The sequence below is a fragment of the Streptomyces sp. NPDC015131 genome (assembly GCF_043079975.1).
Classification (GTDB): domain Bacteria; phylum Actinomycetota; class Actinomycetes; order Streptomycetales; family Streptomycetaceae; genus Streptomyces.
Genome location: NZ_JBIBVB010000002.1, coordinates 228577 through 1131610, shown reverse-complemented (window position 1 = coordinate 1131610; position 903034 = coordinate 228577). Strand labels below are relative to the sequence as shown.

842 protein-coding genes, 13 tRNA genes, 1 other RNA gene, 9 pseudogenes and 3 riboswitches (1 of these 868 cut by a window edge) are annotated in these 903034 nt (G+C 73.5%); of the genes and pseudogenes, 434 read left to right on the top strand and 431 right to left on the bottom strand.

The window, feature by feature from the left end; all coding sequences use genetic code 11:
- Window positions 1-87: 87 nt before the first annotated feature.
- The 3 genes from ACF08D_RS10735 to ACF08D_RS10725 all read right to left on the bottom strand — a co-directional run bounded on the left by ACF08D_RS10735 (window position 88) and on the right by ACF08D_RS10725 (window position 2145).
- Window positions 88-492 carry a very short patch repair endonuclease gene (locus ACF08D_RS10735; RefSeq protein ID WP_392222363.1) on the bottom strand — a complete coding sequence of 135 codons (405 nt, stop codon included), beginning with the start codon at window positions 490-492 and terminating at the stop codon, window positions 88-90.
- A 79-nt stretch (window positions 493-571) separates the two neighbouring features.
- Window positions 572-982: an excalibur calcium-binding domain-containing protein gene (locus ACF08D_RS10730; protein ID WP_392222362.1), complete on the bottom strand. Its 411-nt coding sequence runs from the start codon at window positions 980-982 to the stop codon at window positions 572-574.
- A 149-nt stretch (window positions 983-1131) separates the two neighbouring features.
- Window positions 1132-2145, bottom strand: coding sequence for an SEC-C metal-binding domain-containing protein (locus ACF08D_RS10725; protein WP_392222194.1), 1014 nt, complete (start codon window positions 2143-2145; stop codon window positions 1132-1134).
- Window positions 2146-2302: 157 nt separating this feature from the next.
- Between ACF08D_RS10725 and ACF08D_RS10720 the strand changes: the two genes are divergently transcribed.
- From ACF08D_RS10720 to ACF08D_RS10710, 3 genes are all read left to right on the top strand, one after another.
- Window positions 2303-2629, top strand: coding sequence for a DUF6412 domain-containing protein (locus ACF08D_RS10720; protein ID WP_392222193.1), 327 nt, complete (start codon window positions 2303-2305; stop codon window positions 2627-2629).
- A gap of 89 nt (window positions 2630-2718) precedes the next feature.
- Window positions 2719-3480 carry a YidC/Oxa1 family membrane protein insertase gene (locus ACF08D_RS10715; RefSeq protein ID WP_392222192.1) on the top strand — a complete coding sequence of 254 codons (762 nt, stop codon included), beginning with the start codon at window positions 2719-2721 and terminating at the stop codon, window positions 3478-3480.
- A gap of 101 nt (window positions 3481-3581) precedes the next feature.
- Window positions 3582-4439: a fumarylacetoacetate hydrolase family protein gene (locus ACF08D_RS10710; RefSeq protein WP_392222191.1), complete on the top strand. Its 858-nt coding sequence runs from the start codon at window positions 3582-3584 to the stop codon at window positions 4437-4439.
- Window positions 4440-4570: 131 nt separating this feature from the next.
- Here the strand turns inward: ACF08D_RS10710 and ACF08D_RS10705 are convergent, their stop codons facing one another.
- Together ACF08D_RS10705 and ACF08D_RS10700 are read right to left on the bottom strand one after the other, a co-directional pair.
- On the bottom strand, window positions 4571-5041 hold the full coding sequence (locus ACF08D_RS10705) for a heme-degrading domain-containing protein (protein WP_392222190.1): 471 nt from the start codon (window positions 5039-5041) through the stop codon (window positions 4571-4573).
- Window positions 5038-6105, bottom strand: a complete 1068-nt coding sequence (locus ACF08D_RS10700; RefSeq protein WP_392222189.1) for a Gfo/Idh/MocA family oxidoreductase — start codon at window positions 6103-6105, stop codon at window positions 5038-5040. Before ACF08D_RS10700 ends, ACF08D_RS10705 begins: the two co-directional genes overlap by 4 nt.
- A gap of 56 nt (window positions 6106-6161) precedes the next feature.
- Here ACF08D_RS10700 and ACF08D_RS10695 point away from each other — a divergent pair, with 56 nt between their 5' ends.
- From ACF08D_RS10695 to ACF08D_RS10630, 14 genes are all read left to right on the top strand, one after another.
- Window positions 6162-7229, top strand: a complete 1068-nt coding sequence (locus ACF08D_RS10695) for an ROK family protein (RefSeq protein WP_392222188.1) — start codon at window positions 6162-6164, stop codon at window positions 7227-7229.
- A gap of 256 nt (window positions 7230-7485) precedes the next feature.
- Entirely contained in the window at window positions 7486-8292 is an 807-nt protein-coding gene (locus tag ACF08D_RS10690) for a hypothetical protein (protein WP_392222187.1), read from the top strand.
- A gap of 227 nt (window positions 8293-8519) precedes the next feature.
- On the top strand, window positions 8520-9290 hold the full coding sequence (locus tag ACF08D_RS10685; protein ID WP_392222186.1) for a GntR family transcriptional regulator: 771 nt from the start codon (window positions 8520-8522) through the stop codon (window positions 9288-9290).
- Window positions 9291-9396: 106 nt separating this feature from the next.
- Window positions 9397-10509, top strand: a complete 1113-nt coding sequence (locus ACF08D_RS10680) for a TIGR03364 family FAD-dependent oxidoreductase (RefSeq protein WP_392222185.1) — start codon at window positions 9397-9399, stop codon at window positions 10507-10509.
- Window positions 10509-11195 carry a phosphonatase-like hydrolase gene (locus ACF08D_RS10675; protein WP_392222361.1) on the top strand — a complete coding sequence of 229 codons (687 nt, stop codon included), beginning with the start codon at window positions 10509-10511 and terminating at the stop codon, window positions 11193-11195. Before ACF08D_RS10680 ends, ACF08D_RS10675 begins: the two co-directional genes overlap by 1 nt.
- Complete coding sequence (locus ACF08D_RS10670) at window positions 11192-12280, top strand: ABC transporter ATP-binding protein (RefSeq protein WP_392222184.1); 1089 nt, start codon at window positions 11192-11194, stop codon at window positions 12278-12280. Before ACF08D_RS10675 ends, ACF08D_RS10670 begins: the two co-directional genes overlap by 4 nt.
- Complete coding sequence (locus ACF08D_RS10665; protein ID WP_392222183.1) at window positions 12273-13133, top strand: 2-aminoethylphosphonate ABC transporter permease subunit; 861 nt, start codon at window positions 12273-12275, stop codon at window positions 13131-13133. The genes ACF08D_RS10670 and ACF08D_RS10665 overlap by 8 nt, the downstream gene beginning before the upstream one ends.
- Entirely contained in the window at window positions 13114-13911 is a 798-nt protein-coding gene (locus tag ACF08D_RS10660; RefSeq protein ID WP_392222182.1) for an ABC transporter permease, read from the top strand. The genes ACF08D_RS10665 and ACF08D_RS10660 overlap by 20 nt, the downstream gene beginning before the upstream one ends.
- Before the next feature lie 20 nt (window positions 13912-13931).
- Window positions 13932-14990, top strand: a complete 1059-nt coding sequence (locus tag ACF08D_RS10655; protein ID WP_392222181.1) for a 2-aminoethylphosphonate ABC transporter substrate-binding protein — start codon at window positions 13932-13934, stop codon at window positions 14988-14990.
- Between the two features lie 166 nt (window positions 14991-15156).
- Window positions 15157-16692 (top strand): alkaline phosphatase family protein, encoded by a 1536-nt coding sequence (locus ACF08D_RS10650; protein WP_392222180.1) that lies wholly within the window; start codon window positions 15157-15159, stop codon window positions 16690-16692.
- A gap of 79 nt (window positions 16693-16771) precedes the next feature.
- On the top strand, window positions 16772-17551 hold the full coding sequence (locus tag ACF08D_RS10645; RefSeq protein ID WP_392222179.1) for an HAD-IIA family hydrolase: 780 nt from the start codon (window positions 16772-16774) through the stop codon (window positions 17549-17551).
- A 111-nt stretch (window positions 17552-17662) separates the two neighbouring features.
- Window positions 17663-18250, top strand: coding sequence for a hypothetical protein (locus tag ACF08D_RS10640; protein ID WP_392222178.1), 588 nt, complete (start codon window positions 17663-17665; stop codon window positions 18248-18250).
- Window positions 18247-18939 (top strand): class F sortase, encoded by a 693-nt coding sequence (locus ACF08D_RS10635; RefSeq protein ID WP_392222360.1) that lies wholly within the window; start codon window positions 18247-18249, stop codon window positions 18937-18939. Before ACF08D_RS10640 ends, ACF08D_RS10635 begins: the two co-directional genes overlap by 4 nt.
- 119 nt (window positions 18940-19058) lie before the next feature.
- A complete protein-coding gene (locus tag ACF08D_RS10630; protein ID WP_392222177.1) occupies window positions 19059-20090 on the top strand; it encodes a glycoside hydrolase family 6 protein in 1032 nt (343 codons plus the stop codon).
- 66 nt (window positions 20091-20156) lie between these two features.
- Here ACF08D_RS10630 and ACF08D_RS10625 read toward each other — a convergent pair whose 3' ends face one another.
- The 3 genes from ACF08D_RS10625 to ACF08D_RS10615 form a co-directional block, all read right to left on the bottom strand.
- Window positions 20157-22109: a galactose oxidase-like domain-containing protein gene (locus ACF08D_RS10625; protein WP_392222176.1), complete on the bottom strand. Its 1953-nt coding sequence runs from the start codon at window positions 22107-22109 to the stop codon at window positions 20157-20159.
- Window positions 22106-24031 (bottom strand): glycosyltransferase family 2 protein, encoded by a 1926-nt coding sequence (locus tag ACF08D_RS10620; RefSeq protein ID WP_392222175.1) that lies wholly within the window; start codon window positions 24029-24031, stop codon window positions 22106-22108. The genes ACF08D_RS10625 and ACF08D_RS10620 overlap by 4 nt, the downstream gene beginning before the upstream one ends.
- Before the next feature lie 455 nt (window positions 24032-24486).
- A tRNA-Lys gene (locus ACF08D_RS10615) sits at window positions 24487-24560 on the bottom strand.
- Window positions 24561-24803: 243 nt separating this feature from the next.
- Between ACF08D_RS10615 and ACF08D_RS10610 the strand changes: the two genes are divergently transcribed.
- The 3 genes and pseudogenes from ACF08D_RS10610 (at window position 24804) to ACF08D_RS10600 (ending at window position 28333) form a co-directional block, all read left to right on the top strand.
- Window positions 24804-26141 carry a peptidoglycan-binding protein gene (locus ACF08D_RS10610; RefSeq protein WP_392222174.1) on the top strand — a complete coding sequence of 446 codons (1338 nt, stop codon included), beginning with the start codon at window positions 24804-24806 and terminating at the stop codon, window positions 26139-26141.
- A gap of 94 nt (window positions 26142-26235) precedes the next feature.
- Window positions 26236-27594 (top strand): annotated as a pseudogene (locus tag ACF08D_RS10605) (SPFH domain-containing protein); the annotation flags it as partial.
- A 148-nt stretch (window positions 27595-27742) separates the two neighbouring features.
- Window positions 27743-28333, top strand: coding sequence for a lytic polysaccharide monooxygenase (locus tag ACF08D_RS10600; RefSeq protein WP_392222173.1), 591 nt, complete (start codon window positions 27743-27745; stop codon window positions 28331-28333).
- Between the two features lie 247 nt (window positions 28334-28580).
- Here ACF08D_RS10600 and ACF08D_RS10595 read toward each other — a convergent pair.
- From ACF08D_RS10595 to ehuB, 6 genes are all read right to left on the bottom strand, one after another.
- Window positions 28581-28654, bottom strand: a tRNA-Lys gene (locus ACF08D_RS10595).
- A gap of 123 nt (window positions 28655-28777) precedes the next feature.
- On the bottom strand, window positions 28778-29536 hold the full coding sequence (locus tag ACF08D_RS10590; protein WP_392222172.1) for an IclR family transcriptional regulator: 759 nt from the start codon (window positions 29534-29536) through the stop codon (window positions 28778-28780).
- 190 nt (window positions 29537-29726) lie between these two features.
- Entirely contained in the window at window positions 29727-30473 is a 747-nt protein-coding gene (locus ACF08D_RS10585) for an amino acid ABC transporter ATP-binding protein (protein WP_392222171.1), read from the bottom strand.
- Complete coding sequence (gene ehuD / locus ACF08D_RS10580) at window positions 30463-31113, bottom strand: ectoine/hydroxyectoine ABC transporter permease subunit EhuD (RefSeq protein ID WP_392222170.1); 651 nt, start codon at window positions 31111-31113, stop codon at window positions 30463-30465. Before ehuD ends, ACF08D_RS10585 begins: the two co-directional genes overlap by 11 nt.
- Window positions 31110-31769 carry an ectoine/hydroxyectoine ABC transporter permease subunit EhuC gene (gene ehuC / locus ACF08D_RS10575; protein ID WP_392222169.1) on the bottom strand — a complete coding sequence of 220 codons (660 nt, stop codon included), beginning with the start codon at window positions 31767-31769 and terminating at the stop codon, window positions 31110-31112. The genes ehuD and ehuC overlap by 4 nt, the downstream gene beginning before the upstream one ends.
- Window positions 31766-32716: an ectoine/hydroxyectoine ABC transporter substrate-binding protein EhuB gene (gene ehuB, locus ACF08D_RS10570; RefSeq protein ID WP_392222168.1), complete on the bottom strand. Its 951-nt coding sequence runs from the start codon at window positions 32714-32716 to the stop codon at window positions 31766-31768. Before ehuB ends, ehuC begins: the two co-directional genes overlap by 4 nt.
- A 254-nt stretch (window positions 32717-32970) precedes the next feature.
- On the opposite strand from ehuB, the gene ACF08D_RS10565 reads away from it, so the two are divergent.
- Entirely contained in the window at window positions 32971-33729 is a 759-nt protein-coding gene (locus ACF08D_RS10565) for a decarboxylase (protein ID WP_392222167.1), read from the top strand.
- Between the two features lie 61 nt (window positions 33730-33790).
- Entirely contained in the window at window positions 33791-34864 is a 1074-nt protein-coding gene (locus tag ACF08D_RS10560; protein WP_392222166.1) for an LLM class flavin-dependent oxidoreductase, read from the top strand.
- 434 nt (window positions 34865-35298) lie between these two features.
- Here ACF08D_RS10560 and ACF08D_RS10555 read toward each other — a convergent pair whose 3' ends face one another.
- The gene (locus ACF08D_RS10555) at window positions 35299-37131 is read right to left on the bottom strand and encodes a putative bifunctional diguanylate cyclase/phosphodiesterase (RefSeq protein WP_392222165.1); all 1833 of its coding nucleotides are present in this window, start codon (window positions 37129-37131) and stop codon (window positions 35299-35301) included.
- Window positions 37132-37474: 343 nt separating this feature from the next.
- On the opposite strand from ACF08D_RS10555, the gene ACF08D_RS10550 reads away from it, so the two are divergent.
- Complete coding sequence (locus tag ACF08D_RS10550; RefSeq protein ID WP_392222164.1) at window positions 37475-38716, top strand: M6 family metalloprotease domain-containing protein; 1242 nt, start codon at window positions 37475-37477, stop codon at window positions 38714-38716.
- Between the two features lie 49 nt (window positions 38717-38765).
- On the opposite strand, the gene ACF08D_RS10545 is transcribed toward ACF08D_RS10550, so the two are convergent.
- The 6 genes from ACF08D_RS10545 to ACF08D_RS10520 all read right to left on the bottom strand — a co-directional run bounded on the left by ACF08D_RS10545 (window position 38766) and on the right by ACF08D_RS10520 (window position 44099).
- Window positions 38766-38839, bottom strand: a tRNA-Lys gene (locus tag ACF08D_RS10545).
- Entirely contained in the window at window positions 38830-39429 is a 600-nt protein-coding gene (locus ACF08D_RS10540; protein ID WP_392222163.1) for a bifunctional DNA primase/polymerase, read from the bottom strand. Before ACF08D_RS10540 ends, ACF08D_RS10545 begins: the two co-directional genes overlap by 10 nt.
- A gap of 112 nt (window positions 39430-39541) precedes the next feature.
- Window positions 39542-39895, bottom strand: coding sequence for a hypothetical protein (locus ACF08D_RS10535; protein WP_392222162.1), 354 nt, complete (start codon window positions 39893-39895; stop codon window positions 39542-39544).
- Window positions 39896-40060: 165 nt separating this feature from the next.
- Window positions 40061-41398, bottom strand: a complete 1338-nt coding sequence (locus tag ACF08D_RS10530) for an AAA family ATPase (RefSeq protein WP_392222161.1) — start codon at window positions 41396-41398, stop codon at window positions 40061-40063.
- Window positions 41395-42984 (bottom strand): hypothetical protein, encoded by a 1590-nt coding sequence (locus ACF08D_RS10525; protein WP_392222160.1) that lies wholly within the window; start codon window positions 42982-42984, stop codon window positions 41395-41397. Before ACF08D_RS10525 ends, ACF08D_RS10530 begins: the two co-directional genes overlap by 4 nt.
- Entirely contained in the window at window positions 42975-44099 is a 1125-nt protein-coding gene (locus ACF08D_RS10520) for a hypothetical protein (RefSeq protein ID WP_392222159.1), read from the bottom strand. Before ACF08D_RS10520 ends, ACF08D_RS10525 begins: the two co-directional genes overlap by 10 nt.
- A gap of 120 nt (window positions 44100-44219) precedes the next feature.
- Between ACF08D_RS10520 and ACF08D_RS10515 the strand changes: the two genes are divergently transcribed.
- Entirely contained in the window at window positions 44220-44816 is a 597-nt protein-coding gene (locus ACF08D_RS10515; RefSeq protein ID WP_392222158.1) for a histidine phosphatase family protein, read from the top strand.
- A 34-nt stretch (window positions 44817-44850) separates the two neighbouring features.
- Here ACF08D_RS10515 and ACF08D_RS10510 read toward each other — a convergent pair whose 3' ends face one another.
- Window positions 44851-46179 (bottom strand): tetratricopeptide repeat protein, encoded by a 1329-nt coding sequence (locus tag ACF08D_RS10510; protein WP_392222157.1) that lies wholly within the window; start codon window positions 46177-46179, stop codon window positions 44851-44853.
- Window positions 46180-46436: 257 nt separating this feature from the next.
- On the opposite strand from ACF08D_RS10510, the gene ACF08D_RS10505 reads away from it, so the two are divergent.
- Window positions 46437-46889: a hypothetical protein gene (locus ACF08D_RS10505; protein WP_392222156.1), complete on the top strand. Its 453-nt coding sequence runs from the start codon at window positions 46437-46439 to the stop codon at window positions 46887-46889.
- Window positions 46890-46953: 64 nt separating this feature from the next.
- Complete coding sequence (locus ACF08D_RS10500) at window positions 46954-47820, top strand: spermidine synthase (protein ID WP_392222155.1); 867 nt, start codon at window positions 46954-46956, stop codon at window positions 47818-47820.
- A gap of 27 nt (window positions 47821-47847) precedes the next feature.
- On the opposite strand, the gene ACF08D_RS10495 is transcribed toward ACF08D_RS10500, so the two are convergent.
- Window positions 47848-48423, bottom strand: a complete 576-nt coding sequence (locus ACF08D_RS10495) for a hypothetical protein (RefSeq protein ID WP_392222154.1) — start codon at window positions 48421-48423, stop codon at window positions 47848-47850.
- Window positions 48424-48492: 69 nt separating this feature from the next.
- On the opposite strand from ACF08D_RS10495, the gene ACF08D_RS10490 reads away from it, so the two are divergent.
- The 3 genes from ACF08D_RS10490 to ACF08D_RS10480 all read left to right on the top strand — a co-directional run bounded on the left by ACF08D_RS10490 (window position 48493) and on the right by ACF08D_RS10480 (window position 52294).
- The gene (locus ACF08D_RS10490; RefSeq protein ID WP_392222153.1) at window positions 48493-49182 is read left to right on the top strand and encodes a response regulator transcription factor; all 690 of its coding nucleotides are present in this window, start codon (window positions 48493-48495) and stop codon (window positions 49180-49182) included.
- Between the two features lie 37 nt (window positions 49183-49219).
- Window positions 49220-50608, top strand: coding sequence for a sensor histidine kinase (locus tag ACF08D_RS10485; RefSeq protein ID WP_392222152.1), 1389 nt, complete (start codon window positions 49220-49222; stop codon window positions 50606-50608).
- A 171-nt stretch (window positions 50609-50779) separates the two neighbouring features.
- Window positions 50780-52294 (top strand): cellulose binding domain-containing protein, encoded by a 1515-nt coding sequence (locus ACF08D_RS10480; protein WP_392222151.1) that lies wholly within the window; start codon window positions 50780-50782, stop codon window positions 52292-52294.
- An 80-nt stretch (window positions 52295-52374) separates the two neighbouring features.
- Here the strand turns inward: ACF08D_RS10480 and ACF08D_RS10475 are convergent, their stop codons facing one another.
- From ACF08D_RS10475 to ACF08D_RS10465, 3 genes are read right to left on the bottom strand one after another with little or no spacing between them, the layout of a single operon-like run.
- A complete protein-coding gene (locus ACF08D_RS10475) occupies window positions 52375-53196 on the bottom strand; it encodes a carbohydrate ABC transporter permease (RefSeq protein WP_392222150.1) in 822 nt (273 codons plus the stop codon).
- Window positions 53193-54194 carry a carbohydrate ABC transporter permease gene (locus ACF08D_RS10470; RefSeq protein ID WP_392222149.1) on the bottom strand — a complete coding sequence of 334 codons (1002 nt, stop codon included), beginning with the start codon at window positions 54192-54194 and terminating at the stop codon, window positions 53193-53195. The genes ACF08D_RS10475 and ACF08D_RS10470 overlap by 4 nt, the downstream gene beginning before the upstream one ends.
- A gap of 3 nt (window positions 54195-54197) precedes the next feature.
- Window positions 54198-55499 (bottom strand): ABC transporter substrate-binding protein, encoded by a 1302-nt coding sequence (locus ACF08D_RS10465; protein ID WP_392222148.1) that lies wholly within the window; start codon window positions 55497-55499, stop codon window positions 54198-54200.
- A 162-nt stretch (window positions 55500-55661) separates the two neighbouring features.
- Between ACF08D_RS10465 and ACF08D_RS10460 the strand changes: the two genes are divergently transcribed.
- On the top strand, window positions 55662-56684 hold the full coding sequence (locus ACF08D_RS10460) for a LacI family DNA-binding transcriptional regulator (protein ID WP_392222147.1): 1023 nt from the start codon (window positions 55662-55664) through the stop codon (window positions 56682-56684).
- A 72-nt stretch (window positions 56685-56756) separates the two neighbouring features.
- Here the strand turns inward: ACF08D_RS10460 and ACF08D_RS10455 are convergent.
- The 4 genes from ACF08D_RS10455 to ACF08D_RS10440 all read right to left on the bottom strand — a co-directional run bounded on the left by ACF08D_RS10455 (window position 56757) and on the right by ACF08D_RS10440 (window position 59549).
- A tRNA-His gene (locus tag ACF08D_RS10455) sits at window positions 56757-56829 on the bottom strand.
- A gap of 95 nt (window positions 56830-56924) precedes the next feature.
- The gene (gene orn / locus ACF08D_RS10450; RefSeq protein WP_392222146.1) at window positions 56925-57524 is read right to left on the bottom strand and encodes an oligoribonuclease; all 600 of its coding nucleotides are present in this window, start codon (window positions 57522-57524) and stop codon (window positions 56925-56927) included.
- 97 nt (window positions 57525-57621) lie between these two features.
- Window positions 57622-58854, bottom strand: coding sequence for a helix-turn-helix domain-containing protein (locus tag ACF08D_RS10445; protein ID WP_392222145.1), 1233 nt, complete (start codon window positions 58852-58854; stop codon window positions 57622-57624).
- Between the two features lie 377 nt (window positions 58855-59231).
- Window positions 59232-59549, bottom strand: a complete 318-nt coding sequence (locus ACF08D_RS10440) for a hypothetical protein (protein WP_392222144.1) — start codon at window positions 59547-59549, stop codon at window positions 59232-59234.
- A 609-nt stretch (window positions 59550-60158) separates the two neighbouring features.
- Between ACF08D_RS10440 and ACF08D_RS10435 the strand changes: the two genes are divergently transcribed.
- Complete coding sequence (locus ACF08D_RS10435) at window positions 60159-60680, top strand: universal stress protein (RefSeq protein WP_392222143.1); 522 nt, start codon at window positions 60159-60161, stop codon at window positions 60678-60680.
- A 13-nt stretch (window positions 60681-60693) separates the two neighbouring features.
- Here ACF08D_RS10435 and ACF08D_RS10430 read toward each other — a convergent pair whose 3' ends face one another.
- From ACF08D_RS10430 to ACF08D_RS10340, 19 genes are all read right to left on the bottom strand, one after another.
- On the bottom strand, window positions 60694-61809 hold the full coding sequence (locus tag ACF08D_RS10430) for a sensor histidine kinase (RefSeq protein ID WP_392222142.1): 1116 nt from the start codon (window positions 61807-61809) through the stop codon (window positions 60694-60696).
- Window positions 61806-62489 carry a response regulator gene (locus tag ACF08D_RS10425; RefSeq protein ID WP_392222359.1) on the bottom strand — a complete coding sequence of 228 codons (684 nt, stop codon included), beginning with the start codon at window positions 62487-62489 and terminating at the stop codon, window positions 61806-61808. Before ACF08D_RS10425 ends, ACF08D_RS10430 begins: the two co-directional genes overlap by 4 nt.
- Window positions 62490-62583: 94 nt before the next feature.
- Window positions 62584-65187 (bottom strand): M16 family metallopeptidase, encoded by a 2604-nt coding sequence (locus tag ACF08D_RS10420; protein ID WP_392222141.1) that lies wholly within the window; start codon window positions 65185-65187, stop codon window positions 62584-62586.
- On the bottom strand, window positions 65177-65827 hold the full coding sequence (locus ACF08D_RS10415) for a GPP34 family phosphoprotein (protein WP_392222140.1): 651 nt from the start codon (window positions 65825-65827) through the stop codon (window positions 65177-65179). The genes ACF08D_RS10420 and ACF08D_RS10415 overlap by 11 nt, the downstream gene beginning before the upstream one ends.
- Window positions 65763-66788 carry a hypothetical protein gene (locus ACF08D_RS10410; protein WP_392222139.1) on the bottom strand — a complete coding sequence of 342 codons (1026 nt, stop codon included), beginning with the start codon at window positions 66786-66788 and terminating at the stop codon, window positions 65763-65765. Before ACF08D_RS10410 ends, ACF08D_RS10415 begins: the two co-directional genes overlap by 65 nt.
- Window positions 66785-67447, bottom strand: a complete 663-nt coding sequence (locus ACF08D_RS10405; protein ID WP_392222138.1) for a flavoprotein — start codon at window positions 67445-67447, stop codon at window positions 66785-66787. The genes ACF08D_RS10410 and ACF08D_RS10405 overlap by 4 nt, the downstream gene beginning before the upstream one ends.
- Complete coding sequence (locus ACF08D_RS10400; protein ID WP_392222137.1) at window positions 67444-68445, bottom strand: LLM class flavin-dependent oxidoreductase; 1002 nt, start codon at window positions 68443-68445, stop codon at window positions 67444-67446. Before ACF08D_RS10400 ends, ACF08D_RS10405 begins: the two co-directional genes overlap by 4 nt.
- A complete protein-coding gene (locus ACF08D_RS10395; protein ID WP_392222136.1) occupies window positions 68442-70223 on the bottom strand; it encodes an ABC transporter ATP-binding protein in 1782 nt (593 codons plus the stop codon). The genes ACF08D_RS10400 and ACF08D_RS10395 overlap by 4 nt, the downstream gene beginning before the upstream one ends.
- A complete protein-coding gene (locus ACF08D_RS10390; protein WP_392222135.1) occupies window positions 70220-71455 on the bottom strand; it encodes an ABC transporter permease in 1236 nt (411 codons plus the stop codon). Before ACF08D_RS10390 ends, ACF08D_RS10395 begins: the two co-directional genes overlap by 4 nt.
- Window positions 71452-72351: an ABC transporter ATP-binding protein gene (locus tag ACF08D_RS10385; RefSeq protein ID WP_392222134.1), complete on the bottom strand. Its 900-nt coding sequence runs from the start codon at window positions 72349-72351 to the stop codon at window positions 71452-71454. The genes ACF08D_RS10390 and ACF08D_RS10385 overlap by 4 nt, the downstream gene beginning before the upstream one ends.
- On the bottom strand, window positions 72344-73366 hold the full coding sequence (locus ACF08D_RS10380; RefSeq protein ID WP_392222133.1) for a methyltransferase: 1023 nt from the start codon (window positions 73364-73366) through the stop codon (window positions 72344-72346). The genes ACF08D_RS10385 and ACF08D_RS10380 overlap by 8 nt, the downstream gene beginning before the upstream one ends.
- Window positions 73367-73493: 127 nt before the next feature.
- Window positions 73494-73661, bottom strand: coding sequence for a hypothetical protein (locus tag ACF08D_RS10375; RefSeq protein ID WP_392222132.1), 168 nt, complete (start codon window positions 73659-73661; stop codon window positions 73494-73496).
- Between the two features lie 65 nt (window positions 73662-73726).
- A complete protein-coding gene (locus ACF08D_RS10370; protein ID WP_392222131.1) occupies window positions 73727-73930 on the bottom strand; it encodes an LxmA leader domain family RiPP in 204 nt (67 codons plus the stop codon).
- Window positions 73931-74002: 72 nt separating this feature from the next.
- Complete coding sequence (locus ACF08D_RS10365; protein WP_392222130.1) at window positions 74003-75028, bottom strand: T3SS effector HopA1 family protein; 1026 nt, start codon at window positions 75026-75028, stop codon at window positions 74003-74005.
- The gene (gene lxmK / locus ACF08D_RS10360; protein ID WP_392222358.1) at window positions 75025-76095 is read right to left on the bottom strand and encodes a class V lanthionine synthetase subunit LxmK; all 1071 of its coding nucleotides are present in this window, start codon (window positions 76093-76095) and stop codon (window positions 75025-75027) included. Before lxmK ends, ACF08D_RS10365 begins: the two co-directional genes overlap by 4 nt.
- Before the next feature lie 241 nt (window positions 76096-76336).
- Entirely contained in the window at window positions 76337-76972 is a 636-nt protein-coding gene (locus ACF08D_RS10355) for a LuxR C-terminal-related transcriptional regulator (protein WP_392222129.1), read from the bottom strand.
- A 296-nt stretch (window positions 76973-77268) separates the two neighbouring features.
- Window positions 77269-79086 carry a glutamine--fructose-6-phosphate transaminase (isomerizing) gene (gene glmS / locus ACF08D_RS10350; protein ID WP_392222128.1) on the bottom strand — a complete coding sequence of 606 codons (1818 nt, stop codon included), beginning with the start codon at window positions 79084-79086 and terminating at the stop codon, window positions 77269-77271.
- Window positions 79087-79142: 56 nt separating this feature from the next.
- Window positions 79143-79418: a hypothetical protein gene (locus ACF08D_RS10345; RefSeq protein ID WP_392222127.1), complete on the bottom strand. Its 276-nt coding sequence runs from the start codon at window positions 79416-79418 to the stop codon at window positions 79143-79145.
- A gap of 75 nt (window positions 79419-79493) precedes the next feature.
- Window positions 79494-80372, bottom strand: a complete 879-nt coding sequence (locus tag ACF08D_RS10340; protein ID WP_392222126.1) for a DUF4429 domain-containing protein — start codon at window positions 80370-80372, stop codon at window positions 79494-79496.
- Between the two features lie 166 nt (window positions 80373-80538).
- Here ACF08D_RS10340 and ACF08D_RS10335 point away from each other — a divergent pair, with 166 nt between their 5' ends.
- The gene (locus ACF08D_RS10335) at window positions 80539-82185 is read left to right on the top strand and encodes a beta-N-acetylhexosaminidase (protein WP_392222125.1); all 1647 of its coding nucleotides are present in this window, start codon (window positions 80539-80541) and stop codon (window positions 82183-82185) included.
- A gap of 169 nt (window positions 82186-82354) precedes the next feature.
- Here the strand turns inward: ACF08D_RS10335 and ACF08D_RS10330 are convergent, their stop codons facing one another.
- The 6 genes from ACF08D_RS10330 to ACF08D_RS10305 all read right to left on the bottom strand — a co-directional run bounded on the left by ACF08D_RS10330 (window position 82355) and on the right by ACF08D_RS10305 (window position 90057).
- A complete protein-coding gene (locus ACF08D_RS10330; protein ID WP_392222124.1) occupies window positions 82355-83194 on the bottom strand; it encodes a siderophore-interacting protein in 840 nt (279 codons plus the stop codon).
- 5 nt (window positions 83195-83199) lie between these two features.
- A complete protein-coding gene (locus ACF08D_RS10325; protein WP_392222123.1) occupies window positions 83200-84240 on the bottom strand; it encodes an ABC transporter substrate-binding protein in 1041 nt (346 codons plus the stop codon).
- A 135-nt stretch (window positions 84241-84375) separates the two neighbouring features.
- Complete coding sequence (locus ACF08D_RS10320) at window positions 84376-85536, bottom strand: acyl-CoA dehydrogenase family protein (protein WP_392222122.1); 1161 nt, start codon at window positions 85534-85536, stop codon at window positions 84376-84378.
- A gap of 3 nt (window positions 85537-85539) precedes the next feature.
- Window positions 85540-86493 (bottom strand): hydroxymethylglutaryl-CoA lyase, encoded by a 954-nt coding sequence (locus ACF08D_RS10315; protein WP_392222121.1) that lies wholly within the window; start codon window positions 86491-86493, stop codon window positions 85540-85542.
- The gene (locus ACF08D_RS10310) at window positions 86490-88433 is read right to left on the bottom strand and encodes an acetyl-CoA carboxylase biotin carboxylase subunit (protein WP_392222120.1); all 1944 of its coding nucleotides are present in this window, start codon (window positions 88431-88433) and stop codon (window positions 86490-86492) included. Before ACF08D_RS10310 ends, ACF08D_RS10315 begins: the two co-directional genes overlap by 4 nt.
- A 7-nt stretch (window positions 88434-88440) precedes the next feature.
- Entirely contained in the window at window positions 88441-90057 is a 1617-nt protein-coding gene (locus tag ACF08D_RS10305; RefSeq protein WP_392222357.1) for a carboxyl transferase domain-containing protein, read from the bottom strand.
- A gap of 76 nt (window positions 90058-90133) precedes the next feature.
- Between ACF08D_RS10305 and ACF08D_RS10300 the strand changes: the two genes are divergently transcribed.
- A complete protein-coding gene (locus tag ACF08D_RS10300; RefSeq protein ID WP_392222119.1) occupies window positions 90134-90712 on the top strand; it encodes a TetR/AcrR family transcriptional regulator in 579 nt (192 codons plus the stop codon).
- Between the two features lie 3 nt (window positions 90713-90715).
- On the opposite strand, the gene ACF08D_RS10295 is transcribed toward ACF08D_RS10300, so the two are convergent.
- Window positions 90716-90931 (bottom strand): hypothetical protein, encoded by a 216-nt coding sequence (locus ACF08D_RS10295; RefSeq protein ID WP_392222118.1) that lies wholly within the window; start codon window positions 90929-90931, stop codon window positions 90716-90718.
- Entirely contained in the window at window positions 90928-91128 is a 201-nt protein-coding gene (locus tag ACF08D_RS10290) for a hypothetical protein (protein ID WP_392222117.1), read from the bottom strand. The genes ACF08D_RS10295 and ACF08D_RS10290 overlap by 4 nt, the downstream gene beginning before the upstream one ends.
- 177 nt (window positions 91129-91305) lie before the next feature.
- Here ACF08D_RS10290 and ACF08D_RS10285 point away from each other — a divergent pair, with 177 nt between their 5' ends.
- Both ACF08D_RS10285 and ACF08D_RS10280 read left to right on the top strand, forming a co-directional pair.
- A complete protein-coding gene (locus ACF08D_RS10285; protein WP_392222116.1) occupies window positions 91306-91545 on the top strand; it encodes a GntR family transcriptional regulator in 240 nt (79 codons plus the stop codon).
- A 58-nt stretch (window positions 91546-91603) separates the two neighbouring features.
- Window positions 91604-92368, top strand: a complete 765-nt coding sequence (locus ACF08D_RS10280) for a phosphatase (protein ID WP_392222115.1) — start codon at window positions 91604-91606, stop codon at window positions 92366-92368.
- A gap of 31 nt (window positions 92369-92399) precedes the next feature.
- Here ACF08D_RS10280 and ACF08D_RS10275 read toward each other — a convergent pair whose 3' ends face one another.
- From ACF08D_RS10275 to ACF08D_RS10260, 4 genes are all read right to left on the bottom strand, one after another.
- Complete coding sequence (locus tag ACF08D_RS10275) at window positions 92400-92864, bottom strand: hypothetical protein (RefSeq protein WP_392222114.1); 465 nt, start codon at window positions 92862-92864, stop codon at window positions 92400-92402.
- Between the two features lie 15 nt (window positions 92865-92879).
- Entirely contained in the window at window positions 92880-93743 is an 864-nt protein-coding gene (locus ACF08D_RS10270) for an acyl-CoA thioesterase (RefSeq protein WP_392222113.1), read from the bottom strand.
- A complete protein-coding gene (locus tag ACF08D_RS10265) occupies window positions 93744-94901 on the bottom strand; it encodes an acyl-CoA dehydrogenase family protein (RefSeq protein WP_392222112.1) in 1158 nt (385 codons plus the stop codon).
- Between the two features lie 108 nt (window positions 94902-95009).
- The gene (locus ACF08D_RS10260; protein WP_392222111.1) at window positions 95010-96410 is read right to left on the bottom strand and encodes a PucR family transcriptional regulator ligand-binding domain-containing protein; all 1401 of its coding nucleotides are present in this window, start codon (window positions 96408-96410) and stop codon (window positions 95010-95012) included.
- A gap of 176 nt (window positions 96411-96586) precedes the next feature.
- Here ACF08D_RS10260 and ACF08D_RS10255 point away from each other — a divergent pair, with 176 nt between their 5' ends.
- The 7 genes from ACF08D_RS10255 (at window position 96587) to ACF08D_RS10225 (ending at window position 108033) form a co-directional block, all read left to right on the top strand.
- The gene (locus ACF08D_RS10255) at window positions 96587-98122 is read left to right on the top strand and encodes a sodium:solute symporter (protein ID WP_392222110.1); all 1536 of its coding nucleotides are present in this window, start codon (window positions 96587-96589) and stop codon (window positions 98120-98122) included.
- Window positions 98123-98162: 40 nt separating this feature from the next.
- Entirely contained in the window at window positions 98163-99149 is a 987-nt protein-coding gene (gene speB, locus ACF08D_RS10250; protein ID WP_392222109.1) for an agmatinase, read from the top strand.
- A 94-nt stretch (window positions 99150-99243) separates the two neighbouring features.
- Entirely contained in the window at window positions 99244-100926 is a 1683-nt protein-coding gene (locus ACF08D_RS10245; protein WP_392222108.1) for a thiamine pyrophosphate-binding protein, read from the top strand.
- 215 nt (window positions 100927-101141) lie between these two features.
- Window positions 101142-102032: a serine hydrolase gene (locus ACF08D_RS10240; protein ID WP_392222356.1), complete on the top strand. Its 891-nt coding sequence runs from the start codon at window positions 101142-101144 to the stop codon at window positions 102030-102032.
- 108 nt (window positions 102033-102140) lie between these two features.
- Window positions 102141-105872 (top strand): ABC transporter ATP-binding protein, encoded by a 3732-nt coding sequence (locus ACF08D_RS10235; protein ID WP_392222107.1) that lies wholly within the window; start codon window positions 102141-102143, stop codon window positions 105870-105872.
- Between the two features lie 202 nt (window positions 105873-106074).
- Window positions 106075-106482 carry a hypothetical protein gene (locus ACF08D_RS10230; protein ID WP_392222106.1) on the top strand — a complete coding sequence of 136 codons (408 nt, stop codon included), beginning with the start codon at window positions 106075-106077 and terminating at the stop codon, window positions 106480-106482.
- An 81-nt stretch (window positions 106483-106563) separates the two neighbouring features.
- Window positions 106564-108033 (top strand): S28 family serine protease, encoded by a 1470-nt coding sequence (locus ACF08D_RS10225; protein WP_392222105.1) that lies wholly within the window; start codon window positions 106564-106566, stop codon window positions 108031-108033.
- Between the two features lie 75 nt (window positions 108034-108108).
- Here ACF08D_RS10225 and ACF08D_RS10220 read toward each other — a convergent pair whose 3' ends face one another.
- The 3 genes from ACF08D_RS10220 to ACF08D_RS10210 all read right to left on the bottom strand — a co-directional run bounded on the left by ACF08D_RS10220 (window position 108109) and on the right by ACF08D_RS10210 (window position 112367).
- Complete coding sequence (locus ACF08D_RS10220; protein WP_392222104.1) at window positions 108109-109938, bottom strand: glycoside hydrolase family 3 protein; 1830 nt, start codon at window positions 109936-109938, stop codon at window positions 108109-108111.
- A gap of 522 nt (window positions 109939-110460) precedes the next feature.
- Window positions 110461-111246: a sugar phosphate isomerase/epimerase family protein gene (locus ACF08D_RS10215; protein WP_392222103.1), complete on the bottom strand. Its 786-nt coding sequence runs from the start codon at window positions 111244-111246 to the stop codon at window positions 110461-110463.
- A gap of 74 nt (window positions 111247-111320) precedes the next feature.
- Entirely contained in the window at window positions 111321-112367 is a 1047-nt protein-coding gene (locus tag ACF08D_RS10210; RefSeq protein ID WP_392222102.1) for a LacI family DNA-binding transcriptional regulator, read from the bottom strand.
- Window positions 112368-112512: 145 nt separating this feature from the next.
- On the opposite strand from ACF08D_RS10210, the gene ACF08D_RS10205 reads away from it, so the two are divergent.
- From ACF08D_RS10205 to ACF08D_RS10195, 3 genes are read left to right on the top strand one after another with little or no spacing between them, the layout of a single operon-like run.
- Window positions 112513-113664 (top strand): Gfo/Idh/MocA family protein, encoded by a 1152-nt coding sequence (locus ACF08D_RS10205; protein WP_392222101.1) that lies wholly within the window; start codon window positions 112513-112515, stop codon window positions 113662-113664.
- Window positions 113661-114737 carry a dihydrodipicolinate synthase family protein gene (locus ACF08D_RS10200; RefSeq protein WP_392222100.1) on the top strand — a complete coding sequence of 359 codons (1077 nt, stop codon included), beginning with the start codon at window positions 113661-113663 and terminating at the stop codon, window positions 114735-114737. Before ACF08D_RS10205 ends, ACF08D_RS10200 begins: the two co-directional genes overlap by 4 nt.
- Window positions 114738-114763: 26 nt before the next feature.
- Window positions 114764-115543: a sugar phosphate isomerase/epimerase family protein gene (locus ACF08D_RS10195; RefSeq protein WP_392222355.1), complete on the top strand. Its 780-nt coding sequence runs from the start codon at window positions 114764-114766 to the stop codon at window positions 115541-115543.
- 16 nt (window positions 115544-115559) lie between these two features.
- Here ACF08D_RS10195 and ACF08D_RS10190 read toward each other — a convergent pair whose 3' ends face one another.
- Entirely contained in the window at window positions 115560-115766 is a 207-nt protein-coding gene (locus ACF08D_RS10190) for a DUF397 domain-containing protein (protein ID WP_392222099.1), read from the bottom strand.
- Window positions 115753-116583 (bottom strand): Scr1 family TA system antitoxin-like transcriptional regulator, encoded by an 831-nt coding sequence (locus tag ACF08D_RS10185; RefSeq protein ID WP_392222098.1) that lies wholly within the window; start codon window positions 116581-116583, stop codon window positions 115753-115755. Before ACF08D_RS10185 ends, ACF08D_RS10190 begins: the two co-directional genes overlap by 14 nt.
- A 127-nt stretch (window positions 116584-116710) precedes the next feature.
- On the opposite strand from ACF08D_RS10185, the gene ACF08D_RS10180 reads away from it, so the two are divergent.
- The 3 genes from ACF08D_RS10180 to ACF08D_RS10170 all read left to right on the top strand — a co-directional run bounded on the left by ACF08D_RS10180 (window position 116711) and on the right by ACF08D_RS10170 (window position 120740).
- Window positions 116711-116992 (top strand): hypothetical protein, encoded by a 282-nt coding sequence (locus ACF08D_RS10180; RefSeq protein ID WP_392222097.1) that lies wholly within the window; start codon window positions 116711-116713, stop codon window positions 116990-116992.
- A 55-nt stretch (window positions 116993-117047) separates the two neighbouring features.
- A complete protein-coding gene (locus ACF08D_RS10175; RefSeq protein WP_392222096.1) occupies window positions 117048-119273 on the top strand; it encodes an ATP-dependent RecD-like DNA helicase in 2226 nt (741 codons plus the stop codon).
- A gap of 177 nt (window positions 119274-119450) precedes the next feature.
- On the top strand, window positions 119451-120740 hold the full coding sequence (locus tag ACF08D_RS10170; protein ID WP_392222095.1) for a citrate synthase: 1290 nt from the start codon (window positions 119451-119453) through the stop codon (window positions 120738-120740).
- Between the two features lie 411 nt (window positions 120741-121151).
- Here ACF08D_RS10170 and ACF08D_RS10165 read toward each other — a convergent pair whose 3' ends face one another.
- The 4 genes from ACF08D_RS10165 to ACF08D_RS10150 all read right to left on the bottom strand — a co-directional run bounded on the left by ACF08D_RS10165 (window position 121152) and on the right by ACF08D_RS10150 (window position 123552).
- Window positions 121152-121466: a heavy-metal-associated domain-containing protein gene (locus tag ACF08D_RS10165; RefSeq protein WP_392222094.1), complete on the bottom strand. Its 315-nt coding sequence runs from the start codon at window positions 121464-121466 to the stop codon at window positions 121152-121154.
- Between the two features lie 83 nt (window positions 121467-121549).
- Entirely contained in the window at window positions 121550-122146 is a 597-nt protein-coding gene (locus tag ACF08D_RS10160; protein WP_392222093.1) for a GNAT family N-acetyltransferase, read from the bottom strand.
- Between the two features lie 100 nt (window positions 122147-122246).
- Window positions 122247-122444 (bottom strand): helix-turn-helix transcriptional regulator, encoded by a 198-nt coding sequence (locus ACF08D_RS10155; RefSeq protein WP_392222092.1) that lies wholly within the window; start codon window positions 122442-122444, stop codon window positions 122247-122249.
- Between the two features lie 199 nt (window positions 122445-122643).
- Window positions 122644-123552 carry a sugar phosphate isomerase/epimerase family protein gene (locus tag ACF08D_RS10150; RefSeq protein ID WP_392222091.1) on the bottom strand — a complete coding sequence of 303 codons (909 nt, stop codon included), beginning with the start codon at window positions 123550-123552 and terminating at the stop codon, window positions 122644-122646.
- 130 nt (window positions 123553-123682) lie between these two features.
- Here ACF08D_RS10150 and iolC point away from each other — a divergent pair, with 130 nt between their 5' ends.
- The 6 genes from iolC to ACF08D_RS10120 all read left to right on the top strand — a co-directional run bounded on the left by iolC (window position 123683) and on the right by ACF08D_RS10120 (window position 130564).
- Window positions 123683-124750, top strand: a complete 1068-nt coding sequence (gene iolC / locus ACF08D_RS10145; RefSeq protein ID WP_392222090.1) for a 5-dehydro-2-deoxygluconokinase — start codon at window positions 123683-123685, stop codon at window positions 124748-124750.
- The gene (locus tag ACF08D_RS10140) at window positions 124747-125631 is read left to right on the top strand and encodes a deoxyribose-phosphate aldolase (RefSeq protein WP_392222089.1); all 885 of its coding nucleotides are present in this window, start codon (window positions 124747-124749) and stop codon (window positions 125629-125631) included. Before iolC ends, ACF08D_RS10140 begins: the two co-directional genes overlap by 4 nt.
- A 29-nt stretch (window positions 125632-125660) precedes the next feature.
- Window positions 125661-126473 carry a 5-deoxy-glucuronate isomerase gene (gene iolB, locus ACF08D_RS10135; RefSeq protein ID WP_392222088.1) on the top strand — a complete coding sequence of 271 codons (813 nt, stop codon included), beginning with the start codon at window positions 125661-125663 and terminating at the stop codon, window positions 126471-126473.
- Window positions 126470-128344, top strand: coding sequence for a 3D-(3,5/4)-trihydroxycyclohexane-1,2-dione acylhydrolase (decyclizing) (gene iolD / locus ACF08D_RS10130; protein WP_392222087.1), 1875 nt, complete (start codon window positions 126470-126472; stop codon window positions 128342-128344). Before iolB ends, iolD begins: the two co-directional genes overlap by 4 nt.
- Before the next feature lie 14 nt (window positions 128345-128358).
- Complete coding sequence (locus ACF08D_RS10125; protein WP_392222086.1) at window positions 128359-129861, top strand: CoA-acylating methylmalonate-semialdehyde dehydrogenase; 1503 nt, start codon at window positions 128359-128361, stop codon at window positions 129859-129861.
- A 73-nt stretch (window positions 129862-129934) separates the two neighbouring features.
- Window positions 129935-130564 (top strand): DUF4291 domain-containing protein, encoded by a 630-nt coding sequence (locus tag ACF08D_RS10120; protein ID WP_392222085.1) that lies wholly within the window; start codon window positions 129935-129937, stop codon window positions 130562-130564.
- On the opposite strand, the gene ACF08D_RS10115 is transcribed toward ACF08D_RS10120, so the two are convergent.
- On the bottom strand, window positions 130561-131811 hold the full coding sequence (locus ACF08D_RS10115; RefSeq protein ID WP_392222084.1) for a S8 family peptidase: 1251 nt from the start codon (window positions 131809-131811) through the stop codon (window positions 130561-130563). The two genes, ACF08D_RS10120 and ACF08D_RS10115, sit on opposite strands and share 4 nt — an antisense overlap.
- Before the next feature lie 75 nt (window positions 131812-131886).
- A complete protein-coding gene (locus tag ACF08D_RS10110) occupies window positions 131887-132318 on the bottom strand; it encodes a GNAT family N-acetyltransferase (RefSeq protein ID WP_392222354.1) in 432 nt (143 codons plus the stop codon).
- A gap of 209 nt (window positions 132319-132527) precedes the next feature.
- Between ACF08D_RS10110 and ACF08D_RS10105 the strand changes: the two genes are divergently transcribed.
- Both ACF08D_RS10105 and ACF08D_RS10100 read left to right on the top strand, forming a co-directional pair.
- Window positions 132528-135341 carry an alpha/beta fold hydrolase gene (locus ACF08D_RS10105; protein ID WP_392222083.1) on the top strand — a complete coding sequence of 938 codons (2814 nt, stop codon included), beginning with the start codon at window positions 132528-132530 and terminating at the stop codon, window positions 135339-135341.
- Complete coding sequence (locus ACF08D_RS10100; RefSeq protein WP_392222082.1) at window positions 135338-136303, top strand: ABC transporter permease; 966 nt, start codon at window positions 135338-135340, stop codon at window positions 136301-136303. Before ACF08D_RS10105 ends, ACF08D_RS10100 begins: the two co-directional genes overlap by 4 nt.
- A gap of 74 nt (window positions 136304-136377) precedes the next feature.
- Here ACF08D_RS10100 and ACF08D_RS10095 read toward each other — a convergent pair whose 3' ends face one another.
- Window positions 136378-137007, bottom strand: coding sequence for a DNA-binding response regulator (locus ACF08D_RS10095; protein WP_392222081.1), 630 nt, complete (start codon window positions 137005-137007; stop codon window positions 136378-136380).
- Window positions 137008-137479: 472 nt separating this feature from the next.
- Here ACF08D_RS10095 and ACF08D_RS10090 point away from each other — a divergent pair, with 472 nt between their 5' ends.
- The 4 genes from ACF08D_RS10090 to ACF08D_RS10075 all read left to right on the top strand — a co-directional run bounded on the left by ACF08D_RS10090 (window position 137480) and on the right by ACF08D_RS10075 (window position 141179).
- A complete protein-coding gene (locus ACF08D_RS10090) occupies window positions 137480-139114 on the top strand; it encodes a von Willebrand factor type A domain-containing protein (RefSeq protein WP_392222080.1) in 1635 nt (544 codons plus the stop codon).
- A gap of 117 nt (window positions 139115-139231) precedes the next feature.
- Window positions 139232-139693, top strand: a complete 462-nt coding sequence (locus ACF08D_RS10085; protein ID WP_392222079.1) for a DUF1772 domain-containing protein — start codon at window positions 139232-139234, stop codon at window positions 139691-139693.
- A 119-nt stretch (window positions 139694-139812) separates the two neighbouring features.
- Window positions 139813-140532: a DUF4142 domain-containing protein gene (locus ACF08D_RS10080; RefSeq protein ID WP_392222078.1), complete on the top strand. Its 720-nt coding sequence runs from the start codon at window positions 139813-139815 to the stop codon at window positions 140530-140532.
- Window positions 140533-140537: 5 nt separating this feature from the next.
- Window positions 140538-141179 carry a class F sortase gene (locus ACF08D_RS10075; RefSeq protein ID WP_392222077.1) on the top strand — a complete coding sequence of 214 codons (642 nt, stop codon included), beginning with the start codon at window positions 140538-140540 and terminating at the stop codon, window positions 141177-141179.
- Between the two features lie 7 nt (window positions 141180-141186).
- On the opposite strand, the gene ACF08D_RS10070 is transcribed toward ACF08D_RS10075, so the two are convergent.
- Together ACF08D_RS10070 and ACF08D_RS10065 are read right to left on the bottom strand one after the other, a co-directional pair.
- Window positions 141187-142011, bottom strand: coding sequence for a metallophosphoesterase family protein (locus ACF08D_RS10070; RefSeq protein WP_392222076.1), 825 nt, complete (start codon window positions 142009-142011; stop codon window positions 141187-141189).
- A 339-nt stretch (window positions 142012-142350) separates the two neighbouring features.
- Window positions 142351-142423, bottom strand: a tRNA-Arg gene (locus ACF08D_RS10065).
- A 314-nt stretch (window positions 142424-142737) separates the two neighbouring features.
- Between ACF08D_RS10065 and ACF08D_RS10060 the strand changes: the two genes are divergently transcribed.
- From ACF08D_RS10060 to ACF08D_RS10030, 7 genes are all read left to right on the top strand, one after another.
- Window positions 142738-144348 carry a dynamin family protein gene (locus ACF08D_RS10060; RefSeq protein WP_392222353.1) on the top strand — a complete coding sequence of 537 codons (1611 nt, stop codon included), beginning with the start codon at window positions 142738-142740 and terminating at the stop codon, window positions 144346-144348.
- Window positions 144345-146123, top strand: a complete 1779-nt coding sequence (locus tag ACF08D_RS10055) for a GTPase (RefSeq protein ID WP_392222075.1) — start codon at window positions 144345-144347, stop codon at window positions 146121-146123. The genes ACF08D_RS10060 and ACF08D_RS10055 overlap by 4 nt, the downstream gene beginning before the upstream one ends.
- Window positions 146124-146269: 146 nt before the next feature.
- Window positions 146270-146770 (top strand): single-stranded DNA-binding protein, encoded by a 501-nt coding sequence (locus ACF08D_RS10050; protein WP_392222074.1) that lies wholly within the window; start codon window positions 146270-146272, stop codon window positions 146768-146770.
- Window positions 146771-147010: 240 nt separating this feature from the next.
- A complete protein-coding gene (locus tag ACF08D_RS10045; RefSeq protein WP_392222073.1) occupies window positions 147011-148441 on the top strand; it encodes a Cys-Gln thioester bond-forming surface protein in 1431 nt (476 codons plus the stop codon).
- A 138-nt stretch (window positions 148442-148579) separates the two neighbouring features.
- Entirely contained in the window at window positions 148580-150244 is a 1665-nt protein-coding gene (gene ettA / locus ACF08D_RS10040) for an energy-dependent translational throttle protein EttA (protein WP_392222072.1), read from the top strand.
- 10 nt (window positions 150245-150254) lie between these two features.
- Entirely contained in the window at window positions 150255-150704 is a 450-nt protein-coding gene (locus ACF08D_RS10035) for an acyl-CoA thioesterase (RefSeq protein ID WP_392222071.1), read from the top strand.
- Window positions 150701-151375 carry a hypothetical protein gene (locus ACF08D_RS10030; RefSeq protein WP_392222070.1) on the top strand — a complete coding sequence of 225 codons (675 nt, stop codon included), beginning with the start codon at window positions 150701-150703 and terminating at the stop codon, window positions 151373-151375. Before ACF08D_RS10035 ends, ACF08D_RS10030 begins: the two co-directional genes overlap by 4 nt.
- A 28-nt stretch (window positions 151376-151403) precedes the next feature.
- On the opposite strand, the gene ACF08D_RS10025 is transcribed toward ACF08D_RS10030, so the two are convergent.
- The 4 genes from ACF08D_RS10025 to ACF08D_RS10010 form a co-directional block, all read right to left on the bottom strand.
- Window positions 151404-153665 carry a hypothetical protein gene (locus ACF08D_RS10025; RefSeq protein WP_392222069.1) on the bottom strand — a complete coding sequence of 754 codons (2262 nt, stop codon included), beginning with the start codon at window positions 153663-153665 and terminating at the stop codon, window positions 151404-151406.
- A 113-nt stretch (window positions 153666-153778) separates the two neighbouring features.
- Entirely contained in the window at window positions 153779-154474 is a 696-nt protein-coding gene (locus ACF08D_RS10020; RefSeq protein WP_392222068.1) for an ABC transporter ATP-binding protein, read from the bottom strand.
- A gap of 5 nt (window positions 154475-154479) precedes the next feature.
- On the bottom strand, window positions 154480-154797 hold the full coding sequence (locus ACF08D_RS10015; protein WP_392222067.1) for a hypothetical protein: 318 nt from the start codon (window positions 154795-154797) through the stop codon (window positions 154480-154482).
- Window positions 154798-155001: 204 nt separating this feature from the next.
- The gene (locus tag ACF08D_RS10010; protein WP_392222066.1) at window positions 155002-155406 is read right to left on the bottom strand and encodes a globin; all 405 of its coding nucleotides are present in this window, start codon (window positions 155404-155406) and stop codon (window positions 155002-155004) included.
- A 119-nt stretch (window positions 155407-155525) separates the two neighbouring features.
- Between ACF08D_RS10010 and ACF08D_RS10005 the strand changes: the two genes are divergently transcribed.
- Complete coding sequence (locus ACF08D_RS10005; RefSeq protein ID WP_392222065.1) at window positions 155526-156557, top strand: methyltransferase domain-containing protein; 1032 nt, start codon at window positions 155526-155528, stop codon at window positions 156555-156557.
- A gap of 76 nt (window positions 156558-156633) precedes the next feature.
- On the opposite strand, the gene ACF08D_RS10000 is transcribed toward ACF08D_RS10005, so the two are convergent.
- The 11 genes from ACF08D_RS10000 to ACF08D_RS09950 all read right to left on the bottom strand — a co-directional run bounded on the left by ACF08D_RS10000 (window position 156634) and on the right by ACF08D_RS09950 (window position 172549).
- Window positions 156634-157923 (bottom strand): FHA domain-containing protein, encoded by a 1290-nt coding sequence (locus ACF08D_RS10000; RefSeq protein WP_392222064.1) that lies wholly within the window; start codon window positions 157921-157923, stop codon window positions 156634-156636.
- A 53-nt stretch (window positions 157924-157976) separates the two neighbouring features.
- The gene (locus ACF08D_RS09995) at window positions 157977-159335 is read right to left on the bottom strand and encodes a VWA domain-containing protein (protein WP_392222063.1); all 1359 of its coding nucleotides are present in this window, start codon (window positions 159333-159335) and stop codon (window positions 157977-157979) included.
- A 78-nt stretch (window positions 159336-159413) separates the two neighbouring features.
- Window positions 159414-160748: a PP2C family protein-serine/threonine phosphatase gene (locus ACF08D_RS09990; RefSeq protein WP_392222062.1), complete on the bottom strand. Its 1335-nt coding sequence runs from the start codon at window positions 160746-160748 to the stop codon at window positions 159414-159416.
- A gap of 3 nt (window positions 160749-160751) precedes the next feature.
- Entirely contained in the window at window positions 160752-163391 is a 2640-nt protein-coding gene (locus tag ACF08D_RS09985; protein WP_392222352.1) for a tetratricopeptide repeat protein, read from the bottom strand.
- A gap of 41 nt (window positions 163392-163432) precedes the next feature.
- Window positions 163433-164707 (bottom strand): hypothetical protein, encoded by a 1275-nt coding sequence (locus ACF08D_RS09980; protein WP_392222061.1) that lies wholly within the window; start codon window positions 164705-164707, stop codon window positions 163433-163435.
- Between the two features lie 40 nt (window positions 164708-164747).
- Complete coding sequence (locus tag ACF08D_RS09975) at window positions 164748-165794, bottom strand: glutamate ABC transporter substrate-binding protein (protein ID WP_392222351.1); 1047 nt, start codon at window positions 165792-165794, stop codon at window positions 164748-164750.
- A gap of 251 nt (window positions 165795-166045) precedes the next feature.
- Window positions 166046-167455: a hypothetical protein gene (locus ACF08D_RS09970; protein WP_392222060.1), complete on the bottom strand. Its 1410-nt coding sequence runs from the start codon at window positions 167453-167455 to the stop codon at window positions 166046-166048.
- A gap of 112 nt (window positions 167456-167567) precedes the next feature.
- The gene (locus tag ACF08D_RS09965; RefSeq protein WP_392222059.1) at window positions 167568-168599 is read right to left on the bottom strand and encodes an N-acetylglucosamine kinase; all 1032 of its coding nucleotides are present in this window, start codon (window positions 168597-168599) and stop codon (window positions 167568-167570) included.
- Entirely contained in the window at window positions 168590-169858 is a 1269-nt protein-coding gene (locus ACF08D_RS09960) for a 6-phospho-beta-glucosidase (RefSeq protein WP_392222058.1), read from the bottom strand. The genes ACF08D_RS09965 and ACF08D_RS09960 overlap by 10 nt, the downstream gene beginning before the upstream one ends.
- 104 nt (window positions 169859-169962) lie before the next feature.
- Entirely contained in the window at window positions 169963-171168 is a 1206-nt protein-coding gene (locus ACF08D_RS09955; RefSeq protein ID WP_392222350.1) for an ROK family transcriptional regulator, read from the bottom strand.
- Between the two features lie 301 nt (window positions 171169-171469).
- A complete protein-coding gene (locus ACF08D_RS09950) occupies window positions 171470-172549 on the bottom strand; it encodes a mechanosensitive ion channel family protein (protein ID WP_392222349.1) in 1080 nt (359 codons plus the stop codon).
- A 220-nt stretch (window positions 172550-172769) separates the two neighbouring features.
- On the opposite strand from ACF08D_RS09950, the gene ACF08D_RS09945 reads away from it, so the two are divergent.
- Window positions 172770-173303 (top strand): HNH endonuclease, encoded by a 534-nt coding sequence (locus tag ACF08D_RS09945; protein ID WP_392222057.1) that lies wholly within the window; start codon window positions 172770-172772, stop codon window positions 173301-173303.
- 61 nt (window positions 173304-173364) lie between these two features.
- On the opposite strand, the gene ACF08D_RS09940 is transcribed toward ACF08D_RS09945, so the two are convergent.
- Window positions 173365-176352, bottom strand: a complete 2988-nt coding sequence (locus ACF08D_RS09940; RefSeq protein WP_392222056.1) for a beta-N-acetylglucosaminidase domain-containing protein — start codon at window positions 176350-176352, stop codon at window positions 173365-173367.
- Window positions 176353-176621: 269 nt separating this feature from the next.
- On the opposite strand from ACF08D_RS09940, the gene ACF08D_RS09935 reads away from it, so the two are divergent.
- From ACF08D_RS09935 to ACF08D_RS09915, 5 genes are all read left to right on the top strand, one after another.
- On the top strand, window positions 176622-176906 hold the full coding sequence (locus tag ACF08D_RS09935; protein WP_392222055.1) for a hypothetical protein: 285 nt from the start codon (window positions 176622-176624) through the stop codon (window positions 176904-176906).
- Window positions 176907-179000, top strand: a complete 2094-nt coding sequence (gene malQ, locus ACF08D_RS09930; RefSeq protein WP_392222054.1) for a 4-alpha-glucanotransferase — start codon at window positions 176907-176909, stop codon at window positions 178998-179000. It begins immediately after the preceding gene.
- Between the two features lie 20 nt (window positions 179001-179020).
- Window positions 179021-179248 (top strand): hypothetical protein, encoded by a 228-nt coding sequence (locus ACF08D_RS09925; RefSeq protein ID WP_392222053.1) that lies wholly within the window; start codon window positions 179021-179023, stop codon window positions 179246-179248.
- A gap of 198 nt (window positions 179249-179446) precedes the next feature.
- The gene (locus ACF08D_RS09920; RefSeq protein WP_392222052.1) at window positions 179447-180376 is read left to right on the top strand and encodes a DMT family transporter; all 930 of its coding nucleotides are present in this window, start codon (window positions 179447-179449) and stop codon (window positions 180374-180376) included.
- Window positions 180377-180410: 34 nt separating this feature from the next.
- Window positions 180411-181313, top strand: a complete 903-nt coding sequence (locus tag ACF08D_RS09915) for a LysR substrate-binding domain-containing protein (RefSeq protein WP_392222051.1) — start codon at window positions 180411-180413, stop codon at window positions 181311-181313.
- A gap of 12 nt (window positions 181314-181325) precedes the next feature.
- Here ACF08D_RS09915 and ACF08D_RS09910 read toward each other — a convergent pair whose 3' ends face one another.
- Window positions 181326-181931, bottom strand: a complete 606-nt coding sequence (locus ACF08D_RS09910) for a TetR/AcrR family transcriptional regulator (protein WP_392222050.1) — start codon at window positions 181929-181931, stop codon at window positions 181326-181328.
- 99 nt (window positions 181932-182030) lie between these two features.
- Here ACF08D_RS09910 and alc point away from each other — a divergent pair, with 99 nt between their 5' ends.
- A complete protein-coding gene (gene alc / locus ACF08D_RS09905; RefSeq protein WP_392222049.1) occupies window positions 182031-183173 on the top strand; it encodes an allantoicase in 1143 nt (380 codons plus the stop codon).
- A 146-nt stretch (window positions 183174-183319) separates the two neighbouring features.
- Here the strand turns inward: alc and ACF08D_RS09900 are convergent, their stop codons facing one another.
- The 9 genes from ACF08D_RS09900 to pepN (ACF08D_RS09860) form a co-directional block, all read right to left on the bottom strand.
- On the bottom strand, window positions 183320-183940 hold the full coding sequence (locus ACF08D_RS09900) for an ATP/GTP-binding protein (protein WP_392222048.1): 621 nt from the start codon (window positions 183938-183940) through the stop codon (window positions 183320-183322).
- Window positions 183921-184298, bottom strand: coding sequence for a DUF742 domain-containing protein (locus ACF08D_RS09895; RefSeq protein WP_392222047.1), 378 nt, complete (start codon window positions 184296-184298; stop codon window positions 183921-183923). Before ACF08D_RS09895 ends, ACF08D_RS09900 begins: the two co-directional genes overlap by 20 nt.
- Window positions 184295-184702, bottom strand: coding sequence for a roadblock/LC7 domain-containing protein (locus tag ACF08D_RS09890; RefSeq protein WP_392222046.1), 408 nt, complete (start codon window positions 184700-184702; stop codon window positions 184295-184297). The genes ACF08D_RS09895 and ACF08D_RS09890 overlap by 4 nt, the downstream gene beginning before the upstream one ends.
- The gene (locus tag ACF08D_RS09885) at window positions 184699-186333 is read right to left on the bottom strand and encodes a sensor histidine kinase (protein WP_392222045.1); all 1635 of its coding nucleotides are present in this window, start codon (window positions 186331-186333) and stop codon (window positions 184699-184701) included. The genes ACF08D_RS09890 and ACF08D_RS09885 overlap by 4 nt, the downstream gene beginning before the upstream one ends.
- A gap of 260 nt (window positions 186334-186593) precedes the next feature.
- A complete protein-coding gene (gene pepN / locus ACF08D_RS09880) occupies window positions 186594-189155 on the bottom strand; it encodes an aminopeptidase N (protein WP_392222044.1) in 2562 nt (853 codons plus the stop codon).
- A gap of 108 nt (window positions 189156-189263) precedes the next feature.
- The gene (locus tag ACF08D_RS09875; RefSeq protein WP_392222043.1) at window positions 189264-190283 is read right to left on the bottom strand and encodes an aspartate-semialdehyde dehydrogenase; all 1020 of its coding nucleotides are present in this window, start codon (window positions 190281-190283) and stop codon (window positions 189264-189266) included.
- A gap of 177 nt (window positions 190284-190460) precedes the next feature.
- Entirely contained in the window at window positions 190461-193775 is a 3315-nt protein-coding gene (locus ACF08D_RS09870) for a S8 family serine peptidase (protein ID WP_392222042.1), read from the bottom strand.
- 251 nt (window positions 193776-194026) lie between these two features.
- Window positions 194027-195040 carry a hypothetical protein gene (locus ACF08D_RS09865; protein WP_392222041.1) on the bottom strand — a complete coding sequence of 338 codons (1014 nt, stop codon included), beginning with the start codon at window positions 195038-195040 and terminating at the stop codon, window positions 194027-194029.
- Window positions 195041-195205: 165 nt separating this feature from the next.
- Complete coding sequence (pepN, locus tag ACF08D_RS09860) at window positions 195206-197764, bottom strand: aminopeptidase N (RefSeq protein ID WP_392222040.1); 2559 nt, start codon at window positions 197762-197764, stop codon at window positions 195206-195208.
- Between the two features lie 160 nt (window positions 197765-197924).
- On the opposite strand from pepN (ACF08D_RS09860), the gene ACF08D_RS09855 reads away from it, so the two are divergent.
- Window positions 197925-198563, top strand: coding sequence for a DsbA family protein (locus ACF08D_RS09855; protein ID WP_392222039.1), 639 nt, complete (start codon window positions 197925-197927; stop codon window positions 198561-198563).
- 179 nt (window positions 198564-198742) lie between these two features.
- On the opposite strand, the gene ACF08D_RS09850 is transcribed toward ACF08D_RS09855, so the two are convergent.
- From ACF08D_RS09850 to ACF08D_RS09835, 4 genes are all read right to left on the bottom strand, one after another.
- The gene (locus ACF08D_RS09850) at window positions 198743-199387 is read right to left on the bottom strand and encodes a superoxide dismutase (protein ID WP_392222038.1); all 645 of its coding nucleotides are present in this window, start codon (window positions 199385-199387) and stop codon (window positions 198743-198745) included.
- A gap of 88 nt (window positions 199388-199475) precedes the next feature.
- On the bottom strand, window positions 199476-200570 hold the full coding sequence (locus tag ACF08D_RS09845; protein WP_392222037.1) for a glycerophosphodiester phosphodiesterase family protein: 1095 nt from the start codon (window positions 200568-200570) through the stop codon (window positions 199476-199478).
- Window positions 200571-200744: 174 nt separating this feature from the next.
- Complete coding sequence (locus ACF08D_RS09840; RefSeq protein WP_392222036.1) at window positions 200745-202154, bottom strand: amino acid permease; 1410 nt, start codon at window positions 202152-202154, stop codon at window positions 200745-200747.
- A gap of 161 nt (window positions 202155-202315) precedes the next feature.
- Window positions 202316-203701, bottom strand: coding sequence for an amino acid permease (locus ACF08D_RS09835; protein ID WP_392222035.1), 1386 nt, complete (start codon window positions 203699-203701; stop codon window positions 202316-202318).
- A gap of 252 nt (window positions 203702-203953) precedes the next feature.
- On the opposite strand from ACF08D_RS09835, the gene ACF08D_RS09830 reads away from it, so the two are divergent.
- Entirely contained in the window at window positions 203954-204544 is a 591-nt protein-coding gene (locus tag ACF08D_RS09830) for a biotin transporter BioY (protein WP_392222034.1), read from the top strand.
- Between the two features lie 99 nt (window positions 204545-204643).
- On the opposite strand, the gene ACF08D_RS09825 is transcribed toward ACF08D_RS09830, so the two are convergent.
- Window positions 204644-206080 carry an amino acid permease gene (locus ACF08D_RS09825; RefSeq protein ID WP_392222033.1) on the bottom strand — a complete coding sequence of 479 codons (1437 nt, stop codon included), beginning with the start codon at window positions 206078-206080 and terminating at the stop codon, window positions 204644-204646.
- A 147-nt stretch (window positions 206081-206227) separates the two neighbouring features.
- On the opposite strand from ACF08D_RS09825, the gene ACF08D_RS09820 reads away from it, so the two are divergent.
- Together ACF08D_RS09820 and ACF08D_RS09815 are read left to right on the top strand one after the other, a co-directional pair.
- Window positions 206228-206716, top strand: coding sequence for a ribose-5-phosphate isomerase (locus tag ACF08D_RS09820; protein WP_392222032.1), 489 nt, complete (start codon window positions 206228-206230; stop codon window positions 206714-206716).
- A gap of 372 nt (window positions 206717-207088) precedes the next feature.
- Window positions 207089-207898: an Fpg/Nei family DNA glycosylase gene (locus tag ACF08D_RS09815; RefSeq protein WP_392222031.1), complete on the top strand. Its 810-nt coding sequence runs from the start codon at window positions 207089-207091 to the stop codon at window positions 207896-207898.
- Here ACF08D_RS09815 and ACF08D_RS09810 read toward each other — a convergent pair.
- Entirely contained in the window at window positions 207886-209115 is a 1230-nt protein-coding gene (locus ACF08D_RS09810; RefSeq protein ID WP_392222030.1) for a GNAT family N-acetyltransferase, read from the bottom strand. The genes ACF08D_RS09815 and ACF08D_RS09810 overlap by 13 nt on opposite strands.
- Window positions 209116-209221: 106 nt before the next feature.
- Between ACF08D_RS09810 and ACF08D_RS09805 the strand changes: the two genes are divergently transcribed.
- Window positions 209222-210367, top strand: coding sequence for a PP2C family protein-serine/threonine phosphatase (locus ACF08D_RS09805; protein WP_392222029.1), 1146 nt, complete (start codon window positions 209222-209224; stop codon window positions 210365-210367).
- A 10-nt stretch (window positions 210368-210377) separates the two neighbouring features.
- Window positions 210378-210824 carry an HD domain-containing protein gene (locus ACF08D_RS09800; protein WP_392222028.1) on the top strand — a complete coding sequence of 149 codons (447 nt, stop codon included), beginning with the start codon at window positions 210378-210380 and terminating at the stop codon, window positions 210822-210824.
- Here the strand turns inward: ACF08D_RS09800 and ACF08D_RS09795 are convergent.
- Window positions 210814-211932 carry an acyltransferase family protein gene (locus ACF08D_RS09795; protein WP_392222027.1) on the bottom strand — a complete coding sequence of 373 codons (1119 nt, stop codon included), beginning with the start codon at window positions 211930-211932 and terminating at the stop codon, window positions 210814-210816. The two genes, ACF08D_RS09800 and ACF08D_RS09795, sit on opposite strands and share 11 nt — an antisense overlap.
- 410 nt (window positions 211933-212342) lie before the next feature.
- Here ACF08D_RS09795 and ACF08D_RS09790 point away from each other — a divergent pair, with 410 nt between their 5' ends.
- A complete protein-coding gene (locus tag ACF08D_RS09790) occupies window positions 212343-212537 on the top strand; it encodes a hypothetical protein (protein ID WP_392222026.1) in 195 nt (64 codons plus the stop codon).
- Window positions 212538-212614: 77 nt separating this feature from the next.
- Window positions 212615-212980 carry a hypothetical protein gene (locus ACF08D_RS09785; protein ID WP_392222025.1) on the top strand — a complete coding sequence of 122 codons (366 nt, stop codon included), beginning with the start codon at window positions 212615-212617 and terminating at the stop codon, window positions 212978-212980.
- Window positions 212981-213048: 68 nt separating this feature from the next.
- Here the strand turns inward: ACF08D_RS09785 and ACF08D_RS09780 are convergent.
- A tRNA-Gly gene (locus ACF08D_RS09780) sits at window positions 213049-213122 on the bottom strand.
- Window positions 213123-213272: 150 nt separating this feature from the next.
- On the opposite strand from ACF08D_RS09780, the gene ACF08D_RS09775 reads away from it, so the two are divergent.
- The 5 genes from ACF08D_RS09775 to clpX all read left to right on the top strand — a co-directional run bounded on the left by ACF08D_RS09775 (window position 213273) and on the right by clpX (window position 217908).
- A tRNA-Pro gene (locus ACF08D_RS09775) sits at window positions 213273-213349 on the top strand.
- Window positions 213350-213522: 173 nt separating this feature from the next.
- Window positions 213523-214914, top strand: a complete 1392-nt coding sequence (gene tig / locus ACF08D_RS09770; protein WP_392222024.1) for a trigger factor — start codon at window positions 213523-213525, stop codon at window positions 214912-214914.
- Window positions 214915-215155: 241 nt separating this feature from the next.
- Complete coding sequence (locus ACF08D_RS09765; RefSeq protein WP_344420166.1) at window positions 215156-215773, top strand: ATP-dependent Clp protease proteolytic subunit; 618 nt, start codon at window positions 215156-215158, stop codon at window positions 215771-215773.
- 44 nt (window positions 215774-215817) lie between these two features.
- A complete protein-coding gene (locus ACF08D_RS09760) occupies window positions 215818-216489 on the top strand; it encodes an ATP-dependent Clp protease proteolytic subunit (RefSeq protein ID WP_392222023.1) in 672 nt (223 codons plus the stop codon).
- Between the two features lie 135 nt (window positions 216490-216624).
- On the top strand, window positions 216625-217908 hold the full coding sequence (gene clpX / locus ACF08D_RS09755) for an ATP-dependent Clp protease ATP-binding subunit ClpX (protein WP_031129255.1): 1284 nt from the start codon (window positions 216625-216627) through the stop codon (window positions 217906-217908).
- A gap of 73 nt (window positions 217909-217981) precedes the next feature.
- Here the strand turns inward: clpX and ACF08D_RS09750 are convergent, their stop codons facing one another.
- Entirely contained in the window at window positions 217982-218920 is a 939-nt protein-coding gene (locus tag ACF08D_RS09750) for a hypothetical protein (protein ID WP_392222022.1), read from the bottom strand.
- A 139-nt stretch (window positions 218921-219059) separates the two neighbouring features.
- Between ACF08D_RS09750 and ACF08D_RS09745 the strand changes: the two genes are divergently transcribed.
- The 18 genes from ACF08D_RS09745 to galE all read left to right on the top strand — a co-directional run bounded on the left by ACF08D_RS09745 (window position 219060) and on the right by galE (window position 246183).
- Window positions 219060-221708 carry a valine--tRNA ligase gene (locus ACF08D_RS09745; RefSeq protein WP_392222021.1) on the top strand — a complete coding sequence of 883 codons (2649 nt, stop codon included), beginning with the start codon at window positions 219060-219062 and terminating at the stop codon, window positions 221706-221708.
- Between the two features lie 95 nt (window positions 221709-221803).
- The gene (locus ACF08D_RS09740) at window positions 221804-223312 is read left to right on the top strand and encodes a bifunctional folylpolyglutamate synthase/dihydrofolate synthase (RefSeq protein WP_392222020.1); all 1509 of its coding nucleotides are present in this window, start codon (window positions 221804-221806) and stop codon (window positions 223310-223312) included.
- 10 nt (window positions 223313-223322) lie between these two features.
- Window positions 223323-223670 (top strand): DUF4233 domain-containing protein, encoded by a 348-nt coding sequence (locus ACF08D_RS09735; protein WP_392222019.1) that lies wholly within the window; start codon window positions 223323-223325, stop codon window positions 223668-223670.
- A 269-nt stretch (window positions 223671-223939) separates the two neighbouring features.
- Window positions 223940-224353: a nucleoside-diphosphate kinase gene (gene ndk, locus ACF08D_RS09730; RefSeq protein WP_392222018.1), complete on the top strand. Its 414-nt coding sequence runs from the start codon at window positions 223940-223942 to the stop codon at window positions 224351-224353.
- Between the two features lie 263 nt (window positions 224354-224616).
- Window positions 224617-225636: a rod shape-determining protein gene (locus ACF08D_RS09725; protein WP_105869811.1), complete on the top strand. Its 1020-nt coding sequence runs from the start codon at window positions 224617-224619 to the stop codon at window positions 225634-225636.
- Between the two features lie 102 nt (window positions 225637-225738).
- Window positions 225739-226689: a rod shape-determining protein MreC gene (mreC, locus tag ACF08D_RS09720; RefSeq protein WP_392222017.1), complete on the top strand. Its 951-nt coding sequence runs from the start codon at window positions 225739-225741 to the stop codon at window positions 226687-226689.
- A gap of 2 nt (window positions 226690-226691) precedes the next feature.
- Window positions 226692-227357, top strand: a complete 666-nt coding sequence (gene mreD / locus ACF08D_RS09715) for a rod shape-determining protein MreD (protein ID WP_392222016.1) — start codon at window positions 226692-226694, stop codon at window positions 227355-227357.
- A 19-nt stretch (window positions 227358-227376) separates the two neighbouring features.
- On the top strand, window positions 227377-229569 hold the full coding sequence (gene mrdA, locus ACF08D_RS09710) for a penicillin-binding protein 2 (protein WP_392222015.1): 2193 nt from the start codon (window positions 227377-227379) through the stop codon (window positions 229567-229569).
- A gap of 6 nt (window positions 229570-229575) precedes the next feature.
- On the top strand, window positions 229576-230775 hold the full coding sequence (gene rodA / locus ACF08D_RS09705) for a rod shape-determining protein RodA (RefSeq protein WP_392222014.1): 1200 nt from the start codon (window positions 229576-229578) through the stop codon (window positions 230773-230775).
- 29 nt (window positions 230776-230804) lie between these two features.
- Complete coding sequence (locus ACF08D_RS09700) at window positions 230805-232313, top strand: CHAD domain-containing protein (RefSeq protein WP_392222013.1); 1509 nt, start codon at window positions 230805-230807, stop codon at window positions 232311-232313.
- Window positions 232314-232373: 60 nt separating this feature from the next.
- Entirely contained in the window at window positions 232374-234296 is a 1923-nt protein-coding gene (locus ACF08D_RS09695; RefSeq protein WP_392222012.1) for a TIGR03960 family B12-binding radical SAM protein, read from the top strand.
- A gap of 335 nt (window positions 234297-234631) precedes the next feature.
- A complete protein-coding gene (locus ACF08D_RS09690) occupies window positions 234632-235414 on the top strand; it encodes a TIGR03936 family radical SAM-associated protein (protein ID WP_392222011.1) in 783 nt (260 codons plus the stop codon).
- Window positions 235415-235598: 184 nt separating this feature from the next.
- Complete coding sequence (locus ACF08D_RS09685; RefSeq protein WP_392222010.1) at window positions 235599-239699, top strand: ribonuclease E/G; 4101 nt, start codon at window positions 235599-235601, stop codon at window positions 239697-239699.
- Between the two features lie 397 nt (window positions 239700-240096).
- A complete protein-coding gene (locus ACF08D_RS09680; protein ID WP_392222009.1) occupies window positions 240097-241218 on the top strand; it encodes a DegT/DnrJ/EryC1/StrS family aminotransferase in 1122 nt (373 codons plus the stop codon).
- Window positions 241215-242228 (top strand): Gfo/Idh/MocA family protein, encoded by a 1014-nt coding sequence (locus tag ACF08D_RS09675; RefSeq protein ID WP_392222008.1) that lies wholly within the window; start codon window positions 241215-241217, stop codon window positions 242226-242228. Before ACF08D_RS09680 ends, ACF08D_RS09675 begins: the two co-directional genes overlap by 4 nt.
- Window positions 242225-243853: a glycosyltransferase family 2 protein gene (locus ACF08D_RS09670; protein WP_392222007.1), complete on the top strand. Its 1629-nt coding sequence runs from the start codon at window positions 242225-242227 to the stop codon at window positions 243851-243853. The genes ACF08D_RS09675 and ACF08D_RS09670 overlap by 4 nt, the downstream gene beginning before the upstream one ends.
- Window positions 243850-245133 carry a nucleotide sugar dehydrogenase gene (locus tag ACF08D_RS09665; RefSeq protein WP_392222006.1) on the top strand — a complete coding sequence of 428 codons (1284 nt, stop codon included), beginning with the start codon at window positions 243850-243852 and terminating at the stop codon, window positions 245131-245133. The genes ACF08D_RS09670 and ACF08D_RS09665 overlap by 4 nt, the downstream gene beginning before the upstream one ends.
- 81 nt (window positions 245134-245214) lie before the next feature.
- Window positions 245215-246183, top strand: a complete 969-nt coding sequence (gene galE / locus ACF08D_RS09660) for a UDP-glucose 4-epimerase GalE (protein ID WP_392222005.1) — start codon at window positions 245215-245217, stop codon at window positions 246181-246183.
- A gap of 97 nt (window positions 246184-246280) precedes the next feature.
- Here galE and ACF08D_RS09655 read toward each other — a convergent pair whose 3' ends face one another.
- The 4 genes from ACF08D_RS09655 to ACF08D_RS09640 form a co-directional block, all read right to left on the bottom strand.
- The gene (locus ACF08D_RS09655; protein ID WP_392222004.1) at window positions 246281-248413 is read right to left on the bottom strand and encodes a glycosyltransferase family 1 protein; all 2133 of its coding nucleotides are present in this window, start codon (window positions 248411-248413) and stop codon (window positions 246281-246283) included.
- Window positions 248410-249777 (bottom strand): glycosyltransferase, encoded by a 1368-nt coding sequence (locus ACF08D_RS09650; protein ID WP_392222348.1) that lies wholly within the window; start codon window positions 249775-249777, stop codon window positions 248410-248412. The genes ACF08D_RS09655 and ACF08D_RS09650 overlap by 4 nt, the downstream gene beginning before the upstream one ends.
- A gap of 112 nt (window positions 249778-249889) precedes the next feature.
- Window positions 249890-250993, bottom strand: a complete 1104-nt coding sequence (gene wecB, locus ACF08D_RS09645; protein ID WP_392222003.1) for a non-hydrolyzing UDP-N-acetylglucosamine 2-epimerase — start codon at window positions 250991-250993, stop codon at window positions 249890-249892.
- A gap of 301 nt (window positions 250994-251294) precedes the next feature.
- Window positions 251295-251678, bottom strand: a complete 384-nt coding sequence (locus ACF08D_RS09640) for an NTP pyrophosphohydrolase (protein ID WP_392222002.1) — start codon at window positions 251676-251678, stop codon at window positions 251295-251297.
- 142 nt (window positions 251679-251820) lie between these two features.
- On the opposite strand from ACF08D_RS09640, the gene ACF08D_RS09635 reads away from it, so the two are divergent.
- A complete protein-coding gene (locus ACF08D_RS09635; RefSeq protein WP_392222001.1) occupies window positions 251821-252966 on the top strand; it encodes a hypothetical protein in 1146 nt (381 codons plus the stop codon).
- Between the two features lie 436 nt (window positions 252967-253402).
- Here the strand turns inward: ACF08D_RS09635 and ACF08D_RS09630 are convergent, their stop codons facing one another.
- The gene (locus ACF08D_RS09630; RefSeq protein ID WP_392222000.1) at window positions 253403-253999 is read right to left on the bottom strand and encodes an acyltransferase; all 597 of its coding nucleotides are present in this window, start codon (window positions 253997-253999) and stop codon (window positions 253403-253405) included.
- Between the two features lie 268 nt (window positions 254000-254267).
- On the opposite strand from ACF08D_RS09630, the gene rplU reads away from it, so the two are divergent.
- The 12 genes from rplU to ACF08D_RS09570 all read left to right on the top strand — a co-directional run bounded on the left by rplU (window position 254268) and on the right by ACF08D_RS09570 (window position 269511).
- Window positions 254268-254588 carry a 50S ribosomal protein L21 gene (gene rplU, locus ACF08D_RS09625; RefSeq protein WP_168439164.1) on the top strand — a complete coding sequence of 107 codons (321 nt, stop codon included), beginning with the start codon at window positions 254268-254270 and terminating at the stop codon, window positions 254586-254588.
- Between the two features lie 14 nt (window positions 254589-254602).
- Window positions 254603-254860, top strand: a complete 258-nt coding sequence (gene rpmA / locus ACF08D_RS09620; RefSeq protein WP_156694431.1) for a 50S ribosomal protein L27 — start codon at window positions 254603-254605, stop codon at window positions 254858-254860.
- A gap of 106 nt (window positions 254861-254966) precedes the next feature.
- Entirely contained in the window at window positions 254967-256403 is a 1437-nt protein-coding gene (gene obgE, locus ACF08D_RS09615) for a GTPase ObgE (protein ID WP_392221999.1), read from the top strand.
- A 246-nt stretch (window positions 256404-256649) separates the two neighbouring features.
- Window positions 256650-258668, top strand: coding sequence for a glycosyltransferase family 4 protein (locus tag ACF08D_RS09610; protein WP_392221998.1), 2019 nt, complete (start codon window positions 256650-256652; stop codon window positions 258666-258668).
- A gap of 165 nt (window positions 258669-258833) precedes the next feature.
- Entirely contained in the window at window positions 258834-260333 is a 1500-nt protein-coding gene (locus tag ACF08D_RS09605) for an SDR family NAD(P)-dependent oxidoreductase (RefSeq protein ID WP_392221997.1), read from the top strand.
- Window positions 260334-260597: 264 nt separating this feature from the next.
- Window positions 260598-262652, top strand: coding sequence for a hypothetical protein (locus tag ACF08D_RS09600; RefSeq protein ID WP_392221996.1), 2055 nt, complete (start codon window positions 260598-260600; stop codon window positions 262650-262652).
- A 141-nt stretch (window positions 262653-262793) separates the two neighbouring features.
- Window positions 262794-263981, top strand: coding sequence for a glycosyltransferase family 2 protein (locus tag ACF08D_RS09595; protein ID WP_392221995.1), 1188 nt, complete (start codon window positions 262794-262796; stop codon window positions 263979-263981).
- A gap of 171 nt (window positions 263982-264152) precedes the next feature.
- Window positions 264153-265268, top strand: a complete 1116-nt coding sequence (proB, locus tag ACF08D_RS09590) for a glutamate 5-kinase (RefSeq protein ID WP_392222347.1) — start codon at window positions 264153-264155, stop codon at window positions 265266-265268.
- Window positions 265269-265519: 251 nt separating this feature from the next.
- Window positions 265520-266020 (top strand): hypothetical protein, encoded by a 501-nt coding sequence (locus ACF08D_RS09585; RefSeq protein WP_392221994.1) that lies wholly within the window; start codon window positions 265520-265522, stop codon window positions 266018-266020.
- 253 nt (window positions 266021-266273) lie between these two features.
- Window positions 266274-267530 carry a glutamate-5-semialdehyde dehydrogenase gene (locus ACF08D_RS09580; protein ID WP_392222346.1) on the top strand — a complete coding sequence of 419 codons (1257 nt, stop codon included), beginning with the start codon at window positions 266274-266276 and terminating at the stop codon, window positions 267528-267530.
- 87 nt (window positions 267531-267617) lie between these two features.
- The gene (locus tag ACF08D_RS09575) at window positions 267618-268265 is read left to right on the top strand and encodes a hypothetical protein (RefSeq protein ID WP_392221993.1); all 648 of its coding nucleotides are present in this window, start codon (window positions 267618-267620) and stop codon (window positions 268263-268265) included.
- A gap of 124 nt (window positions 268266-268389) precedes the next feature.
- Complete coding sequence (locus ACF08D_RS09570; protein WP_392221992.1) at window positions 268390-269511, top strand: hypothetical protein; 1122 nt, start codon at window positions 268390-268392, stop codon at window positions 269509-269511.
- A 124-nt stretch (window positions 269512-269635) separates the two neighbouring features.
- Here ACF08D_RS09570 and ACF08D_RS09565 read toward each other — a convergent pair whose 3' ends face one another.
- Window positions 269636-270766: a M48 family metallopeptidase gene (locus ACF08D_RS09565; RefSeq protein WP_392221991.1), complete on the bottom strand. Its 1131-nt coding sequence runs from the start codon at window positions 270764-270766 to the stop codon at window positions 269636-269638.
- A gap of 245 nt (window positions 270767-271011) precedes the next feature.
- Between ACF08D_RS09565 and ACF08D_RS09560 the strand changes: the two genes are divergently transcribed.
- The 7 genes from ACF08D_RS09560 to ACF08D_RS09530 all read left to right on the top strand — a co-directional run bounded on the left by ACF08D_RS09560 (window position 271012) and on the right by ACF08D_RS09530 (window position 275638).
- A complete protein-coding gene (locus ACF08D_RS09560) occupies window positions 271012-271173 on the top strand; it encodes a hypothetical protein (protein ID WP_167536410.1) in 162 nt (53 codons plus the stop codon).
- A gap of 59 nt (window positions 271174-271232) precedes the next feature.
- Window positions 271233-271853 (top strand): nicotinate-nucleotide adenylyltransferase, encoded by a 621-nt coding sequence (nadD, locus tag ACF08D_RS09555; protein WP_392221990.1) that lies wholly within the window; start codon window positions 271233-271235, stop codon window positions 271851-271853.
- A gap of 19 nt (window positions 271854-271872) precedes the next feature.
- The gene (locus ACF08D_RS09550; RefSeq protein ID WP_392221989.1) at window positions 271873-273669 is read left to right on the top strand and encodes a LytR C-terminal domain-containing protein; all 1797 of its coding nucleotides are present in this window, start codon (window positions 271873-271875) and stop codon (window positions 273667-273669) included.
- 134 nt (window positions 273670-273803) lie between these two features.
- Window positions 273804-274268 carry a ribosome silencing factor gene (rsfS, locus tag ACF08D_RS09545; RefSeq protein WP_392221988.1) on the top strand — a complete coding sequence of 155 codons (465 nt, stop codon included), beginning with the start codon at window positions 273804-273806 and terminating at the stop codon, window positions 274266-274268.
- Window positions 274265-274918 carry a histidine phosphatase family protein gene (locus tag ACF08D_RS09540; protein ID WP_392222345.1) on the top strand — a complete coding sequence of 218 codons (654 nt, stop codon included), beginning with the start codon at window positions 274265-274267 and terminating at the stop codon, window positions 274916-274918. Before rsfS ends, ACF08D_RS09540 begins: the two co-directional genes overlap by 4 nt.
- Before the next feature lie 73 nt (window positions 274919-274991).
- Window positions 274992-275064: transfer RNA gene (locus tag ACF08D_RS09535), tRNA-Ala, on the top strand.
- Between the two features lie 340 nt (window positions 275065-275404).
- Window positions 275405-275638, top strand: a complete 234-nt coding sequence (locus ACF08D_RS09530) for a hypothetical protein (RefSeq protein WP_392221987.1) — start codon at window positions 275405-275407, stop codon at window positions 275636-275638.
- Here the strand turns inward: ACF08D_RS09530 and ACF08D_RS09525 are convergent.
- Window positions 275617-276984 (bottom strand): glycosyltransferase 87 family protein, encoded by a 1368-nt coding sequence (locus tag ACF08D_RS09525; RefSeq protein ID WP_392221986.1) that lies wholly within the window; start codon window positions 276982-276984, stop codon window positions 275617-275619. The genes ACF08D_RS09530 and ACF08D_RS09525 overlap by 22 nt on opposite strands.
- Window positions 276985-277136: 152 nt before the next feature.
- On the opposite strand from ACF08D_RS09525, the gene ACF08D_RS09520 reads away from it, so the two are divergent.
- Window positions 277137-277209, top strand: a tRNA-Ala gene (locus ACF08D_RS09520).
- 202 nt (window positions 277210-277411) lie between these two features.
- Here the strand turns inward: ACF08D_RS09520 and ACF08D_RS09515 are convergent.
- Together ACF08D_RS09515 and ACF08D_RS09510 are read right to left on the bottom strand one after the other, a co-directional pair.
- Window positions 277412-279004, bottom strand: a complete 1593-nt coding sequence (locus tag ACF08D_RS09515; protein WP_392221985.1) for an NADH-ubiquinone oxidoreductase-F iron-sulfur binding region domain-containing protein — start codon at window positions 279002-279004, stop codon at window positions 277412-277414.
- Window positions 279001-280422: a hypothetical protein gene (locus ACF08D_RS09510; protein ID WP_392221984.1), complete on the bottom strand. Its 1422-nt coding sequence runs from the start codon at window positions 280420-280422 to the stop codon at window positions 279001-279003. The genes ACF08D_RS09515 and ACF08D_RS09510 overlap by 4 nt, the downstream gene beginning before the upstream one ends.
- Window positions 280423-280890: 468 nt before the next feature.
- Here ACF08D_RS09510 and leuS point away from each other — a divergent pair, with 468 nt between their 5' ends.
- The 7 genes from leuS (at window position 280891) to holA (ending at window position 291146) form a co-directional block, all read left to right on the top strand.
- Window positions 280891-283758, top strand: coding sequence for a leucine--tRNA ligase (leuS, locus tag ACF08D_RS09505; protein WP_392221983.1), 2868 nt, complete (start codon window positions 280891-280893; stop codon window positions 283756-283758).
- 304 nt (window positions 283759-284062) lie between these two features.
- Entirely contained in the window at window positions 284063-284890 is an 828-nt protein-coding gene (locus ACF08D_RS09500; protein ID WP_392221982.1) for a hypothetical protein, read from the top strand.
- Window positions 284891-284956: 66 nt separating this feature from the next.
- Entirely contained in the window at window positions 284957-285802 is an 846-nt protein-coding gene (locus ACF08D_RS09495; protein ID WP_392221981.1) for a DegV family protein, read from the top strand.
- Between the two features lie 477 nt (window positions 285803-286279).
- Entirely contained in the window at window positions 286280-287107 is an 828-nt protein-coding gene (locus ACF08D_RS09490; RefSeq protein WP_392221980.1) for a helix-hairpin-helix domain-containing protein, read from the top strand.
- Window positions 287108-287112: 5 nt separating this feature from the next.
- On the top strand, window positions 287113-289635 hold the full coding sequence (locus ACF08D_RS09485) for a ComEC/Rec2 family competence protein (RefSeq protein WP_392222344.1): 2523 nt from the start codon (window positions 287113-287115) through the stop codon (window positions 289633-289635).
- A 22-nt stretch (window positions 289636-289657) separates the two neighbouring features.
- On the top strand, window positions 289658-289903 hold the full coding sequence (locus ACF08D_RS09480; RefSeq protein WP_392221979.1) for a hypothetical protein: 246 nt from the start codon (window positions 289658-289660) through the stop codon (window positions 289901-289903).
- A gap of 256 nt (window positions 289904-290159) precedes the next feature.
- Window positions 290160-291146, top strand: coding sequence for a DNA polymerase III subunit delta (gene holA, locus ACF08D_RS09475; protein ID WP_392221978.1), 987 nt, complete (start codon window positions 290160-290162; stop codon window positions 291144-291146).
- Between the two features lie 252 nt (window positions 291147-291398).
- Here holA and rpsT read toward each other — a convergent pair whose 3' ends face one another.
- Window positions 291399-291665: a 30S ribosomal protein S20 gene (rpsT, locus tag ACF08D_RS09470; protein ID WP_392221977.1), complete on the bottom strand. Its 267-nt coding sequence runs from the start codon at window positions 291663-291665 to the stop codon at window positions 291399-291401.
- A 208-nt stretch (window positions 291666-291873) separates the two neighbouring features.
- Here rpsT and lepA point away from each other — a divergent pair, with 208 nt between their 5' ends.
- The 4 genes from lepA to hemW all read left to right on the top strand — a co-directional run bounded on the left by lepA (window position 291874) and on the right by hemW (window position 299630).
- A complete protein-coding gene (lepA, locus tag ACF08D_RS09465; protein ID WP_126886645.1) occupies window positions 291874-293745 on the top strand; it encodes a translation elongation factor 4 in 1872 nt (623 codons plus the stop codon).
- 381 nt (window positions 293746-294126) lie between these two features.
- The gene (locus ACF08D_RS09460; protein WP_392221976.1) at window positions 294127-296016 is read left to right on the top strand and encodes an AMP-dependent synthetase/ligase; all 1890 of its coding nucleotides are present in this window, start codon (window positions 294127-294129) and stop codon (window positions 296014-296016) included.
- Between the two features lie 259 nt (window positions 296017-296275).
- Window positions 296276-298330 carry a SpoIIE family protein phosphatase gene (locus ACF08D_RS09455; protein ID WP_392221975.1) on the top strand — a complete coding sequence of 685 codons (2055 nt, stop codon included), beginning with the start codon at window positions 296276-296278 and terminating at the stop codon, window positions 298328-298330.
- A 58-nt stretch (window positions 298331-298388) separates the two neighbouring features.
- On the top strand, window positions 298389-299630 hold the full coding sequence (gene hemW / locus ACF08D_RS09450) for a radical SAM family heme chaperone HemW (RefSeq protein ID WP_392221974.1): 1242 nt from the start codon (window positions 298389-298391) through the stop codon (window positions 299628-299630).
- A gap of 35 nt (window positions 299631-299665) precedes the next feature.
- Here the strand turns inward: hemW and ACF08D_RS09445 are convergent, their stop codons facing one another.
- Window positions 299666-300466, bottom strand: coding sequence for a DUF3097 domain-containing protein (locus ACF08D_RS09445; RefSeq protein WP_392221973.1), 801 nt, complete (start codon window positions 300464-300466; stop codon window positions 299666-299668).
- Between the two features lie 44 nt (window positions 300467-300510).
- The gene (locus ACF08D_RS09440; RefSeq protein WP_392221972.1) at window positions 300511-301233 is read right to left on the bottom strand and encodes an MBL fold metallo-hydrolase; all 723 of its coding nucleotides are present in this window, start codon (window positions 301231-301233) and stop codon (window positions 300511-300513) included.
- A 170-nt stretch (window positions 301234-301403) separates the two neighbouring features.
- Between ACF08D_RS09440 and hrcA the strand changes: the two genes are divergently transcribed.
- The 9 genes from hrcA (at window position 301404) to ACF08D_RS09395 (ending at window position 310494) form a co-directional block, all read left to right on the top strand.
- On the top strand, window positions 301404-302420 hold the full coding sequence (gene hrcA / locus ACF08D_RS09435) for a heat-inducible transcriptional repressor HrcA (RefSeq protein WP_392221971.1): 1017 nt from the start codon (window positions 301404-301406) through the stop codon (window positions 302418-302420).
- Window positions 302421-303560 (top strand): molecular chaperone DnaJ, encoded by a 1140-nt coding sequence (dnaJ, locus tag ACF08D_RS09430; RefSeq protein ID WP_392221970.1) that lies wholly within the window; start codon window positions 302421-302423, stop codon window positions 303558-303560. It begins immediately after the preceding gene.
- A gap of 90 nt (window positions 303561-303650) precedes the next feature.
- Window positions 303651-304727 carry a nitronate monooxygenase gene (locus ACF08D_RS09425; protein WP_392221969.1) on the top strand — a complete coding sequence of 359 codons (1077 nt, stop codon included), beginning with the start codon at window positions 303651-303653 and terminating at the stop codon, window positions 304725-304727.
- Complete coding sequence (locus tag ACF08D_RS09420; protein WP_392221968.1) at window positions 304724-305455, top strand: 16S rRNA (uracil(1498)-N(3))-methyltransferase; 732 nt, start codon at window positions 304724-304726, stop codon at window positions 305453-305455. The genes ACF08D_RS09425 and ACF08D_RS09420 overlap by 4 nt, the downstream gene beginning before the upstream one ends.
- 318 nt (window positions 305456-305773) lie before the next feature.
- On the top strand, window positions 305774-307036 hold the full coding sequence (locus tag ACF08D_RS09415; protein WP_392221967.1) for an ATP-binding protein: 1263 nt from the start codon (window positions 305774-305776) through the stop codon (window positions 307034-307036).
- Complete coding sequence (locus ACF08D_RS09410; RefSeq protein WP_392221966.1) at window positions 307033-308151, top strand: tetratricopeptide repeat protein; 1119 nt, start codon at window positions 307033-307035, stop codon at window positions 308149-308151. The genes ACF08D_RS09415 and ACF08D_RS09410 overlap by 4 nt, the downstream gene beginning before the upstream one ends.
- Before the next feature lie 40 nt (window positions 308152-308191).
- Window positions 308192-308551 (top strand): histidine triad nucleotide-binding protein, encoded by a 360-nt coding sequence (locus tag ACF08D_RS09405; RefSeq protein WP_392221965.1) that lies wholly within the window; start codon window positions 308192-308194, stop codon window positions 308549-308551.
- 21 nt (window positions 308552-308572) lie between these two features.
- On the top strand, window positions 308573-309478 hold the full coding sequence (locus ACF08D_RS09400; RefSeq protein ID WP_392221964.1) for a ribonuclease Z: 906 nt from the start codon (window positions 308573-308575) through the stop codon (window positions 309476-309478).
- An 11-nt stretch (window positions 309479-309489) separates the two neighbouring features.
- Complete coding sequence (locus tag ACF08D_RS09395) at window positions 309490-310494, top strand: adenosine deaminase (protein ID WP_392221963.1); 1005 nt, start codon at window positions 309490-309492, stop codon at window positions 310492-310494.
- A 93-nt stretch (window positions 310495-310587) separates the two neighbouring features.
- Here the strand turns inward: ACF08D_RS09395 and ACF08D_RS09390 are convergent, their stop codons facing one another.
- Window positions 310588-311916, bottom strand: coding sequence for an MFS transporter (locus ACF08D_RS09390; protein WP_392221962.1), 1329 nt, complete (start codon window positions 311914-311916; stop codon window positions 310588-310590).
- Between the two features lie 263 nt (window positions 311917-312179).
- On the opposite strand from ACF08D_RS09390, the gene ACF08D_RS09385 reads away from it, so the two are divergent.
- The 5 genes from ACF08D_RS09385 (at window position 312180) to ACF08D_RS09365 (ending at window position 316567) form a co-directional block, all read left to right on the top strand.
- Window positions 312180-313292 (top strand): carbohydrate kinase family protein, encoded by a 1113-nt coding sequence (locus ACF08D_RS09385; protein WP_392222343.1) that lies wholly within the window; start codon window positions 312180-312182, stop codon window positions 313290-313292.
- A gap of 119 nt (window positions 313293-313411) precedes the next feature.
- Window positions 313412-314434 (top strand): PhoH family protein, encoded by a 1023-nt coding sequence (locus ACF08D_RS09380; RefSeq protein WP_392221961.1) that lies wholly within the window; start codon window positions 313412-313414, stop codon window positions 314432-314434.
- Window positions 314435-314448: 14 nt separating this feature from the next.
- A complete protein-coding gene (gene ybeY, locus ACF08D_RS09375) occupies window positions 314449-314946 on the top strand; it encodes an rRNA maturation RNase YbeY (RefSeq protein WP_392221960.1) in 498 nt (165 codons plus the stop codon).
- On the top strand, window positions 314943-316214 hold the full coding sequence (locus ACF08D_RS09370) for a hemolysin family protein (RefSeq protein ID WP_392221959.1): 1272 nt from the start codon (window positions 314943-314945) through the stop codon (window positions 316212-316214). Before ybeY ends, ACF08D_RS09370 begins: the two co-directional genes overlap by 4 nt.
- On the top strand, window positions 316211-316567 hold the full coding sequence (locus ACF08D_RS09365) for an MmcQ/YjbR family DNA-binding protein (RefSeq protein WP_392221958.1): 357 nt from the start codon (window positions 316211-316213) through the stop codon (window positions 316565-316567). The genes ACF08D_RS09370 and ACF08D_RS09365 overlap by 4 nt, the downstream gene beginning before the upstream one ends.
- Here the strand turns inward: ACF08D_RS09365 and ACF08D_RS09360 are convergent.
- A complete protein-coding gene (locus ACF08D_RS09360; protein ID WP_392221957.1) occupies window positions 316564-318009 on the bottom strand; it encodes an MFS transporter in 1446 nt (481 codons plus the stop codon). The genes ACF08D_RS09365 and ACF08D_RS09360 overlap by 4 nt on opposite strands.
- Window positions 318010-318095: 86 nt before the next feature.
- Between ACF08D_RS09360 and ACF08D_RS09355 the strand changes: the two genes are divergently transcribed.
- The 5 genes from ACF08D_RS09355 to era all read left to right on the top strand — a co-directional run bounded on the left by ACF08D_RS09355 (window position 318096) and on the right by era (window position 321628).
- The gene (locus ACF08D_RS09355; protein ID WP_392221956.1) at window positions 318096-319010 is read left to right on the top strand and encodes a helix-turn-helix transcriptional regulator; all 915 of its coding nucleotides are present in this window, start codon (window positions 318096-318098) and stop codon (window positions 319008-319010) included.
- 129 nt (window positions 319011-319139) lie between these two features.
- Window positions 319140-319865 (top strand): hypothetical protein, encoded by a 726-nt coding sequence (locus ACF08D_RS09350; RefSeq protein ID WP_392221955.1) that lies wholly within the window; start codon window positions 319140-319142, stop codon window positions 319863-319865.
- A 27-nt stretch (window positions 319866-319892) separates the two neighbouring features.
- A complete protein-coding gene (locus tag ACF08D_RS09345) occupies window positions 319893-320246 on the top strand; it encodes a cytidine deaminase (protein WP_392221954.1) in 354 nt (117 codons plus the stop codon).
- Window positions 320246-320635 carry a hypothetical protein gene (locus tag ACF08D_RS09340; RefSeq protein ID WP_392221953.1) on the top strand — a complete coding sequence of 130 codons (390 nt, stop codon included), beginning with the start codon at window positions 320246-320248 and terminating at the stop codon, window positions 320633-320635. The genes ACF08D_RS09345 and ACF08D_RS09340 overlap by 1 nt, the downstream gene beginning before the upstream one ends.
- A gap of 42 nt (window positions 320636-320677) precedes the next feature.
- Window positions 320678-321628 carry a GTPase Era gene (gene era, locus ACF08D_RS09335; protein ID WP_392221952.1) on the top strand — a complete coding sequence of 317 codons (951 nt, stop codon included), beginning with the start codon at window positions 320678-320680 and terminating at the stop codon, window positions 321626-321628.
- Between the two features lie 52 nt (window positions 321629-321680).
- On the opposite strand, the gene ACF08D_RS09330 is transcribed toward era, so the two are convergent.
- Together ACF08D_RS09330 and ACF08D_RS09325 are read right to left on the bottom strand one after the other, a co-directional pair.
- Window positions 321681-321947, bottom strand: coding sequence for a protealysin inhibitor emfourin (locus tag ACF08D_RS09330; RefSeq protein WP_392221951.1), 267 nt, complete (start codon window positions 321945-321947; stop codon window positions 321681-321683).
- Window positions 321948-321956: 9 nt separating this feature from the next.
- Window positions 321957-323021 carry a M4 family metallopeptidase gene (locus tag ACF08D_RS09325; RefSeq protein ID WP_392221950.1) on the bottom strand — a complete coding sequence of 355 codons (1065 nt, stop codon included), beginning with the start codon at window positions 323019-323021 and terminating at the stop codon, window positions 321957-321959.
- 295 nt (window positions 323022-323316) lie between these two features.
- Between ACF08D_RS09325 and leuA the strand changes: the two genes are divergently transcribed.
- Together leuA and ACF08D_RS09315 are read left to right on the top strand one after the other, a co-directional pair.
- The gene (gene leuA / locus ACF08D_RS09320; protein ID WP_392221949.1) at window positions 323317-325074 is read left to right on the top strand and encodes a 2-isopropylmalate synthase; all 1758 of its coding nucleotides are present in this window, start codon (window positions 323317-323319) and stop codon (window positions 325072-325074) included.
- Between the two features lie 158 nt (window positions 325075-325232).
- A complete protein-coding gene (locus ACF08D_RS09315) occupies window positions 325233-325928 on the top strand; it encodes a TerB family tellurite resistance protein (protein ID WP_392221948.1) in 696 nt (231 codons plus the stop codon).
- 7 nt (window positions 325929-325935) lie between these two features.
- Here the strand turns inward: ACF08D_RS09315 and ACF08D_RS09310 are convergent, their stop codons facing one another.
- Entirely contained in the window at window positions 325936-326922 is a 987-nt protein-coding gene (locus tag ACF08D_RS09310; RefSeq protein WP_392221947.1) for a zinc-binding dehydrogenase, read from the bottom strand.
- Window positions 326923-327091: 169 nt separating this feature from the next.
- Between ACF08D_RS09310 and ACF08D_RS09305 the strand changes: the two genes are divergently transcribed.
- The 7 genes from ACF08D_RS09305 (at window position 327092) to ACF08D_RS09275 (ending at window position 336931) form a co-directional block, all read left to right on the top strand.
- Window positions 327092-327634, top strand: a complete 543-nt coding sequence (locus tag ACF08D_RS09305; RefSeq protein WP_392221946.1) for an SRPBCC family protein — start codon at window positions 327092-327094, stop codon at window positions 327632-327634.
- 169 nt (window positions 327635-327803) lie between these two features.
- Window positions 327804-329378: an AMP-binding protein gene (locus tag ACF08D_RS09300; RefSeq protein WP_392221945.1), complete on the top strand. Its 1575-nt coding sequence runs from the start codon at window positions 327804-327806 to the stop codon at window positions 329376-329378.
- Window positions 329371-330570, top strand: a complete 1200-nt coding sequence (locus tag ACF08D_RS09295) for an FAD-dependent oxidoreductase (protein ID WP_392221944.1) — start codon at window positions 329371-329373, stop codon at window positions 330568-330570. The genes ACF08D_RS09300 and ACF08D_RS09295 overlap by 8 nt, the downstream gene beginning before the upstream one ends.
- Entirely contained in the window at window positions 330567-331967 is a 1401-nt protein-coding gene (locus ACF08D_RS09290; RefSeq protein WP_392221943.1) for an MFS transporter, read from the top strand. Before ACF08D_RS09295 ends, ACF08D_RS09290 begins: the two co-directional genes overlap by 4 nt.
- Entirely contained in the window at window positions 331960-334077 is a 2118-nt protein-coding gene (locus ACF08D_RS09285) for a molybdopterin oxidoreductase family protein (protein WP_392221942.1), read from the top strand. The genes ACF08D_RS09290 and ACF08D_RS09285 overlap by 8 nt, the downstream gene beginning before the upstream one ends.
- Window positions 334074-335726 (top strand): FAD-dependent oxidoreductase, encoded by a 1653-nt coding sequence (locus tag ACF08D_RS09280; protein WP_392221941.1) that lies wholly within the window; start codon window positions 334074-334076, stop codon window positions 335724-335726. Before ACF08D_RS09285 ends, ACF08D_RS09280 begins: the two co-directional genes overlap by 4 nt.
- Complete coding sequence (locus ACF08D_RS09275) at window positions 335723-336931, top strand: NAD(P)/FAD-dependent oxidoreductase (protein ID WP_392221940.1); 1209 nt, start codon at window positions 335723-335725, stop codon at window positions 336929-336931. The genes ACF08D_RS09280 and ACF08D_RS09275 overlap by 4 nt, the downstream gene beginning before the upstream one ends.
- Before the next feature lie 107 nt (window positions 336932-337038).
- On the opposite strand, the gene ACF08D_RS09270 is transcribed toward ACF08D_RS09275, so the two are convergent.
- The 9 genes from ACF08D_RS09270 to ACF08D_RS09230 form a co-directional block, all read right to left on the bottom strand.
- Window positions 337039-338238, bottom strand: coding sequence for an MFS transporter (locus ACF08D_RS09270; protein WP_392221939.1), 1200 nt, complete (start codon window positions 338236-338238; stop codon window positions 337039-337041).
- A gap of 218 nt (window positions 338239-338456) precedes the next feature.
- Window positions 338457-338942: an RrF2 family transcriptional regulator gene (locus tag ACF08D_RS09265; RefSeq protein WP_392221938.1), complete on the bottom strand. Its 486-nt coding sequence runs from the start codon at window positions 338940-338942 to the stop codon at window positions 338457-338459.
- A gap of 52 nt (window positions 338943-338994) precedes the next feature.
- On the bottom strand, window positions 338995-340581 hold the full coding sequence (locus tag ACF08D_RS09260; RefSeq protein WP_392221937.1) for an FAD-dependent monooxygenase: 1587 nt from the start codon (window positions 340579-340581) through the stop codon (window positions 338995-338997).
- Window positions 340578-342152 carry a class I adenylate-forming enzyme family protein gene (locus tag ACF08D_RS09255; RefSeq protein ID WP_392221936.1) on the bottom strand — a complete coding sequence of 525 codons (1575 nt, stop codon included), beginning with the start codon at window positions 342150-342152 and terminating at the stop codon, window positions 340578-340580. The genes ACF08D_RS09260 and ACF08D_RS09255 overlap by 4 nt, the downstream gene beginning before the upstream one ends.
- A gap of 74 nt (window positions 342153-342226) precedes the next feature.
- Window positions 342227-344140 (bottom strand): anthranilate synthase family protein, encoded by a 1914-nt coding sequence (locus tag ACF08D_RS09250; protein WP_392221935.1) that lies wholly within the window; start codon window positions 344138-344140, stop codon window positions 342227-342229.
- Window positions 344137-344760, bottom strand: a complete 624-nt coding sequence (locus tag ACF08D_RS09245) for an isochorismatase family protein (RefSeq protein ID WP_392221934.1) — start codon at window positions 344758-344760, stop codon at window positions 344137-344139. Before ACF08D_RS09245 ends, ACF08D_RS09250 begins: the two co-directional genes overlap by 4 nt.
- A 34-nt stretch (window positions 344761-344794) precedes the next feature.
- Window positions 344795-345562 (bottom strand): 2,3-dihydro-2,3-dihydroxybenzoate dehydrogenase, encoded by a 768-nt coding sequence (locus ACF08D_RS09240; protein ID WP_392221933.1) that lies wholly within the window; start codon window positions 345560-345562, stop codon window positions 344795-344797.
- A 39-nt stretch (window positions 345563-345601) separates the two neighbouring features.
- Window positions 345602-346786 (bottom strand): 3-deoxy-7-phosphoheptulonate synthase, encoded by a 1185-nt coding sequence (locus tag ACF08D_RS09235; protein ID WP_392221932.1) that lies wholly within the window; start codon window positions 346784-346786, stop codon window positions 345602-345604.
- Window positions 346787-346842: 56 nt separating this feature from the next.
- Entirely contained in the window at window positions 346843-347463 is a 621-nt protein-coding gene (locus ACF08D_RS09230) for an NAD(P)H-dependent oxidoreductase (protein WP_392221931.1), read from the bottom strand.
- 415 nt (window positions 347464-347878) lie between these two features.
- Between ACF08D_RS09230 and ACF08D_RS09225 the strand changes: the two genes are divergently transcribed.
- The gene (locus tag ACF08D_RS09225) at window positions 347879-349906 is read left to right on the top strand and encodes a helix-turn-helix domain-containing protein (protein WP_392221930.1); all 2028 of its coding nucleotides are present in this window, start codon (window positions 347879-347881) and stop codon (window positions 349904-349906) included.
- Here the strand turns inward: ACF08D_RS09225 and ACF08D_RS09220 are convergent.
- Together ACF08D_RS09220 and ACF08D_RS09215 are read right to left on the bottom strand one after the other, a co-directional pair.
- Window positions 349894-351108 carry an IS701 family transposase gene (locus tag ACF08D_RS09220; RefSeq protein ID WP_392221929.1) on the bottom strand — a complete coding sequence of 405 codons (1215 nt, stop codon included), beginning with the start codon at window positions 351106-351108 and terminating at the stop codon, window positions 349894-349896. The two genes, ACF08D_RS09225 and ACF08D_RS09220, sit on opposite strands and share 13 nt — an antisense overlap.
- Window positions 351109-351339: 231 nt before the next feature.
- On the bottom strand, window positions 351340-352704 hold the full coding sequence (locus ACF08D_RS09215; RefSeq protein WP_392221928.1) for an FAD-dependent oxidoreductase: 1365 nt from the start codon (window positions 352702-352704) through the stop codon (window positions 351340-351342).
- A gap of 162 nt (window positions 352705-352866) precedes the next feature.
- On the opposite strand from ACF08D_RS09215, the gene ACF08D_RS09210 reads away from it, so the two are divergent.
- On the top strand, window positions 352867-353619 hold the full coding sequence (locus ACF08D_RS09210; protein ID WP_392221927.1) for a hypothetical protein: 753 nt from the start codon (window positions 352867-352869) through the stop codon (window positions 353617-353619).
- A gap of 13 nt (window positions 353620-353632) precedes the next feature.
- Here ACF08D_RS09210 and ACF08D_RS09205 read toward each other — a convergent pair whose 3' ends face one another.
- A complete protein-coding gene (locus ACF08D_RS09205; RefSeq protein WP_392221926.1) occupies window positions 353633-354946 on the bottom strand; it encodes a PQQ-binding-like beta-propeller repeat protein in 1314 nt (437 codons plus the stop codon).
- A gap of 213 nt (window positions 354947-355159) precedes the next feature.
- Here ACF08D_RS09205 and ACF08D_RS09200 point away from each other — a divergent pair.
- Window positions 355160-355612, top strand: a pseudogene (locus ACF08D_RS09200) (dienelactone hydrolase family protein); the annotation flags it as partial.
- A gap of 7 nt (window positions 355613-355619) precedes the next feature.
- Here ACF08D_RS09200 and ACF08D_RS09195 read toward each other — a convergent pair.
- Window positions 355620-355823: a DUF397 domain-containing protein gene (locus tag ACF08D_RS09195; protein WP_392221925.1), complete on the bottom strand. Its 204-nt coding sequence runs from the start codon at window positions 355821-355823 to the stop codon at window positions 355620-355622.
- Window positions 355805-356644, bottom strand: coding sequence for a helix-turn-helix transcriptional regulator (locus ACF08D_RS09190; RefSeq protein WP_392221924.1), 840 nt, complete (start codon window positions 356642-356644; stop codon window positions 355805-355807). Before ACF08D_RS09190 ends, ACF08D_RS09195 begins: the two co-directional genes overlap by 19 nt.
- Before the next feature lie 116 nt (window positions 356645-356760).
- On the opposite strand from ACF08D_RS09190, the gene ACF08D_RS09185 reads away from it, so the two are divergent.
- From ACF08D_RS09185 to ACF08D_RS09170, 4 genes are all read left to right on the top strand, one after another.
- Window positions 356761-356994, top strand: coding sequence for a hypothetical protein (locus ACF08D_RS09185; protein ID WP_392221923.1), 234 nt, complete (start codon window positions 356761-356763; stop codon window positions 356992-356994).
- A complete protein-coding gene (locus tag ACF08D_RS09180) occupies window positions 356991-357206 on the top strand; it encodes a hypothetical protein (protein WP_392222372.1) in 216 nt (71 codons plus the stop codon). The genes ACF08D_RS09185 and ACF08D_RS09180 overlap by 4 nt, the downstream gene beginning before the upstream one ends.
- Before the next feature lie 302 nt (window positions 357207-357508).
- A complete protein-coding gene (gene recO / locus ACF08D_RS09175) occupies window positions 357509-358255 on the top strand; it encodes a DNA repair protein RecO (RefSeq protein ID WP_156694494.1) in 747 nt (248 codons plus the stop codon).
- Between the two features lie 27 nt (window positions 358256-358282).
- Entirely contained in the window at window positions 358283-359140 is an 858-nt protein-coding gene (locus ACF08D_RS09170) for an isoprenyl transferase (protein WP_392221922.1), read from the top strand.
- A gap of 60 nt (window positions 359141-359200) precedes the next feature.
- On the opposite strand, the gene ACF08D_RS09165 is transcribed toward ACF08D_RS09170, so the two are convergent.
- The 4 genes from ACF08D_RS09165 to ACF08D_RS09150 all read right to left on the bottom strand — a co-directional run bounded on the left by ACF08D_RS09165 (window position 359201) and on the right by ACF08D_RS09150 (window position 362457).
- Window positions 359201-359608: a Fur family transcriptional regulator gene (locus ACF08D_RS09165; RefSeq protein WP_392221921.1), complete on the bottom strand. Its 408-nt coding sequence runs from the start codon at window positions 359606-359608 to the stop codon at window positions 359201-359203.
- A gap of 125 nt (window positions 359609-359733) precedes the next feature.
- Window positions 359734-360663 carry a metal ABC transporter permease gene (locus ACF08D_RS09160; RefSeq protein WP_392221920.1) on the bottom strand — a complete coding sequence of 310 codons (930 nt, stop codon included), beginning with the start codon at window positions 360661-360663 and terminating at the stop codon, window positions 359734-359736.
- 1 nt (window position 360664) lies between these two features.
- Window positions 360665-361429: a metal ABC transporter ATP-binding protein gene (locus ACF08D_RS09155; protein WP_392221919.1), complete on the bottom strand. Its 765-nt coding sequence runs from the start codon at window positions 361427-361429 to the stop codon at window positions 360665-360667.
- A 35-nt stretch (window positions 361430-361464) separates the two neighbouring features.
- The gene (locus tag ACF08D_RS09150; RefSeq protein WP_392221918.1) at window positions 361465-362457 is read right to left on the bottom strand and encodes a metal ABC transporter substrate-binding protein; all 993 of its coding nucleotides are present in this window, start codon (window positions 362455-362457) and stop codon (window positions 361465-361467) included.
- Between the two features lie 144 nt (window positions 362458-362601).
- Between ACF08D_RS09150 and ACF08D_RS09145 the strand changes: the two genes are divergently transcribed.
- A complete protein-coding gene (locus ACF08D_RS09145) occupies window positions 362602-363984 on the top strand; it encodes a glycine--tRNA ligase (protein WP_392221917.1) in 1383 nt (460 codons plus the stop codon).
- A 228-nt stretch (window positions 363985-364212) separates the two neighbouring features.
- Window positions 364213-364392, top strand: coding sequence for a DUF6243 family protein (locus tag ACF08D_RS09140; RefSeq protein WP_392221916.1), 180 nt, complete (start codon window positions 364213-364215; stop codon window positions 364390-364392).
- A 63-nt stretch (window positions 364393-364455) separates the two neighbouring features.
- Here ACF08D_RS09140 and ACF08D_RS09135 read toward each other — a convergent pair whose 3' ends face one another.
- Window positions 364456-365895: an MFS transporter gene (locus ACF08D_RS09135; RefSeq protein ID WP_392221915.1), complete on the bottom strand. Its 1440-nt coding sequence runs from the start codon at window positions 365893-365895 to the stop codon at window positions 364456-364458.
- A gap of 69 nt (window positions 365896-365964) precedes the next feature.
- On the opposite strand from ACF08D_RS09135, the gene dusB reads away from it, so the two are divergent.
- The 3 genes from dusB to ACF08D_RS09120 all read left to right on the top strand — a co-directional run bounded on the left by dusB (window position 365965) and on the right by ACF08D_RS09120 (window position 371974).
- Window positions 365965-367101, top strand: coding sequence for a tRNA dihydrouridine synthase DusB (gene dusB, locus ACF08D_RS09130; RefSeq protein ID WP_392221914.1), 1137 nt, complete (start codon window positions 365965-365967; stop codon window positions 367099-367101).
- Window positions 367102-367568: 467 nt separating this feature from the next.
- Window positions 367569-370280 carry a pyruvate, phosphate dikinase gene (ppdK, locus tag ACF08D_RS09125; protein ID WP_392221913.1) on the top strand — a complete coding sequence of 904 codons (2712 nt, stop codon included), beginning with the start codon at window positions 367569-367571 and terminating at the stop codon, window positions 370278-370280.
- A 653-nt stretch (window positions 370281-370933) separates the two neighbouring features.
- Window positions 370934-371974, top strand: coding sequence for an ArsR/SmtB family transcription factor (locus ACF08D_RS09120; RefSeq protein WP_392221912.1), 1041 nt, complete (start codon window positions 370934-370936; stop codon window positions 371972-371974).
- On the opposite strand, the gene ACF08D_RS09115 is transcribed toward ACF08D_RS09120, so the two are convergent.
- On the bottom strand, window positions 371944-373104 hold the full coding sequence (locus ACF08D_RS09115) for a PhoX family protein (protein WP_392221911.1): 1161 nt from the start codon (window positions 373102-373104) through the stop codon (window positions 371944-371946). The two genes, ACF08D_RS09120 and ACF08D_RS09115, sit on opposite strands and share 31 nt — an antisense overlap.
- Window positions 373105-373431: 327 nt before the next feature.
- Here ACF08D_RS09115 and ACF08D_RS09110 point away from each other — a divergent pair, with 327 nt between their 5' ends.
- Window positions 373432-373836: a VOC family protein gene (locus tag ACF08D_RS09110; RefSeq protein ID WP_392221910.1), complete on the top strand. Its 405-nt coding sequence runs from the start codon at window positions 373432-373434 to the stop codon at window positions 373834-373836.
- 78 nt (window positions 373837-373914) lie between these two features.
- On the opposite strand, the gene ACF08D_RS09105 is transcribed toward ACF08D_RS09110, so the two are convergent.
- The 5 genes from ACF08D_RS09105 to ACF08D_RS09085 form a co-directional block, all read right to left on the bottom strand.
- Window positions 373915-374673: an SDR family NAD(P)-dependent oxidoreductase gene (locus ACF08D_RS09105; protein ID WP_392221909.1), complete on the bottom strand. Its 759-nt coding sequence runs from the start codon at window positions 374671-374673 to the stop codon at window positions 373915-373917.
- A 121-nt stretch (window positions 374674-374794) separates the two neighbouring features.
- Window positions 374795-375379: a TetR/AcrR family transcriptional regulator gene (locus tag ACF08D_RS09100; protein WP_392221908.1), complete on the bottom strand. Its 585-nt coding sequence runs from the start codon at window positions 375377-375379 to the stop codon at window positions 374795-374797.
- A 33-nt stretch (window positions 375380-375412) separates the two neighbouring features.
- On the bottom strand, window positions 375413-375760 hold the full coding sequence (gene nirD / locus ACF08D_RS09095) for a nitrite reductase small subunit NirD (protein WP_392221907.1): 348 nt from the start codon (window positions 375758-375760) through the stop codon (window positions 375413-375415).
- Complete coding sequence (gene nirB, locus ACF08D_RS09090) at window positions 375757-378294, bottom strand: nitrite reductase large subunit NirB (RefSeq protein ID WP_392221906.1); 2538 nt, start codon at window positions 378292-378294, stop codon at window positions 375757-375759. Before nirB ends, nirD begins: the two co-directional genes overlap by 4 nt.
- 1 nt (window position 378295) lies before the next feature.
- Complete coding sequence (locus ACF08D_RS09085) at window positions 378296-379477, bottom strand: NAD(P)/FAD-dependent oxidoreductase (RefSeq protein ID WP_392221905.1); 1182 nt, start codon at window positions 379475-379477, stop codon at window positions 378296-378298.
- A gap of 311 nt (window positions 379478-379788) precedes the next feature.
- On the opposite strand from ACF08D_RS09085, the gene ACF08D_RS09080 reads away from it, so the two are divergent.
- Together ACF08D_RS09080 and ACF08D_RS09075 are read left to right on the top strand one after the other, a co-directional pair.
- A complete protein-coding gene (locus ACF08D_RS09080; RefSeq protein WP_392221904.1) occupies window positions 379789-380322 on the top strand; it encodes a hypothetical protein in 534 nt (177 codons plus the stop codon).
- Window positions 380304-381089 carry a sulfite exporter TauE/SafE family protein gene (locus ACF08D_RS09075; RefSeq protein WP_392221903.1) on the top strand — a complete coding sequence of 262 codons (786 nt, stop codon included), beginning with the start codon at window positions 380304-380306 and terminating at the stop codon, window positions 381087-381089. Before ACF08D_RS09080 ends, ACF08D_RS09075 begins: the two co-directional genes overlap by 19 nt.
- A gap of 109 nt (window positions 381090-381198) precedes the next feature.
- Here ACF08D_RS09075 and ACF08D_RS09070 read toward each other — a convergent pair whose 3' ends face one another.
- Both ACF08D_RS09070 and ACF08D_RS09065 read right to left on the bottom strand, forming a co-directional pair.
- Entirely contained in the window at window positions 381199-381885 is a 687-nt protein-coding gene (locus tag ACF08D_RS09070; protein WP_392221902.1) for a class F sortase, read from the bottom strand.
- 123 nt (window positions 381886-382008) lie between these two features.
- Window positions 382009-382590 carry a hypothetical protein gene (locus ACF08D_RS09065; RefSeq protein ID WP_392221901.1) on the bottom strand — a complete coding sequence of 194 codons (582 nt, stop codon included), beginning with the start codon at window positions 382588-382590 and terminating at the stop codon, window positions 382009-382011.
- A gap of 285 nt (window positions 382591-382875) precedes the next feature.
- Between ACF08D_RS09065 and ACF08D_RS09060 the strand changes: the two genes are divergently transcribed.
- From ACF08D_RS09060 to ACF08D_RS09050, 3 genes are all read left to right on the top strand, one after another.
- Complete coding sequence (locus ACF08D_RS09060) at window positions 382876-383475, top strand: NADPH-dependent FMN reductase (protein WP_392221900.1); 600 nt, start codon at window positions 382876-382878, stop codon at window positions 383473-383475.
- Between the two features lie 83 nt (window positions 383476-383558).
- A complete protein-coding gene (cutA, locus tag ACF08D_RS09055; RefSeq protein WP_392221899.1) occupies window positions 383559-383882 on the top strand; it encodes a divalent-cation tolerance protein CutA in 324 nt (107 codons plus the stop codon).
- Window positions 383879-384349 (top strand): gamma-glutamylcyclotransferase family protein, encoded by a 471-nt coding sequence (locus tag ACF08D_RS09050; protein WP_392221898.1) that lies wholly within the window; start codon window positions 383879-383881, stop codon window positions 384347-384349. The genes cutA and ACF08D_RS09050 overlap by 4 nt, the downstream gene beginning before the upstream one ends.
- On the opposite strand, the gene ACF08D_RS09045 is transcribed toward ACF08D_RS09050, so the two are convergent.
- The 3 genes from ACF08D_RS09045 to ACF08D_RS09035 all read right to left on the bottom strand — a co-directional run bounded on the left by ACF08D_RS09045 (window position 384282) and on the right by ACF08D_RS09035 (window position 388021).
- Entirely contained in the window at window positions 384282-386399 is a 2118-nt protein-coding gene (locus tag ACF08D_RS09045) for a molybdopterin oxidoreductase family protein (protein WP_392221897.1), read from the bottom strand. The two genes, ACF08D_RS09050 and ACF08D_RS09045, sit on opposite strands and share 68 nt — an antisense overlap.
- Before the next feature lie 130 nt (window positions 386400-386529).
- Window positions 386530-387237, bottom strand: a complete 708-nt coding sequence (locus ACF08D_RS09040) for a vancomycin high temperature exclusion protein (RefSeq protein WP_392221896.1) — start codon at window positions 387235-387237, stop codon at window positions 386530-386532.
- A gap of 67 nt (window positions 387238-387304) precedes the next feature.
- Window positions 387305-388021 (bottom strand): aquaporin, encoded by a 717-nt coding sequence (locus tag ACF08D_RS09035; RefSeq protein ID WP_392221895.1) that lies wholly within the window; start codon window positions 388019-388021, stop codon window positions 387305-387307.
- Window positions 388022-388262: 241 nt separating this feature from the next.
- Here ACF08D_RS09035 and ACF08D_RS09030 point away from each other — a divergent pair, with 241 nt between their 5' ends.
- The 5 genes from ACF08D_RS09030 to ACF08D_RS09010 all read left to right on the top strand — a co-directional run bounded on the left by ACF08D_RS09030 (window position 388263) and on the right by ACF08D_RS09010 (window position 395033).
- A complete protein-coding gene (locus ACF08D_RS09030; protein ID WP_392221894.1) occupies window positions 388263-389027 on the top strand; it encodes a sirohydrochlorin chelatase in 765 nt (254 codons plus the stop codon).
- A gap of 54 nt (window positions 389028-389081) precedes the next feature.
- Window positions 389082-390371 (top strand): deoxyguanosinetriphosphate triphosphohydrolase, encoded by a 1290-nt coding sequence (locus tag ACF08D_RS09025; RefSeq protein WP_392221893.1) that lies wholly within the window; start codon window positions 389082-389084, stop codon window positions 390369-390371.
- A gap of 103 nt (window positions 390372-390474) precedes the next feature.
- A complete protein-coding gene (locus ACF08D_RS09020; protein ID WP_392221892.1) occupies window positions 390475-391743 on the top strand; it encodes an NAD(P)/FAD-dependent oxidoreductase in 1269 nt (422 codons plus the stop codon).
- Between the two features lie 48 nt (window positions 391744-391791).
- Window positions 391792-393705 carry a DNA primase gene (gene dnaG, locus ACF08D_RS09015; RefSeq protein ID WP_392221891.1) on the top strand — a complete coding sequence of 638 codons (1914 nt, stop codon included), beginning with the start codon at window positions 391792-391794 and terminating at the stop codon, window positions 393703-393705.
- Between the two features lie 119 nt (window positions 393706-393824).
- A complete protein-coding gene (locus ACF08D_RS09010) occupies window positions 393825-395033 on the top strand; it encodes an RNA polymerase sigma factor (protein WP_392221890.1) in 1209 nt (402 codons plus the stop codon).
- Window positions 395034-395064: 31 nt separating this feature from the next.
- Here ACF08D_RS09010 and ACF08D_RS09005 read toward each other — a convergent pair whose 3' ends face one another.
- The 4 genes from ACF08D_RS09005 to ACF08D_RS08990 all read right to left on the bottom strand — a co-directional run bounded on the left by ACF08D_RS09005 (window position 395065) and on the right by ACF08D_RS08990 (window position 400574).
- Window positions 395065-397008 carry an ABC transporter ATP-binding protein gene (locus tag ACF08D_RS09005; protein ID WP_392221889.1) on the bottom strand — a complete coding sequence of 648 codons (1944 nt, stop codon included), beginning with the start codon at window positions 397006-397008 and terminating at the stop codon, window positions 395065-395067.
- Window positions 397008-398741, bottom strand: a complete 1734-nt coding sequence (locus ACF08D_RS09000) for an ABC transporter ATP-binding protein (RefSeq protein ID WP_392221888.1) — start codon at window positions 398739-398741, stop codon at window positions 397008-397010. Before ACF08D_RS09000 ends, ACF08D_RS09005 begins: the two co-directional genes overlap by 1 nt.
- 66 nt (window positions 398742-398807) lie before the next feature.
- Window positions 398808-400250 (bottom strand): FGGY family carbohydrate kinase, encoded by a 1443-nt coding sequence (locus tag ACF08D_RS08995; RefSeq protein ID WP_392221887.1) that lies wholly within the window; start codon window positions 400248-400250, stop codon window positions 398808-398810.
- A gap of 21 nt (window positions 400251-400271) precedes the next feature.
- Window positions 400272-400574, bottom strand: coding sequence for a YtxH domain-containing protein (locus ACF08D_RS08990; RefSeq protein ID WP_392221886.1), 303 nt, complete (start codon window positions 400572-400574; stop codon window positions 400272-400274).
- A 172-nt stretch (window positions 400575-400746) separates the two neighbouring features.
- Between ACF08D_RS08990 and ACF08D_RS08985 the strand changes: the two genes are divergently transcribed.
- The 3 genes from ACF08D_RS08985 (at window position 400747) to ACF08D_RS08975 (ending at window position 401197) form a co-directional block, all read left to right on the top strand.
- Window positions 400747-400819: transfer RNA gene (locus tag ACF08D_RS08985), tRNA-Asn, on the top strand.
- A gap of 5 nt (window positions 400820-400824) precedes the next feature.
- Window positions 400825-400900, top strand: a tRNA-Asn gene (locus ACF08D_RS08980).
- A 220-nt stretch (window positions 400901-401120) separates the two neighbouring features.
- Window positions 401121-401197, top strand: a tRNA-Ile gene (locus ACF08D_RS08975).
- A gap of 498 nt (window positions 401198-401695) precedes the next feature.
- Here the strand turns inward: ACF08D_RS08975 and ACF08D_RS08970 are convergent.
- Window positions 401696-402466, bottom strand: coding sequence for a 4'-phosphopantetheinyl transferase family protein (locus ACF08D_RS08970; RefSeq protein WP_392221885.1), 771 nt, complete (start codon window positions 402464-402466; stop codon window positions 401696-401698).
- Between the two features lie 365 nt (window positions 402467-402831).
- On the opposite strand from ACF08D_RS08970, the gene ACF08D_RS08965 reads away from it, so the two are divergent.
- From ACF08D_RS08965 to ACF08D_RS08840, 26 genes and pseudogenes are all read left to right on the top strand, one after another.
- Entirely contained in the window at window positions 402832-403635 is an 804-nt protein-coding gene (locus ACF08D_RS08965; protein ID WP_392221884.1) for a DNA-binding response regulator, read from the top strand.
- A gap of 45 nt (window positions 403636-403680) precedes the next feature.
- Window positions 403681-404541, top strand: a complete 861-nt coding sequence (locus ACF08D_RS08960; RefSeq protein WP_392221883.1) for a LuxR family transcriptional regulator — start codon at window positions 403681-403683, stop codon at window positions 404539-404541.
- A 201-nt stretch (window positions 404542-404742) separates the two neighbouring features.
- Window positions 404743-406320, top strand: coding sequence for an acyl-CoA carboxylase subunit beta (locus ACF08D_RS08955; RefSeq protein ID WP_392221882.1), 1578 nt, complete (start codon window positions 404743-404745; stop codon window positions 406318-406320).
- 15 nt (window positions 406321-406335) lie between these two features.
- Window positions 406336-406560, top strand: a complete 225-nt coding sequence (locus ACF08D_RS08950; protein ID WP_392221881.1) for an acyl-CoA carboxylase epsilon subunit — start codon at window positions 406336-406338, stop codon at window positions 406558-406560.
- 219 nt (window positions 406561-406779) lie between these two features.
- On the top strand, window positions 406780-407034 hold the full coding sequence (locus ACF08D_RS08945; RefSeq protein WP_392221880.1) for an acyl carrier protein: 255 nt from the start codon (window positions 406780-406782) through the stop codon (window positions 407032-407034).
- A gap of 78 nt (window positions 407035-407112) precedes the next feature.
- On the top strand, window positions 407113-408345 hold the full coding sequence (locus ACF08D_RS08940) for a beta-ketoacyl-[acyl-carrier-protein] synthase family protein (protein ID WP_392221879.1): 1233 nt from the start codon (window positions 407113-407115) through the stop codon (window positions 408343-408345).
- Complete coding sequence (locus tag ACF08D_RS08935) at window positions 408342-409535, top strand: beta-ketoacyl-[acyl-carrier-protein] synthase family protein (RefSeq protein WP_392221878.1); 1194 nt, start codon at window positions 408342-408344, stop codon at window positions 409533-409535. Before ACF08D_RS08940 ends, ACF08D_RS08935 begins: the two co-directional genes overlap by 4 nt.
- Complete coding sequence (locus ACF08D_RS08930) at window positions 409532-410542, top strand: beta-ketoacyl synthase N-terminal-like domain-containing protein (protein WP_392221877.1); 1011 nt, start codon at window positions 409532-409534, stop codon at window positions 410540-410542. Before ACF08D_RS08935 ends, ACF08D_RS08930 begins: the two co-directional genes overlap by 4 nt.
- Window positions 410539-411291 (top strand): annotated as a pseudogene (locus ACF08D_RS08925) (alpha/beta fold hydrolase); the annotation flags it as partial. The gene ACF08D_RS08930 and the pseudogene ACF08D_RS08925, both read left to right, overlap by 4 nt.
- 105 nt (window positions 411292-411396) lie before the next feature.
- Window positions 411397-412413 (top strand): hypothetical protein, encoded by a 1017-nt coding sequence (locus ACF08D_RS08920; RefSeq protein WP_392222342.1) that lies wholly within the window; start codon window positions 411397-411399, stop codon window positions 412411-412413.
- Window positions 412414-412477: 64 nt separating this feature from the next.
- Window positions 412478-413650 (top strand): beta-ketoacyl-[acyl-carrier-protein] synthase family protein, encoded by a 1173-nt coding sequence (locus ACF08D_RS08915; protein WP_392221876.1) that lies wholly within the window; start codon window positions 412478-412480, stop codon window positions 413648-413650.
- Window positions 413647-414714 (top strand): beta-ketoacyl synthase N-terminal-like domain-containing protein, encoded by a 1068-nt coding sequence (locus tag ACF08D_RS08910; protein ID WP_392221875.1) that lies wholly within the window; start codon window positions 413647-413649, stop codon window positions 414712-414714. The genes ACF08D_RS08915 and ACF08D_RS08910 overlap by 4 nt, the downstream gene beginning before the upstream one ends.
- Window positions 414711-415505 carry an SDR family oxidoreductase gene (locus ACF08D_RS08905; RefSeq protein WP_392221874.1) on the top strand — a complete coding sequence of 265 codons (795 nt, stop codon included), beginning with the start codon at window positions 414711-414713 and terminating at the stop codon, window positions 415503-415505. Before ACF08D_RS08910 ends, ACF08D_RS08905 begins: the two co-directional genes overlap by 4 nt.
- Window positions 415506-415612: 107 nt before the next feature.
- Window positions 415613-416512: an alpha/beta hydrolase gene (locus ACF08D_RS08900; protein WP_392221873.1), complete on the top strand. Its 900-nt coding sequence runs from the start codon at window positions 415613-415615 to the stop codon at window positions 416510-416512.
- Window positions 416505-416831, top strand: coding sequence for a hypothetical protein (locus ACF08D_RS08895; protein WP_392221872.1), 327 nt, complete (start codon window positions 416505-416507; stop codon window positions 416829-416831). The genes ACF08D_RS08900 and ACF08D_RS08895 overlap by 8 nt, the downstream gene beginning before the upstream one ends.
- Window position 416832: 1 nt before the next feature.
- A complete protein-coding gene (locus ACF08D_RS08890) occupies window positions 416833-417240 on the top strand; it encodes a hypothetical protein (protein ID WP_392221871.1) in 408 nt (135 codons plus the stop codon).
- Between the two features lie 2 nt (window positions 417241-417242).
- Complete coding sequence (locus ACF08D_RS08885; RefSeq protein ID WP_392221870.1) at window positions 417243-417641, top strand: hypothetical protein; 399 nt, start codon at window positions 417243-417245, stop codon at window positions 417639-417641.
- 71 nt (window positions 417642-417712) lie between these two features.
- Window positions 417713-418819 (top strand): beta-ketoacyl synthase N-terminal-like domain-containing protein, encoded by a 1107-nt coding sequence (locus ACF08D_RS08880; protein ID WP_392221869.1) that lies wholly within the window; start codon window positions 417713-417715, stop codon window positions 418817-418819.
- 98 nt (window positions 418820-418917) lie between these two features.
- Window positions 418918-419181, top strand: coding sequence for an acyl carrier protein (locus ACF08D_RS08875; RefSeq protein WP_384002983.1), 264 nt, complete (start codon window positions 418918-418920; stop codon window positions 419179-419181).
- Window positions 419181-419573 carry a 3-hydroxyacyl-ACP dehydratase FabZ family protein gene (locus ACF08D_RS08870; RefSeq protein ID WP_392221868.1) on the top strand — a complete coding sequence of 131 codons (393 nt, stop codon included), beginning with the start codon at window positions 419181-419183 and terminating at the stop codon, window positions 419571-419573. Before ACF08D_RS08875 ends, ACF08D_RS08870 begins: the two co-directional genes overlap by 1 nt.
- Window positions 419567-420079, top strand: a complete 513-nt coding sequence (locus tag ACF08D_RS08865; RefSeq protein ID WP_392221867.1) for a 3-hydroxyacyl-ACP dehydratase FabZ family protein — start codon at window positions 419567-419569, stop codon at window positions 420077-420079. Before ACF08D_RS08870 ends, ACF08D_RS08865 begins: the two co-directional genes overlap by 7 nt.
- Before the next feature lie 11 nt (window positions 420080-420090).
- The gene (gene fabG / locus ACF08D_RS08860; RefSeq protein ID WP_392221866.1) at window positions 420091-420831 is read left to right on the top strand and encodes a 3-oxoacyl-[acyl-carrier-protein] reductase; all 741 of its coding nucleotides are present in this window, start codon (window positions 420091-420093) and stop codon (window positions 420829-420831) included.
- Window positions 420824-421594: a 2-hydroxychromene-2-carboxylate isomerase gene (locus ACF08D_RS08855; protein WP_392221865.1), complete on the top strand. Its 771-nt coding sequence runs from the start codon at window positions 420824-420826 to the stop codon at window positions 421592-421594. The genes fabG and ACF08D_RS08855 overlap by 8 nt, the downstream gene beginning before the upstream one ends.
- Window positions 421595-421795: 201 nt before the next feature.
- A complete protein-coding gene (locus tag ACF08D_RS08850; protein WP_392221864.1) occupies window positions 421796-422632 on the top strand; it encodes an alpha/beta hydrolase in 837 nt (278 codons plus the stop codon).
- Window positions 422633-422640: 8 nt separating this feature from the next.
- Window positions 422641-423195: a hypothetical protein gene (locus tag ACF08D_RS08845; RefSeq protein WP_392221863.1), complete on the top strand. Its 555-nt coding sequence runs from the start codon at window positions 422641-422643 to the stop codon at window positions 423193-423195.
- Between the two features lie 95 nt (window positions 423196-423290).
- Entirely contained in the window at window positions 423291-424844 is a 1554-nt protein-coding gene (locus ACF08D_RS08840; RefSeq protein WP_392221862.1) for an MFS transporter, read from the top strand.
- A gap of 589 nt (window positions 424845-425433) precedes the next feature.
- Here ACF08D_RS08840 and ACF08D_RS08835 read toward each other — a convergent pair.
- Complete coding sequence (locus ACF08D_RS08835; protein ID WP_392221861.1) at window positions 425434-426267, bottom strand: class II glutamine amidotransferase; 834 nt, start codon at window positions 426265-426267, stop codon at window positions 425434-425436.
- A gap of 6 nt (window positions 426268-426273) precedes the next feature.
- Window positions 426274-426696, bottom strand: coding sequence for a hypothetical protein (locus ACF08D_RS08830; RefSeq protein WP_392221860.1), 423 nt, complete (start codon window positions 426694-426696; stop codon window positions 426274-426276).
- A 361-nt stretch (window positions 426697-427057) separates the two neighbouring features.
- Here ACF08D_RS08830 and istB point away from each other — a divergent pair, with 361 nt between their 5' ends.
- A complete protein-coding gene (istB, locus tag ACF08D_RS08825) occupies window positions 427058-428269 on the top strand; it encodes an IS21-like element helper ATPase IstB (protein ID WP_392222341.1) in 1212 nt (403 codons plus the stop codon).
- Here the strand turns inward: istB and ACF08D_RS08820 are convergent.
- Window positions 428259-428672, bottom strand: a complete 414-nt coding sequence (locus tag ACF08D_RS08820) for an organic hydroperoxide resistance protein (protein WP_392221859.1) — start codon at window positions 428670-428672, stop codon at window positions 428259-428261. The genes istB and ACF08D_RS08820 overlap by 11 nt on opposite strands.
- A gap of 108 nt (window positions 428673-428780) precedes the next feature.
- Between ACF08D_RS08820 and ACF08D_RS08815 the strand changes: the two genes are divergently transcribed.
- Window positions 428781-429275, top strand: coding sequence for a MarR family winged helix-turn-helix transcriptional regulator (locus ACF08D_RS08815; protein ID WP_392221858.1), 495 nt, complete (start codon window positions 428781-428783; stop codon window positions 429273-429275).
- Between the two features lie 31 nt (window positions 429276-429306).
- Here ACF08D_RS08815 and ACF08D_RS08810 read toward each other — a convergent pair whose 3' ends face one another.
- The gene (locus tag ACF08D_RS08810) at window positions 429307-430629 is read right to left on the bottom strand and encodes a carboxyl transferase domain-containing protein (RefSeq protein ID WP_392221857.1); all 1323 of its coding nucleotides are present in this window, start codon (window positions 430627-430629) and stop codon (window positions 429307-429309) included.
- The gene (locus ACF08D_RS08805) at window positions 430622-432130 is read right to left on the bottom strand and encodes an acyl-CoA synthetase (protein WP_392221856.1); all 1509 of its coding nucleotides are present in this window, start codon (window positions 432128-432130) and stop codon (window positions 430622-430624) included. Before ACF08D_RS08805 ends, ACF08D_RS08810 begins: the two co-directional genes overlap by 8 nt.
- A gap of 225 nt (window positions 432131-432355) precedes the next feature.
- On the opposite strand from ACF08D_RS08805, the gene ACF08D_RS08800 reads away from it, so the two are divergent.
- Complete coding sequence (locus ACF08D_RS08800) at window positions 432356-434524, top strand: hypothetical protein (RefSeq protein WP_392221855.1); 2169 nt, start codon at window positions 432356-432358, stop codon at window positions 434522-434524.
- 96 nt (window positions 434525-434620) lie between these two features.
- On the opposite strand, the pseudogene ACF08D_RS08795 reads toward ACF08D_RS08800, so the two are convergent.
- From ACF08D_RS08795 to ACF08D_RS08785, 3 genes and pseudogenes are all read right to left on the bottom strand, one after another.
- Window positions 434621-435733 (bottom strand): annotated as a pseudogene (locus tag ACF08D_RS08795) (GAF domain-containing protein); the annotation flags it as partial.
- A gap of 7 nt (window positions 435734-435740) precedes the next feature.
- Complete coding sequence (locus ACF08D_RS08790; protein WP_392221854.1) at window positions 435741-436784, bottom strand: rod shape-determining protein; 1044 nt, start codon at window positions 436782-436784, stop codon at window positions 435741-435743.
- Between the two features lie 101 nt (window positions 436785-436885).
- The gene (locus tag ACF08D_RS08785; RefSeq protein WP_392221853.1) at window positions 436886-437503 is read right to left on the bottom strand and encodes a hypothetical protein; all 618 of its coding nucleotides are present in this window, start codon (window positions 437501-437503) and stop codon (window positions 436886-436888) included.
- 131 nt (window positions 437504-437634) lie between these two features.
- On the opposite strand from ACF08D_RS08785, the gene ACF08D_RS08780 reads away from it, so the two are divergent.
- On the top strand, window positions 437635-438549 hold the full coding sequence (locus tag ACF08D_RS08780) for a hypothetical protein (protein WP_392221852.1): 915 nt from the start codon (window positions 437635-437637) through the stop codon (window positions 438547-438549).
- An 85-nt stretch (window positions 438550-438634) separates the two neighbouring features.
- Here the strand turns inward: ACF08D_RS08780 and ACF08D_RS08775 are convergent, their stop codons facing one another.
- Window positions 438635-439300 (bottom strand): DUF4097 family beta strand repeat-containing protein, encoded by a 666-nt coding sequence (locus ACF08D_RS08775; RefSeq protein WP_392221851.1) that lies wholly within the window; start codon window positions 439298-439300, stop codon window positions 438635-438637.
- A 250-nt stretch (window positions 439301-439550) separates the two neighbouring features.
- Between ACF08D_RS08775 and ACF08D_RS08770 the strand changes: the two genes are divergently transcribed.
- On the top strand, window positions 439551-440306 hold the full coding sequence (locus ACF08D_RS08770) for a helix-turn-helix domain-containing protein (protein ID WP_392221850.1): 756 nt from the start codon (window positions 439551-439553) through the stop codon (window positions 440304-440306).
- A gap of 49 nt (window positions 440307-440355) precedes the next feature.
- On the opposite strand, the gene ACF08D_RS08765 is transcribed toward ACF08D_RS08770, so the two are convergent.
- Window positions 440356-440793 (bottom strand): MarR family winged helix-turn-helix transcriptional regulator, encoded by a 438-nt coding sequence (locus ACF08D_RS08765; RefSeq protein WP_392221849.1) that lies wholly within the window; start codon window positions 440791-440793, stop codon window positions 440356-440358.
- 127 nt (window positions 440794-440920) lie between these two features.
- Between ACF08D_RS08765 and ACF08D_RS08760 the strand changes: the two genes are divergently transcribed.
- The 3 genes from ACF08D_RS08760 (at window position 440921) to ACF08D_RS08750 (ending at window position 443402) form a co-directional block, all read left to right on the top strand.
- Window positions 440921-441940, top strand: a complete 1020-nt coding sequence (locus ACF08D_RS08760) for an NADP-dependent oxidoreductase (protein WP_392221848.1) — start codon at window positions 440921-440923, stop codon at window positions 441938-441940.
- 65 nt (window positions 441941-442005) lie between these two features.
- The gene (locus ACF08D_RS08755; RefSeq protein WP_392221847.1) at window positions 442006-442431 is read left to right on the top strand and encodes an organic hydroperoxide resistance protein; all 426 of its coding nucleotides are present in this window, start codon (window positions 442006-442008) and stop codon (window positions 442429-442431) included.
- Between the two features lie 122 nt (window positions 442432-442553).
- Window positions 442554-443402, top strand: coding sequence for an EI24 domain-containing protein (locus ACF08D_RS08750; RefSeq protein WP_392221846.1), 849 nt, complete (start codon window positions 442554-442556; stop codon window positions 443400-443402).
- Window positions 443403-443413: 11 nt separating this feature from the next.
- Here the strand turns inward: ACF08D_RS08750 and ACF08D_RS08745 are convergent, their stop codons facing one another.
- Both ACF08D_RS08745 and ACF08D_RS08740 read right to left on the bottom strand, forming a co-directional pair.
- Window positions 443414-444634: a pyroglutamyl peptidase gene (locus tag ACF08D_RS08745; protein ID WP_392221845.1), complete on the bottom strand. Its 1221-nt coding sequence runs from the start codon at window positions 444632-444634 to the stop codon at window positions 443414-443416.
- A gap of 30 nt (window positions 444635-444664) precedes the next feature.
- On the bottom strand, window positions 444665-445240 hold the full coding sequence (locus tag ACF08D_RS08740) for a TetR/AcrR family transcriptional regulator (RefSeq protein WP_392221844.1): 576 nt from the start codon (window positions 445238-445240) through the stop codon (window positions 444665-444667).
- A 117-nt stretch (window positions 445241-445357) separates the two neighbouring features.
- Here ACF08D_RS08740 and ACF08D_RS08735 point away from each other — a divergent pair, with 117 nt between their 5' ends.
- Window positions 445358-447811, top strand: a complete 2454-nt coding sequence (locus ACF08D_RS08735; RefSeq protein ID WP_392221843.1) for a glycoside hydrolase family 3 protein — start codon at window positions 445358-445360, stop codon at window positions 447809-447811.
- A 29-nt stretch (window positions 447812-447840) separates the two neighbouring features.
- On the opposite strand, the gene ACF08D_RS08730 is transcribed toward ACF08D_RS08735, so the two are convergent.
- On the bottom strand, window positions 447841-448746 hold the full coding sequence (locus ACF08D_RS08730; RefSeq protein ID WP_392221842.1) for a GDSL-type esterase/lipase family protein: 906 nt from the start codon (window positions 448744-448746) through the stop codon (window positions 447841-447843).
- 249 nt (window positions 448747-448995) lie between these two features.
- On the opposite strand from ACF08D_RS08730, the gene ACF08D_RS08725 reads away from it, so the two are divergent.
- The gene (locus ACF08D_RS08725) at window positions 448996-449490 is read left to right on the top strand and encodes a DUF3145 domain-containing protein (protein ID WP_392221841.1); all 495 of its coding nucleotides are present in this window, start codon (window positions 448996-448998) and stop codon (window positions 449488-449490) included.
- 225 nt (window positions 449491-449715) lie between these two features.
- Here ACF08D_RS08725 and fabF read toward each other — a convergent pair whose 3' ends face one another.
- From fabF to ACF08D_RS08700, 5 genes are all read right to left on the bottom strand, one after another.
- Window positions 449716-450978, bottom strand: a complete 1263-nt coding sequence (gene fabF, locus ACF08D_RS08720) for a beta-ketoacyl-ACP synthase II (RefSeq protein WP_392221840.1) — start codon at window positions 450976-450978, stop codon at window positions 449716-449718.
- A 67-nt stretch (window positions 450979-451045) separates the two neighbouring features.
- Window positions 451046-451294, bottom strand: a complete 249-nt coding sequence (locus tag ACF08D_RS08715) for an acyl carrier protein (RefSeq protein ID WP_084897295.1) — start codon at window positions 451292-451294, stop codon at window positions 451046-451048.
- Between the two features lie 84 nt (window positions 451295-451378).
- Window positions 451379-452380, bottom strand: coding sequence for a ketoacyl-ACP synthase III (locus tag ACF08D_RS08710; protein ID WP_392221839.1), 1002 nt, complete (start codon window positions 452378-452380; stop codon window positions 451379-451381).
- Between the two features lie 17 nt (window positions 452381-452397).
- On the bottom strand, window positions 452398-453321 hold the full coding sequence (locus tag ACF08D_RS08705) for an ACP S-malonyltransferase (RefSeq protein WP_392221838.1): 924 nt from the start codon (window positions 453319-453321) through the stop codon (window positions 452398-452400).
- An 89-nt stretch (window positions 453322-453410) separates the two neighbouring features.
- A complete protein-coding gene (locus ACF08D_RS08700; protein ID WP_392221837.1) occupies window positions 453411-454595 on the bottom strand; it encodes a PucR family transcriptional regulator in 1185 nt (394 codons plus the stop codon).
- 57 nt (window positions 454596-454652) lie between these two features.
- Here ACF08D_RS08700 and ACF08D_RS08695 point away from each other — a divergent pair, with 57 nt between their 5' ends.
- A complete protein-coding gene (locus tag ACF08D_RS08695) occupies window positions 454653-455372 on the top strand; it encodes a pirin family protein (protein WP_392221836.1) in 720 nt (239 codons plus the stop codon).
- A gap of 14 nt (window positions 455373-455386) precedes the next feature.
- Here the strand turns inward: ACF08D_RS08695 and ACF08D_RS08690 are convergent, their stop codons facing one another.
- The 7 genes from ACF08D_RS08690 to ACF08D_RS08660 all read right to left on the bottom strand — a co-directional run bounded on the left by ACF08D_RS08690 (window position 455387) and on the right by ACF08D_RS08660 (window position 461794).
- Complete coding sequence (locus ACF08D_RS08690) at window positions 455387-456883, bottom strand: SpoIIE family protein phosphatase (protein WP_392221835.1); 1497 nt, start codon at window positions 456881-456883, stop codon at window positions 455387-455389.
- 163 nt (window positions 456884-457046) lie between these two features.
- On the bottom strand, window positions 457047-457418 hold the full coding sequence (locus ACF08D_RS08685; protein ID WP_392221834.1) for a hypothetical protein: 372 nt from the start codon (window positions 457416-457418) through the stop codon (window positions 457047-457049).
- A 96-nt stretch (window positions 457419-457514) separates the two neighbouring features.
- Entirely contained in the window at window positions 457515-457850 is a 336-nt protein-coding gene (locus ACF08D_RS08680; protein ID WP_392222340.1) for a hypothetical protein, read from the bottom strand.
- Between the two features lie 114 nt (window positions 457851-457964).
- The gene (locus ACF08D_RS08675) at window positions 457965-459461 is read right to left on the bottom strand and encodes a DEAD/DEAH box helicase (RefSeq protein ID WP_392221833.1); all 1497 of its coding nucleotides are present in this window, start codon (window positions 459459-459461) and stop codon (window positions 457965-457967) included.
- Between the two features lie 280 nt (window positions 459462-459741).
- Entirely contained in the window at window positions 459742-459945 is a 204-nt protein-coding gene (locus ACF08D_RS08670) for a cold-shock protein (protein ID WP_064071132.1), read from the bottom strand.
- 259 nt (window positions 459946-460204) lie between these two features.
- The gene (locus tag ACF08D_RS08665) at window positions 460205-460567 is read right to left on the bottom strand and encodes a MerR family transcriptional regulator (RefSeq protein ID WP_392221832.1); all 363 of its coding nucleotides are present in this window, start codon (window positions 460565-460567) and stop codon (window positions 460205-460207) included.
- A gap of 405 nt (window positions 460568-460972) precedes the next feature.
- Window positions 460973-461794: a serine hydrolase domain-containing protein gene (locus tag ACF08D_RS08660; protein ID WP_392221831.1), complete on the bottom strand. Its 822-nt coding sequence runs from the start codon at window positions 461792-461794 to the stop codon at window positions 460973-460975.
- 67 nt (window positions 461795-461861) lie between these two features.
- Here ACF08D_RS08660 and ACF08D_RS08655 point away from each other — a divergent pair, with 67 nt between their 5' ends.
- Complete coding sequence (locus ACF08D_RS08655; protein ID WP_392221830.1) at window positions 461862-462329, top strand: MerR family transcriptional regulator; 468 nt, start codon at window positions 461862-461864, stop codon at window positions 462327-462329.
- Window positions 462326-463342: an aldo/keto reductase gene (locus tag ACF08D_RS08650; RefSeq protein ID WP_392221829.1), complete on the top strand. Its 1017-nt coding sequence runs from the start codon at window positions 462326-462328 to the stop codon at window positions 463340-463342. The genes ACF08D_RS08655 and ACF08D_RS08650 overlap by 4 nt, the downstream gene beginning before the upstream one ends.
- Before the next feature lie 7 nt (window positions 463343-463349).
- Here the strand turns inward: ACF08D_RS08650 and ACF08D_RS08645 are convergent, their stop codons facing one another.
- The 7 genes from ACF08D_RS08645 to ACF08D_RS08615 form a co-directional block, all read right to left on the bottom strand.
- Window positions 463350-464534, bottom strand: coding sequence for an acyltransferase (locus ACF08D_RS08645; protein ID WP_392221828.1), 1185 nt, complete (start codon window positions 464532-464534; stop codon window positions 463350-463352).
- Entirely contained in the window at window positions 464531-465649 is a 1119-nt protein-coding gene (locus tag ACF08D_RS08640; protein WP_392221827.1) for an alpha/beta hydrolase, read from the bottom strand. Before ACF08D_RS08640 ends, ACF08D_RS08645 begins: the two co-directional genes overlap by 4 nt.
- A gap of 145 nt (window positions 465650-465794) precedes the next feature.
- Complete coding sequence (locus ACF08D_RS08635; protein WP_392221826.1) at window positions 465795-466472, bottom strand: response regulator; 678 nt, start codon at window positions 466470-466472, stop codon at window positions 465795-465797.
- Window positions 466469-467785 (bottom strand): sensor histidine kinase, encoded by a 1317-nt coding sequence (locus ACF08D_RS08630; RefSeq protein WP_392221825.1) that lies wholly within the window; start codon window positions 467783-467785, stop codon window positions 466469-466471. Before ACF08D_RS08630 ends, ACF08D_RS08635 begins: the two co-directional genes overlap by 4 nt.
- A 116-nt stretch (window positions 467786-467901) precedes the next feature.
- The gene (locus tag ACF08D_RS08625; RefSeq protein WP_392221824.1) at window positions 467902-468771 is read right to left on the bottom strand and encodes a DUF4429 domain-containing protein; all 870 of its coding nucleotides are present in this window, start codon (window positions 468769-468771) and stop codon (window positions 467902-467904) included.
- An 85-nt stretch (window positions 468772-468856) separates the two neighbouring features.
- A complete protein-coding gene (locus ACF08D_RS08620) occupies window positions 468857-470068 on the bottom strand; it encodes an alpha/beta hydrolase (protein ID WP_392221823.1) in 1212 nt (403 codons plus the stop codon).
- Window positions 470069-470155: 87 nt separating this feature from the next.
- Window positions 470156-470821 (bottom strand): TetR/AcrR family transcriptional regulator, encoded by a 666-nt coding sequence (locus ACF08D_RS08615; RefSeq protein WP_392222339.1) that lies wholly within the window; start codon window positions 470819-470821, stop codon window positions 470156-470158.
- A 155-nt stretch (window positions 470822-470976) separates the two neighbouring features.
- Here ACF08D_RS08615 and ACF08D_RS08610 point away from each other — a divergent pair, with 155 nt between their 5' ends.
- A complete protein-coding gene (locus ACF08D_RS08610; protein WP_392221822.1) occupies window positions 470977-472599 on the top strand; it encodes an MFS transporter in 1623 nt (540 codons plus the stop codon).
- A 317-nt stretch (window positions 472600-472916) separates the two neighbouring features.
- A complete protein-coding gene (locus tag ACF08D_RS08605; RefSeq protein ID WP_392221821.1) occupies window positions 472917-473309 on the top strand; it encodes a peptidase inhibitor family I36 protein in 393 nt (130 codons plus the stop codon).
- A 260-nt stretch (window positions 473310-473569) separates the two neighbouring features.
- Here the strand turns inward: ACF08D_RS08605 and ACF08D_RS08600 are convergent, their stop codons facing one another.
- The gene (locus ACF08D_RS08600) at window positions 473570-474367 is read right to left on the bottom strand and encodes a potassium channel family protein (protein WP_392221820.1); all 798 of its coding nucleotides are present in this window, start codon (window positions 474365-474367) and stop codon (window positions 473570-473572) included.
- A 129-nt stretch (window positions 474368-474496) separates the two neighbouring features.
- Entirely contained in the window at window positions 474497-477229 is a 2733-nt protein-coding gene (gene aceE, locus ACF08D_RS08595) for a pyruvate dehydrogenase (acetyl-transferring), homodimeric type (protein WP_392221819.1), read from the bottom strand.
- A gap of 468 nt (window positions 477230-477697) precedes the next feature.
- On the opposite strand from aceE (ACF08D_RS08595), the gene ACF08D_RS08590 reads away from it, so the two are divergent.
- From ACF08D_RS08590 to ACF08D_RS08565, 6 genes are all read left to right on the top strand, one after another.
- On the top strand, window positions 477698-478129 hold the full coding sequence (locus tag ACF08D_RS08590; protein WP_392221818.1) for a DUF3052 domain-containing protein: 432 nt from the start codon (window positions 477698-477700) through the stop codon (window positions 478127-478129).
- A gap of 155 nt (window positions 478130-478284) precedes the next feature.
- The gene (locus ACF08D_RS08585) at window positions 478285-478827 is read left to right on the top strand and encodes a peroxiredoxin (RefSeq protein ID WP_392221817.1); all 543 of its coding nucleotides are present in this window, start codon (window positions 478285-478287) and stop codon (window positions 478825-478827) included.
- 112 nt (window positions 478828-478939) lie between these two features.
- Window positions 478940-479515 (top strand): TerD family protein, encoded by a 576-nt coding sequence (locus tag ACF08D_RS08580; protein ID WP_392221816.1) that lies wholly within the window; start codon window positions 478940-478942, stop codon window positions 479513-479515.
- A gap of 368 nt (window positions 479516-479883) precedes the next feature.
- Window positions 479884-480459 (top strand): TerD family protein, encoded by a 576-nt coding sequence (locus ACF08D_RS08575; RefSeq protein WP_392221815.1) that lies wholly within the window; start codon window positions 479884-479886, stop codon window positions 480457-480459.
- Window positions 480460-480536: 77 nt separating this feature from the next.
- Window positions 480537-481661, top strand: coding sequence for a DUF475 domain-containing protein (locus tag ACF08D_RS08570; protein WP_392221814.1), 1125 nt, complete (start codon window positions 480537-480539; stop codon window positions 481659-481661).
- Window positions 481662-481899: 238 nt separating this feature from the next.
- Window positions 481900-482643: a Tellurium resistance gene (locus ACF08D_RS08565; RefSeq protein ID WP_392221813.1), complete on the top strand. Its 744-nt coding sequence runs from the start codon at window positions 481900-481902 to the stop codon at window positions 482641-482643.
- A gap of 12 nt (window positions 482644-482655) precedes the next feature.
- On the opposite strand, the gene ACF08D_RS08560 is transcribed toward ACF08D_RS08565, so the two are convergent.
- Window positions 482656-483558 carry a TerD family protein gene (locus ACF08D_RS08560; RefSeq protein WP_392221812.1) on the bottom strand — a complete coding sequence of 301 codons (903 nt, stop codon included), beginning with the start codon at window positions 483556-483558 and terminating at the stop codon, window positions 482656-482658.
- Between the two features lie 167 nt (window positions 483559-483725).
- Between ACF08D_RS08560 and ACF08D_RS08555 the strand changes: the two genes are divergently transcribed.
- From ACF08D_RS08555 to ACF08D_RS08545, 3 genes are read left to right on the top strand one after another with little or no spacing between them, the layout of a single operon-like run.
- Complete coding sequence (locus ACF08D_RS08555; RefSeq protein WP_392221811.1) at window positions 483726-484892, top strand: HpcH/HpaI aldolase/citrate lyase family protein; 1167 nt, start codon at window positions 483726-483728, stop codon at window positions 484890-484892.
- A 23-nt stretch (window positions 484893-484915) separates the two neighbouring features.
- Window positions 484916-487486 carry a phosphoribosyltransferase gene (locus ACF08D_RS08550; protein ID WP_392221810.1) on the top strand — a complete coding sequence of 857 codons (2571 nt, stop codon included), beginning with the start codon at window positions 484916-484918 and terminating at the stop codon, window positions 487484-487486.
- Window positions 487483-488307, top strand: a complete 825-nt coding sequence (locus tag ACF08D_RS08545; RefSeq protein WP_392221809.1) for an HAD family hydrolase — start codon at window positions 487483-487485, stop codon at window positions 488305-488307. The genes ACF08D_RS08550 and ACF08D_RS08545 overlap by 4 nt, the downstream gene beginning before the upstream one ends.
- Here the strand turns inward: ACF08D_RS08545 and ACF08D_RS08540 are convergent.
- The 4 genes from ACF08D_RS08540 to ACF08D_RS08525 form a co-directional block, all read right to left on the bottom strand.
- A complete protein-coding gene (locus ACF08D_RS08540) occupies window positions 488276-488887 on the bottom strand; it encodes a DedA family protein (protein WP_392221808.1) in 612 nt (203 codons plus the stop codon). The genes ACF08D_RS08545 and ACF08D_RS08540 overlap by 32 nt on opposite strands.
- A gap of 176 nt (window positions 488888-489063) precedes the next feature.
- Window positions 489064-489285, bottom strand: a complete 222-nt coding sequence (locus tag ACF08D_RS08535) for a zinc ribbon domain-containing protein (protein ID WP_392221807.1) — start codon at window positions 489283-489285, stop codon at window positions 489064-489066.
- A gap of 21 nt (window positions 489286-489306) precedes the next feature.
- On the bottom strand, window positions 489307-490605 hold the full coding sequence (locus ACF08D_RS08530) for a hypothetical protein (RefSeq protein WP_392222338.1): 1299 nt from the start codon (window positions 490603-490605) through the stop codon (window positions 489307-489309).
- A 122-nt stretch (window positions 490606-490727) separates the two neighbouring features.
- Window positions 490728-491495, bottom strand: coding sequence for a DUF4097 family beta strand repeat-containing protein (locus ACF08D_RS08525; RefSeq protein WP_392221806.1), 768 nt, complete (start codon window positions 491493-491495; stop codon window positions 490728-490730).
- A 176-nt stretch (window positions 491496-491671) separates the two neighbouring features.
- Between ACF08D_RS08525 and ACF08D_RS08520 the strand changes: the two genes are divergently transcribed.
- Both ACF08D_RS08520 and ACF08D_RS08515 read left to right on the top strand, forming a co-directional pair.
- Window positions 491672-491743 (top strand) — tRNA-Val (locus tag ACF08D_RS08520).
- 528 nt (window positions 491744-492271) lie between these two features.
- Window positions 492272-492502: a helix-turn-helix domain-containing protein gene (locus ACF08D_RS08515; protein ID WP_392221805.1), complete on the top strand. Its 231-nt coding sequence runs from the start codon at window positions 492272-492274 to the stop codon at window positions 492500-492502.
- 167 nt (window positions 492503-492669) lie between these two features.
- Here the strand turns inward: ACF08D_RS08515 and ACF08D_RS08510 are convergent, their stop codons facing one another.
- Window positions 492670-492885: a hypothetical protein gene (locus ACF08D_RS08510; RefSeq protein ID WP_392221804.1), complete on the bottom strand. Its 216-nt coding sequence runs from the start codon at window positions 492883-492885 to the stop codon at window positions 492670-492672.
- Between the two features lie 140 nt (window positions 492886-493025).
- Here ACF08D_RS08510 and ACF08D_RS08505 point away from each other — a divergent pair, with 140 nt between their 5' ends.
- Genes ACF08D_RS08505 through ACF08D_RS08490 form a run of 4 tightly spaced genes read left to right on the top strand, consistent with a single transcriptional unit; the run spans window position 493026 to window position 493993 of the window.
- A complete protein-coding gene (locus tag ACF08D_RS08505) occupies window positions 493026-493268 on the top strand; it encodes a GntR family transcriptional regulator (protein WP_392221803.1) in 243 nt (80 codons plus the stop codon).
- A gap of 50 nt (window positions 493269-493318) precedes the next feature.
- The gene (locus tag ACF08D_RS08500; RefSeq protein ID WP_392221802.1) at window positions 493319-493564 is read left to right on the top strand and encodes a hypothetical protein; all 246 of its coding nucleotides are present in this window, start codon (window positions 493319-493321) and stop codon (window positions 493562-493564) included.
- A gap of 30 nt (window positions 493565-493594) precedes the next feature.
- A complete protein-coding gene (locus ACF08D_RS08495; protein WP_392221801.1) occupies window positions 493595-493759 on the top strand; it encodes a hypothetical protein in 165 nt (54 codons plus the stop codon).
- A 9-nt stretch (window positions 493760-493768) separates the two neighbouring features.
- Window positions 493769-493993: a hypothetical protein gene (locus tag ACF08D_RS08490; RefSeq protein WP_392221800.1), complete on the top strand. Its 225-nt coding sequence runs from the start codon at window positions 493769-493771 to the stop codon at window positions 493991-493993.
- Between the two features lie 170 nt (window positions 493994-494163).
- On the opposite strand, the gene ACF08D_RS08485 is transcribed toward ACF08D_RS08490, so the two are convergent.
- Complete coding sequence (locus ACF08D_RS08485; RefSeq protein ID WP_392221799.1) at window positions 494164-494880, bottom strand: hypothetical protein; 717 nt, start codon at window positions 494878-494880, stop codon at window positions 494164-494166.
- Between the two features lie 27 nt (window positions 494881-494907).
- Window positions 494908-495423 (bottom strand): hypothetical protein, encoded by a 516-nt coding sequence (locus tag ACF08D_RS08480; protein ID WP_392221798.1) that lies wholly within the window; start codon window positions 495421-495423, stop codon window positions 494908-494910.
- Between the two features lie 88 nt (window positions 495424-495511).
- Here ACF08D_RS08480 and ACF08D_RS08475 point away from each other — a divergent pair, with 88 nt between their 5' ends.
- Window positions 495512-495838 (top strand): DUF6233 domain-containing protein, encoded by a 327-nt coding sequence (locus tag ACF08D_RS08475; RefSeq protein ID WP_392221797.1) that lies wholly within the window; start codon window positions 495512-495514, stop codon window positions 495836-495838.
- Window positions 495839-496169: 331 nt separating this feature from the next.
- Here the strand turns inward: ACF08D_RS08475 and ACF08D_RS08470 are convergent, their stop codons facing one another.
- The 18 genes and pseudogenes from ACF08D_RS08470 to ACF08D_RS08385 all read right to left on the bottom strand — a co-directional run bounded on the left by ACF08D_RS08470 (window position 496170) and on the right by ACF08D_RS08385 (window position 513786).
- Complete coding sequence (locus ACF08D_RS08470) at window positions 496170-496394, bottom strand: hypothetical protein (protein WP_392221796.1); 225 nt, start codon at window positions 496392-496394, stop codon at window positions 496170-496172.
- 121 nt (window positions 496395-496515) lie between these two features.
- Window positions 496516-497535 carry a hypothetical protein gene (locus ACF08D_RS08465; RefSeq protein WP_392221795.1) on the bottom strand — a complete coding sequence of 340 codons (1020 nt, stop codon included), beginning with the start codon at window positions 497533-497535 and terminating at the stop codon, window positions 496516-496518.
- 74 nt (window positions 497536-497609) lie between these two features.
- Window positions 497610-498194 carry a DUF262 domain-containing protein gene (locus tag ACF08D_RS08460; protein ID WP_392221794.1) on the bottom strand — a complete coding sequence of 195 codons (585 nt, stop codon included), beginning with the start codon at window positions 498192-498194 and terminating at the stop codon, window positions 497610-497612.
- 439 nt (window positions 498195-498633) lie between these two features.
- Window positions 498634-498768 (bottom strand): hypothetical protein, encoded by a 135-nt coding sequence (locus ACF08D_RS08455; protein WP_392221793.1) that lies wholly within the window; start codon window positions 498766-498768, stop codon window positions 498634-498636.
- A gap of 14 nt (window positions 498769-498782) precedes the next feature.
- Window positions 498783-499136: a hypothetical protein gene (locus ACF08D_RS08450; RefSeq protein ID WP_392221792.1), complete on the bottom strand. Its 354-nt coding sequence runs from the start codon at window positions 499134-499136 to the stop codon at window positions 498783-498785.
- Between the two features lie 427 nt (window positions 499137-499563).
- Window positions 499564-499908, bottom strand: a complete 345-nt coding sequence (locus ACF08D_RS08445) for a hypothetical protein (RefSeq protein ID WP_392221791.1) — start codon at window positions 499906-499908, stop codon at window positions 499564-499566.
- 23 nt (window positions 499909-499931) lie between these two features.
- Window positions 499932-500897 carry an N-acetylmuramoyl-L-alanine amidase gene (locus ACF08D_RS08440; protein ID WP_392221790.1) on the bottom strand — a complete coding sequence of 322 codons (966 nt, stop codon included), beginning with the start codon at window positions 500895-500897 and terminating at the stop codon, window positions 499932-499934.
- 51 nt (window positions 500898-500948) lie between these two features.
- Window positions 500949-502367 (bottom strand): D-glucuronyl C5-epimerase family protein, encoded by a 1419-nt coding sequence (locus ACF08D_RS08435; RefSeq protein WP_392221789.1) that lies wholly within the window; start codon window positions 502365-502367, stop codon window positions 500949-500951.
- 13 nt (window positions 502368-502380) lie between these two features.
- A complete protein-coding gene (locus tag ACF08D_RS08430) occupies window positions 502381-502983 on the bottom strand; it encodes a hypothetical protein (RefSeq protein ID WP_392221788.1) in 603 nt (200 codons plus the stop codon).
- A complete protein-coding gene (locus ACF08D_RS08425) occupies window positions 502983-503711 on the bottom strand; it encodes a hypothetical protein (RefSeq protein ID WP_392221787.1) in 729 nt (242 codons plus the stop codon). Before ACF08D_RS08425 ends, ACF08D_RS08430 begins: the two co-directional genes overlap by 1 nt.
- Window positions 503708-504798: pseudogene (locus ACF08D_RS08420) on the bottom strand (DUF5047 domain-containing protein). The gene ACF08D_RS08425 and the pseudogene ACF08D_RS08420 overlap by 4 nt, the downstream one beginning before the upstream one ends.
- Complete coding sequence (locus ACF08D_RS08415; RefSeq protein WP_392221786.1) at window positions 504798-507032, bottom strand: hypothetical protein; 2235 nt, start codon at window positions 507030-507032, stop codon at window positions 504798-504800. The pseudogene ACF08D_RS08420 and the gene ACF08D_RS08415 overlap by 1 nt, the downstream one beginning before the upstream one ends.
- Window positions 507033-507035: 3 nt before the next feature.
- On the bottom strand, window positions 507036-511559 hold the full coding sequence (locus ACF08D_RS08410) for a hypothetical protein (protein ID WP_392221785.1): 4524 nt from the start codon (window positions 511557-511559) through the stop codon (window positions 507036-507038).
- 21 nt (window positions 511560-511580) lie between these two features.
- A complete protein-coding gene (locus tag ACF08D_RS08405; RefSeq protein ID WP_392221784.1) occupies window positions 511581-511931 on the bottom strand; it encodes a hypothetical protein in 351 nt (116 codons plus the stop codon).
- A 56-nt stretch (window positions 511932-511987) separates the two neighbouring features.
- Window positions 511988-512317, bottom strand: a complete 330-nt coding sequence (locus ACF08D_RS08400; protein ID WP_392221783.1) for a hypothetical protein — start codon at window positions 512315-512317, stop codon at window positions 511988-511990.
- Between the two features lie 87 nt (window positions 512318-512404).
- A complete protein-coding gene (locus ACF08D_RS08395; protein WP_392221782.1) occupies window positions 512405-512989 on the bottom strand; it encodes a phage tail protein in 585 nt (194 codons plus the stop codon).
- 72 nt (window positions 512990-513061) lie between these two features.
- A complete protein-coding gene (locus tag ACF08D_RS08390) occupies window positions 513062-513460 on the bottom strand; it encodes a hypothetical protein (RefSeq protein ID WP_392221781.1) in 399 nt (132 codons plus the stop codon).
- Window positions 513460-513786 (bottom strand): HK97 gp10 family phage protein, encoded by a 327-nt coding sequence (locus tag ACF08D_RS08385; protein ID WP_392221780.1) that lies wholly within the window; start codon window positions 513784-513786, stop codon window positions 513460-513462. The genes ACF08D_RS08390 and ACF08D_RS08385 overlap by 1 nt, the downstream gene beginning before the upstream one ends.
- Before the next feature lie 31 nt (window positions 513787-513817).
- Here ACF08D_RS08385 and ACF08D_RS08380 point away from each other — a divergent pair, with 31 nt between their 5' ends.
- Window positions 513818-514138, top strand: a complete 321-nt coding sequence (locus ACF08D_RS08380; protein WP_392221779.1) for a DUF4429 domain-containing protein — start codon at window positions 513818-513820, stop codon at window positions 514136-514138.
- Here the strand turns inward: ACF08D_RS08380 and ACF08D_RS08375 are convergent.
- From ACF08D_RS08375 to ACF08D_RS08305, 15 genes are all read right to left on the bottom strand, one after another.
- Window positions 514135-514323, bottom strand: a complete 189-nt coding sequence (locus tag ACF08D_RS08375) for a hypothetical protein (RefSeq protein WP_392221778.1) — start codon at window positions 514321-514323, stop codon at window positions 514135-514137. The two genes, ACF08D_RS08380 and ACF08D_RS08375, sit on opposite strands and share 4 nt — an antisense overlap.
- 191 nt (window positions 514324-514514) lie before the next feature.
- A complete protein-coding gene (locus ACF08D_RS08370) occupies window positions 514515-514931 on the bottom strand; it encodes a hypothetical protein (RefSeq protein ID WP_392221777.1) in 417 nt (138 codons plus the stop codon).
- A 9-nt stretch (window positions 514932-514940) separates the two neighbouring features.
- Entirely contained in the window at window positions 514941-515930 is a 990-nt protein-coding gene (locus ACF08D_RS08365; RefSeq protein WP_392221776.1) for a glycosyltransferase family 4 protein, read from the bottom strand.
- Between the two features lie 29 nt (window positions 515931-515959).
- Window positions 515960-516916 carry a phage major capsid protein gene (locus ACF08D_RS08360; RefSeq protein WP_392221775.1) on the bottom strand — a complete coding sequence of 319 codons (957 nt, stop codon included), beginning with the start codon at window positions 516914-516916 and terminating at the stop codon, window positions 515960-515962.
- Window positions 516917-516931: 15 nt separating this feature from the next.
- A complete protein-coding gene (locus ACF08D_RS08355) occupies window positions 516932-517519 on the bottom strand; it encodes a hypothetical protein (RefSeq protein ID WP_392221774.1) in 588 nt (195 codons plus the stop codon).
- Between the two features lie 59 nt (window positions 517520-517578).
- Window positions 517579-518352 (bottom strand): hypothetical protein, encoded by a 774-nt coding sequence (locus tag ACF08D_RS08350; protein WP_392221773.1) that lies wholly within the window; start codon window positions 518350-518352, stop codon window positions 517579-517581.
- A complete protein-coding gene (locus tag ACF08D_RS08345; RefSeq protein ID WP_392221772.1) occupies window positions 518333-519769 on the bottom strand; it encodes a phage portal protein in 1437 nt (478 codons plus the stop codon). Before ACF08D_RS08345 ends, ACF08D_RS08350 begins: the two co-directional genes overlap by 20 nt.
- Entirely contained in the window at window positions 519766-521493 is a 1728-nt protein-coding gene (locus ACF08D_RS08340; RefSeq protein WP_392221771.1) for a terminase, read from the bottom strand. The genes ACF08D_RS08345 and ACF08D_RS08340 overlap by 4 nt, the downstream gene beginning before the upstream one ends.
- Complete coding sequence (locus ACF08D_RS08335) at window positions 521486-521923, bottom strand: hypothetical protein (protein ID WP_392221770.1); 438 nt, start codon at window positions 521921-521923, stop codon at window positions 521486-521488. Before ACF08D_RS08335 ends, ACF08D_RS08340 begins: the two co-directional genes overlap by 8 nt.
- Before the next feature lie 606 nt (window positions 521924-522529).
- The gene (locus ACF08D_RS08330) at window positions 522530-522736 is read right to left on the bottom strand and encodes a hypothetical protein (protein ID WP_392221769.1); all 207 of its coding nucleotides are present in this window, start codon (window positions 522734-522736) and stop codon (window positions 522530-522532) included.
- 294 nt (window positions 522737-523030) lie between these two features.
- A complete protein-coding gene (locus ACF08D_RS08325; protein ID WP_392221768.1) occupies window positions 523031-523903 on the bottom strand; it encodes an NAD-dependent epimerase/dehydratase family protein in 873 nt (290 codons plus the stop codon).
- The gene (locus ACF08D_RS08320) at window positions 523903-524604 is read right to left on the bottom strand and encodes a hypothetical protein (RefSeq protein ID WP_392221767.1); all 702 of its coding nucleotides are present in this window, start codon (window positions 524602-524604) and stop codon (window positions 523903-523905) included. Before ACF08D_RS08320 ends, ACF08D_RS08325 begins: the two co-directional genes overlap by 1 nt.
- Before the next feature lie 22 nt (window positions 524605-524626).
- Window positions 524627-525667, bottom strand: coding sequence for a collagen-like protein (locus tag ACF08D_RS08315; RefSeq protein WP_392221766.1), 1041 nt, complete (start codon window positions 525665-525667; stop codon window positions 524627-524629).
- A gap of 284 nt (window positions 525668-525951) precedes the next feature.
- Window positions 525952-526191, bottom strand: coding sequence for a hypothetical protein (locus ACF08D_RS08310; RefSeq protein ID WP_392221765.1), 240 nt, complete (start codon window positions 526189-526191; stop codon window positions 525952-525954).
- A gap of 16 nt (window positions 526192-526207) precedes the next feature.
- Window positions 526208-526450, bottom strand: coding sequence for a MerR family transcriptional regulator (locus ACF08D_RS08305; RefSeq protein ID WP_392221764.1), 243 nt, complete (start codon window positions 526448-526450; stop codon window positions 526208-526210).
- A gap of 160 nt (window positions 526451-526610) precedes the next feature.
- Here ACF08D_RS08305 and ACF08D_RS08300 point away from each other — a divergent pair, with 160 nt between their 5' ends.
- Window positions 526611-526811 (top strand): hypothetical protein, encoded by a 201-nt coding sequence (locus ACF08D_RS08300; protein ID WP_392221763.1) that lies wholly within the window; start codon window positions 526611-526613, stop codon window positions 526809-526811.
- Here the strand turns inward: ACF08D_RS08300 and ACF08D_RS08295 are convergent.
- The 10 genes from ACF08D_RS08295 to ACF08D_RS08250 all read right to left on the bottom strand — a co-directional run bounded on the left by ACF08D_RS08295 (window position 526808) and on the right by ACF08D_RS08250 (window position 533270).
- Window positions 526808-526942, bottom strand: a complete 135-nt coding sequence (locus ACF08D_RS08295) for a hypothetical protein (RefSeq protein ID WP_392221762.1) — start codon at window positions 526940-526942, stop codon at window positions 526808-526810. The two genes, ACF08D_RS08300 and ACF08D_RS08295, sit on opposite strands and share 4 nt — an antisense overlap.
- 19 nt (window positions 526943-526961) lie before the next feature.
- A complete protein-coding gene (locus tag ACF08D_RS08290) occupies window positions 526962-527432 on the bottom strand; it encodes a hypothetical protein (protein WP_392221761.1) in 471 nt (156 codons plus the stop codon).
- Window positions 527433-527440: 8 nt separating this feature from the next.
- Window positions 527441-527872 carry a hypothetical protein gene (locus tag ACF08D_RS08285; protein WP_392221760.1) on the bottom strand — a complete coding sequence of 144 codons (432 nt, stop codon included), beginning with the start codon at window positions 527870-527872 and terminating at the stop codon, window positions 527441-527443.
- Between the two features lie 190 nt (window positions 527873-528062).
- Window positions 528063-530054, bottom strand: coding sequence for a plasmid transfer protein TraB (gene traB / locus ACF08D_RS08280; RefSeq protein WP_392221759.1), 1992 nt, complete (start codon window positions 530052-530054; stop codon window positions 528063-528065).
- A gap of 25 nt (window positions 530055-530079) precedes the next feature.
- The gene (traA, locus tag ACF08D_RS08275) at window positions 530080-530604 is read right to left on the bottom strand and encodes a plasmid transfer protein TraA (RefSeq protein ID WP_392221758.1); all 525 of its coding nucleotides are present in this window, start codon (window positions 530602-530604) and stop codon (window positions 530080-530082) included.
- The gene (locus ACF08D_RS08270) at window positions 530604-531887 is read right to left on the bottom strand and encodes a hypothetical protein (RefSeq protein ID WP_392221757.1); all 1284 of its coding nucleotides are present in this window, start codon (window positions 531885-531887) and stop codon (window positions 530604-530606) included. Before ACF08D_RS08270 ends, traA begins: the two co-directional genes overlap by 1 nt.
- Before the next feature lie 90 nt (window positions 531888-531977).
- Window positions 531978-532145 carry a hypothetical protein gene (locus ACF08D_RS08265; RefSeq protein WP_392221756.1) on the bottom strand — a complete coding sequence of 56 codons (168 nt, stop codon included), beginning with the start codon at window positions 532143-532145 and terminating at the stop codon, window positions 531978-531980.
- 175 nt (window positions 532146-532320) lie between these two features.
- Complete coding sequence (locus ACF08D_RS08260; protein WP_392221755.1) at window positions 532321-532719, bottom strand: hypothetical protein; 399 nt, start codon at window positions 532717-532719, stop codon at window positions 532321-532323.
- On the bottom strand, window positions 532716-532883 hold the full coding sequence (locus ACF08D_RS08255) for a hypothetical protein (protein WP_392221754.1): 168 nt from the start codon (window positions 532881-532883) through the stop codon (window positions 532716-532718). Before ACF08D_RS08255 ends, ACF08D_RS08260 begins: the two co-directional genes overlap by 4 nt.
- 171 nt (window positions 532884-533054) lie before the next feature.
- Window positions 533055-533270, bottom strand: a complete 216-nt coding sequence (locus tag ACF08D_RS08250) for a hypothetical protein (protein ID WP_392221753.1) — start codon at window positions 533268-533270, stop codon at window positions 533055-533057.
- 236 nt (window positions 533271-533506) lie between these two features.
- Between ACF08D_RS08250 and ACF08D_RS08245 the strand changes: the two genes are divergently transcribed.
- The 3 genes from ACF08D_RS08245 to ACF08D_RS08235 all read left to right on the top strand — a co-directional run bounded on the left by ACF08D_RS08245 (window position 533507) and on the right by ACF08D_RS08235 (window position 534916).
- Entirely contained in the window at window positions 533507-533746 is a 240-nt protein-coding gene (locus ACF08D_RS08245; RefSeq protein WP_392221752.1) for a hypothetical protein, read from the top strand.
- A gap of 133 nt (window positions 533747-533879) precedes the next feature.
- Complete coding sequence (locus tag ACF08D_RS08240) at window positions 533880-534509, top strand: NUDIX hydrolase (RefSeq protein ID WP_392221751.1); 630 nt, start codon at window positions 533880-533882, stop codon at window positions 534507-534509.
- Window positions 534506-534916, top strand: a complete 411-nt coding sequence (locus ACF08D_RS08235) for an NUDIX hydrolase (protein WP_392221750.1) — start codon at window positions 534506-534508, stop codon at window positions 534914-534916. The genes ACF08D_RS08240 and ACF08D_RS08235 overlap by 4 nt, the downstream gene beginning before the upstream one ends.
- A 143-nt stretch (window positions 534917-535059) precedes the next feature.
- Here the strand turns inward: ACF08D_RS08235 and ACF08D_RS08230 are convergent, their stop codons facing one another.
- From ACF08D_RS08230 to ACF08D_RS08165, 14 genes are all read right to left on the bottom strand, one after another.
- The gene (locus tag ACF08D_RS08230) at window positions 535060-535731 is read right to left on the bottom strand and encodes a hypothetical protein (RefSeq protein WP_392221749.1); all 672 of its coding nucleotides are present in this window, start codon (window positions 535729-535731) and stop codon (window positions 535060-535062) included.
- A gap of 46 nt (window positions 535732-535777) precedes the next feature.
- Complete coding sequence (locus ACF08D_RS08225; RefSeq protein ID WP_392221748.1) at window positions 535778-536107, bottom strand: hypothetical protein; 330 nt, start codon at window positions 536105-536107, stop codon at window positions 535778-535780.
- Window positions 536104-536457: a hypothetical protein gene (locus tag ACF08D_RS08220; protein ID WP_392221747.1), complete on the bottom strand. Its 354-nt coding sequence runs from the start codon at window positions 536455-536457 to the stop codon at window positions 536104-536106. The genes ACF08D_RS08225 and ACF08D_RS08220 overlap by 4 nt, the downstream gene beginning before the upstream one ends.
- On the bottom strand, window positions 536457-536621 hold the full coding sequence (locus tag ACF08D_RS08215; protein WP_392221746.1) for a hypothetical protein: 165 nt from the start codon (window positions 536619-536621) through the stop codon (window positions 536457-536459). The genes ACF08D_RS08220 and ACF08D_RS08215 overlap by 1 nt, the downstream gene beginning before the upstream one ends.
- Window positions 536622-536679: 58 nt before the next feature.
- The gene (locus ACF08D_RS08210; RefSeq protein WP_392221745.1) at window positions 536680-537006 is read right to left on the bottom strand and encodes a hypothetical protein; all 327 of its coding nucleotides are present in this window, start codon (window positions 537004-537006) and stop codon (window positions 536680-536682) included.
- The gene (locus ACF08D_RS08205; RefSeq protein WP_392221744.1) at window positions 537006-537221 is read right to left on the bottom strand and encodes a hypothetical protein; all 216 of its coding nucleotides are present in this window, start codon (window positions 537219-537221) and stop codon (window positions 537006-537008) included. The genes ACF08D_RS08210 and ACF08D_RS08205 overlap by 1 nt, the downstream gene beginning before the upstream one ends.
- 79 nt (window positions 537222-537300) lie before the next feature.
- Window positions 537301-537768: a hypothetical protein gene (locus ACF08D_RS08200; protein WP_392221743.1), complete on the bottom strand. Its 468-nt coding sequence runs from the start codon at window positions 537766-537768 to the stop codon at window positions 537301-537303.
- A gap of 75 nt (window positions 537769-537843) precedes the next feature.
- Window positions 537844-538116 carry a helix-turn-helix domain-containing protein gene (locus ACF08D_RS08195; protein ID WP_392221742.1) on the bottom strand — a complete coding sequence of 91 codons (273 nt, stop codon included), beginning with the start codon at window positions 538114-538116 and terminating at the stop codon, window positions 537844-537846.
- On the bottom strand, window positions 538113-538484 hold the full coding sequence (locus ACF08D_RS08190) for a DUF4326 domain-containing protein (RefSeq protein WP_392221741.1): 372 nt from the start codon (window positions 538482-538484) through the stop codon (window positions 538113-538115). The genes ACF08D_RS08195 and ACF08D_RS08190 overlap by 4 nt, the downstream gene beginning before the upstream one ends.
- Window positions 538481-538783 carry a hypothetical protein gene (locus ACF08D_RS08185; RefSeq protein ID WP_392221740.1) on the bottom strand — a complete coding sequence of 101 codons (303 nt, stop codon included), beginning with the start codon at window positions 538781-538783 and terminating at the stop codon, window positions 538481-538483. Before ACF08D_RS08185 ends, ACF08D_RS08190 begins: the two co-directional genes overlap by 4 nt.
- On the bottom strand, window positions 538780-539067 hold the full coding sequence (locus ACF08D_RS08180) for a hypothetical protein (protein WP_392221739.1): 288 nt from the start codon (window positions 539065-539067) through the stop codon (window positions 538780-538782). The genes ACF08D_RS08185 and ACF08D_RS08180 overlap by 4 nt, the downstream gene beginning before the upstream one ends.
- A complete protein-coding gene (locus ACF08D_RS08175; RefSeq protein WP_392221738.1) occupies window positions 539064-539411 on the bottom strand; it encodes a hypothetical protein in 348 nt (115 codons plus the stop codon). The genes ACF08D_RS08180 and ACF08D_RS08175 overlap by 4 nt, the downstream gene beginning before the upstream one ends.
- Window positions 539404-540108, bottom strand: a complete 705-nt coding sequence (locus ACF08D_RS08170) for a hypothetical protein (RefSeq protein WP_392221737.1) — start codon at window positions 540106-540108, stop codon at window positions 539404-539406. Before ACF08D_RS08170 ends, ACF08D_RS08175 begins: the two co-directional genes overlap by 8 nt.
- Complete coding sequence (locus ACF08D_RS08165; protein WP_392221736.1) at window positions 540105-541169, bottom strand: hypothetical protein; 1065 nt, start codon at window positions 541167-541169, stop codon at window positions 540105-540107. Before ACF08D_RS08165 ends, ACF08D_RS08170 begins: the two co-directional genes overlap by 4 nt.
- A gap of 194 nt (window positions 541170-541363) precedes the next feature.
- On the opposite strand from ACF08D_RS08165, the gene ACF08D_RS08160 reads away from it, so the two are divergent.
- Window positions 541364-541567, top strand: coding sequence for a hypothetical protein (locus tag ACF08D_RS08160; RefSeq protein ID WP_392221735.1), 204 nt, complete (start codon window positions 541364-541366; stop codon window positions 541565-541567).
- Between the two features lie 55 nt (window positions 541568-541622).
- On the opposite strand, the gene ACF08D_RS08155 is transcribed toward ACF08D_RS08160, so the two are convergent.
- From ACF08D_RS08155 to ACF08D_RS08060, 20 genes are all read right to left on the bottom strand, one after another.
- A complete protein-coding gene (locus ACF08D_RS08155; protein ID WP_392221734.1) occupies window positions 541623-542474 on the bottom strand; it encodes a hypothetical protein in 852 nt (283 codons plus the stop codon).
- Window positions 542471-542734: a hypothetical protein gene (locus tag ACF08D_RS08150; protein WP_392221733.1), complete on the bottom strand. Its 264-nt coding sequence runs from the start codon at window positions 542732-542734 to the stop codon at window positions 542471-542473. The genes ACF08D_RS08155 and ACF08D_RS08150 overlap by 4 nt, the downstream gene beginning before the upstream one ends.
- Window positions 542731-542928 (bottom strand): hypothetical protein, encoded by a 198-nt coding sequence (locus ACF08D_RS08145; protein WP_392221732.1) that lies wholly within the window; start codon window positions 542926-542928, stop codon window positions 542731-542733. Before ACF08D_RS08145 ends, ACF08D_RS08150 begins: the two co-directional genes overlap by 4 nt.
- Window positions 542925-543281, bottom strand: a complete 357-nt coding sequence (locus ACF08D_RS08140; protein ID WP_392221731.1) for a hypothetical protein — start codon at window positions 543279-543281, stop codon at window positions 542925-542927. Before ACF08D_RS08140 ends, ACF08D_RS08145 begins: the two co-directional genes overlap by 4 nt.
- 74 nt (window positions 543282-543355) lie before the next feature.
- The gene (locus ACF08D_RS08135; RefSeq protein WP_392221730.1) at window positions 543356-544129 is read right to left on the bottom strand and encodes an ATP-binding protein; all 774 of its coding nucleotides are present in this window, start codon (window positions 544127-544129) and stop codon (window positions 543356-543358) included.
- 8 nt (window positions 544130-544137) lie between these two features.
- On the bottom strand, window positions 544138-544962 hold the full coding sequence (locus tag ACF08D_RS08130) for a PD-(D/E)XK nuclease-like domain-containing protein (RefSeq protein WP_392221729.1): 825 nt from the start codon (window positions 544960-544962) through the stop codon (window positions 544138-544140).
- 103 nt (window positions 544963-545065) lie between these two features.
- A complete protein-coding gene (locus ACF08D_RS08125) occupies window positions 545066-545290 on the bottom strand; it encodes a hypothetical protein (protein ID WP_392221728.1) in 225 nt (74 codons plus the stop codon).
- Window positions 545291-545417: 127 nt separating this feature from the next.
- Window positions 545418-545831 carry a hypothetical protein gene (locus ACF08D_RS08120; protein ID WP_392221727.1) on the bottom strand — a complete coding sequence of 138 codons (414 nt, stop codon included), beginning with the start codon at window positions 545829-545831 and terminating at the stop codon, window positions 545418-545420.
- Window positions 545828-546163, bottom strand: a complete 336-nt coding sequence (locus tag ACF08D_RS08115; RefSeq protein WP_392221726.1) for a hypothetical protein — start codon at window positions 546161-546163, stop codon at window positions 545828-545830. Before ACF08D_RS08115 ends, ACF08D_RS08120 begins: the two co-directional genes overlap by 4 nt.
- Window positions 546160-546516 carry a hypothetical protein gene (locus ACF08D_RS08110; RefSeq protein WP_392221725.1) on the bottom strand — a complete coding sequence of 119 codons (357 nt, stop codon included), beginning with the start codon at window positions 546514-546516 and terminating at the stop codon, window positions 546160-546162. Before ACF08D_RS08110 ends, ACF08D_RS08115 begins: the two co-directional genes overlap by 4 nt.
- 106 nt (window positions 546517-546622) lie before the next feature.
- Window positions 546623-547057 carry a hypothetical protein gene (locus tag ACF08D_RS08105; RefSeq protein WP_392221724.1) on the bottom strand — a complete coding sequence of 145 codons (435 nt, stop codon included), beginning with the start codon at window positions 547055-547057 and terminating at the stop codon, window positions 546623-546625.
- Window positions 547057-547464 carry a hypothetical protein gene (locus ACF08D_RS08100; protein WP_392221723.1) on the bottom strand — a complete coding sequence of 136 codons (408 nt, stop codon included), beginning with the start codon at window positions 547462-547464 and terminating at the stop codon, window positions 547057-547059. Before ACF08D_RS08100 ends, ACF08D_RS08105 begins: the two co-directional genes overlap by 1 nt.
- Window positions 547461-547688, bottom strand: a complete 228-nt coding sequence (locus tag ACF08D_RS08095; protein WP_392221722.1) for a hypothetical protein — start codon at window positions 547686-547688, stop codon at window positions 547461-547463. Before ACF08D_RS08095 ends, ACF08D_RS08100 begins: the two co-directional genes overlap by 4 nt.
- The gene (locus tag ACF08D_RS08090) at window positions 547685-548275 is read right to left on the bottom strand and encodes a hypothetical protein (RefSeq protein ID WP_392221721.1); all 591 of its coding nucleotides are present in this window, start codon (window positions 548273-548275) and stop codon (window positions 547685-547687) included. The genes ACF08D_RS08095 and ACF08D_RS08090 overlap by 4 nt, the downstream gene beginning before the upstream one ends.
- Window positions 548272-548466: a hypothetical protein gene (locus ACF08D_RS08085; protein WP_392221720.1), complete on the bottom strand. Its 195-nt coding sequence runs from the start codon at window positions 548464-548466 to the stop codon at window positions 548272-548274. Before ACF08D_RS08085 ends, ACF08D_RS08090 begins: the two co-directional genes overlap by 4 nt.
- A complete protein-coding gene (locus ACF08D_RS08080) occupies window positions 548463-548996 on the bottom strand; it encodes a hypothetical protein (RefSeq protein WP_392221719.1) in 534 nt (177 codons plus the stop codon). Before ACF08D_RS08080 ends, ACF08D_RS08085 begins: the two co-directional genes overlap by 4 nt.
- Window positions 548993-549253 (bottom strand): hypothetical protein, encoded by a 261-nt coding sequence (locus ACF08D_RS08075; RefSeq protein ID WP_392221718.1) that lies wholly within the window; start codon window positions 549251-549253, stop codon window positions 548993-548995. Before ACF08D_RS08075 ends, ACF08D_RS08080 begins: the two co-directional genes overlap by 4 nt.
- Window positions 549250-549582 (bottom strand): hypothetical protein, encoded by a 333-nt coding sequence (locus tag ACF08D_RS08070; RefSeq protein WP_392221717.1) that lies wholly within the window; start codon window positions 549580-549582, stop codon window positions 549250-549252. Before ACF08D_RS08070 ends, ACF08D_RS08075 begins: the two co-directional genes overlap by 4 nt.
- 131 nt (window positions 549583-549713) lie before the next feature.
- A complete protein-coding gene (locus tag ACF08D_RS08065; protein ID WP_392221716.1) occupies window positions 549714-550001 on the bottom strand; it encodes a hypothetical protein in 288 nt (95 codons plus the stop codon).
- Between the two features lies 1 nt (window position 550002).
- Window positions 550003-550206 carry a helix-turn-helix domain-containing protein gene (locus ACF08D_RS08060; RefSeq protein ID WP_392221715.1) on the bottom strand — a complete coding sequence of 68 codons (204 nt, stop codon included), beginning with the start codon at window positions 550204-550206 and terminating at the stop codon, window positions 550003-550005.
- A 215-nt stretch (window positions 550207-550421) separates the two neighbouring features.
- Between ACF08D_RS08060 and ACF08D_RS08055 the strand changes: the two genes are divergently transcribed.
- The 3 genes from ACF08D_RS08055 to ACF08D_RS08045 all read left to right on the top strand — a co-directional run bounded on the left by ACF08D_RS08055 (window position 550422) and on the right by ACF08D_RS08045 (window position 553954).
- Window positions 550422-550949, top strand: a complete 528-nt coding sequence (locus tag ACF08D_RS08055) for a helix-turn-helix domain-containing protein (RefSeq protein ID WP_392221714.1) — start codon at window positions 550422-550424, stop codon at window positions 550947-550949.
- A 380-nt stretch (window positions 550950-551329) separates the two neighbouring features.
- Window positions 551330-552673 (top strand): hypothetical protein, encoded by a 1344-nt coding sequence (locus ACF08D_RS08050; RefSeq protein ID WP_392221713.1) that lies wholly within the window; start codon window positions 551330-551332, stop codon window positions 552671-552673.
- Between the two features lie 228 nt (window positions 552674-552901).
- Entirely contained in the window at window positions 552902-553954 is a 1053-nt protein-coding gene (locus tag ACF08D_RS08045; RefSeq protein WP_392221712.1) for an HNH endonuclease, read from the top strand.
- A 73-nt stretch (window positions 553955-554027) separates the two neighbouring features.
- Here ACF08D_RS08045 and ACF08D_RS08040 read toward each other — a convergent pair whose 3' ends face one another.
- Complete coding sequence (locus ACF08D_RS08040) at window positions 554028-554636, bottom strand: hypothetical protein (protein ID WP_392221711.1); 609 nt, start codon at window positions 554634-554636, stop codon at window positions 554028-554030.
- A 188-nt stretch (window positions 554637-554824) separates the two neighbouring features.
- Window positions 554825-555796 (bottom strand): DMT family transporter, encoded by a 972-nt coding sequence (locus ACF08D_RS08035; RefSeq protein WP_392221710.1) that lies wholly within the window; start codon window positions 555794-555796, stop codon window positions 554825-554827.
- Between the two features lie 318 nt (window positions 555797-556114).
- Here ACF08D_RS08035 and ACF08D_RS08030 point away from each other — a divergent pair, with 318 nt between their 5' ends.
- Both ACF08D_RS08030 and ACF08D_RS08025 read left to right on the top strand, forming a co-directional pair.
- On the top strand, window positions 556115-556651 hold the full coding sequence (locus ACF08D_RS08030) for a flavoprotein (protein WP_392221709.1): 537 nt from the start codon (window positions 556115-556117) through the stop codon (window positions 556649-556651).
- On the top strand, window positions 556630-557358 hold the full coding sequence (locus tag ACF08D_RS08025) for a hypothetical protein (RefSeq protein ID WP_392221708.1): 729 nt from the start codon (window positions 556630-556632) through the stop codon (window positions 557356-557358). Before ACF08D_RS08030 ends, ACF08D_RS08025 begins: the two co-directional genes overlap by 22 nt.
- A 9-nt stretch (window positions 557359-557367) precedes the next feature.
- Here the strand turns inward: ACF08D_RS08025 and ACF08D_RS08020 are convergent, their stop codons facing one another.
- Window positions 557368-557442, bottom strand: a complete 75-nt coding sequence (locus ACF08D_RS08020; protein WP_392222337.1) for a 50S ribosomal protein bL37 — start codon at window positions 557440-557442, stop codon at window positions 557368-557370.
- A 172-nt stretch (window positions 557443-557614) separates the two neighbouring features.
- On the opposite strand from ACF08D_RS08020, the gene ACF08D_RS08015 reads away from it, so the two are divergent.
- Window positions 557615-557779: a hypothetical protein gene (locus ACF08D_RS08015; RefSeq protein WP_392221707.1), complete on the top strand. Its 165-nt coding sequence runs from the start codon at window positions 557615-557617 to the stop codon at window positions 557777-557779.
- Window positions 557780-557811: 32 nt separating this feature from the next.
- Window positions 557812-558045 carry a DUF2277 domain-containing protein gene (locus ACF08D_RS08010; RefSeq protein WP_392221706.1) on the top strand — a complete coding sequence of 78 codons (234 nt, stop codon included), beginning with the start codon at window positions 557812-557814 and terminating at the stop codon, window positions 558043-558045.
- Here ACF08D_RS08010 and ACF08D_RS08005 read toward each other — a convergent pair.
- The 5 genes from ACF08D_RS08005 to ACF08D_RS07985 form a co-directional block, all read right to left on the bottom strand.
- Window positions 558042-558680: a DedA family protein gene (locus ACF08D_RS08005; RefSeq protein WP_392221705.1), complete on the bottom strand. Its 639-nt coding sequence runs from the start codon at window positions 558678-558680 to the stop codon at window positions 558042-558044. The genes ACF08D_RS08010 and ACF08D_RS08005 overlap by 4 nt on opposite strands.
- Window positions 558681-558868: 188 nt before the next feature.
- Window positions 558869-559318, bottom strand: coding sequence for a DoxX family protein (locus tag ACF08D_RS08000; protein ID WP_392221704.1), 450 nt, complete (start codon window positions 559316-559318; stop codon window positions 558869-558871).
- 50 nt (window positions 559319-559368) lie between these two features.
- Window positions 559369-561234 (bottom strand): FAD/NAD(P)-binding protein, encoded by a 1866-nt coding sequence (locus tag ACF08D_RS07995; RefSeq protein WP_392221703.1) that lies wholly within the window; start codon window positions 561232-561234, stop codon window positions 559369-559371.
- Window positions 561235-561513: 279 nt separating this feature from the next.
- Window positions 561514-563178, bottom strand: coding sequence for an alkaline phosphatase D family protein (locus tag ACF08D_RS07990; protein WP_392221702.1), 1665 nt, complete (start codon window positions 563176-563178; stop codon window positions 561514-561516).
- Between the two features lie 158 nt (window positions 563179-563336).
- Window positions 563337-563981: an HNH endonuclease family protein gene (locus ACF08D_RS07985; protein WP_392221701.1), complete on the bottom strand. Its 645-nt coding sequence runs from the start codon at window positions 563979-563981 to the stop codon at window positions 563337-563339.
- Window positions 563982-564170: 189 nt separating this feature from the next.
- On the opposite strand from ACF08D_RS07985, the gene ACF08D_RS07980 reads away from it, so the two are divergent.
- Both ACF08D_RS07980 and ACF08D_RS07975 read left to right on the top strand, forming a co-directional pair.
- Window positions 564171-564971, top strand: a complete 801-nt coding sequence (locus ACF08D_RS07980; RefSeq protein WP_392221700.1) for an ABC transporter permease — start codon at window positions 564171-564173, stop codon at window positions 564969-564971.
- A 377-nt stretch (window positions 564972-565348) separates the two neighbouring features.
- On the top strand, window positions 565349-565933 hold the full coding sequence (locus tag ACF08D_RS07975; RefSeq protein ID WP_392221699.1) for a TMEM165/GDT1 family protein: 585 nt from the start codon (window positions 565349-565351) through the stop codon (window positions 565931-565933).
- 13 nt (window positions 565934-565946) lie between these two features.
- On the opposite strand, the gene ACF08D_RS07970 is transcribed toward ACF08D_RS07975, so the two are convergent.
- Together ACF08D_RS07970 and ACF08D_RS07965 are read right to left on the bottom strand one after the other, a co-directional pair.
- The gene (locus ACF08D_RS07970; RefSeq protein ID WP_392221698.1) at window positions 565947-566621 is read right to left on the bottom strand and encodes an HAD-IA family hydrolase; all 675 of its coding nucleotides are present in this window, start codon (window positions 566619-566621) and stop codon (window positions 565947-565949) included.
- Window positions 566622-566776: 155 nt separating this feature from the next.
- A complete protein-coding gene (locus ACF08D_RS07965) occupies window positions 566777-567853 on the bottom strand; it encodes a peptidoglycan-binding protein (protein ID WP_392221697.1) in 1077 nt (358 codons plus the stop codon).
- 202 nt (window positions 567854-568055) lie between these two features.
- Here ACF08D_RS07965 and ACF08D_RS07960 point away from each other — a divergent pair, with 202 nt between their 5' ends.
- Entirely contained in the window at window positions 568056-570137 is a 2082-nt protein-coding gene (locus ACF08D_RS07960) for a DHA2 family efflux MFS transporter permease subunit (RefSeq protein ID WP_392221696.1), read from the top strand.
- A gap of 3 nt (window positions 570138-570140) precedes the next feature.
- Here the strand turns inward: ACF08D_RS07960 and ACF08D_RS07955 are convergent, their stop codons facing one another.
- Window positions 570141-570752: a GNAT family N-acetyltransferase gene (locus tag ACF08D_RS07955; protein WP_392221695.1), complete on the bottom strand. Its 612-nt coding sequence runs from the start codon at window positions 570750-570752 to the stop codon at window positions 570141-570143.
- Window positions 570749-571261, bottom strand: coding sequence for a GNAT family N-acetyltransferase (locus tag ACF08D_RS07950; RefSeq protein ID WP_392221694.1), 513 nt, complete (start codon window positions 571259-571261; stop codon window positions 570749-570751). Before ACF08D_RS07950 ends, ACF08D_RS07955 begins: the two co-directional genes overlap by 4 nt.
- A 291-nt stretch (window positions 571262-571552) precedes the next feature.
- Between ACF08D_RS07950 and ACF08D_RS07945 the strand changes: the two genes are divergently transcribed.
- Both ACF08D_RS07945 and ACF08D_RS07940 read left to right on the top strand, forming a co-directional pair.
- Complete coding sequence (locus tag ACF08D_RS07945; protein ID WP_392221693.1) at window positions 571553-572197, top strand: hypothetical protein; 645 nt, start codon at window positions 571553-571555, stop codon at window positions 572195-572197.
- Window positions 572197-572880 (top strand): hypothetical protein, encoded by a 684-nt coding sequence (locus ACF08D_RS07940; RefSeq protein WP_392221692.1) that lies wholly within the window; start codon window positions 572197-572199, stop codon window positions 572878-572880. Before ACF08D_RS07945 ends, ACF08D_RS07940 begins: the two co-directional genes overlap by 1 nt.
- Window positions 572881-572907: 27 nt before the next feature.
- On the opposite strand, the gene ACF08D_RS07935 is transcribed toward ACF08D_RS07940, so the two are convergent.
- The 6 genes from ACF08D_RS07935 to ACF08D_RS07910 all read right to left on the bottom strand — a co-directional run bounded on the left by ACF08D_RS07935 (window position 572908) and on the right by ACF08D_RS07910 (window position 579346).
- On the bottom strand, window positions 572908-573576 hold the full coding sequence (locus ACF08D_RS07935) for an O-methyltransferase (RefSeq protein ID WP_392221691.1): 669 nt from the start codon (window positions 573574-573576) through the stop codon (window positions 572908-572910).
- A 71-nt stretch (window positions 573577-573647) separates the two neighbouring features.
- Window positions 573648-574484, bottom strand: coding sequence for an ECF transporter S component (locus ACF08D_RS07930; RefSeq protein ID WP_392221690.1), 837 nt, complete (start codon window positions 574482-574484; stop codon window positions 573648-573650).
- Window positions 574481-576178, bottom strand: a complete 1698-nt coding sequence (locus tag ACF08D_RS07925; protein WP_392221689.1) for an ABC transporter ATP-binding protein — start codon at window positions 576176-576178, stop codon at window positions 574481-574483. The genes ACF08D_RS07930 and ACF08D_RS07925 overlap by 4 nt, the downstream gene beginning before the upstream one ends.
- Complete coding sequence (locus tag ACF08D_RS07920) at window positions 576175-577275, bottom strand: energy-coupling factor transporter transmembrane protein EcfT (protein ID WP_392221688.1); 1101 nt, start codon at window positions 577273-577275, stop codon at window positions 576175-576177. Before ACF08D_RS07920 ends, ACF08D_RS07925 begins: the two co-directional genes overlap by 4 nt.
- A complete protein-coding gene (locus ACF08D_RS07915; RefSeq protein WP_392221687.1) occupies window positions 577272-577970 on the bottom strand; it encodes an SCO2322 family protein in 699 nt (232 codons plus the stop codon). The genes ACF08D_RS07920 and ACF08D_RS07915 overlap by 4 nt, the downstream gene beginning before the upstream one ends.
- Window positions 577967-579346 carry a prenyltransferase/squalene oxidase repeat-containing protein gene (locus tag ACF08D_RS07910; RefSeq protein WP_392221686.1) on the bottom strand — a complete coding sequence of 460 codons (1380 nt, stop codon included), beginning with the start codon at window positions 579344-579346 and terminating at the stop codon, window positions 577967-577969. The genes ACF08D_RS07915 and ACF08D_RS07910 overlap by 4 nt, the downstream gene beginning before the upstream one ends.
- A 133-nt stretch (window positions 579347-579479) precedes the next feature.
- A riboswitch (cobalamin riboswitch) is annotated at window positions 579480-579553 on the bottom strand.
- Between the two features lie 228 nt (window positions 579554-579781).
- On the opposite strand from ACF08D_RS07910, the gene ACF08D_RS07905 reads away from it, so the two are divergent.
- Window positions 579782-580366, top strand: a complete 585-nt coding sequence (locus ACF08D_RS07905; RefSeq protein WP_392221685.1) for a hypothetical protein — start codon at window positions 579782-579784, stop codon at window positions 580364-580366.
- Between the two features lie 80 nt (window positions 580367-580446).
- Here the strand turns inward: ACF08D_RS07905 and ACF08D_RS07900 are convergent, their stop codons facing one another.
- Window positions 580447-581076, bottom strand: a complete 630-nt coding sequence (locus tag ACF08D_RS07900) for a TetR family transcriptional regulator (protein WP_392221684.1) — start codon at window positions 581074-581076, stop codon at window positions 580447-580449.
- A gap of 182 nt (window positions 581077-581258) precedes the next feature.
- On the opposite strand from ACF08D_RS07900, the gene ACF08D_RS07895 reads away from it, so the two are divergent.
- The 4 genes from ACF08D_RS07895 to ACF08D_RS07880 all read left to right on the top strand — a co-directional run bounded on the left by ACF08D_RS07895 (window position 581259) and on the right by ACF08D_RS07880 (window position 585119).
- Complete coding sequence (locus tag ACF08D_RS07895) at window positions 581259-582572, top strand: glycosyltransferase family 4 protein (protein WP_392221683.1); 1314 nt, start codon at window positions 581259-581261, stop codon at window positions 582570-582572.
- A 49-nt stretch (window positions 582573-582621) separates the two neighbouring features.
- Complete coding sequence (locus ACF08D_RS07890) at window positions 582622-583356, top strand: class I SAM-dependent methyltransferase (RefSeq protein WP_392221682.1); 735 nt, start codon at window positions 582622-582624, stop codon at window positions 583354-583356.
- A complete protein-coding gene (locus ACF08D_RS07885; RefSeq protein WP_392221681.1) occupies window positions 583353-584429 on the top strand; it encodes a prenyltransferase in 1077 nt (358 codons plus the stop codon). The genes ACF08D_RS07890 and ACF08D_RS07885 overlap by 4 nt, the downstream gene beginning before the upstream one ends.
- Window positions 584430-584540: 111 nt before the next feature.
- Entirely contained in the window at window positions 584541-585119 is a 579-nt protein-coding gene (locus ACF08D_RS07880; protein ID WP_392221680.1) for a hypothetical protein, read from the top strand.
- 15 nt (window positions 585120-585134) lie between these two features.
- On the opposite strand, the gene ACF08D_RS07875 is transcribed toward ACF08D_RS07880, so the two are convergent.
- The 4 genes from ACF08D_RS07875 to ACF08D_RS07860 form a co-directional block, all read right to left on the bottom strand.
- The gene (locus tag ACF08D_RS07875) at window positions 585135-585428 is read right to left on the bottom strand and encodes a hypothetical protein (RefSeq protein ID WP_392221679.1); all 294 of its coding nucleotides are present in this window, start codon (window positions 585426-585428) and stop codon (window positions 585135-585137) included.
- Window positions 585429-585550: 122 nt separating this feature from the next.
- Window positions 585551-586420 carry a hypothetical protein gene (locus tag ACF08D_RS07870; RefSeq protein WP_392221678.1) on the bottom strand — a complete coding sequence of 290 codons (870 nt, stop codon included), beginning with the start codon at window positions 586418-586420 and terminating at the stop codon, window positions 585551-585553.
- 134 nt (window positions 586421-586554) lie between these two features.
- Window positions 586555-587436: an N-acetylmuramoyl-L-alanine amidase gene (locus ACF08D_RS07865; protein ID WP_392221677.1), complete on the bottom strand. Its 882-nt coding sequence runs from the start codon at window positions 587434-587436 to the stop codon at window positions 586555-586557.
- A gap of 98 nt (window positions 587437-587534) precedes the next feature.
- Window positions 587535-588191, bottom strand: coding sequence for a class I SAM-dependent methyltransferase (locus tag ACF08D_RS07860; protein WP_392221676.1), 657 nt, complete (start codon window positions 588189-588191; stop codon window positions 587535-587537).
- A gap of 188 nt (window positions 588192-588379) precedes the next feature.
- Here ACF08D_RS07860 and ACF08D_RS07855 point away from each other — a divergent pair, with 188 nt between their 5' ends.
- Together ACF08D_RS07855 and ACF08D_RS07850 are read left to right on the top strand one after the other, a co-directional pair.
- Entirely contained in the window at window positions 588380-589810 is a 1431-nt protein-coding gene (locus tag ACF08D_RS07855; RefSeq protein WP_392221675.1) for an MFS transporter, read from the top strand.
- Between the two features lie 59 nt (window positions 589811-589869).
- Window positions 589870-590091: a hypothetical protein gene (locus tag ACF08D_RS07850; RefSeq protein ID WP_392221674.1), complete on the top strand. Its 222-nt coding sequence runs from the start codon at window positions 589870-589872 to the stop codon at window positions 590089-590091.
- 263 nt (window positions 590092-590354) lie between these two features.
- On the opposite strand, the gene ACF08D_RS07845 is transcribed toward ACF08D_RS07850, so the two are convergent.
- Window positions 590355-591707, bottom strand: coding sequence for a hypothetical protein (locus tag ACF08D_RS07845; protein ID WP_392221673.1), 1353 nt, complete (start codon window positions 591705-591707; stop codon window positions 590355-590357).
- A 210-nt stretch (window positions 591708-591917) separates the two neighbouring features.
- On the opposite strand from ACF08D_RS07845, the gene ACF08D_RS07840 reads away from it, so the two are divergent.
- The 5 genes from ACF08D_RS07840 to ACF08D_RS07820 are packed head-to-tail and all read left to right on the top strand — an operon-like array spanning window position 591918 to window position 595897.
- Complete coding sequence (locus ACF08D_RS07840) at window positions 591918-592733, top strand: Nif3-like dinuclear metal center hexameric protein (RefSeq protein WP_392221672.1); 816 nt, start codon at window positions 591918-591920, stop codon at window positions 592731-592733.
- On the top strand, window positions 592730-593473 hold the full coding sequence (locus ACF08D_RS07835; RefSeq protein WP_392222336.1) for a zinc ribbon domain-containing protein: 744 nt from the start codon (window positions 592730-592732) through the stop codon (window positions 593471-593473). Before ACF08D_RS07840 ends, ACF08D_RS07835 begins: the two co-directional genes overlap by 4 nt.
- A gap of 8 nt (window positions 593474-593481) precedes the next feature.
- Window positions 593482-594864: a bifunctional RNase H/acid phosphatase gene (locus ACF08D_RS07830; protein ID WP_392222335.1), complete on the top strand. Its 1383-nt coding sequence runs from the start codon at window positions 593482-593484 to the stop codon at window positions 594862-594864.
- Window positions 594861-595724, top strand: coding sequence for a GNAT family N-acetyltransferase (locus ACF08D_RS07825; protein WP_392221671.1), 864 nt, complete (start codon window positions 594861-594863; stop codon window positions 595722-595724). Before ACF08D_RS07830 ends, ACF08D_RS07825 begins: the two co-directional genes overlap by 4 nt.
- On the top strand, window positions 595721-595897 hold the full coding sequence (locus ACF08D_RS07820) for a hypothetical protein (protein ID WP_392221670.1): 177 nt from the start codon (window positions 595721-595723) through the stop codon (window positions 595895-595897). Before ACF08D_RS07825 ends, ACF08D_RS07820 begins: the two co-directional genes overlap by 4 nt.
- 15 nt (window positions 595898-595912) lie before the next feature.
- On the opposite strand, the gene eda is transcribed toward ACF08D_RS07820, so the two are convergent.
- The 4 genes from eda to ACF08D_RS07800 all read right to left on the bottom strand — a co-directional run bounded on the left by eda (window position 595913) and on the right by ACF08D_RS07800 (window position 598991).
- A complete protein-coding gene (gene eda, locus ACF08D_RS07815; RefSeq protein ID WP_392221669.1) occupies window positions 595913-596539 on the bottom strand; it encodes a bifunctional 4-hydroxy-2-oxoglutarate aldolase/2-dehydro-3-deoxy-phosphogluconate aldolase in 627 nt (208 codons plus the stop codon).
- 62 nt (window positions 596540-596601) lie between these two features.
- Window positions 596602-597366: a peroxide stress protein YaaA gene (yaaA, locus tag ACF08D_RS07810; protein ID WP_392221668.1), complete on the bottom strand. Its 765-nt coding sequence runs from the start codon at window positions 597364-597366 to the stop codon at window positions 596602-596604.
- Between the two features lie 12 nt (window positions 597367-597378).
- Window positions 597379-598218 carry a hypothetical protein gene (locus ACF08D_RS07805; RefSeq protein WP_392221667.1) on the bottom strand — a complete coding sequence of 280 codons (840 nt, stop codon included), beginning with the start codon at window positions 598216-598218 and terminating at the stop codon, window positions 597379-597381.
- A complete protein-coding gene (locus ACF08D_RS07800) occupies window positions 598215-598991 on the bottom strand; it encodes a MerR family transcriptional regulator (protein ID WP_392221666.1) in 777 nt (258 codons plus the stop codon). The genes ACF08D_RS07805 and ACF08D_RS07800 overlap by 4 nt, the downstream gene beginning before the upstream one ends.
- Before the next feature lie 154 nt (window positions 598992-599145).
- Here ACF08D_RS07800 and ACF08D_RS07795 point away from each other — a divergent pair, with 154 nt between their 5' ends.
- The 7 genes from ACF08D_RS07795 to ACF08D_RS07765 all read left to right on the top strand — a co-directional run bounded on the left by ACF08D_RS07795 (window position 599146) and on the right by ACF08D_RS07765 (window position 603803).
- Window positions 599146-599724, top strand: coding sequence for a Uma2 family endonuclease (locus tag ACF08D_RS07795; RefSeq protein WP_392221665.1), 579 nt, complete (start codon window positions 599146-599148; stop codon window positions 599722-599724).
- 33 nt (window positions 599725-599757) lie between these two features.
- An RNA gene (rnpB, locus tag ACF08D_RS07790) (RNase P RNA component class A) lies at window positions 599758-600156 on the top strand.
- A 97-nt stretch (window positions 600157-600253) separates the two neighbouring features.
- Window positions 600254-600892, top strand: a complete 639-nt coding sequence (locus tag ACF08D_RS07785) for a hypothetical protein (protein ID WP_392221664.1) — start codon at window positions 600254-600256, stop codon at window positions 600890-600892.
- Between the two features lie 21 nt (window positions 600893-600913).
- Entirely contained in the window at window positions 600914-601240 is a 327-nt protein-coding gene (locus ACF08D_RS07780) for a hypothetical protein (RefSeq protein ID WP_392221663.1), read from the top strand.
- A gap of 71 nt (window positions 601241-601311) precedes the next feature.
- Complete coding sequence (locus ACF08D_RS07775; RefSeq protein WP_392221662.1) at window positions 601312-601785, top strand: SRPBCC family protein; 474 nt, start codon at window positions 601312-601314, stop codon at window positions 601783-601785.
- 18 nt (window positions 601786-601803) lie between these two features.
- Complete coding sequence (locus ACF08D_RS07770) at window positions 601804-602130, top strand: nuclear transport factor 2 family protein (RefSeq protein WP_392221661.1); 327 nt, start codon at window positions 601804-601806, stop codon at window positions 602128-602130.
- Window positions 602127-603803: an FAD-dependent monooxygenase gene (locus tag ACF08D_RS07765; RefSeq protein ID WP_392221660.1), complete on the top strand. Its 1677-nt coding sequence runs from the start codon at window positions 602127-602129 to the stop codon at window positions 603801-603803. Before ACF08D_RS07770 ends, ACF08D_RS07765 begins: the two co-directional genes overlap by 4 nt.
- A 183-nt stretch (window positions 603804-603986) precedes the next feature.
- Here the strand turns inward: ACF08D_RS07765 and ACF08D_RS07760 are convergent, their stop codons facing one another.
- Window positions 603987-604742, bottom strand: a complete 756-nt coding sequence (locus ACF08D_RS07760; RefSeq protein ID WP_392221659.1) for an SDR family oxidoreductase — start codon at window positions 604740-604742, stop codon at window positions 603987-603989.
- Window positions 604743-604862: 120 nt separating this feature from the next.
- On the opposite strand from ACF08D_RS07760, the gene ACF08D_RS07755 reads away from it, so the two are divergent.
- From ACF08D_RS07755 to ACF08D_RS07745, 3 genes are all read left to right on the top strand, one after another.
- Window positions 604863-606488: an alkaline phosphatase D family protein gene (locus ACF08D_RS07755; protein WP_392221658.1), complete on the top strand. Its 1626-nt coding sequence runs from the start codon at window positions 604863-604865 to the stop codon at window positions 606486-606488.
- Between the two features lie 90 nt (window positions 606489-606578).
- Window positions 606579-607913, top strand: a complete 1335-nt coding sequence (locus tag ACF08D_RS07750; protein WP_392221657.1) for a multidrug effflux MFS transporter — start codon at window positions 606579-606581, stop codon at window positions 607911-607913.
- Window positions 607914-608002: 89 nt separating this feature from the next.
- Window positions 608003-608998 (top strand): small ribosomal subunit Rsm22 family protein, encoded by a 996-nt coding sequence (locus ACF08D_RS07745; RefSeq protein ID WP_392221656.1) that lies wholly within the window; start codon window positions 608003-608005, stop codon window positions 608996-608998.
- Window positions 608999-609069: 71 nt separating this feature from the next.
- Here the strand turns inward: ACF08D_RS07745 and ddaH are convergent.
- Both ddaH and ACF08D_RS07735 read right to left on the bottom strand, forming a co-directional pair.
- Window positions 609070-609915 (bottom strand): annotated as a pseudogene (gene ddaH / locus ACF08D_RS07740) (dimethylargininase); the annotation flags it as partial.
- 82 nt (window positions 609916-609997) lie between these two features.
- Window positions 609998-610174, bottom strand: coding sequence for a DUF6243 family protein (locus tag ACF08D_RS07735; protein WP_392221655.1), 177 nt, complete (start codon window positions 610172-610174; stop codon window positions 609998-610000).
- 127 nt (window positions 610175-610301) lie between these two features.
- Between ACF08D_RS07735 and ACF08D_RS07730 the strand changes: the two genes are divergently transcribed.
- On the top strand, window positions 610302-610919 hold the full coding sequence (locus ACF08D_RS07730) for a TetR/AcrR family transcriptional regulator (protein WP_392221654.1): 618 nt from the start codon (window positions 610302-610304) through the stop codon (window positions 610917-610919).
- A 245-nt stretch (window positions 610920-611164) separates the two neighbouring features.
- A complete protein-coding gene (locus tag ACF08D_RS07725; protein WP_392221653.1) occupies window positions 611165-611902 on the top strand; it encodes a bifunctional DNA primase/polymerase in 738 nt (245 codons plus the stop codon).
- Between the two features lie 27 nt (window positions 611903-611929).
- Here the strand turns inward: ACF08D_RS07725 and ACF08D_RS07720 are convergent, their stop codons facing one another.
- Window positions 611930-612925, bottom strand: a complete 996-nt coding sequence (locus tag ACF08D_RS07720; RefSeq protein WP_392221652.1) for a hypothetical protein — start codon at window positions 612923-612925, stop codon at window positions 611930-611932.
- Between the two features lie 122 nt (window positions 612926-613047).
- Between ACF08D_RS07720 and ACF08D_RS07715 the strand changes: the two genes are divergently transcribed.
- Window positions 613048-613698, top strand: coding sequence for a PhzF family phenazine biosynthesis protein (locus ACF08D_RS07715; protein ID WP_392221651.1), 651 nt, complete (start codon window positions 613048-613050; stop codon window positions 613696-613698).
- Between the two features lie 17 nt (window positions 613699-613715).
- Here the strand turns inward: ACF08D_RS07715 and ACF08D_RS07710 are convergent, their stop codons facing one another.
- Together ACF08D_RS07710 and map are read right to left on the bottom strand one after the other, a co-directional pair.
- Entirely contained in the window at window positions 613716-614381 is a 666-nt protein-coding gene (locus ACF08D_RS07710; protein WP_392221650.1) for a heme oxygenase (biliverdin-producing), read from the bottom strand.
- A 135-nt stretch (window positions 614382-614516) separates the two neighbouring features.
- Window positions 614517-615374 (bottom strand): type I methionyl aminopeptidase, encoded by an 858-nt coding sequence (gene map / locus ACF08D_RS07705; protein WP_392221649.1) that lies wholly within the window; start codon window positions 615372-615374, stop codon window positions 614517-614519.
- Between the two features lie 58 nt (window positions 615375-615432).
- On the opposite strand from map, the gene ACF08D_RS07700 reads away from it, so the two are divergent.
- Window positions 615433-615660 (top strand): hypothetical protein, encoded by a 228-nt coding sequence (locus ACF08D_RS07700; protein ID WP_392221648.1) that lies wholly within the window; start codon window positions 615433-615435, stop codon window positions 615658-615660.
- 38 nt (window positions 615661-615698) lie between these two features.
- Here ACF08D_RS07700 and ACF08D_RS07695 read toward each other — a convergent pair whose 3' ends face one another.
- Complete coding sequence (locus ACF08D_RS07695; protein WP_392221647.1) at window positions 615699-617075, bottom strand: MFS transporter; 1377 nt, start codon at window positions 617073-617075, stop codon at window positions 615699-615701.
- Between the two features lie 131 nt (window positions 617076-617206).
- On the opposite strand from ACF08D_RS07695, the gene npdG reads away from it, so the two are divergent.
- Window positions 617207-617881, top strand: a complete 675-nt coding sequence (npdG, locus tag ACF08D_RS07690; protein ID WP_392221646.1) for an NADPH-dependent F420 reductase — start codon at window positions 617207-617209, stop codon at window positions 617879-617881.
- A 32-nt stretch (window positions 617882-617913) separates the two neighbouring features.
- The gene (locus ACF08D_RS07685; RefSeq protein WP_392221645.1) at window positions 617914-618138 is read left to right on the top strand and encodes a hypothetical protein; all 225 of its coding nucleotides are present in this window, start codon (window positions 617914-617916) and stop codon (window positions 618136-618138) included.
- On the opposite strand, the gene ACF08D_RS07680 is transcribed toward ACF08D_RS07685, so the two are convergent.
- The gene (locus ACF08D_RS07680; RefSeq protein ID WP_392221644.1) at window positions 618128-618934 is read right to left on the bottom strand and encodes a site-2 protease family protein; all 807 of its coding nucleotides are present in this window, start codon (window positions 618932-618934) and stop codon (window positions 618128-618130) included. The genes ACF08D_RS07685 and ACF08D_RS07680 overlap by 11 nt on opposite strands.
- Before the next feature lie 86 nt (window positions 618935-619020).
- Between ACF08D_RS07680 and ACF08D_RS07675 the strand changes: the two genes are divergently transcribed.
- A complete protein-coding gene (locus ACF08D_RS07675; protein ID WP_392221643.1) occupies window positions 619021-622461 on the top strand; it encodes a BTAD domain-containing putative transcriptional regulator in 3441 nt (1146 codons plus the stop codon).
- Here the strand turns inward: ACF08D_RS07675 and ACF08D_RS07670 are convergent.
- The 4 genes from ACF08D_RS07670 to panB form a co-directional block, all read right to left on the bottom strand.
- Window positions 622418-623263: an ABC transporter permease gene (locus ACF08D_RS07670; RefSeq protein WP_392221642.1), complete on the bottom strand. Its 846-nt coding sequence runs from the start codon at window positions 623261-623263 to the stop codon at window positions 622418-622420. The genes ACF08D_RS07675 and ACF08D_RS07670 overlap by 44 nt on opposite strands.
- Entirely contained in the window at window positions 623260-624258 is a 999-nt protein-coding gene (locus tag ACF08D_RS07665; protein ID WP_392221641.1) for an ATP-binding cassette domain-containing protein, read from the bottom strand. The genes ACF08D_RS07670 and ACF08D_RS07665 overlap by 4 nt, the downstream gene beginning before the upstream one ends.
- A 147-nt stretch (window positions 624259-624405) precedes the next feature.
- Window positions 624406-624771, bottom strand: coding sequence for a cupin domain-containing protein (locus ACF08D_RS07660; protein WP_392221640.1), 366 nt, complete (start codon window positions 624769-624771; stop codon window positions 624406-624408).
- A gap of 127 nt (window positions 624772-624898) precedes the next feature.
- Entirely contained in the window at window positions 624899-625762 is an 864-nt protein-coding gene (gene panB, locus ACF08D_RS07655; RefSeq protein WP_392221639.1) for a 3-methyl-2-oxobutanoate hydroxymethyltransferase, read from the bottom strand.
- Window positions 625763-626051: 289 nt separating this feature from the next.
- Here panB and ACF08D_RS07650 point away from each other — a divergent pair, with 289 nt between their 5' ends.
- Complete coding sequence (locus ACF08D_RS07650) at window positions 626052-627077, top strand: endonuclease/exonuclease/phosphatase family protein (RefSeq protein ID WP_392221638.1); 1026 nt, start codon at window positions 626052-626054, stop codon at window positions 627075-627077.
- A gap of 108 nt (window positions 627078-627185) precedes the next feature.
- Here ACF08D_RS07650 and ACF08D_RS07645 read toward each other — a convergent pair whose 3' ends face one another.
- From ACF08D_RS07645 to ACF08D_RS07620, 6 genes are all read right to left on the bottom strand, one after another.
- Window positions 627186-628946 (bottom strand): NAD+ synthase, encoded by a 1761-nt coding sequence (locus ACF08D_RS07645; RefSeq protein WP_392221637.1) that lies wholly within the window; start codon window positions 628944-628946, stop codon window positions 627186-627188.
- A gap of 204 nt (window positions 628947-629150) precedes the next feature.
- The gene (locus ACF08D_RS07640) at window positions 629151-629573 is read right to left on the bottom strand and encodes a CBS domain-containing protein (protein ID WP_392221636.1); all 423 of its coding nucleotides are present in this window, start codon (window positions 629571-629573) and stop codon (window positions 629151-629153) included.
- A 154-nt stretch (window positions 629574-629727) separates the two neighbouring features.
- Window positions 629728-630399 (bottom strand): DUF305 domain-containing protein, encoded by a 672-nt coding sequence (locus tag ACF08D_RS07635; RefSeq protein WP_392221635.1) that lies wholly within the window; start codon window positions 630397-630399, stop codon window positions 629728-629730.
- Entirely contained in the window at window positions 630396-631043 is a 648-nt protein-coding gene (locus ACF08D_RS07630; protein WP_392221634.1) for a DUF3105 domain-containing protein, read from the bottom strand. Before ACF08D_RS07630 ends, ACF08D_RS07635 begins: the two co-directional genes overlap by 4 nt.
- Window positions 631044-631102: 59 nt before the next feature.
- Complete coding sequence (locus tag ACF08D_RS07625; protein ID WP_392221633.1) at window positions 631103-631474, bottom strand: hypothetical protein; 372 nt, start codon at window positions 631472-631474, stop codon at window positions 631103-631105.
- 31 nt (window positions 631475-631505) lie between these two features.
- Window positions 631506-632594: a PP2C family protein-serine/threonine phosphatase gene (locus ACF08D_RS07620; protein WP_392221632.1), complete on the bottom strand. Its 1089-nt coding sequence runs from the start codon at window positions 632592-632594 to the stop codon at window positions 631506-631508.
- A 119-nt stretch (window positions 632595-632713) separates the two neighbouring features.
- Between ACF08D_RS07620 and glnA (ACF08D_RS07615) the strand changes: the two genes are divergently transcribed.
- Window positions 632714-634075 (top strand): type I glutamate--ammonia ligase, encoded by a 1362-nt coding sequence (glnA, locus tag ACF08D_RS07615; RefSeq protein ID WP_392221631.1) that lies wholly within the window; start codon window positions 632714-632716, stop codon window positions 634073-634075.
- 19 nt (window positions 634076-634094) lie between these two features.
- Here glnA (ACF08D_RS07615) and ACF08D_RS07610 read toward each other — a convergent pair whose 3' ends face one another.
- The gene (locus ACF08D_RS07610) at window positions 634095-634496 is read right to left on the bottom strand and encodes a DUF4234 domain-containing protein (RefSeq protein ID WP_392221630.1); all 402 of its coding nucleotides are present in this window, start codon (window positions 634494-634496) and stop codon (window positions 634095-634097) included.
- A gap of 60 nt (window positions 634497-634556) precedes the next feature.
- Window positions 634557-635129 (bottom strand): helix-turn-helix domain-containing protein, encoded by a 573-nt coding sequence (locus ACF08D_RS07605; protein WP_392221629.1) that lies wholly within the window; start codon window positions 635127-635129, stop codon window positions 634557-634559.
- 127 nt (window positions 635130-635256) lie between these two features.
- Here ACF08D_RS07605 and ACF08D_RS07600 point away from each other — a divergent pair, with 127 nt between their 5' ends.
- Entirely contained in the window at window positions 635257-636666 is a 1410-nt protein-coding gene (locus ACF08D_RS07600; protein WP_392221628.1) for an MFS transporter, read from the top strand.
- Here the strand turns inward: ACF08D_RS07600 and ACF08D_RS07595 are convergent.
- Window positions 636663-637097, bottom strand: a complete 435-nt coding sequence (locus ACF08D_RS07595) for a VOC family protein (protein ID WP_392221627.1) — start codon at window positions 637095-637097, stop codon at window positions 636663-636665. The two genes, ACF08D_RS07600 and ACF08D_RS07595, sit on opposite strands and share 4 nt — an antisense overlap.
- Window positions 637098-637166: 69 nt before the next feature.
- Window positions 637167-639173 carry a PIG-L family deacetylase gene (locus tag ACF08D_RS07590; protein ID WP_392221626.1) on the bottom strand — a complete coding sequence of 669 codons (2007 nt, stop codon included), beginning with the start codon at window positions 639171-639173 and terminating at the stop codon, window positions 637167-637169.
- A gap of 297 nt (window positions 639174-639470) precedes the next feature.
- Between ACF08D_RS07590 and ACF08D_RS07585 the strand changes: the two genes are divergently transcribed.
- The gene (locus ACF08D_RS07585) at window positions 639471-642455 is read left to right on the top strand and encodes a bifunctional [glutamine synthetase] adenylyltransferase/[glutamine synthetase]-adenylyl-L-tyrosine phosphorylase (protein ID WP_392222334.1); all 2985 of its coding nucleotides are present in this window, start codon (window positions 639471-639473) and stop codon (window positions 642453-642455) included.
- A gap of 15 nt (window positions 642456-642470) precedes the next feature.
- Here ACF08D_RS07585 and ACF08D_RS07580 read toward each other — a convergent pair whose 3' ends face one another.
- The 4 genes from ACF08D_RS07580 to ACF08D_RS07565 form a co-directional block, all read right to left on the bottom strand.
- Window positions 642471-643196 carry a sporulation protein gene (locus ACF08D_RS07580; RefSeq protein WP_392221625.1) on the bottom strand — a complete coding sequence of 242 codons (726 nt, stop codon included), beginning with the start codon at window positions 643194-643196 and terminating at the stop codon, window positions 642471-642473.
- Window positions 643197-643270: 74 nt separating this feature from the next.
- Window positions 643271-644158 carry a phosphatase PAP2 family protein gene (locus ACF08D_RS07575; RefSeq protein WP_392221624.1) on the bottom strand — a complete coding sequence of 296 codons (888 nt, stop codon included), beginning with the start codon at window positions 644156-644158 and terminating at the stop codon, window positions 643271-643273.
- 36 nt (window positions 644159-644194) lie between these two features.
- Window positions 644195-645280, bottom strand: coding sequence for a LacI family DNA-binding transcriptional regulator (locus tag ACF08D_RS07570; RefSeq protein ID WP_392221623.1), 1086 nt, complete (start codon window positions 645278-645280; stop codon window positions 644195-644197).
- Between the two features lie 25 nt (window positions 645281-645305).
- A complete protein-coding gene (locus ACF08D_RS07565; RefSeq protein WP_392221622.1) occupies window positions 645306-647063 on the bottom strand; it encodes an alpha-amylase family glycosyl hydrolase in 1758 nt (585 codons plus the stop codon).
- A 366-nt stretch (window positions 647064-647429) separates the two neighbouring features.
- Here ACF08D_RS07565 and ACF08D_RS07560 point away from each other — a divergent pair, with 366 nt between their 5' ends.
- From ACF08D_RS07560 to ACF08D_RS07525, 8 genes are all read left to right on the top strand, one after another.
- The gene (locus tag ACF08D_RS07560; RefSeq protein WP_392221621.1) at window positions 647430-648704 is read left to right on the top strand and encodes an extracellular solute-binding protein; all 1275 of its coding nucleotides are present in this window, start codon (window positions 647430-647432) and stop codon (window positions 648702-648704) included.
- Between the two features lie 24 nt (window positions 648705-648728).
- Window positions 648729-649748 (top strand): carbohydrate ABC transporter permease, encoded by a 1020-nt coding sequence (locus ACF08D_RS07555; protein ID WP_392221620.1) that lies wholly within the window; start codon window positions 648729-648731, stop codon window positions 649746-649748.
- Window positions 649745-650614 carry a sugar ABC transporter permease gene (locus tag ACF08D_RS07550; protein WP_392221619.1) on the top strand — a complete coding sequence of 290 codons (870 nt, stop codon included), beginning with the start codon at window positions 649745-649747 and terminating at the stop codon, window positions 650612-650614. Before ACF08D_RS07555 ends, ACF08D_RS07550 begins: the two co-directional genes overlap by 4 nt.
- Window positions 650615-650773: 159 nt before the next feature.
- On the top strand, window positions 650774-652426 hold the full coding sequence (locus ACF08D_RS07545; protein WP_392221618.1) for an alpha-amylase family glycosyl hydrolase: 1653 nt from the start codon (window positions 650774-650776) through the stop codon (window positions 652424-652426).
- Window positions 652414-653496: a LacI family DNA-binding transcriptional regulator gene (locus tag ACF08D_RS07540; protein ID WP_392221617.1), complete on the top strand. Its 1083-nt coding sequence runs from the start codon at window positions 652414-652416 to the stop codon at window positions 653494-653496. The genes ACF08D_RS07545 and ACF08D_RS07540 overlap by 13 nt, the downstream gene beginning before the upstream one ends.
- A gap of 441 nt (window positions 653497-653937) precedes the next feature.
- Window positions 653938-655635 (top strand): carbohydrate-binding module family 20 domain-containing protein, encoded by a 1698-nt coding sequence (locus tag ACF08D_RS07535; protein ID WP_392221616.1) that lies wholly within the window; start codon window positions 653938-653940, stop codon window positions 655633-655635.
- A 115-nt stretch (window positions 655636-655750) separates the two neighbouring features.
- The gene (pulA, locus tag ACF08D_RS07530; RefSeq protein WP_392221615.1) at window positions 655751-661111 is read left to right on the top strand and encodes a pullulanase-type alpha-1,6-glucosidase; all 5361 of its coding nucleotides are present in this window, start codon (window positions 655751-655753) and stop codon (window positions 661109-661111) included.
- 98 nt (window positions 661112-661209) lie between these two features.
- Window positions 661210-661560, top strand: a complete 351-nt coding sequence (locus ACF08D_RS07525; RefSeq protein WP_392221614.1) for a 5-carboxymethyl-2-hydroxymuconate Delta-isomerase — start codon at window positions 661210-661212, stop codon at window positions 661558-661560.
- 74 nt (window positions 661561-661634) lie between these two features.
- On the opposite strand, the gene ACF08D_RS07520 is transcribed toward ACF08D_RS07525, so the two are convergent.
- Window positions 661635-662363: a TetR/AcrR family transcriptional regulator gene (locus ACF08D_RS07520; protein WP_392221613.1), complete on the bottom strand. Its 729-nt coding sequence runs from the start codon at window positions 662361-662363 to the stop codon at window positions 661635-661637.
- A 73-nt stretch (window positions 662364-662436) separates the two neighbouring features.
- Between ACF08D_RS07520 and ACF08D_RS07515 the strand changes: the two genes are divergently transcribed.
- The gene (locus ACF08D_RS07515; protein ID WP_392221612.1) at window positions 662437-662730 is read left to right on the top strand and encodes a hypothetical protein; all 294 of its coding nucleotides are present in this window, start codon (window positions 662437-662439) and stop codon (window positions 662728-662730) included.
- A gap of 72 nt (window positions 662731-662802) precedes the next feature.
- A complete protein-coding gene (locus ACF08D_RS07510) occupies window positions 662803-663282 on the top strand; it encodes a hypothetical protein (protein WP_392221611.1) in 480 nt (159 codons plus the stop codon).
- Between the two features lie 42 nt (window positions 663283-663324).
- Here ACF08D_RS07510 and ACF08D_RS07505 read toward each other — a convergent pair whose 3' ends face one another.
- The 4 genes from ACF08D_RS07505 to ACF08D_RS07490 form a co-directional block, all read right to left on the bottom strand.
- Entirely contained in the window at window positions 663325-664374 is a 1050-nt protein-coding gene (locus ACF08D_RS07505; protein WP_392221610.1) for a PDR/VanB family oxidoreductase, read from the bottom strand.
- A gap of 3 nt (window positions 664375-664377) precedes the next feature.
- Window positions 664378-665280 (bottom strand): metal-dependent hydrolase, encoded by a 903-nt coding sequence (locus ACF08D_RS07500; protein WP_392221609.1) that lies wholly within the window; start codon window positions 665278-665280, stop codon window positions 664378-664380.
- A 105-nt stretch (window positions 665281-665385) separates the two neighbouring features.
- The gene (locus tag ACF08D_RS07495) at window positions 665386-667317 is read right to left on the bottom strand and encodes a hypothetical protein (protein WP_392222333.1); all 1932 of its coding nucleotides are present in this window, start codon (window positions 667315-667317) and stop codon (window positions 665386-665388) included.
- A 21-nt stretch (window positions 667318-667338) separates the two neighbouring features.
- Complete coding sequence (locus ACF08D_RS07490; RefSeq protein WP_392221608.1) at window positions 667339-670413, bottom strand: alpha-N-acetylglucosaminidase; 3075 nt, start codon at window positions 670411-670413, stop codon at window positions 667339-667341.
- A gap of 114 nt (window positions 670414-670527) precedes the next feature.
- Here ACF08D_RS07490 and ACF08D_RS07485 point away from each other — a divergent pair, with 114 nt between their 5' ends.
- On the top strand, window positions 670528-671049 hold the full coding sequence (locus ACF08D_RS07485; RefSeq protein ID WP_392221607.1) for a hypothetical protein: 522 nt from the start codon (window positions 670528-670530) through the stop codon (window positions 671047-671049).
- A 104-nt stretch (window positions 671050-671153) separates the two neighbouring features.
- On the opposite strand, the gene ACF08D_RS07480 is transcribed toward ACF08D_RS07485, so the two are convergent.
- A complete protein-coding gene (locus ACF08D_RS07480) occupies window positions 671154-672719 on the bottom strand; it encodes a DUF1996 domain-containing protein (RefSeq protein ID WP_392221606.1) in 1566 nt (521 codons plus the stop codon).
- Window positions 672720-672889: 170 nt separating this feature from the next.
- Window positions 672890-673876 (bottom strand): NAD-dependent epimerase/dehydratase family protein, encoded by a 987-nt coding sequence (locus tag ACF08D_RS07475; protein ID WP_392221605.1) that lies wholly within the window; start codon window positions 673874-673876, stop codon window positions 672890-672892.
- A gap of 192 nt (window positions 673877-674068) precedes the next feature.
- Between ACF08D_RS07475 and ACF08D_RS07470 the strand changes: the two genes are divergently transcribed.
- A complete protein-coding gene (locus ACF08D_RS07470; protein ID WP_392221604.1) occupies window positions 674069-674704 on the top strand; it encodes a hypothetical protein in 636 nt (211 codons plus the stop codon).
- Window positions 674705-674761: 57 nt separating this feature from the next.
- Complete coding sequence (locus tag ACF08D_RS07465; RefSeq protein ID WP_392221603.1) at window positions 674762-676288, top strand: PepSY-associated TM helix domain-containing protein; 1527 nt, start codon at window positions 674762-674764, stop codon at window positions 676286-676288.
- Here the strand turns inward: ACF08D_RS07465 and ACF08D_RS07460 are convergent.
- Both ACF08D_RS07460 and glnII read right to left on the bottom strand, forming a co-directional pair.
- Window positions 676285-676878: a winged helix-turn-helix domain-containing protein gene (locus ACF08D_RS07460; protein WP_392221602.1), complete on the bottom strand. Its 594-nt coding sequence runs from the start codon at window positions 676876-676878 to the stop codon at window positions 676285-676287. The genes ACF08D_RS07465 and ACF08D_RS07460 overlap by 4 nt on opposite strands.
- Window positions 676879-677346: 468 nt before the next feature.
- A complete protein-coding gene (gene glnII / locus ACF08D_RS07455) occupies window positions 677347-678384 on the bottom strand; it encodes a glutamine synthetase (protein ID WP_392221601.1) in 1038 nt (345 codons plus the stop codon).
- A gap of 177 nt (window positions 678385-678561) precedes the next feature.
- On the opposite strand from glnII, the gene ACF08D_RS07450 reads away from it, so the two are divergent.
- Window positions 678562-679467, top strand: coding sequence for a Gfo/Idh/MocA family protein (locus tag ACF08D_RS07450; RefSeq protein WP_392221600.1), 906 nt, complete (start codon window positions 678562-678564; stop codon window positions 679465-679467).
- 24 nt (window positions 679468-679491) lie between these two features.
- Here ACF08D_RS07450 and ACF08D_RS07445 read toward each other — a convergent pair whose 3' ends face one another.
- Both ACF08D_RS07445 and ACF08D_RS07440 read right to left on the bottom strand, forming a co-directional pair.
- Entirely contained in the window at window positions 679492-680274 is a 783-nt protein-coding gene (locus ACF08D_RS07445) for a hypothetical protein (protein WP_392221599.1), read from the bottom strand.
- Between the two features lie 135 nt (window positions 680275-680409).
- Window positions 680410-680772 (bottom strand): arsenate reductase family protein, encoded by a 363-nt coding sequence (locus tag ACF08D_RS07440; RefSeq protein WP_392221598.1) that lies wholly within the window; start codon window positions 680770-680772, stop codon window positions 680410-680412.
- 134 nt (window positions 680773-680906) lie between these two features.
- Between ACF08D_RS07440 and ACF08D_RS07435 the strand changes: the two genes are divergently transcribed.
- Entirely contained in the window at window positions 680907-681182 is a 276-nt protein-coding gene (locus tag ACF08D_RS07435; protein WP_392221597.1) for a hypothetical protein, read from the top strand.
- An 83-nt stretch (window positions 681183-681265) separates the two neighbouring features.
- On the top strand, window positions 681266-682444 hold the full coding sequence (locus ACF08D_RS07430) for a winged helix DNA-binding domain-containing protein (protein ID WP_392221596.1): 1179 nt from the start codon (window positions 681266-681268) through the stop codon (window positions 682442-682444).
- Window positions 682445-682720: 276 nt separating this feature from the next.
- Here the strand turns inward: ACF08D_RS07430 and ACF08D_RS07425 are convergent, their stop codons facing one another.
- Window positions 682721-682960 (bottom strand): helix-turn-helix domain-containing protein, encoded by a 240-nt coding sequence (locus ACF08D_RS07425; RefSeq protein ID WP_392221595.1) that lies wholly within the window; start codon window positions 682958-682960, stop codon window positions 682721-682723.
- A 201-nt stretch (window positions 682961-683161) separates the two neighbouring features.
- On the opposite strand from ACF08D_RS07425, the gene ACF08D_RS07420 reads away from it, so the two are divergent.
- From ACF08D_RS07420 to ACF08D_RS07375, 10 genes are all read left to right on the top strand, one after another.
- A complete protein-coding gene (locus tag ACF08D_RS07420; RefSeq protein ID WP_392221594.1) occupies window positions 683162-683680 on the top strand; it encodes a DUF6907 domain-containing protein in 519 nt (172 codons plus the stop codon).
- Entirely contained in the window at window positions 683677-684048 is a 372-nt protein-coding gene (locus ACF08D_RS07415) for a DUF6907 domain-containing protein (protein ID WP_392221593.1), read from the top strand. Before ACF08D_RS07420 ends, ACF08D_RS07415 begins: the two co-directional genes overlap by 4 nt.
- A gap of 190 nt (window positions 684049-684238) precedes the next feature.
- The gene (locus ACF08D_RS07410; RefSeq protein ID WP_392221592.1) at window positions 684239-684547 is read left to right on the top strand and encodes a hypothetical protein; all 309 of its coding nucleotides are present in this window, start codon (window positions 684239-684241) and stop codon (window positions 684545-684547) included.
- Entirely contained in the window at window positions 684544-685389 is an 846-nt protein-coding gene (locus ACF08D_RS07405; RefSeq protein WP_392221591.1) for a DUF2637 domain-containing protein, read from the top strand. Before ACF08D_RS07410 ends, ACF08D_RS07405 begins: the two co-directional genes overlap by 4 nt.
- Window positions 685386-685688 carry a hypothetical protein gene (locus ACF08D_RS07400; RefSeq protein WP_392221590.1) on the top strand — a complete coding sequence of 101 codons (303 nt, stop codon included), beginning with the start codon at window positions 685386-685388 and terminating at the stop codon, window positions 685686-685688. Before ACF08D_RS07405 ends, ACF08D_RS07400 begins: the two co-directional genes overlap by 4 nt.
- Complete coding sequence (locus ACF08D_RS07395) at window positions 685685-685852, top strand: pRL2-8 (protein ID WP_392221589.1); 168 nt, start codon at window positions 685685-685687, stop codon at window positions 685850-685852. The genes ACF08D_RS07400 and ACF08D_RS07395 overlap by 4 nt, the downstream gene beginning before the upstream one ends.
- 90 nt (window positions 685853-685942) lie before the next feature.
- The gene (locus ACF08D_RS07390; protein ID WP_392221588.1) at window positions 685943-686140 is read left to right on the top strand and encodes a hypothetical protein; all 198 of its coding nucleotides are present in this window, start codon (window positions 685943-685945) and stop codon (window positions 686138-686140) included.
- Entirely contained in the window at window positions 686140-686301 is a 162-nt protein-coding gene (locus tag ACF08D_RS07385; protein WP_392221587.1) for a DUF6257 family protein, read from the top strand. The genes ACF08D_RS07390 and ACF08D_RS07385 overlap by 1 nt, the downstream gene beginning before the upstream one ends.
- The gene (locus tag ACF08D_RS07380) at window positions 686298-686486 is read left to right on the top strand and encodes a hypothetical protein (RefSeq protein WP_392221586.1); all 189 of its coding nucleotides are present in this window, start codon (window positions 686298-686300) and stop codon (window positions 686484-686486) included. The genes ACF08D_RS07385 and ACF08D_RS07380 overlap by 4 nt, the downstream gene beginning before the upstream one ends.
- 96 nt (window positions 686487-686582) lie before the next feature.
- Window positions 686583-688697 (top strand): FtsK/SpoIIIE domain-containing protein, encoded by a 2115-nt coding sequence (locus tag ACF08D_RS07375; RefSeq protein ID WP_392221585.1) that lies wholly within the window; start codon window positions 686583-686585, stop codon window positions 688695-688697.
- A 156-nt stretch (window positions 688698-688853) separates the two neighbouring features.
- Here the strand turns inward: ACF08D_RS07375 and ACF08D_RS07370 are convergent, their stop codons facing one another.
- The 9 genes from ACF08D_RS07370 to ACF08D_RS07330 form a co-directional block, all read right to left on the bottom strand.
- On the bottom strand, window positions 688854-693251 hold the full coding sequence (locus ACF08D_RS07370) for a hypothetical protein (protein WP_392221584.1): 4398 nt from the start codon (window positions 693249-693251) through the stop codon (window positions 688854-688856).
- 311 nt (window positions 693252-693562) lie between these two features.
- A complete protein-coding gene (locus tag ACF08D_RS07365; RefSeq protein WP_392221583.1) occupies window positions 693563-693928 on the bottom strand; it encodes a hypothetical protein in 366 nt (121 codons plus the stop codon).
- Window positions 693929-694182: 254 nt separating this feature from the next.
- The gene (locus ACF08D_RS07360) at window positions 694183-694782 is read right to left on the bottom strand and encodes a hypothetical protein (RefSeq protein WP_392221582.1); all 600 of its coding nucleotides are present in this window, start codon (window positions 694780-694782) and stop codon (window positions 694183-694185) included.
- Entirely contained in the window at window positions 694779-695024 is a 246-nt protein-coding gene (locus ACF08D_RS07355) for a hypothetical protein (RefSeq protein ID WP_392221581.1), read from the bottom strand. The genes ACF08D_RS07360 and ACF08D_RS07355 overlap by 4 nt, the downstream gene beginning before the upstream one ends.
- Window positions 695021-695185, bottom strand: a complete 165-nt coding sequence (locus tag ACF08D_RS07350; RefSeq protein ID WP_392221580.1) for a hypothetical protein — start codon at window positions 695183-695185, stop codon at window positions 695021-695023. Before ACF08D_RS07350 ends, ACF08D_RS07355 begins: the two co-directional genes overlap by 4 nt.
- Window positions 695182-695469, bottom strand: a complete 288-nt coding sequence (locus ACF08D_RS07345; RefSeq protein WP_392221579.1) for a hypothetical protein — start codon at window positions 695467-695469, stop codon at window positions 695182-695184. The genes ACF08D_RS07350 and ACF08D_RS07345 overlap by 4 nt, the downstream gene beginning before the upstream one ends.
- Window positions 695470-695728: 259 nt before the next feature.
- Entirely contained in the window at window positions 695729-696772 is a 1044-nt protein-coding gene (locus tag ACF08D_RS07340; protein ID WP_392221578.1) for an AAA family ATPase, read from the bottom strand.
- Window positions 696769-697290, bottom strand: coding sequence for a hypothetical protein (locus ACF08D_RS07335; protein ID WP_392221577.1), 522 nt, complete (start codon window positions 697288-697290; stop codon window positions 696769-696771). Before ACF08D_RS07335 ends, ACF08D_RS07340 begins: the two co-directional genes overlap by 4 nt.
- A complete protein-coding gene (locus ACF08D_RS07330) occupies window positions 697287-697505 on the bottom strand; it encodes a DNA-binding protein (protein WP_392221576.1) in 219 nt (72 codons plus the stop codon). Before ACF08D_RS07330 ends, ACF08D_RS07335 begins: the two co-directional genes overlap by 4 nt.
- A gap of 105 nt (window positions 697506-697610) precedes the next feature.
- Between ACF08D_RS07330 and ACF08D_RS07325 the strand changes: the two genes are divergently transcribed.
- On the top strand, window positions 697611-698165 hold the full coding sequence (locus ACF08D_RS07325) for a hypothetical protein (protein WP_392221575.1): 555 nt from the start codon (window positions 697611-697613) through the stop codon (window positions 698163-698165).
- Window positions 698152-699261 (top strand): tyrosine recombinase XerC, encoded by a 1110-nt coding sequence (xerC, locus tag ACF08D_RS07320; protein ID WP_392221574.1) that lies wholly within the window; start codon window positions 698152-698154, stop codon window positions 699259-699261. The genes ACF08D_RS07325 and xerC overlap by 14 nt, the downstream gene beginning before the upstream one ends.
- A 6-nt stretch (window positions 699262-699267) precedes the next feature.
- Here the strand turns inward: xerC and glnA (ACF08D_RS07315) are convergent, their stop codons facing one another.
- On the bottom strand, window positions 699268-700677 hold the full coding sequence (gene glnA, locus ACF08D_RS07315) for a type I glutamate--ammonia ligase (protein WP_392221573.1): 1410 nt from the start codon (window positions 700675-700677) through the stop codon (window positions 699268-699270).
- A 210-nt stretch (window positions 700678-700887) separates the two neighbouring features.
- Here glnA (ACF08D_RS07315) and ACF08D_RS07310 point away from each other — a divergent pair, with 210 nt between their 5' ends.
- Window positions 700888-701355: an RDD family protein gene (locus ACF08D_RS07310; RefSeq protein WP_392221572.1), complete on the top strand. Its 468-nt coding sequence runs from the start codon at window positions 700888-700890 to the stop codon at window positions 701353-701355.
- A gap of 149 nt (window positions 701356-701504) precedes the next feature.
- Here ACF08D_RS07310 and ACF08D_RS07305 read toward each other — a convergent pair whose 3' ends face one another.
- From ACF08D_RS07305 to lipB, 4 genes are all read right to left on the bottom strand, one after another.
- Entirely contained in the window at window positions 701505-702212 is a 708-nt protein-coding gene (locus ACF08D_RS07305; protein WP_392221571.1) for a DUF4191 domain-containing protein, read from the bottom strand.
- 10 nt (window positions 702213-702222) lie between these two features.
- Window positions 702223-702492, bottom strand: coding sequence for a hypothetical protein (locus ACF08D_RS07300; protein ID WP_392222371.1), 270 nt, complete (start codon window positions 702490-702492; stop codon window positions 702223-702225).
- Between the two features lie 512 nt (window positions 702493-703004).
- The gene (gene lipA / locus ACF08D_RS07295) at window positions 703005-703958 is read right to left on the bottom strand and encodes a lipoyl synthase (protein ID WP_392221570.1); all 954 of its coding nucleotides are present in this window, start codon (window positions 703956-703958) and stop codon (window positions 703005-703007) included.
- Window positions 703959-704081: 123 nt separating this feature from the next.
- The gene (gene lipB, locus ACF08D_RS07290; RefSeq protein WP_392221569.1) at window positions 704082-704936 is read right to left on the bottom strand and encodes a lipoyl(octanoyl) transferase LipB; all 855 of its coding nucleotides are present in this window, start codon (window positions 704934-704936) and stop codon (window positions 704082-704084) included.
- A gap of 285 nt (window positions 704937-705221) precedes the next feature.
- Between lipB and ACF08D_RS07285 the strand changes: the two genes are divergently transcribed.
- Window positions 705222-706709, top strand: coding sequence for a regulator (locus ACF08D_RS07285; RefSeq protein WP_392221568.1), 1488 nt, complete (start codon window positions 705222-705224; stop codon window positions 706707-706709).
- Window positions 706710-706749: 40 nt separating this feature from the next.
- Here the strand turns inward: ACF08D_RS07285 and ACF08D_RS07280 are convergent, their stop codons facing one another.
- Both ACF08D_RS07280 and ACF08D_RS07275 read right to left on the bottom strand, forming a co-directional pair.
- The gene (locus tag ACF08D_RS07280; protein ID WP_392221567.1) at window positions 706750-708030 is read right to left on the bottom strand and encodes an NAD(P)/FAD-dependent oxidoreductase; all 1281 of its coding nucleotides are present in this window, start codon (window positions 708028-708030) and stop codon (window positions 706750-706752) included.
- 192 nt (window positions 708031-708222) lie between these two features.
- Window positions 708223-709119: a TIGR01777 family oxidoreductase gene (locus tag ACF08D_RS07275; RefSeq protein ID WP_392222332.1), complete on the bottom strand. Its 897-nt coding sequence runs from the start codon at window positions 709117-709119 to the stop codon at window positions 708223-708225.
- Window positions 709120-709161: 42 nt separating this feature from the next.
- On the opposite strand from ACF08D_RS07275, the gene ACF08D_RS07270 reads away from it, so the two are divergent.
- Window positions 709162-709653, top strand: a complete 492-nt coding sequence (locus ACF08D_RS07270) for a GNAT family N-acetyltransferase (RefSeq protein ID WP_392221566.1) — start codon at window positions 709162-709164, stop codon at window positions 709651-709653.
- Between the two features lie 41 nt (window positions 709654-709694).
- Here ACF08D_RS07270 and ACF08D_RS07265 read toward each other — a convergent pair whose 3' ends face one another.
- Window positions 709695-710213, bottom strand: coding sequence for a DUF4240 domain-containing protein (locus ACF08D_RS07265; RefSeq protein ID WP_392222331.1), 519 nt, complete (start codon window positions 710211-710213; stop codon window positions 709695-709697).
- 98 nt (window positions 710214-710311) lie between these two features.
- Between ACF08D_RS07265 and ACF08D_RS07260 the strand changes: the two genes are divergently transcribed.
- Entirely contained in the window at window positions 710312-711244 is a 933-nt protein-coding gene (locus tag ACF08D_RS07260; RefSeq protein WP_392221565.1) for an SDR family oxidoreductase, read from the top strand.
- A gap of 10 nt (window positions 711245-711254) precedes the next feature.
- Here the strand turns inward: ACF08D_RS07260 and ACF08D_RS07255 are convergent, their stop codons facing one another.
- The 6 genes from ACF08D_RS07255 to ACF08D_RS07230 all read right to left on the bottom strand — a co-directional run bounded on the left by ACF08D_RS07255 (window position 711255) and on the right by ACF08D_RS07230 (window position 721360).
- The gene (locus tag ACF08D_RS07255) at window positions 711255-712232 is read right to left on the bottom strand and encodes a helix-turn-helix transcriptional regulator (RefSeq protein WP_392221564.1); all 978 of its coding nucleotides are present in this window, start codon (window positions 712230-712232) and stop codon (window positions 711255-711257) included.
- A gap of 55 nt (window positions 712233-712287) precedes the next feature.
- Window positions 712288-714978 (bottom strand): pyruvate dehydrogenase (acetyl-transferring), homodimeric type, encoded by a 2691-nt coding sequence (gene aceE / locus ACF08D_RS07250; protein ID WP_392221563.1) that lies wholly within the window; start codon window positions 714976-714978, stop codon window positions 712288-712290.
- A gap of 343 nt (window positions 714979-715321) precedes the next feature.
- Window positions 715322-715945, bottom strand: coding sequence for a GntR family transcriptional regulator (locus tag ACF08D_RS07245; protein WP_392221562.1), 624 nt, complete (start codon window positions 715943-715945; stop codon window positions 715322-715324).
- 177 nt (window positions 715946-716122) lie between these two features.
- A complete protein-coding gene (gene sucB, locus ACF08D_RS07240) occupies window positions 716123-717925 on the bottom strand; it encodes a 2-oxoglutarate dehydrogenase, E2 component, dihydrolipoamide succinyltransferase (RefSeq protein WP_392221561.1) in 1803 nt (600 codons plus the stop codon).
- 59 nt (window positions 717926-717984) lie between these two features.
- Window positions 717985-719373, bottom strand: a complete 1389-nt coding sequence (lpdA, locus tag ACF08D_RS07235) for a dihydrolipoyl dehydrogenase (RefSeq protein ID WP_392221560.1) — start codon at window positions 719371-719373, stop codon at window positions 717985-717987.
- A gap of 466 nt (window positions 719374-719839) precedes the next feature.
- The gene (locus ACF08D_RS07230) at window positions 719840-721360 is read right to left on the bottom strand and encodes a leucyl aminopeptidase (protein WP_392221559.1); all 1521 of its coding nucleotides are present in this window, start codon (window positions 721358-721360) and stop codon (window positions 719840-719842) included.
- A 304-nt stretch (window positions 721361-721664) separates the two neighbouring features.
- Here ACF08D_RS07230 and ACF08D_RS07225 point away from each other — a divergent pair, with 304 nt between their 5' ends.
- From ACF08D_RS07225 to ACF08D_RS07205, 5 genes are read left to right on the top strand one after another with little or no spacing between them, the layout of a single operon-like run.
- On the top strand, window positions 721665-723719 hold the full coding sequence (locus ACF08D_RS07225) for a hypothetical protein (RefSeq protein WP_392221558.1): 2055 nt from the start codon (window positions 721665-721667) through the stop codon (window positions 723717-723719).
- Between the two features lie 28 nt (window positions 723720-723747).
- Window positions 723748-725298 (top strand): GT4 family glycosyltransferase PelF, encoded by a 1551-nt coding sequence (pelF, locus tag ACF08D_RS07220; protein ID WP_392221557.1) that lies wholly within the window; start codon window positions 723748-723750, stop codon window positions 725296-725298.
- Window positions 725298-726767, top strand: coding sequence for a hypothetical protein (locus ACF08D_RS07215; protein WP_392221556.1), 1470 nt, complete (start codon window positions 725298-725300; stop codon window positions 726765-726767). The genes pelF and ACF08D_RS07215 overlap by 1 nt, the downstream gene beginning before the upstream one ends.
- 28 nt (window positions 726768-726795) lie before the next feature.
- Window positions 726796-727404 carry a spherulation-specific family 4 protein gene (locus tag ACF08D_RS07210; RefSeq protein WP_392221555.1) on the top strand — a complete coding sequence of 203 codons (609 nt, stop codon included), beginning with the start codon at window positions 726796-726798 and terminating at the stop codon, window positions 727402-727404.
- Entirely contained in the window at window positions 727404-728216 is an 813-nt protein-coding gene (locus ACF08D_RS07205) for an endo alpha-1,4 polygalactosaminidase (protein WP_392222330.1), read from the top strand. The genes ACF08D_RS07210 and ACF08D_RS07205 overlap by 1 nt, the downstream gene beginning before the upstream one ends.
- A gap of 21 nt (window positions 728217-728237) precedes the next feature.
- Here ACF08D_RS07205 and ACF08D_RS07200 read toward each other — a convergent pair whose 3' ends face one another.
- Complete coding sequence (locus tag ACF08D_RS07200; RefSeq protein ID WP_392222329.1) at window positions 728238-729059, bottom strand: adenosylcobinamide-GDP ribazoletransferase; 822 nt, start codon at window positions 729057-729059, stop codon at window positions 728238-728240.
- Window positions 729060-729096: 37 nt separating this feature from the next.
- On the opposite strand from ACF08D_RS07200, the gene ACF08D_RS07195 reads away from it, so the two are divergent.
- A complete protein-coding gene (locus tag ACF08D_RS07195; RefSeq protein ID WP_392221554.1) occupies window positions 729097-729981 on the top strand; it encodes a hypothetical protein in 885 nt (294 codons plus the stop codon).
- Here the strand turns inward: ACF08D_RS07195 and ACF08D_RS07190 are convergent.
- The 4 genes and pseudogenes from ACF08D_RS07190 to ACF08D_RS07175 form a co-directional block, all read right to left on the bottom strand.
- Window positions 729915-730631 (bottom strand): annotated as a pseudogene (locus ACF08D_RS07190) (hypothetical protein); the annotation flags it as partial. The gene ACF08D_RS07195 and the pseudogene ACF08D_RS07190 sit on opposite strands and share 67 nt — an antisense overlap.
- Window positions 730628-732355, bottom strand: coding sequence for a phosphatidylglycerol lysyltransferase domain-containing protein (locus ACF08D_RS07185; RefSeq protein ID WP_392221553.1), 1728 nt, complete (start codon window positions 732353-732355; stop codon window positions 730628-730630). The gene ACF08D_RS07185 and the pseudogene ACF08D_RS07190, both read right to left, overlap by 4 nt.
- 81 nt (window positions 732356-732436) lie before the next feature.
- Window positions 732437-733483, bottom strand: coding sequence for a nicotinate-nucleotide--dimethylbenzimidazole phosphoribosyltransferase (cobT, locus tag ACF08D_RS07180; RefSeq protein WP_392221552.1), 1047 nt, complete (start codon window positions 733481-733483; stop codon window positions 732437-732439).
- 17 nt (window positions 733484-733500) lie between these two features.
- Entirely contained in the window at window positions 733501-734700 is a 1200-nt protein-coding gene (locus tag ACF08D_RS07175; RefSeq protein ID WP_392221551.1) for a bifunctional adenosylcobinamide kinase/adenosylcobinamide-phosphate guanylyltransferase, read from the bottom strand.
- A gap of 80 nt (window positions 734701-734780) precedes the next feature.
- Between ACF08D_RS07175 and ACF08D_RS07170 the strand changes: the two genes are divergently transcribed.
- Window positions 734781-734990, top strand: a complete 210-nt coding sequence (locus tag ACF08D_RS07170) for a hypothetical protein (RefSeq protein WP_392221550.1) — start codon at window positions 734781-734783, stop codon at window positions 734988-734990.
- Between the two features lie 107 nt (window positions 734991-735097).
- Here ACF08D_RS07170 and ACF08D_RS07165 read toward each other — a convergent pair whose 3' ends face one another.
- From ACF08D_RS07165 to ACF08D_RS07150, 4 genes are all read right to left on the bottom strand, one after another.
- Window positions 735098-736177, bottom strand: a complete 1080-nt coding sequence (locus ACF08D_RS07165) for a S1C family serine protease (RefSeq protein WP_392221549.1) — start codon at window positions 736175-736177, stop codon at window positions 735098-735100.
- Window positions 736178-736261: 84 nt separating this feature from the next.
- Window positions 736262-738043 carry an ABC transporter ATP-binding protein gene (locus ACF08D_RS07160; RefSeq protein WP_392221548.1) on the bottom strand — a complete coding sequence of 594 codons (1782 nt, stop codon included), beginning with the start codon at window positions 738041-738043 and terminating at the stop codon, window positions 736262-736264.
- Between the two features lie 117 nt (window positions 738044-738160).
- A complete protein-coding gene (locus tag ACF08D_RS07155) occupies window positions 738161-738958 on the bottom strand; it encodes a class I SAM-dependent methyltransferase (RefSeq protein ID WP_392222328.1) in 798 nt (265 codons plus the stop codon).
- Window positions 738955-739551 (bottom strand): DUF3043 domain-containing protein, encoded by a 597-nt coding sequence (locus ACF08D_RS07150; protein ID WP_392221547.1) that lies wholly within the window; start codon window positions 739549-739551, stop codon window positions 738955-738957. The genes ACF08D_RS07155 and ACF08D_RS07150 overlap by 4 nt, the downstream gene beginning before the upstream one ends.
- 253 nt (window positions 739552-739804) lie before the next feature.
- Between ACF08D_RS07150 and ACF08D_RS07145 the strand changes: the two genes are divergently transcribed.
- From ACF08D_RS07145 to ACF08D_RS07125, 5 genes are all read left to right on the top strand, one after another.
- Window positions 739805-740605 (top strand): PspA/IM30 family protein, encoded by an 801-nt coding sequence (locus ACF08D_RS07145; protein ID WP_392221546.1) that lies wholly within the window; start codon window positions 739805-739807, stop codon window positions 740603-740605.
- Between the two features lie 12 nt (window positions 740606-740617).
- A complete protein-coding gene (locus ACF08D_RS07140) occupies window positions 740618-740896 on the top strand; it encodes a hypothetical protein (RefSeq protein ID WP_392221545.1) in 279 nt (92 codons plus the stop codon).
- A 243-nt stretch (window positions 740897-741139) separates the two neighbouring features.
- Complete coding sequence (locus ACF08D_RS07135; protein ID WP_392221544.1) at window positions 741140-742474, top strand: sensor histidine kinase; 1335 nt, start codon at window positions 741140-741142, stop codon at window positions 742472-742474.
- Window positions 742471-743154 carry a response regulator gene (locus ACF08D_RS07130; RefSeq protein WP_392221543.1) on the top strand — a complete coding sequence of 228 codons (684 nt, stop codon included), beginning with the start codon at window positions 742471-742473 and terminating at the stop codon, window positions 743152-743154. The genes ACF08D_RS07135 and ACF08D_RS07130 overlap by 4 nt, the downstream gene beginning before the upstream one ends.
- A 128-nt stretch (window positions 743155-743282) precedes the next feature.
- On the top strand, window positions 743283-746405 hold the full coding sequence (locus ACF08D_RS07125) for an efflux RND transporter permease subunit (protein ID WP_392221542.1): 3123 nt from the start codon (window positions 743283-743285) through the stop codon (window positions 746403-746405).
- Between the two features lie 97 nt (window positions 746406-746502).
- On the opposite strand, the gene nadA is transcribed toward ACF08D_RS07125, so the two are convergent.
- On the bottom strand, window positions 746503-747690 hold the full coding sequence (gene nadA, locus ACF08D_RS07120) for a quinolinate synthase NadA (protein WP_392221541.1): 1188 nt from the start codon (window positions 747688-747690) through the stop codon (window positions 746503-746505).
- Between the two features lie 268 nt (window positions 747691-747958).
- Here nadA and erpA point away from each other — a divergent pair, with 268 nt between their 5' ends.
- The gene (gene erpA, locus ACF08D_RS07115) at window positions 747959-748315 is read left to right on the top strand and encodes an iron-sulfur cluster insertion protein ErpA (protein WP_064071056.1); all 357 of its coding nucleotides are present in this window, start codon (window positions 747959-747961) and stop codon (window positions 748313-748315) included.
- A gap of 93 nt (window positions 748316-748408) precedes the next feature.
- Here the strand turns inward: erpA and ACF08D_RS07110 are convergent, their stop codons facing one another.
- Window positions 748409-749917 (bottom strand): hypothetical protein, encoded by a 1509-nt coding sequence (locus ACF08D_RS07110; protein ID WP_392221540.1) that lies wholly within the window; start codon window positions 749915-749917, stop codon window positions 748409-748411.
- Between the two features lie 79 nt (window positions 749918-749996).
- Window positions 749997-750203 (bottom strand): hypothetical protein, encoded by a 207-nt coding sequence (locus tag ACF08D_RS07105; RefSeq protein WP_392221539.1) that lies wholly within the window; start codon window positions 750201-750203, stop codon window positions 749997-749999.
- Window positions 750204-750330: 127 nt separating this feature from the next.
- Here ACF08D_RS07105 and ACF08D_RS07100 point away from each other — a divergent pair, with 127 nt between their 5' ends.
- Window positions 750331-751305, top strand: a complete 975-nt coding sequence (locus tag ACF08D_RS07100) for a carbohydrate kinase family protein (protein ID WP_392221538.1) — start codon at window positions 750331-750333, stop codon at window positions 751303-751305.
- Here the strand turns inward: ACF08D_RS07100 and ACF08D_RS07095 are convergent, their stop codons facing one another.
- Entirely contained in the window at window positions 751306-752688 is a 1383-nt protein-coding gene (locus ACF08D_RS07095; protein WP_392221537.1) for a cysteine desulfurase/sulfurtransferase TusA family protein, read from the bottom strand.
- A gap of 355 nt (window positions 752689-753043) precedes the next feature.
- Between ACF08D_RS07095 and coxB the strand changes: the two genes are divergently transcribed.
- From coxB to ACF08D_RS07075, 4 genes are all read left to right on the top strand, one after another.
- The gene (coxB, locus tag ACF08D_RS07090) at window positions 753044-754012 is read left to right on the top strand and encodes a cytochrome c oxidase subunit II (protein ID WP_392221536.1); all 969 of its coding nucleotides are present in this window, start codon (window positions 753044-753046) and stop codon (window positions 754010-754012) included.
- On the top strand, window positions 754009-755757 hold the full coding sequence (gene ctaD / locus ACF08D_RS07085; RefSeq protein ID WP_392221535.1) for a cytochrome c oxidase subunit I: 1749 nt from the start codon (window positions 754009-754011) through the stop codon (window positions 755755-755757). Before coxB ends, ctaD begins: the two co-directional genes overlap by 4 nt.
- The gene (locus ACF08D_RS07080) at window positions 755754-756152 is read left to right on the top strand and encodes a cytochrome c oxidase subunit 4 (protein WP_392221534.1); all 399 of its coding nucleotides are present in this window, start codon (window positions 755754-755756) and stop codon (window positions 756150-756152) included. Before ctaD ends, ACF08D_RS07080 begins: the two co-directional genes overlap by 4 nt.
- 113 nt (window positions 756153-756265) lie before the next feature.
- On the top strand, window positions 756266-757507 hold the full coding sequence (locus ACF08D_RS07075; RefSeq protein WP_392221533.1) for an Ig-like domain-containing protein: 1242 nt from the start codon (window positions 756266-756268) through the stop codon (window positions 757505-757507).
- Between the two features lie 71 nt (window positions 757508-757578).
- On the opposite strand, the gene ACF08D_RS07070 is transcribed toward ACF08D_RS07075, so the two are convergent.
- On the bottom strand, window positions 757579-757980 hold the full coding sequence (locus tag ACF08D_RS07070) for a hypothetical protein (RefSeq protein ID WP_392221532.1): 402 nt from the start codon (window positions 757978-757980) through the stop codon (window positions 757579-757581).
- Between the two features lie 198 nt (window positions 757981-758178).
- On the opposite strand from ACF08D_RS07070, the gene ACF08D_RS07065 reads away from it, so the two are divergent.
- The 6 genes from ACF08D_RS07065 (at window position 758179) to ACF08D_RS07040 (ending at window position 765570) form a co-directional block, all read left to right on the top strand.
- Window positions 758179-758799: a heme-copper oxidase subunit III gene (locus ACF08D_RS07065; RefSeq protein ID WP_064071066.1), complete on the top strand. Its 621-nt coding sequence runs from the start codon at window positions 758179-758181 to the stop codon at window positions 758797-758799.
- A gap of 77 nt (window positions 758800-758876) precedes the next feature.
- Complete coding sequence (locus tag ACF08D_RS07060; RefSeq protein WP_392221531.1) at window positions 758877-759686, top strand: c-type cytochrome; 810 nt, start codon at window positions 758877-758879, stop codon at window positions 759684-759686.
- The gene (locus tag ACF08D_RS07055) at window positions 759683-760732 is read left to right on the top strand and encodes a Rieske 2Fe-2S domain-containing protein (protein WP_392221530.1); all 1050 of its coding nucleotides are present in this window, start codon (window positions 759683-759685) and stop codon (window positions 760730-760732) included. The genes ACF08D_RS07060 and ACF08D_RS07055 overlap by 4 nt, the downstream gene beginning before the upstream one ends.
- Window positions 760729-762360 (top strand): cytochrome bc complex cytochrome b subunit, encoded by a 1632-nt coding sequence (locus ACF08D_RS07050; RefSeq protein ID WP_392221529.1) that lies wholly within the window; start codon window positions 760729-760731, stop codon window positions 762358-762360. The genes ACF08D_RS07055 and ACF08D_RS07050 overlap by 4 nt, the downstream gene beginning before the upstream one ends.
- 163 nt (window positions 762361-762523) lie before the next feature.
- Window positions 762524-763606, top strand: coding sequence for an anthranilate phosphoribosyltransferase (gene trpD, locus ACF08D_RS07045; RefSeq protein WP_392221528.1), 1083 nt, complete (start codon window positions 762524-762526; stop codon window positions 763604-763606).
- A 367-nt stretch (window positions 763607-763973) separates the two neighbouring features.
- Window positions 763974-764091: riboswitch (SAM riboswitch) on the top strand.
- A 120-nt stretch (window positions 764092-764211) separates the two neighbouring features.
- Window positions 764212-765570 (top strand): aminotransferase class V-fold PLP-dependent enzyme, encoded by a 1359-nt coding sequence (locus ACF08D_RS07040; RefSeq protein ID WP_392221527.1) that lies wholly within the window; start codon window positions 764212-764214, stop codon window positions 765568-765570.
- Here the strand turns inward: ACF08D_RS07040 and ACF08D_RS07035 are convergent.
- From ACF08D_RS07035 to ACF08D_RS07005, 7 genes and pseudogenes are all read right to left on the bottom strand, one after another.
- Window positions 765566-766708 (bottom strand): annotated as a pseudogene (locus ACF08D_RS07035) (glycerate kinase); the annotation flags it as partial. The gene ACF08D_RS07040 and the pseudogene ACF08D_RS07035 sit on opposite strands and share 5 nt — an antisense overlap.
- Window positions 766705-768135: an SLC13 family permease gene (locus tag ACF08D_RS07030; RefSeq protein WP_392221526.1), complete on the bottom strand. Its 1431-nt coding sequence runs from the start codon at window positions 768133-768135 to the stop codon at window positions 766705-766707. The gene ACF08D_RS07030 and the pseudogene ACF08D_RS07035, both read right to left, overlap by 4 nt.
- A 74-nt stretch (window positions 768136-768209) precedes the next feature.
- Window positions 768210-768869 (bottom strand): response regulator transcription factor, encoded by a 660-nt coding sequence (locus ACF08D_RS07025; RefSeq protein WP_392221525.1) that lies wholly within the window; start codon window positions 768867-768869, stop codon window positions 768210-768212.
- Window positions 768866-770248: a sensor histidine kinase gene (locus ACF08D_RS07020; RefSeq protein WP_392222327.1), complete on the bottom strand. Its 1383-nt coding sequence runs from the start codon at window positions 770246-770248 to the stop codon at window positions 768866-768868. The genes ACF08D_RS07025 and ACF08D_RS07020 overlap by 4 nt, the downstream gene beginning before the upstream one ends.
- 49 nt (window positions 770249-770297) lie before the next feature.
- Window positions 770298-770684, bottom strand: coding sequence for a small hydrophilic protein (locus ACF08D_RS07015; protein WP_392221524.1), 387 nt, complete (start codon window positions 770682-770684; stop codon window positions 770298-770300).
- 138 nt (window positions 770685-770822) lie between these two features.
- Complete coding sequence (locus ACF08D_RS07010; protein WP_356737186.1) at window positions 770823-771104, bottom strand: Lrp/AsnC ligand binding domain-containing protein; 282 nt, start codon at window positions 771102-771104, stop codon at window positions 770823-770825.
- Window positions 771101-771799 carry a rhomboid family intramembrane serine protease gene (locus ACF08D_RS07005; RefSeq protein ID WP_392221523.1) on the bottom strand — a complete coding sequence of 233 codons (699 nt, stop codon included), beginning with the start codon at window positions 771797-771799 and terminating at the stop codon, window positions 771101-771103. Before ACF08D_RS07005 ends, ACF08D_RS07010 begins: the two co-directional genes overlap by 4 nt.
- A 150-nt stretch (window positions 771800-771949) precedes the next feature.
- Between ACF08D_RS07005 and ACF08D_RS07000 the strand changes: the two genes are divergently transcribed.
- The 5 genes from ACF08D_RS07000 to ACF08D_RS06980 all read left to right on the top strand — a co-directional run bounded on the left by ACF08D_RS07000 (window position 771950) and on the right by ACF08D_RS06980 (window position 777448).
- Window positions 771950-772192: a hypothetical protein gene (locus ACF08D_RS07000; RefSeq protein ID WP_392221522.1), complete on the top strand. Its 243-nt coding sequence runs from the start codon at window positions 771950-771952 to the stop codon at window positions 772190-772192.
- A gap of 53 nt (window positions 772193-772245) precedes the next feature.
- Entirely contained in the window at window positions 772246-773610 is a 1365-nt protein-coding gene (locus tag ACF08D_RS06995) for an NYN domain-containing protein (protein ID WP_392221521.1), read from the top strand.
- Between the two features lie 341 nt (window positions 773611-773951).
- Window positions 773952-774977 (top strand): NlpC/P60 family protein, encoded by a 1026-nt coding sequence (locus tag ACF08D_RS06990; RefSeq protein ID WP_392221520.1) that lies wholly within the window; start codon window positions 773952-773954, stop codon window positions 774975-774977.
- A 266-nt stretch (window positions 774978-775243) separates the two neighbouring features.
- Complete coding sequence (locus ACF08D_RS06985; protein WP_392221519.1) at window positions 775244-776278, top strand: NlpC/P60 family protein; 1035 nt, start codon at window positions 775244-775246, stop codon at window positions 776276-776278.
- A 33-nt stretch (window positions 776279-776311) separates the two neighbouring features.
- On the top strand, window positions 776312-777448 hold the full coding sequence (locus tag ACF08D_RS06980; protein WP_392221518.1) for a hypothetical protein: 1137 nt from the start codon (window positions 776312-776314) through the stop codon (window positions 777446-777448).
- A gap of 12 nt (window positions 777449-777460) precedes the next feature.
- On the opposite strand, the gene ACF08D_RS06975 is transcribed toward ACF08D_RS06980, so the two are convergent.
- A complete protein-coding gene (locus ACF08D_RS06975) occupies window positions 777461-778735 on the bottom strand; it encodes a glycosyltransferase 87 family protein (protein WP_392221517.1) in 1275 nt (424 codons plus the stop codon).
- 99 nt (window positions 778736-778834) lie between these two features.
- On the opposite strand from ACF08D_RS06975, the gene ACF08D_RS06970 reads away from it, so the two are divergent.
- Complete coding sequence (locus ACF08D_RS06970) at window positions 778835-779977, top strand: glycosyltransferase family 4 protein (RefSeq protein WP_392221516.1); 1143 nt, start codon at window positions 778835-778837, stop codon at window positions 779975-779977.
- Between the two features lie 405 nt (window positions 779978-780382).
- On the opposite strand, the gene ACF08D_RS06965 is transcribed toward ACF08D_RS06970, so the two are convergent.
- Window positions 780383-782179 (bottom strand): AMP-dependent synthetase/ligase, encoded by a 1797-nt coding sequence (locus tag ACF08D_RS06965; RefSeq protein ID WP_392221515.1) that lies wholly within the window; start codon window positions 782177-782179, stop codon window positions 780383-780385.
- A gap of 279 nt (window positions 782180-782458) precedes the next feature.
- Between ACF08D_RS06965 and ACF08D_RS06960 the strand changes: the two genes are divergently transcribed.
- The 6 genes from ACF08D_RS06960 (at window position 782459) to ACF08D_RS06935 (ending at window position 787145) form a co-directional block, all read left to right on the top strand.
- The gene (locus ACF08D_RS06960) at window positions 782459-783214 is read left to right on the top strand and encodes a metallophosphoesterase (RefSeq protein ID WP_392222326.1); all 756 of its coding nucleotides are present in this window, start codon (window positions 782459-782461) and stop codon (window positions 783212-783214) included.
- 64 nt (window positions 783215-783278) lie between these two features.
- Window positions 783279-783728 carry an SRPBCC family protein gene (locus tag ACF08D_RS06955; protein WP_392221514.1) on the top strand — a complete coding sequence of 150 codons (450 nt, stop codon included), beginning with the start codon at window positions 783279-783281 and terminating at the stop codon, window positions 783726-783728.
- 2 nt (window positions 783729-783730) lie between these two features.
- Window positions 783731-784858, top strand: coding sequence for an ArsA family ATPase (locus ACF08D_RS06950; RefSeq protein WP_392221513.1), 1128 nt, complete (start codon window positions 783731-783733; stop codon window positions 784856-784858).
- Between the two features lie 38 nt (window positions 784859-784896).
- Window positions 784897-785331 (top strand): DUF5304 domain-containing protein, encoded by a 435-nt coding sequence (locus tag ACF08D_RS06945; protein WP_392221512.1) that lies wholly within the window; start codon window positions 784897-784899, stop codon window positions 785329-785331.
- A 50-nt stretch (window positions 785332-785381) separates the two neighbouring features.
- The gene (locus tag ACF08D_RS06940) at window positions 785382-786323 is read left to right on the top strand and encodes an ROK family glucokinase (RefSeq protein ID WP_392221511.1); all 942 of its coding nucleotides are present in this window, start codon (window positions 785382-785384) and stop codon (window positions 786321-786323) included.
- Window positions 786324-786395: 72 nt separating this feature from the next.
- The gene (locus ACF08D_RS06935) at window positions 786396-787145 is read left to right on the top strand and encodes an endonuclease/exonuclease/phosphatase family protein (protein ID WP_392221510.1); all 750 of its coding nucleotides are present in this window, start codon (window positions 786396-786398) and stop codon (window positions 787143-787145) included.
- Between the two features lie 46 nt (window positions 787146-787191).
- Here the strand turns inward: ACF08D_RS06935 and ACF08D_RS06930 are convergent, their stop codons facing one another.
- Together ACF08D_RS06930 and ACF08D_RS06925 are read right to left on the bottom strand one after the other, a co-directional pair.
- On the bottom strand, window positions 787192-787755 hold the full coding sequence (locus ACF08D_RS06930) for a hypothetical protein (protein ID WP_392221509.1): 564 nt from the start codon (window positions 787753-787755) through the stop codon (window positions 787192-787194).
- The gene (locus tag ACF08D_RS06925) at window positions 787748-788554 is read right to left on the bottom strand and encodes an alpha/beta hydrolase (protein ID WP_392221508.1); all 807 of its coding nucleotides are present in this window, start codon (window positions 788552-788554) and stop codon (window positions 787748-787750) included. The genes ACF08D_RS06930 and ACF08D_RS06925 overlap by 8 nt, the downstream gene beginning before the upstream one ends.
- Before the next feature lie 179 nt (window positions 788555-788733).
- Between ACF08D_RS06925 and ACF08D_RS06920 the strand changes: the two genes are divergently transcribed.
- From ACF08D_RS06920 to ACF08D_RS06910, 3 genes are read left to right on the top strand one after another with little or no spacing between them, the layout of a single operon-like run.
- A complete protein-coding gene (locus tag ACF08D_RS06920) occupies window positions 788734-789438 on the top strand; it encodes a lysophospholipid acyltransferase family protein (RefSeq protein WP_392222325.1) in 705 nt (234 codons plus the stop codon).
- Window positions 789439-789497: 59 nt separating this feature from the next.
- The gene (macS, locus tag ACF08D_RS06915; protein ID WP_392221507.1) at window positions 789498-790703 is read left to right on the top strand and encodes a MacS family sensor histidine kinase; all 1206 of its coding nucleotides are present in this window, start codon (window positions 789498-789500) and stop codon (window positions 790701-790703) included.
- A complete protein-coding gene (locus tag ACF08D_RS06910; RefSeq protein ID WP_392221506.1) occupies window positions 790700-791371 on the top strand; it encodes a response regulator in 672 nt (223 codons plus the stop codon). Before macS ends, ACF08D_RS06910 begins: the two co-directional genes overlap by 4 nt.
- Before the next feature lie 37 nt (window positions 791372-791408).
- On the opposite strand, the gene ACF08D_RS06905 is transcribed toward ACF08D_RS06910, so the two are convergent.
- Complete coding sequence (locus ACF08D_RS06905) at window positions 791409-793313, bottom strand: anthranilate synthase family protein (RefSeq protein ID WP_392221505.1); 1905 nt, start codon at window positions 793311-793313, stop codon at window positions 791409-791411.
- Between the two features lie 119 nt (window positions 793314-793432).
- On the bottom strand, window positions 793433-793489 hold the full coding sequence (locus ACF08D_RS06900; RefSeq protein ID WP_071528813.1) for a trp operon leader peptide: 57 nt from the start codon (window positions 793487-793489) through the stop codon (window positions 793433-793435).
- A gap of 103 nt (window positions 793490-793592) precedes the next feature.
- Here ACF08D_RS06900 and ACF08D_RS06895 point away from each other — a divergent pair, with 103 nt between their 5' ends.
- Window positions 793593-794945, top strand: a complete 1353-nt coding sequence (locus tag ACF08D_RS06895; protein ID WP_392221504.1) for a class II 3-deoxy-7-phosphoheptulonate synthase — start codon at window positions 793593-793595, stop codon at window positions 794943-794945.
- A 205-nt stretch (window positions 794946-795150) separates the two neighbouring features.
- Window positions 795151-795417, top strand: coding sequence for a bacterioferritin-associated ferredoxin (locus tag ACF08D_RS06890; RefSeq protein WP_392221503.1), 267 nt, complete (start codon window positions 795151-795153; stop codon window positions 795415-795417).
- A gap of 34 nt (window positions 795418-795451) precedes the next feature.
- Here the strand turns inward: ACF08D_RS06890 and bfr are convergent, their stop codons facing one another.
- Window positions 795452-795931 carry a bacterioferritin gene (gene bfr, locus ACF08D_RS06885; protein ID WP_392221502.1) on the bottom strand — a complete coding sequence of 160 codons (480 nt, stop codon included), beginning with the start codon at window positions 795929-795931 and terminating at the stop codon, window positions 795452-795454.
- Window positions 795932-796088: 157 nt separating this feature from the next.
- Between bfr and ACF08D_RS06880 the strand changes: the two genes are divergently transcribed.
- Window positions 796089-796721, top strand: coding sequence for a sulfite oxidase-like oxidoreductase (locus tag ACF08D_RS06880; protein WP_392221501.1), 633 nt, complete (start codon window positions 796089-796091; stop codon window positions 796719-796721).
- A gap of 16 nt (window positions 796722-796737) precedes the next feature.
- Here ACF08D_RS06880 and ACF08D_RS06875 read toward each other — a convergent pair whose 3' ends face one another.
- From ACF08D_RS06875 to thiO, 6 genes are all read right to left on the bottom strand, one after another.
- Window positions 796738-797259: a DUF4396 domain-containing protein gene (locus ACF08D_RS06875; protein WP_392221500.1), complete on the bottom strand. Its 522-nt coding sequence runs from the start codon at window positions 797257-797259 to the stop codon at window positions 796738-796740.
- A 79-nt stretch (window positions 797260-797338) separates the two neighbouring features.
- Window positions 797339-798193: a deoxyribonuclease IV gene (locus ACF08D_RS06870; RefSeq protein WP_392221499.1), complete on the bottom strand. Its 855-nt coding sequence runs from the start codon at window positions 798191-798193 to the stop codon at window positions 797339-797341.
- 5 nt (window positions 798194-798198) lie between these two features.
- Window positions 798199-800148 (bottom strand): Stk1 family PASTA domain-containing Ser/Thr kinase, encoded by a 1950-nt coding sequence (pknB, locus tag ACF08D_RS06865; RefSeq protein ID WP_392221498.1) that lies wholly within the window; start codon window positions 800146-800148, stop codon window positions 798199-798201.
- 123 nt (window positions 800149-800271) lie between these two features.
- The gene (locus tag ACF08D_RS06860) at window positions 800272-801066 is read right to left on the bottom strand and encodes a thiazole synthase (RefSeq protein ID WP_392221497.1); all 795 of its coding nucleotides are present in this window, start codon (window positions 801064-801066) and stop codon (window positions 800272-800274) included.
- 3 nt (window positions 801067-801069) lie between these two features.
- Window positions 801070-801270 carry a sulfur carrier protein ThiS gene (thiS, locus tag ACF08D_RS06855; RefSeq protein WP_392221496.1) on the bottom strand — a complete coding sequence of 67 codons (201 nt, stop codon included), beginning with the start codon at window positions 801268-801270 and terminating at the stop codon, window positions 801070-801072.
- Window positions 801267-802448 carry a glycine oxidase ThiO gene (gene thiO, locus ACF08D_RS06850; RefSeq protein ID WP_392221495.1) on the bottom strand — a complete coding sequence of 394 codons (1182 nt, stop codon included), beginning with the start codon at window positions 802446-802448 and terminating at the stop codon, window positions 801267-801269. Before thiO ends, thiS begins: the two co-directional genes overlap by 4 nt.
- A riboswitch (TPP riboswitch) is annotated at window positions 802446-802559 on the bottom strand. (Overlaps the previous gene by 3 nt.)
- A 141-nt stretch (window positions 802560-802700) precedes the next feature.
- On the opposite strand from thiO, the gene ACF08D_RS06845 reads away from it, so the two are divergent.
- The 5 genes from ACF08D_RS06845 (at window position 802701) to ACF08D_RS06825 (ending at window position 807239) form a co-directional block, all read left to right on the top strand.
- On the top strand, window positions 802701-803906 hold the full coding sequence (locus ACF08D_RS06845; protein ID WP_392222324.1) for an NAD(P)/FAD-dependent oxidoreductase: 1206 nt from the start codon (window positions 802701-802703) through the stop codon (window positions 803904-803906).
- Between the two features lie 61 nt (window positions 803907-803967).
- Window positions 803968-804333 carry an Rv2175c family DNA-binding protein gene (locus ACF08D_RS06840; RefSeq protein ID WP_392221494.1) on the top strand — a complete coding sequence of 122 codons (366 nt, stop codon included), beginning with the start codon at window positions 803968-803970 and terminating at the stop codon, window positions 804331-804333.
- Between the two features lie 132 nt (window positions 804334-804465).
- Window positions 804466-805116, top strand: coding sequence for a thiamine phosphate synthase (gene thiE / locus ACF08D_RS06835; RefSeq protein ID WP_392221493.1), 651 nt, complete (start codon window positions 804466-804468; stop codon window positions 805114-805116).
- Between the two features lie 355 nt (window positions 805117-805471).
- The gene (gene metF / locus ACF08D_RS06830; protein WP_392221492.1) at window positions 805472-806389 is read left to right on the top strand and encodes a methylenetetrahydrofolate reductase [NAD(P)H]; all 918 of its coding nucleotides are present in this window, start codon (window positions 805472-805474) and stop codon (window positions 806387-806389) included.
- Between the two features lie 52 nt (window positions 806390-806441).
- Entirely contained in the window at window positions 806442-807239 is a 798-nt protein-coding gene (locus ACF08D_RS06825; protein WP_392221491.1) for a hypothetical protein, read from the top strand.
- Between the two features lie 63 nt (window positions 807240-807302).
- Here the strand turns inward: ACF08D_RS06825 and ACF08D_RS06820 are convergent, their stop codons facing one another.
- The 4 genes from ACF08D_RS06820 to ACF08D_RS06805 all read right to left on the bottom strand — a co-directional run bounded on the left by ACF08D_RS06820 (window position 807303) and on the right by ACF08D_RS06805 (window position 812831).
- Entirely contained in the window at window positions 807303-808814 is a 1512-nt protein-coding gene (locus ACF08D_RS06820; RefSeq protein WP_392221490.1) for a phytoene desaturase family protein, read from the bottom strand.
- 429 nt (window positions 808815-809243) lie between these two features.
- Complete coding sequence (locus ACF08D_RS06815) at window positions 809244-809855, bottom strand: TetR/AcrR family transcriptional regulator (RefSeq protein ID WP_392221489.1); 612 nt, start codon at window positions 809853-809855, stop codon at window positions 809244-809246.
- An 11-nt stretch (window positions 809856-809866) separates the two neighbouring features.
- Window positions 809867-812026: a YhgE/Pip family protein gene (locus ACF08D_RS06810; RefSeq protein WP_392221488.1), complete on the bottom strand. Its 2160-nt coding sequence runs from the start codon at window positions 812024-812026 to the stop codon at window positions 809867-809869.
- On the bottom strand, window positions 811998-812831 hold the full coding sequence (locus ACF08D_RS06805; protein WP_392222323.1) for an ATP-binding cassette domain-containing protein: 834 nt from the start codon (window positions 812829-812831) through the stop codon (window positions 811998-812000). Before ACF08D_RS06805 ends, ACF08D_RS06810 begins: the two co-directional genes overlap by 29 nt.
- A gap of 268 nt (window positions 812832-813099) precedes the next feature.
- Between ACF08D_RS06805 and ACF08D_RS06800 the strand changes: the two genes are divergently transcribed.
- From ACF08D_RS06800 to ACF08D_RS06790, 3 genes are all read left to right on the top strand, one after another.
- The gene (locus tag ACF08D_RS06800) at window positions 813100-813585 is read left to right on the top strand and encodes an SAV_6107 family HEPN domain-containing protein (protein WP_392221487.1); all 486 of its coding nucleotides are present in this window, start codon (window positions 813100-813102) and stop codon (window positions 813583-813585) included.
- A gap of 70 nt (window positions 813586-813655) precedes the next feature.
- A complete protein-coding gene (locus tag ACF08D_RS06795) occupies window positions 813656-814414 on the top strand; it encodes a methyltransferase (RefSeq protein ID WP_392221486.1) in 759 nt (252 codons plus the stop codon).
- 264 nt (window positions 814415-814678) lie between these two features.
- Window positions 814679-815074 carry a DUF3040 domain-containing protein gene (locus ACF08D_RS06790; RefSeq protein ID WP_392221485.1) on the top strand — a complete coding sequence of 132 codons (396 nt, stop codon included), beginning with the start codon at window positions 814679-814681 and terminating at the stop codon, window positions 815072-815074.
- Window positions 815075-815375: 301 nt separating this feature from the next.
- Here ACF08D_RS06790 and ACF08D_RS06785 read toward each other — a convergent pair whose 3' ends face one another.
- The 4 genes from ACF08D_RS06785 to ACF08D_RS06770 form a co-directional block, all read right to left on the bottom strand.
- Window positions 815376-817802, bottom strand: coding sequence for a transglutaminaseTgpA domain-containing protein (locus ACF08D_RS06785; RefSeq protein ID WP_392221484.1), 2427 nt, complete (start codon window positions 817800-817802; stop codon window positions 815376-815378).
- Window positions 817799-819172, bottom strand: a complete 1374-nt coding sequence (locus ACF08D_RS06780) for a DUF58 domain-containing protein (protein ID WP_392221483.1) — start codon at window positions 819170-819172, stop codon at window positions 817799-817801. Before ACF08D_RS06780 ends, ACF08D_RS06785 begins: the two co-directional genes overlap by 4 nt.
- Window positions 819172-820314 carry an AAA family ATPase gene (locus tag ACF08D_RS06775; RefSeq protein ID WP_392221482.1) on the bottom strand — a complete coding sequence of 381 codons (1143 nt, stop codon included), beginning with the start codon at window positions 820312-820314 and terminating at the stop codon, window positions 819172-819174. Before ACF08D_RS06775 ends, ACF08D_RS06780 begins: the two co-directional genes overlap by 1 nt.
- A gap of 207 nt (window positions 820315-820521) precedes the next feature.
- Window positions 820522-821082 (bottom strand): beta-class carbonic anhydrase, encoded by a 561-nt coding sequence (locus tag ACF08D_RS06770; RefSeq protein ID WP_392221481.1) that lies wholly within the window; start codon window positions 821080-821082, stop codon window positions 820522-820524.
- Between the two features lie 418 nt (window positions 821083-821500).
- On the opposite strand from ACF08D_RS06770, the gene rsmH reads away from it, so the two are divergent.
- The 16 genes from rsmH to ACF08D_RS06690 all read left to right on the top strand — a co-directional run bounded on the left by rsmH (window position 821501) and on the right by ACF08D_RS06690 (window position 839239).
- A complete protein-coding gene (rsmH, locus tag ACF08D_RS06765) occupies window positions 821501-822457 on the top strand; it encodes a 16S rRNA (cytosine(1402)-N(4))-methyltransferase RsmH (protein WP_392221480.1) in 957 nt (318 codons plus the stop codon).
- A gap of 78 nt (window positions 822458-822535) precedes the next feature.
- Complete coding sequence (locus tag ACF08D_RS06760; RefSeq protein WP_392221479.1) at window positions 822536-822943, top strand: cell division protein FtsL; 408 nt, start codon at window positions 822536-822538, stop codon at window positions 822941-822943.
- Window positions 822944-822947: 4 nt separating this feature from the next.
- Window positions 822948-824900 carry a peptidoglycan D,D-transpeptidase FtsI family protein gene (locus ACF08D_RS06755; RefSeq protein WP_392221478.1) on the top strand — a complete coding sequence of 651 codons (1953 nt, stop codon included), beginning with the start codon at window positions 822948-822950 and terminating at the stop codon, window positions 824898-824900.
- A 17-nt stretch (window positions 824901-824917) separates the two neighbouring features.
- Window positions 824918-826630: a UDP-N-acetylmuramoyl-L-alanyl-D-glutamate--2,6-diaminopimelate ligase gene (locus tag ACF08D_RS06750; RefSeq protein ID WP_392221477.1), complete on the top strand. Its 1713-nt coding sequence runs from the start codon at window positions 824918-824920 to the stop codon at window positions 826628-826630.
- 4 nt (window positions 826631-826634) lie between these two features.
- On the top strand, window positions 826635-828065 hold the full coding sequence (murF, locus tag ACF08D_RS06745) for a UDP-N-acetylmuramoyl-tripeptide--D-alanyl-D-alanine ligase (RefSeq protein ID WP_392221476.1): 1431 nt from the start codon (window positions 826635-826637) through the stop codon (window positions 828063-828065).
- A complete protein-coding gene (gene mraY, locus ACF08D_RS06740) occupies window positions 828062-829132 on the top strand; it encodes a phospho-N-acetylmuramoyl-pentapeptide-transferase (RefSeq protein WP_392221475.1) in 1071 nt (356 codons plus the stop codon). Before murF ends, mraY begins: the two co-directional genes overlap by 4 nt.
- Window positions 829114-830544 (top strand): UDP-N-acetylmuramoyl-L-alanine--D-glutamate ligase, encoded by a 1431-nt coding sequence (gene murD / locus ACF08D_RS06735; protein WP_392221474.1) that lies wholly within the window; start codon window positions 829114-829116, stop codon window positions 830542-830544. Before mraY ends, murD begins: the two co-directional genes overlap by 19 nt.
- Before the next feature lie 49 nt (window positions 830545-830593).
- Window positions 830594-832054, top strand: coding sequence for a putative lipid II flippase FtsW (gene ftsW, locus ACF08D_RS06730; RefSeq protein WP_392221473.1), 1461 nt, complete (start codon window positions 830594-830596; stop codon window positions 832052-832054).
- 6 nt (window positions 832055-832060) lie between these two features.
- The gene (gene murG, locus ACF08D_RS06725) at window positions 832061-833155 is read left to right on the top strand and encodes an undecaprenyldiphospho-muramoylpentapeptide beta-N-acetylglucosaminyltransferase (protein WP_392221472.1); all 1095 of its coding nucleotides are present in this window, start codon (window positions 832061-832063) and stop codon (window positions 833153-833155) included.
- 13 nt (window positions 833156-833168) lie between these two features.
- The gene (locus tag ACF08D_RS06720) at window positions 833169-833993 is read left to right on the top strand and encodes a cell division protein FtsQ/DivIB (RefSeq protein WP_392221471.1); all 825 of its coding nucleotides are present in this window, start codon (window positions 833169-833171) and stop codon (window positions 833991-833993) included.
- Window positions 833994-834271: 278 nt separating this feature from the next.
- Window positions 834272-835489 (top strand): cell division protein FtsZ, encoded by a 1218-nt coding sequence (gene ftsZ / locus ACF08D_RS06715; RefSeq protein WP_392221470.1) that lies wholly within the window; start codon window positions 834272-834274, stop codon window positions 835487-835489.
- 9 nt (window positions 835490-835498) lie between these two features.
- On the top strand, window positions 835499-836236 hold the full coding sequence (pgeF, locus tag ACF08D_RS06710) for a peptidoglycan editing factor PgeF (RefSeq protein ID WP_392221469.1): 738 nt from the start codon (window positions 835499-835501) through the stop codon (window positions 836234-836236).
- Window positions 836236-836955 carry a YggS family pyridoxal phosphate-dependent enzyme gene (locus ACF08D_RS06705; protein ID WP_392221468.1) on the top strand — a complete coding sequence of 240 codons (720 nt, stop codon included), beginning with the start codon at window positions 836236-836238 and terminating at the stop codon, window positions 836953-836955. The genes pgeF and ACF08D_RS06705 overlap by 1 nt, the downstream gene beginning before the upstream one ends.
- A gap of 142 nt (window positions 836956-837097) precedes the next feature.
- A complete protein-coding gene (gene sepF / locus ACF08D_RS06700; RefSeq protein ID WP_392221467.1) occupies window positions 837098-837748 on the top strand; it encodes a cell division protein SepF in 651 nt (216 codons plus the stop codon).
- A 69-nt stretch (window positions 837749-837817) separates the two neighbouring features.
- The gene (locus ACF08D_RS06695) at window positions 837818-838114 is read left to right on the top strand and encodes a YggT family protein (RefSeq protein WP_392221466.1); all 297 of its coding nucleotides are present in this window, start codon (window positions 837818-837820) and stop codon (window positions 838112-838114) included.
- A gap of 48 nt (window positions 838115-838162) precedes the next feature.
- On the top strand, window positions 838163-839239 hold the full coding sequence (locus tag ACF08D_RS06690; protein ID WP_392221465.1) for a DivIVA domain-containing protein: 1077 nt from the start codon (window positions 838163-838165) through the stop codon (window positions 839237-839239).
- Window positions 839240-839648: 409 nt separating this feature from the next.
- On the opposite strand, the gene ileS is transcribed toward ACF08D_RS06690, so the two are convergent.
- Window positions 839649-842780, bottom strand: a complete 3132-nt coding sequence (gene ileS, locus ACF08D_RS06685) for an isoleucine--tRNA ligase (RefSeq protein ID WP_392221464.1) — start codon at window positions 842778-842780, stop codon at window positions 839649-839651.
- A gap of 560 nt (window positions 842781-843340) precedes the next feature.
- Here ileS and ACF08D_RS06680 point away from each other — a divergent pair.
- From ACF08D_RS06680 to ACF08D_RS06660, 5 genes are read left to right on the top strand one after another with little or no spacing between them, the layout of a single operon-like run.
- Window positions 843341-844420, top strand: coding sequence for a TraR/DksA family transcriptional regulator (locus ACF08D_RS06680; RefSeq protein ID WP_392221463.1), 1080 nt, complete (start codon window positions 843341-843343; stop codon window positions 844418-844420).
- Between the two features lie 58 nt (window positions 844421-844478).
- Window positions 844479-845039, top strand: coding sequence for a signal peptidase II (lspA, locus tag ACF08D_RS06675; RefSeq protein ID WP_392221462.1), 561 nt, complete (start codon window positions 844479-844481; stop codon window positions 845037-845039).
- 17 nt (window positions 845040-845056) lie between these two features.
- Window positions 845057-845998, top strand: coding sequence for an RluA family pseudouridine synthase (locus ACF08D_RS06670; RefSeq protein ID WP_392221461.1), 942 nt, complete (start codon window positions 845057-845059; stop codon window positions 845996-845998).
- Entirely contained in the window at window positions 845995-846462 is a 468-nt protein-coding gene (locus ACF08D_RS06665; protein WP_392221460.1) for a GNAT family N-acetyltransferase, read from the top strand. Before ACF08D_RS06670 ends, ACF08D_RS06665 begins: the two co-directional genes overlap by 4 nt.
- A 58-nt stretch (window positions 846463-846520) precedes the next feature.
- Window positions 846521-848107 carry a Na+/H+ antiporter gene (locus ACF08D_RS06660; protein WP_392221459.1) on the top strand — a complete coding sequence of 529 codons (1587 nt, stop codon included), beginning with the start codon at window positions 846521-846523 and terminating at the stop codon, window positions 848105-848107.
- Between the two features lie 57 nt (window positions 848108-848164).
- On the opposite strand, the gene ACF08D_RS06655 is transcribed toward ACF08D_RS06660, so the two are convergent.
- Window positions 848165-849343 (bottom strand): mechanosensitive ion channel family protein, encoded by a 1179-nt coding sequence (locus ACF08D_RS06655; RefSeq protein WP_392221458.1) that lies wholly within the window; start codon window positions 849341-849343, stop codon window positions 848165-848167.
- 31 nt (window positions 849344-849374) lie between these two features.
- On the opposite strand from ACF08D_RS06655, the pseudogene ACF08D_RS06650 reads away from it, so the two are divergent.
- Window positions 849375-849961, top strand: a pseudogene (locus tag ACF08D_RS06650) (dienelactone hydrolase family protein).
- 84 nt (window positions 849962-850045) lie between these two features.
- Here the strand turns inward: ACF08D_RS06650 and ACF08D_RS06645 are convergent.
- Entirely contained in the window at window positions 850046-851722 is a 1677-nt protein-coding gene (locus ACF08D_RS06645; protein WP_392221457.1) for an alkaline phosphatase D family protein, read from the bottom strand.
- A 308-nt stretch (window positions 851723-852030) separates the two neighbouring features.
- On the opposite strand from ACF08D_RS06645, the gene ACF08D_RS06640 reads away from it, so the two are divergent.
- A complete protein-coding gene (locus tag ACF08D_RS06640) occupies window positions 852031-853134 on the top strand; it encodes a hypothetical protein (RefSeq protein WP_392221456.1) in 1104 nt (367 codons plus the stop codon).
- Between the two features lie 3 nt (window positions 853135-853137).
- Window positions 853138-855357, top strand: a complete 2220-nt coding sequence (locus tag ACF08D_RS06635) for a hypothetical protein (protein WP_392221455.1) — start codon at window positions 853138-853140, stop codon at window positions 855355-855357.
- A gap of 60 nt (window positions 855358-855417) precedes the next feature.
- Here the strand turns inward: ACF08D_RS06635 and ACF08D_RS06630 are convergent, their stop codons facing one another.
- From ACF08D_RS06630 to ACF08D_RS06620, 3 genes are read right to left on the bottom strand one after another with little or no spacing between them, the layout of a single operon-like run.
- On the bottom strand, window positions 855418-856233 hold the full coding sequence (locus ACF08D_RS06630) for a DsbA family protein (RefSeq protein ID WP_392221454.1): 816 nt from the start codon (window positions 856231-856233) through the stop codon (window positions 855418-855420).
- Window positions 856234-856277: 44 nt separating this feature from the next.
- Window positions 856278-856967 (bottom strand): hypothetical protein, encoded by a 690-nt coding sequence (locus ACF08D_RS06625; RefSeq protein ID WP_392221453.1) that lies wholly within the window; start codon window positions 856965-856967, stop codon window positions 856278-856280.
- 49 nt (window positions 856968-857016) lie between these two features.
- Complete coding sequence (locus ACF08D_RS06620; RefSeq protein WP_392221452.1) at window positions 857017-858372, bottom strand: DUF2252 domain-containing protein; 1356 nt, start codon at window positions 858370-858372, stop codon at window positions 857017-857019.
- Window positions 858373-858552: 180 nt separating this feature from the next.
- Here ACF08D_RS06620 and dnaE point away from each other — a divergent pair, with 180 nt between their 5' ends.
- Window positions 858553-862092: a DNA polymerase III subunit alpha gene (dnaE, locus tag ACF08D_RS06615; protein WP_392221451.1), complete on the top strand. Its 3540-nt coding sequence runs from the start codon at window positions 858553-858555 to the stop codon at window positions 862090-862092.
- A 125-nt stretch (window positions 862093-862217) separates the two neighbouring features.
- On the opposite strand, the gene ACF08D_RS06610 is transcribed toward dnaE, so the two are convergent.
- Entirely contained in the window at window positions 862218-862388 is a 171-nt protein-coding gene (locus ACF08D_RS06610) for a hypothetical protein (protein WP_392221450.1), read from the bottom strand.
- Between the two features lie 244 nt (window positions 862389-862632).
- On the opposite strand from ACF08D_RS06610, the gene ACF08D_RS06605 reads away from it, so the two are divergent.
- From ACF08D_RS06605 to ACF08D_RS06590, 4 genes are read left to right on the top strand one after another with little or no spacing between them, the layout of a single operon-like run.
- Complete coding sequence (locus ACF08D_RS06605) at window positions 862633-864033, top strand: NYN domain-containing protein (RefSeq protein ID WP_392222322.1); 1401 nt, start codon at window positions 862633-862635, stop codon at window positions 864031-864033.
- A 20-nt stretch (window positions 864034-864053) separates the two neighbouring features.
- On the top strand, window positions 864054-865025 hold the full coding sequence (locus ACF08D_RS06600; protein WP_392222321.1) for an ABC transporter ATP-binding protein: 972 nt from the start codon (window positions 864054-864056) through the stop codon (window positions 865023-865025).
- A gap of 13 nt (window positions 865026-865038) precedes the next feature.
- Window positions 865039-865872 carry an ABC transporter permease gene (locus ACF08D_RS06595; RefSeq protein ID WP_392221449.1) on the top strand — a complete coding sequence of 278 codons (834 nt, stop codon included), beginning with the start codon at window positions 865039-865041 and terminating at the stop codon, window positions 865870-865872.
- 34 nt (window positions 865873-865906) lie between these two features.
- Window positions 865907-866614, top strand: a complete 708-nt coding sequence (locus ACF08D_RS06590; protein ID WP_392221448.1) for a hypothetical protein — start codon at window positions 865907-865909, stop codon at window positions 866612-866614.
- Between the two features lie 68 nt (window positions 866615-866682).
- Here the strand turns inward: ACF08D_RS06590 and ybaK are convergent, their stop codons facing one another.
- From ybaK to ACF08D_RS06570, 4 genes are all read right to left on the bottom strand, one after another.
- A complete protein-coding gene (ybaK, locus tag ACF08D_RS06585; RefSeq protein ID WP_392221447.1) occupies window positions 866683-867180 on the bottom strand; it encodes a Cys-tRNA(Pro) deacylase in 498 nt (165 codons plus the stop codon).
- A 24-nt stretch (window positions 867181-867204) separates the two neighbouring features.
- Complete coding sequence (locus tag ACF08D_RS06580; protein WP_392221446.1) at window positions 867205-867945, bottom strand: LON peptidase substrate-binding domain-containing protein; 741 nt, start codon at window positions 867943-867945, stop codon at window positions 867205-867207.
- A gap of 5 nt (window positions 867946-867950) precedes the next feature.
- Window positions 867951-869090 carry a hypothetical protein gene (locus ACF08D_RS06575; RefSeq protein ID WP_392221445.1) on the bottom strand — a complete coding sequence of 380 codons (1140 nt, stop codon included), beginning with the start codon at window positions 869088-869090 and terminating at the stop codon, window positions 867951-867953.
- 114 nt (window positions 869091-869204) lie between these two features.
- Window positions 869205-870815 (bottom strand): oxidoreductase, encoded by a 1611-nt coding sequence (locus ACF08D_RS06570; protein ID WP_392221444.1) that lies wholly within the window; start codon window positions 870813-870815, stop codon window positions 869205-869207.
- A gap of 170 nt (window positions 870816-870985) precedes the next feature.
- Here ACF08D_RS06570 and hisD point away from each other — a divergent pair, with 170 nt between their 5' ends.
- The 8 genes from hisD to hisF are packed head-to-tail and all read left to right on the top strand — an operon-like array spanning window position 870986 to window position 876745.
- Window positions 870986-872308 (top strand): histidinol dehydrogenase, encoded by a 1323-nt coding sequence (gene hisD, locus ACF08D_RS06565; RefSeq protein WP_392221443.1) that lies wholly within the window; start codon window positions 870986-870988, stop codon window positions 872306-872308.
- The gene (locus ACF08D_RS06560) at window positions 872305-873414 is read left to right on the top strand and encodes a histidinol-phosphate transaminase (RefSeq protein WP_392221442.1); all 1110 of its coding nucleotides are present in this window, start codon (window positions 872305-872307) and stop codon (window positions 873412-873414) included. Before hisD ends, ACF08D_RS06560 begins: the two co-directional genes overlap by 4 nt.
- Window positions 873411-874004 (top strand): imidazoleglycerol-phosphate dehydratase HisB, encoded by a 594-nt coding sequence (hisB, locus tag ACF08D_RS06555; RefSeq protein ID WP_392221441.1) that lies wholly within the window; start codon window positions 873411-873413, stop codon window positions 874002-874004. Before ACF08D_RS06560 ends, hisB begins: the two co-directional genes overlap by 4 nt.
- A gap of 5 nt (window positions 874005-874009) precedes the next feature.
- Window positions 874010-874168, top strand: a complete 159-nt coding sequence (locus ACF08D_RS06550) for a hypothetical protein (RefSeq protein ID WP_392222370.1) — start codon at window positions 874010-874012, stop codon at window positions 874166-874168.
- A gap of 5 nt (window positions 874169-874173) precedes the next feature.
- On the top strand, window positions 874174-874818 hold the full coding sequence (gene hisH / locus ACF08D_RS06545; RefSeq protein WP_392221440.1) for an imidazole glycerol phosphate synthase subunit HisH: 645 nt from the start codon (window positions 874174-874176) through the stop codon (window positions 874816-874818).
- Window positions 874819-874854: 36 nt separating this feature from the next.
- The gene (gene priA / locus ACF08D_RS06540) at window positions 874855-875580 is read left to right on the top strand and encodes a bifunctional 1-(5-phosphoribosyl)-5-((5-phosphoribosylamino)methylideneamino)imidazole-4-carboxamide isomerase/phosphoribosylanthranilate isomerase PriA (protein ID WP_392221439.1); all 726 of its coding nucleotides are present in this window, start codon (window positions 874855-874857) and stop codon (window positions 875578-875580) included.
- Window positions 875577-875993, top strand: coding sequence for a RidA family protein (locus tag ACF08D_RS06535; RefSeq protein ID WP_392221438.1), 417 nt, complete (start codon window positions 875577-875579; stop codon window positions 875991-875993). The genes priA and ACF08D_RS06535 overlap by 4 nt, the downstream gene beginning before the upstream one ends.
- On the top strand, window positions 875990-876745 hold the full coding sequence (gene hisF / locus ACF08D_RS06530) for an imidazole glycerol phosphate synthase subunit HisF (protein WP_392221437.1): 756 nt from the start codon (window positions 875990-875992) through the stop codon (window positions 876743-876745). Before ACF08D_RS06535 ends, hisF begins: the two co-directional genes overlap by 4 nt.
- A 142-nt stretch (window positions 876746-876887) precedes the next feature.
- Here the strand turns inward: hisF and ACF08D_RS06525 are convergent, their stop codons facing one another.
- Complete coding sequence (locus ACF08D_RS06525) at window positions 876888-877523, bottom strand: TIGR03085 family metal-binding protein (protein ID WP_392221436.1); 636 nt, start codon at window positions 877521-877523, stop codon at window positions 876888-876890.
- A gap of 84 nt (window positions 877524-877607) precedes the next feature.
- Here ACF08D_RS06525 and hisI point away from each other — a divergent pair, with 84 nt between their 5' ends.
- The 11 genes from hisI to lgt all read left to right on the top strand — a co-directional run bounded on the left by hisI (window position 877608) and on the right by lgt (window position 886703).
- Window positions 877608-877958: a phosphoribosyl-AMP cyclohydrolase gene (gene hisI / locus ACF08D_RS06520; protein WP_392221435.1), complete on the top strand. Its 351-nt coding sequence runs from the start codon at window positions 877608-877610 to the stop codon at window positions 877956-877958.
- A 4-nt stretch (window positions 877959-877962) separates the two neighbouring features.
- A complete protein-coding gene (locus ACF08D_RS06515; protein ID WP_392221434.1) occupies window positions 877963-879462 on the top strand; it encodes an anthranilate synthase component I in 1500 nt (499 codons plus the stop codon).
- Between the two features lie 23 nt (window positions 879463-879485).
- Window positions 879486-880148, top strand: coding sequence for a TIGR02234 family membrane protein (locus ACF08D_RS06510; protein ID WP_392221433.1), 663 nt, complete (start codon window positions 879486-879488; stop codon window positions 880146-880148).
- Window positions 880149-880243: 95 nt separating this feature from the next.
- The gene (locus ACF08D_RS06505; RefSeq protein WP_392221432.1) at window positions 880244-880516 is read left to right on the top strand and encodes an HGxxPAAW family protein; all 273 of its coding nucleotides are present in this window, start codon (window positions 880244-880246) and stop codon (window positions 880514-880516) included.
- An 83-nt stretch (window positions 880517-880599) separates the two neighbouring features.
- Window positions 880600-881094 (top strand): DUF2752 domain-containing protein, encoded by a 495-nt coding sequence (locus tag ACF08D_RS06500; protein ID WP_392221431.1) that lies wholly within the window; start codon window positions 880600-880602, stop codon window positions 881092-881094.
- 115 nt (window positions 881095-881209) lie between these two features.
- Window positions 881210-882019, top strand: a complete 810-nt coding sequence (gene trpC, locus ACF08D_RS06495; RefSeq protein ID WP_392221430.1) for an indole-3-glycerol phosphate synthase TrpC — start codon at window positions 881210-881212, stop codon at window positions 882017-882019.
- 10 nt (window positions 882020-882029) lie between these two features.
- Window positions 882030-882434 (top strand): tryptophan biosynthesis modulator TrpM, encoded by a 405-nt coding sequence (trpM, locus tag ACF08D_RS06490; protein ID WP_392221429.1) that lies wholly within the window; start codon window positions 882030-882032, stop codon window positions 882432-882434.
- A 144-nt stretch (window positions 882435-882578) separates the two neighbouring features.
- The gene (gene trpB, locus ACF08D_RS06485; RefSeq protein ID WP_392221428.1) at window positions 882579-883892 is read left to right on the top strand and encodes a tryptophan synthase subunit beta; all 1314 of its coding nucleotides are present in this window, start codon (window positions 882579-882581) and stop codon (window positions 883890-883892) included.
- A complete protein-coding gene (gene trpA, locus ACF08D_RS06480) occupies window positions 883889-884704 on the top strand; it encodes a tryptophan synthase subunit alpha (protein WP_392221427.1) in 816 nt (271 codons plus the stop codon). The genes trpB and trpA overlap by 4 nt, the downstream gene beginning before the upstream one ends.
- A 63-nt stretch (window positions 884705-884767) precedes the next feature.
- Complete coding sequence (locus ACF08D_RS06475) at window positions 884768-885631, top strand: DsbA family protein (protein ID WP_392221426.1); 864 nt, start codon at window positions 884768-884770, stop codon at window positions 885629-885631.
- An 88-nt stretch (window positions 885632-885719) separates the two neighbouring features.
- Entirely contained in the window at window positions 885720-886703 is a 984-nt protein-coding gene (gene lgt, locus ACF08D_RS06470; RefSeq protein ID WP_392221425.1) for a prolipoprotein diacylglyceryl transferase, read from the top strand.
- A gap of 112 nt (window positions 886704-886815) precedes the next feature.
- Here the strand turns inward: lgt and ACF08D_RS06465 are convergent, their stop codons facing one another.
- The 7 genes from ACF08D_RS06465 to ACF08D_RS06435 are packed head-to-tail and all read right to left on the bottom strand — an operon-like array spanning window position 886816 to window position 894662.
- The gene (locus ACF08D_RS06465; RefSeq protein WP_392221424.1) at window positions 886816-887649 is read right to left on the bottom strand and encodes an HpcH/HpaI aldolase/citrate lyase family protein; all 834 of its coding nucleotides are present in this window, start codon (window positions 887647-887649) and stop codon (window positions 886816-886818) included.
- Window positions 887646-888872 (bottom strand): CaiB/BaiF CoA transferase family protein, encoded by a 1227-nt coding sequence (locus ACF08D_RS06460; protein ID WP_392221423.1) that lies wholly within the window; start codon window positions 888870-888872, stop codon window positions 887646-887648. Before ACF08D_RS06460 ends, ACF08D_RS06465 begins: the two co-directional genes overlap by 4 nt.
- Window positions 888869-889753, bottom strand: a complete 885-nt coding sequence (gene rbsK / locus ACF08D_RS06455) for a ribokinase (RefSeq protein ID WP_392221422.1) — start codon at window positions 889751-889753, stop codon at window positions 888869-888871. Before rbsK ends, ACF08D_RS06460 begins: the two co-directional genes overlap by 4 nt.
- On the bottom strand, window positions 889750-891147 hold the full coding sequence (locus ACF08D_RS06450) for an ADP-ribosylglycohydrolase family protein (protein ID WP_392221421.1): 1398 nt from the start codon (window positions 891145-891147) through the stop codon (window positions 889750-889752). The genes rbsK and ACF08D_RS06450 overlap by 4 nt, the downstream gene beginning before the upstream one ends.
- Window positions 891144-892310 carry an ADP-ribosylglycohydrolase family protein gene (locus ACF08D_RS06445; RefSeq protein ID WP_392221420.1) on the bottom strand — a complete coding sequence of 389 codons (1167 nt, stop codon included), beginning with the start codon at window positions 892308-892310 and terminating at the stop codon, window positions 891144-891146. Before ACF08D_RS06445 ends, ACF08D_RS06450 begins: the two co-directional genes overlap by 4 nt.
- Entirely contained in the window at window positions 892246-893541 is a 1296-nt protein-coding gene (locus ACF08D_RS06440) for an ADP-ribosylglycohydrolase family protein (RefSeq protein ID WP_392221419.1), read from the bottom strand. Before ACF08D_RS06440 ends, ACF08D_RS06445 begins: the two co-directional genes overlap by 65 nt.
- Complete coding sequence (locus tag ACF08D_RS06435; RefSeq protein ID WP_392221418.1) at window positions 893541-894662, bottom strand: ADP-ribosylglycohydrolase family protein; 1122 nt, start codon at window positions 894660-894662, stop codon at window positions 893541-893543. The genes ACF08D_RS06440 and ACF08D_RS06435 overlap by 1 nt, the downstream gene beginning before the upstream one ends.
- A 231-nt stretch (window positions 894663-894893) precedes the next feature.
- Here ACF08D_RS06435 and ACF08D_RS06430 point away from each other — a divergent pair, with 231 nt between their 5' ends.
- The 4 genes from ACF08D_RS06430 to ACF08D_RS06415 all read left to right on the top strand — a co-directional run.
- Window positions 894894-895622, top strand: coding sequence for a VIT1/CCC1 transporter family protein (locus ACF08D_RS06430; protein WP_392221417.1), 729 nt, complete (start codon window positions 894894-894896; stop codon window positions 895620-895622).
- A 528-nt stretch (window positions 895623-896150) separates the two neighbouring features.
- Window positions 896151-900713 carry a glutamate synthase large subunit gene (gene gltB / locus ACF08D_RS06425; protein ID WP_392221416.1) on the top strand — a complete coding sequence of 1521 codons (4563 nt, stop codon included), beginning with the start codon at window positions 896151-896153 and terminating at the stop codon, window positions 900711-900713.
- The gene (locus ACF08D_RS06420; RefSeq protein WP_392221415.1) at window positions 900706-902166 is read left to right on the top strand and encodes a glutamate synthase subunit beta; all 1461 of its coding nucleotides are present in this window, start codon (window positions 900706-900708) and stop codon (window positions 902164-902166) included. Before gltB ends, ACF08D_RS06420 begins: the two co-directional genes overlap by 8 nt.
- A 363-nt stretch (window positions 902167-902529) precedes the next feature.
- Window positions 902530-903034 carry the 5' portion of an inositol monophosphatase family protein gene (locus ACF08D_RS06415; protein WP_392221414.1) on the top strand. 362 nt of this gene lie beyond the right edge of the window, so only the first 505 of its 867 coding nucleotides appear in the window; its start codon is at window positions 902530-902532; its stop codon lies off the right edge, out of view.

Genomic DNA, 903034 nt, shown 5'->3' with positions numbered 1-903034 from the left:
CTCGTCCAGGCTCCTGCCGCCGTCCACCACGAGCGGACTGACGAGTTGATCACCGTGCTTTCGCACGCGGCTCGCGGTCGGAACCGGTCAGGGTCGCCTCTTGGGAGCTCTCGGGGCGTCGGCCGCCGTCCTGCGGGCCCGGGCCACGGCCTGGGCGATCGCGACGGGGTCCTCGTGCTCCCAGAAACGCATGACCGTCCACCCCAGCGCCCGTAGGTGCTCGGTGGTTTCCTGGTCGCGGGCCATGTTCTTGGTGAGCTTGGCGCGCCACCATTCCGCGTTCGCCTTGGGGTGGGTCGCGTGCTGCGGGCAGCCGTGCCAGAAGCAGCCGTCGAGGAACACGGCGATCCTGGCGCCGCCGAAGGCGATGTCGATGGTGCGGCGGCGCATTCCCGGTACGGGCACGTTGACGCGGTAGCGCAGTCCCGAGGCGTGCAGGAGCTTGCGCACGGCCACCTCCGGGGCCGTGTCGCGGGAGAGCTGGCGGCTCATCCTGGCCGACACGGAGGAGGAGGACGGGATGGCATCGGGCACCTTGTCATTGTGCAGCAGTGGCGGGGCGCCCGGGGCGTCAGCCGTTGTCGCAGCCCACGCCGTCGTTGTCGCGGTCCAGGTGGCGGGCGTAGCCGGGGTCGCCGCGGTGGACGGGGGCGGCGCCGGCGGCTCGGGCGGCGGCGCAGTTGGCGTAGTAGGTGTCGCCGCCGGCGTCCGACTCGGTGGACGTGTCCGTGGAGGTGTCCGCGGGCGGGGCCGGGGCCGGGGCGACCGTGACGCGGGTCGTGGCCGTTGCCGTGGCCGTGACGGTGGCCGTGGCCGTCGCGGTGACCGTGACCGCCGGGGCCGGGGCCGCCGTGGCGGTGACCGTGACCGTCGGGGCCGGGGCGGCCTTGGTGGCGGGGCGGGCGCCGTCCTCGGCGCTCACCGCCCCGCAGCCCGTACCGATCATCAGGAGCAGCAGGCCGCCCGCCCAGACCCGCTTCATGCGGTACAGGGGGCGGGCGGCGGACTGCGGTGGGTAGGTGTTGCTCACGGGCACACGTCTCCCTCGGGCACCGGCGCGGGCAGTGGTTGAGAGTGAAAATAATGCATGCGCCAGGTGGAGGGAGGGTGAACGGTCCAGCTGGCAGCCCGTCAGATCTCCGGTGTGCCGTGGCAGTTCGCGTACGCCGTGCCCGAGCCGCACCAGCAGGGGGCCGTGCGGGACGGGGGCCAGGGGGTGGCCCGGCCGCGGGCGGCGAGGGTGGTGGCGTACTGGGGGAGGAGCGCCGCGTTGGCGGGTGTGGTGGACTCCGAGGCGGCGAACGCCTCGTAGGACGGGACCGTCCCCCGCACCACGCCCAGGTTCGGGGTGCCGGCCGCGGCGGCCTCGCGCAGTGACGCCTCCAGGTCCGTGAGGTGGGCCTCGTGCGTCGGGTACTCCGCCTCCAGCTCCGGATAGGCGGCCAGCAGCTCCGCCAGCTCGTCGGCCGGCCACAGCAGCACCGCCACCGGGAAGGGGCGGGAGAGGGCCGTGCGGTACGAGCCGAGCTCGCTGCGCAGCCGGGTGATCTCTGCCTCCAGCTCGGCCGGGTCGGACGAGCCGAGCGACCACAGGCGCTTGGGGTCGTGCAGCTCGTCCAGCGCGACCGCGCCGGTGTGCAGCCGGTCCGCCAGGACGTCCCAGTCGTCGTGCCGCACCGCCAGCAGCCGGCGCACCCGGTGGCGGCCCATGAGGAGCGACTGCGCCGGGTACGGGACCTCGTCGTCGGGGGACGCGACGAGCGCGGTGACCGCCGCGCTGAAGGTCTCCTCCGCGGCCTCCAGTTCGTCGTGGGCCTCCAGCGTCTCGGCGACGATCGCCCAGGCCGCCGCGTCGGACGGCGTCACCGACCGGATGCCGTCGATGATGACGCGGGCCTCGGCCTCGTGGCCGTACTCCCAGAGGTTGGCCGCCTTCAGGGCCTTGACCAGGAAGGGGCTCTCCGGCGGCGGTGTCGCGGCCAGGAGCTCGTCGTACAGCGTCGTCGCGCGGTCGCGTGCGCCGGCCAGCTCCAGGTGGGCGGCCGCCCGCAGGAGCAGCGGTTCGCGGTCCTCGGGGTACTGCGCCGCGGTGCGCAGCAGACGCTCGGCTTCGGTGATGTGATCGGCAGGCGTGTCGGGGCGCATGGGGGACACCGTACTGCTGTGCGGCGGCTCCCGGCGGGGCGCCCCGGAAGCGGTCGCGGGTGGTGCCCGGACCGGAGGGTGTGGCCCATGTCACGCGGGTCTCCGAGTACAGTCGTGGGGGAGTGGGGAGTACCGAGGAAGCGAGAGGGGGGTGGACATGAGCGGTCCTGTCGCACGGGCGATGGCACGCTGCGGTCTGCTCGGCGTCCTGCTCTTCCTCTTCTCGGTTTCCGAGTTCTCCGGAGGGTCGTACGCCGAGGGCGGCGCCCTCTCCGCCGTCGTGGCCCTCGCCGCGGCCGGCTCCACGCTCCTCGCCTGCGCGGTCCTCACCGCGCGCGGTGTCCCCGCCGCCGCCCCGACCCGGGTGCGCACGGCCATCCGCGACCGCGAGCAGCGCACCGCCTTTCTGCCCCAGCGCGACCCCGACGCCTCCGGGCGCCGGCGGCCCCGTGCGCCCGGCCGTCCCGTCGTGACGGCCGCGTAAGGGCGCGTACCACCCGGTCCTCCCTTCGCGCGGTTCCGTCCTGCCGATGTCCCGATCCGGTACGACGAGACCCCTCGGAGGGCTCACCCATGTCCGTTTTCGCCTCGCTCGTCGAGCAGCTCGCCGGGCTGCTCCAGCCCGTCTTCCACGGCTCGGCCACCGCCGCCGCCATCGTCGTCTTCACCCTGCTCGTCCGGCTCGCCGTGCACCCGCTGTCCCGCGCGGCGGCCCGGGGACAGAAGGCCCGCACCCGGCTCGCGCCGCGCGTCGCCGAGCTGCGGAAGAAGCACGCCAAGAACCCCGAGCGCCTCCAGCGGGCCGTGCTGGAGCTGCACGCCCGGGAGAAGGTGTCGCCGCTCGCCGGCTGCCTGCCCAGCCTGCTCCAGGCGCCCGCCTTCCTGCTGATGTACCACCTGTTCTCCGGCGGGCGCCTGGCCGGGCACTCGCTGCTCGCGGCGCCGCTCGGCGGGCGGTGGGCGGACGCCCTCGGCGACGGCGGCCCGCTGGGCCCGGCCGGGCTGGTGTACGTGACGCTGTTCGTGATCGTCGCCGCCGTCGCCACGTACACCTATCGCCGCACCCGGGGGCAGATGGCGGAGCTGGGCGAGGGCATGGCCGGCGGCCTGGGCGCCGGGGTCGGCAAGGTGATGCCGCTGCTGTCGTTCGCCACGCTCATCACCGTCGCCGTGGTGCCGCTCGCCGCCGCGCTGTACGTCGTGACCAGCACCCTCTGGACCGCGGCCGAGCGGGCCTGGCTGTACCGCGAGCCGAAGCAGAAGCCGGAGCCTCAGCCGGGGGCGCGGGTGGGGGCGGAACCGGACGCGCCGTCGCCCGCGCCGTCCACTGTGTGAACGGGGTCTTGCGGGGTGAACGGTTGTCTTGGAGGATCGACCAATCCTCCGATGGCCGCACTCCATCGGCCGGGGCCTACCTCGACCACAGGGAGAAGACCATGAAGCTGCTGCGCGTCGGTACGGCGGGGGCCGAGCGCCCCGCGCTGCTCGACCGGGACGGGACCCTGCGGGACCTGTCCGCGATCGTCACGGACATCGACGGGGCCCTGCTCTCCGACGCGTCCGCGCTCGACCGGGTCCGGGCCGCGGCGGGCGCCGGGGTGCTGCCCGCGCTGGACCTGGCGGGGCTGAGGATCGGCCCGCCGCTGGCGCGCATCGGCAAGGTGGTGTGCATCGGGCTGAACTACCACGACCACGCCGCCGAGACGGGCCAGGCGACCCCCGCCGAGCCGGTCGTCTTCCTGAAGGCCGCCGACACCGTCGTGGGGCCGGACGACACCGTGCTCGTACCGCGCGGCAGCCGCAAGACCGACTGGGAGGTCGAGCTCGCGGTGGTCATCGGGCGCACCGCCCGCTACCTGGAGTCCGCCGAGGAGGCACTGGCGCACGTCGCCGGGTACGCGGTGGCGCACGACGTCTCCGAGCGCGAGTTCCAGATCGAGCGGGGCGGCACCTGGGACAAGGGCAAGAACTGCGAAACCTTCAACCCGCTCGGCCCGTGGCTCGTCACCGCCGACGAGGTGCCCGACCCGCAGGCGCTGTCGCTGAAACTCTGGGTCAACGGCGAGCTGAAGCAGAACGGCTCCACCTCCGACCAGATCTTCCCGGTCGGGGAGGTCGTCCGGTACGTCAGCCGGTTCATGACGCTGTACCCGGGCGATGTCATCAACACCGGTACGCCGGCGGGCGTGGCCATGGGCCAGGCCGAGCCCAAGCCCTACCTGCGGGCCGGGGACGTCGTGGAGCTGGAGGTCGAGGGCCTCGGGCGGCAGAGGCAGGAGCTGAAGGACGCCTGACGGCGACCCGGGGCTGTCCTGCGGCCGTACGGGAGAAGGAAGGCGGGCCGCCCCCCGGGGGAAGGGGCGGCCCGCCGGCTCATGGGCCCGGTGCTGACGGGGTTCCGGGGGCCTCCGGGAGGCCCCCGGGGTCAGCCGGAGGCGAGGAAGCGCTCCAGCGCCTCCACCACCAGGGCGTGGTCCTCCAGCTGGGGCAGGCCCGACACCGTGACCGAGCCGATCACGCCCGCGCCGGCCACCGTGACCGGGAAGGAACCGCCGTGCGCGGCGTACACGGCCGGGTCCAGCCGGGAGTCCGCGTCGAACGACTTGCCCTTCGCCCGGAAGCGGGCGCCCACCAGCAGCGAGCTCTCCGCGTACCGCTCGACCACCCGCCGCTTGCGGTCGATCCAGTCGTCGTTGTCCGCGCTCGAACCGGGCAGCGCGGCGTGGAACACCTGCTGGGCGCCGCGCCGGATGTCGATCGCCAGCGGGGCGCGCCGCTCGCGGGCGAGGTCCGTCAGCAGGGTGCCCAGCGCCCAGGCGTCCTCGTGCGTGAAGCGGGGGAGGACCAGGCGGGCCTGCTGCTCCTCCAGCTCCGCCACACCGGGCCCGGCGGTCACAGCGCCACCGCCACGCCGTCGCGGGCCGACCGGCGCGCCGCCTCCAGCACGTCCAGCGCGTCGGCCGCCTCCCGGGCGGTGACCGGCGGCGGCGTACCGTCGCGCAGCGCGCGGGCGACCGCCGCGTAGTAGGCCGGGTAGTCGCCCGGCAGGGACGGGACCGGCGCCCCGCCGCCCGTCACCGGCGACTCGCCCGCCCCGATGCGGCCCCAGGCGGACTCCGGCTCGGCGCCCCACCCGGGCCCGGGGCGCCGGCCCTCGCGCAGCGCCGCCTCCTGCGGGTCGAGGCCGTACGTCACGAACCCGGCCTCGGAGCCCAGCACCCGGAACCGGGGGCCGAGCTGGGCGGTGGTGGCGCTGACGTACAGGTGGGAGCGGACCCCGCTCGCATGGGTGAGCGCGAGGAACGTGTCGTCGTCCGCCTCGGCGCCCGCCCGGCGCACGTCCGCCTCGGCGTACACCCGGGTCACCGGGCCGAACAGCACCAGGGCCTGGTCCACGACATGGCTGCCCAGGTCGTACAGCAGGCCGCCGAACTCCTCCGGCGCCCCCGACTCGCGCCAGCCGCCCTTGGGGCGCGGGCGCCACCGCTCGAAGCGGGACTCGAAGCGCTGCACGGTGCCCAGTTCGCCCCGCTCCAGCAGGCCGCGCAGGGTGAGGAAGTCGCTGTCCCAGCGGCGGTTCTGGAAGACCGACAGCAGCAGGCCCCGCTCCTCGGCGAGCGCCGCGAGCCCGCGTGCCTCGGCCGCCGTGCCGGCCACCGGCTTGTCCACCACGACCGGGAGGCCGGCCTTCAGGGCGGCGGTGGCGAGCGGGACGTGCGTCTTGTTGGGGGACGCGATCACCACCAGGTCCAGCTCGTCGGCGCGCCCCCACAGCTCCTCGGCGGAGGAGGCGACCCGGACGCCCGGGTGCTCGTCGCGGGCCTGCCGCTGCCGTTCGGCTTTGGACGTGACGACCGTGTCCAGGGCCAGGCCCTCGGTCGCGGCGATCAGCGGGGCGTGGAAGACGGAGCCCGCCAGGCCGTAGCCGACGAGTCCGACGCGCAGCGGTCGTCCAGTCATGCCCGCCACTTAAGCAACGCTGTTGCCAAAGTGCAAGCGGGCGCCACAATGGGGCGGTGAACAGCGACACGGGTGTGAACCTGCCGGCCCTCCGCAGCCACAACGCCGCCCTCGTCCTCGACCTGCTGCGCACGGCCGGCGAGGAGGGCGCCAGCCGGCTGGAACTGGCCGAGCGCACCGGGCTCACCCCGCAGGCGGTCAGCAAGATCACTGCCCGGCTGCGGGACGAGGGGCTCGCCGCCGACGCGGGGCGCCGCGCCTCCACGGGCGGCAAGCCGCGCACCGTGCTGCGGCTCGTCCCCGGCGCCGCCCACGCCGTCGGGCTCCACCTCGACCGGGACGAGCTGACGGCCGTTCTGGTCGACCTCGCGGGCGCCGTCGTGGCGTCGGGCGTCGTCCCGCTGGACCTGGGCTCGGGCGCCGAGGTGGTGATGGAGGTGGTGGCCGGCGAGGTCGCCGCGCTCACCACCCGGCCGCTGCTCGGCGTGGGCGTCGCCATGCCCGGGCCCCTCGACCACGCGGCGGGCGTCCCGCACCGGGTGACCGGCTTCCCCGAGTGGGACGGCTTCCCGCTGCGCGACGCGCTCGCGCGGCGGCTGGGGCTGCCCGTGGTGCTCGACAAGGACACCAACGCCGCCGCGCTGAACCTGGCTCTCAGTGGGGCGGGCGCCGACTCCTTCGCGTACCTCCACCTCGGTACGGGGCTGGGCGCGGGCCTCGTCCTCGGCGGCGGTGTGTACCGGGGCGCGCGGACCGGCGCGGGGGAGTTCGGCCACCAGACCGTCCAGCTGGACGGCCCGCCGTGCGGGTGCGGCGGGCGCGGCTGCCTGGAGGCGCTGTGCCTGGCCGCCGTCGCGCGCGGCGACCTCGACGGGGCGGCCCGGGTGCTGGGCACCGGGGCGGCCAACCTGGTCACGCTCCTCGACATCGACCGCGTCCTGCTGGGCGGCCGGGTGGTGACGGGCGCGGCGGAGCGGTTCGTCCGGGGCGTGCGCGCCGTGCTGGAGGAGCGCGCCCGGCGCGGCGGCGACGCCCCGGTGCCGGTCGCCCTCGCGGAGGGCTCGGAGCACCCGGTCGCCGAGGGCGCCGCACAGCTGGTCCTGGCCCCGGTGTTCGGCCGCTGAGCGGAGGCGGCGCCTTCTGGTGCGGTGGGGTGCCTGGCGCGGTGCGGTGCCTGGCGCGGCCCGGTGCGGTGCGGTGCCTGGCGCGCACCGGTTCGGTACCCGCGCGCCCGCGCACGACCGGCGCGTCCGGTCCGCCCGTACTGCGCCGATCGGACGCACCCGGGGTCTCCTACGGTGTACGAGCGGTGCGGCGGCGGCCGGTGCGTGGAACGTTCCCGGCGTACGACCGTCCGCGTCCGCCGCCGAAGGGTTGCCCATGCGACCGCGCACCGCCACCGTTCTGGGCGCCCCCGTCTGCGTCGCCGTCCTCGCGCTCGCCGCGGCGCCCCCGGCCGGAGCGCACCCCGCCACGCGGGCCGCCGCGCCCCACGCCCCCGCCGCCGACGGCACCGCCTTCGAGGTCGCCGCGCCCGGCCGGCAGCCCACCTGCGGCAGCCCCTCCGCCGCCGCGTTCCCGCTGCGCACCCGCATCACCGGCGGCCCCGCCACCTACCGGCCGGGCGGCGGCTTCCGGACCTGGCGGGTGGAGCTGACCAACACCACCGCCGAGCCCTGCGCCAACATCCACCCCGTGATCGTCTTCACCGACCGGGCGCGGGCGCTGAAGCCCGCCCAGGTGCAGCTGGAGTTCCACGAGGGGGGCGACGGCGGCGCCCGCCGGACCCACCCCGTCACCGTCGAGCGGACCGACGAGAGCGAGCTGGTCGGCGTCCTCGACGACCCGCCCTCCGCCGCGGGCGGCTCCTTCCGGGGGTTCGCCGTACCGCCGGGCGCAACGGTCACCGTCCCGGTGCGGCTCGCCTTCACCTCCGACGCCCGGCCCGACACCATCACCGCCAACGCCGCCGTCGTCCAGCGGCGCGGCGGCGACGGCGACTGGGTGGGCGAGTCGGCCGGCTACCGCTTCACCCTCGCCGACGAGGAGCCGGCCAGCGAGTTCGCCGAGGAGCTGCCCCGTACCGGCCGCAACGTCCTGCTGGTGGCGGCCGCGGCCGCCACCGCCTTCCTGCTCGGCGCCGGAACGCTGGCCCTCGCCGCCCGCATCCGCAACCGCCGCGGCTGACCCGGCGACCCGAGCCCCCACCCGGGCGCCCGCGCCCGCCCCGCGACCGTCGCACCCGACCCGACCGCACCCGCCCCACCCCGGAAGCCCCCAACCGGGCGCCCGACCCGCGCCCACCCCCACCAGGGCACCGCCGCCGCCCCACCCCGGCACCCCCCACCCCGGGGCCCGCGGCCGACACCCGCTGTTCACCCGGCCGTTCACCCGCGTCTGCGACCATCCGGCCCGTGGACCCTGTCGATTACCCCAACGGCCAGACCCCCGGCGCCCCCGTGCGCTCCGGCATCCCGGAGCACGGCCGCGTGCCCAAGTACTACACCGTCAAGGCGCATGTCGCGGCGCTGATGGAGGAGCTGGGCGAGGGGCGTGCGCTGCCCACCGAGCGCGACCTCGCCGTGCGCTGCGCCGTCTCCCGCGAGACCGTGCGCCAGGCCCTGCGCGAACTGCTGCTGGAGGGGCGGCTGCGCCGGCAGGGCCGTACCACGGTGGTCGCCGGGCCGAAGCTGGAGCAGCCGCTGTCGCTGGCCAGTTACACCGAGGGCGTACGGCGCCAGGGCCGCCGCCCCGGCCGTACCCTCATCGGCCTGGACCGCTTCCCCTGCACCGCCGCGCTCGCCGCCGACCTCGGCGCCCGGCCCGGCGAGCCGGTCTGGCACATGGAGCGGGTGCTGCTCGCCGACGACGAGCGCGTCGGCCTGGAGAGCACCTATGTCACCGAGGCCCGGGTGCCGCGCCTGGACAGCGACTTCGACCCCGACTCGTCGTTCTACGCCTACCTCCGCGAGCGCGTCGGCATCGGCTTCGGCGACGCCGACGAGCGCATCGAGACCGTCCTCGCCACCCCGCGCGAGGCGCTGCTCGTCGGCACCCCGCCCGCGCTGCCGATGCTGCTGCTCCACCGCGTCTCGCGGGACACGGAGGGCCGGCCGCTGGAGCGGGTGCGCACGCTCTACCGGGGCGACCGCTTCAGCTTCACCACCCGCCTCGGACCGCAGTGATAAATCACGGGAAGATAACGGGTCTGGTCCAAGCTTGAGGGGCCGTTCACCTCCCCGTCGCCGGTCCGTCCCGGCCGCGCCACACTCCGCCACGACCGTTTCCGGCGTGAGAGTCATCGTCGTAGGAGCCGGCGTGGTGGGCACCATGCACGCCTGGCACGCAGTGGAACGCGGCCACGAGGTCGTACACATCGAGCGCGAGACCGAGGCCCGGGGTGCCTCCCTCCGCAACTTCGGACAGATCTGGGTGAGCGGCCGGGCCGGCGGCGAGGAGCTGGAGACCGCCCTGCGCGCCCGGGAGTTGTGGGAGGGCATCGGCGCCCGCGTCCCCGGCCTGGGCTTCCGGCCCATCGGCTCGCTCACCCCGGTCCGCACCGACCTGGAGCTGGCCGTCGCCGAGGCCGCCGCCGCCCGGCCCGACGCCGCCGCCCGCGGCTTCGAGCTGGTCTCCGCGGACCGGGCCCGCGCCCTGAACCCCGCCCTGCGCGGCGACTTCCGCGCCGCCCTGTGGTGCGAGCGGGACGCGGCCGTCGAACCGCGCACCGCCCAGCTCGCCCTGCGCGCGGCGCTCCTCGCCTCCGGGCGGTACACCTTCCTGCCCGGCCGCGAGGTCCGCGACCTGGTGGGCGAGCGCGGTGTGCGCGACGACCACGGCGAGACGCACACCGGCGACGCCGTCGTCCTGTGCACCGGCGCCTGGCTCGGCGGACTGGTCCGCGAGGTCGCCGGCGACATCCCGGTCCGCCGCGTACGCCTCCAGATGATGCAGACCGGCCCGCTCGGCGAGGCCCTGACCACCTCCGTCGCCGACGCCGACAGCTTCCGCTACTACCCGGCGTACGGCTCCGGCGCCCTGGAGTCCGGCCAGCCGCAGGAACCGGTGGCCGCCGCGCACCGGATGCAGCTGCTGATGGTGCAGCGCCTCGACGGCGGCCTGACCATCGGCGACACCCACGAGTACGAGCACCCCTTCGCCTTCGACACCCTCGAAGACCCCTACGAGCACCTGACCCGCGTGGTCGAGGCCCTCCTCGGCCGCCCCCTGCCGCCCGTCCGCCGCCGCTGGGCCGGGGTGTACGCGCAGTGCACCGACACCACCCGCGTCGTCCACCGCCAGCAGGTGCGCGAAGGCGCCTGGCTGGTCACGGGCCCCGGCGGACGCGGCATGACCTGCTCGCCCGCCATCGCCGAAACCACCGCGAACGAACTGAACTGGTGATCACCGTGTCCCCTCTGAACCTCGTCGTCCTCGACATGGCCGGCACGACCGTCGCCGACGGCGGCCTCGTCGAGGAGGCCTTCGCCGCCGCCGCCCGCGCCCTGGACACCGAGCCGGACGAGCGGATGCTCGCCCATGTCCGCGCCACCATGGGCGAGTCCAAGATCTCCGTCTTCCGCCACCTCTTCGGCGACGAGACCCGCGCCCGGCGGGCCAACAGCGCCTTCGAGGAGGCGTACGGGAAGCTCGTCGCCGGCGGCCGGATCGCCCCGGTCCCCGGCGCCGCCGACGCCATCGCCGAACTCGCCGCGCAGGGCCGCACGGTGGTCCTCACCACCGGCTTCGCCCGCGTCACCCAGGACGCCATCCTCGACGCCCTCGGCTGGCGCGACCTCGTCGCCCTCACCCTGTGCCCCGCCGACACCGACGGCGGACGCGGACGGCCCCACCCCGACATGGTCCTCGCCGCCCTGCTCCGCACCGGCGCCGCGGACGCCGTCCAGGACGTCGCGGTCGCCGGCGACACCACGTACGACATGCTCAGCGGCGTCCGCGCCGGGGCGCGCGTCGTCGCCGGGGTGCTCACCGGGGCGCACGGCGCGGACGCGCTGCGGGAGGCGGGCGCCACGCACGTCCTCGGCTCGGTCGCCGAACTCCCCGGCCTGCTCGCCCGGGTGGACGCATGACCAGCGGCATCCGCTTCGACGGGGTGTCCGTCGCGTACGGCGGCACCGTCGTCCTCGACTCGCTCGACCTGACGGTCGAACCCGGGGAGGTCATGGCGCTGCTCGGCCCGTCCGGCTCCGGCAAGACCACCGCGCTGCGCGCCGTCGCCGGCTTCGTCCGCCCGGCGTCCGGGCGGGTGTTCATCGGCGGCCGGGACGTCACCGGCCTCCCGCCGTACCGGCGCGGCATCGGCATGGTCGTCCAGAGCTACGCGCTCTTCCCGCACATGCGGGTCGAGGACAACGTCGCCTTCGGACCGCGCGCCCAGAAGGCGCCCAGGAGCGAGATACCCGGCCGGGTCGCCGAGGCGCTGGAGCTGACCGACATGGCCGGCTACGCCCGCCGCTACCCGCGCGAGCTGTCCGGCGGCCAGCAGCAGCGCGTCGCCATCGCGCGCGCCCTCGCCGTGCGGCCCGGCGTACTGCTGCTGGACGAACCGCTGTCGGCGCTCGACGCCCAGCTGCGCTCCGGGATGCTCGCCGAACTGGCCCGGCTGCACCGCGAACTGCCCGACGTCTCCGTCCTGTACGTCACCCACGACCAGGTCGAGGCCCTCACGCTCGCCGACCGGATCGCCGTCATGGACCGCGCCCGGCTGCGCGACTGCGGCACCCCCGAGGAGCTGTACCGCCGCCCCCGCACGGAGTTCACCGCGTCGTTCGTCGGCAACGCCAACCTCCTGCCGGTCACCGCGGGAACGGACACCGTCACCTTCGCGGGCCGGGAGCTGAAGGTCCCGGCCGGCGGATCCGCCGCCCGGGGCGCGGCGGCCACCCTGTGCGTCCGCCCCCACCTCGTCGGGCTGGGCGACGGCCCCAACGCGCTGCGCGGCACGCTCGCCGAGGTCCAGTGGCGGGGCGCCACGCACCGGCTGTACGTGGACGTGGCCGGCCACCGGCTGATGGCCGACGTCCGCGAGCTGCGCGACCCGCCGCCCCCGGGCGCCGAGGTGGTGCTGCACTTCGCCCCCGACGACGCGGTGCTGCTGCCCGCCGGGGCGGGGCCGGAGGCCGGGGTACGGGCGGAGGTGGCCGCCCATGGCTGACGCGGCCACCCTCCGCGCGGCGCGCCCGGCCGCCCCCGCCGCCCGGCGCGGGACACCCCGCTGGGTGTGGGCGCTGCCGCCCGTCGCGGTCCTCGCGGTGGCGTTCCTCTACCCGCTGGCGCTGGTGGTCCGCGAGTCGCTCGCGCCCGGCGCGTACGCGGACGTCTTCGCCTCGGAGGCGTTCCGGGACGCGCTCGGCACCACCGTGGGCCTGGCGGTGGGCGCCACCGCCGGGTGCCTGGTCCTGGGCTTCGCGCTGGCGCTGATCGTCGCCTTTGTGCCCTTCCCCGGCAGCAGGGCGGTGGCCCGGTTCGTCGACGTCTTCCTGTCCTTCCCGTCCTTCCTCGTCACGCTCGCCCTGCTGTTCGTCTACGGCACGGTCGGCATGGCCAACGGGGCGTGGACGGACCTCACCGGGGACGCCGAGGGCCCGTTCCGGTTCCTGACCACGCCCTGGGGCGTCCTGCTCGCCGAGATCACCTACTTCACCCCGTTCGTGATGCGCCCGCTGCTCGGCGCGTTCTCCCAGATCGACACCGCCCAGCTGGAGGCGGCGTCCTCGCTGGGCGCCCGCCCGGCGCGGATCGTGCGGCAGGTGATCCTGCCCGAGGCGCTGCCCGCGCTCGCGGCGGGCGGCAGCCTCGTCCTCGTCATGTGCCTCAACGAGTTCGGCATCGTGCTGTTCACCGGCGCCAAGGGCGTCACGACCCTGCCGATGCTCGTCCACGGCAAGGCGATCCTCGAATCCGACTACGCCGCCGCCTGCGTGGTCGCCGTCGTCAACATCGTGATCTCCGTGGGGCTGTACGCCCTGTACCGGGTGGTGAGCCGTCGTGCTGGTGCACAGCGCTAGGGGCAGGTGGGCCGCCTGGGCCCTCTTCGCCCTCCTCTTCGTCCCGCTCTTCGCGGTCCCCCTGCTCGTGGTCCTCGCCGCGTCGTTCTCCTCGCACTGGTCCGGCGCCCTCCCCTCGGGCCCGACCACCGGGCACTACACCGCCGCCGTGCGCGGCGAGTCCCTCCAGGCGCTCGTCACCAGCCTGGTCACGGCCGTCACCGCGAGCCTGCTGGCCCTGGTGATCGGCACCTGGGCCGCCCTCGCCGCCGCGTCCCTCGGCAGGCGGGGACGGCGCGCCCTCGACGCGCTGTTCGTGCTGCCGGTCGCCGTGCCGTCGGTGGTCGTCGGCCTCGCCGTCCTGGTGGCCTTCTCCCAGCCGCCGTTCCTGCTCAACGGCACCCGCTGGATCGTGATCCTCGCGCACACCGTCCTGGTCACCGCCTTCGCGTACCAGTCCGTCTCGGCGGCCCTGCTGCGCCTGGACCCGGTGTACGAACAGGTCGCCGCCGGCCTCGGCGCCCGGCCCGCGTACACCCTCTGGCGGGTGAAGCTCCCACTGCTGCTGCCGTCCCTGAACGCGGCGGCCGGGCTCTGCTTCGCCCTGTCCATGGGAGAGCTGAGCGCCACGATGATGCTCTACCCGCCGGACTGGATGCCGCTGCCCGTCCTGATCTTCACGGCCACCGACCGGGGCTCGCTGTTCACCGGCTCGGCCCTGGCCGTCGTCCTGATGGCGACCACCCTGCTGGTGCTGCTCGCCGCCTCCCGCCTCCGCAACCGCGCCAGTCACCGCTGACACCAAGGAGTCACGACGTCATGCTCACGTACGCCAAGCCGGTCGCCGCCCTCGCCGGCGCCCTCCTGCTCGCCACCGGACTCACCGCCTGCGGAGGCACCTCCGCCGCCTCCGACGAGAAGGTCGTCACCGTCTACAGCGCCGACGGCCTCAAGGGCGAGAAGGGCGACGGCTGGTACGACAAGGTCTTCGAGGACTTCGAGAAGCAGACCGGCATCCGGGTCGAGTACGTCGAGGGCGGCTCGGGCGAGATGGTGCAGCGCGCCGTCCGCGAGAAGCGCAACACCCAGGCCGACGTCCTGGTCACCCTCCCGCCCTTCATCCAGCAGGCCGGTTCCAAGGGCCTCCTCCAGCCCTACGAGCCGCAGGGCTCCGACCGGGTGGACGGCGCCGACAAGGCCGCCGACGGCAGCTGGACCTCGGTCGTCAACAACTACTTCGGCTTCATCCACAACACCGAGAAGCTGCCCAAGGCCCCCACCACCTGGGAGGAGCTGCTCGACCCGAAGTTCCGCGACAAGCTCCAGTACTCCACCCCCGGCGTCGCCGGCGACGGCACCGCCGTGGTCATCAAGGCCATCCACGACTTCGGCGGCAAGGACGCCGCCATGGAGTACCTGAAGAAGCTCCAGGCCAACAACGTCGGCCCGTCCTCCTCCACCTCCAAGCTCGCCCCCAAGGTCGACAAGGGCGAGATCCTCGTCGCCAACGGCGACGTCCAGATGAACTTCGCCCAGGCCAAGTCCATGCCGAACCTCGGCATCTGGTTCCCGGCCCGCGAGGGCGGCAGGCCCACCACCTTCGCCCTGCCGTACGCCGCCGGGCTCGTCAAGGACGCCCCGCACACCGCCAACGGCAAAAAGCTGCTGGACTTCATGCTGAGCGAGCAGGCCCAGCGCCAGGTCAGCGCCGTCGGCGGCGGCTTCCCCGCCCGCGCCGACATCAAGCCCACCGACGCCAACGCCGTGGCCCTCGCCCGGCTGATGGAGGGCGTCGACGTCTTCGAGCCCGACTGGAAGGACATCGACAAGAACCTGTCGTCGTACATCGACGCGTGGAAGTCCGCCACGGGCAGCTGAAAGTTCACCACCCGTACCTGGCGGCGGCCCACGGGTGGCGGAACGATAACGGGTACGGACCAACGCCCCCGGAAAACCGGGGGCGTTGGCATGCCGTCCACCCCCCGGACACCCGATGTCCCCGGACGCCCCCAGACGCCTCAGACGCCCCAGACGGAGGAACCCCATGCCGCTCACCGGCATATCCCGCCGCACCGTCCTCGCCGCCGGTGCCGCGACCGCGGCGACCACCGCCCTCGCCGCGGCCCCGTCCGCCCACGCCGCCGCGCCCACGCTCCCCCCGGGCACCAGCAAGGACAAGGTGCTCGTCGTCGGCATGGACGGCCTGCGCCACGACCGGATCGACGCGGCCGCCGCCCCGCACCTCAAGTCCATGATGGCGAACGGCACCTACGGGCGGTCCCTGCTCTACACCGGCCCCATGGCCGCCACCTCCTCCGGCCCCGGCTGGTCCACCATCTCCACCGGCGTCTGGCCCGACAAGCACGGCGTCAAGGACAACACCTTCGCCGGCAAGAACTACGGCACCTACCCCGGCTTCCTGGCCCGCCTCGCCCAGGTGCGGCCCGCGCTCTCCACGTACGCCGCCGTCGACTGGAAGCCGCTGGACACCCAGGGCACCGTCACCCCCGGCGCCGACGCCAAGCTCGTCCTCGACGGCGACCGCGACGGATACGTCGCCCACGACGCCACCATCACCGCCGAGACCGAGGCGATCCTGCGCCACCAGAACCCCGACGTGCTGTTCGTGTACCTCGGCAACACCGACGTCGTCGCCCACGCGGGCGGCACCGGCCAGAAGTACCTCGACGCCATCGCCGTCCAGGACGCCCAGCTCGGCCGGCTCCTCGCCGCGATCAAGGCCCGCCCCACGTACGCCGGAGAGCGCTGGACCGTGATCGTCGCCACCGACCACGGCCACGTCGACGCGGGCGGCCACGGCGGCACCTCCATCGAGGAGCGGCGCACCTTCGTCCTCGCCACCGGGCCCGGCATCGCGGCCGGCGCCCGCCCCCTCGACACCCGCCTCGTGGACGTCGCCGCCACCGTCTTCCACCAGCTCGGCATCACCCCCGACCCGGCGTGGGGCCTGGACGGCCGGCCCATCCAGCAGCGCTCCACCGACCCGTTCGACACCCTCCAGTCCAAGCTGGCGCAGCGCGTCGACGAGACCGGCATCCCCGCCGGGCTCCTCGGCTTCACCCACACCCCGCCCGCCGGCTGGTCCGTCATCAACAACGCCATGGGCACCGGCGGCGTGACCGAATGGCGCGGCTGGGCGTTCGCCACCGACGAGTTCTGGTCCCGCACCCAGCCGGGCCAGCACCGCGAGCTGAACGTCCGGGCGCGCGGCGTCTTCGCGGTCGCCGACTCCGACGAGTGGGCCGACACATCCTTCTCCGGTACGTACGACTCGACCCTGGTGACCCCCGCGTACGACGTGACCGGCGCGTCCCGGGTCACGCTCGGCTTCACCACCCTGTACCGGCAGGAGGGCTCCCAGACCGCGCAGGTGCTCGCCTCCTTCAACGGCGGGGCGCCCACCGTCGTCAAGAGCTACACCTCCGACGTCGTCTCGCAGCCCCAGGCCCTGACCGTCACCGTGCCCCCCGGCGCCTCCAGCGTCGGCTTCCGCTTCCGCTACACCGGGTCCAACAACTGGTACTGGACGATCGACGACGTCAGGATCACCACCGGCTGACTACGCTGGGGGCGTCGCCACAGTGCCGTCGCGGCGCCCCAGCACCCACGCACGTACCAGTACGGCAGGAGTCCCGCCCATGGCAGAGCGCAAGCCGATCGAATCCTGGCTCACCGACATGGACGGTGTCCTCATCCACGAGGGCGTCCCCATCCCCGGCGCCGACGCCTTCATCAAGAAGCTGCGGGACACCGAGCGGCCCTTCCTGGTCCTCACCAACAACTCCATCTACACCGCCCGCGACCTGCACGCCCGGCTGGCGCGGATGGGCCTGGACGTGCCCGTGGAGAACATCTGGACCTCCGCGCTCGCCACCGCCCAGTTCCTCGACGACCAGCGGCCCGGCGGCACCGCGTACGTCATCGGCGAGGCGGGCCTGACCACCGCCCTGCACGACATCGGCTACATCCTCACCGACCACGACCCGGACTACGTCGTCCTGGGCGAGACCCGCACCTACAGCTTCGAGTCCCTCACCAAGGCGATCCGGCTGATCAACGGCGGCGCCCGGTTCATCTGCACCAACCCCGACGAGACCGGCCCCTCCACCGAGGGCCCGCTGCCCGCCACCGGCTCGGTCGCCGCGCTGATCACCAAGGCCACCGGCAAGGACCCCTACTTCGCGGGCAAGCCCAACCCGCTGATGATGCGCACCGGCCTCAACGCCATCGGCGCCCACTCCGAGACCAGCGCCATGATCGGCGACCGGATGGACACCGACGTGCTGGCCGGCCTCGAAGCCGGTATGGAGACCTTCCTCGTCCTCACCGGCCTCACCACCCCCGCCGATGTGGACCGCTACCCCTTCCGGCCCTCCACCGTCGTCGACTCGATCGCCGATCTGGTCGATCGCGTCTGAACCGGCCCCGGGCCGAAAGGCCAGGTCAGCCGGGTGACAGGGCGCGAACCGCCCGGCCAGCGGATGCGGAAACCGGCGAACGGGGTGAATCTTCGAAGCAGGAGGTTCACGATGCGTTCAGCTGTGTTTGCTCTCCGTGCCGCAGGGGCGGTCACGGTCCTGGCCCTCACCGCCGGGACGGCGTACGCCGGTGACGGCGAGGAGCAGGGGGAGGGCGGGAAGCACCGGCCGAAGGTCACCGCCCGGACCGTCCCGGCCACCGCGGGGCCCGGCGACGACGTGGACATCGAGGTCCACGGCTGCGCCGGCACCCGCGCCACGGTCCGCTCCCCGGCCTTCGTCGCCGCCGCCGAGCTCTCCGGCCGCGAGGGCAAGGACGGGCCGCTGTACGGCGACACCACCGTCCGGTCCCACCTGGAGCCGGGCGACTTCCCGCTCACCGTCCACTGCGACGGCCGCGACCACCCGGACGCCGGCAGCCTCCTCGTGGAGCGCCGCACCGCGCCGAGCCCCGTCGCCCCGGTCCGGGCCGGAGGCGGGGGCGCCGCCGCGCTGGCGGCCGACGCGCCCCGCGGCGGTGACGAGGAGCACGGGCCCAGCACCTCGCACACCGTGGTCGGGCTGGTCCTCGCGGGGGTGGCCGCCGTCGCCGTCGCCCTGCGCAGCACCCGCCGCCGCCGGCGCACCCGCGCGGACTGACCGTGGCCTCCGCACCGCGCGCACGGCGCGCCCCCGGACACGGCCGGCTGCTCACCGGAGTCGCCTGGGCCCTGTTGCTGCTGGGCCTGTGGCTGTGGGGCAAGGACATCACGTCCGGCCCCGGCGGCCTGTCCGCCCCCACCACCGGTGACGTCGCCGCCGTGGGCCGCCCGCTGGGCGTCCCGCTGCCCCCGGCCCGCCCGCCGATGGAGCCCGCCGCCCCCGAGCGGCTGGAGGTGCCGTCGCTGGGGATCACCGCGCCGGTCGTCCCCCGGGGCCTCGACGAGGACGGGGCGGTCGACCCGCCTCCGTACGAGGAGGCGGACACCGTCGGCTGGTTCCGCGACGGGGCCGAGCCGGGCACCGAGGGCGCCGCGCTCCTCGTGGGGCACGTCGACACCGAGACCGACCCCGCGGTCTTCTACGGCCTCAGCTCGGCCCGCCCCGGCGAGCGGATCGAGGTGCGCCGCGCCGACGGCTCGGTCGCCCGGTTCACCATCGACGACGTGCGGGTCTTCGCCCGGGACGAGTTCGACCCCGGGAAGGCGTACGGGCCGCGCGAGGCCGGCCGCGCCGAGCTGCGGCTGATCACCTGCGGCGGCACCTTCGACCGCGCGACCGGCACCTACTCGGCGAACGTGGTGGTCTCCGCGTACCTCACGGACGCCCTGCCCGGGGACCCCGCGTGAGGCGGGCGGCCGCCCTCGTGGCTCTTCGGACCCGTGTGTCAGGATGGATTGGACCGGGTTGTCCGGGAGGGGGCGCCTGGGGGGTGGCCCCGCGCAGAAGTGCACCCGAGGGGGAGTGGATGTACGGCAGTTGCACCGGGCGTGCCCGTGCGAGGGCGGCCGCGCTGGGGGCGGTGGGCGCGGCGGCGCTGCTGCTGGCGGGCTGCACCTCACCCGACGCGGGCGGCGGCAAGGAGCCGGCGGCCGCGCCGAGCATGGGCCAGCAGCCGAAGGCGACCGACCCGTTCTGGGTCAACCCCGGCAGCAAGGCCGCCCAGCAGGTGGCCAGTTACCTGCGGGACGGCAAGCAGCAGGACGCCGAGCTGATCAAGAAGATCGCCTCGCAGCCGGTGGGCGAGTGGGTCGGCACCGAGCAGCCCGAGGAGGACGCCCGCGGCTTCACCGAGGCGGCGGCGAAGGCCGACCGGGACGCGGTGCTGGTCCTCTACAACATCCCGCACCGCGACTGCGGGCAGCACTCCGCGGGCGGCGCCGCCGACGGCGGCGCGTACCGGGCGTGGCTGGACAAGGTGGCCAAGGGCATCGGCGACCGGCGGGCCACGGTGATCGTGGAGCCCGACGCGGTGATGCACATGGTGGACGGCTGCACCGAGGAGCAGTACCACGAGGAGCGGTACGACCTGCTCAAGGGCGCCGTCACCCGGCTGAAGGAACTGCCGAACACCAAGGTGTACCTGGACGCGGGCAACGCGGGCTGGGGCAAGCCGGACTCGATCTTCGAGCCGCTGAAGTGGGCGGGCGTCGAGAAGGCCGACGGCTTCGCGGTGAACGTGGCCAACTTCCAGACGACCGCGGCCAGCACGGAGTACGGCAAGAAGGTCTCGGCGAAGGTCGGCGGGAAGCCGTTCGTCATCGACACCAGCCGTAACGGCAACGGCCCGTACACCGGTGGCGACCCCGCCGAGAACTGGTGCAACCCGCCGGGCCGCGCCCTCGGCGAGACGCCCACCACCGAGACGGGCGACCCGCTGGTCGACGCGTACCTGTGGATCAAGCGCCCGGGCGAGTCGGACGGCGACTGCAAGGGCGGCCCCAAGGCGGGCGACTGGTTCCCGGAGTACGCCCTGGACCTGGCCCGCAACACCAAGTAGGGCCGCGACGACGAGAAGGGGCGCCCCCCCGGCCGGGGGGGCGCCCCTTCTCGCGTACGGGAGCGGTTACGGCACCTCGACCCAGACCGCCTCGGACGGGGTGCCCTTGTCGTCGGTGACGAAGAGCATGTACCAGCCGGACGGGACCAGGGCGCGGTTCTTCGGCACGGTGACCTCGATGCCGCCGGCCGTCTTCTTCATCTCCAGGGCGATCGAGCGCTGGTCGACGTCGGTGACGTGGGTGACGGCGCTGGGCCGCATCAGCTTGGCCGTCTTGATCTTCGCGGCGTCCGGGGTGGTGAACACCCCGCTCTTCCCGCGCTGGATCTTGGCCGGACCGCCGGTGACCTTGGGCTTGGCGTCCCGGAAGAGGTAGGGCGGGGTGTAGATCTCGATGCGCTGCTCGAAGACGCCGGGCTTGGTGTTCGCCGCGTCCGCGAAGAGCGAGTCCGAACCGAAGATCATCACCCGGCCGTCGGGCAGCAGCACCGAACCGGAGTGGTAGTTGCGCCCGACCTGCGGGTCGGCGACGCGCGTGTACGTCCCGCTCTTCGGGTCGTACGTGCGCGCCTCCAAGACGTTGGAGTCGCTGCGGCCCCGGTAGTCCTCCGAGCCGCCGGTGACGAGCACGGTGTCGTCGGGCATCAGCGAGGCGCTCGGGTAGCGGGTGCCCTTGTCGAGCGACGCGCCGTCCTTGAAGCGGGGGTTCGGGTCCTTCAGGTCGACCAGCCGGGACTTCTCGCTGGACTTCTCCGACTCGCCGACCCCGCCACCGCCGATGACCATGAACCGCTGGTCCTGCGCGGGCGGCAGCATGACCGTGGCGGACGTCTCCATCTTGTCCGCGTCGCTGAGGCCGGGGATCTTGTCGAAGGTGTTCTTCTCCAGGTCCCAGACGCCCGGTTCACGGCCGACGTCGGCGGGCCCGTACCCGGCGTTGGAGCCGGAGTAGAACAGCTTGCCGTTGTCCATCAGGAAGATCGCCGGGTACGTCGGGAAGCGGCGCTCGATCCCGGTGTACTCCCAGGTCTTCTTCTTCGGGTCGTAGATCTCGTCCTTGCCGGGGACGATCTGGCCGATCTCGTCCAGGCCGGAGAGGGCGAGGACCTTGCCGTCCTTGAGCGTGGTCAGCGTCGGGTACCAGCGGGCCTCGTTCATCGGGTCGACCTTGATGTACTTCTCGGCGACCGGGTCGAACTCGAAGGCGTCCTTGATGCCCTGGAAGTCCTTCTTGTCGAGGGCGAGCTTCTGCGCCATGCCGTAGACATTGCGCGCGTCGGTGCCCTTGAGGCCCTCGACCTTGTAGTTGTCCTCGGTGCCGGTCTCGAACTCCTTGCCCGACTCCTCGGCCTCCACATAGATCCGGCCCAGGCCGGGCTGGGTGCGCAGGAAGCGGCCGGTCTCCTCGTCGAAGACCTTCTCGGCCTTCTCCACCAGGATCGGGTCCTTGGAGACGAACGTCTTGCCGTTGGCCTTGCCGGTGAACTTCGTCCCGGCGGGCAGGGTGATCGGCTTGTCCGGGTCCTCGTTGTGGACGATCATCAGGCCGCCGGCCTTGGTGACGTCGCCCTGGAGCTTCTCGTACCGCTTGGTGCCGCCGGCTATCAGGAGCTTCCCGTCGGGCAGCTGGGTGTGCCCGGCGCAGAACATGTCCTTGGGGGTGGGGATCTTCTTGAACCCGTTGGTCTTCGGGTCCCACAGGACCGACTCGAACTTGTTCGCGTCGAAGTTCTTCTGGTTGTTGCCGGACCCGGCGACCAGCAGCACCTTGCCGGTGTGCAGCAGGGCCGCGTGGATGGTGTTGATCTTGAACTCGGAGGGGACGTCGAGGAAGTCCCAGTGGCCGTTGGCGGCTTTGTACTCCGGCTTGTTGATCGTGTAGTCGTGGTACTTCTCCGAGCCGTACCGGTACAGGGCCGGCCCGTTGAACCCGGCGACCACCGCGACCACCGCCGTGCCGATCAGTATGCGACGGGCGCGGTTCCTCCGGTGGTTCGGCCGGACGGGCAGGCTGCTCATTTGTTACGTCCCCCAAGGGCGATCTGCATGGTGTCGTTCTGCTCGGCCCAGCTCGGCCCGGCCGCCGCGGCGGACTCGGCCGGCGGCGCGGCGGGCGGTGCGGTGGGCGGCTGCGGCGCGGCGGGGCGCTTCTTCTCCTGGCGCAGCATGTGCCGCCAGACGAAGATCGGCGTGGCGGTGATCAGCGTCGCGAACGACGCCCAGATGATCATCGCCGGGTGGGAGTGGCCGAAGACGAAGCCGGCCACGATGGACGCGCCGAAGATCCCGATGAAGTACCAGTGGTAGCGGAAGGTGCCGAACCACCGGTCGGGGCTCGCCGAGTCGCCCTTGGGGGTGACCACGAACTTGCTCTTGCGCCGCAGGGCGGAGTCGAACAGGGCCTTCGCGTAGAGGGGCGCGGACAGCGCGGACATCACCATGCCGGCCACACCGCCCGAGCCCTCCGGCTCGTGCGGGGAGACGTTGTGGCGGCGGTTCCAGACGTACAGCCCGATCTGGAGCGCGGAGGCGTTGCCGTACAGCATCAGCCAGACCGTCGGGTCGATGTTCACACCCGAGGCGCCCAGGCCCAGGAACAGCGCGCAGCTCAGCGCCGCGAGGATCCAGTTCAGGGCGGACATCGGGTAGAAGATGATCATCATGGTGTAGTTGAAGAGCTTGCTCGGCGGCAGCGAGTACCAGCCCTTCCAGTACTGCTTGAGGATCGTCTCGTACGTACCGCGCGACCAGCGCATCTGCTGGGTGAAGAAGTCCGTCCAGGCACTGGGGCCCTCGCCGACCGCGAGGACGTCCGGGGTGTAGACCGAGCGCCACTTGTTGCCCGTCGCCGGGTTCTTGTGGCGGTGGATCTCGAAGCCGGTCGCCATGTCCTCGGTGATCGAGTCGTACAGACCGCCGATCTGCTTCAGCGCCGTGATGCGCACGGCGTTGGAGGTGCCGACGAACATCGGCGCGCCGTAGCGGTTGCCGGCGCGCTGGATGAGCGCGTGGAACAGGAACTGCTGGGACTCGGCGGCCTTGGTGACGAAGTTGTCGTAGTTGCCGTAGACCTGCGGGCCGATGACGAAGCCGACGTCCGGGTCGCGGAAGAAGCCGAGCATCCGCTCCAGGTAGTTGGGGAGCGGCACGTGATCGGTGTCGACGGAGGCGAAGAAGTCGTAGTTGTCGCCGTGCGCGTCCAGCCAGGCGTTGTAGTTGCCGTGCTTGGTCTTGGCGCGGTGCGCACCGGTCGGCATGTTCCACTTCGCGATGCCCTTGCGGGAGAAGTGGTGTACGCCCAGGCGCTCGCAGACCGCCTTGACGTCGGGGTCGTCGCCCTCGTCGAGCAGCCAGACGTGCATCAGGCCCCGGTGCCGGATCTTCACCGCGGCCTCCAGCGTCTTCGTCACCATCTCCAGGGGCTCCTTGCCCGGGACGAAGGAGGTGAGGAAGGCGACACGGGTGCCGGACTCGGGCACCACCGGGACCGGGTCGCGGGCGACCAGCGTCGCGTGCGCGTTCGACAGCACGTTCATGCAGCGGAAGAACTCGATCAGGCCGATCGAGACGAGCATCACGACGTCGAGGGCGGGCAGCCAGTCGAAGGCGGGGTAGTCGCGCTCGGTCCAGTGCTGGGGCTGGAGCAGCCACGCCAGCAGGACCAGCGAGAGCAGCGGCGCGGCGGCGAGCATCAGCGCGACCCGGATGCGGTGCGGCTCCTGCGACAGCAGCGAGCGGTACTGCACCCGGTACGGCTTGTTCGGGTCCGGCTGGGTGAGCGGCCCGGCGAGCCTGCTGTAGTGCTCGTAGTCGTAGCGCGGCAGCGGCTTCTCGGCGGCGCGCCGCCGGGCCCCGCCGCTCCGGAGCTGCGGGGGAACCCGGAGCTGGGTGGTCCGCGACGGGTCGTGGTCCGGCCGGCCGCCGGTCGGCGTCGACGTCATGAGTCTTCCCCCCGCACGCAAGCTGGCTGCGTGATTGGTCGTGTTCTGTTCGGTGCCGGGCGCGCGGTCCCCCTGGGCCGCCGGCTCCCGGCGCACGAATGGCGGGCCACCCTCCCTGAGACAGGAAAGACGGCCTTCCGGTTGCATGATGCCTGTCACGACATCCGCGCGTGAACCGGGCCCCCGCCCGACGGTTCCCGCGACCGGAGCATCCCCCGACACTGCCGCCAACGGCGGGAACCTCGTGTCCGCTTGCGGGACACCGGCACCAGGATAGGGTCTGCGGCCGCTTCTCCCGCTCGCACGGGCGAATTACGGAGTTCCCGGGGCGTGCGCGCCCCCCGGGGTGTACGCGGTGTACGGAGGCGGTGCGCGGGTGCTCCTGGGGCCACGGGTGCTGCCGGGGCCGTACGACGGAGGCCCCCTCACCGTGGTGAGAGGGCCTCCGTCTCGCGTGCGCCGCCAGGGACTCGAACCCCGGACCCGCTGATTAAGAGTCAGCTGCTCTAACCAACTGAGCTAGCGGCGCCTGCTGACCTGCACAACTTTACCCGATGCCCGGGGGTGCTCCGGACCGCCTCGGCCCCGCTCGCGGATCGGGCGGCGCCCCCGCGAGGGCCGGGCGGCGCCCCCGCGCGGTCCATCCGGCGGCCCGCCCCGGCCTGTCGGCGGGGCGTTTTTTCCCTTTCAACCGTCAAAATGCGTTATGTCTGGACAGTTGAGACACTGGCGCCCGTACCGCAGCACCCGGATGACCTGGAGGGGAAACCGCATGGCCGCCGTACCGGTATTCGAGGAGTACGAGCCCCCCGCCGACTGTCCCTGCACCGGCTGCTCCCGGCAGCGCCGCGAGACCGCCCTCCGCCCGGCCGTCCGCCTCGGCGGCCACCCCGCCGCCCACGGCCCCCGCCGCGCCCTGGTCCTGCTCGGCGCCGCCGGGGTCGCCCTCACCGCCGGCCCCGGGGCGGGCGGCGCGACCGCCCTGGCCCACCCGGCGGGCCCGGCCGGGCCGTCCGGCCCCCAGGCGCGGGCCGCCGACGGCGACGACACCCCCCAGGGCGGCACCGGCCCGCTGCACGGCCGCCCGCACGCCGGCCCCAGCGGGCAGGCCGCCGAGCCGGCGCTGCGCCCGGCCACCCGCGCCGAGATCATCAACCGCGCCAAGCGCTGGGTCGCCGCGAAGGTCCCGTACTCCATGGAGAAGTACTGGACGGACGGCTACCGCCAGGACTGCTCCGGCTTCGTCTCGATGGCCTGGAACCTCGCCGGGAACGAGTGGACGGGCTCCCTCGACCGGTTCGGCACCCGGCTGGACCGCTCCGACCTCCAGCCCGGCGACATCCTGCTCTTCCACAACCCGGCCGACCCCAACCGGGGCTCGCACGTCACCCTCTTCGGCGGCTGGACCGACTACACCCACACCTCCTACACGGCGTACGAGCAGGCCAAGCCGCACGCCCGCAGGCAGGCCACCCCGATGGCGTACTGGAACAACTCCAGCCGCTATGTCGCCTACCGCTACAAGGGCCTGACCGGCGGCACCGGCACCCCCGGCGCCCCCGGCGGGCCGGGCACCTCCGCCGCGTACCCCGGGGCGGGCTCCTTCGGCCCGGGCGCGAACAACGCGCACGTCACCCGGCTCGGCCGGATGCTCACCGAGCGGGGCGCCGGGCGCTTCTACCGCTCGGGGCCCGGTCCGCGCTGGACGGACGCCGACCGCAGGGCGACCCAGGCGTTCCAGCGGGCGCAGGGCTGGACCGGGCGGGAGGCGGACGGGCTGCCCGGGCCGCACACCTGGCGGCTGCTGGTGACCGGCCAGGGCCGGGACGTCCCGGCCGCCCCGGGCAGCGGCGCGCCCGGCACCGTCGCGGCGCCGCCCTTCCCCGGAGCCGGGCACTTCCGGCCCGGCGCGGTCAACGCGCATGTCGAGCGGCTCGGCCGGCAGCTGGTGAAGCGCGGCTTCGGCGCCCACTACCGCTCGGGCCCCGGGCCGCGCTGGACCGAGGCGGACCGGCGCAACGTTGAGGCGTTCCAGCGTGCGCAGGGCTGGCGCGGCGCCGCCGCCAACGGCTACCCCGGCCCGGACACCTGGCGCCGGCTTTTCCGATGACGACCACCAGGAGGCAGGGTTGACCACGGCGACGCCGGACGGCGGCGGGACGGCGAGCGGGAGCGCGGCAGGCGCGGGCCCGGCGGGGGCGGGCGCGGGCCCGGCGGGGGCGGGCCCGGGGAGCGGGGGTCCGGGGAGCGGAGGCCCGGTGAACGGGGGCCCGGTGACCCGGCGGGTGCCGCTCATCGGCAACGAGACCACCGGGCAGATCCCGGTGCACCTGCTGTTCCGGGACGACGACGAGGCGGAACCGGCGGCGGCCACCGGGCCGGTCACCGCCGTGGCGGCCCGGGTGACGGCGCCGCTCACCGGCCCCGGGACCACGGTGACCACCACGGTGGTACGGACCGGGGGCGCCGGTACCGGCACGGTGGGCGCGCCGAAGACGGGCGGCCCCGGGGGCGGGAGAGGAGTGACCGGCACGGTCGGCGCGCTGGGCGCGATCGGCGGAGTCGGCGCGGTGGGTGCTGTGGGCGCGGTGGGCGCTGTGGGTGCGTCCGGTACGGCGAGGGTCCCGGCGCCCGCGCGGCGGCCCGTGCCGCCCGCCGACCCCGGGCTCACCGAGCGGCCCGGGCCGGTGCTGCCCGGCTGGGCCGGAGTGGCGGCCGGCGCGGTCGCGGTCGCCGGATGCGCGGCGCTGCTGTGGTGGGCGGGGGCGGTGCCCGCCCCGGTGGGCGCCATGCTCGGGCTGCCGGCCCGCCCGTACCACGGCATCGGGCTCGGGATCTGGGCGCTGCTGGCGCTGGGCGTGCTGGCGGTGCTCTTCACCTTCGGCGGGCTGTGCCGGGGGAAGGTCGGCCACGCCTGGGTGCTCACCCTGTTCGGTGACTACCGGGGGAGTGTGCGGCGTACGGGGCTGATGTGGGTGAGCCCCCTGCTGCTGCGCCGGCGGGTGGACGTCCGGCTGCGGCACTGGCGCAGCGAGCCGCTGCCCGCCGTGGACGCGAACGGCACCGCGCTGCGCGTGGTCGTGCTGGTGGTGTGGCGCATCCGGGACACGGTGCTGGCGGCGCTGGGGGTCGCGGACCACGAGCGGTACCTGCGCGAGCAGGTGGAGTCGGCGATGGCGCGGGTGCTGTCGCAGCTGCCCGCCGACGCCTTCCACGAGGACGCGCCGACGCTGCGGGACGCCGAGGTGGTGGGGGAGGCGCTCACCCGGATGCTGTCGGCGGAGTGCGCCCCGGTCGGCGTCGACGTCTTCTCGGCGCAGCCGACCCGGATCGAGTACGCGCCGGAGATCGCGGCGGCCATGCAGCGGCGCCGGGTCGCGGCGATCGACGCCAAGCACCGGGACACGGTGCTCACCTCGGTCGTGGACGCGGTGGACGACATGGTCCACCGGCTGACCACGCGTGGTCTGGTCGAGCTGGACGACTACGACCGCAAGGCGCTGGTCAAGGACCTGACGGTGGCCTTCTACACGGGCAGGAGTGGTCCGGTCGAAGGTCCGTGATTGGTATGGACATGTTCAACTCCTGTCCATACATTGGAACTTGGTCTAGACCTGAACCGGCGCCGCCGCACACCGGCGTCTCCGTACATCCCCGCACGCGTGCAGCACGGATCGTCGAACACCCCCACGTTCTGTCTGGAGCGACAGCATGCGACACAAGATAGGCGCGGCCGTGGTCGCCCTCGGCGTTGCCGGGGCCTCCCTCCTGGCCACCAGCAGCGCCAGCAGCCACGGCTACACCGACTCACCCATCAGCCGTCAGAAACTCTGCGCCAACGGCGCCGTGAGCAACTGCGGCAACATCCAGTGGGAGCCGCAGTCCGTCGAGGGCCCCAAGGGCTTCCCGGGCGGCGGACCCGCCGACGGCAAAATCTGCGCCGGCGGCAACGGCCAGTTCGCCCAGCTCGACGACCCCCGGGGCGGCAACTGGCCGGCCACCCGGGTGACCGGCGGTCAGAGCTACACCTTCCGCTGGCAGTTCACCGCCCGCCACCGCACCAGCGACTTCAAGTACTACATCACCAAGAACGGGTGGAACAGCTCCGCGCCGCTCACCCGGGCGGCACTGGACCCCCAGCCGTTCCTGACCGTCCCCTACAACGCGCAGCAGCCGCCGGCCACGCTCTCCCACCAGGGCACCATCCCGAGCGGCAAGACCGGCAAGCACCTGATCCTGGCCGTCTGGACGGTCGCGGACACGGCGAACGCCTTCTACGCCTGCTCCGACGTCCAGTTCTGAGGCCGGTCCGGTCTGAGGCCGGTGTGAGGCCGGGGCCGGAAAGCCCGCCACGCGGGTGAGCACCCGGGGCGGGGCCCGTCCCGCCATGCGTACTCCCGCCGGGGCCCGGTGGGCGCCGTGAGCCAGGCGCCCACCCCAGGTCCCGTGGATCCCCGTACGCACACCCGGCGGGCCCTGCCGTCCGGGGTCTGTCCGCGCCGGGGAACGAGAAAGCCCCCCGCTTCCGCGAGGGGCTTTCTCTCGTCTGTGCGCCGCCAGGGACTCGAACCCCGGACCCGCTGATTAAGAGTCAGCTGCTCTAACCAACTGAGCTAGCGGCGCCTGCTGACAGAGTTAATACTACCCGGTCCCCGGGGTGCTCCCGACCACCCCGCGGTGAGCTGCGTCACAGAGGGCGGGCCGGAGGTTTAGAGCCGGGCCACCTGGGAGCGGGCGGGCCGGGTGTCAGAGCGCGAGGGAGAGCACCACGGGCGCGGCTCTGCGGTTCAGCACGTCCGCGGCCGAGCGCAGCCGGTGCGCGTGCTCGATCGGCAGCGACAGGGCGAGGCAGCCCACCGCCGACCCGGCCGTCAGCGGTACGGCCGCGCAGACCGTGCCCACGGCGTACTCCTGGAGGTCGAGCACCGGGACCGTCGGCGGCTGGCTGTCCAGCTTGGAGAACAGCACCTTCTCGCTGGTGATCGTCCTCGACGTCAGCCGGGCGATCTTGTGGCGGGAGAGGTGGTCCCGGCGGCCGTTCTGGTCGAGCTGGGTGAGCAGACACTTGCCGACCGCGCTGGCGTGCGCCGCCGACCGGAAATCGACCCACTCGTTGACCTTGGGGGCGCCCGGTCCGTCGGCCATCTGCGTGATCTTGACCTCGCCGTCGATGTACCGGCTGATGTAGACGGCGGCGCCCACCGAGTCCCGCAGCTCGGTCAGGGTCTCCTGGAGCTTGCTCTCCAGGGCCTCGCGGCGGGTGGAGCCCGAGCCCAGCAGGACCAGGGAGTCGCCCACGACATAGGCGCCGTCGCTGACCTGCTCGACATACCCCTCGCGGCGCAGCATCAGCAGCAGAGGGGTGAGGTGTCCGGCCGGGAGCCCCGTCTCACGAGCGATCTGGACGTCGGTCACCCCGCCGCCGTGCCGGGAGATCGTTTCGAGAACGCGCAGGGCGTACTGCACCGAGTGGAACGGCGCGGTCGGCTCGGGCTTCAGCGCCACGGTTTCCCCCTACCAGGTTGTGACCGCAAGCTTCCGTAACACGATAGCGGCCAAAAGCCGTTTCGTGGGCTCCTGTTGACAAGAAACTGCCCCACCCCACGCGCATACGCTGGGGCGGGGCACCTGGTCATATGCCAAGGGCACACTTTCGGCCAGGAAGGGGTGGTGGAAAGGGTGGTGGAAGGGGTGGTCAGAGCACCGCGCCGAGGAAGTCCCGGGTGCGGGCGTGGTCCGGGTCCGAGAAGATCTTCTCCGGCGGGCCGGACTCCAGCACCTTGCCGCCGTCGAACATGAACACCTCGTCGGAGATGTCCCGCGCGAAGCTCATCTCGTGGGTGACGCACAGCATCGTGATGTCCTTGCTCCGGGCGATGTCCCGCAGCAGGTCCAGCACCCCGGCCACCAGCTCCGGGTCCAGCGCCGACGTCACCTCGTCCAGCAGCAGCACCCGCGGGCGCATCGCCAGCGCCCGGGCGATCGCCACCCGCTGCTGCTGCCCGCCGGACAGCTGCGCCGGTCTGGCCCCGCACTTGTCGGCCAGCCCCACCAGGTCGAGCAGCTCCCGGGCGCGCTGCTCGGCCTCGTCCTTGTCCAGCCCCAGGACCCGTACCGGCGCCTCGGTGATGTTGCGCAGCACGGACATGTTGGGGAACAGGTTGAACTGCTGGAAGACCATGCCGATCTTCTTGCGCGTCTCGCGCCGCTGCTTCTCGTCCGCCGGGAACAGCCGGCTGTCGCCCACCCGGATGGTCCCGGAGTCCGGGCGCTCCAGCGTCATCAGCATCCGCAGGATCGTGGTCTTGCCGGAGCCGGAGGGGCCGATCAGGGTGACGTGCCGGCCCTCCTCCACGGAGAAGCACAGGTCGTCGAGGACCGTGTTCTCGCCGAAGCGCTTGGTCACGTTCTCGAATCGGATCAGTTCACGTTCACTTGACAAGGCGGCGCTCCAGGGACCGTACGACGAGGGAAGCCGGGTAGGCGACGAGGACGAAGGCGACACCGACGACCGTCAGCGGCTCGGTGTACTGGAAGGTGGACGCGCTCTCCAGCCGCGACTGCTGGAGCAGCTCCAGGACGCTGATCCCGGCCAGCAGCGGGGTGTCCTTGAGCATCGCGATCACATAGTTGCCCAGCGCCGGCGCGATCCGGCGCAGCGCCTGCGGCAGGATCACCGCGAACCAGGTCCGGTGCGCGGGCAGGCTCAGCGCGGTGGCCGCCTCCCACTGCCCGGCCGGTACGGCGTCGATGCCGGCCCGGTACACCTGGGCGGTGTAGGTCGAGTAGTGCAGCCCGATGGCGAGCGTGCCGGTGGTGAGCGCCGAGAACTGCACGCCCCACTCGGGCAGCACGAAGAACAGGAAGAACAGCTGCACCAGTAGCGGGGTGGTGCGGATGAACTCGGTCACCACATGGACCGGCCACCGCACCAGCCGGCTCGGCGCCCGGAACCCGGCCGCCCACACCAGCCCCAGCGAGAAGGAGATCAGCGAGCCGAGCACCAGCACCTGGAGGGTGACCAGCAGCCCGTCCCAGAAACGCGGCATGAAGTCCGCCACCGCGGACCAGTCCCAGGTCATCGCAGCGTCACCCCCAGATTGGCCTTGGTCTTCCGTTCGAGGGCCTTCATGGAGCGGGTGATGACGAACGCGATCACGAAGTAGATCACCAGGATGATGGAGTAGATCTGCGCACTCTCCTGGGTGGCCAGGCGCACCAGATACGCGGCGAAGGACACGTCCCCGACGCCGAGCAGCGACACCAGCGCGGTGCCCTTGAGCAGCTCGACCAGCAGGTTGCAGAAGCTCGGGATCATCTCGGGCACCGCCTGCGGCAGCAGCACCAGCCGCATCCGCTGCCAGGGCGTGAGGCTGAGCGCGATGCCCGCCTCCCGCTGCGCCTGCGGTACGGCGTTGAGCGCGCCGCGCACGATCTCGGCGCCGTACGCCCCGTACGACAGACCGAGCGCGAGCACCGCCGCCCACATCGGCACCAGCTGCCAGCCCAGCAGCGGGGGCACCACGAAGAACAGCCAGAACATCAGGATCAGCGCCGAGGTGCCCCGGAAGATCTCCGTGTACGCCCCGGCCAGGAACCGGACGAACAGCGAGCGGTGGGTGCGGGCCAGTCCGACGGCGAAGGCGACCGCGGCGGCCAGCGCCGCGCTGTACACCAGGAGCTGGAGGGTGATCCCGATGCCGGGCAGCACCCAGTTCTGCCAGAGTCCGGCGGTCATCGGCACAGCTCCTCGGCGGTGAGGGTGGTCATCTCCGCGCGCGTGAAGCCGAAGGGGCGCAGGACGCGGAACAGTTCGCCGCTCTTCTTCATCTTGTGGATCTCGGCGTTGAAGGCGTCGCGCAGCTCGGTGTCGGTGGGGCGGAAGGCGAAGCCGCCGCCGTCGATCGTCCGCCGGCCGTCGACCACCGCCGCGAACGGAGCGGTGGACTCGGCCCGGGCGCTCTTCCGCGCCACCTGGCGGGTCGTCAGCGCGGTCCCCGCGAAGACGTCCACCCGGCCGGACTCGACGGCGTTCAGCCCCGCCACCTGGTCCTGGAGAATGACGATGCTCTTCTCGGGGTACCCGGCCGCCACGGCGTGGTCGATCTGCGCATAGCCGGTGCCGGTGGCGAACGTGGCCCGGGCGCGCACGACGTCCTCGTACGACCGGAGGTTCTTGGGGTTGCCCTTGCGGACGACGAAGGAGTCGAGCATCTGGTACTCGGGGTCGGAGAAGATGACCTGCTCGCACCGCTCCTTGGTGATGTACATCCCGGCCGACACCACGTCGAACTGCTGGGAGTTGAGGCCCGGTATGAGCGAGGCGAAGTCGGTGGCCACCGGCTGGATCCGCCCCACGCCGAGCCGCTGGAAGACCAGCCGGGCCAGTTCGGGCGCCTCACCGGTGAACTCGCCCTGCTCGTCGACGTATCCGTAGGGCACCTCGCCCGCGATGCCGAGCCGGACGGTGCCCTGGGATCTGAGCCGGTCCAGCGCGTTGCCGGACGCCACCCGTGAGCAGCCGGCCGTCGCGGTGGCGCCCACCGTGACCGCGGCGGCCGCCGCCGAGCCGAGCAGCAGGGCGCGCCGCCGTACGGCCGGGGGTCTGAGCGGGTGCTGTTCCGTCCGGTCCCGGTCTGTTGGGTCCGGGTGACTTGTTCGAGCTGTTCGAGCTGTTCGAGCCATGGGCGCGCCGCTACCCGGCGACGGTGGGGCCATACCTGCGAGTTGGCCGAACCGGCCGGACCGATACCGGACCGTGTCCCCATACCGGACGGTGTCCTGACATCGGAGACCGCCGGGCGGGTGGGGCGTGACGCAAGGAGGACTATCCGGGGTGGGGCGGGGCAGCCGTCACGGGGTGGACTCTCCCGGGCCGGCCGGGCCGCGCTCCTTCGCACGGGGCCCGACGGCCCCCGGACCTCTCTGGAGGGCGTGACATGACGACTGTCGGACTGCTCTACCCCGGGCACTCCGCCGAGGACGACTACCCCCGGATCGAGGCGCTCCTGTCCGGTGTGAACCTCCCGATCGTCCACACGGACGCCGGTGAGGACGCCCGCCGGGCCGTCGTGCCCGACGGGGTCGCCGCGGCCGGGACGTGGGCGGAGACCACGGCGGCCGGGCGGCTCGCCGCCGGGGTCGAGGAGCTGCGGCTCTCCGGCGCCGAGTCCGTGGTGTGGGCGTCCACCAGCGGCTCCTTCGGGTACGGCTGGGAGGGCGCCCACGAGCAGATCCGGTCCCTGGCGCTGGCGGCCGGCCTCCCCGCGTCGAGCACCTCGTTCGGCTTCGTCCACGCGGTACGGGAGGTCGGCGCCGGGCGCGTCGCGGTGGCGGCCCCGTACCCGAAGGACGTGACCGAGCAGTTCGTCCGCTTCCTGGAGGCCGCCGGGATCGAGGTCGCCTCGTCGCGGGCGGGCGAGGCCGGCTCGGTGGCCGAGGTGGCCGCCTGGGGGCCGGAGCGGGTGCTGGAGCTGGTGCGGGCGGCCGACGACCCGGGCGCCCAGGCCGTCCTCGTACCGGACACCGCCCTCCACACGGTGGGCTGCCTGCCGCAGCTGGAGGCGGCGGTGGGCAAGCCGGTGCTCACGGCGAACCAGGTCACCGTCTGGGAGGGCCTGCGCCTGGCGGAACGGCGGGGCGCCTGGTCGGACGACCTGGGCGCGCTGTTCGCGCGGAAGGAGCTGCCCGGGGAATAACCGGAGAGCCCCTCCTGTTAGTGGGTGCCGTACGACCCTTTCCCCGCAGGAGGACTTACCAGTGAGCGACGACGCGATTCGAGGCACGGCGAGCGGCACGGCGCCCGTACCCCTGTCCGTACTGGACCTGGTCACCGTCGGCGCGGGCGGCACCGCCTCCGGCGCCCTGGCGACCAGCGTCGCCCTCGCCCGGCTGGCCGAGCGGCGCGGCTTCCACCGCCACTGGGTCGCCGAGCACCACTCCATGCCCGGTGTCGCGTCCTCCTCCCCGGCCGTGATCCTCGCCCACCTCGCCGCCCACACCTCCCGCATCCGGCTCGGCTCGGGCGGCGTCATGCTGCCCAACCACGCCCCGCTGGTGATCGCCGAGCAGTTCGGCACCCTGGAGGCCATGGCGCCGGGCCGGATCGACCTCGGCCTCGGCCGGGCGCCCGGCACCGACGGCGCCACCGCCGCCGCGCTGCGCCGCACCGACCGGCTGAGCGAGGGCGCCGACGAGTTCCCCGAGCAGCTCGCGGAGCTGGTGCGCTTCCTCGACGACGACTTCCCCGACGGGCACCCGTACGCCCGGATCCACGCCGTCCCCGGGCCCGTCCAGGGCCCCGCCGGGCGCCCCCCGGTCTGGCTGCTCGGCTCGTCCGGCTTCAGCGCCCGGCTGGCCGGCATGATGGGCCTGCCCTTCGCGTTCGCCCACCACTTCTCGGCGCGCAACACCTTGCCCGCGCTGGAGCTGTACCGGGAGTCCTTCCGGCCCTCCGCCGTGCTGGACGCCCCCTACGCGCTGATCGGCGTCGCCGCGCTGGCCGCCGACGACGAGCACGAGGCGCGGCGCCAGGTGCTGACGGGCGCGCTGTCGATGCTCCGGCTGCGCACCGGGCGGCCCGGGCTGATCCCCACCCCGGAGGAGGCGGAGGCGTACCCGTTCAGCGCGGCCGAACGGGACTTCGTGGACGGCTGGCTGGCCAGCATCGTGCACGGCACCCCGGACGCGGTACGGGACGGCCTGGACGCGCTCCAGAAGCGCACGGGCGCGGACGAGCTGATGCTCACGGCCAACACGCACGGCGCGGAGGCGCGGCTGCGGAGCTACGCCCTGATAGCCGACGCGTACGCGCTCCCCTCCGGACACCAGTAGCGGCCGGTGCGCCGCGTCCCCACCCGTTGTGGGCAATCGTCCCGCAGGGCGATGGGGGTCCCCCCTGCTCGAGCGAAGCCGAGAGCTTGGGGGAGGGTGGGCACAACGGGACCCCCGGTGCGGCGCCCACCCCGCTCCGTTGTGGGCAAACGTCCCGCAGGGCGGGACGGGTGGGCACAACGGGGTGCCCACCGGGACGGTGCCTGTTCCTGGGGTTCGCCGCGGGGCGGTGCCGGTGGGTGGGGGGCGGGGCCCCTCCGGGCTCGCCTCCTCGCGGTCGGCGGGTCACCCGACCGGTCGGGTGACCGTGCGACGCCGCCGATCCGCTGCGGGGGCGACCCTGCACGGCCCCACCCCGGTGGTACGCCGACTGCGGGCCGGTGGGTCGAGGGGCACGGCCCCACCCCGGCGCGTCGCCGACTGCGGGCCGGTGGTCAGTCCGCTGCGATCAGCTCCGCGATCCTGTCCGGCGCCACCGCCCGCGAGTACAGCCACCCCTGCCCCGTGTCGCAGCCGATCCGCCGCAGCCGGGCCGCCTGGCCGGACGTCTCCACGCACTCCGCCGTGACGGTCAGCCCCAGCCGGTGCGCGAGCTGGACCAGCGCCTCGACGATCACCTCGTCCGCCGGGTTGGGGTGCTCCTCGTCCTGGAACCCCCGCACGAAGGAGCCGTCCAGCTTCAGCACCTTGACGGGCAGCCGGCTGAGGTAGGCCAGGTTCGAGTAGCCGGTGCCGAAGTCGTCGATGGCGATCCGTACGCCCATGTCGCTGAGCGCCTGGAGGGCCTGGAGGGGGCGGCCGGCCGAGCCCATGACGGCCGACTCGGTCAGCTCCAGCTGGAGCAGGTGCGGGGCCAGGCCCGTCTCGGCGAGGATCTCGGCGACGTCCGCGACGAGGTCGGAGTCCCAGACCTGGCGTACCGCGACGTTGACGCTGACGAACAGCGGTCGCTCGCCGGGGTGGTCGAGCTGCCAGCGTCTGGCCTGGCGGCAGGCGGTACGCAGCACCCAGCGGCCCAGCTGGACGATGGAGCCGTCCTCCTCCGCGATGCCGATGAACCGATTCGGCGCGAGCGTGCCGAACTGGGGGTGGTTCCACCGCACCAGGGCCTCGACCCCGCGTACGGTCCCGTCGGCCATGCCCACCAGCGGCTGGTACTCCAGGGCGAACTCGCCCCGCTCGACGGCCGGGCGCAGGGTGGAGGAGAGCGACTGGCGGGTCATCCGGTGGGCGTTGCGCTCCGGGTCGAACAGCGTCCAGCGGGCCTTGCCGTCGGCCTTGGCCCAGTACAGCGTGGTGTCGGCGGCCTGCATCAGGCCGTTGACGGTGGTGCCGGCGGCGGTGCGCTCGACGACGCCGATGGAGGCGGAGACCGAGAGGCGCTGGCCGGCGAGGTCGAACGGCATCTGGACGGCGGCCAGGACGGTCCTGGCGAGGTCGGCGAGCTGCTCGGTGCCGGTGGAGTCCTCCACCAGGATGGCGAACTCGTCCCCGCCGAGGCGGGCCACCAGGTGCCCGCCGCCGCGGGTGAAGCCGTCGCTGTCGGCGCACTCGGTGAGGCGGCCGGCGACGGCGGCCAGCAGCCGGTCGCCGACGCGGTGGCCGAGGGTGTCGTTGACCGCCTTGAACCCGTCGAGGTCGAGGTAGCAGAGCCCGATGCGGCCGGTGCCGCCGTCGTCGTACGAGGAGTTCTCCAGCGCGGAGGTCAGGCGCTCGAAGAACAGGGTGCGGTTGGGCAGGCGGGTCACCGGGTCGTGCATCTGGAGGTGCCGCAGCCGGGCCTGGAGCTGGCGCCGGTCGCTGATGTCCACGATCGAGAGCAGGACGCCCCGGCCGGCCGTGACCGGGGCGACGGTCACCTCGGCCCACAGGGAGCGGCCGTCGGGGTGTTTGAGCCGGCGGGTGCAGCGGAAGCGGGAGCGGCGGCCGCGCAGGACCTCGCGGTACGCGTGCCAGGTGCGGCTGTCGGAGGCGAGGTCCACCAGGTCGGCGGCGGCCTGCTCGCGCAGGGAGGCGGTGTTGGTGCCGAGGAGCGCGGCGAGCGACTCGTTGGCGGTCACCACCAGCCCCTCGGGGTCCACGACGGCCATGGCGATGTGGGCGGCGTTGAAGGCGGCCCGGTAGTCGGCCGGGGCGTAGACCTCCCGGGCGACGGCTGCCGAGGGGCGCGGCTCGCCGACAGTTTCACTACTCTCTGTGACCGGCCGCGGGGCGGTTCCGGTCGGTGAGACTGCCGCAGCTCCCGGTCCTTCGGAGGTTCCGTTCACGGCTCGCTCCCGCAAGGCAGTTGTGACGCACGGATGTGGTCGGGATGGGTCGGCCAGGGAAAGTGTGCCGATCATAGAGGCTCTCGCGGCGGCCGTTCCAGCGCCGTCGCCGCGTGAGGCGGGTGGGGTTGATGGGAGGAACCGGCCCCTCCTGTCGGGCCGATCGTTTCTGCACGGGTGTGCCACGGCACCGTCCTGCCATGACCGGATGTGACAGACGGTGAACTTCCCGGACCGGTGCGGCGCGTCGGCCCCTCACCCGTGTGGGGCAGCGGAACAGGACGTATCACCACAAATCACCACAGGGTGGTGAGACGTCCCGTAAGCCGCACCGGAGGTCGACGTGGAGGGTCAGCAGACACCCGACGGAGTGGAACGCCGGAGCCTGCGCTCCGCCGCCGCCGGTCTCTTCGCCCTTCTCTCGCTGGCCGCCACCGGCCTCGTCGCCGGCCCCGCGAGCGCCGCGTCCGCCGCCGGTCCGTGCGCCCTGCCGCGCACCGACGCGCACCACTCGCTGGGCCTGGACACCTGGAACTCCGCCTATCCCCGGCCCGAGCGGCGGCTCGACGCCCTGATGGTGTTCCTGTCGTTCCCCGACTCGCGCCCGGTGACCGCGCCGGACGTCCTCACCGCCGACTACTTCCCCGCCACCAGCCAGTTCTTCCAGCGGGCCTCCTACGGGAAGTTCACCCTGCGCCCGCACCCGCGCCGCGACTGGATCGCCATGCCCCGCCCCTCCACCGCCTACGCCATACGGCGCGACTGGGAGCCGGAGGACCGGGCCGCCTATCTGCGCGACGCGCTCGCGGCGGCCGACCCGCACGTCGACTTCTCCCGGTACGACATCGTCTACCTGGTCGCCGATCCGGACGCGCCGGGCGTGGACTCCGACGCCACCAAGGTCGTCAACTTCAGCACCCCCCTGTACGCCGACGGCACCGCCATCAAGCGGGTCGTCACCGTCTTCGAGCGCCACCCGCCGGACCGCAACGTCCTGGCCCATGAGACCGGGCACGTGTTCGACCTGCCGGACCTCTACCACCGGCCGATGGACGGCAAGGGCGACTGGGACACCCATGTGGGTGACTGGGACGTGATGGGCAGCCAGTTCGCCCTGGCGCCCGAACTCTTCGGCTGGCACAAGTGGAAGCTGGGCTGGCTGGACCGGCGCGAGGTGCGGTGCGTCAGCGGACGGGGCGGCAGCCGGTTCACCCTGGAGCCGCTCGCCGCCGCGCCCCCGAGGGGCACCTCGGTCGGCACCCGCCTCGCGGTCGTCCGGACCGGCGGCAACACCGCGCTGGCGATCGAGGCGCGCGGTGCGACCGGCAACGACCACGGCACCTGCACCGAGGGCGTCCTGATCTACCGGGTGCGGACGGACGCGGTGTCGGGCGCCGGCCCCGTCGAGGTGATCGACACCCACCCGAGCACGCATGCCTGCTGGGACCGCTCCGTGTACCCGCCGCTCGCCGACGCGCCCCTGCGGGAGGGGGAGACCTTCACGGTGCCGGGGGAGGGGGCCCGGGTCGAGGTCGCGGACCGGACGCCGACGGGCTCGTGGACGGTGCGGGTCACCGTCCCGTAGGGCGTACGAGAAAGGCCCCCCGCTCGCGCGAGGGGCCTTTCTCCGTCTGTGCGCCGCCAGGGACTCGAACCCCGGACCCGCTGATTAAGAGTCAGCTGCTCTAACCAACTGAGCTAGCGGCGCCTGCTGACGTCGTAGACCTTAGCACCCTGGTCGGCGGGAGGAAAAATCGAAACCCGCACCCCCGCCGCGGTGCCCGCCCGGGCCGCCCGGACACAGGCCCACAGGACCACTTCCGGCCCCGGCAGCCAGGGGTGCCGGGTGTCCGGCGCGACCAGCCAGCGCGGCACGGCGGAGCCCTCGGCCGTGCTCCCCGGGGTCAGCGGCGGGACGGTGATCGCGTCGCCGGCGCCGTGGCAGAGCGGCGGCGGCACGGCGTCGCCCCACTCTTCCCAGCGCAGCAGCGACGGCAGCCGGTGCGCCGTGCCGGGGGCGGTGAACAGCAGCATGCGCCCCCGGTGCACGGCGACGGGGCCCGAGCCGGGGCCCTCGCCCCACAGCCGGTCGAGCATCCGGCGCCCGAAGACGGACTCCACGCTCACCACGTCGAAGACCACCCCGCAGGGGAGCACCGCCGGCACGGTCGGCCGGGTCTCCCAGAGGGCGAGGGTCGACCGCGGGTACGCCGCCGCCGACGTCAGCCAGTCGGCTCCGGCCGCCGTGACCTCGGTGGCGTGATCATGGGCGGATTCGTTTCGCAGCCAAGCGCTCATGGCAGTCAGATCTACCGCCGGTGACGGGCCGGTTTCGGGGAGTTGACGGAAACCGGGACAGGGTGGGACGGGGAGGAGTATCGTGCGCCCGCCCCGGTCATATGCCAGCCGGTTACCCGTCGGTCGGGCGGCCGCCGCCGCGCAGCAGGTCCCGCCCGAACTCGATCATCTTCTTGGCGTAGTCCTCGGTCCACTCCGCGCGCTCGGCGATGTCCCCGGCCGTCAGCCGGTCGAACCGCCGGGGGTCGGCGAGCTGCGCGGCGGCCAGCGCCTGGAACTCCACCGCCCGGTCGGTGGCCGCCCGGAAGGCCAGCGCCAGCTCGGTGGACCGGGCGAGCAGCTCCCGGGGGTCCTCCATCGACTCCAGGTCGAAGAAGTGCTCGGGGTCGGAGGCGGCCTCCGCCGGCTCGAAGAGCAGAGGCGCCGGCCTCAGCCGCCGCTGCTCGCTCCGCTCGGTTCCCGCCATGAACGTCTCCTCTTCGCACGACGCGCTTCCCCCACCCGCGGGGACGCCCCCCGTCGTGATGGACCACCCTCCATTCTCCCGCCCCGCGCAAGTACGCCCCCGGAGGCCGGTCAGGGGGTCCAGGGGACGGCGGCGCGGCGTGCGGACCGTTCCGCGGGCGGCCGGTCAGGGGGTCCAGGGGACGCGGTGTTCGGCGAGGTGGGAGAGGACCGCGTGGTTGGCCTCCCAGCCGTCCGGGAACTTCACCGTCACGCCCAGCTGCACCGGCTCCGTGGAGGGGTGCTCGTCCAGCAGGCCGGTGACGCCCGCGCGGCAGACCACCACGCACGCGTGGCGGTGGCGGGAGGCCAGGACGCACAGGCGGCCCGTCTCCAGGTGGAACGCCGTCGCGTCGGGGCGGCCCGACAGGGGGTGGAGGACCACCGTCACGTCGTACTCCCGGCCCTGGAGCCGGTTCGCCGTGTCCACCGTGACGCCCGCGACCCCCAGCCCGGCGAGCGCGGCCCGTACCGCCGCCGCCTGGTCGCGGTGGGCCGTGCCGACGGCGACCCGGTCCGGGGTGAGCGGCACCGGGTCCGGCGACCGCTCCGAGACCGCCGCCCCGCCCCGGTCCAGCAGCCGCCGCACCACCAGCGCCACCGCCCGGACCGCCTCCGGGTCCGTGCGGGGGGTGTGCCGGGGCGGCAGCTCCAGCAGGCCCCAGCCCGACTCCGCCGCCTCGTCCAGCACCCGGTCCGGGCCCGAACCGTCCGACGGCACCCCGAACGACAGCCGCCGGTCGCCCGGGCCCGTCCCGCTGCGGAACGGCGTGTACGGGTAGAAGGCGTCCGACACCAGCGGCGCCGCCGAGGCGGGCAGCCGCCAGGAGACCGGCAGCCGGTGCTGCGGCAGCTCCGGATTGTGCGCCAGCAGCGTCGACACCGCGCTCGCCGACGGGTCGTACGCGAGGCCCGCCCACTGCTCCGCGCCGACCACGCTGAACGGGTCCAGCTGCCCCGGGTCGCCCACGAACAGCGCCCGCTCGAACAGCCCCGCCACCGCCAGCAGCGCGTCCGACCGCATCTGGTACGCCTCGTCGACGATGGCGTGGCCCCACGGCTCGACGCCCTTCACATGCGCCCACTTCGCGGCCGTGGAGATCACCACGTCCAGCCCGGCGAGGTCCGCCGCCTTCGCCGACTTCCGTACGTTCCCCAGGTCGTCGAGCGCCTTGTCGTACGGGTCCGCGTCATTGCTGTGCAGCCGCCCCACCGGCAGCTCCGGCTCCTTCTCGGCCAGCCGCAGCACCAGATCGTCCACCTGCGCGTTCGTCTGGGCGACGACCATCAGCGGGCGGCCCGCCGCCGCGAGCTCCAGCGCGGCGCGCACCACCAGCGTGGACTTGCCCGCACCGGGCGGCGAGTCCACGACCACGCCCCGCGCCTCCCCGTGCAGCGTGTCGTCGAGGATGCGCCGGGTCGCGCCGGCGGCCTCGGCGGACGGATCGAACGGGACGGACGTCACAGCAGGTCCTCCGGGGTCACGGGGTCGGGGCTCTCGGCGGCGTCGGCGCGCGGGGGGCCGCCGTGCGTCCACGGCGTCCGCTCCGGGTCCGGGAGCTTGGGGCCCACCCGCTGGTCGTGCTCGAACAGCGTCCACACCAGCCGGTCGCCCTTCTCCGGCACCGAACCCTCCGCCGGCTCCTTGCCGCGCCCCATCCGGTCCAGCAGCCGCAGCACCGCCGAGCCGTCCTCCTCGTACCGCACGAACCGCGCCGTCTGCGGCTTGCCGTCCAGCGAGCGGTACACCTTCACGCCCTCGCCCAGGTGCGGCCGGTCGTCGGTGCGCACGGTCAGCAGCGGGCGCGGCGACGGCCGCTTCGACTCCGAGAAGGCCATCACCACGTCGGTCACCTCGGCCGTGAACGCCTCGCCCGTCAGCCGCCGCCCGGCCATCACCAGCGGGTCGTCCAGCGCCTCCTGGGCCTCCAGCTGCGTCTGGGCGCTCTCCCGCGCGGCCAGCTTGTTCGCCGCCGTCACCGCGTCGTCCCGGCGCGGCTGCGGCGGCTCGCCCGCCCGCACCCGGTCGCGGTGGCCGGTGAACGACCAGCGGTCGCGGGTCCACCGGTCGGCCACCCGCGCACCCGGCGGCAGCTCCCGCACCAGGTCCAGCGCCCGCCACACGGCGTGCCAGGTCGGCTCCAGCCGGCTCAGCAGCAGCCGGCGGACCTCCCGCTCGGCCCGGTGCAGCTCGCCCAGCCGCTCGTCGGCCGCCTCCCCGTCCTCGGCGGACGCCAGCGCCTGCCGCGCCCGGTCGTACCGCTCGATCGCGGGCGCGAGCAGCCGGTTGTCGAACGCCGGGTCGGTCGCCGGGCCGGCCGGCGGGCACAGCAGCTGCCCGTCCCGGTCCCGCGCCAGCTCCGCGCGGAGCGCCGCCTCCGCGCCCGTGTCGCCCTCCGGCGGGTCGACCCACGCCAGGAGGGCGCCCAGGTGCTGGTCCTCCAGCGACGACTGGCCGGTCGCCCAGTGCCGGTTCAGCAGGTCGGTCGCCGCCAGCAGCAGGGACGAGCCGGGCACCCGGGCCCGCTCCCCGTAGTGCGTCAGCCACCGGCCCAGCAGCGGCACGCGCGGCGGCGCCGGGAACGGCGTCTCCGGGTCCTGCTCGGCGGTGCGCCGGAACCGCATCGACCGCCCCAGCAGCCGGACGTACTCCACGCCCGCGCGGCTCGGCACGACCAGCTGCGGGGCGTCCGCGCACAGCTCCACCTCGACCTTGACCTTCTTGCCGGTCTCCGGGTCGGTCTCGGCGCGCTCGGCGGCCTCGACGTCGTCCGCGTACCCCTCGACGTACGGCAGGACCGCCTCCGCCAGGTCCGCCAGGAACGTGAACCGCAGGTCCCGGTCGCGCGGCTGCGGCACCACCAGCAGCCTCGGCCGCTCCCGGTCGGTGCCGACCAGCGCCCCCAGCGGCGCGCCCGCCTCACCGGCGGTCGTCAGCGGTACGAGGACGAGGGGCCGCTCCGACACATGCCGGTGCCGCACCGTGGCCAGCGGCTGGGCGCGGCCCGACTCGACCGCCTCCAGCCGGGCGAGCGTGGAGATCAGCGACACGCGCCCACCGCCTCCAGCGACTCCGCCCGCAGCGCCGCCGCCCGCCGCAGCGCGGCCACCGCCGGGTCGTCCGGGTCGCCGGCCTCCCCGCGCGCGGCGGCCAGCACCGCGCCGACCGTGGTCAGCCCGCCCAGCTCACCCCGGACCGACCGGCCCAGCGCCTCCACCGCGCCCGCCTCCCGGGCCCGGTCGCGGCAGTGGAACGCCAGCTCGCAGGCGGCCAGGCAGTCGGGGGCGTACGCGTGGGGGACCGCGTCCACGGCGGCGGTCAGCTCACCCGCCGAGCACGCCGCCACGTCGAAGGAGACCCCCTCCGGCAGGGCGTCCGCGATGTCCTCGACCCGGGTCAGCCGGGCCAGCTGGCGGCGGGTGACCGACAGCTGCTTGCGCACGTCGACCAGCGACCCGGCCGGGTGGTTGGAGAAGTCCCGGGGGCACACCAGCAGCACCGAGTGCGCCACCGCGGCGCCGGGGGTCACCGCCGCGACCCGCTCCAGCGCCAGCACGTACACCGCGGCCTGCCGGGCCGCCGCGCCGACCTTTGCCGCGTCCGCCGCGCCGTCGATCATCGGGAAGGACTTGATCTCGACGACCGTCCACCGCCCGTCCGGGCCGACCACCACCGCGTCCGGCTCCAGGAACACCGGCGAACCGCCCGCCTCCAGGGCGAGCATCGGGTGGTCCAGCAGCGACCACGCCCCGGCCGCCGTCGCCTCGCGCAGCGCCAGCGCGGTGCGCGCCGCGCGGCCCTGCGGACCGGCCGCCGCCAGGTCGGGGACGAGGACGTCCGCCGGCTCGGCCACGCCCAGCAGCCGGATCAGCTCCGCGCCGCCGCCGGCCTTGACCTTGGCCTCGAAGGCGTGGCCCCGGGCGATGGCGAACTGCGACTGTCCGTACCCCGACGGGGAGCCCAGCGCCGACGCCAGCGCGGCCTTGTCGACCCCCGCGCCGTCCAGCAGGGCCCGGCGCCGGCAGCCCGGGTTGGCGGCCAGCGCCGCCAGTGCGCGGGCGTCCAGCGGGTGCGGCGGCGTGGCGGGGCCGCGCAGCTCGGCGAGCCGCTGCCTCAGTGTCGTCTGCGGAGGCCGAGCCGGTCCGCTGCCCTGGGATTCGCTCACCCGCGGAAGTCTCGCATCCGCCACTGACAATCGTGGCCGGTACCGCCCGCTTGGTGGCCCCGCGGCCCCGTGGGTGATGATGGAAGGGCACCTACGGCGAGACCCACAGGAGAGCCCCTCATGGCACCGCGGATCCTGCTCGCCCGGCACGGTCAGACCGAATGGTCGCTGCTGGGCAAGCACACCGGCAGGACGGACATACCGCTGCTCGAGGAGGGGCGCCGGGGCGCGAAGCTGCTCGGCGAGCGGCTCCACCGGGCGCCCTGGGACGGCCTGGACGGGGTCGAGGTGCGCACCAGCCCGCTGGTGCGGGCGCGCGAGACCTGCGAGCTGGCCGGTTTCGGGGACCGCGCGGAGCCCTGGGACGCGCTGATGGAGTGGGACTACGGCGCGTACGAGGGCATGACGCCGGCCGAGATCAAGGCGGGCCGCCCGGACTGGTTCATCTGGCGCGACGGCGTCCCCGAGGGCGAAACCCTGGCGCAGCTGTCCGACCGCGCCGACCGGATCGTCGCCTGGGCCCGCTCGGCCGACCGCGACGTCCTGGTCTTCGCCCACGGCCACATCCTGCGCTCGATCGCCGCCCGCTGGCTGGGCGAGCCGGTCTCCTTCGCGGCCCGCATCCGCCTCGACCCCACCAGCCTGTCCGCCCTGGGCTGGGCCTACGGCGCCCCGGCGCTGGAGCGCTGGAACGACACCGGCCACCTGGAGGGCTGAGCCCCGCCCGAGGCGGCCCGCCACGCGTCACCCGTCACGCCGTGACCAGGGCCGTCCTGCGGTCCAGGAAGTCCGCCACCGCCGCCTCGCGCGCGTGGGGGGCGAGCAGGCGCGCGGTGCGGGCGAGCAGGGCGCGGATGCGGCTGGAGTGGACCTCGTCCAGCAGGTCCAGGACCAGCCCGGCGTTGGCCGCCGCCTCGTCGGGGCGGCCCGCGCGGGCCAGGTCGGCCGCCAGGTGGGCGCGGTACAGGGCGAGGTTGCGGGTGAAGTGCGGGTCCTGGAGGAGGGCGGCCCGGCGCGCGTGCCGGGCGGCGCGCGGCCAGTCGCCGAGGGCCGACCAGCACTGGGACTCCAGCGCCTCCAGCTCCGGTTCGCCGAAGAAGGACATCCACTCCGGGTCCGCGTCGCCCGGTCCGTGCCCGAACAGGGTGTGCGCCCGGCCCAGGGCCTCCTCGCACGCCGTGCGGTCGCCCAGGCCGGCCCAGCCGCCCGCCTCACGGAGCGTCAGCAGGGCCAGCAGGCGCGGCGAGGACAGGTGCCGGGCCGCGCGCTGCCCGGCCTGCGCGGCCCGGACCGCCTCCCGGTGCCGGCCGCCGTCCCGGGCCAGGAAGGACGTGTTGGAGAAGGCGTGCGCCTCCAGGGCGGAATCGCCCGCCACGCGCGCGGTGGCGAGGGCCTCGGCGTAGTGCGAGCGGGCGTCCTCCCACCGGCCCGAGTCGTGGGCCAGCCACCCCACCGACAGGGACAGCTCGCCGGCGCCCGCGTGCATCCGGTCGGTCGTCGAACGGCGGGCCGCCGTCCCGGAGTCGAGCAGGGCGTACGCGGTCCGCAGCGGTTCGGTCGCCTGCCGGTACAGCCGGTCCGCGCCGTGCCGGTCGTCGAGCAGGCGGATCCGGCGTACGGCCTCCTCCACGGCGGCCACCTCGGTCTCGCCGAACCTGCCGCCCGCGCGGGGTGTGGGGACGGTGGCGCCGAGACCGAGCGAGACGGCGGCCGCGGTGGCGGTGCCGCCCGTCATGAATGCGCGACGCAGCACGTCGCTCTCCTCATCGTTCCGGATGGTGTGCTGTGGCGCCGGTGCGGCGGCGGCCCGCGCCCCCCGCCCGCGGACCTGCTCCCGGGCGGTGAACCCGAGGTCGGTCAGACAGAGCCCGGGGAACATGTGCAGGAACACCCGCTCGTACGCGTAGTTGGGGCAGCGGATCTCGCCCGACTCCACACGCCCGATGTAGCGGGCGTCGCACGCGACCTGTTCGCCGATCTCCCGGGCGGCGCGGCGGACGGCGGCCGCGAACTCCCCCGGGGAGCGCGACCCGCGCAGGCCGCGGAAGGCGAGGTTGGGAACCGCCCGTGACGTCGCCATGGCCGAGCCCTCTCCCGCGTACCCGTACCGCCGTTGGTTCCGGCGGAGCAAAACGTACCTGCTGTGACGGAATGGCTACCCGCTGTTTGGCTACAAACGGGATAACTCACCCGCGATCCGCCATGAAATGCCATCCTTTGCGGCGGCGAGCCGCCGTAGCCGTTGACGCGCACGGGCGTTGAACCATGCGGAGAGACGCGACGCGTCTGTCCGCACGGGGACTCGAGCGAGGAGGGGAAGCCTTGTTGGAGGTCGGCATGCAGGTGGAATCGCAGCCCGGCGGTACGTCGTCGATCACCGCGCCGCACTGGCCGGCGCCGGAGGCCGGAGCCCCGCCCGGCGTGTGCGAGCCGTGCGACCTGGTCACCGTCCCGGTCCGGCAGGGGCTCGAGGCGGTGGACATCCTCCGCCGGGGCGGCGCCCCGCTGGTGGGGCCGGTGCTCCACGACGGGCCGTGCGACACCCTCGGCTTCCTGGTGCCGCCCGGCACCGCCGCCGGCTGGGACATGCCGGGCAGCGCGTGCACCCGCACCTCCGGGCGCGGTCTGCGCGTCCCGCCGCTGCCCGGCGCACAGCCCGAACCCCCCGTCACCGGCACCGGCTGGCTGCTGCCCCCGGCCGACACCGGCCCGGTCACCGACCCGGTCGTCCTGCGCGAGGCGCTCGGCGAGGCCGCCCGCCTGATCGAGGCCGCCGACAACTGCCGCTGACCCCGCCGCCCGGCGGGGCGCCCGCCCGGCAGGGCGCTCGCCCGGCGGGGCCGATAATGGGCGGATGGCGAGGAACAAGCGGCGCGCACGCGGCCCGGCGGCCGAGGCGGTGACCGAGACCGTGGCCGGCGGGGTCGCCGAGCTGATACCCGACCCGGAGCGGCCCCGGGCCTGGACGCTGCTCATCGACGGGGCGCCCCAGTCCCACGTGGACCTGGACGACCCGGCCCGGCTCTCCTTCGCGTACCAGCGGCGGCTCGGGCACGCGATCGACCTCGCCGCCCCGCCCGGCCGGCCCCTGAAGGCGGTCCACCTCGGCGGCGGCGCCCTCACCCTCGCCCGGTACGTCGCCGCGACCCGGCCCCGCTCCACCCAGCAGGTCGTCGAGGTCGACGCGCCCCTGGTCGAGCTGGTGCGCCGCGCCCTGCCGCTCGACCCGTCCGCCCGGGTCCGGATCCGGGGCGCCGACGCCCGCGCCGGGCTCGGCCGGCTGCCGGACGGCTGGGCCGACCTGGTCGTCGCCGACGTCTTCAGCGGCGCCCGCACCCCCGCGCACCTCACCAGCACGGAGTTCCTCACCGAGGTGCGGCGCGTCCTCGCCCCCGGCGGGCACTACGCCGCCAACCTCGCCGACGGGCCGCCGCTGGCCCATCTGCGCGGCCAGATCGCCACCGCCGCGGCCGTCTTCCCCGAGCTGGCGCTCGCCGCCGACCCGGCCGTGCTGCGGGGCCGCCGCTTCGGCAACGCCGTACTCCTCGCCTCCGCCGTGCCGCTGCCGGTCGCCGAGCTGACCCGCCGGGTGGCGACCGACCCGCACCCCGGGCGGCTGGCGCACGGGCGGGAGCTGGCCGACTTCACCGGAGGGGCGGTCGCCGTCACCGACGCGAGCGCCAAGGACTCGCCCGCGCCGCCCGCCTCCGCGTTCGCCTGACGCGGCGCCCGTCCCCGGGCGCGGGGCTCAGCGCTCGTCGATCTGGACCATCGGCGCGTGGTCGTGCCAGGTGCAGAACACGTCGATCTCCTTGCCGTCCCGGCTGAAGGTGACCCGGATGTACGTCGGCTGCTTCCACACCTGCATCTGCCAGCCCGCCGCCGGGGTCGCCGACACCAGCTCCGCCGACGCCTCCCCGATGTCGAAGGCGACCCGGCCGCCGTCCACCGTGTAGCTCTTCACCTCGCCCCCGCCCACCGGGGGCGTGCCGCCGCCGGACGGCGACGGGCGCTCCGGCTCGGCCGGCGGCCGGCGGCTCGCGGCCGGGGGAGGGGACGAGGGCGTGGGCTTCCGGGAGGGCACGGCGGAAGGCGTCCGGGACGGCTCGGGGCGGTGGGTCGAGGAGGCCCGGGGAGGCGGGCCCGGGGGCTTCGCCGCGGGCCGGTCCGCGGGGCGGTCGGCGGTGATCGGCAGCGCGCGCGGCGGGTCGTACGCCGTCCCCGCCATCACCGTGTGCACGCCCCACCACGACAGCGTGACCGCCGCGCCCGTGGCGAGCGACCACGCCAGGGCATGGACCAGTCCTCTACGCATCCGGGCCATCCTGCACCACCCGCCCCAGAGGTCAACACCGGTCCCCCTCATTCCGCCGCATGGCGTACGGTGCCGCCCATGGCAAGTGTGCTCGTGGTCGAGGACGACCAGTTCGTGCGCTCCGCCCTCATCCGGCACCTGACCGAGGCCTCCCACACCGTACGGAGCGTCGGCACGGCCCTGGAGGCGCTGCGCGAGGTCGCCCACATCCGCTTCGACGTCGTCATCCTGGACCTCGGACTGCCCGACCTGGACGGCTCCGAGGCGCTGAAGATGCTGCGCGGCATCACCGACGTACCCGTGATCATCGCCACCGCGCGGGACGACGAGGCCGAGATCGTCCGGCTCCTCAACGACGGCGCCGACGACTACCTCACCAAGCCGTTCTCCGTGGAGCACCTCTCCGCGCGGATGGCCGCCGTGCTGCGCCGCGCGCGGGCCGCCGCCGGGGAGGCGCCGGCCGGCGGCGTCCTGCGCGTCGGCGGCCTCACCGTCGACCCGCTGCGGCGCCGGGCGGAGCTGGACGGCGCCCGGCTGGACCTGACCCGCCGTGAGTTCGATCTGCTGGCCTTCCTGGCCGCCCGGCCCGGGGTGGTCGTCCCGCGCAAGGAGCTGCTCGCCGAGGTGTGGCAGCAGTCGTACGGCGACGACCAGACCATCGACGTCCACCTGTCGTGGCTGCGCCGCAAGCTGGGCGAGACCGCCGCCAGCCCGCGCTACCTGCACACCCTGCGGGGCGTCGGCGTCAAGCTGGAGCCGCCGCGGTGACCGGCGCGGCCGCGGGCGCGGGGACGGGCGGCCCCCGGTGAGGTGGGCGCTCGTCAAGGTGGCGCTGGCCGTCACGGTGATGGTCGTGGTGGCGTTCGCCGTACCGCTGGGGCTCGTCATCAAGGAGATGGCCCGCGACCGGGCCTTCACCAACGCCGAGCGGCAGGCCGCCGCGATCGGCACCTCCCTGTCCATCACCACCGACCGCGCCCAGCTCGACCGGGCCGTCGCCTCCACCCAGGCCGGGGCCGCCGGGCGGCTCGCCGTGCACGTCCCGGCCCCGCCCGGAGAGGGCGGCCGGGCCATGGAGATCGGCCGGGGCCGGGCCACCGGCGAGGACCTCGACACCGTACGGCGCGTCCCGCGCGCCTCGACCACCGAGGTGCCCGGCGGCTACGCGCTGCTCCAGCCGACCGCCATCAGCACCGGCCAGATCGCCATCGTCGAGGTGTACGTCCCCGAGGACGAGGTCACCAACGGCCTCACCACCGCCTGGCTGGTCCTCGCCGGGGTGGGCCTCGCCCTGGTCGTCGGGTCCGTCGCGGTCGCCGACCGGCTCGGCCTGCGCATGGTGCAGCCCGCCCGGCGGCTCGCCCGCGCCGCCCACGACCTCGGCGAGGGCCACCTCGGCGCCCGCGTCCCCGAGGACGGGCCGGCGGAGCTGAAGTCCGCCGCCGTCGCCTTCAACTCCATGGCCGACCAGGTCGTCCAGCTCCTCGCCAACGAGCGCGAACTGGCCGCCGACCTCTCCCACCGGCTGCGCACCCCGCTGACCGTGCTGCGCCTCAACGCCGCCTCGCTCGGAGAGGGCCCGGCCGCCGAGCAGACCCGGGCGGCCGTGGAGCAGCTGGAGCGGGAGGTCGACACCATCATCCGCACGGCTCGTGAGGCCAAGCCGCAGACCCGGGCGGCCGGCCCGGGCGCCGGGTGCGACGCCTCCGAAGTCGTACGGGAGCGCATGGAGTTCTGGTCGGCGCTCGCCGAGGACGAGGGCCGCAAGGTGCGGCTCGCCGGGGTGGACCGGCCCGTCCGCATCCCGGTCGCCCGCCCGGAACTGGTCGCCGCGCTGGACGCGCTGCTCGGCAACGTCTTCCGCCACACCCCGGAGGGCACCGCCTTCTCGGTGGACGTCCACAACGGCGAGGACGCGGTCATCGTGCTGGTCTCGGACGCGGGGCCCGGCATCGCCGACCCGGACGCCGCCCTGGCGCGCGGCAACAGCGGGGCGCGGGACGGCTCGACGGGGCTGGGGCTGGACATCGTGCGGCGGGTCGCCGAGTCGACCGGCGGCGACGTCCGCATCGGCCACTCCGTCCTCGGCGGTACGGAGGTACGCGTCTGGATCGGCCTGGGCGGGCGCGGCGGCGCGGCCCGGGGGCGGCGGCGCGGCCGCGGGGTGAGCCGGCGGCGCCGGGCGGCGGCCTGAGGCGGCGCCCGTCGGCGGCCGGCCCCGGACGGCCCGACATTAACCGCCGCCCATGCCTTCCTTAAGCGGAACCTAAGATCCCCAACGCCCGCCCCGTAGCGGACTTTTGTCCGGTTCGGGCCCGCTAGCGTGCTGCCGCACCCCACCCCCCACCACAGCGAGGCAGGCACGATGGGCACCACCGAGGGCACGGCCGGCCGGGCCGCACACCGGCGCACCGCGAGCGGCAGGAACAAGGCGATCGGCGCCGTCCTCGCGGCGGCGCTGGCCGGCGGCGCGGCCGTCGCGCTCACCGGCACCGCCCAGGCGGCCGGCGCGGCCGCCGCGTACACCCGGACCAGCTCCTGGGACGGCGGGTACACCGGCCAGTACGTCGTCACCAATGACACCGACCGCGCCCGCACGGGCTGGACGCTGGAGTTCGACCTGCCCGCCGGCACCCGGATCGGCTCCCTGTGGAACGGCGAACACACCGTCGACGGGCGGCACGTCACCGTGCGGCCCACCGCCTGGAACGCCCGGCTCGCCCCCGGCGCCTCCGTGACGGTCGGCTTCGTGACCAGCGCGGCCGGGGCCGCGGGCGACCCGGCCGGGTGCCTGATCGACGGGGCGGCCTGCTCCGCCGCGCCCGGCGCCACCCCGAGCCCCTCCGGGCGGCCCACCGACCGCCCGGAGCCCACGCCCACGCCGACCGCCACGCGGCCGACGGGCGGGCCCACCGGCACCCCCGCCCCCACCGGCACTCCGGCGCCCACCGGCACCCCCGCCCCCACCACTCCGGCACCCGGGTCCGCCGGCGCGAGGTTCGCCCCCTACGTCGACACCTCGCTCCACCCCGCGTACGACCTGCTCGACACCGCCACCCGGACCGGGGTGAAGGAGTTCACCCTCGCCTTCATCACCTCCGGCGGCTCCTGCGCCCCGCTCTGGGGCGGCATCACCGGCCTCACCGACGACAAGGTGGCCGCCCAGATCGGCGCCCTGCGCGCCCGGGGCGGCGACGTCCGGGTCTCCTTCGGCGGCGCCGCCGGCCACGAACTGGCGCTCAACTGCCCCACCGCCGACGCCCTCGCCGCCGCGTACGGCACGGTGATCGACCAGTACGGGCTCACCAAGGCCGACTTCGACATCGAGGGCGCGGCGCTCCCCGACACCGCCGCCAACACCCGCCGCGCCCAGGCCATCGCCCGGCTCCAGAAGACCCACCCCGGCCTGGACGTCTCCTTCACCCTGCCCGTGATGCCCGAGGGGCTGACCCAGCCGGGCGTCGACCTCCTCGCGGACGCCCGGAAGAACGGCGTACGGATCGGCGCCGTCAACATCATGGCCATGGACTACGGCCCCGCCTACAGCGGCGACATGGGGCAGTACGCCGTCCAGGCCGCGACCGCCACCCAGGCGCAGCTCAAGGGCGTGCTCGGACTCTCGGACGCGGCGGCCTGGAAGACCGTGGCCGTCACCCCGATGATCGGCGTCAACGACGTCACCACGGAAATCTTCACCGTCGACGACGCCACCGAACTGGTCGCCTTCGCGCGGTCCAAGGGCCTCGGCCGGCTGTCGATGTGGTCCGCCACGCGCGACAAGCAGTGCCCGGGCGGCGCGGCCGGCCACGCCGACGCCACCTGCAGTTCGATCCTCCAGCAGCCGCTGGCCTTCACCAAGGCGTTCGCCGCCTACCGGTAGCCACCCCCGCGCCACCCCCCGAGCGCTCCGGCCGGGTCCCACCCCCCCACCCGGCCGGAGCGCACCCCCTCGCGCACCGCTCAGCCCTTCACGGCGCCCTGCATGATCCCGCCGACGATCTGCCGGCCGAACACCACGAACACCAGCAGCAGCGGCAGCGTCCCCAACAGCGCGCCCGCCATGATGACCGCCTGGTCGGGAACGTAACCGCGGCCCAGACCGGTCAGCGCCACCTGCACCGTGGGGTTGTCCTGGGTGAGGGCGATCACCGGCCAGAAGAAGTCGTTCCAGGACATGACGAACGTCAGCATCGCCAGCACCGCCATCGCCGGGCGGGCGACCGGGAACACCACGTGCCACACCACCCGCAGGGCGCCCGCCCCGTCCACCCGGGCCGCCTCGACCAGCTCCGACGGCAGCGCCCGCACCAGGTACTGGCGCATGAAGAACACCCCGAAGCCGCTGACCAGCGCCGGCAGCACCACCGCCTGGAGCCGGTCCGTCCACGACAGCTCCGCCACCAGCATGAACAGCGGCACCACGCTCAGCTGCGGCGGCACCATCATCGTGCCGACCACCACCAGCAGCAGCGCGCCCCGGAAACGGAAGCGGAGCTTGGCGAAGGCGAACCCGGCGAGCGTGGAGAACAGCACGGTGCCCGCCGCGACCGTGCCCGCCACGAACGCCGTGTTGAGCAGCGCCAGGCCCATGTTGGCGTCCGTCCAGGCGACCGCCAGGTTCTCCGGCAGCCGGTCGCCGAACCACAGCGGCGGCGGGGTGCGCGCCAGCCGGCCGCCGGTCCCGGACGCCGCGACCGCCGTCCACACCAGCGGGAACAGCGACACCGCGGTGAGCAGCCCCAGCGCTCCGTACGCCGCCCCTCCCGCCGCACGCCCGGTCATCGCGCCCTCCTCCGCCTCGCACGTCCCCGGTGGGTGTCGGCCAGCGCCACCAGCGCCCCGAGCAGCAGCAGGAGCAGGAACATCGCCCAGGCGATCGCCGAGGCGCGCCCCAGGTGGAGGTTGACCCACCCCTGCTCGTACAGATAGAGCCCCAGCGTCTGGAACTGGTGCTCCGAGCCGCCGGTGGCGCCCGCGCTGCCGTTGAACAGCAGCGGCTCGCCGAACAGCTGGGTGGCGCCGATCGCCGACACCACACAGGTGAAGAGGATCGTCGGGCGCAGCGCCGGCACGGTGACATGGACGAACTGCCGCCACCGCGAGGCGCCGTCCAGCGCCGCCGACTCGTACAGCTCCCCGGGCACGGCCTGGAGGGCGGCGAGGTAGATGAGGGCGTTGTAGCCGGTCCAGCGCCACACGACGATGGCGGACACCGCGATCCGGGAGGCCCAGCTGCCGTTCTGCCAGTCGACCGGGCCCGCACCCGCCAGCCCCAGCGCCCAGTTGACGAAGCCGTGGTCCCGGCCGAAGAGCAGCGCGAAGACCAGCGTGGCGGCGGCGACGGAGGTGGCGTACGGGGTGAGGGCGACGACCCGGAAGAAGGTCGAGCCGCGCAGCCGGTGGTGCAGCAGATGCGCGATGGCCAGGGCCGTCAGCAGCTGCGGGACGGTGGAGAGGACGCCGATGACGGCCGTGTTGCGCAGGGCGTTCCAGAAGAACGGGTCGGCCAGCAGCCGGGAGTAGTTCCGCAGCCCCACCCACTCCATGTCGGCGGGCGCGGTCAGCTCCACGCGGTGCAGCGACGCCCAGCCGGTGTAGAGGAGCGGGACGAGCCCGAAGGCGGCGAACAGGACGAAGAACGGCGCCACATACGCGTACGGGACCCACCGTCCGCGCCGCCGGGCCCGCCGCGGGCGGCCGGTCTCCGGGCGGGCGGCGGACGGCGGCCCGGGCGGGGGAGCGGGCGCGCCGGGCGGGGTGAGCGTGGTGCCGGTGGTCATGGCTCACACGTCCAGCGCGTTGTCGATGGTCCGGACCGCCGCCGCCCAGCCGTCCTCGGGCCGCCGCCCCTTCTGGTCGACCTGGAGCATCCCGATGTCGGCCAGGTTCTGCGCGATGAGCAGGTCCTTCGGGCCGAGGACCGTCACCGGTACGCCCCGGGCGGCCCGGCTGTAGATGCGGCCGATCGGCGCGTCGCCGAAGTAGGGGTGCCGGGCGCCGGCGACCGCCGGGAGCGTGTGGGCGGCGGACGCGCTGGGGAAGCTGCCGCGCCGCTGGAACAGCTTCGCCTGCTGCGCGGGTGCCGTCAGCCAGGCCGCCAGCCGGGCCGCCGCCTCCGGGTGCCTCCCGGACCTCGGTACGACGAGGAAGGAGCCGCCCCAGTTCGCGGGCCGGGGCGCGGCGGCCACGTCCCAGCGGTCGGCCGCCGCCGGGCCCGCCTTGTCCTCGATGTGGCCGAGCATCCAGGCGGGGCAGGCGACGGTGGCGAACGTGCCGCGCGCGAACGCCTGGTCCCACGCTGGGGTGAACTGCTGGAGCCGGGCGGTCAGCCCCTCGGTGGCGAAGGACGCGGCGAGGTCCCAGGCGGCCCGGACGGCCGGGTTGGTCTTATAGACGACGGTGCCGTCCTCGTCGTAGAACCGCCGCGCGCTGCTGCCGGTGACGGCCGACAGGACGCCGGAGGCGGAGTCCGTGAACGCCGTGCCCGCCGGGGCCCGGTCCCGGTAGCGCCGGCCGGCCGCCAGGTACGCCCGCCAGTCGCCCGCCCACAGCCGGCCCACCGCGTCCCGGCCGGTGGGCAGCCCGGCCCGCGCGAACAGGTCCTTGCGGTAGCAGACGGCCTGCGGCCCGATGTCGGTGCCCAGGCCGACGGTGCGGCCGTCGCGGGTGGTGCCCTGGGCCCACTTCCACGGCAGGAAGTCCGCCCGCCGCACCCCCGGCGCCCGGCCCAGGTCCACCAGCCGGTCCGCCTGGGTGGCGGTCACCTCGGCGATGTTGATGGCCTCGACCGCCTGGACGTCCGCGAGGCCGCTGTCACTGACGAGGTGGGTGAGGAGCTGCGGGTAGTAGTTCTCGTTGCGCTGGATGGACGTCTGCCGGACGACGACGTCCGGATGCAGCCGCATGTACGCGTCGTACAGCCCGGCCTCCGCGTACCCGAACGTCCCGAACAGGCCCACCGTCAGCACGGTCCGGCCGGCCGGGTCGCCGCCCCCGGCGCAGCCGGCCACCGGCAGGGTCCCGAGGAGCGCGGCGGTGGCGAGCGCCAGCGCCCGCGCCCGTAAGCGGCGGATGTGTACGCGCATGCCCCGATTCTGTACGCCGGCGGGCGCGCGCCGCGCCGGGCCACGCCGTCCCCCGGCGCCCCGCTCCACCCCGGCACCCTCGCCGGGGGCGGCGGCCACCCTCTACGGTGTGTCCCTGCCCCGCTGCCCGTGGGGCGCGGCGGTGCGAGGAGGGCGACGGCGGTGAGCGGACGGCGGACCGGCAGGCCCACGCTGGAGGAGGTCGCGGCCCTGGCGGGGGTGGGGCGCGGCACGGTGTCCCGGGTGATCAACGGCTCGCCCCGGGTCAGCGACCGGGCCAGGGAGGCGGTCGGCCGGGCGGTCGACGAGCTGGGCTACGTCCCCGACCGCGCCGCCCGCGCGCTGGCCGGCGCGCGCACCGGTGCGGTGGCGCTGGTGATCCCGGAGCCCGAGGCGCGGCTGTTCGCCGAGCCGTACTTCCTCGACATCGTCCGGGGCGTGGGCGCCGAACTGGGCGACGCCGACGTGCAGTTGCTGCTGACGCTGATCCGCGACGGCAGGGAGCGGCAGCGGTTCGAGCAGTACCTGTCCGCCCAGCGCGTGGACGGCGTACTGCTGGTGTCCGTGCGCGCCGACGACCCGCTGCCCGATCTCGTACGGGAACGGGGGCTGCCCGCCGTGCTGGGCGGGCGCCGCTCGGCCCGCGAGCCGGTGCCCCACGTGGACTCCGACAACGTGGGCGCGGGCCGGTCGGCGGTGGAGCACCTCACCGGCCGCGGCCGGCGCCGGATCGCGACCATCACCGGGCCGCTGGACCTCTACGCGGCGCGCTGCCGCCTCGACGGCTACCGGCAGGGCGTCGAGGCGGCCGGGCTGCCCGCCGACGAACGGCTGGTCGCCGTCGCGGACTTCACCGAGGCGGGCGGGCGCCGCGCGATGCGCGAGCTGCTGGACCGCCGCCCCGACCTGGACGCGGTGTTCGCCGCCTCCGACGTGATGGCGGCGGGCGCGCGGGGCGTCCTGCGCGAGGCGGGCCGCCGGGTCCCCGAGGACGTGGCGCTGGTCGGCGTCGACGACTCCGCGATCGCCCGCCTGATGGACCCGCCGCTGACGAGTGTGCGCCAGCCGATCGAGGAGATGGGCCGCCGGACCGCCCGCGTCCTGCTCCAGCAGATCGCCGGCACGGCCCCGGAACCGCACCGGGTGGTGCTCCCCACCCGCCTGATCCCGCGCGCGTCGACATGAGGCGGGGTGCGGGGCGTACGCCAAACGATCGAGGGCCGGCCCGTTCGCACGGGCCGGCCCTCGATCCTTCAGGGTGAGTAACGGGACTCGAACCCGCGACATCCTGGACCACAACCAGGTGCTCTACCAGCTGAGCTATACCCACCACGACCGGTCTTCTTCCCGACCGGCCGAGAAAAAGTGTACAGGGTCCGAGAGGGTGCTCGCTCCCGCCTTTCGGCGGGGCGGGGGAGCGGGGGGTCAGTCGGGCAGGACGTGGCGCGCGGCGATGCGCCTGGCGGTGTCGGAGTCCGGGCCGGGCTGCGGGACGAAGACCGCCTCGCGGTAGTAGCGCAGCTCCGCGATCGACTCGCGGATGTCGGCGAGCGCCCGGTGGTTGCCGGCCTTCTCCGGACTGTTGAAGTACGCCCTCGGGTACCAGCGGCGGGCCAGCTCCTTGACCGAGGAGACATCGACGATCCGGTAGTGGAGGTACTCCTCCAGTGTCGGCATGTCCCGCAGCAGGAAGCCGCGGTCGGTGGAGACCGAGTTCCCGCACAGGGGCGCCTTGCCCGGCTCCTTGACGTGTTCGCGTACATACGCGAGCACCTGCTCCTCGGCGTCGGCCAGGGTGGTGCCGTTCGCCAGCTCGTCGAGCAGGCCGGATGCGGTGTGCATCTGGCGCACCACGTCGGGCATGGTCTCCAGGGCCGCGTCCGGCGGGCGGACCACGATGTCCACGCCCTGCCCGAGTACGTTCAGTTCCGAGTCGGTGACCAGCGCGGCCACCTCGATGAGTGCGTCGTCCGTCAGCGAGAGCCCGGTCATCTCGCAGTCGATCCACACCATGCGATCGTTCATGCGTCCTACCTTAGAGGGGCGGCCGCCGAGGGGGGCGCGCCGTCGCGCGCCCCCGGCGACCGCCCCTGTGAGCCGGTACGCGGGTGCCGCACCGCCCCTAGGGGGCGCTGCGCTGTCCCGGGAGGGCCGCCCGGCCGCCGCTGAAGGCGTCCGCGTGCTGCCTGCCGTGCTCGGGCGGCGCGGCGGCCGTCGCCGTGGGGCCCGCCGCCGAGGAGGCGGCCGCGGCCCGGCGTGCGCCCGGCAGCTGCGCCGGGACCACGGAATCCATCAGGGCCGGCGGGCCGGACACCGGGCCCGGGGGCCCCGCCGTGTCGCCCTGGGGGCGCCGGGCCCGGTAGGCGGCCCGGTACGCCGCGGGCGACGAGCCGAGCTGGCGGCGGAAGTGCCCGCGCAGCGCCACCGGCGAGCGGAAGCCGCAGCGCCCGGCGACCTCGTCCACCGAGTAGTCGGACGTCTCCAGCAGCCGCTGGGCCTGGAGCACCCGCTGGGTGATCAGCCACTGGAGCGGGGCGGACCCGGTCAGCGAGCGGAACCGGCGGTCGAAGGTCCGCCTGCTCATGTACGCCCTGGCCGCCAGCGTCTCCACGTCGAACTGCTCGTGGAGGTGCTCCAGCGCCCAGGCGACCACCTCGGCGAGCGGGTCGGCGCCGATCTCCTCCGGCAGCGAGCGGTCGAGGTAGCGCTCCTGGCCACCGCTGCGCCGGGGCGGCACCACGAGCCGGCGGGCGAGCGCCCCGGCCGCCTCGGTGCCGTGGTCGGTGCGCACGATGTGCAGGCAGAGGTCGATCCCGGCCGCCGTGCCCGCGGAGGTGAGCACGTCGCCGTCGTCGACGAACAGCTCCCGCGGGTCCACGTGGACCGACGGGTAGCGCTTGGCGAGCGTCGGCGCGTACATCCAGTGCGTGGTGGCGGGCCGCCCGTCCAGTAACCCGGCGGCGGCCAGCACGAACGCGCCGGTGCACAGCCCGACGATGCGGGCGCCCTCCTCGTGCGCCCGGCGCAGCGCGTCGAGCGCCTCGGCCGGTGGCGGCGAGGTGATCGACCGCCAGGCCGGCACGACGACGGTGCCGGCCCTGCTGATGGCCTCCAGGCCGTACGGCGCCGTCAGTTCGAGCCCGCCGGTGGTCCGCAGCGGTCCGTCCTCGCCCGCGCAGACGAGCAGCCTGTAGCGCGGAACTCCGGCGTCCTGGCGGTCAATCCCGAACACCGAGAGTGGGATGGAGCTCTCGAAGATGGGGCCGCCGCTGAACAGCAGTACTGCGACGACCTCGCGGCGGCGCCGTCCGGACAGTTTGCGTCCGGTCTCCGGTGCGGCGGAGTCCTGGCTCATGACGCTAAGCCCCCCTCGGTGTTCGCGTCTCCTAGGTCCTGTCGCTCCTGCACGTTTCCCCTCGGTTTTGCACGAGTCCCCAGTCTTCGGTAGTCATGATCGAATCTACTGCGTCCCGTGGCGCCGGAGTGACAAGTTCCGGATCCGGCACTATGTCGACAAGGCAACTTGGCGCGAAGCATTCGATCACGAAGCGTTCCACTCGCGGGCCGCGCAGGGAAGTGCGCCTCACGCGCATGGCCCATCCGCGTAGGGTGCGCGGCACCCCCTCAGTCCTTTCCCGCCTGGTGACAAGGGGGTTGGCAGGCCATTCTGGCAAGGATTCGCCATGAGGCGGAAGTTGGCTGAAAACCTATGGGTGCAGGCGTGCGAACCCGTCAGTCTCCTGACGCGCACCCCGCCCCGTACCGGGTCCCCCGGTGCGCCCCGGCGCCGGTCCGCGAGTGCCGGCCGCGGTGCGGGGACGCCTGCCGCCGGGCGTCCTCGGCCACCCGCTCGGAGCGGCGCAGCAGCACCCGGCACGCCGCGGTCACGGCGGCCAGCCCGAAGGCGGTGCCCGCCGCGCCGCCGACGGACGTCCCGTACACAAGGAGGACCACCGGCACCAAGGCGCAGCTGAAGGCCGCCCAGCGCACCACGTCGCTCGCCGACTCGGAGGCGGACGAGGGGGCGGGGGCGGGCGGGCGTGCGGGCACGGGGGCTCCCTGGGGGCTGCGGACTGCGGTACGACCGGGTCGGGCCGAGTGGCCAACGACGACCGGCGGCCCGGGTCACTGCCGGGTGCCTCCGGACGGGCGCGCCGGGGTGCGCGGCGCGCCGGCGCGCCCGAGCCGGGACGCGGGCGCGGGCGCAACCCCGAGGGGCGAGTACCGGCCGGTCGGCATGATTGGCGAGCGGGGCCGGGGCGTGCCCGGGATGTGCGCGGGGCGTGTGTGCGCCGTGCGCACCGTGTGGGGGGCGCGTGGGGGAGGTGGGTGCGGCGGGGGCCGGGAACCCCGCCGGGACGGCCGTTCTGCCCGGAAAGCGGCATCAGCGGCATGTGTGCCGCCGGGAGGCGGGCGGCGGGGGCGGCGCACCGGCCGGCGGGGACCGCTGTAAGGGGCATCCGGCATTGCCATCCGGGACGGGCTCGTGCATGCTCCCTGGAACGCCGTGTGACCGCCGCGGGCAGGGTGGCGGGCACTGGGCAGCGGAGGAGTGGCGCCGTACCCTTGGGGGTATGGGGTTGGGAAGATGATTCCCGGACACAGCTCCCTCGCCAACCGTTGATCCTTCCCAAGAGGACCTTCTTCGCCGAGACACCGATGGCCGGTCACGAAATCCCTGAACCCGCGGACCGCAGGCAGGTCGCCGACTCCCCGGCCGACCCCCTGGCGGCGGACCAGACACGCCACTCCTGCGACCCCGCCTTCCAGCACGGGGTGGTCGTCGGCTTCGACGGCTCGACCTCCAGCGAGCGCGCGCTCGCGTACGCCATCGGCATGGCCCGGCGGTCCGGCTCCGGACTGATCATCGTCCATGTGGCGAACCGGCTGCCCACCACCGTCTGGGCCGGCTGCGAGCCCCCCGTCTTCGTGGACGTCCCCGACCACCGCACCGAGGTCCTGGGCCTGGAGCTGGCCTGCGCGGACTACCTCTCCGAGGTGCCGTGGATCCTGGTCGAGCGCGGCGGCGACATCTGCCACGAGCTGGAGGAGGTCGGCCGCGAGTACGAGGCCGACGCCATCGTCGTGGGCTCCACCCACGGCATCGCCGGCCGCATCTTCGGCTCCGTCGCCGGCCGCCTCGCCCGCCGAGCCCAGCGGCCGGTCTGCGTCATCCCGTAGGCGATCCGCAGGGTCAGGGGCACCTCAGACCGGCGCTGACCAGGAAGCCGCCGTCCTCCGTCGCTCGCGCCTCGAAGGTGCCGCCCAGCAGGTGGACCCGCTCCCGCAGGCCCACCAGGCCGTGACCGCCGTCGGGGAGGTCCAGCGGCACGGCGGCCGGATCGGGCGGGCCGCTGCGCACCGTGACGCGCAGCCCGCCGGCCTCCCTGCGGACGACGACCCGCACCCGGGCCCCGGGCGCGTGCTTGCACACATTGGTCAGGGCCTCCTGCACCGTACGGAACGCGGCCCGCTCCACGGCCTCCGGGAAGGGGCCCGCCGCACCGTCCGCCAGGTCGTGGTCGACGGCCAGGCCGCTCTCCTCGATCAGCCGGGGGATGCCGGACAGGCGGGGCCGCGGCCCCAGCGGTTCCCGGCTGCCGCCCGCGGCGCGCAGCACGCCCACCAGGTGCCGCAGCTCGTCCAGGGTGCGGACCGACAGCTCGCGGATCGACGCCGCCGCGTCACGGGTCTCCCGTTCCCCGCTGCTCACCTTGAGCGCCCCCGCCCGGAGGCTGATCAGCGAGACCTGGTGGGCGACCACGTCGTGCATCTCCCGGGCCAGCCGCGCCCGTTCGGTGGCCAGTACGCGCTCGGCCAGCAGCCGGTCCTCCCGGCCCCGGGTGCGGCCCAGTTCGGCGAGGCGGGCCGCCAGTTCCCGGCGGGTGGTGACGAGGAGGCCCAGCACGACGGGCGCCCCGGCGGTCACGAACGCGTCGACCACCTGGAGGACGACCTCGCGGTACGGGGTCCGCACCGGGTTGCCGATGGGGTACGGCAGGAAGTGGGCGGCGGCGACCAGCAGCACGCCCAGCCCGAGGACGCGGCGGTCGTCGTACCGGCAGGCCACGGTGTAGAGGGCGATCAGCGGGGCGAACATCACATAGCCGACGTACAGCCCCGGCAGCGTGGCCACCAGCACCGCCCCCGGACAGCGGCGGCGCGGCAGCAGGGCCGCCGCGGCGAACAGCGACAGGCCGAGTTCCGCGCCGATCACCGGCCCGTGGACCAGCAGCGCCTCACCCGCGGTGGCCGCGGTGGGGGCGGCCGTCGCGAGCCACCGCCCCGGGCGCGGCCGGACGGCGGTCATCCGCCCGCCCCGCGGTGGGGGCGCGGGCCGCGGACGAGCCCGGCGCGGTCGGCGACCACCGCCGCCTGGACCCGGTTGAGCCCGCCGAGCTTGGCCAGCACCACGCTGACGTGGTCCTTGACCGTGCTGCTCGCCAGCCCCAGGCGCGCGGCGGTCTCCAGGTTCGACAGGCCCTCGCCGAGGAGCGCCAGCACGTCCCGTTCGCGGGCCGTGAGCGACTCGACGGCCAGCAGGGCCCGGTGGTCGGGGGCCGTAGCCGGCTCCAGGTAGTGGCCGATCACGGTCCGGGCCACCCCCGGGGCCAGGGCGAAGCCCCCGGCGGCCAGTACGCGCACCGAGTGGACCAGCTGCTCCGGATCGGTGTCCTTCAGCAGGAACCCCGCCGCCCCCAGGCGCAGGGCGGCGCCGATGTACTCGTCCGTGTCGAACGTGGTCAGCATCGCGACGGCGGGCAGCCGCCCCGCGAGGGCCTCCCGCAGGGAGCGCAGCACGGTCAGCCCGTCCTGGTCCGGCATGCGGACGTCCAGGAGGACCACGTCCGGCCGGTGCGCGACGACGGTGCCGACCGCGTCCGCTCCGCCGCAGTCCGCCACGACCTCGATGCCGTCCGCGGAGGCCAGGACGAGACGCAGAGCCGAGCGGACGAGTTCCTCGTCGTCGACCACGGCAACACGGACCACCACGGTCACTCCTTCGTCGGACGGTGCAGCGCCCCGTCACTCTAAGGAGGCCCGTTTCGTCCGCCGACCTCGGCCCGGCGAAAGGAGCCGTACGTCACCGCTGGTCAGCCGCCGCCCTCCGCTCCCCGGACGTCCCGGAGTCCGCCGCCGGCCCGCCCACGAGCACCGCGGCCAGCGGGTGCGCCGCGAACAGCTCGGCACCGACACGGGCCACGTCCGCCGTGCCCGCCTCGCGCACCAGGCGCGGCAGCCGGGCCAGCCACGCGGGCTCCTGCCCGTAGGCGACCGTCCGGCACAGCACGTCCGCCAGCGCCGACGGCGCGTCAAACACCGACAGCAACTGCCCCGCGCAGAAGGCCCGCGCGGCGGACACCTCGGCGTCACCCGGCGGATCCGTGGCCAGGGCCCGCGCCTCCGCGCGCAGTTCGCGCACCGCCTCCGGCACCAGAGCCTCCGGCAGCCAGGCCCGCAGGTGGACGCGCGGCCGGTCCCCGAGGACGTCCCGCCCGGCGAGCGCGGTGCAGCCCGGGACCCGCGCCGCCGCGCGGGTGGCGAGCCGTGACCCGAAGTACCCGCCGAACACGGTCGTCGCGACGTACCGCGTGGCCTCGTCCGGGCCGCCCATCGCCGCCGGCGCGTGCAGCGTGAGGTGGGCGCCCGGGTGGTGGCCCTGGCGCACCACGAGCAGGCCGGGGCCCTCGTCCGGCACGGCGGGCACCGGCCGCGCCGCGGGGGCGCCGGCCTCCCACGGGGCCAGGAGGTGTTCCGCGCGCGCCGCGAGCCGGGCGCCGTCCACGGCTCCCACGACGAGCAGGGTCGCGCCCGACGGGTCCAGCACCGAGCGGTGCGGCGGGGCCGGGTCCCCGGAGGCGGCCGCGGCGTGGCGCGCCCGGCGCACCGCGTCGTCGGCCAGGCGCTCCTGCGACCTGGTCCACCCCGGCCGGACGCCCCCGGCCGGCGACTCCGGCACGGGTACGGAGGCGGCACCCGCCAGGACGCGCAGCCAGGTCTCGACGTCGCGCGGGGCGACGTGGCCGGCGGCCTCCAGCCACTGGCCGTCGGTCGACCACCGCAGGGAGCCGGGCACCCGGGCGGCCCGCCAGGCCGTACGGGTCCGCTCGGCGAGCAGGCGCAGCGCGTCGTCCACCGCGTCCGGGCGGGCCCAGCCCGGCGCGCCGAGCGGCTTGCGCAGGCGCAGCTCGACCACCGGGGCGGAGGAGTGGACGGTCACCAGCCGCAGGCCGTTGCCCAGGACGGTGTCGCCGCCGACGGTGAGCACCGGGTCCTCGACGCGGCCGGGCGCCGGCCGGGGCACGGGCCGGGGACCTGCCGGGCCTGCCGGGGCGGCCGTTCGGCGGTCCGGGGCCGCGCCGGTGCGGTCGCGCGGGGCGGCGGCCGGGGGTGCGCCGGGTCCCTCATGACGCGGGGCCGGGGCGGGCCGGGTGCGCACCGGGCCCGGCTCGATCACCAGGACCGCCCGGTGGGCCCGCAGCAGGCCGCGCGCGGCCTCGGCCACCTGCGCCGGGCCGATCCCGGCGAGCAGCGCGGGCAGTTCGCCGAGGAGTTCGGCGCGGCCGAAGAGCGTCTCCAGGCGGCCCAGCGCGCGAGTGCGGGTCTGCAGGTCGTCGTGGTCCCGGTGGTGCCGGAGGACGAGCGCGCCGGCGGCGGCGGCCACCTCCCGGTCCGCGCGGGAGTCCGTGCCGTCCGTCTCCGCGCCGGACCACGCCTCCCAGCACGCCTCGATCCGTGCCGTCAGGTCGCGCGGTGAACCGCCCTGCGGCAGGCGGCCGGTGACGACCAGGGTGTCGGGCCCCCGGGTGTCCAGCGGGCCGAAGAAGCCGCAGCTGGTGTCGAGACCGGACTCGGCGGTCAGCAGCGCGGCCAGCACCCGGTGGGCGAGGTAGCCGGTCAGGTCGTGCCCGGGGTCGGGCAGGCGGTACCCCACGGCGACGGCGGTGGTGAGGACGCCGGGCTCGGTGCACACGCTCCACCGGTCGGCCGCCGGGGCGGGCTCGTCGAGGTCCGGTCCGGGCGGGGCCGGCCTGCCGGGGATGTCCGCGAAGTGGCGCTCGACGAGGTCCCGCGCGGTGGCGGTGTCGAAGCCGCCGCCCACGGTGAGCACCGCGTTGGACGGGGTGTAGTACGTGTCGAAGAACTCCGCGCACTGGCCGGGTGTGGTGCGGCGCAGCCGTGCGGCGTCCCCGTAGCCGTCGTGGGCGTTGGCGTGCTTCTCGTACAGCAGCCCCGGCAGCAGCGGCCAGGGGAACCCGCCGTAGGGGCGGGCCACGGTCGCCTGGTGGATCTCCTGGGCGACCCCGTCGAGCTGCTCGGCGAGGCTCTCCGGGGTGAACAGGGGCGCCCGCATCCGGTCGGCCTCGCTGAACAGCGCCTGCTCCAGGGCGTTCGCCGGTACGGCCTGGAAGTAGTCCGTGTAGTCCTGGTGCGTGGTGCCGTTGGCCGACCCCCCGCACGCGTGCACATGGTCGTAGAAGGCGCCGTCCGGGAGGCTTTCGCTGCCCTGGAACATCAGGTGCTCGAAGAGGTGCGCGAAGCCCTCCCGGTCCGGGGGCTCGGAGCGGAACCCGACGCCGTAGTGGACGCACACCGCCACGCGCGGCGCGCCCGGATCGGGGGCCAGCAGCACCCGGAGCCCGTTGGCCAGCGTCATCCGGTGCAGGGGCGGGCGCTCACCCCGCATGGGCGACCTCCACCGTCTCGCGCAGCTCCGGGACGATCCTGCGCAGCGCCTCGAACGCCGGGCCGCCGCGCCCGGCCAGCGCCACCAGCCGCTGCTGGTACGCCCTGGTCTCCGCCTCGCTGACGACGGTGCGCAGACCGCCCGCCGCGGCCAGCGCCACCAGGGCGGCGTCCCGGTCGGACACCTCCGTGCCGGGACCCTCGGCGCGCAGCGCCCGGACGGCCCGCTCACGCAGCTCGTCGGCCGTCCCGGCGGACCGCAGCTCCTCCGCCGGCACGGGCACCAGCCCGCCGAGGCGCCGGCTGCCGGAGTCCAGGTGGCCGGCGTCCGTGAGCTGTTCCCGTACGGCCACCAGGGTGGGCTTCACGCCCTGGTTGATCCAGCCCTTCCAGGCGAGCGGCCGGGAGCCCGCGATCAGCTCCAGCAGTTCGTCGAGCGCCCGCTCCCCGGTCGGGGCCCCCGCCACCGGGGCGGGCCAGCCGTCGGCGTCGGTGAGCAGCCCGCGCAGGGCCAGTTCGGCCAGGGCCCCGGCCCGGACGACGTAGCCGATGGTGTCGGTGCTCGTGAGCTTCCCCTTATCGGTGTTCCACGCCAGCAGGTACAGAGAGGCCGGGAGTGAGAGCTGGTGCTGCTGCGACATGGGTGTCCTCCAGGGTGGGTGCGGGAGCGGAATCGATGAGGAACGTGAGGAAGGCGGTGAAGCGGTCGAACTCGGCCGGGTGCCAGCCGATGTAGGCGATGTAGTCGTGCAGGTGGAGGGCGACCCGCACGGCGGCGTGCCGGTGCCAGGTGGTGCTCAGCTCCCGCCCGTAACCCTCCTGGAGGGCGTCACTGAGACCCTGCCACCGCCGGGGGTCGCCCCCCAGCTGCCAGGACAGCTCGACCAGTTCGCCGAGCGCCCAGCCCAGGTCGCGCTGCCAGGGGCCCAGGCACAGATCCTCGCCGACGAGGAGCTCGGCCCGGCCCGACGCCGGATCGACGACGAGGGAGCCCAGCCCGGGAGCGCCGTGGGACACCACGAGCGGCTCCGGCCCGCCGCCCGCAGTGTCCTTGGCGTTCTCGGCGTTCTCGGCGTTCTCGGCGTCCTCGGCGTACGAGGGCGCCGACCACGCGCGCAGGGTCGCCCACCGCCCGGGCCCCAGGCGGTCCTTCAGCAGGGCCCCGGCCTGGGCCGCCCACAGCTGCGGTGCGTCCCCCGCCAGCCAGCGTTCGAGCCGGACCCGCCCGCGCGACACGGTGGCCAGGCGCGCCCCGCCGGCCGGCGGCGTCACGGTGTGCAGGGCGGCGAGCGCCCGCCCCAGGGCGCGCACCGCGGGCTCCAGGCCCGCGTGGGCGCCGTCCCGGAGCAGGCAGCCCGCCAGGGACTCCGACCCGGTGACGTCGTACGTGCGCTCCTGGCGCCCGGCGACGGGCCGGCCGGGCACCAGCCGGGCACCGCCCTCGGGGGCGAGCCCCGCCAGCACCGCCGCCAGCTCGCCGTCGACCGGGGTGAACGGCGCGGGGGCCAGCGCCCCGGGGGACCTGGTCCAGCGGTGCCCGCCGCCCGCGCGGGGGGTGATCGCGGTGCGCAGCAGCCCGCTGGCGAACTCGGTCGTCGTCATGGCGCGCCCCCGTCCGCGAGGAGGGCCGCCGGCGGGGGCAGCGGAGTCCGCGCGCCGGCGGCGTCCGCGAGCGCCCGGCGGCGCGCCTCCAGCAGTTCGATGACGTCGGGCAGCAGCGCGGGCACCCAGGCGCCGGCCCGCCCGGTGGTCGCGCTCGTCCCGGGGCGGGGCGGCGCGACGACGACGTTGTCCCGGGCGGTGAGCGCCGCCCAGTGGGCCCGGTACGCGGCGCTCTCCAGGCCGCCGGGCGGCAGCGCCGGGGCCACGGCGACGGGCGCGGTGGTGCACTGCGCGGCGAGGACCGCCGGGGTGTCGGCCAGGCCGAGCGCCAGCCGGGCGACGAAGTGCAGCGTCGCCGGATGGATCACGACGGCCTCCGCCCACTCGGCCCAGGCGACGTGCCGGGCCGGTGAGGTGTCGTCGGGCCAGGCGTCGGTGAGCACCTCGCCACCGGTGCGGGCCGCCACGGCGGCGGGGCTCACGAACCGTTCGGCGCTCCGGGTGAGCACCGTCCTCACCTCCAGGCCGGGGTAGCCGGCGCGCAGCCACTCCGCCCAGAACGGCAGGTCCGAGACCGAGACGGAGCCCGTGCCGACCAGCAACAGGCGGGAGACGCCGAGTTCCGGCACCCCTCCCGCCCCGTCCCCCGGGTGCGTCACCGCGCACCCCCCGCGGGCACCGCGGACGGGACGGCGGGCGCCGCCGCGGTCTCCAGGAGCGTCTCCAGCTCGCCGAGCGCGGTGGGCAGGCCGCGGGTGCGGCACAGACCCGTGACGTTGAGGACGATCTCGTCCACGCCGGCGGCGCGGTACTCGTCCAGCACCGCCCGGACCTCGTCGCCGTCGCCGGTGACGAAGGCGCGCCCGGCGATCACCGCGGCAGCCGACGCGATCGGGTCGTCCGGGTCGACGTCGATGCCCGATCGGCGCAGCATGTCCTGATAGTGCGGGAGCTTCAAGTGCCCGGAGTTGCCCGCGAGGAGCAGCTCCACCGGGTCGCGGTCGGGTGCGCTCAGCGCCAGCGGGACCATCGCCACCAGCCGCGGCACCGGCCGCCCGGCCTTCCGCGCGCCCTCCTCCAGCGCGGGCACGATGACCTCCCGCAGGTAGCGGGGCGGGGTCATCCACGTGATGGCGACGTCGGCGACCTCACCCGCGAGCCGGGCCATCCCGGGCCGCAGCACACCGAGGCCGACCTCCACCGGCGGCCCCGGCTGGGGCACCAGCTCGACGTGGCAGCTGAAGTAGCGGCCCTCGTGGTCGACGCGCCGCCCGGCCAGCAGCCCGCCGACGACGGTCAGGTACTCGCGTGCCGCGGTGAGCGGACTGGCGTACGGGGCCCCCAGCAGGCTCCGCTGGAGGACGGCGGCGCCCGGACCGTACCCGGCCACCACGGGGTGGCCGGTGGCCAGCGCCAGGGACCGGGCCTGGAGCGCGGCCTCGTACGGGTGCCGGAACGGCATGAGGGTCACGCCCGTGCCCACCGGCACCCGGAAGCCCGACGCGGCCAGGTGGCTGAACGTCTGGTGGGGCTCGACGACCAGGGCCTGCCCCTGCCACAGCCGGTACGCGACGCTGTGCTGGACGAGCGCGGCCAGCGGCAGGGCCTGCTCGGACCGGCTCGGCATGAACGGCATCAGGACGGACAGCGTGCTCACGGTGTGGTCTCCAGGGTGCTGAGGAGCTGGCCGGCGACCAGTTCGGCGTACGCGGGGCAGGTGTCCAGCAGCGCGATGTGCGTGCCCTGGGCGACGACCTGCCCCTGGTCCATGACGATCACCTGGTCCGCGTGCTGCACGGTCGAGATGCGGTGGGCGACGACCAGCACGGCACGCTCCCGGGCGAGGCCGTCCACGACCCGGCGCAGCCTCTGTTCGTTGACGCTGTCGAGCTGGGAGGACGGCTCGTCCAGCAGCACCAGCCGGGCGTCGGTGAGCGCCGCCCTGGCGAGAGCCAGCCGCTGGCGCTGCCCGCCGGACAGGTCCTGACCGCCGTTCAGGACGGTGTCCAGCCCGTCCGGGAGCCGCCGGATCTCCTGGTCGAGGCCCACCCGGGCGAGCGCGTCCCAGAGCGCCTCGTCCGGCAGCGCGTCCTCGCGGCCGAGCTCCAGGTTCATCCGGATCGAGTCGCGTACCAGGGTGAAGCCCTGGTCGACGTACGCGAGCTGGCCGCGCAGGTCGCCGAGCGGCAGCCCCGCCAGGTCGTGGCCGAAGACCTCCACCCGCCCGGAGTGCGGGGTCATGAAGTGCTCCACGAGCCCCAGCACGGTGGACTTGCCCGCGCCCGAGAGGCCCACCACGGCGGTGAGCCCGGTGGCGGGGACGGTCAGGTCCACCTCGCGCAGCACGGGCCGGTCGCCGTAGCCGAAGGTCACCCGGTCGAAGCGCACGGCGGGCGCGCCGGGCCGGGCCGGGGGAGGGACGGGCCGCCGGTCCGGGGCGACGCTCTCGACCGGGAGGGCGAAGACGCTCGTGAAGCGCTTCTTGGCGACGATCCCGGCCTGCAGGGTGGAGGCGCCGGACGCCGCCATCACCAGCGGCGCGGTGAGCTGGAGCAGGTAGAGCAGGAAGGCGACGAAGTCGGCCAGGGCGAGGTCGCCGGAGACCAGCCGGGCGCCACCGCCGACGAGCACGGTGAGCAGCGCGATCTGCTGGCCCAGGTTGATCACCGGGACGACGAGCGATTCCAGCCGGGCCACATCGGTGCCCAGGCGGGACAGGCTCTCCGCCCGGGCGGCCAGCACGCCGGCGACCCGGTGCTCCGCGCGGTGCGCCTTGATGACGGTCAGCGCGTCCAGGGTGGTGACGAACTGCTCGGTCAGCGCGCCCAGTTCGTCCTGGAGGGCGCCGTACTTCCGGCGCAGCCCCATGACGACGGCGGCCACGATGACCAGCGCCGTCAGGAACCCCGCCATGGTGATCAGCAGGAGCATCCAGTCCAGGACGCCCATGATGACGAGGGTGCCGACCAGGGTGAGGGCCGCCATCGGCAGCTGGATCGGGCCGATGTCGATGGCGGCCTTCAGCTGCATCGCGTCCGCCGTGAGCCGCGACGCCAGGTTGCCGCTGCCCTCGCGGCGGGCGTCGGCGACGCGCAGCCCGAGGGCGTGGCGCATGGTGCGCACGCGCAGCCGGCGGATCAGCCGCTCGCCCAGCCGGGAGAGCAGATAGGCGGCCAGGGCCCCGGCCATCGCGGCGCCCACGCCGACGCCGACCATGGCGCCGGCCGTCCAGGTCAGGCCCCGGCCCTCCTGGACCTCCCGCACCAGGGTGCCGACCACCATCGGCAGGGCCAGGGTCGCCGCCGCCGACAGCAGGGACAGGACGGCGATGGCCGCCACGTACGGCGCCCTGCCCGCGGTCAGTTCCCGCAGGACGCGCAGGTCCGCGGAGTCCCCGCGCCCCTCCCCGCCCGCCGCGGTGGAGTCGCCGCTCATGACGCCGCCCCTTCACGGGCGCGCCGCAGCGCCTCCCGGGTCTTGATGATCCCGCCGTGCTGGAGGATCGCCGCCAGGTAGATCCGGCCGCCGACCCTCAGCAGGACGCCGATGGCCAGGGCCATCAGCAGCGCCGCCGCCACGATGTCCCACCAGGGCACCGGCTCCGCCGCCATCCGTACCGGCATCACCGCCCACGAGCTGCCGGGGAGCAGCGAGAAGAGACGGGTGAGGGCCGGGCTGAAGTCGGTGAACGGCAGCAGCGCGGCGGTGAACCCGATGGTCTGGAGGAAGCTCACCGGACCGGCCGCGTGCTGGATGTCCTCCTGCCGCGACACCATGGCGCCGGCCAGCGCCCACAGGGTGGCGAAGAGGAAGTAGCCGGGCACGAACCAGCCGATGACCAGCAGCCCGGTGCCGATGGCGTCGGCGGGCGCGTCGAGCAGCCCGGTGACGAGCGCGAAGCCGATGCCGCACACCGTGATCGCGGAGATCTGCGCCAGGGCGACGACCCCGATGCCGAGCACCTTGCCGGTGAGCAGCTGCCAGGGCGTGACCTTGGCGAGCAGGATCTCCACGATCCGGCTCGACTTCTCCTCCAGGACGCCCTGGGCGATGCCCTGACCGAACATCAGCATCATGAAGAACAGGAGCATTACCCCGATCCCGGCGGTCATGGTCCGCTGGAAGTCGCGTTCCACATCGGGGTCGAGGGTGGACACCCGCAGCGGCTCCACCGCGAGGGCGTCGGCGATCCGCGCGTCGTCCAGGCCGCCGGCCCGCAGCCGCTCCACCGTCGCGGTGGCCCGGTGCGCGTCCTGGACGGCCGCACCCAGCTCCTCGGGGAGCTTCTCCTTGACGACGACGCTCCCGTCGCCGACCAGCGCCGCGTCGGCCTCGCCGTCGCGGACCGCCCGGCGCGCGCTGTCCGCGTCGTCGTGGCGGACCACCCGGATGCCGGGGCCGCCCGCCTCGCCGCGCGCGGTCAGGGCGTCGGCCAGCGGCTGCGCCCCGCCCACGACGGCGACGGTGGACTTCTCGTCGTCACCGCCGAACACGGTCTGGAGCCCCAGGGACCCGCAGAACACCACGATCATGATGACCAGCGAGACCCACAGCTCCTTGCGCTGGAACTGGGTGACGATCTCGCGGCGCGCGACCATCCCCACCAGCGCGCCGCTGCCCGGCCCGCCGGCCTCGTCCGGCCGCTCGCCGCGTACGGTCCTCGTCATGCCGCCACCGCCTCCCGGAAGATCTCCGCGAGCGTCGGTTCGCGCCGCGAGAAGTGGGTGAGTTCGCCCAGTCGCTGAGCCGCCGCGAGGACGTCCCGCACGGGCAGGTCCTCGGGGACCTCGACGGTGACGGTGCCCTCGTCGCCCGGTTCCCGGGACACGAGGCGCACGCCGGGCAGCCGGTCCGCCCAGTCCCGCGGCGCGCCGGTCAGGGCCAGCCGTATCTGCCGGCTGCCGGTGCCGCGGCGCAGCTCGGCCACGGTGCCGTCGGCGACGACGGCACCGTCGCGGATGATCCCCACCCGGTCGCAGAGCCGCTCCACCAGCTCCAGCTGGTGGCTGGAGAAGACCACCGGGACGCCCTTGCCGCTGAACTCGACCAGCGCGTCGGCCATCTCGTCGGTCGCCACCGGGTCCAGGCCCGAGAACGGCTCGTCCAGGATCAGCACGTCGGGGTCGTGGATCACGGCGGCGATCAGCTGGACCTTCTGCTGGTTGCCGAGCGAGAGCTTCTCCAGGGTGTCCTTGGGGCTCAGCTTCACATGGAGCCGTTCGATCCACTCGTCGGCCCGCCGCCTTGCGACGGCCGGGGCGACCCCGCTGAGGCGGGCGAAGTGGACGAGCTGGTCGCGGGGGCGCATCGTCGCGTACAGGCCCCGCTCCTCGGGCATGTAGCCGATGCGGCGGCGGGTCGCGGCGTCCACCGACCGGCCCTTCCAGCGGACGTCGCCGGCGTCCGGCGACAGCAGGCCCAGCGCGATGCGCATGGCGGTGGTCTTGCCCGCGCCGTTCGCCCCGCAGAAGCCGAACAGCTCGCCCGGCCCGACCTGGAAGGTCAGTTCGCGCAGGACGTGCTTGGCACCGAAGCTCTTGGTGAGCCGGTCGAACTCAAGCATCCCGGCCTCCCGCCCGGAACTCGAGCAGCGACCGTACGCGCGTGGCCGGGCCCTCCCAGGACACGGCCAGCCCGGCGGCGGCGCCCAGCTCCCTCAGCCGGCCGACCGTGCGCGACGGGGTGGGGACGGTGGCCGAGACCCACAGGTCGGTGGCCGCGACGCTCTGGCCGGAGCTGCCCATGTCGAGGTTGATCTCGGCGAGCAGCACCCTGCCCGCGGGCCCGGCGGCCTCGCCGCAGCGGGCGAGGATCTCCACCGCGCGCTCGTCGCTCCAGTCGGCGAGGACGCCGGAGAGCAGGTAGACGTCGGCTCCGGCCGGCAGCGGATCGAAGAAGCTGCCCGCGAGGGCCTCGCCCCGGTCGGCGAGGCCGGCCTCGGCGATCCTGCGGGCGGCGATCCCGGCGACGGCCGGGAGGTCGAGGACGGCACCGGTGAGGTGGGGGTGCCGGACGAGCAGTTCCATGAGGAGGGTGCCGTTGTTGCCGCCGACGTCGACGACCCGGCGCACCCCGCTCCAGTCGTAGCCCTCGACGATGATCTCCGCGTCGAAGGCGATCCGGGTCGGCCCCTCCGCGTCGAGTGCCTCGGCGAAGACGGGGTTCCCGTTGATGTCGTCCCAGTACTCACGGCCGAACGCGGCGGCGTAGCTCGATTCGCCGGTCCGTACGGTGTGCAACAGGCCCACGAGTCCGAGGTCGGCCCGCCCGAACAGCCCCTCCGGGCTGAGGAACTGGCCGAGGCTCTGCGCACTGTCCCGGCGCAGGGGCTCGCCCAGCTCGGTCAGGGCGAAGGCGTCGCCGCCCTCGGTGCGGAGGACGCCCAGCTCGACGAGGTAGCGCAGCAGCTTGGTGAGCATCACCGGGTCCGCGTCCGTGCGGTCCGCGAGCGCCCGCGCGGTCAGGGGGCCGTCGGCGAGCCGGTCGGCGAGCCGGAGCGCCGCCGCGGCGCGGATCGCGTTGGGCCGCAGCAGGTCGGCCATGTCCAGGAGCGTCGCGGCATGTGATCTTGTGTTCACGATGGTTGCTTCCTCATGGCCGTGACAGCCAACTCGTCTCGTCTGTACTGTGGGGCTTCGAGCCGACGGTGGCCCCGCAATTCGCGTTTGCGGGGCCACCGTTGCTGTGCGACGCCGGTCGGCGGGTTTAACCGGGACCGTTGGTCGTGATGTAGCTGACCGCGAAGCTCGCGGCGGCGCCGCAGAACGGGGTCGTCGCCGGGGCGTCGACCATGGCGGTCACGTTGAGCTCGTCGGTCTCGGCGTACGAGGTGTAGCCGGTGACCATCTCCTCGATGAGAATCGTCTCGTTCACTTGATTCACCTCCTTCACACGGGGATACGTCGGGTGGAACGGCGGCCGCTCAGCCGTGAGGCCGTTCAGCAGCCGAGCTTGTAGGTGGCACCGCCGGCGGCGCTCACCGCGGCGGACGCCAGCCACTTGCCGGCGGCGGCGCTGGTGACGGCGGCGCAGACCGGGGTGGTGGCGGGCGCGTCGACGGCCGCCTGGGTGTTGAGCTCGTCGGCGCCGGCGTAGGCGTCGTAACCCGAGACGAGCTCCATCATCGAAGCGTTGTCGCCCATGGTGTTTCTCCCTGTTCGGTGACTGGCTGATGCGAAAACAGGGAATGCGTGCACTCACTCCCTGCAAGCGCCTCAGAACAGCTGGGGCGACGCGGTATTGCGGTACGGGTCGGCCGGGTCCGCGCCGGCCTCGGCGAACCGGGTCCGCAGGGCGCGTTCCCTGGGCTCGCCCGTCCTCTCGGCGTGCAGCACGGCCCCCGCCACCGCGCTCGCCCGGTGCTGGCCGAAGCTCAGACCCCGCATCGCCGGGCGCGGGTCCTCCGGCTCCCAGGCGACCGCGACCCCGGGTCCCAGCCGGCGGGTGAACAGCGAGGTGTCCCGGCCCACTCCGGGGCGGCCCGCGACCACCTCGGCGAGGCCCGCGACGGCGTACCGGACGGTCTCGTCGAGATAGACCACCAGGGCGTCACGGCGGGGGTACAGCAGGGGCGAGGAGAGCACCTTGACCCGGTAGGGGACCTGCCGTTCCTCGAGGTGGCGCAGCACCGCGCCCCACACCGCCACCGCGTGGTGCGGGTCGGTGAGGTGGACGTAGAACCGGAGCGTCGCGCCGGAGCCGCTCTGCGGCACCGACCCGTCGACCAGGAAGAAGCCGGGGGACAGGGCGGGGCGCGCGGCCGGCACCCGGAGCGTGAACCGCCGGCCGGCGGCGGGCCCTTCGGGTCCGACGGGCTCGCCCAGGGCCGCTTCCACGGTGTCCCGGGCGACCCAGGTGCGCACCCCGTCCCGCTGCACGACCAGGTGGTCCGGGTCCCCGGCGGCGTCCGCCGGGGCGGCGCAGGCGACGACCTCGACGGAGGTGTGCCGATGGGGCACCGCCTCGCCGAGCGCCTGCTCCAGCGCGGCGTCCCGCAGCCGCCGCGGCAGGTTCTCCGCCCCCTCCGGGCGGCCCGCGTGCCACGCCTCGTACAGCGCTCCGGCGAGGACCGCCTCCAGCGCCCGGGGATCGTCGGCCGTGACCTCCCGGCCGTCCACCGCGGCGGAATTCCTCTCCGCCGACACGGTGATTCCCGCGACGGCCGACCGGAACTCCGGTGACCATTCCCCTTCTTGTGCGGTGGCGGTGCCGATGCCTTCCGCCGTCATCACGTCATTCATGCCGCTCCCCCCAGCCCGAGCGTCGCGGTGAACCGCTCGGGATTCATCAGTATGCCCCGGCCGATTCCGGCCGCCGCGCGTTCTATTCCGGAAATCCGGCCGCGCTGCGGGCTGCCCGCCATCATCCGGTCCAGCATGTGCCAGCCCGCGAAAGCGGTCGCCCGTACGGCGAGATCCGCGTCGACGCGGCCGGCGGTCTCGCCGTATCCGGCCCAGAAGTTCTCGATACGCGGACGCAGCCGTTCGATCTTCTCCACGCCCCTCCGCAGCACCGTCTCATGGGTGAGATCGGCGTCCACGGCCTCCGTGTCCCCCCGGGACGTCGCGATGTCCAGGACGGAACGGTGAAGCCATTCGCCGGCGAAGCCGCCGACGTCCCGCGCCGGGTCCGCGAGCCGGAACTCCTCCCAGTCCGCCAGGTGGAAACCGCCGTCCGTGACCAGCAGCTGGTCCACGCGCAGATCGCAGTGGGCCGGGGCGCGGGGGGCCGCCGCCTCCCGGGCGCGCAGCTCCCTCACCGCCGCGATCAGCGCCGGGTCGTTCTGCATCAGCCGCCAGGTCTGCAGCTCGCCGAAGCTGAGGTGGTCGAACATCCCGGGCGGCAGGGCCTCCAGCAGTGCCGGAGAGGGCAGTTCGGGCGCGGAGCCGTCCAGGTCGTCGGCCGCGTCCACGGGGCTGCCGTGCAGCAGGCCGATCGCCCGGCCGACCGCGCGGGCCAGCGCGTCGTCGAAGGTCTCGTCGACCATCAGCTCCGCGCCGGTCCGCGCGTTCTCCACATAGGCGAAGAGGACGATTCCCGCCTCTTCGTCGCAGCCCAGGAAACGCGGGCCGCGCAGGGCGGCGGACGGCAGTTTCGCGGAGAACCGCTCGAAGGACAGCAGGCGGCGCATCCGCGCCCGGACATCGGTGTCCCCGCCGACCAGGCGCTTGGCGAAGACCTTGCGGCCACTGGTCGTCCCGCCGGCCCACACGTCGTTCCGGCCCACCGGTGCGACGAGTGAGTCCCGGTCGAAGGAGCCGAGCCCCATCCGTTCCAGCAGGGCGTCGACCTCCGGTGCCTTTCCCAGGTCGACCGGGGCGAATCCCGGTCTTTCCCCGGAATCCCCTTCCCCGGCAGTCCCTTTCCCGGAGACTCCTTCCCCGGAAATGCCTTCCCCGGAAGTCCTCTCCCCGGAAGTTCTCTCCTCGGAAGCGCGTTCACGCGTCAGCAGGTCCACAGCCAATTCCCCCCGTTCGGCCCTTGCGAGTACTACTCTGTCCGGCCCGGCCGAATGATCCAACCCCCCTCTCGGGGGGTTGTCCGGGGCGTCAGATTTCCACGAGCTCGTACCGGGCCGCCACGACCGCCGCCTGAATGCGATTGGCGACCCCCAGCTTCACGAGGATGCGGCTCACATGTTCCTTGACCGTGTCCGGGCTGACGAAGAGCCGCCGGCCCACCTCCCCGTTCGACAGGCCCTGCGCCACCAGCGCCAGCACCTGCCGCTCCCGCTCCGTCAGCGAGTCGATCCGCTCCCTCGGCCGCACGGAGCCGCCCGCCGGCACCGGCCCCCGGGGCGCCAGCCGGGCCGTCGCGGCCGACACCGCCCAGCAGCCCGACGCGACCAGTTGGAGCGCCCGGACGAAGTCGACGGGGTCCATGTCCTTGGTCAGCACCCCATGGGCGCCCGACCGCAGGCCCAGGGCGGCGTCCGCGGCGACCTCCGTGGCCAGCAGGGCGACGTAGGGCGAACCGGGCAGGGCGCGCAGGTACTCCACCACCGTGCGCACCTCGGCCGCCGGGATGTCCGCGGTGTCGATCAGGACCAGGTCGATCCGGTCACGCGCGGACTGCTCCAGCGCCTGGTATCCGGCGCACTCCCTGACCACCTCCAGGTCGTCGACCAGGTCGACGGCCCGCCGGATGCTCCCCCGCAGGGAGAGGGAGTCGGATATGACGATCAACGACGTCTTGTGCACTGTTCCCCGTTTTCAGTGATTCCACATTCGTACAACTCATGTGTGTACAAAGGTCGATACGGCGCGTGGTCACCGCGCCGCGCCCTGAGCCTAGGCAGGCGCCGAGGGGGACGCATCACCTGCCCGGACGATCCGACCCCCGCCGCCCGGCGGGTTTGCGATCTTTGCGTTCACGGTCTCTGACCTGGGCGTACGCAAGAGGCGGCCCCCGGCGCTGGTGGTACGCGCCGGGGGCCGCCCCGTTCCGGTCCTCGTGGTCCGGTCCTCGTGGTCCGGGCCGTCTACTCGACCGTGACGGACTTGGCGAGGTTGCGCGGCTTGTCGATGTCCCGGCCCAGGGCCAGGGCCGTGTGGTAGGCGAGGAGCTGGAGCGGGATGCCCATGAGGATCGGGTCCAGCTCGTCCTCGTTCTTCGGGACCAGGATGGTGTGGTCGGCCTTCTCCTGCTCCTGGTGGGCGACCGCGAGGATCCGGCCGCTGCGGGCCTTGATCTCCTCCAGCGCGGCGCGGTTCTTCTCCAGAAGGGAGTCGTTCGGGACGATGGCGACCGTCGGCATCGCGGGCTCGATGAGGGCCAGCGGGCCGTGCTTCAGCTCGGAGGCCGGGTACGCCTCGGCGTGGATGTAGGAGATCTCCTTGAGCTTCAGGGACGCCTCCAGGGCGACCGGGTAGCCCCGGACCCGGCCGATGAACATCATCGACTTGGCGTCCGCGTACTCGGCGGCGAGCTTCTTGATCTCCTCCTCGCCGGCCAGGATCTCCTGGATCTGGCCCGGCAGGCGGCGCAGGCCCTCGATGATCCGCTTGCCGTCGGCGACCGACAGGTCGCGGATGCGGCCGAGGTGCAGGGCGAGCAGCGCGAAGGCGACGACCGTGTTGGTGAAGCACTTGGTGGAGACCACGCAGACCTCGGGGCCGGCGTGCACGTAGACGCCGCCGTCCGCCTCGCGGGCGATGGCCGAGCCCACCACGTTGACCACGCCGAGGACGCGGGCGCCCTTGCGCTTCAGCTCCTGCACGGCGGCCAGCACGTCGTACGTCTCGCCGGACTGCGACACCGCGATGTACAGGGTGTCGGGGTCGACGACCGGGTTGCGGTAGCGGAACTCGGAGGCGGGCTCGGAGTCGGCCGGGATGCGGGCCAGGCCCTCGATCAGCGAGGCGCCGATCAGGCCGGCGTGGTACGAGGTGCCGCAGCCGAGGATCTTCACCCGGCGGATGCCGCGGGCCTCGCGGGCGTCCAGGTTGAGGCCGCCGAGGTGGACGGTGGAGAACTTCTCGTCGATGCGGCCGCGCAGGACGCGGTCCACCGCGTCGGCCTGCTCCGAGATCTCCTTGTGCATGTACGTGTCGTGGCCGCCCATGTCGTACGAGGCGGCCTCCCACTCCACCGTCTCGGGCGTGGCGGTGGTCAGCGTGCCCGAGGTGGTGTACGTGCGGAAGTCGTCGGCCTTCAGGGTGGCCATCTCGCCGTCGTCGAGGGTGACGATCTGGCGGGTGTGGGCGATCAGGGCGGCGACGTCGGAGGCGACCAGCATCTCCTTCTCGCCGATGCCGAGGACGACCGGGGAGCCGTTGCGGGCGACGACGATGCGGTCGTTGAAGTCGGCGTGCATCACGGCGATGCCGTAGGTGCCCTCGACGACCTTGAGCGCCTCGCGGACCTTCTCCTCCAGCGTCTCGGCCGCGGAGCGGGCGATCAGGTGGGTGAGGACCTCGGTGTCGGTCTCGGAGGCGAAGACGACGCCCTCCGCCTCGAGCTTGGCGCGCAGTTCGAGGGCGTTGTCGACGATGCCGTTGTGGACGACGGCGACCTTGTTCTCGGGGTCCAGGTGCGGGTGCGAGTTCACGTCGCTGGGGGCGCCGTGGGTGGCCCAGCGGGTGTGCGCGATGCCGGTGGTGCCGGTGAAGCGCTTGGGGACGCGGGCCTCCAGGTCGCGGACGCGGCCCTTGGCCTTGACCATCTTCAGACCCGAGGACTTGGGGCTGGTGATGACCATGCCCGCCGAGTCGTACCCCCGGTACTCCAGCCGCGCCAGACCCTCCAGCAGCAGCGGAGCCACGTCACGCTTGCCGATGTAACCGACGATTCCGCACATAAAGTCTTGCCCCTCCGAATGTCTTGCGGGTGTGTGCCCGTGGTCCGCCCGGCCCCTCAGCCGTAGACGATGCGGCGCAGCTGCCGGAGCGAGAGCTCCGGGGGCGCCACGGCGCGGTGCGGCAGCTCGGCCGCGATGCGCTCGAAGATCGCCGCGTTCACCTCGCCGCCGGACTGCAGCTCGCGGTGGCGGCGGCGGACGAACTCCTCGGCCGTCTCGTCGAAGTACGCGAGCACGTCCAGCACCACCCGGGCCGCCTCGCCGCGCGCCAGCGCGGTGCTGCGGACCAAGTGGTCGACGAGGTCGTCGTGCGACGGGCGGTGTTCGAGCACTCGTAGATAGTGGAGTACGGGGGTGCGGACCGCAACATTCCTGCCCGATATCGGGCAGGGCTGCGCCCGTTTTGGTCAGAGTTGCTTGAGTACGGCCTGTTTGGCGGTGGTGAACTCCTCGTCGGTGAGGATCCCGGACCGGTGCAGCTCGCCCAGCTCGCGCAGCCGCCGCAGCAGGACGTCGTGGTCGGCCGCGGGTGCCGCCTCCACCGCAGCGGGCCCGGCCGGGAGGGCCGGGGCGGGCGCGGCGTTCGGGTGCGGCATCCGGGCCACCACCGCGGCGCCGACCAGCGCCATCAGCGGGTCCTTGCGGAAGCCGTACAGCTCCACGGCGTGCGGGTCGTACTTGGGAGCCGGGGGAGCGGCCGCGGTACCGGCCCCCGCCCGGAAACGGAGGTAGCCGTTCTCCAGCCCGGCGGCCGGCAGCCACTCCACCGCCCGCACATCGGCCAGCGCCAGGGTCCGGGCGCCCCCGGACGCCTTGGACTCCTCGGTCTTCCAGTTCCACTCCAGCCGGATGTGCTCGCCGTCGAACGTCACCGAGGCATCGCCCGCGGCGGCGCTGACCGGCAGCGCCGGGCCGGGCAGCAGATACCGGTCCACCGGGCCGGTCTCCGTCTGCTCCAGCAGCATCGCGTGGCGCACCTCGTCCACGAAGTACTCCGCCACCCCGCCGCGGTCGTGCGCCACCGCCAGCCGGTACGGGTCCGAACCGTCCCCCAGCGTGCCGCCGGTGATCCTCAGCAGCGGATCGGCGCCGTCCCGCAGGCGCAGCCGCAGCCGGCCCGCCTTCCTGCCCGCCTCGAACGAGATTCCCGCCAGCGCCTCCAGGGGTACGGCCACCTCGCCCAGCGTCTGGCGCAGCAGCCCCACGCTCTTGTCGCCGCCGGGCACGATGCGTATGACGTCCCCGTCGAAACTCCAGGTCCCGTCCTTCTGGATGATTTCCGTCATGCGGAGATTCTGGCACCGCCGGCCCCGTGCCCCGCGCGCGAGGTGGGGGGCACCGGCAGCCGCCCGGATTGGTCTGCACCTTGACCCGTCCCGGGGCGCGCGGTACGGATGGTGACCGTTCGGTTGCACACGCCCACAGTCGCGACGCCCTCGAAGGGACCGCCTTGTGAGACAGCGCAGAACGTTGCCCCGCCTCCGCCGCCTCCGGCTCCTCGGCCCACTGCTGCTCGTCGTGGCGGCCGGGGTCGCCGGGACCGGCGCCGCGCCCGGGAAGGCCCCCGCGCCCGGCGGCGCCCCCGGGCCCGCCACGCCCGCCACCCGCCCGCTGGGCGACGTCGTCCCGGCGCCCGCCTCGGTACGCCCCGGAGGGGCCCCGTACACCCTCACCGCCCGGACCCGCGTCCAGGTGGACACCGGCTCCCGTGAGGCCCGCCGCATCGGGACGTACCTCGCCGAGACGCTGCGGCCCGCGACCGGCCTCCCGCTGCCCGTCACCGGCGACACCCGCCCCGGCCACATCCGGCTGCGGCTCGGCGCCCGCGAGACGGCGCTCGGCGACGAGGGCTACCGGCTGGAGTCGGGGAGCCGGGGCGTCACGCTCACCGCCCGTACGCCCGCCGGGCTGTTCCACGGCGTCCAGACGCTGCGCCAGCAGCTCCCGGCGGCCGTAGAGAAGGACACCCGGCAACCCGGCCCCTGGACCGTCGCCGGCGGCACGATCACCGACGTCCCCCGCTACGCGTACCGGGGCGCGATGCTGGACGTCTCGCGGCACTTCCTCACCGTCGAGCAGGTCAAGCGGTACGTCGACCTGGTCGCCCTCTACAAGGTCAACACGCTGCACCTGCACCTCAGCGACGACCAGGGCTGGCGCATCGCCGTGGACTCCTGGCCCCGGCTGGCCGCGTACGGCGGCTCCACCCAGGTCGGCGGGGGGCCCGGCGGGTACTACACCAAGGCCCAGTACCGGGAGATCGTCGCCCACGCGGCCTCCCGCCACCTGGAGGTCGTGCCCGAGATCGACATGCCCGGCCACACCAACGCGGCCCTCGCCTCCTACGCCGAGCTCAACTGCGACGGGGTCGCCCCGCCCCTCTACACCGGCATCGAGGTGGGCTTCAGCAGCCTGTGCGCCGGCAAGGAGGTCACGTACGACTTCGTCGACGACGTCGTCCGCGAGGTCGCGGCGCTCACCCCCGGCCGGTACCTCCACATCGGCGGCGACGAGGCGCACTCCACCAGCCACGAGGACTACGTCGCCTTCATGGACCGGGCGCAGGCCGCCGTGGCGAAGTACGGCAAGACCGTGATCGGCTGGCACCAGCTCACCGGCGCCCGTCCCGCGAAGGGCGCCCTCGCCCAGTACTGGGGCCTGGACCGCACCGGCGACGCCGAGAAGGCCCGGGTGGCGCAGGCGGCGCGGAACGGCACCCGGCTGATCCTGTCGCCCGCCGACCGGCTCTACCTCGACATGAAGTACACCAAGGACACCCCGCTGGGGCTGTCCTGGGCCGGGTACGTCGAGGTGCGGCAGTCCTACGACTGGGACCCCGGCTCGCATCTGCCGGGCGTGCCGCCGGAGGCCGTCGCGGGCGTGGAGGCCCCGCTGTGGACGGAGACCGTGTCGACGGACGCCCACATCGACCTGATGGCCTTCCCCCGGCTCCTCGGCGCCGCCGAGCTGGGCTGGTCGCCCGCCGCGGCGCACGGCTGGGAGGGCTACCGGGACCGGCTGGCCGGGCAGGGGCCGCGGCTGGAGGCGCTGGGCGTCGGCTTCCACCGCTCGCCGCAGGTGCCGTGGCGCACGGAGTGAGCACGCGCGCGGGGTGACGCCCGCGCGGGGCTCCCGGAGTGCGGTGGTTCCCGTGCCGGGCGCCGGAGCGCGATGCCACGCGCCGGGCGGGATGCCGGGGCGCCGGAGCGCGATGCGGGATCCCGGGGCACCGGGCGGAGGACCGTACTCTGCCCGGCGCCCCGGACCGTCAGTCCTCGCCCGTCTCCGCCGACTCGCGCAGCGCGTCCTCGCTCAGGCCCCGGCGCCAGTAGCCGACGAAGGTCACCCGCCGCCGGTCCATCCCGCGCTCACCGACCAGGTGGCGGCGGAGCGCCTTCACCGCACCGGCCTCGCCGGCGATCCAGGCGTACGGGGAGGCGCCGAGCGGCCCGGCGGCGCGGACGGCGTCCACCGCGGCCGGGGCGCCCTCCTCCCGTACGAGCCAGGTGACGGTCGCGTCCGCGCGGGTCACCGGCTCCAGGCGGTCGGCCGCGTACGGGACGTCGAACCAGGCCCGCGCCCTGATCCCGGCGGGCAGCGACTCCAGGATGGAGGAGGCGGCGGGCAGCGCCGTCTCGTCGCCCCACAGCAGCACCTCGTCGGCGTCGTCCGGGAGCCGGAACCGCACGCCCGTGTTGGCGGCCGTCGTCGGGCCGAGGACGACCACCCGGTCGCCCTCCGAGGCGGCGGCGGCCCAGCGGCACGCCGGCCCGCCGTCCTCGTGCAGCGCGAAGTCGATGTCCAGCTCGGTCGCCCCGGCGGCGGTACGGCGCTGCGCGCGCACCGTGTACGAGCGCATCACCGCCCGTACGTCCTCGGGCATGGCCCGCCACGCGCCGAGGGCGCCGTACAGATCGCCGTCGGCGACCGGCGGCAGGACCGGCGCCGCCTGGCCCGGGTGCGGCAGGAACAGCGAGACGCTCTGGTCGAGGCCCCCGGAGACGAAGGGCTCCCGTTCCTCACCGGGCGCCACGGCGAAGGTCACCCGGACCAGCGAGGGGCTGAGCCCGCGGGTCCGGACGACGGTGAGCGGGAAGAAGCCGAACACGCGGGTCAGGCCACCTTCTTGGCGTTCTCGATCGCCGTGGCGAGGTCCTCCAGGAGGGGCGCGCACTTGGCGTAGGAGTAGATCGGCTCGGTGAAGCGGGGCACGACCTGGCCGGCCTTGACGGCGGGCAGCCGGTTCCAGGTGGGCTTGGACTTCAGGTCCGCCGGCTGGATGGCCTGGCTGCGGTTGTCCATCATGATGATGTCGGCCGGGTACGTGTCCAGGTTCTCCCAGCTCAGCTCCTCGAAGTAGCCCTGGGCGTTGACCTTCGGCGTCACGAACTTCACGCCCAGCTCCTCGAAGTACGCGGTGTCCGCGGACGTCTTGGCGAGCGAGACGTAGAACAGCTCCGCGCTGGCCGAGCCGATCATCACCCGGATCTCGGGGCGGGCCTTCGCGGCGGCGCGCAGCCGGGCGGCGGCCTTCTCGAACCGGGCCTTGGCGTCGGTGGCGCTCTTCGCCTTCAGGTCGGCGCCCAGCGACGCGGCGAGCCGGGCGTGCCGCTCCAGGGCCTTGGGCATCGTGGTCTTCGCCGCCCACAGGGCGACCGTGGGGGCCAGCTTCACGATCTTGTCGTGGGACTGCGGCGGCAGGTACCACAGGACGTCCTTGTCCCACATCGCCGAGACCAGCAGCTCGGGTTCGAGCTTGAGGTACTCCTCGATGTTGAAGGTGCCCCAGACGTTGCCGAGGTTCTTCACCTTGGTGACGTCGAGGTCACCGGCCTGGATGTCCGGCTTGTCCTGGCCCGTCTTGGGGTCCTTGACGGTGGTCGGGCCGAACACGCCCTTGACCTCGACGCCGTAGTCGTGGAGCGCGGCGGCGGTCCCGACGAAGGCGACGATGTTCTTCGGCACCGACTTCAGCTCGACGGCCTTGCCGCGGTCGTCGGTGAACTTCCAGGGGCCGGACTTCCCGTCGGCTGCCGCGGAACCCTTGTCCTTGTCGCCCCCGCACGCGACGAGCGCGGCGCCGAGCCCCAGGGCGCCGCCCGCGGCGAGCAGGCCGCGACGGGTGAGAGGGGTGACTCGGGCGGTGCTGGGCATGGCGGATCGCTTTCGTACGGCCGTTTTCGGCCAGTGGTCGTGTTCGAAGGCAGGTTAGCCTAACCTCACGACCTGTCCAGCGGGTGCCCCGGGCCCCGCCCCGGGGGGCACCCGCCGCTCAGGCTCCGTCCGGCGTCAGGCCGAGAGGCCCAGCTCCCGGGCGATCAGCATGCGCTGGACCTCGCTGGTGCCCTCGCCGATCTCCAGGATCTTGGAGTCCCGCCACATCCGGGCCACCGGGTACTCGTTCATGAAGCCGTACCCGCCGTGGATCTGGGTCGCCTCGCGCGCGTTGTCCACGGCCACCGTCGAGGAGTACAGCTTCGCCAGCGCCGCCTCCTTCTTGAACGGCTCGCCGCTCACCAGGCGGGACGCCGCGTCGCGCCAGCCGACCCGGGCCATGTGCGCCCGCATCTCCATGTCGGCGATCTTGAACTGGACGGCCTGGTTCTCGCCGATCGCCCGCCCGAAGGCGTGCCGCTCCTTGGCGTACTTCACCGACTCGTCCACACAGCCCTGCGCCAGGCCCGTCGCCAGCGCCGAGATGGCGATGCGGCCCTCGTCGAGGATGCGGAGGAACTGGGCGTACCCCCGGCCCTCCTCGCCCAGCAGGTTGGCCACCGGGACGCGCACGTCGGAGAAGGACAGCTCCCGGGTGTCCGAGGCGTTCCACCCGACCTTGGAGTACGGGGCGGCCACCGTGAAGCCGGGGGTGCCCGAGGGGACGATGATGGACGAGATCAGCGGCTTGCCCTCGGGGGTGCGGCCGGTGACGGCGGTGACGGTGACCAGGCCCGTGATGTCCGTGCCGGAGTTGGTGATGAAGCACTTGGAGCCGTTGATCACCCACTCGTCGCCGTCCCGCACGGCCGTGGTGCGGGTGCCGCCCGCGTCCGAGCCCGCGCCCGGCTCGGTCAGCCCGAAGGCGCCGAGGATCTCGCCGGAGCACATGCGCGGCAGCCAGGCGCGCTTCTGCTCCTCGGTGCCGAAGCGGTAGACCGGCATGGCGCCCAGCGAGACGCCCGCCTCCAGGGTGATCGCCACGGACGAGTCGACCCGGGCCAGCTCCTCCAGGGCGATGCCGAGGGCGAGGTAGTCGCCGCCCATGCCGCCGTACTCCTCCGGGAAGGGCAGGCCGAACAGGCCCATCTGCCCCATCTCGCGGACGATCTCGTACGGGAACTCGTGGCGCTCGTAGAAGTCGCCGATCTTCGGCGCGACCACGTCGTGGGCGAACTGCTCGACGGTGCGGCGCAGTTCCTCGTGCTCGGGGGAGAGCCGGTGGTCCAGGGACATGACTCAGGACTCCTTGTGGGAGGGCGCGCCGGCGAGGGCGCGGACGGTGCGGGACGGGCTGGGACGGCCCAGTTCTCCGGCCAGCCACACGCTGGTGGCGGTGAGCCGGCCGAGGTCGACCCCGGTCTCGATGCCGAGGCCGTGGAGCATCCACACGAGGTCCTCGGTGGCGAGATTGCCGGTGGCCGACTTGGCGTACGGGCAGCCGCCGAGGCCGCCGGCGGAGGCGTCGACCGTGGTGACGCCGTACTGGAGCGCGGCGAGCGTGTTGGCGAGGGCCTGGCCGTAGGTGTCGTGGAAGTGCACGGCGAGGGCGCGCGCGGGGATGCCCGCCTCGCCGAGCGCGGTCAGCAGCGCCGTCACCTGGCCGGGGGTGGCCACGCCGATGGTGTCGCCGAGGCTCAGCTCGTCGCAGCCCATGTCCCGCAGCCGCCGGCAGACGGCCACGACCTGACCGGCCGGGACGGGGCCCTCCCAGGGGTCGCCGAAGCACATGGACAAGTAACCGCGCACGGTCAGGCCGTGCTCCACCGCGCGCGTGACGACCGGGGCGAACATGGCCAGCGCCTCGTCCACGGTGCGGTTGAGGTTGGCCTTCGCGAAGGACTCGGTGGCGCTGGCGAACACGGCGACCTCCCGGGCGCCCAGCGCCAGCGCCCGGTCCAGTCCGCGCTCATTGGGCACGAGGACCGGCAGCCGTACGCCCTCGAGGTCGCTGACGAGCGGGAACAGCTTCTCCGCGTCGGCCAGTTGGGGCACCCACTTGGGGTGGACGAAGCTGGTCGCCTCGATGGTGGTCAGCCCGGCGTCCGCGAGGCGCCGGACGAACTCGGCCTTCACCTCGGTCGGGACGACACCCTGCTCGTTCTGCAGGCCGTCGCGCGCGCCGACCTCGTGGATCCGCACCCGCGCGGGCAGGCCGGGCGCGGGGACGGTCATGGGCAGTCCTGCGGTCATGCCTCCGCCTCCTCCTTGGGGACCACCACGGCCAGCACCTGGTCCATGGCGACGGTGGTGCCGGGCGTGACGTCCAGCTCGGCGACGGTGCCGTCGTGCGGGGCGGAGATGACGTGCTCCATCTTCATCGCCTCCACCACCACCAGTCCCTGACCGGCCGTCACCTCGTCGCCGACGGCCACCTTCACCACGGTGACCGTGCCGGGCATGGGCGCGGTGAGCGAGTCGGCCCCGGCGTGCGCCGACCGGCCGAGGGACGCCTCCACGGGGTCGTGGTCCAGGACGTTCCAGCTGTCGCCGTCCCGGCCGAGCCAGGTGCCGGCGCGGTGGAAGGTGTGGGTGACGCCGTCCACGGTGACGGTGACCCGGCCGGCGCTCACGCGCGCGTGGCCCCGGGTGCGGTGGGCGACGGGCTCCTGGCCCGGCACCCGCAGCGTGTGCGTGACCGGCACGGGCTCCCCGCCGAGGCGCCAGCCGCTCGGCACCGAGAACGGGTCCGTCCAGCCCCCGGCGTCCGGCCCGGGCCGCAGCGCCGCCTCCCGGACCGCCGCGGCGGCCTCGTACACCTCCTCCGGCACGCCCGCCGGGATCAGCCCCTCGGCGTCCCGCTCCACCAGGCCGGTGTCCAGGTCGCCGGAGACGACGTCCGGGTGGGCGAGCAGCCGGCGCAGGAACCCGGCGTTGGTCGGGACGCCCAGGGTGACCGTGCCGGCCAGCGCGGCGCGCAGCTTGCGCAGGGCGGTGGGCCGGTCGGCGGCGTGGACGATCACCTTGGACAGCATCGGGTCGTAGAGGCTGGACACCTCGGTGCCCTCGCTGAGCCCCGAGTCGGTGCGCACCCCCTCGCCCTGCGGCTCGGACAGCGCCAGGACCGTGCCGCCCGAGGGGAGGAAGCCCCGGGCGGGGTCCTCGGCGCAGAGGCGGGCCTCCACGGCGTGCCCGGTGAGGGCGATGTCGTCCTGAGTGAAGCCGAGCGGCTCCCCGGCGGCCACCCGCAGCTGCCACTCGACCAGGTCGATGCCGGTGATCAGCTCGGTGACCGGGTGCTCCACCTGGAGGCGGGTGTTCATCTCCATGAAGTAGTGGGCGGACGGGTCGCCGCCGGGGACGATGAACTCCACCGTGCCCGCGCCCCGGTAGCCGCAGGAGCGGGCCGCCTGCACGGCCGCCTCGCCCATCGCGGCGCGGGTCTTCTCGTCCAGCAGGACCGACGGCGCCTCCTCGATGATCTTCTGGTGGCGGCGCTGGAGGGAGCACTCGCGCTCACCGAGGTGGACGACGTTGCCGTGCCCGTCGGCCAGCACCTGGATCTCGATGTGCCGGGGCCGGTCGATCCACCGCTCCACCAGCAGCGTGTCGTCGCCGAACGACGCCCGCGCCTCGCGCCGGGCGGCGGCGATCTCCTCCATCAGGGCCGACTCCGCGCGCGTGAGGCGCATGCCCTTGCCGCCGCCGCCCGCCGAGGGCTTCAGCAGCACCGGCATCCCGATCTCCCGGGCCGCCGCGGCCAGTTCGTCGTCGCTCAGCCCGCTCCCCGAGGAGCCGGGCACGACCGGCACACCGGCCGCCTTCACCGTCTCCTTGGCGCGGATCTTGTCGCCCATCAGGGCGATCGCGGAGGCCGGAGGGCCGATGAACACCAGCCCCGCGTCCTCGCACGCCTGCGCGAAGGCGGCGTTCTCCGCCAGGAAGCCGTACCCCGGGTGGACCGCCTGGGCGCCGGTGCGGGCCGCCGCCTCCAGCAGACGGTCCACCCGCAGATAGCTCTCGGTCGCGGCCGGCGGGCCGATGCGCACCGCCGTGTCGGCCTCCCGGACGTGCCGGGCGTCGGCGTCCGCGTCGCTGAAGACGGCGACCGAACGGATGCCGAGGGCCCGCAGCGTACGGATGACGCGGACCGCGATCTCGCCCCGGTTGGCGACAAGAACAGTCGTGAACATCAGTCCCTCACATCCGGAAGACGCCGAACTGGGGGTCTCCCAGCGGGGCGTTGGCGCAGGCGGTCAGGGCCAGACCCAGCACCTGGCGGGTCTCCAGCGGGTCGATGACCCCGTCGTCCCAGAGCCGGGCCGTCGCGTAGTAGGCGTTGCCCTGCTCCTCGTACTGGGCGCGGATCGGGTCCTTGAACGTCTCCTCGTCCTCGGCGGACCAGGACTCCCCGCGCGCCTCCAGCTGGTCCCGCTTGACCGTGGCGAGGACGGAGGCGGCCTGCTCGCCGCCCATCACGGAGATCTTGGCGTTGGGCCACATCCACAGGAAGCGGGGGCTGTACGCCCGGCCGCACATGGAGTAGTTCCCCGCGCCGTACGAACCGCCGACGACGACCGTCAGCTTGGGCACCCGCGTGCAGGCGACGGCGGTCACCATCTTGGCGCCGTGCTTGGCGATGCCGCCCGCCTCGTAGTCCCGGCCGACCATGAAGCCGGAGATGTTCTGGAGGAACAGCAGCGGGATGCCGCGCTGGTCGCACAGCTCGATGAAGTGGGCGCCCTTCTGGGCGGACTCGGCGAACAGGATGCCGTTGTTGGCGACGATCCCCACCGGGTGGCCGTGGATCCGGGCGAAGCCGGTCACCAGGGTCTGCCCGAACTCCGACTTGAACTCCTGGAAGCGGGAGCCGTCCACCACGCGCGCGATGATCTCCCGGGCGTCGTACGGCGTGCGCGAGTCGACCGGCACCGCCCCGTAGAGCCCCGCCGGGTCGACCTTGGGCTCCTCGGCGGGCTCCACGGCCCACGGCAGCTCCCCGCGCGCGGGCAGCGTCGCCACGATGTTCCGCACGATGCGCAGCGCGTGCGCGTCGTCCTCGGCGAGGTGGTCGGTCACGCCCGACGTACGGGAGTGGACCTCGCCGCCGCCCAGCTCCTCGGCGGTCACGACCTCGCCGGTGGCCGCCTTCACCAGCGGCGGCCCGCCCAGGAAGATCGTGCCCTGGTTGCGCACGATCACGGCCTCGTCGCTCATCGCCGGGACGTACGCCCCGCCGGCCGTGCACGAGCCGAGGACGGCGGCGATCTGCGGGATGCCGGCGCCCGACATCCGGGCCTGGTTGTAGAAGATCCGCCCGAAGTGCTCCCGGTCCGGGAAGACCTCGTCCTGCTTGGGCAGGAACGCCCCGCCCGAGTCGACCAGGTACACGCACGGGAGGCGGTTCTCCAGGGCCACCTCCTGGGCGCGGAGGTGCTTCTTGACCGTCATCGGGTAGTACGTGCCGCCCTTGACGGTGGCGTCGTTGGCGACGACCACCACCTCGCGCCCGCTCACCCGCCCGATGCCGGCGATCACCCCGGCGGCGGGCGCCTGGCCGTCGTACATCCCCTCGGCCGCCAGCGGCGCCAGCTCCAGGAAGGGGGAGCCCGGGTCCAGGAGGGTGTCCACGCGGTCGCGCGGCAGCAGCTTGCCGCGCGCGGTGTGCCGGGCCCTGGCCTTCTCGCCGCCGCCCAGCCGGACCGCGGCCAGCCGGGCGCGCAGCCCGTCGGCCAGCTCGTGGTGCGCCGCCTCGTTGGCCTGCCAGGCGGCGGAGGCCGGATCTGCCGTGCTGGTCAGCACGGGCGCCTGCTGCATCATGCCCCCAGTTAATGACCGTTAACGTATGCCCATCAGGTTAACGACCGCTAACCGCCTTGTCTAGAATCGATCCATGACCACCAGGACCGACGCCCCGACGCGCCGCGAACAGATCCTCAAGGAGGCCGCCCGGCTCTTCGCCGAGCGCGGCTTCCACGGGGTGGGCGTCGACGAGATAGGGGCCGCGGTCGGCATCAGCGGCCCCGGCCTCTACCGGCACTTCCCCGGCAAGGACGCGATGCTCGCCGAGCTGCTGGTCGGCATCAGCGAGCGGCTCCTCGACGGCGGCCGGCGCCGCGTCCAGGAGGCGGCGGGCGACCCCGAGGCGCTGCTCGGCTCGCTCATCGACGGGCACATCGACTTCGCGCTCGACGACCGCCCCCTGATCACCCTGCACGACCGCGAGCTGGACCGCCTCCGGGAGAGCGACCGGAAGAGGGTCCGCCAGCTCCAGCGGCAGTACGTCGAGCTGTGGGTGGCGGTGGTCCGCGAACTGCACCCGGCGCCCCCCGAGGCCGAGGCCAGGGCCACCGTCCACGCGGTCTTCGGCCTGCTGAACTCCACCCCGCACATCGGCCTGCTCGGCCGTACGGAGATGGAGGCGCTGTTGCGCCGTCTGGCCCACGGGGCGATCGGCTCCCTGTCGGCCTGACGCTCAGCCCCGTTCGCGCTCCGGGGCCTCCGGCCGGCCGGAGGCGAGCAGGTCGAGCGCGTCCGGCGGCCTGGGGATGTGCGGCGCGCACTCCGGGCACGCGTAGACGTTGAACCCGGGCCCCGACCCGGCGTGCACCTCCGAGACCGTCACCGGCTCCCGGGTGAGCGCGCCGCACCGCACGCACATCCGCACGGGCCGCCGGGCGGGGGCGCTCACCCGGCGGCCCTGAGCAGGTACGGGCGCACCAGCGCCGTCTCGGCCCCGTCCAGCATCCCGTGGAGCCCGTACGGCGAGCGCAGCGCCGGGAGCGGGTCGTCCTCGCGGGGCGCCTCGACGGGGAGGGGTGCCTCGTACGCATGAGCGCGGAACGGGGCCCTGGCCCACTGGACGAGGGCGCGGATAAGGTCGGTCATGTCGGTCTGCTCCAGAGCACGGATCGGCCACGCCCCGGGACGGTTGCCGCCGTCGCCGGGGTTTCTGTGTGCGTCGACAGTACCGCCAACCGCGTCCCCCCGCTACCTACTGCGTCCTACCGCGTCGGGACGCGTCCCCCCGATGTGGTCCGCGTGCCGACGCGGCACGGTGAAGTCATGAGTGACGACCTTCCGCGGTACGAGTACGTGAAGGTGGCGGACGTCATCGCCGCCGAGATCGCCTCCGGCAAGCTGCCCAAGGGCGCGGCGCTGCCCGGCGAGCGGGCGATGACCGAGGTGTACGGCGTCAGCATCGGCACGGTGCGCCGCGCCGTGGCCGAGCTGCGGAAGAGGGGCCTGGTCGCGACGCTGCCCGCGAAGGGCACGTACGTCATCGGCCCCGCCCGGGAGCCGTAGCCGTCCACCCCACGGAACGGCCCCGCCACGCACCGTGCCGGGACGGCACAATGGGGCCATGCCGATACCCCGCGCCGCCCTCGTCGAGCACCTCCTCCGCACCCGGATCGCCGGAGACGTCGCCACGCCCCGCGACAACAACCTCTCCCACTACCGCAAGCTGGCCAACGGCGACCGCCACTACTGGCTCGGCCTGGAGCTGGGCGACCGGTGGACCGACGAGCAGGACGTGCTCGCCGTCATGGCCGAGCGGTGCGGCGTCAACGACGACCCGGCGCACCGGGCGGGCCAGGACACCATCGACCCGGAGCTGACGGTGGACGCGCTGGACCGGATGGCCGCGCGGCTGCGCAAGGCCGCCGCCGGGCGGCAGCGGGTGCTGTTCGCCACCGGCCACCCGGGGGCGCTGCTGGACGTCCACAGCCGGACGGCCGCCGCGCTGCGGGCCGCCGGGTGCGACATCGTCCGCATCCCGGGGGGCCTGATCGCCGACGAGGGCTATGTGGTCCAGTTCGCGGACGTCGCGGTCTTCGAGCGCGGGGCGAGCCTGTGGCACACGCACTCGCCGGAGCCGATGAACGCGATCCTGGACCACCTGGAGGTCCCGCCGGACCTGGTGGTCGCCGACCACGGCTGGGCGGGCCGGGCCGGCCAGCGGGGCATCGACTCCCTGGGCTACGCGGACTGCAACGACCCGGCGCTGTTCATCGGCGAGGCGGAGGGCACCATGCAGGTCACCGTCCCGCTGGACGACCACGTGGTGGACCCGCGCTTCTACGAGCCGATGACGGAGTACCTGCTCACGGCGGCGGGCCTGCTCTGACCCCGGGCGCGGGCCGGCCCCGCGCGGGCCGTCACGCCCGCCGCGGGCCGTCCAGTTCGCTGCGGGCCGCCGTCATGAAGGCGTGCCGGTGCTCGCGCTTGGCGGGGGCCGGGGGAGCGGCGGCGGCCGGGAGGGCCGCCCGTACGCGCGCGTGGAGCGTCCTGGCGTAGGCGCGGGCCGCGCTCGCCGTGCCGTCGGCGCAGACCAGCTCCACCGCCTTGGTGGCCAGCCAGAGGTCGTGCAGGGCCTCCTCGTCGGCGCCCGACGTCTCCGGGAGGCCCAGGCTCCGGCGGTCCAGGACCAGTTCGATGCGCTGCGCCGAGGCGAGGAAGTCCAGGATGGCGGTCTTCCGTTCCGCGCGGTCGGTGGCCGCCCGCTCCCACTGGTGGCGGCGGTTCTCCACCCGCGTCGCCAGGTGCTGGCCCACCAGCGTGCCCAGGGTGCCCAGCACAACTCCCGCCAGCGCCAGGGCCGTTCCTCCGGTCAGAGTCTCCATGGCGCCCAGGAAACCTCACCCGCGCGGGACGCGCACCACGCCCTCCTGGATCACCGAGATCGCCAGCCGGCCGTCCTGGGTCCAGATCCGGGCCTGGCCGAGGCCCCGGCCGCCCGAGGAGGACGGGGACTCCTGGTCGTACAGCAGCCACTCGTCCGCCCGGAAGGGGCGGTGGAACCACATGGCGTGGTCCAGCGAGGCGCCGACCACGTCCCCGACCGCCCAGCCGCCGCGCCCGTGGGCGAGGAGCACCGAGTCGAGCAGCGTCATGTCGGAGACGTACGTCGCCAGGCACACGTGCAGCAGCGGGTCGTCCGCGAGCTTGCCGTTGGTGCGGAACCACACCTGGGAGCGGGGCTCGCGGGGTTCGCCGACGCTGCCCCACGGCGGCACCTCCGCGTACCGCAGGTCCACCGCGGCGCGGGCCTCGATCAGCCGGTTGGCGACGTCGGCGGGGAGGTGGCGCGGCAGCATCTCGGCGGCCGTCGGCAGGCTCTCGGGGTCCGGCGCGGCCGGCATCCCCGCCTGGTGCTCCAGGCCCTCCTCGTACGCCTGGAACGACGCCGACAGGTGGAAGATGGGCCGCCCGTGCTGGGTGGCGACCACCCGGCGGGTGGTGAAGGAGCGGCCGTCGCGGATGCGGTCCACGGTGTAGACGATCGGCGCGCCGGGGTCGCCGGGGCGCAGGAAGTACGCGTGCAGGGAGTGCGCGAGGCGGTCGGCGGGGACGGTCCGGCCGGCCGCGACCAGCGCCTGGGCGGCCACCTGGCCGCCGAAGACGCGCGGGACGAGGGCCGACCGGGACACGCCCCGGAAGATGTCCTGCTCGATCCGCTCCAGGTCGAGCAGATCGAGCAGGGAGTCGAGAGCCTCCGGCACTTACAGGCCCATCGACTTGGCGATGATCGTCTTCATGATCTCGCTGGTGCCGCCGTAGATGCGGTTGACGCGGTTGTCCGCGTACAGGCGGGCGATCGGGTACTCGTTCATGTAGCCGTAGCCGCCGTGCAGCTGGAGGCAGCGGTCGATGACGCGGTGTGCGACCTCGGTGCAGAACAGCTTGGCGGAGGCGGCCTCGGCGGGCGTCAGCTCGCCGGCGTCCAGGGCCTCCAGGGCGCGGTCGGCGACGGCCTCGGCGGCGTCCACCTCGGCCTGGCAGGCGGCCAGTTCGAACTTGGTGTTCTGGAAGTGGGCGACCGGCTTGCCGAAGACGGTGCGGTCGGTGACGTACGCCTGCGCGAACCGGATCGCGGCCTTGGCCTGCGCGTACGAGCCGAAGGCGATGCCCCAGCGCTCGGAGGCCAGGTTGTGGCCGAGGTAGTAGAAGCCCTTGCCCTCCTCGCCGAGCAGGTCCTCGACGGGCACCTTGACGTCCACGAAGGCCAGTTCGGCGGTGTCGGAGGTGCGCAGGCCGAGCTTGTCCAGCTTGCGGCCGATGGAGTAGCCCTCGGACTTGGTGTCCACGGCGAAGAGCGAGATGCCGAAGCGGCGGTCCTCGGCGCTGGGCGCGGAGGTGCGGGCGCAGACGATGACGCGGTCGGCGTGGACGCCGCCGGTGATGAAGGTCTTGGCGCCGTTGAGGACGTAGTGCGTGCCGTCCTCGGACAGCCTGGCGGTGGTCTTCATGCCCGCGACGTCGGAGCCGGTGCCCGGCTCGGTCATGGCCAGGGCCCACATCTCCTCGCCGGAGACGAAGTTGGGCAGGTAGCGCTTCTTCTGCTCGTCGGTGGCGAGCATCTTGATGTACGGCAGGGCGAGCAGCACGTGCACCCCGGAGCCGCCGAAGTTCACGCCCGCGCGGGCGGTCTCCTCGTACAGGACGGCCTCGAACTTGTGGGTGTCGAGGCCCGCGCCGCCGAACTCCTCGGGCACGTTGATGCCGAAGACGCCCAGCTCGCCGAGCTTGTAGTAGAAGTCGCGGGGCGCCTGGCCGGCCGCGAACCACTCGTCGTAGACGGGGACGACCTCGGCCTCGATGAAGGCGCGGATGGTCTCCCGGAACGCCTCGTGGTCCTCGCTGAAAACGGTACGGCGCACGGACGCCTCCTTGGTCATACGGCGGTGATACTGCTGGCTAAGCGCTTGCTCAGACGAAGTTACCGGGCAGTCACGGAGACTGTCCAGATCCCGCCACTGTCAGAACCGTCACTCCGGCCACCGCAGCGCGAACCACAGCTCCATCCGCACCTCCGCCTCGTCCAGGTCCACGCCCAGCGCCTCCCCGCACCGCGCGATCCGCTGCCGCACCGTGTTGCGGTGCACCCCCAGCGCCGTGGCCGTCCGGTCCCAGCTGCCGTGCAGGGACAGCCACGCGCGCAGGGTCTCGCGCAGCGGCTCCGTGAGCGGGGCGAGCAGCTCCCGCGCGTACGCCGCCGCCTCGTCCGGGTCCACCAGCGCGCCCAGCCCGCCCGCCCGGTGCCGGACGAGCGGCCGGTGCGCCGCCTGGGCGCGGCGCAGGGCGCGGGCCGCCTGGAGGTCCGCCGCGCCCAGGCCGTCCGGGCCCGCCGGGGCGCTCACGCCCAGGGTCCAGCCCGGGTGCGGGGCGACCGCGCGGCCGGCGGGCAGCAGCGCCCGTACGGTGCCGTCGTCCCGGGCGTCCACCAGCGGGGTGCCCAGCGGCGGCGCGGCGCCCTCCCCGCGCGCGTGCACCACGGTCCAGGGCGCCTCGCCCAGCAGCGGGGCGGCCTCCCCGGGCGCGGCGCCCAGCAGCAGGCGGACCAGCGCGGCGGAGCGCGCCGCCTCGTCGGCGCCCTGGTGCGGGGCGGTCAGCAGCGACAGCAGGACCACCGCCACGCCCGCGACCGTGTGGTCGCCCGGCTCCCGGCGCCCGGTGGCGAGGCCCAGCACCAGGCCCTGGCCGCCGCCGAGGGCGTACGCCGCGAGGTGGCTGCCCGCCACCGTGTCGGCGGCCGACGCGGGGCGCGAGCCCTCGTGCGGCAGCCGCGCCAGCCGCGCCAGGGCCGCCGCGGCCTCCGGCTCCGGCGCGGGGCCGGCCGCCGCGTGCTCGGTGCCGTCCGGGGCGTACAGCGCGGCCCGCCCGCCCAGCCGGGACGCCAGCGCGTGCAGGACGGCGGGCACCGGGTCCGGGCGTGCCGCGGCGGTGGCGAGCGACTGCTGGGCCTCCGTCACCCGGCGCAGCTCGCGGTGGCGGGCCTCCGCCATCAGCCGCCACACCGCGCGCCCCACCGCCGTGAACGGCGTCCTCGGCGGCACCTCCAGCAGCGGCAGCCCGTGCCGCTCGCAGGCCGCGACCAGCTCGCCGGGCACCGCCTCGTACACCGGCGCCACCCCGAAGCCGAGCGCCGCCGCGCCCGCCGCGGCGACCCGCGCCACGTACCGCTCCGGGTCGGTGAGCTGCACGCCCGCCGTCATCAGCAGCTCGCCGCCCAGCAGGTACGGAAAGGGGTCGGCCATCTCGGAGGTGTGGACCCAGTGCAGGTCCACGCCGGACGGCCCGGCCAGCAGCCGCAGCCCCAGGTCCTCCCGGCCGAGCAGCGCGGTGAGCGGGATGGCGGGCCCCGGCGGCGCGGGCGTCACCTCGGACATGGACGTTTCCTCCATCGGCAGGGCTTCGGGTGGAGGAAACGTACACTTCAGCGCCGCTTTCCGGCCACCTACTGTCGTCCCGACCGGCGGCGCGGGTACGGGCGGATGTCCCCGCACGACCGCCGGGCGCCGTTTCCCCCGCACGACACGCCACCGAGGTACGCGAAGGAGGCCCCATGGCCGTCGACTACACCGTGATCGTGGTCTATCTGGCCGGCATGCTGGCGATGGGCTGGTGGGGCATGCGCCGCGCCCGGTCCAAGAGCGAGTTCCTGGTCGCCGGCCGCCGCCTGGGGCCCTGGATGTACTCGGGCACCATGGCGGCGATCGTCCTCGGCGGCGCGTCCACCATCGGCGGCGTGGGCCTCGGCTACAAGTTCGGCCTGTCCGGCGCCTGGATGGTGTTCACCATCGGCCTCGGCCTGCTCGCGCTCTCCGTCTTCTTCTCGGCGCGCATCGCCCGGCTGAAGGTCTACACCGTCTCCGAGATGCTCGACCTGCGCTACGGCGGCCGGGCGGGCGTCATCTCGGGCGTGGTGATGTGGGCGTACACCCTGATGCTCGCGGTCACCTCGACCATCGCGTACGCCACCATCTTCGACGTCCTCTTCGACCTCGACCGGACGCTCGCGATCGTCCTCGGCGGCTCCATCGTCGTCGCCTACTCGGCGCTCGGCGGCATGTGGTCGATCACGCTCACCGACATGGTGCAGTTCGTGGTCAAGACGATCGGCGTGCTGCTCCTGCTGCTGCCGATCGCGGTCGTCAAGGCGGGCGGCTTCGCCGAGATGCGGGACCGGCTCCCGGACGACTACTTCGCCCCGCTCGGCATCGGCGGCGAGACGATCTTCACCTACGTCCTGATCTACACCTTCGGCATGCTGATCGGCCAGGACATCTGGCAGCGGGTGTTCACCGCCCGCGACGACAAGGTGGCCCGCTGGGGCGGCACGGTCGCCGGCACCTACTGCCTGGTGTACGCCGTCGCCGGGGCCGTGATCGGCACGGCGGCCAAGGTGATGTACCCCGACCTCGCCGCCGCCGACGACGCCTTCGCCACCATCGTCAGGGACGAACTGCCCGTCGGCGTGCGCGGGCTGGTGCTCGCCGCCGCCCTCGCCGCCGTGATGTCCACCTCCTCGGGCGCCCTGATCGCCTGTGCGACCGTCGCCAACAACGACATCTGGTCCCGGCTGCGCGGCCTGGCCCCCACCGCCGGCGCACGCGAGGGCGCGGCCGACGAGGTCCGGGACAACCGCGCCTTCATCGTCGTCATGGGCGTCGCCGTGATCGCCGTCGCGATCGCCCTCAACGACGTGGTCGAGGCGCTGACCGTCGCGTACAACCTCCTCGTCGGCGGCCTGCTGGTGCCGATCCTCGGCGGGCTCCTCTGGCGGCGCGGCACCGCCGCCGGGGCGCTGGCCTCCGTCGCCGCCGGCGGCCTCGCGGTCACCGGCCTGATGGCGGCGTACGGCATCCTCGCCACCGAGCCCGTCTACTACGGCCTCCTCGCCTCCCTCGCCACCTACGTCGTCGTCTCCCTCTGCACCCCGCCGACCGACGAGGCCGTCCTCGCCGTCTGGCGCGCCCGCCTCGCGGGCCACGACCCGGGCGACGCCGACCGGGATGCCGCCGACCGGGGCGCCGACGACCGGGGCGCCGCCGAACCCTCCGCACCCTCCGCACCCGGGACCACCCCGGCCCACGGTTAGTCTTATAGGCCGACAAGTCGTTGAAAGAAGGCATTTGGACATGAGCAGCAGCAACGAGAACGTGACGCCCCGCGGGCCCGTCGACTCCTCCCGCGTCCCCCGCTACGCCGGGCCCGCCACGTTCGCGCGGCTGCCGCGCCTCGACGAGGTCGGCACCGCCGATGTCGCCGTCGTCGGCGTGCCCTTCGACTCGGGCGTCTCCTACCGCCCCGGCGCCCGCTTCGGCGGCAACGCCATCCGCGAGGCGTCCCGCCTGCTGCGCCCGTACAACCCGGCGCAGGACGCCTCGCCCTTCGCCCTCGCGCAGGTCGCCGACGGCGGCGACATCGCCGTGAACCCCTTCAACATCAACGAGGCCGTGGAGACCGTGGAGGCCGCCGCCGACGACCTCCTCGGCACCGGCGCCCGCCTGATGACCCTCGGCGGCGACCACACCATCGCCCTGCCGCTGCTGCGCTCCGTCGCCAAGAAGCACGGCCCGGTCGCCCTGCTCCACTTCGACGCCCACCTCGACACCTGGGACACCTACTTCGGCGCCGAGTACACCCACGGCACCCCGTTCCGCCGGGCCGTCGAGGAGGGCATCCTCGACACCGAGGCGCTCTCCCACGTCGGCACGCGCGGCCCGCTGTACGGCAAGCAGGACCTCACCGACGACGAGAAGATGGGCTTCGGCATCGTCACCTCCGCCGACGTCTACCGGCGCGGCGCCGACGAGGTCGCCGACCAGCTCCGCCAGCGCATCGGCGACCGCCCGCTGTACATCTCCATCGACATCGACTGCCTCGACCCCGCCCACGCCCCCGGCACCGGCACCCCCGAGGCCGGCGGCATGACCTCCCGCGAGCTGCTGGAGATCCTGCGCGGCCTCGCCTCCTGCAACCTGGTCTCCGCCGACGTCGTCGAGGTCGCCCCGGCGTACGACCACGCCGAGATCACCTCGGTGGCCGCCTCGCACACCGCGTACGAGCTGACCACCATCATGTCCCGCCAGATCGCCGCGCAGCGCGCCACCGGCGCGAAGTAGCACCGGACCGGGTCGTGGGCGTCCCCCCGCGGGACGCCCGCGGCCCGGCCCGCGGCCCGCACCCGACCGCCCGCGCCTCCTCCGGGGACCCCTCATGACCCACGACCACGACCTCGTCCTGCGGCCCACCGCCGCCCAGACGGAGGCCGCGCTGAACCCGCCGGCCGGCCGCAACGGCGGCGACCTCGTCGTCGAGACGCTGGCCGGACTCGGCGCCACCACCGTCTTCGGGCTGCCCGGGCAGCACGCGCTCGGGATGTTCGACGCGCTGCGCCGCTCCCGGCTCCGGTACGTCGGGCTGCGCGTCGAGAACAACGCGGGCTTCGCCGCCGACGCGTACGGCCGGATCACCGGCGAGGCCGCGCCGCTCCTGCTGTCCACCGGCCCCGGCGCCCTGATGTCGCTCGCCGCGCTCCAGGAGGCCGCCGCCGCGAGCGCGCCCGTCCTCGCCATCGGCAGCCAGGTCCCGGCGGCCGGGCTCGGCGGCGGGCGCCACGGCTACCTCCACGAACTGCGCGACCAGGCCGCCTCGTTCCGCGACATCGTCAAGTCGGTGCACCCCGTGCGGACCCCGTCGCAGATCCCCTCCGCGATCGCCGCCGCCTGGAAGTCGGCGCTGACCGCCCCGCACGGCCCGGTCTGGGTGGAGATCCCGCAGGACGTCCTGCTCGCCGGGACGACACTGCCCGTCGTCACCGCCGTGGACGCCACCCCGGAGGACCTGCCGCCCCGCCCCGAGCTGACCGCGCTGGCCGCGCACCTGCTGGCCGGCGCCGAGCGGCCGGCGATCGTCGCGGGCGGCGGCGTGGTGCGCTCCGACGCGGCCGGGAAGCTGCGGGCGCTGGCGGAGCGGCTCGACGCGCCCGTGGTCACCACCTTCGGCGGCAAGGGCGCCTTCCCCTGGGAGCACCCGCTGTCCCTCCAGTCCTGGCTGGAGGACCGGCACACCACCGACTTCCTGGAGGACGCCGACGTCCTGCTGGTGGTCGGCTCGGGGCTGGGCGAACTCTCCTCGAACTACCACACCTTCGCGCCGCGCGGCCGGGTCGTGCAGATCGAGGCGGACCTCGGCAAGCTGGAGTCCAACCACCCCGCCCTGGGCATCCACGCCGACGCGCGCCTGGCGCTGTCCGCCCTCCTGGAGACGGTTCCGCGGCGGCGGGACGACACCGCGGCCGGGCGGGTACGGGCCCTGCTGGACCGGGTACGGGCCCGGATCGACGGCCAGGACCTGGCGCTGGAGCGGCGGGTCCTCGCCGCCGTGCGCGAGGCCCTCCCGGACGGCGCCCCCAGCTTCTGGGACATGACGATCCTCGCCTACTGGGCCTGGTCCGCCTTCGACGCCCGCCGCCCCAACACCATGCACTCCGCGCAGGGCGCCGGCGGCCTGGGCTACGGCTTCCCGGCCGCGCTCGGGGCGGCGGCGGCCGACCCCACCCGGCCGGTCCTGGCCGTCTCCGGCGACGGCGGCGCCATGTACTCGATCGCCGAGCTGGCCACCGCCCGCCAGTACGGGCTGGACGTCACCTGGCTGATCGTCGACGACGGCGGATACGGCATCCTCCGCGAGTACATGACGGAGGCCTTCGGCGAGCCGACCGGCACCGAGCTGGCCCGCCCCGACTTCGTGGCCCTGGCCGAGTCCTTCGGCGTCCCGGCGGTGCGCACCACTCCGGACGCCCTCGCCGGGGACCTCGCCGCGGCCCTGGCCGCGCCCGGCCCGTCGGTGGTCGTCCTGCCGGCCGTCCTGCGGATGTTCGCCCCCACCCACCTGTGACGTCCGCCCCCACGCGCGCGTGGCGCCCGGTCCCGTCCGTGACGCCCGGCCCCACGCGCGCGTGGGGCCCGGCCCCGTCTGTGACGAGCGCCACGCGCGCCGGATGACCGGAGTCCGTACAACTTTTCGCCTCGTACCGAGTCATCGATGGCGTGAAGAGACTCTCCATATCCCGTCGACGGCGCGGGGCCGTGTGCGCGGCCGTCGCCCTCGGGGTGCTCCTGCCGACCGCCGCCGCCACGCCCGCGACCGCCGCGGCCCCGGCCGTGGCGTGCACCTCCCAGAAGGCCGGCCTCGCCGCCAAGCTGGTCAAGGACATCAACGCGGCCCTCAAGGGCCGCAAGTCCACCACCGCGATCCTCGTCAACGACCGTGTCAGCAAGACCAGCTGCGTCCTGCGCCCCGACACCGCCTTCGACTCGGCCAGCGTCGTCAAGACGACCGTGCTCGCCACGCTCCTGTGGGACGCCCAGAAGTCCAAGCGGGCCCTGACGGCGACCGAGAAGTCCCGCGCCAAGGCCATGATCACCACCTCGGACAACGACGCCACCACCGCCCTGTGGAAGCAGCTCGGCGTCACCAAGGTCAAGGGCTTCCTCACCGCGGCCGGTATGACCAGGACCGTCCCCGGCTCCGGCGGCTACTGGGGGCTCACCCAGATCACCGCCCGTGACCAGCAGAAGCTGCTGGCCCTGATCACCGCGAAGAACGCCGTCCTCACCGACGCGTCCCGCGCGTACCTCCTCGACCTGATGAACCAGGTCGTCCCCGCGCAGCGCTGGGGCACCCCGGCCGGCGCCCCGGCCACCGCGAAGATCCACGTCAAGAACGGCTGGCTGCCGCGCGCCACCCACGGCTGGCGCGTGCACTCCATCGGCGCCTTCACCGGCACCGCGCACAACTACCAGCTGACCGTCCTCACCCAGGACAACGCGACCATGCAGGACGGCATCAACACCATCCAGGCCGTCGCGCGCGTGGTGCACGCCGACCTCAACCCGGCCGCCCGCCGCGCCGACGTCTTCGTCCCGCCGGCCGTCCCGCAGGAAGCCGTCCCGGCCGTCCCGGGCCGCGCCGCCCAGGACCTGGTCAGCGCCCCGCGCTAGCCGCGGCACTCGGCCCACGGCCCTAGGACCAAGGGCCGACCCCCGCGGAGGGATGAAATCCGCACGCACCCGCGTTGGTGCCTTCCGGTAGATCAGGTCGAGCGGCCCATGGCCGAAACCGGGAGGCACCACGTGGCGGCGGCAGAGCAGGGATGGGCACGACGGCTGTCCGGGTACGCCTGGCGGTACCGGCGCAACGTGGTGCTCGCGCTCGGGTCGTCCCTCGCGGGCATGGGCGTCATGGCCCTCGTGCCGCTGATCACCAAGGTCGTCATCGACGACGTGATCGGGGCGAAGACCCGCTCCCTCGCCGTCTGGACCGGCCTGCTCCTCGGCGCCGCCGTCGCCGTCTACGTCCTCACGTACATCCGCCGCTACTACGGAGGGCGCCTCGCCCTCGACGTCCAGCACGACCTGCGCACCGAGATGTACGGGACGATCACCCGGCTCGACGGGCGGCGGCAGGACGAGCTGTCCACCGGGCAGGTCGTGGGGCGCGCCACCAGCGACCTCCAGCTCATCCAGGGCCTGCTGTTCATGCTCCCGATGACCATCGGGAACATCCTGCTCTTCCTGATCTCCCTCGTCGTCATGGCGTGGCTGTCGCCGCCGCTCACCCTGGTGGCGCTCGCCGTCGCGCCCGCCCTGTGGTTCATCGCCCGCCGCAGCCGCACCCGCCTGCACCCCGCCACCTGGTACGCCCAGGCCAGGGCCGCCGACGTGGCGGGCGTGGTCGACGGGGCGGTGACCGGCGTCCGGGTCGTCAAGGGCTTCGGGCAGGAGGACCAGGAGACCGGCAAGATCCGGGACGCCAGCCGGAAGCTGTTCGCCGGGCGGCTGCGCACCATCCGGCTGAACAGCCGCTACACCCCCGCCCTCCAGGCCGTGCCCGCCCTCGGGCAGGTCGCCATGCTGGCGCTCGGCGGCTGGCTCGCCACCCGCGGCCAGATCACCCTCGGCACCTTCGTCGCCTTCTCCACCTACCTCGCCCAGCTCGTCGGCCCGGTCCGGATGCTCGCCATGGTCCTCACCGTCGGCCAGCAGGCCCGCGCGGGCGTCGAACGCGTCCTGGAGCTCATCGACACCGAACCGGCGATCCAGGACGGCACCAGGGAGCTGCCGGCCGACGCCGCCGCGAGCGTCGAGTTCGACGACGTGTCCTTCGCCTACGAGGACGGCCGCCCCGTCCTGGACGGCTTCTCGCTGCGGATCAGCCCCGGCGAGACCGTCGCCGTCGTCGGCTCCTCCGGCAGCGGCAAGTCGACCGTCTCGATGCTCCTGCCGCGCTTCTACGACGTCACGCACGGCGCCGTCCTGGTCGGCGGCCACGATGTGCGCGAGCTGACCATGGAGTCGCTGCGGGCCGCCATCGGGCTCGTACCGGAGGACAGCTTCCTGTTCTCCGACACGGTCCGCGCCAACATCGCGTACGGCAGGCCCGGCGCCACCGACGAGGAGATCCGGGCCGCCGCCCGCGCCGCCCAGGCGGACGGCTTCGTCACCGACCTGCCCGGCGGCTACGACACCAAGGTCGGCGAGCACGGCCTGACCCTGTCCGGCGGGCAGCGCCAGCGCATCGCCCTGGCCCGGGCCATCCTCACCGACCCGCGGCTGCTGGTCCTCGACGACGCCACCTCCGCGGTCGACGCGCGCGTGGAGCACGAGATCCACGAGGCGCTGCGCTCGGTGATGGCCGGCCGCACCACCCTGCTCATCGCCCACCGGCGCTCCACCCTGAACCTCGCGGACCGGATCGCCGTCCTCGACGGCGGCCGGCTGTCCGACATCGGCACCCACGAGGAGCTGGAGCGCCGCTCTCCGCTCTACCGGCGGCTGCTGACCGACCCCGACGAGCTGGGCGGCGTCTCGCCCGGCCACGCCAAGCCCCCGGCCCTGCCCGAGGACCGGTCGCTCCGCGAGGAGCTGGACGCCGAGTTCGACGCCGAGCGGGGCATCACCCCCGCCCTGTGGGTCCGCGACGCCGACGCCGCCGCGCCCGACACCGCCGACGGCGCCACGCCCGAGCTGCTCGCCCAGGTCGAGGCGCTGCCCCCGGCCACCGACACCCCGGAGGTCGACGAGGTCCGGGCGGTCACGCCCGAGAAGTCGTACGGCCTGCGCCGGCTGCTCCGCGGCTTCGGCGGGGCGCTGCTGGTCAGCCTGGCGCTGGTCGCGGTCGACGCGGGCATGGGCCTGCTGCTGCCCATCCTGATCCGGCACGGCATCGACGACGGCGTGGAGAAGGCCGCCCTCGGCGCGGTGTGGGCGGCGTCCGCCCTGGCGCTCGCGACGGTGCTCGTCCAGTGGGTGGCGCAGACCGGGGAGATCCGCAAGACCGGCCGCACCGGCGAGCGGGTCCTCTACGCGCTGCGCCTGAAGATCTTCGCGCAGCTCCAGCGGCTCGGGCTCGACTACTACGAACGCGAGCTGACCGGCCGGATCATGACCCGGATGACCACGGACGTGGACGCCCTGTCGACGTTCCTCCAGACCGGGCTGGTGACCGCGTTCGTGTCGCTGGTGACCTTCTTCGGCATCATGGTCGCGCTCGTGGTGATCGACGTCCAGCTCGCCCTGGTGGTCTTCGCGACGCTCCCCGTGCTGGTGGTGGGCACCGTCTTCTTCCGGCGCTCCAGCGTCAAGGCGTACGAGCTGGCCCGTGAGCGGATCAGCGTCGTCAACGCCGACCTCCAGGAGTCGGTGTCCGGCCTGCGGATCGTCCAGGCGTTCCGGCGCGAGCGGACGGGCGCGGAGCGGTTCGCCGCGCGCAGCGCCGAGTACCGCGAGGCCCGGGTGCGCGGCCAGTGGCTGATCTCCGTCTACTTCCCGTTCGTCCAGCTCCTGTCGTCGGTGGCCGCCGCGGCGGTGCTCATCGTGGGCGCCGGCCGGGTGGAGGCCGGGACGCTGACGACCGGCGCCCTGGTGGCGTACCTGCTCTACATCGACCTGTTCTTCGCGCCCGTGCAGCAGCTGTCGCAGGTCTTCGACGGCTACCAGCAGGCGGCCGTCTCGCTCGGCCGGATGCAGGAGCTGCTGCGCGAGAAGACCTCCACCGCCGCGCCCGCCGAGCCGCGGCCGGTGCCGTCCCTGCGCGGCGACATCGCCTTCGAGGACGTCTCCTTCGCGTACGGGGACGACGAGGCGGCCCTGCGCGGGGTGGACCTGCGCGTCCCGGCCGGCCAGACGGTCGCCTTCGTCGGCGAGACCGGCGCGGGCAAGTCGACGCTGGTCAAGCTGGTCGCCCGGTTCTACGACCCGACGTCCGGCCGGGTCACCGCCGACGGCACCGACCTGCGGGAGCTGGACCTCACCGCGTACCGGCACCGGCTCGGCGTGGTCCCGCAGGAGGCGTACCTCTTCGCGGGCACGGTCCGCGACGCCATCGCGTACGGCCGTCCCGGCGCGAGCGACGCCGAGGTGGAGGCGGCGGCCCGCGCGGTCGGCGCCCACGACATGATCGCCACGCTGGACGGCGGGTACCTCCACGAGGTCGCCGAGCGCGGCCGGAACCTCTCGGCGGGCCAGCGGCAGCTGATCGCCCTGGCCCGCGCCGAGCTGGTGAACCCGGACGTGCTGCTGCTCGACGAGGCGACGGCCGCGCTGGACCTGGCGACCGAGGCGCAGGTCAACGCCGCCACCGACCGCCTCGCCGGCCGGCGCACCACCCTGGTCGTCGCCCACCGCCTCACCACGGCGGCCCGGGCCGACCGGGTCGTCGTCATGGACCACGGCCGGGTCGCCGAGGACGGCACCCACGAGGAGCTGCTGGCCCGCGGCGGACGGTACGCCGAGCTGTGGCGCACCTTCATCGGCGAGGTCCCGGCCGAGGCGCCGGCGTAGTCCCGGGGCGCCGGCGGTCGCGGGGGCGCCGGGCTCCGGTGCGGCGGCGCGGCGGCGCAGGTGCGCGGGCGCCGGGCTTCGCGGGGGTCCCCGGGGCTCCGGCGCAGTCCCGGCCCGTGGGGCGGCCGGGGAGCGGAAGGCAACCATCCGCGGGCGCCCCGCGTCGTACGCACGTACGCTCACAAGGCGAGAAGGGGTACACGTGTTCGACGGGACGGCCGCGGCCAGGACAGGGCGACTGCTCAGCCATATGCTCGCGGTGCTGGTCGCCGCCGGGCTCCTCGTGCTCGCCGGACCCGCCGCCCCGCCCGCCGAGGCGGCGGCCACCGCCTGCTCCGGGCGGCTGGTCAAAACCAGCCGGTTCGCCACCGGCGAGCTGCGCGTCTACAAGAACCGCCAGTACGCCTGCGCGCTCGCCCTCGCCGCCAGGCCGGGCGCCCGCCGCGCCATGGCCGTCTCCATCCAGCCGCGCGGCGGACGGGCCGCCGTCGACGCGGGCGCCTTCACCCGGCAGGCCGGGCCCGTCACCGTCCACGCCCTCAACCGCTGCGTCCGCGCCTCCGCCACCATCGCCGGCCGGGGCGCCTCCACCGGCTGGATCCTCTGCTGACCCGCCCCAACGGGGGCTGGCGGCAACCCCGTTGATCCCACTAGGTTCGCGGCGACCACAGCGAACCCACGTGGAGGGTGCATGCGCAAGGCGCTCAGATGGCTGCTGTCACTCACAGTGCTCATAGGCACCGTGAGCGCGGCCGGCACGGCCACCGCCGCCGGACCCGCCGACAGCGGCAGGTCCACCGAAAGCGGCACGGCCACCACCGCCGGACCCGCCGACAGCGGCAGGGCCACCGACATCAAGGACCGCATCCTGGCGATCCCCGGGATGACCCTCGTCGAGGAGAAGCCCTACCCCGGCTACCGCTACTTCGTCCTCACCTACACCCAGCCGGTCGACCACCGCGACCGCTCCAAGGGCACCTTCGAGCAGCGCCTCACCCTGCTGCACAAGGACACCACCCGGCCGACCGTCTTCCACACCAGCGGGTACTCCGTCAGCACCCGCCCCGGACGGGCCGAACCGACCCGCATCGTCGACGGCAACCAGGTCTCCCTGGAGTACCGCTTCTTCACCCCGTCCCGCCCCCAGCCCGCCGACTGGTCCAAGCTGGACATCTGGCAGGCCGCCTCCGACCAGCACCGGATCTTCACCGCGCTGAAGAAGGTCTACGACCGCAAGTGGCTGGCCACCGGCGCCTCCAAGGGCGGCATGACCGCCACCTACTACGAGCGGTTCTACCCCCGTGACATGGACGGCGTCGTCGCCTACGTCGCCCCCAACGACGTCGTGGAGCACGAGGACTCGGCGTACGACCGGTTCTTCGCGAAGGTGTCCACCGAGGAGTGCCGCGACCGGCTGAACGCCCTCCAGCGCGAGGCCCTGGTCCGCCGCGCCCCGCTCCAGGAGAAGCTGCGCGCCTGGGCCGCCGCCGAGGGCGCGACCTTCACCACCGTCGGCGGCCTCGACCGGGCCTACGAGGCGGTCGTCCTGGACTTCGTCTGGGGCTTCTGGCAGTACCACACCGAGGCCGACTGCGCCGCGATCCCGGCCGCCGCCACCGCCTCCGACCAGGAGGTGTACGACACCGTCGACACCTACTCCGGCTGGGCCAACTACACCGACCAGGGCCTGGAGCCGTACACCCCGTACTACTACCAGGCCGCCACCGAACTCGGCTCGCCCAGCCTGCGCGTACCGCACCTCAAGGGCCTCACGCGGTACGGCTACCAGCCCGCCCGCAACTTCGTGCCGCGCGACATCCCCGTGCGCTTCAAGCCCTGGGCGATGCGCGACGTCGACACCTGGGTGCGCACCCAGGGCCGCAGCATGCTCTTCGTGTACGGCGGCAACGACCCGTGGGGCTCGGAGAAGTTCCGCGTCGACCTCGGCGCCCGGGACTCCTATGTGATGACCGCGCCCGGCGCCAACCACGGGGCGAACGTCGAGGGCCTCACCGAGGCCGACCGGACGAAGGCCACCGCCCGCATCCTCGCCTGGGCGGGCGTCGCCCCGGCCGACCCCGCGAAGGCCGCGCCCCTGCGGACCTTCGACCCGCGCATCGACGAGCGCGAGCCGCGCCGCGAGATGACGCTGCGCCCGTGAGCCGACGGCCGCGCGCCCCCGGGCGCGCGGCCGTTTTCGGCTACCGCCCGCCCCTGGGTGCGCGGCCGCTTCCGGCTACCGCCCGTACCGGAGGCCGTGCCCCAGCGGGTACAGCACCTTCGCCGGGTCGTCCGCACGCGGTACGGGCACCGGCAGCCGTCCCTCCGGCCGCGCCCGGCCCGCCACCACCCGTGCCGCCGCCCGCAGTTCGACGTCCGTCCACGAGTAGGTCGCCAGCGTGGCACGCTGACCGCCGAGATGGGCGATGTCGTACGGATTGCGGATCGCGACGGTGACCACCGGCACCCCGGTCGCCGCCAGCCGGGCCACCAGGGTGCGCTGCGCGCTGGTGGCCGACACGTTGTACGTCGCCACCACGATCGCGTCCTTGCCGCCCGCCGCCGCCACCGCCTCGTCGATCTTCGCGGCCGACGGCGCCGTGCCCGTCGGCAGCACCGTGACCGCGAAGCCCAGTTCGGTGAGCGCCGCGCCCAGCGTCGCGGTCGGCGGGCCGGTCGTCCCCGAGGGCGACGCCACGTCCGCGCCGGCCACCAGCAGGTTCGGCCGCCGCGCCGGGCTGAGCGGCAGCAGCCCGCCCTCGTTCAGCAGCAGCGTGGTGGTCCGCTCGGCGATCCGGTCGGCCACCGCCAGATGCGCGCGGGTGCCGACCGTCCGGTCCACCTCGTCCTGACCGACGTACGGGTCGTGGAACAGGCCCAGCTTCGCCTTCAGCCGCAGGATCCGCAGGACCGACTCGTCGATCCGGGCCTCGCTCAGCTCCCCGCTCCGCACCGCCGCCAGCACGGCCCGGAACGCCACGTCCAGCTTCGGCGGGTTCAGCAGCTGGTCGCAGCCCGCCTTCAGCGCCAGCACCGGGACCCGGTCGTCGCCGTACTTGGTCCGTACGCCCTCCATGCCGAGCGAGTCGGTCACGACGACGCCCTCGTACCCCAGCTCCTCGCGCAGGATGCCGGTGAGGATCGGCCGCGACAGCGTGGCGGGCTCCTCGGCCGGGTCCAGGGCGGGCACCACGATGTGCGCCGTCATGATCGAGTCGATCCCGGCGGCGACGGCCGCCCGGAACGGCGGCGCGTCCAGGGCCCGCCACTCCTCCCGGGTGTGGGTGATCGTCGGCAGCCCGTAGTGGCTGTCCACCGCGGTGTCGCCGTGCCCCGGGAAGTGCTTGGCCGTCGCGGCGACGCCCGCCCGCTGGTAGCCGCCGACCTGCGCGGCGACCATCCCCGCGACCGCCCGCGGGTCGGACCCGAACGACCGCACCCCGATGACCGGATTGGCCGGATTGACGTTCACGTCCGCCACCGGCGCGTAGTTCTGGCGGACGCCCATCGCCGCCAGCTCGTCCCCCGCCACCCGGGCAGCCCGCCGGGCGTCGCTGCGCGAACCGCCCGCGCCGAGCGCCATGGCCCCCGGCATCAGCGTGGCGGGTTCCCCTATCCGGGCGACGATGCCGTGCTCCTGGTCGATCGAGACCAGGACCGGTACCGGAACGTTTTTTCCGAGCGCGGCGCGCTGGATGCCGTTGGACAGGCCGGCGATCTGGTGCGGGTCGCGGGTGTTGTGCGCCCAGGAGAAGTAGATGATGCCGCCCACGTGGTAACGGGCGATCAGCTCGGCGGCGTCCCGGACGCCGATCTCCTTGAGGTTGGCGTCGACGTCGGCCTGGTCGGGGGCGGTGGCGGAGTGCCCGTACACCCGCATGACGAACAGCTGGCCGACCTTCTCCTCCAGGCTCATCCGCCCGACGAGCCGCTTCAGCCGGCGATCGTCCCCGGCCGCGGCGGCGGGCACGGCCACCCCGCCGACAACACCGGCAGCCGCGGCGGCGGCGGTAACGGTGAGGAGGGTGCGTCTGGAGGGGGTGGTGGGTGTGGCTCGGTGGTGCATGGTGCTCCTTCCGGCCATCGGAATGAAGGAAACTTCCAAGGAGTCACGCATAGCCGGAAAGTAACTACCAGGTCAAGAACCCACGCCCTCCGTCGTGGGCGCCGCGCCCCCCGTTGTGGGCAATCGTCCCGCAGGGCGGGACATGCGCCCACCGGGGCGGTACGGGTGACGGTCGCCCCCCTCCGTTGTGGGCGGTCGCTCCCCCGGTTGTGGGCAAACGTCCCGCAGGGCGGGACGGGTGGGCACAACGGGTGCCCACCGGGGCGGTGCGTGGTGCGGGCGGTGCACCCCGGTGGGTGGTGGGGTGTGGCCCCTCCGGGCTCGCCTCCTCGCGGTCGGCGGGGCACCCAGCCGGAAAGGGTGCCGTCACTCGCCGCCGATCCGCTGCGGGGGCGACCCTGCACGGCCCCACCCCGGCCGTCGGCCGACTGCAGCCCGGTGGGTGGTAGGGCACGGCCCCACCCGGCGCGTCGCCGACTGCGGGTCGTGGGGGACGGGACACACCCCGGGCGCGAGGCCCCGTTACGTGAGGGACTCCAGGTGCTCCCGCCCCGCCACCAGCAGCGGCGCCAGCTCCACCGCCTCCGGGTGCCACCGCTTCTCGTACTCCCAGCACACCCACGCCTCGCCGTCCTGCCCGTCCAGCAGCGCCAGGCACTCGCCCAGCGGCAGCACCCCCGCGCCCAGCGCCAGCGGGGCGGTGTCCTCCGCCGAGGCGATGTCCTTCACCTGGACGTACCCCAGGTACGGCGAGAGCACCGCGTGCGTCGCCACCGGCGACTCGCCCGCCACCCACGGGTGCATCACGTCCCACAGCGCGCCCACGTTCTTGTGGCCGACCGCCCCCACGATCCGGGCCACGTCCGCGCCGGTGCGGTGCGAGTCATGGGTCTCGACCAGGATCCGTACGCCCAGGTCCGCCGCGACCTCCGCCGCCGCGCCCAGCCGCCGGGCCGCCGTCGCGTCCGCCTCCGCCACGTCCTGGTCGCCGCCGCCCGGGAACACCCGGACGTACGAGGCGCCCAGGTCGGCCGCCAGGTGCAGCAGCCCGTACAGCTCCTCGTACACGGACTCGTCGTCCCCGGGCTCCGCCACGCGCGCGTACCCGGCGACGGTGAGGATCTCGACGCCCGCCCGGGCGAACTCCTCCACCACGGCGCGGCGTTCGTGCGCGACCAGCCCGGGGTGCACCGGCTCCTCGGGGTGGGCGCGCAGTTCGACGCCCTGGTAGCCGTTCTCCGCGGCCAGGCGGACGACGTCGGGGACCGGCATCCCGGGGACACCGAGGGTGGAGAAGGCGTACTTCACGGTGAGGGGCTCCTTCGTACGGTCGTACCGGGAACGTACCCGGACCGCGCCCGGACATGGCCCGACACGGCGGGTCAGCGCCCGCGCGGCCGGGCCGTGGACGCCCGCAGCACCGGCACGCCCGGGATCGGGACGGCCTCCCGCGGCGGGGCCTCGGCGCCGGTGGCCAGCCGCCCGGCCCGCGCCCCCGCCTCGTGCAGCGGCAGCCGTACGGTGGTGAGTGCGGGCGCGGCGTCCACCGAGAACGGCAGGTCGTCGAAGCCGGTCACGGAGACGTCGTCGGGGACCCGCAGCCCGCGCTCGCGCAGCGCGGCGCAGACGCCCAGCGCGACCGTGTCGTTGGCCGCGGCGATCGCGGTGAGGCCCGGCTCGCGCCGCAGCAGCTCCAGCGCGGCGTCGTACCCGGAGGTCCGGTCGTAGGAGCCGTGCACGGTGAGGCCGCCGGGCGGCAGGCCCGCCGCGGCCATGGCCTCGCGGTGGCCCTCCAGCCGGTGGCGGGTGGTGGTCCGCCCGGCGGGGCCGGCCACACAGCCGATCCGGCGGTGGCCCAGCTCCAGCAGATGCTCCGTCATCCGGCGCGCCCCGCCCCGGTTGTCGAACGGCAGCGCGGCCGTGACCGCCCCCTCGACCGGCGGGCGCCCGCAGAGCACCACCCGGGTCCCGGCGTCGGTGAGCCGGGTCAGCTTGGCGGCCACGGCCGCGAGGTGCTCCGGGTCCTCGACGGCACCGCCGGTGAGGACGACGGCGGCGGCCCGCTGGCGCTGGAGGAGCGTCAGGTACCGCAGTTCGCGCTCGGGGGAGCCGCCCGTGTTGCAGACGACGGCGAGCTTCTCGCCGCCCGCCCGGCCCGGCGCGCCCTCGCCGATGGCCTGCTGGGCGGCCCCGGCGATGATCCCGAAGAAGGGGTCGGCGATGTCGTTGACGAGGACGCCCACCAGGTCGGAGGTGGCGGCGGCGAGCGCGCTGGCGGGGCCGTTCAGGACGTAGTCCAGCTCGTCGACCGCGCGCAGCACCCGCTCGCGGGTGGCGGCGGCGACCGGGTAGTTGCCGTTGAGGACGCGGGACACGGTGGCCGGGGACACCCGCGCGCGGGCCGCCACATCGGCCAGGGTGACGGTCATCGCGTTCCTCCGAAGGGAGTCCGGGGGGAGCCCGGGTGGGTCACCACCCTTGATCGGGCTGTTGGCGGCAGGCTAGCGTCATCGTCGATAGAAAGCGCTTGCTGTCCGGCTGTACGGGAAAGACTCACGCCACCGGAGGACTTTCGTGACTCGGAGAACCGTGCGGATCGCCATGAACGGCGTCACGGGGCGGATGGGCCACCGCCAGCACCTGGTCCGCTCCCTCCTTGCCCTCCGCGAGCAGGGCGGGCTCGACCTGGGAGACGGGCGCGTCCTGTGGCCCGAACCGGTCCTCGTCGGCCGCAGGGAGCACGCCCTGCAGGACCTGGCCGCCCGGCACGGCCTGACCGAGTGGTCGACCGACCTCGACGCCGTACTCGCCGACGAGACCGTGGAGATCTACTTCGACGCCCAGGTCACCTCCGCCCGGCCCGGCGCGCTGGCCCGGGCGATCGCGGCCGGCAAGCACGTCTACACCGAGAAGCCCACCGCCCTGGACACCGCCGGCGCGCTGGAGCTGGCCCGGCTGGCCCGCGACGCCGGGATCAAGCACGGCGTCGTGCAGGACAAGCTGTTCCTGCCGGGCCTGCGCAAGCTGAAGCGGCTGGTCGAGGGCGGCTTCTTCGGCCAGATCCTTTCGGTGCGCGGCGAGTTCGGCTACTGGGTGTTCGAGGGCGACTGGCAGGAGGCCCAGCGCCCGTCCTGGAACTACCGCGCGGAGGACGGCGGCGGCATCGCCGCCGACATGTTCCCGCACTGGGAGTACGTCCTGCACGAGCTGTTCGGCCGGGTCACCTCCGTCACCGCCCAGGTCGCCACGCACATCCCGCAGCGCTGGGACGAGGACGGCAAGCCGTACGCGGCCACCGCCGACGACGCGGCGTACGGCATCTTCCGGCTGGAGGGCGGCGCCGTGGCGCAGATCAACTCCTCCTGGGCGGTACGCGTCCACCGCGACGAACTGGTCGAGTTCCAGGTCGACGGCACCCATGGCTCGGCCGTCGCGGGCCTGCGCGGCTGCCGGGCGCAGCACCGTTCGGCCACCCCCAGGCCGGTGTGGAACCCGGACCTCCCCGTCACCGAGTCCTTCCGCGACCAGTGGCAGGAGGTGCCGGACAACGCGGAGTTCGACAACGGCTTCAAGGCCCAGTGGGAGCTGTTCCTGCGCCATGTCGTCCTCGACGAGCCGTACCACTGGGACCTGCTGGCCGGCGCCCGGGGTGTCCAGCTCGCCGAGCTGGGCCTGAAGTCCTCCGCCGAGGGCCGCCGTCATGACGTACCGGAGCTGACCCTGTGACCCCCTTCACCTCCCGTACGGTCTACGCCGCCGCCCATGTCGTCGCCGACCCGTACGCCGACGTCGCACCCGGCTCCCCGGCCGCCGTCGACTGGGACACCACCCTCGCCTTCCGCCGCCACCTGTGGGCGCACGGACTGGGCGTGGCCGAGGGCATGGACACCGCCCAGCGCGGCATGGGCCTGGACTGGGCGGGCGCGGCCGAGCTGATCCGCCGCTCCGCCGCCGAGGCCCGGGCCTGCGGCGGCCTGCTCGTGGCGGGCGCCGGCACCGACCAGCTGACCGGTCCGGCCGGCCTCGCCGGGGTGCACGCGGCCTACGAGGAGCAGCTCGCCCTGGTCGAGTCCACCGGCGCCCGGCCGGTCCTGATGGCGTCCCGGGCGCTCGCGGCGGCGGCCCGGGACGCGGACGACTACCTCGCGGTCTGCACCGACCTGCTGCGCCAGGTGTCCGGGCCGGTGATCCTGCACTGGCTCGGCCCCATGTTCGACCCGGCGCTGGAGGGCTACTGGGGCTCGGCCGACCTCGACACGGCCACCGACACCCTCCTGAAGATCATTGCCGAGCAGCCCGGCAAGGTCGACGGGGTCAAGGTCTCCCTGCTGGACGCGGAGCGGGAGGTGGCCCTGCGCCGCCGCCTTCCCGAGGGGGTGCGCTGCTACACCGGCGACGACCACCACTACCCGGAGCTGATCGCGGGCGACGAGCACGGCCACAGCGACGCCCTGCTCGGTGTCCTCGACCCGCTCGCGGTCCCGGCGGCCCGGGCCATGCGGCTCCTCGACTCCGGCGATACGGAGGGCTTCCAGGCGCTGCTGGACCCGACCGTCGCCCTCGCCCGGCACCTCTTCGCGCCGCCGACGCGCTACTACAAGACGGGCGTGGTGTTCCTCGCCTGGCTCGCGGGCCACCAGGGCCACTTCACCATGGTCGGCGGCCTCCAGTCGGCGCGCTCCCTGCCGCATCTGGAGCGGGCGTACGAACTGGCCGCCGCACTGGGCCTGTTCCCCGACCCGGCGCTCGCCCGGTCCCGGATGGAGGCCCTGCGCACGGTGTACGGAGGTGCCCGGTGAGCCTCACCCGTTTGAGTGTCAACCAGATGACGGTCCGGCAGTTGTCACTGCCGGGCCTGGTCGAGGGCTGTGTACGCCTCGGCGTGCCCGGGATCGGCCTGTGGCGCGAACCGGTCGCCACGTACGGCCTGGAGGCCACCGCCAAGCTGGTGCGGGACGCCGGGCTGACGGTCACCACCCTGTGCCGGGGCGGCTTCTTCACCACCGCCCCGGACCTGGACGACAACCGGGCGGCCGTCCGGGAGGCGGCGGCCCTCGGCACCGACACCCTGGTCCTGGTCTCCGGGGGCCTGCCACCCGGCTCCCGGGACCTGCCGGTCGCCCGCGCCCTGATCGCCCGTGCCCTCGCCGAACTGGCGCCCTATGCCGCCGACCACGGCGTCCGCCTCGCCATCGAGCCGCTGCACCCGATGTACGCCGCCGACCGCTGCGCCGTGTCCACCCTCGATCAGGCCCTCGCCCTGGCGGAACCGTTCCCCGCCGGACAGGTCGGCGTGGTCGTCGACACGTACCACGTGTGGTGGGACGACCGCGCCCCGGCGGCCGTCGCCCGCGCAGGCGCCGAGGGCCGGATCCACGCCTTCCAGCTGGCCGACTGGAGCACGCCCCTCCCGGCCGGCGTCCTCAACGGCCGGGCGCCCCTGGGCACCGGCACGATCGACCTCCGCGCCTGGCGCGCCCTGGTCGACGCCACCGGTTACACGGGCCCGGTCGAGGTAGAGCTGTTCAACGAGGCCCTGTGGGCCCGTGACGGTACGGAGGTGCTGGAGGAGACGGTCCGCTCGTACGTCGAGCACGTCCTGTGAGGAGCGCTCACGGGGATCAGCCGGGGAAGTGATCCCGCTTCACGGCATCGAGGAAGACGGACCAGCCGTCCACCGAGAAGACCAGCGCCGGTCCGGTCACGGCCTTGCTGTCCCGTACCGGCACACCGTCGTACCCACGGGCGACCTCCAGGCACTCGCCCTGGTTGCCGCCGCTGTAGCTGGACTTGTACCACCCGGTGAGGCTGTGCTCACTCCTGTCCATGTGCGTATTCCTCTGCTGCCGCCCGGACCAGGGCCAGTGACTCCTGCTGCGACAAGGCGTCGCTCAGGGCAAGAGCGTAAGCGGTCTGACTGGCGCTCACCAGGGCAGGATCGTCCATCACATGGCCGGTCAACAGCCCTTCGACGTAGGCCACGGGGGCGGAGTCGGCGAAGCTCATGAGGGTGAGCAGGCTCTGCTGGAGCGCGTGGGCCCCACGGGCGAACGACAGCACATGCAGACGCAGGCGCCCGTTCTCCGCCAGGTCGGCGATCTTGTGCAGCTGCCCCGCCATGGTCCGGGAGCCACCGACCCGGCGCCGGAGGACGGCCTCGTCCAGCAGGGTCCACATGACCGGGGCAGCGGGCTTGTCGAGGAGCTGAGAGCGAGCCGTTCGAATGACAACCTCTCTGTCAAGTTCGTCCGGTGTGTAGTTGGGCCGGTAGGCACGGAAGATCTCGCGCGCGTACTCCGGGGTCTGCAACATGCCCGGCACCAGGGAAAGGGCGAACTGCTGGATGAGCGTCGCCTGCTGTTCCAGCTCGGCCACCGCCGCGAAGCCCTCGAAATAGGTGCTCTCCAGATCCTCCAGCCAGCGGGCGAAGAACCCGTCCGTGCCGAGGGCCCGGTCGATCCGTTCGGCGTCGTCGGGCTTGGGGAGCCGCCGGCCGGCCTCGAAGTGGCTGATGAGCGTGGGCGAGCAGACGACCTGCTCGCCCAGTCCTTCCTGCGTCAACTGCGCGGCGGTCCGGCGCAGTCTGAGTTCCTCGCCGTACTTCTCGCGCTGTGTCCGAGGCTTGCGCGCCTTGTCCAACCTCATCAACTCCACTTGACGGGTGCGCTGTCAAGCGCCGGCCACTGGCAGCGTAGCCACGAGGGACATCAGTCTGTGAGGGGTTCGCCACGGTACGCAGTGGCGAGTGGACGCCACGAGAAAGCGGGCTGACATGACGGATCGGGCGCGGCTGCTGCCGTGGGCGGGGGAGGACGGGCGGCCGTGTTACGTCCTCGGGGACGGGACGGGGCCGTTGTCGCGGGTGGCCGACCAGGTGGAGGGCGTACAGCTCGGGATGGCGGGGGACCTGCTGGGCCATGCCGACGCCATGCTGGCGGACCGGCGGGTGGGGGGCGGGGAGCTGCGGTTCCTGGCCGGGTGCCTGACGCAGGCCCTGCGGGACGTGGTGCGGGTGGCGGAGAGTCGGGGGGCGCGGCTGGAGGGGCGGGGGTAGCGGGGTCGTCCACAGGGGTGGTCACGCTGTCGGTGGGGGCCGGTAGCGTCGGGGCATGTCCAGTCCAGCGGTGGTCGAAGGGGTCCTTGAGCGGATCACCTACGCCAATGAGGAGAACGGCTACACGGTCGCCCGGGTCGACACCGGGCGCGGGGGTGGCGAGCTGCTCACGGTGGTCGGCTCGCTGCTCGGGGCGCAGCCGGGGGAGTCGCTGCGGATGGAGGGGCGCTGGGGCTCCCACCCGCAGTACGGCAGGCAGTTCACCGTGGACAACTACACCACCGTGCTGCCCGCCACCGTGCAGGGCATCCGGCGCTATCTGGGCTCGGGTCTGATCAAGGGCATCGGCCCGCGCATCGCCGAGCGGATCGTGGACCACTTCGGGGTGGAGACGCTCGACGTCATCGAGCGGGAGCCGAAGCGGCTGATCGAGGTGCCGGGGCTCGGCCCGAAGCGGACGAAGCTGATCGGGGCGGCGTGGGAGGAGCAGAAGGCGATCAAGGAGGTGATGGTCTTCCTCCAGGGCGTCGGCGTCTCCACCTCGATCGCGGTGCGGATCTACAAGAAGTACGGGGACGCCTCGATTTCCGTGGTGCGCAACCAGCCGTACCGGCTGGCCGCCGACGTGTGGGGCATCGGCTTCCTGACCGCCGACCGGATCGCGCAGGCGGTGGGCATTCCGCACGACAGCCCGGACCGGGTGAAGGCCGGTCTGCAGTACGCCCTTTCCCAGTCGGCGGACCAGGGCCACTGCTTCCTGCCGGAGGAGCGGCTGATCTCCGACGCGGTGAAGCTCCTCCAGGTCGACACGGGCCTGGTGATCGAGTGCCTGGGGGACCTGGCGGCCGACGAGGAGGGGGTGGTGCGGGAGGCGGTGCCGGGCCCGGAGGGGCAGCCGCTGACGGCGGTGTACCTGATCCCCTTCCACCGGGCCGAGCTGTCGCTGGCCGGCCGGCTCCAGCGGCTGCTGCGGACGGAGGAGGACCGGATGCCGGCCTTCCGGGACGTGGCCTGGGACAAGGCGCTGGCGTGGCTCGCGGACCGTACGGGGGCGGAGCTGGCGCCCGAGCAGGAGGAGGCGGTCCGGCTCGCCCTCACCAGGAAGGTGGCCGTGCTCACCGGGGGGCCCGGCTGCGGCAAGTCCTTCACCGTGCGGTCGATCGTGGAGCTGGCCCGCGCCAAGCGGGCCAAGGTGCTCCTGGCGGCGCCCACCGGCCGCGCGGCCAAGCGGCTGGCGGAGCTGACCGGTGCGGAGGCGTCGACGGTGCACCGGCTGCTGGAGCTGAAGCCGGGCGGGGACGCGGCCTACGACCAGGACCGCCCGCTGGACGCCGACCTGGTGGTGGTGGACGAGGCGTCGATGCTGGACCTGCTGCTGGCCAACAAGCTGGTCAAGGCGGTCGCCCCGGGGGCGCACCTGCTGCTGGTGGGGGACGTCGACCAGCTGCCGAGCGTGGGCGCGGGGGAGGTGCTGAGCGATCTGCTCGCGCCGGACGGCCCGGTCCCGTCGGTCCGGCTCACCCGGATCTTCCGGCAGGCGCAGAAGTCGGGCGTGGTCACCAACGCCCACCGGATCAACGCCGGGCAGCAGCCGCTCACTTCGGGGCTGCCGGACTTCTTCCTGTTCGCCGTGGAGGACACCGAGGAGGCGGGCCGGCTCACGGTGGACGTGGCGGCCCGCCGGGTGCCGGCCCGGTTCGGCCTCGACCCCCGGAGGGACGTGCAGGTCCTCGCCCCGATGCACCGGGGCCCGGCCGGCGCGGGCACGCTCAACGGGCTGCTCCAGCAGGCCGTCACCCCGGCCCGGCCGGACCTCCCGGAGAAGCGGTTCGGCGGCCGGGTCTTCCGGGTCGGGGACAAGGTCACCCAGATTCGCAACAATTACGAGAAGGGGGCGAACGGAGTCTTCAACGGCACGGTCGGCGTGGTCACCGCGCTGAACGTGGACGACCAGCGGCTGACGGTGCTGACGGACGAGGACGAGGAGGTTCGTTACGACTTCGACGAGCTGGACGAGCTGGCCCACGCGTACGCCGTCACCATCCACCGCTCCCAGGGCAGTGAGTACCCGGCGGTGGTGATCCCGGTCACCACCGGGGCGTGGATGATGCTTCAGCGGAATCTGCTGTACACCGCCGTCACCCGGGCGAAGAAGCTGGTCGTCCTGGTCGGCTCGCGCCGGGCCATCGCCCAGGCGGTGCGCACGGTCTCCGCGGGGCGGCGCTTTACCGCACTGCGTCACCGGCTGAAAGGCGAGGTGCGGGTGGGAAACATCACCTGAGCAGCACCCGGGCTTTCGCAACCGGGGCGAAGGGGGCAGGATGAGCAGGTTGACGGCACTGAGTGCCGCCAAAAGGCCGAAAGGTCGACCCCGAGTGCACTCTGCTGGGCCAAGTGGGGGATGGTAGAGACAGTCAGGGCACCTCGAAGAAGAGGCACTACGTCGGTGAGGGATGACGTGAGCGACAACTCTGTAGTACTGCGGTACGCGGACGGTGAATACACCTACCCGGTGGTCGAGAGCACCGTCGGTGACAAGGGCTTCGACATCGGGAAGCTCCGAGCCCAGACCGGTCTGGTGACCCTGGACAGCGGCTACGGCAACACCGCCGCCTACAAATCCGCGATCACCTACCTGGACGGCGAGCAGGGCATCCTGCGCTACCGCGGCTACCCCATCGAGCAGCTGGCGGAGCGCTCCACCTTCCTCGAGGTGGCCTACCTGCTGATCAACGGCGAGCTTCCGAAGGTCGACGAGCTCGCCGCCTTCCGGAACGAGATCACGCAGCACACCCTGCTGCACGAGGACGTCAAGCGGTTCTTCGACGGCTTCCCGCGCGACGCCCACCCGATGGCGATGCTGTCCTCCGTCGTCAGCGCGCTGTCGACGTTCTACCAGGACAGCCACAACCCGTTCGACGAGAAGCAGCGCCACCTCTCCACGATCCGGCTGCTGGCCAAGCTGCCCACGATCGCGGCGTACGCGTACAAGAAGTCGATCGGCCACCCCTTCGTCTACCCGCGCAACGACCTCTCGTACGTCGAGAACTTCCTGCGCATGACCTTCTCGGTCCCCGCCCAGGAGTACGAGCTGGACCCGGTCGTGGTCTCCGCGCTCGACAAGCTGCTGATCCTGCACGCGGACCACGAGCAGAACTGCTCCACCTCCACCGTGCGCCTGGTGGGCTCGTCGCAGGCGAACATGTTCGCCTCGATCTCCGCCGGCATCTCGGCCCTGTGGGGCCCGCTGCACGGCGGCGCCAACCAGTCGGTGCTGGAGATGCTCCAGGGCATCCAGGCCACCGGCGGCGACGTCGACTCCTTCATCCGCAAGGTGAAGAACAAGGAGGACGGCGTCCGCCTGATGGGCTTCGGGCACCGCGTCTACAAGAACTTCGACCCCCGGGCGAAGATCATCAAGGCGGCGGCGCACGACGTCCTCTCGGCGCTCGGCAAGTCCGACGAGCTGCTGGACATCGCGCTCAAGCTGGAGGAGCACGCGCTCGCCGACGACTACTTCGTCGAGCGCAACCTCTACCCGAACGTCGACTTCTACACGGGTCTGATCTACCGGGCGATGGGCTTCCCCACCGAGATGTTCACGGTGCTCTTCGCGCTGGGCCGGCTGCCGGGCTGGATCGCCCAGTGGCACGAGATGATCAAGGAGCCGGGTTCCCGCATCGGCCGCCCGCGGCAGATCTACACCGGCGAGGTCCTGCGCGACTTCGTCCCGGTCGAGAGCCGCTGACGCGCCACGCACACATGAGAAGCGCCCCGCCGCCGATCCCCCCACGGGTCGGCGAGCGGGGCGCTCCCCATATCCCCGGAACGGATTCCCCCCACGGGATCCGGGTCCGGGCGTCTGCCGGGTTCAGCAGAAGCTCGCGATGCGATCTGCCGGGGTACGTACGGGAGGGCCGCTCAAAGCTCCCCGGTGCACGTGCCCCGGCCAACGCTTGCCTGGGACGTCCCCCAAGACATCCCATGAACGTCCCCCAAGACGTTCGTGGCATCGCCCATTTAGACTCGCGAGCGATCCAAATGGTTACCCCCAAATATCTGTGATCTAGGTCTCTTTGTGAAGGTCCTGTGAGTCACGTGAAGGTGAAATCACGGTGCGCTGACGGATGGGGGACCGACAGTGACTGTACCGCGAGGGTCAGGCGGCCCGGCCGGCCAGCTCGTACCCCGCCTCGTCGACGGCGGCGCGCACGGCCTCCTCGTCCAGGACCGCTTCGGAGACCACGGTGACCCGGCCGGTGGCGGCGACCGCCTGGACGGAGGTCACGCCGGGGAGCGCCGAGATCTCCTCGGTCACCGCGCCCTCGCAGTGGCCGCAGGTCATGCCCGTGACCTCGTAGACCGCGGTGACGCCGCCGGCCGGGGCCTCGCCCGCGCCGTCGTGGCAGGAACCGGCGGGCGAGCAGCAGGAGCCGGTGGCCTGGGGAAGCTCGGTCCTCGTCTCGGCGGACATGGTGTTCTCCTCATCGGTCGGTCGTGTCGGTGCGGCAGGGGTCCGCACGGGTGGCGCGACGCCCTGACGGGGCGAGTATACCCCTAGGGGGTATGGTCCGCGTGAAGGCGCTCCGGGTCGCCCCGGTGGGCGGCCCACTCGTGGGCCAGCACGGACATGATCAGGGCGTCGACGCGGCGGCCCCGGTGCAGCAGCGCCTCGCGCTCGGCGCCCTCGCGGACGAAGCCCACCTTCTCGTACACCCGGATCGCGCGCGGGTTGAAGGCGTACACGCCCAGCGATATCCGGTGCAGGCCCAGCCGCTCGAAGCCATGGGCGAGGACGAGGCGGACGGCCTCCGTGCCCAGCCCCCGGCCGCGGCCCCGGGGCCCCACGAGGGTGCGGAAGTTGCAGGAGCCGTTCGGCTCGTCCCACTCGTTGAGCACGACCTCGCCCACGGTCTGCCCGGACGCCCGGTCGACCACCGCCAGGTCCAGCCGGTCGGTCTGGGCGCCCCGGCTGCCGTACCAGGAGCGCAGGAAGTCCTCTCCGGGCGGCGGCGCGCCCTCGGGGGTGCCGGTGAAGGCCAGCACCTCCGGGTCGCGGAGGATCTCCGCCATCGTGGCGGCGTCGTCCCCGGTGAAGGGGCGCAGGAGCACCGAGGTGCCGGTGAGGGTGGGCTTGACGGAGAAGTCGCTCATCGGGCGATCCTCGGACCCGCCCCGGCGCGGGAGCAAGCCGAATACGCGGCCGGCCCCGCACCCGGGGAGGTGCGGGGCCGGCGCGGGACGGGCGGCGGGGTCAGTCCGCCCGGCTGCGGTTGCCGGGGCGGCTGGCCACCCAGGCGCGGATGGTGTCCGCGTACCAGTAGGGCTTGCCGCCTTCGACGTGGTCGGGCTTCGGCAGCAGGCCGTGCTTGCGGTACGAGCGCACCGTGTCGGGCTGCACCCGAATGTGCGCGGCGATCTCCTTGTAGGACCAGAGCCTTCTGTCCGTCATCCGGAACACCTCCCTGCGCACGCCGCGGGCCGGTCCTGGCGGACCGTAGGGGGAGCCGCGACGCCGTTGCTGGTGATCACTCAGCCTGTGCCCGAAGAACGACCCACGGTGACGGACGGGCAGGGGCTGTCGACCGGCTGTGACGGAAAGGCCGCGTTATCCGGACATGCGTGACACGGGAGGGACCACTGTTACGGAATCAGGCGCCGCAGGAGCGGAGGAAACGGCGGGTGCGCTCGGCGATGGGGAAGGGCTTGCCGGGCGGGCAGGGGTACATGTCCTGCTCGACGATGGCGAACAGCTCGACGCCCAGGGCCTGGGCGGCGGTGAGGACCGGCTCCAGCGGGGGGATGCCCCCCGGCGGCTCGCACATCACGCCGCGCGCGACGGCGGGGCCGAAGGGGGTGCCCTCCGCGACGACCCCGGCCAGGATCTCGGGGTCGACCTGCTTCAGGTGCAGATAGCCGATCCGCTCGCCGTACGTCTCGATCAGCTTGACGCTGTCGCCGCCGCAGTAGGCGTAGTGGCCGGTGTCCAGGCAGAGCGCGACCAGGTCCGGGTCGGTGGCGTCGAGGAAGCGGGCGACGTTCTCCTCGCCGTCGATGTGGGTGTCGGCGTGCGGGTGGACGACGACGCGCAGGCCGAAGCGGTCCCGGACCTCCCGGCCCAGCCGCTCGGTCAGCCGGGTCAGGTCCCGCCACTGCTCCGGCGTCAGCTCCCGGTCCTCCAGCACCACCCCGGTCCGGTCGTCGCGCCAGAAGGCCGGGATCACCACCAGGTGCTCCGCGCCCACGGCCCGGGCGAGCGCCGCGTTGTCCGCGACGTGCGCCCAGGTCTGCTCCCAGACCGCCTCGCCGCGGTGCAGCCCGGTGAAGACGGTGCCCGCCGAGACCCGCAGGCCGCGCCGGGCGGTCTCCTCGGTGAGGCGGACGGGGTCGGTGGGGAGGTAGCCGTACGGGCCCAGCTCGATCCACTCGTACCCGGCGCGGGACACCTCGTCCAGGAACCGCGTCCACGGCACCTGCCGCGGGTCGTCGGGGAACCAGACGCCCCACGAGTCGGGCGCGGAACCGATCCGGATACGGGAGAGCGGGGACGGCGGCGTCATGGGGGCCAGCTTGGTGGCGGCCCCGGCGGGCCGTCAAGGCTTGGTCCGAATGTCCGGACAAAATGTTGACAGCCTTTCACCGGGCGGCTAGACCTGACCCCGGTGCCGGCGCGGACGCGAAGGGGACACGATGGCGACCGATCCGTACGACCTCATCACCATGGGGCGCATCGGGGTGGACCTCTATCCGCTCCAGAGCGGTGTCCCGCTGGCCCGGGTCGAGTCGTTCGGCAAGTTCCTCGGCGGCTCGCCCTCCAATGTCGCCGTCGCCGCCACCCGGCTCGGCCTGCGCACCGCGCTGATCACCCGCACCGGCGCCGACCCCTTCGGGGAGTACCTCCACCAGGAGCTGCGGGCGTTCGGGGTGGACGACCGGTGGGTCACGCCCGTCGAGGCGTACCCCACCCCGCTGACGTTCTGCGAGATCTTCCCGCCCGACCACTTCCCGCTCCACTTCTACCGCCTGCCCAAGGCCCCCGACCTGGAGATCCACGAGCACGAGCTGGACCTCGGCGCGGTCGCCGCCGCCCGGGTCTTCTGGGCGACCGGCACGGGCCTGTGCGCCGAGCCCAGCCGTACGGCCACCCTCGCGGCCCTCGCCGCCCGGCCGCGCTCCGGCCTCACCGTCCTCGACCTCGACTGGCGCCCCATGTTCTGGTCCGGCGCCGACGACGCCCGGCCCCTCTACCGCGCGGCCCTCCGGCACGCCACCGTCGCCGTCGGCAACACCGACGAGTGCGAGATCGCCACCGGCGAGCGGGAGCCGTACGCCGCCGCCCGCGCCCTGCTGGACACGGGCGTCCGCCTCGCCGTGGTCAAACGGGGCCCCAAGGGGGTCCTCGCCATGTCCGCCGACGGGGCCACCGCCGACGTCCCGCCCGTGCCGGTGGAGGTCGTCAACGGCCTCGGCGCCGGGGACGCCTTCGGCGGGGCGCTGTGCCACGGGCTGCTCGCCGGCTGGGACCTGGAGCGGACCGTCCGGTACGCCAACGCCGCCGGCGCCCTGGTCGCCTCCCGGCTCGCCTGCTCCTCGGCGATGCCGTACCCGGAGGAGGTGGCCGCGGCGCTGGACGGCACCGGTGGCGGGGCGCCCGGCGGGGTGGGGGCGGCCGGTTCCGGTGCGCTCGGGTCCGGTTCCGCCGCACCCGACCGGCCCGGTGCGCCCGGTGGCGGGGCCCCGCGGGGCGGGGTCGCGTGAGCGTCGACCTCGCGCACCTCGTCGCGGTCCGCGCCCGCCACCCCGAGGCCGTCGCCGAGGCGGCCGGGCGCCGCCGCAGGCGCCCGCTGCTCGGCCCCTCGGGCCGCCTGATGATCGTCGCCGCCGACCACCCCGCCCGGGGCGCGCTGGCCGTGGGCGACCGGCCGCTCGCCATGGCCAACCGCCTCGACCTGCTGGAACGGCTCTGCCTCGCACTCTCCCGCCCCGGGGTCGACGGGGTCCTCGCCACCGCCGACATCCTCGACGACCTGCTCCTCCTCGGCGCCCTGGAGGGCAAGGTCGTCATGGGGTCCATGAACCGCGGCGGCCTCGCCGGCGCCGCCTTCGAGCTGGACGACCGCTTCACCGGCCACCGCCCCGAGGACCTGGCCCGCCTCGGCTTCGACGCGGGCAAGCTCCTGCTGCGCATCGACCACGGCGACCCCGGCACGCTCACCACGCTCGCCTCCGCCGCCCGCACCATCGACGCCATGGCCGAGCGGCGGCTGCCGGTCTTCGTGGAACCGTTCCTCTCCCGCCGCGACCCGGCCGACGGGCGCGTCCGCAACGACCTGGGCGCCGACGCGGTGACCACCTCGCTCGCCATCGCCTCCGGGCTCGCCGGGACCTCCGCGTACACCTGGCTCAAGGTCCCCGTCACCGACGACCCCGGGGACATGGAGCGGGTCATGGCCACCACCACGCTCCCCGCCGTGCTGCTCGGCGGCGACGTGGGGCCCGACCGGGACGGGGCGTACGAGAAGTGGCGCGGCGCGCTGCGACTGCCCACCGTGCAGGGGCTGGTGGCGGGCCGCTCACTGCTCTACCCGGCGGACGGCGACGTGGCCGCCGCCGTCGACACGGCCGTCGGCCTGCTCTGAGGACCGGTCCGGAGGGGTACGGAGAGATCATGACCGACCAGCACCTGCACCTGCGCGCGGGCGAGACCGCCGACGGGCCCTACGCCCTGCGCATCGACCCGGAACGGGCCGGCTGGACCCACTGCTCCCTGCGGGTCCTCCACCTCGGCCCCGGCGAGACGCACCTCCTCGACACCGGCGACAGCGAATGGGTCCTCCTCCCGCTCACCGGCGGCTGTACGGTGCTGGTCGACGGCGAACCGCTCGAACTCGACGGCAGGGACAGCGTGTTCGGCGGCGTCACCGACTTCGCCTACCTACCGCGTGACGCCCACGCCCAGATCGCCTCCGGCGCGGGAGGCCGCTTCGCCCTGGCAGGAGCGAGGTGCGAGCGACGACTCCCCGCTCGCCGCGGCCCCGCGCCGGAGGTACCGGTCGAGACGCGCGGCAGCGGCGTCTGCGCCCGGGAGGTGCGCAACTTCGCCGCCGCCGGCGCCTTCGACTGCGACCGGCTCATCGCCGTGGAGGTCGTCACCCCCGGCGGCAACTGGTCCTCCTACCCGCCCCACAAGCACGACGAGCACGTGCCCGGCGAGGAGGCCGAGCTGGAGGAGATCTACTACTTCGAGATCGCCGGCGGGGGAGTGGGCTACCAGCGCGTGTCGCCCTCCCGGCCCGGCGGCGCCGACGTCCTCGCCGAGGTCCGCGGCGGCGACGCCGTCCTCGTACCGGACGGCTGGCACGGCCCGTCCATCGCCGCCCCCGGCCACCCCATGTACTACCTCAACGTCATGGCCGGCCCTGGCGACGAACGGGAGTGGAAGATCCGCTTCCATCCCGATCACGCGGAGGGATACCGATGAGCACACGACGCCTCACCACCGCCCAGGCGCTCGTCGCCTTCCTCGCCCGCCAGTACACCGAACGCGACGGGCGGCGCCACCGGCTCATCGGCGCCACCTGGGGCATCTTCGGCCACGGCAATGTGGCCGGCATCGGGCAGGCCCTCGTCGAGTACGCGGACGAGATGCCCTTCCTCCAGGGCCGCAACGAGCAGGCCATGGTCCACGCCGCCGTCGGGTACGCCCGCCAGTCGGGCCGCCTCTCCGCCCACGCCGTCACCACCTCCATCGGCCCCGGCGCCACCAACCTGGTCACCGGCGCCGCCCTCGCCACCGTCAACCACCTCCCGGTGCTGCTGCTGCCCGGCGACACCTTCGCCGGGCGGCCCGCCGATCCCGTGCTCCAGCAGCTCGAGGTGCCCCACGCCGGCGACGTCTCCGTCAACGACACCCTGCGCCCGGTGTCCCGCTACTTCGACCGGATCACCCGCCCCGAGGCGCTGGTCCCGGCCGCGCTCGCCGCCATGCGCGTCCTCGCCGACCCGGCCGCCACCGGCGCCGTCACGCTCGCCCTGCCCCAGGACGTGCAGGCGGAGGCGTACGACTGGCCGGAGGAGTTCTTCGCCGACCGCGTCTGGCACGTGCGCCGCCCCCGGCCCGACGCCGCCGAACTGGACGCCGCCGTCCGGGCCGTCCGCGCGGCCCGGCGCCCGCTGATCGTCGCCGGCGGCGGCGTCCACCACAGCCGCGCCGAGACCGCCCTCGCCGGCCTGGCGGCCGCGACCGGCATCCCCGTGGCGTCCACCCAGGCCGGCAAGGGCTCCCTGCGCCACGACCACCCGGCCGACGTGGGCGGCATCGGCCACACCGGCACCGCCACCGCCGCCCACCTCGCCCGCACCGCCGACCTGGTGATCGGCGCCGGCACCCGGTACACCGACTTCACCACCGCGTCCGCCACCCTCTTCGCCCGCCCCGGCGTCCGCTTCCTCAACCTCAACATCACCGGCTTCGACGCCCACAAGATGGCCGCCCTGCCGCTGGTCGCCGACGCCCGCGAGGGCCTGGAGCATCTCGCGGACGCCCTCGCCGGGCACACCGTCCCCGGCTCGTACCGGGACGAGTACACCGGGCTCAAGGCCGAATGGGAGGACCGCGTCACCGCCGCGTACACCGCCCGTGACGAGCGGGCGCGCCCCACCCAGGCGCAGGTGCTGGGCCTGCTGGACGCCCTGGCCGGCGAGGACGACATCCTGATCAACGCGGCCGGCTCGCTCCCCGGCGACCTGCACAAGCTCTGGCGGACCCGCTCCCGCGACCAGTACCACGTCGAGTACGGCTACTCCTGCATGGGCTACGAGATCCCGGCCGCCCTCGGCGTCGCCCTCGCCGCCCCCGGCCGCCCGGTCTGGGCCCTGGTCGGCGACGGTACGTACCTGATGAACCCCACCGAGATCGTCACCGCCGTCCAGGAGGGCCTGCCCATCAAGGTCGTGATCCTCCAGAACCACGGGTACGCCTCCATCGGCGGCCTCTCCGAGACGGTGGGCGCCGAGCGGTTCGGCACCGCCTACCGCCACCGCGCCCCCGACGGCACGTACACGGGCGACCCGCTCCCGGTGGACCTCGCCGCCAACGCCGCCTCGCTCGGTCTGCGCGTCCTGCGCGCCCACACCGTGCGTGACCTGCGGGAAGCGCTCGCCGAGGCCCGCGCGGCCACCGTCCCCACATGTGTCTACACCGAGACCGAAACGGCAGACACAGTGTCGGGCCCGCCCGGTGCGCAGGCGTGGTGGGATGTTCCTGTGGCCGCGATCGCGACCCGCCCGTCGGCGGTCGGGGCACGGGAGGAGTACGACCGGCAAGTCGCAGCCCGACGCCGCCATCTCTGAAGGAGCTTTTCGTCATGACGAAGACCGTCAACCACTGGATCGGTGGCAAGACCGTCGAAGGCGCGTCGGGCAACTGGGGCCCGGTCACCGACCCGGCGACCGGCGCCGTCACCACGCGGGTCGCCCTCGCGTCCGCCGAGGAGGTGGACGCGGCCGTCGGCGCCGCCCGGGACGCGTTCGCCACCTGGGGCACGTCCTCGCTGGCCCAGCGCACCGCCGTGCTGTTCAAGTACCGCGCGCTGCTCGACGCCCACCGTGACGAGATCGCCGCGCTGATCACCGCCGAGCACGGCAAGGTGCACTCCGACGCGCTGGGCGAGGTGGCGCGCGGCCTGGAGATCGTCGAGCTGGCCTGCGGGATCACCGTCCAGCTCAAGGGCGAGCTGTCCACCCAGGTCTCCAGCCGGGTCGACGTCGCCTCCATCCGCCAGCCGCTCGGCGTGGTCGCCGGCATCACGCCGTTCAACTTCCCGGCGATGGTGCCGATGTGGATGTTCCCGCTCGCCGTCGCGTGCGGCAACACCTTCGTCCTCAAGCCGAGCGAGAAGGACCCGTCCGCCGCCAACCTGCTGGCCGAGCTGGCCTCCCAGGCCGGGCTGCCCGACGGTGTGCTCAACGTCGTCCACGGCGACAAGGTCGCGGTCGACGCGCTCCTGGAGCACCCGGACGTCGCCGCCGTGTCGTTCGTCGGCTCGACGCCCATCGCCCGGTACATCCACACCACCGCCTCCGCCAACGGCAAGCGCGTCCAGGCCCTCGGCGGCGCCAAGAACCACATGCTGGTGCTGCCCGACGCGGACCTCGACGCCGCCGCCGACGCCGCCGTCTCGGCCGCGTACGGCTCGGCCGGCGAGCGCTGCATGGCGATCTCGGCGGTCGTCGCGGTCGGCGCCATCGGCGACGAACTGGTCCAGAAGATCCGCGAGCGCGCCGAGAAGATCGTGATCGGCCCCGGTGCCGACCCGGCGTCCGAGATGGGCCCGCTGATCACCGCCGCCCACCGCGACAAGGTCGCCTCCTACGTCACGGGCGCCGCCGCGCAGGGCGCCGAGGTCGTCCTCGACGGCACCGGCCACACCGTCGACGGCTACGAGAACGGCCACTGGATCGGCCTGTCGCTGCTCGACAAGGTGTCCACGGACTCCGACGCGTACCGCGACGAGATCTTCGGCCCGGTGCTGTGCGTGCTGCGCGCCGACACCTACGAGGACGGCGTCCGCCTCATCAACGCCTCGCCGTTCGGCAACGGCACCGCGATCTTCACCCGCGACGGCGGCGCCGCCCGCCGCTTCCAGCTGGAGGTCCAGGCCGGCATGGTCGGCGTGAACGTCCCGATCCCGGTCCCCGTCGGCTACCACTCCTTCGGCGGCTGGAAGGACTCGCTCTTCGGCGACCACCACATCTACGGCAACGACGGCGTGCACTTCTACACGCGCGGCAAGGTCGTCACCACCCGCTGGCCCGACCCGGCGGACGCCCCGGCCGGCGTGGACCTGGGCTTCCCGCGCAACCACTGAGTCACGCCCGGCACTTCGGCAGGACGGAAAACGGCTGGCCCCGCCCGGGGCCGGCCGTTCATCCTGTGCCGGGATGAACACGAACGAACCGAAGCACCGCATCCGCGCCCTTCACACCGAGGACACCGTCACCGTCTACCAGGCGTACCGGCCCGGGATCGGTGGCCCCGCCGCCCGCACCGGCCGCTTCCCGGCCGCCTGGAAGCGGGACCGGATGACGTGGATCAAGCCCAGCTTCCTGTGGATGATGTACCGCTGCGGCTGGGCCACCAAGGACGGCCAGGAGACCGTCCTGGCCGTGGAGATCACCCGCGACGGCTTCGATTGGGCGCTGCGCCACGCCTGCCTGTCGCACTACGTACGGGGCTTCCACCCCGACCGGGCGGCCTGGAAACGGCAGGTGCGCACCTCCCCGGCGCGGGTCCAGTGGGACCCCGAGCGGGACCTGCGCCTGGCGCCGCTGCCGTACCGCTCGCTCCAGCTGGGCCTGGCCGGCGAGGCGTCCGCGCGGTACGCCGACGAGTGGACGGTATCCATCCGGGACGTGACGCCGCTGGCCCGTGAGATGCACGCCCTGGTGCGCGGGGGCGACCTGGCTGCGGCCCGCGCGCTGATGCCCGAGGAGCGGCCGTACCCGGCGGGTCCGGAACTCCTCGGGCACCTGGTCCCCGACGCGGCTGTCCAGAACCGCGCGGCTGTCTAGAACCGGGCGTGGAGCAGCCGGTCGGGCGAGCCCGGGAGGGCGTTGCCGACCGCGCCGGTGGTGGCGGCGGCGACCAGGGCGTCCCGGACGCGCGCGGGGGAGGCGGACGGGTGGCGGGCCAGGTACAGGGCCGCGACGCCCGCCGTGTGCGGTGCCGCCATCGACGTACCCGACAGGGCCTTGCCGGCCGAGTCGCCGGTGTGCCAGGCGGAGGCGACGCCCACCCCCGGGGCGAACAGGTCCACGCAGGTGCCGTAGTTGGAGAACGACGCCCGCCGGTCCGCCTCGTCCGTGGCGCCGACCGTGATGGCCGCCGGGACCCGGGCGGGCGAGGTGGCGCACGCCTTCTCCGGCAGGCCCAGGATGTTGCCGTTCCCGGCCGCCACGGTGTACGAGACGCCCGACGCGACGGACCGTTCGACGGCGTCGTCCAGGATCGTGTCCGCCGCGCCGCCCAGGCTCATGTTGGCGACGGCCGGCTTCACGGCGTGCGCCGTCACCCAGTCCACGCCCGCGACCGCCCCGGCCGTCGTGCCCGAGCCGTTGCAGTCCAGGACCCGCACCGCGACGAGCTTCGCGGCCTTGGCCACGCCGTACGTCCTGCCGCCGACCGTGCCGGCGACATGCGTGCCGTGCCCCTGGCAGTCCTGCCCGTTGCGCCCGTCCCCGACGGTGTCCGTCCCGACCACCGCGCGCCCGCCGAACTCGCGGTGCGAGGTGCGGATCCCGGTGTCGATGACGTACGCGGTGACCCCGGCCGCCCCGGAGTCGTACGCGTACGACCCCGACAGCGGCAGGCGGCGCTGGTCGATCCGGTCCAGGCCCCACGGCGCGTCCGGCTGGACGGCGCTGACGCGCAGGACGCGGTTCTGCTCGACGTACGCGACCCTCGGGTCGGCCGCCAGCGCGCCGGCCCGCTCCCGGGACAGGGTGGCGGAGAAGCCGTCGAGCGCGGTGCGGTACTCGTGGCGCGGGGTGACACCGAGGTCCGCCGCGCGGGTGGAGCCGTCCTTGAGGACGACGATCCAGCTGTCCGGCACGGCGGTCTCGGCGGGGGCGAGCCGGAGGTCGCCGACGGGACCCGGCCGCGCGGCGGCGGCGGCCGTGCCGGGGGCCACGGCGACGTGCAGCCCGGCCGCGAGGGCGAGCACGGGTATCAGCGCGCCGGAGCGCCGCCGGGGCAGCGGGCGCCGGGCCTGCGGGCACGGGGCCTCGGGGCGCCGGAGCCGGCGGAGAAGGGCTCTCATCCTGGGGGCACCTGACCTTTCCACTTGGGGGCGGGCCCCACAGCGTTCCGGCTGGTCATGTACCGCACAAGGGAGCTACCGGGCTTCCTCCGCTTCGTCGCCGAACCCCCACGTGAGCATGGCGAATTCTCCATCGCCGGCCGCGCCGGCCGACCGGTACGTCGCCAGCGCCGCCTCGTTGTCCGTGTCCACCCCGACCCACATCCCGTAGCAGCCCCGCTCCCGGGCGACGGCCGCCAGCGCCCGCGTCAGCGCCCGCCCGATGCCGCGCCGCCGGTACGGCTCGTCCACGGACAGCTCGTACAGGCACATCTCCGCGCCCTTGTCCGGGTGCAGCATCTCGACCCCCGAGACCATCCCGGCCGGGACGCCGTCCACATACCCGATCAGCATCAGATGCCCGGGCGCGGCGAGGAACCGCTCCGCCCACTCGGGCCGCGCCGGACCGTCGTACAGCCGCTCCGCCCCGAGGAGTTCGGCGACGGTCGCCGCCCGTCGGATCTCCAGGCCCGCCACCGCATCCGCCATGTGTCTCTCCCGCCTTCGGCCCTTCGGCCCCTCCGCGCGCCGCGCGTGTACCGCGCCTGCCGTCTTCCGCGCGCCGCGCGTGTACCGCGTCTGCTGTACGGCGACGGTAGTGCGTACACCCCGGGAAGGTCCCCCGCCTCCGCCGTGCGGCTGCCGAGCCGGGCCGGTACTCCGCTTAGGGTCGAGGGATGCAGATCCGATTCCCCCGCCGCTGGGCGGCCGCCACCGCCGCCGTCGTGCTGCTCGCGGGCGGCGGTACGTGGACGGCCGTGGCCTCCGGCGACGCGCCCGCGCCGCACCGCGAGGACCGCGTCCTGGAGATGCCCGGAGCGAGGATCGACACCTCGTTCTTCACCTCCGGCCCCGCCGGCACCCGCCGCCCCGCCGTGCTGCTCGGGCACGGCTTCGGCGGCAGCAAGGACGACGTGCGCGCCCAGGCCGAGGAGCTGGCGCGGGACGGGTACGCCGTACTGACCTGGTCCGCGCGCGGCTTCGGCCGCTCGACCGGGAGCATCGGGCTCAACGACCCGGACTTCGAGGTCAAGGACGTGTCGCGGCTCCTCGACTGGCTCGCCCGGCGCCCCGAGGTCCAGCTCGACAAGGCCGGCGACCCCCGGGTGGGCCTCTCGGGCTCCTCCTACGGCGGTGCGATCGCGCTGCTGGCCGCCGGGCACGACCGGCGCGTGGACGCCATCGCCCCGCAGATCACCTACTGGAACCTCGCCGACGCCCTCTTCCCGGGCGGCGTCTACAAGAAGCTGTGGGGCGGCATCTTCTTCACCACCGGCACCACCGCCTCCGCCGGGCGCCCGGCCGGCGACCCCACCCCGGAGCGCCCCCCGGGCGACCGGCCCCCGGGGCCCGCCCCCGCCGCCGGGACGGGGCGCGCCGCCCAGCCGCCGGCCGCCGGGCCCGCCGCCTGCGGACGGTTCCAGGACGTGCTGTGCGCGCTGTACGAACGGGTCGCCGTCAGCGGTGAGCCCGACCCCGCCGCCCGCGCCCTGCTCGAAGCGCGCAGCCCGTCCGCCGTCGGTGACCGCATCCGGGTGCCCACGCTCGTCGTCCAGGGCCAGACCGACTCGTTCTTCCCGCTCGACCACGGCGACGCCATCGCCCGCACCGTCCGCGCCAACGGCGCCCCCGTCGCCGTCGACTGGATCGCCGGCGGGCACGACGGCGGCGACCGCGAGACCGCGCGCGTCGAGGCCCGTATCGGCGCATGGTTCGACCGGTACCTGAAGAAGGACACCGGCGCCGACACCGGGCCCGCGTTCCGCGTCAGCCGCACCGGCGGGGTCGACTCGACCGACGGGCGGGCGCAGCTGCGCGGCGCCACCGGCGACGGCTACCCCGGCCTGCGCGCCGGCGAACGCACCCTCGCCCTCACCGGCCGCCCGCAGACCTTCCGCAACCCCGCCGGCGGCACCCCGCCCGCCATCTCCGCCGTGCCCGGCGCGGGCGGCGGGCTGTCCCAGCTCTCGTCGCTCGGCATGGGCCTGTCGCTCGACTTCCCCGGCCAGCACGCCCGGTTCGAGTCCCAGCCGCTGACCGAGCCGCTCCGCATCACCGGCACGCCCACCGTCCGCCTCACGGTCACCTCCGAGACGGGCGACGCGGTCCTCTTCGGCAAGGTGTACGACGTCGGCCCCGACGGCCGCCGACAGGTCCTCCCCTCCCAACTCGTCTCGCCCGTCCGGGTGGAGGGCGCCGGCAAGGGCAGGACCGTCGACCTGACCCTGCCGGCCGTCGACCACGAGATCGAGGCCGGTCACCGGCTGCGGCTCGTCGTCGCCGCCACCGACCTCGGCTACGCCTCCCCGGCGGCCCCCGCCACCTACACGGTCGGCCTGGCCGGGAACCCGGCCGCCGGACCGGCCGCCACCTCGGCCGCTGCCTCGGCCTCGGCCCCGGTCTCCTCCGGCGGCCTGTCCGTGCCGACCGCGCCCGGGGTGCGCACCCAGGCGGCCGGCCTGCCCTGGTGGGTGTGGGGCCTCCCGGCGGCCGGCGCCCTGATCGCGGCCGGGCTGCTGCTCACCGCGCGCCGCCGCACCACCGCGCCCGCCCCCGACCCGGCCCTGGCCGGCGTACCGCTCACCATCACCGGACTGACCAAGCGCTACGCCAAGTCCGCCGACCGGTACGCCGTCCGGGACCTGACGTTCCGCGTCGAACGGGGCCAGGTCCTCGGCCTGCTCGGCCCGAACGGCGCCGGGAAGACCACCACCCTGCGCATGCTCATGGGCCTGATCACCCCCGACGCGGGCGAGATCCGGGTCTTCGGGCACGCCGTCCGGCCCGGCGCCCCGGTCCTGTCCCGGGTGGGCGCCTTCGTGGAGGGCGCGGGCTTCCTGCCGCACCTCTCCGGCCGGGAGAACCTGGAGCTGTACTGGCGGGCCACCGGCCGCCCCGCCGAGGACGCCCGTATCGACGAGGCGCTGGAGATCGCCGGTCTCGGCGACGCCCTGGCCCGCGCCGTACGCACCTACTCCCAGGGCATGCGGCAGCGGCTCGCCATCGCCCAGGCCATGCTCGGCCTCCCCGACCTCCTCATCCTCGACGAACCCACCAACGGGCTCGACCCGCCACAGATCCGCGAGATGCGGGACGTGATGATCCGGTACGCGGCCGGGGGCCGGACCGTGATCGTCTCCAGCCACCTCCTGTCCGAGGTCGAGCAGTCCTGCACGCACCTGGTCGTGATGGACCGCGGCCGGCTCGTCCAGGCGGGCCCCGTCGCCGAGATCACCGGCGCGGGGGACACCCTGCTGGTGACGGTGTCGGGCGACGTTCCGGACGCCCTGGTCGACAAGCTGGGCGCCGCCCCGGGCATCGCCTCGGTGGCCCGGGCGGACGGCGGTCTGCTCGTACGCCTCGACGGTGCGACCGCCACCGCCCTCATCGCCGAACTCGTCCGGCTGGACGTGCCGGTGACCGGGGTGGGCCCGCACCGCCGCCTGGAGGACGCGTTCCTCACCCTGATCGGAGGAGGAGCCCCCGCATGAGCGCCGCACCCCAGTCCCCGGGCCGCCCCGCCGGCCCGTCCACCCCCGGCCCGTCCGCCGGTCCGTCCACCGCCGGTCCGACCGGCGGTCCGTCCGGTGCGGTGGCGCGGCCCGCCCCGCAGTCGGCGGACGGCTACCGCGCCGGGCGCACCCTGCCGCTGCGGGTGGAGGCCGTCCGGCAGTGGAAGCGGCGCCGCACCCTGGTGATGGGCGCGATCCTGGCCGCCCTGCCCTTCGTGCTGATCGCCGCCTTCGCCATCGGCGGCACCCCCGACGGGCGGGGGAACGACCGGATCACCCTGATGGACACGGCGACCGCGTCCGGCGCCAACTTCGCCGCGACGGCCCTGTTCGTCTCGGCGGGCTTCCTGCTGGTGATCCCGGTGGCGCTGTTCTGCGGCGACACCGTGGCGTCCGAGGCCGGCTGGTCCTCCCTCCGCTATCTGCTCGCGGCGCCCGTGCCGCGCGCCCGGCTGCTGTGGTCGAAGCTCGCCGTGGCGCTGGGCTTCAGCGCGGCGGCGATGCTGCTGCTCCCGCTGGTGGCCCTCGCCGCCGGGACGGTCGCCTACGGCTGGGGGCCGCTGCGCCTGCCCACGGGAGGCTCCCTGGCCGCGGCCGACACCCTCCCGCGCCTCGGGCTGGTCGTGGCGTACATCTTCGTCTCCCAACTGGTCACGGCGGGCCTCGCCTTCTGGCTGTCGACCAGGACGGACGCCCCGCTGGGCGCGGTCGGGGGCGCGGTCGGCCTGACGATCATCGGCAATGTGCTGGACGCGGTGACGGCGCTCGGCTCGTGGCGCGACTTCCTGCCCGCGCACTGGCAGTTCGCCTGGGCCGACGCCCTTCAGCCGCAGCTGGAGTGGGGCGGCATGGTCAAGGGCGCCGCGGTGTCCGTGACCTACGCCCTGGTGCTGTTCGCCCTCGCCTTCCGGGGCTTCGCCCGCAAGGACATCGTCTCCTAGGGCGCCGGTCCGGGACCTTGCGCCGGTCCCGGACTTCCGTCATTGGCCCCGGACTCCGGTCACCGGCCCCGGACTCACAGCCAGCCACGGCGAGCCGCTTCCGCTCCCGCCCGGAAGCGGCTCGTCGTGCCGAGGGCCGTGAGCAGCTCGCCCACCCGGCGGCTGTAGGTGCGCCCCGATATCCCCAGCCGCGCCGCCGCCGTCTCGTCGGTGAGCCCCGCGAGCAGGGACTCCAGCACCGGACGCAGGTGCGGTGGCAGCGCCCCCGGGGGCGTCTGCCGCGGCGGGAACTCCTCGCCCGTCTCCCACCAGGCGTGGTGCGCCCGCACCAGGGCGTGCACCACGACCGGGTCGCGGATCAGCAGCAGCCCGTTGTAGAGCAGTTCGAGATCGAGGGGGATCGCGGCGACCGTACGGTCCACCACGATCATCTTGAACGGGATCGACTGCGTCAGCCGCGCCCGGCCGGGCAGCCGGACCAGCCCGGCCGCGTCCGCGGCGGCGACGCGGGACAGCGCGTGCCGGGGCACGATCTGGCGCACCGTCTCCACCCGCTCCGCCGCCGCGCGGACGCAGGTGCCCGCGAGCTCCAGGAACGGCTGGGGGATCGACAGGCCCAGGCACGCGGCGGGGTCGTCGAAGGTCAGCAGCTCCCGGCGGGCCGACTCGGTGAGCGCGGCCAGCGCCGCGCAGATCTGGCGCATGCCCCGCACCGGTTGCCCGGCCGGCCGCGGGGCGGGCGGGGCAGCGCCGGCGCGGGCCGGCGGGGGCACCGGCGACGGCGTCGTCGCCCCCGTCGGTGGCCCGGTCGCCGGTGCTCCCGCCCTCGGTGCCGCCGTCGGTGTCGTCGCCGGCTGCGGTGCCGTATCTCTTAAAGCCGCCCGGCCGAGCACGGAGCCCGGAACGTTCGTCACGGCTGACCACCCCCGTCAATCCCTTGGATCGTCGCCACTCCATGTACTCATGTGACTCCGTACGGTGACAAGAGCCCTCCGAAGGGTTGGCGAGTCCAAGCCAAACCCTGCGCGCGGCCCCACCATCTGGTCGGCGTTGCCGAGTTGAGACCCATCCGCAACAGGTTCGTCCGGTCCTCCCGGCCGTCCGGGACGTCACATTCACACGTACCGACAGGCCGTGCGGACGTGATGCCCACGGCCACCGAAGTGGGGGACCGCCATGCGGACACAGCGAGGGAACCGGCACGACGACGGCCGGGAGACCGGCGGAGGGGCGGGGCGCGCCGCCGCCCGGCGGGGCGGGTGGAGGCCCGGCCCGGCGGCCGTGCTCGCCGTGGCGCTGGCCGGCGGCCTGCTGCTCGCGGGCTGCTCCGGGCAGTCCGGCGCCGAGCGCGCGAGCGCCTCCGACACCGGGGCGCGGGCGCCGGGCGCACCCCGGCCGGGAGCGCTCGCGCCCGGCGCGCCGGAGGCCGGAAAGCGCCCCGGTGCCGCCACCGACGGCGCCACGGGGGACGGGGCGCGCGAGACCGCGCCGGCCGACCACCTGTCGACCTTCGCGCTGGACGTCGACACCGCCTCGTACGGCTACGCCCGCCGCACCCTCGCCGAGGGGCGGCTGCCCGCGCCGGACACCGTACGCCCGGAGGAGTTCGTCAACAGCTTCCGCCAGAGCTACCCCAAGCCCCCGGGCAACGGCTTCTCCGTCACCGTGGACGGCGCCCGCACCGGGCCGGGGGACTGGTCCCTGGTACGCGTCGGACTGGCCACCCGCCCCGCCGACCGGCGCGGCGAACGCCCGCCCGCCGCCCTCACGTTCGTCGTGGACGTCTCCGGTTCGATGAGCGAACCCGGCCGCCTCGACCTCGTCAAGGAGTCCCTCGGCGTCCTCGCCGACCAGCTGCGCGACGACGACTCGGTGGCCCTGGTCACCTTCAGCGCCGAGGCCGAGACCCGGCTGCCGATGACCCGCGTCGAGGGCAACCGCGACCGCCTCCACGAGGTGATCGACGGCCTGGAGACCAGCTCCTCCACCAACGTGGAGGCGGGCGTGACCACCGGCTACGACACCGCCGTGGAGGGCCACCGCAAGGGCGCCACCAACCGGGTCGTCCTGCTGTCCGACGCGCTCGCCAACACCGGCGAGACCGAGGCGGAGGCCATCCTGGACCGGATCGACCACGAGCGCCGCGCCTACGGCATCACCCTCTTCGGGGTCGGCGTCGGCAGCGAGTACGGCGACGCGCTGATGGAACGGCTCGCCGACAAGGGCGACGGCCACACCACGTACGTCTCCACCTCCGAGGAGGCCCGGCGGGTCTTCACCGACCGGCTGCCCGCCCATGTCGAGCTGCGCGCCCGGGACGCCAAGGCCCAAGTGGCCTTCGACACCCGGGCGGTGGAGTCCTTCCGGCTGATCGGCTACGAGAACCGGGAGGTCGCCGACGAGGACTTCCGCGACGACCGGGTCGACGGCGGCGAGGTCGGCCCCGGCCACCAGGTGACCGCGCTGTACGCGGTGAAGACCCGGCCGGGCGCGGCCACGGCGAAGCGCCCCCTGGCCACGGCCACCGTCCGGTGGCTCGACCCCGTCTCGCGCGCCCCGAGGGAGCAGTCCGGCTCCCTGGCCCCCGGAGCGCTGGACGCCCGCCTCTGGGACAAGGGCACCGACCCGGGCCTCCGGGTCGCCGCCACGGCCGCCTACTTCGCCGACTCGCTGCGCGGCGGCGACCTCCCGGCCGCGCCCGGCGGCGCCGAACTCGCCACGCGCGCCGGGGAGCTCGCCCGTACCACCGAGTCCTCGGTCGTGTCCCAGCTCGCCGACGCGATCCGCCGCGCCAACGGCCTGCGCGACTGAGGCCGCCGCACCGCCGCCGGTGCCGGGAGCCCTGAGCCCTGAGACCCCGGGCCCCGGTGCCGGACGGCGACGGGATTTCTCCGGCACCGGCGGTGCGCGACTGCGATGATGGCCCGCATGCCGACGCTGCTGCTCGCCCTCGCGGTCGTTTTCACCGGCCTCTACGCGGGGTTCATGCTGATCTTCTGGACCGGTGTGATGCCCGCCCTGGCCCGGCTGACCGACGAGCAGTTCGTGACGGCCATGCGGCGCGTCAACGAGTACGTGCCCCGCGCGGTCTTCCTCACCGTCTTCGCGGGCGTGGTGGTGTTCCCGGCCCTGGCCCTCGCCGTGCCGGTGGAGGACCGGTCCGGTACGCAGCGGTGGCTCGTCCTCGCCGGCCTGGTGTGCGCGGTGCTCAACCACCTGGTGACGGTCGCGGGGAACGTGCCGCTCAACAACGCGCTCGCCGCCTCCGGGGACGCGCCGGCCGGCCCCGTCCGACAGGCGTTCGAACCCCGGTGGAACGCCTTCCACCGGGTGCGCACGCTGCTGGTCACGGCGGCGTTCTGCCTGCTGGTCGCGGCCTCGCTGAGCTGATCGGGCGTCCTCCGTTCGCCGTACGGTGAGTGGCGCCGGGCACCCCGGCGTGTCCGGATGGTGGGGTGACCCTCGACGGGTGAGGGCCACGCTCCGACCGACGAGAACGGACGCCCGACGTGATCCGCACCCCCCACTGGGCCGCCACGGCCCTCACCTGCCTGGCCCTGAGCGGCATAGCCGCCGGCCACGCCGCCCCCGCCCTCGCCTCGGCGCCCGCCGACGGCGCCTCCACCGCCCTCGCCACCGACGCGGCGTTCCTGCGCGCCTCCCACCAGGGGAACCTGACCGAGATCGCGGCGGGCAAGGACGCCCGGAAGCACGCCACCACCGACTGTGTGAAGCAGGTGGGCGAGGTACTCGTCCGCGACCACACCAAGCTCGACGCGGACACCCGCGCCCTCGCGGACGACCAGGGCGTCGACCTGCCCATGGCGCCCTCGAAGGAGCAGCAGCAGACGCTCGCCGACCTCAGGGCCAAGGCGGGCGGCCCGGCGTACGACGCGGCCTGGCTGAAGGCCCAGGCCGCCGCGCACGAGAAGACCCTGGCGCGGATCGACAACCAGATCGCGCGCGGCGAGAACGCCCGGGTGACCGCCGCCGCGAAGGCCGCGCGCCCGGTCGTCGCGATGCACCTCGGCATGGTGCGCGGCGGCACCTGCCACACCGCCTCCGCGCCGCACACCATCCACGCCGGCAACGGTGGCCATGTGTCGACGTCCCTGGCGGCCGAGGTCCCGGTCGCCGTCGCCGTCCCGGTGGTGGCCGTCGGCGGCGTGCTGGTGGCCGGGGGCGCCTTCTGGGCGGCCTCCCGCATGCGCCGCAACGACAACCGCTGACGCCGGTGGGCGCGGGCACCTGGCCGCGCGACGAGCCCGGCCCGGACGGCGCCCTGTTCCGCGCCGGGCTCGCCGCGGTCGCGGCGGCGGTCGTGGCGTACCTCTTCCCGTTCTTCCCGGGGCCCGCGCGGGTCCCCGACGCGGGCACCGTGCCGGGCGCCGCCGCCGCGCCGTCCACCGCGGGGGGCGCGGCGCGGGCGTACTCCCCGCCCGTGTCCCTGGGCCTCCCCGGGCACGTACGGGCCATGCCGGTCGACCCGGTCACCGCCGACGCCGCCGGGGCGCTGGCCGTGCCGCCCTCGCCGGCCCGGCTGGGCTGGTGGGCGCTGGGCGCCCCGCCCGGCGCCCCGCGCGGCACGGTCCTGCTGGCCGGCCACCTGGACTCGGCCGCCGAGGGCCCCGGCCCCTTCGAGGCGCTCCACGACGTGCCGCTGGGCGCCCGCGCGGAGGTCACCGCGGCGGACGGCCGGCGCCACACGTACCGGATCGTCGCCCGCCGGACCCACGCCAAGAAGGCGCTGCCCCGGGACCTGTTCACCGCCCGCGGCGCGGCGCGGCTCGCCCTGGTGACCTGTGCCGGGGACTTCGACCCGGCCACGCGCGCGTACGCCGAGAACCTGGTCCTGTACGGGGAGCCGGTCTCCTGAGCGCCGGTCAGTCCCCCTCGGGCAGCACCACCGACAGGTCCGGGCGGCCCGGGCGGGGCCGCCACTCGCGCGGGTAGCCGACGGACACCTCCCGGAAGGGCACCCCGTCGTGCCAGGTCGTCCGGGGTATGTGCAGGTGGCCGTAGACCACGGAGCGGGCCCGGAAGCGGCGGTGCCAGTCCGCGGTGGCCTCCGTCCCGCACCACAGCGCGAACTCCGGGTGGCGCAGCACGAAGGTCGGATCGCGTACCAGCGGATAGTGGTTGACGAGCACGGTGGGCAGAGCGGGGTCGATCGCGGAGAGCCGCTCCTCGGTGAGGCGGACCCGCTCCCGGCACCAGTCGCCCCGGCCCGGGTGCGGATCGGGGTGCAGCAGGAACTCGTCCGTGCACACCACGCCCTCCCGGTGCGCCACGGCCAGCGCCTCGGCCTCGGTGGTGGTGCCGGCGGGCCGGAACGTGTAGTCGTACAGCACGAACAGCGGCGCCACCACGACCGGTCCGCCGGGCCCCTCCCACACCGGGTACGGGTCCTCGGGCGTGACGACCCCCAACTCCCGGCACAGCCGCACCAGGTGCTCGTACCGCCGCACCCCGCGCTCCTGAACGGGGTCCTCCGGCACGGTCCACAACTCGTGGTTGCCCGGCGCCCACACCACGGTCCGGAACCGCTCGCGCAGCAGCCCCAGCGCCCAGGCGATGTCCGTGGTCAGCTCGCCGACGTCACCGGCCACGAGCAGCCAGTCGTCGTCCGAGCGGGGGCGCAGCCGCTCCACGACGGCGCGGTTCTCGGCGTGGCGCACATGCAGGTCACTGATCGCGAGCAACGACACCCGTACCTCCGGCGGAAGTTGAGCGGAGCGGTCCCGGAGCCGTGGGCGTACGACGCTGCCGTGCCGCCACCCCCCGAGTGATCGACTTGTCCCGATCAAGGACCCTACGCCACCCGACTGACATCCAGGCGGGTGATCTCCGCTTTGCCGCGCCTCCGCCCCGGTCCCGTGCCGGGCCTCCGTACCGGGGCGCCTTTCGGTCGTCGTGCGCCGAGGCGCTTGGCGTAACGGCGATCATGTGCGTAACCCCCGGGCCGCCGGCCCGGGAGGCGGTAGGGCGCCCGGGGCCGGAAGGGCCCGGACGGCGAAAGGCCCTCCACGAGGGAGGGCCCGGCAGTGCGCCCCCGGCAGGACTCGAACCTGCGGCCAAGCGCTTAGAAGGCGCCTGCTCTATCCACTGAGCTACGGGGGCCGGTGGTGGCCTTGTGGCCTGGAGCCCCTGCTGGGTGGTCCGTGACCTCGCCGGGGACAAGGATAGGGCTCCGATCACCTTGACCCGGTCGCTTCACCTGCGTGGCACGATGTGGAGGTTCGGTGAAGCGAACCGATAATCGCAGGCAGGTGCGATTCCTGCAGCGCTTTTCGCGCCACACGCCCCGGGTGTTGTGTACTCGTTATGCCTGTGTCCCACTCATCCCATGTGTCCCTTGTGTCTGATCGGCGCGCAGAGAGCGCCATACGCTTCAAAAAGGTCATGAAATTGGGCATTCTTCGCATGTGGTGACCTTGGACGTACGGCCTCAGCTCATCGACGCACTCTCCGCCCTGCGCGACCGTGTCGCCGCCGTGCGTCTCCCGCTCCCTCTGCCCGGGGCGCCACGCGCGCGCCAGACCCGGGCGGAACTCCTCGCACAGCTCGACGACTATCTGGTGCCCCGGCTGAAGGAACCCGAAGCGCCGCTGCTCGCCGTCGTCGGCGGGTCCACCGGCGCCGGCAAGTCCACCCTGGTCAACTCGCTCGTCGGGCGCCGGGTCAGCGAGGCCGGGGTCCTGCGCCCCACGACCAGGACACCCGTCCTCGTCTGCCACCCCGACGACCACCACTGGTTCGCCGGCATCCGGGTGCTGCCCCAGCTCACGCGCGTGTGGACCCCCGACGACGGCGACGGCGAGCCCGACGGCCGAGGGGGCGGCGCCGAGCGGGCCCTGCGCGTCGAGACCGCCGACACCGTCCCGCGCGGCCTCGCCCTGCTCGACGCCCCCGACATCGACTCCCTGGTCGTCGAGAGCCGCGAACTCGCCGCCGAACTGATCTGCGCCGCCGACGTCTGGGTCATGGTCACCACCGCCTCCCGCTACGCCGACGCCGTGCCGTGGCACCTGCTGCGCACCGCCAAGGAGTACGACGCCACCCTCGTCACCGTCCTCGACCGGGTGCCGCACCAGGTGATCAACGAGGTGTCCCGGCAGTACGAGGCGCTCCTCGTCCGCGCCGGGCTCGGCGACGTCCCCCGCTTCACCATCCCCGAGCTGCCCGAGTCCGCCGGCGGCGGCACCGGCCTGCTGCCCGACACCGCCGTCGCCCCGCTGCGCGCCTGGCTCGCGCACCGCGCCCAGGACCCCGCCGCCCGGCAGCAGGCCGTGGGGCGCACGGCCGGCGGCGTCATCGACTCGCTGAACGTCCGCATGCCGGAGCTCGCCGGGGCCGTCGCCGCCCAGTACGCCGCCGCCGTCCGGCTCACCGGCGCCGTCGGGGCCGCCTACGACCAGGAGGCCGACCGGGTCCGCCGCGAGCTGGCGCGCGGCGCCGTCCTCGCCGGCGACGCCCGCACCCGGTGGCGCGGCTACCCCCGCGACTGCTCCGCCGCCGAACTGCTCGACTCCCTCGCCGAGTCCCTGACCGCCCTCCTCCAGTGCGCCGTCGCCGCCGCCGACGACCATGTGCGCGAGGCGTGGCGGCGCGAACCGGCCGCGCGGATCCTGGACGACGACCCCGCCGCCGGAGCCCGCCCCGGCCCCGGACGGGAGACCTCCGAGCGGATCGGCATGGCCGTACGGCGCTGGCGGCGCGTCCTGGAGGAGCTCGCCGAGGACGAGGTGCGGCGCATGGACCGCGCCTCCGCCCCGGACGCCGACACCGTGGCCGCCCTGCTGGCCGCCGCGCTGCTCGGCGGGCGCAGGACCCGGGGCGCCGGCGACCGCCTCGCCGAACTGCTCGGTGCCCAGGGCGCGCTGCGGCTGCGCGACCGGGGCGGCGAGCTGGTCACCGCGTACATCGACCGCGTACTGGACGAGGAACGCGCCGGGCGGCTCGCCCCCCTGCGCGCCCTCGACGTGAACCCCGAGCCCCAGGCCGAGCTCATCGCCGCGCTGTCCCGACTCAAGAAGGAGAGGTGACGGCGGTGAGCGCCGTTGACGAACGCTGGGACGACGGGCTGATCGCCCGCCGCGCACAGGAGCAGGCCGAGCTCTCCGAGGCCCCGGCCGACGAGCCGCACGTGCCGATCGGCGAGGCGTACGCCGGGTCGCTGCGCACCCGCCTGGACGCCCTGCGCGAACTCGTGGGCCTGTCCAGGACCCGCCTGGACGGCGACACCCTCGCCGAGGCCGGACGGGTCCTGGACGAGGCCGCCGCCCGGCAGCGGCTCTCCTCGCGGCACACCGTCGTCGCCATCGCGGGCCCCACCGGAAGCGGCAAGTCCGCACTGATCAACGCCCTGGCCGGAGTGCCCGTCTCGGAGACCGGACTGCGCCGCCCCACCACCGCCAACCCCATCGCCTGCACCTGGTCCGAGGGCGCCGCCGGACTGCTCGACCGGCTCGCCATCCCCGGCCGGCTGCGGCGCAGGCCGCTGGCGGGCGGCGCGGGCGACGAGGCGCTCCAGGGCCTGGTCCTGGTCGACCTGCCCGACCACGACTCCGCCGTCACCGCCCACCGCCGGCAGGTCGACCGGGTGCTGGCCCTGGTCGACGCCGTGATCTGGGTCGTGGACCCCGAGAAGTACGCCGACGCGGCCCTGCACGAACGCTATCTGCGCCCCCTCGCGGGCCACGCCGAGGTGACGTTCGTCGTCCTCAACCAGGTCGACCGGCTGCCCGGCGACGCCGCCCACCAGGTCCTCGACGACCTGCGGCGGCTGCTCGACGAGGACGGCATGGCCCTCGGCGAGCACGGCGAACCCGGTGCGACGGTCCTCGCCGTCTCCGCGCTCACCGGCGAGGGCGTCGGGGAACTGCGCGAGCTGCTCGGCGCGTTCGTGCAGAACCGGGGCGCCGCCGAGCGGCGGCTGTCGGCGGACGTGGACGCGACCGCCGCCCGGCTCCGGCCGGTGTACGTGGCGGACGGCCACCCCGGGCTCGGCGAGCGCTCCCGCGAGGACTTCGGCGCCCGGCTCGCGGTCGCCGTGGGCGCCCGGGCGGCCGGCGAGGCGGCCGAGCGGGAGTGGCGGCGCAACGCCGGACGGGCCTGCGGCACGCCGTGGCTGCGGCTGTGGCGCTGGTACGAGCGGATGCGCACGCAGGGCGCGGCGGGCGGCCCCGAGGAGGGCACCGGGCCCGACGGCCCGGCCGAGGAGGGCGAGCTGACGGCGCGGCAGCGCGTCGAGCAGGCGGTGCGGGTGGTCGCCGAGGAGGCGGTGCGCGGCCTGCCGGCGCCCTGGGCGCAGGCGGTGCGCGAGGCGGCGGTACGCGGCGCGCAGGGCCTCCCGGAGGCGCTGGACGAGCTGGCGGCCCGGGAGGCGGCGCCCCCGGCGGGCGGCCGGCCGCCCCGCCCCGCCTGGTGGCCGGCGGCGGTCCTCGCCCAGGCGGCCATGACGCTGCTCCAGTTCTACGGCGCCCTGTGGCTGATCGGCCAGATCGTCGGCGTCCTGGAGCCGGGGCTGCTCCCGCCCGCCCTGATCATGCTGGCCGGGATCGTCGGCGGGCCCCTGGTGGAGTGGGCGTGCGCCGCCGCCGCCCGGGGCCCGGCGCGGCGGTACGGGCAGGAGACCGAGCGGCGGCTGCGGGAGGCGGCGGCCGGGTGCGGGCGGGCGCGGGTCCTGGACCCGGTCGCCGCCGAGCTGATGCGGTACCGCGAGGTGCGGGAGCGGTACGGGCAGGTGTCCCGGAGCGCCGGGGAGGCCGGCGGCCCGGGCGGCGGGACCGTGCGGACGGTGGTGGGACGGGCGGGCTAGGTTCCGGGCGGGCGCCCGGGTGAATGTCCTCCGTGCGGGTGGTGGCGTTGTCCACATCCGGGGGCTTGTCCACAGGGCCCGGCGGGATTCCGGCGGGCGGTCCAGCATGAGTGCAGTCAGCAGGACGACCGGGAGGGGTGGATGTCATGTACGACACGATGGTGACGGTGGTGGGGAACGTCGCGACGAGCGTCGACTACCGGGAGACGGTGACCGGCGGGGTGGCGAAGTTCCGCTTCGCGGCGACCGCGCGGCGCTGGGACCGCGAGCGGGCGGCCTGGGTCGACGGGCACACCAGCTTCTACACGGTGAGCGCCTGGCGGTCGCTCGGCGCCAATCTGGCCGCCTCGGTGTCGGTGGGGGACCCGCTGGTGATCCACGGCCGGCTGCGGGTGCGCGAGGAGGACCGGGACGGCCAGCGGCGGACGTTCGTAGACATCGACGCGTCGGCGGCCGGGCACGACCTGTCGCGCGGCACGTCCGCCTTCCGCCGGGTGATGAAGGGGGAGCCGCGCCCGGCCGACCGCCCCGAGGCGGCATCCGATCCGGCACCGGAGCCGGACGCGGCGCGCGACCCGGACCGGGCGGCCGGAGGCGGGGGCGACGGCGCCGGAGCGGCCGGGCGGCCGGCGGAGCTGGTGTCGTGACGATGCGTCAGGAGTGGTCCACCGTCCGGCACGGCGATGTGGAGATTCGGCGCACACGCGCCGCGCGCAACGCGTCCGCGATAACGATTCCGAGTCGGAATGGTTGTCTGACGGTATGACAGGGGACTGTGCAAGATCGCCTCTCTAGGATTCCCGGGTACTCACGGGGCACTTGAGTCGCAGGCGAGGCACTCCCCCCACGCGCCCCAACGCGAAAGGTCTCGCCCGGAGGGGAAATCTGTGTTTGCTGCGTTTTCTGTACGGAGGCGGCGGAGGCGTCCCGCCCGGCTCCTGGCGGCGGTCGTGGCGGCCGGAGCGACGGCCGGGGGGCTCCTCGCCGGGGCGCCCGCCGCGGCGGCCGACGAGGCAGCACAGCACCAGGGCGGCGCCACCGCCACGCTCGACGGGATGACCACCTTCGACCAGGCGGTGCTCCGCGTCGACGGCGAGCGGCAGGAGATCCCGGCCGGCCTGTTCGAGATGGCCGTCGACGGCGGCGGCACGCTGAAGACCTACTGCGTGGACCTCCACCGCCCCACCCAGGAGAAGGCCCGGTACCAGGAGACGTCCTGGGACCAGACCTCCCTCGGCGGGAACAAGGACGCGGGCCGGATCCGGTGGATCCTCCAGCACTCCTACCCCCAGGTCGACGACCTGGTCGGGCTGGCCAGGAAGGCCGGCACCGGACCGCTGTCCGCCGGCACCGCCGCCGCCGGCACCCAGGTCGCCATCTGGCGGTACTCGGACAACGCCCAGGTCCAGGCGCTCGACCCGGCCGCCGAGAAGCTCGCCGACTGGCTGGAGAAGGAGGCCGAGCACGTCGCGGAGCCCCGGGCGTCGCTGAGCCTGGAGCCCCGCGCCGTGTCCGGCCCGTCCGGCGGCCGGATCGGCCCCGTCACCGTGCGCACCGACGCCGGCCGCGTCACGGTGACCCCGCCCGCCGACGCCGCCGCCAGCGGCGTCAGGATCACCGACGCCAAGGGCGCTCCGGTCACCACGGCCGCCGACGGCAGCCGGCTGTTCTTCGACGTGCCCGCCACGGCGGCCGACGGCTCCGCCGCCCTCACCGTGCAGGCCACCACCTCCGTACCGGTCGGCCGGGCCTTCGCCGGGGTCACCCAGAGCCAGACGCAGATCCTGGCCGGCTCCAGCGAGTCGACCGTCTCCGCCACCGCCACCGCCACCTGGGCCGCCACCGGCGCCGTCCCCGCGCTCTCCGCCCGGAAGAACTGCGCCCGCGGCGGGGTCGACGTCACCGCCGTCAACAGCGGCGACGCCCCCTTCGCCTTCGACCTCATGGGCGTCACCCACACCGTCGGCGCCGGGGAGTCCCGGACCGTGCACGTCCCGGTCGCCGAGGACCAGCCGTACGAACTGGCCGTCACCGGACCCGGCGGGTACGAGAAGACCTTCACCGGCATCCTCGACTGCCGCACCACCGGCAGCACGACCACCACCCTGGCCGAGCAGCAGGGCGGCCCGCCCAGCCCCCTCACACCCGGGGGCACCCCGGCCGGCCCCGGCGCGGCCGGCGACGGCCCGGACCTCGCCGAGACGGGCGCCTCCGGAGCCACCCCCATGATCGCGGGCATCGCGCTGGCGATGCTGGTGACCGGCGGCGCGGCCGTGTTCCTCCTCCGCAGGAAGCAGGACCCCGGGACCGGGGACTGACCACCGCCCCGCCCGTCCGCCCCGGGACCGCCGGAGGGCCGCCCCCGGGCGGCCACCGGTTACTGGTTTCCTTCGCGGGGTGGACGTCAGGCAAGATGGGGTGTATCTGCCCACTCACGGACTGCCGGACGGTTTCTCTTGGCTGAGTACATCTACACGATGCGCAAGACGCGCAAGGCGCACGGCGACAAGGTCATCCTCGATGACGTGACGCTGAGCTTCCTGCCCGGTGCGAAGATCGGTGTGGTCGGCCCGAACGGCGCCGGTAAGTCGACCGTGCTGAAGATCATGGCCGGTCTGGAGCAGCCGTCCAACGGCGACGCCTTCCTGTCGCCCGGGTACACCGTCGGCATCCTGCTCCAGGAGCCGCCGCTGGACGAGTCGAAGACCGTCCTGGAGAACGTCCAGGACGGCGTCGGCGAGATCAAGGGCAAGCTCGACCGGTTCAACGCCATCGCCGAGGAGATGGCCACGAACTACACGGACGAGCTGATGCAGGAGATGGGCAAGCTCCAGGAGGAGCTGGACCACGCCAACGCGTGGGACCTCGACGCCCAGCTGGAGCAGGCCATGGACGCCCTCGGCTGCCCGCCCGGGGACTGGCCGGTCACCAACCTCTCCGGCGGTGAGAAGCGCCGCGTCGCGCTCTGCAAGCTGCTGCTGGAGGCCCCCGACCTGCTGCTGCTCGACGAGCCCACCAACCACCTGGACGCCGAGTCCGTGCAGTGGCTGGAGCAGCACCTCGCCAAGTACGCCGGCACCGTCGTCGCCATCACCCACGACCGGTACTTCCTCGACAACGTCGCCGAGTGGATCCTGGAGCTCGACCGGGGCCGCGCCTACCCCTACGAGGGCAACTACTCCAAGTACCTGGAGACCAAGCAGACCCGTCTCAAGGTCGAGGGCCAGAAGGACGCCAAGCGCGCCAAGCGGCTCAAGGAAGAGCTGGAGTGGGTCCGCTCCAACGCCAAGGGACGGCAGGCCAAGTCCAAGGCCCGTCTCGCGCGTTACGAGGAGATGGCCGCCGAGGCCGAGAAGACCCGGAAGCTGGACTTCGAGGAGATCCAGATCCCGCCGGGCCCGCGCCTGGGCAGTGTCGTCGTCGAGGTCGAGAACCTCAACAAGGCGTTCGGCGAGAAGGTCCTCATCGACGACCTGAGCTTCTCCCTGCCGCGCAACGGCATCGTCGGCGTGATCGGCCCCAACGGCGCCGGCAAGACCACGCTGTTCAAGATGATCCAGGGCCTGGAGGAGCCGGACTCCGGCTCGATCCGCGTCGGCGACACGGTCAAGATCTCGTACGTCGACCAGAGCCGCGCCAACATCGACCCCAAGAAGACGCTGTGGGCCGTCGTCTCCGACGAGCTGGACTACATCAACGTCGGCCAGGTCGAGATGCCCTCGCGGGCGTACGTCTCCGCGTTCGGCTTCAAGGGCCCGGACCAGCAGAAGCCGGCCGGCGTGCTGTCCGGCGGCGAGCGCAACCGCCTGAACCTCGCGCTCACCCTCAAGCAGGGCGGCAACCTGCTGCTCCTCGACGAGCCGACCAACGACCTCGACGTCGAGACGCTGTCGTCGCTGGAGAACGCGCTCCTGGAGTTCCCGGGCGCGGCCGTGGTCGTCTCCCACGACCGCTGGTTCCTGGACCGGGTCGCCACGCACATCCTGGCGTACGAGGGCGACTCCAAGTGGTTCTGGTTCGAGGGCAACTTCGAGTCGTACGAGAAGAACAAGATCGAGCGCCTCGGCCCGGACGCGGCGCGGCCGCACCGCGCCACGTACAAGAAGCTCACCCGGGGCTGAGGCGCCGACCGTGGCTCGTCACCTCTACAGCTGCCCCCTGCGCTGGTCGGACATGGACGCCTTCGGGCACGTCAACAACGTCGTCTTCCTCCGCTATCTGGAGGAGGCGCGGATCGACTTCATGTTCCGGCTGGCGCCGGGGAACGGCTCGCCGTCCTTCTCCGGCGGGTCCGTCGTGGCCCGGCACGAGATCGACTACGTACGGCCGCTGGTCCACCGGCACGCGCCGGTGGTCATCGAGTCCTGGGTCACCAAGATCGGCGCGGCGTCGCTGACGATCGCGTACGAGGTGAAGGACTCCGAGGGCTCCGACCTGGTGTACGTACGGGCCTCGACGGTCGTCGTGCCGTTCGACCTGGAGGCCCAGCGCCCGCGCAGGATCACGGCCGAGGAGCGGTCCTTCCTGGAGGAGTACGTCGACGACGGCATGCGCTCCGGGGGGAAGGCCGCCGCGGCATGACCCCGCCGCTGCACTTCGCCGACGCCAGGGAGGCGGCCGACCTCGCCGCCTTCCTGGACCGGCTGATCCACTACGACCGGGCCGCCGCCGTCCGCCTCCAGGCGGGAGGCGGGGCCCTCGCCGTGTTCGGGCGGCCGCCGTCCTTCGAGGTGCTGGCCATCCGGACGGCCGCGCTCCTCGACGACGCCCCGCTGGACATCACCGTCTCGGCCGGGCAACTCCTCGACGGCATCGAGGAGTCGGCGGGCAAGGCCATGGTGCCCGCGCCCGTCACCGGGCCGCCGTGGGCGGGCGTCCTGCCCCCGCGCGGCGGCTGGCGGGAGGTCCCCGGCCTCCCGGACGCCGCCGGACTGCGCGAGCAGGTCGCCGGGGCGGTGGCCGAGTTCCGCCGCCGGGACGGCGCCCTGCCCGCGCAGCGGCGTACCCGCACCGAGCGCGACCGCATCGGCCGGGAGATATGGTCCCGGCCCGTCGGCACCACCGGCCTGCCCCTGCGGGCCGTCCACGCCGCCCAGTCGCTGGGCTTCCTGCCGCCGCACCGGGTGCCGGTGGCGCTGCTCGCCGCCGGGGCGTGGCTGCGGCTGCGCACCCCCTACGGTTCGGTCGCCGTCCGCGCGGCCGGCCTGGGCACCGGGCTGAGCGTCACCGCCGTCCGCCCCGCCGCCCCCTGACCGGCGCGGCCGCACCGCACCGGGCCGTTCAGTCGCCGCGCGGCGCCCACCGGTGGCCGGCCCGGGCGCTCAGCCACCCGCCGCCCACCGTCGCCGCCGCGCACACCGCGCCCGCCACCGCCAGCCCGCCCGCGAGCAGCCCGAGCGGTGAACTTCCCGACGGGGACAGGAAACCGAGGTTCACCCCGGCCAGCAGCCCCGCGGACAGCGCCGCCAGCGCCAGCGCGCACGCCATCGGCACCCCCATGCCCCACCACGCGACCCGCAGGTGGAAGCGCACCCCCGAGGTGTAGCCGGCCAGCGGCCGCAGCTCGTCCGCCCGGTCGAGGAAGGCGTGCAGCAGCGCCGCCGCCCCCGCCGCCGCGAGCAGCAGGAAACCGGCCGCCGCCACCAGCACCACCCACCCGGCCTGCCGCGCCCGGGCCGCCGCCCCGACGACATGCGCCTCACCGGGCACCCCCACCTGGGGGAGTGGCAGCGTGGCACGGGCCGCCCGCTCGGCGCGCTCCCGCCCCTCCGGTCCGCTCGTCAGCACCACGAACGGCCCCGGCTCCCGCAGCAGCTCCGCCCGTGACGCCGCCGCCTGGACGCCCACCGGGCCGAAGCCCATCCAGCGCAGCGCCTCTGTGCGGGGCGTGCGCTCGGCGTACGCCTCCCGCGCCGGTACCGCCCCGGTGCGCGGGCAGACCCGTAGCGCGCCCAGCGCCGCCAGGTCCCGGCAGTCACCGCGCAGCACGGGCGGGCCGATGCCGGTCGGGCCGCCCGCGCCGGTGCCGGTCGGACCGCCCGCGCCGATGCCGGTCGGGCCGCCCCCGCCGGTGCCGGTCGGACCGCCCGCGCCGATGCCGCCCGCGTCGGTCGGGCCGCCCGCGCCGGACGTGCCGGAGGAGCCGCCCGCGTCGGTCGGGGCGGCCGCGCCCACCCGTAGCACCCGGGCGTCCGGGCCCAGGGCGGCCACGAACCGGGCGGACGCCGCCTCCGACGCGGGCGCGCTGTGGACCTCCAGGAGCCGGCCGTCCAGGTGCCGGGCCAGCGCGGTGGCGCGGCGCGCCTCGTCCGTCAGGTCCGTCACCATCACCAGCGCCTGCGCCACCAGCCCCAGCATCACCACCAGCGCCGCACCCGCCCGCGCGATCACCTCGGGGCGGGCCGCCGCCCAGCGCCCGCCGACCAGCCGGGCCGGATCGCCCGCCGCGCGGCCGGTCAGCCGGGCGGAGAGCCGCGCCGCCGCCCGGCCCACCAGCGGCGGCAGCCCGGCCAGCACCAGCGTCGTCCCCAGGACGAACAGCCGGGTGCCCGCCGCCCCGCCGGACGCCGCACCCGCCACCACCGCCAGGCCGCCGGTCGCGCACAGCACGCCCGGCCACACCGACGGCCGCCGGCGCGCGGGCCGGAGCCGCCCGGACCCGGCCGGGCGCACCCGCAGGTGCAGCGCCGCGAACAGCAGGCACAGCACCGCCCACACCAGGACCAGCGCCGGCGGGTACCACCACCGCAGCGGCGCGAGATCGCCGGCCGCCACCGCGTAACCGGTCAGCGGCAGCCGTACGCCGGTCAGCGTGAGCAACGCCAGCGGGACGCCGGCCAGCGCCGTGCCGAGCGCCAGCGGCCCCAGGCACTCGCCCACCGCGATCCGGGCCCGGACCGAACGCCCGGCGCCCATCGCGTACAGCACCGCCAGCCGGCGGTCCCGGCCGCGGGCCGCCAGCCGGGCCGAGACGACCAGCAGGACCGCGGCGGGCAGCCCGAGCTGGGGGGCGAGCAGCCCGTACAGGTCGCCCGCCGGACGGTCGAACGCCTGGCTGACGAAGTGGCCCGGCTCCGGCGCGGGACCGGTCCCGTAACCGGTGATCGCCAGCGTCGTCACCGGCCCCCGGACGGGCACACCGGCCGGCGCGCGGACGTACACGAACAGCTCGCCCGGGTCGGCGAGCCCCTCCGGGCCGATCGTGCCGGCGAGCCTGCCGTACCGGGTGGCGGCCGGCGGCATGGCGTCGAGCAGCGCGGGCGACACGAACGCCTCGCCCGGTTCCGGCCAGCGCGGCAGCCCCGGCGGGAGCGGGGCGGACGGGCCGGCGGGCTCCAGGTACACCACCGAGAAGTCCCGGTCCGCCCAGCTGTCGGCGCTCTGGTTCCACCAGGCCGCCGGGCGCGTCCCGGGCCCCGCGGCCTCCGGCACCCGGGCGGCGATCCGCGCGTCCCGGGCCTCGTGCACGGCGCCGACCGCCTGGACGCACCACACCAGCAGCGCCGCCGCCACCCCGGTCAGCGCCAGGCACACCGTCTGCACGGTCAGCCGCGGGTCACGGCCACCACCGGACCCGGACCTGGACCCGGACCCGGACGCCGCGCGGCGGCCGACCGCCAGCAGATGCGCGGTCGCCCCCCGGCGGCGGGCCCGCCTCACGGGCGGCCCGGCGTCTCGTGCAGCCCGCCGTCGCGCAGCGCCAGCCGCCGGTGGGCGCGGTGGGCGACGGCCGGGTCGTGGGTCACCACCACCAGGGCGCAGCCGTACTGGGCGGGCAGCCCGAACAGCAGCGCGCACACCTCGTCCGTGGCCCGCTCGTCCAGCGCCCCGGTCGGCTCGTCGGCCAGCAGCAGCGGCGGCCGCGTCGACAACGCCCGCGCCAGCGCCACCCGTTGGCGCTCACCGCCGGAGAGGGCGTCCGCCGGTGAGTCGGCCACCGCCTCCGCGCCCAGCTCGCGCAGCAGCCGCCGCGCCGTCCCGTACGCCTCCCGGCGGCCCCGGCCGGCGATCAGCAGGGGCAGCGCCGCGTTCTCCAGCGCGCTCAGCTCCGGCAGCAGCTCCCCGGACTGGTGGACCAGGCCCACCGTGCCGAGCCGCCACGCCGCCGCCCTGGCCGGCCGCAGCCCGGCCGGTTCGGTGCCGTACACCAGGACCGTCCCCGCGGTGGGGCGGTGGAGCCCCGCCAGGCAGGCGAGCAGCGTGGACTTGCCGCTGCCGCTGGGGCCCGTGACGGCGACGGACTCGCCCGCGGCGGCGGTCATCGCGGCGTTCCGCAACAGGACCCGGCCGCCGTCCGGCGGCGCGCTGGTGAGGGTCAGTCCCGCGACCGCCACGGCGGGCGGCGCGGCCACCGTGGTCAGGGGTGCCTCTTCCAGGCGGAGCAGGCGTCCGACACCAGCGGCCGGTTCTCGCAGGTCTGGAGGGTGTAGATGGAGTACGTGCCGGTGGTGGAGTGCTTGCAGTAGCCGCCGGTCTCCTCCATGCGCACCACGGTGTTGGGGGTGGTCCGCTTGAAGTTGACGTAGACGTTGAACCCGTCGAACTCGCGGTCGCAGACCCCGGCGTACTTGTGGTCGGCGCCGATGTAGCCGAAGTCCTCGCCCTCGTAGACGTAGAAGGTGTCACCGAAGGCCGTCCCGGCCCCGAGCAGTGCCGTGACCGTCGCGATCGCCACGGCCCCCAGCCTCACGGTCCTTCGTCGCACACCGCACCTCCGCAGAACGAGGGGCACCCGCCGGCTGCGGATGCCCGTTCGATGTGTTGCGGCTGTGAACTTAGGGGCTGCTGAAGGCCCGGCGGGACGGGGTGGCGGAGAGTTGGCCGGAACCTTCCCTGCTACTTCTCCGTCACCTCTCCGGCACGGACCGTGCGCGGCGGCTCAGTCGGCGGTGTTCACCATCGAGGCCGCGGCGTACGTCAGGTAGTTCCACAGGGTCCGCTCGTGATCCTCGGACAGGCCCAGCTCGTCGACCGCCGCCCGCATGTGCTTCAGCCACGCGTCGTGCGCGGCCCGGTCCACGGTGAAGGGGGCGTGGCGCATCCGCAGCCGCGGGTGGCCGCGGTTGTCGCTGTAGGTGCGGGGGCCGCCCCAGTACTGCATCAGGAACAGCACCAGCCGCTCCTCGGCCGGACCGAGGTCCTCCTCCGGGTACATCGGCCGCAGCAGGGGGTCCTCCGCGACCCCCTGGTAAAAGCGGTGCACGAGGCGCCGGAAGGTGGCCTCGCCGCCGACCTGCTCGTAGAAGGTCTGCTCCTGAAGCGTGCCGCGCGGGATCTCATTCACCCGTCCATCGTCTCAGACGCCCCGGCGGAGGTCCCGGGCCCTAGGACCCCCGCCCCGCATTCCTGGACGGCGCTTCCCGGGCACTCGCCACCGGGGCCCCCGGGCAGCACAGTGGAGGTATGCGGACCGGCCCCGTACCCCCCGAGGACCCGTACGCGCGGGACCCGGACGCCGAGGACCCGTACGCCGGGGACGCGGCGGCGGCCCGGCGCGCGCTGGTACGGGAGATCGCCGCCGGCGGCGACCTGCCGGACCCCGCCTGGCGGGCGGCGTTCGAGGAGGTGCCGCGGCACCTGTTCGTGCCGTCCTTCTACGTCGGCGTCCTCGGCGGCTACGAGCGCCTGGGCCGCGAGGACCCCGATCCCGGGCGGCGCCGCCGCTGGCTGGAGTGCGCCTACCAGGACCGGCCGCTCGCCACCCACCTGCGGGACGGCGACCTCGTCTCGTCCGCCAGCCAGCCGTCGCTGATGGCCGGAATGCTGCACGCCCTGGAGCTGCGGGACGGGGACGCCGTCCTGGAGATCGGCGCCGGCACCGGCTACAACGCCGCGCTCCTCGCGCACCGGCTGGGCGACGAGCGGGTGACCACCGTCGACCTGGACGAGGACATCACGGCGGCGGCCCGCGCCCACCTGGCCGCCGCCGGCCGCCACCCGGCCGTGATCACCGGCGACGGTACGCACGGCTGCCCCGGGCGGGCGCCCTTCGACGCGGTGATCGCGACCTGCGCCGTCCCGCGCGTCCCCCGCGCGTGGCTCGCCCAGTGCCGGCCGGGCGCCCGCGTCCTCACCCCGCTGTCCACCGGGCTGCTCAAGCTCCGGGTGGCGGACGAGAGCCACGCGGAGGGGCGCTTCCTGCACACCTCCGCCTACTTCGTCCCACTGCGCGGCGACGCCGGCCCCGCGCGGGCTCCGCACACCGGCGGACTGCCCCGGCGCGCGACCGAGAACGAACTGTTCCGGTTCCTGCTGGCGCTCACCGCCGGCAGCCTCGACCCGCACGAGGCGTACTCGCTGTGGCAGCGCGAACGCCGCCCGGTGCGGGAGCGGTTCGGAGTGACCGTCAGCGGCGCGTACCAGTGGGCGTGGCTCGACGACCCCGAGGGCCCGTACCTCTGGCCCCTCGGCACGGCGGCAGCCGGACAGGGGTGAGTCGTGGGCCGGTACGCGGACGAGGGCGCCGGCCACCGGGGGGTGGCCGGCGCCCTCGGGGGCGACTGCCGCTCGCTCAGCCCCGGCGGACGGTGATCGTCGTCCAGGCGCCCACGTGGACCCGGTCGCCGTCCTTGAGCGGGACCGGGACGTAGGGCTGGATCGGGTCCTCGGCGCCGTTGATCGTGGTGCCGTTGGTGGAGTTCTGGTCGACGACCGCCCAGGTGCCGTCCGGCTGGTGCACCAGCACCGCGTGCTGGTGCGAGACGCCCGGGTCCTCCGGCGGCACCGACAGGTCGATGTCGGGGGACTCGCCGGTGGACTGGCGGCGGCGGCCGATGCTCACCTGGTTCCCGGTCAGCGGCAGGCGCTGCTCGGGGGAGTAGGCGGGCAGGTTGAGCCCGGCGGCCTCGGGGCCGCTGCGGCGCATCATCGCCATGAAGTACTCGCGGTCGGGCGCGACCACCGCCGTCCAGCCCTGCTGCGGCGCGGGCTGCGGCTGGGGCGGCTGAGGAGCGTGGGGCGCCTGGGGCGCCTGGGGTGCCTGGGGGGTCCCCGGGTGCGAGGGCTGCGCCTGGGAGGGCGGCGGCAGCATCCAGTCGTCGCCACCGCCGCCGGGCGCCGGCTGCGGGGCGGCCGGGGGCTGCGGCGCGGGCGGCGGGCCCGGCTGGTGGAACGCCTGCGGCGGGGGCGGCGGGCCGGACGGCTGCTGGAACGCCTGCGGCACCGGCGGCGGGCCCTGCGGCGGGCGCTGGGACGACGGCGGCTCCGGCGGCAGCGGCTCGGCCGGCCGGTTCACCTGCGAGGGGCGCGAACCCTGGTACTCGAACGGGTCCGGCGGGCGCGGTGCCTGCGGCGCCTGCGGCGGGGCGCCCGGACCCGACTGGAAGCCGGGCGGCAGGTTCAGCCCGGGCGGCGGGCCGCCGGGACCGCCCGGACCGCCGGGGCGGCCCTGGCTGCCGGGGAGCGGGGGCGGGGCGACGGGGGTGTACGACGTGGCCGTACCGGTGATGAAGTTGAACCGGCACTCCTCGCAGAACGGGGCGTTCGCCTCGCGGGGCGTACGGCACTGCGGGCACAGCTCCGCCTGGGCGGTGGCGTTGGGGTCGCCGCCCGGGAAGCCACCGGGGCGGCCGGGGGCGCCGGGGCCACCGGGACCCGCGCCGGGTCCGCCGGGGCCGCCAGGGCCAGGACCGGGTCCGGGTCCGCCGGGGCCCGGGCCGGGGTAGCCGTACGCGGGCGGCGGGGGCGGGGGAGGCGGCGGCGGAACGGCACCCGCAGGCGCGCCCGCCCCGGTCATGCGGTGTCCGCAGACCTCGCACCAGTCGTCGGAACCCGACTGGTGTCCGTTCGGGCAGGTCGGCATGTCGGCGCTTCCCCCTCTCCTCGTCCGGCCCCGCGGGCCGAGCAGATCGTGACCTATTTCTTCACGCGAACGGTCTTGGTCGAGCGCGTTTCGAGCGTCATCTCGTCCGCTTCCGCGACCTTCGCCTTCAGTCGCACAGTACCGGTCGCCGCGTCGACCACGTCCACCACCTTCGAAAGCAGTTTCGCAGTGTCCGCGTTGCCGGAAGCGGCCGCGAGCTGCACCGCCCGGCCGAGCTTCGCCGTCGCGCCGCCGAAATCACCCGACTTGCGGGCATCCAGCCCCTGCTGGATGGCCTGGGCCAGCTCCGCCTGGCCCGTGTAGTGCGCGACCTGCGGGTTGATGGAGGTCGACGCGGCCATGTCGTCCGTCCACACCGCCCGGACCAGGCCCTGCGACAGGCTCACCGGCGCTCCGCCCGCCGGATCGGGCAGGACGAGCGAGACCCGCGCCGCGAGCATCTCCTGGCCGACGCCGGCCTCCGGCACCCGGACGCACAGGTGGTAGTCGCGGGACTCGTCCCCCCACGAGCCGGTCGGGTAGTCGCCGGACCGGGGGCCCGCCTCCGTACGCCGGTGCGTGAGGTCCTCCACCGCGGGCGCCACCTGCTTGACGAAGACGATCTCCACCCCGACCGGTGTCCACAGGCGCAGGGCGACGTCGGCGACCTCCTTGCCCATCGCGTGCTCCATCATCCGCGTGAAGTCCGCGGCCAGCCCCGCCGGGTCGGCGACGATGTCGGCCGTGCCGAGCAGCGCGGAGGCGATACCCGTGACCTCCTTGACCTCCCAGTCCGTCCCCACCCCACGGGCGTCACAGGTGAAGCGCCCGGCGCAGGCGTCCAGCGCGGCTCTCAGATCCTGCGGCGACTCGTGCTCGTTGCGGCCGTCGGTGAGCAGGATGCCGTGCCGGATCGGGACGTCCGCGGACGCCAGCAGCCCGTCGGCGAGGGTCAGCCAGGTCCCGATGGCCGTGCCGCCGCCCGCGCTCAGCCGGCGCAGCGCCTCCTTGGCCTCCGCCCGGGTGCGGGCGTCCGCGGTGGCCAGCCGCCCGCCGCCCGGGTAGACCTCCTTCGCCACATGGGTGCCGGCGACCACCGCGAAGGCCATCCCGTCGCGCAGGGTGTCCACGGCGGCGGCCGTGGCGTCGCGCGCGTGGCGCATCTTCGTCGGCGGGTACTCCATCGACCCCGAGCAGTCCACCATGATCACCACGGCGGCCGAGGGGGCCCGGCCGGGTATGGACGAGGGGGAGGCCGACGCCCCGGCGAGCGGCACGCCCCCACTGGTGCCGCCGCCCGTCGCGGTGACCGTCACGATCGCGTTGACCTCGCGCCCGCCCTCCGGCAGGTACTCGTTCTGGTACACGTCCACCGAGAACTGCGGCACGCTCGACTTGGAGAAGTTCGCCATCTGATCGGCTCCTGGGACTCGGACGACGCACACGCAACACACGGACAGGGGCGGGCGGTTGGTCGTGGGGCGAGACGGTCAGGCCGATCCTGCCCCTCCCGGCGGCACGGCGAACGGCACCACCGCCACTGTTACGTTGTCGTGCCCGCCGCCGTCCAGGGCGTGCCCGACGAGCACGCGGGCGGCGTGCAGCGGGCGGTCGGCGGCGTCCGGGGGGACCACCCGCGCCATGTCCGCCGCGCTCTCCGCGTAGTTCCACAGGCCGTCCGTGCACACGACCACCACACCGGGGCGGTCCGGCTTGAACGCGGCGGTGTGCGGCTCCAGTTCGTACGCGTCGGCGCCCAGCCAGCCGGTGATGGCGTGGGCGCGCTCGTCGGCGTACGCCTCCGCCTCGTTCATCAGGCCCGCCGCCACCATCTGGGCGGCCCACGAGTCGTCCTCGGTGAGCCGGGCGGGCGGGCCGCCGCGGTCGTCGGGCACCCAGTAGGCGCGGCTGTCGCCGACCCAGCCGACCACCAGCAGGCCGCCCGCCGCGACGGCGCCGACCAGCGTGCACGCCGGGGCGTTCCGGTGGCGGTGCGGGTCGTGCTCCATGGCCCCGGCGTCCTGCCCGTCGCCTTCGCCGTCGCCGCCCTCCGCCAGGGCGTTGACCGCGTCGGACGCGGCCACGATCGCCTCGTGCAGGGCGGTCTGCGGGTGCGTGCCGCGCGGGAGGGCGTCGACGAGGGACGCGCGGGCGGCGGACGCGGCGGCGGCCGACGCCTCGTCGGGGCGGGTCGCGGACGACACCCCGTCGCAGACGATCGCCACCACGGCCGGCGAACCGTCCGGCAGGGCGGTGGACGTCACGGCGAACGCGTCCTCGTTGCGGTGGTGGCGCAGCCCCCGGTCGCTCACGGCCGCGACCGCGCTCAGCTCCTCCTCCATGTGGTCCCGCTCGCGCGGCTGGGCGTGCCCGCAGTTCTCGCAGTACCCGTCGGGGTCCACCCGCCCGGCGCGGCACGCCACGCACAGCCGGCCCCCGCCCGCACCCGGGGAGGCCGCCGCCGTGTGCTCGGCCGCCCGCGGGTCGCCGGCGGCCGGCGGGGGTGCCTGGGAGGGCGGGGGTGCCTGGGACGGCGCGGGTGCCGGTGACGGGGGCGGTACGGGCGCGGGGGCCGGGAGTTCGAAGTCGCCGCCGTCCCCGGCGCGGGCGTCGAACCGGACCGCCGCCCCGTCGGGGGCCGGCCCGGCCGCGGCGGCGGACCAGGCCGCACCGCCCGCGGGCGAGCCCATCACCATGGTCGGCCGGTCCTGCGGCGGCGGCGGTACGGCCGACAGGTCGTACCCGCACGCACCGCAGTACAGGTCACCCGACTCCAGCGGCTCCTCGCAGCTGGGGCAGGCCGAGAGCTGGTGCCTCTGCGCCATCATTCACACCCATGTCCGGGGGCGGTAGCGGTTGGCCCGCTCCACCATGTCGATCCTCTCCTCGCCCCGCTGAGCGAGCCGGGCGAGCACCCGGTAGGAGCGTTCCAGTCCGGAGCGCAGGCCGCGCTCGTCGGGATCGCTGCCCAGCAGCGGGGGCCGCGAGGCACCCGCTCCGGGACTACCGGAGAGTACCCAGTCCAGCGCCTTCCCCAGCACCTCTGTGGACAACTGCTCGCGGCGCACCGCGTCCAGCCCGAACTGCCGCAGCGCGGACACCTGGTCGGCCGCCGCCGCCAGGTCGCCCGCCAGCGGCTCCCGGGCGGACCGGTGCCGCAGCCGGGCCCGTACCGCCGCCACACGCGCGGCCGTGTAGTGGATCGACGCCTCGGGCACCGACTCCAGCGCGGCCACCGCCCCCGCCCGGTCACCGGCGGCCAGCCGCACCCGGGCCAGGCCGAAGGCGGCGCTCACGTGGCCCGGGTCGGTCGCCCACACCAGGCGGTAGTACTCGGCGGCGTTGTCCAGCTGGCCCAGCAGCTCGGCGCAGACGCCCAGGGCGAGCTTCGGCGCCTGCTCGCCGGGGAAGGCGTCGTAGACGGCGTCGAACGCCACCGCCGCGCTCTCGTCGTCGCCGCACGCCAGCGACGTCAGGCCCCGGTACCAGACCACCCGCCAGTCGTCCGGGTACTGGGTCTCCAGGGTGGCCAGCAGCCGCCCGGCCGCTCCCGCGTCGCCCATGTCGAGCCGGGCGCGCAGCTCCCGCAGCCGCAGCTCCAGGGAGGCCGCGGGCGCGGCGTGGAGGGCGGTGATCAGCTCGGCCGGGGCGGAGGTCAGCAGACCGGCCAGGAAACCGGCGTTGGGGTCGCCCGGGTCGACGTGCGGCACCGGCAGTGCCAGCGCGGTGGCGCGCGCGTCGAGCGGCGCGAGCAGCGGCCTCCCCGGTGCGCCGGCCCCGGACCCGGGCTCGATGGACCCCGCCTCCCCGGACCCCGTCTCCCCGGACCCCGGCTTCCCGGACCCGGGCCCCGCCTGCGCGCGGGGAGCGGGCACCGCGCCGGGGGCGGGCACCGCGCCGGCCGCCGTGCCCGGGGCGGGCGGGACCCCGGGGGCGGGCACCGCCCCGGACCGGCCGCGGCCGAACAGGGCGAGGCCCTTCGGCACCTCCCGCGCGCCCAGCTCCGAGACGTCGCCGTCCGCCACCGCGAACAACTCGGTGTCGGTCACCCGCACTTCCGGCCCGAACAGCGTCGACAGGGCGGGGCGCGGCCGGCCCGTCTGGAGGGCGACCACCTCCCGCAGCACGCCCGTCAGCTGGTCCGCCATCTCCTGCGCGGAGGCGAACCGGCGCGCCGGGTCCGGGTCCGTCGCCCGCACCAGGAGCCGGTAGAACGACTCGTACGACCGGAAGACCTCGATGTGGTCCGGGTCGGGCAGCGATTCGGCGAACACGTTCGTATAGCCCTGGAAGTCGAACGTCAGCACCGCGAGGGTCCGCGCCACCGTGTAGAGGTCGGACGCGACCGACGGGCCGGTCTCGGCCACCTCGGGCGCCTGGTAGCCGACCGTCCCGAAGATGGCCGACGTGTCGTCGTCCATCCTGCGCACCGCGCCCATGTCGATGAGCTTGAGCTCGTCCTCGGTCTGGATCGCGTTGTCGACCTTGAAGTCGCAGTACAGCAGGTTGCGGCCGTGCAGGTGTGCCAGCGCCTCCAGGGCCTCGATGCCGTACGCGCACGCCTGCTCGACCGGCAGCGGGTCGCGCCGGCCGTCCGGCCCGCGCCGCTCGTTGGCGATGTCCTTCAGGGACTTGCCGCCGACGTACTCCATGACGATGTAGCCGTCCAGCGACCCCGTGCGCTGGTCCAGGTGCTCCACGAAGTTGTAGATCCGGACGATGTTGGAGTGCTCGATCTCGGCCAGGAACCGGCGCTCCGAGATCGCCGCCGCCATCGCGTCCTGGTCACCGGTGTCCAGCAGGCCCTTGAGGACGACCCACCGGTCGGACACCGCCCGGTCCACGGCGAGGTAGACCCAGCCGAGCCCGCCGTGCGCCAGGCAGCCCGCCACCTCGTACTGGCCGTGCACGACGTCCCCGGCGCGCAGCTTGGGCACGAAGGAGTACGGGTGCCCGCACTTGGTGCAGAAGCCCTCCGTGCGCCCCGGCCGGTCCCCGCGCGACCGGCCGACCGGCGCGCCGCAGTCCGACCGCGAGCAGAATCGCTTCCGCTCCGGCACCTCCGGCTCCGCCATCACCACCGACCGGGGGTCCGGGCGCGGCACGGCCGGGACCGACACCAGCCCCGCGCCCAGCCTGCCCCGCCCCGAGCGACCGGTGGACGCCCCGGAGCCGTGCACCGACACCGAGCGCACCGACACCGAGGGCGCCGACCCCGGGCCGCCCGACAGCGACCGGGACAGCCGCCCCGACACCGACCGCCGCGACGACCGCGACGACCGCGACGACGAACGCGACGACGACGGGGAGGACGTCGCCGCCGAGGGTGACGACGACGGCGACGACGACGGCGAGGACCCGGAGGCCGACCGCTCCGCGACCCCCGTCGGCGGCGACGACACCGTGCCGGACGGCGAGACCACGGGCGCCAGCCCGCACGTGCCGCAGTACAGCTCGCCGCCGCCCATGTCCTCGTACGAGCCGTCGCACCCCGGCCGCTGACACTCCGTCACTCGCTCCCCCTCCCCCCGGCCGGCGGAGGCGTCTGCCCCGCCAGGGCCTCGGCGGCGGCCCGCTGGTAGCGCAGCACCGCCTCCTCCGCGACCCGCAGGTCGCACGGCGCGCTCCACAGCATCCGGCGCGCCGCGTCGTACCGCTCGATCAGCAGCGGGTCCTCCGCCAGCCCGTGCCGGGCCACCTTCGCCCGGTACGCGTCCAGCCGGCCGCGCAGCTCCGCCCGGACCGCGAGCGGCGCGGTGACCGCCGTCAACTGCTCGCGGGCCCGCAGCAGTTCCTCCTCCGCCTCCCGCTCCAGCGCCTCCAGCAGCGGCGACAGCCGGTGCCAGCGGGCGTGCCGGCGGTGCTCGGCGGCCGCCGCCAGCCGCTCCTGGAGGGCGGTCGGCGGGCCGTTCACCACCGGCACCTCCGACGCGGCGATCTTCGCCAGCACCTCGCCCCGCGCCGCCCGCGCCTCCGCCAGCGTCCGGTCGGCCCGCGACAGGAGGTCCCGCAGCCGCAGCAGGCGGGTCTCCGAGTCCTGCCGCACCTGGAGCACGGCCTCGATCTCCCGGCGCACGTCCTCCAGCGCCCGGGCCGCCCGGTCGTACCGGTCGGTGTCGGGCCGCCCGCCGCCGGGCGCCGAATGGCCCGCCGCCGGCCGCCAGAACGCCAGCGGGTCGGTCACCACCTGCTCCCGCAGCGTCGTCAGCTCGTGCGTGATGGCCTCCAGGTCGTCCCCCGCCGGGTGCTCCCCGGGGCGTACGCCCACCGAGTGCGCCAGCGACCGGGTACGGCGCAGCTCGGCCGCCAGCAGGTCTATCCGCGCGGGCAGCGCAGACCACACCGCGTCCGCCGTGACCACCGTGTCGAGCGAGCCGGCGTACAGCTCGTTCATCCGCTCCACCAGCCGCTCCAGCGTGAAGCGCTCCGCCAGGGACGCGGTGCCCGACACGGTGACGCTCTCGCCGCGCAGCCGGTCCGTCAGCTCGGCCAGCTCCTCGCGGCCGGGCCACCGGCGCCGCGCGCGTACCGCCCGCGCCTCGTCCAGCGCGGCCGTGTACGCGTCGAAGTACGTCCACAGCAGGGTGATCGAGCGCTCGGTGCCGGCCCACCGCTCCTTGGTGGTGCCGGTCAGCCCCGCGCCTTCGAGGAGCCGGCGGCCCGCGTGGTCCTGGAGGGCGAGCAGCGAGTCCTCGACCGCCTTGTGCTCCGCTTCCAGCCGCGCCAGCGCACGGTCCACCTCGTCCCGGTCCATCACCGGCCCAGGAGGCCCCGTGACGCCCATCGATCACCTCTCCCGTCGTGCCTGCGGTCAGTCGGTGCGGTCAGCCGGTGCGGTACTTCGGTGCCGGCGGGCCGGATATGCCCGGCAGGACGGGCCGCAGCCACCGGTCGTACGCCTTCGTCCAGGCGCCCTTCCGGTAGTCGACGAGCACCTGGTTGACCCGCCGTACCAGGTCGTCGTTGCCGAGCTTCGCCGCGACGCCGTAGTACTCGGTGGTGAACGGCCTGCCCTTCAGGGCGACGGCCGGGTCCTGCGCGGCCTGGCCGGCCGCCAGCGCGTTGTCCGTGACCACCGCGTCGACCTCGCCCATCTGCAGCCGCACCAGGCAGTCGAGCTGGTTGGGCACGGTCAGGACGTCCTCGTCGTCCGGCCCGCCGTCGTGCTCGTCCTCGAACACCGCCCCGAACGACTGCCGCTCCAGCGCCTCGTAGGCCGTCGAGCCCTCCGCCGAGCAGACCCGCTTGCCCCGGAGGGAGGCGTCGTAGCCGGTGATCGTGGACTCCTCGGCGGCGAGGACCTGCTGCCCGGCCTGGAAGTAGGCGGTGGAGAAGGCGACTTGCGCGGCGCGCTTGCAGTTGATGGTCATGGTGCGCACCACCAGGTCCACCGTCCCGTTCTCCAGGGCGGCGATCCGCTGGTTGGTGGGGACGGCGCGGAGGATGACGGCGTCCCGGCTGCCGAGGAGGTCCTCGGCGATGGCCCGGGCCAGGTCGATGTCGAACCCCTCCAGCCTGCGGGTGGCCGGGTCCCGGTAGCCCCAGCGGTAGCTGTTCTGGTCCACCCCGACGATCAGCTTGCCGCGCGCCTTGATGGCGTCGACGGCCGGCCCGTCGGCGGAGGACGGCGGCAGGGACGCCTCCGGGTCCTCGCAGGTGCCGGCCGCGGCCGGCACGGCGCTGCCAGCGCCGGACGGCTCGGCCGCCCCCAGGGTGGCGTGGGACAGCGGCACCAGGGTCAGGACGGCGGTGAGCCCGCACGCCACGGCCATCGCCGCGACCCCGCCCCACCCGCGCAGCCGCGGCCGCGCCCGGCCGGCGCCCCGGCCCCGGCGGCGCCCCGCCCCCCTCCCCGCGGCGCCCCCGCCCACGGAAGGCCGTCGCCGCCCGGCCCCCGGTGCGTCGCCCTCGGCAGCGCGGGCCTCGGAGGCGTACGCCGTACCGCTCTCCGCGGCGTACGCCGTACCGCTTCCCGCGGCGTACGCCGTACCGCTCCCCGCGGCGTACGCCGTGCCCTGCCCCGCCGCGGACGGCCCGGCGTCCTGCGGGCTGGAGCCGCCGGGCAGGTCCGGACCGGCCCCCGGCGTCCGCTGGTCGTCCCTCATCGCGCCTCCCCTCACCCTCACCGGTACTCCGACAGCCTGCGGTTGACGCCCATCACGGCTCCGGCCGCGCCCGCCACCGCCAGGGCCGCCGCCCCGGCGGGCAGCCCGGCCAGCGCCCCGCGCCCGTCCTCGGCGGCCCGGGCGAACTCGCCCTGCTCGTGCGCCAGCGCCCGCCCCAGGGCCGCGTCCACCCGGTCGAACGACTCCCCGGTGGACCCTTCGACGCCGATCACCCGCGACAGGGCCGCCTCGTAGTCGCCGCCGTTGTCCGTCTCCCGGGCGTTGGTGTGCCGCAGCTTCCACTCGCCGACCTGCTCCACGGCCGCCGCCACCGGCCCGCGGCCCGCCTCGTCGTCGGCCAGCCGGCCCGCCTCGGTGAGGGCGGTGGTCAGCCGGCCCATGTCCGCGCCGTACGCGGTCTCGTACTTGTCGCCGCTGCCGTCGTCGGTCAGCACCGCGCCGCGCGCCACCAGCGTCAGGCTCTCGTTGGCCCGCGCCTTCAGGGAGGTGATCCGGGCCTCGTTCAGCACGTCCAGCGACGCCTGCCCGTGCTCCCCGGCCTCCGTCAGCCCGGACCGGGCCATCGTGTGCCCGCCCGCCAGCCACAGCAGCACGACCGCGGTCGCCGCGGTCGCGGCCAGCAGCCCCCGGTTGAAGACCCGGTTGGTGCGCAGGTACGCGCGGCGCTGCACCCACAGCAGGACGGCCAGGACCACGATCCCGGTGCCCAGCGACAGCAGCGGCCACGCCCGCGCCTCCCGGTCGTCCCGCCCGAGCCGCGCGGTCTCCGCCTCGTACAGCCGCTCGGCGGCGGGCAGCAGCCGGGTGCTCATCTGCTGGTTGGCGTACCGCAGATAGGCGCCGCCCAGCGGCAGGCCCTGCCGGTCGGCCGCCCGGGCGCGCTCCACCAGGCCCGTGTAGCGCGGCAGGTACTCGTTGAGGGTGGCGAGGTCCCGGGCGGACGACGACGAACCGTCCGTGTTCGTCGCGGCCTTGACCAGCAGCCGCGACGCGGTGGTGATGTCCCGCTCGTACCGCGCGCGGACCTCCGGGGGCTCCTTCGCCCCGGCCAGGAAGCCGCTCGCCGCGGCCGTGTCCGCGTCCGCCAGCGACCGGTAGATGTCCGCGGCGTCGGCGCTCAGCGGCTGGCTGCGCCGCAGGACGTCGTCGGCCGCCTCCGCCCGGCCGGACACCTCCGCGGCGGTCACCGCCCCGAACAGCACGACCAGCGCGGCCAGTACGGCGCCCAGGACCCGCAGCCGCCCCGGCTCCGTCGTCACCGCCGCCCGCACCGCCGCCAGCACCTCGGCCCACGCCCCGCGCCCCTCCGGCGGCCCGGCGGGCGGGGCGGGCGGCGGCGGGGGAAGGACGGGCGGCGGCGCGCCCGGTACGGGCGGCGCGGCCGGCGCTTGTGGTGCGTACGTCACGTGACCTCCCCCTCGGTCGCTCACCGCAGTATGGCCAAAGGGGCCGGTGTTCACACCAGAGTTGACTCGATCTTGTGCGTCTCCGCCCGCCGGTCGCCCCTCGCCCCCGCCCTCACCGCGCGCCCCTCGGCCCCCCACCTGAATACGCCGCCGGGCCCCGGATGGTTCCCCGCGCGTAGTGGGCCCGCAGCCGCGCGCGGGCCTCCGGGGGCGCCCCCACGGCATCCAGACCCAGCAGCGCCGCGCCCAGCACAGGCGGGGCCGTCACCACACGGACCTCAGCGCCGGGCGCCCTGGCCGCCAGCAGACCGGCCACCCGCCCGTTCAGGTCCGGGTGGCGCGCCGCCAGGACGCTGCCGCCCAGCAGCACCGGAACCTCCGCGTCCAGCAGGCCCAGCCGCTCCAGCGCGACGCCCGCCAGCGCGGCGACCTCCTCCGCCTGACGCTCCACCAGGGCCCGCGCCACCGGGTCGCCCGCCGCGGCCACCGCGAACAGCACCGGCACCAGCTCGTGCCGCCGCCCGGCGGGGATCCGCCCCAGGTGCAGCGCCTCGACCAGCGCGTACACCGACCCCAGCCCGAAGTGCGCCGGCAGGGCACGGGCCAGCTCCGTCGGCCCGCCCCGCCCGTCCTCGGCCCGCGCGGCGCACCACAGCGCCTCCTCCGCGAGGAACGCACCCCCGCCCCAGTCACCGGAGATGCGCCCCACCGACGCGAACCGCGCGGTGCGCCCGTCCGGCAGCATGCCCACGCAGTTGATCCCCGCCCCGCACACCACGGCGACGCCCCGCGGCTCGTCCACCCCCGCCCGCAGCACGGCGAACGTGTCATTGCGGACCTCGACCGTCCGCCCCCACGCGCGCGTGCGCAGCGCTTCGGCCAGCTCGGCCTCCTCGGAAGGGAAGTCGGCGTTCGCCAGGCACGCCGAGACGTGCCGGGCGCCCGTCACCGCCCCGCCCGCGCCCGCCAGCGCCGAGGCGACGGCCGCCCCCAGCACGTCCACCGCGGCCGGCACGCCCACCCGCGGCGGCTGGAAGCCCGCCCCCCGCGCCTCGGCGAGGACCGTGCCGTCCGCGCCGACGAACGCCACGTCCGACTTGCTGTTGCCCGCGTCGATCGCCAGGACCGCCGCCGTCACGCCCACGGCAGGTGCTCCCGGTTGTGGGCGATCAGCCGGTCGGTGAGGCCGTCGGCGAGCGCGTACTGCCCGACCAGCGGGTGCGCCAGCAGCGCCCGGAACACCCGGTCGCGCCCGCCGCGCAGCGCCGCGTCCAGCGCCAGGTCCTCGTAGGCGGTGACGCCCGCGACGAGCCCCGCGTACAGCGGGTCCAGCGGGGGCACCGGGAGCGGCGCGGCGCCCGAGGCGTCCACCACGGCCGGCACCTCGATCACCGCGTCGTCCGGCAGGAACGGCAGGGTGCCCCGGTTGTACGCGTTGACCACCTGCGTACGCGGGGCCGAGCCGCCGCCCAGCAGCGCCGCCGCCAGGTCCACCGCCGCCTCCGAGTAGAAGGCCCCGCCGCGCCGCGAGAGCAGCTCCGGCTTCTCGTCCAGCGCCAGGTCGCCGTACAGCGCCAGCAGCTCCCGCTCCATGGCGGCGACCTCCGCCGCCCGGGACGGCTTGCCGCCCAGCTCGCGCACCACCTCGTCGTGCGCGTAGAAGTACCGCAGGTAGTACGAGGGGACGACGCCCAGCCGGTCCAGCAGGGCGCGCGGCATCCGCAGGTCGGCGGCGACGGCGTCGCCGTGGGCGGCGAGCAGCCCGGGCAGCACGTCCTCGCCGTCGGGGCCGCCGAGCCGTACCGCCCGCTCCCACGTCAGGTGGTTCAGCCCCACGTGGTCCAGGTGCACGGTGTCCGGGGCGACGCCCAGCAGCCGGGCGAACTTCCGCTGGAAGCCGATGGCCACATTGCACAGCCCGACGGCCCGGTGCCCGGCCTCCAGCAGCGCCCGGGTCACGATGCCCACCGGGTTGGTGAAGTCGATGATCCAGGCGTCCGGACTGGCCCGGCGCACCCGCTCGGCGATGTCCAGCACCACCGGCACGGTGCGCAGCGCCTTCGCCAGCCCGCCCGCGCCGGTGGTCTCCTGCCCGACGCAGCCGCACTCCAGCGGCCAGGTCTCGTCGCGCTCGCGGGCCGTCTGCCCGCCGACGCGCAGCTGGAGCAGGACCGCGTCGGCGCCGTCCACACCCGCGTCGAGGTCGGACGTGGTCGTGATCCGGCCGCTGTGCCCCTGCCGGGCGAAGATCCGGCGGGCCAGCCCGCCGACCAGCTCCAGCCGGTCGGCGGCCGGGTCCACCAGGACCAGCTCGGAGACGGGCAGGGTGTCGCGCAACCGCGCGAACCCGTCGACCAGTTCGGGGGTGTACGTCGAACCGCCCCCCACCACCGCCAGCTTCATGCGCCTCAGCCCTTCGCTTGTGGCTTCGCTCGTGCCTTCGTCTCGTGGTCGCGCTCGTGGTCTCGTCTCGTGGTCTCGGACCGTCGGATCGCCGGGTCGCGGTCTCAGCGGGAGGTGTCGAACACCTCGTCCCGGGTGGCGGCCAGCGCGCTCTCCAGCCCGCCCCGCAGCACCGGGTCCCGCCGCACGGCGCCCAGCACCAGCCGGGGCCGGGACGCGGCCAGTTCGGCCAGCTCGCCCTCGACGCGCCCGCGCAGCTCCTCGCCCCCGGCGGCGATCACCCCGCCGGACAGCACCACCAGGGCCGGGTCGAGGACCGCGACCAGCGCGGCGAGCCCGGTGGCGAGGCCGGTGGCGAAGGCGTCCAGCAGCCGGGCGTACGGGCCGGGTCCGGGTCCGGCGGCGACCGCCCGCCGCACCAGCTCCGCCGCCGCCCCGGCGGGCTCGCCGTCCGGCACGTCCCCGATGCCGTACGCCCGGGCCAGCCGGGTCAGGGCGCGGGCGCCGGCCAGCTCCTGGAAGCCGCCGCTGTTCGCCCGGGTGACGTTCCGCACGAGCGGCGCTCCCGGCACGGGCAGGAAGCCCACCTCGCCGGCGCCGCCGGTGAAGCCCCGGTGCAGCCGCCCGCCCAGCACCAGCGCGGCGCCCAGGCCCTCCTCGTTCCACAGCAGGACGAAGTCGTCGTGCCCCCGGGCCGCCCCCAGCCGCTGCTCGGCCACCGCCGCCAGGTTGACGTCGTTGTCGTACGCGACCGGTGCCGGCAGCGCCTCCGCCAGCTCCGCCGGCAGCGCGGGGGAGTGCCAGCCCGGCAGGTGCGCGGCGTACCGGAGCCGCCCGGTCGACGGGTCGAACGCGCCGGGCGTGCCGATCACCACCCGCCGCACCCGGTCCCGGGTGAGGCCCGCCGCCGCGACGGCGCCGTCCAGCGCGCCGGCCACCTGCCGGACGACGTCCCCGGGCGCCGCCCCATCGGAAGCGGACACGGAGGCGGGCACGGACGCCGGCGCGGGGGTCGGCAGCTCGTACGTGCCGACGACCGCCCCGGTCAGGTCGGCGACCGCCGCGCGGACGCGCCGGGGGGTGACGTCGAGGGCGGCGGCGTGGGCGGCGCCGGGGTTGACCCCGTACAGCTGGGCGTTCGGGCCGGGCCGCCCCTCCGCCGTCCCGGTCGCCACCACCAGCCCGGCCGCCTCCAGCCGCGCCAGGAGCTGCGACGAGGTCGGCTTGGACAGCCCGGTCAGCCCGCCGAGCCGGGTGCGGGACAGCGGCCCGTGCTCCAGCAGCATGTCGAGGGCGGCGCGGTCGTTCATGGCCCGCAGGACGCGCGGGGTGCCGGGGACGGGGCCGTGCGGGGTCACGCGGGTCACCTGCCGATTGTCAGGAAACTTTCCTGTTGTTCGCCGCCGACGGTAGGCCGCGCCCGAGAACCGGTCAAGGGCCCGGCCGCGAGCCGGGTCGAGCCGGGTCGAGCCGGTCGAGGGCCGTCCTCGTACGAGCCACCGGTTCCCGCCCCGGAACGGCGAAGGCGCCCGCCCCGGAACGGCGAAGGCGCCCCCGCCGGTCCGGCGGGGGCGCCCACGCGCGCGTGCGTCGCCCCTCGGGGCGCGGTGGCTACTTGGTGAGGTTGGGCGGCGGGTTCAGCGGGGTCGCCGCGACGGACTGGGGCGAGGTCGCCGAGGCGAACGCCGAGGGGGCCGCCATCCCGGCGGTCGGGTCCGCGGCCGTCTCGTCGCCGGCGGCGGCCGGGAGCCCGCCCACGATGCGGATGCCCACCTCGTCGAAGGCCCGCTTGATGCGCCAGCGCAGCTCGCGCTCCACGCCCAGGGACTTGCCCGGCATCGTCTTGGCGGCGAGCCGGACGGTCATCGAGTCCAGCAGCACCTCGACCAGGCCCAGCACCTCCACCGGGCCCCACAGGCGCTCGTTCCACGGCTCCTCCTTGGCCAGGGCCTCCCCGACCTCGGTGATCACCGTCCGGACCCGGTCCAGGTCCTCGGAGGGGTGCACCGTCACATCGACGGTCGCCGTGGACCAGCCCTGGCTCAGGTTGCCGATCCGCTTGATCTCGCCGTTGCGGACGTACCAGATCTCCCCGTTGTCGCCGCGCAGCTTGGTCACCCGCAGCCCGACCTCGATCACCTCGCCGGACGCCACGCCCGCGTCCACCGCGTCGCCGACGCCGTACTGGTCCTCCAGGATCATGAAGACGCCGGAGAGGAAGTCCGTGACCAGGTTCCGGGCGCCGAAACCGATCGCCACGCCCGCCACACCGGCCGAGGCGAGCAGCGGCGCCAGATTGACGTTGAACGCGCCGAGGATCATCAGCCCGGCGGTGCCCATGATCAGGAACGAGGCGACCGAGCGCAGCACCGAGCCGATGGCCTCCGAGCGCTGCCGGCGCCGCTCCGCGTTCACCAGCAGCCCGCCCAGGGCGGAGCCCTCCACGGCCTGGGCGCTGCGGTTCATGCGTTCTATGAGCTTGGTGAGCGCCCTGCGGACGAGATGGCGCAGCACGACGGCCACGACCAGGATCAGCAGGATGCGCAGACCGGTGCTGAGCCAGGTGGACCAGTTCTGCTCCACCCAGCCCGCGGCTTCGCCGGCCTGCTTCGCGGCCTCGTCGAGCGTCACCGGGCGGGGTGTGGGGTCGGCAGCCGAAAGGGCGGACCTGAGCACGGCGGGAACCTCCAGGATGGACAAGCGGACCAATTACATTTAACGGGGCGTTAAGGGGGGTTCGTTGCCATGTTCGAGGGAGAGCTGCGTCTCACCTGGGGATGATCGGGGTGTGGTCGAAAACACTCCGGGCCCGTTACCGGTACGTGGTGGCGCTTCGACCTGGCATGAGGAGAGACTGAGAGCAGATCGTCCCGGCGCGAGCCACGCGCCGCCGGCGTTATAGGAGGCATCCGTGCCGCATGTCCTGGTCCTCAACGCGTCGTACGAGCCCCTCGGCGTCGTACCGCTCCGCCGCGCGCTCGTCCTCGTCCTGGAGAACAAGGCCATCTGCCTCGAGGAATCCGGCGCCTTCATGCACAGTGCGACCCGCGTCGTCGCCGCACCCAGTGTGGTCCGCCTGAAGCGGTTCGTACGGGTCCCCTACCGGGGGCCCGTTCCTCTGACCCGCAAAGCCCTCTTCGCCCGCGACGGCGGGCGCTGCATGTACTGCGGTGGCGTCGCAACCAGCGTCGACCACGTCGTGCCGCGCAGCCGGGGCGGCCAGCACGCCTGGGAGAACGTGGTGGCGGCCTGCCGCCGCTGCAATCACGTCAAGGCCGACCGCCACCTGCGGGAACTGGGCTGGCGGCTCCACCAGCAGCCCGCCCCGCCGACCGGCCTCGCCTGGCGGATCATCGGCACCGGCCACCGGGACCCGCGCTGGCTCCCCTATCTCCAGCCGTACGGCGCGGAGGACGCCATGGCCCGCATCGATCGCGTCTCCTAGGGCCCGGTTCGGCTCCGGGGCGCCGAAGCATGCGCCGACGGTCTACCTCCGCCCCTTCGCCTCACTCGCCCGGCGTGCCGCCCGGTGTCGCCGGTGTCGCCGGCTTCGGCGGGGGCGTCACCGCGTAGGCCTCCACCGTGAACAGCGAGTAGCCGTACTCGGTGGCCCGGGCGTCGCCCTGGATGCGGACGAAACGGGTGCCGGAGGCGTCCATGCGGATCGTCTCGCGGCCGCCGCGGCCGTCCCGGACGGTGGCGGCCGTACGCCAGACGCGGCCGTCGGCGGAGACCTGGACCCGGTACTTCGCCGCGTGGGCGTCCTGCCAGTGCAGCACCACCTGGCCCAGCCGTACCGGCCGCTCCAGCTCCAGCTGCCACCAGGCGCCGTCCTCCGCCGGGGAGGACCAGCGGGTGGCCGGGTCGCCGTCGACCGCGGCCGAGGCGGGGAAGTCGGCGGTCTCGTCGCCCGACGACGAGGCCCGTGCCGTACGGGCCAGGTCCGGGCCGCCCGTGGCGGGGAAGGCGCGCACGGTCAGCGTGCGCTCCTGGCCCTCGAAGGACAGCGGCACCCGGTACTCGCCCGACGGGGTGTCCGCCGGGACGGTGATGTCGACCGGGACCGTCGCCTTGGTGCCGCGCGGGACGGTCGTCTGCTTCGGGACGGTGACCTTGAGGCCCTTGGGGGCCTTCGCGGTGAGGGCGCCGCGCACCTCGCCCGGCCGCTGGGCGGCCAGCACCGCGTCGACCCGGCGCGGGGCGCCGCCGATCACCGCGTCGGTCTCGGTGCGCGGCAGGTCCAGGCGGGCCTGCGGCTCGTCCGCGAACCAGGGCACCAGGGCCCGGACGCCGGGGGAGCGGCCGGCCCAGGTGATCCGTACGGCGTCGGCGGACACGCCCCGCGCGGCGGCCTGCGTCCAGCCGCTGCCCGACAGGGCGCCCAGCGGCCGCCACCCCTGGCCGGGCACATGCGCCTCGACCGTGCCGTGCGCGGGGCGGTCGCCCGGCACCGTCATCGCGGTGACCGTGTCCAGCGGGCGCGCCCGGCCCAGCCGCACCGTGTAGGCGCCGTCCACGCGCTCCGGCGTGCCCGTGTCGCGGGAGGCGCCGGTCCAGCGCGCGGCCTCCTCGGCGGCCCGCTTCAGGAACGGGTCCAGCACGCCCTCGCCGACCGTGACCGGGCTGGCCGCCAGGTCCCGGCGGAGCGGCTCCAGCTCCAGCGAGGCCCGCCAGGCCGCCGCCCCGTCGCCCCGGCTCTGCGCCTGGAGCATGTCGACCGCGGCCTCGCCGGCCCGGCCGTACCGCGCGAGCTGCTCCAGCCAGGGCCGCACCTCGTCGTCCAGCGTGCCGTCCGCCGCGCCCGCCAGCCGCTGCGGGGCGCCGCGCATCACGGAGAACGCCGCGCGCAGCTCCCGCGCCGCCCGGTCCCGGGCCGCGGGGTCCGCCGTGGTGCTCGCCCGGGTGCGCCAGAAAGCGCCCAGCAGCGGGCGCAGGTACGCCGACTCGGTGCGGCTGAGGATCGACGAGGCGTCGTTGCCCGCCAGGGCGTGCAGGGCCCGGCGGGTCTCCGGGTCGCCGCCCGCCAGGTCGGTCAGGGCGGCGTGCCAGGACTCGCCGGGGCGGTAGCCGCGGGGGTTCCAGGCGTAGTCGGCGGCGGTGAAGACGGGGATGCGGGAGGCGGCGGCCTGCTCCATCGCGTTCGCCAGCAGGGCGGCGGACCCGGCGGCGACCGCGGGCTCGCGCCCCATGTAGGGGCCGAGGAAGATCCGGTCCTGGGCGTAGTCGTTGACCGGGTAGTTGTCCATGGTGACCAGCGGGTGCCCGAACGCCTCGCGCGCGCCCGCCAGCTCCCGGCCGGTGATCGTCCGGGGCACCACGCCGACGCCCGTCCACGCCACCTGCACCCGGTCGTCCAGCGCGGCGGCGAGCGCCGTGCGGTACTCGGTGGTGCCGTCCTGGTAGTACTCGGTCGGCATCAGCGTCACCGGCTCGGCGTCCGGGTACCGGCCGGCGAGGTGCCGCGCCAGTTCCGTCGCCACGCGCGCGTGCGCCCGGGCCGCGGAGTCGGGGCCCGAGCCGAAGGTGTCCGCGTCCCGCGAGCAGTGCCACTCGTCGTACGAGGCGTCCTGGAACTGCACCTGGAAGGCGCGGAACCCCAGCGCGTACATCGCGTCGGCCTTGCGCTTGAGCGCCGCCAGGTCGTCCCCGGAGGACAGGCACATCGACTGGGCCGGCGACACCGCCCAGGTCAGCGTCACGTGGTTGCGCCGGGCGCGCTCGGCCAGCTCGCGGAACTCGGCCCGCTGCGCCGCCGGGTAGGGGTCGCGCCACTGCGCCTGGCGGAAGGGGTCGTCGCCCGGCGCGTACAGGTACCGGTTCTGCTTGGTGCGGCCCATGAAGTCCAGCTGGGCGAGCCGCTGCTGGTGGCTCCACGGGCGGCCGTAGAAGCCCTCCGTGAGGCCGCGCACGGCCGTGCCGGGCCAGTCGCGCACCACGACGCCGGGCACGGCCCGCCCGCCGGCTATGAGCTGGCGCAGGGTCTGCACGGCGTGGAACAGCCCGTCGGGGCCCTCGCCGTCGACCGCGACGGTGTCCCGGTCCTCGTACCGGCCGGTGGCGATCCGGTAGCCGCCCGACGGCAGGTCACCCCGCTCCGGCGCCCGCAGGGCGCGCAGCGCGTCCCGCGCGCCGTCCCCGCCCAGCAGCACCGCGGGACCGCGCCCCTGCCGCCCGCCGGTGTACACCGTGTGGACGCCCGCGTCACGCAGGACGCCCTCCAGCGCGGTCGCCGCGTACGGGTCGGCGCCCTCGCCCGTGACGATCGTCACCTCGTCGCCGAGGGGCACCGCGGTGCCCGCCGCCCGGAGGGACTGCGGGCGCGGCCACACCGGGGGCACGGCCGTGCCGTCCCGCTCCGGGGAGGCCGTCGTGGGGGAGCCGGGTCCGCCGGGCGCGGCGTGCGCGCCGGGAGCGCCGCCCAGCAGTCCGCCGATCACGGCGACGGCCACGGCCGTCGCGGTCCGCTTCCCGCGGCCGAAGCGCCCGTTCCGCACGCGCGTCCCCCCTCGTCTTTCGCTGTCCTGCGAGTAGCTTGGCCGGTGGCCGGAGCGATGACCGAACCGGTCGGTTTCGAGCCCACCACCGACTCGCCGAAGGTGTCAATGTGCGTGGCCGTTGTGTCGTATTTGCCTACCGGGGCGCGGGGTGCCGTCCAACTCCCGCCCCGGGAAGGCGATGTGACCGACACCACGTTCCGCGGATGTGTGGCCGACGACTGGGTAGGGCTGCTGTGTCCCACTGTCGTCCGCACAGGGAGGCCACCGTGGCCGCTTCCGCCCAGCTCCTGCTCTCCGCCCTCTCCAAACAGGCCCCGGGAACCGTCCCCGCGACCCGTGAACCGGTCTCCGGGTACGGCCCCGGCTTCTGCCCCCTCACCGGCTTGCCCGAGGCCGGCGCGCCCCTCAGCAGCGAACCCCTCACCAGCGAACCGCCGCTTCCCGACGCCACCCCGCTCACCAGCGAACCCGCCCTCACCGACTTCACCCCCCTCACCAGCGAGCCGACCGCGCACCGCACGGCCGGCGGACCGGAGTCCCCAGGAGCCTGAATGACCCTTGCCCGGCTCGCCGCGCTGCACGGTGTCGCCACCGCGTACTCCCCTTCCGCGGGTGTCACCGTCCCGGTCCCCGACGCCACGGTGGTCGAGGTCCTCGCCGCCCTGGGCGTCGACGCCACCACCCCCGGGGCGCTGCGCGCGTCCCTGGCCGCCACCGAGGCGGCCGGGGACGACCGGCTGCTCCCGCCGACGCTCGTCCTGTGGCAGGACGGCCCGCCCGAGCCGCCGCGACCGGTCACCGCGCTCCCGCCGGGCACCGAGCTGCGGATCGTCACCGAGCACGGCGACGAGATCTCCGGCACGCCCCGCTGGGCCCGGCTGCCCCTCGGCGTCCACCGGGTCGAGGCCCGGGCCCGGGACGGGCGCACGGCCGCCGCCACGCTCGTCGTCGCCCCCGCGCGCGTGCCGCAGCCCCCCGCGCGCGGGCACGGCCTGCTGGTCCAGCTCTACTCGCTGCTGTCCGCCCGCTCCTGGGGCATGGGCGACCTCGGCGACCTGCGGGAGCTCGCCGGATGGGCGGGCCGCGACCTGGGCGCCGGGTTCGTCCAGGTCAACCCGCTGCACGCGGCCGTGCCCGGCACACCCACCGACCCGTCCCCCTACCGCCCCTCCTCGCGGCGCTTCCCCGACCCGGTGCACCTGCGGATCGAGGACGTCCCCGAGTACGCCTACGCGCGCGTGCACCTGGGCCCCGAGGAGCGGGCCGAGCTGGACGCGCTCCTCGGGCGGGCCGCCGAGCTGCGCGAGGGGGTGCTGCGCAAGGGCGAGCTGATCGACCGGGACGCGGTGTGGGTGCTCAAGCGCCGGGCCCTGGAGCTGCTGCTGCGCGTCCCGCTCGGCCCCGGCCGCCAGGCCGCCCTGCGCGCCTTCACCGCCGGGCACGGCCGGGCCCTGCTCGACCACGCCACCTGGTGCGCCCTGGCCGAGCGCCACGGCTCCGACCGCACCCAGTGGCCCGCCGGGCTGCGCGACCCGCGCTCGGCCGCCACCGCGCGGGCGCGTGACGAGCTGGCCGACCGGATCGACTTCCACCGTCGGCTCGCCTGGCTCACCGACGAGCAGCTCGGCGCCGCCGCCCGCGCCGCCCGCGAGGCGGGCATGTCCGTCGGGATCGTCCACGACCTCGCGGTCGGGGTCCACCCGGACGGCGCCGACGCCTGGGCGCAGGCGGACACCTTCGCCGCCGGCATGTCGGTGGGCGCCCCGCCGGACGCCTTCAACGCCCTGGGCCAGGACTGGGGCCTGCCGCCGTGGCGCCCCGACGCGCTGGCCGCCTCCGGCTACGCCCCGTACCGCGACCTGTTGCGCGGCCTGCTCCGGCACGCCGGGGCGCTCCGCATCGACCACGTCATGGGGCTGTTCCGGCTCTGGTGGATCCCCGAGGGCCGCCGCCCCACCGAGGGCACCTACGTCCGCTACGACGCCGACGCCATGCTCGCCGTCCTCGCCCTGGAGGCCCACCGCGCCGGCGCCGTGGTGATCGGCGAGGACCTCGGCACGGTCGAGCCCGGCGTACGGGAGGCGCTCCAGCGGCGCGGCGTGCTCGGCACCTCCGTGATGTGGTTCGAGCGCGACTGGGAGGGGACGGGCCGGCCGCTGCCGCCGGACGCCTGGCGCGCCGACTGCGTGGCCACCGCCACCACCCACGACCTGCCGTCCACCGCCGCCCGGCTCACCGGCGACCATGTCGCCCTGCGCCACCGGCTCGGGCTGCTGACCCGCCCCCTCGGCGAGGAGCGGGCCGACGACGCCCGGGACGTCGCCGAATGGCTCGCGTACCTGCGGGAGCTGGGCGTACTGGAGGAGGGGCCGCGCGACGAGGAGGCCGAGATCCGGGCGGTCCACCGCTTCCTGCGGCTCACCCCCGCGCGGATGACCGGCGTCTGGCTCCCGGACGCGGTCGGCGACCGCCGCCCGCAGAACCTGCCGGGCACCTGGGACCAGTACCCGAACTGGCGGCTGCCCGTCGCCGACGCGGAGGGCCGCCCCGTCACCCTGGAGGAGCTGGCCGCCTCGCCCCGGCTGCACGCCCTGATGGACGTGCTCCGGCCGTCCACGGCACCCCCGGACGCGCGCGGCTCCTAGCCGTTCGCTACGTTTGCACCGTGGACAAGAAGAACGCCCTGCGCGCCGGCGCCGTCACGGCCGGTACGACGCTGATGATGCTGCTGATGACGTCCCCCGCGCTCGCGCTCACCCGCGACGACGGTGACGACCCGGGCTCCGGCCTGAGCGTGGCCGAGACCCTCGGCCTGTTCGTCGCCGCGCCGCTCGTGCTGTTCGCGGTCATCGCGGGCCTGGTCATGGTGATGGACCGCTCCAAGAAGGCCTGACCCTCCCCGCGGCAGCCCCACCCGGGTGGTACCCCGTACCGCCCGGGTTTTCGGCGTTCCCGTACACCCCCCGACACCATTGTTCAGCACAGCTGAAATGTGTGCTCAGAAGGTTTCGATGGACCTTATGGGTGGCGCGGTGCGACGGTGGAGCCCTCGACCACGATCCCCGCACGGGGAGGAAGGCAGGGGGCAGCCGTGGCAGTCCTGGACCGCGTCCGTACCGGAGAGCCGACGAGCAGGAGGGGACCGGCCGCCCGGGCGGTGGGGCCGGGGCTCCTCCTCGCGGCCCTCGCGACGGTCGTCTGGTCCGGCAGCTTCGTCACCTCCCGCGCCCTGCACGACTCCGTGCCCCCGGTCCAGGCCGCCTTCTGGCGCTGGATCGTCGCCCTCCTGGCCGTCGCCCCCTACGCCGCCCGCGCGGCCTGGCGGCAGCGCGGCCCGATCCGCCGCCACGCCGGCTTCGTCACCCTGGCCGCCCTGCTCGGCGTCACCGTCTACAACACCCTGGTCAACCAGGCCGGACTGACCACCTCCGCCTCCACCATGGGCATGGTGATGGCCGCCTCCCCGGTCCTGATGGCGGTGTACGAGAAGCTCGGCGGCGCCCGCCTCGGGCCGCGCCGCGTCACCGGCATGCTGGTCGCCTGCGCGGGCGTCGTGCTCCTCGTCGGCAACGGCTCCCCGGCGTCCGGGCCCGGCGCGGGCGACCTGTGGATCGTGGCCGCCGCGCTCTGCTTCGCCTCGTACAGCGCCCTGCTCAGGCGCCGGCCCGCCGGGCTCGGCGGACCGGCCTTCCTCTTCGCCACGTTCGCGCTGGGCGCGCTGATGCTGCTGCCGGCGTACGGGATCAGCCTCGCCGTCCAGGGCGGCTTCCCGCCCACGGCCGGCACCGTCGGCCCGCTGGTGTACGTCGGGGTCTTCTCCTCCGCCCTCGCCTTCTTCGCCTGGAACAAGGCCGTCGCGCTGATCGGCGCCGCCCGCGCCGGAGTCGTCTACTACCTCCAGCCGGTGTGCGTGGCGCTGCTGTCCTGGCTGCTGCTCGGCGAGTCGATGGGCCCCTGGCACGTCCTGTGCATGGCGCTGATCCTGGGCGGCGTCGTCCTCGGGACCGCCCGCGGCAGGTGACCGTGCCCGGGCGACCGCGTATAGGTTGCCGGACATGACCGAGTGGGACATCAAGAAGCTCCAGATCCTCCGCACCCTGCGCGACCGGGAGACCGTGACCGCCACCGCCGAGGCGCTGCTGATGACCCCCTCGGCCGTCTCGCAGCAACTGACCAACCTCTCCAAGCAGCTGGGGGTACGGCTGCTGGAGGCCCATGGGCGCCGGGTGCGGCTCACCGACGCGGCCCACCTGGTGCTGCGCCACGCCGAGGCGGTGTTCGCCCAGCTGGAGCGCGCCGACGCCGAACTGGCCGGCTACCTCCAGGGGGAGGCCGGCGAGGTCCGGGTGGGGGCCTTCTCCACGGCCGTGCCCGCCCTGGTCGTCCCCGCCGTGCTGCGGCTGCGCTCGGCGCACCCGGGCCTGGAGGTGCGGGTGCGGGAGGCCGAGGCCGCCGAGGCGTACGAGCTGCTGTCGGCCGGCCAGGTGGACCTGGCGCTGTCGCTGGCCGCCCACGCGCCGAGCGCCCGGGACCCCAAGTTCAGCCGGGTGCCGCTGCTGGCCGACCCGCTGGACGTGGCCCTGCCGGCCGGGCACGCGCTGGCCGGGGCGCCCGGGCTGCGGCTCGCCGACCTGTCCGGGGAGCGGTGGATCTTCGGGGGCAGCGGCCCCTGGTCGGAGATCACCCGGGCGGCGTGCGAGGCCGCCGGCTTCGTGCCCGAGCAGGCCCACTCGGCCGCCGGGTGGACCGCGATCCTGGCGATGGTGGAGGCCGGCATGGGCATCGCCCTGGTGCCCCGCATGGCGGCGGCCGAGCGCGCCTCGGGCGTGGTGATGCGGGTGCTGGAGGCCGACCAGCCGCGCCGCCACGTGGTGGCCGCGGTGCGCCGGGGCGCCGAGTCCGCCCCGGCGGTGGCCCGGCTGCTGGCGGCGCTGCGGGAGGTCGCCGCCCGGCGCTGACCCCGCGGGCGGTCAGGAGCCGCCCGGTGCGAGGCCCCGCAGCAGCGCGTCGGTGGCCGCCTTGAGGTCGTCCGTGCTCCGGCCGCCCTCCCGCGTCAGATGGTGCACCAGGCTCGGCGTGAACGGCGCGAGCAGCAGATGGGCCAGCAGCGACGCGTCCGCCTCGGGCCGTACGCGGGTCACCAGGACCGTCACATGCGCGTGCAGCGTCGCGTACGCCCCGCTCCGGTAGCGGGCGGCCGGGGCGGCGGCCTCGGCGGCGAGCAGCATGTCGAGCTGGTCCGCCACGCGGTCGGCCAGCGCGTGCAGGAACGCCCGCAGCCGGTCGAGCGGCGGGGCGTCGGGGCCCAGCGGCGGCGGGCCGGTCATGAACGCGTCCTGGAACCGCTTCTCCCGCTCGTCCAGCAGCGCGAACAGCAGCTGGGCCACGTCCCCGAAGCGGCGGTAGACCGTGCCGACCCCGATGCCCGTCTCGTGGGCGACCGCGTTCATCGTCAGCGCCCCCGCGCCCCGGTCGGCGACTATCCGCGCGGCGGCCTCCAGGATCCGGCGCCGGTTGTCCGCGGCGTCGGCCCGTTCCCGGCGCCCGCCCGGGCCGGCGCCCTGCGGCTGGCCCATGCCTCCAGGGTACCGCCGCGAACTGTTCAGCCCTGCTTAACAACCAGTGAAGAAACTTCCGATGGACCTCACCGGTCCCGGGGCGGGACAGTCGGGGGTATGACCTTCGACGCCGGCCACGACGCCCCCGGACAGGACCCCCACGCCAACGACGCCGCGCCCTACGGCGGCGGCGACCCCTACGCCGACTACCGCTCCGGCGACTTCCCCTTCACCGAGCTGGTCGACCTGGCCGACCGCCGCCTCGGCGCCGGAGTCGTGGCGGCCAACGACGAGTTCTTCGCCGAGCGCGAGAACCTCCTGGTCCGCGAGCGGGCCGTGTTCGACCCCGAGCACTTCGGCCACAAGGGCAAGATCATGGACGGCTGGGAGACCCGCCGCCGGCGCGGCGCCGACGCCCGGGACCCCTTCCCGGCGCCCGAGGAGCACGACTGGGCGATCGTCCGCCTCGGCGCGCCCGGCGTCATCCGCGGCATCGTCGTCGACACCGCCCACTTCCGGGGCAACTACCCGCAGCGCGTCTCCGTCCAGGCCGCCGCCGTCCCCGGCTCGCCCAGCCCCGAGGAGCTGCTCGCCGACGACGTGACGTGGGACGAGCTGGTCCCGCCCACCCCCGTGCGCGGCCACGCCGCCAACGGCTTCGAGATCACCGCCGAGCGCCGCTACACCCACCTGCGCCTGTGCCAGCACCCCGACGGCGGCATCGCCCGGCTCCGGGTCCACGGCGAGGTCGTGCCCGACCCCGAGTGGCTGGAGCTGCTCGGCACCGTCGACCTCGTCTCCGTACTCAACGGCGGCTCGTACGAGGACGCGTCGGACAAGTTCTACTCCTCGCCCACGCAGATCATCCTGCCCGGCACCTCGCGCAAGATGGACGACGGCTGGGAGAACCGCCGCCGCCGGGTGCGCGGCACCAACGACTGGGTGCGCTTCCGCCTCGCCGCCCAGGGCGCCGTCCGGGCCGTCGAGATCGACACCGCGTACCTCAAGGGCAACTCCGCCGGCTGGATCGCCCTCCAGGGGCGGGACGGCGAGAGCGGCGAGTGGTTCGAGATCGTGCCCCGCACCCGGCTCCAGCCCGACACCCTGCACCGGTTCGCGCTGCCCGCCCCGGCGGTCGTCACCCATGTCCGGCTGGACGCCTTCCCCGACGGCGGCATCGCCCGGATGCGCCTGCACGGCTCGCTCACCGACCGGGGCACGGCCGCCCTGCGCGCCCGCTGGAGCACGCTCACCGGCTGACCGGCTCCGCCCGGCGGGCGGCCGCGCACCGTCGCCCGCCCGCCGGGCGGTCTTCACCGCACCACCGCACCACCGCACGACCGCACAGGCACAGGGGCGCCCCCCGGGGGAGGGCGCCCCTGTGCCGCATCGTGCTTGATGCCCCGTCAGGAAGCCTCCGGGGTCACGGCGAGGGAGTGCAGGTAGCGCATCAGCGTCATCAGGACGTCGCGGCTGGAGTCGCGGCGGCGGGCGTCGCACAGCACGATCGGCACGGACTCCGGCAGGTCGAGCGCGCCGCGCAGTTCCTCCAGCGGGTGCTCGGGGGCGCCGGGGAAGGTGTTGACGGCGACCACGAAGGGGACGCCGCGCTCCTCCAGGCGGCCGATCACGTCGAAGCTGACCTCCAGCCGGCGGGTGTCGACCAGGACGACCGCGCCCAGCGCGCCCTCGAACAGGCCGCGCCAGAGGAACCAGAAGCGTTCCTGGCCGGGCGTGCCGAAGAGGTACAGCACCAGCTCCTCGTTGATGCTGATCCGGCCGAAGTCCATGGCCACCGTGGTGGAGGTCTTGCGCTCCACGCCCGCCGTGTCGTCGACGCCGACCCCGGCCTGGGTCATCGTCTCCTCGGTGGTCAGCGGCCGGATCTCGCTGACCGCGCCGACCAGGGTCGTCTTGCCCACCCCGAAGCCGCCCACGACCACCACCTTGACCGCGGCGGTGGTCGTGGCCGGCAGGGCGTCCGCGTGCGGCGGCCCGGCGGGCGGCTCAGAGCTTCTGAAGTCCATCGATCACTGCCTCAATCAATGCCGGGTCGGGGAGTTGGGCCCGGGCGACGGGCGCGCGTGCCAGGACGTCGCCGCCGGCGAGCAGGTCGCCCACCAGGACGGTCACCACGCTCACCGGCAGGGAGAGGTACGCGGAGATCTCGGCCACCGACAGCGGGGCCTGGCACATCCCGACGATCGCCGCGTGCTCCGGCTGCATACCGGGCCGGGGGGCCGACCTGGCCACGATCAGCGTGACCAGGTCGAGGGGGGTGGACTCTAAGGACCCGCTGCGGCCACCGGTGATGACGTACAGCCGCTCCGGGCTGCCGCTCTCCCAGTCGTGTCCGTCACCGCGCGGGTGGTCGGGGTCGCTCACGCGAACTGCCCGTCGCGGCGGGGCGGGCTGCTCAGGTGCTCTCCGATCCGTGCCACCAGGTCGCGCATCCGCTGGCCCATCAGCCCGGCGTCGACGCCCTCGTCGGCCAGGACCGCGAGGTACGCCCCCGCGCCGGCCGCCATCAGGTAGAAGAAGCCGCCGTCCATCTCGATGACGACCAGCCGCATCCGCCCCTCGCTGCGCGGGAGTTCGGCGGCGACCGCGCCCGCGAGGCTCTGCAGGCCGGCGCAGGCGGCGGCCAGCCGGTCCGCGGTGTCGGTCTCGGCGCCGTACTGCGCCATGCGCAGGCCGTCGGCGGAGAGCACGATGACATGGCGGGTCTGCGGAACGCTCTCGGCCAGGTCCTTGAGCATCCAGTCCATGTCGGGCCGCTGCTGACTCATGCCTGTTCCCCCTTGCTCGCCGGGGCCGGCGAGGCGTCGCTGTTCTGGTCTTCGCCGGTGTGGCGGTCGCCGGACAGGCCGCTCTGGAAGGCGGCCAGCCACATGCCGGGCTGCACGTGGGGCGTGGCTTCCGGTTCGGTGGCGGGGGTCCGGGCGGTGGTGGTGCTGACGGGGCTCCCGGTGGCGTCGCCGGTCGCGGCGGGCCCGGCCGGGGCCGTCGCCCGCGTCTTGCGGCGCCGCTGCGGCAGCCCGCTGGGCGTCCGCTCCGCCACGGCGGGCGCCTCGGGCGCGGTGGGTCCGGTGGGTCCGGTGGAACCAACGGGGCCGGTGGGACCAGCGGGCCCGGCGGTGTGGGCGGCGGGGCCCGTGGCGGCCGGGGCCGCCGGGGCCTCGGGGCGCGCCTCGGCCGGCGCCTCGGGCGAGGACGCCAGGGCCGCGCCGCGGGGGCCCGAGGAGGTGCCGATGCCGTGGGCCAGGCCGGTGGCCGCCGCGGTGGTGGTGATCAGCTGCTGCGGGACGACGAGCACCGCGCGGACGCCGCCGTACGCCGAGGAGCGCAGCGAGACCTGGAAGTCGTACGCCTGCGAGAGCCGGCCCACCACGGCCAGGCCCAGGCGCGGCGTCTCGCCCAGGTCGTTGAGGTCGAGGCCCTGCTGGGCCTGGCGGAGCATGCGCTCGGCCCGGCTCCGGGCCTCCTCGCTCATGCTGACGCCGCCGTCCTCGATCTCGATGGCGATGCCCGCGTTCACGTCCACCGCCGTCAGGTGGACCTTGGTGCGCGGCGGCGAGTACCGGGTGGCGTTGTCCAGCAGCTCGGCGAGCGCGTGGATCAGGGGCTCGACGGCGGGGCCGACGACGGCCACCTCGGACACCGAGTGCAGCTCCACGCGCTGGTAGTCGATGATGCGGGACATGGCCCCGCGCAGCACGCTGTAGAGCGGGACGGCCTTGTTCCACTGGCGGCCCGGCCGCGCCCCGCCGAGCACCGCGATGGAGTCGGCGAGCCGGCCGATCAGCGCGGTGCCGTGGTCCAGCCGCAGCAGGTCGCCGAAGACGCCGGGGCTGCGGCCGTGCCGGTCCTCCATCTCCCGCAGCTCCTGCGCCTGCTGGTGCACGATGGCCTGGACGCGCCGGGCGATGTTGACGAAGGCGCGCTGCGCCGACTCGCGCAGGTCCTCCTCGGCGACCACGGCGTCCAGCACCGAGCGCAGCACCGCCTGGTGGGCGGCGCGGAACTCGGGCGTCAGCCCCGGCCCGTACGCCCCGTCCGCCTCCAGCGAGGCGAGGACGTCCTCGGGGAACTCGCCCTGGCGCAGCCGCCGCACCACGTCCGGCAGCAGGGTCTCGGCGAGCCGTACCGTCTCCGCCTCCTGGCGTGCCAGCGCGGTGCCCCGCTCGGCGGTCTCGGCCCGCAGCCGGGCCAGCTCCCGGCCGCGCCGGGCCGCCGCGCCGCAGGAGAGCGCGACCGCCACGAAGGCGGCGGCGCCGAGCCAGGCGACCGGGGTGCGCGCCGGTGCGGAGACCAGGGCCACCGCCACGGCGGTACCCGCTGCGACCAGGACGGCGGGCAACGCCCATATGACGGGTGAGGCGGGCCCTGGACTGCCGGGGGCCGATCCCTCTCGAACCATCAGAACCCTTAAACGATCGAAAGCGAAAGATCAAAGGACACAACGGCCCGGAAGCTTATCGCTTCGTGCGTACGGCAGTTGACACTGGGTCAGCATGTGGACGATCGCCTACCGCTTGCCGTCCGCACATGCCCGCACCGCCCCTCCGCACGTGCCCGCACCGCCCCTCCGCACGCTCCGGCACCGCCCCTCCGCGCACGACGACGCCCCGGAGTCCGGCCCTCCGGACTCCGGGGCGTCACCTCGCCCGCGCGGCGGCGTTACGCGTCGGCCGCCTGGGCCCTCAGCGCGCGCTCCACGCCCGACCGCGACTCCGACACCAGCCGCCGCAGCGCCGCGCCGGGCTCCGCGCGCTCCAGCCACGCGTCGGTGGCGTCCAGCGTCTCCCGGGACACCTGGAGCGCCGGGTACAGCCCCACCGCGATCTGCTGCGCCATCTCGTGCGAGCGGGACTCCCACACGTCCTTGACGGCCTCGAAGAACCGCTCGGTGTACGGGGCCAGCAGCTCGCGCTGGTCGGTCTGGACGAAGCCGCCGATCACCGCCTCCTGGACCGCGTTCGGGAGCTTGTCGGACTCCACCACCGACGCCCACGCCTCGGCCTTGGCCTCCTCGGTCGGCCGGGCCGCCCGCGCCGTCGCCGCGTGCCGCTCACCGGCCGCCGTGCGGTCGCGCTCGTACTCCGCGGCGATCTCCGCCTCGTCGTACACGCCCGTCGCCGCCAGCCGCTCCACGAACGCCCAGCGCAGCTCGGTGTCCACGGTCAGGCCCTCGATGGTCTCGGTGCCCTCCAGCAGACCCGTCAGCAGGTCCAGCTGCTGGGGCGTACGGGCCGTGGCGGCGAACGCCCGCGCCCAGGCGAGCTGGTGGTCGCTGCCCGGCTCCGCGGTGCGCAGGTGCGCCAGCGTCGCCTCGGTCCAGCGCGCCAGGGCCGCCTCGCGCCGGGCCGGCGCCGCGTACAGGTCCAGCGCCAGCTTCACCTGGCGGTGCAGCGACTGCACCACACCGATGTCCGACTCCTTGGTGATGCCGGACAGCACCAGCTCCAGGTACGCGTGCGTGGCCAGCTCGCCGTCCCGCGTCATGTCCCAGGCGGACGCCCAGCACAGCGCGCGCGGCAGGGACTCGGTGAAGTCCCCGAGGTGCCGGGTGACGTTCTCCAGCGACACCTCGTCCAGGCGGACCTTGGCGTACGACAGGTCGTCGTCGTTGAGCAGCACCACGGCGGGCCGCCGCAGGCCGGCGAGGCGCGCCACCTCGGTCCGCCCGGTGGCCGTGACGTCCAGCTCCACCCGCTCGGTGCGGACCAGCTTGCCGCCGTCCAGGTCGTACAGGCCGATCGCGATGCGGTGCGGGCGCAGCACCGGCTCGCCCTTGGCGCCGGCGGGGAGCGCGGGGGCCTCCTGGAGCACCGCGAACGAGGTGATCACCCCGTCGGCGTCCACCTCGATCTCCGGGCGGAGGATGTTGATGCCGGCGGTTTCCAGCCAGGCCGTGGACCAGGTCCGCAGGTCGCGCCCGGAGGTCTCCTCCAGCGCGCCCAGCAGGTCCGACAGGCGGGTGTTGCCGAACGCGTGGCGCTTGAAGTACGCCTGTACGCCGCGGAAGAAGGCGTCCTCGCCGACGTACGCCACCAGCTGCTTGAGCACCGAGGCGCCCTTGGCGTAGGTGATGCCGTCGAAGTTGACCAGGACGTCGTCCAGGTCGTTGATCTCGGCCATGATCGGGTGCGTGGACGGCAGCTGGTCCTGCCGGTACGCCCAGGTCTTCATCGAGTTCGCGAACGTCGTCCACGAGTGCGGCCAGCGCGAGCCGGGGGCCGCCGCCTGGCAGGCGATGGAGGTGTAGGTGGCGAACGACTCGTTCAGCCACAGGTCGTTCCACCACTCCATGGTGACCAGGTCGCCGAACCACATGTGGGCCAGCTCGTGCAGGATGGTCTCCGCCCGCACCTCGTACGCCGCGTCCGTCACCTTGGACCGGAAGACGTACTGGTCGCGGATGGTCACCGCGCCCGCGTTCTCCATCGCGCCCGCGTTGAACTCCGGCACGAAGAGCTGGTCGTACTTGGCGAAGGGGTACGCGTAGTCGAACTTCTCCTGGAACCAGTCGAAGCCCTGCCGGGTCACCTCGAAGATCGCGTCCGCGTCCAGGTACTCGGCCAGCGAGGGACGGCAGTAGATGCCCAGCGGCACCGTCTGCCCGTCCTTCTCGTACGTGCTGTGCACCGCGTGGTACGGGCCGACGATCAGGGCGGTGATGTAGGTGGAGATCCGCGGGGTCGGCTCGAAGACCCAGACGTCGTCCGTGGGCTCCGGCGTCGGGCTGTTCGAGATGACGGTCCAGCCCGCCGGTGCCTTCACGGTGAACTGGAACGTGGCCTTCAGGTCGGGCTGCTCGAAGCTGGCGAACACCCGCCGGGCGTCCGGCACCTCGAACTGGGTGTAGAGGTACGCCTGGTCGTCGACCGGGTCGACGAACTTGTGCAGGCCCTCACCGGTGTTGGTGTACGCGCAGTCCGCCACGACCGTCAGCTCGTTGCGGCCCTGCTTCAGGTGCTTCAGCTTGATCCGCGAGTCCCGGAAGACGGCGGCGACGTCCAGCGCGTGCCCGTTCAGGGTCACCTTGTGCACGGCCGGGGCCACCAGGTCGATGAAGGTCTCCGCCCCGTCCTCGGCGGAGTCGAAGCGCACGGTGGTCACCGACCGGTAGGTCGCCTCCTCCTGCGCGCCACGGAGATCGAGGTCGATCTCGTAGGAGTCCACGGTCAGCAGCTCGGCCCGCCGCCGGGCCTCCTCACGGGTCAGGTTCGTGCCAGGCACCCGGTCATCTCCTCGTTGTGCGACGTTTCCGGTCATCCTTCCACGGACGCACGGAGGCCGCCCCACCGATCACGGCGGGGCGGCCTCTTCGTGCGTCGGGGTGCCCGGTCAGGCGCCCTTGAGCTCCTCGGCGACCAGCTCCGCGATCTGCACCGCGTTCAGCGCCGCGCCCTTGCGGAGGTTGTCGTTGGACAGGAACAGCGCCAGGCCGTTCTCGACGGTCTCGTCCACCCGGATGCGGCCCACGTACGAGGCGTCCTTGCCGGCCGCCTGGAGCGGGGTGGGGATCTCCGACAGCTCCACGCCCTCGGCGTCCTTCAGCAGCTCGTAGGCGCGCTCCACGCCGATCGGGCGCTCGAAGCGGGCGTTGACCTGGAGGGAGTGGCCGGAGAAGACCGGGACGCGCACACAGGTGCCGGAGACCTTCAGCCCCGGGATCTCCAGGATCTTGCGGGACTCGTGGCGGAGCTTCTGCTCCTCGTCCGTCTCGAAGGAGCCGTCGTCGACGATCGCGCCGGCCAGCGGCAGCACGTTGAAGGCGATGGGGCGCTTGTAGACGCCCGGCTCCGGGTACGCCACGGCCTCGCCGTCGTGGGTCAGCCCGGCCGCCCGGTCGGCGACGGCCTTGACCTGGCCGTCCAGCTCGGCGACGCCGGCCAGGCCCGAGCCGGAGACGGCCTGGTAGGTGGTGGCGACCAGGGCGGTGAGACCCGCCTCCTGGTGCAGCGGCTTCAGCACCGGCATGGCGGCCATGGTGGTGCAGTTCGGGTTGGCGATGATCCCCTTGGGGCGGTCCTTGATCGCGTGCGGGTTGACCTCGGAGACCACCAGCGGCACCTCGGGGTCCCGGCGCCAGGCGGAGGAGTTGTCGATCACCACGGCACCCTGCGAGGCGACCTTCTCGGCCAGCGCCCGGGAGGTGGCGCCACCGGCGGAGAAGAGCACGATGTCCAGGCCGGTGTAGTCGGCGGTGGAGGCGTCCTCGACCGTCACCCCGTCCAGCTCGGTGCCCGCCGAACGCGCGGAGGCGAAGAGTCGCAGCTCGGTGACCGGGAAGTTCCGCTCGGCAAGGATCTTGCGCATGACCGTGCCGACCTGACCGGTGGCTCCGACGATTCCGACCTTCACAGGGGTTCCTCCGTACGTGCTTGCGGGCCTGGCGGCCTGGCTGCCGCCCCCATGATGCGTATCACCAGGTCCGGCTTGTCCAATTCATTGTCCGCGACGTGAGAAGCAGCACGCGAGCCGACGCGAAGGGCGGGCGCCCGGTCCGGACGCCCGCCCTCACTCACTGTGCGTACGGCGTTACGGAGTGACCTTCTCGATCACCACGCTGCCCGAGCCCGCGGCCGTGCCGCGCGCCGTCAGCAGCGACACCTCGCCGAAGAACCGCCGGCCCTCCGGGGCGGCGCCGTTGACCAGCACCTCCGCCGTGACCTGCGCGGACGCGCCGCGCGCCAGCTTCACCGGCTTCGACTCGTCGACCTTGATCGTGCCGAGCGAGGACGAGAAGTACACGTCCTTGTAGTCGAACGTGGTCGACCCGGACGGCACCGCGTACCCGTCGACGACGATCGTGTACGTACCGGCGGCCGGCTTGACCAGGGAGACCGACTCCTCCGAGTCGCCGTCCGCCGACTGGCCCACGACCTTGCCGTCCTTCAGGACGGAGAGGTCGAGGTCGGCGCCCTTGTCGGAGGTGTTGCCGATCGCCACGTCCAGCCGCTCGACGCCCTCGCCGACCGTCACCGTACCGGTCTGCTGCTCATGGTTCTTGATCGTCGGCGTGGCGACCTTCGCCGAACCGAGCGAGCCGCCCTTCAGCCGCCCGTCGATCGCCGCGAAGCCGTTGGTGACCTTCCAGTCGACCGCGGCCGGGGTGCCGGCCTTCGCCTCCGGGAGGGCCCGTACGGCCGGGTCGAAGGACGCGCCCAGCAGCGCCACGTCCAGGGTGTACGGGTTGTTCAGGTCCGGCGACGTGCGCCGGGCCTCGACCTCGATCTCCCAGACGCCCGGCGCCGGGTCGGCATACGAGCGCGCGTCCGGGCGGCAGGTGTTGGCCGGGTTGTAGTGCGGGTAGCACAGGTTGGACGCGGTGTCCTCGACGGCCAGGCCGTACGGGTGGATGGAGATGAACCGGGTCTGGCTCTTCTCCTTCAGCCCGCCGATCGCCACCTCCAGCGCCTTGGCGCCCTGCGGCACGGTCACGAAGTACGACACATGGCTGTTGCGCTGCACGCTGCCCCGTGCCGAGAAGGTGTGCGGAGCCTTGGCCAGCTCGTGGGAGACGACCACGGTGGCCATGATCTGCTTGTCGACGCCCTCGGTGTCCTCGTCGTCCGCCTCCAGGATGGCGCTGTGCACGCCCGCGGAACCGGCCTTCGCCTGCACCTTGACGGTGACCGGCTTGTTCAGCGGCAGGTCCACCTCGTCGTCGCCGAGGATGCGGAAGGTGCCGTCGTTGTACTTGAGGTCCAGCTCGTGCTCGACCGGCCGGTCCGGGCCCGTCGTGCGCGTGATGGTGACGTCGTACACCTTCTTCTGGTGCGCCTTCAGCCCGCCCTCACGGTCGTAGATACCGGTGCCGGGCTTGGTCAGGTGCTGCTCCAGCGCGGTGTCGACGGGCGCGGCGACCGTGTACTGGTGGGCGGTCGCGCCGTCCTTGACGGCCTCCCAGGCGTCCACGACGTCGATCAGGCCCGCGCCCTGCTCGTGCGCGGCGACCCCGTGGATGCGGTGGGCGGTGCTGGTCAGCGCGGTGCGCAGGCCCAGCGGGGACAGCTCGATGCGCTTCTGCTTCGCGGCGGAGATCAGCAGCGCGCTCGCGCCCGCCGCCTGCGGCGAGGACATCGAGGTGCCGTTGAGCATTCCGTACCCGGCGGGCAGCTGGTAGTCGGTCTCCGGGACGCCGGCGCCGGCCATCCACAGCGGGATGGTGTTGACCGCCGAGCCGGGCGCGGAGATCGACGGGGTGAAGCCGCCGTCCTCGCGCGGGCCGCGCGAGGAGAAGGGGAACATCGCGTACTTCTTGGCGACGACCGAGTTGTAGTTGGCCTTCCAGGTGTCCCGGGAGATGGCCGCGCCGACCGACAGGACCTTGTCGGCCAGGCCGGGGTCGCCGATGGTGTTGACGCCCGGGCCCTCGTTGCCGGCCGAGATGACCAGCTGCACCCCGTAGGTGTCGATCAGCCGTCCGTACAGCTCCGCACGGGCGTTGTCACCGGAGTTGAGCGCCGGCAGACCGCCGATGGACATGTTGACGATGTCCACGCCGCGGTTGATGACGAGGTCGGCCATGCCCTCGGTCAGGGCGGTGTTGGTGCAGCCGCCGGACCAGGTGCACGCGCGCGAGGAGACGAGCTTCGCGCCGGGGGCGGCACCGTCCATCTTCCCGCCGAACAGCCCGTGGGCGGCGGTGATGCCGGCGACGTGCGAGCCGTGGTCGGAGTTGACGACGCCGATGTTGACGTAGTCCGCCTTGTCGCCGTTCGCGTTGAACACCACGTCCTTGCGGATCTCCACGACGAACGGGATGCGCTCGGCCACCGGGGTGGCCGGGTCGTCCGTACCGAAGTGGCCGACCTGGAAGCCGTCCTTGTACGGCTTCATCGCGGCGTCGTCGGTGAAGTCGGCGTTGTCGTTCAGGTCGACCCGGACGGTCCCGGCGGCGGCGTCGTAGAGCACGCCCCAGACGTCGGTGGTGTCGCCGTCCCGGTTGAGGTCGCCCGCCATGTCGCCGCCCTTGGTGACGGCCTCGGCGAACTGGCTGAAGGCGTGCTTCCCGGCCGGCGCCCGGTAGGTGCGGCCGTCCGCGGTGAACGTCGGCCCCTCCACGGCGACGTTCATCCTGCGCCACGTGCCGTCCCCGTCGGCGACCGGGTCGGTGGCGGTCACCCAGTCGGTGATCTTCCGCTCGCCGGTGGTGGTCGTCCGCAGCGCCGGGTGGTCCAGGTCGACACCCGAGTCCAGGATGCCGATGGTCACGCCCCGGCCGTCGGCCTTGGGGTACTTCTTCACGAAGTCGACCGCGCCCGTCTCGTGGGACGGGTTGTACGGATTCTTCGCCGGGGTCCCGGCCCCCGGGCCCCGGTCGGCGCCCTTGCCGCCGGTGCGGGCGCCCCGCGCGGCGGACTGGCCCGCGTCGGGCGACGGGTCGTCCAGCTCGATCTCGTACTGGAGGTCGATGCCCTTGACGGAAGGCAGCTTCGCGGCCGCCGTCAGCGCCGACTCGGCCTGCGCGGTCGGGAGCGTGGCGCGGACGTAACCGAGCTGGTCGTACGTCGTGCCGACCGTGGCGCCGGTGACGCCGTCGAGCTGGGCGGCGACCTGCTCGGTCTGCCCCGGCGCGGTGGCCACCATGACGGTGACGGTCTTCCGGCCGGTGGCCTCCGCCTCGGCCAGCCGCTCGGTGTCGGCCGCGCCCAGCTTCTCGGCGGTGGCGGAGGCGGGCGCGGGCTTGGGCGGGGCGGGGTCCGCCGGGCCGTCGGCGGCGAGGGCGGGGGCGGTGCCGGCCGCCACGAGGGCGGCCACCAGGCCGGCGGCGGCGACGACGCGCGCCGTCCGTCTGTGCCCGGGGGTGGAGCTCCCCGATATGGAGCCCCGGGATTCGAGGGTGGTCATCAGCATCCCTGTTGGTGAAAGAGAGAGTCCGGAATTCGGATCCGGATGACCGCTCACCCTTTCGCAAGTGACAGGGTTTTGTGGAGGGTTGCTGAAGGCCGGATGTCGGTGGTGGCGTAAACCCGCCACCACCGGGCCGGCGCCGGGGGGACGAACCCGGCGCAAAACCCCCGGGATGGTTGAGAGTTGCACCGCTGCGGAGCGTGGTGCCGGTGCCGGCTCTGGTTCCGTACGCCGTCGCGCGCACGCCCCTACCTCGGCAGGACCACCACATAGGCGGCCGGCTCCCGGTCCCCGGCCGCCATCAGCGCCGTACGCACCACGATCGCCTGCTGCTCCAGACCGTCCCGCAGCTTGCGCGGCGTGAGGTGGACGACGGTGATGCCCAGCCGCTCCAGGTGCTCGCGCTTGCGCGTGTACTCCGTCCACGACGTGCCGTCGTCGTGGCGCGGCGAGCGGGTGTCCAGCTCCACCGCCACCGCGTGGTCCGGCCAGTAGGCGTCCACGCCGCCGAGGTGCGGGCCGCCCGGCAACCGGAGGTCCACGTTCCACAGCGGCTCGGGCAGCGCGTGCGCCCGCACCATCTCGTACAGCCGGTCCTCGGCCAGCGCCCGCCCCTCGGCGAGCAGCGAGTCCACCGCGTCCACCACGTGCGGCCGGACCAGCAGCCGCGCCCGGTTCAGCTCCCGCACCACGGCCCCCGGTTCGCAGTGGCCGCCGCGCACCGCCTCGGTCAGCAGCCCCCGCACGGTCGCCGCGTCCGCGATCCGCGCCACCGCGTCCGCCAGCGCCCGCGCCACCGGGGCGACCGGCACCCCGGTGACCTCCAGCGGCCGGGGCATCTCCTGCGCCCGCACGATCCGGACGCACCCGGCCGACCGCAGCCGCCGGGTGCGCGGGACCAGCACGTCGACCCGGTCCAGCGACAGCAGCGGCGGGGTCGAGGTGAAGCCGTGCAGCGTGAGCGCGGCCGCCCCGGTGACCATTGCCTCGGACGGCTGCGGGTGCCGGTCCGTGTAGAGCAGCGCGGCGTGCAGCCGCTCCTCGCCGGTCGGCGGGCCGGGGTGCAGCAGGTACACCCCCGGCAGGTACTGCTGCCAGGGCCCGCCGGCCCGGCACTGTGCGGCGGCCGCGGCGGCGGACACACCGTGCGCGCGCAACTGCGCGGCGGACAGCACCCGTCGGCGCTCACCGGCCGGGCCGGAGAGGCGGGTCAGGTCGGACAGGTCGGACAGGGGGCGGGGGGAGAGCGGGGTGTTCGTCATGCCCGGGGGTTTCCCGCCGGTGACCGGGCCGCTAACCGCTGTTACACGCCCGTCGACAATCCGGGACAACCCCGTCCTAAAGTACGGGCGTTCGACTGCCGATCAGGGGGCCCCGCCCCCGCCTCCCACCTGCTCCGGAGCCGCCCGCCCCGGAGCGCCGGCCTCCTACCGCGCCGCGCCGGCCGCCGCGTCGCACGCCTGTGCCCGCAGCGCCCGGGCCAGGTCGTCGCGCGCCTCCAGCACCAGGCGCCGCAGCGCCGGGGCCGCCGACTCGTGCGCGGCGAGCCACGCGTCGGTGGCCTCCAGCGTCGACGGCTCGTCCCGCAGCGACGGGAACAGCCCGCGCACCACGTCCATGCCGATCTGGATGGACCGCTCGGCCCACACCCGCTCGATCGCCTCGAAGTACTTCGGCGCGTACGGAGCGGTCAGCTCCCGCTGCGACGGCTGCGCGAAGCCCGCGATCGTCGCCTCCACCAGCGCGTTGGACAGGGCGTCCGACTCGACCACCTGCGCCCACGCCTGCGCCTTCACCGCCGCCGACGGGCGGGACGCCAGCGCACGCACCTGGTGCCGCTTGCCCGACGCCGTGTCGTCGCGCGCCAGCTCGGCCGCGATCGCCGCCTCGTCCGCCCGGCCGTGCGCGGCCAGCGGCGACAGGAACGACCAGCGCAGCTCCTGGTCCACGTCCAGCCCGTCGATCTTCGCCGAGCCGGTCAGCAGCCCCTCCAGCAGCTGGAAGTCCGTCTCCCGCGAGGCCGCCGACGCGAAGAACCGCGCCCAGGTCAGCTGGTGCTCACTGCCCGGCTCCGCCGACCGCAGCTCCCGCAGCGCGCCCTCCGCCAGCAGCCGGCCGCCCTCCTCGCGCCACTCGGGCGCCGCGTAGTGCACCAGCGCCGACCGCGCCCAGGCGTGCAGCATCTGGAGCACCCCGATGTCCGACTCGCGGCCCGCGAACGCCAGCACCAGCGCCACGAAGTCCCGCGCCGGCAGCAGCGCGTCCCGCGTCAGGTTCCACAGGGCCGACCAGCACAGCGCCCGCGCCAGCGGGTCCGACAGGCCGCCCAGGTGCGCCCGCAGCGTGGCCAGCGAGTCCGGGTCGAAGCGGACCTTGGCGTACGTGAGGTCGTCGTCGTTGACCAGCACCAGCGCCGGGCGCTCCGCACCCGCCAGGTCCGCCAGCACGGTCCGCGCGCCGGTGACGTCCGCCTCCACGCGTGCGTACCGCACCAGCTCGCCCTCCGGGGACAGCCGGTACAGGCCCACCGCCAGCCGGTGCGGGCGCGGCCGGCCGCCCTCCTGGACCACGGCCAGCTCCGCGATCCGGCCGTCCTCGCCGTACGCCACCTCCGGCGTCAGCACGTTCACCCCGGACGTCTCCAGCCAGGAGCGGGACCACGCCCGCATGTCCCGCCCGGACGTCTCCTCCAGCACCGACAGCAGGTCGTCCAGGCGGGTGTTGCCGTAGGCGTGGCGCGTGAAGTACCGCCGGGAGCCCTCCAGGAACGCCTCCCGGCCCGCGTACGCCACGAGCTGCTTGAGCACCGCCGCGCCCTTGGCGTAGGTGATGCCGTCGAAGTTCAGCTTGGCGTCCTCCAGGTCCCGGATGTCGGCCGTGACCGGATGCGTCGAGGGCAGCTGGTCGGCCCGGTAGGCCCACGCCTTGCGGCTGTTGGCGAAGGTCACCCAGCTGTTGGTGAAGCGGGTCGCCTCGGCCAGCGAGAAGGAGCCCATGAAGTCCGCGAAGGACTCCTTCAGCCACAGGTCGTCCCACCACCGCATGGTGACCAGGTCGCCGAACCACATGTGGGCCATCTCGTGGAGGATGACATTCGCCCGGCGCTCGTAGGCCGCCCGCGTCACCTTGCCCCGGTAGACGTACTCCTCCCGGAAGGTCACCATGCCCGGGTTCTCCATCGCGCCGAGGTTGTACTCGGGCACGAACGCCTGGTCGTACTTCCCGAAGGGGTACGGATAGTCGAAGTGCTCGTGGAAGAAGTCGAACCCCTGCTTGGTGATCAGGAAGATGTCGTCCGCGTCGAAGTGCCTGGCCAGGCTCTTGCGGCACATCGCACCCAGCGGGATCTCCAGCTCCCCGCGCCGGTAGGTGTCCGTCACCCGGTGGTACGGCCCGGCCACCACACAGGTGATGTACGTGGAGATCGGCGCCGTCTCGGCGAACCGCCGCACCTCGCCGTCCCGGGACTCCTCCGCGCCGTTGCTCCACACCGACCAGCCCTCGGGCGCCGTCACCTCGAAGCGGTAGGGCGCCTTCAGGTCGGGCTGCTCGAAGTTGGCGAACACCCGCCGGGCGTCGGCCGGCTCGTACTGGGTGTAGAGGTAGACCTCGCCGTCCTCCGGGTCGACGAACCGGTGCATGCCCTCGCCGGTCCGGCTGTACGCGCACTGCGCGTCCACCACCAGCACGTTCTCGTCGGCGATGCCGTCCAGCGCGATCCGGGCGCCGTCGAAGACGACCGCCGGGTCGAGGGCGCGGCCGTTGAGCGTCACGGCGGTCACCGACGGGGCGATCAGGTCGGCGAAGGTGGCGGTCCCGCGCCCGGTGCGGCGGAAGCGGATCGTGGTCACCGAGCGGAAGGTGCGGGGCTCCGACTCGCTCCCGCCGACCGCGGACCGCAGGTCGAGCGCGACCTCGTACCCGTCGACGGACAGCAGCTCGGCCCGTTCGCGGGCCTCGTCGCGGGACAGATTCTCACCGGGCACGGGCGGCACTCCTTCGTGGCTCGTTGTGACAGCAGTGATCCTCCCACGCGCCACTGACGCCCGGGTGACCGCCGGGAATGCCACCGCGCCCGGCGGCGTTGTGCCGGGGACGAACCCGGCCGATCATGAGCGCCCCGCCGCGCCCACCATGAGGAGTGAGATGTCCGAGAGCAGGACCACCGCCGACTTCTGGTTCGACCCGCTGTGCCCCTGGGCGTGGATGACGTCCCGCTGGATGGTGGAGGTCGAGAAGGTCCGCCCGGTGGACGTGCGCTGGCACGTGATGAGCCTCGCCGTCCTGAACGAGGACAAGCTCGACGAGCTGCCCGAGGAGTACCGCGAGATGCTCGCCACCGCCTGGGGCCCGGTCCGGGTGGTGACCGCCGCCCGGCAGCTGCACGGCGACGAGGTGGTCGGCAGGCTCTACACCGCCCTCGGCACCCGCTTCCACACCAAGGGCGAGGGCCACACCCCCACGGCGATCCGCGAGGCGCTGGAGGACGCCGGGCTGCCCGTCTCCCTCGCGGAGTACGCGGACAAGGACACCTACGACGCGGAGCTGCGCGCCTCCCACGAGGAGGGCATCAGCAAGGTCGGCCAGGAGGTCGGCACCCCGGTCATCGCGGTGCCCGGCGCGGACGGCGAGCAGATCGCCTTCTTCGGCCCGGTCGTCACCCCGGCCCCCCGGGGCGAGGAGGCCGCCCGGCTGTGGGACGGCACGCTGGCGGTGGCGTCCGTGCCCGGCTTCTTCGAGCTCAAGCGGAGCCGCACCCAGGGCCCCGACTTCAGCAACCTATAGCCGCAGCGAGCTGCAGCTGTAGCTGTAGCGAGCCGTCGCCGCAGCCACCTGTCGCCGCGCGCACAGAAGGCCCCCCGCGAGTCATGTCCTCGCGGGGGGCCTTCCTTCATCCGCCTGCCCGGTGAAGGTTGAGAAGACGATCACGAGCAGGACGTCTCAGGCGCCCGCTGCCCGGGGCGTCAGGGGGCGATCAGCGGGGTGCGGTCCTTGGCCTGGGTGTAGCGCTTGGCCACGTCCTGCCAGTTGACGACCTCCCACATCGCCTCGATGAAGTCCACCTTCTGGTTCTTGTACTGCAGGTAGAAGGCGTGCTCCCAGGCGTCGAAGACCAGGATCGGCACGGAGCCCTGGCCGACGTTGCCCTGGTGGTCGTAGACCTGCTCGACGATCAGGCGGCCGCTGACCGGCTCGTACGCCAGGACGCCCCAGCCCGAGCCCTGGGTGGTCGCGGCGGCCTTCGACAGCTGGGTCTTGAACTTGGCGAAGGAGCCGAACGACGCGGAGATCGCCTCGGCCAGCTCGCCCACGCCGTCCGCCGCCAGCGGCTCGCCGCCGCCGCCGTTCTTCTTGCCCGTCATGTTGTGCCAGTAGATGGAGTGGAGGATGTGGCCGGAGAGGTGGAACGCGAGGTTCTTCTCCAGGCCGTTGATGGACCCCCACTGGTCCTTGTCCCTGGCCTCCTCGAGCTGTTCGAGGGTGTCGTTCGCGCCCTTGACGTAGGCGGCGTGGTGCTTGTCGTGGTGCAGCTCGATGATCTGCGGGTTGATGACCGGCTCGAGCTCCGCGTAGTCGTACGGAAGTTCAGGAAGTGTGTAGATCGCCATGTCCGAGCCCTCCGACTGCTGCTGCTTCTTGCGAACTATTGCGAACGATATGCAGATGCAGGCTAGCAGCAGGTCCGGCCGGAATTGATCAGCCCTTCGTCCTAGGGCGCGAGTCCCGGGCGAGCACGGCGAGGTCCGGGAAGTCGGTCACCACGGCGTCCACACCGAGCGCGAAGTGGTGGTGGTACTCCGCGAAGGCGTCCCCGAAGGCGTCCGGATCGGCGCCCCGCCGCAGCGCGGCCGGCAGGTACCGGTTCTCGGCGCGGAAGGTGTAGGCGCCCACCCGCAGCCCCGCCGCGCGGGCGTCCGCCGGCAGCGGGGAGGGCGGCACCAGGGACGACTTGTCGGGCCCGATCCACTGGGCGTACGCGGCGATCGCCCGCAGCCCGGCCGGGGTCATCATGTCCTGGTACGTCTGGGGATGCCCGTACGGGCCGCCGGAGGTGCCGAGGGCCTGCCAGAGCGGGACGCCCAGGTCCTCGGCGGCGAGCAGCCGCAGGCTCGACGGCTCGAACGACTGGATCACGCACTCGCGCGGGCCGAGCCGGAGCCGGCGCACCGCCGCGGCCAGCACGGGCTCCAGCGGCAGCCCCACCGAGCGGAAGTACGACGGGTGCTTGGTCTCCGGGAAGACGGTCACCGTCCGGCCGTGACGCCGGGACAGGTCCCGCGCCAGCGCCACCACCTCCTCGAAGGTCATCACCCGCTGGAGCCCGTCGAAGACGGTGTTGCGGTTCCGGATCAGGGGCAGCCGCTCGACCGCCCGCAGGGTCCTGATCTCGGCGAGCGTGAAGTCCTCGGTGAACCACCCGGTGACCGCCCGCCCGTCGACCGTCCTGGTGGTGCGCCGCCCGGCGAACTCGGGGCGCCGGGCGACGTCCGTGGTGCCGGAGATCTCGTTCTCGTGCCGTACCACGAGGTGGTGGTCCCGGGTGGCGACGAGGTCCGGCTCGATCCAGTCGGCGCCGGTCTGCACGGCCAGCGTGTAGGAGGCCGCCGTGTGCTCGGGCCGCCAGCCGGCCGCCCCCCGGTGGCCGATCACCAGCGGGCGCCGGGGGCGCGGTGGACCGCCCGCCACGCGCGCGTGGGCGGGCTCCCGGGCGGACGCGGGGGAGGCGGCGGCGGTGGTGGTCGCGGCGGCGGCGGTCGCGCCCGCGGCGAGGAGTACGGAGCGTCGATGCATGCCCCGAAGCTAGGGCGGCCACCCGGCCCCGCCGGGGCGGCTTCACGTCCTGTGCGGGCGGTTTTCACCTCCCCGTACGGCAGGGAGGGCGCGTACGGGAACGGCAACGGGAAACGGGGGAGCCCCGGCGCTTCGCGCGCCGGGGCTCCCCCGTCGTACCGGACCGGGGCCGGGTCAGTCCGTCCGGCCCGCGCCCAGCTTCTGCCGGGCGAAGCCGACGACGGCCAGGAACAGGGTCAGGCCGCCGGTGTAGTAGAGCTGGAGACGGGTGTCGGGCTCCCGGGCCATCAGGACGAAGACCGCAGCCATGCCGGCGAGCGCCACCCACGTCAGGTACGGGTACAGCCACATCTTCACGACCAGCTTCTCGGGCGCCTCGCGCTCCAGCCGGCGGCGCAGCAGCAGCTGCGAGGCGGCGATGAAGAACCAGACCACCAGGATGATCGCGCCGATCATGTTCAGCAGCCAGGCGAAGATGTCGTCCGGACGCCAGTAGTTGAGCAGCACGCACACGAAGCCGAAGACCGACGACGCCAGCACCGCGACGCGCGGCACCCCGCCGGTGACCTGGCCGAGCCACTTCGGGCCCTGGCCGCGCCCCACCAGGGAGCAGGCCATGCGCGAGGCACCGTAGATGTTGGCGTTCATCGCCGAGAGCAGGGCGACCAGGACCACCACGTTCATGATCTGGCCGGCCGCCGGGATGCCCAGGAAGTCCAGCGTGGCGACGTAGGGGCCCTTCTCCACGACCGACTCGTGGGTCCAGGGCAGCAGGGTGACGACCACGGCCATCGACCCGACGTAGAAGATCGCGATGCGCCACATCGCCGTCCGCACGGCCTTGGCGACGCCCGCGACCGGGTGCTCGGACTCGGCGGCGGCGATGGTGACCGTCTCCAGGCCGCCGTAGGCGAAGACGGAGGCGAGCAGGCCGACGATCAGGCCCTCGGTGCCATTGGGCATGAAGCCGCCGTGGCCGGTGAGGTTGCCGGCGCCGGGGGAGTCGGTGCCGGGCAGCACGCCCGCGATGGCCAGGACGCCGATGCCCAGGAAGAGCACGATCGCGCCCACCTTGAGCGCGGCGAACCAGAACTCGAACTCGCCGAAGTTCTTCACCGCGGCCAGGTTCGTGACGCAGAACAGCACCATGAACAGGGCCACCCAGGCCCACTCCGGTGTGCCCGGGAACCAGCCCGTCATGATCTGCGCCGCGCCGATGCCCTCCAGGCCGACCGCCACGCACAGCAGGAACCAGAAGGACCACCCGGCGGTGAAGCCCGCCCAGGGGCCGATGGCCCGCTCGGCGTGCACCGAGAACGAGCCGGACGCCGGGTTCGCCGCGGCCATCTCGCCCAGCATGCGCATCACGAGCATGACGAGGGCGCCGGATATCGCGTACGCCAGGATGATCGACGGACCGGCGGCGGCGATGGCCTTGCCGGAACCGACGAACAGCCCGGCGCCGATGACCCCGCCGAGCGCGATCATCGACAGGTGCCGTTGCTTGAGGCCGTGCGAGAGCGGCGCGTCGGCCGGTGCCGGCTCGACCGGGGTCGCGTCGGCGGGCGCGGAGGTCCGTGACATGGGGGTGCCCTGTTCCGTAGCTGAGACGGGGTGCGGATGCGGGGGTGGCCCAAGGGTCCGGGCCGGTCCCACAGTGTGGGCGGGCCCACCGCTCACAGGGAACAACCGCCCGCTATACGGACACCGTGCTCACACAATGTGAAGGATCGCGCACACAATCATCACGACCGTCGCGTACGCAGCTCCCGCACCCACGCCACCAGCAGCACCGCCCCGGTCGCCCCCGCCGACCACAACACCTGCGCCCGCGACCCCCGGTCCAGCAGCATCAGCACCAGGACCGCCGCCATCGCCGCCAGCGCCGCCCATGTCAGCCACGGGAAGCCCCACATCCGCAGCGTCAGCCGCTCGGGCGCCTCGCGCTCCAGGCGCCGCCGCAACCGCAGCTGCGACACCGCGATCAGGCCCCACACGAACAGCAGCACCGCCCCCACCGCGTTCAGCATGTAGAGGAACACCGAGTCGGGCCACTTCAGATTGAGCAGGACGGAGACGAAGCCGAACGCCACCGACGCCAGCACCGCCCGGCGCGGCACCCCTCCGCCCGACACCGCCAGCAGCCCCTTCGGCGCCTCCCCGCGCTCCGCGAGCGAGAAGACCATCCGGGACGAGCCGTACAGGTTGGCGTTCAGCGCCGACAGCAGCGCCACGAACACCACCACGTTCATGATCTGGCCCGCGCCCGGCACCCCGATCGCGTCCAGCACCGCCACGTACGGGCTCTGCCCCGGCACCATCGACGTCCACGGCAGCAGCGTCACGATCACCAGCATCGACCCGACGTAGAAGAAGAGGATCCGCCACACCGCGCTGCGCACCGCCCGCGCCACATTGCGCGCCGGGTCCTCGGACTCGGCCGCGGCGATCGTCACGACCTCCAGCCCGCCGAAGGCGAACACCACCGCCAGCACCCCGGAGACCACCCCGTCCCAGCCGTTCGGCAGGAAGCCGCCCTGCCCGGTGAGGTTGGCGAGCCCCACCGGCGCGGTGTCCGGCAGCCACCCGGCGATCGCCGCCACCCCCAGGGCCAGGAACAGCACGATCGCGCCCACCTTCAGCGCGGCGAACCAGAACTCGAACTCGCCGAAGTTCTTCACCGCCGCCAGGTTGGCCGCCGTGAACACGACCATGAAGACCAGCACCCAGGCCCACTGCGGCACGCCCGGCACCCAGCCGTTCGCGATCCGCGCCGCGCCGGTCGCCTCCACCGCCAGCACGACCACCAGCAGGAACCAGTAGAGCCAGCCGACCGAGAAGCCCGCCCACCGGCCGAGCGCCCGCTCCGCGTGCACCGAGAAGGCGCCCGACGCGGGCATCGCCGCCGACATCTCCCCGAGCATCCGCATCACCAGCATCGCGAGCGCGCCCGCGATCAGGTACGACAGCACGATCCCCGGGCCGGCGACCGCGATCCCCGCGCCCGAGCCCACGAACAGCCCGGCGCCGATCACCCCGCCGAGGCCCAGCATCGTCAGGTGCCGCTGCTTCAGCCCGTGCGACAGGGGTTCGGGTGCCGGGCCGAGCGGCGGGGGAGGGGCGTCGTGCATGGCGCTCGTACTCTCAGGTATTTGGAAGGACTCCACAGTCTCTCCACTGGCACCCCGTTGGCGCAAAAGGGATGGTCCACCCGGCGACCCCTAGTGACGCGTATCACGCCGGACGAGGTGTCCCGGGGTTCTTTGTGTGAACCCCACCAACCCCCGGTGAGGCGCTTTGTGGTCGGCGGACGGTGATCGGGCGTTCACTCCTGGGCTACGGTCGGCCTGTCCCGCACGCCCCTCACCCCCGCCGGAGTCCCGATGAGCACCGCCGCAGTCCCCGCCCGCACCGGAGTGGTCCTGGCCGACCTCCTGCCCACCGGCCGCACCCGCGTCCGCGACCTCGCGCTCGTCGCCGGTGGCGCCGTGCTCACCGGTGTCGCCGCGCAGATCGCCGTCCCGGTCCCCGGCTCGCCGGTCCCGGTCTCCGGCCAGACCTTCGCGGCCCTGCTCGTCGGCACCGCCCTCGGCGCCCGCCGCGGCTTCCTGTCCCTCGCGCTCTACGCGGTCGTCGGCATGGCGGGCGTCCCGTGGTTCGCCCAGGGCACCTCCGGGTACGCCATGCCGTCCTTCGGCTACATCCTCGGCATGCTGCTCGCCGCCACCGTCGTCGGCGCCCTCGCGCGGCGCGGCGCCGACCGCTCCGTCCTGCGCACCGCGGGCACCATGGCGCTCGGCTCCCTGATCATCTACGCGGTCGGCGTCCCCTACCTCGCCCTCGCCACCGGCATGAGCCTGTCCCAGGCCGTCGCCGCGGGCCTCACCCCCTTCCTCATCGGCGACGCCGTCAAGGCGGCGCTGGCGATGGGCCTGCTGCCCACCGCCTGGAAGGCCGTCGGCCACAAGGGCTGAAGGCTTGTCCGTACGTAAGGGAAGAGGCTCCCCGCACCGGCCGGTGCGGGGAGCCTCTTCGTTCGCGTCGTTCGCGGGTCCGTGGGGGCGGCGCCTTCGTCAGGTGAGCGACGCGGCCTTCCGGCGGCGGCGGTCCAGGACGACACCCGTGCCCACCACGAGGACGGCGACCAGCACCGAGGCCAGCACGACCTCGCGGTTCGCGTCGTCGAACAGCATGTAGACCAGCACGAACGAGATCATCGCGGCGGTCGCCCACGTCAGGTACGGGAAGAGCCACATCTTCACCGTGACCTTCTCCGGCACCTCCCGCATCAGGATGCCCCGCATCCGCAGCTGGGTGAAGCAGATCACCAGCCAGACGAACAGCGCCACCGCGCCCGAGGAGTTCAGCAGGAAGAGGAAGACCGTGTCCTTGAACGCGTAGTTGAAGTACACGGCGACGAAGCCGAAGACCACCGAGGCGAGGATCGCGGCCGTCGGCACGCCCTTCGCGTTGACCTTGGCGAACGCCTTCGGCGCGTCACCCCGCTCACCCAGCGAGAACGCCATGCGGGACGCGGTGTAGAGGCCCGAGTTCAGGCAGGACAGCACGGCCGTCAGCACGATCACGTTCATGATCTGGCCGGCGTGCGCGATGCCGATGGAGTCGAGGGCCGCGACGTACGAGCCCTTCTTGACGATCGACGGGTCGTTCCACGGCAGCAGCGTCAGGACGACGAAGATCGAGCCCAGGTAGAAGACCGCGATACGCCAGATGACGCTGTTGGTCGCCTTGGTGACCGCGCGCCGGGGGTCCTCCGACTCACCGGCGGCCAGCGTGACGATCTCGCTGCCCATGAAGGAGAAGACCACCATCAGCACACCGGTGAGGATGGCGCCCGCGCCGTGCGGGAAGAAGCCGCCCGCGTCGGTCAGATGGGCCAGCCCCGCACCCGGGTTGTCCGACCCCGGCAGGAAGCCGAACACGGCCAGCAGGCCGATGACCACGAAGGCACCGATCGCCACGACCTTGATGCCGGCGAACCAGAACTCGAACTCGCCGTACGAGGACACCGACACGAGGTTGGTGGCCGTCAGCACCACCATCACGATCAGCGCCCACGCCCACTGCGGCACGGCCGGTATCCAGCCCTCCAGGATCACCGCGCCCGCCGTCGCCTCGACGGCCAGCACCACGACCCAGAAGAACCAGTACAGCCAGCCGATCGAGAAGCCCGCCCAGCGGCCGAGGGCCCGGTCGGCGTACGCGGAGAACGAGCCGGAGTTCGGGCTCGCCGCGGCCATCTCGCCGAGCATGCGCATCACGAACACGACCAGCGCGCCCACGATCATGTACGAGATGAGGATGGCGGGGCCGGCCTTGGCGATGCCGCCGGAGGAGCCGACGAACAGGCCGGCGCCGATCACGCCACCAATGGCGATCATGGACAGGTGGCGGTTCTTGAGCCCGGCCTTGAGACCGTCGGGGGACTGCGAAGTGCCGGGTTCTCCGGGCACTCCGCCTTCCTTCGGCAGGGTCGACTGCGTCGTCATGGACGATTCCTAACGTCTGTGCGGCGCTCGGGTTACGAGCCCGAGCATGCAAGCACGAGACCGGGACGCACCGAAAGACCCGATTCCGGATCGTGATACGCGGGCCCCGGCGACCCGCCCCGCCCCGCGCGTGCCACACTCGGACCCATGCGCGTGTACCTCGGCTCCGACCATGCCGGCTTCGAACTCAAGAACCACCTCGTCGAGTGGCTCAAGGCCCACGGCCACGAGCCCGTCGACTGCGGCCCCCACATCTACGACGCCCAGGACGACTACCCGCCGTTCTGCCTGCGCGCCGCTGAGCGGACGGCGGCCGACCCAGACAGCCTCGGCATCGTGATCGGCGGCTCCGGCAACGGCGAGCAGATCGCCGCGAACAAGGTGAAGGGCGTGCGGGCGGCGCTCGCCTGGAGCGAGCAGACGGCGGCGCTGGGCCGCGAGCACAACAACGCGAATGTGGTGGCCATCGGCGGCCGGATGCACTCGGTGGAGGAGTCCACGAAGTTCGTGGAGACGTTCCTGAGCACGCCGTACTCGGGTGAGGAGCGTCACACGCGCCGGATCGAGATGCTCTCGGCATACGAGACGACCGGCGAGCTCCCCCCGATCCCCCCGCACCACCCCCAGGAAGCCTGACCCCCCCGGCGCGCCCCCGCCCGCCGTCCCCCACGTTGTGGGCAATCGTCCCGCAGGGCGATGGGGGTCCCCCCTGCTCGAGCGAAGCCGAGAGCTTGGGGGAGGGTGGGCACAACGGACCGGTGCGGTGCCGGTGGGTGGGGGGTGTGGCCCCTCCGGGCTCACCTCCTCGCGGTCGGCGGGGCACCCAGCCGGAAGGGTGACCGTGCGACGCCGCCGATCCGCTGCGGGGGCGACCCTGCACGGCCCCACCCCGGCCGTACGCCGACTGCAGGCCGTGGGTATAGGGCACGGCCCCACCCCGGCCGTACGCCGACTGCGGGCCGTCAGTGGGGGCCACGGCACCGTTCGCTCGCGTACAGAAGGAGAACCGTGCCCGAAGGGCATACCATCCACCGGCTCGCCCAGGACCACCGCACCCGCTTCGCCGGCCACCCCGTCCGGGTCACCAGCCCCCAGGGCAAGTTCTCCGACAGTGCCGCGCTGCTCGACGGCCGCGTCCTCGACGGCGCCGAGGCGCACGGCAAGCACCTGTTCCTCGAGTTCGGGGACACCGGGTGGGTGCACATCCACCTGGGGCTGTTCGGCAAGGTCCGCTTCGGGGACGCGCCCGCCCCGCCGCCCACCGAGACCGTACGGCTGCGCATCGCCGGCGCCGGCGCGTACATGGATCTGCGCGGCCCCACCACCTGCGCCCTGATCACCGCACCGGAGAAGCGGGCGATACACGAGCGGCTGGGGCCCGACCCGCTCCGGGACGGCGACGACCCGGAGAAGGCGTGGCGCCGGATCTCCCGCAGCCGCACCACCATCGCCGCCCTGCTCATGGACCAGAAGGTCGTCGCGGGCGTCGGCAACGTCTACCGCGCCGAAGTGCTCTTCCGGCACGGCATCGACCCGTACCGGCAGGGGCGGGATCTCACCGAGGGCGAGTGGCACGCGATCTGGGCCGACCTCGTCGCCCTGATGCGCGAGGGCGTGCGCAACAACCGCATCGACACCGTCCGCCCCGAGCACACCCCCGAGGCCATGGGCCGCCCGCCGCGCGTGGACGACCACGGCGGCGAGGTGTACGTGTACCGCCGCGCCGCCCTGCCCTGCCACGTGTGCGGCGGCGACATCCGTACCGCCGGCCTCGCCGCCCGCAACCTCTTCTGGTGCCCCGGCTGTCAGAAGCCGTGAGGCAGCCAGGGCGCGACCGGGGCCCCGAAGGCGAGGGACGCGCCGGCCAGCGCCCCCGGCCGCAGCTCCCGTACCAGACCGGCGTCCGCCAGCACCGCGAGGGAGGCGCCGCCCAGATACGCCGCGCCCAGCTCCCGTACCGACAGGGCGAGGTCCGCGGCGTCCTCGGTCCGTGAGCAGGTGGCCCCCTCGGGGCCGCCCGACAGCCGCCAACGCCCCGTGTTCCAGGGGCAGAAGGCGTCCTCCACGTCGAACACCACGTCCACCGGCACCTGGTACGTCCTAGCCTCCAGCGCCCTGGGCAGGTCCACCAGCCGCAGGTGCAGCCCGTCCTGGACGCGCACCTCGCAGCGCCGGACGTCGGAGACCAGGTGCTGCCACGCGTCGTCCACCGGCCGGTTGCCCACCTCGACCGACGCCATCAGGTCGATGCCGCACAGGAAGCGCCACACCGCCGCGTACGCCGCCGGGTCCAGCGCGCCCATGGCCCGCAGCCGCACCGTCCCGTGCGGGCCGGCCGGGCCCCACTCCGGGCGGGTGCTGTACAGGGCGTACCCCACGACCTCGCCGGCCCGCTCGGCCAGGACGCACTGGAGCGGCGAGGCGCCGTTCCGGTCGCCCGGCGGGTCGAGCAGCGGCACGCGCTCCCAGCCGGGGGCGCGGGCGAGCATCCCCGGCCGCCCGGGGACGAGCCGGGCGTACACCTCCTCGCACGCGGCGCTCGCCTTGTCGGGCGCGACGAGCCGCAGGGCTACGTCATCCGTCCCTCCCGGCACGGACATCCGTACGCGGGTGGTGTCGATCCGGGCGCGCAGCTGCCGGGTGGCGACGCCGTAGCCGAACCGCCCATAGATCGCCGGTTCCGACGCCGTCAGTACGGCCAGTGGCTCACCGCCCGCGAACACGTCGTCCAGCTGGCGCCGCATCATCGAGGTGAGGACGCCGCGCCGCCGGTGCGTGGGCGCCACGGACACCATGGTCACCCCGGCCGCGGGCACCAGCGCGCCGCCCGGCACCGACAGCCGGAAGCCGAAGGCCCCGGCCGTACCGACGCAGGCGTCCCCGTCCCAGACACCGATCGAGCGCTCCCGCTCGGTCAGCGAGCGCCACAGCTCCCGCTCCTGCGGGCTCTCCGGCACGCCTCCGAACGCCAGCTCCAACTGCCCGTACCAGCGGTCCCATTCACCGGACCGGAGCACGCGTAAGTCCCTCGTCATATGCCATGCGTACCAGTCGGGGGTGATCGCGGCGACCCAATTTCGAACGCAATGTCACAGGGGTCCCCCTGCACGCGGGGCCACCGGGTGGATAGGGTCCAGGCCAATGGCCCGCAGCGCACGAGTGGACGCGTACCTGGCCCGGATGCGGAAGTCCGCCCGCCGGGCCAAGGTCGGCCTGCGCAAATCCGGAGTGGACTACTTCCGCGGCGACGGCTCGGACTGGATCGCCCTGGCGGGGCTGCTCCTCACCATCCCGGCGATCTCCTTCCTCACCATCGCCACCCCGGTGTGGGCCGACCCGTCCGCGCTCGTCCTGCCGATCGTCGCGGGCGGCCTGCTGCTGCGCCCGGCGAGCCTGCTGGCGCTGTACGCGGCGGCGGCGGGCGCCCTGATCGTGGAGTCCGCGGTCCTCGGCCCCTACCCCGAGGGCGCCGCCCGGGTCACCCCGGGCACGGTGCTGGTGGTGGCGGCGTGCGGGCTGTTCGGGCTGCTGATCGCCCAGTTCCGGGCCCGCGTCGGCGTGCCCTGGAGACGCGGCGGCACCATGCTCTTCGACCTGCGCGAACGCATCCGGGTGCAGAGCGCCCTGCCCCGGCTGCCCCGGGGCTGGCACCACGAGATGGCGCTGCGCCCGGCGGGCGGCCAGTCCTTCTCGGGCGACTTCGTGGTCGCCGCCCGCACCAACGGCGGGCGCACCCTGGAGGTCGTCCTCACCGACGTGTCCGGCAAGGGCATGGACGCGGGCTCCCGCGCGCTGCTGCTGTCCGGCGCCTTCGGCGGGCTGCTGGGCTCGCTCCCGCCGCACGGCTTCCTGCCGGCCGCCAACGGCTACCTGCTGCGCCAGGACTGGGACGAGGGCTTCGCCACCTCCATCCACCTGGTGCTGGACCTGGAGTCGGGCGACTACGAGCTGCTGTCGGCGGGCCACCTCCCGGCGCTCCAGCTGCACGCGGGCACCGGCCGGTGGGAGGAGAAGGCCGGCGAGGGCCCGCTGCTGGGGGTGTACGACGGCGCCGAGTTCCACCCGGTCAAGGGCTCGCTGCGCCCCGGTGACGTCCTGATGCTGTTCACCGACGGCCTGGTCGAGGCGGCGGACCGGGACATCGCGGAGGGCATCGACCGGCTCACCGGCGAGGCCGACCGCCATGTCCCCTCCGGCTTCGAGGGCGCGGCCTGGCACCTGATCGAGGCGTGCGCCAAGGACGTCAACGACGACCGGGCGCTGCTGCTCATCACCCGTGACGCGTAGAGGGGTGTGCATGACGTACTGGTCGCTGGCCGAGGTCGAGGCGCTGGCGCGGGAGGCGCACGCCGGGCAGACCGACAAGGCGGGCCGCCCCTACGCCGGGCATCTGGCGGCGGTCGCCGAGGGGGTACGCGCCCGGGGCGGCTCCGACGAGCAGGTGGCCGCGGCGTGGCTGCACGACGCCGTGGAGGACGACCGGCTGTCGGAGGAGTGGCTGCGGGGCGCCGCGCTGCCGGAGGCCGTGAAGGACATGGTGCTGGCGCTCACCAAGCGGCCGGGCGAGGACCTGGCGGCGTACACCGCGCGGGTGCTGGCGGTGCCGGGCGCCCTCCTCGTCAAGGAGGCCGACCTGGCGCACAACGCGGATCCGGGCCGCCTCGCCGTGCTGGACGAGGCGACCCGGGACCGGCTGGCGGCCAAGTACGCGAGGACGCGGGCGCTGCTGGGCCTCAGCGGCTGAGCCCCGCCGTGTCCCGCGGGTCCTTCCGGAAGGCCCAGGCCATCCGGGGCTCGGTCACGCACCGCAGGGCGCGGCGCACCGGGGGCGTGCACATCGCGGTCACCGCGGCGGCGGCCACCGCGGTGACGGCGACCCGGCCGAGGGGCGTGTCGAGCCGGTAGGCGGGGACGAGCGGCCAGTACTCCATGGCCTTCACCAGGAAGCCGTGCAGCAGGTAGCCGCAGATGGTGCCCGCGCCCAGCGCGGTGAACCAGGTCCGCCGGCGCGGCACCCAGGCGAGGAAGGCCGCCGTGAGCACCAGGGCGCAGCCGAACAGGGCGAAGGTCATGACCGGGCCCGCCCACCAGGGGGCGTCCAGCTCCTCGGCGCTGGTGCTGCGGTAGAACCAGCTCATCCGGATGTCCGGGGCGATCCAGTAGGTGAACGCCAGCGCGCCGAGCGCCACCGGTACGGCCGCGATCCGGACCGCGCGCCGCCGGACCAGGTCGAAGTGCTCGGGCTTCAGCAGCAGGCCGAGCACGAAGAACGGCAGGAACTGGAAGATCCGCTGGAGGTCCAGGTCCTGGCCGATGCCGGGGGTGAGCGAGGCCAGCGCGGCGAGGCCCAAGGCGATGGGCAGCGGGTGGCGCAGGGTCTGCCACAGCGGGGTGGACAGCCGCCAGGTGAACAGCGCGATCAGGAACCAGGTGAGGTAGATCGGGTCGGTCAGGCTGATGGCCTGGTCCGGGGTGCCGCCCGCCCAGCGCCGGTAGAGCGAGTACGCGACCTCGAAGACCAGGTACGGCACGACGATTCCGCTGACCAGCCGCTTGAGCTGGTCGGGCCGTCCGGTGAAGCTCCGCGAGAAGTAGCCGGAGACGATGATGAACGCCGGCATGTGGAAGGTGTAGACGAACATGTAGAGCGCCCGGGTGGCCCGGCTGCCCTCCATGACGGGCTCCCACGCGTGCGCCATGGCGACGAGCACGATCGCCAGGTACTTGGCGTTGTCGAAGAACGGGTCGCGGCCGGGTCTGTCCGCCGCGCGCCCGGGGGTGCTCTTCGTGGTCTCGGGCTCCCTGACCGGGGGGAGCAGGGTCTGCTGATTTCCATGCGGAGCCTGGAACATCTGAGGCACCATGCCACGCCCCGGCGTATTCGTAAAACTCGTCGGCGTGGCGGTCCATTCCTTTCTGAAACCGCCGCCAACCGCACCCTATGCCCCATTTAAGCGGTATTAAATGGGGCAAATCTCTACGCGATGTGTGACGCGGAATTACTCGCCGAGCACGCTGAGAAATTCCTGTGAGCAGTATGTGTGTGACGTGAAACGATCACATTGAATGGGCGGTCCGCTTTCCGTCGCGCCACCGGGGCGGGCCGGAGCGGCGGGCGGCGCCCGGACACCGCCTCTGTGAACGATGTGTCAGCCGGGCTCAAAGCGGGGCAGGTTGGTGGCACGATGGACCGAACGGGGGGCGCCGGGCCGTGCACCCCCGGGGCCGGCAAGGTGGACCGACCGAGGGTGTGTGATCAGTTGTGGCCATTTCACTGTCCGTGGTGCTGCTGTTGGCGATCATCCTCGTGGTGATGATCCGCGGCGGCTCCCTCAAAGCAGGTCCCGCGCTGGTCGCCGTGCTCTTCGGCTTCTTCCTCGCCTCGTCCGGAATGGCGCCGTCCATACAGCGCTTCCTGGACTCGATCGCCTCCACGATCAACCAGATCAGCTTCTGAGGCACCGGCCCGTCCGGGTCGCCGCGGCCCCCGGCCGGACCGAGACTGGAAGAAGGGGTGCCGACCGAGGAGGCACCATGACGGCAACCACGCGCGAGGACACCCCCGTCGCCATCGAGGGCGGTGGGGTGGAACTGCGGATGACGGAGCTCGGCGGCGACATGACCGCCGCGTTCGTCCGCCTCCCCCGGGGCACGGATCTCGGCCCGGCCCTCAAGGGCCTGCCCGGCGATCTGTGCCAGTGCCCCCACTGGGGCTACCTCTTCTCGGGGCGCCTCCGCATGCGCACCGCGGACGGGGAGCGGATCTACGAGGCCGGCCAGGCCTTCTACTGGGAACCGGGGCACGCGCCCGAGGCGCTGGAGGACTGCGAGTACCTGGACTTCTCTCCCACCAAGGAGTTCGACGAGGTCATCGGCCATGTGAAGGCGCAGATGGGCTGAGGCCGCGCCGCCGGGAAACGCCGCACGGCCCGGGGGAGGAGGCTCTCCTCGCCCGGGCCGTGACCGGATGGAGCGGGCGACGGGAATCGAACCCGCGTAGCTAGTTTGGAAGACTAGGGCTCTACCATTGAGCTACGCCCGCAGGCAACGCACCGCGGACTCGAGAGGGCCGCGGCACGAACGCACCGTCATCGTAGCGGGTCGTGCGCGGTCGCCGCACACCCCTTCCCGGGGCGCGCGCGAAACTCACCGACGCACCGGCGCGGGACATGTACCCTACGTGTCGCACCGACGGGGTGTGGCGCAGCTTGGTAGCGCGTCCGCTTTGGGAGCGGAAGGCCGTGGGTTCAAATCCCGCCACCCCGACCACCGGACGCGCCGGATCGCGCGCCTGACCAAGATCACATTGTGGGTGGTCTCCCGCTTGCGGTTACTATGCAAGCTGCGTGCCCGTGTGTCTCTCTGACCGGGCCGAATCCGCCGGAACCGCCCGCAAGCGGCACCGGCAGAATCCCAGAATCAGCCACCAAGGAGACCGAACCGTGAAGAGCGCCGTTGAGACCCTGAACCCGACCCGGGTTCGGCTCACTGTTGAGGTGCCCTTCGAGGAGCTCAAGGACAGCCTCGACGCGGCGTACAAGAAGATCAACCAGCAGGTCACGGTCAAGGGCTTCCGCAAGGGCAAGATCCCGGCTCGTGTCATCGACCAGCGGTTCGGCCGGGGCGCGGTGCTGGAGGAGGCCGTCAACGACGCCCTCCCGAAGTTCTACACCGACGCGGTCAACGAGGCCGAGGTCAACCCGCTGGGCCAGCCCGAGGTCGACATCACGGAGCTGAAGGACGGCGAGCTGCTGGCCTTCACCGCCGAGGTCGACATCCGTCCGTCGATCGAGATCCCGGACTACTCCGGCATCGAGGTCACCGTCGACGCCGTCGAGGTGACCGATGAGGACGTCGAGAAGTCCGTGGAGCAGCTGCGCGACCGCTTCGCCTCCACCAACCCGGTCGAGCGCGCCGCCGCCGAGGGCGACGTCGTCACGATCGACCTCGAGGCCAAGGTCGACGGCGAGGTCCTCCCGGACGGCGTCGCGAGCGGTGTGCAGTACACGATCGGCTCCGGCGAGCTCCTCGACGGCATCGACGAGGCCGTCACCGGTCTCGAGACCGGCGGCGAGGCCACCTTCACCTCGCAGCTGAAGGGCGGTTCCGCCGAGGGCAAGGACGCCGAGGTCTCCGTCAAGGTCACCCAGGTCGCGGCCCGTGAGCTGCCCGAGCTGGACGACGAGTTCGCGCAGATGGCGTCCGAGTTCGACACCCTCGACGAGCTGAAGGCCGACAGCCGCAAGCGCCTCGAGAACATGAAGCGGTACGACCAGGCCACCCAGGCCCAGGAGCGCGTCCTCGACGAGCTGCTGAAGCTGGCCGAGGTGCCGATCCCCGAGAAGCTCCTCGAGGACGAGGTCAACACCCGCAAGCACAACCTGGAGCACCACCAGCTCGGGCAGATGGGCCTGGACCTGGAGAAGTACCTGGAGCTGCAGGGCAAGACGGTCGAGGAGTTCGAGACCGAGACCCGCGAGCAGGCGGTCAAGGGCATCAAGACCCAGTTCATCCTGGACGAGCTGGTCAACAAGGAGAAGCTCAACGTCAACCAGGAGGAGCTCACCGAGCACCTCATGCGGCGTGCGGCCTCCTCCGGCATGAGCCCCGACCAGTTCGCCCAGGCCGTCGTCGAGGGCGGCCAGGTGCCGATGCTCGTCGGCGAGGTCGCCCGCGGCAAGGCCCTCGCGGTCGTCGTCGAGGCCGCCAAGGTGGTCGACACCAACGGCGAGCCGGTCGAGCTGGACGACGACGAGGACGAGGCGGGCGAGGCCGCCGAGGCTTCCGCCGAGCAGTCCGAGGACAAGGCCGCCGAGGACAAGACCGAGGCCTGAGCCCCGGCCCCGGCATGAACGGTCCGACGGGCCCGATCCGCACCCGCGTGCGGTCGGGCCCGTCGCCGTACGGGCCCCGCCGGCCCAACTACCTTGCGCTCCCAGCGAACAGTTCGGGAACCGGGATGGCGCCCGCCGACCAGCGCGTTAGGGTCCATGAATACGAGGGCAGGGGAGTACCCGCCCCCAGTACGTACGACGCTGAGACGGCCGGAGCCGTCAGAGACGAGCAGGTGGATACGTGACGAATCTGATGCCTTACGCCGCGGGTGAGCCGTCCATCGGTGGTGGCCTCGGCGACCATGTCTACAACCGGCTGCTCGGCGAGCGGATCATCTTCCTCGGCCAGCAGGTCGACGACGAGATCGCGAACAAGATCACTTCGCAGATGCTGCTCCTTGCCGCCGACCCGGACAAGGACATCTACCTCTACATCAACAGCCCCGGTGGCTCGGTGACGGCCGGCATGGCGATCTACGACACCATGCAGTACATCCCGAACGACGTCGTCACCATCGGTATGGGCATGGCGGCCTCCATGGGCCAGTTCCTGCTCACCGGCGGCACCCCCGGCAAGCGCTTCGCGCTGCCGAACACCGACATCCTGATGCACCAGGGCTCCGCCGGCATCGGCGGTACCGCATCGGACATCAAGATCCAGGCCGAGTACCTCCTCCGTACCAAGAAGCGCATGGCCGAGATCACCGCGCGCCACTCCGGCCAGTCCGTGGAGACGATCATCCGCGACGGTGACCGCGACCGCTGGTTCACCGCCGAGGAGGCCAAGGAGTACGGCCTGATCGACGACATCATGTCTGCCGCCGCGGGCGTTCCGGGCGGTGGCGGCACCGGCGCCTGAGCGCCGCCCGCCCCCTGCCTCCCAGCCCGCCGAACGCCACCAGGATGGTGAACACCCCTATGAGCAACTTCTCCGCGAGCGGCCTCTACACCGGCCCGCAGGTGGACAACCGCTATGTCGTCCCGCGCTTCGTCGAGCGCACCTCGCAGGGCGTGCGCGAGTACGACCCGTACGCGAAGCTCTTCGAGGAGCGCGTGATCTTCCTCGGCGTGCAGATCGACGACGCCTCCGCCAACGACGTGATGGCGCAGCTGCTGTGCCTGGAGTCGATGGACCCGGACCGTGACATCTCGATCTACATCAACAGCCCCGGTGGGTCCTTCACCGCGCTGACGGCCATCTACGACACGATGCAGTTCGTGAAGCCGGACATCCAGACGGTGTGCATGGGCCAGGCGGCGTCCGCCGCGGCCGTGCTGCTCGCCGCCGGCACCCCCGGCAAGCGGATGGCCCTGCCCAACGCGCGCGTGCTGATCCACCAGCCGTCCGGCGGCACCGGCCGTGAGCAGCTCTCCGACCTGGAGATCGCGGCCAACGAGATCCTGCGCATGCGCACCCAGCTGGAGGAGATGCTGGCCAAGCACTCCACCCAGCCGATCGAGAAGATCCGCGACGACATCGAGCGCGACAAGATCCTCACGGCCGAGGACGCGCTGGCGTACGGCCTGGTGGACCAGATCGTCTCGACCCGCAAGAGCACCGCGGCGGCAGCCTGACGCACCGACCTTCCCTTGGCACGGTGTGAACCGTGCCAAGGGGGGCCCGAACGAGGGCCCCGGCAAGGTACCGTCGGATATGAGGCACCAGGAGCGACTGAACCAAGCCGCTCCCAGGCGAAGGGGAAGCACCTCGTGGCACGCATCGGTGATGGCGGCGACCTGCTCAAGTGCTCGTTCTGCGGAAAGAGCCAGAAGCAGGTGAAGAAGCTCATCGCAGGCCCCGGTGTGTACATCTGCGACGAGTGCATCGACCTCTGCAACGAGATCATCGAGGAGGAGCTCGCCGAGACCTCCGAGGTGCGGTGGGAGGAACTGCCCAAGCCGCGCGAGATCTACGAGTTCCTGGAGGGGTACGTCGTCGGGCAGGAGCCCGCGAAGAAGGCCCTCTCCGTCGCGGTGTACAACCACTACAAGCGCGTCCAGGCCGGCGAGAACGGCGGCGCGCAGGGCCGGGACGACGCGATCGAACTCGCCAAGTCCAACATCCTGTTGCTGGGCCCCACCGGCTCCGGCAAGACGCTCCTGGCCCAGACCCTCGCCCGGATGCTCAACGTCCCCTTCGCCATCGCCGACGCGACGGCGCTGACGGAGGCGGGCTATGTGGGCGAGGACGTCGAGAACATCCTGCTGAAGCTCATCCAGGCCGCCGACTACGACGTCAAGAAGGCCGAGACGGGCATCATCTACATCGACGAGATCGACAAGGTCGCCCGGAAGAGCGAAAACCCGTCCATCACACGGGACGTGTCGGGCGAGGGCGTCCAGCAGGCCCTGCTGAAGATCCTGGAGGGCACCACCGCCTCCGTCCCGCCGCAGGGCGGACGGAAGCACCCGCACCAGGAGTTCATCCAGATCGACACGACGAACGTGCTGTTCATCGTGGGCGGTGCCTTCGCCGGCCTGGAGAAGATCATCGAGTCGCGCGCGGGTGCGAAGGGCATCGGCTTCGGCGCCACCATCCGCTCCAAGCGCGAGATCGAGGCGAGCGACCAGTTCCAGGAGGTCATGCCGGAGGACCTGGTGAAGTTCGGGATGATCCCCGAGTTCATCGGCCGCCTCCCCGTCATCACCTCCGTCCACAACCTGGACCGCGAGGCCCTGCTCAAGATCCTCGTCGAGCCGCGCAACGCCCTGGTGAAGCAGTACCAGCGGCTGTTCGAACTGGACGGCGTCGAGCTGGACTTCGACCGCCCCGCCCTGGAGGCCATCGCCGACCAGGCCATCCTCCGCGGCACCGGCGCGCGCGGCCTGCGCGCCATCATGGAGGAGGTCCTGATGTCGGTGATGTACGAGGTCCCCTCCCGCAAGGACGTGGCCCGCGTGGTCATCACCGAGGACGTCGTCCACAACAACGTGAACCCGACGCTGGTCCCGAGGGTCGTCAAGGACCAGGGCCGCCACGAGAAGTCCGCGTAACGGCACGCAGCACACCCAAGGGCGCCCGCCCGGTTCCACCGAACCGGGCGGGCGCCCTTCGCCGTGCGGTGCGTCAGGACTTGACGCGCACCTCCTTGCGGAGCTTCGCGGCCGTGCTCGCCGCCTCCTCGGGCGGAGCCGCCTTACCGCTGAGCGCGCTCGCCAGGTCGATCGGCATCACGAAACCGACCGTGCTGTGGTCGCCCCACACGCACAGCGACATCGTGAACTCCGTCGGGCCCCCGGAGCCCGAAGCGCCGGCCGGCTTGCTCTTGATCTGCTGGCACTTGAGGACGGCGCCCTCCAGCTCCGCGGGCTTGTACTCCTTGGGGCTGCCCAGCAGTTCGGCATCGCCGCTCTTGTCCTTCTCGGACTCCACCTTGACCGCCGCGAAGACCGCGTCCACCACGGCCTCCGGGTCCTCGATCTCCCCGTAGGCGCCGCCGAACTGGAGCATCTTGCCCGTCAGCGGGTTGTCCGGGTCGCCCGACTGGTAGGCGGCCTCCACGTTCTTGGCGTTCTTGACGCCCGCCGCCTCCGCGTCCTTCAGGAAGTCGTCGTCGGAGGAGCCGCCGCTCCCGCTGGACTTCTTGTAGTCGGTCAGCACCGTCTCCGGCGTCACCAGCTTGTGAGGACCGTCGTCCGCGACGTCGGCGCCGCCCCCGCCGCCGAAGACGAAGTACGCGCCCACGCCGATCGCCGCCACCGCCGCGACCGCGCCGATGATGATGCCCGTCTTCTTCTTGCCACCCGCGGCCGGCGGGGGCGGGGGGTAGGCGCCGGGGCCGGCGCCGTACGGGGGCTGCTGCGGGGGCTGGCCGTACGGGCCCGGCTGGCCCGGCTGCTGGGGGTAGCCGTAGCCCTGCTGCGGCACGCCCTGCGGGGCCTGCTGGGGGTAGCCGTAACCGGGCTGGGGGGCCTGCGGCTGCTGCTGGCCGTAAGGACCCGGCTGACCGTACGGTCCGGGCTGCTGGGGCTGTCCGCCGTACGGGCCCGGCTGGTTGTGACTCATTAAGGGGTTCCCCCTCCGAATGCTTATGCGTTCCTCACATCCTGGCCGAAACCCGTGCCCCGCGGCACGGCGGGGGGTCACACCGTTACCGAACATTCCCGTTTCAGTACGGCCCTGTGACACCTCTAAACTGTGGCCCGTGACCGAGAACACTCAGCAGCAGCCAGCGTCCGTCCCCGAACTGCCGACCCAGTACGCGCCGGCCGAGGTAGAGGGGAAGCTGTACGAGCGCTGGGTGGAGCGCGGTTACTTCACGGCCGACGCGACGAGCGAGAAGCCCCCGTACACCATCGTCATCCCGCCACCGAACGTCACCGGCAGCCTCCACCTGGGCCACGCCTTCCAGCACACGCTGATGGACGCCCTCACCCGCCGCAAGCGGATGCAGGGCTTCGAGGCGCTGTGGCTGCCCGGCATGGACCACGCCGGCATCGCCACCCAGAACAAGGTCGAGCAGCAGCTCGCCGAGGAGGGCAAGTCCCGCCACGACCTGGGCCGCGAGGAGTTCACGGAGCGGGTCTGGCAGTGGAAGGAGGAGTACGGCGGCAAGATCCTCGGCCAGATGCGCCGCCTCGGCGACGGCGTCGACTGGTCGCGTGAGCGCTTCACCATGGACGAGGGCCTGTCCAAGGCCGTCCAGACCATCTTCAAGCGGCTCTACGACGACGAGCTGATCTACCGCGCCGAGCGCATCATCAACTGGTGCCCCCGCTGCCTCACGGCCATCTCCGACATCGAGGTGGAGTACCAGGAGGACGACGGCGAGCTGGTCTCCATCCGGTACGGCGAGGGCGACGAGACGCTCGTCGTCGCCACCACCCGCGCCGAGACGATGCTCGGTGACACCGCCGTCGCCGTACACCCGGACGACGAGCGCTACAAGCACCTCGTCGGCAGGCGCATCAAGCTGCCGCTGACCGACCGCACCATCCCGGTCGTCGCCGACACCCACGTCGACCCCGAGTTCGGCACGGGCGCCGTCAAGGTCACCCCGGCCCACGACCCCAACGACTTCGCCATCGGCCGGCGCCACGGCCTGGAGTCCATGACGATCATGGACGAGCGCGGTGTCCTCACCGTCCACGGCCCCTTCCAGGGCCTGGACCGCTTCGAGGCGCGCAGCGCCGTCGTCGGCGCGCTGCGCTCGCAGGGCCGGATCGTGGCCGAGAAGCGCCCGTACGTCCACTCCGTCGGGCACTGCTCGCGCTGCAAGACCACCATCGAGCCGCGCCTGTCGATGCAGTGGTGGGTCAAGGTCGGCCCGCTGGCGCAGGCCGCCGGTGACGCGGTCCGCGACGGCCGGGTGAAGATCCACCCCGAGGACATGTCGAAGCGGTACTTCGACTGGGTCGACAACATGCACGACTGGTGCATCTCGCGCCAGCTGTGGTGGGGCCACCGCATCCCCGTCTGGTACGGCCCGGACGGCGAGGTCGTCTGCGTCGGACCCGACGACGAGCCGCCCGCCGGCGAGGGCTGGACCCAGGACACCGACGTCCTGGACACCTGGTTCTCCTCCGGGCTGTGGCCGTTCTCCACGCTCGGCTGGCCCGAGCGCACCCCGGACCTGGCGAAGTTCTACTCCACCGACGTCCTGCTCACCGGCCACGACATCATCTTCTTCTGGGTCGCCCGGATGATGATGTTCGGCCTGTACGCGATGGACGGCGAGGTCCCCTTCAAGACCATCGCCCTGACCGGACTCGTCCGCGACGAGCGCGGCAAGAAGATGTCGAAGTCCTTCGGCAACGTGGTCGACCCGCTCGACTGGATGGACGCCTACGGCTCCGACGCCGTCCGCTTCACCCTGGCCCGCGGCGCCAACCCCGGCACCGACGTCCCGATCGGCGAGGAGTGGGTCCAGGCGTCCCGGAACTTCGCCAACAAGATCTGGAACGCCACCCGGTTCGCGCTGATGAACGGCGCCACGGTCGAGGGCCCGCTGCCGGACGCCTCCGCGATGTCGGCGACCGACCGGTGGATCCTGTCGCGGCTCAACCAGACCGTCGCCGACGTCGACGCGTACTACGACGACTTCGAGTTCGCCAAGCTCTCGGACGCGCTCTACCACTTCGCGTGGGACGAGGTCTTCGACTGGTACGTCGAGCTGTCGAAGACCACGTTCTTCGGCGGCGGCGAGCCCGCGAAGGTCTCGGCCCGGGTGCTGGGCGAGGTCCTGGACGTCACGCTGCGGCTGCTCCACCCGGTGGTCCCGTTCGTCACCGAGACGCTGTGGACCTCCCTCACCGGCGGCGAGTCCCTGGTCGTCGCCGACTGGCCGAAGGCCGTGTCCGTTCCTGGGGCCGACGCCCCGGGCGGCTTCCGCGACGAGGCCGCCGAGCGCGAGATCGAGCTGGTCCAGCGGGTCATCACCGAGGTCCGCCGCTTCCGCTCCGACCAGGGCCTCAAGGACGGCCAGAAGGTCCCGGCCCGCCTGGACCTGACCGGCACGGCGCTCGCACCGCACGAGGCCGCCATCCGGCAGCTGCTGCGCCTCCAGCCGGAGGGCGAGGGCTTCTCCGCCACCGCCTCCCTGCCGGTCGCCGGCGCCACCGTCGCGCTCGACCTGTCCGGCGCCATCGACGTGGCCGCCGAGCGCAAGCGCCTCGCCAAGGACCTGGCCACCGCCGAGAAGGAGAAGGCCCAGGCCGAGGGCAAGCTCGGCAACGAGGCGTTCCTCGCCAAGGCGCCGGACAACATCGTGGACAAGATCCGCACCCGGCTCGCCAAGGCCGACGAGGACATCGCCCGCATCACGAACCAGCTGGCGACCCTCCCGGAGGCGTGACGGGCACGGCCGGGGGCGCGGGGCGGACGCCTCGCGCCCCCGGCCGCCCGGGCACCGGTCCGGGGACTGTCGGCGGGGCTCCGTAGACTGGCCCCGTGAGTGAGCAGCCCTCGTCCAGCGACAGCGACGACTTCGACGAGATCGTGGAAGCCGAGACCGACAGAGACCCCGACCTGGCGGTGATCGAGGCCGGCAGCCGTACGCTGCGCGCCCAGGCCGGCCCGCCCCCGGCCGCCGACGCGGTGCCCGGGCGCCCCGCCGACCCCGAGGTGGACCAGGCGCTCCGCACGGTCGAGCAGGAGCTGGCCACCCGCTGGGGCGAGACCAAGCTGGAGCCGTCCGTGGCGCGGATCGCCGCGCTGATGGACGTGCTGGGCGAGCCGCAGCGCGCGTACCCCTCCATCCACATCACCGGCACCAACGGCAAGACGTCCACCGCGCGGATGATCGAGGCGCTGCTCGGCGCGTTCGACCTGCGCACCGGGCGGTACACCTCGCCGCACGTCCAGTCGATCACCGAGCGGATCAGCCTGGACGGCGCGCCCATCAGCCACGAGCGGTTCATTGAGACGTACCAGGACATCAAGCCGTACGTGGAGATGGTCGACGGCTCCCAGGACTACCGGCTGTCCTTCTTCGAGGTCCTCACCGGCATGGCGTACGCGGCCTTCGCCGACGCCCCGGTGGACGTGGCCGTCGTCGAGGTCGGCATGGGCGGCAGCTGGGACGCCACCAATGTGATCGACGGCGACGTCGCCGTGGTCACCCCCATCGACCTGGACCACACCGACCGGCTGGGCTCCACGCCCGCCGAGATCGCCGTGGAGAAGTCCGGGATCGTCAAGCAGGGCGCCACCGTCGTCCTGGCCCAGCAGCCGGTGGACGCGGCGCAGGTCCTGCTGAAGAAGGCCGTCGAGGTCGACGCGACCGTGGCCCGCGAGGGCATGGAGTTCGGCGTCGTCTCCCGCGAGGTCGCGGTCGGCGGGCAGCTGCTGACGCTGCGCGGTCTCGGCGGGGAGTACGAGGAGATCTTCCTCCCGCTGTACGGCGCGCACCAGGCGCACAACGCCGCGGTGGCCCTGGCGGCGGTCGAGGCGTTCTTCGGCGTGGGCGCGCAGGAGGCGCGGACGCTGGACCTGGACCGCATCCGCCACGCGTTCGCCTCGGTGGTCTCGCCGGGCCGCCTGGAGGTGGTGCGGCGCAGCCCGACCGTGGTGCTGGACGCCGCGCACAACCCGGCGGGCGCCCGCGCCACGGCGGCCGGCATCAGCGAGGCGTTCGGCTTCTCCCGGCTGGTCGGTGTCGTCGGCACCAGCGGCGACAAGGACGTCCGGGGGCTGCTGGAGGCGTTCGAGCCGATCTTCGCGGAGGTCGTCGTCACCCAGAACTCCAGCCACCGCGCGATGGACGTCGACGAGCTGGCCGCGCTCGCCGTCGAGGTCTTCGGCGACGAGCGGGTGGTGGTCGAGCCGCGTCTGCCGGACGCGCTGGAGGCCGCGATCACCCTCGCGGAGGAGGAGGACGAGTTCGCCGGCGCGGGCGTCCTGGTGACCGGGTCGGTGATCACGGTCGGTGAGGCCCGGCTGCTGCTGGGGAAGGGCTGAGGTGGTCTGAATGCGTACGCTCTGCGCGTCCACGCTGATCGGCGAGTTCTTCGTGATCGGCTTCGCCGGGCTGGTGGCCATGAAGGACGACAGCCTCTCGATGGGCACCGTCTGGACGGTGTGCGGGATCCTGATGGCCCTGAGCGTGCTGCTCTGCGGCATGATCACCCGCCCGGGCGGCGTCCAGCTGGGCTGGGCGCTCCAGGTGGTGCTGATCCTGAGCGGCTTCATCGTGCCGGTGATGTTCTTCCTGGGCGCGGTCTTCGCGGGGCTGTGGTGGGCGTCGGTCCACTTCGGCCGGAAGATCGACGAGGCCAAGGCGAAGTGGGCGGCCCAGGCCGAGGCCCAGGCCCAGTGACGGGGCGGGCCCGGTGACGGAGCCCGACAGCTGACGAGGCGGGCCCGGTGACCGGGCCGGTGACCGGGCCGGCCGGCCCAGGGGGACGGCCGCGCCCGTGGTCGCCGGGAAAGCCCGCGCCCGCGGTCGCCGGGAAAGCCCGCGCCCGTGGTCGCCGGGAAAGCCCGCGCCCGCGGTGGCCGGGAAAGGCCGGGCCCCGTGCCGCGGCGGGCCGCCGCCCCTGTAGCCTCGCCTCACCGCACACGTAAGCCTGCAAGGAGCCCTCACCCATGACCCAGCGCACGCTCGTCCTGCTCAAGCCCGACGCCGTCCGTCGCGGCCTGATCGGCGAGATCATCGGCCGTATCGAGCGCAAGGCCGACTGGTCCATCACCGCGCTGGAGCTGCGCGACCTGGACCAGGAGACGCTGGAGCAGCACTACGGCGAGCACAAGGGCAAGCCCTTCTACGAGCCGCTGGTCGCGTTCATGTCGTCCGGGCCGGTCGTCGCGCTGGTCGTCGAGGGCGAGCGGGTCATCGAGGGCGTACGCCGGCTGGCGGGCCCGACCGACCCGATCGCCGCGGAGCCCGGGTCCATCCGTGGTGATTTCGGCACCATCGTCCGGGAGAACCTGATCCATGCCTCGGACTCGGAGGAGTCCGCCATTCGGGAACTGAAGATTTTCTTCCCGGGCATTTCCTGACCGGCTGTCAGCCGTACAGCGCTGATGACCTGGGGCGACCGAAGGAATTTCGGTCGCCCTTCGGCATATGAACGGCGCGACCGGGAACGCATCGCACCGACACTTCGTCACCTATACAGAGGCGGGCCACCGCGCCGTGTCCGCGCAGGCGGGACTACGATGTGAATCTCCTCGCCACACCACCCACCTCGCCGACCTGAGAAGCCGTCAACGCTCTAATTGGGAAGGCCCGACGCATCCTCATGGGAAACAAGGGGAACTCAATGTCGTTCATCGGCCGTGACATGGCTGTCGACCTCGGGACCGCCAACACGCTGGTGTACGTGAGGGGTCGCGGCATCGTCCTCAACGAGCCGTCCGTCGTCGCGATCAACACCAACACCGGCGGAATCCTGGCGGTAGGCGCCGAAGCGAAGAAGATGATCGGCCGGACGCCCGGCAACATCGTGGCCGTCCGGCCGCTGAAGGACGGCGTGATCGCCGACTTCGAGATCACCGAGCGCATGCTCCGGTACTTCATCCTCAAGATCCACAAGCGGCGCTACCTCGCCCGTCCGCGCGTCGTCGTCTGTGTGCCCTCCGGCATCACCGGCGTCGAGCGCCGTGCGGTGATCGAGGCGTCCACCCAGGCGGGCGCACGCCAGGTCCACATCATCGAGGAGCCCATGGCCGCCGCCATCGGCTCCGGCCTCCCGGTCCACGAGGCCACCGGCAACATGGTGGTCGACATCGGTGGCGGCACCACCGAGGTCGCCGTCATCTCGCTCGGCGGAATCGTCACGGCACAGTCCATCCGGGTGGCCGGCGACGAGCTGGACAACGCGATCATCCAGCACATCAAGAAGGAGTACAGCCTCCTCCTCGGTGAGCGGACCGCCGAACAGATCAAGATCACCATCGGGTCGGCGTACGACCTGGAGACCGACGAGCACACCGAGATCCGCGGCCGCGACCTGGTCTCCGGGCTCCCCAAGACGGTCGTCATCTCGGCCGCCGAGGTCCGCAAGGCCATCGAGGAGCCGGTCAACGCGATCGTCGACGCCGTCAAGACGACCCTCGACAAGTGCCCGCCGGAGCTGTCCGGCGACGTCATGGACCGGGGCATCGTCCTGACCGGCGGCGGCGCGCTGCTGCGCGGCCTGGACGAGCGGCTGCGCCGCGAGACCGGCATGCCGATCCACATCGCCGAGGACCCGCTCGACTCGGTGGCGCTCGGTTCCGGCAAGTGCGTCGAGGAGTTCGAGGCGCTCCAGCAGGTGCTGGACGCCCAGCCGCGCAGATAGCGGGGCCCCCGGGTCAGCCGTACGGGTGCTGCCCTGCCCGTACGGCTGATCGTTGGTATAACGGCACAAACATTCCTATCGAGGAAGGCACGGCCGCCCCACGTGAGGGACACACGAGAGAGCCGGCTGCTCCTGGTGCTGCTGGTCGCCATCGCGTTCGCACTGATCACGGTGGACATCCGCGGCGGTGAGGAGTCACCCGTCGACGGCGCCCGGCAGGCGGCCGCGACGGTCTTCGGCCCGGTCGAGAACAGCGTCGCCTCCGCCGTCAACCCGGTCGGCAACGCCATAGCGGCCGTACGGGACTCCGGCGAACGGCACAACCGCATCGCGGAGCTGGAGCGGGAGAACGCCGCGCTGAAGGCGAAGCTCGGCAGTGACGACCGCAACCGCAGCCGGGTGCGCGAGCTCGACAATCTGCTGAAGAAGGCCGGCTCCGGCCAGTACGCCATCAAGGCGGCCGAGGTCGTCGCGATAGGAGCCGCGCAGGGCTTCTCGTGGACGGTGACCATCGACGCCGGCTCCAACGACGGCATCAAGCGGGACATGACGGTCATCAACGGCGACGGGCTCGTCGGCCGGGTCACCACCGTCGGCCCCGGCACCTCCACGGTGCTCCTCGCCAGCGACCCGGACTTCACCGTCGGCACCCGGATGGAGCGCTCCGACGAGCTGGGCTTCGCCACCGGCCAGGGCGACCGGCCGCTGTCCGTGCAGCTCCTCAACGGCAAGGCCAAGGTCAAGCCCGGCGACCGGCTGGTCACCTTCGGGTCGCAGGCCGACAAGCCGTTCGTCCCCGGCGTACCGGTCGGCGAGGTCATCCGGGTCGACCCCTCCACCGGCAACCTCACCCGCAACATCTTCGTGCGCCCCTACGCCGCCTTCAGCAAGCTGGACGTCGTCGGCGTCGTCGTCCAGGGCCCCCGCGCCGACCCGCGCGACGCCGTCCTGCCGCCCAAGCCCACACCCGAGCCGACGGTCACGGTCACGGTGACCCCGTCCCCGACCGGCGCGCCCAGCGGCGCCCCGACCGGGCAGCCGGAGGGGGAGTGACCATGCGCTTCAACCGGATCCTGCTCTCCACGACGCTCGTCGTCGTCGCCCTCGTCGTCCAGGTCTCGGTCCTGGCCCGGCTCCAGCTGCCCGGCGCCGTCCCCGACCTCCTGCTCCTCGTGGTCGTCGGCCTCGCGCTGGTGTACGGGCACGTCAGCGGCGCCCTCATCGGCTTCGGCGCCGGGCTGCTCGCCGACCTGGCCCCGCCCGCCGACCACGCCGCCGGGCGGTACGCCCTGGTGCTGTGCGTCATCGGCTACCTCGTGGGCCTCGCCAAGCCCGAGAACGGCCAGCTGCGGTCGGCGACCGGCCCCATGGCCATGGTGGTCGTCGCCGCCCTCGGCTCCACCCTCCTGTACGCGGGCGTCGGCGCCCTCGTCGGCGACACCGCCGCCCGCCACGTCGGCCTGGTCTCCCTGCTGACCACCGCGGTCGTGTACGACCTGCTGCTGGCGCCCTTCACCGTGCCCCTGATCATGGCGCTCGCCAGACGCGCCGAGAACGACCCCCTCGCCGACTCCACGAGCGGCGGGGCGGACGTCGCCTCCGGCTTCATGGCGAACGGCACCGGTCTGCGGATCGGCGAGCAGCGCGGCGTACTGCGTATGAAGGCCGCCCGCAGCAGGGCGGCGCGGGCGGGACGCATCAAGGGCGTCAAGCGACTGTGACCGAGGGGGCCACCGCGTCATGAGCAACATCCCCGAGACCGGACGGACCCCCCGGGTCCAGATCCGGCTCATCGTCATCCAGGTGCTGGTCTTCTCCCTGCTCCTCACCCTCGGCGGGCGCCTCTGGTACCTCCAGATCCGGCAGGGCAAGGAGTACACCGACGAGGCGAAGAACAACCACGTCCAGCAGGTCGTCCAGCCGGCCGTGCGCGGCGCCATCCTCGACGCCCGCGGTGTCCCCCTCGCCGACAACGAGACCCGCCTCGTGGTCTCCGCGTCCCGCACCGAGCTGCTGAAGATGAAGGACGACGGCAAGGGCGTGCTCACCCGGCTGGCCGGCGTCCTGGGCATGAAGCCCAAGGACGTCATGGACAAGGTCCGCCTCTGCGACTCCCAGACGCCCCAGCCCTGCTGGAACGGCTCCCCCTTCCAGCCGATCCCCGTGACCGACGAGGCCACCACCCAGCAGGCCCTGCAGATCCGGGAGCGCGCCGAGGACTTCCCCGGCATCACCGCCGAACCCACCGCCGTACGCCGCTACACCGCGCCCGGCGGCGCCCGTACCGCCCAGGTCCTCGGCTACCTCTCGCCCGTCACCGACGAGGAGATCGAGAAGGCCAAGGACAGCGACTCGCCCTTCCTCCGCTCCGACATGGTCGGCCGCTCCGGCCTGGAGCGCACCTACGACAAGGCGCTGCGCGGCAAGGCCGGCGTCACCCGCTACGAGGTCGACAACCTCGGCCGCGTGCTCGGCGAGGCGGAGAGCGACCCGGGCCGGCCCGGCTCCACCGTCGTCACCAGCATCGACGCCCGCGTCCAGGCCGTCGCCGAGTACGAGCTGCACCAGGCGATGAAGACCGTCCGCAAGGAGACCGACAAGATCACCGGCCGCCCCTACGAGGCCGACTCGGGCGCCGTCGTGGTCATGGAGTCCAAGACCGGCCGGGTGGTCGCCATGGCCTCCCAGCCGGACTACGACCCCAACGCCTGGGTGGGCGGCATCTCCGGCACCGAGTACGCCCGGCTCACCGGCAAGAACAGCAACTACCCGCTGCTCAACCGGGCCATCCAGGGCCAGGCGCCGGCCGGCTCCATCTTCAAGGTGGTGTCCGCGAGCGCGGCCGTACGCGCCGGGTACGACTTCAACAGCCGGTACAACTGCTCCAGCTCGTACAGCCTCGGCAGCCGCAGCTTCGCCAACTTCGAGTCCCAGGGGCACGGCCCCATCACCCTCGGCGACGCCCTCAAGTTCTCCTGCAACACCGTCTTCTACGCGCTCGGCCACAAGGAGTGGCAGCGCGACGGCGGCCTCAAGCCCAAGAAGAAGCCCAACGACTGGTTCTACCGGACCGCCCACGACTTCGGGCTCGGCTCCGAGACCGGCGTCGACCTGCCCAACGAGGTCAAGGGCCGCATCCCCGACCGGCACTGGAAGCAGTCCTTCTGGGAGGCCAACAAGGACTCGTGGTGCAAGCAGGGCAAGAAGGGCGGCAGCTACGTCCAGCAGATCGCGTACGAGAGCTGCCTGGAGGGCAACCAGCTGAAGGCGTTCGACAGCATCAACTACGCCATCGGCCAGGGCGACGTCCTCGTCACGCCCATCCAGATGGCCACCGCCTACGCCGCCATCAGCAACGGCGGCACCCTCTACAACCCCACCGTCGGCAAGGCCGTGATCAGCCCCGACGGCAAGCGGGTCGAGGAGATCAAGCCCAAGCCGCACGGCCGGCTGCCGGTCGACGCCCAGACCATCAGCAACCTCGACAAGGGCCTGAAGTCAGTCGTCGAGCCCGGCGGCACCGCCGCCTGGCGCTTCGGCGGCTGGCCCCAGGACAAGATCCCGATGCGGGCGAAGACCGGCACCGCCCAGGTGTACGGCAAGCAGACCACCTCGTGGTTCGCCACCTACACCGACGACTTCACCATCGTCATGACGATCTCCCAGGGCGGCACCGGCTCCGGTGCCTCCGGCCCCGCCGTGCGCAACATCTACGACGCCCTCTACGGCCTGGACGACTCCGGCGGCCAGGACCTCAAGCGCGCCCTGCTGCCCAGGCCGCAGGCCGAGCTGCCCAAGGTCCAGCCGGACGGCTCCATCGAGGCGCCCGTCGTCAAGCCGTACGACCCCGAGAGCCAGAAGGTCGACCCGGCGCAGCAGCCGGGCGACGGGCAGGACCAGCTCGCGGGCCCGCCGCCGGTCTGGAGGGACTGACCCGTGATGGCCGGAACCAACAACTTCTCCGTCTCCCGCTACGCGCCCGACCGCGGCGCCTGGGGCAGGCTCACCGCCCGCGACTCCATGGTCCGCAGGCTCGACTGGCCGCTGCTGTTCTCCGCCCTGGCGCTGTCGTTCCTCGGCTCCCTCCTGGTGTGGTCGGCGACCCGCAACCGCACCGAGCTGACGGACGGCGACCCCTACGCCTTCCTCTTCCGCCACGTCCTCAACACCGGCATCGGCATCGTCCTGATGGTCGGCACCATCTGGCTCGGCCACCGCACCCTGCGCGGCGCGGTGCCCGTGCTCTACGGCATCTCCGTGATCCTGGTGCTGCTGGTGCTCACCCCGCTGGGCGCCACCATCAACGGCGCGCACGCCTGGATCGTGATCGGCGGCGGCTTCTCGCTCCAGCCCTCCGAGTTCGTGAAGATCACGATCATCCTGGGCATGGCGATGCTGCTGGCCGCCAAGGTCGACGCCGGCGACCAGGTCCATCCGGACCACCGCACGGTCGCCAAGGCGCTGCTGCTCGCCGTCGTCCCCATGGCCATCGTCATGCTGATGCCCGACCTCGGCTCGGTCATGGTCATGGTCGTCATCGTGCTGGGCGTGCTGCTCACGTCCGGCGCCTCCAACCGGTGGGTCTTCGGCCTGATCGGCGCGGGCGTCGTCGGCGCGGTCGCCGTCGCCGCGCTCGGCGTGCTCGACCAGTACCAGATCAACCGGTTCGCGGCCTTCGCCAACCCCGAACTCGACCCGGCCGGCGCCGGCTACAACACCAACCAGGCCCGCATCGCCATCGGCTCCGGCGGCCTGTACGGCGCGGGGCTGTTCAACGGCCACCAGACCACCGGCCAGTTCGTCCCCGAGCAGCAGACCGACTTCATCTTCACCGTCGCCGGAGAGGAACTGGGCTTCATCGGCGGCGCGACCATCATCGCGCTCCTCGGCGTCGTCCTGTGGCGCGCCTGCCGGATCGCCCGCGAGACCAGCGAGCTGTACGGCACGATCGTCGCCGGCGGGATCATCGCCTGGTTCGCCTTCCAGTCCTTCGAGAACATCGGCATGACGCTGGGCATCATGCCCGTCGCCGGTCTGCCGCTGCCGTTCGTGTCGTACGGCGGCTCCTCGATGTTCGCCGTGTGGGTGGCCGTCGGCCTGCTCCAGTCGATCCGGGTGCAACGGCCGCTGACCGCATAGAACCGCCGATCCGGGGCACCTACATTCGAATGAAGGCGGACACGAAACGCGAGATCGAACGGAAGTACGAGGCCGAGCCCGGCGCCCGGCTCCCCGACCTCGCCCGGGTGCGCGGCGTCTCGGCCGACCGCGACCAGGGCGTCGCCGAACTGGACGCCGTCTACTACGACACCGAAGACCTCCGCCTCGCCGCGGCCTCCCTCACCCTGCGCCGCCGCACCGGCGGCAAGGACGCGGGCTGGCACCTCAAACTGCCCGTCGCCCCCGGCGTACGCGACGAACTGAGCGCCCCCCTCCAGGACGACGTACCCGCCCCCCTCGCCGACCTCGTCCGCGCCCGCACCCGCGGCGCCCCGCTCGTCCCCCTCGTCCGGCTCCGCTCCCGCCGCCGGGTCCGCCACCTGCTCGACGGCGACGGCACCCTCCTCGCCGAGGCCAGCACCGACACCGTCCGCGCCGAACGCCTCACCGGCGGGACGAGCACCACCGCCGAGTGGACCGAGATCGAGGTGGAACTCGGCGACGGCCAGGACCCCGCCTTCCTCGACACCGTCGACAAACGCCTCCGCAAGAAGGGCCTCACCCCCTCCGCGGCCCCCTCCAAACTGGCCCGGGCCCTCCAGGACACCGGCTGGCAGCCGCCGAAGCCCCCGCGCGAGGACGACACCGCCGGCGGACGCGTCCTCGCCCACCTCCGCCGCCAGGTCGACCACCTGATCACCTACGACGCCGCCGTCCGCCGCGACCTCCCAGACTCCGTCCACCGGATGCGCGTCGCCACCCGCCGGCTGCGCAGCGCCTTCCGCACGTACAAGAAGGTCCTCGACCCGGCCGCCACCCGCCCCCTCGCCGACGAACTGAAATGGCTCGCCGGCGAACTCGGCGTCGACCGCGACCACGAGGTCCTCGCCGAACGGCTCACCGCCGGCGTCGACGCCCTCCCCGTCACCCTGCTCCTCGGCCCCGTCCGCGCCCGGCTGCGCGCCTGGGACGCCGCGGGGCGCACCGGGGCCCGCGAACGCACCCTCGCCGCCCTCGACAGCGACCGCTACACCGCCCTCCTGGACGCCCTCGACGCCCTGCTCGCCGACCCGCCCCTGCGCCCCGCCGCCCGCAAACCCGCCGCGACCGTCCTGACCCGGGCGATCCTCAAGGACCACGACCGGCTCGCCGCCCGCGTCGACCGCGCCCTGGCGCTCCCGCCCGGCCACGACCGGGACGTCGCCCTGCACGAGGCCCGCAAGGCCGCCAAACGGGCCCGGTACGCCGCCGAGACCGCCGTACCGGCGCTCGGGAAGCCCGCCAAGCGCTTCGGCAAACGGGTGAAGGCCGTCCAGAAGGTGCTGGGCGAGCACCAGGACGGGGTCGTCGCCCGCGACACCCTGCGCGGCCTCGCCGTCCAGGCCCACCTGGCGGGCGAGAGCGCCTTCACCTGGGGCCTGCTGTACGGCAAGGAGGAAGCGGCGGCCGCCGAGCGGGAACGGGAGCTGCCCGGCGTGTGGGCCGAGGCGGACCCCGGGGCCCTTCGGGGGCGCTGACGCCCCTGGGGCCGGGGGTACGCTAGAGAGTCGCCCCCTGCCCGCTCATGAAGGTCTCTGATGTCCGAGTCGGTCTTCCCTCAGCTCGAAGCCCTGCTGCCGCACGTGCAGAAGCCCATCCAGTACGTCGGTGGCGAGCTGAACTCCACCGTCAAGCCCTGGGACGCGTGCGACGTGCGCTGGGCCCTGATGTACCCGGACGCCTACGAGGTGGGGCTGCCCAACCAGGGCGTCATGATCCTCTACGAGGTGCTCAACGAACGGGACGGCGTCCTCGCCGAGCGCACGTACAGCGTGTGGCCCGACCTCGAGGCGCTGATGCGCGAGCACGGCGTCCCGCAGTTCACCGTGGACAGCCACCGGCCCGTCAAGGCGTTCGACGTCTTCGGGCTGAGCTTCTCCACCGAGCTGGGCTACACCAACATGCTCACCGCGCTCGACCTCGCCGGCATCCCGCTGGAGTCCCGGAACCGGACGCTCGACGACCCGATCGTGCTCGCCGGCGGCCACGCCGCCTTCAACCCCGAGCCGATCGCCGACTTCGTCGACGCCGTGGTGATCGGCGACGGCGAGCAGGCCGTCCTCGACATGACCGAGATCATCCGCGCCTGGAAGGCGGAGGGCCGCCCCGGCGGGCGCGAGGAGGTCCTCTTCCGGCTGGCGCGGACCGGCTCCGTCTACATCCCCGCGTTCTACGACGTCGAGTACCTCCCGGACGGCCGCATCGGCCGTGTCGTACCCAACCGGTCCGGCGTCCCGTGGCGGGTGTCCAAGCACACCGTCATGGACCTCGACGAGTGGCCCTACCCCAAGCAGCCGCTGGTCCCGCTCGCCGAGACCGTCCACGAGCGGATGTCCGTCGAGATCTTCCGCGGCTGCACCCGGGGCTGCCGCTTCTGCCAGGCCGGCATGATCACGCGCCCCGTGCGGGAGCGAAGCATCACCGGCATCGGCGAGATGGTCGACAAGGGCCTCAAGGCCACCGGCTTCGAAGAGGTCGGCCTGCTCTCCCTCTCCTCCGCCGACCACTCCGAGATCGGCGACATCGCCAAGGGCCTCGCCGACCGGTACGAGGAGGACAAGGTCGGCCTGTCCCTGCCCTCCACCCGCGTGGACGCCTTCAACGTCGACCTCGCCAACGAGCTGACCAGGAACGGCCGCCGGTCCGGCCTGACCTTCGCCCCCGAGGGCGGCTCCGAGCGCATGCGCAAGGTCATCAACAAGATGGTGTCGGAGGAGGACCTCATCCGCACCGTCGCCACCGCCTACGGCAACGGCTGGCGCCAGGTGAAGCTGTACTTCATGTGCGGCCTGCCCACCGAGACCGACGAGGACGTCCTCCAGATCGCCGACATGGCGATGAACGTCATCGCCAAGGGCCGCGAGGTCTCCGGCTCCCAGGACATCCGCTGCACCGTCTCGATCGGCGGGTTCGTCCCCAAGCCGCACACCCCCTTCCAGTGGGCCCCGCAGCTGTCCGCCGAGCAGACCGACGCCCGGCTGCAGAAGCTCCGCGACAAGATCCGCGGCGACAAGAAGTACGGCCGGGCCATCGGCTTCCGCTACCACGACGGCAAGCCCGGCATCGTCGAGGGCCTCCTCTCCCGCGGCGACCGCCGCATCGGCGCCGTCATCCGCGCCGTCTACGAGGACGGCGGCCGCTTCGACGGCTGGCGCGAGCACTTCTCGTACGACCGCTGGATGCGCTGCGCCGACAAGGTGCTGCCCGAGTTCGGCGTGGACGTCGAGTGGTACACCACCCGCGAGCGCACCTACGAGGAGGTCCTGCCCTGGGACCACCTCGACTCCGGCCTGGACAAGGACTGGCTGTGGGAGGACTGGCAGGACGCCCTCGACGAGACCGAGGTTGAGGACTGCCGCTGGACGCCGTGCTTCGACTGCGGGGTGTGCCCGCAGATGGACACCCAGATCCAGATCGGCCCGACCGGGAAGAAGCTGCTGCCGCTGACCGTGGTCAAGTGAGCCGGTGACGCCCACGCGACGGCCCGGCCGGGGAGGGAAGCCCTGGCCGGGGGCCGGTCGCGTCGTGGGGGTCGTCCGGGACGGCGGGGACGTACGGGGGCGGCGGCCAGGGGAACTCGCGGGTGCTCCGGCGCGTAGTCTGGGTAGGACAACGAACGCACCTGGCGTGGCGCCGGCACCCGAGATCTCCCCGCGAGGGCGGGGGTGAGCCGGGCGGGGCCCCCGGGAGCCGTCACCGGACTTTCGTGGACGGAGCGCCACCCGCGCCCGCCCCGCACCAAGGAGAAGAACCACTGGGCAAGCGACAGCCCGAAGGCCCGCCGCCCGCACCGGCGGTGCAGCGCATCCGTCTGCGCTACACCAAGCGCGGCCGCCTCCGGTTCACCAGCCACCGCGACTTCCAGCGCGCCTTCGAGCGCGCGCTGAGGCGCGCCGAGGTGCCCATGGCGTACTCGGCGGGCTTCACCCCGCACCCCAAGGTCTCGTACGCCAATGCCGCCCCCACCGGTACGGGCTCCGAGGCCGAGTACCTGGAGATCGCGCTCACCGAGCGCCGCGACCCCGAGGCCCTGCGCCTGCTGCTGGACGAGTCGCTGCCGGACGGGCTCGACATCGTGGACGCCGTCGAGGCCGCCACGTCCGGCCTCAGCGACCGGCTGACCGCCTCCGTGTGGGAGCTGCGCCTGGAGGGCGTGGCCCCCGGGGACGCCGAGCGCGCCGTCGCCGCCTTCCTCGCCGCCGACGCGGTCGAGGTGCGGCGTACGACCAAGAACGGCGTGCGCACCTTCGACGCCCGGGCCGCCGTGGCGCACCTGGAGGCGGCCCCCGCGCCGTCTGATAGGCCAGGACAGGGGCCCTGTGCGATACTGCGGCTGGTTGTTCGGCACGTGACACCTGCCGTACGACCCGACGACGTCCTGTCCGGTCTCCGAGCTGTGGCCGACCTGGCGCCGCCGGTCCCCGCAGCGGTGACCAGGCTGGCGCAGGGGCTCTTCGACGAGGAGTCCGGCACGGTGACCGACCCGCTCGCGCCCGACCGCGAGGCAGTCACGGCCGCCCCACCCAAGGCCGCCGGACCCGCCGCCGCCCCGGAGCCGGCAGGTGCGGGTTCCGCGTAGGGCCGTCGTCGTAGCGCGGCCCTGGCGCTCGGGAGCCACCTGGGTCCGGCCGCGTACACCCACAGGAGACTTTCGCCAGGCCGTACGCACAAGGCGTAGGGAACCGGCGAGCCAGACATAACAGCTCCCGTGCGGCGCCGCGCCAGACGCGGCGCCCGGGAGCGTGACGGGAGAACCGCCCGCAATGCTCGAGCCGAACGAAACCGGCGCCACCGCCGGTAACCACAACGAAGAGAACAACTCTCCCAGCGACACGCTGCCGCCGCGCCGCCGTCGCCGTGCCGCCTCGCGCCCCGCCGGACCCCCGGTCGCGGCGGGCGCCGCCGACGCGCCGGCCGGCGAGGTCGTCCTGGAGACGGCCGCCGTGGAGCCGGCCGACGTGGCCGCGCTGGCCGAGGCGCCGAACGACGCCCCCGAGCCGGCCCCGGCCCGCCCGCGCCGCCGTGCCACCCGCAAGGCGACCGCCCCGGCGGGCGCCCCGCAGGCGGAGGCCCCCCAGGAGCCGGTGGCCGCCGAGGCCCCGGCGGACGAGCCCGAGGCCGCCCCGGCCCGTACGCGGCGCCGTGCCACCCGTAAGACGGCCGCCCCGGCGGAGGCCGCTCAGGAGACCCCGGCCGCCCCGGTGGAGGCCCCCGAGGAGCCGGTGGCCGCCGAGGAGCCCGAGGCCGCCCCGGCCCGTACCCGGCGCCGCGCCACCCGCAAGGCGACCGCCCCGGTGGAGGCCGCTCAGGAGACCCCGGCCGCCCCGGTGGAAGCCGTCGAGGAGCCGGTGGCCGCCGAGGAGCCCGAGGCCGCCGCCCCGGCCCGTACGCGGCGCCGCGCCACCCGCAAGACGACCGCCCCGGCGGTAACCCCGCAGCCGGAGGCCGCCGAGGAGCCGCAGGCCGTCGAGGACCCGGTGGTCGCCGACGCCCCGGCGGACGAGGCCGAGGCCGCGCCCAGGCGGACCCGCCGCCGCGCCACCCGCAAGGCCACCGCCCCCGCTGCCGCCGCCGAGCCCGCCGAGGCGGAGGAGACCGAGAAGGCGGCCGGGGCCGGCGAGAGCCTGCCCGCCGAGACCGTCGCCCGGATCAGCTCCGACGAGGCCGGGGCCGAGGTCGCCGCCGCCGAGGAGGCCGCCACCCGCGGCCGGACGCGGCGCCGCGCGACCGCCCCGCAGTTCACCGCCGAGCCGGCCAAGAAGGCCGAGCAGTCCCGCGGCCGCCGTGCCGCGCGCCCCGCTGTGCCCGTCTTCCAGGCCCCGGTCTTCGCCGAGCCGATGTTCCAGACGCCGGAGACCGCCGCCGCGATGGCCGCCGCCGAGGCGCGGGCCGAGGCCGGGCAGGAGCAGCCCGCCGAGGAGGCCACCGCCGCCCCGGCCCGGGCCGAGGCCGCCGAGCAGCCCGAGACCGGTGGCCGTCGCCGCCGTCGCCGCCGTGGCGAGCCCGCCGAGCCGGCCGCGGCCGCCGCCGAGCCGGTGCGGTCCGCCCCGGAGCCGGAGGACGCGGCCGAGGAGGAGCCGGAGGCCGCCGACGCCGGTGCGGAGGAGGGCGAGGACACCGACGAGTACGGCGACCGCCCGTCGCGCCGCCGCCGCCGGGGTGGCCGCCGTCGCCGCCGCGGCGAGGCCGCCGACACCGACGAGGCGGAGGACACCGAGGACTCCGGCCGCGACGAGGACGAGGCCGAGCAGGGCGACGAGGACGACGCCGACGAGCACGAGGGCGGCACCCCGTCCGCCGCCGGCACCAGCAGCTCCCGCCGCCGCCGTCGCCGTCGCCGCCGCAGCGGTGACGCGGGCGCCGACACCGAGGCCGCGTCCGAGGAGGACGGCGTGCGTACGGTCGTCAAGGTCCGCGAGCCGCGTCCCGCGCGGGAGAAGGCCGAGCCGTCCGACGAGGTGCAGTCCATCAAGGGCTCGACCCGCCTGGAGGCGAAGAAGCAGCGCCGCCGCGAGGGCCGCGAGCAGGGCCGCCGCCGGGTGCCGATCATCACCGAGGCCGAGTTCCTGGCGCGCCGCGAGGCCGTCGAGCGCGTGATGGTCGTCCGCCAGAGCGGCGAGCGCACCCAGATCGGCGTCCTCGAGGACGACGTGCTGGTCGAGCACTACGTCAACAAGGAGCAGGCCACCAGCTACGTCGGCAACGTCTACCTGGGCAAGGTGCAGAACGTCCTGCCGTCCATGGAGGCCGCGTTCGTCGACATCGGCAAGGGCCGCAACGCCGTCCTGTACGCCGGTGAGGTCAACTTCGAGGCGCTCGGCATGGCCAACGGGCCGCGCCGCATCGAGACCGCGCTCAAGTCCGGCCAGTCCGTCCTGGTCCAGGTGACCAAGGACCCGATCGGCCACAAGGGCGCCCGGCTCACCAGCCAGGTCTCGCTGCCCGGCCGCTACCTGGTCTATGTGCCCGAGGGCTCGATGACCGGGATCAGCCGCAAGCTGCCCGACACCGAGCGCGCCCGGCTGAAGACCATCCTCAAGAAGATCGTCCCCGAGGACGCGGGCGTCATCGTGCGCACCGCCGCCGAGGGCGCCAGCGAGGACGAGCTGCGCCGTGACGTGGAGCGTCTGCAGGCGCAGTGGGAGGACATCCAGAAGAAGGCGAAGAGCGGCAACGCCCCGACCCTTCTCTACGGCGAGCCGGACATGACCGTCCGGGTCGTCCGCGACATCTTCAACGAGGACTTCTCGAAGGTGATCGTCAGCGGTGACGAGGCGTGGAAGACCATCCACGGGTACGTCTCGCACGTCGCGCCCGACCTGGCGGACCGGCTCCAGCGCTGGACGTCGGAGACGGACGTCTTCGCGACGTACCGGATCGACGAGCAGCTGATGAAGGCGCTGGACCGGAAGGTCTGGCTGCCGTCCGGCGGCTCGCTGGTGATCGACAAGACCGAGGCGATGATCGTCGTCGACGTCAACACCGGCAAGTTCACCGGCCAGGGCGGCAACCTGGAGGAGACCGTCACCAGGAACAACCTGGAGGCGGCCGAGGAGATCGTGCGCCAGCTGCGGCTGCGCGACCTCGGCGGCATCGTCGTGATCGACTTCATCGACATGGTGCTGGAGTCCAACCGGGACCTGGTGCTGCGGCGCCTGCTGGAGTGCCTGGGCCGGGACCGGACCAAGCACCAGGTGGCCGAGGTCACCTCGCTGGGCCTGGTCCAGATGACCCGCAAGCGGGTCGGCCAGGGCCTGCTGGAGTCCTTCTCCGAGACCTGCGTCCACTGCAACGGCCGCGGCGTGATCGTGCACATGGAGCAGCCCGCCTCCGCCGGTGGCGGCAACGGCGGCTCCAAGCGCGGCAAGAAGCGCGGTCGTGGGGCCGACGCGGAGACCACCGCCCCGGCGGAGGCCGCCGGAGCCGTCGCGGAGACCGAGCCGGAGGCCGAGACCGAGGCCGAGGTCGCGGCGGAGGTCGCCGCCCCGGTCGCGCTGGAGGCGCCGGAGTTCCGCCCGGACGAGGAGCTGTACTCCAGCGTCGCCGAGGCGGAGGCCGCCGCGGGCCGTGGCCGTTCGCGCCGCCGCGCCTCCCGCAAGGCGTCCGCCCCGGCGGGTGCGCCGAAGCCGGCCGCGGAGGCCCCCGTCGCGGAGGCCGCCCCGGCGCCCGTCGCCGAGGCCCCTGTCGCGGAGACGCCCGCCGCCGAGGCGCCGGTCGCCGAGGCGCCCGAGGCCCCCGAGGCCCCGCAGGGCCGTACCCGCCGCCGCGCCACCCGCAAGGCGACCGCCCCGGCGGGCTCGCCGAAGCCGGTGACGGCGGAGGAGCAGCCCGCGCCGGTGGCCGCCGCGTCGGAGCCGGTCGCCCCCGAGCCGGAGCCGGTCGCCGAGCCGGTCGCCCCCGCGCCCGAGCCGGCCGCCGAGGAGGCCCCCGTGGCCGCCCCGCCGCGTCCGCGCCGCCGGGTGGTGCGCAAGGTCACCGCTCCGGCCGGTTCCCCGGCGGGCGCCGCCGAGGCCGCGGTCGTCGTGGTGAGCGGCGGCAAGGCGGCCGAGCCCGAGGCACCCCGGGCCAAGGCGGACCAGGCCGCCCCCGAGGCGGACCAGGCGCCGGAGGCGGACGCCGCCGAGGCTCCCGCCAAGAAGACGGCCGCGCGCAAGACCGCCAAGAAGGCCCCGGCCAAGAAGGCGGCTGCCACCAAGAAGACGGCCGCCAAGAAGACGACCGCGGCGAAGAAGACCACGGCCAAGAAGGCGGCACCGGCGGCGAAGACCGCCAAGACGGCGAAGACCGCCAAGACGGCCAGGACGGCGAAGTCCGCCGCGTCGGCCGCCGCCGCGGAGAAGGAGACCGTCACGGCCGAGCAGTAGGCGGCCCGCGCCGTGACCGCGTGCCGGCGGTCACGGCGAACGGCGGCCGGCAGGCCGCCGAACCGCTGGTGAGCATCGAGCGAACGTCCGCGTTCCGCCCCGTATTACCCTCGAGGCGGAACCCCGGATTTGTTTCGGAATCGATGCCTCCAGCGGTTAACGGCCCCGAAATTGACCAGGAAATTCCTGATAATGTGACGCCGGTCGCTGCCGTGGGCGGGCCCCGCCCGAAGACTACGGCCGGTGACCGACCCGGTTCCGGGACAGACCGGTCCCAGCATTCCTCGGTAGGGCGTCGGCATCGCGCCGGAGGGGTAAGCGCGGCCTAGTGAGCCTCCGCGGGCACCCTTCAGACCTCTGCCACAAAGAGCTCTTGCGGTGTTCAAGGAGGACGTCCATGCCGAGCATCAACGAGCAGCCCATCCCCGCTGCCCGCCCGGTCATCGGTGAAGAAGAGATCGAGGCCGCCGTACGCGTACTGCGCACCGGCCGCGTCGTACAGGGCCCCGAGGTGGCCGCCTTCGAGGAGGGATTCTCCGAGCTGGTCGAGGGCCGTCACTGCGTGGCCGTCAACTCCGGTACCTCGGCGCTGCACCTCCTTCTGATGGCGTTGAACATCGGCCCCGGCGACGAGGTGATCGTCCCGTCCTTCTCGTTCGCCGCCTCGGCGAACGCGGTCCGCCTCGTCGGCGCCGACGTGGTCTTCGCCGACATCGAGGCCGACAGCTTCAACATCGACCCGGCCGCCGTCGAGGCCGCGATCACCCCGCGCACCGCCGCGATCATGCCGGTGCACATCTACGGCAACCCGGCCGCCATGGACAAGATCATGGCCATCGCCGAGAAGCACAAGCTCGCGGTCGTCGAGGACGCCTGCCAGGCCCACGCCGCCGCCCTGCACGGCACCCCCGTCGGCGCCTTCGGCTCGGGCGGCACGTTCAGCTTCTACCCGACGAAGAACATGCACAGCCTCGAGGGCGGCATGATCTCCACCGGCGACGCCGAGATCGCCCGCACCCTGCGCCTGCTGCGCAACCAGGGCATGGAGCAGCGGTACGCCAACGAGATCGTCGGCGCCAACATGCGCATGACCGACGTGGCCGCCGCCGTCGGCCGCGTCCAGCTCTCCAAGCTGCACGGCTGGACCGAGACGCGCATCGCCAACGCCGCGTACCTCAGCGAGCACATCACCGCGCCGGGCATCGTGACGCCGATCGTCGCCGAGGGCGCGCGCCACATCTACCACCAGTACACGATCCGGGTGCGGGGCGGTGACCGCGACGCCGCGATGGCGAAGCTCACCGAGGCGGGCGTCGGCAACGCCGTCTACTACCCGACCCCGATCCACCGCCTGAAGCCGTACTGGGAGCCGGACCAGAAGGCCGGCCGCACCTGGGACCTGCCCGAGACGGAGAAGGCCGCCGCCGAGGTCGTCTCACTGCCGGTGCACCCCTCGCTGACCCAGAACGACCTTGAGCGCATCGTCACCGCCGTGAACGCGCTGGGAGAGAACCTGTGACTGCTGCTGGACTGCGGGCCGGCCTGATCGGCCTCGGCTCGATGGGACGCCACCACGCCCGCGTACTGGCCGGGCTGGAGGGCGTGACCCTCGTCGGTGTCGTCGACCCGATGGGCGACAAGAACGGCTGGGCCCAGGGCGCCCCCGTGCTCGCCACCGTCGAGGAACTGATCGCGCTCGGCATCGACTACGCCGTCGTGGCCTGCCCCACCGCGCTGCACGAGGAGGTCGGTCTGAAGCTGGCCGACGCCGGGGTGCACGCGCTGATCGAGAAGCCGGTCGCCGACACCGTCGAGGGCGCCCGCCGCCTGGTCGAGGCGTTCGAGACGAAGGGCCTGGTGGCCGGCGTCGGCCACATCGAGCGCTGCAACCCCGCGCTGCGGTCGCTCCGTTCCCGCCTGGAGTCCGGCGAGCTGGGCGACGTCTACCAGGTCGTCACCCGCCGCCAGGGTCCCTTCCCGCACCGCATCGCGGACGTTGGCGTGGTCAAGGACCTCGCCACCCACGACATCGACCTCACCGGCTGGGTCACCGGCCGGCAGTACACGTCGATCGCCGCGCACACGGTGTCCAAGTCGGGCCGCCCGCACGAGGACATGGTCTCGGCCGTCGGCCAGCTCTCCGACGGCACGATGGTCAACCACCTCGTCAACTGGCTGAGCCCGCTGAAGGAGCGCTTCACCTCGGTCACCGGTGAGAAGGGCTGCTTCATCGCCGACACCCTCACCGCCGACCTGACGTTCTACTCCAACGCCGCCGTCGCCACCGAGTGGGAGGCCCTGCGCGCCTTCCGCGGCGTCTCCGAGGGCGACATGATCCGCTACGCCATCCCGAAGCGCGAGCCGCTGCTCGTGGAGCACGAGCTGTTCCGGGACGCGGTCCTCGGCAAGGGCGACGACATCTGCACCCTGCGCCAGGGTCTGCGTACGGTGGAGGTCGCCGCGGCCGTCATCGACTCCGCCGTCCGCGGTGTCACCGTGCGGCTCGCCCCGGAGGACGTGGCCAGTTGACCACACCCGATGTCACCGTCGTGGTAGCCGTGTACAACACGATGCCGTACCTCACCGAGTGCCTGAACTCGCTGGTGGGGCAGAGCATCGGGCTGGACCGGCTCGAGGTCGTGGCCGTCGACGACGGCTCGACCGACGACAGTGGCCGGGAACTGGACCGCTTCGCGGAGACGTACCCGAACACTGTCAAGGTGATCCATCAGGCCAACTCCGGTGGCCCGGCCGCCCCGAGCAACCGGGCCCTGGAGCTGGCCACCGGTCGTTACGTCTACTTCATCGGCTCCGACGACCACCTGGGCAAGGAGGCCCTGGAGCGGATGGTGGCCTGTGCCGACAAGCACGGCTCCGACGTCGTCGTCGGCAAGATGGTGGGCACCAACGGCCGTTACGTCCACCAGGCGCTCTACAAGAAGAGCGACCCGGACGTCTCGCTGTACGACTCGGCCCTGCCGTTCACGCTGGCCAACACCAAGCTCTTCCGCCGTGAACTGGTGGAGAAGCACAAGCTGCGCTTCCCCGAGGACCTGCCGGTCGGCTCCGACCAGCCGTTCACCATCGAGGCGTGCGTACGGGCCGCGAAGATCTCCGTCCTCGCGGACTACACGTACTACTACGCGGTCAAGCGCGGGGACGCCAGCAACATCACCTACCGGGCCAACCACCTGGCCCGGCTCCGCTGCACCGAGCGGATCATGCACTTCACGGCCTCGCTCGTCGAGCCGGGCCCGCGCCGCGACGCCGTCCTGAAGCGCCACTTCACCTGGGAGCTGGCCAAGCTGATCCAGGACGACTTCCCGGCGCTGGACGCGGTGACCCGTACCGAGGTGTGCGCGGGCATCGCGGCGCTGGCCGACGCGTACTTCACCGACGAGCTGCGCGACGCGATGGACGTCAAGCGGCGGCTGCGGATCTGCCTGGCGCAGCGCGGTGAGGTCGACGCCCTCGTCCGGGCCATCGAGGAGGAGGCCGAGCACGGCTCGCCGCCGCTGCTGCTGGAGGACGGGCGGGCGTTCGTCCGCTACCCCGGCTTCCGCGACCCGGCCGTCGGGCTGCCCGACCGGGCGTACGAGATCATCGGCGAGGCGGTGCCCGCCCGGCTGGCCGAGGTCACCTCGCTGGTGTCGGCCGAGTGGGAGCAGGACGGCGACGACATGGCCGTCGCCCTCGCCGTGCGGCTCGGGCTGACCGGCGAGACCGGCTCCGCCGTGGTGAGGCTCGCCACCAGGGCCATGCCCAAGAGCGCCGACAAGCCCGGCGCCCGCAGGCTCCCCGTGGGCCACGAACTCCCCGCGACGGTGGGCGAGTTCACCCGAAAGCCGACCGAGGACGGCGAGGGCACCCTGCTCACCGCCCGTATCCCGGTCAAGCCGAAGAGCGCCAAGCTCGGTGTGCGCGTGTACGCCGACGTGGCAGGCTCGGTGTACGAGGTCCCCGTGCCGGTCCGCGGCCGGCCGCTGCCCCTGGCCCGGCGCTGGCGGGAGAGGATCCCGTACCGGATCTCCGCCAACGCCAACCCCAAGGGGCGGCTGGTGATCACCACGGCCCCGCTCTGGGAGCCGAGGCTCGGCGTGGGCAAGCGACTGCGTCAACTGATGTCCCGTGTGAAGAGGAAACTGACCCGATGAATATCTGTGTAGTCGCGCTCGGCAAGATCGGCCTGCCGCTCGCCGTGCAGTTCGCCGCCAAGGGCCACAAGGTCATCGGCGCCGACGTCAACGAGAAGGTCGTCGAGCTGGTCAACGCCGGCACCGAGCCCTTCCCGGGCGAGCACGACCTGGACCGGCTGCTGAAGCAGACCGTCGACGCCGGCCTGCTGTCCGCGACCACCGACACCGCCGCCGCCGTCGCCCAGTCCGAGGCCGTCGTGGTCGTCGTCCCGCTCTTCGTGGACGCCGAGGGCACCCCCGACTTCGGCTGGATGGACGCCGCGACCAAGGCCATCGCCAAGGGTCTCAAGCCGGGCACCCTCGTCTCCTACGAGACCACCCTCCCCGTCGGCACCACCCGCACCCGCTGGGCGCCGATGCTGGAGGAGGGCTCCGGCCTCACCGCCGGCACCGACTTCCACCTGGTCTTCTCCCCGGAGCGGGTCCTCACCGGCCGGGTCTTCGCCGACCTGCGCCGCTACCCCAAGCTCGTCGGCGGCATCGACGAGGCGTCCGCCAAGCACGGCGTCGAGTTCTACGAGCAGGTCCTCGACTTCGACGAGCGCGACGACCTGCCCCGCGCCAACGGCGTGTGGGACCTGGGCACCGCCGAGGCCAGCGAGCTCGCCAAGCTCGCCGAGACCACCTACCGTGACGTCAACATCGGCCTGGCCAACCAGTTCGCCCGGTTCGCCGACCAGCAGAACATCGACGTCCTCAAGGTCATCGAGGCCTGCAACTCGCAGCCCTACAGCCACATCCACCAGCCCGGCATCGCCGTCGGCGGCCACTGCATCCCGATCTACCCGCGGATGTACCTGTGGAACGACCCGGAGGCCACCGTCGTGCGTTCGGCCCGCGAGGCCAACGCCGCGATGCCCGAGTACGCCGTGGACCTGCTGGCCGCCGCCTACGGCGACCTCAAGGACGTCAACGTGCTCGTGCTGGGCGCCGCCTACCGCGGCGGCGTCAAGGAGACCGCGTTCTCCGGTGTCTTCGGCACCGTCGAGGCCCTCAAGGCCCGCGGCGCCGTGCCGTACGTCTCCGACCCGATGTACACCGCCGAGGAGCTCGCCGCGCACGGCCTCACCCCCCACCAGGGGGAGAAGGTCACCGCCGCGATCCTCCAGGCCGACCACGCCGAGTACAAGGAGCTGGCCGCCTCCGACCTGCCGGACGTCACCGTCCTGGTCGACGGCCGCCGCACCACGGACCCCGCCCGCTGGGAGGGTGTCCGCCGCGTCGTCATCGGCGGCTGAGCCCCCCGCACCGGCACGATCCGACCCTGGCCCTGCCCCGCACACCCCGCGGGGCGGGGCCGACGCGCAGAAGGTTTCCCCATGACCTGGTTGATTACTGGCGGCGCCGGATTCATCGGCTCCCACGTGGTGAAGGCGATGGCCGAGGGCGGCGAGCGGATCGTCGTCCTCGACGACCTGAGCACCGGCCGCGCCGAGCGGCTCCCCGAGGGCGTCCCCCTGGAGATCGGCACCGTCCTCGACCGCGGCACCGTCGACCGGGTGCTCGCCGAGCACGCCGTCACCGGCGTCGTCCACATCGCCGGCAAGAAGCAGGTGGCCGAGTCGGTCGCCAAGCCCCTGCACTACTACCGCGAGAACGTCGAGGGCCTGCGCACGCTCCTGGAGGCCGCCACCGGGGCCGGCGTCACCCGGTTCCTGTTCTCCTCCTCCGCCGCCGTGTACGGCATGCCGGACGTGGACCTGGTCACCGAGGCCACCCCGTGCGCGCCGATCAACCCGTACGGCGAGACCAAGCTGGCCGGCGAGTGGCTGGTCGCGGCGACCGGGCGGACGCACGGCATGGCCACCGCCTCGCTGCGGTACTTCAACGTGGCGGGCGCCGCCACGCCCGAACTGGGCGACGACGGCGTCTTCAACCTCGTACCGATGGTCTTCGAACGCCTCACGGCCGGGGAGCAGCCGAGGATCTTCGGCGACGACTACCCGACCCCGGACGGCACCTGTGTCCGCGACTACATCCACGTCGAGGACATCGCCTCCGCGCACGTCGCCGCCGCCCGCCGGCTGGCGGCCGACCCCGGGGCCTCGCTGGTGCTGAACATCGGGCGGAGCGAGGGCGTGTCCGTGTCGGAGATGATCGGCGTCATCCAGGACGTCACCGGCCGCCACGACATCAAGCCCCTGGTCACCGGGCGCCGCCCCGGCGACCCGGCGCGGGTGGTGGCCTCCGGCGACCTGATCGCCCAGGAGCTGGGCTGGAGCGCCCGGTACGGGGTGCGCGAGATGGTCGAGTCCGCCTGGGCGGGCTGGCGGCTGCGCCACCCGTAGGCACGGCGGCGTACGGCGAAGGGCCCCGGGATCGCTCCCGGGGCCCTTCGCCGTGTCCGCGCTCGGGCCTGCTCCCCGCCGGGGAACAGGCTCCGGCCTACTCCTCGCCGAGGAACAGCTGGTCGAACGCCTTGCTGACGACCGGCCAGTCCCACGTCGACAGGGCGTACTCGGACGCCAGCTTCCCGGCGTTCTGCCACGCCTCCTCGGTCGCCGTCGTCTCCAGGATCCGCTGCGCGGCCTCCTCCGTGGAGCCGACGACCCAGCCCTCCGGGTACAGCGTGCGGGCGCTGTTCGGCTTGCCCGCGTAGAACGGCCAGTCACGGGCGACCGGGACGGCGGCGCTCGCCGCGCCCTCCATCAGGCCCACGTGGCAGCCCTCGCGCACCGACGAGGAGAGGATCACACCGATGTCGGCGAGCGCCGACGGCACGTCGTCCGTCGGGCCGAGCTTCAGCACCACGCCCTCCTCGATGAGCGGGGCGATCTCCTTGTCGAACTGGCGCCGGTAGTCGCGGGTCGCGCGGCTGGTCTTCGGGTTCATGTCGCCGCCCACCAGCAGCAGCCGGTACCGGTCGTCCTTCTCCCGGAGCCGGCGCAGCACGTCCACCGCCCACATCGGGTCCTTGGCGACCTGGCTGATGCCCACCAGGCCCAGGTGGAAGCGGGCCTCCGGGGGCTTCGGCCGGGCGAAGCCCGAGAGGTCCATGGCGTTGTCGATCAGGTGCGCGCGCGGCGCGGAGTCCCCGCGCAGCATCGGCACCAGGGACTCGACCAGGTCCTTCACATGCGGGGCGACGTAGATCAGGTCGTCGATCCGCGAGAAGTCCGTCATGTGCGGCCAGCGCGTGAACGCCTCGTAGCTGTGCAGGCGCACCACGATCCGGGTGTCGCCCGGGTCGATCGTCGTCAGCATCGCCGCCGGGCCCACCGACCAGTCCAGGAAGACGGTGTCCGCCCAGTCCAGGTACGGCCGCATCAGCCGCTCGACCTCTTCCTGGTAGGTGCTGGTGCCGCCGGCGAGGCGGTCCTCCAGCACCCGGCGGCCCGCCCACGCGATCCGCTTGAGGGCCTTCTGCGCGGCCAGGTCCAGGTAGCGCAGCTCCACGCCCTGGTGGTTGCCGTAGCGGTCCAGGATGTGGTGCAGGAAGTTGTCGTTGGCGCTGGTGGTGACCAGCAGCCGCAGCGGCCGGTCCGTGGGCGCCGGGGCCGCCGGGGTCTTCCGCCCCTGCGGACGCTTCATGACGTCCATGACCTTGGAGCGGTACAGCGGCTCGACGAAGCCCTGGGCGTCCTTGGCGAGCGGCGAGGACAGCTGGTCGATGTGCAGCACCCGGTGGAAGCCCAGGAACAGCGCCCGGTCCAGCGCGTACGACGCCTTCTCGTGGTCGCCGCGGGCGAACTGGGCGTCGGCGTGGGCGAGCTGGGCCGCCACCGCCTTGTCCAGGTCCCGCGGGTTGAGCCCCTTGCCCAGCTCCTTCATCACGGCCTCGTCCAGCAGCTGCGCCTTCAGCCCCAGGTCGGGGATCTTCGACGCGGCGGCGGCGAGCGCCAGGGCGGCACCACTGGTGCGGCCCGCCCACTGCATGCCCTCGGCGACGTACCGCGAGGTGGCGATGCGGACCTTCGGCGGCACACCGGGCGCGGTGACGGCCGTGCGCCACATCCGGGCGCCCACCGTGGAGCGCATCACCGGGCGGGCGGTGGCGTGCCGCATCACGGTCGCGGGCAGCCCGTCCATGGAGCGGCGGACGTTCTGCTTGACGACGTCCATCGGCGGCAGGACGCCCCGGCCGGCGGTGGAGCCCTTCGCCTTGACCCGGTCGACGGCCTTGAGGGCCGGGGCCAGGCCGAAGTGGGCCTCCTCGACGCGGTAGTACTGCGCCAGGCGCCACACCGTGTAGACGGCGCCCGCGTCCAGGGCGACCAGGACGTCCGCCTTGCGGGCGAGCCGGCGCAGCGTGCTGTCCCGCTCGGCCTGCATCCACACCTTCATGCCGCCCGGCGCCATCCGCGCCTTGCGGCGCAGCGCGGTGCTGCGGAAGTTGAGGTTGCGGGGGAGCTGGTGGGTGCCGTCCAGCTCCATGGCGGCCAGTTCCTCGGCGACGGGGTCGAGGGGGAAGGTGCCGGCGAGGTGCGTCCGGGCGCCGGCGGCGCGGAACTTGCGCACCGAGTCGGCGAACACGCCCAGCTGGGGCCGGACGCTGGCGATGAACAGGACGTTGGTCACAGCGACGGTCCTCCGGCGGCGATCTCGTTCTCGGCGGGGGAAGCCGCGCCCGTACGCTCCGCCGTGAGCGCGGCGTGGTCGTCGATCAGCTGCTTCACGGCGGAGGTCATCAGGGCCTCGCGGGTGAACTGGTCGGCGTGCGCCATGGCTTCGGCGTGCACCTCGTCGCTGGTCTCCACCGCCATGTGCGCGGCCTTGACGAACGACTCGGTCAGCCCCTCCTCGTCGATGCCCACGGCACCCGTCCACAGCGGGTGGCCGCGCAGCACGTTGGAGGCGTCGTGCTCGACGACGTGCGCCGACACGATCGGCAGGCCGGTCGCCATGTACTCGTACACCTTGCCGGAGGTGACGTACCGGCCGCCGATGAGGATGAGGACCATCGCGTCCCAGCGGGCGTAGATGGACGCCACCTCGGCCTTGGCGGCGGGGCCGCCGAAACGTACGCCGTCCACCTCGGCCTGCTTGAGGACCTCGGCGTGCCGGTTGGCCTCGCGGCCGGAGCCGTTGCCGATGTGGCCGCGCACCTCGAAGGTGGCGTTGGCCAGCAGCGGCTCCCTCTCGCGGGCGGCGCGCCAGGCGTTGAGCACGGTCTCCAGGTGCGGGACCGTGAAGTTGACGGTGCCGAGGTAGCCGAAGGCCAGGCCCGCCTCCGGGTTGGCGCGGTGCGCCTTGCCGGGGGAGCTGTCGGCGTCGTAGCCGTTGCGCACGACGTGGACGCGGTCGGCGAAGTCGGGGTAGCGGGTGCGGTAGTGCTCCGCGATGGGGTCGTTGACGACCCACAGGGAGAGCGCGTTGTCGAGGATGCGCTGCTCCCAGACGCCCTCGGCGGAGTCCCGGGCGAACGCCTCGACGCCGTCGATGACGTCGATCGACCAGCCGTCGCGGAAGTCCACCGCGTACGGCACCTTCGCCTCCTCCCACAGCTTCCACGCCGCGGCGAGGTTGACGTAGGGGACGCAGCTGGCGAGCAGCAGGTCGGCCGGGTGCTCGCGGTGGATGCGGAGCACGGCCTGCTCCAGATCCTCGCGCCACTCACCGAAGTTGGGCTCGGGGAAGGGCTCCATCTGGCGGCGGCGCAGGCGCGTCACCCACCCGTTCGGGTTGAGCGCGCGGTCCTCGCCGTACAGACGGATGTCCGTCTCCAGGTCCTCGCGCACCAGCGGGAGTTCCACGATCTTGATCTTCGGGTCGACCTGCTCCAGGAGGGTGAGGTCGACTCCGGAGTCCCTTTCCCAGGACTCCTGCGCGATGGTGACGACGGTGACGTCCCAGCCCTGGTTGATGAACTGGTTCGCGGTCTCGCGCATGCGGTACGCGCAGCTCTTGGCCGCGGGCGGGAAACCGATGGCGAGGTAGATCACATGGGGCCGCTTGCCTGCCGCGGGCAGCCCGGACCTGGGAGACGCTGACATAACCGGTGACGCTAGCACGGTGACATGTACGGAAAAGTGCCTCGTGAGAGGACCTGTCCGGTCACGCGTGCCGGCTGCCTCCCTTCCACTCTTCCATGATCCGTACGACATTGCGGGCGGCCCGCCCGTCGCCATAGGGGGTGCCCGGGTCGGCCGTGGGCACCGCGCGCGTCACGGTGGCGGCCCATTCGTCGGCGGACAGCGTGTGCGGGTCGGGAACAAGGACGTTCCAGCCGGTGTCCACGGTTTCCACCCACTCCGTCTCGGGACGGATGGTGGTGGTGATGCGCTCCAGCAGGAACGCCTCCTTCTGCAGGCCGCCCGAGTCGGTGACCACACCGGCCGAGGCGAGCACCGCGGCCACCAGGCCGGCGTACGGCAGCGGACGGCCGACGTGCACGGAGCCGGTGTTCAGCTCGATGTTGTGCGCCTGGGCGCGGGACACCAGCCGCGGGTGGGCGAGCAGCGCGACGGGGACCGGCAGGCCGGCCAGCGAATCGATGATCGCGCGCAGCCGCTCGGGGTCGTCGGTGTTGTCCGGCCGGTGCAGCGTGGCCAGCAGGAACGGCTTCGACGGGTCGATGCCCTCGGGCAGCGCCGGCGCCGCGTGCTTGCCGGCCAGCACGTCGTCGCGGATCTTCAGGCAGATGTCGACCATCACGTCGCCGGCGAGCACCGCGCGGTCCTTGAGGCCCTCGTCGGCGAGGTGGCGCATGGCCTCCTCGGTCGGGGCGAGCAGGACGTCGGCGCAGTGGTCGGTGAGGACGCGGTTGTGCTCCTCGGGCATGCGCCGGTTGAACGAGCGCAGCCCCGCCTCCAGATGGGCGACCGGCAGGTGCATCTTCACGGCCGAAAGGGCCCCGGCGATGGTGGAGTTGGTGTCGCCGTACACCAGCACCCAGTCCGGCTTCTCGCGCTCCAGGACCGGGTCGAGCGCGGAGAGCACCGCGCCGGTCTGGACGCCGTGGCTGCCGGAGCCGACGCCGAGGTGGACGTCAGGGTCGGGGATGCCGAGGCCGTCGAAGAAGACGTCGGAGAGGTCGGCGTCGTAGTGCTGCCCGGTGTGCACGATGAAGTGCTCGTGCTCCGTCTCGGCGAACGCCGCCGCGATGGGGGCGAGCTTCACCAATTGGGGACGTGCGCCGACGATGCTGATGACTTTCACTGAGCACTCTTCTTCTACTGGGACAGGTCAATGAGGGAGGCGTGCCGTGCCATCGTAGGCAATGGCCGGGATGACCTGGCCCGCGGCCGGAGCAGTGGGTGCGGCGGCGGCCCGCGGCGGGCGTGGTCGGACATGGTCAGACGGCGCGTGCGCACCGGGGACGGCGCGGGATAACGATTCCGTGAACAGTTGACGAGCGGGTTGCGCGCGGGTGCGGGCGGTGCGGGGGGCGCGTTGCGCGCGGGGCGCGCGGGGGTGCGGGTTTGTGCGGGTGGTGCTTGTGGGTGGGGCGCGGTGGGGCTCACGGACGGCGCGGGTGTACGGAGCGGGGGCCCAGGCACTCGGCGCCGTGCTCCGCCACGCGCCGGCGCAGCTCCCGGTCGGCGGTCACCACCACACAGGGGCACCCCCGCGCGGCCGCCTCCGCCGCCAGCTCCACGATCCGGTCGTCCCCGCTGCCCGGCGCCTCCTCCACCCGTACCCCCGGCACCGGCTCCACGCCCCGCGCCCGCCCCTCGACCACCAGGACCACGTCCAGCGGGCCGGGCAGCCCGGCCACCCCGCCGTCCGCCACCGGCACCAGCGCGTCACGCAGCCGCTCCGCGGCCCCGCGGCGGTCCCGCCACCAGCCGTCCGGCACCGAACCGACGACGTTCGCGGCGTCCACGACCAGGAGAGTCAGCACCGTACGAGGGTCCCACGCGGGCGCGTGGTGTGCGCCTTCCGGGGGACTGGGGAAGGGGCGGCCGAATGCTATCGTCGCGCAAGCTCGGGGGAGCGTGCGCGTGAACTGTTCGTACTGTTCAGGGGAAGGTCGGCGGTGAGCCATGGCGGTGTGGTCCGCGCGGAGGTCCAGGCGTCCGGCTGACGCCCCGTCCCGGCGGGGCGCGGCGAGGCCCGGCGGCACCCCGCTCCCCGACTCCTCGCTGCCGGCCACCACCGGCTGGCTGGTGCGCGGCAAGGACGGCCGCCTCACGGCGTACGCCCCGGTCGACGGCGCCGTGCTCCGCTGGACCGAGCAGCACCCGGGCGGACCCGGGTGGACCGGTCCGGAGACCATCCCGGCGCCCGGCATCGAGCCCCACCTCTCCATAGCCCAGGGCGCCGACGGCTACGTCCACCTCGTCGGACTGCGCCGCTCCCGCCTCGCGGACGGCACCCCCGCCACCGACGTGGTCTTCGCCCTCCAGTACCAGTCGGGCCTCGCCGTGCGCGACTGGGCCGTGGTCGGCAACCCCTACCCCGACGACCCCGAGCACGCCGCCCGGATCGGCACGCCCGCGGCGGTCGTCGACTCCGAGGGCTCCCTGCACGTCTTCGTCCGCAACGTGGGCGGCGGGATCTGCGGGCGCTCCTCCGTGCCCTCGGGCAAGTGGAACAAGTGGGCCGACCTCAAGGGCAGCGGGATCACGGGGCCCATCCGGGCGTCGATCACCCCCGAGGGGCTGATGGAGCTGGTCGCGCCCGCCGAGGACCGGGTGCTGCGCTGGACGCAGGAGACCAAGGGCGTGAAGTTCCAGCGGGCGGAGGACGTCCCGGCCCGCCCCGAGGCGGGGTCGCTGTCCTCGGAGAACACCGGCCCCGGGCGCCTCACCCACTACTGGCACGACGCCGACGACGGTACGGTCCGGGCCTGGCGCCCCGACGCCAAGGCCCCGGCGGTCCTCGGTACGGGTGCGGGCACCGGCCCGGTGGCGCTGCTCCGTACCGCCGTGGACGGCCACGACTGCACGATCATGGCCCGCCGGGACGCCGCGACGGGGCGGCCCGCCCTCGCCGCGTACCCCACGGAGGACGAGGCCCTCGGCGCCACCTGGACCCTCACGGGCGACCCCTGCGTGGGCGCCCCGGCCCTGGCCCTCGACGGCCGCGGCCGGGTCGTGATGGCCGCGTTCGCCCCCGACGGCACCCTCCGCATAGCCCGCCAGAAACCCGAACCGGGCCTGGCCCTGGAGGCCTGGACCTCCGCCTGAGCGGCACCCTGGCCGGCGCTGTTGTGCCCACGAGCCGCAGTCGGCCGACGGCCGGGGTGGGGCCGTGCAGGGTCGCCCCCGCAGCGGATCGGCGGCGTCGCACGGTCACCCGACCGGTCGGGTAACCCGCCGACCGCGAGGAGGTGAGCCCGGAGGGGCCCCGCCCCCACCCACCGGCACCGCCCCGGGCGCACCCCAGGAACAGGCACCGCCCCGTTCCGTTGTGCCCACCCGTTCCGCCCCAGCGGAACGAATGCCCACAACGCGGGGGCCCCGTTGTGCCCACCCTCCCCCAAGCTCTCGGCTTCGCTCGAGCAGGGGGGACCCCCATCGCCCCTGCGGGACGACTGCCCACAACGGGAGCGGCGAGGTGACCACCCCGGTTCGGACCCCCATCCGCCCCAGCGGGACGATTGCCCAGGGGCGCGGCCCCTCGTCAGCGCTCCGTGAGCGTGCCGTCCTTCTCCTCGTACAGCGCGCCCGTCTGCGGGCACTCCCAGACGCCCGGCTCCGCGGGGCGCTCCGTGAGCTTGACGCCCGCGCGGCCGACCCAGCCGACCTGGCGGGCCGGGACGCCGACGACCAGGGCGAAGTCGGGCACGTCCTTCGTGACGACCGCGCCCGCGGCGACCATCGCCCAGCGGCCGATCTCCAGCGGGGCCACGCACACCGAGCGGGCGCCGATCGAGGCGCCGTCGGCGATGCGTACGCCCACGGCCTCCCAGTCGCCGCCGCGCTTCTGCTTGAAGTCGGGGTCCACCGAGCGCGGGTTGTGGTCGTTGGTGAGGACCACCGCCGGGCCGATGAAGACGCCGTCGCCCAGCTCCGCCGGCTCGTACACCAGGGCGTAGTTCTGGAGCTTGCAGTTGTCGCCCATCCGTACGCCCGTACCGACGTAGGCGCCGCGGCCGATCACGCAGCCCTCGCCGAGCCTCGCGTCCTCGCGGATCTGCGCGAGCTCCCAGACGCTGCTCCCCGCGCCGATCTCGGCGCTGTCGGCGACCTGTGCGGTGGGCTGGACCCTGTAGTTCACTGTGCTCTGCCTTCCGGCTCCCGGGACTGCGTCTTCGCCCGGCGAGCATACGGCCAGCCGGGTGGCGTCCGGCCGGTTTGACCGGTACGAGCGGGGACCGTAACCTTGACCGTCGGCGTGTTTCCATGCGCGCCAACTCCTGAGCACCTCCCTCCGGGTCCGCGATCCGGAGAGGCCGCTCGTCCCACCCGGACTGTCACGGACCCTCGCCGGTCCGTGCGGGCGGCTGGCATCAGGGGTTCCCGTTCCGAGCGAGAGAGAGATCCGCGTGTACGCCATCGTGCGCAGCGGTGGTCGCCAGCACAAGGTTGCTGTCGGCGACATCGTTGAGGTTGACAAGATTTCCACTGCCAAGGTTGGCGACACGGTCGAGCTCTCGACCCTGCTCGTTGTCGACGGCGACTCCGTGACCAGCGACCCGTGGGTGCTGGCCGGCATCAAGGTCCAGGCCGAGGTCGTGGACCACCACAAGGGCGCCAAGATCGACATCCTGCGCTACAAGAACAAGACCGGCTACCGCCGTCGTCAGGGCCATCGCCAGCAGTACACGGCGATCAAGGTCACGACGATCCCCACGGCTGCGAAGTAAGGGACTGAGGAGACATGGCACACAAGAAGGGCGCATCGTCCACCCGGAACGGTCGCGACTCCAACGCTCAGCGGCTCGGCGTGAAGCGCTTCGGCGGTCAGGTCGTCAACGCCGGTGAGATCCTGGTCCGTCAGCGTGGCACCCACTTCCACCCCGGCTCGGGCGTGGGCCGTGGCGGCGACGACACGCTGTTCGCGCTGCAGGCCGGTGCGGTGCAGTTCGGCACCTTCCGTGGCCGCAAGGTCGTGAACATCGTTCCGACCGCTGCCTGATCCACTTTCGCGGAGGCGGACCTCACTTCCCGTACGGGAAGCGGGTCCGCCTTTCGCGTGTTAGCACGTAAGTCGTACGTCACTGTCGTAACTGGAGGCACAGAACATGACCACCTTCGTGGACCGCGTCGAGCTGCATGTCGCCGCGGGTAACGGAGGCCACGGCTGTGCCTCCGTCCACCGTGAGAAGTTCAAGCCGCTCGGCGGCCCCGACGGGGGCAACGGCGGCCGGGGCGGCGATGTGATCCTGGTCGTCGACCAGTCGGTCACCACGCTCCTGGACTACCACCACTCGCCCCACCGCAAGGCCACCAACGGCAAGCCCGGCGAGGGCGGCAACCGGTCCGGCAAGGACGGCCAGGACCTGATCCTGCCGGTGCCGGACGGCACGGTCGTCCTGGACAAGCAGGGCAACGTCCTCGCCGACCTGGTCGGCCACGGCACCTCGTACGTCGCCGCCGACGGCGGACGCGGCGGTCTGGGCAACGCGGCGCTGGCCTCGGCCCGCCGCAAGGCGCCCGGCTTCGCGCTGCTGGGCGAGCCGGGGCGCTCCGGCGACGTCGTCCTGGAGCTCAAGACGGTCGCGGACGTCGCGCTGGTGGGGTACCCGAGCGCCGGCAAGTCCTCGCTGATCTCCGTGCTGTCGGCCGCCAAGCCGAAGATCGCCGACTACCCCTTCACGACGCTCGTCCCGAACCTGGGCGTCGTCACCGCGGGCTCGACCGTCTACACCATCGCGGACGTGCCGGGGCTCATCCCGGGCGCCAGCCAGGGGCGCGGTCTCGGCCTGGAGTTCCTGCGCCACGTGGAGCGCTGCTCGGTCCTGGTGCACGTCCTCGACACCGCGACGCTGGAGTCCGACCGGGACCCCGTCAGCGACCTGGATGTCATCGAGGAGGAGCTGCGGCAGTACGGCGGCCTCGACGACCGCCCCCGGATCGTCGTCCTCAACAAGGTCGACATCCCGGACGGCAAGGACCTCGCCGACATGATCCGCCCGGACCTGGAGGAGCGCGGCTACCGCGTCTTCGAGGTCTCGGCCGTCGCCCACCTGGGCCTGAAGGAGCTCTCCTTCGCGCTGGCCGAGATCGTCTCCCGGGCGCGCGCGGCCAAGCCCCAGGAGGAGGCCACCCGGATCGTCATCCGGCCCAAGGCCGTCGACGACGCGGGCTTCACCGTCACGCAGGAGGAGGACGGCCTCTTCCGGGTGCGCGGCGAGAAGCCGGAGCGCTGGGTGCGCCAGACGGACTTCAACAACGACGAGGCCGTCGGCTACCTGGCGGACCGCCTCAACCGCCTCGGCGTCGAGGACGAGCTGATGAAGGCCGGGGCCCGCGCGGGCGACGGCGTGGCCATCGGCCCCGAGGAGGACGCGGTCGTCTTCGACTGGGAGCCCACCATGATGGCGGGCGCCGAGATGCTCGGCCGCCGCGGCGAGGACCACCGCATGGAGGCTCCGCGCCCCGCCGCGCAGCGCCGCAAGGACCGCCAGGCGGAGCGGGACGAGGCGGACCGCGAGTTCGACGGCTTCGACCCCTTCTGATCCCTCCGCGCCACCGGAAGGCGCCCGGCCCCCTGTGCGGGGCCGGGCGCCTTGTGCGTGTGCCTTGTGCGTGTGGGGGAGGGTGTGACGGTGGGTGTTCGGCCGGCTGCGGTGGGGTGAGCGGGCGGAATAGCGTAGGAAAATCCGGTTTACATCGCTCCGACCGGACAACCTGTGGCCAAGGATCACCGTCTTGACTCCGGGGGCGGGACCGCAGGTGTCCCGGTTGATTCGAACGGAGCGTTGATGAAGGTCTCCTTCCTCATCCACACCATCTACGGCATCGGCGGCACCATCCGCACCACGCTCAACCTCGCGGAGGAGCTCGCCGGGCGCCACGAGGTGGAGATCGTCTCGGTGTTCCGCCACCGCGACGAGCCGCTCTTCGCGATCGACCCGCGCATCACCGTCGTACCCCTGGTCGACACCCGGCCCGCGTCCCCCGGCAATGAGCAGAAGCACGAGCGGCACCTCATGCCCGCCGAGCACTTCCCGGTGAACGAGGCGCGCTACCGGGAGTACAGCCGCCTCACCGACGAGCGCGTCCGCGACCACTACGCGGGTGCGGGCGCCGACGCCGACGTGGTCATCGGCACCCGGCCCGGACTGGTCGCGTACGTCGCGGCGTTCGGGCCCCGCGACGCCGTGCTCATCGGCCAGGAGCACATGACGCACAACCACCACAAGCCCGCCCTGCGCGCCGAGATGGCCGCCTTCCTGGAGAAGGTCGACGCGTTCGTCACCGTCTCCGAGGGCGACGCCGCCTCCTGGCGGACGCATCTGCCGCTGCCCGGCACCCGGGTGCTGGCCATCCCCAACAGCGTGCCCGAGCCGGTCGTCCCGCCCTCCGACACCTCCGGCACCACGATCGTGGCGGCCGGGCGGCTGGCCTCCGAGAAGCAGTACCACGTACTGATCGAGGCGTTCGGCAAGGTCGTCGCCCAGCGCCCGGAGTGGACCCTGCGCATCTGCGGGTGGGGCAACGAGAAGGACCGGCTGCGCCGGACCATCGACCGGCTCGGCCTCTACAACAGCGTCCACCTCATGGGGCCGCGCTCGCCCATCGAGCCCGAGTGGGTCAAGGGCGCCGTCGCGGTGTCCACCTCACGCCACGAGTCCTTCGGCATGACGCTGGTCGAGGCGATGCGGTGCGGCCTGCCGGTGGTGTCCACCGACTGCGACTACGGGCCGCGCGAGATCATCGAGGACGGCGAGGACGGCGTCCTCGTCCCCGTCGGCGACACCGACGCCATCGCCGCCGCCCTGCTCCGGCTCGTCGACGACCCGGAGCTGCGGCGCCGGATGGGGGCCGCCGCCCGCGCCAACGCCCGGCGCTTCGACCCGGGCCCCGTGGCCAAGCAGTACGAGGAGCTGTTCGCCGAGCTGGGCGCCGCCGCCACCCACCGCGCGGGCGCCCACCCCGGCCCAGCCGCCCCCGGCGCCGGCACCGTCGCGGACTGCGCGGTCGCCGCCGACGGCACCGTGACCGTGACGCTGCTCACCCCGCGTGCGGGCGCCCGGCTGGTGGCGGGCGGCCACACCTTCCCCCTCGACGGCCACGGCACCGCGACCGTCCCGGCCGGCACCCCGTTCGCCGAGGGCGTCCACCCGGTCCGGCTGGAGCCGGCCGGGGGCGGCGGGCCGCTCCCTGTCACCACCCGGGCGATCGACCAGCGCGGCGCGATGCGCGCGGCCGGGCGGACCGTCCCGGGGGAGCCGGTGCGCCAGCTCGTCCCGTACACGAAGGGCGGCGCCCTGCACCTGCGCTCCTGGGTGCGCCCCGGCCACGCGGAGGCCGGCGACGTCCGGATCGAGGACGGGACGATCACGCTGACCGCCCGGCTGTACGGCACGGCGGCCGTGCCCGGCGCCGAACCGGTCCTGCTGCTGCGCCGCCGGGGCAAGGCCCCGCTGGAGCTGGCCTTCCCGGGGACGGCGGCCGGGGGCGGCGGTTTCCGGTTCGCCTTCTCCTGCACCGCCCCTGCCGCCCGGCAGCAGGATGCGCACGATGTGTGGGACCTGTGGCTGCGGCCCGCCCCGGACGCCGGGCCGGTGCGCCTCGCCCGCGTCCTCGACGACGTCGTGGAGAAGGGCTCCCTCTTCCCGTACCCCGCCGTCGAGCAGCGCAAGAAGCACCCGCTGGGCCCGGTCCGCGACGTGCTCGGGAAGCTCACGGGCAGGCCCCGCGAGCGGGTTCTGATCAAGCTGTTCCACAGCGCCGCCAACGATCTCGTCCTCAGCGTGGCCGACAAACCGGCCGCGTGATGTCGCTCACCGGGCCCCGCTCCGGCGCCCGTCCGCTCTCCCTGGCCACACGGTGAACACCAGGTGTCCCGCGGGTGCGGGGCGCCTTCTGTCCGCCTTGCGAGACGGTAACGGAGAGTGCGACCATCAGCCCCGTCCCCCAGTCGTCGCAAGGTAGGTCGTTCTGTGTCAGCGCCGCATGAAGCCAAGACCCGCACCACAGCTGTCGTGCTCGCCGGCGGTACCGGCCAGCGCGTGGGTCTCGCGATCCCGAAGCAGCTGCTGAAGATCGCGGGCAAGGCGGTCATCGAGCACACGCTGACGATCTTCGAGCAGGCCGAGTCGGTCGACGACGTGATCGTGCTGATGGCGCCGGGTTTCGTGCCCGACGTGGAGAAGATCATCGCCAAGGCGGGACTCACCAAGGTCACCCGCGTCATCGAGGGCGGCGCCACCCGCAACGAGACCACCGAGCGCGCCATCGAGGCGCTCGGCGAGGGCCTCGCCGAAGGTGAGGACCTCAACGTCCTCTTCCATGACGCGGTGCGGCCGCTGCTGTCACAGCGCGTCATCAAGGACTGCGTCGACGCCCTCGACCGCTACCAGGCCGTCGACGTCGCCATCCCGTCCGCCGACACCATCATCGTGACCCGCACCCACGGCGAGGACGGCGAGTTCATCACCGACGTCCCCGACCGCTCCCGCCTCCGGCGCGGCCAGACGCCGCAGGCGTTCAAGCTGTCGACGATCCGGCGGGCGTACGAGGTCGCGGCCGGCGACCCCAACTTCCAGGCGACCGACGACTGCAGCGTCGTCCTCAAGTACCTGCCGGACGTGCCGATCTACGTCGTCGCGGGCGACGAGTACAACATGAAGGTCACCCAGCCCGTCGACGTCTTCATCGCCGACAAGCTGTTCCAGCTGGCCTCCACCGCCGCCCCCCGCCAGACCGACGAGGCCGCCTACCGCGAGCTGCTGTCCGGCCGGACCCTCGTCGTCTTCGGCGGTTCGTACGGCATCGGCGCCGACATCGCCGCCCTCGCCGAGCGGTTCGGCGCCACGGTGTACGCGCTGGGCCGCTCCACCACCGGTACGCACGTCGAGAACCCCGAGCACGTCGAGGAGGCGCTCGCCAAGGCGTACTCCGAGAGCGGCCGCATCGACTACGTCATCAACACGGCCGGCGTCCTGCGCATCGGAAAGCTCGCCGAGACCGACACCGCGACCATTCAGGAAGCGCTGAACGTCAATTACCTGGCGCCCGTGCAGATCGCGCGCGCCGCGTACAAATACCTGGTCGAGAGCAAGGGCCAACTCCTGCTCTACACCTCCTCCAGTTACACCCGCGGCCGCGCCGAGTACAGCCTTTACTCCTCGACGAAGGCCGCCATGGTGAATCTCACCCAGGCCCTCGCCGACGAATGGGCCGGCGACGGAATCCGGGTGAATTGCGTCAACCCGGAGCGCACCGCCACCCCGATGCGCACCAAGGCGTTCGGCCAGGAGCCCGCCGGCTCGCTGCTGTCCTCCGAGGCCGTGGCCCGTACGTCGCTGGACGTCCTGCTCTCCGAGCTGACCGGCCACGTCATCGACGTACGGCAGCAGGACCCCACCCGGGGCGCCGGTGAGGCGTCGGGCTTCGAGCAGGCCCTCGCCTCGGTACTGGACCGACAGGAAGATGTGTAATACTCACCAGATGTGCTCTTCGGGCCTCTGTGTCGCCATGTGCGAATGCAGAGGCCCGAGTTCGTGAAACACCAGCCATAAGTCTTGCGTAAAGCCGGCCCGTGAAGTCCCCCACCTTCACGTGACCGATGTCCATGTGAAAAAACCGGCACCCCCTCCTGGAGCAGGTTCTTCGTGATTTCGACCGCCATTCGCCTGGCACGCGTGGGCAGTGCGGCAGAGCTGGCCGCGGCAGCCCTCATGGGACTGGCTTATCCGTGCGTGATGCTCGCCGCCCTCCTGCCGAACCTCTGGTTCTTCGCGGCCGCCGGTGCCGTCACCTACCTCGCCGACTGGTACCTGCACCAGAAGAACAGCTACCTGATCAACCGGCTGAGCAAGGTCAGGGCCGGCCTGTCGATCCGCTTCCTGCTGCGCCAGCTCCTGCTGATCCTCCTGCTCGCCCGCGAGGGCCTCGCCGAGCAGCCGGTGTTCTACGCGGCGGTCGCCTGCTTCCTGCTCTTCTACGGCCTCCAGGCCCCGCAGGGCGCCCTCGCCACCCTGATCCGGCTGCGCCGCACCATGCCGGTCGTCACCCGCAACATCGACCTCAACGCGGTCCGCATCCCCGACGCCCCGCCGCACGCGCTCCTCAGCCGCTCGGCCGAGAAGATGCTGCACCTCGACATCCCCGCCATGGCGGGCGTGATCGCCGCCGTCGCCACCGGCCGGGAGGCCATCGGGTACGCGGGCGTCGCCACCACCCTCGCGCTGGGCCTGCTCTACACCCTGGTCCTCGTCCCCCACCTGCGCCGCCGGCGCCGGGTGCCCGGCGCGGGCGCCGTCCTCAAGGCGGTCGGCACCTGGCTGGGCGAGTACCAGCCGACGGTCGCCCTCTACTTCTCCGGCTCCGACGACTCCGCGTACCAGGTCAACATGTGGCTGGAGACGATGGAGCAGACCGAGGGCCGCCCGCTGATCATCATGCGTGAGCGCACCCTGGTCCCCAAGCTCAACCCCACCTCGGTGCCGATCCTCTGCGTCCCCGGCGGGCAGCACCTGATGGCCATGGACTTCTCGTCGGTCCGGGTCACCCTGTACGCGGCCAACGTCGGCAAGAACATCCACATGCTGCGCGTCCCGACCATGAAGCACGTCTTCATCGGCCACGGCGACAGCGACAAGCTCGCCAGCGTCAACCCCTTCTCCAAGGTGTACGACGAGGTCTGGACCGCCGGCCGGGCCGGCCGCGACCGGTACGCCCTGGCCGACGTCGGCGTCCGCGACGACGACATCGTCGAGGTGGGCCGCCCGCAGCTCGCGCCGATCACCACCTGGACCGGCACCACCCGGAACCCGATCCCCACCATCCTGTACGCCCCCACCTGGGAGGGCTGGGACAACAACCCCGGCAACACCTCGCTGCTGCTGGCCGGCGAGAACATCATGAAGCGGCTGCTGGACGCCCCGCACCCGGTGCGCGTGATCTACAAGCCGCACCCCTTCACCGGGCTCGTCAACAAGAAGGCCAAGGCCGTCGACGAGCGCATCCAGAAGATGGTCGCCGCCGCCAACGCCGCCCGCGCGGGCGACCCGCGCTGGGCGCGGGAGGCCGCCGCCGCCGAGTCCGCCCAGGCGGAGGCCCGCGCCGAGCTGACCCGTATCGAGACCCGCCTCGCGCGGCTCACCGCACCCGGCCGCAAGGGCGGCGACGAGGCCGAGGAGTCGCGGGTCTCCCTCGCCGACCCGGAGCGCCTCGCCACCATCAAGCGGCTGCGGGCCGAGTGGAACGACGCCTACTGGCGCTCCTTCGGCTGGTGGGAGCACCGCGCCGTCACCGGCCCGGAGCCGGTGCTCTACGACTGCTTCAACGAGGCCGACGGCATGGTGTCCGACATCTCCAGCGTGGTCTCCGACTTCATCGCCAGCGGCAAGCCGTACGCGGTGACGGACTCCGCCGGGCTGGGCGCCGACGAGTTCCGGCGCCAGAACACGGCCGTCCGGGCCGCGGTGATCCTCACCAACAGCGCGGCCGAGCTGGACGAGCTGCTCGCCGCCGTCGCCGACCCGGCCGCGGACCGGCTGGCCGCCGAGCGCGGGCGGCTCAAGCGGTACCTGCTCGGCGCCGACGAGCCCACGTCCATCGAGCGGTTCAACGCCGCGGTGCGGACGCTGACCGCCCGGGCGGAGGCCCGCAACCAGGGCGTCGCGCAGCGGCTCGCCGGCCAGCGGCTCGGCGAGCTGGACCAGGAGGCCGACGGCGCGGGCGCCGAACCCCCGGGCGCCGCCCTCGGCACGGTGGCCGAGAAGGGCGCGGAGGAGGCCCCGGTGGCCACCTGAGCCCCGGCACCCCTCGCGTAAAGCGTCGTCCTCCCGCGTACAGCGCGGACGTACACCCGGCGGCCCGTAAGTCCCTCGTCCGAGGAGCACTTACGGGCCGTCGTGCGTGCCGTCACTCCCCGCGACGGCCCCCCGGGCACCATGACGGACGTGAACGAGAACACTCCCGATGTCAGCGTGATCATCGGGGCCTACGAGGCGATGCCCTACCTGGTGAAGTGCCTCGCGTCGGTCGAGGCCCAGACGCTCGGCGCCGACCGCATCGAGATCGTCGCCGTCGACGACGGCTCCACCGACGGCACGGGGGAGTACCTGGAGGAGTTCGCCGCCCGCTCCAAGGTCGGCACCCGCGTGGTGCGCCAGGCCAACTCCGGCGGCCCCAGCGGCCCCCGCAACACCGGACTCGCCCTCGCCCGCGGCCGGTTCGTCTTCTTCCTCGACGCCGACGACCACCTCGGCGAGGAGGCCCTGGAACGGCTCGTCGCCATGGCCGACCGGGCCGGCACCGACGTGGTGCTCGGCCGGACCATCGGCGTCAACCGCAACGCCGCCAAGTCGATATGGAAGGAGACCGTCGAGCGCGCCGACATCTACCGCTCCAACGTCAAGTACACCCTCAGCGCCCAGAAGCTGTTCCGCCGCGAGCTGCTCGCCGCCCACGGCATGCGGTTCGACGAGTCGCTGCGCACCGGCGAGGACGCGCTGTTCACCCTGGAGGCGTACCTGCGCGGCAACGGGGTCTCGGTGGTCGCCGACTACACCTGCTACTACCTGGTCGGCCGCGAGGACGGCAAACACCTGACGAAGACCGGGGGTTACGTCCCCCGCTTCGACTCGGCCCGCGCCCTGATGCGCCTGATCGCCGCGCACGTACCGCCCGGCGAGCACCGGGACCTGCTGATGATGCGGCCGTTCACGGTCACCCTGCTGCCCCAGTTCGGCCCCGTGGTCCTGCGCCAGCCCCGCGACATCCTGCTCGCCAAGATGGAGCTGGCCGCCCCGCTGATGGCCGCGCACTGGACGCCCGGACTGGCCCGCCGCCTCAAGACCGAGGACCGGCTGCGCCTGACGTGCGTGGCGCTGGACCGGCCCGGCGCGCTGCTGGACATCGCCGCCTGCCTCCAGGAGGGCGCCGAGCCGGAGCACGTGCGCCGGTGGGGCCGCACCTACCTGGCGTACCCGCACTTCCGCGACCCGGCGGCGGGCATCCCCGACGCGGCGTACCAACTGCGGGACGCCCCCGGCGCGTTGACCGCCGTACGCCGCCGGGCGCGGCGGCTCGCGGGCCGCGCCCTGCGCCTGGCCGGCCGGCCCCGGACGGCCGGCTGACCGGCCGCCGGACGCGCATCGGGGTCGTTCCGGGGGCGTTCCGGGGGCGTTCCGGGGGCGTTCCGGGGTCGTTCCGGGCGGGGTCCGGGCGCTGTCCAGCGGCTGGAATGCGCGCGCGCCGGACCGCGCCGCTGACATAGATTTTCCCTTGTGACAGTGGCAAGGCAGTACGTGACGGAAGCCCGCAGGATCGTCGTCAAGGTCGGTTCCTCGTCCCTGACGACCGCGTCGGGCGGGCTCGACGCCGACCGGGTCGACGCGCTCGTCGACGTACTCGCCAAGGTCCGCGGCGAAGGCGACGGCGGGGCCAGGGAGATCGTCCTGGTCTCCTCCGGCGCCATCGCCGCCGGGCTCGCCCCGCTCGGCCTGGCCCGCCGCCCCAAGGACCTGGCCCGGCAGCAGGCCGCCGCCAGCGTCGGGCAGGGGCTCCTCGTCGCCCGCTACACCGCCTCCTTCGCCCGGTACGGCGTACGCGTCGGCCAAGTGCTGCTCACCAGCGACGACACCAGCCGCCGCGCCCACTACCGCAACGCCTACCGGACCCTCGACCAGCTGCTGGCCATGGGCGCCGTGCCGGTCGTCAACGAGAACGACACGGTCGCCACCGACGAGATCCGCTTCGGCGACAACGACCGGCTGGCCGCGCTCGTCGCCCACCTGGTGCGGGCCGACCTGCTGGTGCTGCTCTCCGACGTGGACGGGCTCTACGACGGCGACCCCTCCCGGCCCGGCACCTCCCGGATCGCCGAGGTGCGCGGACTGGCCGACCTGGAGGGCGTCGAGATCGGCTCGGCCGGCAAGGCCGGGGTCGGCACCGGCGGCATGGTCACCAAGGTCGAGGCGGCCCGGATCGCCGCCGCCGCCGGGGTACCCGTCGTCCTCACCTCGGCGAGCCGCGCCGCCGACGCCCTCGCCGGCCGCGACACCGGCACGTACTTCCGCCGCACCGGCCGCCGCTCCGCCGGCCGGCTGCTGTGGCTGGCGCACGCCTCCACCCCGCAGGGCGCCCTGGTCCTGGACGAGGGCGCGGTGCGGGCGGTCGTCGAGGGCCGCAAGTCCCTGCTCCCCGCGGGCGTCGCGGCCGTCGAGGGGGAGTTCGGCGCCGGGGACCCGATCGAGCTGCGGGACGCGGAGGGCCGGGCCGTCGCCCGGGGCCTGGTCAACTTCGACGCCCGGGAGATCCCGCAGCTGCTGGGCCGGTCCACCCGGGACCTGGCGAAGGAGCTGGGCCCGGCGTACGAGCGGGAGGTCGTACACAGGGACGATCTCGTCGTGCTCCAGCCCTAGAGCGCCCCTAGAACGGCTGAAACTCCCGCCATCCGCCGGAGACCTTCACCAAAACGGCCCCATGTGCCGCGCAGGACTGGTCAACTTTGTCTCAGGGGTAAGCGGGGAGAAGGCACCACGACGCACGCGCGCCGGCCCGGAACGCGACGCACGACGACGTACGACGACGCACGACAACGCTTCACGAGGCACGACGTTCGACGCACGACGACGCACCACGACGCACAAGACGCACAAACAGGAGGCCGCCGGTGAGACGAGCGCGCCCAGGGGCTCTGCCCCGAGGGACGGCCGAACGCGCCTTGACGAGTGTCGAGGCCGGGGCCGACTTCGACGAAGCCGCCCTCGACGGCGGCGCGGCGGCCCGGCAGGGGGCGGGCGCACCGGAGCGGCGCACCCCGGACCGCCCGCTGTCCAAGCTCTGGCACATCACCCTCAGCGTCTCGGGCCAGGAGGCCCCGCTGCAGGACGTCAGACGGGCCCTGGAGCAGCTCGCGCACGACCACCCCTTCCTGCTGACCAGCCGGTACGCCGGGAACCACGCCGAGATCCGGTACTGGGAGGAGGCGCGCGACCTGCACGACGCCGCCGCCGTGGCCCTCCGGCTCTGGGGCGAGCACCGGCTGAGCGCCAACCTCCCGCCCTGGGAGATCGTCGGCCTGGAGGTCATCGACCGCGAGACGTACCACCTGCGGATCGCGGAGGGGTACGGCCCGCCGCCCGCCGCCCCCGTGGGCGTACACCCCTACTGACGGCATCCCCTGCTGACGGCATCCGCGCAGGTCACCGGGGTGCCGGGGTGGTGCGGCCCGGCCCCGGGCGCCGCAGGTCACCGGGGTGCCGGGGGGTGGTGCGGCCCTGCCCCGTGCGCCGGGCGCCGTCTCGCAGTGCGGGATATGGGAAGGATGCCCGCCGGGAGCGCATTACGCTGCGAGTATGACCTCGTCGCACGCCTCCGCCTCCTCCACCCCGCCCGTGACGCCCTCGGTGACGCCCCTCGACGACATGACGCCCGTCGCCCGCGCCGCCTACCGGGCGAGGTCCGCCTCCGCCGAAATCGCGCCACTCCCGCGCGCGGCCAAGGACGACGCGCTGCTCGCGATCGCGGACGCGCTGGAGGTCCGCACGGCCGAGATCGTCGAGGCCAACGCCGAGGACGTCGCCCGGGCCCGCGAGGCCGGCACGAGCGAGTCGATCATCGACCGGCTGACGCTCACCCCCGAGCGGGTGCGGGCCATCGCCGCCGACGTCCGGGACGTGGCCGCGCTGCCCGACCCGGTCGGCGAGGTCGTCCGCGGCTCGACCCTCCCCAACGGCATCGACCTGCGGCAGGTCCGCGTCCCCCTCGGCGTCGTCGGCATCATCTACGAGGCCCGGCCCAATGTGACCGTCGACGCCGCCGCGTTGTGCCTGAAGTCCGGGAACGCGGTGCTGCTGCGCGGCTCGTCCTCCGCGTACTCGTCCAACACCGCCCTCGTACGGGTCCTGCGCGACGCGGTCGGCGGCGCCGGGCTGCCCGCGGACGCCGTACAGCTCGTGCCCGGCGAGTCCCGCGACTCGGTCCGCGAGCTGATGCGCGCCCGCGGCCTGGTCGACGTGCTGATCCCGCGCGGCGGCGCGTCGCTGATCCGCACGGTCGTGGAGGAGTCCACCGTCCCGGTCATCGAGACCGGCACCGGGAACTGCCATGTGTACGTCGACGCCCAGGCCGACCTCGACATGGCCGTCGACATCCTGATCAACTCCAAGGCGCAGCGCCCCAGCGTCTGCAACGCCGCCGAGACGCTCCTCGTCCACCAGGACATCGCCGACGCCTTCCTCCCGCGCGCCCTCGACGCCCTCGCCGAGGCCGGCGTCACCGTCCACGCCGACGAGCGGGTGCGGTCCTACGCCGGTGCCTCCAAGGCCACCGTCGTGGAGGCCACCGCCGAGGACTGGGAGACCGAGTACCTGTCGTACGACATCGCCGCCGCCGTGGTCGACTCGCTGGACGCCGCCGTGGCGCACATCCGGCTGTGGACCTCCGGCCACACCGAGGCGATCGTCACCACCTCCCAGGCCGCCGCCCGGCGCTTCACCCAGCTGGTCGATTCCACGACGGTCGCGGTCAACGCCTCCACCCGGTTCACCGACGGCGGCCAGTTCGGCTTCGGCGCCGAGATCGGCATCTCGACCCAGAAGCTCCATGCCCGGGGACCCATGGGCCTGCCGGAGCTGACGTCGACCAAGTACATCGTCACCGGCGACGGTCACACCCGGTAGCCGCCGCCGGGCCGGGCCGCCCCGGACGGGCGGGCGGAGTTCGCACTCTCCCTGTCCAGAACCACCGCCTCGGTCTACCCTGAAGACGTGCCGGACGACGTGGGGGGCAGGCCGTTCCCGGACGGCTGGGAGCCCGACGACGACCGCGGGGGCGCCGACGAGGACTTCGCCTCCGTGGTGTTCGACGAGGACTTCGTCCGGGCGGCCCTCTTCCACGAACCGACCGCCGTGGACCGGCTGTTGGCCGCCGCCCAGGCGCGCGCCGACGCCGAGGCGGCCCGGTCCGGAGCGGGCGGCGGGGCCGCCGACGACGATCCGTACGACCCCGCCGACGAGGCGTACGACGGCTTCCACCACGAGCGGTACCCCGACGGGTACGGACCCGGCGCCCGGCCCGGGCGGTACGCCGGCGGATACGGCCACGCCGCCGGTGAGCCCGGCCCCTACGGCGCCCACGGCGGCGCCCTGCGCCCCTACCGGCCCAGCTCCCGGTGGCACCGGCCGGTCGCCTGGATCCTCGCCGTGGTGATGGGCGTCGGCATGGTCGCCCTCGCCTTCGCCGCCGTCTACCGGGGCTCCTCCTCCGGCGGCGACGGGGAGGTACCGGCCCCCGCGACCAGCGGCATCGACACCCCGCCGCCCGGCCCGGCACCGGCCGCGCCCGCGCCGGGCTCCGGCCCCACGTCCGCCGGCTATGGCGTCCTGCCCGTGCCCGCGGCCTCCGGGACGCCCTGAGCCGTCCGGCACGCCTCCGGAGCCCGTCCGGCACGCCTCCTGAGCCCCTCCGTACCTGAGCCCATCCGTACGCTGTCGCGCACCGGAGCGTTTACCGAAGGCCCGTACGACCCACCCTCAAGGTATGGCAGGCCGCGACGACCCGCCCGAGGGGACCCCCGAGGGGGTCCCCGGCGGCGGTGAGGACGAGTACGGGTCCGTCGTCTTCGACGAGTCGTTCGTCCGGGCTGCCCGCCTCCAGGAGTACTCCGCGCGCGAACGCCTGGGCGAGCACACCGACGCCGTGCGCAGCCGCCCCGCCTGGGGCGCCGGGTACCCGGACCCGGCCCCGGGCCCCGGCTCGGGCTCCCGCTCCCTCAACGGCGCCCTCGCCCTCCTGCTGGTGCTCGTCGTGGCCTTCGCCTCCGTCTTCTTCCTCAGCGCCCGCAACGCCCCGCCGCCCGCCGGCGACCGGCGCGCCGAACCCCTGCGGGCGGCCGTCGTGCCGCTCGCCCCCCAAGGCGCCGTCCCGGGCGGGACACCCGAGGAGCTGTACGCCCGCAGCCCGGCCGCCCAGTTCCGCCGGGGCGCCGCGGGCATCACCCTGCCCGCCGTCCGGCGCACCGCCCACTTCTCGGAGAGCCAGGTGATGACCGCCCTGAGCACGGTGAAGGACTATCTGGTGCTCTCCTCCCTCGACCCGGACGTGCTGACCGGCCACGCCGTGCGCCAGGTGCGGCTGCTGCTCGACCCCGACCAGATGGAGCAGTTCGACCGGAGCGTCGAGAGCCCCTCCGACGACGGGCGGCACGCGGCGACCGGCTGGCTCGTCCGGTTCGACCCGGCGGAGGTGGCCCTCGCGGACCCCACCGCGCGCGTCCGGGGCACCCTGCGGGTGGACGAGCCGCAGCCGGACCTCCTGGAGGTCTCGTCCGACCACACGCTCGTCTACGCGGTGCGCCCGGCCGGGACCGGACGGGACGCCCCGGCGTCGCTGTTCACCGTGCGGCGCGAGATGACCTTCCGCCTCGACCGCGAGGACCTGCGCATGCACCGGGCGGAGGTGCTGGCCGGCTGGGTGCGGGCGGGCCCGCAGTCCTGCGCGGACGACCCCTCGGACGCCCTGCACCCGCTGCCGGCCGGCCGGCGGGCGCCCGCCCCGGCGGGGCCCGCGGTCACCGACCCGTACGCCACCGGGGACCGCGGCGCCCTCGCCCTCTGCGGCGCCCTGGCCCCGGACGCCCAGCCCTCCCGGCCGGGCGCCTGAGCCTGTCGCCCGGGCCCGGCGGGGGGCGGGGCCGGGGGTGGGGCCTGTCGCCGGGGCGGCTGGCCCGGGCCCTGGGGTGCCTGAGCCTGTGCCCGGGCCCCCGGGAGGGGCGGTCCCGTGACGCCTACGCCCGGCCGGTGCCGTCACCCCCGGAGCCGCCCGAGCCATTGGCACCGCCCGAGCCGTTGGCACCGCCACCCGAGCCGTTGGCGCCGCCCGTGAAGCGGTCGCGCAGCCGGCCGCCGAGGTCGCCCGCGCCGCCGGCTATGTCGCCGACCAGCTTCATCAGCGGATCCTTGCTGCCGCGCACCGTCTCGGCGTAGTGCGAGGCGGACTCGCGGAACGAGTCCGTGACCGAGGTGTCCTTGTCCTCCGAGCGGCGCGGGTAGTGGCCGTCCATGATCCGCTGGTGGTCGCGGCTCTCGGCCCACTTCTTCAGCTCGGCCGCCCGCACCGTGGTGAAGGGGTGCGAGCGGGGCAGCACATTGAGGATCTTGAGGACCGAGTCGCGCAGGTCGCCCCCGGCCTCGTACTCCTCCGCCTGCTCCAGGAACGCGTCCACGTTCATCTCGTGCAGGTGATTGCCGCCCGCGATCTTCATCAGGCCGCGCATCGAGGCCCTCAGGTCCTGGCCCACCAGCAGACCCGCCCGGTCGGCGGACAGCTCCGACTTGCGGAACCACTCGCGCAGCGCGGTCACCATCGCCATGATCGCGACATTCCCGAGAGGGATCCAGGCGACCTTGAGGGCCAGATTGGTGAGGAACAGCAGCACCGTGCGGTACACCGCGTGGCCGGACAGGGCGTGCCCCACCTCGTGCCCGACGACCGCGCGCATCTCCTCCTCGTCCAGCAGCTCCACCAGCCCGGTGGTGACGACGATGATCGGCTCGTCCAGGCCGATGCACATCGCGTTGGGCTTGGGGTCCTGCGTCACGTACATCGCCGGGACCTTCTCCAGGTCCAGGATGTAACAGGCGTCCCGCAGCATGGTGTTGAGGTGGGCGAACTGCGCGTCGCTCACCCGCACCGAGTCCGACAGGAACAGCAGCCGCAGGCTGCGCTCCGGCAGCAGCCCGCTCAGCGCCTTGAAGACGGTGTCGAAGCCGCTGAGCTTGCGCAGCGCGACGAGCGCGGACCGGTCCGCCGGGTGCTCGTAGGCCCGGGACGAGATGCCCGGGAACCTCCGGCGCTGCCGGCTCGGCGCCCGGTCCTGCCCCTGCCGGTCGTGATGGTCGTGACCGCTGTCGGTCATGATTGCCCCCTCCTCGTACGAGACCGTGCCTCGTCCCCCTGACGGCCCCCAGCGTAGGCGCTGGAGCCCCGGCGCGGCCGGGCCTGTGGACAACCGCGGAGGCCGCCCCCGCCCGCCCGGATCGCACCGCCAGGACGCCGCGACTCCGACGACAACGACTGAGTCGGCGTGAGCGTGCCCGGACGGCCCGCATACGATGTGCGCGAAGTCTCCGCTCCGACTCCGATGGATAGGTCCTGCCGAAGATGAGCCTCCCCACCACCGCCGCCAGTCTGGTCACGCTCGCCCAGGGCGGCGAGCACGCCGACCGCCACGCCAGCCTCAGCCCGTACATCACCGGTGGCGGCGCCCTCGTCGTCCTGCTCCTGCTGCTGTGGATCACCACCCGCTTCAACCGCGACCGCTGAGCCGGCTCCCGGCGACCGCCGGGACCGCCCGCGGCGCCCTGCCAGTAGGCTCTGCACGCATGGGAGACCAGCACGTGCCCACCACCTCCGGTAAGCGCCGACTCGGCGTGATGGGTGGGACATTCGACCCGATCCACCACGGACACCTGGTGGCCGCCAGCGAGGTGGCCGCCCTGTTCCACCTCGACGAGGTGGTGTTCGTGCCGACCGGGCAGCCGTGGCAGAAGAGCCACAAGGCCGTCTCCCCGGCGGAGGACCGCTACCTGATGACGGTCATCGCCACCGCGTCCAACCCGCAGTTCTCGGTCAGCCGCATCGACATCGACCGCGGCGGGCCGACGTACACCATCGACACCCTGCGGGACCTGCGTGACCTCAATGAGGACACGGACCTGTTCTTCATCACCGGGGCGGACGCGCTGTCCCAGATCATGCCGGGCTGGCGCAACGCCGAGGAGCTGTTCTCCCTCGCCCACTTCATCGGGGTGACCCGCCCCGGCCACGACCTGTCGGACGACGGTCTGCCCGAGGGCGGGGTCTCGCTGGTCGAGGTGCCGGCGCTGGCCATCTCGTCCACCGACTGCCGGGCCAGGGTCGCCGCGGGCGATCCGGTCTGGTATCTGGTGCCGGACGGCGTGGTGCGCTACATCGACAAGCGCCAGCTGTACCGGGGCGAATGAGCCACGGAGAGGGGCACCGGTGAACGACCAGCAGAACCCGTACGACCCGTACCAGCCGCCGCAGCCGCAGATCGTCGGCTACGACGCCTACGGGCAGCCGGTGTACCAGCAGTACCAGGACCCCCAGTACCAGGAGCCTCCCTACCAGGAGCCCCCGTACCAGGACCAGCAGTACCGGGACGCGCAGTACCAGGAGTCGCAGTACCAGGAGTCGCCGTCGCAGCGGTACGACCCGTACGCGCAGCACCAGCAGCACCAGCAGTCCTACGGCTACGACCAGTACGGCGGCCGGCAGCAGCCCTACGACCCGGCGTACCCCCAGCAGGGGTACGGCTACGAGGGCTACGCCGCCCCCGGGTACGACACCGCGCCCCCGCAGCAGCAGCCGCACCCGCAGCCGCCGCCGGCGGAACAGTCCGTACCCCGGCAGGTGCCGCGGCCCCGGCCGGACGAGACCGCCCCGGAGCCCGCCGGCCCGCCCGCGTCCGCCACGCCGTCCCCGTCCGCCGCCGTGCCCGGACAGCGCAGGCCCGCGGCGGCCGGGGCGGAACCGGACCGGGAGTACCGCACCGAGCAGTTCTCATTCGTGGAGGACCCCGACGAGGACTCCGAAGACGTCATCGACTGGCTCAAGTTCAGCGAGAGCCGTTCCGAGCGCCGCGAGGAGGCCAAACGGCGCGGTCGCAACCGGCTGGTCGCCCTCGTCGTCGTCCTCGCCCTCGCCGCCGCCGGCGGTGTCGGCTACCTGTGGTCGGCCGGCCTGATCCCGGGGGTCTCCGACGACACCACCACCCGCGGCGGCACCGCGAGCGGCCCCCAGAAGCGGGACGTCATCGTCCTGCACCTGCACAACACCAAGAACGAGGAGACCTCCACGGCGCTGCTGGTGGACAACACCACCACCAAACAGGGCACCACCGTCCTGCTGCCGAACTCCCTCTCCGTGGCCCAGGACGACGGCACCACCACCACGCTCGCCAAGTCCGTGGACGACGACGGCTCCGCCGGCACCAGGGAGGCCGTCGGCGCCCTGCTCGGCACCAGGATCACCGGCACCTGGCGGCTCGACACCCCGTACCTGGAGAACCTGGTCGAGCTGGTCGGCGGCATCGAGGTCAGCACGGACACCGAGGTCCCCGGCGCGAAGAAGGGCGACGCGCCCCTCGTACCGAAGGGCGAGAAGCAGACACTGAACGGCCGCATGGCCGTCGCGTACGCCACCCACCGCGGCTCCGGCGAGGCCGAGGCCGCGCAGCTGCAGCGCTTCGGCCAGGTCGTCCAGGGCGTCCTGCGCAAGATGCCGAGCGACCCGCAGTCCGCGACGGTCACCGTCCAGACGCTGGCGCAGATCCTCGACCCGTCCCTCCCCGAGAAGGACCTGGGCGCCTCCCTCGCCAAGCTCGCCGAGTACGCCAAGGTCGGTGACCACAAGACCGCCCTGCTGCCCGTACGGGAGGACGGCACCCTCGCCGAGGAGGCCACGGGCGGTGTGGTGAAGGACATCCTGGGCGGTTCGGTCAGCCCGCCGGACCAGGGCGCGGCCGTCCGGGTCGGCGTCCGGAACGCCTCCGGGGAGCAGGACGCCACCGAGGCGGCGCGGATCGCGCTGATCAATGGCGGGTACGCCGTCGTGGACGGCGGCACGGCCGGTACGGAGTCGTCCTCGCAGGTCACCTACGGGGACGCGGCGCAGAAGGTGAAGGCCGAGGAGGTCGCCAAGACCCTGGGGCTGCCCGCGAGCGCCGTCACGAAGGGCACTGCGACGGCCACCGCCGACGTCACCGTTGTCCTCGGGCAGGACTACGAGGCGGGGTAGCGGACGGGCCGCCGTACCGGGTCACGGGCCACCGTCCGGGAGCGCGGGCGGTGGCCCGGAAGTAAGGGTTTGCCGGGCCGTCGGCGGTGCATGAGACCCTGGGAGTGTTCTGGACCGCCGACGAAAGCCTGCATGTGACCGCCACCGATCGCTCCATCGAGCTCGTGACCGCCGCCGCCCAGGCGGCTGCCGACCGGCTCGCGCACGACATCATCGCCTACGACGTCAGCGACGTGCTGTCGATCACCGATGCCTTCCTGCTCGCCTCCGCGCCCAACGACCGCCAGGTCAAGTCGATCGTGGACGAGATCGAGGAGCGGCTGAACAAGGACCTCGGCGCCAAGCCGGTCCGCCGTGAGGGGGACCGCGACGCCCGCTGGATCCTGCTGGACTACGTCGACATCGTCGTCCACGTCCAGCACAGCGAGGAGCGTGTCTTCTACGCCCTGGAGCGGCTGTGGAAGGACTGCCCCGAGCTGCCTCTGCCCGAGGACGCCGTGAAGACCCGCGGCAAGGCGGAGGAGCACGCCCGGCTCACCGGCGTGGACGGCGCCGAGGGCGCGGCCGGTCCGGCCGCCTCGGACGGTGAGCTGAGCTGAACGGCAGCAAGGGCGGCAGGGGCCGCCGGATCGTCCTCTGGCGGCACGGCCAGACCTCCTGGAACCTGGAACGCCGGTTCCAGGGCACCACGGACATCGAGCTGACGGACGCGGGCGTCGCCCAGGCGCGCCGGGCGGCCCGGCTGCTCGCGGCGCTGAAGCCGGACGCGATCATCGCGTCCGACCTCCGGCGCGCCTCCGACACGGCGGCCGAGCTGGCCGCGCTCACCGGTCACCAGGTCCACCACGACCCCGCGCTGCGCGAGACGTACGCGGGGGAGTGGCAGGGCCTGACCCACGAGGAGATCGTCGGGCGGTACGGCGAGCAGTACGCCGCCTGGAAGCGCGGCGAGCCGGTGCGGCGCGGCGGTGGCGAACTGGAGACCGAGGTGGCCGACCGGGCCGCCCCCGTGGTGCTGGGCCACGCGGAGAAGCTGTCCGACGGCGGCACGCTCGTCGTGGTCAGCCACGGCGGCACGATCCGCACCACCATCGGCCGCCTCCTCGGCCTGGAGGCGCACCACTGGGAGGGCCTCGGCGGCCTCACGAACTGCTGCTGGTCGGTGCTGGGCGAGGGCGCGCGCGGCTGGCGCCTGCTGGAGCACAACGCCGGAACGCTCCCCGAACCGGTCCTCGGCGACGACGACTGACCCGGATTTCACTTTCCGGCTGGTCACAGGCTAAAGTTCTTCTTGTTCGCAGCGCGGAGCGCGAAGAACACGAGGGGCTATAGCTCAGTTGGTAGAGCGCCTGCATGGCATGCAGGAGGTCAGGAGTTCAATTCTCCTTAGCTCCACAATCACCGGATCCCGTCCCCGCAAGGGGGCGGGATCCGTGCGTTGCGGGACCTGCCGCTTCCCGCCCCGTGATGCCGGGCCCACCTCGTAACCCCGCTGATACTGCTGCCGGACCGTGGCAGAATCGGACGGCCGGAGGGGGACGTCGGTCCGGACGGGAGGGAGTGCGCGATGGCGGCCAGCAGCTTCGGGGAGACACCCGACCCGCTCGCCGCGGCACGGTCGCGTACCGGCCTGAGCTGCCCGTCGTGCGGCTCGTCCCACGTCGCCCAAGTGCTCGGTGACAATGGCGGAGTGTCCTATGTGTGCACGTCCTGCGGCCACTGCTGGAGCTGATTGATGGGTGCGCACAGGCGGAAATGCGACTGGTGCGGCAGCGGTACGCCGATCGTCCGCGACATGGACCCGGTCAACGCCCGGTACCAGTACTGGTGCGAGGAGTGCGCCCGGGCGCTGATCATAAAAGGCGACCCCATCGAGACCTACCGGGAGCTCGAGGGGGAGCCCATCTACGGGCGCCTGCTGGACGAGCACTGCACCCTCAAGCGGTTCTACTCCTTCGCCACGGCCTGAGCCGTCACGCCCCGAGCCGCCGCGCCCTGAGCCGGTACATCCTGAGCCGGTACATCCTGAGCCGGTACATCCTGAGCCGGTACGCCCTGAGCCGATACGGGCGGGGCCTCCGTGTCCGCCACGGCACCGCCGGCCGGGCGGTCTTCCCGGGCCGTACCGAGCGCGCCGGACCCCGACGCGTACAACAGGGCGAGCCCCACCAGCGTGTAGAGCCCGGACAGCAGCATCTGCCAGCCGTTCTGGTGGAGTTCGAGCCGTACGGGCGCCGGCGCGTGCGGCACCCACCACAGGGCGAACGACGCGAACACCAGAGCCGTCGCGGCCGTCCACACCGGCCGCACCCGGGTCGCCAGCAGGACCAGGGCCGGCACGCACCACACCCAGTGGTGCGACCAGGAGATCGGGCTCACCAGCAGAGCCGTCGTCGCGCACGCCACCACCGCCACCGGCCGGTCGCCGCGCAGCGCCGCCCGGACCGCCACCGTGAGGCCCGCCACACCGACGACCACGGCCGCGATCAGCCACCACACCCCCGGGTCGGTGGTGTGCAGCAGCCTGGCCAGCACGCCGTTGAGCGACTGGTTCGCGGTCTCCTCCTTGCGCCCGACCCGGCTCGTCTCGAAGATCATGTGGGTCCAGAAGCGGCGGGAGTCGTACGGCAGGACGACGGCGGACGCCACCGTCACCGCGACGAACGTGCCGGTCGCCGTCGCCGCCTGCCGCAGCCACGGGTTCCACCCGGACCGGAATCCCCCCGCACGCGCGCGTACCACCCCCACGGCGACCAGCAGGACCACGAACAGCCCCGGTGTGAGCTTCACCGCCGTCGCCAGCCCGATGCCCACCCCGGCCCAGCGGTTGTTCTCCCGCCGGGTCAGGTCCCACAGCACCGCCACCGCGATCAGCAGGTTGATCTGCCCGTACCGCAGGGTCGTCCACACCGGCTCGCACCACACCAGGACCGCCGCCGCCCACAGCGCCGTACCCGGCCGGTCCCGGCCCACCAGGCGCAGCGACAGGTGCACCAGGGCGAGGAGCAGCAGCAGGTTCCCCGCCGTGGCCAGGGTGCGCATCTCCGGGACCCCGAGCAGCGTCAGCGGCGTGAACAGCAGTGCGGCGAACGGCGGGTAGGTCGTCGGCAGGTTGGCCGACGTGGCGCGCATCGCGTACAGGTCGCCGCCGGCCAGGACGGTCTCGCCCTCGGCCCGGTAGACGGACAGGTCGAGCATGGTCACGTTCGCGGCGCGCTGCGCCATCCAGAAGGCCGCGAAGGACAGCAGACAGGCGGCTATGGCGGCGAGGGGCAGCTCCCGCAGGCGCGCCCGGAGGGTGGTGGAGACGGTCACAAAGGGCGACGCTACCGGCCAGAGCCCTACCGACCGTAAACGATTTGGTGAATCACCGGGGGAACCGTGTAATGTTCTCTGTGTCGCCGCGAGGGAAGCCCGCGAGGGAGACCCGGCACGGAGGAGACTCCGGCGCAGGCGGCACACCGCAAGGGGCTATAGCTCAGTTGGTAGAGCGCCTGCATGGCATGCAGGAGGTCAGGAGTTCAATTCTCCTTAGCTCCACAGTACGTGGGAGGCGGGTCGTCCGGTCGGACGGCCCGCCTCTTCGCTGTGCCCGGAGCAGCGGCCCGGAGCAGCGGCCCGGAGGAGCCCCGTAGTGCGGGCCCATGGTGAGGGCGCACGGTGAGGCTTGGGGCGGGGTGCACCGGGCCCGGCGGCGTGCGCCACCGGGCCCGGCGGCGTGCGCCACCGGGCCCGGCTCACGTCAACCCCGGCCGCTGCCCAGCGCCTTGCGGTCGGCGCTCGGCAGGGCGGGCCGGGAGGGCCGCGAGGGCTTCTCCTGCGGGCCCTGCTCCAGCCGGAGCGCCAGCTCGGGGCAGCGCCGCACCGCGAGCTGCGCACGGTCGCGCAGATGCGTCGGCACGGACGCGTCGGCGAGCACCGGGTAGCCGTCCCGGCCCATCCGGATCAGCTCCGGGACGATGTCCGCGCACAGCCCGTGGCCCTTGCACAGCGTCCAGTCCACCGCCAGCTTCTCGCCGCTCGGGATGGACTCCACGACCTCCTGGTAGCCCGGCTCGGGCAGCGGCAGCACACCGAGCGTCGGCCGCCCGCAGCCGCCGTGCAGGACGTGCGCCGCCAGGTCGTCGGTGAAGGCCGACAGCGTCGAGCTGAAGAACCGCGCGGAACCGTCCGGGTGCTTGCACACGCCCCGGCCCTTCACCGCCTGGGTGACCTCGCGCAGCGCTTCCAGGGCGGCCGGACCGCCGCCGTTCAGCACGTCCGACAGTCCGCCCGCCGCCGCCGGCAGCCCCAGCCGGCAGGGGCCGCACTGGCCGGCCGTCTCGGCCGCCAGCCAGTTCGCCACGCGCTGCGCCTCGCCCAGCGGGCAGGTGTCCGGCCCGATCGGCAGGATGGCTCCGGCTCCCAGGGCGCCCCCCACGGCCGCCATGGACTGCTTGGAGATGACGCAGTTGTCGACGGCCATGGAGTCGATCCAGTTGCCGTGGTAGCCGCCCGTCAGCACGCCCTGGGGCACCTGCGGCGCGCCGGCGAGCTGGAGGACGTACCGCATGGGCACACCCGTCGGGACCTCGACCACCATCGGGCGGGCCACCTGGCCGGAGATCGTCAGCATCACCGTGCCGGGCTCGCTGTCCAGCCCGTGCTGGGCGTAGCGCCCGGAGCCGACCCGGGCCGCGACGGCGAGCTGCGCGTACGTCTCCGCGTTGGACAGCAGGGTCGGGGCGTTGCCCACCCCCGACTCGGCGGCCCGCTCGCGGCGGCCCGGCGGGATGGCCGGCCCGCCGTTCGCCGCGCGGATCACCGACGACGCCTCGCCGGAGACCATCCGTTCCGGGGTGCGGACGACACGCGCGCGCAGGCGCTGCCCGCGCCGGTCGGAGAGTCCGCGCTCGGCGAGGGCGGCGCGGATGGAGACCTCCGTGGAGTTGCGGGTCACCGCCACCACCAGGGTGCGGGCGCCGAGGGCCTCGGCCGCCAGCAGGGCACCGTCCAGGATCAGGTGCGGGGCCCGGTTGAGCAGCACGGTGTCCTTGCGGCAGGCCGGCTCGCCCTCGCTGCCGTTGACCACGACGACCGGGCGCACGCCCCGGCGGATGGTCGCCTTGGCCACCGCGCGCAGCTTCCTGCCGAACGGGAAGCCGGCGCCGCCGCGCCCGGTCAGGGATATCTCCTCGGCGAGCTGGGCGAGCCGCTCGCCGCCCATCGGTTCGAGCGGGCCGTGCACCTTCAGGTGCATCTGGAGGTCGAGCCGCTCGACGAGGTCGAAGCCCTGGGTGAGCTGGGGGAGGCCGACGACGCGGACCTCGGGGACGTCGGGGAGCGGGGTGTTCACGGGCGGTCTCCTGCTGGTGCGGTCCAGGGCTCGCCGGCCGGCGGCTGCTGGAAGGGGCCCGGTGCGGGCTCGGAGGAACGGGGCTCGCCGTACGGGGGCGGGGAGACGCCGGGGCCCGGGAAGGGCGGAGGGGTGGCGTCCTGGCCGTACGGAGAGGAGGGGTCGCCCTGGCCGTACGGGGACGGCCCGGGCGCGGAGGTGGCCTGGCCGTACGAGGACGGCGGCGGCGTTTCCGGGTGGTACGCGCGCGGGGCGGGGGATGGCGTCGGCGGCGGCGGGGAAGGGGTCGGCCAGTAGCCGGGACGGGTGGCCGGCTCGTCGGTGACGACCGGCAGCTCCTCCGTCATGGGCACGCGCTCGGCGTAGGGGATCTCCTCGGTGGGGCCGCCGGCCGCCGGGGCGGTGGCCGGGCCGGGTGCCGCGTTGTTCCGGGACATGGCCCGGTAGGCGGCGGATATCCCGGCCCTTCTGGTGCGGGTGGCGGCGCCGGGGGCGGGCGGCGGGAAGGACGGCTCGTACAGCGGGGCCGAGGGCGGCGTCAGAGTGGGCTGCTCACGCGGGCGGCCCAGGAAGCGGTCCTGGGCGGCCGTGGGCGGCGATGCGGGGCGGGAGGGGGGCTCGGGGCCGGTGCGCGGCTCCCGGCGCAGCTCCTGCTCGAACGGAGGGGAGGGGTCGTACGAGGGCGGCGGCATGTCCGAGGCGCCGGGCAGCGGGGACACGGAGGGGTCGCGGCGCCTGCGCGCCCCGCGGGTGCCGGCCTTCTCGGTGCCCGGCCCGAGCAGCCCCAGGACCCTTTCGGCGAGGCGCTGCTGGGTGGGGCGGGGCAGTAGCCGTACGGAGACGGCCGTGGCGACGCCGGTGAGGGCCAGGCAGTACATGGCGGTGACCCAGGTCGCCGCGGGGCGACCCGCGTAGAGCCCGTGGACGAGGGCGCAGCACCAGGCCGGGTAGGCCAGCATGTGCAGGGGCCGCCAGCGGGCGGCGATGCTGCCCCGGCCCGCCAGGGCGCTGCGGGCGGCGCCGGTGGACGCGGCGACCACCATCAGCAGGCCGGCGAGCGAGCCGAAGCCGATGAGGCCGGAGGTGCCGGTGACGCCGAGGCCGAAGGGCACGAGGGCCCCGATGAGCGCCACGTGCCCGAGGGAGACCTTGACGGTGGCGTGGAGGAGCAGGAAGCCGAGGGAGGCCACCGCGGTGGTGCGGTGGATGGCCTGTGCCAGCAGCCGGTGCCGGGTGGAGAGGAGCAGCCGGTCCGTCGCTATCAGGCCCCAGGCGACGGAAGCGGTCAGCGACACGAGGGAGAGGACGCCCGTGGTGAAGTCCAGAGCGGCGCGGAAGCTGTCGCTCCCGCCGATCGCCAGCACCGGTATGAGCACCAGTGCAGCCGCGGTGAGCCCGCCCTGTACCGGCTTGCTCATACCGGCCTGTACGGCGGGTGATGAGCGGATCTTGCGATGAGGGTTCATGGGGGGCGACTCCAGTGGTGCGGAAAAGAGGTCCCGTGGCCGCATGCTAAGTGGACGCATACCAACCAGTACGAGCTTTGGGCGTTTAGCGTTAGGAACATCCGGCAACTGACTCTGGGGTTGCCCGGGATAGGGGCGATACGCGGAGTAACCCGCGCGCGCACGCAGCCGGTCGCTGCTGTCAGTCCCGGTCGGTCGCTGTCGGTCGCGGCCCTCGATGCGGTCCGGAGGGGCCCTGCGGTACCCTGACGCCATGCGTGCCGTACGCCTTCTGCTTAGCGAGCCGCGCTGATCAGTACCGGCGGATCGAAGATCCGGCCGGAATCGGCGCGGCGTCCCCTCCTGTGCGAGGGGATTTTTCATTTCGCCGTGCCGACAGAGCGGCTGCCGGCAGAGACGATCGATGGAGCTTCAAGGACCATGAGCGAGACGAATCCGCCCGCTGCCGAGGCAGCGGCCCCGCACCGGTACACGGCGGCCATGGCCGCCGACATCGAGGCACGCTGGCAGGACTTCTGGGACGCCGACGGCACCTACGAGGCGCCCAACCCGAGCGGTGACCTGGCTGGCGACCCGGCCGTCGTCGCCCGGCCCAAGAAGTTCATCATGGACATGTTCCCCTACCCCTCGGGCGCCGGCCTCCACGTGGGCCACCCCCTGGGGTACATCGCCACCGACGTCTACGCCCGCCACCAGCGCATGACCGGGCACAACGTCCTGCACACCCTGGGCTTCGACGCCTTCGGCCTGCCCGCCGAGCAGTACGCCGTGCAGACCGGCACGCACCCGCGCGTGTCCACCGAGGCCAACATCGAGAACATGAAGGTCCAGCTGCGCCGGCTGGGCCTGGGCCACGACAAGCGCCGGTCGTTCGCCACGATCGAGCCGGACTACTACAAGTGGACCCAGTGGATCTTCCTCCAGATCTTCAACTCCTGGTACGACGAGGAGGCGGGCAGGGCCCGCCCCATCGCCGACCTGGTCGCCCAGTTCGAGAGCGGTGAGCGCGCCGTACCCGGCACGCGCGCGTGGGACGGGCTGACCGCCGCCGAGCGGGCCGACGTCCTGGGCCAGTACCGCCTCGCGTACGCCTCCGACGCCCCGGTCAACTGGTGCCCCGGCCTGGGCACCGTCCTGGCCAACGAGGAGGTCACCGCCGAGGGCCGTTCCGAGCGCGGCAACTACCCCGTCTTCAAGGCCAAGCTGCGCCAGTGGAACATGCGCATCACCGCCTACGCCGACCGGCTGCTGGACGACCTGGACGCGCTGGACTGGCCGGAGGCCATCAAGCTCCAGCAGCGCAACTGGATCGGCCGCTCCGAGGGCGCCCGCGTCGACTTCCCCGTCGGCGACGACGCCATCACCGTCTTCACCACCCGCCAGGACACCCTGTTCGGCGCCACGTACATGGTGCTGGCCCCTGAGCACGAGCTGGTCACCAAGATCGTGCCGGCGGCGTGGCCCGAGGGCACCCACGACGTCTGGACCGGCGGGCACGCCACCCCCGCCGAGGCCGTCGACGCCTACCGCAAGCAGGCCGCGTCCAAGTCCGACGTGGAGCGCCAGGCCGAGGCCAAGGACAAGACGGGCGTCTTCACGGGCGCGTACGCCGTCAACCCGGTCAGCGGCGACCGCGTCCCCGTGTTCATCGCCGACTACGTCCTGATGGGCTACGGCACCGGCGCCATCATGGCCGTACCGGCGCACGACAGCCGGGACTTCGCCTTCGCGCGCGCCTTCGAGCTGCCCATGCGCTGTGTGGTCGAGCCCTCGGACGACCGCGGCACCGACCCCGCCACCTGGGACGACGCCTTCGACTCGTACGACGCGAAGATCATCAACTCCTCGGGCGGCGACATCTCCCTCGACGGCCTGGGCGTCGTCGAGGCCAAGGCGCGGATCACCGAGTGGCTGACCGGCCGGGGCATCGGCGAGGGCACCGTCAACTACCGTCTGCGCGACTGGCTGTTCAGCCGGCAGCGCTACTGGGGCGAGCCCTTCCCGATCGTCTACGACGAGGACGGCATCGCCCACGCGCTGCCCGAGTCGATGCTGCCGCTGGAACTGCCCGAGGTCGAGGACTACTCGCCCCGCACCTTCGACCCGGACGACGCCGACACCCAGCCCGAGACCCCGCTGTCGCGCAACGAGGACTGGGTCCACGTCACCCTGGACCTGGGCGACGGCCCCAAGAAGTACCGCCGCGAGACCAACACCATGCCCAACTGGGCCGGTTCCTGCTGGTACGAGCTGCGCTACCTGGACCCGCACAACAGCGACAAGCTGGTCGACCCGGAGGTCGAGCGGTACTGGATGGGCCCCCGCGAGGGGCAGCCGCACGGCGGCGTCGACCTCTACGTGGGCGGCGCCGAACACGCCGTACTGCACCTGCTGTACGCGCGGTTCTGGTCCAAGGTGCTGTACGACCTGGGGTACGTCTCGTCCGCCGAGCCGTTCCACAAGCTCTACAACCAGGGCATGATCCAGGCGTTCGTCTACCGGGACGCGCGCGGTATCGCCGTGCCCGCCGCCGAGGTCGAGGAGCGGGACGGCGCCTTCTATTACGAGGGCGCCAAGGTGAGCCGCGTCCTCGGCAAGATGGGCAAGTCCCTGAAGAACGCCGTCACCCCGGACGAGATCTGCGCCGAGTACGGCGCCGACACCCTGCGCCTGTACGAGATGGCCATGGGCCCGCTGGACGTCTCCCGCCCCTGGGACACGCGCGCGGTGGTCGGCCAGTACCGGCTGCTCCAGCGGATCTGGCGCAACATCGTCGACGAGGCGACCGGCGAGACGACCGTCGTCGACGGCGAGCCCGGCGAGGACACGCTGCGCGCCCTGCACAAGGCGATCGACGGAGTCGGCCAGGACATGGCCGCCATGCGGTTCAACACGGCGATCGCCAAGATCACCGAGCTGAACAACCACCTGACCAAGACGGGCGAGCCCCTGTCGCGGTCCGTCGCCGAGCGGCTGGTGCTGCTGGTCGCCCCGCTGGCCCCGCACATCGCCGAGGAGCTGTGGCGCAGGCTCGGCCACACCGGCTCGGTCGTCCACCAGGACTTCCCGGTCGCCGACCCGGCCTACGTCGTGGACGAGACCGTGACGTGCGTGGTCCAGATCAAGGGCAAGGTCAAGGCCCGCCTGGAGGTCGCCCCGTCCATCACCGACACCGACCTGGAGGCCCTGGCCCTGGCCGAGCCGGCCGTCGTCGCGGCCCTCGGCGGCGCGGGCATCCGCAAGGTGATCGTCCGCGCGCCGAAGCTGGTCAACATCGTCCCGGCGTGACGCTCCCGGGCGCGGGGCCCCCGGGTCCCGCGCCCGCGAGTCGTATCACCCGAGGGAGCCGGCGCCCGGGTGACGTTCTTCCCGGGGGACCTCCTTCCCGGGTGGGGTCCTGGGTGACCTCCTTTCCGGGGACGTCTCGGGTGGCGTCCTTCCCGGGTGACGTCCCGGTTCGCGTCCCGGGGTTTTCCCCTACGGGCAGGATCGGGGGCCCTTCCGGAACCCTCGGACTGCCCGCTCCGTTTACCGTGGAAGGGCGACGGACGGCCGCGTCCGGTGCCGTACCGAGCGACATCGAGGGGACCCCATGGCAGAGGCGATCGCGATCCTGGCGCTGCTCTTCGTCGTCTTCGTCGCCCTGGGCGCCTATCTGGCCGTCAAGGCCGTCCAGGCCACCAAGCGCGGCGTGGACCGCACCCTCACCCAGGCGCGGCGCACGGTCGAGGACACCACCCTGCGCGCCAAGTCCTACGGGAAGGCGTACGGAGCCGGCGGCGTCCGCGCCGAGCTGGCGGAGCTGCGGCTGTCGCTGCGCACCTCCATGCGCGCCACCCAGGACGCCCTGGAGGCGGGCGCGGCCGAGGACGCCTCGCTCAAGGAGTCGCTGGAGCTGTTCCAGCGGCTCAGCGCGCACGGCCACGAACTGGACGCCGACCTCAAGCGGCTGGAGCGCGACCCCGACCGCGCCGGAGTCACGGCGCACCTCGACGACCTGCGGGAGCGCACCGGGCGGATCGTCCACTCGGCCGAGTCGCTGCGCTGGGCCGCCCGGGACCGGGCGCGCAAGTTCGCCGACGACGACCTGGTGACGCTGAGCGCGCAGATCGACGTGGAGTCCGGGGCGCTGCGGCACTGGACCGGGGTCGAGCAGGACGCCGCGTCCTGGCGGGACGAGAACGCGGCCGGGGCGGGTACTTCCGGAGCCGCGGGTCCCGGGGCGGCGGGTTCCGCAGCCACTGGTTCCGGAGCCACTGGTTCCGGAGCCGCTGGTTCCTCGGGGGCGGCCGGAGCGGGGCAGGAGACGCCGTCGTCGGACGCCGGCGCGGACGCGCCCCGGGCGATCACCGCGAAGGACCCCCGGCAACAGCCCTTCTACTCCTGGCAGAAGTCGACGCGTCCCGAGACCACCAACTGACCGGTTGCGATCACCGGTCGGGGGCGGGCTGCCGTACGGCGCCGCCTCCGGGGTACCCTCCCGGTCATGTCCCGCCATGTCGCGATCGTCACTGATTCAACGGCCTACCTGCCGCCGCGGACGATGGAGCGGCACGGCATCACCGCGGTGCCGCTGACCGTCGTCCTCGGTGACGAGGCGCTGGAGGAGGGCACCGAGATCTCGGCGAGGTCGCTCGCCGCCGCCCTCCAGAAGCGCCGGTCCGTGACCACCTCCCGGCCCAGCCCCGAGGTGTTCGCCCAGGAGTACCGGGAGGCGGCGGGCCGGGGCGCGACGGGGATCGTGTCCCTCCACCTGTCCGCCGAGTTCTCCGGCACTTACGACGCCGCCGTGCTGGCCGCCAAGGACGCGCCGGTGCCCGTGCGGGTCGTCGACACCGGGATGGTCGCCATGGCGCTCGGCTTCTGCGCGCTCGCGGCCGCGGAGACCGCCGAGGCGGGCGGCACGCTGGACGAGATCGTGGCCGCCGCCGAGAAGCAGGCCGCCGGGACCTCCGCGTACTTCTACGTCGACACCCTCGAGTACCTGCGGCGGGGCGGGCGGATCGGCGCGGCACAGGCCCTGCTGGGCTCCGCGCTGGCCGTCAAGCCCCTGCTGGAGCTGGAGGGCGGGCGCATCGAGCTGCGGGAGAAGGTGCGGACGGCGTCGAAGGCGATCGCCCGGCTGGAGGAGATCGCCGCCGAGCGGGCGGGCGAGAGCCCCGTCGACATCGCCGTGCACCACCTCGCCGCGCCCGACCGGGCCGCCGCCCTCGCCGACCGGCTGCGCGCCCGGGTGCCGGGCCTCGCGGAGCTGCACGTCAGCGAGGTCGGCGCGGTCATCGGCGCCCACACGGGGCCGGGACTGCTCGGGGTCGTCGTCTCGGCGAAGTGAGCGCCGGGAGCGGATGAGGTTCACTCGGGCGAGTGGTCCGGTTATCCACAACTGCCGGGTTATCCACGGTTCTTGACGCGGCTCAGCGGGATCGGGTGAAGGTCCCTACCGTGCTGTGGCATGGCAACGCGAACACACTCCGTGACTATTGCAGCAGCGTCCTCGCCGGTGCCGGTGCCGGTGCCGGAGTCGGCGTCGGTACCGGTGTCGGCAGTGTCGGCGTCGGCATCGGCGTCAGGCAGGGCCGCGAGCGGACCCGGCCGCGCGCCCGGTTCGGGCGGCCGGGCCCGGGCACGGCCCCGCCGCCTGCGCGGCCGCGAGCCCGCCGTGCGCGCGAGAGCCACGGCACGCCGCCGAGCCGACGCTTTGTTGCAGGCGGACGCCCTTGTGCGGACGGGCGGTCCACCGCCGACGCATCCGCCACCGGTTGCCCGGGTGTTACCTGCTTGTTCGACGGGTTCGTCGGGTTCGTCGGGGGTGGCCGAGGCTGAGGGCGTGGGCGAGCGGGCCGGCTCGGGGGAGTTGTCCCGGCGGCGCGAGCGGTGGGCCTTCGCGGTACGGGAGCGGCTTCCCCTGTGGCTGCGGGCGCGGTGCGGGATGGAACCCCGCACGGTCGTCGCGCTCACCGTCGTCCTGATCGTGGCCGCCGTGCTCGCCGGGCGGCACTTCTGGACCGGCCGGCCCGAGCCGGTGCGCGCGCCGGAGGTGGTCGCCGAGGCGGTGCCCTCGGGGGCCGCGCAGTCCTCGGGGGTGGTCGGGGAGTCCGGTACGGGCGCGGAGACCGGTGCGGCCGCTGGTGAACGCCCGGCCGCCGGGGCGCCCTTCGTGGTGGTCGATGTGAGCGGGAAGGTGCGACGGCCGGGCGTGCTGCGGCTGCCCGCCGGGTCCCGGGTCGCCGACGCCCTGACCGCCGCGGGCGGGGCCCGGCCGGGTACCGACCTCACGGCCCTGAACCGGGCGCGGATCCTGATGGACGGCGAGCATGTGGTGGTGGGCGCTGTGCCGGGACCGGTCGGCGGACAGGCCCCGGGCGTGCCGGGCTCACCAGGGGCGGTGGGTTCGGTGGGTTCGTCGGGTTCGTCGGGGAACGCGGGTTCGGTGGGCGGGGCCGCGGGGCCGGTCAGCCTGAACACCGCCACCGTGGAGCAGCTCGACACCCTGCCGGGCGTGGGTCCCGTGCTGGCCCAGCACATCGTGGACTACCGCACCCAGCACGGGGGTTTCCGGTCGGTCGACCAGCTGCGTGACGTCAACGGCATCGGCGAGCGCCGGTTCGCCGACCTCCAGCCCCTGGTACGGCCATGAGGGCGATGGACCGGGTGGCGGCACCCCACGCGACGGACCACCCGCCGGGCGTCGCCGAGCCGCCCGTGCCGGAGGAACCGGTGGACCTGCGGCTGGTGGGGCCGGCCCTGGCGGCCTGGGGAGCGGCCGCCCTGGCACTGGGCGCGCCGGGCTGGTGGACGCTCACCGGGGTGGCCCTCTGCGCCGGTGCCGCGGCGCTGTTGCTGCTCCGGCGGCTGCGGGGCGGGCGCCCGGTGGTTGTGGCGGCCGGCCCGTGGCGGGCCAGCGGCGCGGCGCTCGCGGCGGTCCTGCTCTGTGCCGCTGCCGGGGCGGCGTGCGCCGGGCTGCACGCCGCCGACCTGCGCAGAGGGCCGGTGCCCGGGTGGGCGGAGCGGGACGCCCGGGTCACCGCCCAGGTGACGGTGACCTCCGATCCTCGGCTCACCCGCGCCCGCGTCCTCGGCCCCAGGGCGGCGCCCGCCTCCGTCGTGCTGAACGCCGACGTGACACGGGTGGCCGCGCCTGGGAAGGCCCCCGTCAGGGTCCACACGCCGGTGCTGGTGATCACCTCACCGGCGAGGCCGGACTGGCAGCGGTTGCTGCCCTCGACCCGGCTCACCCTGACGGGTCGGCTGTCACCGCCCCGGGACGGCGGGGAGCCCTTCGCCGCCGTCCTGCGCGCGGACCCGGGCCCGCCCGGGATCGCCGGCCCGCCGAACGCCCTCCAGCGCACGGCGGGGGAGCTGCGCGAGGGGCTGCGCGCCGCCACGGACGGGCTGCCGGCGGACGCCCGGGCCCTGCTGCCCGGTCTCGTCGTCGGGGACACCTCCCGCATCCCGCCCGACCTGCACGACGCCTTCCGGGCGGCCGACCTCACCCACCTGCTCGCCGTTTCCGGCAGCAACCTCTCGATCGTGCTGCTCCTGCTCGTCGGCCCACCGGGGAAGGCCCTGCGGGCCGAACGCGGTGGCCTGGCACCCCTGCTGGGCATTCCGCTGCGCGCGACCGCCCTGCTCGGCGGGGCGCTGACACTCGCCTTCGTCCTGGTCTGCCGGCCCGACCCGAGCGTGCTGCGCGCCGCCGCCTGCGGGCTGATCACCCTGCTGGCCATCGGGACCGGCCGCCGCAGGTCCCTGCTCCCGGCCCTCGCCGCCGCCGTGCTGCTCCTGGTGCTCTACGACCCGTGGCTGGCCCGCAGTTACGGCTTCCTCCTGTCCGTACTGGCCACCGGGGCGCTCCTCACCGTCGCCCCGCGCTGGAGCGCCGCGCTGCACCGCCGCCGGGTACCGCCGCGGATCGCGGAGGCCCTCGCCGCCACGGCCGCCGCCCACGCGGTGTGCGCCCCGGTGGTCGCGGTGTTCGCCGCCCGGGTCAGCCTGGTGGCCGTCCCCTGCAACCTGCTCGCCGAACTGGCGGTGGCTCCGGCGACCGTGCTCGGCTTCGCCGCCCTGGCCGCGGCCCCGGTCGCCGGGCCGGTGGCCGAGCTGCTCGCCACCGGCGCCGGATGGCCGGCCGGGTGGATCGCGGCCGTCGCCCGCGCGGGCGCCGCGCTGCCGGGAGCCGAAACGGCGTGGCCCGGCGGCTGGGCGGGCGGGCTGCTGCTGGCCGCCGCGACCGCCGTGCTGGTCGTCTGGGCCCGCCAGATACGGCACCGGGTGTGGCTGGCGGGCGGGTGCACCGTCCTGCTGCTGCTCGCCGTGGTGCGGCCACCGCCGCTGACCAGGCTCGTCACCGGCTGGCCGCCGCCGGGCTGGGTGTTCGCGATGTGCGACGTCGGGCAGGGCGACGCGACGGTACTCGCGGCCGGCCGGGGGACCGCCGTGGTGGTGGACGCGGGCCCCGATCCCGGGCTCGTCGACCGGTGCCTGCGCGACCTGGGCGTCAGCCGGGTCCCGCTGGTGCTGCTCACGCACTTCCACGCCGACCATGTGGCGGGCCTCGCCGGTGTCCTGCGGGGCCGGGCCGTCGGGGCGGTCCAGACGACCGGCCTGGACGACCCGCCCGACCAGGCGGCGGCGGTGCGCAGGACGGCCGCGGCGGCCGGTGTCCCGGTCGTCCGCGCGGCAGCCGGCGAGCGCCGCCGGGTCGGGCCGCTCGACTGGCGGGTCCTGTGGCCGGGCGCACCGGTGCCGGGCGGTCCGCTGCCGGGCGGACCGGCGCCGGAGGGGGCGAACGACGCCAGTGTCACCCTGCTCGTCCGCGCCGGCGGCGGTACGACGCTGCTGCTCCTCGGCGACCTGGAACCTCCCGCGCAGCGGGGCCTGCTGCGGGCGCACCCGGGCCTGCCACCGGTGGACGTCCTGAAGGTCGCCCACCACGGCTCGGCCCACCAGGACCCGGGTCTGCTGCGCCGGGCGCGGCCCCGGCTGGCCCTGGTGTCGGCCGGCCGCGACAACACGTACGGCCACCCGTCCCCCCGTACGGTCGGCGCCCTGCGGTCCGGGGGAGCGGTGGTCCTCAGCACCGACCGGCACGGCGCGATCGCCGTCACCGGAAGCGGCCGGGAGCTGCGCGCCACCACCGCCCGGGGGCCGGGACCGGAGCCGTGACGGCACGCGGGAAGATGATGCGGTGAGCGATGTGAGACATGTGCTGGTGCTGCCCGACCGCGATGCGGCCGAGGAGGCCGCCGAGGAGCTGGGGGAGCGTTTCGGGATCATGGAGGAACCCCAGCTGGTCCGGGACGCCCTGGCGGGGGAGGACGACGCCGAGGACGCGCAGTGGCTCGTGGTGGTCGAGGACCCGGCCGGACGGCTCGTGGCCGCCGAACTGGCCGAGTTCGCCGCGCGCTGGGACGGCTGGCGCGAGGAGCCCTGACGGCGCCGGGCCTTGGAGGTGTGGCGCGGAGGGTGACATCCGGGCGCGCCCCGGCCTGGGCCGCCGCCCCCGTCCCCCGGGGCCCGCGAGGAGGCCCGCTGCCGGGTGGCCCGGTGTCCCTGGCCCCGGCCCGGGCCGCAACACCCCAGCCCCCCGGCGACCGCCCGGCCCGGGCCGACGCCCCGCCCCCGCCCGGGGCACGGGCGCTGTCTGGGCCGGACACGGGTGTCAGTGGGGCGTGCGATGCTGGTCGGCGATGGCCACCAGAAAGAACCAGACCGATGACGTCCTCGCGCCCGTCACCCTCGCGGTGGGGCAGGAGGACCTGTTGCTCGACCGTGCCGTGCAGCAGGTGGTGGCGGCGGCCCGGGCGGCCGACGCCGACACGGACGTCCGCGACCTGACGCCCGACCAGCTCCAGCCCGGCACCCTCGCCGAGCTGACGAGCCCCTCGCTCTTCGCCGAGCGCAAGGTGCTGGTCGTGCGGAACGCGCAGGACCTCTCCGCCGACACGGTCAAGGACGTCAAGGCGTACCTCGGCTCACCCGTGGAGGACATCAGCCTCGTGCTGCTCCACGCGGGCGGGGCCAAGGGCAAGGCGCTGCTGGACGCCGCCCGCAAGGCCGGCGCCCGGGAGGTCGCGTGCCCGAAGACCACCAAGCCGGCGGAGCGGCTGACGTTCGTGCGCGGTGAGTTCCGCACGCTGGGGCGTTCGGCGACTCCGGAGGCGTGCCAGGCGCTGGTCGACGCCGTGGGCAGCGACCTGCGCGAGCTGGCCTCGGCGGTGTCGCAGCTGGTCGCGGACGTCGAGGGCACCATCGACGAGGCGGTGGTCGGGCGGTACTACACGGGCCGCGCCGAGGCCTCCAGCTTCAATGTCGCCGACCGGGCGGTGGAGGGGCGGGCGGCCGAGGCACTGGAAGCGCTGCGCTGGTCGCTGTCGACGGGCGTCGCGCCCGTGCTGATCACCAGCGCCCTGGCGCAGGGAGTGCGGGCGATCGGCAAGCTGTCGTCGGCGCGCGGCGGGCGCCCCGCTGACCTGGCCCGTGAGCTCGGCATGCCGCCGTGGAAGATCGACCGGGTCCGCCAGCAGATGCGGGGCTGGACGCCGGACGGGGTGGCCGTGGCCCTGCGCGCGGTCGCCGAGGCGGACGCGGGCGTCAAGGGCGGCGGCGACGACCCCGAGTACGCGCTGGAGAAGGCGGTCGTCACCATCGCGCGCGCGGCCCGCTCCCGCCGCTGAAGACCGCTGAAGACCGCTGAAAGCCGCTGAAGGCCGCTGACCGGCCGGGGGCCTGGGCCCCCGGCGGGGCGCCCGTACGGCGAAGGCCCCGGCCCGCGGTTCTGGGGAAGAACCGGGGGCCGGGGCCTTCGGGTGGTACCGGTGGGCTCGTACCCGCGTGGCGAACGCAGGCCGCGTACGAACCCGGGGTGCCGGTCAGGAGCGGAAGAGAGGGCCCGCTGAGTCCCGCCCGGCGATCAAATCAAGAGCGGCTCAGCCCTGGAGGGAGGCAACCTTGGTGGCCAGCGCCGACTTCTTGTTGGCGGCGGCGTTCTTGTGGATGACACCCTTCGAGACGGCCTTGTCGAGCGCACGGGAGGCGTCGCGAGCGGCCACGGTGGCCTTCTCGACGTCACCCGAGGCGGCAGCCTCACGGGCCTTGCGGATCGCGGTCTTGAGCGACGACTTGACGGCCTTGTTGCGCAGGCGCGCCTTCTCGTTGGTCTTGTTCCGCTTGATCTGGGACTTGATGTTCGCCACGAATGAGCCTTTTCAGGTTCGTAAGGATTTCTCTGAGGTGTGCCCCGAGGATGAGAGGGCCACGAGACACAGCTGCCCAGGCTAGCAGCCGCTCTCCGAGTGGCCCAAACCGAGTGCCCGTCCCCGTCCGTGGGACCATGGAACCTACGTATCGATCCGACGTCGACCCGAGCAGAGACGCCCGGCGTCTCGAGAATCAGGACCCTGCGTGCCCGCGACCCCTATCCACGTGCCCGAGCCGAGCCGTACCGACCCGGCACTGATCCGCAACTTCTGCATCATCGCGCACATCGACCACGGCAAGTCGACCCTTGCCGACCGGATGCTCCAGCTGACCGGTGTGGTCGAGCAGCGGCAGATGCGCGCTCAGTACCTCGACCGCATGGACATCGAGCGCGAGCGCGGCATCACGATCAAGTCCCAGGCGGTGCGTCTGCCCTGGGCCCCCACCGAGGGGCCCGGCCAGGGCAGCACGCACATCCTCAACATGATCGACACCCCCGGTCACGTCGACTTCACCTACGAGGTGTCGCGGTCCCTGGCCGCGTGCGAGGGCACCATCCTGCTCGTCGACGCCGCCCAGGGCATCGAGGCGCAGACGCTCGCCAACCTCTACCTGGCGATGGAGAACGACCTCACCATCGTGCCCGTGCTCAACAAGATCGACCTTCCGGCCGCCCAGCCGGAGAAGTTCGCCGAGGAGCTGGCGAACCTGGTCGGCTGCGAGCCCGACGACGTCCTTCGTGTCTCGGCCAAGACCGGTCTCGGCGTCGAGGCGCTGCTCGACCGGGTGGTCAAGGACGTCCCGGCGCCGGTCGGTGTCGCCGACGCCCCCGCCCGCGCGATGATCTTCGACTCGGTCTACGACTCGTACCGCGGTGTCGTCACCTACGTCCGTGTCATCGACGGCCAGCTCAACAAGCGCGAGCGCATCCGGATGATGTCCACCGGCGCCACCCACGAGCTGCTGGAGATCGGGACGAACTCGCCCGAGATGCTCCCGGCGGACGGGCTCGGCGTGGGCGAGGTCGGCTACCTGATCACGGGTGTGAAGGACGTCCGGCAGTCCAAGGTCGGTGACACGATCACCACCCTGCACAAGGGCGCCACCGAGGCACTGGGCGGCTACAAGGACCCGAAGCCGATGGTGTTCTCGGGCCTCTACCCGCTGGACGGCTCCGACTACCCCGAGCTGCGCGACGCCCTCGACAAGCTCCAGCTCAACGACGCCGCGCTGGTCTACGAGCCGGAGACGTCCGCCGCGCTCGGCTTCGGCTTCCGCGTCGGATTCCTGGGCCTGCTGCACCTCGACGTCATCCGCGAGCGGCTGGAGCGCGAGTTCGGCCTGGACCTGATCGCCACCGCGCCGAACGTGGTCTACCGGGTCCTCATGGAGGACGGCACCGAGCACACGGTGACCAACCCGAGCGAGTTCCCCGAGGGCAAGATCAGCGAGGTGTACGAGCCGGTCGTCCGCGCGACGATCCTCGCGCCCAGCGAGTTCATCGGCTCGATCATGGAGCTGTGCCAGACCCGCCGCGGCACGCTCCTCGGCATGGACTACCTCTCCGAGGACCGGGTCGAGATCCGCTACACCCTGCCCCTCGCGGAGATCGTCTTCGACTTCTTCGACCAGCTGAAGTCCAAGACCCGCGGGTACGCCTCCCTCGACTACGAGCCCACCGGCGAGCAGGCGTCCAGCCTCGTCAAGGTCGACATCCTGCTGCACGGCGACAAGGTCGACGCCTTCTCCGCCATCACCCACAAGGACGCGGCCTACGCGTACGGCGTACGGCTGGTCGCCAAGCTGCGCGAGCTCATCCCGCGGCAGGCGTTCGAGGTGCCGATCCAGGCGGCCATCGGCTCGCGCGTCATCGCCCGCGAGACCATCCGCGCCATCCGCAAGGACGTCCTCGCCAAGTGCTACGGCGGTGACATCTCCCGTAAGCGGAAGCTGCTGGAGAAGCAGAAGGAGGGCAAGAAGCGGATGAAGATGGTCGGTTCCGTGGAGGTTCCCCAGGAAGCCTTCATCGCGGTGCTGTCCAGCGACGACTCCGCCGGCGGCAAGGGCAAGAAGTAGCGGTGCCCGCGTGGCGCCCGTCCGGTCCCGGACGGGCGCCTTCGCATGTCCGGAGCGCGTCCGGGGGCCCGGAGCACGCCCGGGGCCCGGAGCACCGTCCGGAGCGGGCACCGGGCGGATGCCGGGCGGGGCGTGGGGTGGTCCCGGGCGGATTCCGGACGGGTCGTGGGTGGGTTCCGGGCAGGTCCTGGGGGTTTCCCGGGAGTACGGCGGGGAACGGCGGGCCGCGCGCCAGTCGTTATGAACCGGGTATGAACCACCGGGCCGCAGCCTCTTACGTGGCGGACCATGGCGCTCTAACCTGAAGCCGCCCGAGGGTTACTCGCCAGTTAAACAATCATCCCGTCGTGCAGCCCTGCCGCAAGCCGCCCGGAGGACGTCGTGAGCGACACCCAGACCCTGATCGAGAACCGCCCGCCCTCCGTGGCGCACCTCTTCCTCGAACGCGTGGCGAGGACTCCCGACGCGGAGGCCTACCGCCACCCGGTCCCCGCCCCCTCGGGCCAGGGCCCCGACGAGTGGAGGTCGCTCAGCTGGGGCCAGGCCGCCGAGCGGGTCTTCGCCGTCGCGGCCGGCCTGATCGACCTGGGCGTCCAGCCGGAGGAGCGGGTGGCCCTCGCCTCCGCCACCCGGGTGGAGTGGATCTTCGCCGACCTGGGCGTGATGTGCGCCGGCGCGGCCACCACCACCGTGTACCCGCAGACCAACGCCGAGGAGTCGGCGTACATCCTGGCCGACTCCGGCAGCCGGGTACTGATCGCCGAGGACGCCGAGCAGCTCGCCAAGGCCCGCGAGCGCCGCGCCGACCTGCCGCACCTCGCCCATGTGGTCGTCTTCGACGCCACCGGGGTCGAGGAGGACGCCGCCGACCCGGAGGGCTTCGTCCTCTCCCTCGCGGAGCTGGAGGAGCGGGGCCGGGCGTACCTGGAGAAGAAGCCCGACGCCGTCAAGGACCGGGTCGCCGCGATCACCCCCGGCCAGCTCGCCACCCTCATCTACACCTCGGGCACCACCGGCCGCCCCAAGGGGGTACGGCTGCCACACGACAACTGGTCGTACATGGCCAGGGCCATCGCCGCGACCGGCCTGGTCACGGCGGACGACGTGCAGTACCTGTGGCTGCCGCTGGCGCACGTCTTCGGCAAGGTGCTGACCTCCGGGCAGATCGAGGTGGGGCACGTCACCGCCGTCGACGGCCGCGTCGACAAGATCATCGAGAATCTGCCGGTCGTCCAGCCGACCTACATGGCCGCCGTGCCGCGCATCTTCGAGAAGGTCTACAACGGGGTCGCCGCGAAGGCGCGGGCCGGCGGCGGCGCCAAGTACAAGATCTTCAAGTGGGCCGCTGAGGTCGCTCGCGAGTACGCCAGGACCAGCCAGGACAACTTCCGCCGCACCGGCAACGCGACCGTCCCCTTCGGCCTGAACGCCAAGCACAAGGTCGCCGACGCGCTGGTCTACTCCAAGCTCCGCGACGCCTTCGGCGGCCGGCTGCGCGCCGCCGTCTCCGGCTCGGCGGCCCTCGCGCCCGAGATCGGCTTCTTCTTCTCCGGCGCGGGCATCCACATCCTGGAGGGCTACGGCCTCACCGAGTCCAGCGCGGCGTCCTTCGTCAACCCCGGTGAGGCCTACCGCACCGGCACCGTCGGCAAGCCGCTGCCCGGCACCGAGGTGCGGATCGCCGACGACGGCGAGATCCTGCTGCGCGGCCCCGGGATCATGGAGGGCTACCACGGCCTGCCGGAGAAGACGGCGGAGGTCCTGGAGCCGGACGGCTGGTTCCACACCGGCGACATCGGCGAGCTGTCCGCGGACGGCTACCTCCGGATCACCGACCGCAAGAAGGACCTGATCAAGACCTCCGGCGGCAAGTACATCGCGCCCGCCGAGGTGGAGGGCCAGTTCAAGGCTGTCTGCCCGTTCGTCTCCAACATCCTCGTCCACGGCGCCGACCGGAACTACTGCACGGCCCTCATCGCGCTGGACGAGCCGGCGATCCTCGGCTGGGCGGAGGAGAACGGCCTGGGCGGCAAGTCGTACGCCGAGGTCGTCGCCACCCCCGAGGCGCAGCGGCTCGTCCAGGGGTACGTCGACCGGCTGAACGAGGGGCTCCAGCGCTGGCAGACCCTCAAGAAGTTCCGCCTGCTGCCGCGCGACCTGGACATCGAGCACGGTGAGCTGACCCCGAGCCTCAAGCTGAAGCGCCCGGTGGTGGAGCGGGAGTACCGGCACCTGATCGACGAGATGTACGCGGGCGCCCGGGAGGACTGACCCCCGCCGCGGCAGACGGGCGGGGTGAGCCCGGACCGCCGGGATGCCGGGAAGGCCGGGAAGGCCGGGGAAGCCGGCAAGGCACGGACGGCCGGGAAGGCCGGGCAGACCCGGAAGGCACGGAAAGCCGTGGGCGGTGCGCCGCCCACGGCTTTCCGTATGGGCGAGTTGGATGACTCGGTGCTTATGGGCGTGCTCGATCTGTCACCCTGTCGGTGTCCGACGACGAGCCGACCCAGGAGCCGACGAGGAGCCGCACGTGGGGTCCCTACCGACACAGCGCGCGACCACCGGAGAACTGCTGCTGCCGCCCCACCAGCCGCCTCCGGGGCACTCCGTCGCGCGCACCAGCCTGCCCGGCAACCCGCTCGCGCCCGGCGCCGCCCGCCGCTTCGTCCGGGCCGCGCTCGCCGACTGGACCGGCCTCGCGCTGCCCGCCGCCGCGACCATCACCGAGCGGGTCGCCGACGACGCCGTCCTGGTGGCCGGCGAGCTGGTGACCAACGCCGTCGTCCACGCCGGGACCACCGTCGACCTGCTCTTCCGGCTGGAGGACCCGGCCGGCGGCCGGCCCGCCGCGCTCGTCCTGGAGGTCTCCGACCACCACCCCACCAGGACCGTCCGCCACGAGCACCAGCACCCGGACGACGGGGACGGCCTGGACGAGTACGGTCGCGGGCTCCAGCTCGTCGCCGCCCTCGCCGAGTGCTGGGGCATCACCTACCGGCCCGGCCTCAAGACCGTCTGGGCCCGGCTCCCCCTCGACGGCTGGGACACCTGCCCGGTGCCGGGCCCCGAGCCGGCCCTCCGGCGCGAGCTGCGCGCCGCCGAGATCCTCGCCCCGGCACCGCGTCGGGTGGTGCGCGACGACCACGAGTGGGCGGGGCGCGGGGCGCTGTCGTTCCTCGCGGAGGCGTCCGACCTGCTGGCGGGGCAGCTCGACGAGGACTTGGTCGCCGCGCTCGCCGGCCAGCTCCTGGTGCCGCGCCTGGCCGACTGGTGCGCCTTCTGGCTGGAGGGCGACGGCGGGGCGGCCGGCGGCGCCCCGCGGCTCGCCCGGGTGTGGCACGCCGACGAGTCGGCACTCGAACCGCTGCGCTCGGTCTTGGAGAAGGAGCCGCCCGGGATGCCGGAGCCGCCCCGCACCGGCCCGGTGCCCGTCCCCTGGCCGGTGGCGGCCCGGCAGGCCCCTCCGGCCGGCCCCGGCCGGCCCCCTGGCAAGAACGCCCAGCCCGAGGGCCGCACCGGGAACACCGGCCGTACCGCGAACGCCGGGAACACCGTCCGCACCGGGAACGCCACGAGCACCTGTGAGCGGGGCACCGCCCTGGCGTACCGGCTCGTCGTCGGGGGCCACGCGCTCGGCACCCTGATGCTCGGCAGGCGCGGCGGGGCCAGGATCCCCGGCGCGGTCACCACCCTGGTGGAGGACTTCGCGCGCCGGGTCGCCCTGGCCATCGGCGCGGCCCGCCGCTACACCCGCCAGGTCACCATCAGCCGGGTGCTCCAGCGCGGTCTGCTGCCCAGCCAGGTCGCCCAGATCCCCGGCGTCGAGAGCCGTGTGGTGTACGAGCCCAGCGACGACGGGCTCGCGGGCGGCGACTTCTACGACGTCTTCCAGGCGGGCCCCGGGGCGCGCCGCTGGTGCTTCATGCTCGGCGACGTCCAGGGCAGCGGCCCCGAGGCGGCCGTGGTCACCGGCCTCGCCCGCCCCTGGCTGCGGCTGCTGGCCCGCGAGGACCACCAGGTCGGCCACGTCCTGGACCGGCTGAACCGGCTGCTGCTCGACGACGCCACCGAGGCCGCGGAGGCCGCCGCGTCGATGGTCGCCGCCGCCGGGGAGCTGCCGGGCGGACCGCCCCCGGCGCAGCCGCAGTCCCGGTTCCTGTCGCTGCTGTACGGCGAGCTGGTGCCGCTCGCGCCGGAGGACGGCGGCGGCGCCCGGTGCACCCTCGCCTGCGCGGGGCACCCCCTGCCGCTGCTGCTGCGCCCGGACGGCACCGTGACGCCCGCCGCCACGCCGCAGGTGCTGCTGGGCGTGGTGGACGACGCCCGGTACGAGAGCCACACGTTCCACCTGGCGCCCGGCGACACCCTGCTGTGCGTCACCGACGGCGTCACCGAGCGCCGCTCCCGTACGGGCCGGATGTTCGACGACGGCGACGGGCTGGCCGCGGCGCTCGCCGGCTGCGCGGGCCTGCCCGCTCCTGAGGTCGCCGACCGCATCCGGCGGGCGGTCCACGCCTTCGGCGAGGCGCCCGTACGGGACGACCTCGCGCTGCTGGTCCTCCAGGCCCGGCCGCTGCCCCGGTGACGGCCGCCGGTCGCCCCGGCACGGTACGGACGCCGGGCAACCGCCGCGGTGACGGACAATGGGCGGTATGCCTTCCGTACTGCCCGATGGTGAGCCCATGCCCGAGGACGGCGCGCTGCCCGCGTCCGCCCTGCTCGGGGCCGGCGAGCGGCCGCTCGGGTTCTATCTGCACGTGCCGTACTGCGCGACCCGCTGCGGCTACTGCGACTTCAACACCTACACCGCCACCGAGCTGCGCGGCAGCGGCGGCGTCCTCGCCTCCCGGGACAACTACGCGGCGACCCTGGCGGACGAGGTGCGCCTCGCGCGGAAGGTGCTCGGCGACGACCCGCGCCCGGTCCGCACGGTCTTCGTCGGCGGCGGGACGCCCACGCTGCTCGCCGCCGCCGACCTGGTGGCGATGCTCGGCGCGGTCCGCGAGGAGTTCGGGCTCGCGGACGACGCGGAGATCACCACCGAGGCGAACCCGGAGTCGGTCGGCCCCGCCTACCTGGAGGAGCTGCGGGCGGGCGGCTTCAACCGGATCTCCTTCGGCATGCAGAGCGCCCGCGAGCACGTCCTGAAGGTGCTCGACCGCACCCACACCCCCGGCCGCCCCGAGCGGTGCGTCGCGGAGGCGCGGGCGGCGGGCTTCGAGCACGTCAACCTCGACCTGATCTACGGCACGCCCGGGGAGAGCGACGACGACTGGCGCGCCTCGCTCGACGCGGCGATCGGCGCGGGCCCGGACCACGTCAGCGCCTACGCCCTGATCGTCGAGGAGGGCACCCGGCTGGCGCGCCGCATTCGGCGGGGCGAGGTGCCGATGACGGACGACGACGTCCACGCCGACCGGTACCTGATCGCCGAGGAGCGGCTGTCGGCGGCGGGCTTCGACTGGTACGAGGTGTCCAACTGGGCCACCTCGGACGCGGGGCGCTGCCTGCACAACGAGCTGTACTGGCGCGGCGCCGACTGGTGGGGCGCGGGCCCCGGGGCGCACAGCCATGTGGGGGGCGTGCGCTGGTGGAACGTGAAGCACCCCGGCGCGTACGCCGCCGCGCTGGCCGGCGGGCGCTCGCCGGGCGCGGGGCGCGAGCTGCTGTCGGAGGAGGACCGGCGGGTCGAGCGGGTCCTGCTGGAGCTGCGCCTGCGGGAGGGGTGCCCCCTGGGTCTCCTGAAGCCCGCGGGCCTGGCCGCCGCCGGGCGGGCGGTAAGGGACGGGCTCCTGGACCCCGGTCCTTACGCGGAGGGGCGCGCCGTCCTGACGCTGCGGGGCCGCCTGCTCGCCGACGCGGTGGTGCGGGACCTGACCGACTGACCGACTGACCCGCCGGGTCCCGCCCGGGACACCCCCTAGGGTGCCGTCACGAAATCGATCAGCTCCTCGACCCGGCCCAGCAGCGCCGGCTCCAGGTCCTTGTACGACGTGACCTTCGACAGGATGTGCTGCCAGGCGGCGCCCGTGTTGTCCGGCCAGCCCAGCGCGCGGCAGACGCCCTTCTTCCAGTCCTGGCCGCGCGGCACGGTGGGCCAGGCGGGGATGCCGACCGACGCGGGTTTCACGGCCTCCCAGACGTCGATGTACGGGTGCCCCACGACCAGGGTGTGGGCGTCCGTCACCGAGGCGGCGATCCGGGACTCCTTGGAGCCGGGCACCAGGTGGTCCACCAGGACGCCGAGACGGGCGTCCGGCCCGGGGCCGAAGTCCCGGACGACGGCCGGAAGGTCGTCGACGCCCTCCAGGTACTCCACGACCACGCCCTCGACGCGCAGGTCGTCGCCCCACACCCGCTCCACCAGCTCCGCGTCGTGGCGCCCCTCGACATAGATGCGCCCCGCGCGGGCCACACGCGCGCGTGCCTCCGGTACGGCGATCGAGCCGGAGGCGGTGCGCGTCGGGCGGGCGGGCCCCGACGGCGGGCGCACCAGCGTCACCGGGCGTCCCTCCAGCAGGAAGCCGCGCGGTTCGAGGGGGAAGACCCGGTGCTTGCCGAAGCGGTCCTCCAGCGTCACCGTGCCGGCCTCGCAGCCGACCACCGCGCCGCAGAAGCCGGTACCCACCTCCTCCACCACCAGATCGAGGTCGGCGGGCACCTCGGGGACGGGTGCGGACTTCTTCCACGGAGGCGTCAGATCGGGCTGGTAGCTGCGCATCCGCCAGACGCTACGACATCCGCCGGACGCCGCGACACCCCGCGCTACGACACGCCGAACCGCCGGGCCAGCTCGTCGCGTTGGGCTCGGACGAAGGCGGCGTCCACCACGGCCCCGTGCCCCGGCACGTACAGGGCGTCCTCGCCGCCCAGCTCCAGGAGCCGGTCCAGCGCGGCCGGCCAGCGCGAGGGGACGGCGTCCGACCCGGCCTGGGGGTCGCCGGACTCCTCCACCAGGTCCCCGCACAGGACGACCGGCCGGGGGCCCGGCACCAGCACCGCCAGGTCGTGGCCGCTGTGGCCCGGCCCCACGTTCGCCAGGAGCACCTGCCGGCCGCCCAGGTCGATCGTCCACTCGCCGCACACCCGGTGGTGCGGGACGACCAGGACGTCGGTTGCCTCCACGGCGTCCGCCTCGGCCACCCCGTGCCGTACGGCGTCGTTCCGCAGCGAGTCCCGGCCGCCGGACAGCAGGGCGTCGACGCCGACCGCGCCGTACACCTCCGCCCCGGCGAAGGCGGCCGTGCCGAGCACATGGTCGAAATGCGGGTGGCTGAGTGCGACATGCGTCACTCTCCGGCCGCCCATCAGCGCCTGGGCCTGGGCCCGGATCGCGGCGCCCTCACGCAGCGTGGCGCCCGTGTCGTACAGCAGCGCGCCCGCCTCGCCGACCACCAGGGCCGTGGTGGCGTCCCAGACGGGCAGCCTGCGGCGCCCGGCGCCTTCGGCCAGGCGCTCCCATCCGAACTCTTCCCAACTGACGTCCATACCGCGACGCTATCGGCAACCACCAGCGCCGTCGCGCGGTAGCGTGGTCGGCCGCCCTTGCTACGGGCGCACCCCGGCGCCGTACACTGGCCGGGGACCACTGGCACTCGGACAGGGCGAGTGCCAGCTAAGCGGGAAGAACGAACCACCGTCAGCTGGAGGTGCGCGCGATGCTGAGCGAACGCAGACTCGAGGTGCTGCGCGCCATCGTCCAGGACTACGTGGGCACCGAGGAGCCGGTCGGCTCCAAGGCCCTCACGGAGCGCCACAACCTCGGCGTCTCGCCCGCCACCGTGCGCAACGACATGGCGGTGCTGGAGGACGAGGGCTTCATCGCCCAGCCCCACACCAGCGCGGGCCGCATCCCCACGGACAAGGGCTACCGCCTCTTCGTCGACCGGCTCGCCGGCGTCAAGCCGCTGTCGTCGCCGGAGCGGCGCGCCATCCAGAACTTCCTGGACGGCGCCGTCGACCTCGACGACGTGGTGGGCCGCACGGTACGGCTGCTGGCGCAGCTGACCCGGCAGGTCGCGGTCGTGCAGTACCCCTCCCTGACGCGCTCCACCGTGCGTCATGTGGAACTGCTGCCGCTGGCCCCGGCCCGGCTGATGCTGGTCCTGATCACCGACACGGGCCGGGTCGAGCAGCGCATGATCGACTGCCCTGCGCCCTTCGGCGAGGCGTCCGTGGCCGACCTGAGGGCCCGGCTGAACAGCCGTGTCGTCGGCCGGCGCTTCACGGACGTGCCGCAGCTGGTGCAGGACCTCCCCGAGTCCTTCGAGGCGGAGGACCGGGGGACCGTCTCCACGGTGCTGGCCACCCTGCTGGAGACCCTGGTGGAGGAGACCGAGGAACGGCTGATGATCGGCGGCACCGCCAATCTCACCCGCTTCGGGCACGACTTCCCGCTGACGATCCGGCCGGTGCTGGAGGCGCTGGAGGAGCAGGTGGTGCTCCTGAAGCTGCTCGGCGAGGCCACGGACTCGGCCATGACCGTACGCATCGGGCACGAGAACGCCCACGAGGGCCTCAACTCCACGTCCGTCGTCGCGGTCGGCTACGGTTCGGGCGACGAGGCAGTCGCCAAACTCGGCGTGGTCGGACCGACCCGCATGGACTACCCCGGAACGATGGGAGCGGTACGCGCAGTGGCACGTTACGTCGGACAGATCCTGGCGGAGTCGTAAGTGGCCACGGACTACTACGCCGTACTCGGCGTGCGCCGCGACGCGTCCCAGGACGAGATCAAGAAGGCGTTCCGGCGGCTCGCCCGCGAGCTGCACCCGGACGTCAACCCGGACCCGAAGACCCAGGAGCGGTTCAAGGAGATCAACGCCGCCTACGAGGTGCTGTCGGACCCGCAGAAGAAGCAGGTCTACGACCTCGGCGGCGACCCGCTGTCCGCGTCCGGCGGCGCCGGGGGCGCGGGCGGGTTCGGCGCGGGCGGCTTCGGCAACTTCTCCGACATCATGGACGCCTTCTTCGGTACGGCGTCCCAGCGCGGCCCCCGCTCGCGCACCCGCCGCGGCCAGGACGCCATGATCCGGCTGGAGGTCGAGCTCCAGGAGGCGGCCTTCGGCACCACCAAGGACATCCAGGTCGACACGGCCGTCGTCTGCACCACCTGTTCCGGTGAGGGCGCCGCGCCCGGCACGTCGGCCCAGACCTGCGACATGTGCCGCGGCCGGGGCGAGGTCTCCCAGGTCACCCGGTCCTTCCTGGGCCAGGTCATGACGTCCCGCCCCTGCCCGCAGTGCCAGGGCTTCGGCACCGTCGTCCCGACCCCGTGCCCCGAGTGCGCGGGCGACGGCCGCGTGCGGTCCCGCCGTACGCTCACGGTCAAGATCCCGGCCGGTGTGGACAACGGCACCCGCATCCAGCTGGCCGGCGAGGGCGAGGTCGGCCCCGGCGGCGGCCCCGCGGGCGACCTGTACGTGGAGATCCACGAGCTGCCGCACCCGGTCTTCCAGCGGCGCGGGGACGACCTGCACTGCACGGTGACCATCCCCATGACGGCCGCCGCACTGGGCACCAAGTGCCCGCTGGAGACGCTGGACGGGCTGGAGGAGGTCGACGTCCGCCCCGGCACGCAGTCCGGCCAGTCGATCCCGCTGCACGGGCGCGGTGTCACGCACCTGCGCGGCGGCGGGCGCGGCGACCTGATCGTGCACGTCGAGGTCCAGACGCCGTCGAAGCTGGACCCGGAGCAGGAGCGGCTGCTGCGGGAGCTGGCCAAGCTGCGGGGCGAGGAGCGGCCGACCGGCCAGTTCCAGCCGGGCCAGCAGGGGCTGTTCTCCCGCCTCAAGGACGCCTTCAACGGCAGGTGACGCGCACGGGACCCGGCCGGTGCGGCCGGGTCCCCGGGCGGGGTGCCCTCCGGGTGCGGCGCGCCGGCGGGGGCGTGACACCATGCGTGCATGTCCTCCGCACTGACCGATCTCTGCCCGTACCCGATCGTGCAGGCCCCCATGGCGGGCGGCGCCTCCTGCCCCCGGCTCGCCGCCGCCGTGTCCGACGCCGGCGGCCTGGGCTTCCTCGCCGCCGGGTACAAGACCGCGGACGGCATGTACCAGGAGATCAAGCAGGTCCGCGGGCTGACCCCGCGGGCCTTCGGCGTCAACCTGTTCATGCCGCAGCCCGGGCAGGCCGACCCCGCCGCCGTCGACGTCTACCGCGACCAGCTCGCCGGCGAGGCCAACTGGTACGACACCCCCCTCGGCGACCCCGACGCCGGGCGCGACGACGGCTACGAGGCCAAGCTGGCCATCCTGCTGGACGACCCGGTGCCGCTGGTGTCGTTCACCTTCGGCTGCCCGGCGCCCGAGACCCTCGCCGCGTTCCGCCGCGCCGGGACGCTCACCGTCGTGACCGTCACCTCGCCCGACGAGGCGCTGGCCGCGCGGGCGGCGGGCGCCGACGCCGTGTGCGTCCAGGGCGTCGAGGCCGGCGGGCACCAGGGCACCCACCGGGACGACCCGGAGAGCGGGGGATCCGGTACGGGCCTGCTGTCGCTGGTCGCCCTGGTCAAGGAGGCCGTCGACCTGCCGGTCGTGGCCGCGGGCGGCCTGATGCGCGGCGGCCAGATCGCCGCCGTCCTCGCGGCGGGCGCCGACGCCGCCCAGCTCGGCACCGCGTTCCTGGTGTGCCCCGAGTCGGGCGCCAACGACCTGCACAAGCGGGCCATGACCGACCCGCTGTTCACCCGCACCGAGCTGACCCGTGCCTTCTCGGGCCGGCCCGCGCGGGGCCTGGTCAACCGGTTCATGCACGAACACGGCCCGTACGCCCCGGCCGCGTACCCCGAGGTCCACCACCTGACCAGCGGGCTGCGCAAGGCCGCCGCCAAGGCGGGCGACCCGCAGGGCATGGCGCTGTGGGCGGGCCAGGGCCACCGGCTGGCCCGCGACCTGCCCGCCGGGCGGCTGGTGGAGGTCCTCAAGGCCGAGCTGGACGCCGCCGCGGCCTCCCTCGCGCCCCGGGGCGGCACCGCGTGACCGCGCCGGTGTTCCTGGTGGAGCGGGTCACCGGCGGCACCGTCACCCTGGACGGGCCGGAGGGACGGCACGCGGTGTCCGTGCGGCGGCTGCGGGTCGGCGAGGAGATCGTCCTCACCGACGGCGCCGGCACCGGGGCGTACGGCACGGTCGCCGCCGTCGAGGGCAAGGACCGCCTCGACGTCGCGGTGCGCGAGGTGCGGACGGAGCCGGAGCCGTCGCCCCGCATCACCGTCGTCCAGGCCCTGCCCAAGGGCGACCGGGGCGAGCTGGCGGTCGAGACCATGACCGAGACCGGCGTCGACGCGATCGTGCCGTGGGCCGCGTCCCGCTGCATCACCCAGTGGAAGGGCGACCGTGGCCTGAAGGCCCTCGGCAAGTGGCGGGCCACCGCGCGCGAGGCGGGCAAGCAGTCGCGCCGGCTCCGCTTCCCGGACGTCGCCGACGCGGCGACCACCCGCCAGGTCGCCGAGCTGATCGGGCGCGCCGCGTTCGCCGCCGTCCTCCACGAGGAGGGCGCCCTGCCCCTGGCGACCGCCGAACTGCCCGCCACCGGCGACATCGTGCTCGTCGTGGGCCCCGAAGGGGGCGTCTCGCCCGAGGAATCGGCCGCCTTCGCCGAGGCGGGCGCCCGGCCCTACCGCCTCGGCCCCACCGTGCTGCGCACCTCGACCGCCGGAACGGCCGCCACCGCCCTGCTCCTGGGACGCACCGGCCGCTGGTCCTGACGGCCGGCCGGACCCGCTGGGCCTCGACGGCGGACGGCCGGACCCGCTGGTCCCGGCGGACGGCCGGACTGCCGGTGCCGACGGACGGCCGAACCTGCTGGGCCTCGACGGCGGACGGCCGAACCTGCTGGGCCTCGACGGCGGACGGCCGGACCCGCTGGTCCCGGCGGACGGCCGGGCTCGCGGTCTTCACCGCCGCCCCGCCGGACCCGCTGCCCCCGCCCGTCCCGGTGCCCCCGGCCGTCCCGTGCCCCCGGTTGTCCACAACTCCGGGGGTCCACCGGGCCGGTTGTCGGACCCGGTCCGTAAGGTGGCCGCATGTCCGACGAGTCTCCTCTCATCCGCAGCCTGCGCGCCGCCGTCGCCGCCGCGCCCGGTGACGTGCCCCTGCGGCTGCACCTCGCCGAACTCCTGCTCCAGGAGGGGCGCGGCGACGAGGCGGTCGCCGAGGCCGCCGCCGCCCTCCAGCACGCCCCCGGGGACGCGGACGCCCGCGCCCTGATGGGCCGCGCCATGGGCATACCGCCCGCGCCCCCCGTACCTCCTGCTGCCGCGCCGTCCCCCGGGCCCCGCCAGGACTTCGACTGGGCCGCCGCCGAGCAGGAGGTCGGCGACCTCGTGCCGCCCCGCTTCGTCGAGGGGGCGGAGGCGCCCCTCACCGCCGACGGCCTGGGCGACGGCCCGGGCGACGCCGGCGCCTGGGACGTGGAGGTGCCCGGCGCCGTGCGGCTCGCGGACGTCGGCGGCATGCAGGAGGTCAAGGACCGCCTGGAGGCCGCGTTCCTGGCGCCCATGCGCAACCCCGAGCTGCGCAAGCTGTACGGCAAGAGCCTGCGCGGCGGCCTGCTGCTGTACGGGCCCCCGGGCTGCGGCAAGACGTTCATCGCCCGCGCGGTCGCCGGTGAACTGGGCGCGAGCTTCCTGTCGGTGTCGCTCAGCGACGTCCTGGACATGTACATCGGCGCCTCCGAGAAGAACGTCCACGACATCTTCGAGACCGCCCGTGCCCAGGCGCCCTGCGTGGTGTTCCTCGACGAGCTGGACGCGCTGGGAGCCAAGCGCAGCCGCAGCCACCACAGCGGCCTGCGCAACGTCGTCAACCAGCTCCTCACCGAGCTGGACGGCATCGCCGCCGGGAGCAACGAGGGCGTGTTCGTCCTCGCCGCGACCAACGTCCCCTGGGACGTGGACATCGCCCTGCGCCGCCCGGGCCGCCTCGACCGCACCCTGCTGGTGCTGCCGCCCGACGCCGCCGCCCGGGAGGCCGTCCTCCGCTACCACCTGCGCGACCGGCCCATCGAATCGGTCGACCTGGCCAAACTGGTCCGGGCCACCGAGGACTTCTCCGGCGCCGACCTGGCCCACGTCTGCGACAGCGCCGCCGAGACCGCGCTGCTGGACTCGGCCCGCACCGGCACCGTACGGATGATCAACATGCGGGACCTGCTGGGCGCCGCGAAGCAGATCCGGCCGTCCACCGACCCCTGGTTCGCCGCCGCCCGCAATGTGGCGACCTTCGCCAACGACGGCGGCATGTACGACGACCTCCTCGCGTACCTGAAGCGGAAGCGCAAGCTGTGACCGGCCCGGGGCCCGCCACGCCGCCGTCCCTGACGCTCGAACGGGCCGGGGCGCTCTACGACCTGGAGCGGTACGAACAGGCCGCCGCCCTCGCCGCGCAGCACCTCGCCCAGCAGCCGGACGACGCCGCGGCGCTGGCCCTGCTGGCCCGCTGCCGGCGGCACCTCGGCGACCACGCGGAGGCGCTGCGGCTGGCCGACGAGGCGCTGCGCGCCGACCCCGAGCTGCCCTCCGTGTGGCTGCTCCGCGCCGACCTGCTCGCCCAGGGCCCGGCGCGCGGGCCGCAGTGGGCGGCGGCCGAGGACTCCGCGCGCCGCGGGATCGCCCTCGTACCGCACCACTGGGCCGGGTACCACGTGCTGGGCACCATCCTCGCCCGCTCCGGGGACCGCTCCCGGGCCGGCGAGGCGTACGCGCTCGCGCTGCGCTCCGTCGAGCTGGGCCCCGAGGAGGACGCCACCCACTTCCTGCTGGGCCTGACGGCGTACCAGCTCAAGGACTACCGCACGGCGGAGCGGGCCTACGAGAACGCCCTCCGCCTCAATCCGCAGAGCAGCGAGGCCCACAACAACCTGTCGCTGCTGCACCTGCGCCGCCGCTGGTACACGCGCGGGGCGTGGACCCGGGCCGCCGAGGGGTTCGTCGACTCGGCCGCGCTGGACCTCGGTGACCGCGAGGCCCGCTTCAACCTGGAGACCATGGCCTGGGGCACGGCGGCGGGCGCCCGCTGGGTGGCCCTGGCCGGCTTCCTGGCCGCCGGAGTCGGCTCCGCCCCGCTGCGCGGCGGGAGCGGCGGGGCCGCGGCGCTCACCGGTGAGCTGATCGGCGCCGCCGTGGTCGCCGGCCTGTGGACCGCCTGGTTCCTGTGGATGCGGCGCCGGGTGCCGCCCCGGCTGCGCCGCCCCCTGCTGCTGATCTCCCGCAGCTGCCCCCCGGTGCTGTGGATGGCGGGCGCGGTCGGCCTGCTGGGCCTGCACTCGGTGGCCACCCTGGCGCTGCCCACCGCCGACGCCGGGGTGATCGCCGCGCTGGGCGGACCGCTGTTCTGGGCCGTGGTCCTCACGTACTGGGTGAGCAGGTCCGCCCTCAACAGGCGGGCGCCGGGCCGCCGATAGAGTGCCCCCGTACCCGACAGGAGACAGAAAGGACCTGGCCATGGCCGGAGAACCGCAGAACGACTGCCTGTTCTGCAAGATCGTGGCGCGGGAGGTCCCGGCCACGATCGTCCGTGAGTCGGAGACCACCCTCGCCTTCCGCGACATCAACCCGCAGGCCCCCACCCACGTCCTGGTCATCCCCAAGGCGCACCACCGGGACGCCGCCGCGCTGGCCGCCGCGGCACCGGACGTCGCCGCCGATGTGCTCCGCGAGGCCGGGGCCGTCGCCGAGGACGAGAAGACCGCCGACTCCGGCTACCGCATCGTCTTCAACACCGGTACCGGCGCCGGGCAGACCGTCTGGCACGCGCACGCCCACGTCCTCGGCGGACGCGGTCTGACCTGGCCCCCCGGCTAGCCGCGGGACGGCCACGGAACCATGTCCGTCAGGGAACTCGTCGTGCTGGGCACCGCAAGCCAGGTGCCCACCCGGCACCGCAACCACAACGGCTACCTGCTGCGCTGGGACGGCCAGGGCGTCCTCTTCGACCCGGGCGAGGGCACCCAGCGCCAGATGCTCCGCGCCGGGGTCGCCGCGCACGACATCGACCGCATCTGCGTCACCCACTTCCACGGCGACCACAGCCTCGGCCTCGCCGGGGTCATCCAGCGCATCAACCTCGACCAGGTGCCGCACCCGGTGACCGCCCACTACCCGGCGAGCGGGCAGCGCTTCTTCGACCGGCTGCGGTACGCGACGGCGTACCGCGAGACGGTGCGGCTCACCGAGGCGCCGGTCGCCGAGGACGGGGTGCTCGCCACGGGCCCCACGTACACGCTGGAGGCCCGGCGGCTGTCACACCCCGTCGAGTCGTTCGGCTACCGGCTCACCGAGCCCGGCGGGCGCCGCATGCTGCCCGGGCTGCTCGCCGCGCACGGCATCACCGGCCCCGACGTCGGCCGCATCCAGCGCGAGGGCGCGCTCGGCGGGGTGCGGCTGGAGGACGTCAGCGAGCCCCGGCGCGGCCAGCGTTTCGCGTTCGTCATGGACACCCGGCTGTGCGACGGTGTCCACGCGCTCGCCGAGGGCTGCGACATGCTGGTCATCGAGTCGACGTTCCTCGACGAGGACGCCGTGCTCGCCGAGGACCACGGCCACCTGACGGCCGGCCAGGCGGGCGCGGTCGCCCACCGGGCGGGCGTGCGCCACCTGGTCCTCACCCACTTCTCCCAGCGGTACACCGACCCCGACGCCTTCGCGCGGCAGGCCCGGGCGGCCGGGTTCGGCGGCGAGCTGACCGTCGCCCAGGACCTCGTCCGCGTCCCGCTCCCCCCACGCAGGTAAGGCCACGCACCATGCACCTCCCCGAAGCACTCCCCAAGGCGGAGCTCCACCTCCACATCGAGGGCACCCTCGAACCGGAGCTCGCCTTCGCCCTCGCCGCGCGCAACGGCGTCACCCTGCCGTACGCCGACACCGAGGAGCTGCGCCGGGCGTACCTCTTCACCGACCTCCAGTCCTTCCTGGACCTGTACTACGGGCTGATGGCCGTGCTGCGCACCGCCGACGACTTCACCGAGCTGGCCGACGCCTACCTGGCGCGGGCCGCGAGCCAGGGTGTCCGGCACGCCGAGATCTTCTTCGACCCGCAGGCGCACACCGAGCGCGGGGTGCCCTTCGGCACGGTCGTGGAGGGCCTGGCGCGGGCGCTGGACCGCTCCGAGGAGCGGCACGGCGTGTCCACCCGGCTGATCATGTGCTTCCTGCGCGACAAGTCGGCCGAGTCGGCGATGGAGACCCTGCGGGCGGCCGAGCCGTATCTGCGGCACATCACCGGCGTGGGGCTGGACTCGGCGGAGGTCGGCCATCCGCCGTCCAAGTTCGCCGAGGTGTACGAGGTGGCCGGGGCGCTCGGGCTGCGGAAGGTGGCGCACGCGGGCGAGGAGGGCCCGCCCGCGTACATCCGCGAGGCCCTGGACGTCCTGGGCGTGGAGCGGATCGATCACGGCCTGCGCGCCATGGAGGACGACGAGCTGGTGGCGCGGCTGGTGCGGGAGCGGGTGCCGCTGACGCTCTGCCCGCTGTCCAACGTCCGGCTGCGGGCGGTGGACGTCCTGGAGGACCACCCGCTGCCGTCGATGATGGCCGCGGGGCTGATGGTGACGGTGAACTCCGACGACCCCGCCTACTTCGGCGGGTACGCGGGCGACACCTTCCACGCGGTGCGCGAGGCGCTGGCCCTGGGGGAGGAGCAGCTGCGCGAGCTGGCCCGCAACTCGTTCCTGGCCTCGTTCCTGGACGACGACGAGGACCGCAGGGCGCGGTACCTCGCCGAGGTCGAGGCGTACGACTTCGACTGACGCCCGGCCCCCGTCTCGTACCCCGTCGCCGTCCTGCCCGTCGCCGTCCCAGCCGTCGCCGGCGCGGACGACGAGGACCGGGCAGGCCCGCCGTCAGCCCTGCTGGCCCGAGGGGCCCGCCTGGCGGTAGGCGCGGCGCCGGACCAGGAGGGGCGCCAGGGAGCGCACGGGGAATTCGGTGACCGGCTGCTCCGGCGCGCCGATCTGCGGGGCGGCCAGGCCCGTCGCCGCGCCCGTGGTGCCCGCGACGACCGCCGCGGGGGCACCGCCCCGGCGCCGGACCGCGCCCGGCACCAGCGGGCGGCCCGAGGTGTGCAGCGCGACGGCGGTCAGCGGCCCGGCGAGCAGGACCAGTACGGCGCCCAGCACCAGCCCCATGCCGGGGTAGCCCGCCCGCTCGGACAGCAGGCTCCCGGCGACGGGGCCGCAGGCCACGCCCAGGGAGGATGCCGAGCCGGCGAGCACCGCCCACCGCCCGCGCGGGTCCAGGGAGGCGGCCAGGCCGATCAGGTACGACAGGACGACCGGGTAGCAGGCGTTCCACAGGATCTCGCCCGCCGCGAAGGAGGCGAGGCCCTCGGCGGCGGAGCTGAGCGCGATGCAGCCGGCGATCACGACGGTGCCGAGGCCGATCGGCAGGGCGCGGCCGAGCCGGGCGCCCAGCGCGCCGGCCGCGGTGACGCCCAGCAGTCCGGCGCCGAGCGCCGCCGCGAACACCGCGCCGACGGTCACCTCGCTGAGGCCCGCCTGGGTGAGGCCGATCCGGCCGCTGACGCCCCACAGCGCGTTCTGCGCCATCGACCAGCAGACCATCGCGCCCGCCAGCACCAGCCCGGCGCGCGGCCGGGGCAGCGGGGAGGCCGCTTCCCGGACCTCGCCGGTGTCGTGGCCGGTCTCCAGCCGGGCGGTGGCCGGCCAGACGGCCGCCGCGACCAGGGCGAGCGCGGCGAAGGGCAGGGCGTGCCCGCCGCCCAGGTGCGGGATCGTCAGGTAGAGCGCGCCGGCGGTGGCGGACACGGTCAGCAGGCCCAGGGTGGAGGCGCGGTGCGGGTCGCGGCGGCCCGCGATGCCGGCGGCGGCGACCGCGGTGGCGGTCCCGGAGCCGATGCCGCCGGCCACGGCACCGGCGACGACCAGCGGGACGGCGGAGGCGAGGGCGGCGCAGCCGTAGCCCGTCGCGGCGGCCAGCAGGCCCGCGCGGGCCAGCCGGCGCGGCCCGTACCGCTCGACGCGGGAGGCGAGGGTGAAGCCCGCGGCGGCGGAGCCGAGGAGCAGCCCGGAGCCGACGAGTCCGGCCTGCGCCGGGGTCAGGCCGAGTCCGGCGGAGAGGCGGCCGACGACGGTCGGGAGGAGGTACGAGGCGAGGTAGCCGGCGGTGAAGACGGCGACCAGCGGCCACAGGGCGCGCGGGCGCGAGGGCATGGGCGTTCCCGGACGGGAGAAGGGCGGGGGAGGGGTGGGCGCCCGGTGTCGTACGGGAGTCGTGCACGGGAACGCGGGGCAATTTGTATCAAGGTCACCGGCCGCACGCGAAGGCGAGAATCTGTGATCTGTGTCACAAAGAGTTTGCGGTGGGTTGAGCCGGGTAACAACCGCACTTCTTCCGGGCCGGACGGCCGCCGCGGACGGCGAGAATCGGGCACACTGTCCTGATCCGTACCGCGACCGGGGAGCCCGCCGTGACCATGTCCCGAGGAGAGCAGCAGCAGCGGCAACACACGGCCGGAATCGACCCGTTGGACGCCCTGCGCACCCCCGCCGACCCGGAGTGCGACGTCTTCCTCACCGGCACCGTCTTCCTCGACATCATCTTCACCGGCCTCGACAGCGCCCCCGTGCGCGGCACCGAGACCTGGGCGCGCGGCATGGGCTCCAGCCCCGGCGGCGTCGCCAACATGGCCTCCGCCCTGGCCCGGCTCGGCCTGCGCACCTCCCTGGCGGCGGCCTTCGGCGACGACCACTACGGCGAGTACTGCTGGGACGCCCTGGAGCAGGGCGAGGGCATCGACCTGTCCCGCTCGCGCACCGTGCCCGGCTGGCACTCGCCGGTGACCGTCTCCATGGCGTACGAGGGCGAACGCACCATGGTGTCGCACGGCCACGAGGCCCCGCCGCCGGAGGGCGCCCTGCCCGCGTGCCCGCCACGCGCGCGTGCCGCCGTCGCGTCCCTCGTCCCCGGCCGCCCCGAGGAGTGGGTCGCCGAGGCCGCCCGCCGCTCCACCCGGATCTTCGCCGACGTCGGCTGGGACGACACCGGCCGCTGGGACCTGGCCGCCCTGCCGGACCTGGACCACTGCGAGGCGTTCCTGCCCAACGCCGAGGAGGCGATGCGCTACACCGGCACGTCCTGCCCGCGCGCCGCCGCCCGGGCGCTCGCCGACAAGGTGCCCCTCGCCGTCGTCACCCTGGGCTCCGAGGGCGCCTACGCCGTGGACGGCGCCACCGGGGAGTCCGCCGAGGTGCCCGCCATCGAGGTCGCCGCGCTCGACCCGACCGGCGCCGGGGACGTCTTCGTCGCCGGGTTCGTCACCGGCACCCTGGCCGGCTGGCCGCTCGCCGACCGGCTCGCCTTCGCCGGGCTCACCGCCGCCCTGTCGGTGCAGGAGTTCGGCGGCTCGCTGTCCGCCCCCGGCTGGGTGGAGATCGCCACCTGGTGGGACCGCGTCCAGGGCCTGCCGGGCCAGGACCCGGCGGCGCTGGCCCGGTACGCCTTCCTGGACGCCCTGCTGCCCGCCCCGACCCGGCCCTGGCCGCTGCGGCGGGCCGTGCCCACGATCGGCTTCGGGCGCTCCGCCTGACCGCGGGTGCCCGAAAAGCCTTCGGGGTTGTCAGCGCCACGACGTACGCTTGATGTCCAGAGGTTGTCGAGCAGCGAGAACCCCGCAACGGAGGTATGTGCAGGCCTGAGAGCCGGCCCATGACGCAGACACCCACAGCCCAGACCCAGCAGGCGCGCGCGCAGTTCACCGTCCCTGCCAAGCACCCCATGGTGACCGTGCTCGGCTCGGGCGACGCACTGCTCCGCGTGATCGAAGAGGCGTTCCCGGCCGCCGACATCCATGTCCGGGGCAATGAGGTCAGCGCGGTCGGACCGGCGGGCGAAGTCGCTCTGATCCAGCGCCTGTTCGACGAGATGATGCTGGTGCTCCGCACCGGGCAGCCGATGACGGAGGACGCGGTGGAACGCTCGATCGCCATGCTCAGGGCGAGCGAGAACGGCACGGCCGAACCGGGGCAGGAGAGCCCCGCCGAGGTGCTCACCCAGAACATCCTCTCCAGCCGCGGCCGCACCATCCGCCCCAAGACGCTCAACCAGAAGCGGTACGTCGACGCCATCGACAAGCACACGGTCGTGTTCGGCATCGGCCCCGCCGGCACCGGCAAGACCTACCTGGCCATGGCGAAGGCGGTCCAGGCCCTGCAGTCCAAGCAGGTCACCCGGATCATCCTGACCCGGCCCGCCGTCGAGGCGGGCGAGCGGCTCGGCTTCCTGCCCGGCACGCTCTACGAGAAGATCGACCCCTACCTGCGGCCGCTGTACGACGCGCTGCACGACATGCTCGACCCCGACTCGATCCCGCGCCTGATGGCCGCGGGCACGATCGAGGTCGCGCCGCTGGCGTACATGCGCGGCCGGACGCTCAACGACGCCTTCATCATCCTCGACGAGGCGCAGAACACGAACCCCGAGCAGATGAAGATGTTCCTCACCCGGCTCGGCTTCGACTCGAAGATCGTCATCACCGGCGACATCACCCAGGTCGACCTCCCCGGCGGCACCAAGAGCGGTCTGCGCCAGGTCCGGGACATCCTGGACGGCGTCGAGGACGTCCACTTCTCGACCCTCACGTCGCACGACGTCGTACGGCACAAGCTCGTCGGCCGTATCGTCGACGCGTACGAGAAGTACGACAGCCACCACGGGTCCCACGGGAAGTAGAGCGCACGAGCACCATGTCGATCGACGTCAACAACGAGTCAGGCACCGAGGTCGACGAGCAGTCGATCCTCGATGTCGCCCGGTACGCGCTCACCCGGATGCGCATCCACCCCCTCTCCGAGCTGTCGGTGATCGTGGTGGACGCGGAGGCCATGGAGCAGCTCCACATCCAGTGGATGGACCTGCCGGGCCCCACGGACGTCATGTCCTTCCCCATGGACGAGCTGCGCCCGCCCGCCAAGGACGACGAGGAGCCCCCGCAGGGCCTCCTCGGCGACATCGTGCTCTGCCCCGAGGTCGCCGCCAAGCAGGGCCAGGACGCCCCGACGCAGCACTCCATGGACGAGGAGCTCCAGCTCCTCACCGTCCACGGAGTGCTGCACCTCCTCGGGTACGACCACGAGGAGCCGGACGAGAAGGCCGAGATGTTCGGGCTCCAGGCGGCGATCGTCGACGGCTGGCGGGCGGAGAAGGGCCTGACGGGCCCCTCGCCGGCGCCGACCGTCTCATGACCGCCCAGCTCGTCCTCGGCGCGGTCGCGCTGGTCGTGGTCGCCTGGCTCGCCGCCTGCGCGGAGGCCGGCCTCGCGCGCGTGACCAGCTTCCGTGCCGCCGAGGCGGTCCGGTCCGGCCGGCGCGGCTCCGACCGGCTGGTCCAGGTCGCCTCCGACCCCACCCGCTACCTCAATCTGGCGCTGCTCGTCCGGGTCGCCTGCGAGATGGCCGCCGGGGTGATGGTCACCTACGTCTGCCTGATCGAGTTCGACCGGACCTGGGCGGCCCTGCTCGTCGCCGTCGGCGTGATGGTGCTCGTGTCGTACGTCGCCGTCGGCGTCTCGCCCCGCACCATCGGCCGCCAGCACCCGCTGAACACCGCCACCGCCGCCGCGTACGTCCTGCTGCCGCTCGCCCGCGTCATGGGCCCGGTGACCCAGCTGCTGATCCTCATCGGCAACGCCCTCACCCCCGGCAAGGGCTTCCGCAAGGGCCCCTTCGCCTCCGAGGCCGAGCTGCGCGCCATGGTCGACCTCGCCGAGCAGGAGTCGCTGATCGAGGACGAGGAGCGCCGCATGGTGCACTCCGTCTTCGAGCTGGGCGACACCCTGGTGCGCGAGGTGATGGTCCCGCGCACCGACCTCGTCTCCATCGAGCGGTACAAGACCGTCCGCCAGGCCCTCACCCTGGCGCTGCGCTCCGGCTTCTCCCGCATCCCGGTCACCGGGGACAACGAGGACGACGTCGTCGGCATCGTCTACCTCAAGGACCTCGTCCGGAAGACCCACATCAACCGGGACTCCGAGTCCGACCTGGTCTCCACCGCCATGCGGGCCGCCACCTTCGTCCCCGACACCAAGAACGCCGGCGACCTGCTGCGCGAGATGCAGCAGGAGCGCAACCACTGCGCCGTCGTCATCGACGAGTACGGCGGCACGGCCGGCATCGTCACGATCGAGGACATCCTGGAGGAGATCGTCGGCGAGATCACCGACGAGTACGACCGCGAGCTGCCGCCCGTGGAGGAGCTGGGCGACGGCCGCTTCCGGGTCACCGCGCGGCTCGACATCGGCGACCTGGGCGACCTGTTCGGCCTCGACGCCTACGACGACGAGGACGTCGAGACCGTCGGCGGGCTGCTCGCCAAGGCGCTCGGCCGGGTGCCGATCTCCGGCGCCACCGCCGTCGTCGACCTCCCGGACGGCCGGGCGCTGCGCCTGACGGCCGAGTCCCCGGCGGGCCGCCGCAACAAGATCGTCACGGTGCTCGCGGAGCCGGTCGCATGACGCCCGCCCGGCTGCGCGCGCTCTGCCTCTCCTTCAACGGGGCGGTGGAGGACTTCCCGTTCGGCCCCGAGACGTCGGTCTTCAAGGTGGAGGGCAAGCTCTTCGCGCTCTCCGCCCTGGACGCCCGGCCGCTCACCGTGAACCTCAAGTGCGACCCCGAGGACGCGGAGCGGCTGCGCGCCGAGCACCCGGGGACGATCGTCCCCGGCTACCACATGAACAAGCGCCACTGGAACACGGTCACCGTCGGCGACCTCCCCGAGCGCCAGGTGCGGGAGCTGGTCGAGGACTCGTACGACCTGGTCGTCGCGGGCCTCCCCAGGGCCACCCGCCACCGCCTGGACCGGCCCTAGGCCCGCTCGTCCTGGGCCCGGCCCGCGCGGCGGCTTCCCCGGCTCGTCCGCAGGCCCAGGGCGATCACGGCCGCGGCGGTCAGGACGATCGCGGCGTCGGCCGCCAGGACGGTGCGGACCCCGCCGTAGAGGTCGGGGCCCGCGGTGGCCAGGGCGCCGAGCAGGGGGATGCCGACCGTCAGGCCGACCTGCTGGGTGGTGGTCACCAGCCCGGTCGCCAGGCCCTGTTCGGCGTCCGGCACCCCGGACGTCACCGTCAGCCCGTACGCCACGATCGCGCCCAGGTGGCACACGCTCGCCAGCGAGACGCCCACCGCCGCCAGGAGCACGCCCGACGACGGGCCGATGCCCAGCAGCAGGGCGACGAACAGCCCCTGGCCCAGCAGGGAGCCGGCCAGCGTCCGCCGGGCGCCGAACCGGCCGATCACCCGGGCGGCCACCGTCCCGGCGGCGGCCGACAGCAGGCCCTGCACCCCGAAGACCAGCCCCGTCCCGAACGCCGAGAGGCCCAGCGTCTCCTGGAGGTACAGGGTCAGCACGAAGACCACCGCGCTCATCATCGAGAAGGTGACCAGTCCGCCCAGATTGCCGAACGCCACCGTGCGCCGCCGCAGCATCGGCAGCGACACCAGCGGGGCGCCGTGCCGGGACTCCACCACCGTGAACGCCACCAGCAGCACCACGCCCGCCACCAGCGTCAGCTGGACGTCCCTGCCCCCGAAGCCCCGCTCGGCCGCCGTCGACAGGGCGTGAATCAGCGCGAGCAGCCCGCCGGTGACGGTGACGGCACCCGGCACGTCGAGCCGGGGCCGGACCGGCGTACGGGACTCCGGCAGCAGGACCACCGCGAGCGGCAGCACCACCAGCGCGCACACCGCCAGCAGCCCCATCGTCGAGCGCCAGCCCAGCGTGTCGGTCATGACACCGCCCAGCACCATGCCGGTGGTGAAGCCCAGCGACAGCAGGGTGCCGCTGATGCCCAGCGCCCGATCGCGCTGCGGCCCCTCCGGGAACGTCGTCGTCAGCAACGACATCCCCGTCGGTACGATCATGGCCGCGCCCAGCCCCTGGAGCGCCCGCCCCGCCAGGAACGACGCCGGGTCCCACGCGCAGGCCGCCAGCAGCGACGCCGCGCCGAACAGGGCCAGCCCGGCCAGCAGCAGCCGGCGCCGCCCGTACAGGTCCCCCACCCGCCCGAACAGCAGCAGGAACCCGCCGGACGGCAGCGCGAACGCCGTGACCGCCCACTGGAGCGCCGACCGGCCGAGCCCCAGGTCCGCACCCAGCACGGGCAGCGCCACGTTCAGTACGGAGAAGTCGAGCGCCACCATGAACTGGGCGGCGCACAGCACGAAAAGGATCAGGCGGGCCCGGCCGGTCAGCCGCCCGGGCGCGGGCGCGGCGGCGGACGTACCGCTCCGCGCGGAGGTGTCGATGGTCATGTGCCCACCCTTCGGCCGGCCGGGCGCACCTGGGGAGCGGCCACTTATCCTGGTGGCCGCACCACCAGCCAGGGGGAGGACACGTGGTGACAGCGCCTCACAGCGCCGCGCCCGGTGACGCGGCACCCGCGCGCACCGGCTCCAAGGACCACCGGCTCGCCGAGCTGCGCGCGTTCCTGCGCAGCCGCCGCGCCCGCGTCACACCCGAGGAGGCGGGGCTGCCCGGCGGGGGCGCCCGGCGCCGCACCCCGGGCCTGCGCCGCGAGGAGGTCGCCGTCCTCGCGGGCGTCGGCGTGTCCTGGTACCAGTGGCTGGAGCAGGGCCGGGACATCACCGTTTCGCCGCAGGTGCTGGACGCGGTGGCCCGGGTGCTGCGGCTGAGCCCCGCCGAGCGGCGCCACCTCTACGTTCTGGCCGGGCTCAACCCGCCTCCGGCGGAGGTCGATCCGGCCCAGCGGGACATGTGCGCGGGCCTGCGGCGGCTGATCGACGCGTGGATGCCGTACCCGGCCCACGTCATGGACCGCTACTGCAACACCGTCATGTACAACGCCTCCGCATCGGCCGTCCTCGGCATGCGGCCCGGCATGCCGCAGAACGGCCTGATCGCCTTCTTCACCGACCCCCTGTACCGCACCCGTTCCCGGAGCTGGGCGCGCAACGCCCCGCAGCTGGTCGCCCAGTTCCGGGCGGCCTGCTCGGAGGCCCCGGGCGACGAGGGGTTCCGCGCCGTGGTGGAGGAGGCGAGGGCCGCCAGCGCGGAGTTCGCCGAGTTGTGGGAGCGCCGGGACATTGCCCCGGCGGGCCAGGTCCACAAGGAGCTGGAGCACCCGCTGGTCGGCACGCTGCACGTGGAGTCGACCCAACTGCGCGTCCCCGCCCGGCCGGACCTGATGATCGTGCTGCACACCCCGCTCCCGGAGGCCGGTACGGCGGCCAAGCTGGAGTGGCTGGCCGGGCCCGAGGGGCGGCGCGGGGCGGTGTACCCGCTCGCGGGCTGAAGCGGGTTGCGGGTATTTCCGTGTCGTCGCTGTGATCTTCCTGTGTATATCCTCGGCGCGGCCGTTATCGGCGGGGAGGGGGGAACCACAGCTCCCCAGGGCATCCAACCAAGGGGAGAAACACACCTCATGCGTACTCGCACACGTCGCGGCGTCGCCGTCGCGCTCACCGTCTCCGCGCTCACCTTCACCGCCGCGTGCGGTGGTTCGTCCGACAAGGGCGGCGACAGCGGCAAGGACAAGGCCGCGGGCTCCTCGGCCGGCAAGCCCGCCGACAAGGCGGCGGAGGCCACTCCGCTCACCGCCGCGCAGATGAAGGCCGGCGCCCTGACGGTCGCCGACCTGCCCAAGGGCTGGACCGTGACCAAGAACCCGGCCGACGCCAGCGCCTACAAGGCGGACAAGGCGGAGTGCCAGCCGATCGCCGACCTGCTCGCCAAGAACGTGTCCGGTGCCACCGTCGGCGCCGACGTGGACTTCAGTGGCGGCAACGGCGCGGACCAGCTCACCCACCAGATCATGACCTTCCCCGGCACCGGCGCCGCCGACTTCGTGTCGTCCGTCGGCACCGCCGCCGAGAAGTGCACCGGCTTCAAGACCGCCATGGAGGGCGTGCCGGCCGAGCTCAAGGTGGAGAAGCTCACCCCGCCGAAGACCGGCGAGGAGTCGCACGGCGTCCGCGTCAGCATGGACCTCGGCGGCGCCATGGAGTTCGCCCTCCACGTCGCGGTCTCCCGTCAGGGCGCGGGCGTCTCCCGGGTCGTGTACCTCCCGGGTCTCCCGGCGTCCGCCAAGAACTTCGACGACCTCGCCAAGCGCGGCGGGGAGAAGTTCGTCAAGGCCGCCCAGGGCTGACCCGGCTCGCGGATCTATCCTCGGGGCATGACTCAGACCACCGACCTCGGTCCCGAGGACCGAAAGATCATCACCCTGGCGCGCAGCGCCCGCGCCCGTAACGGTGTGGCCGAGGGCGCGGCCGTGCGCGACGAGACCGGGCGCACCTATGTCGCCGGGACCGTCGCCCTGGAGTCGCTCCGGCTGAGCGCGCTCCAGACGGCGGTGGCGATGGCCGTGGCCAGTGGCGCCACGTCGTTGGAGGCGGCGGCCGTCGTCACCGAGGCGGGCGCCGCCTCGGACGCCGACCGCGCCGCCGTCCGCGATCTGGGCGGCCCGGCCACCCCGGTCCACGTGGCCGGTCCGGACGGCGAGCTGCGCGCCACGGTGAGCGCCGGCTGATGGCGCGCACGGGGGAGAGAACCACGGGGCTGACCACCTCGTGGGTCGTTCTGGCCGTGGGCGCCGTCGGCGTCGTCATCAACGTGGTCGACTGGCTGGCCGGGGGCACCGACCCGGAGCCCTACCACGCCTTCCCGCTGCTGCTCGTGCTGTGGGCGGCCGGGGACCTGCTGAAACCGTCCCGGCCCGGTGCCGCGCGGCTGATCGCGGGCGCCGCGGGCGTCCTGCTGGTGGCGGCGGGCCTCGCCGCCGGTGTCCCGGCCGCCGCCGCGCTCGTCCGGGGCGGCCCGGTCGACTGGCTGGACCTGGCCCTGGGCGTCCTGACCGTCCTCTACGCCGCCTCGGCGGTGGCCGCCCTGGCGGCGCGGCGGCGGGCCGCGCGGGCCTGACGAGGGGCCTGCGGTACGTGACGGGTGCCCGCATCGGGGAGAATGGCCCCCATGAGCGCTCGTAACCCGGAAACCGAAACCACCCACCGTGCCGGTTTCGCCTGCTTCGTCGGCCGCCCCAACGCGGGCAAGTCCACCCTCACGAACGCTCTGGTCGGCCAGAAGGTGGCGATCACCTCCAACCGGCCGCAGACCACCCGGCACACGGTGCGCGGCATCGTGCACCGCCCGGACGCCCAGCTGATCCTGGTCGACACCCCGGGCCTGCACAAGCCGCGCACCCTGCTCGGCGAGCGGCTCAACGACGTCGTACGGACCACCTGGGCCGAGGTCGACGTGATCGGCTTCTGTCTGCCGGCCAACGAGAAGCTGGGCCCGGGCGACCGGTTCATCGCCCAGGAACTGGCGGAGATCAAGAAGACCCCCAAGGTCGCGATCGTCACCAAGACCGACCTGGTGGACTCCAAGACCCTCGCCGAGCAGCTCATCGCCATCGACCGGCTCGGCCAGGAGCTGGGCATGGAGTGGCAGGAGATCGTCCCCGTCTCCGCCGTGGGCGACAGGCAGGTCTCCCTGGTGGCGGACCTGCTGGTGCCGCTGCTCCCCGAGGGCCCCGCGCTCTACCCGGAGGGCGACCTCACCGACGAGCCCGAGCAGGTGATGGTCGCCGAGCTGATCCGCGAGGCCGCGCTGGAGGGCGTACGGGACGAGCTGCCGCACTCGATCGCGGTGGTCGTGGAGGAGATGCTGCCGCGCGAGAACCGCCCCGCGGACAAGCCGCTGCTGGACATCCACGCCAATGTCTTCATCGAGCGCCCCAGCCAGAAGGGCATCATCATCGGCCCCAAGGGCAAGCGCCTGAAGGAGGTCGGCACCAAGTCCCGCAAGCACATCGAGGCCCTGCTCGGTACGCCGGTCTTCCTGGACCTCCATGTGAAGGTCGCCAAGGACTGGCAGCGCGACCCCAAGCAGCTGCGCCGGCTCGGCTTCTGACCCTCCCGGCCGGGGCCGCGCCGTAAAGGGGGTCCGGCCGGGGCCGCGCCCCTTACGCGCCCTCCCGGAGCACCCGGGCGACCAGCTCCCGCTGGGCGTCCGTGAGCCCGGGGTCGGCGCAGCGCACGGTGCGGCCGTCGACGGTGATCTCGTAGCGGAACCCGTCCGGCACGCCCGCCGGCCGCCCCCCGCCGTCCCCGGTGAGGGCCGCCTCGGCCAGGGCGTGCCAGCCGGGGGCGTCGGGCAGCCCCGAGGTATCGACCTCGGCCCGCCGCTCGATGCCGGCGAACCCTCCCGTACGGATGACCCGGATACGCATGGGGCCTGTCTACTCCGCCGGCAGCCCCACCGTCGACCACGCCTTGACCACCGCGTCGTCCTCCGGGCCGCCCGCGCCGAACCGCTCGCGCGCCGCCGCGACCGTCAGCCGCGAGAAGTCCTCGAACGCCGCGTCCACCGCCAGCCGGCCGCCGGTCAGCACGTCGTACCAGACCTGGCCCGCCCGCTCCCAGGCGTTGCCGCCCAGCTCCGTGGCGAACAGGTAGAAGGCGTGGTTGGGGATGCCGGAGTTGATGTGCACCCCGCCGTTGTCGGAGCCGGTGTGGACGTAGTCGTCCATGGTCGCGGGCTGCGGGTCCTTGCCGAGGACGTCGTCGTCGTACGCCGTCCCGGGGGCCTTCATCGAGCGCAGCGCCACGCCCCGGACGTCCGGGGCCAGCAGCCCGGCGCCGATCAGCCAGTCGGCCTCGTCGGCGGTCTGCCCGAGGACCCGCTGCCTGACCAGCGAGCCGAAGACGTCGGACACCGACTCGTTGAGCGCCCCGGACTGGCCGAAGTAGGCCAGGTTCGCGGTGTACTGGGTGACCCCGTGGGCCAGTTCGTGGCCGATGACGTCGACCGCGACGGTGAAGTCCTGGAAGATCCGGCCGTCCCCGTCGCCGAAGACCATCTGGTCGCCGTTCCAGAAGGCGTTGTTGTACTCCCGGTCGTAGTGGACGGTGGCGATCAGCGGCAGCCCGTCCCCGTTGATCGAGTCGCGCCCGTAGGCGTCGCGGAACAGCTCGTAGGTGGCGCCGAGACCGGCGTACGCGCGGTTGACGGTGGCGTCCTTGGTGGGCTTCTCGCCCTCGGTGCGCACCTGGCGGCCCGGCAGGGCGGTCCTGTGCCCGGCGTCGTGGATCGTGCGCCCGGGGGTGCCGGCGGCCGTGTCCGCGGCCCGGAGGACCGGGGCGGCGCCGTGGACGGTGGTCAGCCGGCGGGCGGTGCGGTGCGCGGCGTCCGCGACGAGGGTGCGGCGGGCGGCGGCGGCGACGTCCGGGTCGGCGGCGCGGGTGAGCCGGTCGAGGAGGTGCGGGGGGACGATCGTGCAGTGCGTACGGGCTGCGGCAGTCATGCTCCGCAATGTGGCAGCGCGTCACGGTACTGTCACGCGGTGCGACGACGATTCCCGAAAAGGAGTGACGAATCGCTCTTTGACGGTTGGGGGCGGGAATCCCGCATACTGAAACGGCACCGCCACTCACGGTGCGACTCGGCTAGGCTTCTCCGCATCATGCGTTTCGGGCTGCTTCTCCTTAGCTGCCGCGGCGAGGGCCTGTAGTCGTAGGCCGACCCCCTCCCCGCGGAGTCTGGTGCTGCTTCGACCCAGTCGGCCGTCCCCAGCAGGACAACCGAGGAGCCCTACGCACATGTCCCAGCCCGTCGGCCGCCCCACGCCGGTCACCAACGCCACGCACACCCAGAAGCCGTCCGGGATGCCCATCCACAAGTACGGCCGCTACGAGGCCGTCGACATCCCCGACCGCACCTGGCCGGACCGGCGCATCACGCAGGCGCCGCGCTGGCTGTCCACCGACCTGCGCGACGGCAACCAGGCGCTGATCGACCCCATGAGCCCCGCCCGCAAGCGCGAGATGTTCGACCTGCTGGTGCGCATGGGCTACAAGGAGATCGAGGTCGGCTTCCCCTCCTCCGGCGAGACCGACTTCAACTTCGTACGCTCCATCATCGAAGAGGGCGCCGTCCCCGAGGACGTGACCATCTCCGTCCTGACGCAGGCCCGCGAGGAGCTGATCGAGCGCACCGTGGAGTCGCTGCGCGGCGCCCACCGGGCCACCGTCCACCTGTACAACGCCACGGCGCCCGTCTTCCGCCGGGTCGTCTTCCGCGGCTCCCGGGAGCAGGTCAGGCAGATCGCCGTCGACGGCACCCGTCTGGTGATGGAGTACGCCGACAAGATCCTGGGCGACGAGACGGTCTTCGGCTACCAGTACAGCCCGGAGATCTTCACCGACACCGAGCTGGACTTCGCCCTGGAGGTCTGCGAGGGCGTCATGGACGTCTGGCAGCCCGAGGAGGGCCGCGAGATCATCCTGAACCTGCCCGCGACCGTGGAGCGCTCCACGCCCTCCACCCACGCGGACCGCTTCGAGTGGATGTCGCGCCACCTGTCCCGCCGCGAGCACGTCTGCCTGTCCGTCCACCCGCACAACGACCGCGGTACGGCGGTGGCGGCGGCCGAGCTGGCGATCATGGCCGGCGCCGACCGGATCGAGGGCTGCCTGTTCGGGCAGGGCGAGCGCACCGGCAACGTCGACCTGGTGACGCTGGGCATGAACCTGTTCTCGCAGGGTGTCGACCCGCAGATCGACTTCTCCCAGATCGACGAGATCCGCCGCACCTCCGAGTACTGCAACCAGATGGAGGTCCACCCGCGCCACCCCTACGCGGGCGACCTGGTCTACACCGCCTTCTCCGGCTCCCACCAGGACGCCATCAAGAAGGGCTTCGACGCCATGGAGGCCACCGCCGCCGCGGCCGGGAAGACCGTCGACGACATCGAGTGGGCCGTGCCCTACCTGCCGATCGACCCCAAGGACGTCGGCCGGTCCTACGAGGCGGTCATCCGCGTCAACTCGCAGTCCGGCAAGGGCGGCATCGCGTACGTCCTGAAGAACGACCACAAGCTGGACCTGCCGCGCCGGATGCAGATCGAGTTCTCCCGGATCATCCAGGCCAAGACCGACGCCGAGGGCGGCGAGGTCACCCCGGCGGCCATCTGGTCCGTCTTCCAGGACGAGTACCTGCCCAACCCGGGCAACCCGTGGGGCCGCGTCCAGCTGCGCTCCGGCCAGACCACCACCGACAAGGACGGCACGGACACCCTGACCGTCGAGGCGGTCGTCGACGGCACCCCGACCGTCCTGACCGGCTCCGGCAACGGCCCGATCTCCGCGTTCTTCGCCGCCCTGCAGGCCATCGGCATCGACGCCCGCCTGCTGGACTACCAGGAGCACACGATGAGCGAGGGCGCCTCCGCCCAGGCCGCCTCGTACATCGAATGCGCCATCGACGGCAAGGTGCTGTGGGGCATCGGCATCGACGCCAACACCACACGCGCCTCGCTGAAGGCCGTCATCTCGGCCGTGAACCGCGCCGCGCGCTGACCCGCGCCTCAGGGACCCCGCCCGTTCCGGAGCTTTCCGGAGGGCGGGGTTCAGCCATGTCGGTGGCGATCTCACGCCGAGGTGCTGACGCGACATCACCGATGTGGCTAACATCACGCCAACGCGGCAAGGTGGCCGAGGCGTTCTGGAGGTGCGACGTGCTGCCAGCACGAGGATCACGCGGGCGGAAAGTGCGCGTCTGCTCCATTTCCACCGCGTGGAACACCGTGGGAGACGGGAAGTTCTTCTGCCCCGGCTGCGGCGGCGACCGCAGCTACCGGCGCCGCACCGGCCGCCGGCGCCTCACCCTCCTCGGGGTCCCGCTGCTCCCGCGCGGGCTCGCCGGGCCGGTCGTCGAGTGCGCCGCCTGCCATCTGCACTACGGCACCGAGACCCTGGACCACCCCACCACCGCGCGCTTCTCGGCGATGCTCCGGGACGCCGTGCACACCGTGGCGCTCGCCGTCCTCGCCGCCGGCGGGGTCTCCTCCCGCCCGGTCCTGGAGCACGCCGTCTCCGCCGTCCGCGCCGCCGGGTACGAGGACTGCACCGCCGAGGGTCTCACCGCCCTCATCGAGGCCCTGGAGGCCGACACCGGCCGCTTCGTCGCCGACGCCGGCACGCCCTGCGGCGCCGCCCTCGCCATCGAGCTGCACGAGGCCCTGGAGCCGCTCACCCCGCACCTCGCGCCCGCCGGACGGGAGTCGATCCTGCTCCAGGGCGCCCGGATCGCCCTCGCCGACGGCGCGTACACCACCGCCGAGCGGGACGTGCTGATCACCGTGGGCAACGCCCTGCACCTGCCCGCCGAGGACACCACCCGCCTGCTGGAGTCGGCCCGCACCCCGCTGTGACCGGGACCTAGGCGGTCGCGTCCGTGCGCAGGACCAGCCGCCGGCCCCGCACCCGCCCCTCGTCCATGCGGCGGTGCGCCTCGGCGGCGGCCCGCAGCGGCAGCACCTCGGCCGCCCGGGGCCGCAGCGCCCCGTCCGCCAGCAGCCGGTTGATCGCCACGGCCGCCTCCGCCAGCTCGGCGGCGGTGGCGTGCGAGATCACGAAGCCCACCACCGAGCAGTCCTTCATGTACAGCTCCCCGGCCGGCAGCTCCGGAGTCGTCCTCGCCCCCGCCAGCAGGACCACCCGGCCCCGCCGCGCCAGCAGGCCGACCGCCCCCGTCAGGTCGTTCACGCCCGCGGTGTCGAGGTAGACGTCGACGCCCCCGGGGCACGCCTCCCGTATCCGCCCGAAGAGGCCCGGGTCGCGGTAGTCCAGCACCTCCGCGGCGCCCAGGCCCCGGCAGAACTCCGCGTCCCGCGCGGCGGCCGTGGCGACCACCCGCGCCCCCGCCCGGACGGCCATCACCACCAGCGCGGCGCCCACGTTCCCCGCCGCGCCCGCCACCACCACGGTGTCGCCCATCCGCAGCCGGCCATGGGCGAACAGCGCCAGATGGGCCGTCGCCGCCGGGTGCACCACCGCCACCGCCTCCACCGGGTCCACGCCCGGCGGCAGGTGGTACAGCCGGTCGGCCGCCACCACGGCGCGCTCGGCCGCGGCGCCCTGCCGGCCCCCGTGGCCCAGGCTGTTGCTCCACACCCGGTCGCCCACCGCGAAACCGGCGGCGCCCGGCCCGGCCGCGGCGACCGTGCCCACCAGGTCCCGGCCGATCACGAACGGGAAGTCCAGCGGGGTGCGGAACAGACCGGAACGGACAAAGGTGTCCACCGGGTTGACCGTGGTGGCCGCCACGTCGACCACCACGTCCGTGGGGCCGCACCGGGGCGGCGGAAGCTCGCCGTAACGGATCACGTCGGGGGAGCCGAGCTGTTCGATGTAGGCGGCACGCATGACGGCGATCCTGGCACGCACCCCCGGTGGCGCACCCCGGGCGCAGAATTGTCCGTCAACTCGCGCCCGCGGGGGGTGAAAAGCCCACCGGGCGGGCCGGGCGGCCGACTTGACGGACCCGGCCCCCGACCTTTGACCGGTCCCGAGCCGCCTCTGCAAGCTTCGGGCCATGGCCTCAGCGAACAATGACAGCATTCCGCTTTTCCGGTCCCGCGCCGAGATCCCGCTTTCCGCGACCGCCGGCGATGTCTACGCGGTGGTGAGCGACCTTCCCCGCAGCGGCGAATGGAGCCCGGAATGCGTGGGCGGTTCCTGGATCTCCGGAGAACCCGCCACCGTCGGCGCGGTCTTCCGCGGCGAGAACTTCCGCGAGGAGGACGTGGTGGCCTGGGCCCCGGTCGTCCGGGGGAAATGGATCACCGAATCCGAGGTCGTCGCCGCGGAACCGGGGCGGACGTTCCAGTGGGCCATGCGCGACAAGGCCGGACGGAAGCAGCAGAGCGTCTGGGGATTCGACATCGAACCCGCCCCCGGGGGCTGCGTCCTGGTCCACCACTTCCGCATGGACGCCCCCACGGAAGGAATCCGGGGCATCACCGCCGAGATGGACGACACGGAGAAGGAGCGGTTCTTCACCGAGTGGGGCGCCAAGGTCCAGGGCGACCTGGCCGCCACGCTGGACCGCGTCCGGGCCGTGATCGCACAGGGCTGACCCCGCGCCCCCGGCCGCCGCACCGGTCCGGCGCCCCGGCACGTACGGCCCCGGGCCGCACCCCTCTCCCACCCGGCCCCCGACCGACGCCCGGCCCCGACCGACCCCCGGCCCCCGACCGACCCCCGACCGACTTCCGACCCCCGACTCCCGACGAGAGCTTGGCACCATGCTTCTGCAGCGCATAGGAAACCGTGGTATCCGGCTGGGAACGCTCTTCGAGCGTGCGGCGGCCCGGCACCCGGCCAACGTCCTCATCCTCGACCACGATCTCGACCTCGCCCCCTGGCCCGGCCGCCGCGCGACCGTCGCCGAAGTGGCCGACACCGTCGACGACTACGCCGCCCGGCTGTGGGCCGCGGGCGTCCGGCCCGCCGACCGGGTCGTGGTGCACAAGTCGGACGGCTTCGACATCACCCTCCTGGCCTGCGCCGTCGCCCGCACCGGCGCCGTCCCCGTGCTGCTGTCGCCGGCGCTCGACGGCGCCACGGTGCTCGCCCTCGTCCGCCGCGCCGACCGGCCCTACCTGGTGACCGACCGGGCCAAGCTCGACACCGAGCTGCCCCCCGAGGTCTTCGGCGCCACCCGCCGGGTGCTGCTCACCTCCGGTGAACACGACGACGCCGTCCCGCTGGCGGCCTACGAGGGCGCCCGGCGGATACCGCCCGTCACCATGCCGCCGGAGCACCCCACCCTGATCACCCACACCTCCGGCACCACCGGCACGCCCAAGCTGGCCGTGCACACCGGCCGGAGCCTCCAGGCGCGCTACCGCCCCCAGGCGTCGGTCGTCGCCCCGGTGCTCCGCCGCCGCGAGACCATCGCCCTGCACGTGTCGTTCGTCCACTCGCGGCTGTTCACCGCCCTGGCGATCTCCCTGCTGCGCGGATTCCCGATCCTGGTGCTCGCCGATTCCCGCCCGGACAACGCCGGCGACCTCTTCGCCCGGCTGCGCCCCGGAGTTCTGGAAGCCCACCCCAACTCCTTCATGGAATGGGAGGAACTCGCCGGCGACCCCCGGGAACCGCTGGGCAACGTCAAACTCTTCAGCAGCACCTTCGACGCCATTCACCCGCGCACGGTCCACCGGCTGCTCGGCGCCTCCCGCCGGAAGAACCCGCTTTTCGGGCAGCTCTACGGACAGAGCGAAGTCGGCCCGGCCGTGGTGCGCGCCTTCACCAGAAGACGCTCACCGGAAGCGGACGGCCGCTGCGTCGGTATGCCGTTTCCCGGAATGACCGACGTACGCGTCGTCAGCCGGGACGGAAATCCGCCCTCGGAGACGAATCCCGGCTATATCGAAGTACGCAGCGAGGGCCGCATCGTGACCTATCTCGGCGAGCCCGAGCGGTACGGCGACCAGCTCTCCGAGGGCGGCTGGTGGCGCATGGGCGACGTGGGCTACCGCACCCGGTGGGGGTGCGTGCACCTGCTGGACCGCGAGGTCGACCTCATCGAGGGCTTCGGCAGCACCCTGGCCGCCGAGGACGTGCTGCTCGGCAGGCTCGCCGACCTGGTGGAGGTCGTCATCGTGCGCGGCGCCGACGGCCGGGCCGTACCGGTGGTGTGCACGCGGGACGACAAGCCCCTGGACCCGGCGGCCTGGAAGGCCGCCGCGGCCGGCCTGGCACCCATGGCCGACCCGGTGCAGCGCCGCCACGCCGACCTCCCGCAGACCGCCACCACCAAGATCAAGCGGCTGGAGCTGGCCCGCCTGCTGGCCGACGGGGGCAGCGATGTCTGACGTCGTGGTGGTCGGCGGAGGCATCGGCGGGCTGGCCACCGCCCTCGCGGCCGCCCGGCGCGGCCACCGGGTACGGGTCCTGGAGCGGGCCGCGCGGTTCGCCGAGATCGGCGCCGGCATCCAGATCGCCCCCAACGGCATCGCCGCCCTCGACCGCCTCGGCCTCGGCGACCGGGTGCGCGCCACCGCCGTCCGCATGGACGCCCTGCGCTTCATGGACGGCGTGACCGGCGAGCACGTGGTCAGCATGCCGCTCACCGACGCCTACCGCGCCCGGTTCGGCCATCCGTACGTCGTCGTGCACCGCGCCGAACTGCACACCCTGCTCCTCGACGCCTGCCGGAGCACCGGCGCCGTCGAGCTGCGCGGCGGCAGCGCCGTCACCGGCTACGCACAGGACGGCCACAGCGCCTCGGTGCTCCTCGCGGACGGCGGGCGCGTCACCGGTGACGCCGTCGTCGGCGCGGACGGCATCCACTCGGCGCTCCGCCGGCAGCTCGTCGGCGACGGCGACCCCCGGGTGTCCGGCATCGCCGTCTACCGCGCGGTACTGCCGATGGACCGGGTCCCGGAGGAGTTCCGCGGCGCGAACGTCACCTGGTGGGCGGGCCCCTCCTGCCACTTCGTGCACTACCCCATCGCCGGGGGCACCGCCCTGAATCTCGCCGCGAGCTGGGACGGCGGCCTGACCGAGCCGTTCGCCGGTGTGCCGGTGCCCGCCGCCCGGGTGCTCGATCGGCTCGCTGGCCTGACCGGCGAGGCCCCGACGCGACTGCTGCGGCTCGGCGAGGGCTGGAAGTCCTGGATGCTCGTGGACCGCGACCCGGTGGACGACTGGACCGACGGCCGGGTCACCCTGCTCGGCGACGCGGCCCACCCGATGCTGCACTACGCGGCGCAGGGCGCCTGCCAGGCCCTGGAGGACGCGGTGCTCCTCGGCGACCTGCTCGACGGCCCGCCCGGCCGCCTCCCCGCGCGGCTGCGCGCGTACAACGAGCAGCGCCGCGAGCGTACCGCCGCCGTCCAGCTCGCCTCCCGCGAGAGCATCCGGCTCTGGCACGCCCGGGGAGTCGCCGCCAAGACCCGCAACGCCCTGCTGTCCGCGATGTCGGCGACCGACCTGCACGACCGGGTGGCCTGGATGCACACGGGCCCGGACCACGCCGGGGCCACCCCCGCGGAGGGACCGTGACCGGGACCGGACGCGCCTCCCGGAAGGGCTGGATCGAGGGGTGGGACCCCGAGGACGAGGACTTCTGGGAGCGCACGGGCAGACGCGTGGCGCGCCGCAACCTCGCCGTGTCGCTCCTCGCCGAGCACATCGGCTTCTCGGTGTGGAGCATGTGGTCGGTGCTGGTGCTGTTCATGTCGCCGGAGATCGGGCTCGGCTTCACGGCGGGGGAGAAGTTCCTGCTGGTCGTCGTGCCCACGCTGGTCGGCGCGGCGCTGAGACTCCCGTACAGCGCCGCCGTGACCCGCTTCGGGGGCCGCGGCTGGACGGTCTTCGCCTCGCTGGTGCTCCTGGTGCCGGCGGCCCTGACCGCGTACTTCGTGGGCCGGCCCGGCACCCCGCTGTGGGTCTTCCTCCTTCTCGGCGCCGCCACCGGCGCGGGCGGCGGGAACTTCGCCTCCTCCATGACCAACATCACCGGCTTCTTCCCGCGCCGCCACCAGGGCTGGGCGCTCGGGCTCAACGCCGGCGGCGGCAATCTGGGCGTCGCCACCGTGCAGCTCGCCGGCCTGCTGGTGATCGCCACCGCCGGGCCCGCCCACCCGGCGTACGTCGTGGCGGCCTACCTGCCGCTGCTGGTGCTCGCCGCGGTGCTGGCCGCGCTGTTCATGGACAACATCGACGCGGTGCGCGCCGAGCCCGGCGCCCAGCGGGAGGCCGTCCGCGACGGCCACACCTGGGTCGTCTCCCTGCTGTACGTGGGCACGTTCGGCTCGTTCATCGGGTACGGCTTCGCCTTCGGGCTGGTCCTTCAGAGCGAGTTCGGCTCGACCCCCCTCGAAGCGGCCGGCTACACCTTCCTCGGCCCGCTGCTCGGCTCGCTCAGCCGTCCGCTGGGCGGCAGGCTGGCCGACCGGTGGGGCGGGGCGCGCGTCACCCTGTGGACCTTCGCCGGGATGGCCGCCGGGACGGGCGGCCTGCTGTACGCCGCGTCCCGGCAGTCGCTGCCGCTGTTCGTGGCCGGGTTCACCGTGCTCTTCCTGCTCAGCGGCGCGGGCAACGGCTCCACGTACAAGCTGATCCCGGTCGTCTTCGCCGACCGGGCGCGCCGGGAGGTGACCTCCGGCGGGGACGCCCGGGCGGCCTTCGCCCGCGCGCGGCGGCTCTCCGGCGCCGTCATCGGGATCGCCGGGGCGGTGGGCGCCTTCGGCGGTGTGGCGATCAACCTGGCCTTCCGCGCCTCCTACGGGGGCGTCTTCGGCGGGATCGCCCCGGCCCTGCTGTGCTTCCTCGGCTACTACGCGGTGTGCATGGCTCTCACCTGGGCGGTGTACCTGCGGCGCCGGGACACCGGCACCGGGCCCGGCCGCGAGGACGCGCCCCTGCCCGCCGCGCCGGAGGAGACCGCGCGTGTCTGACACCCCGGCGGCCGTGCGCACGCACTGCCCCTACTGCGCGCTGCAGTGCGGTACGGAACTGACCGGGCGGGAGGGCCGGGTGACGGTCCGCCCCGCCGACTTCCCCGTCAACCGGGGCGGACTGTGCCGCAAGGGCTGGACGGCACCCGAACTGCTCACCGTGCCGGACCGGTTGCGCACCCCGCTGGTGCGGGACGCCGCGGGCGCGCTCGTCCCGGCCGGCTGGCCCGCCGCGCTGGACACCGTCACCTCCACCCTCCGGGACCTGCGCGACCGGCACGGGCCGGACGCCGTGGGGGTGTTCGGCGGCGGCGGGCTCACCAACGAGAAGGCGTACCTGCTCGGCAAGTTCGCCCGGGTCGCGCTCGGCACCAGCCAGATCGACTACAACGGCCGGTTCTGCATGTCCTCGGCGGCGGCGGCCGGGAACGCCGCCTTCGGCGTCGACCGGGGGCTGCCCTTCCCGGTCACCGACCTCGGCGGGGCGGACGTCATCGTGCTGGCCGGCGCCAACCCGGCCGAGACCATGCCGCCCCTGATGCGCCACCTGGACCGCGCCGACCTGATCGTGGTCGACCCGCGCCGCACCCCGACCGCCGAGCGCGCCGCCCTGCACCTCCAGCCGGCCCCCGGCACCGACCTGGCGCTCGCCCTCGGCCTGCTGCACCTCGTGGTCACCGAGGGGCGGTGCGACGCCGGTTACGTACGGGAGCGCACCACCGGCTTCGACGCGGCCTGGCGGCGCGCCGCCGCCTGGCCGCCCGAGCGGGCGGAGCGTGTCACCGGGGTGCCCGCCGCCGACCAGCGCGCGGCGGTACGGCTGCTGGCCGGGGCGGACCGGGCGTACGTGCTGACCGGCCGGGGCGCCGAGCAGCACAGCAAGGGCGCCGACACGGCCGCCGCCTTCATCAACCTGGCCCTCGCGCTGGGCCTGCCCGGCCGGGAGGGCGCCGGGTACGGCTGCCTCACCGGGCAGGGCAACGGCCAGGGCGGGCGCGAACACGGCCAGAAGGCCGACCAGTTGCCCGGCTACCGGTCGATCACCGACCCGGTGGCGCGCGCCCGGGTGGCCGGAGTGTGGGGCGTCCCGCCCGAGTCGCTGCCGGGCCCCGGCCGCAGCGCCTACGAACTGCTCGACGCCCTCGGCACGGACGACGGGCCTCGCGCCCTGCTGGTGTTCGGCTCCAACCCGGCCGTCTCGGCACCGCACGCCGGGCACGTCACCCGGCGGCTCGCCGCGCTCGACCTGCTCGTGGTGGCCGACTTCGTCCCGTCGGAGACCGCCCGGCTGGCCCATGTGGTGCTGCCGGTGACGCAGTGGGCCGAGGAGGAGGGCACCATGACCAGCCTGGAGGGGCGGGTGCTGCGCCGCCGGCGGCTGCGCCCGCCGCCGCCCGGAGTCCGCACCGACCTGGAGGTGCTGCACGCCCTGGCGACCGGCCTCGGCGAGCCCGCCCACCGCTGGCCCACCCGGCCGGCCGAGGTCTTCGACGAGCTGCGGCGCGCCTCGCGCGGCGGGCCCGCCGACTACTCCGGCATCGACTACGCGCGGCTCGACGCCGGGGAGGCCCTGCACTGGCCCTGCCCGGGCGGCGACCCGGCCGGGCCGCCGCACCCGGGCACGCCCCGGCTGTTCCTCGACCGGTTCGCGCACCCCGACGGGCGGGCCCGGTTCGCCGAGGTGGACCACCGGGACGCCGCCGAGACCCCCGGCGCCCGCCACCCGCTGTACGCCACGACCGGGCGGGTGCTCGCCCACTACCAGTCCGGCGCCCAGACCCGCCGGGTGCCCGAGCTGGACCGGGCGGCGCCCGGGGCGTTCGTGGAGGTCCACCCCGACACCGCCGCCCGCGCCGGGCTGCGGGAGGGCGATCCGGCCCGGGTCACCTCCGCGCGCGGCAGCATGGTGGCGCGGGTGCGGCTGGTGCCGGCGATGCGCCTCGACACGGTGTTCCTGCCCTTCCACTACGCGGGCGACGGCCGGGCGAACCTGGTCACCGGCACGGCCCTCGACCCGCGCAGCGGCATGCCCGAGTTCAAGGTCAGCGCGGTACGGATCGCACCCGAGCCGCCCGGCGACGGCGGCCCGGAAGAACGGGGGCCGCGGTGAGCGAGGTCCTGGTGATCGGCCACGGGACCGCGGCCCACCGCTTCGTGGAGCGGCTGCGCCACCACGGCCACCCGGGCGGCGTCACCGTCCTCACGGCCGGGCCGGGCCCCGCGTACCACCGCCCGCTGCTCACCGCGGTGCTCGCCGGCACCCTGCCCGCCGGCGCGGCCGTGCTGCCCGCCCCGCCGGACGGCGTCCGCGTCCGCACCGGCACCCTCGCGGTCCGCCTGGACCGGCGGCGGCGCCTGGTGCGCGCGGTCGGCGGCTTCCGGACGGCCGGTGGCGGGAGGCGCCCGGAGGTGTACGGCTACGACCACCTGGTGCTGGCCACCGGCGCCCGGCCGGTGCTCCCGGACGTGCCGGGCCTGCGCGGCCCGGACGGGCGGCTCGCGGAGGGCGTGACCACCCTGCGGACGCCCGCCGAGGCCGAACGCGTCGCCGGCGGGCCCGTGGTGGTGCTCGGCGGGGGCGCGGCCGGGGTGGAGACCGCGCTCGCGCTGCGCCGCGCCGGGCACCCGGTGACGCTGGTCCACGCCCAGCCGCTCCTGATGCACCGTCACCTCGACGGCCCGGCCGCGGAGATGCTGGCCGGGCTGCTGGCCGCGCGGGGCGTGGAGCTGCGCACCGGCCGCCGGGGCACCGAGTACAAGCCGGGCCGGCTGGTGCTGGACGACGGCGAGGTGCTGCGGGCCGGGACGCTCGTCGTCCGCACCGGCACCGCCCCCGCGACCGCCCTCGCCCGCACCGCCGGGCTCCCGGTGCGCCACGGCGTCCTGGTCGACGACCGGCTGACCACCGCCGACCCGCGCGTCCACGCCATCGGCGGCTGCGCCGAGCCCGGTGGCGAGGCTCCGGGCGGCGGCGTCACCTCGGCCTGGGCGCAGGCCGAGGTGCTGGCCGACCGGCTGACCGGCGGCCGGTCGCGCCACCCCGGCACCCCGTTCGTACTCCGCCCGGCGGCCGGGGACATCGACCTGCTGCGCCTGGGCGCCCCCGGCGCGACCCGCACGCACGACGCCGTCACCCCCGCCGGGCCCGCCGACCCCACTGGCTCCACCAGCCCTACCGGCCCCGCCGACCCGACTGGCTCTACCGATCCCACCAGTCCCGCCGGCCCTGCCGACCCCACCGGCTCCACCAGCCCTACCGGCCCCGCTGACCCCGCTGGCTCCACCAGCCCTGCCGGCCCCGCCGGCCTCACCACCCCCACCACCCCCACCGCCCCCGCCGGCACCCGGACCGTCCGCCTCAGCGACCCCGCCCGCGGCCGGTACGCCCGGGTCGCGCTGCGGCCCGACGGGCGCGTCGCCGAGGCCGTCCTGCTCGGGCTGCCCCGGGCCGGCGCGGTGCTCACCCAGCTCCACGACCACGGCCGGCCCGTCCCCGCCGACCTGCTGGGTCTGCTGCTCGGCACGCCCACGCCCGCCCGCGAGGACGGCGACGGGCAGCCGGACGACGCGCCGGTCTGCCTCTGCAACGGCGTCACCCGCCGGGCCCTGGAACGCGCCTGGCACGACGGCGCCCGCACCACCGGGGACCTCGCCCGGGTCACCCGGGCCACCACCGGCTGCGGCGGCTGCGCGCCCGACGTCCGGGCGCTGTGCGCGACCCTGGCGGCCGCCCCGCGCACCGGGGAGGACGCCCCGTGACCCGGACGCTCGTGGTCGCCGGACACGGCATGGTCGGCCACCGCCTGGTGGGCGAGGTGCGCGCCCGCGACCGGGCCGGGGCCTGGCGGGTGGTGGTCCTCGGCGAGGAGGACCGGCCCGCCTACGACCGGGTGGCCCTCTCGTCGTACCTGGCCGGCGGGGGCGACCGGACCGGCCTCGGGCTGACCGGCTCCTGGGCGCCGGACGACCCGCTGGTCGAGGTCCGCACCGGGACGGCCGTCACCGCCGTCGACCCGGCCGCGCGCACCGTCACCACCGGCGACGGCACCGAACTGCCCTACGACGCGCTGGTGCTGGCGACCGGGGCGCGGCCGGCCGTCCCGCCGGTCCCGGGGCACCGGGCCGGCGGCTGCTGCGTCTACCGCACCCTGGACGACCTGGAGCGCGTCCGCGCCCGCGCCGAGCCCGGCCGCCCCGGAGTGGTGGTGGGCGGCGGCCTGCTGGGGCTGGAGGCCGCCAACGCCCTGCGGCTGCTGGGGATGCGGCCCCGGGTGGTCGAGCTGGCGGACCGGCTGATGCCGCTCCAGGTGGACGGCGGCGGCGGGCGGCTGCTCGGCCGGCTCGTCGGCGCCCTCGGCATCGGCACGCACTGCGGTACGGCGCTGGCGCGCGTGGACACCGGCCCGGACGGCGCCGTCACGGCGGTGACGCTGGCCGACGGCACCCGGATCGGCACCCGGCTGGTGGTCTTCGCGGCGGGCGTCCGCCCCCGCGACGAGCTGGCCGCCGCGGCCGGGCTGCGGACCGCCCCGCGCGGCGGTGTCGCGGTCGACGGGCTGTGCCGCACCGCCGCCGACCGCGTCTGGGCGATCGGCGACTGCGCGGCCGTGCGCGGCCGGGCGCACGGGCTGGTCGCCCCCGGGTACGCCATGGCCCGGATCGTCGCCGACCAGCTGCTCGGCCTGCCCACCGCGCCGTTCGCGGACACCGGCGCGGCCACCCGGCTCAAGCTCCTGGGCGTCGAGGTGGCGAGCTTCGGCGACGTCCACGCCCGTACGCCCGGGGCGCTGGAGTACGTCCACGAGGACCCCGCCGCGGGCACCTACGCCAAGCTGACGCTGGCCCCGGACGGCCGCACCCTGCTCGGCGGGGTGCTGGTGGGCGACGCCCGCCCGTACCCGGTGCTGCGCCCGCTCGTGGGGCGGCGGCTGACCGCCCCGGCCGACGCGCTGCTGCGCGGCTGAACGCCCCGCCCCCGCCCCCCTGGTGGACAGGGCGGCGGGGGCGGGGTTGCCGTGCCGTACGACGGGGGCCGGGGCGCACGGCACGGCGGTCGGGGGGCCCGGAGGGCTCAGGCGGGGCGGGTCCGGCGGGCGCTCCACAGCGCGAGGGCGGTCAGCAGGACCAGCGCGCCGCCGATCCACAGCACTCCGGCGGTGGCGAAGGCGTCCACGGCGAGGCCGCCGATCAGGGCGCCCAGCGCGATGGAGAGGTTGAAGGCCGCGACGAACAGCGAGGTGGCGGCCTCGGTGGCCTCGGGCGCGGCCTTCATCATCCAGGTCTGGAGGCTCACCGACACTCCGCCGTAGGCGAGGCCCCAGACCAGCAGCAGCGCGACGCCGCCCACCGGGCCGGTGCCGAGCAGGGGGATCAGCGCCATCGCCGCGGTGAGCGTGCCACTGATGATCAGCAGGGTGCGGCGGACGTCGCGCCCCGCCCAGGAGCCGGCCACGGTGTTGCCGACGATGCCGGCCACGCCGTACCCCAGCAACAGGCTGCTGATCAGGCCCGGTTCGACCCCGCTGATGTCCTGGAGGACGGGCCGGACGAAGGTGTACGCCACGAAGTGGCCGGTGATCAGCAGGAAGGTGGCGATCACCCCGATCCGTACGGCCGCGTTGTCCCGGAACAGCCGGGGCAGTTCGGGCAGGCGGATCGTCTGGGTGGCGGGCAGCGGCGGCACCAGCCACAGCTTGCAGACCAGCGCCACCAGGGCGAGCACGCCCACGGCCGCGAACGCGGTGCGCCAGCCGCTGAGTTCGCCCGCGAGCGTCCCGGCCGGTACGCCGATCACCGAGGCGGTGGAGACCCCGCCGAAGATCACGGCCATGGCGCGGGGCACGTGCTTCTCGGGCACCAGCCGGGTGGCGAGGCTGCCCGCGATGGCCCAGAAGCCGCCGACGCTCACCCCGACGAGGAAGCGGGCGGCCAGCACGGTGGCGAAGTTCGGCGCGAAGGCGGAGGCCAGGTTGGCCGCGCCCACCAGGCCGATCAGCACGCACAGCACCAGCCGCCGGTCCAGCCGGCCGGCGGCCACGGTGATCAGCGGCGCCGACACGGCGGCGACCAGGCCGGGGACGGTCACCATCAGGCCGGCCGTGCCGTTGGAGACGCCCAGCTCGGAGCCGACGGGGGTGAGCAGGCCCACCGGCAGCAGTTCCGAGGTCATCAGGGAGAAGATGCCGAGGGCGACGGCGAGGACGGCCAGCCAGCCCTTCCACTCCGGGCGGGTGTCACCGGCCGGGGTGGCGGGGGAGTCCACCGAGGTCACGACCGGCCTCCGTTCCGCCGCTCGGCAGGGTGGTGGTCCGGTCGGACGGTCATGACACGCGCTCCTGAATCGTCGGGTACAAGCGGTGCGGGGAGGGCGGGGAGGGCGGGGACGGCGGAGAGAGGTAATGCGGACATCGCGTATCCAGAATTGGTCGGTGGGAGGACGCGCCACCACCGGCGGCGCGTCGCAGGGGGAACTGACGAGGGAAGGGAGGGTCAGGCGGAGGCGGTCGCGAACCAGCCGCGCACCCGGCCGGGGACACCGGGGGCGCCGCGCTCCGCCTCGCTCATCACATCGGCGAGCGTCCGGGCGGCCAGCTCCCGGCGCCAGGCCAGCTCCGCCCGGCGCATGGCCGCCGAAATGGCGCACGGCCTGCGGGAGTTGCCCGGCATCTCGCCGTGCGGTCCCTGCTGCCGGATCTCGGTGCAGCGGAACGCCTGCTCGGGGCCCTCGATCGCGGTGACGACGTCCATGAGCGTGACGTCCTCGGGTCTGCGGGCCAGGCGGAAGCCGCCGCGCGGGCCCGGGACCGAGGTGACGATCCCGGCCCGGGACAGCGCCTGCAGCTGTTTGTTGAGGTAGGCCGCCGGCAGGTCGTGGTACGCGGCGAGCCGGGCCACGGTCACCGCTCCGCCGTCCTGCGCCCAGGCGAGGTTGAGGCAGCTGTGCAGCGCCCACTCGACGCCTTCACCCATCCGCATGTCCTGGACACTACACATCCAGGATTGCCGCCGACAACCCCAACCGCCTTTGTCAGCGCAGGAGTACGGTTCCCAGCTCGGCCTCCAGCCGCCGCAGGTCCCGCTCGTGGCCGTGCGCCGCGATGTGCCCGTCCGGGCGCACCAGGTAGTAGCCGCTCCGCTCACAGCCGCCGTACGGCGCCAGCGCCCCGCGCCCCACCGGCACCGCCGCCACCCGGGGCCACCGGGCCACCAGCCGGTCCGTCTCGGCGCGCCACCCGGACCCGCCCCGCCCCGCCACGACCGCCAGCGTCCACCGCGACGGATCTGCCCCGGGGCCCGCCGTGCCGAGCGCCAGCGCCACCGGCCGGGGGAAGACCGCGCCCACCCGCAGCCCGCCGGGCAGCCGCCCCCGGACCTGGCACGCGGCCCGCCCGGACGGCCCCTGCGTCTCCCGCTGCGGGGTGTACGCCAGCCGCCGGCCGGCCATCACCGGCGCGTAGAACCGCGACACCGCCCCGGAGCGCTCCAGCATCCGGAAGGCGCCGTCCCGCACTCGGACCTGCGCCGGGTGCCGCACCATCCACGCCCGCGTCTGGAGGTCGGTGTCCCGCACGATCCGCCGTGTGGTCTCGGTGCGCTCCGGCCCGTACCCCAGCAGCAGCGACGCCGGGGAGTGGCCCCGGAGCACGGCGGCCAGCTTCCAGCCCAGGTTGTGCGCGTCCTGGAGGCCGTTGTTCATGCCCTGGCCGCCCGCCGGACTGTGCACGTGCGCCGCGTCGCCCGCCAGGAACACCCGCCCCCGCTGGAACTCGGCCGCCCGCCGCGCGTGCACCCGGAACACCGTCTGCCACACCGGCTCGGTGATCCGCACCCCCAGCGGGCCCCGCTCGTCGACAACGCCCTGCATCATGGCCACCCCGTGCTCGGCCCCGCCCGGCGGCATCACCGCCAGGAACCGGAAGACCCCGCCCGGCATCGGCACGATCACCAGCGTCCCCAGCGGCGACTGGTAGTACCGGATCTCGTCGGACGGCAGCGCCCCCGCGATCCGGGTGTCGATCAGCGCGAACGCCATCTCGTACGTGGACCCCTCGAAGCCCGTGCCCAGATGGCCGCGTACGGCGCTGCGCGCCCCGTCGGCGCCGACCACGAACGGGGTGCGCACCCGCTCGATGCCGCCGTCCGCGTGCTCCAGCACCGAGGTGACCGCGTCGGTCGCCCCGACCGGGCCGCCGAAGTCGGTGTCGTCGAAGCCCAGCAGCCGCACGCCCCGCTCGACCTTGCCGCCCAGGGCGTGCAGCCGCTCGGTGAGCAGCCGTTCCGTCTCGGCCTGCGGCAGCGTGCGGGACGCCAGGTCCTCGGCGAAGCCGAAGGTGGCCACCGGCCGCCGCTCGGAGAAGTAGCTGAACGCGTCGATGCGCAGGCTCGCCTCCCGCACCGCGTCGAGGACGCCGACGTCCTGGAGGATGTCGAGGGCGCGCGGCCACAGCGACAGCGCCCGGGGGGCCCGCGTGGGCTCCGGGGCGCGGTCCACGATCCGTACCCCCACGCCCCGCCGCAGCAGCTCGCAGGCGGTCAGCAGCCCGGTGGGCCCGGCGCCCACGACCAGCACCCCGGTGTCGCGGCCGTCCACCGCGCCGCCCCGTACCGCCGTCACGACGCCGGCTCCGTCCGCTCCCGGAGCCGGCGGGCCAGCTCGATGCGCTTGATCTTCATGGTGGCGGTGCGGGGCAGCTCGGCGTGCGGCAGCTGGACGGGGTCGGCCATCGGCTCCAGGCCGGCCACGGCCGCGCGCCAGCGCTCCGGGTCGAGCGGCCGGTCGTCCTTGACGCAGACCACGGGCACCGGCTCCTGCCGGGGCCCGGCGACCACCACCAGCTCCGACAGCTCCTCCAGCCGGGCCAGCACGGCGTCCTCCACCGCCAGGGTGCTGTGGATGTTCGGGACGACGTCGACCTCGCGGTCCAGGAGGTGCAGGCAGCCCCACCTGGTGCGGTAGCCGACGTCGCCGCCGCGCCACCAGCGGCCGTGGACCTGCTGGGCGAAGCGCTCCTCCTCGCCCCAGTAGGTCAGCGCCCGGCCGGGGGTGCTCACCTCGATGTAGCCCGGGGTGTCCCGGGTGGGCGGCGCGCCGTCGCGGCCGACGAGCCGGAACCGGGTCACACCCGGCATGGCGTACCCGAGGCAGCGCCCGTCCGCCCGGTGTGCGTTCTTCCGGCTGTAGCCGCGCCCGACGAGCGGCCCGCACTCGCTCTGCCCGTAGATCTGGAAGAACAGCGGCGACCGGCGGTCGGAGGCCCGCAGCAGCCGGTCCATGGTGCTCGGGTGGATGGCGTCGAAGGTGCTGCTGAAGTAGCGGACCGTGGAGAAGGGCCTGCGCGGGTCGTCGGCCAGTCCCTCCCACTCCATGAAGGAGTTGGGGTGGGTCTCGACGAAGCCCGGCCGGGTCTCGGCGAACAGTTCGGCGACCGCCTCCGGCTCCGCGTCGTCCATCACCACCAGCGGCATGGCGCGCGGCAGCAGCACGGCGAGCGCCAGGTACATCCGCGAGTGGACGTAACTGACGTGCAGGGCGACCGTCTCGCGGGTCCGGATCAGGGACGCCAGCCGCTCCTGCGGCAGCAGCCGCCCGCGCAGCGTCCGCGCCGAGTGCACCACCAGCTTCGGCAGCCCGGTCGTCCCGGAGGTGTGCGTCATCAGCGCCGGGTGGTCGGGGTGCAGCAGCACGGGCCGCCGCCGGGGCGAGCCCGCCAGGCCGGCCAGCGACACGGTCCCCGGCACCTCGCCGCCCGTCACCAGGACGCGGGCGGCCGAGGGGGCGAGCCGGTCGAGGGAGAGCGGCCCGGCCAGCTTGGCCGCGTCGGTCACCAGGTGCGGCCGGTCCAGCCGGCCGACCAGGGTGGTGACGCTCTCGCCGTCCAGCGCGGGGGAGAGCATCACCGGCACGGCACCGATCCGCGCCGCGGCCGTGGCGAGCACGTAGATGTCGAAGTTGGCCGACTTGTGGATGGCGACGTGCTCGGCCGGCCGGACCCCGGCGGCCCACAGCCGGGCGGCCGTGTCGTCCACCAGCTCGGCGAGCCCGGCGACGGTCAGGCGCCGCCCGGCGTCCGGGAACAGGTCCAGGTCGTGGTCCAGGGTGATCGGGGTGCCGCCGTCGCGGGCGGCGGCCAGCTGGGGGACCAGGCCGAGGTACAGGCCGCCACTACGGGCTGAGCTGCGGGGCATCGGGCTTCTTCCTCGCGTCGGGTACGGGCGTGCGTACGAGCGGGTGGGTACGGGTCGGGGGCGGGGCGCCCGGTCTACCCGGGGTGATCCGGGGCGGCGCCGGCGGCGGAGACCTCCGCGCCCAGGACGTCCGCCAGGAGCCGGCCGACGATCCGGGTGCCGTCCCGGGTGAGCAGCGACTCCGGGTGGAACTGCACCGAGGCGAAGTGGGGGCCGCGCAGCGCGTGCACCTCACCGGTGCCGGCCTCCCGGCAGACCTCCACCACGCCCACACCGGGGCAGTCGACCTTGTCGGCGTCGCTGACGGCGGTGAACGTGTTGTAGTAGCCGACCAGTTCGCGGGAGCCGAAGAGGTCGACGGCCCGCTGCACCCCCTGGTGCGGCACGTCCCGGCGGGCCACCGCGAAGCCCAGCTCCCCGCTGAGCACCTGGTGGCTCAGGCACACGGCGAGGAACGGGCGCCGCTCCTCCAGCAGGGCGCGCGCCGCCGCCCGCATGTGGCCGATCCGGGGGTCGTCCGCCGCGTGCGGCGAGCCGGGCCCCGGGCCCAGCACCACCAGGTCGTGGTCCCGCACCGCGTACGGCTCGTCGAACCGGCGCACCTCGACACGGAGTCCGAGCGCCGCGAGCTGGTGGGCGAGCATCGCGGTGAAGGTGTCCTCGGCGTCGACCACCAGGACCCGCCGGCCGGCCAGCGCGGGCAGCGGCGGCGGCGGGGCGTCGCCGCCGGCCAGCCAGAAGCCCGCGAGGGTGGCGTTGCGCCGCTCCAGCGCCTCGCGGACGCGCGGGTGCGCGGCGAACCGGCGGGGCCCGCCCGCCTCCAGCGCGGAGAGCAGCCCGGCGGCCTTGGCCCGGGTCTCGGCGACCTCCGAGGCCGGGTCGGAGTGGCGGACGAGCGTGGCGCCGACGCCGATCCGCACCCGGCCGCCGGCATCGATGTCGGCGGTGCGGATCAGGATGGACGAGTCGAGGGTGCGCGCGCCCCCGGCGTCCCGCCCCATCAGGGCGACGACCCCGCTGTAGTAGCCCCGGCCGCCCGGCTCGTACCGGCCGATGACCCGGCAGGCGCTCTCCAGCGGGCTGCCGGTGACCGTCGGGGCGAACATCGTCTCGCGCAGGATCTCGCGCGGATCGCGGTCGCTGCGGCCCTCGATGACGTACTCGGTGTGCGCCAGGCGCGCCATCTCCTTGAGGTACGGGCCCACCACCCGCCCGCCCGTGTCGCAGACGCGGGCCATCATCTTCAGCTCCTCGTCCACCACCATGAACAGCTCGTCGGCCTCCTTGGCGTCGGCGAGGAAGTCCATCACCTCCGGCAGGGTCGGCCCGGTCGGCGGATAGCGGTAGGTGCCGCTGATGGGGTTCATCACGGCGGTGCCGTCCCGCAGGCTGACGTGCCGCTCGGGGGTGGCGCCGACGAAGGTGCGCGTACCGGTGTGGACGAGGAAGGTCCAGTACGTCCCCGACTCCCGCTCCAGCAGCCGCCGGAAGAACGCCAGGGCGCACGCCGGGGTGTAGCCGGTGATGTCGGCGGTGTACGAGCGCTTGATGACGAAGTTCGCCCCCGCGCCCTGCCCGATCTCGTCGGCGACCACGGCGCGGACCGTCTCGGCGTACGCCTCGTCGTCCAGGTCGAAGTGACCGCCCGTCAGGTCGATCGGCACGTCGGCGACCCGGGCCAGCACCTCCGCGACCGGCACCGCGGCCTGGCCGGTGACCGCCATGGCGATCAGCGGCGCGCCGTCGTCGGCGCAGCGGAAGCCGCGCTCCGCGATCTGCCGGTACGGGACGACCGCCAGCACCTCGTGCCGGGCGCCGGGGGCGGCCGGCCCCTCGGGCAGCGGGATCTCCGCGAGCGTGCCGGGCGTGCTCACCTCGCCGGTGAGGACCTCCACCGTGCCCGGCCCGGTGGTCTCGGGGCGGTGCAGCAGCGCGAACGCCGCCTCCCGCCCGCCGAGGATCCGGCCGAGCAGGTCCGGCCCGGTCATCCGAGGACCTCCTTCGCGGTGAGGACCCGCGCGCAGCGCGCCGCCGCGTACGCGACCGCCGTCCGGTGGTGCTCCGCGGAGAAGTCGGCGACCGCGTCGGCGACCAGGAACGTCTCGATGTCGTGGGTGAACGCGTCCACCGCCGTGGCGAGCACGCCCACGTGCGCGTACACCCCGCAGACGATCAGCTGGTCGCGCCCGGCGGCGCGCATCCACTCCAGCAGCCCGGAGCGGAAGAAGGCGCTGTAGCGCCACTTGGTGAAGACCTCGTCCCCGGGCGCCGGGGCCAGCCGGTCGGTGATCTCGCGGTCGGCGGGGCTCGCGGTCATGCCCGGGCCCCAGAAGTCCCGCAGCAGGCCCCGCTGTTCCCCGGTCATGTCACCGGGCTGCGCGGTGTACGCGACGGGGACGCCGAGCGCGGCGCAGCGCTCGCGCACCAGCGCGGCGTTGGCCACCACGGCGTCGCGCAGCGGGTCCGGCAGGGGCTTCAGGAAGTAGCGCTGCATGTCGTGGACGAGCAGCACCGCCCGGCCCGGGTCGGGGGTCCACCGGGCGACGGCGGCGGGCAGGTCGCCCGCCGTGGGTAGGGCGTACGGCTCGATGGGGGGTATGCCTGCCATGACTTTCCTCCGTTGGGTGGTGCCCGCGCGTGCGTCAGGCCCCGAGTGCGGCACCGCCGTCGACCGTGAGGTCGTGCAGGGTGATGTGGGCGGCGCGGTCGGACAGCAGGAAGACGACGGCCTCGGCGACGTCCGACGGCCGGGCCAGCCGGCCCAGCGGGATGCCCACCCGGAAGGACTCGGGCCGGCCCTCGACGGTGCCCCGGGGGCCCGTCTCGTCGTGCCACATCGAGGACAGCATCGGGGTGTCGGTCGAGCCCGGCGCCACCACGTTGCAGCGGATGCCGTACCGGGCGACCTCCAGGCCGAGGCACTTGGTGTACATCGCGGCGGCGGCCTTGGACGCGGCGTACGCCCCCATGTCGGTACGGGGGGTGCCGGCGGCGTTGGACGCCACGGTGACCACGGCTCCGCGCCGGCGGGGCACCATCCGGCCGACGACCGACCGGCACAGGTGGAACACGCCGGTGGTGTTGACGGCGAAGGTGTCCGCCCAGTCCTCGTCGGTGAGGTGCACCGCCTCGCCGAGCCGCAGCACACCGGCCGCGTTGACGAGGTAGTCCACCGGCCCGAGCCGCTCCTCGACGGCGGCGACCACGGCCTCGACGCGCCCGGCGTCGGTCACGTCGCAGGCGAAGCCCTCGACGGCCGTGCCGTCCGCCGCCCTCTCCACGGTCTCGCGCAGCCGCTCGGGGTCCCGGTCGACGGCCGCCACCCGCGCGCCGAGCCCGCCCAGCGCCCGCACCACGGACGCGCCGATACCGCCCGCCGCCCCGGTGACCAGGGCAACCCTGTCCCGCATGTCCGATCTCCTTCCGGTGCTGGTGATGCCGGGCCCGGGTCAGCCGCGCCAGGCGGAGACCACGGACACGGCCTGGGCGGGGTTGAGCCGGGGGTCGCAGAAGCTGGTGTACTTGCCGGCCGCCGGGCCGCCGGGCCCCTCGGCGGCCACGCACTCCGCCACGTCGTCGGGCGTGGTCTCCAGGTGCAGCCCGCCGGCCACGCCCCCGGCCTCCGTGACGGCCCGCTGGAACTCCCGCACCTCGCGCTCGACCGTGGTCACCACCCGCGTCTTCACGCCGTCCGGGGTGCTCACGGTGTTGCCGTGCAGGGGGTCGCAGAGCCAGATCACCGGGTGCCCGGACGCCCGCGCGGCGGCCACCAGCGGCGGCAGCCGGTCCGCCACCGCGCCGGCGCCCATCCGGGCGATCAGCGTGAGGCGGCCGGGCTCGCGCAGCGGGTCGAGCCGCTCGCACAGCGCCGTCAGTTCGTCCGCCGTCATGCCCGGACCGACCTTGCAGGCCACCGGGTTGTCCACCCGGGCCAGCAGGTCCACGTGCGCGCCGTCCACCTGGCGGGTGCGCTCGCCGATCCACGGCCAGTGCGTCGAGGCGAGCAGCGGGCGGTCGCCGTCCCCGGGCCGCAGCATGGGCAGTTCGTAGTCGAGCAGCAGCGCCTCGTGGCTGGTCCACACCGGCGCGTCGGGCCCGTGCCCGGGGCCGTCCGGCCCGCCGCCCGGTCTCCAGCCGAGGTGCGTCATGGCCTCGCTCGCCGCGCGGTAGCCGGCCAGCAGCCGCTCCGGGTCGGGCCGCCGGGCCGCCGGGTCGGGCTCGGGACCGTTGACCATGTGGCCCCGGTAGACGGGCAGTTCGATGCCGTTGCACCACTCGGTGGGCCGGGAGCGGGGCTTGGCGAACTGGCCCGCCATCCGCCCCACGCGCACCACCGGGCGGTGGGTGACCATCCGCATCGCCCCGGCGAGCAGGTCCAGCACGGCGCGCTTGCGCGCCACGTACCCGGGGGTGCACTCGGCCGGGTCCTCGGCGCAGTCCCCGGCCTGCACCACCTGGGCCTCGCCGGCCGCCACCCTGGCCAGCTGGGCGCGGAGCGCCCGTACGTCGCCGGCCCGGACGAGCGGGGGCAGCGCCGACAGGGCGGCACGGACCCGCGCCACCTCCGTCGCGTCCGGCCAGTCCGGTTGCTGGCGGGCGGGTGCGGGGCGGGTCTCGGGCGCGGTGACCGCCATCGTGGTCTTCCTCCAGTGCGGGACGGGACGGGCAGGGGCGGGGCGGGGGAGGCGCGTCAGCGCGCGGGGGCCGCGCCGCGCTCCAGGGCGGCGGCGACGCCGATGACGCGGCGGGCGAGGACCTCGATGGCCGCGAGGTTGTCCGGGCCGACGTTGCCGGGCCGGTTGCCGGAGACGCTGCTGACGCCGTACGGATTGCCGTTGGCGGGCGCGGACAGCACCGGGTCCACCGAGCCGGCCGGCACGATCAGCGAACCCCAGTGGTAGAAGGTGTTGTTCAGCGCCAGCAGGGTGCTCTCCTGGCCGCTGTGGGTGCCGCTGGACGAGGTGAAGGACGAGACGACCTTGCCGCTCAGGCTCCCCGCCAGGGACAGCCCGACGGTGGTGTCGAGGTACCGCTTGAGCTGGGCGGCCGGCAGGCCGAAGCGGGTGGGCGTGCCGAACAGCAGAGCGTCGGCCCACTCCAGGTCCTCCAGCGCCGCCTCGGGCACGCTGGCGGTGGCGGCCAGGTGCTCCGCCCAGGCGGGGGTGGCGGCCACGGTGTCCGGCGGGAACAGCTCGGCGGCCCGCCGCAGGCGCACCTGGGCGCCCGCCTTCTCACCGGCGGCTGCGGCGGTCTCGGCCAGCTGGTGCACATTGCCGGTGGACGAGTAGTAGATGACGGCGAAGTTGGTCATGGCGCTTCCCGTGAGCGAGGCGTACGGCGTGGGGCGAGGGCGCGGCCGGGGCCGCGGATCGCGGCGGGGCCGGGCGTGCGGCGGGGCCAGGGGTGGTGGCCGGCCGGGGGGTACGGCGGTGCGGACCGGCGTACCGATCACCCCGATCGTGGGGCGCGCCCCTCGGGCCCGCCAACGGCTTTCGCCGCACTCCGTCAAGTGCCGCCGACTCCATCAGGTCGGCCCCATCCGGGCGCCGGTGGTGCTCCCGCCACCGTGCGGGCGGCCCGGACGGTGGCCGGAGCACCGCGACCGGCTGACGCCCTGTCACCCAGAGCGTCCACACTTCAACAAAATGTTGACTGTGCCCCTGGCCCATGCATAGCTTCCAACCACTCAGCAGGCAGGAAGTGCAGCCGTACAACCGGGGGGCGACGTGCCGCGGAACCACGCCAAGCCGTACACGACCGCAGTACTGGAGTTACTGGCCGGCGAGGCACCGGCCGACCGCCTGGAGGCCCTGGCGGCGGACGCCCGGCGCAAGGGCGCGAGCACCGTGGAGTACGAGGCGCTGGAGCGGGCCAGGGAGCTGGGGCTCAGCGTCTACGCCCAGCTCGGCCGCCACCGGCGGCGCGAGAAGGGGCTGTCCACGCTCGTCGACATCGCCCGCGACCTGGCCGCGCCCTACGACCTGAACAGCCTGCTCAAGGTGATCACGCGGCGCGCCCGGGTGCTGCTCGGCACCGACATGGCGTTCATCGGCTTCCCCGACGAGGAGCGGGCCCGCGTCCACGTCCGCGCCTCCGAGGGCCACACCTCGATGCTCACCGTCGGCCTGGTGCTCCCCGGGGACGCCGGGCTGGTCGGCGACGTCCTCGCCACCGCGGCGCCCTCCTGGACCCCGGACTACCTCACCGACGGGTCGATCCGGCGCAGCGAGGCGTTCGACGAGGTCGTACGGGCCGAGGCGCTGCGCGCCGTGATGGCGGTGCCGCTCAGCAATGGCGGCGGGACCTTCGCCGTGCTCTACGCGGCCGACCGGAAGGTGCGCCACTTCACCACTGACGAGATCTCGCTGATGGGCTCCCTCGGGGACCTCGCCAGCGCGGCGGTGGAGAACGCCCGGGTGCTGGACCGCTCCACCGCCATCGTCTCCGAACTCGCCCGCACCGCCGACCGCACCGAGGCGGGCCTGCGCGACCTGCGCGAACTGGCCGACATCCAGAACCGGCTGACCGAACTGGTGCTGGACGGAGGGGATGTGCACACCGTGGCCGCCGAACTGGCCGGCCGGCTCGGCGGCGCGGTCCGGGTCTGCGCCACCGACGGCACCGTCCTCGCCGACTCGGACGCCCGCCCGCCCGGCGCCCCGGCCGCGGCTCCGGATGGCCCGGCCGCTCCGGAGGGCGCCGCTTTGGACGCCCCCGGCCCGGGGGACCCGGGGCTCGCCGACACCATGCGCGCCCACACCGCCGCCCGGCCGCTGAAGGCCGCCGACGGCACCTGGATCGCCCCGGTCACCGCCGGCGACGAGGCGCTCGGCTCGCTGTTCCTGCGCCCCGGACGCCCGCTCACCCGCCTCGACGAGCGGCTCCTCCACCTGGCCACCCGCTCGGTCGCCGTCCTGCTGCTGCTCCGCAGCGGTGGCGGCGCCGCCGACCGGAGCCGGGTGCGGGACAAGCTGCTCGACGACCTGCTCACCCACTCCGAGCACCCGCCCAGACAACTGGAGGACAAGGCCCGCCGCCTCGGCATCGACGTGGACCAGCCGCACGTCGTCGTCATCGCCCGCCCCGAGGGCGGCGCCGGCGGCCGGGCCGTCGTCTGGGCCGCCTCCTACGCCCGGCGGACGGGCGGCCTCAAGAGCATGCACGGCGGCACCGCCGTGCTCCTGCTGCCCGGCACCGACCCCAGCGCCGCGGCCCGCGCCGTCGCCGACGAGCTGTCACCGCTGCTCGGCGCCCCCGTCACGGTCAGCGGCGCCGGCCCCGTGACCGGCGCCGGCTCCGTCTTCCACGGCCACCAGGAGGCCCAGCGCTGCCTGGACGCGATGACCGCCCTCGGCGCCGAGGGCCGCGCCGCCTCGGTACGCGAACTGGGCTTCCTGGGTGTCCTGCTGTCCGACGACCACGACGTCGACGGCTTCATCGACGCCACCATCGGGCCGGTCGCCGACTCCGACCGCCGCTCCTCCACCGATCTCACCCGCACCCTGGAGGCGTACTTCGACACCGGCGGCAGCCCCACCAACGCGGCCAAGGCCCTGCACGTCCACCCCAACACCGTGACCCGCCGCCTCAAAAGGGTCGGCGAGCTGCTCGGGCCCGGGTGGCAGCAGCCGGAGCGGTCCTTCGAGGTGCGTACGGCGCTGCGCCTGGCGCGCATCCAGCACATCCTGCGCGGCCGGCGCACCGGGCCGGGTGCCGGGCCGGGGGCCGGACCACCGTCCGGTCAGGACGCCTGATCCAGGTACGCGCCCGGCCCGGCACCCCGGGTCAGCGCGGCCACCACGTGCGCGGCCGACGCCAGCGTCACATGGCGGTGCCAGCCGCTGAACGACCGCCCCGCGTAGTCCCGTACGCCCACCTGGTCGGCGACCGCCGCGAAGTCCCGGTCCACCCGGTCCAGCAGGGTGCCCAGCCGCAGCACCGACGCGGGGTGCGCCTCCGCCAGGTCGGTCAGCCACAGCGCCGCCGGCCAGCGCTGGCGGCCCCGCCACTCCCCGACGAGCAGCAGCCCCGGGGCGCTTGCCGGCGCGCCCGGCAGCCCCACCCGCAGCGCGGCCACCAGGCTGCGGCGCGCACCCCCGTCGGCACCGCCCGGCCCGCCCGTCCACATCGCCGGCCGCCGCAGCTCCCGCACCGCCCCCATGATCCGCTGCGCCTGCGCGGGCTCACCGCCCCGCGCCGGGAGCGCCGGGTCGCTCACCGACAGCGCCAGCGCGCCCCCGATCCGGGCCACCACCGGCAGGCCGGCCGCCCGCAGCCGCCGGAACACCGCCGTCACATCGGCCTCCCGGGCGTCCAGCACCACCGGCCGCACCGGCAGCCCGCCCTCGGCGGCCGTGTCCAGGCACGCCTCGACGGCACACTCCCCGAGCGTCCGCTCCAGCAGGAAACCGTCCGGGATCGCCGCCCGCACCCGCCGCCTGCCGTCGTCCAGCCAGGTCTCCGACAGGTGCAGCCGCCAGTTCGCGGGCGCGCACAGCTGCTCCGACGCCGCCCACACCCCGATGGCCCGCTGGGCGTTCATCACCTGCCCCATCGCGGACACGAAGTGCCGGTCCACGCCCACCGAGTGCTCCCCGGCCTTGGGAATGATCATCGGGTGGGCGACCCACGCCTCCGGCGGCGCCACCCGCGCCACATGGCGCGCCAGCTCCCGCCGTACCGTCGTCCAGTCCCACGTCGAGCTGGTGATGAAGTGGTGCAGCCGCTGCTCGGTGGCCGAACCACCGGTCATCGCCGCGATGTTGCGTATCGACTTGCGCCCCTCGGCCTGGAGCAGCCCCCGCAGGTACTCCCGGCCCCTGTGCCGCTGGTCCCTGCGCGTCAGCGAGGCGAACAGCACCGAGCACAGGTCGTTGAACACGTCGTCGTGCCCCCCGGCCCGCGCCGGGCCGCCCGCACCGCTCCGGGCCCCCGCGTACACGCCACCGTTCCGCATCGCATCCCCCGTCTCGTTCGCACCTGCGCAACCTCCCTCCCACTGTGTGCGCCGCCGGCACGCCCCGCCTAGGTACCCAGAGCACACACCTGCCGGACGGCGTGGTGACCGGAACACCCCCTCCCGCCCGGCCCCGCTGCCCGGCCGGCCGGAGTCCCGCTGCTCGACGCCTGAAAACGGCGACCGGGCCGCCCCCCTGCAAGGAAGGGGGACGGCCCGGTCGCGCGGTGGTCACTGCCCGGCGCTCGCCCGCAGCATGCCCTCGCGCTCCACGATCTTCACTCGCTCACGGCCCTCGGCCTCGCCCAGCGCCCGCTCGGCGGCGTCCAGCCGGTACCAGCCCTCCCACGTGGTGTACTCCACGCCCTTGTCCCGCAGGTGCGCCACCACGGCGTCCTCCTCCGGCGACACCGGCGTCAGCAGCCGGCCCTCGCGGGCGTCCTCCAGCAGGTTGGCGACCGTCTCGTTGGCGTCGCCCTTGGTGTGGCCGATCAGACCGACCGGGCCGCGCCGGATCCAGCCCGTGACGTACGTCGACGGCATCGGCGCCCCGGCCTCCACGACCCGGCCGCCCTCGTCCGGCACCGTGCCGCTGACCACGTCGAACGGCAGCTTCGGCAGCTCGTCCGAGAGGTAGCCCACCGCGCGGTACACGGCGCCCACGTCCCAGGTGGTGAACTCGCCCGTGCCCCTCACATTGCCCGTGCCGTCCAGCTCGGTGCGCTCGGTCCGCAGGCCGACGACCCTGCCGTCCTCGCCGACGACCTCGGCGGGCGACTCGAAGAAGTGCAGGAACAGCTTGTGCGGCCGGTCGCCCACATCGCGGATCGCCCAGTTCTCCAGGGTCTTCGCGACCATGTCGACCTGCTTGTTGGAGCGCCGCGACGCGATCGAGCCCTCGTCGTAGTCGATGTCCTCGGGGTTGACGACGACCTCGATGTTCGGCGAGTGGTCCAGCTCGCGCAGCTCCATCGGGCTGAACTTCGCCTGCGCCGGGCCCCGGCGGCCGAAGACGTGGATCTCCAGCGCCTTGTTCGCCTTCAGGCCCTCGTAGACGTTCGGCGGGATCTCCGTCGGCAGCAGCTCGTCGGCCGTCTTGGCCAGGATGCGCGCCACGTCCAGCGCCACGTTCCCCACGCCCAGCACGGCGACCTTCTCGGCCTCCAGCGGCCAGGTGCGCGGCACGTCCGGGTGCCCGTCGTACCAGGACACGAAGTCGGCGGCGCCGTACGAACCGTCCAGCTCGATGCCCGGGATGTCCAGCGCCCGGTCCGCCGTCGCGCCGGTGGAGAAGACCACCGCGTCGTAGAACGTCCGCAGGTCGTCCAGGTCGATGTCGGTGCCGTAGTCCACATTGCCGAACAGGCGGATCTGCGGCTTGTCCAGCACCTGGTGCAGGGCCGTGATGATGCCCTTGATGCGCGGGTGGTCGGGAGCGACGCCGTAGCGGATGAGACCGAACGGCGCGGGCATCCGCTCGAAGAGGTCGATCGAGACGCCGGGGTCGGCGGCGGCATCGGACTTCAGCAGCGCGTCGGCGGCGTAGATTCCGGCGGGGCCGGCACCGACGATCGCGACCCGCAGGGGGCGGGGCATGGCGGATTCCCTTCGAGCGAGGAACGAGCGGACACAGGGAGTGCTCGTACGCAGCCTAAGTAAGGCTCACCTCACCTCGGTACCCGCCCCCCGTCTATGGCCACATAAGCCGGGCTTATGACATCTCTCGCCTCCTTGCATGATTGGCGCCACGCTGGAGCTATGAACGGCGCCACCGGCTGGGGCGCCCGCCTGATGAACAGCTCCATCACCGGGATGTCCCCGTGGATCCTGTTCTCCCTGCTGTCCGGCCCCGGCCGCTACGAACTCGCCGCCGCGCTCTCCCTGGCCGTGGCGGTGCTGCTCCTGCTGGTGCGGCACCGCCCGGTCCTCCTGGAGGTCGCCGCGCTGGTCCTCTTCGCCGGCCTGACCGTCCTCGGCATGGTCGCCACCCCGGCCGGCCTGCGCTGGCTGGAGACGTACGCGAACGAGGTGTCCAACCTCACGATCACCGCCCTCGCCCTGCTCTCCCTCGCCGCCCGGAAACCCCTGACCACCCCGTACGCCCGCCGCAAGGTGCCCCGCGCGTTCTGGCCCACCGAGCACTTCCGGCGCGTCAACGTCGTCGTCACCCGGGCCTGGGCCCTGGCCTTCCTGGTGGCGGCCGTCGCGGGCGGTGTCGGCGACCTCGTCCTGCACCACCCGGACAACCTCTGGACGGCCTGGCTGATCCAGGCGTCGGCGCTGATCACGGCGGCGCGCTTCACCGAGTGGTACCCGGCCGTCCCCCGCCCCCCGGTCCGGCGCCTGCTCATGCCCTTCGTCGGCCTGCTCATCCCGATGGGCGTGCTCGTCCTCGTCTACGACGCGGCGCCCCGCTGGTTCGCGGTCGCCCTCATCCTGATCGGCGTCGTCCTCGCCCGCGCACTCCGCAAGGAGGTCGCCACCGCCCGCCAGGAGGGCCGGGAGCCGTGACCCCCGGCCCCGCTCACCACCGCTCGTAGGCCGTGAAGGTCATCCCGCCGCCGGCCCCGGCGGCGATGAGCCGCCCCCGGTGCTCGTAGAAGCGGGCCCCGTAGACGCCGTCCCGGAAGTGCCGCTCGTCGAGCTCCTCGCCGTCGGCCGCGTCGAACACGAACAGGTCGGTGATCTCGTCGGACTGGGTGGACCACTCGCCCAGGACGGTGAGCCGGTCGCCGTGCGCGATCAGCGAGTCGGCGGGCTCGCCGAGGCTCTCGCTCCACAGGGTCTCGCCGGTGGTCAGGTCGTAGGCCACGAGGTCGTCGTGGGGGCCCTTGTCCCACCACCCCGCCAGGGCGTACAGCCGCTCGCCGACGATCGCCGTCTGCATGGAGTAGGCGGCGGCGATCGTGCCGTGGGGGCTGTCGAACTCGATGCCCGGGCGCGGCCGTCCGTCCTGGTCGAACGAGTAGAAGCTGCCCGAGTCGAGGCTCCCGTTCCGCCCGGCGGTGAGCACCAGCGGGTCGGTGGACTCGATGGAGACGAGGGCCGTCAGATCCAGGGGCCGGCGCGCGTCGATCGGGACGTTCCACTCCAGGGCGCCGGTCGCCCGGTCGAAGGCGGCCATCCTCAGCTCGGCGCCGTCGCCGCCGAGACCGACCGCGAGCGCCGTGCCGCCGCACTCCAGGACGGCGAAGACCCGCTCCTTGCCGACCGCGACCTCGCGCGGCCCGCACTTTGCGGGCATGGCGGCCGTCCAGCGGGGCTTGCCGGTGCGCAGGTTCACCGCGCGCAGCGCGGTGGAGGCGTCCGCGGTCCGTGCGTCCCGGGCGTCGCGGTGGTCGTGGCCGATCACCGCGAGGTCGCCGCCCGTGTCCAGGAACGGGGAGCCCTCGTCGAACCGGCCGGTCGCGACCTTCCGCCGGGTGGTCCACAGCGTCCGGCCGTCCTTCAGATCCAGGGCCAGGACGGTCGTACAGCCCTTGCCCCGAGGGGCCGGCTCCCCCCTCTCGCCGCCCTCCTCCCCGTACGCGACGAGCAGCACCGAGTCGTCCGCCTTCCGCGCGCTCCCGCAGATCCGGGTACGGCCGGGCGGCACGAACTCCCAGAGCGTCCTGCCGTCCTGCCCCTCCGCGAGACCGAACCCGGTCACCGCGTCGTACCGGCTGCGGACGGCGACGTCACCGACCACCCAGGTGTCGTTGGTCTCCGTGTCGTCGGTGGGCCGGTCACTGGCCGCCGTCCAGGTCCGCACCATGGCGTCGCCCGGCAGATAGCCCTGGTACGACAGGATCAACGCGGTGAGGCTCCCCACCACCGCCAGTACGACAGCGGTTTTCATCAGTGCCCTGTTGGTCGGTCTTTCCAGCATCACGATGTTGCCCCCGGTTTCGTGGATGCTTCCGGCCCCCCATGGTCCGGAAATGACGATCACACTAGGCCAGGACCGGCGGCGAGCGGCAGGGCGACCACCTGACGGAACGCCTCGCGCGCGGTGTCTGCCCTCGGCCGACACCACCCCGGGCGGGCGCGGCGGTCACTACCGTCCGGTGACATGACGACGATCACCACGCGGACGGTCACGTACCCGGCCGACCACCTGACGATGACCGGGCACCTCGCGCTCCCGGCCGGCGACGGGCGCCGGCCCGCCGTCCTGATCGGGCCCGAGGGGACGGGGCTCAGCGACGTCGAGCGCCGCCGGGCCGAGGCCCTGGCCGAGCTGGGGTACGTGGCGCTGGCCTTCGACCTCCACGGCGGGCGCTACCTGGCCGACCCGGAGGAGATGCTGGCCCGCTGCCTGCCGCTGCTCGCCGACCCCGGCCGGCTGCGGGACATCGGCCGCGCCGCGCTCGACGTGCTGCGCGCCGAACCCCGGACGGACCCCGACCGGATCGCCGCCGTCGGCTACGGCACCGGGGGCGCGGTCGCCCTGGAACTCGGCCGCACCGGCGCCCCGCTGCGCGCGATCGGCACGGTCAACGGCCTGACCCGGTCCGGACCCGGGCGGGTGCTCAGCCGTCGGCGCTGACGTCGGCGACGAACACCCGCCAGGCGCCGGCCCCTACCACCAGGACGGGGCCGGCGGGGTTCTTGCTGTCCCGCACGGGCACGACGCCGCCGGCTGCGTTGTCAAGGACTTCGAGGCACTCACCACCGTGGGCGTCGCTGTACGTGCTCTTGCGCCACCGAGCGTCGCTCAGGTCGTACTCGCGCATCGTCTGTGCTCCTCCGCCGCTGATTCGATCAGGGTCAGGGACGCCTCCGGCGCCAGTGCGCTGGCCCTGAGCAGATCGTAGGCGGCCCGTACGCGCTTCACCAGGGCCGGATCGTCCAGCAGATTCCCCGAAAACACCGCCTCCGTATAGACGGTTGGCGGTGCGTCCTCGAACTCCATCAGCCTCAGCATCTTGCCCATCTCCGCGTACGCCCCGGCCGCGTAGGGCAGCACCTGCACCAGCACGCGACGGCTGCGCGCCAGCGCCGCCACATGGTCGAGCTGAGCGGCCATGACGTGCGCCCCGCCGGTGGGGAGCCGGAGCGCGTGTTCGTGCAGGATGACCCAGTACTCGGGCTTGGCCGGGTCCTTGAGGAGGTGTGCCCGCTCCAGGCGGGCGGCGACCGTCGACTCGATCTGGTCGTCCGAGGCGAGCGGGTTGCTCGCCAGGACGACCGCCCGCGCATACGGGGCCGTTTGCAGCAGACCGGGCACGATCGTCGGGGCGAAGTCACAGATGGCCGTCGCTAAGGACTCCAGCTCCGCCGCGGCAGCGAAATACTCCGCGTAGGGCGACTTGTTGATGAGTTGACTACACATCCGCTCGAAAAAACCATCGGTTTGCAGCGTCTCGTCAATCCTTATGGCGACATCCAACTGCGGTTTGCGAATAGCCTGTTCGAATTGACCGATGTACGCGCCGGACACGAAGACCCGCCGCCCCAGTTCCTGCTGCGTCATTCCCGCGGCTTCCCGCCGTTTCTTCAGCTCCGCACCGAAGAACTCCCAGGCTGCCTGCCGGGAGGAGCCAGCCTTGGCCATGGCTTAACACCCCTGTCCTGCTCCGCAGTTGTAGCGCGCTGCACCTGCCGATGTTAGGGGTGCGGGGCCATCCTGGGGGCAGTAAGCGGGAAAGGGATTCGGAAAGGACAGCGCGGGTGAAGGAACAGAGCGAGCGAACGCCGAAGGGGTCCGTGGACGACGCGAAGGAGGCGGTGGCGGAATTGCGCGCGGCACTGGAAAGGGCGGGAATCACCCTGCCCTCGCTGGGGCTGGACGCCGTCACCTGTGCCGCCGAGCCCCCTCGGCCGCTCGTGGAACTGGGACGTTGCACGGTGGAGACGGCGCGCAGGCTGGCCGCCGCTCTGCCGGAGGAGGGTGGCCGATCGTGAACCTGACCGTCGGGTCGTACGTCGTCGATGTCCGCAGCGGACGTGTGGGGCGCGTCATGGGGCACGTGGGGCCGTACGTACAGCTCCGGCCGATCGGCGGCGGCCGGGAGTGGGACTGCCCGCCGGAGGGCGCCCGCCCGGCGACGGACGCGGAGAGGATCAGCGCGGCGACGTCGTACGTGAACGCACGGAGCAGAGGCGAGGTGCCGTGACGTCACCCGTACCAGGTGACGTTGCACACGTACACGCACGCGTGCCGCGGCACGGCGAGGAAGCCGTCCAGTCGCTCACAGCCCGGCCTCCGCGGCCGCCGCTTCGTGGATGGCGCGGAGCTCGGAGATGGCCTTGGCGGGGTCCGAAGGCCCGCAGGGGCGCGAGGCCGGCCGACTGCTGAGCAAACCTCCGGTACGGGTGGGGCCGGGTTCCGTACGCTACCGGTCCGGCGCCCCGCCGGGGGCAGCGCTCCCTCTCCCGGGCGGGCCTCCGGTCTCGTCCCGTACGGGACAATGGGGCCATGACCCTGTTCCGCGACGACGGCATCGTGCTGCGCACCCAGAAGCTGGGCGAGGCGGACCGCATCATCACGATCCTCACCCGTGGGCACGGGCGGGTGCGGGCCGTCGCCCGGGGCGTACGGCGGACCAAGTCGAAGTTCGGCGCCCGGCTGGAGCCGTTCAGCCATGTCGACGTGCAGTTCTTCGCGCGCGGCAGCGAGCTGGTCGGGCGCGGGCTGCCGCTGTGCACGCAGAGCGAGACGATCGCGGCGTACGGCAGCGGCATCGTCTCCGACTACGCCCGGTACACGGCCGGCACCGCGATGCTGGAGACCGCCGAGCGGTTCACCGACCACGAGGGCGAGCCGGCCGTGCAGCAGTACCTGCTGCTCATCGGGGGCCTGCGGACCCTCTCCCGGGGCGAGCACGCCCCGCACCTGATCCTGGACGCCTTCCTGCTCCGCTCCCTCGCCGTGAACGGCTACGCGCCCTCCTTCGAGGACTGCGCCCGCTGCGGCATCCACGGGCCCAACCGGTTCTTCTCGGTCGCGGCGGGCGGGGTGATATGCGGCGACTGCCGGGTGCCCGGCAGCGTCGTACCCTCTGCGGAGGCCGTCGGTCTGCTCAGCGCGCTGCTGACCGGCGACTGGGAGACGGCGGACGCGTGCGAGCCGCGCCACGTCAGGGAGGGGAGCGGACTGGTGTCCGCGTATCTGCACTGGCACCTGGAGCGAGGGCTGCGCTCCCTGCGGTACGTCGAGAAGTAGAAGCAGATTGAGGAGAGTGTGAGCCGCATGGCACGACGCGGATTCCTGGGCCGGTCCCGCCGCGACTACGACGACCCCGAGCCGCACCCCTCGGGCGCGCGCCCGCCGAAAATCCCCGGCGAGCTGGTGCCGGGCCATGTGGCGATCGTCATGGACGGCAACGGCCGCTGGGCGAAGGACCGGGGCCTGCCGCGCACCGAGGGCCACAAGGTCGGCGCCGAGCGGGTGCTCGACGTCCTCCAGGGCGCCATCGAGATGGGCGTCAACAGCATCTCGCTCTACGCCTTCTCGACCGAGAACTGGAAGCGCTCGCCCGACGAGGTCCGCTTCCTGATGAACTTCAACCGCGACTTCATCCGCAAGACCCGCGACCAGCTCGACGCGCTCGGCATCCGGGTCCGCTGGGTGGGCCGGATGCCCAAGCTGTGGAAGTCGGTCGCCAAGGAGCTCCAGATCGCCCAGGAGCAGACCAAGGACAACGACCGGCTCACGCTCTACTTCTGCATGAACTACGGCGGGCGCGCCGAGCTGGCCGACGCCATGCAGGCCATCGCCGAGGACGTGCGGGCCGGGCGGCTCGACCCGTCGAAGATCGGCGAGAAGACGATCCAGAAGTACCTGTACTACCCGGACATGCCGGACGTCGACATGTTCCTGCGGCCCAGCGGCGAGCAGCGCACCTCCAACTACCTGATCTGGCAGAGCGCGTACGCCGAGATGGTCTTCCAGGACGTGCTGTGGCCCGACTTCGACCGCCGCGACCTGTGGCGGGCGTGCCTGGAGTACGCCCAGCGCGACCGCCGCTTCGGCGGGGCGATCCCCAACGAGGAGCTGCTCGCCATGCGGGGCCGCCCCGACGCCCCGGAGGCGCCGCCCAGCGCGTGAGGACGCACGCGAAGGGGCCCGCACTCCTCGGAGTACGGGCCCCTTCGCGTGTCTGCACGTCTACTTGGCGGCGCACTCCACACAGGTGCCGAAGATCTCGACCGTGTGGGCCACGTTCACGAAGCCGTGCTCCGCCGCGATCGCCTCGGCCCACTCCTCCACGGCGGGGCCCTCCACCTCGACCGCCTTGCCGCACATGCGGCAGACCAGGTGGTGGTGGTGCTCGCCCGTCGAGCAGCGGCGGTAGACCGCCTCGCCGTCGCTGGTGCGCAGCACGTCGACCTCGCCGGCGTCGGCGAGGGACTGCAGGGTGCGGTAGACCGTGGTGAGGCCCACCGAGTCGCCCCGGTGCTTGAGCATGTCGTGCAGCTCCTGCGCGCTGCGGAACTCGTCCACCTCGTTCAGCGCCGCCGACACGGCAGCTCGCTGCCGGGTCGACCGGCCGCGCACGCCGGGGGTTCCAGCCATCGCCACAGGTGCCTCCTCAACACTCGGCCCGCTCAGTCGTACGTCCGGGCCATTCTGCCAGGCTCCCTCACGCCGCCCGGCCCCTCTCGCCTCCCAGCCTGCCTCCGCCGGTCCCCGTTCCGTCCTCAGCCCTTCCCGGCCCGGACGCCGTCCCCGCCGCCGTCCCCGGCCGCGCCGGACCCGCCCGTGACGGCCAGGTCACAGGCGTCCGCCGCCGCCTCCGGCGCCCGCCCCGCCGCGCGGGCGCGCCGCCGGGCCAGCGGCGCCGCCAGCGCGGTGAGCAGCACGAACAGCGCGATGGCCAGCAGGACGATCGTCGCCCCGGGCGGCACGTCCTGGTAGTAGGAGGCCGCCGTGCCGGTGAGCGTCACGCCCGTACCGATGAGGACGGCCAGCACGAAGGTCGCCCGGAAGCTCCGGGTGAGCTGCTGCGCCGCCGCGACCGGCACCACCATCAGCGCGCTGACCAGCAGCAGCCCGACCACCCGCATGGCGACGGTGACGGTCACCGCGGCGGTGACGGCGATCAGCAGGTTCAGCGCCCGCACCGGCAGGCCGGTGACCCGGGCGAACTCCTCGTCCTGGCTGACGGCGAACAGCTGCCGCCGCAGTCCGACCGTGACGAGGATCACGAAGGCCGCCAGCGCGCAGATGGCGACGACGTCCTCCTGGGACACCGTGGACAGGGACCCGAAGAGGTACGAGTTGAGGTTGGCGGTCGAGCCGGTCGGCGACAGGTTGATCAGCATGACGCCGCCGGCCATGCCGCCGTAGAAGAGCAGCGCGAGCGCGATGTCGCCGTGGGTGCGGCCGTACGCGCGGATCAGCTCCATGGTGACCGCGCCGGCGATGGAGACCGCCGCGGCCACCCACACCGGGTTCGCGGACATCAGGAAGCCGAGGCCGACGCCGGTCATCGCCACGTGCCCGATGCCGTCGCCCATCAGGGCCTGGCGGCGCTGCACCAGGTAGATGCCGACGGCCGGGGCGGTGATGCCGACCAGGACGGCCGCGAGCAGCGCGCGCTGCATGAAGGCGAGCTGGAGGATTTCCATGTCAGGTCAGCAGTCCCGTGCGGAGCGGCTCGTCGGCCGCGTGTGGGTGTACGTGGTCGTGGCCCGGCAGCGCGTGCTGGCCGACCGCCTCCGGGGGCGGGCCGTCGTGGACCACGCAGCCGTCGCGCAGCACGACCGCGCGGTCGATCAGCGGCTCCAGCGGGCCCAGCTCGTGCAGCACCAGCAGCACGGTCGCCCCACCCGCCACCTGCTCGCGCAGCGTGGAGGCGAGGATCTCCTGGCTGGCCAGGTCGACGCCCGCCATCGGCTCGTCCATGATCAGCAGCTCGGGCTCGGCGGCCAGCGCGCGGGCGATCAGCACCCGCTGGTGCTGGCCGCCGGACAGGGCGGCGACGGAGTCCTTGGCGCGGTCGGCGAGCCCCACCACCTCGATGGCCCGCTCCACGGCCGCCCGGTCCGCCTTGGACGGCCACTTCAGCCGCGTACGGGAGAGGCGGCCGGAGGCGACGACCTCGCGGACGGTGGCGGGCACACCGCTGGCGGCGGTGGTGCGCTGCGGCACGTAGCCGACGCGCGCCCAGTCGCGGAAGCGCCGCAGCTCCGTGCCGAACAGGCCGATGGAGCCGCCGGTGAGCGGGACCTGCCCGATGACCGAGCGGACGGCGGTGGACTTGCCCGAGCCGTTCGCGCCGAGCAGGGCGACGACCTCGCCGCGGTGGACGGCGAGGTCGATGCCGCGCAGCACGGGGCGCGAGCCGAGCGAGGCGGTGGCGGAGCGGACGGATATGACGGGTTCGCTGCTCACTGCGGTGCCTCCCTTGCGGGGGTGCGGGACGCGGGTCACCTGGCGCCCAGGGCCTTCTGGAGCGCGGCGAGGTTCGCCTCCATGACCTGGAGGTAGTCGTCGCCGCGGGACGCGTCGGTGATGCCTTCCAGCGGGTCGAGGACGTCCGTCTTGAGGCCGGTGTCCTCGGCGAGGGTCTTCGCGGTCCTGTCGCTGGCGAGGGTCTCGAAGAACACGGTGGTCACCTTGTCCTTCTTGGCGGTGTCCTGGAGCTGCTTGATCCGGGCGGGGCTGGGCTCGGCCTCGGGGTCGACGCCGCTGATGCCCTCCTGCTCCAGGTGGTAGCGCTCGGCGAGGTAGCCGAAGGCGGCGTGGGTGGTGATGAAGGTCCTGGTGGTGGAGTTCTTCAGGCCGGTCTCGAACTTCGTGTCGAGCGCGGTCAGCTTCTTCACCAGCGCGTCGGTGTTCTTCCGGTACGCGGCGGCGTTGTCGGGGTCGGCCTTCTCCAGGGAGGCGCCGACGCCCTTGGCGACCTCGGCGTACTTCACCGGGTCGAGCCAGACGTGCGGGTCGGCCCCGGCCTCGCCCTCGTGGGCGTGCTCGTGACCGTCCTCCTCGTGGGCGCCTTCCTCATGACCGTGGTCGTGCGGCTCGTGACCGGCGGAGGTGCCGTGCTTCTCCAGCGTGGTCAGGGTGGCCGCGTCGACGGTGTTCTTCACGCCGGCCTGGGCGACGGCGTCGTCGACGGCGGGCTGGATGCCCTTGAGGTAGAGGATGTAGTCCGCTTCGCCGAGCTCGCCGATCTGCTTCGGCTTCAGCTCCAGGTCGTGCGGCTCGACGCCGGGCTTGGTGAGGGTGGTGACGGAGACGTGGTCGCCGCCGATCTGCTCGGCCAGGTACTGCATGGGATAGAACGACGCCACCACGTCGAGCTTCCCCCCGTCCGCCGCGGCGGAGCCGGAGGAACCGCCGCAGGCGGAGAGGGTGACCAGGCCGAGGGTCACGGCTCCGGCGAGGGCGGTGGTGGGTATCAGACGGCGTACGTTCATGGGATTCATTTTCAACAAATGTGGAAACGATTGTCAACAAACGGGGCAAGCGGCTCCGGCCGCCCACCGATTTGATCGGAGGGGTGCGAGCGCCGGTAACCTGAGGCATTCGCCGTTCGCCATCGTCGTTATGAAGAGAGCACAGTGGCCGCCGACAAGATCGACACGATCGTCAACCTGAGCAAGCGCCGTGGCTTCGTCTACCCGTGCAGCGAGATCTACGGCGGTCAGCGGGCCGCCTGGGACTACGGTCCGCTGGGTGTCGAGCTCAAGGAGAACATCAAGCGCCAGTGGTGGCGTTACATGGTCACCTCGCGCGAGGACGTCGTCGGTCTCGACTCGTCGGTGATCCTGGCGACCGAGGTCTGGGAGGCCTCCGGTCACGTCGCCACCTTCACCGACCCGCTCACCGAGTGCACCTCCTGCCACAAGCGCTACCGCGCGGACCACCTGGAGGAGGCGTACGAGGAGAAGCACGGCCGCCTCCCCGAGAACGGCCTCAAGGACCTGAGCTGCCCCAACTGCGGCAACAAGGCCACCTTCACCGAGCCCAAGCAGTTCTCCGGCCTGCTCTCGACGCACCTCGGCCCCACCCAGGACTCCGGCTCCGTCGCCTACCTGCGCCCCGAGACCGCGCAGGGCATCTTCACCAACTTCGCGCAGGTGCAGCAGTCCTCCCGCAAGAAGCCGCCGTTCGGCATCGCGCAGATGGGCAAGTCGTTCCGGAACGAGATCACCCCGGGCAACTTCATCTTCCGCACCCGCGAGTTCGAGCAGATGGAGATGGAGTTCTTCGTCAAGCCGGGCGAGGACGAGCAGTGGCACGAGTACTGGATGGAGCAGCGCTGGAACTGGTACCGCGACCTGGGTCTCCGTGAGGAGAACATGCGCTGGTACGAGCACCCGGCCGAGAAGCTCTCGCACTACTCCAAGCGCACCGCCGACATCGAGTACCGCTTCCAGTTCGGCGGCAGCGAGTGGGGCGAGCTGGAGGGCGTCGCCAACCGGACCGACTACGACCTCAACGCGCACTCCAAGGCGTCCGGCACCGACCTGTCGTACTTCGACCAGGAGGCGCAGGAGCGCTGGACGCCGTACGTCATCGAGCCGGCGGCCGGTGTCGGCCGCACGATGCTGGCGTTCCTGCTCGACGCGTACAACGAGGACGAGGCGCCCAACGCCAAGGGCGTGATGGAGAAGCGCACCGTCATGCGCCTCGACCCGCGCCTCGCGCCGGTCAAGGCCGCGGTGCTCCCGCTCTCCCGCAACGCGCAGCTCTCGCCCAAGGCGAAGGGCCTCGCCGCGGACCTCCGCAAGAACTGGAACATCGAGTTCGACGACGCGGGCGCCATCGGCCGCCGCTACCGCCGCCAGGACGAGATCGGTACGCCGTTCTGCGTCACGGTCGACTTCGACACGCTCGACGACAACGCGGTCACCGTCCGCGAGCGCGACACCATGAAGCAGGAGCGCGTCTCCCTGGACCAGATCCAGGGCTACCTGGGCAGCCGCCTCCTCGGCTGCTGACGCTCCCGCCGTACGCGCGACGAGCCCCCGGTTCCGCACGGAGCCGGGGGCTCGTCGCGCTCCGCCCGCCGCACCACCTCGTGTGCCGCCCTAAATTCGGGTGCCGTCCTGTCCCGCGCGGGATAGCGTCGCCGCATGGCACATCTTCCGATCTACGAGTGAGAGTGCGGCGGGCAGCCCCCGCCCCCACCCGCCCACACCGACACGTCTCACCTTCAGGGAGAACCCATGGCCAAGGGCCGTAACAACCTTCTCGGCGTCGGCGGACAGCGCAGGAAGCTGTCCCGCGCCGATCAGCAGGGCTCCGCCCCGGCGCGCGCCGCCGACCGCAGGGCGTCCGCCGACCAGAAGCAGGACCTGCTGCGCAAGATGCGCGAGCGCGCCCAGGGCGCCGAGGCGCAGGACTGACCCCACGGGCGGGGTCCTCCCCACCGGAGGGCCCCGCCCCGTCCCGTTCCGTTCCGCCCGCTCCTACGCCCCCGCGCCGGGGCCCTGCGGCTCCAGGCGGCGGGCCGTGCGCTCCGCGGTGCCCCGCGCCCACGCGCCGCTGGTCGCCGCGCCGACCAGCAGGACCGCCAGGCCGCACCCGGCGATCACCCACCAGGCCGGGCGGCTCGCGGCCACGAACCCGGCCGTGTGCGTACCGGGCGCGACACCGGCCGCCAGCACCGCGCCGATCACCGCGACGCCCAGCGTCTGGCCGATCTGCCGGCTGGTGGACGCCACGGCGGCGGCGACGCCCGCCTGGGCGCGGGGCATCCCGGAAACGGCCGTGTTGGTGATGGGGGCGTTCACCATCCCGAAGCCCAGGCCGAACAGCACGTACCCGGTGAACAGCAGCGGCGTGGACGTCTCCGCCTCGAACGCCGCGAACAGCACCCCCGCCGCCGTCATCGTCGCGCCGGCCACCAGCAGCGGGAGGCGCGGCCCCCGGCTGCCGACGAGCCGCCCGGACAGGGGCGCGCAGACAAAGGTGAGCGCCGCCATCGGCAGCATGTACAGCCCGGCGCCCAGCGCGGTCATCCCGCGGACGTCCTGGAGGTACAGGGTGTTGACGAAGAGGAAGCCGCCCAGCGCCGCGAACGAGCACACCGCGATCACCGTGGCGCCGCTGAACGGGGCGCTGCGGAAGAAGCGCAGGTCGATCAGCGGGTCGGCGCGCCTCGGCTCGTACAGCAGCAGCCCGGCCAGGGCGAGCGCCGCCGCCCCCGCGAAGCCCAGGATCAGCGGCGAGGACCAACCCGCGACGGGCGCCTCGATGATCGCGTACGTCAGGGAGCCGAGGAGGACGACGACGAGGAGCTGGCCCACCGGGTCCACCCGGCGCGGGCGGGGCGCGCGGGACTCGGGGACGTACCGGAGGGTGAGGAAGAGGGCGAGCAGCCCCACCGGGATGTTGATCCAGAAGATGGAGCGCCAGCCCACCGCGTCGGTGAGCACCCCGCCGACCAGTGGTCCGGCCGCCATGGAGATGCCGACGACACCGCCCCAGACGCCGATGGCGCGGGCACGCGCGCGTGGCTCGGTGAAGGTGTTGGTGATGATCGACATGGCGACCGGGTTGAGCATCGAGCCGCCCACGGCCTGCACCGCGCGGAAGGCGACGAGCCAGCCGAGGCCGGGGGCGAGGGAGCAGAGCGCCGAGCCGAGGGTGAAGAGGACGAGCCCGGCCGTGAAGACCCTGCGGCGGCCGATCCGGTCGGCGGTGGAGCCGGCCAGCATCAGCAGGGACGCGAGGACCAGGGTGTAGGCGTCGACGACCCACTGCATTCCGGCCACATCGGCGCCCAGGTCCTCGCGCAGGGAGGGCAGGGCGACATTGAGGACGGTGTTGTCGAGGCTGACGATCAGCAGGCTCATGCAGCAGATGGCCAGGACCAGCAGCCGGCGGCGGTGGGACAGCTCGGGCATATGTCCAAAGTACGCCTAACTAACGATCCCCCGGCCGGGCGGGTCGCGGGCTGGGTGACAATGGGGGGCATGACCGCGTTCAGTCCTCTCGCCATCGGTCCGCACACCGTGCGGCCTCCGGTGGTGCTCGCGCCGATGGCCGGCATCACCAACGCCCCCTTCCGCACCCTCTGCCGCGAGTTCAGCGGCGGCAAGGGCCTGTTCGTGAGCGAGATGATCACGACGCGGGCGCTGGTGGAGCGCAACGAGAAGACGATGCAGCTCATCCACTTCGACGCCACGGAGACGCCCCGCTCGATCCAGCTCTACGGGGTCGACCCGGTGACGGTCGGCAAGGCCGTCCGCATGATCGTGGACGAGGACCTGGCCGACCACATCGACCTGAACTTCGGCTGCCCGGTGCCCAAGGTGACCCGCAAGGGCGGCGGCTCCGCCCTGCCGTACAAGCGGCCGCTGCTGCGGGCCATCCTCAACGAGGCGGTCTCCAACGCGGGGGACCTGCCGGTCACCATGAAGATGCGCAAGGGCATCGACGACGACCACATCACCTTCCTGGACGCCGGGCGCATCGCCGTCGAGGAGGGCGTGACCGCCATCGCCCTGCACGGCCGCACCGCCGCCCAGCACTACGGCGGCACGGCCGACTGGGACGCCATCGCCCGGCTGAAGGAGCACGTCCCGGAGATCCCGGTCCTCGGCAACGGCGACATCTGGTCGGCCGACGACGCGCTGCGGATGATGCGCGAGACCGGCTGCGACGGCGTGGTCGTGGGGCGCGGCTGCCTGGGCCGCCCGTGGCTCTTCGGCGACCTGGTGGCCGCGTTCGAGGGCACCGGCGGACCGGCGACGCCCACCCTGCGCGAGGTCGCCGACGTGATGGTGCGGCATGCGACGCTCCTGGGCGAGTGGATCGGCGACGAGGCGCGGGGCGTCATCGACTTCCGTAAGCATGTGGCCTGGTACCTGAAGGGCTTCGCGGTCGGTTCGGAGATGCGCAAGCGGCTGGCGGTCACCTCGTCGCTGGACGCGCTGCGCGCTCAGTTGAGCGAGCTGGACCTGGAGCAGGCGTGGCCGGCCGGTGCGGACGGCCCGCGCGGGCGGACGTCCGGAAACAACCGGGTGGTGCTGCCGGACGGCTGGCTCAAGGATCCCTACGACTGCTCCGCCGTCAGCGCGGATGCCGAGCTGGACACCTCCGGCGGGTGAGCGCCGGACCTCGCCGCTCCCCTCGGGCCCACCCGTCGACCGGGTGGGCCCGAGGCCGTTTCCGGGCCCCTCACCAGGGGAGACGGGCGGTCCGGATCGTGGAACGGGCGGCTCCGGGACGGCGTGATTCTCGCCACCCCTGATAAGGGTTGCGCTCAAATGAGCGCGAAAACGGCGACTGCATTTTCCGAAGCGTGGCACTGAGTGCCACCCGATTTGTGTTCAACTCTTGAACTCAAGCGTCCCGCTCAGCGCTCACATGAGCGAATACTCCCAGCTTTGAGTCAAACGTCATTCGGAGGCTGAAGGGGGCGTGCCCGGAAACCTACCGCGCGGTCACTTTCGATCTGGTGGCGGACGGGTGGTTAAGGCCGTATGACGGGTAGGCGTACGTACCGGGACGCCTTCGATCTGGGTATGTTCCTCGCCGTCAGGGCAGCCACCGAGTCCTCGAGGAGTCGAGACCCGTGTCGGAAAACAAAGATCAGAAGTTCGTGTACGACTTCACCGAGGGCAACAAGGACCTGAAGGACCTGCTCGGCGGTAAGGGTGCCAACCTCGCCGAGATGACCAACCTGGGTCTCCCGGTGCCTCCCGGCTTCACCATCACCACCGAGGCGTGCAAGGTCTACCTCGACAGCGGGGACGAGCCGGTGGCCCTCCGCGACGAGGTCACCGCACACCTCGACGGCCTCGAGCGGAAGATGGGCAAGAAGCTCGGCCAGGCCGACGACCCGCTTCTGGTCTCCGTACGCTCCGGCGCCAAGTTCTCCATGCCCGGCATGATGGACACCGTCCTCAACATCGGACTCTCCGACACGTCCGTGGAGGGCCTGGCCAAGCAGGCCGGCGACGAGCGGTTCGCCTGGGACTCCTACCGCCGCCTCATCCAGATGTTCGGCAAGACCGTCCTCGGCGTCGACGGCGAGCTGTTCGAGGACGCCCTCGAAGAGGCCAAGGCCGCCAAGAAGGTCACCGTCGACACCGACCTCGACGCCGGCGACCTGAAGAAGCTCGTCCAGCAGTTCAAGAAGATCGTCAAGGCCGAGGCCGGCCGCGAGTTCCCCCAGGACCCGCGCGAGCAGATGGACCTGGCCATCAAGGCCGTCTTCGACTCCTGGAACGGCGAGCGCGCCAAGCTCTACCGCCGCCAGGAGCGCATCCCGCACGACCTGGGCACCGCCGTCAACGTCTGCTCCATGGTCTTCGGCAACCTCGGCCCGGACTCCGGCACCGGTGTCGCCTTCACCCGCGACCCCGCCTCCGGCCACCAGGGCGTCTACGGCGACTACCTCCAGAACGCGCAGGGCGAGGACGTCGTCGCCGGCATCCGCAACACCGTGCCGCTCGCCGACCTCGAGTCGATCGACAAGACGTCGTACGACGAGCTGATGCGGATCATGGAGACGCTGGAGAACCACTACAAGGATCTCTGCGACATCGAGTTCACCATCGAGCGCGGCCAGCTCTGGATGCTCCAGACCCGTGTCGGCAAGCGCACCGCCGGTGCCGCCTTCCGCATCGCCACCCAGCTCGTCGACCAGGGACTCATCGACGAGGCCGAGGCGCTCCAGCGCGTCAACGGCGCCCAGCTCGCCCAGCTGATGTTCCCGCGCTTCGACGAGAAGGCCAGGGTGGAGCAGGTCGGCCGGGGCATCGCCGCCTCGCCCGGCGCCGCCGTCGGCAAGGCCGTCTTCGACTCGTACACCGCCGTCAAGTGGTCCCGCTCGGGCGAGAAGGTCATCCTGATCCGCCGGGAGACCAACCCCGACGACCTGGACGGCATGATCGCCGCCGAGGGCATCCTCACCTCGCGCGGCGGCAAGACCTCCCACGCGGCCGTCGTGGCGCGCGGCATGGGCAAGACCTGTGTCTGCGGCGCGGAGGAGCTGGAGGTCGACACCAAGCGCCGCCGGATGACCGTGCCCGGCGGGCACATCGTCGAGGAGGGCGACGTCGTCTCCATCGACGGCTCCACCGGCAAGGTGTACCTCGGCGAGGTCCCGGTCGTGCCGTCCCCGGTCGTCGAGTACTTCGAGGGGCGGATGCACGCGGGCGCCGACGACGCCGACGAGCTCGTCCAGGCCGTCCACCGGATCATGGCGTACGCGGACCGGGTACGCCGGCTGCGCGTACGGGCCAACGCCGACAACGCCGAGGACGCCTCGCGGGCGCGCCGCTTCGGGGCGCAGGGCATCGGCCTGTGCCGCACCGAGCACATGTTCCTGGGCGACCGCCGCCAGTACGTCGAGCGCCTCATCCTCGCCGACACCGACGCCGAGCGCGACGAGGCCCTCAAGGCGCTCCTGCCGCTCCAGAAGGACGACTTCGTCGAGCTGTTCGAGGCGATGGACGGCCTGCCGGTGACGGTCCGCCTGCTGGACCCGCCGCTGCACGAGTTCCTGCCCGACATCACCGAGCTGTCGGTCCGCGTCGCGCTCGCCGAGGCCCGCAAGGAGCCCCACGAGAACGAGCTGCGGCTCCTCCAGGCCGTGCACCGCCTGCACGAGCAGAACCCGATGCTGGGCCTGCGCGGCGTACGCCTCGGCCTGGTCATCCCCGGCCTGTTCACCATGCAGGTGCGGGCCATCGCCGAGGCCGCCGCCCAGCGGATCGACGCCAAGGGCGACCCGCGCGCCGAGATCATGATCCCGCTCGTGGGCACCGTCCAGGAGCTGGAGCTGGTCCGCGAGGAGGCCGAGCAGGTCATCGCCGAGGTGCAGGCGCGCACCGGCGTCGAGCTGAAGCTGGCGCTGGGCACGATGATCGAGCTGCCGCGCGCGGCGGTGACCGCCGGGCAGATCGCCGAGTGCGCCGAGTTCTTCTCCTTCGGCACCAACGACCTCACCCAGACGGTGTGGGGCTTCTCCCGGGACGACGTGGAGGCCAGCTTCTTCACCGCGTACCTGGAGAAGGGCATCTTCGGCGTCAGCCCGTTCGAGACCATCGACAAGGACGGCGTCGGCGCGCTGGTGCGCAGCGCGGTCCAGGCCGGCCGGGCCACCCGCCCGGACATCAAGCTCGGCGTCTGCGGCGAGCACGGCGGCGACCCGGAGTCGGTGCACTTCTTCCACGAGGTGGGCCTGGACTACGTCTCCTGCTCGCCGTTCCGCATCCCGGTGGCGCGCCTGGAGGCGGGCCGCGCGGCGGCGGCGTCCAGCGGCAGCGACAGCCGCTGAGCGACCCCCACAGACACCGGAGCCGTCGCTGGTCCCCGACCCTCACCGATCGGCGGCGGCTCCGGTCCGCAAGAGAGACGGGGCGGACACCTTGTGCGGAGGTGCCCGCCCCGTCGTGCGCGTGGAGGCGGGGGACAGGCGGCGGGGCTGCGGGGGCCGGTGAGCGCCGGCCGGGGGCGGGGCCGTCTGTACGGCGCTCGGGCGGGGCCGTCGGGCGGGGCCGTCGGGCGGGCGGAATTGTAAGTTCCTGTCGCATTCCGGGGGCACCGGTTGAATTGGCGGCTGTTGAACACCGGACGTTTGTCCCGGGTCAATGCAGAGGCCATTGGCCGGTCGAATCGGCCCATTCGGCCCGCAAAGAACGGGCGGAGCGCGGCCACCGGATCCCCACCCGCCGACCGCGCCCCATTACCCCTGCCGGGCGGGAGAGCCGCAACCTTTCAGGTCCGCCGCCGGACGCGAGAAGCCCCCCACGGTCTTCGTCACGTCACCTCGGTCCTGAAGGTTTCCTGCCCGACGGCGTACAGCTTTTCGGTTCACCCCCGGTGTCCGCGATGCGTTTCAAGTGTGGCTGAAATGCCGTGGTGACGGCCTGTGATGGCGTGCATACTCATTGGCGGGGGGTGATTGCGGATGCAACAGGGGTGGGTTCAGTGCTGCGTATTCATTTCACCGGGGACGACCTGGCGGCGGTCCGGACGGCCGCTCGGCCGGACGCCCTGTGGGAAACGATTCTGAGCTTTCACAGGTTGCGCGACCGGCGCGGGGCGCCGGTCTACGGCGCGTGGCGCTCGGAATCCCGGGCCCGGCTGAACGGCGAAACGAGGCTGCTGGGCGCGCTGGTGCCGACGCGCGGCTATTTCCCGGATTTCCTGACCCCGGCCCAGGGCCTCGACGGGCTCGACGCGGGCCTGGAGGCGGTACGGGCCACCCCGGCCGCCCGGATCCACGCGGAGCTGTCCCTGCTGGCCGCCTCCCGCCCCGGTGGCGTCCCGCTGCCCGGCTGGGCGCGGGACCTCGCGGAGGGCCGCGAGGAGCCCTTCGGGCGGCTCGTCGGCGCCCTGCGCGGCTACCACCGGGCGGCCATCGAGCCCTACTGGACGCACATCGAGGCCCGGGTGGAGGCCGACCGGGCGGTGCGCGGGCGGGCCCTCCTCGACGGCGGGGCCGACGAACTGCTGGCCTCCCTGCCGCCGGTGCTGCGCTGGCGGTCACCCGTGCTGGAGGCGGACTACCCGGTCGACCGGGAGCTGCACCTGGAGGGGCGGGGCCTGCTGCTCCAGCCCTCGTACTTCTGCCGGGGCACCCCCGTCGTGCTCCGCGACCCCGCGCTGCCGCCCGTGCTGGTGTACCCGGTCGCGCACACCGACGCCCCGGCGCCCGGGGTCTGCGAGCCGGGGTCCTCACCGCTGGGCCGGCTCGTCGGGCACACCCGGTGCGCCGTGCTCAGGGCCATAGGCCACGGCGGTACGACCAGCGAGCTGGCCCGCCGCGCGGGCGTCTCGCTCGCCTCGGCCAGCCAGCACGCGGGCGTGCTGCGCGACGCGGGCCTGGTGGTCACCCTCCGCCAGGGCAGCTCCGTGCTGCACACCCTCACGCCACTGGGCGCCGCCCTCCTGCACGGAGGGGGCGCCCAGCCCGGACGGCAGCCGCAGCGGCGGCGCTACACGCGGAACGGTCCGGTCACCTCGTAGGTGATCCCGCCGGAGGAGCTGCCGGACGTGCCGCGCTGGCTGGAGAAGTACAGCCGGCGGCCGTCCGGCGAGAAGGCCGGGCCGCAGATCTCGGAGCCGGACTGGCCGCCGATCCGCAGGAACGGGGCCACCACGTCGTCCGGGGTGATGACGCAGATCTCCATGTTGCCGCCGTCCTCCGCGACGAACAGGTCGCCGGAGGACGAGCCGGTGACGTTGTCCACCCCGGTCAGCGGCGCCCCGCCGCCGGAGACCAGGGAGTCGTCGTAGGCCAGCTCGTAGGTGTTGTTCGCCAGGTTGAGCTGCCACAGGCGGTTGTCGCCCTTGGTGGTGAACCAGACGGTGTCGTTGGCGTAGTGGCAGCCCTCGCCGCCGTTGAACCGCTTGGCGCCGGAGACCTGGTCGCGGGTGTACGTGGGGGAGCCGTCCGGGTCCGGGACGGTGGCCCAGGTGAAGGTGCCCGAGGCGGCCGTGCCGGCCTTCAGCACCTGGAGGGTGCCGGAGGACAGGTCGCCCCAGGTCGCCGGGACGAAGCGGTACAGGCAGCCGCTGGACTCGTCCTCGGTCAGGTACACCACCTTGCGCACCGGGTCGGCCGCGGCGGCCTCGTGCTTGAAGCGCCCCATGGCGTCGCGGCGCACGGCCGCCTTCACGCCGTACGGGTCGGTCTCGTACACGTACCCCCGGCTGACCTCCTCGCAGGAGAGCCAGGTGTTCCACGGGGTCTTGCCGCCCGCGCAGTTCTGCCGGGTGCCCGACAGGATGCGGTACGCGCCGGTGACGGCGCCCGTGGCGGAGAACCGCACCGCGCCCGCCCCGCCGCTCGGGTCGACCTCCGAGTTGGAGACGTAGATCCAGCCGCTCCCGTCCGGGTAGCAGGCACCGCCGTCGGGCGCGGGGTGCCAGGTGTACGAGGTCCCCGCGACCTTCTGGCCGGAGCGGGCGATCACCCGGCTGGTGAAGCCGCTCGGCAACTGGATGCCGTTGGCGTCCGCCGCGCCGAGGGCCCCGTACGGCCCGGGCCCGGGCTGTGCGGGCGCCGCGTAGGCCGCACCCTGCATCAGGGTGCCGCCGAAGGCCGCGACCGTGCCGCCCATGACCGCTCCGCGCAGGAAACTGCGACGTTCCACTTGTCACTCCAGAGTGTGTGACCCTCCCGCCGCACCGGTCGGGCGGCGGGGTCGCGCGCTTCCGGAACCTAGAAGTCCCGAGTTGACAGTGCATCAACAACCGGTGAAGCGGAAGCGGCGGCGGCCCGCCGACCGGGCGACCGGGGTGGCGGACCGCCGGACCGGGGCGAAAAATCTTGCCGGGAGGCTCCGGGAAGCGATGAGTTTCGCCGGACCCCCCGGTCTACCCCCTCGAAAGCGCCGCACGACGTGCCGCCATCACCACGACGCCATCACCACGACCCCGTCGCCACGACGACGGCGTCAGACGAGAGAAGAGACGACGACATGCCCCAGATGATCTTCGTGAACCTGCCGGTGAAGGACCTCCAGACGTCGAAGACCTTCTGGAGCAAGCTCGGCTACTCCTTCAACGAGCAGTTCAGCGACGACAAGACCGCCTGCCTGGTGCTCAGCGACACCATCTTCGTGATGCTGCTGACCGAGCCGCGCTTCAAGGACTTCACCAAGAAGGAGATCGCGGACGCCTCCCGCACCACCGAGGCGATCTTCGCGCTCAGCGCCGACAGCCGGGACCGGGTGGACCAGCTCTGCGACGCCGCGCTGGCGTCCGGCGGCTCCCCGGCCAACGACCCCCAGGACTACGGCACGATGTACGGCCGCTCCTTCCAGGACCCGGACCACCACCTGTGGGAGGTCATGTGGATGGACCCGAAGGCGATCGAGGGCTGAGCGGCCGCGCGACGCCCGGGCCGTGACCCCGCGCTCCCCCGACGGAGCAGGGGCACGGCCCGGCGGCGTGCCGGGCCGTCAGGCGGTGACCCCGCCGTCCACCACCAGGTCGACGCCCACGGCCGACCCCGCGGCCGGCGAGGCCAGATAGAGCACCGCGGCGGCGACCTCATCGGCCGTGGTGATCCGGCCCAGCGGTGTGGTGAACCGGGCGGCGCGCTCCTCGTGCGTCTCGCCGGGCAGCAGCGACATCGGGGCCTCCGACGCCCCGGGGCTCACCGCGTTGATCCGGACGCCCTCGCCGATGTGGTCCAGCGCGGCGGCCCGGGTCAGCGCGGCCACGGCGGCCTTGGTGACCGCGTAGCCGCCGGTGCCGGGCAGGCGGAGGTGGGCGCCCAGGTTGGAGCCCATGTTCACGATGGCGCCGCCGCCGTGGTCCCGCATGTACGCGATCTCCGCCTGGAGCGCGTACAGCACCCCGGTGACGTTGATGTCCAGCATGGACCGCCAGTCGCCGGGGTCCAGGTCGCCCACGGCGGTGCCGCCCCCGCGCAGCACGGCGGCGTTGTTGACGGCGACGTCCAGCCCGCCGAAGCGGTCCGCGGTCCGCTCCACCAGGGCGCGCACGTCCTCGGCGCGGCTGACGTCGGCGGTGAAGGCCGCCGCCGTGCCGCCGTCCTTCTCGATCAGGGCCACGGTCTCGTCCAGGGTGGCCGCGGTGCGCCCGGCGACGGCGACCGAGGCGCCCTCGGCGGCGAGGGCCAGCGCCACGGCGCGGCCGAGGCCGGTGCCGGCGCCGGTGACGAGAGCGGTGGTGCCGGTGAAGCGTGCGGACATGGGGTCCCCCTCGAAGACAGAGCTGGTCCGGTGCTGTTGCCGACCGGAATTCTTGACTGAACGTTCCAAAATAGGGCCGTAAGGAAGGGCGCCCGGCTCGGGCGCCCGTTCTCGCTCCGGATCAGTCCAGCAGGGTCAGCGCCTGCTCGGCGGCGTCCCGCACGCGCGCGGGGTCGCCGGACGCCTTGCCCACCACCCGCAGCCCCTGCATCAGGACCAGCAGCATCCGCGCCAGCGCCCGGGGGTCGCGGTCCGCCGGGAGCTCGCCCCCGGCCCGCGCCCGGACCAGCGCCGAGTGCAGCGCGGTCTCGATGTGCTCCCAGCCGATCTCCACCCGGCGGGTGGCGGCCCGGTCGTGCGGGGCCAGTTCGGCCGCCGTGTTGGTGAAGAAGCAGCCGGTGCGGCGCTCCTCGTCACTGGCGGCCTCGGCGGCGAACCGGCGCACCACCGCGCGGACGGCCGGCAGGGCGGGGCCCGGCTGCGACAGCTCCTCCACCAGGCCCGGCTCGCGCGCCTCGGCGTACCGGTCCATCGCCTTCAGGTACAGGTCGTGCTTGTTGCCGAAGGTCGCGTAGATGCTGGCGCGGCCGATGCCGAGGCGCTCGGTGAGGTCCGCCATCGACGTCGCCTCGTAGCCGCGCTCCCAGAACAGCTCGAGCGCTGCCTGGAGCGCGGCGTCCGGATCGAATTCCTTGGTCCTGGCCACGGTCAGGACCCTAGATCATTCTGGAACGGTCGGTCAAGAAGCTACGGGGGCGAGGGCCCGCGCCCGTACCGGGAAGACCTCCACCGCCACCTCCTCGTCGTCCAGGCACCGGCCGGTCGCCAGGTCGAACCGCTGCTTGAGCAGCGGCGACGCCACGAAGGGCCGCCCGCCCGCCGAGCCGACCAGGCCGCGCGCGAGGACCTGCGCCCCGGTGAAGGGGTCCCGGTTGCCGATCGCGTACGCCCGCCCCGTCCGGTCCCGGAAGAGCGCCACCTGCCGCCCGTCCGGCAGCAGGGCCGCCATCCCGCGCCCGGGCGTCAGCGCGGAGTCCTCGCAGACCGGCAGCCACTCGCCGGCGGCGGGGGAGAGTTCGAGCATCATCGGGAGGTGGCTCCTTCCAGCGAGGCCGCACGGGCCGGGGGTTCCAGGGTCAGGACCGTCAGGTCCGGCTTGATCTGGCCGCGCTCCGGCACGAACCGCACCGAGGGGTCCGGCGCGTCCGGCGCGTTCACGAACGACACGAACCGGCGCAGCCGCTCGGGGTCGTCCAGGGTCTCGGCCCACTCGTCGCGGTAGGTCGCCACGTGCGCGGCCATCAGCGCCTCCAGCTCGTCGCACAGCCCCAGCGAGTCGTGCACGACCACGTCCCGCAGGTGCTCCAGCCCGCCGTCCAGCCGCTCCAGCCAGGCCGCCGTGCGCTCCAGCCGGTCGGCGGTACGGATGTAGAACATCAGGAACCGGTCGATCAGGCGGATCAGCTCCGTGTCCGACAGGTCCTGGGCCAGCAGGTCCGCGTGGCGCGGGGTGGCGCCGCCGTTGCCGCCGACGTACAGGTTCCAGCCGTTGGCCGTGGCGATCACGCCGAAGTCCTTCGACTGGGCCTCGGCGCACTCGCGCGTGCAGCCGGAGACGGCCGACTTCAGCTTGTGCGGGGCGCGCAGGCCCCGGTAGCGCAGCTCCAGGTCGATCGCCATCCGCACCGAGTCCTGCACGCCGTAGCGGCACCAGGTCTGCCCCACGCAGGACTTCACCGTCCGCAGCGACTTGCCGTAGGCGTGCCCCGACTCGAAACCCGCGTCCACCAGCCGCGCCCAGACGGCCGGCAGCTGGTCCACCCGGGCGCCGAACAGGTCGATCCGCTGCCCGCCCGTGATCTTGGTGTAGAGGCCGAAGTCCCGGGCCACCTCGCCGATCACGATGAGCTTCTCCGGGGTGATCTCCCCGCCGGGGATGCGCGGCACGACCGAGTACGAGCCGTTGCGCTGCATGTTGGCCAGGAAGTGGTCGTTGGTGTCCTGGAGGGCGGCCCGCTCGCCGTCGAGGATGTACGCGTTGGTCAGGCCGGCCAGGATCGACGCCACGGCCGGCTTGCAGATCTCGCAGCCCTCCCCGCCGCGCGCCTCCTCGCGCCCGTGCGAGTCGAGCAGTTCGGCGTACGAGGTGAGGCGCAGCGTCCGGACAATCTCGTACAGCTCGCTCCGGGTGTGCGGGAAGCAGCCGCACATCCCGGTCTCGGCGGGCTCGGGCAGCAGCTGCTGGATCACCTGCACGCAACCGCCGCAGCCGGTCCCGGCCTTGGTGCACTTCTTGACCTCGGGCAGCGACGAGCACGCGCAGATGGCGCCCTTGGTGACGTTGTGGCAGGAGCAGACGACCGCGTCGTCGGGCAGCGCCTGCGGCCCCAGCGCCACCGGCGCCCCGGCGCCCGCCGGCAGCACCAGCCGCTCGGGCGCCACGGGCGGCTTCGTACCGGTCATCGGGCGGAGCATGCCGTACGACTCGGCGTCGCCGACGAGCACCCCGCCCAGCAGTACGCCGTCGGGGGAGACGACCAGCTTCTTGTAGACGCCCGAGCGGGAGTCCGCGTACACCACGTCCAGGCAGCCCTCGGCCGCGCCGTGCGCGTCGCCGAAGGACGCCACGTCCACGCCCAGCAGCTTCAGCTTGGTCGACATGTCGGCACCCGTGAAGCCGGCCGCCTCCTCGTCCGCGATCGCGGCGGCGGCCGTCAGCGCCATCTCGTACCCGGGCGCGACCAGCCCGTAGACCCGGCCGTCCGCGGCGAGGGCGCACTCGCCGATCGCGTACACCGCCGGGTCGGACGTCCGGCACCGCTCGTCGACCCGGACGCCGCCCCGCTCGCCGGTCTCCAGGCCGCAGTCCCGGGCGAGCTGGTCCCGGGGCCGCACCCCCGCCGAGAAGACCACCATGTCGGTGTCGAGCACGGACCCGTCCGACAGGGCCATACCGGTCACCGAGCCGTTCTCGGTGAGGACCTCCTGGGTGCCGGTGCCGGTGTGCACCACGAGGCCCATGTCCTCGATGGTGCGCAGCAGCGCCGCGCCGCCGCCCTCGTCGACCTGCACCGGCATCAGGCGCGGCGCGAACTCCACGATGTGCGTCCGCAGCCCCAGGCCCTTGAGCGCGCCCGCCGCCTCCAGCCCGAGCAGCCCGCCGCCGACCACCGCGCCGGTCCTCGCCGTCCGCGCGTACTCCTCGATGGCGAGGACGTCGTCGATCGTCCGGTAGACGAAGCAGCCCGTCGCGTCCTTGCCCGGTACCGGCGGGACGAAGGGGTACGAACCGGTCGCCAGGACCAAGGTGTCGTACCCGGTCACCCGGCCGGCCCGCGAGACGACCGTCCGCGCCTCGCGGTCGATCGCCTCCACCGGGTCGCCGAGGTGCAGCTCGATGCCGTGGCGCGCCATGAACTCCGTGTCGGCCATGGCCAGTTCGCCGGGCGTCCGGCCGTCGAAGTACGAGGTCAGCCGGACGCGGTCGTACGCCGGGCGGGGTTCCTCGCAGAACACGACGACCCGCGCCCGTCCGGTGACCCCGCGCTCGGCGAGGGCCTCCAGAAAGCGCTGGCCGACCATGCCGTGGCCGACGAGGACGATGGTGGGCAGGTGGGCCATGTCAGAAGCCTCCGTCGTGGGTGAGCAGGTGGAGCAGGGGCGCCTCGGGCAGGGCCTCGTCGCCCTCCCAGGCCCGGGCCAGCGCCCCGACCGCGCCGAGGTCGCCGAGCAGGACGCCGCCGACGAGCCGGTCGCCGCGGACGACGACCTTGCGGTACGCCCCGCTCGTGGCGTCCGCCAGCCGTACGGTGTCGTCGCCCGGCAGCGGCGTCGCCTCGCCGAACGCGGCCAGTTCGAGCGCGCCCGTGCTGAGCCGGGTCAACGCGCGCGTGCCGCGGTAGCCGCCGGTGCCGTGCCGCAGGACGTCCACCAGGGCGTCGGCCTGCTCCAGCGCGGCGCCGGCCAGACCGTAGAGCCGGCCGTCGTGCTCGGCGCAGTCGCCGACGGCGTGGATGTACGGGTCGGAGGTGCGCAAGCGGTCGTCCACGACGATCCCGCGGCGGACGTCGAGGCCCGCCTCGGCTGCCAGTCCCACGCGCGGGCGCACCCCGCAGGCCAGGACGACGACACCGGCGTCCAGGACGAAGCCGTCGGCGAACTCGACCGCCTCGACGGCCCCGCCCGCGCAGCGCAGCCCGCGGACCCGGCACTCGGTGTGGACCTCCACGCCGAGATCCGCCTCCAGGTGGCGGCGGAGCACCGCCGCCGCGCCCGCGTCGAGCTGGCGCTCCATCAGGTGCTCGCCCTGCTGGGCCAGCACCACGTCGGCGCCCCGGGCGGCCAGCGCGCGGGCCGCCGACACACCCAGCAGGCCGCCGCCGATCACCACCACCCGCACCCCGGTGCCCACCAGCGCGTCCAGCGCCAGGCAGTCGTCCAGCGTCCGGAAGGCGTGCACCCCGGCGGGCAGCCGCCCGCCGCGCAGGCCGCGCAGCGGCGGCAGCACCGGGTTGGACCCGGTGGCCAGGACCAGCCGGTCGTACGCGAAGGCCGCGCCGTCCGCGCACCGCACCACCCGGGCGGCACGGTCGACGGCGGTCACCCGCGCCCGGTGGCGGGTGCCGTCCGGGTGCGCGGCCGGCAGGGCGATCACCTCGGGCCCGTACCGCCCGGCGAGGACGTCCGCCAGCAGCACCCGGTTGTACGGGGCGTGCGGCTCCTCGCCGAGCAGGGTGACGGGCAGCCGCTCGGCGAGCCGCGCGCCCGCCGTGCCGCCTCCGACCACCACGATCCGTGAACTCATGCCCGCCAGCGTGCGTCGGCGGTGTTACCCGGCCGCATCCCGGTTGTTTCGCCCGCGGAAAGCCGCCCTCAGCGCGGCACCCGGCGGCCGGTGAGGACGGACGGGGTCCCTGGGCGGCGGCGGCCCGGCCGGCCGGGCGGGGACGCCCGGCAGGGGGTGCATCCAGGTGCGGCGGGCCCGGCCGGGGGTGGATCCGGGGGCGGGCCCGGGTGCGGCGGGCCTGGCCCGGGGGTGACCCGGGGGCGGGCCGGAGCGTGGATGCTCCGGGTAGCACCATGGCCGGCGCGCGTGCCGTCCGGGAGCCTTGAGCCATGAACACCGTGACCCGCGTGCTCGCCGAGCCGTTCCGCGCCCCGACGTGGCGGCGGACCGCCCACGCCCTGCTGGCGCTGCCCGCCGGCGCGCTGGGCGTGCCGCACCTGCTCGCCCGGCGGACGCTCGGGCTCGACCTGGGGCGCCCGCCCGCCCGGCGGCTGGTGCTGTACGCGCTGCTGGCCACCCCGCCGAACGTGGTGGCCGCCCTCGTCACCCTCTACGGCTGGTCGCTGGTGCCGATGAACCTGGGCTGGCCGCTGCGGGCCGGTGACCCGGCCGGGGCGTGGGGCGGGCCGAGCTTCGCGGGGGCGTGGGCGTTCCACGCGCTGCTGGGCGGCGTGGGCTTCCTGCTGCTGATGCCCTGGGCGGTCAGGGGCGTCACCTCGCTCCAGCGGCGCCTGGCGCTCCGCCTGCTCACCGGCCCCGGCTCGCCCGCCGGAAGCTCAGAGGCACCTCAAGCCTCACCGAACTCCATGGACGGCACATCCACCGGATCCATAGGCTCGCGGGTGTGCCCGACATATCACTGACGACCCTGCTCCTCCTCTGTGCCGCCGCGCTCGTCGCCGGCTGGATCGACGCCGTGGTGGGCGGTGGCGGACTGCTCCTGCTGCCCGCGCTGCTGCTCGGCCTGCCCCAGGTGACGGCCGCCCATGTCCTCGGCACCAACAAGGCGGTGGCCATCGTGGGGACGACCGGCGCGGCCGTGACCTATGTGCGCAGGGCGCCGGTCCAGGTGCGCACGGCGGTGCGGATCGGGCTGGCGGCGCTGGCCGGGTCGATGGCCGGCGCCTTCTTCGCGGCGGGCATCAGCAGCGACGTCCTGCGGCCGGTGATCATGGTCGTGCTGGTGGGGGTGGCGGCGTTCGTGATGCTGCGGCCGTCCTTCGGCACCGGGGCGGGCGGCGCGGACCGGGCGCCGGTGACCCGGGCCCGGGTGGTCACGGCCGTGGTGGTCGTCGGCGGGGGCATCGGGTTCTACGACGGCCTCTTCGGCCCCGGCACCGGCACGTTCCTGGTGCTGGCGCTGACGGCCGTGCTGCACCTGGACCTGGTGACCGCCTCCGCCACGGCCAAGATCGTGAACGTGTGCACCAACGCCGGGGCGCTGGCGATGTTCGCGTACCAGGGCACCGTGCTGTGGCAGCTCGCCGCGCTGATGGCGGTGTTCAACCTCGCGGGCGGGATGCTCGGGGCGCGCATGGCGCTGCGCAAGGGCGCGGAGTTCGTCCGGGGCGTGCTGCTGGTCGTGGTCTTCTCGCTGGTGGCGAAGCTGGCGTTCGACCAGTGGGCCTGACGGCGCCCGACGGCGCCCGACGGCCCGACGGCCCGACGGCGCCCGCCAGCCCGACGGCGCCCGACGGCCCGACGGCGCCCGGGCGGCTGCCCCGGGGCGGCGTGGTGGTTCAGCGGACGCCGATCAGGTGGGCGTAGGCGACAACGTTGCCCTGGTAGCCGGTCTTCTCGTCGAACGTGCCGCCGCAGGTGATGACCCGGAGTTCGGCGCGGTCGGCGGGGCCGTAGACCTTGTCGTCGGGGAAGTCCTCGTTCTCGTACACCTCGATGGCGTCGATGGTGAAGACGGCGGTCCGGCCGTCGAGGCGGGTGATCTCGATGCGGTGGCCCTTCTTGAGGGCGCCAAGCGCGTAGAAGACCGCAGGGCCGTCGGAGGTGTCGACGTGCCCGGCGACGATGGCGGTGCCCCGGGCGCCGGGCGGGGTGCCGTCCTTGTACCAGCCGGCGATGTTGGGGTTCCCGGCCGGCGGGACCTCCAGGCTGCCGGCGGGGGCGAGCCCCAGGCGCATCACCGGGGCGTCCACCCCGATCTCGGGGATGCGGACGCGCACCGGGGCGGAGGCGGGCAGGGGATCGGCGGCGGCGTCGGTGTGCTGGTGCGGCCCGGCGGCGAACGCCTCGGCGGCGGTGGGGACGGGCGGGGTGAGGTCCGCGGAGCCGTTCTGCACCAGCCACAGTCCGGCGAACGCGGCGATGGCCACGCCCCAGCCCTTGCTCTTCCCCCTGCCCCCGGCGCCGGCCGTCCCGCCGCCGCCCTGCGTGTGCGTGCTGCCCTCGCTCGTGGTGTCCTCGGTCATGGCTGCCCTCGCGGGATGGGGCCGATCGCGAATGAGGCCGATGGGGCTCCCCGCCCGCGCCGCGGTCTCGGGGACGCGCGCGGCGGGGGCGGGGAGCGGGGCGGGGGACGGGGACGGACCCCGTCAGCCGTCCTGCGCGCCGCTCGCCCGGCGGCGCAGGAGCCAGGCCCCGCCGACGGCGGACGCGGCCAGCACGGCCACTCCCGCCGCGATCTGGGTGGTGTCGGGGCCGACGCTGCCGCCCACCCCGGTCTTCACATGGCCGCTGGGGACGTGGCCGCCCTGGTCGTGCCCGCCGGAGGTGTGGCCGCCGGTGCCGCCGGAGTCGTGGCCCCCGGAGCTGTCGCCGCCGCGTTCGACGGTCAGCTCGCCCCGGGCGGTCTTGCCGTTGTCGCAGGCCACCGAGATGTCGTAGGTGCCCGGCTTGGTGTGTGAGGGGACCGTGAACTGGCCGACGACGACGTCCTTGTGGGTGCCCGGCGACAGCCGGAACTCACCCGCGCCGAGCGACTCGGCGTCACCGATGCCGCGCCCCTTCTTGCCGCAGGCGGTGGTGTTGACGGTGACGGTCTCGCCCGGTCCGGCCGGTGACGGGTACACCTCCAGCTTCCCGTAGTCGCCGGCGTACGCGGCCGGCGAGGCGAGGGCGCCGAGCGAGACGACCGCGAGAGCGGTACCGGTCAGCAGGCGGGCAGTGGTGCGCATGAGGTCCTCCGGAGCGCGCGACAAGCGGGGTGTGACGGGTGGATGTCCTGTCTCCGAGGTAAGGCCCCGCCCGCCCCCACCGCCTGCTGATACCCCATCAGATTCGTCCGTCCGGGTCGGCGCGCCACCCTGGACAGCCGGAATCCGTGCAGGTCAGAGGCGGTTCATCGGGCCCGTCCCGGGCGGCGCCCCGAATGGGTGACACCCGGCCGGTGGGGCGGCCCGCGAAACCGGCCGCGGGCACCGCTTGACCTCAACCATGGTTGAGGGACCAGGGTCATGGCCATGGAGATCACCGAGAACACCCCGCTGAACCTCGCCGTCGTCGTCGGAAGCAACCGCGAGGGCCGCTTCGGCCCCGTCATCGCCGACTGGTTCCTGGCCAACGCCGCCCGGCACAACGACTTCGCGGTCGACGTCATCGACCTCGCCGACCCCGCCCACGACCTGCCCACCGCCCTGTCCCGCGACCCCGCCCCCGCCGTCCGCGACCGGCTGGCGGGCATCAGCCCCCGGCTCGCCGCCGCCGACGCCTTCGTCGTCATCACCCCCGAGTACAACCACTCCTTCCCCGCCTCCATCAAGAACCTCATCGACTGGCACTACGGCGAGTGGCAGGCCAAGCCCGTCGGCTTCGTCTCCTACGGCGGGATGTCCGGCGGCCTGCGCGCCGTCGAGCAACTGCGGCAGGTCTTCGCCGAGATGCACGCGGTGACCGTCCGGGACACCGTCTCCTTCCACAACGCCTTCGGCCACTTCGGCGAGGACGGCCGCCACCAGGACCCCACCGGCCCCGACACCGCGGCCAAGACCATGCTCGACCAGCTCTCCTGGTGGGCCCACGCCCTGCGGGACGCCAAGGCCGTCCGTCCCTACGGCGGCTGAACGGGGGAGTGCGTACCCTCGGGTCGTACGCCGCGCGGGGCGCCGCGCGGCCGGCGACGACCACCCTCCCGGAAGGCGGCACCGTGACCCTGGCCCTGACCGTACTCACCACGACCGACAGCGCCGGAAAGGCCGAGGAGCTGGCCCGTGGCGCGGTGGAGGCGCGGCTCGCCGCCTGCGCCCAGGTCTCCGGCCCGGTCACGTCCGTCTACCACTGGAACAACGCCATCGAGACCAGCCAGGAGTGGCAGGTGCTCTTCAAGACGACGGAGTCCTGCTACCCCTCGCTGGAGGCGCACCTGATCCGGGTCCACGACTACGAGACGCCCGAGATCATCGCCACCCCGGTGGTGCGGGGGAGCGCGGGCTACCTCGCCTGGCTCCAGCAGGAGACCACGGCCCGGTGACCGGCACACCCCCGGCCGCCGGCGGGCCGCCGCCGGAGCTGCCCTTCTTCGTGTACGGCACGCTGCGGCCCGGCGAGCCGAACCACGAACGCTTCCTCCGGGGCCGTACCGCCGCGGAGGAACCGGCCCGGCTGGCCGGCGCCCTCCTCCACGACGGCCCCGGGTACCCCTACCTGCTGCGGGGCGGCGGGCAGGTCGAGGGCGAGCTGGTCAGCGCCGCGCCCGGCCGGTACGAGGCGCTGCTGTCCGTACTGGACCGCCTGGAGGAGTACTTCGGCCCCGGCCACCCGCTCAATGTGTACGAGCGGGAGGTGTGCGACGTGGTGCGCGCCCGGGACGGGGCGACCGTGCGGGCCTGGGTGTACGTGGCCGCCCCCGCCGTACGGCCGGGGGCGGCGATCACGGGCGGGGACTGGCTGCGGCACCGCCCGGCGCCGCGGCCTCCAGGCGTACCGCGCACACCTTGAACTCCGGCATCCGGGACGTGGGGTCGAGCGCCGGGTTGGTGAGGTTGTTGGCCCGGCCCTCGCCCGGCCAGTGGAACGGCATGAAGACCGTGTCCGGCCGGATGCCCGGGGTGATCCGCGCCGGGGCCACCGCCCGCCCGCGCCGCGACACCACCGCCACCGGCTCGCCCTCGGCGACGCCCAGCCGCTCGGCCAGCCGCGGGTGCAGCTCCACGAACGGCCCGGGCGCGGCGGCGTTCAGCGCGTCGACCCGCCGGGTCTGCGCCCCCGACTGGTACTGGGCCACCACCCGCCCGGTCGTCAGCACCACCGGGTAGTCCTCGTCCGGCTCCTCGCCCGCCGGCCGGTGCGTCACCGGCACGAACCGCGCCCGCCCGTCCGGGGTGGCGAAGCGCTCCAGGAACAGCCGGGGCGTGCCGGGGTGCCCGGGCGCGGGGCACGGCCAGAAGACGCCGTCCTCCTCGGCGATCCGCCGGTAGCTGATCCCCGCGTAGTCGGCGGGCCCGCCGGCCGAGGCGCGGCGCAGCTCCTCGAAGACCTCCTCCGGGTCGGCGGGGAAGCCCTTCTCCCACCCGAGCAGCCCGGCCAGCGCGTGCAGCACCTCCAGGTCGGTCCGTACGCCGGCGGGCGGGTCGATCGCCCGGCGCCGCAGCAGCACCCGGCCCTCCAGGTTGGTCAGCGTGCCGGTCTCCTCCGCCCACTGGGTCACCGGCAGGACCACGTCGGCGAGCGCGGCGGTCTCCGAGAGCACGACGTCCGCGACGGCCAGGAAGTCCAGGGCGGCGATCCGCTCCTCGACGTGCGCGGCGCGCGGCGCCGACACCACCGGGTTGGAGCCCATGAGCAGCAGGGCCCTGATGTCGGTGCCCAGCGCGTCGAGCAGTTCGTAGGCGCTGCGCCCGGGGCCGGGCAGCGACGCGGGGTCGACGCCCCACACCCCGGCGACGTGCGCGCGGGCGGCGGGGTCGTCGAGCCTGCGGTAGCCGGGCAGCTGGTCGGCCTTCTGGCCGTGTTCGCGCCCGCCCTGCCCGTTGCCCTGCCCGGTCAGGCAGCCGTACCCGGACAGCGGGCGGCCCGCGCGCCCGGTCGCCAGGCACAGGTTGATCCAGGCGCCCACGGTGTCGGTGCCCTTGGACTGCTGCTCGGGCCCGCGCGCGGTCAGCACCATGCTCGCGGGGGCGTCGCAGAACATCGCCACCGCCTCCCGCAGCAGGGGCACCGGTACGCCGGTGAGGCGTTCGACCCGGGCGGGCCAGTGGGCCATGGCGGCGGCGCGGGCCCCGGCCCAGCCGGTCGTCCGGCTCGCGATGAAGTCCTCGTCCGTGCGCCCCTCCGCCACGACCAGGTGCAGCAGCCCGAGCGCCAGCGCCAGGTCGGTGCCGGGGCGGGGGGCGAGGTGGAGGTCGGCCTGCTCGGCGGTGCGGGTGCGGCGCGGGTCGACGACGATCAGCCGGCCGCCGTTCTCCTTCAGCTCGGTGAGGTAGCGCAGGGCGGGCGGCATGGTCTCGGCGAGGTTCGACCCGACGAGGATCACGCACCCGGTGCGGGGGACGTCCTCCAGCGGGAAGGGCAGCCCCCGGTCGAGCCCGAAGGCCCGCTGGTGCGCGGCGGCGGCGGACGACATGCAGAAGCGGCCGTTGTAGTCGATCTGCGAGGTCCCCAGCACCAGCCGGGCGAACTTGCCCAGCGTGTACGCCTTCTCGTTGGTCAGCCCGCCGCCGCCGAACACCCCGACCGCGTCGGCGCCGTGGGCGTCCCGGGCGCCGCGCAGCCCCTCGGCGACGGCGCGCAGGGCCTCGTCCCAGGTGGCCGGCTCCAGCCTGCCGGTGGCGGGGCGCCGCACCAGCGGGCCGTCCAGCCGGACCCGGGAGGAGAGCACCTCGGGCGCGGTGCGCCCCTTGCCGCACAGGGCGCCCCGGTTGACGGGGAAGTCGGTGCGCTCCAGCACCTCGACGCCGTCGCCGGCGGGCCGGAGGTTCATGCCGCACTGGAGGGCGCAGTAGGGGCAGTGCGTGGCGGTGGGGGAGGCGGGGGCGGCGGGGTTGGGCATGCCCCGAGCATGCGGCGCGTGTGTTACGCCGGGTGGCACGCCGCATTACGGCCCCGGTACGGCGGGCTCCGCCGCGGCGCGGCGGCCCGGTGAGGGGCGGGGCCGCCCGCGGCGGGGGCGGGGAGCCGCCTCAGCGGCCCAGGGCCTCCGCCACGCCCGTCTCCTTCGCCCCGAGGAACGTCGGGTCCGGTTCCACCGCCGCGTCCAGCGCGGCCTTGCCCGCCGCCATCAGCTCGCGGGCCGCGCCGTAGTACCAGACCGTGTCGCGCGGCTCGTCGACGCCGACGCCGTACGAGTCGACGCCCGCCTCCTGGCAGAGCGCCACCGCCCGGCGGATGTGGAAGCCCTGCGTCACCAGCACCGCCCGGTCCACTCCGAAGATCTTCTTCGCGCGGACGCAGGAGTCCCAGGTGTCGAAGCCCGCGTAGTCGCTGACGATCCGTCCGTCGGGCACGCCCTTCTCCCGCAGGTACGCGCGCATGGCGTCGGGCTCGTCGTACTCGACGCGGCCGTTGTCGCCGGTGACCAGGACGACCTTCACCTTGCCGTCCCGGTACAGCCCGGCCGCCGTGTCGAGCCGGTGCGCCAGGTACGCGGTGGGGCGGCCCTTCCACAGCCCGGCGCCGAAGACCACGGCGACGTCCCGCGCGGGCACGTCCGCCGCCGTGCGCAGCCGGCCGTCGGCGGCCAGGTGCATCCAGGTCGCGGGGGCGAGCGCCAGGACGCAGCCCAGCATCACCCCCTGCACCAGCCGCCTGCGCCCCCGCCGGCCCACCGGCCACCTCAGCCACTTCGGCCACCTCAGCCACACCTGACCCGGCTTCCACCCGAACCTCACCGCACACCCCCGTCGTCGTCGCGCTTCCGCGCCCCGTTTCTTCCGACGCCTTGGCGGCCCGCCCGGTTCAGTGGGAGGCGTGTGAGGTCGACGGCGGCCGGCCGCTCCCGTACAGCAGGACGGCGAGCCCCGCGCCCAGCAGCCCGCCGAGGAGCTGCGCGGCGATGAAGCCGGGCAGCGAGGCGGGCGCGATCCCGGTGAACGAGTCGGTGAGGGAACGGCCCACGGTGGCCGCCGGGTTGGCGAACGAGCCGGAGGAGGTGAACCAGATCGCGGCGGCGATGTACGCGGCGACCGCGACCGGGGCGAGCTGCGGGCGCCCGATCCGGTCCAGCCCCTGCACCAGCAGGACCAGCCCGGCCGTGGCCACCGTCTCGCCCAGCAGGAGGTGGGCGTCGGACCGCAGCTGGGTGGACCAGCTGCCGGGCGCCCGGCCGAACATGGCCTCCGCCAGCGCGGCGCCCGTCACCGCCCCGGCGAGCTGCGCGGTGATGTAGAGCGCGACCTCCCGGCCGGTCAGCCCCCCGGGCGCGCGGCGGCCGGTCCACCAGACGGAGAGGGTGACGACCGGGTTGAGGTGGGCCCCGGAGACGGGGGCGAACAGCGCGATGAGCAGCCCGAGGCCGATCGCCGAGGCGAGGGAGTTGGCCAGCAGCTGCACCCCGACGTCCTGGCTGAGACCGGTCGCCTGGATGCCCGACCCGATGATCACGGCCACCAGGGCCCCGGTGCCGACGAGTTCCGCGACCGCCCGGCGTGGCAGCGCCCGCTGCGTACCACTCATGACTACCCCCACTTCTATGCAGCGGAAAAGAGTTTCCGCGTTTCGAAAAGAATGTAGCGGGTAGAGGTGATCGTTCTCAGCCCCCCGGTACCTCCCGGCGACCGGCCCGCCGCGCCCCCGGGCCGCCCGCGCACGGGCCCGGCGGCGTCGCACAGCCATCCCCGCCGCCCCGTGAGCCGGGGGAAAACACCCGTCACCCCGCCGAAACGCCCCGGCAACACCCACCCGCCACCATCGAGGCATGGAAGCGCCCCACCCGCCCACCCTCGTCGCCGTCGCCCACGGCAGCCGCGACCCCCGCGCGCCGGCCGCCGTGACCGCCCTGCTCGACCGGGTCCGCGCCCTGCGGCCCGGCCTCCCGGTCCGCCTCGGCCACATCGAGCTGAACGCCCCGCTGCTCGACGACACCCTGGCCGGCCTGCGCGGCGACGCCGTCCTCGTACCGCTGCTCCTCGCCCGCGGCCACCACGTCAAGCACGACCTCCCGCACGCCGCCGCCCGCGCACCCCACCTGCGCGTCCGCGTCGCCGCCCCGCTCGGCCCGCACCCCCTCCTGGCCGAGACCCTGCACACCCGGCTCACCGAGGCCGGCTGGCGCCCCGAGCACGCGGCGAGCCCCGGCACCGGGGTCGTCCTCGCCGCCGCCGGCTCCCGCGACCCCGACGCCGCCGCCGACACCCGCCGCACCGCCCGGCTCCTCGCCCACCGCCTCGGCGGCGTACCGGTCCTGCCCGCCTACGCCTCCGCCGCCTCGCCCACCGTCGCCGACGCCGTCCGGGAGCTCACCGCCCGCGGCCTGCACCGGGTGGCCGTCGCCTCCTGCTTCACCGCCCCCGGGCTGTTCGCCACCCGCAGCGCCGCCGCCGCGCCCTGGATCGCCGCCGCCCCCCTCGGCCCCCACCCCGCCCTCGCCCGGCTCGTCCTGCACCGCTACGACCAAGCCCTGGCCGCCGCTCCCCTCGCACCCGCCGCCCGCGGCGCGCACCCGCACCCGCTGGCCGCCTGACGATCCGCAGGGGCTGACAGGTTCACCGTCAGCCCCTGCGGTTACCTTCAGTGCATGAACGGCATGGACGGCACGACGTACGACCAGGCGGCCACCGAGCGCTGGGACCCCGAGTCCGACAAGCGGCCCGGCCGCACCGCATTCCAGCGCGACCGCGCCCGCGTCCTGCACTCCGGAGCGCTGCGCCGCCTGGCCGGAAAGACACAGGTCGTCACGCCCGGCTCGCGCAGCCACGCCTGGGACCCCAGCCCCCGCACCCGGCTCACCCACTCCCTGGAGTGCGCCCAGGTCGGCCGCGAGCTGGGCGCCGCCCTCGGCTGCGACCCCGACCTGGTCGAGGCCGCCTGCCTCTCCCACGACATGGGCCACCCGCCCTTCGGCCACAACGGCGAGGAGGCGCTCAACGACTTCGCCAAGGACTGCGGCGGCTTCGAGGGCAACGCCCAGTCGCTGCGCCTGCTCACCCGGATCGAGCCCAAGCGGTTCGTCCGGGACGAGGTGACCGGCGGCCTGGTCAGCGTCGGCCTCAACCTCACCCGCGCCTGCCTCGACGCCGCCACCAAGTACCCCTGGCCGCGCGGCGCCCACCCCACCGACTCCGGCTCGCCCAAGTTCGGCGTCTACGAGGACGACCTGCCGGTCTTCGCCTGGGTCCGGCAGGGCGCCCCCGGCACCCGCCAGTGCTTCGAGGCCCAGGTCATGGACTGGTCCGACGACGTCGCCTACTCGGTGCACGACTTCGAGGACGGCCTGCACGCCGGGCACGTCGACCCCAACCTCTTCCACTCCGAACCGGAGCGCGCCGACATCTGGCAGGTCGCGATCGGCCGGTACGTCCCCCTCGGCACCGACCCGCAGGAGCTGGCCGACGCCCTCGACCGGCTGATGGAGCAGGAGTGGTGGCCCCACGGCTACGACGGCACCGCCCTCGCGCAGGCCCGCCTCAAGGACGCCACCAGCCAGCTGATCGGCCGCTTCTGCCTCGCCGCCGAGAGCGCCACCCGCGCCGCGTACGGCACCGGCCGCCTCACCCGGTACGCCGCCGAACTGGTCGTCCCCCGCGAGACCCGCAACGAGTGCGCGGTCCTCAAGGCGGTCGCCGCCCGGTACGTGATGCAGCGCGCCGAGCAGGAGGCGCTCCGGGCCGACCAGCGCGTGGTCCTCGCCGAGCTGGCCGAGGCGCTCACCGCCCGCGCCCCCGAGGGCCTCGACCCCCAGTTCCGGGCCCTGTTCGACGCGGCGCCCGACGACCGGGCGCGCAAGCGCGTGGTGGTCGACCAGATCGCCTCGCTCACCGACGCCTCCGCCCGCGCCCTGCACGCCCGGCTCACCCACCGGGGCTGAACCGGGCACCGAAGGCCCTCTTCCGACATCACGCTCCGTACGGAAGGCTGCGGGAGGACGGCGGCGTAGCGTGACAATCCCGGAACCCACCAGGAGGCAAGAAGTGGTCGACGCAGATCAGACCTTCGTCATCGTCGGCGGAGGACTGGCCGGGGCCAAGGCCGCGGAGACACTCCGCTCCGAGGGCTTCACCGGCCGGGTGATCCTCATCGGCGACGAGACCGACCCGCCCTACGAGCGTCCGCCCCTGTCGAAGGGCTACCTCACCGGCGAGCAGACGCGCGAGAAGGCGTTCGTGCACGAGTCCGCCTGGTACGCGGAGCAGGACGTCGAACTGCACCTCGGACAGCCCGTCACGGCCGTCGACCGCACCGCCCGGACGGTGCGCCTCGGCGACGGCACCACCATCGGCTACGACAAGCTGCTGCTCGCCACCGGCTCCGAACCGCGGCGCCTCGACGTCCCCGGCACCGACCTGGCCGGCGTCCACCACCTGCGCCGGATCGCCCACGCCGACCTGCTCCAGGGCACCCTGGCCGCCCTCGGCCGGGACAACGGCCACCTGGTCGTCGCGGGCGCCGGCTGGATCGGCCTGGAGGCCGCCGCGGCCGCCCGCGGCTACGGCGCCGAGGTCACCGTCGTCGAACCGGACCCCACCCCGCTGTACCGGGTCCTCGGCCCCGAGCTGGGCCAGCTGTTCACCGACCTCCACGCCGCGCACGGCGTCCGCTTCCACTTCGGCACCCGCCTCACCGAGATCACCGGCCAGGACGGCATGGTCCTCGCCGCCCGCACCGAGGACGGCGACGAGCACCCCGCCCACGCCGTGCTCGTCGCGGTCGGCGCCGCCCCCCGCACCGCCCTCGCCGAGAACGCCGGCCTCGCCCTGGTCGACCGCGCCCACGGCGGCGGCATCGCCGTCGACGCCTCGCTGCGCACCTCCGACCCGGACATCTTCGCCGCCGGCGACGTGGCCGCCGCCGAGCACCCGCTGCTCCACACCCGGCTGCGCGTCGAGCACTGGGCCAACGCCCTCAACGGCGGGCCCGCCGCCGCCCGCGCCATGCTCGGCCGGGACGTCTCCTACGACCGGGTCCCGTACTTCTTCTCCGACCAGTACGACCTGGGCATGGAGTACAGCGGCTGGGCGCCCCCCGGCAGCTACGACCAGGTGGTGCTCCGGGGCGACGCGGGCAAGCGGGAGTTCATCGCCTTCTGGCTCAAGGACCGCCGCGTCCTGGCCGGGATGAACGTCAACGTGTGGGACGTCACACCGGACATCCAGGACCTCGTCCGCTCCGGCGCCCCCGTGGACCCCGAGGCCCTCGCCGACCCCGCCGTCCCGCTGGCCGCCGTCCTGCCCCGCCCGTAGCGGCACGTTCCCGCCGGACGACCGCCGGCGCCCCCGTAAGCTTGTCGCGTGGCAGGCGGCAGGATCAACGACGACGACGTGAAGGCGGTACGGGACGCGGTCCCGATCGACGCCGTCGTGTCCGAGTACCTCCAGCTGCGCAGCGCCGGCGGCGGCAATCTGAAGGGCCTGTGCCCCTTCCACGACGAGAAGTCCCCCTCCTTCCAGGTCAGCCCCTCCAAGGGTCTCTTCCACTGCTTCGGCTGCCAGGAGGGCGGGGACACCATCGCCTTCGTGATGAAGATCGACCACCTCTCCTTCTCGGAGACGGTCGAGCGCCTCGCCGCCAAGGCGGGCATCACCCTCCGGTACGAGGAGGGCGGCTACCACCCCGGCCACCAGCGCGGCGAGCGCATCCGGCTGATCGAGGCGCACAAGGCCGCCGCCGAGTTCTACGCCGCCCAACTGGACGGCCCCGAGGCCGAGATCGGGCGGAAGTTCCTCGCCGAGCGCGGCTTCGACGAGGCCGCCGCCCGGCACTTCGGCGTCGGCTACAGCCCGGCCGGCTGGGACCACCTCACCCGCCACCTGCGCGGCAAGGGCTTCTCCGACAAGGAGCTGCTGGTCTCCGGCCTCGCCCAGGAGTCCCGCCGCAACCCCATCGACCGCTTCCGGGGCCGCCTGATGTGGCCCATCCGGGACGTCGGCGGCGACGTCGTCGGCTTCGGCGCCCGCAAGCTCCGCGACGACGACAACGGGCCCAAGTACCTCAACACCCCCGAGACCCCCATCTACAAGAAGTCGCAGGTGCTCTACGGCATCGACCTGGCCAAGAAGGACATCGCCAAGTCCAGCCGGGCCGTCGTCGTCGAGGGCTACACCGACGTCATGGCCTGCCACCTCGCCGGAGTGACCACCGCCATCGCCACCTGCGGCACCGCCTTCGGCGGCGACCACATCAAGATCCTCCGCCGGCTGCTGATGGACAACGGCTCGGCCCGCGTCATCTTCACCTTCGACGGCGACGCCGCCGGCCAGAAGGCCGCCCTGCGCGCCTTCGAGGACGACCAGAAGTTCGCCGCCGAGACCTACATCGCCATCGCCCCCGACGGCATGGACCCCTGCGACCTGCGCCTCGCCCGGGGCGACGACGCGGTGGCCGACCTGGTCGAGCCGCGCACCCCGCTGTTCGAGTTCGCGCTGCGCCAGATCGTCGGCCGGTACGACCTGGAGACCCCGGCCGGCCGCGCCGCCGCCCTGGACGAGGCGGCCCCGGTCGTCGCCCGCATCAAGAACGTCGCCTCCCAGCACGAGGTCGCGGTGCAGCTCGCCGGCATGCTGGGCATCCTCGACACCCAGTTCGTCGTCAAGCGCGTCGCCCAGCTCGCCCGCTGGGCCAGGGACCGCGGCGGCCGGGGCCCCGCCCCCGCCTCCCGCCCGGCGGGCCCGCCGCCCGGGGCGGGCGGCCCCACCGCCCCCGCCGGCCCCTCGGGCCCCGCGCTCAACCTGCGCAACCCCGTCCACCGCACCGAGCGCGAGCTGCTCAAACTGGCCCTCCAGCACCCGGCCCTGGTGTCGCCCGCCTTCGACGCGTACGGCGCCGACGAGTTCACCGCCCCGCCCTACGCCCTGATCCGCCAGATCATCCAGGACGCGGGCGGCGCCGAGCAGGGCACCGACAACACCGCCGACTACCTGGCCCGCGTCCGCGAGGCCGCCCCCGACGACCGGGCCCGCGCCCTGGTCACCGAGCTGGCCGTGGAGCCCCTCCACGGGCGGACCGTCGACGAGACCTACGCGGGCAACCACCTGGTCGCCGTACGCCTGCGCGCCGTCGACCGCCGCATCCGCGATGTCACCGGCACCCTGACCCGGCTGGGCTCCCACGCCGACCCGGAGCACCTGGCCGCCGTGCAGAACGAGTTGTGGGTCCTTCAGCAGTACGCCCAGTCCCTCCGCAACCGCGGGGCCGACGCGCTGTAGCAGCGCGGTAGCAAAAAGTCGCCGCACGCCCCTCGTGGCGGTCATGTGTCGTACCCCACACTGGGTGCGGTTGCCGCACGCCCCCGTACCGGCAGCGATCACCCTGGGAGGTCGCCCCCGTGCAGTCCCGGACCACGACCGACATCGACCCGGCCGCCGGCGTCGCCGTCCCCGTACAGGGCCTCGCGCCGCACCACCCGGAGTCCCTGCCCGAGGCCGTACGGGACCTGCCCGAGGCCGTCCCGGACGAGCTGCCCGACCTGCCCGACCCGGACCACGAGACCGAGACCGACCCCGGCCTCGAGACCGACCCCAGTCTCGAGACCGACCCCGATCCCGGCACCGGGGCCGGGACCGGCACCGGCCCCGGGCGGGCGCCCGCCGGGCGGAGCCGCGCCGGCGCCGAGGCGGCCGGCGGCCCCACCTCGGACCTCTTCCGCCAGTACCTCCGCGAGATCGGCCGCATCCCGCTGCTGACCGCCGCCGAGGAGGTCGAGCTGGCCCGCCGGGTCGAAGCCGGCCTGTTCGCCGAGGAGAAGCTCGCCGGCACCCCCGACCTCGACTCCCAGCTCGCCCTGGACCTCGACCGGCTGGTCGTCCTCGGCCGGATGGCCAAGCGCCGGCTGATCGAGGCCAACCTGCGGCTCGTCGTCTCCGTCGCCAAGCGGTACGTCGGCCGCGGCCTGACCATGCTCGACCTGGTCCAGGAGGGCAACCTCGGCCTGATCAGGGCCGTCGAGAAGTTCGACTACGCGCGCGGCTACAAGTTCTCCACGTACGCCACCTGGTGGATCCGCCAGGCCATGTCCCGCGCCCTCGCCGACCAGGCCCGCACCATCCGCGTCCCGGTCCATGTCGTCGAACTGATCAACCGGGTGGTCCGCGTCCAGCGCCGGATGCTCCAGGAACGCGGCTGCGAACCCACCCACGACGAGGTCGCCGCCCAGCTGGACCTCGCGCCCGAACGCGTCGGCGAGGTGCTGCGGCTGGCCCAGGAACCGGTCTCCCTGCACGCCCCGGTGGGGGAGGAGGACGACGTCGCCCTCGGCGACCTGATCGAGGACGGCGACGCCGCGTCCCCCGTCGAGTCGGCCGCCTTCCTCCTGCTGCGCGAGCACCTGGAGGCCGTGCTCTCCACCCTCGGGGAACGCGAACGCAAGGTCGTCCAGCTCCGCTACGGCCTGGTCGACGGCCGGCCCCGCACCCTGGAGGAGATAGGGCGGATCTTCGGCGTGACCCGCGAGCGCATCCGCCAGATCGAGTCCAAGACCCTCGGCAAGCTGCGGGACCACGCCTTCGCCGACCAGCTCCGCGGCTACCTCGACTGACGGCCGCCCGGCCGCCCGCCGGGGCGCCGCCTCAGTCCACCTCCGCCACGGCCTGCGCGAACTGCGCCGCGTACAGCCGGGCGTACGCCCCGCGCGCCGCCAGCAGCTCCTCGTGCGAGCCCTGCTCCACGATCGACCCGTTCTCCATCACCAGGATCACGTCCGCGTCCCGGATCGTGGAGAGCCGGTGCGCGATGACGAAGCTCGTCCGCCCGTGCGCCAGCCGCGCCATCGCCTTCTGGATCAGCACCTCGGTACGGGTGTCGACGGAGCTGGTCGCCTCGTCCAGCACCAGGATCACCGGGTCGGACAGGAACGCCCGCGCGATGGTGATCAGCTGCTTCTCGCCCGCGCTGACCCCCGCGCCCTCGTCGTCGATGACCGTGTCGTACCCGTCCGGCAGCGTCCGGACGAACCGGTCCGCGTGCGCCGCCCGCGCCGCCTCCTCGATCTCCTCGCGGGTCACCGCGCGCGACGCGGACGCCCCGTAGGCGATGTTCTCGGCGATCGTGCCGCCGAACAGCCAGGTGTCCTGGAGCACCATCCCGATCCGGGACCGCAGCGCGTCCCGGGACATCGCCGTCACCTCGACCCCGTCCAGCAGGATCCGGCCGCCGGTCACCTCGTAGAACCGCATCAGCAGGTTCACCAGCGTGGTCTTCCCGGCGCCCGTCGGCCCGACGATCGCCACCGTCTGGCCCGGCTCGACCGACAGCGACAGGTCCTCGATCAGCGGCCGGTCCGGGTCGTAGCGGAACGACACCCGCTCCAGCGTCACCCGCCCCTCGGACCGCTCCGGCGGCGCCGCCGGGTCCGCGGCGTCCGGCTCCTGCTCCTCCGCGTCCAGCAGCTCGAAGATCCGCTCCGCCGACGCCACCCCGGACTGCACCAGGTTCGCCATCGACGCCACCTGCGTCAGCGGCATCGAGAACTGCCGCGAGTACTGGACGAACGCCTGCACGTCGCCGATCGACAGCGAGCCGGACGCCACCCGCAGCCCGCCGACCACCGCCACCAGCACATAGTTCAGGTTCGACACGAACAGCATCAGCGGCTGCATCACCCCGCTGTGGAACTGGGCGCGGAACCCGGCCTCGTACAGCTCCTCGTTCTGCTCCCGGAAGTCCGCCGCGGCCTCCTCCTGCCGGCCGAAGACCTTCACCAGGGCGTGCCCCGAGTACATCTCCTCGATGTGGGCGTTCAGCCGTCCCGTGGACTTCCACTGCTGCACGAAGTGCGGCTGCGACCGCTTGCCGACCCGGGTGGCCACCACCACCGACAGCGGCACCGTCACCAGCGCCACCAGCGCCAGCAGCGGGGAGATCCAGAACATCATCACCAGCACCCCGACGATGGTCAGCGCCGAGTTGATCAGCTGGCCCATCGTCTGCTGCATGGTCTGCGAGATGTTGTCGATGTCGTTCGTCGCCCGGCTCAGCACCTCACCGCGCCGGGCCCGGTCGAAGTACGCCAGCGGCAGCCGCTCCAGCTTGGCCTGCACGTCCTCCCGCAGCCGGTACACCGTCCGGTTGATCACCCGGATCGACAGCCGCGTCGACACCAGCATCAGCAGCCCGGCCAGGACATAGACGACCAGTACGGCCATCAGCACCCCGCCCACGGCGCCGAAGTCGATGCCGTGCCCGGGCCGGAAGTCCACGCCCGACAGCATGTCCGCGAGCCCGCCGTCCCCGCCGGCTCGCAGGCCCGCGAGCGCCTGCTCCTTCGACACGCCCTCCGGCATCTCCCGGCCGACCACACCCGCGAAGATCAGGTCCGTCGCCCGGCCCAGGATCATCGGCCCCACCACCGACAGCGCCACGCTCAGCACACCCGCCGCCAGCATCGCCCACAAGGTGGCCTTCTCCGGCCGCAGCTGCCGCAGCAGCCGCCGCCCCGACCCCTTGAAGTCCATCGACCGCTGGTCGGGGCCCTGGCCGGCCGCCGCCATCATCCGTCCCGCCGGCCCCGCCATCAGGCTGCCTCCGCCTCGGTCAGCTGGGAGAGCACGATCTCCCGGTACGTCTCGTCGCCCGCCATCAGCTCGTGGTGGCGGCCCGTCCCCACCACCCGGCCCTCGTCGAGGACCACGATCCGGTCGGCGTCCCGGATGGTCGACACCCGCTGGGCGACGATCACCACCGTCGCCCCCTCCGTCTCGGCCGCCAGCGCCGCCCGCAGCAGCGCGTCCGTGGTGTAGTCGAGCGCCGAGAACGAGTCGTCGAACAGGTAGATCTCCGGCCGCTGCACCAGCGTCCGCGCGATCGCCAGCCGCTGCCGCTGCCCGCCCGACACATTCGTCCCGCCCTGGGACACCGGCGCGTCCAGGCCGCCGTCCATCTCCCGGACGAAGGAGGCCGCCTGGGCCACCTCCAGCGCGTGCCACAGCTCCTCGTCGGTCGCGGCGGGGTTCCCGTACCGCAGATTGGTCGCCACCGTCCCCGAGAACAGGTACGGCTTCTGCGGCACCAGCCCGACCGTGCGGGCCATCAGCGCCGGGTCCAGCTCCCGCACGTCCACCCCGTCGACCAGCACCGCGCCGCCCGTCACGTCGAACAGCCGCGGCACCAGGCCCAGCAGCGTGGACTTCCCGCTGCCCGTCGAGCCGATGATCGCGGTCGTCTCGCCCGGCCGGGCCACCAGGTCGATCCCGCGCAGCACCGGCTCCTCGGCGCCCGGGTAGCGGAAGTCCGCCGACCAGATCTCCAGGTGCCCCCGGCGCGGCAGCTCCCGCACCGGGGCCGCCGGCGGCAGGACGCTCGTCTCGGTGCGCAGGACCTCCTCGATGCGCTCGGCGCACACCTCCGCGCGCGGCACCATCATGAACATGAAGGTGGCCATCATCACGGCCATCACGATCTGCATCAGGTACGCCAGGAACGCCGTCAGCGCCCCGATCTCCATCCCGCCCGCGTCGATCCGGTGGGCGCCCAGCCACACCACGGCGACGCTGGAGACGTTCACCACGGTCATCACCGTCGGGAACATCAGCGCCATCAGCCGGCCGGTCGACATCGACACCCCGGTCAGTTCGGCGTTGGCCCGCTCGAACCGCTCCCGCTCGTAGGCGTCCTTCACAAAGGCCCGGATCACCCGGTTGCCGGTGATCTGCTCCCGCAGCACCCGGTTCACCGTGTCCAGCCGCACCTGCATCGTCCGGAACAGCGGCCGCATCCGCTTCACGATCAGCGAGACCGCCAGGCCCAGCACCGGCACCACCGCCAGCAGCACGCCCGACAGCGGCACGTCCTGGCCCAGCGCCATCACGATGCCGCCCACGCACATGATCGGCGCCGACACCATCAGCGTGAACGCCATCAGCACCAGCATCTGCACCTGCTGGACGTCATTGGTGGTCCGGGTGATCAGCGACGGCGCCCCGAAGTGCCCCACCTCCCGCGCCGAGAACGACTGCACCCGGTCGAAGACCGCCGCCCGCACGTCCCGGCCCAGCGCCGCCGCCGTCCGCGCCCCGTAGTGCACCGCGCCGATGTTGCAGACGACCTGCACCACCGACACCGCGATCATCAGCGCGCCGAACCGCAGGATGTACCCGGTGTCCCCCCGGACAACACCGTTGTCGATGATGTCCGCGTTGAGGGTGGGCAGATAGAGGGTCGCGCAGGTCTGGAGGAACTGGAGCGCCACCAGCAGCGCCATGGGCCTTCGGTACGGGCGCAGATGGATCCGGAGAAGTTGTCTGAGCACGGTCCAACTATCGCCGCCCCCGACCCGCCTGACGACTCGGTTTCCCGGACCTTTGCCCCGCTTCCGCTACGAGGAGAAGGCTCCGGGGTGAAGCTGCTCCCGGGTCGCGCCGTACTGCTGGCGGACCGCCCGCCCCACCGCCAGCTCCTCGCCCGGTTCGCACACCTGGGCCGCGGCGCCCTGCCAGGCCGGCGGCGCCTGCGGGGACAGCGTGCCCCGCGAGACCCCCAGCGCCCAGGCGGCCTGCCGGGCGGCGCCCAGCGCCGCGTAATCGGCCGGCTGGGGGACGACGACCTGCGCCCCGAAGATCGCGGGAGCCGCCGCCTGCACCGCCGGCAGCTCGGCCGCCGCGCCCAGCAGGAACACCCGCCGCACCTCCACGCCCCGGCCGCGCAGCACGTCCATCGCGTCCGCCAGCGAGCACAGCATGCCCTCGAACGCCGCCCGCGCCAGGTGCTCCGGCTTCATCGACTCCCGCCGCAGCCCGCTGAGCGTGCCCGCCGTGTGCGGCAGCTGCGGGGTGCGCTCACCCTCCAGGTACGGCAGCAGGACCAGCCCCGAGGCGCCCGGAGTGGACTTCAGCGCCAGCGCCGACAGCTCCTCCAGCCCGCCGTCCAGGCCCAGCATCTCGGCGGTGCCGCGCAGCGCCCGCACCGCGTTCGAGGTGTGCACGACCGGCAGGTGCATGCCCGCCGCGTCCGCGAAAGAGGTGATCATCCCGCGCGGGTCGGCCAGCGCCTCGTGGTGCACCGCCATCACCGACCCGGACGCCCCGAGGGAGACGACCGCGTCCCCGGGGCCCAGGCCCAGCCCGAGCGCCGCCGCCATGGTCTCGCCGGTCCCGGCCGAGATCAGCAGCCCCTCGGGCGTCATCCCGGCCGCGTCGGCCGGACCGAGCACCTCCGGCAGCGCGGCCTGGTGCCCCAGCGCCAGCTCCACCAGATCGGGCCGGTACGCGCCGCTGCCCGCCGACCAGTACCCGGTGCCCGAGGCAGCGCCCCGGTCCGTGGTCCGCCGCACCGGCCGGCCCAGCAGCTGCCACACCAGCCAGTCGTGCGGCTGGAGCACCATCGCCACCCGCGCCGCCGCCTCCGGCTCCGTACGCGCCAGCCACCGCAGCTTGGCCACCGGCTGCGCCGCCTGCGGTACGCAGCCCACGGCCTCCGCCCACGCCTGGCGCCCGCCGAACGCCTCCACCAGGTCGGCCGCCGCCACCTGCGCCCGCTTGTCGTTGCCGACCAGCGCGGGGCGCACCAGCGCGCCCTGCCGGTCCAGCGGCACCAGGCCGTGCTGCTGCGCGGAGACGCCGATGGCCTGGACACCCTCGAGCAGGCCGCCGGAGGCGGCCTCGCCCAGCGACAGCAGCCACGCCTGCGGGTCGACCTCGGTGGCCTTCGGCTCGACCGGATGCGGCGCGTAACCCTGCCGCAGCACCGCACCCGATTCCGCGTCACAGACGACGATGCGCGTGAAACCCGACGAACTGTCCAACCCGGCGACTATCCCCATGGAGAGAGATTCTGCCGCACCTCAGGTGTTACTGGTCCCCCACTCGTCCTGGCCGTTGCCCTGGCTGCGCTCCTTCAGCGAGCGCACCCGCTCCGCGACCGACTCGGGCATCCGGTCGCCGACCTTGTCGCTCACGGTGTGCAGCGCCTTGCCGGCCACCTCCCGCCCGGTGTGGGCCGCCGACTCGGCGGCGTTGCGGACGGCGGGATTCTGGGAGAACTCCCGCGCGGACTTGCGCAGCTGTTCATAGCGCTCGCGTCCGGCCCGGGTGCCGAGGACGTAACCGAGGGCCAGTCCAACGACGAATGTGAGCTTGTACCGCATGGCTGCCACCCTTCCGTAGGCGTCGGTGCTGGCCGCCTACCCGTCAGGGCGGGAGATCACCCCGGGGGAACCGATTGGCGGAGCACCCCCCTGCTTGCGCTAATGTATGTGTCGCAGCGAGCGAGCGCCGCCCGGGACGACCCAGGTGGGTGTGTTCGGTGCACCGCAGCAATCCCCTGTAGCTCAATTGGCAGAGCAGCCGGCTGTTAACCGGCAGGTTACTGGTTCGAGTCCAGTCGGGGGAGCGCGATCCCCTGTAGCTCAATTGGCAGAGCATTCGGCTGTTAACCGGAGGGTTGCTGGTTCGAGTCCAGCCGGGGGAGCCATGACGAAGAGGGTCCCTCCGGGGGCCCTCTTCTCGTCGTCCCGCGCGGTGTCCCGCCCCGCTCGTTCCACCTTTTCGCGCCCGATCCGCCCCCGCCGGGAACCGCCCGGGGCGCAGGGCAGTCCTCATGGTCGTGCAGGGCCGACCATCCGGAGCAGGAGATCGTATGAGCGGCTATGCTGCGGCAGACGGCGCGCACAAATGTGCGCGACGCGCCGTAAGGGGCGGTAGCTCAGCCGGTTAGAGCAGCGGACTCATAATCCGTCGGTCGTGGGTTCGAGTCCCACCCGCCCCACCACCGCAGGTCAGAAGAAAGGTTCTGAGCTGCGGAAACGCAGTTTTTGGTATGAACGCCCCGCCTCTGCGGGACTCGCCGGCCCGGTACTGCCTGAACCGCAGCGGCGATCGGGGCCTCGACCCGGCTCTGCGTGCCATCATCTTGATCCGCATGCGGCTCGCCCCGCCGTGAAGGGCTTCGTGGAGATGATCGGGTATGGCAAGGAAGCCACCGCGCATGTAAGGGGTCTCGTCGACGTCCGCACGGGCTCGCTGCAGGAGGGTGCGCCACCCCTCCACCGCCCCCCACCGATGCGCAGGCGCCCCGGGGCGGGGGTGCACCGGACGAGGCGGGGGCTGAGGACACCGGAGCCCGGACACCTCCCAAGAAGACCCGGACGCCGAAGTCCCCGAACCCCCGGACCCCTCCAGCCCGGAGGAGGTCACCCCTGACGTACCGACCCCGGACTCCCCCGAGCCGGAAACCGGGTCCACGATCGTCTCGAGCCGCGTCGTGTGCTCAGTGCGGGTGGCGGTGAGGGTGCAGGCGGAGCTCGGGGGAGGGGGATGCGGAGGGGGAGGCGTGGGCAACGGAGCCTACGTACGGGGTGGGAAGGGGCAGGTCGGAGGTTTCCCAGCGGGTGGGTGCTCCTGGCACGGTGGTGCGGATGACCACCGGGCCGGCATCGGCGGGGAGGGTCTCCAGGGACGACAGATCGGTGATGATGCCGATGCCCACGGCTTTGAGCGTGGCCTCCTTGCGGGTCCAGCAGCGCAGGAAGGCCCGGTCGCGCGCCTCGGGCTCGGGGATCGCCCTGAGGTACGCGTTCTCGGCGGGGGTCATGGCCTTGGGGGCCACGTCGGCCGACCGCGTACGGCGCTGGTGCTCGACGTCGACCCCGACCGGGTGGTCCGCGACGGCCAGGAGTCCGCAGCCCCTGGTGTGGGAGATGCTGATCCACAGGTCGGCGCCGGGGGGACGGACGTACGGGGGACCATGCCCGTCCTCGGTGCAGCCGGGGCAGGGTCTGCGTCCGAATTCGATCTGGCTGGGCGGGATTTCGAGGAGCCGGCCGAGGATGCGCCGGACCGCGGCGCGGCCGCTGATCGCGTCCCCCCGGCGGTCCGGGGGCAGCCGGGCGGCCGCGGCCAGCTCCGTGCCGGTGAGCAGCGAGGCGTCCTCGGGATGCGCGATCTCGGTGGTGAGCCACCACCAGATGTGCACCGGGGATGGGCCGTTGGCGCCGTTGCCGGGGCTGTCGACGGCCCGGCGGGCTGTGGTGATGATCACGTCTGCTGCTTCCCTCAGCGCCCGGAGCGGAACCGGACGGGCCCCGTGACTGTAGGAGCCGCGGGAGCGGACCGCGAGGGTGCTGGCATCAACGTGCCAAACGCCCGCCCGGTGTCACCGTACGCGCGGGTCACTTTGCCCGGTGGAGCCGTTCCCGCCGGTTTCGGGCAGCTTCCTGCGAATGAGGGCCGGTGCGGGAACCGAAACGCCGGCGGCCATTTCTCCGTGAGGTGACGGTCGGTACCGAAATTAATGCCAGGGAAAGATCGTTTAAGAATCACCCACTGTAGTCCATTGTTGACCGTCCGGCTTGGGTGGACTAGCCTCGGCCCGGGCGCGGCGCGGTAAGGAGATGGCGGGGGGCAGTGGTTATCAGGAAGACGGAGTCGCAGCCGGGGGGCGGCAAGGAGGAGTCGGTCGATGATGAAGTCGGCCGGGCCTTGTTGGAGGTGCAGGGACTCATTGAGGCGGCTAGGGTGTTCGGCTTCCGGACGAGTTCCGGGGGTTCTGTCCGGATGTTGGAATCCGGCGAAGATGTCATTGAGATCTCCGGTCGCTTGATGGAAAAGGCCGGCCAGGACGTGAGCGTGACCGTGCAGACGCCCGGCTCGGAGGCCGGGGCCGTCGCGCTGGCATTGCTCGGCCGGGGTCCCGGTTACGGGTCTGTCCGCGCCGCCGCTCGCGAGGGGTTACAGATCCGGCTGCTGTGTTCGCCTGCCGTTGCGCGTTCCGCCGCGTTCCGCGAGGCCCTCGCCGGTTCGCCGGGGTGTGTGGTCAGAGTCGCCGAGTGCGTCCTCAACGAGGCTGTGGTCCTGGACGATTCTGTGGCCGTCGTCTGGCTGGACAGCAAAGGTGCCGACCGGAGCGTGTCAGTGGTCCAGGATCCCGCGTCGGTCTCCGCTCTCGCCGGTTTGTTCGGCGTCGTGTGGAACGGCGCGACGGCGTGGGGCGATTCGGCGAGCCGGGCCCGCAGTGCGACGGGACAACGGATTCTGGAGGCATTGCGCGACGGTCGTACGGATGAAGCCGCCGCGCGAGAGCTTTCCATTCCGCTGCGCACGTACCGGCGTTATGTCGCGGAAATCATGCGAGAACTCGGCGCGAGTTCGCGTTTCCAGGCGGGAGCCCGTGCGGTGCGGCTCAGACTTCTGAAGAACGACGAACAGTGAAGAAAGCATTTTGGGGGAAATGTGATGGGGGAAGGTCGCACCAGCATGTCTGTGACCGAAGGATTCGACGCGGGGCTTTCGGACGTACGCGAACTCATTGCCGAGGCGGTGTCGAAGTACCGGGAGTGGGCTCATCGCAGTCGTCTCGTCACGCCGGTGGGACCCGGATTCCACGACGTGAGGGAGGTGGCGAGGCGGCTGATCTCGGGTGCCCGGCACAGCGTCGACGTCGTCATCGCGGCCGAGGTGGAGCAGGCGGTGGAGTTGTGCGCCGCGCTGTCGAGCCTGCTGACGGATGAACGGTCCTCGGTCAAGGTGCGGGTGCTGTGCACCCACGCGACGGTCGAACAGAAGGCGTTCCGGACGTTCCTGAAGGAGGGACATCCGCTGCGGATCAGAGTGGCGCACATCCCCTGCCTGGAGATGTTGGTGGTGGACGAGGAAGTCGCACTGGTGCGCGCCGAGAGCGGAGTGGATGCCTCGGTGGTCCGCGCGGAAGCCGTACTCGTGCCCGTGCAGGCGCTCTTCGCGAGCGCCTGGCGCAACGCGGCGATGCTCGGCGGTGGCGTCGAGCCGGGCAGTCCCCTGCGTACGGGCTACACGGCAGGCATCCTCCAGCAGCTCCACGCGGGCAACACCGACGATGCCGCGGCCCGCGAACTCGGGGTGTCCGTACGCACCTACCGCCGCCACGTCGCCGAGATCATGGAGGCTCTCGGGACGAAATCCCGCTTCCAGGCGGGCGTCCGAGCCGCCGAGAGCGGGCTGCTGCGCCCGCCGGCCCAGCCGGGCCGGGTCGTTCCGAAGCAGCGGGGGCACTCCGCCGCGTGGCACCGCCACGCGGAGAACTCCGCTCACCCGGATGCCCGACGGGCCCCGCACCGGCGCAGCGTCCAGCCCGCGTAGGCAGTTAACTGCCAGTTCCCCGGCCGGTGCGGAGAAATCCACGGAGGTCTACCGGCCAGTACGACACCTTGTGGACAGGTCATCGGTGAAATCTGGCCCGGCCGCACCGGAATACCTATCGTGATTCCGGTGCGGCTGCGGTCGCATTTACGCCGGCTTTCCCGGCGCACCACATTCCGCCGATCGCCAGGGGGACGGCCGATGAACGATTTACTGACAGGTGGCGCCAAGGACCGTCTCGCGGAATTTCACGAACTCAGGGAACGGGTACGGCGTGGTCCGAGCGAGCAGGCGACCGAAGCGCAGCACGCCAAGGGAAAGCTGACGGCGCGCGAGCGGATCGATCTGCTGCTGGACGAGGGGTCCTTCCACGAGGTGGAGCCGCTGCGGCGGCACCGGGCCACGGGATTCGGCCTGGAGGACAAGAAGCCGTACACCGACGGTGTTGTCACCGGCTGGGGAACGGTGCACGGCCGTACGGTGTTCACGTACGCCCATGACTTCCGGATATTCGGCGGAGCACTGGGTGAGGCCCATGCCCAGAAGATCCACAAGATCATGGACATGGCCCTCGTCGCCGGTGCCCCGCTGGTCTCGCTGAACGACGGCGCCGGCGCCCGTATCCAGGAAGGCGTGACCGCCCTCGCCGGGTACGGCGGTATCTTCCAGCGCAACGCGAAGGCCTCGGGAGTCATCCCGCAGATCTCGGTGATGCTCGGTCCGTGCGCCGGCGGGGCCGCGTACTCCCCGGCGCTGACGGACTTCGTGTTCATGGTCCGTGAGACCTCGCAGATGTTCATCACGGGCCCGGACGTGGTCCGCGCCGTCACCGGTGAGGAGATCACCCAGAACGGCCTCGGCGGGGCGGACGTCCACTCGAGCGTCTCGGGAGTCTCGCACTTCGCCTACGACGACGAGCACACCTGCATCGAGGAGGTCCGGTTCCTCCTCTCCCTGCTGCCCCAGAACAATCAGGAGCCCCCGCCGGCCAACACGGTCGGCACCGGGGACGATCCCGCCGACCGGCGGTGCGAGGTGTTGAACGACCTGGTGCCGGCCGACGGGAACCGGCCGTACGACATGCGCAAGGTGATCGAGGAGATCACCGACGACGGCGAGTTCCTGGAGGTCCACGAGCTGTGGGCCACCAACGTGCTGTGCGCGCTGGCGCGGATCGACGGCCACACCGTCGGCATCGTCGCCAACCAGCCGCAGTCCCTCGCCGGTGTCCTCGACATCGACGCCAGCGACAAGGCCGGCCGCTTCGTGCAGCTGTGCGACGCCTTCAACATCCCGCTCGTCACGCTGCTGGACGTGCCCGGCTTCCTGCCGGGCGTCGCCCAGGAGCACGGCGGCATCATCCGGCACGGCGCCAAGCTGCTGTACGCGTACTGCGCCGCGACGGTGCCCCGCATCCAGCTGATCCTGCGCAAGGCGTACGGCGGCGCCTACATCGTCATGGACTCCCGGTCCATCGGCGCGGACCTCTCCTTCGCGTGGCCCACCAACGAGATCGCCGTGATGGGCGCCGAGGGTGCCGCGAACGTGATCTTCCGCCGGGAGATCAACGGCGCCGACGACCCCGAAGCGGCGCGGGCGCAGAAGATCAAGGAGTACCGGACCGAGCTGATGCATCCGTACTACGCGGCCGAACGGGGCCTCGTGGACGACGTCATCGACCCCGCCGACACCCGCTCCGTGCTGGCCGCGTCCCTGGCGATGCTCCGCGCCAAATACGCGGACCTGCCCGACCGCAAGCACGGCAACCCGCCGATGTGACGGAGAGGACACAGCGTGGGACACGGTCCGCAGGACAAGGACGCACCGCTGTTCCAGGTCACCCGAGGTGCCCCGGGCCCCGAGGAGCTGGCGGCGCTGGCAACCGTACTCCTCGCCCGGGCGGCCGCCCCGGGGGCGGGCCCGTCGGCCGCACCGGTGGCCGTGGCTCCGCCCCGGCCCCGGCCGCCGCGCCGGCGTACCCGGTACATCGCCCCCGGCGCGTGGCGGCGCGCCGCGTAACGGTCGCCACAGGCAGCCACAGCCGGCCGGCCACGGGCCGCGGCCGACCGGAAAATGCCAGCCGGAGCGACGGACATCCACGGATGGACCCGGCTGGCAGCTAACTGACACAAACCTTTCGCGCAGCTCCGGCCGCTGAATAAAGTCGAAACCGGCGCGGAAGTCCATCGCGCATTTCTTCGCTCACCGATCAACCTTCATCATGAATGGGGAATCCCTGTGGCCGCTACGACCGAAGAACGCCGCGAGGCAATCAAGGACATCGTCTGCGACATTCTCGAGATCGACCCCGAGGATGTGACCGACTCCAGCCTCTTCAAGGAGGACCACGACGCGGACTCGCTGCGCGCGATCGAAATCCTCGCGTCGCTGGAGAAGGAATTCAACGTCGTCATCAACCAGACCGAACTCGGCCGGATGGTGAACCTGGACGGCGTGTACGAGGTCGTCGCGGAAGCCGCCGACTGGAAGTAGGGCCGGGCGGCGCTGTGTCCGTGGACGGAAGACCTTGGGAACGGCCGGTTCGCCGGCCTGCGAGATAGCGGGATGAACATGTCTGATGTACCGGCGAACAGGGTGGTCGTTACCGGGCTCGGCGCGGTTTCCAGCATCGGGCTGGGCGCCTCCGAGTTCCTTTCCGGGCTGCGTTCGGGCCGTAGCGCCGCAAAGCCGATCACCGCGTTCGACACCGAGGGCTTCGACCACGCGAACGGCTGCGAGATCGTCGACTTCGACGCGACACACTGGATCAGGAACCTCGAGGTCGAGACGCTGGGCCGGGCCAGCCAGTTCTCGGTGACCGCCGCGCGCATGGCCGTCGACGACGCGGCACTCGCGGAGGCGGACCTGCGGTCCGGCCGCTGTCTCATCTCCATCGGCACCACCGACGGGGAGTCCCGCGACCTCGACCACCTCGTGGAGACCGAGGTGGAGCACGGCGCCGAGCGGATGGACCCCACGGTCACCGCCCGGGTGCCGGCCGGCCGGCTGTCGGCCGCCATCGCCCACGAGTTCGGCCTCAGCCGTGTTGAGGCCGTCACCCTCCCCACCGCCTGCGCGGCCGGGAACTACGCCATCGGCTACGGCTTCGACGCGGTCCGCACGGGGGAGGCCGACTACGCCCTCGTCGGGGGCGCGGACGCCCTCTGCCGCAAGACCTTCACCGGCTTCTACCGGCTCGGCACCATCGCCCCGGAGCTCTGCCAGCCGTTCGACATCGACCGCAAGGGCATCCTCACCGGCGAGGGAGCCGGCGTACTGCTCCTCGAAACCCTCGAGTCGGCCCGGGCGCGCGGCGCCCGAATCTATGCCGAAGTGCTGGGGTACGGGCTGAACTGCGACGCCCACCACCCGGTCGCACCGAACCAGGACAGCGTGGCGCAGTGCATGCAGCTCGCCCTCGACGGCGCGGGGGTCAAGCCCGAAGATGTGGACTTCATCTCCGCGCACGGCACCGGCACCAAGGCCAACGACGTCACCGAAGCCCGGGCCATCCGCCAGGTGTTCGGCGACCGGACCCCCCGGACCATCTCGATCAAGTCGATGCTGGGGCACAGCATGGGGGCTGCCAGCGCCCTCGCCTCGATCGGCTGCGCGCTAGCCCTCACCGAGGGGTTCATCCCGCCGACGATCAACCACGTCGAGACGGACCCCGAGTGCCGCGTGGACTGCGTGCCCAACCACGCCGTCGAAGCCGATCTCCGGGTCGTCCAGAACAACGGGCTGGCCTTCGGCGGCAACAACTCCGTAGTGATCTTCGGCAAGTACGAGGAGGCCCGCGCATGAGCACGCACCCCGCCGCACCATCCGGAGCCGCGGTGCCCGGCCTCGTCTTCACCGGCCTGGGCGCCGTGGCCAGCATCGGCAACGGAGTCGACGAGGTCTTCGACGCCCTCTGCGCGGGCCGCAGCGGACGAGCCGAACTCCGCGGCTTCGACCGCACCCGCTTCCGGGCGCAGCACGCCTACGAGATCGACGATCGGCCGGCCCCCGGAACCGACGAACCCGGACGCGCCACCCGCTGGCTGATCGCGGCCGTCGCGGAGGCGGCCCGCGGCGCCGGCCTCGCCGAGGACCTCTCCGACGTGCCGATCCTCATCGGGACCGGCCTGCGCGAGCTGCGCTCGGCCGAACTGCGCTGGCGGGACGGCGCGGACTTCGACATGGCGGGGCTGCACTTCGGCACCGCCCTGCGCGAGCGCTTCGGCGCGGTCCGCACCCACACCTTCTCCAACGCCTGCTCCGCCTCCCTCTACGCGCTGGCCCTGGGCAGCGACCTGCTGGCCGCGGGCGAAGCGCAGACCGTCATCGTCGCCGGGGTGGACACCCTCACGGAGAGCATGTATGGCCTCCTGGACCGCGTCCACATGGAAGCCCCGGAGGTGCTGCGGCCGTTCGACCGCGAGCGCAAGGGCGTCCTCATGGGCGAGGGCGCGGCTGCCGTCGTCCTGCGCCGCGCCGACACCGTGAACGACACTCCGGCGAGCGGTCCGGTATGTGGTCGGCTGCGCTCGGTGCACATCAACTGCGACGGCTACCACGTGACCGCCCCCGACCGGAACGGCATCGCGGACGCCGTCCGCGGCGCCCACCGCGAGGCGGGGGTCAAGCCCCAGGACATCGGTCTGGTGATGCTGCACGGCACCGGCACGCTGCTCAACGACGAGGCCGAGGCCGCGGCCATCGGCGACGTCTTCGGCGCGGAGGCCGGCACGCCGCTGATGACGGCGCTGAAGTCGATGACCGGGCACACCTCGGGGGGCTCCGGGCTGCTCAGCCTGATCGTCGCGCTCAAAGCACTGGAGTCGGGCCGCATACCACCGACCGTCGGGCTGCGGGAGCCGATCGACGAGGCGGCGGAATTCCGCCTCGTCCGGGACCGGGCGGTCGAGGCGCAGGCGGTGCTCGCCCAGGTCGATGCGTTCGGATTCGGCGGAGTCAACGCCGTCGCCATCGTGGAAAGGGCAGCGCGGTGAACCTTCCCGACATCGTGGTGACCGGCATCGGCACCGCCCTGCCCGGCGTCGCGGGACCGGCCGACCTGCTGAGGCCCGCAGCGCCCCCCGGGGCGTCCGCGGCCGACCCGGTGGACCCGGGTGCGCTGATCGGCCGACGCGGCCTGCGCTACAAGGACCGGGCCTCCCGGCTCGCCCTCTGCGCCGCCCAGGAAGGCCTGCGGGACGCCGGTCTGCTGCCGGACGGCGAACTGTCCGTCCCCGGCACGTCGACGGCGGTCGTGGTCAGCTCGAACCTGGGCAATCTCGACACCGTCTGCGAAGTCGCCGACGGCATCAAGGAGCACGGCGTCGCCGGCATCAGCCCGATGGGCCTGCCCAACGCGTCGAGCAATGTCGTCGCCTCCTCCGTCGCCATCCGGTACGGCCTGCGCGGCCCGAACCTGATGGTCTGCAACGGCGCCACTTCCGGACTCGACGCCATGCACTGGAGCATGGTGATGATCCGCGCCGGACGTGCCGACCGGGTCGTCGTGATCGGCGTCGAGACCAGCAACCGCTACGTCGAGGGCCTGCTCGGCCGCCCCGCCGCGGAACTCCTCGACGGTGCCGTCGCCCTGGTGCTGGAGCGGGCCTCCGCTGCCGCCGAACGCGGCGCGGAAGGCTTGGCGGTGCTGGGCGGCTACGCCCGGGAGGCCGGGGTCGAGGCCTGCCTGGACCGGCTCCTCGGAGCGCCGGCGGGCGCCGGGGCAGGCGCCCCGGCCGAACGTACGGCCCCCGGCCTGTGGTTCGTCCCCGAGGGGTACCGGGGGGTCGCGGCCGGCGACGTGCCGCGGCACGACCTCACGAGCACCTTCGGCAGTGCCTCGGGAGCGCTCGGCGTCCTCCAGTGCGCGGCCGCCGCCGGGTGGCTCTCGAACGCCGGCTCCGGTCGCTGTCCGGCCGGCCCGGTGCTGGTGACCTCCGGCTCCGACGGCGACGACGCCTCTGCGGGCCTCCTGCTCACGGCCGTGGCGGGCACCCCGTGAGCGAGGAACCCGAGCCGGTGTCCGTGCGGCTGCGCCGTCCGGGCCGGGGAACCGACCCGCTGCGCGTCCTGCTGCTGCACGGGCTGGCCGGCGGCGCCAACGTCTGGGACGCCCACCTGGAACACACCACTGGATCCCCGCTCGAGATCTGGACCGCCGAACTCCCCTGGCGGGCCGCGGGGGTGCCGGGCTGGACCGGACACTCACCGGCCCACTGGACGGAACAGGCGATGCGCCGGGTGCCGGGCGGCCCGGACGTGGTGATGGCCCACTCGTTCGGCGCGAACGCCCTGCTCGCGCTGCTGGACGCACGCAGCGTACTGAACACGCCGGAGGACGACCTGCTGCGGCCCCGTGCCGTGGTGCTGGTTTCGCCCTTCTACCGGCCCCGCCCGGAGGCCTTCGACTGGGACGCGATCGCCTACTACGTGAACGACTTCGACCGCATCCTCGCCGACGGCCTGCGGGTCCGCTCCGGCGGCCGGCTTCCGGCCGGACTGCGGCAGGAGATGGCTCGCAAGGTGCGCGACCGGATCGGCCCGTACGGCTGGGTCAGCTTCTTCGACACCTACCTGCGGACCCCCGCCCTGCGCACCGACCGCATGACCATGCCCTGCCTGATCATCGGCGGCGCGGAGGACTTCGCGTCCTTCCCCGCCGACAGCGAGGCGCTGCGCTCGGCCCTGCCGTACGCCAAGGCCGAGATCCTGCCCGACTGCGGCCACTTCGCGATGGTCGAGCAGGCGGCGGAGTTCGCTGCCCTCACCGAGGAGTTCATCCAGTCCGTGGCCCCACGGCCCGCCGATCGCAATCCGAGCCGCCGACCCCGAACTGCTGACAAGGAAGCAACTGACATGACCACCCCTGCCGCCACGGCTGTCAAGCACCTGCTGGAGACCGAGACCACAGTCCGGTTGCGCCCCCGCTTCGAGGGCTCCAACATCAACACCTGGATCGGCTTCAAGCACGTCAACTACCTCGTCGAGGAAGCCGTCCTGGAGCACTTCCGGGGTGCCGGACTGCCGTCCCGGGAGCTCTTCGAGGAGTACGGCCTCGGCCTCGACGTCGTCGGCCTCGACACCCGCATCCTGCACGCGTTCCACCAGGACGACGTGGCCCGTGCCGTCGTTGTCCCGACGACCAAGGACGGCGCCACCCGCTTCGGCTTCTCCATCACCCTGTACGTCGAGCGCGACGGCAAGGAGCTGAAGGCCGTCACCTCAAAGGCTGAGGTCTCGCTGCGCATCGACAGCTACCTGGCCCCGCTGGAGTACCCGGCCGAGCTCGCCCGCTTCGCCGTCGAGCGCCTCGGCGGCCTGGCCGAGCCCTCCGCACACCACGGCGCCAAGGTGGCCGTGGCGGCGAACACCGCGCCGTCCGCGGGCCGCGGCACCACGGGTGCGGACCCGGTGCTCGCTCGACTGCTGGCGGGGGACAACGCCTTCGGCTGGAAGTGGCGCATCCCTTACCCGTACTGCCACTTCAACGAGCGCCTGGCCCTGTCGGGCTACCTGCGCCAGGTTGAGGAGGTCGTGGACCTGTTCCTCGCCGACCGCGGGATCTCGATCAAGACGCTGCTGGACGACCGCCACTGGATCCCGGTGGTGCCCCGCTCGCAGATCCAGTTCCTCGACGAGGCCCTGATGGAGGAGGACCTGTACACCGTCTTCACCGTCGAGGAGATCTTCAAGGACTTCACGTACACGGCCCGCACGGACTTCTACGTCGTTCGCGACGGACGCCTCGTCCAGACCGCCACCGGCCGGATCACCCACGGCTACGCGGTGTTCGAGAACCGGCGCGACTGGTCCCTGGTCGGCTTCGACGAACGGGTCGTCCGCGCGCTGAGCGGCGACCGCGCCGACGGCTGAGCCCCAGCCACTGGCCGGCGTCCGTACGGAACACCCTCCCCTCCCGCATCCGGAGTAGACCCCCATGGAAGAAGTGCTGATCACTGGTTTGGGCGCGATCTCGCACCTCGGCTCCGGCGCCGACGCCTTCTGGCACGGCCTGATGCGGGCGGAGGGCCGGCCCGAACCGGTGACCGACCCACACGCGAGGATGGACGTCCCGCTGCTGTACGCGGCGCCGGAACTGCCCGAGCCGGCCGGGTCCGCCCCGGGCCTCAGCCTCGCCTCGCGCTTCGCGATCGAGGCGGCCCGGCAGGCGCTGGCGGACTCCGGTCTCGCCGACGTGGCGCCGGAACGGGTCGCGGTGGTCATCGGCACCGGCATGGGCGACGCGACCCTGCACGAGCAGTGGCGCGCGAACGGCTACCCGCAGGACGCGGCGTGGGCCCCGGTCTTCTCCGTGGTCTCCGCCGTCGGGGAGTGGCTCGGCGCCGAAGGGCCCAACACCAGCATCAGCAACGCCTGCGCGGCCAGCGGCTTCGGCATATCGGTCGCCGCCGACCTGATCCGCACGGGCGCCGCTGACGTGGTCGTCGCCGGGGGCGCCGAGGCGTATTCCCGCGTGGCCCTGGCCTGCTTCAACCGGCTGGGTGCCCTCGACCCGCAGCGGTGCCGGCCCTTCGACGCGCAGCGACGGGGCACCGTCTTCGGCGAAGGTGCCGGAATCCTCGTCCTGGAGTCCGCCACGCACGCCGCGGCCCGGCAGGCCCCCCGGGTCTACGCCAGGCTCGCGGGCGAGGGGTGGAGCTGCGACGCCCACCACGCGACCGCGCCGGAGCCCACGGGCGCACAGATCGTCCGCGCCATGGGCGAAGCGCTGGAACGTGCCGGAGCCGGCCCCGACGAGGTCGGCTGTGTGGTGCCGCACGGCACCGGAACCGAGCTGAACGACGCGGTCGAGAGCCGCGCGCTGCACGCGGTGCTCGGCGAGGCGGCCGGCCGCACACCGCTGTACAGCCTCAAAGCCCTGGTAGGGCACACGGGCGGGGCCGCAGCCGCGCTCGCCACCGTGGCCGCGGCGCTGATCCTCCACCACCGGGCCGTACCGCCGAACCGCCCCGTCGACGAGCCGGACCCCGCCTGCGAGGTGCGGCTGCCGGTCGAACGGGCCGCCCTGGGAGGCCGGTTCGCTCTCGTCAACGCGTACGCCTTCGGCGGCAACAACGTATCCCTCGTCCTTCAGGAGGCGACCCCATGACCGGAGCACCGCACAGCGGGTCGTCCACGGTGCCCACGGGCGCGATGGTGGTCTCCGGCATCGGCGTCATGACCCCCCGGGGAGAGCGCCCACAGGACGCCGCCCGGACCGTCCGCCCGGCGGAGCCCGCCGATTGGTTCGACCACCGCACCCGGCTCGGACCGCGCGGCTACAAGTACCTGCCCGCCGCCTCCCAGTACTTCCTGGCCGCCGCCAAGGAGGCGCTCGCGGACGCCCGCGACGAGGAGGACCGCCGGCCCGGCGAGCTGCGCGGGGCGGCGGTGGGGACCAACAGCTCGGCCGCGGCCCTGCACGAGGCCATGGACCGGACCGTGCTCGCCGAGGGAGCCGGAGCCCTGAGCCCCGTCACGGCGCCGTACTTCTCCATCAACCTCTTCGGCAGCCGGCTGGCGACCGAGCACGGCCTCAAGGCGTTCAACATCACGGTCACCTCGCCGCGCGTAGCAGGTCTCGAGTCGCTGGAGACCGGTGCCCGGGCGGTGGCGGCGGGCCGGGCGTCCTGGCTGCTCGCCGGAGCGACCGAGGAGGCCCTGGACCCTGTACACCCCGGTCACGAGCACTCCGAACGCGGCGCCGTCGCGCTGGTCCTGGAACCGCTGGAGGCCGTACGGGCGCGCGCCGGCCGGGCGTACGGGCACTGCCGGGTCAGCAGCCTCTTCCTCCCCCCGCGCACCGTGGCCGAGGGCCGGGGCGCGGAGCGGGCACGGCAGCTCATCGGCTCCGCCCTCGCCGCGTGGGGCGCGGACGCGGCCCCCGCCCCGCGGGTGATCGCCGTACTGGACGAGTCACCCGTCGGCCGGGCGGTGGCGACCGCTCTGGGCCCGGCCGCCGAGCCGGTCCCGGCGGGTGCGGGCGCCCTGGAGCCGCTGGTGCAGGCGGCGGGAGCGCTGGCCGAGCTGTCCGCCCCCGTCCTGGTCGCCACCGCGGCGGCGCAGGGAAACCTGGCCCTGGCCCTGCTCACCCCGCCGTCCGACCGCCCGGCCGGTCCGGCTGCCCGAACGACGCACACGAAACGAACGACGACCACGAGAGAGAGTTCATGACGACGTCACTCAAGGGTTCCTGGTGCCTCGTTCTCGGGTCATCCAGTGGGATCGGCCTGGCCAACGCCCGGGCGCTGGCGCTCGAAGGAGTCAATGTCCTGGGCGTCCACTTCGACACCGCCGAGGGCCAGGAGAAGGCCGGGGCGGCCGTCGAGGAGCTGCGTTCCACTGGTGTGCAGGCGCACTTCTTCAACGCCAATGCCGCCTCCCCGGCGACCCGGAGCGAGCTGGTGCCCCGGTTCGCCGAGCTGACGGAGGGCAGGCCGCTGCGCGTCGTCCTGCACTCGCTGGCCTTCGGCACGCTGCTGCCGTACCTGCCGGCGGATGGCGGCCCGGCACTGACGTCCCGCCAGATGGACATGACGCTCAACGTGATGGCCCACTCCCTCGTCTACTGGACCCAGAGCCTCAACGCGGCCGGACTGCTGGGCGCCGGCTCCAAGATCTTCGCCATGACCAGCGCGGGCGACCAGCGGGTCACCGCCCACTACGGTGCGGTCTCGGCGGCCAAGTGCGCCCTCGAATCACACGTCCGCCAGCTGGCCCTCGAGCTCGCCCCCCAGCAGGTCGCCGTCAACTCCCTGCGCGCCGGCGTGACCGTGACCCCGTCACTGGAACGCATCCCCGACCACGAAAAGCTGGTCGAGCTCGCGGCCCGGAGCAACCCGCACGGCCGGCTCACCCGCCCCGCGGACGTCGCCGACGTCGTCGTCGCGCTGGCACGCAGCGAGTCCTCCTGGACCACCGGCAACGTGATCGGAGTCGACGGCGGCGAGGCGTTGACCACCTGATGCGTGCCGAGACTTTTCATACCCATACCGATACCGATACCGACACCGGGCAGCAGCCTGCTCGCCCGGCCGTCCTCCGCCGGCCTCTGCGCAAGAAGCTGGCGGCCGTGGCCACCGGCGTCGCGCTGGCCGCCCGTCACGCCTTCGAGCTGTACCATCCGCCCCTCGCCCGCCCGGGCCGGACCCCGCAGAACAAGGGCCTGCCGGTCCGCGGCCTGTCGGTGCTCACCACCCGGGACCGGGTGAACCTGGACGCGTGGATCGTGCCGGGTGAGGGACCGCACACGGTGGTGATCTGCCACGGCATGGGCCGGACCAAGTCCAGCGTGCTCGGCCACGTCAAGATGCTGCACGACGCGGGCCACCACGTCGTCGCGTACGACATGCGCAACCACGGCGAGAGCGGTCGCGACCGCAAGTACGGGAGCATGTCCGAGCGGTACACGAGCGATCTCGCTGACGTGATCGCCGCCGTCCGCCGCGACCCCGAAGTCGGCGCCGGGGAGCTCGCCGTCATCGGCTTCTCCTTCTCCACCTGGGTCTCCCTGCACGTGCTCCGCCGCCTCGACACCGCCGTCGCCGCCGTCGTCTGCGACAGCGGCCCGATGTCCGACACGGCAGGGGGACTGAGGGACTTCGCGGCCCTGCGCCGGTCCCTGCTGCCCGAGCCGGTACGAGAAGGCGCGGGCTACGCCGTGTACCGCCGGGCCTTCTCCCGGTTCTGCATGCACATGCTGGCCGTACGGAACTGGCCGCCGGACCTCACCGGCGTGCCGACCCGGCTGATGTTCATCGCCGGAGCCCAGGACCCCGTCATCAGCGAGGCGCAGATCATGGCGGTCGCCGACCGGTACCCCGAAGCGGAACGCTGGACGGCTCCCCAGTCGATGCACATGAACGCCCTGCGATTCGACGGGGCCGAGTACCGCAGCCGCGTCCTGGACTTCCTGGCGTCCTCCTTCACGGCTGCCGCCGACCGCAGGAAGGAGGCGGCCGCCCATGGCTGAGTACCTCCTCGTGGAGTCCCAGGGCAGCTACGGCGGACCCGGCTCCGAGGCCTTCCTCGGCGACGCGGTCCGGCTGGCGCGAGCCGGTCACGACGTGGCCGTGCTGCTGATCGAGAACGGAGTGACCGAGGGCCTCGACGGGGCAGGGCCCGCCGTCGGCCGGGTGCAGGAGGCCGGCGGCGAGGTCTGGGTGGACTCCTTCTCGCTGAGCCAGCGCGCGCTGCCCGCACAGCGGCTCGTGCCCGGAGTCCGGCTGGTGGAGATGGACGAGGTCGCGGAGCGGATCCTGCGGCCCGCGGTGCGGGGAGTGTGGCACTGACATGGCTAAACAGCTTCCGCACGCGGACGTGCTGATCGCGGTCATGGGTGCTCCCCACACCGGGGACCTGGTGACCTCGGCCTTCCGGCTGGCGCAGGCCCTGCTCGACCGGGGGGCCGCGGTCCACCTGTGGACCTGCGGCCACGCCACCGGGCTCACCCAGCAGGCGCTGGGCTCCGAGAAGCCGCGCAACGTCGTGGACTGGGCACGGGAGTACCCCACGACAGCCACCCTGGCCGCCGAGCTCTTGGCGGCCTTCCCCACGACGCTGAGCTGGTACGCGTGCCGGTTCTGCAGCCAGGAGCGCGGGGCCGGCACGCACATCCCGGGCATCCGGCTGCGCGCCCCGTTCAAGTTCACCGAGCATCTCGACGCCGCCGACAAGGCCTTCTTCCTGGGGGTGTGCTGACCATGACCGCGACGGACGCCGGGCGCCGACTGCTGATCATCGAGCGGGCCTACCGGGGCTCGGTCGAGACCCAGTTCGCCGATGTGCTCTACCTGGCCCGCGAGCTGAACCGGCAGCAGGGCGGCCTGGACATCCTGCTGCGCGGACTGGCGGTCACCTTCGCCGCCGCCGACCCCGTCCGGGCGCGTCCCGTCCGGATCGGCCGACGCGACCTGGACACCCTTCCGGATCCGCGCGAGGCCCTGCGCACGCTGCTCGCCGAGGGAGCCGTGGTCTGGGCCGAGGAGAGCGACCTGGCCCGGTTCGAGACGGGCCCGCACTGGGCGCTGCCCGGGGTCCGCCGGGCGGGCCCGGACGGCCCCGCGGACTGGTCCGCGTACCGCGGCGTGCACTTCTTGTGACCGCCCCCTCCGTGACCGGCAGGCCCGCGCACGTACGCCCCACCGAAGCCCCTGAAGGAGCACCGCGACTCATGGAAACCGCCACCACCGGCCGAGGGCCGCTCATCACCGCCTGGTCGGTCGTTTCGCCGTACGGGCTGGAGAGCTCGGATTTCGCGGCCGGCCTTTCCGCGGGCCGCAGCGCAGCGGCCGTACTGGACCGGACCGTCTGGGACGGTCCCGTCGACACCGCCTGCCTGGTCCCCGGCTTCAGCAGCAAGGACGTGTTGGGCCGCAAGGGAACCCGCTCGATGGACCGGGTGACCGGTCTCGCCGTCGCCGCCGTCGGCCGGCTCCTCCAGGACCCGGCGGGCGAGCACATCCCCGGTGTGGGCGACGACGCCGGGCTGGTCCTGGGCACCAACACCGGGAGCGCCCAGAGCATGATGGACTTCACCCGCGACTCCCTGGTCCAGGAGAAGCCGTTCTATGTGGACCCGATGCGCTTCCCCAACACAGTGATGAACTGCGCCGCCGGGCAGTGCGCCATCTGGCACAAGCTCAAGGGACCCAACACCACCGTCGCCGGAGGCCGTGCCTCCGGACTCCTCGCGCTCAACTACGCCCTACGACTGCAGAAGTCCGGGCACACCCGGACCGTGCTGTGCGGCGCGGTCGAGGAGTTCTCCCCGGCCCGCGCCTGGCTGGAGGTGCACACCCGGCAGCCCGACGAGGCCGACGGCGTCCTCGGCGAGGGCGCGGCGGTGCTGCTGCTGGAGTCCGCCCCCGCTGCGGTGGAGCACGGGCGGCCCGGCCTGGCCGAGGTGCTCGCGCTGGAGTTCGGCGTCTTCCACACGGACGACGAGGTCGCTCCGGTGCTCGCCGACAGCGTCGAGCGCGCCTTGGAGCGCTCGGGCGTCCGCGTGGACGAGATCGGCCTGGTCGCCGACTCGCAGGCCTACGGCGTCCGCGGTACGGCCGAACGTGCGGCCCTGGAGCAGGTGTTCGGCGTGCTCCGGCCGGAGCACGTCGCGAGCACCGAGCTGATCGGCGACACCCACGCGGCCTCCGCGTCCTTCCAGATCGCGGCCCTGCTGGCCACCGCCGAGGGCCGGGACGACCTGGCCGGCTCCGTCGGCCTGATCACCTCGGTGGACCGGGACGGCGTGGTCGGCTGCGCCGTGCTGCGCATCCGCTGACCCCGGGACCCGCTGAACCCGGCGATCCGCTGAACCTGGCGAATCCGCTGAACCCACTGAACCCCACTGAACGCGTTGAACCCGATGAAGGAGAAAGCATGTCCGACACCACCACGCCCGCCGTTCTCGAGCTCGAGAGCCTGCGCCGCACCGTCGCCGATGTCCTGGACGTCGAGGAGTCGGAGCTGACCGACGAGGCCGACTTCGTCAACGACCTCGGGGTCGACTCCCTGATGGCCCTCGAGGTCATGGTCGTCCTGGAGAAGAAGTACGGAGTCAAGCTCGGCGAGGCCGAGCTCAAGGAGGTCACCTGCCTGCGCAAGGCGTACGACCTGCTCGACGCCAAGCTCCGGGCCGCCTGATGGCGGCTCCCGCCGCGAGCCCCGTACGCGCGGTACCGGTGGTCGACCGGGACTCCGCCGGCGGCCCGCGCACCACGGTCCACGTCGCCGCGGACGAGCAGGTCTTCCCCGGCCACTACCCGGGCTTCCCCATCTTCCCGGGCGTGTGCGTCGTGGAGCTGGTCCACCGCAGCTCGCTGGCCACCCCCCCGGAGACCGGCGCCCCCGTCACGCTCCAGGCCATCGAGTCGACGCGTTTCCTCAGCCCGGTCTTCCCCGGTGACCGTCTCACGATCGAACTGAAGTGGGCCCGCCGGGGCGAGCACTGGCGGTGCGACGCGGTCGCCGGTACCGATCGGGGCCGCGCCGCGACGGTGCGGCTGCGCTTCACCGAAGGGAGCCCCCCGTGCTGACGATCACCGGGATCAAGCAGGTGCTGCCGCACCGGTACCCGATGCTGCTGGTGGACCGGGTGACCGAGCTGGTGCCCGAGCAGCGGCTCACCGCTCTCAAGGCGGTCACCTGCAACGAGCCCTGGTACCAAGACCTTTCGGAGGACGCGGACGACGAGGGGCACAGCTATCCGCAGACCCTGCTCGTCGAGTCCTGGTGCCAGGCGGCCGGTGTGCTGGCCGCGTGGGACCGGCCCAACCCGGACGTGCTCTCGGGCCAGGTGATGCTCTTCGGCAGCATCTCCGATGTCGTCCTGCACCGGCCGGTGCTCCCCGGGGACGTGCTGGAGCACCGGGTCCGGCTGGTCCGCGCCCTCAGCGACACCGTGATCTTCGAAGGGGAGTCCCTGGCCGGCGGCGAGACCGTCATGGAGGTCGGCCGCGTGGTCATGGCGATGCGCCCGGCGACGGAGCTGACGGAAGCCCGCGAGCAGAGTCCGGCGGCCTCGGCCGCCGGCGCGAAGTGAGGAACGCCTACATGTCTGGCAGCACGCCCAAGGTCGCCTTGGTCACCGGCGGCACCCGCGGCATCGGGCGGGCGACCGTCCTGCGCCTCGCCCGCGACGGCCACGACGTGGCCTTCTGCTATGCATCGCGGCCCGATGCCGCCGCCGAGCTGGAGAAGGAGGTCGCCGAACTGGGCGTACGCGTCTACGGGCACAAGGCGGACGTGTCGGACCCGGACGCGGTACGCGCGCTCGTCGCCGAGACCGAGGAGCGGCTCGGCGGCATCGACACCGTGGTGACCTCGGCGGGCATCGTCCGGGACCGGCCGCTGCTGATGATGACGGACGAGGACTGGCAGCAGGTGCTGCGCGTCAACCTGGACGGCACGTACCACGTCTGCCGCTCGGTGGTCTTCGAGATGATGAAGCGCAGGAGCGGCTGCGTCGTCAACATCTCCTCTGTCGCGGGTGTTTACGGCCACGCCACCCAGACCAACTACAGCGCCTCGAAGGCGGGCATCATCGGCTTCACCAAGGCACTCGCCAAGGAGGTCGGCAGGTACGGCATACGGGCCAACGCGATCGCGCCCGGCTTCATTGAGACCGACATGACCGCCGGCCTGTCCGGCAAGGTCAAGGAGCAGGCGCTGCGCGGCATCCCGCTCGGCCGGCTGGGCCGTCCCGAGGAGGTCGCGGACATGGTCTCGTACCTGGTAGGGGCCGAGTACGTGACCGCCTCGGTGCTGCAGATCGACGGAGGGCTCGTTGTCTGACACCTCGGGCACGCCGGTCCGGGGCCCCGCCGTGGCCCGCGGGTCACGGCGGCAGGCCCCGCCGCGCTTCTACTTCTCGTTGCGCAGCCCGTACTCCTGGCTCGCCTACCGGGACCTGCTCGCGCACGCCCCGGACGTCGTGGAGCTGCTCGAATGGCGGCCGTTCTGGGAGCCGGACGAGGCGAGCGCCCGGGCGCTGACCGCTGCGGGCGGCCACTTCCCGTATGTGGCCATGTCCCGCGAGAAACACCTCTACATCCTCCAGGACGTCCGCCGCCTGACCCGCGAACGCGGGCTGGAGGCCACATGGCCGGTGGACCGCGAGCCCTGCTGGGAGGTCCCGCACCTGGCCTGGATGGCGGCCGTCGACGCGGGTCGCGGCCAGGAGTTCATCGCGCGGGCCTACCGGGCGCGTTGGCAGGAGGGCCAGGACATCTGCGACCCGTCGGTGATCGGTGCGCTGGCCGTTGAGCTGGGTCTGCCGGCGGAGCGGCTGGCAGGCGCCGCGCACGATCCGCACCTGCGCGAGCGCGGGGTGGCGGCGCTTCTCGACGTCCACCAGGACGGGGTGTTCGGCGTTCCTTTCTTCGTCGACGGATACGACAAGTACTGGGGCACGGACCGGGTATCCGGGTTCGTTCAATGCGTCCGGGAACGCCTGCTCGGCGGGAGAGGGAAAAGCGGAAAAGTGAATGCGCCGAGGGACCTGGCGGATACGGTGGCCAGGTCGTCTGACGCGGGTCATGCCGGCGGCTGCGGCTGATACGGGTGTTCCGGCCGGCCGCGTCACCGTATTCATCGTTTTCACCGAGGGGGATTCCGGATGCAGAGAAAAGTCAACGGTACGGAAATCCAAGCAGATGCGCCGCGGGAAGGCGGATCGTCCGAACCGGCCCGTCGCGGCGGCCTGCTGAACGGTGTGGTCTCGGCTCTCGCGCTGCCTGCGGCGGCGGTTTACGGGGCGATGCTCGCGTACCTCGTCTACCATCCGCCCCGTCGGCCGCACCACAAGCATCCGCGTGACTTCGGCCTGCCGCTGGAGGAGGTGGCCGTACCCCTTCCCGGGCGCGGCCGCGCCCTCCACGTCTGGCTCTGCCGCGGTGGCGCGGACCGGGTGGTGGTGATCGGGCACGGCATCGGCCTGAGCAAGTCGGCCAGCCTCGCCCAGGCGGCCTTCCTCCACGAACAGGGCTACACCGTGGCCCTGTTCGACCACCGTAACCATGGGCTCAGCGGCTCGGACAAGGCGTTCTGGGGCCTGAGCGAGCGCCACACGGACGATGTCGTGGCGGTCGTGGAGCACCTTCGGGGGACCGCCGGGTACCAGGACGCGCGGTACGCGGTGTTCGGCTTCTCCTTCTCCACTTTCCCCTCGCTCTACCTGCTCAAGCGGGCGGGCTGCCCGGTGGACGCGATCGTCTGCGACAGCGGGCCGGCACTGGACATCCAGCCGCTGTTCCAGAACTTCCTGCGGGCCAAGGGGCTGCCGGTGCCGCGCGCCCTGCGCTCGGGACCGTCCTGGTCGGTGCTGGCCGCGGTGTTCTCGCGGCTGGGCACCGCCATGCTGCAGGCGCAGTGGCCGCCGCCGGCCGCGGACGCATACCTGCACACCCCCGTGCTGATCCTGGCGGGCGAGGACGACAGCATCATCCCAGTGGACGGGGCGCGGGCCTTGGCGGCCCGCTATCCGGCGGCGGAGATCGAGGTGTTGCCCGGGACGGAGCACCTGCAGGGTCTGAAGACGGACCCGGACCGGTACCGCACCGCGGTCCTGGACTTCCTGAAGCGGGCGCTGGGGTAGCGGCCGCCATGGGAGACCCTCGGGTGTGGGGGGCGGCGGCCGGGGAGCTGGCCGCCGCGTACCCCTGTGACGACCTGCTCGGCCCGTCGGCCGAGCCGTGGCTGCGGGCCGTCACCGTACGCGCGCCGGCCCCTACGGTGTTCCGCTGGCTGTGCCAGCTCAAGGTGGCTCCGTACAGCTACGACAGCCTGGACAACTTCGGCAGGCGCAGCCCCCGCACGCTCACTCCGGGTGCGGAGCTGCTGGAGACCGGGCAGCGGGTCATGACCATCTTCGAACTGGTCGACTTCGAGCCGGACCGCCATCTGACGCTGCTGCTGACCACTCCGTGGGCGGTCCGGGCCTTCGGCGACTTCGCGCTGACGTACCAGGTGGACCCGGTGGACGCGCGGACCACCCGGCTCGTCGTCAAGATGATGGTGGGCCGCCGCCCCGGCCGGCTGGGGGCCGCCCGGCTGCGGATGATGGCCTGGGGCGACCTGTTCATGATGCGCCGGCAGCTCGGGACCTTGCGCGCGCTGGCCGAAGGCCGGGCCGGTGGGGAGCCGGCTACTGGCAGCTAAATGCCAGTCGGCCGGGATCGGTTGATTTCGATTCACGCGGCCGTGGACGATCACGTGACCGGGTCTCGGACCCCCGATCGAGAGGTCGCATCCACGTGGTTCATCAGCTTGCCGGGCACGAACCGGACCTGTCCGCGGCCGGCGCCCCCCGGACCCCGGCGGGGCGCCGCCGCCTCGCCCTCGCCGTGCTGGTGCTCGCGCAGCTGACGGTCTGGCTGGACAACACGATCCTCAACGTGGCCCTGAAGACCCTCGCGGACCCCGCCGAGGGCCTGGGTGCCACCACCAACCAGCTCCAGTGGAGCATCAGCTCGTACACACTGATCTTCGCCGTGATGCTGTTCAGCGGCGGAGTCCTCGGAGACCGGTACGGGCACCGCAGGCTGCTTCTGACCGGCACCACCGTCTTCGCGGCGTCGTCGCTCTGGGCGGGCCTGTGCGACAGCCCCGGCGAGCTCATCGCCGCGCGCGGGGCCATGGGCGTGGGCAGTGCGCTGATCATGCCCGCCACGCTCTCCTTGATCTCCGCCGTCTTCGACGCCCGGGAGCGGGCGATGGCCATCGCGATCTGGTCCGGCTCCAGCGGACTGGCCATCGCGGCCGGCCCGCTCGTCGGCGGCGCGCTGCTGGAGCGGTTCTGGTGGGGGTCGGTCTTCCTGGTCAACCTGCCGCTGGCGGCCGTCACGGTGATCGGTGCGCTGCTCCTCCTGCCGGCGGCGAGGAGCGCGAGCCGGACGAAGCTGGACCCGATGGGCGTCCTGCTGTCGACCGTCGGCCTGCTGGCCGTGGTCTACGGCCTGATCGAGGGCGGCCACCGCAACGAATGGACCAGCCCCGGTGTGCTCGGTCCGATCGCGGGCGGCGCCGTCGTGCTCGTGGTGTTCGTCCTGGTCGAAACGAGGGTGAGCAGCCCCAGCCTCGATGTACGGCTGTTCGGCAACACCCGGTTCTCCGGTGCGACCGTCTCGGTGATGCTCACGTACTTCAGCCTGTCCGGGGCGATGTTCTACACCGCCTTCTACCTCCAGGGCGTACGGGGGCAGACGCCATTCGAGGCCGGGCTGAACCTGGTACCAGTGGCGGTCGGTGTCCTGGCGGGGGCCCCCTTCTCGGCGGCTCTGGTCCGGCGCTTCGGCCTCGGCCCGGTGGTGAGCCTGGCCATGCTGGTCGCGGCGGGCACCTTCCTGTCGTACGTACGCATCGGCACGGACACTCCGATGCCCTGGTTCTGGCTGCTCCTCTTCGTCCAGGGCGCTGCGATGGGCGCCGCCATGGCGCCGACCACCGAAGCCGTCATGGCGGTCCTGCCCCAGGAGCGGACCGGCGCGGGATCGGCCGTGAACAACTCCATGCGGCAGATCGGCGGTGTGCTCGGCGTCGCCGTCCTGGGCTCGCTGCTCACCACCACCTACCGTTCGGAGATCGAGCCGAGCCTGGTGGGTCTGCCGGGACCGGCGGCGGAGGCCGCGAGCGGCTCGGCGGAGGCGACCCGGCAGGTCGCCGCGGAGCTGGGCCGTCCGGAGCTCGTGGCGGCCGCCGACCAGGGTTTCGTGCACGCGATGCACGTCACGTCGGTGCTGGGAGCGGCCGTGGCCGGGCTGGGCGCAGTGGTCGTCCTGGTCGCCTTCCGGCGCCGTGAGGGCGGGTAGCCGGCCGACGGCCCGGCCGGGCAGGTGCCCGGCAGGACCGCCGCCACGGGGAACGGCGGGGCAGGGTGGCCCCCCGGCCGTTCCCCGTTCTCGAGCCTCGCCAGGCCGTGAACGCCGGCGCTGCCGATCCGGGCCACCGGGACCGCCTCGGCGCCGTCGCACAGCACGTGGTTCGCCGTGAAGCTGCGACCCTTGAGCTCCTTGCCCATCAGCGCCAGGAAGTCGGCGAACTCCGCACGCGGCGACGGGGTCAGGAACTCCTCGACGGCCGCACGCGTGTTTCGGTTTCTACCGCTGCATTGGGTCGACTCATACCCGGGGCCGAGGTCCCGCTCGGGCGACCAGCCGTATGCTGCACCGCGGGCTGGAATGGGGTGACGACCCCGAGGGGCCCGAGCCTCCGGTGCGGCACTACGCAAAGTAGCTGTGCGCAGTAGGCGAGGGTGGGCCGGAGTGTGGGGAGCCCGGGACGATCCGCGTAGTGGGATGCAGCCGGATGGAAACGGACAGATATGTCCGATCCTTCGGTATCGTCGTACGCCGCCGGCCGGACGCCGCTCCGGTGTCCGGCCGCGGGCGTGCGGGGGTGTCACGCCGGGGCGAAGTCGTACAGCGCGTCCGCGCCGGGGCGTACCACTCCGTAACTGTGTTCGGGCACCTCGTGCCAGGCGCCGGGCAGGTCGCCCAGGGGTTCGGAAACGATCAGCCGGGTCTCGTCGGACAGGTCCCGCAGGAACGCCATGTCCGGGTGGAGGGCGCGCAGGGACTCCACGCGGCTGCTGTAGTACAGCGAGCGCGACTTCCGCTCGCTGGAGTAGCGGAAGGCCCAGACGTCCCGCCCGTCCGTGAGCGCGATCGTCATCTGGAGCGGCTGGGCGATGCCGTGCGCGTGGCCGGTCCGCTCGACCAGGCCCGCCATCCGGGCCACCGCGCCCGGCGGGTCCTCCTCCAGGCCGAGGGTGAGCGCCAGGTAGAACATCACCTCCGAGTCCGTCGACCCCTCGATGTCGGCGAACAGCTCCGGGGCGACCGCCAGGCACAGCTCCCGGCGCATCAGGTGGAAGTCGGCGATCGCCCCGTTGTGCATCCACAGCCAGCGGCCGTGCCGGAAGGGGTGGCAGTTGGTCTGCTGGACCGCCGTGCCGGTCGAAGCCCGGATGTGGGCGAAGAACAGCGGCGACCTGACGGTCTTGGCGATCTCCCGCAGGTTCCGGTTGTTCCAGGCCGGTCCCACGTCCCTGACGACCGCGGGGGCGCCGAGGTCGGAGTCCTGGGCGTACCACCCGATGCCGAAGCCGTCGCCGTTGGTCGTCTCGACGCCCATCCGGGCGTGCAGGCTCTGGTCGATCAGGGAGTGGGCCGGCCGGTAGAGGATGCTGTCGACCAGCAGCGGCGTGCCCGAGTAGGCGAGCCACCTGCACATGGGGCGTCACACGCCCCGGCGGCCCGGGTCGGGCTTGACCGTGCACAGGGCCCAGATGATGAACCCGTACATCGCGATGGCCACGATCGACCACAGCGGGTAGTAGGGGATCGACAGGAAGTTGGCGATCAGCAGCAGCGACGCCAGCGCCACGCCGGCGATCCGCGCCCACAGCGAGGGCCGGAACAGCCCCATCCCCACGATGATCGCCAGCGCGCCGAAGATCAGATGGATCCAGCCCCAGGCGGTCAGGTCGAACTTGAAGATGTAGTTCGGGGTGGTGACGAAGACGTCGTCCTGGGCGACGCCCATGATGCCGCGGAAGAGGTCGAGGAATCCGGCGACGACCATCATGACGGCGGAGAAGACCACCAGTCCCGAGGCGAGGTGTTGTGATGACGCTTTGTCGTGCTGGGCATGTGTCGACATGTCGTGTCTCGCTTCCCGCTCATTGATCTGGCCCCGCGGCCGACCGGCCTGAAGGCGGGGCGGGTTCCCGTCCGGGCGAAGCGCGTCTCGGACGATACGGGGGGCGGGGGCGGCACCTGGGAGGTGTCGTACCGCTCGGACCTCGCGGCACGGGCCGGTCACCGGGCCCGGAGGGTGCGGGTCTGCTTCTCCATGGTGGCCCAGCGACCGGGTGATCGCCACGCGTGCGGGTTGTCCTACTGGATTTCTATTCAGCCCAACGAGTGGCACGAATTCAGATTGTCGGTGATTCCGCACAAGAATGACGAATCCCCCCGCCGTTGGAGGACTTGTGTCCCGCTCCGCATCGTCGCCGACGAACATGACCACCCTGGGCTGCGCCCTGTTCGCGACCCGCTGGCTCCAAGCGCCGCTGTATTTCGGGCTGGTGGCCGCGCAGGGGGTCTATGTGTACAAGTTCTTCAACGAGTTGTGGCACCTGATCCACCATGTCGTCAGCGGTCAGGCGGACGAGACGCATGTGATGCTGGCCGTCCTCAAGCTGGTCGACGTGGTGATGATCGCCAACCTGCTGATCATGGTGATCGTCGGCGGGTACGAGACCTTCGTCTCGCGCATCGGGCTCCAGGGCCACCGGGACCAGCCCGAGTGGCTGTCGCACGTCAACTCCAATGTGCTGAAGGTGAAGCTGGCGACCGCCATCGTCGGGATCTCCTCGGTGCACCTGCTCCAGATGTTCGTGGACGTGCACCACACCCCCCGGCACGACCTGCTGTGGGGGACGGTCATCCACATGGCGTTCATCGCGTCCGCCGCGATCCTGGCGTACATGTCCGGGCCGATGGCGGCGCACGAGGCCAGGGCGCACCCGGTGCGGGAGCCGTCCGGGGCCGATGCGGCGGCCGCGCCGGGGGCCGTGAGCGTCCCGGCGCAGCGGGACGGCGGGCGGGCGCTCCGGGAGGAGCCGGGGACGGGTGCGGAGGAGCGGATCGAGGCCGCCGGGTTCCCGTCCCGCAAGGTGCTGGAGACGTTCGACGACGGCCATCTGCGGGCGCCGGGGCCGGAGGTGCTGGCCCGGCTGGGCAAGGTCGGCTTCGTGGACCGCAAGGCCAATGTGGTGCTGCTCGGCGGGCCGGGCACCGGCAAGACGCACCTGGCCGTCGCCCTGGGCGTACGGGCGTGCCAGGCCGGCCACCGGGTCCTCTTCGCCACCGCCGCCGAGTGGGCCGCCCGGCTGGCGGAGGCCGAGGCGGGCGGGCGGCTGCGCCAGGAGCTGGCCCGGCTGGACGGCTACCCGGTGCTGGTGGTGGACGAGGTGGGCTACGAGCCCTTCGAGCCCGGGGCCGCCCGGCTGCTCTTCCGGCTGGTGTCGCACCGCTACGAGCGGGCCTCGCTGATCGTCACGGGCAACCGGCCGCTGGGGCAGTGGGACGAGGTGTTCGGCGACGCGGCGACGGCCGCCGCGACGGTGGACCGGCTGGCCCACCACGCGGAGGTCGTCGCGCTGGAGGGCGACAGCTACCGCACCCGCCGGCTGGAGGGCGCGGCCGTCGCCGGCTGGGTCACTCGATGACCAGCTCTACCGGGATGTTGCCGCGCGTGGCCTTGGAGTAGGGGCAGTACGCGTGGGTCTTCTCCAGCAGGTCGCGGCCGGCCTCGCCCTGGAGGTGGTCCGGCAGCTCGACGCGCATCACGACCGCGAGGCCGAAGCCGCCGTCGGTGTCCTTGCCGATGCTGACCTCGGCGGTGACGGAGGCGTCCTTGACGTCGATCTTCTCCTGGCGGCCTATCGCGCCCATGGCGCTGGCGAAGCACGCGGCGTACCCGGCGGCGAAGAGCTGCTCGGGGTTGGTGCCCGCCCCGTCGCCCCCGAGGGCCTTCGGGAAGCCGAGGGGGAGGTCGAGGGTGCCGTCGGAGCTGACGGCGCGGCCTTCGCGGCCGTTGGCGGTGGCGACGGCGGTGTAGAGCGCGTCCATGAGGGGCTGGTCCTCTCCGTGGGGTGGTCCGGGGGTGACCCGGTGCTCTATTTGTAGCGCACAATTCAGTTGTGCACAACTCAATGGCGCGAGCGATACCCTGGGGCCATGGACACGCCCGCCGGTACCGCACGCGACGAGGACTTCCTCCGCCTCGACCACCAGATCTGCTTCTCGCTGCACGCCGCGACCCGCGCCTTCAACGGCGTCTACCGCACGGTGCTCAAGGACCTCGGCCTCACCTACCCCCAGTACCTGGTGATGCTGGTCCTCTGGGAGCACGGCGAGCTGCCCGTCAAACAGATCGGCGAGCACCTCCGGCTCGACTCCGGCACCCTCTCCCCGCTGCTCAAGCGGCTGGAGACGGCCGGTTACGTCGAACGGCGCCGCAGCCCCGAGGACGAGCGGTCCGTCACCGCCCGCCCCACCCCGGCCGGCACGGACCTGCGCGCCCGGGCCGCCGGCGTCCCGCGCCGGATCGCTGCGGCCACCGGAATGCCCCTGGACGAGGTCCGCGCCCTGCGCGCCCGCCTGGAGGAGCTGACCACCGCGCTGGACACCGCCGGCGCGTCCCTGGACGGCGGCTGCGCCACCGAGGACTGACGCGCCCCCGCGCGCGCCAACCCCGGCCCGGTCAGACGACGCCCCGGACGACCCCCAGCTCCACCAGGTCCTGGGGCCGCAGCCGCAGCTGGTCCGCCGTCCGCGGGGCGTCCTCCACCGGACGCTTCAGGATCGCGGCGGCCAACTCCGGGGCGATCACCGAGAAGTAGCTGTCCGGCGTGGCCCAGGTGCGCCCCGGCGCGGCCAGCGCCAGCGCCCCGCCCGAGCCGCCCTCGCCGATCAGCAGCGTGGTCACCGGCACCCGCGCCCCGGCCACCGCCGCGAACGCGTCCGCGATCGCCGCGCCCGCACCCGCCCGCTCCGCCCCGGCGTCGTTCGCCGCGCCCGGGGTGTCCACCAGCGTCAGCACCGGCACACCCAGCCGGTCCGCGAGCCGGATCACCCGCGCCGCCGTCCGGAAGCCCGCCGGGAGGGTCGCCGTACCGCACTGGGCCACATACGCCACCGACCCGCCACCGGGGCGCAGCCCGAACCCGCACAGCGTCCCCGGGTCCGTACCGCCGCAGCGGTCGCCGTGCACCGGCAGCCGCACCGAGAAGTACGCGTCCAGATAGGCCCCCGCCCGGGGCCGCCGGGGATCACGGGCCCGGCGCACCGCGTCCCAGCCGCTCTCCGGCGGCGCGGCGGCCGACAGCGCGGCCGGCGGCGGGACCTCCTCGGCGGGCGCCGTCAGCGCGGTCACCCAGTCCGCGACCGTCCCGCGCAGCTCCTCCGGGCGGACGACCGCGTCCACCTGGCCCGCCGCGAGCTGGCCCTCCGCGGTGTACGCCGCCGGGTCCGCGTCCGCCGGCCGCACCCGCGACCCGGCGAAGCCGACCTGCGCCCCGGGCAGCGCCAGGATCACATCGGCGCCCGCCCCGACGGTGGCCCAGCCGCCGCCGGTCGACGGGTCGCGCACCACCGCGATGTGCGGCACCCCCGCCTCCCGCAGCAGCACCGTCTCGCGCGCCACCCGCTGGAGCTGGGTCAGCGCGACCATGCCCTCCTGCATCCGGCTGCCCCCGGTCGCCACCAGCGAGACCAGCGGGATCCGCCGCTCGCGCGCCAGCCGGTGGGCCGCCTCCAGCCGGTCGCCGGCCCGCTCGCCCAGCGAGCCGCCGAGGAAACCGAACTCGAAGGCCAGCACCGCGCACACCCGGTCCCCGATCCGCGCCGTGCCGTACACCACCGACTCGGCCTCGCCCGTCCGGGCGGACGCGCGGGCGCGGGACGCGCCGTACCCCTCCCAGCCGAGCGGCCCGTCGGGCGCACACGCCCGCTCCGGCGGGGTGTGCTCCTCGAAGGCGTCGGTGAGCAGGGCGAGGGCCGCGCGGGCGGACAGGCGCTCAGCCATGGAGCGCCCGCTTCATGATCTTCCCCATGTCGTTGCGGGGCAGGGCGTCCAGGTGCCGGACGACCCGGGGCCGCTTGTGCGGGGCGAGCTGCGCGGCCACATGGCCGGCCAGCTCCTCCAGCGCCGGGGGAGCGGCCGGGTCGGCCGGCACCACCCAGGCCACGATCCGCTCGCCCAGGTCGGGGTCGGGCTCACCGGTGACGGCCGCCTCCCGCACCCCCGGGTGGTCCAGCAGCGCGTTCTCGATCTCCCCGGCGCCGATCTTGTACCCGCCGCTCTTGATGAGGTCGGTCGCCCGGCGCCCCACGATCCGCACGGACCCGTCCGCGTCCCGCACCGCCATGTCGCCGGTGCGGAACCAGTCGCCGTCGAAGGCGGCGGCCGTGGCGTCGGGCCGGTTCAGGTACCCGGTGAAGAGGTTCGGGCCGCGCACCTGGATCTCGCCCACGCTCTCCCCGTCGTACGCGGTGATCTCCGCGCCGCTCTCCTCGTCGGCCAGCCGCAGCTCCACGCCCGGCAGCGGCACGCCCACCGAACCGGTGCGCGGCTCGGGGTCGTCAGCACGGACGCTGGTGTTCATCAGCGTCTCCGTCATCCCGTACCGCTCGATCACCCGCCGCCCCGACAGCTCCGCGATCCGCCGGTGATCGTGGAGGGGCAGCGCCGCCGAACCGGACACCAGCAGCCGCGCGCCCGCCAGGGCCTTCCCCAACTGCGGGTCGTCGTCCAGGGCTTCGGCGATCCGGTGGTACATCGTCGGGACGCCGAACAGCATCGTCCCGCCGTCCGCCAGCTCCCGCGCCACCCCGCCGGTGGTGAACGCGCCCAGGTGGCGCACCGACCCGCCGGCGCGCAGCGGGCCCAGCACGCCCAGGACCAGCCCGTGGACGTGGAAGAGGGGCAGGGCGTGCACCAGCACGTCGGCGGACGTCCACCCCCAGGCGTCCGCCACCGCGTCGAGCGTCGCGGCGATCGCCCGGCGCGGGAGGACGGCGCCCTTGGGCGGGCCGGTGGTGCCCGAGGTGTAGACGACGAGCGCCGGCGCCTCCGGGTCGGCCGGCTCGGCGGGCGGCGCGGCGGCGGGCCCGGCGGGGACGTCGAGCAGGACGTCGGTACGCGGCAACCCGCCCAGCGCGGACGGCAGTTCGTCACCGGGCGCGGCCAGCACCCGGACCGGGCGGCTGTCGGTGACGATGTGGGCCAGCTCCCGCTCGCCCGACCGGGGATTGAGCGGTACGGCCGGCACGCCGGCGAGCAGCGCGGCCACCACGGCGACGGCGGTCTCGGGGGAGGGCGTGGCCCACACCGCGACCCGCTCCGCCCCCGCCAGCCGGTGCGCCAACGCCCCGGCGACGGCCCGCAGTTCGCCGTACGACAGGGACCGCTCCCCGAACCGGAGCGCGGGCCGCCGGGAAGCGGCGTCCGGGGCCGGGGCCGGGGCCGCGTCCGTGCCGGGAGCCGTGGTCAGGGCCGTACCCAGTGCCGGAAAGAGCGCACTCACTCGTCGTCCTCCTCGCGTCGCTCCACGGGTCGGTCCCTCCGTGGTCAGGGGCCCCACCATTCTCCCCACAGGCACGCGGGGGAAAGCGGCGCCGCATGTGCTCTTCGCCGCAGTTCCGGCCCCGCCCGACCCGGGTACGCTCCCGGCCCCACCGCCGCTCCGGGCGGAGCGGAACCCGGGAGACCGGCACGTCCCGCCGACGGCCGCCCTGGCACGATGCTCCGCATGGAACTCGCACATCCGCTCGACGGCCTGGACGCCCACCCCTGGTCCTCCTTCGCACACGCCTACGGCAGCGCGGAGGACGTCCCCGACCACCTGCGGGCGCTGGCCGGCTCCGACGCGGAGCAGGCCGGCCAGGCGCTGCAGGAGCTGTACGGCAGCGTCCTGCACCAGGGGACGGTGTACGCCGCCAGCGCCGAAGCGGTGCCGTTCCTCGCCCGGATCGCGGCGGCGGGCCACCGGACGGCGGACGTCCTCGCGCTGCTCGGCGGCATGGCCGAGAGCGAGGACGAGCACGGAGTGGCACCCGGCGCGGTACGAGCAGCCGTGGCCCGGCAGCTCCCGCTGCTCACCCCGTTGACGGCGGCAGAGGAACCGGAGGTGCGCCGCGCCGCCGCCTGGGTGGTTTCCCACACCCGGGCGAACGACACGGTGCTTCCCGTGCTGCTGGCGCGCTGGGACGAGGAGTCCGACCCGTCCGCGCGCGCGGAGGTGCTGACGGGAATCGCCCGGCTCGACGCCCGGGCCGGTGCCACCGCCGGTGCCGCGGGCATGGACCCCTCACAGCCCGAAGAGGTCCGCCTGGCAGCCGTGTTCGCCCACCTCGACGCCGGCGCGCCATGGACGGAGGACCTGCATGCGACGACGGTGTCCCTGCTGCCCGCCGGTCGGCTGCGCTCCGGTTTCGACGACGAACGCGGCGAACCACTGGAGGCCGTGGTCGCGGCGCTGCTCGGCCGCGGCCGGGAACCGGCGCGCGAAGCGGCGTTCGCGCTGATCGAGGCGGCTCTGCGCGACGGCCGCGCCGAGGTGCGGGCCGAGGGCCTGTGGGCGGCCGACCGCGCCTGCGCGCTCTCCCGCAGCGCCCCGGCCCGGCTGCTGCCCGGGCTGCGGGCGGCCGCCGTGGACGAGCCGTCGGTGCTCGCCCTGGCGTCCCTCCTCGGCCGGCTGGGAGCCGCCGCCGCGCCCCTGGCGGACGTACTCCTCCCCCTCGCCGGACGGAACCCGGAACAGGACGACGACGCCGCGGACCGGGCCCTCGCCGCGCTCGTGCTCGTCGCGCCCCGGCAGGCGGCCCCCCTGCTGGCGGCCGGTCTCCGCCGCCGCCCCCGGGCGCTCGACGCCGCCGCCGGCTTCCAGCGTCCGGCCGGCACGCCCTTCCCGTACGACAGCGGCCTCCTCGACGCCGTCCGGCGCGGCCTCTCCCGGCCCGGCGACCTCGGCGGCAACGAACCGTGGCTCCTCACCGCCCTCCTCATGGAATGGGGCGCCGACACCGCCCCCGCGCTGCCCGAGCTGTGCGCGCTGCTGCCGCACCACCCGGACCAGGCGGCCCGGGTCGTCGCGTCCGCCGCCGCCCACTGCCCGCCCGGGGACCGCGCACCGGCCGTCACCGCGCTGCGGGCGGCGGCCGACCGGGGGAGCCTCGCCGCTGCCAAGGCCCTGTACGACCTCACCGACGAGACCGCGCCCGTCGTACGACTGGTCGCGGACGCACTGCGAGGCCGCGGGCTGCGGGACGCCGCCCGGATCGCCGGTGCGCTCGGGCCTCGGGGAGCGACGCTGGCCCCGGCCCTGCGGGACGCGCTGAGCGACCCCGGACACGCCGTGATGCCCGCCCTGGACGGCGACACCGCCCTCGCCGAGGCGCTCTGGCGGACCACGGGGGAGGCGGACGAGGCCGTCACCATCCTGGACTCGGTGTTCGCCCGGGCCGAAGGCGACACCTGGTCCCGGTGGTCGGTGGTACGGGCGGCCCACGCCGCGGCACTCCTCGGCCCGGCGGGCCGGCCGCTCGTCCCCCGCCTGGAGGCCGCCCTCCGCGAACCCGAACAGGCACCTGCCGCGGTCGTGGCCCTGCTGGCGGTGGCCGAGCCCGCCGCGCCGGACCGCACCGCGCTCGCCGAGGCGGCCCTGCGCTCGGCGGAGCTGGACGCCGACCCGACCGGGGCGTGCGACGCCCTGGAAGCCCTCGTCGCCCTGGAAACCCTCGGGGAAGCCGCCCTCACCGCGGACCAGTGGCAGAGGGTGACCGTCCTCGCCGACGGGGACGCCCGGGTCGTCCGCTCGGGGGTCGAGCACCGCATCATCCCCCAGGACGAAGCCCTCCGGACACGCGCCCGGGCGCTGCTCGCCGCCCCCGCCCGGCCGGCGCCCGACGCCGGGACCTGACAGCGGGGGAGCACACCGGGGCCGCCGTGACGGCTCGCCGGCAGGAACGTCGCCGGGGAACGCGCAACGGGCGGCGCGTCAGCCGCCCGGCGTCCCGCCGGTGCGGGTCCTCGGGGCGGCCGGGGGCTGCTGGAGCGCGAAGATCGCCGTACGGACCTCCTGGATGGTCGAGTCCAGCTCGTCCACCGCCCGGTCCAGCAGGTCCGCCGCCGGGGCGCCGGCCCGGCGGCGGGTGGACTCCAGCATCATCCCGGTGGCGAACAGCCGCTGCACCACCAGGTCGTGCAGGTCACGGGCGATCCGGTCCCGGTCCTCGTACACCGCGAGCCGCTCCCGGTCCTGGCCGGCGTCGCCGAGGACCAGGGCCAGCGCGGCCTGCGAGGCGAACTGGGTCGCCAGCAGCCGCTCCAGCGGGGTGTACGGGCGGCCGCCGCGCCGGCGCGGCAGGGCGAGGGTGCCGATCAGCCGGCCGCCGCTCTGCAGCGGCAGCATCATCGACGGCCCGAACCGGGACCGGACGTGCGTGGTCATCCGGGGATCGGTCGCCGAGTCCTCCACGAACACCGGCCTGCCGCCCAGCAGATCGGCCAGCACCGGGGAGCCGGGCACGATCGTGGTGCCGACCAGGTCGCCCGGGTCGTGCGGGGTCGACGCGGCCACGATCTCCATCCCGCCCTCCGCGGTGGGCTGGAGCACCACGCCCGCCGCCGCGCCCGCGAGCAGCCGGGCCCGCTCGGCGACCGTCGTCAGCGCGTCGGCCGCCGCCCCGCCGGTCAGCAGCGCCGTGGTCACCGCCGCCGCGCCCTCGATCCACCGCTCCCGCTGCCGGGCCGTCTCGTACAGCCGGGCGTTGCCGATCGCGATGCCCGCCTGCGCCGCGAGGACCCGCAGCGCGGCGAGGTCCTCCGCCGTGAACGGGCCGCCCGGCTTCCCGGCCAGCCGCAGGTGCCCGAACTCCTCGGTGCCGACCAGCACCGGCACGTCCACGGCCGCCCCGGGCCCGGGGCCCTCGCCGGGCCCGGGCTCCGGCCCCGTCGACGTACCGCCCGGGCACAGGCCGTCCGGGTCGGTGACCACCAGGCGGGCGCTGCGGGCGCCGGTCAGCTCGGCGGCGTACTCGACGAGACGCTGCAGGGTGGTCGGCAGGTCCAGGCCGGTGCCGACCTTCAGCACCGCCTCCAGCAGCGCGGCGAGCCCGCCCCCGGACACCCGCCGGTCACTCGGCCTCGGCGAGCGGGTCCAGCGTCAGCGGCTGGATGCGGCCCTCCAGCATGGCCCCCAGGCCCAGCACCGAGCAGATGTCGGGCCGTTCGGCGATGTGCACCGGCATGCCCGTCGCGTTGCGCAGCATCTGGTCGAGGCCGGGCAGCAGCGCGCTGCCGCCGACCATCATGATGCCCCGGTCCACGAGGTCGGCCACCAGGTCCGGCGGGCAGTCCCGCAGCACCTTGCCGATGCCGTCGAGCACGGACGTCAGCGGGGTGTGCAGGGCCTGCCGCACCGCCGCGGTGTCCACCAGCACGGACCGGGCGAGGCCCGTCGCCACGTCCCGGCCGTGGATCTCCGTGGCCGCCGGGCCGTGCGCGGTCAGGCCGTTGCCGTGCAGGGCCAGCTGGAGCGGGCGGACCGACTGGCTCGGCAGCATCAGCTCGTGCTGGTGGCGCAGGTACTGGATGACGGCGTGGTCGATGGCGTTGCCGCCGACCGGGATGCGCTCGGCCGTCACGATGGCCCCGAGCGACAGCACCGCGACCTGGGTGGTGGCCGCCCCGCACACCAGGATCATGGTGGCGGTGGGCTGCTCCACCGGCAGCCCGCAGCCGACCGCCGCCGCGATGAGCGTGTCGACCAGCTCCACCCGCCGGGCGCCCAGCCCGACGAGCGTCTCGACGGTGGCGCGCTGGGCGAGGGGGTCGCTGTCGTGCGGGGTGCAGGCCGCCGCGCGCAGCATCGGCTTGCGGCGCAGCTGGCGGCGGAGCTTCTCACCGAGCAGGTGCCGCAGCATGCGCTGCGCCATCTCGATGTCGACGACGGTGCCGCCGGAGACCGGGCGGACGACGCGGATGTAGTCGGGGGTGCGGCCGGTCATCTTCTCCGCGAACTCGCCGACCGCGATCAGCGCCCCGGTGCGGGTGTTGACGGCGGCGACGCTGGGCTCGTCGACGACGAGCCCGACCCCCTTGACGAAGACCCGGGTCCTGGCGGCCCCGAGGTCGACGGCGACGTGGCAGCGGCGCAGCTGCTCAAGACTGACGGTCACGGTGGTCCTCCCGGGAGCGGTACGTCCTCGCATCCTGCGATCACCGCGCGGGCCGCGCGCGCCGGGTGATCTGACGGAGTGACAGACCGCGGCCGAAGGGACTACGCGCCGCCCGGGCCGCCGGGCCGGGGCGCCACCCACCGGGGCTCCACCAGCCGCTGGAGCAGCCCCCAGGTGAACTCCGCCGCGCACGGCGACCCGTCCGGCAGCGTGAACGCCAGCTCCCACCGCGTCGGCGCGCTGCCCTCCAGCGGGCGCGCCGGCGGGAACGCGCGGGCCACCTCGTCGGCGGTGCAGCTCCAGGGGCGCAGGTCGGCGGCGGTACGCAGCGCCGGGCCCGCCGCCCCCGGGGCGCGGACCAGCCACTCGTTCCACACCGGGCCCCCGCCGGCCGGCGTCACCACCTCGAAGCGCAGCGACGGCCACAGCGGCACCGGCCACCGCAGCGCGTCGAAATCCAGGTCGCCGACCCTGCTGCGGGTGGCCGACTCGGGCTCGCCGAGCACCGACCGGTAGCGGGCCAGCGCGCCGCGGGACCGGGCGGAGCGGGTCATGGCCTGCCAGCGCCGGTTGGCCTCCCGCATCCCGGCGGCCGAGACGCCCAGCCGGCGGCGGGCGTCCTCCACCAGACCCGGCTGGTGGTCGGCCATCCGGCGCAGCAGGACCAGCTGGAAGTCCAGCGGCCCGAAGGGGGCGGAGGCGGAGCGGGCGGCGGTCATGCCGCCATCCTGCCCGTTCCGTACGAATCGAGCGGCGCGCCGGGCATGTGCCCTTTCCGCACAGGTCCACACAGGATCCTCACAGCCGCGAGTACCTCCGTCCTCCCGGTGCCGCATAGCCTGCGGGCGCCATGGATTACTGCCACCAGTGTCAGCGGCACCTCAACGGCGCCCTGGCCTGCCCCGGATGCGGGACGCCCGTCGAGGAGCTCCGGCACGACGACGACCGGACACCCGCGGCGGAGCACGTCTACGAGCTGGACCGGGTCGTGGAGCTCCCGCCCGCGGCGCCGCGCCGTGCCCGGGAGGGACGCGCCGGGGAGAGGCGTGCCCGGGAGGGCCGTGCTCAGCAGGGGGCGGCGACCCGCCGCGCCCGCCCCGCCTCGCGCCGCGCCCGCCCGGTGGGGCGCAGGGCCCGCAGGCGCCGGGGCCGCACGGTGCTGGTCGGGCTGGCCGGACTGGTGCTGGCGGCCGGCCTGCTGAGCCTGGCCGAGCTGGCGATGGAGCACCCCGGCGAGGACGGCGCCGCCACCGCGATCCAGCAGGACGACCGGGCCGTGCCGCAGCCCCCGCCCGACCGGCCGCAGGGCTCCGGTGCCCCGGAGGACCCCAGTCCGGTCACCGAGCCGGTGGTGGCGACCTCCGGGACGCCGGACCGCCCCGAGGGCGGCGCCGACGGCGTGGACGGTGACGCGGCGGGGGAGTCGGGCGCCCCGTCGCGGGCGCCCGGTGCCGCCGCGTCCGGCGGTGCGGCGCGCGGCGGTGCGGCGGCCGGAACCGGGGGCGAGCCGGGCGGCGGCGAGGAGGCCCCGCCCGAGCAGGGCGGCCCCGAGGAGCCGGGCGCGCCGGACGGGCCGGGCGGTCCGCAGCCGCAGGACCCGGAGCCCCAGGACCCCGGTGCGACCGGGGACCCGGACGAGCCGGCTCCCGGTGACCCGGGGCCCGGAGACCCGCCGCCCGCCGAGCCGCCGCCCCCACCGCCTCCGCCGGCCCCGGAGCCCTCGCCGAGCGAGACGTGCGACTGGTTCCTCTGGTGGTGCGTCTGACGGGACCGACCTGGACGGCCGGACCGGGGCGCCCGACCGGACCGGCCGGACGGCCGCCTACCTCCGGCCCAGGGGACCACCGGGCTCACAGGCTCCGGGCGGAGATGTCGCCGTGGGCGGTGGTGGCGCGGATCTCCAGACCGGCGGTGCCGTCGTTCTTCAGGCCGTTGGTGACGCGGCCGTAACCGGTACCGGCGTCCAGCGTGGCCGAGACGCCGGCGGCGGCGGTCACGTCGATGTCGCCCGACTCGGTACGGAGCACGACCGCGCCGCGCACCGCCTCGGCGATCCGGATGTCGCCCCGGGTCGTGGTGATCTCCGCCGGGCCGGCGAGCCGGCCGATCTCGATGTCGCCCTCGATCGCGGTGAGGCGGACGCTCCCCGCCTCGTCCAGCTTGATCCGGTGGTACGCGCCCTCGAAGGCGACGTCCCCGAGCCGGCCGACGCCCCGCAGCTCGGAGGCGGCGGTGCGGCCCTCGACGTGGGAGCCGGCCGGCAGCTGGACGGTGACCTCCACGGCCCCGGACGGGCCGGCGAGCCGGTTGCCCTGCTCCGGGGCGTGCACCCGCAGGACGCCGTCGGCGTAGCGGACCTCGGTCGCCTCGGCGAGCCGTACGTCGCGGTTCTTGCCGGGGTCGGCGGGCCGGACGTCGACGGTGGTGTCGGCGCGGTCGGCGGCGATGAGCTGGACGCGGCCGGCGGGGATCTCCACGACGGCGGAGACGGGGGCGGGAGTGGTGAACGTCTGCATCGTGCTCTCCTGTGCTCGTTCCTCGTTTCTGACAAGAGAAACGCTACGTTGCTTTCTGTCGACCGGCAACAAGTTCGTTGCGTCGATTACTTATCTACGCAGGTCAACAGGGCATAACTGTTGCAACGAACCAGAAAGCAATGCAACAGTCCACGCCTCGTTCATTGCAATGGAGAGCCGGTGAACGCTATGCTGCGACGCACCGACCCCGCCAGGGGCCGGTGCGTCGCGTACGAAGGAGAGAGGTGCGATGCCGGGAGGCAGGCTCACTCAGCAGGAACGCCGGCAGATCGCGCTGGGGCTGGCCGACAGCCTCCCCTACGCCGAGATCGCCCGGCGCCTCGACCGCCCCACGTCCACGGTCACCCGCGAGGTGATGCGCAACGGCGGCCCCGCCGGGTACCGCGCCGACCTCGCCCAGCGCGCCACCGAGCGGCGCGCGCACCGGCGCAGGCCCGCCACCGAGCGCCTCTCGGTGCCGTCGCCCCAGCCCCACGGCCGGGACGCGGGCGCGGTGGCCGAGTACGAGGAGACGCTCACCACCGTCCTCATGGCCACGGGCCTGCCCAAGATGGCGGCCCGCGTGCTGACCTGCCTCATCACCGCCGACTCGGGCAGTGTGACCGCGTCCGAGCTGGCCCGGCGCCTCCAGGTCAGCCCGGCGTCGGTCTCCAAGGCGATCGCCTATCTGGAGGGCCAGAGCCTGGTCCGGCGCGAGCGCGACGAGCGCCGCCGCGACCGGTATCTGGTGGACGACGAGCTGTTCTACCAGGCGACCCTTGCCAGCGCCCGGTCCAACGACCAGCTGGTCGCCACCGCCCGGCAGGGGGTGGCCGTGCTCGGGGCGCACACTCCCGCCGCCGACCGGCTGGAGAACATCGCGCGCTTCCTCGACTTCATCAGCGAGAGCATCGTCCGCGCCGCCGAGCAGGTCCGCGAGATCCTGCATCCCGCCCGGCCGCAGCCGCCCGAGGGTGACGAGCCGCCCCGGCCCGACGGCACCTGATCGGCACCTGATCGGCACCTGAAACGCACTGCCGGGCCGGTCCCGGGTCCTACGCCCCCGCGTCCTCGCCCAGCATGCGGCGCAGGAGGTCCCGCAGGGCCGTGCGCTCCTCGTCGGAGAGCGCGGCCAGCGGCTCGCGCGCGAAGCCGAGGGCGTCCCGCAGGCGGCGCGCCGTCGCGCGGCCCTCGTCCGTCGCGGCGGCGATCTTCACCCGGCGGTCCGCCGGGTCCGGGCGGCGCTCCACCAGGCCGCGGGTCTCCAGCCGGTCCACGATGCCGGTCACATTGGACGGCTCGCAGCGCAGCGACTGCGCGATACGGCGCATCGGCGTGGGCTCCAGGGCGAGCAGGCCGAGGACGCGCGCCTGGGCGCCGGTGAGCGAGTGCTGCGCGGCGGCCTGCTCGTACTCCTCGTGGTAGCGCGCGACCACGGTGCCGATCAGCTCGACCACTTCGAGGGTCAGCGGGTCTGTGCTTCTGGTGGGCATGGCCCCAGGATACCCGTTTACTTGACAACCTGAAATATTCAGGCGCATGGTTGTTTCAGGTGGTGAACTAAAAGTCGCTCCACCGGACCAGCAGTCCCCGCACGCCCTACCCAGGAGGCACCGCAGCATGTCCGCACTTCCCGCGTCCGGCCGCGCATGGCACCTCGTCGCCCGTCCGCACGGCTGGCCCGAGCCCGGTGACTTCGCCCTGCGCGAGGCGCCCGTCGCCCAGCCCGGCGAGGGCCGGATCCTCGTCCGCAACCTGCACTTCTCGGTCGACCCGTACATGCGCGGCCGGATGAACGACGTCAAGTCGTACGTCCCGCCCTTCCAGCTCGACCAGCCCATGGAGGGCGGCGCGGTCGGCGAGGTCGTGGCCTCGAACGCCGAGGGCTTCGCCGTGGGCGACCACGTCCTGCACGGCCTCGGCTGGCGCGAGTACGCCGAGGTCGGCGCCAAGCACGCCACCAAGGTGGACGCCTCGCTCGCCCCCCTCTCCGCGTACCTCGGCGTCCTCGGCATGACCGGCCTCACCGCCTACGCCGGCCTCTTCGACGTGGCGTCCTTCAAGGAGGGCGACGCCGTCTTCGTCTCCGGCGCGGCCGGCGCCGTCGGCAACCAGGTCGGCCAGATGGCGAGGCTCAAGGGCGCCTCGCGGGTCATCGGCTCGGCCGGATCCGACGAGAAGGTCAAGCTCCTCACCGAGGAGTACGGCTTCGACGCCGCGTTCAACTACAAGAACGGCCCCGTCGCCGCCCAGCTCAAGGAAGCCGCCCCCGACGGCATCGACGTCTACTTCGACAACGTCGGCGGCGAGCACCTGGAGGCGGCGATCGGCTCCCTCAACGTGCACGGCCGCGCCACCATCTGCGGCATGATCGCCCAGTACAACAGCACCGAGCCGACCCCCGCGCCGCGCAACCTCGCCCTGGTCATCGGCAAGCGGCTGCGCCTCCAGGGCATGCTGGTCAACGACCACGCCGCGCTCCAGCCGAAGTTCGTCGAGGAGGTCGCCGGCTGGCTGGCCTCGGGCGAGCTGAAGTACCAGGAGACCGTGGTCGAGGGCATCGAGAACGGTGTCGACGCCTTCCTGGGCATGCTGCGCGGCGAGAACACCGGGAAGATGATCGTTTCGCTCACCCGCTAGGCTCACTCCAGGCCGCCGTGACCGTGGGCGCGAGTCGCGGCGCGAAACAGGAGGAAAGCTCTTACATGTCCATCACGCAGTCCGACGTCCTGTACACCGCCGTCGCCACCGCCGAGAACGGCCGTGACGGCCGCGTCGCCACCAACGACGGCAAGCTCGACGTCGTCGTGAACCCGCCGAAGGAGATGGGCGGTTCCGGCGAGGGCACCAACCCCGAGCAGCTCTTCGCCGCCGGTTACAGCGCCTGCTTCCAGGGCGCGCTCGGTGTCGTCGCCCGCCAGGAGGGCGCCGACATCTCCGGCTCGACGGTCACCGCCGAGGTCGGCATCGGCAAGAACGCCGACGGTTTCGGCATCATCGTCAAGATCTCGGCGAAGATCCCGAACGTGAGCGCCGCCACCGCCAAGGAGCTCGTCGAGAAGGCCCACCAGGTCTGCCCGTACTCCAAGGCCACCCGCGGCAACATCACGGTCGACCTCGACGTCGCCTGATCACCGCACGGCAGCGCACGGCACCGCGTGCCGGAGGGCCGCACCCCGCCCGGGGTGCGGCCCTCCGCCGTTCCCCGCCGGTCCCGGCGGGGCGGTCCCGGGCCCCCGGTAGGGTGACCACCATGCGTGATCTCGGGGTGGGCTTCGGTTATCTGGTGAAGGGGCAGCGCTGGGTCGGCCGGCACGGCCGGTGGTTCGGCTTCGGGCTGCTGCCCGGACTGATCACCCTGGTGCTGTACGCCGCCGCGCTGTTCGGTCTGGCGTACGGCGCCGACGACCTGACCGCGTGGGCGACGCCCTTCGCGGACGACTGGTCCTCGCCCTGGCAGGGCGTCTTCCGGGGCTTCCTGACCGCGCTGGTCTTCGCCTTCGGGCTCTTCCTGGCGGTGATCACCTTCACCGCCGTCACTCTGCTGGTCGGCCAGCCCTTCTACGAGTCGCTCTCCGAGGAGGTCGACCGCACCGAGGGCGGTGACGTGCCCCGGTCCGGGCTGCCGCTCTGGCGCGAGCTGTGGATCTCCGCCCGTGACAGCCTCCGCGTCCTGCTGCGGGTGGCGCTGTACGGCGTCCTGCTCTTCGCGCTGGGCTTCGTGCCCGTCCTCGGGCAGACCGTGGTGCCGGTGCTGGGCTTCTGCGTGTCCGGTTTCTTCCTGGCGGAGGAGCTGACGGCGGTGGCCTTCCAGCGGCGGGGCGTCGAGCTGAAGGAGCGCCTGGCGATGCTGCGCGGGCGGCGCCTGCTCACGCTCGGCTTCGGTGTGCCGCTGACCCTCGCCTTCATGGTTCCGTTCGTGGCCGTCCTCCTGATGCCGGGGGCCGTGGCGGGCGCGACCCTGCTCGCCCGCGACCTGGAGGGCCGGCCCGCGGAGGACCGGCCGGAGGCGCCCGGGCAGGACACGACGCCCGCCCCCGGCGGCCCCCACAACTCCTACGGCCCGGCCGGCGCCCCCAACCCCTACGGCCCCACCGGCTGAAACCGGGCGGCTCAGCCGCCGGACGCGGCGACCGCGACGACGGCCCGCACCTGGGCGGTGATGTCCGCACGGGCGCGCAGGAACTCCGGGTCGCTCACCGCGCCGGTGTTGCCCGCGCCGAACTGGAGCACCGGCGTGTGCAGATGGCCGCCCGGCAGGTCCTTCAGGCCCATCCGGTCGCGCAGCAGCGTGGCCCGGTAGGCGATCTCGTTGGACAGGTAGTCCCCGCCGCCGCCCGCGCGGGCCGCCGAGCCGGGCGTCGGGCCGCCGGGCCGGACCACCGGGGTGGTGGAGCCCGCCGGGACCTCGGTCACCGACGTGTTGTCGTACACCGGGAAGCGGCCCGTGTCCGCCGCGATGATCTTCGCGTACGGCAGGGTGGTCGCCGTCCACTGCGGCTGCGACGCGGGGTCGGCGACCGGGACGAGGCCGGTCTCGGAGACGTTCTCGTTGTCGCCGAAGCCGCCGCGCCAGGCGCCGTTGAACCGCTCGACGTCGAAGCGGCCGACGCGGCCCTGGCTGACCGTGGTGAAGGCGTCCACGTGCGGCAGGTGCGGGCGCAGCGTCCGTTCCACCTCGCCGGCCGTGAAGTCCGCCCAGCGCACCGGGAACACCGCCGTCTCCACCCGCGCGAGCCCGCCGTCCGCGGTGCGGATCAGCGCCCCGTCCAGGGCGAGGGCCGCCGCGCCCGACGGGTTGCTGATCCGCACGTCCCGGTCCAGCGTGAAGGGGTCGAAGCCGGTCACCAGCACCCGCTTGACGCCCCGCCCCACCGGGAAGCGGATCGCGTCCTGGCCGCGCGAGGAGGTCTCCAGCCGGTCCAGCAGCCGGTCGCGTTCACCGCCGGACAGGGCGAAGCCGGGCTCCCAGGAGCGCAGTTCGCGCGTCATGGCCAGCCGCGCCCAGTACAGCGGCCGGTCGTCGTCCCGGGCCAGGTCGCCGCCCGCCGGGCCCCGCCCCGCCGCCCGGTCCACCGCCCGCCGCCACAGCGCCGACGCGTGCCGTACGACGGTCCGCTCGGCCGCCGCGTACGACCCGGCCCGCGCCAGCGCGGACCCGAACGAGGGCCCCACCGGGGCGAATCCGCTGCGCTCCAGGATCTCCCGGGGGACCGCCCGGTCGAGTCTGGCCTCCTCGGCGGTGGGGGCCGGCGCCGCCGAGGCGGGGGCGGCCGGGGCCGCGAGAGCGGCCAGTACCAGGACGAGGGTCGTGCGCAGCCGTATGCGTGACACCGGGTCAGCCTTCCGTAGGGTGGCGGAACGCTACCGCGCCCCCAGCAGCCGCAGAAAGTCCCGGAAGGCGGCCGGCATGTCCACGGCGTCCGGATCCAGCAGCCACTGGTACTGGAGCCCGTCCATCACCGCCGTCATCAGCGGCGCCGCCTGTTCCGGCGTCAGCCCGCCGGGCAGCCGGTCCCCATACTCGGCCCGCAGCAGGTGCGCCATCTCGCCCCGCACCTGCGCGTAGCGGCGGGTGAAGAACTCCCGCGCCGGGTGGCCTTCGGTCACGCTCTCGCCGAGCAGGGCGGAGAAGGTCTGGACGATGCCGGGCCGCATCGCGTTGTACTCGACCAGCGAGGCCAGCAGGTCCGGCCGCCACCCCTCCCGGCCGCCGCCCGCGCCACCGCCGGTGTCCCACTGGTCGCGCTCCTCCAGGACCGCGACGAGCAGCGCCTCCTTGGTGGGGAAGTAGTGCAGGAGCCCCTGCTGGGTCAGCCCGACCCGCTCGGCGACCGCCCCGAGCGACGCGCCCCGGTAACCGCGCTCGGCGATCACCGCGAGGGCCGCGCGCACGATCTCCGCGCGGCGCTCCTCACTCCTGGCCCTGGCCGCTGCCATCCTCGTACCCCGCTTCTTGAGACAACGGAAACGTAACGAAACCTACCGCACTACAGGTGGCGGGAGCACCATGGGGCGTACCGCACGCCGCACGCCCGCCGACACGGAGGTACGACAGTGACAGACGCGACCGGCACCCGGCGCGAGCAGGCCGTCGAGGCGGCCCTCGGCAGGCTCGGCCTCGACGCCAAGACCCGCCTCCTGGCCGGCCGGGACATGTGGTCCCTGCCCTCCCTCCCGGAGATCGGCCTGAAGTCGCTGGTCCTGTCCGACGGCCCGGTCGGCGTGCGGGGCGTCCGCTGGACCGCCGACGACCCGTCCGTCGCCCTCCCGTCCCCCACCGCCCTCGCCGCCGCCTGGGACCCCGCCCTCGCCCGCCGCGCCGGTCGCCTCCTCGCCCAGGAGGCCCGCCGCAAGGGCGTCCACGTGCTGCTCGCCCCCACCGTCAACCTGCACCGCTCCCCGCTGGGCGGCCGGCACTTCGAGGCGTACAGCGAGGACCCCTTCCTCACCGGCGAGATCGGCACCGGATACGTCCTGGGCGTCCAGGACGGCGGCGTCGGCACCACCGTCAAGCACTTCGTCGCCAACGACGCCGAGACCGACCGCTTCACCGTCAATAACGTCGTCGCGCCGCGCCCGCTGCGCGAGCTGTACCTCGCCCCCTTCGAGGCGATCGTCAAGGGCGCCCGCCCGTGGGGCGTGATGACCGCGTACAACAAGGTCAACGGCACCACCATGACCGAGCACCACCACCTGGTGAACGAGGTGCTGCGCGGCGAGTGGGGCTTCGACGGAGTCAACGTCTCCGACTGGATGGCCGCCCGCGACACCCGCGGCGCCATCGAGGGCGGCCTCGACCTCGCCATGCCCGGCCCCCGCACCGTCTACGGCGAGGCCCTCGCCGCCGCCGTACGCGCCGGCGAGGTGGACGAGGCGCTCGTCGACGCCGCCGTCCGCAACGTCCTGCGCCTCGCCGCCCGCGCCGGCGCCCTCGACGGCTGCGAACCGGCCGTCACCACCCTCCCCGAGCCCGTCGACGGCGACGCCCTCGCCCACGAGATCGCCCACCGCTCCTTCGTCCTCCTCCGCAACGAGGGCGCCCTGCCGCTGCCCGCCGGCGGCACCGTCGCCCTCCTCGGCGCCGCCGCCCGCGACGCCCGCGTCCTCGGCGGCGGCTCCGCGCAGGTCTTCCCCGGCCACACCGTCTCCCCGCTCGACGGGCTCACCGCCGCCCTGCCCGCCGGGGCACTCCGGTACGCCGTCGGCGCCGACCCCAGCGACGAACTCGCCCCCGCGGACCGGGGCTTCACCCTCCGCGCCGTCTGCCGCGACGCCACCGGCCGGGTCCTCGGCGAGGCGCCCCTGCCCAGCGGCCAGGTGCAGTGGATCGGCGACGACCTGCCCGCCGGAGTCACCCACGAGACGCTGCACAGCGTCGAGGTCACCGGCACCTTCACGCCCCGGGAGAGCGGCGCCCACACCTTCGGCACCCGCGGCCTCGGCGCCTTCACCCTCACCGTCGCGGGTCAGACCCTCTACGACGGCGTCCAGCCGATGGGCGACGAGGCCGACCCCTTCGAGGCGTTCTTCGGCGCGCCGCTGGAACGGGGCACCGCCGAGCTGACCGAGGGCGTCCCCGTCGAGGTGTCGCTGCTCCACCCGCTCGACCGCGAGCACGCGGCGCCCCTGCCGGGCGTGGCGTTCTCCCTCGTCCACCTCGGGCCGCGGCGCGACCCGGACGAGCTGATCGCCGAGGCCGCCGGGGCCGCCCGCGCCGCGGACAGCGCCGTCGTGGTCGTCGCCACCACCGAGCGCGTGGAGTCCGAGGGCTTCGACCGCGCCGACCTCCGGCTCCCCGGCCGCCAGGACGACCTGGTGCGGGCCGTCGCCGCCGCCAACCCGCGCACCGTGGTCGTCGTCAACGCCGGCTCACCGGTCGAGATGCCGTGGCGGGACGACGTGGCCGCCGTGCTGCTGACCTGGTTCCCCGGCCAGGAGGGCGGCGCCGCGCTCGCCGCCGTCCTCACCGGCGCCGAGGAGCCCGGCGGGCGGCTGCCCACCACCTGGCCCGCCGCCCTCGCCGACGCGCCGGTCACCGACGTCACCCCGGTGGACGGTGAACTCCACTACACCGAGGGCCTGTTCACCGGCTACCGCGCCTGGGACCGGTCCGGCGCCGTCCCCGCGTACCCCTTCGGCCACGGCCTCGGCTACACCACCTGGGGGTACGAGGCGCTGGACCTGTCCCCGGAGGCCGCCACCGTCCGCGTCCGCAACACCGGCACCCGCCCCGGCCGCGAGACCGTGCAGCTCTACGTCGCGCCCGCCGCCGACGACCCGGTGGAGCGCCCCGCCCGCCGGCTCGCGGGCTTCGCCTCCGTCGAGGCCGGGCCCGGCGAGAGCGCCGAGACCGAGATCCGGGTGCCGAGGCGGGCGTTCGAGATCTGGGACGAGCGGGCCGGCGGCTGGACGGCGGTCCCGGGCACGTACGAGATCAGGGCGGGCCGCTCGCTCACCGACATCCGCCTCACCGCCAAGCTCACCGTGCACGGCGACGACGAGTCCTAGCGGGGCCCCGCGTACCGGTGCGTGACGGGTCAGCCCCGGCCGCCGGCCGTCACGTTCCGGTACGCGATCTCCGCCAGCCGCCGCTGCCCGTCCAGCCCCGGGTGGAACCAGTCCCAGGGGCTCAGCTGCTCGCCGGTGAACCGGTAGGCGAACACCGCCCCGCCGTCGTACCGGCACCACCGGTCCCGCGCGCACACGTCCCGCATCGCCGCGTTGTAGGCCACCACCCGCTCGTACACCCGCTCACGCCGCCGGGTGGCCTCCGGGCCGAGGTCGTCCGCCGCGCCGAGCATCGACGCGCACAGGCCCAGCTTCCACACCTGCCGGCCCACCGCGTTGTCCCGCCCCGTCGACCACAGCCGCTTCAGGTCCGGCACGCTCGACACGTACACCTGGCTCTTGGGGGACACCTCGCGCAGCGCCCGCATCGCCTCCTCGAACGAGGCGCGGAAGTCCGCCACCGGCGTCATCAGCGCCGTACTGTCCCGGCAGGCGTCATTGGCGCCGACCGTCACCGTCACCAGCCCCGGCCGGTGCGCCGCCGCCCGCGCCATCTGCGCCGGCAGCTCCGCCACCCGGGCACCCGAACGGGCCAGGTTCCAGCTCCTCGAGGGCAGCGCCGACGCGCCGAGGAGCCGCCGGGCGAGACTGTTCACCCGCGCGTCGCCCCCGGTCGCCCAGGACACCTCGGGGCAGTCCACCAGCACCCCGCAGGCGTCGTAACCGCGGGTGATCGAGTCGCCCACGGCGGCCACGGAGGAGGGGCTCGGGTCCCACGCGGGCGAGGGCCGCGGCGCGGGCGACGAACGCTCCGCCACGCCCGGCCGGCGCTCGGGCTCCGCCGTGCATCCGGCCAGGGCCACGCCCGTGACCAGGGCACATGCCACCGTCCGGGTGGCGAGCGCATATATCCGGCCTCGTCGGCCCTGGGACATCCCGGCAGCCCTTTCGTCGGCGTCCTGGCGGGTGAAAGCTTGGTGTCCGCACCCCCTGGCCGACCGTACGTCATCCCAAGCACCCCGGCGCACGGTAGCTTTTCCCCGTCGAACCGTCAGGCGCCTTCGCCGACCGGCTCCGGTAAATTACATCACGTCACATGCTGTCCCTTTTGCGGAGTTTTACTCCCGATGCTGTTTACTGAGGCCGCTGGGAAAGGCGAACCTCGTCCCACACTGGAGGTCCCGGTGACGACACGTGGAGTCCTGTACGTACACTCCGCACCGCGTGCGCTGTGCCCGCACGTCGAATGGGCGGTGGCGGGGGTGCTCGGTGCGAGGGTCCAGCTCGACTGGATCCGCCAGCCCGCGTCGCCGGGCACCTGGAGAGCCGAGTTCTCCTGGCGGGGCGAACCGGGGACCGCCTCCCAACTGGCCTCCGCGCTGCGCGGCTGGCAGATGCTCCGCTTCGAGGTCACCGCGGAGCCCTGCGCCACCGCCGAGGGCGAGCGCTACAGCGCCACGCCCGAACTGGGCATCTTCCACGCCGTCACCGGCATCCACGGCGACATCCTGATCCCCGAGGACCGGCTGCGCGCCGCGCTCGTCCGCTCCGCCCAGGGCGAGACCCAGCTGGAGGCCGAGATCGCCAAGCTCCTCGGCAAGCCCTGGGACGACGAGCTCGAACCCTTCCGCTACGCCGGCGAGGGCGCCCCGGTCCGCTGGCTCCACCAGGTCGTCTGAGCCGACCGCCCCCGCGAACGCCGGTGGGCCCGCCCCGGAAGGGGGCGGGCCCACACGCGCGTTACGGGGCGTCAGACCGTCCGGAAGGCCGGCACCACGTTGTGGCCGCCGAAGCCGAACGAGTTGGCCTCTTCCTCGTGCGGCCCTCGCACCGCCCGGCCCCGGGGGGCCGGGCAGGCTTCGGACCGCTGCGCCGGACCCCGTCCGGCGGCGTCGGCCGGGGCGTCAGACCGTCCGGAAGGCCAGCACCACGTTGTGGCCGCCGAAGCCGAACGAATTGTTGATCGCGGCGATGGTGCCCTCCGGGAGGGGGCGCGGGGTGTCGCGCACGACGTCCGCGTCGACCTCCTCGTCCAGGTCCTCCACGTTGATGGTCGGCGGGGCCGTGCGGTGGTGCAGGGCCAGCACGGTGGCGACCGTCTCGATGCCGCCCGCGCCGCCCAGCAGGTGGCCCGTCATGGACTTGGTGGCCGAGATCGCCACGTGGTCCAGCTCCTCGCCCAGCACCTTGCGCAGCGCCTTGACCTCGGCGACGTCACCCTGCGGGGTGGACGTGGCGTGGGCGTTGAGGTGCACGACCTCCGCCGGCTTGAGGTCGGTGGTGTCCAGCAGGTTCTGCAGCGCGGCGGCGATGCCGCGGCCGGTCGGCTCCGGCTGGGCGATGTGGTGGCTGTCGGCCGACAGGCCCTGGCCCAGCGCCTCGCAGTAGACCTTGGCGCCGCGCCGGGCGGCGTGCTCGGCCGACTCCAGGATCACCACACCGGCGCCCTCGCCGAGGACGAAGCCGTCCCGGCCCTTGTCGTACGGGCGCGAGGCCTTCTGCGGCTCGTCGTTGTTCTTGGACATCGCCATCATGTTGGCGAACGCGGCCACCGGCAGCGGGTGGATCGCCGCCTCGGTGCCGCCCGCCACGACCACGTCGGCGCGGCCGGTGCGGATCATCTCGATGGCGTAGCCGATCGCCTCGGCGCCCGACGCGCACGCCGAGACCGGGGTGTGCACGCCCGCCCGGGCGTTCACCTCCAGGCCGACGTTGGCGGAGGGGCTGTTGGGCATCAGCATCGGCACGGTGTGCGGGGAGACGCGGCGTACGCCCTTCTCCTTCAGCACGTCGTACTGGTCGAGGAGGGTGGTCACGCCGCCGATGCCGGAGGCGATCACGGCGCCCAGCCGCTCGGGCACGACGGCCTCGTCCTCGCCCGCCGCGGCGGTGAAGCCCGCGTCCGCCCACGCCTCACGGGCCGCGATCACGGCGAACTGCGCCGAGCGGTCCAGCTTGCGGGCCAGCGGGCGCGGCAGCACCTCGGCCGGGTCGACGGCCACGGGAGCCGCGATACGGACGGGCAGGTCGCTGTAGCGGTCGCCCTCCAGGGGCCTGACGCCGGAGCGTCCCGCCAGCAGACCCTCCCAGGTCGCGGCGGAGTCGCCACCCAGCGGTGTGGTTGCGCCGATACCGGTGACGACCACGGTGCGATTGGTCGAGTTCACAGGAATTCTTTCTCCACGTCTATGAGGTATGCGGGGAATACGGCGCCACCGCCGGGTGGCGATCCGGTCAGCCCTGGTGCTTCAGGATGTAATCGGCGGCGTCGCCGACCGTCTTGAGGTTCTTGACGTCCTCGTCCGGGATCTTGACGTCGAAGCGCTCTTCGGCGGCGACGACGACCTCGACCATGGAGAGCGAGTCGACGTCCAGGTCGTCGGTGAAGGACTTGTCCAGCTGGACGTCCTCGACCGGGATGCCGGCGATCTCGTTCACGATGTCGGCGAGACCGGCGACGATCTCTTCCTGAGTGGCGGCCATGTGGCGCTCCTTCGGTGTGTATCTCAGAGGGTGTTTCTCAGAGGGTTTTCGAGGCGGTCGTCCGTGGATTTCCGCCTGATGTGCCTAGGGGAGGGTAACGACCGTCGCGGCGTAGACGAGACCCGCCCCGAAGCCGATGACGAGCGCGGTGTCGCCGCTCTTCGCCTGGCCCGTCGCCAGGAGCCGCTCCATCGCGAGCGGGATCGAGGCGGCCGAGGTGTTGCCGGTGGTCTCCACGTCCCGGGCGACCGTGACGTGCTCCGGCAGCTTCAGGGTCTTGACCATCGAGTCGATGATCCGCATGTTCGCCTGGTGCGGGATGAAGACATCCAGCTCCTCGGCGGTGATGCCGGCCGCGTCCAGGGCCTGCTGCGCCACCTTCGCCATCTCGAAGACGGCCCAGCGGAACACCGCCTGGCCCTCCTGCGTGATGGCGGGGAAGCGCTCGACCGTGCCGTCGCGGTAGTCGGTCCAGGCGACGGTCTGCTTGATGGTCTCGGACTTGTCGCCCTCGGAGCCCCACACGGTCGGGCCGATCGCCGGCTCCTTCGCGGGGCCGACGACGACGGCGCCCGCGCCGTCACCGAACAGGAAGGCCGTCGCGCGGTCCTCCAGGTCCGTCAGGTCGCTGAGCCGCTCGACGCCGATGACCAGGACGTACTCGGCGGAACCCTCCACCACCATGCCCTTGGCGAGGGTCAGGCCGTAGCCGAAGCCGGCGCAGCCCGCCGAGATGTCGAACGCGGCCGGCTTGTTCGCGCCGATCTTGTCCGCGATCTCGGTGGCGACCGCCGGGGTCTGCTTGAAGTGCGAGACGGTGGACACGATCACCCCGCCGACCTGCTCCGGGGTGATCCCGGCGTCCGCGATGGCCTTGCCCGCCGCCTCGACCGACATCGCGGTCACGGTCTCCTCGGGGGAGGCCCAGTGGCGGGTGGCGATGCCGGAGCGCGAGCGGATCCACTCGTCGGACGAGTCGATCGTCTCCAGGATCACGTCGTTCGGCACGACACGCGTGGGGCGGTAACCGCCGACACCCATGATGCGCGCGAACGGCGCGCCCTGGCTGGGCTTGATCTTCGCCATGCTCTTAACGCTCCTTGTCAGACCGCGGGCGTCGCGTGCTCGGCGATGAGCGCGCGGGCCGCGTCGAGATCGTCCGGCGTCTTCAGCGCGACCGTCTTGACGCCCTTCAGGGCGCGCTTGGCGAGTCCGGTCAGGGTGCCGCCGGGGCACACCTCGACCAGGGCGGTCGCACCGAGCTGCTGGAACGTTTCCATGCACAGGTCCCAGCGGACGGGATTGGCCACCTGGCCGACGAGCCGGGCGACGACGTCGGCGCCCGTGGCGACGGTCCGGCCGTCCTTGTTGGAGACGTAGGTGACGGCCGGGTCGGCGGGCGTGAGGCCCTCGGCGGCCTTCCGCAGCGTCTCGACCGCGGGCGCCATGTGGTGCGTGTGGAACGCGCCGGCGACCTTGAGCGCCACCACCTTGCGGACGCCCTCGGGCTTGTCCGCTTCCAGGGCGGCGAGCTGCTCCATGGTGCCGGCGGCGACGATCTGGCCCGCGCCGTTGACGTTCGCCGGGGTCAGGCCCAGCTTCTCCAGGTGCGGGACGGTCACCTCCGGGTCGCCGCCGAGCAGCGCCGACATACCGGTCTCGGTGACGGCGGCGGCCTCGGCCATCGCCAGCCCGCGGGTCCGTACGAGGCGGAGCGCGGCCGTGTCGTCGAGGACGCCGGCGAACGCCGCCGCCGTGATCTCGCCGACGCTGTGGCCCGCGACGGCGCCGGGGGCGGCGTCACCGAGCGCGGAGGCGGACAGCAGCCCGGCGGCGACCAGCAGCGGCTGGGCCACGGCCGTGTCGCGGATCGCGTCGGCGTCCGCCTTGGTGCCGTAGTGGACGAGGTCGAGCCCGATGGCGTCGGACCACGCCGCGACGCGGTCGGAGGCGCCGGGCAGGTCGAGCCAGGGAGTCAGGAAGCCGGGCGTCTGAGCGCCTTGGCCGGGAGCGACGAGTACGAGCACCCTCACACTCTCTCTTGTGGACGGCTCCCACCGCCCGTGGGGACAGGGACGAAGAACCGTCAGGGGAATTGTGGACGTTCGACAAAAGTCTAGGACTGGGGATCTCCGTCGACCAGACGCCCGAGGATCAGCGCGATCCGCAGCGTGAACGCGGAGCGCACATCGGAGGGTGACCAGCCGGTGACGTCGGTCACACGTCGGAGCCGGTAGCGCACGGTGTTGGGGTGCACGAACAGCATCCGGGCCGCGCCCTCCAGGCTGCTCGCCTGCTCCAGGTACACGCTCAGCGTCTCCAGGAGCGCCGAGCCCGCCTCCTCCAGCGGTCTGTAGATCTCCTCCACCAGTTGCTCGCGCGCCGACGGGTCGCCCGCCATGGCGCGCTCCGGCAGCAGATCGTCCGCCAGCACCGGGCGCGGCGCGTCCTGCCAGGCCGAGCACGCCTTCAGGCCCGCCGCCGCGGCCTGCGCGGACCGGGTGGCCGCCAGCAGGTCCGGCACCACCGGCCCGGCCACCACCGGCCCCGCCGCGTACGGGCCGATCAGCGCCTTCGCCACCTGGAGCGGGTTGTCGCTGCCGCCCGCGATGACCACCAGCCGGCTGCCGAGGACCCCGGTCAGCACCTGGAGCTTGGCGTGCCGGGCGGCGCGCCGGATCGCCTCCACGGTCAGCTCGCTGTCCCCGTCCGGGGCGGTGCCCAGAATCACGCACACATGCTCCGGCGAGTTCCAGCCGAGGGCCGCCGCCCGGGACACCGCGCCCTCGTCGGCCTCGCCGGACAGCACCGCGTTCACCACCAGCGACTCCAGCCGGGCGTCCCACGCGCCGCGCGCCTCGGCGGCCTGCGCGTACACCTGGGCCGTCGCGAAGGCGATCTCCCGGGCGTACACGAGCAGCGCCTCGCGCAGCACCGACTCGTCGCCCGGGGCGGCGACCTCCTCGATCGCCGACTCCATGACCTCGATCGTCGTACGGACCATCTCCACGGTCTGGCGCAGGGTGATGGCCCGCGTCAGCTCGCGCGGCGCGGTCCCGAAGACGTCGGTGGAGATCGCCTGCGGGGTCTCCGGGTGCCGGAACCACTCGGTGAACGCGGCGATGCCCGCCTGCGCGACCAGGCCGATCCACGACCGGTTCTCCGGCGGCATCGCCCGGTACCAGGGCAGCGTCTCGTCCATGCGGGCGATGGCGTTCGCCGCGAGCCGCCCGGAGGACTGCTCCAGGCGCTTCAGGGTGGCGGCATGGGAGTGGGCGTCGTTCGCTGCGGGTTGAGGCACGGGACAAGACTGCCTTATCCGGACGGGGGAGTGCGGCGCCGGGTCTACGGTGGTCCCGTGAGTTCCAGGCAACCAGACGGTACGGCCGCCGAGGGCGGCCTCGGCGCCGCCGCGCCCGCGTGGACCGTGCACCGGGCCGGCGAGCGCTACCGGGGCGGCGACGCCGCGGCCGGCATCGAGACCCTGCACGCCTTCTCCTTCGGCCGGTTCTACGACCCCGGCAACCTCCGCTTCGGCGCCGTCCTGGCCTGCAACGAGGAGCGGCTCGCCGCCGGGGCGGGCTTCGACGAGCACCCCCACAGCCACACCGAGATCGTCACCTGGGTCGTCGAGGGCGAGCTGACCCACCGCGACTCGGCGGGCCACACCGGTCGCGTGCGCCCCGGCGACGTCCAGCACCTCAGCGCGGCCGGCGGCGTCCGGCACGAGGAGCGCAACGAGGGCGACCGCCCGCTGGTCTTCGTGCAGATGTGGCTGGCCCCGCGCCGGCCCGGCGGCGACCCGGCGTACCAGGTGGTGCGCGGCATCGCGGACGCCACGCCCTACGCCCTGCCCGCCGCCGGGGCGCTGCTCCACGTCCGCCGCCCCGGAGCGCCGGGCGAGCGGGTCGCCGTCCCGGACGCCGGCTTCGTGTACGTCCATGTCGTGCGCGGGGCGCTGCGGCTGGGCGACGACGAACTGGGCCCCGGCGACGCGGCCCGGATCACCGGCGCGCGGGGGCTGGAGCTGGTGGCCGGCGCCCCGGCCGAGGTGCTGCTGTGGGAGATGGCCGGCTGACCCCGGCGGCGCGTTCAGCGGGGTGACGCCCCGGCCCGGGCGACGAGGAGGGCCACGTCGTCGTGGGCGCCGCCCGGGCGCAGGGTGCGCAGCAGCAGGTCGCAGGTGGCGTCCAGCGCGCGGCCGGGGTCGTCCAGGGCGGCCAGCAGGACGTCCAGCCGGGCGTCGATCGGCTCGTCGCGGGTCTCGACGAGACCGTCGGTGTAGAGGACGAGCTGGTGCCCCTCCCCGAAGTCCACGGTGGTGGTGTCGAACGGGACGCCGCAGCCGCCGAGCGGCGCCCCGGTGGGCAGGTCCAGCAGCTCGCGGGAGCCGTCCGGGCGCAGCAGGGCGGGCGGAAGGTGCCCGGCGAGGGACAGCCGGCAGCGCGCGGTACGGGGGTCGAACACGGCGTACACGCAGGTCGCGAGGGTCTCCAGGTCGTCGGCGATGTGGTCCAGGTGGTGCAGCACCTGCGCGGGCGGCAGATCGAGGTCGGCCAGCGTCCGGGTGGCGGTGCGCAGCTGCCCCATGGTGGCCGCGGCGCCGACGCCGCTGCCCATCACGTCCCCGACGACCAGCGCCGTCTTGTCCCCGCCCAGCGGGATCACGTCGAACCAGTCGCCGCCGACCTCCATCGTCGCCCACGCCGGCCGGTACCGGAACGCGAGGTCCAGGCCGGGCCGCTGCGCCGGGGGGTGCGGCAGCAGGCTCCGCTGGAGGGTGAGCGCGGTACGGCGCTGCTCCTCCACGGCGTAGTGCCGCTCGGTGACGTCGACGCTGGACGTGGCGACCCCCAGCACCTTCCCGTTGGGCGCCTCCAGCCGGTAGAAGGAGACCGACCACGCGCGGTCGTGGTCCGGGTCGGCCGCCGTCCTGCCCACGGTGTACTGGTCCACGATCGGCGACCCGGTGGCCAGGACCTTCCGCATGGCGGCCTCGAAGGAGTCGTCGAGGTAGGGCAGCACCTCCCGCACGTGCCGCCCCACGTGCTCGGCGGCGGGCACCCCGTTCATCCGCTCCTCGGCGGGGTTCACCGAGATGTACCGCAGCGAGGTGTCCAGCATCCCGATCCCGATGGGCGACTGGGACACCAGCCGGGCGGACAGCGCCAGGCTCCGCTCCACCTGCCGTACGGTCGCCTGGTCCGTGGCCAGGCCCAGCGCCCAGTACTCCCGCTGGTCGTCCTGGAGGCGCATGTTGCGGAACTCCACCATGCGCTCGCCGCCGTCCTTGCGGCGTACCGGGAAGACCCCCGCCCAGCTCTCGCCCTCCTCCATGACCTGGGAGAACATCGTCAGCACCGTGTCGAGGTGCTCCTCGCCGATCAGCAGCCGGCCCGCGTACCGGCCCAGCGCCTCCTCGGCGGTGTACCCGAAGAGGATCTCGGCCTGCGGGCTCCAGAGGTCGATCCGCCCCTCGGAGTCGAGGAGGACGGCCGCCACGTTCAGCACGTCCAGCAGCCCGCCCGGCGGCGACGCGGCCAGTCCCGGCGCCCCGCGGTCCCCAGGGGGGTGCTGGTTCGCAGCCATACCGAGGCTCCCTCCGGCTCCGGCGGGACCGGTGTCCGCCGGCGGACCGGGCACACGCATGTGTCCCCGCCCTCCATCGTGCCCCCCGGTCACCCACCCCCGCACGTCACACGGCCCGGGCCCCCGGCTCCGGCGCGCCGCCGCGGGCGGCGCGCCGGGGGGTTCAGTGGTCGGAGTAGCTGAAGTCGCCCACCGTCCAGGCGCTCACGTCCTTGAGGGCGATCCGGTACATCCCGCCGGTCTCCGGGATGCCCACCGTGCCCTGGAGGATGCGGGCGACGTGGAAGTGCAGGTGCGTGGGCGCCCCCGAGGCGCGGGACGTGACCGTGTCCGGGGGTGCGAACGTACCGGCGAACGGGCCGAGCCGGTCCGAGTCGCGCAGGACCTCCGCCACCCGCTGCCGCCACACCGCCTCCGGCGCCAGGCGGCCCGTGATGACGGCACCGTGGACCACGACCGTCAGGGACATCTGCGTGGTGTGCTCCGACTCGACCGTGGCGGCGATGTCGACGAGCAGTTCATCAGGATGCGACATGGGCGCTGATTCTAGAACCCGCGCCGCCCGGCCGTGCGGGCACCGTGTCACCGCCCGGGAACACCACCGCCGCCCGGAGCGCGGTGGGGGCGGTGATCAGGGCAGGAGGGCCAGGACGCCCAGGGTGTAACCGTGCTCGTCGACCACGGGGGAGACGTCCAGCGTCCGCACCCGCATGGCCGCCTCCGCGTCGTTCAGGTGCGCCGCGGAGCGGGTGAACGGCCCCCGGTCGAGGGGGATGTCCCGCAGCCGGGTGGGGTCGCTGTACCAGGAACCGCCCCGGTGGGCGGCGAGCTGCGCCCGGGTGACCAGGCCGCCGCAGCGGCCGTGCTCGTCCCGGAGGACCAGGTGCTCGACGCGGGCGCTGATGAGCACGGACAGGGCCACGTCGACCGTCATGTGGTCGTCGACCTGGGGCCCGGGCGCGTGCATGGCGTCCCGGGCGGTCAGGCCCGTACCGCTCGCTGCCCCCGCGCGTGTCTGAACAGGTGTCACAGGCTTCTCCTCTTCGGTCGGGCGTGCGGGACATGCACCACGGCCCGTGGGCTACGCGGCGGTGCCGCCGCCCCACCGGGCGGGCCGGCGGCGTCGCCCGCGAGCGGGGGTGCCGGAGCCCTTGGCCCGCTCGGAGGGCGGGGCGGTGATGGTGACGGGGACGCCCGAGGGCGCCCGCGCGCCGGTGATGCGGCTCAGTTCGGCCTCGCCGGAGCGGACGCGGGTCACCCGGGCGGTGATGCCGGCGTCGGCCATCAGGCGCTCCATGCCGCGCCGCTGCCCGGGCAGCACCAGGGTGACGACGGTGCCGGACTCGCCCGCGCGGGCCGTGCGGCCCCCGCGGTGCAGGTAGTCCTTGTGGTCGCCGGGCGGGTCGACGTTGACGACGAGGTCGAGGTCGTCGACGTGGATGCCGCGGGCGGCGACGTTGGTGGCCACCAGGACCGTGACGTGGCCGCTCTTGAAACGGTCGAGCGTACGGGTGCGCTGCGGCTGCGACTTGCCGCCGTGCAGGGCCGAGGCGCGGACGCCGACGGCCAGGAGGTCCTTGGTCAGCCGGTCCACCGCGTGCTTGGTGTCCAGGAACATGATCACCCGCCCGTCGCGGGCGGCGATCTCCGTGGTGGCGGCGTGCTTGTCGGCGCCGTGCACGTGCAGCACATGGTGCTCCATCGTGGTGACCGCCCCCGCCGAGGGGTCCACGGAGTGCACGACCGGGTCGGTGAGGTAGCGGCGGACCAGGAGGTCGACGTTCCGGTCCAGGGTGGCCGAGAAGAGCATGCGCTGCCCGTCGGGCCGCACCTGGTCGAGCAGGTGGGTCACCTGGGGCATGAAGCCCATGTCGGTCATCTGGTCGGCCTCGTCCAGGACGGTGATCGCGACCTGGTCCAGCCGGCAGGCGTCCCGGTCGACGAGGTCCTTGAGCCGGCCGGGCGTCGCGACGACGACCTCGCTGCCGCCGCGCAGAGCGCCCGCCTGGCGGCCGATCGGCATACCGCCGACCACCGTGGTCAGCCGCAGGCGCAGCGACCGGGCGTAGGGGGTGAGCGCGTCGGTGACCTGCTGGGCCAGCTCCCTGGTGGGGACGAGCACGAGGGCCAGCGGCTGCCGGGGCTCGGCACGCTTCCCGGCGGTACGGGCCAGCAGGGCGAGGCCGAAGGCCAGCGTCTTTCCGGAGCCCGTACGGCCGCGGCCCAGGACGTCGCGGCCCGCCAGCGAGTTCGGCAGCGTCGCCGCCTGGATCGGGAACGGAACGGTCACGCCCGCGGTGCGCAGCTCGGCGAGCAGGTGCGCCGGCAGGCCGAGGGCGTCGAACGTCTCGACGGACGGCAACGACGGGGTGGTGCCGGTGGGCAGGGCGAACTCCCCGCGGGGCGCGGCGGAGCGGCGTCCATGGCCGCCGCCCGGGCGTCCGGCCTGACCCGGCCGGGCCGCGCGCTGCGGGCGGCCCCGGCCGCCGCGGCCGGACCCGGCGGAGCCCGCGGAGCCCGTCCGGGAGCGGTGGGAGCCGGAGCTGTCGTTCGTACGGGCTGTGCGGTTCGAATTCATGCGGAACCTTCCTCGATACGGTGCGTGTCGAGGAATTCCTGCCGGCGGCCGGAGGCCGCACGGGAATTCGCAAGAACGGACCGGGAAAAGACGAAACGCTTACCGGCGCCCCACGGGCGCGGGCCGGTTCGTCTTGAATGGCGCCGGACAGCGGGCCGCGAAGAGCGGCGTTCGATTCCGGGCGCGGGCTCCGTCCGTCCGACGGAGCGGAGAAAAAACGAACCGGGGCCCGCACCCATGGGTGCGGGCCCCGGTCCTCGCTTGCGCGGTGGCGTCAGCGTCAGGCGGGAACGATGTTCTCGGCCTGCGGGCCCTTCTGGCCCTGCGTGACGTCGAAGTTCACCTTCTGGCCTTCCTGAAGCTCGCGGAAGCCGGAGGAGGCGATGTTCGAGTAGTGCGCGAACACGTCAGCGCCGCCGCCGTCCTGCTCGATGAAGCCAAAGCCCTTTTCCGCGTTGAACCACTTCACGGTGCCAGATGCCATATTGAATCTCCCTTTGGGGCAGTGCCCGGACGTCGCACCTTGCGAGTCCGGAGTCGCTGGGATGTTTTCCCCTCCGGAAAAGCACCGGATGAACTGAAAAGTTTCTGGGAACCACAACTGCAACTGACAACACCGTAGCACGGGTGGCGCCGGCGGGTGCGCTACGTTTTTCCGTCAGGTTTTCGTCAGGAGGTGGTGAGAATTTCTGCGGCGGCGGCAGGAGATATGCGTTTCCGCCGGCCGGCCGCGGGGATTTCCCTCAGGGGCGCTCGTCCGGGGCGGAGCTCCCGGCCGGGTGGCGCGTCTCCTCGCCGAGCCGCATCTGCTCGTTGAGGCGCAGGGCCTCCTCCAGCTGGTCCTCGAGGACGATGATGCGGCAGGCGGCCTCGACCGGCGTGCCCTGGTCGACCAGCTCGCGCGCCCGCGCCGCGAGGCGCAGCTGATAGCGGGAGTAGCGGCGGTGGCCGCCCTCCGAGCGCAGCGGGGTGATGAGCCGGGCCTCGCCGAGGGCGCGGAGGAACGCGGGGGTGGTGTCCAGCAGGGCGGCGGCCCGCCCCATGGTGTAGGCGGGGTAGTCGTCGTCGTCGAGGCTGTCGACGACGGAGGGCTTCTCAGGGGGCATAGCACCTTCTTCTCGGGGACGCGTCGAGGGGCCCGGGTGTGCTCCACACCCGGGCCCCGAGGGGTTCCAACACCATCTACCGGTCCGCTCGCGGGACCGGCCTTCTGTATTCCGCAACGACGCCCGGGAGGGCGGGGATGCGGGATCGTGAATACGTGACCGTGGACCACCTGCCGTTCGGGGTCTGCGGTGCCCGGGCGACGTGCGTGCCCGGGTGATCCTGACGGTGCCGTCTCCTTGTCTTTCCAGGGCGGGCCCTCCGTACCTGCGAGGGCCCCTGACCAACGTGTACGGCGGAAAGCCTACCCTCCGCGCAGATGGAAATCTACCTCCGGCGGTGGAGATTTTCTGTTGCCGGCGGCAGGGGTGTGCGGGGGCCGCCGGCCGGAGCCGTCCGCCGGGGCGTCAGCCCGCCGCCCTCAGCTCGGCCAGGACCGCGTCCGTGAACGGCGGCCATGCCTCGACGGCCCACGGGCCGAACGCCCGGTCCGCGAGGGCCACGCACGCCGCGCCCGCGTCGGGGTCGACCCACAGGAAGGTGCCGGACTGGCCGAAGTGGCCGAAGGTGCGCGGCGAGGACGAGGCGCCCGTCCAGTGCGGCGACTTGCCGTCCCGGATCTCGAAGCCCAGCCCCCAGTCGTTGGGCCGCTGGTGTCCGTACCCCGGCAGGACGCCGGTCAGCCCGGGGTGGACGACCGTCATGGCCTCCAGCACCGTGCGCGGGTCCAGCAGCCGGGGGGCCTGCACCTCGGCGGCGAAGCGCACCAGGTCGTCCACCGTCGACACCCCGTCCTTGGCGGGCGAGCCGTCCAGCGTGGTGGCCGTCATGCCCAGCGGCTCCAGCACCGCCTGGCGCAGGTACTCGGCGAACGGGATGTCCGTGGCCTTCGCGATGTGGTCGCCCAGCACCTCGAACCCGGCGTTGGAGTAGAGGCGCCGCGTGCCCGGCTCCGCCACCACCCGGTGCTCGTCGAAGGCCAGCCCCGAGGTGTGCGCCAGCAGATGGCGCACCGTGGACCCCTCGGGCCCCGCGGGCTCGTCCAGCTCGACCGCCCCCTCCTCGTACGCCACCAGGACGGCGTACGCGGCGAGCGGCTTGGTCACCGACGCCAGCGGGAAGGGCCGGTCCGTGGGGCCGTGCGTCCCCGCCACGGTGCCGTCCGCCCGTACCACCGCCGCCGCGGCCGTGCCGGCCGGCCAGTTCTCGATCATCGCCAGGCTTCGCATGCGTCCGAGCGTATCTCCCGGTCCGGCGCTTGCCTGGAGTGCACTCCAAGGTCCTAGCGTGGTGGACATGACGGTGATCGAGAGCATTCCCGTACGCACCGGGCGCCCCGACGCCTGCGGCCCCCCGCCACCCCCGCACCCGCGCCCCGACGGCCAGGACCGCTACACGATCAGCGAGGTGTCCGCCTGGACCGGGCTGTCCGCGCACACCCTGCGCTGGTACGAGCGGATCGGGCTGATGCCCCACGTCGACCGGTCCCACACCGGCCAGCGCCGCTTCACCAACCGGGACCTGGACTGGCTGGCCTTCGTCGGCAAGCTCCGGCTGACCGGCATGCCGGTGGCCGGGATGGTGCGCTACGCCGAGCTGGTCCGCCAGGGCGAGCACACCTTCGAGGAGCGGCAGGAGCTGCTGGAGCGGACGCGGCGGGACGTGCGGTCCCGGATCGCGGAGCTGCAGGACACGCTCGCCGTCCTCGACTACAAGATCGACTACTACGCGGGTGCCCGCCGGGCCCCGGAGAGGACCACATGAGCACCGGAAAGATCGCGACCGTCCGCCTCGGCACCGACGGCCCCCTCGTCGGCGTCCAGGGCTTCGGCGCCATGGGCATCAGCGAGTTCTACGGCGACACCGACGAGGCCGCCGCCCGCGACACCCTCGACGCCGCGCTGGAGGCGGGCGTCACCCTGATCGACACCGCGGACATGTACGGGCGCGGCGCCAACGAGGAGTTCCTCGCCCCCTTCCTCGCCGCGCACCGCGACGAGGTCGTCATCGCGACCAAGTTCGCCGTGGAGCGCACCGACGACCCGCAGCACCGGGGCATCCGCAACGACCGCGCGTACATCCGCTCGGCCGTCGAGGGCAGCCTCCGGCGCCTCGGCACCGACGTCATCGACCTCTACTACATGCACCGCCGCGACCCGGCCGTGCCGCTCGCCGAGTCCGTCGGCGCCATGGCCGAGCTGGTGGCGGAGGGCAAGGTCCGGCACCTCGGGCTCAGCGAGGTGACCGGCGCCGAACTGCGCGAGGCGCACGCGGTGCACCCCATCGCCGCCCTCCAGTCGGAGTGGTCGCTCTTCTCCCGGGACGTCGAGCGCAGCGCGGTCGGCGCGGCGGCCGAGCTGGGCGTGGCGTTCGTGCCGTACTCCCCGCTCGGACGGGGCTTCCTCACCGGGACGTTCGCCGACGCGGGCAGCGACCTGTCCGGCGGCGACTTCCGGCGCTTCCAGCCCCGCTTCACCGGCGACAACGCCCGCCGCAACGCCGCCCTCCTGGAGCCAGTGCGGAAGATCGCCGAGGCGCACGGCGCGACCCCCGCGCAGATCGCCCTCGCCTGGGTCCAGCAGCGGGCCGACGTCCACGGCCTGGCCGTCGTCCCCATCCCCGGCACCCGCAAGCGCGCCCGCCTGCTGGAGAACGCCGCGGCCACCCGGATCACCCTGGGCGCCGGCGAGCTGGCCGCGCTGGAGCCGATCGCCGCCCAGGTCGCCGGCGACCGGTACCCGGACATGTCCACCACCTCGGCCGCCCGGGAGTCCTGACCGCCCGTCAGCCCAGCGCGTACACCGCGAAGCCCGCCGCCAGCAGCACCGCCGCCGAGCGGCGGGCCGGCCCGGCCCCCGCCCACGGGGTCTCGAAGCCGCGCGCGTACCGCCCGATCAGCACCAGCAGCCCCGCGAACAACGGCAGCCACGCCAGCCGCGCCACCACCCACCCCAGGGTGTCCGGCGCGGTGGTCAGCCCCGCGACCGGGCCGAGGAACGACGCCGGGACCGCCGCCGCCAGCATCGCCGTCTGGTGCCAGCACAGGATCGTCATCGCCGACAGGTTGACCACGACCACCGGCGCCCACAGCGCCGGACGCCGCAGCAGCCGCCCCAGCCGGTCGCGCAGCAGGATCGCGGCGCCGCTCTGCGCCGCGGCGAGCGCCAGCACCAGCAGCGACGGCGGGTGCGAGTTGGTCCGCGCCTCACCGGGCACGCCCACCATCGACGCGGGGTAGTGGAAGACCAGCAGCAGCGTGGCGAACAGCGCCGCGCCGCCCAGCAGCAGCGCCCACGCCTGCCGCCCGCCGAGCCGCCGCAGCCCCCACGCCACACCCAGCTGGTACGCGAACAGCCAGCCCGGAAGCACGTTCAGCACACTCAGCCAGGACGGTACGGACTCCGCGTACGGGCCGTAGCGCAGGAAGTCCACCACAGCGACCGACCCCAGCAGCGGCGCCGCGGCCCACCCGCCCAGCCGCCGCGCGGCCCGCACGCAGTACGGCGTCAGGGCGGTCACCACCAGATACACGCCCACGAACCACAACGGCTGCACCACCAGCGTCGCCCCGGTGCGCAGCGTGTCCCCGGGCACGCCCAGCACGGACAGCACCGGCACCAGCAGGGCCCACACCGCCGTCACGCCGAGCACCGGCCGGCCGAGCCGGGCGAGCCGGCTCCCCAGCCACGCGCGCGTGGAGCCGGTGCGCCGGGTGTACGACAGCACCGACGCGTACCCGCCCACCAGGAAGAAGATCCCCAGCATCTGGAGCACCCAGCTCGCCGGGGCGAAGAACCCGAAGGTGCTGAGCGGGCTGGCGTTGTGGATCGCCCGGTCGCCGTCCAGCGTGAAACCGCCGAGGAGCCAGTGGCCGGTGGGGACGGCGAGCAGGGCGAGGGCGCGCAGCCCGTCCACGGCGCGGTCGCGGTGCGCGGGCGTCCGCGCCTCGATGCGGTCGGCGAGGTTCATCGGACGTCTCCCCGGGCGATGGCGGCGAAGGTACGGAGCGACTCGGTGCCCGGCGCGAAGTAGCCGGTGTGGCCGCGGGCGTCGGACGCCGGCACCGGCCGGGCGCCGAACTCCGGCGACGCCGGGTCGGTGCCGTGGCCGAGCCCGAGGAACCGGACGTGCGGCACGTCGGAGATCCAGTCGGACGGGTCCTTGGCGGCCCACACCCGGGCGCCGGTGCGCAAGGACGCCACCGTGCCGGCGCGCATCCCGGGGGAGCCGAGGACCACCAGGTCGCGCGCGTGCAGCCGGGGCGCGGCCAGGCCGCAGACCACGGAGCCGTAGCTGTGGCAGAACACCGCGGGCGCCGCCACGCCCTGGGCGGCGAGCCCGCCGGTGAGGCGCGCCAGCCGCTCGGCGCCCGCCTCCGCGAGGTCGCCCGTGGCGGCGTCGAGGCCCACCCCGAGGGGCGTGGTGTAGCCGGCCCAGGCGACCACCGCGGTGCCCGGCGCGGCGGCCCGCAGCGCCCGCGCCATCCCGGCGGGCGTGCCCAGCGGGTCGCGGGCCCGGTCGTACGACCCGGCGTCGATGTCCGACCCGGGCACCACCACGGCGACGCGGCGGCTGCGCTCCAGGTCCCCGAACACCTCGGCGACCTGGCCCCGGCCGCGCGGGTCGAACGCGAGGATGCGCCGCCCCGGCCCGGCCAGGTGCGCGAACCGCGCGTCACCGCGCAGGGCGGTCGCGTTGGCCGCGTACCGCAGGGTGAGCGGAGCCCCGTCGAGGTTGCCCACCACGGACGGGTGCCGCTCGGCGAGGTCCCGCCGCTGACCGGGCGTCAGGCTGCGGAAGAAGGCGGCGACCTGGCCGGGCGTGGCGCTCGCCGGGTCCGGCAGGGCCCGCCCCAGCGAGGTGTCGGCCACCCAGGCCGCGCTGCCCGGCGGCGGGCCCGTCACGGGCACCTGCCCGCTCCCGGCGGCCCACCCGGCGGTGCCGGCGACGACGGCCGCGGTCAGCACGAGCGCCGTCAGCGCGCGGCGGACCCGCGCGGGGCGGCGGCCCCGGGTGCGGTGGTCGCTCTCTCGGGCCCGGTGGGTCCCGCGGTTCGTCCCGTGGTTCTTCGCGGCGCGGCGCATGACGCCCCCCTCTTCCTTCGTCCGGTGCGGCGAGAGGAAGGTAGGGAGACGGCTTCGGGCCGGGCGTCACTCCACGGAGCCAACCACGGGGTGATACCGGGGTAGGGGGTGGACGAGCCGCCCCCGTCACGACGGTGACGGATCGTCAGGCGTCGCCCGGGGTGACCAGCCCCGACTCGTACGCGAAGACCACCGCCTGCGCCCGGTCGCGGAGGTCCAGCTTCGCCAGCACGCGCCCGATGTGCGTCTTCACCGTCTGCTCGGCGAGGACCAGATGCGCGGCGATCTCCTGGTTGGACAGCCCCCGGGCGATCAGCTCCAGCACCTCGGTCTCGCGGGGCGTGAGGCCGTTCAGCCGCAGCGCCCGGTCCCGGCGCGGCGCCGGGCGGGAGGCCGCGAAGTCGGCGATCAGGCGGCGCGTCACGGACGGGGCGAGCAGCGCCTCGCCCGCCGCCACCACCCGTACGGCACCGATGAGATCGGCCGGCGGGGCGTCCTTCAGCAGAAAGCCGGAGGCGCCGGCGCGCAGCGCCTCGTACACGTAGTCGTCCACGTCGAAGGTGGTGAGCATCAGCACCTTCGGCCGGTGGACCACGCCCGGCGGCGGCGACAGGATCTCCCGTGCCGCCGCCAGCCCGTCCATCTCCGGCATCCGCACGTCCATCAGCACCACGTCCGGGTGGGTGGACCGGGCCACCGCCACCCCGGCCCGCCCGTCCGGCGCCTCGCCCACCACGTCGATGTCCGGCTGCGCCGCCAGCAGGGCCGCGAACCCGGCGCGCACCATGGCCTGGTCGTCGACGATGATCACGCGGATGGTCACGCGGGTTCCTCCGTGTCGGGGCCCGGCTCCGAGCCGGGGGCCAGGGGCAGCGAGGCCGCCACCCGGAAGCCGCCGTCCGGCAGCGGCCCGGTGTCGAGCGTCCCGCCGGTCAACCGTACGCGCTCCCGCATACCGACCAGGCCGTGCCCCGTCCCGGTCGTCTCCAGCGGCGAACCGCCCGCCTCCGGAGGCCCGTTGACCACCAGCACCGTCAGCCGGTCCTCCGCGCGCGTCACCGACACCCGGGTCGGCGCGCCCGGCGCGTGCCGCACCACGTTGGCGAGCGCCTCCTGCACGATCCGGTACGCCGAGAGGTCCACCGCCTGCGGTACGGGACCGAGCCCGGCCGGCATCGACAGCTCGGCCGGGACCCCGGCCCGTACGGTCGCCTCCACCAGCTGCTGCACCCGCTCCAGGCCGGGCTGCGGGGCCCGTTCGCCCTCCGAGCCGTCGCTGCGCAGCACCGCCAGCAGCCGCCGCATCTCGGCCAGCGACTCCCGCGCCGACCCGGCGATGGTGGAGAACTCCTCGCGCGCCGCGTCCGGCAGCCCCTCGATCCGGTACGGCGCCGAATCCGCCTGCACCGTGATCACCGACATGTGGTGGGCCACCACGTCGTGCAACTCGCGCGCGATCCGCGCCCGTTCCTCCAGCAGTGTGCGCCGGGCGCGCTCCGCCTCGCTGATCGTCTCCTGCTCGACCAGCCGCCGCTGCGCGTCGCCCCGCTCACGCAGCGAGGCGGTCAGCAGCAGCACGGCGCCGCTGAGGACGAACAGCAGCAGGTGGATGCCGTCGCTGCGGTCCTGCGACACCAGCTCCAGGACGAATCCGGCCCCGCCCGTGGCCAGCCAGACCCCCAGCAGCGTCCGGCGCGGTTCACGCAGCCCCACCGCCACCATCAGCGCCAGGTAGCCGACCACGATCATCGGCGTCCACGGCCACGACCGGCCGGCCACGCCCTCCGCGCCCAGCAGGACGAGCGCGCCCAGCACATCGGCGGCCAGGACGACGCACCACGCCTGGAGCGGCCGGGACACCGCCAGCAGCAGCGGTGCGGTCTGGGCGGTGCCCAGGGCCCCGGCGAGCGCGCCGTTCACCTGGTAGTCGTTGACGAGCACGGCCACGGTGACCGGCAGCAGCGAGGCGACGAACGCGAAGGCCACGCCGTACGGGAGCAGGCGCAGCCAGGGCGACGAGGCCCGGGCGAGCAGCGGGGCGCCGGGCCCGGCGGGCGCGGTGACGGCGGAGCCCAGCGCCTGCAGGGCGGCACGCGCCCGGCGGAGCGCGCGGGTGAGCGGGGGAGCGGTAGTCATGGTCCCGCCAGCCTAGGCAGCGGACCGGGCGGGGGCGTCATACCGGAGTGCCGATCCCCCCGCCCCTCTCGTACCCCGGTATCCCCGGCACGAAGGCCCGGTACCCGGGGCGGGCGCTACAGCTCCGCGAGCAGCTGGGCCTTCTTCGCCGCGAACTCCTCGTCCGTCACCAGGCCCGCCTGGTACAGCTCGCCCAGGTGGCGTATCCGCTCCGCGATCACCGCCGGGTCGCGCCCGGCCGCCACCGCCGCGGGCACCGGGACGGGCTGCGCGGCGCCCGCGTTCCGTACCGCCGCGAGGACCGCCGCCGCGAAGGGCAGCGACTCGTGCACCGGGCCGTACCCCAGGCCGAAGACGACCGCCGCCGGGTCCTGGTCCGCCTGCGCCGGCCGGCCGTCGTCCGCCCCGCCCCGGCGGCGCAGCCGCAGGTACCCGTCGAAGACGTCGGGCGAGCGCCACTCGATCCCGCTCAGCTCCCGTACCGCGAAACTCTGGTCGCCCGCCTTCCACTTGGCGGACGAGGCGCCGGTCCAGAACCAGCGGAACGCCACCCGGCCGCCGTCGAAGGACGCCTTGCCGTCGTACGCCTTGAAGTGCAGCGGGCCCTCGGGCGCCGCGACCAGGAACCGGTCCGACGGCTCCGCCGCGCCGGGCCCGAGCCGCGCCCGCAACTCGTCGGCGTAGTACTCCGCGAGGGTCTCCCGCTCGGCGGGCAGGACCAGCCGGTAGGGGTCGCAGGCGTCCTTGAGCTGGCCCGCCGCCGCCTCCATCAGCGGATCGGCGCCCTCCCTCGGCACCGCGTGCAGCACGACGGTGCCGCGTCTGCCCGGGGAGAGGGTCACCGACGCCAGCGCCTCGTGCGGGATGCGTCGTTCGCGCAGCGCCTGGTAGAGCTTCGGTGCGCGGATCCCCCGTTCGAAGCGGATGAGCACGGCGTCCGGTTCGAACTCCCAGGTGGCATGAATTCCGGCCAGCACATCACCCATACGCCTCATCGTATGCGGCGTGCGCCCGCGCGTCGCCCCTGGAGACTTGCGAGCTTTCGCGCCCCCGTACGCGTCTCTACGCGCGTCATGCCGCTCTCGTACCGGAGATTCCGTCGCGGCAGGCGTCCTGCTCGCCCGCACAGCTCAGCGAACGGTACGAGCCGACGCCTATCTCGGCGAAGTTGCGCAGGCTCTCGGTGCCCGGCTCGAAGTACCCGGCGTGCCCGACGGCGCCCGCCGCCGACAGTACCCGCGCCCCGAACTCGGGGGCCACCGGATCGGCGCCGTGCCCCAGTCCGCCGACGTCCAGGTACGGCACGTCGGCGATCCAGTCGTCGGCGTCGCGCATGGCCCACACCCGGGCCCCGGTGCCCAGCCCGGCCGCGCTCTCGGCGCGCATCCCGGGGCTGCCGGCCACCGCCACATCGGCCACCCGGGCGGGCAGGCGGCGGGCGGCGACCCCGCACACCACGGAGCCGTAGCTGTGGCAGAACAGCGCCACCCGGGAGTCGCCCGGCAGCGCGCCGGTCAGCGACACCAGCCGGGACGCGCCGTTCTCGGCGAGCCTCCCCGTGGCGGCGTCCATGCCGACCCCGGACGGCGCGGTGTAGTCGGCCCAGGCGATCACGGCGGTACGCGCCGAGGGCCGCGCGGCGCGCTCGGCGGCGTACAGCGACTCGGCCATGCCGACCGGCGCCGTGTACTTCCGGGCGGTCTTCTGGAACGTCAGCAGCGTGGTGTCGACACCCGGCACGATCACCGAGACGTGCCGCGCCCGGTCCAGGTCGCCGAAGACCTCCGCCACCCGCCCCTTGCCGGACGGGTCGAAGGCGAGGATCTGGCGCCCCTTGCCCATGAGCGACGCGAACCGGTGCGTGCGGCGCACGGCCTCCTGGTGGCCGTCCGGCGACAGCCGCGCGTCCGCCACCCGCCTGCGCTCGGCGTCCAGCGCGGTGCGCAGCGCCAGCCGGTTGGCGCGGTAGCGGAGGGTGACCGGCGCCCCGTCGAGGTTGCCGACGACCAGCGGGTGCTCGGCGGCCAGCCGGTCGCGCTGACGCGGGGTCAGGGAGCGGAAGAAGGCGGCGAGTTCGGAAGGCGGGGAGGCGGGGTCGGGAAGGTCCCGTGCGCCGATCCGCCCGTCCCGCCATGCGGCGAGTGCGGCCTCCCGTGGCTGCTCGGACCCGTCGTGGTGGCGGATGGCCGTCCAGCCGGTGGTCATGAGGAGGACGAAGACCACGGCGAGGGCGAGCAGCGCGCGCCACACCTGGAGCGTGGGGGTCGAGTCGAAAGAAGTCACTGCGGGACACCCTAGGAGACCCGCGGCGGCCACCGCGACGAGCGTGACGCACCTCACGCGTGAGAGTGGCCCCTCGGGGGAAGGCCGTTACTCCCGGTAAGCGCCGGAGGGGAGGGTTCCGCCGCGCCAGTCGCCCGCGAGCGCGGGCCCCAGGTGGTCCAGGTGGTCCTCGGTGAGCGCGCGCATCGCCTCCATGGACGCGTCCGTGCCGCGTCCCCACAGCTGCCCGGTGATCCGCATGACGCCGCTGAACGCGGCGACGGCCACCCGCGGGCGCGGGTCGGCGTCCACGTCCAGCCCCTCGCGGCCGGCGATGAGCCGGGCGATGTTCTCCTCCATCTCCATGGAGCGTCGCAGGTGGACGGCGAGGAGGGCGGGCGTCGACTCGATGACCCGGAAGGTGCGCAGATACAGCTCGATGGGCACCACCTCCATGATCGCCTCGCCGATGGTGTCCCACGCGGACAGCACGGCGTTGCGCATCGCCTCCAGCGGCGCCTCGTGCGCCGGCCGCTCGCGCAGGGCGGTCACATAGTGCTGCTCGACCATGTGCTGGACGGCGAAGGCGGCGTCCTCCTTGCCGGCGAAGTGCCGGAAGAAGGTCCGCTGGGACACGTCGACGGCGTCCACGATCTCGTCGACGGTGGTCTCCTCGTACCCCTGCGTCGTGAACAGCTCCAGCGCGGCACGCAGCAGGGCGTCCCGGGTCCGCCGCTTCTTGCGCTCCCGCAGCCCGAGGGGGGCGGGGGCCATGACCGGTGTCCTGCCGGCGGCGGGCTGCTCTGCCGTCACGTGATGGTCCTCTTTCTGCCTTTTCGTGCTGCTCAGGCTACCTGTGAGCGACGTGACAGTTACCGGCGTATGAAACCCTTTGTCAAGTGTCAGTCGCTGACACTAGCCTCGACGGTATGACTAGTCAGACCACCATCGACAAGACGCCGCAGGGGCCCGTCCCCGAGCCGGCTCCGGCCCGGGGCCTGCGCGGCCACCCCTGGCTGACGCTGTTCGCCGTGGCGGTCGGCGTGATGATGGTCGCGCTCGACGGCACGATCGTCGCCATCGCCAACCCCGCGATCCAGCGGGACCTCGGCGCGTCGCTCGCGGACGTCCAGTGGATCACCAACGGCTATCTGCTGGCCCTGGCGGTCGCGCTGATCACGGCCGGCAAGCTGGGTGACCGCTTCGGCCACCGGCAGACCTTCCTCATCGGCATCGCGGGCTTCGCCGCCGCGTCCGCGGCGATCGGTCTCTCCGACTCCATCACCCTGGTGATCGCCTTCCGGGTGCTCCAGGGCCTGTTCGGCGCGCTGCTGATGCCGGCCGCGCTGGGCCTGCTGCGGGCGACGTTCCCGGCCGAGAAGCTGAACATGGCGATCGGCATCTGGGGCATGGTCATCGGCGCCTCGACGGCGGGCGGGCCGATCCTCGGCGGTGTCCTGGTCGAGCACGTCAGCTGGCAGTCGGTGTTCTTCATCAACGTGCCGGTCGGTGTCGTCGCGCTCCTGCTGGGCCTGGTGATCCTCAAGGACCACCGCGCGGAGAACGCGCCCCGCTCGTTCGACCTCGTCGGCATCGTCCTGCTGTCGGGCGCGATGGCCGCCCTGATCTGGGGCATCATCAAGGCCGGTGAGAGCTGGGGCTGGGGCAGCGGGAGGACCTGGGGCTTCCTGGCCGGTGCCTTCCTGCTGTTCGGCCTGTTCGCCGTCTGGGAGGTGGTCCACCAGAAGCGGGGCAAGGACCCCCTGGTGCCGCTCGCCATGTTCCGCTCGGTGCCCCTCTCGGCGGGCACCGTGCTGATGGTGCTGATGGCCTTCGCCTTCATGGGCGGGCTCTTCTTCGTCACCTTCTACCTCCAGGGCGTCAAGGGTCTGAGCCCGGTCGACAGCGGACTGCACCTGCTGCCGCTGACGGCCATGATGATCGTCTCCTCGCCGCTGGCGGGCGCGCTGATCACCAAGTTCGGCCCCCGGGTGCCGCTCGTCGGCGGCATGGTCTGCACCGCGGCCGCCATGTTCGGCATGATCACCCTGACCGAGGGGACCGGCACCCTGGCCATGTCCCTCTGGTTCGCCCTGCTGGGCCTGGGCCTCGCGCCCGTCATGGTGGGCGCCACCGAGGTCATCGTCGGCAACGCCCCGCTGGAGCTGTCCGGTGTGGCCGGTGGCCTCCAGCAGGCCGCGATGCAGGTCGGCGGCGCGCTCGGTACGGCGGTCCTGGGCGCCGTCATGTCCTCGAAGGTCAACGCCGAGTTCGCGGGCAACTGGAAGGACGCGGGCATCCCGGTCCCGCCGGACCCGCGCCTGGAGCAGGCGGCGGAGTTCGGCAGCGTGCCGGCGGAGCTGGCGAAGGCGCCCGGTATGACGCCGGAGCTGGCCGCGAAGATCGGTGACGTCATCCACGACACGTTCATGTCGGGCATGGCCCTGGCCTTCACCGTCGCGGGCGTCGTCGCGGTCGTCGCCGCCCTGGTGGCCACGCTGACCAAGCGCGGTGCCAACGCGGAGGCCGGTGCGGGCGCGGCCCACATCTGACGGTCGCCTCCCGCTTCTCCGCTGCTCTCCGTATTCTCGTTCCGGCCACCTGTGCGGCATGTCCGCGCGGGTGGCCGGGGCTTTTCCGGGGTGGCCGGGGCTTCTCCGGGGCGACCGGGGCTTTTCCAGGGCGACCGGGGCCTTGCCAAGGCGACCGGGGCTTATCCGAGGCGACCGGGGCTTTTCCGGGCGAGGGCGTCACTCGTACGGGTGGATCGGGGCGGCGACCCTTCCCCAGAGTGGTTACGGAGCGTCACGATGAGGGGGCAGTGATCGTCACGCCCTGGCATCACAGGGCCGTACGTACGGGGGTTTCCATGCGTTCCACCACGACCGTCCGCACCACCGTCCTCGCCATGGTGGTCACCCTCCTCACCGCCGGCGCCCTCGGGACCGCCGGCCCGGTGGCCGCCGCCGTCCAGCCCCGTCTCGGGCCGTGCGAGACGGGGCAGTTGTGCCTCTGGAGCAATGAGCAGTTCAGAGGCGGGCGCCAGACGTACGAGCTGGCCGGCGTGGACATCGACTCCTGCGTCCCGCTCCCGGCCGGGACGAGTGCCGCATCCCTGGCCAACCGCACCGGACGGCCCGTCACCACCTACCAGTCCGCGGAGTGCGCCGAGACCGGGGAGTTCGAGACCTATCCGGGCGGCGGGACCTGGGTGCCCCAATCGCCGTATCAGGTACGGGCCTTCAAGGTGTGGGAGAACTGAGGCCGGGCACCCGGGTGCCATGAACGGTTTCGGGTACACCTCGCGTTCGCGCAGGAGCCCCCGCTCACGCGGCCGGACGTGGTCGCGGACCGGGCCGGACAGCGCGACGCCCGGGATCACCGGGGCGGCTCTCGTCCGGCCGTCCGGTGGCGGTACCTCCGGGGAACGGCACTTTGTGGCCGGTACCCGTACGTTCTGAGACGTGAGCGCACGTCGGTTGCGGTGCCCCCGGGCCGTCCCGCGGGGGCTCCCGCAACGGATCAGGCACCGGCGCCCGGCCGCTCGGCCGCGGGCGGCCCCGCCAGGGGCGGTGCGGCAGCGGCGGCGGGCGCGGGGAGCGTCACCGGTCCGCCGGCCGACAGCCGGCCGACCTCCGCGCGGAGTTCCCTGACCTCCAGGGTCAGCGCCTCCAGCAGCACCCGCTGACGCCGCTCCTCCTCGTCGTCCCGCTCGAAGCGGGAGATGAACCAGGCGGCGATGTTCGCCGTCACCACACCCAGCAGCGCGATGCCCGACAGCATCAGCCCCACCGCCAGCAGCCGCCCCAGCCCGGTGGTCGGGGCGTGGTCCCCGTACCCCACGGTCGTCATTGTGGTGAAGGACCACCACACCGCGTCACCCAGCGTCTTGATGTTCCCGTCCGGGGCGTCCCTCTCCACGTGCAGCACGGCGAGGGAACCGAACATCAGCAGGCCCACCACCGACCCCGCCACATAGGTGGTGAGGGTGATCTGCGGAGCCATCCGGGCCCGCCGGCCCACCAGGAGCAGGGTCGAGACCAGCCGGAGCAGGCGCAGCGGCTGGACCAGCGGCAGCAGCACCGCCACCAGGTCCAGCGGATGGCTGCGCACGAACCGCCACCGGGAGGGGGCGATCACCAGCCGTACCGCGTAGTCCAGGGCGAACGCGCCCCACACCACCCACTCCACCCCGGTGCACAGCCGGTGCACCCACGGGTCGGCGTCCGGTGCCACGATCGGCACCGCGTAGGCGACACCGAAGGCCAGGGCCAGAGCCAGCAGCGGCGCCCGGGTGCGGGCTTCCCAGCGTTCGTCCATGCCCGGAATGGTAGGCCGCGGCCGGAAAACGCCCGGGGGCGGAGGGCCGAAGCCCTCCGCCCCCGGGACGGGACGACGTGTCTGTGCGCCGACCTGTCTGCGCGTCGGCCCGTCTGCGCGCCGACCTGTCTAGGCGTCGCCGCCCGCGGCGCCCGGGTCGGCCGCCGAGACGTCCAGCAGCTGGTAGCGGTCCACGGCCTGCTTCAGCACCGAGCGGTCCACCTTGCCCTCGCGGGCCAGCTCCGTCAGCACCGCCAGCACGATCGACTGGGCGTCGATGTGGAAGTACCGCCGCGCGGCGCCCCGGGTGTCCGCGAAACCGAAACCGTCCGCACCGAGGGAGGTGTACGAGCCCGGCACCCAGCGAGAGATCTGGTCGGGCACCGACCGCATCCAGTCGGAGACGGCCACGAACGGGCCCTCCGCGCCGGACAGCTTCCGCGTGACGTACGGGACCCGCTGCTCCTCCTCGGGGTGGAGCAGGTTGTGCCGCTCCACGTCCACGGCCTCCCGGCGCAGCTCGTTCCAGGAGGTCGCCGACCACACGTCGGCGCGCACGTTCCACTCCTCGGCGAGGATCCGCTGCGCCTCCAGCGCCCACGGCACGGCCACGCCGGACGCCATCAGCTGCGCCGGGATGCTGCCGGCCTCGCCCGCCTTGAAGCGGTGGATGCCCTTGACGATGCCGTCCACGTCGACGTCCGCCGGCTCGGCCGGGTGCTGGATCGGCTCGTTGTAGACGGTGAGGTAGTAGAAGACGTCCTCGGCGTCCTCGCCGTACATCCGGCGCAGACCGTCCTTGACGATATGGGCGATCTCGAAGCCGAAGGCCGGGTCGTAGGCGACGCACGCCGGGTTGGTCGAGGCCAGCAGCTGCGAGTGGCCGTCCGCGTGCTGGAGCCCCTCACCGGTCAGCGTCGTGCGCCCGGCGGTCGCGCCCAGGACGAAGCCGCGTGCGAGCTGGTCGGCCATCTGCCAGAACTGGTCGCCGGTCCGCTGGAAACCGAACATCGAGTAGAAGACGTACACCGGGATCAGCGGCTCGCCGTGCGTCGCGTACGCCGAACCGGCCGCGATCAGCGACGCCGTGCAGCCCGCCTCCGAGATGCCGTCGTGCAGCATCTGCCCGGTCGGCGACTCCTTGTAGGCGAGCAGCAGCTCCCGGTCCACGGCCTCGTACTGCTGGCCCAGCGGGTTGTAGATCTTGGCGCTCGGGAAGAACGAGTCCATGCCGAAGGTGCGGTACTCGTCCGGCGCGATCAGCACGAACCGCTTGCCGATCTCCTTGTCCCGCATCAGGTCCTTCAGCAGCCGCACGAACGCCATCGTCGTGGCGATCGACTGCTGCCCCGAGCCCTTCCTGACCGCCGCGTAGGTCTTGTCGTCCGGCAGCGCCAGCGGCTTGGCCCGCACGACACGGGTGGGGACGTACCCGCCCAGCGCCTTGCGGCGGTCGTGCATGTACTGGATCTCCTCGGAGTCCCGGCCGGGGTGGTAGTACGGCGGCAGGCCGGACTCCAGCTCCTTGTCGGAGATCGGCAGGTGCAGCCGGTCGCGGAAGCCCTTGAGGTCGTCGACCGTCAGCTTCTTCATCTGGTGCGTGGCGTTGCGGCCCTCGAAGTTCGGGCCCAGCGTCCAGCCCTTGACCGTCTGCGCCAGGATCACCGTCGGCTGGCCCTTGTGCTCCACGGCCGCCTTGTACGCCGCGAAGATCTTCTTGTGGTCGTGACCGCCGCGGCCCAGGTGCAGGATCTGGTCGTCGGTCATGTTCTCGACCATGGCCCGCAGCCGCTGGTCGTCGCCGAAGAAGTGGTCCCGGATGTACGCGCCGGTCTCCGTGGCGTACGTCTGGAACTGCCCGTCGGGCGTCGTGTTCAGCTTGTTGACCAGGATGCCGTCGCGGTCCTGCGCCAGCAGCGGGTCCCAGGAGCGGTCCCACACCAGCTTGATCACGTTCCAGCCGGCGCCGCGGAACTGCGACTCCAGCTCCTGGATGACCTTGCCGTTGCCGCGCACCGGGCCGTCGAGCCGCTGGAGGTTGCAGTTGACCACGAACGTCAGGTTGTCGAGGCCCTCGCGGGCCGCGATCGACAGCTGGCCGAGCGACTCCGGCTCGTCCATCTCGCCGTCGCCGAGGAACGCCCACACATGCGACTTGGAGGTGTCGGCGATGCCGCGTGCCTCCATGTAGCGGTTCATGCGCGCCTGGTAGATGGCGCCGATCGGGCCGAGGCCCATGGAGACGGTCGGGAACTCCCAGAAGTCCGGCATCAGCCGCGGGTGCGGGTAGGACGACAGACCGTCGGGGAACTTCGACTTCTCCTGGCGGAAGGCGTCGAGCTGCGGCTCGCTCAGCCGGTCCAGCAGGAAGGCGCGCGCGTAGACACCGGGCGACGCGTGGCCCTGGAAGAAGATCTGGTCACCGCCGTCGCCCTCGTCCTTGCCCCGGAAGAAGTGGTTGAAGCCCACGTCGTAGAGGGAGGCGGAGGAGGCGAACGTGGCGATGTGACCGCCCACGCCGATCCCCGGGCGCTGCGCACGCGACACCATCACGGCGGCGTTCCACCGGGTGGCGTTGAGGACCTTCCGCTCGATCTCCTCGTTGCCGGGGAAGAACGGCTCGTCCTTGGTCGCGATCGTGTTGACGTAGTCCGTGCTGCGCATCTCGGGGACGGCCACGCGCTTCTCGCGCGCCCGCTCGATCAGGCGGAGCATCAGGTAGCGGGCCCGTTCGCGGCCGCGCTCGTCCACGGCGGCATCGAGCGAGTCGAGCCATTCCTGGGTCTCCTCGGGATCGAAATCCGGGACCTGGCTGGGAAGGCCGCCAATGATGATCGGGTTGCGATCGGATCCGGAAGCCACGCTGTTCCTTCTGGTCGGGGTGCCTACGGGGAGTGGTGCGTCGGCAGTGTCAGCAGTACGGTCGCGCCGCCACCATCGTGTACCCCGAGGGCGTAAACGTCATCTTTACCGAGGGGTAACCCGCACGGGTCTCCGCAGACGGGCCCGGGCCCCCGGAAGTCGCTGGTCAATTCGCAACCTTACGCCCAACCCGGCCAAGTGTTCCGATCGGCCGTTCCCCTCCGTTCGCCCCCCAGGGGCGCACGGAAGGAGTAGAAGCGAATAAAGTGGGTCAAGAGCCGTGGTGTGTGCCACGAGCACGGGCGGGAAGGTGCCTGGAGTTGCGGCGAGACGGCCCCAAAAGTCACCGTTTCGGCGGTCTCGATCGCCGGGTACTTGCGCGATCCGCCCCGCACGTGTGGACTACGCCCAATGCCACGCGTACGCGCGCGGCCGAAGCACTTTCCAAAGACGATCAGGAGGCAAGCCGTGAGCGCGACCGCGGACCACGCGGAGGAGCGGACCAACCCGGCGGCAAAGCTGGGGTTCGAGCCCGGACAGGTGGTCCAGGAGATCGGCTACGACGACGACGTCGAGCAGGAGCTCCGTGAAGGCATCGAGGCCCTCATCGGCCAGGAACTCGTCGACGAGGACTACGACGACGTCGCCGACGTCGTACTGCTGTGGTTCCGCGACGACGACGGCGACCTCACGGACGCGCTGGTCGACGCCATCGGTCTGATCGACGAGGGTGGGCAGATCTGGCTCATGACGCCCAAGACCGGCCGTGACGGTTACATCGAGCCCAGCGACATCAACGATGCCGCCCAGACCGCGGGCCTCTCGCCCACCCGGAGCATCAACGCGGGCAAGGACTGGACCGGCAGCCGCCTGGCGACGCCGAAGGCCGGCAAGCGCTGACCGGCGCCGGCCCCCGAGGCCGGCCCCCGGCTCCCGGACCGCCGGACCCGTGACCCCCGGGTTCCCAGCCACCAGGGCCCCCGCCGACACCCGTCGGCGGGGGCCCTGTGCGTAGGGTGGGACACCACGGAACCGGCGAAGGGATGCTTCCAGTCATGGCGATCGAGGCGAGCGAGGCGAGCGCGACGACGGCCCCCGCCACGGCGGGAGCCGAGGCGCCGGTCCGGGCGGGAGCCACGGCGCCGGTCCGGGTGGGAGCCCGGGCGCCGGAGTTCACGCTCAAGGACAACCACGGCCGCACGGTCTCGCTCGCGGACTTCCGCGGCGAGAAGAACGTGGTGCTCCTCTTCTACCCCTTCGCCTTCACCGGGGTCTGCACGGGCGAGCTGTGCGCCCTGCGCGACGAGCTGCCCACCTTCGTCAACGACGACACCCAGCTCCTCGCCGTCTCCAACGACTCGATCCACACGCTGCGGGTCTTCGCCGAGCAGGAGGGCCTGGAGTACCCGCTGCTGTCGGACTTCTGGCCGCACGGCGAGGTCTCACGCGCGTACGGCGTCTTCGCCGAGGACAAGGGCTGCGCGGTGCGCGGCACCTTCATCATCGACAAGGAGGGCGTCGTCCGCTGGACCGTCGTCAACGGCCTCGCGGACGCCCGGGACCCCAAGGAGTACGCCGCGGCGCTCGACACCCTCTGAATCTTCGGTCCAAGTGTCTGCTCGCCACGGGAACCGGTCACTAGGATCCAGTCGTTGATCCGATGCCAACGCACCACGGGGGCGCTGCCCCTGGAAACCAATGGAGGGACTCGTGGGAGTCAGCCTCAGCAAGGGCGGCAACGTCTCGCTGACCAAGGAGGCCCCGGGCCTGACGGCCGTCACCGTCGGTCTGGGCTGGGACGTCCGCACCACCACCGGAACGGACTTCGACCTCGACGCCAGCGCCATTCTGGTCAACGCCGAGGGCAAGGTCCGCAACGACCAGGACTTCGTGTTCTTCAATAACCTGAAGAGCGCGGACGGCTCGGTCGAGCACACCGGCGACAACCTCACCGGTGAGGGCGAGGGCGACGACGAGCAGGTCAAGGTCGACCTGGCCGGTGTCCCGGCCGACGTCGCCAAGATCGTGTTCCCGGTGTCGATCTACGACGCCGAGACCCGCCAGCAGTCCTTCGGCCAGGTCCGCAACGCGTTCATCCGCGTCGTGAACCAGGCCGGCGGCGCCGAGATCGCCCGCTACGACCTGAGCGAGGACGCCTCGACGGAGACCGCCATGGTCTTCGGCGAGCTGTACCGCAATGGCGCGGAGTGGAAGTTCCGCGCCGTGGGCCAGGGCTACGCCTCGGGCCTGCGCGGCATCGCGCAGGACTTCGGCGTCAACGTCTGACCCGCCCGCACCATCAGGCGACGGCGGTGGCGTCGCCGCACTGCCCGATCGGGAAGCGTCACGGCCCGCACGGCTGGGCACGCTTCGCGTGAGGTGCCGGGACCGCGAGGTCCCGGCGCGGTGCCGTCCGTCGCCCGGCCGCCGTGCCAGTCGTCCGGCGCCGCACGTCCGCGTGCGGCGCCGGACGTGCCTCACCGCCCGGAAGCCGGGGGAGACCGGAGGCCCGGGGGGACCGGGGTCGCCGGACCGACCGGGGCCCGGGGAGCCGGGAGACCGGGAGCCGGGGAACCGGGGAACCGGGAAACCGGGGGGCCGGGCCGGTCCCGGCGCACCACGCAGCAGCAGATCTCAGGGGAGGACCCACCGTCATGGGCGTCACGCTCGCCAAGGGAGGCAATGTCTCCCTCTCCAAGGCCGCACCCAACCTCACGCAGGTGCTGGTGGGACTCGGCTGGGACGCGCGCTCCACCACCGGAGCGCCCTTCGACCTCGACGCCAGTGCCCTGCTGTGCCAGAGCGGCCGGGTGCTCGGGGACGAATGGTTCGTGTTCTACAACAACCTCACCAGCCCCGACGGCTCCGTCGAGCACACCGGGGACAACCTCACGGGCGAGGGCGACGGCGACGACGAGTCGCTCATCGTCGACCTCCCGAGGGTCCCCGCCCACTGCGACAAGATCATCTTCCCGGTCTCCATCCATGACGCGGAGAACCGGGGCCAGGCGTTCGGTCAGGTCAGCAACGCCTTCATCCGGGTCGTCAACCAGGCCGACGGCCAGGAGCTCGCGCGCTACGACCTCAGCGAGGACGCCTCCACCGAGACCGCGATGATCTTCGGCGAGTTGTACCGGTACGGCGGCGAGTGGAAGTTCCGGGCCGTAGGGCAGGGGTACGCATCCGGGCTGCGGGGCATCGCTCTAGACTTCGGGGTCAATGTTTCCTAAAGCACGTCTCCGGGTTGGTTCAAAGCCCGGCGCGCACGGCGCGGGGGAGACCCGTACTTAACACGATTGGGTAGCCAGTGGTTCTGAAAACCTTCGGCTGGTCGTTCGCCGTCACGGCGCTCGGCCTCGCTTTCACCGCCTGGCAGTGGGGCTGGGAGGCGTTCGGGATCGTACTGATCCTGTCGATCCTGGAGATCTCGCTGTCGTTCGACAACGCGGTCGTCAACGCCGGAATCCTCAAGAAGATGAACGCCTTCTGGCAGAAGATCTTCCTGACGATCGGCATTCTGATCGCGGTCTTCGGCATGCGGCTGGTGTTCCCCGTCGTCATCGTCGCCATCAGCGCCCAGGTCGGCCCCATCGAGGCCGTCCAGCTCGCCATGGACAACCCCGGCAGGTACGAAGACCTCGTCACCGACGCGCACGCGGCCATCGCCGCCTTCGGTGGCATGTTCCTGCTGATGATTTTCCTCGACTTCATGTTCGAGGACCGCGAGCACAAGTGGCTGCGGTGGATCGAGCGCCCGGCGGCCAAGCTGGGCAAGGTCGACATGCTGTCGGTCTGCATCGCGCTGATCGTCCTGCTGGTCACCGCCATGACCTTCGCCACCCAGGCGCACACCAGCGCCGGACACGCCGACAAGTCGGCGACCGTCCTCCTCTCCGGTATCGCGGGCCTCATCACGTACCTGGTCGTCGGCGGCCTGTCCGGCTACTTCGAGGACAAGCTGGAGGAGGAAGAGGAGCGCGAGCACGAGGAGGAGGAGAAGGCCAAGGCGGAGGGCAAGCAGGTCTCCGCGGTCGGCCTCGCCGGCAAGGCCGCGTTCTTCCTCTTCCTGTACCTCGAGGTCCTCGACGCGTCGTTCTCCTTCGACGGCGTCATCGGCGCCTTCGCCATCACCAACCACATCTTCTGGATGGCGCTCGGCCTCGGCATCGGCGCGATGTACGTCCGGTCGCTCACCGTCTACCTGGTCCGCGAGGGCACGCTGGACGACTACGTGTACCTGGAGCACGGCGCGCACTACGCGATCGGCGCGCTCGCGGTCATCCTGCTCGTCACCATCCAGCACGAGATCAGCGAGATCATCACCGGCCTCGTCGGTGTCATCCTGATCGCCGCGTCCTTCCTGTCCTCCGTCCGCCGCAACAAGGCGCTGGCCGCCAAGGGCGAGGAGGAGAAGACCCACGTCGCGGTCTGACCGCCACGGCCCGGCGTGACGATCCGGGCCACGGCCCGTCATGCCCGCGACGGCCACAGCCCGTCATGCCTGTGACGGCCACGGCCCGTCATGCCTGTGACATTCGCCGAGGCCCTCCCACGTGTGGAGAGCCCGGCACCGAGGAACGCTTCCGTTGCGGGGCGGCCGGGATGCTCCCGGCCGCCCCGCCGCGTATGCACGCGTACTCGTGAGGAACCGGACGACTGGGGGTGGGGGCATGGCCTTCTGGGACAGCCTGTGGCGGAACAACGCGGCGACACAGTTCGACTCCGGCAGCGCCGCGTCGAACGCGATCGACCTGACGAAGCGCCGCCCGTCGGTCTCGCTCTCCAAACAGGGCGCGGCGACCGGCAACCTGCGCGTCAACCTCTCCTGGCGGATGCGCACCTCCGACATCGAGGGCCGCTCCCGGCAGAGCGGCCGGCTGCTGCGCCACCCCCTGAAGCTGTTCAAGCCCGACGTGGTGCAGGCGCACACCCAGGGCGTGGTCAACGTGGACCTGGACATCGGGTGCCTCTACGAGCTGAAGGACGGCACCAAGGGCGTCGTCCAGCCCCTGGGCGGCTTCTTCGGCGACCTGAACGCCGCGCCGTACGTGAAGCTCAGCGGCGACGACCGGTTCGGCGCCCCGTCCGGCGAGACGATCTTCGTCAACCTGGACCACCGGGACGCCATCCAGCGTCTGCTGTTCTTCGTCTACATCTATGACCAGACGCCGGCGTTCGACCGTACGCACGCCACCATGACGCTCTACCCGAGCAACGGGCCGCGCATCGAGATCCAGCTCGACGAACGCGCCCCGCAGGCCCGCTCCTGCGCCGTCTTCATGCTGGAGAACGTCAAGGACGAGCTGGTCGTCCGGCGCGAGGTGCGCTTCGTGTACGGCTTCCAGGCCGAGCTGGACCGGCTGTACGGCTGGGGCCTGCAGTGGGGGCGCGGCTTCAAGGCCGGCAAGGTCTGAGGCCCGGCGCCGTCAGCGGCGTACGAACTGGGGACCCATCGGCGGCAGCCGGAAAGCCGGGTCCGGCGCGACGGCGGCCCCGACCGGCTGCGGATAGCCGTACGCGGGCTGCCCCGGACCGGCCTGCCCCGGGTCCTGCCCGGCGGCGCCGCCCTGCGGATAGCCGTAGGCGGGCCCCGGATACCCGTACGCGGGCGGGCCGGCCGGCGGGGGAGGCGCCGTGACCGGCGTACCCGCCGGACGCCCGGGCGCGGCGGGCACCACCGTGGTGGGCGCGGACGCCGAGGTGTCCTCCGGCCCCGGTACGGGAGCGGGGGCGGACGCGCCGGTTCCGGCCGCCGCCGGGCCGCCGCCCGCCTCCTCGCCCTCGTCCACCGAGATCCCGAACGCCGTGGCCAGGCCGATCAGCCCCGTCGGATAGCCCTGCCCGACCGCGCGGAACTTCCACCCCTCCCCGCGCCGGTACAGCTCGCCGCAGATGATGGCCGTCTCCTCGCCGGTCTCCGGCTTCACCTCGAAGACGGCCAGCGGCTCCCCGGCGCCCGGCCCGGCGTCGTACAGCATGATCCGCAGATCCCGTACGCGGTCGAAGGTGTCCCCGTCCGACGACGCCGCGAGGACCACCTGGTCCACCGAGCCGTCCAGCGCCGCCAGGTCCGCCTCGACCGTGTCGGTCAGCCCCTCCGGCACACGCTTCTTCGACAGCCGCCGCACCAGCCCCGACGGGTGGCGCGGCTGGTTGTAGAAGACGAAGTCCTCGTCCGAACGCACCCGCCCGTCCGCGCCGAGCAGCAGGGCGGAAGCGTCCACGTCCGGCACCCCGGGGCCGGGGGTCCAGCACAGGACGGCCCGGACGGCGGCGGCGTCGAGCGGGACGTTCGAGCCCTTCAGCATGGCGTGCGTCATGTCCGACATCCTGCCTGCCCACGCACGCCGCGGACAACGCGGGGGCCGCGCGACAGGGGCGAGAAGCGGACGAGTTACCCGAAGTTCATGACCGGGGGGAACTCGCGACACCCGCCTCTACGTACTATTACCGGCCACATGTCATCAGGGCCGTTACGGCAGTACGGGAGACACGCATGCGTCATTTCGGGCACATCCCGGCCACTGCCCGAGCCGGGCTCTTCCACCGGGAACCCGGCGCCTTCGACGCCGGCTCCCCGGCCCGCGTCCTCGCCGCCGCCCTCGGCGCCACGCTCTACAGCCCCGCCACCAGACCCCGGCTCGCCGACGACGTCCTCAAGCAGGTCGGACGGGGCGTGGTGTCGATGGTGCTGTGCCTGGAGGACTCCATCGACGACGGCGAGGTGGCCGCCGCGGAGGAGAACCTGGTCCGGCAGTTCGCCGACCTGCACGCCCGGGACGGCGCCGAACCCCCGCTCCTCTTCATCCGGGTACGCGAGCCGGAACAGATGGCCGACCTGGTGCGACGGCTCGGCCCCGCCGCCCGGCTGCTGTCCGGATTCGTACTGCCCAAATTCACCGAGGAGCGCGGACGGCCCTTCATGGAGGCCCTGGCCGTGGCCGAGAACATCTGCGGCCACCGCCTCTTCGCCATGCCCGTGCTGGAGTCGCCCGAGCTGCTCCACCTGGAGAGCCGCCCGGCCACGCTCGCCGGCATCGGCCGCCTCGTCGACACGTACCGCGACCGGATCCTGGCGCTGCGCCTCGGCGTCACCGACTTCTGCTCCGCGTACGGGCTGCGCCGCTCGCCCGACATGACGGCGTACGACGTCCAGATCGTCGCCGGAGTCATCGCGGACGTCGTCAACGTCCTGGGCCGCTCCGACGGCACCGGCTTCACCATCACCGGCCCGGTGTGGGAGTACTTCCGCCTCCAGGAGCGCATCTTCAAGCCGCAGCTGCGCCGCAGCCCCTTCATGGAGCAGCGGGCCGACGAGCTGCGCACCGCGCTGATCGAGCACGACCTGGACGGCCTGCTGCGCGAGATCGAGCTGGACCGGGCCAACGGACTGCTCGGCAAGACCTGCATCCACCCCTCCCATGTGCTGCCCGTGCACGCGCTCTCGGTCGTCAGCCACGAGGAGTACAGCGACGCCCAGGACATCCTGCGCCCGGAGCGGGACGGCGGCGGGGTGCTGCGGAGCGCGTACACGAACAAGATGAATGAAGTGAAACCCCACCGCGCGTGGGCCGAGCGGACCCTGCTGCGCGCGGAGGTCTTCGGCGTGGCCAGGGAGGACGTCGGGTTCGTGGAGCTGCTGGCCGCGGGGCTGGTCAAGTGAGTCGACCGAGGGAGAACGGGAACGTGGCGGACTGGTCGGGTACGTGGGTGTCGGAGCGGCTCGGGATCGAGCTGACCGGCGACCCCCGGCTGCGCGAGCTGCTGGGCCTCGCCCTGCGCCGCAACCCCAAGCGGGCGCACCTGCTGGTGTCCCAGGTGCTCGGCAAGCACGTCCCGCAGAGCCCGAACGTCGTCTGGCGAGCCGGCCATGACCTGGGCGTACGCGTACGGGACCTGCTCGGGCCCGAGGAGGCGGCGCGGGCCGTGGTGCTCGGGTACGCCGAGACGGCGACCGGCCTCGGCCACTCCGTCGCGGACGGCCTGGGCACCGCCCCGTACCTGCACTCCACACGCCGCCCGGTGCCCGGGGTCGCGCGGGCGGGCGGCTTCGAGGAGGCCCACTCGCACGCCACCTCGCACCTGCTGCTGCCGGAGGACCCGGAGCTGCTGGCGGGTCCGGGGCCGCTGGTGCTGGTCGACGACGAGTTCTCCACCGGGAACACGGTGCTCAACACCGTGCGTGACCTGCACGCCCGCCACCCGCGCGAGCGGTACGTCGTCGTCGCGCTCGTGGACATGCGGTCCGCCGCCGACCGGGACCGCCTCACCGCCTTCGCCGCCGGGATCGGCGCCCGGATCGACCTGGTCACCCTGGCCGCCGGCACCCTGCGGCTCCCCTCCGACGTCCTGGAACGCGGCCGCGCCCTGGTCGCCGCCCACGAGGCGGCCGGTGGGGAGGGCCCCGCTGCCGGCGCGGCCGGGGCTCCGAGTGCCGCCGCTGCCTCCGGCGTGGGCGGGGCTCCGGGGGAGGGCCTCGCTTCCGGCGGGGAGGCTCCGGGGGCTGGCCCCGCTTCCGGCGGTGACGGGGTCCCGGGGCCCGTGCGGGTGCCCGGGGAGGTCCGCCGCGTCGGGCTCGGGTGGCCGGAGGGCGTCCCGGACGGCGGCCGGCACGGCTTCACGCCCGCCCACCGCGCCCGCCTGGGCGCCGCGCTCCCCGCCATGGCCGCGCGGATCGCCGACGTCCTCGGCCTCGACCGGGGCGGCCGGCCCGGCGAACCGGGTGCCGCCGCGCCCCGGGTGCTGGTCCTCGGCTGCGAGGAGCTGATGTACGCGCCGCTCGCGCTGGGCGTCGCGCTGGAGAACCTCGGCGGGGCCGAGGTGCGGTTCTCGACCACCACCCGCTCGCCCGTCCTCGCTCTGGACGACCCCGGCTACGCGATACGCACCCGGCTCGTCTTCCCCGCGCACGACGCGCCCGCCGACGGACCCGGCGAGCGGTACGCCTACAACGTCGCGGGCGGCGGCTTCGACGCGGTCGTGGCCGTCGTCGACTCGGCCGCCGACACCCCCGCCCTGCACGCCCCGGACGGCCTGCTGGCACAGCTCGCCGCGCACGTCCCGCGCGTCCTGCTCGCCGTCGTCCCGTCCTACGTCCCCGCCGAAAGGGCCCCCATGCTGCCCGAGCCTCTCCGAGGCCCCGCGTTCTCCTCCTACGCGCCCGAGGACGTCGGCTGGCTCCTCCAGGACCTCTCCGGCGTCGAACTGGAGGCCCCGACGGAGGAGCGCGAGGAAGCCATCCAGAGCGGCGGCGCCCACTACGCCGAGTCCCTGCCGGTCGAGTACCAGCCCAGCGACCGCTACCAGGCCCTCTTCCACGCCGCCCTCGACAGCTCCGCCGCCCGGATCGCCCGCGCCGTCGGCACCGTCACCGAAACCGTCCTCGCCGAGCGGTCCCCCCGTCCCGTACTGGTGTCGCTGGCCCGCGCCGGCACCCCGGTCGGCGTCCTCATGCGCCGCTGGGCGCTCCACCGCCACGGCCTCGACCTCCCCCACTACGCCGTGTCCATCGTGCGCGGCCGGGGCATCGACACCAACGCGCTGCGCTGGCTCGCCGCCCACCACGACCCCGCCGACGTGGTGTTCGTCGACGGCTGGACCGGCAAGGGCGCCATCACCCGCGAACTGGCCGCCGCCCTGCGGGACTTCCCCGGCTTCGACCCCGAGATCGCCGTCCTGGCCGACCCCGGCTCCTGCGTCCGCACCTACGGCACCCGTGAGGACTTCCTCGTCCCGTCCGCCTGCCTCAACTCCACCGTCTCCGGCCTCATATCCCGTACGGTGCTGCGCGCCGACCTCGTCGGCCCGCACGACTTCCACGGCGCGAAGTTCTACCGCGAACTCGCCGGCGCCGATGTCTCCGGCACCTTCCTCACCGCCATCACCTCCCGCTTCGACGACGTCGCCGCCACCGTCGACGCCGACGTCAAGGAACTCCTCGCCACCGACCGCACCCCCACCTGGCAGGGCTGGGCCGCCGTCGAGCGGATCAGCGAGGAGTACGGCATCCACGATGTGAACCTGGTCAAGCCCGGCGTCGGCGAGACCACCCGCGTCCTGCTGCGCCGCGTGCCGTGGAAGATCCTCGCCCAGCGCGGCGCGGGCGCCGACCTCGACCACGTACGGCTGCTGGCCGCCCAGCGCGGCGTACCCGTCGAGGAGGCCGACAACCTGCACTACACCTGCGTCGGGCTGATCCACCCCCAGTACACCCGGGGCGCCACCGGCGCCGACGGCAGGGCGGTGACGAACCGATGAGCGCCCTCACCACCCTCGTCGCCAGCGACCTGGACCGCACCCTCATCTACTCCGCCGCCGCCCTCGGCCTGACCATGCCGGACGCCGAGGCGCCCCGCCTGCTCTGCGTCGAGACCTACCAGCACAAGCCGCTGTCGTACCTCACGGAGACCGCCGCCGCCCTGCTGGCCGAACTCCCGCACCACGCCCTGTTCGTGCCCGCCACCACCCGCACCCGCGAGCAGTACCACCGCATCCACCTCCCCGGCCCCCCGCCGCGCTACGCGATCTGCGCCAACGGCGGGCACCTGCTGGTCGACGGCGTCTCCGACCCCGACTGGCGCCGCGAGGTCGACACCCGCCTCGCGGACGAGTGCGCCTCGCTCGCCGAAGTCCGCGCGCACCTCCTCGCCGTCGCCGACCCCGCCTGGCTGCTGAAGGAACGCGTCGCCGAGGACCTCTTCGCCTACCTCGTCGTCGACCGTGCCCTGCTGCCCGACGGCTGGATGAAGGAACTGGCCGCCTGGGCCGCCCCCCGGGGCTGGGCCGTCTCCCTCCAGGGCCGGAAGGTCTACGCCGTGCCGCAGCCGCTCACCAAGAGCGCCGCCGTCCGCGAAGTCGCCCGCCGCGCCGGGGCCGACGCCGTCCTCGCCGCCGGCGACTCCCTCCTCGACGCCGACCTGCTGCTCGCCGCCGACCGGGGCTGGCGGCCCGGCCACGGCGAACTCGCCGACAGCGGCTGGACCGCCGCCCATGTCGGGGCCCTGGAGGAACGCGGAGTGCTGGCCGGCGAGGAGATCCTGCGCCGCTTCAGCTCCGCCGTGCGCCCGACCCCGGCTTGAACACCCGGACCCCGATGAACACCAGCAGCGCGGCGACCGCGACCGTGAGGACCACCTTGGAGTACATCGACACATAGTGGCTGACCTGCTGCCAGTTGTCGCCCAGGGCGTAACCGGCCAGGATGAAGGCGGTGTTCCAGATCGCGCTGCCCAGGGTCGTCAGCCCCAGGAACACCGGCAGCGGCATCCGCTCGATCCCGGCCGGCACGGATATCAGGCTCCGGAAGATCGGGATCATCCGCCCGAAGAACACCGCCTTGGTGCCGTGCCGGCCGAACCACGCCTCGGTGCGCTCGATGTCCGAGACCTTCACCAGCGGCAGCTTCCCGGCGATCGCGACCGTCCGGTCCCGGCCGAGCAGCGCCCCCACCCCGTACAGCGCGAGCGCCCCGACGACCGACCCGGCGGTCGTCCACACCAGCGCGGCGATCAGGTCGATCCGCCCGGTCGCGGACGCGAAGCCCGCCAGCGGAAGGATCACCTCGCTGGGCAGCGGCGGGAAGAGATTCTCCAGCGCGATCGCGAGTCCGGCGCCGGGCGCGCCGAGCGTGTCCATGAGGCTGTTGATCCAGCGTTCCATGGCTCCACGCTAGAGAACGGGAGCTGAAGGCACACTGAAGGAGCCCGCAGTCTTTCCCCTGGGGTTTACCCCCGTACGCGGGGGCCGACCACCCCCATGACGCCCCGGACGCCTCAGCGGAACACCCCGTGACGCCCGGACGCCTCAGCGGAACACCCCGTGACGCCCCGGACGCCTCAGCCGCAGCACCCGCCGCCGCAGCAGCCGCCCCCGCCACCGCCCGCCGACGGAGCCGGCGCGCCGCCCTTCGCCGTACCGCCGACCGCGACGGCCGAAAGCAGCTTGACCGTGTCGCCGTGCCCGGCGGGGCAGGCCGCGGGCGCGGAGGACTCGGCCATGGGACGGTTCAGTTCGAACGTGTCGCCGCAGGTGCGGCAGCGGTACTCGTAACGAGGCATGGCATCAGGTTAACCGCGCGGTCAACGCCCGCCGCCGCCCCGATCCTCTCTGATCATCTCGACCACCCGCGCCACCGTGGCGCGCACCGCCTCCGTCTCGGTCAGGAAGTGCCAGTAGTCGGGATGGCGCCCCTCCAGGCCGCCGACCGCCCGGTCCAGCCGGGCCACCGAGTCGTCCAGCGGACGGGCGTGCCGGGGATCGGGAGTGTTCCGGCCCGCCATGGCCAGCCGCTGGGCGTCGCGGATGGCGAACCGGGTGCGCTCGATCTCCTCCTGCGGGTCCTTGGACACGGCGTTCAGCCGGGCGAGCCGGTCACCGGCGGCCGACACCGCCTCGTCCGCGCCGTTCAGCAGGGCCCGCACGGTCGACAGCAGCGCCGTGGCGTCCGGCCACCGCTGCTCCTCACGCGCCCCGGCGGCCTCACGGAGCTTCTCCTCGGCCCGGCCGACGCTCTCGGCCGCCTGCTCCGGCACATGCTGAAGATCCTGCCAGCAGGCCACACTGAAACGGCGGCGCAGCTCACTGAGGACCGGCTCCACCGACGAGGCGCGGTTGCCGAGCGCCTGCGCACGCGTCCGCAGCGACACCAGCCGCTTGTCGATCTCCGCGGCCCGCTCGGGGAGGCGCTCGGCCTCCGCCCGTACGGCCTCCGCCTCCCGCAGCACCCGGTCCGCCCGCTGCAGTGTCTCGGCAACCCCGTGCTGCCCCGCGCCCTGATTCAGCCGGGTCAGCTCCGGGCCGAGCGCGGCCAGCCGCGCCGCGAGATCGTCGGCACGCAGACCGGCGCCACGCGCCGTGTCGAGCGCGTTGCTCGCGGACAGCAGCGCCGCCCGCGCCCGCTCGACGGCCGGGGCGAGCCGCGCGAGCTGCGTCTCCGCCTTGTCCAGCAGCGGCCCCAGCCCCTGCTCGAACCGGTCCAGCTCGCCCTTCACCCGCACCAGGTCGTCCTTCGCGCGGTTCAGCTCCTGCCGCGCCCGCGAGGCGACCGACGCCTCCAGGTCGTCCCGGTCGAGGTCATGCGCGTCGACGGCGGTGATGTACGCATGGCTCACCTCGTCGATCCGCCGGCCCAGCGCGGCGAACTCCTCCACCGCCCGGCGCGCACCCGGCGACGCGTCCACCGCGGTGATCGTCTCGATCGAGATCCGCAGGTCCCGCTGGGCCGTGTCCAGCTCGTAGAACGCCGCCGCTGCCGCGTCCTTCGCCGCCTGCGCGTCCGCCCGCTGGCTCTCCGCCCGGCCGCCGAACCACCGCCGCGTACCGCCCCCGGCGAACGCCGCCGGCACCACCGAGGCCAGCAGCGGAACCGGCAACAACATCAGCGCGAGCACATCTCTCCCGTACCGCCGCGCGCGTGTCGCCGTCACATCCGCTCCCGTGCCGTGTGTCCGCCCCTGACCGGTTCATTCTCCCACCAGGTAAGGACGAACACACGAGCCCGTCAGTTCGCGCCCCGCACCGAAACTTCTCCGTTCTCGCTCCTCGCCCTCACCGTGTGGCGGCTGTCCCCGTCGGTCGGCACGCCCACCTTCACCTCCCCGTTCCCGCTCCCCGCGTCCACCGCGTACCGCGTGCTCCCGCCCGGCAGTTCCACGACGACGTCGCCGTTGGCGTTCACGGCCTCCACCGAGTCCGGCACCGCGCCGAGCGCCAGCAGCAGCTCGCCGTTGGCCGACCCGGCCACCACGCGCTTCGACGTCCCGCCCTCGATGCGGACGTCCCCGTTCTCACTCCGCGCCTCCACGGCCCCGCCGGCGTCGCGCACGGTCACCTCACCGTTGTCCGACGCCACCGTGAGCCCCGCCCGGAAGCCCTCGGCGGTCACATCACCGTTGTCCCCCTCCACCGACACCGCCACCCCACGCGGCACCCGCACCTCGTGCCGTGACGCGCAGTTGCTCACCAGCCCGTCGCACTCCACCTTCAGCGTCAGCCGGCCGCCCTCCAGCTTCCACACAGGCTCCGGACCGTCCCCGAACACCGTCCACCCGTCGACCTGCCGGCTGACCTCCACGTCCTTCACATCCGCCGCCAGCAGGGTCAGGTCCGCGTCCTCCGCGACCACCACCAGCGACTCGCCCCGGAACGGGAACGCCTTCCGCTCCACCGCCGCCTCGTCGACCTCCGCCCCCGCGCACCCGCCGAGCCCGAGCACCCCCAGCACCACGGCACCGCCCACCACGCCCAACCGCATCCGGCGACCACTCACGACGACTCCCCCTCCGGCCCTCTGCCTGACACCCCTCACGCTACGTGTCCGAAGCGCTCCCCACGATCCGGCCACCCACCCGCCCCGAGGTAGGGCTACCCCCAGCCCCGGACCCCCGGCAGGCCCACGTTTGCAGGATCCACCGGAGGTCCATGTACGCTGTTCACTCACTCCACGGGTGCGTAGCTCAGGGGTAGAGCGCTGCTCTTACAAAGCAGATGTCGGCGGTTCGAAACCGTCCGCGCCCACGCTTTTGACCAGGCATCTGGTCGGAGAAGGCCCAGGTCAGAGCATTGCTCGGCCTGGGCCTTCGCAGTTTGACTACGCGTCAACTACGGTCCGGCTACTGTCTCAAACAGTCTCACTACGCGAGCGCGCCTCCTAAAAATCCCCCAAGGGATCATGAGCGAAGGCCCAGGCTGGGCGCGTATAGAGCGGCGACCCCCCTCCACGAACCGGAGGGGGGTCGCCTTGTGCCGGCGGCGCGCTGACCTGGGGCCGCAAGTGAGCGCCCGCCGACACGTCTTGGGGGGTTAGACCCTTCTCCTTGCCGGATGGATGCAGGATCAACCGCTGAGTCACCCGAAGGGGTGAACGGGTGTTCGAATTGCGCACGCTACACCCGGCCGGGCGGCGGGTGTAAGGCCGTCCGGCTGCCCATATGGAGCTGTCTCTTCCGGTGGTCTCGGCTGCATGGTTCCAGGTCGTAGTACATGATCACAAAATGCGCCAGGGTTGGCGCTGACAAAGGATCATGGGAGCAGCAGCGTTAACGGGTGTCCGCTGATCAACCCGAGTGGGTCTTGCAGTCCCGCCGGGAACTCGGGCGCCGCGTACAGACCGCCCGCATGCATGCCGACCTCACCCAAGAGGAGCTGGAAGAGAGGACGGGCATCGGGCGCCGGACGATCCAGCGCATCGAGTCAGGCGCTAACGACGCCAAGATCAGCCACCTCCTGCTCATCGCCCGCGCTGTGGGCGTGTCGATCCATGACCTTCTGCCGTAGCCCGCTCAGGCGTGTGCCCCGCGAACGGACCTGACATTATCGTGGCGCATATTCCACGCTACGAAAGTGCGCGATGCAATAGTTGTCGTGTAAATCGTGAGCGCCCCGTGTGAAACGGTGACGCTCGGTATCCGCCCGCCGGGTCCGCCGAACCGGCGGGCGGAGCCTTAGAGGCAGCAGGGGCCGGCGTATACGGGCGCGTCGAGGTCGCAGGCTCCGTACTGGCCGCGGGTCACGCCGACGTACCGGCCGCCCTCCCAGATCGGCGCCCCGCACCAGACGCAGTGCGTGCCCGCGTACTGGCCGTGTGTCAGCTCCTCGGGCGGCGGGATCTCGCGCTCGCCCTCTGCCGTGCCTGCCGTGGCGTCGGTAGCCTCGTCCATGCCGTCAGCCCTCCAGCTGGTGGCCACGCCCCCGGGTCGGTGCCGCCGGCCGCGGGGGTCCTTGCTGCTGGTGGTATACCGCAGTAGACCGCACTTTACTGCGGTCGCGTGGTGTACCGCAGTTACCTAGCGTCAACCACATGAGCAAGGATCTTGACCGGACGCGGGCCCTCTGGCGGCAGATCGCCACGGTGATCGAGCAGCGCATCGAGGACGGCACATACCCCGTCGGCAGCAGGGTCCCCTCCGTGGTCGAGCTGTCGACCGAGTTCGGAGTCGCCGCGGCCACCGCGCAGAAGGTAATGGCGCACCTCAAGCGGGAAGGTGCCGTCCGGACGGAGGTCGGGCTGGGTACCTTCGTCGCCGACCGACCGGTCAGCTAGCCCGCGCCCTACCGTGCGCCTTAAGCCCTCGGTTCGGCTACCCTCTGCTCGTGACGGTTAACTATCAGTCCCTCGCTAGCGACCTAATCGCCCGCACGGAGCGTGCAGTTGAGGGCGTTGCTCACATCGCAGCCGACACCGATATCACCTTCAGGGTCGATGACATCGTGGACGCGGTGGAGCGAGGGCTGCCCGCTGGCTATCCCGCACCGACGATGGGTGACGTATCGCGGCGTGACATGATCGCGGAGATGGCGCGGGATATCCTGAGTGGAGAGATGTACAAGGATCGGTGATCCGTCAGACCGGCGCCGTACCCTGTGGGCATGACTGGGGTGGGGCGTACCGCGGACGAGCTGAACGCCGAGATCCGCGCCTTGTGGCCGGCGGGCGCGGAGCAGCCGCTGGACCGTGACCGCTACGAGCGGCTGCTGGTGGAGTGGGCGGAGGCGGCCCGTGCCGAGCGCGGCGAGCAGCAGCTCGCGGCGTAGGATCCGGCCGTGGCAATCGAACTGAGCGACGAGCTGATCCAGCTTGAAGAGCGCGCGTGGGCGGAGATCCAGGCCGGGGCGCTGACCGTGGAGACGGCTCTGGCGGTGCAGCGGGCGGTCGTCGCCCACGCGGAGGCGACCGGGCAGGAGCGGCTCGCCGTCGAGACGGAGCTGAAGAGCGGGTTCGGCACCCGGAGCCGGAACCTGCAGCATGACGAGCGGCCCGCCCCGTGAGGGGGCGGGCCGTGATCCCCGCTAGCGCGGGGCCCAAGAGATCCGTGCTCATCTAAACCGGATCATCCCCGCCGGGGCGGGGCCAACGGATCCCTACTCATGCAAACGGGATCACCCCCGCCGGGGCGGGGCCGATCTCACTATAGCGGGCGCGGGCGCCCGGCGGGGGGCTATCGGGAAAGGTCGGTCCGGGCGCCCTGGCCCGGCCGGGCGGCGTGTGCCGCCTGCACCTGGTCCGCCGCGTAGAGGGACTCTCCGCCCCGCCCCGGGGCCCGGCCCTCGCAGGGTAGCGCCCACAAGCCCATCTGCCGGCGCGCGCTGGCCCTCGCGGTGGCCGGGGTGCCGGAGTACCCCAGGTACTCGGCGATCCGGCTGATCGGCCACAGCTCCCGCTCACGGGTGCGGTAGGCGTCGATGGTGTCCTCCAGCCACTCGGGCTGGCCCTGTACGTACCGGTCCGGCGCCGGCAGGTGCTTGGCGCGCCGCAGGGTGTCCCACCCGTGCGGCGTGAGCCCGAGCGCCCTGATGGCGGCGTCGCGGGTCAGGTACCGGTCCGCGGCGGCTGCCGCACGCGAGGGCACCGGCCGGTCGACGCTGCGGCCGTAGACGTGCCAGCCGACGGGGATCTTCCGGGCCTCGCCTTCGAGGTAGGCGACGGCGGACCGGGTGGCGTCGTGGGGGTAGGTCGACCAGCCGCGCCACGACATCAGCTCACCGGAGTCGGACTCCATCAGCACGTCGGTGCGGGTGCGCAGCACGCTCTGGGCGACGGCCTCGGCCAGGGCGCGGGCGCGCGGGGTGAGGGCGTCGAGGTCGACGTCCTCGTAGACGAGGTCGTCGTCTCCGTCGGGGTCGGGGGCGCGCAGGCTCAGGCTGACGGTGGTCATCGACAGGTCCTCCGTGTGTGGGTGCGGTCAGGGCTGACGGATGCGGGCGGCCAGGTAGCGGGCGTATTCCAGACGTTCGGCGGCGTAGACGTAGCCCTGGGCGGCGTCGGTGCGGGTGCGGCCGGAGGTGAACAGGTTGAGCTGCTCGTGGGCGTGGGCACGGTCGTCGTCGCTGGTGGTGGGGTCGAGGACTTTCGTGGTGAAGCTGAAGACGCGGTCGGCCTCGCGGGCCGCGGTGCGGGCGGCGCAGGTGCCGCTGCCGCGGTCGCGCATTGCGCCCTCGCGCCAGGCCGGGGCGCATCCGCGCTGCGGGGTGAGGCGGGCAACGAGGTCGCGGGCTTCGGCGGCCTGGGCGGTGTAGTCGGTCATGGCGGTGGCCTTCCTGGTGCGCATCGCGCCGATGGCGATGCGGCGGGCGAGTGAGGCGGAGTTGATGACCCACCGGCCGGCGGTCTTTGTGGCGGCGATGACGCCGCGGCGGCACCAGGTGCGGATGGTGATGACGGTGACCTGGGCCTGGAGTGCGGCGGTGGTGGTGTTCATCGGGTCCCCCTCGGTGGCGTACCCCCACTATGACTCACGATGAGTACAAGTCGCAAGAGGGTTGGCCCGAGAACATAGACTCGAACTTGTGTCCGATAATCCGTCCCGTCTCGACCTGCTCCGGTTCCTCGAGCGCGTCCAGCTTCAGCAGCTCGACCAGACGCGCCGCTGGATCGAAGCCGAGCAGCGGCGGCAGCAGATCCAGGCCCGGACCGCGCCGCCGCCTCCGCCGCCGTACCGGATTCAGCGCGGCCTCACCGCCGAACGCACCCCCGTCAAGGTCCACCTCGGCGACTGCGCGCTGGCCAAGAAGGGCGTCGGCTGCGACGAGCACGATGCGCGGCGAGCCATCGTCGAAGGCGTCGAAGCGTGCGCCATCTGCCGGCCGGACTGCGAGCTCGGGATGCTGGACTGAACGCAGAAGCCCCTCCCGACGTGGGAGGGGCCTTGATCGCTGACCTACACCGGGCAATGGGGACCGGGTCAGCCGGCAGGTTCGGCGAGGTGCACTCGGAGGCCAGGGCCACCGCACGCCGAACGGAAGCTGCCTACACCACCAACCGTGGACGGTTCAGCCGCTACTCCCAGTGTGGCACGGAGGGCTGACAACCGGCCCGGGTTCCGCCTACTGTGGCCGCACCCGCATCGAGGAGGCGACATGCGACGCGACAGCATCTGGGGCTGACCCCACACGACAACGCCCCCGCAGCTGGTCGGCTGCGGGGGCGTTCTTGCGTCGTGGCGAGCTAGCGCGGCAAGCGGGAGACCATGTGCCCGACAGCCAGGGCCCAAGCGAAGTAGGCGGGCGCCCAGAGCAAGGCGGCGTTCCCCGTCACCAGCCCCGCACCCCAAAGCGCAAGCGACGCTACCCCGAGGACCGCAAGTATCGGGATGGCGAAACGGCGGAGCTGCTGCCACAGGCGCTCGTTGAACCGCCAGTACGCGCGCGCAGTAGAGACGATGACACTCACGACAGCCTCCTCGGGGTGTGTCCTCAGTGTGGCAGGCGCCGCGAACTACCAGTGATCTACCAGCTCGTGCAGATCTAGTAGCTCGCAGGCGGGCGACCAGCGCATAACGTCTTGTTACTGGCTACAGCCCGATGTCCTCGCTGGCGGCGTCGGTCCACTTGTCGGCTTCGCGGATGTAGCCCCAGAAGGCGGGGCTGTTCTCGGCGTGGCCGGACTGGGCGCGGATCTTCTCTTCGCGTTTCCCGGCGACGCGGCTAGTGGTGATGAACCCGGCTCGCATGCTGTGGCCGGTGAGTCGGACGGACAGCCCGGCGCGTTCGGCGTTGCGGGCGATGATCTCGCGGACGGCTTCTGGTGACAGGTGCCCGGTGCCGAGGTTGCCCCAGACGTCGATGGCCACGAACGCGGGTCCGCTGGTGATGCCGGACGCGGAGCGCCAGGTGAGCCAGGCGCGGACGGGACAGGTGTCCGGGTTCTTGCCGGAGTGGACGACGACGTCGCGGGGCGGTCGACCCTTCACGGCGGGCACGTGGACCTCAAGCCCCTTGCTGACGTGGACGATGCCGTCGGCGCGGAGGGAGGCGACTTCGGCGGAGCGTCCGGCGATACCGAAGGCGAGGAGCCAGAGGGCGCGGTCGCGGAGGCCGGCGAGCCCGGCCGGGATGGCGGCGCCCATCTGCTGGAGCTGGGCGGGGGTGACGGCGGCGGCCTTGCCCCGGCCGCGTGCCATGCGTTCGGGGTCGTTCTTCAGGGGCTTGAGGGCTTGACGGGCGGCGACGGTGGCGGCCTTGGGTACTTCGACGCCGTGTTCGTTCCGGGCGGTGACGGTGACGCCGGTGATCCTGCGGTCGATGCTGTTGGGTGCGGCGAGCTTGATGGTGTCGAGCCAGACGACGAAGCCGACGAGGGTGCCTTTGGTGACGGCGGTCACCGGCAGCGGCTGGCCGGTGCGTTCGGTGAGCCAGCCGTGGAATTCTTCCCAGAGTGTCCAGTCGTTGGCGTAGCCGCGCTTGGTGTTGTGGGGGCGGATGGCGTCGAGGTGCTTCTCGGCCGCCTCTTCCATGGCGGCGAGGACGGCGAGCGTCGCAGCGTCGTAGACGGCGGGGGTGGCGTCCAGCCGGTGCGGGACGAGGTCGGTCACGGTCTCTCCGATCGGGTACGGTACGGGCGATGCCCCGACTGCTTTCCTCAGCCGGGGCATCGTGCTTCTCTCACTCACGCGTCGGCCACGCGCCGGGCGTTCGCGATGTCGGCGTCGGTTTGCGGGGTCCCGCCGCCGTTGACGAGGAGGTAGAAGGCCGCCTCGTCCGCCTCCGTCGCGCAATCCTTCGTCTCGGCCACGAGGAGCGAGCAGTACCGCTCCATGAAGCGCTGCCCCTTGGGGGTCAGGCCGTTGTGCCGGACATACGGTCCGTCAGCGGTGGCCTCGGTCGTCTCGACGTGGTCCTCGGGGAGCCACGACGCTGGGATGGCGAACTCGCTAGCGAACCACATGACGGCGGTGGTGAGACGCTGCTTGCCGTCGACGACCGCCCACATGCCCTGCCCGGTCTGCCACGGGTCCTCGCCCGTCCAGGCCCCGTTGCCTCGGTCCGCGAGGATGACGACGCCAGCGGGCAGGCCGCGCAGCCAGGTCTGGACGAGGGCGATGCGCTGGTCCTCCCCCCAGACGCGACCGCGCTGGTACGGCGGGTCGATGAGGATCTCGCCGTCCTTCACGCGTCGCGCGAGCCAGAGGGCCGACTGGAACGACGGGTTCAAGCTGATGTGGTCGAACGGTTCGAGAGTCTGTCGCGTCATTTCCGCTTCCTTGCTCGTGGCGGTGAGTTTCTGTTTAACAAGAATCCCGCGCACCGAACCCCTTGTCAACCCATCAATGCAGATGGATGCTAGATTCTGTTAAACACTTACCGAGGGGGAACGATGGGCCGACCAGCCACAGGGCAGACCAAGGTCATGGGCTTCCGACCACCCAAGCCGCTGCGTGACGAGTTCGAGGCGCTCGCCAGGTCCGTGGAGCGCTCGCCTTCCGACGCGCTCATCGAAGCGATGCACGACTGGGTGAAGAAGAAGCGGCGCGAGCGAGCTGCAGAAGGTGATCCACGGGGGGCGCTCGGTCCTGACGGAGAGTCGGACAATCACCCCAAATAACACCCGCGATATTGCATGTTATCGCGGGTAGTTGACGCTTCCGCGGACATGAAGAAGGCCCCCACCGCCCGTGGCGGTGGGGGCTCTACTACTCGCTCGCCAACCCGGGCTCCGGCGGTTCGGGGTCGGGCTCGCGCCATCCGAGGTCGACCTGCGCGTCGACGTCGGCGGCGCCGGGGTCGAGCCGCCGGGCGGCGGGCCGCTCCGTGGGAATGTCCGTCATCCGCACTCCAGTTCTCACGCGTCGATGTGATGGATGTACTGGCGCGCCCGATCCGACATGGGCTCTGGCGGCGGAGGCTCGAGGCCAGTGCTGCGGATGTACGTGCCGAGCTGACGAAGTCTCCCCAGGAGCCAGCCGATGGCCTCATCCTGGGCGGAGATCCGCTCCCGCTGCCTCTCCGCCTCCGCCTCTCGCAGTTCCACACGACGCTCAAGGCGCTCGATCGCCTTCCCCTGCTGCTCGGTGACAGCCAGGAAGTCGTCGCGGCGTTCCTGCTTGGGTGTCCGTCGGGCGGATCGAGCAGCCCACACGCCGGCGCCAGCGGTCGCTACGGTGACGCCTATCTGTGCCCATGCTTCAGGACTCATGCTCACGGGGAGGGCCCACTCTCTTACGGCGGGGCGGCTCTTGCCATCCCGCGACCACTAGCACCGGGGCGGTGATCACCGCCCATACTGCTGCCGCTACCCAGCCGCGCGGGAAGTCCCCGAGGATCCAGGTGATGAGGTAGGAGCCCATCCACGGCACCACGGGCAGTGGCAGCAGCAGGAAGGCGGCAGCGTCGCGGCCCGGCGGAGCCCACGCAGATACGAGCGCCACGAGACCGGTGGTGATCCAGCACCATCCCCATATGGTCAGCGGCATGAAGTCAAGGAGACCGAGGCCGCGCTGGTCAGGCGGCGGCGACACGATCTGGGCGGAGCCGTAGAGGACCCACACGAGTCCGTAGCAGGAGAGGATCGCGCCGCGGCGGCCTAGCTGACGCTTCAGCCGCTGCAGCAGACTGCACTGCACCTACACCCCAGTCAGGCGGCGGTCGGCGCTCGGCGACACCTGGCCGCGGGTGATGAGCCCGAGGACGGCGAGGACGACGGCGTTGAGGGCGCCGACCGTCTCGGCTCCGACTTCGAGTCCGTAGGCGGCGAGGAGCGCGACACCGGCGGCGACGAGACCGGTGAACGCGCTGGGCGCGATCGGCCGGGTGACGGCAGCGGTGGCCGCTGCGAACACGGCGCTGACGACGGCGACGATCGCGCCGGCCTGCTCGGCGGACAGGCCGAAGTTGAAGGACACGATGAGCGACAGGCCAGCGCTGATCGCGGCGATGAGGAGAGCCGGTTCACGGCCGAAGATCTTCATGGTGCTCTCTTCTCTGGGAGGGGTTACTCGGCGGCCCAGTACAGGCCGGAGGCGACGCGGTGAAGCAACTTCACCTGCGAGCCGTCAGGGGTGAGGGCGCGCACCTCGAACCGGAGGTGCTTGTCGGTGGGCACTTCAGTGGCGCACGTGTACTGGTGGCCGCCACCGCCCGCCTTGCGGGTGGGCAGGTACGCGGACGGCTGCTTGCCGGCCGTGTCGGTGAGGTAGAAGCGGCCCTCGATGAGCGTGCCGTCGGGTACGTCGTCCTCGAACAGCAGGTGCACCAGCGTCGTGTGCCGGCGCGGGCCCGTGTGCAGGACCGCGTCGGTGAACGCCAGGGGAAGCCAGTCCTTGCCGACGGGTACATCGACAGAGTTGGCCTCGTTGAGCAGCTGCGGCATGGCGCTCTCCTCCTCGGGTTCCTCGACCGGCGTGGGGGGCGGCGGCTCGGGGGTGGGCGTATTCGTGGCGCGGGCGACGATCTGGGGGAACACCAGGGCCTTGAACTGCCGGATGCGCGCGGCGCCGGGGCAGGCAGTGCCGCCGACCGACCACTGGGGGAACATGCCGTGGTAGCCGTAGCCGGGGTCGTCATGGCTGCGGCAGGTCCGCAGCGGGACCCCGTGGGCCTGGTGGAGCCACACGCCGAGGCGGATGAGCTCCTCGAGCTGCTCGTCCGTCCACGGGTCGGTGTGCTCCAGGTTGGAGGCGGTTTCGATGGACACCGCGCCCGTGCCGTCGGCCCGCCGGTTGGCGCCAGCATTGGCGTCGGCGCGGGTCTCTGTGCCAATGAACTGAGCGAGGTCCCCCCGGAAGCCGAGCCCGAAATGAGACTCGAGGTTGGTGCTGTCCCTCCAGAATTCGTACACGCGGCGCGCGGTCCACGGAGCAGCGATGCTGTGCAGGATGAACTGTGTCGGGCGGATCGCCGCCTGACTGTCCGACTCGGGTTGCAGCTCCATCTTGGTGGCGTGCGGATACCAGGCCATGGGCCCTCCAGGGGATGGGAAGGGGCGCCTGCTGGGGCGCTTGGGACCGGCTCAGCCCACGGCGGGTGCGGAGTCGATGGTGACGGCGGAGGCGGGCGCCCAGTAGCCGGTGAGTCCGCCTGCGGTGATCTGGAACATGGCTCGGCCGTTGACGACGGCGCGGCGGTCGGTGGGCGCATTCGACGGCGAAGGGAAGGCGACGGTCTTGATGCTGGTCACGGTGCCGTCGTCGGTGACCCGGTACGTGGCGATCGGGACGTTGCCGCCAGGGAAGGTCAGGGTGCGCGGGGGCCGGTAGATGGTCGTCAGGTGCACGCCGCGCAGGTAGGCGGTGGACCAGGACTCGCCGACCCACCAGCCGGTGTAGGCCCCGTCGCTGATCCGGTAGTAGATTCCCCGGCCCTGGATCCGGCGCCGCATCGACGCGGGTGCGGACGTGTCCCGGGAGAACGTAACCGTCTGTCGCGCCAGTTCGAAGTCCCCTGTACTCGCCGTCCAGGCCCCGGACGCCGCGGTGTCGAACCGGTACAGGGTGTGCTGGCCACCTTCGAACGCGATCGTGCCGGCGACACCCGGGGCCGGGTAGTCGTCGACGAGCCGGTCGGTCATGTCGGCGAAGTCCGGCGACCCGGTCTGCCAGTGGAGTTGCCGGAACTGGTTGATGTGGTGCTGGTGGTACGTCGGGGCCGGGACGCGGTGGGTGCCGCAGTAGTACGAGTGCCAGCGCACGTTCCGCAGCCGGGGGAAGGCCGCGGCGATCGTCGTCGCGCACGCGTCGTACAGCTCGGCCGCCGGGGTGCTGCCGGTCGCGGCGTGGTAGTCCCACAGCCCGAACATCGCGAAGATCATGCCGTTGAAGGTGTAGTCCCCGGCGCCGGGTATCGCTCCCGGGTACTCCTGGATCCACAGGTAGCCCGCGTCGTCGACGTTGACGGCCCACGGGTCGCCGTCGTCGAGAGCCTGCAGGGAGGCGAACGTCGCGTCGGCGGCTTCGAGGTAGCGGTCGCGGTCGGCGGGGCTGATCGCCTCGACCTGGGCGAGCTGCACGAACAGGCTGAGGGCCTCGCCCTGCGCCATGCCCGAGTACCAGGGCGCCTCGTAGTCGACGCCGGGATGCGCGGGGTTGGCGTAGTCGAACGGGTACCGGTACCACCAGCCGCCGCGTGCCTCGACATGCTGACCGATGAGCCGGTCCGCCTGAGCCCGTGCCCGCGTCAGGAACAGCGCGCGCCGGGTCGGGTCGGTCTCGGTGCGGTAGCTGGCGATGCAGCCGAGGCCGAACTGGGACTGTCCGACCGGATGGTCGAATCCCTCAGCGCCGCCGCCCGGGTGGTACAGGTACACGCCGTCGGCGTCCAGCCGGTACGTGCCGGTCGTCGGTGAGGCGTTCTCCCACTTCACGGGCCGGTCCCGCCAGGGGCGCATCGCGTCGGGCAGGTCAGTGACGAGCCGGTATCCGGCGCGGTTCATAGAGTCTCCAGGGTCAGGCGGCGGGGTTGGTGATGCGGATGCCGTCGAGCCAGACGCTGCTGACGGCGGACCCGGCCTCGGTGGGCACAGACACGGTCATGACGCCGGTAGCGGGGATGGTGATCCGGGTGCCGTGGTGGCTGGAGTTGTAGGTCATGAAGCCGCGGGTGTTCGCCGGCCGGTAGCTCGCGCCGAACGTGAACACGGTCGTCGTCGTGGCAGCCGGGAGCGAGGTCAGGTTGAGGCGGCCTTCGATCTCCCACACCTCGGTGCCGAACTCGGAGATCTTCCGCAGACGCGGCGCCGGGGTGCCGGCGGTGACGCCGGCGGCGAACGACCCGATCGACGCGAACGCCGTCCAGTCGAGGAGCAGCTTGGACTGGACGTTCCAGGCCGTGCCGTCGTAGATGGTCTTGGTGTTGGAGTCCTGGAGCCAGGCCTCCATCCCCTCGACGGGGCTGGCCAGCGCAGCGTTGCGGGCCGACGCCGAGGCGAAGCGCATGTTGCTGCGCTCGACCACAGCGTTGGCGATGTTCCTCGCCAGGGTCTCGGCGTTCGGAGCGTCGGTGAGGGCGGCGATGGACACGCCCTGCCCGTAGTCGTCCGTCGTAGCCATCAGGCGATCCTCCTCATCTCGAGCGTGGACTGGCCGCGGAGGACCGTGGGGGTGGCGGAGGACGCCTGCTGGGCCCAGGCCAGGGCGAACGTGCCGGCGGTGGTGATGACGACGGTGCCGACCGGCCGGGCGGCGACGATCGTGCCGGCGCCGATCGCCCCGAGCGGGAGGGTCGTGGTGCCGACGTCGGTCACGGCGCCCCAGCGCGGGGAGGCGGCGAGGCCGGCCATGCCCGAGTCGGCGGCGCCGGGCCACCATGCGCCCGTGGTGCCGGCGGGGGCGATCCAGCCGAGCTTGAGGTCGGCTGCCGCGTCCGCGTCGTACATCAGGAAGGCGTCCAGCTTGTATGTGCCGGGCGAGGCGGTGACGGTCAGGTGCGGGTCGGCTGCCAGCGTGGTCGTCGACGCACGTGACGTGGAGATGGGCTTGCGTGCCGGGACGGTCTCGCCGATGGCGACCCCGCCGGTGGAGCTGCGGCCCCAGGCGAGCCAGTCACCGGCACCCGACTGCGTGATGTAGATCAGGTCGCCGACGATGGGGCTGACGTAGGTCTCCATCCTGCGGACCGGGATTCCGTCGCTGGTGGTGACCGTGCCGTCGGCGGCGATGGTCGCGACGGTGGCCATGCGCCAGTCGGCGCCGCGGACCGCAGGCGTGGACACGGAAGCGTTCACGGCCTGCTGGCGGACCGCGTCGACCAGGTCGAGAGCGAGTGTCTCCGGTCTCACGTTCCCTCCTTGGCGCTGATCGTCTGGAGGACGAACGGGCCGCCGATGCCCAGGTCGAGGGAGAAGCCGTGGGCTTGGTGCAGCTCGGCGGTGCCGTCGGGATAGATCACCCGCAGGACATCGCCCGGCTCCAGGGCGGAGTTCGGCAGGAGGCTGATGTCGGCGGAGGCGTTGGGGGCGATGCTGGCGCGCAGCCGAAGCGTGCCGGCGGCGGTCGCGGCGCCGCTGCTGATGATGGCGGCGGAGGAGTAGAACCCGGGGCGGCGTCCGAACGGGCCGTCCCAGTAGGTGGGGCTGGTCGGGTCGTTGTCGACGACCAGGGCCGAGACGGGCGCGACGTTCGCTTCGCTGTTCTCGCCGCGGATGAGCCAGCCGTTCTTGACGCCGTCGGCGGACATGCCGCGGTTGGCTTGGATGTAGGCGCCGCCTTCCCCTGCGGAGATCGTCCACACCGGGGTCGTGGTGAGCGGGTCGGGCAGCTCGGCGATGACGAACGTCCCGTCGGCGTCGGCGTACACCTCGGCGCCGATTGCCTCGGCGAGCTCGGTGACGGCAGCCCAGGGGTCGCCTTCGATGTCGAAGATCCTGGGGCCGATCGCCCCGTCGATGGCGGTGGCGACGACGGCGGCGTCGGGGATGCTGCGCTGGATCAGGGCGGTGATGGCGCCGACCGCGGTCCCGGACGCCCGGTAGGGGGCGCGGAAGCGGTCGTCGGCCACTACCGCCTCGAGGCTTTTCCCGAGATCGTCACCGGGCCTTCGTCGACGTCGCCGGACACCTCGTCGATCCGGAACACCCCGAGGGGGACGAGCTCGCGGTCGCCGCCGCCGTAGTCGATGCCGCGGGAGATCCGCAGCTGGGCCCCGTACACGGACAGCTGGTCGGCGGCCGAACGGGGGATCAAGGTGACGTCGTCAAGGGTGACCGTGCAGGAGCGGCGGATCGCGTTGCCGCGGTCCACCGTGACGCTGCCGCCGGTATGCGGCAGCGTCTCCACCCGCCCGTCGGTACGGAACAGCACGACCTCGGTGGCCGGGCTGTGGGACTCGACGATCGCCTTGAGGAACCGGTCCGAGACGGGGTACATCAGTCGCTCCTCCGGTTGAACAGGACGTCCTCCCACGAGCCGTAGGCGGCCAGGACGTCGCCCCAGGTGGCGTGCTCGCTCAGCAGGTCCTGCCAGGTGCGGCCCGCGGACCCGGCCACGCCGACAGTGACCGGCATGTCGACCTGCCGCAGGGGCAGCGTCCACGTCCGCCACGGATCGGTCGCCGCCCCGCCGGCGCGGGCCTCGGTGATCTGGCCGACGGCCACGTACATGTCGCTCACGCCGTGCCCGGGGGCCGCCTGCCACAGCAGGGTGGTGCCGGGGTCGAGGAGCCAGTGCAGCTGCTCCCGCTCGGCGTCGCTCTGGGTGTAGACGGTGAGGTCGCCCTCCAGTCCGCCGCGGGTGTCGGACAGCACGATGCTGTTGCGGCGGCCCCGTACCCGGTACTCGGCCTGCGCGACAGGCCGGGCCCAGTCCGGAGCGCGGGCGATCATCACCAGCATGTTCCGCTGCGGGTTGCCCGGATCCTTCAGCCACCCGTACTGCGCGCTGCCCACCGTGAGGGTGACGGTGTCGCTGGCCCGGGTGGCGACCAGCCCGCCGGAAGAGTTCCTGGTCTCGGCGTAGTACGACACCGGGGCGCCCAGCGGCGCCTCGTAGTCCTCGACGACCAGGACGTCCGAGACCAGGGTGTCGCCGTCGATGAGCCCGCGCTCGCCGCGCACCAGGGTGCGGGTGCCGTCGCTGGAGACCCGCCACATGGTGACCGTGTCGCCCGCGGTCAGCTCCCGGAACGTCACGGTGATGTAAGCCGCGTCGTCGTGGGCTTCGATCTCGTCCAGCGGCAGGGACTGCCACAGGGCGGCCCGGTCCAGGCGCAGTACCGAGGAGGTGGCGGTCGCGGTCAGGCTCCACTCGATGGCCGCCTGAGTCGCCCCCGCCGGGGCCGTGTGCTGGGACGACAGGTACCACCAGTTCGGGCTGGGCACAGCGCCTGACGTCCCGGCGGTCAGGCCGAGGTCAACGTTGGTGGCGGAATACCAGCGGATACCACGGGTGAGGTTCCAGCCGCCGGCCGCGACCTTTGCTCCGATCTCCGCGCTGAAGTCCAGCCCCGCCGCCGCCGAGCCGATCGGGAACTTCGCCGAGCGGATCACGCTGGTGGTGGCGGTCGCGGAGGACACCGTCATGGCGTAGGAGCCCTCGAGACCGTCCGTGCCCCAGGGGGTCAGGCGCGCGAGTGTCGCCACGCCGCTGACCACAGTCCAGCCCGCCACGTCCTTCTCGAAGGAGGCGTCCGCGTAGGGGACCACCGAGCCCTCGCGCAGCGGGGCGGCGGGGATGATGACCGCGCCGTCGATGCGGACCACCTGGGCGGCAGTGCCCGACGTAATCCCGGCAGCGAGCCGCACATAGGCCGCGTTCGACGGGGCCACCCGGGAGACCTTCTGCCGGTAGTAGCCCGTGCCGGGCGCCGACAAGTTCGCCCGCTCGGAGGTGATCAGAGCCGACGCGGCGGTGTAGAACCGCAGCTCAACCCACGTCGTCGACCCGGCCGTCGGCGGGTTGAGGTAGGCGTACCCGATGTACTCCTGCCCCGGAGTCGCCGGCGACAGAGCGGTCGTGCGCACCGAAGCGTCCCCGCCCGCGGTAACCGTCATCGCCAGGACATGCCCGCCGGCCCAGTACCAGTCGACACCCCACTGCACCGGCGGCGTCTGCCGCGCGATGGAGCAGTTGGCGTCGACCTGCCAGGCCAGGGTCGGCGCGTCCATGCCCTCCGCGTCCGCCGACAGCAAGTTGCCGGTAGTGCGCATCGGAGAGCCGAGATAGATGTTCTCGAAGGAATGCTGCACCCCGGAACCCGCCGGAGTGACCGACGAGACTACGACCTGGACCCGCGTCGCCGTGGCGGGGGCGTAGTCGGAGACGCTGATCCGGTGCCACGACGCCGACGCCGACGACGTCGTCACCGACCACGTGATGCTGATCTCCACGCCTGCGGCCGTCAGCCAGCGCAGCCCGATCCGCTCCGGCACCGTCCCGGCCGCGTCCGCGAAGGTCTGGTACTCCACGCCCGGGGTGACGTTGTACGACCAGATGGTGCGGGCCTGCATCTCGCCGGCGGCCGAAGACGTCAGCCGGAGCGTGCCGTCGCCGTTCCGCCCACCCGTGCCGCGTGTGATCGCACAGTTGAGCTTCGGGGTCCAGCCCGACAGGCTCGGGTCCAGCGACTCTGTCGTCGGGCTGAGCATGTTCCCGGGGATCGCCACCGGTCACCCCCTCCGGTTCGCGCGGAACGCCGTCACGGCAGGCTGGAGGGTGGCGGCGACGCGTCCGTCAGCCCGCCGGTCCACGTAGGCGGCAAACTCCTGGCCCTGCACAACCAGACGCAGCGCGTCACCGGGCTGGAGCCCACCAGGGGCGGCGGCCTTAGTGACGAGCGCGTTGGCCTGCTGGGTGGTGAAGACCGGCTCCGGCCGGCCTGTGCCGTTGTAGGCCAGGTTCAGCCCGGGCTGCAGGAAGCCACCCGAGTCGTACTTGTCCGGCTGGAAGCCGTACCAGGAGGTGAACAGCTTGTCGTTGTAGCCGCGGGCCCTGGGGCCGACGACGACGCCGTCGCCGCCCCGCGATTCGACCTTGGTCTTGCCGAGGGTGCCGGCGGTGTGGCCGACCCCGGCGTGGGTGATGCCGACACGGAAGGCGGAGGCGCCGTTGCGGACCCATCCGGGGGCGGTGCCGCCGTTGAAGGCGTGCGTCGACCAGCGGCGGTGGGGCTTCTGCCCGCGGATGACGGACTCGATCGCCGACATGAAGCCCGAGCAGTCCCACGACGGGTTGCCGTTGCCGCCCCACTGGTACGGCAGGCCATTCTGCGTCTTGGCCCACTTCAGGGCGGCCTGGATCCCGGGGCCGCCGAGGACATCGCCGGCGCCCCGCTTGTCCGCTTCCTCGCTGAACCCGAAGATCGAATCGATGATCTTGGTCGGAATGCGGCGGATCATCTTGCCGATGCTGGTGTCCGCGCCCGGGAACTTCGCCAGCAGCGGGTCGACCACCTTGGCCACGCCAGCGCGCGCGGAGCGCTCCATCGTGTCGCCGAGCCAGTTCGCGCCCTTCTTCACCCCCTCCCACACGGCGCTGCCAGCGCCTGCGACCTTCTTTCCTATCCACCCGAAGATCCCGCCATCGGCGAACCGCTGTACTGGCGTGTCCGGGTTGCCGCCGAGCGCTGGAGCGAGAGCGGCCTTGACGCCGTTCGCTCCGCGGGACGTGGCGATCTTGTTCATGGTGGACACGAACCCGGAGCCGACCGCGCGGGTGAACTCGGGCCGCATGATGGCCTCGCCGCCGGAGAGCTCCAGGCCGCCACCGGTCGGCGAGTAGAACTTGTGGACGTCCTTGCCCGGCGTGTAGCCGGGCAGGACACCGCCGGTCGCCCACTTGGAGACGTCCATCTTCTTGATCTCCGGGGCGCCGAACGCCCTGGCGACCAGATTCCAGGTGGGCACAATCCCCGCGTTGTACACCTTCTCGATCACGAACTTGACCGGCTTCTTCGCCAGGTCCTCCACCTTCTGCCAGGCCCGGCCGATGAAATTCTTCGCATCCTCGAAGCTGCGGCCGACGGCCGCGACGCCCTTCTGAATGCTGGAGAATGCAGGCCGGAGGGCCTTGTCCCACAGCCACTTGGCCTTGTCGCCTATCCAGCCGAACACCGGGCCGAGGACGTTGTCCCAGACCCACTTGAAGCCGCTGCCGACGAGCTGAATGCCGGAGCGGATGCTGTTGAACGTCGGCTTGAGGAACATGTTCCACAGGCCCTTGACGCCGCTGCCGATCCAGCCGAAGACGGGCTGGAAGACGTTGCGCCACAGCCACATGGCGATCCGGCCGATGAACCGGAACGCGGGACCGATGGCGTTCTCCCACAGCCACATGGCGATCATGCCGAGGCCCTTGATGGCCGCGATGATCGGCAGGAGGACGGCGACCACAAGCGCGGTCAGCAGGATGCGGGCGGCCAGGGAGATGAAGTTGAACACCGGCTGGAGGATGTTGACCCACAGCCAGGTGGCCCACTGGCCGACCGTCTGCAGGGCGGTCGAGATGCCGGCGAAGACGGGCTGGAGGACGTTCGTCCAGGCCCACATGGCGGCCGTCTGGATCGCCGCCCAGACGGTCTGGACCAGGCTCCGGAACCACTCGAATTTCTGGTAGGCGTAGACGACGGCCGCCACCAGGGCGACGATCCCGATGACGATCAGGGTGATGGGGTTGGCCGCCATGACCAGGTTGAACACGATCATGGCGAGGGTCCACAGCTTCGTGGCGATCCACGCGGCATAGAGCAGCTGGATCAGCCACGGCAGGGTCTCGGCGATCGACGCGATGCCGGAGAGCATGGCACCCAGGACCGTCATCACCGGGCCCGACAGGGGAGCCGAGGCGCGGGCGATCTGGTAAAACGCGCTGCCGATGTCGCCAAGGAACTCCGCGAGGATCGGCGCCTGCCGAGAGGAGTACGCCAGGAACCGCTCGAACCGCTCAGAGCCCTTGAGGCTGGTGCCCCATCTAGCGAAGCGGCCGGTGATCTCCTGCATGCGGGTGGAGATCGACTGCATGTGCGGCAGGAAGGCGTCGATGACGCCGGCCATGCCCCTGAAGATCCGGCCGAAGCTGACGCCCAGCCCGATGATCGCCGGGTAGACCGAACCGGCGAGCTCGTCGCGGAACTGACGCCACCAGGGCGACCGGAACCCGCGCGAGGCCCGGGCTTGCAGCTCGCTGATAGCCCGGGCCGCCGCCAGCACGAACGGCGTCAGCCCGGGAAGGCTGTTCTTCAATCCGTTGATTGCCCGAGTGAAGATCGGCATCACCTGCGGCTGCAGCGACTTCGACCATCCCGAGAACGCGGTCCGCAGCGACTGAACCGCGTTGTAGGTGCCACGAGCCGACGGCGACAGCTTGGCGAGCTCGGCCTGGTACTTGGCCTGAGCGACCGCCGCCTGGTCGACCGCCCCGGCCGCCGACAGAGACGCGGAGGCTATCTGCCGCTGCGCGGACGCGATCGAGTCGGTGGCAGACTGCTGCGCCGCCACCAGCTGTTCCTGCGCCCGAGCGACTGAGCGTGCTCCGTCCTCCTGCACCTTGGTGATGTTGCGCTGCGACTCAGCCACCCGCTCCTGGGCCTCAGCGATGTCCCGCTGCGACTGCACCTGCTGCCTGGCAGCCTCGGCGCGGGCCTTCGTGAGCGACTTCTGCTGGTCGACCACAGCCTCGTCGGCACGACGCAGACGCTCCATGGCGTCCTGAACGGTCCGGGAACCCTCAACGCCAGCCTTATCAGCCGCCGCCTTCTCCGCTGTAAGCTGCGCGGTCTCGCCGCGCTGCTCCCGGAGCCGCTGCACTGCCTGCTCGTAGGCAAGCTGCGCGCGCTGCTGCTCCAGCAGCGTCGACTTGGAGCCCTTCGCCCGCAGCTCCCGCAGCCGCGCCTCCGCCTCCTGCACGGACAGGGCGGCGTCCCGCTCGTCCAGCTGGGCGTTCGCAAGCCGGTCGCCCAGCTCCGCCAGCTCGAGAGCCGCCTCGCGGCGTGCTTGGGTGAGATCCTGCTGAGCCTGTCGGGCTGAGCGCTGGGCATCTGCGAGGGAGTCCTCGGCGTCCGCGATGCGCTCGGCGGCCTCCCGCTGCCGTTCGGCTGCCTGCTCGACCGCACTGGCCAGTGCTTGACGCGCCGCCCGAACCTGCGCTACAGCCTGGCGGTTCGCTTCTACCGACGAGCGGACCGCGTCCGCTACGCCCTGCTCGGCCTGCCCGATCTGCCGGGCCGCGTTGCGGTGCGCCGCCGCCAGGGACTGCTGAGCTCCTGCCATCTGCAGGGCACGAGAGGCGGACTGCGCGGCCGTTTGCGCTCCGCGCGCTGAGGCCGTGGTCGCAGCGTCCTGCGCCGCCTTCTGCGCCTTGAGTGAGTTCGCGATGCCGACAAAGGCGGGCACGGCAACCGCCCCCAGGGCGCCGATGCCCGCACCGGCCGCGACACCAGCCGCAGCGATGGAACCGATACCAGCTGCCAGCACCGGCACAGCCGGAATAGCGGCCAGGCCGGCGATGGCCACACCCAAGTGCAGAACGGCAGACAAGGCGCCGGACGTGTCGACCCTGATCCGGACCTCGTCCCCGTCCAGCCGGTCGACCTGAGCCTGGATCGCTGCCAGCTGGGTGGCAGCGGCGGCAGCGTCAACGCGGATGCCGACGTTGGCGTCCGAAGCGGACAGATGCTCCAGCCGGGCTTGGACCTGCGCAATCTGTGCGAGGGCGTCGGCGGTGGAGATGTCGACGCCGATGCGAGCGTCCTGCAGGGCCTGCATCTGGGAGCGGAGCTGATGGATCTCCCGCTGGGCGTCCGTGCTGTTGGCGTGGAGACGCACCTCGGGCAGGTCTTGCAGGGCGGCGGCCAACTGGGTATGCAGGGAGCGGGCGAATGCCGATCCCGTCTGCTGGCCCTGCCGGGCGGCGGCCGGGCGGGCGGACGCTCCGCCCTGTGAGACGCCGTCGCGGATGCTGTCGCGGATCGCGGCGCTGACCCGTGAGGCGATCTGCTGCCCGACCCGCTCCCCGACCTGGAGCCCGATGCCGGCGACGCGCGACTGCATGGCGTCACCGAAGCTGCTGCCGGCCGAGTTGCCGGCGTCGCGCCCGGCCCGGGCCGCGGCCGGCTCGAGCTCCGACCGCAGACGGGCATAGATGCCCCGGGTGTTCGGGACGACGTCGACCTCTACGGATCCGACCTGGATGGCCACGAGGAACCCCCGTTCCGCGCGTCAGGCCGCGCCTCCGTTGAGCAGGGCGAAGAGGCGTTCCGCGCCGGCCTCGGTGAGCTTCGGTTTCGCCCTGCGTGGCGCCGCTCCAGGCCGGCGGATCGGCTCAGGCGGGCTGGGGAAGTCCTTCTTCTTCTCGGTGTTTACGCACCGCAGCACGTACTCGACGCGCGCCACTCGGTCGGCCACGACTGCGACGAGCTGTTCGAGCTGCGACCAACGCCCGTCTTCGGGGCGGCCCCGGTCGGCCTGCTCGGCTATCTCCTCGTCCGACAGCGAGTTTCGGAGGGAGGTCATCGTGGCGGACTCGGGCGGCAGGTGCTGAATCAGAACCCGCAGCTGCCGCCAGGTCATGTTGTCCCGGTAGAGGTCGAGCAGGTCACGCTGGTAGTAGCGCCACAGGTCGGCCTCTACCGCCTCCGCGTGCTCCTTGACGACCCTTTGGGTCCACTGGACTTTCCCAGCGGCTCTCCGCCCGCCTCGCCTGCGGCGTTGAGGAAGGCGCCGATCTCGTCGTTCGTCGGGTCGAGGTCCAGGTACTGCTCGTAGGAGTCGTCGCTGAGGATGCGCTCCATGAAGTCGTCCATGTCGCCGGCCTTGAGCATGCGCTGCCAGGACTGGCGCCACGCGCCGGGCGGGACGAGCTGCAGCTTCTCGCCGCACAGCTCGCTGGTGACGTAGTGGCCGGCGGCTTCGATCTCCTGCGCGGCGGCAGCGGTCTCGGTGTTCGTTTCGGGCATGGCGCGGGCCTCCTAGAAGCGGCGCGGGCAGGGAGAGGAAGGTGGGCGGGCCGGGCCCGCGCCGACGGTTGTTGGCCCGCCCACCGTTCAGGAGCCCGTGTAGGCGGGCGTCACGGGAACGCGGTCGGCGTGGTAGACGGTGTTGCCGGACTCGTCCGGGTAGGCGGTGATCGTCCACTCGAAGCCGGCGACCTGGTCCTGCTTGTGAGTGACGTCGGATCGCTCGGTGATCTCGCCCTGGGGGACGTAGAACCCGCGCTGGAACTCGCCGTCGAGAACGACGAACCAGAACGCACGCCGGTCCGGCGTCGGGCTCGCGGTCTCCGCGAACGTCGTGAGCCCCGAGGCGGGGGTGAGGTCGTCGGTGTCGAGGCGGTACTGCAGCGCCTGGACCGTGGTCCGGCCGGTCTCCCAGGCCGTGACGGAGAACGTGCGCAGCGACGAGGTGATCGTGGTTCGGATCGGCGCGGTGTAGCCCCACGGGGTGAAGGACTGGGAGTCCTCCTCGAAGCCCTGGACAAGGCCGTCGTCTGACAGGGCGCCGAGCGGCAGCCACGGGTCGAGGGGCTGTACGGCCGGGTCGCCAGGCGAGGCGGTGCCGAGTGGCGCCACCCAGCCGCCGCCGTTGGCGCCGACCTCCAGCAGGTCCGCGGCGCGGGTGATGTTGACCATCGGTGTCTCCAGACATGGATGAGGCCCGCGCACGGGCGGGAACTATCGGGTCCGGCGCGGGCCCTTGGCCGGTCAGGAGACCGGGTGACTGTGGATTGCGTAAGTCGCTCCGACGCGGCGGAGGTCGGTGTTCTCGTAGGGGCGGATCGCGGGTCGGGACACGGTGGACACCAGCCCGAAGACGGCGTTGTCCGTCGCCGAGCCGCGCAGCTCCGTCAGGTACAGGCCGTGCAACTGGGCCGCCAGGGTGATCGCCTGGGCGCGCGTGGCGGCATACACGTTGACGTCGACCAGCGCGCGGTCCAAGCGGATGCCGTCGTCGTCACCGCCCACCACTTCGATCTGCACGGTGGGCAGTTCTTCCCCAAGCCGGTTGTCGAGCTCGTCACGTACCACGACGCCGGAGGCGACGCGGGCCTGAGTCCAGACGATGAGCTCCAGCTCAACGTCGACCGAGCCGACGGCCGCCATCACCGGCCGCCTGCAAGGGCGGCGCGCAGCAGTACGTGATGCGCTGGCACCTTCTCGGTCCCGTACTCGACCCAGCGGGCGTAGTAGGCCCGGTTCCCAACCGTGGCCACGGCCCGGTCCCGGCGCCGTCCACCGCGGGCGGTGCTGGTGACGTAGAAGCTGGCCTTATAGCGGCCGGCATGAGGGTCAGTAGGGCCGCCCACCGGGGCGATGCTCTCCGCGACCGACTTGATGACGGTGGCGCGGCGCACCATCTCGGCCTGCATCATGGGTGATCGTAGAAGCTGGCCGACACCCTTGCGGGACATCTTGAATCGTGCGGACATACCCTCGACTCCTCACACACTGGGGGTTGGGATGGACGTCAAAGGTGTACAGGGCAGCATCCGGTTCGACGGAGAATGGATCACCATCACGAAGCGGGCCGTCGGCCAGCCGTCGCAGGATTTCCGGCTCCGGGCGGCGGACGTCACCGGCACCCGGGTGAAGCCGGCAACTTGGCTGTTCCATGGCTACGTGCAGTTCCTGCTGCCCGGCAGCGTTCCAGCAGAGGAGCAGCGAGGGTTGATGGCAGGCGGGCGGCCACCGCATTCCGACCCGCATTCCCTGTCGATCCCGCGCCGCAGCAACAGCCAAGCCGAGAAGCTCGTCGCGGCGGTGGAGCAGGCGCGCAGCTAGCCCTTGATGCGGTCAGCCGCGAACTGGACGGGGCCGTGTGTGCCGGTGAAGGCGCTGCGGCCCCAGTCCCCTGGTTCACCCGTCACCTGGAAGGTGGCGCCCTGGTACCGGTGACCTTTCAGGACTTGGATCTTGTCGGTGGTTCGTATATCCGTTCCTGGCGGGGCGTAGACGGTGATGCCCACGATGACTGTGTCCCGTCCCTGCTGCTGAGCTCCGCCGACCTGCGGTGCCGACTCTCGGGGCGTGACGACACATCCGGAGACGGTGAACGATTCGTCCACCCCCGGCAAAGGCTGGCCGCGAGGGTCCCGGCCCAGGGAGGGGCCCATACGCAGGACACGGATCGGGACGCCGAACGGATAGGGGCCGGGCATCAGTGCCAGCCCCAGCCCGGCTCGTACTCCATACCGGAGCCGTAATCGTCATCGAGTGGATACGTCGGTGACGGGTCAGCGGTCGCCGGGGTCGGGTCGACGGTGAACGCGCCACCCCGGCCGGCCAGCGACTTGAGAGCCGCCTTGTCGGCCTTCGTCAGATACAGCCCCCCGGAGCCCTGCGGGCGCTGCACGGACATCGGACCGATCGTCTCGTAGGAGATCTGCTGCGGGTTGACGTAGCCCCGGCCTGCCACCGACAACACGATCGCTGTCGCCTCGTCCGGCAGGGGCTTGACCACCGTTAGGCAGAGGTTGACCGCCTGCGTCAGAAGCAGATCTGCCCGGTCGCCGTCGATCTCGTCCATGCCGAGATAGAGGCCGAGCTGCTCGGCGGTCGGGGCTACGAACGCCATGGCTGCCTCCTAACGGGTGAGCGCCTCCAGGGCGTTGCACCAGGCCGCCAGGTCGGCCGTCGGGTCCAGCTCCGCCGACCGGGCCTTTGCCCGCTTCGCGACCAGCCGGTACTCAGCCGGGTTACTCAGCAGCTTCCGGATCACGGTCTCGTAGCCGTCGATGTCGTGACGGTCGACGAACACGCCCGCCTCGCCGAGCGACTCGCATAGACCCGGGGTGGGGTGCGCAATCACAGGGATACCGGAGGCGAGCGCTTCGACGCCGGCCCGCCCCCACGACTCATACGACGAGGGCATCAGCAGCACCTTCGTGCGCCGATACACCGCCTCTCGCATGTCGTGACCGCAGATGTGGTCGATGATCTCGACGTTCGGCAGGTCGGGAAGGATCTGCTCACCGTAGGCGCCGCGGACCGCCAGGAACTCGACGTCCGGCATGCGCTGGGCGAGCTGCTCAAGGACCCGCCCGCCCTTCTCCAGGTTGCAGTTGATCAGCGTCACCTTGCGGCCTGGTCGGGTCCGGTACTCGCTGGCGAGGACAGGAGGCCGGACGATGATCTCGGCGCCCGGGCGGACGCTCTTCGGGTACTCGGCGAAGAACAGCTCCGCCTCGCGGGCCATCCACTGCGAGTTGTAGACCGCGAGCGACGTGTCGCCGCCCGCCATCTGCCGAAACGACGGCAGGTGAGTGTTGTGCACGACCACCGCCAGCGGCTTGCCGTACCCGCGGGCCAGGGCGCCGGCGGACGGGACGTTCTCCAGGTGGGAGACGACCACGTCTGCCTTCCGGATCGCCGTAGCCGAGTCCAGGCGGGACTGCAGCGGCACCACCTGGACACCGTCCAGCTCGTAGTCGGCCCGGTCTGCGGTATAGCGCGACAGCCACACCGAGACGTCGTGACCGCGCTCCACAAGCGCCCGCAGCATGGAGTGCACCATCCACTCCGCGCCGGCATTGTGGCGAGGCGGGTAGCCGTGCAGCCGGGCGACGACTCGCATCGGCGCCCGGCTGCCCTCCCCGCCCAGGCTCACGAGCTGCCGCCCGCCGCCAGGTACTTGACGAACGCCTCCACGTCGCCGAGAACGAACCCGTAGTACGCCTCCGCCAGGAGCAGCACCAGGTTCTCCTGGAACGCCGAGTGGACGCCGCCGTCCTCGTCGATGTACGTCGCCTCGCGGGAGATCCGCACGGTGATGTCCATGCCGACACCGTAGGCAGTCTGCGACCAGTCACCACCGACACCGCGAAGACCGGTGTCGATCGTGCCGGACTGGCGGCGCAGCTTGCCGGACACGCTGCGGGAGTAGGCGACCGGCTCGCCGACCAGCGTGCCCGCCAGTGCCGCGCCAGTGCCCGGCTGTGTGGTGTCGACGAAGATCGGGCGGCCCGTGGTGTCGGTGGCGCCCAGCAGCGACGGCTTCATCCGGTGATCCAGGACCGTTCCTGTGTAGTCCCAGTCGTCGTTGGAGACCTCACGCATGCCGGTGACGAGGTCCCCCCAGATGCCACCGTTGGCCTGGGTGGTGGTGCCGATGGTGACGGACTTCGTCGTCTCGGCGAGGTGGTCCGGGAAGGGGCCGGTGGCGCCCTTCATCGTGCGGCCGTGGATCGCCGCCCGGTCGAAGGCGCGGGCGAATGCGGTCGGCAGGTCGCGCTGGAGCTGGGTCCACAGGCCGGCGGCGTTGGACTGCACGACCTCCATCGCAACCGGGATGAGGACGGCGATCTTCTTGCCGCTCATGGTCTTGATGTCGACGCCGCCCGTGCCGAGGGGCTTCCGGCCGGCCTGGTCGACCCAGTCGGCCGTCGGGACGTCGAGCGGCACAGGGACCGCCGTGGTCGCCGACATCGACAGCGGGACCCGGCGAGCGAGGCTCATGATGGCGCTCTGCTCGACTGACTTCTCGAAGATCGGCCCGGTGAGGGTCGGGGGAAGGAACGTCGCATCGACGTCACTCAGCTTGATCGGCTGCGTTGCAACCATGGAGGGCTACCTCTCTCAGCGGCCCTTCAGGGCCTTCTGCATGAGTCCGGCGAAGATGTCGCCGGGTTCTGACGGGGTTCGGTTGCCGTTGCCCGAAGAGCCCTGGGTACGGTCAGGCGCCGGGCGCCGCGGCCCGTTGTCGGACGGCCTGGCCCAGTGCGGTTTGCGGTTCAGCAGGTCCGCGAGGTCACGCTTGATGCCGTCGGTGTCGATGACGCCGTCGGCGTCGACGTAGGCGGTCAGGTCGAGGGCGCCGGCGGCGTCCTCCGGGTCCGCGAACGTCGGGGCGGCGAGCGCCTCGACCTTGGCGGCCACGGCGGTGCGTACCGCCTTCGCGGCCCGCTCCTGCTCTCTGGTGAGCTGCTCGGCGAGACGCTCCTGCTCGGTCTTCTGCGCCTCTTCCAGCTCCTTCGCCTTGCGGGCGAGGGGCTCCAGCTCCTTGAGACGCTCGCGGAGGTTCTTGTTCTCTGAGTTCGCCTTGCGGATCTTCTCCTGTGCGCGCTCCAGATTGAACGGCTCAGCGTCAGCGCCCTCCGCCTCCGGGGCGGTCTCGGGCTGCTCTGTCTGCTGCTCGACCTGCTGGTTCTCTTCGGTTTCGGGCATGACTCTCAGGCCCTCCAGGGGCTTTGGGGACGCCGCCTCCGGGGCGGCAGAAGGGTGGGTCAGTGAGCGGCGGGCAGTTGCCCGTGCTCGGCGAGCGCCTGCCGGAACCGGCGAAGCTGGTCGCCCGAGTGGGGCGCCGCGAACTCGCGGTAGAGCCGCTCCCACTCACGTGCGTGATCGGACAGCTCGAACCGCTGCCCCCTGAACACCGGGACCACGCCGCAGTGACAGCCGTCGTGGGCCCGGAAACTGGCCGTGTCCTGCTTGTAGACCGCCCCGCGGATGGCGAGCATCTTGCAGAACGAGCACGCGCCAAGCGCTGCGGCCCGGGCCCAGGCTGTCGCCTGCCGATCGCGGCGCACCGCCTCCTGGACGGTGCCCCGGCCTTGGTCGACGACGAGCTTCTGCGCCACCTGCTCGGCCTTCTTCTCTGCCTGCTCCAGACGGACGTCCAGGGGCTGCCGCTGAGCTTCTGTGGTCTGCGGATCGTCCGGGTCGCGCTCCCAGATGTCCTTGGTGGCCCAGCGCAGACTATTGTCGACCTGCTCCTCCGGCGGCGGCTCCAGCAGCGGCACCGTGAACCGGCCGGTCACCCGGGCCGCTACGCGCTCCGCCTCGTAGTAGTCCGCGGCCAGCGAGGACGACGCAGCGCCGTACTGGTCCACCAGCGCGCGCACCGCAGCGATCCAGTCCGGGACCGTCGACTGCAGGCGCGACGGGATGATGATCCGCCGCAGGCTGCGCATGTCCCGCAGCAGGAGCCGGGACAAGCCTCGCTGAGCGCGGCGCTGGCGGTCCGCCGAGGAGTCGCCGTCAGAGACCAGGGTCGCCATCGTCGACCTCCGGCTCGTCATCCGGTTCGCTCTCCTCGCCGACCTGGCTCAGGGAGGCGAGGAGCCGACGGCCTTGAGCGCGGCGGCGATCAGCGGCGACCCGCTGGCGCTGGTCCTCGGTGAGGCCTGCCATCTCCAGCAGGACGTCGGAGTCGGCCGGAATGATGCCCGCCGCAGCCAGCTTCACCGCGGCGTCGGTCTGCGCTGCGATCGTCGGCGTGGCCGGGTTGCGCCATACCGTCTCGATGCGCCGCGTCTTGTCCGGCGGCTCGCCGTCCCGGACCCACAGCGCCAGCCGCATCGCCTCGCGGTGCGTCGCGCCGAACCGCCTGATGCGCCGTTCGGCCTTCTTCACCAGCATCGCCTCGGACGACCGGATGGCGTCCGCGGAGGCGGGGTTGTCGCTGGTGTAGCCGAGCATGTGCGGCGGCAGCCCGAGCTGAGTGGCCATGATCCGCGCATACAGATCGATGATCTTCGTCTGTCCGGACGGATCGTGAGCCGGGAACGTTCCGACGGTCGGGACCTGCCCGTCCTCATCCCGCTCAAGCGCCAGCACCCGACCGATGTAGGTCTCCCAGGCGGACTTGGCGTTGCCCTCCGCGTCCTGGAACGCCGACTCCGAAGCGCCGAGGATGTAGCGTGCCGGGGCACCGAAGAACTCGGACGCGACCTCGATCCCCATCAGGCGCCGGCAGGCCGCGTCGGTGATGGACATGACTTCGGGTGTGATCTCCGACTTACCGACACGGTCCGCGGTCCGCTGCCGGTTCGCCATCCGCAGCACCGGAGGCATCCCCAGCCCGTGCATGTCGCGGTCGATGACCTCCCAGCCGCCCGACTCGCTCTCAACTGCGTAGATCGTCTGCATCGGCAGGTACAGCGACACCAGGCGCTCCTCGGGCGACAGCCCGAAGTCGAAGCGGTCCTGGCACTCACGGAGCCCGAACAGAGGCATCCGCAGCCGCGCATCCCACGTGAGGGTCATGTCCAGCGGCGACTCGAACGTGATGATCGGCGGGGCGTCGTCCGTGTCCGCTGACCCGACCGTCACGTACTCGCGGCCGTAGGTCAGGGCGTCCAGATGCGCCAGGCTCGCCTCGTCGTACAGGTCATTGGACTGGGCGATGTCCTCCAGCTCGGACGAATCCGCCCCGTCCGCCCAGCGGAACGCTTCCAGATCGAGGCGCTGCTCCAGGGCCTCTACGCCGATCCGCGGCCACCCGATGACCGTATGCAGGCCCTTGAGCTGCGGCGGGATGGAAATCCCGAGGTCCCGGACCAGCTGCTCGCCGTTGAAGTACGCGTCCAGCAACTCCAGCTTGAAGCGCTGCGACAGCAGATCCGACCGGAGCATTGTCAGGATCTGCAGCTCGTCATCCGACAGACCGATCAGAGGCAGGGTGGGAGTCGTCACCGCAGCACCACCACCCGTCCCTTACCGCGCACCGAGGAGCGCTTGGCCCACACCGTCGAATTCATGACCATCCGGCGCAGCATCCGCGCACCGATCGCGCACACCGCCAAGTCGACCTTGCGGGCCGACTCGCGGTGCTCCTTGCCGATCGTGTAGCCCCAGGCATTCGTTCGGCGCCGGGCGTTCGCGATGTGCTGCCGCAGCACCTTGTGGCCGTCGTGCGTCAGCTGCCGCTCCAGCACATCCCGGTAGAAGCGGTCGACGGCCTCCGTGAAGGTCTGCTGGCGGCGGCGGTCGCGCATGTCCCACATCACCGCGTGGCGGCCATTCCCGGACGGCACGGCCTTCAGCTTCAGCCGCTTGCCGTACCGCTGGGCCCAGGCGTCGATGTAGCCGTCCCAGTACCGTTCGCCGTCGGCGTCATCCTGACCGGCGCCGGGGTCGGCGAAGAACGCGATCGGCCGATAGTCGGCGAACACCTGGTCCACCACCCCGTCCACCTGTTCGCGCGGTACACGCCACGGGGTGCCGTCCGGCCAGTTCGCCGGCCGCTGCCACACCCCGAACGTCACCAGATGCCCGTCCGACATGCGGCAGCCCACCAGGCCCGTCGCGTCATCGCTCTTGGAGCCGTCGAAGAAGAGCACCAGCTCGTCGCCGGGCTGCAGTTCGATGCCCTCATGCGGGCACGCCTGCCACTCGTAGGGCGCCAGGAAAGCATCCTCGGCGGCGACGATCTGGTTGAACCAGAAGCGCCGAGACCGGCTAGGCGGGTTCCTCACGTCGAGGATGGAGGCCTTCAGCCGCTCGATGTCCAGCCAGGTCGAGTCGCCGCGAACGGCCTTCAATGTCGGCTCGATCCACGCCTCGGTCAGTCTCGCTTCGGCCGGGGCCTCCAGCGAGTCGTAGAACAGGCCGGTATCTGCGGCCCGGCCGGACTCGGCGGCCTCGAAGGCTTCCCGGCTACGCTCGGCGACGCTGTCCTCGCCGGGCTCGTAGGCGTTCGTGTTGGCCAGCGTCCGGGATTGCCCGTCTGCCGACTTGGTGGCGTTCCGCTCGATGACCGCGGCCATCTCGTGCCCCTGGTTGGACTCCAGCCAGTGGTGCGTCTCGCCCATGTTCACGGCGGTCGGCCGGCCACCCTCAAGGGCCCGCGGCGAGGACGTGACTGCCTCGATCCGGGCCCGCCCCTTGTCCGCGTAGATGATCTCTTTGCCGAGGTCGATCCGGTACTCCTCGATCGCCCGCTTCGTCAGGATCGACGGGAACAGCGTCATCGTGTTCCTCGTCTGGTCCTGCGACACCGCGGCGATCTGCACCCAGGCCGCCGGATGCTGAACACCGAGCGGCTGTCCCGGCGGGACGCCCCACTCATTGCCCTCGTCCGCGACACCGCCGAAGCGGCACGGGCCGACGAATTCGTAAGCCGACCAGGTGGCGATCAGCGGATCCTTGCCCCACCCCTTGAGTCGCTGGATGACTCCGTCCCGCCACAGGAAGCGGTTCGTGGCCGGGTCCATGGCGTACCACCACAGCGTCAGCCGGGCCTGTTCAGGCGTGTACCGCCACGGCGCCCCAACATGGTGCTGCAGGTACGTCGCCGTCCACGCCAAGGCATGCCAGCCCAGCGTGTATTGCGGAAGGAGGAACCGCCCGTCAGGGCCTCGCTTCCACGTCGGGCCGAGCGTGAAGGGCTGCACCACCTCAGGGACGTCGTCAGCCACCGATACGGGACTGGTAGTCGGCGATGGCCGTCACCGACGCTGGAGCCGGCTGCACCGCAGGCTTCCGCTCCAGCTCGATCCTGGCCCTGCGCCGATCGCCTTCCGTGGTGAGCAGCGCGCTCATCACCGAGTTCAGGGCGGCGACCAACTGCCCGTTCGGGGCGCGGTCGGTGTTCAGCAGACGGGACATGAGCTCGGCGGCGTACCGGGCTGTGGCCCAGTCCGACGGCTGGTAGAAGGCGGCCTGACCTGATTCCCGCAGGGAGAGGTACCAGTCGGTGGCGATCTCGTGCCACGAGTCTTCGGGCTCCGGCAGGTCCGGGAGCTGGGCCGGCGGGCCGGAGGGGGCTTGCAGCAGCTCGGGGCCGTCGTCCTTGTTGCGGCGGCGGCGTTCCTCGCTGCGCTTGGGGATGGGTCCGTGTGCGCCCATGGTGACCTCCAGGGTCGACGCGCCACCGGGGCGCGAGGCGGGCAGTGGAGAGCCGACATGCTCCGCCTCCAGGGCGGACGGCCGGCGGGGGCCAAGGGAACCCGTACAGACAGTCAGGTGCTATACGGCCCCGATGGCTCAAGATCGCCCCAGGGGGGTAACCCCCCGGTAACCTAAACGGCTTCAAACGATCTACGATTTGGTGATCGTTAAGCAGGTACCGAACCATGATCATGGATCTTGACCGGACCTTCGCTCAGAGATTCGATACGGCGAACCGCTTGACGCGGCACGAGCAACAGGCTAGGGCGAACGGGTGAGCGACCGGCTGTGAGGTAGGCCTGACACGCTGCCTCACGCCTCGCTCAGCCTCTACCTCCTGCGCCGGCCGGCGTTGGCCCTGCTCCCTGGCCACACACCCGTGCGCTCACGATGCATGCGCGCGCAGTAGCCCTTGGCCCGCGGACCCAGGTACTTGGACAGCTGCCGGTTGCACCTGGTCCAGTCACCGGGCGAGCCCCACCTGATGCGTGCCGCGCCGGCCCCGCTTCCCCAGTACCGCCTGAGCGCCGAGGCGTTACCGCCCTTGCTCCTGGCCACGGCAGATCACCCTCTCTGCGGCGCGGGCTCCTGCTCCTGAGGTTCGTCTACCCGCTCGATGCAGCTTGCTTGCTCTGCGGGTATCGCGAAGCTTGGCCCTTGACTGTCGCTGAAGATCGCCCAGTTGCCGCTGAAGGTGAGCGTCAGCTCGGCATCCTCGACGAGCATGTCGCCGCGACGGTTCTCAGCGTGGGTGATCAGGTACGCCGGCACTGTGTCACCTCAACCCCGGGTGCTGCTCGGGTGGCCGCTGCCTTCCGGGCCTGGGGTTCTGGCGCTGGGCGGCGTTCCCCTCACGGCTGCTCTTCTGGTCGTGACAGGGACCGCAGACACCCTGCAGGCCGGCGTCGCTGTGATCGTCGGCCTTGGCTTCGATGTGGTCGCAGAACGCGGACGGCCGGACGTTGCAGATCTTGCAGACGGGGTCGCGTTCCAGGATCCGGGCCCGGATCTTTCGCCAGCCGGGCGGCAGCCGCTTGACTCGGTCAGATCCTCGCCAGCCGCCGCTCATGCCGCCAGCGCCCTTTGAATGCCCTCCTCGAGGGTCACCTTGGGCACGTAGAAGTCGAGCATCCGAGTGGGGTCGCACACCCTGTGGTGTACGCCTTGCGGCGCGGTCTTGAGGTGCTTCAGCTCGGGCTGGTAGCCGGCGTGCGTGGTTACCAGGGTGGCCAGCTCGTCGAAGGACGTGGCCCTGCCCCAGCCGAGGTTCACTGGGCCGGTGATGCCTTGGTCGACGGCCTTCAGTGTGGCTGCCACGAGGTCGTCGATGTGGATCCAGTCGCGGGTGGAGTCGCCGCTTCCCCAGATCTCGAAGGGATCCTGCCGCTCGCGCGCGCGACGGATGAACGCCGGGAACGGGTAGGTCTCGTCCTGGTCTCCACCGTAGCCGGAGAACGGCCGGAGCGCGATCATGTGGACGCCCTCAGCGACGGCGTACTGGCAGAGCTGCTCGCCGGCCAACTTGGCCAGCCCGTAGGTCGCGTCGGGCCGCCCGGGCTGCTCGTAGTCGATGTCCGTCTCGGACAGTCGCCGAACGGGACCGGGCTGCTGGAGGGCGACCGGGTAGGCGGCCGAGGAGCTGAAGTACACGGCCCGCGGGGTCCCGGAGCGCACGAGCCACCGCATGTACCACGAGTCGAGGGCGAGATTCGTGGCGACGCCGAGCGGGGAGCCGTCGATGCTGGCCCGGCCGCCAACGATCGCTGCACAGTGGACGGCGAGGTCATAGCGGCGGTTGTCCTCACGGAAGAAGTCGAGGGCGTCGTAGCGGTACGGGTCGGCCAGTTCGATGCCAGTGACGCCCCAACCGCGGTCAACCATGGCGGCATGGAGGTGACGGCCGATGAACCCGCGGTGCCCGGTGAGGAGGACCTGCATCACGCCTCCTCGACGAGCTTCCGCAGCTTGACGAGGTCGGCTTCTAGGCCGCCTTCGTCGCGGTAGGCGTAGTAGGCGGCGCCGTCGGCCCCGACCTGCTCCCGGCTGTTGCACTCCTCGTACACGGCGTCCGTCTGCGCCTTGCCGGCCGCCGGGTGGAGGTGCTCGAGGATGAGATCGTGCAGGTAGGTGATGCGTCCCATACCGCGTCCCCAGTCGAGCCAGACGAGGTCGACGCACAGGTGCACGAACGTGGGCGGCGCCATGTAGCCGAGGGTGGTGACGATGTCGGAGGTCATGGCGACGGCGGTGGCCATCTTCTCGCCCTGCAGCAGGTCGTTGCCGTAGACGACGCCGGGGCCGCCGGACAGGCATTCACGGAAGCGGGCGTCCCAGCCGTGAGAGCGGGGCCGGTGGTCGTCGCCCATGAACGCGAGGAACCGGTAGCTCTTGGCATGCTTGACGGCCTGCTGGTTGAGGGTGCCGACGAGGCGTCGGCGCTTGCCGAAGGTGAAGCGGACTCGGTCGTCGTCCTTGAATGCCGCCTGGTGCTTCTTGTAGGCGGTCAGCTCGGGATCATCGGTGTCGACGGCGAAGAGGATGTCCGCGGTGGCGCCGGTCTGGTCCCATGCTTTCATGATCTCGGGGATACTGCCGGGGCGCCCGCGTGTGGGCACGATCATCAGCAGGTCGTCGGCCATGGCGCGGGCTCCTGTCGTGCGGTCACGCAGTGGTGTCGTCTTGGATGAGACCGAGGGCTTCGAGCGCTGCGAGGAGCGACTGGAGGGCGGTTCCGTCGGCCCAGGAGCCGGTGACGGTCTGCCGGCCGACCGGGGTGACCCCGAAGAAGCCGGCGACGTTGGCCGCTCCGTCGAGGACGTGCCTGGTAGACCCGTAGAGCCCGTCGACGTACTCGACTCGGCCGGCGATCTGGGTGTTCTGGGCGTCGGCGGAGAGCCGGAGGTATGAGCGCTGCGTGCCGTTGAACCCGGTGCCGCTCCAGTTGGAGACGATGAGGTCGGCGCCGGTGGCTTCGAGGTCGAGTGCTCCGCCGTCGCGCCGGAACCTGTACCCCTTGGTGAAGTCAGTGATCGTCAGGTTGCCGCCGGAGACGGTGGCGTTGCCGGCGACCTGGAGGGCTGAGAGCCACGCGGTGCCTTGCTCGATGGCGGCTACGCGGGTGAGGCAGTCCTGCACGAACCCGTCGAGGTCGCTGACGGTCTCGTTGAGCACGCCGAGGGCGGTGAGGGTGGCGAACTTGGCGTCGCCCCAGGCGCGGTCGCCGTGCGGGTCGGTGGCGGCCACGTGGGCGGTCACGGCTGCGTCGGTGTACGCCTCCGCGTCCGCGTTCGACCCATCCTCGCCCGCGGGCCCTTGCGGCCCGGCGGGTCCGGCTGGGCCCGTGGCTCCTGCGGGCCCGGTCGCCCCGGTCGGCCCCGCAGGACCTGTCGGGCCTGCCGGTCCGGTGACGACAACGTACTCGCCCGCGGCGGGCGCTGTGGGCGCTACGTCGGCGAGGTCGACGGCCGGTGCCGCGGCGGGCAGGGAGAGCGCGTAGGAGCGGCCTGGGGCGTCGTACCAGCGCTCCTGTACCCGGTACGTCCAGCCGGTCGGGGTGACGTCGGCGTCATCCGTGGCGAGCAGGGCGACGGAGAAGGTCCCATCCGCATCGAGGGTGACCTCGGTGGTGCCGAGCAGCAGCACTCCGTGCGTCGCGGAGGTGAGGATCGCCGGCTCGGGCGTGATAAGGATCTTGCCCTTCATGGCGGTGCCGTCGGGCTACCGGAAGGCGCCGGAGAGGGTGACGGTCGACAGGCCGGCGGGAAGCGGCATCGGCTCCTCCTCGGCGTGCGGGGCCCGCTCCGGCTCGGTGAGGGACCGGAGCGGGGGTCCTGCTGCCAGCGGGGGGCCGAAGGCGGCAGGACGATCAGGCGGCGCGGCGGGCCCGCAAGGGTTGTTCAGGGAGCGCCGCCGTTCCGGATTCGAACCGGTGCTGGCCAGCTTCGGACGACAGCCTTCGTCTGCCGACGACGTCCCCGTCTGGGGGTTTAGCGGTGCGACTTCAGGTAGACCGTGCGCTTGCCGAAGCAGATGCCAAGCTCCCACTTCTCGCCGTCGCGGTGGACGTGAACGGGGGTGAGGTGCAGCTGCCAGAAGTGCTTGTTGCGCCAGAAGGTGCGGTAGCCGAGTGGCTGGGCGTGCCCGGTGTAGAGGGCTTTCCACTCCCAGCAGTTCCGGCCACGCCAAACGGTTCCGAGATGCCGGGTACTCTCGGCGGTCGTGGACATTCCGTTCTCCGTTCGGTCAGGCGGCGCGGCGGAGGATGCGTTGGGCGCGGGGCCGGACCTGCTTCTCGACTTCGGCGATCTGCTGCTGGCTGTAGATGCGTCGGCCGTATTCGTCGTGGCGTGGGTCGGTGAGGAGGCCGCGGCGTTCCCAGCTGTAGATCGTTTCGACGCGCCGGCCGGTGAACTTGGCGGCTTGCCGGACGGTGAACCAGATGCCGCCTTCGCCGTATTCGCCGGCTTGCCGGTGGGTGTCCTCCACGGGTCACCTCCCGGGAATGCGAAAGCCCCCGCGGGTGGCGGGGGCTGTTTGTGGGCGCACTGGTGGCGCTGTTCGCCATTGTGCATAGGAGTTGGCTATAGATCAAGCCATACGGGTGATTCTCCGCCTATGAGGGCTTGCGGCCCGCCAGACTGGCGCCATGGGGACGGTGTTCAGCGTGCAGGCGGATACGCGCGAGGAGTGCGAGCGGGAGCTGGCGCGGCTGTGCGCGGCGCTGGGGCTTGAGCGGGCATTGGCGCCGTCGCGGTCGATCGGCACGGAGCGGTGGATGGCGCGGGCGGCGCAGAAGGTCCCTGCAGAGGGTCGAGACCGCCGGGGCGGCGGCGAGTATCTGCACTAGTCGCTGAGGAGCCCGATGACTGCGAGGACTGCGGCTATCAGTAGGAGCGCCCCAGCGAAGCGCCGCGCCTCTGGAGACATGATCGACAAGATGAAGATCAGGCCCAGGATGCCGCCGAGGATCTCAATCACCCGGCCATCCTCCCGCGGTTCACAGGTTGTTGGTGGTCTTTCCCCACAGCCGAGTCTGGCTGTTGACGGTCTGCTGGTGGACGGTTCCGCTGTAGTGGTGGTGCTGCTCTGCGGGGGTGGCGGTGGCGGTGGCTTTGACGAGCCGGGCGAGGGCCCAGATCGGGACGGCGACGGCTACGGGTGTGGCGGCGATGAGGCCGATGACGGCGGGGTCGGCGTGGCCGCTCGCCCAGAGGACGGCGCTGGCGGCTCCTCCGGTGGCGAGGGTGAGGACGCTGCCGGAGAGCATGAGGGCGCTGGTGTCGGTGGCCTTCTGGCTCATCGGGGGTCGGCCGGGCTGCGGGACGGGCGGCGTGGGGCCGACAGTCGGCAGAGGGCTGTCGTCGCGGTAGGACAGGACGGCTTCGCGGATGATGCGCTTGGCTTCGAGGGCGGCTGCGTCGTCGGTGAGGGGCTGCCCGGCGGGCGCCTGCTCGGGCAGGGGGGTCATGGTGTCTCCTATGCGATGCGGAAGGTGTCGGGGCGGCGGGTTTCGTGGAGTTGACCGCTGTCGATGAGCTGGGTGATGTGGGCGGCGATCCAGCTGCGGGAGCGGCCGATCCGCGGGGCGGCTTCGGCGAGGTCGGCGGTGGTGATACGGGTGCGGCCGTCGGCGGCGGCTTCGGCGAGGAGCCCCTTGATGACTGCTGCGGCTCGTTCGGGGGTGGAGTAGGCGGGCCGGTTTTCGGCGAGGTCGTCGCGGAGGAAGGTGAGGAGCCTGCTTTGCTGCCGGGCGGTGAGGTTGCTGGTGGAGGCGAAGGCCCAGGCGGGCGGGTAGCGGATTTCGATGCGCGCGACGGGGGGTTCGGGGTCGTTGTCGGCGGTGGTCCAGGTGCGGAGGGCGGCGGCGAGGATCTTGGCATGCACCCCGTCCGTTTCGGCCCGTTTCATGAGTTTTGTCTCCTGTGTCAGCTTGAGGGTGCCAGCGAGGGGCGGTCACGCGCGCGCACGCGCATGACCTATAGGGATCGGCCCTCCGGGCGGGGTCTGACACCCGAAACTGACGCTTGATCATGACGTTCGGGTGTCAGAACGGTGTCACCGCAGGTCAGAGGGGGTGTCAGTGCTGACACCCGGGGTGTCAGACCTCCGCCATCTCCGGGTACAGCAGCCGGTACACGCCCGGCTGATCGGTTTCTGACAGGTGGATCCCGGCGTCTGACAGGTCCCCGAGGGCCCCTGACACCCACGCCCGGGACCTTCCGATGCGCTCACCCTTGCCGAACGGGCCGAAGTCCTTCGGGCCGATGAACTCCCGCTCCTCGCTGCGGAACTCGTCGAGCATCGCCATCAGGGCGGACAGGCCGGCCTCGGGGCTCTTCTCCTCGACAGGCTCCGGTCCCGCCCCGAAGGTCCACGTCTCGGCGGCGGGGGCGATCTCCTTCTCGGCGTCGACGTCGGGAACGTACCCGTCGTCGTCGGGGTCGTCGCCAACCATGGCTTCGATCTCGCGATCGACCTGCTTCGCCAGAAGCTCCTTCTCGGCCTGCTCCGTGTCCTCGCTGCTCATGACGCTGCTCTCCTGCGGATTGGTGGCGGTCGGTGCGGCGTCGTACCGGGTGCGGTTTGCGTATGCCTCGCCGGCAGCGGCGGCGGTGACCGGGTCGACGGGCGTGCGGGGCATCACGGCGAGGGTGCCGCTGATCTGCTCGTCGTCGATGAGGTAGGTGCGCAGCGGGGTGGCGTAGCGGTCTTCGTCCACGCCTGGGGCGACGAGGTAGGCGTATCCGGGCTTGCGGTTCTCCCAGGCTTCGGGGCGCGCGCCGGCGTCTCGGACGTCGTCGGGGAGGGCCATGTCGGCGGTGGTGGAGCCCTTGACGCCGAAGCAGATCACGCCGCCGAGCTGTTCGCGGACGTCGGTGGGCATGCTGGTCGCGGAGGGGCGCTGCAGGCTGATGATGACGCTGATCCCGGCGGAGCGGGCCTCCATGACGAGGCCCTCCATCTCGGTGCCGTTGCGGAAGAACTTGGCGGCCTCCTCGATCCACACGATCATGTAGGGCATGCCGAGCTCGTCGAAGGCGGCGGGTGTCCAGTTCTTGTAGCCGTGGCGGCCGAGGTGGTCGGCGCGGGCGGTGATGACCTGCGTCAGGGCGTCGATCATCTGGTTGCCGCCTGCTTCGGTCATCTCGACCCAGTCGAGGTAGGGCAGGAACGGGGCGAACGTCTGCTGGCCCTTGGAGGGGTCGACGGCCCAGACGATGACGTCGCGGCGGGTGAGGGCGTCGGCCATGGCGACCGAGATGCCGGTGGACTTGGCGGAGCCGTTCATGCCGGCGGCCAGGAAGTGGGTGGCGTTCCTCTTGGTGTGCTCGTCGAACGGGAACCAGAGGATGGCCTGCTCGCCGTCTTCGTAGATTCCGATGACGATGGCGCCGGTGATGCTGCCGCCGGGGTCGGACGGGCCGGGCCAGGTGGTGCTCGTCTTCAGCTCGTCCCTGGGCACGACGATGAGGGTGGCCTGGTCTGCCCGGTCCGGGTCGGGGACGATCCGGATGCTGGTGGGTGAGACGCCCAGTTCGGAGGCGATGAGCTTGGTGCGGTTGCCGAGGTCTTCGGAGGTGACCTGGCCGGCAGCTAGTTGCAGCGGCGCGGTGACCTTGTTCGGCTCGATCTTCGGCTTGCCGCGCAGTGCGACCCTCGCGTCGCCGATGGCCTTGACCAGGACTCCGGTCTCAACAGCCTTCTGCTCGTCCTTGGAGTCCGGGTTGACCCGTAGCGCCTGGCGGATGTTCCACGATCCGGCGGCGACAGCGCCGCCGATGACCAGAGTGGACAGCAGGGCCGGGTCGAGCGGGTCGGCAACGGTGCCGACGACGAGGTAGGACGTGCCGGCCGCAGTGGACAGGGTGGCGTGGAGGCGGCGGGCAGGCTTGGTGCCCATTCCCGCCCACCAGGTGGCAGCGGTGAGGGCGCCAGCTGCGACGGTCAGGCCGACCGCCGCGATCGGGGAGTCGCCCCACGCCTGGTGGGCGGCGAAGGTGGCGGGGACTTCCGCGGCCACGGTGAGCCAGGGCCGCATGCGGGGGTGCTTGCCGGCCTTCCACAGGTCGGCCTTGAGGCTGTCAGCCACGGTGTTCTCCTGCTTCTGGTAGGGGCTAGCGCCAGCCGAACTTGGTGGTGGGTCGCTGCTGGCTGCGCCCCTTGCCGATCTTGCGGAGGTCGGATTCGTATTCGCGCTCGAAGGTGGCGTAGACGCTTGCGGCGTACTTCTGGATGTTCTTCTCGGCGGCGGCGATCTTCTTCATCCAGCGGGAGACGCGTCGGGCGCGGGCCCGGGCGCCGCCGAGGCTGCCGCCGAGGTCGGGGATCGTCTTGAGGACGGCTTCGAGGTGGTCGGCGTCCATGGCCCGCTCGGTGGCCCGGTTGCGGGCCTGCTTGCGGAGGTACTCACAGAAGGCCCGGATGTCCTCGTTCGACATGAAGTCCGAGCCCGGGATCTTCCCTCCGCTGCCGCTGCCGCCGGCTGGGGTTCCGGGAGCGCTGGGGCCGGGCTGCTGGCCCGCGACGGTGAACTGGAGGGTGGGGTTGAATCCCCCGCCGACGCGGGTCTTGTGGATGTTCTTCTGCGCTTGCGGGCTGCCGTTGCTCGGGGCGTGCCGGGGCTTGGGCGGGTGCGTCATCAGGACTCCTGCTCGGTGGTGGTTGAGGTGATGGACTGGCGCTTGGCCTCAGCGGCGAGAGACCGCGCGACACGGTGGAACTTGGGGGTGTCGCCCTTGGTGCGGCGGGGAGGTGTGGGCTTGTACGAGGAGGCGCCTCGAGGGGTCTTCACTTGGATCGCATGCTGCGGCGATGCCGCTTTGACGGGCTTCTCTCCGGGGGCTTCGGAGCGGGCCGCGAGGACGCGTCGCTGGGCGGCGTTCCGGGTGCGGATGACGTCCGCCGACTCGCCCGGTTTGGCGCCTTCGACGTCGAGCTTGGCCTGCACCCAGATGGCCTGTGTGACTGTCGTCTCGCCGACGTCCGCAGCGAGCTTCACGGCGTGCTTCCATACCTGCGGGAAGAGCTCGGCGCGCTGGGCGGCGAGCTTCTGCGCAGCCTCCGTCGCAGCCTTCTCGGCGGCTTCCTTCTCGGCGCGCGCCCGCTCCTTCTCCGCCGCCTCCTGCCGGGACGCCTTCACCTCGGCGCGGTGCTTCTGCCACCGCTGCCGCCAGGTCGGCTTACCGTCCCGCTGGCGGATACGGCCGTGCTCGTGGAGGTCCCACATGCCGGGGCCGGCGATGGACGCCAGCGCGGTACCGAACGCGGTTGCCGGGTCGAACGCCTCCAGCCCGTGCACGACGTTGATGGTGGCTGCGGTCAAGGCGCCGGCCCAGGCGACGAGCCGGTAGTGCCAGTGCGGGCGGCCGGCGGTCACGGCGGCTGCGGCGCCGACAAGGGCGACGAGCGCGATCACTTCGATGAAGACCGGGGCGACGAGCAGGTACTTGGCGTCAGGCTTGTAGAAGGCGGCCATCTGTACGGGCAGGGCGACCGCCGCGCAGAGGGCGTAGAACCCGAGTGCGACGTTCCGCCACAGCCCGCTTGCGGCTTCGCTTGCCTTCTCGGCTGCAGCCTTAGCCTGGGCGGCTTCCTCGGCGGCCTGCCTCTCAGCGGCGGCGAGCCGTTCGGCTTCTTCCCTCTTGCGGTTCGCATCGGCGATCTTGGCGAGCTGTTCGGCCTCTTCCCGCTTGAAGCGCAGCGCGGCGCGCTCGTTCGCGAGACGGAGCTTCTCGGCCTCCTCGTGGGCGGTGATCCGAATCGCCTCAGCCTCCGCTTCGGCCTTGATGCGCCGCTCCTCGATCTCTGCGGCGGTGAGGGCGCGAACCCTCTCGGCTTCCGCGTCGGCGATGCCGGCCCGCGCCCACGACTCGGCGTGCGAGGTGTCCGGCGCGTGGCCGTTGACCTTCTCGATGGTGCTCACTTTTCGTCCCTTCCGGGGGGCGGGTTGGTCAGTGGAGGGGCTGGCGGATCTCCTTGGTGCTCAGCCGGGGCTGAGCACCGCGGGCTACCGTCAGCGGCGGCGGCGCATGCGATGGGTGGCGGTGATGAGGTCGAGGCGGCCGAGGCGCTTGGCCTCCTGGCGGATGGCTTCGAGGGCTTCCTCGTCGCTGCCGCCCCTACGGAGGACGGTCTCGGCGGCGGCCATGAGCGCCTCGGCGACTTCCTCACTGCGGTGCATGGCGAGCCTTTCGGTCTGTGGTCGGGTGGTGGGCTACTCGGCCGGGGTGCACCCGCAGGGGGCGGGCAGGCCGCGGGTGAAGTACTGCTCGTGGTCCAGCTCCTGCGGGCAGTGGTCTGCGCACGGGTTGTGCGCCATCAGGTCTCCTCTCGGGTTCGAGCCGGCGTGCAGCCGCTCAGGCGGCGAGTACGTGCTGGTTGCGGTACTGGTCGACGGCGAGTCCGCCGTCGCCGGCCGGGTCACCGGGCTCCGGCTCTTCGTCGTCGCCGTCGTCCGGGCCGTCGTCGCCGCAGGCTTCGCAGTCAAGGTCGGTCCACAACCAGCCGCGGTCCCAGAGGGTGTGGGCGGCGAGTCCGGTGACGGCGACGAGGCTGCTCGGGCCGCAGATCGCGAGGGCGGCGTACACGATCCACGCGGTGGCCGGGGCGCTGACGATCTCGTGGAGGAGGAAGGTGAGGGCCAGGATCAGGCTGCTGGTCGGGAAGTGGGAGCGGTTCAGGAGGACCTGCCGGGGGTGGTGGGGCAGGTCGCGCCAGAGGGCGAGCCAGTCGGCGACGGGGCGGGGCAGCATCACGCGGCCAGCGGGGTGTTGAGGGCCTCGAGCTCGGCGAGGAGCTGGGAGTCCGGGTTGTGGGCGTCGTAGTCGGCGGCGATGGCCTCGATACGGGCGGCCTCCAGCCGGTCGTTGGTGCCGATCGCGGCGAGGTACTGGTCGATCAGGCGGGTGGTGAAGCGCATGGCGAATCTCCGTTCGGGTGGTCAAGCCGGATGGGGTGGGAGGGGTGCCGCGCCCGCGGCAGGGGGTGGGACCGCGGGCGCGGCGGTCTAGGGGGGCCTACTTGGGCCGGTTGGACGACTGCTTGTTGGCGTCGCGGACCTTGTCCGACAGGGCTTGGCGCTCGGACTCGGTCATCGGGCGCTGTCGATCAGGTGCAGACAGCCGGCGCGCTTCAGCGCGAAGTGCAGGTCGGCCCGCTCGTTCTGCGCGGCGTCCAGCTCCTGCCAGTCGGCGGGCGTCATGTAGTGCGACTCTCGCGAAGACAGCCGGTCGATCGTCTCCGACAGCTCCTGGTGTCGGGCAATCATGCGCTCGGCGGTCGCGACGGTAAGGTTCTGCTCAGCCATCTCGGTCTCCTCTACAGACCATGGTGGTGTCGGCGGGTCGGCGTGTGCGCGATGTAGGAGTCGCAAGCACGTCGGCCCGTCTTCAGTTGTGGTGCCGTTCGCGGACTGGGTCCGGTAGGAGTGAACGACCCCTTCAAGCGGCGCTTGAACTTGCCGCTGAGGAAGACGTTAGACCCCTCCAGGATCGACGTCAAGCATTGCTTGTGGAGAGGCTGAATCGGCCATACCCTCAAGGCATGACCGAGACCTGGGAGAGCGCCTACGAGACGCTGATCAACGCCATCGAAGAGATCAGCGACCCCGTCGCGCAGTACCAGGCAATCAAGGACCTCGAGGGCCGCCTCGATCCGGACCTGAAGCGGCTCAAGGCCGACATCACGAACTCGCTGCACCAAGAGCACTCGTGGGCGGGAGTAGGCAGACTGCTCGGAGTCACGGGGTCGCGCGCCGAGCAGCTGTCCCGAGCGGCTCGCTGAACGGTCTGTAGTCATGCTTTCGAGTCAAGCCGCGCCAGCCCCGCCGCGCGATGAGCGGCTGATGCAGTAGCAGTGCAGTCCGAGTGCACCCGCAGTGCAGAACCCCAGCACCCGACCGGCTGGAGCCCCGACAGTGGACGTCATCGACTCGTGGACCGGGCGATCCGCCTGCGCGCTGCAGGCCGCCCTCCGCGCGACGAATGAGGACTTCGCCAACCGGCTGGGTGTCGCCCTGAGGACCGTCGCCGGCTGGCACCAGCGGCCGGACACCGTGCCCCGAGCCGAGATCCAACAAGCCCTCGACACCGTCTACGAAAGGGCCCCGACGTCTGTGCTCCGCAGGTTCAGCATCCTCGCCCGCCCGGCGCCGCCGACCGTCCCGGCTCAGGCGCTCCGTGTGGCTATCGCCGTAGTGGTGCGAGGCCCGGACGTGCTGCTGGTCTGCCGCCGCGGGGACGACTCCCTCAGCTGGCAGTTCCCGGCCGGCATGATCAAGCCGGGCGCGTCGCCCGCGGTCGTGGCGGTCGAGGAGACGCACGCCGAGACGGGCGTCCGGTGCACGGTGCGCATGAGCCTCGGCTCGCGCGTGCACCCCACGACTGGCGTTCTGGCGGAGTACCAGCTCTGCGAGTACCTGATGGGTGAGGCCGAGAACCGGGACCCAATCGAGAACGCGGACGTCGCCTGGGTGCCGATCGCGTCGCTGCCCAAGTTCATTCCCGAGCAGTCCATCTTCCCGCCGATCCTGGAGGCGCTCGCATGACCGATCAGACTGACCCGAAGCCGGGCATCTCCGCCGCGATCATCGTGGACCAAAGCCGTGTGCTCATGGTCCGCCGCCGGATCTCCGAGGGCGAGCTGATGTGGCAATTCCCGGCCGGCGGCATCGAGGCGGGTGAGTCACCGGAGGAGGCCGCGGTACGGGAGACGCTCGAGGAGACCGGACTCGAGGTGAAGGCCATCCGGCTCCTCGGGCAGCGCGTCCACCCGAAGACCGGCCGGGAGATGTCGTACACGGCGGCCGAGGTCATGGCCGGTGAAGCGCACGTCGCCGACGAGGAGGAGCTCGCCGAGGTCGCCTGGGTCACGCACGAGGAGATCGCCGACTACGTGCCCTACGGCCTGTTCGAGCCCGTGCAGGAGTACCTCGACGAGGCCCTCGGCAGCTGACACCGGACACGCGAAGAGCCCCCACCGTCGGTGACGGTGGGGGCTTTGTCGTGCTCAGTGGGTGGGGCCGTAGAACCAGTCGACAATCTTCACGCCGATCATGAAGCCGATCGGGGCGGCGATGAGGCAGAGGATGAGGGTGATCATGCCGCTGCCCTCCTGGCGGCGTCGTCGTTGAGCTCGGCCTGCGTGAAGCTGAATCCGCAGGCGGTGCAGCGGATGTACTGGTCCCAGTCGGTTTGGGTGAGGGCCATGGTGGCGCAGGCTTCGCGGGGGCAGGGTCGGGGGACGGGTCGGGTGCGGGGTGCGACTTGGGTGATGCCCCGCACGTTGCGGATCATGGACCAGAGTTCGTCTCGCAGCTCCCCCGCCCAGGGCTGCATGGCCGCCCAGCCCACGTGTGGACGCAGCCAGTCGGCGAGGTTGGCGGGCTGCCAGTGGGCAGGCCCGCGCAGTCGTCGCTCCTCGATCACGAGCCGCACCCAGGCCCCGAGGACGGCCGTGAGGGGCAGCTGCCCATGCTGGTCGCCGTGCGGGTCGTGGACGGAGCCGGCTGCCCCCGGGCCGAGCAGGTTGAGGGTGTCGAGCCGGCCAGGGGTGGGGGCGGTGCGGGTGCCGCCGCGGGTGGGGCTGCCGGTGGTCTCCCGCTGCACGCTGGCCTCCAGCACGATCAGCTGGCGGGGTACCTCGGTCAGCCAGCCGGTGATGGCCCGGATGCACGGGTCGCACAGGAGCTGGCCGGTGTCGAGTTCGTGGGGGCGGAGCTCGTGGGTGCAGGTGGCGGCGGCACAAAGCCAGGCGACGGGCTGGGTCACGGCGTTCTCCTCGGGCGGTGCGGGTGCGGTCAGAGTTGGTAAGCGCTCACGGTCGGGGCTCCTTGGGCTCGTAGGTGGCGGCCGTGGCGTGCTCTTCGGCGTGGTGCTTCCGGGCGGCCCGGGTGGCGGCTTCCACGCTGGTGTGGTCGAGGCTGAGCCAGCCGTCGCAGGATTCGTCACCCCAGCAGCGCCATGCCCACGCGAGGTGGCCGTGGTCGTGCCGGTACTCGGCGACCTCGAGGTGATCGGCGAGGGTGAGCCCCTCAGTGCCCGCCTGAGCCCCGTTCGCCGCCTCGGTGTCGCTCGGGTCGTTCTCGGGCTGCGGGGCGCTCTGTGCCCCCGTGGAGCCGTCCGGCGGGGGCGTGTTGGGGTTCATGCGGCGTTCCTTTCGTCGCAGATCGGCTGCGTGGGCTTCTGGCGGCCTGTGGCGGGCCGGTTGGGAAAGCGGGGCCCGGACGCGCCCTCAGGCCGGGAGGCGGGCACCTGGGCGGGTTCCCGCCCCATCTCCACCTCGTCGAGGCGAAGCAGCCCGACACGAAGGGCTACGGCGACAGCGTGAGTTCGGGAGCGGGCACCCAGGGTGTGGGCGGCGGCGTTGAGACGCAGATGGATCCCCGTCTCGGTGGTGTCGAGGCGGCGGGCGATCTCACGGGCCGTGTAGCCGCTGGCGCTGAGGCGGAGGGCGGCAAGCTGGCCGGGGCTGATCCGGTCCGGGCGGCGGGGCATCAGAGGAACTCTCCGATCAGGGTCACGTTCTCCACGTCCCGGTAGGCGCAGAGGTGGCGGGGTATGGCGGTGGGGCCGTGGAGGTCGAGCCAGGCTTGTTCGAGCTGCCGGTCGAGTTCGTCCGGGTCGTCGGGCCAGTCGCACGTCTCCGGAGCGGCGGTCACGGCTGGCCGCCGGCGAGGAGCATCAGCGGGTGGGCGGCGGTCGCCAGGCTGGCGGCGGTCACGACTCGTCCTCGACGGGCACCCACCGCATGACGGTGACGGGCCGCTGCTCGACCTTGACGGCCTCCACGGTGTCGCCGTGCCAGCCGTAGTCCTCCGGGGCGTAGTCACCGACCTCGTAGTCGCCGGTGTCGAGCCGGGCCTCGTACTCGACGGCCCAGGTCTCCAGCCCGTCACGGAAGACGGTCCGGCGCCGCGACGTGTACTTCAGCGTCGTGACGTGCTCGTCGGCGAGGAGGTCGGGGTCGTACTGGATGTCGTCGGGGCTGGCGGGCGGAACACCGATGGCGGCGAGTTCCTGGCGGGTGTAGCGGCGGACGGTCATCAGCTGGCCTTTCGGGTGGTCGGGGTGGGGGTGGCTTCGGTGAGGACGGCGGCAATGTCGGTGAGGGCCTGGTCGACGGCCTCCTCGTCGTCGTGCTCGTGCCGGTCGTAGCGGGCGAGGACGTCGTGGGCGTGCTCGAAGCGCCGGAACAGGTCCGGGCGGCGGGCGAGGGCCGCGTCCCGGGCCGCCACGAGACGCTCGGCGGATGTGCTCATCGGGTTTCTCCTCTGGTGCGTAGGCTGGGTGGTGGCCGCCCCGCTAGCCCCGGGGCGGCCGTCGTGCATCACGGGGCGGTCAGGCGGCGGGGTCGCGGAGGGCGGCGGCTTTGATGTAGGGATCACTGACTTCAATGCCGAGTCGCCGCTTCAGCTCGTTAGCCAGCTCGGGCAGGGTGCGTACTGGCACGATCCGTGTGGGGTCCCATCCGGTTATGTGCAGCCAACGGGCCCGGCCGTCTGGGGCTTGCTCGTCGGGTCGGCCGAAGACCTCCATGTCGGTGCGGGGGTCGGAAATGAACCCGGCGTCGCTGAGGGAGATGTGCCATCGGTACAGGTGGATGGCGCGGGCGCCGGCGGGGAGGGTCTGGTCGTATCCGGGTTGTGCGACGACGACGGCGGTGTTGTCTCGTTCGTCGCGGGCGGTGACCCAGGACGCGGCAGCGGCGGTGTCGGGGAAGTGCTCGTTCATGTGGCGGTCGACGCGGTCGGCTAGATCGCGAGCTGCGGCGGTGGCTATCGCGGCAGTTCCGGGTGTGGTGGCCATGTGTGTCTCCTCGAACGGGTCGTGGTGGGTGGGGTCTTGCGTGTGGGGCGGCCGGGAACCGGATCCACGGCCGGGTCAGGCGGCTTCTCCTCGGAGGGCGGCGAGGAGTGCGGCCCGGTTGGCGGCTTGGCGTGCGGGGCTGGTGGGCATGCGGTCGGGCCGGTAGTCGCGGACCTGGCCGGTGGGCACGGCTTCGGCGTAGAGGCGGCCGAGGATGCGGGCGGGCGGGAGCTTGAGGGCTCGCCTGGCTTCCCACACGGTGGAACGGCCGCAGCTGAGGCGGTGGGCGATGGAGGCGTCCGTGTGGCCGGCGCGGATCAGGGCGGCGATGTCGGCGCGGATCTTCACGACGGATCTCCGTTCGCGAGCTGCAGCAGGATGGCGGCGTGACAGTGGTCGGGCTGGCCGGGCTCGGGCAGCGGACACCAGCAGGTCAGGTCGCGACCGGCCAGGAGGGCGCGGAAGAGGGCCCGCAGACTGTCCTGCTCGGGCTGGTTGATCCACGACCGGTACAGCTCGGTGGCGAACCGGCGGGCCTCCTGCTCGCTGGGCCAAGTCCCGACGGTCCCGCCCCCGGGCCATTCGACGACCAAGCCGTGGTCGGCGTGAACGAGGCGAGCCGGATTGCCGAAGCGGGTGGGCCGTCCGACGTAGACGGCATCGGCCGGGGCGCGCCAGCCCTTGGTACGGCGGCGCTGGATTCGGGTCGGGTTCATGCGGCTTCCTCGGCTTCCTGGTAGCGGCGGGTGTGGACGGTGAGGCGGGGCCGGCCGTTGTCGTGGCACGCGGTGGCGGGTTCGACCTGGCAGTGGGGGCAGCAGGCGGTCTGCCGGGCCCAGTCGGAGCGGCGGGCGGGGTGGACGTCGGGGAGGATCCTGTCGGTGGCGCGGACGCGGCACGGCTGGTGGGCGGCGGCTCCGCAGTGCGGGCAGGGCACGGAGCGGGCCGGGGACTGGCCGGCGCGCATGAAGTGGCGAAGGCTGTCGGGCATCGGGGCGGACGGGCGGCGAGTCATGCCGTCACCGCCGCGTTGATCTCGGTCTTCGTGTCGCCGGCGAGCGGGTTCGGGACGCCGGGCTCGAACCTGGGGCTCGCTCCGCGGTCGTGGCGGTTGAGCCAGCCCTGGACATAGGCCAGGCAGGCGGGGCACATCTGGTCGGCTTCGGGCTTCCAGATCTGAAGCGTCCAGCGCATGCCGAGCCCGCAGGCAGTCGCGGCGCCGAGCCAGACGTGAGCTTTGCGGTAGCGGTCCAGCGCAGCCCACCGGAAGGTCGGGATGCGAGGGTCGAGGTCAGTCACGGTTCGCTCCTTGGGGTGCATGCGGGGCAGCCGCATCGCTGCCGTTGTGTGGCCGGGTGGTCGAGTTCGGAGTGGTCAGCTGTCAGGAGCCACTCGCGGTACTCATCGGCGGCGCGCTGCCAGTCGGCTGGCGAGTGCTGCTGCGGCGGGGCTTCGGGCGGGCGCGTGCCGGCGGGCCAGGCGCCGGGCCGGTATCCGGGCGGCTTCGCCTGCTTCACCGGGGCGGGCTTCTCGCGGCGGGCTTTGCCGTCGGCGATCTGCTGCCGCATGAACAGCCGGAAGTCCTTGCCGTCGTTCTCCCGCCGCATCGCCGCCACGTCGTCGACGTCGAAGTCGTCACTCACCGGACGCCTCCTCGCGGGCGGCTTCCTGGTGCTCGATGATCCGTTCGAGCTTCGCGAGGGCCGCCTGCCTGCGCTGGGCGATCTCCTCCGGCGACTCGGTGATGATCGGCTCGCCCTTCGCCGCCCGCCTCCGCGCCGGGTGGATGACCTTGCTGGCGCGGCTGCGGAGCGCAGACTTGCACGGCCGGCCGATCGGGGCCCGGCAGGCGGGGACGGGGCACTCGATGCCGAGCGGCCCGGACCGCTTCACCTCGTCGACGGCCTCGTCGGCCGCGGGGACGGTCCGGCCGATCCCTTCGAGTTCCCGGAGCACCTGAGGGTGGGGGCCGCCTTCGAGTGCCGGGGCGTTGGTCGGGCCGGCGACCCTTCCGGACGCGACGGCGTCCATCTGTCGGCGGTAGTTGGCCAGGTACTGCTTCGGCGTCTCGTCGGGGTCGCCCTCGTAGACGAAGTTCTCGAGGCGTTCCTTGCGGATGATGTCGCGCCAGGAGCGGACGTCGTGGGGCTGGATCCACAGCCGCTGTCCGGCTTCCTTGGGCGGGGTGCCGTAGAAGCGGGCGACGGCGTCGAAGCAGTCCTGGTCGAGGGGGATGTCCTTGAGAGAGGTGGCCCAGGCGCGCATGGCGATCTGGGAGGGCTGGCGGTTGTCGAAGGCGGCGCACGAGGCGAGGAGCTTTGCCGCGTCGTCGGGGGTCATGAGGTCTCCTCTCCGGAGGCGAGGGCGAGCCAGCCGGCGACCTTGGCGTCGGTGCCGGTGAGGGTCTGGCCGGACGGGAGCTGGATGACGTTGCCGGTCTGCCGTCGTTCGCTGGCCCGCTTGGCGGAGTCGCCGAGCCACTTGCGCCAGGCTTCGTGCCAGTTGCTCTTCTTGCGGCCTTCGGCCCGCCAGTAGGAGATGAACTGCTGGGTCTCGAAGTCGGGGTCGAGTTGCGGGTAGGTCGAGGCGGCGAAGCGGCGCATCGTGTCGTTGAGGTGGAAGTCGTCAGGGATGGAGTGAAGGCCGTTAGGCCGCTGCTGCTCTGCCGTGGCGGCGGGTTCGATTTCGACTCCGACGGCACCCACCCCCTCTCTTACGGGGCTGGGGTCAGGGGCAGGGGTAGGGGCAGGGGCAGGGGAATGCGCGCGTGACGCGCCCGCGCGCCCGCGCGTAGAGGCTTTCGATCCCCCCTCGCTATCCCCTTCGGCAGGGGTATCGGAGGGGGTTCCCGAAGGGGTTGCGGAGGGGGTTCCGGAACCCCTTCGGGAAGGGTCGGGCGAGGGGGCGCCGAACGCCTTCCGAAGGGTCTCGATGTGCATGGCGACTTGGCGCCGGATGGACGGTCCCTCCTCGCCGCGGTACTTCGTCGGCTCGTCGTTCAGTTCCTCGAGGGGGATGCGGTCCATCTCCAGGAGGAGGGCCCGCTGCAGGTGCCTGGAAGAGATTTCCAGCGCCCCGGAGACCATGGCGCCCATGACCTTCGGCATCCGCCACACGCCGTCGTTACGGACGAAGGAGCGGATAAGGAGCTCCTCGGTGTCGTCGTCGAGGACGACGAACCGGGCGGCCTCGAGGGCTTCGAGGTGCTTTTCCAGGTCGGCGGAGGTGAGCCCGCGGGCCTTGCGCGACCACCGCCGCAGGGTGAGCGGCAGCAGTCCGGCGTGGTTCAGGTTCGGCTGCGAGATGAGGAACAGGTAGAGGCGCTGCTGCCTCTCGTCGAGCTCGAGGAAGTCGGCGTCCTCCCAGATGCTGGTGAGGATCCTGCCGTGGCCACGTGCCATGGGGTCGTCTTCTTTCTCGGGAGGGGTGTCGCGGTGGTGATGTCGGCTGCGGCGGACAGCCCTCATGGAGGCTTCAGCGGCGCGGAGTTGCCGTCACGCTGGCAATCCCAGAGTACAACAGGGTGACCGGTCACCAGTAGGTCATAAGTAGGTCGGGGGTGCATAGTCACTGCACAGTCAGCTACGCTGTCGACATGACGACGAAGGGGACCCCGGGCCGCGTAGTCCGCATCGACGACGACACGTGGGCCATCTACGGGGAGCTGTGCAAGGCGGAGGGAACGTCCCGCGCCGACGACATGCGCCGTCACGTGCACTCCCGCGTCAACCAGTGGCGTGCCCTGCAGGAGAAGAAGGCCGCGCTGCTCCGGCGAGCGGCGAAGCAGTCCGAGTCCTGACACGTCCCCTCCTCTCCTCGAGCCCCGCTGTGTGCGGGGCTCTGTCGTGTGCGGGCTAGGCGGCGGGCTGCTCGGCCTGTCGGGCGCGGTAGTAGCTGATCGCGGCCTGGAGGGTGTCCTTGGCGACGCCGAGCCGGTCGGCTGCCTGCTGGCGGGTGTAGCCCTGTCCGTCTTCGAGCTCGAAAGCGTTCTCGGCGAGCACCACGTACCGGGGAGGCTCGTTCACGGCGGGCTGGAAGTCCGGGTCGTCGAACTCGTCGTCGTCCCAGTAGTCGGGGCCGATCCAGCCCTTCGCGGCGGCGTGTCGGCGGGCCCTTTCGGCGTGCCAGCCGATGACTCCGTGGTCCTCGGGGCGGAGGGTGTGGAGCTCTGCGTAGACGGCCTTGACCTCGGCTTCGAGGAGCATGGTGACGTTGCCGCGCGGGTCTCGGGCGATGAGCTGCCCGAGGTTCTCCTTGTCCTTCCCGAGTCGTCGGGCGAGTTCGGCCTGGTGCCATCCGGCTGCGACGAGGGCGCGGAGGCGGCGGATGGTGCCGTGTGCGGGGACGTGGGACCGGTTGGCGGTGATGGCCGGGGTCACTGCGGGGATGGGCAGGGCGAGGATGCGGGTTTCGGTCTTGACGTGGATGCGTCCTTCGCGGCGCAGGATGCGGTACATGACGTCGGGGCAGACCGGGGCGTGCTTCTGGATGTAGCGGTCTTCGAGTCCGGCGGCGCGGAGCTGGAGGATGTGGTGGGCGGCCTTGTCGACGCTTCGCCAGATGCCGCGGCCGGTCTCTCGGAGGTAGCGGCGCCGGATGTTGGCCTTGTTGGCGCCTTGCTTGCAGAGGGTGCAGCGGCAGCCGCGGCGGTAGCGGCGTTCGTCGCCGTGCTCGAGGGTTTCGGCGGGTACGGCTTTGCGGGTCACTGTCCGGTCTCCTTCCGGCGCTGCTTGGCGGTGTTGAGGCGGTGCTGGGCGGCGGCGACGCGCCAGGTGGGCGGGTCGGGCCAGATGGCGTGGCAGGTGTCGAGGTCGCGGCGGGCGCGCTGTTCGGCGATGTCCCGTTGGATGTCTTCGGGGGTGCGGCGGGGCGGGTCGTCGCGGAACGGCTTGAAGGCGGCGACCCAGATCGCGGCGGCCATCCACACGCCGGCGATCCAGGCGGCGGCCTGTGCGGCGGGGCTCACGCGGCGGCCTCCTTGGCGGCGCACGGCTTGCACACGTCCTCGACTCCGCCGTCGACCTGGTTCAGGTCGGAGCGGTGGACGTAGTCGAAGCAGAGGCAGCACATGATGCGGCCGTCGGTGAGGCGGTCCAGCCGGGTCCAGGTGCCGCCGTCGGCGAGGGGGACGGCGAGGAAGTCAACGGGCTGCTCGCTCATGCGGCGACCTCCGTCCCGGCGCCGATCCACTGGTGGCAGATCGACTTGTGGACGGTGGCCCGCTTCGACTGGGTGTATCCGGCGTGGCGGACGACGCCCTGCTTGCAGGCGGCGCCGAAGCGAGGGCCCCAGCAGTTCGGGTGCGGTGGTTCGGGGAGCCCATCCTCGACGAGGTCGGCGGCCTGGAAGGGGACGCCGCGGGCGGCGAACTTCGCTATCCGCTTGTCGCACTCGGCGGCCCACTGGGGGTCGAGCTGGCCGATGCGCTTCATGCCGGCCTGCTTGGCGGCCTCACCCCGCTCGGGGTCGATGGCGCCGGGGTGGGTGACGGGAAGCTGGAGCTGAGAGGTCATGACGGGCTCCGATCAGGTGTGCTTCTCTGGGGGTGGCCGCCCGCGATTCCCGCGCGGGCGGCCGGGTGCTGCGGCTACTGCTCGGCGGCCGGCTCGGGGGTGGAGTTCAGCCACGCGAGGAGCGGCCCAGCGATGTCGCGGGCCCCGCTCGGCCGCTTGATGACCTGCCGGTTGAGGGCGGGACACCGGGACTTGAGGACTTCGAGGGTGTTCTCGACGTCCATCGCTACGGCGACGTCGAACTCGTACTCGATGCCCTTGCGCTGCTCGGGCCGCATCCCGACCCGCTGCGGCCGGCCGTTCTCCAGCACCCACTCGGTGTAGGAGCGCATCGAGCAGACGACGTGGCCGGGGTAGTCGAGGATCGCGGCGACCATGTCGTTCTGGATGGGGGTGCCGTCTTTCCAGCCGGCGAACTTGTTGCCGCCGTACTTGCTGCTGGCCTTCTCGACCTGGTCGAGGGTGCCGTCGGTGCCCTTCCAGAAGTGGGTGAGGCTGTCGACGAACACCGTCGGGTACCCGGCCGCCGCGGCGGAGTCGAGGACGCGGATCAGGTCGCGCGGGTCGTAGCGGTCCATGGGGCAGGTGTCGAACTCGATGCCGCCGATCCCGGCGTACAGGCTGGCGGCGCCCTTCTCGGTGTCGATGACGGCGAACTTGCGTCCTTCGGACAGGCCGTGGGCGATGCCGAGTCCGGTCCACGTCTTGCCGGAGCCGGACATGCCCTGAATGGACAGGCGCGCCTTACGGCCGGCCTTGCTGGCGGGGCGGAACGCGAACTGGCCAGGGTCCTGCTGCGGCTGCTGCTGGGGGCGACCGGTGCGGACCGGCGGGGGAAGCTGAGTCACTGGTTCTCCTAGGCATACTGGCGCTCGACCCACGCGGGGAGCGAGAGCACCGGGTTCGGGAGGTAACCGGGCCATTCGCCGGTCTCGCGACAGATGGCGTAGGTGTTGAGGGCCACGTCGTTGAGGTGGCGGCCGATGCCGCGGGCTACCGGGTCGCAGGTGGTGACGACGACGAGGTAGGGCGGGTCCTTCTCCTGCAGCACGAACTGGAACGGCTTCTCCGGGTCGACCAGGTCGAGGGCGAGACCGCCGTCGAGGTACCACTCCTGCTGCTGGTGGTATCCGTGCTCGCTGAACGTCTTCTCGAGGTCTTCGCGGCGGCAGGATCGGGCGGTCTTGTAGTCGACGATCTGCCCGTCGTGGCGGATCCAGTCGAAGCGGCAGCGGCGCCAGATGCCGTGGTCGTCCCAGAAAGCGGACTGTTCGGCGACTCCGGAGCCGGGTTCCAGGAGCCGGGCGGCGTCCGCGTCTTGGCGGAGGGCGGCGGCCATAGCCTGGACCTGGTCGAGTTCGTGGCGCTTGAGCGGGATGTTCCCGTCGGCCCTTATGGCGGCGACGTCAGCCTTGATGGCGTCGGTGTTCCACTTGTCGGCGTCGACGAGGACGAGTTCGGGGCCATCGTCGAGGACGAGCTTGTGGGCAGCGGTGCCGAGGTCGAGGGCCTTGCTGTAGGGCTGGGGGTGGTCGAGTTCCCACTTGAAGACGGCGGGGCACTTCTTGGCGAGGGTGCGGGCGCCGGTGGAGGAGAGGCTGCCGCCGGGGATGGGATCGGCGTGGTACAGCTCGGCGGGGATGTCGTACAGGCCGGGCTGGACGTCGGCGGTGGTGGTCACTGGCCACCGTCCTCGGCGTCGAGGCAGTCCTCGCAGACGGGGCCTTCGGGGCGGCGGACGAACGGGCCGGCGGTTCCGTCGCAGCGGGCGCAGGCGATGGGGCTCACGCGGCACCGTCCGCGTACATGGTCTGGTCGCCGATGATGCGTGCGCCGCCCTGCCCCATGCTGTTACCGATGCGGTAGAGCGCGGCGACGTCGAACGGGTGCTGGCTGCCGGGCTCGGCGATGAGGTAGCGGATGTGGCCTTCGAAGCTGTCGCCGGTGGCGACCCGGTCGCGGATGTCGTCGAGGAGGCTGAGGAGTTCCTCGCGGCTCATGTTCTGCACGACTGCCCTCCTTGAGGGTGTGTTCGGGGAGGCCCCGCACGGTGCGGCTGGGTGGCGGGGCCGGGGGCGGTGTGGTTAGCCCCGCCGGCTCGCTGGAGGCTGTGTCGCGGCGAGCCGGCGGGCGGTTTTAGGCGGCCGGGTCGGCCCAGGCCGGCACGTGGCCGGGGTTGCGGACGGGCAGGACGGGGCCGATGCCGTGGGCCTGCTGCAGGGTGAGGACCGGAACGGGCTGGGTCGGCTGGTCGTCGGGGTCGACGTCCCGCGTGCCGGCCGGGGCGCTGATGGCGGTGGCGTTGGCGAGCTGGGCCCGGACTGCGGTCAGCTCCCGCTGCGCGGTCTCCAGGTCGAGCCGGGCGCCGGACAGGTCGATTGCTGCCTCGTCGAGCTGGGCTTCGAGCTGGTTCCGCTGGGTGGTGACCTCGTCGAGGCGGGTGGCGAGGGCGACGAGGTCGCAGGTGGCCTTATCGAGCTCCCGGCGGAGCTGCGCGGGCGCCTTACCGCGGTGCTGGCCACGACCCCGCCACGGGACGGTGAGGCTCATGACGCCCCCTGCTGGCTGTAGAAGGCGGCCATGTCCTCGGTGAGGCCGAGGAGGCGGCGCGCGTCGGCGAGTTCGGCGGTGAGCCGTGAGCAGCGGGCGTCGAGTACGGCGTTCTGTCGCTCGGCGACCTCGAGCTTGTTCTGCAGCTCGGTGATCTCCGCCTCGAGTCGTGTCTCGCGGGTGCGCCGCTCGGTGTTGGCTCGGTCGACTGCCCGCCACCATGCGGCCCAGGTGGCGTCGTCCCAGTCGCTGCTGTCCGGGCTGGCGGCCTTGAGGATGTGCGAGTCGAGGGCGGCCTGATGGCGAACGGGGTCGTGCGTTGAGGAGCTCACTGGACTTCACCTGCCTTGCAGGCGTCGCGCCGGGTCCACTCGGCGTCCAGCCATGCCTGGGGGTTGAAGCCCATGCCCTCGGCGATCTCGACCGGGTCGTCGGCCAGGTCCGGCATCTCGCCCTCCTCGGCGAGTTCGGCAGCGAACGCCTTGACCCCTTCGGGGTCGACCTGCTCGAGGCGGGCGAGGAGACGGTGGGCGTACCAGGCGGCGGCCGTGCCGGACGCCATCGCCCAGCTCGTTGCGGCGTCCTGGGCTTCGCCGGTCCGCATCAGCAGGCGGACGCGGGCTTCGAGTGCGAAGTGGTGGAGGTTCCGGACGTGGTCTTCGGTGACCGTGTCGGGCTTGGTCATGCGGTGGTTCCCCAGTTCCAGAGTGTGTGGCCGAGGCGGATGAGCCCGGCGAAGAGGGCGGCTGCGGCGGCGATGGATGCCCAGGCGAGCAGCGGCCGGTCGGCGGTCAAGGCAGGTCCTCCCAGTCGGCGAGGGCCTTGTCGAGGGCGCGGGCCTGATCCCACTGCTCGTCACTGCCAGGAAGGTCGACCGGGCGATCAAGGTCGTCGTACATGCCGTGAGTTCCAGCCTCGGCAGCTACGTCGGCCACTGCCTCCGGGGCAGCGAGCAGCGGCACCGGAACCGAGCGGGACAGCAGAGTGGTCGGGTCCTCCAAGAACCAGCCGTGGGCGTGCCGCCACACGATCCGCATCCCCCGATGCCACTCGCCCGCGCCCAGAGCCGGGTCGCCCTTCAGCCAGGTGCAGGTGATGAGCAGGTTGCGGGACCCGGTCGCGGTCAGTTCGGTCGTGATGCTCGTCCCGTCGGGAGCGACCTCGGCTGCGGCGAGCGCGGCGTGGACGGCCTCCCCGTAGGCGGCGTGTGGAACCTGGGCCAGCATCACGCCTCCTCGTCCGGCAGGGCGGCCTGGAGGGCGTCGGCGAACTTCCACCGGGCCGCCTGGGGCGGGAACTTTCTGCGGCCGGAGAGCATCCAGTCCGCGGCGCGTACCGCTGCGGCTGGGGTGGCGATCGGGTCGAGGCCCAGGTGGATGGGCTGTTCGGTGCGGGTCTGGTGGTGGTCGACGAACCGGGCGTACTGCCAACCCTGGTCGGACGTCCAGGACAGCAGGACACCGTTCGGGTAGGCGGCCGAGTTGTAGCCGGTGTCGCCCTCGCCGGTCCACCGGTAGACGGCGGTCATGGTGACGCCGTCGTGCGACCAGGCGTCCCAGTCGTCGGGGGCAATGCCCTCGTCGGCGAGCGCGTCGGCTACCGCCTTGGCGTAGGTGGTGTGCGGGTAGGTCATTTGATCCCCCGTGAATGGATGGTGGTGTCCCCGAGCAGCAGCTCGTCGGGGATGTCGACGTGGCCGGCTACGATGTCGGCGATCAAGTTCGGGTCGGTGATCCAGGCCGGTACGCGGCGCGGCACCAGGTCGAGCGCAGCGAGGAGACGGTCACCGATCGGCGCCGGTATCACCGGCATCTCCGACAACAGCTCCGAGGTCACCGTGTGGACCGGGCGGGTCATGAGACGGCCGCCATGTCGCTCGTCGCGGCGGGGAGGCTCGGCCCGTCGGGGAACTTGCGCCGCCACCGGTAGCGCGGCGACGGGGAGCGGGTCTCCACCCACTCGATCGGCCCGTGGCACTTGCGCAGCGGGCTGTGGTACCAGGTGCGGTTCATGGAGAGCTGGCCGCAGTCGGGGCAGGCGATCTTCGGGCCGATCGGCGCGCCGGTGGTCATCGAGCGCTCGTACTGGTCGGGCCGCTCCACGTCGTAGGAGCCGTCGATGGGGGACTCGTTGCGGAGGTCGATGTCCGAGAGGTCGGGGCAGTTGATGATCGCGTCGTCCTCCGTCTCGGCGGAGACCTTGACCAGGTAGACGTTGGTGACGGACACCTTCACCAGGAACTCGCGCTCGTTGAGGTCCCAGCGGCGTCGGTCTCCGGCGGCCTCGTCGATCAGCGCGAGCGCTTCGGTCGCGGTGCCACTGGGGACGGGCCGGGGGAAGCGGTCGCCCCGATAGGACTCGTGCGCCCCGGGGTGCCCCAGCTCCAGGCGGCAGTCCGCGGTGAGGTCCAGGTCCGGGTAAGGGACCTGCTCGTTGCAGCTCACGACGCAACCTCCGTGCGGGGCGGGCAGGCGGGGCAGCAGCTGCCGGGGATGGTGAACTCGCTGTCGGCGTCGAGGTCGAGGTACTGGTGACGCTGCTCGGCGAGCTCGGCCTGCCGGAGAGCAGCGGCCCGAAGGTCGGCAGCCAGCTGCGCCAGCGGCACATCCACGCGGGCCAGATCGGCGGCGGTCATCGGGCACCGCCCTCGGTCTCGCAGGGGCAGCCGTAGTTGTGGGACTCGGGGGTCTCGCAACCGTGCTCGATCTTCCGGAGCTTCGCCTCGGCGGCCTCTGCTGCGGCGCGGTGCTCGTCACGCTCAACCTCGGCCTTCTCGGCCCGATCGCGCCAGCGCCTCTTGCCCGCCTGGTGCCACTCGACCTCGCGGCGAAGTTCCGGCAGCGTGTACCGCTCCAGGTGGTCGAGCCCGTCCTTCACGGCGGCGAGCTCGTCGCGGAGGCGGTGAACCTCCGGCTGCTCATCCCCGGCGGTGCTGCCCGAGGCGGCAGTGTCGGCCAGGCGACGGAGCACTTCGAGCGCGGACTCGTAGCCGAGGCCAGACCCGACGGACGTCAGGCGACGCTGCTCCGGGTCCTCCACGGCGGCGATCGCCTCGCGCAGCACCTGCGCTCGGAAGGCGTCCAGGAGCGGCTTGCGCTCCTCACCCGCCAAGATCCCGAGGATCAGCCGGTTCGTGACGCCCGCGGCGTCCCAGTTGGCGCTCATCGGGTCACCGCCTTCGGGGTCACGATCAGGCCCGGGTTGTAGGCGCCGAGCACCTTGTTCGCGCGGTGCAGGTCGGCGAGGCGGTCCTCGCGGTCGGCCTGGTCCTCGACGGAGGCCAGCGGACGGAGGGTGCGGATCTCGGCCGCCAGCGTCTCGGCGTCCATCTCCGCCTGCAGGATGTGGAGCGGGATCTTGGCGCCGATCATCTGGGCGACCCGGTCCGGCATCGGGACCTCGGGGAAGTCGATGGCGATCACCGGGACTCACCGCCCTTGCCCAGCTCGCGGATGTCGGTAGCGTCGCACGCCTTGTCGCCGCCCCGGCAAGCGCACAGGCCGTCGCGTGCGATGTAGTACGCCTCGCCCGTCGACAGGGAGTTGCGACGCTTGCCGTACTTCTCGAAGTCCTTCGCGACCTGCGACCGAACGTCGCGCTCGGCCTCACGCAGTCGCTTGACCTCTCCCAGAAGGGACAGGGCGATCTCATGGAGAGCCTTCTCGGTTCCGCTCTCGTAGGTGGCCGTGGACCAGGTCTTGGTGTGCTCGCCGTACTGAGCGAGCCGGATCTCGGCCACGTGCGGGCTCAAGTCGCCCAGAGGGGTAGGGGATACTCGGGACACTGGGTCCTTCTCTCTCTCGCAGGTTGGTTGCGTGTGAGGGGTGGATCTGGGAGGGCCGTCGTCGCGGTGTTGGAGCCCGGCGGCGGCCCGCTGCCGCGCTAGGCGGCGAGGGGGGCGGCGAGCGAACGCTGGAGTTCGAGGCGGAGGCTCTCGGGGCTGAAGGTGATCCGGCCGCCGTCGTTGTGGTGGTAGACCTCGCGCCGGTAGCACTTCTCCTTCAGGGAGCGGACGCTCTTGTACGGCAGGAGCTGCTTCTCGACGACCTCTTCGGGCGTCCAGCGGATGAGCTGCTCCTCCTCGAGGGCCTTGGCCTCGGCGAGCTTGCGGACCGTCCTTCTGTGGGGCGTGGCCTTCCGTGCCTTCGTGGGGGGCGTTTCGGCGGTCACGTCATTCCTCCTCGGTTATGGCGGCAGGTTTGACCTGCAGGGCGTTGGCGATGGTCCGGACCCGTTCGTCGTCCGATTCGCGGATGTGGCCTCTCTCCATGCGGGAGAGGTAGCCCCGATTCAGGCCGGTCAGTTCCTGGAGCATGCGCAGGCTCATGTTCTGGGCCTTGCGAACCCTCCGGATTGCGGGTCCGTCTGGCTTCACGCTTAGAAGCTATGCCCATTCTGGCTACAAGCGCAAGCGGTCTGCCTACTTTATGAGCACAGAATGTGGGCGTGGCACGTGGTGACGTGGCGTGCGCCGGTGCGCCTTGGTGTGGCCGGATGCAACCCGGATTGCTTGAAATGACTACTAACGCGCAGGTCAAAGCGTGAGATCTGGGCTTCTTGGTTGCATGCGAGTAGTGCATGATGGGCCTCATGGACCGTGACTGGACCCGCCTCGGAACGGCACTCAGGGACGCCCGGCGCGCGCACCCCGTGCAGCTCACGCAGGAGCAGATGGCCGACGACCTCGGCGTCAGCCGCTCCGTCATCCAGCTCATCGAGGGCGGGCAGGAGTACAAGAAGCCGACCCCGACCATCAAGGCATACGCCCGCCGGGTCGGCTGGACCGACGACTCGGTGGAGCGCGTCCTCGCCGGCGGCCACCCGTCCCTGGCTTACCCCGACACGGCCCGCGACCCCGAACCCGCCGAGCCAGCAGCTGACTCGAAACTGCCGCTGCGCATCCAGCATGAGCTTCGACAGGACGGTGAGCTCGTCGACACCGCCGTCATTCCTCTCGGTGACGGCGGCACCATGGTCGTCGTCGTGAAGAATCCGGCCGGCGCCACGCCCGAGCAACGTAAGGCAAACCTAAGTGCCTGGCTGGAGGCTCAAGGGGAGCTGCAGAGCCTGTCGGTGAGGGCGGATCAGATGCGTGCGGCCGAGCGGCACGCCGACTAGCAGAACTGCAATTGCAGTTACGCAAAGCTCTCCCCACGTGACCCAAAAGTGTGGTTGCATGACTGAACGCTGACCATGGGGCCACCATTTCGGACAACGTGGGGTGGCTGATGTGTGTTCACGTCTACTGCGCGGAGAGAATGCCCGACGAGACGCTCGTGTGGGCAAGCCGGAACCCTGACCACGTCGTCGTGTACGCGGACAGCTCGCTCGCGACCTGTCACGGAACCCTGACGGCCGCGGGGGTCGCTCAGGTCAACGAGGCGCTGGCAGCCCTCCCGGGCGCCCCCTCCCTCGAAACGGCGAAGCCCTGCAGCTGACCCCTGCTCGCGGTGCAGTCTCCACGACGATGGTCTCGACACCTGATGAAGGGGTGAGCCATGGCCTACGCCGAGAAGGTCTACAAGGTCCGCAACGGCAAGCAGACCAAGCAGTACACGTGGAAAGCCTGCTACAAGAAGCCGGACGGGAGGAAGGGCACTGAGCCCGGGTTCCCCACCAAGACCAGGGCTAAGGAGTGGGGTGAGGCGCAGGAGGCCGCGATCCGGGCCGGCCGCTGGATCGACCCGGCCCTGCAGCGCATCACCTTCGGCGAGTTTGCGCGCAAGTGGATGAAGGTCAAGCCCAAGCGCGGCAACACCGTCGACAAGCGGTGGAACCTGCTTCAGCGGCACATCTTCCCGAAGTGGGAGCACGTGCCGCTTATCCAGGTCAACTGGTTCGATGTCGACGCCTGGCAACAAGAACTCGGCTGTGACGACGTCACCGCCGGGCACTGCGTCAGCCTCATGTCGTCGATCCTCACCGGGGCGGTCGACGCCAAGCACCTGGCGGTCAACCCGCTCTTCGGGCGCCGGCGCACCCGCGCTACTGCGGTCGTCGTCACCGCGAAGAAGGCGGAGGAGGAGAAGTGGGTACGGCCCGAGGTTGTCCTGCAGCTGGCCGAGCGGCTCGGCCCGGCGGTCGGCCTGCACGTCCTCACCACGGCCTTCACTGGCCTTGGCTGGGGGGAGGGCGCGGCGCTGCACCGGGACAACGTTCTGCGGGTCCGGCGGCAGCCGCACGATGGCGGCTGGTTCGAGTGTCCGACCGTCCAGGTTGACCCTCTGGTGGGGGAGTTGGTCGAGTACACAGGCCGAGACGAGGACGGCAACAAGACGGGCATGGTGCTGCAGCTGGAGCCCCCGAAGAACGGCAAACGGGCTCGAGGGATCGACATCCCCCCGTTCCTAGCGGTGCTTCTCCGGTACCACCTGGAGGACTGGCCGCACCCGTATGTGTTCTGCACGCCGTCCGGGACGTTCTGGCGGCGATCGAACTTCACCCGGGCCAACATCCGCCCGGCGGCGGACGGCAGGGAGGCGCTGCCCGTCGTCCGGGGGCGGGCGGCGAGGGACGGTTGGGAGCCCATCATGCCGGGGCTGACGATGAGGGACCTCCGGCATACGCACGACACGTACCAGGATCAGATCGGTGTGCGGCCGGCGCTGGCCTTTGAGCAGGCCGGGCATGCGCGGCCGGGCATCAAGGCGGTATACCAGCATCCGACGCCGGCGATGCGGCAGGAGAGGCTCGACGGTCTGCAGGACATCTTCGAGCGGGCGATGGGTAACCTGGGGTGGAGGACGTTGTGGGGGAGGGTCGACCTCCGGAAGGCCCCCAAGAGGGGACGGCTCCTAAATCCCCCCCAAATGATCTCTACGACGGAAGAAGTGGCAGCGTAGAGCCATCGTCAATCCGGCTCTTACAAAGCAGATGTCGGCGGTTCGAAACCGTCCGCGCCCACCAGCACGAAGGCCCCCAGCCGATCACGGCTGGGGGCCTTCGGCGTCTGCAGCATGGCACGGAAGCCGGTGGGGGTTGCTCACGGGCGGGGTGCTTCCTGTGCACCCGGTTCGTGTGGCCGGCAGCCTCACGCAGGAGCGGGATACGGCGGATCGTACGCTGCAACTATGCACAGGGGAGCAATCACACAGGGGTCCGTACTGAAGGCCATGGCCGAGTACGACGGGCTGGGGCGGGATGAGTTCCTTGCGCAGTACGGCTACGGGAAGGCCCGCTCGTACGTCGTGGTGCATGAGGGGCGGGAGTACGACTCCAAGGCCATCGCCGGCGTAGCGCACCAGTGGGACCAGGGCCGGCCACTTAGGTCTGACGAGTTCAGTGGGGGCAAGGAGCACGCCGCGGCCTGGCTGAAGCGGGCTGGTTTCCGGGTGAAAGCGGTGAAGAACCCCGATTGGGTCCGTGATGAGATCATCCTGGCCTGTCAGCTCGTGATGGAGAACGGGTGGAAGGGGCTGGACGCCCAGGACTCCCGGGTGGTCGAGCTCTCGGAGCTGCTCCAGATGCTTCCCATTCACGCCGAGGCGGACCGCAATGAGAAGTTCCGCAACCCCAACGGGGTGGCGCGTAAGACGTTCGACATTGCCACGAGGCACCCGGAGTACCGGGGTAAACCCACCAACGGCGGCGCGCTCGATATCGCGGTGCTGAACGAGTTCCTCGATCGGCCGGGGGAGATGGCCAGGGTCGCGCGGCTCATCCGCGACGGCATTGCCACCGGCGAGTTGCAGGCCTTCGCTCCAAGCGGTGACGAGGAGTTCGACGACGACACCAGCGCTCCCGAGGGCCGGCTCCTGATGCGCCGGCACCAGGCGAGAGAGCGGAACAGGGGCCTGCGCAAGAAGAAGATTGCTTCCGTGCTCCGGCATGGCGGACGACTGGCGTGCGAAGCATGCGGGTTCGACTTTGAGCAGGTGTACGGAGCCCGCGGTGCGGGATACATCGAGTGCCATCACGTGGTACCGCTGCATGAAGCGGGTGAGGGACGGACGAAGCTCAGCGATCTCGCCCTCATCTGCGCCAACTGTCACCGCATGATCCACCGGACGGCGCCGTGGCCGACTCCTGAGGAACTCCGGGCCTCCATAGAGCGAAAGTACGCCGCTGACAGGCGCGCAGCGGTGGCCCTGGCGCGACGCCGTGAGCCGAATGACGAACGCTGATGAGGAGTACTTCGGCGCCCCCGTGAATGCCGCCTCCGCAGCAGTGCATCTTCACCGGCCACCAGCAGCAGGCCTATGAGGAGACAGCGGGCCGACCGTCCAGGGGCAGGCTCTCGTGATGGTGCCAGAGGAGGTACCGGTCCTCGCGGCGCAGTTCCGCGGAACCCCATTCGATCCGCATCACGCCACGGTCCATAGAGCATGCGTATGCCACGAGGACAAGGCGGACGTCCTCGGCGAGGAGGCCCAGATCCGGGTGCACTTCGGTCTCGTCGAGTTCCTCCAGACCAAGGTCGAGGGCCTGTTGCATGGGCTCGGGGCCATGCCGCCGGATCAACTCTGCGCGAAACCCGGTGGCGCGCCGAAGGCGGGCCGCCGTGACGGGGACGTCCTTCTTGGCATAGCGGATGGGGTAGATCATTTGGTCGGCAACGATCGTCACCGTACGCCCATGAAGACGTACCGGCCTGGCGCCCCGGACTGCACCGAGACCGGCAGCCAGTTCTTCGTACTGCACTGCATGCAGTCCATGACCGTAGGCCTCCAGTGTCTGCGTCTGGACACCCTCATGGCCGTTGCGGGCCCTTTCATGGGCACGGAGGAGGCAAGCCGGGACGATGTCCACGAGCTGTCCGGCCACCGCACCGAATGTTGCCTGCGCCCACGGCGTCGCTGAACCCATGAGGTATCGCCTCCCCCAAGCGGCGCCAACGCGCCGAGCAGCACCACTAAACGGTGATCCATGCACCCGGAGCGCGCAAGGTGGCATGGGGGGGCGGGGAGGCGCATGGCCGTCGTGCGGAGCGCCCAACCGTGGGATGTGGGCACCCGCCGGCCGGGGCCCACGCGTGCGTGGGCCCCGGCCCGGGGTTACGCCGTGGCCGGGGTGCGGCGGCGGAGGGCGGCTCCTCGGGCTTCGGCGGTGGCCAGGGCGGCGACCGCCGTGAGGAGCAGGAGCGTGCCCGTCACCGTGGCCGGGGTGAGGCGTTCGCCGAGGAGGGTGACCGCGATGACCGCCGCGCTCACCGGCTCCAGGAGCATCACCACCGAGACCGTGGCCGCCCGGACCACCGCCGCGCCGGCGAAGTAGAGGGCGTACGCGAGGGCCGTGGGGACGGCGGCCGTGTAGACCAGGAGCGCCAGCACGCCGGCGGGCTCCGCCGTGTGCGGTACGAGACCCTCGGCGGCCGCCATCGGGAGCAGGCCGGCGCAGCCGATCGCGAACGCCCACGCGGTGGTCGGCAGCGGGTCGCCGCCCCCGTCCCGGCCGAGCCACCGGGTCTGGAGCGTGATCGCGGCGTACCCCGCCGCCGACAGCACCGCGAGCGCGACGCCCGCGGGGCGCACCTGCGCGCCCCCGCCGCCGAGGACCAGGACGGCCAGCCCGGCCAGGGCGCCGGCGACGGCCAGGACACCGCCCCGGCCCAGCCGTTCGCCCATGGTCAGGCGCGCCCCGACCGCGATGAGCACCGGGCCGGCGCCCAGGGTCACCACGGTGCCCACCGCGAGGCCGGTCGCCTCGACCGCCGCGAAGTAGGCGCTCTGGAAGACGGTGAGCCCCACGCCCGTGAACAGCACCCGGCGGACCCTGCTCACCCACGGCACCGTCGCCGGTCGGGGGCGGCGGCGCCGGGCGCGCAGCGCGAGGACGGGGAGGAGGAGCACCAGCCCGCCGGCGCAGCGCCAGAACGAGAGGGCCAGCGGCCCCAGGTCGCTCACCGCGAAGACCAGGGAGGCGGCGGCCCCGGCGGTGCCCCAGGCGAACCCGGCGAGGACGAGGTAGGTCAGCCCCCGGCCGACCGAGAGGGACCCGGCGGGCAGGGGGGAGGAAGGATTCGACACGTGACTTCTCCGGTGGAGGAACAAGACGGCTGACAGCTCGGCTCGGTCACGCGGGCAGCACCGACCGCCCGGGGAACACGCCCCGGTACGGGTCGTTCGTGAGGACGTCCGCCCGCGCTAGGCGGCGGGCGGCGGAAGAACGGTCGCGTGCATGATCGGCACCCTACGGGGCGGGGCGGCGGACCGGCAACGCCGTTCGGGACGGCGACCGGCTTGGCTCAAGATCGTCTTTCGGCGACGATCGTCGTCGGCCAGGCTGCTCGTACGCGGCACGCACGGGCCCGGCGCCACGCACGCCGGGTGTGATCGGATGGAACCATGACGAGGACCCTGTACCTGTTCTGCTCGGCCGCGCCGCCCGTCTTCGAGGTGGCCGGCGCCATCGAGGCCGCCCAGAGCCGCGGTTGGGACGTGTGCCTCGGACTGACCCCCACCGCCGCCCAGTGGCTCGCGGACAGCCTCGACGGGCTCGCCGCGCTCACCGGACACCCCGTGCGGTACGCCTACGGGATGCCGGGCCAGCCGGAACCGTGGCCCCGGGCGGACGTCATGCTGTTCGCCCCCGCCACCTTCAACTCGCTGAACGAATGGGCCCTCGGGCTCACCGCGAAGTTCACCGTGGGCGCCCTCGCCCAGGGCCTCGGGTGCGGTGTCCCCACCGTGGTCGTGCCGTGCTTCGACGACGCGTACGCCCGCCACCCCGCCTTCGGTACGTCGGTGGCGACGCTCCGGACGGCCGGCGCGACCGTCCTGTACGGCACCGAGGCCGACCCCCGCCCCGAGCCCGGCGCCTTCCCCTGGGCCGCCGCCCTGGACGCCGTGGAGGGCGCGCCGTGGGTGCCGGGCCGGATCTGACGCGTACGGTCCGGATCGCCGTCTCGGACCGTACGGGCCGTGCCGCGCCGCCCGGCCACCCCGAGGCGTACGAGATCGGCGACCCGGGCGAGGTGCGGGAGGTGCTGTCCGGGCTCGCCGGGTGGACCGGGCCGGAGGACTTCGTCTGCATGTGCCGCGGCTCGCACGGCCTGACGCTGTACGACGCCGCCGGGCGGGCCGTCCGCACCCTGGACGTGCACGAGGCCCCGCCCCTGCTCGACCCGGCCGCCCCCGGGTCGATCCCGGCGCGGCACCGGACCGCCTGGGCAGCCGCCGCACCGGGGCCGCTGCGCGGTTACGCCGACGGCTGGGCGTACGGCCGCCCGCCCGCGCCCGGTGCGGTGGCTGACGTGCCGCTGGAACTGGTCCTCGCCTGGCTCGGCGCCCCGCCGCCCGGCGACGGCGCCGGCACCTGGGGCGCGGCGCGGCGGATCGCCCGGCTCGCGCCCCTCGCCGTGCTGGACGCCGCGCCCACGGCCGACGTCGCCCGCGCCGCGCCCCGCGCCGGGACGGCGGGCCTCGACGGGGCGGTGGAGTTCTTCGCGAGCGAGCACTTCACCGCCCGCCACCCCAAGAAACGGCGGGTCGCCGCGGACGTCCGCGACCTGCTCGTACGGCACGCCCGCACGAGCCGTCCCCAGCACGTGGCGGTGCTGGAACGACGGCTCCTGCGGGCTCGGGGCTGATGCCGCTCGTCAGGAGTTGGGGCGCTTGCCGTGGTTCGCGGGCCGCCTCTTGCGGGCCCGGCGCTTGTTGCCTCGCTTCGACATGATGCGTACCTCCTCCCTGTCCACTCTAGGTTCGGCCCGTGCGCCGCGCAGCGGGCCCCGGACCGCGCGTGCGACGGAGCACGTCGTCGTGGGACCGCCGTGCGCCCTCCCGGCCCGCCGCGCCGGGGCGGGACGCTGCCGTCAGGACATCCGGCGGAGACCAGGAGGCGTCATGGCTCGTACACAGTCCGTCTGCGGCGCGCGCACCAAGCACGGGGGCCGCTGCCGGCGGCTCGCCATGGTGGGCGCCTCGCGGTGCAACCTGCACCGGGGGGACTGGGCCACGTACACCATCGAACGGGACCGGGAGCGGGCCCGCAGGCGGCGCAAGCGGTGACCCGGGGGCACGGGCGGGCGCACACTGGAGGCATGTGCCGCAGCATCAAGACCCTCCGCCCGCCCGTGCTCCCCACCGAGGCCACCGAGGACGACATCCGCGCCGCAGCCCTCCAGTACGTGCGGAAGGTGTCCGGCTTCCGGGCGCCGGCCGCGCACAACCGGGAGGTGTTCGACCGGGCCGTGGACGAGGTCGCCGACGCGACCCGCCGCCTCCTGGACGACCTGGAGGTCCGGGGCGCCACCACCCGGCCCGCGCAGGGCTAGGACGCCGCCGCCGGCGCGGAGGTCTCCACCGCGGGGGCCGCGGCCGGCGCCGGGACCGCCACCACCGTCCGGCTCACCGGGCGGCGGATGACGTGCACGGCCAGCGCGCCCGCCAGGAAGAGGGCGAGGACCGACACCGCCACCCCCGTCCAGGCGCCCAGCCACTGGCCGCCGAAGTAGCCGAGGGCCACGCTGTACGAGGCCCACGCCACGCCCGCGAGCGCGGACCACGGCAGGAACTGGCCCGCCCGGCGGCGGGCCGCGCCCGCGCCGAGCGACACCACCGAGCGCCCGGCCGGGGCGAACCGCGCGATGACCACCAGCGCCCCGCCGCCCCGCGCCAGGGCCGCGCCGAGACGTTCCTGCGCCGCGGTCAGCCGCCGCGAGCGGCCGAGCAGCCGGTGCAGCCGGGACCGGCCGCGCCAGGCGAGCCGGTAGGCGAGGACGTCTCCCAGCAGGGAGGCGCCGGCCGCGCAGAGCGTCAGCCCGAGCAGGGAGCCGTCACCGGTCGCGGCGGCGGTCGCGGCGGTGATGACCAGGATGCCGCTGGGCAGCACGGGCAGGAACACGTCCAGTACGACGGACATGGTGACGGCCGCGTACATCCATGGGCCCGCGGCCACGCTTTCGAGCACCTTCACTCCCCGGTCCCGTGGAGCCGGTCCCGAGGAGCGGGCGGCCGGCCAGGCCGAAAGCGTACGCCGGAAGCGGGCCGGGCCGGTCACCAGGCCACCCGGTCACCCCCACCCCGGCCGCCCGGCCACAGAACCGGAGCGCGCCGCGACCGCCCGGCCGGAGCCGCGCGGCCGCGGCGCGGGGCGCGTTACGCGGTGACCGGCTCGCGCTTGCGGTCGTCCGCGCGCGTGGCGGAGAACAGACCGCCCAGCGCGAGCGCGCCCGGGCCGGTGAAGACCAGCAGGAGCATGGACCAGCAGTACATGACGGACAGTTCGCCGTTGTTCTCCAGCGGGAAGAGGCCCGTCGGCTGGTGCACCTTGAAGTAGGCGTACGCCATGGCGCCCGACGAGATGAACGCGGCGGTACGCGTGCCGAGGCCCAGCAGCACCAGCGCGCCGCCGACGAGTTCGATGACGGCCGCGTACCAGCCGGGCCAGGTCCCGGCGGGGACCGTGCCGCCGGTGCCGCCCGCGCCGCCGAGGACGCCGAAGAGCGAGGCGGCGCCGTGGCACAGGAAGAGCAGGCCGACGACCATCCGGAACAGTCCGAGCGCGTACGGACGGTACTGATCGAGGCGCGCGGTGATCTGGGGCATGGGAGTCCTTCGGTTGGGGACGGAACCGATGGGGCTCACGTTAGGCAGACCTAATCAATACTTGCAAGTTCAACATTCGGTCGTTCCGGTGCCGTCCCCGCGCGCGTGCGGACGCTTTCCAGGGCGGCACGGGCCACCGCGTCGGTGTCCGCCAGGGTCACCGAGTCCACGCCCGGCCGGGCGCCGGCCGCCGTCACCCAGTGCACCCCCTCGGTGGGCACGCCCAGGGCGAACACCGCCCGGTGGGCGCGCCCCTGACCGTTGATCAGGCGGTACGGGGACGGCGTCACGTCCAGCCCGCCGGTGTCGTAGCCGTCCACGACGTGGGTGCGGCACTGCCCGGACGCCAGCATCCCGGCGAGCAGCGGGTCCCCGGTGCGCCGGACGTCCGGCTCCGGCAGCCGGGCCTCGATCAGGGTGGTGGCCGCCACCGCGGAGCCCGGCACGTCGGGCGAGTCCGCGACGAAGGCGCCGTTCTCCGGGCGCACCCGCATCCGGGGGCCGACCACCCGCAGGACGCCCGCCTCCAGCAGGGCCGTCATCTCCTCGATCCGGCGGCGGGGCGGCCCGATCGAGAGGAACGCGTTCAGCGGCGTGTACCAGCCGTCGAGGTGGTCCCGCCGCGAGGCGCCCGGCAGTCCCGCGTGGTCGACGATCAGCCGCAGCTCGTTGCGGATGTCGCGCAGCACGTCCAGCGCGGCCTTCAGGGGGCCGGCCACATTGCCGAGCGCCGCCTCGGCCGCGTCCCGGCGCAGATGGGCCAGCAGCCAGGAGCGGAAGTCGCCGGGCGAGCGGAAGGTCCGCCCGGCGTACGGGCGGCAGATCCGCTCCCAGGACCACCGGTCGCCGGGCGCCACCCCGTGGGCGTCGAGGGTGGCCTCGGGGTCGGTCAGGAAACCGGTGCGGAAGCCGCGCGGGCGCTTCAGCAGCGCGTCGTAGTACGTCGCCTCCACCTCCCGGGCGACCAGTGGCCAGATCTCGCCCCTGAAGTCGGGCGGGTCGCCCGCCTCCGCGCGCCTGCGGAACGCGGCGATCACCCGGGGCGTCAGCAGCAGCGGCTCGTGCCGCGCGGACGCGCCCTTCTCGTTGTCGCCGCGCGCCTGGTACGGCACCCCGCGCCGCGAACCGGCGTACAGCAGCGGCTCCCGGCCCGAGGGGCGGTAGACGCACCGGCCCCCGCCGTCCCGGACGAAGACACCGCCCCGGCCCTCGGTGAGGAGCGCCATGTGGTCGAAGAAGTTCAGACCGAGGCCGCGCAGCAGCACCGGCTCGCCGGGCGCGACCGGCGCCAGGTCGAGGTCGGCCGGGTTGGCGGGCGGGAGGTGGCGCAGGCCGTGCCGGGCCGCGTACGCGCCGAGTTCCGCCGCCGCCGGGTCCTGCGCTGCCGGGAGGTGGCCCTGGGCGAGGACGACCGCGCCGAGGCCGGTGAGGACGGTGCCGTCGTCCAGGTGCAGCGACTGCGGCCCGGTGCCCTCCAGGCGTACGGCCCGCGCCGGGTGCGTCCGCACGGTCACCTCGGGCGGCGCCGTGGCCACCGCGCGCGTGAACGCCCATTCCAGATAGGCGCCGTAGAGGGCGCGACTGGGGTAGTCGTCGGGGCCCAGCCGGTACGAGCGGGAGGCGGCCCACTCGTAGAGGCTCGGCCCCCGGCGTATCGGGCCCGCGCAGCGCACGCTCTCGTCGGTGAACACCGTCACCTGGCACGCCACCGTGTTCATCAGCAGCTCGCCGGGCTGGTCGGTGCGCCAGACCCGGCCCGCGCCCGGCGGGGCCGGGTCGACGACGTGCACGGTCAGCGGGGTGCCAGGGGCCAGGTCCGGGACGGAGGCGCAGAGCCGTTCGAGTACGGAGGTGCCTCGGGGGCCGGCACCGACCAGGGCTATCGCGGACGGAACTTCGGACGACGAGAACGACAAGACTCGGACTCCCGGGGCAGGGTGCGTAGCCGGCGCTGCCGGGTGCGGCGGCAGGCGAGTGCTCATCATGCCTGTGCCGCCGTTCACACCGAACCCCTGGCCGGAGGATCACCATCCGCTATGGGCGGGATTGCGAGGGGCCTGAACCGGACGTTCACCGGACATTCACAGCCGGGGGCGGACGGGACGACCGCCCCCCGGCTACGCCCCCAGCAGCCCCTTCGGTCAAGCCCCCATCACGCCCTCGGCCAAGCCCCCATACGGCCTCTCAGTGGCCCCTCAGTGGCCGTCCGTCAGGCTCCGCTCGTGCACCGTGCGCAGGACGGCCCGGGAGCGGTCGCGGCCGCGGGCGGCCGCCTGGTCCAGCCGGAGCGACGCCGACCGGCCGCGCAGGGTCAGCGTCATCAGCTGGTTGCCGAACCACGGCCCGCCCGTCCGGCGCCAGTCGGTCTCGATGGGCCCGACCCGGGCGTGCCGCCGCAGGCCGTGCCCGATCCACCGCCCCAGGCGGCTCCAGCTCAGCCGGAACGCCACCCGCAGCGGCGCCGGGATCCCGTTGTGCACGGGCGAGCAGGTCAGCTGGAGGATCCGGGAGCCCGTGCCCGGCACCTCCGGCTCGGCCACGTACGCGTGGTGGACGTCGCCCGACAGGACGCACACCGTCGCGGGGGCGCCCGGGCCCCGGCCCGTCCGGGCGAGCAGCCGCGTCAGCCGGTCGAACGAGTCGGGGAAGGCGGCCCAGTGCTCCAGGTCCGCGGCCCGGCGCACCTTCTCCGCCAGCCGCGCCCACCGGGGGCCGCGCGCCCCGCGGCACAGCGCGGCGTTCCACGTCTCGGCGTCGTGCATCATCGGCGCCAGGAGCCACGGCAGCGAGGCCCCGATCAGCAGGTGGTCGCAGTCGTCGCCGTCCTTGGGCATCTGCGCGACCAGCCACCGGTCCTCGTCCTCGTCGTGCATCGCGCGGTGCCGCTCGTCCAGTACCCGGCCCGCCCGGGTGTCCAGCATCACCAGCCGCGTACGCCCGAAGTCCCGCCGGTAGCTCCACCGCACGTTGGCCGGGTCCTCGTCCGCCTCCTCGGCGAACCGGCGCAGCAGCTCCGTGCCGTCCCCGGCCTCGCGCACCGCCGCGTACAGCCGGTCGGTCTCCAGCTCGTCGAGCGAGAGGTTGCCCAGGTGCTGGTAGACCCAGTACGACATCAGCCCGCTCAGGATGCGCTCGCGCCACCAGCCGGTGCGCCGCATGTCGGCCACCCAGGACGCGCTGGTGTTCCAGTCGTCGATCACGTCGTGGTCGTCGAAGATCATGCAGCTGGGGACGGTGGACAGCAGCCACCGCACGCCCGGGTCGAGCCAGGACTCGTCATAGAGGTGGGTGTACTCCTCGTAGTCGGCGACCTGGGCCCCCGGTGGCTCGCTCAGGTCGCGCCGGCGGGCCAGCCACTCGCGGGTCGCCTTCGACGTCTCGTCCGCGTACACCTGGTCGCCCAGCAGGAGCAGGACGTCGGGGCGTACGGCGTCGGGGTCGGAGGCCAGCCGGGTGGCGAGGGTGTCGAGGGCGTCCGGGCCGACCGGGTCCTCGCCGCCGGCGGGCGGCGCCGCCCAGCGGCACGACCCGAAGGAGACGCGCACCTCGGAGGTGTCCGGCCGGGGCGCCGTGATGGTGCTGGCGGGGTAGCGCCGCCCGGGCTCGTCGGGCGGCCACACGGTCCGGTCGTCGAGCAGCACCTCGTACGCGGTGGTCGTCCCGGGCGTGAGACCGGTGACGGCGATCAGCGCGTAGTGGTGCCCGGCGACCGTGAAGGTGTGCGCGCTGCCCCCGGCGCCGTCCGCGCACCGGACCGTGGCCGTGCAGGGGCGCTCGGTCTCGACCCAGACCGTGGCCCGGTCGCCGCGCTCCCAGTCGACATACCGCAGGAGCGGCCCCATCCGCAGTCCGGCTGTCATGCCCGGCCACCTCCGTGGACGTCGTCGTCGGCGCCGGAGTCCCACGCTCCGCCGTTCCGTCCGTACCTCTGTACGGTACGGGGCCGCGGAGGGTCAAGGAACCGGAGGCGGCCACCGGCGGTCGCCGGCAGCCGCACGGGACCGGTCGGCAGGACCGGTCAGCAGCCGTTGAGCACCGACTGGAGCGCGCTCTTCTCCGCCGTGTCCACGGTGAGCTTCCAGTGGTGCTTCACCTGCACCCACATCCGGGCGTAGGTGCAGCGGTACGCGGTGCGCGAGGGCATCCACTCGGCGGGGTCGAGGTCGCCCTTGGCCTGGTTGACGTTGTCCGTGACCGCGATGAGCTGCGGGCGGGTGAGGTCGTTGGCGAACGCCTGGCGCTGCGGGGTGGTCCAGGCACTGGCGCCCGAGCGCCACGCCTCGGAGAGGGCCACGACGTGGTCGATGTCGAGGTCGGACGCCGCGCTCCAGGTGGCGCCGTCGTACTCGGAGTACCAGGTGCCGCTGGTGGCGGCGCAGCTGGAGTCCTGGACGACGTTCACGCCGTCCCGCTTGAGGACCACTTCACGGGTGTTGCAGGCGCCCGACTGGGTGCTCCAGTGCGGGAAGAGGTCCCGGTCGTAGCCGCTGGAGGAACCTTCCGCCCTCACCGTCAGCTGGCCCAGGTAGGCGCGGGCGGTCGCGGCGCTGACGGGGGTGGGCGGGGCGGCCTGGGCGGCGGGGGCGGTGGCCAGGACGCCGGTGGCGGTGAGAGCTGCGGAGGCGGCGAGCACGGCTATTCGACGCGCGTAGACACCGGACATGGGTAACTCCCTGAGTGTGTGGGGGCGGTGGCCGGCTGCCGGTGCGGGCAGCCCGGTCATCGTGGCGGCGCCAGGTGACCCCGGGGGATGCGCCGGGTTACAGAGTGGCGACATGAGCACGTCACTACAAGGGGTGTGCCCGCTTTCTGACGCCCCGGCACCCGCCTTGCCCGGCTTTAGGGTTGACGTGTGCTCCTGCCCGTCAATGCCGTGTTCGCGGCCGTTCTGGCCGTCCTGCTCGCCGTCGCCGCCACCGTCGTGGCCCTCGCCCACCTCCGGGCGCCCCGCGAGATCGTCACGGCGGGGGTGCGGGCCGCCGCGCAACTGGCCGCCGTCTCGCTCGTCATCGGGTGGGTCGTCCGCGCGCTGCCCGCGCTGCTCGCCTTCCTGCTCCTGATGTACGCCGTGGCCGTCCGCACCGCCGGGCGGCGCGTCACCTCCAACGGCACCTGGTGGTGGGCCGCCGTGCCCCTCGCGGCCGGGGTCGGCCCCGTGGTCCTCGCGCTGGTGCTGTCCGGGCTGGTCCCGCTGCGGGGCATCACCCTGGTCCCAGTGGCCGGCATCCTCATCGGCGGCGCCCTCACCGCGACGGTGCTGGGCGGCCGGCGCGCCCTGGACGAGCTGGCCACCCGGCACGGCGAGGTGGAGGCGGGGCTGGCGCTCGGGCTGTCCGACCGGGACGCGCGGCTGGAGGTGGCCAGGGAGGCGGCGGCGGACGCGCTGCTGCCGGGGCTCGACCAGACCCGGACGGTCGGGCTGGTCACGTTGCCGGGCGCCTTCGTCGGCATGCTGCTGGGCGGGGCGTCACCGCTGGAGGCGGGGGCCGTGCAGCTCTTCGTGCTGGTGGGGCTGATGGCCGTGCAGGCGGTCGCGGTCGCGGTGGTGCTGGAGCTCGTCGCCCGGGGCCGGCTGCACCGGCACGCCCCCGAGCCGGAGGGCGGGGCCGCCGGGCCGGAGTCGGACACGGACGCGGGCGCGCCGGGCGGCTGACCGCGCCCGGGCCCGTCCCCGCGTCCGACCGGGGGCCGTCCGGAGGGGCGAGGCGGATCGGGGGCCGTCCGCTCGGGCGAGGCGGATCGGGGGCCGTCCGGTCGGGCGAGGCGGGTCGGGGGCCGTTCGGAGGGGCGGGACGCCGGTCGCGTACCCTGGACGGAGCAGAAGGGGAGTAGCTCTTCGCCGGAACGTCGACATACTGCTGGGCCCCCGGGCCCGGCCGGCGCCCGGAGGCACGCCGTCGAGGCGGGCCGGCGAGACCTTCGGCAACAGCAGTGCCATGCCCGTACCCCGTACCCATGGTGCCGCCGAGCCGGAGCGACCCCTGACACGTCTCTCGGTACGGCGGTGCCCGACCGATCGAGGAACCACCCGTGCTCAGTCTCACCATCATGGCGATCACCTTCGGCGTCGTCTTCCTCGCCGAACTGCCCGACAAGACCGCCCTCGCCGGCCTGATGCTGGGCACCCGCTACCGGGCGTCCTACGTCTTCGCGGGCGTCGCCGCCGCCTTCGTCGTCCATGTGGTGCTCGCCGTCGCCGCCGGCAGCGTCCTGACCCTGCTCCCGCACCGGCTGGTGCAGGCGTTGGTCGGCGTGCTGTTCCTGGCCGGCGCGGCGATGCTGCTGCTGAAGAAGGGGGACGAGGACGAGGAGCGGATCAAGGCCCCGGCCGACCAGTCCTTCTGGAGGGTGTCCGGGGCGGGCTTCATGCTCATCCTGGTCGCGGAGTTCGGCGACCTGACGCAGATCATGACGGCCAACCTGGCCGCCCGCTACGACAATCCGCTGTCCGTGGGCATCGGCGCGGTCCTCGCCCTCTGGGCGGTCGCCGGCATCGGCATCCTGGGCGGTCGCACGCTGATGAAGTACGTCCCCCTGCGGCTGATCACCCGGGTCGCCGCCTGCCTGATGCTGGCGCTGGCGGGCTTCAGCCTGTACGAGGCGCTGGCGCCGTAGGGCGCCGCGGCGCTCAGGCCCCGGTGATGCGGAGGCGGATCGTCCCGGCGGAATCCGCCTCCACGCGTACGTGCGTCAGGTCCGGCACCAGGACGTCGGGGCCGAAGGCGCCCGCTCGCGGGCCGACGCCCACCACGCGCATCCCGGCGGCCTGCCCGGCCCGGATGCCCGCCTCGGAGTCCTCGAACACCACGCACTGGGCGGGGTCGAAGCCCAGCTCGGCCGCGCCCTTGAGGAACCCCTCCGGGTCCGGCTTGCTGGCGCCCACCCGCTCGGCGGTCACCCGCACCCGCGGCATGGGGAGCCCGGCCGCGCCCATCCGGGCCCGGGCGAGGGCCTCGTCGGCGGAGGTGACCAGGGCGTGCGGGAGCGCGGCGACGGCGGCCATGAAGGCGGCCGCGCCTCCGATCGGTACGACGCCGTCCAGGTCGGCGGTCTCCTCGGCGAGCATCGCCCGGTTGTCGGCGTGGTTCTGCTCCATGGGCCGGTCCGGGAGGAGGACGGCCATCGTGGCGTACCCCTGGCGGCCGTGGACGACCTTGAGGGCCTCCTCGGGGTCCAGCCCGTGGCGGATCGCCCAGCGGCGCCAGCAGCGCTCGACCACCGCGTCCGAGTTCACGAGCGTGCCGTCCATGTCGAGCAGGAGGGCGCCGGCGGTCAGGACGGAGGTGGCGGGGGCGGCCGGCATCGGCGTCTCCAGGGGAGTGGGGGAGGGGGGTACGCAGTGGCCCGCCCGCCGGTCAGGGTTGTACGGGCGGGACCACTTTGTTCCTTCACGATACAAAACCGGTTCGCCGAACGCCAGTCCGATCATGGGGTCAGCGGGAAGCGGGGGCCGCGCCCTCAGTGCCGGCCGTACGTCTCCGCCTCCAGCCACCGGCGGGTCTCCGGCCCGTAGACCCCCCACCCGTCGCTCCACAGGTCGCGGGCCTGCTGGTACTCGGCCACGCCCCACTCCACGCCCTCGTTGAAGCGGCCGTTCATCGGCCCGTCGTACAGCCCCGCCGACCGCAGCCGGTACTGCAGCTCGGTGACCTCCGGCCCCCGGTCGCCCCGCCGCAGCGTCACCGCCTCCTCCTCGTCCGGCCCCGGGTCGGGCACCCGGCTGCGGGACGGCGCGGGCGCACCCCCCGAGCCGCCGGGGCCGGGGCCCGGGCCGCCCGCCGACGGGGGCCGCGACCCGGACGCCGTCCCCGGCCCCGGCGCACCCGTGGCCGGGGCGCCGGAAGCGGCGGACGAGGCGCGCAGCGACGCCGAGGGCGTCGGGGCGGAGGCGGACGGCGAGGCCGGGGCGGACGGTGACGGCGACCCGGACCGCGAGGCGCCGGGGGACGGGGACCCCGACGGCGACGACGGGCCCGACGGGGACCCGGACGCCCGCGGCGGGCCCTCGGGAGCGTCGCTCGGCCACCCCGCCGAGCTGGGCGCCACGTCGGGCAGCGCCCGGTCGGCGTCGCCGCCCCCGCCGAACAGCCCGCCCGCGAGGCCGGCCGCGCCCACCACCGCGACGACCGCCACCACCGCGCCGGCCACCGCGTACGGGCGGCGGGCCCTGCCGCGGGACCGCGCCTCGGCCCGGGCCCGCGCCCGGGCCCCGGCGCGCGCCCCGTGCACGGGGGCGAGGTCCGCCGGTGCCACCAGCTCGGGCTCCAGCGCCACATAGAGCGGCATCGTCGCGCCCCGCGGCTCCCGGCCCTCCGCCGCGCCCAACGGCTCACCGGCGTCCCACACGCCCCGCGGCTCCCGGCCCTCCGCCGTGCCCAACGGCTCACCGGCGTCCCACGCGCCCCGCGGCTCCCCGGCGTCCCACGCGCCCTGCGGCTCACCGGCGTCCCGGGTCGCCCGGGCGCAGTCGCAGGTGCCGTCGCCGCCGCCCGGGCCGTGGCCGGCCTCGCCGCCCCGCCCGTCGTCCCCGCACACAGGACAGTCGTGTCCCTTCACCGTGGGCCCCTCCCCTCGAACTGCGAGCGATTATGCAGCCCGCCCGCACACCGGAGGACCTCCGTCCACCCTCCCGTCGCCGTTCGGCGGGCCGTTTCGGGACGAAGCGCCCAGCATGGGATGAGCGGAGCGGAGCAGGGGTACGGCAGGCCCGCGGCACGACGAGGGAGAGGGAGACACCATGGCGCAGGAAGTGACCACCCCGGCCACCGGCCCCGCTCCGGGGGAGGGGCACAGCCGGCGCACCGTCCTGGTGGCCATCGGCGCCCTCCTGCTCGGCATGCTGCTGGCGGCGCTCGACCAGACCATCGTCTCCACCGCCCTGCCGACCATCGTCAGCGAACTGGGCGGCATGGAGCACCTGTCCTGGGTCGTCACCGCCTACATGCTGGCGTCCACCGCGGGCACCCCGCTGTGGGGGAAGCTCGGCGACCAGTACGGCCGCAAGAAGCTCTTCCAGGCGGCCATCGTCATCTTCCTGGCCGGCTCCGCGCTGTGCGGCATCGCGCAGAACATGCCGCAGCTCATCGCCTTCCGCGCCGTGCAGGGCCTGGGCGGCGGCGGCCTCATGGTGCTGTCCATGGCGATCGTCGGGGACCTGGTGTCCCCCCGCGAACGCGGCAAGTATCAGGGGCTCTTCGGAGCCGTCTTCGGCGCGACCAGCATCCTCGGGCCGCTCCTGGGCGGGCTGTTCACCGAACACCTCTCCTGGCGCTGGGTGTTCTACATCAACCTCCCCATCGGTGTCGTCGCCCTCTTCGTCATCGCGGCGGTCCTGCACATCCCGGTGCGCGCCGCCCGGCACACCATCGACTACCTCGGCACCCTCCTCATCGCGTCGGTCGCCACCTGCCTCGTCCTGGTGGCCTCCCTCGGCGGCACCACCTGGGCCTGGGGATCGCCCCAGATCATCGGATTGGCCGTGGTGGGTGCGGTGCTGCTCGTCTGGTTCGTGCGCGTCGAACGCCGCGCCGCCGAACCGGTGCTGCCGCTGAAGCTCTTCCGGATCCGCACCTTCACGCTCGTCTCCGTCATCAGCTTCATCGTCGGCTTCGCCATGTTCGGCGCGATGACCTATCTGCCGACCTTCCTCCAGGTCGTCCGGGGCGTCACCCCGACCATGTCCGGGGTGCACATGCTGCCGATGGTGCTCGGCATGCTGCTGACCTCCACCGCGTCCGGCCAGATCGTCAGCCGCACCGGCCGCTGGAAGGTCTTCCCGATCCTCGGCACCGCCGTCACCGCCGCCGGGCTGCTCCTGCTGCACCGGCTGAAGGAGACCAGCTCCGACGGCGAGATGAGCCTGTACTTCTTCGTCTTCGGCGCCGGACTGGGCCTGGTCATGCAGGTCCTGGTGCTGGTGGTGCAGAACGCCGTCGCGTACGAGGACCTGGGCGTCGCCACCTCGGGCGCCACCTTCTTCCGCTCCATCGGCGCGTCCTTCGGCGTCGCCATCTTCGGCACCGTCTTCACCAACCGGCTCACCGGCAAACTCTCCGACGCCCTCGCCGGGCGCGAACTGCCGCCGGGCGCCGGACCGGACCAGCTGGCCGCCGACCCGCGCGCCGTCGCGGAGCTGCCGCCCGACCTGCGGTCCGGGGTGCTGCACGCGTACGCCACCTCGATCACCGACGTCTTCCTGTACGCGTCCCCGGTCGTCCTGCTCGCCTTCCTGATCGCCTGGCTGCTCAAGGAGGACCGGCTGCGGGGCGCCGTCACCGCGCCCGACCCCAGCCAGACCGTGGCCTCCAACCCCGTCGAGCGCTCCTCGTACGACGAGTGCGCCCGCGCCCTGTCGGTGCTCGGCTCCCGCGAGGGACGCAAGGCGATCTACGAGACGATCACCGCCCGCGCCGGGCTGGACCTGCTGCCCGCCGCGAGCTGGCTGCTGCTGCGCGTCCGGCGCCACGGCACCGTGGAGCCCGCGCGGCTCGCCGACACCACGCCCGTACCGATCCGGTTCATCACCGAGGCGGCCCGGCAGCTGGAGGAACGCCGCCTGGTGCGCCGGATCGGCCTCCAGCTGGTGCTCACCGAGGAGGGCGTGGGCGTGGCCACCCGGCTGGCGCACGCCCGTGAGGAGTCCCTCGCGGAGCTGCTCGGCGACTGGTGGGGGCCCGACCGGCCGACCGACCTGGTGCAGCTGGTCGAGGAGCTGACCGCCGAGCTGTGCGGCTCCCGGCGCGAGCGGCCCCGCGCGGTCGAGGTGCGCCGCAACCACACCGCCCGCCGCCCGGACGGCCGGGGCGGCCCGGCGGCCTGACGGTCAGCCCTTCCGCTCCGGCCACTCGCGGGCGAGTACCGCGTACACGTACTCGCTGCCCCACCGGTCCCCGTCGAGGTCGTTCTCGACCAAATGCGCCTCCCGCCGCATGCCCAGGCGCTCGCAGACCCGCGCCGACGCGGTGTTCAGGACGTCGAGCCGGGCGAAGACCCGGTGCGCTCCCAGCTGTGCGAAGGCCACCGAGACGAGCGCGCGGGCCGCCTCGGTGGCGTAGCCCCGGCGGGTGTGCCGGGGGGCGAAGACCCAGCCGATCTCCGCCTGCCCGGCCCGGGCGGCGGTCAGGGTGAGGACCACCTCGCCGATCACGGCGGCCGGTTCCTCCGCCCGGCACACGGCCAGCAGCAGGACGTCGCCGTCGTTCTCCCAGGCGCTCCCGGCCGCCCGCGCGGCGATGACCTCCGCGCAGGCGGCGCGGGTGAGCGGCGGGCGGTAGAGGTGGCGGGCGACCTCGGGCAGCGACTGGTACGCGAACCGGTCGTCGGTGTCCTCGGCCGTGAACCGCCGCAGGACCAGCCGTTCGGTCGTGATCCGCTCCGGAACGTGCCGCCCTCCGGTCGTGATCCGCTCCGGAACGTCCCGTCCTCCGGCGCTCATCGGACCTCCCCCGTGCCGTGCGCGTCGAGTTCCTTGCCGTACCAGACCTCCATGTACGGCCCCTCGCAGTATGCCGGGATCTCCCGGTAGCCGCAGCGCGTGTACAGGGCCCGCGCCTCCACCAGGTCCAGCCGGGTGTTGAGCACCACGCGCCGCGCGCCGAGCCCGGCGGCGGCCGACTCCAGCGCGTCCATCAGCAGCGCGGCGCCGCCGGTCCCGCGGTGGGCGTGGCGGACGAACACCCGGGTCAGCTCGGCCCGTTCGGCGTCCAGCAGCGCCACCCCGCCGCACGCCGCGGGCACCCCGCCGGCCCGGCCGACCACGAACCGCCCGGTGGGCGGGGCGAGCCGGCCGAGGCCCTCGGTGAGGATGCCCTCGTCGATCTCCTCGTCCGCGACCGGCCGGCCGTAGTAGCGGCTCGCCACGTCGCGGTAGTAGTCCAGGCGCAGGGCGGTGGCGTCCGCCGTGTCGTAACGCTCGTGGCACACGGTCCAGTTCGTCCTGATCATGTGCTGTGCCTAGGGTCTGTCGTTTGGGTCAGGCTGGGTCAGTGAGCGGGGTCTGGTGCGTGCAGATGCAAGGCGGAGGAGGGAGCCACTGCGGAGCATTGGCGACCGACGACAACGCCGCAGATGTGCGTGCCAGGGCACGCGAGCCCAGCAAGATCCGAACGACAGACCCTAGCCCACCTGCCCGCTGTTTGGCCAACGGTTTTGCGGCAACACGCCCGTCCAGACAGAGAGCTGTGCACGTCAAAGAGCTGTGAACATCACCGACCCCTGGATCGAGGGAAGACAGTCATGTCCACTGTCCTGATTGTCGTCGCCCTGGTCGTCGTCTTCGCCGCCGTGGTCGCCGCCGTGCTGTACGCGGGCCCCGGCAAGGGCGCCGGCCGGCGCGGCCGAGGATTGAAGCGGCGGTTCGGCCCCGAGTACGAGCGGACGGTCGCCCGTCACGACGGCGACACCAAGGCCGCCGAACGCGAACTCGCCGAGCGGGTCCGGCTCCACGGCGACCTGCGGGCCCGCCCGCTGTCGCGTGAGGCCCGCGAGCAGTACGTGGCCCTGTGGGCCGGTCTCCAGGAGCAGTTCGTCGACGCCCCGCGCCAGGCCGTCACCGAGGCGGACCGGCTGCTGGCGCGGCTGGCCGAGGACCGGGGCTTCCCGGCGGCCGCCGCGTACGAGGAGCAGGTCACCGCGCTGTCGGTGCACCACGCCTCCTACGTCGACGGCTACCGCCGGGTGCACCGCGCCGCGCGGCTGGAGGGCGGCGACCCGCACGCCGGCACCGAGGAGCTGCGCTCCGCGATGGTCGAGGCGCGGCGCCTGTTCGAGGAGCTGGTGACCGAGCGCGCCGAGGACCGGCACGACCGTGCCCCGCGTGGCCGGACCGAGGGCCGCAACCACCGGGTCCACGCCCCGTGGCCGAAGGGCGGTGCCGCCTGATGGCCCCCCAGAAGCCGACCGGTGCCGACGCCGGCGTCCCCCGCGAGCCCGGCACCCCGAACCCGCACCCCCCGGTGCCCCCCGTGGCCCCGGTGACCCCCGTGCCCCTGGGCGACCCGTCGGCCCACGCCGCACCCGCCGCCCCCGGCTCCCCGCCCCCCACGCAGGACCCGCACGGCACGCGCGCGACGCCCGGCACCCCCGCGCCGCACGACACGTCCAAGCCCCCGGTGGCACCCGGCACGCCGGACCCGCGCGGCACGGGGGCCGTACCCGAGCCGCACGCCGCACCCGACCCGTACGCGCCTCACGGCACGCACCACGACCCGCACACCGGCCACGGCAACGCGCCCGCCCCGGCCGGGGATCACCGGGCCGGCCGGGGCGGGGGCGTGAGCGGGGTGTCCGAGCCGCTGGTGGCGCGGGAGCTGCGGGACGAGCTGGGGCAGCGGCTGCAGCAGGCGCTCTCCGGATTCGTCGACAGCCCCCAGCGCTCGGTGAAGGAGGCCGCCGCGGTCCTGGACGACGCGGCCGACCACCTCACCTCCGCCCTGGACGAGCACCGGCGCACCCTGCGCTCCGACTGGGGCGAGGAGGACCACTCCCGGGAGCCGGACACGGAACGGCTGCGCGTCACGCTCCAGGCGTACCGCGCCATGGCCGAGCGCCTGCTGCACGTCTGACGCCCGGCCGGGGCCGGCCCCGGCCGGTCACTCCACCACGCGGGCCAGCAGCATCCCGTCGTAACCCTTCCCTCCCACCGTCTGGATCGCCGTCGCGTCCAGCCGGGGGTCCCGGGCCACCAGGTCCATCAGTTCACGCGTCGCGGTCACCGCCGGGTCCGTCGAGGACTCGTCGGTGACCGCGCCGCCGCGTACGACGTTGTCGACCACGATCAGGCCGCCCGGCCGGGTGAGCCGCAGCGCCCACTCCACGTACCGGGGGTTGTTCGGCTTGTCGGCGTCGACGAAGACCATGTCGAACGGGACGGCCGGGTCCGCGACCAGGTCCGGCAGGGTGTCCAGGGCGGCGCCCGGCCGCACGTCCGCCACCTTGTCCAGCCCGGCCCGCGCCAGGTTCGCGCGGGCCACGCCCACGTGTTCCGGGTTGTGCTCCAGCGTGATCAGCCGGCCGTCCTCGGGCAGCGCCCGCGCGAGCCACATGGTGCTGTATCCGCCGAGCGTGCCGATCTCCAGAATCGTCCGCGCGCCCAGCAGCCTGGCGAGCAGGTGCAGCAGCTTCCCCTGCGGCGCCGTCACCCCGATCGCGGGCAGCCCCGCCGCCTCGCTGTCGGTGAGGGCGGCGGCCAGCGCCTCGTCGGCCGGGGCCAGCATGTCGGTCAGGTAGTCGTCCACGGCGGTCCATCGATCTTGGTTCATCCGCCGAACGTACGCCACGCCCGCACCACCGGACAGCACATGACCGGCCGTGTCACCAAATCCCGGACGCCTCAGGCCCGTTCGGTGCCCGGCGCGGCACCCTCCGCGCCCCCGAAGGCGACCTCGGCGCCGAAGGCGGCCCGCCGGGTGGCGCGGCGGAGCGCCTTCAGGACCGTCGGGCCGACCGTCACCACCAGGACCACCGTCAGCGTCGCCCGCCCCAGGTCCCAGCCCAGCGACGTCGCCGCGCAGTACGCCAGGAACCGGACCAGGTTGTCGGCCAGGGGGTCACCGGGCCGGAACGAGACACCGCTGCCGATGCCCTGGAGCAGCACCCAGCCCTGGAGGTTCATCACCGTCCCGTACGCGAACGCCGCCACCGCCCCGTACAGCGCGAGCATCAGCAGCTCCGCCCGCCCCCGCAGCCGCACCGGCCCCGGCAGCAGCCCGGCGCCCATGGTGAACCAGCCCATCGCCAGCATCTGGAACGGCATCCACGGGCCCACCCCGCCGGTCAGCAGCGCCGACGCGAACATCGTCACCGCGCCCAGCACGAATCCGAAGCCGGGCCCCAGCACCCGGCCGCTCAGCACCATCAGGAAGAACATGGGTTCCAGGCCCGCCGTCCCCGCGCCGAGCGGGCGCAGCGCCGCCCCCACCGCCGCCAGCACGCCCAGCATGGCCACCGCCTTGGCGTCCATGCCGCAGTCCGCGATGGTGGCCACCACGACCGCCACCAGCAGCGGCAGCAGCAGGGCCAGCAGCCAGGGCGCGTCGGCCCCGCGGCCCGCCAGCACCGATCCGGCGTCGGCGAGGAGCGGCCAGCCGAAGGCGACCACCCCGATGGCGCTGATCAGGACGAGCGCGGCCACCGAGCGGGGCCCGAGCCGCACCGGGCGGGTGTTCACAGCGCCGCCTCCACCTGGGAGACGGTCAGCCACGGCCCGGGCGCCAGGATCTTCGCCACCTGCGGGGCGAAGGCCGGCGAGGAGACGACGACCTCGTGCGTCGGGCCGTCCGCGACGATCTCCCCGTCCGCCAGGATCACCACCCGGTGCGCCAGTTCGGCCGCCAGCTCCACGTCGTGGGTCGCCATCACGATGGCGTGCCCGCCGGCGGCGAGCCCCTTCAGGACGCCCGCCAGCCGGGCCTTCGCCGCGTAGTCGAGGCCCCGGGTCGGCTCGTCCAGCAGCAGCAGCGGGGGCCGCGCGGTCAGCACCACGGCGAGCGCCAGGGCCAGCCGCTGCCCCTCGGACAGGTCCCGGGGGTGGACGTCGTCGCCGACGCCCGGGAGCAGCTCCGTCACCATGGCCCGGCAGGTGCCGGGCGCGGCGCCCGCGTCGGCGTCGGCGGCCGCGCACTCGGCGGCCACCGTGTCGGCGTACAGCAGGTCGCGGGGCTCCTGGGGGACCAGGCCGACGTGCCGGATCAGCTCTCGCGGCGGGGTGCGGCGCGGCACCAGGCCGCCCGCGAGGACGGTGCCCGACGCGGGCTCCACCATCCCCACCAGCGCCCCGAGCAGGGTCGACTTGCCGGCGCCGTTGCGGCCCATCAGCGCCACGGTCTCCCCGGCGCGCACCTCCAGCCCGACGTTCCGCAGCGCCTCCACCCGGCCGCGCCGCACCGCCAGCGCGCGGACCTCCGCGACCGCCTCCCGGCCGTCCCCGGACGGCGCCGGTCCGCCGCGCCTCCGCAGCAGGCGGCCCAGGCCCGGCCGCGCCCCGGCCGCCGGGGCCGCAGGGGCGGGAGCGGGCCCCGCACCGGCGGGCGCGGGCTCCGGCGCGCGCCCCGCGAGCCGCTCGCGCAGGCCGCCCGCGCGGCGCCGGGCGTCGCGCACCGACAGCGGCAGCGGGTCCCAGCCGGCGAGCCGGCCCAGGGCGACCACCGGCGGGTGCACCGGCGAGACGGCCATCACCCCGGCCGGCGGCCCGGTGACCACGGGCGCGCCGGGGGCGGGCAACAGGGCGACCCGGTCGGCGTACTGGACGACGCGCTCCAGCCGGTGCTCGGCCATCAGGACCGTGGTGCCCAGGTCGTGCACCAGGCGCTGGAGCACCGCGAGAACCTCCTCCGCGGCGGCCGGGTCCAGCGCGGACGTCGGCTCGTCCAGCACCAGCACGCGCGGGTGCGGGGTGAGCACCGAGCCGATGGCGACCCGCTGCTGCTGGCCGCCCGACAGGGTGGCGATGGGACGGTCGCGCAGGTCCGCGAGGCCCAGCAGGTCGAGAGTCTCCTCCACGCGCCGCCGCATCACGGCGGGCGCCAGGCCCAGCGACTCCATCCCGTAGGCGAGTTCGTCCTCGACGGTGTCGGTGACGAAGTGGGCGAGCGGGTCCTGGCCCACGGTGCCCACCACGTCGGCCAGTTCACGGGGCTTGTGCGTGCGGGTGTCACGGTCGGCGACGGTGACCCGGCCGTGCAGGGTGCCGCCGGTGAAGTGCGGGACGAGGCCCGACACCGCGTTCAGCAGCGTCGACTTGCCCACCCCCGACGGGCCCACCAGCAGCACCAGTTCGCCCTCCGGGACGGTGAGGTCCACCCCGGCCAGCGTGGGCGCGGCGGCGTCGGCGTACGTCACCGACACGTTCTCGAACCGGATCACTCGGACTCCTTCGGCAGCGGGGCCACGAACGCGGGCACCAGGCCCACCAGGACGGACAGCGCCGGCCACAGCGGCAGCGCGGGCCACGTCAGCGGGACGACACCGGGGTGCAGCGCCTCCGGGTCGGCCGCGATCATCAGGGCGGCGACCGCCGCGCCCGACCCGGCCACCAGCCAGGACCGGGCGCCCCACCGGTCGGGCCGGTAGCGGGTGCGCACCGAGCGGCGCCCGCCCAGCCGCAGCCCCGCCAGCGCCAGGACCACCCCGGCGCCGGTGAGCGGCACGGCGTAGCCGCCCCCGGAGGCGGCCAGCAGCCCGTAGGCGCCGACGCACACCGCGAGCAGCCCGCCGAGGGTCAGCGCGGCCGTGGCCCGCCGCACCGCGCGCGGCACCGGCGCGGTCCGCCCGTAGCCGCGGGCGTCCATCGACGCGGCGACCGCCACCGACCGCTCCAGGGCGCCCTCCAGCACTGGCAGCCCCACCTGGAGGACCGCCCGCACCCCGCCCGTGGGCCGCCCGCGCAGCCGCCGCGCGGTCCGCAGCCGCGCCACGTCGGCCACCAGGTTCGGCGCGAACGTCATCGCCACGACCACGGCCACCCCCGCCTCGTACAGGGCGCCCGGCAGCGACTTCAGCAGCCGCGCCGGATTGGCGAGCGCGTTGGCGGCGCCCACGCAGATCAGCAGCGTGGCCAGCTTCGCCCCGTCGTACAGGGCGAAGACGAGTTGCTCGGCCGTGACCCGGCCGCCGATCCGGATGCCCTGCGCCCAGTCGGGCAGCGGCACCTCCGGCAGGGTCACCAGCAGGTGCGTGCCGGGGATGGGCGAGCCGAGGAGCACCGAGAAGACCAGCCGGATGACGAGGACCGCCAGGCCCAGCTTGACGAACGCCCCGTACGACCGGGCCCAGGGCGCGTCGGTGCGGCGGGCCGCCACCACGTACCCGGCCACCCCCACCAGCAGCGCCAGCAGCAGCGGGTTGGTGGTGCGGGACGCGGCGACGGCCAGGCCCAGGGCCCACAGCCACCAGGCGCCCGCGTGCAGGGCGTTGGAGCGGTTCGCCTCGGGGGCGCGCAGCCCCGCGGGGCGGGGGCTCACCGGCGGCGTCGGCGGGCCTGCCAGACGGCGGCTGCGCCCAGGACGGCGACCGCCGCCAGGCCGGCCGCGACGCCGACGGACGGGCCCGCCCCGCCGTCCCGCCCGTCGGCCGCGGCGTCCTGGTCACCGCCCGGCGACGCGGTGGCGTCCGGGCGGGCGGGCGTGCCCGTCGGGGCCGGGGACGCCGGGGTCGAGACCTGCTCCCCGCAACCCGTCCTCGGGTAGCCGGAGATCGCGCACAGCAGCGCCTGGTTGTTGTACCGCAGGGGCTTGGCGACGGCCGCGAGGGCGTCCGCGCCGGTCGCGTCCTTCCCCACCCGGGCGCAGGCCGAGCGCGGGGCGGGGGGCCGGCTGCCGTCGTCCGGGGCATCGGCGGCCGTGCCGAAGTCGATGACGACACCGACGCGCTTGGTGCCGTCCTTCGCCGGGGTGGAGGCGCAGATGGCGTCGAAGTCCGGGGCCCGGCGGGGCCGCTGGGCGTCCTGCGTGCCGGCGCTCACCGCGAACCGGTAGCCGTTGACCTCGCCGTCGGCGGGCCGGGCGGTGGCCGGGCCCTGGGTGGCGTACGTCCAGGCGCCGCCGTCGCTCTCCCAGTACGACCAGTAGCGGTAGCCCGCAGCCTGGGCCGGGCCGGCCAGGCCGAGCAGCAGCGCGCAGACGGCGAGCAGCGGGGCGAGGATCCGGCGGCCCGTCATCGCTGCTGCGCCTTCCGCCGGCGCCCGCTCACCAGGAAGCCGATGCCCATGCCGGCGACCAGGACGACCGCGACGGCCAGCCAGATGCCGAAGCCGGCGTCCTCGTCCTCGGCCGACTTGGCGGCCGACTCCGCCGCGTTGTCCGCCGCGGACTCCTTCGCCGCCGCCGAGCCGTCCGAACCGGGCGCCGTCTCCTTCGCGGGCCCCGACCGCTCGCGCGGCGCCGGGGGGCCGGACGCGGGCGCGGGGCCGGTGGCGTCGAGCTGCTTCACGAGGTCGACGCCGCCGAAGTCGCGGGCGTCCGCGCCGGCCGTGTGGGCGGCGAGGATCAGCTGGGCCCAGGCGGCGGGCCCGCTCTCCTTCGCCCACGGGACGGCGTTCTTCTCCAGCCAGCCGAGGGACGTGCGCGCCGCCTGCGTCTGGCCGGCCGCGCCGAGCGCGATCACCGCGTCGGCGGTGTTGCCGAAGTCGGGCTGCGGCGCGGTGGTGGCGGCGCCGGGCATCGGCGGCAGGTCGAGGTGGCCGGTGCGGGCGAGGGCGCCGGTCAGGTAGGCGGCGCCGTTGCGGGCGGCGCGCTCCGCCGTCGGCTCGGCCTGCCGCTCGCAGGTGGGCGGCTGCTCGGTCCGTACGCCCCGGGTCTGGAGGTCCTTGCCGAGCCCGGCCAGCACCGCGGCGGCGGTGGCATCGCCGTTCGCCACCAGGGCGCCGGTCTTGGGGTCGGGCTGGTAGGCGAAGGCGCCCGCGCCCTGCTTGGCGTCGCAGGGGATGGCGAAGCGCAGCAGCGCGTCGTACGGGGTCTTCCCGGCCTTGGACTCGATGTCGCCGGGGCGGTGGCCGAGGGCGGCGAGGGAGCTGATGACGAGGGACGTCGAGTTGGCGTCGCTGGGCGAGCCGGGGTTGTAGCCCCAGCCGCCGTCCGGGTTCTGCACGCCCTTGAGCCAGGCGGCGCCCGCGTCCATGGCCTTGCTCACCGGGTCGGTGCCCGGCTTGTCGGCCTCCGGCCGGTCGACGCCGGACAGCGCCTGCACGGCGACGGCGGTGGCGTTGGTGTCCAGCACCGTCTTCGGGTCGCAGGTCCGGGCCGGGTCGGGCCGGTAGGAGGCGAAGCCGCCGCTGTCGCACTGCTGCCCCATCAGCCAGGACACGGCCGAGCGGCTGGGCTCGACGCCCGACACCTGCTGGGCCATGAAGGCGAGCGACTGCCGCCACACCCCGTCGTACGTCGGGTCCTTCGTGCCGTACAGGCCGGCCGGGACGGCGGGGGAGGGGGACGGGGCGGGCGACGGCGCCGCGTGGGCTGCCGGGACACCGCCGGACAGCATGACGGCGGCCGCGGCGAGGGCCGCGGCGCCGTGGCGGACGCGAACGGTGGTCATGGGCTTCGTGCCTCTCCTGCGGCGGGCCGGACACCGGCACACGAAAGGCACCAGGCTCCGGCTCCGCGTACCTCGACGGTGCCGGCCACCGGGCGGGGTCCCGGCGGCACGAGCCGAACACGTGCGCGTATCGGGGCATTCCGGCTCACCGCCGGGAGGGGCGGGCTCACGGTTGCGGGTCAGCGCCGGATTCGCACCGGCTTTCCCCCGTACGGGCATGATGACGACCCGCTCACTCTACCGGCGGGCCACAACGGCGCACGCGGCGACTCACGTCCCGCCCGGGCCCCGGCGCCGCCCGGCGGGGAGTGAATGTGCGGCGAAGGATCGGCGCGCACCGCCCGTCGCTGCGCCGTTCGGACCGTATCCACGTGCAAAGATCTGCCCCTGATCACGAGGGCACGGGGCCCGCGTGCACGCAGGATGGGACGTTTCGTGCGCAAGGCGATTGGGGTGTCCGCCGCTCCGGCGGGCCCGAAGGCGTGGGGAAGGGCGGCCGCGGCCGCCGGTGTGGTGCTGCTGGTCGCCGGCTGCGGCGGCGGGGGCACCGAGAAGGAGACGGGCGCCGTGAAGCCCTCGACGGGCGCGAGCGCCCCGGCGGGTGCGGGTGCGGGCGCCGAGGCGGACGCCGCCCTGGACGCGGCGGCGGTGACCCGGGAGATCCAGGCGGCGGCCACCGGGGCGGGCTTCACGCAGAAGCCCTCCAAGGACGACGTCCCGGCCGGGCTGCGGCCGTGCATGGTGTCCTGGCAGGCCGACGGCGAGAAGGCCACCGACTCCCGGAAGTCCTTCGACACCACCGTGGCGGCGCTGGGCAAGGCGGGCTGGAAGCAGGCGCAGAGCTTCGACCAGAAGGGCTCGGTCATCATGTCGCTCGACAAGAGCGGCTGGACGCTGAAGGCCAGCCACCACGGCCAGGCCGGCACCTTCGTGATCGTCTCCTTCATCGCCACCGACAACGGCCCGAAGTGCGCCGCGCTCTTCAAGGAGGACCTGGAGAAGAGCAAGCAGCAGCAGTAGCGGCCCCCGGCCCGCCCGGTCCGTCCGCCCGGGGCGCGGGCCGTCCGGGGCGCGGGCCGTCCGCCCGGTCCGCCCCGGTCTCAGCCGGCGGGCCGGGCGTCCCCGCCCCCGGGCGGGGCCGGCGCGTCGATCAGCCGGCACACCGTCTCGATGTCGACCCGCACCTGCGCGATCGACGCCCGCCCGGACAGCCAGGTGATCAGCACCGAGTGCCAGGTGTGCTCGATCACCCGCACCGCCGAGAGCTGCTGCGGCGTGGGCCGCTCCAGCCCCGTGGCGTCCAGGATGATCGCGGTCGTCTGCCGCGAGACGGCGTCCACCTCGGGGCTCACGCCGCGGTCCGCGAACGTCAGCGCCCGCACCATCGCGTCGGCCAGGTGCGGGTCGCGCTGGAGGGCGCGGAAGGCGCGCATCAGCGTCTCGGCCACCCGCTCCGAGGCCAGCTCGCCGGCCGGCGGGTGCCTGCGCAGCGCCGTGTGCAGGCGGGCCAGCTGGTCCTGCATCACGGCCACCAGCAGGTGGATCTTGGAGGGGAAGTAGCGGTAGAGCGTCCCCAGGGCGACCCCGGCCGCCTCGGCGACCTCCCGCATCTGCACGGCGTCGAAGCCACCGCGTCCGGCGAGCTGGGCGCTGGCCTGGAGGATACGGCGGCGGCGCGCCTCCTGACGCTCGGTGAGCGGCGGCGACGCCGGCTGGACTTCCGCTGTCATGGGCCCCGTTTCCGTTGGCCGGCCCGGGCGTCCGCCGTGGTGCGAATCACCTGTTCCGGCCCTCGCACCGGCGCTACCTGCCGGTAGATTCATAGCCTCTCGCACGATCAAGTCTGAAACTTGTTCTAGATTATCGCGACCGGTTACGCTCCGGCGAAACGCAAGGCAGAAGGGGGCCGCGAGTGACCGCTGAGGCCATAGAGACGGGCCCCCGCGGCGGTGTCACCGCGAGTGACGGAGCCCCGCTGCGCATCGCGCTCCTCACGTACAAAGGGAACCCGTTCTGCGGCGGGCAGGGCGTCTACGTCCGCCACCTCTCGCGCGAACTGGCCCGCCTCGGCCACCACGTCGAGGTCATCGGCTCCCAGCCCTACCCCGTCCTCGACGAGGGCGTCCCCCTGACCGAGCTGGCCAGCCTCGACCTCTACCGCCAGCCCGACCCCTTCCGCACCCCGAAGCGCGGCGAGTACCGGGACTGGATCGACGCCCTCGAAGTGGCCACCATGTGGACCGGCGGCTTCCCCGAACCGCTCACCTTCTCGCTGCGCGCCCGCCGCCACCTGGCCGCCCGCCGCGGCGACTTCGACGTCGTCCACGACAACCAGACCCTCGGCTACGGCCTCCTCGGCGGCCCCCGCGCCCTCGGCGCCCCCCTGGTCACCACCATCCACCACCCCATCACGGTGGACCGGCGGCTGGAGCTGGACGCCGCCCCCGACTGGAAGCGCCGCGCCTCGGTGCGCCGCTGGTACGCCTTCACCCGCATGCAGAAGCGCGTCGCCCGCCGCCTGCCCTCCGTCCTCACCGTCTCCGGCACCTCCCGCGACGAGATCACCGAGCACCTCGGGGTGCGCCCGGACCGCATCCGCGTCGTCCACATCGGCGCCGACACCTCGCTGTGGTCGCCCGACCCGGCCGTCCCCGAGGTCCCCGGCCGCATCGTCACCACCTCCAGCGCCGACGTCCCGCTCAAGGGCCTGGTCCACCTCGTCGAGGCGCTCGCCAAGCTGCGCACCGAGCACCAGGACGCCCACCTCGTCGTCGTCGGCAGGCGCGCCGAGGACGGCCCCGTCGCCCAGGCCATCGAGCGGTACGGGCTCGACGGCGCCGTCCGGTTCGTCAAGGGCGTCTCCGACGCCGAGCTGGTCGACCTCCACCGCGGCGCCCAAGTGGCCTGCGTGCCCTCGCTGTACGAGGGGTTCTCGCTGCCCGCCGCCGAGGCGATGGCGACCGGCACGCCGCTGGTCGCCACCACGGGCGGCGCCATCCCCGAGGTCGCCGGCGCCGACGGCGAGACCTGCCTCGCCGTGCCCCCGGGCGACCCGGGCGCCCTCGCCGGCGCCCTCGGCCGGCTGCTCGGCGACCCCGCGCTGCGCGCCCGCCTCGGCGCGGCGGGCCGCGCCCGGGTGCTGGACCGGTTCACCTGGGCCCGCGCGGCCCAGGGCACGGCGGAGCTGTACCGCGAGGCCGTCGCGGCACGCGGAGCGCGCCGATGACCTCCCCCACCGCACACCCCACTCCGGACCGTGAAAGCAGGCCGCACCCGTGCTGACCGTCGACTTCACCCGCTTCCCGCTCGCCCCCGGCGACCGCGTCCTCGACCTGGGCTGCGGCGCGGGACGGCACGCCTTCGAGTGCTACCGGCGCGGGGCCCAGGTCGTCGCCCTCGACCGGAACGGCGAGGAGATCCGCGAGGTCGCCACGTGGTTCGCCGCCATGAAGGAGGCCGGTGAGGCGCCCGCCGGCGCCACCGCCACCGCCATGGAGGGCGACGCGCTCAACCTGCCCTTCCCCGACGCCTCCTTCGACGTCGTGATCATCTCCGAGGTGATGGAGCACATCCCGGACGACAAGGGCGTCCTCGCCGAGATGGTCCGCGTCCTCAAGCCCGGCGGGCGCATCGCGGTCACCGTGCCCCGCTACGGCCCGGAGAAGGTCTGCTGGGCGCTCTCCGACGCGTACCACGAGGTCGAGGGCGGCCACATCCGCATCTACAAGGCGGACGAACTGCTCGGGCGCATCCGCGAGGCGGGGCTGAAGCCGTACGGCAGCCACCACGCGCACGCGCTGCACTCGCCGTACTGGTGGCTCAAGTGCGCCTTCGGCGTGGACAACGACAAGGCGCTGCCGGTCCGCGCGTACCACAAGCTGCTCGTCTGGGACATCATGAAGAAGCCGCTGGCCACCCGCCTCGCCGAGCAGGCCCTCAACCCGGTGATGGGCAAGAGCTTCGTGGTGTACGCGACCAAGCCCCACCTGCCCGCGACGGCCGCCCGGTGACCTCCCCCGAACGCACCGAGCACCTCGCCCTGCCCGGCGTCTTCACCGCCGCCGAGGCCGCCGAGACCGTGGCCGCGCTCCTCGCCGTCCAGCGCGAGGACGGGGCCATCCCGTGGTTCCGCGGCCACCACCTCGACCCCTGGGACCACACCGAGGCCGCCATGGCCCTCGACACGGCCGGCGAGCACGAGGCGGCGGCCCGCGCCTACGCCTGGCTCGCCCGCCACCAGAACGACGACGGCTCCTGGTACGCCGCCTACCACGACGGCGACCACACCCGGGTCACCGACCGCGGCCGGGAGAGCAACTTCTGCGCGTACGTCGCCGTCGGCGTCTGGCACCACTACCTCTCCACCGGCGACGACACCTTCCTCGACCGGATGTGGCCCGTGGTCTACGCCGCCGTCGAGTTCGTGCTCCGCCTCCAGCAGCCCGGCGGCCAGATCGGCTGGAAGCGGGAGCCGGACGGCACCCCTGTCCCCGACGCGCTGCTCACCGGCTCCTCGTCCGTCCACCACGCGCTGCGCTGCGCCCTCGCCGTCGCCGAGGAGCGCGAGGAGCCCCAGCCCGACTGGGAGCTGGCCGCCGGTGCGCTCGGCCACGCCATCCGCAGTCACCCGGAACGCTTCCTCGACAAGAGCCGCTACTCGATGGACTGGTACTACCCGGTCCTCGGCGGCGCGGTCACCGGCGCCCAGGCCAAGGAGCGCATCGAGAGCGCCTGGGACGACTTCGTGGTCCCCGGCCTCGGCGTGCGCTGCGTCCTGCCCAACCCCTGGGTCACCGGCGGCGAGAGCTGCGAACTGGCCCTGACCCTGTGGGCGATGGGGGAGTCCGACCGGGCGCTGGAGATCCTCCAGTCCATCGGCCACCTGCGCGCCCCCGGCGGCCTGTACTGGACGGGGTACGTCTTCGAGGGCGACAACCCGGCCGTCTGGCCCGAGGAGCTGACCACCTGGACGGCCGGTTCCCTGCTGCTGGCGGTGGCCGCGCTCGGCGGCGACGAGGCCACCACGGCCGTCTTCGGCGGCGAGCGGCTGCCCCTGGGGCTGGACCCGGACTGCTGCCGCTGACCGCCGCCGTGCCCGGCCGGCGCCCCGCCCGGGTTTGACCGAATTCGTACGCAACCATCCGGCTCCCCCGGCCGTCCCACACGGTAAACGGCCCAGCGGCAGGGGAGAACCATGAAACGACGACGCACCACGGCACTGGCGGCGGTCCTGCTCACCGGCGCCGGTCTCGGCCTGCTGACCGCACCGGGCGCCCAGGCGGCACCCGCGGCCGCGGCCTGCCCCACCGGCTGGGGCAGCGTCCAGAAGACCGCGACGGCCGCCGCCACCGCGTCCCTGACGGACGTGCGGACCGGCCGCCACGACTGCTTCGACCGGATGGTCCTGCACGTCCCCGGCGCCGGCGGCGGGACGCTCGGCCACCAGGTCCGCTATGTCGACCGGGTCCACCAGGACGGCTCGGGGCGCCATGTCCCCGTCGCCGGGGGAGCGGTGCTGGAGATCCGCGTCGCCGCGCCCTCCTACGACCCGGAGACCGGCCGCGCCACCTACCGCGGCACGGTCGCCCGGCCGCTGCCGGGTGTCGACCTCGCGGGGTACCGGACCTTCCGGGACACCCGCTTCGTCGGCAGCTTCGAGGGTGACACCCAGATCGGCCTCGGCGTCCGCGCCCGACTGCCCTTCCGGGTCCTCCAGCTCCCCGGCCGGCTCGTCGTGGACGTCGCCCACGACTGGGGCGCGGCGGCCCGGTAGCGGCTCGGCGGCGGGCTAGTGGCGGCGGAGGCGGCCGGCGAGGGCGTGGCCGACCAGCAGGTAGACCACCGCCGCCAGGCCGTAGCCGAAGACCACGCGCAGCCAGCCCTCGTCGAAGGTGAACAGGTCGTGCGACCAGCCGGCCAGCAGGGCGGCGGTCTCCTGCACGAACTGCACCAGGTCGTTGGCCCGGTTGGCGTCGAAGAGGTACATCAGGATCCACAGGCCGATGATGGCGGCCATGACATCGGCGACGACCGCTATGGCGGTCGCCGCCTGGGAGCTTCCGTTCCGTCGGCGGGGAGACATGCACGACGGGTTGCCGCTGCGGCCCGCCCGAAACCCTGCCGCCCGGCCGGTTCTTCGGGCCGGGGTACGCCAACGGCCCCCCGCCCGCGAGGGCGAGGGGCCGCCGGACCGGCGCGCGGGCGTCAGCCGCGCTGGATGCCGGTGGTGTCCTGGAGCACGCCGCGGCGGCCGTCCTGGGTCTGGGCGACCAGGCTCTGGCCGCGCTGCTCGACCGCCAGGTACCAGGTGCCCGGCGCCAGTTCGGCGATCGGCGTCGGGGCGCCGTCCTCGCCGTACAGCGGGCGGGCCACCGGGACCGCGAACCAGAACGGCGAGAAGTCCCCGGCCGGCGCCGGGGCCTGACCGCCCTGCGACGGCTGCGACGGCTGCGCGGGCTGGGACGGCTGCGCCGCGGCCTGGGCGCCCGGGCCCGGCTGGCCGGCGCCCGTCGGCTGCGGCTGGCCCGGGTAGCCGTAACCACCCTGCGGCTGGCCGCCGTACGGGGGCTGCTGGGCGCCGGGGTAGCCGTAACCGCCCTGCGGCTGGCCGCCGTACGGCTGCGGCTGCTGCGGCCGGGGCGCGCCCATCAGCGGGGCCTTGAGCGCCGGGACGAGGGGCGCGGCGATCGCCGCGGCGGCCAGCACGATCGTGGCCAGCAGGCCGAGGATCATGCCCGCGCCCGCGTCCGGCTCCCAGTCGATGATCGTCCAGAAGGCGGTCCACACCGCGAAGATGCAGAACGCCACACCGAACTGGCCGAGGTCGATGCCCGCGACCTTGCGGCCGGGCATCGAGCGCCCGACCACGATCAGCGCCGCCCCGATGACACCGGAGAGGAACATGCTCATCAGCAGGCCCAGGGAGTCCCAGGCGTTGGCCGTGTCGTAGTTCGAGCAGTCGATGCCCGAGGGGCAGTCGACGCCGGGGGTAAGGCCGAGGAACGAGGCGATGAACAGCACCACCGCTGCTCCGATCACCACGCCATCGCCTCGAGTGAGGGAGCGGATGTTCACGTGTAAGAGTCCTTCTCGGTTCGTCTCGTCGGGGTGGCGCGGTGCACGGGGGTGGCCGGCCCCATCGTACGGATGTGGTACGGATCCGGACCCGGGTCGGGCGCGGACCCCCGGCAGGCTACCGCCCGCCGGACCTAGGAGCGCAGGTAGGTACGGAGGCCGGCCGCCATCCCCCCGGCCGCTTTCTGCCGCCATGCCGCGTCTGTCAGCAATGCGGCGTCCTTCGGATCACGCATGTTGCCGCATTCGACGAACACTTTGGGCACGGTCGACAGATTCAGTCCGCCGAGATCCCCGCGGACGTCCAGCCCGGAGCCGCCGCCGAGGTAGTTGGCCGGCGCGGTGCCCGTCGCCGCCGCGAACTCCCGGGCGATGTGCTGCCCGAGGGCCCGCGACGGACCGGTGATGGCCGCGGTGTCGGCGGCCCCGTCCTCGACCCGGGCGGGCAGGATCACATGGAAGCCCCGGTTCCCGGTGCCCGACCCGTCGGCGTGCACGGACACCACGGCGTCGGCCTTCGCGGCGTTCCCGATCCGGGCCCGCTCGTCGATGCACGGGCCGAAGGGCCGGTCCGCGTCATGGGTGAGGACCACCGTCGCGCCCAGCTTCCGGAGCAGGGTGCGAAGACGGTGTGAAACATCCAGGGTGAATGCGGCTTCCGTGTAACCGGAGTTGGTGGAGGTGCCGGTGGTGTCGCATTCCTTGCGCTTCGTCCCGATGTCCACCTGGCGGGCGATCTCCCGTGCGTGGGAGAAGTTCCCCGGGTTGTGACCGGGGTCGATCACCACGGTCTTCCCGGCCAGCGGCGCGGACGGGTCTCCCCCCGAGGGCGCCGGGCGGGCGGAGGGGGCGGAGGACGCGGCGGGCCCCGGCGCGGGCGCCGTGCGCGCCGGTTCGGCCGCGCCGCTCGTGCTGTGCCACGCCAGCCACCCGCCCGTCACGGCGAGCAGGGCGGCGGCGGCCACCAGGACGGGCACCGGGCGGCGGCGGGGGGCGGTGGTGTCGTCGTCGTGCACGGCCCGATGCTATGCGCCGGCCGCCCCCGCGGGCGGCACACCGGCCGGAGCGGGACACCCGGCCGGGGCGGCACACCGGCCGGGGCGCGGGGGTGCCGTCAGACGCCCGGGCCCGTACGGCGCAGCACCCGCAGCGAGTCCGTCGCCGACACCTCGGTGAAGGCGCCCGACTCCAGGGCGCGCCGGTAGATCCGGTACGGGGCCTGGCCGCCGTCCGCCGGGTCGGGGAACACGTCGTGCACCACCAGCAGCCCGCCCCCGGCCAGCCGTGGCGCCCACCCCTCGTAGTCCGCCGTGGCGTGCTCGTCGGTGTGCCCGCCGTCGATGAACACCAGCCCCACCTCGCCCGCCCACACCCGCGCGACCTGCGGCGAGCGGCCGACGACCGCCACCACGTGCTCCTCCAGCCCGGCGGCGTACAGGGTGCGGCGGAACGCCGGCAGCGTGTCCATCAGCCCCACCTCCGGGTCCACCACCGACGGGTCGTGGTACTCCCAGCCCGGCTGCTGCTCCTCGCTGCCCCGGTGGTGGTCGACCGTCACCGCCACCGTCCCGGCGGCGCGCGCCGCGTCGGCGAGCAGGATCGTGGAACGCCCGCAGTAGGTGCCGACCTCCAGCAGCGGCAGCCCCAGGAGGGCGGCCTCGGTGGCCGCCGCGTACAGCGCCAGGCCCTCGTGGACCGGCATGAACCCCTTGGCCGCCTCGAAGGCGGCCAGCGTCGCGGGCTCGGGCACGGGCGCGGTGGGCACGGCCATGGGGTTCTCCTGAACGGTCGGTGCGGGCGCGGCCCATGGGCCTACCGGGCGGTCACATCGTGGGGTCACATCGTAGGCGCCGGGTCCACCGGCCCGGCGCCCGGGACTTCCGGCGTAGGCCGGGTGCACGCCGGCATGGGTCCATGGACGCATGTACCGCACACCGGGTTCCTGCGACGATGGCACGCATGCCCCAGCCCCACACCGAGTCCGCCCCTGCCGCCACCGCCGGCCGCACCCGCCCCGCCGCCCGCACCTGGGTGGTGATCCTCGCCGCCTGCGCCGGCCAGTTCCTGGTCGTGCTGGACGTCTCCGTGGTGAACGTCGCCCTGCCGTCGATGCGCGCCGACCTCGGGCTGTCCTCGCTGGGCCTCCAATGGGTGCTCAACGCCTACTCGATCGCCTTCGCCGGCTTCATGCTGCTCGGCGGGCGGGCCGCGGACCTCTTCGGCCGCAAGCGGATGTTCCTGGCCGGCCTCGGGCTGTTCACCGCCGCCTCCGTCGCGGGCGGGCTCGCCACCGAGGGCTGGCAGCTCCTCGCCGCCCGCGCCGTCCAGGGCCTCGGCGCGGCGGTCCTCGCGCCCGCGACGCTCACCATCGTGACCGGCGCGGTGCCGCCGGGGCCCGCCCGGACCCGGGCGATCGCCACCTGGTCCGCGGTCGGCGCGGGCGGCGGCGCGGCCGGCGGCCTGGTCGGCGGCCTCCTCACCGACCTGCTGTCCTGGCGCTGGGTGCTGCTGATCAACGTCCCGGTCGGCGTCCTGGTGATGGCCGGCGCCGCGCTGTGGATCACCGAGAGCCGCGCGGAGGGCGGCCGGCGGCTCGACCTGCCCGGCGCGGTCCTCGCCACCGGCGGCCTGGGAGCCGTGGCGTACGGGATCGTGCAGACCGAGGAGACCGGCTGGGGCGCCCCCGACACCCTGCTCCCGCTCCTCGGCGGCGCCGCGCTGCTGGCCGCCTTCGTGGCCGTGGAGGCCCGCACCGCCGCGCCCCTGATGCCGCTGAAGGTCTTCCGCTCACGGGCCGTGACGGCGGCCAACGCCTCGATGCTGGTGAACGGCTCCGCCTCGTTCGCCATGTGGTTCTTCATGACCGTGTACGCGCAGGGCGTCCTCGGCTACAGCCCCCTGGAGGCCGGGGTCGCCCTCGTCCCCAGCTCGATCAGCGTGATCGTCGGCTCCAAGCTGGCGCCCCGGCTGATGCGGACGACCGGCGCGCGCAACCTCGCGGTGCTCGGCACCCTGATCGGCGCCACCGGCTTCGCCTGGCAGTCCCAGATGGACGCGCACGGCGCGTACGCCACCACCATCCTCGGCCCCGGCATCCTGATGATGCTGGGCATGGGGCTCGCCATAACGCCGCTCGCCTCCCTGGCCACCTCGGGCGCCGCCCCCGGGGACGCCGGTCTGGTGTCCGGGCTGGTCAACACCTCCCGCACCATGGGCGGCGCGCTGGGCCTGGCCGTGCTGTCCACGGTCGCCGCCGCCCGCACCGGCGGCGGTACCGGGCCGGAGGCGCTGACCGCCGGCTACGCGCTGGCGTTCCGCACGGGTGCGGGCGTCCTGCTCGCCGGGGCCGTCCTGATGCTGCTGTGGCTGCCCCGCCGCACCGAGCCGTGATGCGTCCGTAGTGCCAGGACTCTCCCGGCCGGGCCCGGCTGCCGCCATACTGGCAAACGATGACGAACCGATCCGCGCCCCGGCGCCACCTGCCCACCAGTCCCTTCAAAGCTCCCGTCGCCGCCCCGGTCAAGCACTTCGCGGTGGGCGACCGGGTCTCCCACGACCGGCACGGCCTCGGCACGGTCATCGCCGTCGAGGGCCAGATCGCCACGCTCGTCGACTTCGGCTCCCAGGAGACCCGTGTCGTCAGCCCGTACACCGGCATGGACAAGCTCTGACACAAGCCGGAGGGGCCGTCCCGGGGATCTCCCCGGGACGGCCCCTCCGTGCTGTCGCCCCGTCAGGCCGCTTCGCTGTGCGGTTCCTTCCGGTGCCGGCCGTGCGGCTCCGTGGACAGGTCCTCCGCCGGTGCCGCACCCCCTCGGTGCTTTCCGGCGCCACCGGCGTCCCCCCGCGGTCGCCCGTGGGTCGTGTCGGTGCTGGCTTCAGACATGTGGGAGTTCACCCCGTAGTGATCGCTGACGATGTTGCGGCCCGGAGTCTAACCAGGGGCCGTGCGGCCGGTGAGCGGTGCCTGCTGCAACGGCACCGGCCTGCACACACCAGGAGTCGCGGCGGGCACGGGCGGTTCCCCGGGGGCCGGTTCCGGTTGTGGTGATCGTGTGTGCCCGGAGGGCGGTACGGGACCGGCGCCGCCCGCCGTCCCCGCTGCCCCGCCGCCGGGGCCCGCCGCCTCCGCCCGCACCGCCGCCGTCCCGCCCCCGGGGCCCGCCGCCTCCGCCCGTACCACGGCCGTCCCGCCGCCGGGGCCCTCCGCCCGTACCGCGGCCGTCCCGCCGCCTTGGCCCTCCGCCCGTACCGCCGCCGCCGCTTCCACGCGCGCCGCCTCCACCCGGGCCAGGCCGCACGGCACCGCCCTCGTCGCGTACGGCAGCCGCAGCACCCCCTCCCTGCTCCACGCCCCCGCCCCCGCCAGCCACCCCTGCGGCGCGGCGAGCTGGTGCAGTCTCCGCCCCGCCGGCCGCCACAGCCCCACCCAGCTCCCCGCCGCCCCGTCGATCCGCAGCGCCACCGCGGACGCCTCCGGGGTCAGGCTCTGCCCCGGCTGTATCGCGAACGGCGTCACCGCCGCGTCGCCCAGTCGCAGGCACTCCGGGAAGCGCACCGGCAGCGTGCTGCCCAGCACCCCCCAGCCCAGCCGGTGGTGGCCCGGCGACGGCGCGTCCGACCGGATCAGCAGCAGCCCGCTGTCCGGATCCGCCAGCAGCACCCGGTCGTCACTGTCCTCGGTGATCTGGAGCAGCGGCGTCACCTCGCCGCCCCGCCCCAGGTCGACGGCGACCGACTTCACCGGACCGCCCCCGGCCTCCCGCCGGTCCACCACGAGCATCCGCCCCGACCGGTCCAGCCACGCGCCGCCCGTGCAGTGCCCCCCGACCTCCGCGACGCGCTCGGGCCCGCCCGACGCCCCGCCCGCCACCAGCCAGATCCCCGTCGAGCGCTCCCCGGCCACCAGCGCGTAGGCCCGCGCCCCGTCCGGCGACGGCGGCAGCAGCCTCAGCTCCGCCGACCCGACCGCGCCGAGCGGCAGCTCCCCGGTGCGCGGCCCCGACGGGTACAGCAGCGAGAACACCCAGCGCCCGTCCGTCCGGCGCCCGATCAGCACCCGCCCGTCCACCAGCGGGAGCAGCTGCGCGTGCGGATCCTCGGGCTGGGCGGCGGGCAGCGGCACCGCGTAGGGCTCGGGCCCGTCGAGCGTCCACCGCTCCGGGTACAGCGCCTCGCCCTCACCCGCCAGCCGCGCCGCGTAGGCACCGTCGGCCGCGATCGTGAAACCCGCACGCGACACCGCGCCGCGGTCCTCCGCGGCGGTCTCGATGGCACAGGCTGTCATCGATTCGTCACCTCCGGCGACAGAAGCTAGTTTTCGCACTCCCTGCCGAACAACGAGAGCTTCCGCGCTTCACCTATAAGCGTGGCGATGTCCCGATTCGCCTCTCCCGGCACGCGCGCGTGTGCTGCCGCCCCGCGCCACCGCGCGGGGGAGGGGGGGCGGCCCCGGCGCGGGTACGGGGGCGAGGGCGGGCCAGGTAGCCTTTCCCCCGTGCCCCGTCTGTCTGAAGTCATCGCCGAGCTCGACGCCCTCTGGCCCCCCGAGCGGGCCGAGCAGTGGGACGCGGTCGGCACCGTCTGCGGCGATCCCGACGCCGAGGTCACCCGGGTCCTGTTCGCCGTCGACCCGGTGCGGGAGATCGCCGACGAGGCGGTCGCGCTGGGCGCCGACCTGATCGTCACCCACCACCCGCTCTACCTGCGGGGGACGACGACGGTCGCGGCCGGGCACTTCAAGGGCCGGGTCGTGCACACACTGATCAAGAACGACATCGCGCTGCACGTGGCGCACACCAATGCCGACACCGCCGACCCCGGCGTGTCCGACGCCCTCGCCGGCGCCCTCGATCTGCGCGTCACCGGCCCGCTCGTCCCCGAGACCGGCCTCGGCCGGATCTGCCAGGTCGACCCGCCGGAGACCCTCCGGGACTTCGCCGCCCGCGCCGCGAAGCGGCTGCCCGCCACCGCGCAGGGCATCCGCGTCGCCGGCGACCCCGACGCGACCGTGCGCACCGTCGCCGTGAGCGGCGGCTCCGGCGACAGCCTCTTCGACGCGGTCCGCGCCGCCGGCGTGGACGCCTTCCTCACCGCCGACCTGCGCCACCACCCCGTGTCCGAGGCCACCCAGCACACCGGCCTGGGGCTGGTCGACGCCGCCCACTGGGCCACCGAGTGGCCCTGGTGCGAGCTGGCCGCCGCGCAGCTCGACGAGATTTCCGACCGTCACGGCTGGGGCCTGCGGGTCCACGTCTCGAAGACGGTCACCGACCCGTGGTCCCACCACTCTTCTTCTGGAGCCCCCAACTGAACGCCGCGCCCGCCGACCAGATCCGCCTCCTCGACGTCCAGGCCCTCGACGTACGCCTGTCGCAGCTGGCCCACAAGCGCAAGTCGCTGCCCGAGCACGCCGAGATCGAGTCGCTGAACAAGGACCTCTCCCAGCTGCGCGACCTGCTGGTCGCCGCGCAGACCGAGGAGAGCGACTGCGCCCGCGAGCAGACCAAGGCGGAGCAGGACGTCGACCAGGTGCGCCAGCGCGCCGTCCGCGACCAGCAGCGGCTGGACTCCGGGGCCGTCACCTCCCCGAAGGACCTGGAGAACCTCCAGAAGGAGATCGTCTCGCTGGCCAAGCGCCAGGGCGACCTGGAGGACGTCGTCCTGGAGGTCATGGAGCGCCGCGAGTCCGCCCAGGAGCGGGTCGCCGAGCTGACCGAGCGCGTCTCCGCCGTCCAGGCCAAGGTGGACGACGCGGTCGCGCGCCGGGACACCGCCACCCGGGAGCTGGACGGCGAGGCCGAGTCGGTCGCCAAGGAGCGCGGGCTGGTGGCCGGTTCCGTGCCCGGCGACCTGATGAAGCTGTACGAGAAGATCCGCGAGCAGCAGGGCGGCGTCGGCGCGGCGCGGCTGTACCAGCGCCGCTGCGAGGGCTGCCACATCGAGCTGAACATCACCGAGGTCAACGACGTCCGGGCGGCGGCGCCCGAGACGGTCGTCCGGTGCGAGAACTGCCGCCGGATCCTGGTGCGTACGGCCGAGTCGGGGCTGTAATGCCGGACCTGCGGGAACTGGTCGTCGAGGCCGACGGCGGCTCGCGGGGCAACCCGGGACCGGCGGGGTACGGGGCGGTCGTCCTGGACCCGGTGTCGGGGGAGCCGCTGGTGGAGACCGCCGAGTACATCGGGGTCGCCACCAACAACGTCGCCGAGTACAAGGGCCTGGTGGCGGGCCTGCGGGCGGCCCGGGAGCTGGCGCCCGACGCGACGGTCAGGGTCCGTATGGACTCCAAGCTGGTGGTTGAGCAGATGTCGGGGCGCTGGAAGATCAAGCACCCGGACATGAAGCCGCTGGCCGCCGAGGCGGCGCGGGTCTTCCCGCCGTCGCGGGTGACCTACGAGTGGATCCCGCGCGAGCGGAACAAGCACGCCGACCGGCTCGCCAACGAGGCGATGGACGCGGGCAAGCGGGGCGGCCAGTGGCAGCCCTCCGCCTCGGCGGCGGCCCTCGGCGCGGGCGGTGCGTCCGCCTCCGACGCGGACGCGGCCCGGGTGGTCGGGGACGCGGCGGCCGGCGCCGCCCGGGCCCGCGCCGCGCTCGCGGCCACCCGCCCGGACGACGCCCCCGGTGGCGGTACGGAGCGGTCGGCTCCTGACGCTCTTTCCGTGGCGGCCGGTACGGAGCTTTCGGCGGCGCCCGATGCCCTCGGTGCCCCGGGCGCCGCGGGCGGGGGCGACCCGCTCGCCGGGGTGGGCGCAGCCGCCGCCGAGAGCCGTGGAGCGGCCACCGCGCCGCCGGTCGGCTGGGCCGCCGCCGCGGACCTGGGCGCGCCCGCCACCTTCGTGCTGCTGCGGCACGGCGAGACCGCGCTCACCCCGGAGAAGCGTTTCTCGGGCAGCGGCGGCACCGACCCGGACCTCTCCCCGGTGGGCCGCCGGCAGGCCGAGGCGGTCGCGGCCGTCCTCGCGGCGCGCGGCACCGTCCAGGAGATCGTCTCCTCCCCGCTCGCCCGGTGCCGCCAGACCGCCGCCACCGTCGCCGCCCGCCTCGGGCTGGACGTGCGGATCGAGGACGCCCTGCGCGAGACCGACTTCGGCGCCTGGGAGGGCCTGACCTTCGCGGAGGTACGGGAGCGGTACCCGGACGAGCTGGACGCCTGGCTGGCCTCCCCGAAGGCCGCCCCCACCGGCGGCGAGTCCTTCGCGGCCGTGTCGCGCCGGGTCGCCGCCGCCCGCGACCGCCTCACCGCCCGCCACGCGGGCCGCACCGTGCTGCTGGTCACCCATGTCACGCCCATCAAGACCCTGGTCCGCCTGGCCCTGGGCGCCCCGCCGGAGTCCCTGTTCCGCATGGAGCTGTCGGCGGCCTCGCTCTCGGCGGTGGCCTACTACCGCGACGGCAACGCCTCGGTACGGCTGCTGAACGACACCGCGCACCTGCGGTGAACGCCGCCGGGGGGTGGCGGTTCACCGGGGACGCCGAGGAGTTCCACCGCCACGCGGGCGGGTACCTCGCGGCCGACCCGGCCCGTAGCACCGCGCTGCTGACGGTCGCCGACACCGTGCGGCGCCATGGAGCGGGGGCGCTCGGGGCCGGGAGCGCGGCCTTCGGCTGGTGGCGCGCCGACGGGGGCGGGCCCGTGGCGGGCGCCTTCGTCCGGACGCCGCCCCGCGCCCCGCTGCTGGGCCCCATGCCGGAGGAGGCCGCGGCGCGGCTCGCCGGCGCCCTGCGCGCGGCGTACACCGGTGACCTACCGGGCGTGCAGGGCGGCGAGGGGCCCGCGCGGGCGTTCGCCGAGGCGTGGACGGCGCGCGGCGGGACGTGGCGCGCCGCCCACCGCACCCGGCTGTTCCGCCTCGGCGACCTGACCCCGCCCGACCCCGCACCGCCCGGCGGGGCCCGCCGGGCCACCGCCGCCGACGTCCCGCTCGCCGCCGGGTGGATGCGGGCGTTCGCCGCCGACATCGGCGAGGACCCCACCGCCGACCGCACGCCCCAGGTCGCCCGGCGCGTCGCGGACGGGGTGCTGTACCTCTGGGAGGTGGCCGGCCGGGCGGTGTCCCTGGCGGCCCACTCCCCGCCCGTCGCCGGGCAGTCGCGCGTCAGCCCGGTCTACACACCGCCCGCCCTGCGGGGCCGGGGCTACGCCGGCGCGCTCACCGCCGCCGTCAGCCGCGCCGCCCTCGCCGCGGGCGCCGGCCAGGTGCTCCTCTTCGCCGACGTCGCCAACCCCACCAGCACGGCGCTCTACCAGCGCCTGGGCTACCGCCCGGTCGGTGACCACCTGGACGTGGAGTTCGGGTGACACCGGAGGAGGAGGCGAACGACGACGGGACCGCGGTGGAGGCCGCGCGGGGCCGGTCCTGCGCGCTGCTGTTCCTCGCGTACCTCGCCATCGCCGTCGCGGTGGCGTCGATCGCCGCCTCCGTCGTGGGCATCCGCCTCTTCACCTGGATGGTCGAGGCGATGACCCCCTGACCGCGCCGCGGCTCGTCAGGCCCGCAGGGCGGACGCCTCGCGGGCGAGGGACTCCACCCGGGTCCAGTCGCGGGCCGCGAGCGCGTCGGGCGGGAGCATCCAGGTGCCGCCGACGCAGCCGACGTTGGGCAGGGCCAGGTACGCCGGGGCGGACGCGGGGGTGATGCCGCCCGTCGGGCAGAAGCGGGCCCCGGGGAGCGGACCCGCGAGGCACTTCAGGTAGGCCGTGCCGCCCGCCGCCTGGGCGGGGAAGAACTTCATCTCGTACACCCCCCGCTCCAGCAGCGCCAGCACCTCCGAGGCCGTCGAGACGCCCGGCAGGTACGGCACGCCCGACGCGTCCAGCGCGTCCAGCAGCCCGCCCGTACAGCCGGGGCTGACCAGGAACCGCGCCCCGGCGTCCACCGCGTCCGCCGCGCCCCGCGCCGAGACGACCGTGCCCGCCCCCACGACGGCGCCCGGCACCTCCGCCGCGATCGCCCGGATCGCGTCCAGCGCGGCGGGCGTCCGTAGCGTCACCTCGATGGCCGGGAGCCCGCCCGCCACCAGCGCGCGGGCCAGCGGTACGGCGTCGGTGGCGTCCTCCAGGACGACCACGGGCAGGACGGGGGCATGGTCCAGCACGGACGGGGCGGCAGTCATGCGCCCATCCTGCCCGGGTGCAGCACCACCCGCAACGCACGTTGCGCATGATGCAACGGCGGTCAGTGGATCTCGTCCACCAGCACGTCCAGCTTCCCCGCCGCCGGCGTCTCCACCGCGTACCCCAGGTCCCGCAGCGCCTCCACCAGCTCCGCCGGCGACCCGGGCACCGCGCCCGCCTCCAGCAGGCTCCGTACGATCCGGCCCTTGGTCGCCTTGTTGAAGTGGCTGACCACCTTCCGCGTCGGCGCGTGCAGCACCCGCACCGTCGCCGTCCGCGCCGCGACCGGGCCCTTCGGCCGCCACGCCGTCGCGTACGCCGCCGACCGCAGGTCCAGCACCAGCCCGTCCCCGGCCACCTCGGGCAGCACGGCCGCCATCGGCGCACGCCAGTACGCGCCCAGCGCCCCCAGCCCCGGCAGCTTCACCCCCATCGAGCAGCGGTACGACGGAATGCGGTCGTCCACCCGCACCGCGCCCCACAGCCCGGAGAAGACCAGCAGCGACTCCCGCGCCCGCTCCCGGGCCGCCGCGTCCAGCGTCGCCAGCCCGAGCGCGTCGTAGAGGACACCCGTGTAGATCTCCCCGGCCGGCCGGGCGCCCGCCTCCCGCAGCCCCGCGTTCTTCGCCACCTCGCCGCGCAGGCCCTCGCTCAGCCCGAGGACCTCCCGTGCCTTCTCCTCGTCGCCGGAGCACAGCTCCACCAGCTCCTCCAGAACGGCCGCCCGCGCCGCCGCGAGACCGGGCAGCGACAGGGACCCCGGCTCCAGCGGCGCGCCGCTCCCCGACGCTGCCTTTCCTTCCGAGGGCGGCAACAGCACGAGCACGGTGGATCTCCTTCAGTACGTACGAGAGCGGGGGTGCGGCCCCGCGCCAGCGTACAAACGCGACTCGCGGAGTGCCGCATCCACCGCCGCGACGAACGCCCGGGGGTCGTCCGCGTGGCACCGCACCGTACGCACCGCGTCCCGCCGGCCCAGCAGCCGTACCGCCGTGACGGGCTCGCTCAGCTCGAAGGTGACCGACGTCCGGGAGGCCACCGGCAGGTCCAGGACCCCGTCCGCCTTCTCGTGGGTGTACCGCGACTCCAGCCGGACCGCGGCGATCCGCTCCAGCGGGACGGCCAGATCCAGATGCGCCCCCTGCCGGACCCGCACCGCCGTGCCGTCCACCAGGTGCGGGCGCGTCACGGAGGCCGCGTGCAGCCCCAGCACGAACAGCACGGTGTACACGTCCAGCACCAGCACCACGGCGTGCACCACCGGCCAGGACGCCAGCAGGAACGACATCCCGACCGTCTCCACCACGCACACGAACGCGAAGCCGTAGAGGTACGCCGCCTGGTCCCGGGCGTGCCCGAACGCCTCCGTCCCCGCCCGCCCCGCTCCGTCCGGCCGGCGCGCCACCCAGCGCACCAGGCTCACCATCAGCCGCAGCTCGTGCCCCACCAGCCGGACCACCGGCTCCGGCACCAGCACCCGCAGCGCCTCCCGGCCGCTCAGCCCGCGCCGGCGCAGCCGTACGTACAGCCACACCTCCGCGCCCAGCAGCATGAGCACCGCCGCCTCCGCGCCCACCACGACGGCCCCGGGTATCCGCACCCCGGCCACCAGGCACACGGCGAGCACCACCTCGGCGGGCAGCAGGGCGTACGCCGCGCCCCGCACCACCCGCCTCACCGCGCACGCCCCGCGACGATCCGCAGCGCCCGCCGCAGGACGGCCGCCTGGGCGGGGGAGAAGTCCGCGAAGAACACCCCGAGCGCCTCCTCGTCCAGCTCCTCCGGCCCGCCCGCCAGCACCTCGTCCGGCAGCAGCTCCGCCAGCGCCCGCGCGGTCTCCTCCACCCGTACGTCGTCGGCGGGCGCGTCCGCGAGCGCGTCGAGCCGGGCGTACACCTCGTACGCCCGCTCCAGCGCGCCCGGCGCCCCGGCCACCGCCCGCATGGTCTCCATCAGCCTGGCCCCCTCCTCCTCGGGCATCACCGTCTCCAGCAGCGAGAGCATCTCCCGGTCCCGCGCGGCCATCGCGGGCTCGGGCCCCGGCAGCCGCGCCGACGCGGCGGCCATGTCCGCGAACAGCTCCGCCAGCCCCGGCGACACCGGCCCCTCCGCGGGCAGCCGGCCCGCCCGCGCCCGCTCCAGCAGCACGCCCAGCCGCTCCCGCCGCGCGGCGATCACCGCCTGCTGCCGGGCCAGGTCGGCGTCCAGCTCCTCCAGGACGTCCACCAGCTCGGCGTCGGCGTCGTCCGCGAGCACGTCGCGCACCTCGTCCAGCCCGAGCCCCAGCTCGGTGAGCCGCCTGATCCGCGCGAGCAGCACCGCGTCCCGCAGCGTGTAGTCCCGGTAGCCGTTGCCCAGCCGCCGGGGCTCGGGCAGCAGCCCGAGGTGGTGGTAATGGCGCACCGCCCGCGCGGTGACGCCGACGAGTCCGGCCAGCTCTCCGATCCGCATGGCCCCAGTAGAAACGCTGACGCTGCGGCAAGGTCAACCGTGATCCCGCGGGCCCCCGGGAACCTGTGCCACGATCGAGGGAACGACTCCCATCTCACGGACGGGCGGCCCGGCGATGTCCCAGTCTGACGAGCGACCGAGGAAGGGGCGTGACATGACGGCGATGGCCCATGCACCGCTCACGCAGGCGGACGACCTGCTGGAGGGCTTCCTGGCGCTGGAGACGCCGGAGGGTTTCCGGGCCGAGCTGATCGAGGGGGAGATCGTCGTGACACCGCCGCCGGACGGGGACCACGAGGACTACAACAGCCTGATCGTCAGGCAGGTCATCAGGCGGTCCCTGACCGAGATGGACGTCTCGGGCAACAAGGGCCTCAAACTGCCCAGCGGGGGCTCGTGCCCCACGACGCATGTCATCCCGGACGCCACCTTCGCCCCGGCGGAGCTGCGGCTGTTCCGCGGGGCCGACTCCTGGATGCCGTGCGACGGTGTGGCGCTGGTGGCCGAGGTGACCTCCACGCGCCCGCAGCGGGACCGGGAGACCAAGCGGCGCTGCTACGCCCGGGGCCGTATCCCGCTGTACCTGCTGGTCGACCGGGAGGGGGCCTCGGTGACGCTGTTCAGCGACCCGGAGGGCGAGGACTACCGCCAGGTCGTCACGATGCCGTTCGGCAAGCCGCTGCCGCTGCCGGAGCCGTTCGGGTTCGACCTGGAGACCGCGGACTTCCTCTGACCGCCCGGCCGGTACCATGGTCCGCACGGCAGACGAGCCGGGCGGGCGGCCGCGTGGAGATCCCCGGATCTCCCCGAGGAACGTCCGGGCTCCACAGGGCAGGGTGGTGGCTAACGGCCACCCGGGGTGACCCGCGGGACAGTGCCACAGAAAACAGACCGCCGGGGGCCTCGGCCCTCGGTAAGGGTGAAACGGTGGTGTAAGAGACCACCAGTGCCCAGGGTGACCTGGGCAGCTAGGTAAACCCCACCCGGAGCAAGGTCAAGAGGGGACACCCCGGTGTCCCTGCGCGGACGTTCGAGGGCTGCCCGCCCGAGTCCGCGGGTAGACCGCACGAGGCCGGCGGCAACGCCGGTCCTAGATGGATGGCCGTCACCCCGGCGACCGCGAGGTCCCGGGGCACAGAACCCGGCGTACAGCCCGACTCGTCTGCCCCTCCCGCCCTTTCGGGCGCGCCCGCGGTCCGTCAGGGACGTGCGTTTCCCCGAAGTAGTCCCGGGCCCTCAGGGGCGTCCCTAGGCTGAGCCGTATGACTCAACGTCCGGGCGTGCGGGCCTGTGAGGGCTTCCTCCGGATCGTGGCGGACTTCGAGAGCTGGTGGCCGGGGGCCGGGCAAGCCGAGCTCGACGCCTTCCGCGCGCTCGGGACGCTCCGTGAGGCCGTCGCCTTCGCCGGGTACGGCAGGGTCCCACCCGGGAGGAAGCACTCCCACATGCGCAGGCGCAGTGACACGCGCACGCTGGGTCCGTGCCGGGACGGGCTGCTGGAGCGCCTGGACGACATCCGGGAGGCGCGTACGTTCGAGGAACTGCACGCTCTCGTCGGGGGGATCGTGGCCGGCGTCCCCGATGCCGGACCGCTGACCGTCTACGACATGGCCCGCTGGATCGGTGCGTGGCGGGGGCTCGAACCCAAGGTCGTGCACCTGCACTCCGGTACCGCCCAGGGCGTGGCGGCTCTGGGCATCGTGCTCCCCCAGGGGCGCCGCACCGTCGGCAAGTACGAGCTGCCGTCCGAGTTCTGGGGCTTGAGCTGCGGGCAGCTCGAAGACCTGCTCTGCCATTACCAGGACGACCTGGGGCGGGCCCTGAGGAATGAGGAGCCGCGCGGGGGCGCGGCCAGGTGCGGCGCGCGTCGAGCGGCCGGCCGGCTCGGGAACTGGGCGTAGGGCCGGGGCGTCCGACCTGGTGTGAAGGAAGAGATCAAGGGGCTGGCCGCTTTCCTCGTCGCCGGGCTGGGTGCCGCGGCGGCGCTGCTGGCCTGGGCGCCGCTGGCGAGGGTCAATGTGCAGGGCGGGTTCGACGGGCGGCACCGGGACCTCAGCGTGCTCTACGTGGACCTGCCGCTCGTCGCCGCGGGGGGCGCCCTGGTGTCGCTCGTCTTCTGGACGCTGACCCTGCGCCGGTCCCGGCGCCCGTGGCTCGCCGCCCTGGCCGCCGTCGCCGCGGTCGCCCTGGGGATCTGGGGTCTGACGAGCTGGTGGGCCCCGTACCAGGCACCCGAATTCCTCCACTGAGGCGGCGCAGCGGCCGAGGCCCCCGCGGGCTTCGGGGCGCGCGGGTCCGGGGGTTCGGGGACAATCCGGATATGGACCGCACACCACAGGTCACCGCCGTCACCGTGGAGCGGCGTGTCGCCGCGCCGCGCGAGCGGGTGTGGGAGGCGCTGACCGACCTGCACGGCATGCCCGGCACCCTCAGCGGGGTCACCCGGGTGGAGGTGCTCACCGAGGGGCCGTTCCAGGCGGGTACGCGGTGGATCGAGACCCGGCGCATGTTCGGCAAGGAGGCCGCCGAGGAGATGTACGTGACCTCCTGCCAGGCGCCGTCCCGCTATGTGGTGGAGGCCGAGTCGCGGGGCGCGCACTACGTCTCGGAGTTCACGCTCCGGGAAGTCGCGCCGGGGGAGACCTCGGTGCGCATGGTGTTCTCCGCCCGACCCCCGGGCGGGGTCGCCGGGGTGCTGACCCGGGTCCTGGGCGGGCTCGGGCGCAGGGCGGTGGCCAAAACCGTGGAGCGCGACCTGGCGGACGTGGCGCGGGCCGTCGAGCGGCGCCCGTAGAACCGAGAGGGACTTTCCATGACCATTCCCGTGGAGCAGCTCACCGACCCCGCCGTCCGGGCCTTCGTCCGGGCGGTCAACGCGCAGGACCGCGCCGCGTTCGCGGCCGTGCTCGCCCCCGGGGCCACCATGTCCGACGACGGTTCGGACCGGGACCTCGGCCAGTGGGCCGAGAAGGAGATCTTCGGGGTGGGCGGGCACATGGACGTCGAGACCGAGCAGGCCGGCGGCCGCGCCCTCGTCGTGCGCTACCGCAATGACACCTGGGGCGAGATGCGGACGGCGTGGCGGTTCGTGGTCGGTGAGGACGGGAAGGTGAACCGCTTCGAGACGGGCCAGGCATGACGTCCCCGGGCCGCCACGGGACGGACGTCCTGGTCGTGGGCGCCGGCCCGGTCGGGCTGACCGCCGCCGCCGAGCTGCGGCGCCGGGGCGTCGCGTGCCGGCTGGTGGAGCGGCTCCCGGAGCGGATGCCGTACGCCAAAGCCGTGGGCGTCCAGCCGCGGACCCTGGAGGTCTGGGACCGGATGGGCATGGTCCGCTCCGTCCTGGACGTCGCCGTCCCGATGCGGGGACAGCTGATGTACGTCAACGGCGTCGAGCAGGCCCGGGTCGAGCTGACGCTGCCGGACGAGGTCCCGTACGGCTTCGCCGCGCTGCCCCAGTACGAGACCGAACGCCTCCTGGAGGAGTTCCTCGCCCGCTTCGGCACCCGCATCGAGCGCGGTGTCGCCCTGGAGTCCTTCACCCAGGACGCGGACGGCGTCACCGCCCGGCTGCGCACCGCCCCCGGCACGGCGGACGGAGGCGAGGAGGAGGTCCGCTGCCGCTACCTCGTCGGCTGCGACGGCGCCCACAGCACCGTCCGCAAGGCGCTCGGCCTGACCTTCGAGGGCGGCGCCTTCCCCGAGGAGTACATGCTCGCCGACGTCGTCGCCGACTGGGACCTGCCCTCCGGGTACGGCGTGCGCTCCACGCACCGGGGCGCCGACGGGGCCGTCGACGACCTGCTGGTGTGCATCCCGCTGCCCGGCACCGGCCGGTACCGGATGTCGATGCTGGTGCCGCCCGAGCTGTCGGCCGGCCGGAACGCCTCCGGTACGGGCGGGGGCGGTGTGGCGCACGGGCTGGACGGGGCGGCGGGCGCGACGCCCACGATCGCCCACATCCAGGCGGTCGTGGACCGGCTGGCACCCCGGCCCGCCACCCTGTCGGGGATGCGCTGGTCGTCCGTCTTCCGGATCAGCCACCGGCTGGTGGACCGGTACGGGAAGGGCCGCGTCTTCGTGGCCGGCGACGCCGCCCACATCCACCCCCCGACCGGCGCCCAGGGCATGAACACCGGCATCCAGGACGCGTACAACCTGGCCTGGAAGCTCGCCCTCGCGCTGCGCGGCACCGCGAGCCCCGCCCTGCTGGCGAGCTACGACGCCGAGCGCCGCCCCGTCGGCGAGGAGGTCGTCGGGCGGACCGTCCGGCACGCCACGGACGGCATCCGGCCGGACCCGGCCGACCCCGGGACGCTGCTGCTCCGCGAGGCGCAGCTCCTCGTCGGCTACCGGGGCAGCCCCGTCGTGGACCGCCCCGAGGCCGACGGCGCGCCGGGGGCGGGGGACCGGGCACCGGACTGCGGCGGGCTCGCCACCGGCACCGCCGCCTACCCGCTGCGCCTGTTCGACCTGCTCCGGGAGCGGGAGCACGTGCTGCTGCTGTACGCGGACGGCGAGCTGGACCACGCCGTGGCGCGGCGGCTGGCGGACGTGGCGCACCGGATCTCGCGCGGCGCGATGGAGGCCCTGGTCCTGCTCGGCGGCGGCACCCCGTACACCGCGCCCCCCGGCGTGGCGCCGCTGCCGGTGTACCGCGACGGCCGCGGTGAGTTCGCCCGGCTGTACGGGACGGGCGGCGGGGGTACGACGGCGTTCGTCGTCCGCCCGGACGGGTACCTCGGCGCCCGCCTCCACCCGCCGGCCCCCGAGGCGCTGGCGGACCACCTGGCCGCCGTCTTCGGCACCTGAGGAGTACCTGGCGGGTGTCTGAGGGGTGCCCCGGCGGGTGCCTGGCGAGTACCTGACGGGGACCTGGGCGAGTGCCTGGCGGGTGCCTGGCGGGTGCCTGACCGGCGGCCCCTCACGGGCACCTGACACCGCCCGGCCGCGCCCCGCCCGGCCGAGCCCCACGCGCCCGGGGGCGCGACCGCGTCAGCCGCGGCCGATGTACGGCATCGCCGTCGCCATGACCGTGGCGAACTGGACGTTCGCCTCCAGCGGCAGCGCCGCCATGTGGGCCACCGTGCGGGCGACGTCGGCCGCGTCCATCACCGGCTCGGCCACGAGCGCGCCGTTCGCCTGGAGGATGCCGTCCTCCATGCGGCGCGTCATGTCCGTGGCCGCGTTGCCGATGTCGATCTGGCCGCAGGCGATGCGGTAGGGGCGGCCGTCCAGGGACAGTGACTTCGTCAGGCCGGTCATCGCGTGCTTGGTCGCGGTGTACGCGATCGAGTGCGGGCGCGGCACGTGCGCCGAGATCGAGCCGTTGTTGATGATCCGGCCGCCCTGCGGCGCCTGCTCCTTCATCTGCCGGTACGCCGCCTGCGCGCACAGGAACGCCCCCGTCAGGTTGACGTCGACGACCGCGCGCCAGGTCTCCGGGTCCAGGTCCTCGACGGGCGTACCGCCCCCGGCGAAGCTGCCCGCGTTGTTGAAGAGCAGGTCCACCCGGCCGAACCGGTCGCGGACGGCCGCGAACAGGGCCGCCACCGCCTCGGGCGACGTCACGTCGGTCGGGGCGCACAGGGTGTCGTCCGCGCCGGCGAGCGCGGCCGTCTCCGCCAGGGGCTCCGCCCGGCGGCCCGCCAGGGCGAGGGACCAGCCGTCCTCCGCCAGCGCGAGCGCCACGCTCCGGCCGATGCCCGAGCCGGCCCCCGTCACCACCGCGATCCTCCGTACAGCGCTCATGGGCCGCAGCGTACGGGAGAGTCCGGCACCCGGAACTCATACGGCCGACATGTGGATGTTGTGTACCCGACAAGCCGCCCTGCTGGGATGCCCTGGACAGCAGCCACCAGGGGAGGGTCCATGACGCCCGCACACGCCCACGCGCCCGAACTGCGCGCCGCCGCACGGCACTTCGGCCGCCGCGGTTTCCTCACCGCCACCGGGGCCGCCGCCGCGCTCGCCTTCTCGGTGAACCTGCCCGGCACCGCCCACGCCGCCGAGGCCGACGCCCGCCGGATCACCGAGGACCCGTTCACCCTGGGCGTCGCCTCGGGCGACCCGCTGCCCGGCTCCGTCCTGCTCTGGACCCGCCTGGCGCCCCGCCCGTACGAACCCGGCGGCGGCATGCCGAGGGGCCGCGTCCAGGTCCGCTGGGAACTCGCCCACGACGCCCGCTTCACCCGCGTCGCCAGACGCGGAACGGCCACCGCCCACCCCGAGTTCGACCACAGCCTGCACGTCGACGTCACCGGCCTCGACACCGACCGCGTCTACCACTACCGCTTCCGCGCCGGCGACTGGATCAGCCCCGCCGGCCGCACCCGCACCGCGCCCGCGCCCGGGGCCCGCACCGGGGAGCTGAGGCTGGCCGCCGTGTCCTGCCAGGCGTACCACGACGGGTACTTCACGGCCCACCGCCACCTCGCCGACGAGGACCTCGACGCCGTCTTCCACCTCGGCGACTACCTCTACGAGTACGCCGTGAACGCCACCGGCGGCGCCCGCGCCTACACCGACCGCCGGCTGCCCGCCCACTTCAACCGCGAGACCGTCACCCTGGAGGACTACCGGCTGCGCTACGGGCTCTACAAGTCCGACCCCGACCTGCGGGCCGCGCACGCCGCGCACCCCTTCGTCGTCACCTGGGACGACCACGAGACGGAGAACAACTACGCGGGCGGCACCCCCGAGAACGACGTACCGCCCGAGGAGTTCCTGCTGCGCCGCGCCGCCGCCTACCGCGCGTACTGGGAGAACCAGCCGCTGCGCGTCCCGCAGCGCCCCACCGGCCCCGACATGCGGCTCTACCGCAGGCTCCGCTTCGGGCGGCTCGCCCAGTTCGACATCCTCGACACCCGCCAGTACCGCTCCGACCAGGCGTACGGCGACGGCTGGCAGACCCCCGGGCCCGAGTCCGAGGACCCCTCGCGCACCATGACCGGCGCCGCCCAGGAGCGCTGGCTGCTGGACGGCTGGAAGACCTCCGCCGCCACCTGGAACGTCCTCCCCCAGCAGGTCACCTTCGCCCAGCGGCGCAATGTCCCGGGGCCCGCCTTCAAGCTCTCCATGGACGCCTGGGACGGCTACCCCGCCTCCCGGCGGCGGGTCCTCGACGGCGCCGCGGCGGCCGGGATCGACAACCTCCTCGTCCTCACCGGAGACGTCCACGTCGGCTACGCCTTCGACCTCAAGGCCGACTTCGACGACCCGGACTCACGGACCGTGGGCACCGAGATCGTCGCCACCTCCATCGCCAGCGGCAAGGACGGCGCCGACCGCCCGGCCAACTACGACGACCTCACCCGCGCCAACCCGCACCTCAAGTTCTACAACGGCCGCCGCGGCTATGTGACCGTCACCCTCACCCCCGAGCGGGCCCGCGCCGACTTCCGCACCGTCCCGGCCGTGACGACCCCCGGCGCGCCCGTCACCACCGCCGCGTCGTTCGTGACGGAGGCGGGCGACCCCGGCCTCCGGCCCGTATAGCCGCGTCTTCCCCCGCCCCTTCATTTTGAGGTTTCAACAAACCCGGGCGAGCTGACACCATGGGCCCGGCCCCCGAGGACAGGAGACGAGATGCCGGAGAGCGGCCCCAGCACGCCAGGACACATACCGACCGGACCCACCGAGGCCACCGCCCCGGCCACCGCCCCGCCCACCGGCCCCGGCGCGGGGGCGCGAGCGGTGGCCGCGCGGCGCACGGGCCTGCTCGTCACCCTCGTCCTCGGCGGCCTGACCGCCCTGCCGCCGCTGTCCATGGACATGTACCTCCCGGCGCTGCCGGAGGTCACCCAGGCCCTCGGCGCCCCCGCCGCCACCATCCAGCTGACCCTCACCGCCTGCCTCGCCGGCATGGCGCTCGGCCAGCTCGTGGTCGGCCCGATGAGCGACAAATGGGGCCGCCGCCGCCCGCTGCTCATCGGCATGCTCGTGTACGTCGCCGCCACCGCCGTCTGCGCGCTGGCGCCCGACCCGGCGCTCCTCATCGCCTTCCGTTTGCTCCAGGGCCTCGCCGGCGCGGCGGGCATCGTGATCGCCCGGGCCGTGGTGCGCGACCTGTACGACGGCGTCGAGATGGCCCGGTTCTTCTCCACCCTCATGCTGATCTCCGGCGTCGCCCCGATCATCGCCCCGCTCATCGGCGGCCAGATCCTCCGCGTCACCGACTGGCGCGGGGTGTTCCACGTCCTCACGCTGGTCGGCCTGGCCCTCACCCTGGTGGTGTGGAAGTGGCTCGGCGAGACCCTGCCGCCCGAGCGGCGGCACGGCGGCGGGACCGGCGCGGCCCTGCGGACGATGCGCGGACTGCTCGCCGACCGGGTGTTCTCCGGCTACATGCTGGCCGGAGGTCTCGCCTTCGCCGCCCTGTTCGCCTACATCTCGGCCAGCCCGTTCGTCATCCAGGAGATCTACGGGGCCTCGCCCCAGACCTTCAGCCTGCTGTTCGGCCTCAACTCCGTCGGTCTGGTCGCGGTCGGCCAGATCAACGGCAAACTGCTGGTGGGACGGGTCAGCCTGGACAAGGCCCTCGGCACCGGCCTCGTCGTGATCACCCTGGCGGCCGGCGCGCTGCTGCTGATGACGAGCGGGGTCTTCGGCGAGGTGGGGCTGGTGCCGGTGGCCGCCGGACTGTTCGTCCTGATGTCCGCGATGGGCCTGGCCATGCCGAACACCAACGCCCAGGCCCTGATGCGCACCCCGCACGCCGCCGGGTCCGCCTCCGCCCTGCTGGGCACCTCGTCCTTCCTGGTGGGCGCCGTGGCCTCGCCGCTCGTCGGCATCGCGGGCGAGGCCACGGCGGTGCCCATGGCCGTCGTCCAGCTGGTGTGCGGCCTGGGCGCCGTCGCCTGCTTCCTGGGGCTGTGCCGCCCATGGCGGAAGGACGGCAAGGAACCGCAGGCGCGGACGTAGCCGGCCGGGCAGGTCGCTCCGGAGGGCGGGGCCGCAGCCGGTCCGGAGGGGGCGGCCGCGCTGCCGGTCCGCGCGCCTACGATGGATCGGTGAACGCCTCCCCCTCCACCCCGGAAGCCCTCCGCGGCGCCCTCGCCGGGCTGCTCGACGGGCTTCCGCCGACCCGGGCCGCCCAGTCCGTCGACCGGCTCATCGCCCACTACCGCGGCACCGTCCCGACCGGCGCGCCCGTCCTGCGGGACCGGGCGGACGTCGCCGCCTACGCGGCGTACCGGATGCCCGCCACCTTCGAGGCCGTACGGGCGGCCCTGGACGCGCTGCGGGAGGCCGCCCCGGAGTGGGTGCCGGCCACGCACACCGACCTCGGCGGCGGCACCGGCGCCGCGAGCTGGGCGGTCGCCGAGGCGTGGGACGGCGCCGCCCGCAGCACCGTCCTGGACTGGGCCGAGCCGGCCCTGGAGCTGGGCCGCGAACTGGCCGCCGCCTCGGGCGTCCCGGCCCTGAAGGACGCCGGCTGGCAGCGCGCCCGGATCGGCACCGCGCTCCGGGTGGAGCCGAGCGACCTGGTCACCGTCTCGTACGTGCTCAACGAGCTCACCGAGCAGGACCGGGACGCCGCCGTCACCGAGGCCGCCCGCGCCGCGCGCGCCGTGGTGATCGTCGAACCCGGCACCCCCGACGGGTACGCCCGGGTCATCGCCGCCCGCGACCGGCTGATCGCCGCCGGGCTGACCGTCGCCGCGCCCTGCCCGCACAGCGGCGCCTGCCCCATCGAGCCGGGCGCCGACTGGTGCCACTTCGCGGCCCGGGTCAGCCGCTCCTCGCTGCACCGGCAGGTCAAGGGCGGTTCGCTCGCGTACGAGGACGAGAAGTTCGCCTATGTCGTGGCGACCCGGTTCCCGGTCGTCCCCGCCCCGGCCCGGGTGGTCCGCAGGCCGCAGATCCGCAAGGGGCAGGTGCTGCTGGAGCTGTGCGCCGAGGACGGCGGGCTGCGCCGCGACACGGTGACCAAGCGCCACGGCGCCCTCTACCGGGCGGCCCGGGACGCCTCCTGGGGGGACGCCTGGCCGCCGCCCGCGGAGTAGGCCGGGGGCCGGTTCACCGGCAGGGGGCCGGTCCGCACCACGGGACCGGCCCCCGCCGCTCGGCGCACCGGTCAGACGGCGCGCAGCTCCTGCGTACAGCACTTCACACTGCCGCCGCCCTTGAGCAGCTCACCCAGGTCGATGCCGATCGGCTCGAACCCGCGGTCGCGCAGCGGCCCGAACAGCCCCACCGCCGCCTGCGGCAGCAGGACGTGCCGGCCGTCGCTCACCGCGTTCAGCCCGAGCGCCGCCGCGTCCTCCTCCCCGGCGATCAGCGCGTCGGGGAAGAGCCGGCGCAGCACCGAGCGGCTCCCGGGCGAGAACGCGCCGGGGTAGTACATGATCTCGCCGGCCGCGTCGTCCAGGACGCACAGGGCCGTGTCGAGGTGGTAGTAGCGCGGGTCCACCAGCTCCAGGCCGATCACCGGCCGGCCGAAGAACTCCTGCGCCTCGTCGTGGGAGAGGGGGCTGGACCGGAAGCCGCGGCCGGCCAGGACGTACGCCGAGGTGACGGCGAAGTCGCCCTCGCCCTCGTTGACGTGGTCCGGCTCGCGCACCTCGGTGAAGCCGTGGGACCGGAACCACTCCCGGTGCACCGCGGCCTCGGCGACGCGCTCGGCGAAGGCGAACCGGGCGCCGAGCACCCGGCCCTCGATGACGGTGGCGCCATTGGCGGCGAACACCATGTCGGGCAGGTCGGAACGGGGCTCCAGCAGCTCGACGGTGTGGCCGAGCGACAGGTACCGGTCCCGCAGGTCTTCCCATTGGGTGAGGGCGAGCGGCAGGTCGACCGGTTTCGCGGGATCCATCCAGGGGTTGATGGAGTACGTCACCCGGAAGTGCGTGGGTGGGCACATCAGGTAACGGCGAGGTGATGCGTCACGAGGCAAAGAAGGCTCCTCACGGACGGCAGGCGCACGGTTGTGTGCGTGGTGCCATGGTGCGCCGTGAGGAGCCGTTGCGCAGTGGGCCGTACGGGTGAGTTCACGCCGGCGCACGTCAGCCGCCGTGCGCCGTACGCCCCTCCTTCAGTTTCCGCAGCAGCGCGCGCTTCTGGGCGGCCGGGTCCGTGCCCCGGCCGGGGGCGCCGCCGCCGTTGCCGCGCAGGGCGTCGCGGGAGAGCTTCCGGCGGGTGCCGCCGACGCCGAGCAGGTTTCCGTTTCCACCACGGGTCATGGCTGGGGCTCCTTGTGATTGGTCGGTCCGTGTTCTTCGATGTGCCCAAGACTGAACGAGACGTCTCGTCTTGTCAAGCATTTTCGAGACGATACGTCTCGCCTCGTATCGCTGCTAGATTGAGGCCATGGCAGAGACCAAGGCACCCGACTCCACCCGCCGCAGCGAGCGCTCCCGCCGCGCGATCTACGACGCCGCCCTCGCCCTCGTCACCGAGGCCGGCTACGCCCGGACCACCATCGAGGGCATCGCCTCCCGCGCCGGCGTCGGCAAGCAGACGATCTACCGCTGGTGGCCCTCCAAGGCGGCCGTCCTCCTGGAGGCGTTCCTCGACCTGGGCGTCCAGGCCAGTGAGGCGCTCGGCGACGACGCCGGTGCCGGGATCCCGGACAGCGGCGACCTGGAGGCGGACCTGAAGTACGTCCTGCGCGCCACCGTCGACGAGATGAACGACCCGAAGTTCGACGGCCCCACCCGCGCGCTCACCGCCGAGGGCGTGGTCGACCCCGAGCTCTGCGCCCGATTCGTCGAGGAGCTGCTGGAGCCGCAGCTCCAGCTGTACGTCACGCGCCTGGAGGCCGCCCGGGAGGCCGGCGCGGTCCGCCCGGACATCGACCCGCGCCTCGCCACCGAGCTGTTCGTCGGCCCGCTCACCCACCGCTGGCTGCTGCGCACCCGGCCGCTCACCCACGACTACGCGGACCGGCTCGTGGAGTACGCGCTGCGCGGGATCGCCCCCCGCTGACCGGTGGCCGTCCCCGGCCACGCCACGCCCCCGTACCGACCCGGCCGCGCCCCCGCCGTGGACCTCCTCACGCGCCCGCGCACCACCCGGGGGTGCCAAAGCGGGCACAGCGGGGCGAAACGACCGGATCCGGGGCGTCCGGGCGCCCGGTCACCCCCTCGGCTTGGGGACTCCGGTCACCGAACGCCCGCGAGGGTGGGACCATGGCAGGGACCGCAGGGCCTGGCACAGGTGTGAGGGGATAGATGGGCGACGGTATCGGCCGCTACCGCGGCACGGAGAACAAACTCGGGCAGTGGCTGCGCCGGCGTCCGAGGAAGGCCGCCGCCGAGGTCCCGGCCCGCGAGGACCTGCTCCGGGCCGTCGCCGCCGCGGGCCTGCCGCTCGCCCCCGCCGCCCACCCCGTCGGCTACCGCTGTTCGTGCGAGCGCATCGGCTGTCCCACCCCGGCCCGGCATCCCGTCTCCTTCGCCTGGCAGACCCAGTCCACCACCGACCGCGCGCAGATCGAACGGTGGGCCCAGGGGCAGCCGCAGGCCAACTTCATCACCGCGACCGGCATGGTCCACGACGTCCTCGACGTTCCGCTGGAGGCCGGTCGCGCCGCGTTGGAGCGCCTGCTCGGCGAGGGCGTCGACGTGGGCCCGGTGGCCGAGTCCGGGGACGGCCGGATGCTGTTCTTCACCGCCACCCGCGGCACCCCCGAGGACGAGGACGAGTGGTGGCCCTGCGAGCTGGACTGCCACCCCGAGACCATGGACGAGCACCCGGGGCTGCGCTGGCACTGCCGCGGCTCCTACGTCCTCGTACCGCCCGCCCGGCTCCCCGGTGACCTCGGTGTCGACTGGGTACGCGGCCCCGAGCACCCGCTGCCGGACCCGCTGACCCTGCTGGAGGCGCTGACCGACGCGTGCGCCCGCCACGCCGACCGGTACGACGGACACGACGACCACCACTCGGTGGCCTGGCCGCTCAGCCGCTAGTACACGGCCGCTCTCGGGCCGGGGCGGTCAGGAGCCCGTCGCCGCCGTCACGCCCTGGAGGCGGCTGAGGACGGTCACCTGGTCCGCCGTCGCGCCGGCCGGCTTCACCAGCACGGCCTGGCTGGACACCCACTCCTTGGTGAGGGTGGACCGGACCTCGCCCGTCATCAGGGCCCGCACATCGGCGTTCACCTTCGGCCGGTACCCCTTCGCCGCCACCTGGCGGTCGTAGTAGCGGGTGGCGAAGAACACCAGCGCGCCCCCGTCCTCGGTGGCCAGGCCCAGCGGGGCGAAGTCGCCGGTGTCCAGCGGCTGGTCCACGAACTGGGTGGCCAGCCCCGGCCGTTTCGCCACGCTGCGCCGCTCGTCCCGCCACTGCGAGGTGTGCGGACCGGCCGTGAAGTGCGCCGGGCGCCCGCTCTGCAGGTAGGTGGCGTACTCCTCGCTGAGGTTCCTCGGCGCCACCGCGAGGGTCGTGGCGTCCGGCGCGGCCGGCTCGGCCCAGCCGTCCGCGTCCGTCGCGAACTCCGGCAGCGCCCCCGCCGCGACGATCTGGAGGTAGGCCACCTCCCACAGCTGCTCGGGCCCGTTGCGGACGAAGACCAGCACCCAGCGGTTGTCCTGCGCCCCCTGGTCGGCGTCCCGGTTGGAGTCCGTGTCGGCCACGAACCACCGGGGCCAGCCGGCCTTCCTGGGTATGGCATAGCGGGCGTCGGTGAGTTCCAGCGGCCGGTGCGACGGGTTGCCGTCCGGGCTGGTCACGCTGCGGGACTTCAGCCCGGCCTGGTTGATGGCGCCCAGCGGGCCCGTCACCCGGCCCGCGTCCAGCGCCGGGTCGTACGCCTTGTCGGCCTTGTTGTACGCCTCGGTGAAGTCCGCCAGCGCCCGCGCGGCCTCGTCCCTGGTCGCCGCCGGGACGACCTCCCGCTCACCGTGGACCGTCACACAGCCGCTCGCCGTCAGCGCCAGCACCGTCGCCGCCGCGAGCGCAGCCGCCACCCGCCCCGGAACCCGCCTTCTCATCGGTTGCCTCTGCTCCTCGACCCCCATACGACCGTCCGAACCCTACCGGGGCACCGGGGCGTCCCGGCGCCCGGATCAGAATCCCGCCTTCCGCTCCCGGGGCCGCGTGCTTCAATGCCGGGATGACCACTGCTCACGACGTGCTCGCCGTCTTCTGCGGGGGCGACGGCCGCCACGGCAACCTCCTCGGTGTCGTACGCGACGGACGGACCTGCCCCGACGAGGCGTCCCGGCAGGCGTACGCCAAGCAGCTGGGCCTGAGCGAGACCGTGTTCGTCGACGACCCCGAGCGCGGGGCCGTCGACATCTATACGCCCGGCGTGCGCCTGCCGTTCGCCGGGCACCCGCTCGTCGGCGCCGCCTGGCTCCTCGACCTGGAGGTGCTGAACCCGCCGGCGGGCGAGGTGTGGGCCCGCCACGACGGGGAGTTCACCTGGATCACGGCCCGCCCCGAGTGGGCGCCCGCGCGCACGCTGCGCCAGTACGGCTCGGCCGCCGAGGTCGACGCGCTGGAGGTGCCGCCGCCGGGGGAGTGGCTCTACGCCTGGGCGTGGGAGGACGAGGCGGCGGGCCGGGTGCGCGCCCGGGCGTTCCCCGGCCGGGGCGACGGCATCGACGAGGACGAGGCCACGGGCGCGGCGGCCCTGCTGCTCACCGCGCGGCTCGGCCGGGCGCTGAACATCACGCAGGGCCGGGGGTCGCAGCTGCTGACCGCCCCCGGCCCCGACGGCACGATCGAACTCGGCGGCCGGGTCCGGCAGATCGGCCGCTGACCGTCACGAGCGCGGTGTCACGCGCTGAGCGGGAACTCCGCGCCCAGCTCCCGGAAGACCGCGCCGTTGTAGTCGAAGGCGCGCTTGCACTCGTCGACGATCCGCTGCTTCTCCAGGTCGTCGGCGTCCACCCGGTCCAGCAGCTCGCGGTAACCCCGCTTGAACGCCGCCGGGTTGGGGATCTGCTCGAAGACGTAGAACCGGACGCCGTCGCCCTTGCGGGCGAAGCCCCAGGTCCGCTCCGCCTTGTCACGGATGATCTGGCCGCCGGACAGGTCGCCCAGATACCGCGTGTAGTGGTGCGCCACATAGCCGGCGGGCCAGGTGCGGGCGCACTCCTCGACCCGCGCGGCGTAGGCGGCGGTGGCGGGCAGCGGCGCGGCCGTCCCGCGCCAGCCCGGTCCGCGCAGATGGGCCAGGTCCCGCTCCAGCTCGGCGGTGCGGAACAGCTCGGGCTGGATGAACGGCCCGGCGACCGGGTCGTCCCGCAGCGCGGTGGCGGCGCCCTCCAGCGCCCGGTACACGAACCACAGCTGCTCGGTGTAGCGGGCGTAGGCGTCCACACCGAGCCGGCCGCCCAGCAGGTCGCTCATGAAGGAGGAGTTCTCCGCCTCCGTGTGCTGCTGGTGCGACGCGGTGCGGATCAGCGTGGAGAAGGGGGTGACGGTGCCGCTGGCGTCCAAGGCGGGCCTCCGGGGACCGAGGGTACGGAAAGGTGGCGGCCGGGACCGCCACTACCGCCGATCATCCTACTTAGGCATACCTAAGTCAACTGGTTTCCCGACGGTCTGTCGGTAAAGGAGTACCCATCCCCGGCCTCAGGGCAACGTCAAGATCTCCGCACCCGTGTCGGTGACCACCAGGGTGTGCTCGAACTGCGCGGTCCGCCGGCGGTCCTTGGTGACGACCGTCCAGCCGTCGTCCCACATGTCGTACTCGTGCGTGCCCAGCGTCAGCATCGGCTCGATGGTGAACGTCATGCCCGGCTGGATGACCGTGGTCGCGTGCGGGGAGTCGTAGTGCGGGACGATCAGCCCGGAGTGGAACGACGAGTTGATCCCGTGGCCGGTGAAGTCCCGCACCACCCCGTAGCCGAAGCGCTTGGCGTACGACTCGATGACCCGGCCGATGACATTGATCTGCCGGCCCGGCCGGACCGCCTTGATCGCCCGGTTCAGCGCCTCGCGGGTCCGCTCCACCAGCAGCCGCGACTCCTCGTCCACGTCGCCGCACAGGTAGGTGGCGTTGTTGTCGCCGTGCACCCCGCCGATGTACGCCGTGACGTCGAGGTTCACGATGTCGCCGTCGCGCAGCACGGTCGAGTCGGGGATGCCGTGGCAGATGACCTCGTTGACCGACGAGCACAGCGACTTCGGGAAGCCCCGGTAGCCCAGCGTGGAGGGGTAGGCGCCGTGGTCGCACAGGAACTCGTGCGCGACCCGGTCCAGCTCGTCCGTGGTCACGCCCGGGGCGATGTGCTTGGCGGCCTCCTCCATCGCCTGCGCGGCGATGCGGCCCGCGATCCGCATCCGCTCGATGGTGTCGGCGTCCTGCACCTCGGACCCGGTGTACGGCGTCGGGGCGGGCTTGCCCACGTACTCGGGGCGGCGGATGGAGCCGGGGACGGAACGGACGGGGGAGAGCTCCCCTGGGACGAGCAGCGACTGGCCAGACATGTCAGCGAGTCTAACCAGGCCGTCCGGGGGCACCATTGCGACGAGGGAAGGAGCGGAGATGGCCCTGTTCAAGAAGCGTACGGCCGGCAAGCCGGGCGAGTGGTACTACTGCCTGAAGCACGGGACGGTGGAGGAGGGCCCGGAGTGCCGCGCGGCCGACCGCTTCGGCCCGTACGCCACCCGGGAGGAGGCGTCCCACGCCATGGAGACCGCCCGGGAGCGCAACCAGCAGTGGGAGAACGACCCCAAGTGGCACGACGCCCGCGGCGGGGGCGGCACCGCCTGAACGCGGCCCCCGGGCGGTGACCCGCCCGGGGCCCGGCGTCAGGAGCGGGCCGCCCCCGGCGCCGCCCCGGCGTCCTCCGCCCCCGGCGCGGCCCCGGCACCACCGCCGGGGCCCGCCGTCCCGGTGTCCTCCGGGCCGGGCGGGGTCCCCGCGGCGGACGCCGCCCGGCGGCGCAGGGCGTCCTCGTCCGTCTCCGCGTCGTACGTCACCAGCTTCGGCAGCACCGCCGCCAGCAGGCCCACCGACAGCAGGCAGGCCAGCCCGCCGCTCCAGATCGCCGGGCGCGTACCGGTCCAGCCCGCCATCGCCCCCGCCCGCACCTGGCCGAGCTGCGGGCCCACGCTGTACGACAGCACCTCGATGCCCGCGAGCCGGCCCCGCAGCCCGTCCGGGATGGTCTGGTTCCAGATGGTGGAGCGCCCCAGACCGCTCAGCATGTCGCCCGCGCCCGCGAACGTCAGGCACAGCAGCACCAGCCACACGTTCGAGAACCAGCCGGCCGCCGCCACCGACAGGCCCCAGCCCGCCGCCCCGCACACCACCAGCAGCCCGTGCCGCCGCACCCGCGAGGTCCACCCGCTGGTCAGGCTCAGCACCACCGAGCCCACCGACCCCGCCGCGTACATCAGGCCCAGCGACCACTCCGCCCCCAGGTCCTCGGCGAGGAACGGGAAGATCGCGTTGGGGAAGGCGAACAGCATCGCGGCCAGGTCGACGGCGTACGTGCCCAGCAGCACCGGCCGCGACCAGGCGTAGCGCGCGCCCTCGGCGATTCCCCGCAGCGACGGCTTCTCGGCGTCGTGCGCGGCCGGCGAGGGGGACAGGCGCAGGCAGAGCAGCACGCTCACCACGAAGCAGCCGACCGTGGTCGCGTAGGCGGGGGCGTGCCCCGCGTACGCCACGACCAGGCCCGCCAGCGCCGGTCCGGCGATCGCGCCGAGCTGCCAGCGCAGCGCGTTCAGCGCGGCGGCGGCGGTGAGCTGGTCGTGCGGCACGATCCGGGCCATCAGCGAGTCCAGCGCCGGGCGCTGGAGCCCCGCCAGTGCCGAGACACCGGCGGCGACCACGTACAGCGGCCACAGCAGCGGCTGCGGCAGCAGCGCGTTCACCAGCAGCATCAGCGCCAGCAGCCCGAGCCCCGCCTCGGTGGCCAGGATGACCTTGCGCCGGTCGATCGCGTCGGCCAGCGCGCCGCCGTACAGCCCGCACACCACCAGCGGCACCAGCTCGACCGCGCCCATCACCCCGACCGCCAGCGGCGAGCCGGTCAGCTCCTTGATCTGCAGCGGCAGGGCGATCATCGCCATGAAGCTGCCGAAGTACGCGATCAGCCCCTGCACCCACAGCAGCCGGAAGTCCCGGGACGAGCGCCAGGGGGAGAGGTCGGGCAGCAGGGCGGAGAGCTTGACAGTCACGTCCGCCCATGCTTCGCGCCGCACGCGGACCTCGGCAACCGGTTTTCGAACAGCCCCGGGGCGGCCCGGGCCGGGCCCGGCGGGCGCCGCCGCCTCTCCCGGCCGGGGGCCCGCCGCGTAGTGTCGGGACCATGACTACTGATCCGTACGATCTTCCCGACGTCTCCGGGCTCGTCGTCGGCGTCCTCGGCGGCACCGGCGACCAGGGCCGCGGCCTCGCCCTCCGCCTCTCCCGCGCCGGCCAGAAGGTGATCATCGGCTCCCGCGCCGCCGAGCGGGCCCGCGAGGCGGCGGCCGGGCTGGGCGCCGGTGTCGAGGGCGCCGACAACGCCGAGTGCGCCCGGCGCAGCGACATCGTCATCGTCGCCGTGCCGTGGGAGGGCCACGCCGCGACCCTGACCGCGCTCCGCGAGGAGCTGGCCGGCAAGATCGTCGTGGACTGCGTGAACCCGCTGGGCTTCGACAAGAAGGGCGCTTACGCGCTCACGCCCGAGGAGGGCAGCGCCGCCGAGCAGGCCGCGGCCCTGCTGCCGGACTCCCGGGTCACCGCCGCCTTCCACCACCTGTCCGCGGTGCTCCTCCAGGACGAGACCGTCGAGGAGATCGACACCGATGTGATGGTGCTGGGCGAGAAGCGCGCCGACACCGACGTCGTGCAGGCCCTCGCCTCCCGCATCCCCGGCATGCGCGGGGTGTTCGCGGGCCGGCTGCGCAACGCCCACCAGGTGGAGTCACTGGTCGCCAACCTGATCTCGGTCAACCGCCGCTACAAGGTCCACGCGGGCCTGCGCGTCACCGACGTCTGACCGGGACGGCCGGGGCCGGGCGCGCACCGGGCATGGGGGACACTGGTCGGGCACTATTTCCCGCCGTACCCGGACAGGAGCCGCCCCCCATGCCCCGCCTCGCTCTGTACGCCCTCGCCGTCTGCGTCCTCGCCGTCGCCGCGGCGGTGGTCTCCTTCGCCCAGGGCAGGTGGCTCGGCATCGTGTGGGTGCTGCTCGCCGGTGTCTCCTCCAACATGGCCTGGTACTACCACCGCCGCGGCAGGGTCAGCCGCTGACGATCTCCCGGCACACCTCGTTCTGCTCCTGCCAGAAGCGGTAGAGGTCCTGCCCGCAGTACGTCTCGGCGTCCTGGACGCCCAGGCCCGCCAGCACCGTGTCGACCAGCCCGAAGAAGGCGTGGTTGACCTCCGGCACGAACAGCAGCGCGAACACCGCGAGCAGCCCGAAGGGCGCGAAGGGCTCCACCTGGCGCCGCACCCGGTACGACAGCCACGGCTCGACCACGCCGTACCCGTCCAGCCCCGGCACCGGCAGGAAGTTCAGGATCGCGGCCGTCACCTGGAGCAGTGCCAGGAACGCCAGCGCGAAGCGGAACGCGTACGGCACGCCGTCCAGGGTCCCCAGCCAGAACGGGGCGGTGCACACCGCGGCGAACAGCACGTTCGTCAGCGGGCCCGCCGCCGAGATCAGGCTGTGCTTCCAGCGGCCCCGGATGCGGTCGCGCTCGATGAAGACCGCCCCGCCCGGCAGACCGATCCCGCCCATGATCACGAAGACCACCGGCAGCACGATGCTCAGCAGCGCGTGCGTGTACTTCAGCGGGTTCAGGGTCAGATAGCCCTTCGCGCCGATGGTGAGGTCGCCGCCGTGCAGGGCCGTGCGGGCGTGCGCGTACTCGTGGAGGCAGAGCGAGACGATCCACCCGGACGTCACGAACAGGAAGACGGCGAGGCCCGCGTTGGCCGAGAAGCCCGTCCACACCGCCCACCCGGTGACCGCCATCACGGCGGCGATCCCGAGGAAGACGGGGCTGATCCTCCGGTCGCTGGGGCGGGACGTGGCGGTGGCCATGGGCGGCGCTCCTGGGAGTGGACGGGTCCGGTGGTGACCGACCGTACCGGACGCGGCGCGCGGGCCGGGACGAGGACAATGGGGCGGTGCGCATCTCCCTGCTGGGCCCCACACGAGTCCACCGCGCCGACGGCTCGGCCGTCCCGGTCGGCGGAGCGCGGCTGCGCGCCCTGCTGACCGTCCTGGCGCTGCGCGCCGGGCGGACCGTCCCGGCCGGGGCGCTGATCGGCGAGGTCTGGGGCGACGCGCCGCCCGCCGACGCGCCGGGCGCCCTCCAGGCCCTGGTGGCGCGGCTGCGGCGGGCCCTCGGCCCGGCCGCGGTGGTCTCCTCGGACGGCGGCTACCGCCTCGCGGCCGGGCCGGACGACATCGACCTGCACCGCTTCGAGCGGCTGGTGGCGCGGGGCGCACGGGCGCGGGAGGAGGGCGACCCGGCCGGGGCGCTCACCGCGCTGGACGAGGCGCTCGCCCTCTGGCGGGGCGCGCCCCTGGCGGACCTGCCCGACCGTACGGCGGAGGCCGCCCGCTGGGAGGCGCGCCGCAGGGAGGCCCGCCGGGTGCGGCCCGCCGCGCTGCTCGACCTCGGGCGGCCCGGGGAGGCGCTGCCGGAGCTGGCCGCGCTGTGCGGCGAGCACCCGCTGGACGAACCGCTCCAGGCGCTCCGCGTCCGGGCGCTGCGCGCGGCGGGCCGCCCGGCGGAGGCCCTCGCGGCCTACGAGGCGGTACGCCGGGACCTGGCCGCCCGGCTGGGCACCGACCCGGGCCCGGAGCTGCGCGCCCTGCACGCCGAGCTGCTCGCCCCGGACGAGAGCGCGGGCTCCCGTGCGGGCACGGCCGGTCCTGGCGCGGGGGCCCATTCGGGCACGGCCGGTCCCGGTCCCGGCGCCCGTGCCGCCGTGTCCCCGCCGCCCGCCGGGCCCGTGCCCCCGCCGCCCGCCGGGGGCGCCCCGGGGCGGCCCGGGAACCTGCGGGCGCGGCTGACCAGCTTCGTGGGGCGGGAGGACGACATCGCCACCGTCCTCGGCGACCTCGCCCACGCCCGCCTGGTGACGCTCCTCGGGCCCGGCGGCGCCGGGAAGACCCGGCTGTCCCAGGAGGCCGCCGAGCGCGGCGCGCACGCCTGGCCCGACGGGGTGTGGCTGGCCGAACTCGCCCCGGTGGACGACCCCGACGCCGTACCGGACGCGGTGCTCACCGCCCTCGGGGCGCGCCAGACCGTGCTGCGCGGCGCCGGGGCCGAGGAGCTGCGGGCGGCCGAGCGGCACGGGGAGGCCGACGACCCCCTCGTACGTCTCGCCGAGCACTGCTCCCGGCGCCGCATGCTGATCCTGCTCGACAACTGCGAGCACGTGGTGACCGCCGCCGCCGGGCTCGCCGAACGGCTGCTGGAGCAGTGCCCGGGCCTCACCGTCCTCGCCACCAGCCGCGAACCGCTGGGCGTGCCGGGGGAGACCGTGCGCCCGGTCGGCCCCCTGCCGGAACCGGTTGCGCTGCGGCTGCTGGCCGAGCGGGGCGCCGCCGCCCGCCCCGGCTTCGACGTGGCCGACGACCCGGAGGCGTGCGCCGAGATCTGCCGCCGCCTCGACGGGCTGCCGCTCGCCGTCGAGCTGGCCGCCGCCCGGCTGCGGATGCTCACCCCGCGCCGGATCGCCGACCGGCTGGACGACCGCTTCCGCCTCCTCACCGGCGGCAGCCGCACCGTGCTGCCCCGGCAGCAGACGCTGCGCGCGGTCGTGGACTGGTCGTGGGACCTGCTGGACGCGCCCGAACAGGCCGTGCTCCGGCGGCTGTCGGTGTTCTCCGGCGGCTGCGACCTCGACGCGGCCGAGGCGGTCTGCGGCGGCGGCATCCCCGACACCCTCGGCGCGCTCGGGTCGCTGGTCGACAAGTCGCTCGTCGTCGCCACCCCCGCCCCGGACGGCGACATGCGCTACCGGCTGCTGGAGACCGTCGCCGAGTACGCCGCCGAGCGCCTCGCCGAGGCCGGCGACCGGGCCGCCGCCGAGCACCGCCACCTCGTCCACTACCGCGAGCTGGCCCGCACCGCCGACCCCGAGCTGCGCGGCCCGCGCCAGGCCGCCGCGCTCGCCCGCCTGGAGCGCGAGTACGAGAACCTCCGCACCGCGCTGCGCCGCGCCGTCGCCGCCCGCGACGAGCACGAGGCGCTCTGCCTGGTGCTGTCCCTCGCCTGGTACTGGGTCATGCGCGACCTGCGCGGCGACGCCCTGCACTGGTCCGAGACGGTCGCCGCGCTGGGCCCCGACCCGTTCGCCGAGCCCGTCGCCCCGGCGCCCCCGCTGGTGGAGCAGTGCACCGACAGCCCGCCCCCGATGAGCGACGAGCAGCTCCAGGAGGCGCGGCGCGGGGTGCGGCTGGTGCGGCTCGCGGGCATGGACCATCAGACGTCGCGCTGGACCACCCCGGAGGGGCTGGCCGAGGCGCGCCGGATCCGGAGCGCCTACCGCCCGGGGCTGCCGCAGACCTGCCGGGTGCCGGGGACGCTCTGGTGGTACGCCGTGCTCCTGACCGGCGACGCCGACGAGCTGCGCGGGCTGCTCGACGCCACCGTCGACACCTGCCGGGCCCACGGCCTGCGCTGGGAACTGGGCACGGCCCTCCAGATGCGGGCCAATGTGCTGGCCAACCGGGCCGACTGGGCCGGGGACGCGGGCCGCGACGCCGACGAGAGCCTGGAGATCTATCAGGACATCGGCGACGGGTGGGGCATCGCCGAGGCGCTGTCGGCGCGCGGCGAGGCCCGGGAGCGGCGCGGCGAGTACGAGGGCGCCGCCGCGGACTTCGAGGCGGCCATGGGCCATGCCGAACGGCTCGGGGCCCGGGCCCAGTCGGCGCTGCTGCGCGTCCGGTACGCCGGGACGCTGAACGAGACCGGCAGGGGGGCGGAGGGCGAGCGGATCCTGCGCGCCGTCCTCGCCGAGGGCCGGTCAGCCGGGCACGAGGCGGTGCCCGCCGCACGGCTGTTCCTGGCGCTGCACCTGGGCCGCACCGGCCGCACCACGGAGGCCCGGGACCAACTGGACCTGCTCGCCGAGGACTTCAGCCCCGCCGCGCTGTCCGTCTTCTACGGCTTCACCTTCGGCATCCGCGCCTGGCTGGACACCCTCGAGGGCCAGTACGCGCGGGCCGTCGAAGGGGCCGCGCGGGCCCTGGAGTACGCCGGGCAACCGCTGTCGATGATGATCGCGCCGCACATGCCGGCCATCCATCTGGTCACCGCCGCCCGGGCGCTGGCCGGCCTGGGCGGCGAGGCGGCGCACACGGCGGCGCTGCTGCTGGGGGCGCAGGACGCCGTGCTGCCGGACGCCTACCACCGCACCCCGATGGAGCGGGAGAACCTGGCGGCGGCCGAGGAGGCCGCCCGCGCCGCCCTCGGGGACGCCGCCTGCGCCGCCGCCCGCGCCGAGGGCGGCGGCCTCACCGTCGACAAGGCCGCCGCCCTGCTGGGCGAGTGGTGCCGGCGGCTCAGGTCCGCTTGCGGAACCGCGCCACCGCCAGCGGCGCCGTGAGCAGCGTGATGCCCGCCGCCCAGGCCAGCGTCATCCACACCGAGTGGGCGACCGGCCCGCCGTTGATCAGGTTCCGCGCGGCGTCCGCGAGGTTCGACAGCGGGTTGTAGTCGGTGAACGTCTTGAGCCAGTCCGGCATGGTGGTCGGCGGCGCGAAGATGGACGAACCGAACTGGAGCGGCATCAGGACGAGCATGGCGACCCCCTGGACGGCCTGCGCCGTCTTCATGGTGAGCCCGAGCAGGATGAAGATCCACATCAGGGAGGCGCCGAAGACCACCGACAGCCCGACCGCCGCCAGCAGGTCCACCACCGAGGTCTTGATCTCCAGACCCAGCAGGAAGCCCATGCCGAGCAGGATCGCCGTGGCGACCAGCATCCGGCCCACCTCGACGACGATCTTGGCGACGAGGACGGAGGACCGGGCGATCGGCATCGTCCGGAAGCGGTCCATCACCCCCTTCTTGGAGTCGTCGTTGACCCCGGTGCCCACGGCCATGGCGATGTTGATGCCCATCATCGCCATCAGGCCGGGCGTCACATAGTTGACGTAGTCCTCCAGCCGCCCCTTGCCGGCGATCGCGCCGCCGAAGACGTACACGAACAGCAGGATGAAGATGATCGGCATCAGCACGGCGTCGAACATCGACTCCGGGTCCTGCTTGATCTGCAGGGCGTTGCGCCGGACCAGGGCGCCGATGTGCCGGGCGTTGGCCCGCGGGCCGATGCGCCCCTCGCCGGAGGCCGCCGGCACCGTGCTGTCGGTGCGCCCCTTCGCGGGCGCCGTCGTCACCGTGCTCACGCGGCGACCTCCTCGGGGATCGTGTCGGTCACCGGCTGCGTGGTCTTCTCACCGGTGATGGCCAGGAACACCTCGTCCAGGCTGGGCAGATGGGTGCCGATGTGCGCGATGCCGAAGCCGCGCGCCGCCAGCAGGCCGACCACCGCGGTCAGCTGCTCGTCGCTGAGGATCGGCACATAGAGCGTGGCCTCGTCGGGGACGGCCGTGGCGCCCGCCGGGCCGGCCAGGCCGCTCTCGCCGAGCGCCGCCGCCATCGCGGGGAGCTGGGCGGCGTCCACCGGCCGGACCTGGAGGGTGCGCCCGCCGACCTTGGCCTTCAGCTCGTCGACCCCGCCGCCGGCGATGACCCGGCCGCGGTCGATGACGGTCAGCTCGTGGGCGAGCTGCTCCGCCTCCTCCATGTACTGCGTGGTGAGCAGGACGGTCACGCCCTCGGCGACCATCCGCTGGACCTCGTCCCACACCTCGTTGCGGGTGCGGGGGTCGAGGCCGGTCGTCGGCTCGTCCAGGTAGAGCACGGCCGGGTGGCCGATCATGGAGGCGGCCAGGTCGAGCCGGCGCCGCATGCCGCCGGAGTACGTCATCACCGGGCGCTTGGCGGCCTCCGTCAGCGAGAAGCGCTCCAGCATCTCGTCGGCCCGCCGACGGGCGTCCTTGCGGGACAGGTCGAGCAGCCGCCCGATCATGTACAGGTTCTCCCAGCCGGACAGCTTCTCGTCCACGGACGCGTACTGCCCGGTCAGGCCGATGGTGCGGCGCAGCTGCCGGGGCTGGCGCACCACGTCGTAACCGGCGACGGTGGCGGTCCCGGCGTCGGGGAGGATCAGGGTGGACAGGCAGCGGACCAGCGTGGTCTTGCCGGCGCCGTTGGGGCCGAGCACACCGAGGACGGTCCCCTGGCGGACGTCCAGGTCCACCCCGTCCAGTGCTTTGGTGGCGCCGTAGTGCTTGACGAGGCCTCGTACCTCGACGGCGTTGGTGTCGGATCGCTTCATGCCCCCATGAGAGCAGCCGCCACTGACAACGCACCGACAGCGGCCGCCGCCGGCCCGCCCGCCGCCGACGGATCACCGACATCCCGCCGACGGATCACCCGTGGGCCCGGCGGTCGCGGCGGCGGTCGCGCGGGGCGCCGCGGCCCGTCAGGACCGTACGGCGTAGTCGCCGAAGCCCACCCAGTCGACCAGGACGCAGGGCTCGTCACCGACGACCCAGGCGTCGTGGCCGGGCTCGGCGGAGAAGAAGTCGCCGGGGCCCACCTCTTCCTCGGTGCCGTTGTCCATGACGATCTTCATCCGGCCGCCGACGACGTAGCAGGCGTGCGACGCCTGGCAGCTCTCGGTGCCGGCGATGGGGCCGATGTGCTTGGTCCACTGCCAGCCCGGCTCGAACACGGCCCGGCCCACCGGGCCCCTCTCCGTGTTCACCAGGTCGAGCTTGCCCTTGCCGTCCTCGAACGGGCGGACCTCGTCGGCGGAGTCGAAGTTTTTGCGTACGATCCCGGGCATGTCCACCGCCTCCCGGCGGGTTCTGGGTCGGATGCCCCCGAGTCCTCTTCCAGGCTACGCCCGGCCCGGAAGGCCGACAGCCCGCCGATGGGGGAAGTCGGCGGGCCGTCGTCCGTACCGGGAGTGGCTAGTGGAAGGTGTGCTCCTCCTGCGGGAACGTTCCGCCGGTGACGTCGCCGGCGAACTCCCGCGCCGCGTCGCCGAGCGTCCGGCGCAGGTCGGCGTACTGCTTGGTGAAGCGCGGCACCTTGCCGCCGGTCAGCCCGGCCATGTCGGTCCACACCAGGACCTGGGCGTCGGTGCCGGGACCGGCGCCGATACCGATGGTCGGGATGTGCAGGGACCGGGTGACCTCGGCGGCCAGCTCGGCCGGGACCAGCTCCAGGACCACCGCGAAGGCGCCCGCGTCCTGCGCCGCCTTGGCGTCCCGCAGCAGCCGGTGCGCGTCCTCGTCGCCCCGGCCCTGCACCCGGTAGCCCATGGTGTTCACGGACTGCGGGGTCAGACCCAGGTGCGACATCACCGGGATGCCGGCCTGCACCAGCATCTCGGTCTGGGCCAGCGACCGCTCGCCGCCCTCCAGCTTGATCGCGCCGACGCCCGCCTCCTTCACCAGCCGGGTCGCCGACCGCAGCGCCTGTACGGGACCCTCCTGGTACGAGCCGAAGGGCAGGTCGCCCACCACCAGGGCGCGCCGGGTGCCCCGGACGACGGCGGCGGACAGGATGGCGATCTCGTCGAGGGTGACGGGGACGGTGGTCTCGTACCCGAGGTGGCAGTTGCCCATCGAGTCGCCGACGAGCAGGACCGGGATGCCGGCCTCGTCGAAGACGGACGCGGTCATCGCGTCGTAGGCGGTGAGCATGGGCCACTTCTCGCCGCGCTCCTTGGCGGCGGCGATGTCGTGGACGGTGATGCGGCGAGTGCCCTTGCCGCCGTACAGCGTCTTACCGCTGCCGGCGGGCTGCGTGGCGGCAGCCTGAAGCGTCATGGGGAACGGCTCCTTCGTCATCTCGAGGCGCCCTGACGGCGTCCCCGGACCACGTCCATGGTGGCACTTCGTGCCGGGTGGGGGGAAGTGGGCCCGCTCACGCCGTCGTGCGCCCCGCCCGGGGCCGTTTGTGCGCGTTCTGTCACAGGGCGCGCTCCGCCCGCGGCCCCCGGAACCCGCCGGGCGGGCTCTTCGTCATCGTGGCAGTACGGCCGTCCCCCGATCCCCTAGGGTCGGGGCCGGGGGGCGCACGACGGAGCACGACGAGCAAGGCAGTGAGGACGGCGGTATGGCGCGGGTGGACGTGACGGAGACGGGGAACGGCAGCGCGCGGGAGCAGCGGCCCACCGGATCCCGGGTCCGGTCGGCGCTCGACCGCTGGCGCGGCGACCCGGGCATCTGGCGCCGGGGGACGTTCCTCGCGGTGTGCGCCGTGCTGATCGCGCTCCTGATGGTCTTCCACGCCCAGATCCCCAACAAGGTCGGCAACCTGGGGAGCCTCACCGAGACGTTCCTGCCCTGGCTCGGGGTGTTCGTGCCGGTGATCGCGGTGGCGGCGGTGCTGCGCCGCTCGGCGACCGCGCTGATCGCCGCGCTGCTGCCCGCCGTGCTCTGGCTCAACTTCTTCGGCGGGCTCGTCACCGACAAGTCGGGCGCCGGCGGCGACCTGATGGTCGTCACCCACAACGTGAACGCCGACAACCCCGACCCCGGCGGGACGGCCCGCCAGGTCGCCGGCTCGGGGGCGGACGTGGTGGCCCTGGAGGAGCTGAAGCCCGGCATGGTCCCGGCGTACGAGCGGGCGCTCGCCGACGCGTACCCGCACCACTCCGTCCAGGGCACCGTCGGCCTGTGGAGCAAGTACCCCCTCAGCGACAGCCGCCCGGTGGACATCCGGCTGGGCTGGACGCGCGCGATGCGGGCCACCGTCACCGCGCCGCAGGGCGAGGTCGCCGTCTATGTCGCGCACCTGCCGTCGGTGCGGGTCAAGCTGAACGCCGGCTTCACCGCCAACCAGCGCGACGACAGCGCCGACGCCCTGGGCGAGGCGATCGTCCGCGAGCGGCTGGAGCGGGTCGTGCTGCTGGGCGACCTCAACGGCACCATGAACGACCGGTCGCTGAACGCGGTGACCTCGCAGATGCGCTCCACGCAGGGCGCGGCGGGCGACGGGATGGGCTTCAGCTGGCCGGCCGCGTTCCCGATGGCGCGGATCGACCAGATCATGGTGAAGGGGGTCGAGCCGGTCGCCTCCTGGACGCTGCCCGCCACCGACAGCGACCACCTGCCGATCGCCGCCCGCGTCACACTCTGAGCCCCGGCCCGGCGCCACGCGCGCGAGGAGCCGGAGAGGACATGGCGAAGGGGGCCTCCCGTGCGGTCACGGGAGGCCCCCTTCGCCCTTGGCGGGGGCGGCGCGGGGTCAGCCCGCCGTCGTCTCGCGCCAGCGGTTGGTGATCGGCAGGCGCCGGTCCTTGCCGAAGCCCTTGGCCGAGATCTTGGTGCCCGGCGGGTACTGGCGCCGCTTGTACTCCGCCGTGTCCACCATCCGCAGCGTCCGCGCCACCAGCTCCTCGTCGAAGCCCGCCGCGACGATCGCGTCCTTGCCCTGGTCGCGGTCGACGTACAGCTCCAGGATCCGGTCCAGGACGTCGTAGTCCGGCAGCGAGTCGGTGTCGACCTGCCCGGGGCGCAGCTCGGCGCTGGGCGGCTTGGAGATGGAGTTCTCCGGGATCGGCGGCGTCTGGCCGCGCTCCTCGGCCGCCCGGTTGCGCCAGCGGGCCAGGCGGAACACCGTCGTCTTGTACACGTCCTTGATCGGCCCGTACGCGCCGACGGAGTCGCCGTACAGCGTCGAGTAGCCGACCGCCAGCTCCGACTTGTTGCCCGGCGCCAGCACGATGTGGCCCTCCTGGTTGGAGAGCGCCATCAGCAGGGTGCCGCGCAGCCGCGACTGGAGGTTCTCCTCCGCGAGGCCCGACAGCCCCAGCGCCCCCATGTAGGCGTCGAACATCGGCTCGATCGGCACGGTGCGGTAGTTGAGCCCGGTGCGGCGCGCCAGCTCCGCCGCGTCGCCCCTGGAGTGGTCGGAGCTGTACTTGGACGGCATCGAGACCCCGTACACGTTCTCCGCGCCCAGCGCGTCGCACGCGATCGCGGCGACCAGCGCCGAGTCGATGCCGCCGGACAGGCCGATCAGCACCGAGCGGAAACCGTTCTTCGCGGCGTACGCCCGCAGGCCGACCACCAGCGCGGTGTACACCTCCTCGTCGTCGTCGAGCCGGTCCGCGTAGCCGCCCGCCAGCTCCGCCTCGTACGCCGGGAGGGGCTCCGGCGACAGCACGACCCGGTCGATCCGCAGCCCGTCGTCCACGACCCCCTCCGGGGCGTCGGGCGCGGCGGCCGGCAGGTCGAGGTCCAGGATCACGCTGCCCTCGGCGAACTGCGGCGCCCGCGCGACGACCTCGCCGTCCGCGTCCACGACGATCGAGTCGCCGTCGAAGACCAGCTCGTCCTGGCCGCCGATCATCGCCAGGTAGGCCAGGGTGCAGCCGGCCTCCTGGGCGCGCTTGCGGACCAGCTCCAGGCGGACGTCGTCCTTGTTGCGCTCGTACGGGGAGGCGTTGATCGACAGCAGCAGCCCGGCGTGCGCGCTGCGGGCCGCCGGGACCCGGCCGCCGTCCTGCCACAGGTCCTCGCAGATGGCGAGCGCCACGTCGACACCGCGCACCCGGACCACGGGCATGGTGTCGCCGGGCACGAAGTAGCGGAACTCGTCGAACACGCCGTAGTTCGGCAGGTGGTGCTTGGCGAACGACAGCACCACCTCACCGCCGTGCAGCACCGCGGCGGCGTTCCGCGGCGCGCCGGCCGGCTGGCCGTACTTGGGCTGGGCCGTCTCCGAGCGGTCGAGGTAGCCGACGACCACCGGCAGGTCCCCGAGGCCCTCGGCGGCGAGCCGGGCCGCGAGCGCCCGCAGCGCGCTGCGGGACGCCTCGACGAAGGACGAGCGCAGGGCCAGGTCCTCCACGGGGTAGCCGGTCAGCACCATCTCCGGGAACGCCACCAGGTGCGCTCCCTGCTCGGCGGAGTGCCGGGTCCAGTGCACGACCGCCTCGGCGTTCGCGGCGAGATCACCGACGGTGGAGTCGATCTGATTCAGGGCGAGGCGTAGTTGAGGCACCCCGCCAGTGTAATCGTCAGAGCGACACGATGTCCTGGTGGTGCCCCCGGTCCCGTCGCGGCGCAGGTGAGGGCGCGGCGGAAGGCGCGGGGGAGGGCGTGGGTGAGGGCGCGGGGGACGGCGCGGGGGACGGCGTGCGCGAGGGGCGCGACGCGGTGTGCGTCACGCCCCTCGGGCCGCGGCGCCAGGGCCGCGGCGCGGCCGTCAGCGGCGGTGCTCGTAGACCTTCTCGGCCCAGCCGGCGACCTGCGCGTCCGACAGGTGCCGGGCGATGTCCGCCTCGCTGATCATGCCCACCAGCCGCTTGTTCTCGATCACCGGGATGCGGCGGATCCGGTGGTCCTTCATCTCCCGGAGGACCTCCTCCACGTCCGCGCCCGCGTCGACCCAGCGCGGCGTGCCCTTGGCCATGTCGGCCGCCCTGACCCGGGCCGGGTCGTGGCCCTGCGCCACACAGCCGACGACGATGTCGCGGTCGGTGAGGATGCCGCAGAGCCGCTCGTTCTCGTCGGCGATGGGCAGGGCACCCACGTCGAGGTCGCGCATCATCTGCGCGGCACGGTCGAGGGTCTCGTGGGAGGGGAGCCACTCGGCTCCGGGGTGCATGATGTCCTTCGCGGTGGTCATGGGGTTCCTTGCCTCCGAAAACGCCGTCAGGCGCCGTACGTCGGTCCCCGAGCGCCTCCATTCTCACCGCGCCCCCACCGCCCCGCGACCGCTGCGCCGCCGGACGGCCGCCCCGGGCACCCGGGACGGCCGCCCCACGCCGTACGGACCCGGGCTACGGCGTGGCGCCCCGCTTCCTCAGCAGGTCCGCCATCAGCAGGATCTCCGACTCCTGGGCGTCGACCATGCCCTGGGCCAGGTCCCGCTCGACCCCGGGCCGGCAGCGGTCCACACAGCCCTGCGCCATGTGCACCCCGCCCCGGTGGTGGGCGGTCATCAGCTTCAGGTACCGCACCTCCGCGTCCCGGCCGCTCGCCGCCCGCAGCCCGTCGAGCTGCGCCGCCGTGGCCATGCCCGGCATCAGCGCGCCGTCCCCGCCGGCCGGGCCGTGCCCGGACCCGTGCGACGACCCGTGCGAGGGGCCGTGCGACGGCATGCCCATCCAGGACATCGGCTCCTCCCCGGGCGCCACCTTCGGCAGCCCCCACAGGTCCAGCCAGCCGAGCATCATCCCGCGCTGGTTGGCCTGGGTGTTGGCGATGTCGTAAGCGAGCCGGCGCACCTCCTCGTCCTTCGTGCGGTCCCGCACGAGGAACGACATCTCCACCGCCTGCTGGTGGTGCACCGCCATGTCCCGGGCGAAGCCCGCGTCCGCCGAGTCCGCCGCCGGCGCCGCCAGGGCGGCCGGGGCGGGCTCCGGCGAGAGCGCCGAGGCGACCGTGGCCGCCCCGGCGAACAGCAGCGCGAGCACCACCGAGGCGAGCGCCGCCCACTGCGTACGGCTCACTTCGGGTCCAGCCCGTTGGTGCACGCCGCACCCGGCTCGGGTGTCTGCGGGCCCTGCACGTACTTGGTGAAGAAGGCGTCCACCCGCGGGTCGTCGGCGCCGTCCACCGTCACCTGCTTGCCCCACGCGGTGAGCATGATCGGGCCCGCCTGGTCCTCGACCGGGCTCATGAAGGAGTACGACGTCTTGCCGACCTTCTCCTCCAGCTTCTTCACGTCGGCCGCCGGAGCCTTGGAGGAGTACGTCACCCACACGGCGCCGTGCTCCAGCGAGTGCACCGCGTGCCGCTCCGGCACCGGCTTCTTGTAGACGTCCCGGTCGCAGTTGAGCCACGCCTGGTCGTGGTCGCCGCCGACGGGGGGCTTCATCGGGTACGTCACGGGCGTGGTGACGTGGTTGCGGCCCAGCTTCTTGGCGTCCCAGGACTTCTCGTCCTCGATGGGCGCCTTGGCGGCCTGCTCCTGCCGCTCCTGCTCCTTGTTCTCCTTGTTGAGCACATACCCGCCGAAGCCCACGAGGCCCGCGACCACCAGGGCGCTGACGGAGATGGTGAGGATGCGGTTGCGGCGCTCGCGGGCCTGCTCGGCGCGGCGCATCTCCTCTATTCGGGCGCGGCGGTCGGCGGTGGATCGGTTGGCAGCCATGGTGGGTTTCCTTCTCGGAAGTGTCGGGTGAGGGGGTGGGTGGTGCGGGGGCGGGCTGCCTACGTCCGCAGCACCTGGAGGGCGTGGAGGTCCGGTGCCCGGGGCCGGGCCTCACCGCCGGCGGGCCGGGCGAGCGCCGGGTGCGGGGCCGTGCGGACCGGGTCGTCCGCCTGCGGCGGAGGGTCGAGCGGCGGGGCGGTGAGGACGGCGGGCGTCAGCTCCGGGAACAGGCCGCAGTCGCCCCGGTCGTACGGGCAGGTGTACTCGTCCGCCACCACGACGGGCGTCGCCCCGCGCGCGTGGGCGCCGTCGGGGCCGTCCGTGCCGCCGTGCGGGGCGAGGCAGAGGAACAGCACGGCGAGCAGCGTCGCCACGGCGCCGGCCAGCGCCGTGGGACGCGCGATGCGTATGAGCCCGCGGCCGCCCCCCATGAGCGCTGATGTTAATGGGCGGACCACCCCGTCAGGAATGCCCGTCCGGGGTGCTGAGCGCCAGCAGCGCCACGTCGTCGGCCACCTCGCCGGCGTACGACGACAGATCGCGCCACACCGCCCGCACCAGGTCCGCCGGCGCGGACGGCCCCGTCCACGCCCCCAGCCGCTCCGCCAGCGGGTAGAACGCGCCCGTGGCGTCCCGCGCCTCGGTCACCCCGTCCGTGTGCGCCAGCAGCAGATGGCCCCGCGGCAGCGGCACCGTCACCGTCTCCGGGGCGCGGAAGTCCACCAGCGCCAGACCCAGCGGCGCGCCCGGCACCAGCGTCACCTCCCGCGCCGCGCCCCCGCCCACCACCAGCGGCGCCGGGTGCCCGCAGCTGAGGATCCGCACCTCCGAGCCGCCCGGCGGGAACTCCATCAGCACCGCCGTGGCGAAGACCTCCGTCACCTCCGCGCCCGCGCGCCCCGTCGAGTCCACCACCAGCCGCCGGTCCAGCCGCGCGGCCACCCCCGCCAGGTCCCGCTCGTCGAGCACCGCCTCCCGGAACGCGCCCAGCAGCGACGACACCGTCCCCACCGCGGCCAGCCCGTGCCCCTTCACGTCCCCCACCACGGCCCGCACCCCGTACGGCCCGTCCTGCACGTCGTACAGGTCGCCGCCCACCAGCGTCCCCCGTTCGGCCGCCCGGTACAGCGCCCCGCACCGCACCGGACCCACCCGCTCCGGCATCGGCGGCAGCACCGCCAGCTGCGCCGCCTCGGCGACCGTCCGCACCGACACCAGCTGGGCGTCGCGCCGGACCCGGAAGCCCGCCAGCACCACGCTGACCGCCCCGATCAGCACGAACGCCAGCAGGTCGCCGTAGGTGACGTCGTCCGCCCGGATGGCGGGCAGCATCAGCAGGCCGCCCATCGCGCCCGCCACCAGCGCGGTGCCGAGCATCCCGTACACCAGGGTCGTCAGGGGCGGCACCACCGCGAAGGCGAAGCCCAGCTGCACGCTCCTCGGCGTGGTGAGCTGCACGATCACCAGCAGGACCATGGTCACCCAGGGCAGGACGAGCAACCAGGCCGGCGGCCTGCCCGCGGCGGGCAACTGCTGCGTGCCTCGGTCCATGGGACCAGTCTGCGAGGCCACCGTTACCCGCGCCACAGAGCTCGTTGCAGTATGGGTTCGCAACATGCGCGAAACCGTGTGGTGGCATGCTGGCCCGATCAGCGAGGATGGGTGTGGATATGGACAAGCAGCAGGAATTCGTACTCCGTACGCTCGAGGAGCGCGACATCCGCTTCGTGCGCCTGTGGTTCACGGACGTGCTCGGCTTCCTGAAGTCCGTCGCCGTGGCCCCCGCCGAGCTGGAGCAGGCCTTCGACGAGGGCATCGGCTTCGACGGCTCGGCCATCGAGGGCTTCGCCCGGGTGTACGAGTCCGACATGATCGCCAAGCCCGACCCGGGCACCTTCCAGATCCTGCCGTGGCGCGCCGAGGCGCCCGGGACGGCCCGGATGTTCTGCGACATCCTGATGCCCGACGGCTCCCCGTCCTTCGCCGACCCGCGCTACGTCCTCAAGCGGATCCTGGCCAAGACCTCGGACCTGGGCTTCACCTTCTACACCCACCCCGAGATCGAGTTCTTCCTGCTGAAGAACAAGCCGCTGGACGGCTCCCGGCCGGTGCCCGCCGACAACTCGGGCTACTTCGACCACACCCCGCAGAACGTGGGGATGGACTTCCGCCGCCAGGCCATCACCATGCTGGAGTCGATGGGCATCTCCGTCGAGTTCAGCCACCACGAGGGCGCCCCCGGCCAGCAGGAGATCGACCTGCGGTACGCCGACGCCCTGTCGACCGCCGACAACATCATGACGTTCCGCCTGGTGATGAAGCAGGTCGCCCTGGAGCAGGGCGTGCAGGCCACCTTCATGCCCAAGCCGTTCTCGGAGTACCCCGGCTCCGGGATGCACACCCACCTCTCGCTCTTCGAGGGCGACCGCAACGCCTTCTACGAGTCCGGCGCCGAGTACCAGCTGTCCAAGGTGGGACGTTCCTTCATCGCCGGCCTGCTGCGGCACGCGGCCGAGATCTCGGCCGTCACCAACCAGTGGGTCAACTCCTACAAGCGCATCTGGGGCGGCTCCGCCCGTACGGCCGGCTCCGGCGGCGAGGCCCCCTCGTACATCTGCTGGGGCCACAACAACCGCTCCGCCCTGATCCGCGTCCCCATGTACAAGCCGGGCAAGACCGGCTCCGCGCGGGTGGAGGTCCGCTCCATCGACTCGGGCGCCAACCCCTACCTGACGTACGCCGTGCTGCTGGCGGCCGGCCTCAAGGGCATCGAGGAGGGGTACGAACTCCCGGCCGGTGCCGACGACGACGTCTGGGCCCTCTCCGACGCCGAGCGCCGCGCCATGGGCATCGAGCCGCTGCCGCAGAACCTCGGCGAGGCGATCTCCCTGATGGAGCGCAGCGAGCTGGTCGCCGAGACGCTCGGCGAGCACGTCTTCGACTTCTTCCTCCGCAACAAGAAGCAGGAGTGGGAGGAGTACCGCTCGGAGGTCACCGCCTTCGAGCTGCGGAAGAACCTGCCGGTGCTGTAAGGCGCGCGCGTCCCCGTGGTCAGGCGGCCAGGGGGACGCGGGCGCCCTCCTCGCGGTGGCCGTAGTGCTCCCAGATGCGGTTCAGCTCGTACTGGTAGTACAGCGGGTACAGGCCGAGGACGAACATCAGGATCAGGCCGATCCACGGATTGCAGGTGGCCGGCATCCCGGCCGCCCGCTGCATCCGGGCGATCCGGTCGCCGGTGTTGAACACCGACACGAAGGGCGGCACGATCACGATCCAGCCCAGGGCGAGGGCCAGGACCGAGACGGCCGGGTTGACGTCGATGCGCTCGTCGAGGTCGTGCGCCTCGCGGTTCACCTTGTAGTACCAGACCAGGTGGTAGATCCCCAGGGTGATCAGCGGCCATACGAGCCACACGAGGAAGATGTTCCGGGTCTTGCCGGTGCGGCCGGTCATGAGCACCTCCGCTGTGGTCCCTACCCGTCCAGTCCAGCACGGCGGGCGCCGGGGCGCGCGTCAGGGGTGCGGGGCCTCCCGGACGACGGCCTGGTCGCCGCGCGGGCCGTACAGGTGCAGGACCTCCACGGCGGTGGTGCCCGCCGGGCCGAACCAGTGCGGCTCCCGGGTGTCGAACTCGGCCACCTCGCCGGGGCGCAGCAGCGTCTCCCGCTCCCCGAGCAGCAGGCGCAGCTCGCCCGCGAGGACGTACAGCCACTCGTAGCCCTCGTGCGTCACCAGCCTCGGCTCCCGGGGCGCCAGCACCTGCTTGAACACCTGGACCCGGCCCGGGTACGAGGTCAGCGGCACCACCACGTTGCCGTGCCCCTTGTGCAGGGGCCGCAGGTGCACCCGGGGGTCGCCGCTGGCGGGCGCGGCGACCAGCGCGTCGAGGGCGACCCGGTGCGCCCGGGCCAGCGGGAGGAGCAGGTCCAGGGTGGGGCGCCGCTTGCCCGACTCCAGCCGGGACAGGGTGCTCAGCGAGATCCCGGTCGCCGCCGCCAGCGCCTCCAGCGTCTGCCCGCGCTCCTGGCGCAGGGTGCGCAGCCGGGGCCCGATGCCGTCGAGCACCGTCTTCAGTTCCGCGTCCATGGGCCCATTCTGCGGCAGCCGTTTGCGGTTTCCGCAAAAGTGCTCGGCCGGAGCCGCGGCGCGGCACCAGCATGCGGTCACGAGCACGCGGGAACCCCCGCGATCCGCCGCGTACGAGAGGCAGGCCGTGACCGCCACCGCCCCACCCACCAGCACCGCCCGGCCGCGACCCGACGGCGGCCTGAGCCCACGACGGCGCTGGACGGTCCTCGCCGTGTGCTGCCTCAGCATGTTCCTGGTCGGCCTGGACACCACCATCGTCAACGTCGGCCTGCCGGAGATCGGCCGCGCCCTGGACATCGGTACCCGGGGCCTCGAATGGACCGTGGACGCCTACACCCTCGCCCTGGCCGGCCTGCTGATCTCCGCCGGGGCGCTCGCGGACCGGTTCGGCCGGCGGCGCGTCTTCCGGGCCGGGCTGGCCGTCTTCGGCGCGGCCTCCGTCCTCTGCGCGCTCGCCCCCTCCGCCGGGCTGCTGGTCGCGGCACGCGTCCTCCAGGGCGCCGGCGCCTCGATGCTCAGCCCGGTGGCCCTCGCCATCGTGGTGAACGCCCTGCCCGACCCCAGGGAGCGGGCCCGCGCCATCGGCATATGGGCCTCGGTGTTCGGGCTCAGCATGGCCGCCGGGCCCGTCACCGGCGGCGTCCTGGTCGAGGCGCTCGGCTGGCGCGCGCTGTTCTGGGTCAACGTCCCCGTCGTCGCCGCCGCCCTCGTCCTGACGGCCCTCTTCGTCCCCGAGTCCCGGGCCGGGAAGGCGCGCCGGCTCGACCTGCCCGGCCAGCTCCTGCTGACCCTGGTCGTCGCGGTGACCGTGGGCGTCCTCATCGAGGGCCCGCACATCGGCTGGACCTCGCCCGCGATCCCGGCCGCCTGCGCCGTCGCGGTGGTCGCGGCGGCCGTGCTCGTACGGGTCGAGCTGCGCCGCCCCGAACCGCTGGTCGACCCCCGGCTGTTCCGCGGTCCCGCCTTCAGCGGCGCCGTCCTCGGCGCGGTCGCGGTCTTCACGGCCCTCAACGCGACGCTGCTGCTGAGCACCCTCTACCTCCAGCACACCCGCGGCTGGTCGCCCACGGCGGCCGGGCTGGCCACCCTGCCCATGGCCCTCGCGGCCACCGTGTTCGCCCCGCTCTCCGGCCGGCTCACCGGCCGCACCGGCCCGCGCCTGCCGCTGGTCCTCGCGGGCGGCTTCCTCACGGCCGGCGGGCTGCTGCTGACCCGGCTCGCCCCCGGCACCGGCGTACCGCTGCTCCTGCTCGCGTACGCCCTGATCGGCACCGGCTTCGGCTTCGCCAACGCCCCGATCACCCACACCGCGGTGAGCGGGCTGCCCCCGGAGCGCGCCGGGGTCGCCGGGGCGATCACCTCCACCGCCCGGCAGGTGGGCGCGGCCCTCGGCATCGCCGCCGCGGGCGGCCTGGCCGCCGGCACCGCGCCGGCGGACCTGGCCCACGCCTCCCGCCCGGGCTGGTACCTGGTCGCCGGCTGCGGCCTCTCGCTCCTCCTGGTGGCCCGCGCCTCGCGGAGCAGCCGCGGTTAGCGCTCCGACAGCTCCGAGGGCGCCTCCTGGACCGTCCAGCCGTTGCCGTCCGGGTCCTTGAAGAACATGAACGCGTTCCAGGTGTCCTCGCCCTTGCCCTCCGCCCAGCCCGACGGGCCCGCGTGCTGGACCGGGCTCACCTCCACGCCCCGCGACACCAGCTGCTCCCGGGCCGCCTCGATGTCGGTGACGCACAGCTGGAGGCCCTGGAGGGAGCCCGGCGCCATGGCCGTCTCCCCCTCGGCCAGCGGCATCCCGCTCTGGAGCGTGATCGAGCAGCGGGAGCCCGGCGGGGTGATCTGGACGATCCGCATCCCCGGCACCACCTCCGTGTCCAGGTCCACCGTGAAACCGCACCGCGTGGCGTAGAAGTCCTTCGCCCGGTCCACATCCGCGACCGGTACGAGAACGACCTCCAGCGTCCAGTTCATACGCCCTCCTTCAGAGTTGCCCGACAAGCCTCGCGTCCATCAAACCCGGACTCGCCGCGCCGCGCCGCCTCATCGCCTCCAGGGCGACCAGTTCAGCCGGCCGTCCAGGCCCAGCGTGGCGAAACCGCCCGGCCCGGCCGCCGGGGCACCGGCGAACAGCGACCCGCCGGCCACCCAGCCGCCGGTGAGCGGCGCCGACGCCACCGCGCCCGACCCCGAGCGCCCGGCCACCCGGCCGTCCGACACCGCCGGGGCGCCGTGGCCCGCGAGCCCGCCCGGCACCTCCAGCACCGGCGAGGCGTGCCCGTTCCCGGCGAACCTGGCCGAGCGGACGTCACCCGAGACCGGCTCCCGGAACCACAGCCGCACCCCGTCCGCCCCGTCCGGCGCGGCGCTCAGCGCCACCGTGGTCGCCGGCAGCCCGGTCGCCACCGGCCCCGTCACCGGGCCGCCCGCCGCCGGCCGGGTCCACGCCAGCACCGACGAGCGCGTCGCCGCGAACACGTACCCCCGGCCCGCCGCGTCCGCCACCGCCACCGGGTCGCCCCGCAGCCCCCGCCCGCCGGCCGCCCGCCACGCCGACCAGCCGCCGTCCGCCCGCTGCGCGCTCACCCGCAGGGTGTGGGCCGCGTCGCGCACGTACACCGACATCAGGCCCGCCCGGTCCACCAGCACCGCCGGCAGGCCGATGTCGGACGTCCCGGCCTCGTCGTCCCGCTCCGGGCTGCCCAGCGACCGCCACGCGCCGAACGCCCCGCCGGGCGCCGCCTGCACGGACACCACCACCTCGCGGCGGTAGCCGCCCTCCAGCTCGGTGCGGGTGCCGAGCACCGCGACCCGGCCGTCCGGCAGCCGCGCCGACGTCACGCCCGGGTCCAGCCCGGCGCCCGGCCGCAGCGCCGGACCCGTCCACGCGGCCTTCGCGTCCGCCCGGTGCCACACCGCCAGCCGGCCGTCCCGCACCGCGAACGCGTACAGCTCACCCGGGCCCGCGCCCGGCTGCACCCACGAGGCCGAGCCGCCGCGCGCGTACCGGATCGACTGCGCCCAGCCGTGCCCGGCGGGCCGCGCCGCCACCTTGCGGTCGCCGCAGCCGGCCGGGTCCTCGCAGTAGTCGGTGTGGTCCCACCACGCGTACGTCTTCAGCGTCCGCAGCTTCGCCGCCGTGGTGCGCGCGTCCAGGACGTGCGGCAGCCCGCCGGTCGGATAGCCCAGGTAGTTCTGCACCGCGAAGGACGGCCGCCCCGGCTTCTCCGCGTACCGGGCGAGCGCCGCCTGCGCGAACCGCGCCCCGTACATGTGGTCCTGGTGGTCGGCGAGCTTGCCGGTGTCGTCGTTGCGGCCCGGCGTCGGGTCCATCAGCCGGACGAACGTCGGCCGGAACCGGTCGAGGATCCCCTCGATCGTCGCGACCGTCTCCTCGCGGGTGTACGCGAAGCCGTCCCGGACCGGGGAACCGGCGGCGAGCTGCGACTCCAGCCGCTCCACCCGGCCGTCCCACAGCCCGCGCAGGCTGTGCGGGCGGTCGCCGGTGATGCTGCCCGCCTCCCGCAACTGCAGCCACACCAGGGCGATCTGCGGCTTGGCGCGCAGCGTGTCCAGCTCGGCGCGCGCGCCGCCCGCCGTGGTGATGCTCGTCCGGTCCCACGGGCTGGTGCGGTTCCCGGTCGCCATCTCGGCGTACGCCGCCCGTATGCCGTTCTGCCGCGCCTCCGCGTACGCCGCCTTGTCGGCGCGCGGCCTCGGGTCCTGCTTGCGGGCGTTGCGGCCGTCGGACTCGCCCGCGGTGAGGTACACCGAGGTGAGGCTGCGGCCCGAGGCGATGGACTGGCTGGTGTCCGGGTTCATGAAGAACAGGTCGTCGTCCGGGTGGGCCATCACCTGGAGCACCGCGGCGTCCTGGGTCCGCACCGGCTTGACCGCCTGCGACTCCGGCACCCCCCGGCTCGGTACGTCGGAGGCGTCCGACGGCCCGGTGGTGAGCGCCAGCGTCCCGCCGGTGATCCCGGCCAGTACGGCGAGGGGCGCGGCCAGGAACAGGGCGCGGCGGTAGGAGGGCAGGGCGCGGCGAGGCATGGGCGGCGGCTTCCGGGTGAGGTGACGCGGACAGGTGTGCGAACCGGCAGGGAAGAGGGCCGCCGCGACCCGCCGGTTCACCCCCGGCGGTGTGCCGTGCCTCACTCTGGGGCCGTACGTCCCGGGACCCCGTGCGCCCCGGGGACCTCGCTGCGTCCGCCGGACCCGCGCGCCGCCGGGACCCCCGCCGCGCCGACCGGTGCCCGCGGCCGGGAAGGGGCCGTCCCGCTCGGCGGTCCCGGCGGGGGCGGATAGGCTCACCGCGTGGGAGTTGACCTCGCGGAGGGAGACGGGCAGATGAGCGCGCCGGGGCGCAGGAGCAGCACCTTCACCCGCCTGCTGCGGCACGGCTTCACGGATCCGTCCGCCGCCGGGCGCCTGCTCGACCTGCCGGTGCTGTCCGCCGTCCGCGACGACCCGGTTCTCCTCGACGCGCTCGGCGCCACCGCCGACCCCGACCTCGCGCTGCGCGGCCTCGTCCGGATCGCCGAGGCGCAGGAGGACGAGGGGCGCCGGTTCCTCGGCACCGTCCTGAGCGCCAAGCCGCTGCGCGACCGGCTGCTGGGCGTGCTCGGCGCCTCCGAGGCGCTGGCCGACCACCTGGCCCGGCACCCCCGCGACTGGGAGGCGCTGGTCACGTACGAGTCGGCCGACCTGCACCCGGGCGTCGCGGACTTCGAGCGCGAGCTGGCCGGGGCCACCGACGCCGTGTCGCTGCGCGTCGCCTACCGCCGCTGCCTGCTGGCCATAGCGGCCCGGGACGTGTGCGGCACCACCGATGTCGCCGAGACCGCCGCCGAGCTGGCCGACCTCGCCACCGCGACCCTCCGCAAGGCCCTCGCCCTGGCGAGCGCCGCGGCCCCCGAGGACGCCGCGCAGTGCCGCCTCGCGGTGATCGCCATGGGCAAGTGCGGCGGCAACGAGCTGAACTACGTCTCCGACGTGGACGTGATCTTCGTCGGCGAGCCGGTCGACGGCGGCGACGAGGACAAGGCGCTGCGCGCCGCCACCCGCCTCGCCTCGCACCTCATGCGGATCTGCTCCGAGACGACCGTCGAGGGCACCATCTGGCCGGTCGACGCCAATCTGCGCCCCGAGGGCCGCAACGGCCCCCTGGTGCGCACCCTGTCCAGCCACCTCGCCTACTACCAGCGCTGGGCCAAGACCTGGGAGTTCCAGGCGCTGCTGAAGGCCCGCGCGGTGGCCGGGGACCCGCGGCTGGGCGCCGACTACATCGAGGCCGTCTCCCCGCTGGTGTGGCAGGCCGCCGAGCGGGAGAACTTCGTCGCCGACGTGCAGAAGATGCGCCGGCGCGTGGTGGACAACATCCCCGTCGCCCAGGTGGACCGGGAGCTGAAGCTCGGGCCGGGCGGTCTGCGGGACGTCGAGTTCGCGGTGCAGCTGCTCCAGCTGGTGCACGGCCGCAGCGACGCCACCCTGCACAGCGGCTCCACCCTGGAGGCGCTGAAAGCGCTGGCCGCGGGCGGGTACGTGGGCCGGGCCGACGCCGCCCAGCTCGACGAGGCGTACCGCTTCCTGCGGACCATGGAGCACCGCATCCAGCTCCACCGGCTGCGCCGCACCCACCTCGTACCGGAGGGCGAGGAGGACCTGCGGCGGCTCGGCAGGTCACTGGGGCTGCGCACCGACCCGGTCGCCACGCTCGACCGGGAGTGGCGGCGCCACGCGGCCGTGGTGCGCCGGCTGCACGAGAAGCTGTTCTACCGCCCGCTGCTGGACGCCGTCGCCCAGCTCGCCCCCGGCGAGACCCGGCTGAGCGCCAAGGCCGCCGGGCAGCGGCTGGAGGCGCTCGGGTACGCCGACCCGGCGGCCGCCCTGCGGCACCTGGAGGCCCTGTCGTCCGGGGTCACCCGCAAGGCGGCGATCCAGCGGACGCTGCTGCCGGTGCTGCTGGGCTGGTTCGCCGACTCGGCCGACCCGGACGCCGGACTGCTGGGCTTCCGCCAGGTCTCGGACGCCCTCGGCAAGACGCCCTGGTACCTGCGGCTGCTGCGCGACGAGGGCGCGGCGGCGGAGAACCTGGCCCGGGTGCTGTCCGCCGGGCGGCTCGCCCCCGACCTGCTGCTGCGCGCCCCCGAGGCGGTCGCCATCCTGGGCGCCCCGGAGGGGCTCGCCCCGCGCGGCCGGGCCCACCTGGAGCCGGAGATCCTCGCGGCGGTCGGCCGCGCCGAGGACGCCGAGCTGGCGGTCGCCGTGGCCCGCGGCGTACGGCGCCGGGAGCTGTTCCGTACCGCCGCCGCCGACATCATCGGCTCGTACGGCACCGAGGAGAGCCCCGCCGAGGTGGACCCGGGCGCCCTGGTCGACCGGGTCGGCCAGGCGATCACCGACCTGAACGCGGCGACCCTCGCGGGCGCGCTGCGGGCCGCGGTGCGCTCGCAGTGGGGGGAGACGCTGCCCACCCGGTTCGCGGTGATCGGCATGGGCCGGTTCGGCGGCCACGAGCTGGGCTACGGATCGGACGCCGACGTGCTGTTCGTGCACGAGCCGCGCGACGGGGTGGACGAGCAGGAGGCCGCGCGCGCCGCGAACGCGGTGGTGGGGGAGATGCGGCGGCTGCTCCAGCTCCCCACGGCCGACCCGCCGCTGCTGATCGACGCGGACCTGCGCCCCGAGGGCAAGAGCGGGCCCCTGGTGCGCACCCTGAAGTCGTACGCGGCCTACTACCGCCGCTGGTCGCTCGGCTGGGAGAGCCAGGCGCTGCTGCGCGCCGAGCCGATGGCGGGCGACGAGGAGCTGGGCCGCCGGTTCATCGAGCTGGCCGACCCGCTGCGGTACCCGCCGCGCGGCCTGGACGAGGCCGCGGTGCGGGAGATCCGGCGGCTGAAGGCCCGGATGGAGACCGAGCGGCTGCCGCGCGGCGCCGACCCGGCCCTGCACACCAAGCTGGGCCGGGGCGGGCTGTCCGACGTGGAGTGGACCGTGCAGCTCCTCCAGATGTGCCACGGCCACGCGGTGCCCGGCCTGCGCACCACCCGCACCCGGCCGGCGCTGGCCGCCGCCCGGGAGGCGGGCCTGATCGACGAGCACGACGCCCGCATCCTGGACGAGGCGTGGGTCCTGGCCACCCGCGTCCGCAACGGGGTGATGCTGGTACGCGGCCGGGCCGGGGACACCTTCCCCTCCGACAGCCGGGAGCTGGCCGCCGTCGCCCGCTATCTCGGGTACGGCCCGGGGCACGTGGGCGAGATGGTCGAGGACTACCGCCGCACCACCCGCCGGGCGCGGGTGGTGGTCGAGGAGCTGTTCTACGGCGGCTAGCGCCCCGTTCCGCGCCTAGCGCACGAACGACGCCACCAGGTGCTCGTGCACCCTGGCGCTCCAGTCGCCGGTGTCGTCGTACGCGAACGTCAGCCGCGCGGCGGTGCCCAGGTGCAGGTCCAGGTCGTGCTCCCGCGCCACGAACTGGACCTCCAGCTGGCCCGTCAGCTCATAGGCCGCCGGCCACCAGAACTCGAACTCCTGCCAGAAGTCGACCGCCTGGTCCGCCCCCTCGGCGTACCCGCGCTTGAGCTCCGCCTCGTCGTACCGGAAGCCCCGCTCCCGCAGGATGCGCAGCAGCCGGTCCTGGGCGGGCAGCGCATGCACCCGGAACTCGTCGAAGTCGCCCCGGTCCACCGCGTTGTCGATGGCCACCTCGGTGCGGACGGCGACCCGCCCGCCGTTCACCGGCATGCTCAGCGCGTGGGTGAGCGGCATCTCCCACGGCAGGTCGAAGCCGAGGTCCCAGTGCGCGGTCTCCCCGGCGCGCAGGGTGAACGGCCCGACGGGGTGCGAGGCGACGAGCACGCCCGGGTTCTTCCAGCCGCTGTCCGACTCCAGGTCCTCGAACCGGCCCACCACCTCCAGGCCGAGGCGCTGGATCGTGGTGTCGGCGCCTCCGCCGCGCAGCGTGACCCGCCCCTCGAGGCGGTCCCCGGGGCGGACGGCGGCCGTGCTCAGCGTGGTCTCGACCTCGGGGGCGCCGACACCGAGCGCGCTCAGGAACTTACGGAAAGCCATGAAAAGGGTCCCCTCCCTCTCGGATCCGGACGATCCATTCAGGAGGAGACCCTAGGGCAGAGCCGGCGGCGCCGTCAGCGGCGCCCCTTCCACGGCAGCGGGCTGCTCGCCCGGGGCTCCGCCGCGTACCTCGGCAGCCGGTGCGCGGGGCTGCCGTACCAGACGTACGCCAGGGTGTAGCCGAAGGCCAGGCAGAGCATGCCGCCGACGGCGTCCAGCCAGAAGTGGTTGGCGGTGGCGACGATCACGACCAGGGTCGCCGTCGGGTACAGCAGGCCGAGGATCCTCGCCCAGGGCGCCGTGGCCAGGGCGAAGATGGTCAGCCCGCACCAGAGCGACCACCCGATGTGCATGGACGGCATCGCGGCGTACTGGTTGGACATGTGCTTCAGGTCGCCCGAGGCCATCGAGCCCCAGGTTTGGTGCACCAGCACGGTGTCGATGAACTTCTCGGAGGTCATCAGCCGCGGCGGCGCCAGCGGGTACAGGTAGTAGCCGAGGAGGGCGATCCCGGTGGTGGAGAACAGCACCAGGCGGGTGGCGGCGTACCGCCCGGGGTGCCACCGGTACAGCCACACCAGCACACCGATGGTGACGATGAAGTGCAGCGTGGCGTAGTAGTAGTTCATGCCCACGATCAGCCACGTCACCGAGTCCACGGCGTGGTTGACCGTCTTCTCGACGGCGATGCCCAGGGTCTGCTCCGCGCGCCAGATCCAGTCGGCGTTGCGCAGCGCCTCGGCCTTCTGCTCCGGGACGGCGTTGCGGATCAGCGAGTACGTCCAGTAACTCACCGCGATCAGCAGGATCTCGAACCAGATGCGGGGATGGCGCGGGGCGCGCATCCGCTGCCACGCGGTCCGGCTGTCCGCCACGGGGGCCGGGCCCTGTTCGATGGGTGATTCCACCGGTGGTGCCGGGGCCTCGCGGCCTTCCAGTGTCCTCACAGTCGTGTCACCCATGGGCCAAGAGTCTGCCAGAAACGTCTACACGGTCGATCATCCGTCGGTCTGGTCGTCATCGCCATCCGTACGCCTTGGGGAGGACGACCTCTCGGAGGACCGCCGGCCGCGCGGCCCGGAGGCGGTGGATCCCCGGACGACCAGCTCGGGCATGAACACGAACTCGCTGTGCGGGGCGGGGGTGCCGCCGATCTCCTCCAGCAGGGCCCGCACCGCCGCCTGCCCCATCGCTTGCACGGGCTGGCGGATGGTCGTCAGGGGCGGGTCGGTGAAGGCTATGAGGGGGGAGTCGTCGAAACCGACGACGGACACGTCCCGGGGGACGTGCAGCCCCTGCTGGCGGGCCGCCCTGATGGCGCCGAGCGCCATCATGTCGCTGGCGCAGACGACGGCGGTGCAGCCCCGCTCGATCAGCGCGGTGGCGGCGGCCTGGCCGCCCTCCAGGCTGTACAGCGAGTGCTGGACCAGTTCCTCGCACTCCTCCGGGCCCACCCCGAGCCGGGCCTGCATGCCGAGGCGGAACCCCTCGATCTTGCGCAGCACGGGCACGAACCGCTTGGGGCCGACCGCCAGGCCGATGCGGGTGTGGCCGAGGGAGGCCAGGTGCGTCACGGCGAGCTGCATCGCGGCCCGGTCGTCGGGGGAGACGAACGGCGCCTGCACCTTGGGGGAGAAGCCGTTGATGAGGACGTACGGGACGCCCTTGCCGCGCAGTTGGTCGTAGCGCGTCATGTCGGCGGTGGTGTCGGCGTGGAGGCCGGACACGAAGATGATGCCCGAAACGCCCCGTTCCACCAGCATGTCGGTGAGTTCGTCCTCGGTGGAGCCGCCGGGCGTCTGGGTGGCGAGGACGGGGGTGTATCCCTGGCGGGTCAGGCCCTGGCCGATGACCTGGGCGAGCGCCGGGAAGATGGGGTTGTCCAGCTCGGGGGTTATCAGCCCGACCAGTCCCGCGCTGCGCTGGCGCAGCCGTACGGGGCGTTCGTAACCGAGCACGTCGAGCGCGGCCAGCACGGACTGGCGGGTGGCGGCGGCCACACCGGGCTTGCCGTTGAGCACGCGGCTGACTGTGGCTTCGCTGACCCCCGCCTGGGCTGCGATGTCGGCAAGCCGCGCGGTCATGGGATGCGACTGTACCGGCCGCACGTCAGCTTGCCCACCAGACGCAGGACTCGGCGGCGAGCAGGACCGCCGGCCCGCCGTCGCCGTGCCCCGCCGGGGCCGCCGCCGCGCGGGCCGGCGGCGGCACCCTGGTCCCCTCGGCGGCGCCCCGCACGGCCGGCGGGGAGGCCGCGTCCGGGACGCTGGCCAGCAGCACCCGGTCGCCCGGGGCGCGCAGGACGACCGGGCCGCCGGTGAGGTTGACCGTGCAGACCAGGTCGCCCGCCCCGGGGGCGGCCCCTTCCCGGGGCGCGCGGCGCCGGAAGGCGAGGACCCCCTCGGGCGCGGGCAGCCACTCCACCGCGTCGCCCGCCCCGAGCGCCGGGTGCGCGCGGCGCAGCGCCAGGGCCGCGCGGTACAGCTCCAGCGTGGAGCCCGGGTCCCCGGTCTGGGCCTCGACCGACAGGTCACGCCACGACGCGGGCTGCGGGAGCCAGCTGCCGCCGGGGCCGAAGCCGTACGAGGGGCCGTCCACCGTCCACGGCAGCGGCACCCGGCACCCGTCGCGCAGCCCGTCCTGGCCGTCGCCGCGCAGGAAGGCGGGGTCCTGGCGCACCTCGTCCGGCAGGTCGGCGACTTCGGGCAGGCCCAGCTCCTCGCCCTGGTAGACGTACGCGGAGCCGGGCAGCGCCAGCATCAGCAGGGCCGCCGCCCGCGCCCGCCGCAGGCCGGTGGCGCCGCCGCCGTACCGCGTGGTGTGGCGGACCACGTCGTGGTTGGACAGCACCCAGGTGGTCGGCGCCCCGACCGAGGCGGTCGCCCGCAGCGAGTCGTCGACGACCCGGCGCAGCGAGGCCGCGTCCCACGGGCAGTTCAGGAACGCGAAGTTGAACGCCTGGTGCAGCTCGTCGGGGCGCACGTACAGCGCCAGCCGCTCCGCCGAGGGGGCCCACGCCTCGGCGACGGCGATGCGCTCGCCCCCGTACCCGTCGAGGAGCCGCCGCCAGGCGCGGTGGATCTCGTGGACGCCGTCCTGGTCGAAGAACGGCAGCCGCTGGGAGCCGATCAGCCGGGCCTGCTCGCCGTGCCCGATGTCGGGCATCCCGGCCGCCTTGACCATGCCGTGGGCGACGTCGATCCGGAAGCCGTCGACCCCGAGGTCCAGCCAGAACCGCATGACCGAGTCGAACTCGGCCCGCACCTCGTCGTTCTCCCAGTTGAGGTCCGGCTGCTCGGGCGCGAACAGGTGCAGGTACCAGGCGCCGCCGGGCGTCCGGGTCCAGGCCGGGCCGCCGAAGACCGACTCCCAGTCGTTGGGCGGCAGCGCGCCGTCCGGGCCCCTGCCGGGGCGGAAGTGGTAGCGCTCGCGGCCGGTGCCGGCGAGGGCCTCGCGGAACCAGGGGTGCCGGTCGGAGGTGTGGTTGGGCACGATGTCGACGATCACCCGCAGCCCCAGCTCATGGGCGGTGCGCACCAGGTCGTCGGCGTCCGCGAGGTCCCCGAAGAGCGGGTCGACCGCGCGGTAGTCCGCCACGTCGTAGCCGCCGTCGGCCTGGGGCGAGGCGTAGAAGGGGGTGAGCCACACCGCGTCGACGCCCAGCCGGGCCAGGTGGGGCAGCCGCTCCCGGGCGCCGCGCAGGTCGCCGACGCCGTCGCCGTCGCTGTCGGCGAAGGAACGGACGTAGATCTGGTAGATGACGGCGTCGCACCACCATCCCCGGGAGTCCCGGGAGCCGGGGGACGGCGCGGGTGCGCGGCGCGGCTCCTCCGGCGTCCGGACGGACGAGGTCGGCTCGTGGGGCATGTGCGGTGTCCCTCTCGGTGGGCCGGGATGGGGTACGGCGTCTGCGGGGTCTCCCTCCGTCCAACGAGACGGGCGCGCGGATGAAACGGCTCTGCAACCGCTTACGAAAAGGCTTGCAGAGCCGTCCCGGCACCCGCAACCCCTGTCCCGCGGCCCTGTCAAGCGATCCTTCGGCAACTGTCGGGACACGCGGATGTAACGATCAGGGCCCCTTGCAGAAAATTGCCGCAAGGTCTTTCGGCTCGTTTTCATCCCTGTTACGTTCCTGGCAACCCGGCGCGCCGCGAGGGAGCGGTCTGCAGGAGGCACGCGATCCAGACATGTGATCCGCCTTCGTCTTCCCGGGATCATGTTGAAGGAGTTCACATGCGGCGTGGCATAGCGGCCACCGCGCTGGTCGCGGCCCTCGGTCTGACGACCGCGGCGTGCGGAGGCGACGGCGGGGACCAGGGCAAGTCCAACGGCTCGGGCGAGCTGTCGGGCACCGTCACCTACTGGGACACCTCGAACGAGGCCGAGAAGGCCACGTACAAGTCCCTGGCCGAGGGCTTCACCAAGCTGCACCCCAAGGTGAAGGTCAAGTACGTCAATGTGCCCTTCGGCGAGGCCAACGCCAAGTTCAAGAACGCGGCGGGCGGCAACTCCGGCGCCCCCGACGTGATGCGCACCGAGGTCGCCTGGGTCGCCGACTTCGCCAGCCTCGGCTACCTCGCCCCGCTGGACGGCACCCGCGCCATCGAGAAGCAGGGCGACTGGCTGCCCCAGGCCGCCGCCAGCACCAAGTACGACGGCAAGACCTACGCGGTGCCGCAGGTCATCGACACCATGGCGCTTTTCTACAACAAGAAGATGCTCAAGGAGGCCGGGGCCGACGTCCCCACGAACCTCACCGCGCTCAAGGACGCCTCGGCGAAGGTCAGCAAGAAGTGGCCCGGCAAGAGCGGCCTCTACCTGCGCGGCGACGACCCCTACTGGTTCCTGTCCTTCCTCTACGGCGAGGGCGGCGACCTGGTCGACGCCGAGGCCAAGAAGATCGCCATCGACGACCCCTCGGGCGTCGCCGCGTTCAAGACCATCAAGGACCTGGTCGACTCGAAGGCGGCGATCACCGACGCCTCCGACGGCTGGAACAACATGCAGAACGCCTTCAAGTCCGGCAAGGTCGCGATGATGCTCAACGGCCCCTGGGCCATCGCCGACTCCCGCGCCGGCGCCGAGTTCAAGGACCCCAAGAACCTGGGCATCGCGCCCGTCCCGGCCGGCGCCAACGGCCAGGGCTCCCCGCAGGGCGGCTGGAACCTGTCCGTCTACGCGGGCTCCAAGAACCTCGACGCCTCCTACGAGTTCGCGAAGTACATGAGCTCCGCCAAGGTCCAGCAGGAGACCACCGAGAAGCTCAGCCTGCTGCCCACGCGGCTGTCCGTCTACACCGCGCCGAGCGTCTCCGGCAACGAGATGGTCCAGTTCTTCAAGCCGGCCGTCGACAAGGCCGTCGAGCGCCCCTGGATCCCGCAGGGCAACGCCCTCTTCGAGCCGATCCGCCTCCAGATGGCCAACGTCCTGGGCGGCAAGACCACCCCGGAGAAGGCCGCCCAGGAGACGGGCGACGCCTACCGCAAGATGCTCAAGGACTACAAGTAAGCAGTGGGAAGGGCTGACCGACCAATGGCTGTCGAGACCAGCCAGTCGGTGACGAAGGCCGCGGGCGCCCCGGGCGCCCGCGGCCGCGGCCACCGTACTGAGAAGACCCCGGCGTCCCCGGGCCGGCTGCGCCGGGCGCTGAGCACCCACTGGTACGCCTGGAGCATGGTCGCCCCGGTGGTGCTCGTCATCGGCGTGATCATCGGCTACCCGCTGGTGCGCGGCCTCTACCTGTCGCTCACGGACGCCAACGAGGCCAATGTCGAGCGCACGATCGGCATCAACCACATCCCCGCGACCTACGAGTTCACGGGCCTGGAGAACTACAAGGCCGTCCTCACGGACAACGTCTTCTGGGACCGGCTCGGCTGGACCCTCGTCTGGACCGTCAGCTGCGTCGCCCTGTCCTTCACCCTCGGCCTCGTCCTGGCCACCATGCTCAACCGCAAGCTCCGGGGCCGCACCTTCTACCGGATGGCCCTGGTCCTGCCGTGGGCCGTCCCGGCCTTCGTCTCGGTCTTCACCTGGCGGCTGCTGTTCAACGAGCGCAGCGGCCTGTTCAACCAGCTCCTCGCTGGCGGCGGCATCGACGCGATCTCCTGGCTGAACGACCCCACCTGGGCCAAGGTCTCCGTCATCGCCGTCAACGTCTGGCTCGGCGTGCCCTTCATGCTGGTCGCCATGCTCGGCGGCCTCCAGTCCATCCCCGGCGAGCTGTACGAGGCCGCCGAGATGGACGGCGCCACCGCCTGGCAGCGCTTCCGCCACATCACCCTGCCCGGGCTGCGCCCCGTCTCCGGCACGGTGATCCTGCTCAGCTCCATCTGGACCTTCAACATGTTCCCGGTGATCTTCCTGCTCACCCGGGGCGGCCCCGGCGACGCCACCGAGATCCTCGTGACGTACGCCTACAAGCTTTCCTTCGTCGTCAGCCCGCGCGACTTCGCGGGATCGGCGGCCTGGGGCGTGCTGATCCTGGCGCTCCTGTCGCTCTTCGCGGTGGCCTACCGCCGCGCGCTCCGCAAGCAGGGAGACATGTGGTGACCACCGACACGCAGAGCACCCCGGCGCGCAAGGTCCGCGCCCGGGGCGAGCGTTCGCCGCTCGCCTCCGCCGGCCTGCACCTGACGCTGCTGTTCGCCGCCCTCGTCGCGGTCTTCCCGCCGCTGTGGCTGGTGATCACCTCGTTCAAGCCGAAGACGGACGCCTTCGACACCTCGGTCGTCAAGAACTTCACCCTCGGCAACTACACCCATGTGCTGGGCGACACCCAGTTCCTCGCCTGGCTGGGCAACTCGCTGGTCGTCGTCGGCATCACCACCGTCATCGGCGTCTTCATCTCCGCCACCACCGGCTACGCCGTCAGCCGCTTCCGCTTCCCGGGCCTGCGGCCCCTGATGTGGCTGCTGCTGATCACCCAGATGTTCCCGGTCGCGGTGCTGATCGTGCCGCTGTACAACCTGCTGGCCTCGCTCGGCATGCTGAACCAGCCGGTCGGCCTGATCATCACGTACCTCACCGTCGCCGTGCCGTTCTGCGCCTGGATGATGAAGGGGTACTTCGACGGCATCCCCGCCGAGATCGACGAGGCGGGCCGGGTCGACGGCCTCACCCCGTTCGGCACCTTCTGGCGGCTGATCATGCCGCTCGCCCGGCCGGGCCTCGCGGTCACCGCCTTCTACACCTTCATCACCGGCTGGGGCGAGGTCGCGTACGCCTCCGCGTTCATGACCGGCGAGGAGAACCTCACCCTCGCGGGCGGCCTCCAGACCTTCGTCAACCAGTACACGGCGGACTGGGGTTCGCTGACCGCCGCGGCCGTGCTGATCGCCGCGCCCGCCGCGGTCGTCTTCGGCCTCGTCCAGCGCCACCTGGTCTCCGGCCTGACGGCCGGCGCGACCAAGTCCTGACCGGTGGCCTCCGACCCGCGGCCCCGCCCCGGCGACCGCCCGTTACGGGGGCGCCGCCCGGCGGGCTCCCGCCCCGTACCCGCAACCCGGTCCGCGGCGCGCCGGCCCGGCCCCGTTCCCGGGCCGGCGGCCGCTCCACTCCTCCACCTCAGGGAAGACATGACCCAGCACCTCGCTGCCCCCGCCGCATCCGTCACCGGCACGCACACGGGCTGGTGGAGAGACGCGGTGATCTACCAGGTCTATCCGCGCAGCTTCGCCGACGGCGACGGTGACGGCATGGGCGACCTGGAGGGCATCCGCAGCCGGCTCCCCTACCTGAAGGACCTCGGCGTCGACGCCGTGTGGCTCAGCCCCTTCTACGCCTCGCCGCAGGCCGACGCCGGCTACGACGTCGCCGACTACCGCGCCATCGACCCCATGTTCGGCAGCCTCCTCGACGCCGACGCGCTGATCCGCGACGCCCACGCGCTGGGCCTGCGCATCATCGTCGACCTGGTGCCCAACCACTCCTCCGACCAGCACGAGTGGTTCCAGCGCGCCCTGCGCGAGGGCCCCGGTTCCCCGCTGCGCGAGCGCTACCACTTCCGCCCCGGCAAGGGCGAGAACGGCGAACTGCCGCCCAACGACTGGGAGTCCATCTTCGGCGGCCCCGCGTGGACCCGGGTCGACGACGGCGAGTGGTACCTGCACCTCTTCGCCCCCGAGCAGCCCGACTTCAACTGGGAACACCCCGCCGTCCGCGACGAGTTCCGCTCCATCCTGCGCTTCTGGCTCGACATGGGCGTCGACGGCTTCCGCGTGGACGTCGCCCACGGCCTGGTCAAGGCCGACGGACTGCCCGACATCGGCGCCCACGACCAGCTCAAGCTGCTCGGCAACGACGTCATGCCGTTCTTCGACCAGGACGGCGTCCACGAGATCTACCGCAGCTGGCGCCGGGTCCTGGAGGAGTACGACGGCGAGCGCGTCCTCGTCGCCGAGGCGTGGACCCCCACCGTCGAGCGCACCGCCCAGTACGTCCGCCCCGACGAGATGCACCAGGCGTTCAACTTCCAGTACCTGGGCACGCACTGGGACGCCGCCGAGCTGCGCCGGGTGATCGACGCCTCGCTCGCCGCGATGCGCCCGGTCGGCGCCCCCACCACCTGGGTGCTGTCCAACCACGACGTCACCCGGCACGCCACCCGGTTCGCCAACCCGCCCGGCCTCGGCACCCAGCTCCGCACGGCCGGCGACCGCGCGCTCGGGCTGCGCCGGGCACGGGCGGCGACCCTGCTGATGCTGGCGCTGCCCGGCTCGGCCTACGTCTACCAGGGCGAGGAGCTGGGCCTGCCGGACGTCACCGACCTGCCCGACGAGGTGCGCCAGGACCCGTCGTTCTTCCGGGCGACCGGCCAGGACGGCTACCGCGACGGCTGCCGGGTGCCGATCCCGTGGACCACCGGCGGCTCCTCGTACGGCTTCGGCGGCGGCGGGAGCTGGCTGCCCCAGCCGCCGTCCTGGGCGGCCCTGAGCGTCGAGGCGCAGACCGGCGACCCCCACTCCACCCTGGAGCTGTACCGCTCCGCGCTGGCCGTGCGCCGCGAGCAGCCGGGGCTGGGCGCGGGCGACGGCGTCGAGTGGCTGGACGCGCCCGAGGGCGTCCTCGCCTTCCGCCGCGACGGGTTCGTGTGCCACGCCAACACCACCGGCGCGCCCGTGCGGGTGCCGGTGCCCGGCCGGATGCTGCTGGCCAGCGAGCGGGTGCGCACCAGCGTGGACGGCACCGCCGAACTGCCCGCCGACACCACCGTCTGGTGGGCGGTGTGACGATCCTGTCGCCGCGCGGCGACGCCCGGAGCGAGCCGCGGGGCGACGGAGGAGGGGGCGCCCCGCGGCTCGCGGACATCGCCGCGCAGGCCGGGGTCAGCGAGGCCACGGTCAGCCGGGTCCTCAACGGCAGGGCGGGCGTCGCCGGGCACACCAGGACCCGGGTGCTCGCCGCCCTCGACGTGCTGGGCTACGAGCGGCCCGTACGGCTGAGGCGGCGCAGCGCCGGCCTGGTGGGCCTGGTGATCCCGGAGCTGACCAACCCCATCTTCCCGGCGTTCGCCCAGGTCATCGAGCAGGTGCTGGCCGGGCACGGCTACACGCCCGTGCTGTGCACCCAGATGCCGGGCGGCGCCACCGAGGACGAACTGGTCGAGCAGCTGGAGGAGCGCGGTGTCACCGGCATCGTGTTCCTCTCCGGGCTGCACGCCGACTCCAGCGCCGACCCCTCCCGGTACGCCGGACTGGCCGCCCGGGGCGTGCCGTTCGTCCTCGTCAACGGCTACAACGAGCGCGTGGACGCCCACTTCGTCTCGCCCGACGACCGCTCGGCCGCCCGGATGGCCGTGCGCCACCTGGTCGAGCTGGGCCACGAGCGCATCGGCCTGGCCATCGGCCCCACCCGGTACGTCCCCTCGCGCCGCAAGGCGGAGGGCTTCACCGCCGCGCTGGGCGCCCTGCTGGGGCAGACGCCCGAGGAGGCCGGGTCTCGGGTCCGGCAGACCCTGTTCGGCGTCGAGGGCGGGCACGCGGCGGCCGGTGTGCTGCTGGACCAGGGCTGTACGGGGATCGTGTGCGCCAGTGACCTGATGGCGCTGGGCGCGATCCGGGCGGTCCGGGCGCGGGGCCTGGACGTGCCCCGGGACGTGTCGGTGGTCGGCTTCGACGACTCGCCGCTGATCGCGTTCACCGACCCGCCGCTGACGACGGTGCGCCAGCCGGTGCAGGCGATGGCGACGGCGGCGGTGGACGCGCTGCTGGAGGAGATCGAGGGCAACCCGGTCCAGCGCACGGAGTTCGTCTTCCAGCCCGAGCTGGTGGTCCGGGGGTCCACCGCCGGGCGCGGCTGACCCCTGCAGGGGAGAAGGAAGGGGGCCCGGGGCCCGCCCATGACGGGCGCGGCGGGGTCTTCTGCGGCCCCGGGCCTCCCGGTTCGTGACGCGGCGCGCCGGTGCGGTGCGGCGCCCGGTGCGGACCGGCCCGGCCGGCCGGGCGCGTGGGGCCCCGCACACGGCGGGTCCCCCGGCCGGCCGGACCGGAGTCGCCGTTGAACGTAACACCACTGCAAGTGCTTGCGAAAGAGTTTGCAGCCGTAGGACTGCCGGATCTCCGTCACGTTAACCGCATGTGTCCAAAGGGTTGACCGGGCTCCGGGCGGCTCGTACGGTCACGACCGAAAAGCGTTGCTGCTTTCTTGCAGCAAGAAGCTTCACAAGGGCCTTGCGGGCATGGCGCGTTGCCGTACGAGGCTGCACCGTCGCATCCGCACCTCCCATTCCCCAGGAGGAACCATGGCCAGGAAGACCGTGGCCGCCGCGCTCGCCCTCGTGGCGGGAGCCGCTGTGGCCGTCACGGCACCCCCCACCCCCGCCGAGGCCGCCCCGCCCGGAGCCAAGGACGTCACCGCCGTGATGTTCGAGTGGAACTTCGCCTCCGTGGCCAGAGCCTGCACCGACACTCTCGGCCCGGCCGGATACGGCTACGTCCAGGTCTCCCCGCCCCAGGAGCACATCCAGGGCGGCCAGTGGTGGACCTCGTACCAGCCCGTCAGCTACCGCATCGCCGGCCGCCTCGGCGACCGCGCCGCCTTCAAGGCCATGGTCGACACCTGCCACCGGGCGGGCGTCAAGGTCGTCGCCGACACCGTCATCAACCACATGGCGGCCGGCAACGGCACCGGCACCGGAGGCTCGACGTACACCAAGTACGGCTACCCCGGCCTGTACTCGGCGGCCGACATGGACGACTGCACCGCCCAGATCACGAACTACCAGGACCGGGTCAACGTCCAGCACTGCGAACTCGTCGGCCTCGCCGACCTGGACACCGGCGAGGAGTACGTCCGCTCGAAGATCGCCGGCTATATGAACGACCTGCTGTCCCTCGGCGTCGACGGCTTCCGCATCGACGCCGCCAAGCACATGCCGGCCGCCGACCTCGCCGCCATCAAGGCCAGGCTCACCAACCCGGGCGTGTACTGGAAGCAGGAGGCCATCCACGGCGCCGGAGAGGCCGTCTCGCCCGGCGAGTACCTCGGCAACGGCGACGTCCAGGAGTTCCGCTACGCCCGCGACCTCAAGCGCGTCTTCCTGAACGAGAACCTCGCCCACCTCAAGAACTTCGGCGAGGGCTGGGGCCACATGGAGTCCGGCAGGTCCGGGGTCTTCGTCGACAACCACGACACCGAGCGCGGCGGCGACACCCTCTCGTACAAGAACGGCTCCGCCTACACCCTCGCCAACGTCTTCATGCTCGCCTGGCCCTACGGCTCCCCGGACGTCCACTCCGGGTACGAGTGGAGCGACAAGGACGCCGGCCCGCCCAACGGCGGCGCGGTGAGCGCCTGTTACCGCGACGGCTGGAAGTGCCAGCACGCCTGGCGCGAGATCTCCTCCATGGTCGCCCTCCGGAACGTGGCCCGCGGTCAGGGGGTCACGAACTGGTGGGACGACGGGGGCGACCGGATCGCGTTCGGCCGCGGCACCAAGGCGTACGTCGCCCTCAACCACGACACGTCCGCCCTCACCCGTACGTTCCAGACGTCGCTGCCCGCCGGCGACTACTGCGACGTCCAGGGCAACCGGCCCGTCACCGTCGACGGCTCCGGCCGGTTCACCGCCACCCTCGGCGCGGGCACCGCCCTCGCGCTGCACACCGGGGCGCGGGCCTGCACCACCGGGCCCACCACCCCGGCGACCGGCGGCGCGTCCTTCGCGGTCGACGCCACCACCGCGCCCGGCCAGAACATCCACGTCACCGGCGACCAGCCCGCCCTCGGCCAGTGGAACCCGGCCGCCGCGCCGAAGCTCGACCCGGCCGCGTACCCGGTCTGGAAGCTCGACATGAACCTCCCGGCCGGCACCTCCTTCCAGTACAAGTACGTCCGCAAGGACGCCGCCGGCAACGTCACCTGGGAGTCCGGCGCCAACCGGACCGCCACCGTCCCGGCCTCCGGGAAGGTCACCCTGAACGACGCCTGGCGCGCCTGACCGGGCACGCCGCCGCACACTCCCGTCGCCTCCCCGCCGCCCCGTGCCCTCCCCGGGCCGGGGCGGCCCGCACAGCCCCGCCCCGAACCCGTCACCCCGCCGAGGAGACCCGGCCGTGAAACGCCCCCGATCCCCGCAGCGCACCGGCGCCCCGCGCAGAACCGCCGCCGCCCTCGCCGCCGCGACCGTCGCCGCGCTCGTCCCGGCGCTGCCCGCCACCGCCGCGCCGAAGCCCCCCGCGCCGCCCTCCGACCGGGCGCTGGCCGCCGCGCCCGCCCGGCACGACCTGACCCGCGAGCAGTTCTACTTCGTGCTGCCCGACCGGTTCGCCAACGGCGACCCGCGCAACGACCGCGGCGGGCTGACCGGCACCCGGCTCACCACCGGCCACGACCCCACGGACAAGGGCTTCTACCAGGGCGGTGACCTCAAGGGGCTCACCGAGAAGCTCGACTACATCAAGGGCCTGGGTACCACCGCCATCTGGATGGCCCCGATCTTCAAGAACCAGCCCGTCCAGGGCGAGGGCAAGGACGCCTCGGCCGGCTACCACGGCTACTGGATCACCGACTTCACCCAGGTCGACCCCCACTTCGGCAGCAACGCCGACCTGGAGAAGCTGATCGACAAGGCCCACGCCAAGGGCATGAAGGTCTTCTTCGACGTCATCACCAACCACACCGCCGACGTCGTCGACTACCAGGAGAAGTCGTACGGATACCTCTCCAAGGGCGCCTTCCCGTACCTCACCGAGGACGGCGTCCCTTTCGACGACGCCGACTACGCCGACGGCACCAAGCGCTTCCCGAAGACCGGCCGCGACTCCTTCCCGCGCACCCCCGTCGTCCCCGCCGCCAAGAAGAACCTCAAGGTCCCCGCCTGGCTCAACGACCCGGAGATGTACCACAACCGGGGCGACTCGACCTTCGCCGGGGAGTCCTCCACCCACGGCGACTTCGCGGGCCTGGACGACCTGTGGACCGAACGCCCCGAGGTCGTCGCGGGCATGGAGAAGATCTACCAGCGCTGGGTCCGCGACTTCGGCATCGACGGCTTCCGCGTCGACACCGTCAAGCACGTCAACACCGAGTTCTGGACGCAGTGGGCCACCGCCCTCGACGCGTACGCCGCCCAGCGCGGCCGGGACGACTTCTTCATGTTCGGCGAGGTGTACTCCGCCGACCCGGCCGTCACCGCCCCCTACGTCACCCGGGGCCGGCTCGACGCCACCCTCGACTTCCCCTTCCAGGACGCCGCCCGCCGCTACGCCTCCCAGGGCGGCCCCGCCGGAAAGCTCTCCGAGCTGTTCGCGCAGGACTACCGCTACACCACCGACAAGGCCAACGCCTACGAGTCGGTGTCCTTCCTCGGCAACCACGACATGGGCCGCTTCGGCACCTTCCTCAAGCAGGACAACGAGGGCGCCGGCGACGCCGAACTGCTGAACCGCTACCGGCTCGCCAACGAGCTGATGTTCCTCAGCCGCGGCAACCCCGTCGTCTACTACGGCGACGAACAGGGCTTCACCGGCGCCGGCGGCGACAAGGACGCCCGCCAGACCCTGTTCGCCTCGAAGACCGCCGACTACCTCGACGACGACCAGCTCGGCACCGGCCGCACCCACGCCACCGACGCGTACGACACCCGCCACCCCCTCTACCGCTCCATCGCGGCCCTTTCCCGCCTCACCAAGGCCCACCCGGCCCTGCGCGACGGCGTCCAGACCGAGCGGCACGCCGACCCCGGCCAGGGCGTCTACGCCTTCTCCCGTACGGACGTGATGTCCCGCACCGAGTACGTCGTCGCCGCCAACAACGCCACCACCGCCAAGACGGTGGAGCTCGCCACCGACACCCCGAACACGGCGTTCCGCCACCTGTACGGCGGCACCGGCACGGTCACCAGCAGCGGCGACACGCTGAAGCTGACCGTCCCGCCGCTGTCCTCCGTGGTCCTCAAGGCCGCCCGGCCCGTCCCGGCCCCCGCCACCGCGCCCGCCCTGACGCTCAAGGCCCCGGCCGCCGGCGCCACCGGCACCGTCGAGCTCACCGCGAACGTCTCCGGCGGCGGCCTCAACCGGGTCGTCTTCGCCGCCCAGACCGGCAACGGGGCGTGGCAGACCCTCGGCTCCGCCGACCACGCCCCCTACAAGGTCACCCACACCGTCACCGCGCCCGCCGGAACGCCCCTGCGCTACAAGGCCGTTGCCATCGACAGCCGGGGCCGCACCGCGAGCGACCTCGCCACCTCCACCGCAGGACAGGCCCCGGAGCCCGGCACGCCCGGCGCCGTCGACCGCGACCACGCCGTCGTCCACTACCAGCGCCCGGACGGCGACTACGACGGCTGGACGCTGCGGACCGGGAACACCACCGCCGCCTTCACCGGCCGCGACGCGTACGGCGCGTTCGCCTGGGTCAAGGTCGAGGACGGTGCGACGACCGTCCCGTACACCGTCGAGAAGGACGGCACCGCCGACGGCCCGCCGCGCACCCTCGACCTCGCCGCCACCGGCGAGGTGTGGATCAAGCAGGGCGCGGACGGCCAGACGGACAAGGCGCCCGACGGCGCCTACCCGCCGCAGGACCCCGGCAAGGCCGTCATCCACTACCACCGCCCCGACGGGAACTACGACGGCTGGGGCCTGCACACCTGGACCGGCGCCGCCACCCCCACCGACTGGGCCAAGCCGCTCCAGCCGGTGAAGAAGGACTCCTTCGGCCTCACCTTCGAGGTCCCGCTCGCCCCGGGCGCCACCTCGCTGTCCTACATCGTCCACAAGGGCGACGAGAAGGACATCCCCGCCGACCGGTCCCTCGACTTCGGCACCCACGGCAAGGAGGTCTTCCTCCTCACCGGCGACACCACCTACCTGCTGCCCACCACGGGCGCCGCGCCCGCCCCCGACCTCACCAGGGCCGAGGCCCAGTGGATCGACGCGGACACCGTCGTCTGGAAGGTGAAGTCCGCACCCGGCACCAGCACCCAGCTCGTGTACGACCGGGACGGCTCCCTCACCGCCACCGACGGCTCCCTCGCGGAGAAGGGCCGCCGGCTGCGCCTGAACCCCGGCACCCTCACCGACGCCCAGAAGGCGAAGCACCCGCACCTCAAGGACCACCCCGCCTTCACCGTCGACCCGCGCGACCGCGACCGGGTGCGTGACGCCCTGCGCGGCCAGGTCGTCGCCACCCACCGCGCCCCCAACGGCGCCCTGCTCGCCGCCACCGGCGTCCAGATCCCGGGCGTCCTCGACGACCTGTACGGCACCAAGGCCCAGGCCAGGGCGCTCGGCCCCGTCTTCCGCAAGGGCACCCCCACCCTCTCCGTCTGGGCGCCCACCGCCCAGGGCGTCGCCCTCGAACTCGACGGGCGCCGCGTGCCCATGAAGCGCGACGCCGCCACCGGCGTCTGGTCCGTCACCGGCACCAAGAGCTGGCGGAACAAGCCGTACCGGTACGAGGTGAAGGTCTGGGCGCCCAGCGTCCGGAAGATCGTCACCAACAAGGTCACCGACCCGTACTCCACCGGCCTCACCGCCGACTCCACCCACAGCCTGGTCACCGACCTCACCGACCCGGCACTCGCCCCGGCGGGCTGGAAGACCCTGAAGAAGCCCGCCGCCACCCCGCTGCGGGACGCCCAGATCCAGGAGCTCCACGTACGGGACTTCTCCGTCGCCGACCGCACCGCCCAGCACCCCGGCGGCTACCTCGCCTTCACCGACACCGCCTCCGACGGCATGAAGCACCTGAGGAAGCTGGCCGCCGCCGGCACGTCCTACGTCCACCTGCTGCCCGTCTTCGACATCGGCACGATCCCCGAGAAGAAGTCCGGCCAGACCACCCCCGACTGCGACCTCGCCTCCCACGCCCCCGACTCCGAACAGCAGCAGGCGTGCGTGTCCAGGGCCGCCGCCAAGGACGCCTTCAACTGGGGCTACGACCCGCTGCACTACACCGTCCCCGAGGGCTCCTACGCCTCCGACCCGGACGGCACCCGCCGCACCGTCGAGTTCCGGCAGATGGTCCAGGGCCTCAACACGGCCGGACTGCGCACCGTCATGGACGTCGTCTACAACCACACCGTCGCGAGCGGGCAGGCCGACAAGTCCGTCCTCGACAAGGTCGTCCCCGGCTACTACCAGCGGCTGCTGGACGACGGCACCGTCGCCACCTCCACCTGCTGCGCCAACACCGCGCCCGAGCACACCATGATGGGCAAGCTCGTCGTGGACTCGGTCGTCACCTGGGCCAAGGAGTACAAGGTCGACGGCTTCCGCTTCGACCTCATGGGCCACCACCCCAAGGCCAACATGCTCGCCGTCCGCGAGGCCCTCGACGCGCTCACGCCCGCCAAGGACGGCGTCGACGGCAAGAAGATCGTCCTGTACGGGGAGGGCTGGAACTTCGGCGAGATCGCCGACGACGCCCGCTTCGTCCAGGCCACCCAGAAGAACATGGCCGGCACCGGCATCGCGACCTTCTCCGACCGGGCCCGCGACGCCGTGCGCGGCGGCGGCCCCTTCGACGCCGACCCCGGCGTCCAGGGCTTCGCCTCCGGCCTGTTCACCGACCCCAACACCTCGAAGGCCAACGGCACCCCGGCCGAGCAGAAGGCCCGCCTGCTGCACTACCAGGACCTCATCAAGGTCGGCCTGACCGGCAACCTCGCCTCCTACCGCTTCACCGACACCGCCGGGAAGAGCGTCACCGGCTCCGAGGTCGACTACAACGGCGCCCCCGCCGGCTACGCCGCCGCCCCCGGCGACGCCCTCGCCTACGCGGACGCCCACGACAACGAGACCCTCTACGACGCGCTCGCCTTGAAGCTCCCGGCGGCGACATCCCCCGGCGACCGGGCCAGGATGCAGGTCCTCGCCATGGCGACCGCCGCCCTCTCCCAGGGCCCGGCGCTCTCCCAGGCGGGCACCGACCTGCTGCGCTCCAAGTCGCTGGACCGCAACTCCTACGACAGCGGCGACTGGTTCAACGTCCTCAACTGGGACTGCCGGGCCGGCAACGGCTTCGGGCGCGGCCTGCCGCCGGCCGCCGACAACAAGGACAAGTGGTCCTTCGGCAAGCCGCTGCTGACGTCCCCGTCCCTGAAGGCCGGCTGCCCGGAGATCACCGGCACCTCCGCCGCCTACCGGGACCTGCTGAAGATCCGTACGACGGAGAAAGCGTTCAGCCTGTCCACCGCCGGCCAGGTCCAGTCCGCCCTGTCCTTCCCGCTCTCGGGCACGGAGGAGACCCCCGGCGTGATCACCATGCGCCTGGGTGACCTGGTCGTGGTCTTCAACGCCACCCCCGGGAAGCAGGCCCAGAAGGTCCCCGCCCTCGCGGGCACCCGCCACACCCTGCACCCGGTCCAGGCCGGCGGCTCCGACGCGACGGTGAAGACGTCGGTGTACGACACGGCCACCGGCACCTTCACGGTCCCGGCCCGCACGGTGGCGGTGTTCACCGCGCGCTGACCCGAGGAGCGGAGCGCCACGGACCGGACACCTCCGCCGGACCGTGGCGCTTCGCCCTAGGGTGGCCGCGACAAGCCGTACCACCAGGAGCGATACCCATGCCGCAGATCACCGTCGACTACTCCGCCTCCCTCCACGAGGACTTCGACCGCCGGGGCTTCGCGCTCGCCCTGCACCCCCTGGTGGTCGAGACGGCCGGCGCCCGGCTCGCGGCCTGCAAGACCCGCACCCGCCGGACCGAGGACACCGTCGTCGGCGACGGCACGGCCGACGACGCCCTGGTGCACGTCGACATCGACCTGCTCGCCGGCCGCGCCGAGGACGTCAGGACGCGGCTCACCGAGGCCGTCGTGGCGCTCGTCCCGCGCTTCGTCGCCCCCGCCGAGGGCCGGGTGCTGCACGTCTCCGCCGAGGTCCACGACCTGGACCCCTCCTACCGGGCGGGCTGAACGCGACGTACTGGCAAGACGCGGAGAGCGCCCGCACCGTCTGGCAGCGCGCCGGGATGCGCCCGGGACCGGCGCTACACCGGCTGCGCCGCCACCGCCGCCCCCGCCGGCACCCGCGCCAGCAGCGCCCCGAGCCGGCCGGCCAGGTCCCCGAACGGCCCGTCGGCCGGCTCCTCGCCCAGCACGCGCACCAGCAGCGCGGCCATCTCCCCGTCGTACGCCGCGCTCACCGCCGCCAGCGCCGCGAAGTCGTGCACCAGCTGCGACTCCAGCTCCGCGCGCGGTATCCGCCGCCCGTCCAGCCACAGCAGCGCCGTCGACTCGGCGAGCGACACCCACGAGCGCACCACCAGCTCCAGCCGTGCGGGCGGGTCGGTGACACCGAGATGGGCCAGGATCTGCTCGTACGCCGCCTGCCGCACCTCGTCGATCATCGCGTTCGCCGCCGCCGAGCCCACGGCCGGGCCGCCGCGCATCAGCGCCGAGAACCCCGGCCCGTGCTCCTCCACGAAGTCGAAGAACCGCCCCATCACCCGCAGCAGCCGCGCCCCCAGCGGCCCTTGGTGCGGCTCCCTGAACCGGGCGGCCAGCTCGTCCGCCGCCCGCCGCAGCGCCGCCTCGTACAGGCTCTGCTTGCCGGGGAAGTAGTGGTACACCAACGGCCGGGAGATACCGGCGGCGGAGGCTATCTCGTCGATCGACACCTCGTCGGGCGAGCGGCGGCCGAACAACTCCAGCGCCACGCCGATCAACTGCTGCCTGCGCTCCTCGACGCCCATCCTGCGCCGCGCCCCGGTCGTCATGCGCACAGCCTAACGGCCGCCACCGACGGCCCTTCGAACAGTGGTGGGTACACGGTTCGCTACGCTGCCGCCCATGAGCGTCTCCGACCCCGAATCCCCGGCGCCCCGCGCCGGCCTCACCCCCCGCCAGGCCCGCCGCTTACGCATCGCCGCCGCGTCCGTCCTGCTGGTGAGCCTGGCGGTCGTCCTGGCCCTCCGCCTGGCCAGCCGCACCTCCGTCCTCGTGGTCGGCGTCTACGGCCTGGCCATGATCCTGTGCGGCGTCGTCATCGAACTCAGCCGCAACGGCCGCACCCGCCTGGGCACCTGGCTCCTCACCACCGGCCTCCTCGCCGCCCTGGCCGCCGACTGGCTGCTGCTGCCGTAATCCCGAGGCCGGGCCCCTTGTGATGATCTACGATTCGATGTGTCGAACATGTGATCAAGGGGAGGGATGTTCGTGCGCAAGACATTCAAGGGGCTGACGGCCGGAGCCGCGCTCCTCGGTGCCACCGTCCTGGGTTCGGGCACCGCGGTGGCCGCTCCCAACTGGCAGCCTGTCGGCGGTCCGTTCTACGGCTGCGAGAAGTCCGTGGAGCACCCGGCCGTGCCGAAGGTGAAGTTCCAGGGGTGCCTGGTCGTCAGCGACCTCGGCAAGGCCCAGGTCGTGCTCGTCGCCAACAACTTCTCGGGCAAGCCGGTCACCATGAGCGGCGGCATCACCAGCGACTTCGGCGATGCCGTGTGCAACGTCAAGACGCTGCCCACGGGCACCAACCACGCCTGCTACGGCCCGAGCGCCGTGGTCCCGGACTGCTGGGAGTGGCACGCGAGCCAGGGCGGGCCGTACGGCGGCCTCGTCGCGCTCACCGTCAATGGCGTGACGCACGAAGCGGAGTCGTCCACGGTCTGTCTGAACTGGGGTGAGCCGCCGTTCTGACGGGCTTGCGGGGCACCGGCCATGCCGGTGCCCCGAGGGTCCTCACAGATCCAGCACCAGCCGCTCGCTCCGGCAGCGGGAGACGCACAGCAGCATCGTGCCGTGCCGTTCCGCGTCGGTGAGGAGGTCGTCCCGGTGGTCGACCTCGCCGGCCAGGACCGGCTGGCGGCAGGTGCCGCAGAAGCCCTGCTCGCAGGAGTACGGGACGTGCGGCAGCTCCGCGCGGACCGCCGCGAGGACCGACTGGCCGGGCGCGACCGTGACGGTGGTGGCCGAGCGGCGCAGCTCCACCTCGAAGGCGCCGCCGGGCGTCGCGGCGGCCGGGGCGAAGCGCTCCAGGTGCACGGGGCGGCCCTCCGGGAGGCGTCGGGCCACCGCGTCCATCAGGCCCTCGGGGCCGCAGACGTAGACGGCCGTCTCCGGTGAAACGCCGTCGAGGAGGCCGAGGTCCGGCAGGCCCGCCTCGTCCTCGGGCACCACGGTGACGTCCCCGGCGCCCTCCAGCTCGTCCAGGTACGGCATCGTCGCCCGGGAGCGCCCGCAGTACAGCAGGTGGTACCGCGCCCCCGCCGCCCGTACCGCCCGCACCATCGGCAGCAGGGGCGTGATGCCGATGCCGCCCGCGACGAAGACGTACGCCGGGGCGTCCACCAGCGGGAAGCGGTTGCGCGGGCCCCGGATCCCGACCTCGGTGCCCACCGCGAGCCGCTCGTGCACCTCCCGCGATCCGCCCCGCCCGTCCTCCACCAGCCGGGCCGCGACCGTGTAGGCGTCCCGCTCCGCCGGATCGCCGCACAGCGAGTACTGCCGCACCAGCCCCGACGGCAGGATCAGGTCCAGATGGGCGCCCGGCTCCCACGGCGGCAGCCCGGTGCCTTCGAGGCGCAGCCGTACGACGCCTTCGGCGACGGCGGTCCGCCCGGTGACCCGCACCCGGCGCGGGGCGGTCGGGGCGCCGCGCCCCCGGCCCGACACCGGTTCCTCCAGGGCGGGCAGCGGCCACAGCGGGGCGGCCCGGACGCGGCGGCGGACGGCCCGCCGGACGAGCAGGGCGGCCGCGGCGGTCAGGGCGGCGGTACGCGCGCGTGGCATGGTTCAGTGCCCCCCGCCCGCCGCCGGGGACGAGGCCAGATAGGCCAGCGCCCGTTCCGTGTCGCCCTCCTGGGACGGGTGGTAGGCGCGGCTCAGATAGCGGGGGATCGACCGCAGCATGTCCGGCGTCGGCGGCAGTACGCCCTGCCGGCCGCGTACCACGAAGTCCCGCACCGACGCCCTGCCCTCCACCAGGGAGGGGTCGTTCTCCATGAAGAACCGGGCGCCCCGCTGCCACAGGAACACCAGCGCCGTGAACGCCGTCGCCCAGGTCCGCACCCGCCGCCGGTAGCCGCCGTCGAGGTGCGTGAACAGGTCGAAGGCCACCGACCGGTGCTCGACCTCCTCCGCGCCGTGCCAGCGCAGCAGGTCCAGCATCACCGGGTCCGCGCCGCGCCGGTCCAGCTCCTCGGCGCCCAGCACCCAGTCGCCCAGGAACGCCGTGTAGTGCTCGATCGCCGCGATCAGCGCCACCCGTTCCATCAGCCACCACCGCCGGGCCCGCCCGGGCGGCAGCGTCCGGTCGCCGAGGAGCTTCTCGAAGAGCCAGTCGACCTGCGCGGTGTACGGGGTCGGGTCGAGCCCCAGCCGCCGCAGGTGCGGCAGCACGTCGTCATGGGCCTGCGAGTGCACGGCCTCCTGGCCGATGAAGCCGATGACGTCCTCGCGCAGCCGGTCGTCCCGGATGTACGGCAGCACCTGCCGGTAGACGTGCACGAACCAGCGCTCCCCGGCCGGGAGCAGCAGGTGCAGCACATTGATGGTGTGGGTGGTGAACGGGTCCCCGGGGACCCAGTGCAGCGGGGTCCCCTCCCAGTCGAAGGAGACCTTCCGCGCCTTCAGTTCGATCCGCTCCGGCACCGGCGCCCCGGCCGCCGCCTTCGCCGCCGTCTCGGTATTAGACATGGCGTCAATGTACTGACGGGTACGGCCCGGCGACAGGGCCGTGCACCCGGATCTTCACCGGCCGCCCCCGCCCTGCCGTAGCACCGCCGCGTCCCGGCGGCGGTGCTACCGCAGCGCGGTGATGGCGCTCCCGTCCTCCAGCCGCCCGGTCAGCTCCACCTGCTCGCCCGGCTTGCCCGGCACCGGCACCGCCAGCAGCCGGCCGTCCTCCACGCCGCCCTTCGCCCCGCCCGACGCGGCCACCGACACCACCCGGTCACTGCCCGCCGCCAGCATGTACCAGTGCCCGCCCGGCGCCTGCCACAGCGCGCCCGCCAGTACCCGGGGCTCCCGCGCCCCGCACGCCGGGGAGTCCTCCGCCTTCGCCACCACCGCCCCGGCCTTCGCCGACGGCGCCTGGAACTGCGCCAGCACCGTGCCGCCCGTACCGCGCCAGGTGTCCGCGCGCGTGCACAGCCACGCCGCCGCGCCGGCCGCGTCCGGCAGCCGCTGCTCGGCGAACCGCCACGAGTTCACCGACCGGACGCCCTTGGCCCGCGCCATCGGCAGCAGGCACGCCGTCCGCGCCCACTCCGCCCGCGCCTCCGGCCCCGCCGCCGCCAGATCGGCCGGCTCGGACGGCGCCCCGGCCGTCAGCCGCACCGGCGTCAGCTCCCCGAGGTCGGTCAGCGTCCGGGTCGTCGCCCCGTCGCTCACCTCCATCGCGTCCCACGCCCGGCACCGGCTCGGCGCCACCGGGCTCAGCAGCGGGTCCGTCACCCCGTGCGCGTCCCGCCCGACCGGGCGGGCCGAGCCCGACGGGACCAGCAGGTCCCGCGCCGACACCTTGCGCACCCACGGCGCCGTCAGATACCGCACATTGGCGTGCGTCCGCCCCACCACCAGGGCGCCCGACGACGCCGGGTCGGCCCCGTCCGTCCGCGCGAAGTCCAGCGCCGCCCCCTCCGTACCGTCCGTCGGCTCCGCGTACCGCACGGCCCGCAGACCGTCGTGGAACAGCACCACACGCGCCTGGTCCACCTCGCCGGCGAACAGCAGCTGCGGCGGGCCCATCGGCGGCCCCGGCGGGGTCCCCGGCGTCGCCGACACCTGCACCGCGGGCCCGGGCCGCGCCCACACCGCCAGCGCCCGCCGCAGCAGCCCCGCGTCACCGGTCAGACCGCCCCGCGCGGGCCACACCGAGAAGTCCGTACGCGCCGAGCGCTCCCACGCCGCCGGCGCCACGCGCCGCAGATTGCCCGGGTCCAGCGCCGCCTCCGCCACCGGATTGCGCGCGTACGCCGGAGCCGCCGCCCCGTCCGGGCCCCAGCCGTCACCCGGCATCCCCAGCAGCGCCCCGCACACCACGGCCGCCGCGAGCGCCACCAGCGCCGCCCTGCCGTGCTGCCGCCGCCGCATCAGGTCCGTGGGGCGGGCCTGCAGCGAACACGGGTCGAACTCCGGCGACTCCAGCAGCGCGTGCGCCGCGTCCACCGTGTCCGCCTCCGCCAGCGCCGCCCCCGGGTCCGCCACCCCGGCCGCCGCCAGCACCCGCCGCGCCTCGGCGTCGCCCTGCCGCTCCAGGCCCCGCAGCACACAGGCCGCGCGCCCCTCGCCGGAGAGCCCCGACAGCCGCTGGTCCAGCGCCAGTTCCTCGGCGCCGCCCGCGCGGGGGAACAGCCGCAGCCCCCACACCTGCGGCAGCAGCGGCGGGAGCTGCGCCCGCCGGGGCCACGCCTTCCGCCGCAGCGGCCGCCCGGCCTCCAGCGCCCGCCGCAGCACCCGGGCGCGCACATACGCGTACCCCGGGTCGACGGCGTCCTCGGGGCGCCGCTGCCCGGGCATCCCGCCGTCCTCGCCGGCGCCCCGGCGGCGCGGCAGCGACCGCTGCACCACGGCGTGCGCGGTCAGCACGCGGCGGTTGCGGCCCAGACCGGGCGGCAGCACCAGATAGGCGATCCGCACGAGCCGCGGGTAGTGCTCGACGAGGGCCGCCTCGGCCTGGTCGACGTCGACGGGGGAGGGGGCGGCGAGTTCCTGGGTGCTCACGTTCAGCAGAACGAGCGAATCCGGCGATGGTCACCTGCCGGCGCCGTCCCGCCAGCCGGCGAGCCCGCTGAACCCGGCCGTCCCGCGCGTCCCGGCGCCCCCGTGGTTCGCCGTCATGAACAGCCCCGCGTCCTGCACCGCCGCCACGCCCGGGACCCGGACCGTGGCGACCGTACGCCAGGTGGCCCCGCCGTCCCGCGAGCACGACCCGGTCACGGCACCGTCCGCCCGGGACAGGCGCAGCAGCACCGGGGCGGCGATCCCGGTGATCCGCCGGTACGTGTCGAGCGTGCCGTCGCCGGTCGTGCCGTACGACAGGACCACGCCGTTGGCGGGGGTGACCGCCAGGTTGAGGAAGCCCGGCGATCCCGGCGCCGACAGGTCGTTCCGCACGGCGATCCCGGCGCGCGCCCAGCCGCCCGTCGCGTCCTGCGCGTCCACCCGGACCGTCAGCGTCACCCCGTCCGCGAACACCCCCTCCTGGTAGAGCGTCCCGAACTCGGCGACCGCCTTCCACAGGTCCTGGCCACCGCCGTTGATCCCGTACCGGTCGCCGAGCCGGCCGAACACGGCCCCGTTGGCGGTGTACGTGCGCCAGTGGGGGCCGGTCGGCCCGGCCAGGTACAGGTCGCCCCGGTGGACGGTGGTGACCGCCTCCTCGCCCTCCGGCCCGTAGGTGACGCGCAGTTCGTGCGGGACCGGCTCCACGGGCGCGGTGAGCGGGCCGGGCGGCGCCGTCACCCCCCAGGAGACGGTGCCCGTGCCGGCCGGGCGCACCGGCCCGGATTCCAGCGGCGGCTGGTCGCCGAAGCCGGTGAGGGTGAAGGCGACCGGGCCGGTGGCGCGGAACCCGTTGACGTTGCGGAACACGGCGGTCACCTCGGCCTGCGCGCCGGGGCGCAGCACCGGGGGGTCGGTGGTGACGGTGACCCCGCCCTGGAAGGGGGCGCGCGCGAGGGCGTCACGCACCCGCAGGGCGGTCCGGTACGGGTCGTGCCGCGGCCGGAGGGGGTACGTCTCCGTCTCGTACGTCCAGGGCTCCTCCACCGCGTACCAGTCGAAGGCCCGGGGCGGGCGGCCCTGCGCGAGGGCGTCCTCCAGCTCCTCCAGGTACGCCCGCCAGTGCGGCAGGTGGAAGTCGGCGATCAGCCCCGACCAGTCGCGGTTGGCGTAGTTGGCGAGCCGCCCGCCGTCGGCCGTGGGGCGGTCGGCCCAGGTGGTGATCAGGACCCGGGCGGTGCGCTCCAGCCCCTCGCGGCGGGCGTCGGCGAGCCAGGGGCCGAGCAGGAACGCGCGGTGCGACCCGGTCATGTCGTCGCTCAGCCGCATCAGCCGCAGCCACAGCCGGGACAGCGCGCGGAAGGTGTCCAGGTCTTTCGCCGTGTACGCGGTTTTCAGCTGCCCGACCAGCTGCCAGGACCGGTTGGCGAGGACCTGGCGGCCGAGGTCGGTGAGGTCGTGGCGGTAGGCGTCGGAGCGGCGCAGTGGCTCCCGTACGCCGAGCAGCGCCGTGAACGCCGCGTCGAAGGCGGCGGGGTCGAACGCGGGGGCGTGCGTGGCGTAGTGGGCACCGGAGCGGGCGTCGAGGCTCGGGCGGGCCGCGAAGACGGAGTCGTGGGGCCGGCCGTCCCGGCTGGTGATCCGGTACGCGGTGTCCCGCAGCACCGCGAACGCCTCACGCGCGCGTGCGTCCCGGCCGCCGTACCGCAGGTCCGCGTACCGGGCGAACCAGCGGGCCCGGTCGACCGGCTCGCGCCGCCAGGCCAGCTCGGAGAACAGCTCCAGGGCGGCCGGGTCCCGTTCGGCGGCCTCCGGCATGTAGGCCGTGCCGGCGAGCGCCGAGCCCGGCCGGTCGCGCCAGGCGGTGAAGCGCTCGGCCCACAGGTGGGTCTTGGCGCCGATGGTGGTCCGGCCGCCGAAGTTGGGGATGGTGCCGAAGGCGTACGGGACCCCGCCCCAGTCCTTCTCGCGGTCGGTGACGGCCTCCAGGTCGGACAGCCCGTCGACCACCAGGAGCCCGGACGGGTCCAGGGCGTCGATCAGGTCGCGCCGGGGGTTGGCCTGCCAGCCGAGGATCACCCAGGTCGCGCCGGGCCGTGCCGTGCGCAGGGCCGTCTCCACGGCGCGGGCGGCCTCCGGGACGGGCACGTCCCCCGGGGAGCCGCCCTCGTGCAGCAGGTCCATCTTGTAGTGGCCGGCCTCGCCGAACAGCTCGGCCTGGTGGCGGTAGAAGGACGCGGCGGCGCGGGCGAACACCGGTGTGCGCGGGTCGAGCCAGTCGGGGCGCCGCAGCCCCGCCCACACCCCCTGCGGGACGGTACGGGCCCCCGGGACGCGCTCGGCGAACCCCTCCGGGACGGTGCCGAACCATCCCGGCAGCACCGGGCGCATGCCCAGCTCGCGCAGCCGGTCCGTGATGCGGCGGCCCAGCGCGGCGCGGCGGGCGAGCAGCTCGGGGGTGACCGGGCCGCCGTACCCGCTCATGTTCTGCAGCAGCCACCACGGCTGGTGGGAGGGCGCCGGCAGCCAGGCCCTAGCCTCGGCGTCCGGGTACCCGAAGTCCCTCAGCAGCCGGTGGTACACGGCCTCCTGCCCGGTGGTGACCAGGACCTCGTTGCAGCCGTGCAGGGCCAGGACGTCGATCAGCCGCTCCCAGCGCGCCCAGTCGGCGTAGGGCGCGGTGTACCCGTCATGGGTGTCGTTGAAGGCGAACCGGTGCGGGACCGTCGCCTCGCGCGCCAGCGGTCGGTCCGGCGCGGGGAGGCGGGCCGGGAGGTTCAGCTGGCTGCCCGCCCAGGAGATGTGCGCCCCGCACACGTACTTGAGGTACCAGTGGACGCCCGTCAGCGCGGTGGCCGGGCCGGTGGCGGCGACCTCGACCCGGCCGGCGGAGCCGGTGACCCGGAACCGCTCGGGCCCGGTCCGCAGCGGGCGCAGCACGAACTGGTCCGCGTGGCGGGGCAGCAGCCGCACCAGCGCGTCGCGGGCCGGGCGCAGGGGGTCCCCGTCCGCGTGGGCGGGCGACGGGCCCGCCCCGGCGAGCGTCACGCCCGCGCCGATCGCGCCGGCGGACTCCAGCAGCGTTCGCCTCGACAGGTCGGGCACGGCGGTCCTCCACGGTGCTGAGCGATCATTTGCTGACGGTACGTCAGACCGGACGTGTCGCACGTTACTCGCGGAAGGGTCCCGCGGCAGGGGGCGAACCGGCACGATGGCCGGATGCGTACGGAGCGAACTCGTTTGGCGTTGGTGACGGCCGCCCTGGCGGCCCTGGTCCTGCCCGCGACGGCGGCCTGCGGCTCGGGCGGGGAGGAGCCGGACACGCCGCCGAAGACGGCCACGGGGACCCTGGAGGAGCTGGCCGCGAAGGTCGCGTGCAAGCCGAACATACAGACGGACGCCAAGGAGATCCGTCAGGCGAACTGCGACACGGAGGACGGCGAGTACGTCCTCGCCACGTTCGCCACGGACCGCGGGCAGCGCGAGTGGATCAACGAGGCCAACGACTACGGCGGCTCCTACCTCGTCGGCCGCAAGTGGGTGGCGGTCGGCGACGAGAAGGTGGTCACCGCCCTGCGCGGCCGGCTCGGCGGCGACGTGGAGACCGGCGCGTCGCACCACTCCGGCGGCAGCGGCGGCGCGACCCCGGAGGGCGGCCACGAGGGCGGCCATCAGGACGGCCAGGACGGCCAGGACGGCCAGGACGGCCACGAGGGCGGTCACCAGGGGCACGAGGGCTGACGGACACGGCCGAGGGGCCGGATCACGGGGTGATCCGGCCCCTCGGAAAGGGTGTACGTCCTCGGGGAGGCCGAAGGGCGTACCGGGTGGTGCTCAGGAGGTGATCAGGCGCAGCGCCGCCCGCCGTTGATGCAGCCGACCATCTGCTGCATCAGCCGGTTGTTGAAGACGTTGATGAAGTCTCCGTGGTCGGTGATCGGCTTGTGGAGCTGTTCCGGGAACGAGTCCACGGCGAACACCGTGCCCTGCGGCACGTCGTAGACGATCCGCTGCACCAGCTGGGGAATGGCCCGGAAGCCGTTGGGGCAGCGGCCGTTGCCGTCGGCGAACGCGACATGCGTGCGGTGGTTGGCGCTGTCGGTGTTCTGGCCGTCCCAGCAGCTCTGGAACTTGAAGGTACGGACGACCTGGCTGCCCTGGGGGCAGATCGGGTACTTGTCCTTCAGCTGCCGGTTCTCGAAGCCGGTGCAGCTCCACGACGCGTTGGCGTTGGCGTCGCCGTTGGTGAACGCCTTGGCGTCACCGGTGATGATCCGCAGGAACTTGGGCATGGCGGTCACCCGCGACACCGGGCTGCCGACGAAGTTCATCGTGACCTGGCTGGGCGTGAGGATCTCGCCGACGTTCTGGTCGTTGCCGCCGCCGTCCTCGTTGGCGTCGTCCTCGTTCTGGCCGTTCTGGAGGCGCAGGACGGGCCAGAAGTAGGTCGACTTGTCGCCCTGGTTCCGGCAGGTGGTCTGCCCGTTGGCGAGGTCGTCGTCGCTGGCGAAGGCGTCGTTGGCCTGATTGCCCACATAGTCGTGCATGTGGTGGGCGCCGTTGCTCACACCGGGGGCGACGATCACGTTGTCGGGGTTGAACTTGCCGTTCTCGTTGCGACCGCAGTCGGTGACGAAACTGCCGCGCGAGCCGCCGCGGAGCTGCCGGGGCTGGCGGACGTTGGGCTGGACGCTCTGGATGTCGACGAAGTCGGCCGCGACGGGCCCGTTGCCCGCCTGCCCCTGTCCCTGACCCTGGTCGCCCTGGCCCTGACCCTGGTCCTGGCCGCCCTGGTCCTGGCCGTTCCCGCCCTGGCCGTTCCCGTTCTGCCCGTCGCCCTGGTCGTTACCGTCCTGGCCCTGGTTGTTCCCGTCCTGGCCGTTCCCGCCGTTCTGGCCGAAGCCGCCGTTCTGGTCCTTCACCTGGTTGGCGTCGTCCGCGCGCATGGTGCACGGGGCCATGCCCTCCAGGTTCTTCGGGCGCTGCGAGAACCGGTCGATGGCCACCACGATCCGGCCGATCGCCGCGGTCCTCTTGTCCTTCAGCGGATTGAGGATCGCGTTCTGGGCGAAGGCCGGGTCCTGCTGGATCTGCTGCCTCTGGTCGGCGAAACGCTGATACGCCTCGGTGATCTGCGAGTCCATCGCCGCCAGTTCGCGGTCCACCTCGACGCGGACCTGGCGGGGGACCTCGGAGAGGCCGTTGGCGACCTCGGGGCAGTCGATGGTCGACACCTGATTACCGGCGTTCAGCGGCTTCTCCTGCTGCCGGTCGCCGGACCAGCCCGACCAGCCCTCACCGGCGGAGGCGTAGACATTGGCCGCGATCAACCCGCCGCCGCCCAGTATCAGGGCAGCCGAGGCGGCGATCGCCCGGTTGGCCAGTGTCGAGCGTTTTCGTGTGCGTCGCATGGAACTCCAATCCTGGGCGGGGTGAACCGCGCCGTTCCATACGGGCACCCTCCGGGGCCCGTTCAGCCCGCCGCGGAATTCGTAGAAAGCTACGTCCCCAAAGCGGGCGAACCCCTACGCCTCGGCCGGACGGCCCCGGCCGGACGCCTCCGCCCGGCCGGGGCGCGCCCTCACCGTCCCAGCGCGGCCGCCTCCTGCTCCGGGGTGATGCCCAGCGGCGACCGCTCCGTGCCCGGCGCACCCCCCGTCGTCCGCAGCCAGGCCCAGGTGTCCGCCACCGTCTCGGCCACCGGGCGGCAGCGCAGGCCGGCGGCCAGCGCCCGGGACACGCCGGCGCGGTGCAGCGCGTCGTGCAGCTCGCCGGGCGGCGCCCAGATCGGCAGCCCCGACCAGGGCTCGATGCCCGCGGCCAGGATCGGCCCCGGCTCGGTCCAGCACAGCTCGGCGTCCGACCCGGTGACCCGTACGCAGGCGTCCAGCAGCTCGCCCGTCGTGGTGTGCCCGGGCGGGCTCACCAGGTTGTACGGGCCCGAACGCGCCGCCTGCGCCGCGTCCAGCAGCCACCCGGCCAGGTCCCGTACGTCGATGTACTGGAGCGGCAGGTCGCGCGGCCCCGGGGCGAGCACCGGCCCGCCGCGGGCGATCCGGCGCAGCCACCACGGCAGGCGGCCCACGTTCTCCCACGGGCCGACGATCAGACCCGCCCGGCCCAGCAGCACCCGCTCCTCGCCGAACGCGTCCAGCGCCGCCAGCTCCCCGCCCCGCTTGGCCTCGGCGTACCCCACCCCGGTGGCGTCCGGAGACCCCGCGACCAGCGGGCCGTCCTCGTCCAGCCCGGGCGCCCAGGGCCAGGCGTACACGCTCCGGCTGGAGACGTACACATAACGCCCCGCCCGCCCGGCGAGCAGCCGCGCGGCGTCCCGTACCGCGACCGGGTCGCCCGCCCAGGTGTCGACGACCACGTCCCACCGGCCGCCGCCCCCGGCGAGCGCCGCGAGCCCGTCCGGCGCCGCGCGGTCGCCCAGCAGGGACTCCACCCCCGGGGGCGCCTGGTGCCGCCCCCGGTGGAAGACCGTCACCTCCCAGCCGCGTGCCACGGCCGCCTCCACGACCGCACGCCCCACGAACTCCGTACCACCCAGCATCAGCAGTCTCATGCGCCCACCCTGCCCCGCCCGGTGTGTCTCCCGACACAGGTTCTGCCACAAGACGACCGACCGGTATCCGTCCCTCCGGCGAGATGGCACCATGTGCCGACGATGACCCACGCCCACTCGCCTCTGCGCGCCCTGCGTGCCGCCCTGTTCGCGGCAGTGTGCGTGACTTTGGCCGCGGTGGGGCATTCCTCCATGTCTGCCCATCCGGTGCCGGCCGGTGCGCTGGTCCTCGCGTTCGCCGTGACCACCGCCCTCGCCTGGCTCGCGGCCGGCCGCCGCAGGGGAGCGGGCTTCATCGGTACGGGCCTGCTCGCCGTCCAGGGCGTCCTGCACCTGACGTTCCTGGGCGGCGGACACCACGGCCGGCCGCCCGGGACACCCCACGCCATGCCCGCCGGAACGGCCCACGCCGTGCCCGCCGGGTCCCACGGCATGGCCCACCCCCCGGCCCCGGGAGTCGCGGTCACCGCCCCGGCGCACGGCCCCGGCTCCGAAGCGGCCGACCTCGTCATGGCCCTCACCGGCGGCGCGTCCGCCGGCATGGTCGCCGCCCACCTGCTGGCCGCCGCCGTCTGCGCCGTGTGGCTCGCCCGGGGCGAGGCCGCCTTCTTCCGGCTCGCCCGCGCCCTCGGCGCCCTCGCCTTCACCCCGCTGCGGCTGCTGCTGACCGCCCTCGTCCTCCTGCCCGAGCCCCCGCGCCCGCCGCGCCCCCGTCCCCGGGACGCCCGGCGGCACCAGGGCCGCGCCCTCGCACACGCCCTCTCCCGGCGCGGCCCGCCCGCCCTCGCCGTACCCCGCGCCACGGTCCCCGGAGCGACACACGTCTGACCTCGGGGGCCGGTCACCCCCTTCAGACACGCATCAGCGCCGACTCCTAGGACAGTCATGGCCATTGACGACCGTACGGCCGCGGAGACAGCCGCGGAAACCGCGACGGAAACCGCGACGGAAACGGCGGAGGACACCGCCGGCACCGCCGGCACCGCGCCCGCCTCTCCCGAGTCTCCCGGCTCTCCCGAATCTCCCGGACCGAGATCGACCTGGGCCGCCCTGCGGCCCCTCCTCCTCCGGCTCCACTTCTACGCGGGACTCCTCATCGCCCCGCTCCTCCTCATAGCCGCCACCACCGGACTGCTGTACGCGCTCTCCTTCCAGGCGGAGAAGATCGTCTACCGGCACGAACTCCAGGTCCCGGCCGGCGACCGGGTCCTCCCGCTCTCCGAGCAGGTGGCGGCGGCCCGCGAGGCCCACCCCGACGGCACCGTCACCGCCGTCTGGCCGTCCCCCGAGGACGGCGCCACTACTCGCGTCCTGATGGCGCACCCGTCCGTCGAGGAGGGCAAGTCCCTCGCCGTCTTCGTCGACCCGTACACCGCCGAGGTACGCGGCGACCTGCCCAGCTACGGCAGCTCGGGCGCCCTCCCGCTGCGCGCCTGGATCTCCGAGTTCCACCGCACCCTCCACCTCGGCGACCTGGGCCGCAACTACAGCGAGATGGCCGCCAGCTGGCTGTGGGTCGTCGCCCTCGGCGGCCTCGCCCTGTGGATCGGCCGCCGCCGCACCGCCAAGCGCCGGCTGGTCCTGCCCGAGCGCGGCGCCCCGTCCCGCCGCCGCACCCTCTCCTGGCACGGCTCGGTCGGCCTCTGGGCCGTGACCGGCCTGGTGATCCTCTCCGCCACCGGCCTGACCTGGTCGCGGTACGCGGGCGAGAACATCGACGCCGTGCAGTCGCAGCTCGGCGGCGCCACGCCCACCGTCTCCGCCACCCTCGACGGGGCCGCCCCCGGCGGCGGCGCGGACGGACACGAGGGCCACGGCGGCGGCCACCACACCGCACCCGCCCCCCAGGGCCCGGACATCGGCATCGACAAGGCCGTCGAGGCCGCCCGCGCCACCGGTGTGGACGGGCGGATCGCCGTCACGCTGCCCGCCGACGGCAACGCGTACGTCGTCAAGCAGACCGACACCCAGTTCCCGGTCCACCTCGACTCGGTGGCGATCGACCCGGCCGACGGGCGGGTGGTCGACGAACTGCGGTTCGCCGACTACCCGGTGCTCGCCAAGCTGACCCGGTACGGCATCGACCTGCACATGGGCGTCACCTTCGGGCTCGCCAACCAGCTGGTGCTGGCCGCCCTGATGGTGGCGCTCGTCCTGCTGACCGTCTGGGGCTACCGGATGTGGTGGCTGCGCCGCCCCACGAAGGAGCGCACCCTGAGCGCGGGCCGGGCGATGCCGCGCGGCGCCTGGCGGAAGGTGCCCGTCACGCTGCTCCTCCCGCTGGCCGCCGCGACGGCGCTGGTGGGCTGGTTCGTGCCCATGCTGGGCATCAGCCTGCTGGTGTTCCTGGCGGTGGACATCACCCTGGGCCTGGTGGCCCGGTCCCGCGCCCGTACGGGAGCGGAAGCCTAGGGCTCGTACGTGTAGCCGACCCGCCGCACGGTCCGGATCGTGCGGCGGTGCTCGGCGCCCAGCTTGCGCCGCAGCCGGGCGACGTGCACGTCGACCGTCCGCCCGTCGCCGACGTGGCCGTACCCCCAGACGGTCGTCACGAGCTGGTCGCGGGTGTGCACCCGGTGCGGGTGCGCCACCAGGTGCGCCAGCAGCTCGAATTCGAGGTACGTGAGGTCCAGCGGCCGGCCCTCCACCAGGGCGGTGCGCCGGGCCGCGTCGATCGTCACCGGCCCGGTGCCCGCCGGGGGCGCCGGTTCCGGCAGCGGCTGCTCCGCCGGGACCAGCAGCAGATAGCCGACCATCGGCGGCTGTCCGGGCAGCGAGGGGATGGTGTGGGCGGGCGCGGGCACCCAGGTGGCGCCCGGGGGCAGCACCCCGGCCGCGTCGATGCCGCCGGGCAGGGCGCCGGGCAGGCCGGCGCCGGGCAGGCGGGCCGCGGCCTCGTCACGCTCGTCGACGGCTCGCAGCCGGTGGCGCACCGGTGCGGGGGAGGGGGCGTGGGAGGAGGCCGGGGAGGACAGGGCGGTGAGGGCGGAGGTGTTCGCCATGGCGGGTCAGCTCTTTCGCGCGAAGGGACGGAGACGTACGTCGTCGCGCGCCGGCCAAGAGACCTGCCCGGGTCCGGAAGGACCGGAACGGGGCGGGGCGGAGGTGCCGAGAGGCGTCAGAGGGCCGGCGCGTTCGTCGCGCGGCAACACACCCGGTCGAAGTCGTGGTGCTGACGGGACGGCCAGAACGGCTCGAGGTCGCTGCGACCCGTCGCGGTGTCCTGGAGGCTGGCCATGCCCCCATTCAACCAGACGCCCGCCCGCGGCACCCGCCCCCGGGCGGTTTCTCCCCCTCCGGGCGTCTTCCCTGGCCAATCCCGTACGGCCGCTGGCGAGTTCCGTACGCCGCCATGGCGAAGGGCGCCCGTACGCCGCCATGGCGAAGAGCGCCCGTACGTGCCCATGGCGAAGGGCGCCCACCGGTGAACGGTGAGCGCCCTTCTCGTACCGCCGCGGCCCCGCCGCGGATCAGACCTGGCCGGCCTTCTCCAGCGCGGCGCAGCAGGTGTCCACCAGCAGGCGGGTGACCGTGTACGGGTCGACGTTGGCGTTCGGACGGCGGTCCTCGATGTAGCCCTTGCCGTCCTTCTCGACCTGCCACGGGATGCGGACCGAGGCGCCGCGGTCCGAGACGCCGTAGCTGTACTCGTTCCAGGGGGCGGTCTCGTGCAGGCCCGTCAGGCGGTCGTCGATGCCGGCGCCGTAGTTCTTGACGTGGTCCATCGGCTTCGAGCCCTCGCCCAGCGACTCGCAGGCGGTGATGATGGCGTCGTACCCCTCGCGCATCGCCTTCGTGGAGAAGTTGGTGTGCGCGCCGGCGCCGTTCCAGTCGCCCTTGACCGGCTTGGGGTCGAGGGTGGCGGAGATGTCGAAGTCCTCGGCGGTGCGGTAGAGCAGCCAGCGGGCCACCCACAGCTGGTCGGAGACCTCCAGCGGCGCCAGCGGGCCGACCTGGAACTCCCACTGGCCGGGCATGACCTCGGCGTTGATGCCGGAGATGCCCAGGCCCGCCTTCAGGCAGTTCTCCAGGTGCGCCTCGACGACGTCGCGGCCGAAGATCTCGTCCGAACCGACACCGCAGTAGTAGCCGCCCTGCGCGGCCGGGAAGCCGCCCTCGGGGAAGCCGAGCGGACGGGAGCCCTTGAAGAAGGTGTACTCCTGCTCGATGCCGAAGATCGGCTCCTGCGCGGCGAACCGTTCCGCCACCTCGGCCAGCGCGGCCCGCGTGTTGGACTCGTGCGGCGTCATGTCCGTGTTCAGGACCTCGCACAGCACGAGGATGTCGTCGCCGCCCCGGATCGGGTCCGGGCAGACGAAGACGGGCTTGAGCACACGGTCGGACGCGTGGCCCTTCGCCTGGTTGGTGCTGGACCCGTCGAAGCCCCAGAGCGGCAGGTCGGCCACGCCGGTGGCGGCGGAGCCGGCCATGATCTTCGTCTTCGAACGAAGCTTGGCGGTCGGCTCGGTGCCGTCGATCCAGATGTACTCAGCCTTGATGGAGGTCACGGGGTCTCATCCTTTGCGGGTGCAGCGGTATGCCGCGCAGCTTGGCAACAGGGCATTTCCCGGCCGTTGCCCATATGTGAACCCCGTGTTAACCGGTCTTATCGTCCGTTTCGTCGATCAACGGGACGGCTTCCGGTGTGATCGTCCCATCCTCCCACGGAAGGCAGACTTGCGGACATGAACAGCAAGCCTCGAATCGGACTCCTCGGTACCGGCCCCTGGGCGGACCGCACCCACGCCCCCGCGCTCGCCGCGCACCCCGGCGTCACCTTCAGCGGGGTCTGGGGCAGGCGCCCCGAAGCGGCCGCCGCCCTCGCCTCGGCCCACGGCACGCGCGCGTACGACGACGTGGACGCCCTGTTCGCGGCGAGCGACGCCGTCGCCTTCGCCCTGCCGCCGGACGTCCAGGCCCCGCTGGCCGCCCGCGCGGCGGCGGCCGGGTGCCATCTGCTGCTCGACAAGCCCGTCGCCACCAGCGTGGCGGGCGCGCGCGAGGTGGCGGACGCGGCCGGTGCGGCGGGTGTGGCGTCCGTCGTCTTCTGCACGCTCCGGTTCGCCGAGGCGACCGCCCCCTGGATCGAGGAGCAGGCCGCGCTGGGCGGCTGGTACCTGGCGCGGGCGCACTGGCTGGGCGCCCTCTTCTCGCCCGGCTCCTCCAGCGCCTACGCCGCGTCGCCCTGGCGCCGCGAGAAGGGCGGGCTCTGGGACGTCGGCCCCCATGTGCTGTCGGTGCTTCTGCCGGTGCTCGGCGACGTGACGGAGGTGACCTCGGCCGTCGCGGGGCCGGGCGACGCGCGGCACCTGGTGCTGCGGCACGCCTCGGGCGCGGGCAGCACGATGTCGCTGAGCCTCGGCGCCCCGCCCGCCGCCTCCGACGCGGGCGTCACGCTCCACGGCGAGAAGGGGCGGGCGGTGATGCCGTCCTGGGCGGACGCGGTCGGGTCGTTCGGCGCCGCGGTGGACGCGCTGCTGGCGGCGGCGCGGAGCGGGCGGCCGCACGCCTGCGACGTACGGTTCGGCCTCCGCCTGACCGAGATCCTGGCGGAGGCGGAGGCGGAGGCGGAGGCGCGGCTCGCCGACTGAGCCACGCCTCCTGCTCGTGGGGCGTCAGCCGACGCGCTCGATCCGGGCGTTGCGGATGAGGAACTTGCCGGGCTCGCGCACCTGCTCGAACGCCGCGTTGTTGAGCAGGGCGCAGCTCCCGGACGCGGAGGTGACCTCGACGGTGGTGGACTTGTCGTTGTCGAGGTTGGTCACCTTGAGCTGCGTACCGACCGGGAACTGGTTGCTGGAGGCGGCAGGGGCGCCGCCCTCGCCGGACAGGGTCACGGTCGACCCGGCGCAGACCACCTCGCCGGCCGCGCCGCCGGGCTGCCCGCCAGCGCCGTCACCAGCGCCATCGCCGTTGCCCTGACCCTGACCATCAGCCGCGCCACCGCCGTTGCCCTGTCCCTGTCCCTGCTCCTGTCCCTGTCCCTTGCCCTGACCGTTGCCGTTCTCCTGACCGTTGCCCTGGCCTTGACCGTTGCCCTGGCCTTGGCCCTGGCCCTGGCCCGCGTCGGCACCGGCGCCCGGTGCCTGGCCGCCCGCCTGGGCGCCGCCCGCCCCGCCGCCCTGGCCCACCTCGCACCCGGCGGCCTCCTGCTGGCGCTTGATCTGCTCGATCACCGCCTCGCGGTTGGCGATCCGCGCCTCCGACTGCGCGTCCGGGTTCGCCCGCTGGCCGGCGATGAACTTCTCGTTGTTGCCCAGCGCCGTCGCCAGGCCGTCGCAGGCCACCGACGCCTGACTGGTGCCGGTCATCACGACCGCGGTGCCGCCGACCATGGCGGCCGCCCCGACGAGCAGGGCGATCTTCTTCCTGGCGCTGAGCGTCTTCTTGCGTGACACGTGGGGGGCTCCTGTCCCCGGCCGTGCGGGGGAGGTGACGGCCGGATCGGTTCCGTGTTGCCCCTAGGTACGCGCCGTACGGCGATTCCGCTCAACTCCCTTCGCGCTTGGCCTATTTGCCGCCCGCCGAGCGGGTCAGGAACGGCCGAGCGCGTCCCGTACCGCCTCGTCCGTGCGGCCCACCACGGCCGTGCCGTCGTCGGCGGTGATGATCGGGCGCTGGATGAGCTTCGGGTGCTCGGCCAGCACCGCGATCCAGCGCTCGCGCGCACCGGCCTCCCGCGGCCAGTCCTTCAGCCCCAGCTCCTTCGCGGCGGGCTCCTGGGTACGGGTGATGTCCCACGGTTCGAGGCCGAGACGGGTCAGTACGTCCCGGATCTCGTCCGGGGACGGCACGTCCTCCAGGTAGCGCCGGACGGTGTAGTCCGCGCCCTCCTCGTCGAGCAGCCTCAGCGCGCCGCGGCACTTGGAACAGGCGGGATTGATCCAGATCTCCATGCCCGCAACCGTACCCCCGGGGACCGGTCAAAGCGGCGCTGGCCAGGGCCGATTGTCAGTGCCCGGCGGTAAAATCGTAGGAGTTCGTGAGGGCCCGGGGGAGGGTCCACACACCGCGTACCAGGAGGTCGCCGATGTCCGTTGCCGCACTCACGACACCGCCTCTCGAACCGTTCACGCCCCTCCGGAAGAAGCCGCTCCCGGCGGGCCTGCCCCGCGAGTGGTACGTCGCGCACAACCGCCGCCTGAAGGCCATGCGTCTGGCGATCGCCCTGCTGGACTCGGGTGTCTACCACTCCGCGCAGGCCGGTGACGAGACGATACGGACCACGGCGGCCCGCATCGGCGTCCACCCGCCCTCCGCCGTCACCTGCCGGATGGTCCGGGCGCTGATCCACAGCAGCCGCTGACAGCAGGGCACCCGTCCCGTGCCCGCCGCCCCGCCCGGGGCGGTGGGCACCTCCGCCCACGACCACCGGATGTGCGCACCCCTATGCCCAGTCCCCACCTGACCGACGAGGAGCGGCGCCACCGCCTGGCCCGGCGCCACCATCTGGCGCCGGAGGCCCGCGCGGACAGCGTCGAGGAGATCGCCCGGTCCCTCACCGCCCTGCACGGCACCGACCCCGCCACGGTCCACCTCGCGGCCGGCGCCCGGCTGGCCGACCCGGCGGGGCCGGTCGCCGCGATGGAGCGCGCCCTGTACGAGGACCGCACCCTGGTGCGGATGCACGGCATGCGCCACACGGTCTTCGTCGTCCCCGCCGCGCTCGCCCCCGTCGTCCAGTCCTCCACCACCCACGCGGTCGCCGTACGGGAACGGGCCACCCTCATCGCCCAGTTGACCGCCGGCAGCTCCCTCGACGCGGCCTGGCTGGCGGACGTCGAGCGGTCGGCCCTCGCCGCGCTCGCCCGGCGCGGCGAGGCCACCGCCACCGAGCTGGCCGAGGAAGAACCACGGCTGCGCGAGCAGTTCGTGTACGCCCCCGGCACCCGCTACGAGCAGCGGCAGGCCGTGTCCTCCCGGCTGCTGCGCCTGCTGGGCACCGAGGCCCGGGTCGTACGGGGCCGTCCGCTCGGGTCCTGGACGTCCAGCCGCTTCCGCTGGGCGGTCGCCCCCGCGCTCCCCGACATCCCGCCCGCCGAGGCCCGGGCCACCCTCACGCGCGCGTGGCTCGCCACCCACGGCCCGGCGACCGAGGCCGACCTCAAGTGGTGGACGGGCTGGAAGGTCACCGACGTCCGCGCGGCCCTCGCCGCCGTGCGGGCCGTCCCGGTCCGGCTGGACGACGGCGGCACCGGCCACGTCCTGCCCGACGACACCAGGCCGACCACCGCGCCGGCCCCCTGGGCGGCCCTGCTCCCCGCCCTCGACCCCACCTCCATGGGATGGCAGGGCCGCGACTGGTACCTCACGCCCGCCCAGCGCACCGCCCTCTTCGACCGCAGCGGCAACATCGGCCCCACCGTCTGGTGGAACGGCCGCGTCGTCGGCGGCTGGGCCCAGCGCCCCGACGGCGAGCCGGTCTGGCGCCTCCTCACGGACGGCGACCCCGGCCGCGAGGCGCACACCGCCATCGAGGCGGAGGCGGCCCGCCTCCACGCCTGGCTGGGCACCACCCGCGTCACGCCCCGCTTCCGCACCCCGCTGGAGCGCGAGCTGTCCGCCTGAGCCCGCCCGCGCCCGTGTCCCCGGCCGCCTGCCGCCTGCCGCGTGCGCGCCCGCGCCCGCGTCAGCGGTCCTGGCCGTGTGTCCCGGTACGGCGGAGGGCCGCCACCCCGGCTGGGGGTGGCGGCCCTCGCGATGTTCCTGGCCCGCGCCAGGGGGCTGACTAGAGGTCGAAGTACAGCTCGAACTCGTGCGGCACTCTGCGGACCTCCTGTGATATGACGACAGGGCCTTTGACCTGCTGGTTTGTGTCTCGATAGTTCCCGTTGTAGCTCACTGCTACTCGATACCCTGCGGACTGTCTGCGGACTGGCCGCCGGTGTCACCCTCCGTTGCCGCTTTGACGATGCGGCGGATCTGCTGGCGGGTGTAGCCGGTGGCCTCACAGATGTCCTTCTGCGGGAGCTCCTCGGTGGCGGCCTGTCGGATGGCCTCGGCGAGCTCCTGTCGAAGGATCTCTGTACGGGTCTCCGACTCCCGGAAGCGGCCGGCGAGGTACTCGAGAGATCGCTTGTCCATGCAGGTCAGTGTTCCATTCAGCATCATGGAACATGACGTTACTCCCAGAAGGGCCAGATGCCTAGGTCCTTGGGTGTTGACAGGGAACATGGTGTTCCCTACGGTGGTGTTCAGCTCGCCGAAACGGAGAGCGGCCCCGGCCGGTGCTACCAACACCGGACGCGGGGCCTAGGTATCGACCCTGAGTAGAGGGAGCGAACCATGAGCATCACCGTACCCGAGAACTTCCGGCCCTCTGGCGGCCTGGTCAAGCCGTTCCTGTCGGCCATCCCCACGCAGCCGTCGGCGGCCGAGCCGGTCAAGCCCCGCACCTGGTCGTTCATCTCGGCCGAGAACGGCGACCTGCTGAAGGTCACGTGCCCCGAGTGGTGCACGGCGGACCACACCCGCGACGCGGAGACGCCGACACACCCGGAAGACATCTGGTGCCAGGCCGACGGTGGCGCGCCGCTGTTCATGCCGGTCAGCATCGACTACGACCCGGAAGAGGTGCGGGTCATGTCGTGGACGCTGAACGTCCGGCCGTTCTCCGGCCGGCTGAACGTCCGGCGCCCGCACGTGTCCGTGGAGCTGATCCAGGACGCGTGGCTCGAGGACTTGGACCCGGAGGCGCTCGAGGACGTCATCGACACGCTGGAGGCCCGTGTCAGGTCGCTCCGTGAGGCGCACGCCCAGCTGGTCGCCGCCCGCGCCGCGTACCGCAAGCAGGCCCAGGCGTGAGCGCCCGCATGGTGACCATCCCGACGATGGACCACGGCGACGTGACGATCCCCTGCCCGGCCTGGTGCACGCAGCAGTACCACCAGGCGGGCGGGGCCCGGGTCGACATCACGCACACCGGGCAGGACGTGCCGCTGTACGTGCCGACGCCGGAGGGCAAGTCGCCCCTGCTGGCGCTGATGCTGGAGCAGCGGCCGTTCACGGAGATGGACCCCGGCCGGGACGTGTTCGTGTCGGTGGAGCTGCTGGCCGGCCCGCACCCGATGGACCCGGTGGCGCTGGACGCGCTGGCCGCGGCCCTGGTGGACAACGCCCGCGAGGTCCGCGCGATGGCCCGCCGGCTGGCCGTGCTGAAGGCGGCCCGGTGAGTTCCCGCTGGCCTGTACGCCGTCCGACCGAGCACGCCGCGCTTCGTGCGGCGGGCCGGTCGGTCCGGCCGCTGCCTTCTGTTCCTGCCCTGATGGCCGCGCTCCTCGAGGCGAGTGAGCGCCGGGACCGTGAGGGCGCCTGTCTGGCCGCGCACCTGGTGGTGCGCGTGGCCGAAGGAGTCGACGAATCATGCTGAAGAAGACCCAGACCACCTGGCCCGAGGGCGTCCTTGCCCGCTACCTCACCGTCGGCGGAGCCACCGTCGACGTGACCACCCGCTACAACGCCTTCACACCGCCCAAGCCGATCGCGACCCTCGCCTCCTGCACCGGCTGCCCGGCATCCGAGGAGGTCGGCCACTGGTTCGGATCGGGTGCCCATTTCAACGGCACGTTCAGGGAGGAGCACGACCGGGAGCGCGCCGACTCCCAGGCACGCGAGTGGGCCCAGTCCCACGCCGAGACCTGCCGGGCCATGCCCCGCCCGGAGGCGTCGTGAAGAGCGTCGACGCAACCAGGGCCCTGGCTATCGGGGCCGGCGCCGTCATCATCGCCCTGACGGGTGCTGCGTTCTGGCTGTCCTACGCGCACCTCGCCGAGGTGGCGCTCGGGCACGGTCTGCGCACGGCCCCGGCGCGGGCGTGGGCGTGGCCGGCGACGCTGGATCTGTTCATCGTCGCGGGTGAGCTGCTGATGCTGCGGGCGGCGCTGGCCCGCCGGGTGGATCCGTGGGCGATCGGGCTGACGGCCGCCGGGTCGGTCGGCTCGATCGTCCTGAACGTGGCCGGGGTGACCGGTACGCGGGACCCGGGCGCGGTGCCGCTGCTCGACTATGTGGTTGCCGCGGTGCCGCCCACGGCCGCGCTGCTGGCGTTCGGCGCGCTGATGCGGCAGATTCACCAGGCCCTCGCCGAGCGCGGGGAGGTGACCGCCGCGGTGGCCGCCGAGGTGACTGTGGAGCGGGCCGACGACGACCGGTCAGGTGTAAACCCGTCCGGCAATGTCGCAGGTCAGGGCGATTCAGGGTTTACACCTGCCGTGCCGCTCGAGGTGGTCACTCGGCCGGTCATCTGCTCGGGCCCCGCGGACCTGATGCCGTTGCCGCTGCCGGTGAGCCGGAAGCCTGTCGCGGTACCGGCCGAACAGCCTAGGCAGGTGGTCACCGAGACGATCGCGCTCACGCCGGGTGACCTGCGGCGAAGGGCCCGGAAGCTGCATCAGCAGGTGGTCACCTCGGGTGGCCGCGGGGTGACCATCGACCAGCTCCGCGAACAGTTCGGCCTGTCCCGCCGTGAGGCGACCGACCTGCGCCGCCAGGTGGTCACGGAGGTGGCGTCGTGAGTGACCTGGAGAAGGCCGCCCGCGAGGCGGTCGAGGCCGCCGACAACACCGCCATGGTGCAGCAGATCGCCGCGATCCTCGCCGCGCAGCAGCTCCTCGCCCAGCAGCAGCCCGCGCCGGTACCGGCGGCCCGCCCGGAGTTCGACGCCCGCAAGTGGATCGTCGTCGGCGGGGTCGTCGTCTCCGTCGGCCTGGTGAGTGCCCTGTTCGCCGTCGCTATCGCCATCGGCGCCGTGTGCGCCACGGCCTGCCTGCTCGTCCTGCGCGGCATGTGGGCCGACTACCAGAAGGGCAAGTGACAGTGGCCGCACAGCAGACCCCGCCGGGCCAGTGCCCGCAGTGCTGGCAGCACGCCTACGACAAGTCCATTCACCACAGGCTCGGCCCGCGTGAGGACTGCCCCGACTGCGTCGGCCACATGGTCAACGGTTGCCCCTACATCGTCCCCAAGAAGGGCCGCTGACGGTCCCTCCGTCCTCCGCCAGGTGTCCGGAAACCAGACACCTGCGGGGGTGCGGTGGGGCCGGACAGTCCGACCCCGGGAGAGGAACCCATGACCCGCCAGGAAGCCCTGAACCAGGCCGAGAAGGCCCTGCACCGGGCCGCCGCCCTCGCCGCGGACACCGAACGGTGGGCCCGCCACCCCGACTACCCGCACAAGGCGGAGCCGCTGGCCGCCGCCGGGGCGCTGTGGGCGGACACCGCCCGCGCCTACACCCACTACGCCGCGACCCTGCCCGAGGAGAACTGATGGACGCCCCGAAGCTGACGGCCGGCGAGAAGGCCAAGGTCGCCCTGTACGTGGCCCGCATGTGCAAGCGGGACCTGGCCGGCCCCGACGTCGACCAGTCGGACCTGCAGCGAAAGATCGACCGCGTCATCGAGGGCGCCGCCAAGCGAGGAGCGAAGTGAGCGCCCCCCAGTCGACCTGGCGATTCACCGTTGAGGCGACCGACAGCAACGGCCGCCGGGGTACGCACAGCGGGTTCGTCGACTCCCACAGCGAGGCCGCTGCCCGGCAGGGGGTCATCGAGTCGGTGCAGGCCGCCGGCTACCAGCCCTGCAGCGCGGTGACCCTCAAGGCGACGCGCGCCTAGCTCCGCCACGGGGCGGCCGTCACCCGGCCAAGGAAGCCGGCCGCCCCGTGCCCGGTCCCGCAACGAAATGCGTAACGAAAACCAGGAGGAACCATCATGACGGAAGTCCTGGACCGGCCCGTCAACGGTCACCCGGTCGCCAAGGTCAGCCTCATCAAGCCGGCCATCCCCGCCCCGGCCGCCGAGCCGGTGCCGGACGTCGTCGAGGCGGTCGACCTGCCGGACAACCCGCTCGCCGACTGGCTCACCGTCCCCGACGCGCCCGTGCTGCCCGCGTGGGCGCGCACCCCGCAGCTGGTGAAGGCCAACACCAAGGCGCTCGGGCTGCTGTGCTGGTGGCACACCCGCTACCACGGCATCCGGGTGCCGAAGTACGCGGCCAAGACGGTGTGGCTCGCCTCGCGTGGCTTCTTCCGCGCCGCCCGCGGCCTGTGGCCGGTCCTCTCCTGCCAGGACCACACCCGCACCGTGAAGGCCCTGGCCGCGCAGGTGAAGGCCCGCCCGGAGGACGCCGAACTCGCTGTGCGGCACCAGATGGCGCACCGGGCCCGTACCGAGTCCCGCCGCTGGCGGTGGGGCGCCGCCGCCGGCGCGGTCACCGCCGCTGCCGTGGGCATCGCCCTGGCGCCGCCGCTGCTGCAGTTCGGCGCCCTGGCCGCCACCACCATCCCCCTCGCGCACCTGGGCCGGGGCAAGGAAGCGACGTTCCTCGACCAGGCGTCGCCGCCGCTGCGCGTCGACATGAACGCCCAGCAGCTCAACGACGCGCTGCGCGCCGCCGGCCTCCTGAAAAGCGGCAAGGGCGACGACGACGGACCCAAGGTCACCTGCGTCATGGGCCCGGTCCGCGACGGCCACGGCTGGGCGGTCATCTTCGACCTGCCGAAGGGCGGCGGAAAGACTGCTGCGGACGTTCTGGCCAAGCGCACCACCATCGCCGCCGAACTCGGCGTAGACGAAATCCAGGTGGTCATGTCCCGCGTCCGCGCCGCTCAGGGCGGCAACGCCTCCCGCGTGTCCATGTGGGTCGCCGACGACGACCCGTACCTGGCCGAGCCCGTACCGTCGCCGCTGGCGAAGGCGGAGCGGTTCTCCCTGTGGGAGCCGGTCCCCTTCGGCCGGGACGCCCGCGGCAACCCGATCGCCGTGCCGGTGATGTGGCAGTCGATGTTCTTCGGTGGCCTGCCGCGCCGCGGCAAGACGTTCACGCAGCGGCTGCTGACGGCGGCCGGGCTGCTCGACCCCTACGTGCGGCACTACGTCGCCGACTTCAAGGGCGGCCAGGACTGGATGCAGATGCGGCAGGTAGCCCACCGCCTGGTCCTCGGCGCCGAAGACGACGCCATCGAGGCGTTCAAGGCCATGCTCGCCGAGCTGCTCACGGAGATGGAACGCCGCTTCGCCATCCTCCGCGAGCTGCCGACGAGCATCTGCCCCGAGGGCAAGCTCACCCCGCAGATCGTCGAGAAGTACAACATGCCGATCATCTTCGTCACCGTCGATGAGCTGCAGGAATGCTTCATCGCCATCGGCGACGACAAGGAGCGCAAGGCCGTCATCGACGACATGGCGCGCATCGCCCGCCGCGGGCCGGCCGCCGGGTTCATCTCCAACTACGCCTCCCAGCGGCCCGACGCCGAGTCGGTGCCGACGAAGCTGCGGGAGATCATCACCATCCGGGCGTGCACCCAGGTCACCGACCAGACCAGCTCCGACATGGTGCTGGGCAAGGGCAAAGCCTCCATGGGCGCCGACGCGTCCGTCCTGTCCGAGGACCACAAGGGCGTCGTCGTCCTGGTCACCGGCCCCGCCTCGTTCGCCACGGTCAAGAACGACCTGCTCACCACCGCCGAGTTCAACGCCCTGTGCGCCAAGGGCCGCGCAATGCGCAAGCAGGCCGGGCAACTCACCGGCGACGCGGCCGGGGACGTCGTCACCGGGGCGGCAGAGCACGGCTACCGCGTCCCGGCCGTCCTCTCCGACGTGCTGGAGTGCATGAAGCACTCGCCCCGCATGTACACGCAAGACCTGCTGGACCGGCTGGTGAATCTCGATGAGGACACCTACGGCGACTGGGACGCCGAGAAGCTCGCCAAGGAACTCGAGGCGGCCGGGGTGAAGCGCACCAGCAAGCAAGTGAAGATCGACGGCAAGAACGGTGCCGGGTACCAGCGGCGCGACATCGAAGGGGCCATCCCCTTCACCGGGTAGAGGGGGACCCCGCTACCAACCCCCAGGGGCCGGCCCGTCATCGACGGTGCCGGCCCCTTTCGTGTGGGCGCCGAAAGTAGCGGGGGCCCTTTACCCCGGTCACGGGGGCGGTAAGGCCCGGTGACCTGCAAGGTAGCGCGGGTAAGGGGGGATGTGTCAGCCCTTCCTGTTGGCCCTCATGGCGGTGATGGCGGGCTGCAGAGCGGCAACCACCCTGCCGTCGGATCGGCCGTCGACGTAGGCGGCGAACTCCTGGCCCTGCACGACCAGGCGCAGCGCGTCACCGGGCTGGAGCCCACTAGGGGCGGCGGCCTTGGTGACGAGCGCGTTGGCCTGCTGGGTGGTGAAGACCGGCTCGGGCCGGCCTGTGCCGTTGTAGGCCAAGTTCAACCCGGGCTGGAGGTAGCCGCCGGAGTCGTACTTGTCGGGCTGGAAGCCATACCAGGAGGTGAACAGCTTGTCGTTGTAGCCGCGAGCCCGGGGGCCGACGACGACGCCGTCGCCGCCCCGTGATTCGACCTTGGTCTTGCCGAGGGTGCCAGCGGTGTGGCCGACTCCGGCGTGGGTGATGCCGACCTTGAACGCGGAGGCGCCGTTGCGGACCCAGCCGGGGGCGGTGCCGCCGTTGAACGCGTGCGTCGACCAGCGGCGATGCGGCTTCTGCCCCCGGATGACGGACTCGATCGCCGACATGAAACCCGAGCAGTCCCAGGAGGGGTTGCCGTTGCCGCCCCACTGATATGCCAAGCCGTTCTGGGTCTTGGCCCACTTCAGGGCAGCCTGGATGCGGGGGCCGCCGAGGATGTCGCCGGCGCCCCTCTTGTCGGCTTCCTTGCTGAACCCGAAGATCGAATCGATGATCTTGGTGGGGATGCGGCGGATCATCTTGCCGATGCTGGTGTCCGCGCCCGGGAACTTCGCCAGCAGCGGGTCGACCACCTCGGTCACGCCCGCCCGCGCGGACTTCTCCAGGGTGTCGCCGAGCCAGTTCGCGCCCTTCTTCACTCCCTCCCACACGGCGCTCCCGGCGCCTGCGACCTTCTTGCCTATCCAGCCGAAGATCCCGCCGTCCGCGAACCGCTGCACAGGGGTGTCCGGATTGCCGCCGAGCGCCGGAGCGAGGGCAGCCTTGACGCCGTTCGCCCCTCGCGACGTGGCGATCTTGTTCATGGTGGACACGAACCCGGAGCCGACCGCACGGGTGAACTCCGGCCGCATGATGGCCTCGCCGCCGGACAGCTCAAGGCCGCCGCCGGTGGGGCTGTAGAAGCGGTGGACGTCCTTACCCGGGGTGTAACCGGGCAGGACACCGCCGGTGGCCCACTTGGAGACGTCCATCTTCTTGATCTCCGGGGCGCCGAACGCCCTGGCAACCAGGTTCCAGGTGGGGACGATCCCGCCGTTGTAGACCTTCTCGATGATGAATTTGACCGGCTTCTTCGCTAGGTCCTCGACCTTCTGCCAGGCGCGGCCGATGAAGTTCTTCGCGTCCTCGAAGCTGCGGCCGACGGCGGCGACGCCCTTCTGGATGCTGGAGAACGCGGGCCGTATGGCCTTGTCCCACAGCCACTTGGCCTTGTCGCCGATCCAGCCGAAGACGGGGCCCAGGATGTTGTCCCAGACCCACTTGAAGCCGCTGCCGACGAGCTTGATGCCGGCGCCGATGCTGTTGAACGTGGGCTTGAGGAACATGTTCCACAGGCCCTTGGCGCCGGCGCCGATCCACCCGAACACGGGCTGGAGGATGTTCCGCCACAGCCACATGGCGATCCGGCCGATGAACCGGAACGCGGGGCCGATGGCGTTCTCCCACAGCCACATCGCGATCACGCCGAGGCCCTTGATGGCCAGACCGATCGGCAGGAGGACGGCGACCACAAGCGCGGTCAGCAGGATGCGGGCGGCCAGGGAGATGAAGTTGAACACGGGCTGAAGGATGTTGACCCACAGCCAGGTGGCCCATTGGCCGACCGTCTGCAGGGCGGTGACGAAGCCGCTGAAGATCGGCTTCAGGATGTTGTTCCAGACGAACGACGCTGCCGTCTGGATCGCCGCCCACGCCCCCTGGACGATGTTCCGGAACGTCTCGCTGTGCTGGTAGGCGTAGATGATCCCGACCACGAGAGCAGCGATCAGAGTGATGATCAAGCCGATGACGTTCGCTCGCATCGCCGCGTTCAGCGCCAGCGTCTGCCCCGTCAGAACGGCCGTGACCAGACCGGCCGCGACGACCGCGCCCCGCCAGATGGCCAGCGCCAGCGCCGCCAGCTTCGCCCCGATCGCGATCGACGCGAACGTCACACCGATCACCGTCAGCACGTCGACCGGGATCGCCGACAAGCCGTTGGCGAGCGCGTTGATGAACGAGATGGCCGTCGCCGCCATCGGCGCCAGCGCGACCCCCAGGTGCATGACCGCAGCCAGGAGGTTGCCCAGCAGGTTCGCCACGATCGGGCCCTGCTGCGCGCTGTAGGCGAGGAACCGCTCGAACGCCGGCGAGCCCTTCAGATTGCTGCCCCACTCGGCGAACCGGCCGGTGATCTCCTGCATGCGGGTCGAGATGGACTCCATGTGGGGCAGGAAGGCCTGGATCACCCCGGCCATGCCCTTGAAGATGCGGCCGAAGCTGACGCCGAGACCCTCGAGAGCCGGGCCCGTTGCCGCGGCCATGTCCTTCTTGAACTCTTTCCACCACGGCGACTTGAACCCGGCCGAGATCCGGTCCTGCAGACGGCCGATCGCCGCAGCCGCTGCCAGCACGAACGGCGTCAGGCCAGGCAGGGAGCGGCGGATCCCGTCGAGCGCCCGCGTGAAGATCGGCATCACAGCCGGCTGCAAACTCCGCGACCAGGCGGAGAACGCACCACGCAGCAGCTGGAAGCTGTTGAACGTGCCCCGGGCCGCCGGCGTCATCTTCGCCAAAGCCGCCTGATACTTCGCCTGAGCCGCCGCCGCGGCGTCCGCCCCGCCCGCCGCCGACAGCTGCGCCGAACGGATCTGCCGCTGAGCCGAGGCGATCGAATCCGCGGCCTGCTGCTGGGCGGTGGCGACGTTGGCCTGAGCGTCGACGATCCGCTCCTGGGCGTCCGCCACGTCCTGGGCGTTGCGTACAGCGGCTCGGGCCTGCTCCTCCTGGGCATCCTTCACCCCGCGGGCCTGGTCGGCGACCCGCCGCTGAGCGTCCGCGACCCGCTCGTGCGCGGCACGAACCGTCTCCGAACCCTCCACGCCGGCCCGGTTCGCCTCCGCGGTCTCCCGCTTCAGCCGCTCGTTCTCCCGCCGCTGCCCCTCGAGCGCGGCCACCGCCTGGTCGAACGTGAGCTGGGCCTGGTCGCGCTGCAGCTGCGTCGCCTTCTTGTCGGCGCGGGTACGGTTCAGCTCCTCCTGCGCCTCACGGACCCGCAGCACCGCGGCCCGCTCGTCCAGCGCAGCACCCGCGAGCCGCTCGTTCATGTCCCGCAGCTGATCCGCCGCCGACTTCCTCGCGGCCGTCAGATCCTCCTGCGCACGCTGCGCGTCCCTCTGAGCGTCCTTCAGGGCCCGTTCGGCGTCCTGGACCTGCCGGGCCGCCTGCTGGCTCCTCGCAGCCGCCTGAGCCGCTACCTGGGCCGCGTTCTGCCGGGCCCGCGAGACCGCCTCCTGCGCTGTCGCTACCTGCCGGGCGCCGTTGCGCTCCGCCGCCGCCAGAGACTGGGTAGCCGAAGCGAGCTGAATGGCCCGCTGCTGCGCCGCCACCGCCGCGGCGGCACCGTTCGCCGTCGACCGGGCGGCAGCGTCCTGAGCGGCCTTCTGCGCCTGCAGCGCCCCGGCCACATCGGCGATACCCGGCGCAGCAGCCGCGCCCAGAGCGCCCAGCCCCACACCGGCGGCGACACCCGCTGCGGCTATCGCGCCCAGACCGGCGGCCACCACCGGCAGCACCGGCAGGATCGCCGGCCCGAACGCCGCCGCCGCGGTGACCAGCATCCCGAACGAGCGGATCACCGGATCCACCCGCACGTCGACCCCCCGGCCGTCCAGCCGGTCAATCTCAGCCCGCAACGCGGTCAGCTCCGCCAGGGCCTGCCCGGTGTCGACACGGACGTTCACGTCGGGATGGTTCGCGCCGAGCCGCTGCAGGTCGCCCTCGATACGGCCGATCTCCGCCAGCGCTGTAGCCGCGTCCACGTCCACGCCGATACGCCGACCGGACAAGGTCTGCAGCCGAGCCCGCAGCCGGTCAAGGTCCGCGTTCAGACCCGCGTCGCCCAGGCGCACATCGGCGCGCGGCAGGTTCCGCATGGCGGCCTCTACGCGGGTGCGGAACGTGCGGCCGAACGCGCCACCCGACTCCGAGCCCTGACGGGTCGCCACCGTGGTCGCCTGCCGGCCGCCCCGCTGCACGCCGTCCCGGACCGCCGCCGACACCTGGACCGTGATCTGCTGCCCGATCGTGCGGGCCAGCTCCTGCCCGACCCGCTCACCGGCCGGCACCAGGCCGCCCCGCATCCGGGCGTAGAAGCCTCTCGTGTTCGGTACTACGTCGACTTCGACGGAGCCCACTTGAATCGCCATAGCTGCCCCTCTCAGGCAGTCCGTGCGGCGCGGGCCCTTAGAGGTCAGACAAGGGTGGGGCGTGTGCCCCTAGGTGGATCTTCAGCTACCGGGGCCGTATTGGCGCTGGCCCTCTGTACGGGTCTGGGGATTTTGGATCTTCGGCTTCGGGTCGCCTCCCGCGGCCCACACCCGGCGGGCCGCCTCCCAGTCGCAGCGGCCGAAGTAGTACACCTGCAGCGGGTCCTCGAGGTCTTCCGCCCACAACTCCGGCCGGTACACGGCCAACCAGCCCGGGAAGTCCCCCGATCGCTCGCGGCTACGGCGCCTACTCACGCCGTCCCCCGCCAGCGCGTCAACGCCGCCTTACGGGCCTGGGAAGAGCGGGCCCGGGCGTCGCGCTCCTCCTGGCCCTCCTCATCCGGCAGCTTCAGCGCGGCCAACAGACGAGCCACCAGGGCACGGTGCTGGCGGAGTTCCTGCACCAGCGGGTTCGCCACGTCCTGGCCCATCGAGCCCTTCACCACCAGCCGGGCCTCCTGCAGCTCGATGTGCATGCGCTCGATGAGGTCCGCTTCCCGGCAGGCGTCGCCGAGGATCCGCAGCTCGTCGACGCGCAGCTCGAACGCCTCGCTGATCTCCAGCCACAGCTCCATACCCTTCGGGCCAAGCCCCTCAGGCGGATCGTTCAGAGCCATCACGGCCCCCTTTCAAGATCAGGAAAAACACGGCGCGGTGAGCACGCAGACGGTCGAGAGCTATACGGCCCCGATGGCTGAGGGGGTGGGGAGGGGGTTATGCCCCCTCCCCGGGTCGGCGCTGGCGGGTCTGTGCGGCTGGTGCGTCCGCTCGCCACCATCGGTCCCGTGATCGTGTGCCTGGGGGCGCTCACCCTCTGGTTGCAGGAGGATGCGCCGCACACGCGGGTGCCGTTGACGCCGAGTCTGTGGGGTCACGCCGCTTGGTCGCCGTCGAGCGGCTGCTGCGCGAGCATGTCGAGCTGGTTCGGGTGGAGCTCCCCGAGCCCGCTGGGTGCGGCGATCCCGTACTCCATGGCCTTGCTGAGCTTCCACACCGCGTCGTCGGTGTCGGGCAGCTGCCGCATGGCCTGCAGGGTCTCGGCTTCGGCCGGCTTGTCGGCCACGTACTGGTCGACGACTGCGGCCCATGTCGGGTCGCCGGACCAGTCGGCGGCGCGTGCGGCGATGGCCTTGGCGAGGATGTGGTCGCCGTCGCGCTGTGCCCGCCGCATGGCCTGTGCGGCTTCCTTGGGGGTCTGGTACTGGGATGCACGGTCGTTGGCGTCGCGTCGTGCGACGACCGCGGTCGGGTCGGGTGCGAACCCGTGGACGCCGAACAGTTTGCGCTCGAGCTGCTCGCGCTCGCGGTGGATGCGCTTCTCCTCGCCGGCCTTCAGCTCGTCGAGCTGGTTGCGGGCGGCGATGAACGCCCGGGCGAGCATGGTGCGCTTGGCTTGGGGGGTGAGGTTGCGCTGGGCGTCGATGCGCTGGGCGGCCCGGTTGAGCTGGTCGCGTACTTCGTCGGGGGTCATGACATGTCTCCTTCGGTTGCTGCCTGGTGGGCGAGTTGCTGGGCGTCGTGGATGGCGTTCTGGACGGCTTCGGGGGTGATGGCTTCGCGGACGAGCTCGGCCATCGACAGGACGGCGGCTTCGGTGACGGCCGCGGCGTGGTCGGGGTCGAGGCTGCGCAGCAGGAGCCGCACGGCGGTGGCGTCCCCGCGGAGGGCCGCGGCTGCGACGAGCGCGGTCGTGCGCACCAGGTGGCCGGTCACGGCTGCTCCTTGGGCTGTCGGCGCATCTTGGCGGCGTGCCGGGCCTTCAACCCGTGCCGGCGGGCTTCGGCGAGCTCGGCACGCCGCTGCTTCTCTGCTGCCGCTTTGGCCTTCACCGCCGCTATCCGCGCGGCTATCACCTGCTCGACATGGGACGTCATGACGTCTCCTCGGGGCGGGGGGCCTCCTGGATCGACAGTCGGCGTCCCGAGCCGCGCCCCGGCCGCCACTGCTGAGGGGTCCACGTCGGCATGCACTCGTCGCAGATGTCGTTGGTGCGGACTCCTGTGCTGCCGTCCGCCCTGACCATGGGCGGGAAGCGCCATCCGTCGATGTAGGCGGCGATGCGCGCCTCTTGGGCGGAGTTGTGGCCGTGGGGGTAGCCGTGGGGCTTCTTGCACCCGTCGCATTCGAGGATGTAGCGGCTGAAAGTGACGGAACTCATGTGTCTGCTCCTGGTCTGTGGTTGTGGTCGAAAGGCGGCAGCAGAAGGGGCGAGTGGGGGGTTCGGTTGATGCCTGTCTGCCGGGGGGTGCACGTTCCACCCCCCTAAAGGGGGGGGTGGAAACGTGCACCTAGGCGGCGTGCACCTGCGTGCACCTATGCGTGCACCTGTGACCTGCTGTTTTGTTGTGAACGTGCACCTGTCGTGCGGGTCGTGCGGGGTGCACGGTCGATCGGGTGCGTGCACCCCTGCGTGCACCTCATGCGGTCCCCGTGGGGGCGGGGTAGTAGGAGGCGGCACCGCCGGGGTAGGCGGGTTCGACTCGGGTCAACTGGCCGTCGAGGGCGAGCTTTTCGAGCTTTCGCCGCGCCTTCTCCTTCTGGGCTCTGGTCGGGCTTTTCGTCTCGAACAGTGCTTCGGCCGCCGAGAGGGCCGTCAGCCCCTCCGGGCCGGACACGCGCGCCATCTCAAGCAGGTCGGTGGACTGCGTGACGCTCGTGACGCCGGCCGGGTGGTCGTGCGTCAGGTGCAGCGGGCCGACTTCGTCCATCGGCTGCTTCAGGTGGCGGAAGCTGACGACCGGATCGCCGGCCTCTCCCCACAGCAGGGCGATGGATCCGGCGCCGGACGTGATCCAGACGGAGCCGTAGATGTCCGCCATGGTGTTCGGTGCGGCCCCGTTCGGTCCCCGCTTGACCAGGTGGTGCAGCTCGAGCACCTGCACCCCCTGAGCGAGGGCCAGTTGCCGGGCCCGGTTGTACCCGGCGCCGACCTGGTCGTCGGAGAGTCCGACCGCCGCATCCTTCAGTGAGTCGATGACCACCGTGTCGGCCCCGGCCCGCTGGCACATGGCGGCGAGGATGTCCGTCCGCTGCGCCAGGTCGAACGGCGGTGGGCCCTCCCAGACGACGAGCCGGTCGTTCAGCACCTCCGGCGGGTCGTAGGCGAAGATCCGGTGACCTGCCCGCCTGGTCTGTGATGGCCGGTCCATCGCCAGCAGCAGCACTCGCTTGCCGGGTGCTACCGGGTAGCCGAGAACCTTGTCCTGCAAGCCGATGCGGGCCCGGATGATTTGGTGGGCCAGCGTCGTCTTGCCGACTCCTTGCGGGGCGGCGATGAGGAGCGCTTCTCCTTCCGCCCACAGGACTTCGCTGCCGGACCCCCAGACGGCCGGCGGGGTCGCGGGGACGTTCTGGAAGAACGCGCCGCCCTGTTTGAACGGGCCAACCGGCTCCTCGGCGGGCGGCGGGGCCAGCGTGAGGGGCGGCGGATGATCCGTGAGGGCAACGGTCGGATGCGTCACGCAGCTGCCCTCCCTTCGCGGTAGGTGCGGGTGCGGTTGTGGGGCATGTCGACTTGGCGGCCGTCGATGAGGTGGCGCCACTTGTCGGTGCCGGGTACGCGGATGGGGGGCCATCCGGGGCTGGCCTGTACGGGCCGGGCCGGGGGCGGGATGTAGGCGGCGGCGCGGCGGGCCGATTCGGCGGATTCGGCGCCGGTGGGCCGTGCCCGGGTGCAGTCCCGGAACCACTGGATGAGGGCTTCTTCGTCGCCGTACTTGCGCCATTTTTCGGCGGCGTCGAGGGCGGCGGCGAGCCTCTTGGGGTCGTCGGGGTCGAGGGCGATCCAGTCGTCGCTGGCGTACTTGGGGAAGAAGCCGGCGTAGTACAGGCAGCGGGCGTCGGCCCACAGCTGGACGATGTCGCCCGGGTCGATGTGCGGCCCGTCGTGCGCTACCGTGGCAGCAGACGAGCCGCTAGCCGCGGAGTCTTCCTGAGAAGGGCCTGTGTGCAGCAGGCCCTTCTTTGCGTTGTCGCTCACGCCACTTGCCGCCTCTCCGCCTGCTGGGCGTCGTAGCGGTCGATGTCGTTCCAGCGGGCCCGCAGGTGCTTGCCGACCCGGAACATGAGGGGGCCGATGCAGGTCTGGGTGTGGTGCCACCGATAGACGGTCTTCTTGGGGACGCCGTAGTGGGCGGCCAGCTCCTCGGCCGTCGCCAATGGCCTACGCCCCGGCGGCAGTGCCGTGTGTGACATGCGCACTCCTTGTGATCTGAAAGCACACGCGATGAGATTCGATCACGCCTTGGGGGTAGAGTGCCCGTCCTTGCTCGTTGTGTCAACATCTGCAATTCTGTGCTCATGGATCACATGAGCGCGGTTGGGCCGGTAGAGACGATCGGCGAGCGGACGAAGCGGCTACGACGCCGAAAGGACTGGACTGCCGCAGAACTCGGCAGTCGCATGTCTGAGCTGGGCGTGCCTTGGGACCGGTCGATCGTGGCCAATCTGGAGAACGGCCGGCGAAAGTCGGTGTCGGTTGCCGAGCTCCTGGGGCTGGCGCTTGCCCTAGACGTGGCTCCGATTCACCTGATGGTCCCGCCGGAAGGCGGCAGGTATCGGCCTGTCCCGCGGGAGGAGTACGACGCTCAGACGGTGCGCGCATGGCTCCGAGGCGAGCAGCCCCTACCGGGTACCGATTCGCGCACCTACCGCACGGAAGCGCCGGAAGAGGAATGGTCGGATGTGGATCTCCCCGAGTCCGCTCAGGATGAAAATGAGGTGAGCAGGCACCTGCTCGCGGGGGTGACTGCCGCCCGTCGCGCCGGCCTGGCTGAAGACCAGGTCATTGAGTGGATTCGCAATGTCTGGCACCTGTCGGACACGCTAGAGAAGGGGCCTGATGGCCAGCATTAAGAAGCGGCCGAACGGCAAGTACCGCGCCCGGTATCGGGACCTGACCGGCCGGGAGCATGCGCGGCACTTCGACTACAAGCACCAGGCGCAGCGCTGGCTCGACGAGGAGACGGCGAGCCTGGTCACGGGGAACTACGTCGACCCGAAGGCTCGGAAGGTCACGGTCGACGAGTGGTGCGACAAGTGGATCGCCGGCTACGCCACGAACCGGCCGTCGACCGTGCGGCAGGCGAAAGTGCACCTGGCCCGAATCCGGAAGGAGTTCGGGCCTTTGCCGTTGTCGTCGATCAAGCCGAGCGCGGTGAAGTCGTGGCTCGCGCGGCTGCAGAAGGAGGGGCGCCAGCCGTCCTATGTGTTCGCCCTGCACAACCGTCTGTCGCAGATCATGACGGATGCCGTGCATGACGGGCTCGTGACGTCGAACCCGTGCTCGCGCCGGACGTCTCCCGGGGGTGGCAAGCCGCGGCCCTACGTGGCGACCACGGATCAGGTGTGGCAGCTGTACGAGGCGTTCGAGGAGCGGTACCGCCTGGCCGTGCTGCTCGGCGCCTACGCGGGTCTGCGGGTGGGGGAGGTGTGCGGGCTGCGGCGGAGCGACGTGGCGTTCGAGGAGCGGGAGATCCGGCCGGCGGTGCAGTACCCGGCGGTGCCGCTGAAGACGGAGATGAGCCGGGAGGCCATCCCGATCCCCGACGAGCTGGTCGGCATGCTGCCGAAGCCGGTGGAGGGGGAGCCGGCGACGGTGTTCGCCCATGACGACAGCAGCCAGGTGAGCACGTGGGCGATCGAGCGGCAGATACGAGCGGTCCGCGGCAAGGTACCCGGCCTGCCGGAGGGCTTCCGCTTCCACGATCTTCGGCACTACTACGCCTCGCTCCTCATCAGCGAGGGCGCCGACGTGAAGGTGGTGCAGCACCGGCTGCGGCACTCGTCGGCCAAGACGACGCTCGACACATACGGTCACCTCTGGCCCGACTCAGACGAGTCGACCAGGGCCGCCGTGGGGGCCGTCATGAAGGGCAAGATCAAAAAGATTGCGGACCCCTCGCGGACTGGCGAGGGGTCCGCAGAGCGAACCAGCAGCTCAGAGAGCTAGCGATCTTTACAGATCAAAGTACAGCTCGAACTCGTGCGGGTGCGGGCGCAGCTGGATCGGGGCGATCTCGTTGGTGCGCTTGTAGTCGATCCACGTCTCGATCAGGTCGGACGTGAAGACACCACCGGCCTGGAGGTACTCGTTGTCCTCCTCCAGCGCGTCGAGCACGGCCGGCAGGGAGGTCGGGACCTGCGGGACGCCCGCGTGCTCCTCGGGGGCCAGCTCGTAGAGGTCCTTGTCGATCGGCTCGGCCGGCTCGATCTTGTTCTTGACGCCGTCGAGGCCCGCGAGGAGCAGCGCCGAGAAGGCGAGGTACGGGTTCGAGGACGGGTCCGGGGCGCGGAACTCGACGCGCTTGGCCTTCGGGTTCGAGCCCGTGATCGGGATACGCATCGCGGCGGACCGGTTGCGCTGCGAGTAGACCAGGTTGACCGGGGCCTCGAAGCCGGGCACCAGGCGGTGGTAGGAGTTCACCGTCGGGTTGGTGAAGGCCAGCAGCGACGGGGCGTGCTTGAGGATGCCGCCGATGTAGTAGCGGGCGGTGTCCGACAGGCCGGCGTAGCCCTGCTCGTCGTAGAAGAGCGGCGAGCCGCCCTGCCACAGCGACTGGTGGACGTGCATGCCGGAGCCGTTGTCACCGAAGATCGGCTTGGGCATGAAGGTCGCGGTCTTGCCGTTGCGCCAGGCGACGTTCTTCACGATGTACTTGAAGAGCATCAGGTCGTCGGCCGCGGCGAGCAGCGTGTTGAACTTGTAGTTGATCTCCGCCTGGCCGGCGGTGCCGACCTCGTGGTGCTGGCGCTCGACCTGGAGGCCGACCCGCTCCAGCTCCAGGGAGATCTCCGACCGCAGGTCGGCGAAGTGGTCGACCGGCGGGGCCGGGAAGTAGCCGCCCTTGTAGCGGACCTTGTAGCCGCGGTTGTCCTCGACCTTGCCGGTGTTCCAGGCGCCGGCCTCGGAGTCGATGTGGTAGAAGCCCTCGTTCGCGGAGGTGTTGAAGCGCACCGAGTCGAAGACGTAGAACTCCGCCTCCGGGCCGAAGTACGCGGTGTCCGCGATGCCGGTGGAGGCGAGGTAGGCCTCGGCCTTCTTGGCGATGTTGCGCGGGTCGCGGCTGTACTGCTCGCCCGTGATCGGGTCGTGGATGAAGAAGTTGATGTTCAGCGTCTTGTCACGGCGGAACGGGTCCACACGGGCCGTCGAGAGGTCGGCGCGCAGGGCCATGTCGGACTCGTGGATCGCCTGGAAGCCGCGGATCGACGAGCCGTCGAAGGCCAGCTCCTCGGCCGGGTCGAACGCCGTGGCCGGAATCGTGAAGTGCTGCATCACGCCGGGAAGGTCGCAGAAGCGGACGTCGATCATCTTGACGTCGTTGTCCGCGATGTACTTCTTGACGTCGTCGGCGTTCTGGAACATCCAACTCCTCCTACTCCCACCCGGGGGAGGGCGGGGTTGCAGCTCGGTCGTGCGGCCAGTGCGGTGGCACACGCTCGCTTCGACACTAGGGACGCGTGATTTCTCGAGCGTGACTCATTTGTTTCGACCAAGTTAACCGGACCGCCCGCCGCCGCGCCCCCGGCGGACCCGGGTCGAAGTGATCGAAAGCGGGCACAGTACGGTGGACGGGTGGACAACAGGCAAGCAATCGGATCGTGGCTCTCCGGGCCGCGCGCGGCCGCCGAGGAGATGGGCGCCGACTTCGGCCACCGGGGCGAACGGCTCGGCCTGCCCGAGGAGGGCCCCGGTTCCATGGCCCCGCTCGGCCGCCGGTTCGGCGCCCTGTTCATCGACTGGACGCTGTGCATGGTGATCGCATACGGCCTGATCGCACGCGGTGACCAGGCCGTGGCGGGCAACTGGGCGGTGGCCCTGCTCTTCGTCATCAGCGTGCTCACCGTGGGCACCGTCGGCAGCACCCCGGGCAAGCGCCTGCTGGGCCTGCGGGTGATCTCCGTGGACGGCGAGCGGCTGGGCTTCGGACGGGTGATCGTCCGCAGCGTGCTGCTGTGCCTCGCGCTCCCCGCGCTGATCTGGGACCGCGACGGCCGCGGGCTGCACGACCGGCTCTCCCGCGCCGTCCAGGTCCGCGTCTGACCCGGCCGCGGCCGGTCGTACACGACCGAGTCGTACGGGACCGAGTCGTACGGGAACACGTCGTACGCGACGAGGAGGGGCGCCCCCGCCGTCACCGGCCGGGGCGCCCCTCCTCGTACCCGCACAGGCGCACACGCGCGTACGCGTGATCAGCGCATCTTGCCGCCGCGCGGCATCCGCATGCCCTTGGGCATCGGGCCCTTCGGCAGCGGCATGTTGCTCATCAGGTCGCCCATCGCCCGCAGCCGGTCGTTGGTCGTGGTCACCTGCGGACCCGAGAGCACCCGCGGCAGCTTCAGCATGGTCGTACGGACCTTCTTCAGCGGCACCTGGCCCTCGCCGTTGCCGACGATGATGTCGTGCACCGGGACGTCCACGACGATGCGGGCCATCTTCCGCTTCTCGGCGGCCAGCAGCGTCTTCAGCCGGTTCGGGTTGCCCTCGGCCACCAGCACGATGCCGGCCTTGCCGACGGCGCGGTGCACCACGTCCTGGTTGCGGTTCATCGCCACCGCGGGGGTGGTGGTCCAGCCCCGGCCCACGTTCTGGAGGACGGCGGCGGCCGCCCCGGGCTGGCCCTCCATCTGCCCGAAGGCCGCCCGCTCGGCGCGGCGCCCGAAGACGATCGCCATCGCGAGGAAGGCCAGCAGGAAGCCCAGGATGCCCAGGTAAACGGGGAACCCGATGAGGAAGCCGATCGCGAGGAGGACGCCGAAGACGGCGAGTCCCACGCCCGCGACGACAAGACCGACCTTCGGATCGGCCTTTCGGGTCATCTTGTACGTCAGAGCGATCTGCTTCAGTCGCCCGGGGTTCGCAGCGGTGTCACCGCTGTCTGATTTTGCCTTCCTCGCCATGCTGTGAAGTTTACGTGGCCCGCGAAGCGCGGTCCGCCACGGCCTCCAGTACGTGCTGCGCCTCCACCCGGTCCCGGGCCCGGCGCCGGTCCTCCAGCACGGACGTCCAGGCGTTGCGCCGGGCGGTGCGCTGGCCACCGCTGAGGAGCAGCGCCTCCATGACGCGCAGGGCGTCGGTGACGCGGGGGAAGGCGTGGGCCCGGACGTCGTCCGGGCCGGAGACCGGGCGCGTACGGTGCGCCGGGGATGCCTCGCGGACCTGCGGGGTCGCGGCGTGCATATCGGGGTCCTCCCTGGGAGCGGGTTCAGCGGGAGTGGGGGCGTGCGCGGCGCGCCGCGCAGGGCGGGTGTGCGCGGTGCGTACAAGCATCGTCACTGATCGGTGTTACCAGGGCGTGTCCGACCGGTCAAACGCCGGTGAAGCCCCGGCGGGCCGCCCGCGACGCACCACGGCCCGGACACGGCCCCTCACCTGGGGTCATGCCCGGGCCGCGAGAAACGGTCCGAGGAGCTTGTGCGGCGATTCACACGGTACGGAGGCGGTGCCGGGGCCCGGGCGGGGCGCCCGCTCGGCTGCGCCGCCTTGCCGGTCGCGCTCCGCCTCGCTTCCGCTCCGGCCGCGTGCCCGCCCTCGTTCCTCGGGCGGACCCCCGACCTCCCCCAAGCTCTCGGCTTCGCTCGAGCAGGGGGGACCCCCATCTGCAGCTCGGCTGCGCCGCCTTGCCGGTCGCGCTCCGCCTCGCTTCCGCTCCGGCCGCGTGCCCGCCCTCGTTCCTCGGGCGGACCCGCAACCTACGCTGCAGCTCGGCTTCGCCGCTCCATGGCCTGCTGGAAGAGGCGGCCCGCACGGTAGGAGGAGCGGACCAGGGGGCCGGACATCACGCCGGAGTAGCCGATCTCGTCGGCCTCCTCCTTCAGCTCCACGAACTCCTGGGGCTTCACCCAGCGCTCCACCGGGTGGTGGCGCACCGAGGGGCGCAGGTACTGGGTGATGGTGATCAGCTCGCAGCCCGCGTCGTACAGGTGCTGCAGCGCCTCGCTGACCTCCTCGCGGGTCTCGCCCATGCCGAGGATCAGGTTCGACTTGGTCACCAGGCCGGCCTCGCGGGCCTTGGTGATGACCTCCAGCGACCGCTCGTAGCGGAAACCGGGCCGGATGCGCTTGAAGATCCGGGGCACCGTCTCGACGTTGTGCGCCAGCACCTCGGGGCGCGAGGAGAAGACCTCGGCGAGCTGCTCGGGCACCGCGTTGAAGTCGGGGATCAGCAGCTCGACCTTGGTGTGGCCGCCCTCCCGCTCCGCGGTCATGGCGTGGATCTGGCGCACGGTCTCCGCGTACAGCCAGGCGCCGCCGTCCTCCAGGTCGTCGCGCGCGACGCCGGTGATGGTGGCGTAGTTCAGGTCCATCGCGACGACCGACTCGCCCACGCGGCGCGGCTCGTCGCGGTCCAGCGCCTGCGGCTTGCCGGTGTCGATCTGGCAGAAGTCGCAGCGCCGGGTGCACTGGTCACCGCCGATGAGGAAGGTCGCCTCGCGGTCCTCCCAGCACTCGAAGATGTTGGGACAGCCCGCCTCCTGGCAGACCGTGTGCAGGCCCTCGCTCTTCACGAGCTTCTGGAGCTGGTTGTACTCGGGGCCCATCTTCGCCCGGGTCTTGATCCACTCGGGCTTGCGCTCGATGGGGGTCTGGCTGTTCCGGACCTCCAGGCGCAGCATCTTGCGTCCGTCGGGTGCGACTGCGGACACGGCTGGCTCCTACGGCTTCGATTCCTCGGCGAACACCAGGGTACGCCCGATAAAAGTGCGGCCTTCTCGGCGACTGTCGTAACGCCTGGCCAACCTCTGGCCAAACACGTGCATTCCCGGGCGTCAGGCGGTCGGTACGGCCGGGACGGCGGGGGCGGCCTCCCCGGCCGCCGGGGCCGCCGCGGCCGGCTCGGGCTCGATGTCGCGGGGCCTGAGCTCCGCGTTCTCCAGCACGTCCCGCAGGTGCCGCTCGACCACCGGCACCACCTCGGCGATGGTCACCTCGTGGCCCAGCTCCGCCGAGAGCGAGGTCACTCCCGCGTCCCGGATGCCGCACGGGACGATCCGGTCGAACCAGGTGTTGTCCGGGTTCACGTTCAGCGAGAAGCCGTGCATGGTGACGCCCTTGGCCACCCGGATGCCGATGGCCGCCAGCTTGCGGTCCTCGCGGCGCTGGCCGGCGTTGGACGGGGCGTACTCGGGGCCGTTCAGCCGGGCGTCGAACTCGTCGTCGTGCAGGCGCGGGTCGAAGTCCAGCGACAGCCCGCCCAGGGACGGCCGCTGCTCCACCGGGTCGCCCAGCACCCACACGCCGCTGCGGCCCTCGATGCGCGTGGTCTCCAGGCCGAAGTGCGCGGCCGTGCGGATCAGCGCCTCCTCCAGCCGCCGTACGTGCGCGACGACGTCCACCGGGCGCGGCAGCTTCATGATCGGGTAGCCCACGAGCTGGCCGGGGCCGTGCCAGGTGATCTTGCCGCCGCGGTCCACGTCGATCACCGGCGTCCCGTCCAGGGGGCGCTCGCTGTCCTCCGTGCGCCGCCCGGCCGTGTACACCGGCGGGTGCTCCAGCAGCAGGCAGGTGTCCGGGATCTCGTCGGCGAACCGGGCGGCGTGGACCTCGCGCTGCCGGTCCCACGCCCGCTGGTACTCGACCGCCTCGGCGCCGAAGCCCACATGGACGAATCGCAGCTCACTCACGGCAACGCCTCCCTCGAACCTTGCACCGTGCACTCATCGCGCCCCGTGCCACTGTACGGCGGCGCCCGTCCGCCCGGTCGGGCAGGTGCGTACCGGCCGGTTCACTCCCGGGGACGCCCCCGGTGGGCGTTCCGTCCTGCCCGTCAGCCGTGCCCCCAATCCTCACACGATCGGATGAATGTGGGGCGAAGGTGGCGGTACGGGCGTCGAGGGCGGCTAAATTCGCGCCGTTCCAAGGGGGTCCGCACCCCGGCCCGGAAGGCAAGGCAGGAGACCGCACAGCTGATGACGGATCGCCCCCCGCAGCGCACCCCCAACCGCCAGCTCGCCGCCCTCATCGCCGAAGCGGGGTTCTCCAACGCGGGCCTGGCCAGACGCGTCGACCAGCTCGGCCTCGAACACGGCCTCGACCTGCGGTACGACAAGACGTCGGTGACCCGCTGGCTGCGCGGCCAGCAGCCGCGCGGCACCACCCCGGCGCTGATCGCCGAGGTCTTCACCCGCCGGCTCGGCCGGCGGCTGTCCGCCCAGGACCTCGGCCTCGACGCGTGCGCGCCGGTGTACGCCGGGCTCGAATTCGCCGCGACACCCGAGGAGGCCGTCGACATCGTCAGCGGCCTCTGGCGCAAGGACTCCGGCAGCCACGCCGAACTCCGCAAGATCGCCTTCACCCCGGCGGGGCTGGTCGTCCCCAGCCGCGACTGGCTGATCGGCCGCGCCGACGAGCGGGTGGGCCGGGGCGACCCGGCGCACCCGGCCGAGCCCCGCGTCCCCGCCCAGGGCCGCGCCCCCGCACCCGCCGCGCCCGGCCCCGCCGTACCCCGCCAGCGCTCCACCGACCGCGGCCCCGGCCAGCGCGTCACCGGCGGGGACATCGCCGCCCTCCGCTCCGTGGGCGAACTGTTCCGCACCCTCGACCACGCCTACGGCGGCGGACACGCCCGCCAGGCCCTCGTCCGCTACCTGGAGCACGAGGCCGAGCCGATGCTGCGCGGCGTGTACGGGGAGACCGTCGGGCGCCGGCTGTTCGGCGCCGCCGCCGACCTGACCCGGCTCGCCGGCTGGACCTCGTACGACATCGCCGCCCACGGCCTGGCCCAGCGGTACTTCGTCCAGGCGCTGCGCCTCGCCCAGGCGGCGGGCGACCGCGCCTACGGGTCGTACGTCCTGATCACCATGAGCCGCCAGGCCGTCTACCTCGGCCACGGCCGCGAGGCCGTCCAGCTGGCACGCGTCGCCCAGCAGGGCGTCGGCTCCTCGGCGCCACCCGTCGTCCAGGCCATGCTGCACGCCGTGGAGGCGCGCGGCCACGCCGTCCTCGGCGAGGTGCGGGCCTCCACCGCCTCCCTGGTCCGGGCGGAGCGGGCGCTCGACGCGGCCCGCCCCGGCGACGACGTGCCGCACTGGGCGCGCTCCTTCGACGAGGCGCAGCTCGCCGACGACTTCGGGCACTGCCACCGCGACCTCCACCAGTACCGGGCCGCCGTGCAGCACGCGGAACGCGCCCTCCACCTGCGCGCTCCCGCCTACGCCCGCAGCCGCCTCTTCTGCCGGGTCGTCCTCGCCAGCGCCCGCCTGGGCCTCGGCGAACTCGACCAGGCGTGCGCCCTCGGCGCCGAGGCGGCCCAGCAGGCGTCCGAGATGCGCTCGGCCCGCGCGGTCGAGTACGTCCGCGACTTCGAGCGTCGACTGGAGCCCTACCGGGACGCGACCGCCGTACGCAACTATCGGGACCGGGTCGGCGCCATCGGCGCCGTCGGCGGAGCCCGCTAGGCGCGGCGGCCCGCGGCGGCACCGGGCGGTGGGACGGCACCTAGGCGGCGGCCCGGAGCGGCACCCCCTCGTACTCGTACGGGCCGGGCAGCGGGACCCCCAGGTCGCGCAGCACCGCGTCGGCGGCCCGGCGGCCCGAGCGGTACGCGCCGCGCGGGGTGCTGGTGTCGCGGTGGTCGCCGCACACGTACAGACCGCCCAGCAGCCGCACCGGGCGCAGCGGGTCGTGCGGCGGCGGCATCGCCGGTACGGCCTCCGGGTCGTGGTGGACGTCCAGCAGCTCCCAGCCGGCCGTGCTCGTCCCGTACACCGCCGCGAGCTGCCGCCGCACCCGCTGGTCCAGCCGGTCCGGCGGAGCGCCCAGCACCGTCGAGGTGACCAGCGCACGGCCGTGCGGCGCCCGCGACGGGTCGACCTCGCTCATCACGGCCGTGTGCGACACCGGGCCGGTGCGGTCGGCGTCCAGGACGAGCGACGCCTCCGGCAGCGGCGGGGCGGGCGCGGCGTGGTGGACCACCGTGACCGGGTGGAAGCCCGGCACCCGCAGCCCCGGCAGCAGCTCGGCCGCCGCGCGGGCCCCGGTCGCCACGATCAGGCAGCGGCAGGTCAGCTCGCCGTGCTCGGCCGTCACGACCCGGTTGATGGACGCGTCCTTCACCTGGACGCCGGTCACCACCGTGCCGGACGGCAGGTTCGCCGCCAGGCGCCGCGGCAGGGTGGCGGCGCCGCCCGCCGGGACGCACAGCCGGCCGCGCGCGTAGTCCCGCAGCACCAGGTCGGCGCAGCGCGACGAGGTCGTCAGCTCCGGGTCGCACAGCAGCGCCGACAGCAGCGGGCGGACGAAGCCGTGCACGGTCCGCGCCGGCAGGCCGCGGCCGGCGAGCGCCTCGAGCACCGGGCGCTCCGGGCGGGCGTCCAGCCGGGCGTCGCCGGTGGCGGCCAGCCGGGCCAGCGCGGCACCCAGCCGGGCCTGGTCCAGCGGGCGCGGCGTGCCCGCCAGGGCCCGCGCCCGGGCCCACCGGGCGCTCCGGCCGACCTCCCCGGTGCGGTGCAGCCGGCCCTCGCCGTGCACCAGCACACCGGGCTGGAACAGCCGCAGGTCTGTGTCGCGCGGAACGGGGTACGAGGTGGTGAACAACTGCCCCGTCCGGTCGAGCCGGTATCCGTCGATGTGCTCGGTGGCCATGCGGCCCCCGATGCGGGAAGCGGCTTCCAGGACGGTGACGGTCACTCCCGCCCTGGTCAGCCGATGAGCCGCGGTGAGTCCGGCCATGCCGGCTCCTACGATGACGACGTCCGCGTGGCGTGCGGGCTCAAGCACGTGTCCCTCCCCGGGGTGGCGGTTCGGTGCGTGGGGGGCTCATGCCCTTAACAGGGCGCGGGAATACCCGAGTTCGAGCACCGAGCGTATGAGCGGGCGGTGGTACCGGTCACATGCGCGCGGAGGGGGTCACCGAAGCAACAGGGGTCGCACACGGCCGCCCGGCTCCCGGGGCGGTCGCCCGGCGGAGGGTCAGGCCGCGGCGGCGATCGCCGTGTCGATCGTGGGGAACGCGAAGCGGAACCCGGAGTCCAGCAGCCGGGCCGGCAGCACCCGCTGGCTGCCCAGCACGTCCTCGGCGAAGTCGCCCAGCGCGACCCGCAGCGCCGCGGCGGGGACCGGCAGCAGCGCCGGCCGCCGCAGCACCCGGCCCATCGCGGCGGTGACCTCCCGGTTGGTGACCGGCTCCGGGGCGGTCAGGTTCACCGGGCCGGACAGCGCCTCGGTGTCCAGGATGTGCCGCAGCGCGGCCACCTCGTCGTGCAGCGCGATGAAGCTCCAGTACTGGCCGCCGTTCCCCAGCCGCCCGCCCAGCCCCGCGCGGAACAGCGGGAACAGCCGCCCCCACGCGCCGCCCTCGCGCGCCACCACCAGCCCGGTGCGGGCGTACGCGACCCGGATGCCCGCCTCCTCCGCCGGCCCGGCCGCGGCCTCCCACTCCACGCACACCGACGGCAGGAAACCGTCCCCCGCCGGAGCGGTCTCGTCCACCGCGCGCGACCCGGTGTCGCCGTAGTAGCCGAGCGCCGACCCGCACAGCAGGACCTTCGGCGGGACGTCCAGCGAGGCGACCGCCTCCGCGATCGCGGCCGTGCCGAGCACCCGGCTGTCCCGGATCTCCTTCTTGTACGCCTCGGTCCAGCGGCGCTCGCCCACACCCGCGCCCGCGAGGTGGACGACCGCGTCGCAGCCGGCCAGCCCGGCGGTGTCGACGTGGCGGCGGCGGGGGTCCCACTCCACCTCGTCGCCCGCCCGCGCCGGCCGCCGCACCAGCCGGACCACCTCGTGGCCGTCGGCGCGCAGCGAGCGGACCAGGGCCGCGCCGATGAGCCCGGTGGACCCCGTGACCGCGATACGAGCGATACCGATACGTGTCATGGGCCCATCCTGCACCGTGGCACAGTGGCGGACATGACGACCCCGCAGATACGCCCGGCGCGCGCCGAGGACGGCGACGCCCTGGCCCGGCTCGACCGCGACACCTGGTCGCCGCTGCACGCCGTGCAGCCCCCGCCGCGGCCCCCCTACGACCCGTTCTTCGACTCCGGCCACCGTCCGGAGGACTACCTGGTGGCGGAGGCGGACGGGCAGCCGGCCGGCTACATCCGCCTGGTGCCGCCCACCCGCCTCGCCTGCAACGCGCACGTACGGCAGATCCAGGGCCTCGCCGTGGCCGAGTGGGCACGCGGCCGGGGCCTGGCGAGGGCCCTGCTGCGCACGGCGTGCGACGAGGCCCGGCGGCAGGGCGCCACCCGGATCACGCTGCGGGTCCTCGGCCACAACAAGCCGGCCCGCACCCTGTACGCGTCGGAGGGCTTCGCCGTCGAGGGTGTCCTGCCCGGTGAGTTCTTCCTCGACGGGCGGTACGTCGACGACGTCCTCATGGGCCGGGCGCTGGCCTGATCACACCCCCGGGATCACACCTCGCGGATGACACCCGGGGATCACACCCCGAAGCGGTCCCACAGCCGGGGGAAGCGCTCCTCCAGCGCGGCGTCGTCGTCGAAGTCGAACGGGGTGCCCTCCGGCTCCGCGGCCTGCGGCGCGATGCCCAGGTCGGGCGCGACGGCCCCGGTGAGCTGCTCGTACGCCTCGTCCGCCGCGTACCCCAGCTCCTCGCCGTCCCCGTCGATCTCCTCGTCGAAGTCGTCCAGCAGCTCCGCCAGGGCGTCCGGCTCGTGCACCGCGCCCTCGAACACCTCCCGGCCCTGGCCGATGAGCCAGCAGCGGAAGTAGTCGAAGGCGTCGTCGCTCGCGCCACCCAGCAGCACGGCCGCCGCACCCCACAGGTCCCAGGTGTACGCGCGGTTGTAGCGGGCCTCGAAGTGCCGTGCGAAGTCGAGCACGGAGTCCGGGTCGAGCCGGAGGAGCCGCTCCACGAGCAGCTCGGCGTGGTCCTCCGGGTCGCCCTCGGCGGCCTCGCGGGTGGTGTCGATGATCTCCCAGAACTCCGTCTCGTCCATCACGGGACCAGCATCCTGGGTCGAGGGAAACCGTGCACGCGGAGCGGCCAAAATGAAACCGGACAGAGGATGTCGGGTTTGCCGGGCATGGTGACCGTATGACGAACGACACCCCGCACCAGACCCCTCTCGCCGGAACGATCGCCCTCGTCGCGGGCGCCACCCGGGGCGCCGGCCGCGCCATCGCCGTCCAGCTCGGCGCCGCCGGAGCCACCGTGTACGTCACCGGCCGCACCACCCGCGCCCGGGTCAGCGAGGTCGGCCGGCCCGGCGAGACCGTCGAGGAGACCGCCGAGCTGGTGACCGCGGCGGGCGGCGAGGGCATCGCCGTACCCACCGACCACCTGGTGCCCGACGAGGTGCGCGCCCTCACCGGGCGGATCGACCGGGAGCACGGACGACTCGACGTCCTCGTCAACAGCCTGTGGGGCGGCGACCACCTCATCCCCTGGGGCAAGAAGATGTGGGACACCGACCTCGACCAGGGCCTGCGGATGCTGGACCTGGGCATCCGCAGCCACGCCATCACCAGCTCCTGCGCCCTGCCGCTGCTCGTCCGCCGGCCCGGCGGGCTGGTGGTCGAGATGACGGACGGCACCGCCGAGTACAACACCCGCTTCCGGGAGAACTTCTACTTCGACCTCGCCAAGTACGCCCCGCTGCGGATGGCGTTCGCCCTCGGCGAGGACCTCAAGGAGGTGGGCTGCACCGCCGTGGCGCTCAGCCCCGGCTACCTCCGCTCCGAGATGATGCTGGACATCTACGGCGTCACCGAGGAGAACTGGCGCGACGCCCTGGCCCGCGAACCGCACTTCGCCATCGCCGAGTCGCCCGCCTACGTCGGCCGCGCGGTCGCCGCGCTCGCCGCCGACCCGGACCGGGCCCGCTGGAACGGCGCCTCGCTCTCCAGCGGGCAGCTCGCCAAGGAGTACGGCTTCACCGACACCGACGGGTCCCGGCCGGACGGCTGGGCGTACTTCATCGAGGTCGTCCACGGCGGCAAGGACGCCACCGCCGACGACTACCGGTAGGAACGGCCACCTACGGGGACGGCTCCTGGTAGAGCAGCGCCAGCCGGGCCGCCGCGTCCGCGAACAGCGCCCGCAGCGAGCCCGGCTCCAGCACCTCCGCCTCCGGTCCCAGCCGCAGCAGCTGGCTGTGGGCGACCTCGTCGGACTCCACCGGCAGCCGCACCGTCACCCACCCCTCCGCGTCGGGCGGGCCGGCCGCCGCCAGGGCCTCCCGGGCGGCGGCACCGTCCGTCACGTGCGGCAGGGCCCGCGCGCCCGCCCCGGACAGCCGTACCACCACCTCCGTACGCAGCAGGGAGCGGGCGAACTCGGCCGCCCGCTCCTCCCAGAACGCCGGCAGGTCGAAGTCCTCGTCCCGGACGAACCGCTCCTCGCCGGGCGCGACGGCGGTGAAACGATCCACCCGGTAGACCCGGAACGACGTTCCGGAGCGGGCGCACAGGTACCAGACACCGGCCTTCAGCACGAGCCCGTACGGCGCCAGCAGCCGCTCCACCTCCCCGTCCCGCCGCCGGTAGCGCGCCGAGACCGTCCGGTCGTCCCACACCGCCTCCGCCAGCGCCGGCAGTAGCGGGGGCGTCCGCGGCTCCTGGTACCAGCCGGGGGCGTCCAGGTGGAACCGCTGCGCGGCCGACGACGGCGCGTCCCGCAGCGACGGCACCAGCGCCGCCGAGACCTTCAGCCGGGCCGCCGACGCCGCGTCGTCCAGCCCCATCTCGCGCAGAGCGCCCGGCACACCCGACAGGAACAGCGCCTCCGCCTCGCTGCGCGCCAGCCCCGTCAGCCGCGTCCGGTACCCGCCGATCAGCCGGTAGCCGCCCGCCCGGCCGCGGTCCGCGTACACCGGCACCCCGGCCTCGGACAGCGCCAGCGCGTCACGGGTGATCGTGCGCTCGGACACCTCCAGCTCGGCGGCCAGCTCGGCGGCCGTCATGGACGGGCGGGACTGGAGCAGGAGCACCATCTTGATCAGGCGGGCGGCACGCATGGCCCCATCATGCAAGAAGGCCCCCGCCGGAGCGGGGGCCTTCCCGGGACCGTTCCTACAGGCCGTAGCGCTCGCGGGCGTCCTTCACCAGGGAGGCGGGGACCTCACCGCGCTTGGCGAGCTGCGCCAGCGCGGCGACCACGATCGACTCGGCGTCCACGCCGAAGTGGCGGCGGGCCGCCTCGCGGGTGTCGGACAGGCCGAAGCCGTCCGCGCCGAGCGAGCTGTAGTCCTGCTCGACCCACTGCGCGATCTGGTCCGGCACCTGGCGCATGTAGTCGGTGACCGCCAGCACCGGGCCCTGCGCGTCGGCCAGGGCCTGGCGCACGTACGGCACCCGCTCCTCGCCGCGCAGCAGCGCCGCGTCCGCCTCCAGCGCGTCGCGCCGCAGCTCCGACCACGAGGTCGCGGACCACACGTCGGCGGTCACGCCCCAGTCGGCGGCCAGCATGTCCTGCGCCTTCAGCGCCCAGTGGATCGCCGTGCCGGAGGACAGCAGCTGCAGGCGCGGGGCGTCCGCCGCCGGGGCGGTGCCCTCCTTGAACCGGTACAGGCCCTTGACGATGCCCTCGTCCACGCCCTCGGGCTTGGCCGGCTGCGGCATCGGCTCGTTGTAGACGGTCAGGTAGTAGAAGACGTTCGGGTCCTCGCCCGGCGCGGCCTCGCCGTACATCCGGCGCAGACCGTCCTTGACGATCACCGCGACCTCGTAGGCGAAGGCCGGGTCGTAGGTGAGCGCCGCCGGGTTGGTCGCCGCGATGACGGGGGAGTGGCCGTCCGCGTGCTGGAGGCCCTCACCGGTCAGCGTGGTGCGGCCGGCGGTGGCGCCGACGAGGAAGCCGCGGCCGAGCTGGTCGCCGAGCTGCCACATCTGGTCGGCGGTCCGCTGCCAGCCGAACATCGAGTAGAAGATGTAGAACGGGATCATCTGCTCGCCGTGCGTGGAGTACGCGGTCGACGCGGCGATGAAGTCGGCCATCGAGCCGGCCTCGGTGATGCCCTCGTTGAGGATCTGGCCGTCCTTGGCCTCGCGGTAGTACATCAGCTGGTCGCGGTCGACCGGCTCGTACGTCTGGCCCTTGGGCGAGTAGATGCCGAGCGACGGGAACAGCGACTCCATGCCGAAGGTGCGGGCCTCGTCGGGGACGATCGGCACCCACCGCTTGCCGGTCTGCTTGTCGCGGATCAGGTCCTTCATCAGCCGGACGAATGCCATGGTGGTGGCCACCGACTGCTGGCCGGAGCCCTTGTCGAAGGCGGCGAACGTCTTGTCGGCCGGGGCCGGCAGCGGCGCCAGGGCGTGCGTGCGGCGCGCCGGGGCGGGGCCGCCGAGGGCCGCGCGGCGCTCCTGGAGGTAGCGGACCTCGGGGGAGTCGGCGCCGGGGTGGCCGTAGGGCACCTGGCCGTCGGTGAAGTCGCTGTCGGAGATCGGCAGGCCCAGCAGGTCCCGCATGTCCTTGAACTCCTCCACCGAGAGCTTCTTCATCTGGTGGTTGGCGTTCTTCGACTCGAAGCCCTTGCCGAGGGTGAAGCCCTTCACCGTCTGGGCGAGGATCACGGTCGGCGCGCCCTTGTGCGACAGGGCGGCCTTGTACGCGGCGAAGACCTTGCGGGGCTCGTGACCGCCGCGCGAGTACTGGAAGCACTCGATGATCTTGTCGTCGGAGAGCAGCCGGCCCATCTCGGCGAGGGCGGGGTCCTTGCCGAAGAAGTCCTCGCGGATGTAGGCGGCGTCGCGGGTCTGGTACGTCTGGATCTGCGCGTCCGGCACCTCGCGCAGCCGGCGTACCAGCGCGCCCGTGGTGTCGAGCTGGAACAGCTCGTCCCAGGCGGTGCCCCACAGCGACTTCACGACGTTCCAGCCGGCGCCGCGGAACTGGGCCTCCAGCTCCTGCACGATCTTGAAGTTGGCGCGGACGGGGCCGTCGAGGCGCTGGAGGTTGCAGTTGATGACGAAGGTGAGGTTGTCCAGCTCCTCGCGGGCGGCGAGCGCGAGGGCCGCCGTCGACTCGGGCTCGTCCATCTCGCCGTCGCCGAGGAACGCCCACACGTGGGAGTTCGAGACGTCCTTGATGTTGCGGTTGGTCAGGTAGCGGTTGAACCGGGCCTGGTAGATCGCCGACAGCGGGCCGAGGCCCATGGAGACGGTGGGGAACTCCCACAGCCAGGGCAGCCGGCGCGGGTGCGGGTAGGACGGCAGGCCGTTGCCGCCGGCCTCCTGGCGGAAGTTGTCCAGGTGCTGCTCGGACAGCCGGCCGTCGAGGAAGGCGCGGGCGTAGATGCCGGGGGAGGCGTGGCCCTGGATGTAGAGCTGGTCGCCGGAGCCGTCCCGCTCCTTGCCCCGGAAGAAGTGGTTGAAGCCGGTCTCGTAGAGCCAGGCGGCGGAGGCGAAGGTGGCGATGTGGCCGCCGACGCCGTACTTGGAGCCGCGGGAGACCATGGCGGCGGCGTTCCAGCGATTCCAGGCGGTGATCTTCGCTTCCATCTCCTCGTCGCCGTCGAAGCCGTAACCGGCCTCGGCGGCGGTGGGGATGGTGTTGACGTAGTCGGTTTCGAGCAGCTTGGGCAGCGCGAGACCGGCGCCCTCGGCGCGCTCCAGGGTGCGTCGCATCAGGTACGCGGCGCGGTGCGGCCCGGCGGCCTCGGCGACGGCGTCGAGGGACGCCTGCCACTCGGCGGTCTCCTCGGGGTCGCGGTCCGGCAGCTGGTCGAGCTCGCTCGGCTGGATGCGGGTGGGGTCGGTCATAGTCGCCGCCTTCCGGAGTCGAAGGGGTGTGGAGCCCTTGGTCTTGGCAGGACAGGGCGAGGTGGACCTCTGTTGAAGTCCGCGGACGACTGTACGACCGTGATCGATGATCGATCAAAGTGTTGAGCGGAAAATCTTTCTCCGGACGGCAAAGTCGGCATGCGGTGCCACGATTTTGGGCACCCGGTGCCTTGTTTTCGCAGGAAAATGCCAGTGGGACCGCGCGTATGAGCGGGCGGCGGGCCGGATGAGCACCCCCTGAGAGGTCGTTTCCGGCCCGCTGATCCGACCCCCGCCCGGTGGGTCCCCGCCCGGTGCGTTTGCTCCGGCCGGGGCCGGGGCGTCAGGCGCGCGGGGCGCAGCCCAGGACGTGCTCCTTCACCAGGACGCCGATCCGGGGGTCGCGGCGGCGGAACGCCTGCACCAGCTCCTCGTGCTCCTCCGCGTACGACTTCTGCACCGTGCCCAGCCAGCGGATCGACAGCGCCGTGAAGACCTCGATGCCCAGGCCCTCCCAGGTGTGCAGCAGCACGCTGTTGTGCGCGGCCCGCACCAGCTCCCGGTGGAACGCCACCGTGTGCCGCACCTGGGCCGTGCCGTCCGCGCGCGCGTCGGCCTCGTACAGGGCCGCCACGTGCGGTTCCAGCGCCGAGCAGTCCTCGCCCAGCCGCCCGGCCGCCAGCTCGGCGGCGATCTGCTCCAGACCGGCCCGCACCGGGTAGCTCTCCTCCAGGTCGGCCGCGGTCAGATTCCGCACCCGTACGCCCTTGTTGGGAGCCGACTCGATCAGCCGCAGGCTCTCCAGCTCGCGCAGCGCCTCCCGTACGGGCGTCTGGCTGACCGCCAGCTCCGTGGCGATGCGCCGCTCGACGATCCGCTCGCCCGGCTTCCAGCGGCCGCTGACGATGCCCTCCACGATGTGCTCGCGGATCTGCTCGCGCAGCGAGTGGACGACGGGCGGGGTCATGGGGGCTCCTTCGCTGCTGCGGCGGTCGCTGGCCATTATTCCCGCCCGGTAACCTCGTGGCGCCGCTCGCGCGGGAGACACCCGTCACGCCGGGGCGGACGTGAACACGACAGCGGCGCCCCCGGTCCGGGAAGTCCCGGACCGGGGGCGCCGTGGTGTCACACCGGCGGGGGCGTACTACAGGCCGAGGTCGACCTCGAACTCGCCCGCCTCCAGGATCGCCTTGACGGCCGTCAGGTAGCGGGCCGCGTCGGCACCGTCCACCAGGCGGTGGTCGTAGGACAGCGACAGGTACGTCATGTCCCGCACCGCGATGGTCTCGCCCAGGTCCGGGTGGTTGATGACCACCGGACGCTTGACGGTGGCACCGATGCCCAGGATGGCGACCTGGTTCGGCGGCACGATGACCGTGTCGAACAGCGCACCGCGCGAGCCGGTGTTGCTGATCGTGAAGGTCGCGCCGGACAGCTCGTCCGGGGTGATCTTGTTGCCGCGGACCTTGCCGGCCAGCTCGGCGGTGGCCTTGGAGATGCCGGCGATGTTCAGGTCGCCCGCGTTCTTGATGACCGGGGTCATCAGGCCCTTCTCGGAGTCCACGGCGATGCCGATGTTCTCCGAGTCGAAGTACGTGATCGTGCCCTCGTCCTCGTTGATCCGGGCGTTGATGACCGGGTGGGCCTTCAGCGCCTGGGCCGCCGCCTTCACGAAGAACGGCATCGGGGAGAGCTTGACGCCCTCGCGGGCGGCGAACGCGTCCTTCGCCCGGGCGCGCAGCTTCATCAGCTTGGTGATGTCGACCTCGACGACCGAGGTCAGCTGGGCCTGCGAGTGCAGGGCCTTCATCATGTTGTCGCCGATGACCTTGCGCATCCGGGTCATCTTGACCGTCTGACCGCGCAGCGGGGACGCCTCCAGCGCCGGGGCCTTGGCGGCCGGGGCGGCGGCAGCGGCCGGAGCCGGAGCGGCCGCGGCCGACTTCGCGGCCTCGGCGGCGGCGACGACGTCCTGCTTGCGGATACGGCCGCCGACGCCGGTGCCCTTGACGGACGACAGGTCGACACCGTTCTCGGACGCCAGCTTGCGGACCAGCGGCGTCACGTAGGCGCCGTCCTCCGCGGGCTGGGCGGCGGCACGGGCCGGAGCGGCGGCCGGGGCGGGCTGCGCCGGAGCCGGGGCGGGCGCCGGAGCGGCCGGCTGGGCCGGGGCCGGGGCCTCCTGCTTCGGAGCCTCCTGCTTGGGAGCCTCCTCCTGCTTCGGCGCCTCCTGGGCGGGGGCCTCCTGCTTGGGGGCCTCCTCCTGCTTCGGCGCCTCCTGCTTCGGGGCTTCCTGCTTCGGGGCCGCGCCGGGCGCGCCGATGACGGCCAGCTTGGCGCCGACCTCGGCGGTCTCGTCCTCGCCGACCACGATCTCCAGCAGCACACCGGCGGCCGGAGCGGGGATCTCGGTGTCGACCTTGTCCGTCGACACCTCCAGCAGCGGCTCGTCCTCCGCGACCTCCTCGCCGACCTCCTTCAGCCAGCGGGTGACGGTGCCCTCGGTGACCGACTCGCCCAGCGCGGGCAGGACGACGTCGGTGCCCTCGGCCGAACCGCCACCGGCGGAGGCGTCGGCGGTCGGGGCGGGCGCCGGGGCCTCGGCCTCGGTGGACGGGGCGGCCTGCGGGGCCTCCTGGGCCGGGGCCTCATGCGCCGGGGCCTCGGCGGCCTCGGCGGCCGGGGCCTGCTCGGCGGCGGGGGCGCCCGAGCCGTCGTCGATGACGGCCAGCTCGGCGCCGACCTCGACGGTCTCGTCCTCGGCGACCTTGATCGACGACAGCACGCCCGAGGCGGGGGCCGGGATCTCGGTGTCGACCTTGTCCGTCGACACCTCCAGCAGCGGCTCGTCGGCCTCGACGCGCTCGCCCTCGGCCTTCAGCCAGCGGGTGACAGTGCCCTCGGTGACGCTCTCGCCGAGCGCCGGCAGGGTTACGGAAACCGACATGGTTTCGGTTGCTCCTAACGAATTGCGGAAAGTGGTCGTCGCGCCCGGGACGGAAGGCGTCAGTCGTGGGAGTGGAGGGGCTTGCCGGCCAGCGCCAGGTGCGCCTCGCCGAGCGCCTCGTTCTGCGTCGGGTGGGCGTGGATCAGCTGCGCGACCTCGGCCGGCAGCGCCTCCCAGTTGTAGATCAGCTGCGCCTCGCCGACCTGCTCGCCCATGCGGTCACCGACCATGTGGACGCCGACCACGGCACCGTCCTTGACCTGGACGAGCTTGATCTCGCCCGCGGTCTTCAGGATCTTGCTCTTGCCGTTGCCCGCGAGGTTGTACTTCAGGGCGACGACCTTGTCCGCGCCGTAGATCTCCTTGGCCTTGGCCTCGGTGATGCCGACGGAGGCGACCTCGGGGTGGCAGTACGTCACCCGGGGCACACCGTCGTAGTCGATCGGAACGGTCTTCAGACCGGCCAGACGCTCCGCCACCAGGATGCCCTCGGCGAAGCCGACGTGCGCGAGCTGCAGCGTCGGGACCAGGTCACCGACGGCCGAGATCGTCGGCACGTTCGTCCGCATGTACTCGTCGACCAGGACGTAGCCGCGGTCCATCGCGACACCCTGCTCCTCGTACCCCAGACCGGCGGAGACCGGGCCGCGGCCGATCGCGACCAGCAGCACCTCGGCCTCGAAGGTCTTGCCGTCGGCCAGGGTGACCTTGACGCCGTTGTCGGTGTACTCGGCGCCCTGGAAGAACGTGCCGAGGTTGAACTTGATGCCCCGCTTGCGGAACGCGCGCTCCAGGAGCTTCGAGCTGTTCTCGTCCTCGACCGGGACGAGGTGCTTCAGGCCCTCGATCACCGTCACGTCGGTGCCGAAGGACTTCCACGCGGAGGCGAACTCGACGCCGATGACACCGCCGCCGAGGATGATCGCCGACTCCGGCACCCGGTCCAGCGTCAGCGCGTGGTCCGAGGAGATGATGCGGTTGCCGTCGATCTCCAGGCCGGGCAGGGACTTCGGCACGGAACCGGTGGCGAGGAGGACGTGGCGGCCCTCGACCCGCCGGCCGTTCACGTCCACGGAGGTGGGGGAGGACAGCCGGCCCTCACCCTCGATGTAGGTCACCTTGCGGGAGGCGACGAGACCCTGCAGGCCCTTGTAGAGCCCGGAGATCACGTCGTCCTTGTACTTGTGGACGGCCTTGATGTCGATGCCCTCGAAGGAGGCGAGCACACCGAACTGGTCGGCCTCACGGGCCTGGTCCGCGATCTCACCGGCGTGGAGCAGGGCCTTGGTGGGAATGCAGCCGTTGTGCAGGCAGGTGCCGCCGAGCTTGTTCTTCTCGATCAGTGCGACGTCCAGGCCCAGCTGCGCACCCCGCAGGGCCGCGGCGTAACCGCCACTGCCACCGCCGAGGATCACTAGGTCGAAAACGGTGCTGGCGTCGTTCGCCACGTCACGTCCTCCATGCATGTGCGCCGGTCGCCGGTCGACGACGACCGGGCGGCGGCTGGTGTTCGGCCGCTTTTTCTTCGGCCCTGTGGTGGGGGCCCTGTCCTGCCGAGAACCCATCTTCGCACTTGTTGCGGTGAGGCGGGACGCGGGGCTGTGTGTTTGAGGGCTCGGTTCGCCTCCGGGGCGCCGAAGACGGCGTCGACGGTCGATCGTGCTCGACCCCCTCTTTGGAGGCTCGGTTCGCCTCCGGGGCGCCTTAGACGGTGTCGACGGTCGATCGTGCTCGACCCCCTCGTTCCTCGGGGGCCTCCGCGCGTTCTCCCTTTCGACACCGCCGCGCCCCTTCGGCTCACTCGCCGTCACGCGCCGGGGGTGACCCGGGGCTGCCGGGGGTGACCCCGGTCACTCCGGTACGGCCGCGGCCCCGGACCGGGGTCCGGGGCCGTGACCGTGCCGTTACGGGGTGTCAGCCCAGGTCGCCGGCGGCGGTGCGCTCCGCGAGCCTGACCAGGGTGCGGACCGCCGAGCCGGTGCCGCCCTTCGGGGTGTAGCCGAAGGGGCCGCCCTCGTTGTAGGCGGGGCCGGCGATGTCGAGGTGCGCCCAGGTGATGCCCTCGCCGACGAACTCCTTCAGGAACAGGCCGGCCACCAGGCCGCCGCCCATGCGCTCGCCCATGTTGGCGATGTCGGCGGTGGGGGAGTCCATGCCCTTGCGCAGGTCGGCCGGGAGCGGCATCGGCCAGGACTGCTCGCCGACCTCCTCGGCGATCTCGTGGATCGCGGTGCGGAAGGCGTCGTCGTTGGCCATGATCCCGAAGGTGCGGTTGCCCAGGGCGAGGACCATCGCGCCGGTGAGCGTGGCGACGTCCACGATGGCGTCCGGGTTCTCCTCGGACGCCTTGGTGAGGGCGTCGGCCAGGACCAGGCGGCCCTCGGCGTCGGTGTTCAGCACCTCGACGGTCTTGCCGCTGTACATGCGCAGCACGTCGCCGGGGCGGACGGCGGAACCGGACGGCATGTTCTCGGCGAGCGCCAGCCAGCCGGTGACGTTCACCGGCAGCTTCAGGCGGGCGGCCGTGACGACGGCGGCGAACACCGCGGCGGCGCCGCTCATGTCGCACTTCATCGTCTCGTTGTGGCCGGCCGGCTTCAGGGAGATGCCGCCCGAGTCGTAGGTGATGCCCTTGCCGACCAGGGCGAGGGTCTTCTCCGCCTTCGGGTGCGTGTACGCGAGGCGCACCAGGCGCGGGGTGTGCTCCGAGCCCTGGCCGACGCCGAGGAGGCCGCCGTAGCCGCCCTTGACGAGCGCCTTGTCGTCGAGGACCTGCACCTTGATGCCGTGCTCCTTGCCGGCCGCGGTGGCGATCGCGGCGAAGGACTCGGGGTAGAGGTCGTTCGGCGGGGTGTTGATCAGGTCGCGGGCGCGGTTGATCTCCTCCGCGAGCGCGGTCGCGCGCTCGGCGGCGGCCTTGTACGCCTTGTCGCGCGGCTTGCCGCCCAACAGCGTCGCCTCGCCGAGCGGGCCCTTGGCGTCCTTGCCCTGCTCGCGGTACGCGGTGAAGGCGTACGCGCCGAGCAGCGCGCCCTCCGCGATCGCCTCGGTGTCCTCGGCCGCCTCGACCGGCAGGGCGAACGCGGCCTTCTTGGTGCCGCTGAGCGCGCGGGCGGCGCAGCCGGCGGCCCGGCGCAGCGCCTCGGCGTCGTACGCCTCGTCCTTCTCGGGGGCCGGGCCGAGGCCCACCGCCAGCACGACCGGGGCCTTCAGGCCGGACGGCGAGGGCACCTTGGTCACCTCGCCCTCGGAGCCCGAGGCGCCGAGGGTCTCCAGGACGGTGGCGAGCTTCCCGTCGAACGCCTTGTCCACGGCCTCGGCGCCGGGCGCGACGACGAGTCCCTTGCCGCCCCCGGGGCTCTTGGCGACGCCGACGACGAGGACATCGGCGCGCAGTGTCGCCGCGCCGGCGGTGCTGAGAGTGAGAGCAGTCACGGTGGTGATTTCTCGCTTCCATTGAGTTCTGAGGCGGTCGAGGGATGGGGCGACCGGTCCCGCCGCATGGTAAGTGGGGCCCGTCGGCGACCGTGAACGAGCCTACGCGTGCGGTCCCGTTTCGTTCACGGCGGCGGTAATTCACTCATCCGTGGCGTCTGATCCATGTTTCCCCCGTCAACTGTGGAGAGCTGCGTCACACTCCCTGCAATCACGCAAGGGAGCAACGTACCCCTTTGCATCATCTCCACAGATCCTTCCGGCGGCCCACGCGCGGGGAGGACCCATTGAGGGGGGAAGTCGTATGAGCACACACGGACTCCGGGGCGGCAGAACGGCGGGGGCGCTGCCGGCCGTGACGCTGCTGGCCACGGCGCTGCTCGCGTCGGCCGTCCCGGCGGGCCCGGTCGCGGCGGCCGAACCGGCGCCGCGGATCGACCTGACCGTCCTGGTGGTGGACGACGGCGGCGGCGCGGTCGGGGCCATCACCTCCGAACTGAAGGGCTCCGGCGTCCCGTTCCGCACGGTCCGCCTCGGCGACCCGGGGCGCCCGGTCATCACCGCCGCGTTCCTCGCCGACACCGTCGGCGGCCGGCCCCGCGCCAAGTTCCAGGGCGTCGTCCTGCCCGACGAGGCGCCGCAGGGCCTGGCCGAGGCGGAGCGCGCCGCCCTCACCGCGTACGAGGCGAAGTACGCCGTCCCGCAGGTCGACGCCTACACCTGGGCCCACCCCGGCGTCGGCCTCGACTACACCAGCGACGGCGGCCGGGCCGGCGTCCTCGACGGCGTCCGCACCGATGTCACCGCCGCCGGGAAGGCGGGGCCCTTCGGCTACCTCGACGGGCCGCTGGTCTTCGAGGACAACGCCCCCGCCGTCAGCGAGAGTTACGGCTACGCCGGGCGCCCCCGCGAGGGCTTCACCAGCTACCTGGACGTCCCCGTCGAGGGCGGCGGGCGGGCCAGCCTCGTCGGGCAGTACGCCCGCGACGGCCGCCGCGAACTGGTCGTCACGTTCGCCTACAACCAGCACCAGCGGCAGTTCCGCGCCCTGGCCCGGGGCATCGTGGAGTGGCTGACCGACGGCGTCCACCTCGGCCAGAACCGCAACTACTTCTCCGTCCACGTCGACGACGTCTTCGCCCCCGACGCCCGCTGGGACACCGAACGCAACTGCACCCCCGGCGACATCGACTGCGCCGACGGCCAGGGCGACACCACCCCGCCGATCCGGATGACGGTGGCCGACGCCCAGTACGCCGCCCAGTGGCAGCGCTCCGCCGGCTTCACCCTCGACATGGTCTACAACGCCGGCTCCGGCGAGGAGTGGAAGACCGAGAACGGCGGCACCGACCCGCTCACCGCGCAACTGGTGGCCGACCGCGCCCAGTACCGCTGGGTCAACCACACCTACACCCACCCCTTCCTCGGCTGCGTCCAGGACACCTCCACCGTCCCGTGGACCTGCGCCAAGGACGCCGCCGGCCGGACCCGCTACATGTCCCGCGCCGAGATCGCCGCCCAGATCCGTGACAACCACAACTGGGCCACCGCCCGGGGCATCCCCGTCGACCGCACCGAACTGGTCACCGGCGAGCACTCCGGCCTGAAGACCCTGCCGCAGCAGCCGGACGACAACCCCCACCTCGCGGGCGCCCTCGCCGACACCGGCGTCAAGTGGATCGCGAGCGACAACTCCCGCGAGCCCCAGCAGCGCGCCGTCGGCGCCGCGAAGACCGTCCCGCGCCACCCGATGAACGTGTACTACAACGTCGGCACCGCCGCCGAGATGGCCGACGAGTACAACTGGATCTACACCTCCCGGGCCGACGGCGGCAGCGGCGTCTGCGAGACCAACCCCGCCTCCACCTGCCTCGACGAGCCGCTCGACACCGCCACCGGCTTCGCCGCGTACATCGTCCCGCAGGAGGCCCGCATCGCGCTCGGCCACATCGTCGCCAACGACCCCCGCCCGCACTACGTCCACCAGTCCAACATGGCCGAGGACCGCCTCCTCTACCCCGTCCTGGACCGGATCCTGGCCGACTACCGCGCCCTGTTCGCCGACAACACCCCGCTGGTCAACCCCCGCCACCGCGACGCCGGTACGGAGATGACCCGCCGCGCCGCCTGGGACAAGGCCCTCGCCGAGGGCAAGGTCACCGCGTACCGCATCGGCGACAAGGTCACCGTCAAGGCACCCGCCGGCGTCACCGCCCCCGTCACCGCCCCCGAGGGCACCCGCAAGAACCTGCTGCTCGGCACGGCCGCGTTCGGCACCCCGTACGCCGGTGCCCGCTCCGCCTGGACCGCACCCGAGGTGCTCCAGTCCGCGATCACCCTCACACTGCCTCGCGCCTGACCGCACCACTATCGGGGGGAACACCCACATGCCGAGCAGTGGCCGCCATGTCACCATGCTCACCGAAGGCACCTATCCGCATGTCCACGGAGGCGTCAGCACCTGGTGCGACCAGCTCGTCCGGGGCATGCCCGAGGTCGACTTCCAGGTCCTCGCCCTCACCGGCAGCGGCCGCGAACCGGTCACCTGGGAGCTGCCGCCCAACCTGTACCGCCACACCTCGTTCCCCCTGTGGGGGCCGGCTCCCCGGCGGGGCCGGCCCCTCATCGGGCGGGAGCGGCGCCATGTCACCGACACCGTCGAACGCCTCCTGCTGGCGATGCTCGACCCGGCGGCGGGCCACGACTTCGCCGGCGGCCTGTACGCCCTGGCGGAACTCGCCCGCCGCGGGCGGCTGTCCGCGGCCCTCCGCTCCGAAGCCGTCCTCCGCACCCTCATGGCGGTGTGGACCCGGCCCCACCTCCCGACGGCCGCGGCCCGGCCCACCGTCCACGACGCCCTGACCGCCACCGACCTGCTGGAACACGCGCTGCGCCCGCTCGCCGCCCGGATACCGGACGACTGCGTCGCCCACGCCGTCTCCAGCGGTCTCGCCACCCTCCCCGCGCTCGCCGCCCAGCACTTCGACGGCGTGCCCTTCCTCCTCACCGAGCACGGCATCTACCTGCGCGAGCGCTACCTGGGCTACCGCAGCGCCGCCCAGCGCTGGCCCGTCAAGGCCCTGATGCTCGGCTTCTACCGGGAGCTGAACACCCTCGGCTACCGCAAGGCCGACCTCATCACCCCCTGCAACCAGTACAACCGCCGCTGGGAGGAGCGCGGCGGCGCACCCGCCGACCGCATCCGCACCGTCTACAACGGCGTCGACCCCGGTGCCTTCCCCCTCGCCGGGCCCGAACCGGACGTCCCCACCCTCAGCTGGTGCGGCCGGATCGACCCCATCAAGGACCTGGAGACGCTCGTCCGGGCGTATGCCGTCGCCCGCGCCGAACTGCCCGCCCTGCGGCTGCGCTTGTTCGGCCCCGTCCCGGCCGGCAACGAGGACTACCGGACGAGACTGGAGAAGCTCGCCGCCGAACTGGGCGTCACCGACGGCATCACCTACGAGGGCCGCGTCTCCGACGTGGCGAGCGCCTACGCCGCCGGCAGCCTGGTGGTGCTCTCCTCCATCAGCGAAGGGTTCCCCTTCTCCCTGATCGAGGCCATGTCCTGCGGCCGGGCCACCGTCTCCACCGACGTCGGCGGGGTACGGGAGGCGGTCGGCGACACCGGGCTGGTGGTACCGCCCCGGGAGCCCGCCGTACTGGCCGAGGCGCTGCTGACCCTCCTCCGCGACGACGAGCGGCGCGCCGCGCTCGGCCGCCGCGCCCGGCAGCGGGTCGTCGACCAGTTCACCCTGCGCCGCTCCGTCGACGGCTTCCGCCGCATCTACCGGGAGCTGGCCGGACACCCCGACCCGGCGCCCTCCGTGGACGAGATCCGCGACTGGACGCTCCAGCTCCGCATCACCGACCCCTGGCGCGACCTCACCGCCGACGACGACCCGGCCGCCGGCCGGGTCGCCCGGGAGGCGGCCTGATGAGCGGCTCCCTGTGGCTCAAGGAGGAGTCCGCCGGGCTCGACGCCCTGCCCGCCGTCCCCCGCCCCCGGCCCTCCTGGGCCGCCCCCGACCCGGTCGACGAACTGACCGGCCGGCTGGAGGAGGTGATAGCGGCGGCCGTCCACCCCGACGAGATCGCCGCCGTCCTGGAGTCCGACGGCCTGACGGACGACCACATACGCCTCACCTACGGCAGGGACAGCTCCTTCGAACTGGCCGAGGACCTCTACGCGCGCGTGGAGCGGACATTCCCCGAACCGGACGGCCCGCCCACCGGGCTCTGGCACACCGGCCTGGGCGACTGCCTGCTGCGCGGACTGGTCTTCGCCCTGCCCGGCCTCGCCTACGTCCTCGGCGCCCCGCTGCTGGCCGGCCCCACCGGCCCGCCCGGCCTGCCCCCCGGCACGGTCCCGCTGCTGGCCGGCGCGGTCACCGGCTGGGTGTGGAACCAGGCGCTGTCCCACCGGGCGTACTCCTGGCTGGGGCTCGGCGACCGCCGGGCCGCCGCGCTGAGCCTGCTGCGCGGCGCCCCCGCCGGGGCCCTGCTCGGCGCGCTGGTGGCCTTCGCCGCGGCGGCCGGACCGGGGGAGTGGGGCGGCGCCCTGTTCGCCGCCGGCCAGGCGGTGTACCTGGCCGCCGCCACCGTGCTGCTGGTCCTGCACCGCGAGCGGGCACTGCTGTGCGCCCTCGCGCCCCTGGTCGCCGGCACCCCGGCCGCCGCGCTGCTCGGGCTGCCCGGCGCCGCCCGGGTGGTCCTCCTCGGCACGTCCCTGGCGCTGGCCGTGGCCCTCGCCGGGCGGGCGCTGCTGCCCGCGACGGCGCCCCCCGCCCCCGGTGACGGTGCGTCCGGTGCGGGCGGCCCCCGGTTCGCCGCGTCCCTGCCGTACGGCCTGTTCGGGCTCGGCACCGGCGGGCTCGTGCTGTACGCGGCGATCGGCGAGGTCCTGGCCGGCGGGGCGGGTGCCGCGGCGGCCGGCCCGACCGCCGTGGCGCTCACCCTGTCCATGGGGCCCGCCGAATGGCTGCTGTACCGGTTCCGCGCCGAGAGCCTCGCCGGGCTGCGCGCCTCCACCAGCCCGGGCGCCTTCCGGCGGGCGAGCGCCGGGGCGCTGGCGCTGTGCCTGTCGGTGTACCTGGCGGTGCTGCTGGCCCTCGCCGTGACCGGCACCCTGCTGTGGCCGGGCGCCCCGGACCTCGGCGGGACGCGGCTGGTGGCGCTGCTGCTGATCGGTACGGTGCTCTGGTCCGCCCTGCTGCTCCAGGCGTTCGGCGCGGCGCTCGCGGCGGGCCTGGTGTGCGGGGCGGCGGCCGGGGCGCAGACGGTGGCCCTGGCGACCGGCACGGGCGACCCGGCGACGGCCGGCGCGGTGGTGGCCGGGACGGCCGCCGTGGTGCTGACCGCCCTGGGCGCGGTCCTCCTCGGCCGGGCCACCGCGCACCGTGTGTGACGACCGAAGCGACCCGAAGGACCCGCCCGTGGAACTGCTGGTGCCCTACTACGAGCACCCCTCCCTCCGCCCCGCCGAGTGGGACGCGCTGATTGCCGCCGCGCCCCGGCTGTACGGGGTCGTGGTCAACCCGGCGAGCGGCGCCGGCGACGCCCCCGACCCCGCGTTCGCCGCCGTGGCCCGCCGGCTGCGCGCGGCCGGGACGCGGGTCCTCGGCTATACCGACACCGACTACGGCCGCCGCCCGCACGCCGCCGTCGTCACCGACCTGGTCCGCCACCGCGACTGGTACGGCGCCGACGGCGCGTTCTTCGACCAGGTGCCCACCGAACCGGGCGCGGCCGGGCACTACCGGCGCCTCGGGGTGGCGGCCCGCGCGGCCGGGGCGGCCACCGTGGTGCTCAACCACGGGGCGGCGCCGGACCCCGCGTACGACACCCTCGCCGACCTCCTGGTCACCTTCGAGGGCCCCTGGGAGACCTACCGGACCGCGAAGGCGCCGGCCGCCGGGCACCACTGCCACCTGGTGTACGCCGCCCCGGCGAGTGCACGCCTTTCCACCCGGGTGGGGTGCGCCGTGCCCGGCACCGGGGCACATCCGTGGGGAACCCTCCCGCACGCCCTGGAGTGCCCGTGATCCGCCGCGTACCGCTCCTCCTGGCCGCCCTGGTGCTGCTGCTGGCCGGCTGCACCACCGCCTCCGACGACGACGCCCCGCCCCCCTCCGCCTCCCCCTCCCCGCCCCGCGCGGGCCGCTGGCAGCCCGAGCCGGGCCAGACCTGGCAGTGGCAGCTCAGCGGCAGACTCGACCTGTCCGTGGACGTCCCGGTGTACGACATCGACGGCTTCGACCACCCGGCCTCCACCGTCGCCGACCTGCACCGGCGCGGCCGGAAGGCGATCTGCTACATCTCCGCCGGGGCGTGGGAGGACTGGCGTCCGGACGCCGCGAAGTTCCCCCGCGCGGTGCTCGGCCGGGGGAACGGCTGGGACGGCGAGAAGTGGCTCGACATCCGCCGCACCGACGTCCTCGGCCCGCTGATGGCGGCCCGCTTCGACATGTGCCGCGACAAGGGCTTCGACGCGGTGGAGCCGGACAACATGGACGGCTACGCCAACCGCACCGGCTTCCCGCTCACCGCCGCCGACCAGCTCCGCTACAACCGGCTCGTCGCCCGCCTCGCGCACGAGCGCGGCCTCGCGGTGGGCCTCAAGAACGACCTGGACCAGATCCCCCAGCTGCTGGACGACTTCGACTTCGCCGTCAACGAGCAGTGCGCCGAGTACGACGAGTGCGCCGCCCTGAGCCCCTTCATCGAGGCGGGGAAGGCCGTCTTCCACGTGGAGTACGAACTCCAGACCCGGGAGTTCTGCCCGGAGGCCCGCCGCCTGGGCCTCAGCTCCATGCTGAAGCGGTACGACCTGGGGGCCTGGCGCCGCCCCTGCTGAGCCCGCCCGGGGCGCCGGGGCTCAGCCGGCCGCCAGGACCACCAGCACCGCCGTGGCGGCCGTCTCCTCCACGGCACCGAACACATCGCCCGTCACCCCGCCGAGGCGCCGCACACAGCGGGCCAGCAGCCCCTGCGCCGCCGCCAGCCCCAGCAGCGCCGCCAGGACGTGGTGGCCCGCCCCCCACGGGCCGTCCGCCGCCGCGCCCAGCCCGGCCGCGCCCGCCAGCACCAGCACCGTCACCACCAGCGCCGGACGCACCGGGACGGTGCCCGCGACGGCGGCGCCCAGCCCCTCGGGGCGGGCCGCCGGGACGGAGGCGCGGGAGGCGAGGGTGAGCGCCAGCCGGGCCACCGCGCCGGCGGTGACGGCCCCGGCCGCGCCGTACGCCCAGCCGCGCTCCGCGCCGTACAGCCCGTACAGCGCCGCCACCTGGGCGAGCAGCGCGAACAGCAGGGTGATCACCCCGAACGGGCCGATGTCCGACTGCTTCATGATCCGCAGCGCGTCCCCGGCGGGCTTCCCGCTGCCGAGCCCGTCCGCCGTGTCGGCGAGCCCGTCCAGGTGCAGGCCCCGGGTCAGCACGGCGGGCACGGCGACCGCGGCCACCGCGGCGAGCAGCGGCCCCGCCCCGGCCGCCAGCAGCAGCCCCCCGGCCGCCGCCGCGGCCAGCCCCACCACCAGGCCGGCCAGCGGCGCCGCGAGCATCCCGCCGCGCGCCGCCGCACGGTCCCAGCGGGTCACCCGTACGGGCAGCACGGTCAGGGTGCCGAAGGCGAAACGCAGGCCGTCGACGCTCGTACGGGCGCGGGTACGCGTGCGGGAAGTGCTCACCGCGCGCAGGGTAGTCGGTAGACGGCGAGATCCTGGAGCGGGTGGCATGGGGCACTGGTTCTACCGCAACATCGTCGAGCCGGGGAAGCTGCCTCTGCTCGTCGCCCTCGCGTCCTTCGTGCTGACCTTCCTCGTCACGCGCACGGTCACCCGGATGATCCGGGCCGGCCGGGGGCCCTTCCGCAACATCCGGCCCGGCGGGCTGCACATCCACCATGTGGTGCCCGGTGTGGTCCTCACGATGATCGGCGGGTTCGGCGGGGTCGCGGTCGGCGGCCACGACATCGGCGCCTTCGCCTTCGCGCTGCTCCTGGGGATGGGCGCGGGGCTGGTGCTCGACGAGTTCGCCCTGATCCTGCACCTGGACGACGTGTACTGGACCGAGCAGGGCCGCCAGAGCGTGGAGGTGGTGGTCCTCACCACCGCGCTGCTCCTGCTGGTCCTCGGCGGCTTCTCCCCGTTCGGGGTGGACGAGCTGAGCGCGGAGGAGCGCCAGGACCGCCGGGCGTTCCTGCTGTCGGTGGCCCTGAACTTCGGGCTGGTGCTCATCACCCTGTTCAAGGGCAAGTTCCGGATGGCGATCATCGGCCTGTTCCTGTCTCCGGTCGCCATCGTCGGGGCGGTGCGCCTGGCCCGGCCGGGCTCCCTGTGGGCGCGCCGGCTGTACCGCAACCGGCCACGCGCGCGTGCCCGCGCCGGGCTGCGGGCCTTCCACCACGACCAGCGCTGGGACCGGGCCCGGCGGCGCTTTCAGGACCTGATCGCCGGCGCGCCCGACCGCGTACTGCCCTCGCGCCGCCCGCCGGAGCCCCCGCCCGGCCTCCCGCCGTCCGGTCGCCCGCCGTCCGGTCTGCCGCCTTCCGGCCTCCCGCCGTCCGGCGACGCCCCCGACGGGGACACGCCCCCCGGTCCGCCGCCCGGCCGTCGCTGACGCCAGGAGGACACGGCGCACAGCAGCAGGGCCGCCGCGACGGCCGCCAGGTGCTCCTTGCCCGCCAGGTTCGGCTTGACCAGCACCTCCACCACCATCGCCACGACCACCAGGGCCCCGGTGCACCAGGCCCGGTGGCGGTGGCAGACCACCACCGCGAGGCCCACCACGGCGGCCGACGGGCCGGTGTCCACGACCTGCGCGTCCGACGCGGGCAGCCCCAGCCCCAGGGGCGCGCCGGGCCCCAGCGCGATGCCCACGCGCGCGTACAGGGTGCCGGCGAGCGTCGCGGCGTAGGCGACCAGCAGGGTCCGGCGCCGGCCCAGGACGATCTCGGCGATCCCGAACACCAGCAGGATCTGCGCCAGCGCGCCCCACACCGGCAGGTCCAGGGCGGGCACGAACAACGACAGCGGGGTGCGCAGCAGCGCCACCCAGAGCGGGTCCTCGGCCCGTACGGCACCGATCCGCTGGACCGGTTCATAGCCCCAGGGCTGGTTCTGCACCACCTGGAAGGCGGCCGTCAGGCACACCGCACCCAGCGTCAGGGCGACCGCACGCCCCTTCCGGGCGACCAGGGCGGTCCGCACGGCGGCGTACAGCTCCCCCCACTCCCGCCGGGCGAACCTCCGCACCGCCCCCGCCGTCAACGCCGTCTGCCTTCCAGATGCCGGTACAGGAACCTGGGCAGCCCGGGGGCCTGGAGGAACCCCTCCGCACGGCCCGCGGCGAGCCCGATGCGCAGCAGGTCGGAACTCTTCTCGAAGAGCATGAAACGCGGCTCCCAGATCGGTCGGTACTTGGCGTTGGCGCGGTACAGCGACTCGATCTGCCACCAGCGGGAGAAGAAGCTCAGCAAGGACCGCCACAGTCGCAGCACGGGACCCGCCCCGAGCCTCGCGCCACGTTCGAAGACCGACCTGAACATGGCGAAGTTCAGTGAGACCTGAGTGATCCCGATCTCTCCGGCGCGCCGGAGCAGTTCGATGACCATGTACTCCGTCAGGCCGTTCTCGGCGTCCCGGTCGCGCCGCATCAGGTCGAGCGACAGCCCCTCGGGCCCCCACGGCACGAAGGACAGCAGCGCGCGCGGCACCCCGTCGGCGTCGGAGCACTCCAGCATCACGCAGCGCCCGTCCGCGGGGTCGCCGAGCCGCCCCAGCGCCATGGAGAAGCCCCGCTCGGTGGCGCCGTCGCGCCAGTCGTCGGCCCGCTCCAGCAGCGCCGCCATCTCGTCGGCGGGGATGTCCTCGTGGCGCCGGACACGCACCTCGTACCCGGCGCGCTTCACCCGGTTGTACGCCTGGCGGACGGTGCGCATGGCCCGCCCGTCGAGCGTGAACTCGGCCGTCTCGACGATCGCCTCGTCCCCCAGCTCCAGGGCGTCCAGGCCGTGCCGGGCGTAGACGGTGCCCGCCTCCTCGCTCGCACCCATCACCGCCGGGACCCAGCCGTGCTCCCGCGCCTCAGCGAGCCACGGCGCGATCGCCCCGGGCCACGCCTCCGGGTCGCCGACCGGGTCGCCGGAGGCCAGCGAGACGCCGCCGACGACGCGGTAGGTGACGGCCGCCTTCCGGCTGGGCGACCACACCACGCTCTTCTCGCGGCGCAGCGCGAAGTAGCCGAGCGAGTCGCGCTCCCCGTACCGCTCCAGCAGCGCGCGCAGGTCCGCCTCGTCCCGCTCGCCGAGCGGGTCGGTGGCCCGGCGGGAGCGGAACGCGGCGTACAGCACCGACACGAACAGCACCGTCGACATGATGTTGACGAGGACGTCGACCCAGCCGGGCGTGACGATGTCCGGTGAAGTGTCGGTGGCGAGGGTGACCAGGCGCAGGACGCCGTAGCGCCACCGCTCGGCGAAGGTGGAGGGCGTGGTGTCGGTCGCGGTGACCAGCAGGGCGGCGAGCAGCGAGGTGACCAGCAGCCCGCCGACGGCGACCACCGTGGCGAGCAGCGGGTTGGAGCGGTCGCCCTTGGCGTAGAACTCCTTGCGGCCCAGCAGCAGCGCCAGCACGAACCCGGCGGTCAGCACCAGCGAGATCCAGTTCTGCGCGTGCTGCCGGACCTCGGGGAACGCCATGGCGAAGGCGAACAGCAGCAGGAACAGCCCCGACAGCACCAGGTTCAGGATCCACGCGGCGCGCTTGCGGCGGCGCATGGTGATGGCCAGGAACAGCGTGAACGCGGCGGAGGCGAAGCCCGCGGTGAGCAGGTACGGGGTGAAGTAGTCGTCCGTGTTGTGGCGGCGCAGGTCCTGGCCGAAGGAGACCCACACCGCGCCCAGCAGATTGACGCAGGTGACGAGCCGCAGGTACCAGACGGCGCAGGCGGCGGCGCGCCGGGCGGGTCCGTCAGCCGACCGAACATCTCCCATGAAAATTGATCATATGGGGCATTGCGGGACCTGGCCGGTCCAGTGCGGCCGCCACCCGGACGGTGACGGCCGCACCCCCGGTCAGTCCTTTTCCGGCAGCTCGGCCGCGAGCGCCGCGGCGGCCTGCACCAGCGGCAGGGCCAGCAGCGCCCCCGCCCCCTCGCCCACGGTGACGCCGTGGTCCAGCAGCGGATCGAGCGCCATCCGGTCCAGCGCCTTCGACTGCGCCGGCTCCCCGCTCACCTGGCCCGCCAGCCACCAGTCCGGGGCCCGGAACGCCGCCCGCTGCGCCACCAGCGCGCACGCCGCCGACACCACACCGTCCAGGATCACCGGCATCCGCCGCACCGCCGACTGCAGCAGGAAACCCGTCGTCGCCGCCAGGTCCGCCCCGCCGACCGCCGCCAGCAGCTCCAGCTGGTCGCCCAGGACCGGCCGGGCCCGCCGCAGCGCGTCCCGGACCGCCGCGCACTTGCGCATCCACGCCAGGTCGTCGATCCCCGCACCGCCCCGGCCGGTCACCACCGAGGCGTCGGTGCCGCACAGGGCGGCGATCAGCGTGGCCGCCGGGGTGGTGCCGCCCACGCTCAGGTCGCCCAGGACGACCAGGTCGGTGCCCGCGTCGGCCTCCTCGTCGGCGATCGCCATACCGAGCCGTACGGCCGCCTCCGCCTCCTCCGGCGTCAGCGCGTCCTCGATGTCGATACGGCCGCTGCCGCGCCGCACCCGGTGCCGCACCACATCGGCGGGCAGCAGCTCCGGGTCGCAGTCCACCCCGGCGTCCACCACCCGCACCGGCACGCCCGCCCGCCGTGCCAGCACCGCCACCGGGCTCGACCCGTCCAGCACGGCGCGCACCAGGTCGCAGGCGCCCCCGGCGGGCCGCCCGGACACGCCGAGCGCCGCCACCCCGTGGTCGCCCGCGAACAGCACCACACGCGGCTGCTCCACCGGCCGCACCGGCACGGCCCCCTGGGCGGCCGACAGCCACTCGCCCAGCTCGTCGAGACGCCCGAGCGCGCCCGGTGGCACGGTGAGGCGCTCCCGGCGTTCCTCGGCGTCACGCCGCGTACCGCTGTCGGGGCGCTCGATCAGATCGGAGAAGTCGTCGAGATTCAGCCTGCTCATTCGCTGAACAGTACCGGTCACCCCCGCAGCACGAGGGCCTGCCCGGCGACCACCAGCAGGACCTGCTCGCACTCCCCGGCGAGCGCCGCGTTGAGCCGCCCCAGCTCGTCGCGGAAGCGCCTGCTGCCCGCGTCGGCGGGCACGATCCCCGCCCCCACCTCGTTGGTCACCGCCACGACGGTACGGGAGGTGGAACGCACCGCCGCCACCAGCTCCGCCACCCGCTCCCGCAGCTCCCGCCCGCCGGACGCGGCCCACGTGGCGTCGTCCCACGCGCCGACCCGGTCCATGGCGTCGGTCAGCCACAGCGACAGGCAGTCGACCAGCAGCGGCGGCCCGTCCGCGGCCAGCAGCGGCACCAGGTCGCACGTCTCCTCGGTACGCCACGACGCGGGGCGCCGGTCGCGGTGGGCGGTCACCCGCTCCGCCCACTCGGTGTCGCCGTTCCGGGCCCCGCCCGTGGCGACGTACAGCACCTCCGGGAACGCCTCCAGGCGCCGCTCCGCCTCCACGGACTTGCCCGACCGCGCCCCGCCGGTCACCAGCGTGCGCCGGGGCACCACCGGCACCGCGCGGGCGTCGCCCGCCCGGAGCGTCGACCCGTCCGGCACCGCCCGCGCCCCCGCCGCGGCCAGCCGCCGGTCCAGCTCGCGGCCCCCCGGCACATCGTGGTCCAGGTGCGCGGCGACCACGTCCGTCGCCGGGCCCACACCGCCGGCGGCCCGGAGGCGGGCCAGGGCGTCCGGCCGGCCGGTGACGTCGGCGACCACCATGTCGTACGGCCGCCTCCCCCCGGCCACCCCCGCCGGCGCGCCCCCCGGCGGCAGGTACAGCAGCCGCCGGCCCTCCAGCGACGTCACCTCGTACCCGGTGCCGGGCGCGTCCATGGGGACGGCCCGCACCCGGTGCCCGCTGATCAGGGTCAGCTCCCGCCCGTCCGGCACCCGCCCGGCGGCCGGCAGCCCGGCGGGCAGCTCCACGGGCGGACCGTCGTGCGGATGGGTCAGCAGCACCTGCCGCACGCCGGTCAGCGCGTGCCCGGCCCGGGCGGCGGCCTGCGCCGCACCGGGCGTCAGGTCCAGCAGCAGCGCCCCGTCCACGAGCAGCGCCGTCGCGGCCCGCGCGTGGGCGCCCCGGGCGGTCGCGCACACGGCGCAGGGGCAGTCGGGGCGGGGGAGCCCCTCGGGGGCGCCGGTTCCGAGCAGAGTCACTTCCACGGGACGATCCTCCCGCGTCCCCGCGCGGGGTGCTCGCCCGGCTACGCTGCGGGCAGGAACCCGATCACCTGGAGGCCCACATGGCATGGACGTGGCGATTCGAGCGGTCCGACGGCACCGAGGTCCAGCCGGCGGTCGTGCCGGAGGAGTTCACCACCCAGGGGGACGCGGAATCGTGGATCGGTGAGATCTGGAAGGACCTGAAGGAGGGGGGCGCGGACCAGGTCGTGCTGTTCGAGGACGAGACGAAGATCTACGGCCCGATGAGCCTCCACGGGGAAGACGCCTAGTTCCCCGCCCAGGCCCCGCCCGGTCCGCGGGCGGGGCCACGCCCCACCACCCCGAGTACGGCGTACGCCGGGGCCACGCCCCACCACCGCGAACCGCCCCCCGCCGGTCAGATCTCGCCGAGCGTGACCCGGGCCGTCAGCGAGCGCCCGCCCCGGGTGTACGCGACCGTGACCTCGTCGCCCGGTTTCGCCGGGGCCAGGGCCTCCAGCAGGGAGGTCATCGTGGTGATGGGGGTGTCGTCGATCCGGGTGATGATGTCGCCCGGCTTCAGCCCCGCCTCCGCCGCCCCGCCGCCCGGGGTCGCCTCGACCACCGCGACGCCGCCCGGCCGGTAGTCGTCGGTCAGCACGGTCCGGCCGGTGATGTTCAGCGCCGCCCGCCCCGAGTCGGTGACCCGGCCCGTCCGGACGATCTGGTCGGCGACCGTCCGCACCATGGAGACGGGGATGGCGAACCCGATGCCGGGCACCGCGCTGCCGCCCAGGCGCGGGTCGGCCGCCGCCAGCGTCGGGATGCCGATGACCTCGCTGTCCAGATTGACCAGCGCGCCCCCGCTGTTGCCGGGGTTGATCGCCGCCGAGGTCTGCACCATGTTGCCGATGGTCGCGCCCGTGCCCCCGCCGGCCCGGCTCTCGCTGACCGTGCGGCCCGTCGCGGAGACGATGCCCTGGGTGACGCTGCCCGACAGCCCGAGCGGGGAGCCCATGGCCAGGACGATCTGCCCGACCTCCACGTCGGAGGAGTCGCCGAGGACGGCGGGCTTCAGCCCCTCGGGCGGCCGGTCCAGCCGGACGACCGCGAGGTCCTGCTCCGGGTAGCTGGAGACCAGCTTGGCGGTCAGCGGCTCCTCGCCCGTCGCCACGGTCACCCGGAAGTCCTTCTCCTGGCCCACGACATGGGCGTTGGTGACGATGTGCCCCCGGTCGTCGTACACCACCCCCGACCCCACGGTGTCCCGGGCGTCGATCTGCACGACCGAGGGCAGTACGTTCCGGATGGCGTCGCGGTAGTCGTCCTCCAGCTCGGCGGCCCGCCCCGCCGTCGCCACCCCGTGCCGGTCGGCGGCGGCCGGGCTTCCGGCGGGCCGGGGACCGGCCGCGCAGCCGCTCACCAGGACCGCCCCGCAGACCACGGCGGCCACCAGGGCGGGGGAGGTCGGGGGCGTACGCACACGAGGGGCATCCATGTCCGGAGTATCCCTTTCGCCCCGCACCGGGGGCGCCCGCTGCGCACCCGATCAGGGGTCACCCCACCGCCGTACGCCGACGCCTCACCCCGCCGTGGCCGTCAGGAACTGCGTCGCCGCCAGCTCCCCGTACAGCGGGTCGGCCGCCACCAGCTCCGCGTGCGTCCCCACCGCCCGCACCCGCCCGGCGTCCATCACCACGATCCGGTCCGCCAGCGTCACGGTCGACAGCCGGTGCGCCACCACCAGCACCGTCACCTCGCGGGCCACCTCCGCCACCACGTCCCGCAGGGCCATCTCGTTGACCGCGTCCAGCTGCGACGTCGCCTCGTCCAGCAGCAGCAGCCTCGGCCTGCGCAGCAGCGCCCGCGCGATGGCGACCCGCTGCCGCTCACCGCCCGACAGCTTGGACCCCCGGTGCCCCACCGGTGTCTCCAGCCCCTCCGGCAGCCGCTCCACCAGCGCGTCCAGCCGCGCCCGTACCAGCACCTCCCGGATCTGCTCCTCGGTCGCGTCCGGGGCGCCGAAGCAGAGGTTCTCGCGCAGCGTCCCCGCCAGCACCGGGGCGTCCTGCTCCACGTACCCGATGGCCGCCCGCAGCTCGGCCAGCGGCCAGTCCCGTACGTCCCTGCCGTCCACCAGCACCCGGCCGCCGGACACCTCGTAGAACCGCTCGATCAGGCCGAACACCGTCGTCTTGCCCGCGCCCGACGGACCGACGAACGCGGTCATGCCCGCGCCCGGCACCTCGAAGGTCACCCCGTGGTGGACGGGCGGCAGGTCGTCGCGGTAGCGGAAGGCGACGTCCTCGAAGGCGACGGACGCGGGCGCCCCGTCCCGGGCGCCGCCCAGGGCGCCGGCCGGCGCGCCGGTGTCCTCCGCCGCCAGCCGCTCGGCCTCCACGATCCGGGCCACGGCCGCCGACCCGACCTGGTACTCGGTGGCCGCCGACACCAGCTTGGATATCGGCTCCGTCAGATAGAAGAGGTACAGCAGGAAGGCCACCAGGTCCGCCACCGAGATCGCGCCCGACGCCACCCGCGCCCCGCCGATGCCCAGCACCGCCAGGAACGACACCTGGACCGCCAGCCCCACCGAAGACCCCGACACCGCCTGCCACTTGGCCGACTTCAGCCCCTGCCGCCACGCCTCCACCGCCGCGGCGTCCACGACGGCGGCCTCGCGCTCCTCCGCACCCGACGCCTTCACCGTGCGGAAGGCGCCGAAGACCCGCTCCAGCCGCGCCGATATCTCCGCGACCGCCTCCTGGGACCGCTTGGTGGCCCGCGAGATACGGGGCATCACCAGCGCCACGGCGCCGCCGATGAGCACGATCACCCCGAGCGTGACGCCCAGGAGCACCGTGTCCATCACGGCCATCATCACCAGGGTGGCCAGGAACGCGAGCCCGCCCGTCACGGCCGAGACGATCGAGTCGGTGGTCACGGCCCGCAGCAGGGTGGTGTCGGAGGTGATCCGCGACATCAGGTCGCCTGGCTGGGTCCGCTCCACCTCCGGCAGCCGCAGCCGCAGCAGCCTGCCGATCAGGGTGCGGCGGGCGGCGAGCACCACCGACTCGGCGGTGCGCTCCAGGACGTACGCCCCGAACGACTCGATCGCGGTGCCCAGTACGACCAGCGCGGTCAGCGCCAGCAGCACCTGGCCGACGGGCTCGTCCTGGCCGAGGCGCTCCACCAGCGCCCGGGCCGCCAGCGGCTGGAGGATGCCGGTGGCCGCGCCGATCAGCGCCAGCAGGGTGCCGAAGGCGACCGTCCATCGGTGCGGCCGGAAGTGCCGGTACAGGGCCCGCCAGGTTTCGCGGGCCGGCAACGTGGGGGTGTCGTGGTCCGTGTCCGTGATGCTCACGTCGGAAGAAGACGCGAAAAGCCCCACTTCACCTGATCATCGGATCACCGGATCACCGGATCACCTGCACGTGAGTGACCGACCGGCTGACCGGGACCGCGCCCGGCCGCCCGGGGCTCAGCCCCGTACCCCGCACAGGTGCAGCAGCGCCGCCACCCGCCGGTAGGGCTCGGTGCGCCCCGCCCGGTCCTCGGCGGCCAGCAGCCGCTCCAGGTCGGCGGCGGCGGGCAGCCCCTCCTCGTTGGGCACCCCGTCGGTGAAGACCCGCACCCCGTACCAGGCGTGCAGCGGCGCGGCGATCCCGGCCAGCGTCCGGGTCAGCGTCTCCAGCCGGTCGGCCCGCACCGGCGCCCCCGGCCCGCCGGTCCAGGTGTCCGAGTCGAACGCCGTGAGCGCCCCCGCCCAGTCCCCGTCCAGCCCCGGCCGCATGGCCAGCGCGTCCGCGTTCCGCACGAGCAGCGAGAGCAGGCCGCCGGGCGCCAGCATCCGGGCGAGCCCGGCCAGCAGGGCGTCGGGCTCCTCCACGTGCATCAGCACCCCGTGGCACAGGACCACGTCGAAGCTGCCCGGCAGGAAGTGCACCCCGGTCTCGCGGCCGTCGCCCTCGATGAGCCGGACGCGCTCCCGGATGCCGGCCGGCTCGGAGGCCAGCGACTCCCGCGCGGCCCGCAGCGCGTCCGGGTCGGACTCCAGGCCCGTGACCGTGTGCCCCGCCCGGGCCAGGCGCAGCGCCTGCACACCCTGGCCCATGCCGACGTCGAGGATCCGCAGCCGCTGCCCCACCGGGTAGCGGGCGGCTATCTGCTCGTCGAGCTGGCGGGCGACGAGCTCCTGGCGGACCGTGTCACGCAGCCCGCCGAGCCCCTCCAGCCAGTTCCCCGATGCGCCTCCGACCCCGGAGACCAGGATGCTCAGGGCCGCTCCCCGCGCTTGACCTGCGGCTTCGGCAGGCGCAGCCGGCGGATCTGGAGCGTACGCATCAGGCCGTACGCCACGGCGCCGCGCTTCGGCTCGTCCGGGAAGCGGGTGGCGAGCTGCTTCTTCAGCCGGATCCAGATGCCGACCGAGTCCACCACGATCAGGGCGATCACCGCGAGCCACAGCAGCATGGCGATGTTCTTCAGCTGCGTGTTGGGCAGGCTGGACAGGATCAGGATGACGACCGCCAGCGGCAGGAAGAACTCGGCGACGCAGAAGCGCGAGTCCACGAAGTCGCGGACGAAGCGGCGGACGGGGCCCTTGTCACGGGCCGGGAGGTACCGCTCGTCACCGCTGGCCAGCGCCTGGCGCTGCCTCGCCAGGTCCGTGCGGCGGGCCTCGCGCTGCCGGCGCATGGCCTCCTTGCGGTCGGTCGGCACGGTCTGGGCACGACGGCGCTGCGTCTGGGCCTCACTCCGCTTCGGGGTCGGGCGGCCCTTGGGGGCCTCGGGGTCGCGGGGCTGCTTGGAGAGGTCCGCCGTCACCTTGGCGGTGGGGGCCTTCTCGTCCTTGGAACGGCTACGGAACACAAAGCCCAAGGGTACGGGGTGCGCCGCACGGACCCCACCCCCGCGGGGAACGATCCGGCAACGGCCCGCGTCCTTCCAGGAGGAGCACCCGAGACGATCCCTACTCCTTGCGCCGGATCGGCGGCGGGCGCAGTCGTCCTTGGGGATGAGCGCATCCGGGCCCGAACAGTGCGGTAATGGAGGCAGGGCCCGTACTGTGGGTTCTGTTGGAGTGCTGGAGCCGAAGTCCGTCAGAAGGGGGCGCGCGAAGCCCATGAGCGGTGTCATGAAGCGTATGGGGATGATCTTCCGCGCGAAGGCAAACAAGGCCCTTGACCGGGCCGAGGATCCGCGCGAGACCCTCGACTACTCGTACCAGAAGCAGCTGGAGCTGCTCCAGAAGGTGCGCCGCGGCGTCGCCGACGTGGCCACCTCGCGCAAGCGCCTGGAGCTCCAGCTCAACCAGCTCCAGGGCCAGTCGGCCAAGCTGGAGGACCAGGGCCGCAAGGCGCTCGCGCTGGGCCGGGAGGACCTGGCCCGCGAGGCGCTGTCCCGCCGGGCCGCGCTGCAGCAGCAGGTGACCGACCTGGAGACGCAGCACCAGACCCTCCAGGGCGAGGAGGAGAAGCTGACGCTCGCCGCCCAGCGCCTCCAGGCCAAGGTCGACGCCTTCCGCACCAAGAAGGAGACGATCAAGGCCACCTACACCGCCGCCCAGGCGCAGACCCGGATCGCCGAGTCGTTCTCGGGCATCTCGGAGGAGATGAGCGACGTCGGCGTCGCCATCCAGCGCGCCGAGGACAAGACGGCACAGCTCCAGGCGCGGGCCGGGGCCATCGACGAGCTGCTCGCCTCCGGCGCCCTCGACGACCAGTCCGGCCTCCAGAAGGACGACCTCCAGGCCGAGCTGGACCGCCTGTCGGGCGGTACGGACGTCGAGCTGGAGCTGCAGCGCATGAAGGCCGAGCTGGCCGGCGGCACCACGCCGCAGCAGGCCATCGAGGGCGGCACCCCGCAGGACCAGGGGCAGCAGCAGTCGCAGTCCCAGTCCCAGACCCGGTTCGACAAGAGCTAAGGACGGCACGTCATGATCGTCAGGATCATGGGGGAGGGCCAGGTGGAGCTGGCCGACAGCCACTTCGCCGAGCTGAACAAGCTGGACGACGAACTGCTCCGGGAGATGCAGGGCGGTGACGGCGAGGGCTTCCGCCGGACGCTGCACGCCCTGCTGGACACCGTCCGGCAGCTGGGGGAGCCCCTGCCGGACGACTCCCTCGAACCCTCCGAGCTGATCCTGCCCGCGCCGGACGCCACGCTCGAAGAGGTCCGGGCGATGCTCTCCGACGACGGCCTGATCCCCGGCTGACCGGCCGCCGGACGCCTCCCGCACGTCTCCAACACCCGCAGGGCCCGTGCCCCGCCCCCGCCCGGGGCGGGGCACCGGCATGTCCGGCCGTGCCTCCTGCCCCGGCCGCCGTTTCCGGCCCCCGTGCCGGGCCGCGGCTTCCGGCCGTGCCTCCTGCCCCGGCCGCTGTTTCCGGCCGCTCCCGGCGCCGGCCCGGCACGACGTACCGTTTCCTCCCGTGACGACCCTCGGAGAGGCCCTCCCGTGACGACCCTCGGAGAACGGTGCGCCCGCGGCCGGAGCCGGCTGCGCGAGCACCCCCACGCGCTCGACGCCGCCCTGGCGCTCGGCGTCCTGGTGTGCATGGTGGCCGGCTCGTTCGTGGACCGGCACGGCGGGCCGCACGGCGGCCCCGACTTCGGCGGGCGGACCCCCGGCGCGGGCAGCGTGCTGCTCATGCTGATCGGCGCCGCGGCCCTGGTGCGCCGCCGCCGCAACCCGCTGGGCGTGCTGCTCTTCACCGGCGCGGTCACCGTCGTGGAGCACCTGGCCGAGGACCCGCCCGCCCCGGTCGCCATGAGCGCCGTCGTCGCGCTCTACACCGTCGCCTCCCGCACCGACCGGCCCACCACCTGGCGCGTCGGCCTGCTCACCATGACCGTGCTGACCGGCGCCGCGATGCTCTTCGGCGCGGCACCCTGGTACAGCCAGGAGAACCTGGGCGTCTTCGCCTGGACCGGTATGGCCGCCGCCGCGGGGGACGCCGTGCGCAGCCGCCGCGCCTTCGTGGACGCCATCCGGGAGCGGGCCGAGCGCGCGGAGCGCACCCGTGAGGAGGAGGCCCGCCGCCGGGTCGCCGAGGAGCGGCTGCGCATCGCCCGGGACCTGCACGACGTGGTCGCCCACCACATCGCGCTGGTCAACGTCCAGGCCGGGGTCGCCGCGCACGTCATGGACAAGCGCCCCGACCAGGCCAAGGAGGCGCTCGCCCACGTCCGCGAGGCCAGCCGCTCCGCGCTCGGCGAGCTGCGCGCCACCGTCGGGCTGCTCCGCCAGTCCGGGGACCCCGAGGCGCCCACCGAGCCGGCGCCCGGCCTGGCCGTCCTGGACGGGCTGCTCGACACCTTCCGCCACGCGGGGCTGCCGGTGGAGCTGGTCGGCGCCGACCAGGGCGCCGGGCTCCCGGCGGCCGTGGACCTCGTCGCGTACCGGATCGTCCAGGAGGCGCTGACCAATGTGCGCAAGCACGCCGGCCCCGGCGCCCGGGCGGAGGTGAGCGTCGTCCGGGTCGGCCGGACCGTCGAGGTGACCGTCCTCGACGACGGCGCCCGCCACGGGGACGCCGCCCCCCTCCCCGGCCCCCGCGAGGACGGCGCCCCACCCGCACGCCCCGGCGACGCACGCCCCGGCGACGCACGCCCCGGCGACGCAGGCCCCGGTGAGGCCGGCGCCGGCGACGGCGGCGGGCACGGCCTCGTCGGCATGCGCGAGCGCGTCACCGCCCTCGGCGGCACCCTCAGCACGGGCCCCCGCTACGGCGGCGGGTTCCGCGTGCAGGCGATACTGCCCGTCGCACCGCGCACAGGGGAGGCCACATGACCATCAGGGTGCTGCTCGCCGACGACCAGGCACTGCTGCGCAGCGCGTTCCGGGTGCTCGTGGACTCCGAGCCGGACATGGAGGTCGTGGGGGAGGCGGCCGACGGCGCCGAGGCCGTCGCCCTCGCCCGCTCCCGCCGCGCCGACGTCGTCCTGATGGACATTCGGATGCCCGGCACGGACGGGCTCGCCGCCACCCGCATGATCAGCGCGGACCCGGACCTGGCCGGCGTACGGGTCGTCATGCTCACCACCTTCGAGGTCGACGAGTACGTGGTGCAGTCCCTGCGCGCCGGGGCGTCCGGCTTCCTCGGCAAGGGCGCCGAACCGGACGAGCTGCTGAACGCCGTCCGGGTCGCCGCCGCCGGGGAGGCGCTGCTGTCGCCCGTCGCCACCAAGGGCCTGATCGCCACGTTCCTCGCGCAGGGCGGGAGCGGGGACGAGGCGCCCGGGGAGGAGTACGCGGCGAAGCTCGCCGCCCTCACCGTGCGCGAGCGCGAGGTGCTCGTCCATGTCGCCGGCGGCCACTCCAACGACGAGATCGCCGAACGGCTGGCGGTCAGCCCGCTCACGGTCAAGACCCACGTCAACCGGGCCATGGCGAAGCTCGGGGCCCGCGACCGCGCCCAGCTCGTCGTCACGGCCTACGAGTCGGGGTTGGTACGTCCCAGGGTGGAGTGAGCGCGGCCCCGCCCGTACTCCGTTCGGTGTATGCGGGGGATAAGCAAACGGGACCTGGGGGCGACGGATCGTCCTCCTCCATGGCTGATCGTATGAATACCGCCGGTCCGCCACAGAAGAGAGACCCCATGTCCTGGCTGTCCAGATTCAGCCTCGCGCAACGGGCCCTGATAGGGCTGATGTCGATCGTGGCGATCGTTTTCGGAGCGATCGCCATCCCGCAGCTGAAGCAACAGCTGCTGCCCTCCATCGAACTGCCGATGGTGTCGGTCCTCGCCCCCTACCAGGGCGCCTCTCCCGATGTGGTCGAGAAGCAGGTCGTCGAACCGCTCGAGGACAGCATCAAGGCGGTCGACGGCATCAAGGGCGTCACCTCCACGGCCAGTGAGGGCAACGCCCTGATCATGGCCTCCTTCGACTACGGCGACGAGGGCACCAAGCAGCTCGTCGCCGACGTCCAGCAGGCCGTCAACCGCGCCCGCGCGCAGCTGCCGCAAGAGGTGGACCCGCAGGTGGTGGCCGGCTCGACCGACGACATCCCCACCGTCGTCCTGGCCGCGACCTCCGGCGAGGACCAGCAGGCGCTGGCCGACCGGCTGGAGCGGACCGTCGTCCCCGCCCTGGAGGACATCGACGGCGTGGGCCAGGTGTCGATCGACGGCGTCCAGGACCTCCAGGTCTCGGTCACGCCCGACGACAAGAAGCTCGCCGCGGCGGGCCTCAACCCGATGACCCTGTCCGAGGCGCTCAAGGCGGGCGGCGCGACCGTCCCGGCCGGCTCGTTCACCGAGGCGGGCCAGAGCCGCACCGTCCAGGTCGGCGGCGGCTTCACCTCGCTGAAGCAGATCCAGGACCTGACGATCAAGCCCGAGAAGGGCGCCCCGGTGCGGGTCGGCGACATCGCCACCGTCACCGAGGAGGAGTCCCGGCGGGTCTCCCTCACCCGTACCAACGGCAGGCCCAGCCTCGCCGTGATGGCCACCATGGACAAGGACGGCAGCGCCGTCGCCATCTCCGAGGCCGTCAAGGACAAGCTGCCCGGGCTCCGCGAGGACCTGGGCGAGGGCGCCGAGCTGACGGTCGTCTCCGACCAGGGCCCGGCGGTCTCCAAGTCGATCTCCGGCCTGACCACCGAGGGCGCGCTCGGCCTGCTGTTCGCCGTCGTCGTCATCCTGGTCTTCCTGGCCTCGCTGCGCTCCACCCTGGTCACCGCGGTCTCCATCCCCCTCTCCGTGGTCCTCGCCCTGATCGTGCTGTGGACGCGCGACCTGTCGCTGAACATGCTGACGCTGGGCGCGCTCACCATCGCCATCGGCCGGGTCGTCGACGACTCGATCGTGGTGCTGGAGAACATCAAGCGGCACCTCGGGTACGGCGAGGAGCGCCGGGAGGCCATCCTCACGGCGGTGCGCGAGGTGGCCGGCGCGGTCACCTCCTCCACCCTGACCACCGTCGCGGTCTTCCTGCCGATCGGCCTGGTGGGCGGCATGGTGGGCGAGCTGTTCGGCTCGTTCTCCCTCACCGTCACCGCGGCCCTGCTGGCGTCGCTGCTGGTCTCGCTGACCGTGGTCCCGGTCCTCTCGTACTGGTTCCTGCGGGCCCCCAAGGGCACGTCGGCCGACCCCGACGAGGCGCGCCGGGCGGCCGAGGAGAAGGAGAGCCGCAGCATCCTGCAGCGCCTGTACGTGCCGGTGCTGCGCTTCGCGACCCGCCGCCGCCTCACCAGCGTGGCCCTCGCGCTGGTGGTCCTGGTGGGCACGTTCGGCATGGCGCCGCTGCTGAAGACCAACTTCTTCGACCAGGGCGAGCAGGAGGTCCTGTCGATCAAGCAGGAGCTGCCGGCCGGCACCGGCCTGGAGGCCGCGGACGCCGCGGCGAAGAAGGTCGAGAAGGTCCTCGCCGGTGCGGACGAGGTGAAGGACTACCAGGTCACCGTCGGTTCCTCCGGCTTCATGGCGGCCTTCGGCGGCGGTACGGGCGCCAACCAGGCGTCGTACCAGGTGACGCTGAAGGACGCGGCCTCCTACGAGAAGGCCCGCGACCACATCGACGCCGAGCTGGGCAGGCTCGACGGCATCGGCGACACGACCATCGCGGCCGGTGACGGCTTCGGGAACCAGGACCTGAGCGTCGTGGTGAAGGCCGCCGACGCGGCCACCCTGAAGAAGGCGTCCGAGCAGGTGCGCGCGGAGGTGGCCGGGCTCAAGGACGTCACCGACGTCCAGAGCGACCTGTCGCAGTCCGTCCCGCGGATCTCCGTCACGGCCGGGCCGAAGGCCGCCGCGGCGGGCTTCAACGACGCGGCCCTCGGCATGGCGGTCGCCCAGGCGGTACGCGGCACCCCGGCCGGCACGGCGGTGCTGGACGACACCGAGCGGGACGTGGTCGTCACCTCCGCCGCCCCGGCGAGGACGATGGCCCAGCTGAAGCAGCTGCCGCTCGGCCCGGTGAAGCTCGGCGACATCGCCGAGGTGAAGCTGGTCCCCGGCCCGGTCTCGATGACCCGGATCGACGGCTCGCGCGCCGCGACGATCACGGCCAAGCCGACCGGCGACAACACCGGGGCGGTCAGCGCCGACCTCCAGTCGAAGATCAACGCGCTGGACCTGCCCGAGGGGGCCACCGCCTCCATCGGCGGGGTCTCCGAGGACCAGGAGGAGGCGTTCGCCAACCTGGGCCTGGCGATGCTGGCGGCCATCGCGATCGTGTTCATGCTGCTGGTGGCGACCTTCAAGTCGCTGGTCCAGCCGCTGATCCTGCTGGTCTCCATCCCGTTCGCGGCGACCGGCGCCATCGGTCTGCTGGTGGTCACCGGCACCGCGATGGGCGTCCCGGCGATGATCGGCATGCTGATGCTCATCGGCATCGTGGTCACCAACGCCATCGTGCTGATCGACCTGATCAACCAGTACCGGGCGCAGGGGCTCGGGGTGGTCGAGTCCGTCGTCGAGGGCGGCCGGCACCGCCTCCGCCCGATCCTGATGACGGCCCTGGCCACGATCTTCGCCCTGCTCCCGATGGCGCTCGGCGTCACCGGCGAGGGCGGGTTCATCGCCCAGCCGCTCGCGGTCGTGGTCATCGGCGGCCTGGTGACGTCCACGCTGCTCACCCTGCTGCTGGTCCCGACGCTCTACGCGATGGTGGAGCTCCGCAAGGAGCGCCGCCGCGACAAGCGCCGGGCCAGGCGGGAGGCCAAGGCGGTGCCCCCGGCCGCGGAGCGGGAGGACACCCCGGCCCCGGCCAACGCCTGATCCGTACCGGCCCGTACGACAGGAAGGGGCGCCCCGCGACGACGCGGGGCGCCCCTTCCGGTACGCCGGACGGCCCGGCGGCTGCGGGCCAGTGCGGCTACGGCAGCGCCAGCATCCGCTCCAGGGCCAGCTTGGCGAAGCTCTCCGTCTCGCGGTCGACCTGGATCTGGTTGACCAGGTTGCCCTCGGCCAGCGACTCCAGCGCCCACACCAGGTGCGGCAGGTCGATGCGGTTCATGGTGGAGCAGAAGCAGACCGTCTTGTCGAGGAAGACGATCTCCTTGCCCTCACTGGCGAAACGGTTCGCCAGACGGCGGACCAGGTTCAGCTCCGTACCGATCGCCCACTTCGAGCCGGCCGGGGCCGCCTCCAGCGTCTTGATGATGTACTCGGTCGAGCCGACGTAGTCGGCCGCCGCCACCACCTCGTGCCGGCACTCGGGGTGCACGAGCACATTGACGCCGGGGATGCGCGCGCGGACGTCCTCGACGGAGTCCAGCGAGAAGCGCCCGTGCACCGAGCAGTGCCCGCGCCACAGGATCATCTTCGCGGCGCGCAGCTGCTCCGCCGTGAGCCCGCCGTTCGGCTTGTGCGGGTTGTAGACGACGCAGTCCTCCAGGGACATGCCCATGTCCCGCACGGCCGTGTTGCGCCCGAGGTGCTGGTCCGGCAGGAACAGGACCTTCTCGCCCTGCTCGAAGGCCCAGTCCAGCGCCCGCCGGGCGTTCGACGAGGTGCAGATGGTGCCGCCGTGCTTGCCGGTGAACGCCTTGATGTCGGCGGAGGAGTTCATGTACGAGACGGGGACCGTCACCTCGGCGACGCCCGCCTCCGTGAGCACGTCCCAGCACTCCGCGACCTGCTCGGCAGTGGCCATGTCGGCCATCGAGCAGCCGGCCGCCAGGTCCGGCAGGACGACCTTCTGGTCGTCGGTGGTGAGGATGTCGGCCGACTCGGCCATGAAGTGCACACCGCAGAAGACGATGTACTCGGCCTCCGGCCGGGCCGCCGCGTCCCGGGCGAGCTTGAAGGAGTCGCCGGTGACGTCCGCGAACTGGATGACCTCGTCGCGCTGGTAGTGGTGGCCCAGGACGAAGACCTTGCTCCCGAGCTTCTCCTTGGCGGCGCGGGCCCGCTCGACCAGGCCGGGGTCGGAGGGCGAGGGCAGGTCGCCCGGGCACTCGACCCCCCGCTCGCTCTTCGGGTCGGCCTCGCGGCCGAGCAGCAGCAGGGCGAGGGGCGACGGCTGGACGTCCAGGGGCTGGGCGGTGGTCACGTCACGCACCCTTTCTTTTCTGCGGAGAACTGCGGAGCAGTACGGGAGAGAAGACCTTCTCGTCTAAATGACGCTATCTATCATAACCGCTTCACGTCACTTTGACGATGGCCATAGTGTCGATGTGACACATCCCCTCTCCACCGGCCGGTGCCCGCCCGGTGCCGTATGTGCGAGCATGAAAGGGAAAGACGAGCGCTGTGCCCGGAATGAATCCGCGGCCCCGCCGGTTCTCACCGTCGGCAAGCAGTCTCCGTACAACCCGGGAGAGAAGCAGATGTCCGTATCGGACGAGAAGACCACTGTCAGCGACGGCATCCTCCTGTCGGACGCCGCCGCGGCCAAGGTCAAGGCCCTGCTCGACCAGGAAGGCCGCGACGACCTCGCACTGCGCGTCGCCGTTCAGCCCGGCGGCTGCTCCGGCCTGCGTTACCAGCTCTTCTTCGACGAGCGCTCGCTCGACGGCGACGTCGTCAAGGACTTCAACGGTGTCAAGGTCGTCACCGACCGGATGAGCGCCCCGTACCTGGGCGGCGCCTCCATCGACTTCGTCGACACCATCGAGAAGCAGGGCTTCACGATCGACAACCCCAACGCCACCGGCTCCTGCGCCTGCGGCGACTCCTTCAGCTAGGGAGCCCGGCCCCGGGCGGGGCGGGCACACGCGGGGCGGCGGCTCCGGGACCACCCTCCCGGAGCCGCCGCCCCGCGCGCGTACCGGCCGCCGCTACCGGCGCGCCACCTTCTCGCCGCTCGCCGCGTCCACCACCTGCCGGTCACCCACCGGCCGCTCCAGGGCCACCGTGGCGGTCACCTCCTTGGCGATCAGGATGCACACCCGCCCCGGCTCCGCCGGCTTCTCCACCACCGACAGCCGCACCCGGGACTCCGACTCCTCCGCCTTCAGGGTGTACGTGCTGCACACCCCGCCCCAGAAGCGGGCCGTCAGGACCTTCCCGTCGGTGCTGTACGACTCCACCTGGCGCGGCGCCTTGTCCGTGCCCGGCGACTCCGGAGCCGGTGACTCCGGCGTCTCCGGCTTCTGCGGCGGCGGCGCGGGCGCCAGGTGCTCCGGCGACACCGCCGGGTAGGTGATCACCGAGCGCGGGGCCCCGTCGGTGGGCGCCACCTCGAACAGCCACGACGGTACGAGCGCGGGGCGCCCGCCCGTGTAGTGCGCCGCCAGCCCGAAGACCGCCCCCGAGACGGTCACCGTCTCCCGCGGGACGTCCGGCGCCGGCTTGCAGGGCGCCACCGGCTTGGTCCCCGAGTCCTCCAGCGGGGCGGGCGTGGCACACCCGCCGATCGTCCCGCCGGTCCCGGGCCGGCCGCCCTGCCCGGCGGCGGAGCCGGAGCCCTCGTTCAGCAGCTCCAGCGCCCGCGCCGCGCCGACCACCGGATACTCATGGCCCTCCACCGGGGCCTTCAGCCGGCCGCTGCCCCCGGTGACCGACCCGTCGGCGCCCACCTGGACGCCCGTCGACCAGCCGTACGTCGGCAGCCCGCCCACCACCGGGTCGGCGTTCACCACCCGTACCGCGCCCATCACCTGCGTGGCGTCCAGCGCGGCGTCCCCCTGGCCCAGCGCCTCCAGCACCGGGGCCGCCGCCTCCTTCGCCGCGGCCTCGCCCACCGGCGTACCGGTCAGACCGTCCGGGGGCATCGTGGTCGTCGAGGGGCACTCCTTGCCCTTGAGGCAGTTGTCCCCGGCCGGCGCCGTCCCGAAGGTCCACGTCCCCGGAGCCTGCCGCTCCACGCTCAGCGCCGCGCCCGAGCCGTCCTTGTCCGGGCCCACCTTCCACGCCGACCCGTCGACCCGGGGCGCGCCCTCCACGCCCAGCGCCTTCGCCAGCCGGGCCACCTCACCGGCCCCCACCGAGCCCTCCGGCCGGTACACGTGCGCCGAGCCGGGCCCCTCCGGCAGCGGGCCGGCCGCGCGGTAGACCACCCCGCGCGGGTCCGGCTCACCGGGCGCGATCCCCGGCCCCGTACCGCTCTCGGTGTACCCGTCCAGGGCGAGCGGCGGTGGCGGCGGACCACCCGCGGCGGCCCCGCCGCCCCGCTCGCCGCCGTCCGGCGCCGCCGCGGCGAACCAGGCGCCGCCGCCCCCGGCGAGCAGCACCGCCGCCGCGACCGACGCGACCACGACCCGCGACCGCCTCCGCCCGGCACCGTCCCGCTCAAGCTCCGGCTCCTGGCTCGTACCGCTCTCCGGTTCCGTACCGCTCACCGCCATGCTCCTTCGAACGCCGTGGCCCCGAATTCCGGGAGACACCCCTGGGACGGAGCGGAGCGGTGAGCGGTTCCCCGGCGCGCTACGCCCCGTACTCCGGCGTGGCGTCGATCAGCCGGACGGACGACGGCGGCACCCGCACCCCGTGGATCAGCGACGGCGGCACGGGAGCGGGCGCGGCCTCCCGCGGCACCACCCAGTGCGGCACCATCCGCGCACTGTCCCCGCGCAGTTCGGCGAGGCTCACCTCGGACTCGTACGGCTCACACGGAACGCTCGACTTCACCATGAACGCACCGTACGCACGCGAGACCCGGCCGAAAAAGACCTACTATCGGGTAGTTTCCGACCGTGGCCGCCTTCCGGACCCGGTAGCGTGAACCGTCAACTCCCCCTCCCCGCAGGAGCGCCCAGCCGTGCGTATCGCAGTCACCGGCTCCATCGCCACCGACCACCTGATGACCTTCCCCGGCCGGTTCGCCGACCAGCTCGTCGCGGACCAGCTCCACACGGTCTCCCTCTCCTTCCTGGTCGACAACCTCGACGTGCGCAGGGGAGGGGTGGCGGCCAACATCTGCTTCGGCATGGGCCAGCTCGGCACCCGCCCCATCCTGGTCGGCGCGGCGGGCTCCGACTTCGACGAGTACCGCGCCTGGCTCGACCGCCACGGCGTGGACACCGACTCCGTCCGGATCTCCGAGGTCCTGCACACCGCCCGGTTCGTCTGCACCACCGACGCCGACCACAACCAGATCGGCTCCTTCTACACCGGCGCCATGAGCGAGGCCCGGCAGATCGAGCTGAAGGCCGTCGCCGACCGGGTCGGCGGCCTGGACCTGGTCTCCATCGGGGCCGACGACCCCGAGGCGATGCTCCGCCACACCGAGGAGTGCCGCGCCCGGAACATCCCGTTCGCCGCCGACTTCTCCCAGCAGATCGCCCGCATGGACGGCGACGAGATCCGCACCCTCCTGGAGGGCGCGACGTACCTCTTCTCCAACGAGTACGAGAAGGGGCTCATCGAGTCCAAGACCGGCTGGACCGACGAGGAGATCCTCGGCCGGGTCGGCCACCGCGTCACCACCCTCGGCTCGCGCGGCGTACGCATCGAGAGCGCCGGCGGACCGGTCATCGAGGTCGGCTGCCCCGAGGAGGAGGCCAAGGTCGACCCCACCGGCGTCGGCGACGCCTTCCGGGCGGGCTTCCTCTCCGGCCTGTCGTGGGACGTCGGCCTGGAGCGCGCCGCCCAGGTCGGCTGCATGCTCGCCACCCTGGTCATCGAGACCCTCGGCACCCAGGAGTACACCCTGCGCCGCGCCCACTTCATGGACCGCTTCACCAAGGCGTACGGCCACGAGGCCGCCGCCGAGGTCCAGGCGCACCTGGCCTGATCAGGACGTCCGGCGGACCACGTACGCGGCGCCCTGGTCCGCCGGACGCTCACCGACGTACTCCTGCCCGCGCATCTCGCACCACGCCGGGATGTCCAGGCGGGCGGCCTCGTCGTCGGACAGCACCGTCACGGTGCCGCCGACCGGGACGTCCCCGAACACCTTCGCCAGCTCGATCACCGGGACCGGGCACCGCCGCCCCAGCGCGTCCACCACCAGCGACTCCTCCTCCCCGGACGCCGCGGGGGCCGCCGGCGGCGCGCCGAACCGCTCCCTGATCCCCGCCACCGCGCCCGGCAGCACCTCCAGGAAGCGCTCCACGTCCTCCTCCGCCGTCCCCGGCGGCAGCGACACCCGGACGTTGCCCTCCGACAGCACCCCCATCGCCTTCAGCACATGACTGGGCACCAGCGTCGAACTCGTGCACGACGAGCCGGAGGACACCGAGAAACCGGCCCGGTCCAGGTCGTGCAGCAGCGCCTCCCCGTCGACATAGAGACACGAGAACGTCACCAGGTGCGGAAGCCGCCGCACCGGATCGCCCACCACCTCCACGTCCGGCACCGACGAGGCCACCCGCGCCCGGATCCGGTCCACCAGCTCCCGCAGCCGCCCGGCCTCCGCCGCCGCCTCCGCCCGCACCGCCCGCAGCGAGGCCGCCGCCGCCACGATCGCCGGGATGTTCTCGAACCCGGCCGCCCGCCCCGACTCCCGCTCGTCCGCCGGGCCCTGGGGCGCGAACCGCACCCCCTTGCGCACCACCAGCAGCCCCACCCCGGCGGGCCCGCCCCACTTGTGCGCGCTCGCGGCCAGCAGCGACCAGTCACCCGGCACGGGCCCCCACGCCAGCGACTGCGCCGCGTCCACCAGCAGCGGCACCCCCGCCTCCCGGCACTCCCCGGCCACCTCCGCCACCGGCTGCTCGGTGCCCACCTCGTGGTTGGCCGACTGGAGACAGGCCAGCGCCGTGTCCTCCCGCAGCACCCCGGCGTACGCCCCCGGCGCCACCCGCCCGGCCCGGTCCACCGGCACCTCGGACACCGCCCCGCCGCCCGCCTCGTGCGCGCCCGCCGCGTGCAGCACCGACGAGTGCTCCACCGCCGACACCACCAGATGCCGCCCCACCCGCCGCCGCCCGGCGAGCGCCCCGGCAACACCGGAGTGCACCGCGTGCGTCCCCGATGGAGTGAATGCCAGCTCGTCGGGCCGGCACCCCACCGCCTCCGCCGCCGCCTCCCGCGCCGCGTCCAGCAGCATCCGCGCCCGCCGCCCCTCCCGGTACAGCCGCGCCGGATCGGCCCACCCCTCGTCCACCGCGGCGAGCAGCGCCTGACGGGCCACAGGATGAAGGGGAACGGCGGAAGCGGCGTCGAAGTACGGCATACGGCCACGCTAGCGCTGTTTATTGGAAGGCTCGGTTCCCCTCCGGGGCGCCAGAGACGGTGCCGACGGTCGATCGTGCTCGACCCCCTCGTTCCTCGGGGGCCTCCGCGCGTTCTCCCTTTCGGCACCGCCGCGCCCCTTCGGCTCACTCGCCCCGGGCGCCCCGGAGGCGAACCGAGCCCTCTAAAGAGGGGCGCTGCGGCGCGTTGGGCACCCTCCCCGCGCGACCCCAAATAGCGTCCAGTAGGGTTTGGTCCGCATAAACATCCAAACCCCTGCCCGCGTCAGGGCCGGCGACCGACCAGCGTGACGGCCGCAGCCGACCGCGCGGGCGAGACTCTCGGGAAGGCGCTACGTGAGTCCCAACGGCTCCGACCGCTCGTCGCGGCGCCCGATGCGGCGGAAGCTGCCGCAGGTGCTGACTGCGGGCCTGATCCTGGCTACCGCCACCGGTTGCTCGTACAACTGGGAGGACTTCCCCCGTCTTGGTATGCCCACCCCGGTGACGGAGGAGGCCCCGCGGATCCTCTCCCTCTGGCAGGGCTCGTGGGCGGCTGCGCTCGCCACGGGCGTGCTGGTCTGGGGCCTGATCCTGTGGAGCATCATCTTCCACCGGCGTAGCCGCACCAAGGTCGAGGTTCCCCCGCAGACCCGGTACAACATGCCCATCGAGGCGCTGTACACGGTGACCCCGCTCATCATCGTCTCGGTGCTGTTCTACTTCACCGCCCGGGACGAGTCGAAGCTCCTCGCCCTCTCCGACAAGCCGGCCCACACCATCAACGTGGTCGGCTACCAGTGGAGCTGGGGCTTCAACTACATCGAGAACGTCGACGGCAAGCCCAACACGGCCGCCGAGACCGACAAGTCCCTCGCCGCCATTCCGGACAAGTACCAGAAGGACTTCCCCCAGGGAGCCGACGGCGTCTACGACTACGGCATCCCCGGCACGCGGAACCCGCAGAACGGCAACCCGGGCCCGACCCTGTGGCTGCCGAAGGGCGAGAAGGTCCGGTTCATCCTGACCTCGCGTGACGTCATCCACTCCTTCTGGGTCGTCCCCTTCCTGTTCAAGCAGGACGTCATCCCGGGTCACACCAACGTCTTCGAGGTGACCGCGACCCAGGAAGGCACCTTCAAGGGCAAGTGCGCCGAGCTCTGCGGCGTCGACCACTCCCGCATGCTGTTCAACGTCAAGGTGGTCTCGCCGGAGCGTTACCAGCAGCACCTGAAGGAGCTGGCCGAGAAGGGGCAGACCGGCTTCATCCCGTCGGGCATTCAGCAGACGGACCCGGCCAGGAATGCGGAGAGCAACCAACTGTGAGCATCCTCAACGAACCTCAGGGTGCCGCCGCGGCAGCCGACGGCTCGCGTGAGCCGTACGAGAACGAGCTGCCCGTCCGGCGCCGTACCCCCGGCGGTGTGGTCGTGAAGTGGCTGACCACCACCGACCACAAGACCATCGGCACGCTGTACCTGGTCACCTCGTTCGCCTTCTTCTGCATCGGCGGTCTGCTGGCGCTCTTCATGCGCGCCGAGCTGGCCCGTCCGGGTACGCAGATCATGTCGAACGAGCAGTTCAACCAGGCGTTCACGATGCACGGCACGATCATGCTGCTGATGTTCGCGACGCCGCTGTTCGCCGGATTCGCCAACTGGATCATGCCGCTGCAGATCGGCGCGCCCGATGTGGCGTTCCCGCGGCTGAACATGTTCGCGTACTGGCTGTACCTCTTCGGCTCGATCATCGCGGTGGCCGGCTTCCTCACCCCGCAGGGTGCGGCCGACTTCGGCTGGTTCGCCTACTCCCCGCTGTCGGACGCGGTCCGTTCGCCGGGTGTCGGCGCCGACATGTGGATCATGGGTCTGGCCTTCTCCGGCTTCGGCACGATCCTCGGTTCGGTCAACTTCATCACCACGATCATCTGCATGCGCGCGCCCGGCATGACGATGTTCCGCATGCCGATCTTCACCTGGAACGTGCTGCTGACCGGTGTGCTGGTCCTGCTCGCCTTCCCGGTGCTGGCCGCGGCGCTCTTCGCGCTGGAGGCGGACCGCAAGTTCGGCGCCCACATCTTCGACGCGGCCAACGGCGGCGCGTTGCTGTGGCAGCACCTCTTCTGGTTCTTCGGGCACCCAGAGGTGTACATCATCGCCTTGCCGTTCTTCGGCATCGTGTCGGAGATCATCCCGGTCTTCAGCCGCAAGCCGATGTTCGGTTACATCGGCCTGGTGGCCGCGACCATCGCGATCGCCGGTCTGTCCGTGACGGTGTGGGCGCACCACATGTACGTCACCGGCGGCGTGCTGTTGCCGTTCTTCTCCTTCATGACCTTCCTCATCGCGGTGCCAACCGGTGTGAAGTTCTTCAACTGGATCGGCACCATGTGGAAGGGGTCGTTGTCCTTCGAGACACCGATGCTCTGGACCATCGGCTTCCTGGTCACCTTCACCTTCGGTGGTCTGACCGGTGTCATCCTGGCCTCGCCCCCGATGGACTTCCACGTCTCCGACTCGTACTTCGTCGTCGCGCACTTCCACTACGTCGTCTTCGGCACCGTGGTGTTCGCGATGTTCGCCGGATTCCACTTCTGGTGGCCGAAGTTCACCGGCAAGATGCTGGACGAGCGGCTCGGCAAGATCACGTTCTGGACGCTGTTCATCGGCTTCCACGGCACGTTCCTGGTGCAGCACTGGCTCGGTGCCGAGGGCATGCCCCGCCGGTACGCGGACTACCTCGCCGCGGACGGCTTCACCCTGCTGAACACGATCTCCACGATCGCCTCGTTCCTGCTGGGCCTGTCGATCCTGCCGTTCATGTACAACGTCTGGAAGACCGCCAAGTACGGCAAGAAGATCGAGGTCGACGACCCGTGGGGCTACGGCCGCTCGCTGGAGTGGGCGACCTCCTGCCCGCCGCCGCGGCACAACTTCCTCACGCTGCCGCGCATCCGCTCGGAATCCCCGGCCTTCGACCTGCACCACCCTGAGATCGCCGCTGTCGGACAGCTCGAGAACCACGCGCAGAAGGACACCGCGCTGTTCGGTGGCAAGGAGGTCGGCAAGTGAAGATCCAGGGCAAGATGTTCATCTGGCTGAGCATCTTCATCCTCGCCATGGCGATCCTCTATGGCGTGTGGTCGAAGGAGCCGGCCGGTACGACGGCGCTCTTCCTGGCCTTCGGCCTGGCGATCATGATCGGCTACTACCTGGCCTTCACGGCCCGGCGCGTGGACGCCATGGCGCAGGACGACAAGGAGGCCGACGTCGCGGACGAGGCCGGTGAGGTCGGCTTCTTCTCGCCGCACAGCTGGCAGCCGCTCTCCCTGGCGATCGGTGGAGCCTTCGCCTTCCTGGCCATCGCGCTGGGCTGGTGGCTGCTCTACTTCTCCGCGCCGCTGATCCTCATCGGCGTCTGGGGATGGGTCTTCGAGTACTACCGGGGCGAGAACCAGAACCAGTAGTCCGCGAGGCCGCTTCACGACATGGCCCGGTGACCTCCGTACGGAGGTTGCCGGGCCACTCGTTTGGAGTCTTTCCGCGTGCCGCTGCTGACACGCGTTCCTACGGTGTGCTTATGAGCAACACGCCCCGCATGCGCACCGCCATAAGCTGCACCCTGCTGGTCGCCGTCACCGGCGCGAGCGCGACCGCGTGCGGTGGTCCGGACGGCCATCCGCTCAGTGCGAAGCCGTACGACGCGGCTCGCCAGGTCGCCTTCAACGCCCCGTCCGGCACCGCCAAGGCGCCTCTCGACAAGCCCCTCGAAGTCACCGCCAAGGGCAAGGACGCCCGGATCACGGACGTCACCGCCGTCGACACGGCCGGGCACTACCTCGCGGGTGAGCTGGCCGCCGACGGCAGCCGCTGGCGCTCCACGGCCCCGCTGGTGGCCGGCACCCAGTACACCGTCCGGGTGGCCACGGAGGACGACAAGGGCGCCCCCGGCGCCCGTACGCTGACGTTCGAGACCGCCCCCGCCAAACGGGTCCTGAACGTGAAGTTCGGCCCGGAGGCGGGCAAGTACGGCGTCGGGCAGCCCCTCACGGCCGAACTCAGCGCCCCGGTCACCACCAAGGAGGGCCGGGCCGCCGTCGAGCGCTCCCTCAAGGTGCGCTCCACGCCCGCCGTCACCGGCGGCTGGCGCTGGGTGGACGACAAGAAGCTGCACTACCGCCCGAAGGAGTACTGGCCCGTCGGCGCGTCCGTCACCGCCACGGCGAACCTCGCGGGCGTGAAGGTGACGAACAACCTCTACGGAGGGTCCGCCAAGGCGCTGAACCTCACCATCGGCGACCGGGTCGAGGCCATCACCGACGCGGGCAGCCACCAGATGACGGTCAAGCGCAACGGAAAGGTGATCAACACCATTCCGGTGACCACCGGCAAACCGGGCTTCTCCACCCGTAACGGCATCAAAGTCGTGCTGGGCAAGGAGTACTTCGTCCGGATGCGCAGCACCACGGTCGGTATCGCGGCCGGCAGCAGTGAGTCGTACGACCTGCCGGTCTACTACGCCACCCGGGTGACCTGGAGCGGCGAGTACGTGCACGCCGCGCCCTGGTCCGCCGGCTCCCACGGCGCGGCCAACGTCAGCCACGGCTGCACCGGGATGTCCACCGCCAACGCGGCCTGGTTCTTCGAGAACATCCGCCCGGGCGACCTGGTCCACGTCGTCAACAGCGAGGGCCAGGAGATGGACCACTTCGGCAACGGCTTCGGCGACTGGAACCTGCCCTGGGACAAGTGGCGGACCGGCAGCGCCGCCCTGGCCGACGCCCCCCGCACCGAGCAGGTCCGCCTGTCACCGTCCGTCTGACCACGGCAGCCGCACAGAGGCCCGGGCACCACCACGGTGGCGCCCGGGCCCCGGTGCGTCGTGGGCGCCGGCTACGCCTCCACGGCCAGCCGGCTGCGCAGCAGGGCCGCCAGGGAGTCCGCCAGCTCCACCGGGTCCACCGGGAGGGTGACCGCGGCGTCCGCGCGGCTCCAGGTGGCCAGCCAGGCGTCCTGGGGGCGGCCGATGAGCACCAGGACGGGCGGGCAGCGGAAGACCTCGTCCTTGATCTGGCGGCACACCCCCATGCCGCCCGCCGGGACCGCCTCGCCGTCCAGGACGCAGACGTCCACACCGCCCGCGTCGAGCCGGTCCAGCACGGCCGGCAGCGTCGCGCACTCGACGTACTCGACCGGCGGAACGTCCGCCGCGGGCCTGCGGCCGGCCGCCAGCCGCACCTGCGCGCGGGTGTTCGCGTCGTCGCTGTAGACCAGGACGGTGGCGCTCGACTGCATGGTTCCTCCGAGTACGTCGGCGGCGTGGGCAGGAAGGCTGGTACCGATGGGGCGGATGCTACTCCTCCCCACCGCCCCTCCACACCGGTTCGGACACCCCTTCGAGGGCCGTCCCGATGGGCCGTTCGGGCTGGACAGAGCGCACCAACACACCGAACGGCACCCCCCGGAGTGAGGGCGGGATAAGCGACCGACATAATGTCGGTCGTGGCGACAGCAACGACAGTAGAAACCGGGCACGCGCACCCGTCGGTCAACCGGCCGAACCTCACCAGCGTCGGAACCATCATCTGGCTGAGTTCCGAGCTGATGTTCTTCGCGGCCCTCTTCGCGATGTACTTCACCCTGCGATCGGTGACGGGTGCCGAGTTCTGGGCAGAGAAAGCCGACACGCTGAACTTCCCGTTCTCGGCTACCAACACCACGATCCTGGTGCTCTCCTCGCTCACCTGCCAGCTCGGCGTGTTCGCCGCCGAGCGGGGCGACGTGAAGAAGCTCCGCACGTGGTTCGTGATCACATTCGTGATGGGTGCGATCTTCATCGGAGGCCAGGTCTTCGAGTACACCGAGCTGGTGAAGCACGAGGGCCTCTCGCTCTCGTCCGACCCGTACGGCTCCGTGTTCTACCTGACGACCGGCTTCCACGGCCTGCACGTGACGGGCGGTCTCATCGCCTTCCTGCTGGTCCTCGGCCGTACGTACGCGGCCAAGAGATTCACTCACGAGCAGGCAACCGCCGCCATCGTCGTGTCCTACTACTGGCACTTCGTCGATGTCGTCTGGATCGGCCTCTTCGCCACGATCTACATGATCAAGTAGTCGGGCCGTACCTCCTCCGGTACGACCGACACATCCAGCAAGCACCGACGCAGAAGATCCTGACACCGGGGTAATCCGTGAAAAAGCTCTCCGCACGACGACGCCATCCGCTGGCGGCGGTCGTCGTCCTACTCCTCGCGCTGGCGGCCACTGGGGGGCTGTACGCCGCGTTCGCGCCCGCGGGCAAGGCGCAGGCAGACGAAACCGCCCAGTCCCTCGCCATCGAGGAGGGCAAGAAGCTCTACACCGTCGGCTGCGCCAGCTGCCACGGAACCGGCGGTCAGGGAACCACTGACGGCCCGAGCCTCGTCGGCGTCGGCTCCGCCGCCGTGGACTTCCAGGTCGGCACCGGCCGTATGCCGGCGCAGCAGCCCGGCGCCCAGGTGCCGAAGAAGAAGAACATCTACTCGCAGGCCGAGATCGACCAGCTGGCCGCGTACATCGCGTCCCTCGGTGCCGGTCCGATCACGCCGACCGAGAAGCAGTACAGCCCGGAAGGCGCGAACATCGCCAAGGGTGGCGAGCTGTTCCGCACCAACTGCGCCCAGTGCCACAACTTCACCGGCGAGGGCGGTGCCCTGACGCACGGCAAGTACGCCCCCAGCCTCGAGGGTGTGAGTCAGAAGCACATCTACGAGGCCATGCAGACCGGCCCGCAGAACATGCCGTCCTTCCCCGACACGATCATGCCGGAGAAGGAGAAGAAGGACATCATCGCGTACATCAACAGCGTCAACGGTGACGAGACGCCGACCCCCGGCGGCTTCGCCCTGGGTGGTCTCGGTCCGGTCAGCGAGGGCCTGTTCGGATGGATCTTCGGTCTGGGTTCCCTGATCGCTGTCGCCGTCTGGGTCGCGGCCCACACCGCTAAGGCCAAGAAGTCATGAGTAGCCAAGAGATTTCAGAAGCAGACCTGCCGCACGAGCAGGACACCACGCACGGCACGGCGGTGGCGGAGCACCCGTTCGCCGACCCGGGGCTGCCGCCCCACAAGCCGCGCATCCAGGACATCGACGAGCGGGCCGCCAAGCGCTCCGAGCGCACCGTCGCCCTGCTGTTCACCCTGTCGATGCTGGCCACGATCGGCTTCATCGCCTCCTTCGTGATCTTCCCGGTCGACAAGATCGTCTATGTCTGGCCGCTGGGTCACGTCAGCGCGACCAACCTCTCGCTGGGCCTGACGCTGGGCACCGCCCTCTTCTGCATCGGCGCCGGCGCGGTCCACTGGGCCCGCACCCTGATGTCCGACGAGGAGGTCGCCGACGACCGGCACGCCATCGAGGCGACGCCCGAGGTCAAGGCGAAGGTCATGGCGGACTTCGCGGACGGCGCGCGCGAGTCGGCCATCGGCCGCCGCCCGCTGATCCGCAACACCATGTTCGGCGCGCTGGCCATGGTGCCGCTCTCCGGCATCGTGCTGCTCCGCGAGCTGGGTCCGCTGCCCGAGAAGAAGCTCTTCCACACCGGGTGGAGCAAGGGCAAGCAGCTCATCAACATGAACACCAATGAGCCGCTGCGTCCCGAGGACGTCGCCGTGGGGTCGCTCACCTTCGCCAAGCCCGAGGGCCTGGAGGAGTCCGACCACGACTTCAACAACAAGATCGCCAAGGATGCCCTGATGATCGTCCGGATCCAGCCGGAGGACATCAAGGACAAGCGCGAGCTGGAGTGGTCGCACGAGGGCATCGTCGCCTTCTCGAAGATCTGCACCCACGTGGGCTGCCCGATCTCCCTGTACGAGCAGCAGACGCACCACGTCCTCTGCCCGTGCCACCAGTCCACCTTCGACCTCGCCGACGGCGCCCGCGTCATCTTCGGCCCGGCGGGTCACGCCCTTCCGCAGCTGCGGATCGGCGTGAACGACAAGGGCTTCCTCGAAGCGCTCGGCGACTTCGCCGAGCCCGTCGGCCCTGCATTCTGGGAGCGCGGATGAGCACCACGACCGCAAGCGACGCCAAGCGCAAGGCGCCCGCCGGCGAGCGGGTCGCCGACTGGGCCGACGGCCGGCTGGGCATCTACAGCCTCGCCAAGGCCAACATGCGCAAGATCTTCCCGGACCACTGGTCCTTCATGCTGGGTGAGATCTGCCTCTACAGCTTCCTGATCATCATCCTCACGGGTGTGTATCTGACGCTGTTCTTCCACCCGAGCATGAACGAGATCGAGTACCACGGCTCGTACGTGCCGATGCAGGGCATCCGGATGACCGAGGCGTACGCCTCGACGCTGGACATCAGCTTCGACGTCCGCGGTGGTCTGCTCATCCGGCAGATCCACCACTGGGCCGCCGTGGTCTTCCTCGCCGGCATGTTCGTGCACATGATGCGCGTCTTCTTCACCGGCGCGTTCCGCAAGCCGCGTGAGATCAACTGGCTGTTCGGCTTCCTGCTGTTCGTCCTCGGCATGTTCACCGGCTTCACCGGTTACTCGCTCCCCGACGACCTGCTCTCCGGCACCGGTGTCCGCTTCACCCAGGGCGCGATCCTGTCGATGCCGATCGTCGGCACCTACATCTCGATGTTCCTGTTCGGCGGGGAGTTCCCGGGCCACGACATCATCGCCCGGTTCTACTCGATCCACATCCTGCTGCTGCCGGGCATCATGCTCGGCCTCGTGGTGGCGCACCTGATCCTGGTCTTCTACCACAAGCACACCCAGTTCCCCGGCCCCGGCCGGACGAACAAGAACGTCGTCGGCATGCCGCTGCTGCCGGTGTACATGGCCAAGGCCGGAGGCTTCTTCTTCCTGGTCTTCGGTGTCATCGCCGTCATCTCCGCGCTGTTCACGATCAACCCGATCTGGGCCCTCGGCCCGTACCGCCCGGACCAGGTGTCCACCGGCGCCCAGCCCGACTGGTACATGGGCTTCGCCGAGGGTCTCGTCCGCGTCATGCCGGGCTGGGAGATCAACCTGTGGGGCCACACGCTCGTCCTGGGCGTGTTCATCCCGCTGGTCGTCTTCGGCATCATGCTGGCGCTGATCGCGCTCTACCCGTTCATCGAGTCCTGGATCACCGGTGACAAGCGCGAGCACCACCTGCTGGACCGCCCGCGCAACGCGCCGACCCGGACCGCCCTCGGCGTCGCCTGGGTGACCGCGTACATGATCATGCTGATCGGTGGTGGCAACGACATCGTCGCGACCCACTTCCACCTGTCGCTCAACGCGATCAGCTGGTTCGTCCGGATCGCGTTCTTCGTCGGCCCGGTCATCGCGTTCATCGTCACCAAGCGCATCTGCCTCGGCCTCCAGCGGCGCGACAAGGACAAGGTGCTGCACGGGCGGGAGTCCGGCATCATCAAGCGCCTGCCGCACGGCGAGTTCGTCGAGATCCACGAGCCCCTCAGCCAGGCCCACCTGCACGCGCTCACCGCGCACGAGCAGTACAAGCCGGCCGAGATCGGCCCGACGGTCGACGAGAACGGCGTCGAGCGCAAGCCGTCCCGTACGCAGAAGCTCCGCGCGAAGCTCAGCAAGGGCTACTACGGCGAGGGGAACCAGATCCCCAAGGCCACCGCGGAGGAGTACAAGGAGATCACCAGCGGCCACGGCCACCACTGATCGCCCCGGTGCCCGGCACACCCTGCCGGGCACCGTGTCCGCCACGGCACCGAGCCCCGTCCATCCGCTGGACGGGGCTCTTTGCCGTCCCCGGGGATGGATAGGGTGGTGGTCGTCCCTGTACGCCCCTCTCCTTCCTTCTCGTACGACGTCTGGAGCGACCATGAGCGCTGTGAATCCCGCTGGAGGCGACAACGCGGCGGGCCGCTCGTGGCCCGGCGTCCTGAACGCCCTGCTGGAGGGGCGCGACCAGAGCGCCGACGCCACCGCCTGGGCGATGGACCGCATCATGCGCGGCGAGGCCACCGACGCCCAGATCGCCGGCTTCGCGGTCGCCCTCCGCGCCAAGGGCGAGACCGTCGACGAGATCACCGGCCTCGTCCGGGCCATGTACGCCCACGCCAACCTGATCGACGTCCCCGGCCCGTCCGTGGACCTCGTCGGCACCGGCGGCGACGGCGCCAAGACCGTCAACATCTCCACCATGGCCGCGATCGTCGTCGCCGGAACCGGCGCCAAGGTCGTCAAGCACGGCAACCGCGCCGCGTCCTCCGCCTCCGGCTCCTCCGACGTCCTGGAGAAGCTGGGCGTCAACCTCGACCTCACCCCGGCGCGGGTCGCCGAGGTCGCGGACGAGGCGGGCATCACCTTCTGCTTCGCCGTGAAGTTCCACCCCGCGCTGCGCCACGTCGCCGCCGCCCGCCGGGAACTGGGCATCCGCACCACGTTCAACTTCCTCGGCCCGCTGACCAACCCCGCGCGCGTGGGCGCCCAGGCCACCGGCGTCGCCGACGCCCGGATGGCCCCCATCATGGCCGGGGTGCTCGCCGAGCGCGGCTCCTCCGCGCTGGTCTTCCGGGGCGACGACGGGCTGGACGAGCTGACCACCACGGCCACCTCCCGGGTGTGGGTCGTCCGGGACGGCACGGTGCGCGAGGAGACGTTCGACCCGAGGGACGTCGGCATCGAGCTGGTGCCCGTCGAGGCGCTGCGCGGGGCGGACGCCTCGTACAACGCGGACGTCGCGCACCGGATGCTGGGCGGCGAGACGGGGCCGGTACGGGACGCGGTGCTGCTGAACGCGGCGGCGGCGCTGGTGGCGCTGGAGCCGTCGGACGCGTCGGACGCGTCGCGCACGTCGCTCACGGAGCGGATCGCGGCGGGCATGGCCCGGGCGGCCGAGGCGGTGGACACGGGCGCGGCGAGGGCAGCGCTGGCGCGCTGGGTCACGGCGAGCAACGCGTAGCCCCTGCGGGGCGGTGGCCTGTTGGCTCGGCCGCCACCCACCGCCCTGCAGTCGGCGACGCGCCCGGGGTGGGGCCGTGCAGGGTCGCCCCCGCAGCGGATCGGCGGCGAGATACGTCGCCGTTTCGTGGCTGGGTGCCCCGCCGACCGCGAGGAGGCGAGCCCGGAGGGGCCCCGCCCCACCCCCACCGTGCGTTCCGCGCCGCCCCCGGGGCGAACCGGGAACGGGCGCCGCCCCGGTTCCGTTGTGCCCACCCGTCCCGCCCCAGCGGGACGACTGCCCCCAACGGGGTGGGGGCGGGGCCCCGGGGCGTCCGGAGTTCGGACGCGGGTTGCGGCAGGCGGCGCGTGCCGTTAAGTTCAGCGCAGGTCATGAGTGACAGCGACTACGGCCCCGGCCCGCTGTCCGGCAACCCTCCGTCCGTGGCGGGGTGCCCCGGGTGAAGACCAGGCCGCAGGTGACGACACCTCTGGCAAGCGCGGACCCCTGCACACCCTGGGGTCCTGGTCCTCGAGGGAGCAGTCTCGTGAGCAAGCGAATGCGATAGGGCGTAGCGCCCCTTCTTCGGTACCCCCTTTTCGCCTTGCCCCGTACGGGAGTTCGCCATGTCTGTCTTCACCCCTGCCTCCGACCAGTCTGTTTGTACCCCTCTGCCCGTTCTGGGGCGGGACGTCACCGTGCCGCTGGTGACCGGCGGCGAGGTCACCTACGCCGCGCTCGACTACGCCGCCAGCGCCCCCGCGCTCCAGCGGGTGTGGGACGACGTGGCGGCGTACGCGCCGTACTACGGCAGCGTGCACCGGGGCGCCGGGTACCTGTCGCAGCTGTCGACCGACCTGTTCGAGAACAGCCGTACGGCAGTGGCGGAGTTCCTGGACTGCCGCGAGGGCGACCAGGTGGTGTTCACCCGGTCGACCACCGACTCGCTGAACCTGCTCGCGGCGGTGCTGCCCGAGGGCTGCGAGGTCTTCGTCTTCGAGACCGAGCACCACGCCTCGCTGCTGCCGTGGCGGGACGCGCGGGTCACGTACCTCAACGCGCCCCGGACGCCGGGGCAGGCCGTCGAGACGCTGGAGCGGGCGCTCGCGGACCGGGAGCCCTACGGCCCGGCCCTGGTGTGCGTGACCGGCGCGTCCAATGTCACCGGCGAGCTGTGGCCGGTGCGCGAACTGGCCGCCGCCGCTCACGCCCACGGCGCCCGCATCGTCCTGGACGCCGCGCAGCTCGCACCCCACCACCCGGTGTCCGTACAGGAGTTGGACGTCGACTGGGTGGCCTTCTCCGGGCACAAGCTGTACGCCCCCTTCGGGTCGGGCGTCCTCGCCGGGCGGGCCGACTGGCTCACCGAGGCCGAGCCGTACCTCGCCGGCGGTGGCGCGTCCCGTACGGTGGCGCGGCGCGCCGACGGCGGGGTGGACGTGGAGTGGCACACCACCGCCGCCCGCCACGAGGCCGGATCGCCCAACGTCATCGGGGTGTACGCGATCGCCTCCGCCTGCAAGGCGCTCACCGAGGCCGGGTTCGACGACCTGGTCGCCCGCGAGCGGTACCTGATCGGCAAGGTCCGGGAGGGGCTCGCGGAGGTGCCGGAGGTGAAGGTGCTGTCGCTGTTCGGCGACGACGCGCCCCGGGTCGGGGTCATCTCCTTCGTGGTGCGGGGCTGGAACAGCTCCCACTTCGCCGCCGCCCTGTCCGCCGAGTACGGCATCGGCGTCCGCGACGGGCTGTTCTGCGCCCACCCGCTGGTGCGCACCCTGCTGGGCAGCGACCCGCAGGACGTCGGCGAGTGCGGCGCGCCCGACGGCGGGACCACCTCGCTGAACGCCATCCGCGTCAGCTTCGGGGCGGGGACGCCGGACGAGCACGTCGACCGGTTCGTTCGGGCCGTGAAGGAGCTCGTCCGGGACGGGGCACGGTGGAACTACCGTACGGAGGACGGGCGTTGCGTGCCCGACCGCGGCTGAGCCGGGTACCGATCAGGACCGTCCGCAGCGCCCGCTCGGCGGCGTCCGCGAGAAGCTCGGCCGCCCGGTCCAGGGCCTCCGGCAGCGGCAGCGGGCCGGGCGCCAGCGACTCGTAGGCGTCGAGGCCCGCGTCCCCGGCGCCCTCGCCGAGCGTGCCGGCCAGGGCGAGGACCGGGACGCCCGCCGCACGGGCGCGCCGCGCCACCTCGCCGGGCACCTTGCCGCGCACGGTCTGGGCGTCCAGCGCGCCCTCCCCGGTGATCACCAGGTCGGCGTGGGCCAGCCGGGCGCCCAGGTCCAGCCCGTCGAGGAGCACCTCGAAGCGCGGGAGCAGCCGGGCGCCCACCGCCGCGAGCCCCGCGCCGAGGCCGCCCGAGGCCCCGGTGCCGGGCGCGGTGCGCAGGTCGACGCCGGGTGCGCAGGCCCCGGTCAGGGCGGCCGCCCAGTGCTCCAGGGCGGCCGACAGCTCCTCGCACCGCGCCGGGCTCCCGCCCTTCTGAGGGCCGAACACACGGGCCACGCCCCGCTCGCCGCACAGCACGTTGTACGGGTTGCACGCCACCAGCAGCTCGGTGTCCGCCAAGCGGGGGTCGAGCCCCCGGAGGTCGAGGGTGGCGAGCCGGGCCAGCGCGGCTCCTCCGTGGGGGAGGTCGCGGCCGGAGGCGTCGAGGAGCCGGACGCCGAGGGCCCGGAGCGCGCCCGCGCCGCCGTCGGAGGTGCCCGAGTCCCCGCAGCCGACCAAGATCCGCCGGGCGCCCGCGTCCAGGGCGGCGCGGATCAGCTCGCCGACGCCGTACGTGGTGGTGGCGCCCGGGTCGCGGCGGCCGGGCGGCACCAGGGCCAGTCCGGCGACGGCGGCCATCTCCACGACCGCCGAGCCGTCGCCGAGGAGCGCGAAGTGGCTGCCGACCGGGTCGCCCAGCGGGCCCGTGGCGGTGCGGGGCACGAGCCGCCCGCCCGTCGCGGCGGCCAGCGCCTCCGCCGTACCCTCGCCGCCGTCGACCAGCGGGATCAGGTCCAGCTCGGCGTCCGGCAGGACCCGCAGCACGCCCTCGGCGATGGCCTCGGCGGCCTGCTGCGCGGACAGGGACTCCTTGAATCCGCCGGGGGCGACGGCGACGCGGTACGAGAGGGTCACGGCTGGGTCTCCAGGAGGACGGGCACGCCGAACAGCGGCCAGACGGTCAGGGCGAACAGCAGGACCAGGCCCGCCGTGAGGGGCGCGAGGACGGCGGACAGCCGCAGCAGGTCGCGCGGGGTGTAGGTGGGCACGCCGTCGGGGAGGTCGGCGAAGAGCGCGACGGGCTTCGCCGACGCGGGCAGGGTGTGGCAGAAGCCGGCGGCGGCCGTGGAGGCGAGCGCGGCGGCCACCGGGTTGACCCCCGCCGCTGCCGCCGCCACGACCACCAGCGGGACGAGCACCGACGAGCGGGCCGAGCGGGACTGGAGGACCAGGTGCGCGGCCGTGCTGGCCAGGACGACGACCGTGAGGAACAGCCAGGGCGGCGCGTGCACCGGCAGGCCCGCCACCAGCCAGCGCGCCGCGCCCGAGTCGGCGAGCGCCACGCCCATCGCCATGGTGGCCGCCATGAACAGCAGCAGCGGCCACGGCACGGTGCGCAGCCCCTCCTTGAGCCGTACGGTGCCCAGGGCCGGCGAGGCGGCGACCACCGCGCCGATCAGGGCGACCACCGCCGGGGAGACCCGGTGCAGCGGCTCGCTGCACCACAGCACCACCACGGTGGCCAGCAGCAGCGCGCAGCGCGACTCGGTGGCGGAGAGGGGGCCGGTGACCGGGGTGGGGGAGTGGGCCGCGATGTCGGCGGGGGTGATGCGGACCGGGGCGCGCCGGTCGGCCCGGGTGGTGGTGGTGAGCAGGACCGCCTCGGCGGCCAGGTGGGAGGAGGTGATCGCGAGCGGCAGTCCGAGCAGCAGCCACTGCACGAACCCCAGCCGCTGCCCGGTCTGTTCCCACAGCACGCTCACGGTGATCAGGTGGGCCCCGGCGCCGATCAGGGTGGCGACGGCGGACAGCAGGATCACCGTGGGGAACAGCAGGGCGAGCATCACCACCAGCCGTTTCCGGTGGGCCAGCACCCCGGCCAGCGCCAGGAACACGGGCAGGGCCAGCGCGGCCCGGCCCGAGGTGGCCGGCACGGCGAACGAGGTGACGACCAGTGCGGCGGTGGTCAGGTGGACGAGTTGGCGCACCGTGCGGGCGCCGGTGACCAGGAAGGCCGCCGCCCGTCCGGCCAGGCCGGTGCGGGTGACCGCGGCGGCCAGGACGAACGCGCAGATCAGCAGCCAGATGGTCTCGTCGCCGAGGGTGGCGAAGAGGGTCTCGCTGCTGATCACGCCCGTGGCGGTGAGCGCCAGCCCCGCCCCCAGCGCGACATAGGTGTCGTCCACGGGCGTGGCGATCCAGGCGGCGGTGGCGACCACGAAGACGGCCAGCGTCAGCCGCCCGTCGGCGCCGAGGCCGGGGAAGAGGGACGGTATGGCCAGCACCGCGCACAGTCCGAGCGCGCCGCCGAGGCAGGCCGCCCGGCTGGGGGAGAGGATCACAGGGATCAGTCTCGGTTCGCCCCGTGAGCCCTCAATGAGCGCTTTGTTAAGGGAATTTCATGGAACGGGGCGCTTTACGGCATGCGGTAGCCCATGCCGCGTACGGTTTCGAGCCGTCGCGCGCCCAGCTTCTTGCGCAGCGCCCGTACGTACACGTCCACGATGTTCGAGCCGGGGTCGAAGTCGTACCCCCAGACGTGGGACAGGATCTGCTCCCGGGACAGCACCTGGCCGGGGTGGCGCAGGAACAGCTCCAGCAGGACGAACTCACGGGCCGTCAGGTCGACGGTGCGCTCCTCGGCCCGCGCGCGGCGGGTGCGCAGGTCCAGGCTGAGGTCGCCGCTGCGCAGCACCGTCACCTCCGGGGCGCGGGCGGCGGTGCGCAGCCGGAGCCGTACCCGCGCCAGCAGTTCCTCGAAGCGGAAGGGCTTGGTCATCCAGTCGTCGGCGCCGCCCTCCAGGCCGGCGACGGTGTCCCGCACCGAGTCGCGCGCGGTCAGCACGACGACCGGGAGCGTCACCCGCGCCTCCCGCAGCTCCCGCAGCACGGTGAAGCCGTCGCGCCCCGGCAGGCCGATGTCCAGCACCATCAGGTCGAACCCGCCGGTGACGGCGTAGTCGAGCGCGGTGTCGCCGTCGGCGGCCACGGTGGTGGTGAAGGCGTTGGCCCGCAGGCCCTTCTCCACGAACGAGGCGATCCGCTCCTCGTCCTCGGCGATCAGAATGCGGTTCATCCCTCTCCTTCCGGCACGAGCACCCCGTCCGGCAGTACGAGGACGAAGGTGGCCCCGCCGCCCTCGGTCGGCCGCAGCTCCACCCCGCCCCGGTGGCCCTCGGCGATGGCCTTCACGATGGACAGCCCCAGCCCCGCGCCCCCGCCCGAGCGGGTGCCGCGCCGGGCCGCGCCGCGCCGGAACCGTTCGAAGATCACCGCCGCGTCCTCCGGCGGGACCCCGGGCCCGGAGTCGGCGACGTACAGCTCGATCCGCCCGTCGGCGGCGCGCGAGCCGATCCCTATGCGCTGCCCGGGCACGGTGTGCTGGACCGCGTTCTGCGCGAGCTGCACCATGGCCTGGGTGATGCGCTGCGGGTCCAGCTCGGCCTCCCGGTCGGCGACCCCGTCCAGTACCCACTCGCGCTCGCCCAGCGCCCGCGCCTTCACGAACACGTCGGCGGTCAGCTCGCCGAGCTGGACCGGCTCGGGCGAGACGAAGTCGGGGCGCTCGGCCTTGGCGAGCAGCAGCAGGTCCTCCACGATCCGGCTCATCCGGTCCAGCTCGTCGGTGACCAGCCGTACGGTCTCCGCCTGCTCGGCCGGGTCGTCGCCCATCAGCTCCAGGTGGCCGCGCACGATGGTGATGGGGGTGCGCAGCTCGTGCCCGGCGTCGTCGGCGAACTGCCGCTGCGCGGCGAACGCCCGCTCCAGCCGGTCCAGCATCGCGTTGAACGTCTCGGCGAGGAGCGCGATGTCGTCCCGGCCGCGCACCGGGATGCGGCGGGTCAGGTCCTGCTCGGTGAGCTGGGCGGCGGCCCGGCGCACCTGGCGTACAGGAGCGAGGACGCGCCCCGCGACCGCCCAGCCGATCCCGGTCGTCATCAGCAGCGCCACCCCCGAGATGGCGAGCTGGGTGCGGAACGCCTCGGCGGCGATGGCCTGCTCGGCGGCGGCGTGGAAGGCGACGACGAACGCGCCCGGCGGGGCCTGCCCGGCCGGGGCGATCGTCACCTTCGCCCAGCGGACCTCGCCCCCGGGGCGGTCCAGGGTGCCGGAGCGGGCGGGGGACGCCAGGATGCGGGCGAGCGCGTCGCGGTCGCGGTGCAGGGCGGCGCCCCGGGTGTCGCGGGGCTGGCGCAGCACGGCCGGGGCGCCGCCCGGGCCGCGCGTCAGGCCGAGCAGCTCCTCGTCGGGGTCGGAGTACTGCCGCTGGAGGAAGACCTCCAGCAGCCGGCGCGGCTCGGTGAAGCCGGCGCCGGTGGCGGGGTCGACGCCCTGCTCGACGAAGTTGGCGAACTCGCGGGTCTCCTGGGTGAGCAGCCCGCTGATCCGGTGGTCCACGTCGCGCAGCAGGATCGAGCGGGTCGTCATGGCGACGGCGGCCAGCGCCACGGACATCACCAGCAGCAGCCAGAGCAGGATGCGGACGCGGGCGGAGACGCGGCGCTCAGTTGTCGTCAACGCCGTCGTCCCCCGCGTCGTCGGCGGAGTCGTCCTCGTCGTCCCCGGTCGTGGCGGGCGGCCCCGGGACGACGGTGTCGGTCGGCACCGGCCGCGCGGCGGGCGGGGTGGCGGCCGGGGTGGCGGCCGGGGCGGGGGTGCCGGCGGGAGGCGGCGTGGCCGGCGCCGTGCTCCGGGGTGCGGGGGTGGCGTCCGGCCGGGCGCCGGGTGACGTGCCGCCGCTGCCGCCGGGCCGGGGGCCGGGGCTCAGCCTCACCTCGGGCGGCACCCGGGGCGCCTCGGGGGTGTCGGTCAGCAGATAGCTGGTCGCGGCGATGCCGAGCGGGACGGCGACGACCGCGACGAGCGTCGCCAGGCGGTGGGAGAAGGCCATGGCCCCATCCTGGGCGGGTGGCGCGGCCGCGCGGATGAGCGCGGGATGAAGGCTTCTTCATGAACGCGGCGGACGGCCGGGGGCGATCCGGCCGCGCACCGGGCGTCATCCGTCCGGGTGACGCCGAGGTGCGTCCGGTCAGGCGTCCAGGCCGATGGCGAACGCGGCTTCCAGGTCGTGCTGGGAGTACGTGCGGAACGCCACGTGCGTGTCGGTCGCCTCCACGCCCGGGATCTTGCTGATCCGGCCGGGGATGACGTCCGCCAGGTCGTCGTGGCGCGCCACCCGGACCATGGCGATGAGGTCGTACGTCCCGGTGACGGAGAAGACCTCGCTGACGCTGTCCAGCGCGGCGATCGACTCGGCGATCTCCGGGATGCGGTCCACGCTGGTCTTGATGAGCACGATCGCGGTGATCACGGCTGTCCTTCTCCCTCGGTGGCCGCAGGCTGGGCCTTCACTCTAGCCCCCCGCCCGAACCGCACCCACGCGTAGAGGAAGCCCAGGCAGAAGCCCACCACATGCGCCAGGTACGCCACACCCGGCCCGCCGTCGGCGCCCCGGGCCGCCAGCCACTGGAGCACGAACCAGAAGATCAGCACGATCCAGGCGGGGAACCGCAGCGGCAGGAAGAAGAGGAACGGGAACAGGCTGGTGACCCGCGCCCGGGGAAAGAGGTGCAGGAAGGCGCCCAGCACCCCGGAGATCGCCCCCGACGCCCCCACCAGGGTCTGGTCCGAGTCGGCGTGCGCCACCGCGTACCCCAGCAGGGCGAGGCAGCCGGACGCGGCGTAGAACAGGGCGAACTCCAGGTGCCCGAGCCGCTCCTCGGTCATCGCGCCGAAGACGTACAGGAACAGCATGTTGCCCAGCAGGTGCAGCCAGCTGCCGCTGACGAAGAGCGCGGTCAGCGGGGTGAGCCAGGACTCCGGGGAGCCGCCGAGCAGCTCGGCGGGGACGATGCCCCACCGGCGGAAGTACGAGCTCTGGGCCGCGAGGAGCGCGTCACCCGTCCCGTACGACGGGTTGAGCCCCGACACCGGGCTGATCAGGAAGACCAGGAAGCAGGCGCCGATCACGGCGTACGTCACGACGGGTCCACGCCAAGCGATCACGGACAGATCATGACGTAAACGGAGGGAGCGGGACAGGGTGCCTCGCCGCACCACGGGGTACCCGCGAGGCCGTAGGGTTACGGCACGTACACCCGCAGTTCGACGGCGCACCGCGGATCCGCACCCGGCACCATGGAAGAGGACGGAACGATGACGACGGTTCCCCTGCCGACCGCGACGACCCGCTGGCGCTGCACCCTCTGCGGAAACCTGACGCGCTTCGACGTCACACGGTCCTCCAAGGTCGTGGAGTACGTCCATCTGGACCTCGCGGGCGAGCCCACGGTGGAGGAGCGCGAGGTGGTCAGTGAGACCATCGAGTCGGTCCGCTGCCGCTGGTGCAACGCGGTGGACCAGATCGAGCTGGTGGACAGGCCGGGCGCCACCGCCTGAGGAAGCGGGAGCGGCCCGGCGGCAGAGACGGACGGGTAGTGGGGTGACGGATCGTGGAGCAGCCCGACAGCGGTGCTGAGCCGGCCGGTGCGGCCGGGGGCGCCGCCGAGGCGCTCGACCGCCCGCTGCCCGACGCGGTGCGGCGCCGGGTCGTCGCGCTGGTGTCGGACGCGTTCGGCGGTCTGACGGTCGCCGAACTGCCCGCCCAGCTGCGGCAGTACGCCCGGTTCACCCCGTCCCGGCGGGCCAGGTTCGCCGGGAACGCGATGGCCGCGGCGCTGGAGGGCGACCCGCTGTTCCGGCAGCGCATCGGGGAGCGGCTCAAGGAGGGGCAGCCGGAGCTGGCCCGCGCGGTCGAGGCCGGCGCGCCCCCGGCCGCCGCCGACCCCGTCGACGTCGCCGCCACCGCCTATGTGCTGCGCCCCGCCGGCTGGGTCAAGCTGGTCGCCGCCGCCGGTGAGGAGGCGCAGCGGGCCGACGCCGAACGCGCCGACGAGGCGGGCCGGCGCGAACTGGAGCGGCTGCGCGCCGAGCTGGCCGAGGCACGCGCCCACACCAGGAGCGAGACCGAGCGGCTGCGTACGGAACTGGACGCCGCGCGCAAGGAAGCGGAATCGTTGCATCGCAAGCTGCGCAGCGCCCAGAGCGACGTCAAGCGGGGCGAGGCGGCGCTGCGCCGGGGCCAGGCGGACATCGACGCCGTACGCGCCGAGGCGGCGGCCCAGGTCTCGGCCGCCGAGAGCGAGACGCGCCGCCTCAAGGCCCGCCTCGCGGAGGCCGAGGCGGCGCTGGAGGCCAGCCGCCGCGCCGCCCGCGAGGGGCGCTCCGTGGAGGACATGCGGCTGCGGCTGCTGCTGGACACCGTGCTGGAGTCGGCCCAGGGGCTGCGCCGCGAGCTGGCCCTGCCCCCGGTGTCGGTGCACCCCGCCGACACCGTCGACGCGGTGGAGCCCGGCCGGATGTCGCCCAAGGACATCGCCGCGCGCGCCCTGTCCGAGACGGACCCGGCGCTGCTGGACCAGCTGCTGGCGCTGCCCCAGGCGCATCTGGTCGTGGACGGCTACAACGTGACCAAGACCGGCTATCCGACGATGCCGCTGGAGAAGCAGCGGCTGCGGCTGCTCGGCGGCCTGTCGGCGCTGGCCGCCCGGAGCGGCGCCGAGGTCACCTGCGTCTTCGACGGCGCCGAGCTGGCCGCCCCGGTGCTGCTGGCCCCGCCGCGCGGGGTGCGGGTGCTGTTCTCCAAGCCGGGGGTGACGGCGGACGAGCTGATCCGCCAGCTCGTCCGGGCCGAGCCGCCGGGCCGGCCGGTCGTGGTGGTGTCCACCGACCGCGAGGTCGCCGACGGGGTGGCCAAGTCCGGCGCCCGGCCGGTCGCCTCCGCGCTGCTGCTGAAGCGCCTTTCGCGTGCCTCGTGACGCATTACGCTTCTTGTGCGTCACGTAACTCCTGGGCTGTTTGCCCGATTTCGGGAAACCGACCGTCAAATGCCCATGACGCACGGTGGGTCGTGTGTAAAGAATGTGGCCCCTGAGCGAGATTTTTCGCATGAGGATTTGAACTGATCACAAGATGGTCACTAAGGTCTGGCCCACACCTCCGCGCAGGTGATCACTCATCGGGAGTGGCAGCGGAGGAACCGCCTACATCCGTGTGGTCCGGCCCGTGTGCACGGGGGGAGCCGGACGTTCCGCACGGAGCCGGGGCCCCGACCCCACAGCCCGGCAGGCGGCTGAAGAGGAAGAAGGAGCTCGCCTCCGTGGCGTCCCACCGTCGTCCCAAGCAGCCCAGCCGCGCCCGTGTGACCGTGCTCACCGCGACCGCCGCCGCTGCCGTCGCCCTGTCCTCCCAGGCCGCTCAGGCAGACCCGAAGCCGAGCAAGAGCGAGGTCAAGGCGAAGGTCGACAAGCTGCACCACGAGGCCGAGGCCGCCACCGAGCAGTACAACCTCGCCGACGAGCAGCGCGGCAAGCTCCAGAAGGAGGTCGACGCCCTCCAGGACAAGGTCGCGCGCGGCCAGCAGGAGCTCAACGAGCTGCGGGACGGCCTCGGTTCGGTCGCCACCGCCCAGTACCGCTCCGGCGGCATGGACCCCTCCCTCCAGCTGCTGCTCTCCTCCGACCCGGACAGCTACCTCGACAAGGCGTCCGCCGTCGACGCGATCAGCGCCAAGCAGGCCCAGGCCCTGGAGACCATCCAGGCCAAGCAGCGCAGCCTCGCCCAGGAGCGCGCCGAGGCCACCGCCAAGCTGGCCTCCCTGGAGGACGTCCGCAAGACCCTCGCGGAGAAGAAGAAGGCGTACCAGGGCAAGCTCGCCGAGGCCCAGAAGCTGCTCAACACCCTGACCGCCGAAGAGCGGGCCAAGATGCAGCAGGAGGAGCAGCGCGCCAGCCGCGAGGCCGGCGAGCGCGTCGAACTCGGCAACGAGGTCCCCGCCTCCGAGCGCGGCGCCGCCGCACTCGCCGCCGCCGGCACCCAGGTCGGCAAGCCCTACATCTCCGGCGCCGAGGGCCCCAACGCCTACGACTGCTCCGGGCTGACCCAGTGGGCCTACCGCCAGGCCGGCGTGAGCATCACCCGCACCACCTTCACCCAGCACAACGACGGGGTGAAGATCGGCCGCAGCCAGCTCAAGCCCGGCGACCTCGTGTTCTTCAACAACCTCGCGCACGTCGGCCTCTACGCGGGCAACGGCCAGGTGCTGCACGCCCCCAAGCCCGGCACCGTCGTCCGCTACGAGGCGATGGAGTGGCTCGGCGACTTCCAGTTCGGCGTCCGCGTCTGACACCCCGCCGGCGCCCCGCGCGCCCACCGGTGGCGCGCCCGGTATGCGCGCCCGATCGGGTGGTTCGCCGTCCCCCGAGCTGACGCCCCGCCCCGCCGGTGACCTTGTGGTCTCGGGCGGGGCGCCGCTGTTCGACCCCCGTACGGTCGCTGGCCGCCGCACATCCGCCCGGCTACTGTCTGGCCCGCAGCACAGCCAGCACGCCCCGTACGGTCCGCCGGTCCGTCCGCGGGGCCGTCGCCCGACAGCGGAAGGGAGCGCGGTTCGTGGCGTCCCATCGCCGGTCCCCGTCATCCTCGTCCTCCGGCCTCTCCCGGGGCGCGAAGGTCACCGTCCTCTCCGCCGCCGCGGCCACCGCGGCCGCCGCCCTCGGCGCCGCCCCCGCGAGCGCCGACCCCGCCACCCCGGCCGACACCACCCGCGCCCGGGTCGACCGGCTCTACGAGGAGGCGGAGCGGGCCACCGAGGGCTTCAACCAGGCGGACGAGCGCGCCGGCGCCCTGCGCCGACAGGTCTCCCGCATCCAGGACTCCGCCGCCCGCGGCCAGGAGCGCATCAACCGGATGCGCGGCGCCCTCGGGGCCGTCGCCGGAGCCCAGTACCGCTCCGGCGGCATGGACCCCGCGCTCGCCCTGCTGCTGTCCGCCGACCCCGACAGCTACCTCGACAAGGCCGCCGCGCTCGACCGGATCGGCGACCGGCAGGCGACCGCCCTCGCCGAACTGCGGCACGCCCAGCGCGACCTGGCCCAGCAGCGCGCCGAAGCCGGCCGGATGCTCGCCGAACTGGAGCGCAGCCGCGCCGCCGTGGCCCGCCACAAGCGCACCGTCGAAAGCAAGCTGGCCGAGGCGCGGGCCCTGCTCAACTCCCTCGACGCCGAGGAGCGCGAGGCCCTCGACCGGGCCTCCCGCTCCGGCCGCGACGACCTCCCGCCGGGCGGCGCCGAAGCCGTGTCGGGCCGCGCCGCCGCCGCGGTCGCCGCCGCCCGCTCCGCCCTGGGCAAACCGTACGTCTGGGGCGCCAACGGCCCCTCCGGCTTCGACTGTTCGGGCCTGATGCAGTGGTCGTACGCGCAGGCGGGCGTCGGCCTGCCGCGCACCTCGCAGGCCCAGCGCGACGCCGGCCGGCACGTCCCGCTCTCCGAGGCCCGCCCCGGCGACCTGGTCACCTACCGGGACGACGCCAGCCACGTCGGGATGTACGTCGGCAACGGCCAGGTGATCCACGCCCCCTACCCCGGCGCGCCCGTGCGCCACGACCCGGTCGGCATGATGCCCGTCTCGGCGGTCACCAGGGTCTGAGCACCCGTGGCGGCAGGCCGTACGATCGGGAGAATGCGGTTGCGGAGACGTACGGCGCGGCGGGCCGCCGGAGCGGTGCTCGGGCTGGCCCTGCTCGCCGGCTGCACGGCCCCCGGCGCCACGCCCGCGCCGGACACGGCCCCCTTCCAGACCGCCGCCGACCGGCGGGCCGCCGCGCTGCGCACCGGCCCGCTCGCCGAGGTGCCGCTCACCTCCTGGTCGTACCGTGTCACGGACGTCAGGCGCCTCGGGGACGACCGGGCCACCGCGCGCGCCGAACTGAACTACCGCGTCACCGGGTACGACGACGGCGCGGTGACCGGCCGGCGGGCCCTGGAGCTGGTCCGCCGGGGCGGCGCCTGGCAGGTGACCTCCGACCGGCCCGCCCCGGGCGCCCCCCGGCAGCTCTGGGAGCAGGGCGCCGTCGAGGTCGTCCGGGGGAAGCGGAGCCTGGTGCTGGGCTCCGGGCGGGACACCGCGCGGCTGCGGGCCGTCGCGGCGGCCGCCGACCGCGCGGTGCCCGCCGTCTCCGCCGCCTGGCCCGAGGGGTGGGCGCGGCGCGTGGTCGTCCTCGTGCCCGGCTCGCTGAACGAGATGGGCGGGCTGCTGGGCGAACCGGCGGCCGGTTACCGGGGCATAGCGGCGGTCACCACCGGCCGGGTCGGCGGCGGGCCCGGCGCGCCGGCGGACCGGGTGATCGTCAACCCCGAGGCGTACGCCGTCCTCGGCGCGTACGGGCAGCGGTTCGTCCTCACCCACGAGACCACCCATGTGGCGACCCGCACCCACACCTCCGGCCTCACCCCGCTGTGGCTCTCCGAGGGCTTCGCCGACTGGGCGGCCCACCGCGGCGCCTCCCGCGCCCCCGCCGAGGCCGCGCCCCGGCTGGGCGAGGCGGTGCGCTCCGGCGACGTCCCCGCCGCCCTGCCCGTGGATGGCGACTTCTCCTTCGCCTCCGACGCGGCGGCGCTGGCCCGTGCGTACGAGGGGGCCTGGCTGGCCTGCCAGCTGATCGCCGAGCGGTGGGGCGAGGACCGGCTGCGCGACTTCTACCGGACGGTGTCGTCGCAGGGGCCGGAGACCGCCCTGCACGAGGTGCTGGGCACCACGACCGACGCCTTCACCGCCCGGTGGCGCGAGTACCTGCGGGAGCGGCTCGCGGCGGGGTGAACGGGCCGGTCCTCAGGGGGTGAGCAGCTCCCGCTGCGGGCCCTCCGACCCGGACGCCTTCTGCGCCGGTACGGACACCTCGTGTCCGGCGCGCAGCCGCGGCTCGGTGACCGTCTGGCGCCACAGCTCCCGGCAGGCCGCGATCGTCGCGGCGACCAGCAGGCCGTTGCGGGTCCCCAGCAGCACCAGGCCCCACAGGTCGCTGTGCACCACATGCGTGAACCAGATGGGGAACTCCAGCATCGTCACACCCGTCGCCACCAGCACCATCCTCGCCGGCCGCACCATCCGGCTGCCCTGGAAGACCAGGCACACCGCCGCCAGACCCACCAGCCAGATCATGTACTGCGGGCTGATCACCCGGCTCGTGGTGGTGAACAGCAGGACCGCCGCGAACGCCGCGTCCGGCAGCGTCGTCCGCCCGAACTCCCGGGCCCGCACCCGCCACACCACCAGCCAGCCGAAGGCCGCCGCCGTCAGCGCGAGCGCGGCGGTGGACACCACCGGCACATACGGCCCGAGGAACTCCACCGAGCCGTAGTTCAGCAGCACCTGCCCCTCCCAGCCGAAGTTCCGCGCCACATGGAAGACCAGCGAGCCCAGCGACTCCACCTCCGTGCCCCGGTCCCGCTGGAACGTCAGGAACGCCAGCGCCCCCGGCATCGCCACCACGCACGCCAGCAGCACCGCCGCCCCGGCCAGCGCGGCCGTCGTCCACGAGGCCAGCGTCGTCCGCCCGCGCCGCGTCCCCGCCAGCAGCAGCGCCGGCCACACCTTCAGCAGCGCCCCGAAGCCGGCCAGCGCCCCCAGCACGCGCGGGTGCCGCACCCCCGCCAGCAGCGCCGCCACGGCGACGGCGGTCACCATCAGGTCGTAGCGGGCGTACGCGGTCGGGCCCAGCAGCGGCACGCCCGCCACCCACACCCAGGCGCCCGCCATGCTCGTCCCCGGCCGCCGCCCCGCGTAGAGCAGCAGTCCGAACACCACCGCGTCGCAGAGGAACACCAGCACGAAGAACGCGGACGCGTAGTCCAGGAACGGCAGCACACCGGGGGAGAGGATCGCCAGCGCGGCGGCCGGCGGATACTGCCAGGTCACGTCCTCACGCGGGTACGTCCCGGTGCGCAGCACGTCGTACCAGCCCTGGTAGATCACCGACACGTCGCTCGTCACGTCGGGACCCGGCAGGACGAGGACCTTGAAGACGCAGAGCAGCAGCAGCGCCCTGGTCAGAAGCCATATGCCGACGGCGTCGATCGGGAGCCGGGTGCCGCTGGGGCCCTTCATGCGAACCTCGTCCGGGTGGGTGGGCGGTCTGCTGTCATGGTGCCGGGCGGGACTGTGCGTGAGCGGTGGAGCGGGGCCGTTCGGTACTGTCGGCATGCGATGCACAAGACCTTGATCGTAACTAACGACTTTCCGCCCAGACCCGGCGGGATTCAGGCGTTTCTGCACAACATGGCGCTCAGACTCGATCCGGAGCGGATCGTCGTCTACGCCTCCACCTGGAAGCGCGGCCGGGAGGGCGCCGAGGCGACCGCTCTGTTCGACGCCGAACAGCCGTTCAAGGTTGTCCGCGACCGGACGACCATGCTGTTGCCCACACCACGCGTCACCGCCCGGGCCGTCTCGCTTCTGCGCGAGCACGGCTGCGAGTCCGTGTGGTTCGGCGCCGCCGCGCCGCTCGGCCTGATGGCGCCCGCGCTGCGCCGGGCCGGCGCCCGGCGGATCGTCGCCACCACCCACGGCCACGAGGCCGGGTGGGCGCAGCTCCCCGGCTCGCGGCGGCTGCTGCGGCGGATCGGCGAGGGCACCGACACCCTCACCTACCTCGGCGAGTACACGCGCTCCCGCATCGCCGGCGCCCTCACCCCGGCCGCCGCCGGGCGGATGGTGCAGCTCCCGCCCGGCGTCGACGAGAAGACCTTCCACCCCGGGTCGGGCGGCGACGCCGTGCGCGAGCGGCTCGGCCTCGCCGGCTGGCCCGTCGTCGTGTGCGTCTCCCGGCTCGTGCCCCGCAAGGGCCAGGACACCCTGATCAGGGCCATGCCGTCGATCCTCGCGCGCGTGCCGGACGCCGTGCTGCTGATCGTGGGCGGCGGCCCCTACGAGCAGGACCTGCGCCGCCTCGCCGCGGAGACCGGCGTGGCCGCCTCGGTGCGCTTCACCGGCGCGGTGCCGTGGGAGGAGCTGCCCGCACACTACGGCGCCGGAGACGTCTTCGCCATGCCCTGCCGGACCCGGCGGGGCGGGCTGGACGTCGAGGGCCTCGGCATCGTCTACCTGGAGGCGTCCGCCACCGGCCTCCCAGTCGTCGCGGGCGACTCCGGCGGCGCGCCGGACGCCGTGCTCGACGGCGAGACCGGCTGGGTCGTCCGCGGCTCGGCCCCGGAGGAGTCGGCCGACCGGATCGTCACGCTCCTGAACGACCCGGAGCTGCGCGCCCGCATGGGCGAACGCGGCAGGGCGTGGGTCGAGGAGAAGTGGCGCTGGGACCTGCTGGCGGCCCACTTGAGGGCCCTGCTCTAGGGGGCGGGTGCGGGGCGGTCGCGTTGTGGGCGGTCGCGCCGCCGGTCGCGTTGTGGGCGGCCCGCCCCCCTCTCGTTGTGGGCATGCGTTCCGCTGGGGCGATGGGGGAGGGTGGGCATAGCGGGTGCCCCCGCGTTGTGGGCAATCGTCCCGCAGGGCGGGACGGGTGGGCACAACGCACCCGGGGCGGTGCCCGTTCCTGGGGTTCGCCCCGGGGCGGTGCCGGTGGGTGGGGGGCGGGGCCCCTCCGGGCTCGCCTCCTCGCGGTCGGCGGGTTGCCCTACCGGTCGGGTGACCGTGCGTCGCCGCCGATCCTCCCCCACAAGTGGGGGGACCCCCAGCGGGGGCGACCCTGCACGGCCCCACCCCGGCCGTCGGCCGACTGCGGATCGTGGGTGGTGGGCGTCAGGCCCGGTAGATCGCTTCGATCTCGTCCGCGAAATCCTTCGCCACCACGTTCCGCTTCAGCTTCAGCGACGGCGTGATGTGCCCCGCCTCCTCCGTGAACTGCGCGTCCAGGATGCGGAACTTCCGTACCGACTCCGCCTTCGACACCGCCGCGTTGCCGTCGTCCACCGCCCGCTGCACCTCCGCCAGCAGGTCGGGGTCCTCGCGCAGTGCCGCCGCCGTCGCGCCGGCGGGCTTGCCGCGCTCGGCGGCCCAGCGGACCAGGAACTCCTCGTCAAGGGTCACCAGCGCGCCCACGAAGGGGCGGCCGTCGCCCACCACCATGCACTCGGCGACCAGGGCGTGCCCGCGGATACGGTCCTCGATGACCGCGGGAGCGACGTTCTTGCCGCCCGCGGTGACCAGGATCTCCTTCTTGCGGCCCGTGATGGCCAGGTAGCCGTCCTCGTCGAGGGTGCCGATGTCGCCGGTGTGGAACCAGCCGTCCGCCAGCGCCTCGGCGGTCGCCGTCTCGTTCTGCCAGTAGCCCGAGAAGACGTGCTCGCCGTGGACGAGGACCTCGCCGTCGTCGGCGATGCGGACGACCGAGCCGGGCAGCGGCTGGCCCACGGTGCCGATCTTGGGGCGGTCGTACGGGTTGAACGCGGTGGCCGCGCACGTCTCCGTCAGGCCGTACCCCTCCAGGACCGTCAGCCCGATGCCCCGGTAGAAGTGGCCCAGCCGCTCGCCCAGCGGCGCGCCGCCCGAGACGGCCGCCTGGCAGCGCCCGCCCAGGACCGCGCGGAGCTTGCTGTAGACCAGCTTGTCGAAGACGAAGTGCTTGACCTTCAGGCCCAGCGACGGGCCCTCCGGGGTGGAGGTGGCGCGGCTGTACGCGATGGCCGTCTGCGCGGCCTTGTCGAAGATCTTGCCCTTGCCCTCGGCCTGCGCCTTGGCGCGCGCCGCGTTGTAGACCTTCTCGAAGACGCGCGGTACGCCGAGGATCAGCGTCGGCCGGAAGGAGGCCAGCTCGTCGGTGAGGTCCTTGATGTCCGGGACGCAGCCCAGCCGGATCGGCGCCAGCACCGAGCCCACCTCGATCAGCCGCCCGAAGACGTGCGCGGCGGGCAGGAAGAGCAGCGCCGAGCACTCACCGGTGCGGAACAGCGGCTTGAGCCGCTCCACGACGTTGCCGCACTCGGCGAAGAAGTTGCGGTGGGTCAGCACGCAGCCCTTGGGCCGGCCCGTGGTGCCCGAGGTGTAGACGATCGTGGCGATGTCGTCGGCCCTGGCGGTGGACATCGCCCGGTCGACCGTCTCGTCGGGGACGTCCGCCCCGGCGGCGGTCAGCTCCTCCACGGCGCCGGTGTCGAGACGCCACACGTGCCGCAGCTCCGGCAGGTTCCCGCGTACCGACTCGACCGCCTCGGCGTGCGCGGCGGTCTCCACGATCACCCCGACCGCGCCCGAGTCGCCCAGGATCCACTGCACCTGCTCGGCCGAACTGGTCTCGTACACCGGCACGGTGACGCCGCCGGCGCTCCAGATCGCGAAGTCCAGCTGCACCCACTCGTAGCGGGTGCGGGAGATCAGGGCGACCCGGTCGCCCGGGCGGACGCCCCGCGCGATCAGGCCCTTCGCGGCGGCGCGGACCTCGGCGAGGAAGGCGGCCGCGGTGACGTCCGTCCAGGCCCCGGCGACCTTGCGGCCCATCACGGCGACATCTGGGTGCTGAGCGGCATTGCGGCGGATGAGATCCGTCAGGTTGCCGTCCGTGGGGACCTCGTACAGGGCCGGAAGGCTGAACTCGCGCAAAACTGCTGCTCCTCATCGGGCGCCGGCGCCACGGCTCTGTGTGATGCACCGGTTGCGGTCCAAGGTCGGGCAGGTGCTCGGTGGGGGCGAGCACGACTGGACTGCCCGGACGTTACCCACCAGTACTCGGTTCCGGATAGGGGCGTCGGCCAGATGTTCGCTGCGTCACACGGGTTTGGCTGTGCTTCCGGCACAGTAGTCCAGACTCGGGACGACGTGGAAGTAACCGCAGGTCCGGGCGCCGGGCACCGCCTAGGGTGGGTCCCCATGAGGGTCAACATGATCAGCGACGTGCACGGCAACGCCGAGGACCTGGCCAGGGCCGGGGAGGGCGCGGACGCCCTGATATGCCTCGGTGACCTGGTGCTCTTCCTCGACTACCACGATCACTCCCGGGGGATCTTCCCCGACCTCTTCGGCACCGAGAACGCCCACCGGATCGTGGAACTGCGCACCGCCCGCCGCTTCGACGAGGCCCGCGCGTTCGGGCGCCGGCTGTGGGCGGAGCTGGACGTCGACCGGGAGACCGCCATCGAGAGCGCGGTGCGCGGCCAGTACGCCGCGCTGTTCGCCGCCTTCCCCACACCGACGTACGCCACCTACGGCAATGTCGACATCCCGTCCCTCTGGCACGAGTACGCCAGGCCCGGCACCACCGTGCTGGACGGGCAGCGGGTCGAGCTGGGCGGCCTCGTCTTCGGCTTCGTCGGCGGCGGGCTGCGCACCCCGATGCGCACCCCCTACGAGATCTCCGACGAGGAGTACGCCGCCAAGGTCGAGGCGCTGGGCGAGGTCGACGTGCTCTGCTCGCACATCCCGCCCGAGGTGCCGGAGCTGACGTACGACACGGTCGCCCGCCGCTTCGAGCGCGGCAGCCGGGCCCTGCTGGCCGCGATCCGCCGCACCAGGCCCCGGTACGCCCTGTTCGGCCACGTCCACCAGCCCCTGGTGCGGCGGATGCGGGTCGCGGCCACCGAGTGCGTGAACGTCGGCCATTTCGCGGCCACCGGGCGGCCCTGGGCCCTGGAATGGTGAGGCACCCCCACGCGATAGCCTTCACCCCACAGGAAACCGGTACCGCACTGGAGGAGCCACGGCGATGGCGGAACACACCAGCTCGAGCATCGAGATCGAGGCGGCACCGTCCGACGTCATGGGCGTGATCGCCGACTTCGCGCGCTACCCGGAGTGGACCGGCGAGGTGAAGGAGGCGGAGGTCCTGGAGAAGGACGCCGCCGGCCGCGCCGAGAAGGTCCGCCTGCTCCTGGACGCCGGCGCGATCAAGGACGACCACACCCTCGCGTACACCTGGACCGGCGACAACGAGGTCGGCTGGACGCTGGTCAAGTCCCAGATGCTCCGCGCCCTCGACGGCTCCTACCACCTGGCCCCGCTCGCCGGCGGCACCCGCACCGAGGTGACCTACCGGCTCACCGTGGACGTCAAGATCCCCATGCTCGGCATGATCAAGCGCAAGGCCGAGAAGGTCATCATCGACCGCGCCCTGGCCGGCCTCAAGAAGCGCGTCGAGTCCACCGCGAAGGGCTGACCTTGCGCACCGTCCTGGTCACCGGCCCCGGCGGCGCCGGGCGGACCACCGTCGCCGCCGCGACCGCCCTCGGAGGGGCCCGGCGGGGGCAGCGTGTCCTCCTCCTCACCGGTGACCGGGCGCTGCCCGACGGGTGGTTCGCCGGCGAGGACGGCCCCGTCGTCCGCCGCGTCGACTCCGGCGCCCACTTCCGCGCCGAGATCCTCGCCCTCCAGGAGCGCGCCGCCCCCGCCCTCGGGCTGCTCGGCGCCACCCCGCTCGCCGGCGAGGAGCTCACCGAACTGCCCGGCAGCGACCGCTTCGCCCTGCTGAGCGCCCTCCGGGAGGCCGCCGCCGGCGAATGGGACCTCCTCGTCGCCGACCTGCCGCCCCTCCCCGACGCCGTCGCCCTGCTCGCCCTCCCCGAGCAGCTCCGCCGCTACCTGCGGCGCCTCCTGCCCCCCGAGCGGCAGGCCGCCCGCGCGCTGCGGCCGATGCTCGCCCAGCTCGCCGGCGTACCGATGCCCGCGGAGTGGCTGTACGAGGCCGCCGCCCGGCGCGACGCCGAACTGGGCGCCGTCCAGGCCCTGATCGAGGACCCCGCCACCACCGTCCGGCTGGTCGCCGAACCGGGCCCCGCCGCCGCCGAGGCCCTCCGCACCGCCCGCGCCGGGCTCGCCCTGCACCGCGTCGCCCAGGAACCGGTCGTCGCCAACCGCGTGCTGCCGACCACCTCCCCGGACCCCTGGCTCTCCGCCGTGGCCGCCCAGCAGCAGGCCCACCTCAAGGCACTGGGCGAGGCCCACCACGAGCTGCCCCACCTGGGGCGCGACCCCCGCACCGCCGACGACCTCGCCCTGCTGGAACCGCCCGCCGCGGCGCCCCTCCCGGCGCCCGACCGGACCGTCGAGGACCGGCGCGCCACCGACGGCGTCCTGGTCTGGCACATCCCCCTGCCCGGCGCCACCAAGGCCGAGCTGGGCCTCGTCCGCCGGGGCGACGAACTGGTCCTCACCGCCGGGCCGTTCCGCCGCGCCGTCCCCCTGCCGTCCGCCCTGCGCCGCTGCACCGTCTCGGGCGCCGCCCTGGAGGACGGCGTGCTGCGCGTCCGCTGCACACCCGATCCGGATTTGTGGCCCCGCACGCGGTAACGTCGAGGGTGTCACCCACGCTGCCCCGGGAGTACGCCATGAGCGATGCCACCCAGCATCCCGACGCCGACGCCTGGGCGAGGGCCTGCGCCGAGGACCTCGCGGCCGAGAAGGCCCGCCGCCGCGGCGCCGGGGGCCCGCCGCCCGGCACCGCCGCCGAGGAGCTGCGCAAACTCGTCGACGCCGTCGCCGACAAGGTCTCCTCGCTGCAGAACCCCCTGCTCGGGGCGGGTGCGCAGAGCGCCGTGCGGCAGTTCGTCAGCCAGGCCAAGGCCGCCGTCGAGCCCGTCATCGAGCGGAACCCGCAGGTCTTCGACCACCTCGCGGCCGCCGGGAACGAGCTGCTGGCCGCCTACCGCTCCGCCGTCGAGGGCCAGGAGGGCCGCTGGGCCCGCGGCCCCGGCGCGCCCCGCCCGGACGGGAAGCGGGACGACGAAGGCCCGGGCCCGACCGAGCACATCGACCTCGACTGACACCGGGTACGGTGGGCCGTAGCGGGGCTCGACCGAAAACTGAGGGACACATGGGACTCACCATCGGCGTCGACATCGGCGGCACGAAGATCGCGGCCGGAGTGGTCGACGAGGAGGGCACGATCCTCGACGACCACAAGGTGCCCACCCCGCCGACCGCCGAAGGCATCGTCGACGCGATCTGCGCGGCCGTCTCCGAGGCCGGCAAGGGTCACGACATCGAGGCGGTCGGCATCGGCGCCGCCGGGTACGTCGACGACAAGCGCGCCACCGTCCTCTTCGCGCCGAACATCCAGTGGCGGCACGAGCCGCTGAAGGACAAGGTCGAACAGCGCGTCGGCCTGCCGGTGGTCGTCGAGAACGACGCCAACGCCGCGGCCTGGGGCGAGTACAAGTTCGGCGCGGGCAAGGGCCACGAGGACGTCATCTGCATCACGCTCGGCACCGGGCTCGGCGGCGGCATCATCATCGGCAACAAGCTGCGCCGCGGCCGCTTCGGCGTGGCCGCCGAGTTCGGCCACATCCGGGTCGTCCCCGACGGCCTGCTCTGCGGCTGCGGCAGCCAGGGCTGCTGGGAGCAGTACGCCTCCGGCCGCGCCCTCGTCCGGTACGCCAAGCAGCGCGCCGCCGCCACCCCGGAGAACGCCTCCATCCTGCTGGGGCTCGGTGACGGCACGCCCGCCGGCATCGAGGGCAGGCACATCTCCCAGGCCGCCCGCCAGGGCTGCCCGGTCGCCGTCGACTCGTTCCGCGAGCTGGCCCGCTGGGCCGGCGCCGGACTGGCCGACCTGGCCTCCCTGTTCGACCCGTCGGCGTTCATCGTGGGCGGCGGCGTCTCCGACGAGGGCGAGCTGGTCCTCGGCCCGATCCGCAAGTCGTTCCGGCGCTGGCTGATCGGCGGCCAGTGGCGCCCGCACGCCCAGGTGCTCGCCGCCCAGCTCGGTGGCGAGGCCGGACTGGTCGGCGCCGCCGACCTCGCCCGCCAGGGCTGACCGCCCGCACGCGTCCACGGTGCCCGCCGCGTCCTCGCCCGGATGCGGCGGGCACCGCCCTATCGTGCTCGTATGCTGCCCAACTCACTGACCGAGCCGGACGGTTCCGCCGTGGTCCGGGTGCTCAGCTACAACGTCCGCTCGATGCGGGACGACGAGGACGCCCTGGCGCGGGTGATCCGGGCCTGCGCCCCGGACCTCGTCCTCGTCCAGGAGGCCCCCCGCTTCTTCCGCTGGCGCAAGCACGCCGCCCGGCTCGCCGCCAAGAGCGAGCTGCTCGTGCTCGGCGGGGGCGCCACCGCCGCCGGGCCGCTGCTGCTGTGCTCGATGCGGGTGACGGTCGAGCGCACCGAGGACGTCCTGCTGCCGCTCACCCCGGGCCTGCACCGGCGGGGCTTCGCGACCGCCGTCGTCCGGATCGGGGGCGCCCGGCTGGGGCTGCTCAGCTGTCATCTGAGCCTCCAGGCCCAGGAGCGGTACGAGCAGGCCGGGATGCTCCTCGACCGGCTGGCCGCCCTCGGCACCCCGCACGCCGTCGCGGCGGGCGACATCAACGAGCGCCCCGGCGGCCGGGCCTTCCAGCGGCTGGCGGCCGACCTCCAGGACTGCTGGTCCGTCCGCCCCTGGGGAGGCGAACGCACCTGGAGCGCGGGCGCCCCGGACCGGCGGATCGACGCGGTGTTCGCGACCAGGGGCATCGAGGTCCTCGGCTGCGGCGTCCCCCGCCCCCAGGACCTCCCGGGCCTGGACCCCGAGGACCTCACCTCGGCGACGGACCACCTCCCGGTCCTCGCCGCCCTCCGCATCCCCGCCGCCGGCTGATCAGCCCGGCTCGGCCCGGCGCGTGGCGGCGAACCGAGCCTGGAAATCAGACAACAGCTCCGCGGCCGGGGTCGTCGTCGTCCTCCTCGTCACCGGCGCGCATGCGGGCCACCAGGGTGGCGAAGCCGCCCAGGAAGCCGCCGACGCACAACGTGGTGAGCCACCAGGTCATGTCCCACCGCAGTATCACGGCGAGCAGCATCAGCACCGGGCCGCCGACGACGCCGAGCCAGGCGAACTTGGCCGTCGCGTCGGCCTCCGGCAGCGGCGGGGGCTCGGGCGGGACGAAGTGGCCCTCGTCGGTGTCGTCGAGGTCGTCGTCCTTGGCCTCGGGCGCCTCGTGGTCGCGGGGGCCGCTTCCGCCGACGCCCGGGGCGAAGACCACCGAGCTGCCCAGCGGCTTGTCCGGCTTCCCGGCCCCGGCGGGCGTGGGGCCGGGGAGGTCGTTGACGTCGTCCGCGGGCAGGGCGAGGTCCTCGATGGGCTTGAAGGGCTTGGCGCCCGGCGGGTCGGCCGGCTCCTGCCCGTACCCGGCGACGATCGCCGCCCAGGCCGCCTCCTCGTCGAACGGCTGCTCGTCCCGCTTGTCCGAGTCGTGCTGTTCAGCCACCGGTCGTGCTCCCTCCCCGGCTCTCCGTCAGGGGAGAGCCCGTCGTGCCGGCACCCGGAGCGAGCCGGCCGGTGAAGGCGAGGCTCTCCTCGAAGATCCGCTCCGCGTCGTGGTCCAACGTCGCGACGTGGTAGCTCTGTTCCAGCAGGATCTCCGTGACGTCCGTGGAGGAGATCCGGCCGAGGATGCGGGCCGAGTCGGCGGGCGGCACGACGTGGTCCTGGGGGCTGTGCATCAGCAGCACCGGCTGGGTGACCTGGGGCAGCTCCCGGTCGACGATCCGGAAGAACTGCCGCATCGAGTGCGCCGCGTGCAGCGGGACCCGGTCGTAGCCCAGCTCCGTGGCGCCCTCCTTGGCGATGTCGCTGACGATCCCGGGGCGCGAGGGGAGGAGGTGGCGCACCACGGGCAGCGCGTGGGCGGCGATGCCGTGGACCTTGTTCGCCGGGTTGACCAGCACCAGGCCGCGTACGCCGTCGCCGTGCCGCGCGGCGAGGCGCAGGGCCAGGGCGCCGCCCATGGAGAGGCCGAAGACGAACACGTCACGGCAGCGGTCGCGCAGGGCGTGCAGCTCGCGGTCGACCTCGGCGTACCAGTCCTGCCAGCCGGTGATCTGCATGTCCTGCCAGCGGGTGCCGTGGCCGGGGAGCAGGGGCAGGGACACGGTCAGGCCGCGTGCGGCGAGATGTTCGGCCCAGGGCCGCAGGGACTGCGGCGAACCGGTGAAGCCGTGACAGAGCAGCACGCCGGCCTCTCCGCCCTCGTGGCGGTACGGCTCGGCTCCAGGGAGGACCGGCACCGGGGTCTCCTGTTCGGGGGTTCGGCGGGACTCGGGAAGTGCCTTCACCGTACGCGACCGCGCTGACACCGACCAGATCCGTCACCGCCCCCGCACGGCGGCGGGCGGGAGCGCGGGCGCCGGTCGGGTTAAGGTCTTGCCGACGGAACACAGGAGGCATTCGGTTGATCTACGGCGCAATGAAGTTCTCCATCGGAGGGTCCCTGAAGCTCGCCTTCAGGCCCTGGGTGGAGGGCCTCGAGAACATTCCCGCCGAGGGGCCGGCGATCCTCGCGAGCAACCACCTCTCCTTCTCGGACTCCTTCTTCCTGCCGGCGGTCCTGGACCGCAAGGTGACCTTCATCGCGAAGGCGGAGTACTTCACCTCGCCGGGGCTCAAGGGGAAGCTCACCGCCGCGTTCTTCAAGGGCGTCGGCCAGCTGCCGGTGGACCGCTCCGGCGCGCGTGGCGCGGGCGAGGCGGCGATCAGGAGCGGGATAGAGGTCATCGAGCGCGGTGAGCTGTTCGGGATCTACCCGGAGGGCACCAGGTCGCCGGACGGCCGGCTGTACCGGGGCAAGCCGGGTGGCCTCGCGCGCGTGGCGCTGGCCACCGGCGCGCCGGTGATCCCGGTCGCCATGATCGACACGGAGAAGATCCAGCCGCCGGGGAAGGTCGTCCCCAAGCTGATGCGGCCCGGCATCAGGATCGGCAAGCCGCTGGACTTCAGGCGCTACCAGGGCATGGACGGCGACCGCTTCATCCTGCGCTCGGTCACCGACGAGGTGATGTACGAGATCATGAAGCTGTCCGGGCAGGAGTACGTCGACATCTACGCGACGGCCGCCAAGCGGCAGATCGCGGAGGCGGAGAAGGCGGCCAAGGAGGCCGCGAAGGGCTCGTAGGAGCCGCCACCGGCGCGGGGGAGTCCCGGGCCTGTGCCGTGCGCCCGGGGGTGGGGGAGTTGGCCAAGCGCGAGCGTGTCGTCCGGATGTCCGTCGAGCAGCCGCTGTGGCGGGCGCTGATGGCGTACCGCGTCCTCACCCTGGGGTACGCGGTGCTGTTGTTCGTCTTCACCCGGGACACCTTCGAGCGCCCCTGGGTGGCGATCGGGTTCCTGGCGGTGCTGTCGGTGTGGACCCTGGCCACGCTGCCCCGGGTGGCCGGGGCGGCGGCGTGCACCAGGCGCTTCCTCGGCGCGGACCTGGCCCTCGCGCTCACCGGCATCCTGCTGACCCCGGTCGCCGACGTGCACGCGCAGACGTTCGACGGGCCGACGCTGCCGAGCATCTGGACGGCCGGCTCGGTCCTGGCGTACGCGATCAAGGGCGGCTGGCGCTGGGCCGCGTTCGCCTCCTCGCTGGTGGCCGTCGCCAACATCGTCGAGCGCGGCCACCCCAGCCAGGACACCCTGCACAACGTGCTGCTGGTGTGGGTCGCCTCCATAGCGATCGGTTACGTGGTGGAGGTCGCCCGCGCGTCGGAGCGCACCCTCGCCCGCGCGCTGGAGATCGAGGCGGCCACCCGGGAGCGGGAGCGGCTGGCCCGGGACATCCACGACTCCGTCCTCCAGGTGCTGGCCATGGTGCAGCGCAGGGGCGCGGCGCTGGGCGGCGAGGCGGCCGAGCTGGGCCGGATGGCGGGCGAGCAGGAGGTCGCGCTGCGCACCCTGGTCGCGGGCGGCCTGGCCCGTACGTCCCGGGTCTCGGAGGACGCCTCGCTGGGCGCCGTCGTCCGCGAGGTGGAGGAGCCGGACGACGGCCCGGCCGATCTGCGCCGGCTGCTCGTCCCGCACGCCGGGTCCCGGGTGACGCTCGCGGACCCGGGCGCGCCGGTACTGCTGGCGCCCGCCGCGGCGAGGGAGCTGGCGGCCGCTGTCGGTGCCGCCATGGACAATGTCCGCAGGCACGCGGGGCCGGACGCGCGCACCTGGATCCTGGTCGAGGACTGGCCGGACGAGGTGATCGTGACGGTGCGGGACGACGGGCCGGGCATACCGGACGGGCGGCTGGCGCAGGCGGAGGGGGAGGGCCGGCTCGGGGTGGCCCAGTCCATCCGGGGCCGGCTGCGGGACCTGGGCGGCACGGCCGAGCTGATCTCGGTGCCGGGGCAGGGCACGGAAGTCGAGTTGAAGGTACCGAAGGGTTCACGGGGGAAGGCGGAGAGATGAGCGAGCGTCCGATCAAGGTGATGGTGGTCGACGACCACCCGATGTGGCGGGACGCGGTCGCCCGCGACCTGGCGGAGGCCGGGTTCGACGTGGTGGCCACGGCAGGGGACGGCGAGCAGGCCGTGCGCCGGGCCCGCGCCGCCGGCCCCGACGTGCTGGTCCTCGACCTCAACCTGCCGGCCAAGCCGGGCGTCCAGGTCTGCAAGGAGCTGGTCGCCGCCGACCCGGCGCTGCGGGTGCTGGTGCTGTCGGCGAGCGGTGAGCACGCCGACGTCCTGGAGGCGGTCAAGTCCGGCGCCACCGGCTACCTGCTGAAGTCGGCCGCCACCCAGGAGCTGATCGACGCGGTGCGCCGGACGGCCGCGGGCGACCCGGTGTTCACCCCGGGCCTGGCCGGCCTGGTCCTCGGCGAGTACCGCCGCCTGGCCACCGAGCCCGCGCCCGCCCCCGGCCGGGACGACCCGGAGGCCCCGCGCCTGACGGAGCGGGAGACCGAGGTGCTGCGGCTGGTCGCCAAGGGCCTGAGCTACAAGCAGATCGCCGAGCGGCTGGTCATCTCGCACCGCACCGTCCAGAACCACGTCCAGAACACGCTGGGCAAGCTCCAGCTCCACAACCGCGTGGAGCTGGTGCGGTACGCCATCGAGCGCGGCCTCGACGACGCCTGACCGGCCGGCCGCCGGGCCGGACGGGCGGGCGGGCGGGTCACGGCCGGCCGGCGACCAGCGTCCGCATCAGGCCGGACACGATCGGCGCCCCGCGCAGGGTGAGCACGGACTCGGGGTGGAACTGCACGCCCGCGAAGCCGGGGCCGCGCAGCGCGTGCACCTCGCCGGTCGCCGGGTCGCGGCTGACCTCCACGCCGTGCGCCGCCAGCTCGCCGGCCGCCTCGTCGTCGCACCGGGCGGTGAAGCTGTTGTAGAACCCGACCGTCTCCTCCGTACCGAAGAGGTCGATCCGCAGCTGCGCGCCCTGCAGCGGCGCCGCCCTGCGCCCGATCGGCAGGCCCAGCTCGGCGGCGATCAGCTCATGGCCCAGGCACACCCCGAGCAGCCCGTGCCGGTGGCCGCGCACGAGGTCGGCGGCCAGCGCCCGCAGCGCCCGCATCTTCGGGTCGGCCCCGTCCCCGGGGTCACCGGGGCCGGGCCCCAGCACCACCGGGCCCTGGTGGGCGAGCGCCGCCTCCCGCAGCCCCGGCTCGTCGAACCGGCGGACCGTGACGTCCAGCCCGGAGGCGCGCAGCAGGTGCGCCAGCATCGCGGTGAACGTGTCCTCGCCGTCGACCACCAACGCGTGCCCGGCCGTTTCGGCGGGCGGCTCCTGCATCCGCAGCCAGAACGGCGCGAGGTCCGCCCGGCGGGCGTCCAGCGCGGCCCGCACCCGCGGGTCGCCGGCGAGCCGGGGCCGTACCGCCTCCTCGCGGGGCCGCCCCGGCCGTACCCCGAGCGCCGCCAGGATCCCGGCCGCCTTGGCGTGCGTCTCGGCGACCTCGCCCGCCGGGTCCGAGTGCCGCACCAGCGTCGCGCCCACCGGTACGCGCAGCCGGCCGTCGGCCGCGATGTCGGCGGTACGGATGAGGATGGGCGAGTCCAGCGTCCGGGCGCCGCCCGCGTCCCTGCCCAGCAGCGCCAGGGCGCCCGCGTAGTAGCCGCGTCCCGCGCCGTCCGGGCCGAGGGGCTCATGGCGCTTGATCACCCGGCAGGCGTTCTCGACGGGCGAGCCGGTGACCGTCGCCGCGAACATCGTCTCGCGCAGCACCTCCCGCGCGTCCAGGGAGGTCCGGCCGCGCAGCTCGTACTCGGTGTGCGCCAGGTGCGCCATCTCCCGCAGCCGCGGCCCGATCACCACTCCGCCCCGGTCGCCGACCGCGCACATCATCTTCAGCTCCTCGTCCACCACCATGGAGAGTTCGTCGGTCTCCTTGCGGTCGGCGAGGAAGCGCAGCAGGCCCTCGGGGGTGGGCCCGCCGGCCGGGTAGCGGTAGGTCCCGCTGATGGGATTCATCACCACCGTCCGGCCCGCCATCCGGACGTGGACCTCGGGGCTCGCCCCCACCAGGGTGCGCTCCCCGGTGTGCACCACGAAGGTCCAGTACGCGCCGCGCTCCCCGGTCAGCAGCCGCCGGAACAGCGCCAGCGCGTCCCGCCGGCCGAAGCCGGGGATGGCGCCCGTGAAGGTGCGGCGGATCACGAAGTTGGCTCCTTCGCCGCGCCCGATCTCGTCCTCGACGACCCGCCGCACGATCCGGGCGTACTCCTCGTCGGACACGTCGAAGGAGCCGTCCTCGACGGTCACGTCGTGCGCGGGGAGCCGCTCCAGCGCCTCGGCGAGCGGCAGCTCGTCCACCCGGTCGGCGACCAGCACCGACAGCGGGGTGCCGTCGTCGTGCACGTCGAAACCGCGCTCCCACAGCTGCCGGAACGGCACCAGGGCGAGGGCCGGCCGGTCCCCGGCGGGCAGGTCGGCCAGGCGCTCCGCCCGGTGCACCGCGCCGGTCAGCACCTCGACGGTGTCGTGGTCGCGCCCCGGCGTGCGGCGGCGCAGCAGGGCGAACGGGGGGCCGGAGTCGTCGAGCAGCCGGCCGAGTACGGCGCCGGGGTCGTGGTCCATGTGCGGTGTTCCTTCCGGTGGGGTCCCTGGGGGACCGGGTGGGGAGGAACGGCCGCCGGCACAAGCAGAAGGCCGCCCTCCGGGGGCGGCCTTCGCGTGTCGTGGTGTGTACGCGCGGATCAGTGGGCCGCCGGATGAGCGGTCCACCACCAGTTCTGGGTCGAGTGCGCGAACATGGGCGGCACCCTACCCCAGAAACTCCCCGAAACCGCAAGATTCTTCGTCTCATCAGGTGAGCGCCCAGATGGACGGCCGGGAACACCCCGTAAGGTTGTGCACGTGACCGTGAACGCTAAGTCCACCGACACCGGTGGCAACACCTGGCGAGACCTTCCCGCGGCGCAGCAGCCCGAGTACCCCGATGCCGAGGCTCTGCGCGATGTGATCGCGGACCTCGAGTCGTATCCGCCGCTCGTCTTCGCGGGCGAGTGCGACCAGCTGCGCGCCCGGATGGGAGCCGTCGCCAGGGGCGAGGCGTTCCTGCTCCAGGGCGGCGACTGCGCCGAGGCGTTCGACGGAGTGTCCGCCGACCACATCCGCAACAAGCTCAAGACCCTGCTCCAGATGGGCGCCGTGCTGACGTACGCCGCCTCCGTCCCCGTCGTGAAGGTGGGGCGGATCGCCGGCCAGTACTCCAAGCCGCGCTCCAAGCCGACCGAGACCCGCGACGGGGTGACGCTGCCGACGTACCGCGGCGACTCCGTCAACGGCTTCGCCTTCACCGAGGAGGCGCGGGTCCCGGACCCGGAGCGGCTCAAGCGCATGTACCAGGCGTCCGCCTCGACGCTGAACCTGGTGCGCGCCTTCACCACCGGTGGCTACGCCGACCTGCGCCAGGTGCACGCCTGGAACCAGGACTTCGTGAAGTCGTCGCCGTCGGGGCAGCGCTACGAGCAGCTGGCGCGGGAGATCGACAACGCGCTGAACTTCATGCACGCCTGCGGCACCGACCCGGCCGAGTTCCGCACGGTCGAGTTCTACGCCTCGCACGAGGCGCTGCTGCTGGACTACGAGACGGCGCTGACCCGCGTCGACTCCCGGACGGGCCGGCTGTACGACACCTCGGGCCACATGGTCTGGATCGGTGAGCGCACCCGCCAGCTGGACGGGGCGCACATCGAGTTCGCGTCCCGGATCCGCAACCCGATCGGCATCAAGCTGGGCCCCACGACCACGGTCGACGAGGCGCTGACGTACATCGACCGCCTGGACCCGGACCGCGAGCCGGGCCGGCTGACCTTCATCGTCCGCATGGGCGCCGACAAGGTCCGCGACAAGCTCCCCGAGCTGGTCGAGAAGGTCACCGCCTCGGGCGCCACCGTCGCCTGGGTGACCGACCCGATGCACGGCAACACCTTCGAGGCGGCCTCCGGCCACAAGACGCGCCGTTTCGACGACGTGCTCGACGAGGTCAAGGGCTTCTTCGAGGTGCACAAGGCGCTGGGTACGCACCCGGGCGGCATCCACGTGGAGCTGACCGGCGACGACGTCACCGAGTGCGTGGGCGGCGGTCACGAGATCTTCGTGGACGACCTGCACCAGCGGTACGAGACCGCCTGCGACCCCCGGCTGAACCGCAGCCAGTCGCTGGACCTGGCGTTCCTGGTGGCGGAGATGTACCGCGACCAGTGACCGGGCGGCAGGCCCGGCACCGCCCCGACCTGTGATCTTCACAGGTGAGGGGCCGGAACGCACCGATGGGGCGTGGATCTGTGATCCGCGCCCCATCGGCATGAGCCGGGCTTTTGCCCGTCCTCCGCTACGGGTAAGGTTAGGTTAGCCTCACCGATCAAGGGCGGGGTCTTTCACATCCGATCCCGTCGATCGCCGCAGGGAGGTGAGCCGCGTGTACGTCTGCTCGTGCTTCGGTGTCACCGAGAAGCAGGTCAAGGAACACGCGGACGCCGGCGCCTGCACGCCCCGCCAGATCGCCTCCGCCTGCAAGGCCGGCACGGACTGCGGTTCGTGTGTGCGCCGCATCCAGGCGATCCTGGGCCGCGGCAACTGCCCCCGGCGCGATCTCGTGGACCAGGGCATGCCGGCGCTCGCGGGCGCCGAGGCCATGGACGCCGCGGACGTACTGGAGCTTCCGGAAGCCGCCTGAACCGGGCCCTGCCGGGGATCCGCCCGGCCGCCGGTCAGCTGTCCGGCTGCTCGATCAGCTGGGCGATGTACAGCGCCTCACCGAGCTTGTCGACCAGTTCCAGCTGGGTGTCGAGGTAGTCGATGTGGTGCTCCTCGTCCGCCAGGATCGACTCGAAGATGTTCGCGGACGTGATGTCGCCCTTGGCCCGCATGACCTCGATCCCGCGCCGGAGCCGGTCGATGGCCTCGACCTCCACCTCCCGGTCCGCCCGGAACATCTCCGTCACCGTCTGGCCGACCCGCACATGGAACAGCCGCTGGTAGTTCGGCAGGCCGTCGAGGAAGAGGATGCGGTCGGTCAGGACCTCGGCGTGCTTCATCTCGTCGAACGATTCCGCACGGGTGTACTTGGCGAGCTTCGTCCACCCGAAGTTCTCCTGCATCTTCGCGTGCAGGAAGTATTGGTTGATCGCCGTCAGCTCGGCGGTCAGCTGCTCGTTGAGGAACTCGATGACCTCGGGGTCGCCCTGCATCGCAGAGGCTCCTTCCGCGCGTGTGAAAGGGGCAGATGCCGCGCATCCTCGCACCGTGACGAGGGAGCGTCCAGTAAGTGCACGCTTAGTAGTAGTTGCCCGAATCTGCCTCGTGGCCTGGTCATGACCACCCTTCCCCGTCTGTCACCATTGAGTCATGGGTCAGCCAGGGATCGGGGAACACCGGGCAGCAGGGGAGTCCGAGCTTCCGCCGGGACAGCGCCTCCAGCGCGGCTGGCCGGTCACCCACTACGGCCCGGTCCCCAAGTTCCGGCCCGAGCGCTGGGAGTTCAGGGTCTTCGGGGCGACCGCCGACGGCGACAAGCACTGCTGGAACCACGAGCAGTTCTCGGCCCTGCCGTTCTCCACCGTCGTGGCCGATCTGCACTGTGTGACGAAGTACAGCATGCTGGGGGCCGAATGGGGCGGGGTCCCCGCCCGTACGGTCCTGGAGCTGGCGCCGCCGGCCGACGACGTCACGCATGTGATGGTCTGGGCGGAGTACGGCTTCAGCGCCAATATGCGGCTCTCCGACTTCGCCTCGGACCGCACCATCTTCGCCACCCACAAGGACGGCGAGCTGCTCACCGCCGAGCACGGCTTCCCGCTCCGCCTGGTGGTGCCCCACCTGTACGCCTGGAAGGGGCCGAAGTGGGTCCGGGGCGTGGAGTACATGAAGGCCGACCGGCGGGGCTTCTGGGAGGAGCGCGGGTACCACAACATCGGTGACCCGTGGACGGAGCAGCGGTACTCGTACCAGGAGGAGCCGGGGGACGGCCCGGAGTTCTGACGCTCCTCTCCCGGTGTCAGTGGTGGTACTGGTGCACCACCGCATGGCCCTTGCCGCGGCCGATCATCCACTTGTTGACCGGTGTGGTGATCACGAACGCGGCTCCCAGCGCGATGGCCAGCGCCCCCCAGAAGAACGCGTCGGTGAGATGGGAGTCCATCGCGCCCGGCCACAGGGCGAGCACCCCGTTGTCGATCAGCTCCATCACGGCGATGGACAGCGTGTCGGCGGCCAGGGCCACCCGGAAGGCGGTGCGGAAGCCGACGCCTGCCGTGAGGATGGAGCGCAGGGTGAGGGCGTAGCCGAAGAAGAAGGCCAGCGCGATGGCGAGGGCCATGGTGGGGGCGTTGCCCCAGCCCAGGGCCGTGCCGATGACCATGCCCAGGACCTCGCCGATGGCGCAGCCGGTCAGGCAGTGCAGGGTGGCCCGGGCGGCCATGGACCAGCCGGCCCCGCCGGAGCCGTGCCGGTGCTCGGGGCCGGGCGCGTGCTCGTGGTCGTGGTGGGTCTGGTGCTGAGCGTGGTCGCCGTGCTGCATGAGAACCCCCGTCGTCGGGTGGGCCGGTTCCGTTCACCGTCTTCCGGTGTCGGAACCATATACCCCCATGGGGTATTCCTCAGCTCTCCCGGAGCTTCTTCAGCCGTTCGATGTCGGCCGCATGGCCCTCCTTGCCGCCGGGCGTCTCGATGACCAGCGGCACGCCCTCCGTCGCCGGGTGGCGCATCAGCTCGCGGAACGCGTCCTCGCCGATGTGGCCCGCGCCGATGTTGGCGTGCCGGTCCTTGTGGGCGCCCACCACGTCCATGGAGTCATTGGCGTGGATGAGCTTCAGCCGCCCCTCGCCGACCGTGCCCACCAGGAGGTCCAGCGTCTGCCGGACGCCGTGCTCGCCGGTCAGGTCGTGACCGGCCGCGAAGATGTGGCAGGTGTCCAGGCAGATCCCGAGCTTCGGATGGGCGTCCAGAGCCTCGAAGTACGGGCCGAAGTCCCAGGTGCGGGAGCAGAGCGAGGCGCCCTGCCCGGCGGTGGACTCCAGCAGCAGATACGGATCGTCCTCGTGCGTCAGCTCGTCCAGCAGCGGCAGCATGTGCGTGCGCACCTGGGCCAGGGCCTCCGCGCGGGGGCGGCCCCCGGTGGCCGAACCGGTGTGGACCACCACGCCCAGTGCCCCGATCTCCCGGGCGCGGCGCAGCGAGTGGCGCAGGGACGCCACGGAGAACTCCACGGTCGCCGCGCTGTGCGAACCGAAGTTGATCAGGTAGGGGGCGTGGACGTACACCGGTGTGCCGGAGGCCGCGCACTGCTCCCGGAACAGCTCGTCCTGGGCCGGGTTGCCGGCGGGGGTGGCCCAGCCGCGCGGGTTGGCGACGAAGACCTGGACGGTCTCGGCGCCGATGTCCCGCGCGTACGGGAGACCGGTCCTGGCCAGCCCGCCGGCGACGGGGACATGGCTGCCGACGAGATTCCGCATCTGCTCTACAGTCCCTTGGTCCTGATCGTGACGGTGCTGCCCTCGGGTGCCCGCTCGCCGCCCTCGACCGACTGCTCGGCCACGGTGTCACCGAGGAAGGGGAACTTCTTCTCGACCTCGACGGTGAAGCCCGCGTCCTCCAGCTCACGCGTGGCGTCGTCCACCTTCTTCCCGGTGACGTCCGGGACCTCGACGGTCCGCGGGCCCTTGGAGACGGTGAGCGTGATCGTGTCGCCCTTGGCGGCCTCCCGGCCTTCGGCCGGCGACTGGGCGGCCACGGTCCCCGCGTCCTCGGAGGAGTGGACCCGCGCCGGGGCCACCTTCACGGTGAGCCCGGCCTCCTCCAGCGCACGGGTGGCGTCCTCGACGCTGTCGCCGGTGACACCGGGTACGTCGACGGGGGCGCCCTTGCTGACGACCAGGGCGACGGCGGTGTCGGGGCGGCGCCCGGCGCCCGCACCGGGGTCGGAGCTGATGACGGTGCCCGGCCCGGACTCCTGGCTGAACGCCCGGGTGACCTTGCCGGCGGCGAGCCCGGCCCGGGCCAGCTCGCGCTTGGCGTCGGCGAGCGCCAGGCCCTTGAGGTTGGGGACCTTCACGATCTCGGGACCCCGGGAGACGGTGAGGGTGACGGCGTCATTGCCCCGGATCCGCTCCCCGGGCGCCGGGTCGGCGGCCATCACCGTGCCCCGCTTGTAGGCGGTGCTGAAGTCGCGCTCGACGCCCTTGACCTCCAGGCCGGCGTCGGTGAGGCGCTTCTCCGCCTCGGCCTGGGTCTGCCCCAGCACGGTCGGCACCCGGGTGAACTGCCCCGAGTTGATGTACCAGACACCGCCGCCGGCCCCGAGGACCAGCAGCACGGCCACCACCGCCGCGAGCACGCCGCGGCGGGCGCCCAGAAGGACCGGCAGGGCAGGCCGGCCGGGCGCCGCACGCCCGGGGCCCGGCGCGGGCTGCGGGGGCATGGCCAGCCGGCTGGTGCGCTCGACCCCGTCGCCGGCGCCCGTGCCGGGGCGGGGCCGCGCCAGGACGCTGGTCGGCTCCTCGGGGCCGGTGCTCTCGCCCCCGCCTCCGGTGCGGGCCCCCGGGGGCAGCAGGTCCAGCTGGTCGTCGCCGAGCGCCGCGCGGGCCTCCCGGGTCAGGGCGAGGAGCGCCACCGCGTCGTACGGGCGCACCTCGGGGTTGCGCGCGGTGGCGCCCGCCACCAGCTCGTCCAGCTCGATCGCCAGGCCCGGGGCGGCGGCGGAGGGCGGCGGGACGTCGGTGTTCAGATGCTGGTACAGGACCTGGGCGGGAGTGTCGCCCGCGTGCGGCTTGGCGCCGGTCAGCATCTCGTACAGCACGACACCGCAGGCGTACACGTCGGCCCGGGTGTCGGCGGTGCCGTCCTCGATCTGCTCGGGCGCCAGGTAGGAGACGGTGCCGAGGACCGAGCCGGTGGTGTGGGTGGCGGCCCCGACGGCGCGGACCAGCCCGAAGTCGGCGACCTTGACCCGGCCGTCGTCCCCTATCAGCACGTTCTCCGGCTTCATGTCGCGGTGGACGAACCCGGCGCGGTGCGCGGCGCCCAGCGCGGCGAGCACCGGCTCCAGGATGTCGAGCGCCGCCCGGGGCTGGAGCGCCCCGCGCTCGCGCAGCACGTCCCGCAGGGTGCAGCCGGCGACGTACTCCATCGCCAGGTACACGTACTCCCCGTCGGCGCCCTGGTCGAACACACCGACCACATTGGGGTGCGACAGATGGGCCACGGACTTGGCCTCGCGGATGAACCGCTCCACGAACGTCGCGTCGGTCGCGAGGGCGGGGTGCATCACCTTCAGGGCGAGCAGCCGGTCCAGCCGGGTGTCGACGGCCCGGTAGACCGTGGCCATGCCACCGACGGCGATGCGCTCGTCGACCCGGTAGCGGCCGTCGAGCAGGCGGCCGACGAGGGGGTCGTGCAGGGTCGTATCCACCCGCCCGAGTCTACGAGCCCGCACCGACACCCCCGCCGCCCCGTCCCCACCCCGGGGCCGGTCCGGGACCGGCCTGTGACACGGCGCGGCGCCCGTCCCCCCGCGACGGGCGCCGCGCCGGGCTCAGAACGCCGGGCGCTCCGGGTCCAGGACCGCCCGGCCCTCCACCGGGGACGACGCCTCGGCGAAGTGGCGGCGGGGGATGCGCCCCGCCCGGTGTGCCAGCCGTCCCGCCTCCACCGCGTGCCGCATCGCCTCCGCCATCAGCACCGGCTCCTGCGCCCGGGTCACCGCCGACGCCAGCATCACCGCCGCGCACCCCAGCTCCATCGCCAGCGCCGCGTCGGACGCCGTGCCCGCGCCCGCGTCCAGGATCACCGGCACGCGCGCGTGCTCGGTGATCAGCTGGAAGTTGTGCGGGTTGCGGATGCCGAGGCCGGAGCCGATGGGCGAGCCCAGCGGCATGATCGCCGCGCACCCGGCGTCCTCCAGCTTCCGGGCCAGCACGGGGTCGTCGTTGGTGTACGGCAGGACCGTGAACCCGTCGTCGACCAGGGTCTCGGCCGCGTCCAGCAGCTCGATCGGGTCGGGCAGCAGGGTCCGCTCGTCGGCGACGACCTCCAGCTTGATCCAGTCCGTGCCGAGCGCCTCCCGCGCGAGCCGGGCCGTCAGCACGGCCTCGCCGGCGGTGAAGCAGCCCGCCGTGTTGGGCAGGACGCGGATGCCGAGGGAGTCGAGGACGGACAGGACGGAGCCCTGCACGGTGGGATCGAGGCGGCGCATCGCGACGGTGGTCAGCTCGGTGCCGCTGGCGGCCAGGGAGCGCTCCAGCACGTCGAGGCTGGGTGCCCCGCCCGTGCCCATGATCAGCCGGGAGTCGAAGGTGGTCCCGGCGATGGTCAGACGGTCGTCCGCCATGGTTCAGCCTCCCTGTACGGCGGTGAGGACCTCGACCCGGTCGCCCTCGCCGAGCCGGGTCCCGGCCCACTGGCCGCGCGGGACGACGGTCTCGTTGACGGCGGCGGCGACCCCGGACGTCGCCGAGGTGAGCGTGGCCACCAGGGCGTCCAGGGTGGTGGGGCCGGCGAGCTGTCGGGCCTCGCCGTTGACGGAGACGTTCATGACACTCCTGCGGGAGAGAGGGAGGGGGCGCCGGCGGCGGACCGGAAGCGGCCGGGGGCGAAGGCGCGGGCCTCCGCGGGCAGCTCCCCGGTGGTCAGGACGGTGGCCATCACCTCGCCCGTGACCGGGGTCAGCAGCACCCCGTTGCGGTAGTGCCCGGTCGCCAGGTGCAGTCCCGGCAGCCGGGTGGGGCCGAGCAGGGGCGCGTTGTCGGGGGAGCCGGGCCGCAGACCCGCGCGGGTCTCGGTCAGTGCCAGCTCGGTGATGCCCGGCACCAGCTCGTGCGCGTCGCGCAGCAGCTCGTACACCCCGCCCGCGGTGACCGTGGTGTCCCAGCCCAGCTCCTCGCTGGTGGCGCCGACGACCAGCTCGCCGTTCTCGCGCGGCACCAGGTACACCTGGCCGCCGCGCACGACCGCCCGGACCGTACGGCTCAGGAAGGGGGCGTACGCGGCGGGCACCGACAGCCGCAGCACCTGACCCTTGACCGGGCGGACCGGCGGCAGCACGTCCCGCGGGACGCCGTCGAGCCGGCCGCTCAGGCTGCCGGCCGCCAGCACCACCTGGGCGGCGCCCAGCTCGGTGCCGTCCTCCAGCACCGCCCCGGCCGCCCGGTCGCCGGCCACCAGGAGACGCCGCGCCCAGGCACGGTGCAGGACCACCCCGGCGCGCTCGCAGGCGGCCAGCAGGGCGGCCGCCAGCCGCCGCGGGTCGACCTGGTGGTCGCCGTCGACCCGGAGCCCGCCCCGCACGCCGGGCGCCAGCATCGGCTCCAGGCGGCGGCACTCGCGGCCGGTCAGCCACTCCGAGGCCAGCCCGGAGCGCTGCTGCAGGGCGTGCAGCTCCCGCAGGTGGGCCCGGTCGTCGGCGTCCAGGGCCACGGCGAGCGTGCCGCACGCGCGGTAGCCGGTGCCGACGCCGCCGGACGCGTCCTCCAGCTCGGCGACGAAGTCCGGGTAGCGGCGGGCCGACTCCAGGTTGAGCCCGAGGAGCGTCTCCTCGCCGTAGTGCAGTTCGGTGACGGCGGCGAGCATGCCCGCGGCGACCTGCGCGGCCCCGCCGCCCGGTTCGGGGTCGGCCAGCGCGACCCGCAGGCCGCGCTGCGCCGCCCGCCAGGCCGTGACCAGGCCGATGATTCCGCCCCCGACGACGAGGACGTCTGACGTACGTGGATGCATGGGCGTCCAGCCCCTCCCTTCGCCGGCATGACCCGGATCAGGTTCGTACGGTCGGAGGCCGTCCCAGCCTCCCTCTCAGCCCGGTGCGTCCGGGCTCCCGCGTGTGCTCTGCGGTGGCCAGACTAACCCCACCCCCCGGCCCGCAGTAAGGGAGCTTCACCCCGGCGCCCCCGCTCGGCGAACGAGGCTGGGTGGAACAGCTCCCTTCCTGACAAAGCGTCAGCTGCGTAAGGTGGGCGGGTGAACGAGCGGATGCAAGCAGAGCGGCGCGTCGTCGTCGTCGGCGCCGGCATGGCGGGTGTGCAGACGGCCGTGGCGCTGCGCGAGAAGGGCTTCACCGGCCCCGTGCGCGTGATCGGCGCCGAACCGCACCAGCCGTACGACCGGCCCCCGTTGTCCAAGGCGGTCCTCCTCGGTACGGCGGAGGGGTCGGCCTTCGACGTCGACTTCGAGGCCCTCGGCATCGAACTGCGCCTGGGCGTCGAGGTGACCGCGCTGCGCCCCGGCGACCACGAGCTGGACACCGAGGCCGGGCCCGTCCCGTACGACGTGCTGGTCGTCGCCACCGGGGCCCGGCCCGTCGCACTGCCCGGCGCCGGGGGCGTTCCCGGCGTCCACCTGCTGCGCACCCTCGACGACGCCGAGCGGCTGCGCCCGGTGCTGGCCGGGAAGCGGGACGTGGTGGTGGTCGGCGCGGGCTGGATCGGCGCCGAGTTCACCACCGCCGCCCGGGAGGCCGGCTGCGCCGTCACGGTCGTCGAGGCCGCGGACCGCCCGCTCGCCGGGGCGCTGCCCGGCGAGGTCGCCGCGCCGATGGCCGCCTGGTACGAGGAGAGCGGCGCGCGGCTGCTGACCCACGCGCGCGTGGGTCACGTCGAGGCGGGCGAGGTCGCCCTGGAGGACGGCCGGCTGCTGCCCGCCGACGCCGTGGTCGTCGGCATCGGCGCCCGGCCCGCCACCGGGTGGCTGGCCGGCTCCGGGGTCGCCCTCGGCCCGGAGGGCGCGATCGTCGCGGACGACCGGCTGCGCACGTCCGCGCCCGACGTGTACGCCGTGGGCGACTGCGCCTCCTTCCCGTCCGCCCGCTACGGCGAGCGGCTGCTGGTGCACCACTGGGACAACGCCCTCCAGGGGCCCCGGACGGTGGCCGCCGCCGTGGTGGGCGAGGCGCCCCCGCCGTACGACCCGGTGCCGTACTTCTGGTCGGAGCAGTTCGGCCGGTTCGTGCAGTACGCGGGCCACCACGCGGGCGCCGACACCATGGTCCGGCGGGGCGACCCGGCCGAGCCGGCCTGGTCGGTGGTGTGGCTGCGGGACGGCGCCCCGGTGGCGCTGCTCGCTGTGGGCCGCCCGCGCGACCTGGCGCAGGGGCGCAAGCTGATCGAGGCGGGGACCCCGCTCGACCCGGCGCTGGTCGCCGACCCGGCCGTCCCGCTGAAGTCGGCCGCCCGGGGGTAGCGGCGGCCGGTCCGGCGTAGCCCGGCTACCGGCTGTCAGTGCGGGATGGCACGCTTGTCCTGTGACCGAGATTGACGCAAAGATCGATGCTCTCGTCCCCGCCTGGCTCCACCTGCCCGACATCGCGGAAATGCTCGATGTCGAGGTGACGCGCGTGCGCCAGCTGGTCAAGGAGGGCCAGCTGATCGCCGTGCGCCGGGGTGAGAACCGGGCGCTCCAGGTGCCCGCCGCCTTCATCAAGGACGGCAAGGTGGTGAAGGGCCTCTCCGGGACCCTCACGCTCCTGAAGGACGACGGCTTCACCGACGAAGAGATGCTCGAGTGGCTCTTCACCCCCGACCCGACCCTGCCGGGCACGCCCGCGCAGGCGCTCAGCGAGAATCGCGGCACGGAGGTGAAGCGCCGCGCCCAGGCGCTCGCCGTCTGACGTCCAGGTAAGCACCCGGCGGCACCACGCCGGGCCGAACACCGACACCAGGTGGTGCCACGGGCCGGGGGCGGGGGGAAGCCGTCCCCGGCCCCGGCCGCGCACCGCCGCAGCAACCGGGGGGAAGACCTCATGTCCACCGCACGCGCCACGCTCGCCGACGCCCGGCTCTACCTCTGCACGGACGCCCGCAAGCGCCAGGGCGACCTGCCCGAGTTCCTCGACGCGGTGCTCTCCTCCGGGGTGGACGTCGTGCAGCTGCGCGACAAGGGCATGGAGGCCGGCGAGGAGCTGGAGCACCTCGCGGTGTTCGCCGACGCCTGCCGCCGGCACGGGACGCTGCTCGCGGTCAACGACCGGGCCGACGTCGCCCACGCCATCGGCTCCGGCGTCCTGCACCTGGGCCAGGGCGACCTGCCCGTCCCGGCCGCCCGCGCCATCCTCGGCGACGAGGTGCTCGTGGGCCGCTCCACGCACGCGCGCGCCGAGGTCGACGCGGCGGTGAAGGAGCCGGGCGTGGACTACTTCTGCACGGGCCCCTGCTGGCCGACGCCCACCAAGCCCGGGCGGTACGCGCCGGGGCTGGACCTCGTGCGGTACGCCGCCTCGCTGGACCAGGACCGCCCGTGGTTCGCCATCGGCGGCATCGACGCGGGCAACCTGGACCAGGTGCTGGACGCCGGGGCCCGCCGGATCGTGGTCGTCCGGGCGATCACCGAGGCGGAGGACCCGGCCGCCGCCACGGCCGACCTGGCCCGCCGCGTCCGCGAGCGCTGCGCCTGATCCGCGAGCGCCGCGCCTGATCCGTACGCACCTGCCGCGCCTGATCTGTACGCCCCTGCCGCCGGGCTCCGGTGGCAGGGGCGTACGCGCGTGTGAGCGTCCATGTGTGTCCACGACGTGGACACCCGCCGGACGCCCCCGGGCCGCGCCCCGCCCGCACCCTCCCGGCCTGCCTGTCCGCACCCCGCCCGTGTGCCGCTGTGTCCACGCGGCGGCGCTCTCCGTGCCCTCGTGGAGAGCTGCAGGCGCCCCCGAAGTGTCCACGTGAGTCCAAGGCGTGGACAAGAGTCCGGCAAACCTGACATATTACCCTCCTCTTGTTGGGTGAGGCCCGACCCCTGGCTAATCTGCCCGTATGGCCCTTGGCACACCATCCACCAGGACAGATCGCGCCCGAACGGTGCGCGAGATGCTCGCGACCGGCAAGACGACGTACTCCTTCGAGTTCTGGGCGCCCAAGACCGAGAAGGGCGAGCGGAACCTCTGGAACGCGCTGCGCCGTGTCGAGGCGGTGGCCCCCAGCTTCGTCTCCGTGACCTACGGAGCCGGCGGCTCCACCCGGGCCGGGACGGTCAAGGCCACCCAGGAGATCGCCGCCGACAGCACGCTCACCCCCGTCGCGCACCTCACCGCCGTCAACCACACCGTCGCCGAGCTGCGCAACATGATCGGCCAGTACGCCGACGCCGACATCCGCAACATCCTCGCCGTCCGGGGCGACCCGCCCGGCGACCCGATGGGCGCGTGGGTGCCGCACCCCCAGGGCGTGCGGTACGCGGCCGACCTGGTGCGGCTGATCAAGGAGTCCGGGGACTTCTGCGTCGGTGTCGCGGCCTTCCCCGAGATGCACCCCCGCTCCACCGACTGGGACACCGACGTCCGGCACTTCGTGGACAAGTGCCGGGCGGGCGCCGACTACGCGATCACCCAGATGTTCTTCTTCCCGGAGGACTATCTGCGGCTGCGCGACCGGGTCGCGGCCCAGGGCTGCGAGACCCCGATCATCCCCGAAATCATGCCCGTCACCAGCGTCAAGCAGATCGAGAGGTTCGCCCAGCTCAGCAACGCCCACTTCCCGGCCGAGCTGAAAGAACGGATCCACGCCGTCAAGGACGATCCGGCCGCTGTACGCTCCATTGGCATCGAGTACGCGACGGAGTTCTGCGCGCGGCTGCTGTCCGAGGGCGTTCCCGGGCTGCACTTCATCACGCTCAACAACTCCACCGCCACGCTCGAGATCTACGAGAATCTCGGACTGCACCGGCAGTCCTGACCGGCCGTACCCGCCGCACCACGCGGTGGAGGGCCGTACGAGAGGGGCGGGCATGGGCTGGACGGTCCTCTACATCGCGTTCGGTGTGGTCGCGTTGTGGCTGCTCGGTGAGGTGCTCCTGCAGTACAAGGCGCGGCTGCGCTGGCGGCTGCTCGCCTTCACCGGCTTCCTGGGCGTGGTCCTCGGCGTCCTGCTGCCGTCCGTGCCGGTGATCGCCGCGGGTGCCGTCGCCTTCGCGATCGGGCAGACCTATGTGACCCTCTCCTTCCGGCGGGGCTTCTCCACCGGCTGGGCGATCGGCGGCCGCCCGGGTGCCAGCCGGCGCCGCAGGGCGGCGGCCGCGCCCGCCGCCGCGGGTCCCACGCTGGAGGTCTCGCATCTCGCCTACGAGCAGCAGGACGAGGCCCGGGACCAGGTGCCGGGCCACGAACCGTCCGCCGCCGGGACCACGGAGGTCTACGCGCCCGAGCCGCTCCCGGACGAGACCGGCCAGTACGGCGTCTACCAGGACGCCCGGCAGGCCCCCGCCGCCGCGGCGTACGGCACGGGCTTCGACGCCTACGCGCCCACCGGCCACGACCCGCAGGGCACCTACGCCACGGCCTCCTACGACTACGGCACCGGCAACGAGCAGGGGTACGCCGCCTACTCGGACCCGTACATCGGCACCGCCCCCTACGACGGCGGCTACGGCGGGCAGCAGTACGCCGACCCCTACGCCGGCCAGTACGGCACGGACACCCCGCCCGGCGGGGTGTGGGTGCCCCAGCAGCGCGACGCCGAGCACCAGACGCCCCAGCAGCAGCCGTACGGCTACGACCAGGGCCAGGCGGACCCGTACCGCTACTGATCGGGGGCGCGAGTCGGCCACGGGCGCGGTAAGGCCACGCGCGCGTGGCGGCGGGTGCGCCCGCTACCGCGAGCCGCGGAAGCCGGCGCCCTCGACGATCAGCCCGGCCACCAGGGCGCCCGACATCCCGGCGTGGGCGAGGCCCCCGCCCGGATGGGCCCAGCCGCCGGCGAAGAGGAGCCCCGCCACGGGCGCCGGATTCGCGGCCGGCAGCCACGCCCCGCCCGCGCCCGCCAGCGCCGGGGCGGGCACCTGGAAGACGCCGGTCTCCCGGAACGTGTCCGCCGGGGTGCGGACCACCCGCCACAGCAGCCGCTCCCGCAGCCCCGGCACCGCCGCCGCCGCGGCCTCCACCATCCGGTCGGCGAACGCCTCCGCAGGGGCGGCCGGGGCGCCCCACAGGCCGTCCGCCGCGCCCGTACCGTGCGCCGGGACCGTCGCCGTCACCGTCACCGACTCGTGCTCCCCGTCCGGGCGCAGCCGCTCGTCGCCGGGGCGCAGCACCACCACCGTGGGCCGCTCGCACAGCCGCCCCTCCGCCAGGGCGTCCAGTTCGTCCCGGCGGTCGGCGGAGTGCACCACCGTCCGGTGCGCGGCGCCCTCCTCTCGCGCCCCGCGCAGCGCCAGGCAGACCGTCACCCGCCCGGTCCGCGCGGCCTCCTGGTGGCGCGGCCACGCGTCCTGGCGGTCCCACGCCACGACCCGGTCCCGGAACAGCGCCGGCAGGGGCGCGCCCGCGACCACGTACTCGGCGTCCACCACCTGCCCGCCGCCCAGCTCGACGCCCACCGCCCGGCCGTCCTCCACCAGGACCCCGGTCACCGGTGTGCCCAGGACGAAGTCGACCTTCCGCTCCCGGCACCGCTCGTACACCGCGTCCGCCAGCGCCCGCAGGCCACCGCTCACGTGCCAGCTGCCGAAGGTCTGCTCCATGTACGGCAGCACCGCCGCCGAGGCCGGGGCGGTCACCGGATCGAGGCCGTACGCCAGGGCGTGGCTCTCCAGCAGCGCGGCGAGGCGCGGGTCGCGCAGCTCCCGCCGCCCCACCTCGGCGAGTGTGGCCGCCCGGCGGCGCAGCGCACCCGTCCTCGGCGCCGGGTACGGGTCACGCGCGAACGGGGCGACGTCGGCGGGCAGCGGCTCCTCCAGCAAGGGCCTGCGCGAGCGGTGCCAGGCGTCCCGGGCCCGGTTCAGGAACTCGCCCCACCGCTGCCCCGCGCCCGCGCCGAGGGCGCCGTCCAGGGCGGCGACGACGCCGGCCCGTGAGGCGTTCGGCAGGGACACCGCCGTACCGTCCGCGAAGACGTGCCGGCTCGCCGGGTCGACCTGGGTCAGCCCGACGCGGCTCTCCAGCGGCTCCTTGCCGGTCTTCAGGAACAGGTCGCGATAGACGGCGGGCAGGTGCAGCAGCCCCGGCCCGGTGTCGAAGGCGAACCCCTCGCGCTCGAACCGGCCGACCGCGCCGCCGTACGTCTCCGCCCGCTCGTACACCGTCACCCGGTGGCCCGCCACGGCCAGCCGGGCCGCCGCCGCCATGGCGCCCATCCCCGCGCCGATCACCACAATCCGTGCCATGCCAGGGACCTTATCCGCCCCCGCCGACAGCCCCTCGCGGCGGGCGGGCACGCACGCGTGCACCCGGGCGCGGGCGCCCGTGAGTACCCGTACCTAGCCCGTGAGATGAGTAGGTGCGCGGATGGGCCGCGAGGGGCCCGGACGGAAGAGTGGTGGTCACGGAAGGGGCGCGGGCCCGGACCGCCGGCACGGGGCGGCGGACCCGGCACCGCGCACCTGCCGGAACGGGGGTGCACACGGGAGGGCCCGGCGACCGACGGGGGAACACGGGGGGTCGGGACTCTCCCACCGGGGGACCGCACGGGGTGCGGGGGACACGGGGGACGGGGGAAGCGCCGGTCCGGTGAGGCTCGGGGGGATCGAGCCTCACCGGACCGGTTTCTCGTGTGCGTACGGGAAGCCGGTGCCGTAGCCGTACGGATCGCGGGCTCAGCAGCCGCCCACGCGCCCGTGCAGCAGCCGGGACAGCGCCGCGTGGACGTCGTCGATGGACCGCTCCCGCTGGAACGCCTGCCAGTCCAGGGCGGCCACCAGCACCATGCCGACCAGAGCGGCGGCCGTCAGCGGGATGTCGATCTCGTCGCTCAGCTCACCCGCCTCGACCCCCTCCCGCAGCACCGTCTCGACGACGGCGACCGCCTCCTGACGGACCACCAGCAGAGTGGACTGCCAGGCGCGGTTGGTCCGCCACAGCTCCGCCACGTACAGCTGGGTGAAGGCCGGGTACCGGTCGATGAACATCAGCCCCGCGCGGATCATGGCGTCCAGCGCCTGGACCCTGGTGCCGCCGCGCTCGGCGGTCTCGTCGGCGGCGGTCCGCAGGGACTCCGTCAGCAGCCCCACCCCGTGCCGCAGCAGCTCCTCGAACAGCTCGGTCTTGCTCTTGAAGTTGTAGTAGACCGTGCCCTTGGCCACCCCGGCGCGCTCGGCGATCTCGTCCACGGTCGTCGCCGAGAAGCCCTGCTCGGCGATGAGGGTCACGGCGGCCTCGTAGAGCTTGGTGCGGGTGGCCTGCCGTCTGCTGCTGCTCCGGGTGTCCATGACGCCGATTCTCACAGGCTCAGCTCCGGGTGGAGGCGATCGAGGGACCACACCTGCCTGCGGCGCGCCGAGACGGCCGTCAGCGCCAGCGCGCCGAGCGTGAACGCCGCGAGGACCGCGCAGCCCTGCCACACCGGTTCCAGCCCGCCGCCGGTGATGAGCCGGCGCAGCGCCTCGACGACGTACGTCATCGGCAGGTACGGGTGGATCGCGTTGAAGAAGCCGGGGCTGGTCTGCACCGGGTAGGTGCCGCCCGCCGAGGTCAGCTGGAGCATCAGCAGCGCCAGCACGAGGATGCGCCCCGCCGCGCCGAAGCGGGCGTTGAGCCACTGGATGATGGCGGCGAAGCAGCAGGTGACCAGCAGCAGGAAGGCCACCGTCCCGGCGGGGCGCGCCATCTCCAGGCCGAGACCGGGCGCCCAGTGCAGGACCGACATCAGGGCGGCCACCTGGAGCACGCCGATCGCCGCCACCGGCAGCCAGCCGGCCAGCGCGATGCGCCACGCGGACGCCCCGGCGGCGAGCGCCCGGCGGTTGAGCGGCTGGATCAGCATGTACGCCACCATGGCGCCCACCCACAGGGAGAGCGGGATGAAGTACGGGGCGAAACCGGTGCCGTAGTTGGGCGCCTTGTGCAGCGACTGGGAGGCCAGCTTGACCGGGTCGGCCATCACCTCGGTGCGGCGGTCCCGGGTCTGCTTGTCGTAGTCGGGGATCTTGTCCACGCCGTCGTTCAGCCCGGTGGCCAGCTCGGTGGAGCCGTCGGCCAGCTTGTAGAGGCCGCTGTCCAGTTCGCCCGCGCCCTTCTTGAGCCGCCCGACCCCGCTGTCGAGTTCGGTGGAGCCCGACTTGGCACTGGTCAGCCCGGAGTGGAGGGTGCCCGCTCCGGCGGCGACCTTGTGCGCCCCGGCGTTCAGATCGTTGATCTTGCCGACGGCGTACGCGAGGTCCTCGTCCAGGTTCGGCGCGCGCTCGGCCAGCGCCTCCGCCTTGGTCTTGAGGTCCTTGAGCTGGGCGTCCAGCCTCTTCAGATCGCCGCTGGAGTCCTTGGCCAGGACGCCCAGGTCGTCCGCCACCTTCGCCACGTCCGCAGACGCGACCTTCGCCCGTTCGAGCTTGGCGCACACGGTGGCGGCGTCGGGGAGGACGGTGTCCTGCCCGGGCGGGGTCCCCTCCTCGCCGGCCGCGGGTGCCCCGGCGCCGCCCTGCGGCTTGTTCCGGCACTGCTCCTGGTGGACGGCGGCTATCTCGTCGGCGGCCACATGCGCGCCGGTCCGGAGGGTGGGCCCGTTCTTGACGATGAGGTCCAGGCTGTTGCGCATCCCCTGGGAGAGGTCCGCGACCAGCCGCGCCGAGTCCCCGATCGCCTTGCCGTTGTCCTTCAGGTACGGACGGACGTCGGCGGCCACGCCGTTGACCTTGTCGGCGAGCACCTGGGTGCCGCCCGCGACCTGCCGGGCGCCGGTCTCCAGGTCGGCCGCGCCCGTGTCCAGCCGCTTCAGGCCGCCGGCCAGCTCACCGCTGCCCTTCTTGGCGTCGCTGAGCCCGTCGGAGAGGTCCTTGGAGCCCTTCTTGGCCTTCGCCGCGCCGCTCTTGAGCTCGTCGGCGCCCTTGGCGGCCTTCTCGGTGGCGTCGTGGAGGTCGGAGAACTTGATGAAGATCTTGTCGAGGAACGACCGGGACGACTTGGTCGACGCGGCGGTGCGGACCTCGGCGAACACGGTCCGCGAGATCTGCCCCACGATGTAGTTGTTGGCGTCGTTGGTACGCACCCGGAGGGCGCCGGTCTCGGGCGACTCGCCGGAGCTGGAGGCGATCCGGGAGCTGAAGTCGGCGGGCATGGTGAGCGACAGGTAGTACGTGCCGTTCTCGACGCCCCGGCGGGCCTCGTCCTCGCCGACCTCGTGCCAGTCGAAGACCTTGCTCTCGCGCAGGTTCTTGGTGAGGTCGTCGCCGGCGGTGATCTTCTTGCCGTCGGCCGTGGCGCCCTTGTCCTCGTTGACGAGCGCGACGGGCAGCTTCTCGAGCCTGCCGTACGGGTCCCAGAACGACCACAGGTACAGGGCGCCGTACAGCAGCGGCAGGAGCAGGATCGCCACCAGGGCCGCCCGGGGCAGCTTGCCCCGGCCGAACCGCTTCAGCTCAAGCGCGGCCAGTTTCGGTGAGCGCACCGGCTGCCCCCTTCTCGGTCTCGTCGGTCGTGTCGGTCTTCTCGGATGCGCTGCTCTTCCCGGACTTGGACTCGGGCGCGGGCGCGGCTTCGTCGGTCTCGTCGGCGGTGCGGGTGCCGGCGGCGGCCGGTCCGGCCGTGGCCGTCTCCGGGGGCTCGGTCCGGACCGTGGTGGTGTCCCCGGGGCTCTCGCTGCACACCGCCAGCACGGTGATGCCGCTGTCGGCCACGGACCGCAGCAGGGACCAGACCGCCGCCCGGTCGGGGCCGGAGAGCTTGAGGTCCGCGTCGTCCACGGCCAGGAGCCGGGGCTCCCCGATCAGTGCCAGGGCGACCGACAGGCGCAGGGCCTCCACCCGCTCCAGGTCCCGAACCGAGGTGCGGCCCGCCTTGGGCAGGGTGTCCAGGTCCAGTCCGGCGGCGGCCAGCGCGGCGTCGACGCGGGCCCGGGAGGCGGCGGCGCGTTCCGCGCGGGGGCGCAGCAGGGCGAGCGGCGAGCCGGTGAAGCGGCGCTGGAGCAGGGCGCGTTCGCGCAGGTGCTCCGCGACGGTCAGCGCCGGGTCCAGGTCGCTGACGCCGGGCACCGGTCCGAGCGCGCTGAACCGCCGTACGGCGGCCATCTTGCGCGGCAGTCTCAGCCCGCCGACGTCGGCGTGGCCCTCGGTGGTGCGCATCCGGCCGGTGAGGGCGAGGAGCAGGCAGGTGCGGCCGGAGCCGGACGCGCCCTCGATCGTCACCAGCTCACCGGGTGCGGCGTGCAGCGTCACGTCCCGGAAGACCCAGCCGCGCGGGCCCTTGAGGCCCAGCCCCTCCGCCGTGACGGCGGCGCCGCGCGGGGTGTCGTCCCCCGTGCCGCGCTGGGCGCCGGTCGCCTTCTTCCGCTCGTCCGGGCTGTCCAGGTGGTCGTCCTGGCTGTCCACGGGCCCCCATTTCTTTGAACTGACCAGTCAGTTCAAAAGCTACTCCGAACTGTCGATCGAGGCAAAACGCCAGGTCGGGCCGGATTGTCAGTGCGGGCCCGCACGATGGGGGCATACGGCCGTTGTGCCGTCACACGACGACAGGAGGTTCGTCATGGCCGGTTCCCACGCGGCGGCGGGAGACGTCCACCCGGTGCTGCGCCGTGCTTCGGCGCCGCCCGCCGCCCTCGACCTGCTCGACCAGGCCCACGCGGCGCTGGACGAGGCACGCGCCCTCGACGTGCCCAACGAGCGCTATGCCACCGCCCACCTGGCCGCCCTGCGCACCGCCGCGGCCGTCCTCGCCGTCCGGGGCCGCCCGGAGACCACCCCGCGCAAGCGGCAGCAGATCCGCAGCGCCTGGGAGGTGCTCCCCGAGACGGCCCCGGAGCTGGCCGAGTGGAGCGCCCTGTTCGCCTCCGGCGCCTCCCGCAGGGCCCGCGCGGAAGCAGGCATAGAAGGCGCGGCGAGCCCGCGCGACGCCGACGACCTGATCCGTGCCGTGACCACCTTCCTGGGCCTGGTGGAGCGGCTGTTCTTACCCGGCCCGGAGCTGCCGGGGGCCAGGGAGCACGGGCCCGGCGAGGGCCGTGCCGGCTGAGTGACCGGGCACCCCCGGTCAGGCCATAGGGTGGGACGCGTTCGTAACCGTCACCGAGGAGTCAACTGCCGTGTCGGACCCGCAGCGCCCCCGCGCCTCCCTCCGTACCGCCGTGGTGTGGGACGTTCTCGAGGACGCCCTCGACCGCCGGGTCAAGGCGACCGGAAAGGACGTCCTGGACGTCCTGGACACCGGGGGCGGCAGCGGGAACTTCGCCGTACCGGTCGCGCGGCTCGGGCACCGGGTCACCGTCGTCGACCCCAGCCCCAACGCGCTGTTCGCGCTGGAGCGCCGCGCCGCCGAGGCCGGAGTCGCCGAGCGGGTGCGCGGCGTCCAGGGCGATGTGCACGGCCTGTTCGACGTGGTCGGGCGCGAGGGCTTCGACGCGGTGCTCTGCCACGGCGTCCTGGAGTACGTGGAGGACCCCGCCGAGGGCGTACGCAACGCGGTGGAGGCCCTCCGGCCCGGCGGGGCGCTCAGCCTGCTGGCCGCCGGGCTCGGCGGCGCCGTCCTCGCCCGGGCGCTCGCCGGGCACTTCACCGAGGCCCGCCGCGCCCTCGGCGACCCGGCCGGCCGCTGGGGCGAGGGCGACCCCGTGCCCCGGCGCTTCACGGCCGAGCAGCTGACCGAGGCCGTCGAGGCGGCCGGCGTCGAGGTCGGCGCCGTGCACGGGGTGCGGGTCTTCGCCGACCTGGTGCCCGGGGTGCTGGTCGACACCGAGCCCGGAGCCCTCGACGCGCTCCTGAAGCTGGAGGCCGCCGCCGCCGAGCTGCCCGCCTTCCGCTCGGTCGCCACCCAGCTGCACGTCCTGGGTGAAAAGCGCGGCTGACGCCATCAGCGTGCTGATCAGCGACGCAGCGGCAGATGGAGTACGCCACAGGCCCCCCGTTACCGGCCGGATCCCCGTATGATCGAGGGACACCATCCGGCATGACGGATCGGAGGACGGGGAATCAACGCCTCACCACCCGAACCGGCATGGCGGTCCGATCGGTGAAGCACCACAGGGCGGGTTTCACGGGGGCGATTCCCTGCCTATCCTGAAAGGGCCGCATACCGGTCGCCCCCAGCGACCGACGACGAGGAGGACTCCGTGCCGCTCTCGGAGCACGAGCAGCGAATGCTCGAGCAGATGGAGCGAGCGCTGTACGCCGAAGATCCCAAGTTCGCGACAGCGCTCGAGGGAAGCGGGCTGCGTACACACACCCGGCGACGGGTCTACCAGGCGGTCGCAGGCTTCCTGGTGGGTATCGCGCTCCTCATGGCCGGAATGGTCGCCCAGCAGATCTGGATCAGCGTGGTGGGATTCCTCGTCATGCTCGGCTGCGCGGTCCTGGCGGTCACCGGATGGCGTAAGGCGCCCAAACCCGGCGAGCAGCCGGCCCAGGGAGGCACGGCCGCGCCCGGCCGCCAGCCCCGGCAGCGCCGCTCGATGATGAACCGGATCGAGCAGCGGTGGCAGCGCCGCCGCGACGAGCAGGGCCACTGAGCCGTACGGCCGCGGGGCGCACGCCCGGCGGCCGGGTCACTTGGTGATGTGCGTATGAGGGGCGACCGCCACCGGGCGGTCGCCCCTCACGCGTCCCCGAGCGCCGGCCCCCACCCGGCAGCCGGACAGCCGCCCGCCCGCGCGCACTCCCGGCGCCCCTGCCCCCATCCCGTACGACACGAAGGCGGCGGCCCTCCCGGAGGAGGACCGCCGCCTCTGTCGTCACCGGCCGCCCGGGCCGAGCCGCAGCCGCCCCGGGCCGAGCCGCAGCCGCCCGGGCCCACCCGCGGGCGCCCCCGGCTCAGCCGCGCTGGCGGGACGGGCGGCGCAGGGCCGCCGACCAGCGGTCGGCCAGGCGGTGGCGCCGGTCGGCCCACCGCGCGGTGAGCGCCGCCCGGCGTTCCGAGGCGGCCCAGACCACCCGGACGGTCGAGCGTGGGGCCAGCAGCGCGCGCAGCCGCCCGCCCCGGCCGGCCCCGGCGGCCAGGCCCTGCCGGACGCGGGCCACCTCTCCGGCGGCCCCGGCCAGGGGCTCCGGACGCGCCGCGTACAGAGCCTGCTCCACCGCCCCGGCGAGCCGGTGCACCGCCTCGGCCGGAGCGCCCTCCAGGGTGCCCAGCCGCACGATCCGCTCGGCCGTCCGGCGCGGTGTCAGCGACTCGTCCGGCGCGATGCCGTAGTCCCAGGCCGTGTCGATCACCTCCGCCCAGGCCGCCAGGGTCCGGGCGGTCACCTCCTGGGCGCCGTGCCCCGCCGCACCCAGACGCCGGGACCGGACCCGGACCCGCCACAGCAGCGGCAGCAGCGGGACCAGCACCACGGCCAGCACACCGGCGGCGACGAGCAGGATCGTGCCCCACGGGGGGCCGGAGTCACCGGACGCCGCGGCCCCCGGCGCCTGCGTCTCGCCGCACTCGCCCAGCCGGCGCGCCTGCGGCGGGCAGCTGTCCTGCACGGACGGCTGCGTGGACGGCAGCGGGGCGGCGCTCTCCTCGGGTCGCGCGGGCGCGCTCGGCCGGTCGGCGGGCGCCTCCGGGCGGGAGTACTCGGGCACCGAACCGCGCGTCGGGGTGGGCTCGAAACGCGTCCACCCCACCCCCTCGAAGTACAGCTCGGGCCAGGCGTGCGCGTCGCGCAGGCCGACGGACATCGTCCCGTCCGGCTGCGGCGCGCCGGGGGTGAAGCCGACCGCCACCCGCGCCGGGATGCCCAGCGTCCGGGCCATCGCCGCCATCGAGAAGGAGAAGTGGATGCAGAACCCCTCCTTGTTCCGCAGGAACTGGGAGATCGCCGACGGGCCGGAGCCCGACGACACCTCGGTGTCGTAGCGGAAACCGCCCTTCACCGCGAACCAGTCCTGGAGCAGCACGGCACGCTCGTAGTCGTTCGCCGCGCCCCTGGTCACCGCCAGGGCGGTCGAGCGGACGTCCGCCGGCAGCGAGTCGGGCACCTTGGTGAACTCGCCGGCGAACTCGGCCGGTGGCTCGGGAGCGTTGGCGAGCTGCTCGCGCGTGGGGTTCAGGACCAGGCTGCGGGCCGTGTACCGCACGCCCCGGGTGGTCTGGTCGCCGTCGCCGACGACGGTGCGGCCGATCGGCTCGTACCGCCAGCGGCCGTCGACCTCGACGCGCACCGCCGGGAAGGGCATCGGCAGCCACGTCTGCTGGTAGTCGCCGGAGGCCGAGACCGAGGTGGTGATCTCCGTGGCGGACACGTTCCCGGTCAGCCCGAGCGGCTGCGGGAACGGGTCGGGGACGTCCTCCAGCGGGCGCTTGGACAGCTGCCAGGAGGAGCCGTCGAAGGAGTCGAGGGAGGTCAGCCGGAGGTACTGGTCCGAGGTGGACTCCGCGTTGGTGTTGTAGCGCAGCACCTCGCGGTTGGCCGGCTGGTTCAGGCTGTCCTGGAGCGACACCAGCGGGTTGACGGCGTTGATCATGCCCCCGCCGCCCCCGGTCCCGCCGCCCGCGCCCTCCAGCAGGCCGCCGCCGAGGGACGGCAGCACGGCCGGTACGGCCAGGGCGATGCCCAGGGCCAGCACGCCGATCCGGCGCCCGGTCCGCGCGGGCGCCGGCGGGCCGCGCCGGGGCGCCGGGGCGGCCCCCGCCCGTCCGGAGTCGCCGCGCGACGGCGCCCCGCCGCCGAAGACCCGCCCCCACTGGGAGAGCCGGTCGCGGCCCTCGGCCAGCAGCAGGACCAGGTAGCCGGTGGCGGCCAGCAGGAACCACAGCCAGCTCGCGCCCCCGCCCGACAGCCCCGCGGCCACCGAGTACAGCGCGAGCAGCGGCAGGCCCGCCGGGGCCGCGCTGCGGAACGTCACCGCGAGGGCGTCCACCGCCAGGCCGACGAGCAGGACACCACCGACCAGCATCAGCCGGATGCCGGTCGTGGCGGGCGCCGGTATGGCGTACTGCCCGACGTCCGCCGCCCCCTTGTTCAGCAGGGCGCCGAACTCCACGATCACGTCCGGCCCGGGGACGAACCCGGCGACGGCCCGGTCCCGCGCGAACACCACCGTCAGCGCCACCAGCGCGACCAGCGCCTGGACCGCCACCGTCAGCGCCCGCGCCGACGACCACCGCCGCACCAGCGCGCCCGCCCCGCTCTGCAGCGCCAGCAGCAGCGCGGCCTGCACGATCCAGCCGGCCGGATCGACCAGCGGCAGCAGCGCGCCCGCCGCCATCAGCGTGGCGGCGAAGGCGCACAGCGCCAGCCGTCCGCGACCGCTCATGACCAACCCCCCGATACCCCGCTCGACCCGCCACCCGTCGTGGCCGGTCCCACACCCGCCCGGCCCGTGTCCCGCCACAGCCCGGCGAGCGACGCGCCGGGCGGCACGGCGACCGCGGTCCACCCCGCGTCGCGCAGCCGCCCCACCCGGTCCTCCACGGCCCGGGGCACCGCCCCGCCGCTCAGCCAGGCGTCACTGTCCAGGACGAACACGACGGCCGCGCCGCTGCGCTGCCGCATCCGTGCCGCCACCGCCACCTGCTCCTCGTCCAGGTCGCCCACGAAGGCGACCAGCAGTCCCTCGTTCCCGTCGCGCAGCAGGTCGTACGCGCGCGAGAGCCCCGCCCCGTCGGAGTGGTCCACGACGGCGAGGGCGTCCAGCAGCAGCCCCGCCGCGTCGGCCGAGTCCGCCGACGCACCGGTGAAGCCGTCCCCGGCACCCGTCACGCCCGGCGGGACGCCCTCGTCGGTCAGCAGCCGCACCGAGAAGCCCTGCTCCAGCATGTGCACCAGCACCGACGCGGCACCCGACACCGCCCACTCGAAGGCCGAGTCGGGACCGGCGCCCTGGTAGGCCACCGCGCGGGTGTCCAGCAGGACCGTGCACCGGGCGCGCTGCGGCTGCTCCTCGCGGCGCACCATCAGCTCGCCGTACCGCGCGGTCGACCGCCAGTGCACCCGCCGCAGGTCGTCGCCGTAGCGGTACTCGCGCGGGATGACGTCGTCCTCGCCCGCCAGCGCCAGCGAGCGCTGCCGCCCCTCGCCGTAGCCGGACGCCTCGCCCGGCAGCCGGCCGGGGGCCAGCGGTTCGGTGCGCGGGAGGACCGTCAGCAGGTCGTAGGCGCTGAACGACCGGGTCAGCTCGCACATCCCGAACGGGTCGCTCAGCCGCAGCTGGAGCGGGCCCAGCGGATACCGTCCGCGCAGGTCGGAGCGGACCCGGTAGGACACCTCGCGGCGCCCGCCCGCCTCCACCCGGTCCAGCACGAACCGGGGCCGGGGCCCCAGCACGTACGGCACATGGTCCTGGAGCATCAGCAGCCCGGTGGGGAGCCGCGACACGTTCTCCATGCGCAGGTGCACCCGCGCCTCGGCGCCCGCCGGCACCCGCTGCGGCGACAGCCGCCTGCTCCCGGCGACCTGGTGGCGGGTGCGGTACAGCGCCAGCACGCACACCAGGGGCAGCACGGCCAGCAGCAGCCCGACGCGCAGCAGGTCGGCCTGGCCCAGGACGTACGCGCAGACCGCCGCGGCGACCCCGGCCGCCAGGAAGGACCGGCCGCGGGTGGTGAGCCCGCCGAGGGCGGCCCGCATCCCGCCCCGGCCCCCGCCGTCCCGGCCGGTGGGCCCCCCGGCCCCCCCGGCCTCCATCACGGCCGCCGTGCGTCGGGCCGGCGCCCGTACAGCGGGGCGCCCGCGGCCGGGCCGCCGCCCTGCGGCAGGTGACCGGGCGCCAGATGGCCCGGCTGCACCGGCCCGCCCGGCACGGGGCCGCCGGGCACGTGCCCGCCGGGCATCCGGCCGGCGGGCGGGGCGGCGGCGGGAGGCGCGGCCGTCGGCACCGGCGTCCGCTGCAGGATGTCCCGTACGACCTGCTCGGCCGTGCGCCGGTTCAGCTGGGCCTGCGCCGTCGGCAGCAGCCGGTGCGCCAGGACGGCGACCGCCAGCGCCTGGACGTCGTCCGGCAGCGCGTAGTCCCGGCCGCTCAGCGCCGCCGACGCCTTCGCGGCGCGCAGCAGGTGCAGGGTGGCGCGCGGCGAGGCGCCGAGGCGCAGGTCCGGGTGGGTGCGGGTGGCGGCGACCAGCTCCACGGCGTACCGCCGGACGGCCTCGGCGACATGCACCTCGCGCACCGCGTCGATCAGCTTCACGATGTCGTGGGCGTGGGCGACCGGCTGGAGGTCGTCCAGTGGGGACACCCCGCCGTGCACGTCGAGCATCTGCAGCTCGGCCTCGGCGCTGGGGTAGCCGATGGAGACCCGCGCCATGAAGCGGTCGCGCTGCGCCTCGGGCAGCGGGTAGGTGCCCTCCATCTCGACCGGGTTCTGGGTCGCCACCACCATGAAGGGGCTGGGCAGCTCGTAGCTCTGCCCGTCCATGGTGACCTGGCGCTCCTCCATCGACTCCAGCAGCGCCGACTGGGTCTTGGGCGAGGCCCGGTTGATCTCGTCGCCGATCACGATCTGGGCGAAGATCGCGCCCGGCTTGAACTCGAACTCCCGCCGCTGCTGGTCGTAGACGGACACCCCGGTGATGTCCGACGGCAGCAGGTCGGGGGTGAACTGGATGCGCCGCACGGAGCAGTCGATCGACCGGGCCAGCGCCTTGGCCAGCATGGTCTTGCCGACGCCGGGGACGTCCTCGATCAGGAGGTGCCCCTCGGCGAGCAGCACGGTCAGCGAAAGCCGTACGACCTCAGGCTTGCCCTCGATCACACCCTCCACCGACCTGCGGACCCGTTCCGCCGTGGTGGTCAGGTCTGTGAGGCTCGCTCGATCGTCATAGGTCGTCACACGGCCCTCCTCGGCCCGTTCCATGGGCCGTGCGCGACTGACGGCACGGTCCACCCTTGAAACACGGACACCGTCTCCGAACCATTCAGGGCCGGTGCCACCCCCGCATTCTTGTTGCCGTTGCCCGTACGTGTCACTCGGCTGTGGACAACCGGGTGCCAAGTGTCGGAGACGGCGGGTCCGGGTGGGTGTCCCGGGTGGTGCGCCTCAGGAGGCCGGGTCGACCTCTCGCAGCAGCCCGGTGGTGACGTCGAGGACGAACCCCCGTACGTCGTCGGTGTGGAGGAGGAACGGCGAGGTCCGCAGCCGCCGCATCGACTGCCGTACGTCCTGCTCGGCGTCGCGGAAGGACTCCACCGCCCACGCGGGCCGCTGGCCGACCTCCTGCTCCAGCTCGTGGCGGAAGTCCTCGGTCAGCGTCTCCAGGCCGCAGCCGGTGTGGTGGACCAGCACCACGCTGCGCGTGCCGAGGGCCCGCTGGCTGATGGTCACCGAACGGATCACGTCGTCGGTGACCACACCGCCCGCGTTGCGGATGGTGTGGCAGTCGCCCAGCTCCAGGCCGAGCGCCGCGGGCAGGTCGAGCCGGGCGTCCATGCAGGCGACCACGGCGACCCCGAGGGCGGGCCGGGCGGCCAGACCGGGGTCCTTGAACGCGTCCGCGTACTGCCGGTTGGCCTCGACGACACGGTCCGTGACCGTTCCGCCGGCGGCCGCCGGGCCGGAGGAGGGCTGCGCGGAGGAGGGAGCGGAAGAGGAAGTCGACATGGCAGAGACGTTAACGGCCGTCCGTGACCGCGGCGCGTCCCGAGGGGGACAAAGAGCGTCAACTCACCGCGTTGTGAGGTACCCCACAGGGGGCCCCGCGGCGCCCCCGACCGGGTGAGCCGCCCCCCGTCCGCCCCCGCCGCGCGCGCCCGGCGCGACGCGCTGCCCGGTTGATTGACCGGGCGGGGGAGTGGACTAAAGTGACGCGAAGTTCACGGAGACATCGAGCGAATCCCAGCGAATCCGCGGTTTCTCCCCCGCGTGTGCGGCGGTACGTACGGCTCGGCCTCCTCCCGCTCGCCGGCCGGCCGACGCCCACCCGGCGCCGACAGGACCTCCCCACCCCGGAGGGCCCCGCACCGGCGAGGACGGGCGGAGACCCGGCAGTGCGTACGCCGCGCCGAATCCGAGAGGGCGCATGAGCGAGACCCGACACGTCCCGGTGATGCTCCAGCGGTGCCTGGACATGCTGGCCCCCGCACTGGGAGAGCCGGGTGCGGTCGTCGTCGACTGCACGCTGGGCCTCGGCGGCCACAGCGAGGCGCTGCTGACCCGCTTCCCCGAGGCGCGCCTGATCGCGCTCGACCGGGACAAGGAGGCGCTGCGGCTCTCCGGCGAACGGCTCGCCCGGTTCGGCGACCGCGCCACCCTCGTGCACGCCGTGTACGACGAGCTGCCCGCCGTACTGGACCGGCTCGGCGTCCCCCGCGTCCAGGGCGTCCTGTTCGACCTGGGCGTCTCCTCCATGCAGCTCGACGAGGCCGACCGGGGCTTCGCGTACGCCCAGGACGCCCCGCTCGACATGCGCATGGACCAGACGACCGGCATGAGCGCCGCCGAGGTGCTCAACACCTACCCGCCCGGCGAGCTGGTCCGCATCCTGCGCCAGTACGGCGAGGAGAAGCAGGCCAAGCGGATCGTGGCGGCGGTCGTACGGGAACGGGAGAAGGAACCGTTCACCAACAGCGCCCGCCTGGTGGAGCTGATCCGCGACGCCCTCCCGCAGGCCGCCAAGCGCACCGGCGGCAACCCCGCCAAGCGGACCTTCCAGGCCCTGCGGATCGAGGTCAACGGCGAGCTGGCCGTGCTGGAACGGGCCGTCCCCGCCGCCGTGAAGGCCCTGGCCACCGGTGGCCGCATCGCCGTCCTGTCGTACCACTCGCTGGAGGACCGGCTGGTCAAGCAGGTCCTCACGGCCGGCGCCACCAGCACCGCCCCGCCCGGACTGCCCGTCGTGCCCGAGCGCTACCAGCCCAGGCTCAAGCTGCTGACCCGCGGTGCCGAACTCCCCACCGAGGACGAAGTCGCCGAGAACCGCCGCGCCGCCCCCGCCAGGCTCCGGGGCGCCGAGCGGATCCGGGAGGACGATCTGTAGGCACCGCCCCGGCCGGGCGCACCGGCCCGGGGACGGCGGACACATGCACGACGAGCGGCGGGCGTACCGGGAGGACGGGTGACCAGGGCGGGACAGCTCAGGGGACGGGCGGCACGACTGGCACGGCTGATGCCGTCCGGGCCGAGCACCGCGGCCCGCACCCCCTTCGTCCTCCTGGTCGTGCTGCTCCTCGGCGGCGGCCTGATCACCCTCCTGCTGCTCAACTCCTCCCTCAACGAGGGCTCCTTCCGGCTGAGCGAGCTCAAGAAGAGGACCACCGAACTCACCGACGAGGAGCAGGAGCTCCAGCGCGCCGTCGACGACCGCTCCGCCCCCGACGCCCTGGAGCGCCGCGCCCGGGAGCTGGGCATGGTGCCCGGCGGCAGCCCCGCCTTCCTCGGCCCCGACGGCCGGGTGCGGGGCGTCCCCCGGGAGGCGACCGCCGAACCCGCCCCGCCCTCCGCCCCGACGACGCCCGGCAGGTGACGCAGTGCCCCCCACGCAGCCCCCGCGCCGCCGTGTACCGGCCCCCGCCCGCCCGGAGCGCCCCGGCCGCCCCGCCGCCCGCCGCCCCCGGCAGGCGCCCCGCACCCCCGCCCGGGCGCGCACCATCCGGCTGGGCAGCCCCAGGCCCCGGCTGCGGCTGGTCAGCCTGGGCCTGACGCTGGTCATGCTGGCGTTCGTGGTGCGGCTCCTTCAGGTCCAGGCCGTCGACGCCGGCGCGTACGCCGCCAAGGCGGAGAAGAACCGGTACCAGGAGTACACGCTGTCCGCCGAGCGCGGCGAGATCACCGACCGCGCCGGGATCGCCCTGGCCACCAGCGTCGACGCGTACGACATCACCGCCGACCCGAAGATGTTCACGCCCGCCGAGAGCAAGGCCCCCGACGCCCCCGAGCAGGCCGCCGCCCTCCTCGCCCCGATCCTCGGCAAGGACCCCGCCGAACTGGTCGGCAAGCTCAAGGCGCCCAAGTCCCGCTACGCCCTGCTGGCGCGCCGCCAGACCCCCCAGGTGTGGAAGCAGATCAAGGACCTGAAGAACGTCTTCGCCGAGAAGGCCCGCGCCGAGAAGGCCTCCGGCGGCTCCGGTGTCAGCGTCCTCGCCGGCATCTTCAACGAGCCCAGCAGCAAGCGCGTGTACCCCAACGGCACCCTGGCCGCCGGGATACTGGGATACGTCAACGCCGACGGCCGGGGCGGCGGCGGCCTGGAGTCCATGCTCGACAAGGAGCTGGCCGGCAAGGACGGCAAGATCAAGTACGCCCAGTCCGGCGGCCGCCGCGTCCCCACCGCCGGCGCCCGCGAGACCCCGGCCGTGCCCGGCGCCGACATCGAGCTGACCATCGACCGCGACATTCAGTGGGCCGCCCAGCAGGCCATCACCCGCCAGGTCGAGGAGTCCGCGGCCGACCGCGGCTACGTGATAGTGCAGAACACCCGCACCGGCGAGGTCCTCGCCATGGCCAACGCGCCCGGCTTCGACCCCAACGACCTGTCCCAGGCCAACTCCGCCGCCATGGGCAACGCCGCCCTCCAGGACGCCTACGAACCCGGCTCCACCGCCAAGGTCATCTCCATGGCCGCCGTCCTGGAGGAGGGCGCCGCCACGCCCTCCACCCACGTCGTGGTGCCCAACCGGCTCCACCGGGGCGACCGGCTCTTCAAGGACGACATCGACCACCCCACCTGGTACCTGACGCTCAACGGCGTCCTCGCCAAGTCCAGCAACATCGGCACCATCCTCGCCACCGGACAGCTCGGCCCCACCCAGGCGCAGGCCAACCGGGTCCTCCACTCCTACCTGCGCAAGTTCGGCATCGGCAGCCCCACCGGCCTCGGCTACCCCGGCGAGACCTCCGGCATCCTCGCCGCGCCCCGGGACTGGTCCACCTCCCAGCAGTACACGATCCCCTTCGGCCAGGGCCTGTCCATCAACGCGATGCAGGCGGCCTCCGTCTACTCCACCGTCGCCAACGGCGGCGTACGCATCGAACCCACCCTCGTCCGCGGCACCAAGGGCCCCGACGGCCGCTTCACCCCGGCACCCGCCCCCAAGAAGACCCGGGTCGTCAGCGAGAAGACCGCCAGGACCCTGGCCGCCATGCTCGAATCGGTCGTCGACGACCGGGAGGGCACCGGCACCAAGGCCGCCATCCCCGGCTACCGCGTCGCCGGAAAGACCGGCACCGCCAACCGCGTCGACCCCCAACTCGGCCGCTACAAGGGCTACACCGCGTCCTTCGCGGGCTTCGCCCCCGCGGACGACCCGCAGATCACCGTCTACTGCGCCATCCAGAACCCCACCAAGGGCAGCTACTTCGGCGGCCAGATCTGCGGACCCATCTACAAGAAGGTCATGGAGTTCGCCCTCAAGACCCTGCAAGTCGCACCAACCGGCAAGCCGGCACCCCGCATGCCGGTCACGTTCAAACCCGGCGAGTGAGCCGGCGGGAGCAACCAGTGACGACCACCACCCCAGACCCCGGGAACCGATCCGGCGGCCACGCTGCCCAGGCGCCCTCATTTAGCCCGATCACGGGTACGCCCGGTACGCTCACCGCCGTGCCACACGCTGATCAGTCCCGAACCACCCCCACGGACACCTCCGCGAAACGCCCGGGGACACCCCGCCCGGACCGGGTCCGCCCCACGCCCCTGGGCGAACTGGCGGCCCGCCTCGACGTGCCGGCGCAGGGCGGCGACGCGCAGGTGACCGGCATCACCCACGACTCCCGGGCGGTACGCCCCGGTGACGTGTACGCCGCGCTGCCGGGCTCCCGCCTGCACGGCGCCGACTTCGCCGGCCAGGCCGCCGACCTCGGAGCCGTCGCGATCCTCACCGACCCGACGGGCGCCGAGCGCGCCGCCGCCACCGGACTGCCGGTCCTCGTCGTCGAGGACCCGCGCGGCCGGATGGGCGAGCTGGCCGCCGGCATCTACGGGCGGCCCGGCGAGGACCTGCTCCAGATCGGCATCACCGGCACCTCCGGCAAGACCACCACGGCCTACCTGGTGGAGGGCGGCCTGCGGGCCGCGGGCCGCGCCACCGGCCTCATCGGGACCGTCGAGATGCGCGTCGGCGACGAGCGCATCAAGTCCGAACGCACCACCCCCGAAGCCACCGACCTCCAGGCCCTGTTCGCGGTGATGCGCGAGCGCGGCGCCGACTCGGTCGCCATGGAGGTCTCCAGCCACGCCCTGGTGCTCGGCCGCGTCGACGGCTGCGTCTTCGACGTCGCCGTCTTCAACAACCTCAGCCCGGAGCACATGGAGTTCCACTCCGGCATGGAGGACTACTTCCAGGCCAAGGCGCAGCTCTTCACCCCGCGCCGCAGCCGGCTGGGCGTGGTCAACCTGGACGACGAGTACGGCCGGCGGCTCACCAAGGAGGCGTCCGTCCCGGTCGTCACCTTCTCCGCCGAGGGCCACCCGGACGCCGACTGGCGCGCCGACGACGTCGAGATCGGCGCCCTCGGAAGCACCTTCACCATCCACGGCCCGCGCGGCGAGCGCGTCGACGCCAAGGCGCCCCTGGCCGGCCCCTTCAACGTCGCCAACACCCTGGCCGCCGTCGTCACCCTCGCCGTCGCCGGGATCGACCCCCAGACCGCCGCCGACGGCATCGCCGCCGTCCCCGGCGTCCCCGGCCGCCTGGAGCGCGTCGACGCGGGCCAGCCGTACCTCGCCGTCGTGGACTACGCCCACAAGACGGACGCCGTCGAATCGGTCCTGCGCTCGCTGCGCAAGGTCACCGAGGGCGAGCTGCACGTCGTCCTCGGCTGCGGCGGCGACCGGGACGTCACCAAGCGGGGCCCGATGGGCGCCGCCGCCGCGCGTCTCGCCGACACCGCCGTACTCACCTCCGACAACCCCCGCTCCGAGGACCCGCTCGCGATCCTCGCCGCGATGCTCGCCGGCGCCGCCGGGGTGCCCGCCCACGAGCGCGGCGAGGTCGCCGTGTTCGAGGACCGGGCCGCCGCGATCGCCGCCGCCGTGGCCCGCGCCCGGCCCGGCGACACCGTGCTGGTGGCCGGCAAGGGCCACGAGCAGGGCCAGGACATCGCGGGAGTGGTACGGCCCTTCGACGACCGCCAGGTCCTCCGCGCAGCCATCGAGGCACGGCACGGAGCGCCCGGCGGGCCCGCCAACCGATCCGAGAACAGTCAGGGATGAAGCAGTGATCGCCCTCTCCCTCGCCGAGATCGCCGAACTCACCGGCGGGCAGTCGCACGACATACCGGATCCGGCCACCCTGGTCACCGGCCCGGTCGTCATCGACTCCCGCCAGGTCGAGCCCGGCTCCCTCTTCGCCGCGTTCGCCGGCGAGAACGTCGACGGCCACGACTACGCGGAGCGTGCCGTCGCGGCCGGCGCGGTCGCCGTCCTCGCCACCCGCCCCGTCGGCGTGCCCGCCGTCGTCGTCGACGACGTCCGGACCGCCCTCGGTGCGCTCGCCCGGGCCGTCGTCGGACGGCTGGGCACCCGGGTCGTGGCGCTGACCGGCTCGGCCGGCAAGACCAGCACCAAGGACCTGATCGCGCAGGTGCTCCAGCGCAAGGGCCCCACCGTCTGGACGCCCGGCTCCCTCAACAACGAGATCGGCCTGCCCCTCACCGCGCTGCGCGCGGACCAGGACACCGAGCACCTCGTCCTGGAGATGGGGGCGCGCGGAATCGGCCACATCCGGTACCTCACCGAGCTGACCCCGCCGTCCATCGGGGTCGTCCTCAACGTCGGCTCCGCCCACATCGGGGAGTTCGGCGGCCGGGAGCAGATCGCCATCGCGAAGGGCGAACTGGTCGAGGCGCTGCCCTCCGCCGAGGACGGCGGCATCGCCGTGCTGAACGCCGACGACCCCCTCGTACGGGCCATGGCGAGCCGCACCCACGCGCGCGTGACGCTCTTCGGCGAATCGGACGAAGCCGCCGTACGCGCCGAGAAGGTCCGGCTCACCGAGACCGGACAGCCCTCTTTCACGCTCCACACACCCACCGGGTGCGGCGACGTGACCTTGCGCCTGTACGGTGAGCACCACGTGTCGAACGCGCTCGCCGCGGCCGCCGTCGCCCATGAGCTGGGCATGTCCGTCGACGAGATCGCCACCGCGCTCTCCGGGGCGGGCACCCTCTCCCGCTGGCGCATGGAGGTCACCGAGCGTCCGGACGGTGTGACGATCGTCAACGACGCCTACAACGCGAACCCCGAGTCCATGCGGGCCGCCCTGCGCGCCCTCGTGGCCATCGGCAGGGCCAAGCAGGCCGGAGGGGGCCGCACGTGGGCGGTGCTGGGCCGGATGGCCGAGCTGGGGGACGAGGCGCTCGCCGAGCACGACGCGGTCGGACGGCTCGCCGTCCGGCTCAACGTCAGCAAGCTCGTCGCGGTCGGGGGCAGGGAAGCGTCCTGGCTGCAACTGGGCGCATATAACGAGGGTTCGTGGGGTGAGGAGTCGGTGCACGTGTCCGACGCACGGGCGGCGATCGACCTGCTGCGCAGTGAGCTGCGCCCGGGAGACGTCGTGCTGGTGAAGGCATCAAGGTCGGTCGGGCTCGAGCGGATCGCCCAGGCACTGCTCGAGGGCACCACCGAGGGCGAGGTCACCGGCCGATGAGGCAGATCCTCTTCGCGGGGGCCATCGGGCTCTTCCTGACCCTCATCGGCACCCCGCTGCTGATCAAGCTGCTCGCCCGCAAGGGCTACGGGCAGTTCATCCGCGACGACGGCCCCCGTACGCACGGCAGCAAGAAGGGCACGCCCACCATGGGCGGCATCTCCTTCATCCTCGCCACGCTCATCGCGTACGCGCTCGCCAAGGTCATCACCGGGGAGGACCCGACTTACTCGGGCGTCCTGGTGCTGTTCCTGATGGCGGGCATGGGCCTCGTCGGCTTCCTCGACGACTACATCAAGATCGTCAAGCAGCGGTCGCTGGGCCTGCGGGCCAAGGCGAAGATGGCCGGACAGCTCATCGTCGGCATCGCGTTCGCCGTCCTGGCGCTCCAGTTCGCCGACACCCGCGGCCAGACCCCCGCGTCCACCAAGCTCTCCTTCATCACCGACTTCGGCTGGTCCATCGGCCCGGTGCTGTTCGTGGTCTGGGCGCTGTTCATGATCCTCGCCATGTCGAACGGCGTGAACCTCACGGACGGCCTGGACGGCCTCGCCACCGGCGCCTCCGTGATGGTCTTCGGCGCGTACACCTTCATCGGCCTGTGGCAGTTCCAGGAGTCGTGCGCCAACGCCGACACCCTGACCAACCCCAACGCCTGCTTCGAGGTGCGCGACCCGCTCGACCTCGCCGTCGTCGCCTCGGCGCTGATGGGCGCCTGCTTCGGCTTCCTGTGGTGGAACACCTCACCGGCCAAGATCTTCATGGGTGACACCGGCTCGCTCGCCCTCGGCGGCGCGCTCGCGGGCCTCGCGATCTGCTCCCGCACGGAGCTGCTGCTCGCGCTTCTCGGCGGCCTGTTCGTCCTGATCACCCTCTCCGTCGTCATCCAGGTCGGCTCGTTCCGGATGACCGGGAAGCGGGTCTTCCGGATGGCGCCGCTCCAGCATCACTTCGAACTCAAGGGCTGGTCCGAAGTCCTTGTGGTGGTCCGCTTCTGGATCATCCAGGGCATGTGCGTGATCGTCGGACTCGGCCTCTTCTACGCGGGATGGGCAGCCGACAAGTGAGTACCTCCTGGCAGGGCAAGCACGTCACCGTCGCCGGCATGGGCGTGAGCGGCATCCCCGCCGCCCGCGTCCTGGCCGGCCTGGGAGCGCGCGTCACCGTCGTCAACGACGGCGACGACGAGCGCTCCCGCGCCCAGGCGGCGGAGCTCCGCGCCGAGGGCGTCACCGTCCGCCTCGGCGACGGGGACACCCTGCCGGAGGGCACCGAACTGGTCGTCACCACCCCCGGCTGGCAGCCGGACAAGCCGCTGTTCACCGCCGCGGCCGAGGCCGGCGTGGAGGTCTGGGGCGACGTGGAGCTGGCCTGGCGGTTGCGCGGCCCCGGCGCCGCGCCCTGGCTCGCCGTCACCGGCACCAACGGCAAGACCACCACCGTACGGATGCTCGCGGCCATCCTGGAGGCGGCCGGCCTGCGGACCGCCGCCGTCGGCAACATCGGCGTCTCCCTCCTCGACGCCGTCCTCGGCGACGAGGAGTACGACGTCCTCGCCGTCGAGCTGTCCAGCTACCAGCTCCACTGGGCGCCCTCCGTCCGCGCCCACTCCGCCGCCGTCCTCAACCTCGCCCCCGACCACCTCGACTGGCACGGCTCCATGCAGGCGTACGCCGCCGACAAGGGCCGTATCTACGAGGGCAACCGGATCGCCTGCGTCTACAACACCGCCGACAAGGCGACCGAGGACCTGGTGCGCGAGGCCGACGTCGAGGAGGGCTGCCGCGCCATCGGCTTCACCCTCGGCACCCCCGGCCCCTCCCAGGTCGGCGTGGTCGAGGACCTGCTGGTGGACCGGGCCTTCGTCGAGGACCGGCAGAAGCAGGCCCAGGAACTCGCCTCCGTCGCCGACGTGAACCCGCCGGCGCCGCACAACATCGCCAACGCGCTCGCCGCGGCGGCCCTCGCCCGCGCCTTCGGCGTCCCCGCCACCGCCGTACGGGACGGACTGCGGGCCTTCCGGCCCGACCCGCACCGCATCGAGCTGGTGGAGGAGGTCCAGGGCGTCCGGTACGTCGACGACTCCAAGGCCACCAACACCCACGCCGCCGAGGCGTCGCTCGCCGCGTACGACCCGATCGTCTGGATCGCCGGGGGCCTCGCCAAGGGCGCCACCTTCGACGAGCTGGTGGCGGGGTCGGCGAAGCGGCTGCGCGGCGTGGTGCTGATGGGCGCCGACCGCGCCCTGATCCGGGAAGCCCTCGCGCGACACGCGCCCGAGGTGCCGGTCGTCGACCTCGACCGGACCGACACTGGGGCGATGTCCGCGGCGGTCCGCGAAGCGGCGGAGCTGGCCCGGCCCGGGGACACCGTCCTGCTCGCCCCGGCCTGCGCCTCGATGGACATGTTCGTCAACTACAACAAGCGGGGCGAGGCCTTCGCGGACGCGGTCCGCGCCCTCGCCGCCGAGCGCGCCTGACAGCCACCAGGTCCGGCCGCGCCGGGCACGACTGGAGGGGACAGCGACCATGCCGGCCGACCACGCCGCCGCGTACCCACCGCACCGCGCGGGCCCCGTCCCGAAGGGCCTCGCCGTACGGCCCGCCCTCCGGGCCGCCCGCGCCCGCGCCGCCGGGCTCGCCCTGCGCGGCCGGGCCGCCGGGCTGCGGCGGCCCCCCACCGGGGGCCGGACGCCCGGCCGGCCCCGGCGGGTCCCCGTCCCGCGCCCGCCGCGCGGCAGCGGGGCGCGCGGCCTCTACGAGCGGGCCCGCCGGGCCTGGGACCGCCCGCTGACCGCGTACTACGTGATCCTCGGCGCCAGCCTGCTGATCACCGTCCTGGGCCTGGTGATGGTCTACTCGGCGTCGCAGATCAAGGCGCTGGAGCTGTCGCTGTCCGACACGTACTTCTTCCGCAAGCAGTTCCTGGCCGCCGCCATCGGCACCGGGCTGCTGCTGTTCGCCTCCCGCGTCCCGGCCAAGCTGCACCGGGCGCTGGCCTACCCGCTGCTCGTGGGCACCGTCTTCCTGATGATCCTGGTCCAGATCCCCGGGATAGGGCACGCGGTCAACGGCAACCAGAACTGGATCTACCTCGGCGGCCCCTTCCAGCTCCAGCCCAGCGAGTTCGGCAAGCTCGCGCTGATCCTGTGGGGCGCCGACCTGCTGGCCCGCAAGCAGGACAGACGGCTGCTGACCCAGTGGAAGCACCTCCTGGTGCCGCTCGTCCCCATCGCCTTCCTGCTCCTCGGCCTGATCATGCTGGGCGGCGACATGGGCACCGCGATCATCCTCACCGCGATCCTCTTCGGCCTGCTGTGGCTGGCCGGGGCGCCCACCCGGCTGTTCGTGGGGGTGCTGGCGGTCGCCGCCGCGATCGGGGTCATGCTGATCCGGACCAACGAGAACCGGATGGCGCGGCTGGCCTGCATCGGCGCCACCGAGCCCGGCCCGGGGGACTCCTGCTGGCAGGCCGTGCACGGGATCTATGCTCTGGCGTCGGGCGGCTGGTTCGGATCGGGGCTGGGGGCGAGTGTGGAAAAATGGGGCCAACTCCCCGAGCCCCACACCGACTTCATCTTCGCCATCACCGGGGAGGAACTGGGCCTGGCGGGGACGCTGTCGGTACTGGCCCTGTTCGCGGCTCTAGGCTATGCGGGTATCCGCGTGGCCGGACGCACGGAGGACCCCTTCGTGAGGTACGCCGCGGGAGGTGTGACCACCTGGATCACGGCGCAGGCCGTGGTCAACATCGGTGCGGTGCTCGGCCTGCTGCCGATCGCCGGTGTCCCGCTCCCGCTGTTCTCCTACGGAGGTTCCGCCCTGCTGCCGACCATGTTCGCCGTCGGTCTGCTCATCGCCTTCGCGCGGGAGGAGCCCGCGGCGAAGGCGGCCCTGGCCATGCGACAGCCCGGCCGGGGCAAACGGGCCGGGGTGAGTTGGAAGTCGATGCGACGGCGCGTCAAGAAGCGTCCGTCCGGAGAGCGGTGAATTTCGGTGCATGTCGTACTCGCCGGTGGGGGGACCGCCGGCCACATCGAGCCCGCGCTCGCCCTCGCGGACGCCCTGCGCAGGCAGGACCCGACCGTGGGGATCACGGCCCTCGGCACGGAGCGGGGCCTGGAGACCCGGCTCGTACCGGAGCGGGGCTACGAGCTGGCGCTGATCCCGGCCGTCCCGCTGCCGCGCAAGCCCACGCCCGAGCTGATCACCGTCCCGGGCCGGCTGCGCGGCACCATCAAGGCCGCCGAGCAGATCCTCGAGCGCACCAAGGCCGACTGCGTGGTCGGCTTCGGCGGGTACGTGGCCCTGCCCGGCTACCTGGCCGCCAAACGGCTCGGCGTGCCGATCGTCGTCCACGAGGCCAACGCCCGGCCCGGCCTCGCCAACAAGATCGGTTCCCGGTACGCGGCCGGGGTCGCCGTCGCCACGCCCGACAGCAAGCTGCGCGGCGCCCGGTACATCGGCATCCCGCTGCGGCACACCATCGCCACGCTCGACCGCGCCCGGGTCCGCCCGGAGGCCCGCGCCGCCTTCGGGCTGGACCCCAACCTCCCCACCCTGCTGGTCTCGGGCGGCTCCCAGGGCGCCCGCCGCCTCAACGAGGTGGTCCAGCAGGTCGCCCCGGTCCTCCAGCGCTCCGGCATCCAGATCCTGCACGCGGTCGGCCCGAAGAACGAACTGCCACACGTCGACAACATGCCCGGGATGCCGCCCTATGTCCCGGTACCGTACGTGGACAGGATGGACCTCGCGTACGCCGCGGCCGACATGATGCTCTGCCGCGCGGGCGCGATGACCGTCGCCGAACTCTCCGCCGTCGGACTGCCCGCCGCGTACGTACCGCTGCCCATCGGCAACGGCGAACAGCGGCTGAACGCCCAGCCGGTGGTCAAGGCCGGCGGCGGACTGCTGGTCGACGACGCCGAGCTGACGCCCCAGTGGGTCCAGGGCCAGGTGCTCCCGGTGCTCTCCGACCCGCACCGGCTGTACGAGATGTCCCGCGCCGCCGCCGAGTTCGGCCGCCGGGACGCCGACGACCTGCTCGTCGGCATGGTCTACGAGGCGATCGCGGCACGCCACAGGGCGTGAGGAGGCAGGGAGCATGGCCGGGCCGACGACCACCACCGAGCGCGGCAAGCCGGGCCCCCGCGGCGGTAAGCGGTCCGCCGCAGGGTCCGCCGGGTCGTCCCCGGCCCGGCCGCGCCGCCGGTGGCGCTCGCTGCCCGGCCCCCGCGCCCTGCTCCTCGCCCTGGCCGCCCTGGCGCTGCTCACCGGGGTGCTGTGGCTCCTGTACGGCTCCTCCTGGCTGCGGGTGGAGCGGGTCACCACCTCCGGCACCCGGGTCCTGACACCCGCCCAGCTCCGGGCGGCCGCCGAGGTGCCGGTGGGCACGCCCCTGGCCTCGGTGGACACCGGCGAGATCGAGGACCGGGTGCGGCGTGCGCTGCGCCGGGTGGACTCGGTGGAGGTGGTCCGCTCCTGGCCGGACGGGGTCGGAGTGAACGTGGTGGAGCGCACCCCGGTCCTGCTCACGGAGAAGAACGGCAGGATCACCGAGGTCGACGCCAAGGGTGTGCGATTCGCCACGGTCGACGCGGCCAGTGCGCCGAAGGGGGTGCCCCTGCTGCAGCTGACGGCGGCTCAGTCGCCCAGCCTGCGGCGGTTCGGCGCCGAGCGGCTGACCGTCGAGGCCGTCGGGGTGGCGGGCGACCTCCCGGCCCGGGTCGCCCGGGACACCAAGGTGCTCAAGGTCCTGTCGTACGACTCCATCACCCTGGAGCTGACCGGCGGGCGCACGGTGGTGTGGGGGAGCGGCGAGCACGGCGAGGCGAAAGCCCGTGCGCTCACCGCACTGATGAAGGCGGCTCCCAAAGCGGGGCACTTCGACGTGAGCGCCCCGACCGCCCCTGCGGCGTCGCGGAGTTGACGCACATATGCGCTGGCCAGCACCCTGGTTGGTCAGCGCTATGGGTGATCACATAGGGTGAAAAGAAAAACGGGAGGTTCGGCGTGTTCGTTGAACGTGCGCCACTTGTCGACTTAGTGTCCTGTTCGGAAGAGTCCAGCGAACAGAGACACTGGTAACCCTAAACTTCAACGTTAGGGTTTGGGTCGGCGTTTCGGACCGTCCCATCGGCATCCGTCGTCACGGCGCGGGACCACCGCGCAGTGGCGACACGTAACTCGAGGCGAGAGGCCTTCGACGTGGCAGCACCGCAGAACTACCTCGCAGTCATCAAGGTCATCGGTGTCGGCGGCGGTGGTGTCAATGCCATCAACCGAATGATCGAGGTCGGTCTCAAGGGCGTCGAGTTCATCGCCATCAACACGGACGCGCAAGCGCTGTTGATGAGCGACGCCGACGTCAAGCTCGACGTCGGCCGCGAACTCACCCGCGGACTCGGGGCCGGGGCCAACCCGGCAGTCGGTCGCAAGGCGGCAGAGGACCACCGCGAGGAGATCGAGGAGGTCCTCAAGGGGGCCGACATGGTCTTCGTCACCGCCGGCGAGGGCGGCGGCACCGGCACCGGCGGCGCACCCGTCGTCGCCAACATCGCGCGCTCGCTGGGCGCCCTGACCATCGGCGTGGTCACCCGGCCGTTCACCTTCGAGGGCCGGCGCCGCGCCAACCAGGCGGAGGACGGCATCGCCGAGCTCCGCGAAGAGGTCGACACCCTCATCGTCATCCCCAACGACCGGCTGCTGTCCATCTCGGACCGCCAGGTCAGCGTGCTGGACGCGTTCAAGTCCGCCGACCAGGTGCTGCTCTCCGGCGTCCAGGGCATCACCGACCTCATCACCACCCCGGGCCTGATCAACCTCGACTTCGCCGACGTCAAGTCGGTCATGTCCGAGGCCGGTTCCGCGCTCATGGGCATCGGCTCCGCCCGCGGCGACGACCGCGCGGTGGCCGCGGCCGAGATGGCGATCTCCTCGCCGCTCCTGGAGGCGTCCATCGACGGCGCCCGGGGCGTGCTGCTCTCCATCTCCGGCGGGTCGGACCTCGGCCTGTTCGAGATCAACGAGGCCGCCCAGCTGGTCAGCGAGGCCGCGCACCCCGAGGCCAACATCATCTTCGGTGCCGTCATCGACGACGCCCTCGGTGACGAGGTCCGGGTCACGGTCATCGCGGCCGGCTTCGACGGCGGCCAGCCGCCCGCCCGGCGCGACAACATCCTCAGCGCGGGCTCGAACAAGCGCGAGGAGCCGGCACCCCCGGCGCGCTCCACCGAGAGCTCCCGCCCGGCGAGCGGCCTCGGCACCGTCCCGGTCCGGGAGGAGCCCGCCCCGGCCCCGGCCGCCGAGCCGGCCCCGGCGGCGTCCGACAGCTCCCTGTCGGTCACCCCGCCCGCGGTCCCGCCGGCCCGCCCGTACCCGGACACCTCGGCCGAGGAGCTCGACGTCCCGGACTTCCTGAAGTGACCGTGTGACGTGATAGGGCAGCACGACTCCGAGAACGGCGCGCACTTCGCCTTCACCGACCGGTGGGGCGGGGTGAGCGCCGTTCCGTACGAAGAGCTCAACCTCGGCGGGGCGGTCGGGGACGACCCCGGCGCCGTCGCCGAGAACCGCGGCCTGGCCGCGAAGGCGCTGGGGCTGGACCCGCGCGACGTGGTGTGGATGAACCAGGTGCACGGCCGGGACGTCGCCGTGGTCGACGGCCCCTGGGAGGCCGGCGCGCCGGTCCCCGCGGTGGACGGGATCGTCACCGCCCGGCGCGGGCTCGCCCTCGCCGTGCTCACCGCCGACTGCACGCCCGTCCTGCTGGCCGACCCGGTCGCGGGTGTGGCGGGCGCGGCGCACGCGGGCCGCCCCGGCATGGTCGCCGGGATCGTTCCGGCCACCGTGCAGGCCATGATCGCGCTCGGCGCCGACCCCGCCCGGATCGTCGCCCGTACCGGCCCGGCCGTGTGCGGACGCTGCTACGAGGTCCCCGCCGCCATGCGGGACGAGGTGGCCGCCGTCGTACCGGAGGCGTACGCCGAGACGAGCTGGGGCACTCCCGCGGTGGACGTGACCGCCGGCGTGCACGCCCAGCTCGGCGCGCTGGGCGTGCGCGACCGGCGCGCTTCGGGCGTCTGCACGCTCGAGTCGCGCGACCACTACTCGTACCGCCGCGACCGTACGACCGGGCGGCTCGCCGGACATGTCTGGTTGGACACCACGTGATGACGGACCGCAGGACCGAACTGGCCCAGAACCTCGCGCGCGTGGAGGAGCGCATCGCCGCGGCGTGCGCCGCCGCCGGCCGCCCGCGCGAGGAGGTGACCCTGATCGTGGTCACCAAGACCTACCCCGCCGGCGATGTACGGCTGCTGCACGAGCTGGGCGTCCGCCATGTCGCCGAGAACCGCGACCAGGACGCCGCTCCCAAGGCCGCCGCCTGCGCGGACCTCGACCTGACGTGGCACTTCGTGGGCCAGTTGCAGACCAACAAGGTCCGCTCCGTGGTGGGTTACGCCCACCAGGTGCAGTCGGTCGACCGGCTGAAGCTCGTCGGCGCACTCTCGTCCGCCGCGGAGCGCGCCGGGCGCGAGCTGGGGTGCCTGGTCCAGGTGGCCCTGGACGCCGAGGCCGGGGCGCGCGGCGACCGCGGGGGTGTCGCACCGGACGGGATCGAGGAGTTGGCCGCCGCGGTGGAGGCCGCGCCCGGCCTCCGGCTCGGCGGGCTGATGACGGTCGCCCCGCTCGCCGGTCCGTACGCCGGGCGCCAACGGGCCGCCTTCGACCGGCTGATGGAATTGGCGTCCCGCCTGCGCACGTCCCATCCTGCTGCGAACATGGTGTCAGCAGGGATGAGTGCGGACCTCGAGGACGCCGTGGCGGCCGGAGCGACACATGTACGCATCGGTACGGCGGTACTCGGAGACCGACCCCGGCTCGGGTAACGTCGCAAAGCAAGTCGGACCACAGCAGAAAATATGGTCATTTCCGCCGAACAGCGGACATGCCTTGTGGATCGCGGGCAGTTGGTGACGCAGTGCCCACTAATGGTGAGGGCGATCCACCACAGAGCGGAGGACTCAGAGAATGGCCGGCGCGATGCGCAAGATGGCGGTCTACCTCGGCCTCGTGGAGGACGATGGGTACGACGGCCGGGGCTTCGACCCCGATGACGACTTCGAACCCGAGCTGGAGCCGGAGCCCGAGCGCGACCGACGGCGCCACCAGCCCCCGCACCAGGCCGCCCACCAGGGACCGCACCAGGTCTCGCACCAGGCGGAGCGGGAGGAGCCGGTACGGGTGGTGACGCAGCCCCCCGTGCAGCGCGAACCCGTTCCGCTTCCCGCTGAAAGCGGACGTCCGGCGCGAATCGCACCCGTGGCATCCATCACACCTGAACGCCCGAGCCTGGAGAAGAACGCACCGGTGATCATGCCCAAGGTCGTGTCCGAGCGGGAGCCCTACCGCATCACCACGCTCCACCCCCGGACCTACAACGAGGCCCGTACCATCGGGGAACACTTCCGCGAGGGCACGCCCGTGATCATGAACCTCACGGAGATGGACGACACGGATGCGAAGCGACTTGTCGACTTTGCCGCCGGTCTCGTCTTCGGGCTGCATGGCAGCATTGAGCGAGTGACGCAGAAGGTGTTCCTGTTGTCGCCTGCTAACGTCGATGTCACGGCGGAGGACAAGGCCCGCATCGCAGAGGGCGGATTCTTCAACCAGAGCTGAGAGCACGACACCGGGAACGACCGGCCGGAGGGCCGGTGGACATGGGTTCAGGGGAGAGGGAAGCGCGGGATGAGCGTCGCACTACAAGTGATCTACATCGCTCTGATGTGCTTCCTTGTCGTCCTGATCTTCCGGCTGGTCATGGACTACGTCTTCCAGTTCGCCCGTTCATGGGAACCCGGGAAGGCGATGGTGGTCGTTCTTGAGGCCACCTACACTGTCACCGATCCACCACTGAAGCTTCTGCGGCGGTTCATCCCGCCGCTGCGTCTCGGGGGCGTGGCACTCGACCTGTCCTTCTTCGTTCTGATGATCATCGTCTACATCCTGATCTTCATCGTGAACAGCTTCATGATGAGGGTGTAGCGATACGGTCCTGCCGACTGCCGACGACTACGTAGAGGTGAAGGAAAGATGCCGCTGACCCCCGAGGACGTGCGGAACAAGCAGTTCACGACCGTCCGCCTCCGAGAAGGCTATGACGAGGACGAGGTCGATGCCTTCCTCGACGAGGTCGAAGCCGAACTGACGCGACTGCTCCGTGAGAACGAGGACCTGCGCGCCAAGCTGGCCGCCGCCACGCGCGCGGCCGCCCAGAACCAGCAGCAGCAGGGCATGCGCAAGCCTCCGGAGCAGCAGGACCGCCCCGTGGGTCCCGGCGCCCCCGTGCCCGCCGGGATATCGGGTCCGCCGGTCCAGCAGCAGCCGCCGCAGATGGGTCCGCCCCAGCTGCCCGGCGGAGCGCCCCAGCTGCCGGCCGGTCCCAGCCACGGTGGCCCGCAGGGCGGCCCGATGGGCCCCGGCCCGATGCAGGGCGGTCCCATGGGTGGCCCGATGGGCGGCCCCATGGGCGGTCACGGCCCGCAGATGCCCCAGCCCGGCCAGGGCCCCGGCGGCGACAGCGCGGCCCGCGTCCTCTCCCTCGCCCAGCAGACGGCCGACCAGGCGATCGCGGAGGCCCGTTCCGAGGCCAACAAGATCGTCGGCGAGGCCCGTTCGCGCGCCGAGGGCCTGGAGCGCGACGCCCGCGCCAAGGCCGACGCCCTGGAGCGGGACGCCCAGGAGAAGCACCGCGTCGCGATGGGCTCGCTGGAGTCGGCCCGCGCCACGCTGGAGCGCAAGGTCGAGGACCTGCGGGGCTTCGAGCGCGAGTACCGTACGCGCCTGAAGTCGTACCTGGAGAGCCAGCTCCGCCAGCTGGAGACCCAGTCCGACGACTCGCTGGCCCCGCCGCGGACCCCGTCCGCCGCGCCGTCGCTGCCGCCGTCCCCGTCGATGGCGTCCGCGGGCGCGGGCGCCCCGTCGTACGGCGGCAACCAGACCATGGGCGGCGGCCCGTCGATGGGCGGTGGCCCGTCCTACGGCGGCCAGCAGCAGATGTCGCCCGCGATGACGCAGCCGATGGCACCGGTGCGGCCGCAGGCGCCGCAGCCGATGCAGCAGGCGCCGTCGCCGATGCGGGGCTTCCTCATCGACGAGGACGACAACTGAGGCGGGCGCCGAGCGCGTAGCCGTCGGCAGGCAGTCGGGCCGGGGCCCGGGACGAACACCGTCCCGGGCCCCGGCCCGTTCGTACGTGGCCCCACCGACGACCCGCAGTCGGCGACGCGCCGGGGTGGGGCCGTGCAGGGTCGCCCCCGCAGCGGTTGGCGGCGAGTGACGGCACCCTTTCCGGCTGGGTGCCCCGCCGACCGCGAGGAGGCGAGCCCGGAGGGGCCCCGCCCCACCCCCACCGGGGTGCACCGCACCGCCGAGGCACCGCCCTCGGGGGCACCCGTTGTGCCCACCCTCCCCCAAGCTCTCGGCTTCGCTCGAGCAGGGGGGACCCCCATCGCCCTGCGGGACGACTGCCCACAACGGGGGGCCGGGCACCGTGGGGGGTGCCCGGCCGCCGGGTGGGTCAGGCCTTGCGGAGGCGGAACGTGAGCGACAGGCCCTCGTCGGTGAACGGGGCGCCGTACGTGTCGTCCGCGTCGGCGGACGAGAAGTCCGTCGCCAGCACCTCGTCGGCGATCAGCTCCGTGTGGTCCGCCAGCGCCGCGACGACCTCCGGGTCGGTGGACTCCCAGCGCAGGGCGATCCGGTCGGCGACGTCCAGGCCGCTGTTCTTGCGGGCCTCCTGGATCAGGCGGATCGCGTCCCGGGCCAGGCCGGCACGGCGCAGCTCCGGGGTGATCTCCAGGTCCAGGGCGACCGTGGCCCCCGCGTCGGAGGCGACCGACCAGCCCTCGCGCGGCGTCTCCGTGATGATCACCTCGTCCGGGGCGAGCGTGATCGTCTCGCCGTTCACGTCGAGCGTGGCCTCCCCGTCGCGCAGCGCGAGCGACAGCGCCGCGGCGTCGGCGGCGGCGACCGCCTTCGCCACGTCCTGGACGCCCTTGCCGAACCGCTTGCCGAGGGCCCGGAAGTTGGCCTTGGCGGTGGTGTCGACGAGGGAGCCGCCCACCTCGGAGAGGCTCGCCAGCGAGGATACGTTCAGCTCCTCCGTGATCTGGGCGCGCAGCTCCGGGGACAGTGTCTCGAAGCCCGCGGCGGCGACCAGGGCGCGGGAGAGCGGCTGGCGGGTCTTGACGCCCGACTCCGCGCGCGTGGCGCGGCCCAGCTCGACCAGGCGGCGCACCAGCGCCATCTGCGTGGACAGGGTGGGGTCGATGGCCGACAGGTCGGCCTCCGGCCAGCTGGACAGGTGCACCGACTCGGGCGCGTCCGGGGTGACCGGGACGACCAGGTCCTGCCACACGCGCTCGGTGATGAACGGCGTGAGCGGGGCCAGCAGCCGGGTGACGGTCTCGACGACCTCGTGCAGCGTGCGCAGGGCCGCCTTGTCGCCCTGCCAGAAGCGGCGCCGGGAGCGGCGTACGTACCAGTTGGAGAGGTCGTCGACGAAGGCGGACAGCAGCTTGCCGGCGCGCTGGGTGTCGTACGCCTCCATGGCCTGCGTGACCTGGTCGGTCAGCGCGTGCAGCTCGGACAGGAGCCAGCGGTCCAGGACGGTGCGGTCGGCCGGGGCCGGGTCGGCCTCGCCGGGCGCCCAGCCGGAGGTGCGGGCGTACAGGGCCTGGAAGGCGACCGTGTTCCAGTACGTGAGGAGCGTCTTGCGGACCACTTCCTGGATGGTGCCGTGGCCCACGCGGCGGGCCGCCCAGGGCGAGCCGCCGGCCGCCATGAACCAGCGGACCGCGTCGGCGCCGTGCTGGTTCATGAGCGGGATGGGCTGGAGGATGTTGCCCAGGTGCTTGGACATCTTCCGGCCGTCCTCGGCGAGGATGTGGCCGAGGCAGACGACGTTCTCGTACGACGACTTGTCGAAGACGAGCGTGCCGACGGCCATCAGGGTGTAGAACCAGCCGCGGGTCTGGTCGATGGCCTCCGAGATGAACTGCGCCGGGTAGCGCTTCTCGAACAGGTCCTTGTTCTTGTACGGGTAGCCGTACTGCGCGAAGGGCATCGACCCCGAGTCGTACCAGGCGTCGATGACCTCGGGGACGCGGGTGGCCGTCGCCCGGCAGGTGGGGCAGGGGAAGGTCACCTCGTCGATGTACGGGCGGTGCGGGTCGAGGCCCGACTGGTCGGTGCCCGTCAGCTCGGACAGCTCGGCGAGCGAGCCGACGCAGGTGAGGTGGTCGTCCTCGCAGCGCCAGATGGGCAGCGGGGTGCCCCAGTAGCGGTTGCGGGAGAGCGCCCAGTCGATGTTGTTCGTCAGCCAGTCGCCGAAGCGGCCGTGCTTGACGGAGTCCGGGAACCAGTTGGTGTTCTCGTTCTCCTGGAGCAGGCGGTCCTTGACGGCCGTGGTGCGGATGTACCAGGAGGGCTGCGCGTAGTAGAGCAGCGCGGTGTGGCAGCGCCAGCAGTGCGGATAGCTGTGCTCGTACGCGATGTGCTTGAAGAGCCGCCCCCGGGCCTGGAGGTCCGCGGTGAGGTCCTCGTCGGCCTTCTTGAAGAACTGGCCGCCGACCAGCGGCACGTCCTCCTCGAAGGTGCCGTCGGGGCGCACCGGGTTCACCACGGGCAGGCCGTAGGCGCGGCACACCTTGAGGTCGTCCTCACCGAAGGCGGGGGACTGGTGGACCAGACCCGTGCCGTCCTCGGTGGTGACGTACTCGGCGTTGACGATGTAGTGGGCGGGGGCCGGGAACTCGATCAGCTCGAAGGGGCGCTCATAGGTCCAGCGCTCCATCTCGGCGCCGGTGAAGGACTGGCCGGTGGCCTCCCAGCCCTCGCCGAGGGCCTTCTCCAGGAGCGGCTCGGCGACGACCAGCTTCTCCGTGCCGTCGGTGGCGACCACATAGGTCACCCCGGGGTGGACGGCGACGGCCGTGTTGGAGACCAGCGTCCAGGGGGTCGTGGTCCACACGAGCAGGGCGGCCTCGCCGGCCAGGGGGCCGGAGGTCACCGGGAAGCGGACGTAGACCGAGGGGTCCACGACCGTCTCGTAGCCCTGGGCCAGCTCGTGGTCGGACAGGCCGGTGCCGCACCGGGGGCACCAGGGGGCGACGCGGTGGTCCTGGACCAGCAGGCCCTTGCCGAAGATCTCCTTCAGGGACCACCAGACCGACTGGACGTACTCCGGGTCCATCGTCCGGTACGCGTCGTCCAGGTCGACCCAGTAGCCCATGCGGGTCGTCAGCTCGGCGAACGCGTCGGTGTGGCGGGTCACCGACTCCCGGCACTTGGCGTTGAACTCGGCGATGCCGTACGCCTCGATGTCCTTCTTGCCGGAGAAGCCCAGCTCCTTCTCGACGGCCAGCTCGACCGGCAGGCCGTGGCAGTCCCAGCCTGCCTTGCGGGCCACGTGGTAGCCGCGCATGGTGCGGAAGCGGGGGAACACGTCCTTGAAGACGCGGGCCTCGATGTGGTGGGCGCCGGGCATGCCGTTGGCGGTGGGCGGGCCCTCGTAGAAGACCCACTCGGGGCGGCCCTCGGACTGGTCGAGGGACTTCTGGAAGACCTTCGCCTCGCGCCAGAAATCGAGCACGGCGTGCTCGAGCGCGGGCAGGTCGACCTGGGCGGGTACCTGGCGGTACTGCGACATCGAAACCTCCGGCGGACTGTTGCTCGTTCCGTCGGAGGGACGAGAGCGCCCGCGCTGGCGCGGCTCCCGCGGTACCACCCTCCTTGGCCCCGGGCGCCTCGTGGGCGTCCTGAGCCCCCTCATTGGGGTCGCGATGCCGGTTCTACTGGCCCCCGGGCGTCCCGCGGGCGTTCTTCCGGCGGCTCCGGGGTGATGCTTCACATCGGGCTCGCCCCCGGGCTCTCACCGTCCCCGGGTCGCTCATGGCTGCGTACGACGCTACTCGTCCCCATCCAAGCCTTTCGCTGCGCCCAAGTGTACGGGCCCACCCGGACAGCGGCCGACCGCATTTCGCACTGACCCGAATGGCCACCCGCGCACCACCGGGCCGGAGGCCGGGCCGGGGCCGGTTTCCCGGCGGATTACCGGGCGGGGAGCTGGGCACAACGGATGCAGGCCGTCCTTGCCGGGGGCATGGGGCCTGCGCACGGGCGGCGTGCCCCGTTGCCGCGGGGCCCGAGTCGATTTATCGTCCCAGCACGATTCGCGAGCAAGATCACAATATGTGAAGGGGCCGCGAGATGGTGGCGAAGAAGACCGCCGCGAAGAAGACGGCGTCCGGCAGATCCACCGCCACCCCCACGGGCTCGGCGGCCAAGGACACGGCGGGGAAGAAGAGCACGGCGTCGGCCGCGGCCCGGGACGCGGCGGCGCCCGCCGCGTCCCGCACGCGCGCGTCCACCGCGTCCGGGGACGCGCCCCCGCGGGCGAAGGCCCGCCCCCGGAAGACGGCCGCCGCGGACGAGGCCCCGCCGGCGCCCGCCAAGAAGGCGGCCCCGGCCAAGAAGTCGGCCCCCGCCACGAAGAAGACCGCGGCCAAGAAGGCACCCGCCAAGAAGGCACCCGCCGAGAAAACGGCCGCCAAGAAGGCACCCGCCAAGAAAACAGCCGCCAAGAAGACGGCCAAGGCACCCGCCAAGAAGACAGCCACCACCAAGGCACCCGCCAAGACCACCACCAAGGCGACTGCCAAGACCACCACCGCCAAGACCGCCGGCCGTGCCGGCAAGAAGGCTTCCGCCGAGCAGGCGGAGAAGCGCGTGGCCGCCAGGGCCACGCATCAGGCCGCGCCCGCGGCCGAGGGGGCGGCCCAGGCCGCGGAGAAGACAGGAGCCAGGAAAGTGGCAGCGAAGAAGACCGCGGACGTGACCACGGCGCCGGCCTCGGCCGTACCGCCCGCCCGGGGCATCGCCGACACGGCGCCCGAGGAGCTCCCCGTACGGCCCGGGGAGGACCCCTGGAGCGCCGAGGAGGTGGCCGAGGCCCGGGCGGAGCTGGAGGGCGAGGCGGCCCGCCTGCAGGCCGAGCTGCTGGCCTCCGAGCAGGCGCTGTCCGGACTGATGCGCGACTCGGGGGACGGCGCCGGGCACGACGAGGCGGACACCGGGACCAAGAACATCACGCGGGAGCACGAGCTGGCGCTCGCGGCCAACGCCCGGGCCACCCTGGAGCAGATCGAGCACGCCCTGGAGCGGCTCGCCACCGGGACGTACGGTCTGTGCGAGGTGTGCGGCAAGCCCATCGGCAAGGCCCGTATGCAGGCGTTCCCGCGCGCCACCCTGTGCGTGGAGGACAAGCAGAAGCAGGAACGGCGCGGCTGAACCCGTACGTGTGTGCCGTACCCTCGTGCACAGTAGGCACCTAGGTTGAGGGACTCACGTGGCAGAGGCGGAGCGCATCATCGGTACGCCGGATGTGGACGACGAGGCTGCGGCGCCCGCCGAGCGGCCCCGGGGCAGGCGCCGGATCATGGCGCTGTTCTTCGTGGCCCTGGTGGCGTACCTGCTCGATCTCGGCAGCAAGATGCTCGTGGTGGCCAAGCTGGAGCACCACGAGCCGATCCAGGTCGTCGGTGACTGGCTGCGGTTCGTGGCGGTGCGCAATCCGGGTGCGGCGTTCGGCATGGGCGAGGCGTTCACGGTGATCTTCACCTGTATCGCCGCGACGGTCATCGTGGTGATCATCCGGCTGGCGCGCAAGCTCTACAGCCTGCCCTGGGCGATCGCGCTGGGCCTGCTGCTCGGCGGGGCGCTGGGCAACCTCACCGACCGGATCTTCCGCTCGCCCGGCGTCTTCGAGGGCGCGGTCGTCGACTTCATCGCGCCCGCGCACTTCGCCGTGTTCAACCTGGCGGACTCGGCGATCGTGTGCGGCGGCATCCTCATCGTGATCCTGTCGTTCAGGGGCCTGGACCCCGACGGGACCGTCCACAAGGACTGACAAGGCATACTCGACGGGTGAGCACGCTTCCCGAGATCCGTACGCTGCCCGTTCCCGATGGCCTGGAGGGCGAGCGCGTCGACGCCGCCATCGCCCGTATGTTCGGGTTTTCCCGCACCAAGGCGGCCGAGCTGGCCGCCGCCGGGAAGGTGCTCGTGGACGGCGCCGCCGTCGGCAAGTCCGAGCGGGTCAGCGGCGGCGCGTGGCTGGAGGTCGAGATGCCCGGCGCCCCGGCGCCCGTGCAGATCGTCGCCGAGCCCGTCGAGGGCATGGAGATCGTGCACGACGACGACGACATCGTGGTGATCGTCAAGCCCGTCGGCGTGGCCGCCCACCCCAGCCCCGGATGGACCGGGACGACCGTGATCGGCGGCCTCGCGGCGGCCGGGTACCGGATCTCGACGTCCGGCGCGGCCGAGCGGCAGGGCATCGTCCACCGCCTCGACGTCGGCACGTCCGGGCTCATGGTGGTGGCCAAGTCGGAGCGGGCGTACACGCTGCTCAAGGCGCAGTTCCGGGGCCGTACGGTCGACAAGCGCTACCACGCGCTCGTGCAGGGCCACCCCGACCCGCTGAGCGGCACCATCGACGCGCCGATCGGGCGCCACCCCCAGCACGACTACAAGTGGGCCGTCACCGCCGACGGCAAGCCCTCGGTGACGCACTACGACCTGATCGAGGCGTACCGCGCGGCCTCCCTGCTGGACATCAAGCTGGAGACCGGGCGCACGCACCAGATCCGCGTCCACATGTCGGCCCACCGCCACCCGTGCGTCGGCGACCTGACCTATGGCGCCGACCCGACGATGGCGAAGCGGCTGCGGCTGACCCGGCAGTGGCTGCACGCCGTGCGCCTGGGCTTCGAGCACCCCGCGGACGGCCGCTGGGTCGAGTTCGAGAGCACCTACCCGGACGACCTCCAGGACGCCCTCGACCGCATCGCGGCGGAGAGCCAGTGAGTGAGTTCGCCGTACGGGAGGCCCTGACCGAGGCCGACCGGGAGGCCGGGTTCGCCGTGCGCCGGGAGGTCTTCGTCGGCGAGCAGGGCGTCCCCGAGGAGATCGAGTACGACGCGTACGACGCGACCGCGGTGCATGTGCTGGCCGTCCGCCGCGCCGACGGGGCCGCCCTGGGGACCGGCCGGCTGCTGTACGGGGCGGACGCGGCCGGCAAGACCGGCGGCGCCGAGGGCGTCGGGTCGCTGGGCCGCCTCGCGGTGAGCCGGGCCGCGCGCGGCCTCGGGGTCGGCGCGGCGCTCGTCCGGGCCGTCGAGGACGCCGCACGCGCGCGTGGCCTGACGGCGGTGGACCTGCACGCCCAGACCCACGCCCTCGGCTTCTACGAGCGGCTGGGGTACGAGGCGTACGGCGGCGAGTTCCCGGACGCGGGCATCCCGCACCGCGCGATGCGCCGGGTGCTGTGACCCGTCTGGCAGGCTTGACCTCCTGATCTTGACGGAGTGAACGGCCGGAGGGCGCACCATGGACCAGCTGGCTCTGCTGCTCGTGCTGCTGCTCGGGGCGGTGCTGACCGTGCCGCTCGGGCAGCGGCTGGGGCTGCCCGCGCCGGTGCTGATGACGCTCGCCGGCATCGTGCTGGCGCTGCTGCCCTTCGTGCCCAATGTGGAGATCCCGCCGGACTTCATCCTCCCGCTGGTGCTGCCGCCCCTGCTGTACGCGGCGGTGCAGCGGACGTCGTGGCGGCAGTTCGCGGCGAACGTCCGGCCGATCCTGCTGCTCGCGGTGGCGCTGGTCTTCGTCACCACGGCCGCCGTCGCCGCCGTGGCGAACGCCGTCGTGCCGGGGCTGCCCATCGCCGCAGCGGTCGCGCTCGGCGCGCTGGTCGCCCCGCCCGACCCGGTCGCCGCGACCGCCGTCGCCGGCTCCCTGGGCCTGCCGCGCCGGCTGGTGTCGATCCTGGAGGGGGAGGGGCTGTTCAACGACGTCACGGCGATCGTGCTCTACCACGTGGCGATCGGCGCGGCCGTCGGCGGCACCTTCTCGTGGACGGGCGCGGCGGCCGAACTGGTGCTGTCCGCCGTGGTCGCCGTCGCGCTCGGGCTGGCCCTCGGGTGGCTGACCGACAAGACGATGGGGCGGCTGGGCGACGCCACCCTCCAGACGGGGCTGACCCTGCTGGTGCCGTTCGCCGCCTACGTCCTCGCCGAGGAGCTGCACGGCTCGGGCGTCCTCGCCGTGCTGGTCACGGCCCTGTTCCTCGCCGAGCACGCCGCCGACGCCGACGACGTGATGGGCCGCCTCACCGGCCGTACCTTCTGGGAGATCGTCGACACCCTCGTCACCGGGGTGGCCTTCGGCCTGATCGGGCTGGAGCTGCACGTCGTCTTCGGCACGTCCGACGGGCGGGAGCTGCAGATGCTGGGCTGGGGCGCGGCCGTCGTCGCTTGCGTCGTGGGCGTCCGGCTGCTGTGGCTGCTGCCGGCCACCTGGCTCGCGAAACGGCTGCACACACGCCGGGACGTGGACGAGGAGATCCCCATGAGCTGGCGGGAGACCGTCGTCATGTGGTGGTCGGGCATGCGCGGCGTGGCGTCGGTGGCGCTGGTGCTCGCCATTCCGCTGCGTACGGAGGACGGGGCGCCCTTCCCGGCCCGCGACGAGATCGTCTTCATCGCCTTCTGCGTCATCATGGCCACCCTCGTCGTCCAGGGCCTCACCCTGCCGTGGCTGGTGCGCCGGCTCGGGGTGCGGGCCGACACGGACGCGGAGCGCGAGCTGGAGCGGAAGCTCGCCGTCCGGGCCGCGGGGGCGGCGAAGCGGCGCCTGAAGGAGATCCAGGAGGTCGAGGACATCCCCGAGGAGCTGCAGGAACGGCTCCAGCGGGTCGCTTTCGACGTGGGGGCGCGCATCAGCCCCGAACTGGTCGACGAGGAGCGGCGGTCGGCGACCGCGCAGCGCGCCGAGCGGTTCCGGGCGATGCAGCGCATCCAGCGGGACCTGATGTCGGCGGCCCGGCACGAGGTGCTCTCCGCCCGCAGCGAGCCGGGCGCCGACCCGGAGGTCGTCGACCGCGTCCTGCGCCAGCTCGACGTCCGCAGCATGCGCTGAGGAGCGCGTACCGCGGACGTACGAGGGCGGGGGCGCGGGAGACCGGACCGGGGGCCGTCAGCCGCGGCCGGTGCGGGGGGCCTCCGCGGTCTGGGCGTCGCCGTCGGGGACGTAGTGGTCCGCGTTGTTGCTGTGGACCTCCGAGGCGCTCGGCACCGGGCCCGACGCCTTGCCCAGCTCCGGCCACTGGCCGTCGGGCGGCAGGGTCGCCGCGGAGGTGGCGATGCGGGGCAGGGCGTACGGGTGCTTCTCGCACAGCCAGGCGATCAGCTGCTCGCGCACCACGCACCGTACGGTCCAGATGTCGTCCGCGTCCTTGGCCGTGACGACCGCCCGCACCTGGATGGTGCTCGGCGTGGTGTCGGTCACCGCCAGCGACCAGTCGCGGCGGTCCCAGGCGGGGCAGTTGTCCAGGATCTCCTGGAGCTTCTCCCGCATCAGGCTGACCGGCGCCGAGTGGTCCAGGTGGAAGAAGACGGTGCCGGTCATCTGGGCACCGCCGCGCGACCAGTTCTCGAACGGCTTGCTGGTGAAGTACGACACCGGCATGGTGATCCGGCGCTCGTCCCAGGTGCGGACGGCCAGGAAGGTGAGCGTGACCTCCTCGACCACGCCCCACTCGCCGTCCACCACGACGGTGTCGCCGATGCGCACCATGTCGCCGAAGGCGATCTGGAAGCCGGCGAAGAGGTTCCCCAGGGTCGACTGCGCCGCGACACCGGCGACGATGCCGATGATGCCCGCGGAGGCCAGCATCGACGTACCGATCGTCTTGAAGTCCGGGAACGTCAGCAGCATCGCCGCCACCGCCACGACCGCGACCACCGCCGTGACGATCCGCATGATCAGCGTGACCTGGGTGCGGACCCGCCGTACGCGCGCGGTGTCACGCGTGGACGAGGCGTACCGGGCGTAGGAGGACTCCACTATCGCGGCGGCGATCCTCACCACCAGCCAGGCGCTCGCCCCGATCAGCACCAGGGACAGCACCTGGCCGATCCCGGTCTCGTGGTCCTCGATCACCTTCCACTGCGTCTGGCGGTACGAACCGCGCAGCAGCGCGGTGACCAGCACCACCTGGAGGGGCAGCCGGCAGCGGCGCAGCAGCCCCCACAGCGGGGTCTCGTGATGCCGGGCGTCGGCTCGGCGCAGAGTGACGTCGACGAGGTAGCCGACGACCAGCGTGAGCACGACCGACCCACCGACGACGGTCAACGGGCGCAGTACGTTCTCCATGGCTCCGGTTTCCAGCTGGCAGGATGGCCGGATGGACATCATGCTCTTCCACTCGGCCTACGGGCTGCGCCCGGCCGTGCACGCCGCAGCCGACCGGCTGCGCGCCGCCGGGCACCACGTGCACGTGCCCGACCTGTACGACGGTCAAACGACCGGCGTCCTGGAGGAGGGCATGGCGATCAAGGACCGGATCGGCACGGAAGAGCTGCTCAGGCGGGCCGTCACCGCCGCCGCCCCGTACTCGGAGCGAGGGCTCGTGTACGCGGGGTTCTCGCTGGGCGCCTCGGTGGCGCAGACCATGGCGCTCGGTGACGAGAAGGCGCGCGGGCTGCTGCTGCTCCACGGCACGTCGGACATCGCGGACGGCGCCTCGGTGGACGGGCTGCCGGTGCAGCTGCACGTCGCCGACCCGGACGCCTTCGAGACGCACGACTGGCTGACCGCCTGGTACCTGCGGATGCGGCGGGCGGGCGCGGACCCCGAGGTCTTCCGCCACCCGGGCGCCGGGCACTGTACACCGACCCCGACCTGCCCGACCACGACAAGGACGCGGCCGAGCGGACCTGGGCGATCGCGCTGTCGTTCCTGGAGGACCTGCCGGAGGCCGGGGCGCGGTGACCCCGGCCCCGGCCGTGGCCCTCCCCGCCGCCGCCGGCGGCGGGGATTGGCCGGTTTTCGCCCGCAGGCGCGGGCGGTGGCGGGTCAGCGCACGGGGGCGTTGACGCGCTCGACCTTCTGCGTCCCGCTGCGCGTCCGGTAGGAACGGCTCCACGCCGAGGTGGCGTCCGGCCGCCGCTTGTCCGAGATCGTGTAGTAGTCCATCTGCGTGTGCTCGGCGGTGACATCCAGGACGCCGTACCCGTGGTGGTCCATGTCCACCCACTTCACATGGCGGTTGGCGCCCCGCAGGGCGGCGGCCGCGACCAGGGAGACGGTGCCCGGGGCGACGTGCAGGATGTCGTCGAGGTTGTCGGAGGTCACCGAGGTGACCACGAACTCGGTGGCCGCCGAGCGCGAGACGGGGTAGGTCGCCGCGGTCACCGGGACGTCGTTGGCCCACGCCATGTGGATGTCCCCGGTCAGGAACACCGTGTTGGTGATGGACCGCTCGGTGAGGTGGGCGAGCAGCTCCCGCCGGTCGTCGGTGTAGCCGTCCCACTGGTCGACGTTGACCGCCAGTCCGCCCTTGGGCAGGCCCAGCAACTCCGCGACCGGGCCCAGCAGATGCGAGGGCAGGGAGCCGAAGGCGACCGGCGAGATCATCACCGAGGTGCCGACCAGCTTCCAGGTGGCGTCGGAGGACGCCAGCCCGGCCTTCAGCCAGTCCAGCTGGGCGCGCCCGGTGAGCGTCCGCTCCGGGTCGTCGACCTGGCCGCTGCCGGTGCGGGCCTGCTGCGAGCGGAAGGAGCGCAGGTCCAGCAGGTGCAGGTCGGCCAGCCTGCCGAACCGGAGCCGGCGGTAGACCGTGCCCTCGGTGGAGGTGCGGACCGGCATCCACTCGAAGTAGGCCCGCTTCGCCGCCGCCGCGCGGGCGGCCCAGTCGCCCTCGGCGCCGGGCGTGTGGTTGTCGGCGCCGCCGGACCAGGTGTCGTCGGCGAACTCGTGGTCGTCCCATATGGCGATCACCGGGTGCGCGGCGTGCAGCGCCTGGAGGGCGGGGTCCGTCTTGTAGGTGCCGTGCCGCAGGCGGTAGTCGGCGAGGGTGACGATCTCGTGCCCGGGCTGGTGCGGCCGGACGACCTTGTCACTGGCGGGGTAACCGCCGGTCTCGTACTCGTATATGTAGTCGCCGAGGTGGAGGACGGCGTCCAGGTCGCTCCGGTCGGCGAGGTGGCGGTACGCGGAGAAGTGCCCGGCCTCCCAGTTGGCGCAGGACACCACCCCGAAGCGGACCCGGGCGGTGGTGGAGCCGGCGGCCGGGGTGGTGCGGGTGCGGCCCACCGGGGAGACGGCCGGCGAGGCGTCCGTACCGGCCGTGAAGCGGAAGTAATAGGCGGTCTCCTGGCGCAGGCCCCTTACGTCGACCTTGACCGTGTGGTCGGAGGCGGCCGTCGCCGTGACGGCGCCGCGCGCCACGGTCCGGGAGAACGCCCGGTCCTCGGCGACCTCCCATCTCACCTCGGTGTCCGGGCCCTTGCCGGATCCGGGGAGGGCGTCGGGGGAGGGGGTCACGCGCGTCCACAGCAGGACGCCGTCGGGCAGCGGGTCGCCGGAGGCGACGCCATGGAGGAAGACCGGCGCCAGGACGTCCGCACGGGCGGACGGGGCGGCGGCCAGGACGGGTGCGGCGACAGCGGTCGCGGCGGCGGCCTTGACGACCGTACGGCGGCTGGGCACGGGGCCGGTGGCCGCGAGCGGGGAAAGAGAACGACTGGTCACGGCCGATCAGATTACTGATCGGTAGAGCGGCGGAGCGGGCGAACTCCGCAGAGTTCTCCCGCCCGTTGGCCGAAAGACGCGCCCCGTCGGCCGGAAGGTCGCCGCCCCCCGCGCCGGGCGCCCGGCCGGACACCCGCCGCCCCGCCCGCCGGCGCCGGCGGGCCCGGCCGTCCGCCTGACCCGCCGCCCCGCCGCGCCACGACCCGCCCGGCACGCGTGCGTGCCGGGCGGGCACCGCTGACCGAGTGACTGCCGGCCGGTGGTCCTCGTTGAGCCACCCGACACCCCGAGACCTGCGGAGGGCGCACATGACGGTGGGGCAGGGGATCTTCGCGGCGGTCGTCACCGCCGTGGTGGGCGTGCCCCTGGCGGGCCTGATCGCCGCCTGGGGGGCCGGGGAACCGCCACCGGAAGCGAGCCCGCCGGGGGCCGGCGGGAAGGCCCCGGGCGCCGGGGGCGTCACGCTGGAGAAGGGCACGGCGAAGCCGCGCGACGGCTGGAACGGCGAGACGACCGCGGGCTGCGCCGTCGTCCTGATCGTCCTGGTGGCCGTCGTGCTGGTGGAACTGGCGGTGGCCGACCCGGGGCCGAACGACACCCTGGTGCGGACGGTCGCCACCCTCCCGGTGCTGATGGCGGCGGCGGTCCCGTTCCTGCGCTACCGCAGGGGCGCTCGCGGTCTGCCGCTGGCGCTCCACGCGTCGGGCGCCCTGACGCTGGCGGCGGCGTGCCTGGGCGCCGCCGCCTTCGTCACCGGACCGCCGCCCTACGCGACGGGGTGGGCCCTGCTCGCCCTTGTCGCGGCCGGCGGGGCCACCACGGCCGTCCTGGCCCTGGTCCGGGCGCGGGTGACGCTCACCGTGGTGCCGGTCGCCGTGGCCGTACTGGTCGCCGCCTTCGGCGTGGTCGCGCACTCCGTGCACGGCTCGGCCGGCTACGCCGTGCGCTACGGGCACCCGGTGCGGATGCCGCTGCCCTCGCACTGCGTCATGGGCGAGGGGATGGCGTGCGGGATCACCTGGAGCGAGGCGCAGCACGGGCCGTCCCCCGCCTTCGCCGAAGGGCAGGCGGTCACCGTCCGCTTCAGCCCGGAGGGCAGGGACCGCTACGGGCGCTACTACCGGCTCGGAGGCTTCTACCAGCGCGGGGGCGCCGACGACCCGAACCTGGTCTTCCTGGACACCCGGGCCGTCGGGGACGAGGCGTACGTGACCCTCGGGCACCGGGCCACCGTGTTCACGCCCCTGGGGCGGTTGCGTCTGCCGGGGCCGGTGTGGGCGGCGCTGCTCCTCCTCCTGGCCCCGCTCGCGCTGCACCTGTACGTGGTCAGGGACCGGGCGGCGCAGCCGCTGCGGCGGGCGCGCCGTACCGAGTGGGCGGCGGCGGTGTCCCGGCGCGGCGAGCGGGGGTGAGGGATGCGTACGGAAAGGTCCCCCGCCCTGCGCGTACACCGCCCGTTCCCCGGCGCCCGGGCGGCCCTCCGGTACGGGGCCGCCCTGCTGACCGCGGGCGCCCTGGCCGCCGCCCCGCCGGCGCCCTCCGCGCAGGCGTCGGGGGCGCCCGCCGCGGGCCGGCCCGCCGCCGCGTCGCCGGCCGACCCGGGACGGGAGCACGCGGAGGCCGCCCGCGAGGTCATGGCGGACCCGCTCGGACAGGCGGGCATGGAGGCCCACGAGGCGCTCCACATGGAGGACGGGAGCCGCAACCTCGCGATCATCTGGTTCGACGTGACCGACTACCCGCGCCCCGTGTACCGCAGGCTCACCAAGGAGTTCGGCGCGCTCGACTTCAGCATCCCGCTCCCCGGCAGCAATCGGAAGGCCGACAGGCGCCGCTACGAAGGGCGCGGAAGGGTGCTGCGCCACGCGGGCAAGGAAGCGCTCTTCGAGCGCCTGGGGCTGTCGGAGGACCGCACCGTCCTGGAACTCACCGCCGTCAACGTGCCGGCGAGCCGTGCGGACGGCGCGTACGACGCGGCCGGCGTCCACTCCGAGGCCCTGATCCACGAGAAGATCCTCCGGCCGTTCCTGAGCAGGCTCGGGCTGTCCGCCGGAGAGGTCGACGCACTCCTGGGCAAGGCCGTCGGGGGGTTCTCCGACAGGGCGCGCTGTCCCGCGTGCCTCGCGTTGACGATCAGGATCCCCGCGCGCAACTTCGCGTCGATCGTCTCGTACGAACCCACCGAGAAGCGGGAGCGGACGAACCGGATCGGTGCGATCGTCGCCAGCGGTGTGCGGATGGTCAAGGCGTACAAGGAACGACGGAGAGCCGAGGCGCGACGGGCCATGCCGGTGGGCGACGGCTCCGCCACCGACTGCGTCTCGGCGGGGCCGGGCGGCGGGGCCGGGCCGGTCCTGGCGGTCACCCTGCCCGCCGCCTCAGCGGGCGACTGCGGCGGAGGCCGGAGCCGGGTCACCACCGGGTCCCTGGAGCAGGTCCTGGACGCCCCCGCCGGGGCCGGTGCCTACGGCGGCGTGGACTTCGCCACCCTGGAGATGCGGTACCTCTCCGACGGGCCCGGCGGCCTCCGGTACGCCTACTCCGCTACGGCGCTCCCCGACGAGTACCAGCGGGATCCCGGTCTCGGCGCGCGGGTCGTCCGGGACTTCGGCGCGGACCTGCGCACCTGGCTGGCGCTGGACCCGCAGACGTTCTGGGTCAACCTGAATCCCGCCGAACCGGACCGGATCGTCGACGCCGCCCTCGGACGGACCAACGCCGGCCGGGTCCTGCTGGAGGCCGACCTCCGGATGAAACGGACGAAGGCGAAGGTCCTGCACCCCGACACCGCGACCGGCACACGCTTCTGGCGGGAGATCCGGACCGCGGCCGACGGTTCCCTCTGCCTCTCCTCCCGCATGTGGATCGTGCCGGGGAAGGTCGAAGTCCACGAGGACGGCGACGCGTTGCACATCCTCCGGGCGGCGCTCGACGTGAAGACGGAGTCCCTGACCGCGGACGACCCCTCCGCGCGGTCCTGCCGCACCGATCCCGCGGCCGACGCCCACAACGAGAACCTGGAACGGACCCTGGTCCTGCCCGAGATCACGAAGGCGGTCAACACCGCACCGGAGTACGCGCCCCTGCGCCGGGCGTTCCGGGCCCGGATCGTCGCCCAGTGGGTCCGGGAACGCCACCGGCGGGGCCACCGGACGTCCTTCGACGCCCTGATCGGCAGCGGGGCACCGGGGGAGTCCGCCGACGGCGGCGGCCGGACTCCGAAGGAGGTCTTCGACGACTACGTCCACTCCTACCGGCACAAGGAGTTCGACCTCACCCGCCGGACGACCGAGGGCAGTGTCACCCGTGTCACCCGCTATGTGTACGGCGGCGCGGACTTCACCCGGGTCGCTCTCACCCCGGTCGGGGAGGAGGAGATGCGCGAGCGCCACCCCGGGGCCGCCGAGTCCGCACGGGCGGCCGTCGACCGGCAGGTGACCGGGGGCGACGGTTCCGTCTGGCTGGGGGGCACGACCGGCTTCGCGGAGAAGGGCTTCTGGGGCGGCCTCAAGGACGACGCGGTCCGGATGACGGGCGGCAACACCCCCGTGCTGCTGGTGATCGCGCTCGCCCTGGGCGGCTTCCTCCTCGGGCGCCGCGCCCGCCGGCGCCGGCGGACCCGGCCGTCCGCCTGACCCGCCGCCCCGCCGTGCCCCGACCCGCCCGGCACGCGCGCGTGCCGGGCGGGAGAGGGCTCAGCCCTTGAGGGCCTTGTCGACCGCCGTGGTGAACTCGGCGGCTGTCATGGGGACGTTGCGGCCGCCCGCGTCGGTGACCGGCTTGCCGTCCATCTTCAGCGTGGGCGTGCCCGTGACACCGCTCTCGTCGAAGGTCTTCGACATCTTCATCGCCCAGGCGTCGAAGGTGCCCTCCTCGACGTTCTTCTTGAACCGGGCGTTGCTCTTGAGGGCGGGCACCGTGTCGGCGATCTCCAGCAGGTAGGAGTCCTTGGCGAACTTGTCCTCGTTCTCCGCCGGGTGGAACTTCGCCGAGTAGAGCGCCGCCTTGTAGTCCAGGAACGCCTCGGGGCCGACGTCCATGGCCGCGCCCAGCGCGGACAGGGCGTTCTTGGAGCCCTCGCCCTGGTCGCTGTTGTCGATGAAGGTGGCGCCCACGTAGCGGAGCTTGTACTTGCCGGCGGCGACGTCCTTGTCGATCTGCTCGCCCACGCCCTGCTCGAACGTGGCGCAGATCGGGCAGCGGGAGTCCTCGTAGATCTCCAGGGTCTTCTTCGCCGCCGGCTTGCCGACCACCAGGGTGGTGCCGTTCTCGCCCGAGGTGTTCCTGGGGGCGGTGACGTTCTTGGCGTCCTTGGCCGCCTCCCAGTGGGACGGCTTGTTCATCTGCATCACGGCGTAGCCGACGCCGCCGGCCGCCGCCAGGACGGCGACGACCGAGACGGCGACCGTGATCTGCCGGCGGACCTTGTCCTTCTTCGCCTGGCGCTCGCGCTCCTGGCGCATCCGCTCGCGGGCGGCAGCTTTGTTGGCCTGGCTGTTGCGTGCACTCATGGTGGTGTTCTCCGTGAAAAGGGCGTGACGGGGGACTGCGGGGCTCAGGCGGCCAGGGCCGCCCGGCACGGCGGTCCGCGCCGTCCCACGGAGTGGACGAGCAGCCGCGTACGCGACGGGCGCGGCGCGGCGGCCGTGCGGGGCAGGCGCCGCGCGCCCCGGCCGTCCGCCGCGCGCACCGCGGCGACCGCCAGCAGCAGCGGCCGGAACGCCAGGGCGGCCACCGACCGCACCAGCCCGGCCAGCGCGCTCTCGCCGCGCCGCAGCCAGGCCGAGGCGAGGAGCCCCACCGCGACGTGCGCGGCCAGCAGCAGCCAGGGCAGCGCCGGGTCGGGGGAGCGCAGCAGGGCGGCGGCCCCGCTCTCGGGGGCGACGACCCCGGGCAGCGGGGTGCCCACGGCGCCCCCGCACAGCACGTCGACGCCCACCGACCGCAGGGGCCCCGCCACGGGGCCGCCCGCCGGGCCGTAGCAGACGTGCTGCCCGGCGGTGAACACGGTGTCGGCGGCCAGTTCCAGCGGGACGAGCAGCCCGGCGATGCCCCAGAAGCCGCGCTCGGCGCCCGCCAGGGCGTACGCGACGCCGAAGACGGCGGCGGCGACCCCGGCGACCGTCGCCGGGGGCAGCGGCACCCCGGACAGCAGCACATGGGAGGCCACGGACAGCGTCACGACCAGGGCCGTGAAGAACGCCGCCCGCAGCCACCTGAGCCGGGTCCCGGATATGTCGTCCATCGCTCGTGAGTGTGCCACGCCCTCGCGTAAGGGGTCCTTAAAGGCCCCGTCAAGCTCCCCGGCCCGCCCCGGGCAGCTCCTGGAGGCCCGGGATGCGGCCGTTGCGGAACAGGTCGACGAAGATCTGGTGGTCCGCCCGGGCGCGGGCGCCGTAGGTGTGCGCGAAGTCCACCAGCAGCTCCCCGAAGCCCTCCTCGTCGGCGGCGATCGCCGCGTCGATGGCGCGTTCGGTGGAGAACGGCACCAGGGAGTGGCCGCTCTCGTCGTCCGCCGCCGCGTGCATGGTGGCCGTCGCCCGGCCCAGGTCGGCGACGGTCGCCGCCATCTCCTCCGGGTCGTCGATGTCCGACCAGTCCAGGTCCACCGCGTACGGCGAGACCTCCGCCACCAGCTGCCCGGCGCCGTCCAGCTCCGTCCAGCCCAGCCACGGGTCGGCGTGCGCCTGGAGGGCCCGCTGCGAGATCACCGTGCGGTGCCCCTCGTGCTGGAAGTAGCCGCGCACCGCCGCGTCGGTCACATGGCGCGAGACGGCCGGCGTCTGCGCCTGCTTCATGTAGATCACGACGTCGTTCTCCAGGGCGTCGCTGTTGCCCTCCAGGAGGATGTTGTACGACGGCAGGCCGGCCGACCCGATGCCGATGCCGCGCCGCCCCACCACGTCCTTCACGCGGTACGAGTCGGGCCGGGCCAGGCTCGACTCCGGGAGCGTCTCCAGGTACCCGTCGAACGCCGCCAGCACCTTGTACCGGGTGGCGGCGTCCAGCTCCACGGCCCCGCCGCCGGCCGCGAACCGGCGCTCGAAGTCGCGGATCTCGGTCATCGAGTCCAGCAGCCCGAACCGGGTCAGCGACCGGGCCACCCGCAGGGCGTCCAGCAGCGGGCCGTCGGCCGTGTCCAGGGTGAAGGGCGGGACGTCGTCGTCGCGGGCGCCGGTGGCCAGCGCGTGGATCCGCTCCCGGTAGGCGGCGGCGCAGATCCGCACCAGCTCGGTGATCTGCCCGTCGCTGAGGGCCTTGGCGTAGCCGATCAGGGCGAGGGACGCCGACAGCCGCTTGAGGTCCCAGGTGAAGGGCCCGACGTACGCCTCGTCGAAGTCGTTGACGTTGAAGACCAGCCGGCCGTTGGCGTCCATGTAGGTGCCGAAGTTCTCGGCGTGCAGGTCGCCGTGGATCCACACCCGGCCGGTCCGCTCGTCCAGGTACGGGCCGCCGTGCCGCTCCGCCTCCAGGTCGGCGTAGAAGAGGCAGGCCGCGCCCCGGTAGAAGGCGAAGGCGGAGCCAGCCATCTTGCGGAACTTGACCCGGAAGGCCGCCGGGTCCGCGGCCAGGAGCTCGCCGAAGGCGGTGCCGAAGACGGAGAGGATCTGCTCGCCGCGCTCCTCGGCAGTGTGCTGCGGGACCGACATCGCGGGGTGCCTCCTGGTGCTGGCGTGCGGGGGCGCGCGGCTGACCGCGCGCATGACAAAAGGGACAGGTCTTCCGCCCCCTCCAACGCGTGACCGTACGCCCGAGTGCCCGGCCGCTGTCAGTGGGGCGACGTAGACTTCCGAGCTGTCCCCCATCCCCGGCCACCGGAGGCAGCAGCCGTGACGAAGCCGCCGTTCACGCACCTTCACGTGCACACCCAGTACTCGCTCCTGGACGGTGCGGCGCGGCTCAAGGACATGTTCAACGCCTGCAACGAGATGGGCATGACGCACATCGCGATGTCCGACCACGGCAACCTCCACGGGGCGTACGACTTCTTCCACTCGGCGCAGAAGGCGGGGGTCACGCCGATCATCGGCATCGAGGCGTACGTCGCGCCCGAGTCCCGCCGCAACAAGCGCAAGGTCCAGTGGGGCCAGCCGCACCAGAAGCGGGACGACGTCTCCGGTTCCGGCGGCTACACCCACAAGACGATCTGGGCGGCGAACGCAACGGGCCTGCACAATCTGTTCCGGCTCTCCTCCGACGCGTACAAGGAGGGCTGGCTCCAGAAGTGGCCGCGTATGGACAAGGAGACCATCGCCCAGTGGTCCGAGGGGCTGATCGCCTCCACCGGCTGCCCCTCCGGCGAGCTCCAGACCCGGCTGCGCCTCGGCCAGTTCGACGAGGCCCTGAAGTCGGCCTCCGAGTACCAGGACATCTTCGGCAAGGACCGGTACTTCCTGGAGCTGATGGACCACGGCATCGAGATCGAGCGCCGCGTCCGCGACGGGCTGCTGGAGATCGGCAAGAAGCTCGGCATCCCGCCGCTCGTCACCAACGACTCGCACTACACCTACGCGCACGAGGCGACCGCCCACGACGCGCTGCTGTGCATCCAGACCGGCAAGAACCTCTCCGACCCCGACCGCTTCAAGTTCGACGGCACCGGCTACTACCTCAAGTCCACCGACGAGATGTACGCGATCGACTCCTCGGACGCCTGGCAGCAGGGGTGCGCCAACACCCTGCTGGTGGCCGAGCAGGTCGACACCGCCGGCATGTTCGAGAAGCGCGACCTCATGCCCCGGTTCGACATCCCCGAGGGCCACACGGAGGTCAGCTGGTTCAAGGAGGAGGTCCAGCGGGGCATGCACCGCCGCTTCCCCGGGGGCATCCCCGAGGACCGGCAGCAGCAGGTCGAGTACGAGATGGACGTCATCATCCAGATGGGGTTCCCGGGGTACTTCCTCGTCGTCGCCGACTTCATCATGTGGGCCAAGAACCAGGGCATCGCGGTGGGCCCCGGGCGCGGCTCGGCGGCCGGCTCGATCGTGGCGTACGCACTGGGCATCACCGACCTCGACCCCATCCCGCACGGTCTGATCTTCGAGCGCTTCCTCAACCCCGAGCGCGTCTCCATGCCCGATGTCGACATCGACTTCGACGAGCGCAGGCGCGTCGAGGTGATCAGGTACGTGACCGAGAAGTACGGCGAGGACAAGGTCGCCATGATCGGCACGTACGGCACCATCAAGGCCAAGAACGCGATCAAGGACTCCGCGCGCGTGCTGGGCTACCCGTACGCGATGGGCGACCGCATCACCAAGGCCATGCCCGCCGACGTCCTCGGCAAGGGCATCCCGCTCTCCGGCATCACCGACACCTCCCACCCCCGGTACTCGGAGGCCGGCGAGGTCCGCTCGATGTACGAGAACGAGCCGGACGTGAAGAAGGTCATCGACACCGCCCGGGGCGTCGAGGGCCTGGTCCGGCAGATGGGCGTGCACGCCGCCGGCGTGATCATGTCCAGCGAGCCGATCGTGGACCACGTCCCCGTCTGGGTGCGGCACACCGACGGCGTCACCATCACGCAGTGGGACTACCCGAGCTGTGAGTCGCTCGGCCTGCTGAAGATGGACTTCCTCGGCCTGCGCAACCTCACGATCATGGACGACGCCGTCAAGATGGTGAAGGCCAACAAGGGGATCGACATCGATCTCCTCGGCCTGCCGCTCGACGACCCGATCACCTTCGAGCTGCTCCAGCGCGGCGACACCCTCGGCGTCTTCCAGTTCGACGGCGGCCCCATGCGGTCCCTGCTGCGCCTGATGAAGCCCGACAACTTCGAGGACATCTCCGCCGTCTCGGCCCTCTACCGGCCGGGCCCGATGGGCATGAACTCGCACACCAACTACGCGCTCCGCAAGAACGGCCAGCAGGAGATCACCCCGATCCACCCGGAGCTGGAGGAGCCGCTCAAGGAGGTCCTCGGCGTCACCTACGGCCTGATCGTCTACCAGGAGCAGGTGCAGAAGGCCGCCCAGATCATCGCCGGGTACTCCCTCGGCGAGGCCGACATCCTCCGCCGCGTGATGGGCAAGAAGAAGCCCGAGGAGCTGGCGAAGAACTTCACCATCTTCCAGGCCGGTGCCAAGAAGAACGGCTACAGCGACGAGGCGATCCAGGCCCTGTGGGACGTGCTGGTCCCCTTCGCCGGCTACGCCTTCAACAAGGCGCACTCCGCCGCGTACGGCCTGGTCTCCTACTGGACGGCGTACCTCAAGGCCAACCACCCCGCCGAGTACATGGCGGCGCTGCTCACCTCGGTCAAGGACGACAAGGACAAGTCGGCCGTCTACCTCAACGAGTGCCGGCGCATGGGCATCAAGGTCCTCCCGCCCAACGTCAACGAGTCCGAGTCGAACTTCGCCGCCCAGGGCGACGACGTCATCCTCTTCGGCCTCTCCGCCGTGCGGAACGTCGGCATTAACGTGGTGGAGTCGATCATCCGGTGCCGCAAGGCGAAGGGGAAGTACACCACCTTCCCCGACTTCCTCGACAAGGTCGAGGCGGTCGTCTGCAACAAGCGCACCATCGAGTCGCTGATCAAGGCCGGCGCCTTCGACGAGATGGGGCACACCCGCAAGGGCCTGGTCGCCCACCACGAACCGATGATCGACAACGTGGTCGCGGTCAAGCGCAAGGAGGCCGAGGGGCAGTTCGACCTCTTCGGCGGCATGGGCGAGGAGACAGGCGACGAACCGGGCTTCGGGCTGGACGTCGAGTTCTCCGACATCGAGTGGGACAAGTCCTACCTCCTCGCGCAGGAGCGCGAGATGCTCGGCCTCTACGTCTCCGACCACCCGCTGTTCGGCATCGAGCACGTCCTGTCGGACAAGACCGACGCGGCGATCTCCCAGCTGACGGGCGGGGAGCACTCCGACGGCGCGGTCGTCACCATCGGCGGCATCATCTCGGGCCTCCAGCGCAAGATGACCAAGCAGGGCAACGCCTGGGCGATCGCCACCGTGGAGGACCTCGCGGGCTCCATCGAGTGCATGTTCTTCCCCGCGACCTACCAGCTGGTGTCGACCCAGCTCGTCGAGGACACCGTGGTCTTCGTCAAGGGCCGTCTCGACAAGCGCGAGGACGTGCCCCGGCTCGTCGCCATGGAGCTGATGGTCCCCGACCTCTCGTCGGCCGGGACCAACGCGCCGGTGGTGCTCACCATCCCCACCGTGAAGGTCACCCCGCCCATGGTCAGCCGGCTCGGAGAGATCCTCACCCACCACCGGGGCAACACCGAGGTGCGGATCAAGCTCCAGGGGCCCCGGTCCACCACCGTGCTCCGGCTCGACCGCCACCGAGTCCAGCCCGATCCCGCCCTGTTCGGCGACCTCAAGGTGCTGCTCGGCCCGTCCTGCCTGGCCGGCTGAGCGCACCGGCCGGACCGCCGGCCAGGCCGTGTACGCGCGGAAGGGGCGCGCCCGTCGTCACGGGTGCGCCCCTTCCGGCATGCGCCCGGGCCGCCGTGCGGCCCCGGCCCCTGCCTCGTCCGGCCTCAGTTGTGGCCGAAACGCTTCTGCCTGCCCTTGCCGGCGACATCGGCCGGCGTGACCTGGGAGAGGCGCTGCTCGGCCTGGGCCTCCATCGACGAGGTCTTCGCCTGCTGGGCGCCCCGCTCGGCGGGCGACGCCTTCTGACTCCGGTCCGACTTCTTGTTCTTGGCCATGGTGCTGCCTCCATGAGGTGTAGGGGCCAGGGCCTGCCGTTGGGCCGCTGCCAGCCTCACATACCTCAATATCCCGCGCATTTTGGATCATTGCGGACGGTAGCCGGGGCCCGGCGCCGGAGCCCGGGCCGATCCGCCACGCCGATGATCCAGTTCCGGCCGTTAACCCCCCGGCGGTCGGGCAGACTCGAAGGAAACCCGAAGCAACTCCCGCTCCCGAGGTTCCCGAAAGAGGGTGGAACACGTGGACCGCTGCGTCGTTCTGGTGGACGCCGGCTACCTGCTGGGAGCCGCCGCCAGCCTCCTCGCCGGGGAACCGGCCCGCTCCCGGATCACCGTCGACCACGCCGCCCTCATCCAGGGCCTCCGCGAACGCGCCGAGGCCGACACCCAGCAGCCCCTGCTCCGGATCTACTGGTTCGACGGCGCCCCCGACCGCGTACCCCAGCCGGAACACCGCAGACTCCGGGTGATGCCCCGGGTCACCGTCCGCCTGGGCGCCCTCACCCGCAGCGACGGACGCTGGGCCCAGAAGGGCGTCGACGCCGCGATGCACGCCGAACTCACCGAACTGGCCCGCAACCGCGCCTGCTCCGACATCGTGCTGGTGACCGGCGACGGCGACCTGCTGCCCGGACTGATGTCCGCCAAGGAGCACGGCGTCGCCGTCCACCTGTGGGCCGTCCAGGCCGCCGACGGCGACTACAACCAGTCCGAGGACCTGGTGGCCGAGGCCGACGAGCGGCGCGTCCTCGACCGCGTGTGGATCACCCGCGCCGTACGCCCCCGGGAGCTGACCGGCCCCTGCGCGCCCCCGCCCGCCCCGCGCCCCGAGATCGCCGCCATCCTCTCCGCCCCGCTGCCCGAGTCGGCGCTCGCCGCCTCCGCCGAGCGCGGAGCCGGAGCCGCGACCGGGCGCGGGCCCGCCACCGGCGCGGACGGCCCCGCACCCGGCGCCAACGGCACCGCGCCGCCCACGGGCCGCCCGCCCGGCGTCAACGGCACCCCCGTCAACGGCACCCCCGCCGCGCACGCCCCGGCCGGGCACGGCGCGCCCCGGCAGGACGGCCCGGCGCCCGGCTCCGACACCACCGGCGGGCCCACCCCCACGGGCGGCGCCAAGGGCGGCGTCCCCACCCCCAAGGACCTCGCCGCCCTGCACACCACCGGCCAGCAGGGCCCCGCCCCCGCCCAGCCCGCGAGCGCCACCCTGCGCTGGTCCTCCGACCGGGGCTGGGTCGACCGCCCCGGCGGCCCGCTCGGCGAACCGGCCGAGACCGCCTCGCTGCCCACCCTCGCCCAGCTCACCAGCGCCGAGCAGCGCTGGGCCGACCGCGAGGAGGACATCACCACCGTCGGCGGCGACCCCTTCGAGGTCGGCCAGGTCTTCGCCCGCCGCTGGATGGAGCGCCTGCCCGATCCGGCGCACGTGCAGAAGCTCTCCACCATGTACCCGCGCATCCCGCACCGCATCGACGGCGAACTGCTCCGCTACGCGGCACGCTTCGGCCTGCTGGCGCACAAGGACGACCAGATCGACGAGCACGACCGGTACGCGATCCGGGCCGGATTCTGGCGCGAGATCGACGTCCGCGCGGCGGCCGAGCACGCCCCCGTGGGCGAGGCGGGCCGGGCGACCCCTTAGGCTCATCCCTCGTGAGTACGGTGTGCGTGGTGCGGGAGCTGGTCAAGACGTACCCCGCCACGCGCGGCGGGCGGGGACGGCCCGCCACGCCCGAGGTGCGGGCCACCGACGGCGTGTCCCTGGACGTGCGCGGCGGTGAGATCTTCGGCCTGCTCGGCCCCAACGGCGCCGGCAAGTCCACGCTCGTCCGCCAGCTCACCGGCCTCATGCGCCCCGACTCCGGCACCGTCGAGATGCTCGGCCACGACCTCGTGCGCCACCCCGAGCGCGCCGCGCGCCTCATCGGCTACCTCGGGCAGGAGTCCACCGCGCTGGACGAGCTGACCGTGGCGCTCGCCGCCGAGACCACCGGACGGCTGCGCGGCCTCACCGCCCGGGACGCCCGCGCCGAGCGCGACGCCGTCCTGGAGGAGCTGGGCCTCACGGACCTCGCCGGGCGGCCCCTGAAGAAGCTGTCCGGCGGGCAGCGGCGCCTCGCCTGCTTCGCGACCGCCCTGGTGGGGGAGCGGCCCGTGCTGATCCTCGACGAGCCGACCACCGGCATGGACCCCGTCGCCCGGCGGGCCGTGTGGGCCGCGGTCGACCGGCGGCGCGACCGGCACGGCACGACCGTGCTGCTGGTCACCCACAACGTCATCGAGGCCGAGACCGTACTGGACCGGGTCGCCGTGCTGGAACGCGGGCGGGTCATCGCCTGCGACACCCCGGCGGGGCTGAAGGAGCGCGTGGCCGGCGAGGTGCGGGTGGAGCTGGTGTGGCGCGAGCGGGCCCCGCTGGACGTGCCCGAGGTGGCGGCGCTGCGGCCCTCGGCCCAGGAGTCGGGGCGCACCTGGGTGCTGCGGCTCGCTCCGGAGGAGGCCCGGGCGGCGGTCGCCGCGGTCACCGGCGGCGCGGCCTTCGCGGCGCTCGACGACTTCACCCTGGCCACGCCGAGCCTGGAGGACGTGTACCTCGCGCTGGGCGGCGAGACGAAGGGCCTGGTCAAGGCATGAACAGGAGTGTCCGTTGAGCATCCTGCCCGCACAGGCCGTGTCCTCCGGGAGGGCCGCCGGCGCACGGGCCGGTGACTCCGCCGCGGAGGGCGCCGCGCCGCTGGCGCCCCGGGCGCGGCTGCTGCCGGCGCTCGCCGCCGTGTACGGGGCGCAGCTGTCCCGGGCGCGGGTGGCCCGCATCCCGCTGCTGTTCGTGGCCACCTTCCAGTCCGTCGGGATCATGGTCCTGATGCGCGGGGTGGTGGACGGCGGCACCGAGGCGCGGGCCGTCGTCGCCGGCTCGTCGGTCCTCGTGGTGGCCTTCGTCGCGCTGAACCTGCTCGCCCAGTACTTCGGGCAGCTGCGGGCGAGCGGCGGCCTCGACCACTACGCCACGCTGCCGGTGCCGCCCGCCGCCGTGGTGCTGGGGGCGGCCGGCGCGTATGCCTCCTTCACCGTGCCGGGCACGGTCGTCACGGCGGTCACCGGCTCGGTGCTCTTCCAGCTGCCGATGACCCATCTGTGGATCCTCGCCGCGGTCGTCCCGCTCGCCGGGGCCGCCCTCGCCGGGCTCGGCGCGGCGCTCGGGCTGCTCGCCCCGCGCCAGGAGCTGGCGACCCTGCTGGGCCAGCTCGGCATGTCGGCCGCGCTGCTGCTCGGGGTGCTGCCCGCCGAGCGGCTGCCCGGGCCGGTGGGCTGGGCGCGGGACCTGCTGCCCTCGACGTACGGGGTCGAGGCGCTCGCCCGGACCTTCGACGCCCGGCCCAACTGGGCGGCCGTCGGGCTGGACCTCGCGGTGTGCGCGGCGGTCGGCGTGGTCTCGCTGGCCGCCGCGACGTGGGCGTACCGGCGTGCGGCGGTCCGGTGAGGCGGCGCACAGGCCCGCCTGGCACGATGGCAGGGTGACCGCACCGCTGACTCCGCCCCACCGGCCGTCCCCGCACGACTCGGCCTGGCCGCCGCCGTACCCCGCCGTCCCGGAGGGCCCGGCCGACGCGCCGGACACGGCGACGGAGGTGCGCCAGGGGCTGGTGGTGGTCCTCGGAGTGACGCTCGCCGGGATCGTGCTGGGCCTGCTGTGGCTGTGGCTGGCGCCCCGGATCCCGCTGATCTCGGACGGCAAGGCGGTGTTCCTCAAGGACACCGAGGGCGAGGGCGCGGTCGGCGCCGACGGGACGTTCGCGCTGCTGGCGCTGGGCCTCGGGGCGCTGAGCGCCGCGGTGGTCTTCTGGTTCCACCGGCTCGGCGGCATCGCGATCGTGGTGGGCCTCGCCCTGGGCGGGCTGCTCGCCTCGCTCCTCGGTTGGGGCGTGGGTACGCTGCTGGGCCCGGCGCACGACGTGGCGGCGCACGCCCGGGAGGTCGGCGCGGGCGTCACGTTCGACGCGCCGCTGGAGCTGAAGGCGCACGGCGCGGTGCTGGCGTGGCCGGTGGCCGCGATGCTCGTCCACCTGGCGCTCACGGCCCTTTTCGGCCCCCGCGACCCCGAACCCGACTGGGACGCCCCGCTCCCGGGGCTGCCCCCGGTGGCGTCCGCGCCGCCCGCCTCGCCCGGTGCCCCGGCGCCCGGCGAGCCCGGCACCCGGGAGGACGACGGCCGCCGCACCTGAGCGGCGGCGGTCCTTCGTACAGCCCCCGCCGTACGCGCCCGGCGGCGGTCCTTCGTACAGCCGCAGCGTCAGCCGCGCCCGATCGGTGCCAGTACCGCGCCGGTGAGGGCCGCCAGGTCCGCCGGGGCCAGCTCGACCTCCAGGCCCCGCCGGCCGGCCGAGACGCAGATCGTGGGGTGCTCCGAGGCCGAGGAGTCCAGCACCGTGGGCAGCCGCTTGCGCTGCCCCAGCGGGGAGATGCCGCCCCGGACGTACCCGGTGGTGCGCTCCGCCAGCGCCGGGTCGGCCATGGTGGCGCGCTTGCCGCCCACCGCCGCCGCGAGGGCCTTCAGGTCGAGCTGGCCGGCGACCGGCACGACCGCCACCGTCAGCGCCCCGTCGATCTCGGCCACCAGGGTCTTGAACACCCGGCCGGGGGAGACGCCGAGAGCCTCGGCGGCCTCCTCCCCGTACGAGGGGGAGGCCGGGTCGTGCTCGTAGGCGTGCACGGTGAAGGGGGTGCCCGCCGCGGTGAGCGCCACCGTCGCGGGCGTGCCGCCCGCCTGCTTCTTCGGCTTCTTCGCCACGTCGTTCGCCGTCCTCGGGTCGGGTCAGTTGGGGCTGGTGGGCGCGCGGGTCAGGTCCACCGCCGGCAGCGACGGCAGGTGGCGCAGCACGGCCGTCTCGGCGCGCAGCAGGTGCAGTTCCTCCCGCAGCCGGGTCGCCGTGTCGGGCGCCTGGAGGAGCCGCTGCTTGGCCGGCGTGTCGAGCACCGCGGCGGCGGCCACCAGGTACGAGACGACCGACGGCTCGTCCGGCAGCTCCTGACTGGCCGTCACGGTCCGCTCGCGGGCGCCCGCCAGCCGCTTCTGGTAGGCGCGGAAGGCCCGCAGGACGCCCTCGGCGAGCGCGCCCGCGCCCTCGCCCTGCTCCTCCTCCAGCTCCTCCAGCTCGGCCGTGAGGTACGGGCCGCTCGCGTCGACCGACAGCAGCTTCACCCGCGTCGTACCGGTCGCGAGCACCTCGAAGCCGCCGTCCTCGCGCTCCCGGATCGTCGCCGCGTCGGCGATGCAGCCGACGCGGTGGAACGCCTGGATGGGGTCGGGGCCGAAGCCCGCGGCGGGCCCCTTCTCCGGCAGTGCCGTCTGGTCGGGCATCCCCGGCGCGGTGGGCGCGACCTCGCGCCCGTCGCGGATCGCCACGACGGCGAAGCGGCGCGGTTCCTCCTCGTCGGTCTTCGACAACTCGCGCATCATGGCGCGATAACGCTCCTCGAAGACGTTCAGGGGCAGCACGAGCCCCGGGAACAGCACCGCGTTCAGCGGGAAGAGTGGCAGGCGAGCGGTGGTCACAGCGGTCAAGCGTAATGGCCGCCCGAACGGCCGCGCCCGGCCCGTCCGCCCGGCGGGACGGAGGAGGCCGCCGCGAGGCGCACGCCGGCGCGCGCGTCGAGGAACCGGCCCAGCGGATCGTCGCTCACCGACGACCACGGGAAGGACGTCGCGTACGGGCCGATCAGCCGGAACTGGTCCAGCGCCGCGCCCCAGCGCTCCCGCCCGATCAGCACGAACGCCAGGACGTTGCGCACCTCGGCCGGCCACGGGTCGCCCACCGCGTACCGCGCGGACAGCTCGGCGGCCAGGTCCGCCGCCGCGTCGATCCGGCTCACCGGTACGGAGCCGGCGTCGCCCGCCCGCATCCGGTCGAAGGCCGCCCGCACGGGCAGCGCGCGGATCAGCGAGCCCGGCAGCGCGTCGGCGGCGGCCTCCTCGGCGAAGGCGAAGCACTCCCCGTACGAGCCCGACGGGCCGTACGGGCCGTGCGCGGCCGGTGCGCCGTGCGCCGCCCCCGGGCGGCCCGCGCCCGGACGTGCGCCGCGCCGCTGGGCGGCCAGGTACTTCAGTGCGGCGACATGGCAGCCGTAGTGGTGCGCGGCGCGGCGCACCGCCTGCTCCCACAGCGTCTCGAAGGCGGCGTGCGAGGCCCCCGTGCCGCGCGCGTGGTGCAGGGCCAGGCGCCAGGGCACCGGGTCGCGGGGCGAGGCCGCGGCGGCCGCGTCGATCAGCGGGCCGACCTCCCGCAGCCGCTCGGCCCGCGCCGGGCACTCCCAGGCCCGGCGGACCGCCAGCTCCGCCTTGACCAGCAGGGCGTCCGGGTCGCGGGGCGCGGCCAGGAGCCAGCGGGTCAGCCACTCGTCGCGGCCCCGGGCGAAGGCCGCCAGCCGGGTCACGTACCGGTCGCGGCTCTCCCACTCGGCGGCCCCGCGGGTGGCCGCCAGCAGCCCGGCGGCCGGTTCGTGATCCCCGAGCGCGGCGGCGACCAGGGCGGGCGCGAGCCGGTCGTCGGGCGCGTCGAGCAGCACCGCGCGGTCCGGCGGCAGCCCGTCCGCCGGCAGCCCGCCGATGGGCGGAGCGTGCCGGTCCCCACGGGCGGTGCCACGGGCGGTGCCACGGGCGGTGCTGAGCAGGGCACGGAGTGAAGTCATGGTGCGGACCATTGAAAGCCGCAGGTGGGGGCCGCGCCAGAGACCCCGCTGTGAAGCTTTGGTGGCGGCGGAATGGTTGCACGGACGAATGCCAAGAGAGCGTAAAGAAAGCGTTCTGGCGGTGTGTCAGCTGCGCCGCAGGAGGCGTGAGGCACCCGCCGCGACCGTGGTGGCGAGGATCCAGCCGAGCAGGATCAGGACGGTGGACGCCCACTGCCACAGCCCCTGGAGCCGCCAGTAGCCGTCCTGGCCGAGATTGATCACCGGCAGCAGCAGGTCCAGCGCGTACAGCGCCGCGTTCCAGTCCGGGTGCTCACCCGGTTTGATCGCCGGCGGGTCGGCCCGGGAGAAGGCCAGCGTGCCCGCCGCCCACAGCACCGCCATCCACAGCGCGGCACGCCCCGGCCGGTACCCGTACGCCACCGTCCAGTCCTGGAGGTAGCCCCAGGTCTTCGCCGCCAGCGGCAGCGTCTCGCGCCGCCTGCGCTGCTTGGCCAGCAGCACCTCGCGGGCGTCCGCGTCCTCGCCGCAGTTGCGCAGGACCGTCGCCAGCCGCTCGTACGGCTCCGGCGCGAACTCGGGCGTCGCCGCCGCCACCCACTCCAGGCGGCGGGCGAGCGGGAAGTGCCCGTACGGCACCAGGTTCTCGTAGACGAACCCGCCCATCGCCAGCCCGCCGGGCCCCGGCCAGCTGGTCGACAGGTCGATCAGCGTCACCACCTTCGCCCCGTTCAGCACGACCCGGCCGCCCTCCGGGCGCTCCCCGTTGAACCGCAGCTCCGGGGTGACGATCCGGCGCAGCGACAGCTCCTCGCGCCGCTCCGCCGACAGCAGGAAGCGCGCGTGGTGGAAGTCCACCGCGTCCCCGAACCGGCCGTCGTCCAGCCGCACCCCGCCCCGGCACTCGAACGGCTGCACGCGCGTGCCCCGCATCGGGGTGTTGAAGTTCGCCAGTCCGCCGGGCGGGGTCGCGCCCGCCGCGTTCCCCGTGGTGTCGCTGACCCAGGCGTACGTCATGTAGAGCGTCCGCTCCACGGTGAGCTGCGGCGCGTTCAGCGCGCGGCGGCCCTCCGCGCCGCGCAGCCGGCTGCCGCGCAGGCTCAGCGAGACGCCCACCTTCGCCCCGCGCAGCGACAGCTCCCCGTGCGTCTCGATCAGCTCCGCCTGGAGGTCCTGCGCCACCGACATGCCGTCCGCGACGATCGCCCGGCCCCGCCGGTCGGAGCCCACATGGATCTGGCTGATCAGCAGGTCCGTGCCGATCTGCGCGTCGGTCAGCCGCACCCCCCGGTCCACCCGGCAGCGTGGCAGGTGCAGATCGCCCTCGGTGTGCAGCCGCGCCGCCTCCAGCCGCGGTATCGCGCACTTGACCATGCGCAGCGTGGTGAACCGCGACTCGGGCAGCAGCACCTCGTTCTCGAAGCGGCAGCCGTGCAGCTCCACGTACGGCCCCACCGTGCCGCCCGCGAGGTCCAGCGTCCCGCTGATGTGCACCCCGCGCAGCTTCAGCGCCGAGACCCGCCCGGCCAGCGCCGGCGGCCCGTCCAGCAGCAGCAGCGCCACCTTGTCCGCCCGGACGCTCCGCTCGGGCGGCCAGACGCGCGGCGCGAACGGATCGTCCAGCATCCCGTTCCCCGTGCTCAGGTCGTACGTCGCGCCGATCCGGAACGCCTGCCACATCCCCACCTCGGAGGGGGTGAGGTCGTCGGGCACGTCGTCGTCGTGCGGCTCGGTCACTGCCGCCCCCTCCGCTCCCCGGTCGCTCCCGGTTTTCGTACGGTTGTTCTTCCCGCTGTGTGACGGACCGAACGCTAACGGTCAGCTGTGACGACAAGACGCCACTGCGGCGTGTATCAGCCAGTGATACGGGCGCTCGGCCGTGCGGCGGGGTCTGCGAGAATTGACCTGTGATCTCACGAATCGATCTGCGCGGCGACGCCCTCCCGAAGGGTGGCGCGCTGCGCGACCTGCTGCCCCGTGCCGAGTTCGACGTGGAAGCCGCCCTGGAGAAGGTGCGGCCCATCTGCGAGGCCGTGCACCATCGGGGCGACGCGGCGCTGATCGACTACGCGGAGAAGTTCGACGGGGTGGCCCTGGACCAGGTGCGCGTTCCGGCCGCCGCGCTCACGCGCGCGCTGGAGGAGCTCGACCCGGCCGTCCGCGCCGCCCTGGAGGAGTCCGTCCGGCGGGCCAGGATCGTCCACCGCGAGCAGCGCCGGGCGCAGCACACCACCCAGGTGGTCCCCGGCGGCACGGTCACCGAGAAGTGGGTCCCGGTCGGCCGCGTCGGCCTGTACGCGCCCGGCGGGCGCTCGGTCTACCCCTCGTCCGTGGTCATGAACGCCGTCCCGGCCCAGGAGGCGGGCGTCGGGTCCATCGCGCTGGCGTCCCCGCCGCAGAAGGAGCACGGCGGCCTCCCGCACCCCACCATCCTCGCCGCCTGCGCCCTCCTCGGCGTCGACGAGGTGTACGCGGCGGGCGGCGCCCAGGCCGTCGCCATGTTCGCGTACGGCACCGAGTCCTGCGCCCCCGCCGACATGGTCACCGGCCCCGGCAACATCTGGGTCGCCGCCGCCAAGCGGTACTTCACCGGCCGCATCGGCATCGACACCGAGGCCGGCCCGACCGAGATCGCCGTCCTCGCCGACGACACCGCCGACCCGGCGCACATCGCCGCCGACCTGATCAGCCAGGCCGAGCACGACCCGCTCGCCGCCGCCGTGCTGGTCACCGACTCCACCGACCTCGCCGACGCCGTCGAGAAGGAGCTGGAGCCCCAGGTCGCCGCCACCCGGCACGTCGAGGACCGGATCGTCCCCGCCCTGCGCGGCAGGCAGTCCGCCATCGTGCTGGTCGACGGCCTGGAGGAGGGCCTGCGCGTGGTCGACGCGTACGGCGCCGAGCACCTGGAGATCCAGACCGCCGACGCCGCCGCCGTGGCGCAGCGGGTCCGCAACGCCGGCGCGATCTTCGTCGGCCCCTGGGCCCCCGTCTCGCTCGGCGACTACTGCGCCGGCTCCAACCACGTCCTGCCCACCGGCGGCTGCGCCTGCCACTCCTCGGGGCTGTCCGTCCAGTCCTTCCTGCGCGGCATCCACATCGTGGACTACACGCGCGACGCGCTCGCCGAGGTGGCCCACCACGTGGTGACCCTCGCCGAGGCGGAGGACCTCCCGGCCCACGGCGCCGCGATCAAGGCCAGGTTCGGCTGGAAGGTGCCCGGTCAGTGAACGTGAACATCGACGACCTGCCCATCCGCGACGAGCTGCGCGGCAAGTCGCCCTACGGCGCGCCGCAGCTCGACGTCCCCGTACGGCTGAACACCAACGAGAACCCGTACCCCCTGCCCGAACCGCTGGTGGAGCGGATCGCCGAGCGGGTCCGCGAGGCCGCCCGGTCGCTCAACCGCTACCCCGACCGGGACGCCGTCGAGCTGCGCACCGCCCTCGCCGCGTACCTCACCCGCACCACCGGGCACGAGATCGGCCCCGAGGGCGTCTGGGCCGCCAACGGCTCCAACGAGGTCATCCAGCAGCTGCTGCAGACCTTCGCGGGCCCCGGCCGCCTCGCGATCGGCTTCGAGCCCTCGTACTCGATGCACGGCCTGATCTCGCGCGGCACCGGCACCGGCTGGATCTCCGGCCCGCGCCGGGACGACTTCGGCCTCGACGTCGCCGCGGCCTCCGCCGCGATCGCCGAGCACCGCCCCGACGTCGTCTTCATCACCTCGCCCAACAACCCCACGGGCACCGCCGTCGACGCGGACACCGTCCTCGCCCTGTACGAGGCCGCCCAGGCCGCCAAACCGTCCCTGGTCGTCGTCGACGAGGCGTACGTGGAATTCAGCCACCGCCCGTCACTGTTGTCGCTGATCGAGGGCCGCCCCCACCTGGTGATCTCCCGGACCATGTCCAAGGCGTTCGGCGCCGCCGGACTGCGCCTGGGGTACCTGGCGGCGCACCCGGCCGTGGTCGACGCCGTCCAGCTCGTACGCCTGCCGTACCACCTGTCGGCCGTCACCCAGGCCACCGCGCTCGCGGCCCTGGAGCACACCGATACGCTGCTGGGGTACGTCGAACAGCTCAAGACCGAGCGGGACAGACTGGTCGCCGAGCTGCGCGCCATCGGCTACGAGGTGACCGAGTCCGACGCCAACTTCGTCCAGTTCGGGCGCTTCGAGGACGCGCACGCCGCCTGGCGGGGCATCCTCGACCGGGGCGTCCTGGTCCGGGACAACGGCGTACCGGGCCGGCTGCGGGTCACCGCCGGCACACCCGAAGAGAACGACGCGTTCCTGGATGCGGTTCGCGCACTGAAGAAGGAGCAGAGCTCATGAGCCGCGTAGGACGGGTCGAGCGCACCACCAAGGAGACGTCCGTCGTCGTCGAGATAGACCTCGACGGCACCGGGAAGGTCGACGTGTCGACCGGCGTCGGCTTCTACGACCACATGCTCGACCAGCTCGGCCGCCACGGACTGTTCGACCTCACGGTCAAGACCGACGGCGACCTCCACATCGACTCGCACCACACCATCGAGGACACCGCCCTCGCGCTCGGCGCCGCCTTCAAGCAGGCCCTCGGCGACAAGGTGGGCATCTACCGCTTCGGCAACTGCACGGTGCCCCTGGACGAGTCCCTCGCCCAGGTCACCGTCGACCTGTCGGGCCGCCCCTACCTGGTGCACACCGAGCCCGAGAACATGGCGCCGATGATCGGCGCCTACGACACCACGATGACCCGCCACATCCTGGAGTCGTTCGTCGCCCAGGCCCAGATCGCCCTGCACGTCCACGTGCCGTACGGCCGCAACGCCCACCACATCGTGGAGTGCCAGTTCAAGGCCCTGGCCCGCGCCCTGCGGTACGCCTCGGAACACGACCCGCGCGCGGCCGGGATCCTGCCCTCGACGAAGGGTGCGCTGTGACGGGTTTGTCGACCATTCTGATCGTGGTCGGGCTGTTCCTGGCGGGGGGCGTGTACTCCTTCAGCAAGCAGAAGATGCCCAAGGGCCTCATCGTCCTGCTGACCATCGCCTCGGTGATGTGCCTGCTGGCCGGCGTGCTGCGCCTTCAGGGGATCTGGGAGTGAGCGGTATGAGCACTGCGAAGCGCAAGGTCGTGGTCTTCGACTACGGCTTCGGCAACGTCCGTTCCGCCGAGCGGGCCCTCGCGCACGTCGGCGCCGACGTCGAGATCACCCGCGACTACGACACGGCCATGAACGCCGACGGGCTCCTCGTCCCCGGCGTCGGCGCCTTCTCCGCCTGCATGGCCGGGCTCAAGGAGGCGCGCGGCGACTGGATCGTGGAGCGCCGGCTCGCCGGCGGGCGCCCCGTCATGGGCATCTGCGTCGGTATGCAGATCCTCTTCGGGCGCGGCATCGAGCACGGTGTGGAGACCGAGGGCCTGGACGAGTGGCCCGGCACCGTCGGGCCCCTCAAGGCCCCGGTCGTCCCGCACATGGGCTGGAACACGGTGGAGGCGCCCGAGGGCAGCGAGCTGTTCGCCGGCCTCGGCGCCGACGCCCGGTTCTACTTCGTGCACTCCTACGCGGTGCACGACTGGAGCCTGGAGATCACCAACCCCGCCATGCGGGCGCCCCGGGTCACCTGGGCCACGCACGGCGAGCGGTTCGTGGCCGCCGTGGAGAACGGGGCGCTGTGGGCGACCCAGTTCCACCCCGAGAAGTCCGGCGACGCCGGCGCCCAGCTGCTGACCAACTGGCTGACCACCCTCTGACCGACCTTCCCTCTTGAGAATCCGGGACCCGCTGAGATGAGCAAGCTCGAACTCCTCCCCGCCGTCGACGTCCGGGACGGCCAGGCCGTCCGGCTCGTCCATGGCGAGTCCGGCACGGAGACCTCCTACGGCTCCCCGCTGGACGCTGCCCTCGCCTGGCAGCGCGCGGGCGCCGAGTGGCTGCATCTCGTCGACCTCGACGCGGCCTTCGGCACCGGCGACAACCGGGAGCTGATCGCCGAGGTCGCGAAGGCCATGGACATCAAGGTGGAGCTGTCCGGCGGCATCCGCGACGACGCGTCGCTCGCCGCCGCCCTCGCCACCGGCTGCACCCGCGTCAACCTGGGCACCGCCGCGCTGGAGACCCCCGAGTGGGTCGCCAAGGTCATCGCCGAGCACGGCGACAAGATCGCGGTCGGCCTGGACGTCCGCGGCACGACGCTGCGCGGCCGCGGCTGGACCCGTGACGGCGGCGACCTCTACGAGACGCTGGCCCGCCTCGACTCCGAGGGCTGCGCCCGCTACGTGGTCACCGACATCGCCAAGGACGGCACCCTCCAGGGCCCCAACCTGGAGCTGCTGCGCAATGTCTGCGCCGCCACCGACAAGCCCGTCGTCGCCTCCGGAGGGGTGTCCTCGCTGGACGACCTGCGCGCGCTGGCGGAGCTGGTCCCGCTGGGCGTCGAGGGCGCGATCGTCGGCAAGGCCCTGTACGCCAAGGCGTTCACCCTGGAGGAAGCGCTCGCGGCGGTGGCCGTATGACCGGCGCCGTACGCCGCGTCGTGACCGGCGCGCCCTGGGAGGAGCAGTTCGGCTACTCGCGCGCCGTCGAGCTGCCCAACGGCATGGTCCTGGTCTCCGGCTGCACCTCCATCGTCGACGGCCAGATCGCCGGCGGCGGCCCCTACGAGCAGGCCGTCAACGCCTTCAACGTGGCCCTCTCGGCGCTGGGGCAGCTGGGCCTCGGCGCGGCGGACGTGGTCCGCACCCGTATGTACATCACCCACGCCCGGGACGTGGAGGACGTCGGCCGCGCCCACAAGGAGCTGTTCGACGCCGTCCGCCCCGCCGCGTCGATGATCATCGTCGAGGGCTTCGTCGACCCCAGCCTGGTCGTCGAGGTCGAGGTCGAGGCGTACAGAGCACCCGCCGAGCGAGGAGCACAGCAGTCATGACCCTCGCGGTCCGAGTCATCCCCTGCCTGGACGTGGACAACGGCCGGGTCGTCAAGGGCGTCAACTTCCAGAACCTCCGCGACGCGGGCGACCCCGTCGAGATGGCCAGGCTGTACGACGCCGAGGGCGCCGACGAGCTGACCTTCCTCGACATCACCGCCTCCTCCGGCGACCGGGAGACCACCTACGACGTGGTGCGCCGCACCGCCGAGCAGGTCTTCATCCCGCTGACCGTGGGCGGCGGGGTGCGCAGCGCCGACGACGTGGACAAGCTGCTGCGCGCCGGGGCGGACAAGGTCGGCGTCAACACCGCGGCCATCGCCCGGCCGGAGCTGATCCGGGAGATCGCGGAGCGCTTCGGCCGCCAGGTGCTGGTGCTGTCGGTCGACGCCCGCCGCACCGCCACCGGGTCGTTCGAGGTCACCACGCACGGCGGCCGCCGGGGCACCGGCCTCGACGCCGTCGAGTGGGCCCACCGGGCCGCCGAGCTGGGCGCGGGCGAGATCCTGCTCAACTCGATGGACGCGGACGGCACCAAGGACGGCTACGACACCGAGATGATCGCCGCCGTGCGCAAGCACGTCACGGTACCGGTGATCGCGTCCGGCGGCGCGGGCGCCCTCGGGCACTTCCCGCCGGCGATCGACGCGGGCGCGGACGCGGTCCTGGCCGCCTCCGTCTTCCACTTCGGCGACCTGCGGATCTCCGAGGTGAAGGCCGCCCTCCGCGACGCCGGCCACCCGGTGCGCTGACCCGCCCTCGGGGCGCACCCCAGAAGGCGCGCACCCCGGACGCCGTACGCCCCCGGACGCCGTACGCACCCGGGCGCCGTACGCACCCGGGCGCACCGGCACCCGCCGGTGCGCCCGCGCGAGCCCGCAGGCCGCGAGCGCGCTAGATCCCCAGCTGCTTCGTGCCGTGCAGCCGCTCGACGGCGTCCTTGTCGCCCTCCACCCGCACGTCCGCCGAGTCCTGCCGGCCGAAGGCGAACATCGTCAGCTCACCCGGCTCGCCGGTCACCGTCACCACCGGAGTGCCCCGGTGCCCGACCGCGGTCTGCCCGTTCGGCCGGCGCAGGACCAGGCCCACCGGCACCTTGCGGCACAGCATGCGCGCCGCCTTCTCCAGCCGCGCCCACAGGGCGTCCGCGAAGACCGGGTCCAGCTCACGGGGCGTCCAGCCCTGCTGCGCCCGGCGGACGTCCTCGGCGTGCACGAAGAACTCGACCGTGTTCGCCCCCTCGTCCACCTGCTTGATCGCGTACGGGGACATCCGCGGCGGGCCCGTACGGATCAGCTGGATCAGCTCCTCGTACGGCTTCGACGCGAATTCCGCCTGCACCTGCTCCAGGCGCCCGCGCAGGGGGCTCAGCAGTATCCCCGCGGCGGCATCCGGACGGCGCTCGCGCACCACCAGATGGGCCGCCAGATCGCGGGTCTTCCAGCCCTCGCAGAGGGTCAGGGCGTCGGGGCCCGCCGCCTCCAAGAGGTCGGCGAGCAGGAGCCGTTCACGCTTGGCATGGGTCGACATGGGGGCCAGGGTACGGCGGGGCGTCCCGGTCCGCCCAGTGGACGCACCACCGGCACGCCCCGTGCGTCACGGCACAATGGCCCCATGACCAGCAACCTCGACCCGGCCATCGCCGCCCGTCTCAAGCGCAGCCCCGACGGGCTGGTCCCGGCCATCGCCCAGCAGTACGACACCGGCGAGGTGCTCATGCTGGGCTGGATGGACGACGAGGCCCTCCACCGCACCCTCACCACCGGCCGCTGCACCTACTGGTCCCGCAGCCGCCGGGAGTACTGGGTCAAGGGCGACACCTCCGGGCACGTCCAGCACGTCAAGTCCGTCGCCCTCGACTGCGACGCCGACACCGTCCTGGTCAAGGTCGACCAGGTGGGCGCCGCCTGCCACACCGGCGCCCGCACCTGTTTCGACGCCGACGTCCTCCCGCTGGGAAAGTAGCGCCATGGACCTCGAGACCTTCCGCAAGCTGGCGGCCGACCGCCGCGTCATCCCCGTCAGCCGCCGCCTCCTCGCGGACGGCGACACCCCGGTCGGCCTCTACCGCAAGCTCGCCGCCGAACGGCCCGGCACCTTCCTGCTGGAGTCCGCCGAGAACGGCCGCTCCTGGTCGCGGTACTCCTTCATCGGCGTACGCAGCGCCGCCACGCTCACCGCCCGCGACGGGCAGGCGCACTGGCTCGGCACCCCGCCCGTCGGCGTCCCCGTCGACGGCGACCCGCTCGCCGCGCTGCGCGCCACCGTGGAGGCCCTGCACACCCCCCGCGACATCGGCCGCACCCTCGACGGCGGTCTGCCGCCCTTCACCGGCGGCATGGTCGGCTACCTGGGCTACGACATCGTCCGCCGCCTGGAGCGCATCGGCGACCACGGCCGCGACGACCTGCACCTGCCCGAGCTGACCATGCTGCTCACCTCGGACCTCGCCGTGCTGGACCACTGGGACGGCACGGTCCTGCTGATCGCCAACGCCATCAACCACAACGACCTCGACACCGGAGTCGACGAGGCGTACGCGGACGCGACGGCCCGCCTGGACGCCATGGCGGCCGACCTCGCCCAGCCGGTGCGGACCGCGCCCGCCGCCCTGCCGCCCTCCGCGCTGCCCCCGTACAGCGCCCTGTGGGGCGGCGAGGCGTACCAGGGCGCCGTCGAGGACATCAAGGAGCGCATCCGCGCGGGCGAGGCGTTCCAGGTGGTGCCCTCGCAGCGGTTCGAGACGCCCTGCACGGCGAGCGCCCTGGACGTCTACCGGGTGCTGCGCGCCACCAATCCGTCGCCGTACATGTACCTCTTCCGCTTCGACGGCTTCGACGTCGTCGGCTCCAGCCCCGAGGCGCTGGTGAAGGTCGAGGACGGGCACGCGATGGTGCACCCCATCGCCGGCACCCGGCACCGCGGGGCCACCCCGCAGGAGGACCAGGCCCTCGCCGACGAGCTGCTCGCCGACCCCAAGGAGCGCGCCGAGCACCTGATGCTGGTCGACCTCGGCCGCAACGACCTGGGCCGGGTCTGCGAGCCCGGCTCCGTCGAGGTCGTGGACTTCATGTCGATCGAGCGGTACTCGCACGTGATGCACATCGTCTCCACGGTCACCGGCCGGGTCGCCCGCGGCCGCACCGCCTTCGACGTCCTCACCGCCTGCTTCCCCGCCGGCACCCTCTCCGGCGCGCCCAAGCCCCGGGCCATGCAGATCATCGAGGAGCTGGAACCCACCCGGCGCGGGCTGTACGGCGGCTGCGTCGGCTACCTGGACTTCGCCGGCGACTCCGACACCGCCATCGCCATCCGTACCGCCCTGCTGCGCGACGGCACGGCCTATGTCCAGGCCGGCGCCGGGGTCGTCGCCGACTCCGACCCGGTCGCCGAGGACACCGAGTGCCGCAACAAGGCGGCGGCCGTCCTGCGGGCCGTGCACACCGCCAACCGGATGAAGGGCGCATGACGGCGTAAGGGATAGTGGTGGGTGTGAGTGCCGCATCCGTACCCCAGCCCCGTGCCACCCGCGCGGACGAGACGGCGGCCGCTTCGGGCGGCCGCCGCAGCCTCGCCGCCGCCCTCCTCCTCGGCGCCGCGGGCGCGGCCGTCGTGCTGCTCGCCTCCGGCCAGACCTGGGCCGAGGGCACGGCCGCCGTCGCCGGCGGCTCCGTCCCGCTGGACGCCTCCGGCGGGAACGTCACCGGGGTGCCGACCGCCCTCGCGATCGTGGGCCTGGCCGCGCTCGTCGCCGTCTTCGCGGTACGCCGCGCCGGCCGGTTCCTGGTGTCGCTGCTGCTCACCCTGAGCGGCGCGGGCGCGGCCGTCGCCGCCTTCCTCGGCGCCTCCGACCGGGCGGCGCTCGACGAGAAGGCCGCGGGCACCACCGGCGACGCCGCCGCCCGGGTCGCCGACGTCACGTACACCGCCTGGCCGTACGTCACCGCGGCGGGCGCCGTGCTCATCCTGCTCGCCGGGCTGCTCGCCCTGCGCCACGGCAGCGCCTGGCCCGCCATGTCCGGGCGGTACGAGCGCGACGGCGGCCCCCGGGCGGCCGGGAGCACCCGCACGGCCGCCCCCACCGGGGACGACCGCCCCGAGGACCTGTGGAAGGCGCTGGACCGCGGGGAGGACCCGACCGACCCGAGAGGGTGACCCCCGGATCACCTCGTACGCGCGCGTGCGGGACAATGTCGCCTGAGCGTCCGCACCCGGCGGGGCCGTAGAGCAACATCGACGAGGAGCAATTCATGGCCAGCGACCATGGACACACCCCGGCCGCCTGGACCGGTAGCATCATCTCCTTCACCGGCTTCTGCGTCGCCGGTGCCTTCATGGTGGCGGACCACCCGCTCGGCTTCTGGGTGGGCATGGGCGTCATCCTGCTCGGCGGGGTCGTCGGCGGTGCGATGAAGCTCGCCGGGCTCGGCGCCAAGCCGAACCCGGAGCTCGACCGGGTGCGCGCCGAGGCCGCCCGCAAGGACCACACCCCGGAGACCGGCCGGGCGGACGTCCACGCCTGACCCGTACGGGGGCACCACGACACGAGGCGCGGTCCGGCACGAGCCGGGCTGCGCCTTCGCGCGTGAGCGGCGACAATCGGCCGGTGGACTCCGAGCCGACCCCCTCCGCCTCCTCCGCCCCCGCCGGGCCCGCGCGCCCCGTGCCGCCGCCGGCCGCCGCGTACCGGCCCCCGCCGCCCGCCTCCCTCGCCCGGCGGCTGACCGCGCCGGTGGGCATCCTCGCGGCCGCCGCGGCGGCCTTCGCGTACGTGGGGGCGGTCGACCCCAACGAACCGGGCCACTACCCGGTCTGCCCGCTGTTCCGCCTCACCGGCCTCCTGTGCCCCGGCTGCGGCGGGCTGCGCAGCGCCCACGCCTTCGTGCACGGCGACCTGGCCACCGCGCTCGGTGCCAACGCGTTCGCCGTCGCCGGATACGCGCTCTTCGCGGTGGTGATGGCCCTCTGGCTGGTCCGGGCCGTCCGGGGGCAGCCGCTGCGCATCACCACGGCGCCCGTCTGGTGGTGGTCCGGCGGCGCCCTGCTCGCCGTCTTCTCGATCGTCCGGAATCTGCCGTTCGGCTCCGCGCTCGCCCCGTGAAATCGCAGGTCACGCCTGTTGCGTTTGGCCGGATGAGGACTCTGGGGCCCGGGGCGGATACCATCGAGGTGACTGATCCGGTCCAACATCACCGTCGTGGAAGGGGGCCTCTCGCGTGAGTGTGCTCGACGAGATCATCGAAGGCGTTCGCGCCGACCTCGCAGAGCGACAGGCGCGGGTCTCCCTCGACGAGCTCAAGGAGCGGGCGGCCAAGGCGCCCCAGGCCAAGGACGGCGCCGCCGCGCTGCGCGGCGACGGCGTCACGGTCATCTGCGAGGTGAAGCGCTCCAGCCCCTCCAAGGGCGCGCTCGCCGCGATCGCCGACCCCGCCGGCCTCGCCGCGGACTACGAGGCGGGCGGCGCCGCCGTGATCTCCGTCCTCACCGAGCAGCGGCGCTTCGGCGGCTCCCTGGCCGACCTCGAGGCCGTCCGCGCCAAGGTCGACATCCCGGTCCTGCGCAAGGACTTCATCGTCACGGCCTACCAGCTCTGGGAGGCCCGGGCGTACGGCGCGGACCTCGCCCTGCTGATCGTGGCCGCCCTGGAGCAGCCCGCCCTGGAGTCCCTGATCGAGCGGGCCGAGTCCATCGGCCTGACCCCGCTGGTCGAGGTGCACGACGAGGAGGAGGTCGAGCGTGCCGTCGACGCGGGCGCCCGCGTCATCGGCGTCAACGCCCGGAACCTAAAGACCCTCAAGGTGGACCGCTCCACCTTCGAGCGGGTCGCCCCCGAGATCCCCTCCCACATCGTGAAGATCGCCGAGTCCGGCATCCGCGGACCGCACGACCTGATCGCGTACGCCAACGCGGGCGCCGACGCCGTGCTCGTCGGCGAGTCCCTGGTCACCGGCCGCGACCCCAAGGCCGCGGTGGCCGACCTGGTCGCCGCCGGCGCCCACCCCGCCCTCCGGCACGGACGGGGCTGACGCTCCCGCCATGACCGCCGCCCGCGCCGCCACCGCCGCGACCCCGCACCGGACGCCCCCGCGCCCGGTGCGTCCGTCGCGCCCCGGCGGCCGGCCCGGCGGCGGTGACGGCACCGCGCCGCACCTCCACCCGCTCACGCCCGCCACGGGCACCGGCGCCCCGGCCGCGACCCCCCGGGCCGCCGCCCCGCGCGCGTACACCACCGCCACGCGCGCGTACCTCGCCGTACCGGCGGCCGACACCGCCGCCGCCCGCGACCCGTACGCCCGGCTCGCCCGGGGCTGCCGCCCGCGCGGCTGCCGGGCCCCGGCACGGCGGGTGCACGGCCGCCGCGTGCGGTACGTCATCGGCGACGAACCCGGCCAGGTCAACGGCATGCGATGGCGCGCGCGCACCGCGCGCCCCCGCCGCTGACCCACCGCCCTCCCGTCCCGCGCACCACGCGCCGTACGGCGGACGGGCGGGCCGCGGACGACCGGTGGCGCCGGCGCACACCGTGACCACCGCCAAGCCGACACGTACGGGGGCGCAGGACGCCCCCGTGGAGGAGCACGTCGCATGCCCAGCGAGTACTTCATCCCCGACTCCCAAGGTCAGGTCCCCAGCGCCGAGGGCTACTTCGGCGCCTACGGGGGCAAGTTCATCCCCGAGGCCCTCGTCGCCGCCGTCGACGAGGTCGCCGTCGAGTACGACAAGGCCAAGAACGACCCCGCCTTCGCGGCCGAACTCGACGACCTCCTGGTCCACTACACCGGCCGCCCCAGCGCCCTCACCGAGGTGCCCCGGTTCGCCGAGCACGCGGGCGGGGCGAGGATCTTCCTCAAGCGCGAGGACCTCAACCACACCGGGTCGCACAAGATCAACAACGTGCTGGGCCAGGCCCTGCTCACCAGGCGCATGGGCAAGACCCGCGTCATCGCCGAGACCGGCGCCGGACAGCACGGGGTCGCCACCGCCACCGCCTGCGCCCTGTTCGGCCTCGAATGCACCATCTACATGGGCGAGATCGACACCCAGCGCCAGGCGCTGAACGTCGCCCGGATGCGGATGCTCGGCGCCGAGGTCATCCCGGTCAAGTCCGGCAGCCGCACCCTCAAGGACGCCATCAACGAGGCGTTCCGCGACTGGGTCGCCAACGTCGACCGCACGCACTACCTCTTCGGCACGGTCGCCGGACCGCACCCCTTCCCCGCCATGGTCCGCGACTTCCACCGCGTCATCGGCGTCGAGGCCCGCCGCCAGATCCTGGAGCGGGCCGGCCGGCTGCCCGACGCGGTCGTCGCCTGCGTCGGCGGCGGCTCCAACGCCATCGGCCTCTTCCACGCGTTCATCCCGGACACCGGCGTCCGCCTGGTCGGCTGCGAGCCCGCCGGACACGGGGTGGAGACCGGCGAGCACGCCGCCACCCTCACCGCCGGCGAGCCCGGCATCCTGCACGGATCGCGGTCGTACGTCCTCCAGGACGACGAGGGCCAGATCACCGAGCCGTACTCCATCTCCGCCGGCCTGGACTACCCCGGCATCGGCCCGGAGCACGCGTACCTCAAGGACAGCGGACGCGGCGAGTACCGCGCGGTCACCGACGACGCCGCCATGCAGGCCCTGCGGCTGCTGTCCCGCACCGAGGGCATCATCCCCGCCATCGAGTCGGCGCACGCGCTGGCCGGCGCCCTGGAGCTGGGCCGGGAGCTCGGCGAGGACGGCCTCGTCGTCGTCAACCTCTCCGGCCGCGGCGACAAGGACATGGACACCGCCGCGCGCTACTTCGGCCTGTACGACACCGACGCCGCCCCGGTCGAGGCCGACGCCTCCGCCGACGACGGCGCCGCCGAGATCCAGACGGACACCGTCATCCAGGGGGGCACCAAGTGAGCGGCAACATCCGGCTGCTGGCCGAGACCCTGGAGCGGGCGAAGTCCGAGGACCGCGCCGCCCTCATCGCGTACCTCCCGGCCGGCTTCCCCACCGTCGACGGCGGGATCGAGGCCGTCAAGGCGGTCTTCGACGGCGGCGCCGACATCGTCGAGGTCGGACTGCCGCACAGCGACCCCGTCCTGGACGGACCGGTCATCCAGACCGCCGACGACATCGCGCTGCGCGGCGGCGTGCGGATCGCCGACGTGATGCGCACCGTCCGCGAGGCGCACGAGGCCACCGGCAAGCCGGTCCTCGTGATGACCTACTGGAACCCCATCGACCGGTACGGCGTCGAACGCTTCACCGCTGAGCTGGCGGAGGCCGGCGGTGCCGGATGCATCCTGCCCGACCTGCCGGTCCAGGAGTCCGCCCTGTGGCGGGAGCACGCCGAGAAGCACGGCCTGGCCACCGTCTTCGTCGTCGCGCCCAGCAGCAAGGACGAGCGGCTCGCCACCATCACGGCCGCCGGGTCCGGCTTCGTGTACGCCGCGTCCCTGATGGGCGTCACCGGCACCCGCGAGTCCGTCGGCGAACAGGCCGCCGACCTGGTGGGCCGTACCCGCGCCACCTCGGACCTGCCCGTCTGCGTCGGGCTGGGCGTCTCCAACGCCGCCCAGGCCGCCGAGGTCGCCCGGTTCGCCGACGGCGTGATCGTCGGCTCCGCCTTCGTCAAGCGGATGCTGGACGCCGGCGACCACGCGGCCGGCCTCGCCGCCGTACGGGAACTGGCGGGCGAACTGGCCCGGGGAGTGCGGCGAGTTTCGTAGCTCGTACGGGTGGAAGTGGACCGGGGAGGCGCGCGGGCGCCTCCCCGGTTCGTTGCTGAGGGCGTGAGCGACAAGAACAGCGCAGGGAAGCGGAGCGCCCGAGAACGGCTCCAGGTGGAACGCGAGCGGCAGAAGGCCCGCGACAAGCGCAGGCGGACACTGATCGTCGCCGCCGCCGTGGCCGGTGTCCTCGGTCTGGCCGCGGTCGTCGGGCTCATCGCCGCCAACACCGGCGGCCAGGACGACAGCTCCGGCTCCGGCCCCGTCGCCGCCCCGACCGGCGCCGCCGGGCAGGACCGGCTGGCCATCCCGGTCGGCGCCACCGACGCCCCGTCCACGCTCACGATCTGGGAGGACTTCCGCTGCCCGGCCTGCGCCCAGTTCGAGAACGGCGTCCGGGACACCATCCACGAGCTGACCGAGTCCGGCCAGATCAAGGCCGAGTACCACCTCGCCACGATCATCGACGGGAACATGGGCGGCAGCGGCTCGCTCAACGCGGCGAACGCGGCGGCCTGCGCCCAGGACGCCGGCAAGTTCGTCCCGTACCACGACGTGCTCTACCAGAACCAGCCGCCGGAGCCGGACGACGCCTTCGCGCAGGACGCCAAGCTCTTCGAGCTCGCCGCCAAGGTGCCCGGCCTGGACACCCCCGCCTTCCGCTCCTGCGTGACGGAGGGCACCCACGACGCCTGGGTGAAGAAGTCCAACGAGGCCTTCCGCAACGGCGACTTCCGCGGCACCCCCTCCGTCCTGCTCAACGGCGAGTCGATCTTCCCCAGCAAGGGCAATGAGCAGATCTCCGTCGAGAACCTGAAGAAGTGGGTCGCCGAGGCCAACAAGGGCAAGAAGCCCGGCACCGCCTTCCCGACCCCCGCGTCCCCCGCCCCCGGCACCCCCGCGCCCGCCTCGTCGCCGGCCGGCTGAGCCGCCGCGGCCCGCACGGCGCTGTTACGCGTTCTTGTCCGGGCGGGTTGCCCCGCCTCCCGCCCGGCAAGGTAGCGTCGGTCCTGCCATGGACCTTGCTTACATCCCCAGCCCGTCGACCGGTGTCCTCCACCTCGGACCGGTTCCGCTGCGCGGCTACGCCTTCTGCATCATCATCGGTGTCTTCGTCGCCGTCTGGTACGGCAACAGGCGCTGGCTCGCCCGGGGCGGCAAAGCCGGCACCGTGGCCGACATCGCCGTCTGGGCGGTCCCCTTCGGCCTCGTCGGCGGCCGGCTCTACCACGTGATCACCGACTACCAGCTGTACTTCAGCGAGGGTGAGAACTGGGTCGACGCCTTCAAGATCTGGGAGGGCGGCCTCGGCATCTGGGGCGCCATCGCCTTCGGCGCGGTCGGCGCGTGGATCGGCTGCCGCCGCCGGGGCATCCCGCTGCCGGCGTACGCGGACGCCATCGCGCCCGGCATCGCCTTCGCCCAGGCGATCGGACGCTGGGGCAACTGGTTCAACCAGGAGCTGTACGGCAGGCCCACCGACCTTCCCTGGGCGCTGCGGATCAGCGAGGGCCCCAACCGCGAGGCCGGGCTCTACCACCCGACCTTCCTGTACGAGTCGCTGTGGTGCATCGGTGTCGCCCTGCTGGTCATCTGGGCGGACCGCAGGTTCCGGCTGGGCCACGGCCGGGCGTTCGCCCTGTACGTCGCGGCGTACTGCGCCGGGCGCGGCTGGATCGAGTACATGCGCGTCGACGAGGCGCACCACCTGCTGGGCCTGCGGCTGAACGTGTGGACGGCCATCGTGGTCTTCGTGCTGGCCGTGACGTACATCGTCGTCTCGTCGCGGCTGCGGCCGGGGCGCGAGGAGGTCGTGGAACCGGCCGTCCTCGCCGACCGCGCCAAGGCGGACGCGGCCGGTGCGAAGGCGGCGAAGGCGGACGCGGCCACGGCGGACGCCCCCGGGGCGAAGGCCGCCGGGACGAAGCCGGCGGACCCGGCGAGCACGGCGGACGGCCCGGACAAGGCCAGCAAGGCAGACAAGGCAGACAAGGGCTGACCGGCCGGACGGCCGGGCAGGACGGCGGGCGGGCGCCGGGACCAGATGGTTCCGGCGCCCGCCCCCTTTTTCCCGTACGAGCTTTCCCGTACGAGTTCTCACGTACGAGCTCTCATGTACGAGGGGGCCGGGCCAGGGACAGGGTGCGGCGTGCCGCCGCCACGACCGCCGCGTCCACGAACCGCCCGTCCGGGAGGGCGGTGGCCCCGGCGTCCGTGTCGGCCGCCTCGACGATCTCCGCCGCCTCCGCGAGCTCCTCCGGGCCCGGGAGATAGGCCCGTTCGATGACCGGCAGCTGGCGGGGATGGATCGCGGCCCGGCCCAGGAAGCCCAGCGCACGGCCGCGGCGGCACGAGGCGGCCAGGCCGTCGAGGTCCCGGACGTCGGGGTGGACGGACTGCGCGGGCGGCGGGAGGTCGGCGGCGCGGGCGGCGACCACCACCCGGCCGCGCGCCCAGTCGAGCCCGGCGTCGTCGCGGACGCCCAGGTCGGCACGGAGGTCCGCCTCCCCGAGGGCGATGGAGCGGAGCGCGGGGTGGGCCGTTGCGATGGCGTGGGCGTTCTCGACGGCGAGGGCGGATTCCAGCAGCGCGTGGAGCCCGATCCCGGGGGCGAGGCGGGCGACCCGCCGGATGTCAGTGCCGTGTGTCACCTTGGGAACACGGAAAGCGGTGAGGCCGGGCAGCCGGGCCAGCGCCGTGATCGTGGCGGTGTCGTGCGCGCTGGGGAGGCGGACGTGGACGGGTACGGGGTGGGGCGAGGAGAGCAGGTCGGCGGTGGCGGCCAGGGCGTGGGCCCGGCGGTCGGGGGCGACCGCGTCCTCCAGGTCGACGATCACCACGTCGGCGCCGGAGGCCAGGGCCTTGGTGACGACGTCGGGCCGGTCGCCGGGTGCGTAGAGCCAGGTGAGGGGAGTGGTGTGCGCGGTGGTGGCGGTGGTGGTCACAGGGCGCCCCCGGAGCGCAGGGCGGCGATCTCGGCGGCGGTCAGCCCGAGTTCGGTGAGGACCGCGTCGGTGTCCGCGCCGTGCGGGCGGCCGGTCCAGCGGATCGCCCCGGGGGTCTCGGACAGCCGGAAGAGCACGTTCTGCATACGGAGCGGGCCCAGTTCGGGGTCGTCGACCTCGGTGACGGTGTCGAGTGCCTGGTACTGGGGGTCGGTCATCACGTCGCGGACGTCATAGACCGGCGCGATCGCCGCCTCCGCCTTCTCGAAGGCGGCCATGGCCTCGTCCCGGGTGTGGCGGGCGATCCAGTCGCCGACTGCCGCGTCGAGGACGTCCGCGTGCCGGGCGCGGGTGGCGCCCTCGGCGAACCAGGGTTCGGTGACCAGCTCGGGCCGGCCGACCAGGCGCATCACCCGTTCGGCGACCGACTGGGCGGAGGTGGACACGGCCAGCCACTTCCCGTCGGCGGTGCGGTAGGTGTTGCGGGGCGCGTTGTTGCGGGAGCGGTTGCCGGTGCGGGGCTGGACGTAGCCGAGCTGGTCGTACCAGAGCGGCTGCGGCCCCAGGACGGTGAGGATCGGTTCGATGATCGCCATGTCGACGACCTGGCCGCGGCCGGTGGTGGCGCGGGCGTGCAGGGCCGTCATCACCGCGTAGGCGGTGGCCAGGGCGGCGATAGAGTCGGCGAGGCCGAAGGGAGGGAGGGTGGGCGGACCGTCGGGTTCACCGGTGATCGCCGCGAAGCCGCTCATGGCCTCGGCGAGGGTGCCGAAGCCGGGACGGCGGGCGTACGGGCCGTACTGGCCGAAGCCGGTGACCCGGGCCAGCACCAGTTGGTCGTTGGCGGCGGACAGTTCGGGCCAGCCCAGGCCCCACCGCTCCAGGGTGCCGGGGCGGAAGTTCTCGACGATCACGTCGGCGGTGGCGGCGAGCCGGAGCAGGGTGTCGCGGCCCCCGGGGGTCGACAGGTCCAGCGTGATGGCGCGCTTGTTGCGGCCGAGCTGCTTCCACCAGAGCCCGACGCCGTTCTTGGCGGGGCCGTGGCCCCGGGACGGGTCGGGGATGCGGGGGTGCTCGACCTTGACGACGTCGGCGCCGAAGTCGCCGAGCATGGTCGCCGCCAGCGGCCCGGCGAAGAGGGTGGCGAGGTCCAGGACGCGCAGTCCGTGGAGCGCGGGTGCGGGCGGGGGCATGGGTGCGGGTGCGGGTGCGGTGGTGCTCATGCGGCGTCGATCTCCGTGCGGTACGGCATCGAGGACGTGGCGCCGGGCCGCTGGACGGACAGCGCGGCGGCGGACGAGGCCCAGGCGAGGGCGTCGGGCACCGGTTTGCCCTCGCCCAGGGCGACGGCCAGCGCGCCGGCGAAGGTGTCGCCCGCGGCGGTGGTGTCGACGGCGCGGACCGGGCGGGCGGGGACGGTGAGCGGGCCGGTGCCCCGGGAGGCGTAGAGGCTGCCGGCCGCGCCGAGGGTGATGACGACCTCGGGGACGTGGCGGAGCAGTTCCTCGGCGGCGGCCCGGGGCTCGGCGTGGCCGGTGAGGGCGGCGGCCTCGTGTTCGTTGGGCACCAGCAGGTCGGTGGCGGCGAGCAGTTCGGGCGGGAGGGGCTGGGCGGGGGCCGGGGTCAGGATGGTGCGGACGCCGTGGCGGCGGGCGGCCTCCGCGCCGGCGGTGACGGCGGAGAGGGGGAGTTCGAGCTGGAGCAGCAGGGCGTCGGCGGTGGCGATGAGGGTCTCGTCGCCGGGGAGGAGGGAGGTGACGGTGCCGTTCGCGCCCGGGATGACGACGATCGCGTTGCCGCCCTCGTCGTCCACCACGATGTGGGCGGTGCCGGAGGGCCCCTCGGCGGTGCGCAGCAGGTCGGTGTCGACCCCGTCGGCGGCGAGGCCGGCGCGCAGCCGGGCGCCGAACTCGTCGTTGCCGACGGCGCCGATCATCGAGACGTCCGCCCCGGCGCGGACGGCGGCGACGGCCTGGTTGGCTCCCTTGCCGCCGGGGATCGTGCGGAACTCCCGGCCGGTGACGGTCTCGCCGAGCTTGGGTGCCGGGCTCACGGTGACGACGAGGTCCATGTTGGTGCTGCCGAGCACCACGAGATGCGTCATGGGCGGGATGCCTCCTGGGTGGTGAGCTGGTGGGTGAGGGCGGCGAGGGTGTCGAAGCCGGCGCCGTCGAAGGACGGGACGGAGGTGGAGAGGCGGTTCTTCAGGGGGGCGGTCCAGCGGTCGGGGATCCGCTCGGGCCGGCCGGCGAGGAGACCGGCGACGGAGCCGGCGGTGGCGCCGTTGGAGTCGGTGTCCCAGCCGCCGGAGACGGCCCGGCAGATCGAGAGCGAGAAGTCGCCGTCGGCGTGGGTGAGCGCGGCGGCGAGGAGGGCGGTGTTCGGCACGGCGTGTACCCAGTGGTAGGAGCCGTACGCGGCGTGGAGCCGGTCGGCGACGGTGTCGAAGTCGCCGTGCGCGCGGGCGGTCGCGATGCCGAAGCGGACCGCCCGGGCCAGCCGTGAGTCGGGCGGCACGACCGTCAGCCCGGTGGCGAGCGCCCGGTGGACGTCGGCGGTGCCGGAGGCGGCGGTGGCGATGACGGCGGCGGTGAACATGGCGCCGTACACGCCGTTGGCGGTGTGGGTGAGCGTGGCGTCGCGGTGGGCCTGCTCGGCGGCGGCGGCCGGGTCGCCGGGGTGGGTCCAGCCGTGGACGTCGGCGCGGATCTGGGCGCCGATCCACTCGCGGAAGGGGTTGCGGTGGGTGGCCGTGGCCGGGGGTTCGAGGCCGGAGAGGAGGTTGCGGTAGGCGACGCGTTCGGCGGTGAAGGTGCGGCCGGCCGGGAGTTCGTCGAGCCAGAGGCGGGCGACGTCGGCGGTGCGGAAGCCGGGGCCGTACCGCTGGAGGAGGAGCAGATTGAGAAGGGGGTAGTTGAGGTCGTCGTCCTCGGGCATGCCGTCGATGTTCTCGGCGAGGGAGGTGGCGGCGGAGCGGCGGTTCCAGGGGTGGGCGGCGGCGAGCGCGGGGGGCACGCCCCGGCCGGTGAACCAGGAGGTGAGCGGCCAGTTGCCGGTGGCGCGGGCGAGCGCGCGGATGGCGGTGAGCGGCAGCTTCTCGACGGGCTTGCCGAGCAGGCACCCCGCGGCCCGCCCGAGCCACGCCGCGTGCAACCGCTCGTACAGCCCGGGCGCCACGGGCGGGGTGTCCGGGGTCGAGGGCCGCTCCGGCGACGGCCACTGGGGGCAGACGCGCCGGATGTGGGCGAGGGCCGTGGGCTCGGCGGGCGCCAACGGCGAGGGCCGGGCGGCCAGTTCGTCCAGCAGGTGCTCGGCGAGGGCCCTCAGGTGCGGGGGCGCGGGCGTGGCCGACGCGCCGGCCGTCGCCGGGGCGGGGGCACCTCCGGCGGCGCGCCAGCGGGCGGCGACCGCCGAGGCGTCCCGGCCGTCCTCCGCGGCCTGCCGCAGTTCGTGGCCGATCAGGTCCTCGGGCTGCACCCAGGTGAGCCGGACGTTCACCGGAGCGCCCCGGGGGCGGGGGAGAGGGCGGCGAAGGCCCGCTCATGGGCGCGGCGGCGGGCGGTGTCGCGGGTGAAGACCTCCTGGGTGACGTCGGCCAGCACCCGCGCCGGGGCGTGCAGGTCGAGCCGGCTGGCCTCGGCGACCTGTTTCGCCCAGGCGGCCGGGACCGCCGCCTCCCCGTGCAGGGCTCCGCAGACGGCGCCCGCCATGGTGGCGATCGAGTCGCAGTCGCGGCCGTAGTTGACGGCGCCCAGCACGGTGCGGCGGTAGTCGCCCTCGCCGACCAGCAGCATGCCGAGGGCGATGGGCAGTTCCTCGATGGCGTGCAGCCGGGAGGGGCGGCGGGCGCCGAGGGAGGGGGACCGGTAGTCGGGGCCGACGGTGTCGAAGGGGGCGACCGCCTCGCGCAGCGGGCGCAGGGCCGGCTCGAAGTCCGTGTGGTGCACGGCGGCCTCGGCGACGGCCTCGATGGCCGCGCGGGTGCCGTCCTTGGCGAGGGAGAGCGCGGTGTCCACCACGGAGGACGGGGTGGCGCCGGGCAGGCAGGCCGCGGCGACGGCCGCCGCGAACACCCCGGCGGCCTCACGGCCGTACGAGGACTGGTGGGCGCCGGCGACGTCGAGCGCCTCGGCGTAGGCGGCGCCCGGGTTGGCGGCGTTGACCAGGCCGACCGGCGCCATGTACATCGCGGCGCCGCAGTTGACGATGTTTCCGGTGCCCGCCTCGCGCGGGTCGGCGTGGCCGTAGTGGATGCGGGTCACCAGCCACTTCTCGGCGAGGAAGATCCGCTGGAGCGGCAGCGCCTCGGCTTCGAGTTCGGGGATCCAGCGGGGGGTGGAGATCAGGTCGGGGACGAGGTGGTCGGCGACGGCGTAGGCGTCGAGGTGGTCGCGGACCGTGTCGTACACCCGCACCAGCGCGTGCGTCATCAGGGTGTCGTCGGTGACGTGTCCGTCGCCCTTGTGGTACGGGGCGAGGGGGCGGGCGGTGCGCCAGTCGTCGCCGTTCCAGGGGCCGACGATGCCGGTGACGCGGCCGCCGTGGCGTTCGGCGATCCGGTCGGGGGAGTAGCCCTCGACCGCCCCGCCGAGCGCGTCACCGACGGCTGCTCCGACGAGGCTGCCGGTGATCCGGTCCTCGAGTGTGGGTTTCGGCGTCATGCCGGAATTGTCCACCCGGGGCGGTGAGTTCCGTGTGTCCCAGCTGTTCGGCGAGTTCCACCAGGTCGGTGCCCCGGAGGCGGGGCAGCGCACAGCCCGCGAGGGTGCGGCAGGCGTCCCGCCAGGTGGCGGGGATCCCGGCGCCGCCGCTGAGCGCGCCGGTCAGCGCGCCGGCGAGGGCGGGCGCGGAGTCGGCCACCCGGGACAGACACGCGGCGGACGGCACCGCCTCGGTGACCCGGCCGCCTGCCGCCGTGGCGAGCGCGAGCGCCACCGGGACGGTCTCGGCGGCGGCGATGCCGTAGCTGTAGACGTGGTCGACGATCTGGTGCTCCAGCAGCGGGACGAGGGCGAAGGCGCTGCCGGCGGTACGGGCGAGCCGGGTGGCGTGCCGGGCGTTGCGGCCGATCTCGGTGGCGGGCGGGAGCTGTTCCAGCGCCGCGTCCACGGCCTCCTCGACGGCCGCCCCGCCGAGCGCGGCGGCCACGGCGGCGGCCATGGCGCGGGCCCCGTGGACGCCGTCGCCGTCCTGGGTGTAGCGGGCGTCGAACTCGGCCAGTCCGGCCGCTGCGGCCGGGTCGCCGGGGTGGGCCACGGCCAGGACGGCGGCGCGGACGCAAGCGGCGTCGTCGAAGTAGTGCGGGTTGTCGTGGCCGGTGGCGGGCGGGCGCAGCCCGGTGGCGAGGTTGCCGAGCCCGGCCCGTACCGAGATGCGGGCGCGCAGCGGCAGGACGGCGGACTCCACCTCCGGCGCCCGGGCCGCCGCGGCGGCGATCTCGGCGGCGAGGGAGTTCCACGCCTGGTCCACGGCGGCGCGCAGGCGGCGGCCGGGAGGCAGCGAGTGGAACGGCCCGCCCGCGGCGCCGATCAGCGTCTCGGCGGTGAACGCCGCCCACTCGGCGTCGTCGGAGGGGCCGAGGCGCAGCGGCTCGGGCGGCTGGTTGAGGGCGATGGGCACGGGGAGGGTGGTGGTGGCGTTCTGCTCGGCGAAGGTGTCCAGCTCGCGGGTGAGGCGCCGCGTCCACTCGGGCATGCGGGCCGCCCGGTGGCGCGCGGCGGGCCACCCGGCGGCGTCCCCGGCGGCCAGCCCCAGCAGCAGCCCCTCGATCCGCCGTACGTCCGGGGCCCGGCCGGCCGGGCGCGCCGGGGGAGCGGGGGCCGGCCCCGGCGCGGCACCCGCGGGTTCCGCGGGGGCGGCAGCGGCGGTGGCGGAACCGGGCGGGGTGGGCATCAGGGGGCCTCCGCGTCGTCGTACGGGGTGAGCAGCTCGGCGACGTCCAGGACGTGGTAGCCGCGCATCGAGGGCAGGCAGCTGCCGCGTACGGGGCCGATGGCCGCCGCCCAGTCCGGGGGGATGGCTGTCGCGCCGGACATCGCGCCGGCCAGCGCGCCCGCCACGGCGGCGGTGGTGTCGGCGTCCCGCCCCATGTTGACGGCGGTGAGCACCGACGTACGGAAGTCGCCCCGGGCCGCCGCGAAGGCGCCGAAGGCGAGCCCGACCGCCTCGGGGGCCAGGTCGGTCCAGGGGTAACCGCCGATGACGACCGCCGAGCGGACCGCCCGCTCGCGGGCCGGCGGGTCGGGCTGGACGCGCTGGGCCGCGACCACCGCGCGGCGCATCGAGCGGGCCGTCCAGGAGTCCATGGGCACCACCGACAGGGCCGCCGCGATCACCGAGGCGGGCCCGGCGCCGGACATCGCCGCCGCCACCCCCGCCGCCACCGCCTGGCCCCCGTAGATGCCCTCGCCGTCGTGGCTCACGGTGCCGTCGATCGCCACCAGCCGCGCCGCCTCCGCCGGCCGCCCCGCCGCGAACACCCCGAACGGCGCGGCCCGCATGGCGAGCCCGTCGCTCCAGGCGTGCCGGTGCTGCGCCGAGATCGGGGCGGCCAGCCCCCGGCGGAGGTTCTCCAGGGTGCCGCGCTCGCTGAAGCCCGCACCCCGGAACGGCCCCTCGTCGAGGTCGGCGATCCAGCGGTGCCACGCCTTCTCCACATGGGAGACGGTCAGCGCGGAGCCGTGCCGGGCGAGCAGCAACCCGGAGAAGATCGCGTACTCGGTGTCGTCCGTCCCGGCCGGGTCCTCGCTGACGAAGCCCTCGATCCGGCCCCAGCGGCGGCGGATCTCCGAGGGGCGCAGGTTCTCGGCGGGGGCGCCGAGCGCGTCGCCGACGGCCAGCCCCAGCAGGGCGCCCCGCGCACGGTCGAGCTGCTCCCGTACGGCGCCGGGGGAGGCGGGGCCCGGGGAGGCGGGCCCCGGGGAGGCGCCGCCGGGGGAGGCGGGCCCCGAGGAGGCGGGTCCCGGGGGAGAGGGAGGCCGGGCGACCGGCTCCCCGTACTGCGTCGGCTCCATCGGCGGGCCCCTTCCGTGCGCACCGGACCGATTCCTGGATCTGTGCCACACCGCCGGGCCCCGCTGTCGGCGCGGAGCGCGCTGTCACCCGCGTGCCGCAGCCGCCCGCCAACCCTGGTAAGTAAAGCCTGCCTTGCTGGCGCGCCCCTTACATCGAGCGTAGTTTCGAGGGTGTTGGGGGGAGCGGGACGGCCGGTTCCGCTGCCGGAGGAAAGGCGCAAGGGGAGAGCTGTGTCCATCATCGAGACCGAGGCGACGCTTCACGAGGCGCACCGCGACAACCACACCCACCGGGACGTCAACGGCGGCTGGCTCCGCCCCGCCGTCTTCGGCGCGATGGACGGTCTCGTGTCCAACCTGGCACTGATGACGGGTGTCGCGGGCGGCGCGGTGTCGCAGCAGACCCTCGTCATCACGGGCCTGGCCGGACTGGCGGCCGGCGCGTTCTCCATGGCCGCGGGCGAGTACACCTCGGTGGCCTCGCAGCGCGAGCTGGTCCAGGCGGAACTGGACGTCGAGCGCCAGCAGTTGCGCAAGCATCCGGTGGACGAGATGGAGGAGCTGGCGGCGCTGTACGTGGCGCGCGGCGTCGAGCCGGCGCTCGCCCGCGAGGTCGCCATGCAGCTGTCGAAGGACCCGGACCAGGCGCTGGAGATCCACGCCCGGGAGGAGCTGGGCATCGACCCGGACGACCTGCCCTCCCCGGCGGTGGCCGCGGTCTCCTCCTTCGGCTCCTTCGCACTGGGCGCGCTGCTGCCCGTCCTGCCGTACCTGCTGGGCGCGAGCGCCCTGTGGCCCGCCGTGCTGCTGGCCCTCCTCGGGCTGTTCGCGTGCGGGGCGCTGGTGGCCCGGGTGACCGCCCGCAGCTGGTGGTACAGCGGTCTGCGCCAGCTCGCCCTGGGCGGCGCAGCGGCGGCCGTCACGTACGCCCTGGGAGCCCTGTTCGGCGCGGCGCTCTGACCGGAGCCCCACAGGCCCCCGGCGCCCGCGCCCGGACCGGCGCACCAGGGCCCCACCGGCCCCCGCACCCGGAGCCGAGGCCCCACCGGCCCCCGCCCCCGCTCGACAGGCGGACGCGGGGGCTTCGCCGTACCGTGTTGCCAACCACCACGACCGCCGTTGTGACGAACGTCCAATAGCCCGACCCGTCCCACCGATGACACACTATGCGTCACGGCACATAAGTAGCCGTGACATGGCGGTTTCGATCCCCTCAGCGCAGGGCATGAGCCGTTAACGCTGTGGGCAACGAGGCCCGCGCCCCCACACAGGCCGCCAGGCGACAGCGCTCGACGGCCCGTCCGCCTGCCGAGCCAGTCCCCATCAGCACCACCCCCTTACCTTCACCGCCCCGCGCGGTGTCCGCATGCTGGAATGAACTATCCGCTTTCCGAGAAGCACTCCATCATGTAACCTGCACGAAATTTTGCGGAGGGCCAACGTCGTCCCTCTGGCACGCCCTATGCCACGACGACGACGGGAGAGCCGATGCGTTCCGACGCCTGGTCGCCCATGGACGGTCGCCCCGCCCCGCAGGGTATGTACGACCCCCGCAACGAGCACGACGCCTGCGGCGTCGGCTTCGTCGCCACCCTCACCGGTGTCGCCAGCCACGCGCTGGTGGAGCAGGCGCTGACCGTTCTGCGCAACCTGGAGCACCGGGGCGCCACCGGTTCCGAGCCCGACTCGGGCGACGGCGCGGGCATCCTGCTCCAGGTCCCGGACGCCTTCCTCCGTGAGGTCACCGACTTCGCCCTCCCGGCCGCCGGCGAGTACGCCGTCGGTATCGCCTTCCTCCCCGCCGACGGCTCCGCACAGGCCGTCTCGCGGATCGAGGAGATCGCCGCCGAGGAGAACCTGACCGTCCTCGGCTGGCGCGACGTGCCCGTCGCCCCCGAGCTGCTCGGCGCCACCGCCCGCGCGACCATGCCGGCCTTCCGCCAGCTGTTCGTCGGCGACGGCGGTACGAGCACCGGCATCGCCCTCGACCGCAAGGCGTTCGTGCTGCGCAAGCGCGCCGAGCGCGAGGCGGGGGTCTACTTCCCCTCGCTCTCCGCCCGCACCATCGTCTACAAGGGCATGCTCACCACCGGTCAGCTGGAGCCCTTCTTCCCCGACCTCTCGGACCGCCGCTGCGCCACCGCCGTGGCCCTGGTGCACTCCCGGTTCTCCACCAACACCTTCCCGAGCTGGCCGCTGGCCCACCCGTACCGCTTCGTCGCGCACAACGGCGAGATCAACACGGTCAAGGGCAACCGCAACTGGATGCGCGCCCGGGAGTCCCAGCTCGTCTCGGACCTCTTCGGCAGCGAGAAGCTCGACCGGATCTTCCCGGTCTGCACCCCGGACGCCTCCGACTCCGCGTCCTTCGACGAGGTGCTGGAGCTGCTCCACCTCGGCGGCCGTTCGCTGCCCCACAGCGTCCTGATGATGGTCCCCGAGGCGTGGGAGAACCACGACTCCATGGACCCGGCCCGGCGCGCCTTCTACCAGTACCACTCCACGATGATGGAGCCCTGGGACGGCCCGGCCTGCGTCACCTTCACCGACGGCGTCCAGGTCGGAGCGGTCCTCGACCGCAACGGCCTGCGCCCCGGCCGCTACTGGGTCACCGACGAGGGCCTCGTCGTGCTCTCCTCCGAGGTCGGCGTCCTCGACATCGACCCCGCCAGGGTCGTCCGCAAGGGCCGCCTCCAGCCGGGCCGGATGTTCCTCGTCGACACCGCCGAGCACCGCATCATCGAGGACGACGAGATCAAGGCCGCCCTCGCCGCCGAGCACCCGTACCAGGAGTGGCTGGAGACCGGGATCATCGAGCTCGAGGACCTCCCCGAGCGCGAGCACATCGTCCACACCCACGCCTCGGTCACCCGCCGGCAGCAGACCTTCGGCTACACCGAGGAGGAGCTGCGCGTCCTCCTCGCGCCGATGGCCCGCACCGCCGCCGAGCCGATCGGCTCCATGGGCACGGACTCGCCGATCGCCGCGCTCTCCGAGCGCCCCCGGCTGCTGTTCGACTACTTCACCCAGCTGTTCGCGCAGGTCACCAACCCGCCGCTGGACGCCATCCGCGAGGAGCTCGTCACCTCGCTGTACTCGTCGCTCGGCCCCCAGGGCAACCTGCTGGAGCCGACCGCGGCCTCCTGCCGTTCGGTCACCCTGCCCTTCCCGGTGATCGACAACGACGAGCTGGCCAAGCTCATCCACATCAACGCCGACGGCGACATGCCCGGCATGAAGGCCGCCACGCTCTCCGGCCTCTACCGGGTCTCCGGCGGCGGCGAGGCGCTGGCCGCCCGGATCGAGAAGATCTGCGCCGAGGCCGACGCCGCCATCGAGGGCGGCGCCCGGCTGATCGTGCTCTCCGACCGGCACTCCGACGCCGAGCACGCGCCGATCCCGTCGCTGCTGCTCACCTCCGCCGTCCACCACCACCTCATCCGCACCAAGCAGCGCACCCAGGTGGGCCTGCTGGTCGAGGCCGGTGACGTCCGCGAGGTCCACCACGTCGCGCTGCTCATCGGCTACGGCGCCGCCGCCGTCAACCCGTACCTCGCCATGGAGTCCGTCGAGGACCTGGTCCGCGCCGGCACCTTCGTCGAGGGCCTGGAGCCCGAGCAGGCCATCCGCAACCTCATCTACGCCCTCGGCAAGGGCGTCCTGAAGGTGATGTCCAAGATGGGCATCTCCACCGTCGCCTCCTACCGCGGCGCGCAGGTCTTCGAGGCCGTCGGCCTGGACGACGCCTTCGTCGAGAAGTACTTCCAGGGCACCGCCACCAAGATCGGCGGCGCCGGCCTGGACGTCGTCGCCAAGGAGGTGGCCGCCCGCCACGCCAAGGCGTACCCCGCCTCCGGCGTCCCCTCCGCGCACCGCGCGCTGGAGATCGGCGGCGAGTACCAGTGGCGCCGCGAGGGCGAGCCGCACCTGTTCGACCCCGAGACGGTCTTCCGCCTCCAGCACGCCACCCGCTCCGGCCGCTACGACATCTTCAAGAAGTACACGGACCGGGTGAACGAGCAGTCCGAGCGCCTGATGACGCTGCGCGGCATGTTCGGCTTCAAGTCCGGCCGCGACCCGATCCCGCTGGACGAGGTCGAGCCGGCGAGCGAGATCGTCAAGCGGTTCTCCACCGGCGCCATGTCGTACGGCTCCATCTCCCAGGAGGCGCACGAGACCCTCGCCATCGCCATGAACCAGCTCGGCGGCAAGTCGAACACCGGTGAGGGCGGCGAGGACCCCGAGCGGCTGTACGACCCGGCGCGGCGCTCCTCCATCAAGCAGGTCGCCTCCGGCCGCTTCGGCGTCACCAGCGAGTACCTGGTCAACGCCGACGACATCCAGATCAAGATGGCCCAGGGCGCCAAGCCCGGCGAGGGCGGCCAGCTGCCCGGCCACAAGGTCTACCCCTGGGTCGCCAAGACCCGGCACTCCACCCCGGGCGTGGGCCTGATCTCCCCGCCGCCGCACCACGACATCTACTCCATCGAGGACCTGGCCCAGCTGATCCACGACCTCAAGAACGCCAACCCGGCCGCCCGCATCCATGTGAAGCTGGTGTCCGAGGTCGGCGTCGGGACCGTGGCCGCCGGTGTGTCCAAGGCCCACGCGGACGTCGTGCTCATCTCCGGCCACGACGGCGGTACGGGCGCCTCCCCGCTCACCTCGCTGAAGCACGCGGGCGGCCCCTGGGAGCTGGGCCTCGCCGAGACCCAGCAGACCCTGCTGCTCAACGGCCTGCGCGACCGGATCGTCGTCCAGACCGACGGCCAGCTCAAGACCGGCCGCGACGTCGTCATCGCCGCCCTGCTGGGCGCCGAGGAGTTCGGCTTCGCCACCGCGCCGCTCGTCGTCTCCGGCTGCGTCATGATGCGCGTCTGCCACCTGGACACCTGCCCGGTCGGCATCGCCACCCAGAACCCGGTGCTGCGCGAGCGCTACACCGGCAAGGCCGAGTACGTCGTCAACTTCTTCCAGTACATCGCGGAGGAGGTGCGCGAGCTCCTCGCCGAGCTGGGCTTCCGCACCCTGGAGGAGGCCGTCGGCCACGCCGAGCTCCTCGACACCACCCGCGCCGTGACGCACTGGAAGGCGCAGGGCCTGGACCTGGAGCCGCTGTTCCACGTGCCCGAGCTGCCCGAGGGCGCGGTGCGCCACGCCCTGGTCGAGCAGGACCACGGCCTGGAGAAGGCGCTGGACAACCAGCTGATCCAGCTCGCCGCCGAGGCGCTCGGCGCGCCCTCCGCCGAGGAGGCCCAGCCGGTCCGCGCCCAGGTCGCGATCCGCAACATCAACCGGACGGTCGGCACCATGCTCGGCCACGAGGTGACCAAGAAGTTCGGTGGCGCCGGCCTGCCCGACGACACCGTGGACATCACCTTCACCGGCTCGGCCGGCCAGTCCTTCGGCGCCTTCGTGCCGCGCGGCGTCACGCTGCGCCTGGAGGGCGACGCCAACGACTACGTCGGCAAGGGCCTGTCCGGCGGCCGGATCGTGGTCCGCCCCGACCGGGGCGCCGACCACCTGGCCGAGTACTCCACCATCGCGGGCAACACCATCGCGTACGGCGCCACCGGCGGCGAGATCTTCCTCCGCGGCCGCACCGGCGAGCGCTTCTGCGTCCGCAACTCCGGCGCGCTGGTGGTCTCCGAGGGCGTGGGCGACCACGGCTGCGAGTACATGACCGGCGGTCACGCGGTGGTGCTCGGCGAGACCGGGCGCAACTTCGCGGCCGGTATGTCGGGCGGTGTCGCGTACGTCGTCGACCTCGACCGGGACAACGTCAACTCCGGCAACCTCGGCGCGGTCGAGGCGCTGGACGACTCCGACAGGACGTGGCTGCACGACGTCGTGCGCCGCCACCACGAGGAGACGGGCTCGACCGTCGCCGAGAAGCTCCTGGCCGACTGGGACGCCTCGGTGAACCGGTTCAGCAAGATCATCCCGACCACGTACAAGGCAGTGCTCGCCGCCAAGGACGCCGCTGAGCTCGCCGGTCTCTCCGAGCAGGAGACCACCGAGAAGATGATGGAGGCGGCGATCAATGGCTGACCCCAAGGGCTTCCTGACCACCGGGCGCGAAGTCGCCAAGACCCGCCCCGTGGCCGAGCGCGTCAAGGACTGGAACGAGGTCTACGTCCCCGGCTCCCTGCTGCCGATCATCAGCAAGCAGGCCGGCCGGTGCATGGACTGCGGCATCCCGTTCTGCCACAACGGCTGCCCGCTCGGAAACCTCATCCCCGAGTGGAACGACTACGCCTACCGCGAGGACTGGCAGGCCGCCAGCGAGCGCCTGCACGCCACCAACAACTTCCCGGAGTTCACCGGGCGGCTGTGCCCGGCGCCCTGCGAGTCGGCGTGCGTGCTGGGCATCAACCAGCCCGCCGTCACCATCAAGAACGTCGAGGTCTCCATCATCGACAAGGCGTGGGACTCCGGTGACGTCACCCCGCAGCCGCCGGAGCGGCTGTCCGGCAAGACCGTCGCCGTCATCGGCTCCGGCCCGGCCGGCCTCGCCGCCGCGCAGCAGCTGACCCGCGCCGGGCACACCGTCGCCGTGTACGAGCGCGCCGACCGCATCGGCGGTCTGCTGCGGTACGGCATCCCCGAGTTCAAGATGGAGAAGGTGCACATCAACCGGCGCATCGAGCAGATGCGCGCGGAGGGCACCAAGTTCCGCACCGAGGTCGAGATCGGCGTCGACATCGACGCCGCGAAGCTGCGGCGGCGGTACGACGCGGTCGTCATCGCCGCCGGCGCCACCGTCTCGCGCGACCTGCCGGTCCCGGGCCGCGAGCTCAAGGGCATCCACTTCGCCATGGAGTACCTGCCCCTCGCCAACAAGGTGCAGGAGGGCGACTTCGTGGCGCCCCCCATCACCGCCGAGGGCAAGCACGTCGTGGTCATCGGCGGCGGCGACACCGGCGCGGACTGCGTGGGCACCGCCCACCGCCAGGGCGCGGCCTCCGTCACCCAGCTGGAGATCATGCCCCGCCCGGGCGAGGAGCGGAACCCCGGCCAGCCGTGGCCGACGTTCCCCATGCTCTACAAGGTCACCTCCGCCCACGAGGAGGGCGGCGAGCGGGTCTACTCCGTCTCCACCACCCACTTCGAGGGCGACGAGGACGGCAACGTCCAGTTCCTGCACCTGGTCGAGGTGGAGTTCAAGGACGGCAAGCTCGAGCAGAAGCCCGGCACCGAGCGGAAGATCCCCGCCCAGCTCGTCACCCTCGCCATGGGCTTCACCGGCACCGACCAGTCCAACGGCCTGGTCCAGCAGTTCGGCCTGGAGCTCGACGAGCGCGGCAACGTCGCCCGCGACGCCGACTACGCCACCAACGTCGACGGCGTCTTCGTCGCCGGCGACGCCGGCCGCGGCCAGTCGCTGATCGTCTGGGCCATCGCCGAGGGCCGCTCCGCCGCCCGCGGAGTGGACCGCTACCTGACCGGCGCGAGCGAACTGCCCGCCCCGATCCGCCCCACGGACCGCGCGCTCACCGTCTGACGCACCCGCCGCCCGCCACCGGCCCCCTCCGCGAACGGGGGGCCGGCGCGGCGGGCGGCGGACAGCGCGTACGATGTGATGCGCGGCGCCCGGCCGGTACGGTCACGCGCCCCGCACGACGACGTGCGACCCCGCCTCACAGGCATCCGCCCCACGGGCGTACGCCTCCTCAGGCACCCCCGCCCCGGTGACACCGGGGACCCCTCATCGTCCCGTACAACGGCGTGCGGAACACAGCAGCGCCTGCCGTGTCCCCGACCGGACCTACGGCAGGCGCTGCGCCCTTGTGCGCCCCGTGCGCCCTGGTGGGGTGTGACCCAGGTCTCCTACGATCGTCGTACGAACGGGGGAGGGGACCCGCCCATGTACGACGCCGCGCCCGAACCGCTCCGCAGGTCCCCCTTCGCCGCCGAACGCCGCGTGGCCGTCGCGGCGGCCGAGGCGACCGGACGGCTGCTGCGGACCCACACCGCCCCCCGGGGCAACGGCCTCCCGCGCAGCGCCGGCGCCCCGGCACCCGCCGGCGACCCCGGCACGGCCGCCGAGGAGCTGATCCTCGCCCGGCTCCGCAGGAACTTCCCGCACGACCGGATCCTCGCCCGGGGCGCCGGGCTGCTCGACGCCGGAAGCGGCCGCACCTGGCTGGTCGCCCCGCTGGACGGCGGCGACAACATGGCGATCGGCCTCCCCGCGTACGCCGTCGGGGTCGGCCTGTGCGTGGGCGACACCCCCGTCGTCGGCGTCGTCCACGAACCGGTCACCGGCCGCACCTGGCACGCCGTCACCGGCCAGGGCGCCTACGACGACGACGGCGTCCGGCTCCGCGGCCCCCGCAGCACCCTGCCCGGACCGGGACCCGTGCTGGCCT

What these genes read in the sequence shown, in the direction of transcription:
- ACF08D_RS10150 (WP_392222091.1), bottom strand. Translation starts at nt 123,552, where the DNA reads ATGACGCCGCCGTCCCCGCTCTCCCGTATCCGGATCGGTTCCGCGCCC.
- mraY (WP_392221475.1), top strand. Translation starts at nt 828,062, where the DNA reads ATGAGGCAGATCCTCTTCGCGGGGGCCATCGGGCTCTTCCTGACCCTC.
- ACF08D_RS09610 (WP_392221998.1), top strand. Translation starts at nt 256,650, where the DNA reads ATGAAGGTCTCCTTCCTCATCCACACCATCTACGGCATCGGCGGCACC.
- ACF08D_RS08385 (WP_392221780.1), bottom strand. Translation starts at nt 513,786, where the DNA reads ATGTCCGCACGATTCAAGATGTCCCGCAAGGGTGTCGGCCAGCTTCTA.
- ACF08D_RS07110 (WP_392221540.1), bottom strand. Translation starts at nt 749,917, where the DNA reads ATGGCGGTGAGCGGTACGGAACCGGAGAGCGGTACGAGCCAGGAGCCG.
- ACF08D_RS09870 (WP_392222042.1), bottom strand. Translation starts at nt 193,775, where the DNA reads ATGACCACCCTCGAATCCCGGGGCTCCATATCGGGGAGCTCCACCCCC.
- ehuC (WP_392222169.1), bottom strand. Translation starts at nt 31,769, where the DNA reads ATGACCGCCGGACTCTGGCAGAACTGGGTGCTGCCCGGCATCGGGATC.
- ACF08D_RS07570 (WP_392221623.1), bottom strand. Translation starts at nt 645,280, where the DNA reads ATGACCGCGCGGCTTGCCGACATCGCAGCCCAGGCGGGGGTCAGCGAA.
- ACF08D_RS07300 (WP_392222371.1), bottom strand. Translation starts at nt 702,492, where the DNA reads ATGCACGCCGCGACCCCGCAGGTCCGCGAGGCATCCCCGGCGCACCGT.
- ACF08D_RS07880 (WP_392221680.1), top strand. Translation starts at nt 584,541, where the DNA reads ATGAAACGACGACGCACCACGGCACTGGCGGCGGTCCTGCTCACCGGC.
- ACF08D_RS09160 (WP_392221920.1), bottom strand. Translation starts at nt 360,663, where the DNA reads ATGGAAATCCTCCAGCTCGCCTTCATGCAGCGCGCGCTGCTCGCGGCC.
- ACF08D_RS08050 (WP_392221713.1), top strand. Translation starts at nt 551,330, where the DNA reads ATGGCCTACGCCGAGAAGGTCTACAAGGTCCGCAACGGCAAGCAGACC.
- ACF08D_RS07350 (WP_392221580.1), bottom strand. Translation starts at nt 695,185, where the DNA reads ATGACGTCCCATGTCGAGCAGGTGATAGCCGCGCGGATAGCGGCGGTG.
- ACF08D_RS10165 (WP_392222094.1), bottom strand. Translation starts at nt 121,466, where the DNA reads ATGTCCGCCGAGACGAGGACCGAGCTTCCCCAGGCCACCGGCTCCTGC.
- thiS (WP_392221496.1), bottom strand. Translation starts at nt 801,270, where the DNA reads ATGAACGTCTCCGTCAACGGCGAGGCCCGACAGCTCGCCGGCCCCACC.
- ACF08D_RS06535 (WP_392221438.1), top strand. Translation starts at nt 875,577, where the DNA reads ATGACCGGCGCCGTACGCCGCGTCGTGACCGGCGCGCCCTGGGAGGAG.
- ACF08D_RS09340 (WP_392221953.1), top strand. Translation starts at nt 320,246, where the DNA reads ATGGCGCGCACGGGGGAGAGAACCACGGGGCTGACCACCTCGTGGGTC.
- ACF08D_RS07795 (WP_392221665.1), top strand. Translation starts at nt 599,146, where the DNA reads ATGACGGCGATGGCCCATGCACCGCTCACGCAGGCGGACGACCTGCTG.
- ACF08D_RS09230 (WP_392221931.1), bottom strand. Translation starts at nt 347,463, where the DNA reads ATGACCAACTTCGCCGTCATCTACTACTCGTCCACCGGCAATGTGCAC.
- ACF08D_RS08290 (WP_392221761.1), bottom strand. Translation starts at nt 527,432, where the DNA reads ATGACCCCCCTGCCCGAGCAGGCGCCCGCCGGGCAGCCCCTCACCGAC.
- ACF08D_RS09795 (WP_392222027.1), bottom strand. Translation starts at nt 211,932, where the DNA reads ATGTTCCAGGCTCCGCATGGAAATCAGCAGACCCTGCTCCCCCCGGTC.
- ACF08D_RS07425 (WP_392221595.1), bottom strand. Translation starts at nt 682,960, where the DNA reads ATGGACAAGCGATCTCTCGAGTACCTCGCCGGCCGCTTCCGGGAGTCG.
- ACF08D_RS07775 (WP_392221662.1), top strand. Translation starts at nt 601,312, where the DNA reads ATGGACCGCACACCACAGGTCACCGCCGTCACCGTGGAGCGGCGTGTC.
- ACF08D_RS09510 (WP_392221984.1), bottom strand. Translation starts at nt 280,422, where the DNA reads ATGAGCAAGCCGGTACAGGGCGGGCTCACCGCGGCTGCACTGGTGCTC.
- ACF08D_RS06945 (WP_392221512.1), top strand. Translation starts at nt 784,897, where the DNA reads ATGAGCGATGCCACCCAGCATCCCGACGCCGACGCCTGGGCGAGGGCC.
- ACF08D_RS08645 (WP_392221828.1), bottom strand. Translation starts at nt 464,534, where the DNA reads ATGAACCTCGCCGACCGCATCGAGGCGCGGACGCCCGCGCACCGCGAC.
- ACF08D_RS07950 (WP_392221694.1), bottom strand. Translation starts at nt 571,261, where the DNA reads ATGATCAGGACGAACTGGACCGTGTGCCACGAGCGTTACGACACGGCG.
- ACF08D_RS08715 (WP_084897295.1), bottom strand. Translation starts at nt 451,294, where the DNA reads ATGGCCGCCACTCAGGAAGAGATCGTCGCCGGTCTCGCCGACATCGTG.
- ACF08D_RS10290 (WP_392222117.1), bottom strand. Translation starts at nt 91,128, where the DNA reads ATGACCGACCTTATCCGCGCCCTCGTCCAGTGGGCCAGGGCCCCGTTC.
- ACF08D_RS09255 (WP_392221936.1), bottom strand. Translation starts at nt 342,152, where the DNA reads ATGCCCCGCAGCTCAGCCCGTAGTGGCGGCCTGTACCTCGGCCTGGTC.
- ACF08D_RS06845 (WP_392222324.1), top strand. Translation starts at nt 802,701, where the DNA reads ATGCAAGCAGAGCGGCGCGTCGTCGTCGTCGGCGCCGGCATGGCGGGT.
- ACF08D_RS10120 (WP_392222085.1), top strand. Translation starts at nt 129,935, where the DNA reads ATGAACACGAACGAACCGAAGCACCGCATCCGCGCCCTTCACACCGAG.
- ACF08D_RS10235 (WP_392222107.1), top strand. Translation starts at nt 102,141, where the DNA reads ATGGCCGAAACCGGGAGGCACCACGTGGCGGCGGCAGAGCAGGGATGG.
- ACF08D_RS10225 (WP_392222105.1), top strand. Translation starts at nt 106,564, where the DNA reads ATGCGCAAGGCGCTCAGATGGCTGCTGTCACTCACAGTGCTCATAGGC.
- ACF08D_RS09135 (WP_392221915.1), bottom strand. Translation starts at nt 365,895, where the DNA reads ATGCCCGAGCTGTCCCACCGCCGCCGGCTGCTGGTCCTGGCCATCTGC.
- ACF08D_RS06460 (WP_392221423.1), bottom strand. Translation starts at nt 888,872, where the DNA reads ATGAGCACCACCGCACCCGCACCCGCACCCATGCCCCCGCCCGCACCC.
- ACF08D_RS07410 (WP_392221592.1), top strand. Translation starts at nt 684,239, where the DNA reads ATGCTGAAGAAGACCCAGACCACCTGGCCCGAGGGCGTCCTTGCCCGC.
- ACF08D_RS09900 (WP_392222048.1), bottom strand. Translation starts at nt 183,940, where the DNA reads ATGGACTTCAGAAGCTCTGAGCCGCCCGCCGGGCCGCCGCACGCGGAC.
- ACF08D_RS07430 (WP_392221596.1), top strand. Translation starts at nt 681,266, where the DNA reads ATGCCCAGTCCCCACCTGACCGACGAGGAGCGGCGCCACCGCCTGGCC.
- iolB (WP_392222088.1), top strand. Translation starts at nt 125,661, where the DNA reads ATGACCGACCAGCACCTGCACCTGCGCGCGGGCGAGACCGCCGACGGG.
- ACF08D_RS09530 (WP_392221987.1), top strand. Translation starts at nt 275,405, where the DNA reads ATGGGTGCGCACAGGCGGAAATGCGACTGGTGCGGCAGCGGTACGCCG.
- ACF08D_RS08460 (WP_392221794.1), bottom strand. Translation starts at nt 498,194, where the DNA reads ATGACGCGACAGACTCTCGAACCGTTCGACCACATCAGCTTGAACCCG.
- ACF08D_RS10100 (WP_392222082.1), top strand. Translation starts at nt 135,338, where the DNA reads ATGAGCGCCGCACCCCAGTCCCCGGGCCGCCCCGCCGGCCCGTCCACC.
- ACF08D_RS09990 (WP_392222062.1), bottom strand. Translation starts at nt 160,748, where the DNA reads ATGGCGCAGAGGCACCAGCTCTCGGCCTGCCCCAGCTGCGAGGAGCCG.
- ACF08D_RS09195 (WP_392221925.1), bottom strand. Translation starts at nt 355,823, where the DNA reads ATGCGCGAGTACGACCTGAGCGACGCTCGGTGGCGCAAGAGCACGTAC.
- ACF08D_RS08565 (WP_392221813.1), top strand. Translation starts at nt 481,900, where the DNA reads ATGGCCTTCTGGGACAGCCTGTGGCGGAACAACGCGGCGACACAGTTC.
- ACF08D_RS07195 (WP_392221554.1), top strand. Translation starts at nt 729,097, where the DNA reads ATGGGGCACTGGTTCTACCGCAACATCGTCGAGCCGGGGAAGCTGCCT.
- npdG (WP_392221646.1), top strand. Translation starts at nt 617,207, where the DNA reads ATGACTACTGATCCGTACGATCTTCCCGACGTCTCCGGGCTCGTCGTC.
- ACF08D_RS10665 (WP_392222183.1), top strand. Translation starts at nt 12,273, where the DNA reads ATGGCTGACGCGGCCACCCTCCGCGCGGCGCGCCCGGCCGCCCCCGCC.
- ACF08D_RS10475 (WP_392222150.1), bottom strand. Translation starts at nt 53,196, where the DNA reads ATGACCGGGCGTGCGGCGGGAGGGGCGGCGTACGGAGCGCTGGGGCTG.
- murD (WP_392221474.1), top strand. Translation starts at nt 829,114, where the DNA reads ATGGGCAGCCGACAAGTGAGTACCTCCTGGCAGGGCAAGCACGTCACC.
- ACF08D_RS09595 (WP_392221995.1), top strand. Translation starts at nt 262,794, where the DNA reads ATGACGGACGTGAACGAGAACACTCCCGATGTCAGCGTGATCATCGGG.
- ACF08D_RS10210 (WP_392222102.1), bottom strand. Translation starts at nt 112,367, where the DNA reads ATGACCGTCACCCTGGCCGATGTGGCGGCCCGCGCGCGGGTGTCCCCG.
- leuS (WP_392221983.1), top strand. Translation starts at nt 280,891, where the DNA reads ATGAGCGAGACGAATCCGCCCGCTGCCGAGGCAGCGGCCCCGCACCGG.
- ACF08D_RS07500 (WP_392221609.1), bottom strand. Translation starts at nt 665,280, where the DNA reads ATGTCTAATACCGAGACGGCGGCGAAGGCGGCGGCCGGGGCGCCGGTG.
- map (WP_392221649.1), bottom strand. Translation starts at nt 615,374, where the DNA reads ATGTCTGGCCAGTCGCTGCTCGTCCCAGGGGAGCTCTCCCCCGTCCGT.
- ACF08D_RS09310 (WP_392221947.1), bottom strand. Translation starts at nt 326,922, where the DNA reads ATGCGTGCCGCCTACATCGAACAGCTCGGCTCCCCCGACGTGATCCGT.
- ACF08D_RS10435 (WP_392222143.1), top strand. Translation starts at nt 60,159, where the DNA reads ATGGCCGGTCACGAAATCCCTGAACCCGCGGACCGCAGGCAGGTCGCC.
- ACF08D_RS07610 (WP_392221630.1), bottom strand. Translation starts at nt 634,496, where the DNA reads ATGACCGGCCGCACCGGCAAGACCCGGAACATCTTCCTCGTGTGGCTC.
- ACF08D_RS06635 (WP_392221455.1), top strand. Translation starts at nt 853,138, where the DNA reads ATGCGTACGGAAAGGTCCCCCGCCCTGCGCGTACACCGCCCGTTCCCC.
- ACF08D_RS10390 (WP_392222135.1), bottom strand. Translation starts at nt 71,455, where the DNA reads ATGACGAGGACCGTACGCGGCGAGCGGCCGGACGAGGCCGGCGGGCCG.
- ACF08D_RS10115 (WP_392222084.1), bottom strand. Translation starts at nt 131,811, where the DNA reads ATGAGAGCCCTTCTCCGCCGGCTCCGGCGCCCCGAGGCCCCGTGCCCG.
- ACF08D_RS08560 (WP_392221812.1), bottom strand. Translation starts at nt 483,558, where the DNA reads ATGTCGGACATGACGCACGCCATGCTGAAGGGCTCGAACGTCCCGCTC.
- ACF08D_RS08480 (WP_392221798.1), bottom strand. Translation starts at nt 495,423, where the DNA reads ATGAACACCACCACCGCCGCACTCCAGGCCCAGGTCACCGTCATCACC.
- ACF08D_RS08675 (WP_392221833.1), bottom strand. Translation starts at nt 459,461, where the DNA reads ATGAATTCGAACCGCACAGCCCGTACGAACGACAGCTCCGGCTCCCAC.
- ACF08D_RS07440 (WP_392221598.1), bottom strand. Translation starts at nt 680,772, where the DNA reads ATGGAGATCTGGATCAATCCCGCCTGTTCCAAGTGCCGCGGCGCGCTG.
- ACF08D_RS06860 (WP_392221497.1), bottom strand. Translation starts at nt 801,066, where the DNA reads ATGGCGGACGACCGTCTGACCATCGCCGGGACCACCTTCGACTCCCGG.
- ACF08D_RS07390 (WP_392221588.1), top strand. Translation starts at nt 685,943, where the DNA reads ATGACCCGCCAGGAAGCCCTGAACCAGGCCGAGAAGGCCCTGCACCGG.
- ACF08D_RS06870 (WP_392221499.1), bottom strand. Translation starts at nt 798,193, where the DNA reads ATGCGGAATCTCGTCGGCAGCCATGTCCCCGTCGCCGGCGGGCTGGCC.
- ACF08D_RS07385 (WP_392221587.1), top strand. Translation starts at nt 686,140, where the DNA reads ATGGACGCCCCGAAGCTGACGGCCGGCGAGAAGGCCAAGGTCGCCCTG.
- ACF08D_RS06655 (WP_392221458.1), bottom strand. Translation starts at nt 849,343, where the DNA reads ATGGAGAACGTACTGCGCCCGTTGACCGTCGTCGGTGGGTCGGTCGTG.
- ACF08D_RS08605 (WP_392221821.1), top strand. Translation starts at nt 472,917, where the DNA reads ATGCGTTCCACCACGACCGTCCGCACCACCGTCCTCGCCATGGTGGTC.
- ACF08D_RS07330 (WP_392221576.1), bottom strand. Translation starts at nt 697,505, where the DNA reads ATGTCACACACGGCACTGCCGCCGGGGCGTAGGCCATTGGCGACGGCC.
- ACF08D_RS08205 (WP_392221744.1), bottom strand. Translation starts at nt 537,221, where the DNA reads ATGAGCACATCCGCCGAGCGTCTCGTGGCGGCCCGGGACGCGGCCCTC.
- ACF08D_RS07095 (WP_392221537.1), bottom strand. Translation starts at nt 752,688, where the DNA reads ATGCCGTACTTCGACGCCGCTTCCGCCGTTCCCCTTCATCCTGTGGCC.
- ACF08D_RS06625 (WP_392221453.1), bottom strand. Translation starts at nt 856,967, where the DNA reads ATGGACGACATATCCGGGACCCGGCTCAGGTGGCTGCGGGCGGCGTTC.
- ileS (WP_392221464.1), bottom strand. Translation starts at nt 842,780, where the DNA reads ATGTCGCAGTACCGCCAGGTACCCGCCCAGGTCGACCTGCCCGCGCTC.
- ACF08D_RS06970 (WP_392221516.1), top strand. Translation starts at nt 778,835, where the DNA reads ATGCACAAGACCTTGATCGTAACTAACGACTTTCCGCCCAGACCCGGC.
- ACF08D_RS09495 (WP_392221981.1), top strand. Translation starts at nt 284,957, where the DNA reads ATGTCCCGCCATGTCGCGATCGTCACTGATTCAACGGCCTACCTGCCG.
- ACF08D_RS10220 (WP_392222104.1), bottom strand. Translation starts at nt 109,938, where the DNA reads ATGCACCACCGAGCCACACCCACCACCCCCTCCAGACGCACCCTCCTC.
- ACF08D_RS07145 (WP_392221546.1), top strand. Translation starts at nt 739,805, where the DNA reads ATGAGCGGTGTCATGAAGCGTATGGGGATGATCTTCCGCGCGAAGGCA.
- gltB (WP_392221416.1), top strand. Translation starts at nt 896,151, where the DNA reads ATGCGTTCCGACGCCTGGTCGCCCATGGACGGTCGCCCCGCCCCGCAG.
- ACF08D_RS09205 (WP_392221926.1), bottom strand. Translation starts at nt 354,946, where the DNA reads ATGAAAACCGCTGTCGTACTGGCGGTGGTGGGGAGCCTCACCGCGTTG.
- ACF08D_RS07125 (WP_392221542.1), top strand. Translation starts at nt 743,283, where the DNA reads ATGTCCTGGCTGTCCAGATTCAGCCTCGCGCAACGGGCCCTGATAGGG.
- ACF08D_RS07665 (WP_392221641.1), bottom strand. Translation starts at nt 624,258, where the DNA reads ATGAAGCGATCCGACACCAACGCCGTCGAGGTACGAGGCCTCGTCAAG.
- ACF08D_RS08335 (WP_392221770.1), bottom strand. Translation starts at nt 521,923, where the DNA reads ATGGGCGCACACGGACCCATCCCCAAGCGCAGCGAGGAACGCCGCCGC.
- ACF08D_RS08810 (WP_392221857.1), bottom strand. Translation starts at nt 430,629, where the DNA reads ATGGCTGAGCGCCTGTCCGCCCGCGCGGCCCTCGCCCTGCTCACCGAC.
- ACF08D_RS10320 (WP_392222122.1), bottom strand. Translation starts at nt 85,536, where the DNA reads ATGTCCCTGGACCACCGGCTCTCCCCCGAGCACGAGGAACTGCGCCGC.
- ACF08D_RS10195 (WP_392222355.1), top strand. Translation starts at nt 114,764, where the DNA reads ATGACGGTCCGGCAGTTGTCACTGCCGGGCCTGGTCGAGGGCTGTGTA.
- ACF08D_RS09985 (WP_392222352.1), bottom strand. Translation starts at nt 163,391, where the DNA reads ATGGGCGGCGGCGAGCTGTACTGCGGCACGTGCGGGCTGGCGCCCGTG.
- ACF08D_RS09805 (WP_392222029.1), top strand. Translation starts at nt 209,222, where the DNA reads ATGGCCCGCAGCGCACGAGTGGACGCGTACCTGGCCCGGATGCGGAAG.
- ACF08D_RS07515 (WP_392221612.1), top strand. Translation starts at nt 662,437, where the DNA reads ATGAGCGTCTCCGACCCCGAATCCCCGGCGCCCCGCGCCGGCCTCACC.
- rsmH (WP_392221480.1), top strand. Translation starts at nt 821,501, where the DNA reads ATGAGCGAGACCCGACACGTCCCGGTGATGCTCCAGCGGTGCCTGGAC.
- ACF08D_RS09835 (WP_392222035.1), bottom strand. Translation starts at nt 203,701, where the DNA reads ATGCACGACGCCCCTCCCCCGCCGCTCGGCCCGGCACCCGAACCCCTG.
- ACF08D_RS08170 (WP_392221737.1), bottom strand. Translation starts at nt 540,108, where the DNA reads ATGACCCCCGACGACGCGGCAAAGCTCCTCGCCTCGTGCGCCGCCTTC.
- ACF08D_RS09700 (WP_392222013.1), top strand. Translation starts at nt 230,805, where the DNA reads ATGAAGGCGGACACGAAACGCGAGATCGAACGGAAGTACGAGGCCGAG.
- ACF08D_RS10465 (WP_392222148.1), bottom strand. Translation starts at nt 55,499, where the DNA reads ATGCGCGTACACATCCGCCGCTTACGGGCGCGGGCGCTGGCGCTCGCC.
- ACF08D_RS10490 (WP_392222153.1), top strand. Translation starts at nt 48,493, where the DNA reads ATGGCAAGTGTGCTCGTGGTCGAGGACGACCAGTTCGTGCGCTCCGCC.
- thiO (WP_392221495.1), bottom strand. Translation starts at nt 802,448, where the DNA reads ATGCATCCACGTACGTCAGACGTCCTCGTCGTCGGGGGCGGAATCATC.
- ACF08D_RS06910 (WP_392221506.1), top strand. Translation starts at nt 790,700, where the DNA reads ATGAGCGAGCGTCCGATCAAGGTGATGGTGGTCGACGACCACCCGATG.
- ACF08D_RS07900 (WP_392221684.1), bottom strand. Translation starts at nt 581,076, where the DNA reads ATGACAGCGGAAGTCCAGCCGGCGTCGCCGCCGCTCACCGAGCGTCAG.
- ACF08D_RS08045 (WP_392221712.1), top strand. Translation starts at nt 552,902, where the DNA reads ATGCACAGGGGAGCAATCACACAGGGGTCCGTACTGAAGGCCATGGCC.
- ACF08D_RS08585 (WP_392221817.1), top strand. Translation starts at nt 478,285, where the DNA reads ATGGCGATCGAGGCGAGCGAGGCGAGCGCGACGACGGCCCCCGCCACG.
- ACF08D_RS09045 (WP_392221897.1), bottom strand. Translation starts at nt 386,399, where the DNA reads ATGCCCAACCCCGCCGCCCCCGCCTCCCCCACCGCCACGCACTGCCCC.
- ACF08D_RS09850 (WP_392222038.1), bottom strand. Translation starts at nt 199,387, where the DNA reads ATGGCGATCTACACACTTCCTGAACTTCCGTACGACTACGCGGAGCTC.
- ACF08D_RS08755 (WP_392221847.1), top strand. Translation starts at nt 442,006, where the DNA reads ATGTCCATCACGCAGTCCGACGTCCTGTACACCGCCGTCGCCACCGCC.
- ACF08D_RS09080 (WP_392221904.1), top strand. Translation starts at nt 379,789, where the DNA reads ATGAACACCGTGACCCGCGTGCTCGCCGAGCCGTTCCGCGCCCCGACG.
- ACF08D_RS08325 (WP_392221768.1), bottom strand. Translation starts at nt 523,903, where the DNA reads ATGCAGGTCCTCCTCACCGGGCACCGCGGGTTCATCGGCCGTCACCTC.
- ACF08D_RS06815 (WP_392221489.1), bottom strand. Translation starts at nt 809,855, where the DNA reads ATGGACACCCGGAGCAGCAGCAGACGGCAGGCCACCCGCACCAAGCTC.
- malQ (WP_392222054.1), top strand. Translation starts at nt 176,907, where the DNA reads ATGACCCTTGCCCGGCTCGCCGCGCTGCACGGTGTCGCCACCGCGTAC.
- ACF08D_RS08535 (WP_392221807.1), bottom strand. Translation starts at nt 489,285, where the DNA reads ATGCCTCGTTACGAGTACCGCTGCCGCACCTGCGGCGACACGTTCGAA.
- ACF08D_RS09265 (WP_392221938.1), bottom strand. Translation starts at nt 338,942, where the DNA reads ATGCGGATGGGTGAAGGCGTCGAGTGGGCGCTGCACAGCTGCCTCAAC.
- ACF08D_RS08185 (WP_392221740.1), bottom strand. Translation starts at nt 538,783, where the DNA reads ATGACTCGCCGCCCGTCCGCCCCGATGCCCGACAGCCTTCGCCACTTC.
- ACF08D_RS08370 (WP_392221777.1), bottom strand. Translation starts at nt 514,931, where the DNA reads ATGGCGTTCGTAGCCCCGACCGCCGAGCAGCTCGGCCTCTATCTCGGC.
- ACF08D_RS09665 (WP_392222006.1), top strand. Translation starts at nt 243,850, where the DNA reads ATGAATATCTGTGTAGTCGCGCTCGGCAAGATCGGCCTGCCGCTCGCC.
- ACF08D_RS07935 (WP_392221691.1), bottom strand. Translation starts at nt 573,576, where the DNA reads ATGAACCAAGATCGATGGACCGCCGTGGACGACTACCTGACCGACATG.
- alc (WP_392222049.1), top strand. Translation starts at nt 182,031, where the DNA reads ATGACCTTCGACGCCGGCCACGACGCCCCCGGACAGGACCCCCACGCC.
- ndk (WP_392222018.1), top strand. Translation starts at nt 223,940, where the DNA reads ATGACCCAGCGCACGCTCGTCCTGCTCAAGCCCGACGCCGTCCGTCGC.
- ACF08D_RS07305 (WP_392221571.1), bottom strand. Translation starts at nt 702,212, where the DNA reads ATGGCGAGGAAGGCAAAATCAGACAGCGGTGACACCGCTGCGAACCCC.
- ACF08D_RS10630 (WP_392222177.1), top strand. Translation starts at nt 19,059, where the DNA reads ATGTACGGCAGTTGCACCGGGCGTGCCCGTGCGAGGGCGGCCGCGCTG.
- ACF08D_RS08680 (WP_392222340.1), bottom strand. Translation starts at nt 457,850, where the DNA reads ATGCACGCGCCCGGGCCCCAGGTCGACGACCACATGACGGTCGACGTG.
- hemW (WP_392221974.1), top strand. Translation starts at nt 298,389, where the DNA reads ATGGGCGGTATGCCTTCCGTACTGCCCGATGGTGAGCCCATGCCCGAG.
- ACF08D_RS10260 (WP_392222111.1), bottom strand. Translation starts at nt 96,410, where the DNA reads ATGTCCGAGGTGACGCCCGCGCCGCCGGGGCCCGCCATCCCGCTCACC.
- ACF08D_RS07345 (WP_392221579.1), bottom strand. Translation starts at nt 695,469, where the DNA reads ATGAGTTCCGTCACTTTCAGCCGCTACATCCTCGAATGCGACGGGTGC.
- orn (WP_392222146.1), bottom strand. Translation starts at nt 57,524, where the DNA reads ATGAACGATCGCATGGTGTGGATCGACTGCGAGATGACCGGGCTCTCG.
- xerC (WP_392221574.1), top strand. Translation starts at nt 698,152, where the DNA reads ATGGCCAGCATTAAGAAGCGGCCGAACGGCAAGTACCGCGCCCGGTAT.
- ACF08D_RS07620 (WP_392221632.1), bottom strand. Translation starts at nt 632,594, where the DNA reads ATGGACCGAGGCACGCAGCAGTTGCCCGCCGCGGGCAGGCCGCCGGCC.
- ACF08D_RS08355 (WP_392221774.1), bottom strand. Translation starts at nt 517,519, where the DNA reads ATGCCCGAAACCGAAGAGAACCAGCAGGTCGAGCAGCAGACAGAGCAG.
- ACF08D_RS09085 (WP_392221905.1), bottom strand. Translation starts at nt 379,477, where the DNA reads ATGAGTTCACGGATCGTGGTGGTCGGAGGCGGCACGGCGGGCGCGCGG.
- ACF08D_RS08905 (WP_392221874.1), top strand. Translation starts at nt 414,711, where the DNA reads ATGACGACGTCACTCAAGGGTTCCTGGTGCCTCGTTCTCGGGTCATCC.
- ACF08D_RS07855 (WP_392221675.1), top strand. Translation starts at nt 588,380, where the DNA reads ATGCCCCAGCCCCACACCGAGTCCGCCCCTGCCGCCACCGCCGGCCGC.
- hisF (WP_392221437.1), top strand. Translation starts at nt 875,990, where the DNA reads ATGACCCTCGCGGTCCGAGTCATCCCCTGCCTGGACGTGGACAACGGC.
- ACF08D_RS09325 (WP_392221950.1), bottom strand. Translation starts at nt 323,021, where the DNA reads ATGACTGCCGCAGCCCGTACGCACTGCACGATCGTCCCCCCGCACCTC.
- ACF08D_RS10700 (WP_392222189.1), bottom strand. Translation starts at nt 6,105, where the DNA reads ATGACTGGACGACCGCTGCGCGTCGGACTCGTCGGCTACGGCCTGGCG.
- ACF08D_RS09330 (WP_392221951.1), bottom strand. Translation starts at nt 321,947, where the DNA reads ATGCGTATCCGGGTCATCCGTACGGGAGGGTTCGCCGGCATCGAGCGG.
- ACF08D_RS07245 (WP_392221562.1), bottom strand. Translation starts at nt 715,945, where the DNA reads ATGACCCCGCCCGTCGTCCACTCGCTGCGCGAGCAGATCCGCGAGCAC.
- ACF08D_RS09915 (WP_392222051.1), top strand. Translation starts at nt 180,411, where the DNA reads ATGACCGAGTGGGACATCAAGAAGCTCCAGATCCTCCGCACCCTGCGC.
- ACF08D_RS07940 (WP_392221692.1), top strand. Translation starts at nt 572,197, where the DNA reads ATGGCCCCCCAGAAGCCGACCGGTGCCGACGCCGGCGTCCCCCGCGAG.
- ACF08D_RS10690 (WP_392222187.1), top strand. Translation starts at nt 7,486, where the DNA reads ATGCGACCGCGCACCGCCACCGTTCTGGGCGCCCCCGTCTGCGTCGCC.
- ACF08D_RS10305 (WP_392222357.1), bottom strand. Translation starts at nt 90,057, where the DNA reads ATGCAGCAGGCGCCCGTGCTGACCAGCACGGCAGATCCGGCCTCCGCC.
- ACF08D_RS07365 (WP_392221583.1), bottom strand. Translation starts at nt 693,928, where the DNA reads ATGGCTCTGAACGATCCGCCTGAGGGGCTTGGCCCGAAGGGTATGGAG.
- ACF08D_RS09995 (WP_392222063.1), bottom strand. Translation starts at nt 159,335, where the DNA reads ATGGCGAACTTCTCCAAGTCGAGCGTGCCGCAGTTCTCGGTGGACGTG.
- ACF08D_RS08320 (WP_392221767.1), bottom strand. Translation starts at nt 524,604, where the DNA reads ATGGCCGACGACCTGCTGATGATCGTGCCCACACGCGGGCGCCCCGGC.
- ACF08D_RS10280 (WP_392222115.1), top strand. Translation starts at nt 91,604, where the DNA reads ATGCCGATACCCCGCGCCGCCCTCGTCGAGCACCTCCTCCGCACCCGG.
- ACF08D_RS08575 (WP_392221815.1), top strand. Translation starts at nt 479,884, where the DNA reads ATGGGCGTCACGCTCGCCAAGGGAGGCAATGTCTCCCTCTCCAAGGCC.
- ACF08D_RS07985 (WP_392221701.1), bottom strand. Translation starts at nt 563,981, where the DNA reads ATGTCCGGTGTCTACGCGCGTCGAATAGCCGTGCTCGCCGCCTCCGCA.
- ACF08D_RS06940 (WP_392221511.1), top strand. Translation starts at nt 785,382, where the DNA reads ATGGGACTCACCATCGGCGTCGACATCGGCGGCACGAAGATCGCGGCC.
- ACF08D_RS07140 (WP_392221545.1), top strand. Translation starts at nt 740,618, where the DNA reads ATGATCGTCAGGATCATGGGGGAGGGCCAGGTGGAGCTGGCCGACAGC.
- ACF08D_RS10315 (WP_392222121.1), bottom strand. Translation starts at nt 86,493, where the DNA reads ATGACCGCAGGACTGCCCATGACCGTCCCCGCGCCCGGCCTGCCCGCG.
- ACF08D_RS08055 (WP_392221714.1), top strand. Translation starts at nt 550,422, where the DNA reads ATGGACCGTGACTGGACCCGCCTCGGAACGGCACTCAGGGACGCCCGG.
- ACF08D_RS06705 (WP_392221468.1), top strand. Translation starts at nt 836,236, where the DNA reads ATGACGGACCGCAGGACCGAACTGGCCCAGAACCTCGCGCGCGTGGAG.
- ACF08D_RS08100 (WP_392221723.1), bottom strand. Translation starts at nt 547,464, where the DNA reads ATGACCTACCCGCACACCACCTACGCCAAGGCGGTAGCCGACGCGCTC.
- ACF08D_RS10610 (WP_392222174.1), top strand. Translation starts at nt 24,804, where the DNA reads ATGGCCGCCGTACCGGTATTCGAGGAGTACGAGCCCCCCGCCGACTGT.
- ACF08D_RS09725 (WP_105869811.1), top strand. Translation starts at nt 224,617, where the DNA reads ATGTCGTTCATCGGCCGTGACATGGCTGTCGACCTCGGGACCGCCAAC.
- ACF08D_RS06980 (WP_392221518.1), top strand. Translation starts at nt 776,312, where the DNA reads ATGCGGTTGCGGAGACGTACGGCGCGGCGGGCCGCCGGAGCGGTGCTC.
- ACF08D_RS08400 (WP_392221783.1), bottom strand. Translation starts at nt 512,317, where the DNA reads ATGCCCGAAACGAACACCGAGACCGCTGCCGCCGCGCAGGAGATCGAA.
- ACF08D_RS07185 (WP_392221553.1), bottom strand. Translation starts at nt 732,355, where the DNA reads ATGGGAGATGTTCGGTCGGCTGACGGACCCGCCCGGCGCGCCGCCGCC.
- ACF08D_RS09735 (WP_392222019.1), top strand. Translation starts at nt 223,323, where the DNA reads ATGCGTACGCTCTGCGCGTCCACGCTGATCGGCGAGTTCTTCGTGATC.
- ACF08D_RS09600 (WP_392221996.1), top strand. Translation starts at nt 260,598, where the DNA reads ATGCTCGCCGCCCTCCTGCCGAACCTCTGGTTCTTCGCGGCCGCCGGT.
- ACF08D_RS07025 (WP_392221525.1), bottom strand. Translation starts at nt 768,869, where the DNA reads ATGAACCGCATTCTGATCGCCGAGGACGAGGAGCGGATCGCCTCGTTC.
- ACF08D_RS06575 (WP_392221445.1), bottom strand. Translation starts at nt 869,090, where the DNA reads ATGGTCCGCACCATGACTTCACTCCGTGCCCTGCTCAGCACCGCCCGT.
- ACF08D_RS08910 (WP_392221875.1), top strand. Translation starts at nt 413,647, where the DNA reads ATGACCGGAGCACCGCACAGCGGGTCGTCCACGGTGCCCACGGGCGCG.
- ACF08D_RS09955 (WP_392222350.1), bottom strand. Translation starts at nt 171,168, where the DNA reads ATGAACGACCGCGCCGCCCTCGACATGCTGCTGGAGCACGGGCCGCTG.
- ACF08D_RS06955 (WP_392221514.1), top strand. Translation starts at nt 783,279, where the DNA reads ATGGCGGAACACACCAGCTCGAGCATCGAGATCGAGGCGGCACCGTCC.
- priA (WP_392221439.1), top strand. Translation starts at nt 874,855, where the DNA reads ATGAGCAAGCTCGAACTCCTCCCCGCCGTCGACGTCCGGGACGGCCAG.
- ACF08D_RS06825 (WP_392221491.1), top strand. Translation starts at nt 806,442, where the DNA reads ATGGGCTGGACGGTCCTCTACATCGCGTTCGGTGTGGTCGCGTTGTGG.
- ACF08D_RS09635 (WP_392222001.1), top strand. Translation starts at nt 251,821, where the DNA reads ATGGCGGTGTGGTCCGCGCGGAGGTCCAGGCGTCCGGCTGACGCCCCG.
- glmS (WP_392222128.1), bottom strand. Translation starts at nt 79,086, where the DNA reads ATGTGCGGAATCGTCGGTTACATCGGCAAGCGTGACGTGGCTCCGCTG.
- ACF08D_RS07070 (WP_392221532.1), bottom strand. Translation starts at nt 757,980, where the DNA reads ATGCAGTCGAGCGCCACCGTCCTGGTCTACAGCGACGACGCGAACACC.
- iolC (WP_392222090.1), top strand. Translation starts at nt 123,683, where the DNA reads ATGGCGACCGATCCGTACGACCTCATCACCATGGGGCGCATCGGGGTG.
- ACF08D_RS08390 (WP_392221781.1), bottom strand. Translation starts at nt 513,460, where the DNA reads ATGGCGGCCGTCGGCTCGGTCGACGTTGAGCTGGAGCTCATCGTCTGG.
- recO (WP_156694494.1), top strand. Translation starts at nt 357,509, where the DNA reads ATGACCCTGTTCCGCGACGACGGCATCGTGCTGCGCACCCAGAAGCTG.
- ACF08D_RS09845 (WP_392222037.1), bottom strand. Translation starts at nt 200,570, where the DNA reads ATGCATCGACGCTCCGTACTCCTCGCCGCGGGCGCGACCGCCGCCGCC.
- ACF08D_RS08610 (WP_392221822.1), top strand. Translation starts at nt 470,977, where the DNA reads ATGACTAGTCAGACCACCATCGACAAGACGCCGCAGGGGCCCGTCCCC.
- ACF08D_RS08225 (WP_392221748.1), bottom strand. Translation starts at nt 536,107, where the DNA reads ATGAACCCCAACACGCCCCCGCCGGACGGCTCCACGGGGGCACAGAGC.
- ACF08D_RS07875 (WP_392221679.1), bottom strand. Translation starts at nt 585,428, where the DNA reads ATGTCTCCCCGCCGACGGAACGGAAGCTCCCAGGCGGCGACCGCCATA.
- ACF08D_RS08120 (WP_392221727.1), bottom strand. Translation starts at nt 545,831, where the DNA reads ATGAGCCTCACCGTCCCGTGGCGGGGTCGTGGCCAGCACCGCGGTAAG.
- ACF08D_RS07580 (WP_392221625.1), bottom strand. Translation starts at nt 643,196, where the DNA reads ATGGCTTTCCGTAAGTTCCTGAGCGCGCTCGGTGTCGGCGCCCCCGAG.
- ACF08D_RS09190 (WP_392221924.1), bottom strand. Translation starts at nt 356,644, where the DNA reads ATGGCCAAGGCTGGCTCCTCCCGGCAGGCAGCCTGGGAGTTCTTCGGT.
- ACF08D_RS06975 (WP_392221517.1), bottom strand. Translation starts at nt 778,735, where the DNA reads ATGAAGGGCCCCAGCGGCACCCGGCTCCCGATCGACGCCGTCGGCATA.
- ACF08D_RS07225 (WP_392221558.1), top strand. Translation starts at nt 721,665, where the DNA reads ATGAGCACACACGGACTCCGGGGCGGCAGAACGGCGGGGGCGCTGCCG.
- ACF08D_RS10005 (WP_392222065.1), top strand. Translation starts at nt 155,526, where the DNA reads ATGCGGACCGGCCCCGTACCCCCCGAGGACCCGTACGCGCGGGACCCG.
- ACF08D_RS07595 (WP_392221627.1), bottom strand. Translation starts at nt 637,097, where the DNA reads ATGAACTGGACGCTGGAGGTCGTTCTCGTACCGGTCGCGGATGTGGAC.
- ACF08D_RS10000 (WP_392222064.1), bottom strand. Translation starts at nt 157,923, where the DNA reads ATGCCGACCTGCCCGAACGGACACCAGTCGGGTTCCGACGACTGGTGC.
- ACF08D_RS08445 (WP_392221791.1), bottom strand. Translation starts at nt 499,908, where the DNA reads ATGAAGATCTTCGGCCGTGAACCGGCTCTCCTCATCGCCGCGATCAGC.
- ACF08D_RS08640 (WP_392221827.1), bottom strand. Translation starts at nt 465,649, where the DNA reads ATGCGCCGCGCCGCGAAGAACCACGGGACGAACCGCGGGACCCACCGG.
- ACF08D_RS07625 (WP_392221633.1), bottom strand. Translation starts at nt 631,474, where the DNA reads ATGGGGGGCGGCCGCGGGCTCATACGCATCGCGCGTCCCACGGCGCTG.
- ACF08D_RS10175 (WP_392222096.1), top strand. Translation starts at nt 117,048, where the DNA reads ATGTCCAGTCCAGCGGTGGTCGAAGGGGTCCTTGAGCGGATCACCTAC.
- ACF08D_RS07680 (WP_392221644.1), bottom strand. Translation starts at nt 618,934, where the DNA reads ATGGCCACCGCCACGTCCCGCCCCAGCGACCGGAGGATCAGCCCCGTC.
- leuA (WP_392221949.1), top strand. Translation starts at nt 323,317, where the DNA reads ATGTCCCAGCCCGTCGGCCGCCCCACGCCGGTCACCAACGCCACGCAC.
- ACF08D_RS07545 (WP_392221618.1), top strand. Translation starts at nt 650,774, where the DNA reads ATGACCCAGCACCTCGCTGCCCCCGCCGCATCCGTCACCGGCACGCAC.
- ACF08D_RS09980 (WP_392222061.1), bottom strand. Translation starts at nt 164,707, where the DNA reads ATGGGCGTCACGGGGCCTCCTGGGCCGGTGATGGACCGGGACGAGGTG.
- ACF08D_RS07485 (WP_392221607.1), top strand. Translation starts at nt 670,528, where the DNA reads ATGCGTACGGAGCGAACTCGTTTGGCGTTGGTGACGGCCGCCCTGGCG.
- ACF08D_RS06420 (WP_392221415.1), top strand. Translation starts at nt 900,706, where the DNA reads ATGGCTGACCCCAAGGGCTTCCTGACCACCGGGCGCGAAGTCGCCAAG.
- ACF08D_RS10190 (WP_392222099.1), bottom strand. Translation starts at nt 115,766, where the DNA reads ATGGACAGGAGTGAGCACAGCCTCACCGGGTGGTACAAGTCCAGCTAC.
- trpD (WP_392221528.1), top strand. Translation starts at nt 762,524, where the DNA reads ATGAGCGCTGTGAATCCCGCTGGAGGCGACAACGCGGCGGGCCGCTCG.
- ACF08D_RS10395 (WP_392222136.1), bottom strand. Translation starts at nt 70,223, where the DNA reads ATGAGCGGCGACTCCACCGCGGCGGGCGGGGAGGGGCGCGGGGACTCC.
- ACF08D_RS07730 (WP_392221654.1), top strand. Translation starts at nt 610,302, where the DNA reads ATGGCAGAGACCAAGGCACCCGACTCCACCCGCCGCAGCGAGCGCTCC.
- ACF08D_RS08505 (WP_392221803.1), top strand. Translation starts at nt 493,026, where the DNA reads ATGAGCAAGGATCTTGACCGGACGCGGGCCCTCTGGCGGCAGATCGCC.
- ACF08D_RS10370 (WP_392222131.1), bottom strand. Translation starts at nt 73,930, where the DNA reads ATGGGCGACAACGCTTCGATGATGGAGCTCGTCTCGGGTTACGACGCC.
- ACF08D_RS09890 (WP_392222046.1), bottom strand. Translation starts at nt 184,702, where the DNA reads ATGAGTCAGCAGCGGCCCGACATGGACTGGATGCTCAAGGACCTGGCC.
- rbsK (WP_392221422.1), bottom strand. Translation starts at nt 889,753, where the DNA reads ATGACGCATCTCGTGGTGCTCGGCAGCACCAACATGGACCTCGTCGTC.
- trpM (WP_392221429.1), top strand. Translation starts at nt 882,030, where the DNA reads ATGACCGCCGCCCGCGCCGCCACCGCCGCGACCCCGCACCGGACGCCC.
- ACF08D_RS08265 (WP_392221756.1), bottom strand. Translation starts at nt 532,145, where the DNA reads ATGCACCGCAGTGAGGAAGTCGCCGAGGCGCTCATGGCCGCCGCCGAG.
- ACF08D_RS10510 (WP_392222157.1), bottom strand. Translation starts at nt 46,179, where the DNA reads ATGGCGACGTCACGGGCGGTTCCCAACCTCGCCTTCCGCGGCCTGCGC.
- ACF08D_RS09165 (WP_392221921.1), bottom strand. Translation starts at nt 359,608, where the DNA reads ATGGCTGGAACCCCCGGCGTGCGCGGCCGGTCGACCCGGCAGCGAGCT.
- ACF08D_RS10515 (WP_392222158.1), top strand. Translation starts at nt 44,220, where the DNA reads ATGGCACCGCGGATCCTGCTCGCCCGGCACGGTCAGACCGAATGGTCG.
- ACF08D_RS07640 (WP_392221636.1), bottom strand. Translation starts at nt 629,573, where the DNA reads ATGACCACCGCGAAGGACATCATGCACCCCGGAGCCGAGTGGCTCCCC.
- ACF08D_RS07040 (WP_392221527.1), top strand. Translation starts at nt 764,212, where the DNA reads ATGTCTGTCTTCACCCCTGCCTCCGACCAGTCTGTTTGTACCCCTCTG.
- ACF08D_RS07520 (WP_392221613.1), bottom strand. Translation starts at nt 662,363, where the DNA reads ATGACGACCGGGGCGCGGCGCAGGATGGGCGTCGAGGAGCGCAGGCAG.
- ACF08D_RS08360 (WP_392221775.1), bottom strand. Translation starts at nt 516,916, where the DNA reads ATGGTTGCAACGCAGCCGATCAAGCTGAGTGACGTCGATGCGACGTTC.
- ACF08D_RS09395 (WP_392221963.1), top strand. Translation starts at nt 309,490, where the DNA reads ATGCACCTCCCCGAAGCACTCCCCAAGGCGGAGCTCCACCTCCACATC.
- ACF08D_RS10030 (WP_392222070.1), top strand. Translation starts at nt 150,701, where the DNA reads ATGACCCCGCCGCTGCACTTCGCCGACGCCAGGGAGGCGGCCGACCTC.
- ACF08D_RS06800 (WP_392221487.1), top strand. Translation starts at nt 813,100, where the DNA reads ATGGCCGGTTCCCACGCGGCGGCGGGAGACGTCCACCCGGTGCTGCGC.
- ACF08D_RS07910 (WP_392221686.1), bottom strand. Translation starts at nt 579,346, where the DNA reads ATGACCACCGTTCGCGTCCGCCACGGCGCCGCGGCCCTCGCCGCGGCC.
- ACF08D_RS06505 (WP_392221432.1), top strand. Translation starts at nt 880,244, where the DNA reads ATGGCCAGCGACCATGGACACACCCCGGCCGCCTGGACCGGTAGCATC.
- ACF08D_RS08785 (WP_392221853.1), bottom strand. Translation starts at nt 437,503, where the DNA reads ATGACCGCCGCCCGCTCCGCCTCCGCCCCCTTCGGGCCGCTGGACTTC.
- ACF08D_RS08220 (WP_392221747.1), bottom strand. Translation starts at nt 536,457, where the DNA reads ATGCCCCGCCGCCCGGACCGGATCAGCCCCGGCCAGCTTGCCGCCCTC.
- ACF08D_RS08895 (WP_392221872.1), top strand. Translation starts at nt 416,505, where the DNA reads ATGGCTGAGTACCTCCTCGTGGAGTCCCAGGGCAGCTACGGCGGACCC.
- ACF08D_RS07480 (WP_392221606.1), bottom strand. Translation starts at nt 672,719, where the DNA reads ATGCGACGCACACGAAAACGCTCGACACTGGCCAACCGGGCGATCGCC.
- ACF08D_RS08080 (WP_392221719.1), bottom strand. Translation starts at nt 548,996, where the DNA reads ATGAGCGCCAACTGGGACGCCGCGGGCGTCACGAACCGGCTGATCCTC.
- ACF08D_RS07360 (WP_392221582.1), bottom strand. Translation starts at nt 694,782, where the DNA reads ATGACCCCCGACGAAGTACGCGACCAGCTCAACCGGGCCGCCCAGCGC.
- ACF08D_RS10430 (WP_392222142.1), bottom strand. Translation starts at nt 61,809, where the DNA reads ATGACCGCCGTCCGGCCGCGCCCGGGGCGGTGGCTCGCGACGGCCGCC.
- ACF08D_RS09400 (WP_392221964.1), top strand. Translation starts at nt 308,573, where the DNA reads ATGTCCGTCAGGGAACTCGTCGTGCTGGGCACCGCAAGCCAGGTGCCC.
- ACF08D_RS07685 (WP_392221645.1), top strand. Translation starts at nt 617,914, where the DNA reads ATGGGGGACACTGGTCGGGCACTATTTCCCGCCGTACCCGGACAGGAG.
- ACF08D_RS06875 (WP_392221500.1), bottom strand. Translation starts at nt 797,259, where the DNA reads ATGCAGCACGGCGACCACGCTCAGCACCAGACCCACCACGACCACGAG.
- ACF08D_RS10155 (WP_392222092.1), bottom strand. Translation starts at nt 122,444, where the DNA reads ATGACGGACAGAAGGCTCTGGTCCTACAAGGAGATCGCCGCGCACATT.
- ACF08D_RS10385 (WP_392222134.1), bottom strand. Translation starts at nt 72,351, where the DNA reads ATGCTTGAGTTCGACCGGCTCACCAAGAGCTTCGGTGCCAAGCACGTC.
- ACF08D_RS07505 (WP_392221610.1), bottom strand. Translation starts at nt 664,374, where the DNA reads ATGCCACGCGCGCGTACCGCCGCCCTGACCGCCGCGGCCGCCCTGCTC.
- ACF08D_RS09440 (WP_392221972.1), bottom strand. Translation starts at nt 301,233, where the DNA reads ATGGACGTCAGTTGGGAAGAGTTCGGATGGGAGCGCCTGGCCGAAGGC.
- ACF08D_RS08190 (WP_392221741.1), bottom strand. Translation starts at nt 538,484, where the DNA reads ATGAACCCGACCCGAATCCAGCGCCGCCGTACCAAGGGCTGGCGCGCC.
- ACF08D_RS08160 (WP_392221735.1), top strand. Translation starts at nt 541,364, where the DNA reads ATGACGACGAAGGGGACCCCGGGCCGCGTAGTCCGCATCGACGACGAC.
- ACF08D_RS07170 (WP_392221550.1), top strand. Translation starts at nt 734,781, where the DNA reads ATGGCATGGACGTGGCGATTCGAGCGGTCCGACGGCACCGAGGTCCAG.
- ACF08D_RS08990 (WP_392221886.1), bottom strand. Translation starts at nt 400,574, where the DNA reads ATGCGGTACAAGCTCACATTCGTCGTTGGACTGGCCCTCGGTTACGTC.
- ACF08D_RS08350 (WP_392221773.1), bottom strand. Translation starts at nt 518,352, where the DNA reads ATGGCGACCCTGGTCTCTGACGGCGACTCCTCGGCGGACCGCCAGCGC.
- ACF08D_RS08435 (WP_392221789.1), bottom strand. Translation starts at nt 502,367, where the DNA reads ATGAACCGCGCCGGATACCGGCTCGTCACTGACCTGCCCGACGCGATG.
- ACF08D_RS07075 (WP_392221533.1), top strand. Translation starts at nt 756,266, where the DNA reads ATGAGCAACACGCCCCGCATGCGCACCGCCATAAGCTGCACCCTGCTG.
- ACF08D_RS08245 (WP_392221752.1), top strand. Translation starts at nt 533,507, where the DNA reads ATGACCGAGACCTGGGAGAGCGCCTACGAGACGCTGATCAACGCCATC.
- ACF08D_RS08845 (WP_392221863.1), top strand. Translation starts at nt 422,641, where the DNA reads ATGGGAGACCCTCGGGTGTGGGGGGCGGCGGCCGGGGAGCTGGCCGCC.
- cobT (WP_392221552.1), bottom strand. Translation starts at nt 733,483, where the DNA reads ATGAGCAGGCTGAATCTCGACGACTTCTCCGATCTGATCGAGCGCCCC.
- sepF (WP_392221467.1), top strand. Translation starts at nt 837,098, where the DNA reads ATGGCCGGCGCGATGCGCAAGATGGCGGTCTACCTCGGCCTCGTGGAG.
- ACF08D_RS07325 (WP_392221575.1), top strand. Translation starts at nt 697,611, where the DNA reads ATGGATCACATGAGCGCGGTTGGGCCGGTAGAGACGATCGGCGAGCGG.
- ACF08D_RS10310 (WP_392222120.1), bottom strand. Translation starts at nt 88,433, where the DNA reads ATGTTCACGACTGTTCTTGTCGCCAACCGGGGCGAGATCGCGGTCCGC.
- ACF08D_RS09785 (WP_392222025.1), top strand. Translation starts at nt 212,615, where the DNA reads ATGACGGCAACCACGCGCGAGGACACCCCCGTCGCCATCGAGGGCGGT.
- ACF08D_RS10600 (WP_392222173.1), top strand. Translation starts at nt 27,743, where the DNA reads ATGCGACACAAGATAGGCGCGGCCGTGGTCGCCCTCGGCGTTGCCGGG.
- ACF08D_RS08685 (WP_392221834.1), bottom strand. Translation starts at nt 457,418, where the DNA reads ATGTCGCATCCTGATGAACTGCTCGTCGACATCGCCGCCACGGTCGAG.
- ACF08D_RS09245 (WP_392221934.1), bottom strand. Translation starts at nt 344,760, where the DNA reads ATGGCAGGCATACCCCCCATCGAGCCGTACGCCCTACCCACGGCGGGC.
- ACF08D_RS06690 (WP_392221465.1), top strand. Translation starts at nt 838,163, where the DNA reads ATGCCGCTGACCCCCGAGGACGTGCGGAACAAGCAGTTCACGACCGTC.
- ACF08D_RS06785 (WP_392221484.1), bottom strand. Translation starts at nt 817,802, where the DNA reads ATGAGCGGTCGCGGACGGCTGGCGCTGTGCGCCTTCGCCGCCACGCTG.
- ACF08D_RS07420 (WP_392221594.1), top strand. Translation starts at nt 683,162, where the DNA reads ATGAGCATCACCGTACCCGAGAACTTCCGGCCCTCTGGCGGCCTGGTC.
- ACF08D_RS08040 (WP_392221711.1), bottom strand. Translation starts at nt 554,636, where the DNA reads ATGGGTTCAGCGACGCCGTGGGCGCAGGCAACATTCGGTGCGGTGGCC.
- speB (WP_392222109.1), top strand. Translation starts at nt 98,163, where the DNA reads ATGAGCAGCAGCAACGAGAACGTGACGCCCCGCGGGCCCGTCGACTCC.
- ACF08D_RS07015 (WP_392221524.1), bottom strand. Translation starts at nt 770,684, where the DNA reads ATGGCCTTCTCCCACCGCCTGGCGACGCTCGTCGCGGTCGTCGCCGTC.
- panB (WP_392221639.1), bottom strand. Translation starts at nt 625,762, where the DNA reads ATGACGCTTCAGGCTGCCGCCACGCAGCCCGCCGGCAGCGGTAAGACG.
- ACF08D_RS10650 (WP_392222180.1), top strand. Translation starts at nt 15,157, where the DNA reads ATGCCGCTCACCGGCATATCCCGCCGCACCGTCCTCGCCGCCGGTGCC.
- ACF08D_RS10095 (WP_392222081.1), bottom strand. Translation starts at nt 137,007, where the DNA reads ATGCGCCAGATCTGCGCGGCGCTGGCCGCGCTCACCGAGTCGGCCCGC.
- obgE (WP_392221999.1), top strand. Translation starts at nt 254,967, where the DNA reads ATGACCACCTTCGTGGACCGCGTCGAGCTGCATGTCGCCGCGGGTAAC.
- ACF08D_RS07800 (WP_392221666.1), bottom strand. Translation starts at nt 598,991, where the DNA reads ATGCGGATCGGAGAGCTGGCCGGACTCGTCGGCGTCACCGCGCGGGCG.
- ACF08D_RS08890 (WP_392221871.1), top strand. Translation starts at nt 416,833, where the DNA reads ATGGCTAAACAGCTTCCGCACGCGGACGTGCTGATCGCGGTCATGGGT.
- ACF08D_RS09110 (WP_392221910.1), top strand. Translation starts at nt 373,432, where the DNA reads ATGCCCCAGATGATCTTCGTGAACCTGCCGGTGAAGGACCTCCAGACG.
- ACF08D_RS09250 (WP_392221935.1), bottom strand. Translation starts at nt 344,140, where the DNA reads ATGACCGGGCCGGACCTGCTCGGCCGGATCCTCGGCGGGCGGGAGGCG.
- ACF08D_RS06935 (WP_392221510.1), top strand. Translation starts at nt 786,396, where the DNA reads ATGCTGCCCAACTCACTGACCGAGCCGGACGGTTCCGCCGTGGTCCGG.
- ACF08D_RS09405 (WP_392221965.1), top strand. Translation starts at nt 308,192, where the DNA reads ATGGCCGGAGAACCGCAGAACGACTGCCTGTTCTGCAAGATCGTGGCG.
- ACF08D_RS09760 (WP_392222023.1), top strand. Translation starts at nt 215,818, where the DNA reads ATGGTGAACACCCCTATGAGCAACTTCTCCGCGAGCGGCCTCTACACC.
- ACF08D_RS08830 (WP_392221860.1), bottom strand. Translation starts at nt 426,696, where the DNA reads ATGTCGACACATGCCCAGCACGACAAAGCGTCATCACAACACCTCGCC.
- ACF08D_RS09570 (WP_392221992.1), top strand. Translation starts at nt 268,390, where the DNA reads ATGGCAGGCCGCGACGACCCGCCCGAGGGGACCCCCGAGGGGGTCCCC.
- ACF08D_RS07860 (WP_392221676.1), bottom strand. Translation starts at nt 588,191, where the DNA reads ATGGCCGTGCCCACCGCGCCCGTGCCCGAGCCCGCGACGCTGGCCGCC.
- ACF08D_RS07525 (WP_392221614.1), top strand. Translation starts at nt 661,210, where the DNA reads ATGCCGCAGATCACCGTCGACTACTCCGCCTCCCTCCACGAGGACTTC.
- ehuB (WP_392222168.1), bottom strand. Translation starts at nt 32,716, where the DNA reads ATGGCTCGAACAGCTCGAACAGCTCGAACAAGTCACCCGGACCCAACA.
- ACF08D_RS09825 (WP_392222033.1), bottom strand. Translation starts at nt 206,080, where the DNA reads ATGACGACGCAGTCGACCCTGCCGAAGGAAGGCGGAGTGCCCGGAGAA.
- ACF08D_RS08710 (WP_392221839.1), bottom strand. Translation starts at nt 452,380, where the DNA reads ATGGCGAAGATCAAGCCCAGCCAGGGCGCGCCGTTCGCGCGCATCATG.
- dusB (WP_392221914.1), top strand. Translation starts at nt 365,965, where the DNA reads ATGACCGCGTTCAGTCCTCTCGCCATCGGTCCGCACACCGTGCGGCCT.
- ACF08D_RS08800 (WP_392221855.1), top strand. Translation starts at nt 432,356, where the DNA reads ATGGAACTCGCACATCCGCTCGACGGCCTGGACGCCCACCCCTGGTCC.
- ACF08D_RS10325 (WP_392222123.1), bottom strand. Translation starts at nt 84,240, where the DNA reads ATGCCCAGCACCGCCCGAGTCACCCCTCTCACCCGTCGCGGCCTGCTC.
- ACF08D_RS08405 (WP_392221784.1), bottom strand. Translation starts at nt 511,931, where the DNA reads ATGACCTGGCGGCAGCTGCGGGTTCTGATTCAGCACCTGCCGCCCGAG.
- ACF08D_RS08920 (WP_392222342.1), top strand. Translation starts at nt 411,397, where the DNA reads ATGACCACCCCTGCCGCCACGGCTGTCAAGCACCTGCTGGAGACCGAG.
- ACF08D_RS10540 (WP_392222163.1), bottom strand. Translation starts at nt 39,429, where the DNA reads ATGAGCGCTTGGCTGCGAAACGAATCCGCCCATGATCACGCCACCGAG.
- ACF08D_RS08615 (WP_392222339.1), bottom strand. Translation starts at nt 470,821, where the DNA reads ATGGCCCCCGCCCCCCTCGGGCTGCGGGAGCGCAAGAAGCGGCGGACC.
- ACF08D_RS08625 (WP_392221824.1), bottom strand. Translation starts at nt 468,771, where the DNA reads ATGGGTGATGTGCTGGCCGGAATTCATGCCACCTGGGAGTTCGAACCG.
- mreD (WP_392222016.1), top strand. Translation starts at nt 226,692, where the DNA reads ATGCGCTTCAACCGGATCCTGCTCTCCACGACGCTCGTCGTCGTCGCC.
- ACF08D_RS08015 (WP_392221707.1), top strand. Translation starts at nt 557,615, where the DNA reads ATGGCTCGTACACAGTCCGTCTGCGGCGCGCGCACCAAGCACGGGGGC.
- ACF08D_RS08600 (WP_392221820.1), bottom strand. Translation starts at nt 474,367, where the DNA reads ATGGACGAACGCTGGGAAGCCCGCACCCGGGCGCCGCTGCTGGCTCTG.
- glnA (WP_392221631.1), top strand. Translation starts at nt 632,714, where the DNA reads ATGGACAAGCAGCAGGAATTCGTACTCCGTACGCTCGAGGAGCGCGAC.
- ACF08D_RS07215 (WP_392221556.1), top strand. Translation starts at nt 725,298, where the DNA reads ATGAGCGGCTCCCTGTGGCTCAAGGAGGAGTCCGCCGGGCTCGACGCC.
- ACF08D_RS07435 (WP_392221597.1), top strand. Translation starts at nt 680,907, where the DNA reads ATGTCCGTTGCCGCACTCACGACACCGCCTCTCGAACCGTTCACGCCC.
- ACF08D_RS10050 (WP_392222074.1), top strand. Translation starts at nt 146,270, where the DNA reads ATGTACGACACGATGGTGACGGTGGTGGGGAACGTCGCGACGAGCGTC.
- ACF08D_RS07065 (WP_064071066.1), top strand. Translation starts at nt 758,179, where the DNA reads ATGTCGGTCGTGGCGACAGCAACGACAGTAGAAACCGGGCACGCGCAC.
- ACF08D_RS09385 (WP_392222343.1), top strand. Translation starts at nt 312,180, where the DNA reads ATGTCCCGAGGAGAGCAGCAGCAGCGGCAACACACGGCCGGAATCGAC.
- ACF08D_RS09680 (WP_392222009.1), top strand. Translation starts at nt 240,097, where the DNA reads ATGCCGAGCATCAACGAGCAGCCCATCCCCGCTGCCCGCCCGGTCATC.
- ACF08D_RS10565 (WP_392222167.1), top strand. Translation starts at nt 32,971, where the DNA reads ATGACGACTGTCGGACTGCTCTACCCCGGGCACTCCGCCGAGGACGAC.
- ACF08D_RS10725 (WP_392222194.1), bottom strand. Translation starts at nt 2,145, where the DNA reads ATGCGCCCCGACACGCCTGCCGATCACATCACCGAAGCCGAGCGTCTG.
- ACF08D_RS07020 (WP_392222327.1), bottom strand. Translation starts at nt 770,248, where the DNA reads ATGTCCGTGGCGCTGGCCGCCGTCGCCATGACGACCCGCTCGATCCTG.
- ACF08D_RS09865 (WP_392222041.1), bottom strand. Translation starts at nt 195,040, where the DNA reads ATGACGAACACCCCGCTCTCCCCCCGCCCCCTGTCCGACCTGTCCGAC.
- ACF08D_RS08555 (WP_392221811.1), top strand. Translation starts at nt 483,726, where the DNA reads ATGCGTCATTTCGGGCACATCCCGGCCACTGCCCGAGCCGGGCTCTTC.
- ybeY (WP_392221960.1), top strand. Translation starts at nt 314,449, where the DNA reads ATGTCGATCGACGTCAACAACGAGTCAGGCACCGAGGTCGACGAGCAG.
- ACF08D_RS08870 (WP_392221868.1), top strand. Translation starts at nt 419,181, where the DNA reads ATGGCGGCTCCCGCCGCGAGCCCCGTACGCGCGGTACCGGTGGTCGAC.
- hrcA (WP_392221971.1), top strand. Translation starts at nt 301,404, where the DNA reads ATGCTGAGCGAACGCAGACTCGAGGTGCTGCGCGCCATCGTCCAGGAC.
- ACF08D_RS08455 (WP_392221793.1), bottom strand. Translation starts at nt 498,768, where the DNA reads ATGACGGACATTCCCACGGAGCGGCCCGCCGCCCGGCGGCTCGACCCC.
- ACF08D_RS08300 (WP_392221763.1), top strand. Translation starts at nt 526,611, where the DNA reads ATGGGGACGGTGTTCAGCGTGCAGGCGGATACGCGCGAGGAGTGCGAG.
- ACF08D_RS10160 (WP_392222093.1), bottom strand. Translation starts at nt 122,146, where the DNA reads ATGAGCGACTTCTCCGTCAAGCCCACCCTCACCGGCACCTCGGTGCTC.
- ACF08D_RS08545 (WP_392221809.1), top strand. Translation starts at nt 487,483, where the DNA reads ATGAGCGCCCTCACCACCCTCGTCGCCAGCGACCTGGACCGCACCCTC.
- ACF08D_RS10625 (WP_392222176.1), bottom strand. Translation starts at nt 22,109, where the DNA reads ATGAGCAGCCTGCCCGTCCGGCCGAACCACCGGAGGAACCGCGCCCGT.
- ACF08D_RS06630 (WP_392221454.1), bottom strand. Translation starts at nt 856,233, where the DNA reads ATGAGTGCACGCAACAGCCAGGCCAACAAAGCTGCCGCCCGCGAGCGG.
- mrdA (WP_392222015.1), top strand. Translation starts at nt 227,377, where the DNA reads ATGAGCAACATCCCCGAGACCGGACGGACCCCCCGGGTCCAGATCCGG.
- ACF08D_RS10185 (WP_392222098.1), bottom strand. Translation starts at nt 116,583, where the DNA reads ATGAGGTTGGACAAGGCGCGCAAGCCTCGGACACAGCGCGAGAAGTAC.
- rodA (WP_392222014.1), top strand. Translation starts at nt 229,576, where the DNA reads ATGGCCGGAACCAACAACTTCTCCGTCTCCCGCTACGCGCCCGACCGC.
- ACF08D_RS08630 (WP_392221825.1), bottom strand. Translation starts at nt 467,785, where the DNA reads ATGACTACCGCTCCCCCGCTCACCCGCGCGCTCCGCCGGGCGCGTGCC.
- ACF08D_RS08105 (WP_392221724.1), bottom strand. Translation starts at nt 547,057, where the DNA reads ATGCTGGCCCAGGTTCCACACGCCGCCTACGGGGAGGCCGTCCACGCC.
- ACF08D_RS07725 (WP_392221653.1), top strand. Translation starts at nt 611,165, where the DNA reads ATGGGCGACGGTATCGGCCGCTACCGCGGCACGGAGAACAAACTCGGG.
- ACF08D_RS07605 (WP_392221629.1), bottom strand. Translation starts at nt 635,129, where the DNA reads ATGGACGCGGAACTGAAGACGGTGCTCGACGGCATCGGGCCCCGGCTG.
- ACF08D_RS06920 (WP_392222325.1), top strand. Translation starts at nt 788,734, where the DNA reads ATGAAGTTCTCCATCGGAGGGTCCCTGAAGCTCGCCTTCAGGCCCTGG.
- ACF08D_RS08770 (WP_392221850.1), top strand. Translation starts at nt 439,551, where the DNA reads ATGCCGGGAGGCAGGCTCACTCAGCAGGAACGCCGGCAGATCGCGCTG.
- ACF08D_RS06440 (WP_392221419.1), bottom strand. Translation starts at nt 893,541, where the DNA reads ATGCCCACCCCGCCCGGTTCCGCCACCGCCGCTGCCGCCCCCGCGGAA.
- ACF08D_RS08450 (WP_392221792.1), bottom strand. Translation starts at nt 499,136, where the DNA reads ATGAGTCCTGAAGCATGGGCACAGATAGGCGTCACCGTAGCGACCGCT.
- ACF08D_RS09300 (WP_392221945.1), top strand. Translation starts at nt 327,804, where the DNA reads ATGCTTCTGCAGCGCATAGGAAACCGTGGTATCCGGCTGGGAACGCTC.
- traA (WP_392221758.1), bottom strand. Translation starts at nt 530,604, where the DNA reads ATGACGCACCCGCCCAAGCCCCGGCACGCCCCGAGCAACGGCAGCCCG.
- ACF08D_RS08670 (WP_064071132.1), bottom strand. Translation starts at nt 459,945, where the DNA reads ATGGCATCTGGCACCGTGAAGTGGTTCAACGCGGAAAAGGGCTTTGGC.
- ACF08D_RS08750 (WP_392221846.1), top strand. Translation starts at nt 442,554, where the DNA reads ATGCGTGATCTCGGGGTGGGCTTCGGTTATCTGGTGAAGGGGCAGCGC.
- ACF08D_RS10495 (WP_392222154.1), bottom strand. Translation starts at nt 48,423, where the DNA reads ATGGCCCGGATGCGTAGAGGACTGGTCCATGCCCTGGCGTGGTCGCTC.
- trpB (WP_392221428.1), top strand. Translation starts at nt 882,579, where the DNA reads ATGCCCAGCGAGTACTTCATCCCCGACTCCCAAGGTCAGGTCCCCAGC.
- ACF08D_RS07260 (WP_392221565.1), top strand. Translation starts at nt 710,312, where the DNA reads ATGACGAACGACACCCCGCACCAGACCCCTCTCGCCGGAACGATCGCC.
- ACF08D_RS09390 (WP_392221962.1), bottom strand. Translation starts at nt 311,916, where the DNA reads ATGCCCTCGCGCCCGCGCGCCCTGTGGCCGCTGGTCGCCGTCTTCACC.
- ACF08D_RS10500 (WP_392222155.1), top strand. Translation starts at nt 46,954, where the DNA reads ATGGCGAGGAACAAGCGGCGCGCACGCGGCCCGGCGGCCGAGGCGGTG.
- ACF08D_RS08960 (WP_392221883.1), top strand. Translation starts at nt 403,681, where the DNA reads ATGTCTGTGACCGAAGGATTCGACGCGGGGCTTTCGGACGTACGCGAA.
- ACF08D_RS08915 (WP_392221876.1), top strand. Translation starts at nt 412,478, where the DNA reads ATGGAAGAAGTGCTGATCACTGGTTTGGGCGCGATCTCGCACCTCGGC.
- ACF08D_RS08110 (WP_392221725.1), bottom strand. Translation starts at nt 546,516, where the DNA reads ATGACCAAGCCCGACACGGTCACCGAAGACCACGTCCGGAACCTCCAC.
- ACF08D_RS08235 (WP_392221750.1), top strand. Translation starts at nt 534,506, where the DNA reads ATGACCGATCAGACTGACCCGAAGCCGGGCATCTCCGCCGCGATCATC.
- ACF08D_RS10090 (WP_392222080.1), top strand. Translation starts at nt 137,480, where the DNA reads ATGCGGACACAGCGAGGGAACCGGCACGACGACGGCCGGGAGACCGGC.
- ACF08D_RS07755 (WP_392221658.1), top strand. Translation starts at nt 604,863, where the DNA reads ATGACGCCCGCACACGCCCACGCGCCCGAACTGCGCGCCGCCGCACGG.
- ACF08D_RS10535 (WP_392222162.1), bottom strand. Translation starts at nt 39,895, where the DNA reads ATGGCGGGAACCGAGCGGAGCGAGCAGCGGCGGCTGAGGCCGGCGCCT.
- ACF08D_RS07785 (WP_392221664.1), top strand. Translation starts at nt 600,254, where the DNA reads ATGACTCAACGTCCGGGCGTGCGGGCCTGTGAGGGCTTCCTCCGGATC.
- ACF08D_RS08440 (WP_392221790.1), bottom strand. Translation starts at nt 500,897, where the DNA reads ATGGCCTGGTATCCGCACGCCACCAAGATGGAGCTGCAACCCGAGTCG.
- ACF08D_RS09370 (WP_392221959.1), top strand. Translation starts at nt 314,943, where the DNA reads ATGACCGCCCAGCTCGTCCTCGGCGCGGTCGCGCTGGTCGTGGTCGCC.
- ACF08D_RS08880 (WP_392221869.1), top strand. Translation starts at nt 417,713, where the DNA reads ATGGAAACCGCCACCACCGGCCGAGGGCCGCTCATCACCGCCTGGTCG.
- ACF08D_RS09840 (WP_392222036.1), bottom strand. Translation starts at nt 202,154, where the DNA reads ATGTCACGGACCTCCGCGCCCGCCGACGCGACCCCGGTCGAGCCGGCA.
- ACF08D_RS07465 (WP_392221603.1), top strand. Translation starts at nt 674,762, where the DNA reads ATGGCCATTGACGACCGTACGGCCGCGGAGACAGCCGCGGAAACCGCG.
- ACF08D_RS07000 (WP_392221522.1), top strand. Translation starts at nt 771,950, where the DNA reads ATGACGACGGTTCCCCTGCCGACCGCGACGACCCGCTGGCGCTGCACC.
- ACF08D_RS09380 (WP_392221961.1), top strand. Translation starts at nt 313,412, where the DNA reads ATGACGCAGACACCCACAGCCCAGACCCAGCAGGCGCGCGCGCAGTTC.
- ACF08D_RS10620 (WP_392222175.1), bottom strand. Translation starts at nt 24,031, where the DNA reads ATGACGTCGACGCCGACCGGCGGCCGGCCGGACCACGACCCGTCGCGG.
- ftsW (WP_392221473.1), top strand. Translation starts at nt 830,594, where the DNA reads ATGCCGGCCGACCACGCCGCCGCGTACCCACCGCACCGCGCGGGCCCC.
- ACF08D_RS08010 (WP_392221706.1), top strand. Translation starts at nt 557,812, where the DNA reads ATGTGCCGCAGCATCAAGACCCTCCGCCCGCCCGTGCTCCCCACCGAG.
- ACF08D_RS07750 (WP_392221657.1), top strand. Translation starts at nt 606,579, where the DNA reads ATGCCGGAGAGCGGCCCCAGCACGCCAGGACACATACCGACCGGACCC.
- ACF08D_RS07630 (WP_392221634.1), bottom strand. Translation starts at nt 631,043, where the DNA reads ATGGCTGCCAACCGATCCACCGCCGACCGCCGCGCCCGAATAGAGGAG.
- ACF08D_RS10410 (WP_392222139.1), bottom strand. Translation starts at nt 66,788, where the DNA reads ATGACGACGACCGAGTTCGCCAGCGGGCTGCTGCGCACCGCGATCACC.
- ACF08D_RS09425 (WP_392221969.1), top strand. Translation starts at nt 303,651, where the DNA reads ATGTCCTCCGCACTGACCGATCTCTGCCCGTACCCGATCGTGCAGGCC.
- ACF08D_RS06435 (WP_392221418.1), bottom strand. Translation starts at nt 894,662, where the DNA reads ATGGAGCCGACGCAGTACGGGGAGCCGGTCGCCCGGCCTCCCTCTCCC.
- ACF08D_RS09240 (WP_392221933.1), bottom strand. Translation starts at nt 345,562, where the DNA reads ATGCGGGACAGGGTTGCCCTGGTCACCGGGGCGGCGGGCGGTATCGGC.
- metF (WP_392221492.1), top strand. Translation starts at nt 805,472, where the DNA reads ATGGCCCTTGGCACACCATCCACCAGGACAGATCGCGCCCGAACGGTG.
- ACF08D_RS08095 (WP_392221722.1), bottom strand. Translation starts at nt 547,688, where the DNA reads ATGACCCGCCCGGTCCACACGGTGACCTCGGAGCTGTTGTCGGAGATG.
- ACF08D_RS10415 (WP_392222140.1), bottom strand. Translation starts at nt 65,827, where the DNA reads ATGTCGCAGCAGCACCAGCTCTCACTCCCGGCCTCTCTGTACCTGCTG.
- ACF08D_RS08650 (WP_392221829.1), top strand. Translation starts at nt 462,326, where the DNA reads ATGAGCACCGGAAAGATCGCGACCGTCCGCCTCGGCACCGACGGCCCC.
- ACF08D_RS06960 (WP_392222326.1), top strand. Translation starts at nt 782,459, where the DNA reads ATGATCAGCGACGTGCACGGCAACGCCGAGGACCTGGCCAGGGCCGGG.
- ACF08D_RS08510 (WP_392221804.1), bottom strand. Translation starts at nt 492,885, where the DNA reads ATGGACGAGGCTACCGACGCCACGGCAGGCACGGCAGAGGGCGAGCGC.
- ACF08D_RS09305 (WP_392221946.1), top strand. Translation starts at nt 327,092, where the DNA reads ATGGCCTCAGCGAACAATGACAGCATTCCGCTTTTCCGGTCCCGCGCC.
- ACF08D_RS07470 (WP_392221604.1), top strand. Translation starts at nt 674,069, where the DNA reads ATGTCTGCCCATCCGGTGCCGGCCGGTGCGCTGGTCCTCGCGTTCGCC.
- ACF08D_RS09220 (WP_392221929.1), bottom strand. Translation starts at nt 351,108, where the DNA reads ATGCGGAACGGTGGCGTGTACGCGGGGGCCCGGAGCGGTGCGGGCGGC.
- ACF08D_RS10255 (WP_392222110.1), top strand. Translation starts at nt 96,587, where the DNA reads ATGGCCGTCGACTACACCGTGATCGTGGTCTATCTGGCCGGCATGCTG.
- ACF08D_RS07660 (WP_392221640.1), bottom strand. Translation starts at nt 624,771, where the DNA reads ATGCCCGGGATCGTACGCAAAAACTTCGACTCCGCCGACGAGGTCCGC.
- ACF08D_RS09750 (WP_392222022.1), bottom strand. Translation starts at nt 218,920, where the DNA reads ATGAGTCACAACCAGCCGGGCCCGTACGGCGGACAGCCCCAGCAGCCC.
- ACF08D_RS07575 (WP_392221624.1), bottom strand. Translation starts at nt 644,158, where the DNA reads ATGGGTGACACGACTGTGAGGACACTGGAAGGCCGCGAGGCCCCGGCA.
- ACF08D_RS10645 (WP_392222179.1), top strand. Translation starts at nt 16,772, where the DNA reads ATGGCAGAGCGCAAGCCGATCGAATCCTGGCTCACCGACATGGACGGT.
- hisI (WP_392221435.1), top strand. Translation starts at nt 877,608, where the DNA reads ATGACCAGCAACCTCGACCCGGCCATCGCCGCCCGTCTCAAGCGCAGC.
- ACF08D_RS09445 (WP_392221973.1), bottom strand. Translation starts at nt 300,466, where the DNA reads ATGCGCAGCTACCAGCCCGATCTGACGCCTCCGTGGAAGAAGTCCGCA.
- ACF08D_RS07370 (WP_392221584.1), bottom strand. Translation starts at nt 693,251, where the DNA reads ATGGCGATTCAAGTGGGCTCCGTCGAAGTCGACGTAGTACCGAACACG.
- ACF08D_RS06780 (WP_392221483.1), bottom strand. Translation starts at nt 819,172, where the DNA reads ATGGAGGCCGGGGGGGCCGGGGGGCCCACCGGCCGGGACGGCGGGGGC.
- ACF08D_RS08690 (WP_392221835.1), bottom strand. Translation starts at nt 456,883, where the DNA reads ATGGCTGCGAACCAGCACCCCCCTGGGGACCGCGGGGCGCCGGGACTG.
- ACF08D_RS07270 (WP_392221566.1), top strand. Translation starts at nt 709,162, where the DNA reads ATGACGACCCCGCAGATACGCCCGGCGCGCGCCGAGGACGGCGACGCC.
- ACF08D_RS06620 (WP_392221452.1), bottom strand. Translation starts at nt 858,372, where the DNA reads ATGTCGGTCCCGCAGCACACTGCCGAGGAGCGCGGCGAGCAGATCCTC.
- ACF08D_RS10300 (WP_392222119.1), top strand. Translation starts at nt 90,134, where the DNA reads ATGACCACCAGGACCGACGCCCCGACGCGCCGCGAACAGATCCTCAAG.
- ACF08D_RS06770 (WP_392221481.1), bottom strand. Translation starts at nt 821,082, where the DNA reads ATGTCGACTTCCTCTTCCGCTCCCTCCTCCGCGCAGCCCTCCTCCGGC.
- ACF08D_RS07560 (WP_392221621.1), top strand. Translation starts at nt 647,430, where the DNA reads ATGCGGCGTGGCATAGCGGCCACCGCGCTGGTCGCGGCCCTCGGTCTG.
- ACF08D_RS07055 (WP_392221530.1), top strand. Translation starts at nt 759,683, where the DNA reads ATGAGTAGCCAAGAGATTTCAGAAGCAGACCTGCCGCACGAGCAGGAC.
- ACF08D_RS09035 (WP_392221895.1), bottom strand. Translation starts at nt 388,021, where the DNA reads ATGAGTGGTACGCAGCGGGCGCTGCCACGCCGGGCGGTCGCGGAACTC.
- ACF08D_RS08815 (WP_392221858.1), top strand. Translation starts at nt 428,781, where the DNA reads ATGGACACGCCCGCCGGTACCGCACGCGACGAGGACTTCCTCCGCCTC.
- ACF08D_RS08665 (WP_392221832.1), bottom strand. Translation starts at nt 460,567, where the DNA reads ATGCCCCCTGAGAAGCCCTCCGTCGTCGACAGCCTCGACGACGACGAC.
- ACF08D_RS09800 (WP_392222028.1), top strand. Translation starts at nt 210,378, where the DNA reads ATGACGTACTGGTCGCTGGCCGAGGTCGAGGCGCTGGCGCGGGAGGCG.
- ACF08D_RS08085 (WP_392221720.1), bottom strand. Translation starts at nt 548,466, where the DNA reads ATGACCGCCGCCGATCTGGCCCGCGTGGATGTGCCGCTGGCGCAGCTG.
- ACF08D_RS09580 (WP_392222346.1), top strand. Translation starts at nt 266,274, where the DNA reads ATGACGCCCGTCGCCCGCGCCGCCTACCGGGCGAGGTCCGCCTCCGCC.
- ACF08D_RS09025 (WP_392221893.1), top strand. Translation starts at nt 389,082, where the DNA reads ATGAACGGCATGGACGGCACGACGTACGACCAGGCGGCCACCGAGCGC.
- holA (WP_392221978.1), top strand. Translation starts at nt 290,160, where the DNA reads ATGGCCACCAGAAAGAACCAGACCGATGACGTCCTCGCGCCCGTCACC.
- ACF08D_RS08380 (WP_392221779.1), top strand. Translation starts at nt 513,818, where the DNA reads ATGGACGTCAAAGGTGTACAGGGCAGCATCCGGTTCGACGGAGAATGG.
- ACF08D_RS10655 (WP_392222181.1), top strand. Translation starts at nt 13,932, where the DNA reads ATGCTCACGTACGCCAAGCCGGTCGCCGCCCTCGCCGGCGCCCTCCTG.
- ACF08D_RS09030 (WP_392221894.1), top strand. Translation starts at nt 388,263, where the DNA reads ATGGAAGCGCCCCACCCGCCCACCCTCGTCGCCGTCGCCCACGGCAGC.
- nadD (WP_392221990.1), top strand. Translation starts at nt 271,233, where the DNA reads ATGGGAGACCAGCACGTGCCCACCACCTCCGGTAAGCGCCGACTCGGC.
- ACF08D_RS07850 (WP_392221674.1), top strand. Translation starts at nt 589,870, where the DNA reads ATGACGAACCGATCCGCGCCCCGGCGCCACCTGCCCACCAGTCCCTTC.
- ACF08D_RS09140 (WP_392221916.1), top strand. Translation starts at nt 364,213, where the DNA reads ATGGCCAAGGGCCGTAACAACCTTCTCGGCGTCGGCGGACAGCGCAGG.
- ACF08D_RS08730 (WP_392221842.1), bottom strand. Translation starts at nt 448,746, where the DNA reads ATGTCCCAGGGCCGACGAGGCCGGATATATGCGCTCGCCACCCGGACG.
- ACF08D_RS06720 (WP_392221471.1), top strand. Translation starts at nt 833,169, where the DNA reads ATGGCCGGGCCGACGACCACCACCGAGCGCGGCAAGCCGGGCCCCCGC.
- ACF08D_RS07945 (WP_392221693.1), top strand. Translation starts at nt 571,553, where the DNA reads ATGTCCACTGTCCTGATTGTCGTCGCCCTGGTCGTCGTCTTCGCCGCC.
- ACF08D_RS09060 (WP_392221900.1), top strand. Translation starts at nt 382,876, where the DNA reads ATGGAGATCACCGAGAACACCCCGCTGAACCTCGCCGTCGTCGTCGGA.
- ACF08D_RS10275 (WP_392222114.1), bottom strand. Translation starts at nt 92,864, where the DNA reads ATGGAGACTCTGACCGGAGGAACGGCCCTGGCGCTGGCGGGAGTTGTG.
- ACF08D_RS09820 (WP_392222032.1), top strand. Translation starts at nt 206,228, where the DNA reads ATGCGCGTGTACCTCGGCTCCGACCATGCCGGCTTCGAACTCAAGAAC.
- ACF08D_RS09170 (WP_392221922.1), top strand. Translation starts at nt 358,283, where the DNA reads ATGGCACGACGCGGATTCCTGGGCCGGTCCCGCCGCGACTACGACGAC.
- ACF08D_RS09810 (WP_392222030.1), bottom strand. Translation starts at nt 209,115, where the DNA reads ATGACGAGGGACTTACGCGTGCTCCGGTCCGGTGAATGGGACCGCTGG.
- eda (WP_392221669.1), bottom strand. Translation starts at nt 596,539, where the DNA reads ATGACTGCCGCCCCGTCCGTGCTGGACCATGCCCCCGTCCTGCCCGTG.
- ACF08D_RS08940 (WP_392221879.1), top strand. Translation starts at nt 407,113, where the DNA reads ATGTCTGATGTACCGGCGAACAGGGTGGTCGTTACCGGGCTCGGCGCG.
- ACF08D_RS09065 (WP_392221901.1), bottom strand. Translation starts at nt 382,590, where the DNA reads ATGCGCACCACTGCCCGCCTGCTGACCGGTACCGCTCTCGCGGTCGTC.
- ACF08D_RS09565 (WP_392221991.1), bottom strand. Translation starts at nt 270,766, where the DNA reads ATGACCGACAGCGGTCACGACCATCACGACCGGCAGGGGCAGGACCGG.
- ACF08D_RS08660 (WP_392221831.1), bottom strand. Translation starts at nt 461,794, where the DNA reads ATGCGAAGCCTGGCGATGATCGAGAACTGGCCGGCCGGCACGGCCGCG.
- ACF08D_RS09235 (WP_392221932.1), bottom strand. Translation starts at nt 346,786, where the DNA reads ATGGCGGTCACCGCGCCCGAGACCCGCCCCGCACCCGCCCGCCAGCAA.
- galE (WP_392222005.1), top strand. Translation starts at nt 245,215, where the DNA reads ATGACCTGGTTGATTACTGGCGGCGCCGGATTCATCGGCTCCCACGTG.
- ACF08D_RS10480 (WP_392222151.1), top strand. Translation starts at nt 50,780, where the DNA reads ATGGGCACCACCGAGGGCACGGCCGGCCGGGCCGCACACCGGCGCACC.
- ACF08D_RS06680 (WP_392221463.1), top strand. Translation starts at nt 843,341, where the DNA reads ATGGTGGCGAAGAAGACCGCCGCGAAGAAGACGGCGTCCGGCAGATCC.
- ACF08D_RS09365 (WP_392221958.1), top strand. Translation starts at nt 316,211, where the DNA reads ATGACGCCCGCCCGGCTGCGCGCGCTCTGCCTCTCCTTCAACGGGGCG.
- bfr (WP_392221502.1), bottom strand. Translation starts at nt 795,931, where the DNA reads ATGCAGGGCGACCCCGAGGTCATCGAGTTCCTCAACGAGCAGCTGACC.
- ACF08D_RS08365 (WP_392221776.1), bottom strand. Translation starts at nt 515,930, where the DNA reads ATGCGAGTCGTCGCCCGGCTGCACGGCTACCCGCCTCGCCACAATGCC.
- ACF08D_RS08655 (WP_392221830.1), top strand. Translation starts at nt 461,862, where the DNA reads ATGACGGTGATCGAGAGCATTCCCGTACGCACCGGGCGCCCCGACGCC.
- ACF08D_RS08995 (WP_392221887.1), bottom strand. Translation starts at nt 400,250, where the DNA reads ATGGGGATAGTCGCCGGGTTGGACAGTTCGTCGGGTTTCACGCGCATC.
- ACF08D_RS09560 (WP_167536410.1), top strand. Translation starts at nt 271,012, where the DNA reads ATGAGCCTCCCCACCACCGCCGCCAGTCTGGTCACGCTCGCCCAGGGC.
- iolD (WP_392222087.1), top strand. Translation starts at nt 126,470, where the DNA reads ATGAGCACACGACGCCTCACCACCGCCCAGGCGCTCGTCGCCTTCCTC.
- aceE (WP_392221563.1), bottom strand. Translation starts at nt 714,978, where the DNA reads ATGACCGACCCCACCCGCATCCAGCCGAGCGAGCTCGACCAGCTGCCG.
- ACF08D_RS07650 (WP_392221638.1), top strand. Translation starts at nt 626,052, where the DNA reads ATGGCGCGGGTGGACGTGACGGAGACGGGGAACGGCAGCGCGCGGGAG.
- ACF08D_RS06905 (WP_392221505.1), bottom strand. Translation starts at nt 793,313, where the DNA reads ATGGACCACGACCCCGGCGCCGTACTCGGCCGGCTGCTCGACGACTCC.
- ehuD (WP_392222170.1), bottom strand. Translation starts at nt 31,113, where the DNA reads ATGACCTGGGACTGGTCCGCGGTGGCGGACTTCATGCCGCGTTTCTGG.
- ACF08D_RS09360 (WP_392221957.1), bottom strand. Translation starts at nt 318,009, where the DNA reads ATGACCATCGACACCTCCGCGCGGAGCGGTACGTCCGCCGCCGCGCCC.
- ACF08D_RS08780 (WP_392221852.1), top strand. Translation starts at nt 437,635, where the DNA reads ATGGATTACTGCCACCAGTGTCAGCGGCACCTCAACGGCGCCCTGGCC.
- ACF08D_RS09910 (WP_392222050.1), bottom strand. Translation starts at nt 181,931, where the DNA reads ATGGGCCAGCCGCAGGGCGCCGGCCCGGGCGGGCGCCGGGAACGGGCC.
- ACF08D_RS08765 (WP_392221849.1), bottom strand. Translation starts at nt 440,793, where the DNA reads ATGCCCACCAGAAGCACAGACCCGCTGACCCTCGAAGTGGTCGAGCTG.
- ACF08D_RS08210 (WP_392221745.1), bottom strand. Translation starts at nt 537,006, where the DNA reads ATGACCGTCCGCCGCTACACCCGCCAGGAACTCGCCGCCATCGGTGTT.
- ACF08D_RS10085 (WP_392222079.1), top strand. Translation starts at nt 139,232, where the DNA reads ATGCCGACGCTGCTGCTCGCCCTCGCGGTCGTTTTCACCGGCCTCTAC.
- ACF08D_RS07105 (WP_392221539.1), bottom strand. Translation starts at nt 750,203, where the DNA reads ATGGTGAAGTCGAGCGTTCCGTGTGAGCCGTACGAGTCCGAGGTGAGC.
- ACF08D_RS08030 (WP_392221709.1), top strand. Translation starts at nt 556,115, where the DNA reads ATGACGAGGACCCTGTACCTGTTCTGCTCGGCCGCGCCGCCCGTCTTC.
- ACF08D_RS08835 (WP_392221861.1), bottom strand. Translation starts at nt 426,267, where the DNA reads ATGTGCAGGTGGCTCGCCTACTCGGGCACGCCGCTGCTGGTCGACAGC.
- pelF (WP_392221557.1), top strand. Translation starts at nt 723,748, where the DNA reads ATGCCGAGCAGTGGCCGCCATGTCACCATGCTCACCGAAGGCACCTAT.
- ACF08D_RS08430 (WP_392221788.1), bottom strand. Translation starts at nt 502,983, where the DNA reads ATGGCTACGACGGACGACTACGGGCAGGGCGTGTCCATCGCCGCCCTC.
- ACF08D_RS08540 (WP_392221808.1), bottom strand. Translation starts at nt 488,887, where the DNA reads ATGGAACGCTGGATCAACAGCCTCATGGACACGCTCGGCGCGCCCGGC.
- ACF08D_RS09350 (WP_392221955.1), top strand. Translation starts at nt 319,140, where the DNA reads ATGCGTACTCGCACACGTCGCGGCGTCGCCGTCGCGCTCACCGTCTCC.
- ACF08D_RS10470 (WP_392222149.1), bottom strand. Translation starts at nt 54,194, where the DNA reads ATGACCACCGGCACCACGCTCACCCCGCCCGGCGCGCCCGCTCCCCCG.
- ACF08D_RS07375 (WP_392221585.1), top strand. Translation starts at nt 686,583, where the DNA reads ATGACGGAAGTCCTGGACCGGCCCGTCAACGGTCACCCGGTCGCCAAG.
- ACF08D_RS07265 (WP_392222331.1), bottom strand. Translation starts at nt 710,213, where the DNA reads ATGGACGAGACGGAGTTCTGGGAGATCATCGACACCACCCGCGAGGCC.
- ACF08D_RS09485 (WP_392222344.1), top strand. Translation starts at nt 287,113, where the DNA reads ATGGACCGGGTGGCGGCACCCCACGCGACGGACCACCCGCCGGGCGTC.
- ACF08D_RS07460 (WP_392221602.1), bottom strand. Translation starts at nt 676,878, where the DNA reads ATGGCGAACACCTCCGCCCTCACCGCCCTGTCCTCCCCGGCCTCCTCC.
- ACF08D_RS10715 (WP_392222192.1), top strand. Translation starts at nt 2,719, where the DNA reads ATGTCCGTTTTCGCCTCGCTCGTCGAGCAGCTCGCCGGGCTGCTCCAG.
- ACF08D_RS07590 (WP_392221626.1), bottom strand. Translation starts at nt 639,173, where the DNA reads ATGCCTCGCCGCGCCCTGCCCTCCTACCGCCGCGCCCTGTTCCTGGCC.
- ACF08D_RS10730 (WP_392222362.1), bottom strand. Translation starts at nt 982, where the DNA reads ATGAAGCGGGTCTGGGCGGGCGGCCTGCTGCTCCTGATGATCGGTACG.
- glnA (WP_392221573.1), bottom strand. Translation starts at nt 700,677, where the DNA reads ATGTTCCAGAACGCCGACGACGTCAAGAAGTACATCGCGGACAACGAC.
- ACF08D_RS08285 (WP_392221760.1), bottom strand. Translation starts at nt 527,872, where the DNA reads ATGAAACGGGCCGAAACGGACGGGGTGCATGCCAAGATCCTCGCCGCC.
- ACF08D_RS06820 (WP_392221490.1), bottom strand. Translation starts at nt 808,814, where the DNA reads ATGGCACGGATTGTGGTGATCGGCGCGGGGATGGGCGCCATGGCGGCG.
- hisB (WP_392221441.1), top strand. Translation starts at nt 873,411, where the DNA reads ATGAGCCGCGTAGGACGGGTCGAGCGCACCACCAAGGAGACGTCCGTC.
- ACF08D_RS06695 (WP_392221466.1), top strand. Translation starts at nt 837,818, where the DNA reads ATGAGCGTCGCACTACAAGTGATCTACATCGCTCTGATGTGCTTCCTT.
- ACF08D_RS07715 (WP_392221651.1), top strand. Translation starts at nt 613,048, where the DNA reads ATGACCACTGCTCACGACGTGCTCGCCGTCTTCTGCGGGGGCGACGGC.
- ACF08D_RS06880 (WP_392221501.1), top strand. Translation starts at nt 796,089, where the DNA reads ATGGGTCAGCCAGGGATCGGGGAACACCGGGCAGCAGGGGAGTCCGAG.
- ACF08D_RS07535 (WP_392221616.1), top strand. Translation starts at nt 653,938, where the DNA reads ATGGCCAGGAAGACCGTGGCCGCCGCGCTCGCCCTCGTGGCGGGAGCC.
- ACF08D_RS08875 (WP_384002983.1), top strand. Translation starts at nt 418,918, where the DNA reads ATGTCCGACACCACCACGCCCGCCGTTCTCGAGCTCGAGAGCCTGCGC.
- ACF08D_RS10125 (WP_392222086.1), top strand. Translation starts at nt 128,359, where the DNA reads ATGACGAAGACCGTCAACCACTGGATCGGTGGCAAGACCGTCGAAGGC.
- ACF08D_RS09295 (WP_392221944.1), top strand. Translation starts at nt 329,371, where the DNA reads ATGTCTGACGTCGTGGTGGTCGGCGGAGGCATCGGCGGGCTGGCCACC.
- ACF08D_RS10420 (WP_392222141.1), bottom strand. Translation starts at nt 65,187, where the DNA reads ATGCGGGGTGAGCGCCCGCCCCTGCACCGGATGACGCTGGCCAACGGG.
- ACF08D_RS10340 (WP_392222126.1), bottom strand. Translation starts at nt 80,372, where the DNA reads ATGACGGAAATCATCCAGAAGGACGGGACCTGGAGTTTCGACGGGGAC.
- ACF08D_RS08140 (WP_392221731.1), bottom strand. Translation starts at nt 543,281, where the DNA reads ATGACCTCTCAGCTCCAGCTTCCCGTCACCCACCCCGGCGCCATCGAC.
- ACF08D_RS10365 (WP_392222130.1), bottom strand. Translation starts at nt 75,028, where the DNA reads ATGAATGACGTGATGACGGCGGAAGGCATCGGCACCGCCACCGCACAA.
- ACF08D_RS08485 (WP_392221799.1), bottom strand. Translation starts at nt 494,880, where the DNA reads ATGACCACCGTCAGCCTGAGCCTGCGCGCCCCCGACCCCGACGGAGAC.
- ACF08D_RS09415 (WP_392221967.1), top strand. Translation starts at nt 305,774, where the DNA reads ATGTCCGACGAGTCTCCTCTCATCCGCAGCCTGCGCGCCGCCGTCGCC.
- sucB (WP_392221561.1), bottom strand. Translation starts at nt 717,925, where the DNA reads ATGTCGGTTTCCGTAACCCTGCCGGCGCTCGGCGAGAGCGTCACCGAG.
- ACF08D_RS10735 (WP_392222363.1), bottom strand. Translation starts at nt 492, where the DNA reads ATGAGCCGCCAGCTCTCCCGCGACACGGCCCCGGAGGTGGCCGTGCGC.
- ACF08D_RS06515 (WP_392221434.1), top strand. Translation starts at nt 877,963, where the DNA reads ATGGACCTCGAGACCTTCCGCAAGCTGGCGGCCGACCGCCGCGTCATC.
- ACF08D_RS10445 (WP_392222145.1), bottom strand. Translation starts at nt 58,854, where the DNA reads ATGAGCCAGGACTCCGCCGCACCGGAGACCGGACGCAAACTGTCCGGA.
- ACF08D_RS07955 (WP_392221695.1), bottom strand. Translation starts at nt 570,752, where the DNA reads ATGAGCGCCGGAGGACGGGACGTTCCGGAGCGGATCACGACCGGAGGG.
- ACF08D_RS07960 (WP_392221696.1), top strand. Translation starts at nt 568,056, where the DNA reads ATGGCGCAGGAAGTGACCACCCCGGCCACCGGCCCCGCTCCGGGGGAG.
- ACF08D_RS09210 (WP_392221927.1), top strand. Translation starts at nt 352,867, where the DNA reads ATGAACGGCGCCACCGGCTGGGGCGCCCGCCTGATGAACAGCTCCATC.
- ACF08D_RS10640 (WP_392222178.1), top strand. Translation starts at nt 17,663, where the DNA reads ATGCGTTCAGCTGTGTTTGCTCTCCGTGCCGCAGGGGCGGTCACGGTC.
- ACF08D_RS08315 (WP_392221766.1), bottom strand. Translation starts at nt 525,667, where the DNA reads ATGAAGGGCAAGATCCTTATCACGCCCGAGCCGGCGATCCTCACCTCC.
- ACF08D_RS07720 (WP_392221652.1), bottom strand. Translation starts at nt 612,925, where the DNA reads ATGAGAAGGCGGGTTCCGGGGCGGGTGGCGGCTGCGCTCGCGGCGGCG.
- ACF08D_RS09150 (WP_392221918.1), bottom strand. Translation starts at nt 362,457, where the DNA reads ATGAACGTACGCCGTCTGATACCCACCACCGCCCTCGCCGGAGCCGTG.
- hisH (WP_392221440.1), top strand. Translation starts at nt 874,174, where the DNA reads ATGAGCACTGCGAAGCGCAAGGTCGTGGTCTTCGACTACGGCTTCGGC.
- ACF08D_RS06445 (WP_392221420.1), bottom strand. Translation starts at nt 892,310, where the DNA reads ATGACGCCGAAACCCACACTCGAGGACCGGATCACCGGCAGCCTCGTC.
- ACF08D_RS07050 (WP_392221529.1), top strand. Translation starts at nt 760,729, where the DNA reads ATGAGCACCACGACCGCAAGCGACGCCAAGCGCAAGGCGCCCGCCGGC.
- nirB (WP_392221906.1), bottom strand. Translation starts at nt 378,294, where the DNA reads ATGGCCCACCTGCCCACCATCGTCCTCGTCGGCCACGGCATGGTCGGC.
- ACF08D_RS09885 (WP_392222045.1), bottom strand. Translation starts at nt 186,333, where the DNA reads ATGGTTCGAGAGGGATCGGCCCCCGGCAGTCCAGGGCCCGCCTCACCC.
- ACF08D_RS07990 (WP_392221702.1), bottom strand. Translation starts at nt 563,178, where the DNA reads ATGACAGCCGGACTGCGGATGGGGCCGCTCCTGCGGTATGTCGACTGG.
- ACF08D_RS09960 (WP_392222058.1), bottom strand. Translation starts at nt 169,858, where the DNA reads ATGAAGCTGGCGGTGGTGGGGGGCGGTTCGACGTACACCCCCGAACTG.
- ACF08D_RS07915 (WP_392221687.1), bottom strand. Translation starts at nt 577,970, where the DNA reads ATGACGGGCCGCCGGATCCTCGCCCCGCTGCTCGCCGTCTGCGCGCTG.
- ACF08D_RS07700 (WP_392221648.1), top strand. Translation starts at nt 615,433, where the DNA reads ATGGCCCTGTTCAAGAAGCGTACGGCCGGCAAGCCGGGCGAGTGGTAC.
- ACF08D_RS06525 (WP_392221436.1), bottom strand. Translation starts at nt 877,523, where the DNA reads ATGTCGACCCATGCCAAGCGTGAACGGCTCCTGCTCGCCGACCTCTTG.
- ACF08D_RS09830 (WP_392222034.1), top strand. Translation starts at nt 203,954, where the DNA reads ATGAGCACCGCCGCAGTCCCCGCCCGCACCGGAGTGGTCCTGGCCGAC.
- ACF08D_RS09345 (WP_392221954.1), top strand. Translation starts at nt 319,893, where the DNA reads ATGACTCAGACCACCGACCTCGGTCCCGAGGACCGAAAGATCATCACC.
- ACF08D_RS07565 (WP_392221622.1), bottom strand. Translation starts at nt 647,063, where the DNA reads ATGCCCCACGAGCCGACCTCGTCCGTCCGGACGCCGGAGGAGCCGCGC.
- ACF08D_RS08250 (WP_392221753.1), bottom strand. Translation starts at nt 533,270, where the DNA reads ATGGCTGAGCAGAACCTTACCGTCGCGACCGCCGAGCGCATGATTGCC.
- ACF08D_RS07555 (WP_392221620.1), top strand. Translation starts at nt 648,729, where the DNA reads ATGGCTGTCGAGACCAGCCAGTCGGTGACGAAGGCCGCGGGCGCCCCG.
- rpmA (WP_156694431.1), top strand. Translation starts at nt 254,603, where the DNA reads ATGGCACACAAGAAGGGCGCATCGTCCACCCGGAACGGTCGCGACTCC.
- ACF08D_RS06640 (WP_392221456.1), top strand. Translation starts at nt 852,031, where the DNA reads ATGACGGTGGGGCAGGGGATCTTCGCGGCGGTCGTCACCGCCGTGGTG.
- ACF08D_RS08495 (WP_392221801.1), top strand. Translation starts at nt 493,595, where the DNA reads ATGACTGGGGTGGGGCGTACCGCGGACGAGCTGAACGCCGAGATCCGC.
- istB (WP_392222341.1), top strand. Translation starts at nt 427,058, where the DNA reads ATGACCACCCTGGGCTGCGCCCTGTTCGCGACCCGCTGGCTCCAAGCG.
- ACF08D_RS07845 (WP_392221673.1), bottom strand. Translation starts at nt 591,707, where the DNA reads ATGACAGCCTGTGCCATCGAGACCGCCGCGGAGGACCGCGGCGCGGTG.
- ACF08D_RS10710 (WP_392222191.1), top strand. Translation starts at nt 3,582, where the DNA reads ATGAAGCTGCTGCGCGTCGGTACGGCGGGGGCCGAGCGCCCCGCGCTG.
- ACF08D_RS07765 (WP_392221660.1), top strand. Translation starts at nt 602,127, where the DNA reads ATGACGTCCCCGGGCCGCCACGGGACGGACGTCCTGGTCGTGGGCGCC.
- ACF08D_RS08395 (WP_392221782.1), bottom strand. Translation starts at nt 512,989, where the DNA reads ATGGTCAACATCACCCGCGCCGCGGACCTGCTGGAGGTCGGCGCCAAC.
- ACF08D_RS10720 (WP_392222193.1), top strand. Translation starts at nt 2,303, where the DNA reads ATGAGCGGTCCTGTCGCACGGGCGATGGCACGCTGCGGTCTGCTCGGC.
- ACF08D_RS08820 (WP_392221859.1), bottom strand. Translation starts at nt 428,672, where the DNA reads ATGGACGCGCTCTACACCGCCGTCGCCACCGCCAACGGCCGCGAAGGC.
- ACF08D_RS09855 (WP_392222039.1), top strand. Translation starts at nt 197,925, where the DNA reads ATGTCCGAGAGCAGGACCACCGCCGACTTCTGGTTCGACCCGCTGTGC.
- thiE (WP_392221493.1), top strand. Translation starts at nt 804,466, where the DNA reads ATGTCCACCGCACGCGCCACGCTCGCCGACGCCCGGCTCTACCTCTGC.
- ACF08D_RS10505 (WP_392222156.1), top strand. Translation starts at nt 46,437, where the DNA reads ATGCAGGTGGAATCGCAGCCCGGCGGTACGTCGTCGATCACCGCGCCG.
- ACF08D_RS08165 (WP_392221736.1), bottom strand. Translation starts at nt 541,169, where the DNA reads ATGGCACGTGGCCACGGCAGGATCCTCACCAGCATCTGGGAGGACGCC.
- ACF08D_RS08885 (WP_392221870.1), top strand. Translation starts at nt 417,243, where the DNA reads ATGACCGCGACGGACGCCGGGCGCCGACTGCTGATCATCGAGCGGGCC.
- ACF08D_RS09695 (WP_392222012.1), top strand. Translation starts at nt 232,374, where the DNA reads ATGTCCGAGTCGGTCTTCCCTCAGCTCGAAGCCCTGCTGCCGCACGTG.
- ACF08D_RS09070 (WP_392221902.1), bottom strand. Translation starts at nt 381,885, where the DNA reads ATGACCGAGGACACCACGAGCGAGGGCAGCACGCACACGCAGGGCGGC.
- erpA (WP_064071056.1), top strand. Translation starts at nt 747,959, where the DNA reads ATGTCCGTATCGGACGAGAAGACCACTGTCAGCGACGGCATCCTCCTG.
- ACF08D_RS08760 (WP_392221848.1), top strand. Translation starts at nt 440,921, where the DNA reads ATGTCCGCACTTCCCGCGTCCGGCCGCGCATGGCACCTCGTCGCCCGT.
- ACF08D_RS06660 (WP_392221459.1), top strand. Translation starts at nt 846,521, where the DNA reads ATGGACCAGCTGGCTCTGCTGCTCGTGCTGCTGCTCGGGGCGGTGCTG.
- ACF08D_RS07735 (WP_392221655.1), bottom strand. Translation starts at nt 610,174, where the DNA reads ATGACCCGTGGTGGAAACGGAAACCTGCTCGGCGTCGGCGGCACCCGC.
- ACF08D_RS08310 (WP_392221765.1), bottom strand. Translation starts at nt 526,191, where the DNA reads ATGTCCACGACCGCCGAGAGTACCCGGCATCTCGGAACCGTTTGGCGT.
- ACF08D_RS10105 (WP_392222083.1), top strand. Translation starts at nt 132,528, where the DNA reads ATGCAGATCCGATTCCCCCGCCGCTGGGCGGCCGCCACCGCCGCCGTC.
- nirD (WP_392221907.1), bottom strand. Translation starts at nt 375,760, where the DNA reads ATGATGCTCGAACTCTCCCCCGCCGCCGGCGAGTGGCTGCCGGTCTGC.
- ACF08D_RS07475 (WP_392221605.1), bottom strand. Translation starts at nt 673,876, where the DNA reads ATGAGACTGCTGATGCTGGGTGGTACGGAGTTCGTGGGGCGTGCGGTC.
- ACF08D_RS09500 (WP_392221982.1), top strand. Translation starts at nt 284,063, where the DNA reads ATGGCAGAGGCGATCGCGATCCTGGCGCTGCTCTTCGTCGTCTTCGTC.
- fabG (WP_392221866.1), top strand. Translation starts at nt 420,091, where the DNA reads ATGTCTGGCAGCACGCCCAAGGTCGCCTTGGTCACCGGCGGCACCCGC.
- ACF08D_RS07585 (WP_392222334.1), top strand. Translation starts at nt 639,471, where the DNA reads ATGAGCGCGCCGGGGCGCAGGAGCAGCACCTTCACCCGCCTGCTGCGG.
- ACF08D_RS08255 (WP_392221754.1), bottom strand. Translation starts at nt 532,883, where the DNA reads ATGCGCTTCACCACCCGCCTGATCGACCAGTACCTCGCCGCGATCGGC.
- ACF08D_RS10245 (WP_392222108.1), top strand. Translation starts at nt 99,244, where the DNA reads ATGACCCACGACCACGACCTCGTCCTGCGGCCCACCGCCGCCCAGACG.
- ACF08D_RS10180 (WP_392222097.1), top strand. Translation starts at nt 116,711, where the DNA reads ATGACGGATCGGGCGCGGCTGCTGCCGTGGGCGGGGGAGGACGGGCGG.
- ACF08D_RS07255 (WP_392221564.1), bottom strand. Translation starts at nt 712,232, where the DNA reads ATGCGTGCCGCCCGCCTGATCAAGATGGTGCTCCTGCTCCAGTCCCGC.
- ACF08D_RS07970 (WP_392221698.1), bottom strand. Translation starts at nt 566,621, where the DNA reads ATGCCGGCCGCCCCCGCCACCTCCGTCCTGACCGCCGGCGCCCTCCTG.
- ACF08D_RS07165 (WP_392221549.1), bottom strand. Translation starts at nt 736,177, where the DNA reads ATGGATGCCCCTCGTGTGCGTACGCCCCCGACCTCCCCCGCCCTGGTG.
- ACF08D_RS08935 (WP_392221878.1), top strand. Translation starts at nt 408,342, where the DNA reads ATGAGCACGCACCCCGCCGCACCATCCGGAGCCGCGGTGCCCGGCCTC.
- ACF08D_RS08850 (WP_392221864.1), top strand. Translation starts at nt 421,796, where the DNA reads ATGCTCGCGTACCTCGTCTACCATCCGCCCCGTCGGCCGCACCACAAG.
- ACF08D_RS10670 (WP_392222184.1), top strand. Translation starts at nt 11,192, where the DNA reads ATGACCAGCGGCATCCGCTTCGACGGGGTGTCCGTCGCGTACGGCGGC.
- ACF08D_RS08955 (WP_392221882.1), top strand. Translation starts at nt 404,743, where the DNA reads ATGAACGATTTACTGACAGGTGGCGCCAAGGACCGTCTCGCGGAATTT.
- ACF08D_RS07285 (WP_392221568.1), top strand. Translation starts at nt 705,222, where the DNA reads ATGACGGATCGCCCCCCGCAGCGCACCCCCAACCGCCAGCTCGCCGCC.
- ACF08D_RS06610 (WP_392221450.1), bottom strand. Translation starts at nt 862,388, where the DNA reads ATGGCCAAGAACAAGAAGTCGGACCGGAGTCAGAAGGCGTCGCCCGCC.
- ACF08D_RS08000 (WP_392221704.1), bottom strand. Translation starts at nt 559,318, where the DNA reads ATGCCCCAGATCACCGCGCGCCTCGATCAGTACCGTCCGTACGCGCTC.
- ACF08D_RS09105 (WP_392221909.1), bottom strand. Translation starts at nt 374,673, where the DNA reads ATGTCCGCACGCTTCACCGGCACCACCGCTCTCGTCACCGGCGCCGGC.
- ACF08D_RS08740 (WP_392221844.1), bottom strand. Translation starts at nt 445,240, where the DNA reads ATGGCAGCGGCCAGGGCCAGGAGTGAGGAGCGCCGCGCGGAGATCGTG.
- ACF08D_RS09685 (WP_392222010.1), top strand. Translation starts at nt 235,599, where the DNA reads ATGCTCGAGCCGAACGAAACCGGCGCCACCGCCGGTAACCACAACGAA.
- ACF08D_RS09215 (WP_392221928.1), bottom strand. Translation starts at nt 352,704, where the DNA reads ATGCCCCGCCCCCTGCGGGTCGCGATCGTCGGTGCCGGCCCCGCCGGA.
- ACF08D_RS07450 (WP_392221600.1), top strand. Translation starts at nt 678,562, where the DNA reads ATGAACAGCAAGCCTCGAATCGGACTCCTCGGTACCGGCCCCTGGGCG.
- lgt (WP_392221425.1), top strand. Translation starts at nt 885,720, where the DNA reads ATGGACCTTGCTTACATCCCCAGCCCGTCGACCGGTGTCCTCCACCTC.
- ACF08D_RS07760 (WP_392221659.1), bottom strand. Translation starts at nt 604,742, where the DNA reads ATGAGCGCTGTACGGAGGATCGCGGTGGTGACGGGGGCCGGCTCGGGC.
- ACF08D_RS07130 (WP_392221543.1), top strand. Translation starts at nt 742,471, where the DNA reads ATGACCATCAGGGTGCTGCTCGCCGACGACCAGGCACTGCTGCGCAGC.
- ACF08D_RS08530 (WP_392222338.1), bottom strand. Translation starts at nt 490,605, where the DNA reads ATGTTGTTGCCGGTTCCGCTGCTGGCCTCGGTGGTGCCGGCGGCGTTC.
- era (WP_392221952.1), top strand. Translation starts at nt 320,678, where the DNA reads ATGGCCCCCATGAGCGCTCGTAACCCGGAAACCGAAACCACCCACCGT.
- ACF08D_RS08145 (WP_392221732.1), bottom strand. Translation starts at nt 542,928, where the DNA reads ATGAGCGAGCAGCCCGTTGACTTCCTCGCCGTCCCCCTCGCCGACGGC.
- ACF08D_RS10285 (WP_392222116.1), top strand. Translation starts at nt 91,306, where the DNA reads ATGAGTGACGACCTTCCGCGGTACGAGTACGTGAAGGTGGCGGACGTC.
- ACF08D_RS07770 (WP_392221661.1), top strand. Translation starts at nt 601,804, where the DNA reads ATGACCATTCCCGTGGAGCAGCTCACCGACCCCGCCGTCCGGGCCTTC.
- ACF08D_RS09005 (WP_392221889.1), bottom strand. Translation starts at nt 397,008, where the DNA reads ATGGCGGGGCCGGCGGGACGGATGATGGCGGCGGCCGGCCAGGGCCCC.
- ACF08D_RS08200 (WP_392221743.1), bottom strand. Translation starts at nt 537,768, where the DNA reads ATGGCCACCACACCCGGAACTGCCGCGATAGCCACCGCCGCAGCTCGC.
- ACF08D_RS08775 (WP_392221851.1), bottom strand. Translation starts at nt 439,300, where the DNA reads ATGCAGACGTTCACCACTCCCGCCCCCGTCTCCGCCGTCGTGGAGATC.